This window comes from Paenibacillus sp. WG02 (assembly GCF_055396115.1).
The window spans coordinates 3,315,661-4,238,406 of the sequence record NZ_AP036016.1 but is presented as its reverse complement, the minus strand read 5'-3'; the positions used below and the strand labels follow the sequence as shown (position 1 = coordinate 4,238,406).

840 protein-coding genes, 3 tRNA genes, 1 other RNA gene, 40 pseudogenes, 3 riboswitches and 2 other annotated features (2 of these 889 cut by a window edge) are annotated in these 922,746 nt (G+C 44.6%); of the genes and pseudogenes, 180 read left to right on the top strand and 704 right to left on the bottom strand.

The window, feature by feature from the left end; genetic code table 11:
- The 14 genes and pseudogenes from ACBP55_RS19045 to ACBP55_RS18980 form a co-directional block, all read left to right on the top strand.
- Window positions 1-108 (top strand): annotated as a pseudogene (locus ACBP55_RS19045) (glycosyl hydrolase family 95 catalytic domain-containing protein); its annotated part reaches 972 nt to the left of the window's first position; the annotation flags it as partial.
- Between the two features lie 135 nt (window positions 109-243).
- Window positions 244-729, top strand: coding sequence for a GNAT family N-acetyltransferase (locus ACBP55_RS19040; RefSeq protein WP_464644122.1), 486 nt, complete (start codon window positions 244-246; stop codon window positions 727-729).
- A 149-nt stretch (window positions 730-878) separates the two neighbouring features.
- Window positions 879-1,187: a GNAT family N-acetyltransferase gene (locus tag ACBP55_RS19035; protein WP_464653576.1), complete on the top strand. Its 309-nt coding sequence runs from the start codon at window positions 879-881 to the stop codon at window positions 1,185-1,187.
- The gene (locus ACBP55_RS19030; protein WP_464644121.1) at window positions 1,088-1,366 is read left to right on the top strand and encodes a GNAT family N-acetyltransferase; all 279 of its coding nucleotides are present in this window, start codon (window positions 1,088-1,090) and stop codon (window positions 1,364-1,366) included. The genes ACBP55_RS19035 and ACBP55_RS19030 overlap by 100 nt, the downstream gene beginning before the upstream one ends.
- Window positions 1,367-1,714: 348 nt before the next feature.
- The gene (locus ACBP55_RS19025) at window positions 1,715-2,473 is read left to right on the top strand and encodes a class I SAM-dependent methyltransferase (protein WP_464644119.1); all 759 of its coding nucleotides are present in this window, start codon (window positions 1,715-1,717) and stop codon (window positions 2,471-2,473) included.
- A gap of 463 nt (window positions 2,474-2,936) precedes the next feature.
- Window positions 2,937-3,233: a transposase gene (locus ACBP55_RS19020; protein WP_464644117.1), complete on the top strand. Its 297-nt coding sequence runs from the start codon at window positions 2,937-2,939 to the stop codon at window positions 3,231-3,233.
- Window positions 3,191-4,114 (top strand): annotated as a pseudogene (locus ACBP55_RS19015) (IS3 family transposase); the annotation flags it as partial. The gene ACBP55_RS19020 and the pseudogene ACBP55_RS19015, both read left to right, overlap by 43 nt.
- 238 nt (window positions 4,115-4,352) lie before the next feature.
- On the top strand, window positions 4,353-5,303 hold the full coding sequence (locus tag ACBP55_RS19010; protein ID WP_464644116.1) for an ABC transporter permease: 951 nt from the start codon (window positions 4,353-4,355) through the stop codon (window positions 5,301-5,303).
- Between the two features lie 14 nt (window positions 5,304-5,317).
- Entirely contained in the window at window positions 5,318-6,190 is an 873-nt protein-coding gene (locus ACBP55_RS19005; RefSeq protein ID WP_464644115.1) for a carbohydrate ABC transporter permease, read from the top strand.
- Window positions 6,191-6,316: 126 nt separating this feature from the next.
- Complete coding sequence (locus tag ACBP55_RS19000; protein ID WP_464644113.1) at window positions 6,317-7,903, top strand: extracellular solute-binding protein; 1,587 nt, start codon at window positions 6,317-6,319, stop codon at window positions 7,901-7,903.
- Window positions 7,904-7,958: 55 nt separating this feature from the next.
- Window positions 7,959-8,114 (top strand): RICIN domain-containing protein, encoded by a 156-nt coding sequence (locus ACBP55_RS18995; RefSeq protein WP_464653355.1) that lies wholly within the window; start codon window positions 7,959-7,961, stop codon window positions 8,112-8,114.
- Window positions 8,115-8,435: 321 nt separating this feature from the next.
- On the top strand, window positions 8,436-10,355 hold the full coding sequence (locus ACBP55_RS18990; protein ID WP_464644112.1) for a family 43 glycosylhydrolase: 1,920 nt from the start codon (window positions 8,436-8,438) through the stop codon (window positions 10,353-10,355).
- Between the two features lie 310 nt (window positions 10,356-10,665).
- Window positions 10,666-12,102: a response regulator transcription factor gene (locus ACBP55_RS18985; protein ID WP_464644110.1), complete on the top strand. Its 1,437-nt coding sequence runs from the start codon at window positions 10,666-10,668 to the stop codon at window positions 12,100-12,102.
- A 15-nt stretch (window positions 12,103-12,117) separates the two neighbouring features.
- Complete coding sequence (locus ACBP55_RS18980) at window positions 12,118-13,926, top strand: sensor histidine kinase (protein ID WP_464653192.1); 1,809 nt, start codon at window positions 12,118-12,120, stop codon at window positions 13,924-13,926.
- A 91-nt stretch (window positions 13,927-14,017) separates the two neighbouring features.
- Here the strand turns inward: ACBP55_RS18980 and ACBP55_RS18975 are convergent, their stop codons facing one another.
- Window positions 14,018-15,037, bottom strand: coding sequence for an MGH1-like glycoside hydrolase domain-containing protein (locus tag ACBP55_RS18975; RefSeq protein WP_464653354.1), 1,020 nt, complete (start codon window positions 15,035-15,037; stop codon window positions 14,018-14,020).
- The gene (locus ACBP55_RS18970; protein WP_464653191.1) at window positions 15,009-16,721 is read right to left on the bottom strand and encodes a hypothetical protein; all 1,713 of its coding nucleotides are present in this window, start codon (window positions 16,719-16,721) and stop codon (window positions 15,009-15,011) included. Before ACBP55_RS18970 ends, ACBP55_RS18975 begins: the two co-directional genes overlap by 29 nt.
- Window positions 16,722-16,866: 145 nt before the next feature.
- Here ACBP55_RS18970 and ACBP55_RS18965 point away from each other — a divergent pair, with 145 nt between their 5' ends.
- Window positions 16,867-17,760 carry a helix-turn-helix transcriptional regulator gene (locus ACBP55_RS18965; protein ID WP_464653190.1) on the top strand — a complete coding sequence of 298 codons (894 nt, stop codon included), beginning with the start codon at window positions 16,867-16,869 and terminating at the stop codon, window positions 17,758-17,760.
- Window positions 17,761-17,779: 19 nt separating this feature from the next.
- Here the strand turns inward: ACBP55_RS18965 and ACBP55_RS18960 are convergent, their stop codons facing one another.
- Window positions 17,780-17,905: an AraC family transcriptional regulator gene (locus ACBP55_RS18960; protein ID WP_464653189.1), complete on the bottom strand. Its 126-nt coding sequence runs from the start codon at window positions 17,903-17,905 to the stop codon at window positions 17,780-17,782.
- A 960-nt stretch (window positions 17,906-18,865) separates the two neighbouring features.
- Here ACBP55_RS18960 and ACBP55_RS18955 point away from each other — a divergent pair.
- Window positions 18,866-19,567 (top strand): annotated as a pseudogene (locus ACBP55_RS18955) (class I SAM-dependent methyltransferase); the annotation flags it as partial.
- Window positions 19,568-19,795: 228 nt separating this feature from the next.
- Here the strand turns inward: ACBP55_RS18955 and ACBP55_RS18950 are convergent.
- Window positions 19,796-19,900 (bottom strand): annotated as a pseudogene (locus ACBP55_RS18950) (arginase family protein); the annotation flags it as partial.
- A gap of 262 nt (window positions 19,901-20,162) precedes the next feature.
- On the bottom strand, window positions 20,163-21,017 hold the full coding sequence (locus tag ACBP55_RS18945) for a helix-turn-helix domain-containing protein (RefSeq protein WP_464653188.1): 855 nt from the start codon (window positions 21,015-21,017) through the stop codon (window positions 20,163-20,165).
- A gap of 105 nt (window positions 21,018-21,122) precedes the next feature.
- Between ACBP55_RS18945 and gap the strand changes: the two genes are divergently transcribed.
- On the top strand, window positions 21,123-22,124 hold the full coding sequence (gene gap, locus ACBP55_RS18940; RefSeq protein WP_464653187.1) for a type I glyceraldehyde-3-phosphate dehydrogenase: 1,002 nt from the start codon (window positions 21,123-21,125) through the stop codon (window positions 22,122-22,124).
- Between the two features lie 320 nt (window positions 22,125-22,444).
- Window positions 22,445-22,618 (top strand): annotated as a pseudogene (locus ACBP55_RS18935) (NAD-dependent epimerase/dehydratase family protein); the annotation flags it as partial.
- Between the two features lie 771 nt (window positions 22,619-23,389).
- Here the strand turns inward: ACBP55_RS18935 and ACBP55_RS18930 are convergent.
- Window positions 23,390-23,941, bottom strand: a complete 552-nt coding sequence (locus tag ACBP55_RS18930; protein ID WP_464653186.1) for a TetR/AcrR family transcriptional regulator — start codon at window positions 23,939-23,941, stop codon at window positions 23,390-23,392.
- Window positions 23,942-24,089: 148 nt separating this feature from the next.
- Here ACBP55_RS18930 and ACBP55_RS18925 point away from each other — a divergent pair, with 148 nt between their 5' ends.
- From ACBP55_RS18925 to ACBP55_RS18905, 5 genes are all read left to right on the top strand, one after another.
- The gene (locus ACBP55_RS18925) at window positions 24,090-24,527 is read left to right on the top strand and encodes a ketopantoate reductase family protein (protein ID WP_464653185.1); all 438 of its coding nucleotides are present in this window, start codon (window positions 24,090-24,092) and stop codon (window positions 24,525-24,527) included.
- Between the two features lie 32 nt (window positions 24,528-24,559).
- On the top strand, window positions 24,560-25,012 hold the full coding sequence (locus ACBP55_RS18920) for a hypothetical protein (protein WP_464653184.1): 453 nt from the start codon (window positions 24,560-24,562) through the stop codon (window positions 25,010-25,012).
- Window positions 25,013-25,251: 239 nt separating this feature from the next.
- A complete protein-coding gene (locus ACBP55_RS18915) occupies window positions 25,252-25,788 on the top strand; it encodes a hypothetical protein (protein WP_464653183.1) in 537 nt (178 codons plus the stop codon).
- Between the two features lie 143 nt (window positions 25,789-25,931).
- Entirely contained in the window at window positions 25,932-26,165 is a 234-nt protein-coding gene (locus ACBP55_RS18910) for a hypothetical protein (RefSeq protein ID WP_464653182.1), read from the top strand.
- 150 nt (window positions 26,166-26,315) lie between these two features.
- Window positions 26,316-26,726, top strand: a complete 411-nt coding sequence (locus ACBP55_RS18905; RefSeq protein ID WP_464653181.1) for a GNAT family N-acetyltransferase — start codon at window positions 26,316-26,318, stop codon at window positions 26,724-26,726.
- A 76-nt stretch (window positions 26,727-26,802) separates the two neighbouring features.
- On the opposite strand, the gene ACBP55_RS18900 is transcribed toward ACBP55_RS18905, so the two are convergent.
- Window positions 26,803-29,112: a YcdB/YcdC domain-containing protein gene (locus tag ACBP55_RS18900; RefSeq protein WP_464653353.1), complete on the bottom strand. Its 2,310-nt coding sequence runs from the start codon at window positions 29,110-29,112 to the stop codon at window positions 26,803-26,805.
- Window positions 29,113-29,503: 391 nt separating this feature from the next.
- Here ACBP55_RS18900 and ACBP55_RS18895 point away from each other — a divergent pair, with 391 nt between their 5' ends.
- From ACBP55_RS18895 to ACBP55_RS18880, 4 genes are all read left to right on the top strand, one after another.
- A complete protein-coding gene (locus tag ACBP55_RS18895; protein WP_464653180.1) occupies window positions 29,504-29,677 on the top strand; it encodes a hypothetical protein in 174 nt (57 codons plus the stop codon).
- Between the two features lie 233 nt (window positions 29,678-29,910).
- Complete coding sequence (gene lepB, locus ACBP55_RS18890; RefSeq protein WP_464653179.1) at window positions 29,911-30,561, top strand: signal peptidase I; 651 nt, start codon at window positions 29,911-29,913, stop codon at window positions 30,559-30,561.
- Window positions 30,562-30,684: 123 nt separating this feature from the next.
- Window positions 30,685-31,143, top strand: a complete 459-nt coding sequence (locus tag ACBP55_RS18885; protein WP_464653178.1) for a hypothetical protein — start codon at window positions 30,685-30,687, stop codon at window positions 31,141-31,143.
- A gap of 410 nt (window positions 31,144-31,553) precedes the next feature.
- Window positions 31,554-32,171, top strand: coding sequence for a hypothetical protein (locus tag ACBP55_RS18880; protein WP_464653177.1), 618 nt, complete (start codon window positions 31,554-31,556; stop codon window positions 32,169-32,171).
- 216 nt (window positions 32,172-32,387) lie between these two features.
- On the opposite strand, the gene ACBP55_RS18875 is transcribed toward ACBP55_RS18880, so the two are convergent.
- Both ACBP55_RS18875 and ACBP55_RS18870 read right to left on the bottom strand, forming a co-directional pair.
- On the bottom strand, window positions 32,388-32,618 hold the full coding sequence (locus ACBP55_RS18875; protein ID WP_464653176.1) for a VOC family protein: 231 nt from the start codon (window positions 32,616-32,618) through the stop codon (window positions 32,388-32,390).
- Window positions 32,619-32,773: 155 nt separating this feature from the next.
- Window positions 32,774-33,574: an N-acyl homoserine lactonase family protein gene (locus tag ACBP55_RS18870; RefSeq protein WP_464653175.1), complete on the bottom strand. Its 801-nt coding sequence runs from the start codon at window positions 33,572-33,574 to the stop codon at window positions 32,774-32,776.
- Window positions 33,575-34,187: 613 nt separating this feature from the next.
- Here ACBP55_RS18870 and ACBP55_RS18865 point away from each other — a divergent pair.
- The 6 genes and pseudogenes from ACBP55_RS18865 (at window position 34,188) to ACBP55_RS18840 (ending at window position 38,807) form a co-directional block, all read left to right on the top strand.
- Window positions 34,188-34,703, top strand: a complete 516-nt coding sequence (locus ACBP55_RS18865) for a hypothetical protein (RefSeq protein WP_464653174.1) — start codon at window positions 34,188-34,190, stop codon at window positions 34,701-34,703.
- A gap of 25 nt (window positions 34,704-34,728) precedes the next feature.
- On the top strand, window positions 34,729-34,866 hold the full coding sequence (locus ACBP55_RS18860) for a hypothetical protein (protein WP_464653173.1): 138 nt from the start codon (window positions 34,729-34,731) through the stop codon (window positions 34,864-34,866).
- A 666-nt stretch (window positions 34,867-35,532) separates the two neighbouring features.
- Window positions 35,533-35,937: a GNAT family N-acetyltransferase gene (locus tag ACBP55_RS18855; RefSeq protein WP_464653172.1), complete on the top strand. Its 405-nt coding sequence runs from the start codon at window positions 35,533-35,535 to the stop codon at window positions 35,935-35,937.
- Between the two features lie 117 nt (window positions 35,938-36,054).
- Window positions 36,055-37,342, top strand: a pseudogene (locus ACBP55_RS18850) (IS110 family RNA-guided transposase).
- 680 nt (window positions 37,343-38,022) lie between these two features.
- Window positions 38,023-38,328 carry a histidine kinase dimerization/phospho-acceptor domain-containing protein gene (locus ACBP55_RS18845; RefSeq protein ID WP_464653171.1) on the top strand — a complete coding sequence of 102 codons (306 nt, stop codon included), beginning with the start codon at window positions 38,023-38,025 and terminating at the stop codon, window positions 38,326-38,328.
- Window positions 38,325-38,807: a sensor histidine kinase gene (locus tag ACBP55_RS18840; protein ID WP_464653170.1), complete on the top strand. Its 483-nt coding sequence runs from the start codon at window positions 38,325-38,327 to the stop codon at window positions 38,805-38,807. Before ACBP55_RS18845 ends, ACBP55_RS18840 begins: the two co-directional genes overlap by 4 nt.
- Before the next feature lie 127 nt (window positions 38,808-38,934).
- Here the strand turns inward: ACBP55_RS18840 and ACBP55_RS18835 are convergent, their stop codons facing one another.
- Window positions 38,935-39,336: a DUF6843 domain-containing protein gene (locus ACBP55_RS18835; protein ID WP_464653169.1), complete on the bottom strand. Its 402-nt coding sequence runs from the start codon at window positions 39,334-39,336 to the stop codon at window positions 38,935-38,937.
- A 188-nt stretch (window positions 39,337-39,524) separates the two neighbouring features.
- Between ACBP55_RS18835 and ACBP55_RS18830 the strand changes: the two genes are divergently transcribed.
- From ACBP55_RS18830 to ACBP55_RS18815, 4 genes are all read left to right on the top strand, one after another.
- Window positions 39,525-39,812 (top strand): hypothetical protein, encoded by a 288-nt coding sequence (locus tag ACBP55_RS18830; RefSeq protein ID WP_464653168.1) that lies wholly within the window; start codon window positions 39,525-39,527, stop codon window positions 39,810-39,812.
- 112 nt (window positions 39,813-39,924) lie between these two features.
- A complete protein-coding gene (locus ACBP55_RS18825) occupies window positions 39,925-40,977 on the top strand; it encodes a leucine-rich repeat domain-containing protein (protein WP_464653167.1) in 1,053 nt (350 codons plus the stop codon).
- A gap of 151 nt (window positions 40,978-41,128) precedes the next feature.
- Window positions 41,129-41,524 (top strand): nucleoside 2-deoxyribosyltransferase, encoded by a 396-nt coding sequence (locus ACBP55_RS18820; protein ID WP_464653166.1) that lies wholly within the window; start codon window positions 41,129-41,131, stop codon window positions 41,522-41,524.
- Between the two features lie 101 nt (window positions 41,525-41,625).
- Window positions 41,626-41,862 carry a hypothetical protein gene (locus ACBP55_RS18815; RefSeq protein WP_464653165.1) on the top strand — a complete coding sequence of 79 codons (237 nt, stop codon included), beginning with the start codon at window positions 41,626-41,628 and terminating at the stop codon, window positions 41,860-41,862.
- 898 nt (window positions 41,863-42,760) lie between these two features.
- On the opposite strand, the gene ACBP55_RS18810 is transcribed toward ACBP55_RS18815, so the two are convergent.
- Complete coding sequence (locus ACBP55_RS18810; RefSeq protein ID WP_464653164.1) at window positions 42,761-44,899, bottom strand: heavy metal translocating P-type ATPase; 2,139 nt, start codon at window positions 44,897-44,899, stop codon at window positions 42,761-42,763.
- Complete coding sequence (locus ACBP55_RS18805) at window positions 44,889-45,260, bottom strand: ArsR/SmtB family transcription factor (RefSeq protein WP_464653163.1); 372 nt, start codon at window positions 45,258-45,260, stop codon at window positions 44,889-44,891. The genes ACBP55_RS18810 and ACBP55_RS18805 overlap by 11 nt, the downstream gene beginning before the upstream one ends.
- 509 nt (window positions 45,261-45,769) lie before the next feature.
- On the opposite strand from ACBP55_RS18805, the gene ACBP55_RS18800 reads away from it, so the two are divergent.
- A complete protein-coding gene (locus ACBP55_RS18800; protein WP_464653162.1) occupies window positions 45,770-46,207 on the top strand; it encodes an SRPBCC family protein in 438 nt (145 codons plus the stop codon).
- Window positions 46,207-47,800 (top strand): annotated as a pseudogene (locus ACBP55_RS18795) (MFS transporter). The gene ACBP55_RS18800 and the pseudogene ACBP55_RS18795 overlap by 1 nt, the downstream one beginning before the upstream one ends.
- A 204-nt stretch (window positions 47,801-48,004) precedes the next feature.
- Here the strand turns inward: ACBP55_RS18795 and ACBP55_RS18790 are convergent.
- On the bottom strand, window positions 48,005-48,424 hold the full coding sequence (locus ACBP55_RS18790; protein ID WP_464653161.1) for a hypothetical protein: 420 nt from the start codon (window positions 48,422-48,424) through the stop codon (window positions 48,005-48,007).
- Entirely contained in the window at window positions 48,414-48,620 is a 207-nt protein-coding gene (locus tag ACBP55_RS18785; RefSeq protein ID WP_464653160.1) for a hypothetical protein, read from the bottom strand. Before ACBP55_RS18785 ends, ACBP55_RS18790 begins: the two co-directional genes overlap by 11 nt.
- Window positions 48,621-48,724: 104 nt before the next feature.
- Here ACBP55_RS18785 and ACBP55_RS18780 point away from each other — a divergent pair, with 104 nt between their 5' ends.
- Entirely contained in the window at window positions 48,725-49,603 is an 879-nt protein-coding gene (locus ACBP55_RS18780) for a LysR family transcriptional regulator (protein ID WP_464653159.1), read from the top strand.
- Between the two features lie 13 nt (window positions 49,604-49,616).
- Here ACBP55_RS18780 and ACBP55_RS18775 read toward each other — a convergent pair whose 3' ends face one another.
- On the bottom strand, window positions 49,617-50,012 hold the full coding sequence (locus tag ACBP55_RS18775; RefSeq protein ID WP_464653158.1) for a hypothetical protein: 396 nt from the start codon (window positions 50,010-50,012) through the stop codon (window positions 49,617-49,619).
- A 234-nt stretch (window positions 50,013-50,246) separates the two neighbouring features.
- Here ACBP55_RS18775 and ACBP55_RS18770 point away from each other — a divergent pair, with 234 nt between their 5' ends.
- Complete coding sequence (locus ACBP55_RS18770; protein ID WP_464653157.1) at window positions 50,247-51,059, top strand: polysaccharide deacetylase family protein; 813 nt, start codon at window positions 50,247-50,249, stop codon at window positions 51,057-51,059.
- Window positions 51,060-51,148: 89 nt separating this feature from the next.
- On the opposite strand, the gene ACBP55_RS18765 is transcribed toward ACBP55_RS18770, so the two are convergent.
- The 30 genes and pseudogenes from ACBP55_RS18765 to ACBP55_RS18620 all read right to left on the bottom strand — a co-directional run bounded on the left by ACBP55_RS18765 (window position 51,149) and on the right by ACBP55_RS18620 (window position 83,333).
- Entirely contained in the window at window positions 51,149-51,880 is a 732-nt protein-coding gene (locus tag ACBP55_RS18765) for a polysaccharide deacetylase family protein (protein ID WP_173190747.1), read from the bottom strand.
- Window positions 51,881-51,992: 112 nt separating this feature from the next.
- Window positions 51,993-52,553 (bottom strand): DUF1003 domain-containing protein, encoded by a 561-nt coding sequence (locus ACBP55_RS18760; RefSeq protein ID WP_464653156.1) that lies wholly within the window; start codon window positions 52,551-52,553, stop codon window positions 51,993-51,995.
- 222 nt (window positions 52,554-52,775) lie between these two features.
- Window positions 52,776-53,111: a hypothetical protein gene (locus tag ACBP55_RS18755; RefSeq protein ID WP_464653155.1), complete on the bottom strand. Its 336-nt coding sequence runs from the start codon at window positions 53,109-53,111 to the stop codon at window positions 52,776-52,778.
- Between the two features lie 75 nt (window positions 53,112-53,186).
- On the bottom strand, window positions 53,187-53,543 hold the full coding sequence (locus tag ACBP55_RS18750; protein WP_464653154.1) for a hypothetical protein: 357 nt from the start codon (window positions 53,541-53,543) through the stop codon (window positions 53,187-53,189).
- A 132-nt stretch (window positions 53,544-53,675) separates the two neighbouring features.
- Entirely contained in the window at window positions 53,676-54,827 is a 1,152-nt protein-coding gene (locus ACBP55_RS18745; protein WP_464653153.1) for an FtsW/RodA/SpoVE family cell cycle protein, read from the bottom strand.
- Window positions 54,805-56,040: a D-alanyl-D-alanine carboxypeptidase family protein gene (locus ACBP55_RS18740; RefSeq protein ID WP_464653152.1), complete on the bottom strand. Its 1,236-nt coding sequence runs from the start codon at window positions 56,038-56,040 to the stop codon at window positions 54,805-54,807. Before ACBP55_RS18740 ends, ACBP55_RS18745 begins: the two co-directional genes overlap by 23 nt.
- 142 nt (window positions 56,041-56,182) lie before the next feature.
- Window positions 56,183-56,908, bottom strand: coding sequence for a type 1 glutamine amidotransferase (locus ACBP55_RS18735; protein WP_464653151.1), 726 nt, complete (start codon window positions 56,906-56,908; stop codon window positions 56,183-56,185).
- On the bottom strand, window positions 56,889-58,229 hold the full coding sequence (locus tag ACBP55_RS18730) for a MurT ligase domain-containing protein (protein WP_464653150.1): 1,341 nt from the start codon (window positions 58,227-58,229) through the stop codon (window positions 56,889-56,891). Before ACBP55_RS18730 ends, ACBP55_RS18735 begins: the two co-directional genes overlap by 20 nt.
- Window positions 58,230-58,349: 120 nt before the next feature.
- The gene (locus ACBP55_RS18725) at window positions 58,350-60,101 is read right to left on the bottom strand and encodes an alpha-1,3-galactosidase-related protein (RefSeq protein ID WP_464653149.1); all 1,752 of its coding nucleotides are present in this window, start codon (window positions 60,099-60,101) and stop codon (window positions 58,350-58,352) included.
- Window positions 60,102-60,178: 77 nt separating this feature from the next.
- Complete coding sequence (locus ACBP55_RS18720; protein ID WP_464653148.1) at window positions 60,179-61,150, bottom strand: NAD(P)-dependent alcohol dehydrogenase; 972 nt, start codon at window positions 61,148-61,150, stop codon at window positions 60,179-60,181.
- On the bottom strand, window positions 61,147-61,809 hold the full coding sequence (locus ACBP55_RS18715) for a DUF4386 domain-containing protein (protein ID WP_464653147.1): 663 nt from the start codon (window positions 61,807-61,809) through the stop codon (window positions 61,147-61,149). Before ACBP55_RS18715 ends, ACBP55_RS18720 begins: the two co-directional genes overlap by 4 nt.
- Before the next feature lie 35 nt (window positions 61,810-61,844).
- A complete protein-coding gene (locus ACBP55_RS18710; RefSeq protein WP_464653146.1) occupies window positions 61,845-62,750 on the bottom strand; it encodes an NUDIX hydrolase in 906 nt (301 codons plus the stop codon).
- A 273-nt stretch (window positions 62,751-63,023) separates the two neighbouring features.
- Complete coding sequence (locus ACBP55_RS18705; RefSeq protein WP_464653145.1) at window positions 63,024-64,499, bottom strand: protein adenylyltransferase SelO; 1,476 nt, start codon at window positions 64,497-64,499, stop codon at window positions 63,024-63,026.
- Between the two features lie 109 nt (window positions 64,500-64,608).
- Window positions 64,609-64,755, bottom strand: a complete 147-nt coding sequence (locus ACBP55_RS18700; protein WP_464653144.1) for a helix-turn-helix transcriptional regulator — start codon at window positions 64,753-64,755, stop codon at window positions 64,609-64,611.
- A gap of 351 nt (window positions 64,756-65,106) precedes the next feature.
- A complete protein-coding gene (locus ACBP55_RS18695; protein ID WP_464653143.1) occupies window positions 65,107-66,186 on the bottom strand; it encodes a Gfo/Idh/MocA family protein in 1,080 nt (359 codons plus the stop codon).
- Between the two features lie 22 nt (window positions 66,187-66,208).
- Entirely contained in the window at window positions 66,209-67,120 is a 912-nt protein-coding gene (locus ACBP55_RS18690; protein ID WP_464653142.1) for an AraC family transcriptional regulator, read from the bottom strand.
- A 25-nt stretch (window positions 67,121-67,145) separates the two neighbouring features.
- Window positions 67,146-67,997 (bottom strand): sugar phosphate isomerase/epimerase family protein, encoded by an 852-nt coding sequence (locus ACBP55_RS18685; protein WP_464653141.1) that lies wholly within the window; start codon window positions 67,995-67,997, stop codon window positions 67,146-67,148.
- Window positions 67,994-69,160 (bottom strand): N-acetylglucosamine-6-phosphate deacetylase, encoded by a 1,167-nt coding sequence (locus ACBP55_RS18680; RefSeq protein WP_464653140.1) that lies wholly within the window; start codon window positions 69,158-69,160, stop codon window positions 67,994-67,996. The genes ACBP55_RS18685 and ACBP55_RS18680 overlap by 4 nt, the downstream gene beginning before the upstream one ends.
- Window positions 69,161-69,164: 4 nt before the next feature.
- Complete coding sequence (locus ACBP55_RS18675) at window positions 69,165-69,935, bottom strand: glucosamine-6-phosphate deaminase (RefSeq protein WP_464653139.1); 771 nt, start codon at window positions 69,933-69,935, stop codon at window positions 69,165-69,167.
- Window positions 69,936-69,995: 60 nt separating this feature from the next.
- Window positions 69,996-71,015, bottom strand: a complete 1,020-nt coding sequence (locus ACBP55_RS18670) for a Gfo/Idh/MocA family protein (protein WP_464653138.1) — start codon at window positions 71,013-71,015, stop codon at window positions 69,996-69,998.
- Between the two features lie 4 nt (window positions 71,016-71,019).
- Window positions 71,020-71,874 (bottom strand): sugar phosphate isomerase/epimerase family protein, encoded by an 855-nt coding sequence (locus tag ACBP55_RS18665; RefSeq protein ID WP_464653137.1) that lies wholly within the window; start codon window positions 71,872-71,874, stop codon window positions 71,020-71,022.
- Between the two features lie 183 nt (window positions 71,875-72,057).
- A complete protein-coding gene (locus tag ACBP55_RS18660) occupies window positions 72,058-74,424 on the bottom strand; it encodes a hypothetical protein (protein ID WP_464653136.1) in 2,367 nt (788 codons plus the stop codon).
- A 103-nt stretch (window positions 74,425-74,527) separates the two neighbouring features.
- Window positions 74,528-76,144: an extracellular solute-binding protein gene (locus ACBP55_RS18655; protein WP_464653135.1), complete on the bottom strand. Its 1,617-nt coding sequence runs from the start codon at window positions 76,142-76,144 to the stop codon at window positions 74,528-74,530.
- Between the two features lie 48 nt (window positions 76,145-76,192).
- Entirely contained in the window at window positions 76,193-77,089 is an 897-nt protein-coding gene (locus ACBP55_RS18650; RefSeq protein WP_464653134.1) for a carbohydrate ABC transporter permease, read from the bottom strand.
- Between the two features lie 25 nt (window positions 77,090-77,114).
- A complete protein-coding gene (locus ACBP55_RS18645) occupies window positions 77,115-78,065 on the bottom strand; it encodes an ABC transporter permease (protein ID WP_464653133.1) in 951 nt (316 codons plus the stop codon).
- Window positions 78,066-78,246: 181 nt separating this feature from the next.
- A complete protein-coding gene (locus tag ACBP55_RS18640; protein WP_464653132.1) occupies window positions 78,247-79,953 on the bottom strand; it encodes a cache domain-containing sensor histidine kinase in 1,707 nt (568 codons plus the stop codon).
- Window positions 79,954-79,956: 3 nt separating this feature from the next.
- Window positions 79,957-81,504: a response regulator gene (locus ACBP55_RS18635; protein ID WP_464653131.1), complete on the bottom strand. Its 1,548-nt coding sequence runs from the start codon at window positions 81,502-81,504 to the stop codon at window positions 79,957-79,959.
- A gap of 157 nt (window positions 81,505-81,661) precedes the next feature.
- Window positions 81,662-82,316, bottom strand: a pseudogene (locus ACBP55_RS18630) (M48 family metallopeptidase).
- A 145-nt stretch (window positions 82,317-82,461) separates the two neighbouring features.
- Window positions 82,462-82,998 (bottom strand): NADPH-dependent FMN reductase, encoded by a 537-nt coding sequence (locus ACBP55_RS18625; protein ID WP_464653130.1) that lies wholly within the window; start codon window positions 82,996-82,998, stop codon window positions 82,462-82,464.
- A 92-nt stretch (window positions 82,999-83,090) separates the two neighbouring features.
- A complete protein-coding gene (locus tag ACBP55_RS18620; RefSeq protein ID WP_464653352.1) occupies window positions 83,091-83,333 on the bottom strand; it encodes an ester cyclase in 243 nt (80 codons plus the stop codon).
- Between the two features lie 92 nt (window positions 83,334-83,425).
- On the opposite strand from ACBP55_RS18620, the gene ACBP55_RS18615 reads away from it, so the two are divergent.
- Window positions 83,426-84,064, top strand: a complete 639-nt coding sequence (locus ACBP55_RS18615; RefSeq protein WP_464653129.1) for an ArsR/SmtB family transcription factor — start codon at window positions 83,426-83,428, stop codon at window positions 84,062-84,064.
- A 620-nt stretch (window positions 84,065-84,684) separates the two neighbouring features.
- On the top strand, window positions 84,685-84,837 hold the full coding sequence (locus ACBP55_RS18610) for a hypothetical protein (RefSeq protein ID WP_154669613.1): 153 nt from the start codon (window positions 84,685-84,687) through the stop codon (window positions 84,835-84,837).
- An 82-nt stretch (window positions 84,838-84,919) separates the two neighbouring features.
- Here ACBP55_RS18610 and ACBP55_RS18605 read toward each other — a convergent pair whose 3' ends face one another.
- From ACBP55_RS18605 to ACBP55_RS18575, 7 genes are all read right to left on the bottom strand, one after another.
- Entirely contained in the window at window positions 84,920-86,380 is a 1,461-nt protein-coding gene (locus tag ACBP55_RS18605) for a glycoside hydrolase family 30 protein (protein WP_464653128.1), read from the bottom strand.
- Window positions 86,380-87,726, bottom strand: coding sequence for a glycoside hydrolase family 30 protein (locus tag ACBP55_RS18600; protein ID WP_464653127.1), 1,347 nt, complete (start codon window positions 87,724-87,726; stop codon window positions 86,380-86,382). Before ACBP55_RS18600 ends, ACBP55_RS18605 begins: the two co-directional genes overlap by 1 nt.
- A 110-nt stretch (window positions 87,727-87,836) precedes the next feature.
- Window positions 87,837-89,414 carry an extracellular solute-binding protein gene (locus tag ACBP55_RS18595; RefSeq protein ID WP_464653126.1) on the bottom strand — a complete coding sequence of 526 codons (1,578 nt, stop codon included), beginning with the start codon at window positions 89,412-89,414 and terminating at the stop codon, window positions 87,837-87,839.
- A 57-nt stretch (window positions 89,415-89,471) separates the two neighbouring features.
- Window positions 89,472-90,362: a carbohydrate ABC transporter permease gene (locus ACBP55_RS18590; protein ID WP_464653125.1), complete on the bottom strand. Its 891-nt coding sequence runs from the start codon at window positions 90,360-90,362 to the stop codon at window positions 89,472-89,474.
- A gap of 54 nt (window positions 90,363-90,416) precedes the next feature.
- Window positions 90,417-91,340 carry an ABC transporter permease gene (locus tag ACBP55_RS18585; protein ID WP_464653124.1) on the bottom strand — a complete coding sequence of 308 codons (924 nt, stop codon included), beginning with the start codon at window positions 91,338-91,340 and terminating at the stop codon, window positions 90,417-90,419.
- A gap of 167 nt (window positions 91,341-91,507) precedes the next feature.
- Window positions 91,508-92,047, bottom strand: a complete 540-nt coding sequence (locus tag ACBP55_RS18580; protein ID WP_464653123.1) for a helix-turn-helix domain-containing protein — start codon at window positions 92,045-92,047, stop codon at window positions 91,508-91,510.
- Window positions 92,001-93,794 (bottom strand): hypothetical protein, encoded by a 1,794-nt coding sequence (locus tag ACBP55_RS18575; protein ID WP_464653122.1) that lies wholly within the window; start codon window positions 93,792-93,794, stop codon window positions 92,001-92,003. Before ACBP55_RS18575 ends, ACBP55_RS18580 begins: the two co-directional genes overlap by 47 nt.
- Window positions 93,795-94,017: 223 nt before the next feature.
- On the opposite strand from ACBP55_RS18575, the gene ACBP55_RS18570 reads away from it, so the two are divergent.
- Window positions 94,018-95,046, top strand: a complete 1,029-nt coding sequence (locus ACBP55_RS18570) for a LacI family DNA-binding transcriptional regulator (RefSeq protein ID WP_464653351.1) — start codon at window positions 94,018-94,020, stop codon at window positions 95,044-95,046.
- Between the two features lie 27 nt (window positions 95,047-95,073).
- Here the strand turns inward: ACBP55_RS18570 and ACBP55_RS18565 are convergent, their stop codons facing one another.
- The 3 genes from ACBP55_RS18565 to ACBP55_RS18555 form a co-directional block, all read right to left on the bottom strand.
- Window positions 95,074-95,796: a fascin domain-containing protein gene (locus ACBP55_RS18565; protein ID WP_464653121.1), complete on the bottom strand. Its 723-nt coding sequence runs from the start codon at window positions 95,794-95,796 to the stop codon at window positions 95,074-95,076.
- Window positions 95,760-96,692 (bottom strand): glycoside hydrolase family 5 protein, encoded by a 933-nt coding sequence (locus ACBP55_RS18560; protein WP_464653120.1) that lies wholly within the window; start codon window positions 96,690-96,692, stop codon window positions 95,760-95,762. The genes ACBP55_RS18565 and ACBP55_RS18560 overlap by 37 nt, the downstream gene beginning before the upstream one ends.
- Window positions 96,693-97,146: 454 nt before the next feature.
- A complete protein-coding gene (locus ACBP55_RS18555) occupies window positions 97,147-100,845 on the bottom strand; it encodes an FIMAH domain-containing protein (protein ID WP_464653119.1) in 3,699 nt (1,232 codons plus the stop codon).
- Between the two features lie 580 nt (window positions 100,846-101,425).
- On the opposite strand from ACBP55_RS18555, the gene ACBP55_RS18550 reads away from it, so the two are divergent.
- The gene (locus ACBP55_RS18550) at window positions 101,426-101,983 is read left to right on the top strand and encodes an NADPH-dependent FMN reductase (protein WP_464653118.1); all 558 of its coding nucleotides are present in this window, start codon (window positions 101,426-101,428) and stop codon (window positions 101,981-101,983) included.
- A gap of 237 nt (window positions 101,984-102,220) precedes the next feature.
- A complete protein-coding gene (locus ACBP55_RS18545; protein WP_464653117.1) occupies window positions 102,221-103,291 on the top strand; it encodes an SDR family oxidoreductase in 1,071 nt (356 codons plus the stop codon).
- A 57-nt stretch (window positions 103,292-103,348) separates the two neighbouring features.
- On the opposite strand, the gene ACBP55_RS18540 is transcribed toward ACBP55_RS18545, so the two are convergent.
- Entirely contained in the window at window positions 103,349-103,723 is a 375-nt protein-coding gene (locus ACBP55_RS18540) for a winged helix-turn-helix transcriptional regulator (RefSeq protein WP_029197116.1), read from the bottom strand.
- Window positions 103,724-103,916: 193 nt separating this feature from the next.
- Here ACBP55_RS18540 and ACBP55_RS18535 point away from each other — a divergent pair, with 193 nt between their 5' ends.
- Complete coding sequence (locus ACBP55_RS18535) at window positions 103,917-104,969, top strand: LLM class flavin-dependent oxidoreductase (RefSeq protein WP_464653350.1); 1,053 nt, start codon at window positions 103,917-103,919, stop codon at window positions 104,967-104,969.
- 153 nt (window positions 104,970-105,122) lie between these two features.
- Complete coding sequence (locus ACBP55_RS18530; RefSeq protein WP_029197114.1) at window positions 105,123-105,512, top strand: PaaI family thioesterase; 390 nt, start codon at window positions 105,123-105,125, stop codon at window positions 105,510-105,512.
- Between the two features lie 168 nt (window positions 105,513-105,680).
- On the opposite strand, the gene ACBP55_RS18525 is transcribed toward ACBP55_RS18530, so the two are convergent.
- From ACBP55_RS18525 to ACBP55_RS18510, 4 genes and pseudogenes are all read right to left on the bottom strand, one after another.
- Window positions 105,681-106,544 (bottom strand): phytanoyl-CoA dioxygenase family protein, encoded by an 864-nt coding sequence (locus ACBP55_RS18525; protein WP_464653116.1) that lies wholly within the window; start codon window positions 106,542-106,544, stop codon window positions 105,681-105,683.
- 80 nt (window positions 106,545-106,624) lie between these two features.
- Window positions 106,625-108,331, bottom strand: a complete 1,707-nt coding sequence (locus ACBP55_RS18520; protein ID WP_464653115.1) for an ABC transporter substrate-binding protein — start codon at window positions 108,329-108,331, stop codon at window positions 106,625-106,627.
- A 94-nt stretch (window positions 108,332-108,425) separates the two neighbouring features.
- Window positions 108,426-109,361 carry a carbohydrate ABC transporter permease gene (locus ACBP55_RS18515; RefSeq protein WP_051253682.1) on the bottom strand — a complete coding sequence of 312 codons (936 nt, stop codon included), beginning with the start codon at window positions 109,359-109,361 and terminating at the stop codon, window positions 108,426-108,428.
- 12 nt (window positions 109,362-109,373) lie between these two features.
- Window positions 109,374-110,278: pseudogene (locus ACBP55_RS18510) on the bottom strand (ABC transporter permease).
- Window positions 110,279-110,452: 174 nt separating this feature from the next.
- Here ACBP55_RS18510 and ACBP55_RS18505 point away from each other — a divergent pair.
- Both ACBP55_RS18505 and ACBP55_RS18500 read left to right on the top strand, forming a co-directional pair.
- A complete protein-coding gene (locus ACBP55_RS18505; RefSeq protein WP_464653349.1) occupies window positions 110,453-112,189 on the top strand; it encodes a sensor histidine kinase in 1,737 nt (578 codons plus the stop codon).
- Entirely contained in the window at window positions 112,186-113,703 is a 1,518-nt protein-coding gene (locus ACBP55_RS18500; RefSeq protein ID WP_464653114.1) for a response regulator, read from the top strand. The genes ACBP55_RS18505 and ACBP55_RS18500 overlap by 4 nt, the downstream gene beginning before the upstream one ends.
- Before the next feature lie 75 nt (window positions 113,704-113,778).
- On the opposite strand, the gene ACBP55_RS18495 is transcribed toward ACBP55_RS18500, so the two are convergent.
- Together ACBP55_RS18495 and ACBP55_RS18490 are read right to left on the bottom strand one after the other, a co-directional pair.
- A complete protein-coding gene (locus tag ACBP55_RS18495) occupies window positions 113,779-114,759 on the bottom strand; it encodes an aldo/keto reductase (protein ID WP_464653348.1) in 981 nt (326 codons plus the stop codon).
- 690 nt (window positions 114,760-115,449) lie between these two features.
- Entirely contained in the window at window positions 115,450-115,791 is a 342-nt protein-coding gene (locus ACBP55_RS18490) for a zinc ribbon domain-containing protein YjdM (RefSeq protein WP_173190805.1), read from the bottom strand.
- 321 nt (window positions 115,792-116,112) lie between these two features.
- On the opposite strand from ACBP55_RS18490, the gene ACBP55_RS18485 reads away from it, so the two are divergent.
- A complete protein-coding gene (locus ACBP55_RS18485; RefSeq protein WP_464653113.1) occupies window positions 116,113-116,655 on the top strand; it encodes an NADPH-dependent FMN reductase in 543 nt (180 codons plus the stop codon).
- A gap of 138 nt (window positions 116,656-116,793) precedes the next feature.
- On the opposite strand, the gene ACBP55_RS18480 is transcribed toward ACBP55_RS18485, so the two are convergent.
- From ACBP55_RS18480 to ACBP55_RS18460, 5 genes are all read right to left on the bottom strand, one after another.
- Window positions 116,794-117,393, bottom strand: coding sequence for a response regulator transcription factor (locus ACBP55_RS18480; protein WP_029197103.1), 600 nt, complete (start codon window positions 117,391-117,393; stop codon window positions 116,794-116,796).
- Window positions 117,390-118,526, bottom strand: a complete 1,137-nt coding sequence (locus tag ACBP55_RS18475; protein WP_464653112.1) for a sensor histidine kinase — start codon at window positions 118,524-118,526, stop codon at window positions 117,390-117,392. The genes ACBP55_RS18480 and ACBP55_RS18475 overlap by 4 nt, the downstream gene beginning before the upstream one ends.
- A 78-nt stretch (window positions 118,527-118,604) precedes the next feature.
- The gene (gene desA, locus ACBP55_RS18470; protein ID WP_464653111.1) at window positions 118,605-119,660 is read right to left on the bottom strand and encodes a Delta(5) desaturase DesA; all 1,056 of its coding nucleotides are present in this window, start codon (window positions 119,658-119,660) and stop codon (window positions 118,605-118,607) included.
- 221 nt (window positions 119,661-119,881) lie between these two features.
- Window positions 119,882-120,055 carry a YdeI/OmpD-associated family protein gene (locus tag ACBP55_RS18465; RefSeq protein WP_464653347.1) on the bottom strand — a complete coding sequence of 58 codons (174 nt, stop codon included), beginning with the start codon at window positions 120,053-120,055 and terminating at the stop codon, window positions 119,882-119,884.
- Window positions 120,043-120,885 (bottom strand): helix-turn-helix transcriptional regulator, encoded by an 843-nt coding sequence (locus ACBP55_RS18460; RefSeq protein ID WP_464653110.1) that lies wholly within the window; start codon window positions 120,883-120,885, stop codon window positions 120,043-120,045. The genes ACBP55_RS18465 and ACBP55_RS18460 overlap by 13 nt, the downstream gene beginning before the upstream one ends.
- Window positions 120,886-121,002: 117 nt before the next feature.
- Here ACBP55_RS18460 and fabF (ACBP55_RS18455) point away from each other — a divergent pair, with 117 nt between their 5' ends.
- A complete protein-coding gene (gene fabF / locus ACBP55_RS18455; protein WP_464653109.1) occupies window positions 121,003-122,238 on the top strand; it encodes a beta-ketoacyl-ACP synthase II in 1,236 nt (411 codons plus the stop codon).
- Window positions 122,239-122,331: 93 nt separating this feature from the next.
- Here the strand turns inward: fabF (ACBP55_RS18455) and ACBP55_RS18450 are convergent, their stop codons facing one another.
- The 4 genes from ACBP55_RS18450 to ACBP55_RS18435 form a co-directional block, all read right to left on the bottom strand.
- Complete coding sequence (locus tag ACBP55_RS18450; RefSeq protein ID WP_464653108.1) at window positions 122,332-122,532, bottom strand: CLC_0170 family protein; 201 nt, start codon at window positions 122,530-122,532, stop codon at window positions 122,332-122,334.
- Window positions 122,533-122,598: 66 nt separating this feature from the next.
- The gene (locus tag ACBP55_RS18445) at window positions 122,599-123,819 is read right to left on the bottom strand and encodes a Ger(x)C family spore germination protein (protein WP_464653107.1); all 1,221 of its coding nucleotides are present in this window, start codon (window positions 123,817-123,819) and stop codon (window positions 122,599-122,601) included.
- The gene (locus ACBP55_RS18440; RefSeq protein WP_464653106.1) at window positions 123,791-124,912 is read right to left on the bottom strand and encodes a GerAB/ArcD/ProY family transporter; all 1,122 of its coding nucleotides are present in this window, start codon (window positions 124,910-124,912) and stop codon (window positions 123,791-123,793) included. Before ACBP55_RS18440 ends, ACBP55_RS18445 begins: the two co-directional genes overlap by 29 nt.
- Window positions 124,860-126,572, bottom strand: a complete 1,713-nt coding sequence (locus tag ACBP55_RS18435; protein WP_464653346.1) for a spore germination protein — start codon at window positions 126,570-126,572, stop codon at window positions 124,860-124,862. Before ACBP55_RS18435 ends, ACBP55_RS18440 begins: the two co-directional genes overlap by 53 nt.
- 225 nt (window positions 126,573-126,797) lie before the next feature.
- Between ACBP55_RS18435 and ACBP55_RS18430 the strand changes: the two genes are divergently transcribed.
- A complete protein-coding gene (locus ACBP55_RS18430) occupies window positions 126,798-128,054 on the top strand; it encodes an ATP-binding protein (protein ID WP_464653105.1) in 1,257 nt (418 codons plus the stop codon).
- Between the two features lie 86 nt (window positions 128,055-128,140).
- Here ACBP55_RS18430 and ACBP55_RS18425 read toward each other — a convergent pair whose 3' ends face one another.
- Window positions 128,141-128,632, bottom strand: a complete 492-nt coding sequence (locus tag ACBP55_RS18425) for a DinB family protein (RefSeq protein WP_464653104.1) — start codon at window positions 128,630-128,632, stop codon at window positions 128,141-128,143.
- Window positions 128,633-128,787: 155 nt separating this feature from the next.
- On the opposite strand from ACBP55_RS18425, the gene ACBP55_RS18420 reads away from it, so the two are divergent.
- Window positions 128,788-129,354, top strand: a complete 567-nt coding sequence (locus ACBP55_RS18420) for a CGNR zinc finger domain-containing protein (RefSeq protein WP_464653103.1) — start codon at window positions 128,788-128,790, stop codon at window positions 129,352-129,354.
- 74 nt (window positions 129,355-129,428) lie between these two features.
- On the opposite strand, the gene ACBP55_RS18415 is transcribed toward ACBP55_RS18420, so the two are convergent.
- The 26 genes from ACBP55_RS18415 to ACBP55_RS18290 all read right to left on the bottom strand — a co-directional run bounded on the left by ACBP55_RS18415 (window position 129,429) and on the right by ACBP55_RS18290 (window position 150,330).
- Window positions 129,429-130,115, bottom strand: coding sequence for a DUF7002 family protein (locus tag ACBP55_RS18415; protein ID WP_464653102.1), 687 nt, complete (start codon window positions 130,113-130,115; stop codon window positions 129,429-129,431).
- An 84-nt stretch (window positions 130,116-130,199) separates the two neighbouring features.
- The gene (locus ACBP55_RS18410) at window positions 130,200-130,364 is read right to left on the bottom strand and encodes a YozQ family protein (protein ID WP_464653101.1); all 165 of its coding nucleotides are present in this window, start codon (window positions 130,362-130,364) and stop codon (window positions 130,200-130,202) included.
- 151 nt (window positions 130,365-130,515) lie between these two features.
- Window positions 130,516-131,481, bottom strand: a complete 966-nt coding sequence (locus tag ACBP55_RS18405) for a S8 family peptidase (RefSeq protein ID WP_464653100.1) — start codon at window positions 131,479-131,481, stop codon at window positions 130,516-130,518.
- Between the two features lie 244 nt (window positions 131,482-131,725).
- Complete coding sequence (locus ACBP55_RS18400; RefSeq protein ID WP_367618672.1) at window positions 131,726-131,809, bottom strand: putative holin-like toxin; 84 nt, start codon at window positions 131,807-131,809, stop codon at window positions 131,726-131,728.
- 116 nt (window positions 131,810-131,925) lie between these two features.
- A riboswitch (cyclic di-GMP riboswitch) is annotated at window positions 131,926-132,006 on the bottom strand.
- A gap of 170 nt (window positions 132,007-132,176) precedes the next feature.
- Window positions 132,177-133,367 carry an alanyl-tRNA editing protein gene (locus ACBP55_RS18395; protein ID WP_464653099.1) on the bottom strand — a complete coding sequence of 397 codons (1,191 nt, stop codon included), beginning with the start codon at window positions 133,365-133,367 and terminating at the stop codon, window positions 132,177-132,179.
- A 37-nt stretch (window positions 133,368-133,404) separates the two neighbouring features.
- Window positions 133,405-134,043, bottom strand: a complete 639-nt coding sequence (locus tag ACBP55_RS18390) for a ThuA domain-containing protein (RefSeq protein WP_464653098.1) — start codon at window positions 134,041-134,043, stop codon at window positions 133,405-133,407.
- Between the two features lie 25 nt (window positions 134,044-134,068).
- Window positions 134,069-134,794, bottom strand: a complete 726-nt coding sequence (locus tag ACBP55_RS18385) for an SDR family NAD(P)-dependent oxidoreductase (protein WP_464653097.1) — start codon at window positions 134,792-134,794, stop codon at window positions 134,069-134,071.
- Between the two features lie 38 nt (window positions 134,795-134,832).
- Window positions 134,833-135,591, bottom strand: coding sequence for a class I SAM-dependent methyltransferase (locus ACBP55_RS18380; RefSeq protein ID WP_464653096.1), 759 nt, complete (start codon window positions 135,589-135,591; stop codon window positions 134,833-134,835).
- A 233-nt stretch (window positions 135,592-135,824) separates the two neighbouring features.
- Entirely contained in the window at window positions 135,825-136,607 is a 783-nt protein-coding gene (locus ACBP55_RS18375; RefSeq protein ID WP_464653095.1) for a phytanoyl-CoA dioxygenase family protein, read from the bottom strand.
- A 32-nt stretch (window positions 136,608-136,639) separates the two neighbouring features.
- Window positions 136,640-137,824 (bottom strand): GntR family transcriptional regulator, encoded by a 1,185-nt coding sequence (locus ACBP55_RS18370; RefSeq protein ID WP_464653094.1) that lies wholly within the window; start codon window positions 137,822-137,824, stop codon window positions 136,640-136,642.
- Entirely contained in the window at window positions 137,790-138,998 is a 1,209-nt protein-coding gene (locus ACBP55_RS18365) for a trans-sulfuration enzyme family protein (RefSeq protein WP_464653093.1), read from the bottom strand. Before ACBP55_RS18365 ends, ACBP55_RS18370 begins: the two co-directional genes overlap by 35 nt.
- Window positions 138,998-139,828 carry a carbohydrate ABC transporter permease gene (locus tag ACBP55_RS18360; RefSeq protein ID WP_173190835.1) on the bottom strand — a complete coding sequence of 277 codons (831 nt, stop codon included), beginning with the start codon at window positions 139,826-139,828 and terminating at the stop codon, window positions 138,998-139,000. Before ACBP55_RS18360 ends, ACBP55_RS18365 begins: the two co-directional genes overlap by 1 nt.
- The gene (locus ACBP55_RS18355; protein WP_029194942.1) at window positions 139,829-140,710 is read right to left on the bottom strand and encodes a carbohydrate ABC transporter permease; all 882 of its coding nucleotides are present in this window, start codon (window positions 140,708-140,710) and stop codon (window positions 139,829-139,831) included.
- Window positions 140,711-140,835: 125 nt separating this feature from the next.
- Window positions 140,836-142,146 (bottom strand): ABC transporter substrate-binding protein, encoded by a 1,311-nt coding sequence (locus ACBP55_RS18350; RefSeq protein ID WP_464653092.1) that lies wholly within the window; start codon window positions 142,144-142,146, stop codon window positions 140,836-140,838.
- Window positions 142,147-142,283: 137 nt separating this feature from the next.
- The gene (locus tag ACBP55_RS18345) at window positions 142,284-142,565 is read right to left on the bottom strand and encodes a late competence development ComFB family protein (protein WP_464653091.1); all 282 of its coding nucleotides are present in this window, start codon (window positions 142,563-142,565) and stop codon (window positions 142,284-142,286) included.
- Between the two features lie 244 nt (window positions 142,566-142,809).
- Window positions 142,810-143,358, bottom strand: coding sequence for a DinB family protein (locus ACBP55_RS18340; RefSeq protein WP_464653090.1), 549 nt, complete (start codon window positions 143,356-143,358; stop codon window positions 142,810-142,812).
- Between the two features lie 80 nt (window positions 143,359-143,438).
- On the bottom strand, window positions 143,439-143,726 hold the full coding sequence (locus ACBP55_RS18335) for a Rid family hydrolase (RefSeq protein WP_464653345.1): 288 nt from the start codon (window positions 143,724-143,726) through the stop codon (window positions 143,439-143,441).
- Between the two features lie 428 nt (window positions 143,727-144,154).
- Complete coding sequence (locus ACBP55_RS18330) at window positions 144,155-144,970, bottom strand: uroporphyrinogen-III synthase (RefSeq protein WP_464653089.1); 816 nt, start codon at window positions 144,968-144,970, stop codon at window positions 144,155-144,157.
- A 65-nt stretch (window positions 144,971-145,035) separates the two neighbouring features.
- Complete coding sequence (locus ACBP55_RS18325) at window positions 145,036-145,254, bottom strand: hypothetical protein (protein WP_060645074.1); 219 nt, start codon at window positions 145,252-145,254, stop codon at window positions 145,036-145,038.
- A 316-nt stretch (window positions 145,255-145,570) separates the two neighbouring features.
- Window positions 145,571-146,437 (bottom strand): SDR family oxidoreductase, encoded by an 867-nt coding sequence (locus ACBP55_RS18320; RefSeq protein WP_464653088.1) that lies wholly within the window; start codon window positions 146,435-146,437, stop codon window positions 145,571-145,573.
- Window positions 146,438-146,544: 107 nt separating this feature from the next.
- Window positions 146,545-146,961, bottom strand: a complete 417-nt coding sequence (locus tag ACBP55_RS18315; protein WP_464653087.1) for an Rrf2 family transcriptional regulator — start codon at window positions 146,959-146,961, stop codon at window positions 146,545-146,547.
- A gap of 68 nt (window positions 146,962-147,029) precedes the next feature.
- Entirely contained in the window at window positions 147,030-147,386 is a 357-nt protein-coding gene (locus ACBP55_RS18310) for a hypothetical protein (RefSeq protein WP_464653086.1), read from the bottom strand.
- Window positions 147,387-147,554: 168 nt separating this feature from the next.
- Complete coding sequence (locus ACBP55_RS18305; RefSeq protein ID WP_464653085.1) at window positions 147,555-147,788, bottom strand: hypothetical protein; 234 nt, start codon at window positions 147,786-147,788, stop codon at window positions 147,555-147,557.
- Between the two features lie 385 nt (window positions 147,789-148,173).
- Window positions 148,174-148,701: a GNAT family N-acetyltransferase gene (locus tag ACBP55_RS18300; protein ID WP_464653344.1), complete on the bottom strand. Its 528-nt coding sequence runs from the start codon at window positions 148,699-148,701 to the stop codon at window positions 148,174-148,176.
- A 209-nt stretch (window positions 148,702-148,910) separates the two neighbouring features.
- The gene (locus tag ACBP55_RS18295) at window positions 148,911-149,759 is read right to left on the bottom strand and encodes a VOC family protein (protein WP_464653084.1); all 849 of its coding nucleotides are present in this window, start codon (window positions 149,757-149,759) and stop codon (window positions 148,911-148,913) included.
- 64 nt (window positions 149,760-149,823) lie between these two features.
- Complete coding sequence (locus tag ACBP55_RS18290) at window positions 149,824-150,330, bottom strand: DUF3189 family protein (RefSeq protein WP_464653083.1); 507 nt, start codon at window positions 150,328-150,330, stop codon at window positions 149,824-149,826.
- Window positions 150,331-150,529: 199 nt separating this feature from the next.
- On the opposite strand from ACBP55_RS18290, the gene ACBP55_RS18285 reads away from it, so the two are divergent.
- Window positions 150,530-150,712, top strand: a complete 183-nt coding sequence (locus ACBP55_RS18285; protein ID WP_029194957.1) for a hypothetical protein — start codon at window positions 150,530-150,532, stop codon at window positions 150,710-150,712.
- 80 nt (window positions 150,713-150,792) lie between these two features.
- On the opposite strand, the gene ACBP55_RS18280 is transcribed toward ACBP55_RS18285, so the two are convergent.
- Window positions 150,793-152,022 (bottom strand): MFS transporter, encoded by a 1,230-nt coding sequence (locus ACBP55_RS18280; protein WP_464653343.1) that lies wholly within the window; start codon window positions 152,020-152,022, stop codon window positions 150,793-150,795.
- A gap of 177 nt (window positions 152,023-152,199) precedes the next feature.
- Here ACBP55_RS18280 and ACBP55_RS18275 point away from each other — a divergent pair, with 177 nt between their 5' ends.
- Window positions 152,200-152,964 (top strand): C40 family peptidase, encoded by a 765-nt coding sequence (locus tag ACBP55_RS18275; RefSeq protein WP_464653082.1) that lies wholly within the window; start codon window positions 152,200-152,202, stop codon window positions 152,962-152,964.
- Between the two features lie 123 nt (window positions 152,965-153,087).
- Here ACBP55_RS18275 and ACBP55_RS18270 read toward each other — a convergent pair whose 3' ends face one another.
- The 5 genes from ACBP55_RS18270 to ACBP55_RS18250 form a co-directional block, all read right to left on the bottom strand.
- Window positions 153,088-153,438 (bottom strand): VOC family protein, encoded by a 351-nt coding sequence (locus tag ACBP55_RS18270; protein ID WP_464653081.1) that lies wholly within the window; start codon window positions 153,436-153,438, stop codon window positions 153,088-153,090.
- A 136-nt stretch (window positions 153,439-153,574) separates the two neighbouring features.
- Window positions 153,575-153,835, bottom strand: a complete 261-nt coding sequence (locus ACBP55_RS18265; protein WP_029194962.1) for a hypothetical protein — start codon at window positions 153,833-153,835, stop codon at window positions 153,575-153,577.
- A gap of 15 nt (window positions 153,836-153,850) precedes the next feature.
- The gene (locus ACBP55_RS18260; RefSeq protein ID WP_464653080.1) at window positions 153,851-154,231 is read right to left on the bottom strand and encodes a hypothetical protein; all 381 of its coding nucleotides are present in this window, start codon (window positions 154,229-154,231) and stop codon (window positions 153,851-153,853) included.
- 14 nt (window positions 154,232-154,245) lie between these two features.
- Window positions 154,246-155,289 (bottom strand): rod shape-determining protein MreB, encoded by a 1,044-nt coding sequence (gene mreB / locus ACBP55_RS18255; protein ID WP_464653079.1) that lies wholly within the window; start codon window positions 155,287-155,289, stop codon window positions 154,246-154,248.
- A 172-nt stretch (window positions 155,290-155,461) separates the two neighbouring features.
- Window positions 155,462-156,367, bottom strand: a complete 906-nt coding sequence (locus ACBP55_RS18250) for an S-layer homology domain-containing protein (protein WP_464653078.1) — start codon at window positions 156,365-156,367, stop codon at window positions 155,462-155,464.
- A 310-nt stretch (window positions 156,368-156,677) separates the two neighbouring features.
- Between ACBP55_RS18250 and ACBP55_RS18245 the strand changes: the two genes are divergently transcribed.
- Complete coding sequence (locus ACBP55_RS18245; RefSeq protein ID WP_464653077.1) at window positions 156,678-157,625, top strand: FkbM family methyltransferase; 948 nt, start codon at window positions 156,678-156,680, stop codon at window positions 157,623-157,625.
- A gap of 6 nt (window positions 157,626-157,631) precedes the next feature.
- On the opposite strand, the gene ACBP55_RS18240 is transcribed toward ACBP55_RS18245, so the two are convergent.
- From ACBP55_RS18240 to ACBP55_RS18160, 17 genes and pseudogenes are all read right to left on the bottom strand, one after another.
- Window positions 157,632-158,138, bottom strand: a complete 507-nt coding sequence (locus ACBP55_RS18240; RefSeq protein ID WP_464653076.1) for a DUF6933 domain-containing protein — start codon at window positions 158,136-158,138, stop codon at window positions 157,632-157,634.
- 60 nt (window positions 158,139-158,198) lie between these two features.
- A complete protein-coding gene (locus ACBP55_RS18235; protein ID WP_464653075.1) occupies window positions 158,199-158,564 on the bottom strand; it encodes a hypothetical protein in 366 nt (121 codons plus the stop codon).
- Between the two features lie 25 nt (window positions 158,565-158,589).
- Complete coding sequence (locus ACBP55_RS18230) at window positions 158,590-158,937, bottom strand: DUF962 domain-containing protein (RefSeq protein WP_464653074.1); 348 nt, start codon at window positions 158,935-158,937, stop codon at window positions 158,590-158,592.
- Window positions 158,938-158,949: 12 nt separating this feature from the next.
- Complete coding sequence (locus ACBP55_RS18225; RefSeq protein WP_464653073.1) at window positions 158,950-159,234, bottom strand: hypothetical protein; 285 nt, start codon at window positions 159,232-159,234, stop codon at window positions 158,950-158,952.
- A gap of 171 nt (window positions 159,235-159,405) precedes the next feature.
- A pseudogene (locus ACBP55_RS18220) lies at window positions 159,406-160,259 on the bottom strand (3-hydroxybutyryl-CoA dehydrogenase).
- Window positions 160,260-160,280: 21 nt separating this feature from the next.
- Window positions 160,281-161,462, bottom strand: coding sequence for an acetyl-CoA C-acetyltransferase (locus ACBP55_RS18215; RefSeq protein ID WP_464653072.1), 1,182 nt, complete (start codon window positions 161,460-161,462; stop codon window positions 160,281-160,283).
- Window positions 161,463-161,482: 20 nt separating this feature from the next.
- Window positions 161,483-162,127, bottom strand: coding sequence for a 2-oxo acid dehydrogenase subunit E2 (locus ACBP55_RS18210; protein ID WP_464653071.1), 645 nt, complete (start codon window positions 162,125-162,127; stop codon window positions 161,483-161,485).
- A gap of 12 nt (window positions 162,128-162,139) precedes the next feature.
- Window positions 162,140-163,120, bottom strand: a complete 981-nt coding sequence (locus tag ACBP55_RS18205) for an alpha-ketoacid dehydrogenase subunit beta (protein ID WP_464653070.1) — start codon at window positions 163,118-163,120, stop codon at window positions 162,140-162,142.
- On the bottom strand, window positions 163,121-164,131 hold the full coding sequence (locus ACBP55_RS18200; RefSeq protein WP_464653069.1) for a thiamine pyrophosphate-dependent dehydrogenase E1 component subunit alpha: 1,011 nt from the start codon (window positions 164,129-164,131) through the stop codon (window positions 163,121-163,123).
- Window positions 164,132-164,154: 23 nt separating this feature from the next.
- Window positions 164,155-167,427 carry a fused isobutyryl-CoA mutase/GTPase IcmF gene (icmF, locus tag ACBP55_RS18195; RefSeq protein WP_464653342.1) on the bottom strand — a complete coding sequence of 1,091 codons (3,273 nt, stop codon included), beginning with the start codon at window positions 167,425-167,427 and terminating at the stop codon, window positions 164,155-164,157.
- A gap of 26 nt (window positions 167,428-167,453) precedes the next feature.
- Window positions 167,454-168,596 carry an acyl-CoA dehydrogenase gene (locus tag ACBP55_RS18190; protein ID WP_464653341.1) on the bottom strand — a complete coding sequence of 381 codons (1,143 nt, stop codon included), beginning with the start codon at window positions 168,594-168,596 and terminating at the stop codon, window positions 167,454-167,456.
- Between the two features lie 86 nt (window positions 168,597-168,682).
- Window positions 168,683-169,591 carry a methylisocitrate lyase gene (prpB, locus tag ACBP55_RS18185; protein ID WP_464653068.1) on the bottom strand — a complete coding sequence of 303 codons (909 nt, stop codon included), beginning with the start codon at window positions 169,589-169,591 and terminating at the stop codon, window positions 168,683-168,685.
- Window positions 169,592-169,630: 39 nt separating this feature from the next.
- Window positions 169,631-171,047: pseudogene (locus tag ACBP55_RS18180) on the bottom strand (bifunctional 2-methylcitrate dehydratase/aconitate hydratase).
- Window positions 171,048-171,076: 29 nt separating this feature from the next.
- Window positions 171,077-172,228 carry a citrate synthase gene (gene mmgD / locus ACBP55_RS18175; RefSeq protein WP_464653067.1) on the bottom strand — a complete coding sequence of 384 codons (1,152 nt, stop codon included), beginning with the start codon at window positions 172,226-172,228 and terminating at the stop codon, window positions 171,077-171,079.
- 36 nt (window positions 172,229-172,264) lie between these two features.
- The gene (locus tag ACBP55_RS18170) at window positions 172,265-173,398 is read right to left on the bottom strand and encodes an acyl-CoA dehydrogenase (protein ID WP_464653066.1); all 1,134 of its coding nucleotides are present in this window, start codon (window positions 173,396-173,398) and stop codon (window positions 172,265-172,267) included.
- Between the two features lie 290 nt (window positions 173,399-173,688).
- Entirely contained in the window at window positions 173,689-175,092 is a 1,404-nt protein-coding gene (locus tag ACBP55_RS18165; RefSeq protein WP_464653065.1) for an MFS transporter, read from the bottom strand.
- Window positions 175,093-175,566: 474 nt separating this feature from the next.
- Window positions 175,567-177,069, bottom strand: a complete 1,503-nt coding sequence (locus ACBP55_RS18160; protein ID WP_464653064.1) for a DUF4153 domain-containing protein — start codon at window positions 177,067-177,069, stop codon at window positions 175,567-175,569.
- A 143-nt stretch (window positions 177,070-177,212) separates the two neighbouring features.
- On the opposite strand from ACBP55_RS18160, the gene ACBP55_RS18155 reads away from it, so the two are divergent.
- Window positions 177,213-179,012, top strand: coding sequence for an ABC transporter substrate-binding protein (locus ACBP55_RS18155; RefSeq protein WP_464653063.1), 1,800 nt, complete (start codon window positions 177,213-177,215; stop codon window positions 179,010-179,012).
- A gap of 18 nt (window positions 179,013-179,030) precedes the next feature.
- On the opposite strand, the gene ACBP55_RS18150 is transcribed toward ACBP55_RS18155, so the two are convergent.
- The 11 genes from ACBP55_RS18150 to ACBP55_RS18100 all read right to left on the bottom strand — a co-directional run bounded on the left by ACBP55_RS18150 (window position 179,031) and on the right by ACBP55_RS18100 (window position 191,788).
- Window positions 179,031-180,977 carry an ATP-dependent DNA helicase gene (locus tag ACBP55_RS18150; RefSeq protein ID WP_464653062.1) on the bottom strand — a complete coding sequence of 649 codons (1,947 nt, stop codon included), beginning with the start codon at window positions 180,975-180,977 and terminating at the stop codon, window positions 179,031-179,033.
- A 144-nt stretch (window positions 180,978-181,121) separates the two neighbouring features.
- Window positions 181,122-182,000, bottom strand: a complete 879-nt coding sequence (locus ACBP55_RS18145) for a radical SAM/SPASM domain-containing protein (protein ID WP_464653061.1) — start codon at window positions 181,998-182,000, stop codon at window positions 181,122-181,124.
- An 83-nt stretch (window positions 182,001-182,083) separates the two neighbouring features.
- A complete protein-coding gene (locus tag ACBP55_RS18140; protein WP_464653060.1) occupies window positions 182,084-182,881 on the bottom strand; it encodes a lipid II flippase Amj family protein in 798 nt (265 codons plus the stop codon).
- Window positions 182,878-183,312 carry an SRPBCC domain-containing protein gene (locus tag ACBP55_RS18135; RefSeq protein WP_464653059.1) on the bottom strand — a complete coding sequence of 145 codons (435 nt, stop codon included), beginning with the start codon at window positions 183,310-183,312 and terminating at the stop codon, window positions 182,878-182,880. The genes ACBP55_RS18140 and ACBP55_RS18135 overlap by 4 nt, the downstream gene beginning before the upstream one ends.
- A gap of 38 nt (window positions 183,313-183,350) precedes the next feature.
- Complete coding sequence (locus ACBP55_RS18130) at window positions 183,351-183,878, bottom strand: DinB family protein (RefSeq protein WP_464653058.1); 528 nt, start codon at window positions 183,876-183,878, stop codon at window positions 183,351-183,353.
- Window positions 183,879-184,144: 266 nt separating this feature from the next.
- Entirely contained in the window at window positions 184,145-184,429 is a 285-nt protein-coding gene (locus tag ACBP55_RS18125; protein ID WP_464653057.1) for a hypothetical protein, read from the bottom strand.
- A gap of 307 nt (window positions 184,430-184,736) precedes the next feature.
- A complete protein-coding gene (rpiA, locus tag ACBP55_RS18120) occupies window positions 184,737-185,408 on the bottom strand; it encodes a ribose-5-phosphate isomerase RpiA (protein ID WP_464653340.1) in 672 nt (223 codons plus the stop codon).
- 172 nt (window positions 185,409-185,580) lie between these two features.
- Window positions 185,581-187,461: an ABC transporter ATP-binding protein gene (locus tag ACBP55_RS18115; protein WP_464653056.1), complete on the bottom strand. Its 1,881-nt coding sequence runs from the start codon at window positions 187,459-187,461 to the stop codon at window positions 185,581-185,583.
- Window positions 187,458-189,221, bottom strand: a complete 1,764-nt coding sequence (locus ACBP55_RS18110; protein WP_464653055.1) for an ABC transporter ATP-binding protein — start codon at window positions 189,219-189,221, stop codon at window positions 187,458-187,460. Before ACBP55_RS18110 ends, ACBP55_RS18115 begins: the two co-directional genes overlap by 4 nt.
- 49 nt (window positions 189,222-189,270) lie before the next feature.
- A complete protein-coding gene (corA, locus tag ACBP55_RS18105) occupies window positions 189,271-190,221 on the bottom strand; it encodes a magnesium/cobalt transporter CorA (RefSeq protein WP_464653054.1) in 951 nt (316 codons plus the stop codon).
- 124 nt (window positions 190,222-190,345) lie between these two features.
- Window positions 190,346-191,788, bottom strand: coding sequence for a CoA-acylating methylmalonate-semialdehyde dehydrogenase (locus ACBP55_RS18100; protein WP_464653053.1), 1,443 nt, complete (start codon window positions 191,786-191,788; stop codon window positions 190,346-190,348).
- 122 nt (window positions 191,789-191,910) lie between these two features.
- Between ACBP55_RS18100 and ACBP55_RS18095 the strand changes: the two genes are divergently transcribed.
- Complete coding sequence (locus ACBP55_RS18095) at window positions 191,911-193,524, top strand: PucR family transcriptional regulator (RefSeq protein ID WP_464653052.1); 1,614 nt, start codon at window positions 191,911-191,913, stop codon at window positions 193,522-193,524.
- Here ACBP55_RS18095 and ACBP55_RS18090 read toward each other — a convergent pair.
- The 7 genes from ACBP55_RS18090 to ACBP55_RS18060 are packed head-to-tail and all read right to left on the bottom strand — an operon-like array spanning window position 193,521 to window position 201,416.
- A complete protein-coding gene (locus ACBP55_RS18090) occupies window positions 193,521-193,736 on the bottom strand; it encodes a hypothetical protein (protein ID WP_464653050.1) in 216 nt (71 codons plus the stop codon). The two genes, ACBP55_RS18095 and ACBP55_RS18090, sit on opposite strands and share 4 nt — an antisense overlap.
- Window positions 193,729-195,171: a dihydropyrimidinase gene (gene hydA, locus ACBP55_RS18085; protein ID WP_464653048.1), complete on the bottom strand. Its 1,443-nt coding sequence runs from the start codon at window positions 195,169-195,171 to the stop codon at window positions 193,729-193,731. The genes ACBP55_RS18090 and hydA overlap by 8 nt, the downstream gene beginning before the upstream one ends.
- Before the next feature lie 2 nt (window positions 195,172-195,173).
- Window positions 195,174-196,469, bottom strand: a complete 1,296-nt coding sequence (preA, locus tag ACBP55_RS18080; protein WP_464653046.1) for an NAD-dependent dihydropyrimidine dehydrogenase subunit PreA — start codon at window positions 196,467-196,469, stop codon at window positions 195,174-195,176.
- A gap of 32 nt (window positions 196,470-196,501) precedes the next feature.
- Window positions 196,502-197,866, bottom strand: coding sequence for an NAD(P)-dependent oxidoreductase (locus tag ACBP55_RS18075; RefSeq protein WP_464653045.1), 1,365 nt, complete (start codon window positions 197,864-197,866; stop codon window positions 196,502-196,504).
- 20 nt (window positions 197,867-197,886) lie between these two features.
- Window positions 197,887-198,768, bottom strand: a complete 882-nt coding sequence (locus ACBP55_RS18070; protein WP_464653044.1) for a nitrilase-related carbon-nitrogen hydrolase — start codon at window positions 198,766-198,768, stop codon at window positions 197,887-197,889.
- On the bottom strand, window positions 198,765-200,036 hold the full coding sequence (locus ACBP55_RS18065; protein ID WP_464653043.1) for a M20 family metallo-hydrolase: 1,272 nt from the start codon (window positions 200,034-200,036) through the stop codon (window positions 198,765-198,767). The genes ACBP55_RS18070 and ACBP55_RS18065 overlap by 4 nt, the downstream gene beginning before the upstream one ends.
- Before the next feature lie 6 nt (window positions 200,037-200,042).
- Entirely contained in the window at window positions 200,043-201,416 is a 1,374-nt protein-coding gene (locus ACBP55_RS18060) for an aminotransferase (protein WP_464653041.1), read from the bottom strand.
- Between the two features lie 739 nt (window positions 201,417-202,155).
- On the opposite strand from ACBP55_RS18060, the gene ACBP55_RS18055 reads away from it, so the two are divergent.
- Complete coding sequence (locus tag ACBP55_RS18055) at window positions 202,156-202,782, top strand: C40 family peptidase (RefSeq protein WP_464653040.1); 627 nt, start codon at window positions 202,156-202,158, stop codon at window positions 202,780-202,782.
- A gap of 61 nt (window positions 202,783-202,843) precedes the next feature.
- Here the strand turns inward: ACBP55_RS18055 and ACBP55_RS18050 are convergent, their stop codons facing one another.
- From ACBP55_RS18050 to ACBP55_RS18035, 4 genes are all read right to left on the bottom strand, one after another.
- The gene (locus tag ACBP55_RS18050; protein WP_464653038.1) at window positions 202,844-203,767 is read right to left on the bottom strand and encodes a S66 peptidase family protein; all 924 of its coding nucleotides are present in this window, start codon (window positions 203,765-203,767) and stop codon (window positions 202,844-202,846) included.
- A 106-nt stretch (window positions 203,768-203,873) separates the two neighbouring features.
- Window positions 203,874-204,785: a tyrosine-type recombinase/integrase gene (locus tag ACBP55_RS18045; RefSeq protein WP_464653339.1), complete on the bottom strand. Its 912-nt coding sequence runs from the start codon at window positions 204,783-204,785 to the stop codon at window positions 203,874-203,876.
- Window positions 204,786-204,935: 150 nt separating this feature from the next.
- Window positions 204,936-205,187 (bottom strand): YolD-like family protein, encoded by a 252-nt coding sequence (locus ACBP55_RS18040; RefSeq protein ID WP_029195000.1) that lies wholly within the window; start codon window positions 205,185-205,187, stop codon window positions 204,936-204,938.
- A 24-nt stretch (window positions 205,188-205,211) separates the two neighbouring features.
- Window positions 205,212-205,415, bottom strand: coding sequence for a YwbE family protein (locus ACBP55_RS18035; protein ID WP_029195001.1), 204 nt, complete (start codon window positions 205,413-205,415; stop codon window positions 205,212-205,214).
- 179 nt (window positions 205,416-205,594) lie between these two features.
- Here ACBP55_RS18035 and ACBP55_RS18030 point away from each other — a divergent pair, with 179 nt between their 5' ends.
- The 4 genes from ACBP55_RS18030 (at window position 205,595) to ACBP55_RS18015 (ending at window position 207,972) form a co-directional block, all read left to right on the top strand.
- Entirely contained in the window at window positions 205,595-206,326 is a 732-nt protein-coding gene (locus tag ACBP55_RS18030) for a YqjF family protein (RefSeq protein ID WP_464653036.1), read from the top strand.
- Window positions 206,327-206,491: 165 nt separating this feature from the next.
- Entirely contained in the window at window positions 206,492-206,671 is a 180-nt protein-coding gene (locus ACBP55_RS18025) for a DUF3995 domain-containing protein (protein ID WP_464653338.1), read from the top strand.
- Window positions 206,672-206,695: 24 nt separating this feature from the next.
- The gene (locus tag ACBP55_RS18020) at window positions 206,696-207,559 is read left to right on the top strand and encodes a helix-turn-helix transcriptional regulator (protein ID WP_464653035.1); all 864 of its coding nucleotides are present in this window, start codon (window positions 206,696-206,698) and stop codon (window positions 207,557-207,559) included.
- Window positions 207,560-207,690: 131 nt separating this feature from the next.
- Window positions 207,691-207,972, top strand: coding sequence for a hypothetical protein (locus tag ACBP55_RS18015; protein ID WP_464653034.1), 282 nt, complete (start codon window positions 207,691-207,693; stop codon window positions 207,970-207,972).
- Window positions 207,973-208,126: 154 nt separating this feature from the next.
- Here the strand turns inward: ACBP55_RS18015 and ACBP55_RS18010 are convergent, their stop codons facing one another.
- The 7 genes from ACBP55_RS18010 to ACBP55_RS17980 all read right to left on the bottom strand — a co-directional run bounded on the left by ACBP55_RS18010 (window position 208,127) and on the right by ACBP55_RS17980 (window position 213,576).
- Window positions 208,127-208,801: a DUF3892 domain-containing protein gene (locus ACBP55_RS18010; RefSeq protein WP_464653033.1), complete on the bottom strand. Its 675-nt coding sequence runs from the start codon at window positions 208,799-208,801 to the stop codon at window positions 208,127-208,129.
- Between the two features lie 86 nt (window positions 208,802-208,887).
- Window positions 208,888-209,733 carry an ABC transporter permease gene (locus tag ACBP55_RS18005; RefSeq protein ID WP_464653032.1) on the bottom strand — a complete coding sequence of 282 codons (846 nt, stop codon included), beginning with the start codon at window positions 209,731-209,733 and terminating at the stop codon, window positions 208,888-208,890.
- Window positions 209,717-210,520 carry an ABC transporter permease gene (locus tag ACBP55_RS18000; protein WP_464653031.1) on the bottom strand — a complete coding sequence of 268 codons (804 nt, stop codon included), beginning with the start codon at window positions 210,518-210,520 and terminating at the stop codon, window positions 209,717-209,719. The genes ACBP55_RS18005 and ACBP55_RS18000 overlap by 17 nt, the downstream gene beginning before the upstream one ends.
- Entirely contained in the window at window positions 210,495-211,514 is a 1,020-nt protein-coding gene (locus tag ACBP55_RS17995) for an ABC transporter ATP-binding protein (protein ID WP_464653030.1), read from the bottom strand. Before ACBP55_RS17995 ends, ACBP55_RS18000 begins: the two co-directional genes overlap by 26 nt.
- A 298-nt stretch (window positions 211,515-211,812) precedes the next feature.
- Window positions 211,813-212,130, bottom strand: a complete 318-nt coding sequence (locus ACBP55_RS17990) for a hypothetical protein (RefSeq protein ID WP_464653028.1) — start codon at window positions 212,128-212,130, stop codon at window positions 211,813-211,815.
- Between the two features lie 65 nt (window positions 212,131-212,195).
- Complete coding sequence (rsiV, locus tag ACBP55_RS17985; RefSeq protein WP_464653026.1) at window positions 212,196-213,071, bottom strand: anti-sigma-V factor RsiV; 876 nt, start codon at window positions 213,069-213,071, stop codon at window positions 212,196-212,198.
- A gap of 1 nt (window position 213,072) precedes the next feature.
- Window positions 213,073-213,576 carry an RNA polymerase sigma factor gene (locus ACBP55_RS17980; RefSeq protein ID WP_464653337.1) on the bottom strand — a complete coding sequence of 168 codons (504 nt, stop codon included), beginning with the start codon at window positions 213,574-213,576 and terminating at the stop codon, window positions 213,073-213,075.
- 204 nt (window positions 213,577-213,780) lie between these two features.
- Here ACBP55_RS17980 and xerS point away from each other — a divergent pair, with 204 nt between their 5' ends.
- Window positions 213,781-214,863 carry a tyrosine recombinase XerS gene (xerS, locus tag ACBP55_RS17975; RefSeq protein ID WP_464653024.1) on the top strand — a complete coding sequence of 361 codons (1,083 nt, stop codon included), beginning with the start codon at window positions 213,781-213,783 and terminating at the stop codon, window positions 214,861-214,863.
- 3 nt (window positions 214,864-214,866) lie between these two features.
- Here xerS and mgrA read toward each other — a convergent pair whose 3' ends face one another.
- From mgrA to ACBP55_RS17935, 8 genes are all read right to left on the bottom strand, one after another.
- Window positions 214,867-215,856, bottom strand: a complete 990-nt coding sequence (gene mgrA, locus ACBP55_RS17970; RefSeq protein ID WP_464653022.1) for an L-glyceraldehyde 3-phosphate reductase — start codon at window positions 215,854-215,856, stop codon at window positions 214,867-214,869.
- A 526-nt stretch (window positions 215,857-216,382) separates the two neighbouring features.
- Complete coding sequence (locus ACBP55_RS17965; RefSeq protein WP_464653021.1) at window positions 216,383-217,411, bottom strand: phosphotransferase; 1,029 nt, start codon at window positions 217,409-217,411, stop codon at window positions 216,383-216,385.
- Window positions 217,412-217,435: 24 nt separating this feature from the next.
- Window positions 217,436-217,942 (bottom strand): ADP-heptose synthase, encoded by a 507-nt coding sequence (locus ACBP55_RS17960; protein ID WP_464653019.1) that lies wholly within the window; start codon window positions 217,940-217,942, stop codon window positions 217,436-217,438.
- A gap of 147 nt (window positions 217,943-218,089) precedes the next feature.
- Window positions 218,090-218,683: a ribonuclease H-like YkuK family protein gene (locus tag ACBP55_RS17955; RefSeq protein ID WP_246309227.1), complete on the bottom strand. Its 594-nt coding sequence runs from the start codon at window positions 218,681-218,683 to the stop codon at window positions 218,090-218,092.
- A gap of 143 nt (window positions 218,684-218,826) precedes the next feature.
- Window positions 218,827-219,120 (bottom strand): hypothetical protein, encoded by a 294-nt coding sequence (locus ACBP55_RS17950; RefSeq protein ID WP_464653018.1) that lies wholly within the window; start codon window positions 219,118-219,120, stop codon window positions 218,827-218,829.
- Window positions 219,121-219,189: 69 nt separating this feature from the next.
- Window positions 219,190-221,493 carry a thiamine pyrophosphate-dependent enzyme gene (locus ACBP55_RS17945; RefSeq protein WP_464653017.1) on the bottom strand — a complete coding sequence of 768 codons (2,304 nt, stop codon included), beginning with the start codon at window positions 221,491-221,493 and terminating at the stop codon, window positions 219,190-219,192.
- Window positions 221,494-221,527: 34 nt separating this feature from the next.
- Window positions 221,528-222,538, bottom strand: coding sequence for a 2-oxoacid:acceptor oxidoreductase family protein (locus ACBP55_RS17940; RefSeq protein ID WP_464653016.1), 1,011 nt, complete (start codon window positions 222,536-222,538; stop codon window positions 221,528-221,530).
- 113 nt (window positions 222,539-222,651) lie between these two features.
- A complete protein-coding gene (locus ACBP55_RS17935; RefSeq protein WP_464653015.1) occupies window positions 222,652-222,828 on the bottom strand; it encodes a hypothetical protein in 177 nt (58 codons plus the stop codon).
- Window positions 222,829-223,041: 213 nt separating this feature from the next.
- Here ACBP55_RS17935 and ACBP55_RS17930 point away from each other — a divergent pair, with 213 nt between their 5' ends.
- Window positions 223,042-224,289 (top strand): ATP-binding protein, encoded by a 1,248-nt coding sequence (locus ACBP55_RS17930; protein ID WP_464653014.1) that lies wholly within the window; start codon window positions 223,042-223,044, stop codon window positions 224,287-224,289.
- Window positions 224,290-224,377: 88 nt separating this feature from the next.
- Window positions 224,378-224,776 (top strand): hypothetical protein, encoded by a 399-nt coding sequence (locus ACBP55_RS17925; protein ID WP_173185970.1) that lies wholly within the window; start codon window positions 224,378-224,380, stop codon window positions 224,774-224,776.
- 85 nt (window positions 224,777-224,861) lie between these two features.
- Here the strand turns inward: ACBP55_RS17925 and ACBP55_RS17920 are convergent, their stop codons facing one another.
- The 106 genes and pseudogenes from ACBP55_RS17920 to ACBP55_RS17395 all read right to left on the bottom strand — a co-directional run bounded on the left by ACBP55_RS17920 (window position 224,862) and on the right by ACBP55_RS17395 (window position 331,622).
- Window positions 224,862-225,344 carry a low molecular weight protein-tyrosine-phosphatase gene (locus ACBP55_RS17920; protein ID WP_464653013.1) on the bottom strand — a complete coding sequence of 161 codons (483 nt, stop codon included), beginning with the start codon at window positions 225,342-225,344 and terminating at the stop codon, window positions 224,862-224,864.
- Window positions 225,341-226,076, bottom strand: a pseudogene (locus ACBP55_RS17915) (phosphonate ABC transporter ATP-binding protein). The gene ACBP55_RS17920 and the pseudogene ACBP55_RS17915 overlap by 4 nt, the downstream one beginning before the upstream one ends.
- A 147-nt stretch (window positions 226,077-226,223) precedes the next feature.
- Window positions 226,224-226,613: a YlbF/YmcA family competence regulator gene (locus tag ACBP55_RS17910; protein WP_036632935.1), complete on the bottom strand. Its 390-nt coding sequence runs from the start codon at window positions 226,611-226,613 to the stop codon at window positions 226,224-226,226.
- 109 nt (window positions 226,614-226,722) lie between these two features.
- Entirely contained in the window at window positions 226,723-228,285 is a 1,563-nt protein-coding gene (gene miaB, locus ACBP55_RS17905; RefSeq protein ID WP_464653011.1) for a tRNA (N6-isopentenyl adenosine(37)-C2)-methylthiotransferase MiaB, read from the bottom strand.
- A 110-nt stretch (window positions 228,286-228,395) separates the two neighbouring features.
- A complete protein-coding gene (gene pduL / locus ACBP55_RS17900) occupies window positions 228,396-228,965 on the bottom strand; it encodes a phosphate propanoyltransferase (RefSeq protein ID WP_464653010.1) in 570 nt (189 codons plus the stop codon).
- Between the two features lie 95 nt (window positions 228,966-229,060).
- Window positions 229,061-229,927: a 2-oxoacid:ferredoxin oxidoreductase subunit beta gene (locus tag ACBP55_RS17895; protein ID WP_029195284.1), complete on the bottom strand. Its 867-nt coding sequence runs from the start codon at window positions 229,925-229,927 to the stop codon at window positions 229,061-229,063.
- Window positions 229,915-231,663, bottom strand: coding sequence for a 2-oxoacid:acceptor oxidoreductase subunit alpha (locus tag ACBP55_RS17890; RefSeq protein ID WP_029195283.1), 1,749 nt, complete (start codon window positions 231,661-231,663; stop codon window positions 229,915-229,917). Before ACBP55_RS17890 ends, ACBP55_RS17895 begins: the two co-directional genes overlap by 13 nt.
- A gap of 206 nt (window positions 231,664-231,869) precedes the next feature.
- On the bottom strand, window positions 231,870-232,811 hold the full coding sequence (locus ACBP55_RS17885; RefSeq protein ID WP_464653009.1) for a dipeptidase: 942 nt from the start codon (window positions 232,809-232,811) through the stop codon (window positions 231,870-231,872).
- Between the two features lie 123 nt (window positions 232,812-232,934).
- A complete protein-coding gene (locus ACBP55_RS17880; protein WP_028558349.1) occupies window positions 232,935-233,195 on the bottom strand; it encodes a stage V sporulation protein S in 261 nt (86 codons plus the stop codon).
- A gap of 114 nt (window positions 233,196-233,309) precedes the next feature.
- On the bottom strand, window positions 233,310-234,104 hold the full coding sequence (locus ACBP55_RS17875) for a TIGR00282 family metallophosphoesterase (RefSeq protein ID WP_464653007.1): 795 nt from the start codon (window positions 234,102-234,104) through the stop codon (window positions 233,310-233,312).
- Between the two features lie 117 nt (window positions 234,105-234,221).
- Window positions 234,222-235,760: a ribonuclease Y gene (gene rny / locus ACBP55_RS17870; RefSeq protein ID WP_036632922.1), complete on the bottom strand. Its 1,539-nt coding sequence runs from the start codon at window positions 235,758-235,760 to the stop codon at window positions 234,222-234,224.
- A gap of 386 nt (window positions 235,761-236,146) precedes the next feature.
- Window positions 236,147-236,836, bottom strand: a complete 690-nt coding sequence (locus ACBP55_RS17865) for a regulatory protein RecX (protein ID WP_464653005.1) — start codon at window positions 236,834-236,836, stop codon at window positions 236,147-236,149.
- Window positions 236,837-236,911: 75 nt separating this feature from the next.
- On the bottom strand, window positions 236,912-237,955 hold the full coding sequence (gene recA / locus ACBP55_RS17860; RefSeq protein ID WP_056832791.1) for a recombinase RecA: 1,044 nt from the start codon (window positions 237,953-237,955) through the stop codon (window positions 236,912-236,914).
- A 175-nt stretch (window positions 237,956-238,130) separates the two neighbouring features.
- Window positions 238,131-239,381: a competence/damage-inducible protein A gene (locus tag ACBP55_RS17855; protein WP_464653004.1), complete on the bottom strand. Its 1,251-nt coding sequence runs from the start codon at window positions 239,379-239,381 to the stop codon at window positions 238,131-238,133.
- An 88-nt stretch (window positions 239,382-239,469) separates the two neighbouring features.
- A complete protein-coding gene (gene pgsA, locus ACBP55_RS17850; protein WP_029195276.1) occupies window positions 239,470-240,057 on the bottom strand; it encodes a CDP-diacylglycerol--glycerol-3-phosphate 3-phosphatidyltransferase in 588 nt (195 codons plus the stop codon).
- Window positions 240,054-241,382 (bottom strand): 30S ribosomal protein S12 methylthiotransferase RimO, encoded by a 1,329-nt coding sequence (gene rimO / locus ACBP55_RS17845; protein WP_464653002.1) that lies wholly within the window; start codon window positions 241,380-241,382, stop codon window positions 240,054-240,056. Before rimO ends, pgsA begins: the two co-directional genes overlap by 4 nt.
- A gap of 128 nt (window positions 241,383-241,510) precedes the next feature.
- On the bottom strand, window positions 241,511-242,002 hold the full coding sequence (locus ACBP55_RS17840) for a YajQ family cyclic di-GMP-binding protein (RefSeq protein ID WP_047672977.1): 492 nt from the start codon (window positions 242,000-242,002) through the stop codon (window positions 241,511-241,513).
- A 142-nt stretch (window positions 242,003-242,144) separates the two neighbouring features.
- The gene (locus tag ACBP55_RS17835; protein WP_464653000.1) at window positions 242,145-243,026 is read right to left on the bottom strand and encodes a helix-turn-helix domain-containing protein; all 882 of its coding nucleotides are present in this window, start codon (window positions 243,024-243,026) and stop codon (window positions 242,145-242,147) included.
- A gap of 48 nt (window positions 243,027-243,074) precedes the next feature.
- Window positions 243,075-243,817: pseudogene (locus ACBP55_RS17830) on the bottom strand (DUF3388 domain-containing protein).
- A gap of 129 nt (window positions 243,818-243,946) precedes the next feature.
- A complete protein-coding gene (locus tag ACBP55_RS17825; protein WP_464652999.1) occupies window positions 243,947-244,798 on the bottom strand; it encodes a hypothetical protein in 852 nt (283 codons plus the stop codon).
- A 93-nt stretch (window positions 244,799-244,891) separates the two neighbouring features.
- On the bottom strand, window positions 244,892-245,143 hold the full coding sequence (locus tag ACBP55_RS17820; RefSeq protein ID WP_029195270.1) for a DUF3243 domain-containing protein: 252 nt from the start codon (window positions 245,141-245,143) through the stop codon (window positions 244,892-244,894).
- A 96-nt stretch (window positions 245,144-245,239) separates the two neighbouring features.
- Window positions 245,240-245,995: an elongation factor P 5-aminopentanone reductase gene (gene ymfI, locus ACBP55_RS17815; RefSeq protein WP_464652998.1), complete on the bottom strand. Its 756-nt coding sequence runs from the start codon at window positions 245,993-245,995 to the stop codon at window positions 245,240-245,242.
- Window positions 245,992-247,281 carry an EF-P 5-aminopentanol modification-associated protein YfmH gene (gene yfmH / locus ACBP55_RS17810; protein WP_464652997.1) on the bottom strand — a complete coding sequence of 430 codons (1,290 nt, stop codon included), beginning with the start codon at window positions 247,279-247,281 and terminating at the stop codon, window positions 245,992-245,994. Before yfmH ends, ymfI begins: the two co-directional genes overlap by 4 nt.
- A gap of 3 nt (window positions 247,282-247,284) precedes the next feature.
- Window positions 247,285-248,565 (bottom strand): EF-P 5-aminopentanol modification-associated protein YfmF, encoded by a 1,281-nt coding sequence (yfmF, locus tag ACBP55_RS17805; protein ID WP_464652995.1) that lies wholly within the window; start codon window positions 248,563-248,565, stop codon window positions 247,285-247,287.
- A 101-nt stretch (window positions 248,566-248,666) separates the two neighbouring features.
- The gene (gene sleB, locus ACBP55_RS17800) at window positions 248,667-249,461 is read right to left on the bottom strand and encodes a spore cortex-lytic enzyme (protein WP_029195266.1); all 795 of its coding nucleotides are present in this window, start codon (window positions 249,459-249,461) and stop codon (window positions 248,667-248,669) included.
- A 124-nt stretch (window positions 249,462-249,585) separates the two neighbouring features.
- On the bottom strand, window positions 249,586-252,135 hold the full coding sequence (locus ACBP55_RS17795) for a DNA translocase FtsK (protein ID WP_464652994.1): 2,550 nt from the start codon (window positions 252,133-252,135) through the stop codon (window positions 249,586-249,588).
- A gap of 64 nt (window positions 252,136-252,199) precedes the next feature.
- Window positions 252,200-252,439, bottom strand: coding sequence for a YlzJ-like family protein (locus ACBP55_RS17790; protein ID WP_464652993.1), 240 nt, complete (start codon window positions 252,437-252,439; stop codon window positions 252,200-252,202).
- Window positions 252,436-253,170 carry a ClpP family protease gene (locus ACBP55_RS17785; RefSeq protein ID WP_029195263.1) on the bottom strand — a complete coding sequence of 245 codons (735 nt, stop codon included), beginning with the start codon at window positions 253,168-253,170 and terminating at the stop codon, window positions 252,436-252,438. Before ACBP55_RS17785 ends, ACBP55_RS17790 begins: the two co-directional genes overlap by 4 nt.
- Before the next feature lie 233 nt (window positions 253,171-253,403).
- Window positions 253,404-254,816: a group II intron reverse transcriptase/maturase gene (ltrA, locus tag ACBP55_RS17780; RefSeq protein WP_464652992.1), complete on the bottom strand. Its 1,413-nt coding sequence runs from the start codon at window positions 254,814-254,816 to the stop codon at window positions 253,404-253,406.
- Between the two features lie 472 nt (window positions 254,817-255,288).
- A complete protein-coding gene (locus tag ACBP55_RS17775) occupies window positions 255,289-256,965 on the bottom strand; it encodes a ribonuclease J (protein WP_464652991.1) in 1,677 nt (558 codons plus the stop codon).
- 170 nt (window positions 256,966-257,135) lie between these two features.
- Complete coding sequence (gene dapA, locus ACBP55_RS17770; RefSeq protein ID WP_464652989.1) at window positions 257,136-257,999, bottom strand: 4-hydroxy-tetrahydrodipicolinate synthase; 864 nt, start codon at window positions 257,997-257,999, stop codon at window positions 257,136-257,138.
- A gap of 27 nt (window positions 258,000-258,026) precedes the next feature.
- A complete protein-coding gene (gene dapG, locus ACBP55_RS17765) occupies window positions 258,027-259,244 on the bottom strand; it encodes an aspartate kinase (protein ID WP_464652988.1) in 1,218 nt (405 codons plus the stop codon).
- A gap of 51 nt (window positions 259,245-259,295) precedes the next feature.
- Window positions 259,296-260,333 carry an aspartate-semialdehyde dehydrogenase gene (locus tag ACBP55_RS17760; RefSeq protein ID WP_464652987.1) on the bottom strand — a complete coding sequence of 346 codons (1,038 nt, stop codon included), beginning with the start codon at window positions 260,331-260,333 and terminating at the stop codon, window positions 259,296-259,298.
- A 36-nt stretch (window positions 260,334-260,369) separates the two neighbouring features.
- A complete protein-coding gene (locus tag ACBP55_RS17755; protein WP_464652986.1) occupies window positions 260,370-260,963 on the bottom strand; it encodes a dipicolinate synthase subunit B in 594 nt (197 codons plus the stop codon).
- Window positions 260,960-261,860 (bottom strand): annotated as a pseudogene (gene dpsA, locus ACBP55_RS17750) (dipicolinate synthase subunit DpsA). The gene ACBP55_RS17755 and the pseudogene dpsA overlap by 4 nt, the downstream one beginning before the upstream one ends.
- A 158-nt stretch (window positions 261,861-262,018) precedes the next feature.
- A complete protein-coding gene (gene dut / locus ACBP55_RS17745) occupies window positions 262,019-262,474 on the bottom strand; it encodes a dUTP diphosphatase (RefSeq protein ID WP_464652984.1) in 456 nt (151 codons plus the stop codon).
- Window positions 262,461-263,717, bottom strand: a complete 1,257-nt coding sequence (locus ACBP55_RS17740; RefSeq protein WP_464652983.1) for a M16 family metallopeptidase — start codon at window positions 263,715-263,717, stop codon at window positions 262,461-262,463. The genes dut and ACBP55_RS17740 overlap by 14 nt, the downstream gene beginning before the upstream one ends.
- 106 nt (window positions 263,718-263,823) lie before the next feature.
- Window positions 263,824-264,876 carry a polysaccharide deacetylase family protein gene (locus tag ACBP55_RS17735; protein WP_464652981.1) on the bottom strand — a complete coding sequence of 351 codons (1,053 nt, stop codon included), beginning with the start codon at window positions 264,874-264,876 and terminating at the stop codon, window positions 263,824-263,826.
- 154 nt (window positions 264,877-265,030) lie between these two features.
- Window positions 265,031-267,132 (bottom strand): annotated as a pseudogene (gene pnp, locus ACBP55_RS17730) (polyribonucleotide nucleotidyltransferase).
- Between the two features lie 267 nt (window positions 267,133-267,399).
- Complete coding sequence (gene rpsO / locus ACBP55_RS17725; protein ID WP_029195252.1) at window positions 267,400-267,669, bottom strand: 30S ribosomal protein S15; 270 nt, start codon at window positions 267,667-267,669, stop codon at window positions 267,400-267,402.
- Between the two features lie 167 nt (window positions 267,670-267,836).
- A complete protein-coding gene (locus ACBP55_RS17720) occupies window positions 267,837-268,739 on the bottom strand; it encodes a bifunctional riboflavin kinase/FAD synthetase (RefSeq protein ID WP_464653336.1) in 903 nt (300 codons plus the stop codon).
- A gap of 79 nt (window positions 268,740-268,818) precedes the next feature.
- Window positions 268,819-269,733 (bottom strand): tRNA pseudouridine(55) synthase TruB, encoded by a 915-nt coding sequence (gene truB / locus ACBP55_RS17715; RefSeq protein ID WP_464652979.1) that lies wholly within the window; start codon window positions 269,731-269,733, stop codon window positions 268,819-268,821.
- The gene (locus ACBP55_RS17710) at window positions 269,730-270,731 is read right to left on the bottom strand and encodes a DHH family phosphoesterase (protein ID WP_464652978.1); all 1,002 of its coding nucleotides are present in this window, start codon (window positions 270,729-270,731) and stop codon (window positions 269,730-269,732) included. The genes truB and ACBP55_RS17710 overlap by 4 nt, the downstream gene beginning before the upstream one ends.
- Window positions 270,728-271,087: a 30S ribosome-binding factor RbfA gene (gene rbfA / locus ACBP55_RS17705; RefSeq protein WP_029195248.1), complete on the bottom strand. Its 360-nt coding sequence runs from the start codon at window positions 271,085-271,087 to the stop codon at window positions 270,728-270,730. Before rbfA ends, ACBP55_RS17710 begins: the two co-directional genes overlap by 4 nt.
- Window positions 271,088-271,093: 6 nt before the next feature.
- Window positions 271,094-273,256: a translation initiation factor IF-2 gene (gene infB, locus ACBP55_RS17700; protein ID WP_464653335.1), complete on the bottom strand. Its 2,163-nt coding sequence runs from the start codon at window positions 273,254-273,256 to the stop codon at window positions 271,094-271,096.
- Window positions 273,153-274,019 (bottom strand): translation initiation factor IF-2 N-terminal domain-containing protein, encoded by an 867-nt coding sequence (locus ACBP55_RS17695; RefSeq protein WP_464652977.1) that lies wholly within the window; start codon window positions 274,017-274,019, stop codon window positions 273,153-273,155. The genes infB and ACBP55_RS17695 overlap by 104 nt, the downstream gene beginning before the upstream one ends.
- Window positions 274,009-274,338, bottom strand: a complete 330-nt coding sequence (locus ACBP55_RS17690; protein WP_171648885.1) for a L7Ae/L30e/S12e/Gadd45 family ribosomal protein — start codon at window positions 274,336-274,338, stop codon at window positions 274,009-274,011. Before ACBP55_RS17690 ends, ACBP55_RS17695 begins: the two co-directional genes overlap by 11 nt.
- Window positions 274,328-274,642 carry an RNase P modulator RnpM gene (gene rnpM / locus ACBP55_RS17685; RefSeq protein WP_029195245.1) on the bottom strand — a complete coding sequence of 105 codons (315 nt, stop codon included), beginning with the start codon at window positions 274,640-274,642 and terminating at the stop codon, window positions 274,328-274,330. Before rnpM ends, ACBP55_RS17690 begins: the two co-directional genes overlap by 11 nt.
- A gap of 29 nt (window positions 274,643-274,671) precedes the next feature.
- Complete coding sequence (nusA, locus tag ACBP55_RS17680; RefSeq protein WP_029195244.1) at window positions 274,672-275,769, bottom strand: transcription termination factor NusA; 1,098 nt, start codon at window positions 275,767-275,769, stop codon at window positions 274,672-274,674.
- A 36-nt stretch (window positions 275,770-275,805) separates the two neighbouring features.
- Window positions 275,806-276,270 carry a ribosome maturation factor RimP gene (gene rimP / locus ACBP55_RS17675; RefSeq protein ID WP_029195243.1) on the bottom strand — a complete coding sequence of 155 codons (465 nt, stop codon included), beginning with the start codon at window positions 276,268-276,270 and terminating at the stop codon, window positions 275,806-275,808.
- 263 nt (window positions 276,271-276,533) lie between these two features.
- Window positions 276,534-280,844 (bottom strand): PolC-type DNA polymerase III, encoded by a 4,311-nt coding sequence (locus ACBP55_RS17670; RefSeq protein ID WP_464652976.1) that lies wholly within the window; start codon window positions 280,842-280,844, stop codon window positions 276,534-276,536.
- A gap of 66 nt (window positions 280,845-280,910) precedes the next feature.
- Window positions 280,911-282,359 carry a proline--tRNA ligase gene (gene proS, locus ACBP55_RS17665; RefSeq protein WP_464652975.1) on the bottom strand — a complete coding sequence of 483 codons (1,449 nt, stop codon included), beginning with the start codon at window positions 282,357-282,359 and terminating at the stop codon, window positions 280,911-280,913.
- Between the two features lie 22 nt (window positions 282,360-282,381).
- Window positions 282,382-283,641, bottom strand: a complete 1,260-nt coding sequence (gene rseP, locus ACBP55_RS17660; protein ID WP_173185946.1) for an RIP metalloprotease RseP — start codon at window positions 283,639-283,641, stop codon at window positions 282,382-282,384.
- Between the two features lie 268 nt (window positions 283,642-283,909).
- Complete coding sequence (locus ACBP55_RS17655) at window positions 283,910-285,055, bottom strand: 1-deoxy-D-xylulose-5-phosphate reductoisomerase (RefSeq protein ID WP_464652974.1); 1,146 nt, start codon at window positions 285,053-285,055, stop codon at window positions 283,910-283,912.
- Window positions 285,056-285,079: 24 nt separating this feature from the next.
- Window positions 285,080-285,874, bottom strand: coding sequence for a phosphatidate cytidylyltransferase (locus tag ACBP55_RS17650; RefSeq protein WP_464652973.1), 795 nt, complete (start codon window positions 285,872-285,874; stop codon window positions 285,080-285,082).
- A gap of 45 nt (window positions 285,875-285,919) precedes the next feature.
- Complete coding sequence (locus ACBP55_RS17645) at window positions 285,920-286,693, bottom strand: isoprenyl transferase (protein WP_464652972.1); 774 nt, start codon at window positions 286,691-286,693, stop codon at window positions 285,920-285,922.
- Window positions 286,694-286,757: 64 nt separating this feature from the next.
- Window positions 286,758-287,312, bottom strand: a complete 555-nt coding sequence (gene frr / locus ACBP55_RS17640) for a ribosome recycling factor (RefSeq protein WP_029195236.1) — start codon at window positions 287,310-287,312, stop codon at window positions 286,758-286,760.
- A 3-nt stretch (window positions 287,313-287,315) separates the two neighbouring features.
- Window positions 287,316-288,041, bottom strand: a complete 726-nt coding sequence (gene pyrH / locus ACBP55_RS17635) for a UMP kinase (RefSeq protein WP_029195235.1) — start codon at window positions 288,039-288,041, stop codon at window positions 287,316-287,318.
- Between the two features lie 92 nt (window positions 288,042-288,133).
- Complete coding sequence (tsf, locus tag ACBP55_RS17630; RefSeq protein ID WP_161405824.1) at window positions 288,134-288,784, bottom strand: translation elongation factor Ts; 651 nt, start codon at window positions 288,782-288,784, stop codon at window positions 288,134-288,136.
- A gap of 113 nt (window positions 288,785-288,897) precedes the next feature.
- On the bottom strand, window positions 288,898-289,596 hold the full coding sequence (gene rpsB / locus ACBP55_RS17625; protein WP_029195233.1) for a 30S ribosomal protein S2: 699 nt from the start codon (window positions 289,594-289,596) through the stop codon (window positions 288,898-288,900).
- Between the two features lie 250 nt (window positions 289,597-289,846).
- Window positions 289,847-290,362 (bottom strand): hypothetical protein, encoded by a 516-nt coding sequence (locus ACBP55_RS17620; RefSeq protein WP_464652971.1) that lies wholly within the window; start codon window positions 290,360-290,362, stop codon window positions 289,847-289,849.
- Window positions 290,355-290,975 carry a hypothetical protein gene (locus tag ACBP55_RS17615; protein WP_464652970.1) on the bottom strand — a complete coding sequence of 207 codons (621 nt, stop codon included), beginning with the start codon at window positions 290,973-290,975 and terminating at the stop codon, window positions 290,355-290,357. Before ACBP55_RS17615 ends, ACBP55_RS17620 begins: the two co-directional genes overlap by 8 nt.
- Before the next feature lie 34 nt (window positions 290,976-291,009).
- Window positions 291,010-291,333 carry a hypothetical protein gene (locus ACBP55_RS17610; RefSeq protein ID WP_464652969.1) on the bottom strand — a complete coding sequence of 108 codons (324 nt, stop codon included), beginning with the start codon at window positions 291,331-291,333 and terminating at the stop codon, window positions 291,010-291,012.
- A gap of 19 nt (window positions 291,334-291,352) precedes the next feature.
- On the bottom strand, window positions 291,353-292,762 hold the full coding sequence (locus tag ACBP55_RS17605) for a DUF342 domain-containing protein (RefSeq protein WP_464652968.1): 1,410 nt from the start codon (window positions 292,760-292,762) through the stop codon (window positions 291,353-291,355).
- 34 nt (window positions 292,763-292,796) lie between these two features.
- Window positions 292,797-293,585 carry a FliA/WhiG family RNA polymerase sigma factor gene (locus tag ACBP55_RS17600; protein ID WP_173185940.1) on the bottom strand — a complete coding sequence of 263 codons (789 nt, stop codon included), beginning with the start codon at window positions 293,583-293,585 and terminating at the stop codon, window positions 292,797-292,799.
- Window positions 293,586-293,604: 19 nt separating this feature from the next.
- The gene (locus ACBP55_RS17595; RefSeq protein ID WP_464652967.1) at window positions 293,605-294,042 is read right to left on the bottom strand and encodes a hypothetical protein; all 438 of its coding nucleotides are present in this window, start codon (window positions 294,040-294,042) and stop codon (window positions 293,605-293,607) included.
- Window positions 294,039-294,533: a chemotaxis protein CheD gene (locus ACBP55_RS17590; RefSeq protein ID WP_464652966.1), complete on the bottom strand. Its 495-nt coding sequence runs from the start codon at window positions 294,531-294,533 to the stop codon at window positions 294,039-294,041. The genes ACBP55_RS17595 and ACBP55_RS17590 overlap by 4 nt, the downstream gene beginning before the upstream one ends.
- Window positions 294,530-295,117 carry a chemotaxis protein CheC gene (locus ACBP55_RS17585; protein WP_464653334.1) on the bottom strand — a complete coding sequence of 196 codons (588 nt, stop codon included), beginning with the start codon at window positions 295,115-295,117 and terminating at the stop codon, window positions 294,530-294,532. The genes ACBP55_RS17590 and ACBP55_RS17585 overlap by 4 nt, the downstream gene beginning before the upstream one ends.
- A 36-nt stretch (window positions 295,118-295,153) precedes the next feature.
- Entirely contained in the window at window positions 295,154-295,615 is a 462-nt protein-coding gene (locus tag ACBP55_RS17580; RefSeq protein WP_029195379.1) for a chemotaxis protein CheW, read from the bottom strand.
- Between the two features lie 27 nt (window positions 295,616-295,642).
- A complete protein-coding gene (locus ACBP55_RS17575; protein ID WP_464652965.1) occupies window positions 295,643-297,709 on the bottom strand; it encodes a chemotaxis protein CheW in 2,067 nt (688 codons plus the stop codon).
- Between the two features lie 51 nt (window positions 297,710-297,760).
- Entirely contained in the window at window positions 297,761-298,861 is a 1,101-nt protein-coding gene (locus ACBP55_RS17570; protein ID WP_464652964.1) for a protein-glutamate methylesterase/protein-glutamine glutaminase, read from the bottom strand.
- Between the two features lie 50 nt (window positions 298,862-298,911).
- On the bottom strand, window positions 298,912-299,781 hold the full coding sequence (locus ACBP55_RS17565) for a MinD/ParA family protein (RefSeq protein WP_464652963.1): 870 nt from the start codon (window positions 299,779-299,781) through the stop codon (window positions 298,912-298,914).
- Window positions 299,778-301,082 (bottom strand): flagellar biosynthesis protein FlhF, encoded by a 1,305-nt coding sequence (gene flhF, locus ACBP55_RS17560; protein WP_464652962.1) that lies wholly within the window; start codon window positions 301,080-301,082, stop codon window positions 299,778-299,780. Before flhF ends, ACBP55_RS17565 begins: the two co-directional genes overlap by 4 nt.
- Window positions 301,079-303,112 carry a flagellar biosynthesis protein FlhA gene (gene flhA, locus ACBP55_RS17555; protein ID WP_029195374.1) on the bottom strand — a complete coding sequence of 678 codons (2,034 nt, stop codon included), beginning with the start codon at window positions 303,110-303,112 and terminating at the stop codon, window positions 301,079-301,081. Before flhA ends, flhF begins: the two co-directional genes overlap by 4 nt.
- 21 nt (window positions 303,113-303,133) lie before the next feature.
- The gene (gene flhB, locus ACBP55_RS17550; RefSeq protein ID WP_464652961.1) at window positions 303,134-304,228 is read right to left on the bottom strand and encodes a flagellar biosynthesis protein FlhB; all 1,095 of its coding nucleotides are present in this window, start codon (window positions 304,226-304,228) and stop codon (window positions 303,134-303,136) included.
- A 10-nt stretch (window positions 304,229-304,238) separates the two neighbouring features.
- Window positions 304,239-305,039: a flagellar biosynthetic protein FliR gene (gene fliR / locus ACBP55_RS17545; protein ID WP_464652960.1), complete on the bottom strand. Its 801-nt coding sequence runs from the start codon at window positions 305,037-305,039 to the stop codon at window positions 304,239-304,241.
- Between the two features lie 12 nt (window positions 305,040-305,051).
- On the bottom strand, window positions 305,052-305,321 hold the full coding sequence (gene fliQ, locus ACBP55_RS17540; RefSeq protein ID WP_029195371.1) for a flagellar biosynthesis protein FliQ: 270 nt from the start codon (window positions 305,319-305,321) through the stop codon (window positions 305,052-305,054).
- A gap of 25 nt (window positions 305,322-305,346) precedes the next feature.
- Window positions 305,347-306,120, bottom strand: coding sequence for a flagellar type III secretion system pore protein FliP (fliP, locus tag ACBP55_RS17535; RefSeq protein ID WP_464652959.1), 774 nt, complete (start codon window positions 306,118-306,120; stop codon window positions 305,347-305,349).
- On the bottom strand, window positions 306,117-306,746 hold the full coding sequence (locus ACBP55_RS17530; protein ID WP_173185931.1) for a flagellar biosynthetic protein FliO: 630 nt from the start codon (window positions 306,744-306,746) through the stop codon (window positions 306,117-306,119). Before ACBP55_RS17530 ends, fliP begins: the two co-directional genes overlap by 4 nt.
- Before the next feature lie 48 nt (window positions 306,747-306,794).
- Window positions 306,795-307,157, bottom strand: coding sequence for a response regulator (locus tag ACBP55_RS17525; RefSeq protein ID WP_029195368.1), 363 nt, complete (start codon window positions 307,155-307,157; stop codon window positions 306,795-306,797).
- A gap of 24 nt (window positions 307,158-307,181) precedes the next feature.
- Window positions 307,182-308,471: a flagellar motor switch phosphatase FliY gene (gene fliY / locus ACBP55_RS17520; RefSeq protein ID WP_464652958.1), complete on the bottom strand. Its 1,290-nt coding sequence runs from the start codon at window positions 308,469-308,471 to the stop codon at window positions 307,182-307,184.
- Complete coding sequence (gene fliM, locus ACBP55_RS17515; protein WP_029195366.1) at window positions 308,461-309,459, bottom strand: flagellar motor switch protein FliM; 999 nt, start codon at window positions 309,457-309,459, stop codon at window positions 308,461-308,463. Before fliM ends, fliY begins: the two co-directional genes overlap by 11 nt.
- Before the next feature lie 35 nt (window positions 309,460-309,494).
- The gene (locus tag ACBP55_RS17510) at window positions 309,495-309,980 is read right to left on the bottom strand and encodes a flagellar basal body-associated FliL family protein (protein WP_464652957.1); all 486 of its coding nucleotides are present in this window, start codon (window positions 309,978-309,980) and stop codon (window positions 309,495-309,497) included.
- Window positions 309,981-310,202, bottom strand: coding sequence for a flagellar FlbD family protein (locus ACBP55_RS17505; protein ID WP_057301552.1), 222 nt, complete (start codon window positions 310,200-310,202; stop codon window positions 309,981-309,983).
- Between the two features lie 61 nt (window positions 310,203-310,263).
- Entirely contained in the window at window positions 310,264-311,085 is an 822-nt protein-coding gene (flgG, locus tag ACBP55_RS17500) for a flagellar basal body rod protein FlgG (RefSeq protein ID WP_464652956.1), read from the bottom strand.
- 88 nt (window positions 311,086-311,173) lie between these two features.
- Window positions 311,174-311,560, bottom strand: coding sequence for a TIGR02530 family flagellar biosynthesis protein (locus ACBP55_RS17495; protein ID WP_464652955.1), 387 nt, complete (start codon window positions 311,558-311,560; stop codon window positions 311,174-311,176).
- Window positions 311,557-311,997 (bottom strand): flagellar hook capping FlgD N-terminal domain-containing protein, encoded by a 441-nt coding sequence (locus ACBP55_RS17490; protein WP_029195361.1) that lies wholly within the window; start codon window positions 311,995-311,997, stop codon window positions 311,557-311,559. The genes ACBP55_RS17495 and ACBP55_RS17490 overlap by 4 nt, the downstream gene beginning before the upstream one ends.
- Before the next feature lie 35 nt (window positions 311,998-312,032).
- The gene (locus tag ACBP55_RS17485) at window positions 312,033-313,469 is read right to left on the bottom strand and encodes a flagellar hook-length control protein FliK (protein WP_464652954.1); all 1,437 of its coding nucleotides are present in this window, start codon (window positions 313,467-313,469) and stop codon (window positions 312,033-312,035) included.
- Between the two features lie 32 nt (window positions 313,470-313,501).
- Window positions 313,502-314,410, bottom strand: coding sequence for a MotE family protein (locus tag ACBP55_RS17480; RefSeq protein ID WP_464652953.1), 909 nt, complete (start codon window positions 314,408-314,410; stop codon window positions 313,502-313,504).
- 24 nt (window positions 314,411-314,434) lie between these two features.
- Complete coding sequence (fliJ, locus tag ACBP55_RS17475; RefSeq protein WP_464652952.1) at window positions 314,435-314,878, bottom strand: flagellar export protein FliJ; 444 nt, start codon at window positions 314,876-314,878, stop codon at window positions 314,435-314,437.
- A gap of 9 nt (window positions 314,879-314,887) precedes the next feature.
- Window positions 314,888-316,213 (bottom strand): flagellar protein export ATPase FliI, encoded by a 1,326-nt coding sequence (gene fliI, locus ACBP55_RS17470; protein ID WP_464652951.1) that lies wholly within the window; start codon window positions 316,211-316,213, stop codon window positions 314,888-314,890.
- A complete protein-coding gene (locus tag ACBP55_RS17465; protein ID WP_464652950.1) occupies window positions 316,210-317,043 on the bottom strand; it encodes a FliH/SctL family protein in 834 nt (277 codons plus the stop codon). Before ACBP55_RS17465 ends, fliI begins: the two co-directional genes overlap by 4 nt.
- Window positions 317,036-318,052 (bottom strand): flagellar motor switch protein FliG, encoded by a 1,017-nt coding sequence (fliG, locus tag ACBP55_RS17460; protein ID WP_047672819.1) that lies wholly within the window; start codon window positions 318,050-318,052, stop codon window positions 317,036-317,038. The genes ACBP55_RS17465 and fliG overlap by 8 nt, the downstream gene beginning before the upstream one ends.
- 12 nt (window positions 318,053-318,064) lie before the next feature.
- On the bottom strand, window positions 318,065-319,648 hold the full coding sequence (fliF, locus tag ACBP55_RS17455; RefSeq protein WP_464652949.1) for a flagellar basal-body MS-ring/collar protein FliF: 1,584 nt from the start codon (window positions 319,646-319,648) through the stop codon (window positions 318,065-318,067).
- A gap of 43 nt (window positions 319,649-319,691) precedes the next feature.
- Window positions 319,692-320,000: a flagellar hook-basal body complex protein FliE gene (gene fliE / locus ACBP55_RS17450; protein ID WP_173185921.1), complete on the bottom strand. Its 309-nt coding sequence runs from the start codon at window positions 319,998-320,000 to the stop codon at window positions 319,692-319,694.
- A 20-nt stretch (window positions 320,001-320,020) separates the two neighbouring features.
- Window positions 320,021-320,471, bottom strand: a pseudogene (gene flgC / locus ACBP55_RS17445) (flagellar basal body rod protein FlgC).
- Window positions 320,472-320,477: 6 nt separating this feature from the next.
- Window positions 320,478-320,885: a flagellar basal body rod protein FlgB gene (gene flgB, locus ACBP55_RS17440; protein WP_029195351.1), complete on the bottom strand. Its 408-nt coding sequence runs from the start codon at window positions 320,883-320,885 to the stop codon at window positions 320,478-320,480.
- Window positions 320,886-321,107: 222 nt separating this feature from the next.
- Window positions 321,108-321,894: pseudogene (gene codY / locus ACBP55_RS17435) on the bottom strand (GTP-sensing pleiotropic transcriptional regulator CodY).
- A 41-nt stretch (window positions 321,895-321,935) separates the two neighbouring features.
- The gene (hslU, locus tag ACBP55_RS17430) at window positions 321,936-323,333 is read right to left on the bottom strand and encodes an ATP-dependent protease ATPase subunit HslU (RefSeq protein WP_029195349.1); all 1,398 of its coding nucleotides are present in this window, start codon (window positions 323,331-323,333) and stop codon (window positions 321,936-321,938) included.
- 145 nt (window positions 323,334-323,478) lie between these two features.
- On the bottom strand, window positions 323,479-324,033 hold the full coding sequence (hslV, locus tag ACBP55_RS17425) for an ATP-dependent protease subunit HslV (RefSeq protein ID WP_029195348.1): 555 nt from the start codon (window positions 324,031-324,033) through the stop codon (window positions 323,479-323,481).
- Between the two features lie 195 nt (window positions 324,034-324,228).
- Window positions 324,229-325,545 carry an FADH(2)-oxidizing methylenetetrahydrofolate--tRNA-(uracil(54)-C(5))-methyltransferase TrmFO gene (gene trmFO / locus ACBP55_RS17420; protein WP_029195347.1) on the bottom strand — a complete coding sequence of 439 codons (1,317 nt, stop codon included), beginning with the start codon at window positions 325,543-325,545 and terminating at the stop codon, window positions 324,229-324,231.
- Window positions 325,546-325,557: 12 nt separating this feature from the next.
- The gene (gene topA, locus ACBP55_RS17415) at window positions 325,558-327,660 is read right to left on the bottom strand and encodes a type I DNA topoisomerase (RefSeq protein WP_464652948.1); all 2,103 of its coding nucleotides are present in this window, start codon (window positions 327,658-327,660) and stop codon (window positions 325,558-325,560) included.
- A 69-nt stretch (window positions 327,661-327,729) separates the two neighbouring features.
- Window positions 327,730-328,821: a DNA-processing protein DprA gene (gene dprA / locus ACBP55_RS17410; protein WP_464652947.1), complete on the bottom strand. Its 1,092-nt coding sequence runs from the start codon at window positions 328,819-328,821 to the stop codon at window positions 327,730-327,732.
- A 116-nt stretch (window positions 328,822-328,937) separates the two neighbouring features.
- Entirely contained in the window at window positions 328,938-329,870 is a 933-nt protein-coding gene (gene sucD, locus ACBP55_RS17405) for a succinate--CoA ligase subunit alpha (protein WP_029195344.1), read from the bottom strand.
- Between the two features lie 50 nt (window positions 329,871-329,920).
- Entirely contained in the window at window positions 329,921-331,081 is a 1,161-nt protein-coding gene (gene sucC / locus ACBP55_RS17400) for an ADP-forming succinate--CoA ligase subunit beta (RefSeq protein WP_029195343.1), read from the bottom strand.
- Window positions 331,082-331,364: 283 nt separating this feature from the next.
- Entirely contained in the window at window positions 331,365-331,622 is a 258-nt protein-coding gene (locus ACBP55_RS17395; protein WP_464652946.1) for a hypothetical protein, read from the bottom strand.
- A 200-nt stretch (window positions 331,623-331,822) separates the two neighbouring features.
- Between ACBP55_RS17395 and ACBP55_RS17390 the strand changes: the two genes are divergently transcribed.
- Window positions 331,823-333,394 carry a YifB family Mg chelatase-like AAA ATPase gene (locus tag ACBP55_RS17390; RefSeq protein ID WP_464652945.1) on the top strand — a complete coding sequence of 524 codons (1,572 nt, stop codon included), beginning with the start codon at window positions 331,823-331,825 and terminating at the stop codon, window positions 333,392-333,394.
- A gap of 61 nt (window positions 333,395-333,455) precedes the next feature.
- Here ACBP55_RS17390 and ACBP55_RS17385 read toward each other — a convergent pair whose 3' ends face one another.
- From ACBP55_RS17385 to ACBP55_RS17255, 27 genes and pseudogenes are all read right to left on the bottom strand, one after another.
- Complete coding sequence (locus ACBP55_RS17385) at window positions 333,456-333,833, bottom strand: YraN family protein (RefSeq protein WP_464652944.1); 378 nt, start codon at window positions 333,831-333,833, stop codon at window positions 333,456-333,458.
- Window positions 333,830-334,147 carry an EscU/YscU/HrcU family type III secretion system export apparatus switch protein gene (locus tag ACBP55_RS17380; RefSeq protein WP_464652943.1) on the bottom strand — a complete coding sequence of 106 codons (318 nt, stop codon included), beginning with the start codon at window positions 334,145-334,147 and terminating at the stop codon, window positions 333,830-333,832. The genes ACBP55_RS17385 and ACBP55_RS17380 overlap by 4 nt, the downstream gene beginning before the upstream one ends.
- Window positions 334,144-335,568: a hypothetical protein gene (locus ACBP55_RS17375; RefSeq protein ID WP_464652942.1), complete on the bottom strand. Its 1,425-nt coding sequence runs from the start codon at window positions 335,566-335,568 to the stop codon at window positions 334,144-334,146. The genes ACBP55_RS17380 and ACBP55_RS17375 overlap by 4 nt, the downstream gene beginning before the upstream one ends.
- Window positions 335,522-336,004: a hypothetical protein gene (locus tag ACBP55_RS17370; protein ID WP_464652941.1), complete on the bottom strand. Its 483-nt coding sequence runs from the start codon at window positions 336,002-336,004 to the stop codon at window positions 335,522-335,524. Before ACBP55_RS17370 ends, ACBP55_RS17375 begins: the two co-directional genes overlap by 47 nt.
- A 65-nt stretch (window positions 336,005-336,069) precedes the next feature.
- Window positions 336,070-336,717: a ribonuclease HII gene (locus ACBP55_RS17365; RefSeq protein WP_464652940.1), complete on the bottom strand. Its 648-nt coding sequence runs from the start codon at window positions 336,715-336,717 to the stop codon at window positions 336,070-336,072.
- 151 nt (window positions 336,718-336,868) lie between these two features.
- Complete coding sequence (gene ylqF, locus ACBP55_RS17360; RefSeq protein WP_464652939.1) at window positions 336,869-337,741, bottom strand: ribosome biogenesis GTPase YlqF; 873 nt, start codon at window positions 337,739-337,741, stop codon at window positions 336,869-336,871.
- Window positions 337,742-337,752: 11 nt separating this feature from the next.
- Window positions 337,753-338,364, bottom strand: a complete 612-nt coding sequence (gene lepB, locus ACBP55_RS17355) for a signal peptidase I (protein ID WP_464652938.1) — start codon at window positions 338,362-338,364, stop codon at window positions 337,753-337,755.
- A gap of 90 nt (window positions 338,365-338,454) precedes the next feature.
- Window positions 338,455-338,796, bottom strand: coding sequence for a 50S ribosomal protein L19 (rplS, locus tag ACBP55_RS17350; RefSeq protein ID WP_028558249.1), 342 nt, complete (start codon window positions 338,794-338,796; stop codon window positions 338,455-338,457).
- Window positions 338,797-338,960: 164 nt separating this feature from the next.
- The gene (gene trmD / locus ACBP55_RS17345) at window positions 338,961-339,719 is read right to left on the bottom strand and encodes a tRNA (guanosine(37)-N1)-methyltransferase TrmD (RefSeq protein ID WP_464652937.1); all 759 of its coding nucleotides are present in this window, start codon (window positions 339,717-339,719) and stop codon (window positions 338,961-338,963) included.
- Complete coding sequence (gene rimM, locus ACBP55_RS17340) at window positions 339,716-340,231, bottom strand: ribosome maturation factor RimM (RefSeq protein WP_464652936.1); 516 nt, start codon at window positions 340,229-340,231, stop codon at window positions 339,716-339,718. Before rimM ends, trmD begins: the two co-directional genes overlap by 4 nt.
- 82 nt (window positions 340,232-340,313) lie before the next feature.
- Entirely contained in the window at window positions 340,314-340,544 is a 231-nt protein-coding gene (locus ACBP55_RS17335; RefSeq protein ID WP_163942413.1) for a KH domain-containing protein, read from the bottom strand.
- A 26-nt stretch (window positions 340,545-340,570) separates the two neighbouring features.
- Window positions 340,571-340,843 carry a 30S ribosomal protein S16 gene (gene rpsP, locus ACBP55_RS17330; RefSeq protein ID WP_029195333.1) on the bottom strand — a complete coding sequence of 91 codons (273 nt, stop codon included), beginning with the start codon at window positions 340,841-340,843 and terminating at the stop codon, window positions 340,571-340,573.
- A 34-nt stretch (window positions 340,844-340,877) separates the two neighbouring features.
- A complete protein-coding gene (gene ffh, locus ACBP55_RS17325; RefSeq protein ID WP_173185906.1) occupies window positions 340,878-342,242 on the bottom strand; it encodes a signal recognition particle protein in 1,365 nt (454 codons plus the stop codon).
- Between the two features lie 34 nt (window positions 342,243-342,276).
- Window positions 342,277-342,627 carry a putative DNA-binding protein gene (locus ACBP55_RS17320; RefSeq protein WP_464652935.1) on the bottom strand — a complete coding sequence of 117 codons (351 nt, stop codon included), beginning with the start codon at window positions 342,625-342,627 and terminating at the stop codon, window positions 342,277-342,279.
- A gap of 169 nt (window positions 342,628-342,796) precedes the next feature.
- Entirely contained in the window at window positions 342,797-343,789 is a 993-nt protein-coding gene (gene ftsY / locus ACBP55_RS17315; RefSeq protein ID WP_029195330.1) for a signal recognition particle-docking protein FtsY, read from the bottom strand.
- Between the two features lie 32 nt (window positions 343,790-343,821).
- Window positions 343,822-347,398: pseudogene (smc, locus tag ACBP55_RS17310) on the bottom strand (chromosome segregation protein SMC).
- 95 nt (window positions 347,399-347,493) lie between these two features.
- Window positions 347,494-348,195, bottom strand: a complete 702-nt coding sequence (rnc, locus tag ACBP55_RS17305; protein ID WP_464652934.1) for a ribonuclease III — start codon at window positions 348,193-348,195, stop codon at window positions 347,494-347,496.
- Window positions 348,196-348,256: 61 nt separating this feature from the next.
- On the bottom strand, window positions 348,257-349,492 hold the full coding sequence (gene fabF / locus ACBP55_RS17300) for a beta-ketoacyl-ACP synthase II (RefSeq protein WP_464652933.1): 1,236 nt from the start codon (window positions 349,490-349,492) through the stop codon (window positions 348,257-348,259).
- A 245-nt stretch (window positions 349,493-349,737) separates the two neighbouring features.
- Window positions 349,738-349,971, bottom strand: a complete 234-nt coding sequence (acpP, locus tag ACBP55_RS17295; RefSeq protein WP_464652932.1) for an acyl carrier protein — start codon at window positions 349,969-349,971, stop codon at window positions 349,738-349,740.
- 84 nt (window positions 349,972-350,055) lie between these two features.
- Complete coding sequence (fabG, locus tag ACBP55_RS17290; RefSeq protein ID WP_464652931.1) at window positions 350,056-350,796, bottom strand: 3-oxoacyl-[acyl-carrier-protein] reductase; 741 nt, start codon at window positions 350,794-350,796, stop codon at window positions 350,056-350,058.
- On the bottom strand, window positions 350,783-351,733 hold the full coding sequence (gene fabD / locus ACBP55_RS17285; RefSeq protein ID WP_464652930.1) for an ACP S-malonyltransferase: 951 nt from the start codon (window positions 351,731-351,733) through the stop codon (window positions 350,783-350,785). Before fabD ends, fabG begins: the two co-directional genes overlap by 14 nt.
- Window positions 351,734-352,422: 689 nt before the next feature.
- Window positions 352,423-353,409 carry a beta-ketoacyl-ACP synthase III gene (locus tag ACBP55_RS17280; protein WP_464652929.1) on the bottom strand — a complete coding sequence of 329 codons (987 nt, stop codon included), beginning with the start codon at window positions 353,407-353,409 and terminating at the stop codon, window positions 352,423-352,425.
- A complete protein-coding gene (plsX, locus tag ACBP55_RS17275; protein ID WP_464652928.1) occupies window positions 353,406-354,410 on the bottom strand; it encodes a phosphate acyltransferase PlsX in 1,005 nt (334 codons plus the stop codon). Before plsX ends, ACBP55_RS17280 begins: the two co-directional genes overlap by 4 nt.
- Window positions 354,394-355,008 (bottom strand): transcription factor FapR, encoded by a 615-nt coding sequence (gene fapR, locus ACBP55_RS17270; protein WP_029195322.1) that lies wholly within the window; start codon window positions 355,006-355,008, stop codon window positions 354,394-354,396. The genes plsX and fapR overlap by 17 nt, the downstream gene beginning before the upstream one ends.
- 119 nt (window positions 355,009-355,127) lie before the next feature.
- On the bottom strand, window positions 355,128-355,301 hold the full coding sequence (gene rpmF / locus ACBP55_RS17265) for a 50S ribosomal protein L32 (RefSeq protein ID WP_029195321.1): 174 nt from the start codon (window positions 355,299-355,301) through the stop codon (window positions 355,128-355,130).
- Between the two features lie 38 nt (window positions 355,302-355,339).
- On the bottom strand, window positions 355,340-355,846 hold the full coding sequence (locus ACBP55_RS17260; RefSeq protein WP_029195320.1) for a YceD family protein: 507 nt from the start codon (window positions 355,844-355,846) through the stop codon (window positions 355,340-355,342).
- An 88-nt stretch (window positions 355,847-355,934) separates the two neighbouring features.
- Window positions 355,935-357,059, bottom strand: coding sequence for a SepM family pheromone-processing serine protease (locus ACBP55_RS17255; RefSeq protein ID WP_464652927.1), 1,125 nt, complete (start codon window positions 357,057-357,059; stop codon window positions 355,935-355,937).
- Window positions 357,060-357,186: 127 nt separating this feature from the next.
- On the opposite strand from ACBP55_RS17255, the gene ACBP55_RS17250 reads away from it, so the two are divergent.
- Complete coding sequence (locus tag ACBP55_RS17250) at window positions 357,187-358,485, top strand: nucleoside recognition domain-containing protein (RefSeq protein WP_464652926.1); 1,299 nt, start codon at window positions 357,187-357,189, stop codon at window positions 358,483-358,485.
- Window positions 358,486-358,490: 5 nt separating this feature from the next.
- Here the strand turns inward: ACBP55_RS17250 and coaD are convergent, their stop codons facing one another.
- The gene (gene coaD / locus ACBP55_RS17245; protein WP_464652925.1) at window positions 358,491-358,994 is read right to left on the bottom strand and encodes a pantetheine-phosphate adenylyltransferase; all 504 of its coding nucleotides are present in this window, start codon (window positions 358,992-358,994) and stop codon (window positions 358,491-358,493) included.
- 30 nt (window positions 358,995-359,024) lie between these two features.
- Window positions 359,025-359,582 carry a 16S rRNA (guanine(966)-N(2))-methyltransferase RsmD gene (gene rsmD / locus ACBP55_RS17240; RefSeq protein ID WP_464652924.1) on the bottom strand — a complete coding sequence of 186 codons (558 nt, stop codon included), beginning with the start codon at window positions 359,580-359,582 and terminating at the stop codon, window positions 359,025-359,027.
- Between the two features lie 465 nt (window positions 359,583-360,047).
- On the opposite strand from rsmD, the gene ACBP55_RS17235 reads away from it, so the two are divergent.
- On the top strand, window positions 360,048-361,385 hold the full coding sequence (locus ACBP55_RS17235; RefSeq protein ID WP_464652923.1) for a hypothetical protein: 1,338 nt from the start codon (window positions 360,048-360,050) through the stop codon (window positions 361,383-361,385).
- A gap of 130 nt (window positions 361,386-361,515) precedes the next feature.
- Here the strand turns inward: ACBP55_RS17235 and ACBP55_RS17230 are convergent, their stop codons facing one another.
- Together ACBP55_RS17230 and ACBP55_RS17225 are read right to left on the bottom strand one after the other, a co-directional pair.
- Window positions 361,516-363,252 carry an AAA family ATPase gene (locus tag ACBP55_RS17230; RefSeq protein WP_464652922.1) on the bottom strand — a complete coding sequence of 579 codons (1,737 nt, stop codon included), beginning with the start codon at window positions 363,250-363,252 and terminating at the stop codon, window positions 361,516-361,518.
- 78 nt (window positions 363,253-363,330) lie between these two features.
- Complete coding sequence (locus ACBP55_RS17225; protein ID WP_464652921.1) at window positions 363,331-363,621, bottom strand: hypothetical protein; 291 nt, start codon at window positions 363,619-363,621, stop codon at window positions 363,331-363,333.
- Between the two features lie 168 nt (window positions 363,622-363,789).
- On the opposite strand from ACBP55_RS17225, the gene ACBP55_RS17220 reads away from it, so the two are divergent.
- A complete protein-coding gene (locus ACBP55_RS17220; RefSeq protein WP_464652920.1) occupies window positions 363,790-363,960 on the top strand; it encodes a hypothetical protein in 171 nt (56 codons plus the stop codon).
- Between the two features lie 88 nt (window positions 363,961-364,048).
- Here ACBP55_RS17220 and ACBP55_RS17215 read toward each other — a convergent pair whose 3' ends face one another.
- A complete protein-coding gene (locus ACBP55_RS17215; protein WP_464652919.1) occupies window positions 364,049-364,333 on the bottom strand; it encodes a hypothetical protein in 285 nt (94 codons plus the stop codon).
- 183 nt (window positions 364,334-364,516) lie between these two features.
- Here ACBP55_RS17215 and ACBP55_RS17210 point away from each other — a divergent pair, with 183 nt between their 5' ends.
- A complete protein-coding gene (locus tag ACBP55_RS17210) occupies window positions 364,517-365,011 on the top strand; it encodes an N-acetyltransferase family protein (RefSeq protein WP_464652918.1) in 495 nt (164 codons plus the stop codon).
- A gap of 5 nt (window positions 365,012-365,016) precedes the next feature.
- Here ACBP55_RS17210 and ACBP55_RS17205 read toward each other — a convergent pair whose 3' ends face one another.
- Window positions 365,017-366,051: a WD40/YVTN/BNR-like repeat-containing protein gene (locus ACBP55_RS17205; RefSeq protein ID WP_464652917.1), complete on the bottom strand. Its 1,035-nt coding sequence runs from the start codon at window positions 366,049-366,051 to the stop codon at window positions 365,017-365,019.
- A gap of 162 nt (window positions 366,052-366,213) precedes the next feature.
- Between ACBP55_RS17205 and ACBP55_RS17200 the strand changes: the two genes are divergently transcribed.
- On the top strand, window positions 366,214-367,245 hold the full coding sequence (locus ACBP55_RS17200; protein WP_464652916.1) for a polysaccharide deacetylase family protein: 1,032 nt from the start codon (window positions 366,214-366,216) through the stop codon (window positions 367,243-367,245).
- A gap of 50 nt (window positions 367,246-367,295) precedes the next feature.
- On the opposite strand, the gene abc-f is transcribed toward ACBP55_RS17200, so the two are convergent.
- Entirely contained in the window at window positions 367,296-369,143 is a 1,848-nt protein-coding gene (abc-f, locus tag ACBP55_RS17195) for a ribosomal protection-like ABC-F family protein (protein ID WP_464652915.1), read from the bottom strand.
- A 388-nt stretch (window positions 369,144-369,531) separates the two neighbouring features.
- Between abc-f and ACBP55_RS17190 the strand changes: the two genes are divergently transcribed.
- Complete coding sequence (locus ACBP55_RS17190; protein ID WP_464652914.1) at window positions 369,532-370,548, top strand: CobW family GTP-binding protein; 1,017 nt, start codon at window positions 369,532-369,534, stop codon at window positions 370,546-370,548.
- A gap of 88 nt (window positions 370,549-370,636) precedes the next feature.
- Here the strand turns inward: ACBP55_RS17190 and ACBP55_RS17185 are convergent, their stop codons facing one another.
- Window positions 370,637-371,095: a Fur family transcriptional regulator gene (locus ACBP55_RS17185; RefSeq protein WP_464652913.1), complete on the bottom strand. Its 459-nt coding sequence runs from the start codon at window positions 371,093-371,095 to the stop codon at window positions 370,637-370,639.
- A gap of 157 nt (window positions 371,096-371,252) precedes the next feature.
- On the opposite strand from ACBP55_RS17185, the gene ACBP55_RS17180 reads away from it, so the two are divergent.
- The 3 genes from ACBP55_RS17180 (at window position 371,253) to ACBP55_RS17170 (ending at window position 374,998) form a co-directional block, all read left to right on the top strand.
- Window positions 371,253-372,272, top strand: a complete 1,020-nt coding sequence (locus ACBP55_RS17180; RefSeq protein ID WP_464652912.1) for a permease — start codon at window positions 371,253-371,255, stop codon at window positions 372,270-372,272.
- Between the two features lie 26 nt (window positions 372,273-372,298).
- On the top strand, window positions 372,299-373,327 hold the full coding sequence (locus ACBP55_RS17175) for a TIGR03943 family putative permease subunit (RefSeq protein ID WP_464652911.1): 1,029 nt from the start codon (window positions 372,299-372,301) through the stop codon (window positions 373,325-373,327).
- Window positions 373,328-374,101: 774 nt separating this feature from the next.
- Window positions 374,102-374,998: a transposase gene (locus ACBP55_RS17170; protein ID WP_464652910.1), complete on the top strand. Its 897-nt coding sequence runs from the start codon at window positions 374,102-374,104 to the stop codon at window positions 374,996-374,998.
- 566 nt (window positions 374,999-375,564) lie between these two features.
- Here the strand turns inward: ACBP55_RS17170 and ACBP55_RS17165 are convergent.
- From ACBP55_RS17165 to ACBP55_RS17120, 10 genes are all read right to left on the bottom strand, one after another.
- A complete protein-coding gene (locus ACBP55_RS17165; protein ID WP_464652909.1) occupies window positions 375,565-376,710 on the bottom strand; it encodes a CobW family GTP-binding protein in 1,146 nt (381 codons plus the stop codon).
- A 145-nt stretch (window positions 376,711-376,855) separates the two neighbouring features.
- Window positions 376,856-377,419 carry a hypothetical protein gene (locus ACBP55_RS17160; RefSeq protein WP_464652908.1) on the bottom strand — a complete coding sequence of 188 codons (564 nt, stop codon included), beginning with the start codon at window positions 377,417-377,419 and terminating at the stop codon, window positions 376,856-376,858.
- 4 nt (window positions 377,420-377,423) lie between these two features.
- Complete coding sequence (locus tag ACBP55_RS17155; protein ID WP_464652907.1) at window positions 377,424-378,587, bottom strand: metallophosphoesterase; 1,164 nt, start codon at window positions 378,585-378,587, stop codon at window positions 377,424-377,426.
- A 37-nt stretch (window positions 378,588-378,624) separates the two neighbouring features.
- On the bottom strand, window positions 378,625-379,305 hold the full coding sequence (locus tag ACBP55_RS17150; RefSeq protein WP_464652906.1) for an SOS response-associated peptidase: 681 nt from the start codon (window positions 379,303-379,305) through the stop codon (window positions 378,625-378,627).
- Between the two features lie 217 nt (window positions 379,306-379,522).
- Entirely contained in the window at window positions 379,523-379,993 is a 471-nt protein-coding gene (locus tag ACBP55_RS17145; protein ID WP_029197762.1) for a YhjD family protein, read from the bottom strand.
- The gene (locus ACBP55_RS17140; protein WP_464652905.1) at window positions 379,990-381,246 is read right to left on the bottom strand and encodes a DNA polymerase IV; all 1,257 of its coding nucleotides are present in this window, start codon (window positions 381,244-381,246) and stop codon (window positions 379,990-379,992) included. The genes ACBP55_RS17145 and ACBP55_RS17140 overlap by 4 nt, the downstream gene beginning before the upstream one ends.
- Window positions 381,239-381,394, bottom strand: coding sequence for a hypothetical protein (locus tag ACBP55_RS17135; RefSeq protein WP_173185876.1), 156 nt, complete (start codon window positions 381,392-381,394; stop codon window positions 381,239-381,241). Before ACBP55_RS17135 ends, ACBP55_RS17140 begins: the two co-directional genes overlap by 8 nt.
- Window positions 381,391-381,768, bottom strand: coding sequence for a hypothetical protein (locus ACBP55_RS17130; protein WP_464652904.1), 378 nt, complete (start codon window positions 381,766-381,768; stop codon window positions 381,391-381,393). Before ACBP55_RS17130 ends, ACBP55_RS17135 begins: the two co-directional genes overlap by 4 nt.
- A 204-nt stretch (window positions 381,769-381,972) precedes the next feature.
- Window positions 381,973-382,239 (bottom strand): DUF1294 domain-containing protein, encoded by a 267-nt coding sequence (locus tag ACBP55_RS17125; protein WP_029197760.1) that lies wholly within the window; start codon window positions 382,237-382,239, stop codon window positions 381,973-381,975.
- 97 nt (window positions 382,240-382,336) lie between these two features.
- Window positions 382,337-383,656: an alpha-L-fucosidase gene (locus ACBP55_RS17120; RefSeq protein ID WP_464652903.1), complete on the bottom strand. Its 1,320-nt coding sequence runs from the start codon at window positions 383,654-383,656 to the stop codon at window positions 382,337-382,339.
- Window positions 383,657-383,795: 139 nt separating this feature from the next.
- Here ACBP55_RS17120 and ACBP55_RS17115 point away from each other — a divergent pair, with 139 nt between their 5' ends.
- Window positions 383,796-384,635 carry a helix-turn-helix domain-containing protein gene (locus tag ACBP55_RS17115; RefSeq protein WP_464652902.1) on the top strand — a complete coding sequence of 280 codons (840 nt, stop codon included), beginning with the start codon at window positions 383,796-383,798 and terminating at the stop codon, window positions 384,633-384,635.
- Between the two features lie 77 nt (window positions 384,636-384,712).
- On the opposite strand, the pseudogene recG reads toward ACBP55_RS17115, so the two are convergent.
- The 4 genes and pseudogenes from recG to ACBP55_RS17095 form a co-directional block, all read right to left on the bottom strand.
- Window positions 384,713-386,757, bottom strand: a pseudogene (gene recG, locus ACBP55_RS17110) (ATP-dependent DNA helicase RecG).
- 3 nt (window positions 386,758-386,760) lie between these two features.
- Window positions 386,761-387,618, bottom strand: a complete 858-nt coding sequence (locus ACBP55_RS17105) for a DegV family protein (protein WP_464652901.1) — start codon at window positions 387,616-387,618, stop codon at window positions 386,761-386,763.
- Between the two features lie 49 nt (window positions 387,619-387,667).
- A complete protein-coding gene (locus tag ACBP55_RS17100; RefSeq protein ID WP_464652900.1) occupies window positions 387,668-389,395 on the bottom strand; it encodes a DAK2 domain-containing protein in 1,728 nt (575 codons plus the stop codon).
- Between the two features lie 29 nt (window positions 389,396-389,424).
- On the bottom strand, window positions 389,425-389,784 hold the full coding sequence (locus ACBP55_RS17095; RefSeq protein ID WP_171686061.1) for an Asp23/Gls24 family envelope stress response protein: 360 nt from the start codon (window positions 389,782-389,784) through the stop codon (window positions 389,425-389,427).
- 344 nt (window positions 389,785-390,128) lie between these two features.
- Between ACBP55_RS17095 and rpmB the strand changes: the two genes are divergently transcribed.
- Entirely contained in the window at window positions 390,129-390,317 is a 189-nt protein-coding gene (gene rpmB, locus ACBP55_RS17090; RefSeq protein WP_029197753.1) for a 50S ribosomal protein L28, read from the top strand.
- Between the two features lie 99 nt (window positions 390,318-390,416).
- On the opposite strand, the gene spoVM is transcribed toward rpmB, so the two are convergent.
- The 19 genes and pseudogenes from spoVM to ACBP55_RS16995 all read right to left on the bottom strand — a co-directional run bounded on the left by spoVM (window position 390,417) and on the right by ACBP55_RS16995 (window position 412,082).
- Window positions 390,417-390,497: a stage V sporulation protein SpoVM gene (spoVM, locus tag ACBP55_RS17085; RefSeq protein WP_036634233.1), complete on the bottom strand. Its 81-nt coding sequence runs from the start codon at window positions 390,495-390,497 to the stop codon at window positions 390,417-390,419.
- Window positions 390,498-390,816: 319 nt separating this feature from the next.
- Complete coding sequence (locus ACBP55_RS17080) at window positions 390,817-391,062, bottom strand: hypothetical protein (protein WP_464652899.1); 246 nt, start codon at window positions 391,060-391,062, stop codon at window positions 390,817-390,819.
- An 18-nt stretch (window positions 391,063-391,080) separates the two neighbouring features.
- Window positions 391,081-391,731, bottom strand: coding sequence for a ribulose-phosphate 3-epimerase (rpe, locus tag ACBP55_RS17075; RefSeq protein ID WP_464652898.1), 651 nt, complete (start codon window positions 391,729-391,731; stop codon window positions 391,081-391,083).
- A 5-nt stretch (window positions 391,732-391,736) separates the two neighbouring features.
- A complete protein-coding gene (gene rsgA / locus ACBP55_RS17070) occupies window positions 391,737-392,666 on the bottom strand; it encodes a ribosome small subunit-dependent GTPase A (protein WP_464652897.1) in 930 nt (309 codons plus the stop codon).
- Window positions 392,666-394,774 carry a Stk1 family PASTA domain-containing Ser/Thr kinase gene (pknB, locus tag ACBP55_RS17065; RefSeq protein WP_464652896.1) on the bottom strand — a complete coding sequence of 703 codons (2,109 nt, stop codon included), beginning with the start codon at window positions 394,772-394,774 and terminating at the stop codon, window positions 392,666-392,668. The genes rsgA (ACBP55_RS17070) and pknB overlap by 1 nt, the downstream gene beginning before the upstream one ends.
- Window positions 394,771-395,535: a Stp1/IreP family PP2C-type Ser/Thr phosphatase gene (locus ACBP55_RS17060; RefSeq protein ID WP_464652895.1), complete on the bottom strand. Its 765-nt coding sequence runs from the start codon at window positions 395,533-395,535 to the stop codon at window positions 394,771-394,773. Before ACBP55_RS17060 ends, pknB begins: the two co-directional genes overlap by 4 nt.
- 15 nt (window positions 395,536-395,550) lie before the next feature.
- Window positions 395,551-396,618: a dual-specificity RNA methyltransferase RlmN gene (gene rlmN, locus ACBP55_RS17055; RefSeq protein WP_029197747.1), complete on the bottom strand. Its 1,068-nt coding sequence runs from the start codon at window positions 396,616-396,618 to the stop codon at window positions 395,551-395,553.
- 796 nt (window positions 396,619-397,414) lie between these two features.
- Window positions 397,415-398,833: pseudogene (gene rsmB / locus ACBP55_RS17050) on the bottom strand (16S rRNA (cytosine(967)-C(5))-methyltransferase RsmB).
- A gap of 65 nt (window positions 398,834-398,898) precedes the next feature.
- Window positions 398,899-399,861, bottom strand: a complete 963-nt coding sequence (fmt, locus tag ACBP55_RS17045) for a methionyl-tRNA formyltransferase (RefSeq protein WP_464653333.1) — start codon at window positions 399,859-399,861, stop codon at window positions 398,899-398,901.
- An 11-nt stretch (window positions 399,862-399,872) separates the two neighbouring features.
- A complete protein-coding gene (gene def / locus ACBP55_RS17040) occupies window positions 399,873-400,355 on the bottom strand; it encodes a peptide deformylase (RefSeq protein WP_029195625.1) in 483 nt (160 codons plus the stop codon).
- 41 nt (window positions 400,356-400,396) lie between these two features.
- Entirely contained in the window at window positions 400,397-402,910 is a 2,514-nt protein-coding gene (priA, locus tag ACBP55_RS17035; RefSeq protein WP_464652894.1) for a primosomal protein N', read from the bottom strand.
- Window positions 402,910-404,130, bottom strand: coding sequence for a bifunctional phosphopantothenoylcysteine decarboxylase/phosphopantothenate--cysteine ligase CoaBC (coaBC, locus tag ACBP55_RS17030; RefSeq protein ID WP_029195623.1), 1,221 nt, complete (start codon window positions 404,128-404,130; stop codon window positions 402,910-402,912). The genes priA and coaBC overlap by 1 nt, the downstream gene beginning before the upstream one ends.
- Before the next feature lie 68 nt (window positions 404,131-404,198).
- Window positions 404,199-404,423 (bottom strand): DNA-directed RNA polymerase subunit omega, encoded by a 225-nt coding sequence (gene rpoZ / locus ACBP55_RS17025; protein WP_029195622.1) that lies wholly within the window; start codon window positions 404,421-404,423, stop codon window positions 404,199-404,201.
- A 1-nt stretch (window position 404,424) separates the two neighbouring features.
- Window positions 404,425-405,063 (bottom strand): guanylate kinase, encoded by a 639-nt coding sequence (gene gmk / locus ACBP55_RS17020; protein ID WP_029195621.1) that lies wholly within the window; start codon window positions 405,061-405,063, stop codon window positions 404,425-404,427.
- Window positions 405,053-405,313, bottom strand: coding sequence for an extracellular matrix/biofilm regulator RemA (gene remA / locus ACBP55_RS17015; RefSeq protein WP_009672664.1), 261 nt, complete (start codon window positions 405,311-405,313; stop codon window positions 405,053-405,055). Before remA ends, gmk begins: the two co-directional genes overlap by 11 nt.
- 33 nt (window positions 405,314-405,346) lie before the next feature.
- Complete coding sequence (locus tag ACBP55_RS17010) at window positions 405,347-406,219, bottom strand: YicC/YloC family endoribonuclease (protein ID WP_464652893.1); 873 nt, start codon at window positions 406,217-406,219, stop codon at window positions 405,347-405,349.
- 41 nt (window positions 406,220-406,260) lie between these two features.
- Window positions 406,261-408,135 carry a bifunctional homocysteine S-methyltransferase/methylenetetrahydrofolate reductase gene (locus ACBP55_RS17005; RefSeq protein WP_464652892.1) on the bottom strand — a complete coding sequence of 625 codons (1,875 nt, stop codon included), beginning with the start codon at window positions 408,133-408,135 and terminating at the stop codon, window positions 406,261-406,263.
- A 35-nt stretch (window positions 408,136-408,170) separates the two neighbouring features.
- Window positions 408,171-409,001 (bottom strand): diaminopimelate epimerase, encoded by an 831-nt coding sequence (gene dapF / locus ACBP55_RS17000; protein WP_464652891.1) that lies wholly within the window; start codon window positions 408,999-409,001, stop codon window positions 408,171-408,173.
- Window positions 409,002-409,286: 285 nt separating this feature from the next.
- Entirely contained in the window at window positions 409,287-412,082 is a 2,796-nt protein-coding gene (locus ACBP55_RS16995) for a calcium-translocating P-type ATPase, SERCA-type (protein ID WP_464652890.1), read from the bottom strand.
- Between the two features lie 225 nt (window positions 412,083-412,307).
- On the opposite strand from ACBP55_RS16995, the gene ACBP55_RS16990 reads away from it, so the two are divergent.
- Window positions 412,308-414,068, top strand: coding sequence for an Rqc2 family fibronectin-binding protein (locus tag ACBP55_RS16990; RefSeq protein ID WP_464652889.1), 1,761 nt, complete (start codon window positions 412,308-412,310; stop codon window positions 414,066-414,068).
- Between the two features lie 68 nt (window positions 414,069-414,136).
- On the opposite strand, the gene ACBP55_RS16985 is transcribed toward ACBP55_RS16990, so the two are convergent.
- From ACBP55_RS16985 to ACBP55_RS16960, 6 genes and pseudogenes are all read right to left on the bottom strand, one after another.
- Entirely contained in the window at window positions 414,137-415,459 is a 1,323-nt protein-coding gene (locus ACBP55_RS16985; protein ID WP_464653332.1) for a UDP-glucose dehydrogenase family protein, read from the bottom strand.
- Between the two features lie 42 nt (window positions 415,460-415,501).
- A pseudogene (gene galU, locus ACBP55_RS16980) lies at window positions 415,502-416,382 on the bottom strand (UTP--glucose-1-phosphate uridylyltransferase GalU).
- The gene (locus ACBP55_RS16975; RefSeq protein WP_464652888.1) at window positions 416,379-417,236 is read right to left on the bottom strand and encodes a PHP domain-containing protein; all 858 of its coding nucleotides are present in this window, start codon (window positions 417,234-417,236) and stop codon (window positions 416,379-416,381) included. The pseudogene galU (ACBP55_RS16980) and the gene ACBP55_RS16975 overlap by 4 nt, the downstream one beginning before the upstream one ends.
- A 75-nt stretch (window positions 417,237-417,311) precedes the next feature.
- Window positions 417,312-418,223: a selenium metabolism-associated LysR family transcriptional regulator gene (locus ACBP55_RS16970; protein ID WP_464652887.1), complete on the bottom strand. Its 912-nt coding sequence runs from the start codon at window positions 418,221-418,223 to the stop codon at window positions 417,312-417,314.
- Window positions 418,224-418,335: 112 nt separating this feature from the next.
- Window positions 418,336-418,773, bottom strand: a complete 438-nt coding sequence (locus tag ACBP55_RS16965) for a hypothetical protein (protein ID WP_029195611.1) — start codon at window positions 418,771-418,773, stop codon at window positions 418,336-418,338.
- 211 nt (window positions 418,774-418,984) lie between these two features.
- Window positions 418,985-419,248 carry a YlbG family protein gene (locus ACBP55_RS16960; RefSeq protein ID WP_029195610.1) on the bottom strand — a complete coding sequence of 88 codons (264 nt, stop codon included), beginning with the start codon at window positions 419,246-419,248 and terminating at the stop codon, window positions 418,985-418,987.
- Between the two features lie 47 nt (window positions 419,249-419,295).
- Between ACBP55_RS16960 and ACBP55_RS16955 the strand changes: the two genes are divergently transcribed.
- A complete protein-coding gene (locus ACBP55_RS16955) occupies window positions 419,296-420,300 on the top strand; it encodes an asparaginase (RefSeq protein WP_464652886.1) in 1,005 nt (334 codons plus the stop codon).
- A gap of 3 nt (window positions 420,301-420,303) precedes the next feature.
- Here the strand turns inward: ACBP55_RS16955 and ACBP55_RS16950 are convergent, their stop codons facing one another.
- The 3 genes from ACBP55_RS16950 to ACBP55_RS16940 form a co-directional block, all read right to left on the bottom strand.
- Entirely contained in the window at window positions 420,304-420,753 is a 450-nt protein-coding gene (locus tag ACBP55_RS16950) for a YlbF/YmcA family competence regulator (protein WP_464652885.1), read from the bottom strand.
- A 128-nt stretch (window positions 420,754-420,881) separates the two neighbouring features.
- Window positions 420,882-422,921 (bottom strand): helicase-associated domain-containing protein, encoded by a 2,040-nt coding sequence (locus tag ACBP55_RS16945; protein WP_464652884.1) that lies wholly within the window; start codon window positions 422,919-422,921, stop codon window positions 420,882-420,884.
- Window positions 422,922-422,937: 16 nt separating this feature from the next.
- Complete coding sequence (locus ACBP55_RS16940; protein ID WP_464652883.1) at window positions 422,938-424,620, bottom strand: DNA repair helicase XPB; 1,683 nt, start codon at window positions 424,618-424,620, stop codon at window positions 422,938-422,940.
- Between the two features lie 185 nt (window positions 424,621-424,805).
- Between ACBP55_RS16940 and ACBP55_RS16935 the strand changes: the two genes are divergently transcribed.
- Window positions 424,806-425,318, top strand: a complete 513-nt coding sequence (locus ACBP55_RS16935; RefSeq protein ID WP_464652882.1) for a thermonuclease family protein — start codon at window positions 424,806-424,808, stop codon at window positions 425,316-425,318.
- Window positions 425,319-425,465: 147 nt separating this feature from the next.
- Here ACBP55_RS16935 and ACBP55_RS16930 read toward each other — a convergent pair whose 3' ends face one another.
- The 5 genes from ACBP55_RS16930 to ACBP55_RS16910 all read right to left on the bottom strand — a co-directional run bounded on the left by ACBP55_RS16930 (window position 425,466) and on the right by ACBP55_RS16910 (window position 431,848).
- Window positions 425,466-426,539: a Gfo/Idh/MocA family protein gene (locus ACBP55_RS16930; RefSeq protein ID WP_029195604.1), complete on the bottom strand. Its 1,074-nt coding sequence runs from the start codon at window positions 426,537-426,539 to the stop codon at window positions 425,466-425,468.
- A gap of 58 nt (window positions 426,540-426,597) precedes the next feature.
- Complete coding sequence (locus ACBP55_RS16925; RefSeq protein WP_173188139.1) at window positions 426,598-427,746, bottom strand: Gfo/Idh/MocA family protein; 1,149 nt, start codon at window positions 427,744-427,746, stop codon at window positions 426,598-426,600.
- A 173-nt stretch (window positions 427,747-427,919) separates the two neighbouring features.
- On the bottom strand, window positions 427,920-430,025 hold the full coding sequence (locus ACBP55_RS16920; RefSeq protein ID WP_464652881.1) for a PAS domain-containing protein: 2,106 nt from the start codon (window positions 430,023-430,025) through the stop codon (window positions 427,920-427,922).
- Window positions 430,026-430,171: 146 nt separating this feature from the next.
- The gene (locus tag ACBP55_RS16915) at window positions 430,172-430,612 is read right to left on the bottom strand and encodes a CBS domain-containing protein (protein WP_464652880.1); all 441 of its coding nucleotides are present in this window, start codon (window positions 430,610-430,612) and stop codon (window positions 430,172-430,174) included.
- A 63-nt stretch (window positions 430,613-430,675) separates the two neighbouring features.
- Window positions 430,676-431,848, bottom strand: coding sequence for a M20 family metallopeptidase (locus tag ACBP55_RS16910; protein ID WP_464652879.1), 1,173 nt, complete (start codon window positions 431,846-431,848; stop codon window positions 430,676-430,678).
- 205 nt (window positions 431,849-432,053) lie between these two features.
- Between ACBP55_RS16910 and ACBP55_RS16905 the strand changes: the two genes are divergently transcribed.
- Both ACBP55_RS16905 and ftsW read left to right on the top strand, forming a co-directional pair.
- Window positions 432,054-432,401, top strand: a complete 348-nt coding sequence (locus ACBP55_RS16905) for a YugN family protein (RefSeq protein WP_029195600.1) — start codon at window positions 432,054-432,056, stop codon at window positions 432,399-432,401.
- A 13-nt stretch (window positions 432,402-432,414) separates the two neighbouring features.
- Window positions 432,415-433,584, top strand: a complete 1,170-nt coding sequence (gene ftsW, locus ACBP55_RS16900; RefSeq protein ID WP_464652878.1) for a putative lipid II flippase FtsW — start codon at window positions 432,415-432,417, stop codon at window positions 433,582-433,584.
- Between the two features lie 18 nt (window positions 433,585-433,602).
- Here ftsW and ACBP55_RS16895 read toward each other — a convergent pair whose 3' ends face one another.
- Entirely contained in the window at window positions 433,603-433,983 is a 381-nt protein-coding gene (locus tag ACBP55_RS16895; RefSeq protein ID WP_029195598.1) for an Asp23/Gls24 family envelope stress response protein, read from the bottom strand.
- 206 nt (window positions 433,984-434,189) lie between these two features.
- On the opposite strand from ACBP55_RS16895, the gene cax reads away from it, so the two are divergent.
- Window positions 434,190-435,236 carry a calcium/proton exchanger gene (cax, locus tag ACBP55_RS16890; RefSeq protein ID WP_464652877.1) on the top strand — a complete coding sequence of 349 codons (1,047 nt, stop codon included), beginning with the start codon at window positions 434,190-434,192 and terminating at the stop codon, window positions 435,234-435,236.
- A gap of 41 nt (window positions 435,237-435,277) precedes the next feature.
- Here cax and ACBP55_RS16885 read toward each other — a convergent pair whose 3' ends face one another.
- From ACBP55_RS16885 to ACBP55_RS16870, 4 genes are all read right to left on the bottom strand, one after another.
- Window positions 435,278-435,565 carry an Fpa/YlaN family protein gene (locus ACBP55_RS16885; protein WP_029195596.1) on the bottom strand — a complete coding sequence of 96 codons (288 nt, stop codon included), beginning with the start codon at window positions 435,563-435,565 and terminating at the stop codon, window positions 435,278-435,280.
- A gap of 124 nt (window positions 435,566-435,689) precedes the next feature.
- Window positions 435,690-435,938 carry an HPr family phosphocarrier protein gene (locus tag ACBP55_RS16880; RefSeq protein ID WP_029195595.1) on the bottom strand — a complete coding sequence of 83 codons (249 nt, stop codon included), beginning with the start codon at window positions 435,936-435,938 and terminating at the stop codon, window positions 435,690-435,692.
- Window positions 435,939-436,052: 114 nt separating this feature from the next.
- Window positions 436,053-436,730, bottom strand: a complete 678-nt coding sequence (locus ACBP55_RS16875) for a TVP38/TMEM64 family protein (protein ID WP_464652876.1) — start codon at window positions 436,728-436,730, stop codon at window positions 436,053-436,055.
- Between the two features lie 269 nt (window positions 436,731-436,999).
- Entirely contained in the window at window positions 437,000-438,988 is a 1,989-nt protein-coding gene (locus ACBP55_RS16870; RefSeq protein WP_464652875.1) for a sensor domain-containing diguanylate cyclase, read from the bottom strand.
- A 353-nt stretch (window positions 438,989-439,341) separates the two neighbouring features.
- Here ACBP55_RS16870 and rpsD point away from each other — a divergent pair, with 353 nt between their 5' ends.
- Window positions 439,342-439,941 (top strand): 30S ribosomal protein S4, encoded by a 600-nt coding sequence (rpsD, locus tag ACBP55_RS16865; protein WP_029195593.1) that lies wholly within the window; start codon window positions 439,342-439,344, stop codon window positions 439,939-439,941.
- A 45-nt stretch (window positions 439,942-439,986) separates the two neighbouring features.
- Here the strand turns inward: rpsD and tyrS are convergent.
- Window positions 439,987-441,247, bottom strand: a pseudogene (gene tyrS, locus ACBP55_RS16860) (tyrosine--tRNA ligase).
- 51 nt (window positions 441,248-441,298) lie between these two features.
- Window positions 441,299-441,576 (bottom strand) — a binding site (T-box leader).
- Window positions 441,577-441,704: 128 nt separating this feature from the next.
- Here tyrS and ACBP55_RS16855 point away from each other — a divergent pair.
- Window positions 441,705-444,851 (top strand): transglycosylase domain-containing protein, encoded by a 3,147-nt coding sequence (locus tag ACBP55_RS16855; protein WP_464652874.1) that lies wholly within the window; start codon window positions 441,705-441,707, stop codon window positions 444,849-444,851.
- Window positions 444,852-444,968: 117 nt separating this feature from the next.
- On the opposite strand, the gene acsA is transcribed toward ACBP55_RS16855, so the two are convergent.
- Window positions 444,969-446,693 carry an acetate--CoA ligase gene (gene acsA / locus ACBP55_RS16850; protein ID WP_464652873.1) on the bottom strand — a complete coding sequence of 575 codons (1,725 nt, stop codon included), beginning with the start codon at window positions 446,691-446,693 and terminating at the stop codon, window positions 444,969-444,971.
- Window positions 446,694-446,916: 223 nt separating this feature from the next.
- Here acsA and ACBP55_RS16845 point away from each other — a divergent pair, with 223 nt between their 5' ends.
- Both ACBP55_RS16845 and ACBP55_RS16840 read left to right on the top strand, forming a co-directional pair.
- On the top strand, window positions 446,917-447,555 hold the full coding sequence (locus ACBP55_RS16845; protein WP_464652872.1) for a GNAT family N-acetyltransferase: 639 nt from the start codon (window positions 446,917-446,919) through the stop codon (window positions 447,553-447,555).
- Window positions 447,556-447,625: 70 nt separating this feature from the next.
- Complete coding sequence (locus tag ACBP55_RS16840) at window positions 447,626-448,810, top strand: acetoin utilization protein AcuC (protein ID WP_464652871.1); 1,185 nt, start codon at window positions 447,626-447,628, stop codon at window positions 448,808-448,810.
- Window positions 448,811-448,859: 49 nt separating this feature from the next.
- Here the strand turns inward: ACBP55_RS16840 and ACBP55_RS16835 are convergent, their stop codons facing one another.
- The 7 genes and pseudogenes from ACBP55_RS16835 to ACBP55_RS16805 all read right to left on the bottom strand — a co-directional run bounded on the left by ACBP55_RS16835 (window position 448,860) and on the right by ACBP55_RS16805 (window position 456,560).
- A complete protein-coding gene (locus ACBP55_RS16835; protein ID WP_464652870.1) occupies window positions 448,860-449,561 on the bottom strand; it encodes a 5'-methylthioadenosine/adenosylhomocysteine nucleosidase in 702 nt (233 codons plus the stop codon).
- Window positions 449,562-449,650: 89 nt separating this feature from the next.
- Entirely contained in the window at window positions 449,651-450,655 is a 1,005-nt protein-coding gene (ccpA, locus tag ACBP55_RS16830) for a catabolite control protein A (RefSeq protein WP_029195586.1), read from the bottom strand.
- A gap of 257 nt (window positions 450,656-450,912) precedes the next feature.
- Window positions 450,913-451,320 carry a hypothetical protein gene (locus ACBP55_RS16825; RefSeq protein WP_464652869.1) on the bottom strand — a complete coding sequence of 136 codons (408 nt, stop codon included), beginning with the start codon at window positions 451,318-451,320 and terminating at the stop codon, window positions 450,913-450,915.
- A 126-nt stretch (window positions 451,321-451,446) separates the two neighbouring features.
- Window positions 451,447-451,989 carry a type 1 glutamine amidotransferase domain-containing protein gene (locus ACBP55_RS16820; RefSeq protein ID WP_029195584.1) on the bottom strand — a complete coding sequence of 181 codons (543 nt, stop codon included), beginning with the start codon at window positions 451,987-451,989 and terminating at the stop codon, window positions 451,447-451,449.
- A gap of 1 nt (window position 451,990) precedes the next feature.
- Window positions 451,991-453,730, bottom strand: coding sequence for a phosphoenolpyruvate--protein phosphotransferase (ptsP, locus tag ACBP55_RS16815; RefSeq protein WP_464652868.1), 1,740 nt, complete (start codon window positions 453,728-453,730; stop codon window positions 451,991-451,993).
- Window positions 453,727-455,615, bottom strand: a pseudogene (locus tag ACBP55_RS16810) (glucose PTS transporter subunit IIA). The gene ptsP and the pseudogene ACBP55_RS16810 overlap by 4 nt, the downstream one beginning before the upstream one ends.
- Window positions 455,616-455,810: 195 nt before the next feature.
- Window positions 455,811-456,560, bottom strand: a complete 750-nt coding sequence (locus tag ACBP55_RS16805) for a hypothetical protein (RefSeq protein ID WP_464652867.1) — start codon at window positions 456,558-456,560, stop codon at window positions 455,811-455,813.
- A gap of 184 nt (window positions 456,561-456,744) precedes the next feature.
- Between ACBP55_RS16805 and ACBP55_RS16800 the strand changes: the two genes are divergently transcribed.
- Window positions 456,745-457,311 (top strand): NAD(P)/FAD-dependent oxidoreductase, encoded by a 567-nt coding sequence (locus tag ACBP55_RS16800; protein WP_464652866.1) that lies wholly within the window; start codon window positions 456,745-456,747, stop codon window positions 457,309-457,311.
- A gap of 84 nt (window positions 457,312-457,395) precedes the next feature.
- On the opposite strand, the gene ACBP55_RS16795 is transcribed toward ACBP55_RS16800, so the two are convergent.
- Genes ACBP55_RS16795 through crcB (ACBP55_RS16775) form a run of 5 tightly spaced genes read right to left on the bottom strand, consistent with a single transcriptional unit; the run spans window position 457,396 to window position 460,746 of the window.
- Window positions 457,396-457,821, bottom strand: coding sequence for a CoA-binding protein (locus ACBP55_RS16795; RefSeq protein ID WP_464653331.1), 426 nt, complete (start codon window positions 457,819-457,821; stop codon window positions 457,396-457,398).
- A gap of 14 nt (window positions 457,822-457,835) precedes the next feature.
- On the bottom strand, window positions 457,836-458,654 hold the full coding sequence (locus tag ACBP55_RS16790) for a C39 family peptidase (protein ID WP_464652865.1): 819 nt from the start codon (window positions 458,652-458,654) through the stop codon (window positions 457,836-457,838).
- A gap of 30 nt (window positions 458,655-458,684) precedes the next feature.
- Window positions 458,685-459,983 (bottom strand): 3-phosphoshikimate 1-carboxyvinyltransferase, encoded by a 1,299-nt coding sequence (gene aroA, locus ACBP55_RS16785; RefSeq protein ID WP_464652864.1) that lies wholly within the window; start codon window positions 459,981-459,983, stop codon window positions 458,685-458,687.
- A 26-nt stretch (window positions 459,984-460,009) separates the two neighbouring features.
- Window positions 460,010-460,369: a fluoride efflux transporter CrcB gene (gene crcB / locus ACBP55_RS16780; protein ID WP_464652863.1), complete on the bottom strand. Its 360-nt coding sequence runs from the start codon at window positions 460,367-460,369 to the stop codon at window positions 460,010-460,012.
- Window positions 460,366-460,746, bottom strand: coding sequence for a fluoride efflux transporter CrcB (gene crcB, locus ACBP55_RS16775; protein ID WP_464652862.1), 381 nt, complete (start codon window positions 460,744-460,746; stop codon window positions 460,366-460,368). Before crcB (ACBP55_RS16775) ends, crcB (ACBP55_RS16780) begins: the two co-directional genes overlap by 4 nt.
- Window positions 460,747-460,855: 109 nt before the next feature.
- On the opposite strand from crcB (ACBP55_RS16775), the gene ACBP55_RS16770 reads away from it, so the two are divergent.
- Complete coding sequence (locus tag ACBP55_RS16770) at window positions 460,856-461,146, top strand: rhodanese-like domain-containing protein (RefSeq protein WP_464652861.1); 291 nt, start codon at window positions 460,856-460,858, stop codon at window positions 461,144-461,146.
- A 23-nt stretch (window positions 461,147-461,169) separates the two neighbouring features.
- On the opposite strand, the gene ACBP55_RS16765 is transcribed toward ACBP55_RS16770, so the two are convergent.
- Window positions 461,170-461,676 (bottom strand): shikimate kinase, encoded by a 507-nt coding sequence (locus tag ACBP55_RS16765; protein ID WP_464652860.1) that lies wholly within the window; start codon window positions 461,674-461,676, stop codon window positions 461,170-461,172.
- Window positions 461,677-461,823: 147 nt separating this feature from the next.
- Between ACBP55_RS16765 and ACBP55_RS16760 the strand changes: the two genes are divergently transcribed.
- Window positions 461,824-462,147, top strand: coding sequence for a hypothetical protein (locus ACBP55_RS16760; protein ID WP_057302951.1), 324 nt, complete (start codon window positions 461,824-461,826; stop codon window positions 462,145-462,147).
- 13 nt (window positions 462,148-462,160) lie between these two features.
- Here ACBP55_RS16760 and gndA read toward each other — a convergent pair whose 3' ends face one another.
- From gndA to ACBP55_RS16680, 16 genes and pseudogenes are all read right to left on the bottom strand, one after another.
- Window positions 462,161-463,573, bottom strand: a complete 1,413-nt coding sequence (gene gndA / locus ACBP55_RS16755; protein WP_464652859.1) for an NADP-dependent phosphogluconate dehydrogenase — start codon at window positions 463,571-463,573, stop codon at window positions 462,161-462,163.
- Window positions 463,574-463,606: 33 nt separating this feature from the next.
- Complete coding sequence (locus tag ACBP55_RS16750; protein ID WP_029195571.1) at window positions 463,607-464,374, bottom strand: SDR family oxidoreductase; 768 nt, start codon at window positions 464,372-464,374, stop codon at window positions 463,607-463,609.
- A gap of 58 nt (window positions 464,375-464,432) precedes the next feature.
- Window positions 464,433-466,004, bottom strand: a complete 1,572-nt coding sequence (gene gntK, locus ACBP55_RS16745) for a gluconokinase (protein ID WP_464652858.1) — start codon at window positions 466,002-466,004, stop codon at window positions 464,433-464,435.
- On the bottom strand, window positions 466,001-467,272 hold the full coding sequence (locus ACBP55_RS16740; RefSeq protein ID WP_464652857.1) for a nickel pincer cofactor-dependent isomerase, group 22: 1,272 nt from the start codon (window positions 467,270-467,272) through the stop codon (window positions 466,001-466,003). The genes gntK and ACBP55_RS16740 overlap by 4 nt, the downstream gene beginning before the upstream one ends.
- 18 nt (window positions 467,273-467,290) lie before the next feature.
- A complete protein-coding gene (locus tag ACBP55_RS16735) occupies window positions 467,291-468,295 on the bottom strand; it encodes a LacI family DNA-binding transcriptional regulator (RefSeq protein WP_464652856.1) in 1,005 nt (334 codons plus the stop codon).
- Window positions 468,296-468,397: 102 nt separating this feature from the next.
- A pseudogene (locus ACBP55_RS16730) lies at window positions 468,398-469,698 on the bottom strand (6-phospho-beta-glucosidase).
- A gap of 5 nt (window positions 469,699-469,703) precedes the next feature.
- A complete protein-coding gene (locus ACBP55_RS16725) occupies window positions 469,704-470,702 on the bottom strand; it encodes an N-acetylglucosamine kinase (RefSeq protein ID WP_464652855.1) in 999 nt (332 codons plus the stop codon).
- Between the two features lie 36 nt (window positions 470,703-470,738).
- Window positions 470,739-471,728, bottom strand: coding sequence for a LacI family DNA-binding transcriptional regulator (locus ACBP55_RS16720; RefSeq protein ID WP_464652854.1), 990 nt, complete (start codon window positions 471,726-471,728; stop codon window positions 470,739-470,741).
- A 146-nt stretch (window positions 471,729-471,874) separates the two neighbouring features.
- Window positions 471,875-473,227, bottom strand: a complete 1,353-nt coding sequence (locus tag ACBP55_RS16715; protein ID WP_464652853.1) for an ABC transporter substrate-binding protein — start codon at window positions 473,225-473,227, stop codon at window positions 471,875-471,877.
- A gap of 40 nt (window positions 473,228-473,267) precedes the next feature.
- Window positions 473,268-474,116: a carbohydrate ABC transporter permease gene (locus ACBP55_RS16710; protein ID WP_464652852.1), complete on the bottom strand. Its 849-nt coding sequence runs from the start codon at window positions 474,114-474,116 to the stop codon at window positions 473,268-473,270.
- Window positions 474,113-475,027, bottom strand: coding sequence for a carbohydrate ABC transporter permease (locus ACBP55_RS16705; protein WP_464652851.1), 915 nt, complete (start codon window positions 475,025-475,027; stop codon window positions 474,113-474,115). The genes ACBP55_RS16710 and ACBP55_RS16705 overlap by 4 nt, the downstream gene beginning before the upstream one ends.
- A gap of 268 nt (window positions 475,028-475,295) precedes the next feature.
- A complete protein-coding gene (locus ACBP55_RS16700; RefSeq protein ID WP_171648607.1) occupies window positions 475,296-475,892 on the bottom strand; it encodes a hypothetical protein in 597 nt (198 codons plus the stop codon).
- 254 nt (window positions 475,893-476,146) lie between these two features.
- Window positions 476,147-476,383 (bottom strand): DUF6953 family protein, encoded by a 237-nt coding sequence (locus ACBP55_RS16695; RefSeq protein WP_029195560.1) that lies wholly within the window; start codon window positions 476,381-476,383, stop codon window positions 476,147-476,149.
- Window positions 476,384-476,576: 193 nt separating this feature from the next.
- Window positions 476,577-477,731 carry an ABC transporter permease gene (locus ACBP55_RS16690; protein WP_464652850.1) on the bottom strand — a complete coding sequence of 385 codons (1,155 nt, stop codon included), beginning with the start codon at window positions 477,729-477,731 and terminating at the stop codon, window positions 476,577-476,579.
- Window positions 477,724-478,911 (bottom strand): ABC transporter permease, encoded by a 1,188-nt coding sequence (locus ACBP55_RS16685; protein WP_464652849.1) that lies wholly within the window; start codon window positions 478,909-478,911, stop codon window positions 477,724-477,726. Before ACBP55_RS16685 ends, ACBP55_RS16690 begins: the two co-directional genes overlap by 8 nt.
- A 12-nt stretch (window positions 478,912-478,923) precedes the next feature.
- Window positions 478,924-479,859, bottom strand: a complete 936-nt coding sequence (locus ACBP55_RS16680) for an ABC transporter ATP-binding protein (protein WP_312876145.1) — start codon at window positions 479,857-479,859, stop codon at window positions 478,924-478,926.
- 194 nt (window positions 479,860-480,053) lie between these two features.
- Here ACBP55_RS16680 and ACBP55_RS16675 point away from each other — a divergent pair, with 194 nt between their 5' ends.
- Entirely contained in the window at window positions 480,054-481,190 is a 1,137-nt protein-coding gene (locus ACBP55_RS16675; RefSeq protein WP_464652848.1) for a sensor histidine kinase, read from the top strand.
- An 18-nt stretch (window positions 481,191-481,208) separates the two neighbouring features.
- Window positions 481,209-481,871, top strand: coding sequence for a response regulator transcription factor (locus ACBP55_RS16670; RefSeq protein ID WP_173188069.1), 663 nt, complete (start codon window positions 481,209-481,211; stop codon window positions 481,869-481,871).
- Here the strand turns inward: ACBP55_RS16670 and ACBP55_RS16665 are convergent, their stop codons facing one another.
- On the bottom strand, window positions 481,872-482,717 hold the full coding sequence (locus ACBP55_RS16665) for a stalk domain-containing protein (protein ID WP_268617393.1): 846 nt from the start codon (window positions 482,715-482,717) through the stop codon (window positions 481,872-481,874).
- Between the two features lie 193 nt (window positions 482,718-482,910).
- Between ACBP55_RS16665 and ACBP55_RS16660 the strand changes: the two genes are divergently transcribed.
- Complete coding sequence (locus ACBP55_RS16660; protein ID WP_464652847.1) at window positions 482,911-483,489, top strand: DUF1054 domain-containing protein; 579 nt, start codon at window positions 482,911-482,913, stop codon at window positions 483,487-483,489.
- 172 nt (window positions 483,490-483,661) lie between these two features.
- Window positions 483,662-484,354: a hypothetical protein gene (locus tag ACBP55_RS16655; protein ID WP_029198816.1), complete on the top strand. Its 693-nt coding sequence runs from the start codon at window positions 483,662-483,664 to the stop codon at window positions 484,352-484,354.
- Between the two features lie 205 nt (window positions 484,355-484,559).
- Here ACBP55_RS16655 and ACBP55_RS16650 read toward each other — a convergent pair.
- Both ACBP55_RS16650 and ACBP55_RS16645 read right to left on the bottom strand, forming a co-directional pair.
- Window positions 484,560-485,660, bottom strand: a pseudogene (locus ACBP55_RS16650) (IS4 family transposase); the annotation flags it as partial.
- Between the two features lie 18 nt (window positions 485,661-485,678).
- Entirely contained in the window at window positions 485,679-485,882 is a 204-nt protein-coding gene (locus tag ACBP55_RS16645; RefSeq protein WP_464649654.1) for a hypothetical protein, read from the bottom strand.
- 776 nt (window positions 485,883-486,658) lie between these two features.
- Here ACBP55_RS16645 and ACBP55_RS16640 point away from each other — a divergent pair.
- From ACBP55_RS16640 to ACBP55_RS16630, 3 genes are read left to right on the top strand one after another with little or no spacing between them, the layout of a single operon-like run.
- Window positions 486,659-487,387: an ABC transporter ATP-binding protein gene (locus ACBP55_RS16640; protein WP_464652846.1), complete on the top strand. Its 729-nt coding sequence runs from the start codon at window positions 486,659-486,661 to the stop codon at window positions 487,385-487,387.
- Window positions 487,384-488,430, top strand: a complete 1,047-nt coding sequence (locus ACBP55_RS16635; RefSeq protein ID WP_464652845.1) for an ABC transporter permease — start codon at window positions 487,384-487,386, stop codon at window positions 488,428-488,430. The genes ACBP55_RS16640 and ACBP55_RS16635 overlap by 4 nt, the downstream gene beginning before the upstream one ends.
- Window positions 488,431-488,452: 22 nt before the next feature.
- Window positions 488,453-489,148: a TetR/AcrR family transcriptional regulator gene (locus ACBP55_RS16630; protein WP_464652844.1), complete on the top strand. Its 696-nt coding sequence runs from the start codon at window positions 488,453-488,455 to the stop codon at window positions 489,146-489,148.
- Window positions 489,149-489,228: 80 nt separating this feature from the next.
- Here the strand turns inward: ACBP55_RS16630 and ACBP55_RS16625 are convergent.
- Window positions 489,229-490,407 (bottom strand): annotated as a pseudogene (locus ACBP55_RS16625) (MFS transporter); the annotation flags it as partial.
- Window positions 490,408-490,435: 28 nt separating this feature from the next.
- A complete protein-coding gene (locus tag ACBP55_RS16620; RefSeq protein ID WP_464652843.1) occupies window positions 490,436-491,698 on the bottom strand; it encodes an MFS transporter in 1,263 nt (420 codons plus the stop codon).
- Between the two features lie 171 nt (window positions 491,699-491,869).
- Between ACBP55_RS16620 and ACBP55_RS16615 the strand changes: the two genes are divergently transcribed.
- Both ACBP55_RS16615 and ACBP55_RS16610 read left to right on the top strand, forming a co-directional pair.
- Window positions 491,870-493,339 carry an aminotransferase class I/II-fold pyridoxal phosphate-dependent enzyme gene (locus ACBP55_RS16615; RefSeq protein ID WP_464652842.1) on the top strand — a complete coding sequence of 490 codons (1,470 nt, stop codon included), beginning with the start codon at window positions 491,870-491,872 and terminating at the stop codon, window positions 493,337-493,339.
- 87 nt (window positions 493,340-493,426) lie between these two features.
- The gene (locus ACBP55_RS16610) at window positions 493,427-493,846 is read left to right on the top strand and encodes a DUF1885 family protein (protein WP_464652841.1); all 420 of its coding nucleotides are present in this window, start codon (window positions 493,427-493,429) and stop codon (window positions 493,844-493,846) included.
- A gap of 61 nt (window positions 493,847-493,907) precedes the next feature.
- On the opposite strand, the gene ACBP55_RS16605 is transcribed toward ACBP55_RS16610, so the two are convergent.
- From ACBP55_RS16605 to ACBP55_RS16595, 3 genes are all read right to left on the bottom strand, one after another.
- Window positions 493,908-494,219, bottom strand: coding sequence for a DUF1292 domain-containing protein (locus tag ACBP55_RS16605; RefSeq protein ID WP_029196098.1), 312 nt, complete (start codon window positions 494,217-494,219; stop codon window positions 493,908-493,910).
- 91 nt (window positions 494,220-494,310) lie between these two features.
- Window positions 494,311-494,928, bottom strand: a complete 618-nt coding sequence (locus tag ACBP55_RS16600; RefSeq protein WP_029196097.1) for a copper amine oxidase N-terminal domain-containing protein — start codon at window positions 494,926-494,928, stop codon at window positions 494,311-494,313.
- Window positions 494,929-494,987: 59 nt separating this feature from the next.
- A complete protein-coding gene (locus tag ACBP55_RS16595) occupies window positions 494,988-495,902 on the bottom strand; it encodes an alpha/beta hydrolase (protein ID WP_464652840.1) in 915 nt (304 codons plus the stop codon).
- Window positions 495,903-495,999: 97 nt separating this feature from the next.
- Here ACBP55_RS16595 and ACBP55_RS16590 point away from each other — a divergent pair, with 97 nt between their 5' ends.
- A complete protein-coding gene (locus ACBP55_RS16590) occupies window positions 496,000-496,752 on the top strand; it encodes an MBL fold metallo-hydrolase (protein WP_464652839.1) in 753 nt (250 codons plus the stop codon).
- 198 nt (window positions 496,753-496,950) lie between these two features.
- Entirely contained in the window at window positions 496,951-498,567 is a 1,617-nt protein-coding gene (locus ACBP55_RS16585) for an ATP-binding protein (RefSeq protein WP_464652838.1), read from the top strand.
- Here the strand turns inward: ACBP55_RS16585 and ACBP55_RS16580 are convergent.
- Both ACBP55_RS16580 and ACBP55_RS16575 read right to left on the bottom strand, forming a co-directional pair.
- A complete protein-coding gene (locus ACBP55_RS16580) occupies window positions 498,564-499,001 on the bottom strand; it encodes a GNAT family N-acetyltransferase (RefSeq protein WP_464652837.1) in 438 nt (145 codons plus the stop codon). The genes ACBP55_RS16585 and ACBP55_RS16580 overlap by 4 nt on opposite strands.
- Window positions 499,002-499,112: 111 nt before the next feature.
- Window positions 499,113-499,538: a divergent PAP2 family protein gene (locus ACBP55_RS16575; protein WP_464652836.1), complete on the bottom strand. Its 426-nt coding sequence runs from the start codon at window positions 499,536-499,538 to the stop codon at window positions 499,113-499,115.
- A 155-nt stretch (window positions 499,539-499,693) separates the two neighbouring features.
- Between ACBP55_RS16575 and ACBP55_RS16570 the strand changes: the two genes are divergently transcribed.
- On the top strand, window positions 499,694-500,125 hold the full coding sequence (locus ACBP55_RS16570; protein WP_464652835.1) for a CBS domain-containing protein: 432 nt from the start codon (window positions 499,694-499,696) through the stop codon (window positions 500,123-500,125).
- On the opposite strand, the gene ACBP55_RS16565 is transcribed toward ACBP55_RS16570, so the two are convergent.
- The 4 genes from ACBP55_RS16565 to ACBP55_RS16550 are packed head-to-tail and all read right to left on the bottom strand — an operon-like array spanning window position 500,094 to window position 502,736.
- The gene (locus ACBP55_RS16565) at window positions 500,094-501,305 is read right to left on the bottom strand and encodes a glycosyltransferase family 39 protein (RefSeq protein ID WP_464652834.1); all 1,212 of its coding nucleotides are present in this window, start codon (window positions 501,303-501,305) and stop codon (window positions 500,094-500,096) included. The genes ACBP55_RS16570 and ACBP55_RS16565 overlap by 32 nt on opposite strands.
- A gap of 28 nt (window positions 501,306-501,333) precedes the next feature.
- A complete protein-coding gene (locus tag ACBP55_RS16560) occupies window positions 501,334-501,690 on the bottom strand; it encodes an EamA family transporter (protein ID WP_464652833.1) in 357 nt (118 codons plus the stop codon).
- On the bottom strand, window positions 501,687-502,031 hold the full coding sequence (locus tag ACBP55_RS16555; protein WP_047672465.1) for a DUF2304 domain-containing protein: 345 nt from the start codon (window positions 502,029-502,031) through the stop codon (window positions 501,687-501,689). Before ACBP55_RS16555 ends, ACBP55_RS16560 begins: the two co-directional genes overlap by 4 nt.
- A 6-nt stretch (window positions 502,032-502,037) precedes the next feature.
- The gene (locus ACBP55_RS16550) at window positions 502,038-502,736 is read right to left on the bottom strand and encodes a glycosyltransferase family 2 protein (RefSeq protein ID WP_464652832.1); all 699 of its coding nucleotides are present in this window, start codon (window positions 502,734-502,736) and stop codon (window positions 502,038-502,040) included.
- Window positions 502,737-503,105: 369 nt separating this feature from the next.
- On the opposite strand from ACBP55_RS16550, the gene ACBP55_RS16545 reads away from it, so the two are divergent.
- Window positions 503,106-503,255 (top strand): hypothetical protein, encoded by a 150-nt coding sequence (locus ACBP55_RS16545; protein ID WP_464652831.1) that lies wholly within the window; start codon window positions 503,106-503,108, stop codon window positions 503,253-503,255.
- Here the strand turns inward: ACBP55_RS16545 and ACBP55_RS16540 are convergent.
- From ACBP55_RS16540 to ACBP55_RS16525, 4 genes are all read right to left on the bottom strand, one after another.
- Window positions 503,199-503,405, bottom strand: a complete 207-nt coding sequence (locus ACBP55_RS16540; RefSeq protein ID WP_464653592.1) for a hypothetical protein — start codon at window positions 503,403-503,405, stop codon at window positions 503,199-503,201. The genes ACBP55_RS16545 and ACBP55_RS16540 overlap by 57 nt on opposite strands.
- Window positions 503,406-503,623: 218 nt before the next feature.
- Window positions 503,624-504,109 carry a hypothetical protein gene (locus ACBP55_RS16535; protein ID WP_464652830.1) on the bottom strand — a complete coding sequence of 162 codons (486 nt, stop codon included), beginning with the start codon at window positions 504,107-504,109 and terminating at the stop codon, window positions 503,624-503,626.
- A gap of 21 nt (window positions 504,110-504,130) precedes the next feature.
- On the bottom strand, window positions 504,131-504,682 hold the full coding sequence (locus ACBP55_RS16530) for a superoxide dismutase family protein (protein WP_464652829.1): 552 nt from the start codon (window positions 504,680-504,682) through the stop codon (window positions 504,131-504,133).
- Between the two features lie 168 nt (window positions 504,683-504,850).
- Window positions 504,851-505,177, bottom strand: coding sequence for a hypothetical protein (locus ACBP55_RS16525; protein WP_464652828.1), 327 nt, complete (start codon window positions 505,175-505,177; stop codon window positions 504,851-504,853).
- 311 nt (window positions 505,178-505,488) lie between these two features.
- Between ACBP55_RS16525 and ACBP55_RS16520 the strand changes: the two genes are divergently transcribed.
- From ACBP55_RS16520 to ACBP55_RS16510, 3 genes are all read left to right on the top strand, one after another.
- The gene (locus ACBP55_RS16520) at window positions 505,489-505,632 is read left to right on the top strand and encodes a hypothetical protein (RefSeq protein ID WP_154669592.1); all 144 of its coding nucleotides are present in this window, start codon (window positions 505,489-505,491) and stop codon (window positions 505,630-505,632) included.
- A 156-nt stretch (window positions 505,633-505,788) separates the two neighbouring features.
- On the top strand, window positions 505,789-505,998 hold the full coding sequence (locus ACBP55_RS16515) for an alpha/beta-type small acid-soluble spore protein (RefSeq protein ID WP_029196083.1): 210 nt from the start codon (window positions 505,789-505,791) through the stop codon (window positions 505,996-505,998).
- 197 nt (window positions 505,999-506,195) lie between these two features.
- On the top strand, window positions 506,196-506,486 hold the full coding sequence (locus tag ACBP55_RS16510; protein WP_029196082.1) for a hypothetical protein: 291 nt from the start codon (window positions 506,196-506,198) through the stop codon (window positions 506,484-506,486).
- A 160-nt stretch (window positions 506,487-506,646) separates the two neighbouring features.
- On the opposite strand, the gene ACBP55_RS16505 is transcribed toward ACBP55_RS16510, so the two are convergent.
- A tRNA-Val gene (locus tag ACBP55_RS16505) sits at window positions 506,647-506,719 on the bottom strand.
- 361 nt (window positions 506,720-507,080) lie between these two features.
- On the opposite strand from ACBP55_RS16505, the gene ACBP55_RS16500 reads away from it, so the two are divergent.
- From ACBP55_RS16500 to ACBP55_RS16470, 7 genes are all read left to right on the top strand, one after another.
- Window positions 507,081-507,275 (top strand): hypothetical protein, encoded by a 195-nt coding sequence (locus ACBP55_RS16500; RefSeq protein WP_029196081.1) that lies wholly within the window; start codon window positions 507,081-507,083, stop codon window positions 507,273-507,275.
- A 198-nt stretch (window positions 507,276-507,473) separates the two neighbouring features.
- The gene (locus ACBP55_RS16495; RefSeq protein WP_464652827.1) at window positions 507,474-510,560 is read left to right on the top strand and encodes an efflux RND transporter permease subunit; all 3,087 of its coding nucleotides are present in this window, start codon (window positions 507,474-507,476) and stop codon (window positions 510,558-510,560) included.
- A gap of 88 nt (window positions 510,561-510,648) precedes the next feature.
- The gene (locus ACBP55_RS16490) at window positions 510,649-511,944 is read left to right on the top strand and encodes a bifunctional DedA family/phosphatase PAP2 family protein (protein WP_464652826.1); all 1,296 of its coding nucleotides are present in this window, start codon (window positions 510,649-510,651) and stop codon (window positions 511,942-511,944) included.
- A gap of 37 nt (window positions 511,945-511,981) precedes the next feature.
- Window positions 511,982-512,506 (top strand): RNA polymerase sigma factor, encoded by a 525-nt coding sequence (locus tag ACBP55_RS16485; RefSeq protein WP_464652825.1) that lies wholly within the window; start codon window positions 511,982-511,984, stop codon window positions 512,504-512,506.
- Complete coding sequence (locus ACBP55_RS16480; RefSeq protein WP_464652824.1) at window positions 512,503-512,997, top strand: anti-sigma factor family protein; 495 nt, start codon at window positions 512,503-512,505, stop codon at window positions 512,995-512,997. The genes ACBP55_RS16485 and ACBP55_RS16480 overlap by 4 nt, the downstream gene beginning before the upstream one ends.
- Before the next feature lie 5 nt (window positions 512,998-513,002).
- Window positions 513,003-513,830: a hypothetical protein gene (locus ACBP55_RS16475; RefSeq protein ID WP_464652823.1), complete on the top strand. Its 828-nt coding sequence runs from the start codon at window positions 513,003-513,005 to the stop codon at window positions 513,828-513,830.
- A 23-nt stretch (window positions 513,831-513,853) separates the two neighbouring features.
- Window positions 513,854-514,234 (top strand): hypothetical protein, encoded by a 381-nt coding sequence (locus tag ACBP55_RS16470; RefSeq protein ID WP_464652822.1) that lies wholly within the window; start codon window positions 513,854-513,856, stop codon window positions 514,232-514,234.
- Between the two features lie 209 nt (window positions 514,235-514,443).
- Here ACBP55_RS16470 and ACBP55_RS16465 read toward each other — a convergent pair whose 3' ends face one another.
- From ACBP55_RS16465 to ACBP55_RS16455, 3 genes are read right to left on the bottom strand one after another with little or no spacing between them, the layout of a single operon-like run.
- A complete protein-coding gene (locus ACBP55_RS16465) occupies window positions 514,444-514,956 on the bottom strand; it encodes a metallophosphoesterase (protein ID WP_464652821.1) in 513 nt (170 codons plus the stop codon).
- Complete coding sequence (locus ACBP55_RS16460; RefSeq protein WP_464652820.1) at window positions 514,949-516,310, bottom strand: Na+/H+ antiporter NhaC family protein; 1,362 nt, start codon at window positions 516,308-516,310, stop codon at window positions 514,949-514,951. The genes ACBP55_RS16465 and ACBP55_RS16460 overlap by 8 nt, the downstream gene beginning before the upstream one ends.
- A gap of 3 nt (window positions 516,311-516,313) precedes the next feature.
- The gene (locus ACBP55_RS16455; RefSeq protein ID WP_464652819.1) at window positions 516,314-517,147 is read right to left on the bottom strand and encodes an alpha/beta hydrolase family protein; all 834 of its coding nucleotides are present in this window, start codon (window positions 517,145-517,147) and stop codon (window positions 516,314-516,316) included.
- Between the two features lie 167 nt (window positions 517,148-517,314).
- Between ACBP55_RS16455 and ACBP55_RS16450 the strand changes: the two genes are divergently transcribed.
- Window positions 517,315-518,451: a hypothetical protein gene (locus ACBP55_RS16450; RefSeq protein WP_464652818.1), complete on the top strand. Its 1,137-nt coding sequence runs from the start codon at window positions 517,315-517,317 to the stop codon at window positions 518,449-518,451.
- Between the two features lie 49 nt (window positions 518,452-518,500).
- Here ACBP55_RS16450 and ACBP55_RS16445 read toward each other — a convergent pair whose 3' ends face one another.
- From ACBP55_RS16445 to ACBP55_RS16350, 20 genes are all read right to left on the bottom strand, one after another.
- Window positions 518,501-519,163: a stalk domain-containing protein gene (locus tag ACBP55_RS16445; RefSeq protein WP_464652817.1), complete on the bottom strand. Its 663-nt coding sequence runs from the start codon at window positions 519,161-519,163 to the stop codon at window positions 518,501-518,503.
- Between the two features lie 193 nt (window positions 519,164-519,356).
- Window positions 519,357-520,103: a DUF1906 domain-containing protein gene (locus tag ACBP55_RS16440; RefSeq protein ID WP_464652816.1), complete on the bottom strand. Its 747-nt coding sequence runs from the start codon at window positions 520,101-520,103 to the stop codon at window positions 519,357-519,359.
- 146 nt (window positions 520,104-520,249) lie between these two features.
- Window positions 520,250-520,528 carry a DUF2277 domain-containing protein gene (locus ACBP55_RS16435; RefSeq protein ID WP_464652815.1) on the bottom strand — a complete coding sequence of 93 codons (279 nt, stop codon included), beginning with the start codon at window positions 520,526-520,528 and terminating at the stop codon, window positions 520,250-520,252.
- Between the two features lie 750 nt (window positions 520,529-521,278).
- Window positions 521,279-522,790 carry a xylulokinase gene (gene xylB / locus ACBP55_RS16430; RefSeq protein ID WP_464652814.1) on the bottom strand — a complete coding sequence of 504 codons (1,512 nt, stop codon included), beginning with the start codon at window positions 522,788-522,790 and terminating at the stop codon, window positions 521,279-521,281.
- A 139-nt stretch (window positions 522,791-522,929) separates the two neighbouring features.
- Window positions 522,930-523,003: transfer RNA gene (locus ACBP55_RS16425), tRNA-Ile, on the bottom strand.
- Between the two features lie 11 nt (window positions 523,004-523,014).
- Window positions 523,015-523,091: transfer RNA gene (locus tag ACBP55_RS16420), tRNA-Met, on the bottom strand.
- 91 nt (window positions 523,092-523,182) lie between these two features.
- Window positions 523,183-523,347 (bottom strand): hypothetical protein, encoded by a 165-nt coding sequence (locus tag ACBP55_RS16415; protein ID WP_164484139.1) that lies wholly within the window; start codon window positions 523,345-523,347, stop codon window positions 523,183-523,185.
- A 165-nt stretch (window positions 523,348-523,512) separates the two neighbouring features.
- Window positions 523,513-525,264, bottom strand: coding sequence for a hypothetical protein (locus ACBP55_RS16410; RefSeq protein WP_464652813.1), 1,752 nt, complete (start codon window positions 525,262-525,264; stop codon window positions 523,513-523,515).
- Window positions 525,265-525,330: 66 nt separating this feature from the next.
- Window positions 525,331-526,587: an efflux RND transporter periplasmic adaptor subunit gene (locus ACBP55_RS16405; protein ID WP_464652812.1), complete on the bottom strand. Its 1,257-nt coding sequence runs from the start codon at window positions 526,585-526,587 to the stop codon at window positions 525,331-525,333.
- Window positions 526,588-526,616: 29 nt separating this feature from the next.
- The gene (locus tag ACBP55_RS16400) at window positions 526,617-529,727 is read right to left on the bottom strand and encodes an efflux RND transporter permease subunit (RefSeq protein WP_464652811.1); all 3,111 of its coding nucleotides are present in this window, start codon (window positions 529,725-529,727) and stop codon (window positions 526,617-526,619) included.
- Window positions 529,728-530,002: 275 nt separating this feature from the next.
- On the bottom strand, window positions 530,003-532,156 hold the full coding sequence (locus ACBP55_RS16395) for a hypothetical protein (protein ID WP_464652810.1): 2,154 nt from the start codon (window positions 532,154-532,156) through the stop codon (window positions 530,003-530,005).
- Window positions 532,157-532,208: 52 nt separating this feature from the next.
- Window positions 532,209-533,687, bottom strand: a complete 1,479-nt coding sequence (locus ACBP55_RS16390; RefSeq protein WP_464652809.1) for an ABC transporter substrate-binding protein — start codon at window positions 533,685-533,687, stop codon at window positions 532,209-532,211.
- The gene (locus tag ACBP55_RS16385) at window positions 533,684-534,616 is read right to left on the bottom strand and encodes an ABC transporter ATP-binding protein (RefSeq protein WP_464652808.1); all 933 of its coding nucleotides are present in this window, start codon (window positions 534,614-534,616) and stop codon (window positions 533,684-533,686) included. Before ACBP55_RS16385 ends, ACBP55_RS16390 begins: the two co-directional genes overlap by 4 nt.
- A gap of 1 nt (window position 534,617) precedes the next feature.
- Complete coding sequence (locus tag ACBP55_RS16380) at window positions 534,618-537,551, bottom strand: ABC transporter permease (protein ID WP_464652807.1); 2,934 nt, start codon at window positions 537,549-537,551, stop codon at window positions 534,618-534,620.
- Complete coding sequence (locus ACBP55_RS16375) at window positions 537,551-538,651, bottom strand: efflux RND transporter periplasmic adaptor subunit (RefSeq protein WP_464652806.1); 1,101 nt, start codon at window positions 538,649-538,651, stop codon at window positions 537,551-537,553. Before ACBP55_RS16375 ends, ACBP55_RS16380 begins: the two co-directional genes overlap by 1 nt.
- Window positions 538,614-539,384 carry an ABC transporter ATP-binding protein gene (locus ACBP55_RS16370; RefSeq protein WP_268617361.1) on the bottom strand — a complete coding sequence of 257 codons (771 nt, stop codon included), beginning with the start codon at window positions 539,382-539,384 and terminating at the stop codon, window positions 538,614-538,616. Before ACBP55_RS16370 ends, ACBP55_RS16375 begins: the two co-directional genes overlap by 38 nt.
- A 344-nt stretch (window positions 539,385-539,728) precedes the next feature.
- Window positions 539,729-540,838 (bottom strand): sensor histidine kinase, encoded by a 1,110-nt coding sequence (locus ACBP55_RS16365; protein WP_464652805.1) that lies wholly within the window; start codon window positions 540,836-540,838, stop codon window positions 539,729-539,731.
- Window positions 540,831-541,526, bottom strand: a complete 696-nt coding sequence (locus ACBP55_RS16360; RefSeq protein ID WP_464652804.1) for a response regulator transcription factor — start codon at window positions 541,524-541,526, stop codon at window positions 540,831-540,833. The genes ACBP55_RS16365 and ACBP55_RS16360 overlap by 8 nt, the downstream gene beginning before the upstream one ends.
- Before the next feature lie 194 nt (window positions 541,527-541,720).
- Window positions 541,721-542,341: a nitroreductase family protein gene (locus ACBP55_RS16355; RefSeq protein WP_464652803.1), complete on the bottom strand. Its 621-nt coding sequence runs from the start codon at window positions 542,339-542,341 to the stop codon at window positions 541,721-541,723.
- A 134-nt stretch (window positions 542,342-542,475) separates the two neighbouring features.
- Window positions 542,476-543,021, bottom strand: coding sequence for a GNAT family N-acetyltransferase (locus ACBP55_RS16350; RefSeq protein ID WP_464652802.1), 546 nt, complete (start codon window positions 543,019-543,021; stop codon window positions 542,476-542,478).
- Between the two features lie 177 nt (window positions 543,022-543,198).
- Here ACBP55_RS16350 and ACBP55_RS16345 point away from each other — a divergent pair, with 177 nt between their 5' ends.
- Both ACBP55_RS16345 and ACBP55_RS16340 read left to right on the top strand, forming a co-directional pair.
- A complete protein-coding gene (locus ACBP55_RS16345; RefSeq protein ID WP_464652801.1) occupies window positions 543,199-544,575 on the top strand; it encodes a dipeptidase in 1,377 nt (458 codons plus the stop codon).
- A gap of 24 nt (window positions 544,576-544,599) precedes the next feature.
- A complete protein-coding gene (locus ACBP55_RS16340; protein ID WP_464652800.1) occupies window positions 544,600-545,106 on the top strand; it encodes an N-acetyltransferase family protein in 507 nt (168 codons plus the stop codon).
- A 97-nt stretch (window positions 545,107-545,203) separates the two neighbouring features.
- Here ACBP55_RS16340 and ACBP55_RS16335 read toward each other — a convergent pair whose 3' ends face one another.
- Complete coding sequence (locus ACBP55_RS16335; RefSeq protein ID WP_464652799.1) at window positions 545,204-545,611, bottom strand: RidA family protein; 408 nt, start codon at window positions 545,609-545,611, stop codon at window positions 545,204-545,206.
- Window positions 545,612-545,624: 13 nt separating this feature from the next.
- Complete coding sequence (gene dapA / locus ACBP55_RS16330) at window positions 545,625-546,506, bottom strand: 4-hydroxy-tetrahydrodipicolinate synthase (RefSeq protein WP_464652798.1); 882 nt, start codon at window positions 546,504-546,506, stop codon at window positions 545,625-545,627.
- A gap of 157 nt (window positions 546,507-546,663) precedes the next feature.
- Between dapA (ACBP55_RS16330) and ACBP55_RS16325 the strand changes: the two genes are divergently transcribed.
- Window positions 546,664-547,503: a LysR family transcriptional regulator gene (locus ACBP55_RS16325; RefSeq protein ID WP_464652797.1), complete on the top strand. Its 840-nt coding sequence runs from the start codon at window positions 546,664-546,666 to the stop codon at window positions 547,501-547,503.
- Window positions 547,504-548,063: 560 nt separating this feature from the next.
- On the opposite strand, the gene ACBP55_RS16320 is transcribed toward ACBP55_RS16325, so the two are convergent.
- The 8 genes from ACBP55_RS16320 to pyrR form a co-directional block, all read right to left on the bottom strand.
- Complete coding sequence (locus ACBP55_RS16320) at window positions 548,064-548,267, bottom strand: putative motility protein (protein WP_464652796.1); 204 nt, start codon at window positions 548,265-548,267, stop codon at window positions 548,064-548,066.
- A gap of 20 nt (window positions 548,268-548,287) precedes the next feature.
- Window positions 548,288-548,374, bottom strand: a riboswitch (cyclic di-GMP riboswitch).
- Window positions 548,375-548,461: 87 nt separating this feature from the next.
- Window positions 548,462-549,103: an orotate phosphoribosyltransferase gene (gene pyrE / locus ACBP55_RS16315; protein WP_464652795.1), complete on the bottom strand. Its 642-nt coding sequence runs from the start codon at window positions 549,101-549,103 to the stop codon at window positions 548,462-548,464.
- Between the two features lie 37 nt (window positions 549,104-549,140).
- On the bottom strand, window positions 549,141-549,833 hold the full coding sequence (gene pyrF / locus ACBP55_RS16310) for an orotidine-5'-phosphate decarboxylase (RefSeq protein ID WP_464653330.1): 693 nt from the start codon (window positions 549,831-549,833) through the stop codon (window positions 549,141-549,143).
- A 95-nt stretch (window positions 549,834-549,928) separates the two neighbouring features.
- A complete protein-coding gene (carB, locus tag ACBP55_RS16305; RefSeq protein WP_464652794.1) occupies window positions 549,929-553,138 on the bottom strand; it encodes a carbamoyl-phosphate synthase large subunit in 3,210 nt (1,069 codons plus the stop codon).
- Between the two features lie 14 nt (window positions 553,139-553,152).
- Window positions 553,153-554,337, bottom strand: a complete 1,185-nt coding sequence (carA, locus tag ACBP55_RS16300) for a glutamine-hydrolyzing carbamoyl-phosphate synthase small subunit (protein WP_464652793.1) — start codon at window positions 554,335-554,337, stop codon at window positions 553,153-553,155.
- Between the two features lie 186 nt (window positions 554,338-554,523).
- The gene (locus ACBP55_RS16295) at window positions 554,524-555,807 is read right to left on the bottom strand and encodes a dihydroorotase (RefSeq protein WP_464652792.1); all 1,284 of its coding nucleotides are present in this window, start codon (window positions 555,805-555,807) and stop codon (window positions 554,524-554,526) included.
- A gap of 88 nt (window positions 555,808-555,895) precedes the next feature.
- On the bottom strand, window positions 555,896-556,801 hold the full coding sequence (locus tag ACBP55_RS16290; RefSeq protein ID WP_057303027.1) for an aspartate carbamoyltransferase catalytic subunit: 906 nt from the start codon (window positions 556,799-556,801) through the stop codon (window positions 555,896-555,898).
- Window positions 556,798-557,352, bottom strand: coding sequence for a bifunctional pyr operon transcriptional regulator/uracil phosphoribosyltransferase PyrR (gene pyrR / locus ACBP55_RS16285; RefSeq protein WP_173187945.1), 555 nt, complete (start codon window positions 557,350-557,352; stop codon window positions 556,798-556,800). Before pyrR ends, ACBP55_RS16290 begins: the two co-directional genes overlap by 4 nt.
- A gap of 880 nt (window positions 557,353-558,232) precedes the next feature.
- On the opposite strand from pyrR, the gene ACBP55_RS16280 reads away from it, so the two are divergent.
- The 4 genes from ACBP55_RS16280 (at window position 558,233) to ACBP55_RS16265 (ending at window position 563,760) form a co-directional block, all read left to right on the top strand.
- Window positions 558,233-559,957, top strand: coding sequence for an ABC transporter ATP-binding protein (locus ACBP55_RS16280; RefSeq protein WP_464652791.1), 1,725 nt, complete (start codon window positions 558,233-558,235; stop codon window positions 559,955-559,957).
- Window positions 559,954-561,834, top strand: a complete 1,881-nt coding sequence (locus ACBP55_RS16275) for an ABC transporter ATP-binding protein (RefSeq protein WP_464652790.1) — start codon at window positions 559,954-559,956, stop codon at window positions 561,832-561,834. Before ACBP55_RS16280 ends, ACBP55_RS16275 begins: the two co-directional genes overlap by 4 nt.
- Before the next feature lie 72 nt (window positions 561,835-561,906).
- Window positions 561,907-562,617 carry a 2,3,4,5-tetrahydropyridine-2,6-dicarboxylate N-acetyltransferase gene (gene dapD, locus ACBP55_RS16270; RefSeq protein WP_029196495.1) on the top strand — a complete coding sequence of 237 codons (711 nt, stop codon included), beginning with the start codon at window positions 561,907-561,909 and terminating at the stop codon, window positions 562,615-562,617.
- A 21-nt stretch (window positions 562,618-562,638) separates the two neighbouring features.
- Entirely contained in the window at window positions 562,639-563,760 is a 1,122-nt protein-coding gene (locus tag ACBP55_RS16265; RefSeq protein ID WP_464652789.1) for an N-acetyldiaminopimelate deacetylase, read from the top strand.
- A gap of 84 nt (window positions 563,761-563,844) precedes the next feature.
- Here the strand turns inward: ACBP55_RS16265 and ACBP55_RS16260 are convergent, their stop codons facing one another.
- The 3 genes and pseudogenes from ACBP55_RS16260 to lspA form a co-directional block, all read right to left on the bottom strand.
- A complete protein-coding gene (locus ACBP55_RS16260; RefSeq protein ID WP_464652788.1) occupies window positions 563,845-565,011 on the bottom strand; it encodes an aminotransferase A in 1,167 nt (388 codons plus the stop codon).
- 31 nt (window positions 565,012-565,042) lie between these two features.
- A pseudogene (locus tag ACBP55_RS16255) lies at window positions 565,043-565,994 on the bottom strand (RluA family pseudouridine synthase).
- Window positions 565,969-566,487: a signal peptidase II gene (gene lspA, locus ACBP55_RS16250; RefSeq protein WP_464652787.1), complete on the bottom strand. Its 519-nt coding sequence runs from the start codon at window positions 566,485-566,487 to the stop codon at window positions 565,969-565,971. The pseudogene ACBP55_RS16255 and the gene lspA overlap by 26 nt, the downstream one beginning before the upstream one ends.
- Before the next feature lie 153 nt (window positions 566,488-566,640).
- Here lspA and ACBP55_RS16245 point away from each other — a divergent pair, with 153 nt between their 5' ends.
- Window positions 566,641-567,384, top strand: coding sequence for a TraR/DksA C4-type zinc finger protein (locus ACBP55_RS16245; RefSeq protein ID WP_464652786.1), 744 nt, complete (start codon window positions 566,641-566,643; stop codon window positions 567,382-567,384).
- 51 nt (window positions 567,385-567,435) lie between these two features.
- On the opposite strand, the gene ileS is transcribed toward ACBP55_RS16245, so the two are convergent.
- From ileS to ACBP55_RS16055, 38 genes and pseudogenes are all read right to left on the bottom strand, one after another.
- A complete protein-coding gene (gene ileS, locus ACBP55_RS16240) occupies window positions 567,436-570,204 on the bottom strand; it encodes an isoleucine--tRNA ligase (RefSeq protein ID WP_464652785.1) in 2,769 nt (922 codons plus the stop codon).
- 66 nt (window positions 570,205-570,270) lie between these two features.
- Window positions 570,271-570,519: a binding site (T-box leader), on the bottom strand.
- Window positions 570,520-570,591: 72 nt separating this feature from the next.
- The gene (locus tag ACBP55_RS16235) at window positions 570,592-571,068 is read right to left on the bottom strand and encodes a DivIVA domain-containing protein (protein ID WP_029196502.1); all 477 of its coding nucleotides are present in this window, start codon (window positions 571,066-571,068) and stop codon (window positions 570,592-570,594) included.
- A 155-nt stretch (window positions 571,069-571,223) separates the two neighbouring features.
- The gene (locus ACBP55_RS16230; RefSeq protein ID WP_464652784.1) at window positions 571,224-572,006 is read right to left on the bottom strand and encodes a YlmH family RNA-binding protein; all 783 of its coding nucleotides are present in this window, start codon (window positions 572,004-572,006) and stop codon (window positions 571,224-571,226) included.
- Window positions 572,007-572,008: 2 nt separating this feature from the next.
- Window positions 572,009-572,248: a YggT family protein gene (locus tag ACBP55_RS16225; RefSeq protein WP_464653329.1), complete on the bottom strand. Its 240-nt coding sequence runs from the start codon at window positions 572,246-572,248 to the stop codon at window positions 572,009-572,011.
- A 65-nt stretch (window positions 572,249-572,313) separates the two neighbouring features.
- Window positions 572,314-572,736 (bottom strand): cell division protein SepF, encoded by a 423-nt coding sequence (locus tag ACBP55_RS16220; RefSeq protein ID WP_029196505.1) that lies wholly within the window; start codon window positions 572,734-572,736, stop codon window positions 572,314-572,316.
- Window positions 572,737-572,774: 38 nt separating this feature from the next.
- Window positions 572,775-573,461 (bottom strand): YggS family pyridoxal phosphate-dependent enzyme, encoded by a 687-nt coding sequence (locus tag ACBP55_RS16215; protein WP_464652783.1) that lies wholly within the window; start codon window positions 573,459-573,461, stop codon window positions 572,775-572,777.
- A 44-nt stretch (window positions 573,462-573,505) separates the two neighbouring features.
- On the bottom strand, window positions 573,506-574,351 hold the full coding sequence (gene pgeF, locus ACBP55_RS16210; RefSeq protein ID WP_464652782.1) for a peptidoglycan editing factor PgeF: 846 nt from the start codon (window positions 574,349-574,351) through the stop codon (window positions 573,506-573,508).
- Window positions 574,352-574,469: 118 nt separating this feature from the next.
- On the bottom strand, window positions 574,470-574,769 hold the full coding sequence (locus ACBP55_RS16205; protein WP_029196508.1) for a YlmC/YmxH family sporulation protein: 300 nt from the start codon (window positions 574,767-574,769) through the stop codon (window positions 574,470-574,472).
- A gap of 135 nt (window positions 574,770-574,904) precedes the next feature.
- On the bottom strand, window positions 574,905-575,687 hold the full coding sequence (gene sigG, locus ACBP55_RS16200) for an RNA polymerase sporulation sigma factor SigG (protein WP_029196509.1): 783 nt from the start codon (window positions 575,685-575,687) through the stop codon (window positions 574,905-574,907).
- A 161-nt stretch (window positions 575,688-575,848) separates the two neighbouring features.
- Entirely contained in the window at window positions 575,849-576,571 is a 723-nt protein-coding gene (gene sigE / locus ACBP55_RS16195; RefSeq protein WP_029196510.1) for an RNA polymerase sporulation sigma factor SigE, read from the bottom strand.
- Between the two features lie 185 nt (window positions 576,572-576,756).
- Entirely contained in the window at window positions 576,757-577,680 is a 924-nt protein-coding gene (spoIIGA, locus tag ACBP55_RS16190) for a sigma-E processing peptidase SpoIIGA (RefSeq protein ID WP_464652781.1), read from the bottom strand.
- 234 nt (window positions 577,681-577,914) lie between these two features.
- A pseudogene (gene ftsZ, locus ACBP55_RS16185) lies at window positions 577,915-579,037 on the bottom strand (cell division protein FtsZ).
- A 30-nt stretch (window positions 579,038-579,067) separates the two neighbouring features.
- Window positions 579,068-580,315 carry a cell division protein FtsA gene (ftsA, locus tag ACBP55_RS16180; protein WP_464652780.1) on the bottom strand — a complete coding sequence of 416 codons (1,248 nt, stop codon included), beginning with the start codon at window positions 580,313-580,315 and terminating at the stop codon, window positions 579,068-579,070.
- A 276-nt stretch (window positions 580,316-580,591) separates the two neighbouring features.
- A complete protein-coding gene (locus ACBP55_RS16175; protein ID WP_464652779.1) occupies window positions 580,592-581,500 on the bottom strand; it encodes a cell division protein FtsQ/DivIB in 909 nt (302 codons plus the stop codon).
- Window positions 581,501-581,597: 97 nt separating this feature from the next.
- Window positions 581,598-582,866 (bottom strand): UDP-N-acetylglucosamine 1-carboxyvinyltransferase, encoded by a 1,269-nt coding sequence (murA, locus tag ACBP55_RS16170; RefSeq protein WP_464652778.1) that lies wholly within the window; start codon window positions 582,864-582,866, stop codon window positions 581,598-581,600.
- Window positions 582,867-582,881: 15 nt separating this feature from the next.
- A complete protein-coding gene (gene murB / locus ACBP55_RS16165; RefSeq protein WP_464652777.1) occupies window positions 582,882-583,787 on the bottom strand; it encodes a UDP-N-acetylmuramate dehydrogenase in 906 nt (301 codons plus the stop codon).
- 204 nt (window positions 583,788-583,991) lie between these two features.
- On the bottom strand, window positions 583,992-585,062 hold the full coding sequence (locus tag ACBP55_RS16160) for an undecaprenyldiphospho-muramoylpentapeptide beta-N-acetylglucosaminyltransferase (RefSeq protein ID WP_464652776.1): 1,071 nt from the start codon (window positions 585,060-585,062) through the stop codon (window positions 583,992-583,994).
- Window positions 585,063-585,069: 7 nt separating this feature from the next.
- Window positions 585,070-586,168, bottom strand: a pseudogene (gene spoVE, locus ACBP55_RS16155) (stage V sporulation protein E).
- A gap of 98 nt (window positions 586,169-586,266) precedes the next feature.
- Complete coding sequence (gene murD / locus ACBP55_RS16150; protein WP_464652775.1) at window positions 586,267-587,661, bottom strand: UDP-N-acetylmuramoyl-L-alanine--D-glutamate ligase; 1,395 nt, start codon at window positions 587,659-587,661, stop codon at window positions 586,267-586,269.
- Between the two features lie 3 nt (window positions 587,662-587,664).
- A complete protein-coding gene (mraY, locus tag ACBP55_RS16145) occupies window positions 587,665-588,600 on the bottom strand; it encodes a phospho-N-acetylmuramoyl-pentapeptide-transferase (RefSeq protein WP_036633572.1) in 936 nt (311 codons plus the stop codon).
- Between the two features lie 100 nt (window positions 588,601-588,700).
- Window positions 588,701-590,104: a UDP-N-acetylmuramoyl-tripeptide--D-alanyl-D-alanine ligase gene (locus tag ACBP55_RS16140; RefSeq protein WP_464652774.1), complete on the bottom strand. Its 1,404-nt coding sequence runs from the start codon at window positions 590,102-590,104 to the stop codon at window positions 588,701-588,703.
- The gene (locus ACBP55_RS16135) at window positions 590,101-591,588 is read right to left on the bottom strand and encodes a UDP-N-acetylmuramoyl-L-alanyl-D-glutamate--2,6-diaminopimelate ligase (RefSeq protein WP_464652773.1); all 1,488 of its coding nucleotides are present in this window, start codon (window positions 591,586-591,588) and stop codon (window positions 590,101-590,103) included. Before ACBP55_RS16135 ends, ACBP55_RS16140 begins: the two co-directional genes overlap by 4 nt.
- Window positions 591,589-591,697: 109 nt before the next feature.
- Window positions 591,698-593,626, bottom strand: coding sequence for a stage V sporulation protein D (locus tag ACBP55_RS16130; RefSeq protein ID WP_464652772.1), 1,929 nt, complete (start codon window positions 593,624-593,626; stop codon window positions 591,698-591,700).
- 86 nt (window positions 593,627-593,712) lie between these two features.
- Entirely contained in the window at window positions 593,713-595,995 is a 2,283-nt protein-coding gene (locus ACBP55_RS16125) for a penicillin-binding transpeptidase domain-containing protein (RefSeq protein WP_464652771.1), read from the bottom strand.
- Between the two features lie 16 nt (window positions 595,996-596,011).
- On the bottom strand, window positions 596,012-596,446 hold the full coding sequence (ftsL2, locus tag ACBP55_RS16120) for a cell division protein FtsL (RefSeq protein ID WP_029196523.1): 435 nt from the start codon (window positions 596,444-596,446) through the stop codon (window positions 596,012-596,014).
- 122 nt (window positions 596,447-596,568) lie between these two features.
- The gene (rsmH, locus tag ACBP55_RS16115) at window positions 596,569-597,519 is read right to left on the bottom strand and encodes a 16S rRNA (cytosine(1402)-N(4))-methyltransferase RsmH (RefSeq protein WP_464652770.1); all 951 of its coding nucleotides are present in this window, start codon (window positions 597,517-597,519) and stop codon (window positions 596,569-596,571) included.
- 51 nt (window positions 597,520-597,570) lie between these two features.
- Entirely contained in the window at window positions 597,571-598,008 is a 438-nt protein-coding gene (gene mraZ / locus ACBP55_RS16110; protein ID WP_029196525.1) for a division/cell wall cluster transcriptional repressor MraZ, read from the bottom strand.
- Window positions 598,009-598,309: 301 nt separating this feature from the next.
- A pseudogene (locus ACBP55_RS16105) lies at window positions 598,310-598,864 on the bottom strand (DUF4349 domain-containing protein); the annotation flags it as partial.
- A gap of 645 nt (window positions 598,865-599,509) precedes the next feature.
- A complete protein-coding gene (locus tag ACBP55_RS16100) occupies window positions 599,510-600,772 on the bottom strand; it encodes an adenosylhomocysteinase (RefSeq protein ID WP_029196526.1) in 1,263 nt (420 codons plus the stop codon).
- Window positions 600,773-600,784: 12 nt separating this feature from the next.
- Window positions 600,785-602,419, bottom strand: coding sequence for a bacillithiol biosynthesis cysteine-adding enzyme BshC (gene bshC, locus ACBP55_RS16095; RefSeq protein WP_464652769.1), 1,635 nt, complete (start codon window positions 602,417-602,419; stop codon window positions 600,785-600,787).
- A gap of 144 nt (window positions 602,420-602,563) precedes the next feature.
- Window positions 602,564-603,526, bottom strand: a complete 963-nt coding sequence (locus ACBP55_RS16090) for an ABC transporter ATP-binding protein (RefSeq protein ID WP_464652768.1) — start codon at window positions 603,524-603,526, stop codon at window positions 602,564-602,566.
- Entirely contained in the window at window positions 603,519-604,556 is a 1,038-nt protein-coding gene (locus ACBP55_RS16085) for an ABC transporter ATP-binding protein (protein ID WP_464652767.1), read from the bottom strand. Before ACBP55_RS16085 ends, ACBP55_RS16090 begins: the two co-directional genes overlap by 8 nt.
- Before the next feature lie 13 nt (window positions 604,557-604,569).
- A complete protein-coding gene (locus ACBP55_RS16080; RefSeq protein WP_029196530.1) occupies window positions 604,570-605,502 on the bottom strand; it encodes an ABC transporter permease in 933 nt (310 codons plus the stop codon).
- Between the two features lie 3 nt (window positions 605,503-605,505).
- Entirely contained in the window at window positions 605,506-606,438 is a 933-nt protein-coding gene (locus tag ACBP55_RS16075) for an ABC transporter permease (RefSeq protein ID WP_029196531.1), read from the bottom strand.
- A gap of 106 nt (window positions 606,439-606,544) precedes the next feature.
- Complete coding sequence (locus tag ACBP55_RS16070) at window positions 606,545-608,227, bottom strand: peptide ABC transporter substrate-binding protein (RefSeq protein WP_029196532.1); 1,683 nt, start codon at window positions 608,225-608,227, stop codon at window positions 606,545-606,547.
- Between the two features lie 418 nt (window positions 608,228-608,645).
- Window positions 608,646-609,047, bottom strand: a complete 402-nt coding sequence (locus ACBP55_RS16065) for a DUF3397 domain-containing protein (RefSeq protein ID WP_464652766.1) — start codon at window positions 609,045-609,047, stop codon at window positions 608,646-608,648.
- Between the two features lie 14 nt (window positions 609,048-609,061).
- Window positions 609,062-610,009 carry a ketopantoate reductase family protein gene (locus tag ACBP55_RS16060; RefSeq protein ID WP_464652765.1) on the bottom strand — a complete coding sequence of 316 codons (948 nt, stop codon included), beginning with the start codon at window positions 610,007-610,009 and terminating at the stop codon, window positions 609,062-609,064.
- Window positions 610,010-610,112: 103 nt separating this feature from the next.
- A complete protein-coding gene (locus ACBP55_RS16055) occupies window positions 610,113-610,766 on the bottom strand; it encodes an RsfA family transcriptional regulator (protein ID WP_029196535.1) in 654 nt (217 codons plus the stop codon).
- A 426-nt stretch (window positions 610,767-611,192) separates the two neighbouring features.
- Between ACBP55_RS16055 and ACBP55_RS16050 the strand changes: the two genes are divergently transcribed.
- The gene (locus tag ACBP55_RS16050; RefSeq protein WP_029196536.1) at window positions 611,193-611,423 is read left to right on the top strand and encodes a DUF2626 domain-containing protein; all 231 of its coding nucleotides are present in this window, start codon (window positions 611,193-611,195) and stop codon (window positions 611,421-611,423) included.
- Window positions 611,424-611,468: 45 nt separating this feature from the next.
- Here ACBP55_RS16050 and ACBP55_RS16045 read toward each other — a convergent pair whose 3' ends face one another.
- Complete coding sequence (locus ACBP55_RS16045; RefSeq protein ID WP_464652764.1) at window positions 611,469-612,623, bottom strand: class I SAM-dependent methyltransferase; 1,155 nt, start codon at window positions 612,621-612,623, stop codon at window positions 611,469-611,471.
- Window positions 612,624-612,712: 89 nt separating this feature from the next.
- Here ACBP55_RS16045 and ACBP55_RS16040 point away from each other — a divergent pair, with 89 nt between their 5' ends.
- The 3 genes from ACBP55_RS16040 to ACBP55_RS16030 all read left to right on the top strand — a co-directional run bounded on the left by ACBP55_RS16040 (window position 612,713) and on the right by ACBP55_RS16030 (window position 615,403).
- Entirely contained in the window at window positions 612,713-613,678 is a 966-nt protein-coding gene (locus ACBP55_RS16040; RefSeq protein WP_464652763.1) for a hypothetical protein, read from the top strand.
- A 101-nt stretch (window positions 613,679-613,779) separates the two neighbouring features.
- Complete coding sequence (locus ACBP55_RS16035) at window positions 613,780-614,877, top strand: coiled-coil domain-containing protein (protein ID WP_464652762.1); 1,098 nt, start codon at window positions 613,780-613,782, stop codon at window positions 614,875-614,877.
- Between the two features lie 37 nt (window positions 614,878-614,914).
- On the top strand, window positions 614,915-615,403 hold the full coding sequence (locus tag ACBP55_RS16030) for a hypothetical protein (protein ID WP_464652761.1): 489 nt from the start codon (window positions 614,915-614,917) through the stop codon (window positions 615,401-615,403).
- A 54-nt stretch (window positions 615,404-615,457) separates the two neighbouring features.
- Here the strand turns inward: ACBP55_RS16030 and ACBP55_RS16025 are convergent, their stop codons facing one another.
- A complete protein-coding gene (locus tag ACBP55_RS16025; protein WP_464652760.1) occupies window positions 615,458-616,789 on the bottom strand; it encodes a PhoH family protein in 1,332 nt (443 codons plus the stop codon).
- Window positions 616,790-616,902: 113 nt separating this feature from the next.
- Here ACBP55_RS16025 and ACBP55_RS16020 point away from each other — a divergent pair, with 113 nt between their 5' ends.
- A complete protein-coding gene (locus ACBP55_RS16020) occupies window positions 616,903-617,448 on the top strand; it encodes a YhcN/YlaJ family sporulation lipoprotein (RefSeq protein ID WP_464652759.1) in 546 nt (181 codons plus the stop codon).
- A 40-nt stretch (window positions 617,449-617,488) separates the two neighbouring features.
- Here ACBP55_RS16020 and ACBP55_RS16015 read toward each other — a convergent pair whose 3' ends face one another.
- From ACBP55_RS16015 to ACBP55_RS15980, 8 genes are all read right to left on the bottom strand, one after another.
- A complete protein-coding gene (locus ACBP55_RS16015) occupies window positions 617,489-617,632 on the bottom strand; it encodes a hypothetical protein (RefSeq protein WP_154669585.1) in 144 nt (47 codons plus the stop codon).
- 180 nt (window positions 617,633-617,812) lie between these two features.
- Window positions 617,813-618,094, bottom strand: a complete 282-nt coding sequence (locus ACBP55_RS16010) for a hypothetical protein (protein WP_029195920.1) — start codon at window positions 618,092-618,094, stop codon at window positions 617,813-617,815.
- Entirely contained in the window at window positions 618,095-618,526 is a 432-nt protein-coding gene (locus tag ACBP55_RS16005; protein ID WP_464652758.1) for a hypothetical protein, read from the bottom strand.
- Window positions 618,527-618,609: 83 nt separating this feature from the next.
- Window positions 618,610-618,885 (bottom strand): YlaH-like family protein, encoded by a 276-nt coding sequence (locus tag ACBP55_RS16000; RefSeq protein WP_464653328.1) that lies wholly within the window; start codon window positions 618,883-618,885, stop codon window positions 618,610-618,612.
- A 131-nt stretch (window positions 618,886-619,016) separates the two neighbouring features.
- The gene (gene typA, locus ACBP55_RS15995) at window positions 619,017-620,858 is read right to left on the bottom strand and encodes a translational GTPase TypA (RefSeq protein WP_464652757.1); all 1,842 of its coding nucleotides are present in this window, start codon (window positions 620,856-620,858) and stop codon (window positions 619,017-619,019) included.
- 164 nt (window positions 620,859-621,022) lie between these two features.
- Complete coding sequence (locus ACBP55_RS15990; RefSeq protein ID WP_464652756.1) at window positions 621,023-621,505, bottom strand: hypothetical protein; 483 nt, start codon at window positions 621,503-621,505, stop codon at window positions 621,023-621,025.
- 63 nt (window positions 621,506-621,568) lie between these two features.
- Entirely contained in the window at window positions 621,569-624,475 is a 2,907-nt protein-coding gene (locus tag ACBP55_RS15985) for a VWA domain-containing protein (RefSeq protein WP_464652755.1), read from the bottom strand.
- A complete protein-coding gene (locus ACBP55_RS15980; RefSeq protein WP_464652754.1) occupies window positions 624,459-626,396 on the bottom strand; it encodes a vWA domain-containing protein in 1,938 nt (645 codons plus the stop codon). The genes ACBP55_RS15985 and ACBP55_RS15980 overlap by 17 nt, the downstream gene beginning before the upstream one ends.
- A gap of 136 nt (window positions 626,397-626,532) precedes the next feature.
- Here ACBP55_RS15980 and ACBP55_RS15975 point away from each other — a divergent pair, with 136 nt between their 5' ends.
- Window positions 626,533-627,744 carry an MFS transporter gene (locus ACBP55_RS15975; protein ID WP_464652753.1) on the top strand — a complete coding sequence of 404 codons (1,212 nt, stop codon included), beginning with the start codon at window positions 626,533-626,535 and terminating at the stop codon, window positions 627,742-627,744.
- Between the two features lie 21 nt (window positions 627,745-627,765).
- Here the strand turns inward: ACBP55_RS15975 and ACBP55_RS15970 are convergent, their stop codons facing one another.
- From ACBP55_RS15970 to ACBP55_RS15900, 15 genes are all read right to left on the bottom strand, one after another.
- The gene (locus ACBP55_RS15970; protein WP_029195912.1) at window positions 627,766-628,677 is read right to left on the bottom strand and encodes a DUF58 domain-containing protein; all 912 of its coding nucleotides are present in this window, start codon (window positions 628,675-628,677) and stop codon (window positions 627,766-627,768) included.
- Complete coding sequence (locus ACBP55_RS15965; RefSeq protein WP_464652752.1) at window positions 628,674-629,663, bottom strand: AAA family ATPase; 990 nt, start codon at window positions 629,661-629,663, stop codon at window positions 628,674-628,676. Before ACBP55_RS15965 ends, ACBP55_RS15970 begins: the two co-directional genes overlap by 4 nt.
- 33 nt (window positions 629,664-629,696) lie before the next feature.
- Complete coding sequence (locus tag ACBP55_RS15960) at window positions 629,697-631,385, bottom strand: hypothetical protein (RefSeq protein ID WP_464652751.1); 1,689 nt, start codon at window positions 631,383-631,385, stop codon at window positions 629,697-629,699.
- A 24-nt stretch (window positions 631,386-631,409) separates the two neighbouring features.
- On the bottom strand, window positions 631,410-632,243 hold the full coding sequence (locus ACBP55_RS15955; protein WP_464652750.1) for an ABC transporter permease: 834 nt from the start codon (window positions 632,241-632,243) through the stop codon (window positions 631,410-631,412).
- The gene (locus tag ACBP55_RS15950) at window positions 632,218-633,171 is read right to left on the bottom strand and encodes an ABC transporter ATP-binding protein (protein ID WP_464652749.1); all 954 of its coding nucleotides are present in this window, start codon (window positions 633,169-633,171) and stop codon (window positions 632,218-632,220) included. Before ACBP55_RS15950 ends, ACBP55_RS15955 begins: the two co-directional genes overlap by 26 nt.
- Window positions 633,168-635,594, bottom strand: coding sequence for a hypothetical protein (locus ACBP55_RS15945; RefSeq protein ID WP_464652748.1), 2,427 nt, complete (start codon window positions 635,592-635,594; stop codon window positions 633,168-633,170). Before ACBP55_RS15945 ends, ACBP55_RS15950 begins: the two co-directional genes overlap by 4 nt.
- Before the next feature lie 130 nt (window positions 635,595-635,724).
- A complete protein-coding gene (locus tag ACBP55_RS15940; protein ID WP_173186487.1) occupies window positions 635,725-636,405 on the bottom strand; it encodes a TerC family protein in 681 nt (226 codons plus the stop codon).
- A 66-nt stretch (window positions 636,406-636,471) separates the two neighbouring features.
- Window positions 636,472-637,680 carry a tRNA uracil 4-sulfurtransferase ThiI gene (thiI, locus tag ACBP55_RS15935; protein ID WP_464652747.1) on the bottom strand — a complete coding sequence of 403 codons (1,209 nt, stop codon included), beginning with the start codon at window positions 637,678-637,680 and terminating at the stop codon, window positions 636,472-636,474.
- Complete coding sequence (locus ACBP55_RS15930; RefSeq protein ID WP_464652746.1) at window positions 637,677-638,855, bottom strand: cysteine desulfurase family protein; 1,179 nt, start codon at window positions 638,853-638,855, stop codon at window positions 637,677-637,679. The genes thiI and ACBP55_RS15930 overlap by 4 nt, the downstream gene beginning before the upstream one ends.
- Window positions 638,856-639,019: 164 nt before the next feature.
- A complete protein-coding gene (locus ACBP55_RS15925; protein WP_464652745.1) occupies window positions 639,020-639,727 on the bottom strand; it encodes a lytic transglycosylase domain-containing protein in 708 nt (235 codons plus the stop codon).
- 113 nt (window positions 639,728-639,840) lie between these two features.
- The gene (locus tag ACBP55_RS15920) at window positions 639,841-641,133 is read right to left on the bottom strand and encodes a hemolysin family protein (RefSeq protein WP_036633343.1); all 1,293 of its coding nucleotides are present in this window, start codon (window positions 641,131-641,133) and stop codon (window positions 639,841-639,843) included.
- 336 nt (window positions 641,134-641,469) lie between these two features.
- The gene (locus tag ACBP55_RS15915) at window positions 641,470-641,901 is read right to left on the bottom strand and encodes a hypothetical protein (protein WP_464652744.1); all 432 of its coding nucleotides are present in this window, start codon (window positions 641,899-641,901) and stop codon (window positions 641,470-641,472) included.
- Between the two features lie 21 nt (window positions 641,902-641,922).
- Window positions 641,923-642,138, bottom strand: a complete 216-nt coding sequence (locus tag ACBP55_RS15910) for a DUF1540 domain-containing protein (RefSeq protein WP_029195901.1) — start codon at window positions 642,136-642,138, stop codon at window positions 641,923-641,925.
- A 47-nt stretch (window positions 642,139-642,185) separates the two neighbouring features.
- Complete coding sequence (locus tag ACBP55_RS15905) at window positions 642,186-643,280, bottom strand: glycoside hydrolase family 15 protein (protein ID WP_464652743.1); 1,095 nt, start codon at window positions 643,278-643,280, stop codon at window positions 642,186-642,188.
- Window positions 643,281-643,357: 77 nt separating this feature from the next.
- A complete protein-coding gene (locus tag ACBP55_RS15900; protein ID WP_029195899.1) occupies window positions 643,358-643,858 on the bottom strand; it encodes a YpuI family protein in 501 nt (166 codons plus the stop codon).
- A gap of 173 nt (window positions 643,859-644,031) precedes the next feature.
- Here ACBP55_RS15900 and ACBP55_RS15895 point away from each other — a divergent pair, with 173 nt between their 5' ends.
- Window positions 644,032-645,954, top strand: a complete 1,923-nt coding sequence (locus ACBP55_RS15895; RefSeq protein WP_464652742.1) for a S8 family peptidase — start codon at window positions 644,032-644,034, stop codon at window positions 645,952-645,954.
- 204 nt (window positions 645,955-646,158) lie between these two features.
- On the opposite strand, the gene rnpB is transcribed toward ACBP55_RS15895, so the two are convergent.
- The 25 genes from rnpB to rsgA (ACBP55_RS15770) all read right to left on the bottom strand — a co-directional run bounded on the left by rnpB (window position 646,159) and on the right by rsgA (ACBP55_RS15770) (window position 667,459).
- Window positions 646,159-646,576: RNase P RNA component class A (gene rnpB, locus ACBP55_RS15890), an RNA gene on the bottom strand.
- 102 nt (window positions 646,577-646,678) lie between these two features.
- The gene (locus ACBP55_RS15885) at window positions 646,679-647,788 is read right to left on the bottom strand and encodes a Nif3-like dinuclear metal center hexameric protein (protein ID WP_464652741.1); all 1,110 of its coding nucleotides are present in this window, start codon (window positions 647,786-647,788) and stop codon (window positions 646,679-646,681) included.
- The gene (locus ACBP55_RS15880) at window positions 647,764-648,528 is read right to left on the bottom strand and encodes a tRNA (adenine(22)-N(1))-methyltransferase (protein WP_464652740.1); all 765 of its coding nucleotides are present in this window, start codon (window positions 648,526-648,528) and stop codon (window positions 647,764-647,766) included. The genes ACBP55_RS15885 and ACBP55_RS15880 overlap by 25 nt, the downstream gene beginning before the upstream one ends.
- Before the next feature lie 3 nt (window positions 648,529-648,531).
- The gene (locus ACBP55_RS15875) at window positions 648,532-649,362 is read right to left on the bottom strand and encodes a hypothetical protein (protein ID WP_464652739.1); all 831 of its coding nucleotides are present in this window, start codon (window positions 649,360-649,362) and stop codon (window positions 648,532-648,534) included.
- A 114-nt stretch (window positions 649,363-649,476) separates the two neighbouring features.
- A complete protein-coding gene (gene rpoD, locus ACBP55_RS15870) occupies window positions 649,477-650,592 on the bottom strand; it encodes an RNA polymerase sigma factor RpoD (RefSeq protein WP_028558036.1) in 1,116 nt (371 codons plus the stop codon).
- Window positions 650,593-650,629: 37 nt separating this feature from the next.
- Window positions 650,630-652,477, bottom strand: a complete 1,848-nt coding sequence (gene dnaG, locus ACBP55_RS15865; RefSeq protein WP_464652738.1) for a DNA primase — start codon at window positions 652,475-652,477, stop codon at window positions 650,630-650,632.
- A gap of 49 nt (window positions 652,478-652,526) precedes the next feature.
- On the bottom strand, window positions 652,527-652,991 hold the full coding sequence (locus tag ACBP55_RS15860; RefSeq protein ID WP_464652737.1) for a YaiI/YqxD family protein: 465 nt from the start codon (window positions 652,989-652,991) through the stop codon (window positions 652,527-652,529).
- A gap of 90 nt (window positions 652,992-653,081) precedes the next feature.
- Window positions 653,082-653,897, bottom strand: coding sequence for a pyruvate, water dikinase regulatory protein (locus ACBP55_RS15855; protein ID WP_464652736.1), 816 nt, complete (start codon window positions 653,895-653,897; stop codon window positions 653,082-653,084).
- A gap of 179 nt (window positions 653,898-654,076) precedes the next feature.
- Window positions 654,077-654,826, bottom strand: a complete 750-nt coding sequence (recO, locus tag ACBP55_RS15850; protein WP_464652735.1) for a DNA repair protein RecO — start codon at window positions 654,824-654,826, stop codon at window positions 654,077-654,079.
- A gap of 52 nt (window positions 654,827-654,878) precedes the next feature.
- Window positions 654,879-655,031, bottom strand: a complete 153-nt coding sequence (locus ACBP55_RS15845; protein ID WP_082562144.1) for a YqzL family protein — start codon at window positions 655,029-655,031, stop codon at window positions 654,879-654,881.
- 96 nt (window positions 655,032-655,127) lie between these two features.
- Window positions 655,128-656,027 carry a GTPase Era gene (gene era, locus ACBP55_RS15840; protein ID WP_057303091.1) on the bottom strand — a complete coding sequence of 300 codons (900 nt, stop codon included), beginning with the start codon at window positions 656,025-656,027 and terminating at the stop codon, window positions 655,128-655,130.
- Window positions 656,028-656,033: 6 nt separating this feature from the next.
- Entirely contained in the window at window positions 656,034-656,447 is a 414-nt protein-coding gene (cdd, locus tag ACBP55_RS15835) for a cytidine deaminase (RefSeq protein WP_464652734.1), read from the bottom strand.
- Between the two features lie 32 nt (window positions 656,448-656,479).
- Complete coding sequence (locus ACBP55_RS15830; RefSeq protein WP_464652733.1) at window positions 656,480-657,184, bottom strand: diacylglycerol kinase; 705 nt, start codon at window positions 657,182-657,184, stop codon at window positions 656,480-656,482.
- Window positions 657,184-657,711 (bottom strand): rRNA maturation RNase YbeY, encoded by a 528-nt coding sequence (gene ybeY, locus ACBP55_RS15825; protein WP_464653327.1) that lies wholly within the window; start codon window positions 657,709-657,711, stop codon window positions 657,184-657,186. Before ybeY ends, ACBP55_RS15830 begins: the two co-directional genes overlap by 1 nt.
- A gap of 41 nt (window positions 657,712-657,752) precedes the next feature.
- Window positions 657,753-659,891: an HD family phosphohydrolase gene (locus tag ACBP55_RS15820; protein ID WP_464652732.1), complete on the bottom strand. Its 2,139-nt coding sequence runs from the start codon at window positions 659,889-659,891 to the stop codon at window positions 657,753-657,755.
- 131 nt (window positions 659,892-660,022) lie between these two features.
- A complete protein-coding gene (locus ACBP55_RS15815) occupies window positions 660,023-660,988 on the bottom strand; it encodes a PhoH family protein (RefSeq protein WP_029195886.1) in 966 nt (321 codons plus the stop codon).
- Between the two features lie 6 nt (window positions 660,989-660,994).
- Window positions 660,995-662,188 carry a sporulation protein YqfD gene (gene yqfD, locus ACBP55_RS15810; RefSeq protein ID WP_464652731.1) on the bottom strand — a complete coding sequence of 398 codons (1,194 nt, stop codon included), beginning with the start codon at window positions 662,186-662,188 and terminating at the stop codon, window positions 660,995-660,997.
- Between the two features lie 34 nt (window positions 662,189-662,222).
- Complete coding sequence (gene yqfC / locus ACBP55_RS15805; RefSeq protein WP_029195884.1) at window positions 662,223-662,501, bottom strand: sporulation protein YqfC; 279 nt, start codon at window positions 662,499-662,501, stop codon at window positions 662,223-662,225.
- 154 nt (window positions 662,502-662,655) lie between these two features.
- A complete protein-coding gene (locus ACBP55_RS15800) occupies window positions 662,656-663,117 on the bottom strand; it encodes a hypothetical protein (RefSeq protein ID WP_464652730.1) in 462 nt (153 codons plus the stop codon).
- Window positions 663,118-663,138: 21 nt separating this feature from the next.
- On the bottom strand, window positions 663,139-664,128 hold the full coding sequence (gene floA / locus ACBP55_RS15795) for a flotillin-like protein FloA (protein ID WP_036633322.1): 990 nt from the start codon (window positions 664,126-664,128) through the stop codon (window positions 663,139-663,141).
- Window positions 664,129-664,254: 126 nt separating this feature from the next.
- Complete coding sequence (locus ACBP55_RS15790) at window positions 664,255-664,914, bottom strand: NfeD family protein (RefSeq protein WP_464652729.1); 660 nt, start codon at window positions 664,912-664,914, stop codon at window positions 664,255-664,257.
- Window positions 664,915-665,050: 136 nt separating this feature from the next.
- On the bottom strand, window positions 665,051-665,494 hold the full coding sequence (locus tag ACBP55_RS15785) for a GatB/YqeY domain-containing protein (RefSeq protein WP_029195881.1): 444 nt from the start codon (window positions 665,492-665,494) through the stop codon (window positions 665,051-665,053).
- An 8-nt stretch (window positions 665,495-665,502) separates the two neighbouring features.
- Window positions 665,503-665,676 carry a 30S ribosomal protein S21 gene (gene rpsU, locus ACBP55_RS15780; protein WP_029195880.1) on the bottom strand — a complete coding sequence of 58 codons (174 nt, stop codon included), beginning with the start codon at window positions 665,674-665,676 and terminating at the stop codon, window positions 665,503-665,505.
- A gap of 114 nt (window positions 665,677-665,790) precedes the next feature.
- Entirely contained in the window at window positions 665,791-666,141 is a 351-nt protein-coding gene (locus tag ACBP55_RS15775) for a histidine triad nucleotide-binding protein (RefSeq protein WP_464652728.1), read from the bottom strand.
- Between the two features lie 256 nt (window positions 666,142-666,397).
- Entirely contained in the window at window positions 666,398-667,459 is a 1,062-nt protein-coding gene (gene rsgA / locus ACBP55_RS15770) for a ribosome small subunit-dependent GTPase A (protein WP_464652727.1), read from the bottom strand.
- Between the two features lie 191 nt (window positions 667,460-667,650).
- Between rsgA (ACBP55_RS15770) and ACBP55_RS15765 the strand changes: the two genes are divergently transcribed.
- Window positions 667,651-669,573 carry an FAD-dependent oxidoreductase gene (locus ACBP55_RS15765; RefSeq protein WP_464652726.1) on the top strand — a complete coding sequence of 641 codons (1,923 nt, stop codon included), beginning with the start codon at window positions 667,651-667,653 and terminating at the stop codon, window positions 669,571-669,573.
- Window positions 669,574-669,643: 70 nt separating this feature from the next.
- Here the strand turns inward: ACBP55_RS15765 and ACBP55_RS15760 are convergent, their stop codons facing one another.
- The 22 genes and pseudogenes from ACBP55_RS15760 to ACBP55_RS15655 all read right to left on the bottom strand — a co-directional run bounded on the left by ACBP55_RS15760 (window position 669,644) and on the right by ACBP55_RS15655 (window position 709,248).
- Entirely contained in the window at window positions 669,644-673,498 is a 3,855-nt protein-coding gene (locus tag ACBP55_RS15760; RefSeq protein ID WP_464652725.1) for a TIM-barrel domain-containing protein, read from the bottom strand.
- A 55-nt stretch (window positions 673,499-673,553) separates the two neighbouring features.
- Complete coding sequence (locus tag ACBP55_RS15755) at window positions 673,554-676,841, bottom strand: TIM-barrel domain-containing protein (protein WP_464652724.1); 3,288 nt, start codon at window positions 676,839-676,841, stop codon at window positions 673,554-673,556.
- 155 nt (window positions 676,842-676,996) lie between these two features.
- Complete coding sequence (locus tag ACBP55_RS15750) at window positions 676,997-677,623, bottom strand: thioesterase II family protein (RefSeq protein WP_464652723.1); 627 nt, start codon at window positions 677,621-677,623, stop codon at window positions 676,997-676,999.
- Window positions 677,620-681,333, bottom strand: a complete 3,714-nt coding sequence (locus ACBP55_RS15745) for a glycoside hydrolase family 31 protein (RefSeq protein WP_464652722.1) — start codon at window positions 681,331-681,333, stop codon at window positions 677,620-677,622. The genes ACBP55_RS15750 and ACBP55_RS15745 overlap by 4 nt, the downstream gene beginning before the upstream one ends.
- 89 nt (window positions 681,334-681,422) lie before the next feature.
- Window positions 681,423-682,772: an ABC transporter substrate-binding protein gene (locus tag ACBP55_RS15740; RefSeq protein ID WP_464652721.1), complete on the bottom strand. Its 1,350-nt coding sequence runs from the start codon at window positions 682,770-682,772 to the stop codon at window positions 681,423-681,425.
- A gap of 94 nt (window positions 682,773-682,866) precedes the next feature.
- Window positions 682,867-683,697 (bottom strand): carbohydrate ABC transporter permease, encoded by an 831-nt coding sequence (locus tag ACBP55_RS15735; protein WP_464652720.1) that lies wholly within the window; start codon window positions 683,695-683,697, stop codon window positions 682,867-682,869.
- A complete protein-coding gene (locus ACBP55_RS15730) occupies window positions 683,687-684,571 on the bottom strand; it encodes a carbohydrate ABC transporter permease (RefSeq protein ID WP_464652719.1) in 885 nt (294 codons plus the stop codon). Before ACBP55_RS15730 ends, ACBP55_RS15735 begins: the two co-directional genes overlap by 11 nt.
- 32 nt (window positions 684,572-684,603) lie before the next feature.
- Window positions 684,604-685,629 (bottom strand): LacI family DNA-binding transcriptional regulator, encoded by a 1,026-nt coding sequence (locus tag ACBP55_RS15725; protein ID WP_171648252.1) that lies wholly within the window; start codon window positions 685,627-685,629, stop codon window positions 684,604-684,606.
- A gap of 529 nt (window positions 685,630-686,158) precedes the next feature.
- The gene (locus tag ACBP55_RS15720) at window positions 686,159-688,105 is read right to left on the bottom strand and encodes a stalk domain-containing protein (RefSeq protein ID WP_464652718.1); all 1,947 of its coding nucleotides are present in this window, start codon (window positions 688,103-688,105) and stop codon (window positions 686,159-686,161) included.
- Between the two features lie 151 nt (window positions 688,106-688,256).
- Window positions 688,257-689,354 (bottom strand): chymotrypsin family serine protease, encoded by a 1,098-nt coding sequence (locus ACBP55_RS15715; protein WP_464652717.1) that lies wholly within the window; start codon window positions 689,352-689,354, stop codon window positions 688,257-688,259.
- 176 nt (window positions 689,355-689,530) lie between these two features.
- Window positions 689,531-690,010: an NUDIX hydrolase gene (locus tag ACBP55_RS15710; protein ID WP_464652716.1), complete on the bottom strand. Its 480-nt coding sequence runs from the start codon at window positions 690,008-690,010 to the stop codon at window positions 689,531-689,533.
- 44 nt (window positions 690,011-690,054) lie between these two features.
- A complete protein-coding gene (locus ACBP55_RS15705) occupies window positions 690,055-693,543 on the bottom strand; it encodes an AAA family ATPase (protein ID WP_464652715.1) in 3,489 nt (1,162 codons plus the stop codon).
- Between the two features lie 296 nt (window positions 693,544-693,839).
- Window positions 693,840-694,070, bottom strand: coding sequence for a hypothetical protein (locus tag ACBP55_RS15700; RefSeq protein ID WP_464652714.1), 231 nt, complete (start codon window positions 694,068-694,070; stop codon window positions 693,840-693,842).
- Window positions 694,054-695,232 (bottom strand): exonuclease SbcCD subunit D, encoded by a 1,179-nt coding sequence (locus ACBP55_RS15695; RefSeq protein ID WP_464652713.1) that lies wholly within the window; start codon window positions 695,230-695,232, stop codon window positions 694,054-694,056. Before ACBP55_RS15695 ends, ACBP55_RS15700 begins: the two co-directional genes overlap by 17 nt.
- Before the next feature lie 79 nt (window positions 695,233-695,311).
- Complete coding sequence (addA, locus tag ACBP55_RS15690; RefSeq protein ID WP_464652712.1) at window positions 695,312-699,265, bottom strand: helicase-exonuclease AddAB subunit AddA; 3,954 nt, start codon at window positions 699,263-699,265, stop codon at window positions 695,312-695,314.
- Window positions 699,266-699,287: 22 nt separating this feature from the next.
- The gene (gene addB / locus ACBP55_RS15685; protein WP_464652711.1) at window positions 699,288-702,818 is read right to left on the bottom strand and encodes a helicase-exonuclease AddAB subunit AddB; all 3,531 of its coding nucleotides are present in this window, start codon (window positions 702,816-702,818) and stop codon (window positions 699,288-699,290) included.
- 194 nt (window positions 702,819-703,012) lie between these two features.
- The gene (locus ACBP55_RS15680; RefSeq protein WP_464652710.1) at window positions 703,013-703,495 is read right to left on the bottom strand and encodes an SRPBCC family protein; all 483 of its coding nucleotides are present in this window, start codon (window positions 703,493-703,495) and stop codon (window positions 703,013-703,015) included.
- Between the two features lie 3 nt (window positions 703,496-703,498).
- Window positions 703,499-703,645 carry a hypothetical protein gene (locus ACBP55_RS15675; RefSeq protein WP_464652709.1) on the bottom strand — a complete coding sequence of 49 codons (147 nt, stop codon included), beginning with the start codon at window positions 703,643-703,645 and terminating at the stop codon, window positions 703,499-703,501.
- Between the two features lie 360 nt (window positions 703,646-704,005).
- The gene (locus ACBP55_RS15670; RefSeq protein WP_464652708.1) at window positions 704,006-705,121 is read right to left on the bottom strand and encodes a citrate/2-methylcitrate synthase; all 1,116 of its coding nucleotides are present in this window, start codon (window positions 705,119-705,121) and stop codon (window positions 704,006-704,008) included.
- A gap of 408 nt (window positions 705,122-705,529) precedes the next feature.
- Window positions 705,530-706,239 (bottom strand): annotated as a pseudogene (locus ACBP55_RS15665) (SDR family NAD(P)-dependent oxidoreductase).
- A gap of 177 nt (window positions 706,240-706,416) precedes the next feature.
- Complete coding sequence (locus tag ACBP55_RS15660) at window positions 706,417-707,304, bottom strand: TolB family protein (protein WP_464652707.1); 888 nt, start codon at window positions 707,302-707,304, stop codon at window positions 706,417-706,419.
- 573 nt (window positions 707,305-707,877) lie between these two features.
- A complete protein-coding gene (locus ACBP55_RS15655) occupies window positions 707,878-709,248 on the bottom strand; it encodes a class I SAM-dependent rRNA methyltransferase (protein ID WP_464652706.1) in 1,371 nt (456 codons plus the stop codon).
- Window positions 709,249-709,373: 125 nt separating this feature from the next.
- Between ACBP55_RS15655 and ACBP55_RS15650 the strand changes: the two genes are divergently transcribed.
- Window positions 709,374-710,405 (top strand): Na/Pi cotransporter family protein, encoded by a 1,032-nt coding sequence (locus ACBP55_RS15650; protein WP_464652705.1) that lies wholly within the window; start codon window positions 709,374-709,376, stop codon window positions 710,403-710,405.
- Here ACBP55_RS15650 and deoC read toward each other — a convergent pair.
- The 5 genes and pseudogenes from deoC to prmA all read right to left on the bottom strand — a co-directional run bounded on the left by deoC (window position 710,368) and on the right by prmA (window position 715,062).
- Complete coding sequence (gene deoC, locus ACBP55_RS15645; protein WP_464652704.1) at window positions 710,368-711,051, bottom strand: deoxyribose-phosphate aldolase; 684 nt, start codon at window positions 711,049-711,051, stop codon at window positions 710,368-710,370. The genes ACBP55_RS15650 and deoC overlap by 38 nt on opposite strands.
- Before the next feature lie 131 nt (window positions 711,052-711,182).
- Window positions 711,183-712,523 (bottom strand): tRNA (N(6)-L-threonylcarbamoyladenosine(37)-C(2))-methylthiotransferase MtaB, encoded by a 1,341-nt coding sequence (mtaB, locus tag ACBP55_RS15640; RefSeq protein ID WP_464652703.1) that lies wholly within the window; start codon window positions 712,521-712,523, stop codon window positions 711,183-711,185.
- Between the two features lie 5 nt (window positions 712,524-712,528).
- The gene (locus ACBP55_RS15635) at window positions 712,529-713,296 is read right to left on the bottom strand and encodes a 16S rRNA (uracil(1498)-N(3))-methyltransferase (protein WP_464652702.1); all 768 of its coding nucleotides are present in this window, start codon (window positions 713,294-713,296) and stop codon (window positions 712,529-712,531) included.
- A gap of 108 nt (window positions 713,297-713,404) precedes the next feature.
- Entirely contained in the window at window positions 713,405-714,076 is a 672-nt protein-coding gene (locus ACBP55_RS15630) for a site-2 protease family protein (protein ID WP_464652701.1), read from the bottom strand.
- Window positions 714,077-714,086: 10 nt separating this feature from the next.
- Window positions 714,087-715,062: pseudogene (gene prmA / locus ACBP55_RS15625) on the bottom strand (50S ribosomal protein L11 methyltransferase).
- 246 nt (window positions 715,063-715,308) lie between these two features.
- On the opposite strand from prmA, the gene ACBP55_RS15620 reads away from it, so the two are divergent.
- The gene (locus ACBP55_RS15620) at window positions 715,309-716,112 is read left to right on the top strand and encodes a glycerophosphodiester phosphodiesterase (RefSeq protein ID WP_464652700.1); all 804 of its coding nucleotides are present in this window, start codon (window positions 715,309-715,311) and stop codon (window positions 716,110-716,112) included.
- Window positions 716,113-716,181: 69 nt separating this feature from the next.
- On the opposite strand, the gene ACBP55_RS15615 is transcribed toward ACBP55_RS15620, so the two are convergent.
- The 21 genes from ACBP55_RS15615 to gpr all read right to left on the bottom strand — a co-directional run bounded on the left by ACBP55_RS15615 (window position 716,182) and on the right by gpr (window position 737,611).
- Window positions 716,182-716,553 (bottom strand): hypothetical protein, encoded by a 372-nt coding sequence (locus ACBP55_RS15615; RefSeq protein ID WP_464652699.1) that lies wholly within the window; start codon window positions 716,551-716,553, stop codon window positions 716,182-716,184.
- A complete protein-coding gene (locus ACBP55_RS15610) occupies window positions 716,553-716,705 on the bottom strand; it encodes a YfhD family protein (protein WP_464652698.1) in 153 nt (50 codons plus the stop codon). The genes ACBP55_RS15615 and ACBP55_RS15610 overlap by 1 nt, the downstream gene beginning before the upstream one ends.
- A gap of 86 nt (window positions 716,706-716,791) precedes the next feature.
- Window positions 716,792-717,580: a hypothetical protein gene (locus ACBP55_RS15605; protein ID WP_464652697.1), complete on the bottom strand. Its 789-nt coding sequence runs from the start codon at window positions 717,578-717,580 to the stop codon at window positions 716,792-716,794.
- Between the two features lie 10 nt (window positions 717,581-717,590).
- Window positions 717,591-718,802 carry an ABC transporter permease gene (locus ACBP55_RS15600; protein WP_464652696.1) on the bottom strand — a complete coding sequence of 404 codons (1,212 nt, stop codon included), beginning with the start codon at window positions 718,800-718,802 and terminating at the stop codon, window positions 717,591-717,593.
- Window positions 718,799-719,476, bottom strand: a complete 678-nt coding sequence (locus ACBP55_RS15595) for an ABC transporter ATP-binding protein (RefSeq protein WP_464652695.1) — start codon at window positions 719,474-719,476, stop codon at window positions 718,799-718,801. The genes ACBP55_RS15600 and ACBP55_RS15595 overlap by 4 nt, the downstream gene beginning before the upstream one ends.
- An 84-nt stretch (window positions 719,477-719,560) precedes the next feature.
- On the bottom strand, window positions 719,561-721,048 hold the full coding sequence (locus ACBP55_RS15590; RefSeq protein ID WP_464652694.1) for an alkaline phosphatase: 1,488 nt from the start codon (window positions 721,046-721,048) through the stop codon (window positions 719,561-719,563).
- Entirely contained in the window at window positions 720,981-721,298 is a 318-nt protein-coding gene (locus ACBP55_RS15585) for an alkaline phosphatase (RefSeq protein WP_464652693.1), read from the bottom strand. The genes ACBP55_RS15590 and ACBP55_RS15585 overlap by 68 nt, the downstream gene beginning before the upstream one ends.
- Window positions 721,299-721,523: 225 nt before the next feature.
- Window positions 721,524-722,639 carry a molecular chaperone DnaJ gene (gene dnaJ / locus ACBP55_RS15580; RefSeq protein ID WP_464652692.1) on the bottom strand — a complete coding sequence of 372 codons (1,116 nt, stop codon included), beginning with the start codon at window positions 722,637-722,639 and terminating at the stop codon, window positions 721,524-721,526.
- A 282-nt stretch (window positions 722,640-722,921) separates the two neighbouring features.
- Window positions 722,922-724,763: a molecular chaperone DnaK gene (gene dnaK / locus ACBP55_RS15575; RefSeq protein WP_464652691.1), complete on the bottom strand. Its 1,842-nt coding sequence runs from the start codon at window positions 724,761-724,763 to the stop codon at window positions 722,922-722,924.
- A 68-nt stretch (window positions 724,764-724,831) separates the two neighbouring features.
- Window positions 724,832-725,416: a nucleotide exchange factor GrpE gene (gene grpE / locus ACBP55_RS15570; protein WP_029193540.1), complete on the bottom strand. Its 585-nt coding sequence runs from the start codon at window positions 725,414-725,416 to the stop codon at window positions 724,832-724,834.
- 60 nt (window positions 725,417-725,476) lie between these two features.
- Window positions 725,477-727,018, bottom strand: a complete 1,542-nt coding sequence (locus tag ACBP55_RS15565; protein WP_464652690.1) for a TCP-1/cpn60 chaperonin family protein — start codon at window positions 727,016-727,018, stop codon at window positions 725,477-725,479.
- Window positions 727,015-728,043: a heat-inducible transcriptional repressor HrcA gene (gene hrcA / locus ACBP55_RS15560; protein ID WP_029193542.1), complete on the bottom strand. Its 1,029-nt coding sequence runs from the start codon at window positions 728,041-728,043 to the stop codon at window positions 727,015-727,017. Before hrcA ends, ACBP55_RS15565 begins: the two co-directional genes overlap by 4 nt.
- A 111-nt stretch (window positions 728,044-728,154) precedes the next feature.
- Entirely contained in the window at window positions 728,155-728,634 is a 480-nt protein-coding gene (locus ACBP55_RS15555; protein ID WP_029193543.1) for an N-acetyltransferase, read from the bottom strand.
- Between the two features lie 164 nt (window positions 728,635-728,798).
- Window positions 728,799-729,950: a radical SAM family heme chaperone HemW gene (hemW, locus tag ACBP55_RS15550; RefSeq protein WP_464652689.1), complete on the bottom strand. Its 1,152-nt coding sequence runs from the start codon at window positions 729,948-729,950 to the stop codon at window positions 728,799-728,801.
- Window positions 729,951-730,116: 166 nt separating this feature from the next.
- Window positions 730,117-731,931 carry a translation elongation factor 4 gene (lepA, locus tag ACBP55_RS15545; protein WP_029193545.1) on the bottom strand — a complete coding sequence of 605 codons (1,815 nt, stop codon included), beginning with the start codon at window positions 731,929-731,931 and terminating at the stop codon, window positions 730,117-730,119.
- A gap of 74 nt (window positions 731,932-732,005) precedes the next feature.
- Window positions 732,006-732,401 carry a DUF3679 domain-containing protein gene (locus ACBP55_RS15540; protein WP_464652688.1) on the bottom strand — a complete coding sequence of 132 codons (396 nt, stop codon included), beginning with the start codon at window positions 732,399-732,401 and terminating at the stop codon, window positions 732,006-732,008.
- A 150-nt stretch (window positions 732,402-732,551) separates the two neighbouring features.
- A complete protein-coding gene (gene spoIIP / locus ACBP55_RS15535) occupies window positions 732,552-733,781 on the bottom strand; it encodes a stage II sporulation protein P (RefSeq protein ID WP_464652687.1) in 1,230 nt (409 codons plus the stop codon).
- Window positions 733,782-734,890: 1,109 nt separating this feature from the next.
- Window positions 734,891-735,058: a hypothetical protein gene (locus ACBP55_RS15530; RefSeq protein WP_464652686.1), complete on the bottom strand. Its 168-nt coding sequence runs from the start codon at window positions 735,056-735,058 to the stop codon at window positions 734,891-734,893.
- Window positions 735,030-736,007, bottom strand: coding sequence for a TIR domain-containing protein (locus tag ACBP55_RS15525; protein ID WP_464652685.1), 978 nt, complete (start codon window positions 736,005-736,007; stop codon window positions 735,030-735,032). Before ACBP55_RS15525 ends, ACBP55_RS15530 begins: the two co-directional genes overlap by 29 nt.
- Window positions 736,004-736,477 carry a nucleotide-binding protein gene (locus ACBP55_RS15520; protein WP_464652684.1) on the bottom strand — a complete coding sequence of 158 codons (474 nt, stop codon included), beginning with the start codon at window positions 736,475-736,477 and terminating at the stop codon, window positions 736,004-736,006. The genes ACBP55_RS15525 and ACBP55_RS15520 overlap by 4 nt, the downstream gene beginning before the upstream one ends.
- 135 nt (window positions 736,478-736,612) lie before the next feature.
- Entirely contained in the window at window positions 736,613-737,611 is a 999-nt protein-coding gene (gpr, locus tag ACBP55_RS15515; protein WP_173186600.1) for a GPR endopeptidase, read from the bottom strand.
- A 288-nt stretch (window positions 737,612-737,899) separates the two neighbouring features.
- On the opposite strand from gpr, the gene rpsT reads away from it, so the two are divergent.
- Window positions 737,900-738,151 carry a 30S ribosomal protein S20 gene (gene rpsT / locus ACBP55_RS15510; RefSeq protein ID WP_029193550.1) on the top strand — a complete coding sequence of 84 codons (252 nt, stop codon included), beginning with the start codon at window positions 737,900-737,902 and terminating at the stop codon, window positions 738,149-738,151.
- Window positions 738,152-738,227: 76 nt separating this feature from the next.
- Here the strand turns inward: rpsT and holA are convergent, their stop codons facing one another.
- From holA to ACBP55_RS15495, 3 genes are all read right to left on the bottom strand, one after another.
- On the bottom strand, window positions 738,228-739,247 hold the full coding sequence (gene holA, locus ACBP55_RS15505) for a DNA polymerase III subunit delta (RefSeq protein ID WP_464652683.1): 1,020 nt from the start codon (window positions 739,245-739,247) through the stop codon (window positions 738,228-738,230).
- 214 nt (window positions 739,248-739,461) lie between these two features.
- The gene (locus ACBP55_RS15500; RefSeq protein WP_464652682.1) at window positions 739,462-740,664 is read right to left on the bottom strand and encodes an anti-sigma factor family protein; all 1,203 of its coding nucleotides are present in this window, start codon (window positions 740,662-740,664) and stop codon (window positions 739,462-739,464) included.
- Window positions 740,661-741,209, bottom strand: a complete 549-nt coding sequence (locus ACBP55_RS15495; protein WP_029193553.1) for an RNA polymerase sigma factor — start codon at window positions 741,207-741,209, stop codon at window positions 740,661-740,663. Before ACBP55_RS15495 ends, ACBP55_RS15500 begins: the two co-directional genes overlap by 4 nt.
- 348 nt (window positions 741,210-741,557) lie before the next feature.
- Between ACBP55_RS15495 and ACBP55_RS15490 the strand changes: the two genes are divergently transcribed.
- From ACBP55_RS15490 to ACBP55_RS15480, 3 genes are read left to right on the top strand one after another with little or no spacing between them, the layout of a single operon-like run.
- The gene (locus tag ACBP55_RS15490) at window positions 741,558-743,126 is read left to right on the top strand and encodes a spore germination protein (RefSeq protein WP_464652681.1); all 1,569 of its coding nucleotides are present in this window, start codon (window positions 741,558-741,560) and stop codon (window positions 743,124-743,126) included.
- Window positions 743,123-744,232: a GerAB/ArcD/ProY family transporter gene (locus ACBP55_RS15485; RefSeq protein WP_464652680.1), complete on the top strand. Its 1,110-nt coding sequence runs from the start codon at window positions 743,123-743,125 to the stop codon at window positions 744,230-744,232. Before ACBP55_RS15490 ends, ACBP55_RS15485 begins: the two co-directional genes overlap by 4 nt.
- Window positions 744,222-745,400: a Ger(x)C family spore germination protein gene (locus ACBP55_RS15480; protein ID WP_464652679.1), complete on the top strand. Its 1,179-nt coding sequence runs from the start codon at window positions 744,222-744,224 to the stop codon at window positions 745,398-745,400. The genes ACBP55_RS15485 and ACBP55_RS15480 overlap by 11 nt, the downstream gene beginning before the upstream one ends.
- 212 nt (window positions 745,401-745,612) lie before the next feature.
- Here ACBP55_RS15480 and ACBP55_RS15475 read toward each other — a convergent pair whose 3' ends face one another.
- From ACBP55_RS15475 to ACBP55_RS15460, 4 genes are all read right to left on the bottom strand, one after another.
- Entirely contained in the window at window positions 745,613-747,181 is a 1,569-nt protein-coding gene (locus ACBP55_RS15475) for a ComEC/Rec2 family competence protein (protein ID WP_464652678.1), read from the bottom strand.
- Window positions 747,156-748,076: a ComEC/Rec2 family competence protein gene (locus ACBP55_RS15470; protein WP_464652677.1), complete on the bottom strand. Its 921-nt coding sequence runs from the start codon at window positions 748,074-748,076 to the stop codon at window positions 747,156-747,158. The genes ACBP55_RS15475 and ACBP55_RS15470 overlap by 26 nt, the downstream gene beginning before the upstream one ends.
- Window positions 748,077-748,930: 854 nt before the next feature.
- Window positions 748,931-749,443: a deoxycytidylate deaminase gene (locus ACBP55_RS15465; protein WP_047672253.1), complete on the bottom strand. Its 513-nt coding sequence runs from the start codon at window positions 749,441-749,443 to the stop codon at window positions 748,931-748,933.
- 110 nt (window positions 749,444-749,553) lie between these two features.
- The gene (locus ACBP55_RS15460; protein WP_464652676.1) at window positions 749,554-750,270 is read right to left on the bottom strand and encodes a ComEA family DNA-binding protein; all 717 of its coding nucleotides are present in this window, start codon (window positions 750,268-750,270) and stop codon (window positions 749,554-749,556) included.
- 263 nt (window positions 750,271-750,533) lie between these two features.
- Here ACBP55_RS15460 and comER point away from each other — a divergent pair, with 263 nt between their 5' ends.
- Complete coding sequence (comER, locus tag ACBP55_RS15455; RefSeq protein WP_173192112.1) at window positions 750,534-751,361, top strand: late competence protein ComER; 828 nt, start codon at window positions 750,534-750,536, stop codon at window positions 751,359-751,361.
- A 26-nt stretch (window positions 751,362-751,387) separates the two neighbouring features.
- Here the strand turns inward: comER and leuS are convergent, their stop codons facing one another.
- From leuS to ACBP55_RS15360, 19 genes and pseudogenes are all read right to left on the bottom strand, one after another.
- Window positions 751,388-753,856, bottom strand: a complete 2,469-nt coding sequence (leuS, locus tag ACBP55_RS15450; protein ID WP_464652675.1) for a leucine--tRNA ligase — start codon at window positions 753,854-753,856, stop codon at window positions 751,388-751,390.
- A gap of 648 nt (window positions 753,857-754,504) precedes the next feature.
- Window positions 754,505-755,263 carry a class I SAM-dependent DNA methyltransferase gene (locus ACBP55_RS15445; RefSeq protein WP_464652674.1) on the bottom strand — a complete coding sequence of 253 codons (759 nt, stop codon included), beginning with the start codon at window positions 755,261-755,263 and terminating at the stop codon, window positions 754,505-754,507.
- Window position 755,264: 1 nt separating this feature from the next.
- A complete protein-coding gene (locus ACBP55_RS15440) occupies window positions 755,265-756,158 on the bottom strand; it encodes a CvfB family protein (RefSeq protein WP_464652673.1) in 894 nt (297 codons plus the stop codon).
- Window positions 756,155-756,502, bottom strand: a complete 348-nt coding sequence (gene rsfS / locus ACBP55_RS15435) for a ribosome silencing factor (RefSeq protein ID WP_029193564.1) — start codon at window positions 756,500-756,502, stop codon at window positions 756,155-756,157. Before rsfS ends, ACBP55_RS15440 begins: the two co-directional genes overlap by 4 nt.
- An 18-nt stretch (window positions 756,503-756,520) precedes the next feature.
- Window positions 756,521-757,087: a bis(5'-nucleosyl)-tetraphosphatase (symmetrical) YqeK gene (yqeK, locus tag ACBP55_RS15430; protein WP_464652672.1), complete on the bottom strand. Its 567-nt coding sequence runs from the start codon at window positions 757,085-757,087 to the stop codon at window positions 756,521-756,523.
- Entirely contained in the window at window positions 757,077-757,664 is a 588-nt protein-coding gene (locus ACBP55_RS15425; protein ID WP_464652671.1) for a nicotinate-nucleotide adenylyltransferase, read from the bottom strand. The genes yqeK and ACBP55_RS15425 overlap by 11 nt, the downstream gene beginning before the upstream one ends.
- A gap of 12 nt (window positions 757,665-757,676) precedes the next feature.
- A complete protein-coding gene (yhbY, locus tag ACBP55_RS15420) occupies window positions 757,677-757,970 on the bottom strand; it encodes a ribosome assembly RNA-binding protein YhbY (protein WP_029193567.1) in 294 nt (97 codons plus the stop codon).
- 20 nt (window positions 757,971-757,990) lie between these two features.
- A complete protein-coding gene (aroE, locus tag ACBP55_RS15415; RefSeq protein WP_464652670.1) occupies window positions 757,991-758,854 on the bottom strand; it encodes a shikimate dehydrogenase in 864 nt (287 codons plus the stop codon).
- 17 nt (window positions 758,855-758,871) lie between these two features.
- Window positions 758,872-759,987 (bottom strand): ribosome biogenesis GTPase YqeH, encoded by a 1,116-nt coding sequence (gene yqeH, locus ACBP55_RS15410; RefSeq protein ID WP_464652669.1) that lies wholly within the window; start codon window positions 759,985-759,987, stop codon window positions 758,872-758,874.
- An 8-nt stretch (window positions 759,988-759,995) separates the two neighbouring features.
- On the bottom strand, window positions 759,996-760,490 hold the full coding sequence (locus ACBP55_RS15405) for a YqeG family HAD IIIA-type phosphatase (protein ID WP_464652668.1): 495 nt from the start codon (window positions 760,488-760,490) through the stop codon (window positions 759,996-759,998).
- Window positions 760,491-760,622: 132 nt separating this feature from the next.
- Window positions 760,623-761,399: an alpha/beta hydrolase gene (locus ACBP55_RS15400; RefSeq protein ID WP_464652667.1), complete on the bottom strand. Its 777-nt coding sequence runs from the start codon at window positions 761,397-761,399 to the stop codon at window positions 760,623-760,625.
- 60 nt (window positions 761,400-761,459) lie between these two features.
- Window positions 761,460-762,767: a DUF4129 domain-containing transglutaminase family protein gene (locus ACBP55_RS15395; protein WP_464652666.1), complete on the bottom strand. Its 1,308-nt coding sequence runs from the start codon at window positions 762,765-762,767 to the stop codon at window positions 761,460-761,462.
- Complete coding sequence (locus tag ACBP55_RS15390) at window positions 762,757-763,695, bottom strand: hypothetical protein (protein WP_464652665.1); 939 nt, start codon at window positions 763,693-763,695, stop codon at window positions 762,757-762,759. The genes ACBP55_RS15395 and ACBP55_RS15390 overlap by 11 nt, the downstream gene beginning before the upstream one ends.
- A complete protein-coding gene (locus tag ACBP55_RS15385; RefSeq protein ID WP_464652664.1) occupies window positions 763,688-764,851 on the bottom strand; it encodes a DUF58 domain-containing protein in 1,164 nt (387 codons plus the stop codon). The genes ACBP55_RS15390 and ACBP55_RS15385 overlap by 8 nt, the downstream gene beginning before the upstream one ends.
- Window positions 764,852-764,980: 129 nt before the next feature.
- Window positions 764,981-765,939 (bottom strand): annotated as a pseudogene (locus ACBP55_RS15380) (AAA family ATPase).
- Window positions 765,940-766,333: 394 nt separating this feature from the next.
- A complete protein-coding gene (gene spoVAE, locus ACBP55_RS15375; protein WP_029193575.1) occupies window positions 766,334-766,684 on the bottom strand; it encodes a stage V sporulation protein AE in 351 nt (116 codons plus the stop codon).
- The gene (gene spoVAD / locus ACBP55_RS15370; RefSeq protein WP_464652663.1) at window positions 766,681-767,700 is read right to left on the bottom strand and encodes a stage V sporulation protein AD; all 1,020 of its coding nucleotides are present in this window, start codon (window positions 767,698-767,700) and stop codon (window positions 766,681-766,683) included. Before spoVAD ends, spoVAE begins: the two co-directional genes overlap by 4 nt.
- A 4-nt stretch (window positions 767,701-767,704) precedes the next feature.
- The gene (gene spoVAC, locus ACBP55_RS15365) at window positions 767,705-768,178 is read right to left on the bottom strand and encodes a stage V sporulation protein AC (RefSeq protein ID WP_464652662.1); all 474 of its coding nucleotides are present in this window, start codon (window positions 768,176-768,178) and stop codon (window positions 767,705-767,707) included.
- A 114-nt stretch (window positions 768,179-768,292) separates the two neighbouring features.
- A pseudogene (locus tag ACBP55_RS15360) lies at window positions 768,293-768,691 on the bottom strand (DUF421 domain-containing protein); the annotation flags it as partial.
- Window positions 768,692-768,952: 261 nt separating this feature from the next.
- On the opposite strand from ACBP55_RS15360, the gene ACBP55_RS15355 reads away from it, so the two are divergent.
- From ACBP55_RS15355 to ACBP55_RS15345, 3 genes are all read left to right on the top strand, one after another.
- The gene (locus ACBP55_RS15355) at window positions 768,953-769,786 is read left to right on the top strand and encodes a phytanoyl-CoA dioxygenase family protein (RefSeq protein ID WP_464652661.1); all 834 of its coding nucleotides are present in this window, start codon (window positions 768,953-768,955) and stop codon (window positions 769,784-769,786) included.
- A 52-nt stretch (window positions 769,787-769,838) separates the two neighbouring features.
- On the top strand, window positions 769,839-770,825 hold the full coding sequence (locus tag ACBP55_RS15350; protein WP_464652660.1) for a LacI family DNA-binding transcriptional regulator: 987 nt from the start codon (window positions 769,839-769,841) through the stop codon (window positions 770,823-770,825).
- Window positions 770,826-770,956: 131 nt separating this feature from the next.
- Window positions 770,957-771,163, top strand: coding sequence for a DUF1657 domain-containing protein (locus ACBP55_RS15345; RefSeq protein WP_029193580.1), 207 nt, complete (start codon window positions 770,957-770,959; stop codon window positions 771,161-771,163).
- Window positions 771,164-771,328: 165 nt separating this feature from the next.
- Here ACBP55_RS15345 and ACBP55_RS15340 read toward each other — a convergent pair whose 3' ends face one another.
- From ACBP55_RS15340 to ACBP55_RS15270, 15 genes are all read right to left on the bottom strand, one after another.
- On the bottom strand, window positions 771,329-771,469 hold the full coding sequence (locus ACBP55_RS15340) for a hypothetical protein (protein WP_029193581.1): 141 nt from the start codon (window positions 771,467-771,469) through the stop codon (window positions 771,329-771,331).
- A gap of 26 nt (window positions 771,470-771,495) precedes the next feature.
- Window positions 771,496-772,254, bottom strand: a complete 759-nt coding sequence (locus ACBP55_RS15335; RefSeq protein ID WP_464652659.1) for a C1 family peptidase — start codon at window positions 772,252-772,254, stop codon at window positions 771,496-771,498.
- A gap of 83 nt (window positions 772,255-772,337) precedes the next feature.
- A complete protein-coding gene (locus ACBP55_RS15330; RefSeq protein ID WP_464652658.1) occupies window positions 772,338-773,330 on the bottom strand; it encodes a glycosyltransferase family 4 protein in 993 nt (330 codons plus the stop codon).
- A gap of 6 nt (window positions 773,331-773,336) precedes the next feature.
- Window positions 773,337-774,209, bottom strand: coding sequence for a UTP--glucose-1-phosphate uridylyltransferase GalU (galU, locus tag ACBP55_RS15325; protein ID WP_029193584.1), 873 nt, complete (start codon window positions 774,207-774,209; stop codon window positions 773,337-773,339).
- Window positions 774,210-774,442: 233 nt separating this feature from the next.
- Window positions 774,443-775,291: a copper amine oxidase N-terminal domain-containing protein gene (locus tag ACBP55_RS15320; RefSeq protein ID WP_464652657.1), complete on the bottom strand. Its 849-nt coding sequence runs from the start codon at window positions 775,289-775,291 to the stop codon at window positions 774,443-774,445.
- Window positions 775,292-775,459: 168 nt separating this feature from the next.
- Window positions 775,460-775,786: an L-rhamnose mutarotase gene (locus ACBP55_RS15315; protein WP_464652656.1), complete on the bottom strand. Its 327-nt coding sequence runs from the start codon at window positions 775,784-775,786 to the stop codon at window positions 775,460-775,462.
- 139 nt (window positions 775,787-775,925) lie between these two features.
- Window positions 775,926-777,104: an MFS transporter gene (locus ACBP55_RS15310; protein WP_464652655.1), complete on the bottom strand. Its 1,179-nt coding sequence runs from the start codon at window positions 777,102-777,104 to the stop codon at window positions 775,926-775,928.
- 194 nt (window positions 777,105-777,298) lie between these two features.
- Window positions 777,299-777,931, bottom strand: a complete 633-nt coding sequence (locus ACBP55_RS15305) for a DUF2238 domain-containing protein (protein WP_464652654.1) — start codon at window positions 777,929-777,931, stop codon at window positions 777,299-777,301.
- A 131-nt stretch (window positions 777,932-778,062) separates the two neighbouring features.
- The gene (locus ACBP55_RS15300; protein ID WP_464653590.1) at window positions 778,063-778,221 is read right to left on the bottom strand and encodes a hypothetical protein; all 159 of its coding nucleotides are present in this window, start codon (window positions 778,219-778,221) and stop codon (window positions 778,063-778,065) included.
- Between the two features lie 351 nt (window positions 778,222-778,572).
- Window positions 778,573-779,406: a nucleotidyltransferase domain-containing protein gene (locus tag ACBP55_RS15295; RefSeq protein ID WP_464652653.1), complete on the bottom strand. Its 834-nt coding sequence runs from the start codon at window positions 779,404-779,406 to the stop codon at window positions 778,573-778,575.
- A 69-nt stretch (window positions 779,407-779,475) separates the two neighbouring features.
- On the bottom strand, window positions 779,476-780,432 hold the full coding sequence (locus ACBP55_RS15290) for a GH116 family glycosyl hydrolase (protein WP_464652652.1): 957 nt from the start codon (window positions 780,430-780,432) through the stop codon (window positions 779,476-779,478).
- A 1-nt stretch (window position 780,433) separates the two neighbouring features.
- A complete protein-coding gene (locus ACBP55_RS15285) occupies window positions 780,434-782,104 on the bottom strand; it encodes a GH116 family glycosyl-hydrolase (RefSeq protein WP_464652651.1) in 1,671 nt (556 codons plus the stop codon).
- A gap of 50 nt (window positions 782,105-782,154) precedes the next feature.
- Entirely contained in the window at window positions 782,155-783,027 is an 873-nt protein-coding gene (locus tag ACBP55_RS15280) for a carbohydrate ABC transporter permease (protein ID WP_464652650.1), read from the bottom strand.
- Window positions 783,028-783,043: 16 nt separating this feature from the next.
- A complete protein-coding gene (locus tag ACBP55_RS15275; protein WP_464652649.1) occupies window positions 783,044-783,937 on the bottom strand; it encodes a carbohydrate ABC transporter permease in 894 nt (297 codons plus the stop codon).
- A 113-nt stretch (window positions 783,938-784,050) separates the two neighbouring features.
- On the bottom strand, window positions 784,051-785,277 hold the full coding sequence (locus ACBP55_RS15270; RefSeq protein WP_464652648.1) for an ABC transporter substrate-binding protein: 1,227 nt from the start codon (window positions 785,275-785,277) through the stop codon (window positions 784,051-784,053).
- Window positions 785,278-785,692: 415 nt separating this feature from the next.
- Between ACBP55_RS15270 and ACBP55_RS15265 the strand changes: the two genes are divergently transcribed.
- Complete coding sequence (locus ACBP55_RS15265; protein WP_464652647.1) at window positions 785,693-786,697, top strand: LacI family DNA-binding transcriptional regulator; 1,005 nt, start codon at window positions 785,693-785,695, stop codon at window positions 786,695-786,697.
- A gap of 567 nt (window positions 786,698-787,264) precedes the next feature.
- Here the strand turns inward: ACBP55_RS15265 and ACBP55_RS15260 are convergent.
- From ACBP55_RS15260 to ACBP55_RS15245, 4 genes and pseudogenes are all read right to left on the bottom strand, one after another.
- A complete protein-coding gene (locus ACBP55_RS15260; RefSeq protein WP_464652646.1) occupies window positions 787,265-787,510 on the bottom strand; it encodes a DNA-directed RNA polymerase subunit alpha C-terminal domain-containing protein in 246 nt (81 codons plus the stop codon).
- A 191-nt stretch (window positions 787,511-787,701) separates the two neighbouring features.
- A pseudogene (locus tag ACBP55_RS15255) lies at window positions 787,702-788,437 on the bottom strand (SDR family oxidoreductase).
- Between the two features lie 225 nt (window positions 788,438-788,662).
- Window positions 788,663-789,424: an endonuclease/exonuclease/phosphatase family protein gene (locus tag ACBP55_RS15250; RefSeq protein WP_464652645.1), complete on the bottom strand. Its 762-nt coding sequence runs from the start codon at window positions 789,422-789,424 to the stop codon at window positions 788,663-788,665.
- A 73-nt stretch (window positions 789,425-789,497) separates the two neighbouring features.
- A complete protein-coding gene (locus ACBP55_RS15245; protein ID WP_464652644.1) occupies window positions 789,498-789,905 on the bottom strand; it encodes a potassium transporter TrkG in 408 nt (135 codons plus the stop codon).
- A gap of 232 nt (window positions 789,906-790,137) precedes the next feature.
- Between ACBP55_RS15245 and uraA the strand changes: the two are divergent.
- Window positions 790,138-791,405: pseudogene (uraA, locus tag ACBP55_RS15240) on the top strand (uracil permease).
- A gap of 81 nt (window positions 791,406-791,486) precedes the next feature.
- On the opposite strand, the gene ACBP55_RS15235 reads toward uraA, so the two are convergent.
- Entirely contained in the window at window positions 791,487-792,395 is a 909-nt protein-coding gene (locus ACBP55_RS15235; RefSeq protein WP_464652643.1) for an aminoglycoside phosphotransferase family protein, read from the bottom strand.
- A gap of 124 nt (window positions 792,396-792,519) precedes the next feature.
- Between ACBP55_RS15235 and ACBP55_RS15230 the strand changes: the two genes are divergently transcribed.
- On the top strand, window positions 792,520-792,864 hold the full coding sequence (locus ACBP55_RS15230; protein ID WP_464652642.1) for a DUF1904 family protein: 345 nt from the start codon (window positions 792,520-792,522) through the stop codon (window positions 792,862-792,864).
- Between the two features lie 123 nt (window positions 792,865-792,987).
- Here the strand turns inward: ACBP55_RS15230 and fosM are convergent, their stop codons facing one another.
- Window positions 792,988-793,413 (bottom strand): FosM family fosfomycin resistance protein, encoded by a 426-nt coding sequence (fosM, locus tag ACBP55_RS15225; RefSeq protein WP_464652641.1) that lies wholly within the window; start codon window positions 793,411-793,413, stop codon window positions 792,988-792,990.
- A gap of 16 nt (window positions 793,414-793,429) precedes the next feature.
- Complete coding sequence (locus ACBP55_RS15220) at window positions 793,430-794,887, bottom strand: aminotransferase-like domain-containing protein (RefSeq protein WP_464652640.1); 1,458 nt, start codon at window positions 794,885-794,887, stop codon at window positions 793,430-793,432.
- 129 nt (window positions 794,888-795,016) lie between these two features.
- Here ACBP55_RS15220 and ACBP55_RS15215 point away from each other — a divergent pair, with 129 nt between their 5' ends.
- The 4 genes from ACBP55_RS15215 to ACBP55_RS15200 all read left to right on the top strand — a co-directional run bounded on the left by ACBP55_RS15215 (window position 795,017) and on the right by ACBP55_RS15200 (window position 798,990).
- Window positions 795,017-795,622, top strand: a complete 606-nt coding sequence (locus tag ACBP55_RS15215; protein ID WP_464652639.1) for a LysE/ArgO family amino acid transporter — start codon at window positions 795,017-795,019, stop codon at window positions 795,620-795,622.
- A 465-nt stretch (window positions 795,623-796,087) separates the two neighbouring features.
- Complete coding sequence (locus ACBP55_RS15210; RefSeq protein ID WP_464652638.1) at window positions 796,088-796,591, top strand: TRAP transporter small permease; 504 nt, start codon at window positions 796,088-796,090, stop codon at window positions 796,589-796,591.
- Window positions 796,591-797,883 (top strand): TRAP transporter large permease, encoded by a 1,293-nt coding sequence (locus ACBP55_RS15205; RefSeq protein ID WP_464652637.1) that lies wholly within the window; start codon window positions 796,591-796,593, stop codon window positions 797,881-797,883. The genes ACBP55_RS15210 and ACBP55_RS15205 overlap by 1 nt, the downstream gene beginning before the upstream one ends.
- 42 nt (window positions 797,884-797,925) lie before the next feature.
- Window positions 797,926-798,990: a TRAP transporter substrate-binding protein gene (locus ACBP55_RS15200; RefSeq protein ID WP_464652636.1), complete on the top strand. Its 1,065-nt coding sequence runs from the start codon at window positions 797,926-797,928 to the stop codon at window positions 798,988-798,990.
- 71 nt (window positions 798,991-799,061) lie between these two features.
- On the opposite strand, the gene ACBP55_RS15195 is transcribed toward ACBP55_RS15200, so the two are convergent.
- The 7 genes from ACBP55_RS15195 to ACBP55_RS15165 all read right to left on the bottom strand — a co-directional run bounded on the left by ACBP55_RS15195 (window position 799,062) and on the right by ACBP55_RS15165 (window position 806,457).
- Window positions 799,062-799,814, bottom strand: coding sequence for a response regulator transcription factor (locus ACBP55_RS15195; protein WP_464652635.1), 753 nt, complete (start codon window positions 799,812-799,814; stop codon window positions 799,062-799,064).
- Between the two features lie 6 nt (window positions 799,815-799,820).
- Window positions 799,821-801,665 carry a sensor histidine kinase gene (locus ACBP55_RS15190; RefSeq protein ID WP_464652634.1) on the bottom strand — a complete coding sequence of 615 codons (1,845 nt, stop codon included), beginning with the start codon at window positions 801,663-801,665 and terminating at the stop codon, window positions 799,821-799,823.
- Window positions 801,666-801,741: 76 nt separating this feature from the next.
- Window positions 801,742-802,059 carry a cupin domain-containing protein gene (locus tag ACBP55_RS15185; RefSeq protein WP_029193605.1) on the bottom strand — a complete coding sequence of 106 codons (318 nt, stop codon included), beginning with the start codon at window positions 802,057-802,059 and terminating at the stop codon, window positions 801,742-801,744.
- A gap of 126 nt (window positions 802,060-802,185) precedes the next feature.
- Window positions 802,186-803,691: an alpha-galactosidase gene (gene melA, locus ACBP55_RS15180; RefSeq protein WP_464652633.1), complete on the bottom strand. Its 1,506-nt coding sequence runs from the start codon at window positions 803,689-803,691 to the stop codon at window positions 802,186-802,188.
- 98 nt (window positions 803,692-803,789) lie between these two features.
- On the bottom strand, window positions 803,790-804,710 hold the full coding sequence (locus ACBP55_RS15175; RefSeq protein WP_464652632.1) for an AraC family transcriptional regulator: 921 nt from the start codon (window positions 804,708-804,710) through the stop codon (window positions 803,790-803,792).
- Window positions 804,700-805,521, bottom strand: coding sequence for a helix-turn-helix domain-containing protein (locus ACBP55_RS15170; protein WP_464652631.1), 822 nt, complete (start codon window positions 805,519-805,521; stop codon window positions 804,700-804,702). The genes ACBP55_RS15175 and ACBP55_RS15170 overlap by 11 nt, the downstream gene beginning before the upstream one ends.
- A gap of 99 nt (window positions 805,522-805,620) precedes the next feature.
- Window positions 805,621-806,457, bottom strand: a complete 837-nt coding sequence (locus ACBP55_RS15165; RefSeq protein ID WP_464652630.1) for a phytanoyl-CoA dioxygenase family protein — start codon at window positions 806,455-806,457, stop codon at window positions 805,621-805,623.
- A 139-nt stretch (window positions 806,458-806,596) separates the two neighbouring features.
- On the opposite strand from ACBP55_RS15165, the gene ACBP55_RS15160 reads away from it, so the two are divergent.
- Window positions 806,597-807,472 carry a helix-turn-helix domain-containing protein gene (locus tag ACBP55_RS15160; RefSeq protein WP_464653326.1) on the top strand — a complete coding sequence of 292 codons (876 nt, stop codon included), beginning with the start codon at window positions 806,597-806,599 and terminating at the stop codon, window positions 807,470-807,472.
- A 357-nt stretch (window positions 807,473-807,829) separates the two neighbouring features.
- Here the strand turns inward: ACBP55_RS15160 and ACBP55_RS15155 are convergent, their stop codons facing one another.
- Entirely contained in the window at window positions 807,830-807,994 is a 165-nt protein-coding gene (locus tag ACBP55_RS15155) for a hypothetical protein (RefSeq protein WP_464652629.1), read from the bottom strand.
- A gap of 192 nt (window positions 807,995-808,186) precedes the next feature.
- Here ACBP55_RS15155 and kduI point away from each other — a divergent pair, with 192 nt between their 5' ends.
- The 4 genes and pseudogenes from kduI to ACBP55_RS15135 all read left to right on the top strand — a co-directional run bounded on the left by kduI (window position 808,187) and on the right by ACBP55_RS15135 (window position 811,413).
- Entirely contained in the window at window positions 808,187-809,020 is an 834-nt protein-coding gene (gene kduI, locus ACBP55_RS15150) for a 5-dehydro-4-deoxy-D-glucuronate isomerase (protein ID WP_029193611.1), read from the top strand.
- 34 nt (window positions 809,021-809,054) lie between these two features.
- Entirely contained in the window at window positions 809,055-809,810 is a 756-nt protein-coding gene (locus ACBP55_RS15145) for a DeoR/GlpR family DNA-binding transcription regulator (RefSeq protein ID WP_173192031.1), read from the top strand.
- A gap of 18 nt (window positions 809,811-809,828) precedes the next feature.
- Window positions 809,829-810,582 (top strand): annotated as a pseudogene (gene kduD / locus ACBP55_RS15140) (2-dehydro-3-deoxy-D-gluconate 5-dehydrogenase KduD).
- Complete coding sequence (locus ACBP55_RS15135) at window positions 810,583-811,413, top strand: sugar phosphate isomerase/epimerase family protein (protein ID WP_464652628.1); 831 nt, start codon at window positions 810,583-810,585, stop codon at window positions 811,411-811,413. It abuts the pseudogene before it with no gap.
- Between the two features lie 62 nt (window positions 811,414-811,475).
- Here the strand turns inward: ACBP55_RS15135 and ACBP55_RS15130 are convergent, their stop codons facing one another.
- A complete protein-coding gene (locus ACBP55_RS15130) occupies window positions 811,476-811,949 on the bottom strand; it encodes a GlcG/HbpS family heme-binding protein (RefSeq protein ID WP_173192027.1) in 474 nt (157 codons plus the stop codon).
- A 150-nt stretch (window positions 811,950-812,099) separates the two neighbouring features.
- Window positions 812,100-812,178: riboswitch (ZMP/ZTP riboswitch) on the top strand.
- Between the two features lie 62 nt (window positions 812,179-812,240).
- On the opposite strand from ACBP55_RS15130, the gene ACBP55_RS15125 reads away from it, so the two are divergent.
- On the top strand, window positions 812,241-812,834 hold the full coding sequence (locus ACBP55_RS15125) for a DJ-1/PfpI family protein (protein ID WP_464652627.1): 594 nt from the start codon (window positions 812,241-812,243) through the stop codon (window positions 812,832-812,834).
- A gap of 616 nt (window positions 812,835-813,450) precedes the next feature.
- On the opposite strand, the gene ACBP55_RS15120 is transcribed toward ACBP55_RS15125, so the two are convergent.
- The 8 genes from ACBP55_RS15120 to ACBP55_RS15085 form a co-directional block, all read right to left on the bottom strand.
- Window positions 813,451-813,672 carry a hypothetical protein gene (locus ACBP55_RS15120; RefSeq protein ID WP_464652626.1) on the bottom strand — a complete coding sequence of 74 codons (222 nt, stop codon included), beginning with the start codon at window positions 813,670-813,672 and terminating at the stop codon, window positions 813,451-813,453.
- Window positions 813,673-813,786: 114 nt separating this feature from the next.
- Window positions 813,787-814,911: a Ger(x)C family spore germination protein gene (locus tag ACBP55_RS15115; protein WP_464652625.1), complete on the bottom strand. Its 1,125-nt coding sequence runs from the start codon at window positions 814,909-814,911 to the stop codon at window positions 813,787-813,789.
- The gene (locus ACBP55_RS15110; protein ID WP_464652624.1) at window positions 814,908-816,008 is read right to left on the bottom strand and encodes a GerAB/ArcD/ProY family transporter; all 1,101 of its coding nucleotides are present in this window, start codon (window positions 816,006-816,008) and stop codon (window positions 814,908-814,910) included. Before ACBP55_RS15110 ends, ACBP55_RS15115 begins: the two co-directional genes overlap by 4 nt.
- A 59-nt stretch (window positions 816,009-816,067) precedes the next feature.
- On the bottom strand, window positions 816,068-817,189 hold the full coding sequence (locus ACBP55_RS15105) for a Ger(x)C family spore germination protein (RefSeq protein WP_464652623.1): 1,122 nt from the start codon (window positions 817,187-817,189) through the stop codon (window positions 816,068-816,070).
- A complete protein-coding gene (locus tag ACBP55_RS15100; protein ID WP_464652622.1) occupies window positions 817,186-818,286 on the bottom strand; it encodes a GerAB/ArcD/ProY family transporter in 1,101 nt (366 codons plus the stop codon). The genes ACBP55_RS15105 and ACBP55_RS15100 overlap by 4 nt, the downstream gene beginning before the upstream one ends.
- Window positions 818,283-819,821, bottom strand: coding sequence for a spore germination protein (locus ACBP55_RS15095; protein ID WP_464652621.1), 1,539 nt, complete (start codon window positions 819,819-819,821; stop codon window positions 818,283-818,285). The genes ACBP55_RS15100 and ACBP55_RS15095 overlap by 4 nt, the downstream gene beginning before the upstream one ends.
- Window positions 819,822-820,014: 193 nt before the next feature.
- A complete protein-coding gene (locus ACBP55_RS15090) occupies window positions 820,015-821,022 on the bottom strand; it encodes an LLM class flavin-dependent oxidoreductase (RefSeq protein WP_464652620.1) in 1,008 nt (335 codons plus the stop codon).
- Between the two features lie 104 nt (window positions 821,023-821,126).
- On the bottom strand, window positions 821,127-821,420 hold the full coding sequence (locus tag ACBP55_RS15085) for an HPr family phosphocarrier protein (RefSeq protein WP_464652619.1): 294 nt from the start codon (window positions 821,418-821,420) through the stop codon (window positions 821,127-821,129).
- A 415-nt stretch (window positions 821,421-821,835) separates the two neighbouring features.
- On the opposite strand from ACBP55_RS15085, the gene ACBP55_RS15080 reads away from it, so the two are divergent.
- On the top strand, window positions 821,836-822,030 hold the full coding sequence (locus ACBP55_RS15080; RefSeq protein WP_464652618.1) for a hypothetical protein: 195 nt from the start codon (window positions 821,836-821,838) through the stop codon (window positions 822,028-822,030).
- Between the two features lie 587 nt (window positions 822,031-822,617).
- Here the strand turns inward: ACBP55_RS15080 and ACBP55_RS15075 are convergent.
- Complete coding sequence (locus ACBP55_RS15075; protein ID WP_464652617.1) at window positions 822,618-824,120, bottom strand: hypothetical protein; 1,503 nt, start codon at window positions 824,118-824,120, stop codon at window positions 822,618-822,620.
- Window positions 824,121-824,247: 127 nt separating this feature from the next.
- Between ACBP55_RS15075 and ACBP55_RS15070 the strand changes: the two genes are divergently transcribed.
- Window positions 824,248-825,123 (top strand): AraC family transcriptional regulator, encoded by an 876-nt coding sequence (locus tag ACBP55_RS15070; protein WP_464652616.1) that lies wholly within the window; start codon window positions 824,248-824,250, stop codon window positions 825,121-825,123.
- Window positions 825,124-825,128: 5 nt separating this feature from the next.
- Here ACBP55_RS15070 and ACBP55_RS15065 read toward each other — a convergent pair whose 3' ends face one another.
- The 8 genes from ACBP55_RS15065 to fucU form a co-directional block, all read right to left on the bottom strand.
- Window positions 825,129-826,901, bottom strand: a complete 1,773-nt coding sequence (locus tag ACBP55_RS15065; RefSeq protein WP_464652615.1) for a sensor histidine kinase — start codon at window positions 826,899-826,901, stop codon at window positions 825,129-825,131.
- Window positions 826,902-827,050: 149 nt separating this feature from the next.
- The gene (locus ACBP55_RS15060; protein WP_464652614.1) at window positions 827,051-827,932 is read right to left on the bottom strand and encodes a carbohydrate ABC transporter permease; all 882 of its coding nucleotides are present in this window, start codon (window positions 827,930-827,932) and stop codon (window positions 827,051-827,053) included.
- Window positions 827,929-828,840, bottom strand: a complete 912-nt coding sequence (locus ACBP55_RS15055; protein WP_464652613.1) for a carbohydrate ABC transporter permease — start codon at window positions 828,838-828,840, stop codon at window positions 827,929-827,931. The genes ACBP55_RS15060 and ACBP55_RS15055 overlap by 4 nt, the downstream gene beginning before the upstream one ends.
- 62 nt (window positions 828,841-828,902) lie before the next feature.
- Window positions 828,903-830,324 (bottom strand): ABC transporter substrate-binding protein, encoded by a 1,422-nt coding sequence (locus tag ACBP55_RS15050; protein ID WP_029193627.1) that lies wholly within the window; start codon window positions 830,322-830,324, stop codon window positions 828,903-828,905.
- A 111-nt stretch (window positions 830,325-830,435) separates the two neighbouring features.
- Window positions 830,436-830,831, bottom strand: a complete 396-nt coding sequence (locus tag ACBP55_RS15045) for a helix-turn-helix domain-containing protein (RefSeq protein ID WP_464652612.1) — start codon at window positions 830,829-830,831, stop codon at window positions 830,436-830,438.
- Entirely contained in the window at window positions 830,818-831,759 is a 942-nt protein-coding gene (locus ACBP55_RS15040) for a response regulator (RefSeq protein WP_464652611.1), read from the bottom strand. Before ACBP55_RS15040 ends, ACBP55_RS15045 begins: the two co-directional genes overlap by 14 nt.
- 359 nt (window positions 831,760-832,118) lie before the next feature.
- Entirely contained in the window at window positions 832,119-833,909 is a 1,791-nt protein-coding gene (locus ACBP55_RS15035; RefSeq protein WP_464652610.1) for an L-fucose isomerase, read from the bottom strand.
- 87 nt (window positions 833,910-833,996) lie between these two features.
- Window positions 833,997-834,422 (bottom strand): L-fucose mutarotase, encoded by a 426-nt coding sequence (fucU, locus tag ACBP55_RS15030; RefSeq protein ID WP_464652609.1) that lies wholly within the window; start codon window positions 834,420-834,422, stop codon window positions 833,997-833,999.
- Window positions 834,423-834,545: 123 nt separating this feature from the next.
- Here fucU and ACBP55_RS15025 point away from each other — a divergent pair, with 123 nt between their 5' ends.
- Window positions 834,546-835,553, top strand: coding sequence for a LacI family DNA-binding transcriptional regulator (locus ACBP55_RS15025; protein WP_464652608.1), 1,008 nt, complete (start codon window positions 834,546-834,548; stop codon window positions 835,551-835,553).
- Window positions 835,554-835,852: 299 nt separating this feature from the next.
- Window positions 835,853-836,164 (top strand): hypothetical protein, encoded by a 312-nt coding sequence (locus ACBP55_RS15020; RefSeq protein ID WP_464652607.1) that lies wholly within the window; start codon window positions 835,853-835,855, stop codon window positions 836,162-836,164.
- A 141-nt stretch (window positions 836,165-836,305) separates the two neighbouring features.
- Here the strand turns inward: ACBP55_RS15020 and ACBP55_RS15015 are convergent, their stop codons facing one another.
- From ACBP55_RS15015 to ACBP55_RS14980, 8 genes are all read right to left on the bottom strand, one after another.
- Entirely contained in the window at window positions 836,306-836,815 is a 510-nt protein-coding gene (locus ACBP55_RS15015; protein WP_029193634.1) for a hypothetical protein, read from the bottom strand.
- 47 nt (window positions 836,816-836,862) lie between these two features.
- On the bottom strand, window positions 836,863-837,705 hold the full coding sequence (locus ACBP55_RS15010; protein WP_464652606.1) for an SDR family oxidoreductase: 843 nt from the start codon (window positions 837,703-837,705) through the stop codon (window positions 836,863-836,865).
- Window positions 837,706-837,986: 281 nt separating this feature from the next.
- Window positions 837,987-839,699 carry a CBM96 family carbohydrate-binding protein gene (locus tag ACBP55_RS15005; RefSeq protein WP_464652605.1) on the bottom strand — a complete coding sequence of 571 codons (1,713 nt, stop codon included), beginning with the start codon at window positions 839,697-839,699 and terminating at the stop codon, window positions 837,987-837,989.
- Between the two features lie 272 nt (window positions 839,700-839,971).
- Entirely contained in the window at window positions 839,972-840,121 is a 150-nt protein-coding gene (locus ACBP55_RS15000; protein ID WP_464652604.1) for a helix-turn-helix domain-containing protein, read from the bottom strand.
- Window positions 840,096-840,818 carry a cupin domain-containing protein gene (locus ACBP55_RS14995; protein ID WP_464652603.1) on the bottom strand — a complete coding sequence of 241 codons (723 nt, stop codon included), beginning with the start codon at window positions 840,816-840,818 and terminating at the stop codon, window positions 840,096-840,098. Before ACBP55_RS14995 ends, ACBP55_RS15000 begins: the two co-directional genes overlap by 26 nt.
- 646 nt (window positions 840,819-841,464) lie before the next feature.
- Window positions 841,465-841,677, bottom strand: a complete 213-nt coding sequence (gene tatA, locus ACBP55_RS14990; RefSeq protein WP_464652602.1) for a twin-arginine translocase TatA/TatE family subunit — start codon at window positions 841,675-841,677, stop codon at window positions 841,465-841,467.
- 21 nt (window positions 841,678-841,698) lie between these two features.
- Window positions 841,699-842,259, bottom strand: coding sequence for a RidA family protein (locus ACBP55_RS14985; RefSeq protein WP_464652601.1), 561 nt, complete (start codon window positions 842,257-842,259; stop codon window positions 841,699-841,701).
- Window positions 842,260-842,279: 20 nt separating this feature from the next.
- Window positions 842,280-843,887, bottom strand: coding sequence for a flavin monoamine oxidase family protein (locus ACBP55_RS14980; RefSeq protein WP_464652600.1), 1,608 nt, complete (start codon window positions 843,885-843,887; stop codon window positions 842,280-842,282).
- A 218-nt stretch (window positions 843,888-844,105) separates the two neighbouring features.
- On the opposite strand from ACBP55_RS14980, the gene ACBP55_RS14975 reads away from it, so the two are divergent.
- From ACBP55_RS14975 to ACBP55_RS14960, 4 genes and pseudogenes are all read left to right on the top strand, one after another.
- Entirely contained in the window at window positions 844,106-844,339 is a 234-nt protein-coding gene (locus ACBP55_RS14975) for a MerR family transcriptional regulator (RefSeq protein WP_029193642.1), read from the top strand.
- Between the two features lie 38 nt (window positions 844,340-844,377).
- Complete coding sequence (tatC, locus tag ACBP55_RS14970) at window positions 844,378-845,136, top strand: twin-arginine translocase subunit TatC (protein ID WP_464652599.1); 759 nt, start codon at window positions 844,378-844,380, stop codon at window positions 845,134-845,136.
- Between the two features lie 155 nt (window positions 845,137-845,291).
- Window positions 845,292-845,393, top strand: a pseudogene (locus ACBP55_RS14965) (helix-turn-helix domain-containing protein); the annotation flags it as partial.
- A complete protein-coding gene (locus tag ACBP55_RS14960) occupies window positions 845,385-846,107 on the top strand; it encodes a LysR family transcriptional regulator substrate-binding protein (protein WP_464653325.1) in 723 nt (240 codons plus the stop codon). The pseudogene ACBP55_RS14965 and the gene ACBP55_RS14960, both read left to right, overlap by 9 nt.
- Here ACBP55_RS14960 and ACBP55_RS14955 read toward each other — a convergent pair.
- Window positions 846,091-847,452: an APC family permease gene (locus ACBP55_RS14955; protein WP_464652598.1), complete on the bottom strand. Its 1,362-nt coding sequence runs from the start codon at window positions 847,450-847,452 to the stop codon at window positions 846,091-846,093. The two genes, ACBP55_RS14960 and ACBP55_RS14955, sit on opposite strands and share 17 nt — an antisense overlap.
- 335 nt (window positions 847,453-847,787) lie before the next feature.
- Between ACBP55_RS14955 and ACBP55_RS14950 the strand changes: the two genes are divergently transcribed.
- Window positions 847,788-848,162 carry a hypothetical protein gene (locus ACBP55_RS14950; RefSeq protein ID WP_464652597.1) on the top strand — a complete coding sequence of 125 codons (375 nt, stop codon included), beginning with the start codon at window positions 847,788-847,790 and terminating at the stop codon, window positions 848,160-848,162.
- 78 nt (window positions 848,163-848,240) lie between these two features.
- Here ACBP55_RS14950 and ACBP55_RS14945 read toward each other — a convergent pair whose 3' ends face one another.
- From ACBP55_RS14945 to ACBP55_RS14930, 4 genes and pseudogenes are all read right to left on the bottom strand, one after another.
- Window positions 848,241-849,053, bottom strand: a complete 813-nt coding sequence (locus ACBP55_RS14945) for a sporulation protein (protein ID WP_464652596.1) — start codon at window positions 849,051-849,053, stop codon at window positions 848,241-848,243.
- Between the two features lie 26 nt (window positions 849,054-849,079).
- The gene (locus tag ACBP55_RS14940; RefSeq protein WP_464652595.1) at window positions 849,080-849,829 is read right to left on the bottom strand and encodes an AAA family ATPase; all 750 of its coding nucleotides are present in this window, start codon (window positions 849,827-849,829) and stop codon (window positions 849,080-849,082) included.
- 23 nt (window positions 849,830-849,852) lie between these two features.
- Entirely contained in the window at window positions 849,853-850,428 is a 576-nt protein-coding gene (locus tag ACBP55_RS14935) for a uridine kinase family protein (RefSeq protein WP_464652594.1), read from the bottom strand.
- A 158-nt stretch (window positions 850,429-850,586) separates the two neighbouring features.
- Window positions 850,587-851,757 (bottom strand): annotated as a pseudogene (locus ACBP55_RS14930) (iron-containing alcohol dehydrogenase).
- 105 nt (window positions 851,758-851,862) lie between these two features.
- On the opposite strand from ACBP55_RS14930, the gene ACBP55_RS14925 reads away from it, so the two are divergent.
- Entirely contained in the window at window positions 851,863-852,201 is a 339-nt protein-coding gene (locus ACBP55_RS14925) for a L,D-transpeptidase (RefSeq protein ID WP_464652593.1), read from the top strand.
- Between the two features lie 55 nt (window positions 852,202-852,256).
- On the opposite strand, the gene ACBP55_RS14920 is transcribed toward ACBP55_RS14925, so the two are convergent.
- The 3 genes and pseudogenes from ACBP55_RS14920 to ACBP55_RS14910 all read right to left on the bottom strand — a co-directional run bounded on the left by ACBP55_RS14920 (window position 852,257) and on the right by ACBP55_RS14910 (window position 859,134).
- Window positions 852,257-852,787: a sensor histidine kinase gene (locus tag ACBP55_RS14920; protein WP_464653324.1), complete on the bottom strand. Its 531-nt coding sequence runs from the start codon at window positions 852,785-852,787 to the stop codon at window positions 852,257-852,259.
- Window positions 852,764-857,452 (bottom strand): annotated as a pseudogene (locus ACBP55_RS14915) (AAA family ATPase); the annotation flags it as partial. The pseudogene ACBP55_RS14915 and the gene ACBP55_RS14920, both read right to left, overlap by 24 nt.
- A gap of 35 nt (window positions 857,453-857,487) precedes the next feature.
- Window positions 857,488-859,134, bottom strand: coding sequence for a hydroxysqualene dehydroxylase (locus tag ACBP55_RS14910; protein WP_464652592.1), 1,647 nt, complete (start codon window positions 859,132-859,134; stop codon window positions 857,488-857,490).
- 443 nt (window positions 859,135-859,577) lie between these two features.
- On the opposite strand from ACBP55_RS14910, the gene ACBP55_RS14905 reads away from it, so the two are divergent.
- On the top strand, window positions 859,578-860,813 hold the full coding sequence (locus ACBP55_RS14905) for a PASTA domain-containing protein (protein ID WP_464652591.1): 1,236 nt from the start codon (window positions 859,578-859,580) through the stop codon (window positions 860,811-860,813).
- Between the two features lie 212 nt (window positions 860,814-861,025).
- On the opposite strand, the gene ACBP55_RS14900 is transcribed toward ACBP55_RS14905, so the two are convergent.
- From ACBP55_RS14900 to ACBP55_RS14870, 7 genes are all read right to left on the bottom strand, one after another.
- Complete coding sequence (locus tag ACBP55_RS14900) at window positions 861,026-861,199, bottom strand: hypothetical protein (protein WP_464652590.1); 174 nt, start codon at window positions 861,197-861,199, stop codon at window positions 861,026-861,028.
- A gap of 469 nt (window positions 861,200-861,668) precedes the next feature.
- Entirely contained in the window at window positions 861,669-862,511 is an 843-nt protein-coding gene (locus ACBP55_RS14895) for a carbohydrate ABC transporter permease (RefSeq protein ID WP_464652589.1), read from the bottom strand.
- Between the two features lie 12 nt (window positions 862,512-862,523).
- A complete protein-coding gene (locus ACBP55_RS14890) occupies window positions 862,524-863,402 on the bottom strand; it encodes a carbohydrate ABC transporter permease (protein WP_464652588.1) in 879 nt (292 codons plus the stop codon).
- A gap of 82 nt (window positions 863,403-863,484) precedes the next feature.
- Window positions 863,485-864,819 (bottom strand): ABC transporter substrate-binding protein, encoded by a 1,335-nt coding sequence (locus tag ACBP55_RS14885; RefSeq protein ID WP_464652587.1) that lies wholly within the window; start codon window positions 864,817-864,819, stop codon window positions 863,485-863,487.
- Between the two features lie 126 nt (window positions 864,820-864,945).
- Window positions 864,946-866,535 carry a response regulator gene (locus tag ACBP55_RS14880; protein ID WP_464652586.1) on the bottom strand — a complete coding sequence of 530 codons (1,590 nt, stop codon included), beginning with the start codon at window positions 866,533-866,535 and terminating at the stop codon, window positions 864,946-864,948.
- A 3-nt stretch (window positions 866,536-866,538) separates the two neighbouring features.
- Window positions 866,539-868,338 (bottom strand): sensor histidine kinase, encoded by a 1,800-nt coding sequence (locus ACBP55_RS14875; RefSeq protein WP_464652585.1) that lies wholly within the window; start codon window positions 868,336-868,338, stop codon window positions 866,539-866,541.
- A 122-nt stretch (window positions 868,339-868,460) separates the two neighbouring features.
- Window positions 868,461-870,227 carry a methyl-accepting chemotaxis protein gene (locus tag ACBP55_RS14870; protein ID WP_464652584.1) on the bottom strand — a complete coding sequence of 589 codons (1,767 nt, stop codon included), beginning with the start codon at window positions 870,225-870,227 and terminating at the stop codon, window positions 868,461-868,463.
- A 165-nt stretch (window positions 870,228-870,392) separates the two neighbouring features.
- Here ACBP55_RS14870 and ACBP55_RS14865 point away from each other — a divergent pair, with 165 nt between their 5' ends.
- A complete protein-coding gene (locus ACBP55_RS14865) occupies window positions 870,393-870,968 on the top strand; it encodes a GNAT family N-acetyltransferase (protein ID WP_464652583.1) in 576 nt (191 codons plus the stop codon).
- Between the two features lie 95 nt (window positions 870,969-871,063).
- On the opposite strand, the gene ACBP55_RS14860 is transcribed toward ACBP55_RS14865, so the two are convergent.
- The 10 genes from ACBP55_RS14860 to ACBP55_RS14815 all read right to left on the bottom strand — a co-directional run bounded on the left by ACBP55_RS14860 (window position 871,064) and on the right by ACBP55_RS14815 (window position 883,798).
- The gene (locus ACBP55_RS14860; protein ID WP_464652582.1) at window positions 871,064-872,077 is read right to left on the bottom strand and encodes a LacI family DNA-binding transcriptional regulator; all 1,014 of its coding nucleotides are present in this window, start codon (window positions 872,075-872,077) and stop codon (window positions 871,064-871,066) included.
- A 74-nt stretch (window positions 872,078-872,151) separates the two neighbouring features.
- Entirely contained in the window at window positions 872,152-873,759 is a 1,608-nt protein-coding gene (locus ACBP55_RS14855) for a DUF3502 domain-containing protein (protein WP_464652581.1), read from the bottom strand.
- Between the two features lie 42 nt (window positions 873,760-873,801).
- Window positions 873,802-874,698 (bottom strand): carbohydrate ABC transporter permease, encoded by an 897-nt coding sequence (locus ACBP55_RS14850; RefSeq protein ID WP_376768246.1) that lies wholly within the window; start codon window positions 874,696-874,698, stop codon window positions 873,802-873,804.
- A 60-nt stretch (window positions 874,699-874,758) separates the two neighbouring features.
- Window positions 874,759-875,733 carry an ABC transporter permease gene (locus ACBP55_RS14845; protein WP_464652580.1) on the bottom strand — a complete coding sequence of 325 codons (975 nt, stop codon included), beginning with the start codon at window positions 875,731-875,733 and terminating at the stop codon, window positions 874,759-874,761.
- An 18-nt stretch (window positions 875,734-875,751) separates the two neighbouring features.
- Window positions 875,752-878,538 carry a beta-galactosidase gene (locus tag ACBP55_RS14840; RefSeq protein WP_464652579.1) on the bottom strand — a complete coding sequence of 929 codons (2,787 nt, stop codon included), beginning with the start codon at window positions 878,536-878,538 and terminating at the stop codon, window positions 875,752-875,754.
- Window positions 878,539-878,813: 275 nt separating this feature from the next.
- The gene (locus tag ACBP55_RS14835) at window positions 878,814-880,352 is read right to left on the bottom strand and encodes a response regulator transcription factor (RefSeq protein WP_464652578.1); all 1,539 of its coding nucleotides are present in this window, start codon (window positions 880,350-880,352) and stop codon (window positions 878,814-878,816) included.
- A complete protein-coding gene (locus ACBP55_RS14830; RefSeq protein ID WP_464652577.1) occupies window positions 880,330-882,165 on the bottom strand; it encodes a sensor histidine kinase in 1,836 nt (611 codons plus the stop codon). Before ACBP55_RS14830 ends, ACBP55_RS14835 begins: the two co-directional genes overlap by 23 nt.
- Window positions 882,166-882,183: 18 nt before the next feature.
- Window positions 882,184-882,828 (bottom strand): extracellular solute-binding protein, encoded by a 645-nt coding sequence (locus ACBP55_RS14825; RefSeq protein ID WP_464653323.1) that lies wholly within the window; start codon window positions 882,826-882,828, stop codon window positions 882,184-882,186.
- A 25-nt stretch (window positions 882,829-882,853) separates the two neighbouring features.
- On the bottom strand, window positions 882,854-883,480 hold the full coding sequence (locus ACBP55_RS14820; RefSeq protein ID WP_464652576.1) for an ABC transporter substrate-binding protein: 627 nt from the start codon (window positions 883,478-883,480) through the stop codon (window positions 882,854-882,856).
- A 147-nt stretch (window positions 883,481-883,627) separates the two neighbouring features.
- Window positions 883,628-883,798: a hypothetical protein gene (locus ACBP55_RS14815; protein ID WP_464652575.1), complete on the bottom strand. Its 171-nt coding sequence runs from the start codon at window positions 883,796-883,798 to the stop codon at window positions 883,628-883,630.
- Window positions 883,799-884,080: 282 nt separating this feature from the next.
- Here ACBP55_RS14815 and ACBP55_RS14810 point away from each other — a divergent pair, with 282 nt between their 5' ends.
- Window positions 884,081-884,731 carry a response regulator transcription factor gene (locus ACBP55_RS14810; RefSeq protein WP_029193665.1) on the top strand — a complete coding sequence of 217 codons (651 nt, stop codon included), beginning with the start codon at window positions 884,081-884,083 and terminating at the stop codon, window positions 884,729-884,731.
- A 75-nt stretch (window positions 884,732-884,806) separates the two neighbouring features.
- On the opposite strand, the gene ACBP55_RS14805 is transcribed toward ACBP55_RS14810, so the two are convergent.
- Both ACBP55_RS14805 and ACBP55_RS14800 read right to left on the bottom strand, forming a co-directional pair.
- Window positions 884,807-885,088 (bottom strand): late competence development ComFB family protein, encoded by a 282-nt coding sequence (locus ACBP55_RS14805; RefSeq protein WP_464652574.1) that lies wholly within the window; start codon window positions 885,086-885,088, stop codon window positions 884,807-884,809.
- A 291-nt stretch (window positions 885,089-885,379) separates the two neighbouring features.
- Window positions 885,380-888,055: an alpha-L-rhamnosidase gene (locus ACBP55_RS14800; protein ID WP_464652573.1), complete on the bottom strand. Its 2,676-nt coding sequence runs from the start codon at window positions 888,053-888,055 to the stop codon at window positions 885,380-885,382.
- Window positions 888,056-888,283: 228 nt separating this feature from the next.
- Between ACBP55_RS14800 and ACBP55_RS14795 the strand changes: the two genes are divergently transcribed.
- Complete coding sequence (locus ACBP55_RS14795; RefSeq protein ID WP_464652572.1) at window positions 888,284-888,808, top strand: metal-dependent hydrolase; 525 nt, start codon at window positions 888,284-888,286, stop codon at window positions 888,806-888,808.
- On the opposite strand, the gene ACBP55_RS14790 is transcribed toward ACBP55_RS14795, so the two are convergent.
- Window positions 888,805-889,290 (bottom strand): hypothetical protein, encoded by a 486-nt coding sequence (locus ACBP55_RS14790; RefSeq protein WP_464652571.1) that lies wholly within the window; start codon window positions 889,288-889,290, stop codon window positions 888,805-888,807. The two genes, ACBP55_RS14795 and ACBP55_RS14790, sit on opposite strands and share 4 nt — an antisense overlap.
- Window positions 889,291-889,777: 487 nt before the next feature.
- The gene (locus ACBP55_RS14785; protein ID WP_464652570.1) at window positions 889,778-890,233 is read right to left on the bottom strand and encodes a RidA family protein; all 456 of its coding nucleotides are present in this window, start codon (window positions 890,231-890,233) and stop codon (window positions 889,778-889,780) included.
- A 103-nt stretch (window positions 890,234-890,336) separates the two neighbouring features.
- On the opposite strand from ACBP55_RS14785, the gene pdxR reads away from it, so the two are divergent.
- Window positions 890,337-891,749, top strand: a complete 1,413-nt coding sequence (gene pdxR / locus ACBP55_RS14780) for a MocR-like pyridoxine biosynthesis transcription factor PdxR (protein ID WP_464652569.1) — start codon at window positions 890,337-890,339, stop codon at window positions 891,747-891,749.
- Here pdxR and ACBP55_RS14775 read toward each other — a convergent pair whose 3' ends face one another.
- A complete protein-coding gene (locus tag ACBP55_RS14775; RefSeq protein ID WP_464652568.1) occupies window positions 891,750-893,495 on the bottom strand; it encodes a sensor histidine kinase in 1,746 nt (581 codons plus the stop codon).
- Between the two features lie 287 nt (window positions 893,496-893,782).
- Here ACBP55_RS14775 and ACBP55_RS14770 point away from each other — a divergent pair, with 287 nt between their 5' ends.
- The gene (locus tag ACBP55_RS14770; RefSeq protein ID WP_464652567.1) at window positions 893,783-897,037 is read left to right on the top strand and encodes a DEAD/DEAH box helicase; all 3,255 of its coding nucleotides are present in this window, start codon (window positions 893,783-893,785) and stop codon (window positions 897,035-897,037) included.
- Window positions 897,038-897,119: 82 nt separating this feature from the next.
- Here the strand turns inward: ACBP55_RS14770 and ACBP55_RS14765 are convergent, their stop codons facing one another.
- Both ACBP55_RS14765 and ACBP55_RS14760 read right to left on the bottom strand, forming a co-directional pair.
- Complete coding sequence (locus tag ACBP55_RS14765; RefSeq protein ID WP_464652566.1) at window positions 897,120-897,941, bottom strand: hypothetical protein; 822 nt, start codon at window positions 897,939-897,941, stop codon at window positions 897,120-897,122.
- Window positions 897,938-899,104 carry a hypothetical protein gene (locus tag ACBP55_RS14760; RefSeq protein ID WP_464652565.1) on the bottom strand — a complete coding sequence of 389 codons (1,167 nt, stop codon included), beginning with the start codon at window positions 899,102-899,104 and terminating at the stop codon, window positions 897,938-897,940. Before ACBP55_RS14760 ends, ACBP55_RS14765 begins: the two co-directional genes overlap by 4 nt.
- Window positions 899,105-899,310: 206 nt before the next feature.
- Here ACBP55_RS14760 and greA point away from each other — a divergent pair, with 206 nt between their 5' ends.
- Window positions 899,311-899,781: a transcription elongation factor GreA gene (gene greA, locus ACBP55_RS14755; protein WP_029197660.1), complete on the top strand. Its 471-nt coding sequence runs from the start codon at window positions 899,311-899,313 to the stop codon at window positions 899,779-899,781.
- A gap of 91 nt (window positions 899,782-899,872) precedes the next feature.
- Here the strand turns inward: greA and murI are convergent, their stop codons facing one another.
- The 6 genes from murI to ACBP55_RS14725 form a co-directional block, all read right to left on the bottom strand.
- The gene (gene murI / locus ACBP55_RS14750) at window positions 899,873-900,649 is read right to left on the bottom strand and encodes a glutamate racemase (RefSeq protein WP_464652564.1); all 777 of its coding nucleotides are present in this window, start codon (window positions 900,647-900,649) and stop codon (window positions 899,873-899,875) included.
- Between the two features lie 30 nt (window positions 900,650-900,679).
- Window positions 900,680-901,453, bottom strand: coding sequence for a Cof-type HAD-IIB family hydrolase (locus ACBP55_RS14745; protein ID WP_464652563.1), 774 nt, complete (start codon window positions 901,451-901,453; stop codon window positions 900,680-900,682).
- 126 nt (window positions 901,454-901,579) lie between these two features.
- Window positions 901,580-902,110 carry an ATP-dependent Clp protease proteolytic subunit gene (locus ACBP55_RS14740; RefSeq protein WP_464652562.1) on the bottom strand — a complete coding sequence of 177 codons (531 nt, stop codon included), beginning with the start codon at window positions 902,108-902,110 and terminating at the stop codon, window positions 901,580-901,582.
- A gap of 201 nt (window positions 902,111-902,311) precedes the next feature.
- Window positions 902,312-902,629 (bottom strand): MGMT family protein, encoded by a 318-nt coding sequence (locus ACBP55_RS14735; RefSeq protein ID WP_464652561.1) that lies wholly within the window; start codon window positions 902,627-902,629, stop codon window positions 902,312-902,314.
- The gene (locus ACBP55_RS14730) at window positions 902,626-903,705 is read right to left on the bottom strand and encodes a lactonase family protein (RefSeq protein ID WP_464652560.1); all 1,080 of its coding nucleotides are present in this window, start codon (window positions 903,703-903,705) and stop codon (window positions 902,626-902,628) included. The genes ACBP55_RS14735 and ACBP55_RS14730 overlap by 4 nt, the downstream gene beginning before the upstream one ends.
- A gap of 78 nt (window positions 903,706-903,783) precedes the next feature.
- Complete coding sequence (locus ACBP55_RS14725) at window positions 903,784-904,395, bottom strand: TetR/AcrR family transcriptional regulator (protein ID WP_464652559.1); 612 nt, start codon at window positions 904,393-904,395, stop codon at window positions 903,784-903,786.
- Between the two features lie 147 nt (window positions 904,396-904,542).
- On the opposite strand from ACBP55_RS14725, the gene ACBP55_RS14720 reads away from it, so the two are divergent.
- From ACBP55_RS14720 to ACBP55_RS14710, 3 genes are all read left to right on the top strand, one after another.
- Window positions 904,543-905,433 carry an ABC transporter ATP-binding protein gene (locus ACBP55_RS14720; protein WP_464652558.1) on the top strand — a complete coding sequence of 297 codons (891 nt, stop codon included), beginning with the start codon at window positions 904,543-904,545 and terminating at the stop codon, window positions 905,431-905,433.
- Complete coding sequence (locus tag ACBP55_RS14715) at window positions 905,430-906,245, top strand: ABC transporter permease subunit (protein WP_464652557.1); 816 nt, start codon at window positions 905,430-905,432, stop codon at window positions 906,243-906,245. Before ACBP55_RS14720 ends, ACBP55_RS14715 begins: the two co-directional genes overlap by 4 nt.
- A gap of 188 nt (window positions 906,246-906,433) precedes the next feature.
- The gene (locus ACBP55_RS14710) at window positions 906,434-907,078 is read left to right on the top strand and encodes a transcriptional regulator (RefSeq protein WP_464652556.1); all 645 of its coding nucleotides are present in this window, start codon (window positions 906,434-906,436) and stop codon (window positions 907,076-907,078) included.
- A gap of 520 nt (window positions 907,079-907,598) precedes the next feature.
- Here ACBP55_RS14710 and pruA read toward each other — a convergent pair.
- Both pruA and ACBP55_RS14700 read right to left on the bottom strand, forming a co-directional pair.
- The gene (gene pruA, locus ACBP55_RS14705) at window positions 907,599-909,167 is read right to left on the bottom strand and encodes an L-glutamate gamma-semialdehyde dehydrogenase (RefSeq protein ID WP_464652555.1); all 1,569 of its coding nucleotides are present in this window, start codon (window positions 909,165-909,167) and stop codon (window positions 907,599-907,601) included.
- Window positions 909,168-909,201: 34 nt separating this feature from the next.
- Window positions 909,202-910,116, bottom strand: a complete 915-nt coding sequence (locus tag ACBP55_RS14700; RefSeq protein WP_173186352.1) for a proline dehydrogenase family protein — start codon at window positions 910,114-910,116, stop codon at window positions 909,202-909,204.
- A gap of 228 nt (window positions 910,117-910,344) precedes the next feature.
- Between ACBP55_RS14700 and ACBP55_RS14695 the strand changes: the two genes are divergently transcribed.
- Together ACBP55_RS14695 and chrA are read left to right on the top strand one after the other, a co-directional pair.
- The gene (locus ACBP55_RS14695) at window positions 910,345-912,066 is read left to right on the top strand and encodes a sigma-54 interaction domain-containing protein (protein ID WP_464652554.1); all 1,722 of its coding nucleotides are present in this window, start codon (window positions 910,345-910,347) and stop codon (window positions 912,064-912,066) included.
- A 211-nt stretch (window positions 912,067-912,277) separates the two neighbouring features.
- Window positions 912,278-913,477 carry a chromate efflux transporter gene (gene chrA / locus ACBP55_RS14690; RefSeq protein ID WP_464652553.1) on the top strand — a complete coding sequence of 400 codons (1,200 nt, stop codon included), beginning with the start codon at window positions 912,278-912,280 and terminating at the stop codon, window positions 913,475-913,477.
- Window positions 913,478-913,510: 33 nt separating this feature from the next.
- Here chrA and ACBP55_RS14685 read toward each other — a convergent pair whose 3' ends face one another.
- From ACBP55_RS14685 to ACBP55_RS14670, 4 genes are all read right to left on the bottom strand, one after another.
- On the bottom strand, window positions 913,511-913,804 hold the full coding sequence (locus tag ACBP55_RS14685; protein ID WP_464652552.1) for a hypothetical protein: 294 nt from the start codon (window positions 913,802-913,804) through the stop codon (window positions 913,511-913,513).
- 139 nt (window positions 913,805-913,943) lie between these two features.
- Window positions 913,944-914,750: an MBL fold metallo-hydrolase gene (locus tag ACBP55_RS14680; protein WP_464652551.1), complete on the bottom strand. Its 807-nt coding sequence runs from the start codon at window positions 914,748-914,750 to the stop codon at window positions 913,944-913,946.
- A 5-nt stretch (window positions 914,751-914,755) separates the two neighbouring features.
- Window positions 914,756-915,658 (bottom strand): SMP-30/gluconolactonase/LRE family protein, encoded by a 903-nt coding sequence (locus ACBP55_RS14675; protein WP_464652550.1) that lies wholly within the window; start codon window positions 915,656-915,658, stop codon window positions 914,756-914,758.
- A gap of 126 nt (window positions 915,659-915,784) precedes the next feature.
- Entirely contained in the window at window positions 915,785-916,612 is an 828-nt protein-coding gene (locus tag ACBP55_RS14670) for a phytanoyl-CoA dioxygenase family protein (protein ID WP_464652549.1), read from the bottom strand.
- A gap of 132 nt (window positions 916,613-916,744) precedes the next feature.
- On the opposite strand from ACBP55_RS14670, the gene ACBP55_RS14665 reads away from it, so the two are divergent.
- The 3 genes from ACBP55_RS14665 (at window position 916,745) to ACBP55_RS14655 (ending at window position 919,620) form a co-directional block, all read left to right on the top strand.
- Window positions 916,745-917,539 (top strand): helix-turn-helix transcriptional regulator, encoded by a 795-nt coding sequence (locus ACBP55_RS14665; RefSeq protein ID WP_464652548.1) that lies wholly within the window; start codon window positions 916,745-916,747, stop codon window positions 917,537-917,539.
- Between the two features lie 101 nt (window positions 917,540-917,640).
- Window positions 917,641-918,792 (top strand): MFS transporter, encoded by a 1,152-nt coding sequence (locus tag ACBP55_RS14660; protein ID WP_464652547.1) that lies wholly within the window; start codon window positions 917,641-917,643, stop codon window positions 918,790-918,792.
- A 48-nt stretch (window positions 918,793-918,840) separates the two neighbouring features.
- On the top strand, window positions 918,841-919,620 hold the full coding sequence (locus ACBP55_RS14655; protein WP_464652546.1) for a 3'-5' exonuclease: 780 nt from the start codon (window positions 918,841-918,843) through the stop codon (window positions 919,618-919,620).
- An 85-nt stretch (window positions 919,621-919,705) separates the two neighbouring features.
- Here the strand turns inward: ACBP55_RS14655 and ACBP55_RS14650 are convergent, their stop codons facing one another.
- From ACBP55_RS14650 to ACBP55_RS14630, 5 genes are all read right to left on the bottom strand, one after another.
- A complete protein-coding gene (locus tag ACBP55_RS14650; RefSeq protein WP_464652545.1) occupies window positions 919,706-920,077 on the bottom strand; it encodes an IDEAL domain-containing protein in 372 nt (123 codons plus the stop codon).
- Window positions 920,078-920,532: 455 nt separating this feature from the next.
- Window positions 920,533-920,682, bottom strand: coding sequence for a hypothetical protein (locus ACBP55_RS14645; RefSeq protein WP_464652544.1), 150 nt, complete (start codon window positions 920,680-920,682; stop codon window positions 920,533-920,535).
- A gap of 90 nt (window positions 920,683-920,772) precedes the next feature.
- A complete protein-coding gene (locus tag ACBP55_RS14640) occupies window positions 920,773-921,558 on the bottom strand; it encodes an SDR family oxidoreductase (protein ID WP_464653322.1) in 786 nt (261 codons plus the stop codon).
- A gap of 501 nt (window positions 921,559-922,059) precedes the next feature.
- On the bottom strand, window positions 922,060-922,512 hold the full coding sequence (locus tag ACBP55_RS14635; protein WP_464652543.1) for a hypothetical protein: 453 nt from the start codon (window positions 922,510-922,512) through the stop codon (window positions 922,060-922,062).
- Between the two features lie 38 nt (window positions 922,513-922,550).
- Window positions 922,551-922,746: the final stretch of an MBL fold metallo-hydrolase gene (locus ACBP55_RS14630; protein WP_464652542.1), read on the bottom strand. Its footprint extends 623 nt past the window's final position; the window shows 196 of its 819 coding nt (coding positions 624-819); its start codon lies off the right edge, out of view — the gene reads right to left on this strand; it ends in the stop codon at window positions 922,551-922,553.

Below are 922,746 nucleotides of genomic sequence, written 5' to 3'. Positions count from 1 at the left end.
ACGACGCATACACCAGAGCTTGCACAAGCCGCATGTAAAACACTGGAGCGACGACTTGAGAACGGTGGCGGACATACGGGTTGGAGTCGAGCGTGGATAATTAATTTTTAACCTGCTCTTTTTCTTGATATTTGGACCTGCGCCTTAACTAAATGACATTGACCACTTGGTAGACCTTCAATTCGTTAACGGGCAGTTTACTGTGGTAAGATTAGGAAGTAATTGATTTTTGAGGGAAACTGAATGACGAATGTCGTAAACGCAACAAATGAAGACATAAAGGGATGGTTTAAACTAGCCACTGAGGTAGAATACCTTTTTGGTCCAATGGTGGATGACCCAAGTTTTATTAAAGCATTAGAGAAAAATGTTAATCGAGGTACTGCGTTTTGTGTACGAGAGAATAATGGTTCACCAGGGTCGAACTTACTTGGTGGAGTATTGTTTTCCTCATCAAATGCATCGAGCTACAAAATTGGTTGGCTATCTGTTTCATCCCATTCGAAGGGAAAGGGCGTAGCAACGGAATTGCTTACTCATATTCTAGGTCTAGTTCATTCCAATTCTAAAATATCAGTTATTACATTTGGTGATGACATTCCTGAAGGTCAAGCTGCAAGAAGGCTTTATGAAAAGTTTAGTTTTATTCCTTCAAACGAGTTGGTTCCGAAAGGTCCCGAGGGGGGATCTCGCCAAAAATTCATACTAACAATTCCAGCAGCGGACTAAACTAACGGCGAACTATAGTTGAGGGGCTTGCTTCGCAGCAGCTCCTCTTTTGTTTATTAGATTAACGGGCAAAGGAAAAGTATGGGTAATAATCGAATAAATTAGTGAACTATTTATCTCAAGTTAAATCATTACAAGGAGAATGTAGAGTGGAAACAAAACGTTGTAGCATTAAAATAACAAATCGAGCTGACTATATTGATTTAAAAAAATTATACAATGATACTAAAGTATGGGATTACTTGGGCGGTCAAAGAAGTTCTCAGCAAATCGAAAATAGAGTTACAGAATGGATAAATCCCCAAGAAAATTGCCAATATTGGACAGTGAGAGAAATAGTTTCAGGTGCATTCTTAGGATGTATTTTATTAAACCACACTATAATGGAGAATATACTCAAATTTCATATATGTTTCTATCAAGTTTTTGGGGTAACGGTTTTGCATTTGAGGCGATAAGTCAAGTATTGTGCCATTCCTTTGAGGATAAAGTATATAATAAGCTCATTGCTGAAGCGCAATCCGCAAACACTTCTTCATGTGCCTTATTAAAGAGACTTGGATTTTATGAAGTAAAGAGAGTTATTCGTTTTAATGCCGAACAAGTAATTTTTGCTATAGACCACCCAGTTATATGATAATTTTAAAGTTCATCAAAATTTCCAAACTGAACTTGATTAGTCCACCTAAGTCATTAAACTAACGAGAAACGATAGTTGAATAACCTGGGAGCAGATCGCCGCGGCCGGCAGCTGTTCCCTTTTTCTTTGAAGTACCGGCAGGTTAACGCAGTAGATACACATTGAATTTATAATACGGGTCAACGTGATTTATCCGATTTTTTCATGTATCATCTGAAATAAAATGGAATGATGTTCCAATAAATGGTATCATGGATTTTGCTTTAGAATTGTATGCGGATTCTTTTGATAACCATGCTTGTCAAGACAGAAAATCAAAATAGATTGAAGGGAGATTTGACTAATATGAATGAACAAAGTACTAAAAATAAGATAGCTTGGGAACATCGAGCATATGAATTTTGGAACAGACGAGATGGTTCACCTAAGGATAAGGCGAAACAAATATTGGATAATCCCAAAGCACAGCTAAAAAAACATAAGCAATATTTTGATAAGATTGAAAGAAAAAAGATTGCTAACCTATGTGGTTCAAATGGAAGAAAAGCAGTCCCTTTAGCAATGTTAGGCGCAGATGTAACAGTATTTGATATATCGGAAGAAAATAAAAAGTATGCCCTTGAACTGGCGGATTCCGCCAATGTATCTATACAATATGTTGTTACTGATATTTATGATATAGACTTAGAAAAGTATAGTGGTCATTTTGACATGCTATACTTAGAAGGTGGAATATTACACTATTTCAATGACATTGAAAAATTCATGTCTCTTCTTTTTTCATTACTTAAAGATAATGGAGTGATGGTTCTAAGTGACTTTCATCCCTTAAGAAGGTGTATCGTTTCTAACTCTAAAATCGAATATCAAATCCAACAAAGTTACTTTGACGAAGAATTACATAGTGGGGATGTAGCATATAAACATTATTTCGATGAACATGAACAACAAGACTTTCCAGATGTTTCGATTAGGCTTTATACCCTTAGCGAAATAATAAATTCAGTAATTACATCTGGCTTTAATTTAAAGAAATTTGATGAGCATCGTGGTTGGGAAAATGAAAACATTCCATGGGAATTTACAATTGTGGCTAATAAATAAAAGGAAAGTTCTATCCAAAGAAGAACCACTCCATTGTCGGAGTGGCTTCTTTTTTATTGATGTATATTTTGTGGTCAAGTTGTACTTTGTGTATATATACATTACGTTGAACCGTACAGTAGATGACAGGTCAAGTCATTACGCTAAACATTCCTGTATAGCCTAAGAAATGGGCTTTGTCAAAAAAGGAGCACCTCGGTATGATGGGTTTGTCCCGGGTTTACAACCCAACACCATCAAGGAGGCGCTCTAATTATGAAGTTTAACAATCAGAAGTACAAAATCAACGAATCGGGTGACAAGAACATAACTACCATTATTAATTAATAATGTAATAACTATTTATTCCATAAGATTTGTAAATATAAGCGGATAAAGGGGCGAATTGCATTTAGACTTAATAGTGGACACAACGAATTGGGGAGTTAGATAATAGATCTATCCAAATTACGAGGTGTCCAAGATGAGTGAATCCCGCCAACGTTACAATCAAAAGTTTAAAGAGGAAACGGTAAAGTACATTCAACAACATAGTAAATCGATCACGGAAATTGCAAACGAACTGAACATTCCAGCGAAGACTTTGAGCAGATGGGTGAGTAAATATCGCCAATTTCCAGATGAGCCCTTCGTGGGCAGTGGGAATCTGCGCAGCCACGATCAGATCGTGAAAGACTTGGAGCAGCGAAACAAAGACCTAGAGGAAGAGCTAGCCATCTTAAAAAAGGCGCTGCACATCTTCAGCAAAGACCCGAAGTGAGATTCAAGTTCATTGATGACCACCGTTCTACATTTCGAGTTGAGAAGATGTGCAGCGTACTAGGTGTATCCAGGAGCGGTTACTATAAATGGCGATTGACAGCCCCAAGTGAGCGGAAAAAGCGCCGAGAAGCGTTGGCTAAAGAGGTCGAATTTGAGTACTTGGATTCAGATCGGAATTACGGGAGTCCGAAGATCACAGAGGAACTGAGAAAGAAAGGTTTCAAAGTCGCTGTCAAAACGGTTGGACGCATCATGAAAGAGAAGGGATTACGCTCACAAGCTGTAGCGAAATTCAGCGTACAAACAACGGATTCAAATCATAGCCACCCTATTGCGCCTAATTGGCTGAATCAGCATTTTGATGTGTGTACAAGACCGAATCAAGTATGGGTTACCGACATTACGTACATCCACACGCGTCAAGGAAACCTTTATTTAGCAAGCGTTCTTGACTTGTTTACCCGCAAAATTGTCGGCTGGCAGCTCGGCAATCGCATGACTGTGGAACTGACGCTAGATGCCTTAAACCAGGCATACGAAGCCAAACGACCGCCTAAGGGCCTTATTCATCATTCAGACCGCGGATCGCAGTATGCGTCCAGTGAATACCGTAAACAGCTGAAAAAATACCATATGATTCGTAGCATGAGCCGAAAAGGTAACTGCTACGATAATGCTTGTATAGAGGCTTTCCACAGCATCCTCAAGCGGGAATTGGTGTACAGGTATAAATTTCAAAGCCGCCAAGAAGCACACCAGCGAATCTACTGGTACATTGAGTTTTTCTACAACCGGAAGCGTACGCACAGCAAGCTCGGCTATTTGTCCCCAGTCAAGTTTGAAATGCAGTATTACAAGCAAGCTAAACTAATTTCTTAACCTTTTTTTGTGTCCACTCTATTGACTCAAGTACAAATGTCATCTAAGTTATTACTTTGATAAGGATTTCCCAAGTTTTAAATATAAAATTATTACAAAAACAATTTATAAAATTACATTTTAATAAAAATTCATGAGGGTATAATTCTTTACATGAGATCGCTTTATAAGAATTTTGCTCAAATTATTTCGTAGGAGGTTATTTTTTAAAAAAATTAGTAGGAGAGGGACGATACAAGTGAAAGCGGTTTTAGAAAACTATAGAGAGAATATCAAAATAAAGAAAAAGAACAGTAATCTACATAGCTTAAAAAGAGATGCACTCTTATATCTACTCTTACTGTTGCCAGTGGCATATATCATCATTTTTCGATATGCACCCATCTATGGCGTGTTGATGGCCTTTCAGGATTATAACATTTTTGAGGGTATTAGCGGGAGTGAGTGGGTTGGGCTTGATGTCTTCAAATTCATTTTCGAACAAAATAGTTTTTACCGTGCGCTCACCAATACGCTCGTTTTAAATTTACTGGATTTGGTAGCAGGCTTCCCGGCACCCATCATCCTTGCCATATTGTTGAATGAAATCCGATATGTAAGATTCAAAAAAGTAACCCAAACGATTTTATATTTACCGCACTTCTTATCCTGGGTCATTATTGGCGGTATGGTCTACCTGCTATTTTCCTCAGGAGGCATGGCGAATACAGTCTTATCTAGCATCGGGATTGGAAAAATTGAGTTCCTTTCTCAAAAAACGAATTGGTTGATCATGTATGTAGCTATTGGGATATGGCAAAGTGTTGGCTGGGGTACCATTATATATTTGGCTTCCATCATTGGCATCAATAAGGAGTTATATGAGGCGGCAGATATCGATGGATGCAGCAGGCTTCGTAAAATATGGCATATTACTTTGCCTGGGATTAAGCCTACCATTATTATTTTGCTTATTTTACAAATAGGCAGGATGCTCTCGATCGGGTTTGATCGGCCATTTGTGATGGGGAATTCACTGGTAAGTGAGTACTCCGATGTCATCAGTACATATGTGTATCGGATCGGAATTGGATCTGGCGATTTTTCGCAGGCAACAGCAGTTGGACTCTTTCAATCGGTTGTAGGGTTAATCTTTTTGGTGGCAGCCAATTATATTGCCAAAAGAATTGGTGAGCAGGGAATTTGGTAAGGAGTGTGAGTTTGTTGCGTAGAAAACATAGAATCAATTTCACGGATATAAGTATTATTTTATTCATAACGGTTGTATCAATTACGTGTTTAGTTCCATTTTTGTATATGATCGCGCTTTCTTTTAGTTCAAATGATGCAATTATCTCTCAGAAGGTCGCACTTTGGCCGGTAGACTTCACACTTGAAACATACAAAACGATTCTAAGTGATGTTGAAATGATTTATACACTTGGTTACACGATTGTGCTGACTATTGTCTATACACTAGTTTGTATGTTTTTAACCATTTGTGCTGCTTATCCGCTTACAAAGCAGAGGTTGAAGGGAAGAAACTTTATTCTAACAGTTCTGGTATTCACCATGTATTTTAGTGGAGGTTTAATACCTAGCTATATGCTTGTGAAAAATCTGGATTTGATGAATACGATGTGGAGCTTAATTTTGCCTGGAGCTATGAGTGTTTTCAATTTAATCATCCTAAAAACCTTTTTTGCATCACTTCCAGAAAGCTTGGAAGAATCGGCATCGATTGACGGTTGTAATGAACTGGGGATTCTCGTACGGATTGTGCTTCCGCTATCTTTGCCTTCTATTGCAACGTTAAGTCTCTTTTACGCGGTTGACAGATGGAACGGTTTTCAGGATGCACTATTTTATATAACCGATAAGAACCTGTATCCAATGCAGTTAAAATTGTACCAAATCATCACTGCGAATCAACAGTTAGATGCCCAGCAAGGTGAAGGCAGTGTTGGTGCTTATATTGTTCCTGAGTCATTGAAAGCTGCAAGTGTGATGTTTGCAACAGTTCCTATCTTAGTTGTTTACCCGAAACTACAAAAATATTTTGTGGATGGCGTAATGACGGGGGCAATTAAGGGATAAGAGATTCGATTGAAGGGTGGTGGTTATCGGACCAATCAGATAGGATGGATAATAATGATTTCGATTTTAAGGGCGCTACGAAAAACTCACGGTTTTTGTGGAAATTGATAAAGGAGAGGTCAAAAAATGAAAATTAAAAAAATGTTAGCATTACTACCAGTTTCGACCCTATTAATAACCGCATTAGCAGGATGTGGCAGCGATACGAATAAAGTAAGCCAATCGGCATCACCAGCAGCGTCAGCTGCAGCTGCAACGCCGTCAGGTCCGCCGGTTACACTAACGGTTGAAGTATTCGACAGAGGCGTACAGGGACAGCCAGATCTGAACAATAATACGTGGACCCGATATATTAATGATAATTTTGGGAAACAGAACAATGCGATTGTGAAATTTGTTCCAGTACCCCGATCACAGGAAATTGAAAAGCTTAATGTATTAATGGCAGCAAGTGAGGCACCGGACATTTCATTTACTTATGACAGCGCTACCGTATCCAGATACGCGAAAGTGAATGGTATTGTTCAATTGAATAATCTATTGGATAAGCATGGCAAGGAATTAACGAATTATTTGGGTAAGACCGTTCTTTCTTATGGACTTTTTGATGGGAAACAGATGGCGATACCTGCGAAAAGAACTTCATTAGCTTGGAATGGGATGTTTATCCGAAAGGATTGGCTGGATAAATTAGGGATGCCAGTTCCGACGACAAGGGATGAATTATATAATACGTTAATTGCATTCCGAGATAAGAATCCGGGAGGTGTAAACGGTGTTATTCCTTGGGGATTGGCAGCAACCGGATTGAATTATAACTATGGAAATTTAGGTGAGTCTTTCTGGGGGAAACAATCGGATGAAGAATTCAACACAGCGCCAAGCTGGCTAAGACCTGGAAACAAGGATGCCCTCAAGTTCCTCAACAAGCTCTATAATGAAAAATTAATCTCCCCTGATTTTGCGTTAGACAAAACAGCAAAGCAAGCAGATGCTGATCTTACCAACGGTAAAATAGGATTCTTCAGCGCAAACTGGGATTATCCATTAAGACAAAATATTAGTCAGCCATTAAAAGCAAATGTGCCTACCGCAAACTATGTGCCAATTGACACTTTTAAGAATTCAGAAGGTAAGTACAAGAAAATCGCTTATAACGAAAATGGCGTAAATGTCTTTATCCCTAAAAGCAGTAAAAATGCGGAGTTGGCGATTAAATACTTAAACTGGATGTCCGACCCGAAAAATTTATTCTTCCTGCAATATGGTCAGGAAGGGGTCAATCACAAGATGGTGAATGGTATTCCGCAGGTGATTAATCAAACTGGGGACAACATGCAAATCAGCTATCTAAACCTTGATTACACATTGGTTGTGAATGGTGTGGAGCTTGGCGACCCTCAGAAAAATGTAAAGGCTTTAGCTGCATCGGCTCCGGGACTTGAGGATGCTGCAGAACAATCGTACAAAATTAATACGACAGAAACGTACACAAGCTTCTTCTTTGATACGCCAAATGAGTCCAATATTAAGTTTGGCAAAACTCTTGGAGATATGAACAAACTAATGACCGATAAACTGATCGTCTGTAAGCCTACAGAATTCGATGCGTTGTATGACAAGTTGGTTGGCGAATATATGGCAGCTGGCGGTCAGGCTGTGATGGATGAAAACGTGAAAATCTACAAGGCTATACAAGTAAATAAGAAGTAATTGGAAGAACATTTACAATTCATATAAGCCGTTGTCCAATCATCGGCTTATATGAATTCATAATTGGGATTACAGGGATAAGAGTGCGCATCAATGGAATTTTGTCGATGTAGGTAATGGCTTGTTTATAATCAACAATGTGAATAGCGGCAAAGCCCTTGAAGTTGCAAGCGGAAGTACGGCAAACGGAGCAAAGCTTATAGCAAAATGATTACACCGGAACATCTTTGCAGCAGTGGCGGGTATAGCTTGTTGGAGGTGGTCAATATGTAAATGGCGCCGGAGCTGGCACTACGAATGGCACATCAGTCATTCAATGGCCGAAGGCAATCAATTTTGATAGCGCTTCCACGAAAACTGGGATTAGAACAAATCTGTGGGACTACACAGGAGCCGACATTCAGCTGGTAAGATCTGTTCCACAGGGGGGGATGGAAGCATTAAGTTTATCTTTAAGCATTCTGGCCAGGCTTGGGAGTTAACGTGTTCAACAAGGAAAGTAAATTGTCAGTCAAAAAAAGGAGGTTGTCTCATGGGAAAAATCAAAAAATCTAATTTGGTATTGTTTTGCGCTTCAATTGTAATTTGCTTGTTTGTATCTTTGCCAGGACTAGCTTATGCTGCTCCGATTCACTCTGGTCCACAATTTGTGGATGGCTATTATGCAGACCCTGATGTACAGGTTTATAATGGGACATATTGGGTGTATCCGACTCGTTCGACTCAAGTTGGCGAGTCTGGCACTGGCGCAAAATCTATAGACATATTTTCTTCAACAGATTTGATCAACTGGACAAAACACCCAAATGTAATAAGTTCTGACAATGTATCATGGATAAATCATTCATTGTGGGCACCAAACGGAGCTTATCGCGATGGGAAATACTACATCTATTTTGCTGCTAACGCAATCAATGGCGATGGACAATTAGGCGGAATAGGTGTTGCAGTGGCTGATAATCCACAAGGTCCATATACCGATGCGATTGGCGCACCCCTTATAAATGTTGTAAGAAATGGCGCAGGTCCAATGGATCAGGATGTATTTATTGATGACGACGGTCAGGCGTATATGTATTATGGCAGCTGGGGCGAGTGTAATGTTGTAAAGCTTAACGCTGACATGAAGTCTCTGGGAACATGGTCTGACGGAACCGTCTATAAGAAAGTTACTCCAACTAAAACGGGCGATAATGATTATTTTGAAGCGCCTAAAGTGTTCAAGAGGAACGGGATATACTATATGACTTATGCTGCCGGTGTATGGGCAGATTCATCTTATAAGGTCATGTATGCAACTTCCAGCTCTGTAACAGGACCATTTGTACCACAAGGTATTATGCTGCATACGGATACTACAACAGCAGATGGACCTGGTCATAATGGTATTGTTCAATCACCTACAACAAATGATTGGTACATTTTTTACCATAAGCGTTATCTGAGTAGTTCACAACGCGTACTGGCGTTTGATAAATTTGAGTTTAATGCAGATAGTACGATTATACCAGTCGAAATGGCAGTGGAAGATAACTTTGATGACGGTAATGATACAGGATGGACAAAATATGGCGGTGCATGGACAGTATCTGGCGGTCAGTATAATGTAGCATCAAACCCGGGTGCCAAGGCTCTTCTGGACACAAATTTCTCTGATATGATTTATGAAGCTGATGTGACACCAGGTTCAACCGGCAATGCGGGTCTGGTATTTAGGGTATCAAATCCTGGAACAGGTACGGATGCTTACCAAGGCTACTATGCTGGACTCGATGTTCCCAATCAGAAGGTGCTAATTGGGAAGGCAAACAACAACTGGACATCGCTTGCCACTGCTTCTATGAGCTTAACGGCTAATACACAGTATCATGTTAAAATTGTCGCACAAGATGAATCCATCAAGGTTTATGTTGGTGATATGACTACACCTAAGATTAGTGTGACAGATTCAACCAATATTGGGGGTAGTATAGGCGTTAGGACATATGATTCAGCTGCAAAATTTGATAATATTTCAGTTCAAAGCAGTCGATATGAAACAGAAAATTTAATTGTAAGCGCAACCTCAGGCGACAAACACTCTATGTTCGGAAATGGATCCGGTCGGGACCTCAATCTGAGCGGTGGATTTGGAACTGCGCTAGAAGCCAATGCAGTCAATGACTATGTAACATACACGGTGAATGTGCCTGAGGCACGCAGCTATAGCGTAAGGGTCGGTGTGAAAAAGGGAACCAACAGGGGACAGTTCCAGATGTCGGTAAACAGTGTAAATCACGGTTCGGTTCAGGATTTATATTCAACTGCATTTAACTATATGGAACTGAATGTGGCAAATATAACCTTCAGCTCGGCAGGCGATAAATCCTTCAAGTTTAATGTTACAGGTAAAAATGGTTCAAGCTCAGCCTACCATCTGTCACTTGATTATATTAAACTAGTACCAAACTGATGCAAGTATGTAAAGAGGACGGTTAATATTAACCTTCTCTTGTGATGAAAACTTATACAGTTCTTAAAACCTAGGCCCTAGCCTAGGTTTTTTTGCTTTGATGAGATTGTTTATATGTGTGGGAACATAGCAAGAACCCTAAGTGCCAATAAAAACATTAATAATTACAAAATTAATTTATAAAAATACATTTTATTAATCAAAATTTAGAGTAGAATTATTTACATGAAAAATCTTAATAAAAAACTTTCGATTATTATATTGATTGCGCTTTCGCTGATAGATAGAGCCAACAATCATGGAGGTACTTATGTATAGTGTAATTATTGTAGATGATGAACCTTGGGCGATAAAAGGAGTACGGAATGCCTTTAACTGGCATCAATACGGGTTCGAAATCATAGGTCAATTTACAAGTGCCCATAAGGCAATTGAGTTCATATCTGAGGAATCTCCTGATCTAGTCTTTACAGATATTAGAATGCCTGATATTTCCGGCCTTGACCTTATGCGGATGACGAAAGACATGGGATTGGATGTTGACTTCGTTGTTGTAAGCGGTTTCGCTGAGTTTGCTTATGCGCAAGAGGCCTTAAGATATGGTGCGCTGGATTATTGTCTCAAGCCCTTAGATATTGAGTTGGCAGATCCCTTAATTGAAAAGCTGGCCATGCATTTCTCCAAGAAGCGAAGCATTCGAAATAACCTTATTTTAGATGCGCTTACCGCACCTGATAAAAGTGAATTAAAACGTTTGACGCCATTTTTTGATCGTACATCGGACGATTATTTGCGTGTCGTTATCGTGTATTCCGATAGTGAGAAAAAGGATGGTCAAGCCATTAAGTTTGGCGATATAGGGCATACCTTAGAAGTTGAATTTGGCTCAAGAAAGACACTGTACATTCTCAAAAGTGATAAGAGATCAGAGTTGGATGTTCAATTGGATGCTGCAATATTCACAGGTTCGAACATAAAATCAATAGGAATTAGCTCCATTTCTACGAATTACGATCAAATGGCCAAGCTAATCAAGGAATCCGATCTTGCAGCTTCACAAACATTTTTGAATGAAGAAAAAGGGATATTTGAATATGAGCCAAAGCTTAGTTTGGTTAATCCGTTTATAGATGGCATTGCTTCTAGTATGAAAGAGAAAAAGTTTGAAGACTTGGATGACATCATTCAGAAAATGAAGTATTTCTTCTCATTTCATCATTTAGGTATGGGAGAAGTCGTTTATTTATGGAATCAAGTGGTCAGCAGTTTGGTTGGCACCTATTACGAAGAGTTGAAGGACATGGAGCTTGATTTCCTCAATTACTCTGAACTGAAAGAGCGATTTGAAAACTTTGAGTCCTTATGCAGCTTTTTAAATGACATTTTCATATACTTAAAGCAACTAAACGGCCAGTCCATGCATGAAAGCGATAAGAACGCTTTTTTTACCCAGATGGTGAAATATATCGACAATCATTATCAGGACGAGTTATATCTGAAAGATTTATCTGTCAAATTTCTGATCAACCAAGTGTACTGCTGCCAACTGTTCAAAAAAGTTTTGGGCAAAACCTTTTCGGGATATGTAACCGATTTGAGAATCAAAAAAGCTTGTGAGCTATTGAAAAGATCAGAGTTGTCCATTGAAGAAATTGCAACCAAAGTAGGTTATTTTGACTATTATTATTTCAATAAAGTATTTAAGAAACAATGTGGGATAACGCCTACGAAATTCAGAAAAAGTTGACTGGAGTGGGGAAATTTGCAGATTAGTAGACTAAAACTTAAACATCAGATCTTACTGATATTTTTATTTTCGGTTTTCATATTTACCATCATGGAATTCTATTCCTACTATAGCTTTTATAATTTAACCCAAAAGAGAGCTGTAAATTATGGGAATACGATCATAGAACAAACTCGCCAAAAGATCGATTCCGTTTTTAACGATATCAAAGTCAGTACAAACATAGCTGTTGATAATAAATGGGTACAGGAATTTACCATTGCAGATGATGATTATAAAAGGAGTTTTGAAATTGGCACTTATGTCATTGATCTCATTGAATATATGAGGTTCTTTAATTCTTATTTGAATGGCATTGTGATTACTGATAATCAAGGAAGAAGAATTTCCAGTTTAGCGACTGCCAACGGTGATATTACGTTTTCAAATCAGTATATTCATTTTATTAATTCATTTAAAAATGAGAGTGAGACAGTTGTTAAAGGGAAATTTACAAACTTATTAAAGGACGAAAAAACAGGAATTGAATATTTCTTTTATATAGCACCCATTATTGAGGCGATTGGCGGGGTTCAATTTTCTAAAAAGACAGGCTATTGTTCAGTAATCGTGAATATGGAAAAGATACAAGATCTTGTGGAAAACACAGAATTGACGCCTAACTCAGTTTTGTATATCCTTAACAGCCGAAATGAGGTCATTGCGTCAAATAATGCAAAATTGCATGGCAATTTATTCAAGGAAATTCTTTCGATAGATAGTCAAAGTTTAACTAATGGGGTAAAAACGAAAATCAATGGGGAAGATGTCATCGTTCAGGCAAAAGGCTTGAGGCAGGCGGATGAGTGGCGAATCGTAAGCGTTATTCCGGTGCATGAACTGACAACGGACATGAAGGCGATTAAGAATATTAGCATTATCGCAGGAATTGGTATCATTATAAGTATGATGATTCTGGGGTACTTTTTCTTAAACAATCTGACTCGACCCGTGATGGGGCTTGTCTCAGATATGAAAAAAATTGGTAATCGCGACAGGAGCTTTCGGGTGAAGGTACGTTCAACCAATGAAGTTGGCGTTCTAGCCTATGATATTAATAGCATGATTGACAAAATGGAAGAGATGACGAGTCATGTTATTAGTACCCAGGCAAGATTATATGAGGCGGAATTGAGCAAAAAACAGGCGGAGTTTTCTGCCTTACAAAGTCAAATCAACCCGCATTTCCTTTATAATACTTTAAATTGCATTAGTAGTATCGGTCTAGAATACGGCAGTAAGGAAATAGCGCAGATTACTTCAAGTATGTCAAAGATTTTTCGATATAGTATTGAAAAAAGCGAACTCGTCCTAATAAGCGAAGAAATTCAATGTATTAAGGCCTATCTCAATATTATTTCCATTCGATATGAAAACAAGTTCTCTTTGGAAGTTAAGGTTGATGACAAGCTATTAGGTTTGAAAACACCTAAAATGATCTTGCAGCCCATTGTGGAAAATTCCGTCTATCATGGACTTGAAAATATGGACGCAGGAGGACAACTTTGTGTAAGCGGCAATATGGACGAGAATGGAGATATATGTTTTCAAGTAGTGGACACGGGTAAAGGGATAGGTCAAGATGAGCTGGAACGCATGAAAGCGAGACTGCATATGGCATATGCGGAGAGAGTGAAAAACAGTTTAGAAGGGAAAAATATAGGGCTTTCCAATATTAATAATCGGATAAAGTTGCTGTTTGGAGAGGGTTACGGAGTAGAGATAGAGAGTCAACTTGGTAATGGAACGACAGTGAGTGTTAAGATTCCATCTATATCAAATTGAACTATTTTTCTCAAGGGGGGTTAAGGGATCGTGGAACAAATACGCAATAGAACCCGCCAAAGATAGGCGGGTTCTATTGCGTAAAAATCATTTAACATGCCCGGATCCGCACAGCGGCCTGCGGCATGCAATTGGTAATGCGCATTTCTACACCACCGCAGTTGTTAATCGTCCAGTGCACGGTACACCCTGTTCCCTCCACTTCATAGTGCACGCCGTCTACCATGTTGACCACGATGCTGAAGGCTTGTTCGGCTTCACTGGCATAGCGAAATTCCGCCTGATACGCCGTATAGCTTTCGTTAAAGGACTGCTGCAGCATCCAAACATTAAAACCAGTGGAAACTTTGCCAAGTTGGTAATAAGCAGCAAACCAATTGATAACCGGAGCCGACAAACCGCCGAAATGATGCCATCCTGCGCCACGACCTGTTTGCACGATAAAGTGCTCATAACAGTTGTAGGTGGCCTCGGTCTCGCGCTTCCATAAGTCTAATGCGGTATCCGCGATGCGGAAAGCAAGATCGGAGTAACCCAAATCGAGCATGGTTTTCCAGAAAAACCATTGATGCGGCATCCAAACCGCACCATTCCAATAGCCATCCGCCTGATAATAAGGCGCGCTTTGGTCAACGGTGGACAGGCCGATTGGCGTCCATAAACGTTTTTCATCAAACAGCACGGCAACTAGGCGATCCGCACGCGATTTGGTACAGATGCCGGCTACTAGCGGGTAAAGCCCATCCATCCCCATGTTGTAATTGGCCCCGGAACTGTGCCGTAGAAGGCCTTCTGGCTCACCCTGCTCGCTATGCACGACATAGCCGTAATAACCGGCTTCTTCATCCCACGCATGCTTCTCCAAAGCATAACTCCATCGTTCTATATCCTGCTCGTATTCCCTTATGTCTTCCTGCCAATTCTCCGACATTGCGGCAGCCATTTTCAGGATTTTAGCAATACGAATGGCCTGGCTCGTTGTCACAATAGGGGCAACTGTTGCTTCTAGCGTTTGCGCATGTACATATTTTTGCGGCGGATAATCGTCCCAACCCCCGGAATTATAGAAGTAATCCCATGTCTTAAGTAGTTCCGGAGCGCAGTATGCCAGTAGTAGACCCGCTAATTTTCCCGGCTAGGAACAAGTAATATTGACGTAATCGCGGATAAAAATGATTCAAGAAGGCGAGAGACTGCCCTTGGTTCCACAGCTCAAGAAACACATAATGCTGCACGGGAACCGGGCTGCCATGATGAATGAAGGCAGCCTGGCGGTCACCAGGTTCTGTCATATACGCGTTCAAGCAATCTATTGAGCGCCTTGCATCCAAATCGGAGAACCCGAGTGCGATAAACCCTGAATCCCATGTATATAGGGAATCCCACCAGCGCCCTGGCGTACTGTGGCGAATGTACCTGCGCCTGGTGTAGACAGGGAAGACTGTATTGGTTAGCAGCGTAGCTCGCATAAGCTGCTGGCTAAACGCATAGGTGCCACCGGTAGCATAGGAGGGAGGCGGAATTAACTTCGCATGTTCAGCTTCATAAATGGCTTCGCATTTGTCGTAGTCTAGCGAAACGGCTGTTAGGGAGGCAAGCACTTCTTCGTACGTCCCAGAGCAGACCATACCATGAAGGATCTTCGATGAAGCTGGTACGATATGAATGGGACGCATGAACACATTAGTAAAGTGACCCTTTCCATTACCCTGCAAGACGGCATCAACGTGATTATGCACCGTATGACGGGCATACCGATCCAGTTCGTCGTTTTTGTATTGTCGTATCTCTACATTGGGGTAGTTCCACAATAGGCCGTAATGATACGGGCAATCTTTATATTGGAGGATCAGGCTGCCAGGAACAGGCCCTTCCAGTAATTCAGGCTCGATGTGCCAAGGGCGGTCAACAAAGACAACCTCCTCGATAGCATTGTGCTCGAGTAGGGTAAAGCCGTCCAGCACCAAGGGGCCGGAGCCGTAAGCATATAAGGAGAGCGTGAAGTCTCCTGCTGCAAGCGTCCCGATCGGTAGACGGGCAACCCTGAGGGAGTTGGAAGTCTCTACATCGAGTCGGTATGTCTGATGTCCAATTTGAAGCTCAAGCTCCCCGCTTTTCTCTGTTTGGTAGCGCAGCAAAAATACGCCGTTTTTTAAAGGCTCTGCGAGGTTTATCTCATAACGCAGCAAGTCCCCTTGGTCGGCACCGAAGTTGCATCCTATTGCGGATCCCCCCGTAAAATGCTGGCCACGAATTTCACCCCTAAGAAAACCGTCATAGACCAAGCCGTCCGACGGTCGTGGGCGTGCGAAATTCAATTCGCTATAATCTAGCGCATCAACCCACACAGCGCCCTCGGGCATCTGCGCATCTGCACATACCTGTACGTCGCCGTGCCCGAGAAGGCGAGGCGGCTGAAGCGAAGCCATCCAGTGCAGTACCAAGTTTTGCGGATGCTCGGATTGGTTCACGAAAGATACTCGAATCAGACGGCACTGATCGGCGATACGGCTGAAGGAAATGTCGGTATAGACTCGATCTTTCCATTCAAGTTCATGGCGGTGGGAGAAGAAGCTGTAATCCGCCGTTGCCTCCCATGGATGATAGCCAGATTCCCACAGCACGCTGGGAATATCCATTTTTCTCCTGTAGAAGCCAGGCATTAAACTAAGATCAAAACGCAAGCCTCGCGCTTGATCGCTGATATGGGAGATACCCATGTATTGTTTGGTATAAGGTCCCCAAGCAGGCAGTCTAAGATCATGGTCATCGGGGAGTGTCTCGATCTCATGCATTGTCTATCGCTCCTTCGAAATGTAGGCTTTTCTCTCTATTTTAAAAGAGTACATACCAAAATGCCTCTTGATATAAGCTTCAATTATCTTGAAAACGGACATTCATGATATGATGGGAATAACAATGAAGTGCAGGAGGACCCCCGTGCCAGTGAATCTGACAGCTTACGATAAAGAACATGTGGATTATGAAGATCCAAATTTCCGGATGAAAATATGGACCCTGCATCATCCTAGCCAACCATCCGCTCAATATGGGCTCTGGCACTATCATGAAGAGGTGGAGTTGATCGCTGTGCTGCAAGGTAACCTGACGATGGAAACAACACATCTCAGCTATCATCTGCAAGCTGGTCATGTGGTGATGCTCGGCTCCAATGAACTGCACAGATCCCATAAACATGGACATGACGATCTGCTGTATATCGTCTGCCATGTTGATATGGCAGCTTTTATGGATCCATCCTTGCTTCCGTATCTCGCGGCATTTACCGGCCGCTCTGCCAATTTAACACAGTTCAATGAAACGCTGCGCAAATATCCGGCAAGCATACAGGTCATTCACCAACTTATCCATCAGATGCTGCTCGATATGACGATACAACAGCGGGGCTACGAGCTCTCTATAAATGTTAGCTTGAAAAAGCTCATGTACACGTTAATTCAAATTGATGATGCCCACATCATCAAACCGATGGATCCACAGCTAGCGGAGAAATTGCGTCCTGCGCTTGTCTATATCGAACAACAGTTGGAAATTCCTCTCCAAATTGCGGATATAAGCAGCAAGCTGAACTATAATAGCAGCTATTTTGCCAAGCTGTTCAAAAAAGGAATGGGTATGACGTTTACGTCCTACGTCCAGATGCGCCGAATGAAACGAGCAGAGCAGCTCTTGCTAACAGAGGCGTGGTCTGTAACTGAAATTAGCGGCAAAGTAGGGTTTACCAGTCCAGCCCAGTTTTATCAATTATTCAAAAGGCATTTCGGCTGCTCGCCGAGGCAGTTTGTTGAGAAACGGACCCTCCCTAAACTTTAAAGCGCCTCATCTGAAGAACTTACACTCGCTGACATTTTCGATATTCGGACGGGGTTAGCTTTAACTTATTCTGAAAAATTCGGCTTCGGCTTAAATACTGGCCGCTGCTGTAACCGCATGCTTCGGAAACTTGTTCCAGCGTCATTCGGGTCGTGCGATGTCGGTGACAAGAGTGGATGGTCCTTAGTATTAGGAATTGATGAATATGGAGAAATCATATGTATAGGCTAGCATAATAGAGGATTAAACTAACGCAAAGCTATAGTTGAACAAACGTAAGAAAGGCTGCCGCGTGCAGCCCTTTGTGCTAAACGGGCAGTTTAACGCAGCTATTTAGTGAAAAGTGGTATTATTGGAGCAATAGTTTCAAAAATGGTGGAGTAACAATTTAGTCCCGCTACAACGTTTGTTGAATGGGAACCTAAAAAATGGTTGTAAAAAGCACTTCAAAACTTATTTGTTACTATTAAACCCATTGCAAACCTTGTTGGAACTAGTAAAGAAACTATGGAACCAGTAATAAAAGTGTGGAACCGCTAAAGAAGATCAGTCCTGATGATGCTTTATTCATCCACTAAGCGAATTGGAACAGGATAGATATAAACCAGCAACAGATATAGTGATGGAAATTCGAGATAAGTTTGATACTGATATAGTGTGGTTGCTATATGGTACTGAACAACACTTGATGCAAAATGCTTCAGAGATGGAAGGATTAGATAATGAGATTGATTTAGTATTGTTGTTTAGAAAACTGAAGTCATATGATCAAGAGGAAATACTCGAGTTCATCAAATTGGAGATTAAGCGTTACAGTTCTTGAAATAAATTAAAAGCACATGGACCATCTCCAGAAGAAGTAGCCACCTTAAATGATTTGTAATGCATGGCACAACATAGTTGCTCCAACACTTCCTGCTTAAAACGAAACGAATCATCCACTTTCATGGCATCCAAATAACAACAACTGGAGTACAGTAACGATGGGTTCGCATTATACGTTTGAACCTAAGGTGACAACTCTTTCAAACTCAGTTCCAAAGAAATACTCCAAACATATGTTCCTCATCGTATTTTGTGGTGAAATATTTAATAAGGGGCAACAGGAAAAATACGAACCAAACGAATCGTGAACTGGCTTCAAGGACAAGGAGTTCGATTCGAAGACGCCTCTGTTTTGGATATTGGCGCCGCCTCAGGAGTGTTCTCCGTTCCGTTTGCGGATCGAGGTGCCCGGGTAATGGCCGTAGAGACCTCTCCTCTGCTGATCGAATTGTTGGTAGAAAACATCGCAAAGGTCAACGAAGACCAGGTGAAGATTGTTTCCGAGAAGTTTGAAAATATTGATGTGCAGGCCAGAGGTTGGAGCAAGACATTTGATCTTGTCTTTGTCTCGATGTGTCCAGTTATTCACAATTGGGATAGCGTGAAAAAGATTCTTCAATGCGCTAGGAAGTTCTGTTACATCAGTATGCCAGCAAGTCCAGCGGAGCATAGTCTGGTGAATGAAATTTGGCCACTTGTCACCGGTCGCCCCTTCCATCCGAAACATATGGAATTGGGATATTTGCTGCATTTGCTGGATCTGAAAGGTTATGCATACTAATCGGTAATCACGAGGAAAACGAAAACGACGGAAGTCTCCACAGCAGCATTGCAAGAAGCGATGACTTGGCTTCGCCATCACCGTCTGCCTATAAGTGAGCAGAATCGAAACATCATTGCAGACTATTTGAAACAAGCCTATCCGTCCGGCAAAGTAGTCATCCAAGAGGGCGGACGTTTTGGCAAAGTACTGGTTCGATAGCAGGATCAGAACATGTACGTACAGCAGTTGAAAAATGCCGTTGATGTAAAAGTGATGTAATTATCGAGCCGAAAATAACGGAGGGACGCTCGGGAATGTCCCGAGCGTCCCTTATTGTCCTTTACCTTTGTTCATGTTGAAAAGCTATTGGGACTTTTATTATTTAATTACTTAAAATAGGTATTTCAACAAGTAGTTTCTTCAGGTTAATAGCATCCCACGGCATCTTTGTTTAATCCAATCTTTCATCGATTCAGTTCTGTTTATTAACTCATGGGCTCCAGCCGTTCTAATACCTAGTCTTTGAATGATTTCTGTATCTTGTTCTGTAGGAACTTCTAGTCCCGCTGACACTAGCGGCACTGGCCGCGGGCGCACAGACCCGCGAGGGCGAGAAAAACCTCGAGACAATCCTTGAAAATATTTGATGCCGGTGGAGGGTGCTGAGAGCCACCATCCGAGAGAGGTCCGGTGGATCAGCAAACGCTGATCCACCGGTTTTTTTGTGATCGTATGGTGCCACCGCCGCGGGGCGGTGACCTCTGATTCAATGGTGGCCGCTGCAGCGCCCGCCGGCCAATGTCAAAACAATCCCTTATTGAGCAGTAGCGAACTGGCGGGAGGTATTCCGGTATACGGTTGGAGACAACCCTCTCTTAGCCGTAAATTGTTTGATGAAGTAAGTGTCATACTCAAACCCGGTGGCACGCGCAATTTCGTTCAAGCTCATACCCGTGTGGGTGAGAAGATCCCCCGCAACTTTCAAGCGATGCGACAGCAAATATCCCATTGCTGTACATCCGCATCTTTCCTGAAACATCTTATTAAGCGACACACGATTCAAGTGTGCGCATTTCGTTAAATCTTCCAAGGTGACTTTATCGGAATAATTGGTGTGTATATATTCCAGCACTAAATCAACTGGGGATTGTTCATTTTGGCGGTTCAAATCCTCAAGCACGCCCAATATCTGGATGAGGTATTTTTTTATTCTGCATACCCAGCGTGCATCGCTTTGCGCATACACTTCTGTTCCAAGCACAAAAAACCACTCAAATAATTGCGGATAGGCTTTCTCGGTAACAAAAGGTACTCCGGTGCGTGTTGGATTGCTCTGAAAAAGCGAAAGCCCTGTTTGTATTTTTAGATGGCTTGGAAAGTAATCTTCCGTTTCAGAAATCGAGATGCTATTAAGAAAATCGGGATGATAACTGAATGATTGCGCTGAGGCGTTATGCTTCTCAAGTATTTGTATCGTATCATCTTCGGACAAACACAGAACGCTGGGTGCTGAAACCGCTATCGGTCGTTCGTTGAGTACACCGTTGATGCTGCCGGACGTAACAAAGATTAATGTAAGCCGCTCCGGATAGGGAAGACAGTTCAAATCCTCGGCGGCAACAAATTCAATATTTACCGTTCTGTCTTTGTGGCGGTCGATTTGCGGCATGGTTCTCTCCTGACAGATAGTATAGTCAATTGCTTCACTTATAACAGTGTACCACAAAGATTCGAGGGATATAATTAACAAAGACGAAGAAAGGTGGTTATTATTATGGAAATCAACATTTCAATAAATGGTTTCGGCAGAATTGGCAGGCTTGCCTTTCGGCAGCTTTTTGGTGCGGAAGGATATCGGATTGCGGCCATTAATGACCTGACAAGTCCGAAGATGCTTGCGCATTTACTAAAGCACGACACAACGCAGGGACGTTATGACGAAAAAATTGATTACAGCGATAACAGCTTGATCGTGAACGGCGTGGCTATTCCGATTTATGCCGAAAAAGACCCCAGCAAACTTCCGTGGAAAGAATTACAAGTTGATGTGGTCCTGGAGTGTACAGGCTTTTTCGCGTCAAAAAAAGCGTCGGCAGCGCATATTGAGGCGGGTGCAAAAAAAGTGGTTATCTCAACCACCGCTGGGAAAGATGTTCCCACCATCGTATATGGTGTTAATGAACACACGCTAACTAAAGAAGACACTATTGTTTCGGCCGCGTCCTGCACCACGAACTGCCTGGCTCCAATGGCCTATTACTTGAACGAGCTTGCGCCGATTAAAAAAGGATTTATGACGACGATACACGCTTATACAAACGACCAGAATACCCTTGACGGCCCTCACGCCAATGGCGACTTGCGCCGGGCGCGCTCTGCGGCCGGCAACATCATCCCAACGTCAACCGGGGCAGCAAAAGCAATAGGGCTCGTAATCCCGTCATTGGATGGCAAACTGGATGGTACATCCCAAAGGGTGCCGGTTATGGCCGGCTCCCTGACAGAATTGACAGCAGTTGTGAGCGATTCCGTGACCGTGGAGCAGGTCAACGAGAAGATGGAGAAATCCCAATCGGCTCAATACGGATATACAGAGGAAGAGCTTGTTTCGTCCGATATTATCGGCATGACTTACGGCGGCTTGTTTGACGCTACGCAAACAAAGGTATCGGAGCTAGGAACAGATACCCTGGTGAAAATAGCGGCATGGTACGATAACGAAAACTCTTTTACCAGCCAAATGATTCGCACCGCCAAATATCTCGCGGAATTGTAATGGTAAGTGGACTATAATGTCCGCACAACTATAACTATAAAACAAAACAAGCCGAAGGTTGAGGTTGACGGGCTTTTCGGCTTGTTTTGTATGTTTTAGAACAAATATCTCAAAATGGTTACGATTACTGTTAGCACGGTTCCGAGCAGGCTGCGGTGAGAGCGGCTATTAGTTTTATGCCGAAGATAAGCTCTAAGCACTTACCGATATATAAGACATCTAAAAACACTTTAAAGATATTAGCTTTAAGCAATTGATCATCCGAACTAATCATCATCCTATACCTGATAAACCAAGGGAGGAAAGAAAAGATGAAAAATATGCGTGTTTTTGTCACAGGAGCGACGGGATTCATCGGTTCTGCCGTCGTCCGCGAACTCATCGATGCCGGGCACCAGGTCGTCAGCCTTGCCCGCTCAGACAAGGCCGTCGCAGCATTGACGGCGGCCGGAGCCGAGGTGCACCATGGTACCCTCGACGACCTCGACAGCCTTGTTGGAAAATCTTCCTTATTTTCGTCAGTCGATTGAAGATCAAAAGAAATCTGTCGATAGCTCAATTCATAAATCCCGCAACATCAAGGGGGGCAGTCTAACGCTATATTTTCTCAAGACAACGCTGCAAAAGTCCATTTTCTTCAGAAAACAATAGAGTAATAAAACGAGCTTCTAGAATCACTTCTAAAGCTCGTTTCGCATTTAGGGAGACATTACAAGTTAGTTTAGTTTGAAAAAGGCATATACTTTAATCATTTAAACAAATGAGCAGATCCCACAAGTGCGACTTGACCCACCTGAAAATATGTTCTTTATTTTATCATAAAACCATGTTCATGATTAACAGCCCACTTGCTAAAAAGACTGCCCATAATTTTCACGCATTTCTCACTTTGTTTGTTAAGGTATGATCCTAATGCTACTTCAACAGAGCCCATATCTTGGTGGAAATTGTAAGGAAAAAATAAAGTTCTAGACTGAAAAATAAAGTGCTAGACTCAGCAAATAAAGTTGTAGACTGAGAAAACAAAGTATTAGACTGACGATGCTTCATTAAGCTAACGGGTAGGAGGTTTAAGATCAATCTCGGTGAACCGTATCACAAATAGAGGCAATTTCTCTGAAGAAAAACTTGCAGAAGTCTGTATATACAGAAAGCGGACCCTTAAGAGTAGGTTAGGTCAGTCTTTATGGAGTATATTGTGTAAACAAGCTTATGCGCGCTTTTTTATTGTTATACAACATATGGATTTGGTTTGAATGACAGACTCATTCTTTAAAATAGGGCGTAATCCCTCTTGAATATAGGTTCTCCACTAACTTGAAAAATTCTTCTGACGATAAATCCTGTTGACGCTGGAGCCAAAGACGAAATAAAGAAAGGGAAGTTGTCAGGTAAAACTCAATTAAGTATGGCGTTAAGGAATGGTTTTTCGGAACGTTTAATTCTAATTGATCCAAAGTGATTTCTTTTTTTAATCGTTTTAAAAAACGGGCACTTCCATAATCACCCAAAAGGGCATTAAGAACCAGGAGATGTTCTCTTTTGTCCAGACAATAGAGCGTATCTTGAACCGTATGCATCGATAGCTCTTTATTCGCCAATTCTTTTTTCATGTCATTCAATAAGTCATTTTCAACAGAGTCTAACAATTCGTAAATGTCAGTAAAGTATTGATAAAAGGTGCTGCGGTTATATCCTGACTTATTCGCAATTTCCTGAACCGAAATTTTCTCAATCGGCTTTTGGCTATATAACTCACAAAAAACTTCTACAAACCTTTGTCTTGTTTTCTCCGTTATTTGGGGTTGCTTTTTCATGTTTCCCTCCTACTAGCGAATAAGAATATCATCCCACAAATAATAAAAAACTGATGGTTGATCAAGGAATAATGAAGATTTATAATCACATCATACAACATGTTGTCTGATAATCAAAAGGAAATGTTAATAAGTAGGGGTGGTTTTAATGTCAGCAAAACAAGATAGAATTTTAATTTTTGGTGCAGGTGTCATCGGGAGCATGTACGCAATTAAGCTTATTGAAGCAGGGTTTGACGTTAGCCTGTTTGCACATTCTAATAGATTTAAATCATTAAGAGAAAATGGCCTGCAATATAAAGAAAAAGGTACAGTTAGATCGATACAAGTGAATGTCATTGATACGCTCGAAAATGACGATGTATACGATTTTATTTTCGTTACCGTTCGTTATGATCGGTCCGAATCAGCGTTGTTAGCGCTAAAAGATAATCAAAGCAAAAATATAGTTACGATGACTAGTAATTCAATTGGATTTTCTTCGTGGCTGGATATCGTAGGGGATAGACTTTTACCAGCTTTTCCGGCTTCGGCGGACAGATTAAAGATGGAGTATTGCATGCTCGATTTCTACCAAAGATTATAGTGGCAACTGCATTTGGAGAAATTAATGGTGTAGTGACAGAACGCATAGAAAACCTCGCAAAATTATTTAAAACAGCAAAGCTTCCCTACGTTATTAAAAAGGATATGCAAGCGTATCTAATCACACATTCCGTATCAGACATTGCCATGTTGAGCGTTTTGCATTCTGAGAATAAGATAATTGACAAAAAAACAGCCAGAACCAGAAAGACGGCACGCAAAATAACAGTCACTTTAAAAGCGTATCTAAGGGCAATACAAAAAGCTGGCGTTTCAATTGATCCACCAATGCTTAAAATGGTGCTTAAATTTCCAAACTTATTTTTGGATCTTTTCTTTATGACATGGCTACGAACTAAAATGGTTAGGGATATGATGTTGCCGGATTATGCGAATAATGCTAACAATGAGATTGTGCAGCTGAGTAATGATTTAATGAAATTTTTAAGTCAAAATGATATCAAATCGGAAATACATGTTCAGTAATTTTTTTTGTTAAAATATTATGGTAATTTTTAATTTATTTTCATTAAATCCTTCAATTGGGCATTAATCTGAATATGAAAATCGAAATATATAGTTTTTTCGTAGCATCCTTGACTAAACTAACGGGAAACGATACTTGAACGGCTGCCACAAAGCAGCCGTTAACGGGCAGTAATGTTGAATCGACGTTCCTCTAATGGGAGATAATATTATATAATCATTCCCATTGGAGGAAATATATGAGAAAAATTGGATTGCTCCTTATGCTGATGTTTTGCCTAGCATTGTTAAATCCCTTTTTACCACAATTAAGAGCGAAAATGTCTGTAATATCGCCAGAGAGAATGCTTAACACATCAGATTACATTGTAGTTGGGGAAATTAAAAAGAACGTTACTACAAAAAAACAAACTACTGAATATACAGCGATACACAAGGAAGTAATGATTTCAATCGAGTCCGTTCTAAAAGGTGATATGGCTCAAAAGGAAATTGTATTAAATAGAGATTCCCGAACAGATCTCATAAATCCAGGTGCTGTTAACTATGATTTCCCTGAAAAAGGCACAAAGGTTATGCTTTTGTTAAAGAATTATGAAGGAAGTGGGATATCACTTACGTATGAGAATAGTATTTGTGTAATTAAAAAAGGCAAGATTCAACTTTATAATGGTATGGGATTCGGGGGCGGTTCAAAGACAAGTATGGTGAATTTTTATCCAAACGATTATGAGAAAGCTTACCAAGCCTTTTATGACAAAGCTGTAACCCATTAAAAGTGGGAAACCACAAAAAGCGCCATCATTCGATGGTTCTTTTTAAACTAACGGTGAACGCTAGCACAACAATAAGCATTAAGATTAAACCCTCCCAATTCTAGCAAAGCTAGAGATAACTTATACTTGGGAGGGTTTTTATTATGACATTGAAGGAGTTATGGATGCTGTATGAAGCTGACAAACGTATCCTGGGGTTCAGCACGCATACAATGAAAGCATACTTTCTACAACTAAATATGTTGATTCGTGAACTGGGTAATCTGGAGATTGAAGAAATCTCTTTAAACTTGCTAAAAGATTACTTTGCAAGGGTATCTGTTGCTACTCAACTAAAGGGCGCGTGGCAGGTGGTGCTGGGTTTGTTTTTTCATTGAAGTATCGGGCAGGTTATGAGGTATTATAAGTATGAATAACATTTATAAACCCATTTTTCGAAAGGTAATCGGCAGCCTGTTCAAGTAACGGGAGGGTAGTTTCAAGATAGAGTAGAACTTTAATTAGAATAGACAAAGGAGGATAATAAATTGAATCAAGAAATAATAATTAATCTGCCAATAGAAGCAGTTGAAGTCCCCAATTTAAGAGAACTGGTTGGTTGGGACGGCAGACATTCAGATTATCCAACATTATTCGAACGTTGTAACTTTTGGGCTGGTCTCAGAGATGAGGGAAATAAACTTATAGCATTCGGCTATGTTGCGGGGATGGGGTTGCAACACGGGTACATGGAAGACATAATTGTACACCCGGAATTTCAGAAAAAAGGAATTGGCGAAGCCTTAGTTAGGAAATTACTGCAAGAGGCAGAACTTGTCGGGATAGAGATTGTAACATTGACATACGATTCAAAACATACATTCTTTTATACAAGGAGTGGATTCACTCCCTGTTCTGGGGGATTATGGAGGAAAAAAGTAAACTTCGAAGAACGATAGTTAAAATAATCAGCGACAGTCTAAGACTGTAATTAATAGTCCCAGGCTGTCGCTGCTTCGATTTTTGAGAGTCAGTCTAATATTGTCCAATGGTTTGATCAAGTTTGTCTTGTAAGTGGACAAGACGCATAGTGACTGTAGCCGCTACCGCTTTGCTAACTTTAGCTAATGGCTCAAATGCGCCATTGGATCCTTCCATAATCCCTAGCTCAACGGCTAATGCTACATCGGATTTGTTAGATATTAAATTGCTGTCTGTGAATGGCAGTTCTTTTAAGGTGGGAGCCAAGACGCTCGACAGTTTATTGTATTTTAGAATATGAATCAATGAAGATGCCAAAGCTTCCCGTGTTAATTCTTGATCTGCGTTTAAATTACCATTCGGATTCGCATCCAGCCATTTTTGTTGAATGAATGTACGGACGGCATCAAAATAAGGGCTGCTCTCATTGATATCGGCAAAAAGTGGCTTATCGCTTCTATTTCCACTGTAATAATTTTTGTATTGTGGCGTCAAGGCTGTTGCCATCATCGTCAACCAGTCCCCATATTTGATGGTTTGGTCGGGGTTCAACTTACCTGATTCATCTGTAGTAAGGATCAGATATTGGATCATTGTCTCAAGATCTTGTTGTGCCCAGTGGCCAGAAATATCGGTTGGCTTCACGGAAGACTGCGAGGCTAAAGTCGGATTGGACCAAACGGGTTTCCAAGTGCCATCGGTCGCGTCCAGTGCTTTGTAAGTCAAACTGCTGTTTTTCAAAACTTGATTGTATACCAATTTGGCAACCGGTTGTTCATATGTATTACTGGAAGTGTACCCACCAAACGAATTTAGCTGTAAATCGAGTTTCGTAGAATCCCAAATTTGGGTCAGCGCATGTTCCTTAGATAAGTTAAGCTTCAAAGCACCCATAACCTGGTCATCCAAAAGCGTCTTATTTGCATAATAGTTAGTCACATTCCCCTGTAAATCTAATGTTAAGTTTACATTGTCTCCATTGACTGCCGCCCCTTTATAAAATCTTTGAAACGTAAATGAATAATTTTGTGGTGGGTTAGATGAAACATCCAGGCGGTTGATGGGATCCATTCGTTTTAAATCTTCACTAGCATTGGGATAAATGAGATTGATCACTTCCTCAGCCCGCTGCTGTGCCGCTTCTTTTGAGATGGAAGGCTCATTTGATGGTGGTTTAGCAGCGGCAGGGTAAGGGCCATAGATATCTGTCGAGTAATTTAAAATAATTCCGGTTTGAGCGTCTACAGTAGCTCTATTGGATCCAAAAGGTCCCATTCTAAGTTCTTCATTTCCCCAAGTAAACGACCAGATTTTATGATTATCACCATTCCAACCCTCATTGAGTGATTTTTGCAGAAGCTTCTTTTCTTTCAGTATAGGGATAGCTTGTTCCACGATTTGAGCAGCTTGTTCATCGGTCAATTCTCCATTTGCCGTGACAGGGGTAAATATATTAACTTTTTTAGGTACAGATACATAATTGGATCCTTGATTGGCTGGCGAGCCTAGCGTCACAAATTGCCCAGTTTGTGCATCAATCGGCTGAAGGTTTGGCACATATCCCAACCACCAGGACTGGATTTTATTTCCTCCTTTACGGATCGGGATGTATTGCAATTCTGCCGCTTGATGTTCCTTGGCAAACGTCATCGCTTGTTCCAACGTTATTTTGGGTTCAGTGGACGGATAATTGCTCAATTGAAGGACTTTTTGGAACTGTAAGACATTTCCGTCCCCGTCTAGCGTTACTGTAACCCCGCCATCATTTAATTTCACGCCATGAATGATAATATTGAAATTGAAATTATATTGAACAGGCCCAAACAAAGAATTTCGGCTTTGATTCTGTGTATTATCATCGTTCAGTTGTAAAGTATCGGACGTAATAGAAGGGGCAGCCTGAAGGATAAAGTCTTTAGCGAGCTGCTGTGCTTCTTCTTTCGTTATTTTGGGTGGGAAATGGCTGATGCTGCGCGGATCGTTAAGAGGAGGAATGTACATTTGCAGTAAGTCGCCATTCATGGCATCCACTCTGCTGTTGAAACCAGAACTACCATTTTCTGTTTTGAATTGCCACTGAATCGTCCAGACTTTCTCATTACGTGGGGGGTATGTGTTGGGATCCCCGAAATCAACAGATTGCACAGTAGCCTCTTTTATTGCAGGAAACAGCTTTCTTGTCCGTTCAACAGCCTGATCTTTCGAAATTTTTGCATCAGCAGGATTTAAACTTGTGGTATCTGAAACCATTTTGCTTGGAGTCGTAGTGCCAATATCCGCTGCTAATGCACTTGAAGCAATTATACTTACTCCTGTAATTGTTATAAGCATTGATTTGCCAAGCGTGTTCAGCGTTTGTTTCATTTTTTTCAATCCATTCACTCCTTAAAACTATATTTTGGAAAAACAAATACACTTCCTTTTACGTACAAAAATGAGAAAAGTTTCTATTTTTAAAGTGCTTAATAGGCCTCTTGTAATTTGCGTTTAAAAAGTACCTATTCCGATCCTGAGCGGGCTTATTTCTCGTGTGCTGCTAATTACCGTAATGATGGTTTCCATTTGAAACTTGAGGCGGCTGAAGTAACGGGCAGAAGAACGTGGTGATAGCTTATGTTAAAGCTACCACTTTTTTAGTTGTTTGGGAGTGAGACGCAACTATCAATGTCTTTGAAGCGTCTAAATATATGGGATTATTTGTTAGTAAGGAGTTGTGTATGTTATATGCAGAGAGCAATCTGAGAGGTGAAATATAATGCAGAAGAGAGTGCGCAAAGCAATAATATTGGGATTAGCAGGTGGGGTTAGTTGGGCAGTAGTTAACTATCTTTTTAATAAAAATATAAGTGCTAGTATGGTTGGAGGAGCAATTTGGTTTATTGTAACTATTTTATTAGCTTGGATTTCCCCAAAAACTAAACAAAACTAATGTTTTGAACTTTATTTTTGAGAACATAAAGAGAGATCGTTGAGCTAACGGCGAATTTTAGTGGAGTAGCTTGCTTTTGCGGCGGCTCCTCTATTTGTTCATTAAAGTAACAGGCTAGTGGATAATCTAATTAAAACAAAATGTTCGAAGAAAATTAGGAAATATCCTGGTAAAATGACTGTGATTTCAGAATAAAATAATTTATAGTGTTACGAATTTTGGGGGTGGGAATAGTGCGTGGAATCCCAGCAGTGATGTTAAGCATTGTAATACTAACTGCATGTTCTCAAAAGCCTTTGCGTGATAATTCAACTAAACAGGATATCAGCAATATTAGTCTCACTAAAGGCATGAATGTTTTCCACCATGGTTACGACAACATGGACCGAGGTCATCATGAATTTGATGGTACTGACATTGTTGTTGACGAAACTTATTACCAAAACCATTCTGTTCAAAGAGGAGACATCATTTATTATAAAAACCCGAAGTTGGCGAACTCGAAAATAAATTTAAGTGAGAATGAAATCTCAAGAGTTGTTACTCTGCCTGGTGAAAAAATTCGAATTGACAAAGGTCAGATTTATATTGATGGAAGAAAACTTGATACCTTCTATGGTCAAGCACACAGACTCGGAATGAACATTGAAGAACTGCAAAAGGCATCAAATCGAACTGATTTATCTGATAATATCCGCAATAATTTTAAGGGGAATGCAAAAGACATTTTAGAAGGCAACGAAACAAATATAAATGAGTTGAAGATTCCCGAGGGACAATATTATATTATTGGAGACGACTGGTTTCGCAGTGCGGACAGCAGATATTTTGGTACAATTTCAAAAAGCAACATTCTCGGAAAAGTAATTGGTTATAAAGAATAGCAATAAAAATAAGTTCGTAGACATTCTTAGTTTGAGTATGCGAAATGTGTTTGTTACGCTAACGGGCAGAATACTTCCAATATGTGGTATATTTAGATAAGGGATTTGAACAAGGGAGGTGCTATGTTGAGGGAAGTAAAGAATTTGGTTAAGAGTCCTTCAAGGATTGGAACCATTATAGGCATGATTGCTATTATATGTAGTCAATCTATCCTTGTAGTGAGATCATGGGATCAGATAAGTGTATACTACGCTTCGTTAACGGTGATTCTTCTGTGTTTAGTTGTACTGTTACTCGCATTGTACAGAACATTCTTCAAGAAACCAACCGAGTTATGCTTATTCAATGACCAAATTATATTAAATGGAATTTTAATTAATTCGGGGGATATTAAAGTGATAATGACTAAGGGATACTTTAAACCTGTTATCGGGATATTACCTCACAGGAGGAAGATCGTCCCATTAGATATGGCATTTAGGTATTCAAGGGATGAAGATAAAGGTATCACGGATTTAAAGAATTGGGCAAACATGAACAATGTAAAGATGGTCAATAAATCGTTTCAAACGTGGATATAAGTATATTTCTTAACACGATTTGGTATAATCATTTCCTTTTACTATTAACAAAAGGGTAACATGCTTGTCCGTTACGTTCCCTCGGAAAACGATAGCTCAATAAAAAACAGCTAAAAAGTAGCGAAAAGAATTCTTATATAGTTTCGAGCCTTTTGAGATAACACATATGAAGAAGGGGGATGACGGTTTCTTTGAGTTAACAGTTTTCGCAACGGTTCACGAAGTCATAAACAATGAAAAAATGAAAGCTGAAGCGTATCAAATCAGATTCAAAACTATAGTTCAATTACGACATGAAGGCAGCCTCACACGATCGGCTGCCTTTGTCTGTTGAAGTAACGGGAGGATAGCTTAGTGACGAAATAGCATTATAATTATGGGGTATTAGAAACCAGACAAGAGGTGTTTTAATGTCCGAATATTCTCAAATACAAACTTATATCAAGAGTAACCCGGAAAATTTCAAGTGCGTTATAAAGCGATTTGCAGAAGTGTTAGAATCTCTGGGACTGGACTCTAAATACTTCACAACTGAGCAGGAATGGGAACTATTACACACTACGTGGCTTGGTGGTGACGCAGAAGAACAGTTATTCCATAATGATGGGGGCCAACTTCATATTCGACCATATGTGACGGGGTGGACCCCAGAGGTAAGGAAAGAACTCCAAGATACTTGGTTAGAAGTTAGTTTACTATTCTTGACAGTAGAAATTGAAAATCGAATTGGACAGCTAAAAGATGAACACAAATCGCTCATATGGGCAATGATGGAAAAGTTCTCAAAGGAATTTACAGAAAGTGGAGTATATTTCACAAACGAAGCTACGGACGGAAGACCTTGGGAAGCTTTAATATGTGGGGAAAATGAAGACAAATGGGAATTTGATGCAGCGATTTTGCCTGAAAATTTGTCTCAAATATATAAGGGTTATCCTACTGAAATGTTCATTAGTATTAATGGAAAAAGAACTTTTGTTGCCAGGAAAGCTATCTGGAGGAGTGCACCTTGGTTGACAATTGATTAAGCTAACGGATAACGTTAATTACATACACAACCAAGATGAGGCTGCCAGCATGATCGGCAGCCTTTGCTCAACTAAAGGGCAGAATAGTTGAAGACCGCCGACTTGCTAGTGACGATCACCGGTATACTGTCGGCCAGAGTCATAGATTTGATATGGGGCGCACCGTCCTAAGGGCAGCGGTAGGGCTCTCATTACTAATGGTTATAGCAGGTCACCTCAAAAAGAATTCCGCCCAGAGCCTTGAAATTCAGGGTGTACCCCCCTTATCATTCCAGGCTCATTTTCCGATTCAATGCCGGCTGCCGCAAGTTTCGTATAGAACTGATCGATCTCGGTCATCGTTTCGACATAGAACCCTAGATGGAAGTCCTTGGGGTAAAGATCTACTTCGTCTTGGTCGGACCGTAAGTTGCTAAGAACCAGGGTAAACCCATGACCGTCGGTCATTGCGGCAATGAAATCCCCTTTTTGATCTAATAGTTGAAAGTCGAAAACATTTTTGAAAATACTATTTCCTCTGACAGATCGTGTACACATAAATTCAAATGGTTAAGTTTCATTTGATGATCTCCTCTCCGTAAAATCCTATTTTCTTATAACACTCAAAGGCTGGCTTCCTTGACGAGCGGATCGTGATTGGCGATAACCGCTATGCAATCATCTCTTTGAGAAAATTCACGAATCCATTTCAAAGATTGGGATGCCATTTCGTCATCGCTTGTGTAACCGGGCAGAACCATCTCACTCCACGATATCGCGGAATAGGCAGCATCGGAGACGAGCAGTACCCAACCGTCCTGAACGCGCACAAGAACGGAGATCAACCCATCTGTATGGCCGGGAGTCAGGATGAAGTAAATGCTTTCGTCGCCGTACAAGTCTTTCCCCAGTTTTAGGGGGCCGAATGGAATCGGATCAAGGGAAAAGGGGCGAATCGTGACCCCTTGACACTTGGCCTTTTGATGGGCTTTAGCAGCATTCCATTCGGGCTCGCTAACGATGAAAGATTGTGCGCCTTTAAGATGATGAATGCCGCTGATATGATCGACATCCATGTGACTTATCAAAACATATCTGAGCTGCTGAACCGGTTTGTTCCTTGCTTCCAATTGTTCTCGAATGGATTGTCCCGGGGGCAAAAGAGGATGGCAAATCTTATAAGCGTAGGGTCCTATGGCCGTCTCAGGCTCGGAACGAACCGCTTCGCTCCAACCTGCATCAACGAGAATATCTCCCTTTGGGTGTTCAATCAAATAGCAAGAAACAGGGAGCAGGAGTTGGTCTTTTTCCGCTCTTGATCCTACTGGTGGGACATCCGTTAGTTCCGCTGTTTTAAAAGCTAATCGTTGATCGACCTTTACATATCCACAGTGTAAAATATGCAATTTAGCGAACACATTCACAGCAAGTCACCTCCTAATCTAATGGCGTTCGAATAATCTAATGATGTTAGATTATAATAATGCGGTATACTTGTCAAGTAAAAGAGGTGAGAGCATTGGCTTGACCGAGTTCAAAACATGGAAGCCGCCTTTCTATTATTGGACGAGATTGGCCTGAAAGAATTAAGTATGAGGAAAATAGCAGACTAAATGCGGGTATAAACGGCATCCTATATTAGCATGTCAAAAACAAACATTAGGTCTAGATGAGGCTGTAAGATTCGAAATTCTGCGAAATGGAATTTTAATTTTTAGAGGTACGGACAACAAATTTTCTTTCTGCGCTTCCTAATGTGACCCGGTTTGCAGTTGATTGTATTACAGAGGCTGTCAATCTGGATGCCATTACCCAAAATTAAAATCGGTAAATATAGGTGTTTACTACCTGGATAGTTTCGAAATACTGAGCTATTTACCTAACACGCTGGAGACAATTATCTTAGGGCAGACGAAATCTAAGAAGCCCGATCTTGCCGTTCTTGAACGTTTTCGGGGATAGAAAAAAATTTATATCGAAGGCCATACCAAAAATATTGATGTAATTGGCTTACTGCACCAATTGGAAGATGTGACCTTGAGGTCCGTAACAACTACACATGTAGAATATCTGACTCCTTTGAAAAAAATGTGGTCACTTGATATCAAATTGGGTGGAATTAATAATTTTTCGGCGATAGAAGGAATGGAAAATATTAAGTATCTGGAACTTTGGCAAGTTCGTGGATTAAACGATCTGTCATTCATTTCTACCCTAACCGGTCTGCAATACTTTTTCCTTCAATCGCTTACTAATGTAGAGGTACTACCCGTATTGAGCGGCTTACCTAAGTTGAGAAAAATTTTTCTGGAAAGCATGAAAGGTCTGAAAAATATCAGTAGTTTGGGACAGGCACCAGCACTAACTGAATTCACACATTGGTTCCCAATGAATATGAAAATGGAGGACTACATTCCTCTATTAAGCAATCCTTCTGTTAAAAGAGTTAGCGCATACTTTGGCAGCGCCAAAATGAATGATGAGTTTGATAAAATTGTTGCACGTTACGGCAAGGCACGTGAAATGTTGTGGCAAGAGTTCCCTTTTGAGTAACAGAAACAATATGAGGTTGCGGTGTATGCCTGAACTCCCATGGAAGAACTGCAATACTTCCATAATCTGTGGTGCCGCGCTGCGGCATGGATGGCTAACGGGATACTATAGTACAACCAATAAAGTCAGGCTGCCTCTCACATCGGCAGCCATGCTGTATTAACGAATATAATAGTATATTAACAATGAAAGCTGCCTTAACCGATCAAGAATCGGATTGTTGAAGGTAGTTTTTCATTTTCATTTGGATGAAAAATTATCCATAATAACGACGGACTTCGCAATCAGGTATCCATATTCCCTTTTGCTCTATAGCAATTAAAGTCTCCTGTAATATCCGTTCGCGTTCAGGACGTTTTAATTGTCGTTGATGCTCGAGCATCAGAGAGATCGTTTTAGTTCTGAGTAAGGAAGCGATCCACTCTTTTTGTCTCAACTTTAAAGCGGAAAACTTCTTGTTAGTTTGAAGTAATTTTCCATTTACCCGAATATGATTTCTCAACACTTAAACCCCATTTTTTTGACATTCATGGTCTAAATCAAGGATACCATGCCTTTTTCTATTATAACTGATATTTCGAACCGTCACGACAAATTGCGGAGAGCTATTTTACGCAAACGAAGTACTCCCGTCATTGCCCCTGTGATGCCGTTAAACTATCGGGCAGTTTAACGCAAGCTCTCAGGATTAGTATGTTTAAGCAAGAGAGGTGTTTTTATGAATTCTCTATGTAAATGAATACAAATTCTTCTTCAGTCAATCCATATTCTATACATATTTTTAATGGTAATATAGGAACCGTAGATAGTATGAAAGGAAGTTATATGGATGAGTATTTATTACGCTTCAAGCATAGAGGATATCACTAAGGTTGCACTCCAAGAGTTATTCCTTTCGGTAGAATGGGAGTCTGGCAAGTATCCAAATGAGCTTTTACAAGCAATCAGAGGGTCTCATTCAATTGTTACAGCTTGGGAAGGAGGGAAGCTTGTCGGTTTAATAAATGCTTTGTCAGATGGTGTTTTAACGGTATATTTTCATTATATGCTTATTAATCCGAGTTATCAGAGTAAAGGTATAGGTAAGGAATTAATGAATATGATGCTTGATAGATATAAAGGGTGTAAAACAAAAGTATTAATTTCTTATCCTCATGCAGTGGATTTCTATAATAAATTTGGCTTTAATACAGAGGACGGAGCCACACCAATGTTTATTTCAAAGCTGATATGATTTAATTAAACATTCCTGTATAGCCTAAGAAATGGGCTTTGTCAAAAAAGGAGCGCCTCGGTATGATGGGTTTGTCGACGGGTAGATACCCAACACCATCAAGGAGGCGCTCTTACTATGAAGTTTAAGCAATCAGATGGACAAAATCAACGTATTGAACGAATTACCACTTCACATCTTGTTGTGGGTATTGATATGGCAAAGGAAACTCAAGTAGCTCAAGCTACTACTTATCGAGGAATTGTCCTTACAAACCAGCATCTTTCATTCAAAAACACACTTCAGGGATTTGAAAAATTACTTCGTTGGATGGAAGGCTTACAACAAAAACACCGGCTAAAGAACATCATAATTGGCATGGAGCCGACGGGACACTATTGGTACAGTTTGGCTAACTGGCTTGTAGAGAAAGGCTTAAACGTTGTTTTAGTGAATCCTGCAACGACGAAACGAAACAAGGAGAACCGAGATAATTGTCCTTCCAAAAGTGACCCGAAGGATGCCCTTGTTATAGCAGATGATGTTAGTCGGGGCTACTACTATGAATACATCCGACAAGCAACTCATTTTCAGAGGTTACGAACCCTAATGAATGATCGGGAATTTTGGGTCACAAATAGTGTTCGGATGCAGAATCGGATCATCCGCTGGCTGGATATACGCTTCCCTGAGTATGCTTCTGTGTTTAAAGATTGGACCTGTCCACGATCCATAGCTACACTCAAAGAGTTCCCGTCCCCGTTAGATCTAAAAGGTCAATCTACATCAGAAGTTATTACAGGTTGGCGAAAATATATGAAACGAGCTGGAGGCTCGACAGGTAATTCAGAAGGCAGCTGAACTACTCTCTAAAGCGGTTCAAAGCGTGGGGGAAACTGTAGCGCTGAATGAGGCCAAACAGGATCTACAACGCTTATTAGAAGAGTACGAGCGCATTGATGGTATATTGAACCAAATAGCTCAAGAAATCGCAGCTTTACTTGGTGAGGTCCCAATTGCTAGCCAACTTCGCTCCGTTAAAGGTCTGGGCACAATCTATATTGCAGCAATTTTGGCTGGTGCGGGTGATCTGAAGCAGTATGCTCACGGTCGTCAGTTGCTACGGAAAGCCGGTTTAAATTTGGCAGAGAGCATGTCTGGAAAGCGTAAGGGTCAGATCATACTCTCGAAACGAGGAGATTCCACACTTCGGAAATATTTGTATCTGGCTACCTTAACATTAGTTGGAACAAACCCTGTATTTAAGCAATTACATGAGAATAATGTGCAAGTTAGACATATGAGTAAGCAGAAGTCCATATTTAAATTGCTTGGAAAACTGGCACGAATCTTAGTCGGCATGGTGCATTCCGAGGAGTCGTTTACTCCCGAAAAAACGGTCATTCAGTATACTCAAGCTGCCTAACATCTTCGAATTAACGTAAATTGATTCATTCGCAGGACTTCAAACAAAGAAAGCACGGAGGACCGAGTTCGTTTTCCATAAGGGCACAGACCCATCCGCTAAACGCTATCGGTCTCCACACCTTGGATAGGTGTAACGAAGGAATGTAAGGGCGTCGACCCGTAGAGCCTTGGGATGGTCAATCTCCAGGGAATTGTGGAGTATGCGTGCAGTAGATTTTTAATGGGGAAATGTACCAATTGTTTCTTCTATTCCCGCATGCCTAAAAAGGGTAACTCTCGGTCGCGACAACTTTAGTATCCTTACGGCCATTGAATTCCAAAGTGGTGAAATCCTGCGAATGAGTGAGTTTACGTGAGATAAATCCTTAATACTGAGGGACGGAAAACGATAGTTGAACAAAAACAAGGAGCAGTTTTGCCCCGGCAGTTTGCTCCTTGTTTTATTAAGCTAAAGGGCAGGATAGTCGAGTAAAGATATGGTAAAATGGGTGTATAATATGCTCTCTTGATGGTTAAGGAGACCGACTTGGAATATTCTTAAGTCAATCGATGGAGTATTATACAAGGATAAGGTGTGATGCGGGTGACTGATTTCGAAACAGTGAGGATTTTGGAAATAGGATACAACATAATGGCGCACAAGATGAAATTGGTCTGCTCAGTAAAACCATCAATGGAATGCTTAAACGTATTCAAACGATTTATGGAGAATTAGATAATTCATATGCATCTCAACGACGTTTTGTAGCTGACGCGTCTCACGAACTGCGAACACCTCTTACCACAATTACGGGGAATGCCGAATTCCTTAAGAAAATATGGACATCTCTGGATAATCACCCTAGTAGATTACCCGAAGAAGAGGAAATTCGAATATCTGTGGAGGCTAGGCTCTTAATGACATTACGGATGAAGCAACAAGAATGGGGAGATTGGTTAATGATCTCCTGGCACTCGCCAGAGCGGATGCAGGTTTTCGAATGAAAAGTGAAGTAGTCGAATTTAAATCTATTGTCGATTCGGTAGTGAGAAAGGCACAATTAATTCCCAAGGGTGCTGAATTGAAAACTGAAAACTTAGATGTTCTGGAGAATACCATCGTATTAGGAGACAAGGATTACCTACAACAATTGCTTTTTATTTTTATCGATAACGCTTATAAATTTACTGCAGAGGGCTATGTTGAGATTAACGCCTTAAGAGATAAAGATAAAGTTGGATTAACGATTAGAGATACCGGTATTGGAATGGATCCTAACGAACTCCCTCACATATTTGATAGATTTTATCGAACTGATTCCTCAAGAGGGAAAACGCCGGGTACTGGTTTAGGATTATCAATAGCAAAGTGGATCTTGGAAGAACATAAGGGGACAGTCGATGTAATTAGCGGTAGAGGTAAAGGAACTTCGTTTTTAATATGGCTCCCTGTATATAACATTTCAAATGTGGAAGCCCAATAAAGCTGTGGCAACTCTAAGTGTAGACACATCTGAACAAAAGATGTGCCGCTGGGCATTGAACTAACGGGCAGGATAACGGAATGATGGTTCTCAAATTATTAATTATCAACCAATGCTCTTAGCAACATTATTGTTGTTTCACATAATTTTCGTATTGTTCTTTTGTACCAATAAAGAATGTTGCAACTGTATGATTATCTTCGCCTCCACCATGCGAAGACACCCCAGAAAAATGTTCGTGGCTTACTTTCTTACGCTGACCCTGATTGTCAACATAGTATACCTCAACAGGTCCACTTTCCATGGTATTTGAAGTTTTCAACTTACCTGACTTAGGTATGTGATAAATAAATGTATTTCTCTCTTTGGTAAGTGGTGGGTAATCTGATTGGTCAAAAGTAACTTCTACTTCTCCAACAAAGTTTTCTGGTAAGAGGTAAGTATGAAGTGGATTTTTATTTGTTGTAGTTATTAGAAAGATTAAGCCTAGTACCATGATTGTTAAGGCTATAAATACATACTTCTTCAAATGAAACTCCTCCTTTCAATGGGATAGTACATTAGTATTGACGCAGAAATTTACAAAAAGTTACCAATTCAATTCGTTGTAAATTGGTGGGAAACCGTTAAACTAACGGAAAACTTTAGTTAAGGGGTTTGCTTCGCGCAACTCACAATAAATTCATAGATAGCATCACAACAATATCGGAGGAAAAAATGGGCTACATTTGTCCAGTATGTGGTTATGATGAATTAGAAAAGCAACCTTATGATGAAAAGGGTAATGAATCATTCGAAATATGCATATGCTGTGCTTTTGAGTTTGGAGTTGATGATATGCTATATACCTTTGAAACATACCGAAAGGAATGGCTATCTAAAGGTGCGAAATGGTTGTTGCAGGCTACTAAGCATAGTGATAATTGGAACGCAGATGAACAACTAAAGAATATTGAAAAAATCAAACCAATGTACATCCCATACAATCGGCCACCAAAGCCCTAAGTTAACTGCAGAACAATAGCTCAATAACATCGGGGAGGGCAGAATAGTTCCAATTTATGGTATCATGCCATTAGGAATATTTTTACTTTTAATGGGATTGGAGACTTATGGGATGAGAATGTATACAGACCCTAGAGGCGAAGCTTACGAACAGGTCATAGATCTGGCGATACGGAATTCGGAATGTTTTGTGCTTGGGGAGAAAATTCCGGCTGATTTGGTACGGGGCAATTACACAAGCGTATTGGAAGCGTTGGAACCTTACCTGGTTAAGACCATCGTAATCCAAGGCGATAATATGGATGAAATTACACAAATAAGAAATACCTATCGCAGTCATGCCTTTTATACCGCGGGAACCTACTATTTCTATAGATGCTGCGAAGAAAGCGGGAACCTTCTGAAACAAATGGCAAACCGTCTGGCGGATTGGATTTATCCTTGCCTGCCGGAAGACTTGTGTTTCTTGAAAGAAGGTGGCGGAGACTACCTTTACTCGGTTGTGCATGAACATATGTATGGGATTGAAGCAACTGAGGAAGAAGCAAGCGAACTAATGGATCGGATTACAGGGCTCTTTTTGGAACTAAAGGCTCATCGAGACCTGGATCGTCTACTGGATGATGCTATTAAGCATCAAACCGACTGGCTGTATATAAGTAGACATGAGCTGACAGAGCTGCCTGAGAGAATCAAAGATCTTACAGAGTTGCGGGAGTTAGAAATTTTTGAACAGGATATTTTTCGTCTCCCGGAAGGGCTGTTCGAGTTAAGCAAGCTTGAACGCTTGAAAATCCTGACGGATGATTTGGAGAGTATTCCTGCATCCATTGCCAAGCTGAAGAATTTGAAAGAGCTATGTATCCAATGTGCGAGCTCGGATCGGCCGACTCCCGGGTATCGGGCTAAGCCGAAGGAAGAGATCAGCCTAAACCGCATCCCACCGGAGATTGGAGAGCTGGAACAACTGGAGCTTCTTACGATTCAATACACCTCGATCCATGAGCTACCGCTCGAGCTAGAGAAGCTGAGGTACCTGCGAATCCTGAACTTAGGGATGTGTATGATCAATCGGAAACCTGATTTCCTCTATGGTATGAAGCAACTGAAATACATTAATGTCGCAAAGGATTCGTTATGGGAAACGATTGAATCAGAACAATAAGCTTCAAATGCCTTAAGCTAATGATAACTCTAACTACACGGCAACCGGCTACCGAGATTATCGGTAGCCGGTTCAACTAAAGGGCAGGATACTTCCGATATGTGTTAATATAAATCTGCAATGTTTAGAAGGCTGAAACAGGGGGAAATATATGAAATTTTACATAGCATCTAGTCTCAAAAATATAGAAAATGTACGGCAAGTTGCGGAGAGTTTGAGTGCCCGTGGTTTTCAACATACTTACGACTGGACAACTCATTCAAACATAGACTCCATAACAAAACTACGTAACATAGGCCAAGAAGAAGTAGCAGGGGTTATGAATGCAGATGTTGTAATTGTCATGTTTCCAGCTGGAAAAGGGAGTCATGTTGAGTTAGGAATTGCTCTGGGGGCTGGAAAGAAAATTTATTTATACTCCTCAACAAATGAACTGAATGAAATCGGAAACACATGTACGTTTTATCATGTTGATTCAGTTGAACAGCGGATTGGCTCATTAGGTGATTTGATAAACTCTGTCTGCCTTGAATACCAGCATCATTAAACGAAAGGGCAGGATAGCGTGGTCATTTTGCGAATACCTTAAGGTATGGCGAATAATGGAGTTTACGAAGATGAACTAGCCCAAGTGCGAGGTGCACTAAAATGAAAAAAGCTGAGTTGGTTAAACAAACACAGAGTGAATTTGATGCAATGTTATTAGACAAATCCATCGAAACTCTGAAGATATGGAATTGTAAAATTAAGGACTTTTCAAAACTAAACACACTGACCAAAGGCAGCAACAAAAGCGGATTGGCAGGTATAGGAAACAGGAGAGAGATTCGAGTTCCGACTCAATTGAAACAAACGACAACAAACAGCAACGCTTGTGATACATGAGGTTTATCCTGGTTTATCCTATTAAGTACATATGTATAAAATACGGGTTTTGTGAATATGTAGTCTTGAATAAGAAATCTTTGATTAGTAAAATGTCGGCTGACAAACATAGTCATTTATTCATGCTCCTTCATTTTCATCGTTCTGTAGTTCTGTATTTTTTAATTCCCTTTATCTTTGTGTCGGCAATCGGACGATATTCTTGCCACTGGATTTCCAATCTTCATAAAACGATATTTGTTCATCCTTATAGTCAACTGATGGTTTTACCAGCTTAATCGAATTTTGCATCTCCAGCCTCCGAATGTAAATTTTATCCATAGTAGCATTCACTCTAATTGGTTTTTCATTGCCCCCTCTAGCTTAATAAAATTAAAGGAGTATCTGCAATGATCAAGAGCTGCCTTTTTTGTTAGGCAGCTCTTATATGTAATAAATCTATGTTATATTGCTTCTCGAAAGAGCTTTTTCAAGATAGTCTCTTCCCTGTGGTTCCCTTTCAATCACACAAAGGATGCTCACAACATTTGCCCCAGCATTACGTAATTCTGACGCACTCAGTAAGATCTGACCTCCTGTTATGACGACATCTTCAATGATACAAACTGTTTTTCGCCCTTGCATCAATTCCTTCAGCAAGTATTTGAACGAAAAAAAAATCCGCCATTTAAGCGGATTTGAAATTTAACTTTTGAAATGTCTCCTAAAGATATCTCTTATTAACCCCGAAGAGCAACTTTATCTTTGCTTGTGGAAAATCACATTTTATAGAAAATCAAAAGAAACTGTTCGTAATCGACCAATTGTATAAATATGTTGAATCCCATGAACAACAAAATGACAGTCCAGAACATGAAAATAATTTTCTAGACTTTCATGTTATTGAACTTTCATTTCATTAGCTTAGCTTTTGTTCATGATCCTTGACTTGTAACAATCGTAAACTATTGAGTGTAACAATCAAGGTTGCTCCCATGTCTGCAAAGATAGCCATCCATAGCGTGAGCCATCCTGGAACGATTAACAGTAGTGCCACCACTTTAATTAATAGCGAGAACGTGATATTTTGCTTGATGATTGCGAGCGTTGTTCGACTTAGGCTCATGGTGTACGGCAGTTTGCTTAAATCGTCACCCATTAAGGCAATATCTGCTGTTTCAAGGGCTGTATCGGTACCGGCTCCCCCCATCGCAATACCGACAGTGGAAGCAGCAAGGGCAGGAGCATCGTTTACCCCATCACCAACCATGGCAACATTGCCGTATTTTGATTGAAGCGTTTTAATGTAATCTAATTTATCCTGAGGCAAGAGTTCCGCTTGGACTTCAGCAATGCCTAATCGCTTGCCGATAGCATCTGCAGTCGCTTTATTATCACCGGTGAGCATGATGGTTTTCTTGATGCCAAGCTCATGCAGCTTTTGTATGACGTTTTTGCTGGAGTCTCGAACTTCGTCGGCAACAGCGATCAAGGCTAACGCCTCATCTTCGGTTCCAAGTACCATGACGGTTTTTCCTTGCTCTTGCAAGCGATAAATCTCTGTAGCAACTCGTTCTTCCAAACCTTCCGGGCTCAGTTCATCAAATAGGTGCGGACTTCCAATGTAATATGTGATTCCGTGTATAACTGCTTTTGCGCCTTTTCCTGTGATCGAGGAAAAATTCTGAGCTTCCCATTCTCTAAGATCTAGGTTGTTAGCATCGGCTTTGCGAATGATAGCCGATGCTAAGGGATGTTGAGACCATTTTTCTATCGCCGCCGCAATACCAAGTAATTCGTTTTCTTCCTTGCCTTTTAGCGAGACTATATCGTTTACAACGGGCACACCTCTCGTGAGGGTTCCAGTTTTATCGAAAGCTATTACCGTAAGCTTGCCAGCTTCTTCTAAATGAATACCGCCTTTAATGAGCACGCCACGTTTTGCCGCATTACCAATTGCCGTTACAATCGCAATCGGAGTGGAGATAACGAGGGCACACGGGCAGCCGACAACAAGAAGGGCTAAACCTCTATATATCCAATCTCCCCAGCTGCCAACAATCAGCGGCGGAACTACTGCGATTATAAGTGCCACAATCATGATCGCTGGCGTGTAGTATTTCGCGAACCGGTCAACGAACGCTTGCGATGGAGCCCGCTCGGCTTGTGCTTCTTCCACCAGGTAAATGATTTTCGAAATTGTTGTATCTTCAGCTGTTTTGGTTACCTTTACTTCCAGCAAACCTTCTTCATTGAGCGTACCAGCAAACACTTCATCATCGATAGTTTTACTAACTGGAATCGATTCACCAGTGATGGCTGCTTGATTGATGGTAGACGAGCCCTTAATGACAATGCCATCCATCGCAAGCTTTTGCCCAGGCTTAACGATCATGATATCTCCAACTTTGATATCATCAACACTTACCATTAGCTCTGTGCAGCCGCGACGAATGAGGGCTTCTTTTGGTGCAATATCCATCAGTGAGCGAATGGACTGACGAGCTTTTTCCATCGAATACCGCTCTAATACTTCGCTTATTGCAAACAAAATAACGACTGTTGCCCCTTCGCCCCATTGCCCAATGGCAGCAGCACCAATAATGGCGATGGTCATTAAAACGTTCATATCAAACTGAAAGCGGACGATGTTTTTAACACCCTTAATAAATAATTCATAGCCGCCAATGAACATCGATGCAGCGTAGAAAATAAACGAAAGCGAATGATCTTCCCCCAAAACGTAACCTGCAGCAAGCAGCAGAGCAGAGAGAAGTACGTTCCAGTTTTGCTTCCAAATCGGCTCTTTCTTTTCGATGACACGCTCTTTTTCAGGCATCACTTTCAAGCTTTCAAATGCTCCTGCCTTTTCTAATTCCTCTACCGTAGTGTTCCCAAAAACGGTTATTTTGGAAGCTCCGAAGTTTACTTGTGCATCCTGAACTCCAGGGAGATTTTTTACGTTCTTTTCAAAAATACCGGCACAGTTTGTGCACGTAAATCCTCGGACCCGGTACACGTTTTTATCTTCTACTTGGTTTTGTGCATTATTTTCCAACTGTCATCATCTCCTGACTATGCGTAGAAGCAAGCATAATGAGTTGCCGCACATGTTCATCTTCCAAAGTATAAAATGCAAGCTTTCCTTCTTTGCGATACTTTACAAGGTTTAATTTTTTTAACGTTCGAAGATGATGCGAAGCTGTTGCAAGCGAGGAACCAATTACATTTGCCACGTCACAAACGCACATTTCATCTTCCTGACATAGAGAAAATGCCACTTTCATTCTCGTTTCATCGGCAAGCACTTTAAACATGTTGGTTATACCTGAAATATCTTGCTCACGTAGTGATTTTTGCACTCGCTGCACCTTTTCTTCATCAAAACAATAAAGTTCACATGTATCTCTTTCAGTCATTTAAGAACCCCCTACAACAATCAAACGCTCTTTTGAGTATAGTGTTATCATACTCCCGGTTTTTCATTCAGTCAAATGGTTATTTGATTGTTTTTAAAATAGTTGTGTTAGTTTTGTTTTTCTATCATGCATCTGTCTCCAAACGTTTACACTTCATGACAGCTAGGCTGGTACTACCCCTATTTGCTTCATGAGTTCCGACAACCTTTTAACGAAAAATAACACTTGAACCTTACGTAGCGTAACGTTTTACAATAAAGTTACCGGTAAAAAACATCGCGCAAAAAAAAGGGGATGATCATGAAACGGAGTGGAAAGTTGGAATACGCTTACAACAGAAGCTTTTACAGGAATTAGAGCATGTCACCAAAATATTGAGCGCCATGAGGATGAGTCATGAGAATTACTTCGCCGCGCGGCAAAAGAGCTGGAATTCCTACCTCGACCTGCTTGGCGAATATCTCGGCGAGCATCCGGATGAGCCCACTCCAGAGAGGAATTAATAAACCATGAACGAACAATCCGTAAAGCATTCTACCTTTGTTATTGAGCGGAATTACAGCGCATCGCCCGAGCGGGTATTCACCGCCTGGTCTGACCCGTCGGCCAAAGCCCGGTGGTTTCCGAAGGCCGACGAGTTCGACTTTCGGATCGGCGGACGGGAGTTCAACCGCGGAGGCCCTCAGGGCGGTCCGATCTATACGTTCGACGCCTGCTATCAGGAGATCGTTCAGGACAGGCGCATCGTTTATACATACACCATGGACCAGGACGAGGCACGGATTTCGGTCTCCATTACGACAGTGGAATTTATGCCGACAGGCAGCGGCACACAGCTCATCTACACCGAGCAAGGCGCCTTCCTCGACGGCTACGATACGCCGGAACAGCGCGAGCACGGGACAAAATTCATGTTGGACGCTCTGGACAAGGAGCTGAAGAACTAATGAAGAAAGCGGTGAACGGGAATGAGACGCATGCCGGCATGCGGGAATGGACAGGGCTTGCCGTGCTGGCCCTGCCCGCACTTCTTGTCTCGATCGACCTCTCCGTCATGATTCTCGCACAGCCGCATATCGGTGCCGCCCTAGGCGCCGACAGCGCCCAGCAGCTGTGGATCATCGACATCTACGGCTTTATGCTCGCAAGTTTTTTGATCACCATGGGCACGCTGGGAGACCCGGATCGGCCGCCGCAAGCTGCTGTTAATCGGCGGGTCGGCCTTCGCAGCAGCCTCGATACTGGCTGCATTCTCCCAAAGCACGGAGATGCTAATTGCGGCACGCGCCTTACTCGGTATAGCTGGGGCGACGGTATCGCCCTCTACGCTAGCCTTGATCAGCAACATGTTCCGCGACCACAAGCAGCGCTCCCTCGCCTTCGGCATATGGTTTATGTGTTCCATGGGCGGCATGGCGCTTGGACCGGTAGTTGGAGGCATCATGTTAGATCACTTCTGGTGGGGCTCGCTATTCCTGCTGGGTGTGCCGGTCATGCTGCTTCTGGTCATAACCGGGCCGCTGCTGCTGCCCGAGTACCGTATCCCTGAGGCCGGCATGCTGGATTTGACCAGCGTCCTGTTATCGCTTGGCGCCATTCTGCCGGTCATATACGGGCTCAAGGAAATCGCCAAGCACGGTCTGCAAATAGCGCCTTTGCTGTTCATATTGGCGGGCGCCGTCCTCGGCGCGTTGTTCGTGTCGCGGCAGCGCAAGCTGACGAGCCCTTTGCTGGACCTGCGCCTGTTTGCGAGCCCCGGCTTCAGCGCCGCGCTTGGGGGCATGTTTGGGATCACGCTGACTGGCGCGACCATGCTCTTCGTCGCGCAGTACCTCCAATTCGTACAAGGGATGTCGCCGTTTAAGGCAGGGTTGTGTATGCTGCCCGGAGTCATGGCCTCAATGGCTGGCATGATCCTCTCGCCGCTCATCGCGCGCCGGATCCGCCCAGCCCTCCTAATCGGGACGGGTCTTTTGATCTCGGCTGCGGGCTGTCTGCTGCTGACACAGGTGGGGGCTCAGTCCGGGCTCATGATTCTGTTCATCGGGTATATCTTCTTCAACGTAGGCGCAACGCCGCTCCCGAGTCTGTCCAGCGACCTGGTCATCGGCTCGGCCCCGCCCGAAAAGGCGGGATCGGCGGCCTCCCTGCTGCAGACCAGCGGCGAATTCGCCTTCGCGCTGGGCATCGCGATCCTGGGCAGCATCGGTACGGTCGTTTACCGCAGCCAGGTCGCAGACTCCATTCCTACCGGCTTGCCGGCGTCAGCAGTGCAATCTTCCCGCGACAGCTTGGCCGGTGCCGTGACCGTAGCGGAAGGCCTCCCCGGGCAGATCGGTACGGCGCTGCTCACCGGCGCCCGTGAAGCTTTTACCGGCGGGATGCACGCCGTTGCTGTAGCCAGCGGAGTTATCGTATTGGGAGTCATCATCCTTGTCGTGACGCAGCTCCGGCACATTCGACCAATCGGTGAGACTCCGTCGACCCAAGCCGACCGTATTCCAGAACCAGTACCAGTCGCTGCAATGGAATCAAGTTAGTTGTGGCGCCGAAAGGGCTTAACCCCTTCCTTCGGCTGTACCCCTGGTGACAGCTACACTGGTACTACCCCTGATTACATGAATACTTTCAATTCACTTAGGGGCTATGTTTGTGTGGCAATCATAGAAAAGGGAGCATATTTGTGTCGCAAAAGTTACGATACAAATATGCTCCTTTTTTTGTAAAAAACGGCCACCTCCCTGTCATTTCCCGCTTATTGCAGATAAACGTTCGATGAGCTCGGCTGTTTGTACTTTAAACCCAGGCTTGCAATCGTGGATAAGAATTTCATAAGCTTCCGGGACACCGTCTTTTATGGCACTTATCTGAACGATCTTATCTACATCGAAACCCTCGATACCTGAATGGCTTCTACGAAATGAAATTCCTTCGTTGGGACCAATCTCTACGTTCAAAAGATCCTTTAAAGGATCCTCAGATTTGAATTCGATAACGATCCTCGTCGATTTCTTTTTCAATCGCTTGTCAGTTCGGATATAGATGGGAATGTCCTTCCAGAACGGATCATCAACTTCTAGTCTGGCCGCAATGTAAGTATCATTTGGGGAGTCCAAGGCAATTCCCGGTTCTGCTGTGTAGCCGGCAACCTCCTCACCATGCATTTCCCCCGCCCCATATTGTCCACGTTTTGATTACCAGACGCTTCCAGCCATTCGCAGAACCAAGTCCGCTTGAATGAATGTTTGCTGCGATCGTTCCGAAAAACACAGGTCCAACAGATAAATAAAACATGCGATTCGGCAAAATGTTAAGCTCATCTTCCCGTTGTTCTGGCGACTGTAACAGTCTTATAACCATTTTTCAATCTGAAGACTCTGGCTTCTTTTTCGTAGTTCTACTATAATACGACTATCATCCATATCATTAATTAATATTTTTAACAGGAGCTATAGGCCAAATCTATGAACAATAATTACGAATTGTATAAAGTATTTTACTTGGCTGCGAAGACAGGCAGCTTGACGCAGGCTGCCAAGGCCTTGTACCTCACTCAACCGAGTGTCAGCCACGCCATCAAACAGCTGGAAGACAGCTTTGGTATCACTTTGTTTTATCGCACTTCCAAAGGTGTTGAGCTGACGCAAGAGGGCGCCATCCTGTATTCCTATATAGAAAAGTCTCAGACCTTAATATCACTGGCTGAAGAACAAATGGCCGCGCTTAAAAATTTGGACAGCGGCGAGCTGCGGATCGGCGGAAGCGATTCACTTTTCAAGCATTACATTCTTCCGTACTTGGAAAACTTTCATATGCAGTATCCAGGCATTAGACTTCATCTGAATCACGGAACTACGCCGGAAATCATTGCTCTCTTAAAAGAAGGAAAAATTGATTTGGGCGTAGTTCGTATGCCGATCGTCGATTCCCAGCTTGATGTGAGAGAAAGTTTTCAATTGCAGGATTGTTTTGTAGCGGGAGCCCATTATTCCGAGCTTAAAGACGCGGTTCTTTCCTTGGATATGCTGCTCCAATACCCTATCATCTTATTCTCGCGTAACAGCCGGGCTCGAATGGCTATTACGGAGTTATTTCAAAGCTATGGTCATAACCTCAAGCCTGAAATCGAGGTCGGAAGCGTGGATCTACTCATCGAGTTGGCTCGGAAAGGACTCGGAATCTCTTATGTGACCAGAGAGTTCGTATCGAAAGAACTGGAAGACGGAGCGCTCTTCGAGATTCAATTAGATGTGCCGATACCGCCTTCACACGTAGGGAGTATGGTTATGCGCAACATGCCGCTCTCCGGTCCAGCAAGAAGGTTTATAGAGCTGATTCATTAGTCCGATTAACGCATTAAGCAGATATTCCTGATAACCAGCTGACTGCATTGTGTATATCCTCAAATTCATGGTGCCTCAAGATAGTTGTATCTTTTCCGATAGCTTTGCTCACGCTGAGATTAGTGTTTGTTCTCTCTGGAGTAACAGTAGCAGTATATTGAATCCCAGCATTCAGTAGTCTAGGAAGCCAATCTTCAGACAACCATTTAGCGTCTTCTGCTAAAAGCAATGTATGACTGCTATCAGACAAGGCTTTTTTTGCCTTTTTTATGACTGCCAGTTCAATCATTTTCTCTAGTGGTACACGGAAGTCCTCCGCCTGAGCAAAGGAATTCCAACGAATCACAACTGCTTCAATCACATCATCCCAAAAAATATGAGCTTTATTGGAAACATAATAGTGCATCATGTTAAATCTCCCCTATCACATTATATTTTTGGTTTTCCATCCCGTCATCTAATCTTTCTTTTCTTAATTCCACTATAATACGATCATCATCTATACAAGTAATTAATATATTTCACAGGATGCATAGACCACGTCTATGGGTAATTGTCGACACAAAATAGACACTTAGCTCACAGGACTCTCTGGTATAATATAGGGTATGACCCTTAACTATAAGAGAGGATACTGCTTGCTATGAATAGGTCAAAATATATACTTATCTCGCTACTTTTGCTTACCTTGACTACTACTGCTTGTACAGCAAAAGAAAAACCTGCGGACGCTTCAAAAGATTTAATTTCTCCTGTGGTTGCCGGTATGACAACTCCAGATCTAGACGTGGGTCATCCTCCTACAACGACACTAATAAATAACAACATGAAATCACTGTATTATGCTGGTCCCGAACAGGGAAAACAAGTGGCACTCACGTTTGATGATGGACCTGATAATCGTTTCACTCTACAAATCTTAGATATACTTAAAAAAAATAACGTTAAAGCCACGTTTTTTATTATAGGAGAACAAGCCAAAGCCCACCCTGAAGTCGTGAAGAGAATTGTAAATGAGGGACACGTCATTGGGAATCACTCTTGGGATCATTCTAATTTCACTAAAATCAATACCGAAGAGATGAATCAGGAAATAAGCTCAACACAAGATGAATTGAACGCCATTGTTGGATTCCGTCCTACTTTGTTCCGCCCACCCTATGGGGCTCTTAACAGCTCGGAAGTTAGGGCCATTTCTTCAATGGGACTAAGCATCATCGATTGGTCTGTTGATACCAGGGATTGGGCTGGAACGCCAACACAACAAATACTGAAAAATGTAAAAAAAGAATTGAAACCTGGTGGAATTATTTTGCAACATTGTGCAATCGGAAAAAAAGAGAGTTTATCAAATACCGTAAATGCCCTTGAACAAATGATCCCCCTTTTAAAAAATGAAGGGTATTCGTTTGTAACAGTTCCTACTCTCTTATCGCTGCCAGATTCTCAGAAATAATTACATAGGATAAGACGCGCAATCAAAATAAGGAGTCGCAATAGGCTATCTGCCCATGCGGCTCCTTATTGCATCAAAACTCGTTATTCTCAAAAACCGTAGTGATCATGTTTCCGTAGACCATCGAGTTTCATTTTATTATCAATTCGCAGAAAGAGATATTCTCTCCGCTTACACTCTTCCAGAAATTCACCCAAAGCCTCTAGCATATAAATAGGAGCGTTATGATGAGCTCCAAAAGTATGACCGCTATCGTGAAGCAAAATGATGTCTTTGCTGCTAATTTTCGAAAACAGTTTCTTTCTAATTCGTTCCTTTCCGCCTCTGCTTCTCCAATCTCCGACCATCAGCGACCATAAAATCAAATGAAATTTCTTTAATAAGAATAAATCGAAGATATTGATAATCCCCCAGGGTGGTCGATAGTGAACCGGTTTTACCCCAATTATGTTTTCAATAGCCTTTACTGAATCCTGCAATTGCTTTCTGACCTTTCTGGGTGTCATTAAAGCGTTTGCCCAATGTACATAATTATGAATCCCTATTAGATGCCCTTCTTGATGAATACGCAGAATTAATTCCGGGTATTTCTCAGCCATGGAACCAAGTACAAAAAAAGTAGCCTTTATCTGGTATGTCCCCAAGAGATCAAGTAATTGAGGCGTATGCTCTGGGTTGGGACCATCGTCAAAGGTTAAAGCAATCCCATTTGCTCTCTTCCCCTTCGTATATACGCCGAATCCACCTAGTCGAACTATAAGCGTAGGTAAAACCGTATATATGAACAGGATAACTAGAATGTACGTGAAAAACTTACTCATCTCTCATCACTCTCTTCCTAAAGAAATACTCTCGCAAATTCCCTTAAGAGTAAGTGGCACAAATAAAAAAGAAACCCCAACCCACTGACATGAGGATCGGAGGTTCATTTTTTTATTCCAAAACATCATCGCTATTTCTCTGTGAAAATGCTAAAAGTAGTTTTTTGACTTCTAATAGTTCACTTTCAATCCGGTGAAGATGACTTTGCATGTCATCAATTTCCTGTTCTGCTTTATAATTAATAGCAAAGTCAATGATAGATTCATGTTTGTCTCTTGAAGCCTGTCTGTTCTGGCTCATCATGATGACGGGTGCTTGAAAAGCGGCAACAAAAGATAAGCATAAATTTAATAAGATGAACGGGGCTGAATCAAAGTGATAGGGAGTTACCGGTAACGTATTCCAAGCAATCCAAACTGCCAGGAATATGGCGAACCATACAATGAATTTCCAACTGCCTCCAAAGAAGGCAATTCGATCAGCAATCCGGTCCGACCAACTCGTCTTCCTCACATATTCCTCGTCTAAATGAGTAAGAATACTCTTCTCATAATGATCAACTAACCGATCAATCCGTTTCGTACTTTCATGGTTTAATTCAATATCAAAGCCTTGAATATTAGAAGCCTCTGCAAAGTCTTTTTTCCATTGAAAATAATTTTTTTTTGCCATTGTTATTAACCTCCTTTGTGAGGAAGTCACATGGAAACCAATAATTTGAAAGAGTTTGAATACCTTATCTTGAGGCAATCACTCTTATTCGCACGAGGTCTGAACATGACTTCCAGTAATTTACTATCAGGCTCCGGTTCTAAGGAACTTCGACTACCCATGAATATATTCAACTCCTTCTCCCCAATGGTTTCTGACACATCATTATCATACTTCTTTGCTTCACTTAAGCCCGTATTCTTTTTTAATCGTCTCAAGTTGGATATCATCATCGAATTCTTTCAGGATGACATTCCCATGAAGATGGATCGTCTGTCCGTCTTTCTCATCAAATGAAATGAGTCCTTTAGACATATCGACAGTCTCATTTTGGAGCACCCAATACTTGGTTGGTTTATTATTAGCATCTAACATCATAATTACAAAGCTTCCGTCGAGGCTATCGTTATTATCTGAAATAACTCCTTGCATCCACCTATAGGAGCTAATTATGTATGCAACAACCATAAGCAACAGAATAAAACACGAAACTACAATGATGAGATCTTTCTTTTTCAACGAAGTTCCACCTTTACAAATAGTTATACCGAAATAGTTGGAATATGTGAATAGAACTCATATTGCATGTGTTTCCTATTTGAGTGCTTTTAACTTAGCTTGAATTTTCTTTTCAGTTGCTTCTAATGATTTCAGTCTATCTTCATACTTTTTAATCTTCGACTGCACTTTGGAAGTCTTTGCTTGTTCCAATAGCTTCTTTGTACTTGTAATCGATTTTTGGATATTAGCTAACTGACTTTCTAGATTTTTTTTCTGGGATTGAACCGTATTTTTTGATTTAGTAGCTGAATGGGTAGTTGATTTGGTCGAATGTACGGCTGCGTGATGGGTCGCCGATTTCGTTGCCGCAAATGCCGACATTGGGAATACTGACACAAGTCCGGTAATTGCAGTAATGGCCACTATTTTTCTAATTTTATGTAAAAACATTTTCTAGCCTCCCATATTCAAATCTATTTTGAATAACCTTCACTTCAATTATACAGATATAACATTAAAACTTGATGAAAATTATTTGTTCATTTGATTAAATTGATTTATTTATTGTTTAAAAAAACCATTTTAGCTTTCATCCCCAAATGTAAAAGGCTTGGATTGATGAATACATACACTAAGAACCAAACCCATGGATAGCATATTAGTCATTAGGGAACTTCCTCCATAGCTGACAAATGGGAGTGCAATACCTGTAAGGGGCATAAGTCCCGTATGCATCGCAATATTCTCGAAAATTTGCAAAGTAAACATCGAAATCACACCGATGATCAAATAAGTACCAGCTAAATCTTCGCTTGTCATCGCAATTCGAATCATTCGATAAATCAAAAAAAAGTAAAGCAACAAAAGTACAGCCGAACCAACAAAACCAAATTCTTCACCAATGACAACATAAATCGAATCTGCATAATCATACGGAATGTAGCCGCTTTGTACCATTTTACCGTGAAGGAATCCTTCACCCATTAACTCACCCGAACTCACTGCCTTTATGGAATTAACAACATGATAACTCTGATTTGGATCGGTAGCCGGGTTTAAAAAGGTTTGAATTCTATGAAGTTGATGCGGTTTTACAATTTTATTGAATAGAGGGATATCCACAAAATATAGTGCTGTAATGCTGCCAATAACCCCAATGATCCCAAATAACCCGATGAGTCCATGCTTGATTCGAATCTTCCCGATCCATAACATACCAATCAAAATACAAACGAAGACAATAGATGTTCCGAGATCAGGTTGATTCATAACAATGAGACATGGAATTCCCATAACTACGATCATGGGGAGTATATCTTGAAATAATCGTAGATATTCCCCCTTACGGTTTTCTAACATTTTGGCTAACAGTAAGATAAGGAATATTTTCGCTAGTTCAGAAGGCTGAAATTGCATAAAATGCAAATTAATCCATCGCTGAGATCCATTGATGTTCATGCCTTTAAACATAACGAAGATTAGAAGCAGAATGCCGATAACATATAATATGACGGATAAATGTCTGATAATGTCCCGGTAATCGAGCACGGCCAATAACAGCATGGGTACAAACATGGCAGCGAACATGACTAGGTTATTTACATGCAGCCCAGCAAATTTCGTATTATTAGTGGCGCTATAGATCATTATCGTGCTAATAACCATGAAACATATCAAAATGGCGATAATGACAAAATCCAATTTTCTCGCTCTAAGCACCAGCTCCTTGATCACTTGCGGCTTTCTCCCTTCTAGATAAATTTAAGTAAATTCCCAATGCAAAGAGCACAATGCCAGCAGCAACCCAAAACGGCCAATATGTTGTTGATGATGATGATTGGCTTACCTCGTTACTGATTGGAGAAGGCTCAGCGTGAACGACCTCTTTGGCAGACACTATGGGGATTTGCGTCAGCAGCTTCCCATTTTTCTTAATCTGATAATCGCCAATCACCTCGCCAGCTATGATCGTTTTTTGTACGCTTTGCCACGGCGTAAAAACAGGCGAATACGTATAAACAGCGCCATCATCTTTTCGTTTAGTCAACACATAGGAATTCCCCAGGACGCCTTGAACGTTCTCACCATAGAAGGTCGTCTCACCGGCGCTATCCCCTTTCTGAAACATCATCTGCACATCAAGATGGTCGAGTCCATAATTGCCTATCGTTTGCACGTCTTGATATTCATTTCCTCGCGATGATTTCATTACGACTGCGATAACTGTTTTATTGTCCTTTTTCATATATTCAATTAACGTGTTTCCAGCTTGGTTAGTAAATCCTGTTTTCCCACCCAATGCGATTGGATTCTGAAAAATAAAGCTTCGATCTTTTATCACAACAGACCGCTGATCCGTCTTCACCTCTGTCTTCTCGGTTCCCATTGCCTCCATAATAGCGGGATATTTCATGGCTTCTTTGGCAAGCAGAGCCAAATCATAAGTCGTTGTATAATGTTGTGGATCATGCAGACCATTAGGTGTTACAAAATGTGTATGTGTCATGCCAATTGAGGCTGCCCTTGTATTCATCATCGCGGCAAAAGCGGCCTCATCGCCTCCAATATGTTCAGCTATCATCATCGCTACATCATTGGCCGATATCACCAGAAGTGCCCTCAAGGCTTCTTCCTTTTGCATCTTCTCACCGATTTTCATATTGAAAACAAAATTGCTTGCTTCTTGCTGGGTGGCTTTTTTACTAGCCGTCATCCATGCGCCGTCCGCCACGTGATCTTCTAGAAGAATAGCGGTCATAAGCTTCGTTAAGCTAGCAGGAAACGCTTGTTCATCTTTGTTTTTTTGAAAGAGCACTTCTCCTGTCGAACTATCGATCACTACACCTGTACCACTATGAATAGTCAGCGTATTGGTTTCTCCATATGCGATTCCTACTTGGCCTAACATTGCTGCGAGTATAACGATGATGAATAACGCTTTCCTCATTACATATCCTCCAAATCATCACATTCTAACTATATAAAAATACGCCCGTATTTGATTTCTGCACTTATACGAGATTTATTATATGCCCTGTTCCTTAAAAACAAATTAAAACAAAAAAATCCCCATGTCTGGGGAGCAGAGTTCAGCCGCGCTGTAAGGTAAGACAAATTTTTTCTGCCTGTTGTTTTGTCTCGTATTCCAGAGCATCATCAAGCGCTATAAGTTCTTTTTTTCCATATTTTCTTTCAATCGCGGCAGCAATGATATGATCCGTTATGGATGGATTTTTGGGCAAAATTGGACCATGAAGATAAGTTCCAATGACATTGTGATAGAGAAGTCCTTCTGTGCCATCTTCCCCATTATTACCATAACCTTTGATGACTTTACCTAACGGTTGGTAAGGGTGATAGGTTCTTCCGGAGTGATTTTCAAAACCTACTACTCTACCGAATTCCTTCGTATCAATTAAAATGTTACCAACCTGACGATCCTCTCTTGCAATAGAATGAAAATCACATATTTCCATTCCCATATGCTTTGTTCCTTCTGAAGTGACATAAAAACTACCTAGAAGTTGATATCCGCCGCATATGGCGAGACAACTAATACCATCTTCTACACCTAATTGAAATTCTTTTTTAATTTTAAGTAATTCCTTAGTAATTAGGCCTTGCTCACGATCACTGCCTCCGCCGATGAAAATAATATCTACAGACGATAAGTTCATGTCATTTGTTGATTTTATATCCACAATCGTTAATTGAATGCCTCTCCATTCGCATCGCTTTTGAAGTGCAACCACATTGCCTCTATCCCCATAGAGATTTAATCGATCTGGGAATAAGTTATAGAGTATAAGATTCATTTTCTTTCTTAATACTCCTTTCCGTGTGGTTTTTGACCTCTTGTAATGCTGTATAGGTCGGTAATAAATAAGTAGGCATCGGGTGGCTAAACGCAGCTTGTATTGCTTTCTCGATAGATGGTATTTGTATAACTTTATTAGAGTCAATCCCTGCATACTTAAGACGAAGCATGATGTCTGAGGCTCGACTGCCGGAGCAAATGATTCGCCCAATATCCTCCCTTTGAAGGCATTCAAAATCAATATCCCAGATCCACGAAACATCTTTCCCATCTGCAATAAAGTCATTGATAAAGAAGACAATTTGCTTCTCATAATGAGTTGAAAGGATCTCTGATATGGAAACATTCATACCCGAAGGATTTTTATTGAGATTAACGATATATGGAAATCCTTTATAAAAAAACAACTCCATTCGTCCATTCGCCAATTGAAAATTAGGCAAGGAATCTTTTATATTTTTATCCTGAATACCAAGTTCAGCGGCACAAGCAATTGCAGCCAATGCATTATAGACATTGAATGTACCCGTCATTTTCATTTGATAGGTCTCATTTTTCATTGAAAAAGTTAAGGGGTTGCTTTGAACGCTGTCAATTTCGTAATGCGGGGTTGGGCGCTCAAATCCACAGGAGCAGGAAAAAAATCCTAGCTGGTTGAAATGAATGTGATCATATCGCATTTCTTCACCGCATTGTGGGCAATATTTGGACTCACTCATCCCGTAATCTCCAAATGTATAGGCCTGTTTACCCAGTCCGTAATAGACATTATCTTTATTAAGAGAGCTTAGTCGAAAAACAAAGGGATCATCCGCATTTAATATCATTTTCGTTTCGATCGGATGTATGGCCCTTTCAATATCTTTGATAAGCATGTCTATCTCCCCGTACCGATCCAACTGATCACGAAAAAAATTAGTTATAATGAGCATCCGAGGCGTGATTTGTTTCAAAATGACTGGAAGACTTGCCTCATCAATTTCCAGTACAGCATAGTCGTAATGTAAATGGCCCAAGATCGTAGTATTATTAATTAAACAAGCGGCTACGCCAGAAACCATATTTGCCCCTTCAAAATTGTTCAAAATTCTCATTCCAGTTGACCTTAAGAGGTGTGCTAACAAATTTGAGGTTGTCGTTTTACCGTTTGTACCGGTTATAAAAATAAAATGTTTAATTTGATGAGATAATTTTCTTATAATGTTCGGATCGATTTTTATTGCCACTACGCCCGGAAGAGTAGATCCATTATTACCTAATAGTCGGCTTAATTTACCCGCGGTCTTGCCGCTAATGATGGCGACATTTTTTTTAATCATGTTTCCAACCCCCTCAACAATGGTAACAGCCGCCCTAGATGGGAATGAAAATTAATATACCCCTGATGATACGAAAAAAACCGCCATTTAGGCGGAAATTAATCGGCTATCCATAGTTTTTCAATCCAAAGGCATAATAGATAAATCAAGCTTCATACACTTAACGTTATGATTGATTTCCAAAAAATTATTGCCGTGAACATTCACATCACTGCATGCCTCCAAATGAATGACAAAACTGGAATCATCCAACCTATTAGCTCCATTTGATCCGAGAACTTGATTATTAATATAATGAAGTCCCTGCGTACTTTTAGCGTAAAGAACAGGATAAGCCCGAAGAAGAAATTCATTATCCTCAATATGTATATGTCTATGAACGGGATTCTCTATATGAATTTCTTTATTTTCAGGAGCGATATTGATCACTGGAACGCCGCATTCCATAAACTGATTACGATGAATCATTACATCAGTCACCATGCCGGATTCATACCAACTTTCTGCATCGTCAGCTATTAAGATCCCGCTCATTTGGATTCCTTTCATATGATTGTCCGCAATGACAACCTTTTTTCGCGTAGTTACTAGAATTCCTCGGGTAGGTATCCGAAGAAAACGATTATTACGTATTTCAACTTCCGCCGTCCATGAAATATTCTCAACCACATCAGCTGCTTCGATCCCCACAGGTATGGGCTGCTCCAGCGTCAGTAATATCTCTCGCAAATTAATCATTTCCGAATTTTTTACCGTATTATTGGCGTATACCGTTAATGAATGTCCATGTACAAAATCAATCCTATCTCCTGGAAAAAATCCGTCAAAGCCATAGGTTTGTCCATGCATATATCGAACAATAATTTGATTAGGAGCGGGTTGATCGATTATTTGCAAATGCGTGCCATGTACATTGATTGCATCATCATGCGCTCCCTCAAAATGGCTGTTCACAATGGTAACTTTCCCTTTGACACTTGACATGTGTACAAAATCAGCAAATGCAGCACAAGTGCGTCCTGTCTCAGGGCGCGGCGCTAATTTCAGTCCGTCAAATGTAAGATTTTCGCTGAATTGCCCGACTATGCCTAAACCGTGCATGTAATGTAGGTGAAGCTGGATCCCTGAAATGTTCATGCTCTGATTGATAAATACGCCTACCTGATCTCGAATACCATCTCGCATTTGAAACACGTGTCCGACTTTCGTTTCAAGCGTATGATCAAAGTAAAGTCGCAGTTGCAAGGGGTTAAGCTGCTCTATCTTATTAGCCGATGTCATCGGATTAGAAACACGCCAAGTTGTATTCGTGACTGGATCATATTCCTGTGCAGGTCCGTCCGAATATTTCCAACTCTCGCCAATCCAAGTCAGCTTCCCCTCCTCAATCACATACCAAGAATCAGGGTGCGTTCGAACATCAAGATAATCGCTTCCGACAGCTTCAACGGTCATTTCAGACATGGTAGGACGCTCGAAATCCGTACTGAAATTGCGTAGAGTGACATTCTCGCATTGATCCAAAGCTATCATGGTCATCTTCCCGTGAAACATAAAAAGTGATCCAAGACCATCTACTGTCAAGTCACGGTGTTCTTTGAAAAACAAACCAATGGTTTTAGTTACATCAGGGTTTTCATCCTCTGTCGTTGTGTTCGAGATGAAATACTTTATTTTCGCAGCATGTTCAGGATAAAAATCATACCGACCTTTTGGGAATTCTAGTACGACAGGACCATCTATTGCTTTAGCTGCTCCGATTGCTGTTCGGACTGCCTTCACAGCATCTTGACCCGAATTGGGTATGGCTCCATAATCTGTAACACGGATAACCGTGGGTGTGGAAACAGCGTTTGGGTCTATAAATGGCATCAGTGAAACCTACCTTTCAGCGCTTAACAATAATGTATTTTTTCAAGTATATGTGATAAATCAAAAAGCGTTTTGTTTTAATGTTCCACACGGATGACCACTTTTCCTTTGGGGTACCCTTCCCCCAGATACCGGAGAGCTTCAGCAACCTCACTTAACGGGTAACGTCTATCTATAACAGGCACTACCTTCCCGGCCTCAAAAAGCTCTTTCATATAATTTTGATCATTTTTATTTGGTTTGTGTAAAAGGAGTCCCATTTTCTTACTCCCGATCATTGAAATCCATGCTCCAAGGAACATGACTTGGAAGATTCGAGCCATGGAACCCCCGACCATGACATAAGTGCCGTTGGGACTTAATGAACGCTTGTAATCGAATATCGATCGATTTCCAACAACATCAAGAATCAGGTCATAGTGCTGTCCATGTTGGGTGAAATCTTCTTTCGTGTAATCAATGACCTGATCTGCACCAACCGATAGCAGCATAGCCAATTTACTCGTGTTGTCCACGCCTGTCACTTCAGCTCCGAATGATTTGGCAATCTGCACCGCAAATGTACCCACACCTCCACCCGCGCCATTAATTAATACCTTTTGTCCATTCTGAATGCGCCCTTTATCGCGAAGTCCCTGCAAGGCGAGGACCGCCGTTTGTGGCATGGCTGCTGCTTCCTCGAATGTCATACTGGCTGGTTTCAGCGTTAACGCATTTTCATCTGCGCATACATACTCCGCAAACCCGCCCCAACCACATCCGGAAATGTCCCCGAATACCTCATCGCCTGGAAGAAACTGCTTTACGTCTTTGCCAACCGCTTCAATTCGTCCAGCTATGTCAGCTCCGAGTATGTTATATTTTGGTTTTAGAAGCCCCCCAAGGCGGACTAAGTACGGTGTACCTCTAAGAAGATCCCAGTCCCACGAATTTACGGATGCAGCATGCACTTTGATCCGTACTTCATTGTCCTTGGGAGTAGGTTTTTCTACCTCTTTGAGCTTAAGAACGTCAGTAGTTCCGTATTTCGTGTAAACAATCGCCTTCATGGCGTATTCTCCTTAAATCCTTTAACGATCAGCCATATCGGAAATATGATTTCAAATAAGGCTCCTGGAAGAAATAAAACCATGCCTGGACTATAGCCGAAAATCTCTAACAAAGCGCTTGTTAATAAAGATGCGTATCCAATAACCCCAAAAACTGAAATTAAACGCGGAATGAGCTTTGTTTTAAATAATAAATAACAAAACAACAAGCTATATAGTCCTAGAACGATCATGGATAACTGAAAGGTCAGAAACTTCCCTTTAATCGCTAACATGCCTATCGTTTGAAAATAGGAAGCATCGGGAGTTCCTGCTTCTATATATTGCTTGCTTAATGATATCAGTAATAATGGGCTGAGTGCACCGACAATAAGGATAATGGCCTCAATAACTCTGAAAGCAACGTAACCTAGAGCTATCGTTTCATTATGCTTTTTTAAGATTGGAAACAATGTGATGGCAATTCCAACAACTGCAGCAGAATTAATTAACTCAAGGATCATCCCGACGATCACTTTGGTTTTATTTGGGTAAACATGAAGTAGATAATCCGGAACATTTAGAATAGATTCTATAAGTCCATTACCTAGAATAAACGCAGCTGTTGCAGCTAAAAATAATACTCCCGCAATTCTTGCCGTTTTGTTGTTTGAATTCATTGTTACCACCGTCTTTCTATTCATTTTTTCTCACATTACACATATCGCCAATTCGGATTGAACCTGAATAGCTTTGCCGGTCGATGCCCTGCATCCTTTGTAAATTGATTGGTTTCCATAACCATGTCAGCTATCTTTCTTCTAAACGCAGCAGAAAGCAGCTCTTTTCCCAAAGTAACCTCATAAACCTGCTGGAGCTCTGATAATGTAAAAAGTTCCGGCATCAGATTGATAGCTATATCTGTGTACTCAATCTTATTCCTAAGTCTTTCCACGGCATATTGGATCATTTGCGCATGATCAAATGCAATTCCATTCGAAACAATAACCTCTCTGTCCACCATGACTACTTTTCCAGCATACTTTTCAATAACCTTAATAACAGTCTCCAGAGTATCCGTATCGTTTGAAAGCGTAATTTTTATCACTTTTTCAAATACAAAGTCATTCTCCATTATGGTTTTCTTCTCTTCAAGCACACTGTACCTAAGGCTGAACCACCTTGCATCATCCGCATCATCCCCAGCCATCACTTCAAGTGATCTGCTATCAACAAGCGCCATATACGAGCAGCTGATAACTCGTGTCCGAGGATCCCTATTTATATCCCCCCAAGTATAAAGCTGTTCCATATACACATTGTCAATATTAGTTTCGGTCTTTAGTTCCCGCAAAGCTGCTTCATCTAGGCTCTCGTCCTTAGTTACAAAGCCTCCTGGCAAAGCCCATTGCCCTATATAAGGATGAACCCCCCTTTTAACCATGAGTAGTTTCAGTGACTTTTTCGGTAACTTTCTGTAGTTTTCTTTTTCCTCATCAACCACAGTGAAGATTAACATATCGACTGTAACGGATGGTCTTTCGTACATACTGGCATCATACTTCTGTAAAAACTCTATTTCTGTAAGTCCCTGCTTATCTCTAAGCTGCTCTTTGTCCATGCAGATCACCTATTCTTTAATTTTCTGTTATAATCAATTTGTTATTATCAAGATGTTAATATCATTTAACCTTTAATTCCAATCGCTGTCAATAGCGATAAAAGAAGCCATAACATATGTTATGTAAACAATTTTCCGAATCACTTCCCCTTCGCCATTTTAATTAATGACATTAATAATTTATTTTCTAAGGATGCTGTAATTCAAAAAAAATAACCTGTTAGTCAGGTTATTTTCTAAAGTTTACTATAAGTTGGATTCCTTACCTTCCACTCATGTACCGCAAAAGGTTCGGTAAGGTTGGGTTGATTTCGTAGGGTTTGTAAAGTAATCATGGTCGTTGGAGTGCGCGTAGGGGCTCGAAAGAGCATCAAGAAGCCGTTCCATCACGCTGTAGTCTCCTTGGTTCACCGCGGCTTCTAACGCTTCCTCTACCCGGTGGTTACGAGGGATTACCGCAGGATTACTGCTGCGCATTAACTGATGTGAGGAGTCTTTCGTCTCCTCCTGCCTGCCTAGTCTCGCCTGCCACAGTTCGTGCCACTGAGCAAACTCCGTGGAGCTAAATAGATCCGTGACTTCCAGTTTATCAAAAGTTAATGCGCGAAAAGTATTAGTATAGTCCGCACTATACTTCTGCATCATATTGAGCAGATCTTTCATAAGCGATTCATCCTGCTGTTCGTCATTAAAGATTCCCAGTTTTGCCCTCATTCCCGCAAACCAATGACGGTGATACAACACAGAAAAACTGGCAATCGCATCCTCAGCCAATATAACTGCCTGCTCCTCGTTGTCATGCAGCAATGGCAGTAGGGTTTCAGCAAATCTGGCGAGATTCCACGCGGCAATATATGGCTGGTTACCATAGGCATAGCGGCCCTGCTTATCAATGGAACTGAATACCGTTGCCGGATCATAGGCATCCATGAAGGCGCAAGGACCATAATCAATGGTTTCTCCACTGATCGCCATGTTATCAGTGTTCATCACCCCGTGAATAAAGCCAACGAGCTGCCATTTGGAAATGAGACTAGCCTGACGCTTGATCACTTCTTGAAGTAGGAGAAGATAGTGGTTCTCATCAGAAGCATCTATTTCTGGGAAGTGTCTTTGCAATGTGTAATCAGCCAGGGCTTGAAGGTCCTCTTTGATGCCAAATTTCGCAGCATACTGAAAGGTGCCGACGCGCAAATGGCTGGCAGCTATGCGGGTAAGAATTGCACCAGGCTGCTCGGTTTCACGGATGATGGACTCGCCGGTCGTTACCACCGCTAGGCTGCGTGTTGTAGGAATACCAAGCGCATACATCGCTTCGCTGATGATGTATTCACGCAGCATCGGGCCGAGTGCTGCCCGACCATCTCCCCCGCGGGAGTATGGTGTTCTGCCTGAGCCTTTAAACTGAATATCAACCCGCATTCCTTGGGGAGTGATCTGTTCGCCAAGAAGCAGTGCCCGGCCATCCCCTAACCGATTAAAATGCCCAAATTGATGTCCAGCATAGGCTTGTGCCAGCGGCAAAGCGCCTTCTGGAATCTTGTTGCCAGCCAGCTCAGCTGCACCTTCATTGCTTTGCAGCGATTGGACGGATAGCCCCAAGACTGTTGCCAACTGATGATTAAGAGTGATTACTTTCGGTGAGCGTACTGGAGCTGGAATAAGTCTGGTAAAAAGTGATTCTGGCAGACGAGCATAACTGTTGTCGAAGTTCCATCCTGTTTCGATGTTTGTTTTTTTCTCTGTCATCGTATCTCCCTTTTCATTGCCTTTTTTATCTTCATTTTATTGTGTTTGTGTTACTTTGGCCATTAGACTTATATTATCGCAGTTTTCGGGGATCAACTGCAAAGCTTTATTAATCCTTACTATTATGTCCGATAGTAATGAAGACGTGACCAAGTCGAAAAGCTAGTTCCAGCGAAAACGAATATTTATATTTTTCGATCAATACGATGGTTTGCCGAGTTACGCCTTCCCTATCAGCCAATTGCTGCTGGGACATTTCATTATGGTGAAAACGTATGCTGCGAATATGATTGTGAATGACGCACCTTCCATGTTAAACTCCTAGAAATTAGGGAAATACAACAATATAACGTCATCGGAGATACAAGCTGAAGTTTATTGAACTATATTAATTATTAATGAGATTAAATATTTGTGAAATATCGAGGTACATTTGGTAACTCCTGTTAATTACATTTATAAGGTTTCCAAAAGGTTTGATGTTTAACACTTGAATGTGTCCACTATGAAAAGAAAAAACAGATCGCCGCGGCGCCTGCTTCTTCATGGTTCATTTTTAATTTGTTAACGTTCTTCGTTAGACACGAGCTCGAAAATCATACGCCATTTAAACGTGATAGATATGCGGATTTTGACGCCGGCATTCTTCCATTACCCACATCTGCTGTCGTACTTGCTGCGGTGTGATTTCCAATTCAGTGCCATCACATAAAGTACGATAAAGCATCAAATACAATTTCTCCGTCATATGGTCAAAAGCCGACTTGCCCTCAGGGATCGAAACGTCCCAACTTTCGGAGTGCCAAGTTAATGTCTCTCTACAATAAGCGGGCATTCCATCGTTATCGAATAGCTGTTCTCTCGTCAACTTTTGATCCGGCGCTTCCTCAGGTTTGAAATATTTCCATTCCAGTTGCCCTGCCGTACCGTGGAGACCGCCGGTCGTACCTTGTATATTAAATTGCTCGTGAGGGAAAGCAGCGCACGATGAGATTTCAAGATCTATAGTCGGATAGCCTTGTTTTCTAAGTATTAGCTTCACATAATCTTCCGCATCCCCAAACGTATTCGTACGATCCATCATACATGTTACTTGAGGTAATACATCCGTTCCGAACAACTGTAGCGCTTGATCCAACGGATGTGGTCCGGTGTTCATTAGGTTACCGCCGTTGTTGCTTTGCAGCGTTTGCCAATCCCACCGACGAGCGAAGCCGTTCAAAGAGAAATCAATCTGGACGATACGGCCTAGCACACCGGAATTGATTACTTTTTGAATCTGGACAAATGCAGGCTGATAACGGGATTGTTGAAATACTGCCAATATTTTACCAGTTCGTTTCGAAGCTTCGATTAGTTGATCCACTTCTTCTACTGATTTGGCTAGCGGTTTTTCGCAAAGAACATGAAACCCTTTATTTAACAACTCCAGGGTGATAGGGAAATGCAGATGACTTGGTGATGCGTTGACGACTAAATCCAGCTCCACGTTCGCAACCATTTCCTCCCAGGTATCATAGGCTTTGCAGCCATACTCTTGTTCCGCACGCTTCTGACGTTCTGGAATCGAATCGGCTACGGCGACAATCGTATAGTAATCCTTAATTTGTACGAGCAGATTGCCATGAATGTCGCGACCGCTGCGGCCTTGTCCAATAATACCAACCTTCAGTACCTTTTGACTCATAAATGGTACACCTCTTTCTGTGTCAATTCACTGATTTACTGCCGAATGTTTTCTTATATTCCGTAGGTGTGATTCCGCAACGTTTCTTAAAGGTTCGGATAAAATGGCTCAAATGATGGAATCCGACCTGAAAGCCGATCTGTGTAATCGTATGCGTATCGCGCCGGATGAGCTCCATCGCCCTCTCGATTCGCACTTCATTGACGAAATCAACAAACGTTTGCCCCGTTTCTTTTTTGAACTGATGGCTGAAATAAGCTGGCGCCATATTCGCTATGAATGCCCCATGTTCCATCGGAATATCTTGACTGAAGTTATCATAAATGTATCGTTTCACATCATCAATAGGATGTTGCTCAGCAAGTGCTGGTTGTTTGGCGGGCTTCCGCTTCGATTTTCTGTATTCACGGTCAATTAGGATCAGAAGCTTGGCTAAGTTAAGCAGGATCGAATGTTCGAATCCAACTTCACGATGCTCATATTCATCCTGTATATCCTGAAGAAGCTGTTCGACGAAAATCTGCTTGTTTTTCCCGAAATGAAGCCAAGACTGTTGGAGAAAGGGAATCTTATAGTCCTCATCGGAATGCTGAAGTAAAGGATTTAGCGTATCGGAAAAGGGCTTTAATTGCTCCTGTACGAGATGAGCAATGAAATCGACAAGCACCACTTCGAACTCTTTATCCTCGATCGCACTCAGACTGTGCCTGGTATTGGGAGCAATAATGAAAATATCGCCTCTGCTTACTGTAAGAGACTTTCCGCGCAATTGATGATTGCATATCCCGCGAAGGACATATGCGATCTGAACATAATCGTGACTATGCATGGGCTGCTTCAGCAGACTGCTAGAGTAACGCAAGATTTTAAAAGGAAACGATTGATTAAGCTGATCCTTGCTTTGATAAAAGGGTATTTCCCCTTCCATCCCCATACTACCACCACCTACTATCATGTCATTATGATGGACTCATCAGCTTCTTCACAAATTGAAAATCGTGTGCTAATCGTTCATAAGCAGGAAATGGTGCATGGCACTCCAAAGTAACCCAACCGGCATAGCCCGTTTCGATAAGAGCTTCAAAGAGCGGCTTATGATCAGCCTCTCCTTCACCTAGACGACATTGAAGAAACATCTCTTCACCTCGGTGAGTGACATTGGTAAAGGTACCTGGTGAGCCAACTTCACTGACACGCAGCTCATCCTTAACATGCACATGAAATAAATGCTTGCCCAATTTCAATACAGAATCGCGGCCGTAATCGGTGTCAGTTATGTACATATTTCCCGCATCATGGATCATGCCAATATTATCGTAAGCGATTAGGTCAAGTAGACGCAAGCTGCTTTCTACGGTTTCAATGAGTGATTGATTATGAATTTCCATGATAATATCGATTTGTTGTGCTTTCGCTTCTTCTGCACAGCGATTAAGCCAGTAAGCCGCCTTAGCATAGTGATAATCTTGTGCCATAAAGGCATTCGGACCTCCTGGTGAGACACGAACCATCGAAGCACCAAGCTGATTTGCAATGTCAAGCAGCCTTTGAAATTCTTTGAACGTATGTTTGCATTCTATATCGCTTGCCGTAGAAAACCCACCTGTATAGGTGGCCAAAACAGGTATTTCGAGTTTCAAGCTTTCGGACAATGCTTTAATTTCTTTGATCCGCGGTTGACTGATCGCCGAGGATAGATGGTGCTCACGGACAGCAATTTCAATACCATCCATGCCAAGCTGCTTGGTTAACTGCATCGCCTCTTGAATGCTATGCTCCATAAATACGCCACTAAATGCAGCAAATTTCATTCTATTTCCTCCCTAAAGAAGACTTGTTTTCCCAACTTAAATGTTCGTTCCAACCGAATTTGGCTTCCTTCTCTACGGAACAATACTAAATCGGCTGGTGCGCCTGGAGTTAGGCTTGCAGCTGAAGGCAGCTTCATAAAACCAGACGGTCTAACTGAAGCCATGTCCCAAGCCTCCGCTAACTCAGCAATATTCCGGTTCGTTACATGCTCAATGCCCTTTAGCAGCATTTGCGCGGATCCCGCTAAGAGGTGCTCGTCTTCAGCGAGATGCAGCTTGCCCTCTGGCGTTAGAACAACGGAACCGCCAATGTGCGTTGTGTAAGTACCCGCCGGCAGTCCACTTAGTGAAACCGCATCACTTACCAGCATGGCTTGGGTACCTTTCACCTTAAACACAACCTTCAATACCTGATCGGGTAAGTGAAAGCCATCTGCAATCACACAGCTCCACAACCGGTCCTGAGCCAATTGCTCCCAAATATAATTAGGATGGCGAGGCATCATCAGATGAGCTCCATTGCCAAGATGCGTTGACATCCGAGCGCCCGCTTCCACGGCTTCACCTATTTGTTCCGGTGTCGCGGATGTGTGTCCAATCGAAACGGTTACACCATTTTCAGTACATTTGGCGATAAATGGAGCACTGTTCGGCCATTCTGGTGACAGCGTGATCATGCGGATTCGTCCACCGGCTGCTTCCTGCCAACGGTTAAACAACTCCCAATCCGGAGGTCTAACATGATCGTAATTATGGGCTCCACGAGCGCCGTCATTCGGCGAAATGAACGGACCCTCTAGATGGATGCCGGCAATTCCTTGATCTGCAACTGGATCATGTTTGCATGCCAATGCTATCGATTCCAAAGCTTCTTGAATGGCTTGAACACTGTTTGTAATGACCGTTGGGAAGCAGGAAGTCACCCCTTCCTGCCAAAGCTTGCGAATCACTTCACCAACCATCTTGTCTGGATAAGGTACTTGGTTAAAATCATGACCTGCATATCCATTAATCTGCAGATCGACGAGGCCTGGAGCGACGATCGCCAGTTCTGACGAATCTGAGTTCTCCGATCTGATCGGTTCAATGCTTCGAATAACCCCTTGTTCTATGCAGATCGTTACAGGTTCCCCTGTTGCATAATGAATAGCCTTCAAGCTCATGTCATTAAGTCCCATAAGAATCCCTATCCAAGTAAAGGGTACAATCCGGATGTTTCCGTAATATCGTAGACGGACATTCCGTCGAGATGGATCCGTTAAGCGTACGCTCAACCGCTTTGCGTTTCGTAGGTCCCGGAACTACGCAGAACAAATGGGAGCCTGAGAGCAAGGTCGGGATAGTCAACGTTAGCGCATGGGTGGGGACATCCTCGAATGAAGGGAAACAGCCGTCATTCACCTGCTGCTGCCTGCAAGCATCCTCAAGTTCAACTGCTTTGATAACCTCCGGATCGTTAAAATCGGCGACTGGTGGATCATTGAAAGCAATATGCCCGTTCTCACCGATTCCAAGACACACGATATCGATGGGTGCCTGACGAAGCAGTTCTCCGTAACGGCGGCATTCTTCTTCGCTCTCATTCGAGCTGTCAATCAGATGCACCGTTCCCGGCTTTACTTGATTAAACAGATGCTCTCTCAAAAAACGGCTGAACTTTTGCGGCGCATCTAACGGCAAACCGTTATATTCATCCATATGAAACGTTGTAATTCGGGACCAATCGATCGATTCATCTTCGGACAAATAGTTCAAAAGCTCATTTTGTGACGGTGCGGCTGCAAAAATGATTCGGATGCCGTGTTTCTCAGACAGCAATTGCTTGATCCTTTCGGCAACTTCAGCGCCTGCAGCAGCCCCTAATGCACGACGATCGTTAAATACTTTGACCTTCAAAGAATCTACCGTTTGTTTATAGGCGAATGGTATTTCATTCATATTTCCATACTCCTCTCGATCATCCAAATAGCTATGCGAAAGAAATCTTTCTAAATGCTGTTATTCCATGATGAGTTGAATACCTTTGGCCGAGCTTTCATAAATGGCTTCAACCAATTGTACAGCACGTAACCCGTCCTTCCCTGTAACAAGGGGTTCTATGCTGCTTTCGATGGATGCTATCACATCAATAAATTGGCTTTGATGAAAATCAGACACAATACTGCGAGGATCAGAAATCCCTCCGTAAGTTCTCGCTTGGGTCCAGTTGGGCTCGCTAATACCAGGAACAGTCCAGTGAACGATGGAAGAACCCTCCAGCTTAATTGTCCCTTTTTCCCCATATAGATTAATGGTCGCCGGGAAACCCGGTTGGATGTTGGTTGAAGCCATAATCGTGCCGAAAGCACCGTTTTTGAATTGCAAAATCGCTAGCCCCAAATCTTCCGCTTCGATTTGATGCGTTTGAGTGGCTATTTTGCCGAAGACCGTATGAATCTCTCCGGCAAACCAAAGCAGCAGATCCAGAATGTGTATACCTTGATTCATAAGAACGCCACCATCTTCGGCAATCGTCCCTCGCCAATCGGCTGCGTCATAATAGGCTTGCGTCCGAGAAAATGATAGAGATGCCTCCACGAGCAGAAGTCTGCCAAGTGCTCCTTCATCTAATACACGTTTAACTGCTTGATGTTGGGCTTCAAAGCGTCGTTGAGAGATGACAGACAGTGTAACTCCACGTTCTTTGGCCGTTCGTTCAAGTTCTACCGCATCACGCGTGTTCATCGCAATCGGTTTCTCCAGCACCAGATGCTTGCCAGCGTTCAAAACGTCCAGTCCAATGCGGGCATGACTCCCGCTTGAAGTCGTCACACAGACAATATCTACCTCTGTACTATGGATCAACTCTTGATAATCGGTCGTCCAAATGCAATTTTCCTGCTTGGCAATCGCTTTCACTCTTGCTTCATTGCGGCTGGAAACAAAGGTTAAGCTTGCGTCCTCTATCTCGCGGATTGCCTTAATATGAAAGTCAGCGACGGATCCGCATCCAATAATGCCAAATCTCCACGTTGTCATTGTGCTAAACCTCACTTAGAAGCGAACGCAGCGCATCGAGCGTCATACGAGTACCAGTCATCTGACTGCCGCCCTCAGGAATGTAATGCGTTTCGATCGTAAAGAGTCCATCGTATCCGTTTGCCAATAATGCTTTGAGATGTGGAATCACTGGTACGCTGCCAGAGCCTAGTGGGACACAACGGGCTGTTCCATCTGCACTTAAATAAGCATCCTTAAGGTGAACATGTGCCAACAAGTCCTTCATGAATTCGTAACCTGCCGGAAATGCTTCACGACCGCCGTATGCCTCGTTGCCCGGATCCCACAAGCCCTTTAAAGTAGGTGAATCAACACTGTGTACAATTGCTGCCACTTCTTCCGCATAACCGCCATTGCAGGACGGCTCATTCTCAAGTAAAAGCTGTATTCCTTCGCGCCGTGCTTCTTGAGCAGCTTGCCGCAGGTGATGGACAATATCTTCCCTGTAAAGCTGCGGTTCCGCTTCACGCCAAAACGAAAAAATACGAATCCGTGTCGTGCCGAGCAGCTTAGCTAGCTGGATCACGCGATTCAGCTTGTCAAAGTGCGCCTCCACACTCTCTTCTTTCTGACCGAAAGTATCTCCTGTGGCAATCGGTCTGCTCGGATCCAACGGACATTTAAACAAGGGGGAAGCGATCGCCGAAATGAATAATCCGCGGGTTTCGACCTGACGACGGACTTCCATGGCTTGATCGTCAGTAAGAGTGACGACATTCTGTCCGTTAATGACACGTACTTCAACATGCTTTAAGCCCTGTTCGACTGCCCAATCCAACGCTTCTTCGAAGTTTGCTGAAACCTCATCTGTCAAGACGCCCAATCTTTCCAATATCAAAATGTAAACACCACCATTCCATTATTTCTGTACACTGTAAATTTCCTTTTTTAGTACTTGATTCTTATCATATCAATTAAGCTTTGTGAAAAGTTGACGTTTTTTTCGAAGAATGTTTACATTTTTTAAGCAATACAAAAGGTACCTGCTTGGAAATCAATCCGCAGGTACCTCTGAATGATCTTATCTTGAACTAGCTTCTACTGTCTCCGGCTCGCCCCAAGTGAACACTTTGACGTTGACCAACGGCTTCGGCTCGCCTTCGAATTTGCAGCTGAACGACAACGTCTGTCCGCCGTTCCGAACGATCGGCGCATCCACCGACGTTTCCACTGTTTTCTGCAAATTCCAGTTCTGATCGTAAATTTTGCCAGTCCGATCTCCATCGCAAACGAGATATTGATTTGCGAGAACTTCCGTTTCAAAAGTCATATATACTCCGTTCGCAAATAAGGCTGGCCGTTTCACCGAAGCATCGTCATTGCCGTACGAAGGCATTACCCGCAAGATGAACTTGAGAGGCTGGTCAGCATATCGATTATAAAACGTCCAATCGGCTCCGCCGGGCTGCCCAGGCTGCAGCTCAGCCGGATTACACACGAGCGGCTTAGAGATGTTGACCGGGTACAGATTCCATCGTCCTTCGCCCTCCGGCCGCAAATGCCAGTCGCCTTTCGGGTCGCGCAGCCGTTCCCGCTGTTCTTCTGTAAATGCTCCGGACTGTCGAGCCATCTCCCATTGACGTACTGACTCAAACAACAAATTAATGTTGCCGTTACGCTGAAGTACGCCCATGTCAGCTACGAGCGCGAAACCGGCATTAAATCCGGCCGCTTTCGACAACACCCATTCGATTTCGTCCAGAACAGTCGCTTCAAATTGATCGGTGGCTGAACGGACAAGAAACCAACCAAGCATCGGAGGAATAAAGTTTCGGGCAAAAAAACGCTGATTGCTGAGCCGCCACTCAAGCTGGCCTTCGCGTGTTGCCGCTCCCCAAGGCTCTCCCCAGTTGAAGCGCGTGAATATGTGCCACAAATAATTCGGAACAACGATGCTCGCGTCATTGATCACATCATCCCCCCAGCCATCGTAACACATCTTCACGAATCGATTCACACCATAACCGTCGTGTCCGGATGCGTAGCAGCCTTCCAGCCCATCGAATGAAATTTGTTTGAGTCCCGTCTTTCTGAACAGCTCAGCTATGCGCTGGCAATATTCGTCCTGAAGCTCAATATTAGGGAAAAAGACGTCGTACCCGTGATCCCATAATCGGCTGATTTCCGTACCTGCTTCATGCGCATAAGCCGCCGTGCCGTTCACACCGCGCTGCACGCCGAGCAGCGTCCATGGCGCGCTCTCGGAGATCGCGTCGTATTCAATCAGCTCGCTGCTGATTCGCGCTGAACGTCGGTACAAATTCGCCGCAAACGGGCGCGGATCATCGACGACAATATTCACCTCATCTGCTACGACCAGCTCGACCAGCCTCGCCACCCCGACTGCTTGCAGCCGTTCGTCTGGCACAGGCGACACATAAGGATCGTTCAGTGTCGTAAAGTTAGACAACGTATGAACGCCGACGTGAACGCCCATACCCTCCGCCAAGTCTACACAGCTTTTCAGACTGTCATCCCCGTTCGGAAAACTATGCGGCTTCAAGGAAAAATGACCCCATTGCCCGAATGGATCGGGATGATAGACATATTTCAGACCAGCCTTCCTCGTATATTGAACAGCTTCCGCCATCGTCGATTCGGAGAAATCGGTGATCAAATACGACTGGTTCGCCGCAGGCGACGTTTTCCCCCAAACGCCTTCGATCATCGGATGCGGCAGTCCTTCCCCCAGCTCGACGGCTTCGATTGTATCCAGCACCCGGTTCGTCTCGCAACCGAACATAGCGATCGCCGAGCCGACAATTTCCGCTTCTATTCCGCCTATCGCAGCTACTTCAATATCAGGCAAATTCCAAACCGGGCGTCTTGCGGCTTTGGTACGGTTTCTCGTGAACAATTGCAGTAGACTGCCTTCACTCGAAGGCCACGCTGCACATGATTCATATTCAAACTTAGCGTACTCAAAGGATTGATAGGCGAATTGCAGCTTTTCTACCTCCATTGGCCAGCCGCCAATCGTCTTCACATTCAACGCCTGAATGCCGATCGCAAACTGTCCATCGTGCACAACGCCAACCGCCTCGCCGATCGAACCGGCAATCGTTGTCACATACGGTCCCCAAATGATCGCATCCACATCAGCTCCATCGATGCACGTCACTGTAAATGTCATATACAGTTCCTTTACCTTTATCGCAACGCCTACCTTAACACCACTTTCCTCAAATCGAATCGTCAGTTCGCCACTCCCTTCGTCGTAATCTGCTGTCAAAGGCGCCTCCAAACGCCCGTCGATGAGAACTCGAATGAGCGGTGCATCATGTGCCGCAGATGCGTACGATTTTCCGCTGACCGCGTCGTTCATACTTGTGATTTGGCCTTTTTCATTTAGTACAATAGTCAATTTGCCAGCTTGCCATGAATACATCTTTCTCTCATCTCCGCTTCGAGTTTAGTTATCCAACGTAAAGCCTTAAATTCGAATGTCCTCCCCAATTCTTGCGAATTTAGAAAGGACACTCAAATCAATCTTATTTTTTCAAGTTTTTGTCGTATACTTTTTGCGCTTCTTCCAGCACTTGATCCCCGCCCATTTTTTTCCACTCTGTAACAAAATTATCGAATTCATTCAACGACTTACGACCGGTAATGAAGTCGATATAAGTTCGAAGCGTAAACTGTTTCAACTTATCTTGTGTTTCGTTATAAATCGGTTTATTAAACGGCGCCAATATATCGATGTTTCTCGTTCCTTTCGCACGCGTGTCCTTTGCTAGCTGGCGCAAGTTTTTTTCCGAAGTATATGACGTTTGGAAATCGTAATCGTTAAACGAACCAGCCATCGAATAGCCGCCTAGACCTGCTTTTTTACGTTCTTTCTCATCCGTATAAGGCGCAATATATTCTACTGTCCCCTGGTCGCTTACTTTCCATTGCTTTCCTTTTTCACCGAAGTTCATTTTTTCATAAATTTCAGGTTCGAATTGAGTTGCTTCGAAAACTTGCATATATTTGACCAGTTTGTCTTGATTTTTCTCCAATTGCTTACCGAACATGACCCCTGAAGCATACGCCGGGTTATATTGCGACATGCCGTATTTGCCGTCAGGTCCTTTAACGCCGCCTACAATCGCAAAGTTGAAACCCGGATGATTTTTTGCCAGTTTGTCATGCCATTGATCTCCCCCAAGGAATGCATTGCCCGGCAAGAACGTCCACCAATAATATTCGATGGCGCCGATTTTGTCGGTAAGCACTTTGTCCTCGACGTTATTGCCCTTGTTGACAACAAACTCAGGGTCGATCAGCTCGTTCTTGTACCAACGATTCAACACTTCAAGTGCTTGCTTCGCCCCAGGCTCGATTTCGCCACGAACGACTTTGCCGTTTTTCTCCCGGAAAATATTCGGATAAGCGTCAAATGCGCCGAACACCGAGCTGAACATGCTTTCGATATTGTCGCCTGAAGATGTAATGCCGTACGTGTCTTTTTTGCCGTTACCGTCTGGATCGTCGTTGCGGAACTTCATCAAAGCCGTTTCCATTTCTTGAATTGTTTCCGGTGTTTTTGTGATGCCGACTTTCGTCAACCAATCTTGCCGAAAGCCCAGCTGCAAGCCGTCAATGCCAATATCCCAGATGACTGGCAAGCCATAAATTTTACCGTCTCTTCTGACGTATTTAAATGGATCGTCTCCGAGAAACCGTTTTAACCAGTTCATGTATTTCGGCATATTTTGCTCGATTAGCTTTTGCGGGATTTCTGCCGCTACGTTCTGCCCAAGGAACTTGTCGTAATCCGTGAACGACGGCTCTTTCCACCAATCAGGAATTTCGCCCGAAGAAATCATTAGGTTCAGTTTTTCTTTCATCGCTTCTCGTGCGGTTGAAGTAAAATCGATATCGATGCCGAATTTTTCTTTAAGCGCATTAACGCCGACGGAATCCGGATTTTGATTTTCATCTAGGTTCCAAAACGTCAGCTTCATTTTGGGCTTCGGTTTCTGTCCGCTATCCGGGGACTCGGAACTTGGTTTTTTTCCATTATCGGCAGTATCTCCGGATGATTCGCTTTTGCTGCACCCGGCCATCACGGACATGATCATAACTGCGGACAACGCTCCAGACAACCAACGCTTTTTATTCAAATTTAACCAACCCTTTCTTTTCTTTTATGTTTCTATTAATAAGGGAGATTACCCTTTAATAGCGCCAATCATAACGCCTTTGACAAAATATTTTTGGATAAACGGATATACAATCAACATCGGAATAATCGAAAACATCACGACCGTCGCTTGCAGCTGCCTGCCGGAAAACTCCGTTTTGCTGCCTATATGCTGAATGACGCTGTTAATGTCCGCCATATTGTTTTGGATAATAATTTTACGCAATACGATTTGCAGCATTTGTTTGTTCGGATCGGAGATGTAGATCATGCTGTCAAACCATGCATTCCAATGGCCAACCCCTATCCATAAAGCAATCGTTGCCAAAACCGGCTTCGATAACGGAATGACGATTTGGGTGAAAATCCGCACATATCCGGCACCATCAACCCGGGCTGACTCCTCCAGCTCATCGGGAATCGATCGGAAAAAGTTGCGCATAATCAATACATTAAAGGCTCCGATCATACCTGGAATAACTAGTGCCCAAACCGTATTTAGCATGTGCAGTTCCTTAATGAGTAAATACGAAGGAATGGTACCACCACCGAACAGCATTGTGAATAAGATAAAGCTCGTAAACGTGCGATTGAATGGCAAATCCTTCTTCGCTAGAGGGTAAGCGGTGATCGCCGTAAAAAATATGGACAACACGACACCGATAGCCGTTCTAACAACCGTATTCCTGTAACCCATCCATAGCGCATCGAACTTGAAAGCCAGCTTATAGCTTTCGAACGTCAGTTGTGTCGGCAGCAATTTAATCCCTGATGAGTATGCTGCGCTTTTGGCTCCACCACCGTCCAAGGAAATAACAACCTGAGTCCAGAATGGATACAATGTGCAGAACATGATGCTAGCCAAAATGACGTATAAAAGGACGTCAAACATTTTGTCGCCTAGCGATTTTTTCACATTTATCATCTTTCTCGCTCCTTTACCCGACAAACTACCATATGGCGTGCTCCTTTCCGCCAATCCATTTAACGATCCGGTTTACGGCAATAATCAGGAACAGAGCGACGACCGATTTGAACAGCCCAACCGCTGTGGCATAACTGTAGTTCAGCTCAATCAACCCTTTTCGATACACATAAGTGTCAATAATATCGGATACGTTATACACTTTGGCATTGTACATATTGAAAATTTGATCGAAACCTGCATCCAAAATGCCGGACATAGACAAAATCAGCATAATCGCGATGATTGGAACGAGCATTGGGATCGATATGTAAATCATCCGCTTGAAACGCCCTGCCCCATCGATAACAGCCGCTTCGTACAACTGTGGGTCGATGCTTGATATCGCCGCAAAATAAATGATTGAACCCCAGCCGAACCCTTGAAAAATACTCGTAACTACGAGGATTGTCCGAAAATAACGATCGTCCGCCAAATATAACATCGGATCGCCGCCGAATAGTTTCACGATCGCATTGATCGGACCATCTAGCGAAAATATCGTAAAGAAAATACCGGCCAAAACGACCCACGATATAAAATGCGGCAAATAAGAAACCGTCTGCACGACTTTTTTAAACTTCAAATTCGAAATTTCACTCAGCAATAGAGCGAAAACGATCGGTACAGGGAACCCGAACACAAGCTTGTATAAACTTATGACAATCGTATTTTTCAATACCGTGTAGAAATATGAATCATGGATGATTTTCTCAAAATGATGGAAGCCTGCCCAAGGACTGCCGAGAATGCCCTGCGTAATTTTAAAATCTTTAAATGCGAGCAGTACGCCGATCATCGGAAGATAGTGAAAAATGATGTAATAGACGATCGCCGGGATCATCATGATAAGCAGCGCGCGGTATTGCTTGTATTTTTTGGTCTTTTCACGTTTTAGCGTTCGTTTCGTGTTGACGGCCGCCACAGTTTCGTTCATTGCTGTCTTGCCCTCCTTCATGTAAACGCTTCCGTTTCAATAAATAAACTATAGCATGAGGTGTAGAGAAAAAAATTATCAAATATTTTCGAAATGATTCAGTTTTTTACGGAGTTGCAAAAAAAGCCTGCCGGGCGGCAGACTTGGGTGGGAGAATGGTGTAACTGATTCACGGATATGACTACGAAGCATTCATGTATTGTGGGATAACGATGGTCATGACCGTACCATGACCGATTCGGCTTTGGATACTTATGCCGTATTCGGGTCCAAACCGTAACTGCAGCCGTTCGTTGACGTTGTTCAGCCCGTACCCGACTGACTGCATCGTCAGTATTGTATCGATCGTCTCCTGCGGCATGCCCGGACCATTGTCTTCGATTGCGAATTCGATCGTACCCTGACCGAAACGGGCGCTCACTTGCAGCATTCCCCTTCCAAATGTTTTCTGATTGACTCCGTGTTTAATTGCGTTTTCGGCCAGCGGCTGCAGGATGAGATTGATCGTTGAATATTCATAAACCGCTGCGTCGATTTCATAAACAACATCGAAGCTATATTCACCCATCACCTGAATAATTTCAACATAAGATTTGATATTTTCCAATTCATCCCGTACAGATATAATATTGTTGCCCCGATTGAGCGCTGTTCGGTAAAATTTGGACATCGACGTGACAACATGGCTGATGTCGTGAGCATCGCTCTTAAGCGCCTTCCAATTGATGAATGAAAGCGTGTTGTATAAGAAGTGTGGATTGATTTGCCACTGAAGCGCTTTCATCTCAGCTTCTTTTTGCACGATTTTGCTGCGAAACGATTCTTCAATCAATTCATTCAGCCGGATTAGCATGTTGCCAAACCGATTCGTAAGCTCGCCGATTTCATCTCTTGACGAGCTTTGCACCCGTAAGTTCAATTCCCCCAACTCGACCCGCTTCATCATTGCATTCAACCTGAAGATGCGCCGGATCATCGTTTTGGAAAATATCGAAATAATAACAAGCAAGCTGACGATACATGCCAGGATCATAATCAACGTTGCATTAATGATTGTTCCGGCGTTTGGGGACACTTGCCCGGAAGGTACGAAGCAATACATGGTCCAATTCGTTTGTGGCACTGTCTTTTTGACAAGAAACATCTCGGTTAAACCGATCTTTACCATTCCTTCTCTCAGCCCCATCATTTCTCTAGCGTCTAAGGTTGACGTCTGCATTGCGCTTTGGTTCGCGAAAATGATCCGGTTTTGCGCATCTGCGATGACAATGCCGTAATCCTTTGACATATCGGTCACACTTTTGAAAAAGCTTTTGTCGTTTATACGCATATAGACGATATTCGTGTTCCGCTCCGAGAAAAACTTTGGGAATTTAGCTGTCACGAAAAGACCTTTATCATAAAACCATTGCGTATCACCACCTTGGACAGTCTCTCTGTACCACGGTTCATTTTCGACACGTTTGTAGGAAACAATAGAATCTCCGTATTCCGGCACATTGCTTTGCGAATAGAACGTTATTTTTTCAATTTCCTTGTCCAGATTCATCATCATGATGAAATATGGCGATAAGTAATTGTTCAAATCACCCGACAGGTTGACCAGATCAATATAATCATTGGCGACGATTTTTTGAAACGTCTTGTTGAAGACGATCGTCCGGATCGTATGGTTATACCGTTCGATAGAATTGTTGATGCTTTCCGAAATCGTATTGACGTTTTTGTCAATTCCTTGAAACGCCTGGTAATTCAGCATTTGCTTCGATTGATTGTAGGCATAAAGGCCAAGCACCAAAATCGGAATAATGATAACAGTCAGATAGGACAAAAACAACTTTTGGTTAAAGCGCAGCCGGTTGAATAGTCCGAATATGGCCCGTTTCATCGGTTACGCCTCTTCCCGGAATTGGGACGGTGTTTTGCCATAATGGTTTTTAAACAACGAGCTGAAATACGGAAAATTGCTGTAACCGACGTCTTGTCCGATATCGACGATTTTTCGGTTTGTCGCACGCAGCAGCTCCTTCGCCTTTTCCATCCGGTACAATGTGATGAACTTATTGATGCTGATCCCTTTTTGCTTTTTGAACAAATAACTTAAATAACTTGGTGACAAATAGATCCGTTCGGCTAACGATTCCAAAGACAAATCGGCATTGTATTCGCTTTCAATGATACGAACAACCTCTTCAATTGCTTTCGGCATTGCTTCAACTCCGGTTCCGCCCGATGATTCGTTTTCCCCCAAAATCGTTAGTACCACTTTGCGCAAATCGTTCAGCTTTGTTGTTCTATAAATCCGTTCCAAATTCATCTTGAAATTATCCGTGTTCTTTTTGGCAGAAGCATCGAATATCGCTTTGACGATATCTGAGCAAACATATTTGACATAAATGACGGAATAATGATCGCTGTCCTGCAGAGCGTCAAACAACTGCTCGAACCGCAATCTCGCGATATCATAACGGTTGCGCTGAATGTTCAATGTTAGCTCCTCCAGTGCATCGTTGACCGCAGCGGTCATATCACTTGTGTCGAAAGATGTGCGGTTTGCCAGAAGCACCGTTCCTTCGTCGAAAAAGAACTTGTTTTCCAACATCGTTTCCATCGCGTGATATTCTTTGTACAGCTTTTTCACATCGTCCACTAAACCGCTGATCACGATACAAATTTCCTGTCCATACTTGTCCCGGAACCATTGGATCAGTTGCTGTCCAAGCTCCGTTAAAGCTTCCAGTGATTCATCAGCATAAGCTTCAACGAGCAGTAAACCTTGAAATTCATTTAAATGAATGAAATCAAAGCCTCGACGAACCTTTTCCGCAAGCTGTCGTTCGAGATCGTGATCAAGCCGGTCAAAAAAACGGCTGCGCGAATCCAGTATCAGCATCCTCACATAACAGTATCCATCGAACCCGGTTATCGGCATGGTTAGCTCCCTGTCTTCATCCGCCACTCCAGGTTTGCCGAGAATAAGGTCGGTCAACAGCTTTTGCTTCTCATAACGGACTTCTTTCCTATACGCCTCTTCCATCTGCTCCTGCTGCGCCTTCGACTTCAGCTCCTGTTCGCACAATTGAATGACTTGGGAGACAACCTTAATAAATTCGTTCACCTGAACCGGCTTCAAAATATAGCGGATCGCATTCAAATCGATCGCCCGCTGGGCATATTCAAACTCACCGTAAGCACTCATAAAAATGACTTTAACCGGCTTGTCGAGCTCACGTACCTTTGCCGCAAGTTCCAATCCATCCATCCCCTTCATCCGGATGTCGGAAAATAATATATCGATGTCATTAGTTTCCATGTACGCAAGTGCGCTTTCCCCGCTGTCCGCTTCGCTAATTTCCAGGTCCAAGCTGTATTTCTCGATTAAAAACTTGACCCCGTCCCGCTCGAATTTATCGTCGTCGACCACAAGTATTTTCAGCATCGGTCCTACCACCTTTCGCGCAAAAAAAGTGTTTATAAAGGGAGTCTACCATAAAATGGAGGGAAGAAAATAGCCAAGAAAATCACGAGATTAATTAATCTTATTAATAATTAATGAAATAAATAAAAAAGAAACGCAGAAAATTTATCACATAGTCTCAAAGCGTCATAGCATGCCCATACCGTGCCAAATACGCTTCCTTTTCTTTATAATCCGGCATAATGCTTCCTACACGTCTCCAAAAGGATCGATCATGATTCATATGAAGGAGATGACATAGCTCATGGATGATGACATAATCAATAACTTCAATTGGAGCCATGGCTAACCGATAATTAAAGGTTATTTTTTTATCCGAGACTGCAGCTCCCCCACTTGGTTTTGGACTCATCTACTTCAATCGTTTTGGGTTTTACTTTCAATTGAGTTTGATAAATTTTGATACGTTCCCCTATAATCTTCTTGCAGCTTGAAAAATAGAACTTCTTAAGATTCATTTTCAATTCTTCTTCATCCAACTCATTCGTCTTGATTAGCTCATGGAGAAAATAATATTTCCCAAGATGGAGGAACTTACCTTTATCCTGATACTCTCTTGTCTTCGGAATATCTCGAGCTTTCGCAATGAGTTGCAATTTTTCCAAGATCGTTTTCCCATGTTGTTTCACTGCACTCATAACCATCTCCTTACTTGTATCATTAGGAGCTTTAACTGTTATAAAACCCATAGAATCCATATGAATCGAAATCTTTTTTCTAATTCCATATTGAACATTAAATTCTATCGTATTATTTTCAAAATTAATTTTCATAGTCATCATCGTTCCTATAAGGTTATTTATAAATCTTATAAAAGTATCAAATCACTAATCCGTTTATTTTGCAAATCAAAAAACGCTTGATCCCTGAGTAAATAAGGACAAAGCGCTTCTTATCTGGTAACTGTATAGTCTGAACCTACTTGCGTAATGTTTGAAGCGCTCCACTCCATGCGATCACTTGATCCAGCATAAGTTTGATATTTCCGAGATGCAATTCTGCTGGCTTAAATGTGCTATAATTCTCAAAATCGGTAAATATCGATAAGGTTGGATGTGCTTTCACGTCAGCAACTAGTAATTCTCCTAATATTCCTCTCAAATGTTCAGCCGCTCGCGCACCACCCGTAGACCCATAACTAATGATACCCGCAGCTTTGTTATTCCATTCCACACGAGCTGAATCGAGTGCATTTTTCAAAACACCAGTAATGCTGTGATTGTATTCGGGTGTAATAAATACAAATCCATCCAGGCTATTCAATTTTTCAGTCCAATTTTTGATTTGTTCTTCGCTTCCCGGTTCACCAAAAAAGGGTAATTTGTAATCTGCGATATCCACGATTTCATAGCTTGCATCTCCGCGTTTATCTGCAATTTCTTTGACCCAATTCCCCACTTGTGGACTCATCCGTCCAGGTCTTGTACTTCCCAATATGATTCCAATTTTCAACATATAAAGTCCCTCCTCGATATCCATTCCTATTTTGAGTTTATGATTTGATTTTACAAGTATTCTTATGGGAAAAATTCACTTCATCCCAGTAATTAGTTCGCTTTAATTTGATGCCACATGGTTATCATATCGATCCAACCTCGGTGTTCGGCAATCTTACCATCGACGACTCGATATTGACGGTACAGCGTGACATCTATGGAATTGCCTGTAGGCGGGTTTCCAAAAAACACCCCTTTATGCGTACCTTTCACAACCATTCTTACGATTACCTTCTCCCCTTGTGCAATAATCTCTTCAACGGTGTAGAGTTTATCAGGAAACGCCTCTAATATTTTTCCAGCAAATTTTAGACCTGCTTCACGCTACTGATGGTCGAACGTTGAACGATCTTTGTACACCTTTGCAAATGTCAAGATTCGGTGTAATGAAGCATCTTAATATTCTGGAGGAAGCTAACCTTATTACCACCAGAAAAGTTGGCAGAGAAAAGCTGCATTATCTAAATTCGGTGCCCATAAGGCAAATATACGACCGATGGGTGAGCAAATACGCTGAACCCTGGGCAATCGAATTAACATCACTCAAAAATGAATTGGAGCTTGAAACGAATATGGAAAACAAACCACGTCATGTAAACCGGATTGCCATTAAAGCAACACCCGAACAAGTATGGCAAGCCATCACAGATCCGAACAAGACATCAAAGTTTTGGTACAATTGCTCCATCCGATCCAACTGGGAAATTGGCTCTTCTTTCGAACTATGGAACCCAGAGGAGAAAAAACTAGCCGATGGGATCATTCTCGAAATGGCTCCCCCGCATAAGCTGGTAATGAGCTGGCAGTTCCCCGCGTTTCCTGACACGGCCTCCGAAAGCCCGTCACGTATAACGTGGGAAATCGAATCTCATACCGAGTTAAACGGTGTGACCCTCGTAAGTGTCGTACATGATGAAATTGAAAAGGCCACAAACACCGCAAAGATACTTGAAATGGGTCTGCCGATTGTACTTTCGGGATTGAAGACATTGCTTGAAACTGGGTCAACACTTACTAGTGAGTAATAAAAGCGAGAAAACGACGCTTCTGATTAGAGGCGTCGTTTTTCTGTCCTTTTGCAGAGGAGCCTGCTTCCGAATCCATACCTCCACTATTGTTGCCTGTTGGATATGTATAACCTTGGGCTGTCTGTTTTATCCGCTGCTGGATGTATGAATACATATACTCTGTTGAATGTGTTGTAAAATGTGCAACAATCGCTGCCTAAATCCAGCCTCTCCCCCTTCATTGTTGCATAATGTACAACATTTTAGCCCAATATAGACCATTTCGCATCAAATGAGCTCAAAATGTTGTACGAAATGCAACTTCAAGTTGCAAAATAGCCTTTTGGTGTGCGAATTGTTGTAGGAATTACAACATTGGTAATGACTTTACCCAAACCCTTCACCAAAGCTGCAGACCGTCTCTAAAATCAAATTTTGGAGTCATGTCAATCAGTTGTGAGGAGGCATTAGGAATTAAATAAACGCTGACCATTAGTGTCCACTAGTTTAACCGTACGTTTCTACCACTTTGGATGGTCTTTACATTGGCATTAATGATGTATTGTCTTAGCGTCAAATCATACTCGCATAAATGGCTAGATCTTGGAAACTCTAATTCAATGAAAGGAGGTTCGAACATGGTTGAGTACACAAATATTCAAGACAATTCCGAAGAAATAATGAACTGCATAGTTAATTGTGACACTAACACCGAGCAAGATCAGAAAAAAATAGATAAAAACCTTTTGAACAGCATCCCGAACGAAGAAGAATATATCGATGAGCCTTAATTCGTTAACCGCCTATGATGGCGGTTTTATTTTTTCGAATAACAAAGGACCATTCAACCCCTGCTCATCCTGGATATCTGTCTTACTTCGCACTTCCCTTCTCCCCCGACCATATGAATGTAGCAGCCGCGCCTGCAGGAAGCGTATAAGTGAACGCTTTGCCTCCCCGCATCACCTTGAATGATCGGCTCTCCGCAGCAGAATTAAACGCGATAAGCACCTCGGATCCGTCTGGATTTCGGAAGGCGACATCCTCGATATTTCCGCTGCCGAGCGAGTTCGAATCGATCCGATAAGCTCCTGCTCTTACAAATTTACTCGCATGCCCGAAAGCATAATACTCCGGGTTATAGGAGATCGCCCCGGTCTTCTGATCGATTTTCACGAAGCCGCGACAGTTGGGACAGCCTCCGTTCTTGGGTCCAAACGATTCATCAAGGGCCAAATTCCATTTCAGCACCGTCCTTGCCCAATTCCGAGTTGAGCCAATGATAAGGTTCTGCATATCCCATTCCAGACTGCTTGCAAAATCAGCCACCCATTCTCCGCCTGAGCTCTCCGTGAAGTAAATGTCTTTGTCCGGAAACAAATCGTGCACCTTTTGCTGGCTGGACACTTCGCCTGCATAGCCGTGAAACGCCGAGCCAGCAATATATTTGCTTGCTTCCGGATCGACCAGAATCTGTATCGGATAGTAAGGTTCATCCCAGTTGTGATCCCATATCACGATCTTCGTTCCAAGCTTTGCCTTCTCGAAGGCCGGCCCCAGATGAGATTTAATAAAATTCGCTTGGTCGGCAGGCTCCATCCTCATGCCCGGGTATCCGTCAGGCTCGAAGTGTGGCTCATTCTGCGGTGTTACGGCATCAATCTGCAATCCTTCTGCACCATAGGCCTGAACGAACTTCATGAAATAATCAGCATAGGCTTGATAAAAGTCCGGATTCAAGCTTCCTTTAATTAAAGAGCCTGACGTCTTCATCCAAGCCGGCGCACTCCAGGGAGAGCCCATGATTTTCAAGTCCGGGTTAATTTCCTTGGCCTTGCGCAGAGTCGGGATGATGTAAGCTTTGTCATATTCGATCGTAAAATTTTCCAGCTTCGGATCCGTTTGCCCTTCAGGCATATCATCATATGTATAGCTCTTTAGTGAGAAATCCGTCGCTCCCATCGGAAGCCGCAAATAGCTAATGCCGATGCCTTGCTTATGATCGAACAACTTATTCATTAGATCGCTTCTTTGCTCAGGATTCAGCTTATTCGCAATTAACCAGGCGGACGAATCCGTCATAGCCGCACCGAAGCCGTCGATCTGCTGATACGCCTTCTCCCCATCGATGACAATCGTAGAATCATTCAGTGTGTTGTCCTTTGTCCAAGCCAGAGCTGCCTCTTGATGAAGCAGCTTACTTTGATCGACTGTGGTGATCCACACGTTAACTGGGCTTTTCGATGAATGAAGACCGTACTTAAGGAAGCCGAGAATCGCTATCAGTACAATGATAATGCCCACCACACTCGGTGTTCGCATTAATTTTCTCATCACTGATCCCACTTAAAGGAAACGGCCGCTTCCCCATCAATGGTATACTCGAATGTCCTTTCACTGATGGCAACAACGAATGTTTTCGGCTTAATTGTTCGGTTTGAAACAATCAATACCTTGGAACCATCCACGTTGCGAAACGCTACCGTTTCCAAGTCGTCTTCAAACGTATTGGAGTCAATCCGATAAGCGCCCGGACTCACAAACTTACTGATATGGCCAAGGGTGTAGTAATCAAGGTTATACGTAAGCTCCCCTGTCTGCTGATTGATCTTGACCACGCCGCGGCACGTACTGCGCGAAAGGACCGTTGGCCCATTGTTTTCATCCAAAGCTATGTTCCACCAAATAACAGACTTCGACCAGTTTCTTGTCGTACGGATCACATGCTTCATTTGGTCCATGAATGCGTCGTGGAACGGCGGAATCCACTGCCCTCCTGACGCCTCGGTAAACCAAACATCCTTGTCCGGGAACTGTTCCTTGATCTGTGACATGGCCTCATGGCGTCCCCCATACACGTGCCATGCGGTACCGGCGACATACTGGCTTGCTTCGGCATCTTCGTATATTTCGCGAGGATGGCAGGGGACGTCCCAGTTATGGTCATAGCACATGATCTTGGTCGGCTGCTCTCGCTTAGCCAGGCGTGGTCCCAGATGCGACTTGATAAACGCAGCTTCCTCTGCCGGTTTTACAATCATACCCGGGTATTCCTTTGGCTCGTAACCCGGCTCATTTTGCATCGTAACGGCATAGATCGGAATCCCCTCCGCTTCATAGGCATCAAGGAACTTAACGAAATAGTCTGCATAAACCCCGTAGCAATCCGGCTTCAATGTGCCGCCGATCATCGCGCCGGAAGTTTTCATCCAGCCCGGGGCGCTCCATGGCGAAGCCATCACTTTGAGCTCAGGGTTAAGCTTTAAAGCCTGATGGAGAACGGGTAAAATGTAGGTCCGATCGTGATCGATAGAAAACCGTGCAAGGTCGTAGTCGCTTTCTCCAGGCTCAATATCGTCATAGCTATAGATCTTCCACGCGAAATCACTAGCCCCCATCGGCTGACGCAGGAACGAAATCCCAATGCCCTCTTCCCGATCAAATAGCTTCCGCATGAGTTCGTCCCTACGCTCCTCAGATAAAGAATGAGCCACAAGCCAGGCCGAAGCATCGGTAAAAGAAGCTCCAAAGCCGTCCATCTGTTGATAGGTGACCGCCTCGTCAATGGTGATGACGTATTCCGTATTCTCCTTTATGCTTTCAGCGAATTTAATCGATTCCATTTGCGCAAGTTTCTTCGACTCATCAATCGTTGATTGCCATACTTGTATGTTACTCATCCTTGTAATCTCCTCCATAGATTCTAAAAAAACAAGAGGCCTACGACCAGCCGCAGGCGATCACGCCGGCAGCTGCCCATTCGGCCCCATGCTCTTCATGTTATTTATTCTTACTTAATGCCTTTTTCATCGTAATAAGCTGTAGCTTGCTTTTTCACATAATCGAGAACTTTATCGATACCTGCTGCTTTCAGCTTTTCCTGGTAAGTCTTGATCGCTTGGTCCACATTCGGTACCAATCCCATCATGAGCGGCTTACCGTATTGGTCGATGACTTGATTGACAGCAGCGTACTCTGTCTTCACTGCATCGTAATCCATAGAAATCGGCGAGAAAATGTCCGGTTTGCTCATCTTGGAGAATTCTTCGTTCAGTTTATCCAGACCATCCCAACCGCCGACGCCTGCTTTCATAAGCGGCTTGTTTCTCCAGCCCCAATCGGCAATGCCGTAGCCTTGGACCTTCGCAGCATCTTGGCTTTTGGAAGGAGTAACAATATTTTTACCGTCGTTAACTAAATCATAGTGGTAGCCCTCAAGGCCATACGTGATCAGGTTATAATACTTCGCATCGGTTCTGATCTTCTCAAGTACCATGAGCGAACGCTCCGGGTTGGCTGCGCTCTTCGGAATCGCCATACCGTTGGCAATACCCATCGTCGGCATAGCGAAGCCTTGCATACGAGTATACGGGAAGTATCCGATTTCCATCTTCGGATCTTTCTTCTGCACGTCTGTGATGAAGCCGGCTGCGCCTGGAGGGTTGCGCCAGTAAACGGCACCTGTGCCCGTTTTGATCAGGTCACCCGCTTCTTGTTTGGAGGACAGTGTATTCTTTGACCAGTAGCCTTTGTCCGCCCAGTCCTTCATTTTCTTCACCCAAGCCTCATATTCCGGTGTGAATGGGTAAGCGACAATATCTCTAGGACTGTTGTAGTTTTTCGCTACGACAACGCCGCTCTCGCCGCCAATTGTCTGATAGCCTTGAACTGCTGAGAATAAGGTGCTGATTTCGTTCCACGCACTTCCGTTGATCGGGATCACATTCTGTTTATTTTTCTTGACGCCATCCAAATACGCCTCGATCGAAGCGAGATCTTTGATTTCTGGAAGGTTCAACTCTTTTCTCCAATCCTCGCGGTAAACGATACCGTTCGGCGTGTATTCTGGGTTCGTGTTCGGAACCGCATAAATTTTGCCGCCGATAGTGACGTCACTCCAGTCCTGCGCCGAAACTTGCTTTTGAACCTGAGGCGCGTACTTGGGAAGCAAAGCAGTTAGATCCGTGAATGCACCCTGCTTGGCATACTTGAAGTAGCCTGCCCAAGAAGAGGCGAAGATCATATCGATTTTCTCACCCGCTGTCAGCAGCAGGTTATATTTGGTTTGCCAATCATTCCACGTGGTGAAATTCAATTTAACGGTTGCGTTCAAGTCCTTCTTCAGCATTTTGTTGAATTCGTCCATAACCTTAGGTGTATCCTTATTGGCGTCACCTACTAAGTACCAAACGAGCTCAACCGATTTTGAAATGTCCGGTCCTGTCGTTGCAGGCGCTGCACTTTGGTTTCCTTCTGTCTTCGCAGGTGTAGTTGCTTCAGGCTTCGTTCCTGTACTGCTGCTGCAACCCGATAAAGCGGTGGCAGCCAGCATGACGCCTGCTAGAATTGTTCCGATCTTTCTTTTCATTTATGACTCCTCCTTAAAAGTGGATAAACGATATCTATGTTAGCCGTGAAACCGGTTCTAACCTTTGACTGCACCTATCGTCAGTCCTTTGACGAAATACTTTTGTACAAATGGATACAGAAGCACGATCGGTCCTGTAACGACGACGGCAACTGCCATCTTCAGCGTCTCCGCAGGGGCTTTGAAATTGACGGCAGCCAAGTTGGCGGCTATGTCCGTTCTTAGTACGGCGGCATTCGCCAGAATCTTGTACAAGAAGAACTGCAGCGGGAACTTACTTTCCGTCGTGATAAAGATGTTGGCGGTGAACCAGTCGTTCCAATAGCCAAGTGCAAGGAACAGGCCAATTGTGGCGAGCCCCGGCGTAGACAAGGGCAGGATCAGACGGCTGTAGATCGTAAAGTCATTTGCACCGTCTATTCGAGCCGATTCAACGATGGAGTCCGGGATCGATTTCATAAAGTTCTTCATCAGAATGATATTCCAAGCACTAATCAGTGCGGGAATCAGCATAGCTAAGTAACTGTCTTTCCAATCCAGATACTTAACGATGAGTATGTACCATGGGATCAAACCCCCGCTGAACAGTGTCGTAAAGTACATGAAGAAGGCGACGGAATTACGGTATTTGAAATCTTTACGGGCAAGCACATAGCCTGCCATGGACGTTAAGAACAAGCCTATGAAAGTTCCAATAAAGGTAAGGCAAATGGTCACCCAATAGGCGCGAAATATTTGCTCAGGGTTAGTGAAGACAGCCTTGTAAGCATCGATAGACAGATCGTTCGGCCAAAGCTTAAACCCTTCCCCGATAATTTCATTCTCCGACGTAAACGAACCCGAAATAATTAACCAGAACGGCAGCAGGCAGAGTATGGTCAAGAACGCTACCGTTCCATAAGCGATGACCATAAAAGCCATTGTCGCCGAGTCTTTTTTGCGTCTCACGGTACTCCCTCCTAAGCGTTTTGCTTTTGCAAAACTGATTTCGTAAGCAATTCTTTAGAACAATGCGTAATCTTCGCGAACTTTTTTCACAATAAAGTTGACCGTCATCACTAGCAGGAATCCAAAGAACGATTGGTACAAGCCTGCAGCCGACCCCATTCCAATGTCAAAATTGACCGCTAACGCCCGATACACATACGTATCAATAATGTCCGTTGCATCATATAACATGCCGTTGTTGCCGATAATTTGATAAAACAGGTCAAACTGCCCTTTGAGAATGCCGCCAAGGCTGAAAATGACGAGCAAAATAAAGGTTGGGGTTAAAAGCGGAATCGTGATGTGACGAATTTGTTGAAAAATGTGAGCTCCATCGATTTCCGCTGCTTCGTAGTACTCATCACTTATGCTCATTATGGCGGCTAAGTAAATAACCGTTCCGTACCCAAGTCCTTTCCAGACATTGAAAAAGACAATGATGTACTTCCACGGCGCCGTATTCAAATAGAAGTCATAAGGCTGCGAACCTAACTGCTTCAACAGTGTGTTGATCACGCCGGTATCGGAGTTGAACAGGTTGAATACGAAAGCACCTACAAGAACCCATGAGATAAAAAACGGTAAAAACATGATGGATTGCGTTGCTTTCTTAAAGTATTTGTTGGCTATCTGGCTCAAGAAGATCGCACAGACCAATTGCAGGAAGTTACCGATAAAAATAAAGGCCAAATTGTACACGACCGTATTTTTCGTCAAGTTCCACAGCGTACCCGATTGATACAAAAACTTAAAGTTCATCATACCGATGAATTCACTGCCAAAAATTCCTCCGTCGAAGCTAAACTTCGTGAAGGCCAGATAAATTCCCGCCATAGGAATGTAGCTGAATACGATGAAAAAAAGGATTGCAGGAGTTAGCATCAGAAACATGATTTTGTTCCTGGACAATTCCGCCCAGAAGCCTTTTAAAGCCGTCATCGCTTACTCACCTCCGAACTCTTGGATTGTGTTTGTTGTTTGCAAGGCCAATCTTAGGCCTTCTGCCAAGGCTGGGGCAACTATAAATATGCGATCATTATCATTTTTTGCTTCATTATGAAGAGCTTTTCTCCGCAGCAGATCACTTTTTCCGATGTTTTGGGCAATTAACTGATCTCGCGCGCTCCTTCATCCTGCAATCGACCGTTTTTGCGGAAGTCAGCCGGGGTTACACCGTTGATTTTTTTAAACGCTTTATAGAAATACGGACTGTTTGAGAAGCCTGATTGTTCCGCGATATCCCCAATGGGAAGCTCTGTTGTATGTAATAACGTCCTCGCTTTGTGCATTCTTACTTCAATGATGTAATTCAGAATGGTGTTTAACGTATGTTTCTTGAATAGCCGTCCGATATAGGTGGCAGACAAACCCATTTCCTCGGCAATGGTGTCTAGGGAGAGCTCTTGAAACATGTATTTTTGCTGCACAATGGCGATGATCTTGCCCACCACTTCGTCGTGCCTTGTATTTTTCTTATCTTCCAGACTTGCTGATACACGCTCGAATACCTCGAAGAACGGACGGTACATGTCTTCGACTAGTTCCGCATCATTTAGACCGGAAAGCAGTGCATTGATATTCAAATCCCAGAAGATATCATTATTTTTTTGAATCGTGGAAACTGCATTGTTCACGGCAAAAGCCAAGTGTGACACAGCCAGATGATACGACATATAGGAATAACCGACCGTTTCTTCGACGATCTCGCGGAATATACGAGACGCTTCGGTAATTCGACCCAGCATCAGCTTCTTCGATCAGCACCTTCTCTTTGGAAATCGGATACACATAGGATTTGGCCTTCAATGACTCGATTTGCTCCGCGTAGATCAGACACTCATGTCCGTAGAAAAGCCGATGGAATAAGGCTTCCGTAGCCTGGGTATACAAGCGGCTGACGCTGCGAGCGTCATCACCGGTCGTACTCACCGCAATGGATACGGATACTTTGATATAGTCCAGCACAGAGGATTGAATTTGACGCCATAGGCCCTCTGGCAAGATTGACTGACTTTCTGGAGCAGGTTCCTCTACATTGAGAAGAATGGCAATACGATCATCTCCCATATCCACTGCAAAAGAAGGACAATAGGCATTCAATAATTCCTGAGCGATGTTCATAATCCCTATCTTGAGCAGGCTTCTGTCACCAACGCTATACTTCTCTACTAGCTCCCGATAGGCGTCAATTTTCAGCACCGTCACGGCAAAATACTTCTTAGGATCCAAACGGATTTCATACAACTTGAACTTCGCGTCCAAATCTTGCGGATGACAGCTGCCCGATCCTAACAGCAGATTGCGAACGAGATCTTGCCGCAGCGCTATGGAATGGTTTCTTCGTTCCGTCTCAAGCGTCGTCAGCTTTATTAACTTGCGGTTAACATTCAAGGATAATTTTCGCGAAATCAGGTATGAAGTTAGAAGTCCAAGAAGTAATATAGCTACTGCGATTGCGATCGTATAAAGCCTCATGTGATTGATACCGCTTGTAATAACGCTGTAAGGGGCAATCCTAATATAACGCCAACCCAGAACATCGGGAGCCGTATACGTCACAAGGGATTTAACCCCATCCACGTCGGAGACGAAATATCCTTCAGATTCACCGCTTCCGAGCACCACTTGGATGTATGGTTTATGGGTAAGGTCCGTCAACATAGCATTCTTCCAGCTGTTCGTAACGAGAACTCCGCGATCATCGATGATAAATGTATTTCTGTCCGAAGTGGCGATCATGCCGTCGATATTTTTGTGCATCTGCGTTTCGGATATATTAACGATAATGACGTTCTTCTCATCTTTATGGGAAAGAGTGTCGTACAACAAAAAGGTATAACAATCCCGTTCCTTCTCTTGGTTGTTTAGCTTTAAGCTCTCATACGGAATTTTACGCGGGATCGGCATTAACGTCTTGTAATCCGAAACATGCTTAACCATTTCTACTGCTGTCGTATCGTAAAACTCGTTCGATTTCCAGACCGAATTGGCACTGATCTCGGCGCTCGTATAAAACATATCCGTTTGATAGTTATAAACGTAGATGGAATCGATAAAAAGAGATGTAGCCCGATAGGAGTTCAGTTGAGCCATCGCCGTACTTGTATCGAGAGGATCTCCCGATGAGAAGTAAAGTAATTTGGACACATTCATGTCGTTATAAATTTGCTTAGCAAACGTGCTGGCGTTAACCGCCATGATCGACGCTTCTTGGCTCGTTTGAGCTAGATTATTCAACGTGGAATTGTACGTCTGTTTGAGGGAAATATCTTCAAAATAAACATGTAGAATTCCCGATAGCATCACAATCGTTAAAGCGATGGTCAACGTAAAAGACCGAAAAATGGAAGCGGAGAATTTCACGTTGGAATTGGACGTTTTTATTTTCAACATCGTCACCTCGTTCATTGAAATCGATTTCATTTGATTATAAACTAGCGTGAAACCGTATTCAATTGTTTTTGAAAATCTTAATATAGGTGTTCAAACCAACGTTTTGCTTTATAGGATCGTATAGTTGACATTATTTGTTGAAATCGATTTCAAACTACCTTATACTTGATGTATCAGATCACAATATGTGTTTACTAAGGATAGAAGGTTGATACTCATGGATATGAAATTTAAAATTATTGACGTCGCCACCAGAGCCGGAGTTGCTCCCGCTACGGTTTCACGCGTTCTCAATGACAGCAGCAAGGTTACGCCTAAAACTCGAGACAAAGTCATGAAAATCATTAACGAGCTCGGTTATCAACCCAATGCCGCTGCAAAAAATCTTCGTTCGCAAAAAACAATGACAATTGGGGTCATCGTTCCGGATATTAGCAACTCCTACTTTTCCGAAGTCATTAAGGGAATTGAGAACATCGCTTATTCCAAGAAGTATAAAGTGGTGATTTGCGATACCGAAAATAATGAAGAAAAAGAGCTAGAATTCTTGAATTTGTTAACTACGCGAACCATCGACGGTGTTATTATGGTTGCACCCATGCTTGCTAACGAAGTCATCTTGCAAATCGCAGATAATGGGTATGCCATTGGCATTGTTGGAAAGCAGATTGATCATGACCGAATCCCCTGCATTGTAACAGATAATGTGAAATTTTCGATGAAGGTTATCACCCATCTTGTGGAACTTGGGCATCGAGAAATTGCCTTTATTAACGGCTCTGCCCATGCTGTTGACAGTTATGATCGATTAGAAGGTTATTTGAAAGCATTAAGAGAGCATCACATTCCATTTCGTCCCGAATTAATTGAAATCGGCAACTTTAATGAAACGGGTGGATATGAAGCTATTCATCGACTTTTTGCTAAAAAGATTCCCTTTACTGCCGTCTATTCAGCCAATGACGAGATGGCACTTGGTGTGTATCGGGCATGCTCGGAACTTGGTATCCAAATCCCAATGCAGCTAGCCGTTGTCGGGGTTGATAATAATCGAATCAGTAAATATATCACCCCTCCTTTAAGCACAGTAAATCAGCCGAAGTACACCATGGGTGCTCTTCTCGTCGAGAAATTAATCGACATGATGAATGAGAACGAATATGCGGAGAATCGTGTTTTTAAAGTGGATTCAGAACTGCTGATTCGCGGTTCCTCGGACTTCAAAAAAAATGGACAGGAATCATCGAAATGATCCCCTGCCCATTTTTTTTGTTTGTTTTTATGGTGCGGCGGTAATAACAAATGATTCCCAGGCTCCTCCAACTGCGCTTCTATTGGCAACAAGTGTCCCGGATTCCACATTTAGGTCCGCACATACAAATAAATTATTCGCAATGGCTTGGAACGCCACTGTCCCATCTGGATTCGTTACCTTCTTAAACTTCTCCCAACCCGCAATCCCTTGCGCTCTAGCAATCAATCTGCCGCCTTGGTTGAGATCCGCAGTGACGTATTTATTATTCGCCATTGAGAGGAACGATACCGTGCCGTCAGCATTATTCACCAGAATAAATTTCTCCCAACCACCCACCGTTGTGCGGTTCGGAATAAGCGGACTGGCGCCAGCGTTCTCAGCGGTAACGTAATTGTTATTTGCAACTGCCTTAATGCTGGACGTCCCCGCAAGATCCGAATAAGCTTTGAAGATATTCTGTAGGTTTGTGTTTGCTTGGAAAAAATTTGTTGAGAATTTGGTTAGTTTGGATGATATCGTTGAAGCGCTGTCGTTGTTAATATCCGGAAATGCATTGCTGTTGTTTTGATAAAGGCCCCAATTCCCGCCACCTGTCACTTTATAGGTCCAATTGGTCCACGAAACACCCAGCGCATCTAACCCCGATAAATATTTTTCCCATAAGTCATTAAATTCCCAAAGTGTGAATTCACCGGCAAAAACCGAGTATTTCAATTCTGTTGATGCCAAATGATATCGGTAAACCATTGATTCAAACTTGCTGATTGGCTATTGTAATCCGTGTTGCTCCAATTGTAGTTGTGCACTTCATAGACGACATTCGTCCAACCATAAGTAGATGGTGAGACAATATTGTTCCAATAGCCAAAGGCTTCCACATAAATCATGTGGTCCGGGTCAATAGCACGTACTGCCTGGTAAAGCCGGTCATACATCTGACTAATAGACAGGTTGCTATTATTACTAACCGGTTCGTTCAAGAGGTCGTAGCCGGCTATTGTCGGATTACCTTTATAATGAGTTGCTAGACGCTGCCAAATTTGCACGGTCCATGCCTGATAGGTTGTGTTGGTCCACAGTTCATTGACACCGTCTCGTCCGCCGCTCTGCCAACCATCATCATTACCTGGGACTCCATGCAAATCGAGAAGTACATAAATGCCTCGCTGCTGTGCTTGCGTTACTAGCCAATCAAGCTTACGGAACGAGACAGCATCTGATTTCATTGAACCATCTCGATTCATCAAGTTTTCCCAATAAATCGGAACGCGAACGAAGTTCAAACCCATATTCTTGATGTTATCCAAATCGCTTGCCTGAATCCACGTATCTTGGTACCCAGCAATAATGCTGTCCGTAGTCGCCGCTCCGAATCGATTGGTCAACGTTTGGCGTACTGTCCATTCGTCAACGCCCCCTAAAGGCGCCATCCAATTCTCTTCAAGAAGCCAACCGCCTAGGTTCGTTCCATGCAGATTAACAACGCTGCCTGAGCCATTATTGTTTTTAATAACTGTACCGCTCGTTTTTAGGAAATCACTGGCGCCGATTGCTGCACGGGCAGTGGTCGGGTTAGCAGTAATCAGCAATCCGAATGAAAAACAAATAACCAACAGCAGAGATACTACTTTCTTAAATTTCATAGTAATCCTCCTTTTGAGTTCAAATCTTGGAAATTGGGCATAAAGGATAACCGCTGGCAAACATCACGATCGCTTTATCCTTATCCTTCACTCGATCTTTGTACATCACCTCCTTTATGAATTCATTCATGATAGCGCTTTCCTCTCTATGAAAAAAAAGGAATGATTCGTCCACCTACCTCTGAAATTCTTGGTGGTTAGTCATTCCCTGTTCTCATCTGCCTTCATTTCCTATAATGAAATCGATTTTATTTTGAAATGTAAATTAGTTATTGATTTCTTTATAACTCTAATTTCTGATTTTTATTATCCCTTTATTTAGATATTATACGAGAAAATGAAATCGATTTCAACGAAATATTTCAACATCAGCCCTTTAATCATTCGATCATAAAAAAGCATCCGGCCTTCAACTATGGCCGGATGCTTTTAGATCTATAATATGTTGTTGTGCTTATTTCGCAGACCAAACTTCAATCAAACCGTTGGCGTCAGCTGTGAGGATGGTTTTCACTGTTTCAGAGACGTTATCCGCCATCGACTTGTTATTCAGATGCTTCAAGAAATCCTGCATATGTTTGGCTGCTTTGTCTTTATCATCTTTGCCCAGTTGATGCTGTGCCTGGTCCAGACTGTTGCGTAACTGGTTAACCAGCGGTCCTTTCAATTCGCCGGCTTTGGCATAGCTGTCAATCAAGTTGGTCATTCCTTCGAGGGTGGCTGCAATCGTAAAGCGGACAGATTCATCCGTCTTATTGCCGGCCTGATCAGTGATGACGATCTTCAGCGTATGGAGGCCAAGCTTGCCGGCCAAATCAACGGAAGCGCCGTTGTCCAAACGCTTTCCGTCCATGCTGAGTTCCTGGTTCGCTATGCCGGACAGTGCATCGTTCGCGTTCATGAGCAGCGTAATCGAGCGGTCGTCGGAGAAAACAGCGCCTTCAGCAAGCGGTTCACCGTTTGCATTCAGAACAAAAACAGGCTTCGTTTTGTCAATCTGGACGCTTAGCTCCTTCGTTTGCTCGATATTGCCCGCAGCGTCAGCAGAACGGAACTGCAGACGATTCACGCCTTCATTCTTGAAGGCGATTGGCCCGGTATAGGTTTGCCATTCCGTGCTATCCCCCAATCTGTATTCCGTTTTTGCTACAGCGGAGAGATCGTCATGTGCCGTCAGTACTACAGCCCCATCCGTGTTCAGCCAGCCGTTTTGCAGAGCCGGTTCGATCCGTGCTTCCGTTTTAGGCGGAGTCACATCTTGCGGATCTGCCACTAAAGCCGGTGCCGATATCATAAACTTGTGGGAATTCGGATCAGTTCCCTTCGACCTTACGGCTATTTTGGTCACATCGGTTATGCTGCTTGGTAACGTAAAGTTAGTAGTGCCTGCCGGTAAGTCAGCAAGTACCGTTGTACCATTATACACTGTGTAACCTTCACTTAAGTCATTGGAATCCCATTTCATAATTTTAGCTGAACCGCTTGTTTCAATACTAAGATTCTGTGGAGGACGTGGCGCATTAAACACTTGAACTTGAGTAAGGCGTGGAGGTCCTGTTAGATCCGTGCCGGAATTGCCACCGGAAGCGTTCTCTACCGTTACTTTGATATATCTGGAATGATAGGTATTACCAAGGTTAATTGGATAGGAACCATCTTCCGAATCAATTCCCCCATTATTGTTGCCAGTTGCATACGTGTAACCTTGGTTTGTCTGTCTATCCACTTGTTTAAATGTAATGGCGTCAAAATCTGCAGCCGATGTATGGTTTCCAAAATCATCAGATACATAAACAGTTGCACCTTTTAACCTAGTGGATTTGGCGAATAATCTGATTTGGCTAAAATCCATCGCCTGGCCAAGGTCTAGGACGAAGCTGCCTCTTCTCTCTCCTTCAGTGCCTAGCCATGAATAGTTTCCTATTTGATCCAGACTTGTAACGTTAGTAACATTCCATTTTGCCGGGTCTTCCAGGACACCGCTCACTAGTTTGTTTGCATTGCCGAATTCGTTCGCCATAGCAGATTGGATCTGAAGCGGGTTGGCTCCTGCCGTCGGGCCTACGTTATACGCTTTTTTATTAAGCGCAAGGTTAACCGATGACAAACCTGATGCCACTTTGCTTATGGTGATATCGGCAAGCTGAAGCGAAGCATCATAGGCAGAGTTGGTTCCGTTAGCGGAGCTGCGGTAAATACCCCATTTTGGACGCAAATATTGATCAAAAGCAGCTGGATACTCCGTCTCAAAGCCGCCGATTCTTTCCGGCCTTCTCCATAAATCTTTCGTACCGTCGCTTGCACCTTTATTAGTAAACACTTGATAAACATCAGGGCTATCATACGTGTATACCTTACCGGTTACCGTATCCGTTATTTTGATTGTGAACCAGCCGCTATCCGAAATAAGCGCTTTAAGCTCAACTTTTATCCAGTGGCCATCGATTTCTTTTAACGGAATTCGCATCATCGTCTTATCGCCGTCATATCGGTTATGATTCACAACAAGATCCCTGCTGTTCGTGCCCGAAATCGACATCGCCATGATATAGGCGCCGTTTTCACCGCCGTTGTTTCCACCTGGTAACGTATCTGGTGCTTGGCGATTCACTGCCTTCAATTGGAAAATATGTCTGAAGTTCGACTGATTCCATTGGTTGCCGTCTGGAATATTCCAAAGCCAATCATAGGAAACCAAGTCGCCATCATAGGCTACAAAGTCACTGTTTGAATCTTCGCTGGGACGAATTTCAATTCGCTGCCTATCCGTGACAGCCGCACCGTCAACCACATATCCTAAATTTCGGTCAAAAACACCTTTGTGTCCATACTCACCGTCGCGAACCTTATCAAGGAATTCATTATTCAAACCTCTGCCGTTGGCAATGACTTTGAATACATTTTTTTGCAAAGTACTGTCCCAAACGCTCTTAATATGGTCATCAGCAGCAGTCGCTTTCGACTGATCAACGTAAAATTCGTGGTAAGCGTCTCTTATTCTTTTGGTCACGCCTTCAACCGGTTCGTCCGTCCCCATGGCACCGCCCAAAATGTTATAAGGAGATACGCCTTCAATTGCGTTCATCTTAATCGTCTTGTAATTCTCGCCATAACCGCGAGCTGTCACGTCCAAAGCAAATATGGATGGATTGCCGCTGTTAAAATGAAAGATGAATTCATTCGTGCCGAGCGGCAGTTTGGCCAAGTATGGAAGTGTAAACGTAACCGTACTGCCAGTTATCGAGTAATCGATATTCGGACGAAGCGTTGTATCACCTTTGGTAATACTCGTAAGTGCCTGTCCGTTAGCAAGATTTATAGTTGTTGATTTAGTTGCGACCTGATCCCATGTACTGTAGGTGTCCTTAGCCGGAACCAGTGCGGTAATGTTAGCTACCGAATCTTTGCCGTATATAGCCAAGCCGGATATGCCCATCATCGAACTGGAATCATTCGCGCGCTTATCACTGGGACCAACCAATACCGTGTTGATCATCACATACCGGGCTGTAAACGGAAACAGGAATGTCTTAGTGTCATAGCCCCATTGTTGTCCGTTGTAAGTGAAATAAGACCATAAGCCTTCCGTTTCCGTACCGCCGGCCAGCGTCCAACCGTTAGCCTTCCAGTTGTAATTGTTCACTGAGTCGGAAGCCGTAGGCGCGCTTGCCCAAGAATTGGGGTCATTTGTGTAATAAACCTCAAATCTTGTCGCATTGCTTTGGATATTGGCAATTGTGTTGGGTATTTCAAGGTATATTTTATCAATCGTTTTGGGAGCGCCTAAGTCGAGGGTTAATGTTAATTGGGATGGCGAATAGTTACTCAGATACACATTGGAGCTAGAATTACGCCAATAACCGCTGCCACCTGTTCGCAAAGCGTCAACACCCGGATGATCAGAAGCTTCTGAACTTACCTTAAGATTCATGCCTGATTGTGGAGTAAAACGAGATGGATCCAACAAGTTGACTGAACCCGTTGCTGGAGGTAAATAAACAGCATCCGTTACCGAAGAGTTGAGTTTGTTGATATCCGGTGTATCTGCATGAACCGTTGATGCTGGAAGAACGGACAGGTTTATTAACGAGAAAGCAAGTGCAAATGAAAGAGCTGAGCTTACTATCTTTTTTTGAACTTGTTGCTTAAGCATCTGAAATCCTCCTTTTTCTTCGTAAATTAAAAGTGACGGGCTTTGGCTTGCTGAAAGCGCGGTTTCCGCGCTTAATCGGCACTTCCGTATGGGACAGTCGTGAAGTAAACGCGTACATCCACTCGATCCCATAACCATTACTGCTACAAAAGTTAAAATCAGACTTAACTTCTACTCATTACGAACCCCTTCTTTCCTCGTGAGTCTAGTAAACGCTTCCAATACCATCATAATGAATCGATAAAATTTCTGTATTAGTTAATTTATGATTCACATGGAGTTTTTTACGATTTTACATTCACCGATCTCTTAGGCAGCAGGCAAAGCAATAAAGCTCACATATAAGTGCTTGATCAGTTTGAAGCAATGATTTTCTTTCTTTCTCACCATAAAAATCGATAAAAAGGAAATTTCCCCCTCCTCATAACGTGACGGAAACTTTGGTTATAACAGTAGTTTCGTTTGAATTGAAAGGAAGACATCTGTTAATGTTTTCCATAGGGATACACGGAAGGGGGATGTTGGAACTGAACAGCAAAATGGACTATAAAATACAAACAACGTTACGGAGGAAATTACGATGCTAAAAATCGCAATCATCATTGGCAGTACGCGACCAGGACGCAGAGGTGAAGCAGTCGCTCGATGGGTTCATGAAATCGCACAAAAACGCAGTGACGCTGAATACGAAATTGTAGATATTGCAGATTTCAATTTACCGCTCTATGATGAACCAAAGCCGCCTATGCTGGCTCAATATACGAAGCCGCATACCGTGGCTTGGTCGAAAGCTATCCATTCGTATGATGGCTTTGTTTTTGTAACGCCCGAGTATAATCATGCGGTCTCTGGAGCGCTCAAAAATGCCATTGATTTTCTTTTTAATGAATGGAAAGATAAGGCGGCTGGCATCGTTAGCTACGGAGGTAGCACAGGCGGGGCTCGTGCGGCAGAAAACTTGAGACTTATCTTAGGTGAGCTGCATGTGGCAGACGTACGTGCTCAAGTCACTCTTTCGCTTTTTACGGATTTTGAAAACTACAGTATTGTGAAGCCTGCACCTCACCAGGAAGCAGCAGCCAACGCGCTGTTTGATCAAGTCGTCGCCTGGAGCGGCGCGTTAAAATCGTTGCGTTAACACTCCAACCAATCGAATACAAACAAACAAGCTGGATAGGGTTCGCCTGATCCAGCTTGTTTATTTGTTAATTCACTATTTCGAATAACAATTACGCTTATACTCTAAATCTCCTCCCTCTCCACAGCCAAATATTACTTCAAAGTAACTATATGACATCAAAGTGCGTACTTTTCATTCCACACTCCAAAGTACACAATGATGGTGAAACCAGTAAGGAGAAGGAGAGGATTTATTATGAAAACAAAAGAAGCCATATCACGCAAAACCGCTCTTGTTGTTGGAGCTAAAGGCGTAATTGGAAGAAATCTTATAGCATATCTGGAGCAGCTGGACGACTGGGATATCATTGGTGTGTCACGGCGAGGCGGGGAGTCCAACAACCGAGTCCGATATATAGCCGTCGATCTGCTTAATGAAAATGATATCCATGAGAAACTAGGAAGTCTAACAGAAGTCACCCATATCTTCTACGCTGCTTACCAAGACCGTCCTACCTGGGCCGAGTTGGTCCCCCCGAACTTAGCCATGCTCGTCAACATCGTCAATGAGATTGAGCCAATCTCTCTATGCCTCCAGCATATCAGTCTCATGCAGGGCTATAAAGTTTATGGCGCGCACCTCGGTCCCTTCAAGACACCAGCCCGGGAAACAGATGCGTATCACATGCCGCCTGAGTTTAATGTCGACCAACAACAATTCCTCGAAAATCGGCAGCAAGGGCGCAGCTGGACCTGGTCGGCAATTCGCCCTTCCGTTGTTTGTGGATTCGCTTTGGGCAATCCAATGAACCTAGCGATGGTTATTGCAATTTATGCTTCCATGTCAAAGGAACTAGGGTTGCCGCTCCGTTTTCCTGGTAAGCAGGGTGCCTACAACAGCCTGCTGGAGATGACCGACGCAGGATTATTGGCCAGAGCCACCGTTTGGGCAGCGACAGATGAACGCTGCGCGAATCAAGCATTCAACATCACGAACGGAGATCTCTTCCGGTGGAACGAGCTTTGGCCAAAGATTGCCACATATTTCGGTTTAGAAACAGCACCTCCGCTGCAGATGTCCTTGGATGTTGTTATGGCCGACAAAGAGTCGCTATGGAACAACATGGTGAAGAAGCATGGATTAGTAGATAACACCTATAGTGACGTTTCCTCCTGGCGATTCGGTGACTTTGTCTTTTCTTGGGATTATGACTTTTTTGCTGACGGCACGAAAGCGCGTCGTTTCGGCTTTCACGAGTTCATTGACACAGAAGCAATGTTCCTAAGCATATTTGATGATTTACGACAACGCAAAATTATCCCATGACATCACATAAGAAACCGGCCTCTGAAATCCAGAGACCGGTTTCTGTCATATCACTGATCATGTTTCATTCAAGTGTGGCGACTTTTCCAAGATCTTGACCGTATCACCAAACACACGCTCAACATGCCTATCTCCCCATCTGCACATGAAATGAAGAAGCTCCTTTAGACTCCAGCCATATTCGGATAGCTCATACTCGACTTTAGGCGGTACCTGGTTATATGAAAATCGGGTAACAACCCCATCCTCCTCTAGTTCTCGCAACTGCTGTGTAAGCACTTTTTGTGTAACCGTTGGCATCAAGCTCATCAGCTCACCGTTGCGCTTCTTTCCGAACGTGAGATGGAACAAAATGACTGGCTTCCACTTGCCTCCAATCACTTCGAGCGTCACTTCCACGGCCGTATTATACGTTTTCCCCGGATCCAGCATAGGATTCACATCGCCTCCCTGACCTTTACCATACCGTCTGAAGCTCACCGGTGCAACCCCTACGTTTTTTTATTATCGTACTAATGTCTTCGATCCACTCTCACTTCTCTTACTATATTTAAGAAACCATAAATAAATGAGTTAATATAGATAATGAAGGAGGCGAAATAGTATGCCCGATATAACAAGCAACATAGAAATAGGAATAAGTACATTTTTGGAAACTACACCAGACCCAGTGACAGGAGAGGTCATCAGCCATGCCGAGCGGTTGCGCAATGCGGTTGAGGAAATTGTACTGGCCGATCAGGTCGGGCTAGATGTCTATGGTATTGGAGAGCACCATCGCGCCGATTACGCTGGTACCTCGCCTGCAGTCGTGCTGGCAGCAGCTGCTGCCATGACCAAGCGAATCAGACTCACCAGTGCCGTTACCGTGCTGTCCTCAGACGATCCGGTTCGCGTGTATCAAGCGTTCTCAACCCTTGACGGCATCTCTAACGGCCGAGCCGAAATTATGGCGGGCAGGGGTTCGTTCATTGAATCCTTTCCACTATTCGGATATAGTCTGGATCATTATGACGAATTGTTCGAAGAAAAGCTGGAACTGTTGCTTGCGATCCGATCTTCTGAAAAGGTAAATTGGCGCGGTGGTCACCGTCCCGCCATCCATAATCTCGGGGTTTATCCTAGGTCCGTTCAGAGCCCACTGCCAGTATGGATCGCAAGCGGCGGGAATGCTGAATCCGCAATTCGGGCAGGAATGCTGGGTCTACCGATCGTATTCGCCATTATCGGCGGAATGCCAGAGAGTTTTGCTCCCTTAGTTGCACTCTACAAAGAGGCTGCGATGAAAGCTGGTCACGATCCTGACAAGCTGTCAATTGCGACGCACTCGCACGGATTTGTCGGAGAAACGACCGAGCAGGCTGCCGATTTATTCTTCCCTTCCACGCAGGCCCAAATGAACGTTATCGGGCGCGAACGGGGTTGGGGGCAGAATTACAACCGCGGAGCTTTTGATGCTACGCGTAGTATTCGAGGCGCTCTTTATGTCGGTGACACTGAATACGTCGCAGAAAAAATCCTTATACTGCGTAAAAATTTGGGCATCACGCGATTCTTCCTGCATGTAAATGTTGGCACAATGCCGCACCATCAGGTCATGCGTGCCATCGAGCTGCTAGGCACCAAGGTAGCGCCAATTGTACGACAGGAGCTCGCCCGAACCGAAGCCAAGAAATAAGATGAGATAATCATTGTGATTTGTACAAAGTTGATCTGTTGCTGACGTAAGGATTCGTACTATTTTCTAAACCCTAGGGAGGTTATGGTTATGATCGTATCCGAAGAAATTTATCAGTCCTACGGCATGGATAAAGATTCCTTTATTGCGTTTATGAAAGAAAGAAGTCAGAACACTGCTATCCGTACGCTTGGTATTGAGATTGTAGAGCTAACTCCAGATCGCGTTGTGATGACGATGCCAGTCGGACCGGCAACTCACCAACCAGCGGGGATTTTACATGGCGGGGCTTCTGTACTATTGGCTGAGACCGCAGCCTCTATTGCATCTGAAATTAATATCAATAAAGAGAAACATGCAGCTGTAGGACTTGAAATTAACGCCAATCACCTCAAAAGTAAGCGAGATGGTATCGTAACAGCTGTGGCAACTCCTTTGCACAAAGGCAGAAAAACAATGGTTTGGGAAATTAAAATATCCGATGAGAATAATCAACTCATATGTATTTCTCGCTGTACGGTCGCGATCATTGACAAAAAATAATTTTACTGAATAGAAATGAAAAGGCTGTCCCAATAATGATAAATTCATTAGAGGGGCAGCTTCTTCATGGCTTCACGGGTTCATAGGGACATGCATCCTATCTACCAGGAGTAGGCTTCCACTAAGGGAACGTAGCGACATGCAGCAATACTCGAGAACATGTAAACTCTACAAGTGCTCAGGACGTCCCTCTAACCAATCCTCAAGAGCAGCAACCCTCTCCGGATATTTGTAGCTCCTGGCCAAAAATCCTGCTCCATGCGCTAACATGGGATCCTGGTCTGTCGGTTGGTAACGCAAATCCACGCTCCACCTGACTTCATTAGATAGATTCGGTGTTGACATATGGAGACAGCGATCGTTGAATAATATTGCGCTGCCAGCGGAAACGGGCAATACAACTGTCTTGGTGTTCCCTAATTGACTTTCTTTCAATGCCGTGTACCCAGTTCCAGTTTCGGTTTCTTGGTGCCATTTCAAAAGTGGTTTTCGGTGTGTCTTCGGTTTAATATGCAAACAGCCATTCACTTCATTTGCGTCGATTAAAGGGATCCACACAGTGATGACTGGATTGGAATTGGCATCCGGCCAGTATGATTTATCTTGATGCCAAGGCACTGCTCCAGCGGCAACCCTCGGAATCTTCGGCCTAACATTATAAACCGGATTCGAAAAGAGCTCGCCACCAATCAAAGATTCGACCGCATTAAGAATTTTAATGTTGCTCATTAAATGAAAATATCCAGGTATCCGGTCACGCCAGCTTCGCCCGTATTTCAAAAAATCTTCAGCGGTTAAATGTTGAAAAAGTTCCGCAAGCCGATATTTAAACGGGCGGTCAACCAATTTGTCTTCAATCAAGCCGTCACGAAACAATTCATCGGCAATCATGGAAACCTTATACGTCATCGCTTCCTGTACAGGCGCTAATTCCTCATTGGTTAATAAGCGATCAAGTACGATGTAACCTTCCTCATTGTAAAAATCAATTTGTTCTTTAGTTAAAGATCCGCTCTTATATTCTTCCTCCATCTCTATCACCTTTCCATATTTACAGAAGAACCTTCTACCCAACTACAGGATTGAAGGTTCTTTGCAAATTCATCATTTACTTATTTTTTATACACTTTATCATAGGCATCCTGATAGATTTTGATGAATTGATCCATGCCGGAATCTTTAAGACCTTTCAAGTAGGCATCCCAGTCTTTATCGATGCTTTTGGCTCCCATGATAAACTGCAGCATGGACTGTTTGACATAGTCTGTAATGATCGGCTTCAGCTGCTTCACTTGATTAGCCTGATCATTGGACAAGAAGATATCCGTCGGGAACTCTTCTTTCGGTTGATGTCCTTCATACAATTCTTTCGTCGCTTTGTATAAACGTGTTTCCAAGCCATCCATCGTATAAATGTCTTGACTGGCTGCATACGAAGTTTCGCGATATTCGGCTGAACGAAGGTTCGGTCCCATTTGATTCCAATGGTCATTCTGCACTTGACCTACTCCATAAGAAGTTTCCTTCACTTTGAACTTAGCTGCAGTACCACGTGTGTTTTTATCGTTAGCATCCGCTTTCACCCAATTGCGGCCTTCTTCCCCTGAGTTGGACATGGTCGTGCCCTCTTCTGAGTATAAATAATCGGCGAGACGAATGGCCGCTTCCGGATTCTTATTTTTATTCGTCACAGCAAACACCGAGTTTCCGATACCGATGAAGTGTGCTGTGAACGAGGCACCGTCTGGTCCAGTAAGCGGCGCGATCGGATCATAGTCTTTGTGGCGTGTTGCCTTTGGCGACGCATCCGTGAATTCGCCGAACCAGCCTGCCGGAATAGCACCGGCAATCGCTGTATCAGGACTATTCCCTTTTTGGGAAAGGGCATCGGATTTTTGCGTAAAAGCTTCCTTATCGATCAAGCCTTCCGCATATAGTTTATTCAAAAATTGCAGACCTTTTTTAAAGCCTGGTTGATCAACCGAAGTTGCCAGTTTCCCTCCATTCATCATGAAATAATTGTTATCCGGATTATAATAGACGAAAGCATTCATAATGAACGTTTCAACATCCGTGTGCCAACCGGTCGGCGAACCCGTTAACGCAATTTCATCAGCTTTGCCGTTGCCATTCGGATCCTTTTCTTTAAACGCTTTCAACATGTTGTAGAAATCGTCTGTCGTCTTCGGCGCGCTAAGGCCGAGTTTTTGCAACCATTTGGTGTTCACCCACATTTTAGCGGAAAACTGGCAGTGATAGCATTCGTTCACAGAAGGAATCGCATAGATATTTCCATCCGGTGCAGTGATCGCTTTTTCCAAATACGAAATGTCTTTAAACGCCTTCTTAATGTTCGGTGCATATTGATCGATCAACTTGTTTAACGGGAGAAGAACACCTTGTTGACCATACAGCAGTTGCTCCTCTTTCGTTAGATCCCCTGACATGAAAATATCAGGATAGTCGCCACTGGCAAGCAGCAGCTGTTTCTTCTCCTTCAAGGCCGCTGACTCTCCCGGCACAAGCTGCCAGTTCAAATGAATATTCGTCTTATCTTCCAAATACTTGGTAAACCAATTTGTATTCAAATCTGCAATATTAGCCGATTGCGGCGCGAAAGCACTCATCGTAATTTTATTTTTAGCAATGGGAAAGCCTGTTGCATTAACGTTCGCTCCCCCGGTTGCGCTTCCACCCCCATTAGGGCTAGCGCTATCCTTCGGCTCATCGCTTTTGGACGTACAGCCGATTACAAGCATAGTGATGAATAAAATTAGGACCACCGATTGCCATGTTTTTCTGGTTCCTCTACTTACCATATTCAAAACCCTCCTTGTTTTTCATAGCCAATCAATCCTTGGGGGCAAACCTGATCTGTTCGTGCCTCGCATCCCTCCTCTCAGTAAGTAAGATTCAACCTTTCAGAGAACCAATCAATAACCCCTTCACAAAATGTCTTTGTACAAAAGGATACAGAATAAGAACAGGTGCGCTTGCGACGACGATCAGCGAATATTTAAGCAGCTCCTTCAAACCTTGTCTTTCCGCAAGTTCTCTGACATCTTTAATCATCGTAGGATCGATTGAATTCAGAATCAGAATGTTCCTTAAAATGAGCTGCAGCGGATACAGATTAGCCGATTTCAAGAAAATCAAGGCTTCAAAATAGGAATTCCAATAGCCGATGGCGTACATGAGCACTAGAACGGCGATGATTGGCTTGGAAAGCGGAATCACGATTCGAAATAAAAACTTAAAGTCGCTGCATCCGTCCAAATGTGCCGCCTCCGTTAGTTCCGAAGGTATCGATGTCTGAAAAAAAGTCCTCGCTAGAATAACTTGCCATACTGAAATCGCGCCTGGAATAATCATCGCCCATCTCGTATCGAGCAAGCCCATCCCCTTCACAGTCAAATAATAAGGAATTAATCCCCCACTGAACAGCATCGTAAAAACGAATAGTGCTGTAATGACGTTGCGACCATAAAAGTTTTTTCGGGAAAGCGGATACGCAGCCGTTATCGTTAGCGAGACGCTAAGCAGTGTTCCGAAGAAGAGATAGAACAAAGAGTTCCCGTACCCCGTCAAGATTTGCGGATTTTGAAATACAGCTTGATAACCACGAAGTGTAGGTTCAACCGGGAACAGCCAAACCTTACCTGAGATGACGGCTGATGACGAACTGAAGGATGAGCTAACAATATAGATGAGCGGATAAGCTACAATAATCAAGCATAGGATCAAAAACAAATAGACAAAGAACAAATAAATTCTGTCCACACTGTTTTCAAGAATACGAGTAGGTGCCTTTCGCACTTCTAGCGTCAATGTCTGATCGGGATTTACCATGTTCTCTTCCTCCTACCACAAGCTCGTCTCCGAATTTTTTCTCGCCACATAGTTGACCACAATGAGCAGCAGCAAATTAACGATAGAATTAAACAGTCCGACTGCTGCGGAGAAACTGAAATTCGCTCCGACCAAGCCCATTTTGTAAACGTAGGTGGAAATAACCTCAGACGCCCCAACATTAATCGCATTTTGCATCAGGTACACCTTCTCGAATCCAACATTCATGATTTGCCCTGCATTCAAAATGAGCAGGATGACGGCAGTCGGCATTAGGCTCGGCAAATCGATATGAATCATCCGTTGAAATCTAGAAGCACCATCCACTTTGGCAGCCTCATACAAATGCGGATCAACCCCTGCCAGAGCGGCAATGTAAATGACTGAGGCATATCCCGTGAACTGCCATACGTCGGAAAGTACATACACGGTTTTGAAATACTCGGCTTTGACATGATATTCTCAGCTGGGAATCCGAACTTATCTGCTAAGAGATGAACAAAGCCGAGCTGCGGGGAAAGGAACAGCATAATAATCGAAACCATGATGACGGTTGAAATGAAGTACGGCGCGAACGTGACCAGCTGTACGGCCCGCTTAAAAATTCCGTTTCTCAACTCGTTCAAAGCAAGTGCGAGTATAATCGGCGCCGGAAACCCGATAAGAAGCGAGTAAAGGCTAAGCAGCGATGTGTTCTTAATGACCCTCCAAAAAATGGGTAGATGGAAAAAGTCTACAAAGTGCTTAATACCAATCCAGTCGCTTCCCCAGATCCCTTTGGTAACCATATAATTTTTAAAAGCAATCTGCACGCCTGCCATAGGTACGTATTTAAAAATAATCAAATACACGAGTGACGGCAAGATAATCAGATAGAGTTGCCAGTTCTTCTTTACCATTCTAAGTGCTATACTCATGATACTCCCCCTCACCGCATTTACGTTAAAGTAATTATTAAGCGCTTACAGGATCTATGATATAGGACCTAGAATTATATTTATAGTGATCATTCTTAAGCAGTAGTGTCCGTTCATAAGGTGGTGATCTGAGTCATAACGAAGCCAACGATTAACTTTCAAAACTTGTCGATTGTGAAAAAAATGGCGATAGGCTATATCGTTATCATCTTTATTCCGATTATTTCATTCGGCCTGTTTCTGTATAACCAGAACTACAATAGTTTTCTCGACGAGTACGCGCAAGGCAGGCAGAAAATTGTTAATCAGGTGCTTAACAACTTAAACGTAAGCACGGTGCAGATCGAATCCGCTTATCAGCTGTTTCAAAATAATTCGAATACCATTGCTTATTTAAGTGGGAACTATCGGACCGATTTCGAGCAAGTATCTAATTTTTTGACCTACATCAGACCCTTGTTTTCTTACATTTTGTCATCCAATCGACTGATCGACGGCATGACCATCTACATGGAACAGCAAAACGGTATGGTTTTTCGGCCCGAAATGGCCAAGATGGACGAGTCCAAACTAGACGAGAGCATCAAGAAGCTCCCGCTGGGTGTTGGGAAATGGATTACGATAAACAACGGGGCGAATCCAGACATTAACCTACATTTTGTCCATAAAATCGGAAACCGGAATTTTGAACAGGATATCGGTCTGCTCGATATTAAAGTAACTTCGAAATTAATAAAACCTTTATTAGAATCGCTAAATTTAAACAACAGAAGCAATTTATATGTGCTTGATCAGGATCACCAAGTCATTTCACTTGTGAAAAGGATCCCTTTATCTCAGGATTCCGAACAGGCCTTATTTGCCGATGTCTTCCAATCGAACGCTAAATTCTCCTATCAACAGGTTAACGGAAATAAAATGCTCATTGAATCGTTTTATGCAGATAGCCTTAAACTGCAGTTTGTTATGATTGAGCAAGTGGACGACGTCTTTATTGGCATCAAAAAAAATAAGTACGTGCTCGTACTAACGGTGTCCATCCTTTTATTACTGCTTTCCGGTGTTTACTATCTGATCGCAAGCTCCATTACGAAGCGCATTTTGAAGCTTTCCAAACATATGCGTCAGGTTGATGAAAATCATTTCCCGCTCTATCACGGGGAAATTAATAAGGATGAGGTCGGGCATCTGACCTCCGCTTATAATGCGATGATCAGGCGTATGGATGAGCTGGTAAATACCGTACACCGTTCGGAAATGCTGCGGAAGGAATCCGCCTATCTCATGATGCAGGCTCAGATCAAGCCTCACTTCCTGTACAATACTCTCGAATCGATTCGTATGATCGCTGAAACGAACGATGACCCAGAAGCAGCTGAGATGTCATATACACTTGGCAAATTATTTCGATACAGCTTATCGGGAACAAAAAGCGAGACTTCGCTTAGAGAAGAAGTTGAAAATGTACAAGATTATATCAAAATCCAGCAAATTCGACTGGCAGACCGACTGCAAGTATCTTTCGATATTGATGCTGATATTGACAACTTTCATTGCCCCCACTATATGCTGCAGCCCATCATTGAAAACAGCATTGTTCACGGGATTGCAAATGTAAGAAAACAAGGCTCGCTTTCGATCCGCATTTGGGAAGATTCCGCGTTCATGTTCATTTCCGTTGAGGATTCTGGTGCAGGCATTGAAGAAGAAAGGCTTGTACTCATCCAAGGCGTCTTAAACGGTAAAATGGATGTCCATCATTTGCAAACGGATGGCGGGGGTCTCGGTATTTTCAATGTAAACGAACGGGTGAAAATGTTTTTTGGCGAACGTTCGGGCATTCAATTGGAGAGTAAGCTAAACGTGGGGACGACATGTATACTCAAGCTAGCTAAGGGGGCAGCACAATGAAGCTGATGGTTGTTGATGATGAGCCTATCATTTTAAACGGGATTATCCGCATGATCCAGAAAGCGAATACTCCGTTTATTGAGATCGTCGGCGCTGCCGATGGCTTTGATGCGCTGCAAAAGCTAGCCTATTTTCAGCCCGATTTGATCCTTACGGATATTCATATGCCGGAAATGGACGGACTCGCTCTTATTAAAGAAATACAAACGCTGAACCTCTGCAGCCGTTTCGTTATTTTAACCGGTTATGGTGATTTCGCTTATGCTAGACAAGCTCTGCGCTATCAAGTCATCGATTATTTGCTGAAGCCGATTAATAAAGAAGAACTGCTCACTGTACTCACGAAAGTTGAGCAAACGATTCGGGAGGAACAGCAGCAATCTATCGAGCATGACCTACTCCTGCTCAAGGAACATATCCTATACAATACGCCAATAGAGGACATTCCGATAAAGCCTGAGCAGCTGCACTCCCTGCTTCCCGATCCATATACGACGATCATTGTCTTCCAGGCATACGAGGATGTTCCCCTTTTGACGGACGAACGTCTGGAAGGTATACGTACCCTACTAGAGCAAGTTTGCAAGAATACGTACACTGTCCAGTCCCGGTTCTTACGACAAACTGTGCTCATTGCGAACGGTGTCATTGTACCGACAGACGAAGAGTTAAAGCGTTCATGCGGCGAGCTGTTCGAACTGAAGAGGATACAGGGCAACGGATATTGCATCGGAGTCAGTGTGAGGAAGAACGATAATGAGAACTTACGTGATCTGTACATTGAAGCGATGGCCGCGATGTTATTCAATCGTTACTTTTCCAATTGCAATTTGACCCTATATAGACCAGAGTCGGAAAACCTGCATAATGACTATGACCAACTAGTGAATTATATTGAACATTCACTTGGTCAACAGATATCGATTGAGCAGATCGAGAAGGACATTCAGTCCATACTGCCGCATTTCTCCGGCCATGCGGATTACAATAACAAGCTGCGTGAGCAGTTTCTTATTTGCGTTAGTGTCTACTTGCAGAGTGTTGGCCTAACACCTGAAGTTATTTGGGGTGAACATGCGGCAACCAAACTGTTTTCGCCTGCCAACACCCCGCTTGAGAATATCAGTGTCTCAGAGATCATCGCGCAGCTAATTCGCTATGCACGCAGCACCGATCGCCAGCAGCCTAACATACAGGCAATCGATAAAATCGTCGCCTTCGTGGAACAAAATTACAAGCTGGATTTATCGCTCGATGCCGTTGCGGATCATGTGCAAATGCATCCCAATTACATCAGCATGTTGTTTCGTAAAGAGATGGGACTAACCTTCCTCCACTACTTGCATACGTTCCGCCTTGCCAAAGCCAAGCAAATCATGCAAGAGAATCCGGATTGGCCGATCAACACCATTGCAGAGCTTGTAGGCTACGAAAATCCGCGGCATTTTTTCAAAGTGTTTAAAAAATTCGAAAACATCACCCCTGGGCAATACAGGCTTGGAATTTCATCGTGATGAATGTCCTCAGGCTTCTACCCTTTCGAATGAATAAAAGCCGCGAAAAATAACGCGGCTTTTTTCCTATCCTTTTTACCAAGCATAGGCCTGTGGAGCTGATCCCCCTGGACCCGGGAAGATTTCATCTAGTTTCTGCAGCGTTGATTCATCCAGTTCAATATCAACAACACGCAGTGTATTTTGAAATTGTTCTAGCGTACGCGGCCCAATAATCGGCGCTGTCATAGCTGGATGAGCTAGCGTCCATGCCAAGGCTACATTCGCTTCACTCTCACCAAGTTCCTTGCTTAAAGACGCGAAAGCCTCCAGCTGTGCACGAAACTTCTCTACCCTCTCAGGGTTGCTCGCTCGCTTAGAGCCCTCAATCGGCTTCAAGGCATTACCGCCTAGCAGTCCGCCATCAAGCGGGCTCCATGCGATTACACCAATTCCAAGTTCCTGTGCCGCTGGCAGTACTTCAAGTTCAGGCAGCCTGCATAGCAAGCTGTATTTGTGCTGCTCGGACACCAGACCAATTAGATGACGAGCTTTGGCTTCATATTGCGCTTTCACCAAATCACGACCTGCAAAGTTACTAGATCCAACATAGCCGATCTTCCCTTGATACACCGGAACTTGGAAAGCTTCCCAAAGCTCATCCCAAGATACGTTGCGATCCACATGGTGCATTTGGTAAAGCTCAATATGATCCGTTTGTAAGCGGCGTAATGACGCGTCCAAATGACGACGAAGCTTGTAAGCGGAGAGCCCGCCTTCCCGGTTAGGTCCGTCGTTCACATCGTGCATGTCTCCATAGAACTTCGTAGCAAGGATCGTTTTCTCTCTGCGTCCGCCGCCTTGTGCGAACCAGCGACCTATAATTTCCTCCGTACGCCCAGCATTCTCTCCCCAACCATATATATTAGCCGTATCAAAAAAGTTAATTCCAGCATCCAAAGCAGCGTCCATAATTCGAAAAGCTTCTTTTTCCTCTGTATCTACACCGAAGTTCATGGTTCCAAGACACAATTTACTGACTTTTAAGCCCGAACGACCTAAGTAAGAATATTTCATCATTATCTCCTCCAGTAGTTTAATAGAGCAAAGCTCGTTTCCATCGTGAAGTGATATCTATATTTTCATATCTCCATTCTTATAATACTTGAATCTGGGATGTTTCAGAAGTACGCACTTTTCTTTAACATAGTTGGCTTAGGGTAATCTACTTACCTAAATGTTAGTACTATTTTGATAAAAAATAGCTTGAAAACTAAAGAAAGGACCTGAGGCTTTGCCTCAGGTCCTTTGTGTGCTAATCCATATGTTTGAGCTTGGGGAGAGAATTGGATATAGGGCTCCAACCGCCCATATTCACTTTCTCCATGATCATCTTCTTTTCTCTGCAGAGCGATTTTGGAAGCTGTCGAAGAGCTAACGAACCGTGCACACGCAATTGTCCTCATCATGCGCATACTCGAATGGCTAACGAATCGCAGCCTCGTTACGTTAGCGAAAAAGAGTGATTTAGGGCTGTCTTTCCTGCAATAGCGTTTTCTCGATTCGTTAGACTATCAAAAGCCCGCTTTTGGGCTTCATAACGTTTTCTGAGTTCGTTAGCGTTTGTCCACAATGAATCGACAGCCGACTTTGCACAATTGCAGAAGTTTTTGAATGGCCACCTTAGAAAGGGGATACCCTTAAGCTCTACCTCGAAACTTATACTTTCTGTAATGTAAAAAGCCGCGACTAGCGCGACTTTCAACCTTATACCTTTTTAACAAATTCGGACTTTAATTTCATGGCTCCGAAATCATCAATTTTGCAATCAATATCATGATCCCCATCAACTAAACGTATATTCTTAACTTTTGTGCCTATTTTTATAACGGAAGAACTTCCTTTTACTTTAAGGTCCTTGATAACAGTTACCGTATCACCGTCGTTTAAAACATTTCCATTGGCATCTTTAACTATTTTTTTATCTGCATGATCTTCAGAATCCTGTTCTAAAGTCCACTCATGTGCACATTCTGGGCAAATGAATAGACTCCCATCTTCGTATGTGTACGCTGATTGACATTTTGGGCAATTTGGTAAATCTAGCATGAATCTCTTTCCCCCATTCGTTATATGCTTATATACTGCCATAGTCTTCTCATATTAACAACCCTTCTGGAGAAATCATGATCGCAAATTAGTAACGAATGTAACTGGTGTTACAAATGCACCTTTTACACCGCAAGAAGGCGATACGGTGCTGCAACGAAGTTTAATAAGGATAAAATAGTTTCTCCAAATTAACTAAAATGATACTTCATAAATGGGCAGACTGCGGCAGCAGCTGCTCTTTTTATTTGTAATATTTTACTTTTGCTTCTTGCACAAGGTAAGATAAACGAAACAACCAAAGAAATGAGATGATTTCAGATGGAGAAAATAATGAAAGTGTTAGCTATTTCGGGAAGTCTGCGTCAAAAGTCATCTAATACTGCACTTATGCACGCGATTATAGGTTTAGCCCACGAAAATATAAACTTTACTATTTATAACGGTTTGGGTGATCTACCGCATTTCAACCCTGATCTTGACGTCGATGACGGACCAGAATCAGTCCTAGATCTTCGTACACGACTTAACGAAGCGGATGCCGTTCTTATATGCACACCCGAGTATGGGAACGGAGTACCTGGGGTTTTGAAAAATGCATTGGACTGGTTAGTATCATCAGGTCAGTTTATGAATAAACCGACAGCGGTCGTCACCGCATCTCCTACTCCTATGGGCGGTGACAAGGCGCATGATTCAATTCTGCTAACGCTGAACATGATCAATGCCAAAATTGCTGAGGGTGGAACCATGATGATCCCCCATATTAACTTAAAACTTAATAAAGAGGGCGTCCTTACGGATGCTTTAACCGAGACAGGTTTAAGATCCCTGCTTGAAAGTCTTGTAAAGGCTTCTTCATAAGTACGATTCGACTACATATTATGTAAAGAACCTCCATCTCCCACTTTGTTAGTGGAACTGGAGGTTTCTTTGTGTAATATTTGGGACATTCTCTATCATGCGAACACTTTTGAGACAGACCCTCTTTAGCCGTATGTGCTACTTGAACCATCCCTTTTCTTTAAAACGCATAATAGCCTCAATACGATTGCTTACATTGAGTTTATCAAGGATTACGGAAATGTAGTTGCGGACGGTTCCCGTTGTTATATACATTTGGTCGGCGATTTCCTTCGTATTCTTACCGTCGGCGATAAGGATCAGCACTTCCTTTTCCCGCTCGGTCAATGGATTTTCTTCCCCATAAGCGTCATCTACTAACTCTGAGGCATAGATGCGCCGACCGGCCATGATACTGCGAATCGAAGTAGCGAGCTCTTCACTCGGGCTATCTTTCAACAAATAACCGTTGGCGCCTGCCTTCACTGCCCTTTCAAAATATCCGGAGCGTGCAAACGTAGTCAGTATCATCACCTTGCAGCCAAACCCTTTGAGTTCCTCAGCCGCGTCTAATCCGCTCTTGACCGGCATCTCAATATCCATGATACAAATATCTGGCTTATGAAGATGAACCAGTCTCACCGCATCCTCGCCATTGCTTGCTGTACCAACGACCTGCATATCTTCCTCCAAATCCAGCAAGGAAGCAAGTGCGCCAAGCAGCATTCGTTGGTCTTCGGCAATTACAATTCGAATCATATCCCCGCCTCCCTTTCCGGTGGTTTGAAGGCATTCGGTACTTTAATTACGATCGTCGTCCCCTGGTTTGAAACGATTTCCATGCATCCGTTCACAAATTCAAGCCGCTCTTTCATGCCGCGCAATCCATTTCCAAGTAAAACTACAGATTCTTTGGCCATGCCGACACCATTATCCCCCACTTTGATTATTAAATCGGTTTGTGTTGGCTCAATGGCGATCGAACAAGTTGAAGCGCTGCTATGTTTAATAATATTGGTAATGGCTTCCTTTAAGCACATACTCACCACATTCTCGTTCATCAAGGAGGTGTTCGTTAATTGAGGGTCCCCTTCTAAAATGAGGTCGATATCAGCTGCTTTCAAAATCTGCTTAACGCGAAACATCTCATCTTCGAGTCTAGTACCTCGCATGGATGTAACCATTTCTCGAACTTCCTTCAATGCGCTTCTAGCCGTCTGCCGGACATCATTGATTTCAATTTGTGCTTGCGTCGGGTTTTTGCTAATTAATTTTCCCGCCAAATCACTCTTTAAGCCAATTAATGAGAGCTTCTGACCAAGTGTATCGTGTAGGTCGCGGGCGATTCTCTGACGTTCTTCCAGCTTTACCAGCTCAGAAATCCGCTTATTTGCATCCTCTAGCTGTCCCTGAAGCTTATCACTTCTGTTACGGTTGTATGTGGTGACTGGTAAAAGAATTACCCCAATCACGTTTATAATGACGAACGGCAGCTGCTGAATATAAACAGGGTTTTGGGATACAAATCCATAGTTGATCGTTACAATTGTACTGACTAGATGAATGGTGTACAACGTAATAAATCCAGCTCGATTTTGAATATTGCCTATAAAAAATGCTAAAAACAGCGAGAAATAAACATAACTAAACAGCAAAGTCATGGTGACTGATATCAGAATTTGTACACTCGACCAGAAGTACATAAGCCAGCCTTTTGAGACAAAAGAAAGCACGTAGCAAATAAAGAATACAATAATCATGCTGGTGCCTAGTACAATCTGGTACGTGGCGGAAGAACGAAATATGAAATAAAACGGGAGGATATAAAAGACTACCCATACATAAGGACTAAGACCTGTTTTTTTGTGAAAAATTTGATGCCACTTTTGCATGGTCCCTTTACCCTCTTTTTCTTCGCCGTTGATTTCATTCTATTTTAGCATAAACATCTATAGACAGGATTATTTTCCTTAAATGATCGATCTTCGAACTTTTACGTTGTTCCCCAAAGTATCTTGTTTATCTTGGTTCGGGAGTACTTGTTTTTTATTTTTATAACCGACAAACGTTTTATTCTGCTCGTCCCAAAGACGGAAACGTAACGATTGCAGACTCGTGCTAATTGTAATCGTCGTTGCTTTTTGCAGCGGAGGGGTTGCATTATGCGCTTTCTCCAAGTTATAATTTGGCACTTTCGGACTCAAATGATGCACATGATGAAACCCAATATTTCCTGTTATCCATTGCAAAAGCTTAGGCAGCTTGTAATAAGAGCTTCCATCTACCGCGGCTTTCACATAACTCCACTCATCTTCGTTCTCAAAGTAGGAATCCTCAAACTGATGCTGTACATAGAACAACCAAATTCCCAGCAAGCCGGCAACGAAAACGATCGGAACTTGAATCATAACAAACGACTGCCATCCAATTGCGGAGCACATAAATGCATATAAACCGATGATTGAAGCATTTGTCATGTAAGTACTGATTCTTTCCTTACGCTTCGCTCCTTTTATATTAAAACGGTTCGTAATTAGGAATAAAAAGATAGGGCCAAGTCCAAACATAATAAATGGATTCCGATATAATCGATAGGCAATTCTGCGCAATAAAGGAGAAGCTGCATATTCGTCGACGGTTAGAACCCACATATCACCTGTGCCGCGTTTCTCAAGGTTACTGCTCGTTGCATGATGAATCGAATGACTGTTCTTCCATTGTTGATACGGAAAAAGCGTAAGGATACCCGTTATCGTACCGATGATTTCGTTAGCTCGGCGGCTTTTGAAGAACGATTGATGACAACAATCATGGAAAATGATAAAAGTCCGTATAACGAACCCGGAAGCAATAAACGTAATCGGCAGCGTTATCCAATAAGAGACCGAAAGGCTTAGATATGCAGCATACCACAGCAGCAATAAAGGTCCTAAGGTGTTGAGCAGCTGTTTAACACTTGCCTTCGTATTTGATTTTTCATAAGGGGCAACCTGTTTTTTTAAATGGGATAACGTAGATTGGGTCATTGTTTAGTTCCTCCTCGGGTAGTTGAAGCGGGTCATGTTGTCGAACGTAAGTCGCAATATCCTATCTTCATTATAGATATCGCTTTCAATTCGTTGTAGTCATAAACGTCAAGTAGGGAGTATGACAAATGTCATGTCCAAACATCAAGAAAAGTGCCGCTACTTCGTAAATAACGAAATAGCAGCACTTTTGACATGGAATTGATGAACTTATGACATCCTTACTTTAGAAGTTGACCCGCCGATAGCTTATCTACTGCCTTCTCTATGCGGGCGACCCTTGTTTCAGCTTTCTTAGCGCTTTCAATCCAATCACAGTATTCCTTACGACTGGAATAAGACATTTGTTCAAAGTAATGACGAGCTTCATCGTTCCCTCTCCCTAATCTTCTAATTTACTCATTAAAAGTCTGACTTTCGAATCGGTATCCGAACCGGGAGAAGGTGTATACACACTGCATCTTAAATCGGTGCGCCCTTGTACTTGAAGCGTGGTCAAATCGAACAGCATTTTCCCCACTTTGGCATGCCTAAATTCAATGAACACTTCAGGCGCTGAACTCACATCACTTTGGTTCCAAAAAGCTCTAAAGTCCTGGCTCTGCTCACTCATCAGCTCGATAAACTCACTGTACCAATTATCCCCGACATATTGCCCATAATAGGATCGAAACATCGCCAAGAATCCCTTTACAAAATCATGCCAGTTTACGGCCAGAGCTTTCAATTCTTTCCGCGTAAAAAGCAGCCATATCATATTTCTTTGCTCTTCAGGAATCATCGCAAAATCAAGGAATATGGCTGCAGCAGCTTGGTTCCAACCAACAATATTACATCGGCGATCTGAAATAATGGTAGGACAATCGTGTAGCTCCGTCAGGATTCTACTTAACGCGGGGCTGACCGTTGGTATCTTATCTACAAATGTGGTCGGCGCCGGCTGCTCAAGTGCCAGCATGAAGAGATACTGCCGCTCATCCTCATTAAGCTGCAAAGCCAATGCGATACTGTCCAGCACTTGCACGGACATTTTGATATCTCTTCCCTGTTCTAACCAGGTATACCAGGTCGTGCTGACACCGGCAATTGCCGCCACTTCTTCTCTGCGTAAGCCAGGTGTTCGTCTCCGACTCCCGCCAAGTACTCCAGCGTCACTGGGTTGAATTCTGGCACGATGAGTCTTTAAAAATTCGGAAAGCGCCTGCAACCGTTCCTTTGTATTCACGCCACATCCTCCTACGCGTTTATCATAGAAGCTATTATACCAGTATAAACCATAACTTGTAATAGGATAAAGAGTGTGACAATCTAAGGGTAAGCAAATGATTAGGAGGAATTTCAAATGAAACGTGTAGTTGTTACGGGAATGGGTGTTATTACACCAATTGGGAATCAGGTGGATACGTTCTGGGGGAATCTTACGGATGGTAAATCAGGTATTAGCAAAATAGATCATATGGATGTAACAGACTATAAAACCAATTTCGCTGGTGTGGTTCGGAATTTCGACGCAGAAGCAGCAGTTGGTCGACGAGATGTACGACGGATGGATCGATACTGCCAATTTGCAGTTGCCGCGGCCAAGCAGGCTCTTGATGATGCAGCATTAGTCATTGATACCACGAATGAAGAACGAATCGGTGTCTATATTGGCTCAGGAATTGGCGGCATTCAGACGATTCTGGACAATTATCGGACGTTATTGACCCGCGGTCCAGGCCGTGTAAGTCCGACCGTTGTCCCTATGATGATCGCCAATATGGCGGCGGCACAGGTCAGTATCCTATTCGGCGCCAAGGGGCCATCGTTAGCTCCAGTGACCGCTTGTGCCACAGGAAATAACGCCATTGGCGAAGCTTTCAAGCTTATCCAGCGCGGAGGCGCAGACGCTGTCATTGCCGGCGGCTCCGAAGCGACGGTCACCGACCTCGCGCTGGCGGGCTTCGGCAATGCGACGGCGCTGTCGACGCGCTGTGACGCGCCGGAGCAGGCTAGCCGCCCGTTCGACGCGGAGCGGGACGGCTTCGTCGCCGCCGAAGGCGCCGGCGTGCTCGTGCTGGAGTCGCTCGAGCATGCCGAGCGCCGGGGGGCGCGGATCCATGCCGAGCTCGTCGGCTATGGATCCACCTCGGACGCCTACCACATCGTGGCGACCGATCCTGAAGGCTTGGGGGCTTACCGAGCCATGCGCGAAGCGGTCGCCGATGCCGGGATCGCCGCGGCGGAGATCGACACGATCAACGCACACGCGACGAGCACGATCGCTGGCGATCTCTCCGAGACGCTGGCCATCAAGCGGCTGCTTGGACGCGGTGCGTATGACGTGCCGATCAGCGCAAACAAGTCTATGCTCGGACATATGCTCGGTGCAGCTGGCGGTGTAGAAGCCGTCGCACTGATCAAAACCTTGCAGGACGGCCTCATCCCTCCGACCATTAATCTTGAACATCCAGATCCTCAGTGCGATCTCGATTATGTTCCACTCGTTGCAAGACGAGCTGAACTTCGATATGGCTTGTCCAGCTCATTCGGATTTGGCGGGCATAACGCCGTCCTCATTTTCAAAAAATATGAATAATCGATCCCTTCCTTCTACTCTCTCACCAAATAAACCTAATCCGTTCAGCAAAGCTGTATGGATTAGGTTTATTCCATGAATGATTCAGGATGTCTAATACCAGAACCATTTCTCATAAATATAGTAGCTGCAAAATGAAAGGAAAGCGAGGGCTATACTAAGCCACCCTGTAATAAGGGCACCTTTTTTTTCTTTGATCATATTAGCCTTCATATAGATTCTAACATCGAAAATTAACGTGAGGATCCCAGAAATTAGTAATAACAAAACCGTGTAATAGTTAAAGGTAATCATTGTCGAACCCCTTCTCAGCCAAGCCGCGGTCGTAAGACGCATAGCATGGAACCAAGCTTTAACGGATTATTTGGTTTTCGTGCCAATTCGTCGAATATTGATTCGCAGACTTACCTCTACCGACATTTCTCTGTACATTTCTTCCCACTTCTCCTTACTCTTAATTTCCTTATTCCAAAAAGAAGGATGGAAAGCACGCACGTTTTCCCCGAAACCGAAGATATCGCAACCGTCCTTTTGGGTCTGGTGAATTAATTTTTCGAAACCTATTTTCCCATCCTTTTCTATGGATTGTTCTAATTTTTTAATGGTTTCCCTCGTTATCGTCAAATTTTCATCCGATTTTTCCCGTAAATCTCCTTCGATTTGACTCACAACTTTGGCATGAATTTTACCGTTTATGATCTCCGTAGTAATTTTCGCTTTACGATGCGTAGATTGAAACATGACAGATGTTTCTGATCCGGGTATCTGTGAGATGACGCTGTATCCTCCAGGATTCATATGCTGCATTGCCATAAAGTGACCAATTTGCAGCGGCGTAGTGATTCCCTCCATTTTATCACCTTTAAAATAAGCCAATCCGGCGATTTCAATGTTAGATTCTTTCTTCAAATCCAGATACGGGAGAGCCCCTTCCCGTCCTTTAGCTGAACTAGCACTATAGAAAACACCTAAGAAATTATTGGGAAGTTTGCCCATTTCCTTGGCATGATCAAGCGTAGCCACAAGATATAAAGTGGGAACTCGCTCCAATTGGGGAGTGGCTCTCATGATATCAGAAGCTTTCCCTTTAGATACAACCATCCAAACTGTTCTTCTTACCTGGGGCTGACGACGGAAGAAATCTTTCTCATTTTCAATTCCCTTCCTCGCCACCTTTTCTGACACGACGATGACACGCAAATGACCGAAGAATAAACGATCCGCCAATTGCTGCTGCAGATTCATCAAGGAATCGTGAAGGGTACTCCCTATGCTGCTCAACACCCAGACTGGTTTCTGCCCAGACGGAACTCCTGTACCTCCCGTCCCCAAAGGAATGCGTCCCGGAACGGCAATTTGTACCGTGATACGTATTAATCCTTTATTTAACTTAGGATTTTTAAGGATTTGGGTAGCATTGCTGCTTTCATTTGCATCTTCAGGTTTGGCCTCATCGATGGCAATGGCTAATACAACGGCTCGATCTTCAATTTCTAAACGATCCCAGCATCCCGTCAGCATGGGTATTAGCAATAGAAATACAAGAACCCGGCTAATCCGTTTTCGCCACACGATGATCACCCCGACTCCCCTTCTTTTTCTTGCGAATGAGGGCTACGATCAGTAGAACCAAGGGATAGAAGACTGTGATGACCAGTCCCCAACGACCCACGATTTGAATAATGCCATACATCTGCAGCAGGTTTTGGGGATACATGGCAATGACATAGATGAAAGGAATGAGAAAAAATGAAAACAGCTTGTGATCGCGCAAATGTAAAAGTTGGCTTAGAAAGTGAATAGCCAAGTAATAGGTCGACAACAATGTCGTAAAAACCGCTGTGACCCAAACGGCAAGAAAGGCGCCGTCCAATCTCTCCAGGATGTTGGCGGGCAGTGATGTGGTTTTGGCTAATTCCAAAGTAGGCCAAACTAAATTTTTAATTTCCTCGGCTCCAAATACGCCAACCGTAGCAACTACGATGAGCAAGTAGAGTCCCCCTGAAATTAACATGCCGACAAAGCTTGCCAACATCGCTCTTTCAGGCTTACGCATCGCAGGAATAACAATGGTCATGACGAAAGATCCTTGAAATAAGGCAGCCATGGTTAGGATTCCTTTTGACATGCCAATATGTTCATTCCCCCATACTGGCAATAAGTAGACCATTTGCGCATTTTTTAGCGATAGCACAACGATCAATACAAGCGGGAAGACAATAAGCGGGAAATAAAAATGATGGAAATAGGTAAAGGTCGTCATATCTGCTCGCGCGGAAACCGCAGCTAACAACAGCATCACTATAACCGTTACTTCCAGAGGCGTTTTCGTTAATACGGAAGTCACGACGACTTCACCGAATTCGCGAGAAGCCAGTGCTGTGAGCACGGAAAAGAAAACGATGATTAAGACGCTGAATCCCCGAGCCGTCCATTTACCGATCAAAACTTCACTGTATTCAATAATCGTTTGAGTGGGAAAGCGCATGCCGAGAACAGTAACAAGCCAAAGCCCCAAAGAGCCGATTAAGATACCAATAAAGGTTACGAGCGGCGCCCCCGAATCGGCAGCTCTAACGGCGAATAGCGAGAGTGCTAAAACACCAACGCCAATGATCGTGCTAATCAGAATGATCGCCGCTTGAATCATTGTTACTTGGCGAGGATACTCCATCTTTAATGTCCCTCCTTATATTCCCTACTTTCAATGGATCTAACGTATTGCTTGGCGGATGCTTCATTTCTTTCGTTTTCATTCCCAGACGGGTATCATTCGGCGTATGGAGGAGTGCCGGTCTCTTTGGCATGGACCAAAGCGGCAGCCTTGCTATAGTATCCTTCATCCCTTGGAAATTCCCTGGGACAATCGGACTGAGGTAAGGCACCCCGAACGATTTTAATGAGAGCATATGGTTGGCAATCAAGATAAGCCCGATCATCACGCCGTACAAGCCAAACATGCCAGCCAAAATCACAAGCGGAAAGCGCAGCATCCTTAACGCCAAAGCCGCGTTGTACGCCGGTGTGGCAAAAGAACCAATCGTTGTTAAAGCGATGATGACGACTGTAATTGGACTAATGAATCCAGCAGCAACCGCAGCCTGTCCGACGACTAGTACTCCGACAATCGATAGCGCTCCACCAACCTGCTGCGGCAGACGCAGCGTCGCTTCCCTCAGCACCTCCATGGAAATCTCCATAATCAGAACTTCAATTAGAGCTGGAAAAGGCACTCCGGCTCTCCCTCCCGCAACGGCCACAGCAAACTCTGTTGGGATGAGCTCCGGATTAAAAGAAATCAAGGCAACATATAACGAGGGAAATATTAAGGAGAAAACAAGAGCTACGAGTCGTGCTAGCCGAATAAAGCTGACGAGTAGAAATCGTTCCGAGTAATCTTCGACCGTCTGGTAAAACTGACTGAACACAGTCGGCAATATAAGGGCAAAGGGGGAACCGTCGACCAGCAGGATGACCCTGCCCTCCAATAGATTAGCAACAGCCTTATCTGGGCGTTCCGTATTTTGAATCTGCGGGAATGGAGACAGATGGTTATCTTCAATAAACTGTTCCAAGTATCCAACATCAAGAATGCCATCTATATCTATCAACGCTAGCCGTCTGAACACCTCTTCAACAAGTTGGGGATTGACAATCCCATCCAAGTAACAGACAGCCACTTTAGATTTGGTTACACGCCCTATCCGAATCGTTTTTACACGTAGATCCGGTGTCGGGAGTCGATAGCGAAGCAGCGAAAGGTTCGTACCCAACATTTCGATGAATCCTTCCCGTGCTCCGCGGATGACCTGCTCCGTTTCAGGTTGAGTAATCGAGCGCTTGTCCACATTTCGTGTACTGAATAGCAGCGCTTCGTCCAACCCTTCCACGACAAGAACCGTTTCTCCTTGTACAATGGCTTGGATCAACTCTACTAAATGTTTTTCCGTTCTCCCTTCACAGGCATACAATGTATCTCCAAATAATACATCCTTTAAGGGCCGGCTGACCTTCGCTTTCCCCTGCTTGTTAGGTGACGATAACATCAGCGGTTTTAAAATATGCTCGTTCAAATACTGCTTCTCAATTAAGTCTGAGAAATACAAGAGTACAGCCGGGTACTGATCAAATATACGAAACCGGTGCATAACGAAATCGTCATTTTCACCAAGTATCTTATTCATAAATGAAATCGTCTCTTCAAGAAGTGGAGTGATTTCCCCTTCTTCATTTTCATCCAAAATCTGATGGGCAGGCGGCTCCTTCGGCGGAATCATGCGAGGTTGCTGGCTTTGAGATACTCTTGTAGACCTGCGTCTATACCATTGCCACATAGCCACGTTAACATCGCCTCCTTGAAAACAGTACCAGATGTTGTAGTCTTCCTGATTCCCATTCATTTCGTTCTCCGTATTTTTATCCATTTTCCCAATAATATACATTGATAACAGTAATCTGTTCTAAAGCGCCTTTCCTAGCTTAACTCCAAAGAGGAAGTTTCCACAGGTATATCGAATAATTGTATGGTAATTTATCTCCGGAATGGCGAAGGGAGTACTATGCTCTATATCAAAGAAGTTCTGCTGCAACTACTGTTCGCCCTAGCTCCCTTTGTTCTATATAACATCTACTATCGTGATAAAACAGCAAATTATTCCAAACAGTTTATCACTATTACGTGTATGATTTGCCTATTTATGTCCATGACCTTCCATTCTAGCGTGCAGAGCGGAATCGTTTTTGACATTCGTTACGTGATCATGTTCTTCGGAATGGTGTTCGGCGGCATGACTACTGGACTTATACTGCTTGTTGAATTTGTATCGTACCGCATTCTGATAGGCGGACAAGGACTATTTTCAGCGATGATTATTCTAGTTATTACATTCAACTTATCTGTCCTGTTATCCATCCTTTATCGCCGACGCGTCAAGTACCGAAAATTGATAACTTTCCTAGCTGGTTTAAGCTTTTCCGTGATCCCTATTTGTGTTTTGTTTGTAATTGAACCTAAATATGTAGTTGAGCATTTAACGTTTAATATCCTAGCTTTGCCCGTACAAAATTCCTTGGGTATTTGGTTACTAATTTCCCTTTTCAATAAGGCTGTTTCGGATAAGCAGCTATTCCAAAAATATCTCCAAAACGAAAAAGTTGAAACCATCGCTCACGTTGCCGCCTCCCTTGCCCATGAAGTACGCAACCCACTAACAGCCGTAATGGGCTTCTTGAAGTTAATTCGTAATGAGGCGAACTCGAAAGAAAAGACCAACTATTATATTGATATTTGTGTGGAAGAAATGAAGCGGACAGAAGTCATTCTTTCCGAATATTTATCCATAGCTAAACCTAGTACGCCAATTTATGAACAAATGGATCTTGTGCCGCAATTGAACTCCGTAATAGATATCATGACACCATACGCTAACATGAATAACGTCGCATTAGAGGTACACAATGAGGGGCAACAACTTTATATCTCTGCGAATCCTAATGAAATCAAACAACTTCTCATTAACTTTATAAAAAATGCCATCGAGGCTTGCTCTTGTATCTCGAAAGGAAAAGTCATCATTCGTATGGCCCCTGAAACCCAGATCAGTGCAAAGATAACCATACACGATAACGGGGTTGGCATGAGTAATGAGCAGCTAGAGCGGCTTGGCACCATTTATTTTTCAACGAAAAGCAAAGGTACAGGAGTAGGACTAACCTTATCTTATCAATTAATCCGTTCGATGAACGGTGCTGTCCATGTTCGAAGTACATTTGGAAAAGGAACAGAATTCGTGATCTCGCTGCCTTTGACCAATTGAATATTCGCTTTAAGGTTCAATGTAAGTTGGATATACATCAGATAAATGAAAAAGACACCTGAGAAGGTGTCTTTTTTCATTCCAATCTACTCTCGACGAGATGGCCAAGATCCTTGCAGCTTGCGAATGAACATGATCTGACCCGTGTGATAAGCGTCATGCAGGATGAGGCTATTCACCCATCGGCCAACGGATTGAGTTCGATTAGGGTAAATGTGTTCGAATTCCCCCTCTTCCCAGCGTGCGATGTGATCACGAATTCCTTGATGAACGGATTGCAAACGGCTCAAGGTTTCTTGCCAATCCTTAGTCGACATGGACTGCACGGCAAACGTATCGTCATTGGTCAAACCCTCAGGATAGTCGGATTCTTCACCCGTCATTCTTTTCAATAATCGTTCTTTATAAAAAATTAGATGATGGACATTTTCCCAGATCGTGTTGACGTGTTCACCCGCAGGCCGCCAATTGGCTTGCTCTGCAGACAGTTCTTTTAATGCATCCGTAAGTGGCGGATACCAGTCTTCCTTCTCATAACAGCTATCCCATCCGTGAAGCAGCAGCTCGACTTTGTTCATTTCATATCCTCCTTAGAACATACAATAGTAACGATCTAAACACATTTAACAAGTTACACATGTAATTTAACATGGAATATTATGGAGGTCAAGTAACTAGTAAAATTAAGTTTAAAGTGTTACAATATTTCAAAAAAAGAGCGGAGTTACCTTTTATGCTTTGGGATGATTTCTTGAATAGCTTACATCATGATTGGCGTGGAGACGGAGCCATCGACGATCGCCTTGATCAACCGGAATGGTTGGATCAATGGGTTGAGAATTACCAGCTTTCCGTTAACCATCGTCCCTCGCCTAGCGAATTAAATGCCCTGAAGCAGTTAAGAACGCTTCTCCATCGGATAGTGACAGACTTCGTAAACCATTCCTCGCCAAGTGAGGAAGATATAGAAGCCCTCAACAAAGTCATGGCTGACGGGGCCGTTATTCGACAACTTGCAAGAAATAGTGAACATTATCAATTAAATTTGTATCCAATTGGCCATCAATGGTCCCATATTCAGGCTGAGATAGCATCCTCTATGGCAAAAATGATAGCTGATGGCGAACCATCTCGGATACGCATTTGCGACAATCCTAACTGCTTATGGGTTTATTATGACGATACTCGCAACCGCTCCAAAAGATACTGTGATGACAAGCTGTGTGGTAACTTAATGAAAGTACGCCGATTCCGCGCACGTCAAAAAGCAGCTGCCGACTTGCCCAAACATGAACATTAACGACAAGTGCATTTTTGTGAAAGTTTAATGATTGGTGTAAGTATCGGTTTACTGAATCGTCATATTCTTGGGTATCATCTTGCACTCAATTCTGATAGTGGATGCGTCAACTTGCTCCAGACGTCAGGTACATCATCACTTTTATTGACATAAACGGTTTTCAAATACGTAGACACTCTGTTAACTTGACCTTCAATTAATATCTCTCGTATTTCGGACGCCTTGGTAGGAACTAAGTTATTCCATACGATCTTGAATTCGTCCAAAGGTAGAAACATATCCAAGCTTTTCTTATAGGAACAACGAGTAGGAAATCGTGGCGAGCTACCTGAATCGTATTTAGATAGCTTTACTGTAGAATAATGATCGGATAACAATGCGTGCGCGTCAAATTCCAAAACAGCAAACTCTTCATCCGGTTCTCTTCGTGCATAAGTGTCCATCATTTTCTTACAATCCCTTAAGGTAGGCCAAAAAAACACGTGCCTGTCCAAACATGCCCGAAATTGTTCCTGTGTGGTTGACGTATCGATCATGCTGTTAGCTATCCTCAGATGAGCATTTAGCGTTATCGAATATTCATGATAGCTTACTTTCTCGGGCTTTAAACGGCGATCACCCGTGAAGACGGGAGATATTATATAACTGGCCAATAGCTGATCGAAATGAGCAATAGCCGGTAAATTCCTTACCCTAGTGAAATGGAATAAGTGCTTTCTGCCTTTTGCTTTTGTAATTGTAGTTACAACAGCATCTTTCATTGTTTTGCTCCTCTAACTTCTCTATGATGTTAGCCCTGTCTTTACGAATTAGAAGCCTTAACCGGTTACGGTCAAGGCTTCTTGTTATTTTTGCCCGGATTCAAAAGGGTCGTCCGTTATTTTGATTTTCCCCTCTGCAAACTGGTGTATGCCATCACTCGTCCCCGCTGCATACACATCCGAAATTTGTTCATGCGTAAGTGAATTGCCATCTAATTTTTTGTCATAAGAATCTTTATCCTTTTTCACCGCACTCACCTCCATTTTTCTTAACTGCTAACTTTACGTCAAAGTCATTTACCGTCTTTATCCAATTTAGTTTGTTCTTTCGTTCTAAAACTATTCAAGTATTTCTGCTATATGCGGGAAGTCAATAAATGGATTTCGGTCGACCTGCAGCTCATAGATGGCTCAGTAATTTTGCGACGAATTTGGGATTAAATACTTCGGAGAGCTCGTCCATTACACTTAAATAGACAAGCCCATTGCCTTCAAGTTTTGGAGAATTCCCTAAGGGTACGGTTCTTTTTATTAATTGAGCATACAGCTCTCGTTCTGTGAGATTTCGCTCAAAGCTTGCATTCACAAGTATTTTTATCAGTGCCATGGCTCCAGCTACATGAGGAGTAGCCATTGAGGTTCCGCTTAATGTCGCATAGGTTCCATTTAAATAGGTTGATAAAATTTTCTCTCCAGGGCCCACTAGATCAACTTCATTATTCGAATTAGAAAAATTGGAAGAGTGCCTCTCCAAGTCAATTGCACCTACACTAATGACTTCGTTATAGCAACCTGGATAGTCAAACTCATCTGTTGAATCAACACCATCGCCTTCATTACCTGCTGCACAAATCACCAAAATGTTAGCGGCTACGGCTTTTTGAATGGCTTCGTGTAATGCAGGCAGATTTTCTGGACCGCCAAGGGACATGGAGATGATATCCGCTTTTTGTTCGACCGCATAGTTAATGCCATTAATTATCCAATCATATTGACCAGAACCATGTTTATCCAGAACCTTAATAATAAGCAGATTAGCCTCAGGAGCTACACCGACAACACCATTATTGTTTTTGGTCGCAGCGATTGTCCCGGCAACATGCGTACCATGACCATTGTAATCCATGTACGCATCCGTCTTGCCGCCATCATCATTCGTAAAATTAATGCCACCGACGATACGTTCTTTGAGATCAGGGTGAGTGATATCACAGCCGGTATCCAGTATGGCAACCGTTATCCCCTTCCCTTTGGTTTGATCCCAAATTTTGGGGGCTTGAATCATTTCCACACCTGTTGGAATTTCATTGACCTGTTCAATCTTCTCAAGAACTTGAAACGGAATCACATGCACTTGTCGCTCCATTTTAATTCCTCCTCATTAGGATTAAAATTCTAAAGCTTGATTCATTCAAATTTGATGTTGATCGACGGGTTATCTCTATGCTATTATTTGGGAGAACATTTTTACCTTATCGTTGGTTTTTGCTAAAAAAAACAAGAGTGCTGCCAACACTCCTGTTTTTTAGATACATTGGCTTTTGGGACCTCCTGGGGCTAATGGTTCATACACACCTACCTGATCGTTTAGCGGCGAAGGGGTAGGTTTTTTAGTGTATTCTAACAATAATTAAGGCTATAAAAGTTAACAATGCCAAGAGGAAACTCCCAAATTGTAGAATCAACTTTATCATTTCATCTGGTTTCACCTTTACCCTCCTCCTTTCTGACGAAAGGGAGATCCGGGTGGCCTAGTATCTAACAAAAGTATCTACAAAGAGTCATTTTGGACAGAAAAAGCCTACCCTCATTTGACAGCTGGCTGGCATAGTTTCCCTTAGCCCCTCTAGCTTTGCGTCACCGCCTTTAAACGGTTTTGCCATTATCGTGGGTAGACTTCTATATACTGTAAATCTATTATATGCCTTATTTTTATATAAGAATATAGGGAGTTAGACACATTATGGATTGTACGTGCACATAACAAATTTGTCGAACTTAATCAAGAAATGCACCGGATCACAGAAAATCGTCATTTGACTAGTTCCAAAGCAATGTATTCTAATTCTCCGCCCTTAAATTCTCATTCACCTGCCGGATTGTGAACTCATAGAAAGCAAAGGCTTCCGCCCAAGTCTGAAATCCTGCCTGCGCGATGCTATCGCTGCCTCCGCCTTTTCCATTGTATTTTCCTACATATTCTTTGAAGAAGGCGCCGCAAGTAAAGGGTGAATTACTGTTGTTCGCAAGAATGACTTTGTTCTCTGCAACAGTAGCGAGCAGAATAGGTAAATTACTTTCCGATGCTAACTTCACCGCCAGACTTTGCAAATCTTTAAGCGTCTTGTCTTCAAAAATTGTTGCTATCAATTTGCCATCTCTGCTTGCTAACAGCTCCTGCGCCAGATAAGCGTTGTTTTTCTCTTTGAGAGCGGTCAGTTCGGCCTGCAGCTGCTTCTGTTCATTTTCCCACTTTTCAATTCGGTCGATAATCTCGTCTTTACCGGTGTTGAATTTGGATGACAAGGCACCCAAAATCCGCTGGCTTTCATTAAACTCCTTCAGGACACGGTATCCGCATAAGAAGAAAATCCGAGTGTTCCCCTTTTGTTTTTCTGCTTTCAACAGCTTAATCATACCAATTTCGCCCGTTGATGAGACATGTGTCCCGCCGCAAGCGTTGTGTTCCACACCTTTTATCTCGACAATTCGAATATGATCCGTCACTTTGGGCTGTTTCACTAGCTGCAGTTGAGCGACTTCTTCTTGGGTTACAAAATAACTAACAATGCTGTTGTTCAGGTAAATTTGACGGTTCACTTCATTCTCAATGGCACATAGCTGGTTCAGCGTCAGTTCCGGCAGTTCCACGTCAATAGTCGCATAATCAGTACCCAAATGAAAGCTAACTGTCATGGCCTGATAGAGGTCACGGCACACCGAAGAGAGCAGATGCTGGCCGCTATGCTGCTGCATATGGTCGAATCTTCTATTCCAATCGATCTGGCAAGTCACCTTGCTCTCATCGGGTAGTCGTTCCAGCTTATGCAGCACTTCATCTTCTTCGTTGATTACATCAAGCACAGGAATCCCGTTCATATAGCCAACATCGCAGGGCTGTCCGCCCCCATGTGGATAGAAAGCTGTCTCCTTTAGGATGACATAATACCCATCTTCTCTTTCAAGCGTTTGGTGTATGATTGTTTGCCATTCGGTTACATAAGCGGAATTGTAATAAAGTTTTATGGACATGGTGATTTCCTTTCTCTTGCTAGACATTACAAAATCATTAGATGCTAGCGCTCAACCAACGTGCGCTGTTGAGCACAAGTCGCCTATAAGCATCCGGTTTAAATGATGGAGCATGATGCCCGGGTTGTAAATAGATAACTTTCCCAAGACCGTATGATTGCTCCCAGGCTGCTGGATACCTGTTTCCTTCAAATTCGTACTCTAGAAATACGTTTTTCTTGGTAAAAGGGTCAAAATCGAACATATAGGGCTCTTCCTCCATGCTGAAGTCCTCGACACCCTCGAGCAATGGATGATTGTCCGCAGATCGATAATAGTCCAGAGATTGGTAAGGGGGGTGGCCTGTAAACTTAGCTCCGATCATCTGAATCAACTCGTAACTGCGTTGAACTGAAATGCCATTATGGATCACAAGCAGGCCGCCTCCACCCGCCACATATTGAATCAAACCTGCTGTTTGTTGCGGAGTAAGATCACGGTTCCAGCAATCCGTATACGAAATGCAAAGTGGAAATTGTTTCCGATCCAATTCTGTAAAATTATTGTAGTCCTCCGTACCCGTAATCAGAAAATCTTCGCCAAGAATTCCACTAAGCTCCTGCTTGGCAGGCTCCAATGGATGCCATGGAGCATCTGTCATGTCACCGACCAAAAGTACATTCGTTATCTCACTCATGCGCTCTTCTCCCTCACCTTTTGATTTACCAAGGCAATTCCTTCCCGGAGTCTGCTTCAAGATAAACCGGTTTTTCGCGCATCGTATCTTTATATTCCTCTATTCGTTTCAAAATATTAGCAGCCGCTTGTTCCGCTGTATACGTACCCGCCTCGTTCCATGTGCCGCTCATAAACGTTTTGACCCAACCAGGATGGAGAATGAGGACACGTCCGCCTTCTTTTCGAATCTGGTTGTGGATGATCGTGGAACCCATATTGAGCGCGGCTTTGGCCATACAATATCCGAACCACGCTTCACGCCCGCTATTGCCAATGCTGCCAGCTTCCGAAGAAATATTGACAATTAGCTTGCCGCCATCCATGATAGGCTCAATTAAGGCGTTCGACATTCGGATAGCACCGAGGGCTGTCACGTTGTAAACACGCTGAATTTCATCGAAATCGAGCTCGTCTTTCACTGTTTTTTCCGTATCGCCAAGGATAGCCGCATTGTTGATTAAGATATCCAGCTTAGAAGTTTTGCTTTGAATGAAGCTAGCAGCGTTGTTTACGCTTTCGTCTGATCCCACGTCCAACACAAATGCGTGCAGCTGATTTGGGAATTGCGCTGCCAATTGGTCTATTTCTGCGTTGGACTCCATGATACCCCCCGCATATACCGTATACCCTTCTCGCAATAATGACCTCGTAAGCGCTAGGCCTATCCCTCTATCCGTTCCCGTTACACAAGCCGTTTTATTGTTCGACAATTGAACGTCCTCCTCCGTATAGATTGATCGCGCTTTTACTAAACCTCTCCCCAATATACCTCCGTTTCATAGTCGAAGCGCACATTTCCATCCTGTTCATGCCGTTCGAAAATATGCTGCAATTCCGTCATCATCGGGGCATAATTGGGGTGCCCAGCTACGGGAATGTAGGAAGAGGACATCAACCTCCCCTTCAAACCTTCCAAATCGAAAACCTGAGTAATCTCGAATCGTTCAACCTGCATACTTTCGTTCTTGAAGAAAGACGCCAGCGTTTCCTGCGATATATTTTTATGAGTAACTTTTGCATAATCGCTTCCAAATGTACGAAGCAATAAGTCGTACTCTTCTCTGAATGCATTGCCATGTTCCAGACGCGAGTTCCAGATCAAGAGCACCTTCCCGCCAGGCTTTAGAATCCGATGGAATTCGGCTTGTGCAGCTGTGCGATCAAACCAATGAAACGCTTGGGCACAAACAATAAAGTCAACAGACGCATCTGGTAAACCAGTCGCTTCAGCAGAACCCGACACGGTACTATAATTGGCATCTCCGTTTAACATTTGCTCAGCGGCTTCCCGCATCGCTTGATTCGGTTCAACAGCGATGACTTGGCTCCCTCTTTGCAAGAGCAGCTTTGAAAAAATACCAGTCCCTGCGCCGATGTCCGCAATTACTGCATTTGCACGCAGACCAACGACGTCGTACATGTAATCAATAGCCTCTTTCGGATAACTCGGGCGGAATTTCACATAGGTATCAACACGATTCGAAAAACGGTCTTTAGGATTATTCATCTCATACCTCTCCCATCATCATAAATATCCTGCCTAAGAACAAAGCGGCCTACTGTTGTGAGTTAATTGTTGAGTTCATTATTGAATAGTGTTGTTTCATTTGATGAAACAACGTTTCATGATCTACATCTCTATCATATTCAATTATTTGGCAAAAGTCCATAACAAATACATGGCTTTACAACACAAAAAAAGACCGCTAAACGCGCGGCCATTCAAGCTTTTTTTCAACTTCAACCATTCTCGAATTCGGCGGGATAACTAGCGCCAAAAGGCGCATCCGGTCTTGTAAATTGTCCCATTATATAACGGCGTGTTGGTGTTGTGCGATCTAAGAATTCTTGATTATTCTCGAAACGATCTGAGCATCGGACCCACGGCGGACTATAAATATAGTGCATCGTATACCGGTCGTAATCACCATCATGAGCAAATGTCCGATGCCAGACGGCATTATGAAAAAATAAGACCGATCCCGCCGGTGCGCAGATGACATGACCAATCGGTACATCATCCTTGGCTGTTCGAATCGTACTTGGAAGCCGTACTTGGCTTCTATGGCTGCCTGGGATCATCTCCATATTCCCGGTTCTTGGGATGGATTGGTCCGTCAATAAGAAGGAAGCTCGCAGCTGAATCAGAGGAATTGGATATCCGAGTTTACTAAACTCGTAGGCCCCTGACCCGTCCTGATGCCATCCCCCCACCCCGCCGAAAGCCGGCTGTTTGGTACACCAGGCGGACTGCAAAATGAAGCGATCTCCGTAAAGCGCCCTAACTTTGGGCAATATAGCAGGATGATCCATCAATCGCTCCAAAGCGGATTCCGATTCATAGCCTTTTCCCACCTGTGCCCAACCTTTAGCACCCTCTGACTCGTGCAAGCGGATGGATGCTTCCAAGCATTCCTTCACCTCATCCTCTGAGAGTACGTTAGGAATAATCAGATAGCCCCATGATTCAAACATAAATTGATCGAGTTCCGTAAATTCTCCTGGGCTGGATATAGGATTCATCGTATATATCCTCCTTATTTTAAACAATTGATTTATTTCTTAACCGATTGTTCTTCCGTGGATTCCCCTATAACTAAGGCCGATTTTACGATCACTTTATTTGGCTCTGTCAAACTCTCCTGGTTATTCAACAGTTTAAGCAGGAGATCAGCCGATTTAGCACCAATTTCCAGCTCATGCTGGTCAATATGTGTGAAGGTAGGGATTCCGTCTAGCTCTGATGAGGGGTTATCGTACGTTATAATGGAGAGGTCGCGCGGTACCTTCATTCCCAGTTTTTTAACCATACTGGCTACATGCAAGCCCAACTTCAAATTCAAGGTAATGAACGCGGATGCTGTGCGATATTTGAGATAATGATATAACGGGTGCTTTTCGATATGGATCGTATCCGTCACTTGAAAATCTGTCACAATTAAGGCCGGGTTAATCATCGAGCCTTTTTGTTTCAGTGCTTCCATATAGCCCCGAATTCGCTCGTCAACGGTCACAGTATGGATCGAAATATCAGAGCAAATCGCAATGTCCCTATGGCCTTGCTCCCACAGATGGTTGACTGCCAATTGAGCGCTCATCCAATTATCCGAACAGACACAATGCGTATCAAAGCCTGGCAAATAGCGATCAATGAGCACGAACGGAAATTTCCTCAGTTTCAATACCAAGATTTCTTCGTTGTACGTTTCTGCGTCAATTGGAAAAATAATAAGACCAACGGCCCCATTCTTAATCAGCTCTTGAATCGCTTCCTTTTCCTTCTCCTTGCTATTGTGTGTTAGCACAATCGACACATAATAATCGGTGTTCGAGAGCACGGAGTTGATTCCCTTCAATAATCGGATAGCAAAGAAATCCTCCAGTAAGGGTAGAACGAAGCCGATCATTTTGCGTGAGGGTGCACGCTCATCCAACTCCTTCATTTCCGTAGAATCAAGCTGCTTAATCTCCAACTCATTTGCTTTCGTGCAGGATTCTGGACTAACGAAGCTGCCTCTCCCCGGTATCCGGTAAATCCATCCGTCCTTTGCCAGCTGCGTAAACGCATTGGAAACCGTCATTCGACTGACGCCGAATTGCTCCATCAGCTGCTTTTCCGTTGGAAATTTATCATTTGCCCCCATATTGCCCAATTGGATCAACTGTTTAAAGTGCTCTTGGATCTGCAAGTATAGCGGTTGTCGTTCATCCGTCCTGGCTGATACCCGCATTCTGCTCATATATCTCCCCCTCTGAAGGGCTCTGTGTGACAGACCGCCATGCTTCCTCCATATCCCGAATTAAATCGCCTGGATCCTCGGAACCTATATAGAGTCGAACAAGTGAACCTATTTGCTGATCATTATTCGTTAAGACATTTACATTGATTAAACTTTCGAAACCACCCCAGCTGGCTCCTATTCGGAAAAAGTGCAAACGGTCAGCCCAAGACCTTAATTTGACAACCGACTCATCGGACTCAAATGAAAATAAACTGCTGTAGCCTGACATCTGCGTACAAGCCAGCTCATGCTGAGGGTGGTTGTTTAAGCCCGGATGGTTAACCTTCCGGACATAATGCTGCCTGGTTAAATATTCGGCGACCATCAGCCCGCTCGCTTCATGCCGCTGCATCCGCATGGGCAATGTACGCAGCCCCCGCGTCACCAATCCTGCGGTCTGTGGCGTCATAATGCCGCCAAACAACATATATTCCGTCGACATGAGCGGGTCCATGACGCGATGGGAGCCAACCACAACACCCCCCAAGCAATCGCTGTGTCCTGATATGTACTTCGTGATTGAATGGACGACGAGGCTAACCCCCAGCATTAGTGGATTCTGATGGCAAGGCGTCGCCCACGAATTGTCGAGAATCGTTTCTGCTCCTATACTTTGTGCCAGCTCAGCACAACTTCGTATATCCTGCAGTTGGAACATCATGCTAGTCGGGCTCTCCAAATACAGCAGTTTGGTATTAGGACGAACCGCACGCTTCCAGTTTTCCAATGAGCTGCCATCGACAAAGGTCGTTTCGACCCCAAACTTTTGCAAGTAGACGCCTAGAAATTCACGTGTCGGCCCGTATGCTTGATGCGTGCAGATGACATGGTCACCTTGTTTGACAATGGACATAATCGCAGACGATATTGCCGCCATTCCAGATGCAAAGCACTTGGCTCTCTCCCCTTGCTCCAGTTGAGCGAGCTTGTCCTCCAGGTACCTCACCGTCGGATTATTGCCTCTGGAATATACGAAGTTTTCTTGCTCATCAAGTCTAGCCAAGTTGAATTCCTCGTACGTATCGAACGAAAATAAACTCGTCTGATACATAGGAACACTGATGGCGCCGTGATGACGATCATCGTGCGCATCATGCGCCACGATAGAGTACAGGTTCTCCTTTGCGCTCACTACCCCTTCACCGCCCCTTGGGTTAATCCTTCTACAATAAATCGCTGTGCAAGGGCAAACAACAGTATCGTCGGGAGTACAGACAGCACAGTTCCGGCGGACATGGAGCCCCAATCGACATTAAATTTGAGGATAAAAGAATTCATCGCTACCGGCAGGGTCTTTAACGATTCGTTATCGATAAACATGACAGCCAAGAAAAGCTCGTTCCAGTTCTGGACGAAGGCAAATATGAACATCGAGGAAATGCCCGGCATCATGATCGGGATAATGACTCGCATGAGCGCAGACAGCTGGGAACAGCCGTCGATCATGGCCGCTTCCTCCAGATTGGACGGAATTCGCTGGAAGAAGCCTCGCAGCATAATCGTGGAGAACGGGATCAAGATGACCGTATACATGAGGATCAATGAAATTCGCTGATTGAGCAGATGTAAATTAGACATCATCATGTAAAGAGGAGCCAGCGCAATGAATCCAGGAAGCATCTGCGTGACGAAGAATGCAAGCATGATTTGTTTGTGGCCGCGAAACCGGAATCGAGCGAGTACATAAGCGCTGCAAATGGCGATCACGATAACGATAAGAGCTGAAGAAATCGAGACGAGAAGACTATTGGCAATATACACATTAAACTTAGACACTTTGAAAATATTGATGTAATTTTGCAGCGTGAATTGCTCGGGCCAGTAATGAACGGGATAACTGAATATTTCCTTTTGCGGCTTTAACGAAGTGATGACAATCCAGTATAACGGAAACACCATCACGACTAAGTACACGGATAGAAAGGCAACTTTGATGAGCCGATACCCATAATTTCGTTTCATTTAGAAGTCACCTACCTTCTCCGACTTAGTAACCATCAAATAAAACAAAGTGTACAAAAATAACATGACGATCATAATAACCCCGACTGCTGATGCAGCCCCATAATCGCCGTCATAAATAATTTTATTGAGCATTAAGGAGGATAAAATGTGGGTCGCCCCTCCCGGTCCGCCATTCGTCATGCCGTAAATGAGCGTTGGATCGTTAAAGATCCAAATGACCCGCAGCAGCGTTGTGGCGATGATGGTCGGCATGATGTACGGAATCGTCACATATAGCAGCTTTCGATAACCATTAGCTCCGTCGATACTGGCTGCTTCGTACAGCTCTGAAGGGATGGATTGCAGAGCAGCCAGCAGCATGATGGTAAAGAAGGCGATTCCGTACCATACATTAGCTACGATAACGGAGGACATCGCCCATTTCGGATCCGATAAGAACCCGATTCGATCTTCAATAATACCTAGACGCAGTAAGAGATCGTTGATAACACCGATTTGTGAATTAAACAACCATTTCCAAATAAGGCCGATGAGAAATCCCGATAAAGCCCATGGATAAAAAATAAAGGCTTGGTACACGCCTCTTCCCCAGAACTTCTTATTTAGAAACAATGCCAGAATGAATCCTAATAGAAATTGCAGTATAAGGGAGAAAAACACCCAGTAGGCGCTGTTTTTCAAAGCAGCAAGAAATTGATGGTCTTGAAAAGCATCAACGAAGTTTTGCATGCCGACAAAATGTACTTGCTTCAGATTAAACAGCTTATAACTTTGAAAGGCCATCACCACACCCTTAATGAAGGGATAGTATGTAAAAATCAGCACAAGCAGCAGTGCTGGCAGCAAACTGGAGAGAATAAATTTTTGCCGTGAACTCACACGAACACCCCCCGGTAAGAAAAAGCGGCAAGCGATGACCGCCCGCCGCTTCCAACTACTTTCGTTATTTTTTCATTCCCGCTTTCTGATCCAACCAAAATTTATCCCATTCCTTCAGCGTATCGTCACTCGATTTCTTGTCGAGCAAATACGATTGCTGCCCTTTCATGCTCAGCTCTCCCCAGTCCCCCATTGCCAGGATATTTGAACGGCGGGGTAAAGTTGACGAAAACATCTGCTTTTGCAGTCATATCTAACAGTGTCTTGTAAGGACCTGTTTGGAAGAACGTATCCGCTGTCGCCGATGTATGAATCGGTATGGTGCCAATTTGCTTAGAAAATTCTGTATTTTCTTTCGGGCTCGAGAGATATGCGATCAGTTTCCAAGCTTCATTCTTACTTTTGGAATTCGCTGTAACGCCCCATCCTGCAGCTCCCGTACTGACCAGTGATTTGCCGTTAGGTCCAAGTGGCATCGCTGCCGTTTCTAATGTTTTGGGATCCATTTTATCCTGAAGAACCTTGATGACGTCTGGGTCCTGGAGCAAAATGCCCGTTACCCCAGAAGTAAATGCTTGAACCTGATCTTGGAAGCCCCAATTGATCGAGTCCGGCGGCGATGCCTCTTTATAAAGCTTCTTATACAGCTCTAATGCCTGCTTAGCTTCAGGTGTGCTGTATACCGACTTGCCATCCTTCGTAAACGGCGCATCGTCGAGATTCATCACTTTATCGTTATAATCATAGATCATATGATCGAAGTTGCCGTTAGCTCCCGGACCTCCGCGGAACGAGAAACCGTACCGGTTTTGCTTCGGATCGGTCAGCTTCTTGGCTGAATCGACCAGTTCTTCCCACGTCTTCGGTGCAGTAAGCCCCTTGGCGTCGAACCAATCTTTCCGATAAAACATTTGTCTTTGATAAAGAGCATTCGCGATAAAGTAGAGTTTGCCGTTATTCGAGCCAACCACTTTGGACGTACCAGAGAGTGTCTTACTATCCGCCCAACTTGATGCGTAGGTATCCAATGGTTCCAAATATCCATTATTCACATACTCAGCAATGTTCAGATCCCGTACCTCAAGAATGTCAAGCTCTTGCTTGGCGGCAAGCATGGTTCTAATTTTGTTGTCCGCTTGATCGAATGGCGGGGAAATGAGCTCCACTTTAATGTTTGGATTGTCTTTTTGAAATCTAGCTATGGCATCTTGTAGCAGTTTGGTGCGTTTCGGGCTCGTTAAACTTTCAATCATATGAAGCGTTACTTGCTTGGCAGGAGGCTCAGTGCTCTTCACGCTCTCACTTGGCGCTGGCGTATTTCCGCTTGGCGTTGCCGTATTCACGGTGCTTCCACTCCCACTACACCCTGCTAAAGTACCCAACAACATAACGCCGGCAAACATAGTTGTCCATCCTTTGACCACAGCTGCCCCCATATCTGACGCCCTCCTCAATTTAGTCATATTCAACTATATTGTCTTAATTAAATAGATATGTCTTAATAGTGCCGCTTTGTTTAATAAATAAAAAAAACGCTAATGACATTCCAATGTCATCAACGTTTTATTTTTTCTTATACCCCTTCATTAACAACATGGTTTTGATTATGCTCAACGACAAGAGCAGCTCGCATGAGTTCTCTCATGACATCGGATTGCAGTTGTGGATTTAAATAGAGTGTTTTGATGTATAGCTGGCCTTTTTCACTCGACGTGTACTTAGGAGGTATGCGATTTAAAACTAGAGCCATTATATCCTCTTTGCAATGCTGACATCCGCATTTGATCTCATAGCTTTTTTGAAACTCTTCATATAAATTGCTTACGATCTCTTCTACTGCATTAACTAATCCCATACTTGTTCAGACCCCTCTATACCGGCATTTAACTCATTAAACTATCGACTCAATGATTAATTCAACAACCTTTGGTCAAGGTCTCTTGTACCTATTCAAACATGAATATGTTTAGTAAGTGTTAGGCTGTCATAAATCCGCCTTAACGGACATTTCCTTATCAGCGAACTCCTTAAAAAACAATCTATCTTTAGAAATAAAAAATGAGTGAGCTCTTATTATGAGCTCCCTCATTTAGTTGATTCTACGCGATTTCCGTGCTATTTAAGAATGCTTTCAACCGCTCTAATTGAAGAAGATGATGGCGATAATGCATCTCAATAAGTGCAAACCATTCTTTCGCGTTAAGCGCTCCTAATCTCGGATGCATCGAGGTAAATCTCGGAGATAAATCCTCAATAAAAGGCTCGATTTCTTTCATTCTTTGGAGTACCGCATGCATGCCATCGGTGATCTGCTGTTTACTAGCTGGCTGCTCGGGCGTATATTGCGGAGAAGCTGGAACACTAATGCGTTCAGGAGGAAAACCGCCAAGCCTAAAGACGGCTTCTCCCGCTTCCGTTTTTTCTCCTGCAGATTCGACTGCATTTGCGCTCTGACTTAGGCATTTCTCAACGTTGGCAATCTGCATGTTAAGAGCTGTTTTGACGAGATGGAGGTACAATTGTCCAAGCGACCATTCATTCTCGTTTGGCTGGAGCTTTAGTTGCTCTAAGTCCAGTAAATTTAATTCGTCTAGGTAATGGTGCGTATGTTCCTCAATTCGTTCCAAAATTACGGCTGTATTCATCATATTATTAGCTCCTCTCGAATCTTTTAACTTAAGTATACAAAATACCACTGACAACTGTATGTCAGTAGTGTTTTTGCGTTTTAAGACTTTAGCCTAAGAATCCCCGCTTGTAAGTAATTGTAAATTGAACACGATTTTGGGTATAACACAAGCAAATTAGAGTCTGCTTTAAATTCATCGAAGCCTGCTCCTTCACCAAGGAAGAAAGTCACTTTAACAACATCTTTCAACGAAGCACCTGATTCTTCTAAAATTGCTTTAAGGTTTTCTAATGCCCTTCTCGCTTGCTCTTCCAATGTATTTCCTACTAACCTTCCTGTTTCAGGATCAAAAGGTCCTTGTCCAGCTTCGTATTTCTGACCAAGAATCTCTTGTGATTCGCCACGGAGTACAATTTTGTAGGATTAGTTGTTGCGCATTTTAGCCCCCCGTTGAATAATTCAATAAACCCAAAAAATCCCTGCATTTCTTCGTGATTTTTACTCAATTAACACTCTACGGAAGCCTCATGACTTCCTTCTCTTGTAAGTCATACAATGCTAGCTTATAGTTGATTTTTTCAAAGTTTTTATAAGTCTCCAAGAACGCAGCGCCATAATAAAATGCAACCATTCATAAAGTAGCAATCATTACAAGGGCAAGCAGCGGTTCGAAAACAACCTAAACAATAAGCCGGCATGAGCGCCATAAAATAGCAGCTCATACCGGCTTATCTACTGTTGATAAAATAAGGAGGATAAATAATCGGATGTTTATTCCTAGCGATAGCAATCATTGCAGAACTTTTTGGTCCGAATCAAGGTAAATATTGATTTTCATAGTACTTGACTAATTCAATGACCATGGCCCCCATCCGTTCGATTTCAGGTACAACGACGAGGTCCAATCCTTCATCTCTCAATGCTTCTTCCGTTACTTTGCCAACCGCTACTGCACGGACACGTGAGTTGAAAGATTCTCTAACTGTATCTGCGAACCCTTGACGTTTCGCATAGTTAAACAAATATCGCACCTGCACCGCGGTAGTGAAACAAACAGCGTCTATCGAACTCGTAGAAAGCTCATGACACAGCATCTCCAAAGTAGATGATTCCGGTTCAACATGCCGATAAGGCAGCAGTTGAATCACATTCGCTCCTCGATTCTCTAAGAATTGGATCAAATCGGGCTGAGGTTCGCCATGTAACTGGACAACGACTGTTTGTCCCGCGAAATCGCAAAAGTCCATACTTCGAATTAAACCTTGCGTTGTTCCATCCTCGTCGACAATTTCAGGTATTATGTCCAATTTCTTAAGCAAAGCATACGTCTTATATCCGCGTGCCGATACCTTCGCTTCTTTCAATTTTTGAATCAATGCGGCATGAATTCCTAAGCGTTCTGCAGCACCCAGCAGCGTATCTGTTCCGGTCCCTGTTGTAAGAACAAACCAATCAATCTTATTATTCACGCAAAATAATAATTCTCGTTCTATCGCCGACTCATCAAAATATAAAAGACCTTGCAAAGAACGAATGACAGGGATACCTCCCTGCTTCTCAATCAATAGGCTCATTTCCTCTATTTTTCTTGAGCCCGCAATTACGATTTTCTTGTTGCTCAGCTTTCCCATGTACGATGAATCCCCCTTTTTAAAATAACCACGCTTCGCATTGGTTAACGAAGGCGTGGTCATTATTAACCGATCGAATACCGAATATAAGCTAACAAGGCTAACAATCCTGCAGCAATTGAAATTACGTAGAAAGATGTAAGCCGAACCCATTTGACCTCTGTTTTTTGGAAATAGGTTTGATCACCTTCCCGATTCTTACGAGAAAAACCAACCATAAAGGTAACGACTAAACCAAATAATAGTATGATTGAAAATATCCCAAAATAGATATACATATTCATAAAATAACCACCTTATCTTTGTAAATTGGTCCGTCGGAGAAAATTATAGCGGAATTTGATCCGAAAATCATCAACCACTTTCGTGCTATTTATACCATCCAATTTCTCAACTAGTGCAAAAGGCATGTTATTCTCATACTATTTAGAGAAAATCGATGGGAAATCATATGAAACTAGCTCATATAAATTCTGATATGACCAAAAAGGACCTCCCACTATTGGCGGAAGTCCTTATAAATACGTTCTTTATGGTAGATCCCCCTCAAGGTTTATAACCCCTTTGGGACAGCCGCTTAATTGCTTATTTATGCTCGTATTATGACTTCAATCCGCTCACAAGCTCTTCAATCGCTTCACTCAGTGGCGTAACTGGTCGGCCAAGAAGTGTCGGAAGATCGTTACTTTCTAGGTCTAAAACGCCATCTCTTATCGCACTTTGGATGGCAACTAGAATGGGAACGACTTGCTCAGGAACTCCTGCACCAGCCATGATTTTACCGTACGTCTCATCGTCAACATGCTGAATTGGAACTTCACGATTAAGGACCTTAGATAGAACCGCCGTAAGGTCATCATGAGTGATTGGTGTTCCGGAGAGCTCATAAACCTTATTTTCATGTCCGTTACCTGTAAGAACATTTGCTGCCGCTTGTGCATAATCGCCGCGAGAAGCCCACCCTACTTTGCCGGCTCCTGCCGAAGTCACAAGCGGTGCGCCAGCCAATACGCCTTGTATCGTTCCAATCTCATTCTCGATGTACCAGTTATTACGCAGGAATGCGTATGGAATTCCCGTTTTGCGAATCGCTTCTTCTGTCGCACGATGCACGGGTACTAGAAACAGTGAGCTTTCCTCTGCGTTTGTGGCGCTTGTGTATGCAATAAAACCAACCCCAGCGCGCTCAGCCGCGGATACAGCTGTTAAATGTTGACGAATGCGAGTTTCGTTATCCCCTTGCGTCGAAACGATAAGCAAGCGGTCAACGCCAGCGAAAGCTTTATCAAGTGATGCTGGATCATCAAAATCACCATGGCGAACCTCAACTCCCCGCGAACGTAAATCGGATGCTTTCTCCGTATCTCTTACGCTAACAGCAACTCTTTCAGCTGGTACGGATGCGAGTAATGCCTCCACCACTTTTGATCCCAATTGTCCTGTAGCACCTGTTACTAAAATTTTCATTTGTCAAAACCTCCATCGGATTATTTAATAATGAGTTAGAATCACTCTAGTTATAACCAATATGGTTACAACTAAATTATAAAAATTAGCTCATTTAAGAGCTATTTTTATTTAAAATTAGCTATCAGTTGTTGCAAGGAAACGTTAGACAATCTTTGTTCCATCGCGGTTTGAGCATCACGCATTTCTGCACGGAGGGCCGATTCAATATTTCTTCCTACCGTACAATTAGGGTTGGGATGATTGTGGAAATTAAACAATTCCCCATTCTCGATCACTTCCACTGCCCGGTATACATCAAGTAATGTAATCTGGTCCGTATCCTTGCACAGCGAAGTCCCGCCAACTCCAGCACGAACTTCAACGAGTCCTGCCTTCTTCAGCATCCCAATAATTTTGCGAATGATAACAGGATTCGTATTCACGCTGCCAGCAATGAAATCACCTGTACATTCTGTTGGTATGGTCGCTATTAGCGATAGGATATGAACAGCTATCGAAAATCGACTGCTAATCTGTTTCATTCTTCATCACCTACTCGTTGTAACCATTATAGTTCCAACTAACATGGATGTCAAGTTTGATAGTTAAGTTAAATCGTTATATTCGTTATATGTTCCAAAATACGTTCTTTGATTTCCAATGGGTTCTCAATCTGAAAAACAACTTTTCCAAACTGATGATTATTTAATTCAAGGATGACGACATCCTCATGGTTCTCGTAGGAAATGAAACACCATTTATCTCCGATCAGAAAACGTCCTTCTCGAATGTCAGCGATGGATGTACCTACTCTAAATTGAAACATGGATAACTTAAAGTCATCTATGGAAACATTCGAGATATCCGAATAAGGAATTTCAACAAGTTGTTTCAAAGCAGCCGCACTTGTCAATCCCGATAGATGAAGAATAAGCGCATCGTTCGTAAATTCAATTGTTCTAGCCATTTTAACTACCTCCGCTTTATAAATTTGGTATGTTCAAGTGGAAACAACTATAGTATGACTGAGTATGCAAAATCGTTCAAATCATTTTAAAAATAATTAAAAAAAGAGCTGCTCCTTAAGGTCAATTTGACCGTGAGAGACAGCCTAAAAATTAATCGTTATGGCATTTTACTCCTTATTTTTTGTATCCTTGATAAGATCTTTCTTCCAAAATTCGATGACAATATGGTCCGCCAATTCCATGGAAGCCCATGAATTTTTATATTTAAAGTCGTATTCTTCCATTTTTTTCACTGTCATATCTACTTCGGATTTTTTTACTCTTAATTCCATAGAAATACAATTAGTAAGAATAGTTGTTAGCTCAATTAGTTCTTTATTTGGATTTTCAGTAGTCGTCAATTTATTCGCACCCTTCTAGTTTTATGGCTCATGATTAGGTTAGTTAAGAAGAAAAAGAACTCCTTTCGGAGTTCTTCATGACGGTGAATTGATTGATGGTACTTATGCCTTGATCCTTACTTAGCTTGGTCTATACCTCATCCATTATTGCAGTACATGTACTACACTAAGTGTTTGCGGCACATCTCCTCGCTTCTATACGGATTCAAAAACAACTTCCCTGGTATTTATCTCGTTGAATGTACAACGGAACCACACCTCTCTTGTTTCACCGTCATAAGTAGTATGTCGGATCTGACACTAATTATACACGTTCATTTTAATAAAAAGAGTCACGCCCATTGTTGATTCTTCCATACTTTATGTAATTCTCAAGGTGCCCGTCCTATGATGAAGCAGTAAGATCCAAGCTCCAGTCATTGCATCGCATAAAGCTCCCTGGCGGGTATTCGAAGCTGCACTCAGTAATGAACGTGAAGCCGAGTTTCCGGCAAATAGCATTCGATGCGGGATTGTCGACTGACGGAAACGCATGAATGTGCCTGACCTTCTGTTCCGCCCTGGCGCTTGCAACAGCCGCCGCGGTTGCTTGGCTTGCGATACCTCTTCCTTGGAAAGTCGGCAAAACACCCCAACCGATTTCATACACGGTCTCTTCCCGCCAGACACGTTCCCAATACCCGATGTTGCCGACAGCGACTAATTCCGGAAGCAGGACAATGCTGAACATCCGGCCATTTCCCTTGCCGCCAATCTCGACGTAACGTTTGTGGCGCGATAGGATCTGTTCCTCCGTCTCCGGGCCACCCAAGTGTTCCAGCATCTCTGGTGCATTCATTTGGAACAGTAGTGAAAGATCAGCCTCTGCCCATGGCTCGATCCGCACCTGCGAATCGTTCGTTCGATTAAGCATCATTCTCACTCCTAATGAAGAAATCATGTCATAATAAGTACTTTTTCATTGTACTTCTGACCATGATCCTCATCAAGTTTTAGATTCCTTTTTACGTTATTCATGTTCTGCACGTTAAACAATCCCATTTAGCTTTGAAAAACGCAAAAAGCCATCGCTTGGTTGCGATAGCTTTTTAAGGGTGCGTGGCCCATTTACGTTAAAATGACTTATAATCCTTGGTATTTTAATAGAATATGATTTCCTGATGGATCGACTACTGTATTTTCGTTAACCGAATAGCCTAACAATGCTAGATTCTTTATCGCACTATCTCTAGTTATTTCATCTGTAAAAACGATCGTGTAAAATTTTAGGCCTACGCTGTTTCGAGATGGCGCTTGCACACCTTTACCGTTCCAAATGTTTAACCCGATATGATGATGGTAACCTCCACTCGAAATAAAAAGCGCTTGATTACTTATTTGATATACAACCTTAAACCCAAGTCCTTGGATATAAAACTCCGCAGCTTTCGCTAGGTCTGAGACATGTAAATGGATATGCCCCATAATGGTGTCAGACGACAATCCCGTGAACCTCTCTCCATTCGCTTCCGACAAAAGGCTGCGCAAATTAACCTGTTCGGTTGACATGGTGACTTGCTCTCCAATCCATTCCCAGTCTTCAGAAGGACGATCCACATAAATTTCTATCCCATTCCCGTCTGGGTCTGCCAAGTACAGCGCTTCACTCACGAGATGATCAGATATTCCTTGTAACGGGTATTTGATGTCAATGAAGTGCTGTATGACTTTGGCCAACTCTTTCCGGTTCGGTACTAGTATCGCGTAATGATATAGTCCTGAACGTCGTGGTTCTTTCGGCAAGACACCTGCTGGCTGCTCTAAGGTCACCAGTGCATCTTTTCCGTTTAGCGTTAGTGAAGCTGTGGAATCTGTGCGATCCAAGATTTGAAAACCTAATATCCCTTGGTAAAATGATAAAGACCTTTCAAGCTGTTCCACGATTAATTGTACATGACTTACAAATGTATTTGGCTGTTGATGAAACTTCATTTAAGTACCTCCCGATAGGTTTGTATGTTCGATCATATATGTATCCATGAACAACCCTGAAACCTTATTTGAAGTCTTTATTATCAAGCATAATTAACTGGGAGGTTGAGGACTTCGCGGTCTGTTTCGTATGTTGAACGAGATTAAAAATGTCTTTATACGCTTGTTTAGCCCCTTTAACCAATAAGGGCACACCTATAAAATCAATTTTTAACCATCGTGAAAGCATACCGCCGCAAGTCATCGCAAAAGGCACAGTCGGTGATGTATTGGATAAAATGATTTTTTCGTTAAGAACCTCTTCTTCCATTAGCATATCAATGAGATTAAATACACCCGGTACTAGAATTTTAGACCTTCCTCTGCCCATTGTGTATACTTTATTGTCATCTTCATCCTTGCCATGAAAGTAAAACTTCCCTCTGTCTTTATAAACTAACTTATTAAAGTTGTGTGTATTCAGTATTTCATTGGTTGTAGGCTCGTGAGTACCGTCCAACTTATTGAGATGATAAGCTGCAGCCAAAGCTGTTGTATGTGTTCCTCCGAAATCATTATAAATATAGATCATAGATCATACCCACCACCCAGAGAACGATATTGTAGAAAACTTCTTTACTTATTATCTCCTAAAATGAATAAAACAACCTTTTTCTCTTAGAGATATAGTCCTCAAAATACCCAGGTAAGCGTTCATCCTGCATAAGAGCCCACTAATCCGAGCATATTACAGTTTGTTGAATCTTTACAACAAGGGAGTATTCTTAACAATGACAACAAACAGTGGACATCAAGGTGCGCATGGGATCGGCCAAGAGATAGAACAGTTAAACAATCAGGCCCAAGCGGCAGAGCTTATGCAAGGAAAAAATAAGGTAGATCAAGAAATCATTGCAGCGGCTAATGAGCACAGTTCAGAATTAGAAGAAATCATTGAACGGGAAACAACGTAATTTGGAACTAGCAAAAGAAAAATACAGCGAAACCACGCACGGATGCGTGGTTTTTTTGTTGAATTCATCTAACAATATCATTAGCTAGGATCAGCAGCATAATCGGGGTCCGTATTTTTTGTTTCTTTGCCAAAAAACAATAAAACCAGTGCTCCGATGACAATCGCAACGAAGAATACCATAAAAATGGAGGTGATTGCTTTATGATTCGCCACCAGTAAACCTACAAGGTACGGACCAATAATACCGCCTATACGTCCGAAAGATGCGGCAAGCCCTACACCCGTAGATCGTACTTCAGTCGGGTACAATTCAGGTGTATAGGCATACATGGCTCCCCATGCGCCAAGATTAAAAAAAGATAAGCTAACACCGGCTGCTATCAACATCCCTACCGTATCCGCATTACTGAACCATAATGCGCTTGCTGCGGTCAGCAGCAGATAGGTGACGAGCACAAACTTACGTCCAAATTTCTCAATCAAATAAGCAGCGGTAAAGTAACCTGGAAGCTGTGCCAACGTCATAATCAATACATATTGAAAGCTTTTCACGAGACCAAAACCTTTAATAACCATGACAGTTGGAAGCCATAGAAACATACCGTAATAGGAAAATACCACTGTGAACCATAAAATCCAAAGTGTTAAGGTGGATCTTCGATATTTAGACGACCATACAGAAGCTACACGTTCGCGGAAAGACAATTTCCGGCTGCGAAGCTCCGTATATCGCGGTGAATCTTGAACTGATCGCCTGAGGTATAAAGCATAAAACCCCGGCAGTGCACCGATAACAAAGGCCACACGCCACCCGTAAGTAGGAATGATGAAGTAGGCAATAAGCGCCGCTGCTATCCAACCGCACGCCCAGAAGCTTTCTAGCAGCACAACAGCTCGTCCCCTTTCTCTCAGGGAAAACGACTCAGAAACAAGCGTTGACGCAACAGGAAGTTCCCCTCCAAGTCCTACCCCAGTAATGAAACGCAGGACACATAAGATAACAAAGCTAGTGGCAAGAGCAGAGAGTCCGCTTGCTGCGGAGAAAATAATAATCGTACCAAGCAAGACAAGCCGACGTCCGAAACGATCAGCAAGAGAGCCTGCTAATAAAGCCCCTACGGCCATGCCTATCGAATTAATGGCTGCCAACAAACCAATCTGCTGTGCGCCTAATTTCCACTCGACTGCTAATGCAGCAACAATAAAAGAGATAATCCCTACATCCATAGCGTCGAATAACCAGCTAATGCCTGTGCTGAAAAGCAACTTTCGTTTCGCCGGTTCGCGCAACAAATTCGTTTTATTCACATTCAAAACGCATTCTCCTAATCATCGCAATAGCTTACCTTATCCCTATTTTGTGTTACATAACCGAAAAACACTCCTTCTAAAATCCAATTCTCAGACTTCAAGTTGAAAAATCCATCATCGCATTAAATGTAATCATTCTAAACATAATATGGGTATCAACTACAGGAGGAAATCATGAAACATTCAAAAAAATTACTTACAGTATTAAGCTGTATTCTTGTTTTAGCTGGTTGTGGTAAAGGAAATGTCGCCCCTCAGAAAATTGGAGTCACCACGCAACAAGGCGGTATGGATAGCCGGCTATTGGATCCTACAATTACAAATCAAGACGTATTGCTTCAAAGAGGTGATGCTAACATTGAACTAGAAAAACGCGGCTATCGCGCACAAGATGTCGCTTCTTCCACGAATGGCTCAATCAAAATCCTCGGAGGATCACGTGAACTCGTTAAAGTTACACCCAACCCCTCCATCCAGCCAAAACAAGGTAACTATGCAGAGAATGTAATCTCACAAGCAGCTATGTACTATGGAACTCCATATGAATTCAGTTCGGATCGTTCGGACCCATCTACTTTTGACTGCTCCGACTTCACACGCTGGGTTTATCTTTCTTCGCTTGGGATGGAAATCCCAAAAGATTCAAGAAGTCAAGCGATCTATGTTCAAACTTTCTCCAATCGGACATACACATCTATCGATCAAGCCCAACGTGGAGATTTGCTCTTCTTCGTCAGTTATAAAGGGAATGATCCGAATAAATACGTCGGGGTGGATAAATCAATCGGAAGTATTACACACGTGGGTTTATCATTGGGGAATGGTAAAATCATCCACACGGCTTCAGCGGCCACAGGCGGCGTACGCATAGATGATGTTGCCAATAATCATCTAACCTATCGCTTTGTCTTAGGTGGTTCAGTACTAGACACCAAATAATTATTCGTGTAATCAATGAGGACTTCCACCAATAGGTGGAGGTCCGAACGAGAGGGCGTTATTCGATGAAATCCCTAATTTATTTTGGCATAAGTGACTGTAGGCAGCTTAAATTCCTATTGATTATTTATTTTGAATTAAACCGATCCCATTCCCTACTGGATCCACTAAATAGGCCAGATAAAAATCATCAAATTCCATTTTGCCTCTAACCACTTGTGCTCCCGATTCAACGGATTTAGTAAGTGCCACATCTATGTTGTCAACTTCGATTTGAATTCTTATTCCATGCGGAAAATCACTGGGTCCCTTAGAAATACCGCCATTTATGCCAGATTCATCATCATTTCCCGTAGTTACTGGATGATATCCCCAGTTAGGCTCTGCAATCTTCCAGCCAAAAACAGACGAATAAAAACTTGCTGCACGTTCCGGATCTTGACTATTCATTTCAAATAATACAACACGACCCAAATGACTCAACCTCCATAATTGGTATTTATGCCCAACTCCATAATACCGAATATTTGTTCCCATGTAAATGAAATTATTTCTAAAATGAACAAAAAAAACCGATCCTTGTTGACCAAGGAACGGCTTCTTTGGGGTGCTAATTATAAGTAATCTTCAAACCTAACTCCAAGGCACGGGCAAGCGCCCCTTCCGAAAATTTAGGTTTCTTATATCTTTCTTCAAACTCTTCTTTCGATAGCGGAGTCCAGATGAAATCTTTATTCTGATAGATCCACGTTTTGGTTCCCCAATCAACGTGAACCGTCCGGCTCGCAACCTTTTTAACGACGCCAATCTCGATAATAACACCGGTTTTACCGAATATTTTGGCACAGTATTTGTTAAGCATTTCGCTCACAACAACACCCCATTTCTATACGCCTGATCTTAGTGAATGAATGATACTTGAAGCTATTTCAATAGAAAGCTCGTCTGCTTGAAATTCATCACGAAAGGAATCACCCATTACCTTATTAATCGCTTTGCCCAATGATAGAACATCCAGATCATCTAGATGTCTAGTGATATAAATGGTTATCGTTCTCGTTTCACCATCATACTCATCATCCGGGCTACCCATCGCTAGAAGCTTTACGGGGTCCCATCTATCGATGTGGTGTTTCACGACCTCCATAATTGGTGTAGGATCATAAGGCAGGGATTCTAAATACCTGTTCTCTTTCATGATTTCCTTTTTAATCCTCCAAAGCATTACATTCATTTTCGTCTGATCAGATACTGCTCTAAATTTCAATAGAAAAGCCTCCTTTACAGGACGCTTTCTCGATCTTCTGTAACAATCTTTTCAGATCGTTCAATTATCGCCCCATTGAAGTTTAGCATTTTCCCAGTACCTTGAGCAATACATTCCATCGGGTGCTCTGCGAGATGAACTGGAACGCCTATGTCTTGCTGTAGTCTTTTATCTAACCCTTCCAGCAATGCGCCGCCCCCACATAACAGAATGCCCTGCTCCATCACATCTCCAGCTAGTTCGGGCGGACACTTCTCCATGGCGAGTCGTATGCATTCCAGAATCGATTTCAGAAAATCATCCATAATCTCGTAAATCTCCAGTGATGAAATCGATATCGTTCTAGGCAAGCCCTGCATAAGGTCACGCCCTCTTATATCCATCTTCACGTCTTTCACAGGCTTGACAACGGCAGCGACGTTCTTCTTGATTTCCTCCGCAGTCCGTTCTCCAATGGCCATATTATAAGTTTTCTTCACATATTCAATGATATCCTGATCGATCGACATGCCTCCACGGCGAACCGACTCACTTACGACAATACCACCTAGAGAAATGATAGCTACTTGGCTTGTCCCTCCGCCGATATCAAGGACCATACTACCAATTGGTTCTGCAACAGGCAACCCAGCGCCCATAGCTGCAGCGAGCGGCTCCTCGATCGTGATAGATCTCCTTGCTCCTTTATGTACAATCATTTCCTCGACAGCACGCTTTTGCACATTCGTAATTCCACAAGGCACGGAAATCAATACTTGGAAGCTGCGAAACCATTGATAACCTCTTTTTATTTTGCCTATAAAATATTTCAGCATCGCTAAGGTCATATCGAAATTCGCTATAACCCCATCCTTTAAAGGATAGATGACCTCCACATTAGCTGGAGTTCTCCCTATCATATCATAGGCTTCCTTGCCAAAAGCTTTAATCTCCCCGGTATCCGTTTGAATGGCGACGACAGATGGCTCTGACAATACAATCCCTTTTTTTTGTTGATAAATAAGTGTGTTACAGGTGCCAAGGTCTACTCCAAACAGTTCTTCCAATCTCTTTAACATGACTCGCTCCTTCTCGCTGTTCAATAGACAATGCCCATAGTAGCGCGTATATTAGTTGATTTGACTTAACTGCATCTTCATACTTGTTCGCATAAACTAGCCATTTTTAGAGGGTAATAAAAAAAATGCTGCCCACCCTTATCGGTGAACAGCACTCTTAAGTATGATTTATTTAGTTCGCAACTGCAGGTTCTGCTACTGCTTTATAAGCTGAGGAAACATATGTTACGGCTTTCGCTTCCGTTATTACCTCAGCATACATCGTGTCCGGTTTTGGATCTTGCAGCGTATACGAAATCACCGCTTGACCGTTTTGATCAAATCGAACATTTTGAATGGCAATACTGTAACCTGAATTCGGTTTTTGACCTCTTGATAAGGTAACCTTGTTCACATCGTCCGTTACTTTCTCCACAGTTACGGTTACATCTTCAATAGGCGCTGGTTTATGGATATGTGTGTCTAAAACGCGAATCGCATTGTATACCCAATCTGCGGCTTGGCCACGAGTAAGTTCGGCTTTAGGATTAAACATGCCATCCTTGTCAAGCTCGGCAATTTTGTAAAGCAGCAATCGCTGTAAAGCCCCTTGAAATTCGGGAGTAATCTGTGCCTCATCTTTGATCGGTATAAACATTTTCACCAGCGGGAAATTGCCCTTCTTTTCCAAAGCACGTACGAGCATTTCCCCAAATTGTTCACGAGTAATTGTTGCGTTCGGGTTTACATCCTTAGGAATGTTCATGCCGTTGTAGTGCGCAATAATGAATGCATCCGCATACCAAGCATCATTCGGGATGTTGGTATAAATATCAGAAGCTAATGGCTGTTTAAAAAAACGCAAAGTATCCATGTTTAAATTCATGCCTTTAACGATCATTTGCACGGTTTGTGCATAACTAATCTTTCCTTTTGGAACGAAATGATCCTTATCAATACCGCTCACGATTCCGCGTTCTTGCAGTGCAGAGATTGCTGCAGCTTGTCCGTCCTCTACATCCGAAAAAGCAAAGGCACTGCTAAAAGTCAAACTGCTTACTAAAGCTGTTGCTAAAGTTAAAGCTGCTATCTTTTTCATAGTTAATTCTCTCCTTTTAGTTGATTATCTTATTACACACTCTTAACGAATCGTAGGTGAAAAATGTTTCAGTAAGTTTAAAAAAATAAAAACCGAGGGATTTCCCGGCTTAACCACGTATAAATGAAGTTCTTATATTTCTGCTGATATGGATTTGTTCTCCATTATTTTCGAACGACAATTGAATTTAAATATTTCACATAAATAAACATTCATTTTACATCCACATAACTCATAAATAATAACTTTTTGTTAAACTAAAAAGACTTACGTTCCTATCCAAAAACTTTAGTTAGAAAGGAACTACACGATGACCCATAAACACACTTTCGAAGCTGCTATTAAACATGAGTCTTCTTTACGTTATTGGGAAATTTTGAAATCAACGGCACGTTATGTGCTTTCCCGCACGATTATAAGACAATGGCGCACAGACCGAATTGTGCTGCCTGGTTCATCTCGTATTCTTTATGTCGATCCAACCGAAAACCGCGGAAGAATTCTGTATATGACGGGTGGAATGACACAACCAAGGCTGAATTTGTTTTGGAAAACGGCGGTTGCCACTTTCCGACCCACCTTGATCGTAGACGTAGGCGTAAATTATGGCGAATGCCTCTTTTCCGTGACCTATCCCAAAAACAGCAAAGTCATTGGAATTGAAGCCAATCCTCATTTGCAGCCGTTTATTGAGCGTTCCAAGAAAATACATCCTAACCGCAAAAAAATTAACACCGTTTATGCTATGGCTTCTAACGAAGATAGCGATAAGCAATCTTTCTTCATTAATAAATACTGGTCTGGCCTTTCAACCGCAGCTCTTGGCAAGGAGGGCGTATCGAAGGCATACCAACAACACGACATTCCCAGCATTACACTTGACTCTTTGCTTAGCCAGTATCCGTTGGATAAAGAAAAGCTATTATTCAAAATCGATGTGGAAGGTCATGAAGAGAAGGTCATCCAAGGGATGCTGCATTCCATTAAAAATTGTCCTAATATACTTGGATTTATTGAATTTGACAGTAAATATTTAGCCAAAAGTGATACGGATGCCCATGCATTTTTAACTTTTTTACAACAGCATTTCAACCTTTATGTTTACTTAAATCATCAGGAACTGTACCACTTCGAACAAATATCTTTGGAAAAACTGCAACTGTTATTCAAAAAGAAACATGTTCATACGGATATCATCTTGGCCTCGCCGGGTGTGACGATTCCAGAGATTTATTCGCAGATTATACAAATGGATTAATTGAGTTTACATATTCAGCAAAGCATTCTTTAGAGCAAGCCTAGGGTATCCTTCCGCTAGCTTTAAAATAACAGAAGCATTCAGCTTTACATTAAGACCAACAATATTCAGCTCGTCAGTAGGAAGATATTTTTCAATCCAATGTTGTGTCATGAAAATTTGCTCATTTAAAGATCCCACGATGCTTCTATTGTGAGTTTTCGTGTAAATAACCTTGTCCATGTTTGATAAAAACAAATTAACCTCTTGATCTGTGAATTGATCTGCTTTTAAGACAATCTCTAAATTTTTCAAAAACAAATGTTGAAAGTCTTTAACATGTTCTTTCCTGACCCCATAAAGAACTACTTGGTATCTTGTTAAATCGTTCATTATCATTACACATTTCTTTCTGCCCACCTTAAACAAATGAGCATGCCAACTATTCAGAGGTCTATAACCCACTTCCGGAATTGGCGATACTGGAAAATTACTTAAATCAAATAACTTCTTTGTGCATGCAATAATAGACATTGATAATCACAACTTTCTTGTCGTAGATGCTTGGCATGAAGCCAAGGTAAATATTGATTGCTACTGCATAGATGCTACCATAAAAAAGATACCAATTACGATTGCCCAAAGGGTGGAAAATGAATTTATTGTATAAGCTATCCATTTCTTTCTTTTTAATTGATTATACATAGAAGTAAGGACTGGATACCAAACAATCATCTTGGTTAGAAGTAAGACGGATAACAGCATTAGTTCATTTTTCAACCAGAAATGAGTTATAAAGATAAAGATCAATCCTGTTATTCCACCAAATAAATAGAGGAATGCGCCAATGAATCCTTTTAAATAGGGGTTTATATCAATAAAGATAGCACATATAGTTGGAGTAAGTATCATGATTACATATTGGTAAATTAGATAGCTAATAAATCTTGTGTTATTCATCTATCTTCCCACCTTACTTACTAATTCAATCCTCACGTTTCCCATTTAACCATTTGTTCAAAATTTCTTTGCCAGTTGCAAGCTCAATCGTCTTAATAAAAAACCATGTAAACCCAGAGTAGAAACCTATAAGTGGGTAACGAAAAGATGCTGGCTTATTTCCCTCGAAATAGAAATGTCCTATCCACGATAATAGGTAATGTAATACGGCCAGTATCAGCGTTACTTTTAGATCATAAAACAAAAATATCCAAGCCAAAAAAGCCGACAAAAAAGCAAAATAGTGCAGGATTCGATTGGTCTTATTCAGATGCTCTTTAAGATAATAATCTAAGTCGCGTTGAACTCGAGCTATGAACTTCTTTCGTCTCATCTCAATTTTACCTCATTTATCAGTGTCCAACTCTTTCTTCTTATCATTCCCATTGTCTAAGTAGGCCTCAAGCTCCTCTTCAATTTCCTCATTCGTCATTTGAAAATCGTTACGATCTACGATGCCTAATCGTTCTTTGATTCGCTGTATATCTTCATACATTTTTTTGTTTCTTTGATGTGTACTTAAAACAAGTCCAAATATAACGGCTAGTAAAACAATTCCACCATATGGCCCAAGATAAATAGAAATCAGTATTGCAAAAATAATGGCTGTAATAATTCCAATAATCGTCATTCGTTTATTCCTTTCGTGGTTGATCAATTTTGTCAACAAACTTCCTTTGGTTTAATTCAATAAATCCCAAAATATCCCTGCACTACCCACCATTATTTTCAAAAATAATCTTAAAGTCAAATCAAAATGGACAGTCCCATGTGAAGTGACTGTCCACTGGTATCCTTTTTATCAACCATGATACGAATAAAACCCCTGACCAGATTTGCGCCCCAAACGCCCTGCTTTCACATACTTACGCAGAAGTGGACATGGACGATATTTCGAATCTTTAAAGCCATCATATAGGACTTCCATGATAGATAGGCAGGTATCCAAACCAATGAAATCCGCCAACTCCAGCGGTCCCATGGGATGCTTCATGCCGAGCTTCATCACTGTATCGACCGATTCAACAGAAGCAACGCCTTCATAAACGGTAAAAATAGCTTCGTTAATCATCGGCATCAAGATTCGATTCGACACAAACCCAGGAAAGTCTTTCACTTCTACAGGGGTCTTCCCCAATCTTTCGCTCAGTTTATAAACTACTTCGAACACTTCCTGTGAAGTTTCCAACCCACGGATGACTTCAACTAAAGGCATAACCGGTACTGGGTTCATGAAATGCATGCCAATTACCTTGGCCGGACGCTGGGTGACCGCGGCAATTTCGGTAATAGGGAGCGATGACGTATTCGATGCCAAGATGGTCTGTGGTGTACAAATAGCATCTAACTTTTGGAATAGGGACGTTTTCAACCCCATATTCTCGGAAATGGCTTCTATCACAAGATCTACCTGTTCCGCATGTTCTAATTGCTCCGCAGGTTGTATTCGACTTCGAATTTCAGATTTCCTTACTTCTGTAAGACCTCCTTTTTCAACAGCTCTAGATAGTTGTTTGTCTATCGCGGTTAATCCTTTGTCAATAACCGCCATGGAAATATCATGCAATAGCACCTTCAAGCCCGAAGCAGCAGCAACTTGGACATACCGCTCCCCATTTGCCCAGCACCTACAACCATGATAGTTTGTAAATTCATCTATTCACCCCCAACACAAGCTTATGGATCTACATGTAAAAGAATCGCATCTCCTTGCGCGGCACCGCTGCATATCGCGGCTATGCCATAGCCTCCGCCATTTCTCCGCAGTTCATGGATCAAAGTGAGGATGATTCGCGCCCCGCTGGCGCCAATGGGGTGACCTAGAGCTATCGCTCCGCCATTTACGTTGACTCGCTCCGGATTCCAGCCAAGTAATCTGCCACTGGTCAGCATAACGGCCGCAAAGGCCTCATTCACTTCGAACCTGTCGATTTGCTCCAACGACAAACTCGTTTGACGCAACAGCTTCTGAATCGCCAGAGCCGGTGTGACCGCGATATATGGTGCTCTTTCACCTACAGCAGCGTGACCAACAATCCTAGCCATAGGCTTTATCCCCTGTGAAACAGCCTTTTCTTTGGACATGACCACCATAGCTGCAGCGCCATCATTTACGCCTGGAGCGTTACCCGCTGTTATCGTGCCATCCTTTGTGAACAAAGAAGGCAATGCGGCAAGCTTTTCAAGACTTGTATCTGCTCTAGGGACTTCGTCTTGACTAACCGCAATCGTTCCACCCTTACTCTCGATAGCTACAGGGACGATTTCCTCCGCAAAATATCCCTTATTCATCGCTTCAACAGCTCGAATATGACTGCGAAGTGCCCATTCATCTTGTGCTTTACGGCTAATTCCAAACTCTCCGGCTACCGTACTGCCATGTACGATCATATGCACATTGTGAAATGAACACCATAAACCGTCATGAATCATAAGATCCACGAGGCTTTGATCACCCATTCTTGCTCCCCACCGTGCGCTTGGAACTGCAAATGGTGCGTTGCTCATGCTCTCCATCCCACCGGTTACGATAATATCCGCATCCCCTGAACGTATGATTTGATCCGCCAATGTCACACTTCTCAGTCCGGATGCACACACTTTGTTAATGGTCTCCGTCGTCACGTTCCAATCCAGACCAGCCCATCGAGCAGCCTGTCGAGAGGGAATTTGCCCCGCTCCTCCCTGCAGCACCATCCCCATAAGCACTTCGTCAATGGTTGCCGGATCAATCGAAGATCGGAGGATTGCTTCTTTGATTGCTGTTCCACCGAGAGTGACTGCCTGGACTTCTTTCAAGGCACCACCCAACTTGCCAAATGGCGTTCGGGCACCTCCTACAATGACACTTTCCCTCATGGATTCGTCCCCCATCGTTCTCAATAAATGATCGTTTCTTCCTTATATTGTTCCAAATAATACTTAACCCGCTGCATGAAACGACTGCCAATCATCCCATCCACCATGCGGTGATCATAGGAAAGACACAGATTCGCGATAGATCGGATCGCAATCATTTCCTGAATAACTACGGGCTTACGTACGATAGACTCAAAAGTCAGCATAGCCGCCTGCGTTTTATTAATGATTGGACAAGAAAGCAAGGATCCTGCCGAGCCTGTGTTACTAAATGTAAATGAACCCTCAACGAAATCGGAAGGCAGCAAGGAACCATTTCTCGCCTTATTGGCCAAATCATGCAGTTCAATCGCGATTCCTGCTATGGATTTACGATCCGCATGATAGATCACAGGTGTTACAACGGTATCGTCGGTATTAGCAACCGCTATCGATAGGTTGATATCTTTTTTGACATGAATGCTGCCCGAATCCCAGCTCGAGTTCAGCATGGGGAACTCTTTCAAGGCATTCACGATCGGTTTCAAGACGAATGGGCTAAGCGATAACGGGATACCCTCTCTACGCATAAAGTCTTCTTTCAACTTTTGCCGCAAGACGACGAGGTTACTGACATCCACTTCGATCATCATCCAAGCATGGGGATTTTCAGAGCTGCTCTGCATACCCAGCCTCCTTCAGATTTCCGCTAATTGGCGCATGGCATCTTTGACGGTGTCGACATTCGGCAGGTAAAACTTCTCTAAGGTTGGCGCCATGCCAACGGAGGGAATATCGGGAGGGCAGCATCTCATGATGGGTGCATCCAATTCGTACAACAGGTGTTCCGCAATTAAAGCCGAAATTTCAGCACCAATGCCGCCTGTTTTATTATCTTCGTGTACGATCAATATTTTTCCGGTTTTGGCTGCCGCCTCATAAATAGCAGGCTTATCGAGCGGATGAAGCGTCCGCAAATCCAATATCTCTGTACTAATTCCTTCTTGCTCCAACTCAAAAGCCGCTTTAATGGCATAATGCACCGACAATCCATAGGCAATCACTGTGATATCCTTACCCTCACGCCTTATGGCTGCCTTGCCGATCGGAACTGTGTAATCTTCTTCAGGGACATCATCGGATATCGATAGATAACACTTCTTATGTTCGAAAAAAAGGACAGGATCCTCGTCCCGCACTGCCGCCTTCAGTAAACCTTTGGCATCATAGGCTGTAGACGGCGCAACAATCTTGAGTCCCGGAGTGCCAAAAAAGACCGATTCCGGACACTGGGAGTGATACAATCCGCCTCCGCCTGTAGCGCCGTAAGGTGCGCGAATGACGATTGGACAATGCCAGTCATTATTCGAGCGATAACGAATTTTCGCTGCCTCACTTATGATTTGATTTGTCGCCGGGAAAATAAAATCGGCAAATTGAATTTCAGCGATCGGCCTCATCCCCACCATAGCTGCTCCAATCGCAACACCCACAATGGCAGATTCAGAGAGCGGCGTGTCGAGGACTCTCAGTTCACCGAACCGATCGCGCATGCCTTTCGTCGCATTAAGTACGCCGCCCTTCCCAATATCCTCTCCGAGCACAAAAACATGCTCATCGCGTTCCATTTCTTCAATCATCCCACGACGAATGGCCTCCAAATACGTTAAGATTGGCATTTAAGTATCACCCCTATCTTCCGCATAAACATGCCTTAATACATCTTCTGGATCCGGATAAGGGGCTTTTTCAGCATATTTCGTTGCTTCGTTCACTTCTTTCGTGACACTCTCATTCAGCATTTGTTCGATCTCTTCAGACATAACGCCGCATTCGATCAAATAACGCCGAAACCGCTGCAAGCCGTCCTGCTCCTTATGGTATTCTACCTCTTCCTTCGTCCGGTACAGCATATCATCATCCGCGGTGGAATGCGGCGGGATCCGATAAAGCATCGCCTCGATCAACGTTGGCCCATATCCGCGGACGGCACGCTCCCTCGCTTCTTTGACCGCGCGATACACCTCCAGCGTGTCATTGCCGTCAACCCGTTGACCTGGGAAGCCGTAGCCTGCGGCACGATCGACAACGCGCCCGGCCACCTGTCTATGCGCAGGGATAGAAATGGCATACTGGTTATTTTCGCATAAGAAGATAACGGGCAGCTTGAATACACCGGCAAAATTGAACGCTTCGTGGACATCCCCTTGATTGCTAGCCCCTTCGCCAAAGCTGACGAAAGCGACATGGTCTTCCTTTTTCATCATGGCCGTCAATGCAATGCCGACAGCATGCAAGGCTTGCGTGGCAACCGGACTTGATCCCGAAACAATATGATGCTTTTTATAGCCAAAATGCCCTGGCATTTGCCTGCCTCCGTTAACGTCCTCCGCTTTAAATAAGGCTGCCAGCATGAGTTCACGCACGGTCATACCCACCGTTAAGACAAAGGCATAATCCCTGTAATAAGGCAGAAAATAGTCATGCTGCTTATTTAATGCGAATGCCGCTGCTGCCTGGGTCGCTTCTTGACCGATACTTGAGATATGAAAGGCCGTTTTGCCTGACCGTTGAAGAAGGGTTGCTCGCTCGTCAAACTTCCTCGCTTTGAGCATGAAGGTATACATCTGCAGTACCTGTTCATCGGTTAAACCGAGCTGTTGATGCTTGTTAACTTGCTGAGAAGACATAGGAACTCCTCCTCTCTCTGCTGCTACATATTTCTGCGATACTGCCCGCCTACCTGATACAGCGCATGGGTAATTTGCCCCAAGCTTGCTACCTTGACCGTTTCCATCAATTCGGCGAAAATGTTGCCTCCATCCAGCGCAATTTGCTGCAGCTTTGCCAAAACTTTGGGTGATTCGGTTTGATTCCTCGAAAGGAACTCCCTGAGATTCATAATTTGCTGCTCTTTTTCTTGCGTCGTTGCCCGAGCTAACGGGATATTCATGTCCGTATTCTTGGAAGGGTTGGGATGAAGGAATGTATTCACGCCAATTATTGGAAGCTCACCATGATGTTTTTTCATTTCATACAGCATCGATTCATTCTGGATTTTACCCCTTTGATACTGAGACTCCATGGCTCCGAGCACACCGCCCCTTTCGCTAATTCGTTCTAACTCCTGGAGCACAGCCTCCTCAACCAAATCAGTTAATTCCTCAATAATGAAAGAACCCTGCAGCATGTTCTCGTTTTTAACAAATCCAAGCTCCTTTGTAATGATCAATTGAATCGCCATTGCTCGGCGCACAGATTCCTCCGTTGGTGTCGTTATCGCCTCGTCATACGAATTCGTATGCAGCGAATTGCAATTATCAAGAAGCGCCATTAGTGCTTGCAGCGTGGTTCGGATATCATTAAAATCAATTTCCTGCGCATGCAGAGATCGCCCCGACGTTTGGATATGATATTTGAGCTTTTGACTTCGTTCATTCGCGTTGTATTTGTTCTTCATAACCGTTGCCCAAATTCGGCGCGCCACTCGTCCAATCACCGTATATTCCGGATCTAGCCCATTGCTGAAAAAGAAAGACAGATTCGGTGCAAAGTCATCAATCGGCATGCCTCTAGCCAAATAATACTCAACATAGGTAAATCCGTTAGCCAGTGTAAAAGCGAGCTGTGAGATCGGGTTCGCCCCTGCCTCGGCAATGTGATAGCCCGAAATAGAAACCGAGTAATAATTACGGACCTCATGATCGATAAAATATTGCTGAATATCGCCCATCATCCGCAGTGCGAACTCCGTAGAAAAAATACACGTATTCTGACCCTGATCCTCCTTCAAAATGTCAGCCTGTACGGTCCCCCTCACCGACTTCAGCGTCTGCCTGCGAATCTGGTTCGCCTCATCATCGTATGGCAGCCTGCCATTTTCCTGGGAAAAGTGTTCAATCTGGAAATCGATCGCCGTGTTCATGTACATCGCGAGAAGAATCGGTGCAGGTCCGTTGATCGTCATTGAAACCGAAGTCAAAGGATCACATAGATCGAACCCGGCATACAGCTTTTTCATATCGTCTAATGAACAGACACTAACCCCGCTCTCACCGATTTTCCCATAAATGTCCTGCCGTTCATCAGGATCCTCCCCATACAGAGTGACGGAGTCGAAAGCGGTGCTGAGACGCTTGGCTTGATCATTCTGCGATAAATAATGAAATCGTAGATTCGTGCGTTCCGGCGTCCCTTCGCCTGCAAACTGGCGTTTGGGGTCCTCCGCTGTTCGTTTGAAAGGAAATACACCTGCTGTAAAGGGAAACTCACCCGGAACATGTTCACGGTACATCCAACGAATGAGGTCACCGGCATCGCGATATTTGGGCAGGCTCACCTTCGGAATGTCCAACCCTGACAAGCTTGAAGTTGTTAGCTCAGTCAAATATTCTTTATCCCTTATTCGGGTAGTGAATGTTTTGCCTGTGTATTTTCTTTGCAACTCCGGCCACTTAGCGAGTAGCTGACGAGTTTCTTTATGCATGCGGTTCTCGACATTCATCTTAAGTGTTTGCAGGACAGAGATACTTTCGTCTGCTCCGAGCTCTTGCTGTAAAGCTGATATCGCCCCTTCAATTCTGTAGCAGGTAGTGGCTAGCTCGACTTCCCTTTCTGCAAATGAGTGATACGCCCGAACCGTATTCGCAATTTCTCCTAAATACTGTGTACGGTCAGCCGGTATTATGATATGAGTCTTAGCCGCATATGCAGCCGAAGAGCTCTGAATAGTCCACTGTAAAGCACATTTACGATTCAAGGTCTCGATGAGCGCACGGAATAACATATCCACGCCAGCATCGTTAAATTGACTAGCCATCGTTCCATAGACGGGCATGGTTTCAAAATTTTTATCAAATAAACCGTGATTTCGCTGAACTTGCTTCTTCACATCTCGAAGTGCATCCGCTGAGCCTCTGCGGTCGAATTTATTAATCGCGATCAGGTCTGCGTAATCAAGCATATCAATCTTCTCTAATTGCGAAGGCGCACCAAATTCGCTTGTCATCACATATAGCGACACATCGGCTACTTCGGTGATTTGATGATCGCCTTGACCAATTCCGCTGGTCTCCACCAAAACAAGATCAAAGCCGGCTGCCTTCAAGACGGCAATGGCAGGAATAATAGCAACCGACAGCTCATTGCCCGAGCCCCGAGTTGCCATACTTCGCATATAGACGCGGTCGTTATGAACAGCATTCATGCGAATCCGATCCCCGAGCAAAGCGCCGCCGCTTCGCTGCTTGGTTGGATCGACCGATAGGATGGCAATCGTTTTATCCGGGTACTGGCGCAGGAAACGTTGGACAATTTCATCGGTTAGGGAGCTTTTCCCCGCTCCGCCTGTGCCTGTGATGCCTACAACTGGACATATGGCCCCACTGGGAGGCATGTTATTTAATGTCTCTATCTCCGTTATTGATTCCCTGCATTCGCAAGCTAATTCGGCAGCAGTAATGAAGCGGGCTATTGACCTATGATCCTTGATTTGCCCTACCTCGCTTATTTCATCAAATTCTTTACCTTGAACATAGCCGTAAACCTTACAAAAATCACACTCCTTCATCATGAAGTTAATCATCCCTTGCAAGCCAAGCTCTCTTCCATCATCAGGCGAAAATAGGCGAGTAACGCCGTAATCATGAAGCATTTTGATTTCCGAAGGAAGGATCACTCCTCCACCGCCACCGAAGACTTTGATCTCGGATGCCCCATTTTCCCGCAATAAATCAATCATATAAGTAAAGTACTCGACGTGCCCGCCTTGATAGGATGAAACGGCAATTCCCTGAACGTCCTCCTGAATAGCTGCTTGCACAATCTCGCTAACGGATCGGTTATGCCCTAAATGAATGACCTCCGCTCCACTGGCTTGAAGAATTCGCCGCATAATCGTTATGGACACATCGTGGCCGTCAAATAAAGCCGAAACCGTCACGAATCTCACCTTATGCTTCGCACGATAATTGGTTTCCGAACCCACTGTTGACACGGCTGTACCTCCCTTCCTCAATCTGCCAGAAGGCTTCGAGAAATAACCACTCGTTGGATTTCGTTCGTCCCTCCATAGATTTGCGTGATCTTGGCATCCCTCATATAACGTTCAACAGGGAAGGCTTTCGTATAGCCATATCCCCCGAATATTTGAACAGCTTCTACCGTCACCTCCATGGCCGTGTCTCCAGCAAAAAGCTTGGCATAAGCAGATTCCTTGCCATAGGGTAACCCTTGACTTTCGCGCCAAGCCGCTTGATACGTCAGCCATCTTGCACCTTCAATTTTGGTTGCCATATTCGCAAGCTTAAAGCCAATCGCCTGCTGCTGAGCAATTGGCTTTCCAAACTGCTTGCGTTCTTTGGCATAAGCCAACGAAACATCCAGTGCTCCTTGCGCGATTCCCACAGCCTGAGCCGCTATTCCAATTCTAGCTCCGTCAAGCGCACGCATGGCGATTTTCAACCCTTCTCCTTCATTTCCGAGGAGGTTTTCCATAGGTATGCGGCAGTTGTCAAAGAGGATCCCCGTCATCGGTGATGAACGAATGCCCAATTTTCTTTCCTTTTTGCCAAACGTAAACCCGGGTGTATCTTTCTCTACGATAAATGCGCTGCAGCCTTTATGCTTTTGCGAGGGGTCTGTCAAAGCCAACACGATATAAATGTCTGCAGCGCCTGCATTGGTAATGAATTTTTGAGATCCGTTCAAAACAAAGGAATCCCCATCTCGTATGGCTGTTGTTTCCATGGTACCGATATCGGAGCCTGAGCCGACTTCTGTTAGACCAAATGTACCAAGCTTCTTCCCTTCAGCCATTGGACGTAGAAATCTTATCTTCTGCTCCTCCGTCCCAAAAGTAAACATAGGCCAGCCGGCAAGTGAAATATGTGCTGACAACGTAATTCCGGTAGAAGCACACACACGAGACAGTTCCTCGATAACAAGACAATAGGTCACATAATCGGAACCAAGCCCGCCATAGTCTTCAGTCCAAGGAATACCCGTTAGACCAAGCTCCCCCATTTTGTCAAATAAGGTCCGATCGAATCGTTCATCTTCATCTCGAAGGGCAGCACTCGGTGCCACCTCGTTTTCGGCGAAATCACGGACCATCCGGCGAACCATTTCCAGTTCCTCTGACAAGCCAAAGTCCATAGCCATAACGACCTCCTCTTGATGACTTCTGTGTACGCAAAGACCCCACCGATAACAGCAGATCAGTGAGGATGGTTCAAAGGCCGCTACTCATTTTCATTCAAAAACGTTTTAGCAATTTTTTCATCCAATGCTTCATAATCGTAATAGCGAATCGTTTCATACAGCTCACTTCGGGTTTGCATTTGGCTGAGAGAGCGCTTTTGAGTTCCTGTTTGACGGATTTCCTCAAATACTCTTTCATAGGCCTTGGCAGCTACGCGAAGCGAAGTGACCGGGTAAATGACCATGTGAAATCCCCAGCTTTCAAATTGCTCCGTCGTATAGTAAGGAGTTCGCCCGAATTCCGTCATATTAGCTAAAAGTGGGGCCCTCACTTCTTGGCTGAAGTGTTGAAAGTCCTTTTGACTCTCCAACGCTTCTGGAAAAATCGCATCCGCTCCAGCTGCGAGATATTGCTTTGCTCGATGAATCGCTTCATCCATGCCCTCGACACTTTTGGCGTCCGTACGCGCAACAATAAATAACGTAGGACTCACGGCTTTGATCGTTCGAATTTTTTGAACCATTTCCTCAGCCGAAATGAGCTTCTTGCCATTCAAATGGCCGCATTTCTTTGGCATATCCTGATCCTCTATCTGAACGGCTGCGACTTTCGCCTCCACCATTTCCTTAGCTGTTCGTGCTGCGTTTAAAATACCGCCGAATCCGGTGTCTATATCGACTAGTAAAGGAAGACCGGATGCCCGAACCAGCTCTCGGGCACGTTCCGCCACCTCATTCGAGTAAATGAGACCCAAATCAGGCAGTCCCCTGCTAGCTGTGTAAGCAGCTCCAGATAAATATATGGCTTTAAATTGAGCCTGTTTGGCTATTCTCGCCGCCATCCCGTCGTGGGTTCCTGGGATTTTGACAATCGGACCTGAATGAACAAGCTGACGAAATTCAGCAGCCAATCGTTGTTGATCCGGTTCTTCTTCAATCAGCCATGACATAAAGACCTCCTGCCTCTCGCTGATTTTATTGACCAATGGTCATATAATGAAAAGCGCCATAAACTCATGAACAGGTGTTTGAATCAACCGCTCATAGTCTAAGGATAACTTCAAAATCTCCGTTGTTTTTTTACGTGGAAAACGAGTTAATAAATTGGCTTCATATTTCTCAATCACCTTCGGCAAACCTTCCTCACGCCGTCTGCAATGCCCGATCGGATACTCACAAATGACTTTCTCCGTTTTCGTGCTGTCATTGAAATGAACTTGAACCGCGTTTGCGATCGAACGCTTGTCAGGATCCAAGTAGTCTTTGCTGTACTGCTCATCCTCAACAACGACCATTTTCTCCCTAAGCGCATCGATCCGAGGATCCTTAGCGACCATTTCTTCGTAATGCTCAGCGGTCAATGTACCAAACAGCAGCCCGATCGCAACCATGTATTGCAGGCAGTGATCCCGATCAGCAGGATTGTGCAACGGTCCCTTCTTATCGATAATCCGAATCGCAGATTGATGGGTAGTCAATGTGATGCGAGCAATTTCATCCAGTCGCTTGTGTACCTTAGGATACAGCTGCAAAGCGCATTCGACGGCGGTTTGAGCATGGAATTCAGCGGGAAATGATATTTTAAATAAAATATTTTCCATCACATAGGAGCCTAGTGAACGACCTAATGTGAGTTCTTTTCCTTGAAACAACACATCTTGGAAGCCCCAGTTTTTCGCAGAAAGCGCCGACGAATAACCCATTTCCCCGTCAACAGCCATCAAAGCTAACCGTACTCCGCGACTAGTCGCATCACCGGCTGCCCATGATTTACGGGAACCTGTATTTGGAGCGTGTCGATACGTTCTTAAGCTAGCCCCGTCAATCCATGCGTTGGAAAGCGCGCTGCACAGCTCTTCTCTGTTTGCCCCCAACATTGACGCAGCAACGGCTGTCGAAGCTATTTTCACAAAATGAACATGGTCCAGCCCTACACGGTTTAAACTGTTCTCAAGAGCAAGCACTCCCTGAATCTCATGCGCTTTAATGGACATGGTGAGGACATCCTTCATATAGAGCGGCTTTTTCCCCTCAAGCTGCTCGGCTGCGGCTAACATAATCAGCAACGGCAAGAATACTGCCTAGATTATCCGATGGATGCCCCCACTCGGCCGCCAGCCATGTATCGTTATAATCCAGCCAACGAATCATACAGCCAATATTGAATGCCGCATGGACAGGGTCTAGCTCGTATCTTGTCCCCGGCACACGGGCTCCGCCCGGTAAACTGGCACCTGGTACAATCGGACCCAAATGCTTCGTACAATCCGGAAATCGCAAGGCGAGTAATCCGGTGCCAAGTGAATCCAATAAGACATGCTGGGCGATATGATAAGCTTCCTCACTTTCAAGCCCTTCTGCCAATGTATAATCGGCAATTTCCTCGATTAAGGGGTCAAAGGTCATCTCCTTATTTTCCAGATATTCGGAACTGCTCATTCGCATTCGTCCTTTCTGCTTAAGCGACTCTGCTGCTCCGAAGGGTGAAGATCCCGGGGGCCAGTATAAAGAACTCGAGGCCGGAAGAGTCGATTATTATCATGTTGTTCAATTACATGCGCACTAATGCCGATTGTACGGGCAGCCAAAAATACCGGTGTAAACAAATCAATTGGAATTCCAAGCAAATAGTAAACAGGAGCTGCATAATAATCCAAATTCGGATGCAAATTCTTTTCTCGCTTCATGACTTCTTCCCCAAGGACACACATGTTGTAGAGTTCTGGTTGATTTTTGTCTATTGCGAGTTCAGCTAGTGCCTCTTTCATCAGCAGTGCACGGGGATCTGCTTTTTTCATATAAACCCTATGTCCAAAGCCCATAATTCGTTCTTTCTTTGCTAATTTATGTAACATGAGTGCTTCAAGATTGGCTTCCGACCCCGCTTCCAAAAGCATTGCCATGACCGCTTCATTCGCGCCACCATGCAAAGTTCCTTTGAGTGAAGCAACCGCGCCAGTTAAGGCACCGTAAAGATCGGATTGTGTGGATGCAATTACACGCGCAGCAAACGTTGAGTTTGGCATTTCATGCTCACTATAGACAATTAGGGATTGGTCAAAGATGGCTTCTTCCATCTTGGTAGGAACACGTCCTGTGATCATATATAAGAAATTTGCTGTATAGGATAGCTCTTTCCGTGAGTCTATGAATGGTTGCTTTGTTTGTGCACGATACCCGTTGGCTACGATTTCCGGCACTTTCGCGAGCAATCGAATGGCTTTGCGTGTATTAGCTTCTCTGGAGCGATCCTCCAGATCGACATCGTAACTTGCTATAGCTGAAATGCCTGTTCGCAGAACATCCATGAAGTCGGCTTGCTCAGGGAGCAATTGTAGAATCGCGTTCACATTATCAGGTAATCCATATTCCGTTCTCAACTTCTCTTCGATCGAATGCCGTTCATCTGGATTAGGCAGCGCTCCGTTAAGAAGCAGGCCTACAATGTCCAGATAGGTTACGTGTTGGGCAAGCTCAATAAGGTCATACCCGCGAACAACAATTTCCTCCTTCTCCACATCCAGATACGAGATGTTCGTCTCGCTAGCAATGACATTTTCAAGTCCAGGCACATAGTAGTCACTCATCTCATCGCTCTCCCTTCCTCCATTCGTTCACTTCCTTCAGTCGGCAAGAAGCATTCGGGATATCACAATACGCTGAATCTCGTTCGTCCCTTCGTATATTTGGGTCACCTTCGCATCGCGCAAAAACCGCTCCACAGGGAAATCCTTGGTATAACCGTCCCCTCCAAAAATTTGCACAGCCTCAATGCACACCTTTACGGCGGTATCACTGGCGAAAAGCTTGGCAATTGCAGCTTGTTTGCCATAGGTTAACCCCTTGCTTTCCCGCCAGGCGGCCTGATAAGTAAGCAGTCTAGCTGCTTCAATCTGCGTTGCCATATCAGCGATTTGAAAAGCCATCGTTTGCTGCCCGCCAATCGGCTTTTTTCTTTCTTTTGCATAGGCAATTGATGCATCTAGTGCGCCTTGCGCAATGCCAAGTGCTTGTGCAGCAATGCCGATACGTCCGCCATCCAGACTTTTCATGGCAATTCGGAACCCTTCGCCCTCAGGCCCTAGCAAGTTTTCCATAGGTAAACGGCAATTCTCAAACCTGAGTTCCAAAGTCGGAGATGATCGGATGCCTAGTTTCTTCTCTTTACTGCCAAAAATGAATCCAGAAGTCCCCTTTTCCACGATAAAGGCGCTGCACCCTTTTTGCCTTTGCTGTACATCTGTCATCGCAAAAACGATGTAAACCTCCGCCTCCCCTCCGTTAGTAACAAATAGCTTGGAGCCGTTGAGGACATAACTGTCCCCGTCCTTGATCGCTGTTGTCCTCATCGCCCCAGCATCGGAGCCGGAACCGCTTTCCGTCAAGCTATAAGCTCCCAGCTTCTTGCCTTGTGCTAAAGGCAGCAAATACGTTTGTTTCTGTTCTTCCGTGCCATACTTGTAAATCGCCCAACTGACTAGAGAGGTATGAACAGAAAGCATGACTCCTGTGGAGCCACATACCCTAGAAAGCTCTTCAATGACCATAGAATACGTCAGAAAATCGGACTGGAGTCCACCGTACGCTTTCGGCCACGGAATACCCGTCAAACCAAGCTTTCCCATTTTGTCAAACAAAACTCGATCAAATCTCTCTTCTTCATCCCGCTGTGCTGCCGTCGGCTCTACCTCGTTAATCGCAAAATCACGCACCATGGAACGAATCATGTTCTGTTCATCCGTATAGGACACATGCATTCGTCTGCCTCCTTCGACATGATGGACATTCCTTCATGTGCTGCCGAGGTTCTATTTCGTCGATGGATTGGGAATCGGACAAGCTGTAATCGCTTTCATATTTATGTTTTATATATACACCCTTATCCAAATGCTTATACCTTCGGGGCTGCATGATTTTAATCAACGCTTCGCCATGATCATAATAAAGAGCATCCCAACCTACAAATTTCAAATCCCCCGGTTGAAAAAAAGGAAGAGCCAGACCTTAGTACAGGTCGGCTCTTCCTTGTTCAATGTACTTCCATTATTTATACCGGTTCATTGACCAGCTCCTGATTGGTCTTACCGAAAGATGCGAAATAGAGCAATGTGCTTGCCATAACAATTAAGCATAAGATCAGAATCAGATTGCCATACAAGAAGGCGTGTGAGTCTGAAATGAGCGGATGAAGCGGGAAAGCGAGCAGTTCTTTCTCCATCACTTTGGCAACGAGTGCCGTCACAACCGCTCCGGAAATCGTTGATGTCATATTGAAAAAGCCCATCCCGACGCCAATTTGATGCACCGGCAAAATTTGCGTAATACTTTCCGTTAATGCCGTTTGCATGAAAGAAAATCCGATGTACATCAAAATGAGCGCTGTTCCAATGTACCACACCCAAAGTCCGATCGCTGAAGATTGCAGAAGAAGACTTGCCGCGATTAAAATTAGTCCTAAATAGACGACATAATGGCTTCCTCGCTTAACCGTCATATTGCCGGCAATTTTTCCGAAGACAACCGCGCTGATAGCTCCTGGAAACATAATGAGCCCAATATGTTCCGTATCTAGGCCATATATCTTTCTTAGCATCAGTGGAATAACGAACATGACCGACATCACGGTGCCAAAAATGAGAAAGCCGATGATAAGACCATTTCTGTAAAGCGAATTCTTGAAAAGTGCAGGCTCGACAAACGGTTCCTTCGCTCGGCGAATCTGTACGATAAATAGGATAAACGCGATCAGCACGATTCCCAAGTATATCCAGTTTCCATTTGTTGTGAATAAGATTAGCATCGATATAACAATCCCTAGCAGTACCGCTCCTACAACATCCAATTTACCTGTTTTACGTGGTTCCACGGGCAGGAACCTTTGGAAAAAAGGAATAGCGATGACTACCGGCACCGAAACAAGAAACAAAAAGGCCCAATGGAACGATCCAGCAATATAGCCGCCAAGAACTGGACCAATCCCAATTGCGAATGAAACGGTCGATGTGATGATGCCAAACATTCTCCCCCGCTCTTTCACAGTGAAAAATCGGGCTACCATGACGAATATCAATGCTGGGATTGCTGATCCGCCAGCCCCTTGAATGGCCCGAGATAAAATAACAGCCGGGTACCACGATTGGCATACAAAACCGAGAATTGACCCAAAAGCGTATAGGGAGATTCCGATTGTAATTAGCTTTTTGATGCTGTAGATATCGGAAAGCTTTCCGAATATAACCATGCCCATACCGAAGACGATAAAAAAGATCGTCACTACCCAGCTTACACCGGAAGCGTCCAGCCCGAACTGCTCAGCGATGCTTGGCGTGGATACATTGAATACAGATTCATTCAATACAGCAAAAAAGATAACATAATAAATCCAAAGGACACTTTTCTTTATTTCTGAGTTGTCCTCTACAGCGTTGGATTGACTTTCCACGATATTCATTTCAATAGACTTCCTTCCTCTTTTATGAATTTCAATTTAATTTCACTTTCAATTTCATTACAACGATCTGACGATTATTTACTCCTTGATTCACCCCATTTCTTTCCAGCTTAGGTTTAACTCCAGTGTACCAAACGCACGTTCTCATGTATAGTAGTTAACACAATAAAAATAATTGGCATACGCCGTCCTTTAGTGAGAGCTTAGGCCGAAAGCTTCGACTACAAAAAAACTGCCAACTCTCTGTCGCCAGAGAATAAGCAGTCTTTAAAATGGCCCTAATTCGTATACATCCACACTCACTATTGCATAAGTAACTTTCGCTAACAAATACAAATTCACCTGGTATGTATTGTTGTTGTTATGATGCTGCTCATAGAAACCATTAACCAAGAGTTCGCGGGTAGCAGGCATTTGACCTTCAAAAGCACCAATTGTTTGAAAACAAATCCCAATCTTATGATTTTATTAAAATTACCGTCTTGCTAAATACTTGGATAAATTCCAGGCAGACCATGAATCATCTCCAGAGTGTGCTTTAATACGATCTATGGTTGCTTGTAGCGGCACCAACTCAGGATGCTTGATTTGCAGTTCCTTAAGCGGCGGGACTACGTCGGTTGAGAGTCTCCCCAAATAGGCAAGGTCGATGATTCCCGTTCTTTCGTACCTCTCCATGTTATTGATGACGATTCGTTGTTCAATATTCATATAATTCATCACCAAGTAGCTCAGGATTGCCGTTGTGATAACCGCTTTAGACAAGGACATCCGCTCCATCCAAATTCGGAAAAAAGCAATGATAAACAGAACGCCTAAGAAAATCATGAAACCATGAACAAGTAGTCTCGTTTGCGTGAAGCCATAAGCTTCTTCATACAACGAAAGCCTTCCATACGCGGAAATAAGCATCACGATCGTGCATCCGACAAGCATCGTCAGCAGCCCTTTTCGAATAGATTCACCCACATGACCGCTGCGGCGGATCCAATGCAAGCCAGGAAACAGCAGTGAGATATTGATGATAGCGACCGCAACAAGCTCAGCAAACCCTCTTCTCGCGTACTCCGCATAGAGCACACCATCTGGTAAAAGCCCATTCGCTGCTCCGAATAAATAGGTGAACTGAATGATCGCGAACAGCACGTAAACAACGTTAACACACACGAGTAAAGTACCGGCGGTTATTGGATCAATCAATTTCTTTTTGCTTTCTGCGGCTGATTCCTCACTGAGCTCTTGAGGCGTTTGGCTCACTTCGATGACTTTTGGAAAAAGAATTCCCCATAAATAGCAGAACGTGTATAGGGTTATTCCAATCGCAAAACCGGTACGTACAATGCCCTCGGCAACCGATAATCCTTTGAACCAATGCGGAATTTGGGTCACCCAAGATTCAAATACACGATCCGCAGAAGCTAACAACCCAATAACGATAAACAAAATGGGGGCTGCCAGCAAGAGGCCTGCAGCAACTTTCCCTATTTTTCCCCAAGAGGAATCGTTCTCGGTCTTTCTACTTGGCAGCCAGGCTTTGATCATCCCAAAAGGTACAGACAAGTATGCTATCGGCCTGCCAAAGCAATGTCTGAGCAGATCCTGCAGGAATGTTGCATGATACCATGCATGCTTACTATTGCGAGATAAGACAATTGTCTGCATCGCCATGCAGATGGGTAAGGCAAGTATATTAAGCGTATGGAACAGTTGGTTAGCAAACAATGTATACGTCAAAGCAATTAATACAACTGGAGCCAAAAGGAACCAACCCGCTTTATTTTGTCCTTCCCACGGCTCAAAGCCGCCTAATCGTCCCTTTATGGCATAAAAGTAAAGGCTGTAAAAGCCAACCACACTAATCAGAACTGAGATGCCAGGTGCATGCTCAAAAAACATGTATTGAACCATGAAACCAAATAAACATGCGTACACAAGCATTAAACCGTATTTTCTTTGCCATGGAGCAGGATCTCTCATTGGACTTAATCTCCTTTGTTTTACAAATGGTAAGGCGACCTAAGCGTTTGTTATTTCCTCCCTTTTATTGTAACCTGTAAAACAAGAACAAAAAGTGTAAGTTTAAATTTCATAATTTCATATTTTGTTTCGGAGGCTAAAGTGTGAAAATACGCAAACATTATTTGACACTTCGACGCTCATTTCCCGATGTCCATGAAGAGCATCCACTCGAAATAACGCTAGAAGAGCTAGCGTTACATTTGGACTGTACGCACCGCAATATGGTGCTGTTACTGAAGCGAATGCAGCAGGAAGAGTGGCTCACTTGGCTGCCCAAGAAAGGCCGCGGCAACCGCTCGACCCTTATATTCCATGCGCGAAAAGAAGATATGCTTATGGAGGAAGCTAAGGAATTAGTTGCGAAACAGGATTTGCATTCTGCACTTGAACTGCTGCAAGCAGCCGAACAGGCTTCTTCCCTGCGAGAACAATTCCAAGTTTGGTTGTCGGGACAATTCGGCTTTCGGTCTGAAGTGCGGGGTCAGCGGCGGACGGATATTTTGCGTTTCCCGCTCACTCAAACGATTCATGCCTTAGACCCTGCAGCCATTCATTATGCCGGGGAATCCCATTTGGTGAACCAACTCTTCGATGGACTCGTTCGCATGGATGCCAAAGGGGATCAGATTCTTCCGCATCTGGCTCACGCATGGGATGTCGATGATTCGCGCACTCTATGGACCTTTTATTTGCGCAAAGGCGTGCAGTTTCATCATGGCCATGAGATGCTGGCGAGTGATGTGAAATATTCTCTCGAACGGCTTAGGCACTTAGCGCCGCGCGGTCTGTACAGCTGGGCTTATGCAGGCATCATTGACATTACAACACCGAATGAAACAACGGTATGTATTCAATTGTCTGAACGCAACGAATTATTTCTGGGATTCTTAACTACTAATCGCGCTTCAATCGTCCCAGCAGATGTGTGTGAAGCAGCCAGCGGACGGATGGATAAGTCGCCTGTTGGCACAGGACCTTTCCGATTAATTGGGCATGAACAAGGCATTTGGATCTTGGAAGCTTTTCCTGCTTATTTTCAAGGACGCGGGTTCTTGGATCGGGTCGAGGTATGGACATTACCGGAGAATGAACAGACGGAATTATCAGCGCAAAAACAGCCCTTCCAAGTCATGCACAATGTGCGAATTTCAGACATGGAAGCACAGCGTTGGCAGCAAGTACGGCAATCTGGCATGACCACGAAATTCATGACCGTGAATGAATTAAAAGACGGACCGTTAAAAGATCCTTTCATCCGCGAGGCACTTAACTTAGGCTTGAATCAATCCTATTTGCTGGAACAGCTCTCGGGCGATGTGATTGAAGCGGCAAGCAGCTTCTTCTTACAGCCAAAACAAGACACGGATGATTCCAATCATGTAATTAACACGACGGAACAGTCAATTCAAGTCGAACAGCTGCTAGCATTCGCCGGCTACAAGGGTGATGTGCTGAAGCTGGCGACCATCCCGCAGTATGAACAGGACGCGCTCCTTTTGCAGAAAATGTATGCCATGTCCGGTATATTACTAGAAATCCTGCTGATTCCCGCCGAGGAATTCAAAGGCGAACAGCGCATGACAGCGGATCTGCTGCTATTTGCTGTCATGCTTGACGAGCATCGTGAGCTGCGGCTCTACGATATGTACAAAAGCATGCGGCAGCATGCTGCGCCAGAAGTGCAGACCATGCTCGATGACAGCTTGAGACTGCTGCGTTCCGAGTCCGACCCGAAACGCAGAATGGCGCTGCTCGAGCAGTTGGAATCCCAGCTCAAGCAGCGCCATAGCTTGCTATTTCTATATCGAAAACATCTCAAAACCGCTTACCATCCATCGATTCGCGGCATCTCCCTCGATTCGCTTGGATGGGTGCGATTTCGCGACCTTTGGTTCACCTAGAACCATCCTTGAAGCAAACTACTCACTCTTCAGCGTAACTCCATCGGGTAATATGCGAACAATGTGCTCACGAAGCACCACGTTATCGTGCAGCTCATCATTGAAGATGGCAATAATTCCACTGTCTTCACGCGTTCTGATCAAGCGCCCTATTCCCTGTCTAAGCCTTAACAGCATATAAGGAATGTCTACCTCTTCATACGGTGAGGTTGATGCTTGACGCTTCGCATTGAATACAGGATCTTGCGGAGGAAACGGCAGCGACCAGACAATGACATTGGACAACGAAGGACCCGGTATATCGAGTCCTTCCCATAGGGTGACTGCTGACAACACGCTGTGTTCATCACCCTGGAAAGAGGCAATCAAATGGCTGATTTCTTGATCTCCTTCAAACAAGAACGTCAATTCCGAACAATCTGAGCGACCTTTGATTTCTCGCTTAAACCGCTGCAGTTCCTCGTGTGTAGGGAACAGAATAAGTGCTCTTCCTTCTGTTCTTTTTAACAACTGAACCGCGGTTTCCATCTTTTCTTGAAACGTACCGCCAGACGTCCATTTGGGGGCAATCACTTCCATCCGCTCTGCATAATCAAAAGGAGAATTTACAGAAAAGGATAGATACTTATCTAGGCCCAAACTGTTAGCCACATAATCGAATGAACCCTCAACAGACAGAGTAGCCGATGAGAATACAATTGGCATTTTGGAAGAAAACACATGTTCTTTCAGCACTTCTTTTACGGTTCTCGGCATAATGACTAGGCTAAGCCCTGTAATGCTTTCCGTGGCCCAACAAATGAAGGTTTGATCATTGCGGAACAAAGCCAGCGCTTTCTGCATCATTTCCAAATGTTCTTCCACGATCTTAAGCTGGTAGTCGTTTAATGTGAACATCTCACCTTCAAAGACAAGCTCCTCTTCAATCTCCGATAGAATATCACTTAGTCGATGGATCTCACGCAGCAATCGGTCATTGATGACAATCTGCTTACGATCCGATCCAACAATCGGTTGACAGCAGCTTTCAAGTACTTCGAACATGAGCTCGCTTTGCTCAATGGCCTGATCAATACAGACGGCTAACGTCTCGCGTACTTCTCCTTTTAACAAACGAACCACTAATTCCTCGAACACCATATGCTTCAGCTTGTACGTTAATGCTTTCTGAGCAGCCGATTCCATCAGATGTCCTTCATCGAAAACAACCGTACAATGATCCGGCAGCAAAGGAAGCTGGCCTTCACGCTTTCTTCCGTCGTACGTCCATACATGTTCCATGTAGAAATCGTGCGAGCAGATAATCAGATCCGCCGATCGTCGATACGCTTCACGAGATAACGTTTGACCGCAGCGATGGCGCTTATCACAGACGAAACAATCCTGATAGGCATCCCAGCTCACTTTGCTCCACTGTTCATCATTCAAGTGTGGGTAGTTTTTACGGTCCCCATAAGCATGAAAGGTTTGCAGCGCTTCACGTGTGTGAACGAAGTCAGGAAGACCTTCATGCAGCTCTCTATTTAAGCCGGTATCCTCATGTCCGAATCGAGCCTCATCAAGCTTGACGAGACATACGTATTGGTCAGGCGATTTGGCAAGTCGCGCATCAATTACGAGATCCAAGTGACGCGATATTTTATCAATATCCCCACCGGGCTTGACCAATTGCTCAATCAAAGATTCATCCGCACAAGCGATGATAGCCGGTTTCTTCATGAAACGCGAGTAACATATCGCATACAATAAATAGACAAGCGTTTTTCCTGTACCTACCCCTGCTTCCGCAAAAATGGTCGATTTCTCAGCAAAAGCTCGTTCTAGCTGGAACGCCATGTAAATCTGTTCGTCACGCACCTCAAAGCCCGCTTCAGGCAAAACTTCATAAAATATATCCGCAATCCAGTCAGAAACCTGCTGCATGAATGGCTGTGCGTGATCATATGCAAATGGATAACGTCCCACGTAATGTGCCCCCAACAAATAGAATTCAATCAAACTTATATTATCCCACGTATGCGGCTTAAAAGCAAAGATTTGATTTAAAAGAATCATAAGAAAAAAGCCCATTCCCCAGCACACATGCTGCAAGAATGAGCTCCACTTATTTTAGATACTAAAACGTTCGCGATATCCGCACTTGCGGCACAATTCCTCGACGACTTCACGTCTGGAAAAGCCCTCAAACAACCGGTTCGCTCGCTCACCCTCAACGATTTCGGAAAAAGGAGTTTGGTTGATATTACCCAGATTAATAACCCCTTCTCCATCTAGACAACAAGGAATCACAGTGCCATCCACAAGAATACCTGCTTGATTCCGCAATGCGTGACAGAAGCCCGGCCCTTCAATTTCTTCCGCCTTCAAATCCGGCCACTGGAATTCATGATCCTGATTCAAATAGACGCGATCGGCCAGCTTAACACCCGTACCTCGAACGAATTTCTCATCGATTTTGTAATCAAGTTCGAACTCTTTCTCGAGCAACTCCAGCACTTCACGGTTTCGCTGCCGCTCTTGATTCGTCTGATTGTCCGTATCTAGATTCCACAAACGGAAGGAGATAATCACATTGGACTTGGCAACGATTTCCTTAGCAAATCGCAGGATACTCGTAACATATCCTTCCTTATCCTCAGATCCTTCGTGGCCATCAAAGCTGTGCAAGGAGAAATTCATTTGCCGCAGCGCCGGTTTATCCAGCAGTTTGTGTCTATTTTTGTTAATCAGCGTACCGTTGGTTGTAATATTGACCTTGAAGCCTTTCTCATGGCTCAAATCCAGCAGTTCGTCAATCTTCGGATGCAGCAAAGGTTCCCCTTTGACATGCAAATAAATGTGGTCCGTATGCGGCTTAATTTGTTCTAATATATTAGTAAAGGTATCGATTTTGATAAAATTAGCTTGGCGCTTCGTTTGTGGGCAGAAGGTACAGGCCAAGTTACAAACACTTGTAATTTCGATATAAAATTTCTTGAACTTCTTCATTCTATGGCTCCGTTTCTAGCTGCGCTCCTATGATATTTGCTATTATACCAAGCAAGCCCCATGAAGGAAAGGAAATCGAACAATTAGAAAAACCATTTGACCATCCATCCAATAAAATGAGCAGACGGAATAAGGAAAACTTGCGCTAGCAGTGTTCCCAGAAATCGAGATGTCATGAGCAGTGCATAAATCTTGCCAAGCTGTCTACGTTGCGATTCATCATGTAGAGCCTTGTCCGTAATAAGACCTAACTGCGGATCTATGAATATGGTAAGCAAAATAGTAGCAATACCGTTAATAAGTCCAGATGCTTGCGATGCTGTCGTTGCAAATTCAGGTAATAAATGCGCGGCATATAAGGAAGAAAGCACACCCACCGAATAGAAAGCTGTCACCATAATATTAATCAAAAGAAATCGTTTTGGAATCCCCAAATAACGGAACTGACTCAGCAGCTTGACATTTGGCTTCTTCAAATATTTTTTCGTGTTCTTCAATTGTGACACCGTTACACTCGTTATGAGTTTCGGAATCGATCCTGCAATTTCCAACCGGGAAATGACTCGAACGCTAAGATTGATAAAAGACGGAAATAAAGCAATCGCAATCAGTGTCCCGATTGACGAGGCGAATAAACTGATTCGCAGGTATCGTTCCAAATCGAAGGTCGGCTCGCTCTTCGCGAAATCAACGAAATGCGCAGTCATTGGCGCCTGAATCAAATTCGCTGTGCGCGATACTAAGACGACGATGCCAACTAAAGAGAGTGCCACCGCCAACTTGTTCACTCGCACACCAGCATACCGAATCGAGTATGACAACGTCTCTGCTGTGTGGATAATCATCGTCAGAATGAAGACCAGTATGAGCGTGTTCGTCATCGTATAGACTTATCCTCAGCAAGAGCTAGTAACCCGCTGATGACCTCTTCCCAATGTCCTTTCATGGCTTCTCTCTGCCCCGCGCTGTCCAGCTTCTCTTGATGAAAGCTAATCGTTGTTTTCCCTGGACTGGCGGCAGGCAGCAGACGAATTTGTAGGGTTGACGCATTCGGGAAGCCAGCAGGCTGCCATGACAATCGAAGCTGCTCCAGCGGCTTCACGATACGAAATTCCCCCGTTGTTCCTTCTTGCGTCACGAACTTGTGACCCTTCACGATCTGGGCTGTCGCCGCATCACCTAACCAAAGCCTTCGCCCTCGTGTTGAAGTCAGCAACTCCCAAGCTTCCTCATGGAAAAAGGGAAGTGTCCGTCTAACACCAATTTGAAAGCCAACCGAAGCGGTCAGACCAACTGGTTTGTTGGTATTCATCTCTTTTTTACCTCCTATCGGGATAAAATTCACTGATTTTAAACCTGAAGTCGTTTTCTCATCCAACGAATCTGTCCCCGGTGATTAATCTCATCTTCAAACACGTGGTACCACATGAAGTAATGGTTGGCTGGCTGGTTCCCCCAGAATGGATACTCCTCATATAACCAATCATCGGTTTTTGTCTTGAAAACCTCATACGTTTTGCTGCGCACATCGCTTAAGATTTTGAGATAATAATCGAGATTATTTCCCTTAATTTCAGCTCTTCCTTGATCACCAAGCTTGAGAGCTGCTCCCCAAATTTTCATTTCTTCCTCCTTCAAGTCACGGTGCTCGAAAGTCTCCAACTGATAAGCAACCTCAACAGCTGCGAAGTGCAGCAGCAAAGAGCCGATCGAGTTGCTTGTCTCATCGATAGTGTAGTCTAATTGCTCGGTAGTGAGTCCTTCCACACTTCTCAGTGTCGTACTTCTTGCGTAATTCATCATTGACATCAGCCTGCTAATTTGAGGCGCATACCCTGGTATGTCTGTGATTAAAAATAGGTTGGGTGTATCGTACATCTGAACATTCGCTCCTTGTTTAATCGTTACGATTATCTTAATTAGATTCGTGCTTTTGGTAGATTTTCCCTGCTTTTCGTATTAAACGACTCTATCAAACTTCCGATCGGTTATTTCCACTAGTCTAAATTTTTAAGAAACTGTTTCTACTAAAATAGTGAAAACACGAACAACAATATGAAAAAGAACAAGAAAAGAACAACAACAACAACTACTACTACTACTACTACAACAACTACAACTACAATAACAACCACTGACAGTTCCTAGTTCCAAGTGCTAAGAGCAAGAGCCAAGAGCAAGTTCCAAGTGCCAAGAGCAAGTTCTAAGATCCAAGATCCAAGTGCCAAGATCCAAGTGCCAAGATCCAAGTGCCAAGTGCCAAGTCCAAGTTCCAAGTGCCAAGTCCAAGTTCCAAGATCCAAGTACCGAGTGCCAAGATCCAAGTGCCAAGCTCCAAAATCCAAGTTCCATATTCCAAGTTCCAAGTTCCAAGTGCCAAGATCCAAGATCCAAGTTCCAAAATCCAAAATCCAAAATCCAAAATCCAAGTGCCATGATCCAAGTTCCAAGTCCAAGTACCGAGAGCCAATAGTAGGTTCCAAGTACTATAACATGTTCCCAGCCACCGTTGGAGCACTCGAACAATATTTGATGTAAAACATACAGTTAATTCTGCTTCAACTACTCTTCTTTCATGAATTACCTGCATTTCCTACATCTAATTCACCCGGCATGCTCCGTTTGAGGGTAGCAAAGGGGAAATTAGCTGCACTTTTTGCAGGTAATCCCCTCCAAATGGCGTTCAACGCCTAATTTTGATGCACAAAATGCATGATGTGTGATTTCATGCCTCCCTCATGGTTGGTCAATAACCATTACTTTTCCATCTTTATATCCAATGATTAATGAACTTACCATGCGAGCGAATAGGCCATTATCAACAACACCTGGAATTAAGTTGATTTGTTTATTCAGCACTATTGGCTCTACTATTTTTTCAAAGTTACAATCTACAATTATGTTTCCGTTATCCGTAATATACTCCTTATCTTTACTCATTCGTATCCTCGTACTACACCCTAGTTCCTTTAATTTATTTATAGTTAAATTTGCAGCAAAGGGGACGATTTCGACCGGTAATGGAAACTGACCTAAATGTTCTACTCGTTTTGATTCATCTACTATGACGAAAAATCTCTTGCTATTACTTGCTAGTATCTTCTCTCTGACTAATGCGCCGCCTCCACCCTTGATTAAGTTTAAATGAGGATCAACCTCATCTGCCCCATCAATCGTTAGGTCTATCACCTCGATTTCAGAAAAAGGTACCATAGGAATTCCTAATTTATTGGCCAATTCTTCCGAATCTCTAGAACTCGCTACGGCCCGGATATGAAGTCCTTCTTGTATTCTTTGAGCAATTTTATGGATTGCCCAATAGGCGGTTGAACCAGTACCTAATCCTAAGACCATGCCATCTTCAATGAATTCAACAGCTTTCTCAGCCGCTAATTGTTTAGGGTTCATCATATTCAATTTTCACTCCTAGATTAAATTATTCCTTATCTTATTTTGCCCTCATCATAGCTGAATTACAATCTTTGTCAATTGGAAAAGGAGTTCATATATGTTCGTGAAACCCTCACAAATTTCCTTTATACAAAAAAAAGAAGCCCTACTCTCAGGCTTCTCTACTAAATCATGATGATGGCCGCTCATCGCCATACCACAGTTCCCGGAACGTTGCACTCTGCCGCAACAGTTCCTCCGAGTTTCCTTCGGCCTCAATGCGGCCCTCCTTCATCACAATGATGTGGTCCGCCCGCGTGAGCGCCGTTTTGCGGTGGGATACGACCAGGCAGGTCGCGTCGCTTCGACGTTCGAACATCCGCTCCCACAGCTTCTGTTCCGTCTCGACGTCGAGCGCACTCGACAAGTCATCGAAGACGTACAGCTCGGCGTCGCGCACGAGCATGCGCGCTGCAGCCGTCCGCTGCGCTTGCCCGCCGGAGAGCTTCACCCCGCGCGGGCCGATGACGGTGTCCAGCCCGCCAGGCAGCTGCGCGACGTCGAACTCCATCACCGCCGCGTGTAAGGCCAGCTGCAAGCTATCGCCTTGCTCCGCTTGCCCGAGCAAAATATTGTTGCGCAGCGTATCGCTGTATAGCCGCGGCACCTGCGCGGTATAAGCGCTCCGCGGCGGTGTAAAGAATGTGCCCGGGTCTTCGACGGGCACACCGTTCCACGCAATCGTTCCCTCTCCCTTGGGCAGCAGCCCAAGGAGCGAGCGAACAAGCGTGGTCTTGCCCGAACCGATCGTTCCCGTAATCACGGTGAACGATCCTCTTTTCAAGCTGAAGTGAATGTCCGAGATCCCTCTGCCTGTATCTGAGTAGGCATAGCTCAGTCCATTCACATCAAGCCGCTGCAGCGAGGCTGCTATCTGGTCCTCATGATTGAATTGCCCCTCTAGCTTTGCACCTACCGCGAATTCACGATTAAATCCTTCTACTCGCTGACGCTCCTTCTCTCTCCCTTCCTGAGCCAAAGGGATAGTGGACACAGCAGCCTCCGCCACTTTATTCTCCGCCTTCAAATGCAAAGAATTAACCATCGTAAGAACCTTAGCCGATGCCCCCTGCAAAAGAAACGTAAGTCTCTCCAGCGACACACTCATCTGCTTGAAATACGTAATAAATTTACCCACATTCGTAATAAACTGCGTAACAAAAGTTAAATAGTACACGAACAAAGCGAAATCGCCGACGGTAAACGTCCCAGCTCTCATTTTCGTTCCTGCAAGCAGTAGAATAAGTCCCGTCCCCAAATTAACCGAGTTCGAAAACACCGAATCCAGCAGTTCACCCATGAGCCGATCCTTCAACATCGCTTTCCTGCGGTCGTCACCGAAACTGCTGAACCGAGCGATCACTCGTTTCTCCGCTCCGGCGACTTGAATCGCCTGCACATTGCCGAACATTTCGCTAATCTCTCCCGTTACCTTGGACGTCGCTTCTCGACTAGCTGCTCGATATTTCTGTAAACGAACCGTAGCCAACTGCGCAGCCGTAATGACGAGAACGATCGGCATAAATACGAGCAGTGTCATTTGCGCATCAATACGAATCAAGATATAACCCGATACGAGGGCAAAACAAGTCATCCCGAACACATCGACCGACCAGCTTGCTGCCTCTTCCGATTGATCGACATCATCTCGGAAATGACTGATCGCTTCCCCCGGAGATACAGGAATTGCCTGTGCTCCCGGCTGCTTTAATACATGCTCAAGCAGATTGCGCCTCAGCAGCATCCCCATACGAAAACGAAAATTAACATCCGTAATAAAACCAATCACTATCAACATGATGCGACCTATAGCGGCAGCCATCAACAATGCGATAAGTCCCCAAACACCGTAACCAAGCGCCGACTTACCTGTTAGAGAATCGAAAAACTCTTTCGTAATAAGTCCAGGCGCAATCGGCGCCAAATAAATAACTGTCCAAGCAATGGCATTAACCAGATACCGTATTGGACGGTACATGATTAGCCGCCACAAATATTGATACGTATTCATGCCAATACCTCCTCTAAGCCTGTGGCTAGTAATTGGCTGAAGCGAGAATTCGGATCTGCGGCCAGATGCTCTCTTTTTCCCGATTCCAACACGCGCCCATTATCCAGAATAAGAATATGATCCGCTCGTTGAACGGTTGTTAAACGATGGGCAATCATGATACAGGACCGCTCTGTCAACAACTTAGAAACCGCTTTTTCCATACGCTGCTCTGTCAGCGGGTCAAGTCTTGAAGAAGCTTCGTCCATGATCACAAGTCCCGGATTCGTTAAGAAAACCCGTGCGAAGGCTAGCAGCTGAGCTTCTCCTGCTGACAGGCTTCCTCCTCCGGAGGCTAAACCTGTATTTAGCCCTTCAGGCATGGCTTCATACCACGCTCCAAGACCAAGCTCCTTGAGTACTTCAATAATTTGTTCGTCCGTGATCGATTCGTCGTAGAACGTTAAGTTATCTCGAATGGTCCCTTGCATGATTTCAATGTTTTGCGTCACAAGGGTTACACGTTTACGTAGATCAACTAACTTGCAGCTTCGGATATCCGTACCACCAAGCGCGATACTTCCACTTTGAGGATCATAAAAACGTAGAAGCAATCTTGCCATCGTTGACTTTCCACTACCCGTGCGGCCAAGGAGTCCAAGGATTTCTCCAGGTTTCAACGTCAGATTTAACCCCTCAATTGTAGGCTGATCCCCATCATAACTAAACGTGACATCGCGGAATTCAACACTAAGCGGACCCTCCGGTAACGGAGCTCCCATCCCATCCTTAATCTCAGACTGAATTGCGAAAAGCTCGCGAATACGAGAAATACTAGCGTCTGCTTTTTGCAAATCTTCCATTTGCGTACGGATCTTTTCAATCGGCTTGGCTAACAATTCCGTATAGAAGAAAATCAGATACACAGTACCTAGAGAGATATGCTGGGTGTGCCACAAATAAGCGCTAATGCCAAACGCCATGGCGTTGCCAAGCGCAAAAACGAAAATAGACATGTTCCACATCGCACAGAAACCGAGAAAGGCTTTGACCCGAAGCGGCAGCATTTTTCTAAGCATGGTATAGAAACGATTCATCACGAACCCAACAGCACCATTGGCACGAATATCTTCTGTTCCTTCCAAATGCTCGCCAATAAAACCATAGAACTCCGCGTTCGCCTGCCGCCATCCCGCCCAAACTGGAACAGCAAATTTACGAATCCACTGAATCATAAAGACCGCAAAAATGACGAAAAAGGCCATCCCCGCGCCAATCAACCAATTTTCCCGAAGCAACAAAATAATAATGCCGGCCATCAAAAGCAAATTTCCTAATAAATGAATGATCATGCTCGAGAAGAAATTGGCTAGTGCATTCACATCCCCATCAACTCGCTCAATGAGCGAGCCTGATGTATGTGATTTATGAAAAGACATATCCAGTGATAAGCAATGCGCGGCAAGATCCACTCGCAGCTTATTCGTCGTTTTCCACCCAACATTTTCACTAAAATAGGTCGCAATGACAGAGACCAATTGCTGAACAAGCGCAAAGCCAATAAACATAATCGCGGCTGTGATCAGTGGCTTCATCGCTCCTTGCGTTTGAGCCGTATCGATGAAATAGCGAATGATTTGCGGGTTGATGAGCTGAAGACCAATAGATGCGAATAAGAGCATCGCTAGTATAATGATCGTACCCTTTTGGGGGAACAAATATCGGCTCAGCAGCTCTGCATATTGCCCCATCGTGTTATGCTTTTTTTGTTTAGGCTTCATAAAGGAAGCGTCCTCCGCTAATAATTAATGACATTAATATTTAACACTACTAATCAAACCATTTCTTTTTTCGGAACAGCCAATACATACCGAAGCCAATGCCGAACATGATAAATAGCACAACAAAATATCCCCAACGCCAAGTAAGTTCCGGCATATTTTGAAAATTCATTCCGTATATCCCAGCAATAAATGTCAGAGGCATGAAAATGGTCGTAATCACCGTTAAAGTCTTCATGATCGTATTCATACGATAGGAATTGATGGAAACATAACTATCTCGGATATCCGCAGTTAAATCGCGGTTGGAGTCAATAATTTCGGAGAGCTTTAGCAAATGATCGTAGATGTCTGTAAAATAGACGACATGTTCTTTAAGACCTTCAATTTTTTCGGTATTAATAACACGATAGAGCAGATCCCTCATAGGAACAATTGTCTTTCTAATCTTTAATAACTTAGCTCTGATTTCAAATATTTCATTCATTAAGATATGTACCGGAACACTCTTACCTTTTACTTCGATTTCATCTAACTGATCTTCGATTTGATATAGACTAGGGAAATATTCATCTACCAGCTTATCTATAATTAAATAGGCTGTGTATATAATACCTTTCTCACTAAACTTTTGTTGTTCTGCCATGCGATGCCATGCTTCATCAATTTCCTTAGACGGTGAATAATGAAAAGTAACAATGAAGTTAGTGCCCCAGAACAAATCAACCTCTTCCGCAGCTAACGTTTCAGGATGCAAAGCATGAAGGACAAAAAAATGAGTATCCTCATAATGATCTAGTTTAGGTCGCTGCAAATAGTGGAAGCAATCTTCTACAGCAAGTGGATGAAATTGAAAATGTTTTTGTAAAAGTAAGGCCTCCTCCTTGGAAGGCGCATTGAAATCTACCCAGTACCGATCTATATTTGCATGTTTAAGATCGTCTAATGAGGATATATGGATAATCTCCTGTTCTTCATTAACAGCCAATATTCTAATCACTTGTGTCTCCCCCTTAATTCCCTATTCATTAACCTACATCAACGATTAAAGCTTGTCCATACAAAACGGCAAAAAAGCCGCAATCGCTCGCGGCTCTCATTCTCCTAATTATTAAAAACTAATTTCAAAAATAACGTGATGTTATCATCTTTTTCTTCGTATAAAACTCTACGCCATCTTTGCCATTGGCATGCAAATCCCCATAGAAGGAGTCTTTCCAGCCTGAGAATGGGAAAAAGGCCATCGGCGCTGGTACGCCAACGTTTACGCCGAGCATTCCCGCTTCCACTTCTTCTCGGAATTTGCGTACGGCTTTGGCATTTTCTGTATAGATAACGGCTGAGTTGCCGAATCGCGATTGATTCACAAGGAGCAGCGCTTCGTCCAGATCCTCAGCACGGAACAGGGATAAGACCGGCCCAAATATTTCCTCTTTCGCAATCGTCATAGTCGGTTTCACATGATCAAAGACCGTAGCCCCAAGGAAAAACCCTTCGGCTGAACAAGCCTCCGCATGTCTTCCATCTAATAAAAGCTCCGCTCCCTCCTCTATCCCTGTGTCAATAAAGGCTTCAATCCTGCTCCGTTGCTCGCTTCGAATAATCGGCGTGAGGGTTACTTCTTCACTCATCCCATTGCCAAGCACCATATTCCGGGCTGCTTGAAGAAGCAAGTTCACGAAATTCTCACTATCTCCAACAACCACAACAGCCGAGCAAGCCATGCATCTCTCCCCCGCGCTTCCAAAGGAAGACATGATAATGTTCTCAACCGATTTTTCAACATGGGCATCGGGCATCACGATATGATAATTTTTGGCCCCTGCTAGCGCTTGCACACGTTTACCTGCGGAAGAAGCTTTCTCATAGACATATTTTGCAACCGGCTGCGAGCCTACGAAAGAGATAGCCTTCACGGCGGGCGTCGTTGTCAGCGCATTGACGACATCATGTGCGCCATGGACGACGTTCAGTACTCCATCCGGTAGTCCCGCTTCTTGAAACAATTCTGCTAATTTTATTGCAGTCAGCGGTGTTCGTTCCGATGGCTTTAACACGAACGTGTTCCCACAAGCAATGGCTAAGGGAAACATCCAACATGGCACCATCATTGGAAAGTTAAAGGGTGTTATCCCTCCAACCACGCCGAGCGGCACCCGAAATAGCTCCGAGTCCATATCGGCAGATATGTTAGCCAATGTCGACCCCATCATATGCGAAGGCGTTCCGGCTGCAAATTCTACACATTCGATCCCACGGAGCACCTCACCTAATGCTTCTTTATAGCTTTTACCATTTTCAGACGTAATGAGCTCGGCAATTTCTTGCTCATGTTCCTGCAATAACTGCCAATAGTGAAACAATACTCTTGCTCGTTTGGGTACAGGCGTTCTACTCCATGATTCGAAAGCCGTTTGTGCCGATTGAACCGCAGCTTCCACGTCTTTAGAGGAAGAAAGCGGCACACGAGCGATGATTTTCCCTGTTGCCGGATTCATCACATCATTCACTGAACCGCTGTCTGAATCGACCCAAACACCATTTATGAAATTTTGTAAGAGTTTCATATTCGTTCATCTCCTGGCAGAAAGATTTTTTCCCAAAAGTCATTGGACACATTGTATAATAGGTGAAATTACTCTTCCGCTCTGTCACGTTAACTTCCCTTACATGAAGGTGGTGAACTCGCTTGGTACAAACACTCTTACAATTAACAGTGAAAGATATTTTGCAGAGACCACTCTTCCACAATGCAGAAGCCATCGCAAGCGAGGAAGCTTTAAATCGAAAGGTACGTTGGGTTCATATTATGGAAGTGACCCAAGTCGGCCATCTTCTCAATGGGAATGAGCTTATTCTAAGCACAGGCATCGGTTGGCATGACAACGAGGAGCTTAGTCTCTCCTTTTTGCAGCAGTTGATCGACAGTGGTGCCTCCGGATTATGTATCGAACTCGGCACATATACGAAACAACCGCTAGAACGGATGAAGAAGCTTGCCATCCAAGAGAATTTTCCACTTATCTTTTTCCACGAAGAAGTACGATATATTGACATCACACAGGACCTGCATACCTACTTCATCCATCAGCATCACAAAATGGTTTCAGACCTAGAATCCCTCTCCACCCAACTGAATCAGTTACTCCTCTCGGGGAAAGGACTGCAATCCCTCTTAAAGCTGCTGCATCAAACAACACATGCACAAGTCGCCTTCTTTCCTTTCGGCGCGGAAGTTCAGTTCGTCCCTACCCTGCCGAAAGCGAAGGCCGATGCCTTTTATGAGAAATGGATTAATGGTGAGATCTTTCAACTACCTAATGCCAAAAGCAAACTGGCCCATCGCCCTATCTTAGCCTTAGAACATCTGTTCGCAGACCTACTTTTATATGCCGAGCAGGAACTCAGTGAATTTCAAATCCTTGCCTTAGACAGGTTCGCAACAGCCATTGCACAAGAAATGATGCGTACGAAATATATGGAGGAGAAAACGCGGTATAAACAGAATCTCTGGATCACAGATTGGTTGAACGGCAAGCATTCTGCGCAAGAAATTCGAGATTATATGTTCTCCATCAAACCTTCCATGAAGCTTAGCCAAACCATCGTTTGTATCTTTCACATCGTCTCAGCAGCCGAATCCTCCAAGGACTATGAAGATCTGCTCTTACAGAAGCAGATGATCGCACGCGCGCTATTCGAAGGTGAAGGTTTCTATCTCATGCCAACCGTATTAGGTGATCAAATCGTATTTATCCTACTTGACCAATTGCCAGCAATGCCCTGCCAAGAACGGATCTCCAGAGCCATTCAAAGACTTCAAAAATCAGAGGCTAATCAAGAAACAATCTTGTTCTCCCCTTTGTTTGGCATCGGGAAAACATTAAGCGACCCAACTCGTGTTAAGGAAAGCTATCAGACCGCCCAAGAAACGATTGAGATTCAGAAAGATACAGGTATGCGCGCAAGTCCTTTCTATCATGAGCAGCATGTTAACAAAGTGATCCTAAAAATGAAGCAAACCGGACTGCTGGAGTCATTCATCGATGAATACCTCGGGAAACTAATTCTTTATGATCGGGAAAAGAATGGACAGCTTCTGAAGACATTGAAAGTTTATTTAGCGCTATGCGGATCCAAACAGGATACGGCTAAGGAGCTGTTCGTCGTCCGGCAAACGCTGTACCATCGATTGGATAAAATATCAGCGCTGCTTGGCGATGATTACATGCATTCTGACAAGAGGATAGCGATTGAGCTCGCCCTACACGGCTTTGAATACATGCATGGCGCGATCGTTTAAGCCTGCGTTTGATCTTGTTTAAGGAGCAAGGACACATAATACTTCCTAGCATTGGCCGTCTTTAGATGGAGATTCGCCGTTTCACCGCCGGGATGTTCGAGATCGAGCCACGCTCCCTCCAGATCTTCCTTCACCCCGACGATTCTGAACTTCTGAGCCACGTAGTCATCCAATTTCTGCTTCTCTAGCTTAAATTGTACATACTCAGACATGTGTGGCTCCTCCTTTGACAGCTTCAACTTTTTTCAATTTCTCATTATGTGAAGCTGTATGGTAAGTGCCCCGTTTCATGAATTGCCCGCTACCTGCCGTGCCTACGAATTGTTTATTCCTAATCACATATTCGCCTCGAGACAGTACAGTGACAGGCTCCCCAGTGATCACGATCCCTTCAAATGGATTGTAATCCACATTCATATGGTGAGTTTCTGCTGAGATCGTCCGCGTAACGTTCGGATCAAAAATGACAATATCCGCGTCGCATCCTACAGCGATGGTCCCCTTTTTCGGAAATAAGCCAAAAAGCTTCGCAATTCGCGTAGAAACGATATCAACAAATTGATTCAGTGTAATCCGACCCTTCAGTACGCCTTCTGAATATAAGATGGAGAATCGATCCTCAATGCAGGGTCCTCCATTCGGGATTTTGCTAAAATCGCCTAGCCCTAAGTCTTTTTGCCCGTTGAAGTTAAATGAACAGTGATCAGATCCGAGCGTCTGGAGCTGTCCATTTTTCAAAGCGGTCCATAGAGCCTCTTGGTGATACTGCGGTCTCAGCGGAGGCGACCATACGTACTTAGCCCCTTCGAAATTCGGTTTTTCCAAATACGTCTGATCCAGCATCAAGTACTGTGGGCACGTTTCGCCCCAGATATCCACGCCCTGATTCCGCGCTTCGGCAATCTGCTGAACGGCTTCCTCGCACGTCACATGAACAACATAGAGCTGAGAACCTGCCAACGCAGTAAGCTTAGCCGCTCGACCTGTCGCTTCTCCTTCAATAAGAGATGGACGCGTTAGAGCATGATAGATCGGATCCGTATTCCCCGCGTCTAGCGCTTCTTTTATCAAATACTCAATCACATCGCCGTTCTCTGCGTGTACCATGACAAGAGCTCCGTGCCGCTTTGCCTCGAGCAATGTCCGATACAGCGTGCCATCGTCGGCTTGGAACACATTTTTATAAGCCATAAACACTTTGAGCGAGGTGATCCCCTCTTCGTGAATCATTTTCGGCAGCTCTGCCAGCACTTCATCGTTGATTTCTGCAATCATTAAGTGAAATCCATAGTCGATGACGGCTTTGCCGGCGGCTTTTTGATGCCAAGTTTGAACAGACTGACTCAGCGGTCGTCCTTTGTTCGTTAAACAAAAATCAATGATGGTTGTCGTCCCGCCGAAAGCCGCCGCTCTAGTTCCTGTCTCGAAATCATCGGCTGTAACGGTGCCGCCAAAAGGCATGTCAAGATGGGTATGCGGATCAATACCGCCTGGAAACACATAATGACCTGAGGCATCAACAATTTCTGCCCCTTCCTTCGAGAGGTTCAGACCTATTTGCGTAATGATCCCGTTCTCGATAAGGACATCTGCCTGATACTGGTCAACAGCCGTCACGACCGTTCCGTTCTTAATGAGCTTGGACATGGTTACACAGCCTCCTTCTTTGTGGAATCTTTGCCTTCCGACAGCTTGGCGATCGCCTCCTGTCTTTCGTTCCACGTCATTGGCACCTCTGTTCCTGATACCTCAATCATAGAAATAGCACCATCTACGGGGCAAACAATTGCACATAAGTTACATCCTACGCAATCTTCTTCTCGTACTTGCAAATAGGACTGACCTTGATCGCCAGTCAACATATCGATACATTGATGCGACGTATCCTCGCAGGCAATATGGCATTTGTTGCAGTTAATACAGGTATCCGTGTCAATTCGCGCCACAACCGCATAGTTCAAATCCAAGTTTCCCCAATCGGAGTAGCGCGGAACGGATTTCCCAATCAATTCGGTGACGCTGGCGAGACCTTTTTCATCCAAATAATTGTTCAAACCATCGATCATATCCTCCACAATGCGGAAACCATGGTGCATCGCCGCCGTACACACTTGAACACCCGTCGCGCCCATCAGCATAAACTCAACAGCATCTCGCCAATTAGAAATACCGCCAATGCCAGAAATCGGCACGCCAACCTCTGGGTTTCGCGCACAATCTGCAACCATATGGAGGGCAATGGGTTTAACTGCCGGTCCGCAATACCCGCCATGCGAGCCCTTGCCCCCAACATGAGGAATCGTGTTCCACGAATCGATATCAACACCAGCTAGTGAGTTGATCGTATTGATCAACGAAATCGCATCCGCTCCGCCTCGAACCGCCGCCTTAGCGGTGCTTGTAATATCCGTGATGTTCGGTGTCAGCTTCACGATGACCGGCGTCGTCGCCGCTTCCTTCACCCACATCGTCTGCGCCTCCACGAGATCCGGCTGCTGCCCCGAAGCAGCACCCATGCCGCGTTCAGCCATCCCGTGCGGGCAGCCAAAGTTCAGCTCCAAGCCGTCGACACCGACAGCTTCGACTTTTTTGACGATCTCATGCCACTTCTCCCGGTTCGGCTCTACCATCAGGGATACAACAATCGCATGATTCGGAAAACGTTTCTTCGTCTCATAAATCTCTTTGAGATTGATTTCAAGCGGTCGATCCGTAATTAGTTCAATATTATTGAAGCCTGCAACCCGTTGCCCGTTGAAATGAATAGCCGCAAAGCGTGAAGACGTATTGATAATGGGATCACCAAGTGTTTTCCAAACCGCTCCACCCCAACCCGCTTCGAAAGCGCGCTGAACTTGATAGCCCGTATTGGTCGGTGGCGCCGAAGCCAACCAGAACGGATTAGGTGACGCTATACCTGCTAGATTTATGCGTAAATCAGCCATGTTGATTCCCTCCCGATCCATTAAGATAGTCGTTAAGCCGACGCATTTTCCCTTTTCACAAGTTGGTTATAAATAGCATAAGCCGTTTGTTTGCCTTGCTGAGCTGCAGATACAACCATCGCTTCGCCCTGACCTTCTCCGAAAATGACGTCGCCCGCTGCATACACTTTGGGATTGGATGTTTGACCTGTTAACGGATCAACCGTAACGGTTCCACGCGTATGGGTAAGTTCGAATTGATCAATGAGGGAAACATGTTTCGTCTGCCCAATCGCCTTAATAACAGCATCCACCTCAATGATGAATTCTGAGCCTTCAATGGGAACCGGACGTTTGCGCCCCGCTTCCACATCCACAAGCTCCATCCGCAGGCATTCTAAAGCCACAACATTTCCATTCGCATCCCCGATGACCCGTTTTGGAGCTGTAAGCCACTGAAATGCAACGCCATCCTGCTTCGCAAAATCATATTCAAAATCATACGCCGTCATCTCTTCCTGCGTACGCCGATACACAATTTGCACCTTTTCAGCTCCAAGCCTTACTGAGCACGTGGCCGCATCAATGGCGGTATTCCCCGCTCCAATAACCGCTACCCGCTTTCCAATGAGGGATGTATCCAACTCCCGTTCGGTCTTCGTGGATTCCACAAAATCAATGGCATCGTATACGCGTGCCAAGGCTTCGCCTTCAATACCCAGCATAGGAACCTTCGACATTCCTACAGCCAGAACAACGACATCATAGTCGTTGACCAGTTCTGTCGCACTTACATCTATGCCGACTCGCGTGTTCATACGGAATTCAACACCTAACTGCTTAATTTGCTCGACTTCCCATAGCGATATCTCCTGGGGCAATCGAAACGATACAATCCCGTAGGTATCTAGCCCTCCAGCTTGCTCCTTTGCCTCAAACACCGTAACCTTGAACCCGAAGCGGGCAAGCTCCCGAGCTGCCGATAAACCAGCAGGTCCACCGCCAATCACAGCAACCGATTTCCCATTACTTGTCCCGGCCTTGAACAATAGTTGTTCATTCTTAATAGCCCAATCCGTCGCATAACGCTGTAAGTTGCCAATTAGGATGGGCTTGGACGAATAATTGAGTACACAAGCTCCTTCGCAAAGCTCTTCTGTAGGACATACCCTTGAGCAGGAGGCCCCTACCGGATTCGCATCCATGATCGTGCGCGCGGAGCCTTTGAGATTGCCGGAAGCAATCTTTTTGATAAAAGAAGGAATATCAATACCCGTTGGACAGGCACGGATGCAAGGAGCATCGTAACAAAATAAGCAGCGGTTCGATTCCTCGATCGCCTCTTTCGGCTTCATGCCGGATTTGACCTCGGCAAAATTGCGTTTCAAATCGCTTAAGGAAATAAATGTTGAACTCATCTTCGCTCCCCCTCCCACGCTTATAAGCTAACAATTTGATCATAGGTTTCAGGCCTGCGATCCCGATAAAATTGCCAAACATTGCGGACTTCACGGATTAACTCTTTATCCATTTCACCGATGACCACTTCATCTTGATCCCGACTTCCTATGGAAACGATCGCGCCACGCGGATCCACCAAGTAGGATTGACCATAGAATTCACCCATGTTCCATGGGGCTTCAAGTCCAACACGATTAATGGCACCGACATAATACCCGTTGGCCACGGCGTGAGCGGGCTGTTCGAGCTTCCAGAGATACTCCGAAGTCCCCGCTACAGTAGCGGAAGGATTGAACACAATTTCCGCTCCGCCAAGTCCGATAGCCCTTGCCCCTTCTGGAAAATGGCGATCGTAACAGATGTAAACCCCAACCTTAGCAAAAGCTGTATCAAACACGGGATAGCCCAGATTACCTGGTTTAAAATAATACTTCTCCCAGAACCCGCAAGATCCGCCGCCTGCCGCCACATGCGGAATGTGATGTTTGCGGTATTTGCCCAAATAGGCACCATCCGCATCGATCACAGCAGCCGTATTGTAGTACGAAGCTATGCCTTCTCTCTCATAAATGGGCAGGATGATGACAACACCGAACTCCTTCGCCAATTCCTGAAAGAGCATAGTCGTTGGCCCCTTCGGTATTTCCTCTGCGGCATCGTACCACCTTGTTGTTTGCTCTGCGCAGAAATAAGGACCATAGAAAATTTCTTGCAAAGAAATGATTTGCGCGCCCTGCTGCGCCGCTTTACGAACCAATGCGAGATGCTTTTGTATCGCTGCTTCTTTGTGCTTGGCCACAGCCTCATCACCATGCACATCATGCGAGGCTTGAATGAGGCCAATTTTCACCTTGCTCATGGCTGAAATCCCCCTTTTTCCGTGGCGATCCGGCGTGCGGTGCGGTATAAAAGCTCCGTGCCCAGCGTAATGTCCTCTGGACTAGCATATTCTTTGGGATTGTGACTGATGCCTTCCAGACATCGAACGAAAATCATCCCATAGTCACACACATAAGACATCGTGAGCGAATCATGGAAAGGTCCGCTCATCAGCTCTGGCGGGGTCAAACCCATCAGAGCTGCTTCCTGATGCAGGCTTTGCTTGATCCAGTTCGCGCAGTAGCGGGGTTCACTGTTCGTATCTTCGCGAATCGTATACGTGAGACCATGCTCTCGCGACACGTTCTCGATCACGCTGAGCAGCTCCGCTTCAAGCGCATTGCGCCGCCGCAAATCAATGTCCCGCAAGTCAATGGTGAAGGATACCTTCTCTGGGATGATATTGCGGGAATCAGGGAACACCGAAAGGGAGCCTACCGTTCCGACGGTCGGCGCACCTGGTTCCTGTCGCACTAACTCGTTGAGCGCCACGATAATCTTGGCGCAGCCTAGAAGCGCGTCTTGGCGCATAGACATTGGCACCGAACCAGCGTGTCCAGCAAAGCCGTTCATCTCCACCGTGAGCCATAATGGACCAGAGATACCGCTGACGATACCAATCGGAGCATCAAGTGACTCCAGAACTGGACCTTGCTCAATGTGCAGCTCCAGAAAAGCGCCAATCCGCCCCTCTTGAAATACGTAGCTCTCGAAGTCTGCCGGGTCGCACCCGAACTGAATCAAAGCCTCTCTGCGTGTAATGCCATTTTTGTCCGAACGCTCCAGCTCATGTTCTTCAAGCTTCCCGGTCATGCCACGAACGCCGAAAAGCCCTTTGTTGAAGCGACAACCCTCTTCATCGCAGAAAGCCACAACTTCAATGTTACATTCTGGCGTTATCCCTTCCTCCACCAGCGTTTGGACCACTTCAATCGCACCAAGTACGCCTATCGCACCGTCAAATCTACCGCCATAAGGCTGCGAATCCACATGAGAGCCTAGCATAAGTACAGGCGCATTCGGATTGCTCCCCTTAAGCACGCCAATTAAGTTGGCGAATGGATCGATTGAAGCTTCCATCCCAGCTTCCTGCATCCAACTTTTCACTAACTCCACGCCTTCTCGATCTTCTTTGGACAAGGCTAATCTGCATACGCCCGTCTCTCCAATTTTCCCGATTTCGGCGAGCTCCTGAATTCGCTGCTGCAGTCGAGAAACGTTAATTTGTATCTGAGGTGCACTAGGCAAGACCTATCATCCTTTCTCCTGATTGGCATCAAACACAGCAAGTAAGGTCTCGATGATAAAAGCAACATCCTCGTCTGTCGAAGATAACGGCGGACTAAGCGTGAGAATGTTAGCGAATCCAGGTACCGTATCCCCGTTCCTCCCAATAAGCAGACCCTTTTGCTTGCAGCCTGCAATGATCTTCATCACACGTTCAGCTGTCGCTGGAACCTTGGACACTTGATCTTCTACGAGCTCGATGCCCATCGCTGATCCGAAAATGCGTATCTCACCAACGTGAGGGTGTTCAAGCAAAGGTTCTAATTGAGCTCTAAATGTGTTTCCGATATGAGCAGAGCGCGCAACCAAGTTTTCTTTTTCCAAAATCTCCATATTTTTCATCGCAACCACGCAAGAGACTGGATTACCTCCGAATGTATTGATATGTCTTAAATGGCTGGTCGCTTCTTTTTCTTTGAACGATTCATACAATTCCGCCGAAACAGCGGTTGCAGAAAGAGGCGAGTACGCACTGGTCAAGCCTTTGGCCATCGTCACGATGTCAGGTCTCACCCCATAATTCAGATGACCAAATTTCTCACCGGATCGACCGAATCCGCAAATCACTTCATCGACAATGAGCAGCACATTATGCTTATCACAAATGCTGCGCACCATGGGCAGATACTCGTCCGGAGGAACAATCATTCCGCCTCCCGTAATCACCGGCTCCACGATTACGCCTGCAACAGAATCCGCCCCTTCCCAAACGATGGCATCCTCGATGGCTTTGGCGCACTGAAAGCTGCATGACCCCTTCGTTTGGCCGAATGGACAGCGATAACAATACGGCGGCGGCACATGCTGGAAGCCCACACCGAGCGGTTCATATTTCAACTTACGCTGTGCTTGCCCTGTTGCACCCAATGCCCCCATTGAATTGCCATGATAAGCGCCATGCCGCGAGATGAACTTATGTTTGGAAGGCTTCCCGTTCTGATGATGGTATTGGCGGGCAATCTTAAAGGCCACTTCATTGGCATCCGACCCCGAATTCGAATAAAAAATCCGGTATTCGCCATCCAGCCACTCATTCAATTTCGCGGCTAATTCAATTGCAGGCACATGGGATTGAACGAGCGTAGCATAAGCGATTTTCATCATTTGCTCAGCGGCCGCTTCTGCAATTTCTTTTCTGCCGTGACCCACATTAACGCACCATAATCCGGACATGCCATCCAAATATCGTTTCCCATCCACATCCGTCACCCAGCTTCCCTCACCAGAAGCAAGTATCATCGGATTCTCATTATGTGCTGACATGTGATGCCACACATATTTGCGGTCCTTCTCAAGCAGGTCCTCCTTCGTTAGCAGATCACTAACCTCGTTAGCGCTCATATGCTCAGTTCCCCTCTCCTGATGATGTAAAGAAGGATCGCAGACTACAGTCAGCCACGACCCTCTTTCTTTGCAAAACTCACTTGCCTTGTAAAATCGTTTTTTCGATAGCCGCAGTCAAATCGGCCGGTTTCTTCAAAGCCAATTTGCCAGTAAGGATTGTCTTTTTCAATCGAACCAATCCTCTCCTATTTATTTCTATGTATGTAATGATGGTGTCATCCCTTGATGCTCATGTTAAATATTCATTTTCATTAAGCAATTGGAAATTGACCACGGAATAAAGCGTTTTTCTACAAGTTGAATGATCGTATATAAAACAATTCCCAGGATAGCTGCGATGACATACAAGCCCAAGCTAACGGCATATTGGGCGTTATATAAATGTGATGTATGATAACTATATATGTAATATTATATAACTTGCATGACGATTTACATTATACAAAGTGTTCCAAATTTAGCCTCTGGATTTGACATAGTGTAAAACAGCTAATAAATCAACTCCATAGAATGGATAAAAAGCTAGTTCCCCCTACTCGAATTTTTTTTCTCTTAAATCGGAAGGCAAGATGTTCATTCTAAGGTTTTTAATTAATATCAACATAATATATATTATGTAAACAAATATGGAGCAAACACCCCCACCACACGCTTATCCATATTTTGCTCATATTCTCTATTTATTCATTCTGATAGAATGTTTAAGTAACTACATATAACATCTAGGAGGAAATTCATGAGAAAGTTTATTCTTACAACCGCAATGGCGACAAGTCTTTTATTCAGCGGAATCGCAAATGCGGCACCTTCGAATCAATACGTCGCTACGGATGCTGACACTTTCTGGACCATTTCACAGAAGTTCAATGTTCCATTAGCTGATCTCATCGCAAATAATCCAAATGTTAATCAGCAAAATATTTACGCAGGTGTTGTAATTAATCTTCCAGTTAAAGCTTCTACTAAACAGAGTTGGGAAGTAAAAGCAGATGCCATCATTGCAACAGGAATGACGCAGCTCGGAACGCCATATGTATTTGGCGGCAATACGCCGTATGTTGCTTTTGATTGCTCAGGCTTTGTACAATATGCGTTTAATCAGCACGGGTTTAATCTTCTTCATTCGTCAGCATTGTTGAGTCAATTAGGAACGCCAGTAGCTAAAAGTGATCTGCGTAAAGGTGACCTTGTATTTCTAGAAGGAACTTATACAAGCGGAGTCTCCCATGTAGGGATCTATCTTGGAAATAATAAAATTCTTCAAGCAGGAACGATGGGAACGAGAGAAGTAAAGATTAGCACATTCTTTGGTACTCCCTACTATGATGCACATTATTGGGGTGCACGTCGTTTAATTAACTAATATGCGAAAAAGCGGGTTTTCACCGGCTTTTTTTTATTATAGACAAGTTGTTTAATGTGCTCTAAGGTGATACCGTGGGTTCAAGCACAGTTAGCCTGTTATTGTAAGTATCGAGATTTACGTTCGCTCCAATGGGGATTGCCGCTTTATAAAGGCCATGAGCTGTGCTTACATTGGTCATGAGAGGTTTTCCTTGTGGAACAATCACCCCAGCTATTAAGTCATTATAAGTCGTAGAATAAGATACGGTGCAATTCGTGCATTGTCCCATGACCACACCGATGCAATCTTGAAATTTCCTTGCCATAACCAGACGAGTCAAATAACGATAAATCACATTCGTTGCTTCGTGTGTCTCTTCTATGACCAATATTTTACCGGTCGTATCAATTTCATATGGAGTTCCTAGGGTATCCACAAATGAAGTGAGATTCCCCCCAACGATCGGACCTCTAACATTCCCCTCAACCAGACTGGTCTGCTGCATTCCGGGTGGATTCTGTATCACTCTTGGACTACTGAGAGTTGATGTAGCCGAATAAAATTGATTGAAGTTATATGTTGGTGTGCTCGTGCTAAAGTCAATTAACAATAGACTTTGAAAAGTAATTAAATCGGAAAATTGGTACAGGACATTTAATAAAATCGTGATATCACTGTATCCAGTTACGATTTTAGGATTGTTTTTGATAATCGTATAATTGAGGTATGGCAAAATATCTTTGACCCCTGTCCCTCCTCTTGTAGGTAATATCATCTTCACACTGGGATTTTGAAACATACTCATAAGGTCTTCAGCACGCTGCTGCGCTGATGAGGCTACAATGCCTCCATAGGCATACGCATATTTTCCAATTACAACTTTGAATCCCATATTTTCAAGTGTTTTAATTCTTTCATCAATGATAGTTGCGTCAAGCGGACTTCCTAAAGTAACAATTCCGATGGTGTCACCCCTTTGTAAAATGGGGGGTCTTATAGCCATAAATATGCCTCCTACCAAAGAGAACTTATTCAAAATTTGGATCCTACTTTGTAATCTCTTTGTTGCCTTATATGCACCACCGGAACTAATTATTACATCTCCCGTTCTATATCCCCATCCCTACTGGAATAAACGCCGAAACCCGGTTCATTGCATCCTGCTTTTGTTTATCTCCGACATGCGTATAAATCTGCGTGGTCTGGATACTCGCATGACCAAGTAATTCCTGCAAAGTTCGGATATCCGTTCCCGCCAGAACCTGCATCGTGGCAAACGTATGCCGAAGCTTGTGGCTTGAAATCGACTTCCCTTGTAGTTCAGCATACTGCCTCTTCAGCACCTCGAAATGCTTCTCCGCAATCGTTTGAATCATACGAACACTAATTCGCCGACCAAATTGAGAAACAAAAAATGGCTGCTCCGCCGAGTTCCTTGTATCCATTCGTTCCATTAATGCTTTATTCAGAACTTTAACCAGTTCGGCAGGAAGAGGGATGACACGCCATTTCCGCCCTTTGCCAAACACCTGCAGCGTATTTGTTGAACGATTGAAATCAGCGATGTTTAGTCGATGCAGTTCACTTACACGCAAACCTGCATAACTCATCAATAGAAACATGGCCACATTCCGGATCTGATACTTCCCCTCGATCGATTGTAAAAACACTGCAAGCAACTGCTCGCTGAGAAACGTAGGAATTTGGTTTTTCTCGACCTTCGATTTCTTCACGTTAAGTGAAGGGTTGCTCTGCACAATTTGAAGTTCGATCAACGCCGCGAAAAATGTCCGAATCGAAGATAAATAGCGATTACGCGCGGCATCCCCTGCCCCGCCCTGTCTCATTTTCGTCAAGAAGCGCATGATATCAATTGTCTCAATCGTTGGTAAAGATTTCTCTATATTGGAAAGGAATAACCGAACATCTCCTAAGTAAGCTTGTTGAGTTCGTTTTGTAAAGCCCTGATCTTTCATCCATGAATCGAATAGTTCCAAATACTCATCATCATACTCGTACACTTGCTCCAATCCTATTCACTCCGTCCGTTACAATCTAAGTTGCGTTAAATATAGATTTAGTGCAATTTTTTTTACAGAAAAAAACGGTCAATTGGCGCTTATCCCGTACAACGAATTGTAGAATAAAGCATATTAACCGTTTTTCCGGTTTTAGTCCCGTGGGTATTCGACTTTCATTATGTCCATGAACGGTACTTTATCAATTTCACCATTCGTTTCCATATGTACTCTTCCAGTCCGAGAATCCATCGTTGTAATGAGTCCGCGAACAGGTTCTTCACGCCCCCAAACGGTCAGCACAATCTCGGAATTCTCCTGCTTCGCTTCGGACAATTGATTGCCGATCTCTTCCAATACAAATTCATCCCGCGTTGGTCTTTTTGCTACTTTTGCTTTCGCCATCTCACGTTCCCCCTGGATTATAAATCACCTTGCCGGCGATAAAATTTCTTTGACACGACCAACCTGTCCATCTGCAAGTCTTACTTTAATCCCATGCGGATGGGTAGGCGAGTTCGTTAATAAATCTTTGACGATTCCTCGCGTTAATTTCCCACTACGTTGGTCTTGCTTCAAAACAATATTCACTTCAATACCTGGAATCACATCTTTACGATTTTGGCCATTCATGCTGTGTAAGTCGCCTGCTTTCATTCAATTGTGTGCTTTATTATAACATAGTTTTCCCACCATTCCCCATCAAGTTGCGTACATTTGCAAAACCCTTTACAACGGCCTATTAAATCAATACGATTAATCTAATCTACATAATAAATTTCAAAGTCGCGAATACAGAAGGAGTATCACTTATGAGTCGATCATGGCCGTTACCTGACCAACCCTGGATCATGCACCAAATATGGAATGATTTACTCTTTGCTCATTGGCCCATTTCCATCGAAACATTAAGACCACTCCTACCCGCCCATATCCCTATTGATACCTTTGACGGAACAGCATGGATCGGAGTTGTTCCCTTCCACATGTCAGACATAGCACCTAGAGGTTTACCTCCGTTACCTTACTTTTCAGCATTTCCAGAAATCAATGTAAGGACCTACGTAACCCTACAAGGTAAACCTGGCGTTTACTTTTTCAGTCTAGATGCTCATAACCGATTCGCTGTTGAAGTAGCACGCTCCGCTTTCCATCTCCCGTACTTTTATGCACATATTCAAGTCCAACATCGGCCAGATAACACCATATTTTACCACTCTTTACGAAAAGATAAACGTGCACGACAAGGTGAATTTACTGGTGAATATAGCCCATCATCCGCTATACGATTAGCGAATCCTGAAACTCTCGAATATTGGTTAACCGAACGTTATTGCCTCTATTGCACAGATCGTCGCGGTAATGTGTATCGAGGTGATATCGATCATGACTCATGGCCCTTACAGTCGGCTGAAGCTTCAATCAACGTCAATACCCTCCCGTATTCATTTGGGATTCAGCTTCCAGATACATCACCACTTTTACATTATTCTAAGAAATTAAAGGTTAAAATCTGGGCTCTCGAAAAGCTTCGCCTTACATAAAAACACGATATTCCTACTTCAAGGTGCTGAAATTATAATTAATGATATTAATATTTAATGTAATTAATTCATATAAAAACCACAATTCAACAAGGTATTTCTATCATTTCATGCTTATTCCTATTGAATAAAGCTTATTTCAGTTAAAATAATGACAGAGATGGCATTCATTTCGGTTGGGTATGTGTCTTCGTATTTGGACTCCGGGCAATTGGGGATTTCAAATATGTGGGTTTATTTAAAAGGGTCAAACAGACTAGTTTCGCTACATATGATACATTTTTGTTCACACCGCTTTGCCTTTGGCTTTGCTTCACATTTTATTACACGCTCATTTACATCTAATTCGCCACGGAGGGAATACACGATATGCCAAGATTCATGGACTATATGATCAGTCCTTATCCGCTTCGGATCATTTCATTGCCCATTGATTCCAGTAAATTAAAGCTGCAATCCTTGATTATACTCGCTGTAGGGCATCTCCCAGGCCGTATATCATTTCGAGCTCATGCTAAATTTACCAAGTGGGCCATTGTCTATATTGCTGGTGGAAAAGGCTCCTATCAAGTCGATGACGGCGCCGTTCAACACATTGAAAGCGGCAGTCTGTTTTTCCTTCGACCGGGAGCCGTATATAATTATGGACCGGATGCAGACGGTTATTGGGATGAGTATTACTTCACATTCGAGGGAAACCGTATTGCGGAATGGCTCAATAGTTGGCTTACACATGTGGATTTGGCTAAGCAGGTTGGGCATGAAGATGCCGCCCAGCATAATCGGATCGAACGCATCTTTATTCTTATGGAAAGCGGTATACCCGATAATATCGACCGTGCTGCGTTGCTGCTTGAATCCTTGCTTTTTGAATTTATTTTGAAAAATCAAGTACCTTCAGAAACGACAAAAACACAGCAATTGATCGATCTCATGGCCGATCTCGGTGATTCGTTATTCCAGCCTTTTGACGCGGCGGTTATCGCAAAACGCCACCATATCTCGCTTTCTACACTGCGGAGGATCGTGAGCGAATATACGGGCTATCCGCTTGGTGCTTATATTCACCGTTTGAAAATGGCAGCAGCGAAAAATATTCTATTAAATACGGACGATACGGTAAAGGAAATCGCAGATTCGCTTGGTTATAAAGATGTTTTTTACTTCTCACGTATATTTAAAAAATACGTCGGTGTCTCCCCTCTTATTTATCGAAACAATATGCAACTTTGAATTTGTTTACATAATTATGATTATGTAAACTCGTTTTTTATATAAAATAATCGTGTCGTCTAGTACGACTTGTCATATGGCAGCATATGATAAAGTAGAAAGAAAATCTTCCTACGGGGAGGTGAATCTAAATGACACTTACACTTACGGGTTGGATGCTCTATTCGATGTGGGTAGTTCTGGGCTTAATGGGGCTTAGCTTTTTACTAGGCTTGTATAAAGCACTCAAAGCTGGCAGCTTCTCCAGCGCTCTGATTCTGACTTATCTGCAAGATATGCTGTACTATGTGTTCCCATTATTTATAATTTCCAACATGATGTCCCTTGATCCAACAGGCTTCTTATTATTAGTTGCTTATTACATCGGCGCACTTGGACTTGTACTCAAATATCTGGCACAACTCAAAAAATAAATGTATCCGCATTCAAAGAATGCTATTATATCAGCTCAATAGAACGCTAGAGCTAAAAGGCTGCCGACTTGTAACGGCGGCTTTTTCATTTGGAAAAGAACCTATACATAAAAAAAGCAGCTTGCATTATGGCAAACTGCTTCAGATAATCTTTTTAAAATCGAGGTAAATTAGATAAATTGTTGCTTGGATCGCCATCCGGATACGATCTTAACGTTTTTTGACCTTCACGATTTCTGCCCGTATTCACATCTTCAATCAGTCCTGCTTCAGTCATGGCAATGGCATTAGCAACATCAACTACCCTGCCATCTTGGAATTGAACGGCACTGATGCCGCCATCTCCATAATGGACGGATTGAATGATAGCCTTATTGGGGTCAATCGTGTGTGGACCTGCACCATACTGCGTTCCATCCCGCATAAATGTACCATACTGGGTTGGTTGGCCATTTGCACCATAGCTGGTATATCCCCCCTGAAAGCCTACATTTCTCGCATCCGCATTATTGATTCCCGTATTTCTCTGGCCATATTCGGCATTCATGTTGCCTGACGAGCCTGGAACTGGCATTCCACCTTGGAAAGATTGGGTTCCACTGTTACGAGCTTGTGGAATAAATGACTGCTGCCCGCTTTGTGTCGCTTGCTGGTACATCTGAGCGTTTGGAATGGGCTGACCATTCCATGCATAATTTGCATTGTGGATAGGTTCGACCGCATTGCTATAATTGGGTGAGGGTTCAAACTGTGTATTCATCGACCCATACGGTTGATTTTGCATCATCTGTTGTTGCATCGGTTGTTGTCCACGTCGGCGTCGCGCCATAGATATCAGCTCCTTTTTTAATTCGATATAGCGGCTTCCACCTATAGCATGCGTCACCAATATGAAGCTTATCCCTATGAACCCAATTAACGCCGAAGCCCCATCATATTGCCAGAGGCATATCGCCGAAGTCCTGTGTAAAACAAATAAATACCTCCCAAACAAAGCAAACCAGTCATAGCTATGGCACCTGATATAAAAGGTATGTCCACCTGACGTAACATTCCAATTGGTAAGTAACTAATGAACCCTGCTGGCAACACAGTAAACAGTACGATTTTGCCCAGCCCCCGAAAAATGCTCGTTGGATATGTGGTGAATGTCAGAAGCCCATTATATAGCTGAAAACTAAGCCCGTCTGAACTCCCTAACCAGAATGCAGGGCAATTCACAATAACCGTGAAAAATAAAAAAATCAACGTCGATAACAGCATGGCTAGACCAAATTTTATGAAGCCTATGATCGATTTATCTCCAAATGCAACGTAAATTAATAATGCGAATAAGACGTCCCCAATTGCGCTTACCGACATACGGCTGATGAGAACATGAAGCAGCACTGGTTTAGGCTGTGTTAAGTAAATATCAAGCTGTCCAGTTGAAATCAAATTCGAAATTCGCATAGCATTACCGAAAAATGTAGCCATAACACCAAAGCCGCCAGCTGCTATAGCCCATAGCATCATCACATCCTGTAGTTCCCATCCATTCAATACAGGAAATCGGCCAAAATAAAGTCCCCAGAACACGATCCACACCACATTATTGATGATCATCATACCAGCCGTGAGAAAGAAACTCATCCGAAACTCCATGGCGCCAGCAAGATTAAGCTTCCAACATTGCCAAACGAAACGAAGTAAACGCCCGAATTTACCTGGCTGATCAACTTCACTAATGGGTGTCAAATTGCGGCTATCCACCATTAACATTGAGCTTTTTCACTCCTTTTCTATAGACCAATGTGACAATTAGGCCAATGAAAACAACCCATATCAGCTGTGTACCGATCATACTTGGCAATTGACCTGCATCAAAGGTTACGGTTGTCTTCGCTGGGATGTAGACAATGGCTTGGAACGGAAGCCAACGTCCTACCTTCTGCAGCATGTCGGGAAATAATTCAAGAGGCATCAGCATACCGCCAATCGTGAATAAAAACTTATTGTAGACGAATTCCAGTCCACGTGTTTCCTCCACCCAGAAAGAGCTCAGCGCTAAAACCATATTCAACATGAAATTAACCGTGAAACCGCACAATGCCACAATTGGCAACCACAGTAATCCATAACCAAAATCTGGCGGACCCATAATAAACAATCCTAACAAACCGCCAAGCGCCGCGTTAACGAGAAAACGAACCGCAGTTTCACTCATGTATTCGACATAATGAAAAGCGACAAAACTGACAGGACGGACAAATTTGAACACGATATCTCCGCTTTTCACCTCTTCCTCTACGCGTGAGCAGAGACTTGGACAGGCTAGAATCATCGATTCCGTTATAACGAGATACCACATGATCTGCTTGAAGCTGAAGCCTGCTATGGTTTCCGTTCCTTCGCCATGAAACGTTGTCTGCCAGAGTTGAAGAAAAATATAAAGAATCAACAGCAGAAACAACGATCGGATCAGAAAATCGGCCACATAAGCAAGTTGATTGCGAAGTGTGATTTTGCCGATAAAGGCATATTTAACCGATTTTCTCCAGTTGTTCATGTCCTTTCTCCTCCTTACCGAAGTTCCCGTACATACGTGTGATGATGTCCTCCATCGGTGGATCTTCAACCGTAACGTCGATGATCCGGTGCTCAGCCATAATCTGGGATAGCGCTGCTTCAATTGTTGTTTGCCCCATATCGACAGAAAGCGAAATTCTTACGCCGCTTCGTTCAAGTACCTTCACCCCGACAATTTGTATGGCATCCGGCTCCTCTTCGAGTACAAGTCGGACTGTTTTCTGTGTCAAAAACTGCTGCTTCATAACCTCAACACGGTCATCGAAGACAATCCGTCCATGATTGATAACAATCGCCCGGTCGCATAGCCGCTCAATATCACCAGCATCATGTGACGTAAGAAATACAGTAGTTCCTTCTTCACGTTTTAACTCTAGAATAAGCTCGCGTATTCGCTGTTTAACGACAACGTCTAGCCCAATCGTAGGTTCATCAAGGAACAGCACCTGCGGCCGGTGCATCAAGGATGCTGCGATCTCACAGCGCATCCGTTCACCTAACGAGAGCTTCCTCACTGCTGTATGCAAATAAGGTCCAAGTTCAAATCTCTCTATGAGATCATCACGCCGATGTATATACTCACTGCGCCGCAGCTCGTAAATACGGCTCATTAACTCGAAGGTATCGATGGGCGGCAAATGATACCAAAGCTGCGACTTTTGCCCGAAGACAGAGCCTATTCGATAGCTCAGCTTTGTACGCTCCTTCCATGGACAACAGCCTAGAACTTCAGCTTGACCTGTTGTAGGATGAAGGATACCTGTCAACATCTTAATCGTCGTGGATTTCCCGGCACCATTCGGTCCGAGAAAGGCAAGTGTTTCCCCTTGATCCACAGAGAACGTTATACCCTCTACGGCTGACTTGTCTACAAACTCCGGCTTTAACAACGCCCTAACACTCGCCATAAAGCCTTCTTCTTTTTTCTTCAGTCGAAAGGATTTCCCCAATTGTTCCACACGGATCGATGCCATCTCTGTTCCCTCCACTTTTTATTTCGGTAAAGCAAAAAAGACCTCAGTCCGTTTCGCCTAAGCAGGCGGAACTTTCCGAAGGTCTTTTATCCCTTACGGTGTAACACGTCATGTATCCGTGTCGGCTTCGCTCGGTTCGCCACCCTTGTAGGTTCGGATCCCTAGAAGCCCTTCCGTTTATTTTCCACATATTAACACAAGATGTCATGTACAGACAACACTTTTTTTGCGACCTATCCAAGCAAAAAAAGCCTGTTGCAAGTGCACAGACTTTTTGCGAGAACTCTCTGATATTACGTTATTGGGATTGATGAGATTGCTGCGATTGTTGCGAATACTGAGATTGTTGAGATTGTTGAGATTGTTGAGATTGCTGAGATTCTTGTGTCGTTTGTAATTCCTGTTTTAAATCTTCCGTCTTTTGCTGGGCCTGCTGGATTTGTCCTTGAAGATCTTGCAGTTGTTGTTCTGCTTCGGACAGTGCAGCTTCAGTCGCCTGTGAATAAATTTCCTGAGCAACTTGCAGCGTTTGTTCAGCAGCTTGCTCAGCCTTTTGGGCAGCTTCTTTTATTTGCTCAAAGCCTTGTTGATTTTGTTGCGGCGTTTGTTGTTGCATAGAGATACCCCCAGCTTAAATTTTCCATACCCGATTAATTTTAGTAAATGTTCCTTTTTTTATTCCTAATGCACATATTCGTCTTTCATCATCAACATATCGGACAGCACAGAAGTCGGAATGATAAACTCTACAACGCCCATATATCCAGGAGAGACCTCGTATTTTTGGAATGAGATAACAAGTTGACCGTTAGCGTTGATATAGAAATTTTGATCTTTCGTTATCGTTTTGAAGTATGAATTTACCTGATTCGAAACACCTTCAACCCAATAAATCTTCTTCGGATCCTCCTTCATCTGTTCCTTCATTTGCTCCTTAATATTTTCACTAATTACACGAATATATGCATCATCTTTAAACAAACTTGGCAAAGTGATCAGCAATTGCTTTTTCTTGTCGATCGTGTCGTATTTAAATGTGGTCGAAGAGGATCCGACCGTATTTACCACATATCTTCCCACTGATAGGATTTGATCGTTATCCGTTTTTATCACATAACCGCTATCTATACCTAGATGGCCGCCGCCATTTTGCTTCAATTTTTCCATCTCAATGGTGAAATCCGAATATAATTTCTTGCCTTCTTCCAAATATTTGTTATTCAGGGTCTCTTCTAAGGTTTTATTATCCAAATTCGTGATTGCAGGAACTTCTAAATTAGCTTTATAGGTTCCCTCATTGAACTTATATTCTCTAAACGTTAGCACCTTAACGAGGTCACCGACGAGAGGCACCTCAGATAAAGCATGGGCCAAAGATGAACTAGTATTGATACCTGCTACAAATAAGATTGCTGCCGCTGCTACTGCAAAAGCCCATTTAAAATTGCTTTTTCTTTTCTTATTTTGCTTTATGGCTCGGTTAACGATAAAATCCAGTTCTTTTGGAATCGGAATATCCATATAGTGTTGTTTCATTTGTTCTATTTTCTCATTCATATTAGTTGACCTCCTCTAACGTATCATCAATCATTTTAATCCGAAGTAATCGAAGGGCTTGATACAATCGTGTTTTTATCGTACTGCTGTTTTCTTGTAAAACCTCGGCGATTTCATCAATCTTCATATCCTCAAAAAATCTTAGTACAATCACACTTCGATAGATTGTGGGCAAATCATCCAGTGCCCTTTCCAGATCAATATTGGGATAAGCATCTTCACTGCCTTGCGCATACGATTCCATCGTGATTTCATCGACAACTTGAATTTTCTTATGCTTCCGTAAGAAATCTAATGACGTATTTACCACTATCCTGTAAAACCAGCTCTTCATAGATGCGGTGTCTTTCAGTGAGCCTGCTGAAGCAAAAGCCTTATGTATGGCGTCTTGAACGACATCGAGGGCATCTTCCGAATTTTTCACGTAACTGTAAGCTAATCGATAAACATTATCTTTATGTTCCGTAATACATGCAATAAGCAACTTTTCTAGCTTTCCATTCATCGTCATGAGTTTAAAAGACGCTCCTTTTTCTACGCGCGTATAAGAATTGGTCTTGTATATGCTATGACGTTCGAGTGCGTAGAATAGTTTGGTACACTACATATTAGCACATGGTCATATACTTCGAGTCGACCTTCTTCTACCAATTTCCCTTACCCACTGCTATACTAACAGCAAGAGAAGCTAGTGAGGTGACATATACCCATGAACATCATTAAAGTCAAAGATCGCCTTGAATTAGAAAAAAGAATCCCTACCATGCCGTGGTATATAGAGAAATTTATTAATTATAAGCTGCCAGACCTCTCTCCATCCTCACTACTTGAGTATGTGCGAGATTATGAAATCTTTCTATCCTGGCTGTTGGCCGAAGGATTAAGTTCTGCTCCCTCTATGAACCAAGTGCCTCTGGAGGATTTGGAGAAATTACATATGGATAGCGTTGACAACTTTCGCATGTTTCTAGCTACTCGTAAAGTTCAGGCTAATGTTAAAACAACGATTAACCGTAAGCTTTCCGCTTTGCGTTCCTTATTCCATTATTTAAGCCAAATTGCTGAGGACGATAATTTCTACCCGCTTCTGAAGCGGAATGTGATGGCCAAAGTAGAGATCAAACGCTCGCACAGGCCCAAGGATAGTGCCGCTAAGCTCGAGGGCAAGCTGCTTCAAGAAGAGGAAATTGTTGAATTTATTGCATATGTTCAGCATGGCTATGAGCACGATGTAGCTGCCAATAAGCAAGCTCTCTACTCTTATGAGTTGAACAAAATAAGAGATACTTGCATCATTACACTCATCTTAAATTCGGGGCTTCGCGTATCTGAAGTATTCAATCTGAACGGCGATGATATTGACCTCAAGAAGAAGCTTACGTATGTATATCGCAAAGGTAAGAATGACGATACGTTCAAAACTCCCGTATACTTCCGTAATGAAGCGATTCAAGCTTTAAGTGACTATCTCGCCATCCGCTCAACCCGTTATAAGCCGCTCAAAAAAGAAAAAGCCCTCTTCCTTGCCATCGCAAATGGCAAAAAAGAGGGCGAACGTATGACGAAACGGGCTATCCAAGAACTCGTTATCAAGTACGCTAAGCGCTTCGGCAAGCCCTACCTGTCTGTTCATAAGCTGCGGCACTCCTTCGCCACAGATTATTACTTACAGAATGACTTGTACAAAACACAAGAGCAGCTCGGCCATGCCTCACCGGAAACAACGCAAATTTATGCGCATCTTACCGATAAAACAATGTCCGAAGCGATTGATAAACGGCTGGAATCCTGAAGGTTACTTCAGGATTTTTTCAATTTTAGCCAATTCTTCTGGCGTGAATGCTAAGTTTTTAAGTGCAGCTACGTTTTCCTCAATTTGAGAAACACGACTTGCGCCAATCAACGCAGACGTGACTCGCTCGCCGCGGAGAACCCAAGCTAGCGACATTTGCGCCAAGCTTTGGCCGCGAGTGCTTGCTAATTCGTTCAGTTGATTAATTTGAGCAAGCTTCTCTTCCGTAATATCCTTCGTATTCAGGAATTGACTCTTCCCACCAGCGCGAGAATCACTAGGTACCCCGCTCACGTACTTGTTCGTCAGCAAGCCTTGTGCAAGCGGACAAAACGCGATGCTGCCTACACCAAACTCATCCAGCACATCCTGCAGGCCATTCTCAATCCAACGATTCAACATGCTATAGGAAGGTTGATGAATCAACAGCGGTGTTCCCAGACCTTTCAGAATGGATACTGCTTCTTTCGTCTGCTCTGCCGTGTAATTGGAAAGTCCTATGTACAACGCTTTACCTTGACGAACAATTAAATCCAAGGCAGCCATTGTCTCTTCGAATGGCGTATTCGGATCCGGTCTGTGTGAATAGAAAATATCTACGTATTCCAATCCCATTCTTTTCAGACTTTGATCCAAGCTCGATACTAGATATTTCTTGGAGCCCCACTCACCATAAGGACCTTCCCACATGTGATAACCCGCTTTGGTTGAGATGATCAACTCATCGCGATACGCGGCCAAGTCGCTTTTCAACACCTTACCGAACATTTCCTCAGCTGAGCCTGGCGGCGGTCCGTAGTTATTAGCCAAATCAAAATGAGTAATCCCTAAGTCAAAAGCGCGAAGAAGCATCGCCTTCCCATTCTCATGAATATCCAATCCCCCGAAATTGTGCCACAATCCTAGAGAAATAGCCGGGAGTTTAAGGCCCGATTTACCAGTACGATTATATTTCATTTCTGCATAACGCGTTGAGCTTGCTTGATAGACCATTTTTGTCCTCCTTAGAGTTTTCGTAGAAAACTTACTTCGTAAGCATCTACCAAAGTTTCACCAGTAACTGGTTTCTTAAGTTTAGTATAGGTTAATCGAGGCAACAAAAAAAGGACTGAAAAAAACGTGTCTTACTTACCTCAAGGTTAGTTATGCCTTTATTTTACCTCCATAATGAAACAAAACTGCCGAATTCCTTCGACAGGTTTATCAAAATTATTTACATTTCCCACAACCGCAGTTACATTTGCGTTTTGACTTGTGACCCATCTTTTCTTTTGTTTTCACATTAGACTTTGCAGCTCCGCGTATTCCACCACACCGTAGACAATCCGCGATACATTGATTGCGCCCAACTACAAACAATCGTGTACACACATTAGTACAAAAACGACCACAGTTAGGGAAAGCGAGAGCATTACCCTGATAAACACCTTTAGGCATACCTAAACACCACCTTTTCAATTGGTGCTATATGGTATTCCAACGAGAGTAGGATCGCTTGTACGATTACCCCGTCTTCAAGCTATTTAAGCAAAGTAAGCAGAAGCTCCGAACCATTCATCTGCAGCCACTTTGTTTTCTCAAATGTGTTATGAATAATATCAACGAGCACGCCTTGGGCATCCACACCATCTAAATATCTACCCAGAAAATGAATAAATACATCTAATCGACGAAGCTCGATCAGAAGTGGCAACAAAGCAATCTCTTCCTCTTCCAAATAGACAGTTTGGCGATACCCCTCATAGAAGGCTCTGCAATTGCGTCGCAGTTCTTCTGCCGGTAAAGCAGGATCGATGAGATCAGATAAGCAGACCGCTAGCTCCATCACTCGAACATCTAGCGTTACGAACTCAAAATCAAGTACGGCCGTAATTAGTCCATCCGCATCAACCAACATATTAGACCCATTGATATCCCCATGAACGAGTTGATGAGGAAGCTTTCGAAGTTCCGGAATAGCCTTATAAAACGCAGCAAATCGTCCAAATATATAGGAAAGCTCATCGCGCTGCTGCCAGAACGGTTCTGAAGGATGAATGCAGAACTCATGAATCGCATCCGGTGTGCAGCGAGGATGAATATGTTCAATTTCATAATAAGGCGGGTAGACAGGATTAAGATCCATGTTAATCGCAGCCAGCGCAGACGACAATTGTCCGACAGCTCCTCCGAAGTGAAGCAATTGATCCGTATTCCCCCAAGTAGGGTTGCAACCATCTGTGAATGTAAATAAGGCAGCCAGTTTGCCTTCCTTTGCCTCTAATCGAACAACAGTCTCCCCTGATGGGAGCTCCACTGGCACAGGGATACGAAATGGAAGTTTATCTTTTTCTTTATCTAAAGCCAGAAGAACACCATGTTCGAACCTAATTTTGTCCATATCACGATGAGTTTCGTACAATCGAAGAACATAGGAAGTCCCTTCCACGTCTACGAACCGGGTCGTATTATTCATACCTCCCGCACCAACACGCATGGACCACGTTTGAGTAGGAAACCAATAAGTTGGCAGGGAGGTTAATTGCTCTTCTTGATCTTTGACACGCATAATTGCATTCCTCAACTCCTCTTTCTAAACCTGATTGTCACCTTCTACCGCAAATTCAAAATCCTCTACGTCATATGCTTGGACTGGAATTCCTGCTTGAACTATGCGTTCAATGAAATCTAACTGGTCTGTTAAAAGAGCAGCCTGTTCTTTAATCGCGGTCAGAATTAATTCGGTTTCAATCGGGTCGAAATTGTCCCCATACTCCTCATTGTCAATCGCAAAAACAATCATCAATGTGACATTCTCATTAATAGGTAAAGGCGGGCTTTTCCGCCATGGAACTGTTAACGCTTTTTCAATTTTTTTCTTATTAAACGATTCCTCGAAGAAAGCAATCAGCTCACCAATCATTTGCTTCACGAAACCGTCGTCTTCTTCCTCTAACATGATCGGCTCACTGCCTGTCTGAAGCTCGTATAACTCCTGAATGCTGGTATAAGGTATCAAATAAGTAACAGGCTTCTCTGGCAGCATTAATTGACCATGCACGGCAAGCATTACGGCTTCGATTATAAATGTTTTGCTCATCTTGTTCTCCCTTTCTATCTGCCCTTGTAAAAGCATTATTTCGCTAAGAAGCTGAGGAATCCTCTTTTCACAACCTTCTCGGGCCAAACAAAACCGTCAGTTCCTATGATCGAAGTGACCACTTTGAACTAACGGTTTCGATTACTCTTATAGGATCCCATCAATGACCTCATGATTCTCATAAATTGGCTGATAAGGCTTCTTCGAAAAACGATTGGCATACGCTGACGCTACATAACAATCCGGTTTAATAACTGGAACCATACCGACGGATTCCACTCTCCGCACCATCTCTTGGACGAATTTTGCCGTCCGATTCTTATTTTCATCGTCGCCAGCATCAATATGAATAAACATATCGAAGGATGCACCTTGATACAGATGTGGAAGAATAATGTTTTCCATATCCTGTCGCTTAGACTCATCAAAATACATCGCAATCTCTTCACTCAAAGCAGTTTCCATCGAAAGCTTTTCTCTAATCGAATGTAGGGCCCGATGAACGATGACTTGACGATAACACGCCCACGCTCCTTTTCCTAACCGCTGGATAACTACACCAGTAATGAATTTCGTATGACCTGTGTGTACCTGACAATCCGTACCAATAATAAACTTGTAGGTAGCTACGGGGTCGTGACGCATGAAATGGAGAATACGCTCATGTACGGTATCTAGGTTTAGTCCTCTTTCCGTCGTGTTCCGAAATTCCAGTGGATGGGTCGTCGTCAAAGGTTTCAAAGATAAGGTTCTTCCTTTCTCCTTAGAATGAGGAAGAAGCAGATGCCGAAGTTGCATCCGCCCCTATCTATAGTATATGGCAAAGTTCCTCTGCTTGAACCATCACTTATTGTAAAACACTGCCGCCAAACATACGCTAAAGTTTATTTTTCCAGTTTACGAACTTCCGGTTTGCGTGTGGGAGGCCAAAACACATGTAAATTTGGGTCATTTTTCAACTTCACATTGCAGAGCTTCATTTCCCCTTCCTCGAGTTCAATCACATGCCAAGCATCCGGCTCCATTCCCTCCAAGCTCTGTAGAAAAGCAGGACACTGCTGCTCAGCCTCATCTAAATCCGGCCAAAATTTTACGCCATAATAGGCTAAACCATAGTGATTGACTTGTGTACATGTGAAAATCTGGTGCGATGTTGTATGCTGCAGCACATAGGGCATCTTTCATTCCTCCGATAAAAAGGCACGTTCACCACAAGGGTGAAGTGCCTTCATTTTTATGATGACGACTTATAAATAAGCATTCTCATGCTTCGCTTTTAACATATTCCAACGACGTTCAACTTCCGTCTCGAACGATTTCAGGGAACCCTCATACTCGGGCTTCGTCATATGCTTCGTTTTCCCCATCGTCTTGAGCCAATCCGATAGTGGAATCTTCTTGCTCTTATCCTCCGGATTATACGTGATGGACGTAACCCCGTGCTCCACTTCATAGAGCGGGAAGAAGCAGGAATCTACCGCAGCTCCGACGATATTGGAGCCTTCCTGGTCATCGGACAGCCAGTTCAACGGACAGGCAATGAGAATTTTCCCATACACTAATCCCTCATTTTGGGCGTACCACTGTGCTTTCGCGGCTTTCTTCACAAGATCCTGCGGATACGCTTCCGACCCTGTAAATACATACGGAATATGGGTAGCGGCCATAATTTGGGCTGTATCCTTGTGATGGAACACTTTACCACCCTGATGCTTCCCAACGTTCGAAGTCGATGTACGATGACCCATTGGCGTCGAATAAGACAGCTGCGCCCCTGTATTCATGTATCCCTCGTTATCGTACTCGAGAATAATCATTTTATGATTGCGCAAAGCCGCTCCTATCGCTGGTCCCATGCCGATATCCATTCCGCCGTCACCAGTGATCATCACGAAGGTGAAATCGTCCTTCAAGCCCAAATGGTCGAGCTCGCCACGCCGCTTGCGCTCCCAGAACATCTCCACAACCCCTGACAGGGTCGCTGCGCCATTCTGGAACAGATTATGAATATACGTCGCTTTGTGCGCTGAATACGGATAACCCGTCGTTACAACCATGGCGCAGCCTGTATGGAAGATCGAGACAATATCGCCTTCAATCCCTTTGAAAAACAGCTCCAAGCCGGAGAAAATGCCGCAGCCTGGACATGCGCCATGCCCCGGAGCAATACGCTTCGGTTTCTTCGTCAGTGCTCGCAGTGGCGGAATACGCACATTCAGCTTGCCTGTGTTCTCATCCGGTGTTACCGTGATAAGTCCCGTCTTCAAATCCTCATACTTCATCGGCGTCAACACCCGCTTCGGCGCTTTCGAAGGATCACCTGGCGTGTGGCCGTAGTAATCGAAGGGAACTTCCACCTTGCCGCTTTGTACAGCGTCAATGGCAAATTGGAACAAGTTATGCCCATCTTCGGCATAAAAGTCCTTGCCACCTAAGCCGTAGATTCGGCTTATGACAAGCGTATCTCTGTTCCCATGTGTGAACAGGGCCGCTTTGATTTCGTTGACCATATTGCCGCCATGGCCGCCATAGGAATCCGCGCGATCGCCAACGGTGATCGCTTTCACATTTTGCAAAGCTTCAGCGATCTGCTTTGCTGGGAATGGACGAATGATATTCGGCGCGATCGATCCGGCTTTAATGCCCTTCTCGCGGAGCTGGTCGACGACGTCTTTGATGATTTCGGAAGCCGAATTCATCAAGAACACCGCGACTTCCGCGTCCTCCATCCGATATAGCTCAAGAATCGGATAATCACGGCCTGTCAGCTCAGCGTATTCCTGCCGAATACGATCATAAACGCCCTCGGCGTTATACATGGCCATGGACTGCTGATAGCAGTTATTAATATAATCCGGCTCATTCATATAAGGACCTACAGTAATCGGATTATTGCGATCCAGCGTATCTGGGAAGCCCTGTGGCTTCTCTCCAATGAAAGCATGCACATCCTCACGATGCGCGAACGTTTGCACTCTACGCTTTTGGTGGGACGTGAAATAACCGTCTGAAGCAACCAAAACCGGCAAACGAACTTCCGGATCCTCAGCTAGCTTTAAAGCTATGATATTCATGTCATAAACCGCTTGCGGGTCACGACACATCACAATCGGCCATCCCGTATTTAAAGCATAATACAAGTCAGAGTGATCCCCATGAATATTAAGCGGGCCGGATACGGAGCGGCATACCAAGTTCATCACCATCGGAAAGCGTGTCCCGGATTTAACCGGCATTTGTTCCAACATGTACAAATAACCGTTAGCGCTTGTCGCGTTAAATACGCGGCCGCCAGCAGTTGAAGCGCCATAACATATGCCTGCCGAACCATGCTCACCGTCTGCTGGAATGAGCACGATATCATGCTGTCCGTTGGACTTCATAAGATCTAGAAACTGGGCAACCTCCGTAGATGGAGATATCGGAAAGTAACCCATAACATGATAATTAATTTGATGAGCCGCATATGCCGCCATCTCGTTGCCTGATTCATATACGATGCGCTGTTCGACCTTGGCTTGCCCTAATTCCTTCTTGATATCAATGGACATGCGAGTAGTTCCACCCTTCTCCCATAAATACTCTCTAAGAGTTTACAGCTAGATTGAATCGATGCGGCATGCGATTTAAGTCTGCATAGCCATCTTCTTCCCGCTCATTTGTGAGCGCTTCGGTCGGACAAGCCTGTACACATTTAAGGCAACCTTTACAATATTGATAGTCAATCCCCTGCAGAAACATTTGCGGACGCCCTTTTTTGTCAGAGAGTTCATCCCAAACGAAGCAGAAATCCGGACACACATTATCGCAGGAAGCACAGTGAATACATTTATCTTCATGGAAATGCGGCATCATCCCCGCACGTGAAATACTTAAATCTTTCAGGATGCTGTTCCCAGGATTCGTAATGACACCCCCGATGGACTGCGTTTCATAGCCAAGCACTGGCGTATCGAAACGAACGAAATCGGGCATCGTCTCCCCTTCTGGAAGCGCATACGTTTGGAACTTAACTTCATTGTAACCGCGGTCAAACGTTCGCAAGGCGGGTGCAACCGCAAGCGGATATTTCTTTTCTAACGATTTGCGAATAACGCCTCTCATGACATCGGGATCAAGGAAATCACACAACCGGAACAGCGCGCCAAGCATCGCCATATTCACGCGGTTCTTCTCTTCTAGCGAGATCCCAATAGCATCGATAACGGCAATGGTACCGCCCCGGAGCTTCATCTTTTCCTTCAACTCATCCGGTGTTTTTGTCGAATTTACTAATACTGTACTATCTTCGTAGATGCCACTGATAACGTTTACAGTTTTGGAAAGCGATTCGTGAAAAACTCCTACAACATGCGGTCGTTCGACGGGTGAAGTATCCCTAATTCGCGTATCCATGTCACAAAACCTAATATGTGCTTTCACTGCCGATCCTTTCTTCTCTGAACCATAGGAAGAAAAGCTAACTCCGTTCAAACCCACCCCTACGACTCCCGCTTCCGCCAGCATCTTGCCCGCTAGATTTGCGCCGAGTCCACCGATGGATTCCAGTCTAATCTCAAAAAAACCGAGATCGTTCAATTTAGGTAAAGTTACCATGCCAGGTCTCCTTTCAAAAATGAACTGCATAAAAAATGAATAGTATGAATAGTAAATCTACTCTCATTGTAACAAGAAATCTCTGGTAATCAACCTTTTTTTGAAGGGTCCCTTCATAGCAAATAATCGATTATGAGGCCGCACCCTCCCAAGTAGTAGCTTCTGGGCCCTAAATTCTCGTCTTGATCAGGATTATCCTTCTCGGCATCCTCACAATCCTCACACACGTCCACATAATCTTCATCAATCGGATTAAAGACAACACCGCAAACCTGTGAGCACGCCCGCATCCTCATCTCTCCTTGTATACCAAGCAACTTAGATTGTAAACGCTTGCACTTTCGATTTCCTTTATTATACCGCGGTTTATAAGAATAACACCATAAGTCTTTATCAAATCTTTAGCATTCAAAATGCCCCATTTCTCTTGATAAGGTCATTTTATGTGAGATAATGTAGAAATAATAAAGATACTGTCGGACTGCGGAAAGGATGGCATTCATTTGTTCCATTCAATTATTTCCAATGAACTACATGGTCTCTTCTACATCATGAGTGCTATATTAATCCATCTAGTTCTTACCCCTATTTTCATTTACAAAGAACATCAACGTAGATTGCTATTTGCTCTGATTTTAATCGTACTAATCTTCTTGTACTGGAAATTTGAAGACATTGATCCCTTAATTTATTCCCTCCATTTGTTTCCGATCAGCTTAATTGCTGTGATTCTGTATGTTGGCTTTATACCAGCTTTTATTACCTGGACCTTATTTAACATAGGCTGCATGGTCGTTCTGAATTACTATTGGCAACCCGCTTTAATCAGCAGTACTGTATTATTATTAGGCGGATTTCTCATCACAAATACTGCAAATCAACCTACACTCAGGATGAAATTAACATATGCAACAGGTATGCTGCTCTTGTATGAAGTATTGTATGCGCTATTAGCACTGTACATACGATCTCATATTACGATGTATGCTGCATACACCGTAATTTTTTCCTTTTTTTCTCTTTGGATGATTACATACTTACAATTTTTTGTCAGGAAGCATGAAATTCACAAACAACGACTTGTCTCCTTGGAAAAGGATCGAATGCTCGGCCAGTTTGCAGCCACCATTTCTCACGAAATACGTAATCCTCTCACATCAACAAAAGGCTTTCTTCAGTTACTGGAACAGAAAGAGCTTTCCTTCAACGATCATAAGCGATATGTCGACCTAGCATTGTCAGGTGTGGATCAAGCGAATGCCATTCTGGGTGATTATTTGAACTATGCCAAGCCGTTTTCTAACTTACAGGAACAATTAGAACTCAAGGAAGAGATAGAAGCCATGCTGCGTTTCATCACTCCATTTGCTACAGATCACCAGGTTGCTATCCATACTTGTCATGAAAATGAAGAACCCCTTTACATTCTAGGCGAATCCAAAAAGCTTCGCCAATGCTTAATGAATCTTATTAAAAATGCGATTGAGTCCATGCCTAACGGTGGTAGAATATCCTTAAGGACTTCTAAGCTGCCTAACGCCGTGCAAATTTCTATTTCTGACACTGGCGTGGGGATGAGTAAGCAGCAATTAAATTCGCTCGGTATGCCTTTCTACACAACCAAAGAACAAGGAACTGGACTTGGGCTCGTAGTGGTCATGAGTATTATCAAAATGATGAACGGAAAAATCTCCTTCTCCAGTCATCTAAACCAAGGCACGCAGTGCTCCATTTTATTTCAGCAAAAATGAACATCCAGCGCTCTCCATTAACAACCTTGATGATCTGTGCTATTCTGTTAAGACAAGCGATCATCATGATTGGTAAGGAGGCTTTGCTATGAATTCAGATTTCATTCCGATTAAATCACTTGAGGGCGACTTGAAAATGTCGCATAAGAAGAGGGATTTCGGTCTAACCGTCTCATCCAAAGAGTTGATCCTTCACAAACCTCACATTAATTATTATTTCAAGTTGGAACATATCATCAGCATGATTCCATACGATAAATCTGCTCTCAAGGCTGTCACCTTCGTAAACTCGCGGTCAGCTAATCAAGAATTCACACATGTAGCTCCGGGCTCTGATTACTACCGCATTTATGTCCAAGCAGCTACCGTCCATAACCGCAGCGGGCTGTTCGAAATAGGGCCAACGGATATCATCATTCCGATCCATCCGAGTATGCTCAAAGCCATATCTGATCATATTCAGCGCGTCGGTATAACTATATTTTAGAGTTTCTACACAACAAAAAAAGCAAGGGTGAAAAGAAAAGCTTCTTTTCTTACCCTTGCTTTTTTGTTACCTAAGAAATTCATTCTTACAAATTTTCTTTCTCGACAATAAAGGCTAGTAAGCGTTCGCAGCACTCCTCTACCATCTCATACACCTCTTGAAAGTTACCCGTGTAATAGGGGTCTGGAACATCTTTATCAATGCGATCGGGTGCAAAATCCAACAATTTATGAATGGCAGCTCGTTTCTCACCTTCTACTAACAAAGGCGCAAACGATGTCAGATTCGTTACATTACTCTGATCCATCGCGATGATATATGTATATTGTACAAAGTCATCGGACCTAACTTGCCTTGCTATTAGACCCTCATGATTAATCTGATACTGATCCAATATATCCCTAGTTCCTTGATGTGGCGGATGTCCAATGTGCCAATCTCCGGTTCCGGCAGAATCAATAGCAATTACAGCGTCTAAACCCGCTTTATTAACCTGATGACGAAAAACGGCTTCAGCCATGGGAGAACGGCATATATTTCCTAAGCAAACGAATAAGACCTGGATCATACTTCACCAAAGATGAGCTTTTTTTCACGCATAGTAAGTGACCTAGCCGGAATATCCAGCACAATTTTACCTTCAGAAAGCCCCCAAATACGAGTTGCATATCTCTCCGCAAGCTCAACTTGGTGCAGTGTAGCAATGACGCTCATATTCCGATCTTTGCAAAGCGATTTCAAATCCTGCAAGATATATTCCGTTGATTTCGGATCGAGACCAGATACAGGTTCATCGGCGACAAGTACCTTGGGTCCAAGTATTAACGCTTTTGCAATAGCAACACGCTGCTGCTCACCGCCGCTTAAGCTGACCAACCTTCTTATCTCCCTTATCAAGCAAACCCACTTTTTCTAAATAATCCATGCTGTCTACATGCTCATCTCTTGAAGTCATACCAGTTAAAATACGCAGTGGTGTTTGATAGACACGCCCCATCATGACATTCTTGACAGCGCTTTTATTTCGATTCAAAGCAGGCTTTTCTTCTAGGAATGCGAAATCTCTACCTAATTTGAAGCGTTCCAATAGACCTGGCTTTGATATATCAATGGAGTTATAGATTAACTGACCGCTTGTCCATTTCTCTTGATGACTGATGCAGCGCAGTAACGTGGTTTTCCCACTTCCACTGCCCCCAATAACCGCAATGAATTCGCCTTCATCAACTTGAAAGCTCACTTGTGAAAGTACCTGATTGTCCGGAGGATATACTTTACTTAAATTACGAACTGTAAGCATGACAATGTCTCCTTCGAGTAAGTCTTCTTCCGTCTTTCCGATAGAAAGACTCATTTCATAAGCTGCCCTTTTGGGAAAAAATCGCCACTCCTTTCAAGCGATAAGCCTGAGTAGAGGGCGATTTTCTAATTCCCAAAGGAGGTTATCTTAATCGCAAGATGTTGGAGCTTCTGCCGTACCTGCTTCTACATTAATTTTATCGGAAATCGTATCACGAATAACCGACATCACTAGCTGCAATAAATAGTTGATATCGTCTTGTGTTTGCTTGAATTCATTCACAATCGGAATCTCATCTAATTGATCCTGCAGCACTTCAATCTCATTCTCAATTTTCTCGATCATTTTAGCATTTTGGAAAGTCTCGAAAGCAACGACTTCCTTCTGCTTCTTTTTGATCGCACTGATTAGTACTTGGATATCAGGATTCGTAGCGATTTGCTTCTCAGCCTTTTGATAAAACTGTACCTCATTCGAAGTCGTTAACAATTCAGCCAATTCCTTGGCTTTGGATAAAATATCTTCGCGTACAATCATTTCCGTATTTGTAAACTCCTCTACTTTAAAAGCATGAGGCTCATTATCGTTATGTTTATGATCACATTGAGACACTTCTAAACACGCTCCTATCTATTTCAGCTTCAAATTAAATGGACATTTTCATGGGATTGTGAACAATCTCACCCTTCAAAATCCAAGTTTGTGCATGCGTCACTTCCACTTCAACCATTTGACCAATTAAAGACTTATCGCCAGTAAAATGGATCAATTTATTTGTCCGCGTGCGACCGGCTAGTACATCAGCGTTATTCTTGCTTTCGCCTTCAACAAGAACTTCAACGGTCTGACCTAACAATCTCTCGTTGCTCGCTTTACTGTGTTTATTTACTAGCTCATTCAAGCGATAAAGTCGCTGTTTCTTAACTTCCATCGGTACATTGTCTTCCATATCGGCAGCAGGCGTACCTTCTCGCGGCGAATAAATAAATGTAAACGCGAAATCGAAGCCTACTTCCTCATAAAGAGACATGGTTTCATCAAACTGCTCATCCGTTTCACCTGGAAAACCAACAATTATATCTGTTGTCAGAACGACATCAGGCATCGTTTCTTTAATTTTACCGGCCAGCTGTAAATAATGATCTCTGGAATATTTTCTGCTCATTCTTTTCAGAACCTCAGTATTACCCGACTGAACTGGCAGATGTATATGCTCTACAAGATTACCACGTTTACCTAGTACTTCAATCAAGCGATCATCAAAATCTCTTGGATGTGATGTGGTAAATCGAATACGCGGCACGTCAATTTTACGAATATCGTCCATCAAATCAGCGAATGAATAGGTAATATCCTCAAAATCTTTACCATAGGCATTGACATTTTGACCGAGCAGCGTAATTTCCTGAAACCCTTGACGAGCCAAGTCTCTAACCTCAGCCAGCACGTCTTGTGGTCGGCGACTTCTCTCTTTACCCCGCGTATAAGGAACTATACAGTACGTACAGAACTTATCGCAGCCAAACATGATGTTCACCCAAGCACGGATTCCTTCACGTTTTTTCGGTAGATTCTCAACGATATCGCCTTCTTTGGACCATACCTCAACGACCATTTCCTTGTTATAGAAGGCATCTTTCAAAAGGGATGGAAGTCGATGAATATTGTGCGTTCCGAAAATCAAATCTACAAAAGCATGCTTTTGCATAATTCGATTCACGACCGCTTCTTCTTGCGACATACATCCACAAACACCAAGTACGAGGCCTGGTTTCTGGGCTTTCAGTGCTTTTAAATGACCAAGCTCACCGAACACCTTATCTTCTGCATTCTCCCGAATCGCACAAGTGTTGAGCAGAATTACATCTGCTTGGAACTTGTCCTCAGTCGCTTGATAGCCCATTTGCTCGAGTAAACCCTTCATTACTTCTGTATCATGCTCATTCATCTGACATCCGTAAGTGCGAATCAAATAATATTTATCCTTGCCGAACTCCTGCATGTCCTCAGGAATGGTGAAGTCATAGTGTACGGCGATCTCTTCTTTTCCGCGCTTCTTTGCATCTGTCAGTGAAGGAGGCTGAAAATATTGGGAATAATCCTTGTCGGATTTCACTTGGTTAGCCACTTTCTTTCCTCCTAAAAGTTTTGCTTTAGCAAAACTAACTTCGTAAGCATAGGCAGAGTTTTCGTATAAAACATTCTGCATAAGTCGACTGAGTTTTGCTGTAGTAAACTGACGCAACTTTTATTATAGCATCACATGGCTACATAGTACAAAAAGAAATTAGCATATGTATGAAATTTTGCTTGCACGAATTAATCTATAAGTTCAGCGAAATCGCCAGTTTTCACACCAGCAGCATTCCCCTCATCCGTGTCAATGTGCATGTCTAATGCGTAGTGATCAGATACACGAGCAATCACATTCTCGAAAATCAAAGATCGTTCCCCACTCACTTTGACACGCAAAAGCTGTTTATCCTGAATGCCCCATTTCTCTGCATCCGAAGTATGGAAGTGAATATGCCTAGCCGCGACAATTACGCCTTTCTCCAGATCAATCTCGCCCTTTGGACCAATGACACGGAGACCTGGTGTGTGTTCTATGTGTCCGGATTCACGTACCGGCGGGTTTATCCCTAAAGAAAAAGCATCCGTTCGCGATATTTCAATTTGTGTACTTGGGCGTGCAGGTCCAAGAATACGTACTTTCTCGATCTTCCCTTTGGGTCCCACAATCGTTACCATTTCTTGAGCTGCAAATTGCCCAGGTTGTGAGAGATCTTTAAACGTTGTCAATTCATATCCCTGCCCAAATAAAACCTCGATATGAGCTGGAGATAGGTGTATATGTCTAGCTGAAACCCCTACTGGGACTGTTTTCATAGTATCCATCCTTTACCTTTTGTGATAGTAGACAGTATTGCCGCTCAGCAAAAAAGGCATACGGAAAATCTCCATATGCCTTCAAGGTATAACTATTATTTGAATTCAGTAAGCATTTTGCTGAAATCAGCTTCTGAAAGCTTAAGGTCTTGTTTCGAAAGTCCTTCTTTAGCAAAGCTTGGAATGGAATCTTCGTAGCTCTTTTTCTCTTTGTTTTGATAGATAATACCCGTCAACATGGAATTTGTTTCCATGATTTTGGTCATTGCCATCACACGGTTCGTGTAATCATATTCAGGAATTTCATCCAGATCCACGATATTCTCTTTGAACCAGTCATACGTGTTTACTTTATTGAAAGTTACGCATGGGCTAAATACGTTAATCAAAGAGAAACCTTTGTGATTCAAACCAGCTTCGATAACAGCTGTTAACTGTTTCAAGTTACTGGAGAACGATTGTGCTACGAAAGAAGCACCAGCAGCCATAGCCACTTCTAATGGTGAAATTGCAGACTCAATTGTTCCTGATGGAACGCTTTTCGTTTTGAAACCTTCCGCACTACGTGGGGATGCTTGACCTTTCGTCAAACCGTAGATTTGGTTATCCATTACGATGTACGTGACATCAATGTTACGACGAATCGCATGTACAGTATGTCCCATACCGATTGCAAAGCCATCGCCGTCACCGCCTGAAGCGATAACAGTCAAATCGCGGTTAGCCATTTTCACACCTTGTGCGATTGGCAAAGATCTACCGTGAATACCGTGGAAACCATAAGCATTGATGTAACCAGAGATACGACCGGAACAGCCAATACCCGATACAATTGCTAAGCCCTCAGGCTCTAAACCAACATTAGCTGCTGCACGCTGAATTGCCGCTTGGACGGAGAAGTCTCCGCAACCTGGACACCAGTTAGGCTTTACATTGTTACGAAAGTCTTTTAATGTTGCCATGCTAAAGTCAACTCCTTACATTTTTGTTCAATTTCTGCAGGCAAGAACGGGTTACCGTTGTATTTAAGAACATTTTTAATTTTATCTGCATGACCAACATGCAGTTTAATTTGATCGGCTAATTGTCCAGTTGCGTTGTTTTCAACAACGATTACTGTTTTTGCTTTTTCAACAAGAGGTCTCAGCTGCTCTGCAGGGAACGGATGAATCAAACGCACTGTTGCGTGATTTGTCTTAATTCCTTCCAGTTCAACGCGGCTTCTTGCTTCATCGATCGTTCCACCAGTGGAACCCATTCCGATAATCAAAAGATCTGGATTCTCATGAGGTGCATCGAATTTAATGGCATCAGTAACTTGAATGTGTTTCAATTTCTCAAGACGCTTATCCATCATACGTTGACGGTTTTCAGTGCTTTCCGAAGGACGACCTGTTTGGTCATGCTCAACACCTGTAACATGATGAATACCATTCTTCACGCCAGGAATCACACGTGGTGAAACACCGTTCTCAGTAAACTCATAACGTTTGAACAGTTGATTCGCTTCTTGTTCAGGAGCTTCTGTTACAAGCGCTCCGCGGTCAATCACAATGCGGTTGTAATCCAGCATCTCTGCGGATTGTTTACCCAAGGAGAGTTGCAAATCCGTCATCAAAATAACTGGAACTTGATATTTCTCAGCAAGGTTGAAAGCTTCAATTGTATCATAGAAGCATTCTTCAATCGTGCTTGGGGATAGAACGATTTTCGGGATTTCACCGTGTGTACCGTAGACCATTGCGTTCAAGTCGGATTGCTCTTGTTTCGTCGGAAGACCCGTACTTGGACCTCCACGTTGTGTATCAACGATAACAACAGGCGTTTCAGTCATACCGGCGAGGCCAATCGCTTCCATCATCAAAGATAGACCAGGACCTGCAGATGCTGTTAGTGCACGAGCACCAGCATAGTTAGCACCGATTGCCATTGTACATGCTGCAATTTCATCTTCGGTTTGGATAACAGTTCCACCCAATTTAGGCAGTGCTTTTTGTAAATATTCCATAACTTCAGATGCCGGTGTAATTGGGTAAGCTGGCATAAAGCGGCAACCTGCTGCTACTGCTCCAAGAGCGATTGCATCGTTACCAATCATGAACAGTTTTTGTCTGCCGTCAGCTGGTTCCAATTGGAAGTCAGCAATAGGTCCACCGGCCAATTCCAGAACGGATTCTGCACCTTTACGAACAGCTTCAATATTTTTTTCTACAACAGCTGCGCCTTTACGGCCAAATTCTTCTTCAACAGCTTTATTAAACACGTCAAGCGGCAAACCGAGCAATGCCCAAGATGCGCCTGATGCGGCCATGTTCTTAAATAAGGAAGTTCCTAGTTCCTCTGCAATGGCAGTGATTGGAACTGGAAACAAACGCGCTTTAATTCCTTCAGGTAAAACGGGGTTAAACTTAGCATCTGCAACGATTACACCGTTGTCGCGAAGTTCGTGTGCATTAAAATCGATACTTTCTTGGTCGAAAGCGACCAAAATGTCCAAATCGTCTGAAATTGCGCGAATCGGTTTAGTGCTGATGCGAATCTTGTTATTTGTATGTCCCCCCTTAATCCGTGAAGAGAAATGACGGTACCCATACAAATAGTAACCGAGACGGTTCAATGCAGTAGAGAAAATGCGGTCTGTACTTTCGACCCCTTCACCCTGCTGACCTCCGATTTTCCAAGATAACTGACTAATCACCGTACGTCCACTCCTTTTGATTGTAGCTGCATGAAGATCTAAAAAAGCTAATTTGTAGAAATTTAAGATGAAGCTATAAAAAATTTCTTTCACTTGTCATCCAAAATTGTATGCCTTTACAGACCAAATTGCAAGGGGTTTAAACGATTCTAAAACATAGAGTTTTTAGATCGAATCCATATCAATATTAGAATGATTCATAGCTTTCATCTCGGAAGATTGGTAAGCATGAAATTCCGCCAATTACCATACAGAAATGCCTCCACTTGTGATTCCTTATAGTTTTTACATAAAGCTTCTATTATATTTCCGTATTGACCGACATGTCTCAAACCTTTCATCCATTGCTCGATCCCATCAAAATCCGAACCAAATCCAATATGCCCTTCCCCGCCTAATGAACAAACATGATCAATATGCTTCAGCAGCGCCGTAATGGGAACAGCTAAATTAGTGCTATCCACAAAGTAGGGAACAAACGTAATCCCCATCAGTCCTTGACACTGGATGATAGCTTTGATTTGATCGTCTGATAAATTTCTTGGATGAGGACATACCTTTTGAGCGTTCGAATGGGATGCAATGAATGGTTTGGTATACACCTCAACCAATTCCCAGAACGCGGCTCCGGATAAATGAGATACATCTGCTATTATACCCATAGTTTCTAATTCTTTTAACATCAGCTTGCCTTTTCTTGTAAAACCACCTTTTCGAGGCTCCATCACCCCATCTGCAGCCCAGTTAGCATAGTTCCAAGTCAAACCAATGCTTCTCACTCCAAGGTGGTGTAGAATCCTTAAATGCGTCATGTTTCCCGCTAAAGCATCCAAACCTTCAAGCGTGAGAATAGCGCCAATCTGTTCCCCGGCTTCAACTGCTCGCCAGTCATCTACATTTTGAATAAATTTCATTCCTGGATGACGAATAATTTTCCGATGAAATAAATCAACCATTTGCAAAATATGATCGAAGGTTGGCTGCTGAATGGAGTCCGATAAGTAGATGGCAAAACACTGAACTTTTACTCCTGCTTGTTTAAGCCTTGGATAACTGACATCCAACTCCTGTTCTTCCTTATCGAAATCCAGCTTGGGGTTCGCATACAGTTTCGTAAGCGCATCGCAGTGACCATCCATTATTCTCATCCTAGCAGCCTCCTATACATCATCTTCTAGACAACACAAAAACCCCTAAGCAGAGGTTTGTTAGAAATGTGAAAAACCTGTCTACTAGGTAAACAGGCTCGGTATTTAGTATGGTACGGTTTATTACCTTGGCTCTACAATAAGTTTAATGGCTGTCCGATCTTCCCCGTCAATCACGATGTCTGTGAAGGCTGGTACACAAATTAAGTCAACTCCACTGGGCGCGACAAATCCTCTTGCGATAGCTACTGCTTTGATGGCTTGGTTTAAGGCGCCTGCACCAATAGCTTGAAGCTCAGCAGCTCCACGCTCACGCAAAACACCTGCCAATGCACCTGCTACGGAGTTTGGATTGGATTTTGCTGAAACTTTTAATACATCCATGAATAGTACCTCCTCGGGAATGATGGATAGATTCCATTACCCATCATATTCTCAAGGTTTAACAAACATGCTATCGTAGCCAATTTAAATATTCGCAATAGTTAGAATTATCTGCTAATCCATGAAGACTTGATCTTCATCATAACGGATAAGGTTAATTCCTTTGGCCAAACCAGTCTGATCGTTCAATTCAATCACAACAGCATGGAAATGCCATTTGCCCTCATCCGTTACGAATCGAACTGGAAGTTGAGTTTTGAACTTTTGCAGTACAGCATTACGTTCAACCCCAAGAATACCATCCCGCGGCCCTACCATCCCTACATCAGTTACATAAGCTGTTCCTTGCGGCAAAACACGGTTATCATTTGTTTGTACATGTGTATGGGTGCCGATAACTGCTGACACTCTACCATCCAAATGCCAGCCCATCGCAATTTTCTCAGAAGTAGCTTCTGCATGGAAATCTACGAATACAAATTTATGTTTTTTCTTATCCGCTTCAAGAATTTCGTCCACTTTGCGAAATGGGCAATCAATAGGCGGTAAGAATGTGCGTCCCTGCAAATTAATGATCAGCAATTCCTGATCCTTGACCTTAATGACCGTATGTCCTCGCCCCGGTGTTCCAGGAGGAAAGTTAGCGGGACGAACCATCTTCTCGTCACGATCAATGAAATCAAAAATCTCTTTCTGATCCCACGTATGATTGCCCATCGTTAGAGCCTGAATGCCCATCTCATAGATTTCCTTAGCAATTGCCGCTGTAATCCCTTTCCCTGCGGCAGCATTCTCTCCGTTAGCAATGAACACTGCGTGTGGATGAGCTTGTTTTAGTCTAGGCATAATATTTTTCAAAGCTTTTCTTCCTACAGATCCTACGATATCTCCGATAAATACAATTTTCATAACAAATATATAGCTCCTTTATAAACCATAGATGCAAAGGCAAGCAATTCATAAATTCAATGACCAGCCTGAAAATAAGGAAAAGTGGCTATATCAGCCACTTTTCGCATTGGTATCTTATTTAGCGTATTCAACAGCTCTTGTTTCACGAATGACCGTAACCTTAATATGTCCTGGATAATCGAGTTCACCCTCGATTTTCTTCGTAATATCACGGGCTAAACGGAACGCTTCGGTATCATCCACTTTCTCCGGTTGAACCATAACGCGCACTTCGCGACCAGCTTGAATGGCATATGACTTCTCAACACCCTCGAATGATTCCGAGATCTCTTCAAGCTTCTCAAGGCGCTTGATATACGTTTCGAGCGTCTCTCTGCGTGCTCCAGGTCTTGCTGCGGATAATGCATCTGCAGCTCCTACTAACATCGCAATAACAGAGGTTGCTTCCACATCACCGTGATGCGAAGCAATACTATTAATAACGACTGGATGCTCCTTGTACTTCTTGCCAATCTCAACACCGATTTCCACATGAGATCCTTCAACCTCGTGGTCTAGCGCCTTACCGATGTCATGAAGCAGCCCGGCACGTTTCGCCAAAGTTACGTCTACCCCGAGCTCCCCGGCCATCAGACCAGCCAGATAAGCTACTTCCATGGAATGTTTCAACACGTTTTGACCGTAACTTGTTCTGAATTTCAAACGACCCAAAATTTTGATCAAGTCAGGATGCAATCCGTGTACACCAACCTCAAACGTGGCTTGCTCCCCATATTCGCGAATACGTTCGTCCACTTCTTTACGGGATTTCTCAACCATCTCTTCAATGCGTGCTGGATGAATACGTCCATCAGCAACAAGCTTCTCTAAAGATGTACGAGCAATTTCGCGTCGGATTGGATCAAATCCTGATAAAATAACTGCTTCTGGCGTATCATCAATTATAAGGTCAATACCCGTCAATGTTTCCAGAGCACGAATATTACGTCCTTCACGACCGATGATCCGGCCTTTCATTTCTTCATTTGGCAATGATACAACTGAAACGGTAGTTTCAGCAACGTGATCTGCAGCACAACGTTGAATGGCGAGCGTGATGATTTCACGGGCTTTCTTATCGCCTTCTTCTTTGGCCTGCTGTTCGATTTCTTTAATAAGCTGTGCGGTTTCGTGACGAACTTCCTGTTCTACATTTGTAAGAATGATGCTCTTAGCCTCATCCATTGTAAGTCCAGAAATTCGCTCTAACTCCGAAACTTGGCTTTTATAAAGCTGATCAATTTGTGATTGTGTATCCTCGATCCGCTTCTCTTTGTTGGCAACTTGCTCTTCTTTACGCTCGAGAGATTCTAATTTTTTATCCAGCGATTCCTCTTTTTGCAACAATCGTCTTTCTTGTCGTTGAATTTCATTTCGACGTTCACGAATGTCTTTTTCAGCTTCGGACCTTAGTTTATGCACTTCGTCCTTTGCTTCCAGAACCGTTTCTTTTTTCAGTGCTTCTGCTTCCTTCTTGGCAGATTCTCGAATCTGCTCAGCGGCTGTTTCAGCACTGGAAATTTTCGCTTCTGCAAGAGATTTACGGATAAAATAACCAATCCCTAAGCATGCAGCTCCAACAATGAGAATGATCGCGACCCAGATGAAAGTCATCTTGTTCACCTCCTCGTTGGTTTCTCCAAGGTGTTAGCCTGGGATTCCCTTCGGTTTTTTAATCCGATTTTTAATTGTTTGACTAGTCATACATACCCTACTTATTAAGAGTATGGCTTTTAAATGAATGCGCACCGTGCGTTAGAGGCACTATAGTGCTAATAATCCATAATCAACAGTGTAAAAATTGGCGGTTTCTACATCTGTCCCCTCAAAATCAATGAAAATGAGTATGATTTTGAATACATTATGAAAATATACACTGTTATTTTATCTTTTGTCGAAGAAGCTTGTCAAGCGATTGTCCCTTCGATGACGGAATAAGTATTTCCAGTACCCCAATGACATTTAATGACATTAACTAATTAATCCTATAATTAATGGCATTAATAATCAAACGAGTCATCTAAGATTTCAAATTCCTCTTCACTCGATTCAGAGCTTAATACCCCTAAAACCTTGTTTACAATAGAGCCTGTATAACCTCTCCGCATAAGAAAAGCTCCCGTCTTTCTTTTACGATCCATGGTCTTTCCTGAGGTTTGCTTCCATTTCGTTTGCCCCAATTTCATTGCCCCCGAATACTCATCTTCGGGATCGATAGTCTCCATGGCATTTTTGACCAATTCTTTATCTATGCCTTTTTGTTGGAGTTCTTGTCGAATGAGATTACGACCTTTTCGTTGCGAAATAATGCGATTATCTGTCCACATTTTCGCAAATTCCTCATCATTTATATAATTCTGCTGAACTAGCTTTTCACATGCCCATGCAATAATAGGCATTTCGAAGCCTTTCTCCTTCAGCTTGCGTTTTACTTCACTTAATGAATGAGGTCGTCTGCCTATCATACTTACTGCTTTTATATAAGCCATATTCTGTTCCTCATCAAGCGTTATACTCTCGATTTCTTGTGAAAGTATGGTTTCCCCTTTATTTAATCGATGCTTGATTAGAATGTCTTCATGAACCGAGAATGCGTACTCTTCATTTAGAAATATATTGTAGCGATGATTACCGCGCTTCTGTTTCTCAACCTTAGTTATAATCAATACTGGTTGCTCTTCATTATTCACAACTAACCAACTCCTTCCATGAAGAAAGCACCTTAACACAAGGTTTAAGGTGCTTTCATGTATGATCATTTAAACTTATTCGAAATCTGGTTCCAATTCATCATCTTCCTCGTCAACATTAAGAGGGATTGCTTTGATTAAATTACTGTTTTCTCGAATCCGTAATTCAATCGTTTCCGAAATACTTTTGTTATCTTTCAAAAACTGCTTCGAATTCTCACGGCCTTGACCAAGGCGCTCACCTTCATACGAATACCAAGCTCCGCTTTTATTAACGATATCCATTTCTGTTCCGATATCAATGATACTGCCTTCGCGTGAAATTCCTTCACCGTACATAATATCCACTTCTGCTTGTTTGAACGGCGGAGCTACTTTATTCTTAACTACTTTAATTCTTGTGCGGTTACCAACCATATCATTACCCTGTTTGATTGTTTCCACACGACGAACATCAAGACGAACAGATGAGTAAAACTTAAGTGCACGGCCACCAGGTGTTGTCTCTGGGTTACCGAACATAACGCCAACTTTTTCACGTAATTGGTTAATGAAAATCGCGATAACTTTGGACTTGTTGATCGCACCAGACAGTTTACGAAGTGCTTGGGACATCAAACGAGCCTGCAGACCCACGTGGGAATCACCCATATCGCCTTCAATTTCTGCTTTAGGTACTAATGCCGCTACAGAGTCAATAACAATAATATCTACTGCACCACTTCTTACTAGCGCTTCAGCGATCTCAAGTGCTTGTTCACCGGTATCCGGCTGAGAGAGTAAAAGCTCATCTATATTAATACCAAGCTTGCTTGCATAGGAAGGATCCAATGCGTGCTCCGCATCGATAAAAGCCGCTTGTCCACCATTCTTCTGTACTTCTGCAATAGCATGTAGAGCTACCGTCGTTTTACCGGAAGACTCAGGTCCGTATACTTCTATAATTCTTCCGCGTGGAAACCCACCTATTCCAAGAGCGATATCAAGTGCAAGAGATCCGGATGATATCGTTTCAACTTGCATATGTGTAGATTCTCCAAGTTTCATAATGGAGCCTTTTCCGAACTGTTTCTCAATTTGACGTAAAGCATTATCAAGTGCTGCGCGACGATCTGACAAAACACTCACTTCCTTCTTCTATCATTATAGGTATATGATAACTTGTTTTCAGGTGTTTGCCAAGCATTTTTTCGAACATACATTCGACTTTTTAGCGAACAAACAAAAAACCGCAACAAAGTTATCGCTTTGCTACGGTTCTTCCGTTAACACTTAGTCTTATTATATGCGAACTCTAGCAATCTTTCAACTGTTTCCATAATTGGTAGAGCGCACTTTTGGCTGCTCTATGCTTAATGGACTCCCGATTACCAGAAAGCTGCAATGTGATAACCCTTGTTACTGCGCCCTTTTGAGCAAAACCTATATACACAAGCCCTACAGGCTTGCCTTCAGACGGACTCGGACCGGCCACACCCGTGACTGATAGTCCAAAGTCACTTCCGGTCACAGTAATCAAGTTCTCCGCTAAGAGGGTCGCTGTCTCACTGCTAACAGCACCTGGGGAACCCTCCCCTTCCAGCACTTCCATTGGAACACCGAGGAGCTTATGCTTTAAGGCATTGGAATAACAAATGATCCCTCCCAGAAAAGATTGGGAACTCCCCGGTACCGCAGTAATCAAATCACTTAACAATCCGCCTGTGCAGCTTTCAGCCACAGCAAGTGTCTGGCTCTTCTCGCCAAGCAATTGCAGCACAATCGTCTCGATGGGAACATCTTGCTCGGCATAGAGATGATCTCCTAATCGCGTTCTAATCTCCAGTTCAGTCGCTTGAAGATTCCGTTCACCTTCTGAAGCCGTTTGTGCACGTGTTGTTAAGCGAATCGTCACTTCGCTTTCTTTGGCGTATGGAGCGATTGTTGGGTCTGTTTGAGACTGGATTAAATCAAGTAATTGATGTTCCAAGTTAGATTCACCGATGCCGGCAAATTTCAGCATCTTGGAATAAAGCGGAATCTCATCCGTCATCCTTGCGCGCAGCCAAGGAACCGCATACTTGGTGAACATTGGCTTCATTTCTTTGGGCGGGCCTGGTAGAAGAATGAAATGTGTCCCTTCGTAGGTAAATGCTATACCGACAGCAAGCCCTGTTTCGTTATGTAATGGATCACTTCCCTCTATCATCATCGCTTGTCGTCTGTTACTTTCAACCATATGGATCCCGCGTGACTGGAACAAATCCGTAATTGTTTTCATAGAGGGCTCATGCACAATCAATTCACGTCCTACAAACGCTGCAAGCACGTCCTTCGTCAAATCATCCTGCGTAGGTCCAAGACCTCCTGTACAAATAACAACATCAGCCCTTGAAGCAGCTAATTTGAAGCTTTCTAGCAATCTCTGTTCGTTATCGCCAACGACGGTTTGGAAATACATATCTACACCAAGCGCAGCACATTCTCTGGAGAGAAATTGAGCATTCGTATTTACAATTTGGCCTAGTAAAAGTTCCGTTCCAACTGCGATTATCTCTGCTTTCATTTCAAATTCCCTCCTTAAAATAAGAAAATCTCTATCAAGGCCATTCAACTTAGGCTTTCGTATGTAGTAAAAAAAGCAATAGGTTGCCCTATTGCGACTTTTCTGAAAAATCTATGACATGCTTATTCTTTACAAAATACTCCACACCCGAATACACGGTAATAATTGCTGCTACCCAACTAGCTATAACATCAAAAGGGAAGTGCAGAAACGTAAAAGGAAAATTATTGATAAGTAGTGCAATGATGGCTGTAATCTGAGCTGCCGTCTTCGCTTTACCCCATTTGCTAGCTGCCATCACCGTGCCTTCCAATAGAGCGATTTGGCGAAGTCCTGTGACAGCCCACTCTCTACTGATAATGACAATGACAATCCATGCATCTACTTTACCCATTTCCACTAATGAGACGAGCACAGCCGTAACAAGCAGTTTATCCGCTAAAGGATCAAGCAGCTTACCCAAGTTGGTTACAAGATTACGTTTTCTGGCAATGTAACCATCTAAACTGTCTGTACTCGCTGCAATAATGAAAATTAAAGCAGCAATAATTTGATTATACGTTATGCTAAATTCCTCTATCCGTATATGAGGGAATTTCACCTTAATCAACAGAAAAAACATGATAATAGGTACTAATAAAATCCTCGCCACGGTGATGCGGTTAGCTAGGTTCATGCAATTACCTCCCCGGATAAGTCAAACTCATAAGAGTGGGTAATACGAACTTTAGCTAGTTCACCAATGTTAAGCTTCGCATTCGACACGAATACTTCCCCATCAATCTCAGGAGCATCAAATTGGGAACGTCCAATATACACATCACTTCTGCCATCGTATCTTTCGATTAGCACATCAATTTCCTGCCCGATGCGGCGTCCGCCACGCAGATTCGAGATTTCACGTTGAATTTCCATAATCGCGTTCGCGCGATACTCTTTGACATCATCAGGAACTTGGTCCGGCAAACGTGCTGCTGGCGTATCATCTTCCTTGGAATATGCAAAAACACCGAGACGGTCAAACTGAACATCGCGAACAAATTGTTTCAAGTTTTCAAAATCTTGTTCCGTTTCACCTGGGAAACCTACAATGAGTGATGTGCGTAGGGCTACATCCGGAATCGCTTCACGAATTTTGCGAACTAGCTCACGCGTATCCTTCTGGCGGCCAGGTCTACGCATCCGTTTGAGGATAGAGTCTTCACTGTGTTGAAGCGGCATATCGATGTACTTACATACCTTCGGATTAGATGCCATGACAGCAATCAATTCATCGCTAAAGAATCCAGGGTAAGCATAGTGCAGACGCACCCACTCGATGCCTTCCACTTCACTCACTTTATTCAGTAAAGTAGGCAGCATGAAACCATCGTAAAGATCCGTTCCATAGTTCGTGGAATCCTGAGCAATGAGACTAATCTCTTTGACACCTTGAGCAGCAAGAGTAGCAACTTCAGCAACGATAGACTCCATACTTCTGCTTTTGAAGCTGCCTCGCATAATTGGAATACTGCAGAATGTGCATGCGTTATCGCAGCCTTCTGCAATTTTCACATAGGCTGTGTATCGAGGAGTAGTCATGAGTCTTGGCAGGTCCGCATCATAATTAAACACCGGATTCCCAACAAGAACCGGTTTCTTACCGCGAAGCGCCTCATCTACAATATGGTTGATTTTATCGAAATCTCCGGTACCCACGATGCCATCGATCTCAGGCATTTCTTCCATCAACTGCTTTTTGTAGCGTTGTGTAAGACATCCGGAGACGATTAGCGCCTTGAGATTCGCAGTTTGCTTTAGTTCTGCCATATCCAAAATTGTATTAACGGATTCTTCTTTCGCTGCATCAATGAACCCGCAAGTGTTCACGATAATGACAGTGGCATCTTCCTTGTTCTCGACAGACTGAAAACCACGGCCATGAATTAATCCTGACATAATCTCGGAATCGACCAAATTCTTTTCGCATCCAAGAGTAACTACTTTAACCTTTTCTGTCATGAAAGAAACAACCTCCAATAGTCCTAAAAAACACTCCCTACCAGTATAATACAAGCCCTATAGGGTGTCAAAATGTAAAAAACCCCTACATGTAGGGGGAGACTCTCCAAAGAACATCGTATGTATGCCTATTTCAAGTTTACAAATTGTAAATCAAGAGGAATTTCCGCCTTACGCAGCAGCGCAATAACGGCTTGTAAGTCATCACGACTCTTCCCGGTTACTCGGATTTGATCCCCTTGGATTTGCGTCTTAACTTTAAGTTTGGAGTCACGAATTAGAATGTTAATTTTTTTCGAGTTCTCCTGATCGACACCTTGTTTCATGCTAATTTTCTGCCTTACGGTGGAACCAGCCGCTGGTTCTACTTTACTATACTCGAGATTCTTAATCGAGATACCGCGCTTCGTCATTTTGGCGTGCATAATATCAAGGACATTCTGAAGCTTAAACTCATCATCGGAGGTGACAACAAGCTGGTCCTTATCCAATTTAATGCTACTTTTACTGCCCTTAAAATCAAAGCGGGTAAGGATCTCTTTTTCCGCCTGCTGAATGGCGTTATTTAGTTCCTGCATATCCACCTTAGATACGATATCAAACGAGCATTCTGAACTCATCTTAGACAAAACATCCTTTCCATCAAATTACAATAGCATTATAGCAAGAAGCCGTAAAAAAAGAAACATCCCAAGCCCACTCGGCTTAGGATATCTCTTGGTCATATTCATTACCAGGGAAAGCGCAGGAAGCGTCAAAATGCTAGCTTTTTTGCAAATTGAGCTGTACCCTCTTGGGGTTTGGTGTATCCCCGACAGGAACGATTGTGCCATTCACAGTAAGTTCCAAGGCACTTGCTGCACCAACATTTAAATACGCTGAATTGGTTAAGTCAAAAGTGTCCGTGTCACCGGCTTTGTAAAGCTTCTGTCTAAGCATTTCTTTACCGCCTGCCTCAGTAAGAGAATCCACACGAATCCAACAAGAACCTGTTATTTTCATCTGAATATTCAGATTGGAAGTACCAGTTATCGTGTAATTATCTACACCTTTCTCGCTGGTGCTAAACTTAACCTGAACAGATGGCGTTGGTGTCGGAACTGGTGTCGGTGTAGGAGTCGAAAGAGGCGCCACTTTACCGTCACCGGACGTATTCATTGTCGTACTAGGAGATGTGCTTGTCGCTGGATTCGTAGAATCTGTGATTCTCGGAGATTGCGTTTGAGCAGGTTTTTCATCTGCTGGCGTTCCCTTATAATTCTTGTATGTATAGTAGTATACGATACCGAATATAAGCAATATGAAGCAAACAAACATCGTACCTGAAGCCCAGCGGCTCAATTTTTCAGTATTACGGACACTCGTTCTATTTTTACGAATTGTTTCTACAACTGGTTTCTCTATCGCTGGGGAGGGATTTGTCGTTTGGTACATGCCCAGAACTTCAGCAGGATCAAGTCCCACCGCCTCAGCGTAGCTTTTAATGAAAGCACGTACATAGAAGCTGCCAGGAAGAACCTTATAGTTCCCTTCTTCAATCGCTTCCAAGTATCGTTTACGAATTTTCGTAACTTCTTGGAGATCGTCAAGAGAGATCTTTTTTTCCTGGCGTGTTTTGCGTAAAATGTATCCGAGATCAGACATATGGTCACCTCCCCGCGGGATCTACTTTATTTAATGACGTTACAGACATTAAAAAGGTTCGGACGTATACGTAAATGAATCATAATTGATTTCTTCATCTGGGCTATTTCGCAGCTCAATAATATAATCGAAGTGATTATATGTGTATTCGGATTCCCGAATAAATATATCCGGATGCTCGATAACCTTCGTTGAAGGCATGCCCATAATGTCCTGCAACAGGCTGTAATGCTTCTCATTTGAACGAATAGTAGAAACGATTCCATCAATAATATATACATTGTTTGGAGTCATTTCATCTTCGGATAGTTGACTGCGCACGGTTTGTCTGAGTAACGTAGAGGAAACGAAAGTCCAACGTTTGTTTGCGCATACACTTCCTGCAATAATCGACTCCGTTTTACCCACTCGTGGCATTCCGCGAAGGCCAACGACTTGGTTCCCTTCTCGCTTGAAAATCTCACCAAGGAAGTCAACTAACAGTCCCAATTCATCACGAGTAAAACGGAAAGTTTTGCGGTCATCCGAGTCGCGCTCGATATACCGGCCATGACGGACAGCCAAAATATCAACAAGTTTAGGGGGTCTAAGAGCAGTAATAGTAATATTATCTACTTTTCTTAACATTTTACCCATTAAGTCAATTTTTTCTTCATCATTGGTTTGCAGAAGCATACCGCGTGTACGATCTTCTACCCCGTTAATAGTCACAATATTAATATCCAACATACCCATTAAGGAAGCAATATCCCCTAATAAGCGGGACGGTTTTTGTGAATTTTGTACTCCATATACCACTCTTTAACGTCCAATCTTTCCACCTCATCGCAATATCTGTAACGAACAAGTCGCTACCTAATATAATTAATTTCTACAATTTCCGTCAATGTCCTTCTTTTTTTGCGCAAATATTCACAAATTTATTTCATTTTTAGTTCTTTAAGCTCTTGTTCGTTGTAAATCGTACCGCCCTTTTTCCATGAGCTGCTTTTCATCATAGCAAGACGATTGTCCATGATTTGAGCCCAGTTGAGTTCAGCCGATACAGCTCCCGAAATATCAACTACCGATACACCGATAGACTTAGCCTTCTGTACTTGTGCATCTTCTACTGGAGTATAGAAAATTATAGTGTTGGAGTGATGCTGTCTCGTTTGGAAAGATAACTGCTGAAACCATTGTTCATTATTATCAAGTAAAACGATATGATCCGCTTCCTCCGAGGGTGCCCAAGCAGAAGGTATGGGACGATCGCTGCGAGTCACCCACTCCACAACAATGTTTTGTGCCAATAGGTCTTGGATCCATTTATTTTTCAAGGTTTCAACCTGAAGAGAATCAATTTGCAACAACGAGACTTGCTCATTTACCTGACTTGTGATCCCTTTGGTATCAAGCTGACTTTGCAATAAAGTCCATTTACCCGCCGAAAGTCCTTGTCCAATCACCCCGTTAGCAGAAGGAAACAATTCATTACCAATGACATATATGTAATCATATTTGCTTTCTTTCAACTTTGTTATATTGCTTTCATCCAATTGATTCAAATCCTTGATCCAATCGAAGGCTATAAAATTCGCATCTCTCCACTGTTGAAGCGCATTTCCTACCGACTGTTTCGCTGGCGCAGACATACTAGCACCCGTCAGCATTAGTACAGATAATTTATTATCCAATAATTCTTGCTTAATCGCTGGAATCCCACGATTCCCACAACCAGTTAAGATAAAAGATAAGAGCAATAATGCAAGCACAAAACGTTTGATTACCATGAAATTACATTTCCTTTCTTCCTTATAAAGCGTGCAAAAGCCTCCGAAAGAGGAGGCTTTCACATAGTACCCTATTGAATTGTAAAACGGTTATTAACCTTTGTCTACTAATTTTACCATGAGGCGGGCAATTGTACGCTTTTCTTGCTCATCCCCTGCATCCCACAGTTCTTTGAGCACTCGTTCTTGTTCATTTTCGGGATCAACTTTATTGGCAAGAAATTCACCGATTTGAAAAGCGAGCTTAGAAATGGTTTCCTCACTCATCCCCGCATGTCCAGCCTGACTCACACGCTCAGCCAAAAACTCTTTCCACTTATCAAATACTTTAAGTACAGTAGCCATTGTAAGAAGCCTCCTTTGAGTTATGAGAAATGGTCATTACATACGTAATATTCGCTTCCCAGCTTAAAATTATGCGCGAGGCTTCCTACTCTGTACTCAGGTTAACCATCCACCGTTTGGACTTATGATTTGACCCGTAATATAACCGGATTCAGGCAGTGCTAGGAAATACACAAGCGAAGCAACTTCATCAGGCAATGCAAAACGACCTGCCGGAATTTCATTGGCAATCGCTTCCCGCTCCTCCGGTTGAAATCCTGCCATCATTTCGGTATGTACCGCACCGGGCGCCACAGCATTCACCGTAACGCCAGAAGGTGCCAGCTCCTTCGCTAACGCCTTCGTGAAGGCGTTCAATCCACCTTTAGCTGTTGAGTAAACAACCTCACAGGAGGCACCTGAGATGCCCCATATGGAGGATACGTTAATAATGCGGCCATACTTTTGTTTGACCATTGCCGTCATGAACGTTTGTGTACAAAGAAAGGCGCCTTTCAGATTAACATTCATCACCAGGTCCCAATCTTCTTCGCTTACATCAGAAAGCATACCAAAGTGAGAAATTCCGGCATTGTTCACGATAATATCAGGGACCATGTTTCTTTGTTCCAGCTTTTCTTGCATCTTATTGATTTGCTCACGAGATTTGACATCCGCGGATACGGTTAACACTTTGGCGCCATGTTTCATACAGGATCTGGCCACTTCATTAGCAGCTTCATGTGACTCACGGTAGTGAATAACAACATTCATGCCTACCGCGGCAAAACGCTCAGCAATGGCTGCACCGATTCCACGACTAGCTCCTGTTATAAGAACCGTTTGTTCACTGAATGACTTATGGAACGTCACGATGGCTTATCGCTTTGCACAATGGATATTGCAAGTCTGCTCCAATCAAAATGCTCGCGGAATCGACGGTTCACTTCTTCAAGTGTAATCTGCTCGTAAACAGGCAAAATATCGAATAAATCAATATCTTTGAAACGGTATTTAGTGAATTCATTCGCTATGGATTCAGGTGAGTTCATCATCCGCAAGAAATTACCAATTTTCTTCTTACGACTCCGCTCGAAAGTGACTTCATCAAGTCCAGCATCCTTACGTTTCTCAACCTCTTCACGAATGCGCGCTACAAGTTGGTCCGGATCTTTGGTATCTCCCCCAAGAATGGAGAAAGCATATCCATCGCTGCAATTATATTCATGACCAAAATTATCAGAAATCAATTGTTCATCATATAGAGCCTGATAAATATCAGAGCTTGAACTGAACAAAACATCTAACATTAATTTCGTCGTCAATTCTCTAACTAACAAATCTTTCCCGCTTACAGAAGGCGCAGGCTCTTTGAATCCGATTAAACATTTTGGCATTGAAACCGGAAGAAGTGTTACTCTGCGCGCTTCCTTTACTTCTAATGGCTCCTCTGGGAAAAATCGTTGGATATCCCCTTGAGGTGGAAACGTTTTGGCAGCTTGGTTTTCTTTAACTAACGAAATAACCTCTTCTGGATCAACACCTCCAACAACAAACAGGCTCATATTGCTAGGGTGATAAAATGTGTTGTAGCATTCATACAGGGTTTCTTTTGAGATTTCCGCAATGGACTCTACAGTACCTGCGATATCAATATGGATCGGATGTTTTGCGTATAAGGATTCAATTAATCCATAATAGCTTCTCCAATCCGCATTATCCTCGTACATTTTGATCTCTTGACCGATAATGCCTTTTTCCTTTTCTACATTTTCATCTGTAAAGTAAGGATTTTGCACGAAATTAATTAGTGTCGTTAAATTTGTTAAGTAATGATCCGTGGATGAAAATAAGTACGCTGTCCGATCAAAGCTTGTAAAAGCGTTAGCCGAAGCGCCGTTTGAAGCGAAAGTAGCGAATATATCCCCTTCTGGCTCCTCAAACATTTTGTGCTCTAGAAAATGAGCAATACCATCTGGTACTTGAACTGCATCTTTACCTTCAACCTGAAAAAAGTTGTCAACAGATCCGAATTGCGTCGTGAACGTCGCATAGGTTTTCTGGAAACCATCTTTGGGTAGAACAAATACATGTAGCCCATTATCAAGCTTCTCGTGATAAATAGTTTCACCCAGGTGTGGATAAGGAATAACCTGCATCTTCTACTCTCCCTTCTGGTCCCGCAAAAAGTATATCGTATCCAGTTGAACACGCTTGGCAGCCTCAGCAATAGCCGCTACATCTACCTGCTCCACCGATTCAATCAAGCTTGAAACCGTACGTTCTTTTCCAGATAAAATGGCATTAAAGTCAAAAGAAATTAATTCAAATGCGGAATCCTGAATTTCGCGCAGTTGATTGGCAATCATGGCTCGGGTTTGATTCCATTCAGTATCACTGATCTCGCCTTGTTCCATGGCAGTAAGCTGCTTTCGAATGATATCAACCGCTTTTTCATAATTCGCCATTTCAATCCCCGATTGAATGGTCAGAATGCCCTTGTGACCATCAAACCGAGACGAGGCATAATAGGCCAGACTCGCTTTCTCACGAACATTCGTAAATAATTTGGAGTGAGGATAGCCTCCGAGAACACCATTATACATAAGAGCAACTGGGTACAGATCATCTCGATACGAAATATTTGTACGCAGTCCCATGTTCAGTTTCCCTTGATTAACATCCAGACGCTCAACGATTGTCTTCACATCACCTGTCGCTCCCCGCGGGGCAGATGTGACATAGCCGACATCCTCCTTACGTTCAATGGAGAATGCCTGCTTTACAATTCCTTCTACTTCAGTAAGCGTCGTATTTCCGACAACATAAATATCCATTGGTGCTGTTTGAAGCCAGTTTTTATATTGTTCGTAAAGTTGTTCGGCATTGATAGGGTCCAAATCATCTATTTTACCCAAAGGGTGAAGCCGATAAGGATCATCGCTGCACATTTCTTCAATACATCGTTCAGCTGCATAACGAATTTTATCGTTAATGACTGATTCTATGCGCTTCTGGAGAGTCTGCTTCTCAGCATCGACATATTTGTTTCGAAAATGTCCTTCTTCCAGCGCTGGCTTTGTCAAAGTTTCCCCAACGAATTCGAGTCCCTGCTTTAACAAAGATTGCGCTGATTTCACGAATCTGTCATTGATGATATCCATGCGTAACTGAACAATTTGGTAATCGCCCCGCTTGTAAATATCAAAACCAAATCCTGCACCATATAAATCATCTAAATATTCTCGAAATTGCTTCGTTTCTGGGCGTAATTGAGTACCTCTACGCAGTACAAATGGTGTTAATGCGGTACTAGTGACCGTTTCTTCTTCTAGAGGACGGCCTATGTACACCGAGATGGCAAACGTTTTAAACCGATCTGTCGGCAGCACATGTAATCGTATATGATTCCATGTAGTGCGCTCAAATTGTATATGCTTCAAAGGTCGGTCTCCCTTCTTTGTCCGTGATATAGATCCATTATATTCCTATACGAAGAGGAGAAGCAACCAAAGCTGGCTCCTTCTCCTTGTCCATGTCTAAATTATTTACAGAAAATATGCTTCCCTATATTTTTCACTTGAGGCCTGCTCCAAATCCATTTGGAGGTCGCTGTTGCCGGGTTGAAATAATAAATACAACCGCCCGTAGGATCCCATCCACTCAGCGCATCTCTTACGGCTTTTTTCGTCGATTCGTTTGGTGTTAGCCAAATTTGACCATCTGCTACGGCTGTGAATGCACCAGGCTGAAAAATAACACCAGAAACCGTATTAGGAAAGCTAGCTGACTTCACCCGATTCAAAATTACAGCTGCTACGGCTACTTGTCCAATATAAGGTTCTCCCCGAGCCTCACCATGCACAGCATTCGCCATCAGATTAATATCCTGCTCAGATAAGCCCAGGTTATTAGAAGGCACCAAATTAGCTGGCTTTTGATTTGAAGTTGCACTATCATTGCCTGCATTATTGTTGCCTCCACCGCTTTGTCCTCCAGTGGATGGAGCAGTAGGCTTCCAATTCTTCGTAGCTTCCCACAGTTTAAGCTTGGTCTTGGGACCTACAATACCATCTACTTTCATCCCAAATTCACCTTGGAATCGCTTCACTGCCGTTAAAGTCTTATACCCATAGTCTCCGTCTATACTGCCGTTATAGAAGCCAATGAACTTCAATCTGCCTTGCAGCTCGTTAACGTCAGGTCCTGTGGCTCCATAACGCACTTCATTTTTACTAAACGTTTCTTCAGCAGGTGGATTGAACTTTCCTTTCAACTGAAAAGCGACAACTAGTACGAAAACAATACAAAATGTAAGTACAATTAATCGTTTATTCATTCCCCTTCTCAACCTCACTTTTCAAATTACAGCCTTTTCTTGCTTATTATGAGAAAGCGACACTCTGTTTATGCAAAAAAAAACACTCTCCTTAGGAGAGTGCTTGTACAATCGTTTATGTAAGCTAGGAACTGATCCGATTATGATGATATTGTTCAATCGACATCAGCACTTCTCGAGGCTTACTGCCTTCGTAAGGGCCGACAACCCCTTTGGCTTCCATTGAGTCAACAAGTCTTGCCGCACGTGTGTAACCGACTCTCATACGTCGCTGCAGCAGGGAAACAGAGGCTTGCTTGGCTTCCAAAACAATTTGAACAGCCTGGTCGTACAGCTCGTCTTCAAATTCATTTTGCTGATCCGGCATTTCTTCAACATGCGGGACCAGTTCCTCTTGATAAATCGCCTGTTCCTGAGTGCGTACAAAGCCAACCACATGCTCAACCTCTTGGTCAGATAAAAAGGCTCCTTGGATACGAACAGGTTTGGACGCACCTACTGGCAAATAAAGCATATCGCCTCGACCTAACAGCTTCTCGGCTCCGACCATATCTAGAATGGTCCTTGAATCCACTTGAGACGAAACACCGAACGCAATTCGTGAAGGAATATTCGCTTTAATCACGCCCGTAATAACATCAACGGATGGTCGTTGTGTAGCAATAATCAAATGAATACCCGCGGCGCGGGCCATTTGAGCAAGGCGGGTAATAGAATCTTCCACATCATTAGCAGCAACCATCATTAAATCGGCTAACTCGTCCACAATAACTACGTAATATGGCAGAGGAACTGCCGTACCGCTTTCTGTCAACATGGCGTTGTAGCCTTCAATATTTCGTGTTCCGCTTTTCGAGAATAATTCATAACGCTTTTCCATCTCAACGACGACTTTCTTAAGTGCTAATGAAGCTCGTCGAGGATCCGTTACAACAGGTGCCAGTAGATGTGGAATCCCATTATAGACATTCAATTCCACCATCTTTGGATCGATCATAAGAAACTTCACTTCATTTGGCTTGGCTTTGTACAAAATGCTCGTAATAATCCCATTAATACACACGGATTTACCTGAACCGGTGGCTCCAGCTACGAGTAAGTGAGGCATTCTTGCCAGATTTCCGACGATTGGTTGCCCAGAAATATCACGCCCGAGCACAACAGACAGCCGCGAGCTGGATTCTTGAAAAGCGGATGTTTCCATGACTTCACGCATGGTCACGATCGAAACCTCTAGATTCGGCACCTCAATGCCGATCGCTGCTTTACCAGGAATCGGTGCTTCCATCCGAATATCCTTGGCGGCAAGCGCCAACGCGATATCATCGGTCAAGGAAACGATTCGGCTGACCTTCACACCTACGTCGGGCTGTATCTCATAGCGTGTCACGGCTGGACCTCTGACGACCTCCAGAACTTTGGCCCGAACCCCAAAGCTCTCCAACGTGGCTTCGAGCTTCCTTGCATTCGCTTTATAGTCCGCCATCTCACTGCCTTTGCCAACTGCAGGCTTTGCTAATAAATCAAGTGAGGGCATTTCATATGGCCGTGTTTGCACAATCGGCACATTCTCCTGAAATTCTAGCGTAACTGGCTCATCCTCCGTATCAACTGTCCCTGCTCCCTGTGCTTTAGAAACCGGAGCTGTAGAGGAAGCTGTAGGATGTTTGACTGCCTGTTGAGCTTCTTGAAATACCTGCTCTTGAAAATCACGAATAATAGGTGTGATCGGTTGATCTGCGGGTGGTGAATCTGCTTCAACAGCTTGCTTCGCACTTGACTTATAAAGAACTTGTTCAGTTTCACCTGCTGCATCTATATCGTCTATTTCATCTGTATTTAAATGATTCTCGACTGCTGCTTTTTTCCGACTTTCCTTATTAGGACGAAGAAGCTCCATAAAAAGTGGAGTTTTCTTCGCCCTTTTAACAGGCTGGAAAACTTCCTCATCGAATTCATCATCAACAGGAACGTAAGAGGATTTTTTCGCCTTAGTTGCAGTAGTACCAGCTGAGGCTGTTTGGGGCTGACGTGTTTCGCGATCCTGCAGCCACTCTTTCATTCTATCTTTAAAATTTTGGCCAACATTACTAAATCGACCTTTCACGATATTGCCAACGTCTACGTAAGAAATGCCTGTTGCCAGAATAAAACCCATAACAAACAGCGCATATTGGATTAATCTCGCGCCCAAATAATCGAACAGAAAGTAAAGGATACTGTACAGCATAGCGCCAATCATACCGCCGCCAATACCATGTTCAAGTGCCGCTTTACCTGCTTCTGTTGGTTTCAGACCATCTAACATAGCATTCCATGTTGATCCAATGACTTTACCAGACGTGAAACCGCCATCAGGATATAATTGAGCGAACAAATCTATGTGATTTTTTATTAGCAGTCCAAGAATGAACAGCAATATGCCTGCTTTCTTGGGCGTAACCATCTGTGGCCATGCTCTCTTAATCATCGCATACAAAGCCACATATATGAAAATCAGCGGTATAAGTGAATACCACGTTCCCACAAAAAATCGAAAAAGGTAAATCAACGAATTCCCGACATGCCCCTGATGAGCGAGTGCAATGACAGAGAAAATTAGAATGAGAATACCATATAACTCGAATAACAAGCTAGTTTTTAGTGCCTTACCTTTTTTCTTGCGTTTCGCCACGCTTGCCACCCCCAAGTCCACATTATACCATATTTGACTTGGGGGATGATACAGGAAGAGCACGCTAGAACGTTAAAGTTGCCTCAACTACAGGACTATATGAAATAATAGTTCCAGGGGCATATTGATTATTCAAATAGTCCTGAGGATTACAGCTGAACAGCCTGACAATTCGTGCCTGAAAGCCACTTATCGGTTCAATTTGCATTTTGACTCCACCCTGATCAATCTCGATATATTTGGGTTCATACGTATCCATTCCTTCAAAAATTACATCCATAGGAATAACGGAGTAATGTATCATTGTACGATGCCTCCGTTCGCCGCTGATTTCTTAATTTCTATACGCTGATTAAGCTCGCGAATGGCATCCCCGATACCGCCTACTTGATCAATCAAGCCATATTTAACAGCATCAATACCAATGACCGTTGTCCCAATATCCCTTGTTAACTCACCGGTCTTAAACATTAACTCTTTAAACTTTTCTTCGGTTACATTAGAGTGCTTCGTAACAAACCGCACAACACGTTCCTGCATTTTATCCAAATATTCAAATGTTTGTGGGACTCCAATAATTAAGCCGTTTAATCGAATGGGGTGAATCGTCATCGTTGCCGTTTCGGCAATAATGGAGTAGTTCGCGGATACTGCGATTGGAACACCTATGCTGTGCCCGCCACCTAATACCAAAGCAATAGTAGGCTTCGATAAAGTTGCAACCATTTCCGCGATAGCTAGCCCCGCTTCCACATCTCCCCCTACCGTGTTTAAAATAATCATAACGCCTTCAATCTTAGGATTCTGCTCGGCGGCGACTAACTGCGGAATGATGTGCTCATATTTGGTCGTTTTATTCTGGGGAGGGAGAACGATATGCCCTTCCACTTGACCAATAATCGTGAGGCAGAAAATATTAGATTCGCCAGAAAGCGTATTTGTTTGACCTAACTGTTGAATGTTTTCAAGGACTGCATTTTTTTTACTTTCTTCTGTCTCCGGTTCTTGTTGTTTCGGTCCTGTGGGTTCTGCCACTGAAAAATCCCCCTTCGTGTTTTGCTTTTGCAAAAACAGCTTTGTAAGCTTTATCTGCATCATGCTAGCAAGCTTTGCATTTACGATTCCTAATCTCCCATAGTATGAATAAATTTGCGTTCTTTCATGCATTTGCCCATCGAACTAAAATCGGGTAGGAGGCTATCCATTAATTGAATAGCCGACCTCCCACACCACCGTACGTACCGTTCGGTATACGGCGGTTCCTAAGTTTACGCAGTGACTTGTCGATAATAATCTGAAAAGAATAAGAATCCGAGTCCTTTGATCGTGTTATTTCCGAGGGATTTGTTGAGGATTGGGCTATTGGAGGTTCTCCAATAGCTCTTTCTTGTGTTGGCGTACTCCCATGCTTTCTGTTTCTGGATTCCGAGTGATTGCAACATTGCGAACTTTGTCTTCACTCGTTTCCATTGTTTCCAGTAGATCATGCGGATTCGCCTTCTCATCCATTCGTCCGTTGTTTGGAGCAGTTTCTTCATGTCGGCTATTTTGAAATAGTTGACCCATCCCATTATGTAGCGTCTAAGTTTCTCCACACGATCTTCATTTCCTACTCCATTACTTCTGGATGTAAGTTCCTTTATTTTAGCTTTCATCTTTGCAATGGATTTCGTGTGAATTCTGACCCTTGTTTCTCCATTTCGCGGATAGAATGAGAATCCAAGAAATTTGACTCTCGTCGCCTCGTCCACTACCGTTTTCTCCCGATTCACTTTGAGAAATAACTTCTTCTCGATGAAAGGAAGAATGTTCTCTAGTGTCCGCTCGGCGCTCCTTCTACTTTTGCAAAAGATGAGAAGGTCGTCCGCGTATCGCACAAACTTATGATCGCGGCTTTCCAACTCCTTATCCAGCTCGTTTAGCATGATGTTGCTCAGTATTGGACTTAAGTTTCCGCCCTGCGGTACGCCAACTTCGGATTCCTCAAAGCGATGTTTCACGATGACGCCAGCTCTCAGATACTTATGTATGAGCGAAATGACTCGCCCGTCTTTGATGGTTCTCGATAGCACTTCGATGAGCTTATTTTGGTTAACCGTGTCAAAGTATTTCTCTAGGTCCATGTCGACTACATATTTGTATCCTTCCTCTATGTTATTTTGGCTTCTCCTGATGGCATCGTGTGCGCTCCGCTTGGGGCGGAATCCGAAACTGTTCTCTGAGAACTGCTTCTCGTAGATGGGTGTAAGTATTTGGGCAATTGCCTGCTGGATAACTCGGTCCACGACGGTCGGGATTCCTAGATTTCTTTTCTTTCCGTTCTCTTTCGGTATTTCTACCCTTCGAACGGCATTCGGACGATAGTTTCCGTCCAGAATGGACTGCCTGATGTTCTCTCCGTTCTCTTTGAGATATTGCAGAAGTTCATCTACTTTCATCCCGTCGATACCATGAGAGCCTTTATTCGCTTTGACCTTTTTGAACGCTTGGTTCATGTTGTCTCTGCTCACGATTTCCTCAAGTAGTCCCTTCTTCGACTCGGTTGCGTTGGTGTTGCCTGTTTCAGTTATCCTCTCAGGATTGTGCACTCCCGCATATCCTTCATGTTCCGCATTATCTTTCTGCTTGGAGCCTTCTCCTCGAAGTTGGCTGCCCTTTATTCCTGTATTGGTAACTTTCATTGACTAACACCTCCTAAGGTTCAGCCCTTCCCTCATGTCGTCGACTACATCAGGTACTATGGCCTCTGCTGACTTCTCATGATAAATCTTATTTCAACCGTGATTCGAAATGATCTTCTCACGTCCATGAGATCTCCCACGGTAAGACGATTCACTTTCCTTCCATGTACCCACATCATTTACATTGGTATGTCCGTGTAGTTATTGGACTTCGTTTTGTTATGCAAACTCATCCCATACCTTATGCCTGATAATGTTCGTGTTCCTTGGGTCGGAATTTTGCCTCCAGCTTCCTTCAGATTCCACCTTACGATGGACACCCTTGCTCTTGGCTAGTGGTTGGTAACTACAAACCCCCACAGTGGACTTTCACCACCTAGTTAATCGCCATGCGTGGCGCACATAAAAAAAGCTCCCTCCAGTGATGGAGAGAGCTTTACTATTTGCATAGGTTCAAGTGACTTGTTCGAGACTAGACTTCCATGATAATAGGAAGGATCATTGGTCTTCTTCTGGTTTGTTCATATAAAAAGCGTCCGAGAACATCTTTCACGTTTGTTTTTAAAGATGCCCACTCATTTACATTTTCATTCATTAATTTCATTAATGTATTCGTTACGATACGATTGGCTTCTTCCAAGAGACCCTCGGATTCACGTACATAAACGAATCCGCGAGAAATAATATCTGGTCCAGATAAAATTTTGCCATCTTGTTTGCTGAGAGTAACTACGACCACAAGGATCCCGTCCTGAGACAGTAATTTACGGTCACGCAACACAATGTTGCCTACATCTCCAACACCCAGTCCATCAATCAGAATGTTGCCGCTTTGAACTTTAGATCCTTTGCGAGCAACACCATTTTGAATTTCTACCGTGTCACCGATATCGCACATAAAAATATCTTCTTTAGGAATGCCGACAGACTCGGCAAGGATGCCATGTTGACGCAGCATGCGGTATTCGCCATGAATCGGAATAAAGTACTTAGGCTTCATAAGATTGAGCATTAATTTCAATTCTTCTTGACTACCGTGACCTGATACGTGTACGCCAGTAACTGAACCTGGACCGTAAATCACATTAGCGCCAATACGGAATAACTCATCTACGGTACGGCCTACATAACGCTCATTCCCCGGAATTGGAGTTGCCGCAATAATAACCGTATCACCAGGTAAAATATCGATTTTACGATGAGTTGAACGTGCCATTCTCGTAAGAGCAGACATTGGCTCTCCTTGGCTTCCTGTGGAGAGAATGACAACGCGATCAGCGGCAAGCTTGTTAACTTCCTCCGGCTCAATCAGCATGCCATCCGGAATGTGCAAGTACCCTAACTCGCTAGCAATCGAAACCACGTTAACCATACTGCGACCGATTACGGTTACTTTGCGATTTGTTGCTGCGGCTGCATCAAACACCTGTTGAACACGGTGAATGTTGGATGCAAATGTCGCAATAACAACTCTTTGCTTAGCTTTACGGAACACTTCTTCAATTTCAACCCCAACACTGCGCTCAGAGCCTGTGTAACCAGGGCGTTCTGCATTTGTGCTGTCGGAAAGCAAGGCAAGTACGCCTTTCTTCCCAATCTCTGCCATACGATGCAAGTCTGCATATTGATCATTTACAGGAGTTTGATCGAACTTAAAGTCTCCTGTATGAACAACAACACCTTCTGGTGTATCTAAAGCGACACCCACAGAATCAGGAATACTATGATTGGTTTTGAAGAAAGATGCTGTAAGAACACCTAAGGAAAGAACGGATTCCGAATTAATGAGGATCCTGTTCGTAGTACCGAGTAAATTTGCTTCCTTAAGCTTTGCTTCGATAAGTCCCATTGTAAGCTTAGTTGCATAAAGTGGAACGTTAAGATGCTTAAGCACATAAGGTAAACCGCCAATATGGTCTTCGTGGCCGTGAGTGATGATAATGCCGCGTACTTTATCCCGATTCTCCGTTAGGTATCCAATATCTGGAATGACGATGTCAATTCCAAGCATGTCCTCCTCTGGAAATTTCAAACCACTATCAATGACGATGATATCGTTCGCATACTGAACGCAATACATATTTTTTCCGATTTCGCCCACGCCGCCAAGAGCGAAGATCAAAAGTTTATCAATATTTTTTTTGGACAAGAATATACCTCCTTCTTAGATTGGACGACGAATTTTAAATGAAAAAACCGAACTAGTCACTTGCAACCATTATACATGAAAAAAAACAACAAAAACAAGTTAATACCGATTACATTAGATTCCCCAAAAAAAGAAAACCGATGCCGGAAGCACCGATTCATTAGGCGTTATCATACAAAAAGTGATTGGATGAATTGTCCTTCTTGCTCGGATACACGAACTAACGGAAGTCTTACGCCTCCAGTTTGAATGCCTTTCAGTGCAAGAGCATGCTTAATTGGAGCAGGACTCGGTACACGGAAAATGCCAGTAAAAACAGGATGAAGCTTACGATGAAGTTCTGCCGCTTGCTGAATGTTACCTTCTAAATAATACTTTATCATAGATTGCATTTCTTTTCCAATCACATGACTTGCAACACTGATAATTCCCTGACATCCTACCGCTAGAGCAGGCAGCGCACTGCTGTCATCCCCGCTATAAACAAGGAAATTAGGAGCTGCATCATTAAGTATACGTGTCAATTGATCCGTGTTAGCGCAATCTTTGGTAGCTACAATATTTGGAATCTGGGATAGACGAATGGTTGTCTCCGCATCCAAATTCACACCTGTGCGTCCCGGTACATTATAAAGCATAATCGATACCTGGACAGACTCAGCTACTGCTTTAAAATGCTGGTACAACCCTTCTTGGGAAGGGCGATTATAATAAGGAGCTACGATCAGTAACGCATCGACTCCAAGTTTCTCAACTTTTTGGGAAAAATGAATGGTGTGCGCAGTGTCATTACTTCCTGTGCCTGCAATAATCTTACAACGCCCACCGGCATAACGTACGGATAGTTCAATAAGCTTCAGCTTCTCATCGTCTGTTAAAGTTGGCGCTTCGCCTGTCGTACCACAAATAACAAGGCTATCTGACTGTTGCTCTTCAATTAAATAGTTAATTAATGGTTCCACTTGCTCCCAGTTCACTTGTAAGTTCTCGTCAAAAGGAGTGACCATAGCTGTAATTACTCTTCCAAAATCCAAAAGTTATACCTCCTCTATCTCACAATTTCATTTATTTAAATTGAACTTATGATGTAGTGCCCTCACCGATTTAATCATATCAACACCATGAACAAGTACCCAAATCGTTGTGTTTGAATCGGCTGATTGAAGGATACGTATGTCCTCTACTGTTAATGCCTCAACAATATGTGCCATAATACCTGGAACTCCATTCATACCGCCGCCGATCACCGAAACTTTCGCACATCCACTTACAGCCTTAGGATCATAACCTTGATCTATAAGCAGTTTTACAGCACGTTCCGCTTCATGATCGAACACCGTATAAACGACACCAGATGGATTGACATTTATAAAATCAACACTAATTTGATGCAGCGCCATCGTTTTAAATACACGAAGCTGAAGATCGAATTGACCTTCAACCGCAGCAACATGAATTTGAGTAATGTTCGTAAAATGGGCAATTCCAGTAACGAAGCGATCCTTCACTTGGCTCATATCTGTAGGGATACTGTCTGAAGCTGTAACCAACGTTCCTTCTTCTTTGGAAAATGTAGATCGCACGCGAATCGGAATGTTAGCCTGCATGGCTACTTCTACCGCGCGTGGATGTATAACCTTTGCACCATTATGAGCCATATTGCAGATTTCAGCGAAGCTTACGCGAACTAACGGTTTAGCATCCTCAACGATTCGTGGATCCGCTGTCAATATCCCGTTCACATCTGTGAAAATATCTACAATTTCAGCTTTAAGGGCAGCACCAAGAGCGGTTGCCGATGTATCACTACCCCCGCGTCCTAGTGTGGTTAATTCGTCTTGACTTGTTTTACCTTGAAATCCGGTTACAATGACTACCATGTCCTGCTCGAGCAATTCAAGGATCCGATTAGGCTGCATAGCTACAATCTGCGCATTTCCGTGAACATCATTCGTAAGAATACCAGCTTGCCCACCTGTCAAAACTGTAGACTTAATACCTGTTGCTTGTAATAAGCTGCACAAATGTACCGCAGAAATTAACTCTCCGCAGCCCATTAGCATATCGAGTTCCCGCGCTGGCAGCCCTTCCCCGTTCTTTCGAACGAGGTCTAAGAGCGTGTCAGTCGCATAGGGTTCCCCTTTTCTTCCCATCGCGGATACAACAACAACTAATTTATAATGATTGATAAGTGCATCTTGAATGTGTCCAATAACATGTTCTCTAGCATGAGCGGTGGAAAGCGAAGTGCCTCCAAATTTTTGTACAAGGATTCGCATGAGTTTCCCCCATATTCACTGCATGATGATTAACGCAGTCCTACTTGCTGATTATTGTTCTATAGCAATATATTCAGCAATTTGTACAGCATTCCATGCAGCGCCTTTTAGCAAATTGTCAGAAACAATCCACATATTTAGCGCTTTCGGATTGCTCAAATCACGGCGTACACGACCAACGAAAGTTTCCAGCTTACCCGCTGCATCTGTTGCAAGTGGATATTGCTGCTCAGCCGGATTGTCAACAAGTACAATACCAGGGGCATTAGCAAGTAACGTCTTCACTTCTTCTACGTCGAAATCTTCTTTCAATTCAACATAGACAGACTCGGAATGACCATAAACAACCGGAATACGAACACATGTAGCTGTAACTTCAATGGACTCATCGCCCATAATTTTTTTCGTTTCAAGAATCATTTTCATTTCTTCATTCGTAAAACCGTTATCGAGGAATTTATCAATTTGCGGAATTGCATTAAAGGCGATTTGATGTTTCACTGGCAACGAACCAACCGGCAAAATATCCGGATTCGCATCATTTCCTTCAAGCACTTCTTTGGATTGTCTCAACATTTCGTTTATCGCTTTAGCACCTGCTCCAGAAACAGCTTGGTACGTAGAAACGATGATACGGGAAATACCATAACGATCATATAAAGGCTTAAGTGTAGCTACCATTTGGATCGTGGAACAATTCGGATTTGCAATAATACCTTTGTGTTCGTTAATTTTCTCGACGTTTACCTCTGGAACCACAAGTGGTGTTTCAGGATCCATGCGGTATGCACTCGTATTATCGATACAAATCGTACCTGCCTTAACTGCGTGAGGAGCTAATGCCTTCGTAACATCGCCTCCAGCACTAAATAAAGCAATATCAACTCCTTGAAAACTTTCAGGTGTCGCTTCTTGAACAGTTACTTCTTCACCTTTGAAAGTAAGCTTTACGCCCGCAGAACGAGCGGAAGAAAGTAATTTCAATTCCTTGATGGGGAAATTCCGTTCTTCCAATAGACGGATTATTTGTTCTCCTACTGCGCCTGTAGCGCCTACGACTGCAACGTTAAAAAGTTTCTGGTTAGACATGAGCTGGACTCTCCCCTTCAAGATGTTATATATGAATTAGTATTGAAATCTCTCAATAATCATGGGCTGCAATTGCTTACCTTCAAGAGCAACTTCACAGGCTTCCATAATCAAGTCCATCCGAGCTACCAACGAATTTGGCTTCGCTCCAGGTGCATCTTGACCATAGGGCACAAAATAAATGTTCTTGGTAATGAGAAGTTTAGCGATATTCATCGCGTTCAAACCCAGCCCATCATTGGTTGAAATCGCTAAAACTAGCGGTCGCAAATTTCTCATTTGCGCTTTTGCAGCCATAAGTACTGGACTCTCTGTCATTGCGTTTGCTAGCTTACTAGTCGTGTTCCCTGTGCATGGTGCAATAACCATCACATCAAGCAGCTTGGATGGACCTAGCGGCTCAGCGGCTACAATCGTAGATATAATTTCGTTCCCAGTTATATCCCTGATCTGTTGCTGCCAATCTACAGCATTGCCAAAACGAGTGTCGGTGGTCATGACTGTATTCGATACAATCGGGATGACACGTGCACCTGCATCTACAAATCTCTTAATCTGCGGCATGACTTCTTCTAATGTACAGTGAGAACCCGTTAAAGCATAACCGACTGTTTTCCCTTGCCAATTCATTCCACATCGCTCCTGTCTTTGAAGTCTTCCTCGATCAGACTGACTAAGTGTGTTTGCCATGATGCGGCCAGCTGTTTTGGGGGCGACGATGCCAGGTAAACCGGGCGCTAGCATCGCTTTGATGCCTCTTTTCTCGGCAAATCGGAAGTCCGTTCCGCCGGGTTTGGAAGCCAAATCGATGATGAGCGCGCGATGTGGGATATTAGTAATAACTTGCGCTGTGACTATCATAGTCGGAATTGTGTTAAAAAGCAAGTCAATATTCCCCACTTCCGGGTACAGATCCTTTGTATAAAAAGGCTGAAAACCCATCTCCCACGCCCTCGCAAAATGCTCCGGTTTCCTCACGCCAACCTTCACGGTTGCCCCTAATCCTTGCAAAGTTTTGGCCATTGTAAACCCTGTACGACCAAAACCTAAAACCATACTAACGGAACCATGGATGGTAATATCGGTGTTCTGGATCGCCATCATTAGCGCACCCTCGGCTGTCGGTATGGAGTTATAAATCGCAATATCATCACGCTCGAATAACTCCACAACCTCAATCCCATTTGCAGCACAAAGCTTTTTCAGAAAGCTTTTGGCCATTCCTGTATACACTTTGGCATGCTTTGGCAGTGAAGACATAAGATCGTCCGTCAGTCTCATTTCTTCACTCGAGAATATAGATTCCACTTGTCCTGAATCATCCGTACCTACAACTGGCAAAATAAGTACATCAACGGTTTGAAGCAGCATGGGATCGAGTTTAGCATTTGAAACACCGCTAAATTGCCTCCCTAAATTATCAAAGCCGAATAATGTCACCGTAGCATCAAGTTCAATAAATTTCTGAATTACTTCAAGTTGCCGGGCGTCTCCACCCATAATAGCAACCGAAATTCCAGTGAGCATTCTCGCTTACACCCCTTTCTCGGTCCGTTTCGATACGTTATAGTATGCGTTCGCCTAAGGATGGGTGACTTTCCGTGCTCAGTTCCATGGAAAACAAAAAGAACCCCTTCCATTGGAAGGGGCTATTGCATTTATGCTTACATAATTAGTAGATCTATTTACCGTCCTGTATGACCGAAACCGCCTGATCCTCGCTCCGTCTCCGTTAATTCCGAAACCTCATTGAGCCGGATCTGCGGCACAAGCTGGAAAACCATCTGCGCAATTCGCTCATTCCGTTGAATGGTGAACGGCTCCTGCCCATGGTTAATTAGCAGCACTTTCACTTCCCCGCGGTAGTCAGCATCGATCGTACCCGGTGAATTCAGAGTTGTGATGCCATGCTTATAAGCGAGCCCGCTCCGCGGTCTGATCTGAGCTTCAAGCTCAGGCGGCATACTGAGTGCAAAGCCTGTCGGGATGAGTTTACGCTCACCCGGACCTAGCACTATCGGCTCGCTCACTGCGGCATGTAGATCGAAGCCGCTGGCAGCAGCGGACATTTTCTGAGGCAGAAGAATATCCTCCTGTCCGGATACCCGTTTTATTTGGACATCAAAGTTATTGAGAGACAAGCTGATCCCTCCTGAAACCGTTAATGACATCATCCGAATTCCCCACCATGGACAGAGCAAAAGGAGCCCGGAATAGCGTTTTCGTTAACTGACGAATATCCTCCATCTGAACGCTTTCAATTCGTTCGATCATCTCGTCGAGACTGTAGTGCTTTCCTGTCATCAGCTCATTTTTCCCGAATCGGTTCATACGGCTGCTAGTGCTCTCCAAACTAAGGATCAAGCTGCCTTTCAACTGCTCCTTGCCTTTCTTGAGTTCAGAATCCGTCATGCCTTTCACGGCAATATCATGCAGCAGCTCCATTGTCACTTTGAGCACTTCTTCCGTTTGTTTCGGTGCTGTGCCTGTATAAATCGTGAACATGCCGCTGTCAATATGCGAGGAATGGTAGGAATAAACGGAATAGGCAAGGCCGCGTTTCTCACGAATCTCCTGGAACAATCTAGAACTCATTCCACCGCCAATGGCATTATTGAGCAGAACCATCGGATATAGATTCTCTTCTTGAAGGGAGAGACCTGGCAGCGAAAGACAAATGTGATTTTGTTCCGTTTTTTTCGCATGAAAAATCAATTCTCCAAGGAAGTCCGGTGCATCATAACTGGTTTCCACGCCTGTTTGAGCGAATTCACCGAAATGCTTCTCAATAAGCTCGCGCACACTATCATCAATATTGCCTGCAATGCTAAGAACCGTATTTTCCGTATTATAGTATTGCTTCATATAGTTACGCAGATCTTCAGATTTCATTTTCGATAAATTGTCCTGGGTTCCAAGGATCGTATATCCTAGCGGATGTGAGCCATAAGAAGCTTTGGCCAATAAATCATGAACCAAATCGTCCGGTGTATCTTCATACATAGAGATTTCTTCATATATCACATTCTTCTCTTTTTCTAACTCGCTCTCATCAAATGCAGAATGGAAAAACATGTCCGAAAGCATATCCATGGCAAGAGGCAAATGATCATCAAGAACCTTCGCATAGTAGCATGTATACTCTTTGGAGGTGAATGCATTCACATTTCCTCCGATTCCATCAAATATCTCCGCGATATCTTTGGCTGAATGGCGCTCTGTCCCCTTGAACAACATATGTTCAATAAAATGCGAAATGCCGTTATTCTCATGAGACTCATTACGCGAGCCCGTCTTCACCCAAATCCCGAACGTTACCGATCGAAATGTAGGAATTTGTTCCATGACGACTCTCAAGCCATTATGTAAGCGATATTTGATCACCAAGGTTCCTCCTCGAATTGTAGCACCTAAAGTCCTATTCCCAAATTATACTTACTCAGTCTAACAAAAATGTGCCAACGACTCAACTTTCCAGCTGATTCATCGATTATTTCGCGATTTGGCCCGCTTCAGCAACACGTTTAGAGGATAAAAGCTCTGATACGGTGCCAATCGTCAATCCTTTATTTTTAATGATACGAATCATACCTTGCAATGCTTCTTTGGATGAAGGGGTTGGATGCATCAAAATAAGTGAACCTGGCTCGACACTTGTCGATAACCGTTTCAGGATTCGCTCAGACCCTGGATTCTTCCAATCTAACGTATCGAAAGTCCAAAGTACGGTTTGCAAATTGAACTCCGAAGCAACTTGAATCGTTTCTTGGTTAAAATAACCCGAAGGAGGCGCAAACAGCATATTCTTCACACCAAACTGCTGCTTCAACAGATCCTCTGTTTTCGCAATTTCCTCAACAGCTTTACTACGCGTTATACTTCTCATATCCTTGTGCGAATAAGCGTGATTAGATACTTCATGCCCTTCGCTTTGGATCTTTTTGGCCATTTCCACGTTATTCTTCAACCACGAGCCATCCAGAAAGAAAGTCGCATGTACATTTTCATTGCGAAGAGTCTCTAGCATACTAGGCAGATACTCATTTCCCCAAGCAACATTGATCATGAAAGAAGCCATTGGCTTCTTGGGATTCCCTTTATATATCGGATTCGGACCGAGATCGTTCAATTGAATACTTGGCTCTACTTCCTTCATTACATAATTAATTTTATTCGGCGTCAATTGATGCTCTGCAAGCTTGAGCGTCTCCTCGATGTCGACTTCCAATCCATTGTAACCAGGAATAGCTTTCCAAACAGGGTCAAGTTTGGCGTTAATAGGGGGAATCTTTCGTTTTGCAGCCTCTTTCATAATCGTGTCTAGTAAAATGCTTATCTTTGACTTCTTTTGTTCGTTTAAATTCAAAGTCGATGAGGCAAAGACTGGAAGTGCTTCTTCGTCCATCCAATTGGAGTCTGCTAAATATGAAATTTGATTATTCTTCACTGCGTTAATATAAGTTCCTACGCTAGGGATTGCATCCAATGTAAGCAGAACCATAGCAAAAAAACTTCCAAGCAGAAGCCATTTTTTGTGGAGCATACACAGATCCCCCTTCCTTATTTCCTGATTTTATGCAGGAAAGGACAAGAGTAGAACGAGGCATGTCCAGGTAAGACTAAACAGCAAAAAAGAGACAGATTGATCTGACTCTTTATCCAAAACTATTTAAAAGGGACTTCACAAGTCACGCGGCTTAGGTTTGAGCCGGGACTTGCGAAGTTAATGTTGCTTTGCGAGAAAGATTTACTCTTCCTTGTTGGTCAATCTCGGTTACTTTAACAGTGATTTGATCGCCAATGTTCACTACGTCTTCTACTTTAGCTACACGCTCTGTAGAGATTTGTGAAATATGAACCAAACCTTCTTTACCAGGTAAAATTTCTACGAATGCTCCGAATTTCTCAACGCGTTTTACTGTTCCTAGGTAAGTTTCACCCACAATAACCTCGCGTACGATGCCTTCGATAATTGAACGTGCTTTTTCGTTCATCTCTTGATTGGATGAAGCGATGAATACACGGCCATCTTGTTCGATATCAATTTTTACGCCGGTTTCTTCAATAATTTTATTGATGATTTTACCGCCTGCGCCAATAACATCACGGATTTTGTCCGGGTTGATATTCATCGTAAGAATCTTAGGCGCGTATTTGGAAAGAGCTTTTTTAGGCTCAGAAATACGAGAAACCATTTTACCCAAAATATGCAAACGGCCTTCTTTGGCTTGCTGCAAAGATTGCTGAAGGATGCTGCGATCAATCCCATCGATTTTGATATCCATTTGCAGGGCTGTAATCCCTTCAGCTGTACCCGCAACTTTAAAGTCCATATCACCAAGATGATCTTCCATACCCTGAATATCGGAAAGAATGGAGAAATGATCTCCGTCTTTGATCAGACCCATCGCGATTCCAGCAACAGGAGCTTTAATTGGAACACCAGCATCCATAAGAGCAAGTGTGCTCGCACAAATACTAGCTTGGGATGTGGAACCGTTCGATTCTAACACTTCAGATACGAGACGAATTGTGTATGGGAATTCGACTTCATTAGGAATGATAGGCTCAAGAGTCTCTCACCTAATGCACCATGTCCGATTTCACGACGACCTGGTGGACGAAGCGGTCTTGCTTCCCCAACGGAAAACGGAGGGAAATTGTAGTGATGCATGAAACGTTTCGTTTCAGTAAGATCCAAGCCATCCAATATTTGAACATCGCCTAAAGCGCCTAATGTACAGATACTAAGTGCTTGTGTTTGCCCACGTGTGAACAAGCCAGAACCATGGGTACGCGGCAACAAATCAATATCACAATCAATTGGACGAATTTCTTCTGGTTTACGTCCATCTGGTCTCACTTTATCATGCGTGATCAAACGACGTACTTCTTCTTTAACGATATCATAAAGCGTTTCTTTCACATCACCAAGTAAACCAGGAGTTTCTGCATACAAAGCTGTAAAATGTTCCACAGCCTCGGCATTCACCACATCAATTGCTTCTTGTCTAGCATGCTTCTCAGGAATTTTAATCGCATCAACTAATCTAGCTTGAGCAAATTCACGAACAGCACGATTGACCTCGGCAACAACTGTATGAAGTTTAACCTCCATTTTCGGTTTACCCGCTTGTTCAACCAATTCTTCAATCACCGCAACGATCTTACGGATTTCATCGTGTCCAAACATGATAGCTTCAAGGACAACTTCCTCTGAAACTTCATTCGCACCAGCTTCTACCATCATTATCGCATCTTTGGTACCGGCAACCGTCAAGTGAAGATCACTTTTCTCTGCTGTCTCACCTGTTGGGTTAATAACGAATTGCCCATCTACTCGTCCAACAATTACGCCACCAACAGGGCCATTGAAAGGAACGTCAGAGATTGCTAGTGCAGCAGAAGTACCAATCATTGCTGCCATTTCTGGCGGGCACTCTTGGTCTACGCTCATAACGATAGAAACGATTTGCACATCATTACGGAAGCCTTCTGGGAAAAGAGGGCGAATCGGACGATCCGTTAAACGGCTCGCAAGGATTGCTTTCTCACTCGGACGTCCTTCACGTTTAATAAAACCACCTGGAATTTTACCTACGGAATACAATCTTTCTTCATAATTAACCGTTAACGGAAAGAAATCCAGATCTTTCGGACCGCTTGACGCCGTTACTGTACATAGCACGACCGTATCGCCATAACGTACTGTTACGGCTGCATTGGCTTGTTTGGCCAGCCTACCCGTTTCAAGAATGAACGGTTTGCCGCCAAGTTCCATTTGTACCCTTTTCTCCATAACATCCTCCTAAGGAATTGTTCTATTCAATTCATATGTGTTTGATAAACATGCACAGAAAGTAAGGATCAGAAATCTTTACTATTATGCTCCGTATGTACTCAAAAATTGCCTTGTGCTGGAGTTATCCACTATTTCTGCGTAATGTCTAGTATTTCCTTCTTTTTCCGTTTTAAAAATACAAGAAAAAGCAACCTCGTTGCTATTCTTCGCCAAAGCTTTATCAAGCCCAGCAAAGGAGCAACAGGTTGCTTCTCATTGTCGGTTTTATCGACGCAAACCAAGCTTTTCAATCAAAGCACTATAACGGCTCACATCTTTGTTCTTCACGTATGCTAGCAGCTTACGGCGTTGACCAACCATTTTGAGCAAGCCACGGCGGGAGTGATGATCTTTCTTGTGAGTCCGCAGATGATTTGTCAGGTTGACAATGTTTTCTGTAAGGATGGCTACTTGTACCTCAGGTGAACCCGTATCGGTATCATGTACCTTGTGAGTTTGAATCAGTTGTGTTTTACGCTCTTGAGTTAATGCCATGATTGTTCATCTCCTAAATTCTATTGTATCCCCACTAGCCTAGAAATCGCCGATGATAGCGCATGTCCAAGCTAAGGTTCATGCCAGAAGGTATAGATCCTTTTGGCAACGTTATTCAGTATATCATAATCGCACAGTAGAAGTAAATGCTTGTTTCAACTGAAACGTTATAATTTGTTTTTGGCCTTCTCGACGTCAAGTTTAATTTGAGCAACCAAATCGTCTAGAGATGAGAATTTCCGTTCTGGTCGAAGGAAAGCAATAAGCTCAACATTCATATGCTCGCCGTAAATTTGTTCGGAGAAATCAAATAAATGAGCTTCGAATGAGGGCTTCAATTCTCCGGTATTAAAGGTAGGCTTTACACCAATGTTCATAACCCCTTTATAGGTTTCCCCTTTAACAGAGGCTTTAATCGCATAAACACCATTAGTAGGGATGACGTAAGACTCATCCAATTGAATATTGGCGGTAGGAAAGCCAAGTGTTCTCCCACGCTTCTCTCCATCCACAACGATGCCGCTTATACTATAGGGACGCCCTAGAAGTCTGGTGACAGTTTCTATGTCCCCTTGCTGTAATGATTCACGAATGAGTGTACTGCTAACTTTTTCGCCATCCATATGAAAGGGTCTCACCACTTCTACTGAAAATTTCCCATGACTCAACTCACAGAGCGAATCCGGGGTACCTTTACCTTGAAAACCAAATGTAAAATCAAAACCGCATATGACACTTTCAACACCGAGTCGATCCAATACTTGATCCACGAAATGTTCCGGAGATAACCGCATTAAAGAGGCATCAAAGGTAACGATGTAGGTATGGTTCACACCCAGTGATTCAAACATCTTCATTTTCTTACTCATCGGAGTTATGAGGTCCGTATATTTATCTTGACCCATTACGGCTCTAGGATGTGGGTGAAAGGTCATGATTGATGCCTTCAGCCCAAGTTTCTTAGCTGTACGCAGGGCTCGTCCAATGACTTCCTGATGCCCCAAATGCACACCATCGAAATCACCAATCGCCACTACTTGCTCTCCTACTATTAGGTCCAAATCATCCATATTAATGGGGTATGATATTGGTATTATGCGCATAAGTTCATTTCACCTACCCATGTCAACCTGTCCCGTGACGTTATAATTAGAGGAAAACTTTGGCTGGGATCAGGACTTGGCTAGCGCTGTTCCATTCATACAAACCAAGAAAACGTTTATCAGGCGAATAAGCCCTGAAAATGGTTTGCGATGCATCTGCATGAGCCGTCCGATTCGCAGTCATAGCTATTTTCTTCCCCTGTAGTGCATGTACGGCTTCCCCGGCAGATAGTTCAATGAATGGGATATGTGAAATCGCCTGATCCATAGGAATCATATGCGCCTGCAGTAATCCTTGAACCTTCATTTGCTCAATCTGTTCAAATGTTAAACACTGCTCTTGGCGAATACTGCCCGTCGATGTCCGAATCAGACTTTTCATCACCGCCGGATATCCAAGAGCCTTGCCAATATCTACACATAAGGTTCTTATGTAAGTCCCTTTGGAGCAAGAAGCACGAAATTGAATTTCTGGATGCTTTTGCTTTAGGTCCATATGGAGAATGTCTAGCTTATGGATCGTCACTTTACGTGACTTCCGCTCTACTTCTTTGCCTTCTCGAGCTAGTTCATAGAGGCGTTTTCCATCAATCTTGACCGCCGAGAACATCGGTGGAATCTGTTCAATTTCTCCGACAAAAGAATGAAGAACCTCACGGACCCTCATTTCATCCAAAGTCACCTGTGAAACTTCTTCCAACACGGTACCCGTCATATCCTCCGTATCGGTAGAAAGACCAATTCGGAGCTCAGCTTCATATTCCTTAGGCAGTTCCTGAATGTATTCAACCATTCGAGTTGCTCTACCGATACATAATGGCAAAACACCGGTTACTTGCGGGTCAAGCGTACCCGTGTGCCCGATGCGTTTGATCCCCAGGATACCTCTAACTTTGGCTACAACATCATGAGAAGTGAAGCCCTCTGGTTTCCATACAGGCAAAATGCCTTCTAACGTCATATTAGCTCGTTCCCTACTTCCTGAACCATTTTGGCAACTGCTTCCTCAAGTGTACCATGGATTGTACAGCCTGATGCACGAACATGGCCGCCACCACCCAGTGATTGCGCAATAGCAGCAACATCAACAAGTCCTGATGAGCGAAGACTTACTTTAATGACACCAACTGCTTTCTCTTTAAATAGCATGCCCACTTCTACGCCTTCCACATTACGAGGGTAGTTGACAAGCCCATCCAGATCATCGCTTGAGGCACCCGTTAACTCTAAATCTGCCAGAGAAACAGCAAGCCACGCCAATTTACGATTATTTGCAAATGAAAGTGTAGATAAAGCTTTCTGCAGAAGAACGATTTGCGAATAGGTGACTCGTTCCAGCACTTGCTCAGCTATGACAGAGCCCTGAACACCAAGAGATAACAACGTTGCTCCAATCTGCATGACCTCAGGCGAGGTATTCGAGTACCGAAATCCACCTGTGTCTGTCAGTAAGCCCGTGTAAATGCAATCACCAAACTCCAAATTCGGTACAAGCTTCATATGTATGGCTAAATCATACAAAATTTGAACAGTTGCAGCGGCATCATGTTTAATCAGATGGCAGGAACCAAATCTATCGTTCGTTGGATGATGGTCAACATTGAGCAGCTGTGCTTGGTCATCAAAAAGAGTGCTGATCCTACCCATTCTGGAGAAATCAGCACAATCTACACTTATGATGGTTTGATAAAGTCTTTCAGGAGTTTCCTTGCCAAAATCAAGAACTTGATCACTTCCCCATAAATAGGAAAATTTTGAGGGCATAGCGCCCTCATTGATCATTGTAAACGATTTTCCCAGTTGTTGAAGAATCCAACCGATGGCATACGTAGAACTAGCGGCATCCCCATCCGGTTGGATGTGAGATACCACCAGGAAATCATCATGCTGCTCGATAAACTTAGCTGCTGCTGCCAGCTGCTGGCTGTACTCGGTGGCATGGTTCATTCCACTGCTCATACGTTTGAATTTCCTTCCTGATTAAGCTTGTGCAACAAGTTATCGATATGACTTCCATAATCAATAGAAGCATCGAACTTAAATTGCAGCTCTGGAATTTTACGTAAGCGAATTCGTTTGCCTAATTCCGAACGAATATAACCAGAACCTACAGAAAGAGCTTTAAGTGTCGCTGCTTTCTCCTCTTCTGTCCCCATGACGCTAAGAAAAACACGTGCTAAGGATAAATCGTTCGTTACTTCTACACCCGTAACGGTCAAGAAACCTATACGTGGGTCTTTCAATTCGGACTGAACGATCTGGCTTAATTCTTTCTTGATTTGTTCGCCAACTCGACCTACACGAACTCTAGCCATTTGTCATCACCTCTCAACGGACTCCATGATGAAGGCTTCAATAATGTCGCCCTCTTTAATATCATGATAACGCTCAAGAGATATACCACACTCATAACCTTGTGCCACTTCTTTTTGGTCATCCTTGAATCGTTTCAGGGAGTCAATTTTGCCTTCGTGCACGACAATACCGCTGCGGATCAAGCGAGTTTGTGCGTTACGAGCAATCTTGCCTGATGTAACCATACATCCAGCAATTGTACCTGAACCCGTAATTTTGAACACATTACGTACTTCTGCTTGACCAAGAACAACTTCTTTGAAGATCGGATCCAGCATGCCCTTCATCGCTTGCTCGATTTCTTCAATTACGTTGTAGATAATGTTATGCATACGGATATCAACTTTCTCTTGATCTGCCGTTGCTTTCGCTGCAGGTTCAGGACGAACATTGAAACCGATAATAATTGCATTAGATGCAGAAGCCAGAATAATATCAGACTCCGTAACAGCACCAACACCGTTGTGAAGAATTTTGACGCGAACGCCTTCGACTTCGATCTTCTCAAGAGAGCTTTTCAGGGCTTCAACGGAGCCTTGAACGTCACCTTTGATGATTACATTCAACTCTTTGATCTCGCCGTCTTTAATGTGTTTAAAGAGGTCATCCAGCGTGACGCGTGAATTTGCCGTCATTTCGGATTGTCGAAGTGCAATGGAACGACGATCTGCAATGTCTCTTGCCTTCCGCTCATCTTCATAAGCAAGGAATGGATCCCCAGCTTGTGGAACTTCTGTAAGACCCGTGATTTCAACCGGAGTTGAAGGACCCGCTTCTTTCAGACGTTTACCTTTGTCATTCACCATCGCTCTTACGCGGCCGAAGCATACGCCAGCTACGAAGCTATCTCCGACTTTCAATGTACCATGTTGAATGAGGATTCTGGCAACTGGACCACGACCTTTATCCAACTCGGCTTCAATGACAGTCGCTCTAGCACGTTTGTTCGGGTTAGCTTTATACTCTTGAACTTCTGCAACAAGCAGAATCATCTCAAGCAAATTTTCAAGTCCAATCCGTTGTTTTGCGGAAATTTCGCAGAAAATCGTATCTCCGCCCCACTCTTCCGGAACCAACTCATAAGCCGTAAGTGCTTGTTTGATTTGATCTGGATTTGCGCCTTCTTTATCAATCTTGTTAACTGCCACAATGATCGGAACGCCTGCCGCTTTAGCATGATTAATAGCTTCAACGGTTTGCGGCATTACGCCGTCATCAGCAGCAACAACGATAATTGTAATATCGGTTACTTGTGCACCGCGGGCACGCATGGTTGTAAAAGCTTCGTGACCAGGCGTATCCAAGAAAGTGATTTTCTTTTGGTTAACTTCAACTTGATAAGCACCGATGTGCTGCGTAATACCGCCTGCTTCACCCTCGGTTACACTTGTTTTACGAATCGCATCAAGTAATGTCGTTTTACCATGATCGACGTGCCCCATGATCGTAACAACTGGCGGACGCTCAATCAGATCTGCCTCATCGTCAATTTCTTCAAAAGTCTCGAAATTATCTTCTTCGACTTTAATCTTAATTTCAACTTCAACGCCAAACTCGGATGCAATCAATTGAATAGCTTCCAAATCAAGCTCTTGGTTGATTGTTGCCATTGTACCCAAGAACAGAAGCTTTTTGATAACTTCAGAAGCATCCTTGTGAAGTAATTTCGCTGTTTCACCAACGGTCATACTGCCGCGAACGATGATTTTCTTAGGTGTATTGTCAATTTTTTCTTTCTTAACGGTTTCTTGTTGGTATCTGCCTCTGTTGTTACCGCGTTGATTGCCTCTGTTTTGTCCACCAGGCCCGCGATTTCCGCCGGAACGGTTATCATCAAAACGCTTTGGTGTTGGTTTGGATTTCTTAGTTGTAATTACGCCTGCTTTAGCTGCTGCATCATCCAATTCAGCTGCTGTTGCTCCAACGTGGAACTGCGGCTTCGCTTCTTGAATGACAGGTCTTCCGCTTTGATTATTGTTGCGGTTATCAAACGGTTTAGACTGACGATTTGGTCCTGCGCTGCGGTTAGGGCCTGCATTTTGCGGACGGCCGCTGTTCGCGCTCTGTCCACCACCAGTCTCCCGGTCCTCCAGTACCCTGACTCGGACGTGAACCTGCATAGTTGCTATTCGTACGTGGAGCTCCGCTTTGGCCGCCTTGGCTGTAGCCTTGACCGCCGCTTGGACGTTGGCTATTATAGCCTCCAGTTGAGCCGCTTGGACGCTGGCCACCCGGGTTAGATCCTTGATAACCTGTACGTTGTCCACCTTGGCTGGAGCCTTGACCACTTGGGCGTTGGCCGCCTGGATTGGATCCTTGATAGCCCGAACGTTGTCCGCCTTGGCTGGAGCCTTGGCCGCTAGGACGTTGTCCGCCTGGATTGGATCCTTGGTAACCTGTACGTTGTCCACCTTGGCCCTGACTGTTTGGACGTTGTCCGCCTTGCGATGAGCCTTGACCACTTGGGCGTTGATCGCGCCCAGGCTGAGAAGGACGACTAGCCGTATTAGGCGTAGATTGTCCTTGAGGCGCTGTTACAGCGCCATTGGTAGTTGTGCTGTTCGTTGGTTCTGAAGCAACTGGCTTCGAATCCGGTGTTGCTGCACCTTTATTCTCTTGTGCTGGAGCCTGCGTTGCAGGATTCTGATTCGTCGTAGATGAACTCACATTTCCTCCGTCCGTAGCTGCTCGTTTGGCAGCCGCATTGGCTTTAATATCTCTAAAAAACTTTTCTACACTGCTAACTGCGTCATTTTCCATTACACTCATATGATTGTTAACGGGAATATTCAGACGTTTGAGGATGGTTATAATTTCTTTGCTGCTCATATTGAGTTGTTTTGCGTATTCGTATACGCGAGTCTTATCTTTATTGTCTTGTTTATTGGTCAATATGTTTCACCTCCGCAGGATTATCTTGACTCTTCTGCAGCATCTGCGCGAAGCCTCCGTCCAATACACCTATGGTGACACGCATTTCTTTCCCAATGCTGCGGCCCAATTCATACTTCGTACCTATTTCCATGAGTTTAATCCCATAAAATTGGCATTTGTCTTGAAATTTCTTACGTGTATTAGCGGATGCATCCTCCGCCATAATGACAAGTTTGGCTTCACCCGAGCGAATCGCTTTAAACACACCTTCATCACCGGTAACTAGTTTCCCTGCCCGCATCGCCAAGCCCAATTGGGATAGAAATTTAGGATTCATCCTCAGACTCCTCCTCTTTAGAAGAGAGGAATTCATCTTCGACACGAATGAAGTCTTGCTCCAGTTGGTCATATATATCAGCACCAACGGCATGCTTCAGCGCTCTATCCAAGGCTTTACTTTTCTTCGCCAATTTAAAACAAGAAACTTTACCGCACAGGTAGGCACCGCGCCCTGACTTTTTCCCTTTAAGATCAATGAGAATTTCATCTTCAGGCGTTTTGACGATGCGGATCAAGTCCCTCTTCGGCATCATTTCCTGGCAGGCCACGCATTTTCTCAGAGGGATTTTTCTCTGCTTCATTCCGATCACCCCTTGCTCCGTACAAAAACTTAATCGACACTCACAGAATCTTGGTGCATTTCTTCTGAATAAGTTTTCACTCTGCCATATTCTTGTTCGGCTTGTGTTTCACTTTTGATGTCTATTTTCCAACCTGTCAATTTGGCAGCAAGACGAGCATTTTGCCCTTTGATTCCAATCGCCAGAGAAAGCTGATAGTCAGGTACAATGACACGCGCCATTTTTTCATTTTCATGAATTTGCACTTCAAGCACTTTGGAAGGACTTAGCGCATTGGCTACGTATTCTTCCACGCTTTCCATCCAACGTACGATGTCTATCTTCTCGCCGCGCAGTTCGCTTACAATCGTTTGAACACGTAATCCTTTAGGTCCCACACAGGATCCTACTGGATCGACTTCAGCGTTGCGGGAATGAACAGCAATTTTGGATCGGAAACCAGCTTCACGCGCAACCGAACGAATTTCAACCACACCATCAAAGATCTCAGGCACTTCCAGTTCAAAAAGACGTTTCAACAGTCCTGGATGTGTTCTGGATAAAATGATTTGCGGTCCTTTCGTCGTATTTTCCACTTTCGTGATATACGCTTTAATCCGATCGCCTTGTTTGAACTTATCTGTAGGCATCAATTCAGTCAAAGGCAGCACTGCCTCAACTTTACCCAAGTCTACATAGATGTTACGTTGATCTTGGCGCTGAAGGATACCTGTAACGATATCTTCTTCCTTATCGATAAAAGCATTATAAATTAAGCCACGCTCGGCTTCACGAATACGCTGAGTCACTACTTGTTTGGCAGTTTGTGCAGCAATACGTCCGAAGTCACGAGGAGTCACTTCAATTTCAACGATATCTTCCAATTGGTAATTCGGATTAATCTCACGAGAAGCGTGAAGTGAAATTTCCAATCTTGGATCTAATACTTCCTCAGTTACGGTTTTACGAGCAAATACCTTGATGAGGCCAGTATGGCGATTGATATCAACTCGCACATTCTGTGCAGTGTTGAAATTACGTTTATAACTTGAAATCATCGCTGCTTCAATTGCATCGATAAGTAACTCCTTTGAGATACCCTTCTCACGTTCAATTTCCGACAGCGCTTCGATAAAATCCGTGTTCATTTGAACTGAGTCCCCCCTTTCAATAAGTAACGGTCACTAAAAAACGATAGCTAGACGAGCGCTTGCTACTTTAGCGAACGGGATAATAATTTTCTTTTTGCCAATTTCAATAACGAGTTCTTCCTCGTCAAAGGAAAGCAGCAAACCTTCAAATTCCTTGGAACCGTCTATCGGTTCATAGGTGGTAACAAATACATGACTATTCACAGCCTTGTGATAATCTTGTGTCTTCTTAAGCGGACGTTCCGCGCCTGGTGAAGAAACTTCCAAGAAATAGGCATCAGCAATAGGATCTTTCTCATCCAATTGAACACTTAAGTATTCACTGATGCGGCCGCAATCATCTATATCAATTCCGCCTTCTTTGTCTGCATAGACACGAAGGAACCAGTTGCTGCCTTCTTTGACATATTCAATATCCACGAGTTCAAATCCATTTTGTTCAATGAAATCCTTCAGCATGTCCTCAATGACGGATTTGATTTGCGCTTGTGTAGCCACAGATAAATGTACCTCCTAAATTGACTTTCCTTTATCATATTCCGAAAAGTCCTATATCAAAATGTAAAGAGTGGGTTTCCCCACTCTTTAATCACAAGATGATATCCTCATTATTGCCAATAAAAATTATACCATAACCATTCTTTGCATTACAATAGCAAACTTGTTAATCATTTTCACTTGACAGCTCAGAGTTTTCTTTAGAAAACTCACTTCGGAAGCATTAACTTGAAAGTTTTTTTTAGAAAACTACCTTCGGAAGCTTAGAATAAAGACAATTGATTCGATTCCGGCAGTCCGCGGAAACACCCCATCGAGCTGAGCATCTCGATGACCGTCTTTGAGGCTTTGGATCGATTTTGGAAATCTTCGATTGAGAGGAAGTCGCCTTCCTCTTTGGCAGCGGCAATATTTCTGGCTGCATTATCTCCGATACCTGACATTGCCGCAAATGGCGGGATAAGTGACGTACCTTCGATAATAAACCGTGTCGCATCCGATCGATAAATGTCAATTGGCTTGAAACTGAAGCCACGCGACGTCATTTCGAGTGACATTTCAAGAATGGATACCATCGCTTTCTCCTTCGGCAGCGCCTGGAAGCCTTTCTCTTCAATCTCAATCAATTTTTTAAGAATGGCATCATACCCTTGGCAAAGAAGTTCAAGATCAAAGTCCGCTGCACGAACACTAAAGTATGTCGCATAGTAGGCAATAGGATGATACACCTTAAAGTATGCTGTACGAACAGCAGAGATAACGTAAGCAGCAGCATGCGCTTTTGGAAACATATATTCAATCCGTTCACAAGATTCAATATACCAAGCTGGCACATTACAACGTTTCATCTCATCTTTCCATTCATCTGTAAGCCCCTTACCCTTACGTACACTCTCCGTGATTTTGAAGGCAAGACCTGCATCCATTCCTGCTTTATAAATCAAGAAGAGCATGATATCATCCCGACAGCCAATAACGGTCTTAATGTTACAAATCCCTTTTTTAATAAGCTCTTGTGCATTTCCAAGCCAAACGCCTGTTCCATGGGATAATCCCGATATTTGCAATAAGTCGGCAAAAGAGCTTGGCTGCGTTTCCTGAAGCATCTGACGAACGAACTTGGTTCCCATCTCCGGAACACCATAAGTAGCTACAGGAGATCGGATTTGATCCGGTCTGACCCCAAGCGCTTCTGTCGAGTTGAAAATACTCATCGCTTTCGCATCATTCATAGGAATGGTCGTTGGATCAACACCGGTTAAATCTTGCAGCATCCGCATCATCGTCGGGTCGTCGTGTCCTAGAATATCAAGTTTCAATAAATTGGCATCGAAAGCATGATAATCAAAATGGGTCGTTTTCCATTCCGAATTCTTATCATCAGCCGGGTATTGAACGGGTGTGATGTCATCAACTTCCATATAATCCGGCACTACGACAATGCCGCCGGGATGCTGCCCCGTGCTTCGCTTAACCCCTGTACAGCCAGCAGCCAATCGGCTAATCTCAGCACCACGCCATTTCTGGCCTTGCTCTTCTTCGTACTTTTTTACGAATCCGAATGCCGTCTTCTCGGCGACAGTACCGATGGTACCCGCACGGAATACATTTTTCTCACCAAAAATTTCTTTCGTAAAATTATGCGCAACCGGTTGATAAACACCTGAGAAGTTCAAATCGATATCGGGAACCTTGTCCCCTTTAAAGCCAAGAAACGTCTCAAACGGAATGTCGTGACCTTCACCTTTTAAATTACCGCCGCAATTCGGGCAAACTTTGTTCGGAAGATCGAATCCACTCGGAACGCTCCCGTCCAGGAACCACTCACTATGCTGACAAGATGCGCAAATATAATGAGGAGGCAGCGGATTAACCTCGGAAATACCTAACATCATCGCAACAACCGAAGACCCAACGGATCCCCTTGAACCTACGAGATAACCGTCCGCATTCGACTTTTTCACAAGACGTTCGGAAATCAAATAGTTGGCAGAGAAACCGAACTTAATAATCGGAACAAGCTCTTTCTCAAGCCGAGCAATAATGACTTCCGGAAGTTCATCCCCATACATAGCCTTCGCTGTATTATAACAGGTCGTCCGAATTTCTTCGTCGGCCCCTTCGATGATGGGTGTGAATAACTTATCCGGGAATAGTTCAATGACTTCGAACCTATCTGCCAGGTCATTCGTACTGCGCACGACAACTTCAAGTGCCTTTTCTTCACCAAGAAACTTGAATTCTTCCAGCATCTCTTTGGTTGTACGGAAATGAGCATCCGGTTTTTTCATAGCTTTAAGTGGACTAAACCCAGTAATTCCATTAATGGCAATATCTCTGCATACTTTCTCACGAGGATTCAGATAATGCGCGTTCCCTGTAGCAATAACCGGTTTACCAGTCTTATAACCAATTTCACATACACGTCGTACTGCATTTTCCAAATCTTCGACGCTGCCAACGAGACCTTTTTCAACCAAATGCATGTTATAGCTCACAGGTTGTATTTCAAGAATGTCATAAAACTCGGCCACTTGCTCAGCTTCTTCGATCGATTTATTAAGTACAGCTTCAAAGAATTCCCCTTTTTCACAGCCAGACGTGATAAGAAGACCTTCTCTTAATTCAACCAGCACACTTTTGGGAATTGTTGCGGAGCGTTGTAAATAGGTTGTATGGGATAAGGATATAAGTTTGAATAAGTTCTTCTTCCCAACGGCATTTAGTGCATAAACACAGCAATGGAAAGGGCGCTGATTTGACAAATCTTTTCCTACATAATCATTCAATTTAGCAAGATTCGTTATTTGTCGATCATTAGCCTCGTTAATCAAATGATATAAAACAAAACCTAATGCAATAGAGTCATCAATCGCGCGGTGATGGTTGTCCAAGCCTACCTTGAATTTATCAGACAAAGTATTCAATCGATGATTCTTCATGGAAGGGAATAAAAATCTAGCAAGCTCCAGGGTATCAAGAACGGAGTTCGTAACCTCCGGCAATCCCATACGTTTCAAATTCGCTTGAAGGAACCCCATATCAAATCGTGCATTATGGGCTACGAGAACGCAATCACCAACAAACTCAATGAACTTAGGAAGCTCTTCCTCGATATCAGGTGCATCTTTTACCATATCATCGTTAATATTCGTCAATTGTTGAATGTTATAAGGAATTTTCTCGTGAGGATTAATGAACGTTGCAAACCGCTCAATTTCTTTACCGTCCTGCATTTTAACGCCTGCAAGCTCGATAATTCGGTTATTAGTAACAGAAAGTCCCGTTGTCTCTACGTCGAATATCACATATGTTGCTTGCTTCAGATCCATATCCCGACCATTCATCACGATAGGAACAGAGTCATTCACAACGTTGGCTTCCACACCATAAATCACTTTAATTCCGTGCTTTTTTGCTGCTTTTCCTGCATCAGGGAAACATTGAATGTTACTATGATCAGTAACCGCGATGGCTTTATGGCCCCATTTTGCTGCCATTTTCACATATTGATCGATCGGTGTTAATGCATCCATGGTACTCATGGTTGTGTGAAGATGGAACTCAACACGCTTCTCAGCTGCATCGTCCATCCGATCCTTAGGAGCCATGACTTCATACAGGTCATTTGGAATCATGACAAGTTCAGGAATTTGCATGAAACGATCATACTCGACCTTGCCTCGAGCTCTAATCCATGTTCCATTTGCAAGCAAGCTCATAATCTTCACATCATCTTTGGTTTTCGCAAATACCTTCATCGCCAAAGAATCAGTAAAGTCGGTCAGGTTAAATGTAAATAACGTGTTTCCATTTCTCAATTCCTTGACGTCTAGTCCAAATACGGTACCTTGAACCGTCACTTTCTTCTCTTCTTCTTGAATGTTTTTCAGAGGTGTTGGCACCTCTTTGATATCTATGCCCATGACAAGCTTGAGATCCGTATCAGGCAATGAGGATTCTTCTTCTTCCATGTCGATGGACATCATGATTTCTTGGGTGATGGTCTTCTCGCCTTGCTCGCGCTGCTTCGCAAATTTCTCGTATTCCGCTTCGATCTCGGTAGAATCACTAATCGCATATTTTACATTTAATTCGGTTTGAAAAAAATTATGAAAAAAATTCCGTATGAACATATCTACATTTTTCTTTTTAGCAAGTTCAAGTCCAATCTGATCTAACATAATGAGCGTTAGCGTATGACCTTGTACCTCAAACCTAGCTTTCGACATCCAGCCATTAATTGATGCTACTTCACGCTGCAGCCACTCCATAAAGAGGCTCCAGTATTCATCCACCAAAACTGCGGGTTCTGCTTGCTCAAATTTCCAGATAAAACGAATCTTCGCAATTTGAGCGAACTTCTCTTGAATCATTTTACAAAAGGAGCGATAAATATTCTGAGGCACTATTTCATTTTTCACCAAATAAAAGGTCCAGTCGCGATTTTTTCGACTAATTTCTACTTGATCGATATACCCTTCTGCAAAAAATGAGCGCATCATCTCGGCTGGAATCTCGGCTTGCTGCATCAAAAGCTCAAAGCGATTCCGTTTATCAGCCAAATTACTCATGAACAGCCTCCCCATAAAAATACGAAGGGCAATGGAATTGTTGCTTCCATTTGCCCTTGATTGTAATTAATAACTTCGGCCAAAAACGACCGTATGTTTAGCAGCATCGCCGCAAACCAGACATGTTGATTTTGTTTCAGAAGGTTTGAAAGGAATATTCCGGCTTGTTGCACCCGTTTCTTGCTTCACTTGCTCTTCACAAGCGTTAGAGCCGCACCAGCCAGCTAAAGCAAATCCGCGTTTGGTCTCCAAGAACGTTTTGAACTCATCAATGGAATCCACCGCTATGTAATGCTCGTCACGGAACTGCTTCGCTTTATCATACATCTGCTGATGAATCTCAGCAAGTAAATTTTGAATTTCTTCGACAAAATTCGCTTGTTGAACTATTTTCTTCTCCCCGGTTACTCGAGAAACAAGAACAACTTGTCCATTTTCCATGTCGCGAGGCCCTAATTCAACACGAATCGGTACACCGCGCATTTCATATTCATTGAATTTCCAACCTGGGCTTTGGTCGGCACGGTCATCCACTTTAACGCGAACGCCAGCCTTCTTAAGCTCAGCATACAATTCGTCTACCCGTCCAATCACCTGTTCACGTGTTTTTGGCGGACCAATCGGAATCATGATGACTTGTGTAGGGGCAACTTTAGGCGGCAATACCAATCCACGATCATCGCCATGTACCATGATAAGTGCACCGATGAGTCGAGTGCTAACTCCCCATGAAGTTGTATGAGCAAATTGATGCTGATTTTCACGGTCCAAGAACTTGATATCGAAAGCGACAGCAAAATTCGTCCCCAGATAGTGAGAGGTCCCTGCTTGCACCGCTTTCCCATCTTTCATCATCGCTTCAATGGAGAACGTATCAACAGCTCCCGCGAACTTCTCAGAAGGCGTCTTCTGCCCAACAATGACTGGGATCGCTAAGAAATCTTCCGCAAATTGGCGGTATACCTCCAGCATTTGCATCGTTTCGCGGCGAGCATCCTGCTCATCTTCATGAGCCGTATGACCTTCCTGCCACAAGAACTCCGTAGTTCGAAGGAACGGCAATGTGCGCTTCTCCCATCGAACGACGTTAGCCCATTGATTAATCAAAAGCGGAAGATCGCGATAGGAGTTGATCCATTCCGAATACATGTGACCAATCATTGTTTCTGATGTTGGGCGAATAGCTAGACGTTCTTCGAGCTTCTCTCCCCCTGCTTCAGTGACCCAAGGCAGTTCTGGATTAAAGCCTTCCACGTGTTCTTTTTCCTTTTGGAAAAAACTCTCTGGAATAAATAAAGGGAAATACGCGTTCCGGTGACCCGTTTCTTTGAATTTGCTGTCTAGTTCACGTTGTATGTTTTCCCAAATTTCAAAGCCATCCGGTTTAAACACGATACAGCCGCGCACTGGCGAATAGCTCATTAAATCAGCTTTCTTGATCACATCTATGTACCAACGGGAGAAATCCTCTCCCTGTGGTGTAATCTCTTTAACAAACTGTTTATCGTTTGACATAAACCCTCCTACGCGATTAGGACTATCCCTTAATTAATCTTAAAATGTCATTGTAAGTAACTGCCACCATGAGCAGCATGAGCAGTGCAAAACCAACAAAATGAACCATACTTTCTCGATTCGGATCAATTGGCTTCCCGCGTAATGCCTCTAGACCCATAAATAGAAGTCGACTTCCATCTAAAGCTGGAATAGGCAGGAGATTAAATATACCTAAATACAAGCTTAACGTGGCTGCCCACGAGATTAAGTAAGTTATTCCCATTTTGGCAAACTCAGCGGATACTTGAGCAGTCCGGACTGGTCCGCCAAGATCATCCAATTTAAACTGCAGCATAACAAGTTTCTTTAAACCAGTCACGATGCCAATCGTTGTTCCAACGACTTGTTCGTAGGTGCCAGTTATCACTTCACTAAAGGTAGCACTTCTGCGATCTCCAGAAATGACTACGCCGAGCTTACCAGCCCCTGCTTCCATTTCGGGTGTAACTTGAAGTGTAATTGGATTTCCTGCACGATCCACAACCCAGGTCATCGGCTTTCCGGCAGATGATTGAATGGAGGTGACAAGCTTCTCGCGGTCATCACCAATCGGCTGATTATCAATCGAAATGATGATATCTCCTTTGTGGAGTCCCGACTTCTCGCCTGCTTTACCTGCAAGCACGGAATCAAGCTTAACGTTCGTAAATACGCCAGACATAATAACCACGATTAAGAACAACACAATGGCGAGTATGAAGTTCATAACAGGCCCCATCACAATAGCAATTGCTCTCTGGCCAACCGTTTTCGATCCAAACTGACGATCATATGGAGCAATCTGTGTTTCCGTCCCCTTGGTCACCATCATAGCTTGTGGATCTATGGGATAAGTAACACGTTCTCCATCAACATCAAGTGACACTTGAAGCGTTCTTTCTAAATCAATTTGTTCCACGACTCCAATGATTACATTCGAGCGTCGATCTAATTGATCAAGATATAAAGATGACACTTGGTTTTGTTTATTAAGTTTAACCGCCACCGTTTGTCCGGGGTTCACTTGGACGATTTCGGGGTCTTCACCTGCCATCCGAACGAATCCACCGATCGGCAATATGCGCAAGGTATAGCGAGTTTCCCCTTTTTTATATGAGAAAATTTTGGGTCCAAAGCCAATTGCAAATTCTCGAACTAAGATGCCTGCACGTTTCGCAAAGTAAAAATGACCCCATTCATGAATCGTAACGAGAACGAAAAACAACAAAATAACCTTCAATCCAACTTCTATGGCTGACAAGTCGTATTTCCTCCTTCGAGTTTTCTTCAGAAAACTTACCTATGTTTGCAAAAACCATAATGTTTTCGTTTGAAAACCTGCCTTTTAGGCATCCACTTATGGACAGCATGTTCTTAGATTAACATTATTGAACTGCTGAATACAAGCTATGCTCTTTTAGCACAGTATACGAACTGGGAGTTTGAATTAGACTTTACTTTATAAAGCGCCTAGGGGATAGATTGAAAAAAGAGCCGAGCCAACCTCGCTGACCTAAGCTCTCATGAAATTAAAATAGAATGGATGATGCAAAGGCTCTTGCCCAAATATCCTGCTCATGAATGACGTCTAGATGAGGGTTTGAATGGGATTCGTGTTTTTGCAAAACAGCCTCAATGATCTGTTCAATTTGCAAAAACGTAATCTCACCTTTGAGGAAGCGCGCAACAGCGATTTCATTCGCTGCATTATAAACCGTAGGGGAAGTGCCCCCCTGTTTGCCGCTTTCAAAGGCCATTCGTAAACAAGGATACCGATTATAATCCATCTCGCGGAAATGAAGCTTTCCGATAGCAGCCAAATCAAGACGATTGGTCGGCGTCGGATATCTGTCAGGGTAAGTTAGAGCGTATTGTATAGGAACTCGCATATCCGGATTACCAAGCTGTGCGATAACACTATTGTCAACAAATTCTACAAAGGAATGAATGACACTTTCGGGATGAATAAGGACATCAATTTGGTCATAGGAGAGATCAAATAACCAATGAGCCTCAATGACCTCAAGACCTTTATTGACCATCGTCGCGGAATCAATGGTGATCTTAGCACCCATCGACCAATTCGGATGTTGGAGAGCTTGTTCGACCGTTACGCCCTCTAATTCATCGCGCGTCCGATCTCGGAACGAACCACCAGAAGCAGTAAGTGTTATTTTCGCAATTTGCGAGTGATTCTCTCCATTCAAACATTGAAAGATAGCCGAATGCTCACTATCAATAGGCAGTAAAGACACTCCTTTACGACGAATAGCATCCTTTACAATATGGCCTGCACTCACAAGCGTCTCTTTATTTGCAAGACCAATGTGTTTGCCAGCTTCAATCGCTGCCATTGTAGGCTTAAGCCCCTGACTCCCTACCAACGCTGTGACTACTAGATCTGCATCTGTTGACGCAGCAACTTCCATTAACCCCTCTTCACCATATACCACTTTGGTAGATGACGAAACATGTTTGGAAACTTCGTCGGCCAGCTCCTTGGTCGCTATCGATACAACTTTTGGGTGAAACTTTTTAACCTGTTCAATCAATAGTTGACTATTATAACCACCAGATAATGCTTCAATTTGAAATTTATCTGGGGCGTGCTGGGCAATATCTAAGGTTTGTGTACCGATAGACCCTGTTGAACCCAGAATGGCAATCCGTTTCATCCTATTCCACCTCGTCTATGACTATTAGTGAGTAAGAATTCCAAGCCAATGAATAAATGGAAATACGATAAGCCAACTATCCATTCGATCTAGTACACCACCGTGACCGGGAAGTAAGGTTCCCGTATCTTTAATGCCCTTAACTCGCTTATATGCCGACTGTATTAAGTCACCGACTTGTCCAACAACAGCAATTACGAAGCCAAGCAACACTGCCTTGCCAATTCCAAGCATATCCGGTGCATACAAAGCGAAACCTATTGCGGCAATCATCGAAATAACGACACCACCGATAGCTCCTTCAATGGACTTCTTAGGACTGATTTGAGGCCATAGAGGATGTTTCCCCAGCTTCGAACCGACAAAATAAGCTCCTGAATCCGAAGCCCAAATACATACAAACACAACGATTGACCAAAATAAGCCATGCTCCGCCAAGCGTGTAGTTATCATATAATTGAATCCAAAACCTATGTAAATAACACCAAGTAGAATAATAGAAACCTGATCTATTGTAATCATATTTTTTGAAGCGACTGTGATGAAAAGCAAGACAAACATCGTCAGCCAAATAATGGCCGTCGAAGAAACGGGAAGTGAACCACCAAACGTTTCCCACGGCACCGTTAAGGTTAACAAGGAGATTAAACCAACAGCCGCTGTTAATTTATACTTCGTGAAGCCGTTCATTTGCATATATTCACGATAGCCAATAATTGACAGCAACACGATTAACCCAGCATACCAATAACCACCTAATACTAATAACGTAATGAATACGAGCCCGGCAATGACTCCCGTGACGATCCTTTGCTTCAAGATGAATCCCCCTAGATGAACACGCGCCGGAAGCATACGAAGTGATTAGATACCTCCGTATCTTCTCCCGCGGCGCTGATATTCTGCAATTGCTTGCATAAATAATGATTCCGTGAATTTCGGCCAGTACGCCTCCGTAAACCAAAGCTCCGAATATGCTAATTGCCAAAGAAGAAAGTTGCTTAGTCGAAGCTCACCACTAGTTCGAATTAACAAGTCTGGATCTGGTAAATCCGAAGTTAACATATAGGAAGAAAAACTTGCCTCATCCAAATCTTCGATTTGTAGTTTGCCATTTTGAACATCACGAATCATATCCTGAACACCAGCGATCATTTCTTTACGTCCACCGTAATTTAAGGCAAAGTTCAGAATGAGGCCTGTATTATCTTTCGTCCGTTCGATAGCTCCCTCAATGGCTTTGAGTGTGTAGTCAGGTAAGCCTTCTTTCCAACCCGTCATACGGATTCGAACATTGTTTTCGATCAGCTCTTCGATTTCTAAGGGAAAAAATTCTTGAGGAAGTTTCATCAGAAATTCAACTTCTTCCTTCGGTCTTTTCCAATTTTCCGTTGAAAAAGCATACATCGTTAACACTTTAACACCGATCTCATTTGCAGCCATCGTAATTTTCTTAACATTTTTCATCCCGGAATGATGCCCTGCTACACGAGGCAAGCCTCTTTGCTTAGCCCAACGACCGTTTCCGTCCATAATAATAGCGACATGTGCTGGCACTTTATCTAATTCGATAGCTGGTATAGCTGAAGAAACAGACTTACCATTAATTCCTAACCATTTCTTAATTAGCTTGAGCACAGTTGTTCCTCCCAACTAGGGAAAGATGAAAAACCCCCAGCGAATACCCGGGGGCATATCTATCTTATACTTCCATGATTTCTTTTTCTTTAGCAGCCAAAACTTTCTCAACTTCAGCTACGAATTTATCCGTGAACTTTTGGATATCTTCTTGATGTTTACGGGATTCGTCTTCGGAAATCCCTGCTTTTTCTAACTTTTTGATCTCGTCGTTTGCATCACGACGAATGTTACGAATAGCGATCTTTGCTTCCTCGCCAAATTTCTTCGTCATTTTCACAAGGTCGCTACGACGCTCTTCTGTAAGAGCAGGAATGACAATTCGAATAACCAAGCCGTCATTAGATGGCGTTAATCCCAAATCTGACTTCATAATCGCTTTCTCAATCGACGTCATTGAACTTTTGTCCCATGGTTGAATGAGTAAAGTGCGTGAATCCGGTGTTGTTAAATTCGCAAGTTGATTCACAGGTGTCATCGCTCCGTAATATTCCACTTGGATGCGATCTAATAAAGATGGCGTAGCGCGACCTGCACGAAGAGAAGTTAAATCTCTTCTTAAGGCGCCAATGGCTTTATCCATCCGATCTTCTGCATTCTTTTTTACTGATTGTGGCATGATTTAGACACTCCCTTTAACTGTAGTCCCTATTTTCTCGCCAAGGACCACGCGTTTGATATTCCCTTTTTCTGTGATATTGAACACCACTAACGGGATGTTGTTATCCATACAAAGGGAAGATGCGGTGGAATCCATGACACCAAGATTGTTGCTGATAACTTCCATATAGGTTAACGTCTCGAATTTCTTCGCTGTTGGATCTTTGAATGGATCTGCCGAATATACGCCATCCACTTTATTTTTGGCCATGAGAATAACTTCTGCTTCAATTTCAGCTGCTCTTAAAGCTGCCGTTGTATCCGTTGAGAAGTATGGATTCCCCGTCCCAGCCGCAAAGATAACAACTCTACCTTTCTCAAGGTGACGCATTGCTCTTCTTCGGATGTATGGTTCAGCCACTTGCTGCATAGTAATTGAAGATTGGACTCTCGTAGGCACATCCAGATTCTCAAGCGCATCCTGCAGAGCCAATGAATTCATGACTGTTGCAAGCATACCCATGTAATCGGCTGTCGCACGATCCATCCCCTTCTCACTGCCTGCGATACCACGCCAAATGTTTCCACCGCCTACAACGATAGCGACTTCTACATTTAATTCCACAACATCTTTTACCTGTTGGGCAATGGAAGTAATCACTTCCGAATCAATGCCATAACCCTGCTGTCCTGCCAAAGCTTCGCCGCTCAATTTTAGCACTATTCTTTTATAAAAAGGTTGACCCAACTTGTATAACCTCCGTTTCAATGCATGAAAAGCTCTCTCTTATGGGCTAAAAAAGAAGGAACACCAAGTGTTCCATCTTTTTTAAATGCCTATTATAGTTTAACTTGGGACATAACTTCTTCCGCAAAGTTCTCTTGTTTTTTCTCAAGACCTTCACCAAGGCCGAAACGTACGAAACGACGAATGGAGATGTTCTCACCGATTGCAGCGATTTTCTCGTTCAACAATTGGTCAATCGTTTTATCTGGATCTTTAACGAATTGTTGCTCCATCAAGCAGAACTCTTCGTAGTATTTCCCAATTCGACCTTCAACCATTTTGTCAATGATTTTCTCAGGTTTGCCTTCATTCAAAGCTTGGTTACGAAGAATTTCTTTTTCTTTCTCCAAAGCTTCTGTTGGTACTTCTTCACGACGTACATAAGTCGGGTTAGCCGCTGCGATATGCATAGCGATATCTTTGCAGAAAGTACGGAATTGCTCTGTTTTACCAACGAAGTCAGTTTCACAGTTGATCTCAACAAGTACGCCAACTTTACCGCCTGCGTGAATGTAAGATTCTACAGCGCCTTCTGTAGCAATACGGCCTGCTTTGTTAGCTGCAGCAGAAAGACCTTTCTCGCGAAGCAACTCGCCTGCTTTGGTGATATCACCGTTTGCTTCTTCAAGCGCTTTCTTACAATCCAACATTCCTGCGCCTGTTTTTTCACGTAACTCTTTCACTTGTGCTGCTGTAACTGCCATTGAAAGAAACCTCCCGATAGTTGTTATTGGTATGTAATACCTATTGATTCTTTAAAAAAAGGGTGGTGACAGGCTGTTACACCTTCCAACCACCCTTTTCACATTCCTATAGATTAAGCTGTTGTTTGCTCGCCTTGGTGTGCTTCGATAACTGCATCAGCAATTTTAGCTGTTAATAATTTAACCGCACGAATCGCATCATCGTTACCTGGAATCACGTAATCAATTTCGTCCGGATCGCAGTTTGTATCAACGATACCAACGATTGGGATACCCAATTTGCGAGCTTCCGCAACAGCAATACGCTCTTTGCGTGGATCGATAATGAAAAGTGCGCTAGGCAGACCCTTCATGTTCTTGATTCCGCCCAAGAATTTCTCAAGACGATCTTTCTCTTTACGCAGAATGATAACTTCTTTCTTAGGAAGAACTTCGAAAGTGCCGTCCTCTTCCCATCTTTCAAGAGTTTTCAAACGGTCAATACGTTTTTGAATTGTTTGGAAGTTTGTAAGCGTACCACCCAACCAACGTTGGTTGATGAAGTACATTCCGCAACGTTCTGCTTCTTCAGCAACGGAATCTTGAGCTTGTTTTTTCGTTCCTACGAAAAGAATCGTACCATTATCTTCAGAAACGGATTTAACAAAGTTGTAAGCTTCTTCAACTTTTTTAACCGTTTTTTGTAGATCGATAATGTAAATACCGTTTCTTTCTGTAAAGATGTATTTGTCCATTTTCGGGTTCCAACGACGTGTTTGGTGACCGAAATGTACGCCAGCTTCTAAAAGCTGTTTCATGGAGATAACTGCCATCCCCAATCCCTCCTCTAAAATGGTTTATTTGGTATCCGCCGCCTATCGCATCTTTGCATAAAACCTACCGAAGTAAGCACCATTATGCAAATTGACGGGCGTGAGTTTTTAACACCGTGAATAAATATACCACAACTGAAAAGCCTATGCAACCCTTTGTCATGTTAGTCATTTAAGCCCTACTAATGCATGTAAATGTATAGAAACAACAAAAACAGACCTCATGAAAAAGATCCATTTGTCGGACTATCTATTGAACTGTAATTAAATTGGTCACGACTTTGGGGATTTCCGTAACACCTTCAAAAACATGGTAACCGATTTGAATTTTGGTGTTGCCACCTTGTTTATCAAGTTCCGTTATGAAAGCTTTACGATCGGTAATAATGCCTGATTTCACGAGAAGTTCACTAACAGCTGTTGCATCAAGATTTTGTTGTACATAAATAATTATTTTCGAAGTAACTTCAGGTGTATTTGCTTTGGCCTTGTCCTGAGGTTTAGCAGCCGCCAATTTATCTGTTTCTTCTTTGACCTTTTTCAATACCGCTTCATCTAGCTCAGTTTGCGTAAATAACTTTGTATTCTTATCGAATACCTGGTAGTATTTCGCAGCTTCAACCTTTAACTTCTGAGGATCCATCTCATCCAATGCAAGGCCCGTTTGACCAGGCGCGCTGGCGCGAACAGACATCAATTGCAGAAGTATGGCTCCTACAATAATTCCAGTCCCAATTCCAAAAACGTACGACCTATTTTTAAACACGGGTCATTTCCTCCTGTCTGGATAATTGAAGGATTAGACTGACCTCGCCTTTATTCATGCCTAGCTTTTTAGCAATGGCTTCGACGCCTTTTCCTTGATCATGCAGTGAAAATAGCTCTTTGTATCTGCTCTTCATACTCAATCCCGTGTAAATGGGTTCTTCCACTACAGACTCTATAGTAGGCGCAACTAGCTCAGACGCAGTTACTTGAACAGAATGGACTGGATTACTAACATGTATTTCAGATATAACAGCATTTTGGACACCAGTAAGCACGTCAGTTGCCGCATTTGTTCTTTGATTCAATTGATGATTGACATGTACTTTCGTTAATTCTTGCGACAGTTCATGCTTTTGCTTTTCCAATGATTCCAGTCTGCCTGCAAGCTTAGCAAGCTCTATCTCGTAATCTTGTTTCGTTTTAGAGAACAGATTGAGCAGCGTTTGATTTTGTTCATCCATCTCCGCAGCGAAATGCTCGATGGTTTCTTCGATTTCTTGGACAACGTTCATCTTAGTGGACGCGGCCGCTTGCTCTTTAGGCAGGAAACGTGCATAGACAATTAAAACAAGGCCTAGAAGTACGACATACATCCACGGCTGCATAGCCATTGGGTTCACCTTTTTCTATATATGAGATAACTAGTTATAAGGATAAATCAATATGATGCCCTTTATATGGATGATCTGGCTGATGGCTGCCTTCAAGGGAAGCGGAATCTGTCTTCCCTTTGTTCGCAGCCTTACCTTTATTAGACTGCTGACGTTTATCGCCATGATCCTTCATATCTGTACGAACGCTCTCTTCAAGCTTGCTGCTGCGATGGCGATCCTTCTCCGTTAATTGGACAGCTTGATTCTCCAAGATCGTTTCGTCCTGCCGCGGTTTCTGCATAAGCTGATTTTGACGGATGCCCGCTTCATCGTTTTTGTGTACGGCGAACTGTAAATCGATGGCTTTAAAACTCATCGCTTACCCTCTCCTTCACTCACACATAGGCACTCATAGAAATATCGCCCTCACTTAAACGAAATGTCATACGGCTTGTTGGATCTTTGACAAATTTCGTATACCGGCCAATGACAATCTTCGTTCCCCCGTACATTGTAGACAATACTTCTACTTTTGCTTTATCGGAATCTTCTAACGATTTCTCAATCTCAAGAATACGTTCTTTGATGGTATTTTGCTCTTCTAAAGCTTGCTTTTTCGTATGAGTCAACTTAATTCGCATGGCCACTTTGTCTGGGCTAAGTTGACCTGCCGCTGCTAATTGATTTAATAGCGTAAGCGCTTTATCCGTTTTATCCATATTTTCCATGTATACTTTGAGTTGATTGCGTAGATCAATCATTTCATTCCGAAGCTCTGGGAGTACGCCAACTTCAACAACTGTAGCCGTTGACATCGAATTCCCTATCGTCCTCGCAGTAACTCGCTCACCGGCTTGAATGGTGCCTCCGACTATGAGTCCTTTGGAACCATTACAATTTACAGCCTTGCCTGCTCTAATTGTTGAATGCATGATACTCTGAGAAACCGTTAATTCTCCAGCGACTTCAACAATAGCATCTTGAATGAAGGAACTTTTTACATTCTTACCCGCTTTGACATGTGCTTTATTCTGACCTACAATGCCTGCACTGATTTCAATAGAACCTTCCGCTTCAAGTTCTGCGGCTTCCACGCCACCAGTGATACGAATATCCCCAGCTGCACGGATTTTAAAACCAGGAAGAACATTCCCTCGAATAACCACTGTACCGATAAAATCAATATTCCCAATATTATAATCAACATTCCCATTCACTTCATAGACAGGAAACACATTAATTTTGTCACGATCAGTTCTTACCACCATGCCATCAATTGTAGAATATAGGCCCATTTGTTCAGCATCTGTTACCACATTCTTACCTAATTTAAATCTAGCTTCTTTCCCTGCTTTAGCAAAAAGAGTCTCTCCTGTAACCGCTCTGCCCGGTGTGCCTTCCGTTGCCAGAAAACGCTGTCCAATAAGCTGTCCTTTTCTAACATTATGAAGCGACACAACTTCTTTATAATTTACCCTGCCGTCATCCAGCTCTTGCGGTTTTTTTTCATCCTCATCAAAATCAAAAATAAATTTAATATAACCGCTTTGGCCTTCTATTGCCTTCGTTCCCGTTGCAATTGCAACTTTTTGATGATAAAAAGGTTTTGGATTTGCAGCTATTTGAGCAAGAAAAGGTCGATTTATACCATGAACAATGTGATTCTTTTGAAATAACTCTTCCAATTGTCCTGCTGTTACTTGAAAATCGCCGTCAACATTGTTAATTAACAAATAAGCTGTTAATTTGTCATCCGAGATGGAAATACTAATGTAGAAATCCAATGGCATGTTCCTCTCAAGCATAGACAAACCACCTTTCATTACCTCTGATTATAAATTATGTATCTTGAAATAATTGCGTCTTAAATCGACCTAGTACGCCTTTAAGACGAAGAATTGCTTTCGAATGTAATTGTGAAATACGAGAAGGAGACAAGCACATAACTTCTGCAATTTCACTTAAGGAGAGCTCTTCGAAATAGAATAACGAGACTACCGTTCTCTCTTTCTCCGTTAATCGTTCAATAGCCTTCGCCAAAGACTCCTTTAAATAAAACTCATTAACCTGAACCTCTGGGTTCTTTGCCTTTTCGTCAACAAGTAATGAAAGACGTGTTTCCGAATCTTCCTCACGGATGGGATCATCAATTGAACAAACGGTTGTAATTGAAATATCCTGAAGCATCTGCTGAAAATCTTGCTCACTAATTTGTAAATAGCTGCTGATCTCTGCGTCGGTAACGGATCGTAGATATTGCTGCTCCAGCTTCTGGTAAGCATCTTCGACCTTTTTGGCCTTCTCTCTAACTGAACGAGGTACCCAATCCCCTTGCCGAAGTCCATCAATAATAGAACCTCGAATTCGCCAAGAAGCATAAGTTTCAAATTGCAGTCCGCGTGAATAGTCAAATTTCTCCACAGCATCGATTAGGCCCATCACACCAAAGCTCGATAGATCCTCTCTCGAAACACTTTTGGGAAGTCCTATTGCCATACGCCCGGAAACATAATCGACTAAGGGCAAGTAACTCTCGATAAGCGACTGCTTAGCGGGAACCCAGCCCTCTTCCTTCCATTGCTTCCATAACTCGATGTTAACTAGTTGGGATTGCTTTTGCTCGATCATGATTTACGATTCACCATCCTTAGTCTTCAGACATTCGCCTTAAGGCACCCGCCAGTTGTTCAGGGTCCAAATTATTCTTGGTGACTAGCTTAGGTGGATTCAGTGGTGAAAATTGCATTTCATTAGATAGTGAAGAGTTATTACTGCCCAGGTTAGCCTTCATCAGCTCACGTGTTTCCTCATCCTCATCTGGTGTGCTCATATCCAATGATTGACCAATGGACGATTCTGTCGAGGGATTCGCATAAGAGGCTCCGCCTGCAGCATGTTCAGCTCCTATCATTACACCCAACACCCATCTAAAACCAAATGTCAGAACGAATAAAATTAGAAAGCTGTATGCACTTTTAAGACAAGTAGAAAGAAATAAATTATTGCAGATCGATAAGGCAAATGTAAACAAGCCCGCCAATGCTGCTACGATGACATTAATTCGCATGGTTCCAATCATCATCAAATTTCCTTTACTCCTAATTGGACACTTCGAATAACCAGGATGCCGGTTTCACTATGAAATTCTATCGTTCGACCGTAATTAGCCCCGGTATCCTCAGCACGAATCGGAATTTTGTATTTATTCAACATTTCCTTACAAGATTCTACATTTCTTGGACCAATTCTCATCGTATCATTATTTCCCGCAAATGCAAACATCTGAGCACCGCCAGCAAGCTTAGCTTCTAGCCTATTCACTGTAGCTCCGAGCTTTTCCATTCTGGAGATTAACTCAGGAATAGCTGTATCCGCGTATTTTGCAATGTTCAGCGAGCCTTCACGAGCTATCTCGGAGGAAGGCAGCATCACATGAGCCATACCTGCCACTTTTACGCGACTATCATATAAGGTGACACCCACACACGAACCCAGCCCTGTTGTTTTCAACACACCTGATTGGTGAGCAACATTCAGGTCAGCCATTCCTACTTTAATTAAATTATCTAACGTCATGGAGACTCTACCCCTAATGCCGAAAATATTTTGCCAAACGATTCCGGATCAGGAATTAAGAAGAAATGTCCTTGTACTTCATTTTCCCCTTCCATAAATTTGGTTTCAATGAGAAGTGCTTGATCTCCCATTTGGCCAAATTGCAATAAACCATAGCTTAAAATGGCACCAGCCATGTCAATTGCTAACGAAGGGACAGTGGGCTGCATATTCAAATTCGTAAAATCAGCAAGAGAAGATAAATAAGAACCAGCTAAAATATTCCCTATTTCATTCAAAGCAGATAATTCCAGTTCTGAATACTCTTCTTGATTTTCGATATTTAACCCAATCAAATCCCGTAGCATATTTTTGGCAGTATCTAGATCAAGGATAAAAAACATATTGCCAGGCGCGTCTCCATCTACTCGTAAGAAGATAGCAAGAACCACCGTCTCTGCTCCGCCAACGCTTTCGCAGATTTCTTCGAAAGGAAGCATTCTAACCTTTGGAACAAGCATATCAATCGGCTTATCCAGCAAAGTAGATAGGGCGGTAGCAGCATGCCCCGCACCTATGTTACCTACTTCCTTGAGAACGTCCATTTGAAAATCCTCTAAACGGCTAAACACATCCACAAGCTATTCCTCTATTCTTTCTAACTGTTGAAGTTCATCTCGATTCAAGACTTGCTCTAAATTCAGCAAAACAAGCAATCTTTGTTCACCGACACGTGCGATACCATCCAGATACTTAGCTTTGATACCGCCAACAATCTCTGGTGGATTATCAATATTGTCCGTATCTAGGTCGATAACATCATTCGCAGAATCTACGATAAGACCCACTTCAAAGTCACCAGCAGATACGATGATAATACGAGTAGCATCTGAATTAGCTTGCTCTTCAAGTCCGAATCTTGAGCGAAGATCAATAATAGGAATAACAACACCGCGGAGATTAATAACACCTTTAATAAATACCGGTGCTTTAGGTACGCGCGTCATTGGCTGCATTCTTTCGATCGTTCTAACTTTTTCAACTTCCACGCCGTACTCTTCCGTTCCAAGTGCGAAGACGATTACCTTTTTCTCTTCTCCCATTGTGAAAACCTCCCTAAAAGTATGTAATTATTTAATCAATGCATTCGGATCAATGATCAATGCGACTTGTCCATCCCCTAGAATTGTTGCACCGGATATTGCGAATAGTCCGGATAAATATTTACCTAATGTTTTGAGAACGATTTCCTGCTGGCCTATAAATTCATCTACCATCAAGGCTACTTGTTTGTCACCTTTGCGTACAACAACAATTTCGGTCTCTTCCTCAAGGTCCTCATTGAAATCTGGCACATTAAACAACGTGCTGAGCGAGACAAGAGGAATAACAGAATTACGATACTCCACCATTTTGTTACCGTGAATGTTACGAATCTGTTGCTTCTGAATCGCTGAAGTTTCAACAATGGATGACAACGGTATCGCATATTTTTCACTGCCAAGACGCACTAGCATAGCAGAAATAATAGACAACGTTAGTGGTAATTGGACAGAGAATTTACTTCCAAAACCTGGCTTGGAATCAACTTGAACATGTCCGCCTAACATCTGAATCTTCGTCTTCACAACGTCAAGACCAACGCCACGTCCAGAAATATCAGAAATTTTCTCGGCGGTACTAAAACCAGATGCGAACAACAAGTTGTAAACTTCCAAATCACTTAATTTCGCTGCTTGTTCTGCTGTTACTAGACCATTCTTGAGTGCAGTCTTCAATACTTTTTCTCTATATATCCCTCTACCATCTTCTTCAATCTCTATAAAGACATGATTTCCACTATGGAAAGCACGCAGTTGAATGGTACCATGCTCACTTTTGCCAGCAGCCAATCGATCGCTAATTGACTCAATACCATGATCCACAGCATTTCGCAATAGATGTACCAGCGGGTCACCGATTTCATCAATAACGGTCCGATCTAATTCTGTTTCTGCACCTGTAATGACCAAATCTACTTTCTTATCTAGCGATTTCGCCAAGTCCCTTATCATCCGTGGGAAGCGATTAAATACCGAATCAACAGGAACCATCCGTAGTTTCAAAACGATATTTTGTAAATCACTACTAACTCTAGACATATGTTCAACGGTTTCGGTCAGATCATTACGTTTAACCTCGCTAGCGAGCTGTTCTAAACGTACTCGATCAATTAATAGTTCGCTGAACAGATTCATGAGCGCATCTAGGCGTTCGATATCAACACGAATGGTTCTACTTGCAACAGGAGCTCCTCCTGCCGCTGGTTTAGCTGCAGCTGCAACTGGCTCAACATTATGTATGGTTTCGATAGATACTGCTGGTGTGATCGCTTCTGCAACCGCTGCAGCTATTTCTTGTCTTGCCGCTTCAACTTCCGTTCTTGGACGGGATAATTCGGCAAGCGATTCTGAATCAACTGTGATAATGACAGCTGATTGGATTTCGGAAACATTCAAAATTTCTTTCTCTAATGTTGCTTGATCAACCTTAGAAATGAAATAAAGAGAGAAGGAACGATCGAATTTCTCTTGTTCGATTTCTTGTACAGATGGCGTTGCTTTTACAATTTCGCCCATTCTTTCCATTGCATCGAACACCATATAAGCCCGTGCTGCCTTAAGTACACAATTCTCATTCACGCTTACTTCGATATAGAATACAAGGAAGCCTGAGTCAATGGACTGTTGAAGAATAGAAAATTGAAACTCATCCACTTCAATACCTTTTGCTGGTTCTTTCGCAGCAGTTACTTGTGGAGCTTGTGCGGTTTTATAGTCACCAGTCACGATGGAACGAAGAGCAACGACGATGGGTGCAACGTCCGCTTTTCCTGTACCACCTTGAATAATATCTTCGACCATAGATTCCAATGAATCAAGACTTTTGAAAATGCAGTCAAATATGAATGGGTTCATTTCAATTTTACTGTTGCGTACCAAGTCCAAGACATTTTCCATCTCGTGCGTTAGGGCAGCGATATCCTCGAAGCCCATTGTTGCAGACATCCCTTTCAACGTATGAGCAGAGCGGAAAATGTTATGCACAATACTAATATCCTGAGGATTGCTTTCTAAACTAAGAAGGTTCTCATTCAAAGATTGCAAATGCTCTTTCGATTCATCGATAAACATGGATAAATATTGACTAAGTTCCAAAACCACACACCTCCAATAGAATCATTATGTAACCTGTTTGCTAAATTTCATTTAATTAAGTACGCATTGAGCTAATCGATTTGCAATATCCTGCTGTGGCAAAACATGCATCGCAGCTTGGATCTCTACAGCTGCTCTAGGCATCCCATATACGACACAAGTATCTTCGCATTCGGCAATGGTTGTTGAGACACCGGACTGCTTCAAAGAGAGCATGCCTTTGGCTCCATCACTACCCATTCCTGTCATCAGGACGATGTGCCGCTTCAACTCATCCATACCAAGCAAGGACTCAAACATGACATCCACCGAAGGACGGTGGCCAGAACGAGGTTCTTCTTTGGTCAAGCGAATTTTGTACGTTTTGTCCGAATCCTTGTAGATGACCATATGCCATCCTCCCGGCGCTACATAAGCTGTTGCCGTTTGGAGCACATCTCCTTCCGCAGCCTCGACTACCTGTATCTGAGAAATGTCATTCAGACGTTGGGCTAATGATTTGGTGAAATTAGGTGGCATATGTTGAACAATTAAAATTGGCGCAGGAAACCCTGCAGGAATATGAGAGATCACTTGATGTAAGGCGCGAGGTCCTCCGGTTGAAGTACCTATGGCTACAAGATGATCGAAATGCGTTGAACCAGGTTTTGCAGCAAGTTTAGTCTCAGGTGCTTTCATCAAACTGGCATTACTAGCTATTAAAGGTTGAGTAACCTTCGGAGGCACAGGCTGCTTCGGTACTGGCCTTAACTTCGTTCGAACTGCCATATGCAGCTTCTCATGCAGAAGTTGTTTAACTTTATACAGGTCTAGAGATATGGAGCCTGACGGCTTTCGAATAAAGTCGACAGCTCCCCACTCGAGCGCTTTAATCGTTTCGGAAGCACCCTCTTGAGTTAAGGAACTTAACATAATGACGGGCGTTGGTTGTTCTGCCATGATTCGCTGTAAGGCATCCAAACCGTTCATTATTGGCATTTCCACATCCATTGTAATGGCATCGGGTCGTAATAGCTTCACTTGTTCAATGGCTTCTTGACCATTTTTTGCTGTTCCAATCACTTTGTACTGAGGATTATCTGAAATCAAATCGCTTATAATTTTACGCATAAAAACGGAGTCGTCTACGACAAGAATGTTATATTGTGCCAAAGCTGCTTCCCTCCCTCTTATGAGCATATTCGACACGATTTGCGAAAATCCTATTTTAAAAGTTTCATCATTTTATTTAAAAAGCCCTTGACACCGGATGTAGGTGTGTTGATTACTCGATAACCATTCATATAATTATCAACTAATAATTGAAGACTACGAGATGCAGCTGAATTCGGAAAAGCAACTGTAAAAGGTATCTGCTTTTTAACCGCCTTAGATACAGCAACGTCATCATCAACGAATCCTAATGTAGGGATTTGGATATCCAAGAATTGTTTAGCAACTAAAGAAATTTTATCGGCCGTGTGCTTGCCTTCCTTTGCATCGGTTACTCGGTTAATCACCAGTTTGAAAGAAACATCATGTCCCATTGAGTTAACCATTTTTATAATGGCATAAGCATCAGTAATGGAAGTAGGCTCAGGCGTTGTGACAACAAATGCTTCTTCAGCGGCAAGAATAAATTTCAGCGTTTCTTTGGATAATCCGGCCCCTGTATCAAAAATGATAAAATCAACATACCCATTGAGCTGCATGACTTGCTCGGCAAAGTAGTTGAGTTCTTCATCGGTTAAGCGAAGTAAATCATTAAAGCCAGATCCACCTGCTATGAAATCTAAATCATTGTAGCCTTTCTGGATGATTTCCCAGATCGTTTTTTCCTTTTTTAACAAGTGGTACAAATTGTATTTGGAGGAAATCCCCATGAGCACATCAATGTTGGCAAGCCCAATATCAGCATCAAAGACAAGAACCTTATAACCTTTGGACTGAAGCGTTAAAGCAAAGTTTAGCGTAAAATTTGATTTACCAACGCCTCCCTTTCCGCTAGTTACGGTAATAATCCTGGTTGCTTTTGTACCTTTGTCATTCTGTATCTGTACCAGGTTCCGCAACCCTTCTGCTTGATCCTTCATGCTCTAGGTTCCTCCAATAACAAATCGATGATTTGCCACTCATTCATTTCCGTAATATCATCGGGTACGCTTTGACCGTTGGTAACATACGAAAGCTGCAGTGAGAACTCGTGAACAACATTTACAATTGCACCATAGGAGTCTGTTTCGTCCATTTTGGTGAACAATACTTTGTCAAGCTTAAATTTATTAAAATTGTTCGTGATCGCTCTCATGTCTCGATACTTGGTTGTTAAGCTCAAAACCAGAATCGTCTCACTATTTCCTTGTGTCTTTAGCAAAGAGTTAAGTTCAGAAACATACATCTCATTTCGAAAATTGCGTCCAGCCGTATCCATAAAAATAACGTCACATTCTGCTAGATTATGGAATGCTTTCGCTAAATCCTGAGGTGAGAAAACAACTTCAAGGGGTACATTCAAGATTGTCCCATAAGTTTTTAACTGCTCAATTGCCGCAATTCGATATGTGTCTGATGTAATAAAACCAACCTTACGTTGATACTTCAACACTTGTTCCGCTGCAAGCTTTGCTATGGTTGTCGTTTTTCCAACTCCAGTTGGTCCTACGAAATGTACCACGCGTGTTTGTGGTGAGATTTGTTTACTGCGATCAGACTGGAGGACTTGCCCCAGTTTGGATCGCACGACTTGAAGAGCTGACTCATCTGTGACAGGCTCATCTGCAAGTTGAAAATCGGCCACAACTTCATCCATAATTTGACGAACTAGCGTAGGATCAACTTCTTGTTCAATTAACCGTTGTTCAATCTTCTGTAAAGGTTCAGGGAGACTTGACTCATCCGACGCATGAGTAAGCTTTCTCATCATTTCCTTCATTTGTTTGAGTTCCTCCATGAGGTGCTCATCCTTGAGAATGACTCTATTCGGTGCATTTACCGAAACCGGTGAGTAGGACTGCTGTGAAGCAAAACTCTTTTGCGTCTCAACGCCCGTGCTAACAGTAACAGGTTCTTTTTTGGCTGAAACAGGCGCAATCACATCTGGAACATCAGGAAAATCAGAGTAATGCGATTGGATTCTTGCAGGTTGCTCTTGACTTATTACTTTCTGCTGTTGAGGCTGAGGTTGCGGTGCAAAACGTTGAGCAGCCCCTCCTGAATTCGTGCTTGCTCCATCAATTGCAGCGATAACTTCAATCTTTTTCTTGCCGAATAGACCAAGAAAACCCCCTGTGCGAATTTCCTTGGTATTGAGAATTACAGCATCCTTGCCTAAATCCGTGCGAATTTTTTGCAAAGCGTCCGGCATGGAATCGACAACGTATCTTTTTACTCTCATAAATTGACTACCCCCATACTCTGAATTTCAACGCTAGGCTCTAATTCGCTATAGGATAATACAGGTATATCTTGTAAAGTTCTCTCAAGCAATTGTCTTAAATACATCCGAATCGTTGGTGATGTTAAAATAACCGGCTGTTGTCCGGATTGAATCAATTTAGAAACTTGCTCGCTGACACGATGATAAATAATTTGGGAAGAGGATGGGTCAAGTGCTAAGTAACTCCCTTGATCTGATTGCTGAACAGAATCGGCAATTTTCTTTTCCACAGAAGGGCCAACCGTAATAACTTTTAGGGAATCACCTAAAGATGTAAACTGTTGAGTAATTTGTCTAGACAATGATTGTCTTACATATTCAGTTAGTATTTCTGGATCTTTTGTATAGGAGCCATAATCAGCAAGAGTTTCCAAAATCGTTACCAAGTCACGTACAGAAATTTTCTCACGCAGTAACTTAGCCAATACCTTCTGAACATCCCCAACCGATAATACGGAAGGAATAAGATCATCAACAAGCGCTGGATAAGATTCGCGAACATTCTCAATAAGTGCTTTAGTTTCTTGACGACCCAGAAGTTCATGTGTATGTTTCTTAATAATTTCTGTTAAGTGTGTCGCCACTACCGAAGGCGGATCAACGACAGTGTAGCCAGATAGCTCCGCTCTTTCTTTGGTCACTTCATCTATCCATATAGCAGGCAATCCAAAGGCTGGCTCGGTCGTTTCTATACCTGCAATTGAGTCATCATCAATGCCAGGACTCATGGCTAAGTAATGATTAAGAAGTAGTTCGCCGCGTGCAACGGTATTGCCTTTTATTTTGATGATATACTCATTCGGCCTTAGTTGAATATTGTCACGGATGCGAATAACGGGTACGACAACCCCAAGTTCAAGTGCACACTGCCTGCGAATCAAAATGATTCGATCCAGTAAATCTCCACCTTGTTGAGTATCAGCAAGAGGGATTAATCCATAACCAAATTCAAATTCAATAGGATCGACTTGTAACAAGGAAATAACACTTTCAGGGCTCCGCACTTCCTCAATTTGCTGCTCCTCGACCAATTGTTCTTCTTTGATCGCTTCGCGATCCAAATTCTTTTGCATTCTAAAAGCTGCGTAAATTAACAAACCAGCAATCGGGAACGTCGTGAACCAATGAATTGGTGTGAATAAGCCAAGCACCACAAGAGTACCAGCAACTATATAAAGAAGCTTAGGTTGTCCGGTTAACTGTTTGGTGATATCGTGACCTAAATTTCCTTCTGATGATGCCCGTGTTACGATAATACCCGCAGCCGTTGAAATCAACAGAGCAGGAATTTGGCTGACGAGTCCATCACCAATAGTTAGGATCGAGAATGTTTCAAGTGCTTTAGAAAAAGACATCCCTTTCATCGTCATCCCAATAATAAAGCCACCAATCAAATTGATGACGAGGATGATGATGCCGGCAATGGCATCCCCTTTAACAAACTTACTTGCCCCATCCATTGCTCCGTAGAAATCAGCTTCTCTTTCAATCTTTTGTCTACGTTCACGAGCTTGGACCTCATTGATCAAGCCTGCATTCAAATCTGCGTCAATACTCATTTGTTTTCCAGGCATCGCGTCGAGTGTAAATCTCGCTGCAACCTCGGCAACGCGCTCAGAACCTTTGGTAATTACGATGAATTGTACCAAGACAAGGATGAGAAACACGACGAATCCCACGACGATATTGCCTTGAGCAACGAAAGAACCAAAAGTTCTGACCACGTCGCCTGCTTCTGCATGCGACAAAATGTTCCGCGTAGTTGATACGTTTAACGCCAAACGAAACAATGTCGTAATCAGGAGTAAAGAAGGGAAGATTGAGAACTGAAGCGCTTCTTTTGTATTCATAGCAACCAAAATAATCATTAAGGCAATCGATATATTAATAATTAATAGAAAATCCAGCAAAGGGATTGGAACCGGTACAATCATCATTAATACAATACCGATAATGCCTATAAGAACCAATAAATCCTTGATCTTCATTTGATTGTACCCCCCTCATCGTTAGTTCGTTTTGCCCTTCACCTTATATACATAAGCCAATACTTCTGCGACAGCCTGGAACAGCTCAGCGGGAATGGAGTCACCAATTTCCACCTGTGCAAAGATCGCTCGAGCAAGCGGTTTATTTTCCATTGTCATAATTCCGTTTTTCTTCGCAACTTCTTTAATTTTTAAAGCAACATAATCCGCGCCCTTAGCTATAACTGTCGGGGCTTGCATATTGTTCGAATCATATTTCAAAGCTACCGCAAAGTGGGTTGGATTGGTAATAATAACATCTGCTTTGGGAACCTCTTGCATCATGCGCTGCATGGCCATCTGGCGCTGCTTCGCGCGGATCTTTCCTTTGATAAGTGGATCCCCTTCACTCTTCTTATACTCATCCTTAATATCCTGTTTGGACATTTTGAGACTTTTCTCGTATTCATACTTTTGATAGATGAAATCAAAAATGGCAAGGACTATTAAAATCGCGCCAATTTTGATCCCTAGTGATAGCGTGACTGAAGCAATAAATGAAAATGTACTTTCCAACGGAGCATGGCCAAGGCCTAGCAGTTTAGCTTTTTCACCCATTAATGTCGTGTAAACGACATAACCGATAATTAACATCTTCATTGTTGACTTAAGAAAATCCATGACGGTTCGTAGCGAAAAAATCCGTTTGAAACCCTCGATCGGGTTGATTTTGTTAAATTTCATCATGAGAGGATCGCCAATGAACATAAAGCCAATTTGTGCATAATTTCCAATAAAAGCTATTAAAACAACAAGGATGAAAATAGGAGCCAAAATGATTAAACCTTGTTGGACTAAATTTACGAATAATACCTGAACATTTGCGGCTGTAATGTCCATCGTCAGTTGATTCTCATAGACGTTGCGAAAAATGTTAAATATCTTCTCTTTCATATAACCACCGAACATGAGGAACGATAGAAATGAAAAAAGTAAAATAAATGCCGCAGGTAAATCCATACTCTTCGCAACTTGACCCTTTTTACGAGCATCTTGCCTTTTCTTTGCTGTTGCAGGTTCCGTCTTTTCCCCAGCAAACCATTGTAAATCTAGCTGCAATCGAAATGTTTGGGACACGGCTTACCTCCTACTTAGGTGATGGTTGCTGTGTGCCGCTAATCAGTTGAAGCAACTTCTCCATGTAATCAAAAATGGTTGCAAATAAATTTTGGAATTGTGAGATTAATTCTGGGAAAAGAATGACTAGCAGAAAAAAGCCAAGTATCATTTTCAAAGGTGCGCCGATCACGAAAATATTGAATTGCGGAGCAACCCTCGTTAAGAGTCCTAAGCCCAAATCTGTCAAAAAAAGGGCTGCTATAATAGGAGCAGCGAGTTGAAACGAGAGATAAAACATTTTAGATAGCGATTGAAACAAGAAATTCGAAATTTGTCCATCATAGATACGTGCGAACAGTTGATTGTCCAGCGGTATCCAGCGGTAGCTGTCAATAATCGCTCTGATCAAATAATGGTGCCCATCAAATGAAAGAAAAAGCAGCACGGCGATCATATACTTAAGGTTGCCTAACATTGGGCTTGAGACCCCTGTTAGAGGATCAATTACACTCGCCATACTGAAACCGATTTGCATATCCATAAAAGAACCGGCAGTCTGGACAACTGTAAAAAAGATATAAGCGAGAAAACCAAGTAAAACGCCAACAAGCATTTCACGAATGATCAATAGAATGTATTCACCATCCATGGGAATGGGATTACCCAACCCCATAGTCGCAAAAATGATTAACGAGATGAATACAGAAAGACCGATTTTGAACATCATCGGAACATTTCTTGAGGAGAGAATTGGAACAACGACAAAGAACGATGTAATTCGACAAAAAATAAGCAGAAAGATAGGAATAACTTGAAAAAAGTATGTCATATCGCTCACAACCTATCCAACGAATTTGTAAAGGTTGTTGAGTAAATTAAAGGTAAAGTCAACCAGTGTATTCATGATCCAAGGTCCAAATATTAAGATAGACAGCAGAACCGCAACAATTTTGGGAACAAACGCTAAGGTTTGTTCTTGAATCTGCGTCGTTGCTTGAAAAATACTAATGATGAGACCAACGACAAGACCAATAATAAGCATGGGGGCACTTGCTTTAAGCACAGTATAAACAGCCTCACCAGCAATCCGTATTACAAATTCCGAACCCATTTAGAAACCTCCGATATCTTGATCCTTAACCATAGCTTAGGAGTAATGATCTCACCACAAGATACCAACCATCTACAAGTATGAAAAGTAGAATTTTAAAAGGAAGCGAAATCATAACAGGCGGTAACATCATCATTCCCATTGCCATTAAGGTACTGGATACAACCATATCTATGACCAGAAACGGGATGAAAATCATGAATCCCATCTGGAAAGCTGATTTCAGTTCACTTATTGCGTATGCCGGAACTAATGAAGTAATCGGTATATCTTCTACGCCTGTAGGTGCCTTAGCTTTGGTGTAGTCTAAGAACAACTTTAGATCCTTCTGACGTGTATGCTTGAACATAAACTTCTTCATTGGTAACGATGCTTTCTCAAACGCTTGGGTCTGATTCATTTCACCCTTCAAATAAGGCTGCAGAGCTGTCTGATTAACCTCTCCCAAGGTTGGAGACATAATAAAAAAGGTTAAAAACAGAGCTAGTCCGATTAAAACCTGATTAGGCGGCATCTGCTGGGTTCCAAGTGAAGTTCGAACGAAACCAAGCACGATGACAATTCTTGTGAAACTTGTCATTAAAATTAGAAAAGATGGTGCAAGACTTAATACAGTTAATAAGAGCAATAAGGTTACTGTGTTAGAAGATCCACCGGCAGTGCCGCTAGTCCCAATATTCACATTTAACCCAGGGATCGGATTGTTTGGATCTGTTTCAGCAGCAGAAGCTGTCAGTGATAAGAGGAACACTGAAACCATGACAATCAGAAGCGTAAGAACTAATTTATTTCTTTTCATTCATCATTCAACCGATCTTTATGTTTTTGATCAGAAAGCCATTCGTGAGCATCTTTATTACGGTTTGATACTCGCTGCAGCCTATCATGAAATACTTGTTGAAAGGATGAAGTGATTTCTACTTCTTCCTCGATCTCTTTCTTCCTAACAGGAAGCTTGCTTAACCACTTACTTACTGCACCAAAGCCCACGCGATCATCCTGGGATGAAGTTAGCAGTTCCGAAATATACGCAACTTCATCGGCGTCATTGATCTTATCCAACAACTGAATGTTCTCACCGACGCCAACCACGAAGAGCGAATGACCAATTTCAACAATCTGAATCGATTTATTTTGTCCGAGGGGAACCCCACCTAAAGAACGTATTGAGTTCCCGAACAAAGAACCTTTGTTTTTCTTAGCTATGTATTTCATAAGTACAAAGAATAAGAGAATAATTAATACGAGAAAGAAAATGACCTTCACAATCATGCCAAATGAACTAAATGGATCGGTCGTCGGAAATTCCGATGTTGGAAGACCTTGTCCTGGTTCTGTTTCAGCAAAACTTATGGATTGGGTATATAACATTGCGACTATACTTAATATGGCAGTAATCAGTCGTTTCGATAGGAGTCTTCTCATAGTAACAACCCTTTCGGTTTATGTAAGACTCAACCGAACATTGACGGTTTAACCTAGAGTCTTTTTAATCGCTTCGATAACACGGTCTGCTTGAAATGGTTTCACGATAAAGTCTTTTGCCCCTGCTTGAATCGCATCAATAACCATCGCTTGCTGCCCCATAGCGGAACACATAATGACTTTTGCAGTAGGTTCAATTTTTTTGATTTCTTTCAATGCTTGAATGCCGTCCATCTCAGGCATCGTAATATCCATAGTAATTAAATCAGGTTTCAATTCCTTGTATTTCTCGATAGCTTGAGCACCATCATTCGCTTCGCCACAAACCTCATAACCATTTTTAGATAAAATATCACGAATCATCATTCTCATAAATGCAGCATCATCAACAATAAGAATACGGTTAGCCATGAGTAAAATCCCCCTAAATTTAAATTATTGTAACTTTTGAATTCGTTCCCACTGGTTAACAATGTCAGTTACACGAACCCCAAAATTTTCATCGATGACGACAACTTCGCCTTTGGCAATCAACTTATTATTTACTAAGATATCTACAGGCTCACCTGCCAGCTTATCCAATTCAATGATCGATCCCTGGGAAAGTTCTAAGATGTCTTTAATCACCTTGTGCGTTCTGCCTAATTCTACAGTCACCTTAAGTGGTATATCGAGTAGTAAATTAAGATTTGTATCATCAGCATGTCCCAACGAACCTGATTGTAAATTCCCAAACTGCACGGGTTGAACATTGACATTCCGATTCGGCATCCCACCATAAGCTGCCGGAGGCTGCTGATAAATGGGTTGTTGTGCCGGGTACATGGGCTGTTGTGGTGGATACATCGGCTGCCCCATTGGTGGCTGTTGATACATCGGTTGTTCATACATTGGCTGCTGCTGTTGGTACATAGGCTGCTCGTAAATGGGACTTGGAGCTGCTGGAGGCGGCGTATGAGCTTCCTCTGTAGGTACTGGTGACTGTGCTGCAGGAGCAGGTGCTTGAGCCGCTGATGCAGCCTCCATTGAAGAGTCAGAATCACCACCCATAAGAATCGATACCATTTCTTTGGCGAATGGAACAGGTAGTAATTGCATGATGTTAGAATCAATAAGATCGCCAATGGTTAGTCGGAACGATATCTTTATAAATACGTCCTCATCGGGTAGTTTTCCTTCTCCTTTCGACAAATTTAATATGTCGATACCTGGAGGAGAGATATTGACAAATCGATTAAAGATGGTAGACATGGACGTAGCCGAAGATCCCATCATCTGATTCATAGCTTCTTGAACAGCGCTGATGTGAATTTCACTAAGATTTTCATCACCACCGGTACCATCGCCGCCCATCATTAAATCAGCAATGACTTGAGCATCACGTGTTTTTATGACAAGTAGATTAATACCATCAAAACCATCAACATAATTTACATGAACGGCTACATGAGGTCTCGGAAACTGCTCTTCCAATTCTTCTTTACCAATAATAGAAACCTTTGGTGTCGTAATGTCTACTTTCTTTCCAAGCAATGTCGAAAGCGCTGTGGCTGCACTGCCGAAAGTGATATTACCAATTTCACCAAGTGCATCCTGTTCTAGGGGAGATAAATAGTCTTCAACTTTAGGAGGCCCGTTAAAAGAAGAGGCTGAACTATCGTCCGATGACTGTCTCAACAAAGCATCGATCTCTTCCTGGGACAAATAATCTCTGTTATTCGTCATAATCTTCTTCTCCTTCGTTTACGATTTCTGTAATTTGTACAGCCATCTTCCCTTTTAAGGTACCGGGGCTTCCGAGATATTTCAGCTTCTCGCCCACTTTGACTTGAAGCGAATCTTCGACGGATTTATGCAGCGGGATTACATCGCCAGCCGTTAAGCCAAGGAAATCACGTATGGAAATTTCAGACGATCCCAATTCTGCAATGAGTGGCAGCTTGGTTTTTTCCAAGCGGGATTGAAGTGCTTCCACTTCTTCGGGTGCTCTCGTCTTCTTCTGGGAGACAAACCAATGATGCACAGAAAGTCGAGGCATAATGGGTTCGATAACCACATGGGGGATACACAAGTTGATCATCCCTGTTGTATCACCGATTTTGGTGCTAAGTGATATTAGCGCAATGGTTTCATTAGGTGAAACAATCTGCATGAACTGCGGATTTGTTTCAAGTGCCTCTAAACGAGGTTGAATATCTATGACAGTCTTCCATGCCTCTTGTAAACTATCGAATGCTCTGCTAAAAATACGTTCCATCACAATCGTTTCAATCTCAGTTAAAGCATTAATTTTGGTTGGGGTCGTACCCGCACCGCCTAACAAACGATCCAACATAGCAAATGCAACATTGGGATGAACCTCAAGCACCATTCGACCCTCTAAAGGCTCCGCTTCAAAGATGTTCAAAATGGTCATTTTAGGGATCGAACGAATAAATTCGTCGTAGGGCAGTTGTTCAACCTGGACTACACTAATCTGTACGAACGTACGGAGCTGAGCTGAAAAATACGTTGTTAAAAACCGTGCGAAGTTTTCATGAATCCGGGTTAAGCTACGAATATGATCCTTTGAGAAACGTACTGCTCTCTTAAAGTCATAAGCCCTTACCTTCTTCTGCGTTTCCTCTTTTTTAAGTTCATCCGCATCCATCTCGCCTGAGGACAAAGCAGCTAACAAGGCATCGATCTCATTTTGCGACAGAACATCAACCATTCGAGTCACCTCCTTTAAGCAAAATCAAAAGCGAGTTATTGAAGTACTTTATCAGTTATCCAAATTTGCTTGATTTTACCCTCATGTAGCAAGGGGTTTAATTTGTTCATTAAGGTAGAGATTAAACTGTCGGAACCCTTGCTTCCTTCAATTTGATCTTTTGTCAAATCTCCAAGCGCTTGTACGATTGTGCCTTTAACCGCTGAGTCCAGCAAACTATCAAACTCTGCCTTACCCTTTGAGTTTTCTAATTCAAAAGCGAAGCTGATTTTAATAAAATTTTGACTGCCAGACAAATTCGTCAAAATATCTTTAATAATTGCGGTATTAGCCTTTTTAGCTTCCGCAGTTGGTGCTTTCGTTGGCTTCACGCTTGCAACTGCTTCCTGAGCTTGTACCGCAGGGTCCTTGGATTGATTATTTTTCTCCATAAAGTTCCACAAAACAAAGGCAGCCGTCAAAATCAGAGTAATCGCAATTAGAATGGAGACAATGAGTATGAAAATTTTGTTCTTAAACACTTACGAACCCTCCGCATCCCTGGACTTTATTGTCGCTCGAACTGAGCCAATCTCCTGCATGTAGGTCCGCACTAAGCTTACCACAACCTCTGCCTTTTCGAGTACAGTGATTTTCTTACCTGTAGTCAACGTGATCATGGTGTCTGGAGTCTCTTCAATAATTTCGATAAGCAAAGCATTCAGGATAATGGCTTTCCCGTTTAAACGAGTGAGAGAAATCATGTTTCTCCTCCTGTATCAGGATAAGGGGAGACTAGCTCCCCTCTTTCACATCAACTTAAGACTAATGTTTAAGATTAACGACTTCTTGAAGGACTTCATCCGATGTTGTAATAATCCGAGAATTCGCTTGGAAACCGCGTTGAGCGATAATCATTTCCGTGAATTCACCAGTTAAGTCAACATTGGACATCTCCAGTTGGCCCGAGATAAGAGTACCTGTACCTGTTGTAGGGTCACCCGCTGCCCCAACTGTAATTGCACCATCTGGGTTCGCATTTGCAGTCATTCGATACAAATTCCCGCCAATTTTCTCAAGACCTGAAGGGTTAACGACTTTAACTACGCCAACTTTTTGACCTGTATTAACCGTTGCTCCTGTAGTGTTAACACCAATGATATCACCGTTTTGTGCAATCGAGAATGAAACAATGTCATCAGGAAGCACAATCGGACCGCCACCATCAGCACCCATAACATGTAGTCCTTCGGCATTTACAAGGTTTCTAGTTGGATCTAAGGTAAAGTTACCTGATCTTGTCAAATATGGCGCGTCAACCTGATCGGTATTTCCCACTGCAAAAAATCCATCACCATTAATACGCAAATCAGTAGGAACATTTGTTGTCATCGCACTACCAGCCGTATGTATAGTATCTATGGCGGCCAAACTGACACCTAACCCAACTTGCTGAGCATTCACACCACCGCGGTTTGCATCAGCAGCACTAACACCTGCAACAGTTTGACTAAGAATATCTTTAAACATAACACGGCTGCCTTTGAATCCGATGGTATTTACGTTTGCGATATTATTCCCAATAACATCCAATTTCGTTTGAAAACCACGCATACCTGAAACGCCTGAGTACAAAGATCTTAACATCTAATTGGCCTCCTAATCGGATATAAATATAATGAGCTGCTTCAATCGCTCCACAGCCCCAGGCTTCCTGCACGGTCGAGCCTGATGGTTAAGAAATAATAATGGCACTGTCTATTTGCGTGAAAACATGTTCATTCATTGAGTTTCCATCAAGCGCCGTCACAACAGTTCGGTTAGGAACATTAACAATTAAAGCATTTCCACCTAGAATCATAAGTGCATCCTTAGCACCTTTCGCGGCTACCTTATCGATGGCTGTACTAAGCTTATCCAATTGCTCAGGCTTTAGTTGGATGCCTCTCTCCTTAAGTCGAACCTCTGCATGATGACTGAAACGAACAAATTGCTCCTGAAGAAGTTTCTGAAAAGTAGAATTACCGGATTGGGTTACCGGCTGCTGTACAGGTGCTCGTCTCGTAGACGCTGGAGAAACCGCATTAGGATAAAGCTGCCCTAAGGATATTCTCTCTGTCATTTCGTTTCTCCAACGTTCTCAATTTTCTTGAGCTTGTCTAGAGAAATTTCAACTCCCTTCACATTGGCGTATTGATTTCCGTCTTTAAATGAGATGGAATCAACAACACCAGACTTTTCAACCGATGCTCCAGAAGAGTCAATCTCCGTCCATGTGATTGATTTACCGATTAATCCTGAAACAAAACCAAGAGATTGACGCATTAACTTCATTTCACCAGCCATATTGGTTAACTGCTCTACGGATGTGAATTGCGCCATCTGTGCAATAAATTCTTTATCTTGTAAAGGCTGCGTCGGATCTTGATTTTGAAGTTGTGTAATCAAGATTTTAAGGAAATCATCTTTTCCTAACGTATTATTTTTATCTTTGCTTTTCGCATTTTTGCCAGAATTAATAATATCCGACACATTACCGACGATGGGGCTTGTAGCCACACTTTCACCTCCAACTGCTTCACATAGATTGCCTTTTAGGCAATAACATCGAAGGAGTTACCATTAACTGTCGTTCGAATTTGAGTCACATTTTGTATTTCTTGATTAAATTCAATTGAATCTTCATCATAGTTTCCGGAAGCATTTTTACTTTGACGCTGAGATTGACTAAATGTTTGCTGTTGACGCTGATCTTGGAACATACTGGATTGCATGTTTTGATTTTGAGTGACCTCAAGCTTCTCAACTTGCAAACCTTGTGTTTGAAGAGCTTGTCTTAACTGCGGAAGCTGACTTTCCAGCATCTGCTTTCCAGCTAAGGAATCAGCTGCAAATTGAGCGATCAGTTGTCCATCCTGCATCGATATTCTCACATCAATATGACCGAGATTTTTGGGGAATAAAGATAGTTTAGCTTCAGAAAATCCGCCAGCCATCGTTATCTTCATGTTCTTCAAAACATGCTCTGTCATTTCTTCAGTAAAATTCGCCGCATTGATTGTTGCTGTTGGCGCTTTATCAACTGGAAAAGCAGCCTGTTGCGCTTTTTGCAGATCACCAATCGTAACGATGGAATTCGTTGCTGGAGCTTCTTCAGTCGGCAAATCAACAAGGGCTATGAATGGTTCTTCGGACGCTGTTGTAGTCTCAACAACAGGTGCGTGAAGTACATTCTTAATTGCCAAAAGCTCAAGCTTTGACTTTGTTGGTTGCACGAGTGTAAATGAATCTCCATCAATCTTCTGCTCAACACCTAGCTTATTTGCCTTTTTAACATGACTTCCTCTGTTAACAGATGTGGTATCACTCTTACTCTCATCTACCAAACCTTCCGTAGACTTGGGAGCTTTCGCTGCTGCTTCAGATGTTGGTCCCTTCAATGTCGCCATTAACTCTGGAAGCAAAGGCTCAATTGTACTAAGCAAGTCCTGGTTCAAAAACTTCAAAATAGGGTTGTCAGGCTGCTGTTTAGTCAAAGTTGTCAGAGTAAGCAAAGTATTCTGGGCCTGTAAATTAAATGTATCTGCTGGCTGAAGATTCAAACCATTGGGAAGTGTGAAAGCTGCGTTTGATTGTGCATCACCAAGTGTGCTTAACAACTGCCCAGCATCTTCGAACCACTTCTTCACGTTCTGATCTTGTAATAATTGTTCAGCTAGCTTAGGATTACTGTTCATTGCCTCCAAAAGCATTTCTGGTAGAGGTTGATCTCCCTTTCCTTGATCGACCTGCTGTACAGCGGCGCCTTGAAGGGGCATTACCAAGCTTTGAAGCATTTGAAGCAGCATGTTCAGAGAAAGAGCTGAATCGGAAGCATTTTCATCACCAGAAGCATTCTCTTGTACAATTTGACCATCTAATACTTGATTAAAAGAAGTATCTTTGGTTGCCGTTTCAGTCGTACTCGCTTTACCAGTTGTTGTTGAAACTGAGTTGTTTACAGTAGGTACTGTTGGCATTTGTACGTCCATTTTTTTCACCTCCCTTCGTGAAATCAATGACATTACGGAACAAGTTTAGCTGAAATTGAAGCTGCGATTTCTTTATTTGCGTCTGACAAGGAAGACATTACTTTAGAACGAGAAGCGTTATCCATCCCACTGAGAATAGCTAACACTTTATCAGGGTTAGATTTATTCATTTCCAGAAGGACATTGGAAGCACTTTTCGGCGTCATGTTGGCAAAAGTTTGCCCTAAATCTGTTTTACTTACGGATGTTGTAGTCTTTGTCGCTCCATTCGTTGCCAGCCTCTCTTGCAGTGCAGCTATTTGTTTATCACGAATAGGAACAACATCCTTAACCCCAATCGAAGCCTCAGCCGCTTTAGCAGGGGTCATCTTTTCAAGAATAGCTCCACGACTATCTGCTTTCATCATTGAAAACACAAGAACCATCTCTTTAGGCGTCAAAGCTTCAATGATTGGGGCTGCTTTACTTGGATTCATTTTTGCATACATATTCGCAAGTTGAGTAATTTGATTGTTGTATTCTTCTTCGGTTTGTGTTTTATTCTTCAGCTTCTCTTCCAAATCAGTTAACTTCGCTTGAGCATCTTTCAGTGAAAGATCCTTCTGTTCGGTTGTCGAATCTGCTTTCTGCAAAGCCGATTGAAGTTCAGCAATTCTTGCGTTTAGTTTCGTAATCTCTTCATCTTTAACCTTGATGCTTTGCTCAGATGTCGGTGCTTTACCATCGCTCGTCACTACTGCTTTTTCTTTTGGAGCAGGGACGATTGTCCCAATGACCGGTGTATTGTGCAGCGCCTTCTGAATACTGCTCTTGATATCATAATCAAAAATTGACAACAGCACGAAGAGCAAAACTGCCGTAAACACAAAGGGGATGACAAACCATATCAGAAATCGTTCCAGTGCACTATAAGATGCACCCTCTATGCTTGTATCGGCCATCTCCTCTTCCCTCCTTTGCCTTCCTCAATACGTTAGTCGTCTGAAACGGTTGGTAGCCATCTCATCTAAAGCTTCTTGCTCTTTTTTGGCGACAAAAGACTGAAATTGGTTGTATGCCTTCTCTCTTGCTTTCGACCATACTTTCTCATCCATCATTCTTTCCGAAAGATGCTCCTGCTTTTTGAGCACGACATGCTGTGCTTGCTGCACATCCAAATGCTTACGTGCGATCTGTTGATCAACATGATTCATGTAGTTTTGCATTAACAACATCTTGGAAATGGATACCGAACCGCTAGATACATTGGCCATTTCGTTATGAAGGCTATCTTTTTGCTCAAACAATCCATGCAAGCTCGTTTCTTCGTTCCTTAGTTGCCCCATTGCCTCAGACAGTATCCACTCTGCCTGTGTTCGTTCATTGTTTTTCAAATCGACAATTTGCTGGAAAGAATAACGAAAATTCATTCAGGAACCTCATCCCTTATAAAATTCATGAATCAAACGTTCTTGAGCTTCTTCAAACGTCAACTTCTCAGAGGTTTTTTGCTTCGTGAAATCCCATATTGCCTCGATATTATCCATAGCGATATCAATATTTTGGTTAGAACCTTTTTGGTATGCCCCTATATTGATAAGATCTTCCGAATCTTTATATATAGAAAGAAGTCGCTTCAATTGATCAGCTGCTTCCATGTGTTCAGTAGGAACAATTTCTTTCATGACTCGGCTTACGCTGGATAAAACATCGATGGCTGGGTAATGACCTTTATTAGCAATGCTGCGATTAAGGACAATATGTCCATCCAAAATACCTCGCACAGCATCAGCGATAGGCTCATTCATATCATCCCCATCAACAAGCACGGTATAAAAAGCGGTTATAGAACCCTTTGGACCCGTACCTGAACGCTCTAGAAGCCGAGGAAGCATGGCAAAAACCGAAGGTGTATAACCACGTGTGGCTGGAGGTTCTCCAACAGCAAGTCCGACTTCACGCTGCGCCATTGCAAACCGAGTGACTGAATCCATCATCATCATGACATTTAAGCCGCGATCTCGAAAATACTCAGCAATACTAGTTGCAATCATCGCACCTTTGATTCGGATCAAAGCTGGTTGATCCGACGTTGCAACAATCACAACGGATCTAGCAAGTCCTTCAGGACCTAAATCTCTTTCGATAAAGTCTAGAACCTCTCTACCACGCTCACCAATTAGAGCAATTACGTTGACGTCAGCGGATGTATTACGAGCAATCATACCCATAAGTGTACTTTTACCTACACCGGAACCTGCAAAAATACCAACACGCTGACCCTTACCAATTGTTAATAGGCCATCAATACAGCGAACACCAACCGAAATTGGATTCAGAACACGTGGACGTGTTAGCGGGTTTCCGGGAACATTATTCGTTGAATATTGTGTCATTCTAGAGGGTAAAAAAGAACCATCTAAAGGTTGACCTAAACCATCTAAAACCTTACCAAGCAGCTCATGGCCAACTTGGACAGTTAGCGGCTTTCCAGTGCCTACGACATCGCATCCAGGGCCTATCGCATCCAAATCACCGAGTGGCATCAGAACTACTTTATTGCTGCGGAATCCAACCACCTCAGCCTTTAGCGGCTTGTTAGACTTGTGCGGATATATGTAGCAGAGATCGCCAATGCTCACATCAGGACCTTCTGACTCAACTGTCAGCCCAATCACCTGTGTCACTTTACCGTTCACTCGAATCGGATCAATCGTATGCAGATGCTCCTTGTATTTATCAGCATTTGGCAGCTTGCTGCTCATAACTCGGATACCTCACTTTGAGTTGCTAATTGTCTTAGCGCCGACTTTATCTCTTTTAACTGAGTATCAATCCTGGCATCAATACTTCCAAATGAGGAACGTATCACACAGCCACGGTCTTGTACCGTAGAGTCAGGGATAATTTGCAACTCCGCTTGTGAATCAATGGAAGTTAGTAACTCTTCGCGCGCATCTTGGATATACGCAAACTGTGAAGGTGCTACACAAAGCGCGATAATTCCTTTTTCTCGTCTACGTGAAAGCACCATTTGAATTAAATCAATAACCCATTCTGGAGTTAAAGTTAACTGACGTCCAATCACTTTCTCAGCGATGGAAGTGCTAAGATCAATCAAAAATGGTTCTGATTCTTGAATGATTTGCTGCTTAAGCTTGTAGGCTTGTTCCAAAATAGATCGAGCCTCTGATAACATTTCACCGTATTCTTGTCTGAGATTTTCTTCTGCTTGAACAATCCCTTGTTCGTAGCCTTCTTCAAATCCGGATTGTCTGGATAGCGCAATGTGCTCCTCATCTTCAGCACGTCGGCTCTCCCACCAACTCGTGATTTCTGCATGTGTTTGTTCTCGAAGTGCAGCAGACTCACGCATTGCCTGATCGATTTGTTCATGAGCAAAAGCTTCAGCATCTTGAAGGATCTGCTCCTTCATACTTGTAGCTTCTGTCAACTCCTGCTGCTGTTCAGGTGTCAATAGATTGGTTTCATCTGTTAACATACCAGCACGTAATAATTCAAGCGGTGAAATCGTTTCAACTAATTTCTTATCATCTAACGGAAAATAAGCGAATGACTTAATGACATTAGACAATAATATCATCTCCTCCACCACGCGCGATGATGATTTCACCAGATTCTTCTAAGCGGCGAATCGTTGCAACAATCCGGGTTTGAGCTTCTTCAACATCACGTAAACGTACGGGGCCCATAAATTCCATTTCTTCCTTAAAGGTATCCGCCATACGTTTGGACATATTCTTGAACAAGGCATCGCGTACTTCTTCGCTTGCAACTTTAAGGGCAAGTTGCAAATCCGCATTCTCAATGTCGCGAATAATACGTTGAATGGAACGATTGTCGATATTGACAATATCTTCGAAGACAAACATCCGTTTCTTAATTTCTTCCGCAAGTTCCGGATCCTGAATTTCAAGGGAATCGAGAATGGTACGCTCTGTACCCCGATCGACACCATTCAAAATTTGAACGATAGAAGCAATACCACCTGCATTTGTGTAATCCTGAGTGACAGTAGACGATAGCTTTTGTTCAAGAACGCGTTCTACCTGACTAATGACTTCAGGAGATGTGCTATCCATGAGTGCAATACGTTTAGCAACATCAGCTTGCTTTTCCTGTGGTAACGAAGACAAGATAATCGAAGCTTGATCTGCTTGCAAATAAGACAATACCAAAGCGATTGTCTGAGAATTCTCATTTTGAATAAAGTTTAGAATTTGAGCAGGATCTGCTTTTCTTGCAAAATCGAAAGGTCTCACTTGCAGCGTTGCTGTTAAACGATTGATGATATCAAGCGCTTTTTGAGATCCCAACGCCTTTTCCAAAATATCCTTGGCGTAAGAAATACCACCTTGAGAAATAAACTCTTGGGCTAAGCATATCTGATGAAATTCGGATAAAATAGCTTCTTTTTCATAAGAATCTACTTTTCTAACATTCGCAATTTCTAGCGTTAATTGCTCGATCTCTTCTTCCCGCAAGTGTTTAAATATTTGTGCAGACACCTCAGGGCCTAAACTGATCAAAAGAATGGCTGCCTTTTGTCGTCCTGTTAACCCTTGCAGAGCAGCTTTGGCCATACAAGTGCCCCCCTATTCGTCTACTAACCATGTACGAAGCAAATTGACAAAGTCTTCTGGTCGCTTTTTGGCAAGAGTCTCTAGCTGCTTGCGCACTTGATTTTCATTCGTAACATTTTGGATATCAATCGTTGGAAGCTCTGCTTTACCTGCTGCGATATTCATTTCTTGATCCAACTGTTGCTGCGCAGCTTTTCTTCGTTTTCTAATTGCGAACCCCGCAATTAATCCAATTGCAAGCGCCGCTAAAGCTAAACCTGCATAAGTTATGTACGTTGTTGTTTTTGAAGCGAGAGTATCTGTTGGTCTTGCAAAAGAATGTGCAAACACCGTAACTTTTTTCTGTAAATCTGCGTCTGTATATGTAACCTTATTATCCGCTAATGCCGTTCTTACGATATTTACTAGCGCACTTTGCACAGCAGCCTTGGTCTCAGCCGTCAATGAGTTGGGATCATCTTTAACCGGAGGCTCAATCCCTACATTAATACTTAAGTCTTTTACAACATAAGGAGTAGAGATAATATCGTTCGTAATTCGATTAACTTCATAATTGACAGTCTTATTATTTTTCTCTGAGTTCGACTTGCCTGAGCTTGCAGCCCCCGGATAGCCTGGAACATCTGTAGTCCCAGTACCTGGTACACCACCTGTATCAGCACCATTGTTCTGATAGGACTCGCTTGCTTCCTGCAGAGAAATTTCCAACCCTTTTTGATCTACTTGATTCGGTGCGCTGACTAGCTGTTCTTTGCTTTTCTTTTGATCGAAATTCATTGTTGAGAATACACTTACATTCACTTTGTCTCGGCCAAACATCGTACCCAGCATCGAATTGATATTCTTCTGCAAATCATTTCGGAACTGGTTATTAATATCCGCTTGACTAGAGACCAGACTCGTGGATGAAGTCCCGCCGACCTTCGAAGATACAAGACTCTGCCCATACTGGTCGGAGATCGTAATATTCTCTAGAGGGAGATTCTTAACACTATGCGATACTAAATTATAAATCGTATCAACTTTTGCTTGATCTAATGTATAACCCTGTTTCGTTTGCACGACAACCGATGCCGTTGCTTTCTCTTGCTGTTGCTGTAAGAAAGGTCCTTCTTCTGGAAGTGAAATGAGAACTTTCGAACTGGCGATTGCTTGATTAGAGTTAATCAACTGTTGAAGCTCGCCTTGTATCGCGTTTAAGTATTTTACTTTGAATTCGTTGTCTGTAATGCCAAATGAACTGCTATTGCTAAATGCACCAAAGCCTAAAGAGCCGTTCTTATTTAAACCTTGGGACTCAACACCAAGCTTTACATTTGCTACTTCGCTTGTTGGCACTTCGATACTTTTACCATCAGCGCTAAGATGATATGGAATCTTTGCGGTATCCAAATATGACTTGATGGCTGAAGCATCACTTGGCTGCAATTCCGTAAATGCGAGTGAATACTCCGTTTTCGATAAATTAATACTTATTATTGCCGCAGTAAGAATCAGTAGGATAACTGTCGCTATAAAAGTGATTTTCGTAGTTCTACTATATCGATTCCAATATTGCTTCACCTTTTCCCAGTACTGGAGCAGGTTCTCGTTCACTCTGTCACCTCATCGAACCAAAATTTAGCAGCATCTAGGACAATCACAGCTGCATTCTCATCATTTCTTGGTAAGCTTCAAGGACCTTGTTTCTGACCTGTACAGTCAATTCAAGTCCTAGCGATGCTTTCTCAGAAGCTATTGTCAGTTGATGAACATCGGAAAGCTCACCTTTGATGAAACTCTGATTCAAATTATCTACTTGCTGTTGTTGGGTATTTAAGTTTGTAATCGCGTTATTTAGGAACGAACCAAATCTCTTACCAAGGTCAGCAGCCCCTTCACCAGAGTTATCCTTTGGTTGAATGGAACTCATAATGTTTAATGGACTGTAACTTATTTTGTCAATCATGATGCAACCTCCTGTATGGGTTATCTACCAATCTCCAAAGCTTTGGTTATCATTGATTTACTTGCATTAAGTGCGGTTACGTTCGCTTCATAAGATCTTGTTGCAGAAATCATATCAACCATTTCTTTAAGCACATCGACATTGGGCATATAGACGAATCCATTCGCATCCGCATCTGGATGAGTTGGATTATATACTTGCTTCAATGGTGACTTATCTTCAAAAATTTTATTTACCCTTACACCTTCGCCAGTACCATCAGCCATTGCTGATTTAAGCGACTGCGCAAAGTCTGGGCTGCGACTTCGTTTCAAAAGCAACTAACTTCCTTGTATAGGGAACCCATTTCCCATCTACAAATTTTGCGCGTGTTGTATCCGCATTCGCTATATTAGAAGAGACAACATCCATTCTTAATCGCTGAGCAGTAAGTGCCGATGAACTGATGTCAAATCCATTCGTTAACCTCATTAGTAATTACTTCCCTCCTAATACTGTGCGCATTTTTTTGAACTCACTGTTCATTTGCTGAATCATTGCATTGTATTTAAGTTGGTTTTTGGCCATTAACGACATTTCATAGTCCATATCGACATTATTCATATTGTTGTTAATCGCTGTCGATTCATCCGTTTTTATTTCTGAATTCGGCAGATTTGTGGATTTCCCTATTAAGAAATGCCTAGGGTCTGTCCGATAACCTTCTATAGAGGGTGTTGATGAATTCATCTGACCTTGTAAAAGTTCTTCGAACACGACATCCGAACGCTTAAAGAAGGGTGTATCCGCATTGGCTACGTTGTTTGCTACAACCTTTTGTCTTAGAGTCGATGCATCAAGCGATCGCTCCATCAAGTTCCAACTTGGTTTGTCTAATAAAGACATTATGATACCCCCGTCTATAGAATATTCGACTTATACTTCAACATTGTATTTATCGATTCCTTCTTATTTCGACATTATTTTCATAAAATAATTCGAAATGGTCCTTATTGTAGAAATATGTAAAACATTCGCTAACCTTTCTTATCATCTAAGATATTACGATAACTTACAATAAGAAAAAAGCCCTATCTTTTACAAGACAGGGCTTTTCTATGTGTTTATCTACAATTTTGTTTTTAATTGCTCAATACTTTGTATTAATTGCTCATTTAAAATACGGATATAAGTGCCCTTCATACCAAGCGAGCGAGTTTCAATAACTCCGGCACTTTCCAGTTTGCGAAGTGCATTAACAATAACAGAACGAGTAATACCTACCCGATCGGCAATTTTACTCGCTACCAAAAGGCCTTCCTTACCGTCTAATTCTTCAAAAATGTGTTCCACCGCTTCCATTTCACTGAAAGATAAGGAACCGATCGCAACTTGAACAACCGCTTTGCTTCTAGCTTCTTCCTCTATTTCTTCGGCACGTTCTCTTAATATTTCCATCGCTATAACGGTAGATCCATATTCAGCCAGTACTAAGTCATCATCAATGAAAGTTCCTTCGCTACGACTTAAAATGAGTGTTCCCAAACGAGAAGCCGCCACCAATAATTGGTACTAAAGTCGTATGCGTGTATGGAAACATATCTTTCATTTGCTCCGTGTAATAGAAATATGGACTATCCGGTTCAGCGGTTGATGATGTTTCCTCAATCTTCAAGAGCAAATTGTTTGACTCCATCGGAAATCTGCGTTCGATTAATATCGTCTGATTCATTTCGGGGGAAACAGGATCATTCGTTACCGCATATCCTAAAATTTTGCCTTTGCGGCTAACGACGTAGATATTCGCAATAACAATATCACGCAGCACTTCGGCCATATCCATAAAGCTAACTGCATTGCCAGCTTCTTTTTGCAGCAAGCGATTTAGCCTTCTTGTTTTATTTAATAAACTCATGTAACTGCCTCCTACTTACTTAACCTTGCGATAGTTCTTAATTATAAAATATATTGACTCAAATCTCGGTTTTGAACAATATCACTTAGCTTCTCGCGAACATATTCCGGGTTAATGACAATGGATTCCAATGTAATCTCAGGCGCCTCAAAGGATAAATCCTCCAGCAATTTTTCTAAAATAGTGTGTAATCGCCGAGCACCAATATTCTCTGTATTCTGATTAACTTCAACCGCGATACGAGCAATTTCATAAATAGCTTCGTCCGCAAACTCAACCGTTATACCTTCCGTTTGCAACAAGGCTGTATATTGTTTTGTTAATGCATTTTTGGGTTCTTTTAAAATAGAAACAAAGTCTTCTAAGGTTAAGTTACTTAACTCAACTCGAATCGGGAACCTTCCCTGAAGCTCAGGAATTAAATCAGAAGGCTTAGCAATATGGAAAGCGCCCGCACCAATAAATAAGACATAGTCCGTCTTCACCGGTCCATATTTGGTCACAACTGTCGATCCCTCTACAATTGGCAAGATGTCACGTTGAACACCTTCGCGAGAGATGTCGGGTCCGCTGCCGCCGCGGCTATTGCTTGCGATTTTATCGATCTCATCAATAAAAATAATACCGGATTGTTCGGCGCGGTTAACAGATTCCTGAATCACTTCGTCCATGTCAATCAATCTTTGCGCTTCTTCCTGAGTTAACACTTTCCTAGCTTCTTTTACAAGCAGCTTACGCTTCTTCATTTTCTTCGGAAGAAGATTGCCAAACATCTCTTGCATATTCATTCCAGCTTGTTCATTGCCTTGACCAGCCAGCATATCCATCATCGAAGGAGAAGAGTCTTCTACCTCGATTTCTACAACTTCATTCTCTAATTTACCATTAGTCAATTGCTCCGCGATTTGAGCCCTTTTAGCAGCAAGTGAAGGATCTGGCGCACTTTCTTCTTGATCGGGTTGATTTTGCCCTCCAAACAGCATTTCAAGAGGGTTACGCTGTGTTTTGGAACGTGTTGGACTTGGTGCCAGCAAGTTAACAAGGCGCTCGTTAGCGAGCTTCTCAGCACGGTCTTTCACTTTTTCCATCCGCTCAGCCTTAACCATGCGTACGGAAGTTTCAATCAGATCTCGTACCATGGACTCCACATCGCGACCAACATAACCAACTTCTGTGAATTTGGTGGCTTCTATCTTAATAAATGGTGCGCCTACCAATTTAGCTAGTCTGCGCGCTATTTCAGTCTTCCCAACGCCGGTAGGCCCGATCATGAGTATATTCTTCGGAACAATTTCATCCCGCATAGCCTCATCCACAAGGTTTCTCCGATAACGGTTCCGCAGAGCAATAGCAACCGATTTCTTCGCTTTTTTCTGACCTACTATGTATCGATCCAATTCTTGGACAATTTGTTTAGGTGTAAGGGAACTGTTTGCCATTTTGTACCCTCCTAAGAGTTTTCCATAGGAAAACTTGCATCGTAAGCGTAAACTGAGTTTTCCGTAGGAAAACTTGCATCGTAAGCGTAAACTGAGTTTTCCGTAGGAAAACTTGCATCGTAAGCATTGGCTATTTAAACAAGAACTATTCAATCTCTTCCACAATAATATTATGATTCGTAAACACGCATATTTCGGCTGCAGTTGTTAAGGCAGCGTGGGCTATTTCCTTAGCACTTAACGACGGCGCATGGCGATGCAATGCTCTTCCAGCAGCTAATGCAAAGCTGCCACCAGACCCAATAGCCAAAATACCGTCATCCGGCTCAATTACTTCACCATTTCCTGAAAGCAGCAGTAAACCGGTTGAATCCATAACGATCATCATGGCTTCAAGCCTCCGCAGAACGCGATCTTGACGCCAATCCTTAGTAAGCTCTACGGCAGCACGCTGCAAATTACCGTGGTGTTCCTCCAGCTTGCCTTCGAATTTCTCAAAAAGTGTAATCGCATCGGCAACAGAACCAGCAAAACCAGCGATAACCTTTCCTCTATGTAAACGCCGAACTTTTTTGGCCGTGCTTTTCATAATCATGCTGTTGCCAAATGTCACTTGCCCATCTCCCGCAATAGCTCCCTTACCTTGATGACGAATGGCAAAGATTGTTGTCGCATGAAACGTAGCTTGATTAGGATCCATCTCTTCTCACCTCTCAAATGGAATCATACACCATGAAAGTCACTTTTTACGTTGGTTTCGGTCTCATAAATGAGATAAACCTCTAGCGAGGTCAATTCGAGAAATGACCGCATCTAGAGGTAAATGTATGAGGAAACGAATGAAAAATGCTTCAAAACATAATTATAGTAACATAGCAAAGAGTCCAATTACAACCTACTCTGCATATGTTTTCTTAAAATTCTGAATACTTTCCAAAGCACGGTTAGCCAGCTTCTCGTATTTTTCTTTTTTATTGCGAATTCGTTCGGGTAATTGAGGAAGCAAACCAAAATTAGCATTCATCGGCTGAAAATGTTTAAAGTCAGCTGTCGTAATGTAATGTGCCATACTGCCTAAAGTCGTTTCCTCCGGTACAATCAAACAAGACTGACCTTTAGCTAAACGCCCCGCATTCATACCTGCAATAAGACCAGAAGCCGCTGATTCAACATATCCTTCTACACCCGTCATTTGACCTGCAAAAAACAGATTTTCACGACGTTTAAATTGATACGTAGGTTCAAGAAGCTTTGGTGAATTTATAAACGTGTTGCGATGCATAACACCATAGCGTACGAACTCTGCTTGCTCTAACCCTGGAATCAAAGACAATACCCGTTTCTGCTCTCCCCATTTTAAATGGGTTTGGAAACCAACTAAGTTATACAAAGTTCCAGCTGCATTATCTTGACGAAGTTGAACGACAGCATGCGGCATCTTGCCTGTATGTGGATTTATTAAACCGACTGGTTTCATCGGCCCGAACAGAACCGTTTGTCTACCGCGCTTCGCCATGACTTCTAAGGGCATGCAGCCTTCGAAATAAATTTCTTTCTCGAATTCCTTCAGCTCAGCAACCTCAGCCGTTATTAAAGCTTCATAGAAAACGTTGAATTCTTCTTCTGTCATAGGACAATTAAGGTACGCGGCCTCTCCCTTGTCATAACGGGAAGCCAGGTACACCTTATTCATATCAATGGAGTCCTTCTCCACGATCGGAGCTGCTGCATCATAGAAGTACAAGTACTCCTCACCCATAAGCTCTTTGAGGCCAGCTGAAAGTGCTGGTGATGTCAATGGACCTGAGGCAACTACCGTAATACCTTCAGGTAGGGTTTGAACTTCCTCATTGCGAACTTCTATGAGCGGATGGTTGCGAAGCGTCGATGTAACAGCTTGAGAGAAACCATCACGGTCAACAGCTAGCGCGCCTCCTGCCGGTACAGCATGCTCATCAGCACAAGATAGAATGAGCGAATCCATACGTCTCATTTCTTCCTTGAGTACTCCTACAGCGTTGGTAAGACCATTCGAACGAAGTGAGTTACTACAGACCAGCTCAGCAAACTGATCAGTTATATGTGCTGGGGTTTTACGGACATTACGCATTTCGTATAAAGTAACAGGCACACCCTGACGGGCAATTTGCCAGGCGGCTTCACTTCCAGCCAATCCTGCACCGATGACTGTTACTCTTTGATATTCTGGCAAAATCGGACACCTCTAATCTTTCATATCATCTGAATTATCGTCACTGACTTCTTCTTTATGATCACATTGCGTACACTGAATGCTCACGCCGTTCTTGCTTCTTTTCTCGATCATCATCGAGCTGCATACAGGACATGGCTTATTGACCGGTTTATCCCATGAGACAAAATCACAGGTTGGATATTGATCGCAACCGTAGAAAACTCGCCCTTTCTTGCTTCTGCGTTCGACAATTTTCCCTGTATGACAAGTTGGACATGTAACCCCAATATCTTTAATGATCGGTTTCGTATTGCGGCAATCCGGGAATCCAGAACATGCTAGAAACTTACCGAAACGCCCCATTTTATAAACAAGATGTTTACCGCATTTCTCGCAAATCTCATCAGAGATTTCATCCTGAATTTCGATTTCCTTCATTTCCTCTTCAGCGAATATAAGCCGCTTTTCAAAGGACGTGTAGAACGTATCCAGAACTCGAACCCAGTCTTCTTTTCCTTCTTCGACGAAGTCAAGCTCTTCTTCCATATGAGCCGTGAACTCGATATCAAGAATTTCAGGGAAAAACTCCTGCATCAATTGAATAACTAACTCACCAAGCTCCGTAGGCACGAATTTCTTCTCTTCGATGGCAACATACCCACGCTTCTGAATCGTCTCCAATGTCGGTGCATACGTACTTGGACGCCCAATGCCCATTTCCTCTAACGCCCTAACTAAACGCGCTTCTGTATACCTTGGAGGCGGTTGAGTAAAGTGCTGCTTCGGATCCACGCTTTGCTTCTGCAAAGAATCTCCCTTAGTCAGAGGCGGCAGCAATTTGTCCTCTTCTGTCGTACCATCGTCATTGCTCTCGACATAAACTTTCATAAATCCAGCAAACTTCATCTTGGATCCATTCGCTCTAAATACGGTATCTCCAGCTGTTAAATCAATGGTCATCGTATCTAAGACGGCTGAAGCCATTTGACTTGCAACGAAGCGATCCCAAACCAGCTTGTACAGACGATACTGATCTTTACTTAGAAATGCCTTCATTTGATCGGGTTCTCGAAGTACAGATGTAGGTCGAATACCTTCATGCGCGTCTTGCGCATTAGCATTTTTCTTCGTGTACTGGCGAGGTGTCTCCGGATAAAATTCAGGGCCATATTTATTAAAAATAAAATCTTTGGCTTCTTCTTGGGCAACCGGCGAAATACGGGTGGAATCGGTACGCATGTAGGTAATCAAACCAACCGTACCTTCTTTTCCTAAGTCTATTCCTTCATATAATTGCTGAGCCACAGACATGGTCTTCGACGCACGGAAATTAAGTTTCCTCGCCGCTTCCTGCTGCATAGAGCTTGTAATGAAAGGAGGAGAAGGATTACGCTGGCGCTCTTTCTCTTTCACTTCTTTTACTGTAAAAGCATCACTGCCCATAGCAGCTAAAATCAGATCAACATCCTCTTGCGAATGCAGTTCCTTTTTCTCACCGTTAATGCTGTGATACTTCGCTTCGAACACGGTTTTACCAGCATCCAAAACAACGGTAATTGACCAATATTCTTCAGGTTCGAAAGCCTTGATCTCATTCTCTCTGTCTTGTATCAATTTAACCGCAACCGACTGTACACGGCCTGCAGACAAGCCTTTTTTCACTTTTTTCCAAAGTAAAGGACTGATTTTATAACCAACGAGTCGGTCCAGTATACGTCGAGCTTGCTGTGCGTTAACGAGATCTTGATTAATTCGGCGCGGCGTTTTGAAGGCATCCTTTACCGCATCCTTCGTTATCTCATTAAATACAACACGGCAGAGTTCTTCGGATCCTACATCCAAATAATGAGCTAAGTGCCAGGCAATGGCTTCACCTTCACGATCCGGATCCGCCGCTAGATATATTTTTTTTACTTTTTTACTCGCATCTTTTAATTCCTTAAGTATAGAACCTTTACCGCGGATTGTTATGTATTTAGGCTCAAAGTTACGATCCACTTCTACGCCAATTTGGCTTTTCGGAAGGTCGCGAATATGACCCATTGAGGCTTTTACGATAAATTTACTTCCCAAATATTTGCCAATGGTTTTGGCTTTTGCTGGTGACTCAACTATGACTAAAGAATCCGCCATGGATCGTCCTTCCTCCCCTCTTGGTTTCAAGGTAAAGTCTATTGGCGAGAAGAAAAGCTTCGTATTAGCCTATGCTAGTATGTAAGTAGAACCCGGAAGCTGTTTAATCGCCTTTTTCATTACCAAAGATAACAGAACTGCATGCAAATGTCCAAACGTAAATTGACTGTCCTCTAATAGAGCATCAATCGAGACAGGCTCATTCGACAACTTTCGAACGATTTCGCCTTCCTCATCCGTAAGCGAAAATGTTGGCACAGGCTTCTTCATGGCACCCTTTTCTTCCGCGCTTAACATATGTTTATAATCCTCTACAATCTCGTCTACACGGGTAACCAACTTTGCGCCATCCTTTAGAAGCTTGTGGACACCACTACTTTGGTTAGAGTCAATAGGACCTGGAACGGCGAATACATCTCTTGATTCATCCACGGCAAATTCAACTGTTATCAGAGAGCCGCTATCTTCTGCTGCTTCCACAACTGTAACTCCTAATGACAATCCTGCTATGATTCGATTTCTCTGTGGGAACATACCAGGCCTCATGCCCGTGCCTATGGGATATTCAGAAATAATGACACCCTCTTGTTCTATATTTCGATATAATAAGGCATTCTCACGCGGATAAATTTGATTAATCGCACATCCAAGAACAGCAACTGTTTTGGATTTACCTTGCAATGCACCAATATGGGCCTTGCTGTCAATCCCCCTTGCCAGTCCACTTACGATTCCGAATCCCGCTCTAGAAAGGGCTGCTGCCCACTCCTCAGCAATTTTCTTACCATAAAGCGTAGGGGTACGTGTTCCAACCATGCCAAGGAGACGCCCATTTAATAATGATACATTCCCTTTCACATATAACACCCAAGGGGGCTGCGCAATTTCTTTAAGAATCGAAGGGTAGTCCTCATCCAAAAGCGTTAGAATTTGAATGGATTGCTTCTTATATAACTCAAGCTTTTGCTCAATAAAAGTCGGTGTAAACCGCGCAGCAATTTGTTCAGCAATGGAAGTTCGAATACCTTTGGAGGCAATTGCTGCAGCTGAAAGCTCAAACAGCACGTGAGGTTCAGGAAAGCGGCTCAGGAGCTGAAGAATCGTTTTCCAACCAACGCCCTCGAGCTCGTGGAGCCCAAACAAAATAAAACGATTATCCATAAGTATATACACTCCCTTCTTGAATAACAAATGGTTGCAAAGCCAAGAAAAACAAAAAACCTCCCAAATCCCTGATTCAGGGAGATGGAAGGTTGCTTACCTTCGTTAGAAGAAAACTATTTTTTTGTGATGACTTTATCCAACATGCCTTTTTCTTCAAGCACGCTTACAAGTGTGGAACCCATTTCAGATGGTGTAGCCGCAACACGGATACCGCATCTTTCCATCGTTGCAACTTTCTCAGCTGCTGTTCCTTTACCACCGGAAATAATGGCGCCAGCATGGCCCATACGTTTTCCTGGAGGAGCTGTTTTACCGCCGATAAAGCCTACAACTGGCTTCGTCATGTTGGCAGCAACCCACTCAGCTGCTTCTTCTTCTGCCGTACCGCCGATTTCACCAATCATGATGACAGCATACGTATCTGGATCATCGTTAAAGCGTTTAAGGATATCGATAAACTCGGAGCCTTTAACAGGGTCTCCTCCGATACCTACTGCAGAGGATTGTCCAATACCGCGAGTTGTCAATTGGTGAACTGCTTCATAAGTTAGTGTTCCAGAACGGGAAACTACACCTACGTGACCTGGCGTATGAATGTAACCCGGCATAATACCGATTTTGCATTCGCCTGGTGTAATAACGCCCGGACAGTTAGGTCCGATTAGAACGGTTTTCTTGCCTTCCAGGTAACGTTTTACGTTAACCATGTCAAGAACAGGAATACCTTCAGTGATACAGATAACCAGATCAAGCTCAGCTTCAATAGCTTCAATGATCGACTCTGCAGCAAAAGCCGGTGGTACATAGATAACAGATGCTGTAGCACCAGTTGCATTTTTAGCTTCGATAACTGTGTTGAAAACTGGAAGCTGAACTAGCTCACCGTTTTCCAATGTGATATCTACTTTTGTTCCGCCTTTACCTGGGGTTACGCCACCAACCATTTGTGTGCCGTATTCCAGACCGCCTTTGGTATGAAACAAACCCGTAGCGCCGGTAATCCCTTGAGTAATGACTTTTGTATGTTTATTAACCAAAATACTCATGATCTTTTGTTCACATCCCCTATATTATTTGAAACCGCTCGGGTTTTTAATTATTTAACTAAAGCAACGATTTTTTGTGCGCCGTCTGCCATGGAGTCAGCAGCAACAATGTTCAAACCGGATTCGTTTAGAATCTTTTTACCAAGCTCAACGTTAGTTCCTTCAAGACGAACAACAAGCGGACGAGAAAGTCCAAGCTCTCTAGCAGCAGCTACAACACCATCAGCAATAACGTCACAACGCATGATACCGCCGAAAATGTTAACGAAGATCCCTTTAACTTGCTCATCGGACAAGATGATTTTGAAAGCTTCAGTAACTTTCTCTTTCGTAGCGCCGCCCCCTACGTCTAGGAAGTTAGCCGGGTCTCCGCCGTAGTGCTTGATAATGTCCATAGTGGCCATAGCAAGTCCTGCGCCGTTAACCATACAACCGATATTACCATCAAGAGCGATGTAGCTAAGGTCGAATTTAGAAGCTTGAATTTCTTTCGCATCTTCTTCTTCAAGGTCACGAAGTTCAACGATATCTTTGTGACGGAAAAGAGCGTTGGAATCAAAATTCAATTTGGCATCAAGAGCCATAACGTCGCCAGAACCAGTAACAACCAATGGGTTGATTTCGGCAATGGACGCGTCTTTCTCTACGAATGCTTTATAAAGAGCAAGCATGAATTTAACCGCTTTGTTAACAAGCTCGTTAGGAATGTTGATGGAGTAAGCAAGTCTGCGTGCTTGGAAAGCTTGAAGACCGATAGCTGGATCCACAACTTCTTTGAAGATTTTCTCAGGAGAATGCTCAGCAACCTCTTCAATCTCCGTACCGCCCTCTTCAGATGCCATCAAAACGACGCTGCCTGTCGCACGGTCAACAACAACACCAACATAATATTCTTTCTTAATGTCACAGCCTTCTTCGATCAACAGGCGTTTAACTTCTTTGCCTTCAGGACCTGTTTGGTGAGTGACAAGAACTTTACCCAGAATTTCGCTAGCATATGTACGAACTTCATCGAGGCTTTTGGCTACCTTAACGCCGCCTGCTTTCCCGCGACCTCCGGCATGAATTTGCGCCTTTACAACAACGACGGATGTTCCGAGTTCTTTTGCTGCTTCAACAGCTTCGTCAACGGTAAAAGCAACTTTTCCGTTAGGAACGTTGACTCCGTACTGTCTCAGGACTTCTTTGCCTTGATACTCATGGATATTCATTTCCTAAAATCCTCCTATCAGTATGGACTTTCTAAACGTGCTATACAGGGAAAAAGTGTAATTTCCTATTTGTGTAGTGCACGAAATAAATCTTGCTGCCGGAATTAGTATCACACTTCTTCACAAGCCCTAACCATTGTATCACTAATTTTCGACAGTTTCCTTATTTTTTTCGTTAATGCGTTCGAATTTTCCTTTCACGCTGAAAAACTTTAGCTATCACTTTCAACATAAAAAAAGACGCATTTTCAATAACTGAAAAATACGTCTAGCTTCGACTTTATTAGTAGAGCGGCGTTGTTGGTGTATTCATTCGCGGTTCACGCTCCGCTTGTTTAATGAAGCGAAGCTCATTGCCCGTGAAACTGCACACCAAGCATTGAATCGTTGGTTCTGGCTCTGCTATCGCGTCAGGGTCCTTGAATTCTGTAATATTTCCTGATAGAGCGTCCTTCAAAAACGACTGAGAATAGCTGGTGATTACACTGAACTTGATTCGATTGGAACGACAATTGGGACAAAAATAGGGTTTCTCCTGCATATCATCACCTCTAGTTCCAGTATGTGCATGCCGTGCATTTTTAAAACGTATGAGGTGATCATTTCCGGATTGCGTAAATTTACCATTATCGTATACAATTAGGGCAAAGTATAAAACGGATCAATAAGGAAGCACCTTTTATCCCACTTTATGACAGCTCAAAACGGCTGTGTAACATTGGAGAGGAAGGTGTTTTTTTCATGTATGGCAAAGTCATGAGCGCTTGCTTACAGGGTATAGAAGGTCAAACAATCGAAGTAGAGGTCGATATCTCAAGCGGTTTACCCCAAATTAACTTGGTCGGCCTCCCCGACTCAGCCATTCGGGAATCTGTCGAAAGAGTGCGTTCCTCCATCAAAAATTGCGGATACACATTCCCGATGGATCGGATTACGGTCAATCTCGCGCCAGCAGATTTACGCAAAGAAGGCTCATCCTTTGATTTAGCCATTGCGGTAGGCATTCTGATTACAACTGGTCAGGTGCCAATGGACAGCTTGCAAAACACTTTGTTTCTAGGTGAACTAGCATTGGATGGTTCACTTCGTCCCATACCGGGCGTTCTTTCTATGGCGCATGCCGCTAAAAAGTTAGGGATTAAACGTGTATGCCTTCCCTTCGCGAATGCTCCTGAAGCCGCTTTAATAGAAGGTATTGAGGTGTGCGCGATAACTAACCTATCTGACTTTAAATCATGGAACAAGGAATCCCATCACGCATTTATATTTAATGACATTAATTATAAAGATGGTGAACTTTCGACATTTTCTGCCGAAGAACACAACTTTGTCGAAGATTATGCCGATGTCAACGGACAGCATCAAGTGAAGCGCGCCATGATGATCGCAGCAGCCGGGATGCATAATATTCTTTTAATCGGTCCCCCTGGAACAGGGAAAACGATGCTTGTAAAGCGCATGCCCTCGATTTTGCCTCCTATGACAGATAAAGAAGCCTTAGAAGTCACGAAGATATACAGTGCCTCAGGAAAGCTTATTGATCGCTCCTCTCTCATGCGAACAAGATCCTTTAGAGCTCCTCACCATACCATATCGCCAGCCGGACTTGTCGGGGGAGGAACAATACCCAAACCTGGGGAAGTTAGCTTATCTCATCGCGGCATACTTTTTCTAGATGAACTGCCGGAATTCACGAGAATGGCTCTCGAAGTACTTAGACAACCGCTTGAGGATCGTCATGTTACAATTGCAAGAGCAAGAGCGGTTTACACATTCCCCTCCCACTTTATATTGGCTGCAGCCATGAATCCATGTCCTTGCGGGTATTATGGAGCCCAAACAGAAGCAAATGCTTGCATCTGCAGTCCAGCTAAAATTGTTCATTATCGTTCTAAGATATCTGGTCCCCTGCTTGATCGTATCGATCTTCATGTTGAAGTTCCTAAACCAAGTTACTCGCAACTAAAAGAACGAAACAATCACTTGTCTTCCAAAGAAATGTTAATGCAAGTTATGCGCGCACATGAAAGACAACAACAACGCTATGTCGGAACAGGTATTCAGCATAATAATGAATTGAGCGGCAAGCTAATGAGACAAATTTGCCATCTAACACCAGAAGGTGATCAACTGCTTAGTGCCTCTTTTGAAGCTTTGGGACTTAGTGCAAGAGCCCATGATCGCATCCTGCGACTAGCTCTAACCATAGCTGATCTTGAGGAAAGTGACAGTATCCAGCCACAGCATCTGGCAGAGGCGATTCAATATCGTAATTTGGATAAAAAGCAGCGAATTGAGGAGATTGAAATCTGAAACTATCACACCCCAATAAAAAAAGAGCCATTTGACGCGTTGTCTTATCGACAGACGGTTCTCAAAAGGCTCCTTGTATGTGTTCTATATGAGGTGCGTTTCCATCCACGGATACTTCTACAGTGATCACATCGAATTGAATGGACTGCTCGTATTTTTGAAAACGATGTAAGTAAAATTGTGCCGTCTCTTTGACTTTCAATTGCTTGCGATAGTCGACAGATTCTTTGGCTGAGCCAAAACGACCTGAAGGACGCCTTGTTCTGACTTCAACAAAAATTAACTTATTGGCTTTCTCTGCAATAATATCAAGCTCCCCAGTTCGGCAGCGCCAATTCCGTTCCACAATTCGGTAATCCTGCTCACTAAGATATGCTTCAGCCAACTCTTCGCCAAGCTTCCCCAACTGCTTCCGATCATCTTTACGAAGTTCTGTCATCTTTCATTCCTCGACGATCTCATTCGGTTATCTGAACGATAAATAAAACTTAATACCTCTGCAACCAATTGATACAGTTCTGGGGGAATTTCTTGATCCAAATCCAACTTAGACAACACTTCAACCAAAGAGGAATCCTCCTGAATGGGGATCCCATTCTCCTTGGCTTTCTGCAGAATGGCTTCTGCCATGTGCCCTTTCCCCTTTGCAATGAGGGTTGGGGCTTTTTGCGCTTCAGGTGAGTAGCGAAGCGCTACAGCCTTCTTGAGAGGAGTCGGCTGCGACTCCCCAGATGCATTCCTTTGCTTGGTCATGCTCGAAAATCCACCCCTTTGTAGGCTTTTGGCTGATAGAGCGCTCGAAGATCTACTCTACCGTCAGATGCCCCTTGCTTGGAAGGTTCATTCTCCACAACAGGCGGCTGTGGATATGGCGAGCATTTCAATGAGATAAATTGGTAACCCGCTTTATTCATGGCTGCTGTTATTTCTTCTTTGGACTCCTCCATTAAGGGAGCTAACGCAGGATGATCATTGTGGATATTCAAGGATACGATTTTGTTAACGACATGTACATCGAGCAACGTATTGCCCATTACTTTCATTTGCAGGTCGAACAGCAAACGACAATTACTCGCGTCTACTTCCCCGCGCTTTCCTTTGCGGGATTGGATGTGAATGGCGGCAGATTGTTGGCCAGTGCCATCCATGAAGGGGACAAACAGTGTCATATGTGCAAACACAGAGCTCTTGTCACCTGTCAACATGAGCTGTTGTCCTGTAATTTGCCCAATGGCTTGCTGCGCCGCCTCTTTGAGCGGCGCTGGCGTGTCATCAGAGGCTGCAAGCTGCAGCAGCAGACTCTTCAGTGTGTCAGCAGCTGGCTTGACGGAGTCGTCCTGCTGAGTTGCTGTGGCGATCAGATTAGGCAGCTGATCGTCTGTGTTGTTGCGTACCCGTAGCATAGCGTCTGCGCGCTCATCTAGCTTCACCGCTAGATGAGACTCGTGCTCCACGCCTACGGCTTTGAGCATGCGGCTGATCCAGTTCGGTTCTGGATCAGCCTCGGGCACGCTTGGCGCAGCGCTGCGATGCTGCGCCTCTGTTGAAGCCGCCTTCTGCTTCGCAGGCGGCTCATGTACCTGCGAACCCGCCGCGGGCGGTTCGCCTTCTAGAGGCTCAGCGCTGCGCGCCTGAGCCTCAGTCGAGGCCGCCTCCGCTGCGCGGGCGGCCTGAAGCCCCGCCGCCGGCTGCGCCGTGGCGGCGGTAGCGATCTCCGCGCGTGGCGCAGCCGCCGCGGGAAGCTCCGCGCCCGCAGCAGCTGCTGCAGCGGGCGGAGCCGTAACGGCAGCGGCCGCAGGCGCGCTGCCGGGCACAACAGCAGGCGGCGACCCTGCGGGAGCCGCCTTAGCGTCACCGCCAGCCTGCGGAGCAGCTGGCGCAACAACAACCGCCGCGGCCGGCGCCTCCGGCGGCCGCGCAGAAGGCCACGCAGCTGCGGCGGAAGCCCGCAGCTCCTTGAGCAGCGATACCACCTGCTTCGCAGTATCAGCCGCCGGGTGCGCCGGATCTTGCTCGAGCAGGGCTGTAGCCTGCTGCTCTAGTTGATCCAGCACCTTACCCACAGGCGGCCCCGTGGTAACCTGCCTCAAAGCCCCCACAGTCGCCTCTGTGAGCGGCAAACCCTTTTTATAGGCAAGTACAGACTGCCTGTGCCCATTCTTCCTTATTGACACCCTCAGGCACGCTGCGCATTACTGCCTCAAAAGCCTTCACATTCTCCTTCGATACCGGAACGCCTTCCTGCTGCATCTGCTGCACCATTTGACGATTCCCAGCCGTATCTTTCATCGTAAATGCCTTTAACAGCTCGCTAAGCGAATCATCCGTTATTTGAACATCTGACGCCGTTAGCGGCTTGAGCAGGACTTGACCCCCGTTAGATTCCGGCTGCACTTGCAGCATCGTGACATCCCCCTGCTTAAGGGGTGTTTCCAACTTGGCCCGAACCTGCACACCGCCAATATTAATTAACGCCTCCTGGTCGCTCAGCAATTGAAGCACAACGCCTTTAACAATTTGTCCTACTTTTAATTCAAGCACCTTACTTTCGGATGCTGTTAAATCACCGACTAAACTGCGAATTAAACCACTAATATTCAGGGCGCTCACCTCAAATCTTCCTAACACTTATGTATATTATCGGCGGCTGATTGCCTTTTCGTTACAAAAATAAGTTATATGAGATCCAATTCCAGCTGTTCAGACTCCAAAACATTCTCTTTCTCTTCTAATTGCGCCATCACATTACGTATAAATAATTTCCGATGCAGCGGTGTAGGTCCATAGCGCAAAAGCATCTCTCTATGGTGCTTTGTTGCATATCCTTTATGTATAGCAAGTCCGTACTCGGGATACTTTGCATCCCATTCCACACACATGCGATCTCTGGTAACCTTTGCAATTATCGATGCGGCTGCAATAGATTGACTAAGTGCATCTCCATGAATGATCGCGGATTGTTCGATGTCCAGCTCGACGTTCTCAGCATCAACCAGGAGAAAATCAGGTACTATAGCTAACTGCTGCACAGCCTGTTTCATAGCAAATCTTGCCGCTTGTTTTATATTAATGGCTTCAATCCTATCCACGTCTACAATGCCTACACCAACAGCTAAGGCCTCATTCATGATCTGATCATAGAAGACATCTCGCTTCTTTTCAGAAAGCTTTTTGGAATCGTCTACACCTTCCAGCACATATCCCATCGGAAGTATAACCGCAGCTGCGACCACATCTCCAAATAAACAACCTCTTCCTACCTCATCGATACCCGCTATAAGAGTAAAACCTTGCTCCCACAGTTGTTTTTCATGCTCTAGCAATGGCTTTCGCCCCTTTCCATCTCCTCATTATAAAGGATTGGCGCTTCATCAAGCCACACCCATTTTTTTCACATTCTATGTAAAAAAAGAAAAGCCACCCCGAACCCCGCCTGATCAGCTGAGCCCAAAAGTGACCGTTCCTTATCTCCACTTATCTTTTATCTGAAGGCTTCTCCAAAGAAATACGCCCCATCTTGCCAGCTCTAAGCTCTCGAATAATGATTAAAGAGGCTTTATCCAAATCCACTTTGCCCCCGCTCACAATCGCTCCACGCTTACGACCGATAGCTTCCATGACTTTGACCATTTCCTGTATGTCGTCCAAATCCTCAGGAAGGTCTTGAACCCCAAACCGTTCTTGAATACCGGCCCCATAATTCTGAACCATGTATTTAACGATAAAGAGTGCAATCTCGTCTAAATGAAGCAATTCTTCTTTAATCGCGCCTGTTGCTGCCAATCTCATTCCAACCATTTGGTCTTCGAATTTTGGCCACAAAATACCTGGCGTATCGAGCAAGTCCATTTCGGTTCCAACTTTAATCCATTGCTGCCCCTTCGTAACACCTGGCTTATCTCCAGTAGCCGCAATCTTCTTACCTGCCAGTTGATTAATCAGCGTCGATTTCCCAACGTTCGGGATACCTACAATGAGCGCCCTTACGGCACGGGGATTTATCCCTTTACTTAGCTGCCGTTCAATTTTATGGGCCCAAAGCTGCTTAACACGCGGTAAAATTTCTTTGACGTGTGTTCCGGTTGCTGCATCGATCGGCAATGCGGGGAGACCTTGATCAGCGAAATACTTAATCCAGTCAGCCGTCACTTGCGGATCTGCCAAATCGTTCTTATTAAGCAATACCAATCTCGGTTTATCTTTCAAAATCTCATCAACCATCGGGTTCCGACTGGAGAGCGGTATGCGGGCATCCAAGAGCTCGATCACAACATCAATCAGCTTAAGCTTTTCTTCAATTTGTCTTCGAGCCTTGGTCATGTGACCGGGAAACCATTGAATGGTCATTCTTCTTCACCTCAAAAATGTATGAAACTGATTTTGCTCACTGGCCAAAAAATGACTTCCGCACGGCCAACAATTTTGTTGTAAGGTATGAAGCCAATCGCTCGGCTGTCTTTGGAGTTACCACGGTTATCTCCCATTGCGAATATTTCACCATCAGGCACTTTTTTCTCTTGAAAATCGGATAACGTATTATAGGGATGTCCTTCTTTTTTCGCCTGTTCTATCGCATCCTTGATGTAAGGCTGATCAATCTCTTGACCATTAATGAACACCTTGTCACCAGTAACCTTTACAGTCTCACCTGGGAGAGCAATTACGCGTTTAATGTAATCCTTACCTTCCGGTGCATGAAAAACAATAACTTCTCCACGTTTTGGTGCGCGAATATCATAAACAATTTTATTGACGATGAGTCGCTCACCTGTGAAAAAATTCGGACGCATGGAGTCTCCGTCAACAATAAAAGGAGAGAACAAGAACCAACGAATGATAATCACGAGCACTCCCGCGATCACTAATGCTTTGATCCATTCCCATGTTTCGCTTTTCGTTGTTTTAACAGGAGTCGTTTCTGTTGTCTTATCCGGCTCTGTGTAAGGCTGTTCTTGACTATTGTGTTCCATCACTGATTGCCTCTTTTCCAGTTTTGGTTTATGTCTATTATGTACCATGAAAATGAAAAGGAGACTTGCCTGAACAAGCCCCCCGTTTTCTTATCGAATTTCTTTAATTCTTGCTGCTTTACCACGAAGACCACGCAGATAATAAAGTTTCGCACGACGAACTTTACCACGGCGAGCCACTTCAATCTTGTCAATCTTCGGAGAATGGAATGGGAAAGTTCTTTCCACACCCACACCGTAAGAAATTTTACGAACTGTAAACGTTTCGCTGATCCCACCGCCGTGGCGTTTAATAACAACACCTTCGAACAGCTGAATACGCTCACGTGTACCCTCGATAACTTTTACGTGTACTTTAAGTGTGTCTCCTGGACGGAAATTAGGAATATCCGTACGGAGTTGCTCTTTCGTAATCTCTTGAATAAGATTCATAGTTGACTCCCTCCTTCCACACAGGTGTTCATTCCGCTTATTGGCATAGTCGTTCTTAGTTGTTATGCGTAGAGGACCACCAGACTCGAACTGTTGAAAAATTCACAACAGAATATATATTATCATAGACAGGAAAGAAATTCAATAGAGAAGTTTTTGGGGGCTTACTCCTCTTGCTTCCGCCCTTTCCATTCAACCACCCAAGCTTTTTCTTCTTTGGATAGTTCTCTTCCTTCAAGTAAATCGGGACGGCGTTCCAGCGTTCGGAACAAAGACTCCTTGCGGCGCCAACGCTTTACATTCTCATGATGCCCTGATAACAACATCTCAGGTACTTCCCAATCCCTAAACTTAGCAGGCCTCGTATAGTGGGGATACTCCAGCAAGCCTGTTGAGAACGAATCTGTCACGGCTGACATCTCATTGCCGAGCACACCAGGAAGCAGCCTTACTACGCTGTCAATAACGACCATAGCGGGTAGCTCGCCGCCTGTTAACACGTAATCTCCGATAGACAGCTCATCCGTTACTAAATACTGCCGAATGCGCTCATCATATCCTTCATAATGGCCACAAATAAACACGAGATGCTGCTCGTTAGACAGCTCCTCCGCTTTCTTCTGTGTGAACGTCTCCCCTTGCGGGCACATGAGAATGACTCGCGGTTTAACAGGATCTTGTCCTTCTTCTTGATGTAAGGGCAAACTCTCAACAGCAGTAAATATCGGCTCTGGCTTTAAAACCATCCCTCCACCGCCGCCATAAGGATAATCATCTACTGTATTATGCTTATTATTGGAATAATCTCGAAAATTAACCGTGTTAAGAGCAACAATCCCTTTATCACGCGCTTTCCCTAAAATGCTGGACGAAAACACACCCTCGAACATTTCCGGGAACAGGGTCAATACATCGATTCTCATTCCATTAATCCTTCCATCAGATGAATACGAATCGTTTTGTTGGCAATGTCTACTTCGAGTATCACATCATCAATAACTGGAAGCAGCAACTGTTTGCCTTTCGGCAAAGCAACGACCCATACATCATTTGCCCCTGGTGTCAAAACCTCAGAAACAAGTCCTAACTCCTGGCCATCTTCCGTAACAACCTTACAACCAATGATCTCGTGATAATAGTATTCTCCCTCTTCAAGAGGCTGTTGATCCTTAGCTTCAATTTTAAGAAGTGAGCCTTTGAATTTCTCAACCTCATTAATGTTAGAGAACTCTTCAAGCTGCAAGATAAACATATTTTTATGTAAGCGGGAGGTTTTCACCGTCACCGACGTTTGCTTATTTTGAGAATCTACAATAATTAATGCATTTCCTTTATCAAATCGCTCAGGAAAATCAGTTTCCGGAACCACTTTTAGTTCTCCACGAATACCATGGCTATTCACAATTCGACCAACTGTCACTAGTTTTTCGCTCATATACGCTTGCCCAACCTCCACATTAATTTACCTTCAAAACCATACAAGAAAAAGGCTAGGAACTAAATCCTAACCTAGTTTCTTATGAAACGATTTCAACGGCTACCCGTTTCGTCTCTTTCACTGCTGCCGACGTGACAACTGTGCGGAGCGACTTCGCAATCTTGCCTTGCTTGCCAATCACTTTCCCGACATCGTCGGGGTGGACAGAAAGCCTGTACTCGATCTTGTCATCTTTCTCCACCACAGTGACACGCACTTCTTCCGGATGATCGACAAGAGCCTTAGCAATAACGGTGATAAGATCCTTCATGAACCCACCCTCCGAAAGATAACAGATTACTTCTGTAATTTCAGCTCGTGAAACTTAGTCATCAGACCTGCTTTTGAGAACAGGCTGCGAACTGTATCGGACGGTTGAGCGCCAGTTTGAAGCCATTTCAGCGCTTTTTCCTCATCAAGAGTTACAGCTGCTGGTTCAGCAATTGGGTTATAAGTACCGATTTCTTCGATAAAACGACCATCACGCGGGGAACGGGAATCCGAAACCACCACACGGTAAAAAGGAGCTTTATGAGCGCCTACACGTTTAAGACGAATACGTACTGCCATGAAAATCACCTCCTACTTAGAATAAAATACTTATTTAAAAGGGGAATTTAAATCCCTTGCCCTTGCCTAGCTTCTTCATTCCTTTGGCACCTTTAGGCCCCATCATGCCGGAGAACTGCTTCATCATTTTGCGCATATCGTCAAACTGCTTGATGAAACGGTTGACCTCTTGCACCGAGTTGCCGCTGCCTAAAGCAATCCGTTTGCGGCGATTCGCATTAAGAAGTTCAGGCTTGCGTTTCTCTTCAGTTGTCATCGACTTCACAATAGCTTCAACACGTGCCATTTGTTTGTCGTCAACCTTCATATCTTTCATACCCTTGATCTTATTAGCTCCTGGCAGCATTTCAAGAATTTGATCCAGAGGTCCCATCTTCTTCACTTGTTCCATTTGATCAAGGAAATCCTCGAAGGTGAATTCGGCGTTGCGCATTTTGCGCTCCATCTCTTTCGCCTTGTCCATGTCGATACCGGCTTGCGCCTTCTCAATCAAGGTAAGCATATCGCCCATACCAAGAATTCTTGAAGCCATACGATCAGGGAAGAATGGTTCTAGAGCATCCATTTTCTCACCGCTAGCCACGAACTTAATTGGGCAACCTGTTACAGCTTTAACCGATAACGCCGCGCCACCGCGGGTATCGCCATCCAGCTTAGTCAGTACAACACCCGTAAGCTCAAGCTGCTGATGAAAGCTTTCTGCAACATTGACTGCGTCCTGCCCAGTCATCGCATCGACAACGAGCAAGATTTCATCCGGTTCAACAGCCGTTCGAACATTCTTCAGCTCGTCCATCAGATTCTCATCAATGTGCAAACGACCTGCGGTATCGATAATGACATAATCATTACCGTTATCTTTGGCATGCTGAAGTCCTGCTTTAGCAATATCGACAGGATTTACTTGATCCCCAAGGGAAAATACCGGAACACTGAGCTGTTCTCCAAGAACCTGCAGCTGTTTGATCGCAGCCGGACGATAAATGTCACAGGCTACAAGTAGCGGCCTATGGTTTTGTTTTAGGAGCATCTTCGCTAGCTTACCAGAGGTTGTTGTCTTACCTGCCCCTTGTAAACCTGCCATCATGATGACAGTTGGCGGTCGATTCGATCGAGCTAACTTACTTTGTGTACCGCCCATAAGTGCGGTTAGCTCTTTGTTAACGATATCGATAACGACCATGCCTGGTGTGAAGGATTTCAATACTTCTTGACCGATGGACTGTTCCTTCACCTTAGCAATAAAGTCTTTAACTACTTTAAAGTTAACGTCCGCTTCAAGCAGCGCCAATCTTACTTCGCGAAGCGCTTCGCCTACATCTTCTTCCGTCAGCTTACCTTTGCTTCTCAGCTTACCGAAAACGTTCTGCAACCGGTTTGCCAATCCTTCGAATGCCATGCGCTTCACCTCCTGCTTCTGGACTTTCTATATTTTAATCGATCCCTACTATTGTATCAAAAAGCTCCGTCGTTTTCCTCTTTAGCTCCGGTTCGCAAACTTCAAGCACCTGAACCAGTTCCGCACGCAGCTTCATGCGTTGTTCGTGCTTATGTACCAGATGCAATTTACTCTCATAATCCTGAAGAGTTGACTCTGCTCGTTTAATATGTTCATAAACCGCTTGGCGGCTAATTTCAAAATTCTCAGCGATTTCTCCTAGTGAGTAATCATCATGAAAATACAATTGGAGGAACGTTCTTTGTTTATCGGTCAACAGCGGTCCATAGAAATCAAATAGCAAGTTAACGCGATTCGTTTTCTCAAGCATTTGATCGATAGACATGTTCCACCTCCGTAAAGGTTGCACGCTTGACAGCAGCGCAACAGAACCTATCATACTGAATTCCAAGATGAATGTCAAGCATTTGACCTTGTCAGTAATGAACAAAAAAATTCCCCTCTAACCAACAAACGGCTGAGGAGAATTTTTCACGTATCAGAGAAGAAAAAGATTAAGCATTCTCTTCTTTATGCTCACCGATCCATTTGCCAAAGAGAGCGTGAACGAATTGCTCGGAATCAAAAGGTTGAAGATCATCCATTTTCTCCCCGAGTCCAACGAATTTCACAGGAAGTGACAATTCCTGCCGGATCGCAACAACGATACCGCCTTTAGCCGTTCCATCGAGCTTGGAAAGCACCAACCCCGTCAGACCTGTTTTGTCACCAAAAAGCTTGGCTTGGCTAAGTGCATTTTGTCCTGTCGTAGCATCTAACACGAGAATTACCTCATGGGGAGCATCTGGAACTTCACGCTGGATAACGCGATAGATCTTATTCAGTTCCTCCATCAAATTCACTTTGTTTTGCAAACGGCCTGCTGTATCGCATAACAAGATATCTACGCCACGCGTTTTCGCCGCCTGCACGGCATCAAACATGACAGCGGCAGGATCAGAGCCTGAGTGCTGTTTAATTACATCCACGCCAACACGCTGGCCCCAAGTTTCCAACTGCTCAATTGCACCGGCACGAAATGTATCGCCAGCGGCCATTAAAACTTTTTTCCCTTGAGATTTAAACATGTGTGCCATTTTACCGATTGTCGTTGTCTTCCCAACACCATTCACACCAACAAACAAAATGACAGACAGTCCATTTGGATTTAACTTCAGTCCTGCGTCAGCGTCACCCTTTAAAAGCTCGATCAACTTTTCGGAAAGGATCGGCTGCAGCTCCGCGGGATCTTCAATTTTGCGTTTCTTCACCTCGGCGCGAAGCTGATCGATTAGCTTAAGCACGGTATTCACACCTACATCAGCGCCAATAAGAATTTCTTCAAGTTCCTCATAAAAGTCTTCATCAATCTTCTTGCGGCGGCTAAATAAATCATCCACACGATCGACGAATGCGTCTCTTGTTTTCGTTAGTCCTTCTTTGAACTTATTCGTGACCGCTTCGGCCTTATTGGAAATACTTTCCTTCAATCGTTTAAAAAAGCTCATGGTTCCTCCTAATAAAATAACATTCAACTTAATTATGATGCGGACATCGCGGCTTCTTCATCCTCTAAACGAACGGAAACGAGCTTGGAAACACCGCCCTCTTGCATCGTTACCCCATACAACACATCCGCTTCCTCCATCGTTCCCTTGCGGTGCGTAACCACGATAAATTGCGTCATTTCAGAGAACTCACGCAAGTATTCGGCAAAACGAGATACGTTCGCTTCGTCCAAAGCAGCCTCTACCTCATCTAATACGCAGAATGGAACAGGCTTTACACGGATAATCGAGAATAACAGCGCAATCGCTGTGAGAGCGCGCTCTCCACCAGAAAGAAGTTGAAGATTTTGCAGCTTTTTACCAGGCGGTTGTGCTACGATCTCGATACCTGTATCCAGCATATTTTCCGGCTCCGATAGAATCAAATCCGCACGACCGCCACCAAACAATTTAGCAAATACGACGCCAAAATGCGAGCGGATCGCATCAAAGGTGGTCTTAAACCGTTTGGACATTTCTTGGTCCATTTCACGAATGACCTGATAAAGCGTTGTTTTGGCTTCGATCAAGTCGTTTTTCTGAGAGTCTAAAAATTCATAACGCTCAGAAACCCTCGCATATTCCTCAATAGCACCGAGGTTCACATCACCCAGTGAAGCGATCTCACGTTTAAGTTCACGCACTCTGCTCTGCGTACCTTGGATATCCTCAGGAACTGGATAGCGTTCTTTTGCTAATTCATAGCTAAGCTCATATTCTTCCGCCAGCTTCTTCAGCAGGTTTTCTAGCTCAACATCCAATCGAGTAACGCGTACTTCAGTTTGATGCAAATTCTCTTCAACCTGCTTCAGCTGAATACGTTGCGTTCGGGTTTCATTCTCTTCTTGCTCGAGCTTATGTAACCAATCCGTTCGCTCAGCACGCTTAAAATCAATGTTTTCTGTGCATTGCTGCTTCTTGAGCTTAAGATCGTTAAGTAATTCAACTTGTAGCACAGTCTCCTGCTCAAGTGATGCCATATCTTGATCCAGCTGCTGGAGCAGTCCGCGGTTCATTTCCATCTCACGGTCAGCTTCACCAAGATCCTGCTGCAATCGACGCTGTTGATCTTGGAGTGACTGTTTCTCTTGCGAAATCGAAGCTACCTTGACCTTCAAATCCGTCAACTGGCTTTGCAGCTCTTCCTTCTCCGACTCACTCGCTTTGCGGGAGTGCTCGGCATCCCGAATCGCTTGCTGCAAAGAAGCTTCTTCTTGCTGCAGCTCAGCCAGCGCTGCTTCGGACTCCACTTTTTTCCGTCCAAGATCTGCCTGCTCTTCAAGCAGCGAGCCTCGATCTTGACTATCCAGCGTTAACTGCTCCTCAACCGTGCGGCTTTCTGACTCAAGCGGATTCAATTCTGCCCGAATTTGCTGCTCAGTGATTCGTTTTTGCTCACCCTGTTGACGCAGCTGTTCGATCGTCATCATATCTTCTGTAATCTCGCGCTTCATCACGCTGGATTGGCTGCGCAAGCCGCTGAGCTGCTGCTCAGAAGTTTTAATCTCCTGATCCAGCTCCTCAATTTGACGTTGACGCCCAAGCAGATTCGTTGATTTCTTCTGTAAGCTTCCGCCTGTCATCGAACCGCCTGGGTTCACGACGTCACCTTCCAGCGTCACAACCCGATAGCGATACTGTGCTTTAGCAGCAATATGATTCGCATCTTCTAAGCTCTGCGCCACAACAACATTCCCAAGCAAGCTTGAGAAGATGTTCTGGTAGGTAGAGTCAAATGAAACGAGGTCAACTGCAAGGCCGACAAAACCTTTAGAAGATTTCAAAGAAGTAAGCTCATTGTCGGAAATCGAGCGTCCACGAATAACATTCATAGGCAGGAACGTAGCTCGTCCCATTTGACGGCGCTTCAAGAAGGCAATAGCTTCACGGCCATCCGCTTCGGTCTCAACTACGATATTTTGCAAGGCTCCGCCGAGCGCCGTCTCAATTGCAATCTCAACGTCTGCCGGTACCTTTACAAGCTCGGCTACGGCTCCGCGAATACCGCGCAAATCCTTACGACTCTTCGCCTTAAGTACTTCTTTAACACCCTGCATGAAGCCATCGTAATCGTTGGCCATCTCTTTCATCGTGTCGCGGCGAGATGTCAATGCATCGAGCTTCTGCTCCCATTTGCGGACCATGCTTTGTGCTTCATCAAGCAGTCCTTGCTTGCTTTTCAAGCTTTGGGTTAACTGCACATACCTTTGTCGTTCATTCTCAATTTCACTAACCGTTTGTTCCAATTTAGCTGTCAACTCTTGCTTACGGATCGAAATCTTCTCGCGCTGCTCTGCCCATTTCTGACGTTCTTCATCGAGCCTTTCCAATCGACGAGCAATACTTTCCGTTTGCTGCTCTGCATAACGAATCTCGTTCCTCGCCTGAGCCATTCGGTTTAGCGTTTCCAACAATTCGCCTTTCAACTGATCTTCAGGTGAGGAACTGATACCGCCATTAACCCCAAGTAATCGTTGTTCTTCCGCGGTCAGTTTCGCTTGAAACTCAAAGAGCTGGGCGCCAATTTGGATGATTTTCTCCCGCTGTTGACTTAGCTCATCTTCTTTATCTATTTTGCGCTGTTCTTGCATAGCGATTGTAGTGCTAAGCTGCTGGTGATTAGCCACATAATTCTTTTTACGTTCTTTAAGCACTTCACCATGCCCTTCGCACTTCTCGAAATCTTCGCTCAGTCTGCAGTAAACTCTCTTGAAGCTTTTCTAGCTCCTCCTCTAACCTGCGAGTTTCCCATCGATGCTTCTCCAAGTGCGCATCATGTTGATTCACAATCGTTGAAAGCTCCGTTTGTTCCTTAACTAGCTTCTCTAACAGCTGTTTCGAATCATTCCATGAAATGTAAATCTGATCAATTTGATGTACATACATAGCAATTTCACTGCTTTTGAGCGTCTCCCGAAGCTCTTTATAACGAATCGCCTTCTCAGACTGCTCGCGAAGCGGTTCGATTTGATCCTCAAGCTCAGAAACAAGATCGTGAATCCGCAGCAAATTTTGCTCGGTGTCACTTAATTTCTTCTCCGCTTCACGTTTACGCGATTTATATTTAACAATCCCCGAAGCCTCTTCAAAGATTCCTCGACGATCTTCGGATTTGGTACTTAAAATTTCTTCGATCCGACCTTGTCCAATAATAGAATAAGCTTCTTTCCCTATCCCCGTGTCCATGAACAATTCCGTTATATCTTTCAGACGGCAGGGCTGCTTATTGATTAAATACTCACTATCCCCATTGCGATGCACTCTGCGAGTAACTGTCACTTCATTGAAGTCAAGTGGAAGCGATTGTGACGTATTATCTAGCGTCAGCGAGACTTCCCCATAATTGACAGCTCGGCGCGCATCACTGCCCGCAAAAATAACATCTTCCATTTTACCGCCACGTAAGGACTTCGCACTTTGCTCACCTAACACCCAGCGGATTCCGTCCGAAATATTGCTTTTTCCACTGCCGTTAGGACCTACAACCGCGGTAATACCGCGTACAAATTCCAACTCCGTACGGTCTGCGAAAGACTTAAACCCGGATAATTCAATCCGTCTCAAAAACATGGTCTCACCTCAGAAATTATTGTAACATATCCCTTTAAAAAATAAGAGAAAAAAACAAAAAAGGCGGCCTCAGCCGCCCCTTAAAGCCATATGCATTACCGCTGAACAGTCACATTTAATTTCGACAAAGCCCCAGCAGCAGCCTGCTGCTCAGCTTCTTTCTTGGAACGTCCTGCTCCGGTTCCCAGAAGGTCGGTATCCATGTGCACTTCAGCTACAAACTCACGTTCATGAGCTGGCCCTCGTTCATTCACAATGCGGTATTCCAACGAACCCATGTTGTGATGTTGGGTATGCTCCTGCAATAGAGTCTTGTAATCAATAATTAGCAGTTTACCTTCGCTGGAGATTTTGGCGAAAACGTGCTTTTTGAGAAAACCTTTTACGATATCCAAGCCTTGATCAAGGTATAAAGCTCCAACAAAGGACTCGAAAACGTCGGCGAGAAGCGCCGGGCGTGACCGCCCTCCAGTAAGCTCTTCCCCTTTGCCCAGTAATACAAAAGCACCGAAATCCAAATCTTCAGCGAAAGTAACGAGTGACGGCTCACAAACGATAGACGCCCTGAACTTCGTCAATTCACCTTCTGAACGCCCTGGATAAGTATCATATAAAAATTCCGAAACCGTTAGTTCAAGGACAGCATCCCCTAGAAACTCCAGACGCTCGTTATCTTTATGCCCAGCAATACGGTGTTCATTGACATAAGAAGAATGGGTAAAAGCTTGCTGAAGCAGCTCTTTTTTTCGAAATGTAATCCCTATCCGCTGCTGCAGCTCTTTAATATCACGATTCATTGCCTTTATTCACCACCCAGAGAGAATGATATTCCGTTATCTTTCTTCGTAGGAAGGCAAATTATGCTTCAAACCTTTTCAAGATAATCGTTGCATTATGTCCACCAAAGCCGAATGAGTTCGACATCGCAATGTCAACCTTCGCCGCGCGGGCTGTGTTTGGCACATAATCCAAATCACACTCTGGGTCTTGGTTGACCAAATTGATTGTCGGTGCAATCAAGCTATTAGAAATGGTTAAACCACAGATAACAGCCTCTACACCGCCGGCAGCACCAAGTAAATGGCCAGTCATTGATTTTGTAGAGCTAACAGCTACATTGTAGGCATGTTCGCCTAATGCTTTCTTAATCGCCGTTGTCTCCGATCTATCTCCCACTGGCGTAGACGTTCCATGAGCATTGATGTAAGAAATCGACTCTGGGCTAATACCCGCGTCTTTAATCGCTTTGACCATACAACGTGCTGCCCCATCCGGATCGGGATCTGTCATGTGATAAGCATCACCGCTCATCCCATAACCGATCACTTCCGCATAGATGCGTGCCCCACGCTTCTGCGCATGTTCGAGTGATTCCAAAATCATCACGCCTGCTCCCTCGCCCATGACAAAACCATCGCGGTCTGTATCAAACGGGCGGCTAGCCAAATGCGGCTCTTCATTGCGAGTTGACATCGCGCGCAAAGCACAGAAGCCAGCCACACCAATCGGTGTAATCGTTGCCTCAGCCCCGCCGCAAATCATCACGTCAGCATCGCCGCGTTGAATCATTTTGAAGGAATCACCGATGGAGTGTGTACCTGTCGCACACGCAGTAACTGCCGTGGAGTTCGGCCCTTTTGCCCCAGTAATCATTGAAACTTGTCCAGACGCCATATTCGCAATCATCATCGGAATAAAGAAGGGAGATACGCGTTTCGGGCCCTTTTCCAAAAGAATTCTATGCTGTTCTTCCCATGTATTCAATCCACCAATTCCTGATCCAACCGATACACCCACACGTTCAGGATCCGTATCTTCCTTTACATTCAAGTTTGCGTCTTTTAGCGCGTTAACCGCACCAGCAACAGCGAATTGAACGAAACGATCCATCCGACGTGCATCCTTACGATCCACATAATCTTCAATATTAAAATCTTTAACCTCAGCTGCAATACGAGTCGGATACTCGCTGACATCAAAATTCTCAATCAAACTAACCCCGGATTTACCAGAAGTCAGATTGCCCCAAAACGTTTCTAAATCTTGACCAAGGGCAGTAACTACGCCCATACCTGTAATTACAACTCTGTTCATTTGTACCACCTTCTATGTAGTAAAGCTTCATTTTTTTTCCACATAAGAAAGTACAAATTTTCGGTTCCCGAAAACAGCTTTCTTATTGGCGATAAAACCTAATATAGGGATCTTTGGTCGTAGACCAAAGTCTCTCCTCGTTAAACGCGGTCGCTCATCCTTGAATGGCCTCGATTGAGGTTTTCTCATTGTTTGAAAATGGAGAGAAAGTCCCGTCTTGATTAGAAACGGGACTCGGTAGACTATTACGTATGAGATTTTATGTAATTCGTAACTTCTCCTACAGTCGTAATCTTCTCAGCATCTTCATCTGAAATTTCTAAATCGAACTCATCTTCTAATTCCATTACTAATTCAACTACATCGAGAGAATCAGCACCTAGATCTTCTTTGAAAGATGCTTCGAGGGTGACTTCAACTTCATCAACCCCTAGACGATCGACAACAATTCGTTTAACACGATCCAATACGTCGGACATCCGGTTCACCTCCTCTTTGGTATTATACGAGAATCTCTGACAGATTGCCAGTAGTCAATTTTGAGATTCTCTTTCTGGTAAAACTTACATGTACATGCCGCCATCCACATGGAGTGTTTGGCCTGTCATGTAGGACGCATCATCCGATGCTAGGAAGCGAACAACCTTGGCAATTTCCTCTGGTTGACCAAGGCGCTCCAGCGGAATTTGCTTCAACATTTGTTCTCGCATCTCGGCTGACAACTTGTCCGTCATATCGGTTTCAATGAAACCTGGCGCTACTGCATTCACAGTAATACCTCGAGAAGATAGTTCTCTTGCAGTCGCTTTGGTTAAGCCAATAACGCCTGCTTTTGCTGCTACATAGTTGGCCTGACCCGGGTTACCGAGCACGCCTACTACAGAAGATATATTAATAATTCGACCGAAACGCTGTTTCATCATCGGGCGAGTAACGGCTTTTACACAGTTGAACACACCCTTAAGATTCGTAGCGATGACTTGATCGAACTCTTCTTCCTTCATCCGCATGATTAAATTGTCTCTTGTTATGCCAGCATTATTCACAAGAATATCAATTTTACCAAAACTTTCTAGCGTTTGCTTTACTAAATCATCAGCTTCTTGAAAACTGCTTACGTCGGCACGCAGCTTAATAGCTTTACGTCCCATCGCTTCAATCTGCTCTACAACTTCTCCAGCAGCAGCTTCACTTCCTGCATAGTTCACAACAACATCGGCCCCATGTTCAGCCAAATGCAAAGCAATCGCTCGGCCAATACCTCGAGATGCCCCTGTTACCAGTGCAACCTTACCCGTTAACATGATTGTGTACCTCCTGCATATACTTATCCAAAGCTTCCAGACTGCCAATCGACACGGTTTTCACTGTTTTGTCTACCTTTTTAATCAGACCGGCGAGAATGGTTCCCGAGCCGAGCTCAATGAATGTATCGACGCCTTGGCCGATCAGATAAACAATGGTGTCCTCCCACAGAACAGGAGAGTACACTTGCTCTACGAGCAGCCCGCGAATATCGCTGGGCTGTGTGACAGGACTAGCCGTTACGTTGGCCACAACGGACACGGCTGCATCACTCATCTCGATCGACGCAAGCACCTCTGCGAGGCGCTGCGAGGCTGGCTTCATGAGTGAAGAGTGAAAAGGCCCGCTCACCTCGAGCGGTATGGCACGCTTCGCTCCAGCTTCTTTGCAGCGTTCGACAACTGCTGCAACGCCCTCTTTACTGCCCGAGACGACGATCTGTCCCGGGCAGTTCACATTGGCGAGCTCCACGACGGAGCCGCCGCTTGTGATAGCTGCGCATAGCTCCGCAAGCGCTTCGCGCTCGGCTCCCAGCACAGCTGCCATTGCCCCCAGGCCGCCAGGGACGGCCTGTTCCATGAACTCGCCGCGGGCCCGCACAGTGCGTACCGCGTCTTCGAACGCAAGCACGCCCGCTGCGACCAGCGCGCTGTATTCACCGAGACTATGTCCGGCGACATAGTCAGGCTTAATGCCCGCAGCCTTGAACGCTTCCAGACAAGCGATGCTTGTTGTCAGCAGCGCAGGCTGCGTGTGATACGTGATCTTCAATTGGTCCTCTGGACCTTGGAAGATCAGATCAGATAACGAAAAGCCTAGCGCTTCGTTAGCACGCTCAAAATATGCTTTAGCAGCAGGATGATTCGTGTATAAATCATGCCCCATACCCACGGATTGCGAGCCTTGACCAGGAAATACAAATGCTATTTTACCCATACGAGAAAAGGATCCCCTTCCGCGATAATTTTCAGTAATTAATTATATTTTTTACTTAAAATTCCATTTTTTTCACGAGTCATTATTTTTCTATAACCCTTATTGACACTATCCCCTTGGCTCATTCCTTAGTTCTTCAGTTCTTCAGTTCTTCAGTTCTTCAGTTCTTCAGTTCTTCAGTTCTTCAGTTCTTCAGTTCTTAAGTTTGCAGTTTTTCCATTCTTATGTTCTTCTACGCCTACTTAATTTGTCTTCTGAGTCTCGGGGATAGTGCCGATAGCTTCACCCGGAAAACATTTATCAACTGAAACATTTTTCAATCAATTGTGTATTCATCCCGCGTAACCCTCGGGTTCATTAAAATAGAAGAAAAATGGCCTTTTTCCGACACCTGAGCCTTTGGGATAGTGACAATAGCATCATGCGGAAAACTTTTATCAACTGCAAGTTTTTTCAATCAATAGGTGCATTTATCCAGCGTATTACTCGGGTTATGGCCTATTTCTAAACACCTGAGTCTTAGGGATAGTGCCAAAAGCATCACTCGATAAACTTTTATCAGCTGCAAGATTTTTCAATCGATCGTCCATTAATCCAACGCAACCCTCTTGTTCAGACAAAATGATGAAAAGAATTGGCTTTTCTAATCACCTGAGCCTTAGGGATAGTGAAGATAGAAAAACTAACTCCTACCACACCAATGCAGATGCGCCCCAAGTTAAGCCGCCGCCAAAGCCGACTAGCACGAGGCGGTCGCCTTCGTTCAATCTTCCCTGCTCAACCGCTTCTGCGAGAGCTACAGGGATAGAGGCCGCGGACATGTTGCCGTATTTGTCTAGGTTGATCATGCATTTCTCGTCAGTCAGTTCTAGACGATTTAGAGAAGCTTGAATGATTCTCATATTTGCTTGGTGCGGTACGAGCAGATCGATGTCTGTTTTTTCCCAGCCTGCTTTGCGAAGCGCTTCATCAGCGGCATTGCCCATGATCCGGACGGCAAACTTGAAGACTTCAGCTCCGGCCATGTAGATGTAGTGCAAACGTTGGTCAATGGAGGCTTGTGAGGAAGGATTGCGTGACCCGCCACCTTCAATCTTTAGGAGGGGACCTCCAGTGCCGTCAGCGCCTAACTCAAACGATTTGAAACCTCTATGTTCAGGCACTTCTCCAATAACAACGGCTCCAGCACCATCGCCAAAAAGAATGCATGTGTTACGGTCTGTATAGTCAGTAATTTTGGATAAACAATCCGCGCCAATGATAAGTGCATGTTTATATGTACCAGTGGCAATGAAATTCGAAGCATTAGCTAGTCCATATACAAAACCCGAACAAGCTGCAGACAAGTCAAAAGCTGCTGCTTGTTTGGCTCCCAGCTTCTCCTGGAGAATACATGCCGTGGAAGGGAATGCCATATCAGGTGTAATTGTCGCTACTATAATTAAATCAAGTTGGTCTGCCGTAATCCCTGCGTTAGTCAGAGCAATCAGTGCGGCTTCATAACAAAGATCAGACGTAGCTTGTCCTTCTGCGGCTATCCGTCTCTCACGTATACCCGTTCTGGTCACGATCCACTCATCATTCGTTTCTACCATGGTTTCCAATTCTTGATTTGTTAAAATTCGTTCTGGTACATATTTACCCGTTCCGAGTACCCCAACCGGTATTAAGTTCATGTTGTTATATCTCTCTTCCCGTGGCTAATTTCGGCAGATATCGTGCCAACCAAATCATTTTGTAAGGCAATTCTCGCTTGACGAACTGCGTTCTTAATGGCATTCGCATCGGAGGAGCCATGGCTTTTCAGGACTAATCCATCAATACCCAAAAACGGAGCCGCCCCATGTTCGTTATAATCCAACTTTTTACGGAATTGTGTAAGTCCTGGTTTCAAGACTGCCGCTGCAAGTTTAGTGAAAATGGTTTTGGTGAACTCTTGTTTCAGAGCTGAAAAAATGGTAGACGCAGCGCCTTCCAATGATTTCAGCATGATATTTCCTGCGAATCCATCGCATACGATGACATCGCATTTGGCACGAAGCACTTGCGATGATTCGACATTCCCAACAAAATGAATAGGAGCTTGTTCCATTAAAGGATATGCCGCTTTAGTTAATTCATTCCCTTTGGTCGCTTCTGTACCCACATTCAGCAGGCCTACACGAGGCTTGGCAATACCATGTACTTTGGAGCGGTAAATACTGCCCATAATGGCGTATTGAATCAGCTGTTCGGCTGTTGCATCCATATTAGCTCCCATGTCGAGCGCAAGAACACCATTTCCATCCATAGTTGGAATCATAGGAGCCAGTGCAGGACGTTCAATCCCTGGAATTCTTCCTACGACTAGCAGTCCAGTCGTCATCAAAGCACCTGTATTTCCTGCGGAAATCATGGCTTCTGCTTCCTTCTCACGTACTAACCTACCTGCTACCACCATAGAAGCGTCTTTTTTGCGGCGAACGGCCTTAACAGGCTCATCCTCTGCTTCAATGACTTCTTCCGTGTGACGGATCGTTAAGTTTGCTGGTCTTTCTGTGAGGTGCGCTTCAATCGCGGCGCTATTGCCGACCAGAATGATATGTACATCTTTCCATTCTTTGGCCGCTGCGAGTGCACCTTCCACTACGATTTTAGGAGCATTGTCGCCACCCATTGCATCAATCGCGATTCGCATGCAGCTTGTCCTCCCTATCTAGATGTTGCTCTTTCTTCGAATGAAAGATCACAAAGTTGCCTCGAAAAACCGTTTCATCGCCAACATATGAAAACACCTCGACTCTTGCTTTCCCTTTGGAAACGGAACGCACATAGGCTTTGGCGATACATTTCTCTCCAAGCTTTACAGAGCGAATAAAACGGATGTCTGCAGAAGCTGTTAGAGCTATGGGATCGTCGATGACGGCAACCGCCAGGGAGTTCGCTTGCGAGAAAATATGATGTCCTCTTGCAATTTTGGTTCTTGAGAAAACATGTTCTTCTTTAATTTCAAAAATCGAGATACCGCTTTGATCCAGCTGTAAATCAATCACTTCTCCAATAATTTCATCAATTGGCAGTGAGCGTACATGATCATACGTTTTGACGGCCATATGCTTCATTCGTTCCCGCAGCTCAGGAATGCCGAGTTCCAACCGATCCAAGCGGACGGTTTGGATACTGACCTGAAACGTTCGCATCAGTTCCTCGTCTGTCATAAAAGGATTAGCTTCAATGGCTTGAAGCAATTGCTGCTGCCTTTGTCGTTTAGGAAGGCGTTCGATGGCGAGCACCACCTTATCTCGTGAGATCTCATCTTATTACCAGATACTAAACTGTAGTATATTAAATTTATAGCCAAAAAGAAAGCAAAAAAAATAGCACCTCACACTAGGATGAAGTACTATGTCGAATCTTATGCTTTTACGATCTCTCTACCTTTGTAAGTTCCGCAAGACTTGCACACACGGTGTGCTAGCTTCAGTTCTCCACATTGTTCACATTTCACCATGCCTGGAACTTCCAATTTAAAGTGAGTACGGCGCTTGTCGCGACGAGTTTTGGACGTTCTTCTTTGAGGTACTGCCATATTCAAAACACCTCCTTATACGAATTTCGGGCAATGCCTTATTCTTTGTTAAAAAAGTCCGCGAGACCTGCAAGCCTAGGATCTATCTTCTCCTGCTTACAGCCGCAATCACGCTGATTGCGATTCTCTCCGCACACGGGACAGAGACCTTTGCACGCTTCGTCACAAAGTGGTATGTACGGTAAACCGACCACAACATTTTCTACAACGTAAGGCTCCAAATCGACTTTATCTCCAACGACCAAGTGAATATCCTCGTCTAGATCTGGATCTTCTTCTTCTGGTTTTTGCATGAAGACTTCCTCAAAAGGAAGTTCGATTGTTTGGTTTGTGTGCGATAAGCATCGAGAACAAATTAACTCCAAGTCTAGCGTTAACGTACCGTTAACTTTTGCTTCTCCATCTTCATACACGGCTTGAAGATCGACGTGTACGGGACCATGACCAATGATATCTTGACGTCCTTCGAAAGGATCAGTCAAGTTCAATTCTTCAGTCATATGAGCCTTCCCTTTAAGAGATAGCTCTCTAAAACGAATTTGCATGTTTTTCACCCCAAACAAACAAAGATTATTATATCCAGTTTGCATTCCTTTTGTCAATTTAAATTATCTTACTTTTACTAGATCTAGCTTATTTCGGAGGCAATGCTGCTAGAAATTTGAGCGCATCATCCATTGTGCCAATTTCAACAATTTTCATTTTGGTCTTAATTTGTTTGGCTCTCTCAACAGCTGCTGTGTAATTCTCGACTTTGGTACCATCTTTATAAGTCATATCTTTGGGTGCAAAGAAATAATCAGCCTTTTCCTTGTCCGCGGCAATGATCTTATGCTGAATACCGCCAATTGGACCTACGGTGCCGTCGCTTTCAATCGTTCCCGTCCCTGCAATGCGATAACCCTTGGTTATATCATCAGCCACGAGTTGATTGTAAATCTCTAAGGAGAACATTAATCCCGCCGAAGGACCGCCAATCTCACCAGCCTTAATGGTTACTTGTTGATCCTCCTGGTCCGCTTTTACTGCCTGCATATCCGCTGGTACAACGCCAATGCCTGCCCGCGGCTCGCCCTGCTCACCATTTTGTTTAGGAAGCGCACCAAGCGTCAACGTAGCTTGCTGTTCAATTTTTTTCCTCGAATACGTGATAGAAATTGTATCCCCTGCTTTTTTGCCTTTAAGTGAGTCCAGTAAATCTTGAGCGACTTTCACTTCTTTATCTCCAGCTTTTAAAAGCACATCTCCCGGTTTGAGTACTTTTTCTCCCGATAAGCCAGGCAGCGTCTGGAGTACCATAACTCCTTCATGATTGATATGAAAAGGAATTTTGGCGTGCTTATATGCCGCTTGAATAGCACTCGCTTGTGATGTTAACATCACGTACTCTTGGCGCTGTGAATACTCCTGCTCCGACTCACCTTTGCGTAAAACACTCGTTTTGGGCTGAATTTCTTCATAAGGATGTACGAGACCGATTAAATAATTGACCATATTGGCATCGGCAACTCGTACCGTTGTTAGCATCAGTGTCCCCTTTTCGTCAGCTGAGCCTTTGGGGACCGTCACCATTGGTTTAATTTCTTCCGCAGTCCCTGGCATGAATATAAAAAATGGAAGTCTTACAAAAAACAACAAATAAACAATGACAACTCCGACAATCGCGGATATTAAATAGCGCCTAGTCGCCGATCTTTTCGGATATCGATATGAATCATTCGACCATGTACGAATCGTACTCTCTTCTTCGTTCTCCATACAGGTTCCCCTTCCTGATGCCTTATACAAATGGTGTCTCTTCCTATACCTGCCAAGCGAAAGCTTGGTCTAAACCCTCATCCTCCAGCGTACAATTGAAGCATGTTTAAAGGACGAGGTGATCATTATGCAGCCTAAGAAAGTAAGATCCAACTCCAAACTAACAACGCTTGTACTGGGGTCTTTGGCTGCCCTTGTAGTCGTGTCTATCATTTCATTCCCGGACAAAGCATTTCAGTCTTCGCTCGAGGGACTTACAATTTGGTGGAAGCTTGTATTTCCGGCACTGATGCCTTTTCTCATTATGACCGAGCTGTTAATCGGTTTTGGTGTTCTTCAAGGGCTAGGCATCCTGTTAGAACCGCTGATGAGAATTGTTTTCCGTCTTCCCGGTATAAGTGGGTGGGCGCTCGCATCAGGTCTTATAGTAGGATTTCCTACCGGAGCCAAAATTACAGCTAGCTTGAGGGAAAAAAACCTCATCTCCCAGGCAGAGACAGAACGATTAACCGCACTATCCCATTTGTGCAGCCCCTTATTCCTGATTATGGTCGTAGGTGTTGGCTTTCTGCACAGCGCTAAGCTGGGCTTCATACTTGCAGTAATCCATTATGCCTCGGCTATTATAACAGGATTTTTGATGAGAAATCCAAAAAAAGCACTGCAACCTTTAGCTAATTCCCATGAACTTCAAATAGGCGCTTTGAAGCCTACTAATCATGCATCCGCTTCCGTTTGGAAACTTTCCTTATCCACGATGCGCCAAGCTTATTTACAAGATGGACGTCCTTTTGGCAAGCTGCTCGGGGATTCTGTAACCTCTTCCGTCCAAACTTTAATGCTAATCGGCGGATATATGATGATCTTTTCCGTTTTGATTAATGTAGTGAACATTACTCATCTTACAGACGTATTTCGGCCCGTCACACATTATTTACTTGGCTTTATGAATGTCCACACCGATACCACACCTTTGTGGCTCAAGGGGTTTCTGGAAATTCATCTGGGCACCTATGCTTTTAGCCAGGCACAAGGCCTCTCCTTACTACCGCAAATGGCGCTTCTAAGCGCTTTTCTAGGCTGGGGAGGCTTGTCTGCCCACGCGCAAGTAGCTGGCTTTCATCAAAAGACAGATGCTCGCTATCTGTTCTTCTTCCAGTCCCGTACTCTGCATGCTGTCATTGCATTGGTATTAACCGTTCTGCTTTGGAAGCCGCTGCAGCTGCTTACACTGGATTCTGAGCCTAGTTTTCTTTGGTTAGACAAAGCCAAAAACGAATATACCACCGTTGCCTTTCCACTGAACGGCGAATCGGCATGGGGCCTGTGGGGACCTATGCTGACGCAGTTCCTTCTATTATTCACTTTGATGCTGATTATTTCAACGTTTCTGAGAACTTTCAATAAGAAAGCGATTAATTCGTAATTCCCTTAAATTCGAGGGAATTTCTTTTTCAGTGCTTCTTCCACCTCAGCCGGAACTAGATCTTCCACCGGTCCGTGAAATTTAGCAATCTCTTTCACAATACTTGAGCTCAAATACGAGAACTGAGGCTTCGAAGTCATGAAGAAAGTTTCTACATCTGGATTCAGCTTGTGATTCGTAGAAGCCATCTGCAATTCATACTCAAAGTCAGAGACCGCCCGAAGTCCGCGAACAATTAGACGCACATTGCGAGCTTTCATATAATTGACCATCAAATCCCTAAAACCGTCCACCTCTACATTCGGCAGATCCTTGGTTACCTTCCGAATGAGCTCCATCCGTTCTTCCAATGTGAACAGAGGGTTCTTGGACGTGTTATTCAGTACAGCTACAATCAACTTATCAAACACCTTTGCCGCTCTATGTATAATGTCAAGATGGCCGTGTGTAACAGGATCAAAACTGCCTGGATAAACGGCAATTGTAATTCCGTGTTCTTGCCTCATCATGCTGTTCATCTCCTTAAAACTTGCTCATATTTATTCTGCTGATCCTTTGTAAATCGTGACAGCGGTATCTCCGTAATCGGATCTCCGCTGCTGCTTAAATCCACCGATCGTATCTTCGAGGACATCCTTAGCATCGTGTTCCACAACGATCGTGGCATTCATTGGAACGATCGACTGCTCTTCCATCGTGCTTATCAACTCCGCGATAAATTTCATTTTGTACGGAGGATCGAGGAAAACGAGTTCAAATCGCTGCTCCCGCTTCGCTAACGCTTTCAACGCCCGCATGGCATCCGTTCGGTAAATCTCAGCTTGGTCCTTGAGACCTGCGGCAACTAAATTGTGCCCAATCGTGTCGATACTTTTCTTCTCGATATCAATGAAGACTGCCTTATCCATCCCTCGGCTAAGTGCTTCAATCCCGAGTCCGCCGGTACCTGCGAATAGATCGAGTACTTGTCCTCCATCAAAATAAGGACCGATCATACTGAAGATCGCTTCCTTCACTTTATCCGTTGTTGGCCGCGTGCTGGTACCGGGTACAGCTTTTAACGACCTGCCTTTGGCTGTGCCTGAAATCACTCTCATCTTACGTATTTCCCTTCTAGCTGGCTCATTCTTTTGCTATCGTACCACAAGCTCTAATCGGACACAAAAACTTTATCCCTGCGATGTATAAATTTTCCGCAAAAAGGTCATCCTTGAACTATCGACATCAGAGAATGTCGTAGACAACCGCGGAGAAGACTTACGTTTCCCCATAAGCTCTTCGTCCGGTTTCTCCTCTCCCATGAGGCGGCTGCGCAAGCAGTCGCCGTTATTATTTTATAGGACAGTTTTCTAACCCCCCTTATAAAATGAAAATAGCCTCTCGGAATTAAAATTCCGTTGTAAACTCTAGTTTTTTGACTAGAGTCTTTTATTGTTTCACCCTCAAAATAGGAAGGGAACAAATATTTAAAATAGGCATCAGCATACAGGCTCATATTTTCCGGATTAGGCATAGATTAATATCGTCTTTACTGTACGCACATGATTAGGAGTGAGTAGTATATGACCAAAGACACCCAACAAGTGGGCCCAATATATAATCAAATTGGCTATCACCACCTGCCATACTATGATTCAGCCTACGGAACATTACAACCATATCCATACACTTATCAATATAACGGATATCGTTATCTAAACCCGCATGTATATCATCTACCGATTATTTATCACCAGTATGCTTATCATCCACTCTTATGGGAGCAACTATATCCTTATAGACAGTTACCAGCAATAGCATTAGCTGTAGCTGGGGGCTTTTTAGGAATAGCAATTTATGTGTGGGAGAAATATTTTCAGGAAGAAGTTTCCAAGCATGGAGATGCTTTTAAAAATTGTGCAGAAGCGAATCCATACGATTTTGATGCAATACAATTTTGTTTAAAAACCAAGTACAATCTTAGTGAGGAAGAAGCATTGAGGGTTAGAAACCGATTTGAAACATTATACAAAGCGGAAATGGAAACCGCTAAAACACTTAGTTTACCACCTAAAATAGACGGGGTATGGAAAACAAATTTGGGTTTGATTGATTTTTATAACTGGCATGCAACTGAAGAAATACCATTTCCGTATTATGCTTTTGAAACTCAGAAAAGTATTTCGGGTGAAAAGTATACTGGTAGATATAACTGGGCAAAGAGAGGACAGATGCATGGAGTTCATACTGGTTTTGGCAGTATGAATGGTTGGTGGATGGATGCTTCAGATCCAAAGGTAACAGGACATTTAAACACTGGTAACTTTGCAATAAAATTCATGTATGATGATCAATATAGACCTATTTTTAAAGGGACATTGGGATATGGTCCCAAATATGATGAAGTTCAATTTAGCGGGGTTAAAATAAGGGACAACTGTTGCTTGAAGGCCAACGAACTGAAGGAACCGGCAACAATCGAAGGGGAAAAAGTGAAAGCACAACCTATTTCTATTTGTACAGATAAAACTTGGTCTGGTGCGAAAGAAATCAAAGCTAACCCAGCATGGACACAGCCGTCGTGCGGCTCGTGGGTGTGGTCAACAGATGAGAAAAGTTCTAATTCTAATGTTAGCAAGACATTCCGAATCGAGAATCTTGGCAAAGTTGTAACAGCAAAACTTCTTTTTGCAGTGGATAATTACGGATCTGTAACAATAAACGGTCAGTCTGTCTTCAAAGATAAGGCGATAGATGCCCACTCCTATTACAATCCTGGGAGAGAAATTACAATCCCAATCGAATTCCTTAAACAAGGGGATAATACAATTACAATTGAGGGGTATAATTATCCGCCAAATACTCCCGCCACTACAAATCCTGCTGGAATTTACGCAAAAATCACTATTGAAACCCGCTAGAGAACCAGCATCATTGACCAAACTGCGTAAGCGTCAAATAGCTCAAAAATAACAAACAAGCGGCTGACTGGAACATAAGGATTATGTTCTAGGCAGCCGCTTAAGTTACCGTTACCTCAGACCCACTAGTTTATTTGGAATCCTTCGTATTATCAGAATCCTCCTCTGGCAGCTGTTCCTCAGCAACTTGGGCTAGGGAATCGGTAACCACGAGGTTTATCTCAATTGGCTCAGGCCGACTACGGCCATACAGCCGTACATAGATCTGCTCAATCTCCTCGCCGGTTAGATCGCCTTGTTTTAGCAACTCCTCAGCAATGGTATGGACGAAGTCGGCGTGTTCCCTCACTAGATTCTTTACTTGGAGCATCTGATCCTTGAGAAGCTCGTTTATCTTTGGCCGGAGTGCCTTAAGCGCATCGGCCCGAGAGCCCGTTGCAAGCCAACTGAACAGTTCATCGCCCATACCGACCATACCGAGGTAAGCGCCGGCCATCTCTGTAGCCTGCTGCAGATCGGAGGTGACACCATTTAATTTTTTCCCTAAGAACACCTCTTCCACTGCCCGGGCTGCCAGGCAGACTTGGATCTCCGCTAAGATCTCACTATCGCTTCGGTTATACCGTTCATGCATCGGCTTGGTGGCAGCTAGACCGAGCGCGCCGCCCCGGCGAATGATCGTCACTTTCCAGACACGGTCGTGGGGCTTCAGTAGGTACTGGGCCACTGCATGGCCAGCCTCATGGTAGGCAACATTCCGCTTCTCGTCGTCTCTCATGGAGCGGAGCGGCTGTTTGAGTCCCCACTCATAGGTCTCCATGGCAGCACGGAAGTCCTCGTAACTTGCTTCCTGGGCTCCCCGTTGGTGGGCGATAACAAGCGATTCATTGACGATGTGTTTGATCTGCGCAGGGCTATAGCCTACCGTATCGAGCGCCGCTGCTTCCGGAGTTAGCGTAGAATCCCGTTTCACTTTCCTGAGATAGTATTGGAAGACGTCCACCCGACCATCATAGTCGGGGGTATCGACCCAGAGCTGCCTGTCGAAGCGGCCGGGCCGGAGAAGAGCGGAGTCAAGTACATCAGGCAGGTTGGTCGCCGCTACCGTCAGCACCGCTGGCCGTTCTGCCTTCTTGCGACGCAGCCCCAGCGAACGAAGCATCTTGGAAATCTTGGAATTGTCGATATTCGGCGGGTCCATCTGCAGGAGCAGCTCGTTGAGCAGGCCAGAGCCTCCCCCCATGCCGAACATACCTCCTCCTCCTATTCCTGCTCCCGACTGTCGACTCATCCCGATGGCGTCAATCTCGTCGATGAAGATGATGCAGGCTCCGTACACAGTCGCCAGCTTCCGGGTCTTCTTGTAGAGGCGCATCACCTTCAGGTTGCCGACGCCGAAGAACATGTTTTGAAAACTGGGGGCCGAGGCATAAGCAAAAGGCACCTGTGCTTCGTTTGCGATCACCTGAGCCAGGTAGGACTTACCAGTGCCGGGAGGACCGCAGAGCAGCAAGCCTCTGATCGCCTCGCCACCCATTTCCTTGAACTCCTTTACGCCTTTGAGCAGGGTGACGATCCGTTTGGCATTCTCAACGATTTCGGGGTTACCTCGGTAGTCATCCCAAGTGGCCCCTGTCTCTCCAGGCAGAATCCAATACGTGCGTCCACGGGCTAAGAACCAAAAAAGTGCTACGAACTGGACTATCATGAACATTATGGCAAAGAGCAGCTGCATTACAATACCGATAATGGTTAATGCGATATTCCATGATGTCGGGCCTCCTGCCCATAACAGCATGCCGGTTAAGACGAGCACTGCGACCCATAGGATGAATGTTCGCCACTTGATCCACTGATATCTCTTCATGGACTCACTTCCTTTAAGGCGGTTTGTATTATTCTATGAAAACCATAGGCCTCCCATGAAGGAAGGCCACTGTCTTATTTATTGAAATTTTCTTTTAATGTCCAATAAATACTTGAGAATTGCAGCGATACCTCCAACGAAATAAAAAATAACAAGAGTCCACCTCGTAGGATCTGTTGGAATCAAGGATAAAATAATTTCTAATGGCAGGACAATATATAGGACATCTTTCAAATAACCTAATACAAAAGTTGGATCAAATAAGCCTTTCCAAAATGATTGGAAAAAGGCGATTAGAAAATCAATGATCATTAATCCAAATATGGCCCACATGGTGTAGATCATCCAGTCCGCAAGCGTAAATGTCACTTATCATCACCACCTTCCTACAATCTATGCTAGGAATTCTGACATGACACAATTTTTCATTAATCTGCGCATTCATTTACGAGCAGCCAATCATGTGATATGATAGAAACAAGAACATACATTCTCTTTATTTCGCATTCATCTTACAGTCAGAAAAGAAGGTATCCTATGCAAGATCACACAATTTTTGAGCGTTTGCGCAACAAATATGCAGATGAAGACAGGGCTAAGCTGGTCATGCTGCAATTAAGAACGTTAATGGAGCAGAAGAAAAAGAGGAAATGGTATCAAAAATGGATGAAGCCTACAAAAACGCAGCCATCGAGTTGGAACGAATAACAGGTATATATTTAATCGTAGAAAGTCCAGGAATATAAATAGAAGCTTTCCATAAGTAGTAGAACTACTGAGGAGAACTTCTTCGCCTTTAGTTGCTTTTTTTTCGTGAATAATACAATACACCGAGATAATGAGCTCCTGTAAATAGGGTGAGAATTCCAAAGAACAGCAGGAACCCTCCTTCACGATCACGGAAGAAAAATTGCAAAACGAAAAGCGCAAGTGATATTTCGCTCCAGAGAAGCGTTCTTCTTTTGAGCTGCGTCAGATCAGCGGTAGATCTGCTTATCTTGCGAAGATTCATGAATGTAAGACCAGCGAGCACGATTACGCCAATGACGATCACGAGAATGTAGCCTGAATTGCCCGACATGTGACTCCCCCTATTTCCGATTGTTCAACTTTATCTTCTATTAATAGTAAGACATTATTTCTAAGATACATGGAATATGGCTAGATGTCTATTTAGAATTGTCCTTTTAAAAAAGGATTTCAGCTTCTTCCGTGGAACCTATTTGAATGTGTTCTCTAAATCTCACAGCGAGGAGCTTACACCATGTCTGCCATATCATTCAAAGAATTAGAAGAGTCTGATATTCCCCTTTTGATGGATATTTATAATCATTTTGTCATGCATACAACGGTTTCTTTTCACACGGAGCCCGTAGAGATATCAGAATTTACTGAGAGTGTTATTCACCCAAACCCGCGTTACCAAACTTATGTGATCGCACTGGATGGGAGCCTTCAGGGATATGTGCAAGTCATGCCGCACAAGAAAAAACAAGCCTATGATACCACCGGGGAAGTGACGATCTATTTGCATCCGGCATGCACGGGCAAAGGATTGGGCTCTGCAGCCATTCAGTTCATTGAAGCGGTCGCCAAAGAGCGCGGCTTTCACGTTCTGATCTCCACAATTTGCGCGGATAATCAACCAAGTATTCATATGTTTACGAAAAATGGCTATACTCAGTGCGCACATTTCCGTGAAGTTGGCTTTAAATGGGGCAAATTTCTCGATATCGTTACCTATCAGAAAATCATATAAGTGATTTAAGGCGTTAGTAAACGCCAGTTCAAACCCCCGTCTGTCGTTCGCCACAAATTCCTAGCATCCAAAAGCCAACCACTAGTCGTTGTAGGAAAACTTAGGTGTAAACTCGCAGCTAGCGGCTGAAATGTGCTAGGAAATTCGTGTTGGCTCCACGTTTTGCCTCCATTAGATGTCCGAAGGAATCGCCATGTAATCTCACTACCTTGTTGATTCGTACGCAAGAGAATGTACCCATTTTGTGAATCAGTAAAAGAAATGGCCTGCGGCTCAAGGAAACTAGGCAGCCTGCCTGTTTCTTGCCATGTCTCCCCGTCTGTCATGTGATACAGTATCGATGCTTCTTTATCCTTCTTACTGGGCCCAATAAACCAACCCTCAATGGCTGAGCGGAACGTAAACACACCCTTTTCTTCCAACGGCATTGCGATGCGGCTTGATATGGACCAAGTCAAGCCCCCATCTTGTGTGCGAAGGAGCATCATGTCTTTACCGCTCTGGAACGCAATCAACCCTTGATGTCGGTCAAAAAAGCGAAAAAACGGTTCTTCTCCCCTAGTCTTCAGTCCAGGTAAGCCCTGCGCGATGACTTCCCACGTTTGACCACCGTCTAAGGTTAATCGAAGATTTGATTTTTCATTGGAAGATTCACTGGTAAGCAGCCAACCTGTTTGAGAATCAAAAAAAGCAATCGCGTTCGGCATGATTGTGTGAGGCAATCTACTCAGAGTCCACCAGGTGATCCCACCGTCGCTGGATTTCATAAACTGTAGATCACTGGTGGTCGAAGCAATACCATAGCCATGAAGCTCATCCACGAATGAGATCGCTTTGATTGGTGTTATGTGTATAGGTTGAGGTTGATCTTGAATACCAATTTTTTCACCTGCAACAACCGAAAAATCATTGTCACGTTTTTGAGTTGGAGAAGTGCTTAAATGGGGAGATGGAAGTGAGGCTTCTTCATGAAAACAACCTGCGCACAGCAGAAAAACCAGCAGTACAACTAATTTTTTATTGCTCATCAAGGCTGTCATGAACTCATTCCTCTCCTTTCTTGCTGCAAATACGTCTTTGGGTATATGTAATGACGGTCCATGATCCAAAATAGTTCATGTCCGATAGCTGCGGCCACATGGATAGGATGTCCCTTATTAACAAAAGCTAGAGCATATTCATAATGCTCGGAGGGGATTGCCATGACCAGATGGCTTTGGTCCATCGCCATCGCAGGCTTGTTAACGACAGGCTGCGGTATGTCAAAAAATAAGCCTATTTACGATCAACGCTCTACGCAAAATTCTCATGTGGAAGAACAAGATTTAACAGCCGATTCTAGTGCCCGCAACGACAAAATGGATACTGAGCCTCTTGCTAGTCCGAGGAGCATGGATAGTCCACTCGCTGTTGGAACACCCACGACTTCAGCTCAACCTGAATCAGCATCAACTGCTTTAACACCAAAACCTTCACCCAAGCCTAGCCCAAAAAAAGCAACACATCCAGAATCTTCTAAGAAACCTTCCGTTCCTGTTCAAAAAAATCAAGGCCAAGCCAGAATTTCTCAGAAAAAGCTTACGCTCTCTCAACTGGTTGTGAAATATCCAGATACTTTCAAGGTACGCGGCTCTGCTCAGGAAAAGAAAGTAGCGCTAACCTTCGATGACGGGCCTGACACCCGATTTACGCCTAAAGTGCTTGATGCGCTTAAGGCGAGTCAAGTGAAAGCCACCTTTTTCGTACTTGGCTCTCTTGCTAATGCCCACCCCGATATGATTAGGCGCATTGTCAATGAAGGCCATGTCATCGGAAATCATTCCTACAGTCATGCGAACCTGCCGAAGCTGACGGTGGACAAATTTCAAAGTCAGATTATGAGCACGGAGAGCGTGCTGCAAGGCTTAATCGGCTACGCACCTAAGCTAATCCGCCCGCCGTACGGCGCGATAAACGAAGAGCAGGTCAGATGGATCGCTGACCACCATTATTTGATCGTGAATTGGAATGTCGATTCTCTAGACTGGAAATCGCTGAACTCCGATCAGGTGCTGAACAATATCATGCAGCAAACAAAGCCTGGTTCTATCATCCTTCAGCATTCTGGAGGGGCTGATAGCCAAGATTTGTCTGGGACGGTACAAGCCATCGGACCGTTGATTAGTAAGCTCAAAGCAGCTGGTTACACGTTCGTAACCGTACCTGAGCTGCTTCATGTTGCAAAAGGCAAATAAGCCGGAAGCGCATCTTAAGGGTGCGCACCCGGCTTATTCTTTTTGTCCGCTTATTCTTGCAGCTCCGAGAGCCTCGTCTTAATGTCTCGGATGATCTGAAGCTGCGCAGGGGCGTCCTCGGGGCTCCACGCCCCCTCGCTCATGAGCTGCGCCAGCGTTAACTCCAGCTGGCGTCGTTCGTTGGCTCGCGCCAGCTGCTCCGGCGAGCTCTCACTCGCCAAGCTCGCCTCCGCATACTCATCGTAAGTGCCGGAGAAAGCGATTGGGCTGCGCTCCGCGCTCAGCCACAATAGCTTCGTCGCCAGCTTACGAATGAAGAAGCGGTCATGCGAGACGATGACCATGGCGCCGGGATAGCGAAGCAGCGCCTGTTCAATCCTTTCCCGCGAATCAATATCCAAATAATTCGTCGGCTCATCCAGTACCAGCAAGTTCGCGCCGCTGAAGTAAAGCTTGAGGAAGGCGAGCCTGCAGCGCTCGCCCATGCTTAAATCACCGATGCGCTTGCGCACCTCTTCGCCAGAGAAGAGGAAGCATCCCAGAATCGTGCGGGCTTGGGTCTGCGTCATGGCAGGCAGCGCCAGCAGACTGTCCAGCAGTGTCACGCCGTCGTCGAGATGTTCGAGCTCCTGCGAGAAGTAGCCGATCGACGTCTGCGGGTGCTGCCGCACCTTGCCGGCAGCGGGCTGCAGTTCACCGACGAGCAGCTTTAGCAGCGTCGTTTTGCCTGAGCCGTTGGGGCCGAGCACGGCCAAACGGTCGCCGCGATCCACGCTGAGGTTCAGCTCAGCGAACAACTCGCGTTCGCCGTAGCGGAACGCGGCCCGCTCCAGGCTTACAAGCGAGCGTGAAGCGAAGTCGCTCGCGCTCAGCTTCACCTTCAGGCGCGCCGCTTCCCGCGGCTTCTCCACGCGGTTCCCCTCTAGGCGCTCCAGCTCCTTCATCTTCGCGTTCATCCGCGAAACATGCGTGCCGGCTCGCGCCTGAAAGTACCCGCGCTGTATCGGCACCTCAGCCATCTTGGCGCTTTTCTCGCCCTGATGGAACCACTGCCGATACGTGCGAATGCTCTCCTCCAGCTGCTCTCGCAGAAGCTGCTGTTTGCGATAGAGCTGCTCCTGCGTACGCAGCTCGAGTTCTTTTTGGCGTGTATACTCCGTATACCCGCCCCGGTATCTTCGGCTGCCTGTCGGCGTCAGCTCGACCAGGCAGGTCGCCACACGATCCATGAAATGGCGATCGTGGGAGACGAATACGACGGTGCCCGGGTAGGCTCGAAGCCACACTTCGAGCCATTCCAGCGACGCCGCGTCGAGGTGATTGGTGGGCTCGTCGAGCAGCAGCAGCTGCGGCTCGCACACCATCAGACGCGCCAACTGGGCGCGCGTCTTCTGCCCGCCGCTCAGCAGCCCGAGCGGCTGATCCCACAGCTCGCGGCCAAGGCCGAGCTGCAGAAGCTTGCGTTCCACTTGGGTTTCCCAGTGGTAGCCGTCCAGCCCCATGTATCGCTCTGCTGCCTCCTGATAGTCGGCTAGCAGGCTCTCCATGCAAGGAGCAGCCGCATCCTGCATCCGCGCCTCCAGCTCCTTCAAGCGGCGCTTCGCAGCGCAGTGCTCTGGGCAGCCTTCCTCGACATAGGCGTGTGTAGACACCGCCTCATCAGCCTCCGTCTGCTGCCCCATCCATCCCCACTGATCGAGCGGCAGCCTGCGTTCCACGCTGCCTTTATCCAGCTCCAGCGTGCCGGCCAACAAGCGAAGCAGCGTCGTCTTTCCTATGCCATTGCGGCCATAGATCGCGATCCGCTCCCCTGCATTCACTTCCAACTCCACTTGTTCAAAAAGTGGTTTCCCCGCAAATTCCTTCATCACATTCATTGCTTTTATGAGTAAAGTCATAGACTCATTTCCTCCTTTAAATTCAAATACAAAAAACCGCAAGCAATCGCCTACGGCCAGGAAGAACAAGTCATGATTTTGGTATGCAAAGAACAGCAACCCCTGAAGGAGTCAGCCCCTTTAGACATACGTATCCCACTCGCTCTACCTGCAACATCGTAGAGTCTGCCTTTCAACGAACATTCTCGTTTTATCAGAACAAGTTAGGCTACATACTTCATCGTCAAAGGGTACCTCCGAATTCTTCAAGATGGATCCATTATAACATAGCCTCCTAAGCACTCAAGGGAGAAAATTATTATAAACTATCTTGCAGCCTGCCCTTTTTTATACTACAATTCAATTCGTAATAATTACTTTTTAATCCCATGACGAAGGAGTCCTTGTTTTGAGCAAAGTTCCCGTTATCGTACTGAGTGGATTTCTAGGCAGCGGCAAGACAACACTGCTCATCCGCATGCTTCAAGAAGCTGCCTCCTTTAACCTGGGCCCGGCCGTTCTTATGAATGAGCTTGGGAAACAAGATGTAGACGGCCATCTCCTCCAAGAAGCCTCACCTGATGTTAACATGGCCAAACTGCTCGATGGCTGCATCTGCTGCAGTAAGAAAAGTGATATTAGCGATTCCATTAAACAACTGCTAGTGCGCAAGCCTGACGTCATTCTCATTGAATTAACCGGTGTTGCCAACCCAGAGGAAATCGTCGATGCATTGACCGAGCCTGCACTACTTCCTTATGTGAAACTACATAAAGTCATCACCATACTCGATGCCGAAAACGTGCTTGAATATAACAGTATTTTTGCTTCTGACCGAGAGCTTGTCCATACCCTTCGCAGACAGATGGAAGTTGCGGACCTTCTTATACTGAACAAAATCGACTTAATCACTGATAAACAACAGAAGTCCATCGAAAAAACAATTCGCAAATTCAATGAACGTTCCTCCATACTACCAACCGCACATAGTCAATTTGATTTAGAGCTTATTTTCGGCACTCTCCGTCCTCAGGGATCACAATCCACCGTCGCGCCGAATTTCAACAAAAAGTTTCAATTTCAAGCTATTAAACCTGCACAACTGCCAAACGAGACGTCCAAACATAGCCCATCTTTCTCACGGATTCAGACCATTACAATCCCCATGGATGATAACCTTGCCGTATCACAGCGCTTTGTGGAACGTTATTTAGCAAAATGGGGCTCCCTACTGCTTCGCGCGAAAGGTTATTTCATTATTGGCGCCAAGCACGAATCCTTTGTTATGCAATTCGCCGGCAAACGCACGAACTGGCAGCAGACCACTTTCCAAGGAAAGCCTTATCTCGTCCTCATTGGTATGGATCTGGATGCAAAAACTCTCGAAGATGACTGGCAAAAACGATTTACGGAATCCCAACTATAAAAGCAATGCATACCAAAAAAAGCAGTTCCGCTGAGATCACCTCTAGCAGACTGCTTTTACTTTTCCACGTTTACTGTTCCGCGACTTTTTAATGCAACTCCGAAGAGGGAGATAGGCCCGACTTACAATCTGAGCAATATCCAAATATCTCAAAACGATGGCTTTGAATTTCAAAACTCTCCGGCAAATCCTTCACCAGCTTCATCGGACAGAACTCGAAGGTTACCGTCTTTTCACAACTGATGCAGATCATGTGGTGGTGATGATGGGACAAACAACTCGCCTTGAATTTCAAGCCATCCGCCAAGTGAAACTGTTCCAGAACACCCATCTCACTCAACAAACGAAGATTACGGTAGACGGTATCAAAACTCACACCTGGATATTTAACTTTCATGTATTCATAAACGTCTTTTGGCGACAAATAACTTCCGGATTCAGCGAATAACGTTGCTAAACTCCTGCGCTGCTCTGTAATTCTCCATCCTTGCTGAGCCATAGCCCTTAGCATCTCGTCAATCGTATGCGTATGAGTGCCCACTTGCATTACCCCTCTGTCATAAATTGTTCTATTAACATAGTGCAGCAAATGGACCTCTTGCGTCAAGTAGATGAACATCTCGTCCTTAACAAAGTTGTCCTATTCCCCTTTCATTCATCATAGGTTACAATAGTAATAATTATGATTAAGGAGTCTTCGTCAAATGCCCACTACTGTGTTTCGAGCGAGCATGCATGTAATCGCCGTCATATGCTTCCTTTTAATTGTGCTTATCCTTCTAAACAACGACATGCCTACACTGTCTCTGCTAACGACTGAACGCATTCAAACTTTCAAAACCTTGTTCATCAGCATCCTATTAGAAGCCATTCCCTTCATTTTACTAGGTGTTTTGCTTTCATCCTTGCTCCAAACATTCGTATCCGAACAAACCATACGCCGCTTTATTCCCAAGAACCCTATTCTTGGCATCCTGTTCGCTTGCGTTTTAGGCATCCTATTCCCAATGTGCGAATGCGGCATGATTCCTGTCGTTCGAAGACTAATACTCAAAGGAATGCCCGTCTATATCGCAGTCGTTTTCATCGTAACCGGACCCATCATTAACCCTATTGTATTCGCGGCTACATTTATGGCTTTCCGAAATCATCCCGCAATCGCCTATTCCCGCATGGGGCTGGCTTTTGCTACTGCCATAATAATCGGACTTATCCTCTACCGTTTTATCAAAAGTAATCCGCTGCGTATTAGCCGCGCCAACTTTTCAAGTGAAGAAGCGTTGGAGGGTCATCAGCACCAGGGTGGCGGCATATCCAGTAAGTTAAATACATTTTTCGTTCATGCTTCTGATGAGTTTTTCGAAATGGGTAAATATCTCGTCTTCGGCTCCCTGCTCACCGCACTGATTCAAGTTTTTATGCAGCGCGAAAGCCTGCTTGCCATTGGTCAGGGCCCCATCAGTTCCCATTTGTTTATGATGGGCTTTGCCTATATTCTTTCCCTATGTTCCACATCAGACGCTTTTGTCGCTTCATCTTTTCAAACATCATTTACGTCTGGTTCACTACTTACTTTCTTGGTTCTCGGCCCTATGCTTGATTTCAAAAGCACACTTATGATGCTTTCCGTTTTCAAATCCAAATTCGTACTCCTGCTTTCGGCATTAATTCTTATCACCGTGCTGGGTTGTTCACTGCTTTTGGAACGCTTTTCTAACTTTTAAAGTCATACAATCTAGGAGGAATTGACATGAGCGAAGTCCGATTAATAAGCTTTCATTATTTCTTTCGTACGTTAATTTTGCTTGGTTTTTCCAGCTATATCGTAATCCTCACCAAGACAGATGCTCTTCAATACTACATAGCTCCGCGTATGATGATTTATGTCAAAATCGCCTCCGTTATCCTTTACATCATCGCCTGCTTTCAAGGCTATATGGCACTGCGTGCTTACTGGGGCAAACCAGTTGCTTGCGAATGTGAACAACCGGTTTCTCGCTCAACCTTACGCAATACTGTTGCTTACGGACTGCTCGTTCTGCCGTTATTGATAGGTTTCCTGCTGCCTAATACAGCATTAAGTAGTGCTATGGTAGCTGCCAAAGGGATGAATCTCTCTGCTGCAAAATCTAGTATAGCCAAACAAAATACAGACCTTGTCACCGATAATGGCGCTTCAACAGGAGTGAATGCGTCCAACCAGGCAACTGTGGCTGCACCAAGCCCCTCAACAGTTCCACCTTTGAACAATAGTACAGCCATCAGCCCTGTTCCTGCTTCTAATACCGAATCTCCAACAATCGCTAAATCCGATGCCGAGCTCCAAAAGATGTTCCACGCCGATTACGAGTGGGATCAAGATTTTTCCAAAATCGGCATGATCCTTTACAAAAAAGACACCATCGTCGTAAAACCAGAGATATACATGGAAATCCTTTCGTCCATTGACCTTTTCAAAAACAACTTCATAGGCAAAAAAATCGAACTTACCGGCTTCGTCTACCGCGAAGAGAACATGCCAAAAAGCCAATTCGTCGTCGGACGCTTTGCTGTAAGCTGCTGTTCCGCTGATGCCACCCCTTACGGAGTCATGATTGACTTCCCGACCGCTCAAAACTACCCGAAAGACATGTGGGTTAAAGTCACAGGCACCATCCAAAACGGCAGCTACAACGGAAACGAAATCTTCACCATAAAAGCAACCCAAATTGAAAAAACCGCAACCCCTGACTCGCCGTATATATACCCAAACTTCGAACCGCTCAAAGCGCTTAATTAGTTAGTCAGCACAATTGACATTAACCAAACCCAAAAAACCGTCAGGACCTCTCTTCATGTCCTTGACGGTTTTTCTTTACCTTGCGTTGTTGGATTAAAATTCATATTCCAGTTCCAGTTCCAGTTCCATTATGTTCTTTATTTTAATTGTTTTATTCTTCTTTACTTAAGCAACGTGCATTCAGTCATTTGCCTCTACTTCTTACTCCTTACTCCTTACTCCTTACTTCTTACTTCTTACTCCCCACTTCTTACTCCTCACTTCTTACTCTTACATCTTACTCCAATTTGCCACACTACATCTGAAATTTTTACCATAAAAAGGAAAACACTTCAACTACATATCAACTACAAGCTCGTATATAGACGCTATCCCCGTCACTCATTATTTTTATATTCCACAGAATTCTTTGTCCTAAATCGTCGCTCAGATTCGATCGAATTTATTTATATTTTAATTCCCGCACCTTGGATTCTTCAAATCAAGTCTAACCAAGAACCATAATCCTCATATTGATCGTATACGCGAACCATAAGATTAAAAGCTCTTTGCTAAGATTTTCATAAATTCTCCTGAAACCTTCATAACCCCTGTACCCGTTTTCGGCTTACTTTTTGTCTAATTGTTATTTTACTAATTTGCTATGGCTTATCAATAATTTAATACTTGCAAAAACAAAAGAAAATGTATGAATTAGAGTTGATTTAAGAACAAACATTCGATATAATGAAATAAGAACAAATGTTCTTTATTTGATCGGAGTGATGTGTCATTATGGAGACGAATTTTTATTTACCAAGCACCCTGGAGCAGTTTCATCAGCAATTCCCCACTGAGGAGGCCTGTATAGATTACTTTTTTTCGACGAAATGGCCCTCCGGTTTTTCTTGTCCTCACTGTGGGCATTCGCATGCCTATATAACTAGTACACGCCGACTCCCTCTTTATGAATGTCTTCAATGCCATCACCAAACATCCCTTACAGCTGGAACTATAATGGCAGGCAGTCGCACGTCTTTACATAAATGGCTTTTAGCTATTTTTCTGATATCGCGAACGGAAACGGGCACGAATGCTGTTGCGCTCTCCAAGATTATAAGTGTCACCTACAAAACAGCTTGGCTTATCCTCCACAAAATTCGTCACGCCATAAGTACAGCAGACCGAGGCATATTACTCTCAGGTATCGTCCAAGTAAACTCAGCTGTCTATGGAAAACCGTATAATCCTTACTTCCGCAACCATCCACAGGAGCACTATCTTCTAGCAGGCTCCTCCCTTGACATTCAGGGCGAACCTTCCTATTTCAAACTCAAACTTGTCCCTAAAATACATATAAAAGAAAAGCTTTTTCAACGATCCGCAGCATTGGATTTCACCCAACAACATATTGAATCCCATACAAGCAGCATCGAATTTGTTACTGGACGGTTTAGTTCCAAGAGATTTCGTGTTCTCATTGCATTCGCTTCACAGGCCGGCAAATCTATTAACAACACTTTCCATGGCATTGGCCAAAAGTATCTACAACATTACCTAGATGAATTTTGCTTTAAGGTAAATCTCACTTTACGTGAAGTACCCATCTTTCAGCATCTGACCCACTTATGTACAGCATCTAATGCCAAGTTAAGCTTTTTCAATCCCCAAAACATGCCTATATGCGCCTAGGAACAACAATATAACAATGTATCCTTAAACATCCTATCTTGTAAGTTAATTGGTTTTGCACTAACCTCCAAGCTATTTGAGGTAATGTTCATTGGGCTTTTTTGGTTATATACAATAGCAGAATACAGATTGGGGGTTTTTTAGTCATTACTACACCCTTACTTTAGTGTAGCCTGAGGCAAATGGAGAGTGGGGAGAGTAGGCGTACATAATAGGTGAGAGGTTCTAGGACAGCACTCAAAGTGTTTTCTTAGACGATTACTGCACCTGAGCCAAGGGGATAGTGATCATAGTCTCCCTTTAGCAGATAGGCATGACCCACATAACAAGTAACACTAATCACTCCGCCTCCCTGCTTTCTGAGCCAAGGGGATAGTGATTATAGTCCCCCTTTAGCGGATAGGCATGACCCACGTAACAAGTAACTCTGATCACTCAACTCCCTTGCTAACTGAGCCAAAGGGATAGTGGCTAAAGTGTCCTCTTATGCCATATCCAACCACCCGGGTGTTGCATATAAAAAGAATCCTCAGCTTGGTTGCTGGGACTCTTTGGCATTGCATTGCTTATTTTGCAGTTATTTCGGAAAGGGATTCTAGTCTGAGCAATCCTGTTCGGACTACGTCTTTGGAGAAATTCTCTCCGATAAATACGGCAACGTCTGGCACGTCGCCTTTGGGAGTGATTTTGACGAAATCCATTTCTCTGTAGGCATACTGGAACAAGAACCGGCTTGAGGTATCTGAAAAACTGAGAATCCCTTTAGCACGGTATACCTCTTGCGGTAGCTTACTGACAAATTCTTCGAATGCGTTGCTATCTACTGCCCGCTCAAAAAAGTGCGTATACGCCATCACATGATCGTGAGAATGATGATGGTGACTGTCATGCGCATGATCATGGTCATGATGCAGTTTATTGCGGGATTCATGTGGGTCATGATCTTTAGATGAATGCGTGGCACGTTGGATGTCATGAGCACCGTCAGCGTCATGCTTGTATTCATGATGGTCTTCATGATGATGGTTGACATTGTGCTGCGCGTGATTATTTTTGTCATTATGTTTTGCGGCAAGGTGCTGTTCCTGCCCTTGCTCTTCTTCCAGCATTTCGATGAGTCTCATGTCGATTTGACTGAATACGGTGTAGTGTACAGATGCATATGGATTCCATTCGCGTACAAGAGCATCTACTTCCTGAAGTGCCGCTTCCTGCAAAAGGTCTGCCTTGTTCAGTAAAAGTAAGTTCGCACAACGGATTTGTTCCTGCATAAGCCGGTAGGTCTTGCCTCGACTTGTCCGGCTTAGCTCCAGCAATTGCGGTGCATCCACTACGGTGATGACAGCTTTGAGCTCCACCGGGAGTATAAGAGAAGCATCTGTTACTTCATCAATGATTTCCATTGGATTAGCGATGCCTGTCGATTCTATGAAAATCAGGTCCGGCTGCTCCTCTGTTACAAGTTCTTTGAGCGCCGTCGCAAGATCACCTCGGCTTGAACAACAAATGCAGCCGCCTAGCAGCTCTGACATCGGCACTTCATTGGCAATTAATTGCCCATCCAGGTTAACTTCACCAATCTCGTTCATGATGACCGCGGGTTTACGTCCCGCTTCGGTATAATGATCAATCGCCTTCGTTAATAAGGTGGTTTTGCCGCTTCCGAGGAACCCGGATAATACATACACGGTAACTCTTTTGTGTGCTGCCATACTCATTTCTACCTCCGCCCAAGCAGTATGATAGCAAATGCTTCTAACCTGCTTATAATTGATTTCTTTTCTATTATTCGTAATTATTACTTTTAAGTCAAGAGGATAAAATATTTCCCTAGACTTGGGCATGTTGATTCCTTGATTATATTTCTCTTATTTCAGACGAATTTTGCTTAACTTCGAATTTAGTAAACAGGATCGGCCATTTCCCAACGAGCTGGACAAGAAAGGGAAATAGCTTGACCCACAATAGACTGTTTACACGATCGGTTGGCTTGAGCGGAAGCTCAAGTCGATCATAGAGAATTATCGCAGCTTCTTCGACAAGTGCTAGCGCCAGGTCCGTCGGAGCAGATGCGTTGACTGCTTCCAAACGTGGAAGATAGTGTTGACTAATAGATTCCGATAATCGATGCTCAGACAAATTGTCTGAACCCATCACTTCCCCCATTCCTAAGCTGACAAGACGTGCGACGTCGGCATCAAAAGCATAGGGAATGCAGTAAATTTCCAACGCTAAAGCAGCTATATAGATCTCCCTTAATAACTCGTCTTCTTTAGACTCCGATAATACGGGATCTTCTAGATAGGCCGCAACGACCGGTTTGATTGCATCCCAGCTATTTTCTATGCTTTTCATTGTAAACTGCATCATTGCTGCAGCTAGTTCTATTGGTGTAATTTGTTTTCTGTCTGCCTCTTGCATGTGCTTAACCCTCTTCTCTTTCGTTACTTTTAAAATGAATGGTGAGTTCAATAATTTCTGAGCGGCTGCCTAGTCGAATCGGCGGTCCCCACGTACCAAAACCTGAGGAAACGATAGCATGAAGGTTGCCTTTGCGCAAGTAGCCCCAATCTAGTTCAAAAAGCCTTCCTGTTATAAGGTGATTAGGCGCCATTTGGCCTCTATGTGTATGACCTGATAGCATCACATCTGCACCGGCATCAGCTGCTTTGTCTAGGTGGTAAGGTTGATGGTCCATCACGATTATAGGCTGTCTGCTATCTGTGCCCTCCAGCAATGCAACCAGCGCCTTACGTCCATCGGGCGTTCGCTCGGCCGCTTTGTCTTTTCTCCCTACGATGTAAAGCCGATCCTTGATATGAACGGTTTCGTCCATGAGCACACGAATGCCGATCTGCTTCATTTGTTCCACGAAGGCAGGAATATGTCCGCCAATGTATTCATGATTACCGAGCACAGCATAAATCCCTAGTGGAGCCTGCAGTTCTCGCATTGTTTTACCCATATTGTAGCGTATAAATGGCTTAATATCATCGTCAATGACATCCCCAGGCAAAAGAATCAAGTCCGGTTTTAAGCCATTGACTTGCTCTACAAGCTTACGCAGATGGCGGTTACCGACAATTGAGCCCAGATGGATGTCGGAGGCTACTGCCATGCGAAGCTGCTTCCAGTCTCCCGCTTTTTTGGGAACCTCAATGTCATATCTGCGTATAACAGGGCTCCGTGCATTATAAGAACCACGAATAAAAGCGATGAGTATAATCCCTACATTTATCCATCCGAGAATCGGAACGTAGGTATTTGAAGGAACGGATGCCAGATAGAACACACCTATCGCCAAATCAGTCAATGGCAGCAGCAGAATACCAAATTGCATGATGGCAAACCAGTAAGAGCCGATAATTTTTAATAGTCGGGACACGCTAGCAGGCAGCACCCGCGAGCTTACCCATGCTAATAGATATGACAAAGCGATAATCCAGAAGGCAACCCAGTATAGTGCTGGATGAAACCAAGAACCTAGTTGGTCGGAAAGAAAGACTTGACCGTGCCAACCTATGTAGCCATTCACTCCAAAGACAATAATGAATATCAGTGTGATGCTTATTGCCATACGTGCTTTCATGTTGTAACTCTCCCATTCTGTTCTCCAAGCCAGTTCTCTATATGAGCAGGCTCAACGGTTCTATACATTGCTCATCGTCGTTGCGAACATTGCCCACTCGGCTCGACACTGGGTACGCAAACATTTGCTCGGCCGGATACGGTTGCAATAATGGTCGTAACCTGTCGGTGTTTGTGATGCTGCGATCCAACCAAACCGCTTCCATCTCCCTCGGCAAAATGACCGGCATACGCTCATGAATATCCGCCATCATTTCGTTCGCTTCCGTTGTAACGACGGTGCATGTAGAAATGCGCGTGCCATCCGGAGATGTCCACGTGTCGTATAGTCCTGCCATGCTAAAGATGCCCTTGCTGCGCAGCATAATACGCATGGGCTGCTTATGTTTACCCGTCCCTTTCCAATCGTAGAAGGAGTCTGCCGGAATCAGGCAGCGCTTACGCTCAAACGGCTTGCGAAAGGCAGGCTTGTCCGCGAGCGTCTCAGCTCGTGCATTGAGCATCTGGTAGCCTAGCTTCTCGTCCTTCGCCCACTCTGGAACGAGCCCCCAGCGCAGCTCGCCAAGCTTATTCTTCTCCCCGTCATGGACGATAGCCATGACTTGCTGTCCCGGCGCTACATTATATCTGGGGCTGTATCTTCCAGAATATTTGTAATAAATATCATAATGAAGCATAAGCTCCTCTAGCGTCACGGTGATCGTATAGCGTCCGCACATTAGTGCACATCTTCTCCTTTGTACGGTTCTCCCACATGAGAACTAATTCTTTTAGCTGCTGCAACACTCTTCCTCCATTATGAGAAAAAGAATTACTCACGTCAATTCGCGTAAGCCCGAGGAAGATTTCTCCATCGGGCTTACGGTCTTGGTCTTGCTATTGTCTCGAGGTTCTCTCGTTCTACGTTTTCTTAGCTATGATAAGCGCATCATCTGGTTATTTTTCATCTGCTACTCGGCCGATAATTTCTTTTATATATTTTTTCAACTGGACACTGATCTCCGAACGCATAACATCACGAGTCATCCCAAAACGATCCTCATAACCTCGACATAGAAAACGGTGATACACGACCATTTCCGCATGTTCGTCACTGAGGATTTTTATGTTACGCTTAGTCAATTCACGCCGTATATCATACATGTCTCTGCTTATTTTGTTCATGACCACTTGACCAGTTGCTAGATAAAGCTGCTTTAAAAGGTTAGGACTACTCTTAATATCATCTACACTCTTTTGTACCATCGTAAGCATGTGGGGTAGTAAGATGTAGTCACGAATCATATTGAGCTCCTCTGATGTGGGGCGAGACGTTTTTTTGGGATCATTTCGACTTTCATATTCCTCTTGATGTTCGGTGAGTAGCATCTTTGATTTCCAACGCTCATTACCGTCTAGTTTGCTCATTTGTAATGACCTCCGATCTGTCCCGCTCGTTCTCGTGCTACTCCGGCCGTTAATAAAGAGGATGCCCGCATAATAGCGGCGCTGCCAAATCGATCTTTGATTTCATCAGTCGCTTTTTCCAAGCCGTATGCTTTCTCACGATCCTCGAATAGAGTAAGCTGGTAAACACTATCGTCCACCAATTGTGTGAGTGATATATGCAAGTGACTTACGGGCATTCCACTCCAATATTTATGAAATATCCCGAGCACTGCTGCCGCTACTTCATGAGAGAGCGACGTAGGTTGCTGCAGTGTTACCTGCCGACTAAACCCTGTAGACCGTACTCCATCGGTCTCCGCTGCACCAACGGTCACCACATGGCCCATGTATCCATGTCTCCTGCTGCGGCGACAGACCTCCACGACCAACTCTAAAAGCACAACCTCAATATCTTCAAGCTTACGATAAAGGCTGCTTCGCAGCGCCTTACCATGGCTAATAGATTTCAATTTGTTACGAATACTTGGTACGACCGGGCTAGGATCGATGCCCCGCGCCGTCTGCCAATAGTACTCCGCTTGAATATCGCTTTGCTTTCCCATCTCCCAACGCATGCGTCGTTTGAAATCGGCCAATTCCAATCGTGCTATGTCACCAATCGTGTTTAATCCCATTCTTATAAAATGACGTGTCATTCGCGATGCGACCATAAACATTTGGTGTACGGGCAGCGGCCACAAATCAGATTCAATATTGTCAAAGCCCAGTTTGAAGATACCTTCAGGCCTTTTTTTCGCGAAATTGTCTGTTGCCATCTTGGCTAATATTTTTGTTGGTCCGATTCCGCAGCGAGTCCAGACCCCAGTTGATAGCAGCACGCGAGATTGAATTTGCAGTGCGATCTCTTCCGGAGAACCAAAACAGGAAGTAGAGCCGGTAACATCGAGAAATTGTTCATCAATGCTGTACGGCTCAACCTGATCAGTAAAAGACTCAAAGATCTCCGTAATGAATAGGGATATGGTAATGTAGGTTTGCATCCGCGGTCGAATGATGTTTAAATTCGGGCATTTAGCAAGCGCCTCACCTACCCTTTCAGCCGTTGTTACTCCATGAAACTTGGCGACTGGGCAAGCCGCGAGAATGATGCCTGATCGGCGTGAAGGATCGCCTACAGCTACCGGTTTATCTTTTAGCTCAGGATGAGCGGCCTTTTCGATTGAAGCGTAGAATGATTGGCCGTCGACCAGAAAAATCGTCCTTTCAGGCATAGCGCTTCACTTCCTGTATAGCCATGATCCGATCGATCCGAAAAACACGAGACGCTTTCGCGGTAAAACAAAATGCTTTAATCATGTCCTCTTTTACGTAATCAACACGTATATGCCGCTTAGTCCCGCCGTGGCGATCTTTACTCACCGCAATCCCCCCCGCATATTCATGAGCGTGGTCATAAGCTCAGCCTTGACCAAGCTGCGCAGCATCGTGAAATGATGAATGTAGCCTCGGACTTTGTACTCTACGTTAATGCCTATGGCATTCATTTCGGTATGAATAACTTTCATATCTCGTTTCTTCATCTGGCTCTTAATATTTTGTAGTTCTGGATAAATAGCCATTTCAACCTCTCTGAGATAAAAAAGAATATGATTGTACACGATTTTATCTTTATAAACCTTGAGCTCCTCCATGTCCCTTGCTAGCATATCGAGCAATATGGGCAACAGCGTGTATTCCTTAATAATTTGAACATCCTCTTCTTTCTCAATTCTTGAACTTGAACTAACTTTCATATTCCCACCACCATATGCGAACATATATTCGTGTTATTTATTATATACCGAACACGTATTCGTTATGCAAGTGAATTTTTTTGGAAGTAAAAAAAGCCACTTAACAGGGCATCTTCAACCCCGAAAGTGGCGCATTTTACCTAAGTCTATCGAAACACATGGACCATAGTTTACAAGTGAAAGGCATTGTTAGGATCAATCATGCTACATATAAATCGCTATCAGAATGACGCATATACAATTTAGTGCAACAAGCAGCGGTATCCCGATGACGAATGAGGTATGTTTCGTCTTATGGCGCCAAACCCGCATACCGAGCCACCCGCCAATCCCGCCACCGAGAGCAGCCAGTATAAAAAGACGTTTTTCAGGCACTCTACGCCCGCCTTTTTTGGCTTGTCCCTTGTCATGTCCCATTTCTATGAATGTAACGATATTCATCAGCAATAAATAACAGAGGAAATAAGTCAAGTTCCATACACCTTCGTTTCCAAAAAAATAGTAAGCTTCCTACTATCATCTTAAAATCGAATGCGGGCACGGTCAAATGTTAATTTATTTCCTTCTTTTAGAGCAACTCCAACTCCACAACCGTAGCTCTTTGATCCGGCAGGGGATAGCTGAAGTGTTCAGGTTTAGCGAAACTAACGAACGCATCGTCCGGATACTGAGCGGCGCTCCAAGGACGGCTTAGAAAGAGCTCGGAACCGTCCGATAGCAGCCTTGCCTTCTTCACCTTGCCAGCCAAACCATTCAAGTTAATGGGGCCCACGCTTTCCTCAAACACGTGGGCATACAGCAGATTGCCCTTTTGCGTATACCTGCCCCACTCCGGTTTCGGTAAGTAGGCTTGCCCGCAGCCGTAAATGCTGTCCCCATTTTTCTGAACCCAGTCGCCGATCTCTGCCAAAATGTCCAGCGACTCCTTCGGAATCTCGCCGAGTGCATTCGGACCCACATTCAAGAGCAGATTCCCATTTTTGCTGACACACTCTATGAGCTTACGGATAAGGGTCGTTGAGGATTTAAATTGGAGATCCTTGGCTGCGTACCCCCAGTTATTATTCAACGTGATACAAGCTTCCCATGGGAGCGGATTGCCCGCATGATCCGTCACACCCTGCGGCGGAATGATCTGTTCAGGTGAAGCAAAGTCACCCGAATAGCTGAGTGGATTTTCCGTGAAAATGCTTCCGCCCTCTTCGCCGCTTGCATCCAATCGATTGTCTACGATGATATGCGGCTGCAGAGAGCGAATCATCGCCATCAGCTCAGTTGCTTTCCATGTCTCCCCCTTCATGCGATCATAAGAGAAGTCAAACCACATCACATCCAGTTTGCCATAGTTCGTCAGCAGTTCCCTTACTTGTCCATGCATATACTCAAGGTACCGATCGAACGTCTCCGGATTTCTTGCGTAGCTCTCATTATTCCGCATCGGATGAATCCGATCCCCATAAGCCGGGTAATCCTCATGATGCCAATCGATTAGGGAATAATAGAGTCCCACCTTTAAGCCTTCCGCCCGAAACGCTTCAATAAATTCGCGAACCAAATCTCGCCCAGCCATTGTATTCGTTGACTTATAATCTGTGAGAGCGCTATCAAATAAACAAAACCCGTCATGATGCTTCGCCGTCAATACCGCGTATTTCATACCCGCTTGCTTCGCCGCACGCGCCCACGCCTTAGGATCATAACGGACAGGATCGAATTCATCGTAATACTTTTGATAGTTCTCTACCGAAATACGCTCGACGCTGCGCACCCATTCTCCTCTAGCTGGAATCGCGTATAATCCCCAATGAATAAACATACCGAATCGATCCTGCAGAAACCACTGCGTACGCTCTGTTCGTTCTTGAATAATCGGATGAATGCTTGTCATCAGCTACACACCTTTCGAATTAAATGCGTGTTTAAAACAACCTCTTAAACTTCACAGCTTTAGTCTATCAAGCCTGTGCTATAATAGACAGGTACGAAACTAACCTCAATCAGGATATAATTAACATTCTCAGGTGAACATGATGATGAATTCGCAACAAATTACATTCCTATCGGACCTTCTGCAGAACTTACAGATTCACATTTTGGAAGCCCATCTTACGCAGTGCACCACCTCGTGGAAGGAGCTTAATTTTACACCAGAGCATAATAAGCTGTATTGGATTCTGGAAGGCGAAGGCTGGGCTAAGGTTGACCATCAAGAGCTTAATCCTATGCCTGGTCAGCTATGTCTGCTTCCTGCCCATGCGCTCCATTCTTACTCCACGATCAGCGATCGTCCTTATTTAAAATATTGGTGCCATTTCACAGCGCATATCGGTTCTTTTGATCTTTTTCAATGGCTGGACATTCCTTTGTTCATCCAAATTCAGAGCGTCGAGCAAATGACGGCATGGTTTCAGGAGCTTGCCGCCTTGCATCATGAACCGTCGCTAACTTCGCGTTTGCGGGAAAAGGCAATCCTGCTGCAAATCATATCCAGCTATTTGGAAGCGGTTCCTGTACAGGTACTGCAAAAGCGTACCGATGAAATGGACCGGCTCGGCCAATTACGGCAATTCATTGAACAGAATCTTCATAAGAGCATCACTGTGGAACAAATGGCCAAATCCGTTCACCTGCACCCCAATTACTTAATCAAATATTTTAAAAAGCACTTTGGCATGCCACCGGCCAAATACATGCAGCGCAAGCGCATTGACAAGGCCAAATTTCTACTCACGACCACGTCGCTTAGTATGAAAGAAATTGCCGAGCAGACTGGTTATGAGGATACGAACCATTTCGCAAAAAGCTTCCGCAAAGACACCGGCTTTCCGCCTACGGAATACCGGATGAATGTGCAGGGCAAAGTATAAAAACAGCAAAAAACGCTAGGATTAGCGACTGATCGTTCATCAGTCCCTCCTAGCGTTTTGTTTTGTTGTCCAGCTGGTTAATCCAGCACTTCACTGTCAAAAATATGAGAGCGCTGCAAGTAGGCCCTCAGCGGCATGAAGGAGGCGCCCGTCCAGAAGGACGAGTCACCGACAAGCTCTGCCGCATCATCGCGCGCTTGCTCCATGACTTCAAAGTCCGCCATCATGTCGGCGATCCGGAACTCCGGCAGCCCGCTCTGCTTCGTGCCGAAGAAGTCCCCGGCCCGCGCAGCTCTAAATCGCGCCGGGCAATCTCGAAGCCGTCGGTCGTTTCGGTCATCGCCTTCATGCGCTCCTTGCCGACCTCGGTCTTCGGGTCGGCGATGAGCACGCAGAAGGACTGGTGCTCACCGCGGCCAACCCGCCCGCGCAGCTGATGCAGTTGCGACAGGCCGAAGCGGTCGGCGTCGTAGATCACCATCAGCGTGGCGTTCGGCACGTCCACGCCAACCTCGATCACCGTCGTCGACACGAGCGCCTCTACGGTGCCTTCTTTGAATGCGCGCATGATCGCTTCCTTCTCCTGCGCGCTCATTCGCCCGTGCAGCAGGCCGATCCGCATATGCGGAAAATGCTGCTGCAGCTGAATGTGGACGTCGATGGCATTCTGCACGTCCAGCTTGTCCGACTCTTCGATGAGCGGACAGATGATATAGGCCTGCCGCCCTGCCGCGACTTCGCGCTGGATGAAGCCGAGCACGCGCTCCAGCATGCTATGCTGAACTGCGTACGTCTTGATCGGCTTCCGCCCTTTCGGCAGCTCACGCAGCGTCGAAACGTCCATGTCGCCGAAGGCCGTAATCGCCAGCGTGCGCGGAATTGGCGTCGCCGTCATCGTCAGCACGTCGGGGTTCATGCCCTTGCGCCGCAGAATGCTGCGCTGGTTGACCCCGAAGCGGTGCTGCTCATCCGTCACGACAAGTCCCAGCTGGCGGAAGTAGACGTCCTCTTGGATGAGGGCATGCGTGCCGACCAGCACATCGATCATGCCCATCTGTAAGGAGGCCAACAGATCCCGCCGCTGCCGGTCGGTCGAGCTGCCTGTCAGCAGCGCAACCTGCAGCCCGTAGGGCTCGTATAGGCCGCTCAGCGAGCGCATATGCTGCTCAGCCAGAATCTCCGTCGGCACCATCAGCGCGCCTTGGTAGCCGGCCTTCACCGTCGCGTAGAGGCCTATGGCCGCGACGATCGTCTTCCCCGCACCGACATCGCCTTGCAGCAGTCGGTTCATGGCATACGGCTCCTGCATATCGTGCAGGAGCTCGCCTACGACCTTCTTCTGCGACTCTGTCAGTTGGAAGGGCAGCGCGCGCACGAAGGCGCGGACAGCAGGCAAGTCCACCTGCTGCTGGAGCCCGTCCGCGCGGCTGCGCGTCACGGCGCGGTAAGCTTGCAGCTTGAGCTGGAATAGGAACAGCTCCTCATAGACCATGCGCATGCGCGCCTGCTTGCCTTCCTCCACACCGCTCGGCGTGTGGATGACAGCGAGCGCCTTGCTGCGCGGCATAAACCCGTACCTGCCGGTAATGCCAGCCGGCAGCACTTCACTGATCATCGCGCTGTACTGCGTCAGCGCCTGCTGAATGACCTTACGCATCCACTTCTGCGTAACAGAGCCTACAACCGAATACACCGGCTGTATGGTGCCGGTATTGGAATCGCCTTGTCCGGGAAACTCCGAATCGGACACGCTCATTTGCCTGCGCTTGCCATCCCATTTGCCGGTGAGAATAATCTCCTGCTGCGGCCGCAAGCGGTCCTTCAAGAAGTGGCGGTTGAACCACACCGCCGTCAGCAGGAACTCATCGACCATCACCTTGCAGGATAGCCGGGATTTGCCGCTGTAGCGCTGCAGCACCGGCTCTCCGATGATGTAACCCTTCACAGTGACGCGGTCGCCGTCCTTCACACTAGCTAAATCACGTACCGTGTAATCCTCATATCGGAACGGCACATATTCCAGTAAATCCATAACCGTAAAAATGCCCATGGAATTGAGCTCAAGTGCCTTCTGAGCGCCTACTCCATGGACTTCGCGTACTTCAAATTGATTCAAATCCATCTCTTACACCGTACTCACGAACGCTGCGATGGTTCCTGGTCCAGCGTGTGCGCCAATAACAGGTCCCAGTGTAATGTAGTCCACATGCTCCACAACAAATTGCTGCATGATGGCCGCGCGCAGCTGTTCCGCACCTTCCAAATTGTTTGCATGAGCAATGTGTAAACTGCGGATTGTCTTACCCGATACATCCGCCGCCAACAGCTCCAAGATTCGCGCAACCGCTTTTTTGTGACCGCGAACTTTATCAATCGCCGCTACTTCGCCCGCTCGATCTAGAGAAAGAATGGGCTTAATGTTTAGCAAAGAACCGAAAAGCGCGGAAGCTTTGCCGATTCTCCCACCTTTTTGCAAAAATTCTAGCGTATCTACGAGGAAGTATATGTAAAAGTTCTCTCTCATCGTTCGTACAAGCTCTAAAATCTCATCAACACTTTGCCCCGCCTTAGCTGCTCGGGCAGCAGCTACAGCTAGAGCGCCAATCCCATAGGAGGCCGAGCAGGAATCGAACACATGAACCTTGCCTGACGAGTCCTCCAGCATCGTGGAAGCCAGCAGCGCTGATTGATACGTTCCGCTCAGCACTGATGCCAAATGAATCGAGATCACCTCCGTATCAGGCTCTTCCAGCAGTCTCTGGTACAAGTCCAGAAACTCCGCAGGAGAAGGCTGTGACGTCCGGGGAAAGTGCGGTGACGAGGTCAGCTTCGGATAAAATTCCTCAGACTGCAGCGTCACCGTATCTAAATATTCTTCATCTCCAAAATGAATCTTGAGAGGCACCATCTCGATGTTAAGTTCTTGTCTGAGTGCCAAAGGTATGTCGGCCGTGCTGTCCGTCACAATACGAATGTTTGTCAACAGGGCTCACTCCATTTCACGAATTTACTCCACTGCTAATGGTATTCTTTTACTCAACGGAAAACAGGTACGCATACAAAGGCTGTCCGCCAGGATGAAGCTCAATTTCTATGTCGGGATAAGCCGCCTGAATGAACGCCTCCAGCTCCTCCGTCTCTGCCTCGACGGCATCTTCTCCGGTGAGGATAGTGACAATTTCGCTGCTTTCTTCAATCATTTCCTCCAACAGCTTCTTGCAAGCATCCAGGAGACTCGGCTGTGAAGAAACAATGCGCCCATCTTGGATGCCAATAAAATGACCCTGTTTGATGTCAATACCGTCCATGTTCGTATCGCGCACAGCGTAAGTAACTTGGCCCGATTTTACACGTCGAAGCGATTCACTCATGGCTTCCGTATTTGTTTGGGCATCCGCCTTCTCTTGGAACGCCAGAATGGCTGCAAGACCTTGCGGAATCGATTTAGATGGAATCACAATCAGCGTTTTATTGTCTACCAATTCAATAGCTTGCTGCGCAGCCAAAATAATGTTGGAATTGTTGGGCAGCACATAAATGGTGTCCGCATGAATGCTGTTAACCGCATTCACAATATCCTCGGTGCTTGGGTTCATCGTCTGTCCACCGGACAGAACAACATCGACACCTACACTAGACAAAATATCGGTAATGCCCTCACCTAGAGCAACTGCAACGAAACCATACGGCTTGTTTGGAGCAACCGTAGGTGTAGAAGCAGGAGTTTCGTACCCCTCGGTCATATCTTCCAATATATGTGAATGCTGATCGCGCATATTTTCAATTTTGATACGGCTCAGTGCACCGTAATTCATGGCTTGGTTCATCACTTCCCCCGGGTATTCGGCGTGAATATGAACCTTCACCAACTCGTCGTCGGCTACAACCAGCAGCGAATCCCCCAACTTGCTCAGTTGATCACGGAACGTGCCTTCATCGAAAACAAGTCCTTTGACCTTGCCTGGAGCAATCGTCAGCATAAATTCTGTGCAGTATCCGAACTCGATGTCTTCCGTGGCCAAATGTGCCTGTGCGGGAAGATGTGCGTGCACTTCCTTCGCTAGGTTCATGCCGGGAACAAGTGAAACCGCACCAAGTGTTGTATCCATAGTAGCATAGTCATCGTTCACTTGAACCAGACCGCCGCTTAGCGCCGCGACAAAGCCTTCATAGACACATACAAGGCCTTGTCCACCTGCATCTACCACACCGACCTGTTTGAGCACAGCAAGCTGCTCAGGCGTTCTAGCGAGGGCTTCCTTCGCTTTGCTCAGAACCTCCTGCATGAGATCCAGCAAATCGCCTCCGCGTCGATACTGTGTGGCATGCTTAGCGGCTTCTTTCGATACCGTCAAAATCGTTCCTTCCACCGGCTTCACAACAGCCTTGTAAGCTGTCTCTACACCTTGCTGCAGAGCGCCAGCGAATTGCTGTACATTTACATGCTCAAGATCATGCACATGCTTCGCGAATCCGCGAAACAGCTGTGACAGAATAACCCCTGAGTTGCCTCTTGCGCCCATCAGTAACCCTTTGGACAATGCATCAGCTGCTTTCCCAATATGGGAGGATGGCTTCTTTTTAAGTTCCTCACAACCCGCAGTGAGTGTCAAATTCATGTTGGTGCCGGTATCTCCGTCGGGTACAGGAAAAACGTTCAATCCATTAACCTTGTCTACATTTCTGCGAAGGTTATCCGCACCCGCCAAGACCATGGCAGTGAAGTCATTTCCATTTATTGAAATAAAGCGCTTACTCAAAGTGATTCCCCTTCCTGGTTATCGGGCTTTTACTTGGCTACACGAACGCCTTGAACAAAAATGTTCACATCGTCCACATGAAGCCCTACAACGTCGTTCAAAATATATTTGACTTTCGTTTGGACATTGCCTGCAACTACGGATATTTTCGTTCCATAGCTGACAATAATATAAAGATCAATTTCGAGTCGCCCGTTTTCACGACGAACTTCGACACCGCGGCTTAAATTGTCCCGGCCTAGCAGTTCAGCTATCCCGTCTTTCAGTTGCTTTCTAGTTGCCATGCCAACAAGTCCATAACAATCTAACGCAGCGGATCCCGCCAGTGTTGAAATCACTTCATTGGTAATATACACTTTTCCGTACTCGGTTGTGAGTTCAATTGGCATTATCTAACAACTCCTTCAAGTTTCGCTTTAGCAAGACTAACTTTGTAAGCATTCCCTTTTCTGCTTTGCTTTAGCAAATTCGACATTATCAGTCAATTACTATGTACTTGGAATGTGGGCTAATCTTCATTGTACTATAACATACTGAATAAATAAACGGCAAAAGTGCAGGTAATTCGTTGACTAGGCTCCTTTTGCTATGCTATTATATTTAAGTGTGTTTTTGCTGGTTATATCATGAATCGCAACAAACCTAACAATGTCTAAAATTATGGAAAGCTGTCATGTCAAGCTTAGGCTTGCCACCCAGGCTGCTTTGTATACTGCCCAAGGAGGTGTCAAACATGTCCCGCAAATGTTTCATTACAGGTAAAAGTCCTTCTTCAGGAAATCACGTGTCCCACGCTAACAATAAAAACAAGCGTACTTGGGGAGTTAACGTTCAAAAGGTTCGCATCCTCGTTGATGGCAAACCAAAACGGGTTTACGTAAGTACTCGTGCGTTGAAATCCGGAAAAGTGGCTCGCGTTTAATTGTAGCTGCGCATACTTACACTTTCTATGTGAAAGACAAAAAGCACCTTATCGGTGCTTTTTTTGCATTTCTGGGGAATGGAGTAAGTAAGTGTTAGCCTAGTTTTTACTAAACGTATTAAGTACGGCTTTCACGAATCCACCCAAAAATCTTGGTAGTTTGATTGTGTAGAACTTCATTCTCTACCCCTCCTTAGAGTTTTGTCAGCAAACTGACTCATAAGCATCAGCTTAAAGTTTTCGCCAGAAAACGGATTGAATAAGCATCAGCTTATACTTTGCGTCAGAGAACTGACTTCGTGAGCAATGGCTTAGAGTTTTCGGAGAAAACTTATGTCGTAAGCTTCACTGGCTGCATGACTGCTCCTTAGCATCGTTACAACAGTATATGCCCCGATAGTGAAAAAGTACCTTCTATTTTACTTTCTCCCATCAATTCGCTTCCAGAAAACAAAAAAAGCTACAAGAGCACTTCGCTCTTGTAACTATATGTATGCGGCTAAGGGGCAGTTATACCCAGCTGCGTGTAAACCGCATAAATTAAACTGAAAATAAAATAGAAGAGAACAGAAATAACGATGAACCAAATGCGAAACCCAATTTGCTCAAACCGGCGGAAGAATCGCATCCCTACATATAGGGCGCCAAGCGAGAATATATACTTCGAGATATCGTGTATATTTGAAAAACACGCTAACAGGACTGCGCAAAGCAGACTGTACATCAACAACCAGAGAAATCTCATCGTCCTTTCGTTCCCCCTCTACCCGCGTATCCGCCTGATAGCCTCCGTACGATCGGACTGCCCGAACACAGCATTTCCGGCAACCAACACATCGGCTCCAGTTTCCACCACCTGGCGGGCCGTCACCTCGTTAATACCGCCGTCTACTTCAATATGAAGCCCGTTCAGCCCCTTCGCATTTGCTTGCTCACGCAGGGCGCGAATTTTGCTCAGCATGCCAGGAATGAAAGCTTGTCCGCCGAATCCAGGATTGACCGTCATAATAAGCACAAGATCCAGCTGTTCATCAAGGACATGTTCAATGAGTGAAATCGGGGTTGCAGGATTCAGTACAACTCCCGCTTTGACCCCGCTTTGCTTAATAAGATGAAGCGTCCGATGCAGATGCGTACAAGCTTCCACATGGACGGATATCAAATCAGCACCCGCTTTGACAAAATCAGGGATATAGCGATCTGGCTGCTCAATCATCAAATGAACATCAAGCGGCAGCTTGGTCACAGGGCGTATCGCTTCAACAACAAGTGGACCAATTGTGATATTGGGCACGAAATGGCCGTCCATGACATCCACATGGATCCAGTCCGCTCCGCCAAGCTCCGCTTCCTTAATCTCTTCCCCAAGCTTAGCGAAGTTGGCTGATAAAATAGAAGGTGCTACATGTACCATCCGTCCTAATACCTCCTCTTCCGATCCTTGATTTCAGTTAAAAACAACAAGTAATGATCATAGCGGGAAGCTGCAATCGTCCCCTCGGCTACCGCATCACGAACCTTGCAATCCGGCTCATGCAGATGCAAACAGCCTCTGAACCTGCAGCCCTCCGCTATCGCGGCAAACTCCTTAAAGCAGCCGCTAAGACCCTCCGCTTCGACTTCCATAAAGTCTAACTGGCTGAATCCCGGCGTATCGGCTACAAGGCCACCATTCGTTAGCGGCATCAGCTCAACATGACGAGTTGTATGCTTCCCTCTGCCTAATCGCTGAGAAATAGCATTCGTCTCCAGATTAAGACCGCTAATCATGGCGTTAAGCAGAGAAGACTTACCCACACCGGATTGTCCAGCAAAAACACTGACAGCTCCGTCCAGATGATGCAGAATCGCATCTACGCCTTCTTGCAGCTTAGAACTCGTCTTCACAACGGTATAACCGATTCCCTCATAGAGCTTTGTAATCCGCTCGAGCTCGGCAGCCGTCATGTCTTTGGGAACGGACGCCTCGTCATCTTCGGTCAATAAATCACTTTTCGTGAAACATAGCAGAACATCAATGCCCGTATTTTCAATATGGACCAGAAATTTATCTAACAACTGCAAATTAAGAACAGGCTCTGTCACCGAAAAAACGAGCACAACCACGTTTACATTGGCGATTGGAGGTCGTATGAGCTCCGAAGTGCGGGGAAGGATTTCCGTAACAGTCCCTTCCCCATTCTCCGTTTCCGCGTACATAACGCGATCTCCAACCAGGGGGGTTATGTTTCTGTTTTTGAAAACGCCTCTTCCGCGGCAGGTAACCGTCTTGGCTTCACGGAGATCCGCCTCCTCGGGCAACACATAATAATAGCCGCTCAGCGCTTTTACGATGTATCCTTGCGGCATTAAGGTGTGCCTCCAGCAGGTGGTTTAGAGCCAGTGCCGCCTGTTTGCCCATTTCCAGTGCCGCCAACCGGAATAGCCGGTCCATTGCTCTGCTGTTTAGGCGAAGGCGATGGTGACGTGGAAGGACTAGGCGATACTGTCTTTCCATTTTTTTGATCTAAGTAGTCTTGATATGTGCGAGTAATGGAGTTGACCAAGTTATCTCCTTCTTTAATCAAGATGACCGCTTTCTTATCTGGAGAAACAATGACTTTGACATCCAAATTCTGAGGCTTCGATACTTTTTCTGTTTTGTATTCGAAGTTCTCATACTGGGCATCACTTACGACAATTTTGAACTCGGAATCCTTGCCCTCCGTCGTCGGCTTCACGGCAATACTTACCGTCAGCTGTCCAGCATCCTCCGGCAATCCGTCACTAATGATCAAAGAAATCTCCGAGCCAACGGATACATCCTGGTTTTTCTCAAAAGGAAACTGTTTGACAACTTTCCCTTTCGCGACTTTGTAGCTTTTCTCACGGGTTATGCCATTCACAGGGAGCTTAAGATTCAGCTTTGTGAGTTGGGCCTTAGCATCAGCTTCCGTCATTCCGACGAGATCCGGCATTTTGAACGTTTCTTTGGCTTTGCTTACGGTAAATGCAATGACCGCTTTGTCAAGCTCAAACTCTTCGCCAGCCAGAGGGGATTGCTTCAAAATGATATCAGGCGTACCATCCGTCGTCTCTTGTGTAATCGTAATCTGCTCATCCTTGATACCGAGGGCTTGCAGCTTCAGCTTAACATCCTTAAATGGTTGCCCTGCATAATTATCCATCCTGATTTTAGGCGTACCCTTACTAACATACAGCGTCACTTTGGTGCCCACATTCATTCTCATTCCTGTAGGATCTTGACGAATGACAATATCTTTAGCTAGCTTGCTGTCCATGTCATATTCAACGGTAGAGCCCAATTTAACCGCCGTCAATTCAGCTTGAGCTTGAATCAACGGTTTGCCTGCTACATTGGGAACCTCGACCGTTTCAATCGCGAACATCCCTTTCACGTACCCGACCAAATACCACATAGCCCCGAGCACCATTAACAAAACAACAATCCAAATGAGCGGCTTAACCCACCCTTTCCCTTTGGAAGGAGCTGGCTCTTCCCGCCAGGCAGGTTTCTCGGGCTCATCATCATCCTCGAACTGTCCGAGTTGGTCTGCTCGAATCGCAGGCATCACTAAGGTACGCTCTTCGTCCATCCCATCCGCATCCCAGAAAACGACCTTCGCTTCATTCCGGCGATCCGGATTCAAACAGGTATCGAGATCTGCCATCATTAGCTTCGCAGACTGGTAGCGTTCCTCTGGCTTTTTCCGCATGGCTTTCAAAATAATGTTTTCCACGCTTTGCGGAATGAGAGGGTTCACCTTACGCGGATCTTCCACATCTTCCTGCAAATGCTTCAAAGCAACAGAGATTGGGCTCTCACCGAGAAAAGGCAGCCGGGCTGTCAGCATTTGATACATCACGATGCCAAGGGAATACAGATCGGATTTCTCCCCTGTATTCGTCCCTTTGGCATGTTCCGGTGAGAAATAATGCACAGAACCGACAACCGATCCGGTTTGTGTGATGGTGGAAGACGTGGCAGCTCGCGCGATACCGAAATCCGTCACTTTCACACGGCCGTTTTTGCCGATCAAAATATTGTGCGGCTTGATATCCCGATGAATGATTTCATTATGGTGGGCGTGATCGAGGGCATCTGCAATTTGACTCGCATAGTGAACCGCATCCTCGACCTGCAACGGTGCTCTCTCTTTGATTAAATCATTCAAAGTTGTGCCTTCTATGTACTCCATCACAATGTAATGCACGTCTTCTTCTTGTCCGACGTCATAAATACTGACGACATTAGGATGAGAAAGGGAAGCGGCTGCTTGAGCTTCTCTACGGAAACGACGAATGAATTCTTCATCGTGCACATACTGCGAGCGCAGTACTTTCACAGCCACTTTACGATTTAATAATAGATCATGCCCTTTGTAGACTAAAGCCATGCCGCCTCCGCCAATGCGATCTAAGATTTCATAGCGGCCTCCAAGCTTTCTACCGATCAATTCCCATCACCCCTTTTTTCGTCCGAATCATGATCGTGCGCAAGTAAAACGACCGTTACATTATCGTCTCCGCCTTCATCAAGCGCGCTTTGAATCAACTGTTCCGCTGCATCTTCCATACGTTCATGCGATTTGACTATTCGTAGAATATCGCCGGAATCCACCAATCCGCTTAAACCATCCGTACAGATCAGAACGATATCACCTGGACGCCACGCGTACTCATAGAGATCCACCTCTACGCCCGGCTCTGTGCCTAGTGCACGAGTAATCCAGTTACGTCTAGGGTGATGGTCGGCCTCTTCGATCGTAATCTGCCCGTTCTTCACAAGCTCATACACCAGAGAATGATCTTCCGTTAGTTGTGTGATCGATTCACCGGTGATCTTGTAAGCGCGACTGTCACCGATATGTCCAATAATAAGAAGCTCTTGCGAAGCAATAATAGCAACAACCGTCGTGCCCATACCATGATAACTTTCTTGTCCTGAGGCGAATTCATAAATTTTCTCATTCGCCTTTTCAATGGCTTCCTTCAGCACTTGCTTACAAGCTTCAACAGACATTCCCCAATGGATCGATTGCAGCTGATCTGCAATCATTTCGATGGCCATTTGGCTGGCGATATCACCAGCTTGATGTCCCCCCATGCCATCAGCCACAATAGCCAAAGATAGGCCATTGAGATTATGATGGATGGCGGCTCGGTCCTCATTCACTAAGCGGACTTTGCCAATATCGGTACGGCTTACCATCTTCATCCGGATTTCACCTCATTACTTGTTCTCCATATGCTTTGCGCGCAGTTGTCCGCAGGCAGCAGCAATGTCACTACCTTGTTCACGACGTATGGTGGCATTAATTTTGCCCTTCTCCAGAATACGTTGGAAGGTGAAAATATCATCCCTAGGCGTACGTTTGAAATCCCGTTCGGCCACGAAATTCACAGGAATCAGGTTCACGTGGCTAAGGGGCATATCCTTCAGCACTTGCGCGAGTTCCTCTGCATGTTCAGGCTGGTCATTCACTTCCCCCATAAGGGCATATTCAAATGTAATTCGTCTGCCGGTTTTGGCGATGTAATACTTACAAGCTTCGATTAAGTCGACGAAAGGAAATCTCCGATTGACCGGCATTAGCTTGGATCTGAGCGTATCATTCGGCGCATGAATAGAAATCGCCAGATTGACTTGCAAATTCTCATCGGCGAACTTATAAATGTTCGGCACAATACCACTCGTCGAAACCGTGATATGGCGCTGTCCGATGTTCAGACCTTTGGGATGAATCATGACACGAAGGAAATTCATTGTCGCTTCATAATTTTCAAAAGGCTCGCCAATACCCATAATAACGATCGAAGAGATGCGTTCCTCTGTCTCATCCAGCAATTTCTGAGCTTTAACAACTTGGGCGACAATCTCACCCGGTCTCAAATCCCGCTTCAAACCGCCCAACGTAGATGCACAGAACGTGCAACCTACCCGGCAACCTACCTGTGTTGTTACGCAAATACTGTTGCCGTAGTTGTGCTTCATGACAACCGTTTCAATGGCATTCTTATCTTCCAGTTCAAATAAAAACTTGACTGTACCGTCCTGCGACTGATACTTGGCAATTTCGGAAAGCGTAACGAACTCAAACTGATCCTTCAGTTTGTCACGCAGCGACTTCGGCAAGTTCGACATCTCATCGAAGCTGAATACCCGCTTAATATAAAGCCAATCGAAAATTTGCCCAGCACGAAAAGAAGACTCGCCGTTCTCTTTCACCCAGCTCTGCCATTCGTCCCAATTCAAATCATATACAAACGGTTTATCTTTCTCATAAGGCTTATTTCCCACATTTATCACAACCTGTTGTTATTTGTCCTGATTTTTTGCTAATCGTATGTTATTTTATCACAAAGCGGGATCGAACACACGTCCCCGTGGTTAGCAGCTGCAGAAGCTAGGCATTTACCTGGCTAAGTAGCCGAGACCGTCGATTTATTCACCCAATTTTGTTCTACATAATGGTTTCATATATCAGTATCATCTACATTTAGGCTCACTTGAGGTTGCCGGATGAATGAATCCCTAAACGCGGTAGAATGATGTTGTAAAAAATGCAACAATTGCTGCCTAAATCTCGCCTATTTCCCTTCGATGTTGCAGAATGTACAACAATTTTGCCCAATATAGAGCATTTAGCAACAAATGTGCTCAAAATGTTGTACGATATGCAACTTCAAGATGCAAAATAGCCTTTTGGCGTGGGAATTGTTGTAGATAATACAACATTGGTAACCACTATAGCCCATCTCCATCACGAAAGCTGAATGACTCTAAAATCGCGCATTTTGGAGTTATGAATACCAGTTGTGAATCAATCGACAGTCTTTAACCGTCAACACCAACCCAGACCAACCCAGCATTACCTGCAAAAAGTGCAGCTAAATTGAATACTTAGCCCTTTATTGAGGCAATTAACTGTAAAAAGTGCAGTTGATTTAGATGAAATCAGCTTTAATTCCTCGAATTGGTCCTATTTGCTGTACAATATGCAGTTTGTACCCGTTTCAGTCACGGTTTCCTTGAAATTAACTGTAGTACATACAGTTAAACCAAGAAGAACGATGCGCTGCCTAAGGCCGACGCGTTATAAACGCTTACGCAGCCGTGCGATGAAGAAGCCGTCGGAATGGAACTGCTGCGGCAGAATTTGCACCATACCCGCTGCGGCAGCCGCAGGGTCAATGCTTGCGAAAACATCCGCCGGCAGCGGCGCTAGCTCAAACTCGCTATGCTCGGCGAGAAAGCGCTCAACCATGCCCGCGTTCTCAGCGTGCTCAATCGTGCACGTGCTGTAGACCAACACGCCGCCCGGCTTGAGCAGCATATGCACTTTGCTCAGAATAGCGTGCTGCAGCTCGCTGATTGCGTCAATCTCCGCCTCCTGCTTCGCCCACTTGAGGTCGGGCTTGCGGCGAATGACCCCAAGGCCCGAGCAAGGCGCATCGAGCAGGATGCGGTCAAATGACTCCGCCTCAAAATGTTCGTCCAGCTTCGCAGCATCCATCACCAGCGTCTGGATCGACGTCAGTCCCAGCCGCTCCGCTTGATCTGCGATCAGCTTCTGCTTGTGCTCATGCAGATCACAAGCCCAGATCTTGCCCGCATCGTCCATCTTCTCGGCGATGTGCGCGGTCTTGCCGCCAGGGGCGGCGCAGCAGTCCAGCACCGTCATGCCTGGACGCGGATCCAGAGCCTCGGCGACGAGCATCGAGCTCTCGTCTTGAATCGAGAAGTCCCCCTGCTGGAAGCCGGGGACTAACGCCATGTTCCCGGCCCCTGCACAAGGATGCCGGCCGGGGCTAGCTCTGACGCTTCCGCGCTGAGGCCGCTGCCTTGGAGCTGTTCCAGCAGCTCCAAGCGACTGCGGCGCCTCGCGTTCGCGCGAATGCTGACGTGCGGCGGCTCATTGTTCGCCGCACAGATCTGTTCCGTCAGCTCCGCACCCAGCTGACGGATCCACCGGCGCACGAGCCATTCCGGATGGGAATGGCTCAGCGCGATGCGCTTCACGTCGCCGAGCGCAGCCGGCAGCGTGAGCTCCTCTTTGCTGCGGATCACTGCGCGCAGCACGCCGTTGACCATGCCCGAGATGCCTTGATGGCCTCGGCGCTTCGCGATATTGACCGCTTCGCTCACGACCGCATGGTCGGGGATGCGGTCCAAATAATGCAGCTGATAGAAGCTCAGCCCGCAGCAAGCATCTCACCCAGGGCTCAAGCTTCGCGAGCCCCTTGCTGACGAAACGCTCCAAGAAGAAATCGATCGTATTTTTCCGTCCGATGGTCCCATAAACGAGCTCCGTCGCCAGTCCCGCATCCGCCCGCTCAAGAGCATGCTTTTGCAATACCTGATTCAGCAGCAAATTGCTGTATGATTGATTTTCTTCAACCCGAATCAACACATCCAGCGCCGCATCACGGGCAGAATGCTTAACAGCGCTGCTCTTCGCAGCGCCCCCGGATGATTTTGGAGCAGAGGGCTTGCCGGCCCCCTGCGGTTTCATAAGTCCGTTTTGCGGACGAGTTGGTTTTTGCGTTGACAAATCGAATACCTCATTTTTTAGTTGCTTTAGTTACTGTGTCCGAATACGGTACCAGTTGGAATTTGCACACCTCGTACGAACTCTGACACGGGCATCGCCTTTTTGCCTGAAGGTTGGATCTCGGTCAGCCACAGCGTGCCTTCACCCGTCATCACTTCAATGCCCCGCTCACTGCTGCCAAGTACAGTTCCAGGAGCAGGTGCGTCACCGCTGATTCCGGAGAAACTTCGGCTACTTGGCTCCGAAGAATTTTTCGGATTCGCGCTAGCCCATACTTTCATAACTTCCCCATTCCAGAGCGTGTAAGCGCCGGGGAAAGGGTTTAAGCCGCGTACTTGATTCCAAAGCTCGACAGCAGAACGCGACCAATCGATCAACTCGTCCTCCCTGCGGATATTCGGAGAATAAATAGCATCGGCCTCATTTTGAAGGGCAGCTTGGATGCGTCCTGCCAGTAAATCAGGCAATGTACGCTTAAGTAGATCCGCACCAGCTATGCTTAGCTTTTCAAATAAAGAGCCCGTCGTATCCGTATCTTCGATCGGAAGTTCCACCTTTGAAATCATATCGCCGGTATCAAGACCTACGGCCATGTACATAATCGTAACGCCGGTTACGGCTTCACCCCGAATCACGGCGTGATGAATCGGCGCTCCGCCCCGATATTTGGGCAGGAGCGAAGCATGGATGTTAATACACCCATACTGCGGCAGATCCAAAACCGCTTTGGGCAAAATCTGTCCATAAGCAGCAGTCACGATCAAGTCCGGTTTTAATTGTCTCAAAAGCTCAACCGAATCCGCTTGACGCAATTTCTCCGGTTGAAGCACCGGAATCCCATGCTTTTCGGCTTCCACCTTAACCGGAGGCGGCGTCAGGACGCGCTTGCGTCCTTTCGGCCGGTCCGGCTGTGTGACAACCGTCGTTACGTTATAGCCTTCCTCCAAGAGCAGGCGCAAGGAGGGTACTGCGAAATCCGGCGTGCCCATGAAAATAATGTTCACTCGGAATCTTCCTCTTCTTCAGCCGTATACGTTTTGGTTGCAAGATCCGTAAATAGAACACCGTTCAAGTGATCAATTTCATGGAAAATGCAGCGAGCCAGCAAATCCGTACCCGTCACTTCAATCGGATTTCCATCACGATCTTGACCTTTGGCCGTAACATGGAGCGGTCGAAGCACATCGCCGCGAAGTCCAGGAATACTTAAACAGCCCTCCGGCCCCAATTGTTCGCCGCTGGAAGTGACAACCTCTGGATTGACCATTTCAATCAATCCGCCGTGTTCTTCTCCGCAATCCATGACGATAACACGTTTAAGAATACCGATTTGCGGGGCAGCAAGACCCACGCCCTCCGCTTCATACATCGTGTCTGCCATATCATTAAGCAGTTTATGCAGATTGGAATTAAATTTCGTAACCGTGATGGCTTTCTCACGCAGCACTGGATCTGGATCTTTAACAATAATACGAATAGCCATAATGTGCACCTACCTTTGAAGTCTTCTCTATTTGGGGTTCATTACATCAAATATTGCGGGTCAACATCTACGCTAATCAGCAGCTTTTCTTTCGCTGAGCGCTCTTCAAACCAAGCTACTGCTTTAGCCACGATCTCTGCAGCCTGATCTTCCCCCCGATATTTTACCACGCATTGGAATCGATATCTATCTTTGATTCGCGAAATCGGCGATGCAACAGGTCCTAGCACGTCCATTTGAAAGGATTGATCCGAGGACAACGTGTTCGTAAACAGATCAACCTGCTGAGCCTGATAGGTAAAAGCAATCTCTTTCAATCTCGTTACAAAAGCCTCGGCAGAACGCACCAGGAGCGGAACCTGCTCATGCGAGAAAGTGACCAGAATCAAACGCTGATATGGCGGATAGCCTAAATTCGCGCGTATATCAAGCTCATGGTTCGCAAAAGCGATATAATCGTGCTGGCTTGCATACTGCACACTATAATGTTCAGGTGTGTATGTCTGGACGAACACTTCGCCTTGTTTTTCATGACGACCCGCCCGGCCTGCAACCTGCGTTAACAACTGAAAAGTCCGCTCCGCTGAACGGAAATCCGGTAGATTAAGCACAGTATCCGCCGCGATAACCCCTACTAAGGTCACGTCGGGAAAATCCAGCCCTTTGGCTACCATCTGCGTGCCAAGCAGCACATCCGCCTGCTTCTCGCGAAACATCGTCAGCCATTTTTCATGTGAGCCTTTCTCCGTCGTGGTATCGACATCCATGCGAATGACACGAATTTCGGGAAAAATCTTGCTAAGCTCCTCTTCCACGCGCTGTGTTCCTGTTCCAAAATGACGAATATGCTCGGACTGACAGCTGGGACACTGCGTAACCTCGCGCTCCGCATAACCGCAATAATGGCAGCGCAGCATACGCGAGCTTTGATGATAGGTAAGTGAAATATCACAATGCGGACATTGCGAGACGAAGCCGCAAGTACGGCACATCACGAACGTCGCATACCCACGCCGATTCAGTAGTAAAACAATCTGTTCTTTCTTTTGTAACCGATCTTCGATCGCTTTATACAAGGATCGGCTAAACATAGAGCGATTGCCGTTTTTTAGCTCCTCACGCATATCGACAATAGCAACTGGGGGCATCGGCCGGCTGGCCACGCGTTCCCTCATCGTCAGCAGCCGAAAGGGAGGTTTCTCCCTGTCACGGCGTCGTCTTGTCTTCTCGATACTTTCCAGAGAGGGAGTTGCTGAACCGAGCACAACGACGGCGTTTTGCTGCTTTGCCCTTTGAACCGCCACATCACGGGTGTGATATTTGGGGCTCTCCTCCTGCTTATAGGAAGATTCGTGCTCTTCATCAATGATAATAAGGCCAATTCTCGTAAAAGGAGCAAAAATCGCCGAACGAGCGCCGATTACAACCTTCACTTGCTTGCGCATAATTTTGCGCCATTCGTCATACCGTTCGCCATTCGATAACCGACTGTGAAGGACGGCGACCAAATCGCCAAACCGCCCTTTAAATCGTTCTACCATCTGTGGCGTCAGCGAAATTTCGGGAACGAGCACAATCGCTTCTTTGTCCATATCCAAGCACTGCTGAATGGATTGTAAATACACTTCGGTTTTACCGCTACCCGTAACCCCATGCAGCAGAAATACCTCATTGCGTTCCTCCGCAACAGCATCCCGAATTTCCGCGAAGACATGGCTTTGTTCTTCCGTTAAGGGAAGCGGCTTAGTCCGCGTGAAAGCACGGCCCGCATAGGGGTCGCGCATCACTTCGACCTCACGCAGCTCGATCCACCCGCGATCCGCCAAGCTTTTGACCGTGCTGGCGCCGACCTCCACTGTTTCCATCAGCTCCGTAAGTCGAATCGCATGCGGATGCTCCATCAAATAACGCAGCACATCCTGCTGTTTGTTGGCTCTGGCAGGAAGCTCGGCCAAAGCCTCTTCCAATCCGCTCCCTCCAGCTGGCGGGAACACGGTCAACGCCTTCTTGGTGTTCATGCGGTCTTTGACCACTTGTACTTCCGTTAGGATACCTGCGCTCAGCAGTTGTTTAATGAGGGCGCCGTTACTTGCAAAACGCTCCATCAAAGCGTCCATCGAAACTGAGCCTTTGGACTTCACAAAGCTAACTATCTCTTGCAGATCCGACATGTCCAGCAGCGACTGCTCGCCAGACTCCTCCCCGACCCCAATCGCTCGCTCATATTTCGCTTTGAGTGCAGCGGGTAGCATCGCCTGAAGCGCCGTAACTTCATGGCACAAGTACATGCGGCTGACCCATCTCCCCAGACTCACAAGTTCCTCCGTGAGCGGAGGAACCAAGTCCAGGACGTTCTGGATCGGCTTGATGCGAGTCGCATCCACCTGCGTTTCCTCATGCAGTTCGACGACAAAGCCTTGCAGCACCCGAGGGCCGAAAGGCACGCCAACACGACTGCCCACTTCAACCCATTTGCTCAGGGAAGCAGGCACTTCATAGTCGAATGCCCGGTTCGTTTGTTTCGCTGGGACATCGACAATGACTTTGGCGTACATCAGGATTTCCCCGCTGCGGTATGCATACGATCCGCCGCAAGCTCGAGCAGTCTACGTGCCACATCTTTCTTACTCTGTATAGGCAGGGCCTCTACGAGCCCATTGCGATCATAAAACCGCACCACATTCGTATCTCCGCTAAAGCCGGCACCTTCCTGCGACACATCATTACCAACGATGAGATCACAGTTTTTGCGGTTCAGCTTGTCCATCGCATGCTCGTCCAAACGCTCTGTCTCCGCAGCAAACCCAATGACGAATTGATGCTTTTTGAGCGCACCGACTTCCTGTAAAATGTCCGGATTTTTAATCAGCTCCAGCGTTAGCGAGTCCGACTTCTTTTTGATTTTTTGTTCAGAAACAACGGCTGGGCGGTAATCGGCAACCGCAGCAGCCTTGACAATGAGGTTACTTTCATCCAAATGAGCTAGCACAGCCTCTCTCATATCCAAAGCAGACTGAACTTGGATAAGCTGAACGCCCTCCGGCACGGATAAAGCAGATGGCCCTGATATCAACGTCACCTTGGCTCCCATTCGCACCGCCTCTTCAGCGATAGCGTAGCCCATTTTACCGGAAGAATCATTTGTGATGTACCGTACCGGATCAATGCGTTCAACAGTGCCTCCGGCAGTCACAAGGACACGTTGCCCTTCCAACCGCCTAGCCTCCCCCTTAAAATGCCGCTCAATCGCAGCTAGAATCTCCTCAGGTTCAGCAAGCCGTCCTTTCCCGACGTAACCGCAGGCCAACTGCCCTTCTCCCGGTTCGATAAAACGCACGCCACGGCTCAAAAGCGTCTGCATGTTATGCTGTACCGCCGGATTCGCATACATATGCACGTTCATCGCAGGAGCTACCCATACCGGTGCCATGGTTGCAAGCAGCGTGGTGCTCAGCATATCATCACCAAGACCAAGCGCCAGCTTGCCAATCATATTCGCCGTTGCAGGCGCAACAAGCACGAGGTCAGCACTATCCGCTAAATTGATATGGGATACAACCGAAGGATCTTTCTCATCAAAGGTATCCACGAAAACATGATGACGAGACAGCGTTTGAAACGTTAACGGCGCTACGAATTCTACAGCTGATTTGGTCATAATAACACGCACAATTGCACCAGCTTGTGTTAATTTACTCGTTAACGCAGCAGCCTTGTATGCGGCTATGCCTCCGCATACGCCGAGCACAATCGTTTTGCCATGCAGTACACTCATGGGTATCCCCTTTCTACGCACAATTTGAGAAAAAAATAACAACCACTAGGGTTGTTGGGTAAACCAATTTATTTCTGGTATTTCTCCGTCTCGGTCGTCTCAATTTTCTCGTAACCGATATAGTTGCCGTAAAGTTCTTCTAACGCAACACCAACATGTTTGTGGGCCTTTTGGCCTTTCAAATTTGATTTAGCGCCGTCACGTAAAGATCTTGCTCTTTTGGAAGCAGCAACAACTAGTGAATACTTGCTATCCACGATATCGAGCAGTTTATCAATTGAAGGGTATAGCATTTCAATTCACCTCATCCATCCATTGTACGATTTTGGGATACATCCGATCTTTTTTGCAATGTTCAGCTAAGAGAATAGCTTGTATCTTGGAACAAGCCGAGTCTACATGGTCATTCACAATCGCATAGTCATAGTGCTCCATCAAGCGAATTTCGTCCAAAGCTACCGACATGCGGCTGCGAATGACTTCATCCGTTTCCGTACCACGCGTTACAATGCGATTCTCAAGCTCATCTAGAGAAGGCGGCAGCAAGAAAATGAAAACACCTTCGGAAAACTTTTGTTTGACTTGCAGAGCACCCTGCACTTCGATTTCCAAGATGACATCTCGACCGGAGCGCAGCGTTTCCTCAACAAAACGTCGCGGAGTGCCGTAGAAGTTACCTACATATTCGGCCCATTCCAACACTTCATCCGTTTCGATCATCTGTTGAAATTGCTCTCGCGTTTTGAAAAAGTAGTTAACACCATCTACTTCTCCTTGTCTCGGGGAACGGGTTGTCGCTGACACCGAGTACACGATATCCGGCGAACACTTGCGCAGCGCGGCGCAAACCGTTCCCTTGCCGACACCGGAAGGACCGGATAAAACAATCAGAATGCCTCTCTCACGCTCAAGGGTATTCGTATTACTCGTCATGATCATCGTCCTTGTTGGAAAGTCTATGCGCTACCGTCTCTGGTTGTACTGCCGACAATATCACATGGTCGCTGTCAGTGATAATAACGGCACGGGTTCTTCTACCATATGTAGCGTCAATCAGCATGTGACGATCACGTGCTTCTTGAATGATCCTCTTGATCGGAGCCGATTCCGGACTTACGATCGAGATAATGCGGTTCGCCGATACGATGTTGCCGAACCCGATATTAATTAATTTGATAGCCATTACGACTTCCTCCTCGTGAAGTTCCATGCCGCTTCACTCGATATTCTGTATTTGTTCGCGCATCTTCTCAAGCTCTGCTTTCATCGTAATCACTCTAGCCGTAGGCTCCGAGTGATTGGACTTGGATCCGATCGTGTTCACTTCTCGATTCATTTCTTGAATCAAGAAATCCAACTTTCGCCCAACAGGCTCTTTCTCTGTAAGCAATTGATCACATTGCTCAAAATGACTTTTCAGTCGAGTTAATTCCTCATCCACATTCGAACGATCTGCGAATATCGCAATTTCTGTCGCTAGGCGCTGCTCATCTACAGGCGTCTGATCCTGAAGAAGTGACTGAATTCTGTTCGTCATTTTAGCCGCATAGTCTTGAACCACCTGAGGTGCTAAAGCTTCCAATTCCACATGGATTCGCTTCAGTTCCGCCAAACGCTCACGAATATCTTGCTCCAGAAATGCTCCTTCCCGCAGCCGCATGTCGGATAATCTGGCAACGGCCTCCTGCAAGCAGGCGCATAGCTCCTGTTCAATCTCTTCATCAGGCTCCTTACGCGACTCCTTCATCTGAATGAGATCCGGAAGTTTCAATAATTCTTTGAGCTCGACCTGCTCGGCATACCCATAGCGCTCCTTCAACTGCTCCGCAGCCTGCAAATAAGCATCTGCCAAAGCAAAGTTAACCGTTACGCTCTTCGGGGAAGCCGTTTCACGTTCCGCCGTGACGAAGACGTCTACTCGTCCTCTCTTCACCGCTTGCAGCACCGTTTTCTTCAAAGCGTCTTCAAAAGCCGCCCATTCCTTCGGCAAGCGAATCGACACTTCACTATACCTATGATTGACCGATTTCACATCGATAAACACGCTGTATCCCGCAAAAGAACGATTCGCTTGTCCGAATCCGGTCATACTGCAAATCATCCTTATCACATCCATTAACCTATTTTAATTCATTTTGAAAGTGGGTACAAGTGGAAATCATGCCGATTCGACTTTTCCCATACATATTTCGTCAGGTCCACGCACATCTCATAGGCCAGAAAAGGGGTCATCAGATAGATGCCATTAAAGAAAGGCATTGCTGCATCCAGAAGCTCTTTGGCAATCTCAACGCCCATTGCCCGCCCTGCTTCGCCCTTGAGTCCATTCATGCGTTCCCTCACTTCATCTGACAACCGAATCCCAGGAACTTCATTGTGCAGATATTCTGCGTTCCCTCCGCTAGCCAGCGGAGCAATACCGATGAAAATCGGGATATTTAAATGTTTTGTCGCTTCATAAATTTGTTCAATCAGCTTGGCATCGTAGACGGGCTGCGTCATGATGTAATCGGCGCCTGCCTCAATTTTGCGTTCCAAGCGCTGAACCGCTTTGTCCAGATGCTTCACATTCGGGTTAAAAGCAGCGCCTACAACGAAGTTGGCCTTCTGCTTCAGCGGTTTACCTGAGAAGGCAATACCTTCGTTCAGCTGCTTAATCATCCGAATAATCTCGAAAGAGGTCAGATCGTAAACGGAGCTGGACCCGGGGAGATCGCCGAATTTGGCGGGATCGCCGGTCACGGCCAGCACGTGGTCGATGCCCAGCGCGTGAAGACCCATCAGATGGGACTGCGTCCCAATCATGTTGCGGTCGCGGCACGCGATATGGATCAGAGGACGTGCGCTTAAGCGTTCCTGCACGAGGTAGCCGAGGGCCAGGTTGCTCATGCGCGTCACGGCCAGTGAATTGTCGGCCATCGTAATGGCGTCGACGTGCGCATCCTGCAGGGCCTTCGACCCCTGCATAAATTTCTCAATGTCGAGATCCCGAGGGGGATCCAGCTCGACAATGACGGTTTTGCGCTGCTTCACGATTTCGAGCAGCGAAGGTTTGCCTGCCGGCGGCGCAGGCTTCGCCGGAGCGGGCTCGCTCACGCGCACAGCTTGCGCGGAGGCCATCGTTCCAGGCGCTGCCGGGACGTAGCCTTGCAGCGCCTTGGCGACGGCGGCGATATGCTCCGGCGTGGTGCCGCAGCAGCCGCCGATGATGCGCGCGCCGAGGTCGGCGAAGCGCAGCGCGCAATCGGCGAAGTACTGAGGCGTCGCCGCATAGGTGTAGTGCCCGTCGACGTAGTCGGGCAGCCCCGCGTTCGGGAACGCGGAAAACGGGATGCCGGCGATCGGAGTTAGCTTCTCCATCGATCGGAGAATCCCATTCGGGCCGACGCGGCAGTTGAAGCCGATGACGTCAGCCCCGTCGTCGCGCAACCGTTGGAACGCTTCTTGCAGCGGAACGCCGTCCTGGGTGCTGCCGGTGCCTTCGTTAGCGAACTGACAAATGACAGGCAGCTGACTCATGCTGCGAATGATACGCAGCGCGAGCTGCAGCTCTTCCAAATCATAGAAGGTCTCCAGTAATAGACCGTCCACAGGCGAATCCAGCAAGATGCCTATCTGCTCGCGCAATGATTCCTCGACATCACTCGTCCGAACGTTTTTGCGCTTCCCTGCACGAATAGATCCGATAGCCCCAACAACATAAGCTTCGTCACCGACCGCTTTTCTGGCTAGCTCAACACCAGCGCGGTTAATGGCTTCAACATCGCTTTCAAGTCCATACTTGGATAATTTTTCGCGATTAGCCGAGAATGTATTCGTTTCAATAAGACGCGCACCTGCCTCAAAATAACGGCGGTGCACGTCAGCAACCGTATCCGGTCTAAGCAAATTTAATTCTTCATAAGAAATGCCGACAGGAAATCCCATCTGATATAAATAAGTCCCCATAGCGCCGTCACCGATTATAATGTCTCGCTGCAGCGCCGTACGAAGGTCCAATTTCATGATAAATTCCCCACCTACTAAAAAATGTAATTAACTTAAACCGTGCCCGTAAACACTTCTTCCGCAGGTCCGGTCATATAAACATGGTTATCCGCTTCATTCCATTCGATAAACAAGTCTCCGCCTTTGAGTGAAACAGTCGCTTCACGGTCCGTTAAACCGTTTAACACGGAGGATACCAGCGTTGCACAAGCGCCAGTTCCGCAAGCAAGAGTAGGTCCTGCTCCTCGTTCCCAAACGCGCATATCCGTGTAAGTACGATTTTTCACAGTAACGAATTCGACATTGATTTTTCGCGGGAACATCGGATGCACTTCGAGCTTCGGCCCCCATGTGGCTAGATCGAAATTCACAGCATCCTCTACATAAATGACACAGTGCGGGTTCCCCATCGAAACAGCTGTAAAACGAAACTCTTTCCCGTCAACTTCAATCGGGTAATTGATAACTTTAGCTTCATCGACCGTAGTTGGGACTTGAAGGCCGCTCAGGATCGGTTGCCCCATATCTACGCGAACTGTCCGAACTTTGCCATCTTGTACGTTTAATTGCACCTTTTGGACGCCTGCGCCGAGTGTTTCAACGGTAATCTCCGTTTTATCAATTAGTTTATGATCGTATACATATTTAGAAACGCAGCGGATGGCATTGCCGCATTGCTCGGGCTCAGATCCGTCAGAGTTAATAATGCGCATTTTGAAATCAGCATGATTAGAAGGAAGAATATAGACCATGCCGTCGGCTCCAATACTAAAGAAACGATTGCACAGCTGGATCGCACGCTGATCTGCATCCGCAGGAAGCTCTTTCTCACCAGCTACTATGATAAAATCGTTGCCTAGACCATGCATTTTTGTGAAATTCATTGTATATAGCACTCCCAGTATGCGGTTTAGCCATTATCATAGCGTAAAAATGTCTAGATGCATAGTCTTTCCTTCCCTTTTCGACCGTTTATCTCTCTGAATCGCATGACATGAGCCAAAGGGATAGTGCTAATAGATACCGCCCAAAAAGCTATTCGATCTCCGACTGTTACATCCTGTCCCATGCGTAACAAGCCTCTAAGGTACGTTTCAAGAAAAAAAGCCGCCTCACGGCAGCTTTGTGCACCAATATCAACTCGAATTGAGATCGATTGCCTTCATTCTCTATCTGAAGCTCGGTTTGGAAGAATTATACGAAACAGCACGTGGTGTATTTTTGTTGCGTTTTGGCGACAGCACACTGCCCAGCCCCATTAAGAAGGTCGGAATACCAGCAGCGACCAGAACCAGAATCCAATCCATCCAACCAAGTGGAACGGTTTTGAAGATAGGTTGAAGTGCTTCCACATACATAACGGCCAGCATCAAGATGAGCGAGGAAAGAACAGCGAGAACAAGGTAACGATTTTGAAAAGGATTACGGTGGAAAATAGAGCGTGAGCTGCGGCAATCAAATACGTGAATGAGTTGCGCCATGACCAAAGTGGCAAATGCTACGCTTTGCGCTTTGAGTAAAGTATCGGCATCAGATGGGTTGACTCGCAATACGAGCCAGAAAGCACCCAAGGTGCACACGCCAATCAGAATACCTCTGGAAATAATTTTCCAACCCAACCGTCTTGCGAAAATATTTTCTTTGGACGAGCGGGGCTTGTGCTGCATCAAATCCTTCTCCGCTTGATCAACACCCAGCGCCATAGCAGGAAGACCGTCGGTGACCAGATTCACCCATAGAATTTGAATCGGTACAAGCGGCAAAGGCAGACCGGCCATCATCGCAATGAACATCGTCATAATTTCACCCACATTAGAGGCAAGTAGATAACGGATGAATTTGCGGATATTTTCATAAATACCGCGTCCTTCTTCAATCGCCGCAACGATTGTGGAGAAGTTATCATCACTGAGAATTAAAGAGGAAGCTTCCTTGGACACATCTGTCCCTGTAATCCCCATAGCGATACCAATATCCGCTGCTTTGATCGCCGGCGCATCGTTTACGCCATCCCCCGTCATCGCGACGACATGTCCTTTGCGCTGCAAAGCTTTGACAATACGCAGCTTATGCTCAGGGGATACCCTTGCATACACGTAGGTATCATTCACTTTAGCATCCAGTTCATCGTCCGAGAGACTCGCAATTTGCTGACCGCTCATACTGACGCCATTCGCAGGAATCATGCCAAGCTGCTTAGCAATCGCCTCAGCTGTTGTCTGATGGTCACCCGTAATCATGACCGTTTTGATGCCTGCTTTACGGCACTTCGAGATCGACTCACGCACTTCTTTACGCGGTGGATCAATCATGCCGGTTAATCCGACAAAGATTAGGCTGTTTTCCACATCCTCATAATCCTCGTAGCGGTCACTGCTCTTAAGTTCCTTGTAAGCAATCCCCAATACTCGAAGAGCGGATTTGGCCATCCCTTCATTGGCAGAAATCACTTTCTGTTTAAGCGTAGACGTGAACGGAATCACCTTTCCATCCCAAAGGATGTAGCTGCAGTGTTGAATTAGAACATCAGGAGCACCTTTCGTGCAAGCCATACGGCCATTCTCAGAAGTCACAAGGACAGACATCCGTTTACGCTCAGAGTCAAAAGGAAATTCCGCGATACGCTTATATTTCTCGCTTAGCGACTCCTGGGTAATGCCACTCTTCGCACTAAGGACAACTAATGCCCCTTCGGTTGGATCCCCTTTAATGTTCCAAACAGAGACGACGCCATCTTTGCCATCCTTGCCCTTCTTCCGTTTCAACTCCTGCTTTTCCTCATACAAAGTTGCATTATTACAAAGCACGGAAACATGAAGCAGCTTGCTGAGTGATGGGTTCCTAAGCGCATCGGTGTTTTGTCCACTTAATTGGATATCCCCAACCGGCGTATAACCGTCACCCGTCACTTCCAACACGTCTCCGCCCACCCATAAGTGGGTTACCGTCATTTTATTCTGAGTCAACGTGCCTGTTTTATCTGAACAGATGACCGAGGCACATCCTAACGTCTCTACGGAAGGCAATTTCCTGACAATGGCTTTACGCTTGATCATTCGCTGTACGCCGAGTGCAAGCGCAATGGTTACTATAGCAGGAAGCCCTTCAGGAATAGCGGCGACAGCCAAACTGACACCGGCAAGGAACATCGCATAAGGTGGTTGTCCATGCATAATGCCTGCGATAACTACGAGAACTGTCAATGCAATCGCGACAATGATCAGTATCTTCCCAAGCTGTTCCAAGCGATGCTGCAGAGGCGTCTCCATCGATTCTGTATTTTGAATCAGATCAGCGATTTTCCCCATCTCCGTGCTCATCCCGACACGAACTACAATGGCTTTTGCCGTTCCACGCGATACCATCGTACCCATGAAACCGAGATTGCGCTGATCACCAAGAGGTACTTCATCGTTTGATATAGGCGAGGTTATTTTGCTGACGGCTACCGACTCGCCTGTTAAGGCTGACTCCTCGATATATAAGCCATTCGTTTCCAGAAACCGCACATCTGCCGGTACGCGGTCGCCACTTTCGAGCAAAATAATATCGCCTGGGACCAAATCACGAGCTGGTATTTGATGAACTGCGCCTTCTCTCCAAACGTTAGCGTTAGGGGCTGACAGTTCTTTAAGTGCACGTAATGAACGTTCCGCCCGAAATTCCTGTGTAAAGCCAAGAATGCCATTCATCACAATGATAACGATAATGGTAATGGCATCTAAATATTCACCCAACAAGCCGGAAATCAAGGTCGCCCCTAATAAGACCAGCACCATGAAATCTTTGAATTGATTCAAAAGCAGTGTCATCGGAGAAACACGCTTCCCTTCGGAAAGCTCGTTTCGACCAACTTCCGCCTGTCGCTTCCAAGCTTCCTCCCAGGGCAATCCTTGCTGCATGTTCACCTGCTGTGACTGCAGGACTTCCTCTGACGTCAACTGGTACCACTTATTCTGACTCATCCGCCCTTCTCCCTCCCACTTCCACATGATCTCGCCATAAACTCATAAGTAAATGTATTCAGACAAGCAGGAAAATATCCCTGAAATCATCTTTATTGCCGACTAACGCTTAAGTTTTTGTGAAAAGTATGGCATCATAGAGGTTAGCAAAGTTTTTAACCGAGGAGCTAATTGCGATTTCAACACACATTGCAATTAGCTCCCTAGAATGGAGTTGTATGTATCATGGCTTTAGACGGACTAGTCCTTCATGCAATTGTTCACGAACTGCAAGCGTGTGTAGGAGGCCGAATCAATAAAATTCACCAGCCCACCGAAAATGACGTTATTATGCACATCCGAGCGCAAGGGCAAAATGTGAAACTTCTTCTTTCAGCAAATCCTACCTATCCGAGAGTTCAAATCACCGAGCAGTCCTCGTTAAATCCAATGGATGCTCCTATGTTCTGTATGCTGCTTCGCAAGCACTGTGAGAGTGGCGTTATTGAAGCCGTGGAACAAATAGGCATGGAGCGGGTCATCCGTATGCAAATTCGTCATCGCGATGAATTAGGAGATATGAGCACCAAACAGATTATTGTGGAAATCATGGGTCGACACAGCAATATTATTCTTCTGGACTCAGGGGCGGAAACGATTCTAGACGGCATCCATCACGTTACGCCTGCGATTAGCTCTTATCGGATTGTTATGCCGGGAAGCAAGTATGTTACGCCGCCTGAGCAGGATAAGCAAAATCCATTAGAGGCTAATGCCTCTTCGTTCCTGCAAGCTATTCAGCAAGATCCCGGTGAAGAAGAGTCCAAGGATAAACCAGAACAAAAACTAGTCACTGCATATAGTGGTCTAAGTCCTTTGATCGCCAAAGAAATCGTATTCCGCAGCCGTCAAGGCGGGAACAACGACCAAGAAATAGACCCAGCGGCCTTGTGGACAGCTTTCGATGATGTTATGTCAGCTGTACGTCAGCATCGTTACGAACCCGTCATTGTCGAGCAAGAAGGTACGGGTAAATTGTTCTTTGCTATGACACCTTTAACACACATTGCCGGTATTTCTACGACCTATGCGACACCGAGTGATTGTTTGGAGCACTTCTATGGCGACAAAGCGGAAAGAGATACGGTCAAACAACGTGTGGCCGATTTGCTCCGATTTTTGCATAATGAAGCGAATAAAAATGTTAAAAAGCTGGAAAAACTTCAAGAAACCGTTGACGACTCCAAAGATGCCGACAAATATCGGATTCTCGGCGAGCTGTTGACGGCCTCCCTTCACCTGATCAAAAGAGGGGATCGCGAGGTCGAGATCATCAATTACTATGATGAGGACCAGGCGTTGATAAAAATAAAACTGGATCCGCTATTGAACCCCTCTGAAAATGCTCAGCGGTATTTTAAAAAGTACACAAAAATGAAGAACAGCACGGCGATTGTTGAGGAACAAATTGCTCAAACCCACCAAGAGATTACGTACTTAAATTCCTTGCTGCAGCAGCTTAGTGTCGCTTCTTTAACCGATATCGAAGAGATCCGCGATGAGCTTATGGAGCAAGGTTATGTACGTGACCGCAACAAAAAACAGCGCAAAAAGAAGAAGAAAGATAAGCCGGCCTTGGCCTGCTATCTTTCCAGTGAAGGTGTCCCTATTTATGTTGGCAAAAATAATACGCAGAACGAATATTTAACGAATCGGCTTGCCTCTTCGATGGATACATGGCTGCATACGAAGGATATTCCCGGCTCGCATGTCGTGATTCGCAGCGATAGCTATTCCGAGACTACCCTGCTGGAGGCCGCTCAATTGGCCGCTTATTTCAGTCAAGCCAAACATTCCAGCCAAGTCCCTGTTGACTATACAGCCATTAAACATGTCCACAAGCCAAATGGGTCAAAGCCTGGATTTGTCATCTATGTGAATCAGAAGACGCTATTCGTGACGCCGGATGAGAACATGATTAAGCAGATGAACGTAACAATAAAATAAATTCATTGAGAGAAAAAAGAACCTGGCGAGTTCAAGTTAACCCGCTAGGTTCTTTTTGTGTCCTATTTTTAAGATGTAACCATATCATAAAGGGCTGTTTTTCTGCCCATTGACACATAGGTAAAGCCGAGTCTGCCCATCTCTTCCGGCTCAAACATATTCCGTCCATCCACGATGAGGGGTTCCTTCACAAGGCCTCTGACCAGACGCCAGTTCAAACGGCGAATATCTTCCCACTCCGTCGTGATCACCACGGCGTCAGCCTCATGTAGGGCAAGGTAAGGATCGGTGAGCAGGTTCACTTCCGGGAGGAGCCGAGCAGCATGCCCTGTAGATACAGGGTCATAGGCATTAACTATGGCGCCTCGGTCTTTAAGTGCGGCAATGATATCAAGCGCGGGAGCATCGCGCAAATCGTCTGTATTCGGCTTAAAAGCCAAGCCTAAGACAGCTATCTGCTTCCCGTTCAAATTGCCGACTGCCTGTTCAATTTTATGTACAAAACGTTCTCGCTGCAAGTGATTCACTTCAATTACGGAACGTAATATTTTGAAATCATAATCAACATTCTGAGCAAGCTTAAGCTGCGCTTTCGTATCTTTGGGGAAGCAGGAGCCTCCGTATCCAATGCCCGCGTTCAAAAAATGAGGACCAATGCGGCGATCCAGCCCCATGCCTTTGGCCACAAGGCCAACATTAGCACCCACCTTCTCACACACATGAGCCATTTCGTTAATGAATGAAATTTTGGCTGCCAGAAAGGCGTTGGAGGCGTATTTGATAAGTTCAGCGCTTTCGCGGTCTGTGAGAAGCAGTTCAGTTCGCAAAGGAGCGTGCAGGGCAGCAATTCGAGCCCCTGCTTCCGGGTGATCCGCACCAATGACGACACGATCCGGATGAAAGGTATCCTCTATCGCGGAGCCTTCTCTAAGAAACTCAGGGTTGGAAACGACGTGCATGTCTAAATGAGCAGCAGCTAACGACTTCAATCGTTCTTCTACCCAGCGACCGGTTCCTACCGGAACGGTACTTTTCATCACGATGATCTTGGAAGTGGTGGAATAGGCGGCAATACTTGCAATAACGCTGTTAACTTGGGTCATATCTACATCGCCATTGTCCTCTGTTGGTGTCCCAACAGCTATGAAGATGATATCGGATTCAGCAATGGCGTCACTGATTAGAGAAGTAAACAATAAGCGTTGGGCTAGCAGATTGGACGAAACTAACTCCTTCAGACCAGGTTCATAGATTGGCATATCCCCTTGCTGCAGGCGAGCTATTTTTCCTTCGTCACGATCAGCGCAAATCACTTGATGCCCCATCTCCGCGAAGCAGGTACCCGATACCAGTCCGACATATCCCGTTCCAATAACTGCAATTCGCTGCACCTGTACCATTCCATCCAACCTCCCAAGTTTCATCGCGATTCTCTATTTCAATTCCAACTGACGAATCAGAGATAATAGATAGGCTTTTACTTGGTCCTGTAAATCCGGACGCTGCAAGGCAAGCTCGATGGTCGCTTCAATGTATCCCATCTTATCGCCAACGTCGTAGCGCTTAGCTTGCATCAGATAGGCTGCCATTTGTTGCTGCCTGTTAAGTACGCGCAAAGCGTCGGTCAATTGAATTTCACCGCCGCGGCCAGGCTCTTGTCTCTCCAAGATGCCGAAAATTTCCGGCATGATGATATATCGCCCAATAACGGCTAAATTCGAAGGCGCCTGATCCCGGTCGGCTTCTCAACAAGATCTTCTATCAACTGGTACTTGTCCAGGCTGCTTGCGGGAGAGATGATTCCATACTTACTTACATCTTCCCATGGTACCTCTTGCACAGCTATGACCGACGTTTCAGATTGTTCATAAATGTCCATCATTTGCTTAAGTCCTGGCGGCGAGGATTGGAGAATATCGTCGCCAAGCAGCACCGCGAATGGCTCATCCCCAATAAATTTGCGCGCGCATAGAATCGCATGACCCAGTCCGAGAGGCTGCTTTTGCCGAATATAGTGAACATCAGCCAGATTCGAAACAGATTGCACGATTTCGAGAAGCCGCGTACTGCCTTTTTCCTCCAGCATCATCTCAAGTTCAACCGATTTGTCAAAATGATCTTCGATTGCGCGCTTATTGCGTCCAGTGACAATAATAATATCTTCAATGCCAGATTCAATTGCTTCTTCTACGATATATTGAATGGCAGGTTTATCGACAATTGGCAGCATCTCTTTGGGCTGCGCCTTTGTAGCTGGCAGGAAACGAGTTCCCAAGCCTGCTGCCGGGATAATAGCTTTGCGAATTTTCTTCATGTACGCTGCTCCTTCTCTGGTTTTAGGCGTTGTATAACATCGATTCCTATTCGCCTCGAACCGATAGGTGCGTGGAATACGACACCGCCTCGTTCACCATGGAAATCAGAACCAGCCGTTATGAGAAGTCCAGAGCGCTGTGCAAGGCTGAGATATTTCGCCTCATCTTCCGATGTATGATCGGAGTGATAAACTTCAATACCGTCCAAGCCTTGATGAACAATTGCCTCTACAAGGGCATCATCATGGTAAATACCCGGGTGTGCGAGGACGGCCTTTCCTCCCGCTTCTTGGATCCACCCAATCGCCGTAGCCGGTTCAATCCTTGGTGGATTGGCATAAGCGGCAGCACCCGTTCCTAAATACCGCTCAAATGCCTCGCTAATCGAGCTCACGTAGCCTTTATTCAGCAGTACCGCAGCGATGTGAGGCCTTCCAACTGTGTCGCCTTTAGTCTTTATATTTTCTACTTCCCGCAGCACTTCTGCCATGGTAATGTCTAGACCAAGCTCCTGTAGTCGCTCAATAATCATGTTATTGCGGGTATCTCTCGTTTCTCGCAAAGACGCCAGTCTTTGAAGAAATTGCTCATTATAAATGTCCATATAATAACCTAGCACGTGGATATCCTGACCATTAGCAACCGTGGAGATTTCTACGCCTGGCACGACCTCAATACCGAGCTCACGACCCGCTAAGAGCGCCTCTTCGACTCCTGAGACCGTATCGTGGTCAGTAATCGCAATAGCGCCTAGTCCGGCGTCGAACGCCATTTGAACGTTTGCCGCAGGGCGCTGGGTCCCATCTGAGGCTGTCGTATGTGTATGTAAATCCGCTTCGATTCTTGCAGACATTTTCTATTCCCTTCCTTCATCGTAAATGACAACTATGAACTCATCATTAAGCGAACTGTAGACTTATGTAAAATGTTAAAGGAAGCGGCTCAGATCCTCTTGCCGTAAAAAGGTCATGAAGCTTACAGCCGATATTGGCAGCAGCGTAGAATTCAAGTAAATGGCATAGAAGCTGCGTTCGAAGGCAATGTTCTCGATTTGCTTCACTTTAAAGAGGCCTAGCGTCACTTCATGCTTAACGGACGACTGAGAAAGAATGGATATACCCAAACCGGCTTCAACAGCAGATTTAATGGCACCTGTGCTGCCCAGCTCCATGATAATCTTCATGGAAGAGCAATCCATGTTGCAGCGCGCGAACTCCTCTTCCATCACTCTTCTCGTCCCGGAACCTTGCTCACGAAGAACGAACGGATATTTCAACACCTCTTCAAGAGTGACAACCTCCATATCGGCTAATGGATGATCTGCCGGCACAATGAGCTTAAGCTCATCGCTTAGAATCGCTTCCGTATGAACGTCCGGATGATGAATCGGCGCTTCGACAAGACCGAAATTGAGCTGATGACCAAGAACCTCATCGAGAATCTGCGTTGTATTCATTACCTTCATGGAAACCGAAATGTTCGGGTAGTCTTTGCTGAATGGGCCAAGAAGACGAGGCAAAATGTATTCCCCCATCGTCAAGCTGGCTCCCAACTGCAGCCGTCCTTCAATCATTTTAGTAAATCTGGACATAGCAACATCCGTCTCACGGATTAGTTCAATGCTGTTTTTAGCAAAAGGCAGCAGAGCTCGTCCTGCTTCAGACAACTCGATCTTTTTGGTGCTGCGGTGAAACAGCTTGACGCCGAAATAATCTTCCAGTGATTGTACCTGCATGGTCACCGCAGGCTGTGTCATATGTAGGGCTCCCGCCGCATGAGAGAAGCTGCCTTTCTCCGCCACGGTAAAGAAAATATGTAGTTGATGAAAATTAAGTGCCATGCAAACCCGCCTCTCTTTGTTTCCATTATATGAAATCGCAAGCATACAGTCCATTAAGACGCAAAAAAGAGCATGCCTTCATCGACACACTCCAGTTAAGCAACCTATTCGGTTATCGACGCTTGCGACTGTTCTTGATCAGTGTCATGCGACGCGAGTGTCTAAGCCAAGAATAGTAAGACTTCAAATCACGAAGCTCCATCGTTTCCGACATTTTCCCAAGGAAAGTAACAATAATCATTTTGTGAAGCGGATTGCCCACGAGATCGGTCTCATGTTCCAGATGGGAAAACTCAGCAACAACGACTAGGTCATCATCAATGAGATAAACGTCTTCTTCATTGCGATAATAAGGGACGATGCTATCATTTTTAAGCTTTTCCCACAGAAAAGCGCAAATTTCCTCGAGTGAATTGTTTTCGCTAGAAACACGATCACTCCATCTCAGCTTCGCATGATTCGTGATCACGACGTCCGCCACTTTCTTGTCACCCAGCTGTACGAAGAATGGTTCATAAGTACTCCATCTCCCCATCACCTTGTCTTTCATGATCACAACCCCTTTCCTACTAAAATGAGACCGTGTACCTATTCCCTATTTGCCTGTAAGTTATATTTTACTTGATTATAACTTTTTTTCCCATGAAAGAATATATAAAATTATTAATAAATATTTGTGAAATCATGAAAAAATGCTTATTTTCTAAAAATTCAAAAAATAAAAAAAGCTTCTTACGAAGCTTTCGTTTTGCACTGCAGCCTCAAAGGGTGTAAAATCTAGTTTTGTCCGGCACATCACTACTGTATTCGGTTTTGATTTCGTTACGGTAAGACTTCTCTACCTTTTTGACGTACGGGAGCTTCAAAAGGTTCCGTGTCGTCTCATCTACTTTGCTGGCATGTATATAAAGAACGGCATAATTCATTTTCTTGGATATGTAATGAAGGGACCCGAACCGTTCCAAGTTTCTCGCGGCTTTGATATCGTTTACCCAAATGATTAATCCGCTACGCTCGATCATCATGATTGCAACCTCTTTTCAATAATCCTAGTATGGAGTGATATCACTGCATGAAGCCTTCTGACACCATTGTTCGCATATTCCGTGGAAGCATAACAGAAAGTATTCACCGCGTCCATCTCGCGGTCGTTAACACTGGGGGGACGCTTCTGCATCAAGCTGGCGACCCACAGCTGCTCACCTTCGCTCGTTCGACAGCGAAGCTCATTCAAGCATTGCCGGTGATTGAATCCGGCGCGGCTGATCATTTCGGCCTCACCGATGCCGAAATCGCCCTATGCTGCGCTTCCCACAACGGGGAAGCTGAGCACGTGAGCACGGCCCAGGGTATCCTCGGCAAGCTCGGTTACCACCATGAGCACCTGCAGTGCGGTGCACATGAGCCTTACCACGCGCCGACCGCTCAGGCGATGCGCGAGCGAAGTGAATCCCCGAGCACCTTGCACAACAATTGCTCGGGCAAACATTCGGGCATGCTGGCGCTTAGCGCACATCTTGGCGCATCGCCGGATACGTACATGAACATCCAGCATCCTGTTCAACAGCTTATGCTGGATGCCGTCTGCGCCATGACCGGTGTGCCGAAGCCGGAGATGCAGTTCGGGATTGACGGTTGCGGGGTGCCCGTATTCGGCATGAGAATTCACCAACTGGCACTTGCCTTCGCCAGATTAGGCCGCCCTGACGAATTGCCGCAAGGACGTGCAAACGCTTGCCAAAGAATTGTCGCCGCGGTGCGTAAATATCCTCAATTCCTCGCGGGAAGCGACCGCTTCGATACGCGATTAATCGAGGTAACGGGTGGCCGTATTATCGGCAAGATGGGAGCCGAGGGCATCTTCGCCGTCACGATTCCTGAGCAAGGACTTGGCTTCGTCTTAAAGATCGAAGACGGTCATGTTCGGGCCTTGTATCCCGCTGTCGTCGAAGCTTTGAAGCAGCTAAGCTTGCTCTCGGAGTCTGAAGTAAGCGAACTTGCCTCCTACCATACCCCTACCATTCATAACTGGCAGGGAACCGAGGTCGGAATCATCCGCCCCGATTTCCAGCTTTAGTTCTTACCCGCAATTTCCGCTGCAGTTTCCACCGGAACTGCAGCCTTTGCCAGTTGGAAGTGGATTATTGCTTGGGACTTTAATCGTATCGGAGACCGCATGCGCGATCGTTGTAGAAACGGTAAACAGCAAATCGTCCAAACGGTCTTCCGCTTCTTTGAACCTGCGCACCGCTTCCACAGCATGCAGTTTCTCCTGAATCTCATTCACTGCGGCTAAAGCTTCGTGATAGCTTGGGTGGTAATGCCCGAAGCGTTCGCATTCCTCGAAAGCATCTTTCTTTCTGGCGAAAACCGCTTTAAGATCCCGAACTTCTGCGCTGTTCTCCACAGCGATCTTCCAATATAAATAATCTGCCACTTCAGCAGAGGAATTAATCATATCACCCATGTCATAAGCCTGCATAAGAACAGCCGACATATCTATTGTTTCTGCTTCCATTGTCTGTAACATAACTGAGATCAACATCCTTCCTCTCAAAAAATATATAACATCTCTACTATACCACAGTTCCTCAAGAGTTTCTTCCTTTTCTCTTTGCAGCGAAATCCAGGTCCATTTGCGTTCCGGCTCATTCAAGCCTACGTGTAGACACCTTCATCGTTAATACCAGGCAAAATGAGCTTCATTTCCTCCCAGTCCTCGCTCGCCAATGAAATTTCCTGATATTCCTCCAGTCCTTCCAATATCCAGCCCGATCGTTCTTCGCGAAGAATTCGGGGGATAATCAAGCGGTTTCGCCCTTCTTTTCGAAGTTGCAGAACGCTTTTCCATTCGATAGCTTTACGGATCATCTCTTTGCGTGTTGAGCCGTGATACGCTCGAAATTCCTTAATCCAGCTTACAGGAATATCCTGCATATCCGGATACAATTCGTCCCGCACCGGCAAATGGGTATCCATTTCATAAAGCTGGATGGTATCCCGTGAATAACAGAGGCCACCTGTCTGATTTTCGGACGAAATCAACGTATTGGAAACCTCTGCATGCTTGTCTTTTCGGCTGCTGCTTGGATTGAAACCCATTTTCTCTAGACACTTCGTGAGCAATGTCAAATGTTCACGCAAAACAATAAAGTCTGAGCCACCGACGCGTTCCCCCAGAAGTGGAAGGCATTTCTCATTTCTAAGCAAAGCCTCCGCAATATCCTCGGAACGGCAGCGAAGCAGCGTCACTTCTTCGATATACAGCTTACCTGCTTGCTCTCCCCATTGCTCTAAAGTAATCGTTATATGTGCTGGCACTTCGTAAAGAGCATTCTCGTGCAGCATCCGAACCATCTCTTCGCTGCTCATCCCCTTTTCCCAAGCACGGTAGCAGCTTTCTTTGGTTATGCGATAGGTTCGAACCAAATCTGTCGTTTGGAGATCAGCGAAAGCCGCGATATTCCACTCTGTGAGAAGTGATACGTCCGGAGGGAGCAACATTTCGAAATCTGGCTGCACATAAAGCGAGGGACGCACCTCAACATGCATTTCTGACGATCTGAGGTCATTCTCCTTATTATTATGTGAGGCCTGTTGAATCGGGGTGATTAACCAGCGAAACCATAGATGATCTTCCTTATCGATACCCAACTCTATGAAATGGAAAACAGATAAAGGAACCATCCATGTTGTCATGATAGCTTTGCGAAGTGACGCTTCATCCGTCACCTGCCCCCCTAAGGAACAGCAAGAACGAATTCCTTTCACAATCATGTCCACCTCATACCACTGCCCGAATTCCCCCCTCTCCATCCATGATATGCCATGTTCAAGCCAAACAGGTGCAGGAACCAACAACTGACGCCAAATCTGGTATAATTGCCCCTGCTGCCTGTCGTAGGATTCCTGAAGCCATTTTAGACAGGACTGTTGATTAAAGAGGTAACAGTCACCTTGGCTATTTATGGATAGGAAACCCATACGAATAGCCATTTCAATCATTAGCGCTGCAGGTTCGTCATAAACGTCTCTAAATGCGTAAGTAAGCCCAGATGAGCGTAATATGTCATTCGGCAAGGCCAGATGTTCCGTTAGCTTTTGCAGCTGCTTTTTATGTAAAGTCCCTTTATTCGTGAGCGGAAGAACTGATTGTTGGTTACAAGCCACCAGAAAATGAAACAGCTGCTGTGCCAAGCCTCTAGGATGAATCGATTTCGCTGGATCTGATATGTTTAATTGTCCTGCGTTTCCGGCTTCCCACAACTCAAGATCCATATCTTCTTTACCTGATTGAAGCTGATCTGACGGAAACAACAACAGCTGCCATGCTGCAAAAGCATCCTCAGGCAGGATAAAAAGCTGCTCCCCCCATGCTTTGCGAAAAGCCGCAACAACGCCAGCTCTTCTAAGTCCTACAAGGCCTAGAGCGACTTGCGCACCTGACATACGAAGAGCTGCTTGCTTTTCCAACGCCTCTCTTGTAAACGGTTCACAGCCAAATGCGGATACGATGAGACGCAGCGTATGCTTTTCATCCAATAACAAATGCCGGTTCAACTCAGCAAGGTACTTCTGATCCGTCATTAAATCAAGGAATGCCACGCCTTGTTCCAGGAAAGATGAGCACCATTTTTGTTCCATAATGAGCTCTTTTAGTTCTCGAGGCATTTTCCTATCGATATGTTCAAATCTCATCCTATGCTCCTTCTCTTCATTTCGTCGTTTGATTCCAACTTGTTATGCTATATTCATAGCCCTGCTCAACTAGAAATAACTGCCTTTTCATAGCAAAGTCCTGCTCCTTCGTATCCTCGCTAATCAGAGAATAGAAGACCGCTGCGTTCGTGCCGCTGCTCTTAGGACGAAGGATACGCCCAAGCCGCTGCGCCTCTTCTTGCCGCGAACCATAACTGCCCGACACCTGAATAGCTACGACGGCGTCGGGCAGGTCGACAGCAAAATTGGCAACCTTGGATACAATAAGGAGAGGCACCTGACCTTTTTTGAATTGGTCGTATAGCTCCTCTCGGATCTCATGCGCAACTCCGCCGCTGATCATAGGCGCGCCGGTATGGGCAGCGATAAGCTCTAACTGACTAATATATTGACCGATGATTAACGTCTGTTCGTTCGCATGAAGCCGCAATAAGTAGTTAATAACCTCTAGCTTAGCGGTATTTTCTCCAGCAATCCTGAACTGCTGCCTAGCACCCGAGGCTCCATAACGATCCCGATCGATAGCCGATAAAGACACTCGAAATTCCTTACAGGCGACCTTGGCTATCCAGCCCTTCGACTCAAGCTCTTTCCAAGCCATATCATATTTCTTCGGTCCGACAAGTGAGAAAACGTCTTCTTCTCGGCCGTCTTCCCTAATTAAAGTAGCCGTTAATCCGAGTCTGCGTGTCGCTTGTATCTCTGCTGTGGCCCGAAAAACGGGGGCTGGCAAAAGATGAACCTCGTCATAAATAATCAGACCCCAGTCTCTCTGACTAAACAGCCGCATGTGCGAGAACTCGTCTTCTTTCTTCCCTCGATGCGTCAAAATCTGATAAGTTGCAATTGTAATAGGCCTTACTTCCTTCGTAGTGCCGTTATATTCCCCTACCTGATCTTCCGCTAAGCCCGTTTTGCTCAAAATCTCACGCTTCCACTGCTTCACCGAAGTCACATTAGTTGTCAGAATCAACGTTGCACAGTTGCATCTAGCCATCGCAGCTATGCCAACCACTGTCTTTCCCGCTCCACAAGGAAGCACTAACACACCGCTGCCGCCTTCTCCGACACGGTTAAAAGCATCTACAGCATGCTTTTGGTAATCTCGCAGTTGGAACGGGGCTTCCATCGTATCTTCATTCCGAAGCTGAATCGGAAGAAACTCGCCGCTGCGATAAGCGGCCAAATCTTCTACAGGATACCCCAGCTTGATAAGTTCCTGCTTCAAGACACCGCGTGAAATCGGTGAAATAGCAATAGCGCGCTCTCCGCGGGTATCCTCTAGATACCTCTTCAACGAATCGTAAGCGCTAATTTCTTTTAACACGACTGTGTCATCGCTAACTAAATAAAGCTCATTTCCGACATTCTCCATACGCAGTATGCCATACCGCTTCACATATTTACGTATGATGCTTAGTACCCCGGTAGGAACACCAAATTTGGCATTTCGTTGTAAAAAATCCGACATTTCTTCTATTGGCATCCCAGCAGCTGATGCATTCCACAGCGATAATGGCGTAATCCGATACGTGTGAAGATGCTCCGGGCTTTTGATCAAATCTGCGAAACGGGATATTATCCCTCTAACCGTATCAAATTCAGGGTGATTCGTTTCCACTAATATCGATAAATCGCTCTGAACAATCAGAGGACGGGTAGGATCCATGGCAATCATGTGCTGCCTCCTTTTTTCCTAGTATGAAAGGAAAGCACTTGATTTAAACATCCCCGCCATGCTAACGTCTAAAACATACTTAAAGAAAAACACAGTTTATGCTTACGAAGAAAGTTTTCTTACGAAAACTCAGTCAATGCTTACGATGCAAGTTTTCCTAAAGGAAAACTCTTAGGAGGTCATTCATGCGCAAATGGAAAATCACTCTTGCTGTACTGCTTAGTCTAGTCATCTTGATGACGGCTTGTGGGACTAAACCCGCAGCTGTAGCTGGCAGAGAGCGAGTAAAAGTGGAACGTATCGTGGACGGTGACACACTTGAGGTCACAATGAAGGGGAAGAAAGAGAAAGTACGATTAATTGGTGTGGACACACCGGAGACGAAGAAGCCAAATACACCCGTTATGTTTTATGGAAAAGAAGCAAGTGCTTATACGAAGAAGCGATTGGAGAAGGAAACCGTCGAGCTTGAATTTGATGTAGATAAAAAGGATCAATATGATCGCTTGCTCGTTTACGTATGGATCGGTGAAGAACTCTTCAACCGTACCCTGGTTCAAGAGGGGTATGCTCGCATGGCTACATATCCTCCGAACGTCAAGTACGTAGATGCTTTTAAGAAAGATCAAGAAACAGCCCGTAATAAGAAGAAAGGCATTTGGCAGGATTACGATAAAGCATTCGATACCAAGAAATAACCGAAAATTATCAAGAAACGTAAAACGGGCAGCTAGCGATACTACCGCTAAACTACCCGAATTTTAAGCTAAATGTACAGTTGTGTTATCACGCCAAAAGGCAATTATCGCTGCCTATGAAAGCTTTTGTCCTGTTAATGCGCAAGCCTACTCCACACGGATTGCATTCGCCTGAGCAATCAAGCACAGCTCTGCTGCTTTGAACGTATGCGCCTGTGTCATGGCATGCTCGGTACGATTCAGACAGTCCAAGATCAACTGGCCGAAGAAAGGAAAGCCTACTTGCCCATGGAGGCTGTAGTGCTTTTCTCCTTGCTGGTTGACCAGGTATAACTGATCTCCCTGCGGATCGCGAGCGATGTCAATATATTTACGAAGCTCAATATAACCTTCTGTTCCTAGAATAACTGTCCGTCCATCTCCCCAAGTCCCCAAACCACTCGGTGTAAGCCAATCCACACGGAAATAGTTTGTCGCCCCGTTGTCTCCAATCAGTGTTGCGTCACCGAAATCCTCCAGCTCCGGATAATCCTTCGCATGGTAATTCGCCACTTTGCTGCTTACAACAGTAGCATCCTTGCACCCTGCATAATGCAAAAACTGTTCGATTTGATGACTGCCGATATCACAGAGAATGCCGCCATAATTTTCTTTCTTGAAAAACCAATCCGGGCGATTCGAATGTCCCAATCGGTGCGGCCCTAAACCAATGACCTGCACGACACGGCCAATTGCACCCTCTTCAATAAGCTGTCCCGCGAAAACAGCGCTTTCCACATGGAGACGTTCACTGTAATAGACAGCGAATTTGCGACCCGTCGCTTCAACTGTTGCCTTCGCAGCAGCCAATTGATCTAACGTCGTGAAAGGAGCTTTATCTGTAAAATAATCTTTGCCATTCTCCATCGCTCGGACACCTAACGCTCCGCGTTCAGAAGGTACAGCAGCTGAAGCGATTAGCTTCACTTCGGCATCGTCAAATATTTCTTGCTCAGACGCCGCTACTTTCACATGAGGATACCTCTCAACAAATGCCTTTACCTTAGCAGGGTCCTGATCATAAACCCATTTGAGCTCTGCTCCTGCTTCTTGCAAGCCATTACACATGCCATAGATATGACCATGATCCAAGGCAATAGCAGCGAAAACGAACTCCCCTTTTTGAACGACAATGTTCGGCTTCCCTTTTGGTGCGTAATTCATTCCATCACTTTTCTGCATGTCCCAATTCCTCCACCATCTTACCCCATGTACGCATTAGCGCGAGGTGTTCATGTTTTTAGACTACAAGTGTTTTAAAACCAGCCTCTTTATTGACAGTGGAATTTTTAATTTTATCTTGCAAATGCTGCTCGAACAGTTCCTCGTCGATCGGCAGATCTACCCAATTGTCTGTCCACGTCGACAACAGCATAGCATTGGATAGCATCAGTCCTTTGATTCCTTCTTCCCCTGGAGCGACCAATGGCGTGCCATGCAGAATGGCATCTACCCAGTTTTGCGTGATGCCTTTGTGGCCTGTTTCTTGCCCTTCAATTGGAATCTCGCATTTCCAGCACTCCGGTTGACCAAATCCACCTTTATAGGTTTCATTAAATTCTCTCTCGGATACACGCAAACGCCAAAATGTCAGCTTGCCATCCTCGATCACAATCTTACCGCGGTCACCAGACAATTCGAACCGGTTCGTTCCCGGAGCTTCGCCTGTTGTTGTAACGAATAAGCCTGTAGCGCCATTCTCATATTCTACGAATGCGGTTACATCGTCCTCTACTTCGATATTGCGATGCTTTCCGAAATAACAAAATGCACGAACCCGTTTAGGCATCATATCGATCGTCCACTGCCACAAGTCAAGCTGATGCGGATCCTGGTTAATGAGTACACCGCCGCCTTCGCCTGCCCATGTTGCACGCCAGCCGCCTGAATCGTAGTAGCTTTGGGATCTGTACCAATTCGTAATGATCCAGTTCGTTCTGCGGATTTCACCAAGCTCTCCGGAAGAAACCAGATCCTTCAACTTTTTATATAATGGATTTGTACGTTGATTGTACATCATACTGAATACTTTTCCTGAAGCTTGCGCCGCTTCGTTCATTTGACGAACTTGTTTCGTGTAAACACCTGCTGGTTTCTCACACAACACATGGAGTCCGGCTTCAAATGCGCGGGCAGCTACCTCTGGGTGATCATAGTGAGGAGTCGCAATCAATACACCGTCAACGGTCCCAGAAGTAAGGAATGTATCGAGATTGTCGAATAATTGGACGCCTTCACCTAGGTTTTCTTTTGCCCATTCCAAGCGGTCAGCTCTGAACTCGCATATTGCGGTTAGCTGAGCACCCTTCACTTCATTGTTCACCAAATATTTGGCATGTCCGGTTCCCATATTGCCCAGACCAATAATACCAATCCTTACTTTCTCCATATGGTTATCACCTTTTTCTCGTTAGATTCACAATTATTGAACACGTTATCAATGTAGCATATTTAGAAGACCGCATCTTGTCGCAGATTGACCTCCTTATTGCGAACTTTGACAGTTACACCATATACACAAATGGAAAAAAGACCAGTTTCCTGGTCCATTCCCTCCTTTTTTCACGAAAAAGCTGGAAGTTGGATAAGGACCGTGGTGCCAACGCCAAGCTTACTTTGATATTCGATATGTCCTTGATGTTCATCGATAATCGCGAAGCTCACCATGACGCCGAGCCCAGTTCCCTTCTCTTTGGTCGTATAAAAGGGTTCCCCTATGCGCGGCAGCCGCTCCTCCGATATACCCAATCCCTGATCTGCGAAATAGAGCGCTACACCGCCCGCAGCCTGTTTCACAGAAACATGCAGGCCGCCTCCATTTGGCATCGCCTCAATAGCATTTTTAATCATATTCACGAAAACCTGCTTCAATTGATTGCGCTCACATTTAACCAGAGGAAGATCAGGTTCACAATCTAGTTCGATGATCACATCGCTCATGATTGCCTCTGTATTCAGTAATTCAATGACTTCACTTAAAATAGCCTTCGTATCGTGAGGTTCGAACGCTACGACCTGTGGCTTAGCTAGAATCAGAAGCTCGCCCAAAATCAGCTCGATCCGGTTAAATTCTTCCTGCATGATCTGAAAATACCGAAGCTTGCTTTCTTCGTTTGCTTGACACATCAGCTTGGCAAAGCCTTTGAGTGCCGTAAGCGGATTACGAATCTCATGTGCGATTCCAGCAGCCAATTGTCCAGCGACATTCAATTTTTCCGTTTTGCGAAGAAGCTCTTCTGTCTGTTTTTGTATGGTGATATCCTGCACCGTTCCAAAGAGGCGCAGCGGTCTCCCCCATTCGTCATAGGTCGTTTTGGCCATAGTATGAATCATTCGGACCTCAGTCTCATTCACAATAATGCGATATACCAAATCTAGTAAACCGCCATGCAAAGCATCACGAATGGCCGCTTTCACTTTAACTGTATCATCCGGATGAACCGCATTAAAAAAAGCTTCTATTGTATTCCCAAAATATTCACGGCGCATATGGAACAGAACAAACAACTCATCTGACCAATACAAATCATTCCTGATCACATCCCAGTCATAGTGACCCAGTCCAGCTATTTCTTGCGCAATTTCCAAATTAGCTTTGCTTCTTTTAAGCTCTGTTTCAATTTGTTTATACGTTGTAATATCATGAATGAGTCCCCGTACAGCCGTGAGCCCGTTATCGCGAATGACTCGCTCGATTTGAGATTTCAGATGGCGCACCTCTCCATCATTACGAACAATCCTATACTCGACTTCTGATATTCCAACCTGAATCGCTGTCTCAAAAGCAAGGGCTACTTTATCGCGATCATCCGATACAATTGGCTTAATAGCTTCGCTTAATGCCATGGAATCTAAAGGATCAAGACCGTGGATACGGTACATTTCCTCGGACCATATGCAATACTCATCGTTTAGATTTCGTTCAAAGCTGCCAAATTGTCCAAGCCTTTGGGCTTGAACAAAACGTTCCTCGACCAACTTACGTTCCGTAATATCGCGCCAAATGCCCAAGATCTGACTTCTTTTGCCATCCTCATCTAACATCCATTTGTAATTTTTCTCAAACCACACGTACCAACCTTTTTTATGTAAAAAACGACAGGTGATCATCCCTTGGTCTGCAACAGTTGCATGGTTTTCATCCGTAAAAATACTTCTCAGAATCTCCGTGTCATCTGATTGACAATACGTCAAGATCCGAGTACCGACCATTTCATCGACCTCATAACCAAGCAGAGGTTGAATTGCAGGGGATAAATAACGAAATTTACCATCTACGGAAGTCAATGTGATTAAATCCTGAAAATTCTCTGTATATTTTAGGTAATACTCACTTTCTAGCAATGATCTAATTTCAGCAAAATCCGGTTTATGGAGTGCAATATGCAAGCTCCCGCCAAATGGATATGCACTCACCCTTACCCACTGATTGGACGATTTTATGTACTCTTCAAAATGAACCTCTACCTTATTTTTAAAGGCTTTATGGAATTGGTCGTAACAAGCGTACCGTATCGCAGCTGGAAATTCTGCCCAAGCGACTTTACCCAACAATTCATCGGGCGTACGATTTAAAATTTTTGCTGCATATTCGTTGATATATGTATAATGCCAACCTGCGTCTAGAATAATTACACCAATAAATGCGCTGTCTTCGACCCTATTCATTCTAAGCTGTTAACCTCCCCTACCCTTTCGCTACCATTATCTCTCATCACTTATCGGTAGTAAAGATGACAATTTTTTCTGACAAAAAAAGCAACCTACCTCCTTAGAATGGAAACAGGTTGCTTACTTTTATATATGGATCATTCTTATTTACTGCCGACTAGTATTCTGTCAGATGAAATTTTACTAAGTGCTTCCCCTGCCTCATCCTCAAAGCTGCCGCGAACCGCTAGGTCACCGATGGCTACTATTCCGACAAGCTCGCCATTCTCTACTACAGGTAAACGTCGAATTTGATCTTTGGCCATCATTTTGGCGGCTTCATCAACAGTTGTATCAGGAGTTATTGTCGCAATATCCTTCGTAATTACCTTCTCGACAGCTGTAGAACCAGAATGCTTTTCTGCGTATCCGCGAACAACAAGGTCACGGTCTGTTACAACGCCAATGAGCTTCCTGCCCTCAACAACGGCAACGAATCCGATATCGTGCTGTTTCATTTTCAAAGCGATCTCGTATACATTATCTTGCAGAGTAACGGTCACGCAATCTTTACTCATGATGTCCCTTACTTTTTTACCAGCCATGTCCCATAATCCCTCCTTGGAGTTAACTTACCTCTATAGCATTCTCCAAAGGAAGGACGGCATTCATGCCATATAATCCAAAGCCATTCCTAACAATAAATTTGCTGCATTTAGCATGGATTTCTCGTCAATATCAAACTTCGGATGATGGTGCGGATGAACGATGCCAGCCTCAACATTACCTGCACCCACGAACATAAAACAACCTGGTCGGTGATTCAAATAATAGGAAAAGTCCTCTCCGGCCATAATAAGTGGGGATTCGTGCACGGCTTCTGCCCCGAACAACTCGGTACCGACTTTGAAGAAACGCTCAGCTTCTTTCCCGTCATTAACAACCGTAGGGTAACCTAATTTATAGTTTATCTTATAGGAAGCCTGATACATCTCACAGGTGGCATGTACAATCCGTTCTAGGCGCTCCTTCACATCTTGTCTAAGTTCTGCATTGAAAGTACGCACAGTGCCATTCAGCACACTCGTTTCGGCTATGACATTGAAGCTAGAGCCTCCGTGGAAGGATCCAACGCTTACCACACATGGTTCTATCGGATCTACTTGTCGACTTACGATCGATTGAAGATTTACAACTAATTGAGAAGCTACATAAATGCTGTCAATGGTTTGATGAGGCAAACCTCCATGTCCGCCTTTTCCTTGAATGTGAATGGTGAATTCGTCAGGTGCCGCCATTAAGGGACCTGCTTTGGAATAAAAATTGCCGACAGGAAATGGTGTCCATAAATGAACGCCGAACACGGCATCCACACCTTCAAGAGCCCCGTGTTGAATCATGGAATCAGCGCCACCGGGCGTAATTTCTTCAGCATGCTGGAACAGGAAAACCAGATTCCCTTTCAGTTGAGAGCGATGCTGACTCGCCACTTTGGCAATACTAAGCAGTGTTGCGGTGTGTGCGTCGTGTCCGCATGCGTGCATAACTCCCTTCGTAAGTGAAGCGTATGCACAATTCATCTTCTCATCTTGTATAGGAAGTGCATCCATGTCTGCTCGAAGCGCAATCGTAGGACCTTCACTGCTGCCGCGGAGCAGTCCGACAATCCCATTACCTCCTACATTTGTGCGAACTTCAATGTCCCAACTTTGCAAATGATTCGCCACAAATTCAGCGGTGCGATATTCATGGAATGAGAGTTCTGGATTTTGATGTAAGTAGCGTCTCCAGGCAACCATTTCTTCATAATTCGCTTGTAAGCTAGCTTGAAAATCGTTCATAAGGAAAATCCTCCGCCCATCCTTGTTTCTTAACTTTTCACGCTTGCCCGTGTCATTGAACCTATTCTACCAAATATATGATCATGTTTCATCTGTAAAGTGCCATCAAATATTAGAAAATTGAAGTTGCTATCGACTTGCAGAACCTTTGGAAACATACTATCATGAATAAAGAATGCATACGTACAATATGGAGGCGTTAAAAGTGATTATTGAAGCAACTGGCCTAAAAGGCTTAAAAAGCGATTTGGCTCACCTTGATGAAGTAACGACTAAACTTGGTTTCGTGCGTTGGCAGTGGGAATACACGCGCGCTACTTATGATTTTAAATTGGAAGATAAAGCAAGCAAATCCGTGTATTTCTTACGTGTAAATGCTCGTGTTGAATCCGGTAAACTAGAATCTCCTTATGCAATTTTATTCTTAGAAGATGCGTACATAGGTAAAGAAACGTTCCCGCATGGCTTGGATTACAATTCTCCAATCCCTGAGTCCGTTCTCAAAATTTCCAATCAAAAATTAGCACAACTGCAGCAATTATTAGCAGACTAGGCGAGGAAACAGCATGAATCCCCCTCGAAGAGGAACGCCGGATTTTCTGCTGCTTTTTTTAACCTTTGTACTTGTTTGCTTCGGTCTTGCCATGGTCTTCAGTGCAAGCTCAATGACGAGTGCTTTTTATGAAAAATTTAACAATGATCCCTGGTTTTTTACAAAAAAGCAGCTCATGGCCGTAGGAATAGGAACGGTCGGCATGCTTTTTTGCATGAACCTCCACTACACCAAGCTGAAAAAGTTGGTTCTTCCTGCTTTTTTTGTTATCGTAGTGCTGCTCGTTCTCGTTATTTTTACATCAAAAGCAAATGGTGCAGCCAGCTGGTTTAATGTAGGTAAATTTGGCATTCAGCCAACGGAATTCGCCAAGTTAATCGTTATTCTTTACTTGGCTTCTCTCATTAGTAATAAAGAAGAGAAGTTCCGTAATTTCAAGAAGGGGCTGCTCCCTGCACTACTTATTGTTGGGTTTGTATGCTTTCTAATCATGCTGCAGCCAGACTTTGGCTCCTGTATGATTCTACTCGTTTGTGCAGCCATCGTCATTATGGTCGGCGGCTCCAATTTGAAGCATATTTTCTTTATTGGGACAGGCTTTGTTGCCATTGCCGCTATTGGGGTTGCCCTTTACCTGCTCAAAGGAAACACCAATAATAATTACCGGATAAACCGTCTGACCTCCTTTCTCGACCCTTTCTCTGATCCTCAAGGCAATGGACTTCAAGTTGTGCAATCTTTGTACGCTTTTGGTCATGGCGGATTGACCGGTGCAGGATTCGGACAAGGTATTCAGAAGCTGCATTATTTGCCTGAAGCTCATACAGACTTCATTTTTGCGATTATCGGGGAAGAACTCGGATTCATTGGCAGTGCCTTATTTATACTTATTTTTCTTATCTTCCTATGGCGAGGCATCCTCGTTGCAGTTCGCAGTCCTGATATGTTCGGTATGCTAACTGGTGTTGGTATCATGGTTATGTTTGCCCTTCAAGCCTTTATTAATATCGGCGGAGTAACCAATACAATCCCTTTAACAGGTGTAACCTTGCCCTTTATTTCAGCAGGCGGCTCCTCCATGATGGTCTCACTTATCAGTATGGGGATCCTGCTAAGTATATCTCGGGAACAGACGCACAAAGAAGATGCAAAACCAAAAAAAAGACCCAATCGATTTCAGTGAAATCATTGGGTCTTTCTTCTATTTTACACGATGTGGATCGTCTGCTGTCTCTTCTTCTTTGAACGCAACGCCTTCCACCTTGACGTTGACTTCCACCACGGTTAGTCCGGTCATATTTTCAACAGCTTCTCTCACGTTTTCTTGGAGATCCCTGCATACATCCTGAATACGGGAACCGTAATTGACGATCACACGCAGATCGATGGCTGCTTCCACTTGCCCAACTTCAACAGACACACCACGTTGCACATTCTTTCCACTTAGTCGCTTAGCTAAGCCTTCCGAGATACCGCCTGACATGCCGGCGATGCCTGCTGTCTCCAGAGCTGCAAGTCCTGCAATTGTCGATACTACATCATCAGAAATACGAATTAAACCGGTTTGATTGTCTTCGGACATACAGATCAACTCCTCATATATAATATAGGGACCTTTAAGTTTAAAGCTCAAAGTCTCTCCACTCTGTATAAATCTATTGTAATAAGTTCACTAGATGAAAGCAAGATCAGCGATTACGGACTTATCGAATTTACATTGGGTTCCAAAGTAGGTATATTAAAAGAAGTCAAAAAGTTCCAATAAAAGAATGAGTCGGAGGGTTTACTTTGAAAGGTAAATTGTTTTACATCGGGTTAATCATTTCTTTCGTTACAACGGGTATCGCTCATTACATGCATCTGAATTCAACACTTCAGTTCATTATTGCTTGTATAGCGATCATTTTTGTAGCTGGATTTCTAGGTAAAGCCACGGAAAGCGTTGCACACTATGCAGGTGAGCGCGTAGGCGGATTCCTCAATGCAACATTTGGTAACGCAGCTGAGTTAATTATTGCGTACTTCTTAGTTAGAGACGGATTGTTCGATGTTGTCAAGGCCAGTCTTACCGGAGCCATTATCGGCAATTTGCTGCTTGTATTGGGACTTAGTATATTTGTAGGTGGATTAAAGTTCAAAGAACAGTCATTTAACGTAAAACTTGCTTCGCACAATTCTTCCTTAATGATTCTTGGGGTTGTTGCGTTATTCATTCCAGCCATCTTCGCAGGCGGATTAACAACCAAAGAAACGTCAACAATGAGCATGATCGTCGCGATATTACTGATAGCCGCCTATTTGCTCTGGCTCCTATTCTCCATGGTTACACACAAAAGTGTACTTTCTGATGAAGCTATTGAACATGGTGAGGCCGCTTGGTCCAAAGGAACTTCCATCCTTTTTCTAATCCTAGCCACCGTCATGGTAGCCTTCACCAGTGAATGGTTAGTGGGTACATTAGAAGAAGTCACCCATAGATTTGGATTATCTGAGCTGTTTGTAGGTGCATTCCTCATCGCCATTATTGGAAATGCCGCAGAGCATAGCGCCGCCGTGATGATGGCCACGAAGAATAAAATGGGCGCAGCCGTAGAAATAGCCATCGGCAGTTCGTTACAGATCGCCTTATTCGTAGCTCCTGTGCTTATACTTGTCAGTTTCTTCGTAAGTGGAACTCCTATGAACATTGTCTTCTCCACCTATGAAATTGCTGCCATTGGAGTCGCCGTCTTTATTACGAAGTCGATAACCCAAGATGGCTCTACCAACTGGTATGAAGGACTTCTACTGCTCGTGGTCTACATCATTCTAGGCGTCGTGTTCTTCCTCGTCTAAATACATAACAAAGACAAAAAAAAGTAACCCATTGTGAAGGGTTACTTTTTGTTATTCAACGCTTCATATAGCTGCGCAAGATTACGTTCAAGCTTGCTGAGAATTTGTTTGCCAGGTATTTCGGAAATAAGTCCCGCTCGAATGGCAAAATCAATTTCTCTAGAAAGTCCGTACATTTGCGTATCTAAAACTTCTTCATACAGTGGGCATTGACGCGTTGTCAAATTCTCCATTTGTACTTCGATTAGTTTTTCGATTTTATCTGCATCTTCTTGGAGAAGATTAAGCGCTTTTTGATTCATGTCCAGCAATAGATCAGATGAAGACATTCCCAACTTCCCCCTATACGCATAGTCATCCGTCCTTATATGATCTATATTAAGCGAAATTGGATCAATATACAAGAGAAGGTACCCTCAGAGATTCTGAGAGTACCTTCTTTAAGGATGAATGCTATTCTTGAACTACGTTTACGCCCAAATTGTGCTTAGCGAATACTTCCGCCATAGCGACTTTCGCTTCTTCTGCATCCGGCCCATGAACATGAAGATCATAATTGCTGGAGCTAAGTAATGTAGTAAACAATCCTAAGATACTTTTTACATCGATATACTTATTATCATATTGGAGAACGATTGACGATCTGAATTTATTAGCTGTTTGTGAAATTTCAACAATTGCGGCATTATTAGCACTTGGCATATTTCATTCCTCCATTTATTTGCATCTGAATTGGTCGCCTTGCTCCCTATATGATAACTTGGAAAGGTTACTTAACGCAACTAAAAATTTCCTTCATTCTCCAAGTAAAGCGCTTTACTTCGTCTTTGCTGCAAAGGCTTTCTTCACGCCATTCCCCACTAGGATCAAAACAACGAAAATACCTAACAACAAAAGTAGTCTTCCCTTATATTTCTGGAAATGAAATAAATCATGGGCAATCATCGATTCCAGAAAAACGATCGGCAGTTTCCCCAGCAAGGTACCCCATAGAAAATGAGTAAATCGCATTCGAGTTAGCCCTGCACCAAAATTAATCGCCGAGGAAGGTAAAATCGGAATCAATCTCCCTAGAAGGACATACAAGAATCCTCGCTTCTCCATTCGCTTACTAAACTGCGTCACTATCGGAAATCGCTCGAGCTTTTTCTCCACCCATGCATGTCCATAATAGCGAGCAAAATAAAAAGACGAGATCGCTCCCAAACAAGACATTATGTAATTAACAAGAAACCCCATTTTAATACCGAAAATAGCTACATTCGTACCTGCAACAACAACAAACGGAATAAACGGAAAGAACGTTTGAAAAAAAATTAAAGCCATTCCGATGATTTTACCGGGCCAACCAATGTCCCTTAAATGTTCAGATAGCTGTCGCATATTACTATGAGTAAGTTTAATGCCTGTAGGGTTATAAAATAAAAAGGCAATCAGAGCAACGAGCACAATACAAATAAATAAAACTAACAAAATATTTTTTTTGTTTAACACCGACAAATTTCGACCATCCTTCCCTTAGACCAAATCATTGTAACATTTTACAGAAGGTTCAGGAAGAGAAAATTGAGGAGTTATCTGGTTCTATAATGGTGAAGTACCCTATCATATTTCCATCCTTTGTGTAGTTTTCCCTGCCTGTACAAATTTATTAGATTAGATAACCTATTATCGACATTTTTTGCACACTGCGCATCCAGGTTCCTTGATTTGAAAGTTTTACAGCGAAGGAAAAGCACCTGTCCTTAGACAAGTGCTCGTTACTAACCGATTCGAATTTGGTTGCGGCCGTTATTTTTCGCTTGATAGAGAGCCATATCTGCCCGATAGAAAAGTGATTCTACACTAATCTTATCTTCTTCCCAATTCCAATCCGAAACACCACAGGAAACAGTTACCTGCGGATTAGTCTCCTCTAGAACACGAACACGAATACGTTCTGCGATTCGAAGCGTTTGAGACTTGGCTACTTGCGGTAAATAGACCGCTAGTCTTTCCCCGCCCCACCTTGCTGCAATATCACTATCCCTAATACTAGTTTTAATAATCTGACTTACCTGGATCAAGATTTTATCGCCTACCTGATGGCCGTAGGTATCATTAACCCGTTTGAAATTATCTATATCAACAACGATGAGTGAGCCGCAAAAATCCTTTTTTTGCATCGAATTAGCCTGCTCGTCCAAATAATGACGTACATATAGTCCTGTAAGATTGTCTGTAATAACCATTCGTTTCACTTCAGCATGCAGGGAAGCATTCGTCATGGCAAGTCCAATATGACCCGAAAGAACCTGCAACAATTTATAATTATCATAGGAGAAGAAATTTGGCTTGCTATGCACGACTAGAATAACGCCCTCAACTTGTCCATTCACGAGGATCGGCGAACCAATCAGCGAGCGGGAGTTAGTTAACTTCATCAGCTTTGACTCGACCTTGTCATTGCTCCAATAGTCTGAAATAATAATCGGTTCTTTGGAGGTATAGACAGCGCCAGAAAAGCCTTGACCTATGGTAAAGGTCTCATGAAACATGGCTGGCAAATTAGTTGCTTGTACAATTAAATTCTCACTATTTTTATCCGCCTGCAAAATACAGCTATAATCCGCGCCGAAAATACTTAAAATCTCGCTCGAGGCTGAATTAAAGATTTCGTTTAAACGCAAGCTCTGATTTAACTGCTTGGTAATTTCATTAATTAGTCGAAGCTCGTTAATCATTAAGTTGGACTGCTCGTACAATTTAGCGTTTTCAAAAGCTGAACCCGCTGTATCGGCAAGCAATGATATGAATTGCAAATCCGATGCATGAATCAAATCGTTGTTAGACGTCATATATAACACACCATATACGCCCTGTTTACCTGATAATGGAGCTGCTATTTGACCTGTACTTGGCCCACTGCTCTCGGAAGAAGGTTCAAATATGACGTGCCCTTCCATAAAAGCACGCGTTCGAATGTCATCCTCCGTACTTTGGAAATTCAAAGGCTTTACGGATAGATTCGTAGAGTCATTATCCTGTGAAAGTAATAAATCTACTTGTATATTGGGATAAACGCTATGCATGCATTCTATGACTTCGGTCAACACCGAATCGACATCAATTTTGGCATGTAGCTTCTTAGAAGCCTCAAATAAAATATCATGCTTCTTAAACTCAAGTTCCCTATTTAGATGCTGCATAAACAAGTGGTCGTACTTGCGACGATCCTCCACGCTCTGCAAACTGCCTTGGAAAGCAAGGGAAATGACATAGAACAATTGCACAAGTTCATCTGCTTCTGTAAGCGCATGGGAAAATAGTCCCAAATAAAGAATTGGAATCCCTTGTGGATCTAGGACTGGAATCGAAGCAGCCAAAACTGACTTCAGTTCTTTTGCGCTCATTTCTTCGCTAGTCATGATATGCATTTTAGGATTTTCAGAACATCGTGCCAGCGGATTGTCATTGCGTTCTGCGTAGTTCCATGATGCTCCTACCTGCAGCAATAAATCAGTAAGAGGTGTATCATGGGAGCAAGCATTAACCACTTTCAGATCCGTATCCACGCATAACAGTGCGGTTTGAGGCGGCAGCATCGCTTGCCCGAATTGGTGAATCCATTCATCAAAAGCATCTCGAACGACGTGATAACCATTGGATTCCCAATAGGAAAAGTTGCTAGAAAGAACAAGTCCTTGCCGAAGAAACTCTTCGAAGTGTTCTGCACGACTTTGTTGTTTCAAACTACGAAGTGATTCACTCATAGGCTCTCCTTCACCAACAAACTGTAGTCCTATTGAACCAGGCAAAATCTTACCTCATATTATCATACTATTTTTCCGTGCTTATTGCACGATTTTTTAGAATCACTTTAAAGGATTGAGACTTGACACATGCCCCTGTTTTTAATAAAATTAGAAGTCGAGTAACAACATGATTTCGGTGAATGCCAATTGTGATCACCCTCACTGCTTTTGCTCCTGCCAAGACAGCGGCTGAACTACTCTTGTCAGGGAATCACAGTATGATTCGTAAGCAAAACCAGGCACTTGTCTTCACCCTGACATCTAGATGCTATCTACTAAACTAATTGTTGAAAAGAAGGAGTTTTTCCTAAATGTCACGTTATACAGGACCTAAATTTAAATTAAGCCGTCGTGTTGGTATCTCTTTGAGCGGTAACGGCAAAGACTTGAAACGCCCATTCCCTCCAGGTCAACATGGCCCAGGACAACGCAAAAAAATGAGCGGCTATGGCGTTCAATTAAATGAAAAACAAAAGCTTCGTCACATGTACGGTTTGAACGAGAAGCAATTCCGCAACTTGTTCGATAAAGCTTCCAAACTTAAAGGTATTGCCGGTGAGAACTTCATGATCTTGCTTGAAAGCCGTTTGGACAACTTGGTTTACCGTCTTGGTCTTTCCAACTCCCGCGCAGGCGCGCGTCAGCTAGTTGCTCACGGTCACGTAACTGTGAACGGCAAAAAAGTAGATATCGCTTCTTACATCGTATCTACTGGCGACGTTATTGCTCTTCGTGAAAGAAGCAAAGGTCTTTCCGCAGTGAAAGAAGCTCTTGCTAACCGTAACTACCTGCCAACTTACCTTGAGTTCAACGACGCAAGCGTAGAAGGCAAGTACATCCGTTTGCCAGAACGTTCTGAGCTTCCACAAGAAATTGACGAGAAACAAATCGTCGAGTTCTACAGCCGTTAATAAAAGCAAGCCCCTCTGGGATTTCCCTGAGGGGCTTATTTTTTGTTAAGCTAACTGTACAAGATAGTAATTCTTTTTACCGCGGCGAATAATAATGTAAGTATCTCCGAGCCTACCCAAATCTTTGGCTGCTGCATCGAATTGCGTCACTTTAACACCGTTGACCGTGACAGTCCCCGCTTTCAATATCTTGACGCGCTTGACGTTTAGACGGTGCCGCTCCTACGGATATCAGTAAATCAACCAACGCCATATCATCTTGATCTATCGTTGTAGATGGAACATCCTTGAACGCTTCTTCAATTTCTGTACGAGAAAGCTCCTGAATATTCCCACTGAATAAAGCCGCTGTAATGTTAAGAGCACTTTCTAACGCGTCTCCACCATGTACAAGCCTCGTAACTTCGCGGGCAAGCAATTTCTGAGCTTCCCTCTTCTCAGGCTGAGCCTGTACTTCTTCTTCGAGACGTTCGATTTCCTCATGAGAAACGAAAGTAAAATATTTCAGGAAACGGATGGCATCATTGTCGGCAGTGCCTAACCAAAATTGGTAGAACTGGTAAGGAGACGTTTTGCTAGCATCTAACCAAATAGCTCCGCCTTCTGTCTTTCCGAACTTTTGACCATCACTCTTTGTCACAAGCGGCAAAGTTACTCCGTAAGCACGTTTGTCTGTGGATTTACCGATAAGCTCAAGACCAGCCGTAATATTGCCCCATTGGTCACTTCCGCCAATTTGCACGGAGCAATTTTTGGTTTCATTGAGCTTCAGGAAATCGTAAGATTGCAGAATCATGTAGCTGAACTCTGTGAAAGAAATCCCTTTGGAGATCCGTGAATCAACAGAATCCTTGGCCAACATGTAATTGACGGTAAAATTTTTGCCTACATCACGAAGGAATTCGATGACATTCAGCGATCCAAGCCAATCGTAATTGTTGACTAGCTCTGCACTATTTTCAATTTCAGTCGAGAAGTCGAGAAATCGAGATAACTGCTTTTTGATGCTTTGAGACCAAGCCTCGACAACTTCAGGTCCATTAAGTGTTCGCTCATTGGCTTTCCCGCTTGGATCACCGATTAAACCGGTTCCCCCGCCAACGAGTGCCAAAGGAATATGACCTGCGAGCTGAAAGCGTCTCAGCGTTAGAATAGGCAGCAAACTGCCGATATGCAAGCTGTCTGCAGTAGGGTCAAAGCCGCAATAAAGCGTAACACGCTCCTCGCTTAGCTTTTTGTCCAAGCCCTCTCGATCCGTAATTTGATGCAGCAGCCCACGAAACTCCAAATCCTTCAAAATATCCATGTTCATCCATCTCCTTTTTCTTTAAACATACAAAAAAAGCCTTCTTATCCACAAAGGGACGAGAAGACTTGACTCGCGGTACCACCCTAATTAAAACAGTAGTTACGTACATCTATAACAGGTGTTATGTGCACGGCTAGCTATTTTCACTCAAGAACCTTTAACGGGGTTTAATCGGCAAATACTACTTGTGCAGCTCATGTAGCTGCAGGTTCCCATTCACTGCTCAAGACCGTAATTCACTAACCTGCAGGTACCGGTTCGCACCCTCCACCGGCTCTCTGAAAGCATCCACAAGCTACCTACTGCTGATCTTTCTACGCATTTGATAAAAATTTATCACATGTTTCTAGGTGTTGTCAAACCATGTCGGCATCGTTTCTTCGGTTCATCATTACCGCATAAGGTGCAATTATGGTATACTATTAGGGTTCATGTAAGGAGGATATTGGAACTTATGCGCAATTTTTTCGCAAAATGGAATCGCCCTTGGGTGAGAACGACATTCAAAGTAACTTGGATTACCTTAAAGTGGACCATCATTAGTGCTTTTTTGGCGGGGATTGTTGGTGGATCCGCCGCATTCGGGTATGTGAGTGCACTTGTCAAAAAAGATCCTGTACGCACCGAAGAATCCATACGTCAGCAGATGCAGGAAAATGCAGTAACAGGCTTTGCTTACTTCAATGACGATACTGTCATAGGGCAATTGCGAACGGAAGAAGACCGTCGTCTCGCTCAGCTAGATGACATACCTCAACTACTGTTAGACGCTGTCCTCGCTATTGAAGACAAAGACTTCTACAACCATCGCGGGATCGATTTCCGCGGACTTTACCGCGCAGTAACTCAGAAGCTGCTGAACGAGGAAGTACAAACAGGCGGCAGTACGATTACGCAACAGCTTGCCAGACGGGTATTTCTAACACTAGACAAAGATGACGGACGTAAAGCAAGAGAGCTCCTGCTTGCGCTGCGGATGGAACGCCTAATGTCCAAGGATGAAATTTTGCTCGCTTATTTGAACAAAATTCCTTATGGCAATGGCGCGACTGGCTATAATCTGTATGGGATTAAAGCTGCTGCCAAAGGTCTCTTCAACATCGACGATCTGGATAAGTTAAACGTTGCTCAAGCCGCATACTTAGCCGGTCTGCCGCAATCCCCATCGCAGTACTCTGCCTTCACAAGTAAGCCCGAGTTTGATGAAGATGGGTTCAAAAAAGCGGTTACGCGTGAACAATTAGTACTCAAACGGATGCTGGAAGAAAAGAAAATTACGAACGAGCAGTACCAAGAAGCACTTAAGTTTGATCTCAAAGCTTCCATGCCCGCTGCGGCTCAGAAGGCTTATACGACTTATCCTTACCTAATGATTGAAACAGAACAAGAAGCAGCAGAAATTTTGTTGAAGATCCAGAAGCCTGATCTTGATCCTAAGAAAAATCAGGCCGCTTATAATGAAGCATTAAAAGGCATACATACTCAGCTCTTACGTGGTGGTTATCAAATCTATACAACCATTGATAAGACGATTTATGATTCCATGCATGAAATATCGAGTAATGAGAAAAACTTCGCCCCTACAGACGATAAAAAGGGCATGGAACAAGTCGGGGCCATCATGATCGATTCTAAAACTGGGGCTATAAAAGGGATGATTGAGGGGCGCAATTTCTTCGAAGAGCAGCTCAATCACGCCACACAAGCATTCAGGCAGCCTGGATCAACCATGAAACCAATCGCCGCTTATATACCTGCCTTAGAGAAAGGGGCCATTCAACCGGCTAGTGTCGTGGATGATATCCCCATTATTCTAAAAGACGGTGTGAAAGGCTTTCATCTTCCAGAAAACTGGGATCACAAGTTTCACGGATTAATGACAGCCAGAAAAGCACTAAACCAGTCTTACAACATCCCTGCTATTGATATATTTTTGAATAAAGTGGGCATTAATGATGCTTGGGATTTTGCAAAAAAACTCGGTATCACGTCCATTCAAAAAGAAGATTACGTTGCGCAGACCGGTGTAATCGGCGGTTTAAGCAAGGGAACTTCCGTGAGGGAACTGACTGGCGCTTATGCTTCTATTCCGAATAAAGGCGTATTTAATGATACGTTTATGATTCGAGAAATCAAAGATTCGAATGGCAAAACGATTTATACGCATGATCTGAAGCCTACTCCTGTCTACTCTCCGCAAAGTGCATATCTAATTACGGATATGATGAAAACGGTGATTAGCCAAGGTACAGCGACAGATTTGATGCAAAAATATAAATCATACGGCAAAATTGAGATTTCAGGTAAAACAGGATCTACGCAAGACGATGCCGATGCTTGGTTTATGGGATTCAGCCCGGACATCACAGTTGGCGTGTGGATCGGCTACGATCAACCGATCAATAAATTGTCATCGTCGTTGAAATCATCGCAAATGCATCAAACCTATCACGCCAAAGATATATGGGCACTCATCATGAACCGAACGATCGAACAAAAGCCGGAGCTATTCCCTACCAAAACTTTCGCAAAACCGGAAGGTATTGTCTCGGCAACCGTTTCCAGCTTGTCAGGTAAGCTTCCGAGCGAATTAACGACGAAGTCCGATCTTTTAGTTACTGATCTTTTCAACAAGAAATATGTGCCAACTGAAGTCGACAATGTGATGGTACGGATGAAAATCAGTTCATTTGGCGGACTGAATTACATGGCACAAGATAATACGCCGGCAGATTTCGTGCAGGAGAAAACAGTTATTAAAAGGCAAAAATCGATCAGTCAATTGCTCAAAGAAATCGAAGTAGCCATGAGTAAACTACCTGAAAAAAGCCGTAAGCCGATCGATAATTATAAGCCTACCGATTATGACGATGACGCACCATCCGAAGTTGACCCTCGGGTTGATGACGGTAAAGAGCCTGCAGCACCAACGAACGTTATAACAACAAAGTCCGGTGATACAGCAACTATTGCCTTCCAGGCAAGTCCGAATCCTGATATCGTCGGCTATCGCATATATCGTTCCGATAACCGCGGTAAGTTCCAGCTCATGGGGGGCAAAGTGGTCTTGGCAGGGGCTGAGACGAAATTTACCGATCAAATCCCAGGAACTAGCTTAATCGGATATTATGTAACAGCAGTCGATGTAGCGGGGAAAGAATCGGTACCTAGCCGCTCCTCTTATACAGATGGAAGCTCGCTAGATTCATTGTTCGTACCTTCTGTCGACGGCAATCAAATTCCAGGAGCAACTAACCCTCCTGCAGGCTCCAACGGCGGAATCGGTGAACCCATCGGAACCGACAATGGTAACCATGGAAGTGCAAAGGACCTGCCAGCTGCACCAACCGGTATTAAAGCCAAAGCAGATGGCGCAGGTGTGGTTTTAACTTGGAAAGCCAATGCGTCCAAGGATAAAGTAAAGCAGTATCAAGTCTATTTTAGTGATAAAGAAAAAGGCACTTTTAAGAAGCTTGGTTCTGTGAGTGATGCAACCGAGTTTCACTATTACGCAGCAGCTTACAACGGTTATTATAAAGTAACTGCTGTCAATGATGCAGGCGAATCAAAGCCATCAGCCGCTATCGCCTATAACAACTAAGTCACGATGTACAAAGACCCGGATAACCGGGTCTTTGTTATTTTCCAAAAGCTTAAATAAATAAAAAAGCCTCCCTCATACCCAAGAAATCTGGTACAAGGAAGGCTTGCTTGCTTATTAGTCTTCGATCGTCGATAAGTCGCCTGTTGGCAAATTAAGCTCCCAAGCTTTAAGAACACGGCGCATAATTTTACCACTGCGTGTCTTAGGCAGCTTGTCTTTGAATTCAATTTCACGAGGAGCCGCATGGGCAGAAAGCCCTTCTTTAACAAATTTGGAAATATCCGCTTTGAGCTCATCAGATGGTGTGAAGCCTTCACGCAGAGCGATAAACGCTTTAATGATCTCTCCACGCATCGGGTCAGGCTTGCCAATAACTCCAGCCTCTGCAACCGCCGGATGCTCAACGAGCTTACTCTCCACCTCGAAAGGACCTACGCGCTCACCTGCTGTGTTAATCACATCGTCCACTCGACCTTGGAACCAGAAGTAACCCTCTTCATCCTGATAAGCCGAATCTCCGGAAACGTACCAACCTGTCAAACGGAAATATTCTTCGTATTTAGATGGATTATTCCAAATTTTGCGCATCATCGAAGGCCATGGCGTTTTGATAGCTAGGTTCCCCATCCGGTTAGAAGGCAGAACGTTCCCTGCATCATCAATAATAGCCGCTTCAACGCCCGGAATTGGGCGCCCCATTGAACCAGGCTTGATCGTCATGGATGGATAGTTACAGATGAGTTGTCCACCCGTTTCAGTCATCCACCAAGTGTCATGAATACGTTGGTTATAAACTTTTAACCCCCAACGTACAACTTCGGGATTTAACGGTTCGCCTACGCTAAGTACGTGACGAAGCGAAGACAGATCAAATGAAGTGACCACATCATCACCGGCACCCATCAACATACGGAAAGCCGTTGGCGCACTGTACCAAATAGTTACTTTATATTTCTGAAGCGTACTATACCAATCTTGGGGACTGAACCGTCCGCCGCGAATGACATTCGTTGCACCATTTAACCATGGAGCAAAGATCCCGTAGGAGGTACCTGTTACCCAACCTGGATCCGCTGTACACCAATAAATATCGTCTTCTTTAAGATCTAATACAATTTTACCCGTATAATAATGTTGAAGCATAGCGTTTTGAACGTGATAGACACCCTTCGGTTTACCCGTTGAACCAGACGTATAATGGATAATTAATCCATCCTCGCGATCCAGCCACTCGATGTCAAGTTCTGTTGAAGCGCTTTCCATCTCTTTGTAGAAATCAACTTGTCCTTCAGCTAGCTCCACGTTATCTCCAACGAGAATGACATGCTTCAAATGCGGAAGCTCATTATAAGGAACACGCGATAGTAAACTTGGTGTCGTAACGATCGCTACGGCTTCACTGTCTTCCAAACGGTCTCTGACTGCTGTTTCCATGAAAGCCTCAAATAACGGCCCAACAACAGCGCCTACTTTGAGGGTTCCGAGTAAGGAATAGTAAAGTTCCGGTGTGCGCGGCATGAAGATGAAAACGCGTTCGCCTTTACCAACGCCAAGTCCTCGAAGCACATTACCAAACTGATTGGACTTTGCTTTCATTTGACCAAAAGTGATTGCTTCTTCTCGCTGATTATCGCTGTAGTACAGAGCGATTTTGTCCTTTTTGGATGAATCTGCATGGCGGTCAATAGCTTCATAAGCCATGTTAACTTTACCTGTTTCGTACCAGGAAAAGTTCTTCTCAATGTCTTTCCAATCAAATGATGCATGTGTTTCTTCATAATTGTTCATGTTAGGATTAGGGGATACAGCTTCAATGAGTTCAACTTTCATTTGATCCATGTACGTAAAACCCTCCTCACGTGGTAAACCGTTTTCATTTTACTGACTATTTCAAGCAAAATGTGATCGATTTTTGACATATTCTATTATATCATACTAGGAAATATTCGCCTACGTTAAAAATTCGTCTTTTAATTCCAACCAAAGTTTGGTATAAGAATACTATGACCTAACGGAAGAGGAAACGTTCATCATGCTGTTTTTTAAAAGGAGGGCTAAGGTTATGCAACATATCAAAATATACCACTCACACAGCCTGCGCGCAGCTCCTGATCAGCCCGAAATTATCATAGAAGGCCCTGTTTCAGCAGAAAGTTTGCAAGAGCTTATTATGCATACCAAATTAGATGCGTTCCGCAGACCCAAGGAGCAGTTAGAGGCTCTAGTCGAAATCGCACAATTACCTGAAGGTCGTATCATCATTGCAAGAGTCGGCTCCATCATTGTCGGCTATGTCACCTTTCACTATCCCGACGAAATTGAGCGTTGGTCACAGGGTCATATGCAGGATTTAATTGAACTCGGCGCCATCGAAGTTGCAGACGACTACCGATCCATCGGATTAGGGAAAAAGATGATTCGACTCGCTTTCGAAGAAGAGCAGATGGAGAATGTCATCTGTTTCACCACGGAGTATTATTGGCATTGGGACTTGGAAACAAGCAAATTAACAGTCTGGGAATACCGTCAAATGATGGAGAAGCTGATGAAAAGCATCGACATGATTTGGTTTGCTACGGATGACCCAGAAATATGCTCACATCCAGCCAACTGTCTAATGGTTAGAATCGGTAAAGAGGTGCCGATCTCTTCCATTGAACAGTTTGATCGCATTCGTTTTCAGCAGCGGTTCATGTATTAATTTCAATTGTAATCGCAGGATTTCTAGGGCTTCAAGCGAAATTGTTAGTCCATTCGGGGGAATTAGGGATATGAACAAGAAGGCAAGTCCTGTCTTTATCTATGATGATCAAGAAATTCAATATAAATTTAATGAAAATCACCCGTTTAATCAAGATCGTCTGACAATGACGGTGGATTTGCTGCGCAAAGCCGGCGCGCTCCCTGACAGCGCGCTATGGGCTCCTCGCTCCGCGACAGATAGCGAGCTGCTGCGGGTTCATTCACCCGCTTACATCGAAGCCGTGAAAGCGCTTAGCTGTTCCGTGCCGGAAGCTGCTTGGATCCGAGAAGCAACGCGCTTCGGGCTGGACACAGACGACACGCCCTACTTCGCCGGGATGCATGAAACCACGGCGAAGGTCGTAGGCGGCTCCATCACCGCAGTCGAGCTGGTGATGTCAGGCAAGGCTCCGCACGCCCTTCACCTGGGCGGCGGGTTGCACCACGCCCTGCAGAGCAAGGGCGCAGGCTTCTGCGTCTACAACGACGCGTCCGCGGCGATTGCGCACGCCAAAGAGATGTACGGCGCCAAGGTGCTGTACATCGATACAGATGTGCATCATGGGGATGGCGTACAGTGGGCCTTCTACGCCGATCCACAGGTATGCACACTTTCTATTCACGAGACGGGGAAATATTTATTCCCCGGCACGGGCGCCGTAAACGAACGCGGCGAAGGCGATGCGTTCGGCAAGAGTATTAACATACCGGTGGAGCCCTACACCGAGGATGAGTCATGGCTGGAGTGCTTCGGCGAGGTGCTTACCGAGACGATTCGAAGCTTCCAGCCAGACGTCATTATCTCGCAGCATGGGTGCGATGCCCATGCTTTTGACCCGCTCGCGCATGTCCATTGCTCCATGCGCGTGTACAAGGCTATGCCCGAGCTGATCCACTCCCTTGCGCACCAGTGGTGCGAAGGGCGCTGGATAGCGCTCGGGGGCGGCGGGTACGACATCTGGCGTGTCGTACCGCGGGCTTGGAGCCTGCTCTGGCTCGTTATGAGCGAGCAGGCGGTCTTAGCTCAGCTGGAGGCTCAGCCTCAGCTGAAGCTGCCTCAGGCGTGGCTCGACGCCTGGCAGAGCAAGAGCCCGGTCCAGCTGGTGGATACGTGGCTGGACCCCGTAGAGGCTTGGGCGCCGATTCCAAGGCGCCAAGCGATTGCCGAGAAGAACCGGCAAACGAAGGAACTCGCCATGATGTATTTGAAGTAGAAAAAAAGCTCAGAACCGCCATTTCGGCGACATTCTGAGCTTTTTTTATTTATAGATGCTTCACGATATCCTCAACCATTTTGTACGAATTCTCAGATGCTTGAACGGTAAACTCAGCAAAGTTAACATGAGCTGAACCATCTGCTTTATCGGACATCGATCGCAGAACGACGTATGGAGTTGCATTCATCGAACAAACTTGAGCAACCGAAGCTCCCTCCATCTCAACACAAACACCGCCAAGCTCTTCGTACAGGCTAGCAACCACTTCTCGACTTGCAATAAACTGGTCCCCCGAGAGTACTCTCCCCTTTTTAACCTTGCCTGCAAACAGCTTTTCACCTGAAGCAACAGCCAGCTCAACAAGCTTGCTATCCGCTTCGAAGATGGATTTCGCTTCATAAGGGATGACGCCACGAGCAAACCCGAGTGCTGTAACATCCATGTCATGCTGCATGCACTCACTCGATATCACAAGATCCCCGATATTCAGCTCTGGATCTAAAGCTCCCGCTACACCCGTAAAAATAACAGCTTCAACGCCGAAGTTATCAATTAGAATTTGAGTCGTCACTGCCGCATTCACTTTCCCTACACCTGTTCGGCATACGACAACTCGCTTGTCAAAATACGTACCTTCACGAAACGTAATGCCAGCTTTGATCGTTTCACGCACATCGGTCATATGCGAAACTAGCAGCTCTATTTCTTCGTTCATCGCTCCGATTAGAGCAATTTTATTCCATGTCATTTCATTTATCCTCTTTCCCTTATCTACATGAGAAAACCTCTACCGAGATCACCCCCAAAGGAATGACCTCGCTTAGAGGTTTGATTTGATTAAGATTGTGTAACGGAGTTACGGTAAATAATTTCGTGCGGCAGGATAACCTGCATATGATCTGTTGACTCTTTATTCATCAGCTTCGTTAGAAGACGCATTGACACTGCGCCGATATCATACATCGGTTGTGCAACTGTCGTTAAAGTCGGTCTAACCATGGAAGCCATGCGAATATTGTCCACGCTAATAACGGCGATATCTTGCGGTACTCTAAGTCCATTGTCTTGAATCGTGTGAATGGCGCCAATCGCCATCTCGTCGGTTGCAGAGAAGATCGCTGTCGGTCTTGGTGAAAGCTCCAAGAAATATTTCACGGCGTCTACACTTGATTCATAACGATAGTTCCCAATGCGAACATATTCATCACGCAGTGGAATACCTGCCGCATCCAATGCTTTTTTGTAACCTTGATAACGCGCAAATCCATTCGCTGGATCATGCAGAGTTCCGGATATCATGGCAATATCACGATGACCGGCTTCAATCAGCACATTCACAGCATCGAAAGCAGCTTTCTCGTGATCGATATCAACAGATGCCATGGCTTGATTCTCATCCTTCGTACCGCATAAAACGACAGGTACGGAAGACGTACGGAATGCCTGTGTATGTTCCTCTGTTACAACGCCACCCATGAAGAGCAAACCATCAACCTGCTTTTCAAGCAAAGTGTTAATAACACGAATTTCTTTTTCTTTCTTCTTGTCCGCATTACACAAAATGATATTGTAATGGTACATATTGGCAATATCCTCAATCCCACGTGCTACTTCAGCAAAAATGGAATTGGAAATATCGGGTATGACAACACCAACGGTCGTTGTCTTCTTACTCGCTAAACCCCTTGCTACCGCATTAGGGCGGTAACCGAGACGCTCAATGGCTTCAAAAACCTTCTTGCGTGTTTGCGGCTTAACGTTAGGATTGTTGTTTACAACCCTAGAAACGGTTGCCATCGAAACTCCTGCTTCTCTTGCTACATCATAAATGGTTACGGTCACGGTTACTCTCTCCATTTTCAAAAGTATTCTGCGATCCTAGTATATTATCGTTATGATACGACAAATTAATCCATCTTGCAATGTATATTGAAAATGCTTTGAAAATAATTTCAATGTTTTTTCAAAAGATGTACACATTATGCACGGATAACCGACATTATCGTCCATTAGGGGCGTGTGAATTCGTCAAGGTTGATGCTTTTATACGGTTATATCAATTACAAAAGCCAACCCCCATTGGGATTGGCCAAAACTGCTTATGTCGATATTGCACTCTGCGTGATTTGTGATAACCGCTTGCGAATTTCTTCGGTCCATGGTTCATCACCCAGCGATTGCGCTAGCAATAGGATGTCCAAAAGTTCATTGATCCGTTCTTCAACGATCTTTTCCATGGAATCATTCATATGCTCTTTTTCAGTCACCTTCAGCAGCAGAAAGGCAACTTCCGAAAGTTCATGAAAAAAGAGCTGCTGCTTCTCAGGCTTACTCCCCAGCCTGCCGATTAAACCGGTAAGTTCGGGTTTGACATGAGGAACAACTTCACTGCGACCACACGCTTCACATGAGTAAATAGGTACATTCTCAATGTCGACTATGTTCTGATAAATAACCGTACGAAGACGAAGGTTCATCGTGCGTCCGCACTTACAATACTTTTGCATTCTAACACTCCTTCTACTTTGCGGGCGGCATGTACATGAGTTGCTTGTACTATGATATTCTACGATTTTAATCGATTTCCTGCCGAATGAAGAGTAGTAGTTTTTGCCACCTATGGTAGAGGAATGTTACTTTTCCTGTTGTTTATTAAATTGAATAAGCTCATCCACAAACCGCTTGGAAAAAGCGGGAAGATCTGGCGGGCGACGCCCAGAAATGATGTTGCGATCGACAACCACTTCTTCGTCCAACCAAGTTGCTCCTGCATTTTCGAGATCATCTCGAATGCCTGGCGTCGACGTCATCGTGTACCCTTTTACGATTTTCGCCGAAATCAGCACCCAACCTGCATGACAGATTTGAGCAATCGGCTTAACTGCCGCGTGAAACTCCTGCGTTAAACGAATCACGTCCGGATAACGACGAAGCTTATCAGGCGCCCATCCTCCTGGAACATAGAGGCCGATGTAATCGGAAGACTTTACTTCATCGAAGGCATAGTCTGTTGTAATAGGCACACCATATTTACCGTGGTACACGGCTCCTGCCTTAGGACCGACAATATCCACAACGACCCCGGATTCACGCAAGCGTAGAACAGGATACCACATTTCCAAGTCTTCAAACTCTTCATCAACAAAGGCTAATACTTTTGTTCCTGTCAATTCCATGCTAATTTCCTCCTACAATGGATTCTGTTTGTTCGGTTTGAGCAAGCAGTTCTATGATTTCATCACTTGTTTTGCAAACTAGAATTTCATTGACTAACTGTTTGCACTTATTAGCGTCGCTGCTTAATAAACGGTGTTTCACTTGTAACAGTGTCTGCACGGAAATACTAAGTTCTTCTATTCCCAATCCCAGCCAAATCGGAAGCGCTCGGATGTCACCCGCCATTTCACCGCAAACGCCTACGGGAATTCCTACACTTTTGGCCGAGTCGATCACATGTTTAAGAAGCCTAATAACTGCCGGATGATAGGGATTATATAAATGCGCGATGTTTTCGTTCATCCTGTCCACAGCTAATACATATTGAACAAGATCATTGGTTCCAATGCTCATAAAATTCACTTCACTTGCTAGGACATCCGCGATGAGAGCTGCAGCGGGCACTTCAATCGTTAATCCAACTTCGATGTTTGCATTATACGGCAAGCCTTGAGCATACAATTCCGCCTTAGCTTTCTCGAGCAGAGCTTTAGCCTGACGCACCTCATCCAGGGAAGTGACCATAGGATACATAATTTTCACGTTGCCGTAATGGCTGGCCCTTAGAATCGCTCTAAGCTGCGTCATAAACAGATCTTTACGGTCCAGCGAGATACGAATCGCCCGATACCCAAGAAATGGATTATCTTCTTTTGCAAGCGGCAAATAATCAAGCTTCTTATCTCCGCCAATATCGAGCGTTCGGATGACGATGGGGCGACCTTTAAGCTGCCTCGCTGCATGACGATATACTTCATATTGCTCGTCTTCGCTCGGAAGTGAATCACGGTCCATGTACAGATATTCCGTCCGAAACAGACCTACTCCAGAAGCCCCGTTACGTAAAACTTGATCGATTTCCAGCACGGAATTGATATTGGCATGTAAATTCACATAGCTCTTATCCAACGTTACTGGAGCAACGTCAGCTATCTCTTGCAAGCTTTCTTTGAACTCGAGCCAATTCTTTTTGCGTGCTTGATACCGCTCAATCGTTATTTTATCAGGATTAATGTATAAGGTACCCTCTTGTCCATCGATAATGAGGAAGTCGCCATTTTGTATAGGCCGCAGAAGCTTGCCTTCCAAACTGAGCACATACGGTGCGGACATTGCTCTTGCCATAATGGAAACGTGCGAATGTGTACCACCGAGAATCGTTAGGAGTCCAAGCACATTAGCCGGATCCAAGTGAGCCAATTGCGATGGCGTTAGCTCTTTGGCGACCAATATATAAGGATGATCGATCGGTGGTACTGTTGAGCTTGTATCGCCGAGCAAGTGTTTCAGAAGCCGGTTTCCGACATCTTTAATATCAAGTGCTCGTTCCTTCATATATTCGTCGTCAATGAGATTGAACATATCGACAAATTTATCGATAACTTCTTTTACAGCGACTTCCGCCGCTTTGTACTGCAGTTCAATAATCCCCTGAATCTCGTTCATAAAAATGGGATCTTCCAAAATCGCCAAATGCGCATCAAAAATATAAGCTTGATCCTGTCCTACTACATCCTTAATCTCTTGCTTAATGATCTCTAGCTCATCTTTGGAAGATCGAATACCATCATACAAACGTTCAAATTCATAAGACAAATCGGTGACATCAATCATTTTCTCAGGAAAATCCCACTCCCAAGTAGGTATGACAAAAGCCTGACCCATTGCGATCCCTGAAGACGCTCCTATTCCTCTGATCATCCATTCGTCCCCCCCGATTGTTTAGTAGGCTTTAGGACAACAGACATCACAGAACCTTGGCCTTTTTTGACAGCTTTAAATGGAGCAAAGCTCCAAGATTTAACAAGATCGGGATTCGTAATAATCATCGGTGTCGCCATCGATGAAGCGAATTTTTTAACTTTATTATAGTTAAACTTAACTAGCAATTGCCCGGTTCCACGTGATCGCCTTCTTTAACTACTGCGTTAAAGCATTTACCCGGCAAACTAGACGTATCGATGCCGATGTGCAGCAGGACCTCCAAGCCTTCCTCGGTCAGGATGCCAAGGGCATGCATCGTCGGATAAATGTGCATAATTGTCCCGGCAACAGGAGAAACCAGTTCTCCTTTCTCGGGAATAAAAGCAACGCCGTTTCCTACCAAACGCGAAGCAAAGATACGATCAGGCACTTCTTCAATCGGAATCATGCGTCCTTGCATTGGCGAAGTAAATAACACCACATGAATATCTTTGCGTAATACTTTCATAATCTCTTCACGAATTAGCTCTGAGAATGTTCCGAACACGACCTGAACATTGCCTCCTCCAAGACGGATGACGCCTGCTGCTCCTAAGTGTCGTAATGCCGTGATGTCCATCAAACGATCATTGGCAAGTGTAAGACGCAATCTGGTAATGCAGGCTTCAATCTTCTTAATATTGTCTTTCCCACCGAGTGCTTGCAAAATAAGTGGAGATCGATATGGAATATCGCCTGCCCACTCTTCAAGTGAAGATCCTTCTTCTCTACCGGGCGTAGGAATCTGGAACCGCCGAATAGCCCAGCGGAACAAGAAATAGTAGAGAAGCCCATAAACGATACCGATCGGTATAAGCAATAAACCGTTATGCGATAGGTGCAAATTAATGACGTAGTCGATGGCCCCGGCCGAATAAGAAAAACCGTGTTGAATGTTCAATTCATAAGCCAACCACATGGCTGCTCCAGACAAAATCGCATGAATAACAAATAAATACGGAGCTACGAAGAGAAAGGCAAATTCAATAGGCTCCGTAACGCCGGTTAAAAAAGAAGCTAGCGCTGCCGTCAAGAACGTCGCCTTAATCTTCGGTTTCAAATCTTCCCGCGCTTCTCCAATAATCGCAAAAGCGATTGCTGGGAGGGCAAACATCATAATGGGATACAATCCCGCCATGTACATACCTGCCGTCGGATCCCCGGCAAAATACCTAGGTAAATCCCCATAAGCCATGTGTCCCGTTGGCGTACGATAAGCACCTACTTGAAACCAGAAAAAGTTATTCAAAATATGATGCAGACCCGACGGTACAAGAAGACGGTGCGCGATCCCATAAATAAAGGCGCCCATGCCGCCTAATCCAAGCAGCCAATTGGAAAGCTTGCCCATCCCCATTTCTAAGTAGGGGCCAATAGTGATCATAATATAAGACACTACAAGCGTGGACAGCCCCATAATAAGCGGAACTATGCGGGGACCACCGAAAAATTGTATGTATTCCGGGAGCTTGATTTCTTTACAGCGATGATAAATAATAGCAGCAAGTAATCCAATTAATATCCCACCCGGTACACCCAGTTGAAATTGAGTCCCCAGTTCATGTTCAATTAGTCTTGTGAACATAAAATAGCCCAGCATGGCTGATAAACCAGCAATCCCAGCACTTTCTGTAAGGCCTAGCGCCACACCAACAGCGAAAATGATTGGTATATAATCGAAGACCGTATTCCCAGCCAACAGCAGCATATCCCCTAAGCTAGATGCGTGAATGACATCCCAAGGTAGATCCCCTAGACGAAGCAACACAGCAGCGATAGGAAGCGCAATGGTAGGCAGCATTAATGAGCGGCCAAGCTGTTGTAAGTTCCCCATCCAGTTCAAACGTATGCTACCTCCTAAGATTTTGCTTTAGCAAAACAGACATCGTAAGCACAAGCTCAGCGTTTTCGAAGAAAACTGCCTCGTAAGCATAAGCCCTTCTTATCAAATCGTAAAGCTTGTTAGCCTGTTTGTCAAAACAAAATAAGCAGGTCGGCGTTCGACCTGCTCGTAAATTCATTCAAAACGGTTCCCCTATTAAAACGAGGAATTATATCCGGATTGTTGCCCCATGCTAGGATTATTAAATCCGGAAATAAAAGATTGAAGCGATTGTTGTGGCATGTTTTGCTGCATGTTTTGCTGCATGCTTTGTTGTGATCCATAGCCACTTTGGAAGGATTGCTGCGAAGGTGTCGTAGAATCACCGCGCAAATTCGCATCATGCCCAGGTTGATTCCCACGATAGTTCGCCGTATGGAAAGCGTTAGGTGAAACAAAAGATTGTCCATATGGTTGTTGATTGGATTGAGCGGAACTACTGAACTGACTGGTAGCAAATGGTTGTTGTTGTTGTTGTTGTTGTTGAGCGGATGAATAACCATATTGTTGGGGTTGGTTAGAACCGAATTGGCTGCTCATTGGGCTATAAGAAGAATATCCGCCCTGGAAGCTACTCTGTTGCTGTTGCCCAGATGGCATCGAAGAATCGCTACGAAGGTAAGCGTCATGGCCTGGTTGATTTCCGCGATAGTTAGCTGTGTGAAAAGACTCCGGAGAGGTTGCTTGAGATGTTTGAGAATTCATTTGACTGAATCCTTGGTTGTATCCTTGGTTGTATCCTTGGTTGGTTTGACCAGTGTTAGATTGATTATAGAAAGATTGTACGGCCCCAATCGGTTGATACTGTTTTTGATAACCCTGATATTGCGCATTGTTCCCCTGGTAACCTTGTGAAGATTGATAACCCTGGGAAGCTTTCCCAAAGCTGTTGTTATTGTTGTACATGTGTAAATCCTCCTCGGACTCTCAAATTTTTGGACACCTTTTTTGGGGCCTTTTTTATTCTCTCCGCTTGTTGATTTTTTATTTATGGAAGCCATTGGGATGTCCGAAGGAAAATTGACTATGAATTATCAGCTATGCCATAATCCAATTGTATCCCATTCTCTTTGTAGGAGGAGTTACCGTAATGACATACGACGTTATTATTATTGGAGCAGGCCCAGCAGGATCTAGTGCAGCCCTGTTCACAGCAAAAGCAGGTAAAAAGACACTTGTCATTGACAACAATCAAAGTGTCACTAAACGAGCTTGGGTCGAGAATCATTATGGCGTAGAAGCGATAGCGGGTCCTGATTTAGTGGAAATCGGGAAGAAACAAGCTGCTAAATTCGGGACTGAATTCGTACAAGGCAAGGCGGAGCAATTGGCAAAAACCGAAGAAGGCTTCCAAGTAACAACAGACAACGGAGCGTACGAAGGAAAACATGTTATTCTTGCAACAGGGCTGTCTGTTGAGCTTGCAGAAGCTGCAGGCATTCAAACGAGGACCGGAACAGAACCACGCATCAAAACAGTCGTTGATGCAGATGCTCAAGGCAACACCAGCCTTAAGGGCGTATGGGCAGCAGGCACTTCGGCTGGTGTCAGTATGCATACGATTGTTACGGCCGGTGATGGCGCTAAAGTCGCAATTAATGTGATTAGTGAGTTAAATGGTGAACGGTACGTCGACCATGATATATTAAAAGCCTAATTCCAGACATACAGAAAACCGCTTCTCCCTTACCTATTTGGTAAAAGAAAAGCGGTTTTTAGTTTTGTCCATGTGCGTTGATTTTTAGTTACTTCGAGGATTTAGAATCGCATCTTCCACTTTAATACAGCGGTCCATAATGACTTCTAACCCGGCTTCGCTAGCAATACGTGCAGCTTCTTCATTCACAATATCGAGCTGGAGCCAGAAAACCTTCGCTTTAATTTTAACAGCTTCTTCAGCGACAGGAACCACTTGGTCAGCACGGCGAAACACATTGACGATATCCACAGGTTCTGGAATATCAGATAAAGAAGCGTAGCATTTCTCGCCTAGTATTTCAGTGGCGTTCGGATTGACAGGAATAATTCGGTATCCCCTGCTTTGCATTGCTGCGGAAACCATATACGATGTACGATCTGGTTTGTCAGACAAACCAACTACGGCAATATTACCCGCACTCGCTAGGATCTCTTTAATGTGCTCTCTTGACGGATTTTCAAAAGTCATCATCAGTTTCCCTCCTATTTTTTCAGGTACGTGAGACCTTGTTTCCCCATTGCGGTCCAACTGTCGATAAACTGAGTTTTGTTTATCTGCACTTGCTTTTTTCCGCTTAAAGGATCATTCAAGTATACATTATTCTCATCATATCCTACCAATAATACAGCATGTTCAGCATATGTCGTCTTGATTGGTCCCTTCGGGGTATCCCAAGTTACCCATTTGTAAGGTATGTTGAAATCAATCGTGGTCCAAATAATAACCGGAATATCATTCGCAATTTGCTGCTCATATAATTCGAAAGACTCGCCCGTAATGTCAATGGCTTGAGGTATATACGATTTCAACAGTGGAAATAGTCCGGCATGATAGATGCCAAAACCTCTCTGCTTCCGAGTTACATCGCCTACGAAACCTGTGTTAGGATTTCCCCAATAAGCAATTGAACCGTCCGCATTCAAGGTCGCTGGTGTGTCATCCTTAGGCATTTCTGCAGCAAGTTCCATTTTGCTTTTTGTGATACCCGTATACTGCAGCAGCATCGTTAAACTTGTAATTTCACAACCTGCTGGCAGTTCAGGCAGTTGTGCAAAGACAGGCGCATCAATCATTGCTGATTTTTTTATCTGGATAACTGGCGACGGAGAAGCAGCCTCATTTGCTTTTACGGATGCTGATGGCTTGGGGGCAAGTATCGCAGGACTGGACGCAAATATAGCTGGTTCTTTACCAGTCGCTTTGGCATACAGCAATACAGCAAATACACTGCTTGCAAACACAAGTCCAGCAACGAGGAAGAAACCGAACGTCACCTTTAAACCCTGCCAAATAATCGTCATGCTGACTCACCCATTCGTTGTTTTGGGAATCTATGTCTCACTCACAAGTTCAACCTGAGCACCAATGGAACGTAAATGATCAAAGTACTGCGGGTAGGATTTAGCCACATGATGGGCATCACGAATGATCAAACCCTTTTCAGAACGAAGACCAACAACTGTTAAAGCCATAATCACTCTGTGATCAAAATGAGCATTAATTTCGACCCCGCCAGTGACACCTTGCGGTTTACCATGCACGATAATTTCACTTTGGCGTTCTTCTACATCAGCACCGGCTTTACGCAGCTCGTTCAAATAATCGGTGATACGGTCACACTCTTTATAACGTAAATTTTCAACATTGTAGAAACGAGAAGTACCTTCTGCAAATACGGCTGCTGCAACCATTGCAAGCACAGCATCTGTAAAGTGATCTCCATCAAACTCACCAGCAACCAGCTTTTGGTTGCCTTTCACATGCACAACACCATTGTCGTGAGTTAAATTGACACCCATTGCTCGCAGAACATCCACGCAAGCCTTCTCCCCCTGCTTGCTGTTCTCTTCGAGACGAAGAACACGTACATCTGAATTCGTCACTGCCGCAGCTGCTAAAATCGCAGCAGAGCCCGGGTAATCGCCTTGAATGACATATTCTTTGGCTTGATAGGATTGTCTACCAGGAATACGGTAATGCATAAGGTCTTCGCTAGCGTGTACAATAATACCAGCCTGTTCTAGTACTTCGAGTGTTTGACCTACAATAATTTTGGATTTCAAATCATGCAGTACCTCAATCTCACTATCCTCTTCTAGCAGTGGTGTCATAAATAAAAGAGAGCTAAGGAACTGGGAACTAACATTACCGGATACTGTGAGCTTGCCGCCGCGCGGGTGTCCCCCTTTAATAGTTATCGGCAGACGTCCGTTAGAATGTTGCACTTCCACACCCATTTGTTGCAAAGTATCAATGAGATCATCATGCGGGCGCTTGCCTAGTGATTCGGGATATGTATTTACAAATGTCACATCAGGACAAAAAGCGGCTGTAGACATTAAAAAGCGAAGAACAGCGCCGGCATTCCCTACATTAAGCTCAGAAACATGTTTGGGATTCTTACCAAAGCCCGTAATAACGATTTTCTCATCATCTTCCTCAATAATAGCGCCCAAATCACGGACACAGCGTCTCATTGCATCACTATCTTCACTATGAGCCGGGTAATAGATGGTGCTCGTCCCGTCAGCAAGTGCTCCAATTAGCAAATAGCGTGTTGTATAGTTTTTGGATGAGAGAGCGTTGATTTCCCCTTGTAAACGGGCAGTTGGTTTCACGATGGCTTTCATGTCGTTGATATCTCCTTCGTAAGTGTTTATATGTAATATCCGAGGAATGTCAGTAGAATTCCACCGGTATAACTGAGCAGTGTATAAAGGATCCAAGCTTGCCACAGTCCAGTTCGAAGCTGCTTAATGCTCTCGAGATTCAATGTGGAAAATGTTGTGAAAGCACCCATAAAACCAGTGCCTATCAACAGTTTCCAATCGTCAAATGGATGATGTTTCATCAACAAGCCAAGCAAAAAACTACCCAAAAGATTTATTGTCAGTGTACCATACGGAATAGAACTTGGGAACCTGTTAGCGATGTATGTCCCTAGTTGAAATCGGCAAATTGCACCAAAGAATCCTCCAAAACCTACCAGGCAAATGGGCCATAACCATGTCATCATGAACGCCGAACGCCCCCTCGAACAGACTCACCAATACGGACACCCAACCATGTAACACCGAGCCCTCCCCATAAACTTCCCAAAACATAAAGTGCGGCAAGGAGCATTTGCCCCTGGTTTAGCATACTCATGGTTTCATAGCTGAACGTAGAGAATGTAGTAAAAGATCCAATAAAACCAGTTGTTATGGGGAGTCGAAGTCTAGCAGGTATGGGAAGCTTAGTGGCGAAAGTTAGAAATCCAAGAATCAGACAGCCAATTAGATTACAGCTAAAAGTTCCCCAAGGAAAAACGGAAGCCGTCGTAGGATTCCATAAGGCGGAGAGCCCAAATCGGGCAATAGCGCCTAATATCCCGGCTAAACCGATGTACAGCATGGTATCACAGCTCCTGTTATTAACCATAGGTTTGACATCTAGACTTTTTGTTTCTATCATTACTTGTAATGGGGGTTTCTTCCCCACATAACAAGCATGGAGGTCCGAAATGGATACGATTTTACCATCCGAAATCAAAAAACGACTGGACCTTGGCGAACAACTAGCGATTGTCGATGTTCGTGAAGATGATGAAGTAGCTTCCGGTATTATCCAAGGCGCTATACATATTCCGCTAGCTCAATTGCCAGATCGCCTCAGTGAAATCCCCCAAGTCGAAGAGCTTATTCTCGTTTGCCGCAGCGGAAACCGCAGTGGGCGCGCAATTAGCTTCTTGGAGGCACAAGGCTATAAAGGTCTTAAAAACATGACCGGCGGCATGCTGGAGTGGGAGGACTAAGCTTCTAAGCTTGTCCCCTCCTCCTAAATCTCAGCTTGTTGAATAATAAGTGCCGTAATTTGGTCCGTTGTTAATTGCGTAGTATCAATAACTGAATGTGCGAAATCATAAGCAGACTTACGTTGTTCAAGCAGCAGGTGAACACGTTCTTCTAAATTCCCCTGCAGCAAAGGACGACTCGTATCGCTGCTCACTCTTTGAATGATGATCTCTGGCGATGCTTTAAGCGCTACTACAAAGCCATTCTCCAGCATGCAAGCTCGGTTGCACTCGGCCAGCACTGCGCCACCGCCTGTAGCCACAACTTGTCCTTTACGAGCTAATATATGTTCCAGCGCCTTACTTTCCAAAGCACGAAAATGCGATTCACCATGCAGGCGAAACAAGTCAGAAATGCTTGTCTGATGCGCTTCTTCCAGTGCAGCGTCCGAATCTTGAAAGCTCCATCCCAGATGCTCTGCCAGCTTCTTTCCAACCGTTGATTTGCCAGTCCCCATAAAGCCTACAAGTATAATATTGCTTGCTGTCACGTTAATCCCCTTTTCTCATATGCTGTTCATACAAACTTTCCCAACATCATAACATAGCCAAATCGACATGAATACAATCCACCAAAAAATCATATAGTAGTGTGAATAAATTCCAGCACAAACAGTTAAGATTTTAAGAGAGACCATATGCCGACAAGGAGAGATGGAGCTTTGAACCCAACTGTTGCCTATCAAAACCGCACAAAAGGCAAACTGGAGCAAATTTTGCACCCAAGCTATACGCTTTGCAAAGAGGATGTTGTGTGGATACTGGAGTTTATTAAGAAAAAAGTGGCTGAAGAAGACCCGCTTATGCAAGGTCTTACTCAACCACGTTTATTAAGAAATTTTCGCTATTTTGCCGAAGTCTCCCTGATGCTCATTCACAGACGGAACGGCTTTGATCAAGAGGCCGATCGTCTGAAAATGTGGCTGCGTGAAGCGGCATATGGTTTGCAGGAAGAGGCTTAAAAGCCTTATCCTCTTAGTTTTCCATCCAATTGAAGTGGAAGGAACCTTCTTTGTCCACACGTTGGAACGTGTGTGCACCAAAATAATCACGCTGCGCTTGCAGCAAGTTAGCTGGCAATCTTTCCGTACGGTAGCTGTCGTAGTAAGCAAGTGCCGATGCGAAAGCAGGAACAGCAATACCGCGAGTAACAGCTTCTGCAATAACTTGTCTCCATGATTGTTGATAGTTATCAACGACACCATTGAAGTAAGAATCAAGCAGCAGGTTTTTGAGTCCAGAATCGCGGTCATAGGCTTCCATAATATTTTGCAGGAATCTAGCACGAATGATACAGCCGCCGCGGAAGATCTTGGCGATGTTGCCATATTTCAAATCCCAGTTATATTCTTCGGAAGCTGCTCTCATTTGAGCAAAGCCTTGTGCATAAGAACAAATTTTACTTGCGTAAAGCGCTTGGCGAACAGCCTCGATAAACGCTTTGCGATCGCCTGTAAAGGCTGGAGCATCAGGTCCTTTGAGCACTTTGCTAGCCGCAACGCGTTCTTCCTTCATCGCGGAGATGAAACGGGAGAATACGGATTCTGTAATAATGGAAAGCGGTACGCCAAGGTCCAAAGCACTTTGACTGGTCCATTTTCCTGTTCCTTTTTGACCAGCGGAATCTAGAATAACATCAACCATAGGCTTGCCGGTTTCTGCATCATATTTGGTGAAAATATCACGTGTAATTTCGATCAAGTAGCTGTCGAGCTCGCCATTGTTCCACTCTGTGAAGATCTCATGAAGCTCTTCTACGCTTACGTTAAGTACATCTTTTAACAATTGGTAAGCTTCGCAAATAAGCTGCATATCGCCATACTCAATGCCGTTATGCACCATTTTCACGTAGTGGCCAGCGCCATCTGGTCCGATATAGGTACAGCAAGCATCGTCGCCTACTTTGGCAGAAATCGCAGTAAGAATAGGCTCAACAAGCGTATAAGCGTCTTCTTGTCCGCCTGGCATAATAGATGGGCCTTTAAGCGCGCCTTCTTCACCGCCGGAAACACCCGTACCAACGAAACGAATACCTTTTTCTGCCAGCTCTTTATTGCGACGCTGCGTATCTGGGAAGAACGCATTGCCTCCATCGATCAGAATATCGCCTTTATCCAAATAAGGAACAAGTTGGTTAATCGTATCGTCAGTAGGACCGCCTGCTTTAACCATAATCAAAATTTTGCGTGGAACTTCGAGCGATTGCACGAATTCTTCTATGCTGTATGTACCTACTAATTGTTTGCCTGGGGCTTCTTGCAGAAGCTCTTTTGTTTTTTCCGCAGAACGGTTAAAAACGGATACAGTGAATCCTCTGCTCTCGATGTTTAAAGCCAAGTTTTTACCCATAACCGCTAGACCGACTACACCAATTTGTTGTTTAGACATCTCTCTCATACACCCTTCCGATATATAAATATTTTAAATCGTCATCGCGCCAAAACCGCCATCCACTCTTAAAACAGAACCTGTTACAAAGCTAGAAGCTTGTTCAGAAGCAAGGAACACAGCAGCACCCTGAAGCTCAGACGCTTCACCGAATCGATTCATAGGCGTATGACGCATAATGGACTCGACACGTTCCGGCGACAGTATCTTACGATTCTGCTCCGCTGGGAAGAATCCAGGAATAATTGCGTTAACACGGACGCGGCTCGGAGCGAATTCACGGGCCAAATTCTGCGTGATGTTATTGACAGCTGCTTTGGAAGCGGAATAAGTGAATACACGGGAAAGCGGCGGATCTGACGAAACGGATGAAATATTAATAATACTTCCTCCCTCTCCTCGATCAACCATGTATTTCCCAAACACTTGGCAGGCTAACACGACGCTTTTCAAATTAACCTCCATAATAGAATCCCATTCTTCCATGGAAATGTCAAAGAAAGGCGTGGCACTATTTTTGCCAGGGCAGTTCATTAGAATATCCGCACCGCCGGACCAAGCGATAACTTCTTTAAGAACAAGCTCCAAATCTTCCCGTCTCGTTGCATCCGCTTGAAAGGTATGTGCTTCCCCGCCAATGGCTTCAATACTCTCACGAACCTGATCACTTTTCTCTTGATTACGACCGACGATGGCCACTTTCGCTCCATGTCCAGCCAAAGCAAGAGCCATAGAACCTCCAAGTGTACTGTTACCGCCAATAATTACTGCTGTTTTCCCTGTAAGATTGAATAAATTCATCGTCATCTTCCCCTCCAGCATTTTGCTTGGCAAACCTTCATAATAAGCCTGAGCTAATTTATGTTTGAGGGCTCCGAAGGTGCTGTTGTTGAAAAGCGGTAATCGCATCGAATTGATCTTTTAACTGATGATATACGCTTGAATAAATAGATGTCAATTGTTGATAGACGCGATAATCGTTTTCATTCACCTCGTGAGCCTTTCCTACCTGAATCCATTGATGAGCGTGCGAGAGATCCTCGATTTCCCCCATTGCTAACAGGCCTAGCAAAGCTGCGCCGATCCCTGAGCTTTCAATCGAATCCGGCACAGTGACAGATGTGCCGAGCATATTCGCCATCATCTGGCGCCAAAATTCAGATCGAGCAAATCCGCCGGACGCGCGAATCACTGTAGCAGGTCCCATAATCCGTTCCAAGGAAGCGCTAACTGCTTGGATCGAGAACATGACGCCTTCGAGCGCAGCACGAATCATATGCTTCTTCTGATGGCTGAGTGACAGCCCGAAGTAAACACCGCGTGCATTCGCATTCCAATAAGGCGCACGTTCGCCGGATAGCAGCGGCAGGAACAGCAGGCCATCCGAGCCCGCAGAAACTTGTGACGCAAGCTCCGTCAAATAATCATAGGGATCGATTCCCTGACTGCGGGCTTCTTCGGCTTCCGCCGTAGCGATCTGGTCTCTCACCCAACGGAAAACGATGCCTCCGTTGTTGATCGGTCCGCCAACGACCCAGAAGTCTTCTGTTAGCGCGTAGCAGAACAGCTTGCCTTCGGGGTCGGTTTGCGGCTTGGTGACGACGCTGCGAACGGCACCGCTGGTGCCGATGGTGACGGCAACGACACCAGGCTCGAAGGCGCCTACACCGAGATTCGCGAGGACGCCGTCAGACGCGCCGATAATGAAGGGCGTGTTCTCGGACAAGCCCATTGCAGAGGCTAACTCGGCGCTTAGCCCTTCTACGCGGTGCGTTGTTGGCACCAGCTCAGAAAGCTGCTCCGGCGTCACACCGGCCTGACCTAGCGCTTCTGCATCCCAATCGAGCTTCTCCAGATTGAATAGCCCTGTTGCACTGGCTAGTGAATGGTCGATGAGATAACGACCAAACAGCTTCGCGAAGACGTACTCCTTGATGCCAATGAACTTGTAAGTTTCCTTGACGAGCCCAGGCTCGTTATCACGGAACCACATCAACTTAAGAAGGGGTGACATCGGGTGAATCGGCGTTCCTGTCCGCGAGTAAATCTGCTGGCCTAGTCCGGTGCGCTTAAGCTCTTCCGCATATTGCGCACTGCGATTATCCGCCCATGTGATGCATGCGGTCAGTGGCTTCGTCTGCTCATCTACAGCAATGAGGCTGTGCATGGCTGAGCTGAAGGAGACACAGAGCACTTGATCAGGTGTGATAGTAAGCTTGCGAACAACAGCGCCAATTCCTTGCACAACGGCGCCATAGATTTGTTCCGGATCTTGTTCGGCCCGATCAGCCGCCGGTGTGAAGAGCGGATATTCAATAGAGTGCGAAGCTAGCACTCGACCATCTCGATCAATTACAAGCGTCTTGGTGCTCGTTGTCCCGATATCCGCGGCAACAATGTAAGGCTTATCTCTGACTGCGTCAACTGTCATTTGCTAATATTCCCCTCTGCATCAAATGAAAGTTCATAGGGTTCTGATAAAATTTCAATATCCGGATGCTGACGAGCTGCATCTAACAAATTCACGGAAATTTCAATTTCGCCCAGATGAAGTGTATCTTGAATCCGAACTAGTTTACAGGTCGTATAATCTAGAATGTTACAGGTTTTAACGGCTGCCTTGATCGCGTAGAAATCATTCTCCAGCGTTGTTGCGATCTTGGTAGGCGCACAAACTGTTGAAGTTAGTCCGTTTGCGTAAGTGAACTCTAAATTTGTTTTATCCACTAGTCTTTGTGTGGTGAAATCAGCCGTTCCTACACCGTTGGCATTCCCCTTTGTTTCTGGCGTCAAGTCCAGAACAACCATTTTGGCAACATCAGGGCCGCCATGCGCGTAAGGAGTTGGGTAGCGGCCCGTAACATTGGGATCCATGCCATCGCCGCTAATATTTTTACCAATATAATCAATGACAAGGACATCGATTTCGTCGAATAAAATTTTCGGCAGACGCGATTTAGCTTCAATGAGCAGTTGTTCCTCACGCGCTTCAATTTCAGCTGCAGGCAGTACTTCCACTTGGCAAGTCTCGTCATAGGCATTTTCTACAAGCGCCACGCCGAACACGATGGGCAGCTTCTCGATCATCAAATTAGCCATGGCCGGCACATTCTCCGCCATATACTTGAAGCCGAGCTGGTGACACGCTTCAGCGCCTTTTTGTTTACCGAGCCCGATAGCGATCATCTTCATGATCCCGCTCTCTATGCGTCCGCGAAACGCCGTATGCGGCTTCACACGGTTAATAACGACGATAGCATCAGCTTCCGACGCAATGCGATCAACATAAACCGGCAAACCATTAGGCAGTTGGTCGATCTGTACGACTTCCATCGAAGAACGAATAGGCGCACCCATCGAGGCTTCCGTAATGCCAAAATGCAGCAATACCTCCGTCTGTCCTTCGGCTGTAGCACCGCCATGACTTCCCATGCAAGGCACGATGAACGGGAATGCACCTCGATCTTTAATGGCATCAATGGTCGTTTTGGTGAAGCCTGCAATATTAGCAATCCCCCTGCTTCCCACAGCAACAGCAACCTGTTGACCGGGATGTATGCTTTCCATAACCCCGCTGCTGGCAAGCTTATTCACTAGTTCCAATTCTGGATTTTCCAAAATGGTACGATCAAACTTCTGCCGAATCTTAACCATTTGTGGAATCGGAATATCATTTAATAACTCCCTCAGAATGCTCATCGACTAATCCCTCTTTCCTTATGGTGTCAATCCCCGTACGGATTCCCTCACGATCAACTCTGTTTTTAACAGCAGCTGCTCCGTTTCGTGCTGCTTATTCTCTATATTTCCAAGAAGCCGCAAAGCGCCTTCTCTGCTAATTTGCTCAATCGGTCTTCGAACGGTTGTCAGCGCTGGCGTCACGTAAGCTGCGAATACCGTATCGTCAAAACCTACCACGGAGATGTCCTTTGGCACGCTCATACCGGCTTCCGACACCGCTTTCATCGCTCCAAGCGCCATTTCATCATTACAGCAAAATACGGCCGTCGGTCTTTCATCCAGTGACAGAAATTGCTGCATCGCCTTGTGTCCGCTCTCCAGATCGTACAACCCCGGCATGCGATATGCGGGTGGAACGGTAATCTGGTAATGCTTCATCGCTCGTTCGAAGCCGTCTTTCCGATTCTGTGCGGATTTAAACCCTTTGACCCCCTCAATAAGAGCAATGCGTTTATGTCCCTGCTCAATCAAATAAGAAACTGCTAGAAAAGCGCCTTGCTCCTCATCGGAGAGAACATTCAGCACGCCTGAAGTTTCAACAGGCCGATTCAGCACAACTTGCGGGATCCCTTTGCTGGCAATGTGGTCAATGATGGCTTGATCGTCATCACTCTGGCTGACAATAACAATGCCGTCAAAGCTTTTCCGAGTAATCGAATGAAAACTGGTGTAATCGTCAATCCCTTTAACAATCAATTGGTATCGATCCTGTATGACACTATTAACTCCACGGATAGCTTCATAGAAAAAGCCGGCGGAAGTTCCTTTACTTAGTGTGGTAAAAAACAGCCCCATGTTATACGAACGATCGAGTACCAAGCTCTTCGCACTGTAATTAGGCGTGTAATCCATCTGTTCAGCGATGATTCGGATGCGCTCCTTCGTCTCCTCTTGAATGAGCGGACTGTTGTTCAGTGCTCTGGAAACCGTTGTGTGAGACACACCTGCAAGCCTGGCAATATCCTTAATGGTAACGCTCATACCTTCACCTCTATCAGAAGCATATCACATTAATGCACACGTTAACAATAGTCTTTTTAACAACAAAAAAACTCCCCTTTCAGGGAGCTTTCTCATCTTGTTTTATTTGAAAAAAGCCGGTAAATATGCTTTATTCTTCTCCAGCATTTCCTCCATAAGCATCTTGGCTACTGCCACTGACGGCACCAAAGGATGATGAACCAGTGCTTGGAGGACGAGATCTCTACTGCCAGTAACGGCTGCTTCAATGGTGAGGCGTTCATAGGTTTTGACTGCATGAATAAGACCTTTGACATGTTCAGGAACTTTGGTCAAGCCCATCGGAATAGGGCCACCCGCTGTAATGACGCAATTCACCTCAATACAAGCATCCTTCGGCAAAAAGTCAATGATGTTATCGTTCATAACGTTCAGCGTTTGAATATCCCGCTTGTCATTGTAAATGGAATCCATGAGATTAACAGCTGCCTCGGAATAATAAGCGCCACCACGTTTCTCTAGCTGCTTAGGCTTCTCCTGCAAGTCAGGATCTTGATAAAGCTCAAACAATTCATCTTCAACGCGTTTCACTACTTCCGCGCGAGTACCGTTTTCCTTGAGCGATGCGAGTTGTTCTTCAAGCATGATATCCGTCATGTAAAAATATTTCAAATAATAGGAAGGCAGAGCTTGCAATGAACGTAAGAAATCCGCATCCCATTCGCTTGCCGGTACGTTTTTGCCGCTATATTCTTCTTTGCGATCCAGCAATTCTGCTAATTTATCCTCGCCTCTGATTTCAGCGCGTGTTACCCAGTGAAGATGGTTTAACCCAACGAACTCGGTGTATATCTCTTCAGGGGCAGCCTCATACTTGTTCATTAACCATTTGTGCAAGCCGATTGGCGCATTGCAAAGGCCTATGCTTTTCACGTTGGAGTACTTATGAATGGCCTCCGTCACCATACCTGCGGGATTCGTGAAATTCAGCAGCCACGCATTAGGGCTCAGCTCTTCGATATCCTTACAAATATCAAGCAGCACAGGAATCGTGCGAAGTGCTTTCATCATCCCGCCAGGCAGGTCGTTTCTTGACCGATAACACCATATTTATTAGGAATATGCTCATCCCATTTGCGGGCTTCCAAAAGACCTACGCGCATTTGCGTACTTACGAAATCCGCATTTTCGATCGCTTTTCTGCGATCCAAGGTTAAATGAACCTCGATCGGCAAACCGGATTTCTCGATCATTCTTTTTGCCAAATTACCGACGATCTCCAGCTTGTGCTTGCCCTCTTCCACATCCACAAACCAAAGCTCTTTTATGGGCAGCTGGGCATATCTTAAAATAAAACCTTCTACGATTTCCGGCGTATAAGACGAGCCTCCGCCAATGATGGCAATTTTCAATGCATCTCTCATAACACTCACATCCTAGTCTTATCTAATAATTGTATGGTTTGATAATCGGACACGGTCCGGAGTTTCTCGTACACTTCAATTGTAACGGGATTGCCTGCGGCTTCCATCGCCATCCAAACAGCGCCAATCACAGGTTCGACGTTCAACTTCACAATTGTAGCTTTGGGGGCAACTTCGCTTACTGCCTTTTCAATATAAGAATAAATAAAAGGCCCATCACCTCTGGCAATAACACTGCCCGCAAGGACAACTTGAAAAGTCTCTTGCTCCATTTTTAAGCGTTTAATTACCGCTGCGGCTGACTTGCCTAGCTCTTCCCCTTGCACCTTGAGAATGCGGCAGGCGACCTCATCCCCCTGCTCTGCGGCTTCGAACAACAGTTTGGTCGTATGGAGCGGTACCGATTTGTTGTTATCCAGAAAATCGTCAAACATCTCCTGCACCGAATTGTAGCCAAGAAATTGGATCAGCAATTCAGTCAGCATCGTAGGTTGCTCCCTGCCATCCCATGACCGAATGACAGACCGAAAGGCCTCTACAGCGAGTGTGCCTCCACCGCCAAAATCTCCAAACTGATAGGTGAAGCCTCCACATTGGAAAAACTCACCCTGCCTGTTCTTTCCTGCACTGTTCGTTCCGCTTCCGCAGATTAGTACAACGCCAAAAGGCTGGGATGTACCAGCACGCAAGGCAATCATGGTATCACAATCAATCCTATAATTCGTGAATCCCAGTCCGCCAATTAGCGGGCGAAGGATCGTATAATCAATCGGTCGATCAGCACCAGCAAGGCCGAAAAAAGCAAATTCAATGTCGCTGTGTGTTAGACCTGCCTGTTGTAGAGCCATGGATACGGAGTTTGTAATATTTCCGAGTGCTTGTTCTACACCAAGTTGATGATTGCCATTGCCGCTGTGCCCTTTCCCGATGATATGTCCATGTTCATCTGTTACGAGCGTGTAGGTCTTACTCCCGCCTGCATCTACGCCCAAATAATATTTCATGCTTTCAACTCCTGTATATATCCATCAGCTCTAGTTTCATTTTCTTGTGGTGGATTCTCGAATGATTAATTCCGGCTCCAATTGCACCGTTATATTGCGTTTGGCCGTACCATCAATCCACTTGAGCAAAATATCGACGCCTTGCTGCCCCATTTTGTCCGCCGGTTGACGTACGGTTGTTAATCTGGGGCGGAATTCCTCCGAGAATATCTGATCATCAAAGCCGACAATTGACATATCACGCGGTATTTTGTAGCCCTCATTTTTGAGCGCGTCCATCACACCAAAAGCTGTCAGGTCATCTGCAGCAAAAACCGCACTCGGAAGTTTTCCCGACTGCATCCAGCGACTTGCCGCTTGATAACCGGAGGTGATGCTGAAATCACCTTTTTCAATCCAAGAAGGATCCAATCCTGCCTCCTGCATCGCACTGACGAAACCGCGCCGCCGCTCGCTGCTGCTTAAATACGGTTCAAGCCCTGATATATGAGCAATCTCCTTATGGCCTAAGTCAATTAAATGCTTCGTGGCTTCGTAGCCACCTTTATAATTATCAATGATGACAGAAGATATCGATGGATGAATATGCTGATTATCCAGCATGACGAAAGGGATTTTCTTCTTTTTCAATTCCATCACATAATCATCCTCATGAACCGGCGAGAGCATAATGACACCGTCCACACGGTCCTCTTGGAACATGGAATTATCGAAAGATGCAAACACGTCTGTAGATATCGAAAGCGCTAAGAAGTAACCTTTTTCAGCAAGCCGATCGTTAATCTCTTTGACTACTGCATCCAAGAAAGAATCGTTTAAAGTGGTAATGCCGAGTCCAATAATACCCGTCTTGCCACGAGCTAAGCTTCGTGCAGCAGCATTCGGATGGTAATCTAACTCTTTCATCGCTTGCAGCACTTTTTGGCGATTTTTTTCTCTTACAGTGCCAGCTTGATTAATGACACGTGAAACGGTAACGACTGACAAACCGCTTCTCTTGGCGACGTCAAAGATGCTTACTTTCATATCAAACAACTCCTGTAGCTCTATAATTGCAGTAATCATGTCGATTTACAGCATGTTTCCAAAGTACCACAATTAGCGTTTCAAATATACAAGAGGAATGCAAATTCAGTACCGCACACAGCATTCCCCCAGCTTGAGATGACTAACTATTTATTCACACGTTCCAACAACTTGGTTAATTTATCTTGAATACCTGGTAAAGCCTCTTCGACTTTCTTGTCGCCATTTTCAACGCTAGCCAGCTCGTTAATGAACAGCTCATTAATTTGCGAGTAGTTTGAAATCATATGGTTGTAAGATTCGAAGCCATTTTTGTATGCACCCTCATACACTTGTTTAATTAGTTTAGGGTCGATGCCTTCGAAGTTCCCATAATACTTCTCGGCTGCTTTTTGATTGACAGGCGGGTTGCCGCCGCTGAGCTCAATGGATTTTTCCTGCACATCTGTCGTAATTAAGTATTTGATCCATTCGTATGCTTCTTTCGGGTGTTTGGAATCCTTCAGGACGAACAACGGATCAACGTAAAGTACACTGCGAATCTTCTCGTTAGGACCTTGCGGCACTGCAGCGACACCGACTTTGAAATTAAATTCACTAGACGCTGCCAAGCTCCAAGAGCCGACTACGGACATACCGATTTTGCCAGAAAGGAACGGATCGCCGAATTGTCCGGATACCGACTTGGAAAACGCTGGCGTCGGGGACACCTTTTTATCCCAAATCAACCCATAAATCTTCTTGTACGCCTCAATGACTTCAGGTTTGTTCAAATTGATTGCGGAAGGCTTTCCGCCGTTCTTCCAAGTATCGTCCGAGTAGACGTTGGCTCCAAAATATTGCGGTTTCTGATCACGTTCGCCCCAACCGAAATCCAAACCATATTGGGCCTTGTTCATATCCTTCGAATCCACAGTCAGTTTGGCTGCATACTCCACCATTTTGTCATACGTCCAGCTTTTATCGTTGTAATCCGTTGGCGGGTAGGCCAGTCCGGCTTTGTCAAATAAGTCTTTGTTATACAGCATGACAGTGACATAGCTATTTAGTGGAATGCCATATGATTTACCGTTAACTTTGTAAATGTTCATCACGTCATCCGGAATGCTATAATCGGAAGCTTTGAATCCATCCGCCTGCATGATCGAACTGAGGTCAGCGAGCATCCCTTTGTTGTAATACTCCATAAATCCGCCATAACCCCAGTGAGATGTGACATCAGGTGAATTATTGGCAGCAATCGAGGATTGAAGCTTGGAATCAAATTGCTCGTAAGGGGTTTTCGTCACTTTGACCTTAATGTTAGGATGCTTCTTCTCAAAGTCTGGAATCAATTTCTCCACAAACGTTCGATCCGGCGAGTCGATTGTGTAATGCGTGATCGTGACTGGTTCACTGCTCTTTCCATTACTATCTGCATCTGAACAAGCGGACAGCACCGATACACTTGCTAACGTTAGGCTTAATGCGTAGATGACTTTCCTTCTTCCCTGTTTCATCCTTTTTCCTCCCCATGTTAACCTTTTATCCTATGAAGATTTACTTAATACCCGTAAGCACAATACCTTCAACAAATCGTTTCTGAGCAAACGTAAATAGTGTGATAATCGGTAACACGGACAAAATGGAAGCAGCCATCAGTAAATTCCACGGTGCAATACGGAACTTGGAAGAAAGCATAGCAGCCATGCCGATAGGAAGTGTGAAATGCTCTTGTGAATCCAAGTAAAGGACAGGAGCAAGCAGATCATTCCATGACCAAATGAAGGTGAAAATAGATACCGTCGCTAATACCGGACCTGAGAGCGGCAATGTCAAGTTCCAGAACAAACGAAACTCACTGCACCCGTCAATTCTTCCTGCATCGAACAATTCATTCGGCAATGAATAAAAGAACTGTCTCAGCAGAAATATCATATACGCAGAGCCAAAAAATGCAGGCAATATGAGCGGCAGCAAAGAATCATGCAGGCCCAATTGACGAAATAATAGAAATTGCGGAATCATAATGGCTGGATATGGCAACATCATTGTGCTCAACAAGAGCATAAAGAACAGCGATTTCAATTGAGTGTTATACCGCGAAAAGCCAAATGCAACCAGACTGGATGATATCGCGGTTCCAATTACGGAAAGACCGGCAACGATGAAGCTATTCATATACTGCTGACCAAATTTCAGATCCTGATTCATAAAAAGTGTCTTGAAATTACTGAAAGCAAACGTTTTCGGAATCCAAGTTGGAGGAAAAGTCAACATCTCTTTGGTTGTCTTGAGTGCTGTCGAGACCATGAACCATAAGGGAGAGAGCATAATAAATGTGACGGCAATCAAAATCAAAAATCCAACGATTTGCATGGGATCAAACATGACTTTCGTTTTATTCATTCATTCGTCCCTCCTTCATAGTGCACGAAACGTTTCGAACTTTTCATAATGAGGAAGGTCACGAACATAACGGCAATGAGCAGCAACCACGACATCGCGGAGGCATAGCCATAGCGGAAGTTTTTGAAGGCGTTCACATAAATGTTATACACATAAAACCAGGTGGAATAGTTAGGTCCGCCTTGCGTCATCGTGTAGGCCTGCGTGAACACTTGGAAGGAATCGATCATGCCAATAATAAGTTGAAATAAGAAAACGGGAGAAATTATGGGAAATGTTACGTTCCAGAACGATCTCCAGCGTCCAGCACCATCAAGCCTTGCTGCTTCTAACAAGCTAGTCGGAACACCTTGCAAACCTGCTAGGAAGATGAGCATCCCCGCTCCCATCCCCCAGAAAGACATGATAATTAAAGCCCACATCGCATACTTCTGATCAAGAAGCCAGTGAATCGGCTCAATGCCGAAGAAGGAGAGTCCATAGTTGAATAATCCAGCCTGAGGGTTAAATACCCAGAAAAACAACAATGACATGGAAACACCCGAAATCATGCTTGGAAAATACATAGCTGTCCGAAAAAAGCCGCGAAACGGAACTTTTTGATTAATAAGCAAAGCAAAAACCAAGGAAAGCAATAACGTTAGCGGGACACTAAAAAACGTATATTGCAGCGTGACCTTAACGGAGTTCCAGAACTGCTCGTCTTTGAAAAGTTCTGAATAATTGTTCAAGCCCACGAATACCGGAGCATGAATGATATCGTAGTCGGTGAAGCTGTAATAGAGCGATGCCCCAATCGGAAATAAAGCAAATACAATGAAGCCGATGATCCAGGGTGAAACGAACAGGTAGAAATACTTACTTTCTCGACGACTTCCTCTGCTTGTGCCCAGCGAAACCGCTCCTTCCACTGTTTTCTTTGCAAGTGAATTCTCATTGAAAAAGTTTAACCGCTTTAACTTTTGGTGTTTAATACCCCCTTGAAATTAGAATATAAATAAATTTCAGGTTGGTTAGAAAAAGAGATCCTCTTCAAAAGTTAAAGTGCTTTAACTTTCATAAGTTGATTATATACGATGATGTTCGGGTTAACAAGCGTAATTTTACAATAAATTTAAAGAGAGACCCTATCTATTCCTAGATAAAGACTCTCCCTTTATTTGATTCCAATATTCATTTTCACATCTCCAATAAGAGCATTTCTTGTCTCATTTCGATCAGCTTGGTTTTGCTCTCCATGACAGCTTTGACATCGCCAGAAGCCATAGCATCATGCAGAGTAGCTAGTTCGTAATCAAGTTCCATACGCAAAATAGGGATCCGATCGTCGGTACGCTTGGATCGCAGCGCTTGCATGACTTCCTCTACGGTCACGGCAGGCTCCTTCTGATACAGCACTTTATGTTCGATACCGCTAATCTCGACCATTCGAATAATTTCACCGAACATAATATTCTCAATGAGAATTTGCCGATCCTTGAATCTTTTTACTACAGCATGACCACGTGTATCACCAATCAACTTCTCCATCATCTCGGCGAGCTTCTCATCTTTGAAGGAATAATTGCCTACGATTTTATACTTTTCACCGATTCGTTCGAATTTCAGCTTAATCAGCTTGCGTCCTGTGCGAATGGAAATGATGAACTGCAGTTCGCTTTCGTTCCAATACAGAGAATAACCTTCCTGAATGAGTGCTTTAATGAAGTTCCGGATTAGCCGGCGATCAAATCGTAACTCTAGGTTGCAATACTCCACTTCATGACTCTTACTCACGGCAATCCCCTCCATAATTGGCGCATATAATTTTGTTTAAATATTCAGACAACTTCTCTGCTTACTCTTATCTTATTATGAATTCTATGTTTTAGCAACTTGGATTATTGACATTTTTTTAAGGAAAAACGTACAAAAAAAGCTGATGCCTGTATCCTAACGGCTTCAGCCCTAAACTGGAAGAAAACAGCCTCTGCCTATGCAATAACTAATATAGGGATCTTTGAGCGTAGCTCAAAGTCTCTCCGCTGAGTTTAATGCCATCCCCAGAAAAATCCATCGCGCTCCCAAGCAGCTTTACCGCCATGAAGCTTTTTAAAAATTTTCTTTACATCTTTGGAAATCGCTTGATTCCCATTCTCATTCACATAGATGAAGGATTCCCCAAAATGTTGAATTATATAGTCCACTGCTTCTTTTTGATATAAAATACCCGCGGATTTCAACTGCTCCATCATCCATTCCGCAACTTCATTCGCCGTAACGGCCATTTGCATTCTCTCCCTTTATTCCTATGATTCTTGAGCCTGTGTACAGGCGAGTGACGCTATTGTACCATTGTAACATAATCTTTTCGAATCCTCGTCCGAATAGGTAAAGGAGAATCTCTTGTGCTTTCTTTATCAATTTCACGTAAAATAAAAAGGGCTATTCTGCAGAAGCAGGCAGCCCTTTGATTTTTTGTTAACTAACCTCCGCATCACCTGGTCGAAGAATGACCGAACCGACGCCCAATAGAATCAGTCCAAACAAGGTGAGAACGCCCATGTGCATCCACATCTGCGAAAGTGTCTGACCAGAAGCCATTCGCAGAATGGCCTCTATCACCCATTTTTGCGGAACGAAATTCGCAATCTTCTGCATCCAGTCCGGCATCAGACTAATCGGCCAGAAGCATCCGCCCAGCATACACGTTGGGGTAACAACAAGGGAATTAATCACGCTCATATTCGACGCATTCTTAACCATACTAGCTACCGTGCTGGCAATTCCCATGCTGGCTAATAAGAAAAACTCCAAAATAACAAACTGCGGTACAAACGGAAGTCCGTAATCATAATTCGTTACATAACGTGTAAACAAAAGGATGACAAGTACCTGCAGAGTCCCAACCAAGAAGCTGCCTATGAAATTCCCAAGCACAATTTCGTAAGAATGAATGGGGGCCGAATACGTTCTAGCCATTGTGCGTTGTCTTCGATCGTCCATGATCACGGAAACGGTATTATTGATTAACCCCATCATAAACATCAGCATGAAACCAATGACGGTATTCATATTCGGATTTACGTACAAGTTAAAATCAGTGACTTTCGCCTTCACCTGATGCTTCTCCATCTGAGACATAGACTTCTCCACGGCTTCGCGAAGTGCTGCTCCTTGAAGCCCTTGCTGGCTATGAAGCTCAATCGCTCCTTGATATCTAGATAGAATACTATCCAGATTGATTTTGAGCGTGATCGAAGCCTCATTGACGTTAAGCTGGTACATATCTATTTGCGCTGATGCGCCTTTCATCAACGTCTCGCTGAATCCTTCAGGAATCACAAAGGCGCTGCTCACTTTTTGCTTCGTGATGTCTTCTTTTAAAGCTGTTTCAGAAGCTTCTTCTTTAAGCCGATAATCTGGCAGCATCGAAAGTTCTTGCAAAAGATGGGACCCCATTGCTCCCTGATCCAAATTGATATAAGCAATATCAACCCCGTGGTCGCTCTGTTGTCCAATCACACCAATGATTAGCGAAACCACTGCTGCTGGAATGACTAAATACATGAGAAAGCCTTTTTTCTGAAAAAGTGTACGACGCAGCATATTGATCGCTATAAATAAGCTATTCATGATATCCCGCCTTCCGATAAACAATCAGGGTTAGAAGCAACAATCCCCCGCTAATACACGCCAAGATCGATATATGATGCCCTATGATTGCAGCGTCACTTCCGAGCATAATACGAAACATACTCTGCATAGCCCAGTGATTGAGTGTAAACTCTCCGATCCGCTGCAGCAGTCCTTCTGGAAGAGGTGTGAAGCCTCCACTTAGGAAAGTCATGGCAAGAATGATCATCTGAAATGTCGTGCCGATAGCTTTAGACGATTTCGCTGCCAGCATAATCAATATTGCTAGACTCATCGATGCTACGATAATCAATAAGCAAACCAGGAAGAGGTGGAAGAAATCATTCCCCCAATTGACACCATAAAATAACATAGTTGCACCAATAACGAGCGATGCCTGGACGATTGAACTAAAGATGCTTCCTAGGATTTTACCCAACAAAATTTGATATTCATGAATGGGCATCGCATTTAATCGGGATAACGTGTGCCTTTCTTTCTCTCCTTGCAAACCCAATGCCGCCCCCATGCCGGAATATAACAAAAACATGACGAGCATAGACGCTGTGTAATACTGCATTGCCGTATAGTTGGAATTTGAGGAAGTTAGCTTGCCTAGACGTACATGCGAAGAAGCCTCCGATACCGGTTTAAATGAACCGTCACTGCCTTGTTTCTGCAAGAGCTCCGCTGCCCCGGGACCTGCCGAAATGATCGCGGATTGCATGTAATTAACTTGATCCAAAAAGGAGCGAAGCGCCATCTTAGCGGTTAAATTCTGGCCATAATCCTGGCCTAGAATCATTTCCCACTCCGCTTCTTTTCCCTCAAGCACGCGGCTGCTAAAATCACTTGGAATGATGAGTGCAAACTCCGAATCTCCTGACTTAAGCCGTTTTACAGCTTCATCACGTGATTGGATATTCATTGGCTGTATAATCTTCGTTACTTCTGGTGCGTTGAGAAAGCTAGTAAACCCTGAACGCAAGACGCCTGAATCGGACTGCACCACATCTACCTTAACGGGCTTCAGCGTCCGATCTTCCATTTTGAACGCACCGGAAAGCGCCGACCCCAAAATGAATATAAGTAAGAGAGGCATCAATAACTGAATAACAAGTACATATCGCATACGCATAAAACGCAATATTTCATACTTCGCAATGATCCAAATCGGCATGGCTGCCTCCTCCTAATCCCGTAAGGTTCTTCCGGTCAACGACAGGAATAAGGCCTCAAGATCAGGCTCCACCTGTGTGAGCGATTGGATTTTCACTTCATGTTTGGAAAGGATGAACAGGATATCCTGCAAAAAGGCTTGAGAGGAACCCACCAGCAGCTCAAGCGTCTGCTCGTGAATGGTAACTTGCTTAATCCGCGGATGATCCCTAAGCTCCTTTACAGCTTCTTCCTTCAGGTTAGCTGCTTGAATGATAATTTTATTGTCCTGCTCCACTTTACCGCGTAATTCTTCTTGGGTTCCGCAAGCAATGAGATGCCCATGATCCATGATGCCGACACGCGTGGATATGGCGGACACTTCCTCCATGTAATGTGAGGTATAAATGATCGTTGAACCCATACGGTTCAGCGTCCTAACCGATTCCAGAATGTGGTTTCGGGACTGAGGATCGATGCCCACGGTAGGTTCATCCATAATAATCAGCTTTGGACGATGCATAATGGCACACGCGATATTCAATCTCCGTTTCATCCCGCCCGAAAAGGAATTTGGTCTATCACGAGCTCGATCCAATAATCCTACAAATTCCAGCGCTTCCTCCACTCTGTCTTTCAGCAGCTTGCCTCTTAATCCATATAATTTCGCGAAAAAAGTGACATTTTCTCGTGCTGTTAGGTTTTCGAAGATCGCGAGATCCTGTGGAACAAGACCAATTCTCCGTTTCACTTCAATCGTATCTTTCGCAACCGAGAGCCCATCAACAAACATTTCACCTTGATCGATTTTGAGCAAACCGCTCAGCATTTTGATCGTTGTGCTTTTCCCAGCACCATTGGGGCCTAATAATCCGAAAACTTCACCTTCTTGAATCGATAAATTCAAATGATCAACAGAAATTTGATTACTATACTTTTTGACAACATTTTTTATATGAACAAAGCTCACAAGATCCACTCCCTTTTCCCTTTTTCCAACTGGTGTTATTACAATCATTGTATCTCTAAGGGATCTCACTAACAGGTAGAATAAGTCATTATTCAAAGGTGACGAAAGTCATTTTCTGTCTATTAGACGTGTTAACCCGCTTGGCTATTATGGTATACTTTGCTTACACTTGCCCTGCAAAGGAAGGAAATCGATTGACACAATTAAGCTCTTTAACCCGTTATCTACTCATTCTCATTCCAGCGATTGCCTCGATGTATATCGAAAGCTATTCATCCAACGGCATGTATGTTTTCCTCATTCTTATATTCATTTGGATCGCTGAGCTGCGCAGAAAGATATTCTCGAAATCAACGTGGACGCTTTTACTCGAAATCGGATTCAGCGGGTGGATGATCTATCACTATGACGGCATTTTGTTCATTACCTTTTACTCCACACTCATATCCTATGTAACCACCGTAAATAGTCATATTCGTTACTATATCGTGAGCATTCACTTGATTCTGTTGAACATATCCTTACATAATCAGTCAAGCAGCTACTACCTAATTGCCAATCTGATCTTCATATCTCTGACGCTGCTCCTGCTGCAGATGCTCCAGACGGTGCAAAACAAAGAGGAAATTGAGCTGCTCTATGATAGGCTTCGGAGGCAGCATTACGAGCTGGACGAAGCTCGCGCTCAGTTAATGGATTACGCCCGGAAAGTCGAAAACATCGCGCAAACAGACGAACGCAATCGGATTTCCCGAGATATTCATGATGATTTGGGACATAAGCTGATAAGGCTTAAAATGATGATGGAAGCATCCTTGCAGATCCTTCCTACGCAGCACAAAAAAGGAGTAGACATGTTAATGTCGGTCCGTGACCAGCTAACAGAAAGCATGGAACTGCTTCGCTCAACCGTACGCAGACTGAAACCAGATGAAGAAACCTTGCAAACCTATTCGCTGGAGAGGCTTATTGAAGGACTCACAGCAGCTAATGGGATATCTATTGAGGTTGAGATGCAGGGGATGCCCTATGTGCTGTATCCAAGTCTAGAATTCATTCTATACCGTAATGCACAAGAAGCCATCACGAATGCCATTCGTCACGGGTCCGCAACCCAGGTTCTAATTCAGTTAACCTATGAACCCAAACAGATTACCATGTGTATTTCGAATAACGGTAAACGGCCTAATGAGCGTAGTGTGAACGGACTAGGAATGTCCGGCATGGAAGAACGAAGCAAGCTCATTGGCGGTCAGCTTACGGTGTCGGTCGAAGATCGATTTACAGTAACGACTGTTCTGCCCACTTTTCGCCAAATTGAATCTACCTAAGAAAGGGTTGAACGCATCATGATTCATGTGCTTATTACAGACGATGATCCATTCATCCGCGAAAGCTTACAATTAATCATTGGACTTGACGAAAATATTAAGGTTGTTGGCACGTGCACGCATGGGGACGAAGCGCTTGCTTTTATTCAGAACGGCGTCCAGGTTGACGTTGTCCTGATGGATATACGGATGCCAATCTGTGACGGCGTGCAGGGCACATTGAAGATTAAGCAAGCTTATCCGGAAATTGCTGTACTGATTCTGACCACATTCGACGATGATGAATTTATCGTTCAGGCCTTGCGAAACGGAGCCAGCGGGTATCTGCTCAAAAATATTTCGCCAGATCGAATTATTCAAGGAATCAAGACGGTAGAACAAGGCAATCTACTTATTCATGCTGATATTGCCAAGAAATTGACGACCTTTATCAGCCCAAGTTCATCCTCGAACGCACCTGCACCCAAACCGCTCAGTGGATATGGATTAACAGCCAGCGAACAAGCGGTCGTAGCGAAAATCGCTGAAGGTCTGTCCAATAAAGAAATCGCCCAGGAGCTATTCCTGAGCGAAGGTACTGTTAAAAATTATATTACGGAAATTCTCAGTAAGCTGAACCTTCGGGATCGCACGCAAATTGCTATTTTTTATTTAAAAAAGCAATCAGGCACCGGCAGTTAATTATTTAACTCTCGTCACCTGGATGTCCTCTTTGGAGGAGCTTCCAACTACATAATCCGGCTTATTATTATTGCCATTAATTTGCGTCAGTTTGAGCGTTGTACGATAGAAATGCCCATTTTCCGTCAGTAAGTAGCTGTATGTATTCTCTTCAGGCAGCGCATCAATGATAATCGGATTCGTCATGTAAGGTACTTTATTGATCTCATAGTATCGGAAACCTTCCACATACGCTCTGATTGTCTTGAGCTTAACCGGATCCTGCTCCCCTGTAATGACGATAGGTTCATTGATGAGATAGGAAATTTGCGGCGTTTCTTTCCAGCTCTTTTTCAATTCTTCCTCGCTGACATAGATATCCTCAGAATACTTTTCCTTCGCTTTCCGCAAACCGCCTGTAGAGACACCCATTCGATCCAAATCCTTCAATCGGTAATACGTCTGATCCGTCATATTGACAAGAACCGGGTAAGTCCCCCCTAAATAATCCAAATACTGTGGATACGGATACTGCAGCACAATTTCCGTATAATTCGTTTCATTGCCTTCCGCAGGCTGCTGAGGATTGACACGGGAATTCAAATAGATTGTTTTCGTGCTGTCCTTCCAATTCACAACTGCCCCTAGGTAAGTTCCTAGCTCTTTTACAGGCAAATAACTTGAATTATTATAAATTAAAGGCGGATTCGCCAGCTTCACTTCTTGCCCATTCACGACGACTTTAAAATCATTTCTTAAGTAAGCATCGACGCGTTGCAGCACATCCTGTGCGTAAACACCTGCTGTGAAACAAGTTCCCATCAACGTACCAAGCACTGCAATTTTAGACCATTTTGACATCTTCATATGTATAAATTCTCCTGTCTTTCCTAATTGATAGTTAACCTATCTTTCGGCACGGTTCCACTTTTTTCCTGCTTTTCTGCCAAGAAATCGGTCCAATGGCCTACTTCCTTTCTACGAAACTCGTAATCATTGCGGGAATACTCGAATTGCTTTAGAATAATTGAAAACGTAATTGAAAAGAGGAATTAAACAGATGAGTTTCACTGGATTTGCACAGCATGATTTCGATACCTTTGCTATAGAGGGTCTTGATGGACGAATGAAAGCCATTCAAGAGCGTATTCAGCCTAAATTCAAAGCATTAGGTGATTCTTTGGCACAGGATTTGTCCGTCCTCTCCGGTACAGAAATGTTCCTACATATCGCTAAACACTTAAGACGCAAAGTGAATCCCCCCGTTGATACATGGCTGGCGATTTGTCCTAACAAACGAGGGTATAAACAGGTACCTCACTTCCAAGTCGGTCTATTTGATGATCGTGTGTTTATTTGGTTGGCACTTATTTATGAGCTCCCGAATAAAAGCAACATTGCAACTACATACATGAAAGAAATTGACCGTTTGCAAAAGGAAATTCCATCCGATTTTCTTCTTTCCTTCGACCATATGAAAAAAGACGTTACCCCCCTTTCCGATTTAGACCGCAGCGGTTGGAACGATGCATTAATTCGTTTCCGCGATGTCAAAAAAGCGGAGCTGCTAATCGGCCGCAACCTCAGTTTCAAGGACCCCGTGCTAGGGAAACCGGCTGAGCTTGAGACTGCTTATTAAGCAAACCTTCGAGAAGCTCATCCCCCTTTATCAGATGGCAGTTAACGCAAAGTAAATCGGATTAATGGAAATTTTTATGTGTGACTAAGGTTCCTTTAAAGTAAAATTAACTCCTCCTGCACAGACTAAGCGCTGTAGTCCTAATCCAACAGGAAAGGAGTGATTAAAAAGTATGAACCCTACGTATATGAAAAAGCTAATGGTGAGCTCAATTGCGCTCACAATCGCTCTTGGCTGCACTGCACTTCCTGCTAGAACGGCTGCCGCTCAATCTCCTTCTGAGGATCAGGAGCAAACGATTCGTTTGCAACAGTCAGATGAGAAGGAGCAAGGCGGTCATCGCCGAAAATGGCCGATTGTCGATGAGTCTGCTACGGTCATCGGTGTTGACAAAGAAGTGCTAGTCAAAGCACTGAAAAGTGGCAAAAGCATCGTAGAAGCAGCCGCGGACAAAGGCATCAGCGAAGCCGACTTGACTGCCAAGCTGCAGCAGCTTCGAACAGGCAAAATTGAAGCAGCCGTCAAAGACGGCAAGCTGACAGCTGATCAAGGCGAGCACATGAAGATGAAGCTCAGCGAGCATTTAAAGTTCATCCTCAACGAGAAAAACTTGTTAGATGGTCATGATGGCCACGGTAAGTGGCATAAGTTCGGGCTGAAGCCGGATACAGAGAAACTGGCTAAGACTCTCGGTCTGAGCAAGGACGAACTTCACGCCCAGCTGCGCTCCGGCAAGTCACTAGCTGAGATTGCCAAATCGAAGGGCATTTCGAAGGACAAGCTTGTAATGTCCATAAAAGATCAATTAACCCCATCTATTGAGAAATGGGTTGACCGTAAGAAAGACGCGAAAGACAAAGACTGATGATTGCAAGTGAACGTAAAAAGGCATTCCTTATGGGCAATGTCATTAAGTTAGCTCAAAGACAAAACCGGGAATAAAAATGAAATTCGAAACGGCATGGGAAAAAAACCTGTGCCGTTTGTTTTTTTGGTGCCAGCAAGGAAAAAAGCGTACAGCAAACAAAGCGGATGGAATATCCGCTTAAAAAATGTTCAAGTGAACCGAATTATGCTACTCTGTAGACGAAGCTAACAGCTGATTTATAGCGGATTTTGCGCGTATTCTGCTGCCCTTTGCGAACGGGTCGAATCGGCAAAATGTTTTTGCGAATCAGTGCTTCAACATCAGGCAGGGGTTCATCACCTCTTGAGCGCAGGAAATGTCTACAAACGTGAACGGCGACCGTGAAGTTAACTTGGTATTGGTGCCGTTTATCCATTTGGGAAATGACGACGTGCGAGGTCATCATTTCAGCGAAATTGTACATAATCATTCTTGCGAAAATCTCTTGGATGATGGACTCTCGTCTCTTCGCGTGAAAACTCGTCAGACCGACAGTGTATTTTAATGCTCTAAAAGAGGTTTCAATGCCCCAACGCATGTTATAAATGGACCCCAGTTCCTCGGGTGGGAAATCATCGGCAGAAAGATTCGTAATGACGGTTTCATAAGCTCCACTCGGCAGGACGAAACGAACAACCCGAAAGGAAATCGGGTGAAAAAAGTTCTCATGCAAATCTAAAAAATCAAAGGTAGACGAGGAAGGGACGTACTTGTAAATCTCGGGATGAGCCTTGACCGCTTTTGTTTGTTTTTTGGTGAGTGTCAGATGAAAGTTTCGATCAAATTCTCCGCCAGAGGGCAAACACAAGCCCGAAAGAATACCACTCGAATCCAAATCCTTTACCCGTATGACATAGTTCCATCCTTTGCGTTCAATATGCGCGAAATTGTTGTAACTTTCATAACCTCGATCGGCAATAACAATGGTTTTGCCCTTGATGGGGGAACGGTCGACCATAGTAGCCAGCGCCCTTCCCTCGTTACGCAACCTTCGCGGCTGAACATTGGCATCTACGTACAGTCTGTTGCAGAGGTCATAGGCTGCGTTCAAATGCAGAAGGTTGTAGCCTTTCGTGTTGGGTTGGCTTTGAAAGTAGGTGTCTGTGTCCGCAGGGTCCGTTGCGATATGCAAATCCGAACCATCAATGGCAATTAATCGATACCCTCGGTAGTCCTTGATATCCGTATGCGATTGCGTAAATTTGTGAAACAAGCATTCCACAGCAGACGGCAGGATTTTATTTCTCTGCTGGACAAAAGCAGAAGTGGTTGCGGTATTACGTCATAGCCTTGTGATTCCAAGATCTCCTTGTATAAGCTGTTGCCACCCATGGAGATCAGGAGTCTGCATGACCGTTTCAAAGGGAAGCTTTTTCTTTCGGGTAAAATCTTTTTCAGGGTTTTGGACATAAGGTGCAGGTAGCGCTGACATTTCTCGTATGAGGGATGTCAGCGTTTGTTTTAGCGAATTTGCGTACTCATTCATTGGCGTAACCTCCTCGTTTTTCAAGGGGCTTCGCCACACATTTATACCTACTTGTCAAGTCTTATTTCTCTTTTTCGTGCAAAAAAAAGAGCGGGCTATCTTTTTCGATAACCTGCTCTTTTTCTTGATATTTGGACCTGCGCCTTAACTAAATGACATTGTCCTTATGGGATGCCTTTTTTGCTGTTTGGGGTAAGGCGACGAGTACGAATTACAACAATAGCAGGCTACAACGGGGTTAGAAAGGTGTATTGCTACAAAAAAAATACAACTTGGCCTATCGTCTACTCGGGGATTTTCAATTGGTGGGCACCCAACATGTGGCGGATGCCCCACTGCTAGATGCAAATTAAAGTTTCTCGAATTGATGCATGTTCAAAGTATTGATTGTGGTTGCCTGATTGGCCCGAGTGCTCCGAATGTGCGATTCCGACTAGAGATTATCCCTTGCCCACCGAACTGTTGTACTTTGTGCAACAATCCGGCGGTTACTTTGGACAAATTGGCTTTTTGTTGTACCGCGTACAACATTTTGGTGGGAATCGCTTAGAAATAGGCGTTTTAAGCTCAAATTGTTGTACGAAATACAACAATAGCAGGCTACAACAGGGTGAGGAAGGTGTATTGTTGCACAAAATACAACTTGGACTATCGTGTACTTAAAAATATTTTCCATAAATGAGTGATTACTCACTTCACAACTATCATAAGATAGCGTATGATGAGTACATCAACAAAAATGAGTGATTACTCACTCCTGAAAGAGGTGCAACTTTATGACAACGGACATATCTATTCAAGTGCATGGTGTAAGCAAGCAATTTGATGAAAAGATTGTTCTGGACGACATTACTCTGGGTGTACCGAGAGCACAAATTTTCGGATTGCTTGGCCCTTCTGGATCAGGGAAAACAACACTTGTACGTTTGATTGCCGGCATCGATGTCCCCACTTCTGGGACCGTTCATGTGCTCGGGGAGCAGATGCCCCAGTTAGCCATGCTGTCTAAAATCGGTTACATGGCGCAATCAGATGCCCTTTATGCAGAATTAACCGCTCAGGAGAATTTGGAGTTTTTCGCATCTTTGTATGGGTTAACGGGAACAAAACGCAAGCAGCGCATCCATGACGTCATGGAGCTAGTTGATCTAGGAGCTCACTTGAAGAAGCAGGTTTCCAACTATTCTGGAGGAATGAAGCGTCGTTTATCACTCGCTATCTCTTTTCTGCATGAGCCAGGCATTCTTATTCTCGATGAGCCTACGGTGGGAATTGACCCCGTCCTGCGGAAATCAATTTGGCAAGAGTTAACGAATCTCAGTCGGCAGGGCACAACGATTCTCATGACCACCCACGTGATGGACGAAGCTGACAAATGTCATCAGCTTGGGATGATCCGTGACGGCAGACTCACAGCGGTAGGAACACCAGATGAGTTGAAACTGGCTACTTCCTCCGCAACGATTGAAGACGCATTCTTATATTATGGAGGTGTCAAGCAATGAGAATTCGAGCGATTGTGATCCGTATTTTACGCCAGTTCTTTCACGATAAACGAACGTTAATGATGATGCTTGTAGCTCCGATGCTAATTCTTTTTATGATGTCATTGGTTTTTAACGGCAACACCTATGTCCCTAAACTAGGCGCTGTTAATCTCCCTGCTCCAATCATTCAAAAACTGCAGGATCAAAATGCTGAAGTAAAGGTCTACACAGCTGAAGAAGCCCAGACTGAGCTAGAAGCCGTGCATCTAGATGCCATCATCTCGATGAATGGGGCTGCGCCGCAAGTGACGTTGGAAGGAAGTGACCCCAGCAAAAATAAAGCTGTGCTTTTCTTGCTGCAAAAAGCAATCCAAAGCGTCGTTCCAGTGAGCTCCAACGCTAACTCCAGCTCTAATTTACAAGCGCCTACCATCACCTATTTGCATGGCTCATCGGATATGGCGGCCTTTGACAATTTCGGTCCGGTCCTCATAGGGTTTTTCGTCTTTTTCTTCGTCTTCCTGCTCTCTGGCGTTTCCTTCTTGAGAGAACGAACCGGCGGAACTTTAGAACGCCTGTTGGCTACACCGCTTCGTCGGTGGGAAATCGTTGTCGGCTATATTCTAGGCTTCGGAATATTTACAACACTTCAAGCAACGCTCATTGCATGGTTCGCCACAAGTGTGCTGGGGCTAATGATGGTTGGCTCTTTCTGGTATGTTTTGCTGATCACGGTCCTGCTCGCGTTGGCTGCGTTATCACTTGGAACGCTGATATCTGCTTTTGCTAACAATGAATTCCAGATGATTCAGTTCATTCCGCTTATTATCGTACCCCAGGTGTTCTTCTCAGGCTTGTTCAGCCTCGATACGATGTCGGTATACCTTCGCTGGATCGGTGTCATTATGCCGCTTAAATACGGAGCAGATGCCCTACGGAATATTATGATCCGCGGTGCAGGTTGGGATCGCATTTGGTTGGATGTTCTCGTATTAGCCGCATTCACGATCTGCTTCATGATCTTAAACATAGTGGCACTTAGGAAGCACCGTAAGATATAATGGTAGGATGTCCTAAGTCGCAATGCCAGTTTTGCTAAATAAAGAGGTGAACACATTGTCCCAAGTCGAGCCATGGTTAACAGAGCTTCTCCGTCTAAATGACGAAGATGAGAAGATGACCGATAAACAGCTGAAAATTGTTCAAGCGGCCGTAGAAATTTTTTCTGAGAAAGGGTTTGCAGGCTCCTCGACCAGTGAAATTGCCCAAAAAGCTGGCGTAGCGGAAGGTACCATCTTCCGTCACTATAAAACGAAAAAAGAACTGCTGCTCTCCATCGTTGCCCCCATCATGACGAAGCTTATTGCGCCGTTTGCTGTGAAGGATTTTACCAAGGTGCTGGAAGCTGATTATCCTGATGTTGAACAATTTTTGCGCGCCATCCTTGTGAACCGATTAGAATTCGCCCGCAAAAATTTTCCGATTATCAAAATTTTCATGCATGAAATCCCCTTTCATCCCGAGCTGCGCGAGCAATTTAAGGAAACTGTCGCTGTATTAGTGCTCGAAAAAGCTTATAAAGCCATTCGACATTTTCAAGATGAGGGTCAAATCATTAAACTCCCTGAAGCTGCGACTATGCGACTTATTGTATCAACGATATTTGGTTTCCTCATTACTCGATTTTTGTTGATACCGGATGCCGAATGGGATGAATCCCAAGAAATCGAGTACACGATTAACTTCATCATGCACGGCTTATCGCCTCGCAAGCCGTAGCTTCCGTTGCACAGAAAAAAGCTGCACACCAGATTTCCCCCACCCATCGGGAAGCTAGTGTACAGCTATTTTTCATCTTGTCAGACGGTTTGCTGCTGCGCCCGCGTCTGACGATCTATAAGCACGAAGCGCTGCAGCAGCAGGATCGCTGCTAAGCAGAGCACGCCGCCGATAATGAACGGCAGCGAATGCGCGATGGCGAATACCGCTCCACCAAGGAGCGGGCCTGCAATGCGCCCCAGACTGTCCATAGAGGAGCTGAGGCCAGTCGCGACGCCTTGACCTACTTTCGTGCGCTGTGTAATCAGCGACGTCACACACGGGCGTATGAGGGCGTTACCTGCGCCGAAGACCGAAAGGTAAATCGCAGCGGTCACCACGCTGCTCGAGATCAGCAGCAGGAAGAAACCTGCGGCGGATAACAATAATCCAATGCCGATCACGCGCTGCTCGGCTCCTTGTTTGACCAAGCGGCGGACAACGCCTCCTTGGATTAAGGCGCCAACAATACCGCTGGCTAAGAACATCATGCCGATATCGAATGGCGTTGCGCCAATCTTGCCCATTTGGTAATACTGAAGCGTCGCTTCCAACCCTGCCAATGTGAAGGATACGAAGAATGATAACACATAGAGGTACTTCGATGCCCCCTCGAAAGCAGTCCATCTAGATGGAGCTTTCTCCTTCACGGAGGTACGTTTGTCTACGGACAGTGATTCTTTCAGTATAGCAAATGCAAAAATAAAGGATGCAAGTGCGAGTCCAGATGCTGCAAAGAATGGAAGGTATGTCCCCCAGCGGCTTAAAATCCCTCCAATAGCTGGACCGAAGATAAAGCCTAACCCAATCGACATCCCTACCATCCCCATGCCTTTGGTCCGATTCTCAGCGGTTGTAATATCAGCTACATAAGCCACTGCGCAGGCCGTTGCCGCTCCTGAGAATAATCCGCCCAAGATGCGAGATACGTACATTACCCACAGATTGCCGCCTGCGAATCCAAATATCAAAAAGCTAACGCTAAACCCAAGCAGACCAATTAAGATAATCGGTCTTCGTCCGATGCGATCCGATAGTCCTCCCCAAATCGGGGACATGAGAAAAGAGGCTGCGGAATAGACCGACAATAGCAGCGCGTTATGATATTCAGCGCCTGCACCTTTAACAATTTCCGGCATTACAGGAATGATGATCCCGAAACCTACGAATATAGTCATCAATAACAGCATGATGATTCCGATCTGTTTATTCATGATGCTTCTATTCCTCCAAACGAATCATTTTCCCCTATCGTACCATACCTTTTTTGGGGATGGAAATGAACATTTGAAGAACAAGCAGCACGACCAGCACAAGGCCGCTCATCAAGAATGGCGTATGATAGCCATACACGTCCCAAAGCTTTCCAGAAACGATCGGCCCAATGATCATCCCCAGTCCTTCAATCGTTAGGAAGAACCCCCAAACTGCGCCTCGTTTGTCCGGTGGAATGGCTGATGCAATGAGCGCATTCCAAGATGGAATGATAAATGCATAGCCCGCACCAAGCACAGCAACTAACACATAGAGCAGCACCATGGACTTCGCGAAGGTAAACAGCAGAAGGGCAGAAGCGCTTAGCATACAACCTGTCACCAAAAATGGACGAATGCCTAGACGATCAACCAATTTCCCCATCGGAACTAAGAAAATGACCGTAACAGCTCCGCCCGCAATTAGAAACATACTGTACTGAAAAGATGTAAGCTTCAATACCTCTTTGGCATAGAGTGTGAGAATGGGTGTTAATATACCAAGAGCGAACGTTTGCAGGAACATCGCAGGGAATAACAGCGGGCTAACAGACATGGAGCGCCGTACTTCAGTTAGATATGTTTTTATCCGCTCCCAGAGCGGTTTTGCTGCAGTTCGGGTAGAAACCAGAGCTTTCTCCGTTCTGCCCGCTCCATCCGTTCTTAGTACGCCACTCTTTCTTGGCAGCATGAGCGCAACAAGCACAACAACCGTCATACAGCCGATCAATAATCGAAATCCAGTGCTGTAGTTATTTTCTCCTACGAAAAAGTTAATAGCTACCGGTCCCAGTCCAACGCCAGAGAGCCAAGCCATATAGACAACGCTCATGATCGTGGCTTTACCTTCGTCGCCGGCCACTTCCGTCGTTCCTGTGATCACACAGGGCCATAATGGCGCCGTACCAAAGCCAAGCAGCGCACATCCTAAGATCATCCACATATATTGAGTAGTCGTTGCAATTAGAATGACCGAAACAAATGTCAGGAGCACACCGGTAAGCATGGTTGTTCGGTAACCCAGCTTATCAATAATCCAACCAACAGGTGTACGAAGTACATTATCACCAATATATTGAGCAGCAAGCGTCCAGCCAATAATAAATGTGGATGCACCTATTGTCGTTTTCATATAGACCGGTAAAATCGTTAAAAGTAAGGCTCCCTTCACAAATTCGACGACAAACATAATAATTAACAATTCGATCACAAATGGGGAAAATAAGCGATTATTCCGCCATTTTTGCATCCAAACCATAAGATTTCTCCTTATTTTGGCGTATTTTAACAAGTTGCTGTTAGTTTTACCTGAACTTGCACAAACTATTTTGAAAAAATTAGCTTGCATGAAATCTCTATTTTGATATACTCATTTTGTTTGTTGCAATGTTCGACAAACAATCCACGATAGAAGGGAAGCGATAATCAGGTGGATCATACCCGTACCCCCCTGTTCACTGCACTGCTCACACATGCTGAGAAAAATCCAATTCAATTCCATATTCCAGGCCATAAAAAAGGAGTCGGCATGGACCCGGAGTTCCGTTCCTTTATTGGGGACAACGCGCTGTCTATCGACCTCATCAATATAGCACCGCTGGATGATCTACATCAACCAATGGGCGTGATTGAAGAAGCTCAGAAGCTTGCTGCAGACGCCTATGGTGCGGATCACACATTCTTCTCCGTACAAGGGACAAGCGGCGCCATTATGACAATGATTATGACCGTTTGTTCGGAAGGCGATAAAATTATTGTACCGCGGAATGTACATAAATCTGTCTTGGCCGCGATTATTTTCGTAGGCGCTAAGCCCGTGTTCATCCAACCTGCCCGCGATAAAAACTTAGGTATTGATCACGGAATTCCTACGCGTTCTGTTCGCCGTGCACTCGAAAAGCATCCGGATGCCAAAGCTGTTCTGGTCATTAATCCGACCTACTACGGCGTATGTACCAATCTTAAAGAAATTGTAGACCTTGTTCACAGCTATAACATGCCTGTCCTTGTCGATGAAGCTCATGGCGTGCTCATTCATTTCCATGATAAATTGCCGATGTCCGCAATGGAAGCCGGAACCGATATGGCCGCAACCAGCGTGCATAAGCTTGGTGGTTCAATGACGCAAAGCTCAGTCCTCAACGTGAAAGGGAATCGTGTTAATCCAAAGCGAATCCAAACCATTATTTCAATGCTTACGACAACTTCAACTTCCTATATATTGTTAGCCTCTTTAGATACTGCACGCAGACATCTGGCGTTAAATGGTCAAGCAATGGCCGAACGCACGATAGAACTTGCTCAGTACACAAGAAAACAGATCAACGAAATCAGTAACCTCTACTGCTTCGGAGAAGAGATACTGGGTGAAGAAGCGACTTACACTTATGATCCGACGAAAATATGCGTTCACGTACGTAAGCTTGGCATCACTGGCTTCGAGGTCGAGAACTGGCTGCGCGATCATTACAATATTGAAGTCGAAATGAGCGACATGTACAACATCCTGTGTCTTATAACGCCGGGTGATACCCAAGAAAATGTAGACACGTTACTGGAAGCCTTACGCGAGCTCTCTCATATGAATGATGATGTCGTTGAGGTGAAGGAAGTTGTCATCAAGGTTCCTGCGATTCCTCAATTAACCTTAACACCTCGGGACGCTTTCTATGGCGAGACCGAAATACTTCCGTTCAAAGACGCCGCGGACCGTATCATTGCCGAATTCATTTACGTGTACCCGCCAGGCATTCCCATTTTGCTTCCAGGTGAAGTGATAACCCAAGAGCTTATTGATTACATTGTGGAGCATGTCGAGGTTGGGTTGCCTGTTAAAGGACCTGAGGACCGCAGCGTTCAAAACGTGAAGGTTATCGTTGAGACACAAGCGATTTTCTAGTATCCGCTTCGAGCGGTGTATATATTGTAAAACCGTTTACATGATGCTATGATGTTGGTGATGTTTAGCGAATGAGGTGAACAAGGAATGGCTCAAAGCGCTTATATTAAATTCGTAACAGGATCCGCAGTTGCTGCACTCACCTTGGATGAACTAAAGGAAAGACTGCTGCATTATCGTGATCAACTCAGTCAGACGGCCAAGCAGCTTGGCTGGGAGTATGACGAGGCCGGATTCCCTTATACCATTGAGACAAAGCCGGAAGGCGAAGGCAAATGGTTCTACCTGAAAGGTATCAATCCTTTATACAAATATATTGTGATTGGTGTTGGGAATGAGCACAACCAGGAGAAGGAGCAGCATTATGTGCAAGTCGTGTTGCCCGACGACGCCACGCATGGCGACAAAAGCAAGGGCAATGAATTCTGCAAATACCTTAGTAAACTGCTGAAAGCTGAACTTCATCTATTCAACGGCAGAATCATGTATTTCAATCCTAGAAAATGAATGTTTGCAAACAGAAACCCCCTAACAGATTATTCTGCTAGGGGGTTCTTATGTATAGCTCTTAGTCTTCGCCTTCTTGAGCTACGATCTCATTGTAAATAGTCACTACACGTTCCCACTCTTCTTCATCTTCAATGTTGACAAGGAAGGCATCGTCATCCTCTTCTTCAACACGGAAAATAACTCCGTCAGCCTCAGGATCGTTGCGATCGAGCAAAACAGCATAAGCCTGCTCTTGAGATTGGAAGGTGTATACCATCACCATCTCATGCTCTTCACCGTTCTCGTCCGTTACGATAAAAACATCTTCCCCTTGCTCGTGATCGTGGTCACAGTCCGGGCCGTGTACATGATCATGCTTATCATCGCTCACAGGCAGAACCTCATTTCGTCGAATAATTAGTTACTTAATTATCCTAACATTTTCATAATAAGAGGTCAAACCACTTTCGAGCTTGCTTTTCCTACTCGGATTGAATCTGCTTCTCTGAGACGACTGAATAGTCGTTAGAACCATCTTGCTTCATAGCAAATTTAACGACATACGTACCCGCCTCATTAAAGGAAACGCCATACAAAGGTACCTTCAGCCAAAATGATTCTTTGGATTCTGAGATAGATTTCACAACCGGTGTAATAACGCTCTTCCCGCTTGGTGATACCACAGAAACCCTTACAGAATTAATGCTTGCCTTCAAATTATCGACTTGTGCAAAAACGATGAAATCTGCTTCTTTGCCGCGCTCTACAACACCAAAAGGAACAATAGCGGAGTCTTTACGCACCTCAGTCGTAAAAAACATGTGCACATTTGGTTTATATAAGTAGGCAGTCTTATTTGAGTTATCCCATTTCACCAATGCTTGCAGCGCATCACTTACTGCGCGCAGCGGCAGAACAGTTTTACCTTCAACAATAAGTGGCGGAACATCTGAATCCCCGAATTCCGCTGTCTGATCATTAACGATTAGTCGGGCAATATTATTACCTTTAAAGTCCCCCCATATCGATGAAGCCACCACTGCAGCCGTACTTAGAACAAAAAACATCAGCATCAACGCTAATATCCGTTGAACTTTCATTCGCGTAACCTCCAGCTCTTGTTAGTAATCTTTGTGTCTGCATCTTTATACTCCATTGGTTAAGAAGAGTTGCGATGATTTTTTAATTTTGATAAAAAAGCTAGAACACGTTGTGTATAGGCTTCCGGTTGCATCTGATAGGAGCCGACATGCCCCGCTTTTTGCGTTATCCAAAGTTCAAATGCATCCGGATGGCGGCTCCACATTCCTTCACTATTGGACCAAGGAATAGCCTCATCATCGCGACTATGTATAAATAGAATCGGCCTAGGATAAATGTGATCTACCGCAGCAAGCGCATCAACGCGATGTGGGTTGATACCAATTAATCTAGGTAAAATAAGTAGAATTAGAGGTGTAAAAGGAAAACGCGGTAGATTAGACCATACAGGCAAATTGTCCTTTAAGTAAGGACTAAGCTGACTAAAAGCGCTATCTGTTATGACTCCTAGCACAGCCCTTTCTTCGGCAGCTGCTAAGATGGACGTACTGCCGCCCATTGAAAAGCCAATCAAGCAAATGTCACTGGGAACGTGCTCCTGAACCCAGTCGATAGCACCGAGTACATCTTGCTGTTCCAAAAAGCCAACCGTCGTTATTTTCCCCTCTGAATTCCCTGAATTCCGAAAATCAAACATAAGTACATGATATCCTGCTTCGACAATAGATTTAGCCAAGGCCAACGCCGGAAGCCCTTTTTCTAGACGTGTCCCGGCATACCCATGGCACATAATAACGGTTATTGGACTAGTATCCGTTGGAACATAAGGAGACTTCAAAAACCATCCATCTAAACAAACATCTCTCGTTCGGCTTGGGAATGTAATATTCTCCCTATGTAACCCATAGTTGTCAGGCGAGTCATCAACAGGCTTTCTTTGCGGATGTGTGAGCTGCCAGCCTACATAGACCGATATACCTATTAGAACCAGACAGACTAGAACGAACAAAATACTGATAATCATCCAAATCATGAAGGAATCAACACCTTTTAATTAATGGTTGAAATTCCGCAACCTCCCATGCTACATTAGAAAAAGATGGTTTTTGTCGAACAATGGAGGCTGCTGAATGAGTTTGCAAATTCAAATGTTGGGAACCGGCAGTGCGTTTGCCAAAACATTTTACAATACGAGCGCATTAATCCGTTCTAATGAAATGAACATCCTCATCGATTGCGGGGCAACAACGCCAAGATCGCTGCATGACATCGGTGTACAGCCTGACCAAATTGATGGTATCCTCATTTCACACATTCATGCCGATCATGTAGGCGGATTAGAAGAAATTGCCTTTCGATTGTTATACCAATATAAGAATAAGAAAACAAAGCTTTTCGTAACAGAACCGCTAGCAGGAGTCCTTTGGGAAAACACGCTAAAAGGCGGTATGTATAATCCCACAGAAGGCTTCAGCAGACTAGAGGATTATTTCGAAGTCATCCATATCGAAGAAAATGTTCCTACTAACATCCTACCTGGGCTGACCATTGAATTTATATCCACTCTTCATATACCACATAAGCTTAACTACTCACTTTTTATCAATGGCCGAACGTTCTATAGTGCTGACACCCAATTTAATGAGGAACTTCTCGTTCAAGAAATTGTTACCAAAAGAAACTGTCACACCATTTTACACGATTGTCAACTTAGCGGGAACGGTTTTATTCATGCAACATTGGAAGAACTTCTTAGCTTGCCTGACTATGTACAGGAGCGAATCTATTTGATGCATTATGACGATGATATGATGAATTTTGTAGGGAAAACAGGCCGTATGACTTTCATCCATCAACATGAAGTGATTGAAATTCCAGAATAATTATTTTACGATCAGAACCTAGGGATGTAATGTCCTTCAGGTTTTTTTTTGATAAAAAGCGTGTTACTTTTCAATTTTGTTTACTTTTGTTAGAAGGATTTAGTGAATAGACAGAGAACATGTCACAAGGTGTGAGAACCTCATGGGGGTCATTCAACGATAAGCGACAGCGTTTAGTTACATTCAGGAGATGATATAGTGTTTATCAATTGGATTTTTTATGTCTATGCTCTTGTTTTTTGTCTATACACAACTATTTTGCATACTGCACTTAACATACCTTTACTTGTTGTTGGATTAGTCCTTTACATCGCCAGTCTAAGGTTTTCCATGCAGCATGCGGCAATCCCTTGGGTTCGTTTACTTTTCATTGGATTTTTACATTACATCGGTCATTCGAATTTTTGTCTTCCTCTGTACATACTAACACTTTCCTTCGATATTTATAAAGAAGAAAGCCGCAAAAAATCTTGGTTGTTAGCTGCGTCTTATGCACTGATCTATATTTGCAATGTTTATCTCATTATTGGTTTTTCCAGCAAGAGCTTGCTATGGATTTATGCGCTTAACAGCATACTTGATTTTACCGCAGTAGCCTTATTCACACGAGCAGCCTATTCTACCATTAGACAAGCTGATTCCTTAAGAAATGAACGATATTCATACGCGCAAAAGGATTCGCTAACAGGCTTATATAATTACGAAGAGTCCCATCGCAGATTGGAACAATACATACAGCAAAAGCAAAGTTTAGTCCTTATTCTTATTGATTGTACGGATCTGAAGGCAATGAATACAACTCGCGGGTTTCAAGCGGGGAATTTTATTTTGAAGCAAATGGCTGACCTCCTGCAAATCTTGTTTAAAGAAGCCCTCTTTATTGCAAGATACGGTGGTGATGAGTTCGCTGTCGTTATGCCGATTAATCCAGAGCAAGATTCTACCTCATCTTTCAAGTTAAAGCTGGATTCCGAACTTCCTAAATTAACTGGCATTCAAATCACCTATGGCATTGCTAATTATCCGTTAGAGGGTTTGACGAAGGATGATCTCATTTTATTAGCAGAGCATAACTTGTTTATGAAGAAGCGTGAATCCTGGTTAAAGCGCGAAGAGCATATGCTGAGATCGGAAAAGCTGAGAGTCGTCGGTGAGCTTGCTTCCGGGATGGCGCATGAAATTCGAAATCCGTTGACAACGGTAAAGGGATTTTTGCAAATCTCAAAAGCAAATGGTTACAATATTGAAAATTGGTATGCGATGATCATGGATGAAATTGATCGGATGAGTGACTTAACAGCAGAATTCCTCCAATTCTCAAAGCCCCATCGCATTGATTTCCAGGTCGATTCTCTCCATGAGTGTGTACTCAAGGTTCTTGCCTTAATGGAATCTGAAGCTACTCGTTTCGGTCACGAGATTCATTATCAAGAATGGATGGATCCGATCCTTGTATGGATGGACCAAGATAAAATGATACAGTTATTGCTTAATATTATTAAAAATGCTTGCGAAGCTATGGTAGAAAACGGCACTATCCACATGCAATTAAGCCGCGATCCGAAGAACGCGACTTTAATTATTGCAGATAACGGCCCGGGTATTCCAAGTGAGCAGCTGGAGAAAATCTTCCATCCCTTCTTCACGACGAAAGCTACCGGTACCGGACTTGGTTTATCCATTTGCTACAAAATTGTTCAAGATCACAACGGGACCTTGGAAGTTGAGAGCGAACTAGGGAAAGGGACTCGATTTATTATCACCTTCCCATTAGTTGAAGAACATTCACAGAATGAAAAAACCGCTTTTCTTTAAAGCGGTTTTTTCATTCTGACATGGAGGATACCAGCATCATAAAAAGGTTCATCCGAGATGACTTTATAGCCAAGTTGGCTATAAAAGCCCTCCGCTTGACATTGAGCGTCGAGGATCGCAAAGGTACAATGTTTTTCGCGGGCTTGCTGCTCCATCGCAAGAATCATTTGTTTACCTAGGGATCGACCTCTATATTCTTTCAGAACCGCTACCCTCTGCAGTTTAGCCGTCTTAGGTTGATATTCATACCAACGAGCAGCTGCCACAGGTTGATCTCCATCTAACATAAGAAAATGATGGCACGCTTCAGGTGATTCATCTTTTTCATCAATTTCCTCGTGCTCAGGTACTTGCTGTTCTTCAACGAACACTTTGAATCGCACGCTAAAACAAGCTTGTAATTGATCTTTCGTTGTGACTCGAATAATTTCCATGTGAACTTCTTCCTTTCTAAGAACATTTCTTGATCTTATCCCATTCAAGAAAAGTTGTCCACATGTACCGTTGATCCTATTTCTTATTTTCCAGCATATAACTAAAAGCACCTATGGCAATACCCAGAAGAGTCCTCCCACAACTTCTCTCGGCAAATGACCTAATCGTTCCTTTAAGGCTTTACGTCTTCGTTCATGGTACAAACCTGGATGCTGTTTAGCCAACCTTTCAACTTGCTCATCCAGATCATTCACTTCAATCGCAATCTCTCCAGCTGCCCGTCGGATCCCCATTGCATCATACATGACGACCGCTCCGAAAACCGAGCTCACGGCAAAATCGATTGCAGAAATGCCTCTTTTCATTGCTATATAAGTTGCAAGCGCAGATACACCCGAGGAGTGTGAGCTAGGCATCCCTCCTGTTTGTGTCAGCTGTGACAGATCCCACTTTCCAGTTTTCAAATAGAAAAGCGGCAATTTCATTGCTTGTGCAGTACCAATTCCAATCATTGCTGTTGTTAATGCTCGATTCATAACTTTCACCTCACATCTAGCATCCATCACAGGTTTAGATTCTATTCGAAAAGTTTGATACAATAGAAACGTTGAAGAAAGTTTTCCTACGGAAAACTCAAGCTTATGCTTACGAAGAAAGTTTTCCTACGGAAAACTCTAAGGAGTGTTAATAAATGAATATTGCTTTTTTCCTTTTGCCTAAATCCGAAGTTATCACAACGACATTGCAAGCAACGCTTCGTCAAACATTAGAACGTATGGAATATCACCGTTATACAGCTGTGCCTATTCTTTCCGATGATGGTCTTTATGTTGGTACGGTTACCGAAGGCGATCTTTTGTGGTTTCTTAAAAATTCAGACGGAATTGGCTTCGAACATGCTCACCGCCATATATTGGCCGAGGTTCCTCTGCGTGTACAAAATAAACCGGTTCATATTCATGCCGATATGGTCGATCTTATCGATTTGGCCAAAGTACAAAACTTCGTTCCGATTGTAGATGATTCCGATAAATTCATCGGGATCGTTCGTCGAAGCGAGATTATCGAATACTGCGCGAAGCAGCTCGAGTTTAAATCCCCCTCCGCTGCAGGAGAGAGGTAGTCCAAGCGCTATGAAGTAAGGTGATGACTTGTGTAATCAAATAGGCGCTGCCCAGCATCAGAAAGGGAAGCATACCATACACATAGCGATCAACCGGAATAAATACCATATGGACGCCTAAAAATATGAGAAATGCCACGGTTAAATATTGAATCGAGGGCTTGCGAAAGCTGAAAATGATCATCGTTAAGCTGCCTGCAGCAATTAAGAAAGTGTGCAATTGTGTTAATGCATTCGCATACCAAGCAGGGACAGAAAATGGATAAGGTCCCACCCACATCGTTTTAAAAAAGACAAGTAATTTTCCGATTGTCATCCATTTCATCCATAACAACGGTTCCAGGGCCAAACCTGTTTTTATCCGTCGCAGACCTTCAGCGAACTGATGATGTGAATCGATATGATCCCAATCGATTGTTCCTCGGAAGTAGGGGTCCGTTCCTCCAAGGAACGGGTTGCCCGCTTCTCCTTTGGCGATAAAAATAAAAGAATGAAAAGTCATCCAATTCCGAATCCACCAAGGCATCATCATACAGGCAAACGACGCAGCTGCAAGTAATCCATAGGCTGCGTCTATTTTCTTCGTTCTGACCCAAAGAAACATATAAGGAATCACAGCTAAGGGAAGTACATTCGGACGAATAAGGACGCAAAGCCCAAGCAAAGCTCCCATCCATAGATGATCCCGCCATTTGTTATCCTGAATGATACGCACCTGCATATAGAGCAGAGCCGTAAAAACAGTCAAGAAAGGAACCTCCGTTAAGATAAGTGAAGTTGACCATACGTAGGAAGGATACACCGCGGCAAAAGCGCTGGCGATTAGTCCTGTTATGGGGTCAAACAGCCTTTTTCCAATCAGAAATAAGAATAGAATCGCGCCTAGTGAAATGAAGCAGTTTAGGATACGAACGATCATTAATGCCGGCTCCAGTTGTTCATAACCTGTAAGGCTAAATACTGCCGCTAAGAGCAGCGGAAATCCGGGTGTCACGAGTGAATTAGGCACAGTATCACGATAGGCGAATATGCCTTTTTCAAGCAATTGAATGGCAGTCTTCGTGTACTCTAATTGATCCCACTCTAGCGGTGGGTATTCAGCTTCAAGCACATAATGTAAGCGTATATACAAAGCAGCAGCCATCAGCAGCAGCAAACCAAGCCAAACTCCGCGTTTCATAAGTCCATACTCTCCTTATTTGACTAACCTATCTAGCTAACAGGAAGGCGCCTCCAACTAAGAAGAGCAGCCCTATCCACTGCGATGATGTGAACGTCTCCTTTAATACCAACCAACCGAACAACGCGCCCAGTACATACGCAATTGATTGGAGCGGATAAACACGACTTAGATCAAATCGGCTAAGAGCATAGAACCATATCACAGTAGCAATGCCATACAGTAAGCATCCCACAAGAATATAAGGCTGCATCAGTACAGTTCCTAAATTATGAATCCCTGTTAATGGCGTTCGATTGAGCGCAATTTTCCATATAATTTGACCACAAACCAGTAAACATACATTTAGGAATACAATGAGAATCGGAGCTGTCATCCCTTTCATTCTGATCCCTTCCCTCGTAATTGTTCCTGCAGCAGTGCAACTTCCTGTATCAATCGGGTTAATTTGCGATGAAGTTTAGAGATAACTAGCGTTAAATGCATGATAAACACAAGGGAAAATAACAATCCCACCAGAAAAAGCAAAGAAGGTGCGTAGTAGATATGCATTCTATGCGATACCTGATCCAATAAGCTTGGAAACACACTAAACAACGCCATGATAAATCCTAGTACTAGCCAGAGAATGGCGTACTGCTCCTGTAGTTTTTGCCTACGAATAAGCTCTACGGAAATGAAAATAAACACTAAACAAAAAGAGATTGCCCAAACATACACATTCACGAATCATCAACTCACATTACGAATTCTTGTCATACATACAGCAAGAGATACTTTAACCATATAGTACAGCGATTTCAGAGGGGTGATGGACGAATGTCCCGCTTTCCTCTCATGCATTAAGACGGATACTTCTTTCAGTCTGAAATGCTGCCGCTCCAGTAAAACGATAGCTTCTACTTCTGGATAATCCTCCGGGTAATACCTGGCAAATAGCTCAATGATAGAACGGTTCACAGCTCTAAAACCCGATGTAGGGTCAGTGAAGGTCTTACCAATCATCCAACTAATCATCCAGGTAAAAAAGAAAATGCCCAATCGTCGATTCCAAGCTGAACGATACGCGGTCTTCACCAGAAAGCGAGAGCCGATGCAGCAATCCACATGCCCATTTAAAATTGGTTCCATGATTTGACGCAACGCTTTTGGATCATGTTGACCATCTGCGTCGATCTGAATAGCGATATCATAGCCATTCCTTAGTGCGTACATGTATCCTGTTTGCATTGCGCCCCCAATGCCAAGATTGACTGGCAAATCGACTACCGCCGCATCCTGTAACGCGCGGGCAACCGCTGAGGTACGATCCGTGGAACCATCATTGATGATGACAATATCCATATCAGGCTGCTCTCGTTTTATGGAAGCCACCACGCCTGCTACCGTTTTTTCTTCGTTATAAGCCGGAATAATGGCAAGTGTCTTCATTAGGTCATTCTTTCCCTCCCTAAAAACATCCATTCTTAACCATTTCTATTCCCAAGCATACCCGCTTCTCCATCTGATTAAACCAAATTGGAAGAAGGCAGACGGATAGGTCCCGACTTAAAGAGACAAACTAAAAGGAAAACTTTGCTTGGAAAGGAAGGATATCCTTGGATCATATTTGTGATACCACTGTGATTCGGGAAGAGATCAATTTATTCGATTTTTACCTCAAAAAAAAAGAATGGGGAATGGATCCCATCCTTCCGATCATCGAAGCAGCAAGTAACCATTATATAGCATTAAATCCAAATATAGAGTCCATACACCTGCTAATGAGCGGCCTTATGTGGATATGAAAATAAAGCAAATGTGGATCCTTTGGACTTTGGGTTGGATGATCGAGCGCAATACTTTGGAACAGTAAAAGAAGAATGGAAAACGTGGCAATCCCTTTATCATGAGCTAGAGTTTCACGTGAATATCCAAGTGAAACTTGATGGCGTAGGGGTCATTAAGTAATGGGGAAGTTTCAAGCGATGGGTCGACAGTGCCATTACGCTCAACTTCATCTTGTTGATTTTTTTTGTTTTGTTGATCTTGAAGTTCTTGCCATTGTATTGGCTGAATGCCAAGTTGACTCATGACGTGATTAATATCTATTTCTCTCACGATTCCAACACCCCATCCATGGTTTGTACTCTTTCTTTTTGTCTACACTTTACTTTATCGGTCATCCTGCCATCTGTAAATATGGACATATTGTCGAATCGCCTAAAAAATCAATAAACCTTTTATTAAGTTCACTTAATGAATAAAGTTAGCATTCGACAAAAAAGACAAAAGAGCTGTTTCTTGCGGCTCTTTTGCCTTTTCATTGACATATTCGACTATTGTACTTGTCCATTCGACGCCGCTCTGGATGAAACAAATTCGCTCGCCCAATCTACCATACCATTCATTAAGGTAAGTATTAGATTAACCGCATCTTTCTCTGTTAACGTACCATTGGACTGACTGCTTACATATTGAGACGTTTTTTGTTCTAATTTTTCAACGAGATCCTTAATTTTCAATAAATCATTGGCTAAGTCTGTTACTTGTTGACCGTTCGCGTCTCCTTGACCAGCCCTTTTACTTTGATTCTGGTTCTGGTTCTGGTTCTGATCTTGGGCTTGCCCCTGCGCTTGTTGATTAGAGTCAGAGGCTTGCTGGTCACTGCTACTATTATTAAACTGTTGCTGCCCTTGGTTTCCTTGTGAGCTTTGAGAGCTGTTAATCAACATCTTCTTTACTTGCTCTAGCTCGATGAGCACCATATCATTTTGTTTCGTGAGTTCATCCATTTGCAGCTTGAGATCCTGTGTCTTAATCATGTTGTCAGACAGCTCCTTCCTTTATTTCACAGCACCACATGCAATTCGTTTACCCGAATTACCGGTTGGATCTGTCTTCAGATCATCTTCTTTCTCATGAATGACCAGACTAGTCCCCCCTTGTTTTAGCAATGAATTCGGCTTGTCTAGAAGCAGCACTGCAGACTTTGTAACGGCACTAAACTTTCCATTCCCCTGTGCATCCACAACCAAATTGGGGAGATCCCCTGCATGAAAGCCTTTAGGATTGTGAAAGCCATGTTCCTTCTTAAATGGATTGAAGTGGGCTCCTGCCGAATCAAAATTAGGGGCTTCACAGATTGCTTTTTCGTGAAAGTGCAAGCCATGTTTGCCTGGTGTCAGCCCGCTAACCTCCAGATCAATTTGAACGCCATCCTGAACAGATGTTAAATGGGCAGTCCCTATGGGTTGGCCGCTCGAACCGATGAGCGAGAATTGCAGCTCTGATGGTGGTGAGGCAGCTTCTGATGTTACCGTGCTCTTCACACTTTGGCATGCGGTAAGTACAAACAATCCCAGACTGGCAGTCATGATGATCTTCATTGATTTCATACTGGTGATATCCTCCCGAATACTTGGCTTTTACATAATCTACCCTTAGGATGCACAACTGCATTACACTGTAACCGCATTAAAAGAACAAATTTTTCATCATTAGCGTTCTATAGCAAAAAGCCTGCAATCTCTAGATTGCAGACTTGATTCATTTCATAAATTTCCTTATAAAATCGTCATGAGTTTCGCGATGATTTGTAGATTCTCTAGCTTCCTCTTGTAGAAATGGAACTCAACCTTCGTATGCTCGACGGCGTCTTCCATCCGCAAAACTTGCTGCTGTAAATCTTTGGTGTAAGGCCACATTTCCGCTTGTCGTTGAAGCTCGTTTTTCCCTGTAACCATACCATCCCCAATAACTTCACATTCTTTGGCTAGAAACTGATGCTTCGCCCATGCCAATTCCGATACCGCATCCACATAGATGGCTTCTGCTTGTTTAAGCAGCTCCGGTACAAGTTGTAACTCCAAAATAACATCCGACCGATTCATTCGGATTCCTCCTAAGAGTTTTCGTAAGAAAACTAACTTCGTAAGCATAAGCTCAGCTTAGCAAATCTTGAACTTTTGCTGCTTCGCCTCATGTATATTCATAGAAAAAATAAAACATGCTTAATCGTGCAATCAGGCGAAAACAAAGCATTTTCTAGCAGAATACGACTTAAGTTGCTATTCAAATTCCACAAGGAATGACAAACAGATAAAGGTTACATTAAATCTATCATTTTCCCTATTGCCCTACTTGTTTAGCCTGCTAGAAGCAGCTAAGATGATACTATACGTATCGGAGGAGGTGACAACAAATGAGCCAAGAAGAAGAAGTTGTATCCCAAAATGAAGAAGAAATCGCCGAAGAGTCCACCGAAGAAGTGGTGAGCGAAGAGGTGTCTGAAGAAGTTGCAGAAGCTGCTGCTGCGGAAGAAAGCACGGAATCCGAAGAGGAATAATCATTCTAATTATATAATCCCCCCAGCCTACTGGTTGGGGGTTTATTGATATTTGGAAGACGATAAAAAAACTTGTAAATTTTTTAAAATTTCGTGAATAAATAATCTGAACATTCAAATAATACTGGTGTACCAAAAAAAAGGAGATGATTATGAATGGCTAGAAACAACACTTTAGTCGTACAACAAGCAAAGGCAGCATTGGATCAACTGAAGTATGAAGTCGCTCAGGAAATTGGTGTCCCTCTCTCCCCTACTGGTTACAACGGTAATTTGGCAACACGTGATGCTGGTGCAATTGGTGGCAACATCACGAAGCGATTAGTGCAAATAGCTGAGCAACAACTATCCAGCTTCAAACGCTAATCCTTTGATGTAGGAGCAAGCAAAAAAAGACTGATTCACTCGATCCTCCTTAGAGTGAAAATCAGTCTTTTCTTTTTTTCCTTCGAAATGATCATGTATTTCTTCAATTTCCTCACCAGTTTCCAGGGAAGTATTCTATTCTTAAAATAGTTCTAGTATGATTACGTTGTCCATTATCCGATAAAGGAGTGTTTACCTTGACTGAACAATATGAAATATTCCGTGATCCCTACCGCATGCTCATTCTTTTGGCCACATTAGTTAGTGAACAAAAAGGCGAAAAAGCTCTCCAATTTGACAATGTACCGTATTTCGAGAATGATACGTTCCTCATCCAAAACGAAAAGTTTGTCTACAAAAAAATCCCCACCGAAATCACCTGGTTTCAATTCCTAGGCAGAGACATTGCCTGCAATAAAGACTATACCCGCGAGGAATATAACAAAATGTTCGTTGATTGCCTTGCTTCCCTATACAACATTCGATAATACATACACGGGGGCTGCAAAGTGCAGCCTCTTTTTTATTTGCATTGAGAACCATAAAAAAACGCCATCTATCGGAATCATCCGATTAGAATAGCGTTTCAAAGCACAAGAAATATGAGAAAAAAGAAAAAGCCCTTACCATGTAAGGACTTCCTCGGTATGACCTGTAGTGGGCTCGAACCACTGACCCCTACCCTGTCAAGATAGTGCTCTCCCAGCTGAGCTAACAAGTCGTTTTTTGAGGACAATTAGTAATATACCAAGGATTTAAGTGATTGTCAACAGATGGTTCTCATACTTATTTACGCCAATAACGGAACAGCTTTTGGAAAAATGGAAGCGTTCCTCGTTTCTTTTTGGACCTGGGAATGTAAGATATGTTCGCCTGTGAACCGTGAAATAACTCGTCATTCCTGGGGAGCAGGATGGAAAGTTCTTCCTTTGAGACACCTTGTGCAGTCATGTAATGGTCAACCTTCCCGCTCAATCTTGACACTACTGTACCATACTTATGAGCTTGTTTGATAGTGGGGCTTTCATCTTGGCTTAATTTATGGTAACTTGATGAAAGTAGATCTTGGGAGGAACAAGGAAATGACGAAACAACAGCATCGATGGAATTTACGTTTGAAGAGCAGTAATGTATATTTGGGAACTGTGTATCTAGGGGATCCGCTTCCAGAAGTTGAAGATGTCATCATGATTGGTGAAAAGAAATATACGATCCTAGAGCTTGGAAGTAACCGTGACGCAAGTGACGTGTTTGTAGAAGAAGTGAAAAAGAAATAAGGGTTGAGATTTGAAGGCTCTTTTTCTAAAATTAATATGATTACTGAATCCCGTCCTCCATAGGACGGGATTCTTTGATTTTCCACGATACATACATCCCAAAAACCAACAGGATAAAAAAACCAAAAGCCAAGATGAACAATCTGGGCAAAAACGAAGTCCTTCAAGTTATAAGGCAAATTTGAAAGGAGTTTCAAAATGAAGAAACTGATTGAAGCTGCCATGCAGCGTGCCACGATCATCATTATTTGTATCGTGCTCATTATAGCTTGGGGGGCCGCCTCCGCTTTTCAAATGCAGCGTGATTACTTACCGGGAATCAACAACACAACACTCATGGTTTCTCTGCGCGCACCAGCATATCAAGCGGAACAAATGAAGAAGGATATTACCTCAAAGCTTGAAGATGCGATTCGTACATCAGATGGATTAACGAATGTAGAAACCACCTCATATGATGGAGGTTTACTCATGAACCTCTATTTCCCCATGAGTTTTGATATGAGTAAAGCAGAAAATGAAATTAAGCAAGCATTAAACAATGTGGATCTACCTAGCGGTGTGGCCAAGCCTGCAGTTACTCGTGTTACGACAAGTTCGTTTCCAATACTAAGCTACAGTTTGATCTCCAAAAGCGCACAAGTTGATGACCTCACGCTTCGATCTAAGATTCAAACGGATATTGTCAATCATTTAAAATCAGTACCTGGTGTAGCTGATGTAAGAACAGTCGGCGGAGCTAATAATGGATATGTCATCACAGTCCGAATGAAAGACTTAATGAGCAGTGGAATGACCATGGATGACTTCAACCAATCCATTACAACTTCACTACCGAACTGGTCTAAAGGTAACATTGCCAATGTAAGAGCATCTATCCCTGTTGTTATTGAAAGTTGGAATCTCAGTGATCAAGAAATAGGGAGTATTCAGATCAAAAATAAACAAGGAAAATCCGTTGCCCTATCGGCAGTAGCAGATATTTCCCATTCCTTAACCGATGTGAAAACCATTTCTCGAACGGATGGAAAAGCAAGCGTGTTACTCGATGTTTTAAAAACGCCGTCTGCCAGCATCACCGATGTTGCACAAAAAGTTAGAGATCGCGCTTCGCAGATTACATCCGTTAAAAACGGAGATGTCGCGCTAAATTTGTTAGTAGACAGAGAACATGATCTCAATTCCTCTTTGAAAGGATTAGTTCATGAAGGGCTATGGGGCTGCTTGTTCTCCATGCTGTGCGTGTTATTCTTCTTCCGAAATATTCGATCTACCCTTTTAATTGCGATATCCTTACCTATCTCTCTATTAGCAACAACAGCCATTTTGAAATCTATGGGAGTAACGCTTAATATTTTAACGATATCAGGGCTTATCGTTGCTATGGGAAGAATCGTCGATGATGCCATTGTTATTTTAGACAACATGTATCGTAAAGTTCAAGATAATAAAGATAAACCTGTCATAGGAACGCTTGTTGCGGCAGTGAACGAGATGTTGCCAGCGATTTTTGCTTCTACAGCAACAACAATTGCTGTCTATGTTCCGATAGCCTTAGTAGGCGGCATTATTGGTGCTTCTTATTCAGGATTCGCATGGTCAGTTGTCATTGCACTTGTAGTATCCTTCCTAGTAGCCATGTTAGTGATACCATCTCTTGCATTTCTAGGCTGGAAAGGACTAAATACGAAAGCCGTAACTCTTGAGCCCGTAATGAAACCCGTATTACTTTTGGCGTTGAAACGAAAGAAAACGGTTATCACTGCTTCCCTTGTTTTATTTGTAGCCGCGGCATTTTTTGCCACGCAGCTTCCGATTAATTTGTTACCCAGCGCTAAATCAGGCCAAGTAGCCATTAAGATCGAACTGCCTAAGGGTAGTTCTCTTTCGGAGGTAGATTCAGAAGTGAAGAAAGTGGAGGACGTACTTCGAAATCATTCAAATGTGGCCTCATTTTCTGCTACATTCGGTTCCAATTTTACTCCGCAAGCTGACGATGTTTTTGATGCAGGTGGTGGTTTTATACAGCTGCCGAATGTGGGTAACTTATCTGTAGTACTAAAAGATAAGAATCAATTGGATGCTTTTATCCAAGCTGAGCAGAAAGAACTAGAGGCTATATCCAGCAAAGCCGCATTTACGGTCACAAACCAAAACATTGCCGGTGACGATTCTCAAATGAAAATAATGCTTAGCGGAGCCGATCAACAAACACTCGAAACCGCTGCGCAGTTAGTTCGTACTAAGCTTGCTAATGTAACTGGTCTGAGCGTGAATGGGAAAACAGATCTAACCGGTGGAATTCCTAAATTTGCAGTAACATTAAATCGGGATAAAATCGAACAAACAGGCGTCAAACTAGATGATATTAATAAGACTTTGGCCCTCTATATGACGAGAGCTAAAGATTTTGACATTCCTACTGCTAGCGGAAGTACGGGTGTCGATGTCTACATCGATCCGATTAAAACGAAGGATGCAAATACTTCAAAAATAAGCGAGTCTAAGGATGTAATAGCTTCCCTAGCAGCGGAGTCTTTTTCTACAAAAGATGGTCAACAAATAAGATTGGATCAACTAGCAAGTATTCATGAAAATAATGCTGCGTCTTCTATTCAAGAACGTGATGGAGAACCTCTTGCCGTTGTGATTACTCAGATCATCTCGAAAGATGTTAGCAGAGTCTCAAATGATGTCGATAACACGTTAAAAAGCATTCAATTGCCAAATGGAGTCACCTATTCACTTGGCGGCATTTCTGAGCAAGTAAAGCAAATGATTGTTGAAATTTCCATTGCAGTTGCTGTATCCATTTTACTTGTTCTGCTTATCACTAGTTTTGTCTTCAAAGGGTGGAAAGCACCGTTTGCGGTTCTATTAAGCATTCCTCTTGCCTTAAGCGGCGTCGTAATTTCTCTTTATCTCATTCACGGTGAGTGGAACCTCGCTGCACTAATCGGTCTTTTGATGCTAATAGGAATCGTAGTAACGAATGGAATCGTCATGATTGATAAGATTGAACGGAATCGTAGATTTGGCATTGAATTGAGAGATGCGGTACTCCATGGCAGTTTATCTAGGGTCCGCCCCATTTTCATGACTGCAGGTACAACAGTACTTACACTTGTGCCATTGGCGCTATCACAGAGTGCTGATACTGTTATCTCACAAACACTCGGCATTGTTGTCATTGGCGGGATGATCACTTCAACGCTAAATAGTTTCATGGTTATTCCAATTATTTATGAATGGATGCAAGGTAAGAAAAAGACAAAAACGAACTAAAAGAATAATTAAAAATAACCCTTAAGTTGGATAAAGGGTTATTTTTCCCATTGAACGATCAGAATACTAAGAAAGGAGGAAGATTTATTTGGGGTTTTTAACAAGCTGGTTAGAACATTATGGCTACTGGGTTCTCTTCTTTGCCCTTTTACTTGAGATGCTTGCGTTACCGTTTCCTGGGGAAGTCTTGATGAGCTATGCAGGGCTACTGATTTTTCAAGGAAAGTTAAATTGGTTCCTTTGTATATTAACAGCAGGTGCCGGTGTATCAACCGGTGTGACCCTTTCGTACTGGATTGGTTTTCGACTAGGTACTCCGTTCTTTGAAAAATATGGTAAACATGTTCATCTAGGTCCCGAAAAATTGGATAAAATTTCATATTGGTTTCAAAAGTATGGAAATAAAGTGTTGATTATCGCCTATTTTATTCCTGGGGTTCGGCATTTTACCGGGTACTTCTCGGGCGTGACACGTATTAGTTTTCGTAAGTATGCATGGTATGCTTATACAGGAGCATTCATTTGGGTGAGTGTTTTTATTTCCCTTGGGAAAGTATTAGGCCCAAAATGGGAGCAATATCATCATACGATTAATCGATATCTGATTTACGCTGGGATTATCGCGGCTTTCATTTTCATTATGGTATATTTATATCGAAAAAATAAGCTTCGAATTAGGGAAATGCTTACGAATAGTCTGGAAAAAGGAATCCATAACTTTCATTCTATGGGTAAGATTAAGTTTATTGTGCTTGCTGCCTTTGCGATTTTCGCTGCATTCATAACCTTAATGATTGGACTAATCCAAGATTTCTTAGCCAATGAATTTGCTTTATTTGATGAAGTCACGAGTTATATCATTCATGAGGTTTTTGATCCAGAATGGACCGTTTGGATGAACCATTTTGCTCTATTGGGCTCCTATTACTTATTTGTCCCTTTAATCGTAGTTACCTCTCTTTGGATTTTAATAAAAAGCAAAGATCGTATGCTTGAATTGCTGTCTTTTACAATGGTTATTGTGGGAGGAGAGGCTCTGGATGAGGGATTGCGGGCATTGTTTCATCGCATTGGTCCCTCTTCTACTAACTATCCATTCCCCTCTACATTTCCAAGTGAGCAGACATTAATTTCAATAACCGTCTGCGGCTTTGCTGCCTATCTACTGGTTCGGCATCAAGTAAGGTTGAAGTTTCGTATTTCAGCAACATTGTTTGTGATCCTCCTATGTTTGCTAGTAGGGCTCAGTCGCATTTTCTTTGATGTTCAATACCCAAGTGATGTCATCGCTGGTTATGCATTTGGAGGTGCTTGGATTAGCTTAAATGTGATCTTATTAGAGATCCTTCGTATGCTCCGTAAGGATGGATTTATAACTTCGTAGTTGCTGTATCGTTTGGATGTAAGGGGGTTGATACTGTGTGGATGAAGAACTTTACCGACTAATTTACCAAGCCAAACGAGGAGAAAAGGAAGCTTTCACTGCATTAATAAAGAGGTATAAAGGTCATGTTTATCGGTATGCTTTAGGTATGTTAGGGGATCAGATGGAAGCAGAAGATATCGCTCAGGAAGCTTTCATCAAAGCCTACTATTCGATGAATCAACTTGAAACGGAGTACGCCTTTTCTGCCTGGATGATTCGCATTGTTTCGAATCTTTGTAAGGATAGACTAAAAAAACGCGCTAGAGAACAACCACTTTCAACAGAAAATGAAGAATTAAATGTAAGTTATGAACCAACACACCTCAGACTGACGATTGAAGAGGCATTGAATCATCTGACTCCAGAACACCGAGAGGTTATTATGCTGCATGACATTCATGGATACAAGTATGAGGAAATTGCAGTGATAGCAGATGTACCCGTAGGTACCGTGAAATCTCGCATGCATGCCGCTCGTATGGCACTGCGAATTGAAATGACAAAGGGGGATGAGCTATGATTAACCATCCGGATGATTTATTGTCAGCGTATATCGATAACGAACTGAATGCCGATGAAAATCGCATCATTGAAGAACATCTAGCCTGTTGTGAACAATGCCAGACGCTTTATGAAGATCTTCTTCACATGAAGTTCCAAGTTTCTTCTGCTTTTCAGGATTTTGAGGCACCAGAGGACCTAGAACAAAGAATCATAAATGAAATAAATTTATATCCAGCTGCTAAGCCTATTAATAAAGCGTGGGTTACTTTACCAGTATTAGGAATTCTTACTGTTCTTATTGTTTTAATTTTATCTGGGCCTGTATTTGTTACATTAATATCCATTTTGTTTAAGTTTATAGCTGTTCTCGTCTTTGTCATACCAAGTGTCCTAACGTCAGTTCCCTCTTTATTTGGTGCATCGATCATCTTTTCAATCTTCATGCTTATTTTCTCAAGTTTTTATCTACGTCGATTGCTCCAGACTAACATGAACGGAAGGGGATAATTTATTTGAAAAAAAAAATATATGCAGCCCTTTTGGTTTTGTTCGCATTCGTGCTGCTTCCTTCTTCTGTTATGGCGAAAAGTATTTTTGAGCATCAAACGACAACGATCCCTGCGAATCAAACGGTTGATGATGTTATTGTTATAGGCGGAGATGCTCTCGTCTTAGGATCAGTTGCTAACTCTGTTGTAATTGTAAATGGTGACGTCCACCTTGGGTCCACATCACAGGTTAAAGGCTTTGTATTCGTCATTGGGGGGAAAGTCCAACAAGACGCTGGGTCGGTGATTCATGGCGACGTCATAAGTATTTCCTTGGATGATGCTACTCAAAATAGTCTTCTCATTGGTGGAGGACTCTTGCTTGGAATATGGGTCATTCAATTAGCTGGAAGTTTAATTATGATTCTTATCCCCCTGCTAATGATCTTATTTGGTAAGCAACGAACCACTTCTTTCATTGAGAAACATAGGTTTGAATCCATGGGCAAGCTGATCTATACAGGTTTTTTTAGCGGAATGATTCTTATCGCTGTAAGTTTGCTTTTGCTACTTACCGTAGTAGGAATACCTTTCATACTTCTTATAGGTCTCATTATTTTTGTTGCATTTGCTTTTGGAATGACCACCATTAGTTATCTCATTGCAGAACGAGTCCAAGGAACTTCGGGGAAAGCGGACTGGATTAAAGCCACAATAGGAGCATTTATTCTAACCTCATCTGTAAATATTCCTATTCTGGGGTTACTTATCCTTGTGGTTATCTTTCTGTTTTCATTTGGGGTTGCAACGATTTGGTTTGTTGAAAAAGTAAGAAATAAAAAACGAGTTTAATATGCAAGTAGAGAGGTGGCAAAATGAACGAGTACTCTGATGGAAGTACGCTGGTTGAGGCTATTACTGGAAAGTGGCATAGACTAGAAAAAGGAATTCGTAAAGGAACCTTTCTAATCGAATTTTCCAATACCTTGCTGCTGAATATTCACGTAACCACTAACCATATCGATGTTCTTATGAAAGATAATGAAGACATTTTCAGACTCATGGGAGACTTCTCATTCGAAGGTTTGGATACGGAGGAACATAAATTTATGTTCCACAGCTTAGGAATTGATCATGTGCATTTCAACAATCGAGATATTCGTGTAGATAACCCAAAAAGTGAAATATCTACTGTGTTTGTTAGGCTAAGTCATGATAAGAAAATAGAGACCATTAACAAATTAGCGGGACACTAGAAGTAAGAGGCTGACTCAAAAGGTTAAAAACCTAGCGAGCAGCCTCTATTTTGTTTCGATACGGAGCGAAATCTAACAGGAATTCCTCCAGTTCATTTGGCGTTAATTGCTCTAAACGGTCATCTAACTGGAAAACTGCTCTTTTCCATATAGTGCAACAATGAAAACAAGAGGGAGCCTAAAGAAGAACGTCTTATTGGACAGCCCCCTCACGACTGCTCCTCACTCACTACAACGGAATCTCGTATCTGTTCAAAAGAAACTGGCGTATAATCCCAATGCTCCACACTCACATTAAAGTAATGGCGTCCCTCGTATTTCTGGCTGTGAATGTGGCCGTGTACGTTGAGGTAGGGCATTTGTTTGTTCATATACATCGGTTCATGGGATAGGAAAAAGAAATTCTTATAAATGATCGGGTACTCAATCACTTCGTCAAAACCGACCTCAAGCCACCAGGTTCTCGACCTTCCTCGATCATGATTGCCTAAGATGAGGATTTTATAACCATTTAACTCCGAAACAATGGCTTTGGTTCGCTCTTTGTTCAAGAAGGAAAAATCCCCTAGATGAAATACTTTGTCTTCTTTGCTAACAACAGCGTTCCATTTGGCAATCATCGTCGCGGTCATTTCGTCTGCATCGGCGAAAGGCCGAGCTTCGAAATCAATAATGGATGAATGACCAAAATGATGGTCCGAAATAAAATAGGTATTAGGCATCGTATCCCACTCCTCTACTACTACTTAAACTTCCACGGTCTCTCCACCAAAAGGACCACAGTAAGGTACATACAGGCAAAGCCCAAAGAAACGGCGCATAGCCAACATACGCGAGCACGGGTACGCCTACAATTGTTCCACAGACGATGGCAAGCATGTTCCACGGAATCATCGCAGCTAGAATAAGGCTTGAATCAGCCACAACTCGGGCCAGTTGACTGCGAGGAAATCGCTCTTCCCAAAAAGGCTTCAAACTCCGCCCCGTCATCATAATTGGCAATGTTTGCGTACACGAAACAAGGCCAAGGCCTAGGCCAAACAGTGCTGTTCGTACAGTCGCCGAAAGGAGTGAAGCGGACGTCTCTCCTAGCAGCTTTTGCATATAAGTCTCTAGGACACGATACTGCTCTAAAATGCCACTATAAGCTCCCGCGAGTGCGATAAGGGCAATCAGTTCGATCATGTTGGAAAGCCCTTTGGTTTGCAAAGAACTAAACATGCTGGAATGGTAGCCAAACCACATATCATGCAGCCATTCATGCCAAGTTATTTGTTGCAAGCCCATGCCAATAAGGATGGCACAAGCAATCGACAAGAGGAAGCCATTTCTTGTTTTGAACCTTAGAAGGATCGAAACCAATAGGACAAGCACTGGCAGCAAAAGCCACAAGCTGTATCTAAATCCCGAAGCAAACTGCTGATTGTGTAAGGTGATGTCACTCCGATGCCATTCTCCACTCAAATCGCATACGAGGAAAAACCCCAGCGAGACACCTAGCGCACCAATAGTTGTGGGTAGTAACGCTTTAAAAAGAACCTTCATGGAAACGCCTGCTGAAGAAGCCACAAGTCTGTTTGCACTGGAAAATGGTGAAGTCCGATCACCTACAAAAGCACCCGACACAAGTGCACCAGCAACCATAGGAAGCGGGATTTGCAGCAGCAGCCCCAGCCCAATTAATGGGATTCCTACGGAACTAAGCGTTCCTGTAGATGTGCCCAGCACCATGGAGATGCAAACAGAAAGAACAAATGAAAAGGTTAGAAAAAAACTGGGATCAACTACACTAAGGCCCAAATCAATCATAAACGGAATCGTACCGCTCATAGTCCATGTAGGAATAACTACGCCAACTAGGGCAAGAATCCAAATGACCTCTTTGGTGTGTTTAACACCTTCCCACATGCTTTTCAAGATGTCCTTCAATGTAGTTCCCGCTCGCCAAATGAGGGCAACCAATGTCAAAAGCCCTAACGAAAATCCAATCACTAAAGGAATATGTAGAAAATAAGCGGCTGCAAGCCCTACAATCGTTATCGTGATTACTGCACTAAGTTGTCTAATCGTTAACATCGTTTAGGCTAACATCCCTTGTATCGTTCGTTTGGTTGCAAGAATTGCTTCCTTCAACGGCTTCGTCTCCCCTTGATACGGGTGTACCGACCCAAAGGTATGGTTGCCCTCAGGAATTCTAATCCATGCAATGGCGGCATTTTGCTCAACAAGCCTCTGTGAACCTCGGATTCCTCTCTCTCCATCTTCCGTTCCTTGAATAAGGGCGATTGGGAATTTAGCAGTGCTAATCCTACCCACAATATCGAAGCGCTCGCGATTATGCTCCATATCTTCTAAGATTTCGAGGTCCAGCGGCATATTTTGTTTGGTGCGCCCGTTCATCGTGTACGTTCGCCCTGCTGCCCGCATCTGCGCTTTATTTTCCTCCGTAAATAAATCGACATTCGCAATTCCGTTCCAGCTAATTACACCGGCAATGTGTTCAGGATAATCAAGCGCATAGATCAAGCACACACCCGCCCCCCTGCTATGACCTAAAAGAAGTATGGGTTTCGGGGTGGCTGAGCTTTCACGATTACGAATATGATTCACAACCGCATGCAAATCTTCTAAATCTTTGGAATAGGTTTCTCGAGCGAACTTCTCAAGTTCCGTAAACTCAAGTAAGTCAGCGCCCACACCATTGTGCGAAAAATTGATTGAAATCACATCGATCTCTTCGGCTAACGCCTGAGCCGCATGCGGGAACATCCCCCAATCTTTGAAGCCTTTGTACCCGTGACAAATAATTAAAGTCCCTCTGGCCGGCTGTGATGCCACTTCATAAAAGTCCCCTCTCACAACACGATCAGTCGCTATACATAATTCAAACGGTTTACCCGCGCTTGGTTTCATTCGTATTCCCTTCCCTTCCAAATCGTGTGCTAATCACGGCATACTTCTGTTATTTTATCACAAATCGAAATAGATCAGCACAGTCAGGACGGCTGTTCATAAATTTAAGTCATTTAGTAAAAACTTGATTATGTGCTTATCAAACTGAATTAGGAGGAAGCTAACCTATGCATCCATACCGAGCAAACAGCTTGCTCCGAAAGCTGTTTTGCACGCTGTTGCTTACAAGCCTACTAACAGCTGCAATAGGGATTAACGCGCATACTTACGGCGAAATGCCACAGCTTGAAGAAACCGCGAGTTCTGGGAAGCTCCAGCTGGTCGTTAAAGTTTCACCTCACGCTGCTTATCAAACTGAAGCTACATTTGTAGATAAAAAATTACAACGAGAGCTAGAAGATGGAGGTACTGGTGCCCCATTCATCGCCCCCCTTCTCCCGGATACCACGCTTTCCTTTGATAAAAAGGGTGTGCAACAAAGCTATGGTGTCACTCCGAATGGTGAAGTGGTGGATCTCTCGGCGAGACTCACGTTAAACATATCAAGCGCCGCTCAAGACACGCTTCGTTCTCAAGTTCAAGTTGTTAGAGCCAAGCACTATGGCGAAATACTTTCTTGGGAGGAGGCGAGTGAAGTCCTCCCCAAATACAGTAAATTCACTATCGTAGACGTGGAGAGCGGTCTTAGCTTTGAGGGGCAGCGCCGCGCAGGCTCCCATCATGCGGATGTACAGCCGCTGACCAAAGCCGACTCCGCGACGCTCAAAGCCATCTACGGCGGCGCCTGGAGCTGGGACCGCAAGGCGGTCCTCGTGAAGCTGAACGGCCGCACGCTGGCCGGATCCATGCACGGCATGCCGCATGGAGGTGACGGTATTCCGGGAAATGACTTCAACGGTCATTTCTGTATTCACTTCCTCGGGAGCGTGACGCACGGCTCCCGCTCCGTAGACCCGGCGCACCAGGTCATGGTGCACCGAGCGGCAGGCTTGCTGACGGAATACATCAGCAAGCTCTCGCCCTGGGCGCTGATCGACGTGTGGATCAGCGCAGCGAACCAAGGTGACCTGCAGCTGCTGCAGGTCACCACCGGGCAAGAACAGGCGGTGCATGTGCGAAGCATGCGCCGACTGTCCAAGTTCCCGGAGCGGGACGTGTCCCAGCTCCTGCAGCTTGACACCGCGGTTGACGTTTCGGCTACGCCGATGCGTGCATCCGCGGTTGTGAACAGGCGCGTGCTCTTTCGCCTCGAAAGAGCTTCGCTTGATGAGCGATGGTATATCCGCAGCGCCGTCATTCAATAATAAAGCCCGGCATCTCTGCGCTAGTCGAGAGATGCCGGGCTTATGATCTTTATTTCACGGTAATTTTACCCTTCATGAAATCCTTATGAGGCTGACAGAAGTACGTATACTCACCTGGCTTGGCAAACGTAACACTTTCCGATTCACCCGTTGCCAAAAGCGCGGTTTTGAAACTGCCATCATCAGCGACAGCATTGTGTTTCACTTTATCCTTATTCGTAAAAATAACCGTAGAGCCAGCTTCAACGGTGATATCCCCCTCTTTGAAAGCAAAGCCCTCCATATTCACGTAATAGGTTTTGGCTACCTCTTGTCCAGATCCGGAAGTCCCTCCGCTGTCGAGATTTACCGTCCGCGTTGCTTCATCATACATGACCTTAATCCCGAACACTTCAGCCAAAAACCGGGAGTGAACAAAGGTGGAACTGTTAATTAACTGTGCTGGACCGACCATAGATATTTTGGCACCGTCCACATTGGCTTCGGAGGATCCGATCATAAGTTTAACCGTTTTTGCGTCCTTCTTTACCGTTACCGTTTGTGTCGCGGCATCATAGCCCACTTCGGATCCAATGCCTTCTGCAAAGGCACGGTACGGCACAAACAAAGAGTTATCAATGAGGTAAGACTCATCCAGCTGCAAGGGTTTACCATTTAAAGTTAGCTTCATATCGGATTTTACCTGCTGTTGTACGGATGCTTTCATACTCATGTCAGACCGCCATGCTATCATGCCCAGGCTCATGGTCATGAGCTGAAACCGATAAGATGCTTGAAGCCAGCAAAACGAAACCGAGTACAACCGCGAATAAGCTTTTTTTCATATTAAAAATCCTCCTTTGAATGTGTACATCTACTCAATAGAGTAAACGTATCAATGGAGGATTCGGTTTACTTTAAGGCGATTATTGTTGCGGTTGACCCGAAACTCTGCGCAGCTCATTAGCAAGACGATGAAATTCCTCCTTAGCCGCAGTTGATGACGTCGCCTCATATCCAGCCGAAAGGAACGGTATAATCACATTGGCATCTTTAGGAGACAGAGGATACGACACAGGGGGCTCAGGTGGTGCTATCGTGCTCCACCAACCTTCATACCCATACGATTCATCGTAATCCACGCCAATCCCATGCTCAACCACATCGTTCAAGTATTGATACATGTTTAGAAAACTCGACTTTTTACCGCCACTCCAAGCATACGTTTGCCAAAAATGAGAGCTAGCTCCCGCGTTACGAACGGCTTCCATCACCGTATAAGAACCATATACACCTGTCGTATAGTCAGGTGTCGCCTCACTCGCTGCCCGGATATAGGCAATAATGGTAGGCATTTGGGCGCTTGAGGCATCAAAATCAACTGCAAAATATATACAGCTGCCAGGTGGCTGGCCAAGATTATGAGCAACTTGCACAGCCGTTGCCCCATCCGCCAAACCTGCGCTTCTTCCGCCGAGAGCTCGATTTGCGGTTGTTTCGAAGACAGATACGATTTGCAGTCCTGCCTCGCTGATCGTGTCTGCTTCACCTTTGGTTAACGCTTTGAAACCACTCGGAACGAGATATCTGGCTACAAACAAGTAGCCATCTTTGACGAAAGCAGCGGCGGTTTGTGCCGTTAAAGGCGTTGAACAATCAAAACCTTTGGTCACTTTCTATCACCTAATTTCTACTAGTTTCATACAGGATATGCGCAGCGAGGGTTGATCGCTACAAGGACAAGTTGAATGCCTATCCAAGAAACACAAAAAAGGCTCTCTCCCCGTAAGAAAGAACCCGCCCTTCATCTATGAAGTTCTTAATCTTCTTTTGTTCCAAACCTTTTGGCATTCCTAGCACGCGCACGTTCGATTTCAACCTCACGATTTCGAGGCTCAGCATTAGTTACCAAGGAGTCCAACAGATTCCGGGCAACATTACTTACCTCCACGACAGCTTGATTGAATGCCGCTTCATTAGCCTTTGAAGGCTCAGTAAAGCCTGAGATCTTTCTAACAAATTGCAGCGAGGCTGCCTGAATTTCATCGTCAGTAGCCATTGGATCGAAATTGAATAGAGTTTTAATATTTCGGCACATAACTTTCTCCTTTTGAATCGGTATACCATTAATTTTACAATAACATTCGAAAATAAGCACACCATCCATTCAACGCTGCAGACAACCATCGCTCCTGACGCATTTTGACTCGATATAAGGACAACGAACAAAAGCCGACGATTATCGTCAGCCTCGATCCTTTTTCATCTATTCATGCTTTAAGCTACTACTAAATGTCTTCACGTACTTTAATGTCTTACTGTTGGCAACCTTGTATAAGATTTCTCTTCCGAGTGTCTTTTATCCAAAAAAAAGGATTACGCTTACATTTATCGAGATAGTTTGTAAAGCTTGATATAAAAGCATGTTACGCCCTAGACGTAAATATCTCAAACATTCGCTTGATCATCCTTGTCTTGTTGTATTTTGTACAACATTACGCAAGATAATTCACGTTTTCCGCGGAATTGTTGCAAAAAATACAACATTTCTTACCGAAAATATCCATATTTCTTTTAAAAAGGAAAAATTGTTGCACACAATACAACATCTTTTAGCTTACCCGTAGAAATCGAGGAAATTGTTGTACTCCGTACAACTTTCCTTCCCAATTTCCCAATTCACTATTTCCCCCATTTCTTATCCCCATTCTCAACACATACGAATCCTCGTCACGCGTGTCAAAAAAATTGATTCCTCAGGTTTTCATCAATTAACTATGTAGACAGTATAATAACTTCTCATAAGAAGGAACTAAGTTTTGATGTTCTTCGCTATTGACTTTAATGTCTAGGATTGGTTAATGGTTACACCGCTCATTCTTTTGAACAATTCCTTATTGTATTGATATAGCTCTTTAAATAAAGCATACTGCTCTTCGTAAATGGATCTGTTCTTCAGAATAGGCGTAATCGGCCTCTCGACTTGCTTCACCACGATCTCACATGCTTCCTCTATAGATGCGTAGACGCCCGCCCCTACTCCTGCCATCATCGCCGCACCAATGCAAGCCTGCTCTTTCATAGCGGATGGAAATAGCTCACAACTTAGCACATCGGCAAGTATCTGCAGCCATACGGAGCTTTTAGCACCACCACCGGCCATCACGATTCGCTCGACTCTCACGCCCAATGCCACCAATACCTCCAGCCCATCGCGCAGCGCAAAAGCAACTCCCTCCATGACAGCTCGAACCAGATGGGCTTCATTGTGCTTCAGCGTTAATCCGAACATGGCCCCTCTGGCAAATGGATCCATATGCGGGGTTCGCTCTCCAGTCAAGTAGGGCAGGAATATAAGCGTTTCTGAGCCTGGGGGAACCTGAGCAGCGCTTTCATCGAGTGACTTAAAGTCCTTATTGTGGAGGATGTTTTCAGTTAGCCATCTATGCGATTGACCTGCACTCAGCATCGCCGCCATCATATACCACTTGCCTGGCGCTGCATGGGTGAAGGTATGCGTTCGCAGCAAGGAATCATAGGTAGGCGCAGCTACAGGCACAAACCATTGTCCACCTGTACCCAACGTACACGAAGCTTGCCCCTGATGTAAAATCCCATTGCCAATAGCCTGCATGGGTTGGTCTGCACCACCAAAGACGACAACAGTGCCTGCTGGAATTGCGCAATCGATTGCTGCCTCAGTTGTCAGACTTCCTGCAACTTCCCAAGGCTCACGTACGGTTGGCAGCAGTTCCGGATCAATTCCGAGCTGTCCCAACAGTTCTTTGGACCAACACTTATTGGCTACATCATAAGCTAACGTACCTGAGGCATCCGTTGACTCGGTTCCTACTTCGCCGGTTAGCCTGTACCTGATATAATCCTTCGGCAGCATGACTTTCCAAATCTTTTCATAGGTTTCCGGTTCATGCTGCTTTAACCACAACAGTGATAAAAGCAGAAAGCCGGTCGAAGCCCTGTTCTGTACTAGCTTGCCTAGCTGCTCGTTAGAAAACATCGTCTCTATCAGTTCCTTCTGTGCAACTGAACGCTGATCGCACCATATAATCGCTGGCCGAAGCACTTGCCCATCCATCCCGATCGCAACAAGACCATGCATTTGTCCTGATAAGCCTATCGCGAAACGGTCACCGCTATCGGCGCCTGCTTGCCTAACAGCATCAGATAAGGTTTGTGTTACTGCCTCCCACCAAGATTGAGGCTCTTGCTCCGCATAGCCAACCAAGGGCGAATGAATGTCATAGCTTTGATAAGATAAGCCTACGATCTGTCCCATGGGGTTCATAGCAACCGTCTTTAAGCTAGATGTCCCAAGATCTATTCCGAATAGTGTTGTCATTCAACATCCCATCCATTTCCGAAATGTTCAGCCTGTTTTGCTAAAAAGCCTCTCCATATCATCGAAAAGTGATGAGACCGAGAGGCTTATTTGATGCTATAAAATAATAAAAACCCTTATACCAAGGGTTTACGTGCTATGGGCCCAGAGGGACTCGAACCCCCGACCAATCGGTTATGAGCCGACCGCTCTAACCAACTGAGCTATAGGCCCAAAATAAAATTTGGTTGCGGGGGCAGGATTTGAACCTGCGGCCTTCGGGTTATGAGCCCGACGAGCTACCGGGCTGCTCCACCCCGCGTCATTAGTTGCCGCTCAACAGCGACAAAAATAAATATACACTAAATGCGCGGTCTAAGTCAAGCGTTAATTTCTAGGGTATTTCGTACAAATTACGTGTTATAACGAACGCCAAAACGCCCTTTTTTGGACTTAAATACTTCCACTTCTTGTGGGCATTCATAGCCGTAAATCCACCAGTCTTCTTCCATTCTTTTCGCCAGGCAGCCCGCTTGAAACTTGGAATCATATAATTTAGCCCAATATATCCAGTTCATTGCTTTCACTCCGTTATGTTCATTTCGTTAATCCTATCTTATCCAAAAAAAGATCTCCTTATGAGCACTCCACCACATTGCAATAAGAACCGCTCCATATATAGCAAAAAACTACTTGGAAGTGCTCTAGACGCACATGTCCAAGTAGTTTTTTCGTTTCATTATCTATTGTTTGAATGTGGTCAACAAACGTTTAACGGATTCACCAAATTCGTTTGTGAATGTCTCAAATACTTTGACCTGAATCGGGAAGTCCAGTTGGTTGGATCTCGCATTTAGGTTAATTGTGTTTGATCCATTGTATAAACGTCCTTCGCCTGACAATGCTACAACTGATTTTCCAACCGGATTACCAACATTATCGAATAATTCGAATGAGAGCTTACTGTTAAACTTATCAACCGTTACTTGCTTATCCGGCTTAATATCCAGATCCAGCTTCAGCTTATAATCATACGTCATATTACCTTGGAAAATAGCTGAAATCGTCCAATCTTTAATCGTTATATCGTAAGGATATACGTTTAGTGTTTTACTCGTTGGATCATTCTTCTGAACAGGTACCTTCGCCGTCGCAAGCAGTGATTTATAAGTCGTTTCTCCACTAACCTGTTGGCTGTAAAGGTTCATCTTCAATCCTTCACCTTTTTCTGATGCTGGAAGTGCATACGAATAACTAACCACATACGAAGCATTTGGCACAACACTTAGAGCTGTAGCTTCTTGTCTTCTTCCTCCATATGCATAACCATCTTTACTAACAAGTTCCGTTTGGATCGCCGGAATTGGGATCGGACGGTCACTGTTGTTCGTCAGTTTAAATTTCGCCACAGCTGTATTAAAGCCATCGTCTTCATTACTTGTTACATGTAATTCAACCAAAGAAACATCCACATTGGAAGGTACAAACTTATTTGTTGAATCCAGTTTAACTGGTGTACCCAAGGTGTATTCTGGAGCTGGGATGACTCCTTGTGTCGCGGCACCAGTAGGGAGAAGAATATTGACTCGACCTACCCGATAGGTGTCTTCGCGGAACTTACCATCACCGGTAGCAATGGCAAAACTCTCTGGTGTTACGACATTCAAGCTAGTAAATTCCGTATCCAGTTCGTTTGGAATGACAATATGGATATATTTCTTTTCACCTGGATCTAGCATGACAGAAGCTTCGGCGCGACTGCCGGAATAAACGTTATTTTCTGTTTTCCCATCAATCCCAAAGTTAGGAACGGTCTGACGTTCATTGGTCGGATTTACGACTTGAATTTGAACAACCGTGCTCACGCCTTTGGCTGTGATTTCCTTATGAATGTCAACAGGTAAGAATCCAAGGGTTGAGCGCAAAGAAGGTAAGGTAAAGGCTTCTCCCCATTTCAGGATCGCGGTTGGTTTCGTTATCGTGCTGTCACTGCCATTCCATACCATGCCAGAGTCAACGACCACGGCAAGCAGTGTTGTTTCTTCTTTTGGATATACCTCAAGATTCACATCTACAAAGCTGAGGTCAGTAAGAGCAACATCATCACTCCGTTCAACCGTCGTTAGGTAGCTGAGCTCTTGCTGGCTCTTGGGTTGTATGGATTTAGGATTTTTGGCACTAGGCTGCAGCGTATATTCAACGCCATCTGCCATGCGAACCCGCAATTCAAAGTCAGGTACACGAGTGATCTTACCACTCGTATTTTTAATTCGAATAACGGCACCCAATTTCGTTGAATCCGACTCGTGCTCATTGAGCATGCTTTTAATTTCAACCTCAATTTTATCCGTCAGTGTATAGCTTAGATTCGTATTTGCTGCCGCTGCTGCTGCCAAGTTCAGACCATCTGCCGCCCAAGCAGGAAAAGATGCTGTAGTTAAAAGTGCAGCTGATAGAACAATGGTAGCTAGTGATCTCTTCATCGTCTTCTTCACTTATTTCTCCTCCAATTATAGGGATCTTTGAGCAGGAGCTCAAAGTCTCTCCTTTTTAAGTTTTTGTTAGTTACCGACTTTTATTTTATCTTGATCTTTTAGTTGATGTTGACCGGAAATAACAAGAATCTCGCCTTCTTTGACGCCGGAAATCACTTCTTGGTTGGTCTCATTCAAACGGCCAAGTTCAACTTTACGCTTCTGAACGGTCTCACCATTTACAATGTAAACAAAGTTATTTCCGCCTTCGCGAACGATGCTAAGACTTGGAACGACAGGCACGTTTTGTTCATCATCCTTGGTAAGTTCAACTTGTGCTTTGGAGCCTGGTTTCAGCTTGCCATCCGGATTCGGAACCTCCAATTCCAGATCATACGCTTTGGATTGTCCGTTGATCACATCCGATAAGTAGACCACTTTGGCTCCCGCTTTCGTCGATACCCCTGGTATGTAGAAAGTCAATTCGCTTTTGCCTCTAACCAGATTAGCCAACGATTCCGTGAGTTGGGATTTGATTTTGACCGGATTCGTCTGTTGGACTTCCCCTACGCGGCCGCCTGGCGCTAACGTTTGACCGACAGTCACATTGAGATCCGTCAACACGCCGGAAGCCGGTGCTTTTACCTCAAGATTGCTAAGAGTCCTCTCAATATTCCGCGCATTTACTTGCGCCGTTTCTAAACTAGTCTCAACTTGTGCGAGCGAATTCGTCTCTTGCAGTGTTTTCAGGGATCTACGTGCGCTTGCTAAATCTTTCTTTCTATTACTAAGCGCCGTTTCTGCTTGATCTAATTGAGATTTCGTTGCTGTCCCTAGATCATATTCATTGCGAACCGTGTTGTAGGCTTTCTCCAGATCACTAACGGCGGTTTCCAGTTTAGAAACACCATCCTTGGCATCTTCAATCCCGTTGGAATTCTTCTGTTTAGCCTCCGTAAGTCCTGCCTGAGCCCCTTTAATATTCACGGAATTCAAATCCTTCTGTATAAGTACATCCGTTGGATCCAAGCGGAAAAGCACTTCGCCCTTTTCTACGTGATCTCCGCGTTTCTTCACGATTTCTATGACTTCGCCACCGGTCTTCGCGACAACATCTAATTGAACGGAAGATACAACGTCTCCGACTTGTTCAACAGGCTCACCAATCTTTTGCTTGGCAATATTGGCTGTTTTGACTACCTTAACCCCTTGCTCGGCTGCAGCCGTTGTTGCTGCTGGACTTGCTGCTGGTGATGCGGAACATCCTGCGGCTATCGCCGCGCTGAGCGCGACGACACCGAATAATTTAGTACTCTGTTTAATCATAAACAACTGACGTTTCATATTCGTTTTCTCCTTTTCCCCTGTTTAGCTTATTGGAGGGCAGATGTTGCTTTCTCCGATTGAATAGAATTGGACTTTCCTTTTCTCCTGAACCAACGGCCTTCTCTTTTCTTAAACAAAATCTCATACATGATAGGCACGATTACCAGTGTTAGCAAAGTTGAAGTCGTAAGACCGCCAATAACAACGACTGCCAAACCTTTAGAGATAATCGTTCCTTTGGATAATCCAAGTCCTAAAGGCAAGAGTGCAATGATTGTTGCACCTGCCGTCATGATAATAGGTCTTAACCGCGTAATTCCCGCTTCAATTAGGGAGTCACGAATCGAATAATTTTGCTCTCTAAGCTGCTGTACGCGGTCTACGAGTACAATTGCGTTCGTTACAACGATACCGATCAGCATGAGGAAACCGATGAGCGAAGTGACATTGATCGATTCACCTGTTACTAAGAGTCCTAAAAGACCCCCAATCGCAGCAAGCGGCAGTGAAAACAGAATCGCAAGCGGTGCTCTAGCGTTTCCAAAGGCAATAACCATGACCATGTAAACAATGAAGATGGAAGCGATGATGGCCATAAACATTTGCATGAAGCTTTTATTTATATCATCGGATACGCCCTTCACTTCACGAGTAACGCCTGAAGGAAGTTCTAACTTGGCTAACTCTTCTGTAATTTTCTTGCTGACGCCGCCTTTATCTGTGGCATCAATTTTCGCTTTTACACTAACGATTTGTTCTTGGTCTTCACGACTAATGTTATTTGGCGCTTCAATTTGTTTGACTCGAGCTACCTCATTTAACTGAATCGTTTGACCGGTAGGCGTCTTGACTAAGAAAGTACCCAGTTTATCCACAGAGTTTTTGTAAGCGGGATTCAACATAACTTTGGTGGAATAAGTGACATTATTAAATTTCAGGTCGCCAAGCTTCTCTTCGGCAATCCAGGCGTTAACGGATTGTAAAATTTGAGCACTGGAGAGTCCGTACAAGCGTGCTTTGTTTTGATCTACTGTAATCTCTACTTCGGTTTTGGAATCACTCAAGCTGTCTTTAATGTCGTTCAGCTCAGGAAACTCCTTCATTTTATCTTTTACCAACTGCGAAGCTTGCTTGAGATAAAGCTGGTCATCCCCTTTTAGTGAATAGGAGAAATCAGATCCAGTTGAGGTAGGAGGCCCACCAGTAAACAATTGAATATTCACATCGGATCCTGGAGGCATCAGTTTCAACAAATCTTCCTTATACTTTTTGACACCTTCTGTCGCATCGGTTTCTGCTGTTAGCTCGAAAAACATCATCGCTCTATAGGCATAGCGGTCACTGCTCTGGTTATAGCCTACAAGGGATTCAATGTATTTGAATGCGGAATTGCCCGCTTTGTCCTTATGTAATTTCAAGTCTTTTTCAAGTTCTTTGGACTTCTCATTCATCATTTCGATGGATGTTTCTCGCGGCATTTTAATTTCGATGACCCCTTGTTTAACGGCTTCACTATTGGGCATGAAAGCCACCGCTAAATTAGGTACTGTAATAATGATCGAGAGTATAAGAGCTAAACCAGCCATCAATAATGTTTTGATGCGGTTATTCAATGACCATATGATCGCTTTTTTGTATTTCTCAGCCATAGGTCCTACGTGATTGTCATCGTGATTGGTAAGCTTCTTGCTTCGAAGTACCATCAGCTTCGCCAGCATCGGGATCACCGTTAAGGCAACAATCAAGGAAGACAATAAGGCAACGACGAGTGTAATCGCAAAAGGACGGAATACTTCACCAACGACCCCGCTAACAAATCCGATGGGACCAAATACACCCACTGTTGTAATTGTTGAGGAAGTAATCGCACTAGACACCTGTTTCGTTGCTAATTTAATAACAGATTCGTTACGTTCTTGCGCTCTTTGCAGTTGACTGTAGATATTCTCAATAACGACGATACTGTCGTCGACGACCCGCCCGACGGCAATAGCCATTCCTCCTAAGGTCATGATGTTAAGGGAAATGCCTAGAGGTCCCATGACTAATAACGTAACAAGAATCGAAAGAGGAATTGATACAAGTACAATGATCGTCATACGTATATTACGCAGGAAGAGCAAGATCATTAGTGAGGCAAGCACTGCGCCTAATCCGCCTTCTTGCACCATACCGTGAATAGAATCTTTAATATCGTTAGCTGAATTGTAAATTTTGTGGAATTTCACGCCAGGCAGCGTTTTTCCCCAATCCGTCATAAGCTTATCTGCACTATCTGCAAACTCAACAGCATTCGCTGCTTTCGTTTTGTAAAGCAGTACACCGATGGCTGGTTGATCATCTAATCTCGCAATGAACTTGGACTCGCTGATGGCTTCGACTTTGGCAATTTGTTTGAGAAGCAGCGTATCGCCTGTTTTCGTTGTGATTTTCAAATTATCTAAACTGTAAATGGTATCCATTTCGCCTTTGACTCGAACCATCTGCGTGTTTCCATTGAAATCAACCGTACCCGCAGGGCTAGATACTAATGAGGCTTTGATCAAACCCGAAACATCTGCAGGTGATAGACCATAATTATTTATCGCAGGAGCATCCAGCTTAATGGTAAGTACAGCGTCCTGATTGCCTACAGAATCCACATGGTCGATCCCTTTGAGGCCATTAAAGCCAGGAAGAATCGTATCTTTATAGGCTTTATCCAGCTCGGTTTGGTTCATTCCTGCCTCACCGTAAACCGCCAAATAATAGACCGGTTCGGAAGAAAAGCCTGCTGTTAACACTTTAGGTTTCTCCGAACCTTGAGGCATCTTCACATTGGAGATCAGGCTCTCCACATCTTTCTTCACATCTTCAGGCTTCTTATCTTGATTTAACTCCAGGATAATCTGTGAATAATTGTCCTGTGAGCTGGAGCTCAGGGTTTTGAGTCCATCAAGCCCTGCGACAGCCTTCTCTAGCGGCTTTGTAATTTCATCCAGCACATCCTTCGGAGGTGCTACGTATGTAGTGCTAATAATGACGACCGGAAATGTAATATCTGGCATACTTTCTACCTTTAATGTGGTTGTAGAAAACGTTCCTCCTACGACCAACAGCAGCATGACGATGAAAACAGCTGCCACATTTTTCATTGAAAACTCGGTTAACTTGGACATTCTCACTTCTCCCCTATCACCAGCTTTAATACCTACATCCTTCGTGCTCACTCAATTATCATACTTGGAATTTCTTAACAAAACATAAACTAGAATTGAAAATTTTATGTTTTTTCTCGGTCAGGGTTTATTATAGCTCTTCATTTTGATAAAAACAGGTGAATGAAGTCATATTTGAGTCATAAATTGGTCATATGAGCCGATAAATGGTTATGACTTCATGTGACTTAAATGAAAAAAAGCGAAGGCTGAGTGCCTTCGCTTTAAATAATGAATTAGTCCGTTGTGATAAACCAATCAGCTTTCTGTGAAGCCAGCAGTTTTCTCTGACCTTGAAACTCGTCATAAATACTGAGTGTATACTTCTGTAAGAATTTGGTGTTATAAATGAGACCCGGGTCAGGATTTGTAATTTTGAAGTTCTCCCGCTTACCCAGACGCATCTTCGTATCTTCATCTGCCGTTGAATCCCCGTTGATAACATCGAAATCTTTGAAATCAAACTTTTTCTCAAATCGTTTAATCCCACCGCCATCTTCAAAAACAAGCAGCAAATTATGGCCTTCAGTATTAATCTCAGTCAGTTTTTCTTTCGTTAACTCGTAGTTGAATTTTAAAGTAAATATGCCATTATCAATCGATGTCCCAATCTTATCAATCGTAACCGTATATGGGAACAATTCGACATTTTTAAGCGTTGTCAGTACATTCGTCTTCTCATCAGGCAGCCAGTAGGAAACGGGGTTCACATAGGAATCCGCAACAGCTTTCTCGCCTTCCGACAGCTTCCCTTCGGTCACTGCTTCTCCGAGAAGTAAGTTCATATTCGCTGTCGTGTAACCTTTTGGCACAGAAGCCCATACATTTAATAACGCTTTTCCTGTTGGACTAATCTTGTTCTTTACTTCAGCAACCGTTGCCGGGAAAACCGTTCCATCCGAGGTTCGGAAATTGGCAACGAACTTGGATACATTCGTGAATCGCTTCTCCAAATTGGTCGCTTCCACCATTGCGGAGTACATGATATTCGTTTTATCCTCATAGGTGGATACACTTCGCACTACATACTTCGCTTTACGCCCAATATCATTGGATGTATAGGACTGTCCCATACCAATGAATGGAATGGCCTGAAGCTCCGCCTGAGTGGAGAACTCCAGCACATCTGTTGCTGCAGTACTGCTCGTACCAGTACCCGTTCCAGTTGGTGGCGTTTCCCCGTCATTCTCTTGCAGAACTAATTTAATTTGTGAAAATTCATACGTATATGGCACTTTGCCTGCTATTTGCAGATTGACACTCGCTCCTGCACCCAATCCGATTACTTTCGCCGTCTGGATGAGCTTGGCATCAATTTTCACAGCTCCATCAAGTAGGAAGTACCCTGATAATTTCGGGATCGGAAGTGATTCCTCACCTTTATTGCTTAGTGTCAAATCAGCCGTCAATAGGTCTTGATCTTCCCAAGGTAATCGATGCAATCCATTAAGCTGAGTTGTATATACACCTGACTTACTTGTGAAGGAATACTCCTTACCAACAGAGCCGCCTTCTTGCTGCGTAACGGCAGGCAACCCAAAATTCGCAACGGAAACATTTAATTTCAAGTCAGGAATGGTTTCAGCTACCGCTAACTGCCACTCGTCCGGTGAAACGGCTACCGGAATGGAGCCCGATAGCTGAATTTCTTTGCTTTCCTTCGGATTGATCTTCAAATCTTTCAATCCTTTTGCTTCCAATGGATAAAGCAAGCCCTCTTTGGTACGAATGGAGAAGAGGTAAGAAGGAATCGTAACGGTATGATTGCCAGCATTCTCTAAAGTCACATATACGGTAGGAACGTGATATTTTTCATTCTTATTGCTGACAAACTTTTTAATCGCAGCTTTCACGTTGGTTCCATTTACAGAAATGACAGCAGCGCCATCTGAAGGTGTCACATCTGTATAAGTATCCGGTACTGCGACTTCGCCCAGGACACGCTCAAAATTGGACTGGCTAAAATCCCATTTGATAAATTGGACAACGAGATCTTGCAGGTTCGTGCTTGTGTTAACGGTCGCATAGAACGTTAAATCAGTCGTTGAACCGGGAGCAACCCGGTTCTTATCCTTATCTGCAGGCAGCAAGCGTGCTGAAAATTGATTGCCGGATTTACTTTTTAGCCTTACCCAGTAATCAATAAATTGCAGCTCACTGCTCCCTTCGTTGTGAATGGTAATTGTAAATGTCGCGAGCTTGCCGCTTTGATCAGGCAATACATGGATCTGTTTCAATTCAAAGTAACTGCTGCCAGTAATGGAAACCTTACCTAAGGTCGTAGTAATAGCGGATGGACTGCTATCCGCCCAAACAGGTGTAACAGATCCTAGTGCCAATGCAGCAGACAAAGCAATGGTTGCCAAGCGATAGCGTTTCTTGATGTACATGGTAATGAGCGTCCTCCTTCATAATATCATCCTATAAGAATTCCAACATGCCTTAGCCAGCAGGCACAGCCTGTTGTATCATCGGGTTCATAGGCGTATTTGGATTTTCCTTCATTTGTTTGAGCATCGCATCCCCCTGGGTCTGCCATTGCTTGAGTGCTTCGCGAGCTGTCGTTTTCCCTTGAAGGACATTCATAAACTGCGTACGACCAATTTCTTGTACCTGATAAATGTTAGGATTCGTGCGATAAATTTTCATGTTATTATCCATTGGAGCTGGTGTCACATTGTAGAAAGCTTCCATATGAAAGTCCAATCCATCTTTAGGCTTCAAATATTTGGAACGAGCAACCAAGTTATAGGAACTATGAGATTTCAATTTTGCCCAATCTTCGCCATTAATGAACTTAATGAATTTCCAAGCATCCTCAGGGTTTTGCGCTTTGGCATTTATCCCCATAATACCATTCATATAGATGGATCCGCCAACACCTTTTGCTTCCGGATGGGAAGGAATCGTTACAACATCCCACTCGATTGGTGTATAGCCTTTAAAATTCGCTGCATTTTTGTTTGCATTCGTAAGCTGTTGAATTTGACCATAATTGATAATCGCCATGGCCAAGCGGCCTGACATGAAATCATCATAGGCAAAAGGATTATTTTGATCATACTGACGGTTCATCGGTTTCGACGGATCCATCATCTCTGGGAACACCTTCTCTTTTTGCATCTGAGCCATTTTCACCCAAACTTTTTCCCATTGGTCCGTATCCACCGTCATTTTCTCTCCAGCATCATCGAACATTTTCAATTGCAGCGGAACTGTGTACATTTGCATACCATAGAACAAATCTCCGCCTTGCGATTGCGTATTAAATGCGAAACCATTGATGCGGCTGTCCCCTTCCCCTTTAACAAGGCGTTTGGAAAGATCGAAGGTCTCATCCCAAGTCATCCCATCCTTCGGATAATCTACCCCCGCATCTGTGAACATTTTCTTATTATAAATGAGTGCAGAAGAGCTGAATGTCGGAGCAAGTGCGTAAAGCTTCCCGCCGCCTGCATTTTTCATACCATCCATAACCGCTGGAACGATCCCTGCGGTGTCGAATTTATCTTTCGTTATTCGTGGATCTAGCTGTGTAAGCATGTTGCTTTCAATCATATCCGGCAGCTGTTCATAACCAAGCATAACCACATCCGGCGGATTATCTCCCTGCATAACTTCCTTCAGCTTTTCCATGGGATCGGGCATTTTTTCTCCAGGTTGAATGTTGCCATAACGGAACTTATCATCCATCGTTGGAATCATTTCAATCTTGATATTGGGATTGGCGAATTCAAATATTTCGGTGAATTGTTGTCTGAAATACTCGTCATCACCTCCGTACATCATAGAAGTCGCGATCTTAAGCACGCGCTCCTGCTTATCATCCGTTTTTTCCCCTTTGGTACAAGCAACTGCTAATGGAGCTACCATAACCAGTGTTAGGGTTGTAGCAAGCATTTTACGTGAAATCTTCTTCATTTTAATTTTCCTCCAACGGTTTGTGAATTTACTTCCATTCGTTCGATACCTTCACTCGTAGATAGATCCTTCGGTGCTTTAATCATAATTTTCTCGCCATCAAACTCCATCGTAGCTTTACCGTCAATTTGCAGAGCGTTCAAGTAAGCCTTCGGAACCTGCAATCGTCCCGCACGGTCCAGTACCACATATTCCTCATGGTCATCACCTGTGAGACCTGCCGACGTTCCGCCGAGTGCGGAAATCGAAGGATTGCGAGCAATAAACTCCGAGCTTGTCATGCCGTCTCGAATGGCAACGACTCGCCCTACTTTGCCTGCCATGGACATATCGTGGGTAACAATGACAATCGTCACACCTAATTCCTTATTCAGCCGCCCAAAAATAGAAAGAATCATATCCGCCGTCTTCGTATCCACCGACCCCGTAGGTTCATCCGCAAGCAGCAAACGCGGACGGTTAGCAAGCGAAATCGCAATTGCCACGCGCTGCTGTTCACCACCGGACAGTTCTTGCAGCTTGTTATTCATGCGGTGGCTGAGACCGACCCATTCAAGCAGCTGCTTCGCGTAGACAGGGTCATAGTTCCCGCTGAGCATCATTGGCATTTCCACATTCTCGAGCGCGGTCAGGTATGAGACAAGATTTCGCGCATTATTTTGCCAGATGAAGCCGACGGTATGTCGTTTGTAATCAACTAGCTGCTTATCGGTAATCTTCAGTAAATCCCAATCGCCGACTTTCACTTGACCTGCAGAAGGACGATCAAGCCCTCCTAATATGTTCAGCAATGTGGACTTGCCGCTTCCGCTATTCCCGATAATGGCCATGAGCTCGCCGGCGTCGATCTGAATGTTTAGTCCCTGCAAAGCGACAACTTCAATCTCGTCTGTTTTATAAATTTTGACTAATCCCTCGCAAGTAATCACGCTATTTCTCCTCTCCCAGCTTCACAGCCTGATGAACGCGCAGCCTTCTTATGTGTAAGAACAGTAACAGCGCCCCTGTTATCATCATGAAAGCGACAACGAAATATAGCTGATAGGTGTCTTTGGAATCGAAAACCACTCGGAATGGCGGCACCTGCGTCTTCACATTCTGAGAAGTTTGTAGGAAAGGAAGGAAGAAATAACTCGTTAATTTACCAATTCCGATGCCTAGCGCGATGGACAATCCAGCCGTAAAACCTTGCTCTAGGAGCAGCATGCCAGTCAATTGTTTGCGGGAAAGTCCCATGGCGCGAAGTACCCCAAACTGCACAACTCTACTAGATAAATTGAAGAACCAATAGAGCATGTAGCCGATTAAGGACACGATCACTGAGACGAGAAAGCCCAGACTAAGAATGCCAAAGACGCCGCCTCGTGCTGGAAGCTTCTTCTGAATAATGAGCTCGTTACGAACATCCTTCACGGAAGCAAGCTCAATTCCCTTCGCCTGCAGAGCAGTAACAATCGGAGCAACTTTAGCGTCCGGTTTCATTTTGAGCCATACTTCATAGGGTGTAATTGGTGCTTGATCGTATATGTAATCTAAATTTGCTATGAAAAATGGTGTCTGATCCGGATATTGACTCGGCCAATACGGCAGGATACCAACAATCACGAATTCCACGGGCTGCTGACCAATGGTAATTGAAAGCAGATCACCCGCTTTAAGCGCATATTTACTTGCATAATTCGAAGGTATAATGACAGCTTGCTCATAGCTTCCTAGCAAATTCAGGTATTGATTCGGATGAGCTGGGAATAAATCGGGCCGGAACCAAGCTACTTTAGCAAAATCAGCATTGTCGATTCCCATGATCATTCCTTGACCGGTAGATTTGCCAGAAACTACAACGTTCGCTTTCATCTGCAAAACTCTGGCCGCAGCCTGGACGCCTTCTAGATCACGGAACATTTGGAAGGGCGGTTCAACGTATCGAATCTTGGTTGGTGTCTCCTCTCCAGGTTTCGGGCCGCCTTGACCTTGGCCTCCACCCGCACCCGAACCACTGCTGCCATTGCCGCCATTATTACCTCCAGCACCTGATGTTCCGCCTCCCTGAGCACCGCCGCCACTTTTCCCTGCGTTCGGATCCTTCGGCAAATCGTCTGAGAAGCCTTCCCAAACGGTTTGCAGCACAACATCAGTTCCGTATTGATACATGATCCGCTCCGTCGAGTTCAGATCAATCGTACGCGCAGCCGAAGAATTGTATACGCCGAGGCCGAGCGTAAGGATAAGCAGCAGCATGAGCGGATAGTAGGCTTTGGCTGAGCGGGAAAGCTGAACAAGCGTCAAGTATAGCGGCACGGGCAGGAATTTGCGTCCTAGCCAGCCGAACAATCGCAGCAGCCACGGAAAGATGCGCAGAAAGAAAAGGCCTAGGGCGAAGATCGAAAGTGCTGGAACGAAAAACAGCAGCGGATGCACCTGTAGCTGATCGGTCGTTAGCCCTGTTTGGATAGATAGTACTTGGCGTTGATCAAATAAATAAAAGCCATAGCCAACAAGTCCTAACAGTACAATGTCAATAAACCAACGCTGCCATAGTGGTGAGCGGTCTGATCTTGCGAGCTGCTGCTTATAGTTGACAATCGAAGATCTTGCGAATAGAACAGCTGGAATCACACTGGCAAGAATTGCAATCAAAACAGCGAGCCCGCCGTATAGTAATGCCTCATTAGTGAAGCCAACAGGAATTGATTTACGATCAACGAACGTAAGAAATCCACTGGATGAGCCGATACTTTTCGCCATGAACCAGCCCATAAAAGGTCCAACCAGCAATGCAATTGCCCCAAGCAATAAACCTTCCAGAAAGTATATGCCTACAATTTGCTTCGTACTTCCACCACGGCTTCGCAGGATGGCAATCACACCTCGCTGTCGATCAAGCGATTGTCTGGCATTCATCACAATGTAATAGAAAACCATCGCAATCATCGGAGCCGCTAATGTGAATAATAAAATTTGCATCTGCAAGCTTTGGGCTTTAAATTCAGTAAGAATCGGCTTAAACGAAACATCCACCTTTGTATTCTTCAGTTTTTGGAACAAGTTGATATCCAGACGCTCCAAACGGTTTTCAAGTGGCGATAATTGACTGGTTTGGATATTCCGCAGATCGAATGCATAATACCAATTAGCGAGCTGAAGCGGAATCTTCTTCTCCGTTAACAGCGTCTTCATGAATACATCATCATGAATAATAAGTGCGTTTACTAACCCTTCTAAGCCTTGAAACCAATAAGGACTCGCTTCATTTTTGGGTTTGAAGGAACCCACGATCTTCACTTTTAATAATTGACTGCCGCCTGCACCTGCAACCGAATAACTGAATATATCCCCTACATGCAGATCGTTTCGAAACAAAGCTTCTTCTAAGACTACAGCTTCTATTAGGCCATTCTGCACTTGCCCAGAAGGCATCTGTCCGATGGACCATTCAACCTGATCGGATAGTCCGCTTAACGTCGTTAATGTCATTTGTCGACGTTTACTAGGGTCTGCTTTTGTCCCATCTGCGGGAGTTAGCTGCGCTCCTTTGATGGAATAGCTTCTTGCATAGGTCTGTAAGGGAAAGCCAACATCTTTCGGAATTTCATCTTGTATATACACATTGACGTCTTTGAGCTCTGTAAGCCCTGCACGTTCTGTCCCAACAGCTTGATAGCGCATGAGCAGCGAGCCTGCTGGAAGTCCCTCGCTCTTTTCTTCTAACGATTTGGCGACAACTCGCTTCAGCGACCCATCGGCATACATCGGAATGCTCGTGGTGAAAGCAACAGCCATCACTAGGCCAAGCAAGGTGCTGAGCGTTAGCCAACGGGTATTCCACATTTTCCGAAATAAAAACCGCAGCATCGGCATGGACATTAGCGACCCACTACTTTCTGTCCAGCTGTGAGACCTTTTACAATCTCCACATCTGTTGACGTCTGCTGACCAATTTCCACGTCCACTTCCTTCTTATTCCCTTGATTATCGATGACCTGGACATAATTCCGACCCGAATACGAGCGAAGCGCAGCTAGAGGGATAGTTGTGGCGTTTTCTTTTCTTTGGGTAATAATCGTAACACTAAGCGGTGTTCCTCGATTCAGCCCTTTCGGAAACTCACTAAGCTGAACCACCAAATAATTATCGATTGTATCCTGCTCACCTTGCCCACCTTGACCCGGAAACATGCCGTTATTATTGTTGTTCCCGGCTTGCGGGTTCGGCAGCTGCTTCACTTTCCCTTTGTGCTGGCCGGCTGAATTAATATCCACCTGCACATCCATGCCAATGGCTACTTTCTTCGCATCATCTGCACTAATGCTTGCGGCCACCGTTAATTCATTCAGATCGGCGAGAGTCGCAACGGATTCTCCGGTCTTCACCGTATCGCCTTTCTTGGCTGTTACAGTAACGATAGTTCCGCTGAACGGAGCGAGCAGCTGCGCTTTACCAACTTGCGTTTCAAGCTTGGTCAGTTCTTCACGCTTCAACTCAAAATCAATCTTTGCCTGCTCAATTTGCTCAGGCGACATTTCATCTGCTTTCCGCAGCGTTTCGATCATCGTAAGCTCATCCTTACGTGTTTGAAGCTTCTTCCGCTTCAAATCGCTGGCCATATCCGTTACGTCAAGCTCCGCGATCGGCTGCCCTTTTTCAACGGAATCCCCATTTTTCACAAGAATGGCACTGATTCGTTTGGCTGACATATCTTCGGAGAAAAACAGCTTTTCCTCTTGCAAAGCCATTAAGCGCCCACTCCCTCTCACTTTCGTTTCAAGGGTTTCCGTTTTCACCGTATATTCAGGCTTTTTGGAAAGTTTAGGCGGATTAATCGTCGGAAGAGATTCTTCATCCTGCTCCTTAGGCAAAAGTGAACATCCAGAAGCAAGTAGTAATGTCGAACATACAAGCAGTGCAGCTAAAGGCTTCATCGTCCAATTACGTGACGAATCTTCCGTCCACCATTTCGTAAACATGATCGGCAACCTCCAAAATTGTAGGGTCATGTGTTGTCATACATATCGTGACTTGCTCTGCTTTCATGATGCTGCGAAAAACGGACATAATCTGCGCACCCATCTGGGAATCTAGCTCAGCAGTAGGCTCATCCGCCAAAATAAGGGAAGGTCGATGCGCAATCGCCTTTGCAATCGCGACACGCTGCTGCTCGCCGCCGGATAGCTCATAAGGACGATGATGCATCCGCTTGCCAAGCCCAACGAGCTCAAGGCAATGCTTCACACGGTCTTTCCACTCAGAACGCGGAATCCCCGCCATTCGCAGCGCCAGCTCGACATTTTCCCAAGCAGACAACAAGGGCATTAATGCATAGGATTGAAAGATAAAACCAATTTCCTTGCGACGAATCAACGTTCGTTCATCGTCACTGCTGAGATGAAATGCGTGTTCTTGAAACAAAATTTCCCCCTCATTCGGCTGATCGAGCCCCCCGATTAAATTAAGCAGCGTTGTTTTCCCTGAACCAGATCGGCCTTTGAGCATGACTAGCTGCAGCGGTTTGAGCTCCATCTCAATCCCTTTCAGTACCTCTAACCTTTGGCCTCCAACTTGAAAGGAGCGGTGTACCCCACTCACCGTTAATAACGGAGAATGGCGTTGGCTGAGACGCGAGAATCGTTCATCAGATTGCGGTTCCTCATCAACAGCTAAAGCGTCCAAAGCGCTTCTTTTACGAAACCAGCTTGCCATTTGGTATGTCTTCCTTTCATTTCCAAACTGTATGTATGATAAAATAGACGGAAGATCTTTCCAAAAAGTTTCGTGAAACTGAAAATTTCCTGAAAGCTTTTTGGCAATAAACCCGTTTGTATGAATCTATTAAAATATACTATCAAATGGAAAATTCATCCATACACCGAATTGCCTATTTTTTACAAAACAATCCCCCCATCTACCTGATTTCCGGATATATCAAAAACCCCACTTTTTCATTCTCAGTTTCCTCCTTCTATTCATACATCTAGAATAGGGGATACTGTTAAAAGAATAAGTAGGGTAAATATAAATTTTTCATTAAATGTTCGGCCAAATAGCTAACTGGGTTCTTCGAATGTCATTTTTTGCGGGATACGGACTTCAAAAAGCGTGCGAATTACACTGCTTTCGGCCGTAATTGTGCCTTGATGCTGATCTACAATGTTCTTCGCTATGGACAAGCCAAGCCCCGTGCTCCCCTCACGATGTGTTCGCGCTTGATCACCGGTAAAAAACATATCGAAGATATGCGGTAGTTCTTCCGGAGGAATACAATCCCCATAATTGATCACTTGAATCGCCACATCTTCCGCATCCATATTGCAATTAATATCAATATACTGGCCATCTTTTCCATAGCGATTGGCATTCGTCAGCAGATTTTCAAATACACGTGCCAATAGCTCACCGTCCCCCCAAACAGTCAAGTGCGGAGTCACATTCAATCGAGTCGTTAGGTTGTTTTTCTCAAAAACAGGGTATAATTCCTCGTTTAATTGAATGAGAAGCTCACTCATATCGATTGGTTTTTTTTCAATGTTCAGCTTTCCATAGTTCAAACGAGTGATTTCGAATAGTTCATCAATGAGCTTTTCTAGACGTTGAGACTTGGTAAAAGCAATGCTCGTATAGTGCTTCATTTGATCGGCAGTCAGCTGATCGTTCTGAAGAATGAAATCCAAATAACCTAAAACGGAAGTCAGTGGCGTACGCAAATCATGAGCCAAGTTCAAGACCAATTGTTCCTTGCTATTTTCTGCAAAATCTCCTCTATCCAAAGCTTGCTGCAATTGTTCACTTGCCCGATTAATATCTCTCGCAATGTCACCGAATTCATCTTTGGAGGGAATATGGATGCGACTATTGAAATTGCCATTCGCAAGCTGATTAATTCCGCTGGATATTTCATTGAAATAAGCCGCATATTGCTTGGTGAAGAGAAAGAAAAACAAAATCGAGAGAGGAATGAAAATAAGCAAAAAGAAGTTTATATCCCCAATCTCTCTTATAAAAAAACGAATTTTAGTCAATGGATTTTCGAACTTGGTCGTATAATAATAGAGTTGAAGAGCTTTATAGAGCACATAGGTTATGGTGGCGGAAAAAAGCATGCTCAAACCAAAGAACTGAATCATTTTAAATCGAAAGCTTCGCATCATTTCAGCCATTGAATGTATATCCTACCCCCCAAACTGTTTTGATCAGTTTATTTTTATGATCGTCTTCCCCAAGCTTTTTCCGTAAGGTACGAATATGTACCATGACCGTATTGCTGCCTTCATAATATACATCGCCCCAGACCTGTTGAAAGATATTTTCCGCGCTGTAAACTTTCTTTGGATAACTGGCTAACAGATACAAAATATCGAACTCTTTTGGAGTTAATTCAATGGGTTTGCCGTAAACGAATACGGATCGTTCTTCGGGATAAATGACCAGTCCGCCTGCCTCCAAAGGTTGCTTGCCCCCCTGCTTTGGTTGATTAAACTGTGTGGAACGCCTCAGCTGAGCATTCACTCGAGCAACCAATTCCATCGGGTTGAACGGTTTGGTTACATAATCATCCGCTCCGCTTACCAATCCGGTAATCTTATCAAGGTCCGTCGTTTTTGCGCTTAAAAAAATGATTGGCAGATGATACTGAGCCCGAATTTGCCTTGTTGCTTCATAGCCATTCAGTATAGGCATCATAATATCTAAAATCGCCAAATCAATGGAATGCGTCTGAATAGCAGAAATAGCTTCCTGCCCATTTGCTACTTTCACGCAGCGGTAACCCTCTTTTTCTAAATGCAATTCAATCAGATCGGCAATTTCTGCCTCATCATCCGCAATCAGAATTGTGATCGATTTCATTCGTTCCACCCCTGTATGACCATCGTATTGCTTTTTATTGTATCAGATGGAGCTGCCTCTTGCCCTCCCTTCACTCTAGGATAAAGAAAATGAATTAATAAGAAATGGGGTTAAAAATAAAATTTTTCTTAAACTTGTAATAAGAAAAAGACCGTACATCGCCTTCAACGCGATAAACGGTCTCTATTTATGTATTAAACATATTTCACAAACTCACCAATCGGTTTACGATAACCGCGTGGCCGCTGACTGGTCGTATCTTCTTTCCCAATCGTAATTAACATAACAGGAACGAAACGTTCCTCTAATTGAAGCGCCTCAATGAGCTTGTCTGCCTCAAAACCGATCATCGGACAAGTATCCCAACCTTGCTCTTTCGCTGTAAGCAAAAATAACATGGCTGATAGACTTGCATTCCGAATCGCTTCATCTCGCTTGAATGGCTCTCCCCGTTCTTCATAGAAATGTGTCACTTGCTCTACTTCAGAATCTAACTCTTGTTTACTAAAAAATCCTAAATGGAAAAGACCTTCATTTATTCTTGCAGAATCCTTATACGCTTCCAAATCGCCAAGGACCGCAATAACTGCGGATGAGCTCTGAATTTTGTACTGTTTGTAAGCCGCCTCATAAACCTTCTGTTTCATCAAAGGGTCTGTGACAACAACATAATTAGCGTGCTGTAAGTTATAAGCGGATGGGGCAAACTTAACCAGGGAAAAAATTTGCTCTAACTCTTTTTGTGAAATATCGATCCCTTGCGTAAATTTGCTTGCAGATCGTCTAGATTTTACAACCGATTCAAAATCATTCAACGTGAAGTCCCCCTAATAATGATGTATGAGTACCTGCTCAATACTTAATTCTATTAGAGTAGTGACTTGATAGCAATATGATTTGACTATTCACGATTACATTCTTCGACATTTTTCTGTGATTTTCACGAATTTTATTCCATAGCTGTATTGCGCAGTACCATATGAATATGGTCCTCCCAAACGCCATGTATTTGTAAATATTTGAGCGCCAAGCCCTCTTCATAAAAGCCCAACTTCTCAACGACCTTCAGGGACGCCGCGTTTCGAGGCATGATATTGGCTTCAATGCGGTGAAGTTTCATCTCATCAAAAGCGTAGGGAATGATCGCTTTCAGTCCCTCTGTCATGAGACCTCGATTAAGAAGCTTTCCGTCCATTCGGTAGCCCAAGTGGCAAGATTGGAACGCACCTCTGACGATATTACTTAGAGCAATTGACCCAACTATACGTTCTTCAAATAGCATCCATACCTTAAGCATCTGGCCTTCCTCGATCTTGATTGCTTCTTGTTCCAACTGCTCAGCCTGATAATCCTTCGTGAAATACGCTTCATTCCGCTCTAATTCCCACGGTTCCAGAAAAGTTCGATTACGAATCACATAATCCAGAACCAGATCAACGGAAGAACGATCCAATATAACTAAAGACAATCGTTCGGTCTTAACCAAGAGTTTCATCAAATTTCCCCCTTCATTAGCAGAATTTACCTAACCAATAATACCTACTTCTCTTTACATCGTGCAACTTTCTTTTAAATTGCGTGTATGCATCACTTATTTGCAGGAATTCACTTGCATTTGGGGAACTTAAGATAAGCAACAATCTAAATGGCTTACAAAGAAGGAGAAATTAACATGATAGAAACGATCAAAACCTATTTGGATGAGCAAAGGGACCAACACATAGAGGAATTAATGCAGTTTTTGCGGATTCCAAGTATAAGTGCTGTCGCCGAGCATCAACCTGACATGATTCGCTGCGCAGAATGGACGGCTCAATCTTTGAAACAAGCCGGTCTTGAGAACATTGAAATTATGCCTACTGGTGGACATCCTGTTGTCTATGCAGACTGGTTGCATGCTCCGGGCAAGCCAACTGTACTTGTCTACGGCCATTATGATGTTCAGCCGGCTGAGCCGCTCGAGCTCTGGAACACACCTCCATTTGAGCCTGTGATTCAAGACGGCAAGCTATTTGGCCGCGGCAGCACCGATGATAAAGGTCAACTGCTGCTTTACGCCAAAGTAATTGAGGCTTTTTTACGAACGCACGGCAGTCTGCCTGTGAATGTGAAGTTTTGTATTGAGGGCGAAGAAGAGATTGCGAGTAAGCACCTGCCTGCCTTCGTGGAAAAGTATAAAGATAAATTACAAGCTGACACCATTGTACTTTCCGATACTCAGATGCAAGGACCAGGAAAACCTGCACTTATGTATGGACTTCGAGGGCTGGCCGGGTTTGAGATTACAGTCGATGGCGCAAATAGTGACCTGCATTCGGGCCTTTTCGGCGGCGCTGTTCAAAATCCGATTCACGCTTTATCCAAGCTGTTGAATTCCTTCCATGATGAGGATGGTCGTGTAGCGGTAAAAGGCTTCTATGATCGCGTCATCGAGCTCTCGGACAAAGAACGTGAAGCATTTAAACAAGTTGAACCGGACTCGAACAAGGTTCGATCGGACTTACATGTTGACACGCTATATGGGGAAAAAGGGTTCTCGTTCTATGAACAAACAACTTCCAGACCGACCTTGGAAATCACATCCGTGAGCGGCGGCTTTCAGGGTGAAGGCATCAAACCAATCATTCCTAACCGTGCCAGTGCTAAAATAGCTTGCCGTCTCGTAGCCGCACAAGTCCCCGAGGAAATCATGGATGCAGTTGAACATCATATCCGTGCCCTTTCAATGCCTGGCGTAAAAGTGACCCTAGACCGACAGCTGCGCGGAAATCCTTTTATCACGCCAATCGACGAGCCTGTCATGGTAGCAGCGGCGGAAGCTTATGAGGATACCTATGGCGCTTGGCCTGTATATACACGAAGCGGAGGTTCAATCCCGATTGTTGAGGTGTTGGGACGCGTATTAGACGCCCCCGTCGTGCTGCTTGGCTTTGGTTTGCCAGGTGAGAACCTGCACGCACCGAATGAGCATTTTCATTTGGTCAATTGGGATAAAGGTACAGAAACCATCAGCCGTTTCTGGCTGAAGCTTGCCGCAATGCATGAATAATCATTGAAAGGAATGAGCCATAACATGAGTACGAACAACCTAATGATCCGCGATGCCAGCTTGGATGACTTAGCGGAAATTGTACGGATTTATAATTCCACAATTGAAGGACGCATGGTTACAGCAGATACAGAACCCGTGACCACGGCTAGTCGTGAAGGCTGGTTCCATGAACATTCAGCGGATTTCCGTCCTTTATGGGTATTGGAAAACGACAAGCGCATTTGTGGCTGGCTCAGCTTTCAGTCCTTCTATGGCCGTCCTGCTTATAACGCTACAGCGGAAGTCAGCATTTATGTCGATGAAGCTTATCGCGGCCAAGGCATTGGTCGTTACCTGATGGAGCATGCGATAGAGGCAAGTCCAAAACTGGGACTGAAGACGCTTCTCGGCTTCATTTTCGGTCATAACGATCCCAGCCTCCACCTTTTCCGTAAATTCGGCTTCGCCAATTGGGCCCATCTGCCTGGCATTGCCGAACTGGATGGAATCGAGCGCGACCTCATCATTCTTGGTAAACGTGTAGGCTAAATTGGAAACAAAGAGCGCTTGCTCCTTATACTCGCGATTTTCAATCGCCTTCTAAGAGGACAAGCGCTTTTTTATACTTAAAGCCTTATGAAAAGCCTCATTTCAAGCCATTCAAAGTTTCCTCATTTAAATGAGCTTCTACCTCAATCTCTATCAGCAACAAAGGATCTATTAAAGCCTTCACTTCTACCATCGTTGCTACAGGCTGCACGTCATGGAAAAACTCCCCATGTGCCCTACCGAATTCCTCCCATAATGAAATATCCGTTACAAACATTCTCGTTCGAATCACATCTGACAGTTGCCCCCCAAGTTCTTGCAGCGCCTGCTCGATCGTCTGGAGGACGAACCTTGCTTGTTCATACGGATTACCAACGCCAACGACCTCACCATCCTTCATTGCCGTTGTGCCAGCAACTTCGATCCGGTTCCCCACCCGAATTGCCCGACAATAGCCAACAACAGGCTCCCAAGGTGAGCCTGTAAATACCCTAGTCCGATTCATAACTCTCTCCCTTTCATTTTTGTAAAAAAGCGGCTAACTTCTTCTGCAAGCCTTCTGTCACCGAAAGCAGCGGCAATCGAAGTGTTCCCGATTCAATGACACCTTGCTGCTCAAGCAGCCATTTGAGAGGTGCCGGATTCGGCTCTTCGAATAGCAATCGAATGAGTGGCAGCAACTCCTCGAATAGCTGTTTACTCATCTCGTGCTGTCCAGCTTCAAAATGGCGATAAAACGATACAAACCGCTCCGTCATTACATTCGCTGACGCGCTCATAATCCCTTTAGCACCTGAGCTTAGCGCGTCATAAAGTAGTGAATCCTCCCCGCACAAAACGGGTTTCGAGCCAAGTCGGGTTAGCTCAGACACCAATCGTATGTTCGGCGTACTGTCTTTCATTCCGATGACGCCATCAAGTTCGAGTATCGTACGCACCGTATCAAGTTCCAACGTCACGCCCGTGCGATGCGGTACTTCATATAGAATAACAGGCACACCAACGCTGGCTGCCCGGCGAAAATGTTCAATGATCCCTTGTTGACTCGGCTTGTTATAATAAGGGACAACAACTAAAACAGCGTCAGCCCCTAATTTCCCAGCAGCTTCCGTCTTTTTCACCGTGGACAACGTATCATTCGTTCCTGTACCTACAATGAGCGAAGCATCTACTTGTGCAGCCTCGCGAGCCGCTTGTGCCGTAGCGAACATGATCGCCATTTCCTCATTTGTAATCGTCGGCGATTCCCCTGTCGTTCCATTGACGACCAATCCGTCTACCTCATCTTGAAATAAATTGTAAGCTAGATTATAAAAAGAGGCTGCATCCACCTCGTATGCCTGATCAAATGGCGTAACAATGGGAACATAGATCCCATGTAAATCTTTCTCTCTTAACATCCCAATCATCTCCCAGTCCTCATTTATTTGTACATTCACTTTAGCATGGATCATTGCATCACAGTTAGCTATAATAAATGATAAGACTCATCAAAAATTTTGATAATGAAGCGAGGGGTTCCCATGGATCTAACTTATTTCCGAACCTTTCGGGAGGTTGCACGGAGAAAGAGCTTTACTCGAGACTGCTGAAGAATTGGGCTATGCACAATCGAGCATTACGATGCAAATTCAGAAGCTGGAACGAGAGTATGGCGTACCCCTTTTCGAAAGATACGGACGTCAGTTTCGATTAACAGCACCGGGTGAAAGCTTGTTAAAGCTAGTCTTGCAAATGCTTGACCTCTATGATCAATCCAAAGAAATGATAACAAGCGAAGTCAGCGGAACACTGACGATCGGGACAATTAACTCCCTCGCTGCTTATTATTTACCACCCTATTTACATGTGCTGAAGCAACAATTCCCTGGACTGAATATCCAGCTCTTCCCTGACAGTGAGGCTTCCCTCATAACCAAAGTCAGAGATGGGGACTATGACATTGGACTCCTGTTAGATCGTTATCCTTCAGATACCACACTTGCTTGTACAAAAGTTAGGGAAGAACCATTAGTTTTGGTGGCACCTCTTGAGCATCCGCTAACGAAACGAACACAGATACAACTAACCGATTTTCAGCAAACCGAATTTATCGTTACAGAAGAGGGCTGCATTTATCGAGGCATGTTTGAAAAGTTGCTAAAAGATCATGCTATCCCTCTTCAGATTGGATTTGAGCTCGGTAATTTAGAAACCATTAAGCACTGCGTCATGAATGGGCTTGGCATCGCCCTGCTGCCCCAAATTGCCGTACAGGATGAACTGGAACAAGGGAAATTAGCTCATCTTCCTTTTTCACATCCAGACGTAAAATTGGACCTTCAGCTGCTGCTTCACCCTAAAAAGTGGATGTCTCAGCCTTTGCAAACATTCATTCACCAACTGACCCAAGGATAACCTGAGCGAATAAGAAACACGGATTATTCCGCCGTTTAGAGTTCTTCAGCAGTTTTGTGATTCATAACTATTATTCATAACTCCAAAATTCGATATTAGAGTCATTCAGCTTTCGTGAGGGCAGTTGGGCATCCACCACATGTTGGGAACCCGCCAATTGAAAATCCCCAAGTACACGATAGTCCAAGTTGTATTTTGTGCAACAATACACCCTCCTTACGCCGAAGTAGCCTACTATTGTTGTATTTCGTGCAACAATTTGAGCTTTAAACGCCTATTTCTGAGCGATTCCCGCCAAATTGTTGTACGCAGTACAACAAAAAGCCAAATTGTCCAAAGAAACCGCCGGATTGTTGCACAAAGTACAACAGTTCGGTGGGCAAGGGATAATTTCTAGTCGGAATGCAGTCTCTCACATGCTAGTTTCTCTATCTAGGCCCGTCCGCTCTACAAACATCAGGAGGGAATAAGCTTTGTTACCCCCTAACCCAAAACATATAAAATATAAGTAAAAAAAGAAGCTCTCCTTTACGTAAAGGTAGAGCTTCTTCTGTATGAACTTATATGCGGATGTCGAGATTGCCACCCAAATGCGGTGTCGCTGAAGCGGTAACCAGCTGTTGGGATTTCGTAAAATCCTGTACTAATGTACTAGATGAAGCTGCTTGCATATCACTTACTTTGCTTAAAAGCTCAATGCCAACGGCTTGCTTCAAAGCGTCTCCGCCACTAATCGCAGTCATGATACTGTTGCTGATATTCACGCGCAATCCTCCTCTCATCGTTCGGTAGCTGGCAAGCATACGGTGTAAACCGAGTAGCCCCTATAGCTTTGCGTCTGTCGCTTTCGCGCCATTTGCCATTTCGCAGATGTTAGGCAGTACCTAGCAGCACTTTTCTAGTATAGGATAATATTGCACAATTCGTCAAACTTCGCATTATTTTAAGTTATACAAACTTACACACCAAATGCAGCAGGATTCGATCTCCAAGAACGAAGCAATTCCATGTCTTCTTGTTTGATTTTACCCTTCTCTAAAGCCACTTCAAGCAGTGTAGCGTAGTTGGAAAGTGTGTACAGCGGCATATCCGCAGTTTGGAACGCTTCTGTAGCTTTATCAAGTTGATAGGAGAATATCGCCAACACGCCCAGCGCTACAGCACCAGCTTCTTTGACAGCAATAGCTGCTTTCAAGGAACTGCCGCCTGTAGAGATAAGATCTTCAATCACGATCACCTTTTGTCCTGGTTTCACAGTGCCTTCAATCAGGTTCTCTTTGCCATGCCCTTTGGCTTTATCGCGAATATAGATCATCGGGAGACCTAGCTTCTGAGCTACCCAAGCGGCATGAGGAATGCCCGCTGTTGCCGTACCAGCAACAACCTCAGCATCAGGGAATTTCTCTTGGATCAAAGCTGCGAAGCCGTCAGCGATCGCTTCGCGAATAGCTGGGTGTGACATCGTCAGACGATTGTCACAATATATTGGCGACTTGAGGCCAGATGTCCATGTAAAAGGCTGCTGCGGTCGAAGTGCTACCGCTTCTATATCTAATAACGACGCTGCAATATGCTGCGCGATTGCTTCGAGTTGACTCATGTTCCTACCACCGTTCCTTCCGTAGTTAGACAAAAGCTTATTCCACGATTGAATCGATAATCGCTTCAATCGCTGCTCTTGGATCCGCTGCGCCTGTGATCGGTCGACCAATCACGACGTAGTCCGTCCCCTGCGCGAACGCCTCAGCCGGCGTCATGATGCGCGATTGGTCGCCTACGTCGGCTCCCGCAGGGCGAATGCCTGGCGTCACGGTGACGAAACCGTCACTGCACGCCGCCTTAATCGCAGTCACCTCAAGCGGTGACGCGACAACACCCTGAAGCCCCGCAGCATGCGCCAAGCGGGCATAGCGAATGACGGCCTGCTCAACCGTACCGGTCAGGCCGATCTCATCATTCAGCACCTGCACGCTGGTGCTGGTCAATTGCGTCACGCCGATAACGATCGGGCGTGCAGCTCCAACAGCTAGCCCCTTGTCGACCCCCTCCAAGGCGGCTTCCATCATCTGCTTGCCTCCGGCAGCATGGACATTGAACACATCAACCCCAAGGCGCGTCACGCTTTCCGCGCCGCCTTTGACCGTGTTCGGAATGTCATGCATCTTCACATCAAGGAACACCTTGTAGCCGCGATCCTTCAGGCTCGCGACGAAGCTTGGACCCGCAGCATAGAACAGCTGCATGCCCACCTTCACGTAGCAAGGGATGCCTTCGAGCTGCTTTAGCAGCCCTTCAGCACCTTCTGCGTTCGCATAATCCAAAGCGACCATAATGCGTCCTGTAACATCTGTGCGAGTTAGTATACTCAAGTTCGTCACTCTCCTTAGAGTTTTGCTTTAGCAAAACTGACTTCGTAAGCATAGTCTTAGACATGAATTGGCATTGCACGCGAGGAGAAGTTGATTGCTTCAAGCATATTAACAAGCGCTCTTACTGTATCGAGTGATGTCATACAAACCACACCGTTCTCTACCGCTTCACGACGAATGCGGAAGCCGTCACGCTCTGGCTCTTTACCTTTCGTCAGCGTGTTCACAACGAACTGTGCATCACCGCTGCGGATGAGATCCAGAATGTTTGGCGAACCTTCGCTCAGCTTGTTTACGGTCGTTACTGGAAGACCAGCTTGTTCAATGGCCAATGCTGTTCCGCCTGTTGCAATAATTTTATATCCAAGACGATAGAAGCCTTTTAAGATTTCAATCGCTTCTTCTTTATCTTTGTCAGCTACGGTTACTACGACAGATCCTGCTGCAGGAATTTTCATCCCCGCTCCGATTAAGCCTTTATAGAGTGCTTTGGCAAAATTGATATCGCGACCCATAACCTCGCCTGTCGATTTCATCTCAGGTCCGAGAGTTGTATCAACACGGCGCAGTTTCGCGAAGGAGAACACTGGCACTTTAACCGATACGTACTTGTCTTCCGGCCATAATCCACCTTGGTAGCCCATATCCGCCAGCTTTTGTCCCATAATGACGCGTGTAGCCACGTTGGCCATCGGGATGTTCGTTACTTTACTCAAGAAAGGCACGGTTCTGGATGAACGCGGGTTAACCTCGATCACATACACTTGATCGTTATGAATGACGAACTGGATGTTGACTAAACCCACTACGTTCAGCTCAAGGCCGATTTTCGTCGTAATGTCGATAATTTGTTGTTTAATCTCTTCCGAGATCGATTGCGGCGGATAAACCGCGATGGAGTCACCGGAGTGAACCCCTGCGCGTTCAACGTGTTCCATAATCCCAGGGATTAGAACCGTTTCTCTATCGCAGATGGCATCAACCTCTACTTCTTTACCGAGCATGTAGCGATCGATCAGAACCGGATGCTCAGGGTTGATTTTCACAGCATATTCCATGTAGCTTAGCAATTCTTCATCGGAGTAGACGATTTCCATGGCACGTCCACCAAGGACGTAAGATGGACGAACGATAACCGGATATCCGAATTTCGCTGCTGTACCCACAGCTTGGTCAACCGATGTAACGGTGCCGCCTGGTGGTTGAGCAATGGAGAGCTTGCTAAGTAAAGCTTCGAATTTCTTACGATCTTCCGCCGTATCGATGCTTTCGAGATCGGAACCTAGAATGCGTACGCCAGCTTTGTGTAAAGGCGCCGCCAAGTTAATCGCGGTTTGGCCACCGAATTGTACGATTACCCCGATTGGGTTTTCGCGTTCGATCACATTCATCACGTCTTCAAAGAAGAGAGGCTCGAAGTACAAGCGGTCGGATGTATTGAAATCTGTAGATACCGTTTCTGGGTTATTGTTGATAATAACCGCTTCGTAACCTGCCGCTTGGATCGCCCAAACTGCATGAACCGTGGAGTAATCAAACTCAATCCCTTGACCGATACGAATCGGACCGGAACCAAGCACGACAACCTTCTCTTTCGTTGTTTCCGTTACTTCATCTTCTTGCTCATAAGTTGAATAGTAATATGGCGTTGAAGCTTCGAATTCCGCTGCGCAAGTATCTACCATTTTGTAAACTGGTTTGATATTTTGTTGAAGACGGAATGTTCTCACGTCTGCTTCTTTGGTGAAAGTCGATCTGCCTGCAAGTGTGCGTATCTCAGCCACAGCACGGTCTGTAAAGCCTTTACGCTTGATTTCGAACAGCAGCTCAGCCGTCAAATCAGCAGCAGCAATCTCAGCTTCGAATTTGATCAGACCTTCAAGTTTGTTCAAGAACCACCAGTCAATCTTCGTCAAATTCTGCAATTGTTCCACGGTGTAACCTCTGCGATACGCTTCTGCGAGTAAGAACAGACGCTCATCGTCGGGCTTTTGCAGGCGTAACTCGAGTGTTTCTTGATCAATAAGATCCGTCTCTTTAAGGAACAAACGGTGTACGCCAATTTCTAAGGAACGAACCGCTTTATGAATGGACTCTTCGAATGTACGGCCAATCGCCATAACTTCCCCAGTCGCTTTCATTTGCGTACCCAGCTTACGGTTTGCTGCCGTAAATTTATCGAACGGCCAACGCGGAATTTTGGAAACGATGTAATCCAGTGCTGGCTCGAAGCAGGCATAGGTTTGGCCTGTTACTGGATTGACTAGCTCATCGAGCGTGTAGCCAATCGCGATTTTCGCAGCCATCTTTGCAATCGGATAGCCCGTTGCTTTGGATGCAAGCGCTGAAGAGCGGCTTACACGCGGGTTCACTTCGATTACGTAGTATTGGAAGCTATGCGGATCAAGCGCGTACTGTACGTTACAGCCGCCCTCAATGTTCAAGGCGCGAATGATTTTCAGTGATGCCGAACGCAGCATTTGATACTCACGGTCCGACAAGGTCTGGCTTGGTGCTACAACGATACTATCTCCGGTATGTACACCCACGGGATCAAAGTTCTCCATGTTACATACCACGATACAGTTATCATTCGCGTCACGCATTACTTCGTACTCGACTTCTTTCATGCCCGCAATACTGCGCTCTACGAGACATTGACCGATTGGACTGTAACGAATTCCGGAAGCAACGATTTCCGTCAATTCTTCCATCGTGTTACAGATACCGCCGCCTGTTCCACCTAGTGTGTAGGCAGGACGAACGATAATTGGAAAGCCGATTTCGTTCGCAAAATCAACCGCTTGTGCAACCGTCGTTACGATAACGCTATCTGGTACAGGCTGCTCTAATTCTCTCATCAAATCTCTGAAAAGGTCTCGATCCTCTGCCTTCTCAATCGCTGTAAGCTGTGTTCCCAGTAGCTTCACGTTCTCGCTTTCCAGAACACCCGCACGAGCTAGTTCTACAGCCATGTTCAAACCTGTTTGACCACCGAGTGTTGGAAGTAAACCATCCGGACGTTCTTGACGAATGATTTGCGTAACAAACTCAAGCGTAATCGGTTCGATATATACTTTATCCGCCATGTTCGTATCCGTCATGATCGTTGCAGGGTTGCTGTTGATCAGGATAACTTCCATGCCTTCTTCTTTAAGCGCTTGGCAAGCTTGTGTACCTGCATAGTCAAATTCCGCTGCCTGACCGATGACGATAGGACCGGAACCGATAACGAGAATCTTTTTAAGTGTATTATTTTTTGGCATATTGCAGTTCCTCCCTAGAGTTTTGCGTTAGCAAAACTTGCTTCGTAAGCTTTACTTACAGATGTCGATGCCGTGGAAGCTTTCCACTGTGCAAGCATTTGCGCTTGGCGCGGCTGCTGTGGGTTATCGATTTTGTGCTGACGAATCAGCGAGATGAAATCATCGAACAAGTAGCTGGAGTCAAATGGCCCCGGTGCTGCCTCTGGGTGATACTGAACCGAGAAAGCAGGGTATTTCTTATGTTTCAAGCCTTCAATCGTGCGGTCATTATTGTTAATGTGCGTTACTTCAAGATCAGTTCCTTGAACGGAATCTTCCTGAACCGTGTAGCCATGGTTTTGCGATGTAATGTAGCAGCGACCAGATACGAGGTCTTTCACCGGATGGTTACCGCCGCGGTGACCGAACTTCAGCTTATCCGTGTCAGCGCCGCATGCCAGTGCGAACAGCTGGTGACCCAAGCAAATGCCGAAGAGCGGGATATCGCCGAGCAAGCCTTTGATCATTTCCACAGCGTGAGGTACATCTTTCGGATCCCCAGGGCCGTTAGACAGCAGCACGCCGTCTGGCGCAAGGCGACGAATTTGTTCAGCTGTAGCATCTTGAGGTACAACAACAACGTCGCAGTCGCGTTTGCTTAGATCGCGAATGATTCCGCTTTTGGCTCCGAAGTCTACGAGAACGATACGTTCTTTGTGACCAGGTGCGCCGTATACACTTTTCGTGGATACACGAGCGACTTGATCCGTCATAAGAGGCGTTCCTCTTAAGATTTCAGTCAGCTCAGCAATGGATTTATTGGATGTTGTCAAAAGGCTTTTCATAACGCCGTGATGACGGATTTTACGAGTTAACATGCGCGTATCGATGCCGCTGATCCCAACGATGCCGTATTCTTTCAGCAGGCTACCCAGCGTATATTGCGCTCTCCAGTTACTAGGAATCTCTTCATGCTCACGAACAACAAAGCCATGAATGAAAGGACGTACGGATTCAAAATCATCCCGAATCACACCGTAGTTCCCCACCAATGGATACGTCATGGTCACGATTTGACCGCAATAGGAAGGATCGGAAAGCACTTCCTGATAACCTGTAATTCCTGTATTGAATACAACCTCGCCGACGGATTCACCTTCACTACCGAACGATTTTCCTGTAAAAAGAGTGCCGTCTTCCAGCAACAATCTTGCTTGCATGTTCTTTCAACTCCTTCGCTATTGTCAGCGATTCTTACGAACCGCGGATGTCATGCCTGCAACTTCTTGTTTTGTATAAGATTTGCATAAAAATCTATCATTCTGTATAAATATACACGATTTTTCGATCTGCGTATAGATCTTAAAGCGGATTTTAGCTTGATTTCAACATCATTTAAGAACAATTTATGACCAAACCACTTTGCCTGAAGCGATGGTAACAACCGGCCAGCCTTGCAGCTTCCATCCGATGAATGGCGTGTTTTTGCTGCGTGAAACGATCTCTTCTTTGAGAACTTCGCGCTTTGTTTCCAAATCCACGATGGTGATATCGGCTGCACTGCCTACTTCCAGTGTTCCGTATGGAAGACCGAATACGTCGGCAGGTTTTTTCGTCATACGATCTACAAGGAAGCCTAATGACCATTTGCCTGTTAGTACAAATTTAGTGTACAGCAGTGAGAACGCGGTTTCGAAGCCGAGGATGCCGAATGGAGCCAGCATCATGCCCTTCTCTTTCTCTTCTTCGGTGTGCGGTGCGTGATCTGTCACGATAATGTCTATCGTGCCATCTTCCAAAGCTTCGATGACAGCCTGCACATCACGCGGTGTGCGCAGTGGCGGGTTCATCTTCCAGTTGGCGTCGAGCCCTGGGATGTCTTCTTCCGAGAGCACGAGGTGATGCGGGCAAACCTCGGCAGTCACTTTAATGCCGAACTGCTTCGCATGGCGAATCAGTCGAACGGACTGCTCGGTGCTTACGTGGCACACGTGATAGTGAACACCAGTCGCTTCGGCTAGCAGCACGTCGCGACCCACATGAATCGCCTCGGACTCGTTCGGGATTCCCTTGAGTCCGTGCTTTTTCGCGAAGGTGCCTTCGCTGACCGGCGCGCCAACCACAAGCGTGTCATCCTCGCAATGCGCGATGATGGGCATCCCGATCGATGCAGCCAACGCCATCGCATCCTTCATCATTTGCGCGCTTTGTACGCCGACGCCGTCATCCGTGTAGCCGATGACGCCCGCTTCTTTCAGCGCTGCGAAATCGGTTAACTCGCGGCCCAGCTCGTTCTTCGTAATCGTGCCGTACGGAAGAACACGGACGACACCTTCCGTTGCCGCTTTATCCAATATGTAGTTCACCGTATCAACGGTATCGATCACAGGTCTTGTGTTCGGCATGCAAGCGATCGTTGTGAAACCGCCTCTTGCTGCGGAACGTGTTCCGGTCGCGATATTTTCTTTATGTTCAAAACCAGGCTCTCTCAAGTGGACATGCATATCGATGAAACCTGGAGTCACCAGCTTACCTGCTGCATCAATGACTTCGTGGCCTTCGGTTGGTGGAGCCGAACCTTCTACGGCATCTATAACCTTTGCAATTTTATCATTCTCTACCAAAATGTGTTTCTTCGCTTGTACATTATTTACATCGACGGTAAGCCCGTTTAAGATCCAAATGCCCATTGTGATATTGTCCTCCTAGTATTAGTTTGGGGCCCCCGCAAAGTAATCGGAATCAGCTTCAGAGCTTGGCTTCACTTTGTGGGGTAATTTATGATAAAGCTCGTTCGATGACCGCCATACGAATCGGAACACCATGAGCAATTTGTGTGAAAATTTTGGATTTCTCGTGTTCTACCAGCTCATCATCAAGCTCGACATTCCGATTGACTGGTGCTGGATGCATGATGATTGCGTGAGGTGCCATGCGGCTTGCACGTTCTGCCGTTAGCCCATATTGCTCGCGATATTCCTCTGCTGAGCGAATGATTCCTTTGTCGTGCCGTTCAAGCTGCACACGGAGCATCATGACCACGTCAGCTTTCAGTGCTTCCTCGAAGGACACATACGGTGCGAACTCAGCCAGCTCCGGAGCTTGCATGCTTTCCGGCGCGCAGAACTGCACCTTTGCTCCTAGTGCGATTAGGCCCCAAAGATTAGAGCGAGCGACACGGCTGTGTAAGATATCTCCGATGATCGAGACCGTCAGACCTTTGATGGCGCCGAACTGTTTGCGCATTGTGTAGAAATCGAGCAGTGCCTGCGTTGGATGCTCATTATTGCCGTCCCCCGCGTTAATGAGCGGGATTTTGATTTTCTCAGCCAGCTCTTGCAGAACACCGTTTGGCTTCAATCGGATAACACCCGCATCGATGCCCATGGACTCGAGGGTACGAACTGTATCGTAGATCGACTCACCTTTTTGTACACTGGATTCCGCTGCGGAGAAATTAAGTACGTCAGCTCCTAGCCGCTTTTGCGCCAGTTCAAAGGAAAACCGAGTTCTTGTACTATTTTCAAAAAACAAGTTGGAAACAAATTTGCCTTGAAACTGATTCGTCACCTTCGAAGATGATTGTTCCCAGTAGGCAGCACGATCAAGTATGCTCGTTATCTCCCCTGCGCTTACGCCTTTCAATCCTAGAAAATGCTTGGTTTGTGTACTCACTATGCTCACTCCTGTTTCCCCCTCTGTTGAAGTATAACGACGCCATCTTTCTCATCGATTTCTGTAAGCTGCACCTCAATACTTTCACTTTTGGAGGTAGGTACGTTCTTTCCTACATAATCAGGGCGAATGGGCAATTCACGATGCCCTCTGTCAACTAGTACGGCCAGTTGGATCATTTGCGGTCTGCCCAGATCGATCAATGCATCCATGGCTGCCCTCACCGTTCTTCCGGTGTAAAGCACATCATCGAACAGGATGATTTTGCGGTCTTGAATCTGGATTTTGCCGCCTTCCTGAACATTTTCCACTGACCTCACCTTCACGCGATCATCACGATAAGAAGTGATATCAATCTCACCCACAGGAACCGGCACGCCTTCAATCTCAAGAATTCGCTCTGCTACTCGCTTGGCCAAGTAAATACCACGGGTCCGAATCCCAATCAAGGTACAATTCTCTACCCCTTTATTCTTTTCCAGTATCTCATGCGCAATCCGCGTTAGCGCTCTGCGAATTCCCATTTCATCAATAATCGTGTGTTCAGCCGTTTCATTCATCTTTCTCGCCTCCTAAAAGTTTTCCGTAGGAAAACTTGCATCGTAAGCATTTGCTGAGTTTTGCTTTAGCAAAACTGGCATCGCATGCATTCGTAGGTTTTCTGTTAGCAAAACCAAAAAACTCCTTGCCCATTTATTGGCAAGGAGTTACGAGTGCATAAAGATACAGAGCGGGGCATAAGGATGCGCACATCCCTTAGCTTTGTCTACACTGAATCCGCGACTCAGTATATCCCGTCTTTTCTCATCGACTACCTTGCCAGCCTCTCTGGACTGTTTTTAAAGGTACATATTTAATTAAAAGAATTATCCCACTTTCGACACAATAAGTCAATATCAAAATCCATTTTCATGACACAAGTTGAGATATATTCAGCTATTCCTTTCGGAAAGCTCGTAACATGAGTCACACGGTAGATTGCAACGTGATGGCTGCTCCAAGTGCTCAAAAAATTAGCATGTGAACGAAACGTAATCGCGGTTTTGCAGCAGCTGATGAGCGTTCGAAATCAAATTGATGCAAAAAGTGCAGTTAATCAGAGATATTTCCTCAGTAAATGGCGTCTAACTGCATTTTGTACAACTATATTGTGAGTTTTCACCGATATTGAAAGTTGAGCGCAGATAAGATGCATTTTTTGCATCTATTCATCTGAAATTAAAGATTTAGGAGAAATTAGATGTCGCAAATGCATCTATTTCCACTGAGTCCATTAAGGACTCACGCCCCTACTCCCGACCCATAACTCTCTTTGAGCAGACGCTCAGCCATGTGTTATAATTTACATATATACACACGAGCTTTATCCGTTTTCTAACGAAAACTCAGTAAGGCCTAAGATGCCCGTTTTGCTAAGGCAAAAACACTAAGGAGGAACCTATGTTCAAATTGTTTCGGCTTCTGAAACCGTACAAAGCTTCTGTGGTTGCGATTATTACCTTGATGCTCTTGCAATCACTGGCGCAGTTGTACCTGCCTACACTGCTCGCTGACATTGTGGATGTCGGGGTTGTGAAAGGAGATATTCCTTATATTCTCCGGTTTGGCGCTTACATGCTTTTAGTAGCGATGGGTGCTATGGTTTGTGTCATCATCGCGAGCTACTTGTTGGCACGAACGGCGACAGGATTCGGCAGGGATTTACGACGAACGCTTTTCACCCATGTTGAAAGCTTCTCCTTGCACGAATTTGATAAGCTTGGCAATTCCTCCCTCATAACCAGAACCACGAATGACATCGCACAAGTTCAACAGGTGATTGTCATGATGCGGATGTTCATCGGCGCACCTACGATGCTAGTCGGCGGAGTCATCATGGCCACTTATAAGGACGCTCATCTCGCCATTGTATTAATCTCCATCATCCCGATTCTTGCACTTGCAATTGTGGGAATCATGCGTAAAGGTCTTCCCCTATTCAAAACTTTACAGGTCAAAATCGATGGCATTAATCTTGTGCTGCGTGAAAATTTAACCGGCATCCGTGTCATTCGCGCCTTTAACCGCTCCGAACATGAAAAGCGTAAATTCGAAAAAGCAAACCAGGATTACACGCAAACAGCCATAAAAGTAAATGTGATCATGTCCACGATGATGCCCATCATGATGCTTGTATTTAATCTTGGGGTTGTCGTCATTCTTTGGTACGGCGGAGTTCGTATTGATGCCAATCAAATGCAGATTGGTGATTTAATGGCCTTCATCCAATATGCCATGCAGATCATGTTCTCCATGTTCATGATGACGATGATTTTCATGATGATTCCACGTGCATCCGCATCTTCTGTCCGTATTAATGAGGTTTTAGCCCATCAATCTAACATACATAGCGCCGAAATGGCGAAATCTCTAGATTCCAAGCAAGCTGCAGTTGAATTTAAGCATGTATCCTTTAGTTATCCTGGGGCTGAACAGCCAGCAATCCGTGATCTATCCTTCCGCGCTGAGCCTGGCGAGGTAACAGCGATTATTGGAGGAACCGGATCGGGGAAGACGACCCTCATTCATTTACTGTTGCGCTTCTATGATGTAGAGTCTGGCACTATTACTTTAGATGGTCATCCACTCTCTACTTTGAAACTAGAAAGTTTACGACAGCAAATCGGATATGTCCCGCAAAAGGCGGCGCTATTCTCAGGCACCGTTGCGGATAACATTCGTTTTGGGCGTGAGATGGCAACGGAAGAAGAAATTCAGCATGCTGCGACCACGGCTCAAGCGGCAGATTTCATCACTGAGATGAAAGATGGCTACCAAGCTGTTCTCGCCCAAGGTGGAACGAACTTATCCGGCGGCCAGAAGCAGAGGCTTGCCATTGCGCGTGCACTCGTTCGTAAACCGAACATCTATGTATTTGATGATAGCTTCTCTGCGCTTGATTTCAAAACTGATGCTAAGCTTCGTGCAGCTCTCAAAGCCGAAACCGAGCATGCAACGATGATCATTGTTGCCCAACGCGTCAGTACAATTATGGACGCTAACCGCATTATCGTATTGGAAGAAGGACAAATCGCTGGGATTGGCACCCATTCAGATCTGATGAAAACATGTGCTGTGTATCAAGAAATTGTTGCTTCTCAGCTGTCAGAGGAGGAAATTGCATGAGCGACAAACCAAAAGAGAAAGCTCCTTCTCAAGCGGGGGTAAATCCCGGTCACTTTGGACGAGGCGGCATGGGCGGCATGGGAATGCCAGTTCAAAAGGCTAAGGATTTCAAGGGAACTATACGAAGGCTGTCGAGTTATATGCGTCCATTTCGTGTATCTATCATATTTGTTTTGATTGCTGCTGTCCTCAGTACACTCTTCAGTATTATCAGTCCTAAACTCATGGGTAACGCAACAACTATATTATTTGAAGGCTCTATCGCAAAATTCAAGGGTGTAGCCGGCGCCAAAATTGATTTCGATGCCATTTTTAAAATCATTATTATTCTTGCTGTACTCTACATACTTAGCGCCTTGCTCACCTTCATCCAGCAATGGATTATGGTTGGTGTCACACAAAAAATCGTATTTAATCTTCGTAGAGATATTAGCGAGAAGCTCACCCGAGTACCTCTCTCCTTCTTTGATTCACGCAGTCATGGGGACACCATGAGCCGTGCTACGAACGACGTAGATACGATCAGTTCAACCATGCAGCAAAGCTTGACACAGTTGATTACTTCAGTCGTAACCTTAGTCGGGATCATTATTATGATGCTAACCATTAGTCCATTGTTGACTTTGGCTACCATCGTAACCTTGCCGCTCAGCATTTTGGGAACGAAAATGATTGCATCACGGTCGCAGAAGTATTTTAAAGGACAACAAAAAACACTTGGTGAACTGAATGGTCACGTGGAAGAAATGTACACTGGACATACCATTGTCAAAGCTTTCGGCCGTGAACAGAAAGCCGTTGAGCAATTCAATGAAATTAATGAACGATTGTATCAATCAGGCTGGCGCGCACAGTTTATCTCAGGGATGATATTCCCCCTTATGTCCTTCATCGGAAATATCGGTTACGTATTGGTCAGTGTGATAGGTGGCATTATGGTAACAAATGGGGCTATTAAAATCGGGGATATTCTAGCGTTTATTCAATATTCAGGGCAATTCGGGATGCCCATCGCACAGGTGGCTAATATAGCTAACGTGATTCAATCCACAATCGCCGCCGCTGAGCGTATCTTCGAGCTTTTAGATGAGCCTGAGGAAGTTCTGGAAATCTCTCATGTAAAAACGACCCAGAATGTTAAGGGTCATGTTCAATTTAAACAAGTCAACTTTGCTTACAAAGAGGATACCCCGTTAATTCAAGATATGAATATCCATGTTGAGCCAGGACAGACAGTTGCCATTGTTGGTCCTACGGGGGCGGGCAAAACGACGATTGTCAATCTATTAATGCGTTTTTACGAGTTAAAAAGCGGTACGATCTCAATTGATGCGGTAGATACACGTGAAATGTCACGCAGTCATCTGCGCGGACTTTTCGGTATGGTACTGCAAGATACTTGGCTGTTCAACGGAACGATTCGCGAAAACATCGCTTACGGACGTGATGGTGCCACTGACGAAGAGATCGTTAATGCGGCTCGTGCAGCCTATGCGGATCATTTCATTCGAACCTTGCCAGAAGGTTATGATACCAGACTGAACGAAGAAGCATCCAACCTTTCACATGGACAAAAGCAGCTTCTGACCATTGCCCGCGCCATACTTGCGGATCCAACCATTCTGATTCTTGATGAAGCGACGAGCAGCGTAGATACACGCACGGAAGTGTCCATCCAAAAGGCGATGCATAACCTGATGGAGGGTCGCACAAGCTTCGTCATTGCACATCGGCTTTCCACTATTCGTGATGCTGATCTCATTCTTGTTATGAATCATGGTTCCGTTATTGAACAAGGAACACATGAACAGCTGTTGGAACAGCACGGCTTCTATGCTGATCTGTACAATAGTCAGTTCGCTCAAAAAGCTATATGAATACACATTGGCTGAAATGCCCCCTTTCTGATAATATAGGAGAGTCAATCTAAATTTTAAGGAGATGTCACCATGACCGAGATGAATACTTTAGAAATTATTCAGTTTATTAAAGAAAGCAAGAAGAAAACGCCTGTTAAAGTATATGTAAAAGGAAACCTTGAAGGTATTCACTTTGGCGAAGGCAGCCAATCTTTCATATCCGGCGGAAGCGGCGTTGTTTTTGGCGAATGGAGCGAAATTCAGCCTGTTCTTGAAGCAAACAAAGCGCAAATCGCGGATTTCGTTGTTGAAGCGGATCGCCGCAATTCTGCGATTCCAATGCTTGATCTGAAGCCAATCAATGCGCGCATTGAACCAGGTGCGATCATTCGCGATAAAGTACATATCGGAGATAACGCCGTTATCATGATGGGCGCTCTCATTAATATTGGAGCTTCTGTTGGTGATGGTACGATGATCGACATGAATGCTGTTCTTGGCGGTAGAGCACAAGTCGGCAAAATGTGTCACATCGGTGCTGGAGCAGTCGTTGCAGGCGTTATTGAGCCCCCTTCCGCACAACCATGTGTGATCGAGGATGATGTGCTTGTTGGAGCAAATGCTGTTATCTTGGAAGGTGTTCGCATCGGAAAAGGATCCGTTGTTGCTGCAGGCGCAATCGTTACGCAAGACGTTGAAGAATATACAGTTGTAGCAGGAGCACCTGCCAGAGTGATTAAGAAAGTGGACGATAAAACGAAGTCCAAAACAGAAATTTTACAAGATCTGCGCACCCTGTAAGGTGATCTGGAGGAATTCACCATGTTTAGCCCCTTTATAGAGCTGCGCCGTCAGCTTCACCAGATTCCGGAGCCGGGCTTTCAAGAGTTCAAGACGCAACAGCTTCTCCTTGACCATCTAGCTAAGCTTCCTCAGGATAGACTGACGATTCGCACTTGGCGCACTGGCATTTTGGTTTACATCAAAGGTACGAATCCTACCAAACGCTTCGGATATCGAGCGGATATGGACGGGCTGCCCATTACGGAAGAGACCTCTCTTCCGTTTCCTTCCCAGCATCCAGGCTACATGCATGCGTGCGGACATGATTTTCACATGTCGATTGGGATGGGTGTTGTTACCCATTTCGCTCAGCAGCCGATGCAGGATGACCTGGTTGTGCTGTTTCAACCGGCAGAAGAAGGTCCAGGCGGAGCTCTTCCCATGCTTGCTGCTGAAGAATTGCAGGATTGGAAGCCAGACCAGATGGTTGCTCTCCATATAGCTCCTGAGTATCCCGTAGGCACGATTGCTACGAGGCCGGAGATCTTGTTTGCCAACACATCTGAGCTGTTCATTGACCTCCTTGGCAAAGGCGGACATGCCGCTTACCCTCACCAATCGAATGATATGATCATTGCGGCGACTCAAATGGTTGGTCAACTTCAAACCATCGTTTCCCGTAATGTGAATCCGCTTGATTCGGCTGTCATTACCATTGGTAAAATGGAAGCCGGAACAAAGCAGAACATTATCGCAGAGAAAGCACGCTTGGAAGGTACAATCCGCACCCTTTCCGCTGAATCTATGAATAAGATCAAGAAACGGATCGAAGCTGTAGCGGCAGGAATCGAAAGCTCCTTCGAGTGTCAGGTTTCTATTGATTATGGCTCGAATTACCGCCAGGTGTTTAATGATCCTGCTTTGACTGTGGAATTCATGGACTGGCTGCGCGGTAAAGATAACGTACAGCTCGTAGAGTGTACAGAAGCGATGACAGGCGAGGACTTCGGCTACTTTTTGGAGCAAATACCTGGCTTCATGTTCTGGTTAGGGGTAGACACCCCTCATGGGCTGCATAACGCCAAGCTTGATCCAAACGAAAGCGCTATTGATATAGCGATAGATACCATGACAGCCTATTTACGATTTAAATCTATGTAAACAAAAAACCTCCAACCCACTTTAATTGTGGATTTGGAGGTTTTTCTCGTTTTGTCATTACCGTAACATGCATCTTAGAATTATTTAGTTAGTACACTTTAATTTACTAACAAAACGCTCAAGACGATCAAGTGACTCTACCAATACTTCTTGTGAATAAGCATAAGAAATGCGGATATAGCCTTCGCCATAAGAAGTGAATGCATCACCAGGAACAACTGCTACATGTTCCTCGTGAAGCAGCCTCATGGTAAAGTCCTGAGAGCTTAATCCGAATTTTGTGATGGAAGGGAACAAATAAAACGCCCCATTTGGCTTTTCCAATTCAAAACCCATTGCAAGAAGACGATCATAGACATAATCCCTACGAACTTCGTAGGCATTGCGCATAGGCAGAGCATCATCCACACCAACGGTCAAAGCCTCTAATGCCGCATACTGGCTTACCGAGCTAGCACATGTCACATTATATTGATGCACCTTGACCATATGCTCGGTAATGTAAGCCGGCGCAAGTGTGAATCCAACTCGCCATCCTGTCATCGCGTGGGATTTGGAAAGGCCGTTAATGACTATCGTTTTCTCACGGAGCTTGCCCATCGTTGCAATGGACTGATGACGGACACCATACACTAGCTCGCTGTATATTTCATCGGATAAGATAAACATTTCCCGATCTTCTAATAATTGAGCCAAATCGGCCAATTCCTGCTCCGTGAGTACTTGCCCTGTAGGATTGGATGGGTAGCACAAGATAACACAGCGCGTGTTAGCTGTTAAATAAGGCTTAAGCAACTCTGCAGTTAATTTCAAGCCGTTCGGTCTGGTATCGACGTAGACAGGGACTCCCCCTGCCAATCTGATTAACGGCTCGTACCCAGGGTAAATGGGTGCAGGAATGATAACTTCTGCTCCAGGTGTAAGAATGGTACGTAACGCAATGTCTACTGCTTGACTCGCTCCAGCTGTCACGATAATTTCATCAGCCGCGCGGTATTGTTGGCCGTACTTATTGAGAACGAAGCTGGATACTGCTTCTCGCAGCTCCAATAGTCCGGGATTTTGCGTGTAAACCGTTTTATTTTGATCCAAAGCCCTCTGCCCAGCCTCAATAATATGCCGCGGCGTCGGGAAATCAGGCTGTCCAATCGTTAACGTCAAAGCTCCCGGAATCGTGCTGACGAGATTAGATATTTTGCGTATGCCTGAAATCTGAATGTCTTTTACTTGTGGATTAATCAGATGCTCCATGCGATTCACTCCTCTCCCCATGGGAAGAACCCTAGGATGTTCGAATTGTTTGCAGAAGGTTTTCCATATCCGCTGGAATCGGCGCTTCAAATTGCAGCCATTCCTCTGTACGCGGATGCTTGAAGCCCAGAATGGCAGCATGCAGCGCCTGTCCATCCATCAGCATCCCTTTGCTCTTGCCATACATCGGATCGCCAACAAGCGGGTGACCAATGAATTTCATATGCACGCGAATTTGGTGGGTTCTACCTGTTTCGAGCTTCAGACTCCACCAAGGTAAAATCGCCAAAGCGTTCGATAACTACAAAATGAGTCACCGCTTGCTTGCTGTTTTTCTCCGTTACCGTATACATCTTGCGATCATTGGAATCGCGACCGATCGGTGCGTCAATGGTGCCTTGATCGTGTTGCAGATTCCCATGTACCAAGGCGATATATTTGCGATTAACCGTATGAGCCTTTAACTGCTCAGCTAAGCTAGCGTGTGCTTTGTCGTTCTTTGCAGACATGATAAGACCGGATGTGTCCTTATCAATCCGATGTACGATGCCAGGACGAAGTTCTCCGTTGATGCCCGATAGATCCTTGCAATGGAACATCAATGCGTTAACCAATGTACCTGAGTAATGTCCAGGTGCTGGATGAACGACAAGTCCCCGCTGTTTATTGATCACGATGACATCAGCGTCTTCATATACAACATTCAGGGGAATGTTTTCCGCTGCTAGCTCAACGCCTTGAGGTTCAGGAATTCGCAAAGAAATAACATCTTGTTCAGACAGCTTATAGTTTGGTTTAATTGTTTTCCCATTCACTTTAACATGCCCGTCTTTGACCCATTGCTGAACAAGTGTTCTTGACACATCTTCTTCCAATGCTTCTGTAATGAATTTATCAATACGTTCACTGGCATACTGCTCTTCAACCGTCCATTCGACGACTTCAGTTGTCGCGGCCTCAGTTGAGGTCTGGTTTGTGTTCATTCGTTGCTCCTTTTTTCTCTTTTCTCCAAGTAAGTAACGATTCTAGGAAAATCAGGATGACCCCGGTCACGATGGCTGAATCAGCTAGATTGAAAATCGGATAAATATAATAAATGGCTTTGCCGAACAAGCTAAAATCAAAGGTAAACTGCAGGAAATCCACAACTTCACCGAATAAAGCCCGGTCAATGAAATTACCGATTGCTCCTCCTAGCAGAAGGCTAAGCGCAAAAGATAGCAAAACTTTTCTTTCACGGATCGTCCGACGCATATACCAGAGAATACCAACCACTACAATAAGCGTAATCACAATGAAAAACCATCTTTGATTTTGCAAAATGCCAAATGCCGCGCCTCTATTACGATGCGAAGTTAGGATAAAGAAATCACCCAGCACTGGGCGCTCCTCGCCAAGCGGAATCCGTTTCACAATAAACCATTTGGATACTTGGTCCAAAATAAATACGACGAGCGCATAAAAATAATATTTCATTATCTTTTCCTCCTAAGAGTTTTCGTAAGCATTACCTTCTCGTAAGCTTAAACATGTTCCTTATTTTCAAGGAATTACCTCACTAAAAAAAGCTGTCACTCGGCATCATAACGGTATGCATCAGCTGTTAGAAAGGAGCTGTACTTTCGACCTATGAGCCATTTATCCGAGGAGCAATTAAGAGAATTATATCTGCAATTATTGGAGGAAAAGCTTTATCTCGAAAAACATTTTGCCACGAATGATAATTATGGCCTGTCCAATTCCTTTAAAGATAGTACCGGAGAGCTCTCCATGTACGATAATCATCCAGGAGACGTTGCCACAGAAATTTACGAACGAGAAAAAGATATTTCACTCAACGAACATGCTGAATTTCATTTAAATCAAGTCAATGAAGCCTTAGCTCGCATGGAGAGTGGAGAATACGGCATTTGTGTGTTCAGCAAACAACCGATTCCCTTTGAGCGCCTTCAAGCTATCCCTACCACCATTTACAGCTTAGAACACGTTCCTGATCCTGACCGATCATTCCGAAGACCTGTTGAAGAACAAGTGCTCTACCCACCTTTTGGCCGAACCAGCTTTGACGAACGTGACGATGAGACTGAATTCGATGGTGAAGATGCTTGGCAAATCGTTGAAAGCTGGGGCACCTCAAATTCGCCTGCATTCGCGGAAGATCCCAATGTTGATGACTATAATGAAATGTATGTGGAAGCCGATGAGCACGTTGGTTATGTTGAGTCTTTTGAAAGCTTTGTTGCGACAGACCTGTATGGTGAACATGTTACCATTGTTAGAGGTAAGGCCTATCGTGATTATATGCATAAAGGTGAAGGCGATCCACTTCTCGAGCCAGAAAACCTATCCAACTCAGAGGATGAGCAGCTCTAGAAAAAACAGGACAAACGAGCTTCGCTCAAAGCGAAAGCTCGTTTGCTTCCTTTACTCGTGGTAATGAGCCGAAACAACGTCATTACATCTGGTACAAAGTGTCGGATGTTCTTTACTTTGCCCCACCTCAGGAGTCACTATCCAGCAGCGCTCGCACTTCTCGCCTTCCGCTACTGTAATAGCAATGGCAGCATCCTTCGATTGATACACACCCGCAGGGGGCTCCGCTTCAGGCTTATGCACGCTCACAGCTGAAACGATGAACAACTGATCCAATTGCTCTAATTGCATAAGTAAACCGTAAGTAGCCTCATTTGGATATAGATGTACAGCAGCTCCTAACGAGTTACCGATGACCTTCTCTTTACGCGCCTCTTCGAGAGCTTTCAGAACTTCATCTCTAATATCCAGGAAACTATTCCATTTATTTTCCAATTCTTCCTTGTATAGACTTGAATCGACTTCCGGCAGTTCTGCTAACTGTACACTGCTTAACTCAACACCAGGAATGTACTTCCATACTTCATCAGCTGTATGTGGAAGAATAGGTGAGATCAGCTTCGTGATCGCAGTTAAGGAAGCATACAATACGGTTTGTGAAGCTTTTCGAGCAGGATCATGAGGCGCGTTTGCATACAAACGATCCTTGATAATATCCAAATAGAAAGAGCTCATTTCAACTGCGCAGAAATGATGAATCGTTTGATAAACGACATGGAATTCATACACTTCGTAAGCCTTCACTACCTTCTCAATCATGCGATTCAAGCGAATCAACGCATAACGGTCCAGTTCGGATAAACTCTCCGCTGCTACACGATCTGTTTCTGGGTTGAAATGACTCATGTTACCCAGCAAGAAGCGCATCGTGTTGCGAATTTTACGGTATACTTCCGTCGTTTGGTTCAAGATATTATCCGAAATCCGGTGGTCCGATTGATAATCGACTGAGGATACCCACAGACGCAGAATATCGGCGCCTAACTTCCCGCACACCACATTCGGATCAATCGTGTTTCCGATCGACTTGGACATTTTCCGTCCTTCTCCATCCAGTGTAAAGCCATGGCTGAGCACGCCTTTATATGGCGATTTCTCTCTTGTGGCAACACCTGTAATGAGGGAGGAGTTGAACCAACCACGGTACTGGTCAGAACCTTCCAAGTACAGATCCGCAGGCCACTGCAGCTCAGGATGAGTTTCTAGAACAGCCACATGGCTGGAACCAGAATCAAACCATACGTCCATGATGTCCGTTTCCTTACGGAACTCCCCATGACCACATTTAGAGCAGCTGATACCTTGAGGAAGGAGATCCTTTTCATCCTTGATAAACCAGCTATTTGAGCCTTCTTGCTCAAATAACTGAGCCACATGTTCAATGGTTTGCTCATTGATAAGCGGTTCGTTACAACTGCGGCAGTAGAAGATCGGAATAGGAACACCCCATGCACGCTGCCTCGAAATACACCAGTCTCCACGATCAGCAATCATGTTATGCAGGCGGATTTCGCCCCACTCTGGTGTCCACTTCACTTTCTTAATTTCATCCAGCATCTCTTGTCTGAATTTATCGATAGACGCAAACCATTGCTCTGTTGCTCGATAAATAACAGGCTTCTTCGTGCGCCAATCATGAGCGTATTGATGCTGAATTTCGCCAGCTTTAAGCAGTAGACCTGATTCTTGCAGCTTCTCGATAATCAGCTTGCCGCCTTTTTCGTAGAACAAGCCTTCGAAGCCTGGTGCTTCCGCTGTAAAATGCCCTTGATCATCCACAGGACATAGCACTCCGATGTTATAACGTTGTCCAATCGCGAAATCGTCTTCCCCATGTCCAGGAGCTGTGTGTACACAACCAGTACCCGCTTCTAGTGTTACGTGTTCTCCAACCATCACAAGCGACTCACGGTCATAGAATGGATGCTGACACGTAACGAACTCGAGCTCATTACCTTTTACCGTCGACAACACTTCGTAATCGGTCCAACCAATTTCCTTAGCTGCGGCTGCAAGCAATCCCTGCGCAAGTACATATTTCTTCCCGTCGGCTTGAACTACAGCATAGTCGAACTCTGGATGAAGCGAAATGCCCAGATTTGCAGGCAGTGTCCATGCCGTTGTTGTCCAAATCACAATGGCGGCATCCTGCGGCAGCTTGCCTTTACCGTATTTAACAGGGAAGGCCACATAAATGGAAGTGGACGTTTTTTCTTTGTACTCAATCTCTGCTTCTGCAAGTGCACTTTCGGAAGATGGGGACCAATAGACAGGCTTCAAACCTTTGTAGACAAAGCCTTTTTGTACCATTTTACCGAACACGCGAATTTGCTGAGCTTCATAATTCGGCTGCAGTGTGATATACGGATTCTTCCAATCTCCACGGATACCCAGACGCTGGAATTGGCTCTTCTGTTTCTCAACAGTCTGCAGGGCATACTCTTTGCAATATTCACGGAACTCAGGGACGGTCATTTTTTTACGATCGACTTTCCCACTGTTCGTAATCACCTGCTCAATCGGCAATCCGTGTGTATCCGCGCCTGGAACAAAAGGCGCATCGAAGCCTTGCAGCGTTTTGAATCGTACGACGATATCTTTCAATACCTTGTTCAACGCATGCCCGATATGAATATCTCCGTTCGCGTAAGGCGGTCCGTCATGGAGAATAAATTTGGTTCTGCCCTTACGACTCTCCTGCACTTTGGCATAGATGTCCTCAGCTTCCCAATGCTCTTGCATTTTGGGTTCCGCCTGCGGCAAATTGCCTCTCATCGGAAACTCCGTTTGTAATAAATTTAATGTTTTGCCATAATCCATGCTAACCACTCCATTCCTGCCTCAAACGTTTTGTTGTCAAAAAAACAAAAAAAGCCTCTCATCCCCAAAAGGGACGAGAAACTCTAGCTCGCGGTACCACCCTCGTTAAAAAGCTAAATGAACTTACACCCTGAGGTGTAACGAACATAAGCTTAATCACTCGATCATGTGTAACGGCATGACCCGTTTCTCTCTACTCGCTTCAAGAGACGCTCCTGGGGGATATTCGGTACGCTGCAGAGATTAGGCTCACACCAAAACCCTAATTCGCTGACACTGCTCATTCGACCTACTCGTTCCAGTCATAGCTTTATTGAGATACATTTAACAGGAGTATAACCAATTCATTAGGCATAGTCAATATGACAGCCACCTAATCATGGATTCCTACTCTTCTTTATTTTCAAACTGCATACTTTGCCAGCCTTCTGTGTTGAGCAGCTCTAATTGCGCTTCAAGCAGTGTCCGGAAGCGTGTGCGATAAATGGAGGCTTGTTTCTTCAACTCTTCAATCTCCAAAGCAACCTTACGTGAACGCGTCAAGGATTCGTTAATAATCCGATCTGCATTCTTCTCAGCTTCCTTCAAGATCAGCTGTGCTTCTTTCTTCGCATTGCTTCTCACTTCATCTGCAGCTTCTTGCGCAACGATAATCGTTTTGCTGAGTGATTCCTCAATGTTGGTAAAATGGTCCAAACGTTCCTGCAGCGTCACCGTTTGATTGTGCAAGTCTTTATTCTCGCGAATCAATGCCTCGTAATCCTTAATGACTTGATCCAGGAATTCATTCACTTGATCTTCATCATAACCGCGGAACGAGCGGGAAAACTCCTTATTATGTATGTCTAGCGGTGTTAATGGCATCAGTGCCCCTCCTTAGCGTTTTGCGCAGCAAAACTGACTTCGTAAGCAAAGCTGAGCTTTCTTCCAAGAAAGCTAGTTTGAACCCACATCTATACTGAATCAGTTCGACAGAAAATAAGCAATTCCTGCAAAGTTCGTGGATAAATTATCCACAATCATGCAAACTTGCCGATCTTCACACGAATTCGCCCTTTTTTCGTTACGCCTTCCACTTCAAGCACCTTGAATCTACCAAATCCTTGCAAAGACACCATATCTCCCTCTTTAAGAGGCTTACTTGGATCTTCCTCCAGCTTCCAATTGACGCGGCAGCGCCCAGCTTGGATGGGAATCAATATTTTAGCTCGACTTAGCCTGAATACATCGCTTACAATCCCGTCCATGCGCATCGAGGCAACAGACAGGCTCAGTTCGTCCAATTGTACTTGAGCTAGCTCCAGCTTATCTAACGACAGCAGTTCCGTCTGTACATGAACCCTATGTACCTGAGACAAATTCAAATGCAGGTAATCCGCAGCATCCTGGGTAACCAAACAATGGCAGCCGCCCTCTATAACATGAATATCGCCAACCTTGTCTCGCTTCATGCCGAGTCCAAGAATGGCGCCCATGTAATCTCCATGTTCTAAAGTTAGAAATTTGCCGTCTCCAGAAGAAACAGACAAGACCGCCATCGCCATGTCTTCCCCATCCAAAGATCGGTAATCCGGGGCAATCAGCGCCCTTCTTCGTTCGGCGGCGGAGTAACCGCCATCTAAACGGCAGTGGACATCTGGGTGTCGATTCACCAGTGATGTCAATATAAAAGCCTGTCTGGGATCCAAAAAATCCGTTAGCTTCACAGCATGCTGCTCGGCTGCCCGCTCCACCCAATCCCAGGCTTTATCGACAAAATGGTGTTCATCCGAATGAAAATGACCATAGAGTTCTTTTGGCAATGTTAGAACAACCCCACAATGAAATCGAGCACAGCAATAATCCCCATAACCACAAATCGCAACGCGATTAAGGCCACAATTGGCGAAAGATCAATGAACCCAATGCTTGGAATTATTTTACGGAAAGGACTTAAATACGGTTCAACCAATTTCCCAAGGAGTCCTCCAATGAAGCTGTCACGTGCATTAGGAAACCAAGAGAGGATCAAATAACCAATAATCATGAAATAATAAATTTCCATCAAAATACTAAGATAATAGTGAACGTAAATCACGTATGCATCCACCTCTGTGTTAGGATATGCGCCTATTCTTCACCCATCATCTCGGAGATGTGACCATGAATATCAACTGAATCTGGTGTACAGAGGAAGATATTTGGTCCTAGTTTGGATATAGACCCACTCAAAGCATATACCGTCCCGCTTAAGAAATCTACGATACGTATGGCTTGATCACCACGAACTCGCTGCAAATTGACAATCACAGCTCTTCTGGAGCGAAGATGATCTGCAATATCCTGCGTCTCTTCATAGGTTCGAGGCTCACTTAGCACGACACGTGCATTTTTCTGTGAATGAATGCTGACGACATTCGCCTTATTTTTATTACGTAATTCATAAGGATTGGTTTCAGGTTCTTCTGTTGCTTCCACAATGCGCTCCCGCTCCACAATCTCTTCCTCTTCTTGCAGCCCAAGAAAATTCATAAATCGATTATAAACACCCACTATAGTTCCCTCCTTATCATGTTCTTAAATCAGGTTAACTAAAGTTCTTTCCCTACCAGAACAGTACCCAAACGAACCCAAGTTGCACCCTCTTCAATCGCTACTTCAAAGTCTCCGGACATCCCCATGGATAACTCGGTAATCTCGTAAGGGAAAATTCTCCGTTCATTGAGACGGTCTCGCAATTCTCTCAATCCGCGGAAGACAGGTCTTGTTGCATCGGCCTCCATCTCATAGGGAGCCATGGTCATCAAACCAGTGATATGTATATGTTTTAGCCCGCTAACTTCTGTAGCAAAATGGAAGAAATGCTCAGGTGCAATACCATACTTTGACTCTTCACCGGAAACATTCACTTGCAATAAACAATTCACTACAATGCCCAGAGCTGCAGCCTGCTTGTCCAGTTCTTTGGCCAGAGAGATTCGATCCAAAGAGTGAATGTAGGCGAACTTGCCAATGACATCCTTTACTTTATTCGTTTGCAAATGACCAATGAAATGCCATGTCCCTCGTTCATGGAGGGCTTCCCACTTCGGCTTTACATCCTGCCAGCGATTCTCACCGATATGCAGAAGGCCTGCATCCAATACGCTTTTGGTTGTATCCAAGGAAACATATTTCGTTACAGCAATCATCTTAACTTCGTTCTCATTCCGTCCAGACCGCTTACAAGCTGCGGCGATACGGGCTTCTACCTCTTCTTTACGGGCCAATAAACTCACTTACGCAGACACCTCTATTCAACACATCGCATGCATCGTTCTCCTCAAAGAAGACCTATCCAAGCGATCATTCTACCTGTAGAACCGCCCTCTTTTCGATGTGAAAAGAAGAGATCAGTGCTACAACTCGTACATAACTGTGATACTTCGATATGGGACGACAAAATTCCTGCTTGCTGTAACAATTTTCGGTTCAATTCTTGCAAATTCAGCATATACTTGCCATTTCCTTTGTCGACCATAACAGCTTGACGCTCTTCTGATGATGCTTTGATATTCGCAAGAACATGTTTCACACGACTAGCTACAGTCTCATCAACCTCATAACAGCACGCCCTTATAGATGGACCAATTGCCGCTCGAATGTCTGTGGTCTGACTACCAAAAGTATGTGTCATTAAGGATATCGTAGCCATGGAAATGTTTAACACTGTGCCTTTCCAGCCTGCATGAGCAAGCCCGGCTACTCGCTTAACAGGATCATAGAAAAATAACGGTACACAATCTGCAAATTGCGCGCAAAGCACGATTCCTTTCTCATTTGTAATGAAGCCGTCCTTCGCCTGAATGGCCGTTTCCCTGGATGTTCTGCCCATCCCTCTTTCGTGTAGGCTTACTACAGTGACTTCGTTACCATGTACCTGCTCTGCATACGTAAATGCTTCAAATGGCTGGCCTACGGCTTCAGCGAGCAGCTCACGATTCCTCACCACATGCTCTGGCACATCGCTCACATGCAGCCCGCAATTAAGCGTAGAATACGGTGCCTGACTCACTCCGCCATGACGGGATGTAAAACCAGCAGTCAATTCACTGTATTGCTCCATCCAGCTTGCTATCGTAAATAGGACAGGCCTATCCTCTATATCTTGTTTAACAAATGGTTCCACGGTCGCTCTCTCCCCACACTTTGTTCTTTACTTTCTTTTACTTTAGCACAAAATAAAAAGACACACGATGTTTGCTTGGCCTGCCGTGAAGCAGCAGCCTTCGCTCGTGTGCCTTCCGTCAATTTCGGAATTGCTGATTGAACTCATAAACACCATCATTATCATCCGTTTGACGATAAGGCCGGACGTCTTCCAGCTTTACAAGAACGACATCTGCACCGATTTTCACAATATGTTTCCAAGGTATAATGACATCTGTCCCTGCACCAAACAACCCGAAAAATCGGCTTTGATTCGGTACAACAATCGATTCGATACGACCCTGACGCAGATCAAGCTCCAAATCACTGATTTGCCCGAGCTTTTTACCATCTACAATATTGATTACATCTTTCGTCTGGAAATCAGATATTTTCATGAGGCTATTCACCACGAATCTCATTAGGATTTTTAACTGATTTTGTACTAGTATATGTGCGGTCTGGGCAAAATGTCCTGAAAACCAAAAAAAGACCTTCACGGCTTGTCACAGCCGATCCAGTCTTTATGTTAATTACGATTTCACATGTTTCTGCATCTGACAGATGGCTGATTTCTCAAGTCTGGAAACCTGCGCTTGGGAAATGCCGATCTCATCGGCAACCTCCATCTGCGTTTTCCCTTCAAAAAAGCGCATGGAGAGAATCATCTTCTCCCTGGCATTAAGTTTACGCATCGCTTCGCGAAGAGCAATTCCTTCAATCCAAGACATGTCCTTATTGCGCTCATCACTAATCTGGTCCATGACATAAATGGGATCTCCGCCATCATGATAAATCGGTTCAAATAGCGACACGGGGTCTTGAATGGCATCAAGCGCAAATACCACATCTTCCTTAGGCACATTAAGGGCTTCGGAGATTTCATAGATCGTAGGTTCGCGTGAATTCTGATTCGTCAAGCTGTCTCTGACTTGCAAAGCTTTGTAAGCAATATCTCTTAAGGAACGAGAAACGCGAATCGGGTTATTGTCTCGTAAGTAGCGGCGAATCTCACCTATAATCATCGGTACAGCATAGGTTGAGAACTTGACGTTTTGACTTAAATCAAAGTTATCAATGGCTTTCATCAAACCAATACAGCCAACTTGGAAGAGATCGTCCACATACTCTCCGCGATTGTTGAACCGCTGGATCACACTTAGAACCAACCTTAGGTTCCCATTGACCAATTTCTCTCTGGCAGATCGCTCCTGTTTCGTCTGCAAATCAGAGAACAGTTCGCGCATTTCAGCATTGGTCAGAACAGGCAGTTTGGCGGTATCAACACCACATATCTCAACTTTATTTCGGGTCACCGTGATTACCTCCCAAGGAGAAACATTACTGTTAATTATCCCCGTGAGCGGTTGATTTATTCCTGTCCTATCCTGGATGGAGCTACTTGACAAAAGGGTTTCGACTCGCTCCCTCCCGTGACTGCTGAACAATTTCGACATGACCCGTCAAAAAATATTTTTCAGACCATCTTATTAAATTCTTTGCGAAGCCTTTTGATAATACGCTTTTCCAATCTGGAGATATACGATTGTGAAATGCCAAGCAAGTCAGCGACGTCCTTTTGCGTTTTTTCTTCCCCGTCTTGAAGACCAAAACGAAGCTCCATGATGATGCGTTCACGTTCTGTTAACTTATCCAACGCTTTATGCAGCAGTTTCCGATCTACCTGTTCTTCAATATTTCTGTAAATCGTATCATTTTCGGTCCCTAATACATCAGATAACAGAAGTTCATTTCCGTCCCAATCAATGTTCAGTGGTTCATCGAACGAAACTTCCGTGCGTATTTTACTGTTTCGTCTTAAGTACATGAGAATTTCATTTTCAATACAGCGCGAAGCATATGTAGCTAGCTTGATCTTTTTCTCCGGGTCAAAAGTATTCACTGCTTTGATGAGGCCAATGGCACCGATAGAAACCAAATCCTCGATATTGATACCAGTATTTTCGAACTTTCTAGCTATATAGACAACCAATCTCAGGTTGCGCTCAATCAGCATAGCTCGTACTGCGGCATCCCCGGACGGTAACTTTTCCAATAAGTACTCTTCTTCTTCTCTCGTAAGCGGAGGCGGTAACGCTTCACTACCACCAATGTAGTAGATTTCTTCGCCTCTGAGACCTAATAGCATTAAAATACGATAATACGCTAGTTGAAAGAGCATTTTCCACTTCAAGAACATGTTAGTTTCCTCCTAAGAGTTTTGCGTATGCAAAACTGACTTCGTAAGCATTCGCTGAGTTTTCCGTAGGAAAACTTTCATCGTAAACATATGTTGAGTTTTGCTGCTTAGCAAAACATATTTCCTAAATCAAAGAAAGTTTTTATCGTATCTTATTGCTATATGTACTCCTCCGTTTGAAAGCGCTACCCTGCTGAAATTAAAGCTGGATGGATAATCGCTTGATAAGAACCGTCGCTGCAAAGTTTTCCTCCGTCGAGTCCGATAAGCACCTTTGACGCTTCAATTTGCAAATGATTATGGGTGATCACCACCTTATCCGGTTTAATGGCCAGCATGAATTGGGTATTTCGATTAACGCCACGGTAAGGCACGAGACGCAATCGGTCTTGCCAAACAAATTCTTCGACACCCAAACCACTTATGATCTGATCGACATCAGCCGATCGAATCCTTTGGAGCCATTCTTCAGGCAATACATCCCCCCACTCAGACACTTCCATTACCATCACAGGTGTTCGTGTCAACGGATCATACAATTGATTACCCGTATCAATTAAACCTTTGCAAGAGGCTGAATAATCACCCACATGAATCGTTACTTCCGCCAAATAAGAGGTCAACACCTCACGCTGTTTCGAACTCTGAAACACCGTTCTGAACCACCACAACAAAGGTAACAGCAACACGAGCACAAACAGGATACCTCCAACCTGAAGCTGAAACATGGCCACACCTGTTTGCGTAAACACAATCCCATCCATCACATCGGATGAGGATGCCATCACATAATGAATGCCGAATATTCCACCGGCTACAGCAAAATTCACTAAAAGGAACGTTCCGATGTTTCTCAATAAATTTTGTAAGGAGCCAAACCCAAAAGCAGTCATAATCATACCGATACAGAACATACATTTCACAGAAAATGTAAAAAGAAACAACGGAACTGGTAGGAACATAATGACCACATAGGAAGCTCCTAAAACCGACGAACCTACGATTCTCCACCACTTGAACGATATTTTCCGTGTTTTAGCCGTTACGATAAGCATGGCCGCATCCATCAGAAAGTTCAGCAGGAAAATGAGATCCGCATAGACGACCACAATTTCCTCACCTCCAAGACGGATGCTTTTATAGTAATTTTTCTGACGAAACTTTAAGGTTCTAAATCAGTATAGGGGAATCTAATTTCAAAGTCTGTCTAAACTTGCTAGTAGGATGATACTTTTTTTGTCAGTTGACGCGGCCTATCTCAAGCTAGAAAAGCCCTAAGAACAACAAAAAACCGAAGCTCCTACATCATGTAGGGCTTCGGCCTCTTTACAATTATTGTGTAATTATTTGTCGGTATTGCGCCCGCGATTACGAAGAAACGTCGGAATATCTAATTGATCGTTAGATGGTTGTGAACCAAAAGGTTTCAAGTTGTTCAACCGATTGTCTGGAGCAGGAGTTTCTGGTTGACCCGTGCCAGGACGTTTGATGGGTTGATGAACAGGTGCAGCCTTATGCTCGAAACCAGTTGCAATAACAGTAACGAGAATTTCATCCTTGAGTTTATCATCGATGACAGCTCCGAAAATCATGTTCACTTCGATATCCGATGCAGATGCAACGATATCAGCTGCTTCATTGACTTCGTACAAGCTGAGATTCACGCCGCCCGTAATGTTCATTAGAACCCCGCGAGCTCCTTCAATGGAAGTTTCCAACAAAGGACTGGAGATCGCTTTCTTAGCTGCTTCAGCTGCACGATTCTCACCTGTTGCAACACCAATACCCATGAGGGCCGAGCCGCGTTCCGTCATAATCGTTTTGACATCCGCAAAATCCAGATTGATAAGTCCAGGTACAGCGATTAAATCTGAGATCCCTTGTACACCTTGACGAAGCACGTTATCTGCTTCACGGAAGGCCTCAAGCATAGGAGTCTTCTTATCTACAATTTCTAATAGACGATCATTCGGGATAATAATAAGCGTATCTACCTTCTCTTTCAATGCTGCAATACCTTGCTCAGCTTGCAAAGAGCGTTTGCGTCCTTCGAACGTGAACGGACGAGTAACTACACCTACCGTTAAAGCTCCTACTTCTTTAGCGATTTCGGCAATAACCGGTGCAGCCCCCAGTACCCGTACCGCCACCCATACCTGCCGTAACGAATACCATGTCTGCGCCGCGAAGCGTATTTAGAATTGTCTCCCTTGACTCTTCTGCCGCTTTCTTACCTACTTCAGGGTTCGCACCTGCACCAAGACCGCGTGTTAGTTTATCCCCGATTTGTAATTTATGTACAGACTTAGCTAAGTGTAAAGCTTGAGCATCTGTATTAACGGTGATAAACTCCACGCCTTTAACACCGTTCTCGATCATACGATTTACTGCATTGCTACCGCCGCCACCAACACCGATGACTTTTATTTGAGCCAATTGGTCCAAATCCATATCAAATTCAAACATGTGAGTCATATCCCCCTAACTTTGCATTCACTAAATAAATTCACTGAAAAAATTCTTTACCCGTTCAAGAAAACCTGGTTTATTACTTTCGGAGGATTTTTTTGCTGTTGACTTCGTTACTACTTTCTTAGAGAAACCCGAATTCCGATTTTTCATGTATTTGGATACGAATTGAATGATGCCAACTCCACTAGTGTAAGAAGGATCGCGTACTCCAATAAAGTCAGGAACAGCGATGCGTACAGACGTTGCGAGTTCAGCTTGTGCGACTGCAAGTATGCCTGGCATACAAACAGTTCCGCCTGTAAGCACATAACCACCAGCTAAATCACCATATCCCAAACGATGAACTTCCGCACGGATCATTTGGAAAATTTCTTCAACACGGGGTTCAATGATATTCGCGAGGTCTACTTGCGAAAACTCTTTTTCCACATTGCTTCCCATTCTCGTAACCTTAAACACTTGATCGGGCGCTGAATCTTCAAGAGATGCACAACCGTATTTCAGCTTTATTTTCTCTGCGATTTCAAGCTGAGTCCGGAGACCAATTGAAATATCATTACTGATGTACTCGCCACCGATTTGAATCGTCGATGTAGCCACAAGATTACCTTGTTCAAATACAGCAATCGTTGCTGCCCCTGCTCCTACATCAACCAGAACCGTTCCAACAGCTTTCTCATCCTTCGATAAGGCTAACTGTCCAGATGCTAGCGACATCAGGATGAGGCCTGCAACCTTCAGTTCGGATTTTTCCACAACACGGATTAAATTATGTATCCCTGTCTTCGCTCCAGTGATAATTGTCGCTTCCACTTCTAAGCGAACACCAATCATGCCACGAGGATCATTAATGCCTTCTTGTCCATCTACTAAATATTGCTTAGGTACAACTCCAATAATTTCACGTTCGGGAGGTAATGCGATGACTCTGGCCGCCTGAATAACACGATCGATATCCTCTTCTCCGATTTCTCGGTCTTCATTAGAAACAGCGACAACACCATGACTAGATTGAAGAGCAATATGATTACCTGAAATTCCTACGTAAACCTCGGAAATTTGTACGCCGACCATTCGTTCAGCATGATCGACAGCGCTGCGAATGGAATTCACAGTTTGATCAATATCAACGATTGCGCCTTTACGAATACCCTCTGACTCGGCAGATCCCACACCTATTATATTAATGGTTCCGTTTACGACTTCCCCAATAATAGCTCGAACCTTGGATGTACCGATGTCTAAACTAACAATGATGTCATTGTTGCTCAAGCCCCTGGCACCTCCTGTAACTTGGGTAATAAAGTAAATTCCTCACAAATACTTTTATACGTATTCCACACAACCGCCATATTCCCTCTTTTTTCTACATTTTTTTTGCCAGTAAAAAAAGTCGTTTACATATCTAGTCTTAATGATGAGAAAATGAGATGAATCCTATCTAGTAATTATTTAAAACATCTTAGGAACTGATAGATACCTATTTAACCATAAATCTAATTTTAACATTATTTCATGTGATTGAGTAGCCCATTAAACGTTTTTTTGTCAGGAAGGACGCGCTGTTTCCTTTGGCGGTGATTTGGGCGTCGCTTTTGGAGTCGGCTTTGGGCTTGACTTACCCCCATCTTTGTTCGAATCAGGTGTAGGACTCGGGGAATTGCTCCCAGCCTTCTGACCAGATGGATTGTTCGCATCATTTTTGGACTCTTCATTCGGTTCGAATGGAGCGTGATACTCTACTTCTAGCATTTTGATAACACCACTCGTAATATGATCATCTTGTAAGCTTGCTATATAGGCAGGCAAATTGTCAATTTTCTCAGGTAAATAGGCAATGGTTGTATAGACTTCGAATTGAGATCTTGTATAAAGCTTGATCTTGTCTGGGTATGGTTCCGACGGGTCCGGTTTAATTTCGGATATGTCAGATAGCGCACTCTCCGGGATTTCACCGAGCACTTTGCAAAGTGCGGCCTTGTTCGGATCGCCGTCTGTCCACCCTGTCAGAATAGGCATGTCCAATGGAATGTTGCTTGCAGTAAGCTGCACGACAGCGCCATCAGCCAGTACAGCCTGCTTCTTGCCATCTGCTCCAATTTGGAACGCGACTTTAGGGAATTCTTCCACAGTAATACGGATAATGCCTGGAAAATGCTTCTTCACGACTGCCGTTTTGATCATGGGCATCTTGGCAATACGCTGCTGGATAGCCTGTGAGCTAACGGCGAAAAAACGATCACCGACGGCAATTTGACTAGCTTGTCCAATGGCTTCAGATGCCATAAGTTCATTTCCTTCAACTTCAATGGCACTAATTCGGCTAAGGGAGGATTGAAAAAACAAAATGATTAGAACCGTGATAAAAAAGACGAACAAAAAAATCAGCAGCTTCCGATTCGTACGCGCACGCGGCTTTGGAACAGGCAGAGCGGGTACTTTGCGGTCTTCAGACAAGATGGGCACCACCTATTATTTTCGTATAATAAACAAATGAAAACCGTGTATCCCCACCTGCAAGCAGGAAGGGATCAGCGGAAGTCATTCAAACATTCTACTCGCTTGGGACGGGTGATTGGCGATGCACGGAGGCTCCCAACATGGAAAGCATATGTTCAATTCTATCATAGCCTCTATCAATATGATGAATTTGCTCAACGATCGTTGTACCATGCGCAGCCAGACCGGCAATGACAAGTGCTGCACCGGCTCGCAAATCAGTCGCTTCCACCGTTGCTCCATATAACCTCGGAACCCCTCGGATAAAGGCTGAGCTCATATCTACACGGATATCCGCTCCCATGCGGGAAAGCTCATCAACGTGTTTAAATCTACCTTCGAATATCGTTTCTTTCATTATGCTCAGTCCATCTGCTAGAGATAACAGCACCATGACTTGCGATTGAAGATCCGTTGGAAAGGACGGATGCGGCGAAGTAACAATACGTTCGACTGCCTTCGGTCTTGTCGGACAGCTTACATGTATTATATCACCGTCCGTGATGATTTGAACACCTGCGCGCTTGAGAACATGAATAACCGAGGTTAAATGAGCAGGGTTCACTCTTTCGAGTGTAATGTTTCCTTTGGTCGCAGCAGCTGCAACAAGGAATGTTCCTGCTACAATGCGATCGGGTATGATGCGATATGCACAAGGAGATAATGACTCCACTCCGCGAATCGTTATGGTGTCCGTACCTGCGCCAATAATATCGGCGCCCATCGCGTTCAGGAAGTTTTGCAAATCCTGAATCTCAGGTTCACGGGCAGCATTGTGAATCGTTGTGATGCCTTCTGCTTTGACAGCAGCCATCATAATATTTTCCGTAGCCCCCACACTGGGGAAGTCTAGAACAATCTCGCTGCCATACAGTGAATCTGCGGTGCAAACAATCTTGTTGGCGAATTCTTCAATGTTGGCTCCGAGAGCCTGCAAACCTTTAAGGTGCAAATCGATTTTACGTTCGCCAATTGCGCAGCCACCTGGTTGATATACGGTAACACTGCCGAATCTAGCGAGTAGCGGACCCATAAGAAAGATGGAAGAACGCATCTGACCCATCAATTCTTCTGGGATATGAGAGGAATGAGCTGTGGATGTTGTGATAGATACCGTATCCCCTTGCTGCTCAGCACGACAACCCAGCGCGCGAAGAATGCGCAGCATGGTGTCGATGTCGAGCAAATTAGGAACATTATGCAGGGTATGAGTGCCGCTAGTCAGGATGCAGGCTGCTAAGATTGGTAATGCGGCGTTTTTCGCGCCGTGTATCTGGATGGCTCCCGTAAGAGGTCTTCCACCTTCGATAACGAGCTTCTCCAAAGTTCCACCTCCGATTTACCTCTCACCCATCACCAGAACTTCCGGTACTAGCGATATGCCGTACTGTTTCTGTACGATTTGCTGTACCTCGCCTATGAGAGTGAGAACGTCCTCGGCTGTAGCATCTCCGGTATTAACAATGAAATTGGCGTGTAGCATAGAAATTTCAGCTCCACCGACTCGTTTGCCTTTCAGGCCAGCTTCTTCAATAAGCTTAGCTGCGAATCCCCCTTCGGGGTTGCGAAATACACTTCCAGCGCAAGCCAATTGAAGCGGTTGTGTGCGGAGGCGCCGATCCCGGTAAGCCGCCATGGCTCCCGCAATTTCTTTGCGCTCTCCAACCTGTAATTCAAAGACAGCTTCCGTTACAATGCCGGGCAATGTTTGCAGAATCGAATGTCGATAGGCATACTGCAAATCCTCCGCCTGCATCGTGACCAATTCCCCTGTGTCCAGGATGACTTCAGCCTGCTTGAGTATGCGTGACACATCGGACCCATGAGCCCCTGCATTCATGTAGACGGCGCCTCCCACAGAACCGGGAATGCCCGAAGCAAACTCCAGTCCGGTTAAACCTTCTTTGGCCGCTAGTACGGACAATTTAATGAACGAATAGGAACCACCTGCGTAGACCATCGCACCATCAAAACGAAGCGTTTCTAACGCATTGCCAAGTTTAATAACGACCCCTCTAATGCCTTTATCACTTACAAGCAGGTTAGACCCTCTACCGATAACCGTCCATGGAACACCGCGTTCATATAGAAATCGGATGACAGCAGCTACCTGCTCTTTCGTTTGGGGGATAACGAGGCAATCAGCCGGACCGCCGATTTTCCATGTCGTATAAGGGGCTAGTCGTTCATTCGTTCGAATCTCGCCAATATTTGCTGCCTGTAAGTCGGATATTAACTGTTGCATGGGAAAACCTCCTTCACAGAACGTAGGGCGAAATTATCTTGAAAAGCAGATTCAAGCATCATAATTTCATAATACGGACCGAGTCGAAGATGGCCGGTCTTCGTTGTTTGGCGCCATATTAAGCCTTAGGTGTCTGTCACGGTTATAGTGTAGTTTATGTAAAATCGGATAGAGTGTGACAATCGCCTATTCGGTTTAGCAAATTCAAGTCGATAAACGATAGGTTTCAATCAGTTTTACGATCGATGCAACCGCATCGCTATCTTTGCGTGACTGCATCGCTGCCTTGTGGGTCTCTCGATTCGCATGAAGAGCTTCCACACGCTCTGCGAGCTTATCGGCAGTTAAAGCCTCCTCTTGCAAAACATCTGCGTAGCCAGCTTTCTGAAACGACTCTGCATTTAGAATCTGGTCGCCACGACTTGCCTGCAGTGATAATGGAATGAGCAGCATCGGCTTTTCCATGACTAAAAATTCATAAATCGATGTGGCGCCAGCCCTGGAAATAACCAGGTCTGTCATTGCCAAAATATCCGGAAGCTCCTCATTCAAATATTCAAATTGTTTATATCCTCGGGTATTCGCAAGCTCTGACGCAATATTGCCTTTCCCGCATAGGTGTACGATCTGAAACTGAGCTAATAATCGTTCTAGGCTGCCTCTGACGGCTTGGTTAATCACTTGTGAGCCAAGGCTGCCGCCCATCACCAAAATGACCGGTTTTTGCGAATGAAAATCACAAAGCTGGTAAGCGCGTGACGCTTTACCACTGAGAATGTGTTCACGAATCGGTAAGCCTGTCAGTTCAGCCTTGTCTCTTTGAACATGCTGTAAGGACTCCGGGAAGGTCACGCAAACCTTGGTTGCAAAAGGTATTGATATCTTGTTCGCAAGCCCAGGCGTTATATCCGACTCATGAATAATCACCGGAATCTTGTTCATCCGACTGCCTAGAACGACCGGGACGGAAACGAACCCGCCCTTCGAAAAGACGATGGCGGGCTTCAAACGACGGAGCAATCTATAAGACTCATAGACGCCTTTCATCACTCTAAAAGGGTCTTTGAAATTTTTCAGATCAAAATATCGACGTAATTTCCCAGACGAAATGGAGTAAAATGGTACACCTTCGCGTTCTATGATGTCTTTCTCGATGCCCGTAGCTGAACCTATGTATTTTATTTCCCAACCTAACTGCGCAAGCTTATGCATCAGTGCTATGTTAGGTGTAACATGTCCTGCGGAGCCTCCTCCGGTAAAGACAATCGTTTTCATTCCCCTGTCACCTCGAATAGCGGGATATATTGAGCAGGATGCCGACGGATGTCAGCATAAGCGTCAATGAAGACCCTCCTGCACTTATGAATGGCAAAGTAATGCCGGTTACCGGGAACATCCCGATAACAACACCAATATTAATAATGACTTGTACGGCAATCATGCCGATAATGCCAACAGCAATCAAACTGGCAAACGTATCCGGCGCTGTAATAGCTGCCCTCATTCCGCGCCACACAAGAATCGTAAAGAGCAGCAGCACAAGCGTACCGCCGATAAATCCAAGTTCCTCAGCAATAATGGAGAAAATGAAGTCCGTTTGCGGCTCTGGCAAATAGCTGTATTTCTGGCGGGCTCATGCCTAGGCCAAGCCCTACAAGGCCTCCCGGTCCAATCGCATAGAGCGATTGAATCGACTGATAACCTGCACCTAAAGGGTCCTGCCATGGATCCAAGAATGCTGTAATTCGCTTCAAACGGTATGGAGCGGCAATGACAAGCCCGATAAAACCCGCAACCCCTATCATACCTAGATACGAGAGATGAAGCAATCTCGCCCCCGATGTATAGATGATGAGCAGCGAAGCTCCGACGAGAACGGCACCTGTTCCAAGGTCAGGCTGCAGCATAATGAGACCGAACGCTAAGCCCATGATGCCAAGCGGCGGCAATAATCCTTTTCTGAATAGGGTTATTTTCGCTTGGTGTTCAGATAACAGGTTGGATAGAAAGAGAATCATCCCAATTTTCATAAATTCGGACGGTTGAATACCGAAGGCACCAATCCCTAACCAGCTTCGAGCCCCGCCTCGTACAACCCCGATGCCGGGAATCAGCACAATAATCAACATGGCAAAGCAAACAAAAAGCGCGACTCGGGCAAATCTTTTCCAAACTAAATAATCAACATTCATCGTAAAAAACATGGCGATTACACCCAAAACAGCAAATATAAATTGACGTTTCAAGTAGTATAGGGAGTCGCCAAATTCGCGAAACGCAAGAACACTGCTAGCGCTGTAAACCATAATAACGCCAATTGTCAAAAGCAACAAGGTTGGAACAATAATCCAAATGTCAGGAGCGGACCGTGCTTTACCCATAACAGACACCTCTTCGTGTGTTGTGGGCGTCATCCTTGATACATATCAGCAAGCAGCGCCAGTAACGCCACAAGTCAGTCTATGTGGATAAGCCCTATTTAAAGGTTATGCACGGACTCCTTAAACATGCGTCCCCTGTCCTCATAGGAGGGGAACATATCCCAGCTTGCACAAGCAGGTGAAAGTAGAACAATATCTCCGGGTTCACTCATTTGCCAGGCTAGCTGAACGGCTTGCGACACCGCGTCCGCTGCATCCTTAGCAGTATCGACGGTTTGAATGCGGCTAATCCCTGCCAGCTCGGCAATATGTATAATTTTCTCTTTCGTTTGTCCTAGGGTAACGATACCTTTAATCCGCTCACGAAAAGTAGGCAGAAGTTCCATGTAGTCCGACCCGCGGTCCAAACCTCCTGCAATCAGAATAACGCGCTGGTTGAACGCCTCAATCGACTTAATCGAAGCCGCTGCATTCGTCGCTTTGGAGTTGTTATAGAAGGTCACACCCTTCAGCTCTCTAACGAGCTCCAGACGGTGTTCTACGCCTTGGAAGCTTCTAAGCACATCTGCTATGGCATCTAGCTGAACACCCGCCGTAATGGCCGCTGCCGCCGCTGCTAGCGCGTTCTCAACGTTAAAGCTGCCCGGAATCCCCATTTCTCTAGCCGGCATAATCGATTGCACTTTGCCGAGTCCGTTTGCGTAAACGATGACCTCAGTTTCTACATCGAAGTAAACGCCAAAAGCGAGCTTCTCTTTCATAGAAAACGGGAACAGCTTAGCCTTCAGACTAGGAATTAAAGACTTACACACCTCATCATCCCAATTCAGGATTGCCGTATCTTCTTCGGTTTGATTTGCAAATATTTTAGCTTTCGAAGCGATATAATCATCCATGGAACCATGATAATCCAGATGAGTTTCGTACACATTTAACAAAAGTGCAATTGTCGGTCGGAACGAAGTCGTTCCTTTCAGTTGAAAGCTGCTGAGCTCAACAACCATCCAGTTATCAGCTGTAACTTCAGGCGCAGCCTCGGTTAATGCTCGCCCAATATTACCCGCTACAACCGGAGATAAGCCAGCTGCATCCAGCATTAAACCAATCAATGTTGTCGTTGTGGTCTTGCCGTTCGAACCCGTTATACCAATAATCGGAGCTTCACAAAATTGATAAGCAACCTCAACCTCCGTCACGACCTCGATTCCAAGCTCTTCTGCTTTGCGAATTGGCTCTACCGAATACGGAATTCCCGGGTTCTTCACAACGAGAGAAATACCTTCATGAACCAAGGACTCCGGATGAAAGCCGCATACAACAGAAATACCCAGAGCCTCTAATTCGTCGGCTTCAGGGCATGCGCTTCGCTCTTTTTTGTCGTTGACCGTGACTAAGGCTCCTTTTTGATGAAAAAGCTTAGCCGCAGCGACTCCGCTGCGAGCCAAGCCCAGAATAATCACTTCAAGTCCACGATAATCCCGCGGATGTTTCATGCTCTACAACACCTCATTCATATATAATCCGAGTACAGCAAGCACGAGGCCTACGACCCAGAATGTGATAACAACACGCCATTCCGACCAGCCAACCAATTCGAAGTGGTGATGGATCGGACTCATTTTGAAAACACGCTTGCCTCTCGTCTTGAAAGAAACAACTTGGATCACAACAGAGAGAATCTCAACCAAGAATACACCGCCGACAATAGCAAGCAGCAGCTCAGCTTTGGTCAAAATGGCAACAGCCACTAGGCCTCCGCCAATCCCAAGCGATCCTGTGTCACCCATAAATACTTTAGCCGGATGCGCATTAAAAACGAGAAAACCGAGTACGGCCCCAACCATGGCTGCCGAAAAAATAGCTGCTTCCGGCTGCGTATTATTCATTGCAATAACCGTATAAGCACCAAATGCAATGGCACTTGTCCCTGCAAGCAGCCCATCAAGACCATCTGTAAAATTCACCGCATTCGATGCACCCAACATCAAAATTGCCATTATGGGAAAGTACAACCAGCCTGGGTTAAAGTGGAACGCTACAAATGGAATATATAAGTCCGTGCTGTGTCCTTGCATGATAAGCAGGTAACAGACGACAGCGGAGATCAAGAGCTGACCGAACAGCTTTTGTTTCGCTGTAAGTCCGAGTGAGCGTTTGAAAATAATTTTGATATAATCGTCGAGAAAGCCAACTAGTCCATAGCCTAAAGAGGCTATTAACAGGATGAGAAGATCCGTATTTTTGTCGGCAAAACGAAGCGTAGCAAGGGCCAGCGCGAGTAAAATAATGACTCCGCCCATCGTTGGCGTCCCTTGTTTTTTGAGATGTCCTTGCGGACCATCCTCACGTATTTGCTGCCCGAATTTCATACGCCGCAAAATGGGTATAAAAAGCGGTCCCATAATAAGCGCAAGTACAAAAGCTACGCCCATCGTTAATAAAATTGCGTTTTCCACGTTGGTTCCCCCTGCACGTTTTCGTCTTTCGAAAACGATCTACTGTTTCATCCTAAAATTTAATTACAAACGCCATCTAGGCGAGTAAGGCATTAACAACATGCTCGAGACGCATGCCTCGCGAGCCTTTAACGAGCACAAGGTCGTCGGCTCGTACCTCCGCAGCGAGCTCTGCCGCGAGCTGCTCTTTGTCATCGAAGGCGCGTACGCTCGCCTTCGGGAACCGCTCAGCCGCTTCATCCGCGATGCAGCGGCCGAGACGGCCGAACGTGAAGACATAGTCTACACGTTCCGGAGACAGCACCCGACCAATGCTGCGATGGAACTCCTCTTCGTGCTCGCCAAGCTCCAGCATGTCGCCGAGCACGAGGAACTTGCGACCGAAGCCGCGCAGCTGCTCGGTCAAATCGATCGCAGCCCGCATGGATGCCGGGCTGGCATTATACGCATCGTTAAGCACAGTCAGCCCTGAGGCTGCTGTCAGCTTCTCGATGCGCATGCTTGTCATCTGCAGCGAGCGAAGCCCCGCTGCAATTCCCTCAGGCGAGACGCCGAAGGCCTCGCCGACGGCAATGGCTGCTAACGCATTAATCACATTATGCGTGCCGAGCAAGGGAATGAACAATTCCGGGTAACCCGGTGAATTGATCTGGAAGTGCGCCCCGTCCGCATCCATCCGAATGTCGGTCGGGAACAGATCATTGCCCGCGCCGCTGCCAAAGCGAATGCGGATCAGCCCTTCTGGCAGGCTATCCGGCGACTCCGCGAGGGCCTGTTCAATCAGTGGTTCGTCGCCATTGTAGACGAACAAACCGCCGCTGGGCATTCCGCTAACGATCTCGGCCTTGGCCCGAGCGATTTCTTCCCGCGAGCCCAGCTGCAGCATGTGCGATTCGCCGATCATCGTAATGATCGACGCTTCCGGCTCGGCCAGATTGGATAGCAGCTCAATCTCGCCTCGTCCACTCATCCCCATCTCAACCACGGCGAATTGCGTGGTCTCCTCAAGCTCGAGCAGTGTGAGCGGTAAACCAATATGATTATTCAGGTTTCCCTTTGTCTTGTGCACTTGAAATGTGCTGCCCAGTACGGCAGCAACTAAATCTTTCGTCGTCGTTTTGCCATTGCTCCCAGTAATGCCAATAATGCGAACCGGCAGCTGCTCGCGATAAGACTTAGCCAACTGCTGCAAGGCGGTTAACGTATCCTTGACGCGAATGATGGGCATGCCTTCTGGGGGGTGAGGGTGGTCATCTTGCCATAAGGCAGCCGCAGCCCCTTTGCTGTAAGCCTCTGAGGCATAAGCGTGACCATCGAAATGGTCCCCGATCAGCGGCACAAACAGACTTCCAGGTCGTATAGTTCGCGTGTCGGTAGATATACCTTTTATTAAAATGTTCCTTGCAGCTGACTTCGGGAACACCTTCACACATTCAACGCCTAGCATGTCTGTCATTTGTTCCAACGTGCGCTCTATCATCGTCCTCTCCCCCTTATCGCAGCCTTAGCCACCAAGCGATCATCGAAATCATGCTTGACCCCCATGACATCCTGATACGTTTCGTGGCCTTTTCCCGCTATCAATATTACATCCTTAGGGCCTGCCCCTTCAATAGCCTTTTGTATCGCTTTTTTGCGATCCACGATTAATTCATACTGTTCCTTCGGGTAATTCACCTCTTTTAGACCAGGAACAATATCATCAAGAATGGCATCTGGATTTTCCGTACGCGGATTATCGGAAGTCACATACAAATAATCACTATATTTAGCCGTAACCTTACCCATTAGAGGACGTTTCGTTCGATCACGGTCACCGCCGCAGCCAAACACAGTGATTACCTTGCCTTCTGCAAAGTCACGTACCGTAGATAAGGCATTCTCTAGACCATCTGGGGTATGAGCATAGTCAACCAAGACTAAGTAATCCTGTCCCTCATTCACAACCTCCATACGCCCATCTACAACCGTAATATCTTCTAAACTATTCCGGATCGCTTCAAGGGGAATCCCTTCCGCCAGTGCCGCAGCAATGGACCCAAGAGCATTGTACACGTTAAATTTACCAACCAGCTTCATTCTGAAAAAAGCCTCTCCCGCAAAGGAAATAAGCTGAAATTCCGTGCCTTGGGCTGTAATTCGAATATTTGTCGCCCTTACATCACACTCGTTCTCTATACCATATGTAATAATTTGCGCAGCTGTGAGCTTGCTGAACGTATGTGATGCATCGTCATCCGCATTGAGAATAGCGTACTGACGCTCCTTAAGATCGGCTGAGAAACCATTTCCCAATCTAGAGAAGAGCAGTCCTTTTGCCGCAGCGTAAGCATCCATCGTTTGGTGATAATCCAAATGATCTTGTGTTAAATTCGTGAAAATACCCGAACGGAAATGAACGCCCTTCACTCGACCTAATTCCAAGGCATGACTGGACACTTCCATAATGCAGTAATCCGTCTTTTGCTCACACATCTGGCGGAAGCTACGCTGTAAATCGACGGCTTCTTGGGTTGTGCGCTCCATTTCCGTATAGGTATCGCCGATTTTCATTTGAATCGTTCCCATAAGACCCGTCGTAAAGCCTTGATCCCGCAATATTTTCTCGATCAAATAGGTCGATGTCGTTTTGCCATTCGTACCTGTAATACCAATTAATTTCAGTTCTTTGCTAGGATAGCCATAGAAATGGGCTGATAATGCCGCCATTGCATATCTCGCATCTTTCACAACAAGCTGAGGAATCGGCAAGTCAAGCACTCTTTCCGTTACAAGCGCAGAAGCCCCAAGCGCAATCGCTTTTGGGGCATAATCGTGACCATCTGCTGTCAGTCCAGGGATGCATAGAAACAAATCCCCTGTTTTGATTTTACGAGAGTCTGCTTCAATCCCAGTAATCTCTGTTTCAGCATCTCCATGTATGTGGGTAATGAGCAGTGCGGAAGCAAACTCCTGAAGTTTCATGAGCAACCCTCTCCTTAACGTTATTGCTACCTATTATTGACAATTTTATGCCAGTGGAAAAGCCAAACATGTCTTACTTGCAAATCTTTTTTCGAGCGAATCAACCATATTACTGCGGCGGCGCATTATTCGAGAGAAAAATGCGTATGGTTGACCCTTGGTCGACTCGTGAACCTGCCTTCGGCGCTTGACTAATGACATATTTGCCATTGCCGAACTTAGCCAGCCGGAAATTCATGTTCAGATCTTCTAATATATCATCAACGGAGGCTCCAACCAAGTCCGGCACCTCAACAACCGGTATTTCACCATAGCGATAGTCTTTATCAAGCTGGTTTTTATCCGGTTCGACTTTCATATATCGCAATGCATCAGCCATCATATTCTTCACAAGCGGCGCTGCAATCAGACCTCCAAATTGAATCCCTTGAGGATCATCAACAGCTGCATAGATGACAATCTTTGGATTATCGGCCGGTGCGAAGCCAATGAAAGACACAATATGCTCATCCGGCGAATAACGTCCGTTAATAACCTTTTGCGCTGTCCCAGTCTTCCCACCTACGCGATAGCCGTCAATAAACGCATTGCGTCCTGTGCCTTTTGCAACTACGCTTTCAAGCGCTTCGCGCACCTGCTTCGAAGTCTCCTCCGAGATCACATTGCGTACAAGCTCAGGCTCTACTACATCAACAATCTCACCCGTATCCGGATTCGTAAATGACTTTGCCACGTACGGTTTGAAAAGTCTTCCTCCGTTAATTGCCGCAGAGACAGCCGTAATTTGCTGAATCGGTGTGACGGATACCCCTTGACCGAATGCTGTCGTCGCAAGCTCAACTGGACCCACCTGAGACGGTTTAAACATAATTCCGTTTTCTTCGCCGCCGAGGTCAATTCCTGTCTTCTTACCAAAGCCAAACTTTGAAATGTAATCAAACAGCTTTTCCTTGCCTAGACGCTGTCCCATAACGACGAATCCGGGGTTACAAGAGTTTTGGACAACTTGCAGCATCGTTTCACTGCCATGACCGCCGCGCTTCCAACAGCGAAGTCTAGCTCCCCCAACCTCAATAAAACCAGGATCGTAAAATTGTTCATTTTTTAGATCAACCTTTTTTTCCTCAAGTGCTGCAGCTAGCGTAATAATTTTAAAAGTAGAACCTGGCTCATATGTTTTCCAAATCGGTAAGTTCCGGTTATAGGTTTCAGCCGGAAAATCCTTGTAATTGCCTGGTTCATAAGTAGGCCTGCTCCCCATGGCCAGGATTTCTCCGTTGTTGGGATCCATCATGATGGCAATAACATTTTGCGCTTTATACTGAACCATCGCCTGGTCCAATTCTCTTTCCAATACAGATTGCAGATGACTGTCAATCGTCAACTTCATATTGAGGCCGTCTTTGGGCTTCGTATAGGTATCCGTTGTCCCTTCCAGCGTTCTTCCTGCTGCATCCGTCATATAGGATATGCTTCCTGGTATACCAGTCAATTGACTGTTATATTTTGCCTCAATGCCTGTCAGCCCTTTATCTAATCCAGCAAAGCCAAGGATATGGGCCGCTAACGGTCCAAAAGGGTAATATCTTTTGTTATCTTCAGCTACCACAATACCTGGAAGATTCAGATATCGTACTTCTTGCGCTTTTTCAATCGTTATTTTGCGTCCAGAAGGCTTGATGTCATTTTGGGATGTTTTTTTTGTAATCTGTTTATAAATGTCATCTTCGTTCCCTTGCAGCACTTCAGCAAGTTTGGCCGCCGTGCTTCGGGCGTCTTGAATTTGAACAGGAATAGCCACAATCGTAGGTGTGCTCATACTGTAAGTCATCGTTATCCCATTGCGATCTTGAATCTCGCCTCGCTTGGGAGCAAACTCTATTTTTCTCCGCCAACTATCCTCTGCTTTATTCGCCAAGTCTTGTCCAATCCATAGCTGGACATAAGCTAGACGGAGAATAAGTGCTGTAAAGATGATAGTAGAAATGATGAGCGCAGTAAACAATCTGCGACGAACGGTAACGTTAGAAACACGCATGAACGTTCAGTCTCCCTTCCCAAATAAGTCAAGATCATTCCTAACATGACTATTCGGGACAAACAGGGGTTAGAACAAGCTCTCCATTAAGGTGTCTTTTTGGCTGTAGATCGCTGCGCATCTGTTTTCGTATTCGACGCTGGTGTTGGCGTTGGTGTAGGCGTTGCTGAACTTGCAGCTGCTGATTTATCGCTTAATGGTTTGAGCTGCAAAGTCACACTTCTCCCCTCGCCTTCCCCCGTAGTGGATTGATCTGAGACATATCCTTCACCAGAGGTTTGACAGTCTACTTTAAAAAAGGAGCAGGCTTCAACAGCATCTCGAAGTGATCTACCGACCAAGTTAGGAAGCGGCATTTCATCAACAGTTTGCATAGCAACATATATTCGTTGCGTAGATAAAATTTCAGTACCTGCTTTCGGAAATTGATCCACAACCTTGGCTCCTTTACCGAAAACTTCAATTGACAAACCGCTCTCCTTCGCTGTCGCTTTGGCGCTTTCTGCTGTCACTTCTGCAAAATTTGGCACAGAAAGCTTATTGGCTTCCTTCGCGACCATTTTGGTTTGCTTATTCGAAGCAACTCCCATATACTGCAGCGATTCTCCAACAATTTCTTTAAATGCAGGAGCTAATACCTGCCCTCCTAAGTGATAGTTACCGCCTAAATCAGGTTGATCGGCGATCAAAGTAACTAAGATACGAGGATTTTCAGCAGGAGCGTATCCAATAAAGGAAATCACCCATGTATCCGTGGAATACGTCTTTTCTCCAGGAAGGACTAAGTTAGCTGTTCCTGTCTTTCCTGCGACACGGTAGTCCTCCATAAAGGCAAGCTTGCCTGTACCAATATCTTGGTCTGATACAACTTGTTCTAAATATTCGGTGACCTGTTTAGCTGTCTTTTCACTTACGACTTGCCTAACCACTTGCGGCGCGAAAGATTGAATGCTTTTCCCTGTTTTCGGATCGACGATATCCTTTACAATGTGAGGCCACATCAATTTGCCGCCGTTGGCCATCGCTGCATAAGCGGCTGTTTGTTGAATGGCTGTAACAACGACCTTTCCTTGTCCATACGTCGCAGTTGCAAATTCAGATGGATATTTCATATCAATTAAACCGGAAACTTCATTCGGCATATCAATATTCGTTTTTTGATCGAACCCAAATTTCGTAATGTAGTCTTTCAGCTTAGGCGGAGTTAGTTTCTCATAACCCAATTTAACGAAGGCCACGTTACTTGAGCGCTTAAGACCGTCTAAGAAAGATATTTTCCCCCACCCAACGCGGTTATGGTCATGAAGCTCTCTATCTTCAACCTTAATACTGCCAGACTGGTACATTTCATTCGGATTAAATAAACCCTCTTCTACAGCAGCTGCTAGAGTAACAACCTTAAACGTAGATCCAGGCTCATAACGAGAAGCTATCGCATTATTTTTAAAATCACTTTGATCTTTAATCGTCCAATAGGTATTAGGGTTAAAAGTAGGCGTATTGGCCATTCCCAGAATTTCCATCGTTTGCGGATCAACAGCAATCGCCGTCAGGCTCTTCGGGTGCCACTTGTCATTTACTTTTGAGAGCGCGGTCTCCAAATAATACTGAATGTTTTTATCAATAGTGAGACGCACATTGTTTCCGTCTTGCGCTGGCTTGAAATTGATCTTGGAATCAGGAAGTTCAACGCCCTTCCCGTCCTTCTCGTAGCTCAACATTCCAGGAACCCCCTTAAGGGTTTGGTCTAGTTTAAGCTCTAATCCTATAGCCGCTTCGCCTTCTTTATTCGTATACCCTAGAATGTGAGAGGCTAACGTTTCACCTGGATAATAGCGTTTCTTATCTTCTAAAATAGTAATGCCTACGTTAGCTTTTGCGTTTAACTTGAGTTTTGTTTGAAGAGTTGAAATTAATGCACGTACTTTATCCGCCTTCTCTTTCTCAATCTTCCAACCTTCATTTCTAATCTCCGTATAGACCGCAAAATCCGTACCATCCGGCTTCATTTTTGTAACGCGATCACGGATTTTATTGACAAGCGTAGGCTTCGTTACATCCGATTCTTTCAAAATTTCCGCTAATCCTTGCGTAACATCCTCAGCGATTTTATAGCTATCAATCATTTTGGGATTAAGTGCAATGGTATACGACGTTGCTTCCACGGCGAGCACTTTATTGTTTCGGTCCAGGATTGATCCCCTTACCGGATTTATCGTCTTATCTGTTTCCCATCTCTTCTCGGCTTTGTCTAGCAACCACGAAGCTTCTACCACTTGAATCCAATAGACTTTAGATAGGAGGACAACAAAAAGAAGGGTGAAGAACCCTCCAATTAGCAAAGATCGCAACTTAATTTTTTTTGTCATATGAAATACCTGCCCATTACGGTTTAGAAGCTACTTTAGTATTTTTGCTATTGCTTGAACTTGATTTTGTTTTCTCTGGAGTGACTAAACTTACTTTCTTTTCATCTCCTAAATTAAACCCAAGCCGCACTGCCTCACCCTTCATACGTTCAGGACTTTGCAGCTTCTCTACTTCTTGCTTCAAAGCACTGTTCTGAGCTTGCATCTCACGAATTTCACTTTGCATTTTCAAGATATTAGCATTCATCTGATAAATGGCCGCGTAACGCCAGATAATAACGCCCGCCACAATGACACAAAGGATTACAGTGAATAAATAGAGCATTTTCTCTTGCGTCGGCAACGTTTTATTGCGATAAACGACCTTTGTTGTTTCTCTTATTTTCACTTTAGGTGCTGGGGCCGAACGTTTTGGATCAAGAGCCAAATTGCCTTGGATGTAAGATGGCATACTTTATTTCCTCCCTTGTGCTTATTTGGGGCCCTCTCAAAGTAATAGGAATAAGCTTCAGAGCTTGTCTTCACTTTGTGGGGTAATATAGGGATCTTTGATCGGAGATCAAAGTCTCACCTTTAAAGCTTTTCAGCGATTCGCAGCTTCGCAGATCTTGCCCTTTGATTGACTTCAAGCTCATGTTCACTTGGTAAAATTGGTTTTCGTGTTACTAATTTGACAACTCCGGTCTTCTCGCAAACGCAAAATGGAAGATCCGAAGGACAGGTACATTTTTCAACGTTTTTCACAAAAAATTGTTTGCATATGCGATCTTCCAGTGAGTGGAAGGTAATTACAGCAACTCTGCCTTGAGGGGCTAGGCAACGGAGTGATTGCTCCAATGCTTCTTCAAAAGCTCCTAGTTCATCGTTCACCGCGATACGCAGTGCTTGGAAACTTCGCTTCGCTGGGTGGCCGCCGGTCCTTCTTGCTGCTGCAGGGATACCTTCCTTGATCAGCTCTACCAGCTCGCCAGTCGTTTCAATCGGTTGTTTGGTCCGAGCTTCCACAATGACGCTTGCGATCCGCCTCGAAAACTTCTCTTCGCCATATTCAAACAAAATTCGCGCAATTTTGTCAGCAGGCCACTCATTAACGATCGTTTTGGCGGTTAATTCCGCCCTACGATCCATCCTCATGTCGAGCTCTGCATCATGGTTGTAGCTGAAGCCTCGATCCCCATCATCCAGTTGAGGAGATGACACGCCAAGATCGAAGAGTATCCCATCTACCTGCGGTTTGCCATCTCGAAGTGCTCTAGGCTCATTCTGGAGTACCTGCTCAAGCTCTCTGAAATTGCTTTTTACTATTTTTACGCGATCCAGGTAAGGCGCTAACACGGTTTGAGCATTAGCTAAAGCGACATCATCCTGGTCTAGAGCAATTAGCAAGCCGTTTGGACCTAACTTAGAAGCAATCAGGGAACTATGCCCTGCTCCTCCCATCGTACAATCCACGTAAACGCCATCCGGCTTTATATGTAAACCTTCAACAGATTCTTCCTTTAGTACCGTCACATGATGAAACACTTGGTGTCCTCCTAAAAGTTTTGCCTTGGCAAAACTGACTTCGTAAAGCCTCTATAAATCAAAATTAAAATCGACGAGTTTCTCAGCTATTTCATTGAATGACTGTTCGGATTCATTGGCATAGCTTTCCCAAATTTGCTTGCTCCAAATCTCAACTCGGTTGGAAACACCGATAACCACACAATCCTTCTCAAGTTTGGCGTGATCCACGAGGTTACCTGGAATGTTCGCTCTACCTTGTTTATCGAGGTCACACTCCGTCGCACCGGAGAAGAAAAAGCGAGTGAAGGCACGCGCATCTGATTTCATTAGCGGCAGTGCTTTGAGCTTCTGCTCGAGTATCGCCCATTCCGATTGCGGATAAACGAATAAGCACTGATCCAGACCGCGGGTGATGACAAATGAGTCGCCGAGGGCTTCACGAAACTTGGCCGGGATGATCATTCGGCCTTTTTCGTCGATGCTATGTTGATATTCACCCATGAACATAGCATGGCGCCCCCTTTTCCTCCACTTTGTACCACTTTCCACCACATTTGAATCAATATTCGCTAAAAATAAAAGAAATCCTGCTACGAGAGCAGGATTTTCAAAATTATTTTCAATTTTAGGTCTATTCTGCGTCTTTTGCTCCTTGTTTCTCATCTTCAAGTGCGTTTAAAGAAGCATTTTGCTCTTTGAGCTGTAATCGCATCTCTTTCAGTTCTTTATTTCTTTTGCGTCTGAATACCCAGATCGGTACGCCAATCAACAGGCAAATGATGAGAACCGGAAATGCAGCAGCTAGGAAAACGAGAATACCTTGCATGACAGCAACTAGTACATTTAGGCTAGAATTCCATGCTTTTTGAATGCGTTCCTCTAGTGTTAACTTATTAGGATCAGACAACAGCGGCTTATTACCCGTTTGTTGATACATACGAAGCTCTATCGTCGAGTACGAGACATTTTGATCCAAATATCTGATCCGACCCTTTATCTGTTCAATCGTTTCCTGTACTTTAGATAGCTCGTTTGAGAAAGCAAGCAGCTCATCCGTTTTTGAAGCCTTCTCCATAAAACCCAGTAGTCTGGTTTCTACCATTTGTTTTGCTTTGAGGCGTGAATTAAGATCCACATATTCCTCCGTGACGTCCTGACCTTGAACGTTCCTTTGGAGCGACGGGCTCATCTTCTCCAAGCCATCTAGCAAGGAGACAAACCCATTGGCTGCGACTTTTATCGTGTATGTCCCGCCACGTTCCCCTGTATTCGCATTTTCCGAAAACTGCAGAATGTAAGCTCCGCTAAGAGCTACCAGGTCCCGGAGGGCTGTCTGAGCCTTGCTGTAATCATCTACAGGCATGACTAAGTTAGCTCGGTAGATTAACTTACGATTAAATCCCGCTGCTTCATCGCTGCCCGTTGCTGGCATGACCGTGATCGGTGCATTTTTTACTTCCGTAGGCGCTAGCTCTGCGGTTTTCCCTCCAGCTGCAGCAGCTGGAGCAGCGGACTTAGCGTCATGCGAAGATTCTGTCTTTACTGCGTCGCTCGTCGCAGCCATGTTCATGTCTTTGGATAAAGCCGCTGACGAGTCACTTTTTGATGAACTACAGCCTGATAGTAGACTAATTACTAACATGCATGTTGCTAACAGGAGAGAAAGCTTCCGCTCAAAGCTTTTCCACTTAGTTTTGTTAGCATCCATACTGCGGCGCATGAACCTATCGTTTTCTTTGCTATTCAAGACCCCCATCTTGCCAACCCCTCGCTACCAAATATAGGTTATACACCCTATAAACGGGGGTTGACTTGAAAAGGTTGCAAACCGCCGAGTCACATCAACAAATAATTGTTGATGTGACTCGGCTAATCCGCAGCCAATAACAAATCCTTTTTTTTAGTCATACCGCAAAAAAGAAAAAACCTTCCAACCCACTCTAAAAGTGGTCTGAAAGGTTCTCCAAGGCTCTTGAAGCTCGCCCAAGCTCCAAAAGGCTCCTCAATCTTAATGCTCCGCCCAGCTGTCCAAGTACATCTTCTGCTCTTCTGTCAAAGAGTCAATACTAGTTCCAAGGGATTCCAACTTGAATCGTGCTACTTGCTCATCCAGCACATAAGGAACATTAACAACAGTTTTGCCTAATTTCTTGTACTCATCATTTACATATTTAAGGGACATAGCTTGCAGCGCAAACGTCATATCCATAATTTCGGCCGGATGACCATCGCCTGCAGCCAGGTTAACTAAACGTCCTTCAGCAAGAATGTATACTTTGCGACCGTCTGTTAGTTGGTACTCTTCAATATTGCGTCGTACGGTACGCTTGGAAGAAGACATTGCTTCAAGTTCCGGTTTGTTTACTTCAACGTCAAAGTGGCCTGCATTCGAGAGAATCGCGCCATCTTTCATTACTTTGTAGTGCTCTCCACGAATCACATCACGGTTACCCGTAACCGTTACGAAGAAATCGCCCAATTTCGCCGCTTCCAGCATTGGCATTACAGCAAAGCCATCCATGTAGGCCTCGACACCTTTAATTGCATCAATTTCTGTTACAATTACATTCGCGCCCAACCCTTTAGCACGCATTGCCACACCTTTGCCACACCAGCCATAACCGACAACAACAACCGTTTTACCAGCTACAACCAAGTTGGTTGTACGGTTGATGCCATCCCAAACGGATTGACCCGTTCCATAACGATTGTCGAACAAGTATTTACAGAAGGCGTCGTTAACTGCAACCATCGGGAATTCAAGCTTGCCTTCTTTCTCCATCGCTTTCAGACGAAGAATACCTGTTGTTGTTTCTTCTGCTCCGCCGCGAACTTGTACAGCCAAATCTTTCCGTTCGGAATGAAGAATGGAAACCAAATCGCCGCCATCATCAATGATAAGGTCAGGCTTCGTTTCGAGCGCTTTAATCAGCAGTTCTTTGTATTCTTCCGGACTCGGATTGTATTTCGCAAAAACGGTAATACCGTCCTCAACCAGCGCTGCACAAACGTCATCTTGGGTAGATAGCGGATTGCTGCCCGTAATTACTACTTCAGCTCCACCGGCTTTTACTACTTTAGCTAAATAGGCTGTTTTCGCTTCTAAATGCAAGGAAATAGCAACTTTCAAGCCTTTAAATGGCTGCTCTTTCTCAAATTGCTCACGAATACGATTCAAAACAGGCATGTGAGCCTGAACCCAATCAATTTTCAAGTGGCCTTCAGGTGCCAGTGTTATATCAGCAACAATACTTTTTTCTACAGTTGTCATCTTCGTTTCCTCCTATAAATAATAAATACGATGCAAACCGTCCACAGGAATCGGCGTCTCAACTAAATCTCGGAGCCATTCATTCCCATACCGATTCATATAAGCACACCCATTATACACTCTTTCTTGCGGCTTGGCGAACGGTAATATCGTTAGTCTTATGCGTTCTAATTGTCGCAACGACGCATCGAATTGCGTCTTATAAGCTTCTCCTGCTTTATTGCGCAAAAATTCGATTTGCTCCAGGATTTTCGCCATGTTCGTTTCTCCCAGCTTTTTTACCCCGGGGTTGATCGCGGCAAGGGATTCCACAAGCGGTGCGTAGTTCACACTAAAATCGGATTTTACGGCTTCGAAGCGCTCATTCAAACGCAATGTATCTTGCGCATCCAGCCATTCTTGCTTCTTGTGCTCATAGCGCTCAAGAACGTCCTCAAATGTAAAACCATACTTGATCATTTGCTTCTGAACTGTACCCTCAATCAATGTAAACTCCATACGCGGTGCAATGATCGGCATTTTCATGCCAAACTGTTCAAAAGCATGCTTCGTAAGCGACCAATATGCAATCTCCCCTGGCCCTAATACAGTAGCGAGAACAGGGAATAAAAATTCTTGCATGAGAGGCCGCGACATCACGTTATTACTCAAATTCTCAGGCGATGTTAATGCTAAATCTTGAAGCTGCTGACTAGTATAATTATGGTCCTTCTTCTTATCTGTAAAATGTTCACCTTCACGATGCAGCAGCAGCCGCTGTCCATCTGCAAAAACAAACAAATTTGCTCCGTCTTTGCTTATTTCCGCTTGACTCTCATATCCTGCCTGCTGGGCAGCATCCTGACTCTTCAGTAAAGACCCCGAGAACGCCTCATTCTTCAGGATCAGCTTCTCAAACATAGACGATTCCAAAGCTCGAAGGGAAGGTTCATCAGAATCTATAAGGACAAGCCCGTATTCCCCAAATAGGACGGCCATCCAACGAGCAAACGCATCAGATAATGTTGCCCCATCCTCTGTTGTTCCTTCTAGCTTAGCCATTAGCGAAGCTTTAAACTCTGTATCCATCAGTGATTGATCTAACGCCGTCAAGGCCTCTTTCCATGCATCAGGTTCAATAGGCAGCCTACTGACAGATGTACGTCGCCCTGTCGGATGATCAACCTTGATTTTCTCAATTTGTTGAGTATTCGATAGCGTATACGCATGGTTAACTTCATCGAAATCATGATCCTCACCTGCGATCCAAAAGATCGGAACAACCGGGCGTTGCAATTTCCCACTCCATTCACGAGCCAATTGAACAATGGTAATGGCTTTGTACAAAACAAGCAGCGAACCGCCGAACAATCCGGCCTGTTGTCCACCAACAATGGCAAGTGTACGCTTATCAGCCAATGCTGAGATTTGGTCAAATGCAGCCTGTGCATTCCCTATTCGCTCATTATAATTCTGTAAAACTTGCACCAAGTGCCCTCGATCAACTTGAGGCGAAGCCTTTGGTTCGTCTAACCATTGCACTCGGGACTGCCAGTCTTCCATGTTCCCAAAATGGTAAGGAAATAAAGCTTTAGCTTTATCCGTTTGAGCTATGTAATCTTCCGCTAACTTCTGATTTTTCTTCCAATGAAAAGTTTCCATTTGCATACGCGACTAGTGTCTCCTCTTCATACCAAATAAAACGACTATACTTTGATTGTACACGTAAGGTCAGCAATCGTCAAAACTGTATTTTTAAAAATTACAATTGAACATTAAAAAGCCGCCCCCTGCGGGGACGGCTGGATAATTTTAATACAAATGACAAGCTACGAAGTGATTTGGTTCCACTTCTTTGGATGGCGGCATCGATTCCGCACACTGCGGCATTGCTTGTGGGCAGCGTGTGCGGAACGGACATCCGCTAGGCGGATTAAGCGGACTTGGTACATCACCTTGTAGAATGATGCGCTCACGTGTACGCTCAATTTCCGGATCTGGGATCGGAATCGCAGAAAGCAGTGATTGTGTGTAAGGATGAAGCGGCTTCGCGTAAAGAGCATCAGACGTCGTCACCTCAACGAGGTTACCAAGGTACATAACGCCGATTCGATCGGAAATATGCTTAACCATCGCCAAATCATGCGCGATAAATAAGTAAGTCAAGCCCATTTCCTTCTGTAATCTCTTGAACAGGTTTACAACCTGTGCCTGTACAGAAACGTCCAATGCAGAAATCGGCTCATCCGCAATAATAAATTTCGGCTCAATTGCAAGCGCACGGGCAATCCCAATACGTTGACGCTGACCACCGGAAAATTCATGAGGGAAACGGTTGGCATGCTCATCGTTCAAACCAACAGCGCGAAGCAATTCCATGACGCGCTCTTTACGTTTAGCACCTTTGTACAAACCATGAATATCAATACCTTCAGCAATGATATTTCCAACCGTCATACGAGGGTTCAACGAAGCGTAAGGATCTTGGAATACCATTTGCATATTCCGATTAAAGTCTTTCAACTTCTTCCCCTTCAACTTATGAACATCTTCACCGTCGAAAATAACTTCGCCTTCCGTTGCATCATAAAGCTTGATAATCGTTCTACCTGCCGTCGATTTCCCACATCCGGATTCTCCTACGAGACCAAATGTTTCACCGCGGTTAATTTCTATGGAGAAATTGTCAACAGCTTTCAATACTTTGCCGTTACCAAGATTGAAATGCTTCTTCATATTCCGAATTTGTAAAATAGGTTGATTAGATTTAGACATGTTGATGACCTCCCACTCCTACAGGACGTTCAACCTTCGGTGCATCTGGGTGCAACAGCCAGCAAGCGGCACTGTGTGTCTCAGAAAGCGATGTATGCTCTGGATCTTCTTCCAAGCAATGATTCATCGCATATGGACATCTCGCTGCGAAAGCACACCCTTTTGGAGGTGCGAATAGATCTGGCGGCGTACCTGGAATTGGTACAAGCTCTTCATTACTATTCGTATCCAAACGCGGCACTGAACGAAGCAAGCCCCATGTATATGGATGCTGCGGCTCATAGAAAATTTCATCTACTGTACCTTGCTCAATAATTTTTCCAGCATACATAACAACAACACGCTGTGCCATATCAGCAACGACACCAAGGTCATGCGTAATTAAGATAATAGATGAGTCCGTTTTTACAGAAATCGTCTTCATCAAATCAATAATTTGCGCTTGAATCGTTACGTCTAGAGCCGTTGTTGGCTCATCTGCAATAAGCAGTTTCGGCGAGCAAGCAAGCGCGATAGCAATCATAACACGTTGACGCATACCACCGGAGAGCTCATGCGGATATTGATGAATACGGCCCTCTGGGGAGTTAATCCCTACAAGCTTAAGAATTTCAATGGCTCTCTCTGTTGCAGCCTTTTTGTTCAAACCTTCATGTTTGATCAAACCTTCAGTGATTTGATCGCCGACTTTCATCGTCGGATTCAAAGAAGTCATCGGATCCTGGAAAATCATACCCATTTCGGATCCACGAATTTTCTCCATTTGTTTGTTGGAAAGTTTGGTAATATCCAATTTCCCGTCAAACATGATAGAACCGCTTTTTATATAACTAGGCGGAGTAGGAATTAAACGCATGAGCGTTTGTGCCGTAACGGACTTACCGCAGCCGGATTCACCTACAATCGCCAACACTTCACCTTTTTTCAAAGAAAAAGATACGCCGCGAACAGCTTGAACTTCCCCAGCATACGTCCGGAAAGAAACTCTCAAATCTTTTACTTCAAGTAAATTGTTATTGGTGCTCATCATTATTCACCCCTTCTTACTTGCGCATTTTTGGATCAAGCGCATCACGAAGCCCGTCGCCGAGTAAATTGAAGCTTAATAGAATCAAGCTGAAAACAATAGTCGGGAAAATCAGGCGATGCGGATATAAACGGATATAGTTGGCGCCGTCAGATAGCAAGTTACCCAGCGATGCAAGCGGCGGTTTAACACCAAGACCAATGAAGCTAAGGAACGCTTCAGTAAAGATAGCGGCTGGAACAACAAAGGTAATTTGCACGATGATGATACCTAACGCATTAGGAATCAAACTGCGCATAATAATTCTCATTGGAGATGCACCAAGTGTACGTGATGCAAGCACGAACTCTTGCTCTTTCAACGTGAGCATTTGACCGCGCACCAAACGTGCCATTGGAACCCAACCCGTTATTGCCATAGCCAAAATAATAGATGAAATACCGGAACCGATAACCATAATGAGTAGAATCGCGATCAACAAGAAAGGAATCGCATAGACGATTTCAATCGTACGCTGCATTACTTCATCAACTTTCCCGCCATAGTACGCAGAAATACCACCATAAAGAACACCGATAACCAAATCAATTAAAGCTGCAATAATCCCGATAAATAAGGAGATACGTGTTCCCCACCATACACGGGTCCAAAGATCGCGGCCAAAGTCGTCTGTACCGAACCAGTGTTCACCACTTGGAGCCACATTTTTTACTTTTAAGTTTTGCGTCTGATAATCGTAGCTTGAAACAAAAGGTACAATAATCGCTAATACGATCAAGGCAACCAATATAATTAAGCCAGCCATAGCCAGTCTATTTTTCTTAAGTCGTCTCCATGCGTCCTGCCAATAATTGAGCGAAGGTCTAACAATTTTTTCGCCAGTTAAAGATTTATTTGAAACGGGAGCAAACTTGTAGTTATTCTCAGTTGCATTATTTGGTGTTTGCATGATTTATTTCCCGCCTTTCCCAAGACGAATTCTAGGGTCTACAAAGCCATACACTACGTCTGTGATAAAGATTACTAAGATAAGAATACTTGAATAGAAAATCGTTAATCCAGAGATCATGGTGTAATCGTTGGAATAAACGGATGATACAAAGTGCTTACCCAAGCCTGGCACGGAGAAAATTTGTTCAACTACTAGCGTACCTGTGATTACGTTTACAAATATTGGACCAATAATCGTGATAACTGGTAGGATAGCATTTCTAATCGTGTGCTTAACAACAACAGTAAAATTGGTTAAACCTTTGGATTTGGCAGTCTTAATATAATCCTGGTTGAGTACGTCCAACATAGATGTACGCATTAAGCGTGCCAAAATGGCAATCGTTCCGAAAGAAAGCGCAAGCGCTGGTAAAACTCGATAACTTGGACCTTTCCATAAACCTGCAGGAAGAATACCCCATTTTACACCGATATAATAAGAAAGCAATGGACCAAGAACAAAGGATGGGATAGATACACCCAGAATCGCGATAAACATTGCCGTGTAATCGCCTGCTTTATTATGCTTCAAGGAGGCAATAATCCCTAAAGTAAGACCTGCAATAATAGCAATAGCGATAGAGATCAACCCGAGTTCTAGTGAAGAAGGAAATGCTTGTTTGATAATATCAGTAACTTTGTGAGCAGGGAATTGAAAGGAAGCTCCTAGATCGCCATGGATGATGTTGTTCATGAATGTCAAGTATTGTTCCCATAGTGGCTTATCTAAGCCGTATTGCTTCATCAGCATCTCTTTCGTAGCCTTAGGAATCTTTTCGGCGCCTTCTCCTAGTGGATTACCTGGTAAGTTTTTCATCAATACGAATGTGAATGATGCAATAAGCCATAACGTAATAAGCGCATATAAGAAACGGCGAAGAATGAACTTAACCATAATGCTCCTCCTTTATTAAAATTAAACTGCTGAGAAATTTAGAAGAGGCCGCTCCCACGAGGTGCGAACGGCCCCTTCTGCAACAACTTAAATAGGAATCTTTAGATTACTTAATTGAAGTCCATTTCAATTCCCATTCTTGACCAAATGATGGAAGAATCAAACCATTAACTGAAGGCTTTTTCAAGTAAGCACGAGTACGGAAGTAAAGTGGTGCTACACCTTGATCATCCATCAGGATTTTCTCAGCTTCAATCATAGCTTTCGCACGTTTGGAAGGATCAATTTCTGTTTGAGCTTGCTTAACTAGTGTATCATATTGCGGGTTGCTGTAGTCGCCTTCATCAAACTCTCCGCCAGTTACCCACATATCCAAGAATGTCATTGGATCGTTGTAATCCGCTCCCCATAGGGAAAGAACGATATCAAAGTCATGTTTGGAAGACAACTCGATACGCAATGCATGCGGAACTGGGTTCGCTTCTGCTTCGTATCCAAGGTTTTGTTTCCATTGCGCAAGGATGAACTCAAGTGATTTTTTCGCAGTTTCTGTATCATCCGCGTTCACTTTCATTTTTGGAAGAGCTGTTAAACCAGCTTCTTTCAAACCTTCAGCAAGCAATTGTTTTGCTTTAGCAGCATCGAACTTAGGTTGAGTATCGCCTGCAGATTTACGGAAGTCGCCGCCCGCACCGTCAGAAGTACCGCCAGGCACTAAACCTGTGGAAGCTACGGAACCGTTAGCAAGAACTGTATCTACGTAAGCTTGACGATCGATTGCCATACCTAGAGCTTGACGAATTTTCTTGTTAGCCAAGGCAGGAACTTTTTTCGTTTGGTACATTAGGTAAGAGTTAGTCAACTCAGGTTTAGGCAAGTTATCTGGTTTACCTGCATAAAGTTTAAGTTGATCGCGGTTGATTTCAGCCAAATCAGCTGCATCTGTTTCGTATAGGTTAAGTCCTGTATTTGTATCTTTTACGATATTGACAGTTGCTTTCGTAAGCTTAACGTTAGCAGCATCCCAATATTTTTCGTTTTTAACAAGTTCCAATGTTTGGCCATGATCCCATTTGCTTAAAATAAATGGACCTGCACCAATAACTTTATCTGCTTCTGCTCCATATTTATCACCAGCTTTTGTAACGAAATCTTCTCTTTGTGGCAAGAAAGTTCCGAACGCAAGCATTTGTGTAAAGAAGGTAACTGGTTTCTCAAGTTTAATTTCAAGTTGTTTGTCGCTAATTGCTTTTACGCCAAGAGCATCTTGAGCTTTTTTAACATCTTCAGGTGTTTTTGCTTTCGTTACAGCTTCTCCACCTTTAATCCAAGCTACTACGAAACTATATTGCCCTTTTGTTGCTGGATCTAATGTACGTTTGAAAGAATAAACGAAGTCTTGTGCTTTTACTGGTTGACCATCTGACCAGTTCGCATTGTCGCGAATGTCGATTGTGTAAGTTAGACCGTCAGCAGAAATTTTAGGGAAATCTTTTGCAAGTCCAGGAGTCGCTTTGCCGTCTTTGTCAGTACGATAAAGACCTTCATTAAATGCGCTAATGAATGTGAAAGCAGCATTAGCAGTTGCTTTGGAGCTATCCATAACAGGTGGCTCTGCAGTAAAGTTGATTTTAATTTCTTGCGGTTTGTTAGATGCCGCAGGAGCTGTTGTACCTTTAGTATCCCCAGTTGGTGATGCTGTTGGTTCTTCTTTTTTGGCACAACCAATTGCCACACTACCCATAAGCGTTAATGCTACTGCTGTAGAAACCCATTTTGTCGCTTTCATATAAACTCCTCCTTTAAAATATGTATCTAAACATCTATGGTTAGGTGTTTTTGATAGTTTTACTTACATAAACCTTACACCTTTAACCCAAAAATAAATGAAACCGCTTCACACATGTTAGTATATCTGACTCCAACCTCTGGTAAAAAAATTTACTAGACTCTACGCAAGGAATTATAACATATAACCATGCTTTGTCCAGAACTAATTTTCATTCTCATTCAACTAAGATAAAATTTTAATTCACCTTTATTAAAATAATATGAAGAAAAAGGTCCTTTACGGTTTCTAATTATACAACCATCGGTCAATAAAATCTAGACGGATTTCATTGTTATTTTCTACAATTCTTAAATAAATATTACAAACATACGCTAATAATTGATTTATTCACATTTTTTCCACAAAATCGTCTTGACTAGGTCGAAAATATATAGCTTTTCCCGATATGCAGAAAAAATAACAGGATGTAAAGTGCTGATAGACCCAGAAAACTAAGTCTCCAAACTACCCTGCTGACCTTTAATAATTCGGTTTTTCCTTTCAAATGCGTCTGATAACCACCAATGATCCCAAAAGCGATAAGCAGCACGAGCGCAATTAGCCAGAAACCAAAATTCGTATGAAATAATTGATTCCACATCAATGAAACGGAGCCTAGTAGAAATAACGTCGTCACGTCCATGGTTAGTCTCGTTGTCATCTTCTTATCTCTAAGAAACATAAAAACAAGAAACCACAAAAGGATAAACGTAATAAACGGCGCCACAGCTAAGACCGCATATATCGTAGAAATCCAACTGGCTAACACATTCATCATTAAGAATCACCTGCTTATTCTAGGGCTTTCACTAATTGGTACACAGTTTGGTGCGTCGGAATCTGAAGATTTAATTCGTTTGCCATTTTTACTAGACTTCCATTAATATGATCGATCTCAGTTCGTCTGGAATGTTCAATATCCTGAAGCATAGAAGAATGATTTAAGCTTGTGGCTTCACAAACGCTAAGCAGCGTGTCCCATAGTTCATCAGGCAGGATAATCCCTTTGGCAGTCGCCACCATACGAGTTTCTTGATAAAGGCTATTCATAAGTGAGCGCGTCCATGGTGAAAGCAGCAAATCTCCGTTCTTTACACGCAAAATTGCTGTAAGCGGATTAATTACTGCATTTATCGTCAACTTGCTCCAAATCCTTACATCCATGTTCTTCGACATCATTGTTTGAAATCCTGCCTTCTCAAGCATCTTAACAAACAAAATATGTGTTGAATTTACAAAATGATTCGAATCTCCCCTATTTCCTATATAAGTGACACCATGTCCTGTATGAGTAACGGCTGTTAAGCCCTCACGTCTAGCCCCTTCTGTCGTTACAGCGAACAATAAGCGCTCCCGCCCAAGCTCCTCACCTAATCTCACTTCGTGCCCAATTCCATTCTGGAAGCTTATTAAATAAGTGTCTTTAGACATTTGAGACTTCAATTTGTTTATTAGTTCTTGTGTAATGGCAGGCTGTTTGACCATAAGAAATATGTAATCCAAATCATGTAAAGCTGAATTAGTCGTTTCTACTTCTTCTATATAGTAGTGAAAATTTATGACCCCGCCACGAGTAGTCCTAACTAGCTCGGCAGCTCCAACCAATTCAATTCCCTTATGAGCTAACTCATCTGCTTGTTCTTTTGATCTTGCAATGACGGTCATATGTTCACATATAGCAGCTAACTTGGCAGCGAATAGCAACCCTAAGGAGCCAGCACCAACAATCATGATGCGCATCTCGTTTCCCCCTTTACATAACATTCTCATTATACAACAAAAAAGCCCCAGTCCAAGGGTTCTCCTTGTTCTGAAGCTTCTATATGTAAGGACGGTCGGCAACTCATTCTACTCTTTCTAGGTTACCATTCGCGTCCATCTTGAACCGCGGCTTCTCTTCTTCCTCTTCTTCAACCAGGAAGGCCATTTTCCTAGCACGATCCATAATTTGAATCAACGCTTTGTAATCATCATTCACAACACGATAATCAGTTTCCACTTCATTAACTTGCTTATTCAGCTTGTTGTTTTCTCTGCCTAGTCTATCTAGTTCGTCCTCTTTGTCTTGCAGTTCTTTTTCCAAACTTTTAATATGACGATTCATATCTTGGTACGTGTTTCTCCATTGTCTCAGAAACCGGATCACAGCATCAATCGATAATGTTTCTTCCGTGAATGTCTCTATTTTTCCAGTCGACAACTCAGGACCATCCAGCAATCCAACGGAAGAAGAACCGGAGATCGAGACAGCCGCATGCTTTTTGAGCTGCGTTCTTTTTTGACGCTGTGCTTTGGCAATCTGTATAGCTGCTTCATATTTTTTCCTTACAAAACTGTTCCAACGGAATCCACATGCCGCCGCTGTGCGCCCAATGCGCTCTCCAACCTCTTCGAATGCAGATAATTGTGTACTTCCCTCTCGTATGTGACGCAGTGTCACCTCCGCTAAGATTAAGTCGTCTTCATCGCTCCAAGCATCTTGTCTAATTGCTGACATATGGTCGAACCTCCTGACATAATATAGGGATCTTTGGTCGTAGATCAAAGTCTCTCCTCTGTGGGATCTTTGGCCCTGAGAGCAAAGTCTCTCCTCTGTGGGATCTTTGGCCCTGAGATCAAAGTCTCTCCTATTGGGGATGCATCATAATAAGAATCAATTCGTAGAGAGCTGGGATAAATTGATTCGTGCCATTATTATTATTTCTATGCCCGTACTAGAGTTCATAGAATCTATTTGATACTAAATGGTATTGCCAAATTTTTTATCACTCATACATGGGATCCGGATAAAAAGACATACTACTACTATCTGATGAAATGTTTTGAATTTCGTCACTGTTTGACGGTTTACACCGTTCATTCCAAACGGTATAATGTGTTGTAGTTAAAGTGCAACGTGGTATGAGAGGGGGATGTTACGAGAATGGATCGCATGTTTCGGGTTCTAGGTTTTTGGACACTTGTTATCGCACTAATGAGCTTAGCTGGCGATATGATACCTATGTCTCTGATTTTCTTTTTTCAAACTGCCGTATTCGTCATTCTAGGCTATATGCGCTTGTCAGAACGAACTTACATATTGTTGTTCTGGGGATATATGATTATTTCCTTCAGCGGATTTACGTATTGGTCATTTTTCAAAATGTCTGTCTAAACCCCACAACAATAACAACAAGCAAAAAGGTGAACCGACTGTTACTCAGCGGCTCACCTTTTTTTCATTGTGTAGAGATTGTTTGCTTGCGATGAATACTTTGAATAGCTCACTCATTTGGTCGCTTAGCAGCAGCTGCCTAATTGAGCGGTTACGCTTTGACACTTCACTGAAAGGATTCGGATCATAGTGGTCTTGAAGCCTTTGCAAAATCCCTTGCTCCACCAGAAACTCCCGTTGTGTTTGAAGTTTGCAATGAGTAAAGCCGCTCTCACTTGCAGTTAATTGGCATGAACTAAAATTAATATGAGATGTCATATCCTGCTCACCCTGATGCATGAATGGATTATCTTGAGCTTGGTGATTGCGATAGCACATTAATGTTCCATTGTAACGGTAAGGAGCGAATAGTTCTTCTGCTGTATCGCCATAATCTATGATTAGACAGCTCCCGCTTTGGATCCGCTCAGCTACACGCGAGACCCAACTCTCAGCTTCAAGGTTTATCTCTCCTATTTGACCATCCAACCATTGAACCTTGGAACGTTCTAGGAAGTCTAATATTCGGTGGGAGCTGACAGGCCGCCAAATTTCTTGAAAAATTTGTTCCTCCTCTTGCCATTTCACATAAGACTCTTGGAAAAGCATATCTTTATAACGAATTCGGTGGATTGGGAAAGCATCCAGCAGTTCATTCGCAAGTACATAAACCTGATCTTGCGGGGTCTGAGAGAACCATTCTGATTCACTTGCGAATCGAATAATTTGGGCGTGCTCTTCAAGCAGTGTTCGCTGCTGCTGACGATGATAAGCACTAGATTCAATGATTGTATAGATTAATCGAGCATAAATGGCAGGTTCAGTTCGCTTTATTTCGCCCATGATGTGAAGAGCCATTCGCCCGTTCCCCCCTCCCCATTCAACGATATGAACGGCTTCTGTATGAGGAGAATGATCATTATACAGCTGTATACAAATAAATGATGCAACCATTTCCCCCATTACTGAACCAATAGAGGAGCTTGTATAGAAATCTCCTTGTTTACCGATTTTCGGTCTCTCATTGCGATAGTAGCCAAACGGTTCACTGTAAAGACAAATTTCCATATAATCCCTGAATGAGATAGCTTGAAATTCTGCTGACTGAATAGCCTCTCTCAAGGCTTTCACAACACCTGGGTGTCCGAGCTGATGATTCAATGAAGAAACCTCCAATTCTTTAGTTACAGACAAAACCTACGGAAACCATTATAATGAAGAAGGATTTATGGAAGGAGAGACAGCAAAGCATGTCAAAGAAGTGGATTACCTTAACAGCGGTAACGGCGATCAGCCTAGTATCGTTGACAGCTTGTACAGACAACACGAAGATCAAAGAAGCACTCGAACAATCACTAAACAAACAAAAAGAAATGAAGTCTTACACCTTTGATGGGAGCACCACATTAGCCTTAAGCGATGGATTGATGAAATCGTCCAACCCATTAACGAACGGGCTGTTATCTTTGGTCAGAGAAAGCACAATCGATTGGAAGGGCATTAGCAATGTGGAGCCACTCCAGTTCCAGACGGACTTAAAAATAACGCCTAAGGGCTCAACATCCCCTTTTGAGATTCCAATTCTCATTAAAGATAGCAAATTGTATTTTAATATGCCAGCATTAAATAAAACAGCTGACGAGTATTATGCAATCGATTTACAAAAAATGAGTCAGAACAGCACTAGTCCTTTAACTTTAGATACTTTGAAAAACACTTCTCAACTGTCCACCACACTTGGAAATCTAATATTTAGCGGGATTGATCCAAAATGGTATAAAGAAGCCAAAGAACCAGTTAAGCTGAAAGACGGATCTTCTGCCAAATCCATCAGCGTTGAACTTACCAGTAAAAATGAAAAAGAATTGAATACACTGATGCAAACTAAGGTTCCAGAGTTTATTAGCCAGTTGCAAAACAATGGATTCCTTACTGCTGATAAAGCCGAAGAATTCAAAAAAAATCAAGCAAATCTCTTGCAGCTCAAAGCTCCGGGTAAAATGGTTGTAGCCATTGATGACACTGGTTTTATCCGTGACCAAACAATTGATGTAGGCTTCACCATCACACTAGACGGCAAAGCGCAGGATAACCATATCCTCATTCACCAAACCTATGACGCTATCAATCAAGCTTCTCCATTAACGAAGGAAGTACCGAAAAACGTTAAAAACTTTGATGAGATCCTTAAATTAATTACACCGGCAAAAAAATAGATGTAAGGCCCAATACTTACCTTTTCCCCAGAGGTAAGTATTTTTTTGTGCTTCATTTAATAGAAATATGATAATCTGTTCTTAGGGGGAGAATTCATTCAATGACATATAAATTCGTAGCTATGATGTTGTCCATTTTATTGCTAACTCAAATAACACTGCCGCTTCCTACAATCTCAGCCGAAGAAAAGACCCCTACGCAAGACGAAGCCAAAGATCTCGTCCAAAAAGGGCTTACTATTTTCGAAATCGACAAAGAAGTGGCCCGATTAAATGAACAAGATGCCAACATCGTTGCCCAAATCAAACAAAATGAACAAGATATCATCAAGCAGAACAGCAATGTTGATAGCACCCGAAAACATGCCGGAAAAGTGCTGAGAGCTTACTATACAGGGGATCGAGATTCGATCTGGATGCTGCTGTTTACCGTTAGTTCCTTTACGGATGCATTGCGAATGTTCGAGTATCTTCAAATGATTATAACGAATGATCATCGCGCCTTATCTGCTTTCACCGAATCGTTTAATAAATTGAAAAGCCTGCGAACCGAACTTGATTCATCTCGCGTCGAGCTCCAGAAAACGAAAGAGAAATTCCTCACACAGCGTGAAAGACTCGTAAAGCTCCAAGAAGAGCTGGACAAACAACTAGCCGTCAGCACACAAGCACAAGTCATAGAAGCCCAAATAAAAAGCTTAAATGACCAATGGAAACAAGAAGGCATCCCTTTATTCCGCGAATACTTGAATAGTTTATCATCGGCTTTCCGAGAACTGCCACAGTATGTCACCAAAGAAAGTAATAAATTTATGGACTTATCTTCTATCAAAAATCCGGTCATAACGATTAGTGATAAGGATTTCAATACTTACATACATTCAAAAAATGAACTGTTGCAGAATTTGAATTTTGAATTTGCCGATGGATCAATCATTGCAAAAGGTAAAAAAGATCATGTGCAAATCGCGCTGGAAGGAATGTTTTTGTTAAAGGAACATCCCGACATGAATGAAGTCCTCTTTCATGTGGATAAACTTGAATTCAATGGCTTCCAACTGCCTGATACGACAATTGAAGACTTTATGAAAGAATTCCAGCTTGGTTTCGTCCCGAAAAAAATTGTTAATTATCTCGATGTCGTAAGTGTAGAGACGAAGAATGGCATCGCTGTTGTAAAACTTAAATTATCCCTGTAAAGTAGCAGAGGATAACGAAGTAAAGTGAGGACTACGAATGGAACCCAAAATTGGTCTAATGATGGATCTGCCCGAAGGAAAAATACCTGGATTTTACGCGCAAATCGTTAAATCTCTCGCAGGTAAAGTTGACTTATTTGACCGCGACAAAGAAATGCTTATTGTCAGCAATGAAGAACAACAGCTTGCTGCACTTGATGTTATGGCTCATTTCAATATTGAAACGAACCTGATGCAGCTGCGGCTGCTGCCGGATGACGCTGAATTGACGGATCTCTTCAGCGATTACGGCTTCACAAGCCGCGCAGAGCACAATTATTTATACGATAAGCTTGTCGTACAATTCCGCTTTACAGCAGACAGCCCTCAAGCCGAAATCGATCAAGCTGCCCTTCAAATCGAAGAGCACCTCCTCGCCCAGTATCAGGCTCAGGATCGCACTGTATACGTCGTGGATCGGCAGCTTGAAGAGCTCATGCAAGGTATTGCCAAAGCTTATCGATGCCGTATCGAGATACTGCCTTAGATCACGCCAAAAAGCCCACATCCCCGTATCGGGAGTGTGGGCTTTTTGAATTTTTCAGAGCAGATCGGCTGCTAGTTGCGCCAGATGCGAGCGTTCACCACGTTCCAACGTGATATGCCCACTAATACCTTCCTGCTTGAATCGTTCTACCACGTAAGTTAAACCATTACTCGAGGCATCGAGATAAGGATGATCGATTTGGTCTGGATCACCTAGGAGAACAATTTTACTGCCCTCTCCCACACGGGAAACAATCGTTTTCACCTCATGCTTGGATAAGTTCTGCGCCTCATCAATGATGATGAATTGGCCAGGAATCGAGCGTCCGCGAATGTACGTCAGTGCTTCGACTTGAATACTGCCAAGACCTGCTAGTATTTTTTCAATGTCTCCCGGTTTTTTGGTATCAAATAAATATTCCAAATTATCATAGATCGGTTGCATCCAAGGACGCAGCTTCTCATCTTTTTCACCAGGCAGATAACCAATATCCTTGCCCATTGGAACAACAGGTCGAGCAATTAGCAGTTTTTTATATTTACGGTCATCCTCAATCTTCATTAGGCCTGCAGCTAATGTGAGCAGCGTTTTACCTGTACCCGCTTTCCCAGTCAGGGTGACGAGCGGGATTTCGTCATTGAGCAGGAGCTCAAGAGCCATTCGTTGCTGCGCGTTGCGCGCGGCAATCCCCCAGATGGGATCGTTACTCATGAAGAGCGGCTCCAGCTTTTTGGCATCGGGCGTCACTTTCAGTAAAGCTGATTTGGAAGAACCCAGCTCATCCCGCAAAATGACAAATTCGTGAGGATGCAGCATATAGCCCAAATTCAGCGAGGTCACAGTCAAGAATCGATAAGAATAAAACTCATCAATGATAGAAGGATGTACGTATAACGTTATATATCCGGTGTACATATCCGTTTGTGCAACAATGCGATCTGTTAAATAATCCTGTGCAGGTATGCCAAGGACATCTGCTTTAATCCGAACTAATGTATCTTTACTCACGATAACGACAGGTCTCGGATACTCATTATCCTGCTCTTCCAAATGATAGTTGAGCGCGACCGCGAGAATTCGGTTATCATTCGTTAATTCTGCAAACGTATCCTGCAGCTTCGCGAAGCTGCGATGATTGAGTTCCACTTTAATGCTGCCGCCATGCTCGAGTGTGATGCCATCGGACAAGTTGCCTTTGGTTCTTAGTCCATCCAGCAATCTCGAAACATGTCTCGCATTACGGCCTATTTCATCCGCATTTCGTTTCTTCGAATCGATTTCCTCCAACACCACGGCGGGTATGACTACTTCATTATCTTCGAACGCGAATAAAGCATTAGGGTCCTGAAGCAGAACATTGGTATCCAACACGTAAATTTTTTTCATTGGTGTGTCCCCTCCCAGATTTGGCGTTAGATCATTGGTTATATTAAATACATACAACCTAGCTGTGCTGGACAAACTAAACGCGAGATTCAGGAAAGAAAGGAACGATTCAAGTGAGACTATTGTGCGTTTTTATAGTAATACTGACCCTCGCGGTTGGCTGTAGTCAAGCGCCGAAAAGTGGTGCCCCCTCTCAAAGTCCGAATCAAAATCAAGTAAAAGTTCAACAAATCGCCCCACAAAAGCTCGAGATAAAAGATTCCAAGGCTGTTGCAGAACGTTTGGAAAACCTAGCCACCAGCGTCCCTCAGGTTGAAAGCGCGCACTGCGTCGTCTTCGGTAATACAGCCGTTGTCGGCATCAACATTAAGAAAGATTTGGATCGAGCCCAAGTCGGCACCGCCAAGTATTCGGTAGCTGAAGCGCTCAAGAAAGATCCATACGGAGTCAATGCCATTGTTACTGCAGATTTGGACTTGGATCAACGTTTGCGCAACATTCGGGATAACGTTCAAGCAGGAAGACCAGTTACTGGATTCGCAGAGCAAATGGCAGACATCATAGGGCGAGTAATGCCTCAACTGCCGCGTGATATTCGCAATACGCCAAACAATGCAGGACCTAATGGTACGAATCCGGCGGATATGCCGAACCCATAAACCACGGAAGATAACAAAAAGCCTGACTGCATACGCAGATCTAGGCTTTTTTTATCGCATCAAAAACTCGGCCGGCTGGATTCACAGTTACTCGGCTTACACAAGTTTTCTCATATTCAGGCTCGGTCATCATTTGGGCGCGATCTATCCATTGCTTCGGTAAAGCTGTGTTGTGTTCAGCCATATCGTTTGCGCCTCCTACTAGGTGGTTGAAAACGCTCCTTACACTTACAGTATAGCATAGCCGGTGGCAAGCGTTCCACCCTTATGTATCTATTTTCGCCTCATGCGAACACTCCTTTTTCAGACAGGTATACCTTAGTGTACGTCGGTTAAAAAAAGTTATGTCGTCAAACATGAACGTCTATTGATTATTGTAAATCGGATTCGAGTTAATATCATCAAGCAGCTTTTCCGCCGATTCACGATCAAAACTTTGTTTACACTTGTTGCCTTCTTGTTCGTAAGCGATGTGTATTTTCATCCGATCCGATTCGTCCACAATTTCCAAGTGACTAACCCCATGATCTTCGCGCAATATAAGCGCAAAAAAATCAAGCGTCTCTTTGGCCGCTTCGTCATCCGGTCTTGCTTGACTTACAATATGCATTTGCAGCCAATTAAAAAAGGCGTCTTGCAGTTTCATTTAACGCCCGTCCTCTCTAAGTAAAATAACATCGCAGCCTACTTCCAGCCAACGAAGCCATTGATTCTTCCAAATAATTTGCTGTGCATCTAAAGCGCTGTCATCCAACGATGACACGAAGTCCCAAGCTTCCGTACGCTTCAGGAGACGGTCTAGGAAGGCTTCTGCACAATGCGATAGATGAAAGGGGTCGCCATCAAACACAACGGCCTCAGAATGCGATAAATCAAGCTCTACGAGCTCAGAACCACATATCTCTTCGTCGTCGCTTAACAGCAGACTAGCTTTAAACATGGATAGCAATCTGGGGTGTCTCCTACTTGCCAATTCACGGAAAGCTTCCAACTTGGTGAGTGGAGAGCATTCGATGCGATCAGCTCCCAACACTAGAGGAGAATAGCCTGCAATCGGAGTTAACCAGTATCGAGTCATTCGCCCCTCCTAAGAGTTTTCGTGAGAAAACTTGCTTCGTAAGCTTAACTTGAGTTTTGCTTTAGCTAAACTAACATCGTGCATTATGTTGGTCTATTGCCGCTTCTTTTCTCAATGAAATACCGAATTCGAACAAGAAACATTAACGCTATGGCAACAGACAGGCAGAGCACGATAGGCAGTCCTACAATTTGAAAAACAAGCAGCATAACTGAACCAATGGCTAGCAGCGCATAGATGACAGCTGTCTTAAGAACCGGCAATTTCCGCGTCCGGAAAACTTTGTTATACACATAGGACATAAATATAAAGATTAACAGATAAGTGATGTACAGGTGATTTCCAAACCACTCGTTCAAGGCAGTCAAAACATACACTCCATTTCATTCAAAAAGTAAAGTCAATTACCATTATCCCTCAAAATGTTAAATAAATAAAGGGAAATGCGGCAGGGTAGCCCACATTTCCCATATTTAGAACACTTTGTGAATTAAACGTTAGCTTCAGCTGTTTTGCGGTGTTTCTCCGCACGCTCGCGCTCGCTTTTGTTCAAAATCTTTTTGCGAATACGAACGGATTTCGGCGTGATTTCGCAATATTCATCATCGTTCAAATACTCAAGTGCTTGCTCCAAAGAGTACATGCGAGGAGTTTTCATTTTGACTGTTTCTTCTTTGTTCGCGGAACGAATGTTGTTTACCGCTTTTTCCTTACAGATGTTAACGATGATATCATTGTCGCGCGTATGCTCACCAACGACCATTCCTTCGTAAACTTCCGTTTGTGGATGAACGAACAAGATACCGCGATCTTCAACGGAAAGAATTCCGTATAAAGTAGATACGCCTGATTCGCTGGAAACTAGTACGCCTTCATGACGTCCGCCAACACCAGCTCCTTGGTACGGACCATAGCTGTCGAAAGCATGGTTCATAATACCGTAACCACGAGTTAACGTTAAGAAGTTCGTTCTGTAACCGATCAAACCACGTGCAGGAATTAAGAACTCAAGACGAACGTTACCGCTGCCGTTGTTGATCATGTTGACCATCTCCGCTTTACGGGAACCTAAGCTCTCCATAACGGAACCCATGCTATCCTCTGGAACGTCGATGATTAAACGCTCAATCGGCTCCATTTTTTGACCATCTATTTGACGAATGATAACTTCTGGTTTGGAAACTTGCAATTCAAAGCCTTCACGGCGCATGTTTTCAATCAAAATACCTAAGTGAAGCTCACCGCGGCCAGATACTACGAAAGCATCCGGGCTATCTGTATCTTCAACGCGCAAGCTTACGTCTGTTTCAAGCTCTTTGTAAAGACGCTCGCGAATTTTACGGGAAGTTACCCATTTCCCTTCACGTCCTGCGAATGGTGAGTTATTTACGATAAATGTCATTTGCAGTGTTGGCTCATCAATTTTCAAGACTGGCAATGCTTCCGGATTCGCAGGATCTGCTACCGTTTCACCAATGTTGATATCTTTGATCCCTGCAATAGCAATAATGTCCCCTGCAGCTGCTTCTTCGATTTCAATACGTTTCAAGCCTGTGAAACCGAAAAGCTTCTCGATTCTTGCTTGCTTCTGTCCGCCTTCACGCGTCATAACCGCAACGGTTTGACCTTGACGAATTTTACCACGGTTCACACGGCCTACGCCGATACGACCTAAGTACTCATTGTAATCCATCAATGTCACAAGGAATTGAAGCGGTTGATCAACATCTTCCGTTGGAGCTGGAATGTGGCTGACAACTGTTTCATAAATAGCTTCCATGTTGGCATCTTGCTTCTCAGGGTCAAGACTTGAAGTACCTTGCAAGGCGGAAGCATATACAACGTGGAAATCAAGCTGCTCATCCGTAGCACCTAATTCAATGAAAAGGTCAAGAACTTCGTCGACAACTTCTTGAGGACGCGCATTCGGACGGTCAATTTTGTTAACAACAACAACCGGAGAAAGGTTGCTTTCCAGTGCCTTACGTAGAACGAACTTCGTTTGCGGCATTGTGCCTTCGAAAGCATCAACAACCAACAAAACGCCGTCTACCATTTTCATGATACGCTCTACTTCACCACCGAAATCGGCATGTCCAGGTGTATCCACAATGTTGATCAGGTAATCTTTATAATTAATTGCTGTATTTTTTGCAAGAATGGTAATACCGCGTTCTCTCTCGAGATCGTTGGAGTCCATCGCTCTCTCTTGAACAGCCTCGTTCTCGCGGAATGTACCGGATTGTTGAAGTAATTTATCTACGAGTGTCGTTTTACCGTGGTCAACGTGTGCGATAATTGCAATATTGCGAATCTTGTCTCTTGCGTGCATGAATGTCAAACCCTCTCTACCCTATAATTTTCGTCTCTGTTCATAAAACAAGCGTCGGACGAAAGCGCCGACGCTTGACATTTACACTTATTATACGCAGTTTCTCGACATTATGCAAGGTAAATGCCGCTCTACATAAAACTTTTACAAGGAAATGCTCGAAATTACCACACACTACGCTTGCGGAACATCATGACAAGTCCAGCCACCACAAGGATCAAAGCGATTACATAGATCCCTAGATGAATTAGTAGAGTTAACCCGAAAAACACAGCTGAAATAATTCCCAGCACCATTGCACCTATCCAAACACCTCGATCACTTCCACGATCAAACAGGTGCATCTCATACAATCCAATGGCTACACCAAGAATAAATCCCGACCATAGATAGCTCATGGAACCCCATCCAAATATGTTGCAGTAAAAGAACATTAATGCATAAGTCGATAATATACCTCCAGGCACAAGAACGCCTGCTGGCATTGATCGGTTAAAAAAGAATACGTGGAACAGCAGCCCAGGAATGAGTAAAACTAGCGGCCAGAAGAACGAAAGAAGAACATGGAAAAAACCTAATTTACCAAGAAGCAATAGGGCGGCCAGGCCAATTAATAGGATACCAATGGAGTAGCTATTTCTAGCCAATCAAATCCCCTCCTAATTCACTTGTCAATAAGGGATCAACTTCGACACCCTTCAACAAATAGTTTATCGTACCTGGCAAGAAATTGCTAGGTGTTTTGCGCTATTTGCGCCCTCGCCGTTTGGCTTCGAGCAAACGGCCCATGCTGTCCGGCGGCGCACTACTCGCCGCCGGGGGTAAAGGCTCCGGAGCAGCTTCGCGCTGCTCCTCGGCAGGCCGCGGCGGCGCAGCCACGGCCGTGTGCGGAGCGCTGCCTGCGGCAGAGCGCTCGATCTTGCGCTGCAGCTTGTGCTCCGCAAGCTGCTTGCGCTCGCGGAGACGCGCCAGCGGCGTCTCCGCCTGTTGTGGCGAGCCCGCCGAGCGGCCCGCCTCCAAGCGAACGCCCGGGCCCACAGGCCGGGCGGCAGGGCCAAGCGCCGCGCTGCGATGTCCATCAGCAGCAGCGCGAGCGCCGCCATCAGCAGGTACTCGCTGATGGGGGTTAGTCGCTTCTGCGCGGCAGAAGCGAAGGCGAAGGCTTCCTCCGGATGCTCTAGCGAGAGCATCCGGCCGCCAGTAAGCTCAGCAAGCTGCTGGAGCTTGTTCAGGCCCTGTCCGTCCGTGATCCGATATTCCGGTGAATATGGGATCACGAAGCCGGAAGTTGAGCTGCCGATAACCCGCTTCTCGGTCCCCTCTTCGCTGCCGGCTGCAAGCAGTTCCGTCTTGGCGATATAAACGCCAGACTTATCCACAGATAACTGTGCTGAATATTCGCCAGGTGCTGTAGATGTAAATTGAATCTCCTGCGAGCCAAGAGATTCATCCGTAACGATAGCTCTAAGCTCCCCTTGTTCACCATGTGAACCGTCAAGTGTGTTAGTTCCATTTTTGGCTTCTAAGGTCAACTCTTGACCTGCCAAATGTCCGTTAAGCTCAAGTGGAGACGACTGAAACTGCGGAAACGTCCACTTTATCATGCCAGTAAGCACTTGTGAAAATGCAGGCCACGTTACCCAATTCGCTGACCATGCTCCTGTCATATCGCTTGTCCAGGCGACTGATCGCCCAGAACCATACTGCCATCTTGCAAGAATTGGATCAGGTTCAGAGCTTGTCAGTACTACTTCAGCAGCCTCTTTAGGGGTCGTAGCAATATATCCGTTAAGCGAAGGCAGCCCTTTCCCCAAAAAGCTATGCCAGTCAGCTCCTCCAGCTAAGGCCGGTACGAAAGGCTGATTAACTACGTAGGTACGTGATATCAGAACAGCTTCTCGGCTAAAAATCGCCGGGATTGTCGTCTGATCTACAGCCGCATAATACCTTCCCTTCGCCAAATCAGCTAGCTGCTTCAACAGCAATTGATCCGCATCGGTTCCGATGGCAACAGTGGACATCGTGATATTTTCTTTTTGCATATCGGTGGTCAATGCTTCGTAGCTTTGAGTCGTGGAGGACTGTCCATCCGTTAACAAAATAATATGCTTTCGCTGGGCCTCCACCTTGGAAAGCTTAGCGTATGCTTGCTCCACAGCTGTGTAAATCTCCGTTCCGCCATCCGCGGGTATCGCGTTAATCTTTTGGATGACGCCTGTTTTGTCCGTTAGCTTCTGCGGTTCCACATACCACTGAGGGGATGAATCAAATCCAAGTATCCCAAGCGTATCTTTATCTCTGAGTAAGTCGACTGTTCGTGACGCGGCTTCCTGAGCCAGCTTCATTTTTTCACCTGACATACTGCCCGATTTATCCATTACAAGCACAATGCCTAATGACGGTATCTCCCGCTTCCCGCGTAGGTCCATGTACACAGGAAGCGCACGCTCGATCGGCGTTTTGAAATATCCTCCTAATCCATAGCTGTTATCTCCCCCAAGCATGACCAACCCTACGCTGTAATCTCGGACAGCCTGTTCTATCATTTCCATTTTCAATTGCGGAATTTGAGTAGCGGCTACATTATTTAAAATGATACTTTCATAACCGGTATACGTTACAAAATCATTGGAAAGCAGCTCAGGTGCTATCGTTTCAAAAGGGATAAGTGCGGACTGCAGTGCCCCCTCCACATTTTTGGAAATACCTGCTTTCCCCTCAACAATAAGTACTTTCGGAGGACCCTCTACTTTACTAAATGCGTAATGCGCATTATTGGCTGATTGCTCGTCTCCTTCCAAATACACTTCCGCTCGATACCGATGAAAGCCCGGTTCCTTGGCGAGTGATTGAAAGGCGAATCTATTCTCCCCCTTATTCAGTTGAACCGACCCAGCGGTCATTTCGCGATTGTCCTCAAAAACCCGTAATTGAGCCGCCCCTGATCCTGTAGAACGGATGACTACCTCCAACGTATAGGCTTCTGCTTGATATAATTTATCAGGAACACGAACGGCTTCAATCGAGGCGTCTTTGCGCTCTTTGGCAGCGAGAGGGACGACATCTACTTGGATACCGCGGTCTCGCAGTAATTTACCTTGACGCAAAACGTCACCCACATTTTCTTCGCCATCCGACATCAAAATAATGCGGCCGGATTTTCCGTTCGTAAGTTGACCAGAAGCTAGCTGCAAACCCGAGGCTATATCGGAAAATTGTGTGTTCGTTTGGGCAGTAAATTGAAATCCATTCATCTCTCTAGCATCCAAGTTCTTCTCTATGGAAGCTTTAAGTCCCATCGAAACAACACCCGCTTCGTCCTTCTCGGAAGAACGAGCTTTGACAGCTTCGCGAATCCACTGAGCTTCCTTCTTATCTTCCTTCACACTATCAGATCGATCTATCGTGAACACGATACTTTTGTGATTTAGCCTTGTAGTTAGTTGGGTTTCCGCAAGGGTGAAGATCAGAAGAATGAATACGGAGGCTCGCAGAGAAACTACGAGCTTTTTTCGTCCACCTTGTAGACGGTGCAACCCTTTCCACAGCCAACCCAGATAAAAAGGAAGAAATAGAATCAACAGTAAGACGGGCAAGTGTTCAAATTGAATGCCCACGTCGATACACCTCCCATTCCAGTACTAGCAGAATAAGCAAGATCACGATAAGCCAAGGAATTAACATCGTATTGTTTAGTAAGATATCTTTACTTCGATCTACACCGGCATCGACTCCACTACCTGGATTGAAAACCAGCTTGTTTTCTATTTTCCCATTCACATTAGATTCCCTGGGATCCATGACAACTTCAAGTAGACGAGTCTGTACCTTATTACCACCAGCATTGTATTCAACAAATTCATAAAGACCCGGAAGCTTAGGCGCAGTTTGCATACTGGAAAGCTGGTCTCCATTTCGCTCTGCCTCTTCCTCGTTTACACCTTCCATGGTTGCTTTCCAAATCGCTTTCGTCGCTTCTGGATGAAGAACAATTTCTTTTCGATCCCCTGCAGTAAGCCGGCCAAGATTGCCACCATGGTGCTGAGTCAACCAGGCAACAGCATTTTGAACGAGAATGGGGAATTCCGAACGCAGTGTCAGATCTGATTGCTCAAGCGAGAACGTAAATGTCAGATTAGGTATACCTTCTTCTGTACCTGCTAGAACAAGCGGAACGGACGCTGACGAAATGATAGCTTTCTCCCATGGTTTTAGCACTCTAGTCTGAGCCTGAGCAACATTCACGTCCTGCAGATGAATGTAACGCGAGATGGGATGATCCGATATCGAAAACGGTGATGCTGAAATGGTTTGCTGAGGCTCTAAGTCAGACTTTGAGGAGGGCGCAAACCGCCACACAGGTTTGGATGCAAGCAGGCGCTGCCAAACATCCGATTTTAAAGTCGATTCGGTCACACCATCAACAATAATTAGGTCTGGCTCAAGCCCCAGAGGTGGCGGGTAAGTTCCGTCATTGTTTTTTTGAATATGGAGAATATCCGTCTTTGCCAAAATGAGTGCTTTTTCTAAGAAAAGGTTGCCTTCTCCAACATAAGCTGCTTGGATTCGGCCAGTCCCTTCAGGAAAGGCATAAGCCGTATTATCAGCTTCCAATACATCTTTTCCATCAAGCTGCAGCTTGTAGACATCAGCCCGTGGCAGCTTATCCACATAGATTGACTTTTGCTCACCGCCCTTAAGGTTCAGGGAATCCGTACGAATTTCTTTCGAATCCGCGTGAAGTGTTGCTTTTACCAAAATACTTACAGTTCCCCAATTCTTCACAACAGCAACAGCCTTATATTCCGCCGAATCCTGAATTTCTTTAACACCGAATTGCGTAATTGCCACATTCTCTGGAGGGTTGGTGATTTCATCACCTGTTCGTCTCTGAATCCCAGGCTCTTGAATACTGACTGGAATTGAAAAGGTAATCCCTTCGGCGTTTTCCACCCACTGGCCGTCCGTATAAATACGTACTTCCCCATCAAGTTCTTCCCGCGTTAGCGCGGAGGTTAGGGATAAAGCTTCCCTTACATTCGTTTTGCCGTAAAAGGGAGCAACTTTATTCAAAGCGGCTTGTAAAGAAGACAGATTTGATTCCCGTTGCAGAAGCAATTCTGGTTGATCCTTCATGATTAAAAGCGAATAGCTGCTGTTCTGGGCTTCTTCGCGCGCGAAAGTTAAGATGTCTTGCTTCGCTTCTTCTATCCTTGTTCCTCGTTCGGATGATGTTTGCATACTTGCTGAAGCATCTAGGACGAAAAAAATATGTGATTTCGCCGTCTGTTGGCCACGGATAAAGGGCTGCATCAAAGCAAGCACAAGTATGGACGCTGCAAGCAGCTGCAGCAGGAGTAATAATTGTCGGGTCAGACGCTGCCATGGCCGATTGGCCTCCTGCTCGCGAAGAATACGGCGCCAGAGCATATGGCTAGATACTTCTGTATCGATATAACGGCGTTTTAACAAATAAAGCACCAAGATAAAGGGGATTGAAAGCGAGAACCATAGCCCGCTTAACGATGCGAATTGCATGAGCACTCACCTTTCCAAGAGCGAACGACCTCGCTTTATCTTGCGTTCAAATTCTTTAGCATGGGCATACTACTACGCGTCCAACCCGTTTTTCCTCTGTCAAACAGGTTGGCTTATGGACAACATGGGAGGTAACATGGAACCGTTATTTGTAGATGAAAAGAAGAGAAAACCGCTTTGGACCAAAGCTTTTCTGATTACCTCGCTATCCAACTTATTGCTTTTCTTTAGTTTTCAAATGCTAATACCAACGATACCTACACATGTGTCGCAGTTAGGCGGAAATGACGTTCAAGTCGGTCTCGTCATTGGCATTTTCACGATTTCTTCACTGCTTACCCGCCCTTTTGCTGGGCGAGCACTTGATTTGTTCGGAAGAAAGCATGTGCTTCTGGTTGGACTTGCGATCTGTGCGCTAACGATTGCCGGATACTCATATATGGCTGCGGTTACGCTTATTCTTGCTGCCCGCTTTGTTCATGGGATCGGTTGGGGGATGTCCACAACTTCCTTAGGCACTGTTATAGCCGACATCATTCCATCCGAGCGCCGCGGAGAAGGTATGGGCTATTACGGGTTGTCCAACACGTTTGCAATGGCACTTGCACCGCTTACTGGCCTATGGTTGATGCATTCCTATGGCTTCCCCCGCGTTCTTTTAATCTCAACCTTATTAGCACTGCTTTCCTTGTTTAGTTCTCTTTTTATCACCTACACCAAACCGCTGCCAGTTGAAAAGTCGGCTATAAGGCCGAATCTTATGGATCGCTTGTGGGAACGAACCGCATTGCTTCCCTCCATTTTATTGCTATTTACAGCAATTTGTTATGGAGGAATTGTGACCTTTATTACGTTGTTCGGCCACGAAGCCGGCATTTCGAATGTCGGTTGGTTTTTCCTATGCAATGCCTCCATGGTGCTTATAGTTAGACCCATAACGGGTATGCTGTTTGATCGAAAAGGACCCGAATGGGTGCTCCTGCCCGGTGCTCTCTTTACCCTTGCAGGACTCCTGCTTCTTTCATATGCTCACTCAGAAGCTAGCTTGGCCGCAGCAGCGATTTGCTATGGCATAGGTTTCGGATCCTTGCAGCCGGCGCTTCAGGCCTGGACCATTGCACGCGCTGCGCCGAATCGCCGCGGTGCAGCCAACGGAACCTTCTTCTCGGCCAATGATCTCGGCATAGGGCTAGGGGCGATGGTTTTGGGAGCTATCGCAAACATAAGCGGGAGTTATGCGCTGATGTATCGTTACTCGACCATCCTGATTCTTGTTTTCATGCTTATTTATGGATGGTGCTTTTGGCAAGCTCGACGTGGACGCGGGATTGAGATTGCGCAGCACTAATAGGCATAACGCAACTTGATATCAACGAACCAACCCGCTGCGACGAAGCTCACCAAGTAGAAAATCACCCGGAGAAACATTGGTTACGGCAAGCAAATAAGTGATACCCCGTTCATAACAAAATGCCCTAAGCGTTTGTGTATATTGCAAGGCAGCTTCTCTGTAGGTTTGCAGCACTTTGCTACTCATCGCCACTTCCCTGGCTGCCCCAGATTCACTGTCAATTAACCGGAGCTCTCCTGTAAGTTTAGGGTCAAGCTCTTCAGGGGCAAGGACTTGGACAGCAACCACTTCTTGCTTCGCAGCAAGCAAATACTTTAACGATTCTTCAATGCCCTGCTCATACAAAAAATCCGAAAATAACCATGTCATCCCCGCTTGCCGCGGTAGAATAGAGGGATTTCGAAAAACGGCCCCAATATCTCCGGCTCCCTCCGTTTGACAACTAGCCAAGAATTCAAAAAGCCTTAAAGAGCTGCCTTTTCCACGAAGCAGCTTCTGGTGCTTGGTCATCTGTGTAGTAAAAGCAGCCGCGCTTACACGGTCAAAACGGTTCAATGACAGATAACCAATACCTGCCGCCAGCTGTTTGGCATACTCCCATTTGGAAAGTCGAAGGGCATTCGCCCCCTCTCCTCTGCCAAAATCCATCGATTTGGATGCATCTAACCACAGATTTACCTGCAGCTCCTGCTCATCCATAAAAAGCTTGATAAACGGCTTACCCGTTCTACCAAAAGCGTGCCAATCCAGCTGCCGCGTATCATCACCAGGTGTGTATATACGGTAATCCGCGAATTCCATGGAAGACCCCAAATCCCTTGATCGCCTTTTCCCCTGCATCGTCCCACGTATTCGCTTTTTTGCAGCTATGCTCATTTGATCCAGTCGACGCATAAGTGTAGGGTCAAGTAAATGTGCTCCGCTGCTCATCGCCTATTCTCCATAGAACTGATAATTGCTTGAATGATTTTATCAGGTGAAATCCCCATAGCTTGACCTTCAAAATTCAGAAAAAGGCGATGACGCAATGCCGGAACGGCTACTACTTGCAAATCTTGTTTGGAAACATGAAAACGACCCGCTAGGAAAGCCCTCGCTTTCGCTACCGCTATCATAGACTGAACGCCCCTTGGACCTGAGCCGAAACGAATAAATTGTTTGACCTCTTCGGGTGCTGTCGCTTCTTCAGGATGCGTATTCATCAGCAATTGCACCGCATAATCAAGTACGTCCTCAACAACGAGAATTTCTTTTAAACCCATTTGTATATCCCGTAAAAGAGCGCCATCCGCTACTTTCTCCGCCTGCTGCTGCTTAGCTGATGTCGTGCGCAGGACAATTTCTTTCAACTCATTTTTAGATGGATAGCTAACGTTAATTTTTAGAAGAAACCGATCAAGCTGTGCTTCCGGCAGCGGATAAGTACCTTCCTGCTCTAACGGATTTTGCGTAGCTAAGACGAAAAAAGGAGATGGCAGCTCGTAGGTTTCTGAACCAACGGTAACTGTTTTCTCCTGCATAGCCTCGAGGAGGGCACTCTGAGTCTTCGGTGTTGCACGATTAATTTCATCTGCGAGCACAACATGGCCGAATAGAGGACCTTTTTGAAATTTATAGGACGTCTCGCCTTTCGTTCCGAACTGAATGACATTCGTCCCCGTTATATCCGCCGGCATCAAATCAGGAGTAAATTGAATACGTGAAAAGCTAAGGTCAACGGTATCTGCGATCGTCTTGATAAGCATCGTTTTGCCAAGACCCGGTATCCCTTCAATGAGAGCATGCCCTCCAGCCAAAACGCACCATAGCAACTGCTCTACAACCTCTTGCTGGCCAACGATAACACGGCCGATCTGCTCCTTCATCTGGTTGACTGCTGATCCCCACGCATCTAACTGCTCTTTCGAATCGACCATCTGCTGCTCCCCCTTTCATCAATGTGTTCACTTTTAACGCTGTGGCTGAATTTCAAGGAAATAGTCTCTAACTAAATTTTGCATATGTTGTGGAAGTTCGGAACGATTCAACGCACTAGAAGCCTCTGCCGCGTAATCAGCATATACATCTTCATACGGCCGAGAAGCTCCGTCCAAGGCTGGCGCTGAGCCTCCTTGGCTCACTTCTCCGCCGCTGCCGCGCGTTGGCCCGCCGTCGACGTACGTGCCTCCGGTCCCGGAACGCTCGCGCGGCGTCGCCACGAGCCCGCGCGAGCCCGTTCCGGTGCCGCCCTGCGTGCCACCAGCGCCGCTGCCACCGCCGGCTCCGCCCGCTCCTGCGCTGCCCGCACCAGAGCCACCGGCTCCGGTGCCGCCTGCAGTTGCACCACCAGGGCTGCCACTGCCGTTGCCGCCGCTTGCCGGTGCACCGCCTGGCCCCGGGCTTGCGCCCGCAGCCGGCGACGCGCTAGCGCTAGGCGCAGCTGCGCCAGCCGCGGCAAGCTGCTCCGCGCGGCCGCCTGGCGCCCACGCTTGCCCGGGTTGCACGCCGCTCGCAGCAAGCTCACGCGCCTGCGGCAGCGCACCCGCGGCGAGGCTTGCCGCGGCCTCAGCAGCCTGCGCCTGCTGCTGCGCTAGAGCCTGCTGCGCATTGCTCGCGGCTGCAAGCCCAGCTTGCAGCTTGGCCAGCGCAGCACCAGCGTCTTCGCCGCTTCGCAGCGCGCTAGCGGCCTGCCCTAGCTGCTCGCGAAGCTGCTGCTCAGCTTCCGGCGATGCTGCCGCAGCGGAGGCCGCGAGGCGCTCAAGCTCACTGGCGAGCTGCTGCTTCTGCTGCGGCGTCATCTTCTGCACCTGCTCGCCAAGCTTCGCTGACTCGCGCTCAATACTCTCCGCACTCTTCTGCTGGAGTGCTTTGCCTAATTCACGAAGCGCTTCGGTTCGCTGCATCGACTCTGCCCACTGCTCCGAGCGTTGTTTTTGCTTTTCCAAATCCCCAATATGCGTATCCATTTTCTTCAACGATTTTTCCAATTCATCCAAAGCCTTGGCTGATGTTGGCGTTTGGCTTAATTTGCGTTCCAACTCTTTTAAATCATCCGTCATCTGCTTCATGATCGGCAGCGGAGACGGCTTTGATGCCAATTGTTTAACAAGCTCATCCACCTGTTGTTTCTGCGCTTCTACCCATGCTCTATCTTTTACCGCATCTCGTAGAATCGCATCTTTAGGATTAGGCAGAAGGAACAACACAATCAATACAATCAACGCGCAAGTTCCTGGCAACCACCTATTTCTAGGCACCCTCATGGAGACAACCTTATTCAACTTTTCCTCTACAAAAAGATTCCCTTTCTCAAGGGCATCTTGCCTTTGAAGAGAGGCCACCAATGAAGTTTGATCCTGATGAATGAGTGCTGTTACTATCCGATCTTCCAACCCATGCTGATCAAGCAGTCTTGCCGCATCCATATCGTTAGGCCGACGTAACAACCACCAAATGAGCCCGATCCCAACGATTAATACCAAGCTGATCAACGCTCCGTACCGATATCCACTAACCAGGAAGAGCCGTCCACACACCATCCACATGCACGCAAGCTCTAAACCCATTGTCAAACTGCGAATAAAATAATCCAGTCCCTTTGCTTTTAACAATCGCATTCGAACTGGTTTTAGCAGCGAATCCAACGATGCAAATTTCAAGTGCTGACAGCTCCTCTCTGATCTTTATTTCTTCCGTTTCATAATCGGCCTTAAATACCTCACACTAAGCCAGATCAGGACCAGCAAGAGAACCGTGTAGCTGCCAACGAAAATATGCCACATTTGCAGCAGCGTATGCCCTTTAAACAGATTCTTGGCAAAATCAGGAACCATCAAACTTGCAAGGACAGCCATCGGGTTAAAACTCAGGAAATAACCAAGTATTTCCTCATTCATCCCTTGTCTTCCTAAATTTCCGAAGAAAAGTCCAGCAAGAGCTGTAAACCCAAAAACAAAGAGTACAAAGCCATATGTCGCTATCACAGAAACTACCGTCTTCTTTAGGATTGTAGAGAAGAAAATCCCCACAGCTCCGAAGAGAAGCATAACAAATACATAAAAAACAAATACAGAGAGAACTTGTTTTGGAGAGACGCCCCCATATAAGAAAACAATACTGTACAGCGGCATCGTAGCTACTACCGTCAGCAGCATGAAACTTAGGGAAGCAAACAACTTACTGAGAATAATCGTCCCCGAGCTCTGTTGCGTCGTAAGAAGCATGTTTAATGTCTGTTTTTCACGTTCTCCGCTTACAACCCCAGCTGTTAATCCTGGCGTCATAAAAGCGATCAAGACAAGCTGCGCTCCGCTTAGAAAGTAAAATAGTTCACTGCTTCTCGCTGCATTAAGCACCCCTGCCTGCTGGTTACTCATGTTTATATAAGCAAATCCAAGGGCAAACAAGCCTATGGCTAACAGATAAACCAGGATGGAGATCGGAGATCGAATGGTCCGCATGCGCAAGCGAAATTCTTTTTCCATGACAGGATTAATCCAATTTAACTTGCTGTTCATCGTGCGCTCCGCCTCCTTTCGTTATTTCCAGGAATACATCTTCCAAATTCGTCAAAGCTTCGCTAAATGACAGGATAGGAAAGCCTTTTTCAACCAATCGGGCAAGTAAAAGAGACTGATCCTCATCCGTACCGCCAAAATGAACGTGCAAACCTTTCTCATCGGTAAACACCAGGGTGACATGCGGTTGTTGTTCAAGGAACGCCAATGCTTCTTCCGTCCTATTCACCATGCGTATTTGAAGTACACGATTGGCTTTCATCCGGCTTTGAATATCGGAAACTTTCCCTTTTGCGATAAGCTTACCATATTCAATAACCCCGATTTCATCCACCATTTCAGCCAGCTCTGGCAAAATATGTGATGAAATAATGATTGTTTTACCCATCGCTTTGAGTTCTTTAAGTATTTCTCTCATCTCGATTCGAGCTCTAGGATCAAGTCCAGAAGCCGGTTCATCGAGAATAAGTACCTCCGGCTCATGCACCAAGCATCTAGCCAAGCAAAGACGCTGTTTCATTCCTCTTGACAATGAATCCACATAGAAGTCTGCTTTTTCCGATAAATTGACAAGGTCTAGGAGCTGAGGGATCAGCTTCAATCGTTCGGCTCTAGGTATACCATAGCTTGCGCCATAGAAATCCAGATACTCCGTAGCTTTAAAGTTGTCATACACGCCAAAAAAATCCGGCATGTACCCAATCAGCTTTCGAACCTCTCTCGGCTTCTCCGTAACATCATATCCACCAACCAAGGCTGTGCCCGATGTCGGGCTTAAAAGAGTTGCAAGGATGGACATCGTTGTTGATTTCCCTGCCCCGTTAGGACCTACAAAACCAAATACGGTTCCCTTATCGATTTGCATAGTCAACGAATCAAGTGCCGTGAAGTTGCCATATTTTCTCGTTAATTCCTTCGTCGTAATCATCGTTTCACCGACCCTTCCAGAGAAACTGCAGGGATTCGGAACATGGTATGATTTTGTATCGTGGTTACTTTCAGACGAATCGATTTCCCTTCAAGCAAATATGGTTGCAGCTTGTCTCCCTCCCAGGATTGGAATGATTTTAAAGTTAATGGCTCCCAGGCATTGGACTGTGAATTCCATAAATCCAAGGTTACATCTGGATTGGGATCTCCCGTCATTTCCATCGTTTGATAGCTGGCGCCCGCAACGAATGGCAATTGATAACTGAGCGTAACATCTCCGCTGCCCATTTGCATGAAAGGACCATTTTGGAATTGAATGGCGCTCATTTTCAAATGATTATCAAGTAATTCAGGTACCATCACTGTGCTTGGAATCACAATTTTGCCCTCAGGTGTCACATAATTAATCTTCATGTCCTGGGCTATAAGCGTTAACTCCTCAGTTGGTATGCTGCCGCTTGATGATAGGCTTAAGGAAGTCCGTTCCTTTACCCACCCGATAATCATCGGATCAAATCCTCCTGAAAGCGTGACCTTGCGATGTAAATACGCATTTAACATGGAACGCTGATGCAAGCCCGTGTCATAACCGGTATTCACCATGAGATTTGGAAATGCAAGCTGCGCAACATCGGGACTATTGGAAATTCCGAAGCCATTCGCTGTATCAAAGTTGGCTGAAGCTCCAGCCTTAACGGAACCGATTTTGACAAACGACTGATTCACCAACACAGCTACATCTGTTAAATCCTTCTTGGTATTATTCGTTATTTGCCCTTTCGCTCCTTTGGCAGATAACTCAGATATGCTGTAGTCAAGCATCCCTAACTGAACCGGCTTCTCTTCATCTATTGCCAATTTGCTGATCGAGGCGTATGGGATATCCTGTAATCCTACAATTGCTGCCTCCTGATCTTGTCTTATAACAAGTTCGCTTCGTTCATGCAGCTGTAAGCTAGGATAAACTTCACCTTGCATAAAAGGAGATACGGCTATTTTCCCTGGGAATTTAAGCTCCATGCTGCCTCCTTTGGGTAAAAATACAGATAATGTGGACTGCTTTATCCCAGAGCCTGAGCCATTTAATGTAATCGTATGAAACGTTTGAGCCATTGTACTCCCGCGATTGGACGCCCCAAATTGAAAGATTCCAATGCTTGTCACGATAGCAACTATTGGAATGACGAACCAAGCCCATTCTCTTCGATCTAATCGACGTAAAATCATATATAATAACGGCCCTACTACAATCGCATAAAGCAGTAAAACCAAGGCTAGAATAGCCAATTTAGGCGGCTGCAAAGATGGGAAGTATTCTAATGCCCGATCCAACTCATAGTAGGGATCATTGCCGTACCTCATCTGGTTTAAATTAAAGGCATTCGCAGACGCTAGCGGTCCTGACAGCATTTGCTCCCAAACTCTAGCATTCCCGTTCCATGAGGCAAGTGGATTTAGAGATAAATCATACGCCACGTAAGTCACGAACCCGCTCCCATACGAACCTCTCGCATAAATAGGCAGCGCTTCGTCAGTAACAACCGATTCCCCTCCTTTAACCAGCTTTGCTTGTGAAAGTGTGAACGGCTGTGTGAGAATCAGCTCCTTCTCCCCCACCTTAACGAGCTCAGGAAGCTCTTTCACTGTCGTTGTACCTTGATATGCCACAGGAGAAGCTTCTGCGAAAGGGGCAGCAGTCTTCGGATAGCCAGCTCCGCCAGCTAGAAGGAGGGTCCCCCCCCTTTTTGTCCATTGCAGAATGGCTTGTACTTGTTCTCCTGTCAGTGTATCCGAGGCGAAATCGTTCAAGGCAAGAACATCTAAGCCATCTAAACCCAAAGCCTCACGCGGAATATCTGCTTGTTTAAGATGAAGAACATTGAGCTTCTTGCCTGACTGACCGAGCAGCGAAAGGAAGTTCAGTGTATCTACATCTCGGGCGAGAACGCCAACCTGTAAAGTCTCTTTAGGTAAATGAAAGGATTCCAGATAGGTCTTGCCATCTAAAGCTTTTTTCTTTCCGTTTTTCAATGATTTTTCATAAAAGGCGATCGTATTATTGCTTTTGGTATACGCGTAACCCGGTAAGAGCATAGATACCACTTTCGTACTGCCTTTTGGAAGCTCGACATGCTGCACATAACTAAAATCCTTACTCCGATTCGGATTGGCTACCATGACCACGAGATCTCCGGATAAATCAGCCCCTTGATTATGCAGTGTCATTGTAACAGGCGTCCAACGCCCCTGTTTGACATTAGAAGCTCCGAATCCGACTTCAGATTGAATCTCAATCATCGCTTCATCTGCATGAACTACACTAGAGATGGGAACCAAAGCTTGGAAACATAAAGCAAGGATCGAACATACTAGAAAACAGGTGAGACGAAATGTACGTGTCTTAAACGAACTAAATTTCACGCTGTGAACTCCCTTCTATGCATAACCTACTTCATATCTAGACGACATAATTGGAAAAAAGTTTCAATTTCTAACATAAAAAAACAAACCGCTTCGCTGATAGCTTCAGCTTGGCGGTTTTCCAAATCCTCTATTCATTTCTTGCATTAAATGGCAGTAATCGCACCCATTTGAAGGTTAGGCCGATCATAATAACGAGCGAAGCCGCTACAATAGGGATCCATACATGCAGTGATTCATAATCATGCAGCAGCCAATCAATCATTTTCTCGTCTTTAACGAACATTTCCCCCGCTGTATAACCGAGAATGCCTGCCCCCATAAATACGAGAATTGGAAATCTATGCAGTAGATCCATCACTAGCGTACTTCCCCATATAATGATGGGGATGCTAAGTCCTATACCAAGAATGATAACGGTATTGTTCCCATTCCCTTTAGCCGCAATTGCAAGTACATTATCCAAACTCATCACGAAATCCGCTACAACAATCGTCCATATCGCTTTTCCAAGCGTTGAGGCTTCTTTCACATTTGCATGGCTGTCATCATCCGTAAGAAGCTTTATGGCAATCCAGAATAGGAGAAGGGATCCCCCGGCTTGAATGTATGGGATATCGAGAAGGCTAACTGCAACTAAAGTCAGAATTAACCGCAAGGCAATAGCCCCGAAAGCTCCCCACCATATCGCAAGCTTACGCTGGGCAAGCGGCAAATTTTTGCTAGCCAATGCAATGACGACGGCATTATCACCGCTAAGCACAATATTGATCAACATAATTTGTAAAAACAAAATGAGCGCATCAATCATGCTTTACAACCTCCCAGGATGCATGGCGAGCAGGTGAGATATCTGCGATCATAGCGGCGAATAGAGTTAGAATAAAGGGGAGTCCGACACCTTCTTCATTTGTCCATGAACAATTTCAATGGTTTCTGTTTCTAAGACAGCTTTCTCAATTAATTCAGGTAAGAAGTCCATGCTGTTCTCGATTTTCTCAACCATACGCAAGTTAGGATTTGTACTTGGGGATGGAGGAAGAAATAAGGAACAGCAATCCTCATAAGGCAAAATGGAGATCGGGAACGTGCCTATTGATTCGGCAATTCGAATAATCTCTTGCTTGTCCATCATCATGAGCGGCTGTAAAAGCGGCAGCGTTACAACGCGCCCTATGACATTTAGGCTTGGCAGCGTTTGACTAGCCACCTGGCCTAAGCTTTCGCCGGTCACTAACGCACTTAGACCTTCTCGGTCTGCAATCTTTTCGGCAATGCGATACATCGCTCTACGTATAAGCGTTACTAATAAATTATCTTGATACTCACGGTGGATAGATGTCTGTACATCCGTAAATGGAACCAAATGAAGCTTCAAGGAATCCGTATAAGCAGACAGCTGGTGTGCCAGTTCAATCACTTTATCCTTCGCACGCTCGCTGGTATAAGGATAACTATGAAAATGAACGGCCTCGATGGAAAGTCCCTTGCGCATCGCCAACCAACCGGCAACCGGACTATCAATTCCCCCTGACAGCATCAGCAGCGCTTTTCCACTCGTTCCAGACGGGAATCCTCCTGCCCCCTCAATTACCTCTACATACATGAGTACTTGCTCTTCGCGAATTTCCACCCGAAGCTCAACTTCAGGATTATGAACATCCACCTGAAGACCCGGTGATGCTTGGAGAACATAGCCTCCAACCAAATAATTCATTCGCTGTGAATCATGGGGAAATGATTTGTTCACTCTGCGAACGGTCACTTTAAAGGTTGCTGGTTGTTTGGGCAATGCCTGCATCATACGCAGCGCCATCTCTTGAATGGCTTCGACCTCCATAGGAGCATGATAGGCAGGACTAAACGATGCAAGTCCAAAAACGCGTTGCAAAGCCGCTGAAGCTTCTTCATAAGCTGCTCCCCCTAGCTCCACATATACGCGTCCAAACTCGGGAATATACCTTAAATCAGGAAAAGAGCCTAAAACTTTGCGAATTTGCGTCATGACACTTCGTTCAAAACGCTTACGATTTTTCCCTTTCAGCGTCAACTCGCCAAAGCGCAAAATTAAACAATCCGGTTTCATCTTCTCGTCCCCCTTCTGACTGATGATTTGCTGAGCATGGGAGCAAGTTCCTTCACGACCTCTCGCAATGCGGCAATGAATAGCTGTGCGTCTTTCTCTTGATGTTCGTCAGAAAAGCTAACTCTTAGTCCGCTAACAGCTCTCTCACGACTGCAGCCTAGAGCAAGCATTACTGTGCTTGGATCTGATTCCTCTGATGCACAGGCTGATTTCGTAGAAATGTAGATGTGCCGCTGCTCGAGAGCATGAACAACAACCTCCGCCTTCATTCCCGCGAAAGCAAAATGAACAATATGGGGAGCCATCTCCTCGTCCTGATCGGATCCGGTAAGGGTAAGCTCAGGGATCGATGAGATACCATCAACAATTATGCGTCTTAACCGATACTTATGCTCTGTTTTGGCTGTAAGGTTGTCTACGGAAAGCCGGAGCGCTTTGGCCATTCCTACAATGAGTGGGACATTTTCCGTACCGGAGCGAATGCCATTTTCTTGACCGCCTCCTAGAAGCTGTGGTTTGAGCTGTACACCCGCTCTGCGGTACAGAAACCCAACTCCCTTAGGGCCTCTGAATTTATGAGCTGATGCGCTGCATAAGTCAACACCCCACTCTTTAGGGTGAAAAGGAAGCTTTGCAATGCCTTGAACGGCATCAACATGAAATAACACCTTTGGATATTGAGCTAACCACCGGCCAATTTCTTGGATAGGCTGAATCGTCCCTACTTCATTATTGACATACATCACACTGACAAGGATGGTACCATCTGTTATTGCTGCTTGTAGGGTCTCTAGCTCAACACTCCCACTGCTATTTACAGGTAAATAAGTAACACGAAAGCCCTCATTTTCCAGTTCGAGAAAAACTTCCTTCACGGAGGAATGTTCGATTTGCGTAGTAATGAGATGCTTTCCGCGGTTTTGATAACTGTAAACGGCACCCTTAATTGCCAAATTATTACTTTCCGTTCCGCCAGATGTACATATAATTTCAGCAGGCAGCACACCTAATGCACCTGCAATCACCTCTTTGGAGCTGTTTAGCAGCTTCTCCGCTTGTATCCCTAATCGATGAATCGAAGATGGATTTCCATAATGCTCCTTCATTACTTCGGCTATCGTATCAATGACTTCTTCATAAATTGGCGTTGTCGCCGCATAGTCCAAATAAAGCATTTTTTGTTCATTCCCCTTTTTTTCACGCTCTTGCTGCCGCGCACAATCAATTTGAATTCCTTACATCATTAAAGCCTAAAATAGGGCATAACTCAAGCATACTCCGGTAACACAAAAAGCTGACCTCCGCATAAGCATGCGAAAATCAGCTAGCTAGCTAATGATTATAACGAAAAATTCTGCCTGTGACCCATCACTTTAGAGATGTAGCCTTGCGTTTCCTTTGGAAGTAAATGCAGTTTGTTAGCCAGATCCTGATCAGTCTTGATGCCTAATCTATCAACTCGTCCAGGCCCAGCATTGTAAGCTGCGAGAGCAACCCCTTCATTTCCATCGTACTTCTTGATTAAATTGCTAAGGAAATGAGTACCTGCATCCACATTTTGCTTAGGATCAAACGGATTCGTCACTCCGAAGCCGCTGCCTGTCCCATCCATAAGCTGCATTAAACCTTTGGCACCTGCCGGCGATACGGCTTGATGATTGAATTCGGATTCTTGCTGAATAACTGCCTTGACAAGCGAAGTATCCACACCGTATTTTTGACTTGCCTCTTGGATAAAACCGTCATACTGAGAAACTGAGGATGCTTTGCTCACTGTTTGCAGCGGTGTATAAGCTCTATTCAAAGCGCCCAAAGAACTTGGCAAACTGTTTGTCGTGTTACCCAGCATGGAAGATAAAGTGTCTTGGCTTGTAACGCCAGTTCCACCAGATTGTCCCATAATCGTGTCGAGCAGCGCACTAAAATCGCCTGAATCGTCCGTACTTGATGTCGCGGTTTCACCGGATAGCAAACTCATTTTATTAAGCAGCTGAAGCTGGAGCAATTCTTTCATTACTCTAGGGTCAATGCTGTTCGTGCTGTTCATCCGTCAGACCTCGTTTCTATCATTCATCGTTGTCTTCATTGTACACGTTTTATGCCCTGACGACTATCCCCAATTACAAAAAAAGAAACCGTCATTTGACAGTCTCATCCATCTCAAGAAATGTTTTGCTGCAGCAGCTCACTCTCATCCGACAATTTTCTTACCATGACACGAGAAATCCGAAGATGATCTGTCTCTTCCACGATAAATAAAAACTCGTCGTTGTAGCTTACTTGTTGGTTCTTGCTTGGCGGTATCTCTGTTTTCGAGTAAATCCATCCACCGATTGTATCGTAATCATCCGACTCAATTTCAAGTCCGAAATAGTCATTCACTTCATCAATTAAAAGCAAACCGTCAATGGAATACGTGTTTTCATCCTTGATTTCGATCGTTGGACGCTCTTCATCAAATTCATCTTGAATTTCTCCAACAATTTCTTCCATAATGTCTTCGAGTGTTACAAGACCTGATGTTCCACCGTACTCATCAATAAGCAGTGCCATCTGGCTTTTTCTTTTCTGCATCATCTTCAACAAATCACTGATAAGAATCGAATCTGGTACGGTCGTTATCGGTCGGATAATTTTCTTGATCCCTTTCAGGTTCGCATCCGGCTTGAGTAAATCCTTAATGTGAACGAAGCCAATAATATTGTCTTTGTCCGGATCACAGACCGGGTAGCGCGTACGCATTTCCTTAATGGCAATCGCAAGATTCTCAGAATAGGAAAGTCCGGCATACAAACATTCCATTTCGGTTCTTGGGATCATAATTTCTCGGGCTGTTGTCTCTGCAAATCCAAATATATTATCAACAAGCGTGAGCTCTGTATTATCTATAAGTCCGTTTTTGTGACTTTCTTTCATAAGGACACGAATTTCATCCTCCGTATGCGCCGATTCGTGTTCAGTTGCAGGCTCGATTCCCGCACGTCGTAACATCCAGTTCGAAATACCGTTCAACAACCAAATAAATGGATACATCACTTTATAGAAAAAAACCATGGGTCCTGCAGATAGCAGAGTTATTTGTTCAGCTTTACGAATCGCATACGTCTTAGGGAACTGTTCGCCTAATGTAATATGCAATGTGGTCATTAAGGAGAAAGCAATAATGAAGGTAATCGTGTGGAACACCGAATCTGGCAAATTCAAAGGAGCGAATAACGGTTCCAGAATTTTGGCGAACGTCGGTTCCCCGACATAACCAAGTCCCAACGAAGTAAGTGTAATCCCGAGCTGACAAGCACCTAAGTAGGCGTCGAGATTATTCATGATTCCTTGTGCAAATTTCGCATTGCGGCGTCCTTCTCCAACAAGTGAATCAATGCGACTACCTCTAACTTTGACCATCGCGAATTCAGCTGCGACAAAAAAACCATTTAATATGACCAGTCCAAACATTAACAGAAAACTGATTAACGTTCCGGGCAAAGGATCTTCCAATACCTTACCTATCCCCTATCAAGCACGATTACCGCACCAAGGAGAGTAGGTACACCTCCCTTAATTTCGATTTGAATTTGAATTATCACTTTTCATTATATAATAATACTGTAATCATTCAAAGGTGCGAATATGACTCCTGAAGCCAAATAGTACGAGCAAATGAGAGTATACACATTAAAACGATGCCTTAATGAGTCTCTACCCGCTATTTATCCCTTTGAAACGCGAATTTACGCGATTTTTTTCAAAAAAAACAAAAACAAGCCGATCTCTCGGCTTGCATGTAATCGGTCAAGCATAATAGGGGACTAACAATAAATAGGCGGCGACGGCAATAAAACCAAGCGCGATTGACCAAGACCCCAGTCTCTTATTCCCCATAAGAAACGCAATTACGCCAAGCACAATACCCGATATACCTAACAACACAGGCCATACAAAAAGAGAAGCCAAGGCAACGAACAGAGCGACATAGCCTACTGCTTTGTTACGCGTGACAACCTCTACCAATTCCGCAACTTCTTCATCAGATACATCGGAGTTGGTTTCAGGCTTCTCAGGCTTTTTGGCCTTATACTGTTCGGCATAGTTGATTCTTCGGGTAGGCGCAGTAATTTCGGCTGCGTATTCTTCCTTATGGTTCAATCCGCTTTCAATGCGGAGCTGATCTTTTTGGAACCGCTCCTTGGTGGCATGATCCAGAGGGACATCGTCTTTATTCATGCTGCCTCCATGTTACGCACCTTAATGTTTGTTCTTAGCTTTGAAAGTGTGGCAGCAAGTATTCGCTACTTTGTTTGCTGCATCTTGATGATCCGTATCAAATGATTCCCCTGCAAACTCTTCATTATAGTTGGCGGCAGCATGCTGATCGACTTCAATCATAATCGTTCCTGCACTGCAGTTGTTGCCTTGCGCCCAGTATTCGCAATTGGCAACTGCACATTTTACATCCGGCATAATCATCACCCCTTTAACAATTTGCCCGCTATCAGGGTGAACTATGCTTATTTTAAGCTGTCAGAAAGCACCAAGAACATCGCTTGAGACCATAACAGCGGCAGCGCTGGCTCTCCCCATTTGGCAATCCATTCTGGGTGGGATGAGGGATCTCTAAGACTTTCAGCCACTTGTTCTGGCAATCGACCCAACTTATCTGCTTTACTTGTTACCCAATCTAAGCATCGCTGAGCCTCTTCACGATGACCTAGCTCCGCTTGGTACCATCCGTACCATGAGGTTAGCAGCAGCCATTCTCCGCCTCCATAGTAGCGATCTTCGACATATCTTTGGATGCCACCATGCTTGAGATCAGCTTCAATAGCTTGTACAGTCTTCAACATAATAGGATCATTGACCTCACAGACGCCGAACGGGACTGCCAGCCAAAGCAAACTTGCATCCACCCCATTTAAAGCCGGCTGCCATACTTCTCCTAAGCAATGAATGGATTTAACGAAACGCCCCTCATAGACCGCGTGATCCACTATAAACTTTTTAATCAATTCCGCTTTCTCAAGTAATGGAGGACGATTCTCTAGTTCACCAAGTGCCTTTAAACCGCCATAAACACATGCTAATGTAGCCGGATGAACATAATCGGGAAACTCTTCCCAACAATCAAAATTCGGAAAATGCCAGAACGTCATCAAATAATCTACAGTAATCTCAATACTCTCCCGCAATTCATTCAAAAGCGAGGTATGGCCTGTTATACGAATATGTTCCGTAAGACCCCAAAGCCACGCTCCATAACCATCCAGTTGAAAATGTCCCCACTCTGATAAGTCATCACGACCATCTAAATGATAGCGCGTTCCAAAAAATTCGGAGCGGTCGATCCACTCTTTGGCTTCCTGTTTACGAATTAATGCATCCACGCGTGAACGCTTGTCCCTCAAAACAAGATGTACCCAACGGTAGAAAAGCTCAGCACTTTCGGTTTCCATCGAGCGGTCCATCGCATTTGCGATAAAAGTTCCATCTCTGAGCCAACTGTAAGAGTAAGGCGGAAATAACGGTGAAGCTACGTAACCCCCGCTAGGGTGCTGATTTAGCTTAATAATCGAGATACTGCTGTTGATTAATTGCTCACGCTCCATGCACCATGTCTCCTTTTAAAAGAAAAAGGATGCGCTTATAGTCGCATCCCTTCTTGTATTTGCCATTTCGATTAAAATTATACTTTTTCGCCTTGCATACGACGTTGTGTGATGTAGTCTGTTTCATAGTAAGACAAATCTTCACGAAGTTCCTCGAATACTTTGGACAGCTCAATCGTCAAATCGCGCACTTCACGTGATGGCTTTTTGCGGAAACGAATAGCATCTTGTCCTGTATAAGCATAGCGACCATCTTCGGAATAGCATTCATTTTTAGGGTAGAAAAATGTATTGACGCATGTATGATAAACCTCATACAGTACTTTTTCCGAAAAATCCACATTAAATGTAGGACGTCTCAAGCTAACGCCTAATTTCTCATAAGCCACTTCACAAAATACTAATAGATGGCGAGTATCCTGCAAGTAACCGCGGTAAAACTCATCCATAGCAGGATCATTCTCCACATTTAACTGAGCGAGCGAATTTTGATTCAGAAACAGTTCCATTTTGGCAGTCGTTTCTTTTAACTTCGTACGCGTTGAATCACAAATATTTTTCACATTAAAAACAGCCATTTATGAAGACCTCCTATAATTGCGCTATTCCTATCCTACCATAAATTAACCCGAAGTGGTATATGTAAAACTCCAGTTTCCATGTATAAAACAATCCTCCGCGCCTCACCCTAGTCAAAGGTAATTCGTTTCGTCGGCGGAATACTAAGCAAGTTTAGAAGGAGGAGCTATTTATGTGGCGTTACCTGTCATCTATGACTTTAGTTCTTGGTTTAGGCATTATCCTTTTCCCTCACCATTCAAATAAAGAGAACCAACCTGAACCTGAAGTGTACAGTACAAAGTATGAAACCACTGCAAAGTTATCTCTTCTTGAACAGGATGTTAAACTGACGGATGATCTATGTAGAAGCCAATGTTCCATCGATTATGCGCGAATGCTTAGCAAGATTGAAAACGGAGAGCCTGTATTAATCGTGCTGAGCGAAATGAAAAAAGAGCATGAAAAAATGGATGTGCTTATTTGGTCAAAGCAAAGTCAACCACTGGAAAAAGGGATTACTGTAGGTGAAATGCCAAGTTCATATAAAGAACAAGCCAACTCCTATTTAAAGGAAGCTAAAATAGCTGTCGATGAAGGAAAACATTATCAATCCCCTAAATTCGGTGCTGCGCAGCATGTTTATTTCGTTCAAGGCACCCCTTCAACTAATAGAGACAACTCACTAATAGGTGTTATTCATCAGGATGTTCTTTATCAAGTAACAGATCATCAAATGAAAAACTTGCGCCTAGAGCCATACCCTAGCGAAAATCGATGGAAAGTGGAGTCTGTGGATACGGACACTCTACAAGATAAAGTCGTCGATCATCCTGAAGATAATCAAGGAACAAGCCACTATCATCAAAATGAAGTTGTTGTCCGCTTCAAGCAGGATCCAACGGAGACTCAGCTGACACAAATCAAAAACGAAATAAAAGCCATTTCCGCCCAAAAACTTGGTTATACGTATGTATTCCGCACGGAGAGCATGGAAGCCAAAGCATTAATGGCTTATTTCAAGAAATGGGATGTCCTCTATGTGGAGCCTCATTTCCTCTATTTAACAAATGATTATTATGACGATCAAGAAGCAGCTTCGAATAAAGATGATTCCAGTTCCAGTCAAACCGATTCGGGAACATCGACATCGCCAGCGACAGATATAACGACTAATTTTATACCTAATGATAATTTGTACAGTAAATATCAATGGAACCTGCCCCTCATCGAGACCGTTCAGGGCTGGCAATTAACTCGCGGTTCGAAAGATGTGATTGTTGCCGTTGTTGATACAGGAGCTGACTTGAAGCACCCTGATCTGAATAATAAGCTTTTACCTGGCTATAACGTGATTAGTGACAATGACAACCCGCAGGATGATGTCGGACATGGCACACATGTTACTGGAGTTATTTCTGCATTAGTTAACAACAATCTTGGTGTAGCAGGAATGACTTGGTATAACAAAGTATTACCGGTCAAAGTTTTAGACCAAACTGGAGCAGGCAGTACCTATTCAGTCGCTCAAGGTATCATTTGGGCTGCCGACCATGGCGCTAAAGTCATTAACCTCAGCCTTGGCAATTACGCGGATTCAAGCTTTCTGCACGACGCCATCCGTTATGCTTACAATAAAGATGTGGCACTCATCGCGGCGAGCGGTAACGACAATACAGAAAGACCTGGTTATCCAGCTGCTTATCCCGAAGTGTTAGCTGTAGCCGCGAGTGATTCTCAGAATAACAAAGCACCTTTTTCAAATTATGGCGACTATATTGCTGTAACGGCTCCAGGTGTCAGTATCGCAAGTACGTATCCTAATAACCAATATGCCGCGTTATCGGGTACATCGATGGCTAGCCCTCATGTCACGGCGTTGGCAGCCTTGGTTCGATCGGCAAATCCTAATTTGAAAAACACGGAAGTTTACGAAATTATTAAACAATCCGCACAAGATCTTGGTACCAAAGGAAGAGATAAATATTTCGGCTTTGGCTTAATTGATGTTGTGAAAGCTGTGAATATGGCTGAACAAAGCTCAAAGCAGGTCTCTTTCTTTCCACAAAGCTTATCTCGTCAAATGCATCTTATTACGAAAAAGTATGCCTATTAGAAAAAAGGTTGGTCAGCCTCTGAGCTGATCAATCTTTTTTTAGTTAATATCCACTTTTATGTTTAGATCAATAGGAGTCTCTAGGGACTCTTATTTCACCTTTTTAGCTACCTTTTGGGAAAATAGAAGCTTCTGGAAACTCTTATTTTTCTTCCAGACAAATTAAATACCCGCAAGGCCTAAGCCTTGCGGGTAACCGACAGTATGGAAAGTTTGCCGTAAGCCGGGTTCTGTACTTCCAGTGGTCATAGCGGGCGTCTGTCCCCTGCCACCATTGAAGTGACAATCATCTATCTAGGCCATACATTGCTGCACAGCTCAAGCGACCAACCCGAACGCGTCTCAGGCTAAGACTGCCGCCTCGAAAGCGGCTTGCGTTCCTCTAGGTCTTGCTCCAAGTGGGGTTTACCAGGATCTATGTCACCATAGAACCTCGTGGTCTCTTACACCACGGTTCCACCCTTGCCTGTGAATCCCTTGCGGGAAACCATCGGCGGTCCATTTCTGTGGCCCTATCCTTCAACTCGCGTTGACTGGACGTTATCCAGCACCCTGCCTTATGGAGCCCGGACTTTCCTCTCGCTGTGGCTTACCCACAGCCAGCGATTGTCTGTCAAACTTTCCGGCGCATTTGCTAGTATACTAGGAATGCCTTCGAATTACAACTGCTGTTCGTTTCCTCTAATACCAATTGCAGCTCAGCAAGTTAATAAATCACCCATCCCTACAGGAACTGGAATGGTTCGGTATTCACCTCGGATGCCAGCACCTGCGTATCCGTCTTAACCAACTGCGCGGTGAGATAATCCGCCACGCCGCGCTTCATGATCTTCTCGACGTTATGGCCAACGTCGATCAATGTCAACCCCGCCGCGAGCGCATCGTGCGCGGTGTGGTAGTCGATGTCGCCGGTGACCAGCACATCGGCGCCGGCAAACAAGGCGTGCCGCATGTAGCGGCCGCCAGACCCCCCCAGAACGGCCACCTTGCGGATGGGCCGTTCCAAATCGCCGACGACGCGCACCGCCGGCACGTCGAACACCTGCTTCGCGAGCTCCGTCAGCTCGCGAAGCGTCGCAGCCGCGGGCAGCTTGCCCACGCGGCCTAGACCGAACACTCTACCCTTGAGGTCCATCGGGTAGAGGTCATAGGCCACCTCCTCGTAGGGGTGGGCCTTCAATAGAGCCTGAACCGCCTTGCGCTGAACGCTAGCGGTTACGATAGTCTCAACGCGTACTTCCTGTACGCGTTCAAACTTGCCTGCTTCCCCGATAAACGGGTGCGTCCCTTCCTGCGGTAGAAACGTCCCCGTTCCGGGGATGTTGAAGCTGCAGTGGCTGTACTGCCCGATTCCCCCCGCTCCCGCGGTGAATAGGGCATCCAGCACAGCCTGGTGATGCGTCTCAGGGACGAAAACAACCAGCTTCTGCAGCTTCTCCGTGTGCACATCCTCTAGATGAGTAAGCTCAGTTAAACCGAGCTTATCAGCCATCATATCATTCACGCCGCCCTCCGCCACATCCAAATTCGTATGAGCGATATAGACAGCGATGTCGTGCTTGATTAATTTTTCATATAAACGACCAGCAGGTGTATCTGTTTGCAAATGAGCGAGCGGTCTGAAAATAATCGCATGATGAGCAATAATAAGATTAGCACCTTGCTGAATCGCTTCTTCAACTACTTCATCGGTGACATCCAAAGCAACAAGGACTTTCTGGATTTCCTTCTGCAAAGACCCTAGCTGTAAACCAATTTTATCATCAGGCATCGCATAATGCTTCGGCGCCAGCTGCTCAAACAGCTGGATTACGGTTTGACCTTTTGCAAACAAGCGAGTACCTCCTTTATTTCCTTCATTTCTTGACTGACCTGCTCCGCCTTCGCCGCAGAGGCTTCAGCGGAAGATAGCTGGAGCTGCCCTTTAATCATGGCAAGCTTTTTCAGTTCGCTTTCCCACTTGGTGAACCATACTTCGGGAGCCTCGCTGATGAAGTATGGCCCCATTTGGAGCAAGCGTTCCTTCGAAACCCTGACCTCACCTGGCAGTTGACGTTCATTGTAAAGAGCCTCCAATGTCCGTTTTTCCTCATCAGGTACTGCTATAGCTGTCAATATCTCATAAATCTTTCCGTCTTCTTCTAGAATCGTTTCGGATTCCAGCTTCCAGCCCTGCTCCAACAACCAACGTCGCACATGATCTTCACCAACATTAGGCTGCAAAATGAGATGAGAAACGCCTTGGAGCTTATGCTTTCCAGCTTCCAAAATACTCGCCATCAAACTTCCGCCCATTCCGGCGATCGTAATGACGTTCACTTCTCCTGCCTCGATAACAGCGAGTCCATCTCCGGAACGAACACTAATTTTCTTCGACAATCCGCTTTCAAGAACTTGCCGTGTTGCTGCTTCAAATGGCCCTGGATTCACCTCGCCAGCCACAGCAAACAAAATAATACCCTGTTGTGCCAAATACGTTGGCAATAGGGCATGATCGGAACCGATGTCCGCTACTTTTGATCCTAAAGGAACTCGATCTGCAATCATTTGCAATCTTTTCGATAATTTCACCATATGTTACATTACCCACTCTACCCATTTTTTACGCAGCAAAAATAATGCTACGCCTGCTGAAACTAATTTGCCTGTAAACGATATTTGAATAAGACGAGCGCTCATATTTACATCTGTTAGAAACGTCATCGCTTCAGGTGCAAACCAAACGATAATCCCAACTAACAGAAGCACACTAGCTGCCTGCTTATTCGTATGATGCGCAAGCCAAGCCATCCATATAAGTACAATACTAACCGGAATCCAACTAATTTCAAGTGAGAACCATCCAGGACTGTTCAGCTTGTGCAGCAATAGCCACCCATACGTACCAACTATCCCTAACCAACCGCATATCTGGAAAATGGCCATACGGCCTACTAATCCATTAAACAACCAGACACTGCTACAAAAAGCTAAATAACCAATATAAGCATTAGCAGAACTCACATCATAGAAATCTAATAAATACAAACCAAGAAAAAGCAAAGCAATCGAAGAAACACCGCAAAGCAAATAAGAAACAACGGGTGCCTTCTGGTTCTGCCTGTATGCAAAAGCATAACAAATGATGACAAAAAGCGTGGAAATTCCAATTTGCATTGGCAATCCAAAAGAGTTAAAATTAAGAGCAGATAAGGCCAAAGCGGCAATCACCGCCATAATGACCAACCATATTTTCCAATTACTGTTTGCTACCGAGGATGCGGATACCCCCATTAATGAAGCAGGTTTAGGTGTTGATTCATCCACATACAAATTCATTAGAAAATCGCAATAATGCTCTGGAAGCAATTTGCTTCTGCGCCAATGATGGATTTCCCTTACAATTAATTTTCGTTTCTCTGCATCCATTAATTCGCTCACCTTCCTAGCTTCTTTATCGGTGATTTCATGCTCAGGCTTTAGTAGTAGTTTTACAATAAAAAAAGACCCCGCCGAATATGGCAGGGCCCTCTCACAGCGTCTTTATTCCAAGAAATCCTTTAATCGTTTGCTACGGCTAGGGTGTCTCAGCTTCCGCAAAGCTTTAGCTTCGATCTGACGAATCCGTTCACGTGTAACACCGAATACTTTGCCTACTTCTTCAAGCGTACGTGTACGTCCATCATCCAAGCCAAAACGCAAGCGAAGTACATTCTCTTCTCTTTCCGTCAACGTATCTAGAACGTCCTCAAGCTGTTCCTTCAGAAGCTCATACGCGGCAGCATCAGCTGGAGCCAACGCTTCTTGATCCTCAATGAAATCTCCCAAGTGGGAATCGTCCTCTTCACCAATCGGTGTTTCCAACGACACAGGCTCTTGTGCAATCTTCATGATTTCACGAACTTTATCTGTGCTCAAATCCATCTCTTTGGCAATCTCTTCCGGCGTAGGTTCACGCCCCAATTCTTGCAGCAATTGACGGGAAACACGGATCAGTTTATTAATCGTCTCGACCATATGTACCGGAATACGAATCGTTCTCGCTTGGTCAGCAATGGCACGAGTAATCGCTTGACGAATCCACCAAGTTGCATACGTACTAAACTTATATCCTTTGGTATGATCAAACTTTTCAACAGCTTTAATAAGCCCCATATTTCCTTCTTGGATCAAATCTAGGAACAGCATGCCTCGACCTACATATCTTTTGGCGATACTGACGACGAGTCTAAGGTTAGCTTCCGCTAAACGTCTCTTCGCTTCTTCGTCCCCATTTTCAATCCGTTTGGCTAACCCTACTTCATCTTCCGCGGAAAGAAGCGGTACTCGACCAATTTCCTTCAAATACATCCGAACTGGATCATTAATCTTAATCCCTGGCGGTAAGGCCAGATCATCATCGAAGTTAAATTCATCGCGCTCATTTTCTTCTGGATTCATGGAATCCTCATCGGATTCGTTCCCTACGTCGATCCCTTGCTCCGAAAGCTGTTCGAAAAACTCATCGATTTGTTCAGGATCTTGATCAAAGGGAGCTAATTTCTCCATAATATCCTTGTAAGTTAGTGAGGACCGCTTTTTCCCCTGCTCAATAAGCTGGTCTTTCACCTGGTCCAGGGTCAATTCTGTCTCTAGTTCTGTACGCTGATCATTCGCCATGGTACGGACTCCCTCCTCCCTAGTCATTGCAGTAATTCTAAGTTGACTTCAATCGTTTTTCTAGGGCAATAATTTCAGTAGCAATTTGTGCAGCTCTTAGATGATCGCCCGCGCGTTCAGCGCGAACTCTTTCTTCTTTCTTACGTTCAACTTCTTCTTGCATTGGAACTTTGCGAATTTGGCGAATATAGTCGTCAATCACTTGTTCGTTCATTCCATGACCAGCACCCATCATAACAATGGAACTAGCCAAGCTCTCCAGCTGTTCGTCTTGCAGCATGGCAATGTATCGGCTTGCATCCGGCTCAGCATTCTGAGCGTAGTAAGCATATAAATAAGCAGCTAAGACTGCGTGAGCTTCAACATTGAATTGATCACCTAATTGTGCTTCCACTTGTGAGCAGACCTCACGGTCATGCATCATTACCGCTAATATTAACCGTTCTGCATTATGATAAGCGGGTAAAAGCGAAGGTGATTTTTTGAGTGTTCGTTCCGCTGTTCTCCCATTATTCATAACATTATTCCACAGAATTGGTTTATTATCCCCCTCTGGTCGGTTTTTTTCCGATTGCAGCAAGATTTCGTGAAGGTCTAACTTCATCGCTTCATACGAAGATTCCGGGAATTCAGAAGCCAACTGTTTCAAATAATGTTCACGTTCCATCGGAGATTGAAGCTGACTGATTAATTTCACAGCGGATTGCAGATAACGAAGTCTGTCACCGTCCTCATGCAACTTAAAATTTTTACGAATGTACAATAACTTATATTTCATCGATGGTACGGCTGGCTCAATAATCTCCCGTACGAATCGGTCAAAACCATAATTTCTAACATAATCATCTGGATCTTTGCCATCTGGCAGCATGGCTACCGTGACTCGGCTTCCTGTCTCTTCCAGAATAGGGATGCTTTTGAAAGCTGCTGATTGTCCCGCGTTATCCCCATCGTAACAAACAACGATTTGGTCGGCGTTGCGATTCAGCAGTGCGGCATGTTCCTTCGTTAATGCTGTCCCCATCGTGGCAACACCATTACTAATTCCCGCTTCCCATGCTTTAATGACGTCCACATAACCTTCAAAGAGAACGGCTTGTTGAAGCTTACGCATATTGGGTCTAGCTAGATGCAGGTTGTACATCGTCCGACTTTTATTAAAAAGAATAGATTCCGGACTATTTAAATATTTGGGCTGTGCATCGCCCATCGATCTGCCTCCGAATGCAATAACTTTGCCAGTAGAGTCGCAAATAGGGAACATGATGCGTTCCCGGAATTTATCCACATAGCCGTTACCTTCGTGTTTGGCAGAGATTAAGCCGCCCTTCTCCATTAGGGCTAAGTCGAACTCTCGCTTATCCAGCTGTTGAACGAGTGTATCCCACATGGCTGGCGCATAACCAATTTGGAAGGTATCGATCAACTTATCCGATATTCCTCTTGAGGCCAAATATCCTTTAGCCACTTTGCCTTGTTCCGTATTGCCAAGAATATAATGATACAATTTTGCAGTAAAATCATAAGCTTTTAACAAGGTTGTTTTCTCTTGCTGCTGCTCAGTTTGCTCCTCAGTTGCTTCTTCCCATGTGATGGGGATATCGGCTTCTTCAGCCAGCTTGCTAACGGCCTCGGAGAAACTAAGTCCTTCGATTTCCATTACGAATCGAATCAAATTCCCGCCCACATTACAACCAAAACAACGATAAATTTGTTTTTCTGGCGTGACAGTGAATGAAGGACTTTTCTCAGAATGGAATGGGCATAGCCCCTTCATATAATGCCCTTGCTTGCTCAAATGTACGTGCCTACCTATGACATCAACAATGTCATGGCGCTTAAGTACAGCCTCAATGACCTCTTCAGGTATGCGTCCGTACCTCATTTTTAATCCACCTACAATTCAGGTCGCTTTTCCGACTAATTACTATTCGCTACTTGTTTTCGATTTCCTGCAAATTTTTCAAAAGTTTTGTCAAACCATGTAGAAAATTTTGACGATCTGTTTCCGTAAAAGGTTTTGGTCCCTTAGAATGCTTTCCGCTTCTGCGCATTTTCGCCGATACGTGGCGACGATCCAATAGGAAATCAATCGAACTATCGGTATATTCCTGCCCTCGATTCGTTAGGCAAATAGATCCCTTAGCCAATCCTAAGGCGGCGAGTCCAAAATCCTGTGTCACCAAAATATCACCTTGCTGAATCTGATTGGCAATATATAAATCGACAGACTGATCGGAACGGTCCACTTGAACGACCTTGACGCCAGGATTCTCCTTCATCCGATGATCGAAAGAAGCAACTAGCACAACTTGTACACCAAACTGCCTACCTGCTTGCTCAATTTCGGATTTTACCGGACAAGCATCGGCATCAACGATAATACTTCTCGCTCGCATACACTTCAGCCCTGCTCTCTAGACGAAATCTCACCGTACTATTATATACGATGGACTTGTAAAAAATCCTGCAAGGAATAACATAAAACCTTACTGCACTCTTTCGATATGGTCCATGATTAAACTTGCTGTTTCCTCAACGGCACGGTTGGAAACATCAAAGATAACACAACCGATTTTGCTCATAATTTTGTCAGCGAAAGCCAGTTCTATTTTAATACGTTCTACATTGGCGTAGGTTGCATTTTCTGCAAGCCCTAGTGTCCGCAGCCGTTCTTGGCGAATGACGTTCAATTTATCAGGGTCGATCCGTAGTCCAATGATCTTATCCTTCGGAACCGTGTAAATAGCTGCAGGCGGCTGCATTTCAGGTACCAATGGGACATTAGCGACTTTAAATCTTTTGTGCGCCAAGTACATAGATAAGGGTGTTTTGGACGTACGAGAGACGCCCAATAAAATGATGTCTGCTTTTTGTATACCGCTAAAATCTCGACCGTCATCATATTTGACTGCGAATTCAACGGCTTCAACTTTTTTGAAATAATCCTCATCTAGGGGATGAATCATTCCCGGTTGCCTGCGCGGTTCTTGACGTAATGCTTGCCCTAAGGTAGCAACAACAGGTCCAAGCAAGTCGATATGCGGGATATCGTATTGCTTCGCCTTGGCAATCAGATCATCACGCAATTCAGGAATAACCAAAGTAAACACGACAATTCCGCCGTGCATTCTAATCGCATTGATGACTTTATCTATTCCTTCAAAATCGTGAATAAATGGAGCTCTCATAATTTCAACCGGTACAGGATGAAACTGCATTGCAGCGGCGCGTACGACAGATTCTCCCGTTTCCCCAACAGAATCCGAAACAACATATACGCGAGTAGGTAGTGGGTGGTCCATTTCCCTTAGCCCCTTTCAGCAGGGACGAGGCCCTACATTAGACATTAGTATGTAAAGTAGACGAGAACAGAACGAAAAGCATGAGAAAAACCTCACCGATATGCGGACAGCACAAGGGCGAGGTGATTTCCACCACATCATATCAAAGCCGAAATCACATGTCAAATTAGACATTAGCACTATATATTGTATTTTTCCATTTGCTCAATAAAGCCTCTGGATTTCCACTGAACACCAACATGGATATCCATATATGCTCGCATACAGGTCTTTAGCTGCGCCTTTGTCTCTTCCTTTACTTGTACAGCACCAAGTCTGCGCATATCCATGCGAGGAAAAATTTTCAGAAGCTTAAGCGCTCCTTCACCGATAGGAATAGCCGCAGCGTCTTTGTATCGACAGCGAGCACATAAAGTCCCGCCCATTGCAGGGCTAAAGGTCGTAATCCCCGACGTTTCTCCACAGGAGACACAAGCATTTGTCACTGGAAGATAACCGGCAAGATCAAACATCTTCATTTCATAGAGGTGAACGACGATCTGCATGTCCTTGCCCTCTTGAATCGCCATTAAACCAGCTTTCAGCTGCTCAAATATATAAGAGCTGCCTTCTTCGTCACCAAGCATTCGGTCTGTCATCTCCACCAAATAGGAAGCATGCGCAGACATATGTAAATCTTCCCGCAAAGCATGATGGGCTTCGATAATCTCAGCACTATTCAGAGACCCCATCTGACCTCTTTGTTTGAAAAAAACAAAATCGCCGTACGTAAAAAGCTGCGTAACGGCGGCATGTCGACTTTTCACTTTCTTAGCGCCCCGAGCCATGACACCAACCTTACCCAACTCGGGGGTGAATAAACTAATAATCTTGTTCCCCTCTCCATAGTCCATACTACGGAGTACAATCCCCTGTACGCTGCGCAGCAAATGACTTCCCCCATGAATGCCGCTCTGAACATACGAGCTAATGAATATGAATTTACATATTCAGACCTTCGAGCGGCTCTTCGTTACTTTGATCCTCTTCCTGTACATCCGTGTCCATACCCGGTTCTCCGGAAACTTGTTTGTACAGCAGATAGGCATCTACATCACCGGTCTTTGAAAAATACGTCCACGAAAAATCTTTCATGTTCAGCATCCTCCCCATTGAACGTGATGTTCTTAGGATGCTCAGAGGAAGCTTCTCTATGCGATAAAAAAACTGGAACTGTTAGGGAAAAATCTGTTAGTCGTGTCGGAAGCCAAGATCACGCAGAACTCTGTCTTGATTTCTCCAGTCTTTCTTCACTTTAACCCACAGCTCCAAGAAAGTTTTGGAACCAAGCAGCGTCTCGATATCACGGCGAGCCTGTCTGCCGATTTCTTTCAGTAAACTTCCTTGTTTGCCAATGACAATACCTTTTTGCGAATCTCGCTCCACGAATATGACGGCTGAAATATGGACTACACCATTGGGCTCGACACGCATGTCTTCAATCTGGACGGCAATGGAATGCGGAATTTCTTCTCGCGTCAAGTGCAAAATTTTCTCCCGCACGAGTTCAGCACATACGAATTGTTCCGGGTGATCCGTAATTTGGTCGGCTGGGTAGTACTGCGGACCTTCTGGCAAGTAGCGAACAATTTGTTCCAGCAGTGTTGTGACATTGTTACCTTTAAGAGCAGAAACCGGCACAATTTCAGCAAAGTTATACAAATCTTTGTAATTTGTAATAATCGCCAGCAGCGCTTCAGGCTGAACAAGGTCTATTTTGTTTAACACCAGAATGACGGGCGTTTCAACATGCTTTAGCTGCTCGATAATATAGCGGTCACCGCCGCCAATCCCCTCGGCAACATCCACCAAAAACAGGACCGCATCCACTTCCCCAAGCGTCCCATGCGCCACTTTACTCATATAATCGCCTAGTTTGGAAGTCGGTTTATGAATTCCTGGCGTATCCAGGAAAACAATTTGGCCGTTATTGGATGTATAAACCCCATGGATTTTGTTTCTTGTTGTCTGAGGCTTATCTGACATGATAGCAATTTTTTGTCCGATAATTTGGTTCATCAGTGTTGATTTCCCTACGTTCGGACGTCCAATGATAGCGACAAAGCCTGATTTAAATTCTTTTTTAGCCACTTCTAGTTATCCTCCATTTGCATGCAAATCTTTCGTTGTGAAAGCACCCGGCAATAAGGCAGACACAGTCGTTTCTGCAAAATCACCTTTCATATTGCCAAGATAAACGGGCATATCCGGTTGACATAGTTCTACCAATACCTGGCGGCATACACCACATGGGGAGATTGGGCCTTCCGTGTCCCCCATAACCGCTATTGCTTGAAAGGAACCTGCCTTATGACCATCCGCGATTGCACGGAACAATGCTGTTCGCTCAGCGCAGTTGGTCGGTCCATATGCGGCATTTTCTACATTACAGCCATAATGCACTTGACCGTTCGCGTCCAGAAGCGCCGCACCAACTTGAAAATTCGAATAAGGCGTATATGCTCTTTTCATCGCTTCTTTCGCGTGTTGAATGAGTTCTTGTTGATTCATAATCATCAACCTACTTTCATTTTATATTAACGTTATAGCATGTTAAGGCAGGAAAAAGCGAGGATTGTGACCATGATGCCAATAAGCGCTCCAAGAATTAGTGCTGGAAATGGTCGCTTTCTTTTGTCATACAGCATAATAAAAATAAGGGCAGAGAGCGTATATGCAAGCAGTGCAACTATTGTTTGCGAGACGAAAATCGTAATGACAGTAGAAATCGCAAAGGCAATTGCCGTCAATAAACTAGGGCGTACCAATTTCCCTTTATCCGAGAAACGCGTTTCAATCACGATAACCGTCAAAACAACAAGGGCAATAAGGACCCATATCGTTCCCGCGGATACGGGATTATCCTGCATTCTGGAATTTCGCAGTAAGTGATCAATCGGCTCATAGAATACTATCATGCCTACAATCACTGCAAAACCTGCAGACACCAATACGGACGCCGCGGCGACGTCCTTCGCAATTTTGGCTAACGGATGGCGATCTGGCATAGCCAAATCCACTGTTTTCTCCACAGCCGTATTGATGAGTTCAGTAACAATCATTAGCGTTACTGCCAGCAGAATAAATAAAATGTCCGTTTTGGGCAGATGGATAAAAAGCGCTGCCAACAAAACAAGAAAAGCAACGCAAAAATGGAATTTCATATTGCGCTGCGTATCTAAAGCATATTTGATTCCTTCATAGGCATACCGGAAGCTCCTGCGCCATTTACGGAAGCCGTCCGACATTAGCGGGTCAAACCTGCCTTCTGCAAAATGTCCTCCTGCTTAGCAAACATAATCTTTTCTTCCGCTTCACTTTGGTGATCATAGCCGATCAAGTGAAGAAACCCATGAACGAATAGAAATCCGAGCTCTCGCTCAACGGAATGTCCATAATCTTCGGCCTGAGCGATCGCACGTGGAACCGAAATAATAATATCGCCTAATGGCTCAATAAACCCTTCAGACACCGTCTCACCGTCTTGAAGATCTTCTAGGTCGCCATCACCATTATCCTCGTAGTTGATTTGAATTTCATCATCTCCGAACTCACTCATTGCAAACGAAAGAACATCGGTTGGTTTATCTAAGTCACGGTACTGTTTATTAAGCTCTTGAATCGCTTCATCGTCTACAAATGTAAGGGCAACTTCCCCCTCCGTAACGCCTTCAAGCTCGCCTGCTAAACGCAGCAGCTCTTCAAGCTTTTCTATAAAAGCAGGCGTGATTTCTTTCATTTCCTGCTCACTGCTCCACTCTAACGTTAAATCCATACTTGCCATACAGTGCCCTCCTTTAATTGATCATAGATTCATTAAGCCCCTGACTTCTTTGGAGCTAGCTCATTTGGATATTCTATCCTGGAGTGGAAGATTCCTAGCAAGGTTTCGTTTAATGTTTTGGCAATCTTATCGAGCTCTTTGAGCGTAAGATCACACTCATTAAATTGGCCGTCGTCCAATCGGGACTTAATAATTTTGTGCACCATCGAATCGATTTGTTCCAGCGTCGGATTACGAAGTGATCGAACAGCAGCCTCGACACTATCTGCTATACCCACAATGGCGGCTTCTTTGGATTGGGCTTTGGGTCCTGGATAGCGAAAATCCTCTTCGCGGATTTCTTTCTCACTGCCCTCATCCTTGGCTTGTTTTACTGCTTTATGATAGAAATAGTGCAAAAGCGTCGTTCCGTGATGCTGCTCGGCAATGTCACGCAACGGCTTAGGCATTTTATAATCCTTAAGCATTTCAACACCATCACGAGGGTGCGCTATGATGATGGACTTACTTAAATTGGGATCAATTCGATCATGCGGATTCTCAATATTCGTTTGATTTTCAATAAAGTAGCTTGGGCGCTTGGTCTTGCCAATATCGTGATAATATGAACCAACTCGGCACAGCAGCCCGTCGGCTCCGATGGATTCAGCAGCAGCTTCCGACAAATTGCCCACCATGACACTATGATGATAGGTCCCTGGCGTCTCCGTAAGCAGCTTGCGCAGCAACGGATGATTCGGATTAGAGAGCTCAACCAATTTGAGCGGTGAAAGAATACCGAAGGCTACTTCGAAAAAAGGCAGCAGCCCAATAACGAACACAACCGTCAATAATCCGCCTGCAGCCGCGAAAGAAAGCGACAGAAGGGCCTCTTTCTTTTGAAAATGATCTTCCATCAACAGCATCGATGTAATCGTCAACATGGAGAAAAAGGCAATCATGAGACCTGCTTTTAGAATGGTAGCCCGTTGGCTTGCCCTTTGAATCGTAAACACTGCACTAAAACAAATAGCCAAGCTAACTAATCCGAAACGGTAGTCAAAAAGCAGCACATGCTCCGTGTTAAAGATAATACTAGCCATTAAGGAGAATAAGACCGATGCAATGAACGCTAGCGGAGCATCCAGTAAAATGGCAATCAGGATACTTCCTAACGCGGTCGGAGCCAGATAACCAATATAAGGATAATCTAGATTTTGAACGAGAGAGATCAATTTCATTCCAATAACATTGATAAGAAATATAAGAATGAGCATCACGAGCTGAGAATTATTGTACTTGATCGGCAAAGTGCTTTGTCGGACAAACATATAAATTGCGAAAGACAAGAGAGCCGAAAGAATACAGAGCCCAAATTGCGGCAAGTAATTCGCTTTGTCCTTCAAAAGTTCTAGTTTATCCAGCCTAGCGTATATCTCTTCCGTTATGACATCCCCGACTTTAACGAGCACATCATTCTTATTGATGTATACCGGTTTCACGCTCTCTCTAGCTTGTCCTTTGGCATCCTCGGTACCCTTTTGATCAAAAAATTTATTCGGCGTTATGAGGGCTCTCGCGATTTCGGTAAGCATTTCACGGGAAGTATTCTTCGTCAGGTTCGATGTATTCACCAGCTCAGCGACTTTAGCTCGGGCCGTCTGCGCATCCAAGATTTGATCATTCATCAATTTGTTAACGATGTCTTTCGTTACAGGACGCATGGCTGCTAAATCATCCTTGGTCAACCTTGGAAGCTTAAAATAAGTTTCCTCCGGCAGCGGGTAATTCTGTTCGGCAAGCCCCTGTTGGATTTGTTCAAGTAATAAATCGTTATATTGACCGCTGATACGAAGTGATTTAATAGATTGATTTTGCGTATCGCTGATTAGCTGCGGAATAACACGGCGGTAAATGCTGACTTTGTCATCAAATTTCACTTCTTCATCCGCATTGATTTGCAATAATTTATCATAAATAACATCAATAAGCGTATCATTTTTGAGATTTACAATGCGATAAACGGGTTGGACGCGCTTAGCCGCATCTTCTTTCGCTTGTTCAGTAGCAACTGCGTTTTCGATTTGTCTAGGTGCATAAATGGTTTTTTCACTCGTCGTTCCTAACACAATATCATAAACTTGAGGCACAAGCTTGACGTAAAGGGACATATAAAAAATTAAAGCCAGCAAGAGAAACAACAGTACCCGTATACCTGCACTGTATTTCCATCCGTTCAGACTGGTAATGAAATTTGCCTCTCATTTGCACTTCATTTTTCTTCACGGAAGGTCATTCCTCTCTACCTAACAACCTTGCTCAGTTACTTATCATTTTCAGCATTGTACGCAACAATGATTTTCTGAACAAGTGAATGTCGAACCACATCCTGCTCATCAAAATAAATAAAGCCAAGTTCCTCGATACCGCTGAGAATGCGGTTTGCTTCCACGAGACCGGACGATTTGCCACGGGGCAAATCAATTTGCGTAACGTCCCCGGTAATCACCATTTTGGAACCGAAACCAAGTCTTGTCAGAAACATTTTCATTTGTTCAGGCGTTGTATTTTGCGCCTCATCCAGAATGATAAAAGAATCATCTAGTGTTCTCCCGCGCATATAAGCCAGAGGAGCAATCTCAATAAGTCCTCGTTCTAATGACTTGGCTACCTGCTCAGGTCCAAGGACATCATTAAGAGCATCATACAATGGGCGTAAATAGGGGTCAACTTTTTCCTGCAAGTCCCCTGGCAAAAAGCCTAGACTTTCTCCCGCCTCAACAGCAGGGCGTGTTAATACAATCCTTTTGACGGCACCTTCCTTAAGCCTCGTAACGGCAAGCACAACAGCCAAATAGGTTTTACCAGTTCCTGCGGGTCCAATACCGAAGACGATATCTTTCTTCTTAATCGTCTCGACATACTTCCGTTGCCCGATCGTTTTGACACGTATTGGCTTACCCTTATGTGTAGTCGTAATTTCACCTTTGAACAAATCAAGCAATTGGTCGGTTTTCATCTGCTTCGCAAGTTCAACCGCATACAAAACATCCCGCTCTGTCAACGTATAATTATTACGGATAAGCTGTAAGAGAACCTCAAAAAGCTGCTGAAGTGAGTTCACTTCCGCAGCAGACCCTTGTATCGTTATTTCGGCTTCACGTGTATAGATTTGTGCAGGAATCTCCCGTTCGATGACATGCAGGAATTTATCTTGCGGTCCGAACAAAGCTAGTCCTTCAACCGGATTTTTTAATGTAATTTTCACAGATTGCGCGTATTCTACCAACAGGCCTCATTCTCCTCGTATCACAATTGGTTGTTCTTCGGCGATATTTTCTTCGACTTCAAAATGCACGTCTATATAAATTTTACCATTCTCTGTTTTTTCATGCAAAATTTTTTCGCCGACAATTCTAGCATCTGCTCCTTCGGCTCCAAGTAATTTAGCTTTGGCCTGCTCTAATCCCGTCTTTTTAGCAATCGCTGGATCAATAGGTTCCTCTACAATATGAACCTCCAAAACCTTTTCATGCAGCCAACCGAGGGGAAGTGAAAAAGACCGCCAAGCCAGCGTTTTACGCTCTGGAATCGTTTCGAAATGTTCGAATTTCTGCTTGCCATAACCGCTTACTTGCAGGGCTCTTGTCCCAAATACAAGATAGTTGCGAGTCATAGCTTCACCTGAATATACCCTATAGGTTTTCGTTAGCGGAGTTTCGATTCGGGAGGTATACCAAACGATGCCCTTTACTTTACCACTTGCAACGACTACTTGGCTATTTTGTTCATCGCCAATGGTTCCGGAGATCAGCACGTCCCCTTTTCGCACATACGTATTCGGCTTCACCATAGGTTTGCCTTTATCTGATAAAATCTCGGTAACGAGCGCGTTTTTGGCAGCAACCAAATTCCGAGGATTCATGAGAGGTCCCTTGTCAGGAATGGTTGCCTCAACAACCTTGATCGTAATATGCGTACCTCGAATTTCGACACCAACCCAAGCCGCATGTGGCAGCATGCCTTGAATTTCTCGCGATAATTCTTCCGCTTTCTTCAACTTAAACTTCCATTGGAACGTATGTATGCCCTGTTTGGATGCAGCTTGTAAAATTTCTGACTCAGAGATACGATCGTTCCCTTCCACACTAACTTGCCATACGAGCGAAGTCAATAAGTAAAGACCTATGATGAAAGCAGCCATGCCTGCAAAAAAAACCTTTCTCCGGCCCAGTCTGTCCATAAAAAAAGGCAGCCCGTGCCTTTCGGTAACATGCACCCGGCAGCCTGTCCGTTTCAGGAGCGGTCTAAGTTTGAAAAAGTCTTTGATCAGGATAAAAAGCTCAAGCTTTCCCCCATCTCCCACTTGAATATCCCATATGGAGAAGCCCTTCTCCATCATGGGATTAATTAATCGTTCACAACCTTCACCTCGTATTTGGATGCGCACATAACCTCGCAAACGAGAAATGAAAAGGGATTGTTTCATGACTCAGCCTCCTGTTCTCAGTCCATTCTTTCATCTATGGTTCATATTTCACATGATCGATCAAGCCTTCAATAAACACTTCTTCTGAAAGAATAGCTCGAATGACTAATTGCTTTCCGAACACTTCGAGCGTTCCTTTCGTTAATTCGAGCTTTAAATTTTCACTTGAAAAATGAAGTACACCCCGATGATTCTCTACATAAAGCTGTACGTTGCCGATCATCGTAATTCGCGGCAAGTCCTGTACCACATCCTGAGGAAGATCAAGGATTTTGGCCGTGAACTGGTTCCATTTGCGGGTCAAGCGACGCATAGCTGGGAGTACCCCCTCTAACTAGATGATCATGAATACAGAAAAAGCGCAGAGACTTTCTACCAAATTATGCGGAGAGAGCCAGTTTTATGTGAAAAACCTGTAACACAAAGAACGCCCTCTCGATCCATCGAGAGGGCGTTCTTACATACTTTTATCGGCGATAAGGCTTCTTAGACCTAGGCGGGCCTAGAATTTCTGCCCACAAAATTCCTTGCAGGAGCTGATCTTGACTCGGTTGTTCTGGAAATGGACTCTGCGTAGAAATCGCATCTGCATAAATAGGCGAGTTTTCATGAATAACCTGTGTAGGCGAGCCGAATGGAGATGCTTTCTGATTGGGCATAGTCGAGACTGCCTTGGCCTTGTTAGAACGGCCAAACTCGTCTTGCACGCGTCCCGATTGCAAGGTCGAACCAAACCCCTTCTGCTCGGGTTTCTTCGCTGCTACCGGTCGCGTAGCGCCATTGGGGGTATCACCAAAGGATGGCATTCCTGGCCTCGCCTTGGTTTCCTGAGTCGTTCGCCGGCTCTTACTTCGAATTTGATAAAAAAAGGCAAGTGCTGCAATAACCAGATACCAGTTCTTTAACAAAATTCCAATGAGCTGTTCCATCTGATCACCTCTTCAAAACTACTATTCTTTCTCACTCTTGCCATCATTAATTTTGCCAAGGGAAGAACGCATTTGTGTATCAGCGTCGATATTTTTAAGATTCATATAGTCCATGACACCTAGTTTACCATTTCGAAGTGCTTCAGCCATCGCAAGCGGTACTTGTGACTCCGATTCGACAACCTTCGCACGCATTTCTACGACTCTGGCTTTCATTTCTTGCTCGGCAGCAACGGCCATCGCACGTCTTTCCTCGGCTTTAGCCTGTGCGATTCGCTTATCGGCTTCGGCCTGTTCCGTTTGTAAATGGGCGCCAATATTTTTACCTACATCCACATCCGCAATATCAATCGATAATATTTCAAAAGCCGTTCCGGCATCCAATCCTTTACCCAGAACTGTTCGAGAAATTAAATCCGGATTCTCTAGAACATCTTTGTGAGAGTCACTGGAACCCACTGTAGTAACAATCCCCTCACCTACACGTGCGATGATCGTTTCCTCGCCTGCGCCCCCTACAAGCCGGTCAATGTTGGCTCGTACCGTAACCCTGGCAATAACTTTTACTTCAATACCGTTCTTAGCCACCGCAGAAACATTAGGCGTCTCAATGACACGTGGATTTACACTCATTTGAACCGCTAACAACACATCCCGCCCCGCTAGATCAATAGCCGCTGCACGCTCAAACTCCAAGTGAATCTTCGCTCGGTGAGCAGCAATTAAAGCATTGACAACCCGGTCAACGTTACCGCCTGCAAGAAAGTGGCTTTCAAGCTGATTGACACTTAAATCAATACCCGCTTTAGTAGCCTTAATCATCGGATTAACGATCCTGCTCGGTGTCACGCGGCGAAGCCTCATGGCAATTAAAGTAATAATGCTAATTCTTACTCCGGAAGCAAGCGCCGAAATCCAAAGCATGACAGGTACAACACTCAGCAATACCGAAAGCGCAATAATAATGATGGCCGCAACCAACACCAAATATAATCCTGGTTCTAAATTCATTTTTTTCCTCCTAATATAGGGATCTTTGGGCGTAGCTCAAAGTCTCTCCGCTTTGGGATCTTTGGGCGCGTAGCTCAAAGTCTCTCCGCTTTGGGATCTTTGAACGTAGTTCAAAGTCTCTCCGCTTTACTTCGTATCCGACTCTCGTACTACAACGCGAACTCCTTCTACTTCCATAACGATTATATTCCTTCCGTTGGGAATAAAGCTGCCATTCGTCACCACATCCACACGCTCACCGTGAATGATTGCCGTTCCTGCCGGGCGCAGCGGAGTAATCGCTTCTCCCGTCATTCCAATCAAATAGGCTCGATCTGGGCTGGACGTAAATCCTTTGTTCGTTGTTAGCTGCTCCTTAAGTATGAAACGGTTCCAAATACCGCGGTGCTTAAAGGTTTTGATCGCGAAGGAGATTGCAACGATTGCTAAAATCAAAGCGATACCTAGCATTATGGCGGCTTGCGTGGGATCTGAAGAAGCCATCAGAACCCCGCCAAAGAGACATATTGCACCTAATACACTTAGAATCCCAAAACTCGGAACGACCAATTCTAGGATAAGAAGAAGTAACCCGATTCCGAAAACAGCCATGTCACCGAAACCAGCAAAACCAGCTAAATAAAACCCAAGAAAATAGAGTGCGAAGCCAGCTACCCCCGCTAAAGCGAGCAATCCACTGCTGAAAAAAAGCAGTTCCAATGCAATTCCAATGATCCCAACCACTAATAATACCGTCGCTGTTACGGGATGAGTCAGAAAGGCAGATAAGTTTTCTACAAACATCATCTTTCACTCCTTTCCTTGAATCTTCCTTATCACTAATATGTACGCTGCAATACACAAACTGTTTCGTTTTTGTCCAAAAGAACAACAAAAAACCGAGAGGACTTGGCCCACTCGGTCTTTTCTAACATATTTGTTATTAACCTAATAATTGTTGAACTAACTGATTGATAAGTTTACCATCAGCGCGTCCTTTGACCTGAGGCATCAATGCCGTCATCACTTTGCCCATATCCGCTTTGGAAGAAGCACCAATTTGCTGGATGGTCTGCTGTACAATGGCTTTCACTTCTTCCTCAGAAAGCTGTTGCGGCATGTACTCAGCTAGAATAACAAGTTCTGCCTTCAGGCTCTCGGCCAAATCATCTCTGCCGGCCTTCGTAAATTCTTGGAGGGAATCCTTACGCTGTTTGATTTCACGAGTTAGAACGTCAAGCACTTCATTGTCATCTAAGGCTCTTTTCAGATCAATCTCTGAATTCTTAATGGTAGATCTTACCATTCGAATTACGGAGAGTTTGAACTTGTCCTGACTCTTCATCGCTTGCTTCATATCTTCGTTCAATCGATCGCTTAAGCTCATATTGCCTCCTAGAACTTTCTCTTACGAGCAGCCTCAGATTTAAGCTTACGCTTAACGCTAGGCTTGTCATAATGTTTACGTTTTTTAACTTCTGCAAGAATGCCATCCTTAGCGATGGAACGCTTAAAGCGACGAAGTGCAGCATCTATAGTTTCGTTCTTACGAACTCGAGTTTCTGACAACAGTTTTCCCTCCCTCCGAACAGACCATCTAAGACAAAACGGTTCATCAAATCTCATTATAGGTCATAGTAATTAGGGTGTCAATCGCAAACCTTTCGTTTCGAGAAAGGAAGCTTAATTGTGCACGCCTAATGGCGATAAACGCGCCCCAGCCATAAGATGATAATGAAGATGGTGAACAATTTGCCCCGCGTTTGCTCCAATATTCGTTATAACCCGATAACCTGATTCTTCCACGTCTAGTTCTCTAGCAATTTGCGCAGCCACACGCTGAATTTGACCGATTACATTCCAATCCTCTTCTCCCGCATCAGCGAGTGAAGCGATATGCTTCTTAGGAATAATAAGTGCATGAATCGGAGAAGCTGGCTGAATATCATGGAAAGCAACAATCTGTTCGTCCTCATAGACTTTCTTAGAGGGAAGTTCCCCCGCAATAATTTTACAGAAAATACAATCACTCATTGTTCGGCTTGTCCCCCTCTTTCGTGAAACTACTACATTTAATTTTATCGGATAAGAACGAAAAAATCCAATCCAAATTACAATTTAAAATGGAATATTTGCAAAAAAAAGAAACACCTCATTGATGGTGAGATGGTTCTAGATTGAATGGGTTTCATTCTATTAATAATAGGGAAGTAAGGATAAGGCTAGCAATGCAGCTAGCGGTAGGATTTGTCTTGCAAAGCGACGCCTTGGAATCTAACTGCGAAAAAATTTAACGGTTAGGCTGACTTTTTAAGGACTGGCGCAGCTTTTTCCATTTCGATTTCTCGGCTGCTTGAAGCCCTTTATCTTCTTTGCGCGCCAAATAAGCGAGTTCCTTTTGTAATTTCAAGTAGTTATGAAATCGTTCAACAGCCAAAGTTCCTTCATCTAACGCCTGATTCACAGCGCATTTCGGTTCATTCTCATGCTTACAATCCTGAAAGTAGCACAATTCTGCAAGCTCTTCGATATCTTGAAATGACGTGCTTAGCCCCTCCGAAACGTCCCACAGCTGGAGTTCACGCATCCCTGGCGTATCAATCAATATGCCTCCACCAGGCAGTGTAATGAGCTCGCGGTGGGTCGTCGTATGCTTCCCTTTGTCATCCCCAGAACGGATATCCCCTGTGTCCAGAATATCCTTCCCATAGATGCGATTCACCAAGGTTGATTTGCCCACTCCTGACGAGCCAAGAAGAGCGACAGTATGGCCAGAAGAAATGTAAGCAGCAAGCGCATCCAGTCCGCGATTTTCTGCTGAGCTAATAATATGAATGGGCACACCCACCGCAACAGCCGCGACCTCAGCGGCCAGCGCTTCCGGATCCTCACATAAATCTGCTTTACTTAGAACAATAACCGGATTTGCTCCGCTCTCCCATGCTAACACCATATAACGCTCTATACGGCGTACATTAAAATCTAGATTTAACGCTGTGAACAAAAAAACTGTATCAACATTCGAGGCAACAATTTGTTCTTCGGTGACTTGACCAGCTACTTTCCGGGAAAACTTACTTTTGCGCGGCAACACAGCATGGATCGTTGCCCGCTGTTCTTCTCCTCTTATGGTCAGCACGACCCAATCGCCTACAGCTGGATAGTCTTCGCGACGGAAAGCAAGATGCCGCATTTTACCCGATACCTCGGCTAGCGCTTCCCCGACTTCCGTCTGAACACGATACATATGTTTATGTTCCAAGGACACCCGTCCAACCTGGTATCCTTCGTTTCGGTAAGGTTCGAATGCTTGTTCAAAAAAGGAATTCCATCCTAAATCTTCATTTTTCAAGTGTTTATTTCATCCTCTCATGTGGTTCTATTCTGAAGTATAGACCGCAGATATCGACATCACACGGGAAACAATGGTTTAGATTGTTTTTTCCTTCTTTAATTTTATACGCACGGTCAATTAAGTTGTAGACTGTAAGTCTATTTTTGCATATAATAAGAGTAAATCGAAGGTTGGAATGGAGTGAGCGGATGAGCCAATTCATGAGAGCCTCCACCCGCAAAAAGCGTGATGTGATGATGGAAGTCGCTTTAACCATGTTTATGGAAAAAGGGTATGAGAATGTATCCGTAGACGATATCATCGCGGCGACGAGATCATCAAAGGGAACTTTTTATCATTATTTTAAAAGCAAAGATGCCATCATTTCAGCGCTTTACAGTAAGCAAATTCAATTGATTCAAGAATGGGTGAAGCAGCCTCCCTCCAAGGTCCAATCCCTTGAAGGACACATTAATCGCTTATTCTTAGACTTATCGTCCAACATTCAATCTTCACCCCGATTAGTCCGAAGTTTACAAGCTTTATCCTTGCAGAATGAGACCATAAAAACGGAAGAACAACAGCAATTAAACGTACTTTCTGAAAGTTTATTACATTGGCTTCCCGAGCCTAGAAAAATTGAACTGCTCGTTTGCATGTATGCGGGAACGGTCCGCACCTGGTGCAATCAAGATGACGCCGATTTACTTTCCATGATGAAAAACAACTTAGCCTGGCTTTGGGTAGGTATACGCTCCGCGGAGCCTTACGCATCCCTACAGGTAGAACCAGTCCCCAAGGAGGAACACAAAATGAAAGTAGCTATTATTGGCGGAGGCCTGGCAGGATTAACAGCGGCCGCTTACTTATCTGAGAATCCCCATGTCGAAGGTATCCTTTTCGAGCGCAGCCCGCAGCTTGGAGGACGTGCTTTTACTTACGAAAAAGCAGGATTTACACTCAACTATGGCGCACATGCCATCTATGGGATTGATCGTCATACATTAACAAACATGGAACGTGAGCTTGGACTATCTTTTTCTTCTAAGCAAGTAGATAAACGCAAAGTTTTTTATGCGAAACATAATCAACTAACAGCAGCACCGCTTGATGCTATTAACCTCTTAAAAACCGATCTGCTCAGCACGATGCAAAAAGTAAGATTCGTCGGTGAAATCACAGCCATTATCGCGAATATTCACAACCTAAAAAACTACGCTACTCTTGCTGATTATTTGGCAGACTCCAATGCGGATGAGGACGTTAAAGAATTATGGGAGCATCTGGTTTGCTCCAACTTCTTCATTACACCTGAGGATGCTCGCAACGTCTCCGGAGCAGTAATCAGCGAATACTATCACAACTTGTTCCTTTCCACGAAACCGGTCAATTATGTTTTGGGAAGCTGGGCCGTTATTACGAATCAGCTAAAGCAAAAGCTGACGACGTCCGGCAAATGGGAAATTGCCCTTCAAGAAGGCGTGGAGAGTCTCCGGTATGCAGATCGCAAATTTGTATTGCAAACCAAAAACCGTGAAGTCGCCTTTGACAAAGTGATTTTCGCTATGCCGGTTCAGCAAGTCGTCAAACTTCTGAAAGGTACTGCATGGGAGCCGTTCCTAGCTCCATATGAATCCAATACTGCAACTGAAGTCATGGTGTATGATGTTGGGTTAAGCCGTGTTGTTGCAAGACCTTTCAGCTACATCAGCGACATGGATAACAAGCTGTTCATCAGCGATGTTTCCGCGACGGATCACACACTAGTACCAGAAGGCGGACAGCTGCTGCAGGGTATTGCCTATTTAAGCGACCGCTTCGACAACGAGGAGCAGCGCAAAGCGTACCTGGAAGAGAAGAACCTCCAAATGGAAGCCTTATTTGATAAACATTATCCAGGCTGGCGCGATGTCACAGCCGTGAAACGGGTTTCCAAGAAAGCGATGGTTTCCAGCGTGAAAAACATTGCTTCCAATAATCTACTGCCGATACGAGTGGAAAACGTTCCTTTTTACTTCTGCGGAGACGGCTGTACAGGTAAGGGAGAGCTTGCAGAACGTGCTTTCTCAAGTGCCCGCACCGCGGCGTTATCCATTGTGCAAGAAGTTCAGCAAGCACTTCAAAACGTTTAATCCACTCCAAATAGATGGATTATCATAACAAACAACCAGCCCCCATTCTCAGGGGAGCTGGTTGTTTTGTTTATTGTTTGGTCACGCGCACATCATCAATGTGAAGCGTAGTTCCACCAGGTGAATCCACGTAAAATCCAACATCGATCTGGCCATTGGTCACCATAATATCACTTACACTGATATACTTCCAAACACCGCTGTTACTGATGTTCGCATAAATGGCTGATCCGCCATAGTTTTGAATTTCGGCTCTTGCCGTCGTCGGCGTCGTATTTTTCATACGGACCCAGGCTTCAAATTTGTATTTTACATTATTAACAGGAACACTAATGGTTTGATGGATGCTTTGTTGATACGCACCTGCTGCAAAGAAGTAAGCCCGCTTATCACCCGACCACGGGGATTCCGGCGGATTGGTGGTTGAGCCGCTATCAACGCCATAAGCAACAGCTTGCGTGCCTGGATGCCACTCGGCCCAGTTATTGGTTTGACTCGTGTCACGCTCGAAACCGGGATTGTCTAGCAGGTTCTGCTCAGAAACCGGCGTTCCCGCTGCCGAAGTTGAAAGAAGCAGGCGATCTAAGTTAATGTTCCCACTATCAGCGGCGTCGTATTTAAACGCAATCGTGTTTGCCCCAGCATTTAAAGTCACCGTTTGCACATTATCCTGCCAGACATTCCAATTGGTACCAGGACTCGTGAAACTGGTTTGTCCTAGCTTGGATCCATTGATGTAAGTACTCAATGTTTTCGTTGCTGCACTGCCATTTGCATATCGCAACGCTACCTGATAGCTTCCTGCGCTAGGGACATTCACGTTGTATTTCACCTGCGCGCCTACAGCACTCAAACCGTCTACAAAAGCCGTACCACTGTAGTACCAATGGTTCGTGTTCAATGAGCTGCCACCAGAAAGCTCAGCACTCTCTGCTTCATACTTACCGACGATTGGCGCAAAAGGTACCGTGATGTTGTCGATGTTAACATTGCCCGTATCTCCCGCATCTGAGTAATATTTATAGGTCACAACATTCACACCTGCCGTCAACGGCAGTGTCTCGGATTGCGTAGACCAAGTGTCCCAATTTGCGAGATTAGCGAGCGAGGTGGACTTCACTCTTTTTCCATTAACAAAAATGCTGACAGCCTTAGCCGAGCCTGAAGCATTCGCATAACGTAAAGAAACATTATAGTCACCGCCTGTTTTCACCTTTGGATAGAAGGTGACACCAGCGCCATCATTACCCAAACCATCTACAAATCCAGTTCCCGTATATCCGGTATGATTCGTGTTTATGGACGCCTTTGCAGCAACCGAATTGCCAGAAAGCGATGCATCCTCAGCTTCGTATTGCGAAGAAGTTGCGCTCACGGCAGCAACACCTGTAACAGCAATAGATTTAGAAGAAGCTGTACCTGCCGTCACTTTCACATAGGTGACATCCCCATAGATGTCCTTCCCAGTCGCCCAGCCTTCCCCAGCGGCAGCTTTTAATGCTTCCAAGCTTGCATAAGATGTCATAGCTGCGCTGTTATTCGTAACAGAAGTTCCAGCAGAACCGTGCAGCTTAACGATATAGGATTGGAGAGCCGGCGTGTAACTGCCACTCTTTGCTCCTAATGTAAAACTTAACGAGCCTGACCCATTATCCTGCGCAGTCATATTTTGCTTAAAATAAGTGCCGCTCTCATAGTTATAACTGGCGCCATCATCATCGTAGTACGTGAAACTCGACTGCGTCGTATCCGGAAACACATCCACATCAACGGAAGTGACGGAAGCCTGCCCTACGTAATCCTGTACTTTCTGTGTTGGGATAATGGCACCTTTTTTAATAAAGAGAGGCATGTCTGTCAACGTGTCCGGATTAACCGAATATCGGATGGTTTGACCGCCAGTTATTGCATTGCCTCGCGCATAGTCAATCCATGACCCAGACGGTAAATAGATATCCTTACTCGTCTGCTGTTTATCTACCACAGGTGCAGCCAGCAGCCAGTCACCAAACATCCAAGCATCCGTGTAATTTTTGACGGCCGCATCTGTCGGATAGACTTGCATCAATGGTCGAACGAGTCCATTCCCATTCTCGTAAGCACTTCTCTCATAGGCATACATATAAGGGATCAAGGAGTACCGCAGCTGAATTGCCTCTTTGGAGGCCTCCTCCGCCGTCGATCCGAAGTACCATGGCTGGCGCTGCTGATGGTTGTTCCCATGCACTCGGAAAACAGGCGTTAGGGCACTGAACTGCATCCACCGCGCGTATAAATCGGGATTCGGATTGTTTGTCGTGCCATCCTGCTGATTGAATCCGCCGGTATCCATGCCCCATTTCACCTGGCCATTGTTCACGGAGGATAGCATAACTGCCCTTTGCTCCTGCATCCCGGCAGCCCAGTTGATCCGCTCGCCTTTATTGTATTGAATGCCAATATCGCCAGACCAAAGCGTAGTCGCATACCGCTGGGCACCCGGGTAGAAAGTTCTAGCCGTTTGCCATACACGCTGCGCTCCACTCGTGTAAGCCCGTTGACCTTCGTACATCGTCTGAGACATGTGGCTTGTTGTGAAATTACCAAACCAATATGACGCTCCACCCGAAGATACTTTATCCGTCTCGTCATTCCACCAACCTACGATCCCTTTATTAAGCGCATCTGTGGAATGATTCCAGAACCAGGTACGTTCGCTAGCATTGTAAGGATCGATACTGCGCACAGTTACGGGAATGAAATAATCCTGATACTCGTTATGGCCTGGATAAAAATAACCGCCATTTGTCGCGTCCGTCCCTTGGGTCGTCACATTCGCTGAAGCATCCTTCGTAACGATGCGAGGCTTCGTAATTCCGATCATTTTGATGCCTTTAGCATCCATCGTTGACTTCAGAGAAGTCGTGGAAGCAGAAGGGAAATTAGTCGTATTCCACGCGAATTCACCGTAGTTGGTTTCCCCGTATTTTTTCCAATCGTAGTCGAAAGCGTAAGCATCTATGGGGATATTTTTGGCACGATACGTATCCACATTATTCGTAAATTCCGTCTGATTCGTATCCCACTCAAAGTTCATGAATCCAAGCGACCACTTAGGCAGCATGGGTGGCTTTCCCGTGATTTCCCCTACGTCGGTCATAATTTCTTTGGGGGTTCCGAGCATTATATAATATTCCACGTTTTGTTTTGCATAACGACGTCCCTCAGGAGGGGTCCCACCATAATAAAACTCCATTTGACCAGTTGTGCTATCTGTATAGGGGTAACCGCCATCGCTATCGACTAATAATCCATATCCCGCTGTACTCCAAATAAGCGGACCACCGGAATCTCCCTGTTCACCCGCATGGGCGGCATGATTGGAGGAATTCCTCAGCAAATCGCCCCCGCTATCAAAAGCATTGAAGCTCCGGATGCCATACATATTATCCCCTGTGGCATGAACGAAGCGCACACCGTCTGAGAATACCCCTCCGCCTGATGGTTCCCAGAATAGCGTAGTGCCGTCAGCCTTTTTGACCGTCATTCGAACCGGGTTCTTGGTAATCTCAATCTTCATGTTGGAGGTTGTGATCGTCATTGGATTGGCCGCCGTGTTAATCGTAGCTCCTACTGCTGACCAAGTTTTGTTTGGATCCAGCATCGGCGTCTTCGCGCTTGGCGCTATGCTATTCGGACGATAATCCACCTTCAAAATACCGTTTTGCACCGCTTGAACAATCAAGAGGTCATCACTCGGTCCCGCACCATTATCAACGGTTAGCGTCAAGGTATCTCCAGTGACACTCGAGGAAATGAGATTTCCTAGGCTGCTGACATAAGCATGTGCAGGCGGAGCAGGAAGCAAGGTAAGGGTTGAACCAAACAACGTAAACGCTGTAAAAAAAGCAAGGATACGTGGAATTTCTTTGTTTGGTAGACGCATCAATGATACTCCCTTTCGATTAGAAATTAAGGGAGGGACTTGCCCTCCCGACCTTTTATTGCTCTACAATCGCGATGTTATCGAGATTAATGCCAAGTGAACTGGTACCATCATAGCTGACTTTCACCGTGTTGAGACCTGAACTCAGCGGGACGCTAACCGTAGCAGTCCCCCATGTATCCCAGTTTGTTGTTTGCGGCAAGGCAAGGTCCGTCACTTTGGTGTTATTCACATAGATGGCTCTTGAGCCATTGCCTGCACCGGATGAATACCGAACCTTCATCGTATAAGTACCTGCGGCTTTGACGGAAACATCAAAAGCAACATTGTCTCCAAGAGTCTCAAAACCATCCACAAATCCTGTACCTGTATAACCCGTATGGTTCGTGTTCGTGGAAACGCCGCTTTGCACGCCGAATTCTGCTTCATATTCCACTTTATTGACGCCATTTAGCACAACGGATTGAGCAGATGCACTTGAACCAAGCTTGACGTATGTGAATTTCTGTACAGTATCATAGTACCAGCCTGTCGACGCTCCCGTTAGGGCAGTTAAAGTACTGTACTCTGTCATCGCAGAACCACCCACCGTTACAGAGGAAGGCTTAGTCGTAAACACTTGCAATGTCTTCGTAGAATTAATCGCTGGAACAGTCACGGTTTCTTTATTCAACCCATATTGCTCGGTAGACGTTATAGTTTTCACCGAACCGCCGATATCATCATTCCAGTCATACGTTGTTGTCCCAAGCGGATAAATGCGGAACGCCAGATTCGTGTAGCTCGTCAAGCTGTTGCCAATGGTCCCGCCTAATTGATATTGCGCGTTCAAATTCATCGGAAGAATACTGCCAGACTTCACAAAAACCGGTAGATCATCGATGCCAGCATTGTAGCTGATAGTTCGACCACCAGGGCGCTGAGCACCGAACCAGAAATCGATCCAATCCCCCTGTGGAAGATAAATACTCTTGTTTGTTTCTCCCTGATTCATAACAGGAGCAACAAGTAAATTACCTCCGAACATATACTGCTGTGTCAAACCGTACGTGTTCGTGTCCGTAGGATATTCAAGCGCCATGGCGCGCATCATGGGAACGCCAGTATCACTTGCCATCTTCGCTTCGCTATAAATATAAGGAAGCAAATTCATGCGCGTATTCGTATATTTGGCAAAATGACTAATAATCGTATTGTCGCCTGTACGCGCTTGTGCATTCCATGGAGAACGTTCCTCGTTGATACCAGAGCTGCCGTTAGACTCGGAATGAAACTGCATGACTGGCGCAAAAGCAGCCATTTCGGTAGCTCGTTTGTACAACTCCGCCGTTGGATAAGTGCCTGTGAAGCCAGCCATATCCCAGCTCCAATAAGGAACGCCAGACATACTTGCTGTAAGCCCTGCATTCACAGCTTGTTGAAAAGCACCAAACGTCGACTCTTGGTCACCGGACCAGAAAATCTGATTCGCCTGTGCGCCTTGCGTGCCGGAACGGCTAAAGGAGACTGCATCGGCTTTCTTCGAGCGCGCGTATTCGTTATAAGCTTTCACATATTCATTTGGATATTGATTGCGCATTTCATTGCCTTTCTTACCGTTTGAGAAGGTATTTGAGCGACCCCATACCATTTCACCGCCATCTGTTTTGAAGCCGTCGATACCCACACCATCAAACAGATAAGCGCGTTTAGACATCCACCAGTTTTTGGCGGCCGTATTCGTAAAATCAAGCAGCAAACTGTTCTCGAACCATTGTCCTGAAGGTATCCTGTACTGGCCTCCGCTACCGTTGCCAACGGCATAATTCTGAGCCGTCATATAGGCTTCATCGTTATCTTTCTGGGTATAAGGCGTTGAAGTCCATTTCTGAATAGGGACCTGCCAAAGCACCAGCTTCATCCCATTGTTATGCACATTGTCTGCCATCGCTTTTGGATCCGTCCATCTCCCAGATGTCGGGAAAGTGAAATCGGTATAGGCATGCGCAGCACTGCCCGTTTTCGGGGTATAGGTGGCATCATTGAAAATGTAAAAAGTGTTCTCATCACTCCACTGTTCGAGCACAACCGCTGTAGCCGGAATATTGTTTGTGTTCGCGTTATTAATAGCTGTATTCACCTTGGTTTGACGATCCCACTCGTTAGCTGACATCCATAACCCGAAAGCCCATTTCGGCAGCGCTGTTGGCTTTCCGGTAATGTTAGCGTAGTTACTCACCACATTTTTCAAATCATTACCGTAAATGAAATAATAATCCAGCGTCGAGGCAGCACTCCCCCCTGTATCAGCCGTAAAGCTGAACATATCGGTGCGTTCGGTTGCCAAGCGGAATTTGGAATAGTACGTAGAATTTACGAAAATGCCATAACCGCTGCTGTTAAGCATAAAAGGAATTGCCATATAGGTGCGGTCATTTTGATTCTTATACTGATTGAACACATAGGTGTCCACATCATATCCGCGTTTACGGAAGTTGTTGTAATGCTCGCCAAAGCCAAAAAACTCTTCGGAACCCGATGAATAAAAATGATCTTCCACTTTGTCGATAATGGTACTGCCATTGGTTAACCAGGCAATGTTACGATTCGTGGTGCTGTCATATTGACGAGCAATCAGCGTCGTTCCATCAGGCTTATACACACTAAGCTTAAAAGGATTCTTATCCACCTTCACCTTTAGCTTGGAAGTTGTAAGCCAAGTGGTTGAGGCGGTATCCGAAACTGTGTAATTACTAAGCCCACTGCTTAACGCTCCTGTTCCGGTTGGTGAAACCTGTACGCGGAGGACATCATCCGCCGTAAAGGAAAGGTTGATCTTTGGCGTCAATGTACCTGTATTCGGCACCGCATTCAGCACAACACGATTCGTATTATTCGTAATAGAGCTGATACTGCTAACGGATTCCCATCCAGTTACTGTAAAAGTAAAAGGACCGATAACCTTCTCATTCGCGCCATCCTTGTTGCCATGAACGGTATAACTGATCACGTCCCCTTTTGCAAAAGTGCCAAGGTTAGCTTCCCAGTAAGTGTTGTTGCCGCTGTTGTATTTGAATGCTGCTCCGACAGCAGCTTGATTGACACCATTTTTCGTCCAGGTCACCCAAGCCGTTTGTCCTGATTCAATGGGCCACGTTGTTATCTTGATATACACAGTATCGCCAGCAACGGGATCTCTTGGACTCCGCTCCGTCGCCTGAATCTCGTACAGATCATCAATTCCGTAAGGCGCATGATAAACACCGTCAATGGCATAAATAGAGGGGGCGAAGAGACAGAAACAGAGCAAAAAAGAGAGAGAAAATCGGAATGGACCTGTTAGTTTCCTTACATACATAAACATTTCCCCTTTCGTACCGAAATTTGTTTGCTAAACATGAATGACTTAGAGGCTCCAACAAAAGTTATTCCTCGCCGTGCATGCGCTGCTCCAAGCATCCCCCCTTTCAATATTAGGCGGCCACGAATCCTATTCAATCAATCGCGACCGCCGTATGGTTAAATCAGATATTCCCTTTCCACAATCGTCTGTGCGAGCTGCAGCCACTTGTTTGAATCCGATTGCCAGTAGCGATGATCGCCTTCACAAACGTGCACATCGCATATTTTCGCCGTATAACGACTCCACTCCGCCAAATGATCAACAAGCGCATGTTCATCCTTCTTACCTGTAAAAACACTGAATCTAGCACGAAGCGGCTCTCGATTAAATGGAGCACGATATTCCTCCACAGGTTGGCAGCCTATCACGGACGCATCCCCCTGCATGCCATTCGATACTCCGCGAGGCCGAATAAGATGAGGAGCACTGCAGCCAGATAGAAATAAGTGCCGTGGCTCAGCGATTCCTTCTGCTTTCAAGCGATGACTTACCTCAAAGGCAAGCAAACTGCCCCAGCAGTGGCCGATAAACACATATTCTTCTCCAGGCATCAGCTTCTGCTTGACGTATTGAGAGGTCTCTTGAAGAGCTTGCTCCCACAATTCAGAGGAAACCTCGCGCATAGATAATCGGGCTTGACTCAGTTCAACACATTGAAACCTAACACGAGCGGGTAAGCCACTGCTCCAAGTAAGGTACGACTTTGTGTAATCTCCACAGTGAGGGAACCCGAACAAAATCACTGCGCTATCACCAGACTTCCTGCCGGTTCCTGGACAGTAATGAGTAGATTCTTTTGGCTAATCAAATAATGACCCGGAAGCAGTAGTTCCACATGATCGACTGGTGAGAGATCCGTTTCTGAATTTGAAATGATGGATACACCATCTGGTTGATATAAAATAAAGGTTATTGCTTGATTATGACTAAGACTGCTTGACCAGTGCAAACGAATCTGACCACTGACTTTTTTGGCTGAAATGGTCACATGATTGCCTAGGTCATCCTCAAACTCTGCCTGCAGTTCACCCACAATATAAACTCGGAAACATAAATGCTCATAGCGGTTTATGCTATTGCCCACATGATCGCCAAGCGAATAATTCTCAGCGAGATTAAGCGCAATGACACTATCCTGTCTCTGATAAACAGGGATCGTTTCCAACGGTGCGGCCACTTTCATCAGGCAAGGACCTTGAACCTCTTCCTGGTCGAACAAAGATATCCATGACCCTTCCGGGAAATAAATCTCCTTAGCACCATGACCCTCCTCCGTAACGGGAGCGACCAGCAAGCTTTCTCCAAACATGTACTCACTAATCATTTCGGTACAATGCGGATCAGCAGGGAATTGAAGGGACATGGCACGCATCATAGGGAGCCCCGTTCGGCTGGTACGAATCGCTTGATCATAGATGTAAGGCAAGAGGTTCATTCGAATGTCTGCGTACTTTTTGTATAAATCGATGACTAGCGGCTGACTTGTACGTTCAGCAATGTTCCACGGCGTTCTGTCTTGATTGAACTCGCCTTTCGTTTCAGCATGATACTGCATGACCGGGCAAAAAGCGGCCATTTGGGTGGATCTTATGAACAGCTCCGCTGTCGGAATGTCCCCATGAAAGCCGCCCAGATCCCAACCCCAGAAAGGAATGCCCGACATACTGCTGGATAACCCTGCAATCATCGAGGAACGGAAGGCCTGGAAGGTCGAACGCTCATCGCCAGCCCAGTGCATCGGGTACCGCTGCGCTCCGGTGTAGCCCGCCCTGCTAAAGGTAATGCCTCCGTCTTTGGCATACTGCTGGATGAAATCGTAATAGCTGCCCACATATAAATTGGGATACAAATTGCGCATTTCACGGCCTGTAGAGCCGTCATAGAACTGCAGATCGTGACCGAAGACGAATTCGCCGCCATCCGTTTTGAAGCCATCCACACCTATTTCATCTGCGAGGTATTGGCGCTTATTAAACCACCATTTCGCCGCTTCTGGGTTCGTAAAGTCAAGAATATGACAATCCTTAAACCAGTTATAAGGCAATGTGTATGGCTCCCCATCCGCCGTTTTCACACAGTAACCTTGCTCAAGCAGTGTAATTTCATCCTGATCACGCTGACCATGAGCAACGCCATACATATGTTTATGAATGGGGATTTGCCATAACAGCACTTTCAAGCCCTGCTCATGCAGCTCTTCGACCATCCCCTTCGGATTCGGCCAACGGCCCCACTCCGGGAACTGGAATTCATCATAGCGAAACGGTAGATTACCGCCTTTGACAGTGTACTGCGCATCGTTAAAAATATAGAACGTCGCCTCGTCACTCCATTGCTCAATCACTAGCACCGTGGACGGGATCTGATACTTCGCCGTTAGCTCGGCCTGTTTCAAAACCTCAGCCTGGGAATCCCAGTTATTGCTGGACATCCATGGTCCAAACGACCACTTCGGCGGCAATACAGGTTTGCCCGATAGATGGGTGAACTGTCCGACCATCGCGAGCGGCTCCTCCGCAAATAAATACGCAACCAGCTGTTGATTCGCCTGTGACACGTCCGCTTCCACTTCAACAAGATCAGATAACCGTGTATGAAAACGGAAAGTCGAATAAAGCGCCGTATCCACGAAGATCGCATATCCGCCGGAAGATATCGCAAAAGGAACCGGCATGTAAGTCTTCAATCCTTGATCCCGATACTGATTGTACACATATTGATCGACTTCATGACCCGAATATTCATAATGGGAAAAGCGTTCCCCCATGCCGAACCAGCGATGCTCCGGTCTCGTACGCAAATTCATCCGAAGCTTATGCAGGCTTCCCGAACCATCGGTTAAAGCCTCGATAAGCGGCTTCCCTTCGGCGGCGAAGCCCTCCATCAGCACGCCCTCCGTGCTGCGCAGCGCGAGCGCAAGCTTGCCTCCGCGCACCTCGGCTTCCAGCCGTGCGCGTCCAACCGTCAGCGCCGCCCGCTGCGCCGGCGCGCCCTGCAAGCGTTCGCCATCTGCGGCGAACGTCAGCTTGATCGCGCCGCTCTCGTCGGCGCGGAAAGACAGCTGAGCGGTGCGAGTACCCGCCGCACCGTAACCCAATTCGACGACGAAGCCATCCGTCGTCTCATTTAGTTCATGGACGTGCTCCAGCGCCGTCCATGTCCGCACTTGAAAGCTGTAAGTCGCTGAACTCAGCGACTTGCTTCCGCTCTGAAGCGCAAAAGCATAGCTGACCTCGTCACCTGCGAGGTAAGGGCCCAGCTGCGCTTCCCAGACTTTTTCCCCGCCGTCTGTCACTTTCATGACGGCGGTCACGGCTTCGGCCGCCGGAATGCCATTAACGGCGGCCTGCACAGTCACAACCTGACTCGCCTGAAAAGGCTGAGTCAGGAGGCGCACAAGTACCGAATCCCCCGCTTCGGGATGACGAGGAAACCGCTCGTAAGGCAGGATGACGTAAGGGTCATCGTAACCCGTCGGTTGATGCACCAGAGTGACGCTGTCCAAGCTTTCACTACCGACATCACCTGAAATAAGTGCAGCCTGTGCTAGCTCCAACAGTACGCCACCCCATGTACTGACGGGTGGTTCCCCTGCATGTTCACGCCAATATTCAAGCAGTAAAGGCTCCTTGGACGTATTGCTATCTACCTCATACAACCGCCCACGTTCCTTCTGAAGAGACTCCACATGAGTGAGCAGCTCTTTCGCCCGAACCGTGTCCCCTTTTTTAGCGTAGTACCACGCCAACAGGCAGGTAAGGTCAGATCGCTCACAGCCTCCATAAAAGGTGTCGCCAGCTTTGAATCTTACCCCTTTACTAACAAGTGTTTCTTCCAGTTTATATAACGCTTCAATCAGAATACGGTCTTCAATACCCAGCATCCCGAAAGGAATCGCCGCAGTGAGGATATCCCCATGAATTGCTGTATCACCCAATTCGCTAATGACTCGGCCCTCTTTAATGAAGCTGGCAAAGACAAGTTCACGAATCTCCTTCAGTAAACGCACACCCCGCTCGCCAACCCCGTTCTGAATATTCGCTTGAACCGCAGCGAAGTACATCGCTAAATGGCTCAAATAAATGCCTTCGTTCCCGTGCTGCAGCCAATGAGGCTGCGGTTTCTGCCAATTGTTGTCTAGAAGTAAGGTGGTTTCCTCGATAATCCCTTCTATCTCCACTTTGAAATCCTGATCTTCCGTTACCTTGAGATATTCACCGTAAGCCCATATCCGGAGCGCCGCATCCGTTAGCGCCAACTTTCCCTTAAATTGATCGCTGTTCATCAAACGCAGTACAGGCAATACACGTTCCGCCTCACCTCGCTGAATAAGCGCATAACTCAAAAATGCAATATCTCGAAAAGTGGCAAGCTGCCCCGAAATCGTAACCTGACCCGTATGTTCATCTAAAAAGTATTTAACATTCTGATTTGAATCTATTGTTTGCACCATAAATCCTCCTACTCCATCCGTGTATGAATGAGAAAGGGGCCGTTGCCGCAACAATGCCCCTTCCCTGCCGACTCTATGTCCGCACTATGCTATTTAGTTACTAATTTTTCAATCTTAGCTTGCGCTTCATTCAGTGCTTTTTCCGCTGTATAATCAGATTTCAATTTCGCTTTATCCAGCTCGTCGCCGATCGCTTTGGTCAAATCGTTCCATTTATCCGGAATTGGACCTACTGGCGTCAGTACAAGTGAATTCAATGCTTCAAGTACGATTTTCTTCGAAACTGGCGGCGTTTGTTTGAAATAAGCCTCCATGACTTTTTCATCCGAAACAGCCGGCACACTCCAGCCTTTCTCAATCCGCTTGCTAACAACAGAAGGATCGGAAGACATGAATTTGATAAATTTCCAAGCCGCTTCCGCATTTTTCGTTTTATCAGAAACAACAAGGCCATCCGCAAAGAAATGATGCGCTTTCTTCGTATTACCAGGCTCCAGTGCAATATCCCATTTGAACGGAGCATCCGCAAAACGGCCAAAGTTCCAAATACCACCACGCAGCATAGCAATCTTACCTGCTTTAAATGCGTTTAAGTCAGCATCTGGCTGGTTAAAAGTATCGTCGTTAAGCGCTGGAGACACTTTATACTTTTTCGCTTTATCCAGCATCCAGTTCAGGGCTTCGATATTTTCTTTGCTGTTTACAGTAGGTTTGCCATCTGCACTCCAGATACCTCCGCCGTTCTGAGCAATTGTTTTGTAAAACTCATAGAATTGAATTGGCGAATAGGTTCCCCATACGCCGCTTTTGGCGTCGGTGAGCTTTTGAGCCGCTTCTAGTTCTTGTTTCCACGTCCAATCCGCCTTCGGATACTCAACTTGCTTTTTGTCAAACAAGTCCTTATTATAGAAAAGAACTACGTCTGAAAATGACTCTACGACTCCGTATTGCTTACCGCTATACTTGAATGAGTCATAAGCAAGACCTTTGTAGATTTCCGGCTTGAACGTCGTGTCCTTCGCAATGATCGGCGTCAAGTCTTTTAGTGTATTTTTGGCGGCATAAGAGACGAAGTTTTCGTAACCGACCTCAAATACGTCAGGTGCATCCCCCGATGCGAGCTGTGTATTGAGCTTCGTGTAGTAGTTGTTGTAATCGACGATATCCACTTTGACCTTCACGTCAGGATTGGCCGACTCGAACGCTTTCACCATATCGCCTAGCGTCTGCTCTTGAGAACCGCTTGCGGTATACTGCATGAACTTAAGGGTAACCGGTTCCTTCTTTGTCTCTGGTGTTGCTGCTGCCGTAGCAGCTGCTGTAGGCTCTTGTTTTGGCGTCGGCGTAGCTTCTTTTTTTGTATCCGCTCCACACCCCGTAGCTGCAAGAGAAACAACCACACCTAACGCAACGACCCAACCTGTTTTTTTAGTAACCATCTTTAAACCCTCTCTTCTTATGAATTTTCTTCAGTTAACTCACCATTTTCATTTCCATCACTTACGTCTCAAACGATTTCCATCACCCCTCTCATTAACCTTTAACACCACTCATGGTCATTCCCTTAATGAAGTATTTCGATGCGAATAAAAACACAATGAAAATCGGTATAAAGCTGATCACATTCCCCGCCATCAAAATGTTCCACTCCGTCGCCCATCTGCCTTGCAGCTTGCTTAGTCCAATCGGAAGTGTCATCAACTCCTTATCGCTCGTAATAATAAGCGGCCATAAAAAATTGTTCCACGAAGCCATGAAAGCAAAAATGGCTAGCGTCGCAAGAGCAGGTTTGCTAAGCGGAAGAATGATGCTCATAAATACTCTCACATAAGATGCTCCATCCATTCTGGCTGCCTCAATCAACGGATCAGGAATGGTCATGATGTGTTGTCGAAGCAGGAAAGTCCCGTAAGCACTGAAGATTCCTGGCAAAATGAGACCGAGATACGTATTCGTCAGGTGCAGTTTTTGAAACACGATAAAGAGTGGCGTCATCGTCACCTGCATGGGAATCATCATCGTGATCAAATAGAGAACGAATAAAGTCTCCCTGCCTCGGAACGGTATTTTAGCAAAAACAAATGCAGCCATCGCACACACAACGATCTGCGCAGCGGTCGTCACTAAGGAAACACCTACACTGTTGCCCAAAAAGCGATAGATCGGAAAGTATTTCGTAATCTCGACGTAGTTGCTGAATTTAAATGTATCCGGTATTAAATTAGGCGGCATTCGGACGACTTCCAAGTTATCCTTAAAAGAACCCGACAACATCCAGACGAAAGGAAACATGAGAACGACAGCCGCCACAATCAAAATGAGGTGTGAAAGCAAGTTCCGATACGGCATATATTTATCTGTCATAGGTAACCCACCTTTTCTGAAGCTGCTGCTGAACGATGGTGACGGCGAAAATAATGACGAATAAGATCCATGATTGCGCAGAGGCAAAGCCCATTTTATAGCTTTGAAAAGCATTCCCATAAATTTGCTGCACAAGCGTGCTCGTTTGCCCAGCTGGACCGCCGCCTGTCATGACTAGCACCTGATCAAAAAGCTGGAAGCCATTGATGAGCGATATGACAAGTACGAAAAAGATGCTAGGCGTAAGCAGCGGCAGTGTTACACGGAAAAACTGCTGAAACCCGCCTGCGCCATCAATCGTCGCCGCTTCGTAATAATCGTCCGAAATATCCTGCAGTCCCGCAAGAAGAATGACGGTCACATAACCGATATCCTTCCATACACTCACTGCAATAATCGAAGGCATTGCCCATACAAAGTCCTGCAGCCATACAGGTCCTTGAATTCCGATTAGCGACAGCAGGTAGTTAATGAGTCCGCTCTGTCCATTCAGCAGCCAGCGCCATACGATGGAAACAGCTACCCATGAGGTGATGACGGGTACAAAGATGAAGATCCGATAAAGCTTAATTCCCCTTAGCTTCCTATTCAGTAAAACCGCGAACAGTAAACCAAAAGCAAGAACAGAGGGTAAATAACCAAGAATGTACTGAAGAATATTCTTAAGTGATGTAAGCGTTTTCTCATCCTGCAAAGCTTCGGTGTAATTATCCACCCCAACGAACTTCGCCGGGGTTAACAAATCCCAATTCGTAAAGGAGATGACTGCGGATGAAAGCATCGGGATGAGTTGAAACAGAAACAAACCCGCTAAACTTGGTAATAAAAATCCGATAATGACAACTGCTTTGGAAAATCTCTTTTGTCCGACCATGACGTTCTCCTTTTCCGGTTCCTACGTGTTAATTATTCCTTGGCTCTAACTGTAGCTCTCTCCACAATCGTTAGCGGCAGCATAATTTCATTCGCTTCTTGCTCCACGCCGCCTTGGATCATATTGATGAGATGTTCGGCCGCAATAGCTCCTTTTTCAGTTATATTTTGCCGGATTGTTGTTAAAGGCGGGATAAACATCTTTGACATCGTGATATCATCAAAACCAATGACGGAGATGTCTTCCGGGACTTTTTTCCCCATGTCCATCAAGCTCCGAATCGCTCCGAATGCGACCATGTCCCCCGTAGCAAATACTGCGGTAATTTCGGGAAACTTGTTTGCGATGAGCTGACCTGCAGCCATACCATGCTCATAACTCATGGATTCTTCAAATACATAGTCTGGATTATAAAAGAAATTCGCTTCACGAATCGCACGTTTGTAGCCGAGGAAACGCTTCTCGACAACACCGTCTTTACGAATTGCTCCAGTCACGAGTCCAATGTTGGAGTGACCCTTATCAATTAAATACTTCGTTGCCAAATATCCGCCATATTCGTCATCAATGCCGATTCGCTTGAAATAGCTGTCGTTAATGTAACTGTCGATTAGGACAATCGGAATATTAATTTTCTTAAAACCGTCATAAAACTGTTCCGGATAAATCCCCATCATAATGGCACCATCCAGATTACGTTGAACGGATAAATCAAGATAACTTTCCCCTTGGTTAACGCCAGATAACAAGAGGTGGTACCCATACTCGCGAAGCTTGCCCTCAATGCCGCTTATCATTTCGCTGTAGAAAGGGTTTTCAAGTATAAGCTGCTTATGAGATTCTGTCTGTGGAATCACGATACCAATCAACTTGGATTGGTTCTTCACTAAACTTCTCGCTGAGAAATCCGGTATGTAGTTTAAGGTTTCAATAATTTTCTTAATTCGCTCGATCGTCTCATTGGAGACTTTATCCGTTCGACCGTTTAATGCATAGGACACTGCGGCTGCTGAAACGCCTGCGACTTTGGCTACATCTTTAATTGTTGGTTTCTTCATTCCTCAACCCTCTTTAGTTACACGTTTAACTAGATTATAAGACACAAAATCCAATATTACAATATGATAGCGCTATCTTTTTATCATTAAATTGATTTATCAGTTACGCGTTTAACTAAATTATTTTTAATGTCTATTTATTTAGAAATTCACCTGCTTGTTTTGAACATAGCGCTGCAGCCTCCCCCATCTCCATCTAATTGAGGTTACCGTATGAATGACTCCCAATTCTCTTATTGAATAATGTTGTAAAAAGTGCAACAATTGCTGCCTAGAACCCGACTTTCACCCTTCTTTGTTGCAATATGTACAACAATTAGGCGCGATATTGCCGATTTTGCATCAAATTGGCTCAAAATGTTGTACGAACTGCAACTTCGAGTTGCAAAATAGCCTTTATGCGCGGGAATTGTTGTAGAGAATACAACATGGTTATCTACATCTTCCTAATACATAGGAAAAAAGCTGCTCCAACGCTCTGACTTTCTTCTCAGGCGATGAAACAGCTACAATTTTTTGAAGACATTTTCTATTTGGTTGTAATCGTAACCGTTCTGCTTGTGCCATCCCACGCGACTTTGCCGCCAAATGTTTCCCCGACGAATCGAGCAGGCGCGAGTGTATAACCATTAACCAGCTGTGCTGGCTCATCTAACTGAACAGCCTGGCCGTTCACATACACCGTTTTCTCATCAAGAGTTAGGCGTAATGTGGTACTTCCTTTTTTGGCTGTAACTGTTCTAGTTGCTGCCTCATAATCCACCGTTGCACCCATCGCTTCGAAAATCGCACGAAGCGGCGTGAATGTTGAACCTTTTACAATGACAGGTGCTTGCTCAAATTTCTGCTCTTTCCCATCAATTTCAACAGAAACTTGTGAGGATAAACCGAAGGTACGCAAAGCTGTCTGTTTACCGGATTTATTATAAACCCTGATCTGAATAACAGAACCCTCCGGAACATCACCGGCTCGCAGCTCCAGACCGTAAGGCAAATCTGATTGAGAAGCAATCACTTGTCCGTTTAAGAGGTACTCTACTTTGCCAATGTAAACGTCAGGAATTTTGACAAAAGGGATTAACTTGGTTTGTTTCGTAAAAACCTGATGATTCGCATCTACAGGTACATAACCTAGACGATCAGTAGGTTTAGCTGCGTCTGTTACCTTGGATAGCAAATAAGGATTAGCAATCAGCTTGCTGTAGTAATTTTGGATTTCAGATGAAGTGGAAAGTGAGTAGTCGTTTTTCGCATTTTCCATCTTTTGATCGACGTTAAAGTAAGTGATCGCCTTCAATCTTGGATATTTATAAGGCATAATCTCATATAATCGCTGCAGATTAAGTTTCGCCCATTCCGTGAAATCCTCGCCTGCCGAGTGCGCATAATGCGGGACACCCGTTTCACTTAGCATTAACGGTTTACGGTCTGAATAGGTGTTGTAAAGCCTCGATAACCTCTCTACATTGCTCGTAGAAATCATGGAAGGCAGAGACGGATCCCCATTTTCATAAGGCTCAATATATAAGCTAACCCCAACCCAATCTACATAAGCATCTCCCGGATAATAAGGGTCAATATCATTCGCTGGTACATCGCCAGGACTCCAAACCATCGCGACATTCGGAGCTTCAGCAGCAAATACATCGTGCAGCATACGGAATTTCGCAATATATTGGGCAGGGTTTCCGTGCCATTTAACCCAAGCGCCATTCATTTCCCCAGCAAAACGCAAGAAGATCGGGATGCCTGCCGCCTTAGCATCTTGTGCCCATTTTCGCAAATAGGCGCTGTCAGTAACAGGATCTAAACCATCGTCAGGCTCCCAAGCGATTTGTAAAGCGCCACCCGCATCTTTTGCTCTCTTCGCATACATAGCAGGGAATCCTTGACCCCAATGTGCATAAGCCAAATAAATCGCGTGTTTTTTGCCATATTCCGTTTCCATCTTCGTGAAAATATTACCCACCTTAGGATCCTGTTCGGAGTACACCCCAAGATAAGTACCGTATGTAGGTTCAAACTTAGCCAGTTGACTGTTCTTCGGCAGGGCTAACTGCTGTACCGTCGACTCATTACGATCCAGTCTATACAACTCGACCGTTGTTCGAATTTGATCGGTTCGCTGCAGCTTAACAGCTCCCCAATCCTTTCCGGCTTTCACCCAATATTCGTTTTCTGATTCGTAAAAGCTAATCGCTTGATCGTAATCACCAATTGCATCGTAGTAGGCGGCCAAGTTTCCATAAAATAAAGCTGCATTCTCCCACTCTCCGGCGCCTGCATAATGATTAGCCAGAAATTGCCAATGCGGTACAGCTTCAGCTTTATTCCCACTTGCACGAAGCAACTCCGCTTTTTGCCAATGATCCCATACGACATCTGCACGAGCGGGCGCTGGTGCACTTGCTAGGCTAGCTGCGATAATTCCTACAGCCAACGTCATAATTCCGATTCTTTTTTTAGTGATTTTCAAATGAAGATGACTCCCTTCGATCCTGTTGTAAGTTTATATGTCCCTAACTAATACGCCTTGAATGGAAAAAAGTAGCATTTTGTCGAAAAATAAATAAAAAGCAAATAACCAATGAACTTAATTCATTGGTTTTTGGATGAAAGGAAAGGATTTACTTAGAGGACTTAACTAGCACAGCTCGTGTGCGTTTACGTTGTTCATCTGTTAGTGGCTGAACGTAAGAATGGTTGCCTCGTGGAGCAATCCCTTTAATCGCGCCGGCTTTGAAAGTTCCACCAGGGGCCGGAATGGCAATGCGTAAACCATACGTCGACATCACTAGTCCTATCGGATTACTAATCGAGCGCATACCATCCGCTGTACCAGCAAAATTGAGCGCAGCAGCGAAGCGATCCGTTGAGCGAAGCCATACGGAACCGGAATCACCAGGGAGCGAAACAGCACCTGTATTTCCACGAATAACCGATTGATTTCGGAATAATAATGTCCCTAAAGTTCCTCCATAGGAAACACGCACATCCACATTATTGGATTCCACCGTTCCTCTCACAAACCCTGTTGTACGCCCCGATTTAAACACTTGAAGACCGACAGGATAGCTTAGCAAATGACCAGGTACTGTAACAAGCTGCCCCGAAGCACTAACTAAGTATCTTGGATTCAATAGGCTATTTGAAAACGGCAGTGCAATCGCTGAATCTTGGAAATTGACTTCCCCCGGGCGCAATCTGACGAATTGGAAGGCTCTCCCTATGGTATTTCCGGAAATCGCTGCATCTGCTGGGCCTGGTTGCACAGTTGCAGAGAAGGCAGATGAGTTGTCTTTAATCAGAACATGATTGTTGCTCAGAATATAAAGTTGGTTGTTTTTGATTACAATCACACCCGCTGTCCCTGTGGCAAACGGATCCGGTTTACCGATACTTACTCCGCCTGGCACGGGACGAATTCTATTGCGAAATAAGGTTGGCCGGAAGACTTTCGGTTTTGAAGATGAGGCATTCGTTTTAAATTTCCCAGAAGGCACAAAACGAACGGGAACTGACGTGCCTGCTTTGGCAACCACTCCTTTGAGGCTGTTCAGACTGGATGGGATGGTTTTTTGATGCGTATAAACAATAACGCCAGCACCGAGTGCCGGTTTACTTGGATCTGCATAACCAACACCAACAGCCATGACCTCCGCTCTTTTTAGTAAAACGGAGGAAATTCTATTCTTATGTTTTAGCGCTTCATTAAATGTAGCCATTCACATTCTCCTCTTCCCTAAAGATGATTGCAGTGTATGCCAACTTGTACAAATCGGCTTGATGACATCACCTAAAGTTGATTTGGAGGATGTAAAAAAGGCTAACGACGTTTGGAGCGTCATTAGCCTTGGATAGGGTAATATGTCGAAAATAACTGGTTAAAGACTCATTAGATTTACATCTCAATTGTCACTTCATGCTTTATAAGCTCAGAAGTTAATAGGACATGAAAATCTCTCTTAATAAATTCGGGATAGACCTCAATTTGATCTAATTCATCAAATGAAAACCACCTAAAAATCAATCTGCTGCCGTCCTCAATCCCTTTAAATTCAGAATCCTTACTTATTATTTCGTTATTCTCTGGCAATGTGATCAAATAATAAAAACCAAGCTCATGAAAATTTTTTCCATTTTCTGTATAAATCAATTCATGAACATAACTTAGACGTTCTACATGTGATAAGACGCCCAGTTCCTCTTGTATTTCCCTCACGATTCCATCACTTGTTGATTCATTAAATTCCACACGTCCCCCTGGCAAAACCCAGTAATCATGTTCTGGAGCTGTATGTAGGAGGATCTTGTTGTTATGAATCGAAATCCCTGCAACTCTAAAATTAAACTTATTATTTTGTCTTTCGAAAGTTAACAAAAGCTCACCTTCCTCAGTAAGTTCTTAGCCGTTGCAATTGAAAGCTACAGTTCCTCAACGACAATGCGGCTCCCGCGCCCAGAAGGCTCTGCCGGGAGGACGATTAATTTCCGAGCTAGACGAGCACGGAGCTCTGGAACGTGGGAAATGACGCCTACAGCTAGACTGTCCATATGAAGCTTCTCAAGCGCACCGATGACCATGTCCAGCAGCTCTTGGTCGAGCGTACCGAAGCCTTCATCGAGGAAGAAGAATTCCAGCGGATATTCCCCTTTCAGCTGGATCTGTGCCGAAAGCGCGAGCGCTAAGGCTAGCGAGGTAAGGAACGTTTCACCGCCAGATAACGTGCTTACCGGCCGTTTCACCCCGCCGTTGGCATCATCACGGATGACGAAGCCTCCACCAGAGTCGACCTCAATCGCATAGCGTCGACGCGTCAATTCACTTAGCCGCTCCGAAGCCGCGCGGCTAACTTGCATGAGCTGCTCTTCGGCGAGGTATTCGACGAAGGCATTGGCCTTAAGCACGGCTTGCAGCTTGCCAAGCCGTTCCAGCTGCGCCGCCTGATCGACACGACGCGCCTCAAGCTCGCACCACCTCGCATGCCGCGCAGCAAGCTCGCTCGCGCCCTGCGCCGCTTTGGCCCGCGTCTCGAGCGCGGCCTCGGCGGCCGCTTTCGCTGCGCTCAGCTGCGCCTGCGACTGCGCCCACTCGTCCGCGCTCAGCACGCGGCCCTGCAGCTTCGCTGCCAGCTGCGCCAGCTGGGCGCGCAGCGCCTGCTCGCGCTCGCGGTGCTCCGCCGCGAGCTGCGCCCACTGGCGGCGCTGCTCGGGCGCCAGCGCCGCGGCTTCTGCGGCTTCGCGCGACGCGAAGCCGTTATCTGCGAGCGCGCCGTGCAGCGCGCGCTCGGTCTGCGCCAGCTGCCGCGCGGCGGCGGCAGCGGCTTCGGCGGCGGCGCTGTAGCGCTGCGCCGCCAGGAGCTGCTCGCGCTGCGCAGCAGCGTGCGCGAGCTTGGTCATCTGCGCGAGCTGCCGCAGCTGCTCCAGCGCGGAGGTCGCCTCCGCGATGAGCTGCGGCACAGCCGCGCCGGGCGCGCGCAAAGCAAGCTGCCGCGACTTGTCGGCGGCGAGCTGCGCCAAGCCCTGCAGCCGTTCATGCAGCTGCAGGGCGGTTCGATCCTGCTCCAGTGCGGCGCGCTGGAGCTCGTCGATCTTCCCGTTTAGCTCGTCAAGAAACGGGATGCTCTTCTCAATTCGGCCGCGGAGTTCCTCGGCTAATCGCTCATTGGCAAGAAGCTGTTCAAGCTGCTGATCCACGGCCTCCCATGAAAGCTCCTCATAACGCTCCTGCCAACCTTTTAACTGCTCACCTAGTGTTGTTGTAATTGAAGCTAACCTGCTATCCGCTTCCGTCAATAAGCTCGCAGCCGCTTGCATTTGAGCACCTGCTTGTACGAATTGTTGGGCAAGAAGTGCATGCTCTTTCTGTAAGCCTTGAAAACCGCGTTCAAGTTCATCAGACTGGGAAATACAGGAATCCAGGTTCGTTTTCATCTCATTCCATTGTTCACTCAAAGTCTCAAAACTTATATCTTCATGAAGCTCACCAAGATTGGCAGTAACTTCTTCTTTCCCAGCAGCTGCCTCCCCCCATACCATAGAGGATTGTTCGCTGGTCATCCATTCAGCTTGTTCCTGACCGGATGCGGCTAGGACCGCCGCCAAATCTACGGCCTGCCGATGAACAGATGAGATTCTACGCAGCAACTGCTGCCCTGTGAATTGATGCTCTTTTGCAAGCTGAAGCAGCTCTTCTACTTGTCGAAGCCGTTCTTCATTTGCATCCAGATCATTGGCAGTTTCAGCTGGTACTACGCTAATCTGCTTTAACGGATGCTCTGTCGCACCGCATACAGGACAGTGATCCCCATCCATAAGCTCACTGGCAAGAATCGCAGCCAATGCATGACGCTCTTGCCTTTTCCAGCTCAGCTTCAGTCTCTCTTTGTAAGCTTGCAAAGCAGGAACGAAATGGGTGAACGCTGCACCTTGCAAGTTAACCTGTAAACCAGTTTCCTGTAACCCCTTTAGCCATCCTGACATTTTAACTTGAAAGGCTTGCAGCTTGCCTGTTAATTGCAATTGGCTCTGATCTACTGCTGAGTAAGCGACAGCTTTTTCTTCTCTGGCCTTCTTAGCTTCAAGCTCTTGGGCTTGGAGTAGTTCAATTGCTTTCTTTTCTTGAGACGCGGATTGTAAAAGTTGTCGGGAAACCGATTTGGTTTCCACCAACTTCAACTGATCCTTAAGCTCGGTTTGTTTAAGAATGGCTTTTTGTTTTGTTTCAATGCTTTTACTCACTTCAGCCTGCAAATGCGTTAATGTCGCCTTGACTTCTGCCTCTTGAAGCTGAGCGGCTTGGATTTGGCTTTGAACTTGTTCAAGCTCCTGCTGAATGATAAGGGCTTGCTGCAGTTGGTCCAACCGCAATAAAAGCGGCCCTTCCTGTGAAGCCAGCTCTTGCTGCGCATGTTCAAATTTGTGAACAGCTTGCTGATAGGATGTTTCCGCCGTTTGTTGGGAAGCTGCTGCAATCTTAAGCTGCGTTTCCCCTGTTAACACATCTTTGGCTGCCAAAGCATGCTGTTCCAGATAGGGCCTCACTTTTTCGGCCTGCTCTGCTTTTTGCAGAAGCTGCTCCTTTTCGAGGATTAACGGCTCTTGCTCCTGCTGCTTTTGGGTCTCTTGTTCCAGCGCTTTTTTCTCAATCTGCCACTGAAAAACCTGCTTATGCTCGTCATAAGACTTCTCTTGCTGTTCCAAATGAAGACGACTTCGAACCGCTTCTTGTTCTGCTTCCAGAAGTTTGGCATTGGCCTCTTCTAGCGCTCTCTCTGAAGCATCCCCAAGCCCTTGCTGCTCTGCAGCAAGCTGCTTAACTGTGCTGTCCGTTTCTTTCACTTTGGAACTAACCTTTGCGCTCAAATGATCTCCATACTGCTCAAGGTGAAATAGCCTCTGCAGCATTTGCCTACGATCCTTGCCGGTCAACGTCAGAAATTCTGCGAATTTCCCTTGCGGGAGCACAACAGCTCTCGTAAAGTCCTGCATAGACAGACCCAGAATATGCTGTACCTGCTGATTCACCTCACCCGCTTTATCCGCTAGTACAATGGTCTCAGTCCCTTTGATATGTAAAAGCCGACTAATTGTCCCGTTTATGGACAACTCTGTTCCGCGTTTGAATTGCCGCTCGACGCGATAACGCTCAGTGCCAGCCGCATTCGTCAGCTCAAACGTAAAAGAAACGAACAACGTCTGCTCCGCATGATTCATAATCGCTTGCGTGCCCCCGCTAGCTCTTTCCACTTTGCCATATAACGATAGCGTGATCGCATCAAGAATCGATGATTTCCCACTACCTGTGGGCCCAAATATGCCAAACACGCCCGCATCCACTAATTGGCTAAAATCGATCGTCTGCATTTCCCGATAACTCTGAAGTCCGGACATTTGCAACTGAATTGGACGCATGCCAAATCCTCCTTTCAAAAAAACGCTAGAATCTCTTGTTATATGTTCCATCTGTTTTTTCTTCGTTAATAAAAAAAACAACCTAGGTATTCGTAGTTATCCACAAGCACTTATTGGGCATAAAACAATGCTTTCCATGTAACGAATCCGCAGCAAAAAGTGCACCTCAAAGTAATTCCACAAATTTGACTTTTAGCTCATTCACCCCGCGCAAAATCTACTGCAAAAACTGCAGCAAATTATCGCGCAGAAGCCAGTTCCGAGAAACTTAGCTGCAAAAACTACATCAAATTCTCTTAAACAGTAGCTATTTGCGCAAATTTGACGATATTAACTGCACTTTTTGCATCAAAACGCACATTTATTGCCATATCGCTTGAAATACATGCACAAAATGCAGCTTCCAGTTCGTGGAAGGAAGAAACTCTGAGTGAATGCTGAATGCATGTTTCCGTGATTACAAAATGTTCCAGTGAGTACCAAGGGATTAAAGGTTTCCCTCCCCCCTCCTTACTCCCCAGCAGCATCCGCCAAATCCTTCTCCTGCAGCAGCTCCAAAAACAACCGAACCAATTCAGGCTCAGGCTGCGCACCACCTGTTTGACGCGAATAAAAGCGCGTGAAATGCTCCTCCATCGACAAATCAGCTCTCGATACAACAGCTCGGACTGCCTCCATCTCTGGGTAAATGGGTCGAATATGTATGAAGCCTTCATATGCTTTGCGCAGTGATTGAATCTGCTCAATGGACATGGCTTCTGTCATCGTGACTTCCAAATCAATCCAGGCATTGGCATCGCGTTGTTCATCCAGCCATTGGTGCACCTGGCCAATTCCTTCTTTAGCTTTCCAACTAACAAGAGGGCGGCCCGAAGTCAGAAATATCTCTTTAGGCTCGGCCGCTTGTCCCGGAGCTAGATCAAGCACTGTGACCGACTTCGCTTGGCCGGCTTCCGAGAAGCTGTAGGCGATTGGAGAACCGCAGTAACGGATGGGAGAAGCTGCTTTCACATTCTGCGGTCTATGCAAATGACCAAGCGCAACATACTGCGCTCCTGCCGTTAGAGCATTCGTATCTACCGTGTAGGCGCCCCCTACTTGAATAGGGCGTTCCGATTCCGTTTCATGACCGCCAAGAACGTACAAATGGCTCATGATCAGATTCACCGTGCCGGCTTCAAAAGAAGCTGCTTGTTTACGAATAAGCGCACCCACTCGCTCGGAATATTTACTGCGCAGCACTTCCTCCTCGGCAACATCCGATAGCAGCTCCTTGAGTCGCGATTCCGACGGGTACGGGAGTGCAATCAGACGTGCCAACTCACCTGTTCTAGCGATACCTATAGACTGTATGTCAGGGACCGGTAAGCCAATTATCGTGATCCCTTGTTTAGCCGCAAGCGGACCTGAAGCTGCAAGCCGATCCGGATGATCGTGGTTGCCGGAGATAATGGCCACTTGGCGCTTACCGCCGTCAGCCAATCTGGCAATGCCTTCATAGAAAAGCTGTTCAGCAGCAGCGGGTGGATTTACGCTGTCATAGATATCTCCTGCGATCAGAACCAAATCGATGGCTTGATCTTGCACAATCTGCACAAGCTCATCCATGAAAGCTGTCTGTTCCTCCAACCGACTGCGTCCTTCGAGTGTTCGACCGAAGTGCCAGTCAGCCGTATGTAAAATCCGCATAACTCATCTCCTCTCTAAGCATGTCATATGCTCCGTATCTATCTATCTATCTATCTATCTATCTATCAGTCTGTCCCTTTTACATCTCCAACAATTTCGCCCCATCAAAGAAATACAAGAACTTCCCATTTACAGGACGCTTCCAAATATGTTCCACGGCCCGGGTATACAGTGAAATTTGCTTCTCATAACGCACCTTCAGTTCGGCATCACTGCTTCCCTTTACCGCATCCGTTTTATAGTCAACCAACACGAGTCCAAGTTCGTCTTCGAATAAACAATCGATAACCCCTTGAATTAACACCGTCTCACCTATTGCGGAACGGTCTGTTCCCATATAGACCTCATCCGCAGGCAGTCCGTAGCTAAATGGCACCTCACGTTGTACGTTCGCAGCTTGTACCATCCGTTTGCCAACTTCCGTTTCGAAAAACTTCAATACAACCGGAATATCTACAACATCACACTGCTCCTGCGTGAGCGTTTGTTTGTTCAGCATCTCCGCAAGAGTTGCCTTTATACTCGATTCCGTCGGCGATTCCTGCAAAGAAAGATTTTGCATGACAGCGTGGACAACGGTCCCTTTTTCAGCTGCAGTTAGCTTTTTCTCTTCCATGAATCTAGGCCTGCGCCATACCGCAGTCTTTGGCTTCACCTGAGATTCATCCAAAACAGCAATATCTGCTCCAGCTGGAAATTCCATTTCTCCCGCGAGCCGATTCATTTCAGACAACCGCTTCATTTCCGACACTGTGGTCTTAGCAAAATGCTTAGGCGCATCCGGGTATTCGTATGTCCAAGAAAGCCGATCCTCCAACCAATCCTTCCATCTGCCCACCGTAGGCACAGAATGACTTTGATGAACAGCTGACATTCGGTCTGCGTCGGGTACCATGCTCTCAGCTTCCAGCGTTTCTTCCATATGCAAACTCTCTGGCTGGATAACCGTCAACTTCCAATGTGAAGGATCTTGCAGCAGACGGACGCCAGAAGATGCCTCACTAATGCCGAGGCGCTCTCTCCAAAGAGCCGCATCTGGATGACGAAGCAGGGCAGGTCCGACCCAATCGAGATAGCTTCGCGCTTTCGCCAGTTCAAAGTCCGGCAAATACCAATCTGTCCTAGACAGATGACGCCCCCAACCACGCAGCAGCTTATCGAGCGATTTAACTGTGCCTAGTAAATACAGCTTTTCTCTCGCCCTTGTGAGAGCAACATACAAGACGCGCATTTCCTCTGCAAGCAGTTCTAGCTTCATTCTTCTTTTAATAGCTAATGAAGGCAGCGTCGGATAGCTTACACGCAAATTCGTATCCACAAACCGAGGACCGAAGCCAAGCTCTTTATGCAGTAAAAAAGCATCATTTAGATCGCGCTGATTGAACATTTTGGCCATTCCTGCCACGAATACAACAGGGAACTCAAGCCCTTTACTTTTATGAATGGACATGATGCGAACCACATCTTCTTGTTCACCAAGCGCACGCGCTGTGCCTAGATCTCCGCCGCTCTCTTTCATTCGTTCAATAAAACGCAGGAAGCGGAATAATCCGCGTAGAGATGTGCTTTCATATTGTCTTGCACGATCGTACAATGCTCTTAAATTTGCTTGTCTTTGCATGCCCCCCGGCAATCCGCCGGCAAAATCGTAGTAGCCCGTTTGTCTATAGATACTCCAAATTAAATCGGCAAGGGAGCCTTGTCTAGCATCATTTCGCCAATTTTCTAGAAGCCCAAGGAAATGGTTCAGCTTTTGTAAAAGAGCTTCGTTATCAACAGACTCTGCACTTTTTACTACCTGTAAGACAGACTCGTAAAAAGGCACGGACTTATCGGCGACCCTGATTTGTGCTAAATCCTCCGCTGTTAGCTGCACAACCGGTGATCGTAATACTGCCGCAAGCGGCACATCCTGATACGGATTGTCGATGACTTTCAACAACGAAAGCATCACTTCTACTTCAGTTGCAGAAAAATATCCCGTGCTCAGTTCCGCATAAGCTGGTATGCCCTGTTTTTTGAGTTCTTCAATGATGACAGGAGACCAGGCCTGCGTCGCCCGCAGCAAAATCACGATATCGCGATAGGTTGCAGGACGATCACCGCCGGTTCTTTTATCAAAAACCTGAAAAGCTTCCTGTCCCCCAGCACCCAGCAATCCTCGAATTTGACGGGCAATCGTGCGCGCTTCCAGCTGAGCTGTTTCCAGTTCTTGCGCTTCTATCACGGGATCAGAGGCCCCTTCAGCTCCCTCTCCAAAAGCTTCTGAATCTTGATCGTCTGCCTCTTCAGTGAACGATTCACTCTTGTCTGGCACTTCCGTCCCACGATCGACAATCAGCATTTCCACCGAACAATCTGAGGCAGATGGCGGATAGCCCGCTCCGTATACAAGTTCAGCGCGCTCATCATAGGTGATTTCACCAACGGTTTCATTCATCATTTGTTTAAAAATAAAATTGACCGCATCGACAACCTGAATGCGACTGCGGAAATTACGTGCCAAATCGATTCTTCCACCATCGGAAGATGTTTCTGTTAACTCATCTTTATTGGAACGGTACGCCTTATACTTCTCCAGAAAGAGACCTGGCTCAGCCAGACGGAACCGATATATACTCTGTTTCACATCGCCTACCATAAACCGATTGCCAGGCTTCGAATTTGAGATTAATTCAACAATAGCTTCCTGTACGCGGTTCGTATCCTGATATTCATCCAGAAGCACTTCCACGAATTGTCTGCGATATGCCTGTGCAGCCTCGGATGGAATCAGTTCCCCGGGGATAGAGCCCTCAGCGCTAAGAATTTGTAAGCAATAATGCTCCAAATCAGCAAAATCGATCAAACCCTTAGCTTGCTTGGCCTCTTGATACCGCTGTCCGAAATCAACAACCAGATCCACTAACGTGTGAAGCAGAGGAGCCATTTCGCCAATTTCTTGATGGAATTGTTCCGGTGTACGTCCGAACAGCTCTTCTTTCATTTTGTTAATTTGCTCTTTGGCTTTATTGCGCAGATCTTTGACTTCCTCTTGAAGCTCTTTATCGTAGTCATCGCCCTTGCAAGCTTTTAGCTTCCCGAACTCGACCGTTTGAAATCCAAGATACAAGACCGACCACGGATACGTGGTCGTTTCACGCAAATTGTTTACGAGCAGCAAATCTTCTCGCAAATTATCCAAATACGGAGCCGGTCCGCCAGGCGATTCAGCAATTTGCTGCGCTTGCCGCAGCAGATCAGCGGCTCCTTCCAGCTCCAAAGACAGGTCGCGGATCAGACTCTGCTCCCAGATCGAATAGTCCGCTGGCGCAGTCGCAGCGGCAACATAAGGCAGCGCCTCCTGCATAATGGAGGCTGCCTCATCCGGCACGTCCTGCGGTACCTGCGGCGCCGGCGGTCCAAACATCGAAGCCGTCGCCCTAAGCCAGTACTCCGGCCACGGATGACTGCGCGACACATCATACAGCTTCTGAATAAGCTGCATGATCGCGTCGTCGTTGCGCTCGCCGCTAAACGAATCGACCAGCCGCCAGAAGGCGCTGTTCTCTCCGCTCGCGGCGTAGTACTGCTCAAGCATTTCGCCTAACAAGTCTTGGCGAAGCAGGTCTGCCTCCGTTTCGTTTGCGATACGGAAGCCCGGGTCCAACCGAATAAGGCTGAAGTAACGTTGAACGACTTCGAGACAGAAGGAATGCAGCGTAGTTATCGATGCGCGTCCCATCAGTGCGAGCTGCTTGCGCAAATGCTGCGAATGCGGCTGCTTCATCAACTCTTTTTCCAGCGCTTCACGAATGCGATGCTTCATCTCGGATGCCGCTGCCTTGGTAAACGTCGCAACCAGCAAGCGGTCAACATCAATCGGCTCCCATTCATTGGATATCCGGCGTATAATCCGCTCGACGAGCACGGCGGTTTTGCCTGAACCAGCTGCAGCGGCAACCAACATATTTTGACCCTTGAGTGTAATCGCATCCCATTGATCATCCGTCCACGTACTGCCGGGAGGCTTAGGCTGTTGTTGTTTATTCACGTATGTACGCTCCTTTCTGCCTTTAGGCTTGGCTCACGTTTTGCTCCAGATCGGACCATAACTGATCTTTGCCCCGTTGTTTGAGCTGGTGAACCTCATTGCCTTCAAATAACGGATCAAATTGACAAATCGATTTATACGAGCAATGCAGGCAGGCTGTTTTTTTACCCAAGCGATACGGAGCGATATCCACATGTCCATCTGTGATTCCCGTTCCAATCTGTTTGACCTGTTTCCGCACATATTTCCGAAGTGTATCCCACTGTTCATCCGTTGCGACTGAAGAGGTTGAATAGAAGCTTCCGTCCTTTTTCAAAGCAACTGGGATAAGCTGTGAGTGACCGACACTCTTCACCAGCTCATCGTCCATCATAGCGGCTACTTCCGCATCAGCAGTGATTAGACCTTTCATTTTATACCGCTTGCGCAGCTCCTTCTCCACTTCAGAGGGATCGAGCGCATTTTTTTGCTGGAGCATCGGATTGTGCACATGGAAATAAAGCACGCCTGCTGGCTTCGCCGCAATGCCCAACCACTGCTCCGCATGGGTAATAATGACGTCCAAATACGTCAGCATTTGCAGGGAAAGACCATAGTACACTTCAGATAACTGTAAGGAGGTTTGACTCGATTTATAATCAATAACGCGTAAAAGAACGCCCTGCTCGCCATCCGCTCGATCCACTCGGTCAATTCGACCGATAATTTCCATGGTGCAGCCATTATCCAACTCGAAGGTTAGCGGCGGCAATTCTTTGCCAGGTCCAAAATCAATCTCCAGCCCCAGTGGCTGGAATTGTCCATGCTTGGCATGCTCACCGAGCACAACAGCAGCTCTGCCTACAACTTGCTTCAATTTTCTTGCTATGTAAGCATAACGGCTTGAACTTAACAGAATTTCTCCCTGCAGTCTTGGCGCGAGCTCGTCCACGACCTGAGCGGAACGCTCCATGCACTGCTCAGCTGTAAGCGAGCCCCAATCAAACTGATCCTGCTGGAGCTTTTGCACAAACTGATTTAAAGCTGCGTGGAACAATTGCCCTATGTCCGGAGCATCTAGTCGGTAAACCCGTCTTTCCTGCAGTCTTAAGCCATGAGACACGAAATGCGAGAAAGGACAAGCCACATACTTCTCCATTCTCGATACACTCGCACGTAAATTTTGCCCATATAGAAGCTTGCTTGTCTTCGAACTAAGGCCATTCTCTTTGTTCGTATATTGCAGCGCTTGAACTAGCGATTGCAGCTTCCTCTGCCACACTGGCTGCCCGGCATACCAATTGTACGTTTCCCACCAAAGGTCGGCCATTCTTCCACCTAGCATCCAATGCTTCATGCGGACAGCCAAGTAAGAGATAGCTTGAATGGGATGTGAAATATAAGCGGCCTGCTCGCCTTCCGGAGATTCAGCTGCTGGTTCAGCAAGTAAAAGCGGGGCTTCTGTTCCCGGAAAAAGCTGACGCATCTGCTTGATTAGCTCCGAAGGCAGAAGGGATTTCCCTTCCTCGTCAGCAAGCGGGTAGCTCATCCAAAGTCTTTTGCCTGGTACGGTTAGCGACGTATATACAATAAACTGCTCGTCCAACAGCTTGCGACGACTGCCATCCGCCATTGGCAAGCCTGACTCAGTCAGTACACTTCTTTCCGCTTCCGTGAGGACGCCTTTTTCATCCATTTGAGCAGGGATAACCCCATCGTTGACGCCCAGTATGTAAGCATATCGAATCCCGCTGGAGCGTGTCCGATCCATGCTTCCAATCAATAACTGATCCATCGAAGGCGGCACTAAACCTAGCTTCATACTCTCCATACCGGTCTCAATAAGTCCGTTAAAAAGCTCCAGACTTAAGGAGTCCTCCCCCATCGTTTCCACCAATTGATCCAGCATATCCATGACACTATCCCACATTTGGCCATGCTCTCGCGCTTTTTCTGGCTTCCCATCTTGGATTGCTTGCTGGCTCCAGGACTCTAATTTCTCAGGAGCCTGTACAGTAACCAGAAGCTCATATAACGCTTCAACCTGCTCTTTAACCGAGCTTGCTTGCTGCAAACGTTTCGAAAAGGCAAGCAGTGGTCTTACAACCCACGCTTTGCTCGTATTCAAGGACTGCAGCTCTGCCGTTTGCTCCTGTCCACCATCGTCTGCTTGCTCCAAATTAGCTCTGAATTTGAAGGTCCATGGCTTGCCGTCCGTCCATCTGTACCCTTGAATGCCGAAGGCAAGCACATAATTCTCTAATTTATCCAGCTCCGTCCGCTGAGAATCTGCTTCCATTGGCAGCAGCAGATCCGTTTTGACACACCGAAATACGGCATCGTAATGCCAATTGTGCTGCACAACCTCCAAGGCCGAGCGAATGAATTCAACGAGCGGATGATGAAGGACTGATCGCTTTTGGTCAAAAAAGTGAGGAATGTCATAATCGGTCAAAACCGCTTTTAACAAATCCTGATAGCCATCCATGTTCCGTACCATGACAGCCATTTCCCGCCATCGAACGCCATGTTCACGTACAAGCAGCAGCATATCCCGTACAGCACCCTCCACCTCAGCGCGGCGATGGACAGCCTCTCTAATAACAAGCTGGTCGCTTAATTTCTCGTTTGGCGCAGGCGTATATCGCCCAGCACCGCCACCAATACGCCGATCGAAATTCCGCTCTAAATAGCCTAGAGCCGGACTATCTTCATAGCGTGGCGATGTTTCAGGAGCCATAAGATGAACTTCAGCTGTCGATAAGCCAAGCTTCCAAATGAGTTCTTGCATCCGTACCATCGTCGTCGCTGTCGGGTGAAACAAATCCAGCTCATCGGGCGTATCCCCAGCCTGCAGCTCACGATCAAGACAAAGTGTAACCGTCACCTGTTTGCACGCAGCAAAAAGCGCGCCAAGCACCGCAAACTCCTGTGGCGTAAAGCCGTGAAAACCGTCGATCCATACCGATGCCGACCGCAAATAAGCGGAATTCGGTATTTGCTCCGCCAGAAGTGTTAAATAATCCTCGCCGTCCAAATACTGACGGGAAAGCTCAGCTTCAAATTGCCGATAGACCAGCCCTATGTCATGCATTTTATCACGCAGCAAACCGCTCTCTCCGAGCGTAACCACACGTCTACTCTCGTGTTCTTCCAGCTGCTTAGCAGTTACACAATACCGTTTCATTTCTGTAAAAAGTTGATTCAATCGGTCTACGAACCCCATTTGTTCAGCCGAATGACCGAATAGGTGAAGCTCATCTTTAAATTTATGTAAAATGCTGGTTAGCAGCAATTTCTTGCCTGTATCATCAATGGGCAGCCTCGCTGTGCCGCCTTCTTCTTGCATGACACGCCATGCTAAACGATGAAAACTTAACACCTGAGCGCGGATCATTCCACGAATGCTAGGATCAGAGACAAGCGCATGCTCCGCCTGAAACGTTGCTTGCTCTGGAACGAGTAAAACAAGCGGATGACCTTCCGGCTCTGCCGCCAAATGCTGCTTCATCTCTGTGAGGCAGCGCTCGCTTTTGCCACTTCCGGCTCTGCCGATTACGAATCGAATGGACATTTACAGGGCCTCCTTAAAGCTTTCCTTGGAAAGCTTGCTTCGTAAGCATATACTTTGTTCTCATATCTCTCCTATTCTATCATACTTTTGGTAGAAAAGAGGTGTGGGAGATGATGGGCTTTCGCCAGAACAAATAAGCTGTTCCCCCGTCATTAGGACAGAGAGACCAGCTTTAAAGCACCATTTGCGTTGTTCTATTCTATACTGCTTAATGCTATTTTGTACTTTTCATACCATTTTTCCCAATCGCTTTTTGGAAAGTCCATGAAGTGTCCATCCAATAAAGCGTACATCATATCGAGGCAAATGTGCCATCCCGATAAATCTTTCGGTGTATGATCGGTTATCGCGCTAATAAACTCATTTAATACGAGTAAACAACCTTCCGGCTTTGGGAATAATTCGAAACGCACTCGATCTTTACCCCACTCGAATTCTAGGACAGAGTATGGTTCGAAATCTGTAATTTTCATATCGATATAAGTCCCAGATTCGTCCTTCATATCGAACTTGATATTACCCCCATTACGAAGATCCTCAACTCGGAGATTAGGCATCCATTTGGCCAATTTATCATTATCGGTTAAGGCAGCCCAGACTTTTTCAACAGAATGCTTTAATGGACGATCAAAGCGAGCGATATAGCCACCCTCAACCTTTTGTACAGAAGCCAACATATTTTATTCCTCCTCATCTAAAAACTGTTCAAGCGCATCCAGCCTGTTCGACCAGACTTGACGATAAGGCTCCAGCCAATTATCAATTTCTACTAACGGTTCCGCACGTAAATGATAAATGTGCTTCTGTGAATCCTTGCTAATCGTCACTAAGCCTGCTTCATTTCTAGTCTAACTTCAATCTTTGCCGTTTTGTAGAACTTGTACTCTTCACTAAAGTTTAATAAGAGGCTCTATGGACTCTTATTTCTCTTCATTAGCCATTTTTGTGTAAATAGAAGCCTCTGGAGGCTCTTATTCACAAGAACTTTAGTTAAAAAGCTGATCTCCATAACAAATAAGAGTCTCTAGGGACTCGTACTTCGCCTGTTTACCCACTTTTTGTGGAAATAGAAGCTTCTAGAGGCTCTTATTCACATTGAAATAGAGTATTGAGGTTCCGTTAAATAATGATATCACAGCTGGTGCGCACAAAAAAAGCAAGGCTCCGTTGCCTCACTTCATTTGATTTTATGATTGTCGCAAGGCAGAAGGCATCTCACCGATATAGACCGATTGAGGCCGAAAAATACGATTACAACTTGCTTGCTCTAGTAAATGTGCCGTCCATCCGACCATTCGGCTAGCTGTAAAGCTAGGTGTAAATAAAGATTTCGGTAAAGCAATAGCTCGCATAACGGCTGCGGCATAAAACTCCACATTCACATACAATTTCCGGCCAGGTTTATAGACAGCCAACAAATCGACGGCCAACTTTTCAACGTGAACAGCAAGATCGAACCAAGGATCCTCTGAGGCTAATTCCGTCATAATTTGCCTTAGCGCTTCAGCTCGAGGATCGTTCGTTTTATAAATACGATGTCCAAAACCCATCAGCCGATTCCCCGATTCCAGCTGTTCGATCAACCAAGCTTCTGCACGTTCTTTGGTTCCTATTTCATCCAGCATGTGAAGGACTTCAGATGGCGCTCCGCCATGAAGCGGCCCTTTCATCGCGCCAATCGATGCGCAGAGCGCTGAAGCAATATCAGACTGTGTAGACAGCACTACTCGTCCTGCAAACGTAGAAGCATTCATTCCATGCTCCATTGCTAATATGAAATAAGTTGTTAACACCTTCACATGTACAGGTTGTGGTACTATACCAGTCAGCATGTACAAATAGTTGGCAACATGATCCAGCTCTGGATTAGGTTCAATAGGCTGAAGTCCCAATGATTGTCGATACTTATAAGCAATAATGGTTGGCAGCAAAGCTGTATGTGCTAAGACTGACTCATATTGGGGAGGCCACGCAGCATCCTTCACGGACTCTGTACCTAGAAACGAGATCGCTGTACGCAGTACACTCATCATATCGCATTCCAATGGCAACAAATTTAAGGCTGCTTTCAATGTTTCGGGCAAATGCCGATGAGCCGACCATTGGACTCTGAAATTGACAAGTATCTCCGCTGTTGGCAGCTCGCCATGCCAGAGTAAATAAGCCACTTCTTCGAAACTCTTATCCAAGGCTAACTTCTTAGCTTCATGGCCCCGATATACAAGATAACCTTTCTCCCCATCCACCAACGACAATTCTGTTTCTGCTGCAATAATGCCTTCTAAACCAGTTACGGATGCCATCCTGTCATCTTCCTTTCAATGAGAAGTTAAATCGTTCTTTCCTCATCTTAGTTGGTAATGACAGTTTCATCCAATTGGAGTTTTCTTTCATCTTGATAAAATAAATTCAATAAAAAAATATATGTATCAAACATAAAAATTTATCGATTTAAAAAAGCCACCACCTGCCAATGAGGTCACGTGAAGGCATTCGGACATAAAAGCTGCTAATCTGAGGATTACACTGAACGAGGAGCCGCTATTTCGGTGATTATGCCGTTGCAGGGCCGGTAAGCGGAACGTGGGGGCGCTATTTTGGCGTTTTACCTGTTTTTACGCCTCGAAGCGGGAAAATAGAGGCTCCTCGTTCCGCGAAAACGTAATATACGCGTTTTTGATCAAAATAAGGCATCTACGTTCCGCAATAACCTAATCTTCTGCGTAAATCATTTTAATGGTCATCCCACCATCAATCGTTAGATTCTGACCTGTGATGAATCCAGCCTTTTCACTAGATAAATAAAGGCAAGCAGCCGCGATGTCCTCCGGTCTCCCACCCGGCCTACTGGGTGTTGCTTTCGATCCGTTTCCGAATGGACAACGATTTCCTTCCGTGAAGAGAGCTGCCATTCTCTTACCTCGATCCACCCCGGTGATATTGAGTTTACGCGTATACCATAGCCCCCTAAACTGACGGCCATTGCGTGCGTTAATGCAGCAATTCCACCTTTGGAAGCAGAATAAGCCTCCGTATTCGGTTCTGACATGAAAGCCCTTGTAGACGCCATGTTAATGATAGAACCTCCTCTACCCTTCTTCTTCATCATTCGAGCAGCTGCTTGTGAACAGAGAAAAGTCCCGCTCAGATTGACAGAAAGAACACGTTGAAACTGCTCTGCCGAGAGCTCTAATACATCTGCCATTTGAAAAATACCTGCATTATTTACAAGCACATCGATTCCATCAAGATCAGTGGCGGTTCGTTCTATCCAATCACGTACTTCATCTTCCTTGGACACGTCCAACTCCATGAACATCGCATCGTCGGTATATTGGCGAAGGAGATCAACGGTTTCCAAGCCAGCTTCCCTATCGATATCCGCAATAGAAATACCATATCCTTCTTGGGCGAAAGCCATGGCAATGGCACGTCCAATGCCTTGACCTCCTCCAGTAATCGCAGCAATTTTCCTCATTCAGTACCTACCTCCAGTGTTATTGCGTCAAATTCCATTCCTTTACTTTGCCCAAAAAAATCGGATAGCTGTTAACTTTTGGAGGAAATAGCTTCATTCGAGTGAACCTCATCTCACAAATTAGTCAATAACCTTTAGCTGATAGCTGACAAATGCCAGCTGCTTGCTATCCGGCGACCAAGAGTTAACGTTAATTGTACCCTGGCCCCCGAACAGCTTAACCAGCGTACGAAATTCTCCACCAGCGCTAGACATCAGTCGAATTTCTACATGCTTATTCGCTGGATGGTCTCCAGGGGCGACATCATCCTTACCGTAGGACAGAAAGGCTACGGACTCTCCATTAGGAGAAATATGCGGAAACCAGCTGTTGCTTTCATCAAATGTCATTTGTGTCTGTTCACTGCCGTCGGCTTTCATTCGCCATACCTGCATAAGGCCTGAACGTACGGAGTTGAACCAAATGTGCTTTCCATCCGGTGAGTATTCGGGGCCGTCATCAAGACCGGGAGAATCCGTCAACTGCGTTTCGACGCCACCACTTACCGGGATGGTGTAGATATCGTACTGGTCGTTTCTCTCGGCACAATAAGCTAATGTGCTCCCGTCTGGCGACCAGCCATGCAGATAGCTGGGTGCCATTGGTGTGATGAGGACCGGATTGCCGCCATTTAAAGGTAAAACATAAATGCGCGAATGACCGTCCTCTTGCGTATGGTGACTTACCGCGATGTGAGTATTGTCTGGTGACAGCACATGGTCATTGTTACATTGCGTGGCATACCCCGTATCGATAATCGTACTTTCTAGCGTGGCAATGTCGAAGGAGTAGAGGCGACCTAAGCTGTTATAAATGAGCCGCTTGCCGTCAATCGTCCAGTTAGGCGCTTCGATTAGATCGTCGAAATGGGCCAAAACCTTTCGTTCGCCAGTCTGAATATCCACGGTTTCCAGGGTACTAATCACGTTCCGACCTAAGATCTTTTGAGGTTGCTTTAAAGTATTCATTTGTTGTTTTGCTCCTTTTCCAATTCATTTGTTTGAAGTGGGATCTTACTCTGAGGAGATTATAAATTACATTGGGTATGTATGTATTCAAAGTTTCTTTTGTTTTACCTTCTTTCCATCCTTTTCAAATTCTATTTCTGATAATTAAATATTAACTCTTCAACTTTGTCATACTGTACATATCAAAAATCCGACTACTTTGCCTACTCTCAGCAGCTGAGAAGTTCTTTTCAGACGTCTCGCGCCATCTTCGCCCCACTCAGGCTTCCGAGACTGTCTTTTCTGCTTTCTCAGGACGCAAACCCGCTAACTTGCCTGCTCTCAGCAGCTGAGAAGTTCTTTTCAGACGTCTCGCGCCATCTTCGCCCCACTCGGGCTTCCGAGACTGCCTTTTCTGCTTTCTCAGGACGCAACGTGCTAGTTTACTAGATCATCTGAAAGTGCATTTTCGACCTCTCATTGCGCTTTCACACCATTCCCACACTATTACAATAAATTTCAATACCTCGGTGGACCAAATAAAAAAGCAAGGCTCATTAGCCTCGCTTTTCAAAGTCCGATCTGTCCGCTGTTCTATTTACTCCGTACCTCAAAGATAGCAAACTTCAAGTAATGTCCCTCATCTACTCCAAGGATGCGAGGATGATCCATACCTGCTTCACGGAACTCGATTAAACGCAGAATTTTACCTGCATCCGTCGCCGCCGCGTGAATGGTCTCTAGGAACAACTCAGGATGCATGTGATACGAACAACTTGCTGTTACCAAGTAGCCGCCCTCATTCACAAGCTTCATGCCGTGGAGATTGATATCCTTGTATCCGCGGCAGGCGCCTTCAACGGCGCTCTTCGTTTTAGCGAAAGCAGGAGGATCAAGAATGACGACATCCCAAGTCCGTCCACCCTCTGCAACTGGCTTCGACGTATCCACTTTAGCTTTACCGCTGCCCGCATTGGCACGAACCTTCCGCTCATCCAAGCCTTTGACTTGTGTACGCAAGTATTCGAAAGCATCTGCGACTACAAACTCTACGCGTTCTTCAAAACCGTTCAAAGCAACGTTCGTCCGCGCACTTTCAATCGCATGCTCCGAAATATCAAGGCAGGTTACTTTTTTCGCACCGAATTTACATGCGTTTAACGTGAAGCTACCTGTGTGGGAGAAACATTCCAGTACCGACGCGCCATCCCAATAGGGAAAGGAAACGACTTTGCCATTCGCATTCACAGGGCGTGTCAGGCTTACGCCATCTTCCTCAACTACTTTCAGTTCAATGCCGCTGCGATGGCCCCATCCTGTCATAAGGGGAGCAATGGCTGCGCGATTCTCTCTTTGGTCAAAGAAATAACCGGTTTTCTGACCTTCTTCAATGTCAACGCGGATGCGCAAGCCATTTTCCAAAATATCAACATGCTTGGGGCACTCGCCATACAGTAATCCCTTGGTCTGTTTCAAACCTTCCAGCTCACGAATCGAAACATCACTGCGTTCAAATATGCCCGTTGGCTTCACAACCTGAACCAATGCAGCAACAATTTGTTCTCTGCAACGATCCATTCCCATCGTGAGAATCTGAACAACCAGCGTATCCTCAAATTTATCTACAATGAGCCCCGGTAAAAAGTCGGCTTCACCATAAACCAAGCGATAAGATTGCGCATCTTTCACAAAGCGCTTGCGATGCTCCAAGCAGCGCGTAAACCGCTCGACGAAGAATTCCATTGTCATCGCTTCAAGCGGTTTGTAGGATACGATCCGGACTGTAATTTGGGAAGCCTCGTTATAATAACCCGTTGCTAGGTATTGGCCGAGATGCGTTTGAACTGGAACTAGTTGTCCTGGTTCGATCTCACCATCTACACGCTCGATTTCACTTTTGTATACCCAAGGGTGTCCTTGCTCTAAACGAGGTTTGCGTTTCTTATGTAAAAATACTGCTGCCATTATGCTTTTAGCCGTCCTTTGTGTGAAACCGTTCACTCTCATCAGCTTGCTTGTCATGCTTGTCTGTACGGTCACATATATTGGTTGAAAAATGATTAGCAAGCTCGCAAAGGAGATCTGCTGCAATGATAAATACCATAGTACTGCCTGTATTGACAGGCTTAGCTCTATTTCTGTTTGGTATGAAGCTGATGGAAACCGCGCTTCAGCGGTGGGCAGGCCCCCGCCTCCAGCGGTGGCTGGAGCGGTTTACCCGCACGCCGGTACGCGGCCTCGCCACCGGCACTGTACTCACGGCGGCGCTCCAAAGCAGCACCGCCATTACCGTAATCGCCATCGGCCTTGTAGGCGCTGGCGTACTAAGCTTCCCGAGAACGCTCGGCGTCATTCTCGGGACGAATATCGGCACGTGCCTCACCACCGAGCTGATCGGGCTCAGCCTCGGAGGCATCGGCGTACCGATGCTACTCGTGAGCGCCGCCGTCTGGCTGGCGAGCTGGCTCGCCGGGCCGCTGCCGCAGGATGGCGCCCCCGCTGCTGCCGCCGCGCGACCGCTCGCGGCGACAACCATCTCACCCGCCAACATCGGCGGGCACAGCTGGCTGCGCAGCGTCCGCTACGGCTCGCTTGCGCTCAGCGGCTTCTCTCTCGTGCTGCTCGGCATCGAGATCATGCAAACCATCGGGCCAGCCTTGCAGTCCCGAGGCCTGTTCGCCTGGTTCGTGCTCCAGGCGCAGCACAGTCTGCTGTGGGGCGTCATCGCCGGCGCCGCGGTCACCGCGCTAGTACACAGCAGCGCTGCTGTCATTGCGATGGCGATGGGCCTCGCAGCTGTCGGGGGCATTCCCGTCGAACTTGGCGTAGCGATCACCATCGGTGCCAATGTGGGCACCTGTGTGACCGCACTCATCGCCGGGATGAGCAGTTCCCGCGCCGGGCGATACGTCGCCTGGTCGCATATCCTCCTCAATGTAGGAGGTGCGGTCCTATTCTACCCCTTCATCCATGAGCTCGTAAGCCTTTCAGCCCTTCTCGCGAATAATCCTTCCGAACAAATTGCCCGTTCCCAAACGATATTCAATATCGTATGTTCCTTGCTCGCCTTGCCGTTATGCTATTTTAATATGTGGAAGCGTCTTGAGTTCCGCTCACAATAGAAACACCTGAGCTTGTCCCTAATCTGGTTGCCCCTGCTTCAATCATAGCAATCGCAGTTGGCAAGTCTCTAACGCCACCCGATGCTTTCACACCAATCGTATCGGATACGTTTTGGCGCATTAAACGAACATCTTCCACCGTAGCCCCGCCTGGGCCAAAGCCAGTAGATGTTTTAACAAAATGAGCGCCTGCTTCTTCAGAAAGTCGGCAAGCTGCTGCTTTTTGCTCATCATTTAGGAAACCCGTTTCCATAATTACTTTTACAATCGCTTTGCCTTTTACAGCGTCCACAACTTGTTTAATGTCAGAACGAACAGCATCATACTGCCCTTCAAGCAATAATCCGATCGGCAGCACGGTATCAATTTCAGCGGCACCATTCTCTACAGCCTTAGCAGCTTCAAAAGCTTTCACTTCGCTCAAGCTAGCGCCAAGCGGGAAGCCAACAACTGCAGCAACTTTTACACCTGTTCCTTCTAGTGCTTTACTTGCCGTTCCAACAAACAGAGAATTTACACAAACACTAAAAAACTGGTGCTTTGCAGCTTCCTCACACAATTTGTGGATTGCAGCCGTGCTCGCATCTGGTTTTAATAGCGTGTGGTCAATGTATTTAGCAATTTCTTTCGCGCTCAACGTAGTCATTTGATGCACCTCATCTTTTTATTTTTGTAATTTTCCATATTTAAACCCTTTAATGAGAAAACCTCTAGCGTAGTCATTCAATATGAGCGACTACGATTAGAGGCAGGTTTTATAGCCTTAAGAGAAATTCATTACAAATTCACTACATTAGCCGTTTCCAAAACACGAACCAACTGTCCTTTGCTTTCATTAACGCCGGCTTCCGTTACCTTGACACGGCAAACTTGACCGATCATGTCTTCTGAGCCTTGGAACACTAGTTGCACATAATTATCGGAGTAACCCATGTACAATCCGCTGTCAGGAGCACCTTTATAAGTGCGTTCCGGAATGACTTCTAGGACTTCACCAACAAATTTTTGTGCATAGGCAAGCTGCATTTTCTCAGAAAGATCGATGAGCTCATGTACGCGGGCATTTTTGATTTCCTCATCCACTTGATCTTCCATCCGCGCAGCAGGAGTTCCTGTCCGTTTGGAGTAAGGGAAAACGTGCATTTCGGAGAACTTCATTTGCTCCATAAACTTGTAGCCCTCACGGAACATTTCCTCGGTTTCACCTGGAAAACCAACAATGACATCCGTCGTAATCGCAACATCCGGCATGATTTCATGAAGACGTTCGATCTTGCGAGCGAATTCCGCTGTTGTATATTTTCTGCGCATCCGTGCGAGAACTTGATCATCGCCAGCTTGCAGCGGGATATGCAGATGACGGCACATTTTGTCCGAGGACTTCAGAACTTCGATAACTTCATCTGTAATTTGGCTAGCTTCAATCGAGGATATACGAATCCGTTTCAAGCCTTCGACTTTGTCCAGGTCCCAAAGCAGCTTCGCCAAGCTGTAATCTTCAATATCTTCACCATAACCACCGGTGTGAATACCCGTCAGTACAATTTCTTGATAACCTGCTGCCACAAGCTGCTCAGCTTGCGCTATAACACTTTGCGGTTCACGACTGCGCATCAATCCGCGCGACCACGGAATAATGCAGAAGGTGCAGAAGTTATTGCAGCCTTCTTGGATTTTAAGAAAAGCTCTTGTCCGATCGGCAAAATCTGGCACATCAAGTTCTTCGAACTGACGTGTTTTCATAATGTTGCGCACAGCATTGATCGGCTGACGATCTTGCTCAAATTGTTTCACAAGCGGAATGATCTTCTCCCGATCCTGCGTCCCAATCACCATATCTACGCCTGGAATTGCCATAATTTCTGCGGGCGACGTCTGCGCGTAACAACCAGTTACAGCTACAATCGCTTCTGGATTACGACGAATCGCACGGCGAATCATTTGGCGGCTCTTCTTATCGCCTGTATTCGTAACCGTACATGTATTAATGACATACACATCTGCCGTATTCTCGAAATCTACCTGCTCATAACCCTCATTTTTGAATAACTGCCAAATGGCCTCTGTATCATAGAAATTAACTTTACAACCTAATGTATGAAACGCTACCGTTGCCATAACGCTTATCCTCCCATCTCTCCGGTTTCATAGAAAAGACACGTAAGACCTACCATTGCTGCAGTCTCCGTGCGTAAAATGCGTGCACCCAGCGACACGGAAGCGAAGCCAGCCTCTTCAGCCTGCTTAATTTCCTGTTCCGTAAATCCGCCTTCAGGGCCTACCGCAATCAACACTTGTTTTCCTGGCCCTAGTTTACCAGCAGCTTGCGCTTCCTGAATAGCAGGTTTTAATTGCTGACCATCTTCCTTCTCATAGCAAATCCAAGCGACATCCGCTTCCTTTGCACGCTGCAGCAGCTGCTTCCAAGAATAAACGGAATCGACTTGCGGCACTCGGTTTCGGTGAGCTTGCTCCGCCGCTTCCTTGGCAATCTTCTGCCAACGTTCGGTGCGCTTTGCTTCTTTCTTTGCATCGTACTGCACAATCGTGCGTTCTGATAAAAAAGGAAGAAACCGCGCTGCACCGATCTCGGTCCCTTTTTGAATAATAAGTTCCATCTTATCGCCTTTGGGCAAGCTCTGTGCAATCCACACCTGAACAGCCGCTTCAGCATTCATAGGCAGTTCTTCCACGATTTCCGCGGTCGCATGCCCTTTATCCAGCTCGGAAATACGAGCGAGCACTTCACGATCTACGCCATTGCTGCAAATAATCTGATCTCCAATATCTGCTCGCATGACTCGTATCAGATGATGCGCATCGTCTCCCTCTATAGTGACTGTATGTGTAGCTTCGTGAAACTGCTCAGGCGGGAGAAAATAACGCTGCATAGTCTAAGCCTCTCTATCTTCGTTCATTTCGATATTGAAGTGAAACTTCCACTCACCATCATACCTTTTTTGGTCGTGGAAATCTACAACGGGTTGAATTTGGAATCGTTACATCCCCAAGATCCAAACAATCGGCTTTGATAAAATACGGACGATGTCTCCACCCAAACTTAAGTAGGGATCTAAAGTCACTTGACGTAACGGTCTTACAAATACAACTAATAGGAAAATGACCGATGCCCATTGTTCAAACTTTTGCAACGATTCCGTGTATCTCAGATCTACGAGATCCTGAATAATTCGATAACCATCTAATGGCGGAATCGGAATTAAGTTGAACAGAAACAAGGTTAAATTAATACTTAACATCTTACTCAGAAATTCTTGCATAGCTGCAGCACTTCCCACAGTCATGCCTTCTAACCAGCCATATTTTTGAAATAAAGCTATAACAAATAATGTGATAAATGCCAAGATCAAGTTACTGAGCGGCCCCGCCGCGGTTACGATAATCCCCATCAAGCGGGGGCTTTTGAAATTGCCGCGGTTCACAGGTACAGGCTTCGCCCAACCAAAGCCAGCAATCAAGAGCATAATCGTACCGAACAAATCTAGATGAACCATCGGATTTAAGGAAACTCTGCCGAACTGATAAGCCGTAGAATCTCCTAATTTATAGGCGCTATACGCATGTGCAAATTCATGAATAGTAAAAGAAAGAACGAGGACTAGAATAACAAACGGTAATGTACTCCAGTCATAAAACAATAATCCTCCCATGTATGGACACCTACAGCTTTCTAGCTACAATCACAACCCAATTCGAATCATAGTTTTTCTCTACGATCGTAAATTTGGCTGCAATTAGTGCTTTTTCAACATCAGCTTCTTTGTTTGTAATAATCCCTGAGGTAATATAGTAACCACCCTGCTGCAAGACTTCATACACATCATCTACGAACAGTACAATGACTTCAGCTAAAATATTCGCGACAACCAGTTGTACAGGAATGGTGACACCAAGCTGCGCAGCGCCTTCAGTCTCGCTTTCTTTCAGTACTCCTAGTAAGTCACTAAGTTTGACAGTAATCTTATCTTCGAGTTGATTCTGCTTTGTATTATCAAGCGCACTCGTCACAGCTACAGGATCCAAGTCAACTGCTAACACATGCTTCGCACCTAGCTTCGCAGCCGCAATCGAAAGAATACCCGAACCGGTTCCCACGTCAATGACGTCGTCACCAGGCTTAAGTACCTTCTCCAGTGTTTTCAAACAAAGAGACGTTGTGGCATGCGTGCCAGTACCGAAGGCCATCCCAGGATCAAGCTCCAGGATCAATTCATCAGGCGAAGCCGTATACTCTTCCCATGTTGGTTTAATCGTCAAACGGTCAGACACGCGAATAGGTTTAAAATACTGCTTCCAAGCATGCGCCCAATCCTCATCGTCTACTTCTATTAATTCAAAGGTTGGATTTCCCGTATCGATATCGAACTCTTTGAGCTGCTCGACAGATTCCTTCAGGTTAGCCATGATAGGCTCCATATCAGTGCCATGGTAGAAGTAACCTTTAATAACGGCTCTACCTTCTGGGATATCGTTAAAAGGCGTTTCGTACAATTGACCGAACGAGGTATCTCTCTCTTTGTTTAAGGTCCCTGATTCTTCAATGGAAACGCCCCCTGGCGCCCAGTTCATGAACAAAGTTCGTAATCATTTCTATTGCTTCTTCTGTTGTATGTACAGTTAATTCCTGCCAAAGCATCGGTATTGCTCCTCCTGTCGGTTATCACTTACAAATAAACCAAGCCTCATCGGCTATTTGGGCTATTTTCACATTGCTTATTGTACTACACTTCGCTTCTTGGGTAAAATGGCGCACGATATGTAAGCGTTTTAATAATTTTCTACTTCCTAACAACTTCCTAATACCTTCATGATAAATTGAAAAAGTAGACAGCAGGGTTATCGGCCGTTACGCTTTCATTTCTTCCTAGAACGGAGTCTTGCCATGTTCAAAACACTTTTTTTATTGATTGCTATCCTCACCCTGATGCTGACAGCACCATTCACTGCGGCAACATTACTTGCTGACAACTATAGCCAGGTCACCGCTCATCGAGGAAGCTCCGCAGCTGCGCCCGAGAATACACTTCGTGCATTCCGCCAAGCGATCTCCGACAAAGCCGGTTATGCTGAACTTGACGTCCAAGAAACTTCTGATGGAGTCGTTATGGTCATGCACGATGACAATGCTCTTCGCACAACGGGAATTAACAAAAATATGTGGGAAACTACCTCATCTGAACTTAAAGAAGCCAGCGCCTGCCGCTGGTTCAGTCCCAAATTCCAGAATGAGCGTGTACCCACATTGAGTGAAGTGATCGAGACAGCCAAGGACCAGATCAAGTTGAATATCGAAATGAAAAATAACGGACACGGAAAGCGTTTAGCCGAGAAAACTGTTGACGTCATCCAATCCCATGATTTTGAGAAACAATGCACCGTGACTTCTTTTGATGCCGGCGTACTCCATACCGTTAAGAAGCTTAATCCGCGAATCAAGACAGGCCTCATTGTAAGCCAGAACTCGGATCTGAGCAGCTTATGGGATAACCAAGACTACGAGGTTGTATCTGCCGCATACCCCTTAGTCAACGAAGATTTCTTGAAGCAAGCTGCCTTACACCACAAAGAAGTCTACGTGTGGACGGTCAATCAACCGACGATCATGAAGCAGATGCTTGCACTCGGTGTCTCCAGCATTATAACGAATCATCCAGACCAACTTGTTGAAATCATGAGTGGGCCATAAGCACATTCCTATATAAAAAAAGCATCTGTTCATAAAGGCATTTGCCTTTTGATCAGATGCTTTTTATGCTTACATAGTTCCGCCAGCGCTTTGAATGACACGTACAGCCTGCTCATATACAGCATCATCGATGACGGCAGCTAGTATAATGTCAATTCCAGTTACACCGCCACCTCCACCGTCACTTAAACCGCTTGCCGCTGGATCTGCTGCAATCAGAATCCCTTCATCCGGCGTAGATACATCCGCAGCCTGGGTTAACGTACCCAAGCTTCCAAAGTCCCCCGCATAAGGATTCATCGCGGATTGCAACCCGCAGCCAGCATATCTGCCGAATCGATCTACCTGAACGTCAATAGCTCGCAGCGCTTTCAACTTGGAAGCTGCTCCCTCTGCTTGCTCCGGTGAATGAAAATAGGCGAGAATACTTTTCTCCGCCATTATTGTTTTTCCTGTCTGTAATCAGCTGCTTGCGCTCTCTCAGCCGCCTCGAAATCATTCTCGTCAGCGACTTCCGCCGCGAATTCGACATCTTCATTTTTGACGACAGGGAGTTCGCCACTCTTCACTTGCTGCTTGTTGTTCTCGCTCATCTTTGAACCTCCTAAAAAGCTGTCGTAATAAAATCCAGTTTTTAGTTTGCCTTAGAGAGTCATTATTATACAATCGACGGACGAGATTATTCCTTTATTTTCTCAAATGAAGCATCGTAAAGTCGGAACATTGTTTTGTAGCCCGATTCATCGAGTTTGACTCCTACATCCAACTTACCTGTGATGAGCAGCGGACCAGAGGTATAGCGCAGTTTTACATTGTCTGGGACAAACACGATCATGATTTTATTCCAATATGTTTCATCGCCATTATCAAATGGACATTCTGCGCCAGGCTTAGGAATTAATAGAAACCAGTGCTTATCAAAGGAAAGCACCTCACCCATAAAGCCTTTGATTTGTACCGTTTTACCGCTCATATCCCAAAATTTCTCAGAGGGTTTATCCTGCTTATCATTATCAAAAAACTGCGTCCAGTTGATTTCATTCGATAAACTCGCAGGCTTCTTCTTGGCATTAGCCTGCTCTTCTGTCTGCTTGGGCTCCACCAAAGGTGTTGCTGCCGTATTCGCAGCCTTAGCAGTTGCCCCTTCCTCAACGGAAGCAGGATGCTCTGACACTTTGGGAGAAGGAAGCGTGGTTGGCTTATTATCTGCAGTAGTGGAGGCTGCCGCTTCCTTTTCCGGCTTCGGCGTCAAGGATGGAACTACTGCTTCAGGTGTTTCCGAAACAGCAGGTTTACTGACGGCCGGAGTTTCCTTGGGGCTCGGACTGTTAGATGGGCTGACTGAAGCGATCGTTGTTTGGGAAGCACTGCCAAATGACTGACCTGCTGGCTCCGTTTTCTTTTGACCACAACCTGATAAAACTATAGTAATTATGCCGAATCCTATAATAAATTGCCTTATTTTCATACTGACCACCTCAAGACTTAAATAATTGCAAAGGGTCCACGCGATAAGCTTGAAGAGCGGGTCCTACGGAAGCAAGAACACCTATCAACAAGGTTCCCACGACGAGCAGCCCCTCCCCTGGCATGAAATGCCATGTTTGAATTTGCAAGCCTGAGTATTCGAATACAGCTTCGCGGCTTAAATATCCTCCGGCATGACCTACCAATATACCGCATATCAGTCCAATGAAGGTTAAGAGAACTCCTTCACCGATCAGAGAAACCCAAATGAATCTCTTTGATTTTCCAATAAGCCGTAGTAAACCAACATCTTTTTTTCGCTCATTTACAGCAGCAATCAAAGAGAGCAAAATGGAGCCTGCGGCAAGCAAAATGCAGATAACAGTTACAACACTCAGCGCTTGTGTTCCCTTATCTACGACATTCACGACATCAGCAACTGCTTTACTTGTATAGATCGCCTGCACATTGCTAATTTGTCCGAACTTCGTTTTAATCGACTGCGCACCCAACAGTGACTTTGGTTTGACCAAAATCGTTGTAACTTCCTTGTTATCCCCTTGCTGACTCTCGTGAACAGCCCATGCATAATCAAGTGTTGTGAAGACAGCTCGATCGTCTGAAGTCATCAGAGGAGGCAAAATGCCTACAACTGTGTAGGTGAAACTATGATGGTGATCATGTTCATCAGCTGCATCTCCATCGTCATCCACCGCACCTTGAACCAGTCCATGTGCGCCTTGAAACTTATCCCCAACATGAAGCCCTAGCGAATTAGCTACATGTGCACCAACAATGGTATCACCAAGCTTATCGTATAATTTCCCCTGTGCCATTTGCTTATCGGAGCCATAACGGGTTACGAAATATTCAGGTTCCATCCCGACAATCGGAAAACCGTTATAGTTATCTCCTGTCGTCATTGCGTAAGCACGATCAACGAACTCATCTTTGCGCACATCTTCCAGCAGCTTATATGGAACATTGCCTGTCGGAGCGCCGATATGATAATACGTGTTCAGAGCCAGCTGAGAGGCACTTCCCTTTGCGCCAATCGTCACTTCAAAAGGACCATATCCTTTCTCCGCCCCTTGTTCAATCCCATTACTACAGAGCAGTAGGAAGACAACAAGAGCGACCGTCACAGTGACGGAGAAGATCGTGAGGAGAGAAAGCGTTTTGCGGTGAATAACATTATGCCACAATAGGGTGATTAATTTCATACCGCTTCTCTCCTCGGAAGTTCATTGATATCCTGAATATGAACCCGTGTAGGATACATATCTGCTAAATGCAAATCATGCGTGACGGTCAACAATGTCAGCTTTTCCGCTTCACATATGTCTAACAGCAGGGACATGATATCCCCCGCAGTTTCCCAATCCAGGCTGCCTGTAGGTTCATCAGCCAATATTAGCTGTGGCTTCGCGATGATTGCACGTATAATTGCAGCCCTCTGCTGCTGACCGCGAGATAGTTCAGAAGGCAGATGATGCTGACGATCCTTCAGTCCGACTCTTTCAAACCAATAGTCTACTTGATCTTTGGTTTGCTTCTTCGTCCAGTCTTGTGGAACAATAAGTTCCACGTTTTGTTTGGCGGTCAAAGATGAAATCAAGTGAAAATCTTGAAAAATGTAGCCTACATGCTCGGCTCTATAACGATCTCGTTTGCTTTCCGAATACGTATGGAGCGGCAAACCGTTAACCCAAATTTCACCTTGATCAGGCTGCATCACACCGCTGAGCAAGTGCAGCAGCGTGCTTTTCCCGCTTCCACTTGGCCCTAGTAGAGCCAATCTATCCCCTTGCTGGACCTGCCACTTAGAAACGCTCAAAATAGGCAAGCTTTTTCCGTGAATTGTGAAAGACTTAGAAATCCCCTTTATCTCAATCATAACTGTCCTCCAAGTCCATTGGTCTAAAATAGGAAAAGAGGACAAGGGTAGTGTTATCCCCTGTCCATTCTTTTACCTGATCTGCTAGTTTTTCAGAATACGCTCACTAGCGGAATCCCATGTGAAGCTTTTACCTGTTAACTTATTGAATGCTTCTAAAGGCAGATACAACTTACCATTGTCCACATTGCCTACCAAGGAGCTTGCTGCACCATTTTCCGTAATGGCGCCAGTTTCAACTAGAACCGATAATTGCTGGCTATCTTTAGCAAGGACAACCGTTTTCGTTTTCTCGTCCCAAGTTACTTTGATGTCTAATGATTCAGCAAGGGATCTTGCTGTAAACAACGTTTTATTATCACGAGTTACTTTGAAAAGCGGGTACAAATATTTATCTTGCAGTTCTTTTGTTGCTGCAGTCAGATCAGCACCAATCACTTTAGCGCCACTTTTTGCAATGTCCGTGTTATCGATATCGCCTTTTACAAGGGAAGCGATCGGACCGTAAGCCCATACGCCTACGTCGACTCCTGTATGACCATGCCCTGTCCAGCCAACAGCCAGACGTTTGGAAACGACTGCGTTGTAACCGCCGCCACGACCGTAAGATGAACCGTCGCCTTTAAGAATAAGAGCAATTTCCTCATCAGACAAATCTGTGAAGCCCATGTTATCCGCAACAATTTTACGTACATCATCAGCCGTTTGTGCTGTTTTCAATATCGCGTCCAAATACTCATAAGAGTGCTTCTCTTTGTTAAACAGATCCACATTCAATTCATACACGTTGTCTCTAGCAAGGGACAAACCGCCTGTTTCATGGTCAGCCGTTACAACAACGGATGTATTGCCGTCTTTTTTCGCGAAATCCACTAATGTTTTGAACGTAGCGTCCAGCTCGAGCGTCTCTTGAATATTAGCAGGAAGATCATTCGCATGACCGGAGTGGTCAATACGACCTTGCTCTACCATTAGGACGAAGCCATTTTTATTCTGCGATAAGATATCAAGTGCTTTTTGAGTCAATTGTGGCAAGTTAGGCGTTTTATCATCACGATCAAGCACATAAGGAATTTCATTAAGAGCAAAAAGTCCAAGAGCATTGCCTGCAGTTGCCGGAATTGCATCTAATCCAGCTTTATCATAAGCTGTTTTATAGCCTTTCGCTTCAAAATCAGGAATGATGTTTTTGTCCGTACGCTTACCTTTCTCATCCTTCGTAATGAAGTTTGTTTTACCGCCGCCAAAGAATACATTCACACCGCTATTCAGGTATTGGGAAGCAATGGCATTTTGATTGCCGCGTTGACGAACGTGGGAAGCCCACACAGCTGGTGTTGCCCCAACAATACTATCTGTTGTAACGAGACCAGTTGCTTTACCTTGTTTAATAGCCGCTTCAACAACTGAACCAAACGGCTTTGCAACCTCACCGTTCGATACGCTGATTGCGTTATTGTACGTTTTATTTCCAGTCGAGAAGGCTGTCCCTGCTGCTGCTGAGTCAGTTACCGCTCCTGGACTCTGTTGTGTATGGGCCTGCTTGCGAGTATGTAGTTGCTTTCCCCACATAATAACCGCCATCCAGCTCTAAACGGTCTTTATTTAAAAACTTTTTGGAGTAATACCTTGCAGCCGTTACTTCTGCCGGACCCATGCCGTCGCCGATAAGGACAATCAAATTCTTGGATTGCGCCGTTGTCGTAGGTGTTGTAGGCGATGTAGTTGTCGTTTCAGCAGCTGATGCCGCTCCCGCTACGCTTACTGCCAATAAAGAAATGCTTAAACCGGAACCCATGATTTGTTTTAGACTTTTTTTCAAGTTGTATTCCCTCCAAAAATAGTATCTCACCTTATCTATCATAAGGTTCAGAGATTAAGAGGAAGTTATTGGAACGTATGCGCTGTGTAAAATATTTGACTATTTATTTGCTAAATGTAAACTGATTGCTAGTAACAGTAAACAAAAACACTCCACCAGTAGCTCTCAACAGATCTAATTCTGTAAAAAGCCCCCAATGGAGTGTTTCCTTACTCTTATAAGATTCTAATCGCCTAAGAAGGCTCTTTTCATACGCTCGAAAATAGACTGGCTCTGCTCATGCGTATTCTCGCCGCTTTGCTTACCGAATTGACGGAGCAAATCCTTTTGTTCTTCGCTCAGATTCGTTGGCGTCATCACGATCACTTTCACGTGCTGATCCCCTTGACCGAAGCCGCGAAGGTGAGGAACCCCTTTGCCTTTTAAGCGGAAATACGTATCGGTTTGCGTACCAGCAGGAATTTTGAGCTTAACCTTCTCAGTAAGCGTTGGAATCTCGATCTCATCACCTAACGCTGCCTGCATGAAGGTTAATGGCACTTCACAATAGACGTCATTGCCTTCGCGTTCAAAGAATTCATGTGTTTTCACACGAATAACGACGTAAAGATCGCCCGCAGGGCCTCCACGAGTTCCGCCTTCACCTTCGCCGGATACACGCAATTGTGCTCCATCATCGACACCAGCAGGAATCTTAATGTGGATGGTACGCTGTTTTTTCACCTTGCCAGCACCATGACACGTTCCGCATTTTTCTTTAATGATATTCCCTTGGCCATTACAAACCGTACATACACGACGGTTAACAATACGGCCAAACGCTGTATTCTGTACCACTTCCTGCTGCCCGCTGCCATGACAACCGCCGCAAGTCTCCGGCTTCGTACCTGGCTTAGCACCGGATCCGTTACACGTATCACAGTTTTCAGTTCTAGGAATATGGATGTCGGTTTCTTTCCCGAAAATCGCTTCTTTGAACTCAATCGTCATTGTGTATTGCAAATCGTTCCCACGCTGCGGAGCATTCGGGTTACGACGATTTCCACCGCCGCCACCGCCGAAGAACATATCAAAAATATCCCCAAAGCCGCCGCTGAAGTCTTGGCCGCCCATACCTTGGTTAGGATCTACATGACCAAAGCGATCATATTGGGCTTTTTTCTGATCATCGCTCAAAACATCATAAGCGTCTTTCGCTTCTTTGAATTTATCTTCCGCATCTGCGGCTTTGTTCACGTCAGGGTGATACTGACGAGCCATTTTACGGTAAGCCTTCTTGATATCATCTTGCGATGCATCTTTGCCTAGCCCAAGCACCTCATAATAATCACGTTTACTCATTGTTCCACTCCCATGTTCAAGACTACAAACGGAAAGTCAAAGCCACGGAGAAACTCCAGATGGCTTTGACTATTCGTTGATTAATAAAATACAGGTTTAAAAATTGGCTTTCAGAACCGAGAAGATTGGACGAAAATTGGTGAAGGAGGAACGGAGCGTAGGCAAACCTACGTGAGTACCGGACTTCCCGATTTTCGTTCAATCTTCGATGCCGAGATACTTCATGAAAAAACATCGTTATCAAAGTCAACTTTTTAAACTTCATATTTAATTAGGATATGTTTATTTTTTTTGTTCGTCAACTACTTCGTAGTCGGCATCTACAACATTTTCTCTGCCTTTAGGGGCTTCGCCAGCACCAGCCGCGCCGTCTCCAGTACCTTGAGCTTGAGCAGCTTGCTCATACAGCTTCACGGAAAGTTGTTGAATGACTTCTGTCAACTCTTCTGTTGCTTTTTTGATCGCTTCGAGTTCGTTACCAGCTAGAGCAGCTGTTACTTTCTCTTTTGCAGCGTTCGCTTTGTCGATCTCGCCTTGGTCTACTTTATCGCCAAGATCTTTGATCGTTTTGTCAACGGAATAGACGAGTTGATCCGCTTCGTTGCGAGCTTCAACAAGCTCTTTACGGTTACGGTCTTCCTCAGCATGAGCTTCCGCATCTTTGACCATTTGTTCAACTTCTGCATCGCTTAAGCCGCTGGAAGAAGTGATCGTAATTTTTTGGCTTTTGCCAGTACCTTTGTCAAGTGCAGACACGTTAACGATACCGTTCGCATCGATGTCAAAGCTAACTTCGATTTGTGGAACGCCGCGTGGAGCCGGAGGAATGTCACCAAGCATGAAACGGCCTAGTGTTTTGTTCCCGCTAGCCATCGAACGCTCACCTTGAAGCACGTGAATCTCTACGCTAGTTTGGTTATCTGCATAAGTGGAGTACACTTGTGATTTCGTTGTAGGAATCGTCGTATTGCGGTCGATCATTTTCGTGAACACGCCACCCGCTGTTTCGATACCCAAGGAAAGAGGAGTTACGTCAAGAAGAACGACGTCTTTCACTTCACCCGTCAATACACCAGCTTGAACAGCTGCGCCAAGAGCAACAACTTCATCTGGGTTAACGCCTTTATGAGGCTCTTTACCCGTCAATTTTTTGATCGCATCGACAACCGCTGGAATACGCGTGGATCCACCGACAAGAACAACTTTGTCGATTTGACTAGTGGACAAACCGGAATCCTGCAGTGCTTGACGAGTTGGTCCAAGTGTTCTTTCAACAAGGTGAGCGGAAAGCTCTTCGAACTTCGCACGAGTTAGGTTCAACTCCAAATGCTGAGGAACGCCGTCAGCGACTGTAATGAACGGTAGGGAAACGGTTGTTGTCAAAACGCCGGAAAGCTCTTTTTTCGCTTTTTCAGCTGCATCTTTCAAACGTTGTACTGCTGCTTTATCTTTGGAAAGGTCGATGCCTTGCTCTTTTTTGAATTCAGCTACGAGGTAATCAATGATGACTTGGTCGAAGTCGTCGCCGCCAAGCTTGTTGTCTCCACTCGTTGCTTTAACTTCGAAGAAACCATCGCCTAATTCAAGGATGGATACGTCAAATGTACCGCCACCAAGGTCATAAACGAGAATCGTTTGATCTTCTGTTTTTTCCAAACCATAAGCTAGTGCTGCAGCAGTTGGTTCATTGACGATACGAAGAACTTCAAGACCGGCAATTTTACCCGCATCTTTCGTAGCTTGACGTTGGCTGTCATTGAAATAAGCAGGAACCGTAATAACGGCTTGCGTTACTGTTTGACCAAGGTAAGCTTCAGCATCAGCTTTCAGCTTTTGCAGGATAATGGCTGAGATTTCTTGTGGCGTGTAATCTTTGCCATCGATGTGTTCTTTGTGGTTAGTACCAATGTGACGCTTGATGGAACTAATTGTTTTGTCTGGGTTTGTGATGGCTTGACGCTTTGCTGTTTCACCAACAACACGCTCGCCATCTTTCTTAAAACCAACAACGGAAGGGGTTGTACGGTTACCCTCCGGGTTAGGAATTACGACGGCCTCGCCGCCTTCCATTACGGCAACGCAAGAATTTGTTGTACCTAAGTCAATACCAATTACTTTACTCATGTAAAGCTGCCTCCTTTTGCTCCTATGGAACATTTCGTTTATTTGAATGTTGAGAAAAATAAGATCTCTTACACGCTAACTTTGACCATGGCAGGTCGAATGACTTTATCCTTGAGAATATAGCCTTTTTGCAGTTCTTCTACCACGATACCTTCTTCGTGCTCTTCGGATTCAACCTGCATTACTGCTTGGTGGAATTCCGGATTGAACGGTTGACCTACGGAATCGATCGGTTTAAGCCCTTCTGCTGTTAACAGTTGATCGATGCCTCGGTAAGTCATATCCAGACCTTTCACCAAAGCGTCGAAATCCTTCGTCTCTTTGCTTGAAGACAGCGCGCGATCGAAGTTATCTACAATCGGTAAAAGCTGTTCAATCAATTTAAGCGAAGCGTATTTCGCGAAATCTTCCTTCTCCGCTCTAGCACGGCGGCGGAAGTTGTCGAAGTCCGCTTGAACGCGTAATAAACGCTGATAGTTTTCTTCTGCTTGCATACGCGCCGTCTCCAATTCGCTAACTTCTTTGGTTTCTTCAGAAACCTCCGCTTGCGAATCTTGGCTCACCGCTTCTTGCTGTTCAGCGGCTTGCTCGCCTTCGGCTGCGTATGTAGTGTTTACGTCTTGCTCTGCTGTTTTGTTATCTCCAGTACTCAATTGTCCTTCACCTCCTAAAAATAATACATCATAATCTCTCTGACGTCAGTTTGCCCATCTTTAGGCCTCTTCAAAAGGCTGTTTCATTTTAATGACCGTATGAATACGCAGCACAGCGGCAGCGACTTCTCCAGCCGCTTGAAGAGCGTGAATTTTCACATCAGCTGGATCCACAATGCCTGCTTCCAAGAAGTCAGTCACTTGTCCGGTATCGCAATCGATACCAAGGCTGTCGGTTTCCAGCGCAATCTGCGCGGCTTTCAGCTCTTCAACCTTCTCGAGCGGATTATATCCCGCATTGACGACGATCTGAGCCACCGGCTTGCGAAGTGCCCCTGCGACAGCGGCAACCCCGAAGCCTTCCATGCCCTTCATCGTCTCGCGGACGCGCTCGAGATCATGGGCGACCGCCATCTCCGCGGCGCCGCCTCCGGGCAAGTACCCGCCGCGTACGGCGGCTTGAACGGCTGACGCAGCGTCCTTCGCGATGCGCGAGCGCTCATGCGCCGCTTCGCGTGTCGCGGCGCCAACGATCACGGTCACGTGCTGCTCCCCGTGACCCCGCGCTACGCGCACGCGCTCCAGCCGCTCGTCGTACGCGGCATAGCCCGCGTGCCCGAGGGCGGCGCCGAGCTCCGGCGCGCTCTTGCGCAGCGCCGTGCGCCGCACCGGCCTAGCGCCGGTATGCTCGCTGAGCAGCTGCATGTCCCTGCGGGACAGCCGCTGCAGCACGAGAATACCATGGTCGGAGCAGAACTGCTCCGCCTCGGGGTCAACCCCGCGGTCGGATGCGATCAGCCCGACGCCAAGCTCCAGCAGCAAGCCTAAGCTGCTGCGGAACTGCTCTCGCAGCTGCATGTAGCGCTGGAAGCCTGCCTCGGTGACCAGCGCTTCCTCGCTGACCGCCTCAGGCTCCAAGGCATCATGCAGCACGAGGATTCGAGCATCTCGCTGCTCGTGCTCGAGATGCAAGTTCATCGGCTTCTGGTTCAGCAGAATGCCGGTCCATACCTCGCTGCTCGCCTCTTCGTGGGCGAGCACGCTGTCTGCGAAGCGATATCCGTCTTCGCGAAGCTTCGCCTCGCCGACCGCTTCGGCGGCCTGAACGATGAGCTTTGCGATATCCGCCTGCTCCCTACCGGCCGTGATAGCAATGCGCTTCAGCGCGCTATCACTTAAGCCGATGATCGCGCGGCTTCGGCTCTGTAAGCTTTTGACCGCCAACTCGATGCCTTGCAGCATGCCGCTGACGACCTTCGCAACCGGTACGCCGCGCGTCACCTGAGCGACGCCTTCCTGCACCAATGCTCCGGCAAGAACCGTTGCCGTCGTTGTCCCGTCGCCGATTTGGCGCTGCTGGCTGCGCGCGACCTGAATCATCAACCTGGCCGCGGGGTGGGTGACGTCCATCTTTTCCAAAATAGTTACACCATCATTGGTAATGATTACTTCACCCTGCCCGCCGACCAACATGGTATCGAGACCCTTGGGTCCAAGCGTCCCCTCAACTGCCGAACAAATCGCTCTTACAGCAGCAGCATTGTTGACAAGCGTTGAGTAACGTTCCTCACCCTCGCTATGAACTGTTTTCATTCCGCTCATTTGCCATACCAACGCCCTAGAACGACTTCGAGATGCTTCGACAAATGCTCCATTAAGCTAATGACCCTGCCGTATTCCATTCGGGTAGGACCCAAAATTCCTATCGTTCCAAGAGGCTTATCGCCAATCGAATACGAGGCCGTTATTAAGCTGCAATTATTGATAGCTTCAATACTATTTTCAGCACCAATTTTAATCTCAATGCCTTCATTTGCCGATGTAAACAGTTTGATGAGGGTTGGTGCTTCTTCCAATAGATCAAAGATGCTCTTCACTTTGTCAACATCCTTGAACTCGGGTTGGGTCAACATATTCGTCATACCGCTTAGGAAGACGCGATCCTTCTCATTGCTTTGAAGCACGCTTTCCACAACCGCAAGAAGCTCTTGATACCCATTCACATATTTGCTTAACTCGCTCGAAATTTCATTATAAAGCCTAGATTTAAACTCAATCAACGGTACATTTTTAAGCTTAGCATTCAGAATATTAACGACCTTCTCGATCTCAGACATCCGTATACCTTCAGGAATGGAAACTGTTTTATTCTCCACATGACCCGTATTCATAACAATAATGGCTACGGCTGTCGTCTCTGTAAGCGGGATAATCTGCAGGTGTTTCAGCGTTGTACTGAATACCTCAGGGCCAAGCACGATCGATGTATAATTCGTAAGACTGGAGAGCATTCCCGCAACATGCTGGATCACACCTTCCATCTCTTGAATGCGTTCGGCAAAAGCACCCTTCATGGAGTCCAAATCGTTATTATGCAAGGTACCGTGTTGAAGCAAATGATCGACATAATAGCGATAACCTTTGTGTGAGGGTATACGGCCTGCGGACGTATGGGGCTGCTCCAAGTAACCCATTTCTTCGAGATCAGACATCTCGTTACGGATCGTCGCCGGACTGAATCCGACATTGCCCCGCTTCGAAATACTTCGCGAACCAATTGGCTCTGCTGAACGAACATAATCATCAATGATAGCACTTAAAATCATGCGCTGACGCTCCGTCAACATAAGGTACCCCTCCTCTTCACAAATCACTATTTGCCACTTTCGTTAGCACTCGTATTTAGTGAGTGCTAAATCCTAATACAAAAATAACAGACCCTAAGGTCTGTTGTCAAGTCAATCCAATCGTTTAAGTACGGCGATTTCATCGCAGCAATACTGTTTTTTGCAATGCATACAATCTTTCCAAACCTTCTCCGGGAAAATATCTTTTGGCACGAGGGTAAAGCCGTTTTTTTGAAAAAAAGCGACTTCATACGTGAGCGCCATCACTTTAATAATTCCTTGGCTCCTTGCCTCTTCAACTAAGAAGTTCACAAGTTTTCCGCCAATTCCTTGCCCCTTGTAGCCAGGGGTCATCCCAAGTGAGCGAATCTCAACAAGATCAGGCCCAAGCCGTGTAAGGGAACCGCAGCCAATCAGCAAGCCATCCGATTCAGCGACAACGAAAGTGTCAATCTGCTCCTCCAGCATCTCTTTGCTCCGAGGCAGCATAATTCCCTGCTTGGCATACCCTTGTATAATATCATGCAGCTTCTCAATATCGCTTATCGAAGCTTTCCTAACGGACACTGTAGTTGATAGATTCACTGTCATCCCACCAATCGCAACAAAAATGCATAAAACCCACGCTAGCGCCACTACGGCTTTGCCGCTGATTCGCTTGTGGATTCATGTATAAATATACAATAAAGCGTATATTTGCACAAGAGTTTTTTGCATCAAATTTGGATCCAAACAGGTCTCCCTATGTTACTCGTCTAGGCAAGGAATGATGCAAAGACTTCGTTGCCAAGCAGGATGCCATGTTTGGACAATCGATACCCATCCGGCGTTTGTTCAAGCAGCTGTTTTCGCAGCCAGCCATTCAAGGTTTCCCCGAATTGCGATTCGATGGTGGTTCCGAATTGATCGATAAAATCCGCGTTCCGTACACCTTCCAGCAATCGCAAACCAACCATCATGAAATCTTCCATAGCTTCCTGCCGCGTTACCTCAAATTGTTCCATGATCGGCAAGCCTACCTTTGAAGCATCGATATAAGGTTGAATTCCCTTCACGTTCACATGACGCTGGCCATTCATGTACCCATGAGCCCCTGCACCGAGTCCATAGTAGGAACGATTGCGCCAGTACATTGAGTTGTGCCTGCTCTCTCGACCCGGTTTAGCAAAGTTGCTGATTTCATATTGCTTATAACCAGCTGCTTCTAGCCTCTTCATGATGAGTTCGTACATATCTACTTCCTCATCTTCACTTGGAAGAGGCAGTTGATTCTTATTGAATAATGTGTGAAACAACGTATTCTCTTCTACTTTTAGGCTATAGATGGAGTAATGCTGGAGATCCAGAGATAAAGCCTCATCTAAAGTAGCCTGCATGATATCTACCGTTTGTTTGGGAAGCCCGAACATCAAGTCAATGGAGAGGTTATCAAAACCTAGCTTTTTGGCATTCGCGATGCTTCGATGCACGTCATCTGTATTATGAATTCGTCCAATTGCGGCCAGCAAATCATTATTGAAAGATTGCACACCGAAACTAATCCGATTGACACCGCCTTCTTTCATAACGGCCAGCTTATCTTCGTCTGTTGTTCCTGGGTTTGCTTCCATGGAAAACTCAACTTCTGCGCTATCTGCCGGAAAATACGTACGAACCATGCGCAGAAACCGCTCCATTTGATCAGGAAGCAGCACCGTCGGTGTTCCCCCGCCCACGAAAATCGTTTCCACCTTGATCGGTGGATTATTTCTAACCGTAAGCTCCATCTCGCGCTCAAGCGCATCCAGATACTCCATAACGGGCTGGCCTTTGAGTACATAAGAATTGAAATCGCAATAATGGCATTTGTTCGTGCAAAAAGGGATATGAATATACACAGCGGTTGGAGCCGCATAGGTTACTAACATAGGGGTATTTCCTTTCTATCTAGGATAAACAACTCCGCCGGCCTCAGGGACGGACGGTTTATCAAGGTTGATGCAAAGCAAAGTAAAGAACTTATACTTAGCATCAACTAAGAAAAAGCCAAGGGACAGAGTTACTCTGCCACCCCAGCTTCTCATTCATTTATATCTATTCGTCGATTTTGAGAACCGCCATGAACGCTTCTTGCGGCACTTCTACACTGCCGACTTGCTTCATGCGTTTCTTACCTTCTTTTTGCTTATCAAGGAGCTTACGTTTCCTTGAAATGTCACCGCCGTAACATTTGGCGAGTACGTTTTTACGCATCGCTTTAACCGTCTCACGCGCTACGATCTTTTGTCCAATCGCCGCTTGAATCGGCACTTCGAACATTTGCCGCGGGATCAGTTCCTTCAGCTTATCACAAATGATTTTGCCACGATGATACGCAGTGTCACGGTGAACGATGAAGGAGAGCGCATCTACCTGCTCGGAATTCAAAAGAATGTCCATTTTCACGAGATTCGATTTCTTGTAGCCAGATACTTCATAGTCAAATGAAGCATAGCCCTTAGTTCTTGACTTCAACATATCGAAGAAATCATAAACGATCTCGGATAATGGAATCTCGTATGTTAATGTTACACGATTGGTATCCAGGTATTCCATGTTCAAATATTCACCGCGTTTGCCTTGGCAAAGCTCCATAATCGTTCCTACATAATCATTCGGAACAATAACCGATGCCTTGACATATGGCTCTTCAACGAAGTCAATTCGCTGTGGATCTGGATAGTTCGATGGATTATCGATTTCCATCACATCGCCATTCGTTAATGTGATGCGGTAAATAACGCTTGGCGCCGTCGTAATTAACGGAATATTGAACTCACGCTCAATCCGCTCCTGAATAATTTCCATGTGCAGCAGACCCAAGAAACCGCAGCGGAAGCCAAAACCTAAAGCTGTCGATGTTTCCGGTTCAAATCGCAGCGAAGCATCATTCAGCTCTAGCTTCTGCAAAGCTTCGCGCAGATCGTTGTAATCCGTTGTTTCGATCGGATACAGTCCGCAGAACACCATCGGGTTAATCCGTCGGTAGCCAGGCAGCGCTTCAGGTGATGGACGATCTGCTTCAGTTACGGTATCCCCAACACGTGTATCGCCAACATTCTTGATACCCGCTACGATGAAACCTACATCTCCAACTTCGAGGGATGGCACAGATGACATTCTAGGTTTGAATGCTCCCACCTCGATAACTTCAAATACCTTATTCGTCGCCATCATCTTGATTTTGGAGCCTGCTTTGATCGAACCATCAACGACACGCACATAAACGATTACACCTTTGTAGCTGTCGTAATGGGAATCGAAGATCAATGCTTTCAAGGGATTGTCCGGATTTCCTTGCGGAGCCGGTACTTTTTCACAAATTTGCTCGATGATCTCTTTAATCCCAATACCGGCTTTCGCGGAAGCATGGACAGCCTCACTGGCATCAAGTCCGATAACGTCCTCGATTTCCTGCTTCACTTTGTCAGGATCAGCACTAGGTAGATCGATTTTATTGATAACAGGTAAAATTTCTAAATTATTTTCCAATGCCAGGTACACGTTGGCAAGCGTTTGCGCTTCGATACCTTGTGCAGCGTCTACAACCAGCAGAGCGCCTTCACAAGCGGCAAGGCTTCGGGATACTTCGTATGTAAAGTCTACATGTCCCGGTGTATCAATTAAATTAAGAATATAATCGATGCCATTGTCAGCACGATAAGCTAATCTAACTGCCTGAAGTTTAATCGTAATTCCGCGTTCCCGCTCCAAATCCATCTGGTCCAGCACTTGCTCCTGCATCTCACGCGATGATAATGCGCCCGTATATTCAAGTATGCGGTCGGCAAGTGTTGACTTGCCATGATCGATATGAGCGATAATTGAAAAGTTGCGAATTCTTTGTTGTCTTTCTCGAATGTCCGTCATGCTAAAGACTAACCCCCACTACATGCAAATAATTTTCATTATAGCAGTTGTGGGAAGTTGCAGCAATGTACCCCTTAACCTTTCCCTAAGATGGCATCAAACAAGGACACGAATAACTTAATTCCGTGATGCGATGCAATCTGCAGTAAGTCCCCTAATTTATTCCCGACATGATTCAATGAGTTATCGTGATCAGCAACCGGTTCCGACTTCTTTTCAGCCTCTGGTTTCGCTGCAGTGTTAGCTTTCGCTGCTGTGTCTCCTTTCGGAGATGGCGTTGGTGACGTCTTAACTGTGGTTATTTTCCCTGGTGGCGTTTTGACAGCCGGCTCCTGTGCAGCTATAGAGGATGGCTGAGGCCCTTGTATACGGTCCATACCGCTCGAAGCCAAGCTGACTCCGAATAAAATACAGAACAACAGCAAGAGTCCAAACAAGCCTACTTTCACATAAAAATGCCTCAGCCTCATTTTTGAGATCCTCCTTAGAGTTTTGCTTTAGCAAAACTAGCTTCGAAAGCATATGCTTAAGTTTTCGCAAGAAAACTGGCATCGTAAGCATTAACTGAGTTTTGCTTTAGCAAAACTAGCTTCGAAAGCATATACCTTAAAGTTTTGCCTTTACGACTGCTTAGGGGCAACCACAGGTGCATCCACTTTCTTCGCGTTCAAAATTACCTCTGAAATAGCATCTGCCAACCAATCTGTTGTTCGATAGCACTCTTCCAGTGAATTATATGGACCGCCGACCTCAATCAATATATTATTTGGCGAAAAGTTCTGATTATATAATCCGTTGCCTTCGCTAGCTTCTTTTGCATGAATGCCTTTGGATATGCCGGGATGCTTGGCTTCTAACGCCTGATGAATCTTGCTCGCGAATTCCTCATTCTTTTTCCAATTCGGATTTTTACCGCCGATGATGAAATACACCTGGGCATAATCTTTGCCGTCGAAGGTTGCGGTCGTTTTATTGCGTGCAGCTGAATCCCGATGAATATCGAAATAATATTGCAAATCCGGATGTGCAACTGCAGCTTCCTGCAACGTTTTCAAGGAATATTTGTAAGAGTACGGATATTCGAAATTTTTGACTGTACTTGGATAGACCGTCTTGGAATGTACGGCACCGATGCCGTCCTTCTCCAAATTTTGTGCTAATCGTTGACCTACGGAAATGATATTCACCTTATCGCTATAAGCATTATCAGGATTGGTAACACCTTTTAGCTCTGGCAAAAAAGACTCATTGCTATGTGTTTGATAAATGAAAGCGATATTTTCCCCCGCGGTTCTTGGCGGTTGTCCTGTTGGATTAGTGATCGGTGCCGCACCACCCACAGGTGAGGGTTCTGGCGATGGAGACAGCCCAGGATTCTTCGCCTCTGCCTCCAGATCTTGTGAGTTTGGAGGATAGTCAATAGGGTCACTGGGATTCGTTTCACTCCCTTTAACCAATACCGTCGTTCTATTCGCATCCATCCCCGGAACTTCACTAGCCACGAGACTTTTGGGATCGCCTGGATTAATGTCCGTCATGAACTGAAAAGCGAAATGAAACACATTATGCTGAGAAAATGTAAATTTCTTCTGATCATTATGTAGATGAGGCACTTCCATGCCCAGCATATCGATAAAAAACTGATTCGTGACGGATGCAGCTAAGCTCTTCATTGATGAAACTGGCGAAGTCGTCATGACTCTATTTTGCAAGAAGCCGCCTACGCCAATAAGTACAAAAAGAGCTAAGGTGCCGAAACTGAGTATAAAAAATGTTTTTCCGACGGAACTTGCGCTCTGAAACGTTTTCCGAACATGGCTGAGATTCAAAGTAGCTGATGTCCATTTCATAGTTTGATTCCTCCTAATCTATCTTACTTCAATCTATGAAACGAGCTCCGTCGATAGAACCAAAACACTAGAATTTTTCTGATAGAGGGAAACACTTATGCCTTCTCGGGTACCAAACTTGCTAACTTGCCTTCTCTCAGCAGTTGAGAGATCCTTTTCAGACGTCTCACGCCACATTAGCTGCATTCGAGCCTCCGAGATGCCCCTTTATGCCTTCTCAGGACGCAAAACCCGCTAACTTGCCTTCTTTCAGCAGCTGAGAGGTCCTTTTCAGACGTCTCACGCCATATTAGCTGCATTCGAGCTTCCGAGACTCCCTTTTCTGCCTTCTCAGGCTGCAAACCCGTTAACCCTCCTTCTTTCAGCATCCGAAAAGTGCATTTTCGACCTCTCACTTCGCTTTAGCACCATTCCCACACTTTAGCGATGAATTTCATTACCTCAGCAGATATTACGGAGGTTCCGGACGGATCCCCCGATTTAAGCGTGTTTTCTCACTATCCAGTTACCTCCACGCGCTTCCCACACTTTAGCGATGAATAGATCCGTTCCCGCGGCTGCCCAATAAATAATAGTTAAGCTTCGCTACAACAAATACATGCTTAAACGTAAAGAAAGACCTGAGGCTTTGCCTCAGGTCCTTTGTGTGCTAATCCATATGTTTGAGCTTGGGCAGGGAATTGGATATAGGTTTCCAACCGCCCATATCCGCTTTCTCCATGATCATCTTCTTTTCTCTGCAGACCGATTTTGGAAGCTGTCCCAGAGCTAACGAACCGTGCACACGCAATTGTCCTCATCATGCGCATACTCGAATGGCTAACGAATCGCAGCCTCGTTACATTAGCGAAAAGCGTGATTTGGGGCTGTCTTTCCTGCAATAGCGTTTTCTCGATTCGTTAGACTATCAAAAGCCCGCTTTTGGGCTTCATCACGTTTTCTGAGTTCGTTAGCGTTTGTCCACAACGAATCGACAGCCGACTTTGCACAATTGCAGAAGTTTTTGAATGGCCACCTTAGAAAGGGGATACCCTTAAGCTCTACCTCGAAACCTATACTTTCTATTGTGTCAAAAAAGAACCCCTCACGGGGTTCTTATGTTTATCTTGCTATGCAAGGGATTCGAAATCAAATGACCCTTTGGCTACAATCGTTACCCCGCTTGTTTTATTCAAAACAGTGGGTCCGTTATATAATTTGAGCAGCGTCTTGTCACTCTGTTTATGTTTAGTGTCGGTGGTTGGTCGGTTACGAACTTTCTTCATGTGCTTCAGCATAAATAATCCTTCCTTTCACAATGGATTTGAGTGAAGACACGAGCTTCGCATTTCTTTCCGATAACTCCATCATGACTTGATGATGATTGCGCGCGGGAATATCCGTCCTTGTTTTGAAATGTATGGATGAAACAATGGTCGGATGCAGCTTAATGCAGTAAATGTATTCAAACTCGCCATCTTCTTTATCCTTGGCTTGCCCTAGGTAGATGTTCGTATCCTTGCCCCGGTAACATTCGGCTAAGTAGCTATTGGGGTCATTGACGTTGAAACTGTGGTTGTTGCTAACCTGACCGGCACGGCCAAACTGCTGCAAGGTGACACCATCTTCGAGAAGTTCAAAGAGCGTTGCCGCTGTCACTTCTTGAAGCTCAATTATACCACAATTGGTATCAAATGTCTTATGGAATTTATCCAATACGCGGTCATAATCCACGCTGGACACACTGAGCGAATCCAAGGCGTCGAACAAAAAACTGCGTATAGCATCGTTTTTTTTCATATCGGATAACTTGTATCGATTTTTATGAACACCAATACTATGCTTTATCGGAAAGAGATGAGGACCTGCTAGCTCCGCGATTCCAGAGACAGCCTGCTGATCATCAATTCGCAGTGGATTGTAACCCTCCAGATACTCAGGCAATTCACAATTCTTAGACATCACAATGAACGTGCGGCTGTGGCCCAATTCTCCAATACAAAGCCCTATCAATACAAGTATATTTCCGTAAACTAATGGATCATGACAATCCGCATGCGTGATAATAAGAAGGGCAAAGTCCGTCTCTTCAATGTGCCTTTTTAGCATTTTCAATTTATGATTGGAAGCCGTAAGCACACCCTGATTAATAACCGTTACCTCAGATGATGAAGACAACTGCGCTTGATAGAATTCAGCCCACATCGAACTTGCAGGGGAGCAGCCTATAAATATCTTTGGTTTCATTTCTCTCTCAGCCCTAACTCTTTGAGCATTTGCTTGACGACGAAAGTTGCCGGTCCAAGGCCAGCCATTAGCCCAGAGGAATGATTCGCATTATAGGTTAGTGGGGTTAGGCCGATTAAATCAGAGGCTATATGTAAGGTTTCTTTTTCGGGAATAAGAAAATAAGTTCGTTCCAAACCTATTTGACCAATAAATAGACCCAGTTCCAAAATAACATTGTCACGTACTGTGCTGACCAATGAATCTCTCAAAAGCGTCAAATCATTCGGTTGAAAGACAAAGATAGCAAAATCACTAGACTTCGCCTGCTTAATGAGTGGAGCTAAGGTTGTATGTGAAGGAGGAAACAACAATTGACTCCAAACGGTTACATCAAATGAAAAATGGAGATTAGACTGCAAAGCCTCTGCTACTTCCACACTTTCAGCAGATGACCCTATGAATAGCTTCGCTTTATTTGCGCTGCTCAACAGAACCACGTCCTCATTTAAGTTGATCGTCCCTTATTTCGACGCCCCCCACCTTATTCCTTCCAAATTACATAAAAATGGATAAAAAGAAAGAACTGCATCCACCGAACTAGCGGACTCAGTTCTTATAATCATTTAGTGCGTATAGGCTGCTACATTATCAACACTTACGGCATCGTGTAAGGCTGCATTTAAGCCGCTAGCAATAATATTGGCGATGTCTTCAATAAACTGGTCGATCTCCTTCGGCGTGACAAGCAGATCGTGTCCTACGGGGTTCAGCACCTCTTTAACCAACAGCAGCCGCTCATCTTCGTGGATATTGTCAAGAAGCCCTAGAATCTGCCCTGTGTTGCTCGTTTGCTGGCTAAAATGCTTGTGCATTAAGTCAAAAGCATTATTCACGATGGTCGATGCATACACAACAGTCGGAACCCCAATAGCTACCACGGGAATGCCAAGATTTTCTTTGGTCAGCCCTTTACGTTTATTTCCGATGCCTGAACCGGGATGAATGCCTGTATCTGCGATTTGAATGGTCGTATTGACCCGATCTAAGGATCTGGAAGCCAGCGCATCAATGGCTATTATGAAATCAGGTTTGGACATATCGACTATCCCCTGAACGATGTCACTGCTCTCAATCCCCGTTGTTCCGAGCACCCCTGGCGCTACCGCGCTAACCGCCCGATACCCTGGACTAACGTCATCGGGAACTAGTTCAAAGTAATGACGTGTGACCATCACATTATCCACAACCAGAGGGCCGAGCGCATCGGGTGTCACATTCGAGTTGCCTAGACCGATAATAAGCGCTTTGGCATTCTTGGGGATGCCGATATCACGCAGAAACTGCTCAAACTCTTGCGCTAATTTCGTGGCGACGCGGTCCTGTAGTTGGCTGTCTTTCTCCCGCAGAGCTGGAACTTCTATCGTTATATAATGTCCGAGAAGCTTGCCAAGCGCTTTGGAGCCCTCTTCGTTCAGAACGTTGATCTTGGTAACTCGTATCCCGTTTTCACGCGTCGACTCCTGTTCAATGCCAGGTATCGGTTGCCCCTGATTGGCTGCATGAGCCATATCCCTTGCATCTAACGCAAGATCCGTATGTGTTGTAAAAGAGCTTAAGTCCATTGAAGTTCCCCTTTCTCTAAATATAAGAATTTATATGTTTCACATTATAAGCTTTGCATATTTCTGGGTAAACGCGCCTGTCCTTGGCGGACAGCTTAGCCGTTACCCTTGGGTGCATTGCATCCCTTATTGTGCTACGATTTACAACCGCTTATACAAAAACAGAGACCACTGAAAACCTATTGACAGGTCTTGCATTTTCAATTATTGCATGGTAGAATACTTAAAGTTGTCAGCAAACATACAAATGTAACGTTGAACGTGTTTTGTAAGTAGGAGGTGAATTTCATGCCAAACATTAAATCCGCTATTAAACGAGTAAAAGTTAGCGAAAAGCGCCGTCTTCGTAACGCTTCCCAAAAGTCCGCTCTGCGTACTGCTGTGAAAGCTTTCGAAACAGCTGTAACCCCTGAAGCTCTAGTTATCGCTTCTAAGAAATTAGACAAAGCAGCTTCTAAAGGTTTAATCCATAAAAATGCCGCTAACCGCAAGAAGTCCCGTCTGGCTAAAAAGCTGAACGCTCTTACGGCTCAAGCGTAATAAAACGGACATAAAGCAAAAGTCCAGTTCTCTATCACAGAGAGCTGGACTTTTTACTATTCGAAAGGCCGTCCTCCTAGGCAGCAAGCCTAAGAAGGAACAACTCTAAGCCTAACACTTTATCGATTTTCCCTGTTTTCATTTGAAAATCGAGATCCGCAAGCTGCGACATGATCCGGCTCAGCTTCTCAATATCATATTTGCGCGCTTGCCCTTCAGCCACCTTCACGGCAAAGGGATGCAAACCGATCTGTGAAGCCATTTGCTGCTGGGAATAGCCCTGTTTACTTAGTTCTTTCACCTGCAGCATGATACGGAACTGTCTTGCGATGAGCGCCGCAATCTTGATCGGCTCCTCACGCTGCTTCAGCAGCTCCTCGAGAATTACGAAGGCACGTTCCAGTCTTACATTTACAATATCCTCTATTAGTATGAAGACGTTCTGTTCTGTACTACGCGCCACCAATTGATCGATTACATCAACCGATGCTTCCGCACCGACTCCTACATATAATGATATCTTCTCAATTTCTGCAGATAAGGACTGCAAATTTCCTCCGGTGTATAGGATCAGCTGGTCGGCTGCCTCCCCCGTGAACGTAAAACCCAGCTGCTGGGCTTGTTTAGCTACCCATTGCTGCAATTCTTCTGGGCTAAGTGATAAAAAGGGAACCGCCGCTTCAAGGTCCTTGAGCGCTTTCACAATCTTCTTACGCTCGTCCAATTTATCTGCATCTACCGTAAATACCACAACGGTATGATCGGCTGGAGATTTCAAATAATCCGTCAAACGATCCAAGTGATGTTCAATCTTCGAACTTTCCTTCGCCCCTGTGAAAAACAGCGCATTCTTCGCGATGACCAGCTTCTTCGGAACCATAAAGGGAAGGGTCTCCGCATCCTCCAGCACCGCAGAGAGACTAATCTCACTTAAATCAAATTTACTCACTGCAAACTCTTTGTGCTCAGGCTCAATGAGCAAATCTGTTAATACCTGAATAAATTCCCTCATCTTATATTTCTCAGGACCATAGCACAAATAAACCGGTGCAGGGCGCCCTGCTTGTATATCTTTCAATGCTCTCTTTGCGTCCATAGCTAGTGTTCACTCCTTGCAACCATTTTACCAACAACAAAGGGATTACGTCAAAGCCCGAAGACCTTGAGGTAATCCCTTTGTTTGTCTATTTAAACACCGGCTAAAGGCTCTAGAAACCTTATACCGTGTGGACAAACCACCAAACCATTGCCGTTTCCTTATCTTATAACATACGCTAGAACCATCACATTGGTGCATTCGCATCACAAATTTACTTAGCTGCTTCCTCTTTCGTATTTAAATCAATGAGAATAGTTTGAAGCGAGCCTTCACTTTGAACTTGATAAAATAATTTGTCGTCTTTAGACCATTCCACTAGTGTGATAAGATCACCAGACTTCCAAACTTGCTTGGACGCAAAAACAACTTCTTTGGTAGAGCTGTTTCGGATCACGACATGCTGCTCTTCAACAACAGCCTCGAGAACGCCCGTTGCTGACTTCAATGGATTCGCACCGACTGGTGCTGTCAAAGAATAGATGCCTCCGACATCACTCGTAGTTCCGCCTTTCTTAGCAGCTGGTGTAGGTGTTGAATCGGTCGTTTTCAATACCTTCTGCTCCTCTGGTACCTTACTATCGGTTGGCGGATTCGTTGATACAGGGTCCGTATCCTTCTTCACTTTAGTCCCAGCGGAAGCAGGGTCTTTCAACCGTTCAGGCTCTGAGGTAGAAGGTGCTTGGCGCAAACCATCCGTACCTTTTGTGGTCCCAGATGAACTCAGCGTTTTGGGCTCTTCCAGCTTCGCATCTGTAGTAGCCTGCGGTCCCACTAGCCCATTGCCCGCTGTTGCTTCCGGCTGCGGCGCTTTCCCTTGCCCTACTGACCCAGCAGCGGCTGGGGTATTAGGGGCCGCCTGCTTCGCGTCTGCACTATTTGCCGCGTTCTTTTTGGCAGTATCTTGTGCGGCGTTTGAATCGGATGCCGCCGTGCTATGCATCTGTCCGGCACTTTGCTTGTTAGCCCTTGGCTGCATCAAATCATCTGCTTGTTCCAGCACAGGATGCTTCAGATTGAATGCGAAGAAACCAAGGATAAGACCTGCGGCAACGACGCCACCTGCGAATTTCCAGGAGAACTGTAATCCTAAACGGCGTGTCCAAGGGAGTTTGGGAGGCTGCATAGAAGCTGACTGGTTAGCACTGGTGCCGAAAGCAGCCACCTTGTCGGTAATGGACGCCGCGGCATGTCTATCTATATCAGCCAGCTGCGGCATGATAGCATCGACCAAACTGTATGGAGGAATGACCTTAGGTAACTGGGTCAGTTCATCGGACAATCTTTGTAAACGTTCAAACATCTGTGCACAGTCCAAGCAATGCATCAGGTGAGCATGAAGCTCAATTTCCTCTTTCGCATTTAAATCTCCATCCAGCTGTCTTTGCATAAATTCCATCACCTCTTGACAATTCATCCCCGAACACCTCCTTTCTGATATTCTTGGAGCAGCGACTGTAATTGCTGTCTAGCTCGAAATAAGTAAGACTTCACCGTGTTTAACGGTAGGTTTAGAGATTCTGCAATTTCATGATACGAAAAGTCCTGCAAATAACGGAGAACAACAACAGATCGATGGTGTTCGGGAAGCTTTTCGATTGCTTCTCTAATATCTTTGGCTAAATATCCAACTAACATTTCCTGTTCAACATTATGCTCTGCTGTAAAGGTCATATCATGCTCATCAATCGAAACCGTTGGTTTCGCCTTGCGAAATTTATCGATGCAGATGTTCGTTACAATCCGCTGTACCCACGTCTTGAAGAGCGCTTTTTCTTCATAGGAATTAATTTTTGTATAAATCCGAAGGAGTGCCTCCTGTGAAGCATCGAGGGCATCCTGTTCATTATTCAAAATATAATAAGCGGTTCGATATACGTGAGACTCAATTTCTCGCAATAGGGTAATGAGAGCATCACGATCACCGGCTTGTGCAGATCTTACCAGTTCGGGTGCTACCACTGGGATCCCTCCCTCTTGCAATCTTACAGACGCAGCAGCGCCTCATAAGGTTGCAACTCTTTTAGAATAAAAAAACGATGGCAGTCTTGCAACTACCAGAATAACAAAATTCCAGAAATAAATACACTTGTTATTAGACGTATACCAGACCGATTAGTTTCATCTTCGCCTCACAAACCGCTCTCCCCTCTCTCTTATCCATCAAATTACTCTCCATTGTAAGCTTTTTTAAAAGAAGGGAAAGTACTATGTTTGGGTAGTACCGCCTAAGAAATTGCAATAACCGATTAATTCTAACCGAAGTGGTAAATATTACTGATGAGCTATTCGAAAGTGGAGGGCTGCATCATGTTCAAACAATTATTTGGCAGAAGACGTCTGCTTCGAACCCCTCAGGTTCACAACCAGCCAAACACTTCAAGTTCAGATTCCAGTAAACCATTATCAGCGTCATTACAGGAAAATTTGACTACCATTCAGACGATCCTGCACCATCCAAGCGATCTACTCATTAGACATTTTACAATCGGTACAAACCAATATCCGTGTGCATTAGTCAGCATTGATGGTCTGGTCGACATCGCTATGATTAATGATCAATTACTAAGCCCGATGCTTCATTCCTTTGATCATGCAGTCACCTCATCTTCGGAATTAATAAAAGTATTGAAGCAGCAAATTCTAACGGCTTATGAGTTGGAGACGGTTGAACTTCTGGACGACGCTTTAATGGCTATTCTATCTGGCGATACGATTCTTCTATTAAACAATCTCTCACAATGCATCATCATTTCTAGCTGCGGTTGGAAAACACGTTCAATTGAAGAACCGCAAACTGAATCAATCATTCGGGGACCAAGAGCAGGTTTTACTGAAGACATCCGTACGAACACTGCTTTACTTCGAAGAAGAATGAAAGAAACCAACCTTGTTTTTGACACCTATCAAATCGGGCAAAGAAGTAGACGTGAGGTAATCGTTACTTATATTGCTGATATTGTGCATCCCGACCTTGTGAAAGAAGTTACTCGCAGAATAAAGACCATAGATATAGATGATATTGAAGGGTCAGGTTACTTGGAGCAATGGATAGCTGACAGCTTCCTAAGTCCATTTCCTCTTATTATGAATACGGAGCGACCTGATCGAGTATCTGGGGCACTTCTCCAAGGTCGAGTTGCCATTCTGGTAGATGGAGACCCCTTCGCCCTCATATTGCCGATTACATTCGCTTCAAGTTTGCAATCACCTGAAGATTATTATCAGAATTGGCTCATCTCAACGCTGACGCGGGTACTTCGATTAATTTCCGCTTTCATTGCTACCTTTCTGCCAGCTCTTTATATTGCTTTGCTCGAATTCCATCATGGGATGATCCCTTCCAAGTTGGCTTTCTCTATCGCTGGAGCACGGGAAGGGGTGCCATTCCCGGCAGTTGTTGAAGCCTTCGCTATGGAGTTCACGCTCGAACTTTTAAGGGAAGCAGGACTCCGACTGCCCAAACCAATCGGCCAAACCATTGGTATCGTAGGTGGTTTAGTTATTGGAGAATCAGCTGTAGCTGCCGGCATAGTAAATCCTGTTATGGTTATTGTTGTAGCCGTCACTGCTATCTCTTCTTTCTCCCTGCCGTCTTATTCGTTTGCCATTTCACTGCGCGTCATGCGATTCAGCATTATGTTGGTCGCTGCTTTTTTTGGCTTATACGGGATCATCTTAGCCTACATCATGATCAATATCCACTTGGTAAACCTGAAGAGCTTTGGCGTTCCATACTCCACCCCTTTTGCGCCAATTTTATTACGGGACTGGAAAGATCTCATTTTAAGATCACCCCTGTTGTTCGTAACAAAGCGGCCAAAAATGATGCAAACAAAAAATGAACAGAGAATGAAAGGAAGGAGAAATAGAGGATGAAATCTTTTGAATATGGCGATAGTGAGATCGGCTACGTGGATATAATTATCACGATTTCATCCATGATTACTGGCGTTGGTATACTCTTTCTGCCGAGGGAACTAGCGAAAACGGTTCAATCTTCTGACGGGTGGGTATCCATACTGCTGGCAGGCTTTCTGGCCATCGGCACAGCCTGGATGCTTGCCAAAATTGCCATTCATTTTAGCAAACAAGGTTATTACGCTTATGCCAAAGCAGCCGTCACGAAGCCTATTGCCCTCATTGCAATCATTTCTCTCGCCCTTTACTTCATCCTATATAGCGCTTATGAAGTTAGGGCTATTGCTAATATTTCCAAACAATATCTATTTGAGCGCACACCTGTTGAAGCGATATCCCTAACCTTCTTACTGGTCGTCGTATATGCCGTTTCTGGCAGCCGAGTCGGTATTATTCGTCTTAACATTTTATTCTTACCCATTGTTATCGCCATCTCACTAATCGTACTCACCTTTAGCATGAGCATATTTAACCTGGATGACTTAAAACCGTTTATGATCTCAGATTGGAAAAGTTTGGCGAGAGGCGTGCAATCCAGCGCATTCTCATTTTTTGGTTTCGAAGTCATCTTAATTTACATCACCCTAATGAATCGCCCAAAGGATGCCCCCAAAGCCGTTGTCTTCGGAGTAGCTATTCCTGTAGTACTATATATGGCAATCTACCTTACTTGCGTTGGTGTATTTTCACATTTCGCCCTTCAACAAATTACGTATCCCGCCGTTGAGCTTGCCAAGGAAATGCAAATTCCAGGCGCATTCTTTGAGCGGTTTGAATCTATTTTTTTTACAATTTGGATTATGACTGTCTTCACCACAACCATGATGGCTTATGACTGTTCCATCTATCTGTTTATGTCCGTTTTTACCAAAACGAAGAAAAAAACATGGGTATTCCTACTAAGCCCAGTCATTTATTTACTTTGCATGTTCCCACGAAACTTAGCTGATTTCGATGAAATAAGCAGTATCATTAGCTATGTAGGATTATTTGTCGGCATAATGTTTCCTATCCTCATACACGTTGCTGCTAAACTTCGAGGAGTGAATAGTGATGCTTCTTAAAAAAAGGAGCTGTTGGCCCAGTCTAATCTGCATCCTCTTCCTTTTAACAGGCTGCTGGGATCGTATAGAAATTGACCAACGCGGGTTTGTAATCGGCGTTGCTATCGATTACAGCCATATTTCGAAACACAAATTCAAGGGAACCTATCAGATTGTCGTACCCAGTGGGCTGAAACAAAGCAGTCAAGGACAAAGAGGATCTGGCAGTTCAGGTAAAGCCTACTTTAATTTATCAACAACAGAAAACTCAATGCCTGCCGTTAGTGCAAAATTGGCAGCCAGGACAAGTCGTTCCCCTTATTTCGAACATCTAAAAATCATTATCGTTTCCAGCGAAGTAGCCAAAGACGATAAAATTTTCGCCGATTTGTTGGATTTTTTCTTACGTAATAATGAAATGCGAAGAAGCGTTCAAATATTGATTGCCGATGGCAAAGCCGCAGATATTCTAGATATTCCTACTTTTAATGAACCCACACCTATCGATTATATTACATCTATTGCCAGAAACGATCGAAAATCAAATTTCATGTTACCCGAATCACGTATTGGTGATGTCCATGAATTTTTGGTCAAACATGAAAGCTTCCCTATTCAAACCGTAAAATTGGAAGAGAAAGGGGTTTCGATGACCGGATCAGCTATATTCGATGGTACCACCAAGGAATTGGTCGGATTCTTGCAAGGCGATGAAACACAGGGGTTAAACTTCGTCACTGAGCAAATTAAAGGCGGTATCATCGAAGCTAAAATTGAGAATCACACCTTTGCCTTCCGAGCGGAAAGAACGAAAAGGAAAATTACCATGCAGCAAGTTAGTCCAACAAAGTTTAAGTTCAATATTAAACTCGCAACTGAAGGCGTTCTTGATAAGTCGATGTCCGAATATGATCCCTCTAATTCAGAAGCAATTAAAGATTTAGAGAAAAGTCTGGAAGATGTAGTTAAAGCCAATACCCTTAAAGCAATTAAAAAACTCCAACAAACTTATAAAAAAGATGCATTGGGACTGGGGGCTTTTTTATATGAAAATCATTATAAATTATGGAAGCCAATAGAAAATGATTGGGATCAGGGATTAAATATTTTCACACAATCAGAGATTAACGTGCAGGCAGAAGTCATTATAAGGCGTATCGGAAACAACATCAAAACGACAAAGGAGTAAGGCAAGTATGTGGTTTTCTCTCATAGGAAGGTTGCCTTCAGGCATGATATTGATCTGTACCCTCCTCTCATTCGTCATTCCCTACGGTGTTCATTGGATTTACAAAGAGCTGCATGCCCATGGTGATCCACCATGGAAACAGGATCCTAAGGCGGAAGAACACCAAGATCCACAATCGAACAACTCTGGATAGAGATTATTAACGATGTCAATTAATCCATTATTTTTACACGGGAGTAAATACCCTCTTTGCGAACTTCAAGCTGCACTTCACCCATTTGATCTGTTCGTAACATCTGAATCTCATTCTCTTCCAAACGCCTTAACACATCAGGTGCCGGGTGACCATAACTATTCATACCACCAACGGATATGACGGCCCATGAAGGTTTCCAAAAGTCGAGCCATCCAGGTGTCGTCGACGTTTTGCTCCCATGATGCGCAACTTTCAGTACATCGATCTTGTGATTAGTTTTTAGTTCTTGATCCAATAAAGAAGGGTGATCTTTTAAATAATCGACCAACTCTGTTTCAGATTCTTTCTCCATATCCCCTGTAAATAACCAACGCGTCCGCTGCATCTCGAGCAAAAAAACAACAGACCGCGCATTCTGTTCTTTGACAATTTCGATGAGCCGATTATCACTTTCCAAAGGATACAGGACCTGCAATCTGGTGACCGGATCAATTTGGATCCACTTGCTTACATTCGCTGGCAGAAGCGGCACTTTGCGCGTTAGCAAAGTATCAAATAATTTCGCTATGCTTGCCCCCGGCTTGAGCGTCCCATTAAAGAGAAATTGCTTGATAGGCATTTGTGAAATAACAGCCTGCAGACCGCCGCTATGATCCGTATCTTCATGTGTGAGAACTACGAGATCTAGTTGATGAACACCGCGTTTCTTGAGCAGCGGAACGAGCAGCTTTTTGCCAACTTCATAAGGATCCTTGCGAATTTTCCAATCTTCACCAGGTTTCCTAAATGTAAGAGTCCCTCCACCATCAACGAGAATATGTCGTCCATAAGGCGTCCGAATCAGAATCGCATCACCTTGACCAACGTCGATAAATTGAACGAGACCGGATCGGTTGAAGCGCTCAGGTGAATACCCCATCCAAAGCAATAGCAGGAAACCTCCTGTCGCACATACTAACCATTTCGATAAGTTCACTTTCTTTGTACCTTTGACGCTTACCAAAATAATCGGGGACTCTCCTCCAGCTTCTTGCAACATGCGCTGACATATTCCATAAATCAAAATGAGAAAAGCATAATAAAAGGCAATCCAGGGTAAGCTCGGCGACGGCCACAGCATCTTAAACTGGTTTAAATGCTGCAGCTTGTCTGTCATCCAGAAAATCACTTCGTTTAACCAAGAAATAAGCAAACCGATGCTTTTTCCAGCAGGAACGTAGACGATTCCCAGAACTAAAGCAAGCAGGCCAGCTGGAAATACAATCATGCTAATAACAGGAACCAAGATGGCATTAGCTAGCCAAGATATTAAAGAAAACTGATTAAAATAATAAATAGATACAGGAAAGGATATCATTTGGGAAACAAGCGTAATGGAGGCCGAATTCCTGATCATTGGGGAAGAAATCCACCGAGTGAATATATCATTGACTCTTTGTACCCCTACAATGAGACCAAGTGTAACCAGAAAAGAAAGCTGAAAGCTAACATCCAGCAAGAAGTATGGATTCCACAAAAGCATGCTCCATGCCACAATCGCCATAATATGCAATACATCCTTAAAATGACCTCGCCGAGACTGCATAGAGGGCAATGATCGACATAAGTCCGGCCCGAACAACGGAAGGGGAAGCACCTGTCAGTAGGATATAGAACGGCAATAACCATATACAAATTAGCAAATAGGTCTCCTTTGCCAGCTTTAATCTGCGCATGATCCAAATGCAAACGCCAAGAAATACTGCAATATTCAAGCCGGATATAGCTAAAATATGAGTCAATCCCAGCTCTGAAAATTGCTGGAAGCGCTCAGGATCAAGATCGTCCGTCTGACCGATCAGCATGCTCTTCATGAACCCCGCCTGCGGCGCGGGGAAGATAAGGTCCATGCGCCTGCTGAGGGCACCGCGCAGCTCGTCGTTCCAGCGCAGCAGCTGGACGACGCTTACGCGCGCAGCCGCAGGCTCGACTTGCGCCTGATCCACCCCTTTGGCTGAAAGCAGCCAATGGGTGTGGTGAAGGCGCAGGTATCGGCGGTAGTCGAAGCCGCCGAAGTTGCGAGCCGGGGACGGGCTGCGCAGCGTCCCGTGCAGGGTCAGGGCGTCGCCTCGGCGCCAGCCCGACGCCACCGCCTGCTGCTCCTGCTGGAGCAGGCGCAGCGAGACCTGCACGCTTTCCCCGCCGAGCGGGAAAGCTTCTGCGCCTGGGAAGCGGATGGATTCCGCTTCCATCGTGAAGCTGGCCCTGTCGCCGTCTACGGTGACAGGGCTGGAGAACCGGCCGAGCAGCGTGACCTCGCTGCCGTCCAGGGTTTGCCGCTGCTGCGCCAGCGGCAGCAGCGCAGAGACGTTGCGCTGGTCGGTCCATTGGAAGTAGCCATAGGCTACTCCGACCAGCAGCAAGGCGCACAGCGGCTGTCTGCCAGGCAGCCGCAGCGCATAAATGACGATAAGCGCGGCTAACAGCAGCGCGCTCGTCATCAGAGATAACCACCGCAGCTCGGTATAGAGCGCCAGCGCGTAGCCAGTTATCCACAGACAACACCCTATAACAACTGGTCGTTTCATTAGCATTTGCATAGGTATAACTGCTCCTCTCCTCTTGAATATTTTAGAACCAAATAGTAGTCATTTACACGACCTATTTAATTGAAGAACAACCTGTGCATTGAACTTCATTCAACTTTCATCATTCATCTTTTATCTTTCATCTTTCATTTTTCTTCTTTCATCTTTTATCTATCTTCTTTCATCATTCATCTTCCATCTTCATCTTCGACATTGGATTTTCTGCAATATTTCCCACATCACATCTCGTTCACCTTTGAGTAGTCTCAATTTGGAATCCTCCGTCCTTTATGCTCATTTGATGTTGTCGGATGAATGAATCCATATTCTTCGTTGAACGATGTTGTAGAAAGTGCAACAATTGATGTCTAGATCCCGCCTCTTCCCCTTAGTTGTTGTATTATGTACAACAATTAGGCCCCATAAAGGCCATTTCGCAACAAATGGGCTCAAATTGTTGTACAAACTGCAACTTCAAGCTGAAAAACAGCCTTTTAGTGTGTAAATTGTTGTACAAACTACAACATTGATACCACCTTAGCCCATGTTCCTTCACAAAGCTGGTGTATGACTCAAAAATCGAATTTTTGAGTCATCCCCACAATTTATAAGGTTGCATATTGGATTAATCGACAGTCTCGTCATTCCAATAGCAGTCCCTTCAAAAGACAATTCGCAAGGGCAAACAAACAAAAAAACCTCTCCCCAGAGCAGCACCGTTGGCTGCTTCTAGAAAAAGGTTCTTCCTCTCACTACAGTAGACATATTTAATTCACAACATCAGAAACCGTGCCAGGCGGAGGTTCATATCCTTCCATTCTACGGAACACGATGCCTCTGTCCTCCATCAAATGACTTACTTTCTCATGATCCTTGGGGTATCCGCGATGAAAAACGATCTCCATCACTCCACTGTTGGCCAGCATATTCGCACATGTCCAGCAAGGCTGATCTGTCACATAGACAGTCGATCCTTCGCGATCTTCCCGATCCGTAAACAGCAGAAGATTTTGCTCAGCATGAATCGTACGAATACATCGCTGTTTACGAATAACTTCCTCGGTATCATCCACTACTTTCAGCTCGATTTCTTCTACAAGCATGCAGCCAGCCTCTGTGCAATCGGGCACACCCATAGGCGCACCATTGTAAGCTGTTCCAAGCAGCTTCTTACCCTGAACCAAAACAGCTCCCACATGTCGGCGGTTACACCTTGATCGCGTTGATGCCATGTAAGCAATATCGAGGAAATACGTATCCCAATCTTTACGGTTGCTCATAACGGAATGCAACTCCTCCTTCCGAAGACCTATGTATACAAGTGGATTCCTTTTTTCATTTCTAGTATTCTCTCATATTTCCTAGCAAAATAAAAGAAATGAATGGACTATTATGAAGTTACATAAAGAAATACCTTTAACTTCTCAAGCATTTTTTCCCCGATGCCCTTTACCTCCATTAGCTCCTCAATCCGGCTAAATCGCCCCTTTTTCAACCGATAGTCCAGTATGGCCTTTGCCTTGCTCTCTCCAATACCCGGTAATTCATCTAATTGCTTAAGCGTAGCTGTGTTAAGATCCAATTGTCCGGTATACCGCGCTGCTGGCAAACTAACTCCCGGTTTTTCATTTGGCGTAACAGAAAGCTTAGGTAACTCCGTAGATGAAGGTGCTGTTGCTTTTTGTTCTGTGTCTATGGTTTCTTTCTGTTCTGTGTCTATGGTTTCTTTCTGTTCTGTGTCTATGGTTACTTTCTGTTCCGCTTCTATGGTAGCTTTCTGTTCTGTATCTATGGCTGTATTCGGTATTATGTCCTTCGTAGCTTTCGGTTCTGCATCTATAATTGTCTTCTGTTCAGTGTCTATGGCGCCCTTCGGTTTTGTGTTTTTACTTAACTTCGAATCTGATTTTCTTATTGGCTTCGCCTCAGCTGCCGGCTCTTCTCCATTTTGAGCAATCATAGACTGCATCTGAGTGTTCATAGGCATAAAATTTGTCTGTATCATAGACCTGCCGCCACGAAGAAAAGGCCAAACGATAAAAGCAAATAAACAGATCGCTGCCATCATAAGCAGTATCCTTCCTCTTTTAGAACCAAAAAAATCCACGAATTCCCTCCTCAGAGTTTTTCTTTAGCAAAACTAACTTCGTAAGCATGAACTTTAGAGTTTTGCTTTAGCAAAACTGACTTCGTATGCATTATCTTTAGAGTTTTGCTTCAGCAAAACTAACTTCGCAAGCTTTTCCAAACATAATTGCTGACATAAGAACATATACATGAAAAAGCATCCGAATGGCATAGCATTTAAAACGAACCCCGTTCAATAAATGATGAAAGAAAGTGACTGATTTTTTCGGGAGGGATTACTGGATGAAAGCAGGATTCATCGGTACTGGGAGTATGGGAAGTATTCTGATTGAAGCATTCATTCATTCTGGAGCTTTCAATCCGGAGCAAATTATAGCGGGAAATCGAACGATTCGTAAAGTTGAGCTGCTTGCGGAGACATATCCTGGACTTCATGTTGCCGCGTCGAATAGAGAAGTTGTACTGGGGAGCGATCTCATCTTTCTATGTGTGAAGCCGTCTGAATTCAAGAAGGTTATTGATGAAATTAAAGAGGACGTGCTTCCCTCTCAGCTCATCGTATCCATTACAAGCCCTGTCCTGCTCAAACATTTGGAAGGTCTTTTGCCAGCGAAAATCAGTAAGATTATCCCAAGTATCACGAACTACGTGTTGAGTGGTGCTACACTATGTATTCATGGGAATCGAATGCAGCCTGAGGACAAAGAGTGGCTTGAGAACCTGTTTGCGCATATTTCCTCACCCATTCGTGTTTCCGAAAATTTTACGCGGATCTCTTCTGACATATCCAGCTGCGGTCCTGCATTTCTTGCCAAATTTCTGCAGTCATTTATTGATGCCGCTGTTGAGGCAACTGGTATTTCGATTGAGGAAGCTACCTTACTTGCCAGTGAAATGACGCTAGGCACAGGAAAGCTGCTTACGACCGGAGGATTCAACCCTACTACTCTGCAAAAACGCGTATCTGTACCGGGTGGAATTACGGAGGAAGGTTTACGAATTTTGGACGACGAGCTCGCTGGGATATTCTCAAGTGTCATCTCTGCTACACATGCCAAATATGAAGAAGACATTGAGAAGGCCGAGCTGCTTTTTGCTTTGAAGCAGTAGCCTTCCCAAATTGCCAACTTCCTTTACTATCCTACTACAATATTGACTAATTTGCCTTTTACAACAATCAATTTGCGAACGGCCTTTCCGGCGGTCGCTTCTTTGACTTTATCGAGGTCAAATGCGATTTTCTCCATCGCAGCTTCATCTGTATCTTTGGAAATCAGCACACGATCAACAATTTTACCATTAACCTGTACAACAATCTCTATTTCATTATCGACTGTCCACGCTTCATCGTAGGTTGGCCACGGCTGATAAGTAATTGATTCTGTGCCGCCAAGCTTCTCCCAAAGTTCTTCGGCCAAATGCGGCGCAATTGGAGACAGCATCTGAACGAAGTTTTTCATCGCTTCAAGCGGTAAACGCTCTGTTTTATAGGCTTCATTAACGAAAATCATCATTTGACTGATCGCCGTATTAAACCTCAGGGCTTCGAAATCCTCCGTTATTTTTTTGATCGACCGGTGCCAAGTACGTTTGAACGTATCACTGCCCAATGTTTCATCGGCGCTGATTTTAGCGTTTATTTGACCATTCTCGTCAACAAACAGCCTCCACACACGATTCAAGTAACGATAAATCCCATCCACACCCGTTGTATTCCATGGTTTTGTAGCTTCAAGCGGTCCCATGAACATTTCGTAAATACGCAGTGTATCCGCACCTTGATCGCTAACGATGTCATCCGGATTTACAACGTTACCGCGGGATTTACTCATTTTTTCCATGTTCTCACCAAGAATCATCCCTTGGTTTACAAGCTTATGGAAAGGCTCTTTGGTATGAACAAAGCCAAGATCATAAAGCACCTTATGCCAGAAACGTGCATACAGCAAGTGAAGTACAGCATGTTCGGCTCCACCGATGTAAAGATCTACAGGCAGCCATTGCTGCTGAAGCTCATGCGAACAAAACTCTTTATCATTACGAGGATCAATAAAACGCAGATAGTACCAACAGCTGCCAGCCCATTGCGGCATGGTATTCGTTTCACGACGAGCTTTCATGCCGGTTTCCGGATCAATCGTGTTTACCCATTCGGATACGTTCGCAAGCGGTGATTCTCCTGTACCTGATGGTTTAATTTCATCAACTTGCGGAAGCAAAAGCGGCAGTTGATCCACAGGAACAGGCTTCATAGTGCCATCTTCAAGATGAAGAATTGGAATCGGCTCTCCCCAATATCTTTGACGGCTGAAGAGCCAATCTCTCAAACGGTAGGTTACTTTGCCGCGGCCTTTGCCGTTCTGTTCCAACCAAGCGATCATATGACTGATCCCTTGTTCGATGTTCATACCATTAATCGGACCGGAATTGACGTGTTCGCCATCCCCCGCATAAGCTTCCTTCTCAACATTTCCACCTTGCACGACTTCGATAATCGGCAATTCAAACTGTTTAGCAAACTCCCAGTCACGTTGATCGTGTCCAGGAACAGCCATGATTGCTCCTGTACCGTAGCCACCAAGCACGTAATCAGCAATCCAAATTGGCACTTTCGCGCCATTTACCGGATTAACAGCATACGCCCCTGTGAAAACACCTGTTTTGTCTTTGGCCAAATCCGTACGCTCGAGATCGCTTTTACGGGAAGCCTTTTCTTGGTATTCCTTAATGGAAGCAGCTTGATCAGCCGTTGTAATTTGCTCTACAAGCTCATGCTCAGGTGCCAGAACGCAGTACGTAGCGCCAAACAAAGTATCCGGACGTGTCGTAAATACCGTCAGACTCTTCTCATCGTACCCATCAATCGCAAATTGGACTTCTGCCCCAGTTGATTTACCAATCCAGTTGCGCTGCATATCTTTGATACTTTCGGACCAATCCAACTCCTCGAGATCTTCAAGCAGACGTTCAGCGTACTCAGTAATCTTCAGAATCCATTGACGCATCGGCTTTCGAATAACGGGATGGTTGCCGCGCTCGCTCAGACCGTCAATCACTTCTTCATTTGCAAGAACAGTACCCAGCGCAGGACACCAGTTTACGGGAACTTCATCCACATAAGCGAGTCCTTTATTGTACAATTGGATGAAAATCCATTGCGTCCATTTGTAATACTCAGGATCTGTTGTACTAATTTCACGATCCCAATCGTACGAGAAGCCTAGAGATTTAATTTGACGACGGAATGTATCAATGTTCTTCTTGGTGAATTCTCGCGGATCATTTCCCGTATCGAGCGCATATTGCTCAGCAGGAAGTCCGAAAGCATCCCAGCCCATTGGATGAAGGACGTTAAAGCCTCTCATCCTTTTGAAACGTGATACGATATCGGTTGCTGTGTAGCCTTCCGGATGTCCTACATGCAAGCCAGCTCCAGACGGATATGGAAACATATCCAGCGCGTAAAACTTCGGTTTATCCGAATTTTCAAGCACCTTAAACGTTTTCTTCGCATCCCAATAAGCTTGCCATTTCGGCTCAATGGCTTGTGGATTATAGCCCTGCTGCTCTCTTGTTACTTGGGTTTCTTTAGTTTCCTGTGTCATGTGCAAAATCCTCCCTGTATACAGCCATACTCTTCATGATTCAAAAACGCTATAAGCGCCAAAAAACCCCTCATCGCTAGCGGATATCGCTAGGGACGAGAGGTTAGATTCCCGTGGTACCACCCTAGTTAACACAAGGCATTCTTTGCCTGTGTTCACTCTGCCCCTTAACGCGGGTGAGACGATCCGGCTAGCACCATATATAGGGATCTTTGAGTGTAGCTCAAAGTCTCTCCGCTTAGGGATCTTTGAGTGTAGCTCAAAGTCTCTCCGCTTAGGGATCTTTGAGTGTAGCTCAAAGTCTCTCCGCTTAGGGATCTTTGAGTGTAGCTCAAAGTCTCTCCGCTTTGGGATCTTTGAGTGTAGCTCAAAGTCTCTCCGCTTTGGGATCTTTGAGTGTAGCTCAAAGTCTCTCCGCTTTGGGATCTTTGAGTGTAGCTCAAAGTCTCTCCGCTTTAAATGGTGATTCACCTTCTAGCTCCAAGGCGAGTTCACAAGACTGACATCTACCGGCTTCCACCCTATATCCGGCTCTCTGAGAGATGCTGTACAAGTTACTAATCCTCTTCTAAGCTTTAACAATCTAATTAGCTTTGATTATATGTAAAATAATGCCGCACTGTCAAGCCGCAATGGACTTCATTGTCGTTATTTCTTTGCTATAAAGAAAGCGCGCTCCGTCATAGAGGTAGGTTGCTCCCAAGTAAAGTCAGCAGCCATATGCACCTCAGTGAAACCGACGTCAAGCAGCGTTTGCTTAAGCCACTGCAAAGAATAAGCCCTTTGAAGATGAGTTTCATCGATGCGTCGGAATGTATCCGTGCCGCTATCCTTGACAAATATCGTTAAATCGTGCTCAATCTGCACTCTTTCTTCATCCAACTCGCTTGTCCATATGTAGGCAACATCGTCTTCATTCAGGAAAAAGGGCTGAGAGTCTGCATAAGCGAACAATTGCTCAGGAGTATGCACATCGAAAAGGAATAGACCGCCTGGCTTAAGCCCCTCAAAGGTTTGACGGAAAGCATGGATGATATCGTCTTCCTCTAACAAATAGTTGAGACTATCACAGATCGAAAGCGCCACATCCACTTGTTCACCTAGATCCCATTCACGCAGATCCTGTTGTACCCAATGAATGGAGCCACCGCGGAATCGACTTTTGTTCTCCCCCGCTTTTTGCTCGGCGACTGCCAGCATGTCTTCCGATAAATCAATCCCTGTCAGCTTGTACCCTTCCAAGGCTAAAGGAATCGTCAAATTCCCAGTACCACAGCCTAGATCAACAATCGTAGATGGTTTCATACCAAATCGTTCGAAGCTTTCTTTAACGAAACGAAGCCAATCTCCATACGGCATGCTATTCATCAAGCGATCATAGGTGTAAGCGAATTTTTCGTAACTCATGTTAAGCTTGCGTCTCCTCTTGCTTCAGATAGGTCCAATCATCTTCCTGATAGATGAGCCCGTCCTTCATAAGCTTACCTAATGCGCGTTTGAACGCCGCTTTACTTAAGCCAAATCGATCCTTGATAATATCCGCCGACGTTTTATCGGAAAATGGCATCGCATTCCCTGGCCGTTCTTGGAGAACACTCAAAATTCGCTCGGCATCTTCATCGCGGCCTTTTTCCTTCGGAAGCCTCATCGACAGATTAACCCGTCCATCCTCTTCACGAACGAATGCGACACGTACTTCAACTAACTCACCTACACGCAGCAGGCGTGTCCGTTCCGGAGCAGCAATAAGTCCGATAACACCATAGCCGAGGACTCCGGCTTCGCAAATCACAAAGGTACCAATTTGCAGCGGTCTGTACACACGTGCTTTGACCCATTGATTACTCCAACTCGAGGGTGCACGAACGCAAAGAGGAGCCAGATCCTCTTCCAGAGCCAGCTTAGCGATTAAACGCCCTTGCCGATCGTGGGCTAATGTGGCAAATACCTTATCCCCTACTTGAGGACGCAGCTCCTCGAGCTCAGGTACATGTCGGTAGGGAAGCAATAGATTGCGACCTAGTCCCATTTCTAGAAAATATCCAAATCTAGGGTGAATATCTACAACTTCCAGAAGTCCTACTTTGCCCATAAGAAGAAGAGGACGCTTCATTGTAGCCATCAATCGATCCTGTGTATCATGGAACAAGAAGGCTTCAACATGCTCTCCAGGTTGTATCTTTCCTACGATTTCTGCATAAGGCAGAAGAACATCCTGCTGGCCGTCGGTAAGGAAATAACCGTTAGGAGGAACTTCCCTCGCTACCTCTAGGGTAACAAGGGATCCTGCTTCCATTCTCATACGCGCTCCACAACTTTGGCATCGGACCAAAGTCTTTCGATATTATAATATTCACGATCATCGCGGTGGAAGACATGAAGAACAACATCCCCTAGATCAAGCAGGACCCATCTTGCTGTATCAATACCTTCGTAGCCTCTAATATGAACGCCGTGCTCATGTGCTTTCTTTCTAGCTTCGCCGGCAATCGCTTGCACTTGTGTTTCTGAATTTCCATGACAAATAACGAAATAATCAGCGATTAAGGATACGCCTTTCAAGTTCAGGGTTACAACATCTGCCGCTTTTTTATCTTCAGCAGCCTCAACAACAAAAGCCAATACTTCTTCTGGGTTTTTACTCATTCAATCATCCTCCAAGGTTTATGTGTTTAATTGTGTTATCAAATCGTTCCGAGTCAAAATAGTAAGCGGATAAATCCGTTTGCCTTTGGCAATTAAAAAACTAATTGTGGAATCAAAGCCGGCGACCAGCGCCTTCTCAAGGCTGCGTTCAGCGAGTTCGCGAATGAGATCAACACCCGGAAAATCACGTCCAGGCTCCATATAATCCGCTAAACATACGATTTTGTCCATTAATGTCATCTGAACACGACCGGAAGTGTGATACCGAATTGCATCTAGTATCTCCTCATCATGGATGCCAAATTGCTCCTTAGCGATATAAGCTCCAGCATGGGAGTGCCACAGCTCCTTATCATAGTCCAGTAAGTCTTGGGGCAATCCGTTCTCGCGGATAATCTTAGCTTGCTCCTGAACGGACCAATACTTGCAATAATCGTGCAAAATGGCCGCAAGGTCGGCTTTGACCGGGTCACCACCAAAGCGTTTCGCTAAAGTAACGCTAGTTTCCATGACACCGAGTGTATGCAGCCAGCGGCGTTCAGGCATTTGTTCCTTAACCGCCGTTATCAGTTCCTCACGATTCATACAAACGGTTCACCTCCATGTAACTATTCACCGAGTCTGGGACAAGGTAACGGACTGAACCGTTCCTTTGCCTTTCATTACGAATAGCTGTTGACGAAATTTCAACAAGCGGCATGGGTACAATCGTTACTCGATTCCGAATGTGAATAGGCATATGCGACAAGTCAAGCTCATAGCCAGGCCTAGCTAATCCAATAAAACGAATATGCCGCACGATGTCATCAATGCGATGCCACTGCGGCAAATATTGAACCATATCAGCACCTATAATATAAGCAAATTCCGTACCTGGATATTCTTTGCTGAGCAGCTCAATCGTATCGATACTATAAGATACGCCGCCTTTGCTGATTTCGATATCAACTGGACGAAAAAAAGGATTGCCTTCCGCAGCAAGGCAAACCATCTCCCAGCGCTGCTTCGTCGTTGCTTTCGGCGCATTTGACTTATGCGGCGGCACATTTGCCGGCATTAACCACACTTCGGCAAGATCTGCTTCCACCCTCGCTCTCTCCGCCGCGATCAGATGACCGCTATGGATAGGATCGAAGGTGCCACCCATTATTCCGACAAGCATACATCCACCTCGTTAGCGCGGCAGTTCAATCTTCTTCTTGTCACGCGATTCTTTGTAAAGCACGACGATTTTACCGATAACCTGCACAAGTTCTGCGCCAGACTTTTCGGATAATTCAGTGCCGACCTCGTCGCGGTCTTCTCCACTGTTGTTGAGCACAGTAATTTTAATCAGTTCACGAACTTCCAATGCTTCTTGAATGTGACGGATTAAATGATCGTTCACGCCGCCTTTTCCTACTTGGAAGATCGGATCTAAATGGTGCGCCATGGAGCGCAAATAACGTTTCTGTTTGCCTGTTAACATAGATGTCCCTCTATTCATTCTTATTCAGCTAACGACTGTTCTACCACCTGTCTCATCGCCGCAACGGGCGCAGGGGTACCAGTCCAATATTCAAAGGCAAAAGCACCTTGATAAATAAACATACCGAGTCCGCCATGTATGCGGGCTCCTCTTGCTTCCGCTTCACGAAGAAACCTTGTTATTCGCGGATTATAAATGAGATCGCTGACCAGATGGTGCGAACGCAGGAATTCAAGCGGCAACGGAACTTCATCAACATGAGGATGCATTCCGGCCGAAGTTGTATTCAGAACGAATTGGACCTCATCTACGACATGTCCTAGCTCATCCATGCCAAGTCCAATCGCTTCGGTGTAGCTACTTATCGTGTCGGCAAGCTCCAAGGCGCGTTCTTTGGTACGATTCGCGATGTAGATACGGCGAGCCCCTTCTTTAGCAAGCGCATAGGCAACGCCTCTGGCAGCTCCACCAGCCCCAAGGAGAAGAACACTTTTCCCCTTCAGTTCTATTCCTGTCTCTTCCTTAAGCGATCGCACATAGCCGATACCGTCTGTATTATAACCGATGAGCTTGCCAGATTCATTAACGATGGTATTCACCGCTCCAACGATCCTAGCCCCTTCATCGATTTCATCCAAGTACTGCATAACTTCCACTTTATGCGGAATCGTTACGTTAATACCGCGATATCCTAATGCCCGAATCCCGCGAACTGCATCCCCAAGTTCTTCAGGACGAACGTGAAAAGCAGCATAAACTGCGTTAATACCCGCTTCTTGAAACGCCCGATTCAACATAATCGGGGAACGGGAATGCCGTATCGGATCTCCGAAAACCCCATATAGAATGGTATGACTGTCAATCGTCGTCACCAGTTTCTCCATGCTCTCCTCTTGTCCCCCTAAATCAACGACTCACGCGTGATAACCTTAATCCCCTTCGGCGCATGAACGGCAAGCTGTGCTCCAGCTAAGCTGTTCACTTTAATCCAGCCTAGACCAGAGATCAACACATCCATCTGTTTCCCCTTAGGAATGTGCAGCGGATGCTTCACAAGCTTGGGCAGCTCGTCCAAGTCCGCTAGGTTAGGTGGCGCAAGCATGACACCTTTATGTTCTTCATACAAATCATCCGCCTTTTCTAGCTTTGTACGATGAATTTGAATGGCATTGGACGTGTAACAAGTGAATGATTGATGTTCACCGCTAATAAAATCAAACCGAGCTAAGGAGCCAAAAAATAACGTTTGCGCTTCATTTAATTGAAACACCATCGGTTTAAGCGGTTTGTCAGGCATGATTCTAGCTAAATCACGCTTTTTCACGACTTCGGTTAAACGATGTGTATGCACGATTCCAGGTGTATCAACAATAAACCGACCATCATCCAGTGGGATTTTGACCAGATCAAGTGTTGTACCAGGGTACTGTGATGTCGTCAGTTCCGACTCCAGATCACTATAATCACTGATTAACCGGTTAATCAACGTCGATTTACCGACATTCGTTGCACCGACCACATAGACATCCATGTTGCCGCGGTATTCCTGCACAGCTGTGATAACACGATCGAAACCAATGTTTTTCTTCGCGCTGCAAAGGATGATATCAACAACCTTGAGGTTCTCCTCTTTGGCTCTGCGCTGAACCCAGTTAATGATCTTGTTTGCGTTCGTCACTTTAGGCAGCAAATCAATCTTGTTTACGACTAACAATACAGGATTCGTACCCACAAAGCGTGCAAGACCGCTAATCATACTGCCTTCAAAGTCAAAAATATCTACGATTTTCACAACTAGCGCTTTTGTTTGACCGACATGTCCTAGTAATTTAAGGAAGTCGTCCTGCTGCAGTGTGATACTCGAAGATTCATTATAATGCTTAATGCGATAGCAGCGCTGACAAATAACCGGTTCCTTCTGCATCGCTTCTGCAGGGATAAAGCCCAGCTTACCCTTTTCTTCCGTTTGCAGCAAAACGCCGCATCCCGCACAATGATTAATCATTTCTGTACTCATGAATCCTCCTATTTCTTCATCCTTCTTAAAGCCCATTTCTCAATACGGCGATTGATCTTCGTGAAAAAACCCTCATCCTTAATTGAAATGGGTTGAACAAGGATCGTGTATAGCCCCATCCGATTGCCACCAAGCACGTCTGTTAACATTTGATCACCAATGACAGCTGTTTGTCTCGCATTCGTACCAAGCAGCTTCATGGCTCTGTGGAATGAAACGTTCGTTGGCTTCTTAGCTCGGTGAATAAATGGAAGGTCAAGTGGCTCCGCAAAGGCCGAAACCCGTCCATGATTATTATTGGACACGATGACGACCTTGAAGCCCATTTTTTGCAAACGATTCAACCACTCTATTAACTCCGGAGTCGCATGCGGATCTCGTGCGCCTACGAGTGTATTATCAAGATCTGTTATAATACCACGAACACCAAATCCCCATAGGTGATTGGCATCAATATCATAGATCGTATGTACAGACTGTCTGGGCACTAGCTTATTCAGCAAACAAATTACCTCCAACTGCTTCGTCGCAAAGCGGATAGACTTTGAACTACGTTCAAAGATCCCTATATTATATACGTGAAACTATACCATAGTGATCCGCTTGTTGCAAAAAGAAAAGAACATATTTTCCCACTAAGAACGGGCCGGAAGCGGCAACCAGTTCAATACATTTTGAATTTTACGATCCCAATAGCCCCACTCATGTTCGCCTGGTTCTTCTTCATAGGTCAGATCCAGGCCTAATTTGCGGCAATAATCTCGAAATCGAACATTATCTTCGTAAAGGAAGTCCTCCGTACCGCAGCATTGATAGAGCTTAGGAGATGGACTAGTCGCGCCTGATACTTGCTCAGCCAAATAAAACAAATCCTCCCCGCTCCCTTTAATCTTGGACACATCTGCATAAATCAGTTTGAAATCGTCTGGAAAATTCGATGCTCGGTCCGATATATCTAATGCCCCTGATAAGCTTGCCGCTGCTGCAAACCGATCCGGATGTGTAAGTGCCAATTTCATCGCGCCATAGCCACCCATGGACAACCCTGCCGCATAATTCAATTCTCTTTCCTCAGCTAGCGGGAAAAATGATCGCGCTAAAGCAGGCAATTCTTCACTAATAAACGTCCAATATTTTGGCCCATACGCCATGTCGGCATAAAAGCTGCGATTGACGGCTGGCATGACTACCGCTATCCCCAATTGCGAAGCATACCGTTCTATCGAGGTTCTTCGCATCCAAATCGTATGATCGTCAGATAAGCCGTGCAGCAGATACAGCGTAGGATGCTTATGCCCATAAACCGCAGAGGCCAATCCGATTTGATTTTGAGCCGCTTGCGGCAAAATAACATGCATGGATGCTGAAACACCAAGGGAATCTGAATAAAAATGACAGTCGATAAAAGCCATAAATAATAATCTCCTCTCATAGGAAAACCACCACCTTGAAAGGTGAGTGGCTTCTTTGTCCTATTTCATTTGTTCTTTTAATCGAATAATAGATTGACTAACGGTCTGATAGTCGACTTCAGTGGAATTCTGCTGACTGTACTTCGCTCTCTCAAACAATTCGAGCACCGTTTCCAGCTCTTTTTTCATCCACTTGCTTTGGTTCGACCACCTTGTCGTCGCTTCTCGCATTGTTTCATGCTCGTGTCTCATGTAGCCCTTGCGACGGCTTAGCCGCAGCAGTTTTTCGAATTCAACGATAATTTTCTGATTAAAATTAACGACTTGCCTTTTCTTCCTGCGGGTTCGCCATGCTTTCCAGTTATCGCTTTTCAAAATAAAGAAAAGACCTACTGCAACTACCGCAGCGGCTGCTACGCCACTTAACGTCAACCACAACCATGTAAAGCTCGGAGCCGCTTTCGTTTCGTCAGGCAATGTAACAGGGGCACTATCCGTTGATGAGTCAACGGGTGGCGGTGTTTGCTCTGGGAACACATTCGGCAGTTTGAAGCCTGAGGTCGGTTCAAAGGGGATCCAGCCAAAGCCTTCAAAGTAAACTTCAACCCACGAATGAGCATCCGAATTTCTAACTGTATAGGTACCAGCGCCATTCACATCGATTTCCGAACCCAGTTGACTCAAAATACCTAAATCCCTAAATTCCGGTGGAATCGGTGAAGTGCCTGATGAATAACCTTTCACCCAACGAGTTGGAAGCCCGATAGAACGGGCGAGTACTGCCATAGACGATGAGTAATAATCGCAATACCCTTGCTTCACTTCAAATAAGAAGCGGTCAACGAAATCCTTGCTCTTGCCCTTGCTTTCATCTGGGGTATTCGTATACGGATAATGATCTGATAAATACTTCTCGATGGCTTTCGCTTTGTCATAAGGATTCGTCGCTGCCTTCGTAATTTCAACAGCAAGCTGTTTAACTCGTTCAGGAAGGTCGGCAGGCAGTTGTAGATATTCCGCCCATTCCAGTTGATTCGTGTAGTCTGATTTGACTTCTCGCAATAACGCTTCTTCCAGAATAGGTTCCTGGACAACGATTGTATAGTCTTTAGGATAGTTATTTCTTCCTACATAGCGCAGTTCTGACTGGCGAGGAGACCATATCAGGCGTTGAAACGGGTTCTCACCTTTATTCACATCCACAATTTTCTGGATGGCGAATCCCCCAAATAAAACGGGAAATACTTCCTCTCTATCCATGACAATCGTTTGTGTTACTTCTTTGGTTTTCAAAAGTGACAAATCAAATCGCGGATCTAGCGGCAGCGGATTCCCATTCACACGATTGACTGGCAATTTACGCTCCACTGGGCTGAGTCCCCCAGCCTTTTCCGTTATATAGCGATCTCGTTTCCCCTCGAAAATAGGTTCTCTTGCTCGTTTCGACGGTCATAACTGGCGTGTAATCATAACGAAATCCGCCGCCAAGCCGACTGTCGTCTCGACTATAGCCGGAGGAAGCATCTGCGTTCGTCGATGACGTGACGCTGACTCCTTTTCCAAGTAGAGGAACAGCTTCGCCACGACTTACTTTCCAAGCTGTGTAAGGATCCGTTAATATCGGATTCACGGTTGGCGCTAGTAAACCAACTAGAAAAGTGACACCGATAATCAATAGAACGGGAACAACGAGGGTTGATGGGTAATCAGTAATCGTTTCCCAAATAACAGGAGCCCGTCTCTTCAGTTGGCTAAAATGCTGCACCATCAATAGTGAGAATCCGCAAAATATCACCATAGCTACTTGCGGCCACAAAAAAATCATACTGAACGAATCACGCATAGCAAAAAATAAAATACTGACAAAAATAAGGACAAATACACGCAGCCTAGATTGGACAGACCACATCGCAAATAAATAAGTAATCCAAGCAGTTAAACTAAACCAAATGTATGGTTCCAGCTGCCCTGCATTCTGAGCAATCCATTTCACCACATCTTTCCAAGCTGTCACTTTAACCGCCACAAAATGATAGCTCATACCTATGCCATGCAGCCATAAAATCAAACCGAATTGAATCAAAGAACGCCATCCTCGATGTAAATGAGGTATGAGGTAAGTAACCGTTACAATGAAGAGGGTGCCCGTGACAAAAGCGACCGTTTCAGGCAACCAAAGTCCATCCTCTTTCATAATCCAGATGACAAATTGATAAAGGAAAATACCAGTTAAAATGGCTGTGACTCGCTGCGACCAATCTGTCGTTAAAATTCTTTTCCATAATACGTTAGGCATAACGTTTCGCCCCTCCCAACAGGTTAGGCAAGTCCGTCAATTGACTAACCTCATAACCCATATAGCCTTGTGAGCGAATCGCCTTTATCCAATCCTCCTGATTGTTGCCTTCCATGTCCAAACCCTGCGGTTTGAATGCATGGTTGGACTTCCCATGAACCCAGATATGGCATGGATTCATCTGAAGATGTTCCAGATGGTGAATCACCTGTATCATCGCTGAGCCCTTTTGCGGAGAAATAAGTACAAAGAAGCAGCCTGCCGGCCATTCCCTCGAGCGTTCCTTGATGATTTGGTGAAGAGAGTGATAACCGTCTGCCTCTACACCGACCAAATGCTGTATGATTTGCTTGTGATGATTCTGGCTCTGCTTCGGTTCAAAAAAGGTCGATTCCTTCCCAATCGAAAGTAATCCTAGTGCCAAGTCACGACTCGCACCATAGCGAAATAAGGAAGCCGCAACAGATACCGCCAGTTCAAATTCAGCAGTGTCCCGATAGGCACGGGCATTCCGATCCAATAAAATAATCGTCTTAGGAAGGGATTCTCGCTCGAATTCTTTGGATTTCCAAGTACCTGTCTTCGCAGTGGCATTCCAATGGATACGTGATAAGCGGTCCCCATAAATATATTCACGGACACCATTAATTTGCGTCGTTTCACGATGTGCTCGCGTCGTTGTAGAGTGATGCTGCATACCTTTAAGCATTTGATGAAATTGTGCCCACTCCCGTATTGCTACCGTTTGTGGATACACAGTGATAGGCTGCTGAAGCTCTAAGCGTCCTTTATGCTGAAAGAAACCAAAAACATCCTCCGTTAGGCACTCGGTTGCCCCAAAGCGATAATATCCTCTTCTTAAAGGTGGTGTACTGTAAAGTAACTCGCCTCTACGTTTCCAATCCGGAACAAGGGAGCCTTCGAAAACCGTCTCTTCCCCATTTTGTCGAATAAGCTGATCTTTAATCATCATATATGGAATGGGCCAAAAACCCGGAATCTGCACCCCAATGCCAATCTGCAACGATTGCCCTGCTTCGATTTGAGTATCTTGCCCTACATTCGCTAGCTTGCGTGTACCTTGAGCACGTTTAATTCCACTCCAGTTGCCAGAGAGTAAATAGGCGGATAATAACGTGATAATGATAAAAAGCATAGAGGCTAACTTCCCGCCTTGAAACAACAGGAACAATAAACTAGCTGTGAAACAAGAAATAAGAAGCCATAAAGCTGCCGGAAACGGGGAAGCTCCCCGAATCGTTTGAATACCGGTCGATTCATAGGCTCACTTCTCCAATCGTACCGGCACGCGTACTTGCTCGAAAATCGCGCCGAGAACTGAGGAAACCGTGGCTCCATCCATGCGGGCTTCGGAATGAAGAATCATTCGATGACCAAGAACATAAGGAGCAAGGTATTTAATATCATCAGGAATCACATAGTCTCTTCCATGAAGGAACGCAAAAGATTTGGAAGCTAAAACCAATGAAAGCGTAGCCCTTGGACTTGCTCCGAGGAATACAGCCTGATGTTCACGTGTTTTTCTGGTAATTGTCACTAAATAATCAGCTACTGCTTCATCCAAGTGGACAAGACGAACCTGATCTTGGATGGCCAGCACCTGAGACATATCCATAATCGCCTGCAGCGCCTCCATCGGATGCATTTTGCTCTGGGACGTAATCATCTGCTTCTCTGCGGCTTCACTCGGATAACCTAGACTTAGCTTCATCATGAATCGATCAAGCTGCGCTTCAGGCAAAATATATGTGCCTTCGAAGTCAATCGGGTTCTGGGTTGCCAGCATCATAAATGGTGAAGGAAGCTCGTGTATATCGCCGTCAACAGTGATATGTTGTTCTTCCATTGCTTCCAGCAAAGCAGACTGTGTTTTGGTTGTTGCCCGATTAATTTCATCGACAAGTAATACGTTCGTCATAATCGGTCCTGAACGGAACAGGAACTTCTCTTCTTTGGGATGATATATAGAAACACCTGTTATATCGGAAGGTAATAAGTCCGGATTACATTGAATGCGGCGAAATTGACCATCTATGGATCGAGCAAGTGCTTTAATCAACACTGTTTTGCCTGTACCCGGAACATCTTCAAGTAAAACATGCCCACCTGCAAGCATCGCAGTTAGCAGCAATTCAATCTCAGAGTCTTGCCAAGAATGCATGATTCCAAATTCGATTTCAATCTAGCTAGAACTTCTACATGATGATGGGTGGCAGTTTCCATGTGTGATCCTCCTTAGAGTTTTCGTAAAGCAAATTGTGGATGTGTTGCCATTTATGGTGAAAATACTTCCCTAAGTCCGTATTCCTCAAAAATGATAGGAAAATGAGCGTAAATCTAGTTTACAGTAAAGTTTTTCGTCCGTATACTTGTAAATCCTCTAAATTTATTTGTTAAATTTAACCATCCATGGCATTAGGACTTTTGCTCCTCTCAGAGGGCGGAATGATTAGCATTTGATGTACTAGAATCTTTTTCAAAAGGACATAAAAAAGATGACTCCCGGTGAATACCGTACAGGAGCCATCTTTTATCCATCATTTATCAGCTAGGTTCTTTCTTCTAGTGACCAGAAGTGGGGTCACAATGCACACAACTGCAAGATCAAGCGTTCATCTTATCCTTTAGGTTTGACAAATACCGCCGCTATGAAGGAAAAAATGATCGCCGCGGATATCCCTGCGCTGGTCACTTTAAAAATTCCGGTAATGATCCCTATATAACCGTCCTTATGGAGCTCTTCTAACGCCCCGTGTACGAGGGCATTGCCGAAACTGGTAATTGGTACGGTTGCGCCCGCACCGGCAAATTCAATGAACGGATCATACAAATTACAACCGTCAGCTATAGCGCCCAGCACGACGAGCGTGCTCATGGTATGAGCGGGCGTCAGCTTGCCCACATCCATCAAAAGTTGGCCTAATACACAGATGGCTCCACCTATCAGAAAAGCCCAAAAAAAGTTCATGCGTACAACCCTCCAGACTCAATTGACACAGCATGTGCAATGCAAGGAATGCTTTCCCCTTGCTGGAAAGAAATTGGTGAGAGCAAGGCTCCAGTCGCTACGACTAGGATTCTCTTCAATTCGCCACTCTTAATCCGCTTTAGGAGATGACCGTAAGTGACGGTTGCTGAGCAGCCACAACCGCTCCCTCCCGCTTGGACAGCCTGCTTCTCGCGATCATAAATGATCAAGCCGCAGTCGTTATATGTTGTTTGATCAATTGGGAACTGATGCTTATCGAATAGTTCGCGCGCAATATTCACACCCACTGTTGCCAAATCACCGGTGACAATTAGATCGTAATAGCTAGGCTCAATATTCAATTCACGGAAGTGAGTTTGAATCGTATCTACAGCTGCCGGCGCCATCGCAGCGCCCATATTAAACGGATCCGTGATGCCCATATCGACGACTCGTCCGATTGTGGCCGAGGTAACGACGGGGCCGTCACCGCTTTTGCCAAGCACGGCGACTCCGGCGCCGGTGACGGTATATTGAGCTGTCGGCGGCTTCTGCGATCCGTATTCTGTCGGATAACGGAACTGTTTCTCCGCCGTACAGTTATGGCTGCAGGTGCCGGCCATCACGTAGTTGGCAGCCCCCGAGTCGACCAGCTGCGCGGCTATCGCGAGCCCTTCCATCGATGTGGAGCAAGCGCCGAATATGCCGAGAAACGGCATATTCAGCGTGCGCACTGCGAAGGTATTGGAGATGATCTGATTCATCAGATCGCCTCCAATATAGAACTGTATGTTGCCACCTACCAGCCCGGCCTTATCAAGTGCTCGCTGCGCGGCTTCCTCTAGAAGCGCCTTCTCGGCTTTTTCCCACGTTTTTTGACCAACGGTCAAATCGCCGTGAACGATATCGAAATCTTCACTAATAGGCCCTTGGCCTTCATCAGGTCCTACAACCGTCCCCGTTGATAAGATGACAGGGCGATTTTCAAAGACCCAGCTCTGATGTCCCTTCAGCATAAGGTCAACCCCCACCCGAAATGATAAGATGCACGATACCTACAACGAAGGCTGCCACGGTTCCGAATACAATGACGGAGCCAGCTAACTTGAACATATTACCGCCTACCCCAAGCACAAGTCCTTCCGCCCGGTGCTCAATAGCTGCTGAACATAACGAATTTGCGAATCCTGTGACAGGAACAGAGCTTCCCGCTCCGGCCCATTGGGCAATTTTATCGTACACACCAAAGCTCGTCAGGATGACGGATATGATAATCAACACGGCAACCGTTGGATTCCCTGCCGTTTTTTCTGTAAAACCAAACCAATTAACGAACATCTCCATGATGCATTCACCAATTAAACAGATTGTCCCTCCAACTAGAAAGGCTCGCAGGCAATTCAATAGAACGGGTCTTTTGGGCTCTTGCTTCTTTGCTAGCTTCTGATACTCCTGCTGCGTCATTGTCAGGTTCTTCTTCTTGTTGTTGGCCATATATTCCCTCCTGCTTCCTTTAACGCCCTAAGTTCTAAGCATTGTATACAGATTCTGAATAACCTTCGTTAAGTGCACCGAACATGCCTCGTACATCTTCTTTGCTTGCGGATGATCGAGCGTTAACTCACCATGCGTGTCAACTTGTGCGAGGAACACATTCTCTTTCGTTACTCCTAGCTTATCCAGTTCTTTATGTAGCCATCCTCGTCCTCTACCCGCTGCAGCCATGGGTTCATCTTGAATGACGCCGTCCATGATGACGGATTGCGTCGGTTTTTCAATATTAAGCTTCATGCCCAAATGATTGGGTGTTAGAGGCTGGAGTTCGCTTTTAAGTAGAACACTTAAATCACCACTAGGCTCGAGCATAGCGAATTCAACATCTGCCAGGCGAAAAACACTTTTGGTCCGCAGCTGCGCCAGCAGCTCATCGCCCGTGTAACGTTCTTTTTTCAAATTGTCCTCAAGAATTTTGCCATCTTTAATGACAACCGTTCCTTTACCTTCAAATGCCAGAATTGGACATCGACATCAGTGGAAATTGCCCCAGTTAAAGCTCGAAACAAACTCATTATGTGTAATTTAGGCAGCGAGTATGATCACTTTGAATTGGATTTAAATGTTAACTGAGCAAGTGAAAAAATAGCTTGCAAGTTTAAATTTACACGAGTAAAATATATTTTATAACAAATGGATAATGAGTAACTTGCTCCTTATCCTTTTTATTTTCAATAAATTTTACACGAGTAAAATACAAGGAGGAAGATGAGAATGACGACAGTGTCTCTGGATATCCCTGAGCTCTCACGACAATTTGAAAATGATGGTTACTTACTGCTTCGCAATGTACTATCGGAAGAAAGGACTGCAGAATTGAATAGTGCCGTTGACGGCATCCTTTCAGATGAGCAAGAGTCGTTATCCTACAACATTTACAATAGCGTAGAGCGAGCACCCTCTATTTTGTCCTTAATGGACAATCCGACAATTCTTCCACTGATCGTTAATTTGATGGGTTATAACATCCAACTTCATATCTCACATCTGACCGTGCGCAAACCAAATCCTTATGATTTCAAGACTGAGACCAACAGCTTCATAAACTGGCATCAGGATGGACCCGCGCCCAAATTCCCAAGTATTAACGGACTTACATCCACCTACTACATTAAAGTTTGTTATATTTTGAGCGATATGTCTGAGCCAGACCGCGGGAATACGAAAATCATTCCGGGCAGTCATAAGTGGCCAGATTACCAACCTGTTCAAACCGACGTGAATGTGCCTTTACCAGGAGAAATGCAGATTTGCGGTAAGCCTGGTGACGTATTCATATTTGCACAAAATCTTTGGCATGCCGGTTCCCCGAATCGCTCCGACTTCACACGTCGCCAATTATTTATCGGTTATAGCCCAATTTGGATGAGGCCTATTGATTACCATGCTGCTTCTCCAGCACTACTCGAAGGGGCAGATCCGATACGCCGCCAACTACTTGGGGCAATTAGTGAAAACTATTTCAAATTCTACGTTCCGGAAGAGTCGATGGTCCCGCTTAAAAAGCTATGGTTAGGCGATGCTGCTACGAAAAGTGAGTACATTTAGATTTGTCTAAATTTATGATACCCTTGAGGAAACAAGAAAAAGGGAGCTCCCTATGATTACCAGGAAAGAAGTGGCAGACCGGGCAGGTGTCTCGGTAGCTGTCGTATCCTATGTGCTAAATAATCGAAGCATCGTCAAAGAGGAAACAAGGCAAAAAGTACTTGCCGTGATCAATGAGCTAGGTTATCGTCCCAATCAAACAGCCCGCAGCCTTAAAACTAGGAAAACAGGGCAAATTGCTGTCCTCGTGCATTTCGTGGGAAACCCATTCGAGGGTGGATTGCTATTGTATATTGAGAAAAAAGCTAAACTCAGCAATTATTCTGTGTTTTTTCATTCATTTGAACCTGCTCGTGAAGAAGAATTAAAAAATACACTGATGGGGCGTGTGGACGGCATTCTTCTGCTGGGCCAAACGCTAAGCGAGGAAAGTCAGGCATTTTACAGCTTGATGGAGCTCCCCATCGTGTCTCTAATGCATCCAGGTGTTTCCATGCCGAACATCCCGGTCGTTGATGTGGATTGGGTAACTGAAATGCGGCGGTTAATTGTTCATCTGCGCGAACAAGGACATGATCAGATTGCCTTTATGACGGCTGGCGATCCGCAGGATCCGATTGCTTATCGGCTCATTGCTTTCCGCGAAGCCATGTGTCACGAAGGATTGGAACTGCCGGAGTCATATATTCTCGAAGGAGCTGGCCGCTTCGAGATGGCTTTCCACACGTTAACCACAACACTAACGCAAGGTTTTGATTTTACCGCTATTGTAGCAGCAAATGATTTGATGGCGGTTGGTTGCCTCGCGGCTTGCCGCGAATCCGGCATTCTTGTTCCACACCAATTGGCAATCGCCGGGTGCGAAGATATTCTAATGTCTTCGCAAGTCTCGCCAGCTTTGACAGCTATCTCTTATCCACGGATGGAGGTTGGCTTGGCAGCGACAGAACTGCTGTTATCACTCATCGACGGAGACAATAGGAAGACACCACGACTGGAAGGCAAGCTTTCAGTAAGAGCTTCTACAGTTGAGCCGTAATGAACAATCTCAGTTGGAATAAATTGTTATAAATGCAAGTGAAAAGTTAGGGCATATTAAAGATCGCAATCAATTGAAAACGATCAATTTGTTTGCTATCCTATACAAATCTTAAAGAAGAGGTGCACAACATGACAGTAGCTTCTCAGGTAAAAACAACATTGGCCTCGCTTAAAAGTGCCCAAGCAAGCTTGGAAACATTTGCTCTAGGCACACAGAATCAAGAAGCCAAACAGCTGTATGAAACGGCAGCCCTCACTACGCAAGACATCGTAAATCAAGTCGCCTCCCGTGTTCAGCAATTAGAAAACGAAGAACCTCAGTACAAAGGCTTCTAGTTAATAGACATAAAAACAGCCGGCTGCAAACTAATGCAGCTGGCTGTTTTTAAATTAGAGCAAGCAGGCGAATAGCAGAATAAGTAAAACGAACAGAATTAAGATGAGCAGTATCAGTTTATCTATTGGCATTTAAGCCGCCCCTCGTTTCGGATGAGATTCCTATTATTCCAATGGTTGGCCGGACGATTTCCTAAGCTCGTTGGCCAATCGGTGAAATTCTGCTCTTGCCTCTGCGTCCTCAGTTGCCGAATAAGCCGCAGACAAGAACGCAATAATTTTATTTGCATCTTCCACACTTAACATTGATTCAGCTCCTCCCAGAAGTCGGGTTATTTACCAGTCCAATAATCAAACGTCAGCACGTTGTTTTTGAAAAAAGAATAGGGCAAGTAACAATAGCCTTGATCTCCCCATGCTTTCCCCCATGAATTCCGAACGATGACGGTTCCTTGGCCCTTCTGCTTACCATCTCGATATCCGACGGCCAATAAAGCATGGCCGCCTAATAGCTGCTCTTTTTTTCGATTCGGGTAAGGGATCTTGCCTGTTTTTGCCGCCAGTGGGCTTTCGAAGGATTCATACACCCAGATTCCGAAGACAACAGGCTGGCCATCAGCTAATGCAGCTTTGATCCCTGCCAAATCATGGATCCGATGATAGCCTTCAATACGATAGGCACCTGCTGCAGCTTCCGCCTCAGAATCAGGTGCTTCTTTAAATTTGGCTATACGATACGGCCATTCGGCTTCCGTACATACCCCTATTTTATGCAGTACTTTCATGCCATCACGTACAGTTGCTCCCGAGTCACGGTTGATCGTACCTTCTAATTTGCGCTCATGCCAATAATGAAAAAGGCGAGATAGCCGGATCGTTGATTCTCGTTCTTGACGAAGCCAATACTCACGGAGCCCGCTTACAATGGCATTCGATGTGCAGGAGCCTAAATTTCCCTGATTCACAATAGGAGACAGCTCCTTGCGCAAATCCACTTTGCGAGGCAATTGCGATTCCCGAATATAATTCACGCTTCGGTAATAATAATCCCGAAAATCACGTTGGTCCCGTTTGACCGTGTATTTACGCATCCCGTAGCCTCCCATGGTGTACTTGCAGAATTTAACTGCAGTATATTCAACCATAGGTTACAGCGTGCAAAAAGCACGCATCCCTATCGAATGCGTGCTTTTTGCTGATTACTTTTCATTACTTTTTGATATATTTGTAAGTATTTTGTTGTCATCTGGGACGTTGTAAATCTACGAAAGACATAACGACGAAGAACAGCCGGATGCGGGTACTTACCTTCTTTTACTTTAGCAACCATCTCAGAAACAGAGCGGCAGATTAATCGAGGAAACCCCGCCATAACTTCAGGAACCGCACCACGTTTCAAGGCAATTACTGGTGTACCGCAGGCCATAGCCTCAATCATAACGAGTCCAAAAGGCTCTTCCCACAGCGTAGGAAACAGCAAACAACTTGCATATTTGAGCAGCTTCTGTCTATTCTTCCCTCCAATAGGGCCAACAAAATTGATGTTGGGATTTCTTCTAATTCGAGGTGCAATTTCATTATTAAAAAATATTTTATTTTTTATCGGTCCAGCAATAATAAGTTTTTTATTCGTTCTCTCCGCAATCTCAATGGCTTGCAGAACACCTTTCTCTCGCAGAATACGTCCCATAAATAACATATAATTGCGCTTTTTATCACTGAATTCATATTCATTCGGATTAAGTCCATTATACACATAGTGTCCTCGATTTTTGCCCATCACCTTTCTAGCCCGCATGGAAACATATACAGGATGCTTCACTCTTTGCTTTACAGGGAGATGTAAGGTACACACGATCGGAATACGAAGATTGAGCCGTCCAAGTGCAGATCTAAACGTATGATCATGAATAACGTTAACATCACGCGGCAACCTACTCAAGACATACTTTGCTATTCCTTGATTACGAAGCCCCCTTGGAAACGGGACAAGTTTAGCACTTGTTCGACTCCCGCTAGCAGCAAAAATAGTAACCCGATGACCTCTTCGGACTAGATTCTCAGTCAATTCATAAACTATCTTTTCTGTCCCTCCCTGATTCGTGGGCGGAAGCTTCTGTGCATTTGGAAAGTTGGAAATCACTTGCACAATGTGAAGACGCTTCATCCCCTATCACTCCGTTTCTCTTAACATTTTTTCCATGTGTTCGCGAAGCCATGACCTCAGATCGGCTCTCTTGTTCGCTTCAGAAAGAATCGATGTAATAAATCCTCTATGATTTCCAACATCATGCCATTGCCCCTTTACCTCACAGGCATAAATGGCTTCGATTTCGTTCAACGTAATCAGTGCGTCCGTCAACTGAATTTCTTTACCAACGCCGGGCTTTTGAGTGGCCAGCACATCAAAAATCTGAGGTGTCAAAATGTAACGACCCAGTATGGCCAAATTAGACGGCGACATAGGAAGAACTGGTTTTTCAATAAGGTTTAATACACTATAAAAACCTTCATGCAGATCTTTAGCATCTATAATTCCGTAATTCGAAACGAATTGATCCTCAACTTCCTGAACACCAATAATTGACCTCTGATATCGATCATAGTAATGGATTAACTGCGCCAGTGCAGGCGTTTCGGCATCAAAGAACGTATCTCCTAATAACACCGCAAAAGGTTCATTTCCAACGAAAGAACGGGCGCACCAAATAGCATGTCCTAGTCCAAACGGCTCGGTTTGGCGAATATAGTGAAGGTTGGCTAGCTGGGTTGGCTCCTGCACACGCCCAAGAAGATCAAACTTCTCACGCGCTGTAAGATAGCTTTCCAATTCAAAAGCGGTATCAAAGTGATCTTCGATCGCTTTCTTCCCTTTCCCTGTCACGATGATAATGTCTTCAATGCCTGAAGCTACCGCCTCTTCTACGATAAATTGAATGGTTGGTTTATCTATGATAGGCAGCATTTCCTTTGGCATAGCTTTGGTTGCCGGTAGGAATCGCGTGCCCAAACCTGCAGCTGGTATGACCGCTTTTCGAATCTTCAAACTTATCACCATCTCTCAATTAAAATGACTAAGCTTTATGTTTAAAATATGCAAATCCCTTTGGAATGCTACGGACATGTATCTTTTTCTCTCAAAAATATAACTTAATTAATGTTAAGCTTCGCCTACCCTCACACCAACGATTAACTTAGTTCTGCATGTGTTTATCCGGTTAATAGAACACAAAAAAAGAGCCTACCCGCAGGTAAGCTCCATTTGAAACTACAAACTTATTAATCTTCGTAAATCACGACTGACTTCGTCTCTTCTTCCCATTTAACCGTAGCTTTTAGAGCTTCGCTGATGAAACGAACCGGTACAACCGTGTTACCTTCAACGATGGCTGCAGGAACTTCCAGTGTTACTTCTTTACCATCTACAGTAGCATTCGTACTATCGATAAAGAGCTTTACTGTAACTCCGCCACGAGTAACCGTTACTGAACGTTCTTCCGCGTTCCATGTTACTTCAGCTTTTAGCGATTCCGAAATCGCACGGAATGGTACCAACGTGCTGCCATCTTTAATAAAAGGATTTACTTCCAAAGTAGGCTCCTCACCATTCACATACAAAAGCACGCCTTTTTTACCTAGTTTTTCATAAAGCTTGCCCAGTTTCTTGTAGGAATTCAAGTTCTTTAAGTTTGCTTTTACGGCTTCCTTTTGAACATAAACTGCATCGGTTACACTCCCCTGCTCGTCCAATACATCTGCAACAGCAGAAAGAGCAGCATCTCGATCTTTAATCGCATCAAGTTCAGCCTTTAATTCATCGCTGATGTGAGCACCGTAGTTAGTCAAAAGTAGATCAGCAATAACAGCTCCGGCTGGCTTATCTTTTACATTTTCGATCGCTTTAAGAAGACCCTTATACCCGTTTTTGCCTTCATTGCCATAGGTATCAGAAGTTACAGTTGCATTAGTACCTCCATTAACCTTTACATTCAGTTCTACTGCTGGTTTGGACGAATCTGCTTTATCAGCATTGTTGCCATTCTCGGATTTTGCAAATGCAGATCCTGTCATAAGACTAGTTACAACAATGCATGTAGCTGTGATCATCCAGGGCTTGTTCATTTTCATAATAACGACTCCTCGGTTGTTGGGATTTATTAACTCCCTAACATATTCGACATGATTCCAATTTTTGGAGGGGTCTTAGAGGGAATTGAAAAAATCCAACCAAACCGCAGAGATGTTATGATAGAAAGAGCCATGAGAAGCAACTGCTATCCAAGGCTCTTCTTCTATCTATTTCAAATAAAACACTTCACGCATCGGCTGAATTGGCACCGCTTCGCGGAAGTCGAAAGAACCGACGACCATCTTCGAAGTAATCGCATTCCATCGATTGCAAGCTTCGCTTACTGCTAAATAAGCGAAAGCGGCTTCTAAATCATCGCACAAGAAGCAATAAAAAAATTGTGCGCCATTTTGAAAAATCGAGTAATCCCTAATTCCGGCTTTCATGTGCTCTTCCATAATTTCCGGCCATGGAGCCAGATGCATACTCACGTATTCCTCTAAATCTTCTTCACGAATGGTCCACGTCCATGCGAATTTCCCGCTATTCGTCATATGGTCACCCTTCCCCCTTAACATGTAATCAATTGTACTTTACCGCGGTAACTTCGCATCGTCAATAAACATCGTCACCCATGTATAAACAGTAAAAGACGACAGCCAATTAGGGCCGCCGTCTCTTGTTGAATGGTGTTCATTTTCCGATTTTACGGGATGCTCCAATGAACCAAATGAGAAAAGCGCAGCACAATAGCGCAAGAAAGCCATAGCCGCCGAACACGTCATATTTTGAGGCAAAGTAACCGAAGCCAAGCCCAGCGAGCGTGTGCACGAGGTTCTCCCCTAGCGACTGGAAAGAATCGATTGTTGCCCGCATTGAGGAATCAGTCCGGTGATGCAAGTAGCCCGATGCGATTGGCTCCATCACGCCAGAGAACAAGCAAATGATGAACATTGCCGTGAGGCCGATGAAATCCTTACTAAGTGCGACATACGTGAAGCCGAAGGAGAAAATAACCATAATCATTAAAATCAACGCTCTATAGCTGAACCAACGTATCAGCACGTGTGACATCAAATTTCCAGGAAACTGCAGCAGCATGATCCCTGCTGATAATACGCCGAAGTACACAACTGGAATACCTAGTCTGCTCGCGTATAACTGCCAGAACTCTTCAATATACCCCATCGCAGCACCCGTCACCATGGCTGAAAGCATCACAATGGAGACACTTGGGTTCGTTCGAAAAAAGCGCAGAGACATCACGATATATGTCTTGAAAGGAATTGCTTCCTCAACAGAAGTGCTGTCCTTAGCAGCCGGTTCAATCAATACCAGTGAGATGGCTAGAGCAATTAGCATGCTTCCGAGTGATATCCAGTAGTTCAGCTCAAGGCCGTATTTACTTGCAAGCAAGCTTCCGCACAGTGCAGCGAGTATGGCGGATACGAAGTCGCAGGCATTCAATCTGCCCAGTTGTTTTTCGAACGTAGAAGATTTCCCTTGCAGCAGCAAGGAGTCGTAAAGCAAGGCATTCTCTGAGCCGCTGCTGGCTGATCTGCTCACGCCCGCCAAGAAAACAACCAAGGCAAAGTGCCAGAATTCCGTCGCAAACAGTAGAATCAGAAACTCACTGCACGCCAAGAGGGAGCTTAGTACTAGCATCCTTTTTCGGCCCCACTTGTCGGCCATAATACCGGTCGGAATCTCCAGAAGGACGATTGTCAGGGCGTAAATAATTTCGGTATACACAACCATCTGTATGGTCATACCCCGCTCCTCCCAGAAAAGTCTCTCGATGACGTAGGCTGGGATAAGACTAGAAAAGAAGCGGAGCGCAAATAGTTTATGAAGGTTGGCTGTATAGTCCATGATGGAGCTCCTCTCCTAGATCTGATTTTGCTAATTAGGCTCAATCAAATCAGGGGGGGGCTCGCGGCGGACTAGCTGTTACGTCTTAACAGGGAGGTCGTGCGAAAGCTATCATATTGGGGTCTCTCCTTTCATTTAGATCGTAGTTATCCCCATCATAAGTTGCGAAACAGGGCGCGTCAATGATTCTAGGATCATTGTCTCTTTTTTACTTTTTTCCGCCACAACACCCATGCAAGCATGCACATCGAAATAACCGCTCCAGCTAATCCAAGTCCCATGTCTTTTTGAGTATCAAAAACATCACCTTGCAGACCGACATATTCCACTCCCTTTTGCCCAGCTACAAAAGCAGCCCCCATCTCTATGATTTCGAAACAGGCGCTGAAACTGAAACAGACAGCCACGGGAATGATATAAGACCAAAAACCACGTAGTGCGGCGGCTCGTGTTAGCAATTCACGGAATGGATATGTCCAGAACAAACCGAATGCGAAATGAACGACCCGATCGTAGTAGCTTCTCTGTGTATGAAGCGAAGCTTTCAGCCACATATCGAAAGGTGTACCCTCATAGGTATAATGAGCGGCATAAGTATGTAAGCAAAGAAAAATAAACATGAGTAAATAGGAAACGTTAGAGAACCGGAAAACTTTATAAGTGAAAGCGATAACAAGCACGACGATAACGGGAAGTATGCTCTCCATAAGCCATTGTATCCGGTCTGTGGGTGCGATGGCCGTGAATCCCCAATACACAGCAAACACGAAGATCATCAAGTGCAAAGGCCAATTGCGGGAAAACGGTATGTCCGGGTTCGTCAGCATGTTCGTCCGTTCCTTTTACAAAGGCTGCTAATCATATAGAAGTCAACCTTTCCGATTGTATGTTTTTTATCTGGTTTAAATATAACAAAATCCCGTTAGCCATTTCGGCCAAAGGGAGATTTATGAATGACTTAGTCTTCTGGTGTACGATCTAAATATAAACGGGTCACGGAAGTAGCATCGCCATTTTCAATATCTTCTTCCGTTGCTTTTTTCTCAAGAGGATCATGCGTGTTCATACCCGGTGCAATTGTCGGCTCGTTATGGTTGGATTGGGACTTGTCTTTCAAATTGATCACCTCCATCAACCATAGTTTGGATAAATTTGCCGATTCTATACTTGGACGGGCAAATTCTGTTCAATAAGAGCAGAGAATCAAACATCCAAAGTGGTATTTGGGCATCACCTGCAGGACGGTTGGGGTTAGGGGTGGCACTCGACAAACATAGATGTAAAAAGTACATCAAAATTTGTTAAAAGTGACTCATCTGGCGAGTAATCATGCATTTTGTACATCAAATTCAGGCCAAACTCTGGCCTTGAGCCAGAATCGGTTAAATTTGATGTAGTTTTTGCAGCTTCTGCCTACCGAAAGGTAGTTTTAACAGAAATTAACTGCACTTTTTGCATGAAAGTTCGTTTATGAAGCAATCTCTGCCGTTTCACGGACAAGCGCTTCAAATACGCCGATTGCCTTATACAAATCAGATCGTTCAGCTGTCAAACAAGAGAAGCCCTCCCGAACGCGTGACTCGAAATCACTTGGAGCCAACTGAAAACGACTACACTGTGCTACCGCCCCTTTCTCGTTCAAAAGATAAACCCCATTGCAAGCAAACAATACTTGCGTTAAACAACTTACCGTCCGAAAGAGATGACCAGCCGCATAAGATATATCCTTGCGACTCCATGCTTTTTTGGCATTCGATACGGAAAAATCGGCTTCCCACATAAACTTCGCGATTGTCGCTTGCCGAAGGGGATCTGGATACGGATCGGTCAACTTCTTAATCTCAGCTACTAGACCCTCTGGATCCCAGAGAGGTCGGCAATAAGCCGCTTCTCCCATGTAAATGGATGTACAGAATCCATGAGGATGCCCTGGCTGATAATGGATGTCGATCTGACCATTGCGGCAATCGTTGATCACTCCTTTTACCCTCTCCGTATCGCGGTAGAGGAGGTCCATTGAATATCCTCCCACCTTTAACCAGCCGCCGCCGTTAATCCATGGCCCCCAATCGCCTATTGGCGTAATTAGACCACTACGACGTTCGTCGTCTAGTGCCGATGCTAAAATTTCGAGAGCCTCCGTGTCGATCGGGTACCCAGATTGGTAGTAGAGTCCAATGTCAATGTCGGATTCCGCTGTTTCGGTACCACAGGCCCGAGATCCGCCCAACACGACCGCCTTGATTCCCGGGACATGGCGTAATTGCCCAACAGCTGATTCCATTACATCGTTTGCATCCATGTTCCATAGCCTCCATTCCAAATGAAAGCCAGCCCAACATGATGAAGGACCAGCTCTATCACCTATATTTTAAAACTGTAGGATAAGTTTGGTTTGCGGTTCAAGAACTATTTTTTCTTTCCATATTAAATTTCCCTCAGCCTGTTCAAAGGAGACGCTTTTGCCGCCAATCATTACGCTCTTCACATCTTGCCCAACCAAGAGTCTGCTTCCAAAGCTGGATAACCTTAATTCCCCCATCATTACCTCTAACTCGAGCTTTCCATCGCTGCTGCGGAACTCGCCCCAACCGTCGTTCAAGCTCCAGAAACAACGAAAATCATCAGCTTGCCATCTCGGGCTAAAGCCAACATGTCCTGCTACCATATCATATTCGAATCCGCTTAAAGCAAGAAGCAGGCCATAGGACGCCATGGAACGGACATAATTGCTGCCGCACTCGAACTCATTCCATGGGTTTCGGCGCTCTCCATCATATCGGTCCCGGATAGACTTAACGGCACTCAGCCCTTCTATCACGAGTCCTTCATAAATCATATGGCAAGCAGCTTGATATTCGAACCCATTCATGCATTCGTCTGCATAAGGAACCGGCACGATCGGACTGTTCTCATCAGGCCAAGTACAGATCATCAGGCCAGACTCGTCATTCAATCCATAGATGCGGCAGGCATTCGGAAAATCACGCAAATTCTCGATATAATTATGATCATAAATCGATTGAACCGCTCGTTTCACTTTCACAGGATCAAGGACATAACCGAGACCAACCAGATGAGCAAACCATTGACCGAGTACTTGATCTATTCCGCAGCCTTCACCAATCTGATACTTGTGTTCACCTGCCTCGTCATTCCAATACACTTCTTCCGCTCCATATTTCTCTAGGATTGATCGGTCTTTGAGATCGACCAACTGATGGAAGTACCGGCCATTGAACATATGCTCGTTCGTCCATGCGGAACCTTTGGTGTAAATGGAGTCGTATTCTGCCGCAATCTCCTGTTCCCCGAGATCCTCCGCCATCTCAAGCTGCCGCCTTCAACGCAGTCAAGTACATGCTCGTCAGCCAAGAATTGGGGCCGAATAACTCCATGTCCAGCGTATGATGCTGGCGCCCTTCCATGACACCGTCCTTGTCGGCATCCCATTGATCTTCATTCGTAGGATTCCAGGCATATTCGAGAGCTTTGCGAACATTCGGCCAAATCGAGCGCAGCCATTCCGTATCGCCTGAAATTTTCCATTCCCTGTAGGACTTAATCACGCCTCCCATCTGACCGTCGGCCGCCGCCCTGAACGTGTTATCACGAGTCGTTCGCTCGGCCGGCAGCATGAGACGGAACGCCATTTTACCATTCTCGAACTGGGCGTGTTTGTACTCGATGTTACGCATCGAACGGGCAAGTGCCGGGAACAAGAAGGCTGTCGCCTGCTCGTAATTCCATACATGAGTACAGGAACCTTCACACGAGCCTTCGTTCGTATGAACACCCTCGAAACCGTAAAGTGTCCCGTCGGTCAAACGCAGCACAGTAGGGGATTTTAGGATCGAAATGTTGCTGCTAATAGCGTCAATCACAGTGTCGGGAAGTGTAGAATTGAACAGCGTCTCTTGGAACAAACGCGTCTCCTTGTTCAATCTATCAAAGTTTTCCATGATGTAATTTGCCGTATCGGTAGAGTCACGGAACAACGTTGAGTAATAGTTTTTCCAAGAAGGTAGTCGGCCGCTATCTTCCCCATTGCCTGGATTCCAGAAGTTGACGTAATTCGGAAAGTTCCAGGCAAGCACGAAGCGGAATTTAGCCTTCCCACCAGCCGCTACCGTGCGATGCCCGCTCAGCAGACCAACATCCTGATGCTTTTCGTGCAGCCTATTCGCATCCAGTTCACGCGGTCCTTCATATCTTCGCTCCTGAAAGCGACCTGGCCGACGGAAATCCTTCCAGAATACGGTCAAGTTATCGAACCATCCACCCCGATACCAATACGATTGATAGCTAACGTCATCATTATCAGTCATCAACGTTAGATCACCAAATTCCGCTTCGTCAGCTTCATATTGAGTGGAAGACATACGGATGGCTCGCCGTCCGCCGAATTCCACCGCTTCATTGACAGCCCCCTGACGAAATGGATTTGACACATTGCCAACCACACTGATGTCCAACTCATCCGCTGACCGATTAGTCACCTCATATTCGAAAATGGCACAGGGTATAGATGAATCCCGATCATTCAAAGGAATGAATGGATTGAAGGCTGTCAATTTGACCGTGATCGGGTCATCAGCATCGTCGAACGTCATTTCTGCGAACGGGAATTGTCCACGGAACGATGTATTCGTAAAGTGCGGAAATCCGGCCATGTTTTCCCGTCTAGGTCCGTACCCATAACCCTCGTATTTGCCTTTCCCTTCTCCTGTGTACGGTGCCTGCATATCCCCATTGAGCACTTTGGTCAGTTTGACCTCACCCTTACATTCCGCCTTTACGGCAAAGAAAGAGAATCCGTTAAAGCTCAGCTTGTTAGGCCGGTTGAAAATTTCCCAATCAATCAACCGTCCGTTACCGGCGAGACCGATACTTCCCGTTCCAATCCCGCCAAGCGGAAAAGAGATTTGGCTCGTCTTGGCTCCTGTATATATAAAGTCTTTGTCCATACGAAACTGTTCGTTCAATGTGTTGTTGCTCATATATTGGCCTCCTTAAGTTCCTAACTGATTTCATGAATCCTGACAGACACTCACAGTTTAAGTCCACCCGCCGTAATGCCATCAAGCAAGTATTTTTGTCCAAAAATATAAAAGAGCAGGGGAACGATAAGCGACAATGTCACCCCTGCCAAAATAGCAGACAAATTCCCCGTTCCGAACGCTCCCGTTAATGCCGTCATACCAATCGGCAGCGTCATCTTTTCGAAGGAATTCAGAAAAATTAAAGGACGGAAAAAATCGTTCCAATGCGCGATGAAACTAATTACTGAAGTTACGGCAACCGCCGGAAACGACATGGGCAGGATGACTTTAAGGAAAACCCATACTCGGCTAGCACCGTCCATATAAGCGGCTTCGTCATAGGTATAGGAGATGGACATCATGGTTTGCCGAATCATGAATATCCCGAACGGGTTGATAAGCCCCGGCAAAATGAGCGCCAAATGCGTGTCGACCAAACCTAACTTTGACATCAGAATGAACTGAGGAATGATCGTTACCTGCCCCGGGATCATAAGTCCGGAAAGAAAGACGAGAAAGAGAACGTTGCGTCCCGGAAAAGCTATACGAGAGAAGGCAAAAGCGGCCATGCTTGAAATGAATATATGCCCAATCACGATGATCAAGCAAATTTTCAAACTATTGAAAATAAAATCTGAAAACGGTACCTTTGCGAACACCTCCGCATAGTTGCCGATGTGCCACGCTGTCGGAAAAATGGCAGGCGGCAGTGAGAACGAATCTTTCGGCAGACGCAGCGAGGTGGAGAAAATCCATAGGAAAGGGGTGAGCATGAGAAAAGAGAACACAAGCAAAGCGCCATCCAGTATGATGCGTTCTAGTTTGATTCGCCTCACGGTTCTTCTAGCCGTCCCTGCAACCCGCAGCTTGGTAACCTCCACAAGTATCAACTCCCTTTTAGTCCCGATCGTAATTTACCCATTTATGGCTGATGGAAAATTGCAAGATCGTCACGCACAGAATGATCAAGAACAGACTGAGTGAGAGCGTAGATGCATACCCCATCTCATGATGTTGGAAGGCGACCTCATAAATATACATGTTCACCGAACGCGAAGCATCGCCAGGACCGCCACCGGTGATAAGGTACGGTTCATCGAATATTTGCGTCGCACCTATTAGCGTAGTAACCAAAACGAAGAAAATGGTAGGAGAAAGCATCGGCAGTGTGATGAAGAAGAATCGCTGCATTTTGCTTGCACCATCAATTTCGGCCGCTTCATAGAGAGGTTCTGGAATGCTTTGAAGGCCGATCAAATAGTAAAGAAATGCATTTCCTACAAATTTCCAAAAACTGTAAATCGCAACGGCCAGGTACACCCACTGTGGCGATTGCATCCAAGGAATCGGGTCGACTCCAAACTTGCTAAGAAAGTAATTCAGAATGCCGAAATCCTTGCTGAAAATGAATTGCCATGCGACGGCGACCGCAGCAGAAGTCGCTAATACCGGGAAATAGAATATCGTACGGTACAGATATTTCCAACCCTTGCCTATATTCCGGTTAACCGCTAACGCAATGAGCAGCCCGAGAATAACGTGCATCGGCGTTAAAATCGCAACATACTTGATCGTATTGCCATAAGTAAGCCATAACCGATCATCAACAAATAAATGTGTAATGTTGTCAAAACCGATCCATTTGGCTGGCGTGATTACGTTGTATTTCGTGAAACTGAGATAAATGGTTGCCACAACCGGTTCGCCGATAAATATAATAAAAAATAGCAAAGCCGGCGACAGAAATAAGAACCCGACGAGGATGTTGGACATTTTACGATTAACTGCCACGCTAGATCCCTCCCATGAACCGGGGTGCCGGGCGATCCGATTGGATCGCCGACGGCATACCGCGAGTCAACGTCATTTTTTCAGGATGGCATCAATTTCTTGTTTGGCTTTCTTCATGGCTGTCGCTGCATCGGACTGGTTAGACAGGATCTCCGATACATGCCGGTCGAATACTCCCTGAATTTCACCATATTGCATAGGAGTTCTACCGCTTTGGCAATATCGGCGCTTTCTGCGTATACTTTCCAATTCTGAGCTGGTGTCTTCGGCAAAACTTCGTTCATAACAGAGATGCGGGTTGGAATTGACGTGTTGGAAAGCGTCGTTTTCTGCGAATAGGCGCCGCTTAGGAAAGCAGCAAGTTTATATGCCGCTTCCGGGTATTTGGTTGATTTGAGAACAGGGAACGCCCCTGACCCGAAAATAACTTTGTTCGTCTTGAACGTTGGCAAATACTGTACGTCAATATTCGTGAATTTATTTTTGTCATAGGTGCCAAATGGCCATTTACCAGCAGATATCATAGCAATTTGACCGTTGATCAACATCTGGATTTGGTTATCCTTAGGGTCAGGAACCGGCGCAACTTTGTATTTGTAGATAAGATCCTGAAAAAATTGCATCATCTCGATGGCATTAGGATCATCTAATTTACTAGTGGTCATATCGTCATTCAGTACACTCGCATTGTTGTTAAACAACCATGCCGACGCTCCAAAATAATAATTGGGAATCGCAAATCCGAAAGTTTTCTTCCCATCCTTCTCTGAGGTCAACTTTTGAGCGTACTGAAGAAAGTCATCCTTCGTCCAGCCTTTATTTGGAACAGATAGCCCAGCTTGCTTGAGGAGATCGGTATTGAAGTGCATAACGACGTTATTCCAGTCCCAAACAAATCCGTACGTTTTATTGTCAATAACGAAAGGCGATTGAAGCTTTGGATGCAGATCACTATAGTTATCCAAAGCACCGGGATCTGTTTTCATATAGGGATCCAGCGGGAGAAGCAGGTTCTGTTTGGCAAACATCTGGATGCCTTCGATCGCTACGCGAATAACGTCAGGTGATTTGCCGCCAGCAATCATTGTCTGAATTTTATTAAAATAATCGGCCCAACCGTTGCTGACCACTTCGACCCTCTTCACAGTGATATCGGGGTTAAGCTTATTGAACTCGGCCAAAATATTCGTAAGCTGTTCATCGGATGCTTCATTTTTGCTCCAAACTAACGTAAGTTCGGCTTTACCTGATTTGGATGCAGTAGGTTTGCTTTCTGAGCTGCATGCGACTAGCGACCACCCAAGTGAAAGAATCAATAATAGGACCCAAACCTTTTTCATATGCGAGACACCATCCTTAACAGATTGTGGGACGCACTGCCGGAACAGCTAACCCGGTGCATCCAGATGTCTGTCTATGTTGTTGAATCATGGTCGAAGATCTTTTCCGTGCACGTGCACGGAAAAGACTAAAAAAATTTGAAGCAAAGATCATAGTACCGATAGGGGCGTCCCCCCTTGCCACCGTTCCTACTTCTGAGTGGCAAATAAACAATGTGAGCTCCAATATCTAATTTCGTGCACGTGAACGATTTCATCTTAACAAATGCCCTCAAGTTTGTAAACGCTTTTATTTCAAATTAGTTCATCTTTCCTATGCCTAACTCCCCTGTATCGTTCACGAGCACGAGGTATTGACCAGCCCGCTCAGTTAGGCTACGATTAGACCACTAGATTCCATTCTCACGGAGGCCGCATGAACATTACCAGTAAACAAATCGCCGAGCTGTGCGGAGTTACACGGGGAACGGTGGATCGGGCGCTAAACAACCGTCCCGGTATTAATCCGGAAACTCGTGTGAAAATACTGCGGGTCGCAGAGGAGCTCGGCTACCGCCCCCATTTTTTAGCTCAAAGCCTTGTCAAAGGACATACCAAAACGTTAGGTATCGTGCTGTTTGACATTCATAATCAAATTTTCTCCCAGTTATTCCACGCGTTCGAAGCCGAAGCAAGGAAACGGGGCTATATCGTTTATCTTGTCCTTTCTAATCGCGACAAGGACCTAGAACTTGAATATATCAACAACTTGTTAGATCGTAGAGTCGATGGAATCGCCTTGCTGCCAGCAAATTTCAACAAAAAATTTGAAACTCTTTTGACTCGCTCGCGGACACCTATCGTGACCTTCGGCAATCGCCTTTCAGGCCCGTTTCCTTATGTTTGGATTGACGACAAGCAAGCGATCCGAGACTCTGTCGCCTTTCTTTCCAGCCAAGGCTATCGGCATTTGATCTATTTAAGTCCGCCTCTGATGCGAAAGGGAAAAGAAAATATATATGTGCCCGAACAACGATATCTTGGTTTTATCGAGGCATGTGAAGAGATCTCAGATATGCGGCATAACGTCATCGTACAGAAAAATTATTTGGCCGAATTGGAGCAATTGATAGAGAAAACGGACGGCAAAAGCGCGATCTTATGCTCTAGTGACGTGTACGCACTTGAGGTTCTGAAGTGGTTGAAATCCCGCAAAATCCGAGTACCTGAACAAATTGGCCTCATGGGTTTCGATAACATTCACGTATTGAAATACATTAATCCTTTACTAACAACAGTTGATTACAATGTGAATGAAATCGGCACTAAACTGGCTGACGTACTAATTAGTCAAATTAACAATGATGAAGTTCCTGCCGAGACACTTATCGCTCATCATGTCCTCCAAGGAGAATCCGTAACGCTAGACAGAGATTTATAGGTCTCTATGAGAGTGTTTATTAAGGTTGATGCAACGCAAACTACGCTCATGAGACGTAATACTAAAATATTCGCTTCACATCCGTGTGAAGTTGTATTTTGTACAACAATAAGCAAGCTATTCCGCGTTATCCACGCGATTGTTGCAAAAAATACAACAATTTTAGCCTAAAGTAGCTCTAAAACCTATAAACAGGATAAATTGTTGTAGATTTTACAACATTCTGAGCTTGCCAAGCAGAAATCAAGGAAATTGTTGTACGAAGTACAACTTCAGCTTGTTGATAACGTTCAATAGGCTATATTTCCACATTATTCCTTTAACAAATTACCGCGTTAACATAGAATGATAAAGGTATTCTATAAAGGCGGCGAACCCTATGTTATGGGTCTATATCAGAGGTCCCAAATACCCATGAATTGCTTTGCATTGAAGAACTAGTCCACGCAGCTCATCTTCTGAGATACATACACGCATACAAGATCATATCCAGTTTTCTTTTCATTATTAGAGCTTCGGGACAACTTCCTGAATAATTATTCCTTCATATGAATTGACACTCGCACGTCAAGAGCCATCGGCGAACGATTGGCCCTTGGCGGCGAGAGCTTTACGGATCTGTTCCAGAGACTTTGGCCCCATACCATGCAGCTTCAAGATCTCAGCCTCGGTGAGCTTACTGAACTGCTCTAGTCGCAAGTATCCCGCATTAGCGAGTGCTCGACGTGCTGGACTGCTTAACTTTGGAATGTCAGATATCTGCTCGCCGTCAATTTTCACATGATTAGGTTCAATGTTTTTGTTCTTAGGCATATTAAGATCTCCTTAGTTTTTAGTTGATTTTTCTATATCACAGCATATATCCCATAAAAATTATTTTTCGAAAATATCATTTCAACACTCTCCACTTCTAATAAAATTCCCCATACTATTTTACCATAATATGGTTGAAGTTTAATAATCAAAAAAGAGCCGCCGCGGCAGCTCTTTTTTGGTATATATTTCTACACAAATCCTCCATTACTACGAATCGTTTGACCCGTTATCCACTGAGATTCCTCGCTCGCCAAAAATAGCGCAACACTGGCAATATCGTTAGGTTCTCCTAGACGTCCGAACGCATTCATTTTACGAATACCTTCAATTTGCTCCTCTGTTTTTCCAACTGTGAATAGCTCCGTGTTAACCGGACCAGGTGCAATTGCATTGATGGTGATCCCCTTCGGACCAAACTCTTTGGCTAATTGGCGCGTAAACTGCTCCACTGCTCCCTTTGTTCCTGCGTACACACTGTAAGTTGGGAACATTTGACCAACAACTGAAGTAGAGAAGTTAATTATGCGACCGTTCTGTTCCATAAATTTTGCAGCTTGCTGGCAAGCAAAGAAAGTTCCCTTCACATTTATTGCAAATTGAATCCTCTTCTGTAAGGCTAGCAATCGGTTTGGTGATCATAATACCTGCATTATTGACTAGAATATCAATACGTCCAAACGCCTTTAAAGTCTCCTGAAAAAGTTTCTCTACTTCTGCCACGCTGCTAATATCAGCTAGGATTGCTATGGCATCTCCACCATTGTTCTTTATCCCACTTACGACCTCTTCTGCTTTAGCCGGGCTGCTTGCGTAGTTAACTACAACCTTTGCTCCGTTCCGAGCAAACTCCTCAGCAATTTCGCGTCCCATTCCCCTTGATGCTCCGGTTACTAAAGCTACTTTTCCAGTTAGTTTGTTTCCCATTATGATACTCCTCCGATCCGTTCGTATTCGGTTGATTCCTGCTTGTTGATTTAATTATATTGTAACACAAAACAAAAATCAAGTTACAATTTTATGTTTTTGTCACTTGATTTGATAAGTTCTGAATAGAACAAAGGGAAAGCCCTCCTGATGGATAAACATCAGAGTTCTTTCCCATTGATTTATTGCCGATTCCCTGCAATAGGCAGCGCAAGCTTTTCTAAGCTACAATCGCACACTCGCCACGACTGGATAATGGTCTGACGGATAGCGACCATTGTACATGCTTCGATCGATGTTAATTGAATTAACTTGAATTTCAGGCGTCACGAAAATGTAATCTATCGGCTCTCCCATCTCGCCGCCTTTAAAGTCATGCCAGGTGCAGCCTACATCTTTGTCCTCGCCATAAGTCTCACAAAGCCCCGCCTGTGTCAGAATTTCGATCACATCGCTGCTTGGGCCGCAGTTAAAATCACCCGTCAAAATTGCAGGAATCCCGTCTCGACCGTTCATGGTGCGGATTCGATCTACAATAAGCTGGATGCCATTCGTTCTAGCTTCCTCACTTATATGATCCAAGTGAGTATTGTACACATAATAATCCTGTCCATTTTGCTGCCTCAGCCTTACCCAGGTACATATTCGCGGGCAGCCTGTGTTCCAGCTCAAATAACCAAGCTGTTCAGGAAATTCGGATAGACCGAAATTCCCGCTCTCGACTGGTTTCAGCAGACCGCGATGATAGAAGACGGCGCAATACTCGTCTTCATTCCCACCCTGCCGGCCATCACCGAACCAGGCGTAATCCGGCAGCAGCGGCTGTAGATCCTGCAGCATAGCGTGCGTTCCCTCCTGCGTGCAAACAATCGCTGCCCCCGCTTTTTTTATGGCCTCGGTCACTTCAGTGATACGGTTCGGCCACGCATTGTCGCCATCCTGCTTGACATTTACCCGCAGGTTAAACGTCATCACGGTAATATCCATTGTTACCCTCCAACTACAGAATCCTTCCCTTTACACCATTCGTTAACTATTCTGAATCCCCTGCCAACCCCAATCAACCAATCGTGATCTTCCCCTCCGGGTAACGATAAGGCTCTTTTTTCGGCAACGGCGACAAGGTATAGGCCAATGTGACAGGACCCAGTCGTCCGACAAACATTAAAATGATGATAAACACCTTACCGAATCCCGTGAGCTGTGACGTTAATCCCACCGACATTCCAGCCGTAGCATACGCCGAAGTAACCTCACCGCCAATTTGGACTAGCAAAATAAGAACAATCTCCCCAAAAGCCGATAGATGCGCTCCTGTATTAATCACGGACAACCCGGTAACACAAGTAGCGGAAGTCGCCATAAATAAGGCGTCAATAAATGCTAATCTGCCAATGCCAACATAGGAAATAGGCAGCCATAGCAATACGGCACCGATTAAGATCATCACTACGAATCCGATTGCCATTACTTGAGGCGGACCCCAGCGAAATTTTTTATTGGAATGATTTTACATATAAAGGCTCCATAAGACTATGATTATCCGACTATTGTATATAATCTGCCAATAACAATGTAAAGACAGCATGACCAATTGGCACGTCCTTAAATTGACTTATAGAATTTTTGATAATTATTTCTTTTTCCCATTCAAATTATGGTAAGATATCGTACGATAACTTTAAGAAGGGAGTTCCACCGTGTCTCGTATTATTCAAGTTGATGAACGCCCCTCCATAGGCGAAAGTATTCCCCTTAGTTTACAGCATTTATTTGCTATGTTTGGCTCCACCGTGCTGGTCCCTATTTTGTTTCATGTCGATCCAGCTACTATTCTGTTAATGAACGGGATAGGCACTTTGCTTTATATTTTCATCACAAAAGGAAAGATCCCCGCTTTCTTGGGGTCAAGCTTCGCCTTCCTCTCCCCCGTTTTCTTCGTTCTCGCTTCCAAAGGATATAGTTCGGCGTTAGGTGGATTTCTGGTGGTCGGATTCATTTTTACAATCATAGCCTTGTTAATTCGTGTCGTGGGGACACGCTGGATTGACGTTGTATTTCCACCTGCTGCGATGGGAGCGATCGTTGCTGTTATCGGTTTAGAATTGGTACCTACAGCCGCCACTATGGCAGGTATTATCCAGCCGGCTAATTTAAAAGAAGTCTGGGTTCCCGATCCTATCGTGATATCGGTTTCTATTTTTACTTTTTTGGTAGGAGTCGTAGGTTCCATTGTCTTTCGCGGAATTTTGAAGGTCATTCCGATTTTGGTAGCCATTGTTGCCGGTTATCTGCTCGCAGCATTGCTAGGTTTGGTACATATTGGAGAAATAGTTGGAGCTGCTCAGTGGTTCAGACTTCCTACATTCTACAGCCCAACATTCGACCTCGCGAGTATTTTAATCATCGCTCCTGCTGCTTTAGTTGTCATAGCGGAGCATATTGGCCACTTGATTGTAACGGGGAATATGGTTGGAAAAGATTTATCCAAAGACCCTGGATTAAGCAGATCCTTACTCGGAAACGGCATCTCTACCATGCTGTCATCCTAGTAGGCTCAACGCCAAATACAACTTACGGTGAAAACATCGGTGTCATGGCGATTAGCCGCGTATATTCGGTCTGGGTTATCGGAGGAGCAGCGATCCTGGCGATTGTGCTCTCCTTTGTCGGGAAAATATCAGCCTTGATTCAAACCATTCCAACTCCTGTCATGGGCGGCGTTTCTTTGCTTCTGTTCGGTATCATCGCCGCTTCGGGGATCCGCATGCTGGTGGAAACGAAAGTTGATTATTCCAAACCGGTCAATCTGGTTCTAACAACCGTTGTTCTTGTCATTGGGCTTAGCGGAGCAACGCTGAAATTAAGCCATTTTGAACTGAAAGGCATGGCCCTGGCCACCATAGTTGCCATACTGCTCAGTTTGTTCTTCAAACTGCTGGAGGTTCTCAAGCTTTCTAACGACTAATTTTCAAATGGTATAAAGAATGGCTGCCCCTAATGTCTTAACAGACCTGTGGGATAGCCATTTTTTAAATATAAGTAACCGCTATATCTGCTTCAAACTCCTAAAAACATGGATAGCATCAAAAAAAGGCTCACTATAGCTGCCATCCTCCTGAACTGTCCAACAGGTTGCTAAAACAGAATGTGCAAACCCCCACGATAACATTCTTTTCTTGTCTAAGTTCAACTCTTTTACAAATATATCAATACGCTTCTCAATAACATGTGTTGAATCTCCATTAGGCAATTTATTTAATAAATATTGAATAACATCGTATTCTCTGTCGCCAATCAACCCTTTAGGGTCAATCGCTAACCAAGGTTCCCTAGCAGCCATTAAAATATTGTAATGATGTAAATCGCCATGAAGTAAATATGGTTTATCCGGCATAGCATTCATTGAAATATACGTGTTCACTGCTTCTTGAAGTATTTTCTTTGTTATAGGACCGAGACCTTCTGTATTTCTCTTGCTAATATTTAATAATTTCTTTTCCATATGTTTAGTTGTTGGAATGATAGTTGAATGGGCAGGTGCAGGAGTCCATAATTTCTTCATCACTTGTGAGGCTATCTGAGCAGCTTCCTCCTCATTTTCTAAGGAGGCTAGCGTTTTCCCAGGAATTAATCGTTCAAGAATAAGAATTCCTTTTGCGATATCAACATCAATGATTTTGACAATGCCATTCCCATTAAAAATTGTAAGGGCATCGACTTCAGATACGAATTCATCACCTGGAATGACGAGCTTTATCACAACTTCAGTTCCGTCTTTCCGTATGGCAGGAGCCACAAAATTAAATGATAAATCAAACGGGGCCATGATTTTGATTTGCCAACGCTTTTCGCAATCATTAATAAGCTTGTCAAAATCTCTCAACCATTCATCAGCTTTATCCTTATGGACGTCTCTTAAGGTTTGAACGAATTGTTTTGGTAAGCTGCTCATCATTTTTCCCCCTACGGCACTTATCTATATATGAGAATGGTTTCATCTAATATAGGATTTGTTTTTACCTGAATTTTTTATTAAAATAAATAAATTCGCTAACCATTTTGCAAAGAAGGAACAACATATGCCTTTTCTCAGATTTAAAGGTTTTCAGAAGGACTTCATTTCTTCGATTTCAAGTACGGTCATCCAACAATTTTCGAAATTAACGGGCGTCGTCCAAGAAAAAATAAAAATCGAACTTCTTCTTGTGGAACAATTAAATAATTCTCCCCTCTCATTAGAAATATATATGTTCCCGAGAGATCAGGAATTGCATGATAGCATTGTTAAAGAACTCTATTCAATTCTATGTGAGCATGGCTTTCGCGATGTTCATATCTTTTTTATCCTGCTATCTCCACAATTGTACTATAAAGAAGGACAACCCTTAGTATCCAATCATTCAGAACCTTTCTTAATAACATGACATGCATATATGGTGTAACAAGAACAAGAACAATATTAAGAAAAGGCATGCATTTAGCGTGCCTTTTCTCTATTAATACCAAATCTGATAAAGCCGAAATATCATTTGTGCGTCTCTTCCCACTTATTCAACGTTAAACTCCATATGCTTTTTCTCCTGTTTGTAATAATCTAATCTATCCTCTAAAGTACCTGTATGAAATTCGAATTTATGACCATCTGGGTCTGTGAAGTAAATAGACTTCTTATCTTTCTCATCTCTTGGACGGCCTGGCAGGATGTTAACCTGCAATTTCTTTAGTTTCTCATACAGATCATCAAAGTCAGCTTCTTCAATTGAAAAAGCAATGTGTGTGTAGGAAAGGTTTATTTCATTTCGAGGAATATGCTGTTCGACATTCAAGGCAATCCACATGCCATTCAGATCAAAATAGGCCGTACTTCTTCCTTTAACTAACAGCTTTGCATCAAAAACCTGTTGATAAAACGAAATCGAATTCTCTAAATTTGAAACCGAAAATAATAAATGATTCAAACCCTTAATAGACACGTAATCACCTCGGAATTTATTTATTTTTACTAACCATAGCTAGCTCCTTAATCATTTCAGCCAAATGCACAATACCCCGTTCAAGCTCATGAAGCTTGGCGTAGGCATAGGAAATCCGCAAATAGTTTCCCGCATTTCTATCATAAATTGAACCCGGGTTCAGCAAAATCCCTGCTTTCAAAGCACGCTCAAAAAGCATTTGCATGGATACATCCACAGTGAGGCGAACCCAAATGTAGAAACCGCCTGCCGGCACTGACCATGAAGCTATCTCCGTAAAATTGGTTTTCAACAACTGAACAGTGAAATCCCTTCTTCTCTTTAGTTGTTCTCTAACATAGACAAGATGCTCTTGATATAAGCCTCTACCAAGCCATTCGGCTGCTGCCCACTGGGATAATGAGCTCGAGCCGTAATCGTTCTGCATTTTGATATCAGCCAAACGTTCAATAACCGGTTCTGGGGCGACCACCCAACCAATTCTAAGTCCCGGACTTAAAGTCTTCGACAAACTCCCCAAATAAAGGACCAATGCATTAGGATCCCTTGCCTTTAACGGAAGTGGAGGCGGAATTTCAAACCAAAGCTCCCTATAGGCATCGTCCTCAATGATGGGAAGTCCCTCATCCGCACAGATTCTCATCAGCTCTTGACGTCTTGGCTCTGACATCAGCGTGCTCGTAGGATTATGAAAAGTTGGTATCGTATAGAGCAGCGAGGCGTTGTAGCCTTCTTTATAACGGCTAATCTGATTCGTCTGAATGCCTTCTTCATCCATGGGTAGACCAACCAGCTTAATTGCACTAGATTGAAACACATGGATAGAATACAAATAGGATGGCTTTTCTAGAAGGATGGAAGAACCTCGCTGCAGCAACCCGATGGATATGAGTTGTAACGCTTGGAGTGAGTCAGATACAATTAGAATGTTGGAGGGCGAAGTTTGAACGCCAATGCCATGCAAGTAAGCAGCTATCTGTTCCCGCAAATACGGATTTCCTTTAGGTTCTTCATAGCCGATAGTGAAAGGATTCACTGAAGACTCTTCAAAAATCTGTTTCATTTGGACAGAAGGAAGCAAATCAGGTGAAAGCTCTCCAGTACCCAAACGGATAATGCCATCTTGAAATTCCGCACGATTAATGTGCTGTATGGCAGGTTGGTTTGGATAATAAGTGCCGGCTTGCACATAAGAGCTCCAGTCTGGAGGAGGCGAAGCAGCTAAAAGATTCCAAGAGTTATTGATGACTCTAGTCCCTCCTTTGGTGTTCCCCTCCAGTAACCCCTCGGCAATCAAATCGCTCAATGCGGTCACAACCGTACTTCGATTGACGTCAAAGCGTTCAGCCAGCGCGCGCTGTGAGGGAATTTTGGTCCCAACCGCCCATTCCCCTAGCGATATTTTATTTTTTATAAAATCTTTAATCTGACTATATAAAGGGGTTTCCGACGATAAGTCCGGCTTCCAATCCATGCTATGATCCTCTCCTAACCATTCAAATATAACATTTGGTTGGGTTAATCGCCATCCATTTGGAGGGAGACATCCGCTAGATTTTCTCTATACTTGTGAAGAATAGTCATATTGATGGGAGAGATCGTTTTGTTGGAAATTGTTTTACATGGGCTTATTTTGGGTTTTGGGCTCATTCTGCCTATAGGGGTACAAAATGTTTTCGTTTTCAACCAAGGAGCCCGCGGGTCATCTTACCTTAAAGCACTGCCTGTCATCCTTACGGCGTCTGTTTGTGACACGATCCTAATTTTATTAGCCGTCTTAGGTGTTTCTTTCGTCGTACTCACCTTCGCCTGGCTTCAAGCAGCGCTCTATGGACTTGGATTCTTTTTCCTTTTGTATATGGGATGCGTACTTTGGAAAAGTAAACCTGGCTCAGTAACATCACACCGGGAAAATGAACCCAAAAAACAAATCCTGTTTGCAGCATCTGTCTCGTTAATGAATCCCCACGCTATACTTGATACGATTGGAGTTATAGGCACAAATTCCTTACACTATGTTGGCGGAGAAAAATGGGTGTTTACCGTCACCGTTATGCTAGTTTCCTGGCTCTGGTTCTTCGGTTTAGCGTTCGCAGGACGCCTTGTTGGCAAGCGTGATCCTAGCGGTAAATTCATTGCCAAATTAAACAAGGTTTCTGCTTGTTTGATATGGGCTGTAGCGGTCTATATGGGCATGCAATTCTTATAGAGGGAATGGAGGATACGTTGAATACTTTGAGCATCACTTTATGCTCATTTGAGGTTCTTGGATGAATGGATCTGAATCCTCGGCCGAGTGATGTTGTAGGATGTGCAACAATTTCAGCCTAGATCCTTCCTCTCACCCTTCACTGTTGCCGCGCTTTTAGCGTGAGTTCCGCGAGCAGAAGCTCGTCGGCAGCGTCTGAGAAGTCGAAAATCGACTTCTCAGCAGCCTGACCCGCGCGTCCGCCCTGTGAAAGCGCGGGAACCGCGCTTAATGCAGAAGCTCGTCTTAAATGAGCAGGTTGTCATCCGACACCTGCTCATTATTTGTTTCATTCCACCCAAATATCTAAAAAAACTACAAAAAAAACTAAAAACAATGGCATACCTGCCGCAAGAAAGGAGCGCTATACTTAAAGCACATTAATGAAAGCACTTACAAAGATAGCGAGAGGAGGTCCGCTTTACGATGAGAATACTTCGAAAAATTGCTCTCGGTATCGATTCATGTATCGAGTCTGCTGCCCTCATCGGTTTGCTTAGTATGATCATCATCGTCACCGTACAGGTCATGACCCGCAAGCTGTTTGACTTCGTATTCTTCTGGTCGGAGGAAGTGACCATGCTGCTTCTTATCTGGTTTTCCTTCATGGGAATTGCGATTGGCTTTCGTGAGAAGCTGCATTTGGGCATCGATTCCTTCACCCACAAGCTTCCAGCTTCCATCAATAAAGCGCTTGATAAGGTCATCGAGCTTGTCATTCTCGCGTTTGGTTGCTATCTCGTGTATTTCGGTTGGGACTTCACCGTCATGATGAATGAATCAGAGCTCCCGGCGACGGGTCTGCCTAACAGCACACTGTATGTCATCATGCCGATAACCGGCGTCATGACTTGTGCCTATGCGCTCCTCCAGTTGTTTGGTATCGAGACGAAGCGGCATCAACATATCAAAGAAGGAGGTCCCGAATAATGGATCCGACCATCGCTATTCTCATCCTAACTATCACCTTCGTTGGTCTGATCGTTCTCCGCTTTCCGATCTCGCTCGCTTTGGCAGGTTCTTCCCTTCTCACCTTACTTTACTTGAAAGTCCCTCTAGCCACCGTGGGCCAAACGATGATTCAAGGGATGAACTCTTACTCCCTCCTGACCATCCCGTTCTTTATTCTGGCCGGGCAAATTATGAGTGAAGGCCAGATGGCACTGCGCCTTATCAATCTCGCGCAAGTTCTTGTTGGTGGCATCCGCGGAGGCTTAGCCATGGTCAACTGCGTCGCCTGTATGTTCTTCGGGAACATCTCCGGATCAGCCATTGCCGACGTCTCCTCCATCGGCTCGGTCATGATCCCGATGATGAAGAAAAAGGGCTATGACACCGATTACGCCGTTGGCGTTACAGTCTCAGCCGCCATTCAAGGCGTTGTTGTGCCGCCAAGCCACAACCTCGTGCTTTATTCCCTAGCTGCTGGCGGTGGAATCTCTATCGCATCGCTTTTTCTAGCGGGCATAGTCCCGGGCTTGATTCTATGTGTATCGCTTATGATCACGAGTTATATCATCGCCATCAAGCGCGGTTATACGAAGAGCGAAGCTGTTCCCGTGCGAGAAATTCCAAAGATTGTACGCGATGGTTTGCTTTCCCTTCTGACAGCCGTAATCATTCTAGGCGGTATATTTACAGGTTGGTTTACAGCTACAGAAAGCGGCGCGTTAGCTTGTCTATACGCCTTTATTCTCACCTTTCTCGTGTACCGAGATATTCCCATAAGCCGGATGTGGATTATTCTCCAGCGTACATTTCGAACCGTAGCCATGGTGCTCTTCCTAATTGCTGCCTCCGCTACCTTCAGTTGGGTATTAGCCTTTCTCAAAGTTCCCGGCATGTTAACGGATTGGATGCTGGGCATCACAGACAGCCCCACTGTCATTTTGCTGATCATCAACGTCTTGCTGCTCTTACTTGGGGCACCGATGGATATGGCTCCACTCATCTTAATCATGACGCCTATTTTACTCCCAGTTGTGACAGCGCTTGGCATGGATCCTGTTCACTTCGGCATTATTATGATGTTAAACTTAGGTATTGGACTGCTGACACCGCCTGTCGGAACCGTCCTCTTCGTAGGCTCTGCGATTGGAAATATTTCGATTTCTGAAGGCACCAAAGCCATGATGCCGTTCTTTTATGTCATGTGCATCGTGCTCATGATCCTTACCTATATCCCTGAGCTGGTCATGTGGCTTCCTAACTTGATGAAATAAGGAAACAACTCAACTACTACGATAAAAAGGGGAATATTCGATATGAAAATGAAAAGAAAATATATCACGGCTCTAAGTACTGTGATTGGTACTAGCCTCTTACTCGCAGCTTGCGGTGGCGGCAGTACACCGACGAATAGCGGTGCAACAACGACTCCTGGAGCCGCGAGCCCTGCAGCAGCAGCGAAGAAAGCCGATGGTCCTAAATTAAATTTCCGTCTGGCTGAAACACACCCTGCGGACTACCCAACGACACTTGGCGATAAGAAATTCGCCGAACTCGTCAATCAAGCATCGGATGGGCGCATCAAAATCGATGTCTTCCCTGCATCCCAGCTCGGTGAGGAGAAGGCCGTCATCGAGCAAGTGCAGCTCGGCGCTATTGAATTCACACGCGTTAGTACAGGAGCACTTGGCGGATTCAACAAGCAGTATGAGGTGTTCAGCTTGCCCTACATTTTCGATAACGATAATCACCAATGGAAATTCCTAGAAAGCGAGCAAGGAACGAAGCTGCTGGATAGCTTAGAGTCTTCTCGTATGAAAGGACTGGCGTATTACAGCTCAGGAGCTCGTCATTTCTATTCCAAGAAACCGATTAAAAGCATCGCCGATTTGAAAGGACTCAAAATACGCGTCATTCAAAACAAAGTCAACATTGATCTCATGAACGCTCTTGGCGCGAATGCAACCCCAATGCCTTATGGAGACGTCTTCAATGCATTGCAAACAGGTGTCATCGATGCCGCTGAGAATAACTATCCGAGCTACTTCTCTTCCAACCATTTTCAACAAGCCAAAAATCTCATTCTTGACCAGCACCAACGGGTGCCTGAAGTTCTTTTAATTTCTAAAGTAGCATGGGATAAGCTGTCTGCTGATGATAAAGCGCTTATTAAAAAGGCTGCCTTAGAATCCGTCAAAACGCAAAAAGCAGAATGGGATAAATTCGAGAAGGATTCAGAAGCCAAAGTGAAAGCGGCGGGAGTTACGATTACGGACGTATCCGACCTTAAGCCATGGCAGGATGCTGTAAAGCCTGTTATCGAAAAGTATCGCAACGATTACAAAGAAACGTTAGAAGCGATCGAGAAAGCTAGAAAATAGCCATTCAAAACAATACAAAATAAATAAAAGGACAATCTAAGGGTTGCAATCTCCCCCTCAGATGTCCTTTTTCATTTGGTTTCATCTAGCCTTCCGCCGCATTTCCGATATTCCAAAGGGGAGCAGCCTATCAGTTTTTTGAACGTACTGCTGAAGTAAGAAATATCCCCATAACCGAGCCGTTCCGCGATCTCAGACACTCGCAAAGACGTTTTAGTCAGCAGCTTCTTCGCTTCCTCCATGCGCATTTCAATGACATAATCGACGAATTTGCCTCCTGTTTGCTGCTTAAAGAGCTGGCTCAAGTAGCTGGGGTTCAAATGTACCAAGGCTGCTGCATCGGTTAAGCTGATATCTTTCGATAAGTTCGAGCTGATAAACTGCTGCACTTGTTCAATGGCTGACAATGCGTCTGTTTCGATTAGCGGCGGTTCCTCCAACCGTCTGGCAGATTTCGTTATCCGGTCTTGCATCCATCGGCCCAAACAATCTGCCATTGCCTCCATTTCCACAGGCTTCAGCAAATAGTCCTTTACCCCATAGCGTATCGCTTTCTGAGCTAACTGAAAATCGTCATACCCGCTTACTAGGATTAAATTGGCTGATACTTGCGTCATCTGCTCCGCAAGCGCAATACCGTCCATGATCGGCATCTTTACATCGGAGATAACCAAATCAGCGCTATGCTTTTGCAGTGTATCTATCGCCTCCAAACCATTTGCGCATTCCTGCACGATTTCGAAAGGAAGCTTCGTTTGTTCCACGGCTTTGCGAAGCACGACACGAACCCATCTTTCATCGTCCACGAGAATGACTTTGTACATGACCTCCTACCTCCATTCCTCTCCGTAAGGCTTCAGCGGCAGCTTGATTCTCACTAGAGTTCCTGCATCTGCCTCACTATCTAGTTCCAGACCATAATTGTCACCAAACAGATAAGAGATACGCCGATGTACATTGACGATGCCGATCTGTGATACGGCCGTAATCATGTCCTTCTGCAGCAAATCGAGCTGTAATGTACGGAGTTTGGCAGCCGGAATACCTACACCGCTATCCTGAATCTCAACAACAAATTGATGATCATTTAATTGAGCTGCTGAAATGACAATATGAACAGGCTGTGCACTCGTTTCAATACCATGAATGACACAATTTTCAACCAAGGGCTGCAAAGCGAACTTCGCGATGGTTTGACCTTCTGCCCATTCAGGAATCTGGAATTCATAGGTGAGTTTATCGTCAAACCGATATTTCTGAATCCGTAAATACATATCGCATATCTGAATTTCCTGCTGCAAGGAGATCGTCGCCCCAGCATGATTCAGATTGTAACGCAGCAGACGAGCAAGGGAGGCAACTAGCACCAAGATGTCGGTCATATCCTTTTCCAGCGCCATCCCGCGCACCGTCTCTAAAGCATTCATGAGAAAATGCGGATTAACCTGAGATTGCAGCACTTTCAGCTCTGTCTCTTTTTGGCGCAGCTGAAGATCCTTCTCCCGGAGTTGAGAGTAGTAAATTTCATCGAGCAGCACCTGGAGCTTTTCGACCATTTTATTAAAATCGTTCGTTAGCTGCCCTATCTCATCCTTGGATTCGATGTCCACGCGAGCCTGAAAGTCGCCATCTTTCACTCTTTTCATGAAAAATTGCAGCGCCCTCACAGGTCGAACGACACTCGTAGCAAAGCCAATCCCAATCAAATAGGCAATCAGTAATGTGGCAAGGACCGTCCACCAAATCGTACGCCGAATATACTCGGTTCCACGCGTCAATTCTTCTTCAGGGATCGTCGTCACCAACCGCCAATTCAAATAGGATGACAGGCTAAAGGTGTAGAAAGGCTTATCTCCTGTTTGCGCTTGGTAAGACCCGCTTTCCTGCTGCAAAATCCACTCTAACTGGTCCCAATTCGCCAAATGACCGATTTCCGTGTATTCAGGTGAATAAATATAGCGCCCGTAGGGGTCGAGAATGGATAAATACCCTGTTCGTCCAATGGTAACCCGTTCAGCAATCTCTTGAATCCGCTTGAAGTTGACTTCCATAATTAACGTTGCAACGGGCTCTAAGGTAAGTGGACTCACTAATCGCTTCACAATGGAGAGAACAGGCACATATTCCAGCTCGTAGCGCTGAGAAGGCGGTCTGATGATCAACATAATATCGCTGTTGGAGGGGACACTGGCAAACCATGGCTCCTGAATTAGTTGAAGAGCAGGGGTTACATTTTTGTTCATGCTTGTATCCAAGACCGTCTGATTTTCCATAACAAGCATGATCCGAGAGATGTCAGATCGGGAGTAAGCGGTATCGTTCAAAAGCTGCATCATGGGCTCGCGAATGCCAGAATTCTTCACTTCCTGTTCGCTTGTCATCCTTAGAAACTGCTGCATCGAAGGATGATTTTGCATGCGAATCGAGTCGATCTCGAAATCTCGAATATAGTATTCGATATGCAGCTTGACTTGCTCGATGATTTGCTTGTTGCTCAAGTTGGCTTCCTCGCGCAGCACTTCCGATGATTTCTGATAAGAAATCAGCCCCACCACAAGCAGCGGAATGACAACCAGCATAGCCGAATAGACGAGCAGTTTCACTGTCAGTGGACGATCACGCAAAAACAAACTTCTGTAGAACCAAATCCAAGCTCTATGCCCTCTTCTATTCATGTTCAGCCTCCTTTCCGCCGAATTTGTAAACGCATTCAATCCTTAGGAAAGAAAAACCAGCTGCAAGCGCAACTGGTTACCGTTTGACAAGATCTTCGCGAATCGGTGTGAAGACATCTAACAACGCGGATTCTTCTAATGCTGTAACACCATGCTTAGCGTTACTTGGTATGTATATCGTCTGGCCTTGCTCGATAACGGTTGCCACACCATCTATGGTAAACTCAATTTTCCCTTTTAAGCAATAGGACATTTGTTCATGAACATGGCTATGTTGGTAACCAATGGCACCTGGCTCAAAGTGAACCTCCATCATCATTAAACCAACCTCAGCTTTCAGAATGCAGCGCTGAACGCCTGGCTCTGCTGCTTCCCATACGCCAATATTAGACATCTGGCTTTCCCCTTTCCTAATTAAACGCTTTAACGAAACAATAAAAGGACCGCAAGCGGTCCTTCACTTACTTTTTAATTATATCTGAAAAGCACCTAAATGAACATACTTGAATCCAAACGAACATTACGAGTTTACCGCTGCGCGATCCTTCCCTTTGTCCGCTTCACCCGCATTTTTATTCGCAGCTTCACGATCTTGCTGCATTTCTTCCACCGTTTTCACCTTCAAGCGTGCTGCACCTTCATAGCTGCGTGTAGGCACGAGATTCCCAGCTGCGAGACGTTGTTTTGCTTCTGTAATAGCCGTGCCATACTGAGGCAGCCATGCCTCCTGGGCGACCAACATTTCATCGACCATCTGCCAGATTTCTTTGGGATTGCAGACGGCACCTACTAGCGGATCCATCATAAACGCTTGACGAAGCAGCTTATCATCGCCATGTACTGCAGCTTCTACAGCAAGACGCTGCACGGAAATACTCACATTGCATACCGCTGCCGGTCCAAGTGGCAAATCTCCTACATGCGGCATCGAGATGCCGTTGCGATCTACATAGCCTGGCGCTTCGATAATCGCATCATCAGGCAGATTCGAGATGACACCGTTATTGACTAAGTTGAAATGTCCGCGATACACGCGTCCTGTCTCAAGACCCTCAATAATATAGGAGCCATGCTCTTCACTACGTTTCTCGGCTGCGTAAACAAATGCCTTATCCTTCATCCAGTTCGGAAACTCCGTTTCGAACCAGTTGCGTCCCTCCGTGCAAACACGCAGATAGCCGCCTGTTTCTCCATTAATCCAGCTGCCCATGTCGATCCAATCTTGGATTTCGCCAGCACGCTTTCGGTACCAAGGCACATACTCGCTCAGATGTCCGTTGGATTCTGTACTATAGAAGCCAAAACGGCGCAGCATGTCGATACGCACTTTCTCCGTAAGCGTGAACTCCGGATGGTTTTCGAAGGCCTCAAGCAGACCGCCCGTCAAATCCTGTCCATTGTGACGGATCTGCACATACCAAGTTTGGTGATTGATGCCTGCGCAAATAATGTCTACATCCTTTTTCTCCAAGCCGAATACTTCCGCGATTTGTTTATGCCCATGTTGAACACCATGACATAGACCAATCGTCCGCACACCGCCGTACTTGTTGCAAGCCCAAGTCAGCATGGCCATCGGATTTGCATAATTGAGCAGCAGCACATCAGGCGCCGCCACTTCTCGGATATCTTGGCAAATGCGAAGCATTTCCGAAATACCGCGCTGGCCATACATAATACCGCCAGCACATAGCGTGTCGCCCACACATTGGTCAACGCCGTATTTCAGCGGAATATCCACATCAGTGGCAAAAGCCTCCAGACCACCCACACGAATCGTACATAAGACATACTTCGCATCTTTCAAAGCTTCTCTACGATCCGTAGTTGCCTGAATCTCAATTTTCAATCCATTATCGCGAATATCTCGTTGGCACAGCTCCGTAACCATATCTAAATTATGTTGATTGATGTCTGTAAAAGCGACTTGAATATCGTGAAATTCAGATACTGCTAACAAATCTCGAAGTAATCCGCGTGTAAATCCAATACTCCCTGCTCCAATAAAAGCTACCTTAAATGACATATCTATCGTCCTCTCTATCGTTTAATCTACAATTCACATTGTATCAAGCGCGAAAGAGAAAACGTTATCAAATTCCTAACTTCATTGCAGCTAGTTTGTCAAAAATTCTCACTTTTTTCTGGATAATCCCACTTCTGAGTATCCATTGATTTACGAAATTCCGTTGGAGTTAAATCTGTATAGTCTTTGAAAAGCATATGAAAATACTGACGGCTCCCAACCCCGATATAATCGCATATTTCAGAAATCGGCACATCGGTTTCGAGCAGCAGCATTTTGGCTTTTTCCATTCGAATCACGGTTAAATAAGCCATAAGCGTTTGCCCTGTTAACGATTTGAAAATCCGCTGTAAATACCCGGGGTGTAAATTTACGGCTCCGGCAATATCCTTCACTTGAATGTCGCGGTCATAGTTCTGATGCAAATAATCCATGCTCTGTCTCACATACCACTCACTTTGAGCCATGCCGCTGCTTGCTGCTTCTTGCCTAAGACGCGCAATTCGAATGAGCAGTTGAGCGATGAGCAATTGAACCATCGTTTCACTTTTGGCGGCTGCTTTATCCAGTTCAAGCACCAAGCTTTTCATAATGTGATACACCTCATCGGGGTCGCGCAGTACCAAATAAGGAGATTTGACCTCTAGTAAAGAAGCCAACAGCTTGTCTTCTGCAGCCAGTTGATGAATAGATGGAAATACACCCTTCTGGTGGGTAAAACGGAACTCTACATTTAGCATTCTGCAGGGGGCAGTCTCGTCAACGATCAATCGATGGGAGACATTGGCGTCCATAATAATGAACTCTCCCTTTTTGAGACTAACTCTTTCGGTTTGTGTAGGCAGTATTTGGATTTCAACGTCGCAGGAGCCTTGTATGGTATACATAATTTCTACAGCATCATGGCGATGAAAGGGCATATAGAAGCCTTGCCATTGTTTAAAATAATACGCCATCACCTGAGGATGGCAGTTATGCTCGGTCAAAAAAGCTGGGAAAAGGCCACCGTTATTCGGCATGGATATCTCCTTTCCCCCAAGATGAGATCCTTATTTCTGAAGGCGTTTTACCTGTTTGCTGTTTCACCTGTCGTGCGAAGTGGTAGCTGGTTTGGAACCCGCTTCGTTGCGCAATTTCCGATATCGATAAACCTGTTTGGGAAAGTAACTCAACAGCACGCAGTACACGATAGTGCCAAACATATTTAATCGGTGTCGTTTGCTCGTATTTACGGAAAAGCCGGACCAAATGTTCATCCGAAACTCCTGCGTGCGCGGCAATTAGGGGCAGACTCAAGTTGTCATTAAATGTTTGATGAATGTAAGCTTTCGCACGTAAAACAGATGGATGAATGTCTTGCTGCAGCTGTGCCTTGGACAACTCGGATAGAAACAACTGAATCGCTGTGTGACCGAGACTTCGCATCACAGGCCCTGTATCTGCATGCTCGGAACGGATCGATAGCATTAGGTCTGTTATTCGGTTCAAGTGTTCAGAGATTGGGAGGCTAAACGGAACCTGGTCTAATACTTTCACTTCATTCACAGATAATGGTTGGACGCTTACCGCAACCCAACGATGCCAGCTCTCCTGCTCATCCGCAAATGTAAAATGCTCGATGTGCCCAGGCTTCAGAAGTGCCACATTACCGGGCTCCAGTCGGAAGGGAACGCCATCAATGGTCACTTCCATAGCACCGGTATGTAATAGAACTAGCTGAATATCTTGTTGGATGCGGGGACCATACCTGCCGCCAGGTGGATATACAATCGTACCGACCTTAGCGGAATCGATATGATTAAAACTAAGATGTCCGAGCGGATTCGCCATGTGCTTCATCTCCAGAAAGCTGTGTCATCATTAAGGCAATTGTAACCCCCTGCAGGTAAAAAGAAAATCCCTTCGATGGGAAGGGATTTTGCACCTGAATTATCGTTTAAACAAAACTGGAAAGTACTCATTTGCAAAAGCCTGACCGTGATAAGGACGCGGTCCTAACAAACGGGAATTATCATGACGCTGCACGCCAGCACGGTAGCTTGTGCCGCCCGGCATTAGATGCGCGACAACAGACATTCGAGGCTCATTCGTCTTATTCGCGCCGGACCCGTGGAACGTAAGAGCGTGATGGAAGCTTGCCTGACCTGCCTTCAGAATGCAGGGCTCCTCGACCCATTCGCGGCCTGCCGCAAATTTGTTCCTAAGTTCCTCCATGTTAGGATCGAAGAACGTGTTGCTGTCAGGGATCAATCCCCACTTATGAGAGCCGAGAATCGTCATCATCCCACCGTTGGTTAGATCCGTGTCCTGCAGCGCGATCCATACGGTGATCATATTCGGATTGCTGGAGCATTGCCAGTAACCGTAATCCTGATGCCAGCCAACATTGCCGGACTGCGTCTCCTTGTCGCCGACACCTGGCTTATAAATAACCTGATCGTGCCACAGCCGAATTTCATCGGTCTCCAACAGATCGGCTGTAAGCTCACCGATAAATGGATCCGTGACGGTTCTTCGGATCTCGTCATTGATCCACCATCCATTGTCCAGCTTGCGTAATGAATCAGGGTTCGAGTTCGCACGGTAATGATTCATCGGAAGCCCATCGCCATCGTAATCGCCCGTCCAAACTCGTTCATGCGCATGTCGCAACCGCGCGATTTGATCATCGTCCAGCAGCTTCGGAGATATCCAATAACCGTCGCGATTGAATGTATCCTTATCCTGAGCTGTAATCTTGTACGTTCTCTCTGCTTGCAAAGTCATCGTAAATTCCTCCTTTTATGTCTTGCTTTCATCATACTTAATCCTAAGCTGATTGACGTTCACAGAGCTACAAAGTAGTATGAGAAACATATAAGACAAATAAGAACATTCAAACATAGAGGAGGCCCTCCCTTTGCCTGTGAAAAAAAGTCCACGCTGGACTTACGATATCAATAAGGAAAATCGCATATTAGGAGTTCCGGAGCTGCTCCTTTTCGGCTTCGATGAGATTAGGTCGGCTATGCCCCTTTCCTATCATCAGCATGCCGGATACGAATTCGTTTTGGTTGAACGGGGTAAAGCCAGCTGGGAGCTCGACGGGCACGTCTATGAGACAAAAGCAGGCGACGTGTTTCACACAAATCCAGGCGAGATTCATCGCGGCGGCTTCAACGTGATTGAGCCTAGCCGATTCTGGTGGTTCATCGTCACACCACCGCATTCGGAAGGCTGGTTGTGCTTACCGCAAGATGAAAGTGAAGGCTTCAGACTTGCATTAGAGGCGCTGCCCAGAGTTACCCACACAGGACTGCAGGCCGTTGACGACATTAGAAAGTTGCGAAATGCGCTAAATTCCAACAGTCCATTACGAACCTCCGCTACCCGCCAAGCGCTGCTTGGGTTGCTGCTTCTAATTCTTCAGCCTAATCAACAAATGGTCTCACTCGCTGACGATCTATTACATCAATTGGATGCATTGATTGGCCGGATTACGGAAGAACCGCAATGGCGCCCCGCTATCGAAGAAATGGCTGATTTGGTCCGAATCAGTCCTTCCCACTTCTTTCGTTCCTTCCAGGAATACACGGGGCTCCCGCCTATGGTATTTATTGAACGTGTACGAATTAAGAAAGCTTGCAGCCTGCTGGTTGAAGGCACAGATACGGTCACAGAGATTGCTAATGAGTTGGGTTACGCGTCCAGTCAACATTTCGCCACTGTGTTTAAACGCATTACAGGCATGACACCGATCCAATGGAGAAAATTTCAAACGGACCGGAATGATTCACTATAGCAGGTAGTCCGAATGCTCCAACAGCAACAGAGCTAGGGAGATTCTCAATTTTTATTGAGTGAGAGAAAATAAACGGCTTGGCCGTCCTTGGTTGAATGGTAACCACGATTGCCCATCTACCCTCACGAAAGCTGAATGACTCTAAAATCGGATTTTGGAGTTATGTCTATCAGCTGTGAGGAATAGTTACTTATCGAATGATCACGCCTATCTACAATCTCATTTCGACTAGCAAAATCCATTGCAAACTATCCTAAATACGGGAAGCATCGTCTCCTAATCTTAATCCCAAAATGAAAAAAGGACCTTGGTATCTACAATTTGTAGACAACAAGGTCCTTTTCAGCTTTCCAATTTCTAACCCCGATCATCGAGATCGCCGCTTGAGAACACCTTTTTCACATTATCCATGATTTCCTCGACAGCCTCACTCAGCATATCTGTTGGTGTTGTAGCCTCTTCATCAGGTTGAGTGGGAATCGTGTCGTTACACACGCGATCGAAATAATGACTTTTATCCATGCGCTAGCCTCCTAATTGTAAACCAGTCTCGTTTGTTTGTTGTTTACTTATTCTGCATCCTTTATTCACCCAAACAGAAACTTTTGAAACATAGGTCCAAAAACCCTTGCCTAAACCCCCTTTATGGAGTAAATTAAACCTATATGAACGAATATCAACATAAATAAACCAATTTTGAGGAGAGATTAACCGATGGATATCCGCTACGCATCACACCCGAATGAAGTTAAGCAATTTGACACGGAACGCCTGCAAGCTGAGTTTCAAATTAATTCTTTGTTCTCACCTAATGAAATTAAATTAGTGTACTCCCACGTTGACCGTTTCATCATTGGCGGCGTGCTTCCTATTACAGGCACACTTCAATTGCAAGCTGACAAGAAAGAAATGGCTGCAGATTATTTCTTAGAGCGCCGCGAAATCGGTATTATTAATGTTGGCGGCAGAGGTACGATCACCGTTGATGGAACGGTTTACAACATGGATTCCAAGGATTGCATTTATATTGGTCTTGGTGCGAAGGATATTACGTTTGCTAGTGATAACGCTGCCGAGCCAGCGAAATTCTACTTTAATTCAACACCTGCTCACCAAACATATCCAACAGTGAAAGTAGCCATCAGCGAAGCTACTCCTACTCACTTAGGCAGCATCAATACATCCAATGAGCGCACGATTTACAAATACATTCACACAGGCGGTGTAAAAAGCTGTCAGCTCGTAATGGGTATGACGCTTCTGAAACCAGGCAACATGTGGAACACAATGCCTTCCCATACTCACAATCGTCGTTCCGAAGTCTACTTCTACTTTGACATGCCGGAAGATGCAGTTGTGTTCCACATGATGGGTGAACCGCAACAAACTCGTCACGTCGTTATGCGCAATGAGCAAGCTGTCATTTCCCCAAGCTGGTCCATTCATAGCGGTGTTGGCACGAACAACTACACCTTCATTTGGGGCATGGCTGGCGAAAATCAAATGTTTGATGATATGGACGCCGTGGCCATGAAAGATTTAAAATAGTCGGTAACCTCTATTTAGAAATGGATGACAACCGATGAATCCTCTACGCAGATATGAAACCATTATGGAAATACTCCTGGCGCAGAAAGAAGTAACCGTTAACGAACTTAGCGAACGGCTGGACGTTACAGGTAAAACGATTCGCGAAGATTTGGCCAAACTCGAAGAAAAAGGCCTGCTCGTCCGCATTCATGGCGGAGCGGTGCTCGCTCAAAGTGATCAGCTTGGCATACTTTCAACGAAAGAGCCGATCATTAAGCATGCCGATCAGAAATCCGAAATCGCGACGATTGCTTTGCGATACATCCAACCACGGGACATTATCGCCCTCGATGGCGGCAGTACAACACTTGAAATTGCTAGGCGGCTGGAAAATCAGCCGCTTACTGTTGTAACGAACGATTTATTTATAATCTCCGAGCTCTTGCATAAGGAAGAAATTCGGCTGGTTGTTCCAGGCGGCTACCGTCTGCGTAATATGCTCGCAGGACCTGAAGCCGTGGAATATGTGAGTAAGCTCAACATTCAGAAATCGTTCATTTCTGCCACTGGTGTTCATTTGCAGCACGGCTTTACAATCTACACGAGTGATCATGCCGATTACAAACGTGCATTGATTAAATCCAGCGCAACGGTTTACGGTGTTGCCGATCATTACAAATTCGGCCAGTGTGCCTTACGAACGTTCGCTTCCTTGTCCGAGGTGGCTATGATCCTAACAGACAGTGCCCTCCCCGCTGATATTGCCAAGCAGTACCGTGATGCTGGCATCCAGATTGTAACTCATTAGTGAAAAGGAGTATCCTTCATGACACTTTTTAATTTATCAGGCAAAACAGCCTTCGTAACCGGTGCTTCCTGGCGGTCTTGGTCAAGCGATGGCCATTGGCCTTGCTGAAGCAGGCGCTAACGTCATAGCTGTATCCTCATCTGAAAGCGTGCAAACGGTCGAAGCCATCCGCGCACTTGGCGGCAAAGCCGAGCTGATCGCAGCTGATCTTAGCAACGAAGACATCCTTGAGGATGTTGTGAATAAAGCCATCGGCATCTACGGCAGCATCGATATTCTCGTGAATAATGCCGGAATCATCCGTCGTACGCCAGCGGTCGAGCATGCGCGTCAAGATTGGCACGATGTGATTGACCTGAACTTGAACTCCGCCTTCTTCTTGTGCCAGCTGATTGGCCGTCACATGATTGAGCGCGGCAGCGGCAAAATTGTCAACATCGCTTCCATGCTTACCTACCAAGGAGGCATTAATGTTCCTGGCTACACAGCGAGTAAACACGCTATCGCTGGTGTTACCAAAGCATTAGCCAATGAATGGGCTGGGAAAGGCATCCAGATCAATGCCATCGCTCCTGGCTATATGACGACTAATAACACAGCTCCTATTTTAAAAGATGAGAAACGCACACAATCCATTACAGATCGAATTCCGGCAGGCCGTTGGGGCTCACCAGAGGATTTGAAAGGTCCAGTTGTGTTCTTGTCATCGCATGCTTCGGATTATATGAACGGACACGTACTTTGCGTGGACGGCGGATGGATGGCTAGATAGATGGGAATCGGTACATTAGCCCATACCGTAGGACATCTTCCGTTGAAGCAATTAACAGAGAAGCTTAGCGGACGAGGTATTGACTTCGTTCAACTTGCACTCAGCAAAGCAATCAGTGATTTTGACACGAGCCTCGGCAGGCTCAGCCCTGCTCTGGCCATCCACATTGGCGAGCAATTTCACCGTGCTGGCATCCGGATCGGCGTGCTTGGCTGTTATATCAACCCGATTCATCCAGATCCGCAGAAGCGGCGTCATGAAATCAATCGGTTCAAAGAGCATCTGCGTTTCGCCAGAGACTTTGGTACTTCTATCGTCGCGACGGAAACGGCTGAATTAACGACGTACCTCGCGCAAGATTCTGAGCGCTATGAAGCTATTGGTTGGGATACCCTCAAACAAACAGTTGAAGAATTGGCTGAGGAAGCGGAACGTTGGGGTGTCTTCATCGGACTCGAACCCGTATTCACTCACACATTATCTAGCTGTGATAAAATGGTTCGGCTCTTGGATGAGATTCCTTCCAGTAATCTGGGAGTTGTGTTTGATCCAGTGAATTTACTGCCACCCACATCTGTCGAGTCACAAGAAGTATTTCTGTCTCAGGCATTTGAGGCTTTCGGTGATCGTATCGTCCTTGCTCATCTAAAGGATATCGTCGTTCAAAACGACAAGCTGGAAGCTGTGCGATCCGGCAAGGGTATTTTCCAAACGAAATCGTTTTTGGACAAGCTGCATCGAGTAAAACCAGGGATCGACATCTCATTAGAACAGCTAACAGATGATACGATTGACGAAACCGTTCAATACGTAAGAAGCCTTTTGAATTAACACATAGGCCCCATTCTCTCTTTCATTAGAGGAACTGGGGCCTTCTTATTTTGAATGGACGCCTATTTCTTAATATCTGGAACTGTCATGACTTCATAGGCGTTACCCAAATATGTCTGCAGCGCCTTCAACGCCGCAACCCCCACCGCAATGTCATCCTCACCATTCCCTCCACTTACACCGACTCCGCCTATGACACTCCCGTTCACCACAATCGGTAGCCCCCCGACGAAAATAGCAAATTTACCAGGCATCATGGCATGAATCCCAAATGCCTCACCATGGATAGTCGCTGGACCACCGGGTTGATTGAACAAATGTGTAGAGCGCCTGTGACCGCTAGCTGTAAACGCCTTAGCTATGGCGATTTCCGGGCTCGTATTGCGAGCGCCATTCATTCTTTCTAACGCAATGAGATATCCGCCATCGTCTACGATACATATGGTTTCGGCTGCATTCGCCTCTACTGCCGCTTGTATGCCTGCTGCGATCATGACTCTCGCTTCCTCTAATTCAAGCTTAAATACTGATTTCATAAGTCAATTCCCCCCCTGCTTGTCGGCCATTATGATGTGAGCAACGAGCGCCTCTTCCATTCATATGGGGATGTAAAGGGTTTAAGTCATAGTCGTCACTTGAAAAAAGATATTGAATTTCGGTGAAGGAAATTGTAAGATTATAGAAATTAACCGATGTGTGACTGGCGTTAACATGGATAACCATGAGGGAGCACATTGCAAACAGCCGTACGCCTGGGCAAAGTATTTGATCCTTGATCAAGTGCTTTTTTGTGCTTTTATAACAATTGAAAGGTCAGGTGGCTGTTAATGAAAATGGCATTCGTACTATTCGATGGGATGACCGCATTAGACTTCACCGGCTTCTATGAAGCTATTACATGGATGGGCATTTTGGGAGCTAAAGAGAACGTCTCTTGGGATTTCTGCTCCAATAAGGACGAAATTACCGACGACCGTGGCTTAACCGTTAAAGTAACACATGTTTATCCTGATCTATCGGGTTATGATCTCCTGTTTGTACCTGGCGGATTTTCAACGAGAAGCCTTAGATTCGACGCTGTCTTCATCGCTTGGCTCCAAACTGCTGGTAATGTGACTTACAAGGTTTCTGTTTGTACAGGTGCGTTGTTACTGGGTGCAGCCGGATTCCTGTATGGAAAAAAGGCCACTACGAATCCTTCCGCCTACGATTTACTGACACCTTACTGTTCCGAAGTCATGAAAAAACGAATCGTCAGAGACGGGAATCTCTTCACTGGTGGCGGCGTTTCGGCCTCTATTGACTTAGGACTATTCGTCATTGAATCCCTAACTGATTCGCATTTCGTTCAGCAAGTTCAACAAAAGATGGATTACCCTTATTATAAAGCGGGACAAATGTCTAATGTGAATTTGGACTGATTAGCCTTCTCAATACGGATAAACGGCTTACACTTGCTTTTGGCGAGAGAGAGATTGGGTGTTTGGGTGTTTGGGTGTTTGGGTGTTTGGGTGTTTGGGTGTTTGGGTGTTTGGGTGTTTGGGTGTTTGGGTGTTTGGGTGTTTGGGTGTTTGAGTATTTGGCTGTTTCGGTGGGTGTGAGAGAATGAGTGAGTTTGTTCAAATATTTGTCTACTTACACGCTCATCCATGTAATGTTGTTGTATTTTATACAACATTACGCTAGCAAATCCACGATTTCCTCACGATTGTTGCATAAAATACAACAATTCCAGCCAATAGTAGCATTTTAGCAAGAAATTGGGCTAAATTGTTGCACAAAATACAACATCTTCACCTATGCCCAGGCGAATTGATAGGAATTGTTGTACGCTGTACAACAATTCACTCTTTTTTCCCCACATCAACAGTAAATCGGAAAACCATAAACCAGAAGACAAATCCACACTCACACTCGAGCCAAGTCAGTATCTCACCCTCCCGAGCAATGGGTAAGCTCCACTCCCGCTTGACCCGAAACAAACAAATAAATAAGCCTACCCAGCACTCATAAAGTGTCTGGATAGGCTTACCTGCATTATTTTTTAGGCTGTTCACGGTTAACGCGAACGGGTCTCTCGACCCAATTCTCACGATTCATGCGTTGAACCTGATTTATCGGATTCTTAAGATCGATAACCTCGACAGTCTTCCCCTCCGCTTGCATGGTGGCCGCGAGCTTTTCCTTATAACTCGTTCCAGGTGCTGGTCCGCCACCCCCATTGCGCTTCCCCTTGTTCCATACTCTACCTTTACTCATTTCACCACTCCGTTTTTGTTCTAAGTGTAAAGGCATGTGTAGAAAAACGCAAATTTTTGCTGCCAATCCTTATCAACTTTATGTCAAAAAGGTGATTACCCGCTCCAAAACCAGTCACTTCACGGGTCCCATGCTTCCAATGGTCACCTTAACGGAAACATGAATGTCCGCCTTAGACAGCGCTTCTCCCCAATGATCCTCCACTTTCTTGTATTGACTATATTCGTTGGCCCGTGCGTAGAGTCCAAGCCCAATAGGATCGATTTGATGCTTCTGTATGTTTTTGATGAGTTTCTCGAATTGCTTTTGCATATGTTCAGAAATCATTTTCTCTAACTCTTTTCCATTCTTTCGTACATCAAAAGGGAATAAAAGTTCAGTAAGACCGGCTGGCATTTTAATGTTGATATCGAATCGAAACTTATCCTGCTTGTACGAGGTTTTTATTTTCGTTTTCATTCCTTGAACCGATATACTTAAATGGTCTGTTTGGAATGGACCGCTCTTCTTTTCACCAGGAATCGGAAGTGTAAAGCTAACAGGTTTCTTTGCGTTTTTATTCAATATTTGAAGTAAACAGGTTTCCTCTATGTTCAGCGAGGTCTTATATTTCCCCTTATGATCCAGAAGTGAAACGCCAGTCAGCCTGATCCGTTTGGCCTTGTCCAACTGAATTTCGGAAATATAGGGCGTTATCCCCTTCTCATACATTTGCCAATGCAGCTTCTGCAGCGTTGTTTTTGCCGTTTCCGATCTATCACTCTTCGTATCGACCATCCCCCGCAACAATAAAGGTAACATCGGCTGATCTTTCGGATGTAGGTATACAATATCGGAAATAGATCCATCGACAGCGATGATTCTGGGTGTTAATGGATTTTTCATATCACGAAAAAAGACGTCAAGTATCCGGAACCAGTTTTCATGTTCGAAGATGCGTTTCCCGATAAGCATGACTTGAACCTTTCTTCCTGTAATAACACCTGGTGAAAATTCATCTTGTTGCTCTCTCGATTGACGAATCGTTAGCGATTTCACTTCGACTTCTAGTGTTTTTTTCTTGATATCTCTGCCGAATGCAGGGCTATTCAAATATACAAGCAGGTTGTTTTCATTATCGAGATCCAAGCCAATAGCAAGGTTGTTAGTCGAATCTTCCATATCCAACCGATCACTACACCCCGGAATGATAATAATAATCATGATAATAATCAAAACGTACAGCAACCGCTTGTTCATAAGTGCTTCCTCCACCCCAAACGATCATGTATCCATACATACAGGAGTAAACAACCAGGCAATATGTACTCGACAACAAAACCGATTTGACCAAGCAAAGTATCCATCCGTTCGCTTTGAAAATAAGTAGGCATGAAGAAATACGTGCCCACAGCGATGAATAACCAAAGCAGCCGCAAATGATTACGGTGGTCCTTTTTTCCGATTAGCCAAGTTGTACAAAAAACGGTCATGTACATCGTGGGTATCCATGATATTGAAAAGATAAGTAAATAAACCGCGATAAATAGCACTTCGATCCGTGATATAAACTTAAACTCAATTGCTTTCAATAAATTGATTGTCGGTTCGTTATACGCCATAATTTCATCTGGACTGAAATAGACGAAACAGATCAGAGTAATGAACAAATACATGAGCATCGCCAGTGTATACGAGATAACGATTCCTGCTGACGCCTTCCGCTTGTTTTTGAGAAACGGATACAAAATAAACGTGGTTGAAAACCCTATATGATAATATAAAGTGCCAGGTAAAGCTGCGAAAACAGGTTGCCAACCTTCTTTAAGCACAGGAAGCAGACGGAGCCAATGAGCGTCCTTAATCGGAAGCAAATAAACGAAGGGGATCCATAGAGATAGGAATATAATCACTTCCACATATCTGCCCAATATGCGTGGTCCGTTCCGTACAATGACATAAGTGGGAACGAGCAGCAGAAGCATAATGATATAAGCTGGGGTTTGCTGCAAAAGGTATTGCTTTGTAATCAATATTGTATATACGAGACCTGTGTATCCGTAGTAAAAGAGATAGAGGGCAAATAGGACAGCTCCCGCTTTGCCTGCCCATTTGCCCAAATACATCGACAATAGATCCAAAAGGGTGCCGTCTGGGTACCTCTTCATCACTTGTATGACGATCAGACTCGCCACTATGGAGATGACCCAAACGATGATGAGCGTAATCCAACCTGCCGTGCCTGCTTGTTCGGCTAGTACTCGCGGCAGCGACAAAATTCCGACACTCACAACCATTCCGAAATTGAGAAGGATATACTGCATGAAGGTGATTTCATTCAAGGCATATTTTTTCACTTGCTGTCCCCCCTTAGAGCTTTCCATTAAGAAGCTGTCGTCGTAAGCATACAGGGCTGTTATTTCACTGTCCCCATAGCTCCTATGATTGTTTTCACGGAAACATGAATGTCCGCATTGGCCAGCGTTTCACCCCAATGATCTTCCACTTTCTTGAAATGGCTATATTCATGCGCCTGCGCATAGAATCCAAGCCCTATCGGATCAATTTTATCCGTTTGTATTTTCTTTATGAGGTTTTCAAACTGCATTTGCACTTGTTCGGTAATCATATTCTCCAACTCTTTTCCGTGCCTACGTACGTCGTAAGGAAACAAAAGCTCCGATAGTCCAACGCGCATGGTAATGTGCATTTGGAATTGAAATTTGTCTTTGAGGAAAGATGACTTGATTTTCACCTTTATTTCATCCGCGTTTAAACTTACTTTATCTGTTTGGAACGGTCCAATCTTCATTTTGCCGGGAATGGGAATTGTTAAGCCGACGCTCTTTTTTGTATTTTTTTGCAATATACGCAGTAGAATAGTTTCCTGCATGTTCAGAGAATCAGCAAATTTCCCTTTATGATCCAACAGTGTCGTCCCTGTCATCGCAATCTGTTTATCTTTCACTCGAACTTCAGAAATGATAGGAGTGACACCCTTTTCATCTATTTGTTGCTTCAACCCCTGTAAAGTCGTCTTTACCGTTTCCGATCGGGCGCTCTTCGTTTCTACCATTTCCCGCAGCAATATGGGCAGCATCGGCTGATCTTTCGGGTTCAGGTATATGATTTCAGAGAGAGGTCCATCGAAAGAAATGATCCTTGGCGTTAACGGATTTTTCGGATCGCGAAACCAAACATCCGTTAGTCGGAACCAATTTTCTTGCTGCAATATTCGATTAGATACTAGTAGGACTTGAATACTTCTCCCTTGGAAAACACCATCTGTATAACTATCTTGTTTTTGTCTTGATTGACGATTCGTTTGTGGTTTCACTCTAAGTTCACGCGTTTTTTTCTTGACATTTTTGCTGAAAACTGGAAATGTACTATATAGAATGAGCTCGTTTTCTTTATCGAGATCAAAACCTACTAATAAGGTATGTGTAGCATCTTCCATATCTAACCTGTCACTGCAGCTCGGAATGATGACGACAACCGCGGCGATGAATACAACATGAAGGAGCCGCTTGTTCATAAGCGCTTCCCCCACTGAAAACGATCATGCATCCATAAATAAACGAGTAAGCAACCGGGAAAAACATATTCGATTCCAAAACCAATCTGAATGAGAAAATCATTCATACGATCGCTCTGATTAAAAGTTGGTATGAAGAAAAATGTGCTCAAAGCAGTGAACAACCACAGTATCCGCAAATGATTGCGGTGATCCTGCTTTCCGAGCAGCCAGCTTGTACAAAAAACGCCCATGTATATAGCGGGTATCCACGCTAATGAAAAAACAAGCAAAAAAAACGCGATAAACAACACTTCCATCCGTTCTAAAAAATTAAATTCAATGGCTTCTAAGATATTAACCACTGGTTCGTTGTACAGCTGAATTTCGTCCGGGCTGTAATAGACAAAACAGATAACCGTAATGAACAAATATCCAAGCATCGACAGAGTATCGGAGATCACGATAGCGCTAGAAGCTTTTTGTTTGTTCTTCAAAAACGGATACAAAATAAACGTGGTAGCAAATCCGATATAAGAAAAGAATGTTGTAGGTACCGCTGAGAATACAGGCTTCCATCCTTCCTTTAATAAAGGAACCATATTGAGCAAGTGGGCGTCCTTGAGCGGATATAGATATACAAATGGTATCCACAAAGAGATAATAAACACAAGTTCCGCATATCTACCCAAAACACGAAGTCCGTTACGTGCAATCACATAAGTGGGAATGAGCAATAATAACATGACGGTAGATGCCGAAGTTTGCGGCAAAAGCCATGCCTTCGTGAGCAAAACCGCCTCAACGAGCCCCGTATAAGCGTAGTAAAAGAGATAAAGGGCAAAAAAGATGGCAACGACCCGGCCTGCCCATTTGCCCAAATATCGTGCTATTAGATCAAACAATGTTCCTTCGGGGTGCTTTTTCATCACCTGAATAACAATAAAGCTTGCTGCGACCGTAATAGCCCAGCCGATGATAAGTGCGATCCAGCCATCCGTGCCTGCCTTCTCAGCTAACTTTCGCGGCATTGCCAAATAGAACACACTCACTTGAATGCCGCTATTAAGAAAAATATATTGCATAGAGGTGATCTCATTGTAAGCATATTTCTTCATTTCCCATCACCTTTTGGACGATTTGTTCCTTGCCTCTTCGATTGGGTCGCTCTTGCGCCTAGAGGTCGCTTGTTCATAATCCACAACGGTAAACGAATGAACGTATCTTTCCAATCGGCAAAACGAACCGGCGCGAAAGGGGTACCGTACGGCGTTCCAAGCGATTCGAGCGCAATCAGATGCCCGATCATCGTCATCAAACCAATAATGATGCCAACAATGCCGAACATAGATGCAGCTATCATCATGCCGAAGCGGATAAGTCGGACGGCTGCGACCATGTCATAATTGGGCAGGATGAACGATGCAATAGCAGTAAAAGCAACGACAATCACCATGATATTACTGATGAGTCCTGCCTGTACGATCGCCTGCCCAATGACAATCCCCCCAACAATGCCAACGGTTTGCCCTACCGGAGCGGGCAGGCGCACACCTGCTTCCCGCATCATTTCTAATGTCACCTCCATGAGGATCGCTTCTACAAATGGCGGAAATGGCACTCTTCCTCTGAACTCACCAATTGTGAGCAGTAATTTAACAGGGATGATCTCGAAATTAAAGGAGATGACGGCAATGTAGAATGCCGGCAAAAATATGGCAACGAAAAACGCCAAAACCCGCAGCAGCCGTATAAAAGTAGCAATCGACCAGCGTGTGCTGTAATCGTCGATGTTCTGAAAAAAAGATATAAATGACACTGGTGCGATCAACACGCTGGGCGAGCGATCTACGACAACAGCGAATCTTCCTTGCAATATTTGTGAAGCTGCAGCATCTGGTCTTTCCGTTGTTATAAATTGCGGGAATAGGGAATACGGATTGTCCTCGATCATCTCTGCCAACTCACCTGTGTTAAGGATGACATCGAGATCAAGTTGTTGAATCCTGTCTTCCAGTTCTTTCAAAATCTCAGGATTCGCGACATCTGCTAAATATAAGATAGAAACTAAACTGTTCCCTCTTCTTCCAACGATCAGCTCTTTAATCTTCAATTCACGGTTTTGAATATAACGACGGATTAAAGCTATATTTTGACTTCCTGTTTCAACAAAGCCTTGATGTGCTCCTTTTAAAGAAGCCTCAATCTGTGGATCTTCAATTGCCCGCTGCGGCCACCCTTGCGTTCCTAAGGCGTAGACTTCTGTTCGTCCGCCAACAAAGAGAATACTGCTGCCATGCAAAATGGCAGACTCAACTTGAGGCCAAGATAACAACGGATTGATTTGACCAACATTTATCGTAAAGCCGTAGTCCGAATCACCGCTTCCCGTTTCAAATTGAAGAGGTCGAAGCACATTATTATTGATTGAGCTTTTATCTATGAGTCCAACCAAGTAGACTAGTGCCGCTTGTTCCCCAGACTGCTTGATCATAAAATGCCGCACTACCAGATCGGGAGTTTGACTGAATTGACTATGTAAATAGGTTATATTTTGTGCCAACGACGCACTTATCGAGTCGCCAGTCGGCTGATTAATTAGGTCTGGAACCGAACGATACTTCTTTCTTCCGAACCAATTTGAAAATAGCAACGAACTTCACCACCCTCACCCCTATTCTTTCATTTTTTATCCAAAATTATGTATGGATACCAAAGGCTGTACGTCAATGAATACGGCTTATAAATACACGATCAATAGAAAAAAGCAGCCACCCCTAATCGGTGTGCTGCTTCTGATTTATAAGATTGAGCCTATTCCCATATGGCTACACTTTACGCTAACATTACCCTTGCAGCTCAAACGCCTTGGCTAACAAACGATAAGAATGAATGCGCGCATCCACGTCATGAATCGGAGAAACGACCATAAACTCGTCAGCTTTATACGCTTCGTTCAATTTGAGAATCTCCGCTTTTACTTGCTGAGGCGTACCCACAATACGCTTGTGCTGGCGACCGCGAATTAGGGCCAAATCAGCTTCTGTATACGGATAATTCATAGCCGTTTCAACGGATGGGAATGAAGGCAGCAGCGCGCCGCGGCCAAGGGAGAGGAAGAACAAATCCGTACTCGTCGCCAATCGCTTCGCCTCTTCTTCCGTATCGGCACAGACAACTAAAACCGCTGCAAGCGAATGCGGCTTATCATTCAAAATTGACGGTTTGAATTCCTCACGGTAAATCTGCAGCGCTTGTTCACAATCGGCATTGCCGAAAAACTGTGCAAAACCAAATGCAGCCCCTTGTTTAGCAGCAATGCTTGCACTGTCATAGGAAGAACCGAGCAGCCAAATTTCTGGTGCTGTCGGAATAATTGGAGATGCATGCAGCGCAGCAAAGCGGTGATTCGCAGGCAGCGAATCATATAAATACCCAGTCAAATCAGCAACTTGCTGCGGGTATTGATCCACGCTCGTGTATTTCCCCTCTTGCAGCGCTCGCGTCGAGATGGGCATGCCGCCTGGCGCTCGTCCAAGACCTACGTCAATCCTTCCCGGATGCAGCGCCTCTAACAAACGGAAATTTTCCGCTACTTTGTATGCACTGTAATGCGGCATCATGATACCGCCTGACCCTAAGCGGATCCGATTCGTTTTTGCAGCTAAATGTGCGATAAGTACTTCTGGGCTTGAGTGAGCAAGCGCCTCAGAAGCATGATGCTCCGACACCCAGTAACGTGTGTAGCCAAGTTTATCAGCCTCTTGCGCCAGTTCGGTCGTTTCAACCAGCGTTTGCGCGGCGTTTCGACCTTCTCCTATTTGAGATTGGTCCAAAATCCCCAATTTTAACATGCTCGATCACCTCATTTTAACTGTAACATATTTAAGCACAGAATAGCAAAAAACAGTCGGAACTGCTCCTGACTGTCTCTCTAACGATTGAATTCTTCCACCTTCTATGAGCTATGTGAATAGGCCTCTCGTATACGGTGATCCTCGCTTTGTAAGTACACAGACACTTTTTCAAATGCTTCCTGAGCATCGACGCCATCTAGTTGCAAGACAATAACAGCGTGACTGCCCAGCGATAGACTAAGTGAAACAATGCCCAGTAAACCCTTTGCATTCAGCATTTTCCCGCTTACACCCACATAAATATTGCACGAATACCGATTAGCTATAGTCACAAATTCCAATACAAGATCAATCGTCCAAGGTTTGTTCATCACAAAAGTCCATTCAATTTTCATACCATTCCTCCTAGATCGTGTTAAAAATAACTTGTATCAAAAGCATTAACTAGCACTTGGGATATAGAATGTAAAAAAGAGACGCATTCATCCCTTAAGGACGAAGCATCTCCAGTTGTCTGGTTGATCCATTTAATTCCGATGAAATTAGTCGTATTTGAATTATAGTGAATCCAACCATCTTTTGTCAACGTTTTAAATTGAAATAGCTAACTTACATGCAAAAGGCATTTCCGGCCAAAACGGAAAGCCGTGTAGCGAACAATTCACACCGTATTGACAACAGAAAGAAGTAATTAACCACATTTACATGCAATTAGTCAGGAATAGACATTTTCTATCAATTTACACCTCTACCAAAATTACTCGATTGATGATAGTTTAAGATATACATCCAAGCGAGGGAGAGATCAGAATGAGAACCATTTATGAGAATTACCGAGGCTTTAAAATTAGCAAACAGGAAAGTACCTATAATGCGATTTCTTCAGATCAGGTTGTTTTCAGCCGTTGGCAGCTAAGCCAGGTTCTAGATACGATCGATCATTATGTGGAATTTACCGATAATAACTCGAGTGTGGACGCTGAATCCGGTTTGCCGCAAAACTAATCGTATCTATGTGAAATGAACAAAATGGCCATTTATCTAGTTTCTCCGATTACCGTGGAGTGGACCCTTAGAGGAACGTGGAGGCGCTATTTACTGAAAATCCACCAGATTTCATAAGCAAGAGGAACGACGATCCCTTATTTCGTCATTCTTGTCCTCAGATGTAAGTGTAGGACACCGTTTCTCACATCCTATGTATCGATTGTTGTAAATTTTACAACATTACACGAACGAATCCACGTTTTCCTCGTTATTGTTGCAGAAAATACAACTCTTTCTCCCCAAAACGACTCAAAAGCATAAAACAAGTCAAAATTGTTGCACGAAATACAACTTTGACAGCTAATAGTGAAGAAACGAGACGAAATTGTTGTACGTTGTACAACATAGTATGTTTATCAGGTATGTCGAGACGAAGATCAAGTATCAAGCTTATCATCAGTGCAGCAACGAAGATCAAGTATCGGGCTTATGATGAATGAAGCAACGAAGATCAAGTATCGGGCTTATGATGAATGAAGCAACGAAGATCAAGTATCAAACTTGATGCTCACTAAAAAGCCCGCCAATGGCGGGTTTTTACAACTTCATAACATCACATGCTTCACATTCATCAGCTCCGCGACCTTCTGGAACATGGAAGCATTATAACCAATGGACATCGCACAGTGATGCGTCGGCGCTTCGGCGAACCAGCGCGTCATGTACGCGTCTGGATGGTCGCGGAACTTCACCGGCGTCTGCGTGTTGCCGATCTTCATGATCGGCCCGCTCGTGGACTCGCCTTCGCTGGAGATCAGCTTCAGCCGTCCATCGCCGGTCTGCGTCACGTTCAGCGTCGTGATCGCTCCCGTCTTCACCTTCGCCTCGACGGATACGCCCGTGCCTTGCTTCCCGTGATAAAGCCCCATGCCGCGCAGAATCGGCTTTCCTTCGGAAATCGCGATATGGAACGGTCCGTCATGGCCCAGCAAGATCGTCTCGTCGATATAATCCACGACGACGATTTCGGAGAAGTTGCCGCCGACGCCAAGGATGTCGCTGATTTTCATCGCGACGGCCGTCTTGAGATCCCCTTCGCCGGAGCAGGGGATACCGCGCGCGGTAAGCAGCGAATGGCCAACGATGAAGCCGCCTTGCAGCTTCTCATAGTCGCCACCCGACGCACCGTGGTAGTAGTAGGATAAGGCGTCCAGATCGTAAGCTCTAACGAGCTTCTCCTGTGCTGCCGCCACTTTGCAAGACCACTCCAGCTGCTCATCCGTAGGCTTCTTCGCGATCGGATCAGAAGGCGAGTCGCCGCTGATCTGGAACATCTCGTGAACCTCAGCCAGTTTCGCTTTCACCTCCTGCGGTGTCACCTCCCGCAGCATGCGATCTAAATCACACATTTCAAGCACCTCAACGTGCAGCCCTGTCTGCGCCGAAATCATCGTAAAGTCGCTGTACATATCGAGCATACCGCTGTACGCATTACCAAGAAAGCCGAACCGGCTATGTTGAAGCGTACGAGGTACACCGGCTGCCTTCACCCATTCCTCAATCTCCCTCCATGCTCGAATAGCTTCTGGGCGCTTATGTGTCACTTCATCCGTTAACGAAATTGCCGGTGTATAATCGAGTCCCAGTACCCCATTTACGACTCGGAACGGGATTCCCGCTCTGTTAAACACATTAGCGAACTCAGGCACAGGACAAGCCCCGCAATGCGCCAACCACTCTCCTGTCGTGGATTGATCATAATTAAGCCGCAAGGTCGGCTGCAAATTCAGAAACACGGTCGGCGCTTTGCAAATTTGGTGAACAGGAAGTACTGTCGAGCTAGTCGAATAAGTCGCTGTGTGACAGAATACGAGATCCACATGGCGTTCATTCAGCCACTCTCCTGCCTTCCGCCCTTCATTTTCCGTATCTACCAGCCCGTAATAATAGACGTCAGCCCATTCAGAGATTCTCTTCTCAATGAATCGACCGTATTCCTCAAGCCGTTCTTTTAGGCCAGGGAACTGTTCCCAATAGGCACGGAGCCCCACTGAATAAAATCCGATTCGCGGTTTTTGGCTTGCTTTTATAGCTGGGTATACAGACATCCCTACCACTCCATTCATTTATAAGATAAAAATAATACCTTTATAAACTCATTGTAATGGCTTATAATACAGAAAACATCCAATAAACTTGTTTAAAAATAATAGAATCTTGTGCAGGTGATGCAGCATGACAACTTATAAAGAAAATTTCACGACAGCTTGGTCAGAAGACTCGATACGCTTCATATCCAGCCCCTCTGTTTTCGCCAAATCCACCCTCTATTATGTGCAAGAAATTGGCCATTTCCGTACGTTGCCCGGTTACTTTACAGAACGTGAACAGCTGGACTCCTACCTTATCGTTTACACGATCAATGGCAAAGGCCGCTTGAAATATCAAGGTAAGAGCTATAACCTTCAGCCTCAACAGGTGTTCTTCATTCATTGTGAAGATTATCATTATTATGAAACAGATCCACTTGAACCTTGGGAAATTCTATGGGTGCATCTGCATGGCAGCGCGACATCTGGCTACTATGAGCAGTTTACATCTAATGATGAGCCAGTCCTGCAGCTGAACCCTGAATCCATCATCCCCGCTGTACTGCGGCAAATCTTACATTACCAGCAGCAACGAAGTGCCCGCACTGAACTCATCTCGTCCAAGCTGCTTGTAGATCTCCTGACGGAGCTCTTGCTGGCAGCGCAAAATATATCCATGCCCGATACCGAGAAACCCAGCTACATCGAAGACATTTGCCAAATGCTGGAACATAGATTCATCGAATCGATTTCGCTGGACCAGCTGGCCCATGAGTATGCTGTCAGCAAGTACCATTTGGCCAAACAATTCAAACGTTATACAGGCTATTCGCCCCATGAATATCTCATATTAATCCGCATGACACACGCCAAGGAACGTTTGAAATACTCCGATATGCCTGTATCCGAAGTAGCCGCCAGGGTCGGTATTGACAATGTCAGTCATTTCATCAATTTGTTCAAAGACCGTGCTGGAGATACGCCTCTAGCTTATCGGAAGAAATGGCAGCGCCCCAGATGATGGGGCTATTTCAATTCATTCTCGTCAAGAACAGCTGGGAGCTCGATCCAAGCTCGTACACCTTGACCTTCTCTAAGACTGTAATGTAAACCGTAGTTTTCGCCAAAATGCAGCTGGATCCGCTTCTGAACATTAATAATACCGAAGCCTCGATTACTTTCCTTCCCCTGCAGGATACCATTCATCATCTCGATATCCGCCTGCCGATAACCGTTATCTTCCACACTGATGATGACTTTATCATCCACGCTTTTCACCGAAATCCATAATTCCCCATCTTGGCTCATATTTTTAATGCCGTGCAGAATCGCATTCTCAATAATCGGCTGAAGAACGACCTTTGGCACGACAAACTGCTTCGCTCCCTCTTCAATATCCCAGTGGACTTGAAAGGCATATTCATAGCGGAATAGCTGCAACCGAACATAAGCCTCCGCATGATTGATTTCCTCCATTACCGGAATTAACAGCTTCCCTTTGCTCAGTCCAATTCGCATAATTAGCGATAAATCCTTGATCATTTCAGCAGACTCCGCTGCCCCTTCCATTAACGTATGCCAGTACACAGATTCCAAGGTGTTGTAGAGTAAATGCGGATTAATTTGTGTATGCAGAATGGATAATTCAATCTCCTTATGCTTTAGTTCCAGTTCATATTGATCATAAATGGTTTGATTCAAGCGATCGGTCATGCGTATAAAATGATTATTGAGCAAAACAATCTCATTTTTGCTATCTGAGTGTAAGGAAATAGCCAAGGGTCTACCTGGATGATAGGAATTCGTGATGCGGGCTAATCGAGAGATCGGTTTCAAGATCGACTGGATAAAGTATATACTCGCCAAAATCAAGATAAAGAAATAAATAAACATTATCCAATCAACCAATCGCTGCACACTAATATGATCGATAATAATCGACTGAACAGGAACTCGCATGAGCAATTTCGTCTTCGTATATTCACTTGTGTGAAGAACGCACATGAACTCTTGTCCAGCCTCTTTCAACTTATAAACACCCTCTACTTGATTCGCAGGAACATGTACCGAGGATCCGATCTCAAAGCTGGTTGTATTCGTCGCGAGCACCGTATTGTCTTGGTTTAACAGCATTAATTCTGCACCAGCATACTTGTCAAAAGGTGAAAAATCCAACTGCAGCGGTGTCTCGATGCCAGAAACAACCAAATAACCAATCACACTTTCCCCGTTATAAATGCTATTTAACTGGCGCATATACGCAACGGTTTGCAAATTATTAGGGTTGTATCCGAATTTATCAATAACACGAATAACCCCTTTCCCTCTGGCCTGACTTACATCTTTATACCAAGATAGCGCATTCAAATCTGTTGCATAAAAAATACCATTGTTCAGAAGATCGGGATTAGGGACGAACGAATACTGCTTATCTGTGTCCGAAAAAAACAGCGAATATCGAACCGCACTCGTCGAATAGTTGTTCAAATATTTATCTAGGGCCTTAAAAATTTCAAATCGTTCGTACTCCGACGAGGAAGGGATGCTGGCAAGCTGTTGTATTTCTTGAGATATCATGATTTTCTCTGTCTTTTCCTCAAAATCACTGCTCTCTCTGTCTAGCGTCAAGTGACTTCCTCGCACTAACTGAAGCAGCGCGTTCCCCACTTGCTCTTCCGTAATGGACTCCAGCTTCTTAGCTACAAATAAATCCAATACCAATATCGGGATGACGACGAATAAGATGAGCAGTACGATCAACTTTTTCATCAAATTCATATTACTCAGCATTTTTCGCATGCCGACATTCCTTCCTTTCAAGCCGTATCCTCGGAGATTATTCCTCCTAGCCGTCTCACTGCACACTTAGCTTCGCTACAATGACCGCAATCTCCTTTAAGCAAAAGAAAACGCCTTCAGAATAAGCATTCTGAGGGGCGTTCTTTGACCTAACCTTTGACACTGGAAACGGTTAACCCGCGTATGATAAATTTTTGGAAAATGAGAAAAAACACAACCGGCGGCAGCATCGCCATCGTCAAGATAGCGAACCGCACACTCCATGGAATAACCGATGTTGAGTACACCACATACCGATAAATCCCTGTGGCAAGCGGGTACATCTCCTTTTCTGTCATCACAATACTAGGCCAGTAGAAATCGTTCCATGTTGTCGAGAAAGACAGAATCAGCAGGGTCCCAATTATGGGTGTAGAGAGTGGAACAGCAATTTTAATGAACGATTTGAATTCACTCGCTCCATCGATTCGCGCTGCTTCCAGAATTTCTTTGTGGATGCCATCGAAGAAGTTTTTGAGCAGAAGCATGAAATAAGCATTCGCTGCAGCCGGCAGCCAGAAAGCCCAGTACGTATTGATCATGCCCAAGCTTTTCAGGTTCATAAAGTTAGGAACGATGTAAGTAGCAGGCGGTATCAACAGAGTAGCCAAGAAGAAGAGCGTCACCCATCTCTTGAACGGTACCCTCAAATGTGACAGCGCGTAGGCCGCTAAACCAATTAGCAGCAGCGAACACACGACATTTCCCATGTAGATGAATAGGGTATTCTTCAAGAAAGTCAGTAAGGGCAAATCGAACCCGTTCCACGCGTCATTGTAATTGGTCCATATCCAGCTTTTCGGAAAAAAGGTCGGTGGAAAGGCAAAGAATTCCTCCCGTGTTTTGAGTGAACCAAAAAAAGTATTGAAAAACGGGTATGACGTTGTAATGCCAATGACGATCATCAGCAGCACCATGAAGGTGTAACCGGCTTTCACAGAGCCTTTTTTCATATCATAGGACGAAATAATGCCACGTTCATCCCGCTTCATGCCTTCTCACCTCTACGCTGCAACAGATTGTATAACACGGAAAGTAAAATTAAAACGAAAAACATCAAGCTGCCCATTGCACTCGCTTTCCCAAAATCAAGATCACGGAACGCCGTATGATTCATCCACAGCAGGTACGTAAGCGTCGCATTATTCGGTCCCCCGTCGGTCATCGATAATTGCGCTTGAAAGCCCTGTGATGTGGTGATCAACTGCAAGAGAAGCAGCAGCAGCATCAATGTCTTGATACTTGGCAAGGTGATATGACGGATACGCTGCCAGACACTGGCGCCATCGATCTCAGCGGCTTCGTAAATGTCCCTCGGAATACCCACGACAGCTGCGATATAGATGAGAGTGGCTGCGCCAAAGCTTTGCCACGTTTCAAGCAGAACGATCGAGCCCATGGCCATCTTCGGACTGAAGAACTCCACTTTGGGGATATCGAGCGTTTGTAAAAGGCTGTTAATCGGGCCCACCGCATCAAAAAACCACTGCCACATCCCATAAAGAACGATGGCTGGAACAGCACTTGGCAAATAGCCAATTATACGGGCTGCCCCCTGAAACCATTTCAATTCGGAAACGACGATTGCGATAAGCGGCGGTACCCAGAAACCGAGTACGACACCTAAGCCCATATAATACAGCGTATTTTTAATCGAGGTGAGCAGCAGTCCATCTTGAAAAATACTCAAATAGTTAGCCAAACCAATGAAATGATTGCCATCAACAAAATCAATATTGTAAAAGCTGTAGAAAATCCCTTTAAAAATCGGCACCCATAAAAAAACGATAAATAACACGATTTCTGGAAGGACAAACAGCGTCCCCCACAAATACCAGTTGATTTTCTTCTTCACCGTACTACTCGCTGCGACAGGTCGTACACGCAATTCCGCATCCATTTTGAACACTCCTTATAAAATCGGACCTAAACCGATAAACGGCTTAGATCCGATGTTCGGTGCTATTCGACTTTCACTTTGTCAAATACTTCCGTTTGCACTTTATTCGATGCATCCGCCAACGTCTTTTTCAAATCAACGTCTTTGGTTGTGAACACTTTTTGGATCACATTGGCCATCTCGGTATAATATTTCTGTGCTTCATACTGCGCTTCAGGCTTACCGTCCCATAGGCTTAGCAATTGTGGGTCGTATTTAAACACGTTGTCATATTTGGCCAGTAAATCGGTATACTTTTTACCGAAATCTGAGGAATCCTTCCAGTAGTTAATCGGTTGTGGAATGTAGACACGGTTTTTACCTTTACGGTCTTCGATTTCTTTTTTCGTGGAATTTAAGAAATCGTCTGTGAAATACTCATCCGTAATCCATTTGAAAGCTATTTGCTGTTGTTCCTTGTCACTCTTCGGATTGATAACGCGATAGTTACCGCCAAGAACGCCCGTATGTTTGCCGCCTTTCGTGATCGAAGGCATTGGATATACGACCATGTCCTCTTTGCTAATACCGCCCTCATTGATCGCAGCATCTGCTGCGTTGCCGCTTCCGCACATCACCATCGCACCGCGTCCTTGGGAGAATGCACTCAATGCGTCGCCATAACCTAAGGCCCAGTTCTGTGGAATTAAGTTCTCGTCTTTTAGCTTTTTATAAAATTCAAGCGCCTTCACACCAGCATCAGAATTGAATACGCTTACGACTTTACCGTTATCGAGCTTCTGCACATCACCGCCAGCTGCGTAAAGGAAATTCGTCCAGTTCCAGCCTGCTTCCGGTCCTTTACCCATTGGAATAAAGCCCGCGATGCCTTTGGCAGGATCATTAATTTTTCTCGCAGCCGTTAACAGATCATCCCACGTCCAATCCATAGGTGGCAGTTCGACGCCTTTCTCTTTGAAAAGCTTCTTATTCAACGTAATGGTCATCACATAACCGTCGATAGGCACTCCATACGTTTTCCCATTTACCACAAACGGTTTGGAAAGGAGATCATTCATATCCTTGGCATGCTCCCAAGCATTAATCGAATCGGTAATGTCAGCGACCCATTTCTTGTCGACGAGCACTTTCCCTTCTGTTGCATATGTCGTATATTCGGTTGGCGCGCTATTCGAAGCCATTTTGATCCCAATTTCCAGCGGGTTATACTGCCAGTCGTCCTTCTTGAATTCAACATTCGGGGTTTTCGCCTTAAAACGGCTGATCCGCTGGTCAAGCTGATCATTCTTTTCCTTCTGGTCAGGCTTGAAGCCTTGGGCTGTAATTGTCACTTTTTTGGCTGCAGGCGTCGCTGTGGCAGCAGGCGCTGCTGTTTCCTTTGCTGGGGCAGGAGTGCTTGATGTCGTGGTACTGTTCGTACCGCATCCTGCGAGTAAAACGGTCAGTGCAATCGCACTGATGGCTGAAGCCTTTTTAGCTTTCATGTTTGGTTCCCCTTTCGAATCGTTTCATCAAATGTTAGTTTCTACACTTTCGATTATAAAGGGAACCGCCAGGAGCGGCGATGTGTCCTGTTACGCTAATCATGTCGCATGTTACGGACCCGTATGTTTTAACTCCGAAATATTCAACCCGAAATGTTTTTTAAATATTTTACTAAAATGCTCTGGAGATTCGTAACCGATTTCTTCCGAAATTTCGTACCTGCGTTTGTCCGTAGTCAAAATCAACTGCTTCCCTTTTTCCATACGAAGCTTGGTCACATAGTCCCAAATGTTGATTCCCATCACTTTTTTAAACAAATAACTCAAATAATTAGGGCTCAAATGCACAGCATCGGCGATATCTTGAAGCTTTAGGCCTTTATCACTAAAATGCCCTTCAATGTAGGTTTTCGTCTCATATACAATTCGGTTATTAGCTTCGTCAACCTGCGTATTTGTCAAATTTTGTTCGTTCGTCGTTTTCCCGATATCCTCAATGTAGAACATGTGATGCCCTTTGTGCGTCTCGCTCCAAGCCAAGCTCTCCAGAGCCTCTTGATAAATAACAGGCAGCTTGTGTGACACTCTCCCGAATACGGCTAATCCCAATCTGACATTTGACATTGACGTATTTTTGCAAATTCGTATGAATCATCTGGGCCACCATCAACAATTGGTTAATGCTCTGAGAACCCCTAATCTCCTCTTCTGGAATTTGCAGCAGCAAGGAAAAGGTAGAATTATGCGTATTAAAAACGAGATGGCACCACTGAATCGCGGTCTCCTCAATAATATTCAAAGCGGCGTACTTCAGAAGACTACGGTCCTTCAATGTCGATATTTCCTGATCATGAATGCCGCCTCGATCTAGGGATAATTTGATCACTAACATGCTGTAATGCGTACCCTTCATTCGGCTTCCCAGCTTCTCCATAATAGCAGGTACTTCGGACTCATGAACCGTTCCTGTGACAAGCTCATTCAAGTAATAGTTCATCTCGAGAGACGTATGCTCAGACAGGGTTCGGCTGCTCTCCCAATTCGAGAAATGCCGCTGCTTCTCTTCCTTCTCTCCCAACAACTTAGCTGCTACCGAAATGAGATGGGGTGGCGTTATCGGCTTGACCAAATATTCCTTGGCTCCGAAACGGATCGCTTTCTGGGCGTATTCAAACTCGCCATGAGCGGATAAAATGACGATTGGAATCGTTGGATCTTCCATAAATATATTTTCAATCAATTCAATCCCGTTCATCTTTTCCATCTGAATATCCGTAAAAACAAGATCGATTTTCTCCAAATGTATAAAATCCAACGCTTCAAAACCGTTATATGCGATAAACACCTCAGCGATGTCTAGGTTCGACTGTTTCAAAATGGCAGCCACACCCTTACAAATCATCGGCTCGTCATCAACAACCAAAATATTAACCATGCGGCCACCTCGCTATCCTTTTATGCATCAATTCCATTTTATTGTACAACAAATAGTATGAACATGTGTTGTATTACGGTTTTTGTGTCTAATGTTCCGAATAGTGAGGAGTAGCTCTTTAGATGGAAATAAGGCAGCATTGTTGCAATAAAAACCGCCCCCATCAATTGTGATGAGAGCGGATATACCAGACAACTCTATTATTTCATTTGCTGCAATAAATTCACTCGGTAAGCTTCGCTTTCTAAACCTTGAATTTCTTTGTATTCTTCCTCTGCCGCTGCTAGCTCCGAAATCTACGGCTAGCATATTCAAATGGTTAGTCCCCACCAGAGTCACCTCAATTCGTGCAATTGCAACTATTTATATAAAGGCCCGAAGCTGCTGCAAGCTCTGAAATCAGCGCCCTCTGGATCTGATGTGCCGAAATTACTCCAAGCCCGAGGACGGAAAATGTGTTCTTTCGCTACGTTATGCATTGACACAGGAATTCTTAAAATAGCAGCAAGTGTAATCAAGTCAGCACCGATGTGCCCATAGCTGATGGATCCATGATTAGAGCCCCAGTTATCCATAACCGAATAAACATCGGTAAATGAGCCTTCACCTGTCAAAATAGGAGCAAACCAAGTCGTCGGCCATGTTGAATCTGTGCGATCATCCAGCTGTTGATGCACATTCTCTGGCAGATCAACGGAGTAGCCTTCTGCCAACTGAAGCACGGGACCTAAGCCTCTTACTAAGTTGATGCGAGACATCGTGACCGGCATTCCGCCTTTGGTAAGGAAGTCCGTGGAATACCCGCCTCCGCGGAAATATTCAACGGATGCAGGACGCCAAGAAGTTGCTTCCAGGCACTTGGTCACTTCTTCATCCGTGATTTCCCAGTAAGGCTTCATGACTGGCTTGCCGTTGCGGCTTTGTTCGCCTGTGCCATCCAGCGCTGCGGGTCCGGAGTTAATCAAGTGAAGAATTCCGTCCTTGGCTGCACCGCTAAGTGTGTGCCCTGTTACTCGTTTCACCGCATCTGGGCTCCAGTATGTTCTTACATCAGCGAAGATTTGCGCTGTATTCGTCAACAGATTACCAAATAACATCGCAACACCATTCAGACTATCGTTCTCCGTGGCAACCAAATAAGGTGCGCGTTTGCCATTCCAGTCAAAGGAAGTGTTCAGGATGGCTTCCATGAAATCCCCGTTCGGGAAGTGATCCGTCCAATGACGCTGTCCTTGGAAACCAGAGAGAATCGCATTGTGGCCAAGCGCTTCTTCTCCGAACTCGATGTCAGCCAGACGCGGGTTGCCTACCATTAGGTCCCTGACAATCAAGGACATTTTCACAACGGTTTCCCAATCTTTATCTTTCTTTTCACGGCTTGTTTGAATCTCAGGCGGATTCTTATCTGGGCCTTCCGTACAGTTCTCTTTGACCCAGTTCAGCGCCAATTGATACTCTTCAGGATCGAAAATCTCTTCATCAATCCGACGCACTAATTCGGACATATCGACATATTCGTTGCGCATTCCCAAATAGTTCTGGAACAGTTCCTCATTCACAATTGATCCTGCAATCCCCATGGATACAGAGCCGATTGAGAGGTATGATTTCCCTTTCATGTAAGCGGCAGCAAGTCCTGCCTTAGCAAAACGAATCAGCTTCTCATGAACGTCCTGCGGTATATCTGTTGTACCTGCATCTTGAACATCTTTGCCGTAAATACCAAATGCCGGAATGCCTTTCTGTGCATGACCCGATAAAACAGCCGCCAAGTAAACCGCACCCGGACGCTCCGTACCGTTAAAGCCCCAAATGGCTTTCGGTGTGGATGGGTCCATATCCATCGTTTCCGTTCCGTAACACCAACAAGGAGTAACAGTGATGGAAACGCCTACTCCGGATTTCGTGAATTTATCCGCTGCTGCTGCAGCTTCTGCTACACCTCCGATGCAGGTGTCAGCAATTACGCACTCTACAGGCTCGCCGTTTGGATATTTCAGTGTTTCACTCAGTAAAGCGGCTACAGCTTTAGCCATATTCATCGTTTGATCTTCAAGTGATTCACGAATACCTTTTCTTCTGCCGTCAATCGTTGGTCGGATCCCAATCTTCGGGAATTCCTGGTTCCATCTGTAATCACTGTTTGCCATTTTTATTTCATCCTCCTTGTTATGTATGGGAATAATAGGAATTATGCCTTTAAACAGGGTTGCCTTTAGAGTTATCGATAATCCAAACTACTCACTAATAACACCTTTTTTCAAAATAACATTCGCGTATAAAGCTTTTTCACTCGTTGCCACGATCGCATAGGCCTTCTTCGCTCGCTCATAAAAAGCGAATCGCTCCACATGCTCAATTTGTGGCAGTGAATGGGTACGAATGATTTCTTCATATACTTCCCAAATTGGTGTTTCCACCTGATCCCCTGGTACCTTGGCCATTAACGCTACAGGGTATTCACTGTAAGTATCCAGTGGGAATAACGATAAAACCGCTTCCAACATTTCCGGTACGCCATGGCCATCGCTGCGCAGCAAACGATTCGCATGACTGGCAGCAGGGAAATTGCCATCCGCTAGAATAATTTCATCCCCATGCCCCATTTCCATTAGCACCTTCAAAAGCTCCGGCGACAGGATGGAAGGAATACCTTTTAACATATTCAAAACCTCCTCAATAAATGAGTGTTACCGATAACTCAAAATTATCAATTTTAAGCCTTGCTGTCAATCCTTAATTTCTATACAATAGACGAATAGGATGAGATGAAAAGGTGACTCAACGTGATTACAATTTATGATATCGCTGAAAAAGCCGGTGTTTCGGCAATGACCGTTTCACGGGTTATCAATAATACAGGTCGTATCAGCGAAGCAACGCGCAAACGGGTTAGAAAAGTAATGGAAGATCTTCACTATATTCCGAACTCGATGGCACGCAGTCTGGTACTTCAGAAGACCAAGATTCTTTCCCTGCTCATTACGGATATTACAAATCCGTTCTATACTACGCTTGCACGCGGTGCAGAAGATGCCGCTAAACGTGCTGGGTATCGACTTCTGTTTGCGAATAGCGACGAGGATTATGCGAAAGAGAAAGACTACGTTGATATGATTCTATCAACCCGTGTGGATGGCGTTCTATTCGCCCCGACGGGTGATCATTCTGCCCAGAATCTTGGGCAATTGCAAAAGCATAATATCCCCTTCGTTTTGCTTGATCGTGAAATTCCGGGAATCGAGGCGGATGTGGTACTCGGGGACAGCAAGGAAGGCGCGCGAAAGCTTGTTGAGCATTTAATTGAACTGGGGCATCGCCGTATCGCGATGATTAACGGTTCCCAGGATGTCTCTACGGCCCGCTTGCGTTATACAGGGTACTGCGAGGCGCATTTGCTTAGCGGATTAACCGTAGATGACTCGCTCGTCACACATCTGAACTATCGTGATTTCCACGATGAATCCGCGTTAGACGCACTACTCAATCTAGAAGATCCGCCGACAGCAATCTTTGCGGCTAACAACATGCTCGCCGTTGGCGTCATTCAATCACTGAGACAGCGCGGCTTGCAGGTGCCAGATGATCTATCGGTCGTCTGTTTTGACGATTTTGGCCCAGCAGGTGCGATTAACCCCTTTCTAACCTTGGCTTCGCAGCCTGCCTATCAATTCGGCTTATTAGGCATGCAGCTGTTGATCGAACGCATCGAAGGCGAAGCCGTTCACGAGAATCGGAAGATCATTCTGCCTTCGGAGTTGATTATCCGAGCTTCCACGCGGGCGTTGAAGTGATGGTTGATTACACATGGAGTTGGTCATTCTACTCCACACTATTACCCGAGACGATGTTTTTCAGCGTTAAATGCTGAGAAATGCGGGAGATTGCCACTTTAGCGATGTAAAACATGCTTAAAGTTCAGGAAGATGACCATTCTGCCTTCACCGCTGCCTGCACTCCCGCCCATAACGATGTTTTCCATCGCTATTGATGAGAAACTCGGGATTCCCCCTATCTTCTCAGTCTCAAAGCCAACCGTATAAAACTAATACAAAAGGAATAAGTAAGCCATTGATGCTTTTAGGAGATTATAATGAACCCAAACGTAAAACAAGCCTTACAAACCACGCTAAAAAACTGGAATGCCATGTCGGCATCCCTTGGTGATGAGCAGGAAGCTGTTGCCGATCAATTCCAATCTTCTTTTTATTTATTTATTGATGCTGTCCGTGAATGGGTTGATGAGTTAGAACCGCGACCTCAAACCATCGATGTGTTATTAGAGATGGAGATGATGCAGGAAATCTTCGATGCACTGCCAGCACCTCTTCATTTGAACTTCGAGACTGAAGTCGAGCTCATCATGGATAATGTGGTTAGAATCGACGACGATAAATATGATTAAAATGTCCCATAATTACAATTTGTCGTCTCTCTAACTCAACAGTCTAATCTCAGTTGGCTCATCATGCCCAAGCAGAAAAAAAGCCCAATGTCGAATTGGGCTTTTCCATCGTTTTATGAGCTTCATATCGTGCATCCGTACTTAAACCGTTTTATCCACAAACGTAATATGGTTTTGTTCAGCAAATTTTTTCAATCTAGCTGCCATAGCCGCTACGTCGAATCGATTCAGAGATTTGTTGTACACCCAGCGAGGTGACTTCCCATTCAGGTCAATGACGACCTGACCAGGGGAATATACGATTTCTTTGATTTTATCGGCGTTCAGAACAAGCTCTCTGGCGAATCCTCTTTTCGAAAGACTCGTTTTACTAACCTTCAAATATGGACGGCGAATAAAATAAACGAACAGACCAACCGCCAGATAACTGAGTGTCGTATACCAGTACATCTTGTCCCCTTCTGTTTTGGTCAAAGTAGCCAATAATAAGATGGAAATTAGAACAAAGAATAAAGCTAACATTATGCTTCTGCCCTTAAATACTTCCGATCGATCCGGATCCGAAGAAATCGGGGCCATTCCCTGTTTGGACCGATTCTTGTTTACCGTTTTCGTATTTTTACTTACCATTCTTTCCCACTTACGAGACATTCATTTCACTCCTTGGTTTATTCGTACTTATACAAGTACATCCCTCTTCATTTCAATAATCGATTCAAAACGCCTTCATACCATCTCCATGGCAACAGACTTCTCGCCCAAAGCCCCGCCTTCACACCGCGTCCCATTGGATAACGCAGCTTTGGCCGCGGGTTGGCTACAATTCGCGCAATTTGATCTGCTACTTCCTGCGGATCGGGTGCTGTAGCTGAAGCTTTCCTTGAATAGTCAAGCATTTTGCTAAGCCGTTTCCAATAAGGAGACGCTTCCGCGGTATGGATCGCCTCGAAGCCTTTTCGCCAAATCTCTGTCTTATAGGCACCTGGCTCAACGAGCACGACGCGCACACCTAGTGGCATCATCTCCAAACGAAGCGATTCACTGAAGCCCTCAATGGCAAACTTCGAAGTGCTGTATGGCGCATACCCAGGAAATGCGGATAACCCACTCACACTGCTTACATTAACGATACAACCCGATTGTTGTGTGCGCATGTGCGGCAAGACAGCTCTCGTTGTCGCAATGACACCGAATACATTCGTTTCCAGCTGAGATCTCCACGCTTCCATCGGTACATCTTCCACATAGCCCCCGACCGCAAAGCCGGCATTGTTAATGAGAACATCGATTCTGCCATACTTGTCCATCATATCAGAAACGACTTGTTCAATCGAATCATGAACGGTTACGTCAAGAGCCATGGTTTCGATGGCATTGGTTACGCCAGCTTGTTCGGCATGCCCGAGCAAGGCTCCGCTTTTACCAAGGTCGCGCATCGTCGCGATAACATGATACCCCTTTTGAGCCAGAGCTATTGACGTTAGTAAGCCAAATCCGCTAGATGCGCCAGTCACCAACGCTGTCGGCTTTGTGAAACTCATCCAGGCTGCCCCCTATTATCCAACTCACATTCCTTCATAATCCCATACAAAAGGCATAATGTCGATATGTAAAAGAGGAGATTTGCTTCGAGCAGATGCCAACCTCCTAGTGATTGCCCATTTACGGCTGATTTTATCCTATCAAATGCAAAAACCTGAGGCTATGCCTCAGGTCGATCTTATCGATTAATCTTCATTTGCGATCCGCGCTTAAGCGGCAACGAACACATGTGACGTTGAATGAATCACTCATCATAGTTCCACTTCACTCTTTCGAATCGTCAATTCACGTTAGTACTATACAAATTACCGCCGCCTGTACGGGTATCACCTGTTGCAGTCGTTCCTGTCGCCGCGCTTGTCGCATAAACGACGTAACCAGCCGAATTATCCAGGTTTACAGTGTTGTTGTTAAAAGAATTGTTCGTACCCGTGGCATAGGCTGTGCCGTGCGTGCGTACTTGGAAAGCGTCCAAAATGTTTGTATTTCCATTACGGAAGCCTTGGTTATAACGAACGATGGTATTAACTCCTTTCACATCAATAAAGCTATCTGCACTGTTAGCTCCACTAATTCCTGTCCCATTAAATGTGCAGTACTCGATAATTGTGCCGCTGGCGCCTTCTTTGACATCAATATGCTCGGCTGTAATACCGCCATTGAAATTCGTATGACTTATGACATTCCCCGTAACTACGTGCTCATAATTCGAACTGGAGTCAGATCCCACATAGGCACCCTCTCCATAACCAGCTTGATATTTCCCCGTGTCATAAATCAAGGAATACTCCAGTGTGTTGTACGAGCTGCCATCGCGGAAATGCACTCCCTCATCACCGACATTATGGACCTCAACATTATTGAGTAGATTGCGGTTACCGTTGTCGATGATAATGCCCTTTTGAGCGTTGGTCACTGCGAGATCGCGAATCTGCCAGTAGTCGCCAGTTAGATGAATGCCATAAGAACCGTCATTCACGTTCACACCTTGGAGCACAGCCGGATTGGCTGCATCACAGCTTTTCAAAATAATAGGATTAGCAGAAGTCCCGTTTTTATCGGAGAAAAATAGCCCTTGACCGCCCGGGTCCCCGCTCGTAGAGCGATCACCTGTATATATGCCTGGAGCGATGGAGATGACAGAGCCTGCGGTCGCATTTTTCATAGCATTTTGAATGGCAGCCGTTGTATTTAGAGCATTCGTACAGCCTGAAGGCGGTGATCCTGCATTCGTAGTTGCATTAATGGTACTGCTTGGCGCAGAAACGTTGCCAGCTGCATCCTTCGCTTTAACATAGTAGCTATAAGTAGTTGATGCCGCTAAACCTGTATCACTAGCCGAAGTGCCGGTGACACTCGTGAGCAGAATACCATTTCGATACAGATCATAGCCCGTAACGCCTACGTTATCGGAGGAAGCGCTCCAGTTCAAATTGATTTGGCTGCTGGATGCCGCTGTTCCTATCAAGCCCGTCGGAGCCGTTGGCGCCTGAGTGTCACCGCCAGTACCGCCACCGCTTATTACCACGAGCTGTGGTTTATTAGACGCATTCTCGTTGCTGTTTAGCGTCGTGTATTTGCCGACACTCTCTTGCAGTGCAAATGAAACAACACCATCCCCAGCTGCTTCCGCAGTCACATACGATGTAACGTCAATTTCATTATAGGTATTCGTCGTATCTATCGGTACACTGCCTGCCGAACTGCCAACCACCGGTTTATTGTTCCAAGTAAGTGCTGATTGCGTCCAACTATCCGTGGTCTGATAAGCCGATAGAACGGTCGACGCGGAAGCGCTGCCATAAATTCGCAATTTAGCACTAGAAACGCCTGTAATCCCCGATAAATTAAATTTAAGATAGGCATATCGAGCGGCGGTTGGATCATTTTTGACATAAAGCGATTTCGCCGTTCCGTAATTGGAGGTCGCATTGCTTTGATGGACATAAGAATCATCTGAGGGGTCTGAGTGTACTCGTAGCTGCCCCCGCAACAGATGGTACCGTCATGACCATTAAGGATGAAATCAATGTCATCGCAAATGTCTTACTTGTATATCTTTTGAACAGCTCTACCATATGAATCATTCCTCCTAAAAGTTATTACTACACAATGCAGCCCTTTCGTTAAGAAGCCGTTTGAAAAATAGATCAACCTCCTCGGTCTCTTTCCTTTAAGATAACGCTTACATTTTAAAGTATAAAAGATTGCAAAGTGCCCATGTGCCAGTCAATTGCCGTTATATTGCACTGTGTTGCTGTTTTTTTATAACTGCATGCGGTATGCCTTAGGCGTGATCCCCAATACAGTCTTGAACACACGACAGAAATAAGATCCATTCAGAAAACCCACCTCCTGCGCGATAAAACCGGCTGTTTTCGAGGTCGTTTCAAGCAATAAACAGGCTTCCTTCAACCTGCGCGAAATGATAAATTCCGTGATCGAGACTGCCCGTCGACTGCCGAAATGTATGAGACAAATAGTAGGTAGACAGGTGCAAATCCTCGGACATCCGATTCAGATCAAATCTTTCCTTGTAATGAAGCTCGATCCACTCTATCATCTGCAAAGCGGTATGATTGTAACGCGGCTTATTTTTATCTTTCTGACCGTTATATACCTCCTTCTCGAATGGCTCTAGTTGCTGAAGAATAGACAATAAGCATAGAATGAACTCCTCTTGCTGTTTATTGGCTGGCACGCTCCTAAGCTTCCTATTCAAATCTTCAAATATTTTCGCGAAATTATGCTGCTGCGGCAGAACCTGGCACGTTAATTGCTGCTTCCATAGGATGTTAAACCATTTGCGGACACCGCTAAAAGCAAGCAGAGCAGCATCCAGCTTATAAGGGTCAAACATGAGGACGGAGCGGATGAATGGCCCTTTAATTTGTATCCGATGCAGTTGAAAAGGCTGAAACACAAGCAATGTACCAGATTCTATGCGAAGCTGATGCTTGTTCACTTCCACACTACCGTGACCTTCATACACGAAGAGGAACTCCATGCATGGATGCGCATGATAGATTTCCCAAACCTGCTTTCGGCTCGATTTATAGTGATTTAGGTGAAAGGGTTCTTTCCTAACATCCACACTTGTACTTAATTTCAACAGCTATCCCTCCATATGGATTGTTTGGCAGCTACATTCGTAGCACACTTTACCACAACTTTTCATGAAATGATTGTGTAAATCCAAGGCTTTCCGGTGTTTTTTGCAGTTGTCATTTGTACAACAACAGGCTAGCGAAACAGCGTTTTCCTTGAGAAATGCTGCAGAAAACAGACTGCCGATTCATTCACAATTGGTATTCATAACTCCAAAATACGATTTTAGAGAAATTCAGCTTTCGTGAGGGCTGAAGGGCTATTGCGCTTACCAATGTTGTATTTTTTACAACAATTCACACGCCAAAAGGCTATTTTGCAACTTGAAGTTGCATTTCGTACAACATTTTGAGCTCATTTGATGCGAAATGGTCTATATTGGGCTAAATTGTTGTACATGATGCAACAATTTAGGGAAATAGGCGAGATTTAGGTATAAATTGTTGCACTTTCTACAACATCATTCAACAGTGAATATGAATTCAATCATCTAGCAACCTAGATTCTGCATATATGACGATTGATCCCGGTTTAAAACAAATCTATTTGGAGTAAGATGGGTCGAATGAATCAACGGTTCAAAAAAAACCTGTATCCGTATGCTCTCTTCTTAAGAGAACAATCACAGATACAGGCTTTCGGACGTTCGACTATACTTTCGCTTTCTCGAGCAGCTTATCAGCTGGCTCTATATGCTCGGGAACCTCTTTGCCCTCGGAAACGAGTTCCCGCGCAGAGTTTTTGAACTCATGCAGGGTGCGCCCCACTGCGCGACCAAGCTCTGGAAGCTTGGAAGGACCAAACAAAACTAATACAACAACTAAGATTAGCATGAGACCAGGAAAGCCAATATTTTGCAGCATAGGATCATCAACTCCGTTTCATTAGTTTTGATTATGATGCTTCGGATATACCGCTACAGCTTCGATCTCTATAAGCCAATCAGAGCTTACGAGTCCTGCCACACCAACCGTGGAGCGTGCAGGTTTAACCGGATTCGCTTCATTGCCAAAAAATTGCGCATAAGCATCGAACCAGCCTTGATAGTCAAATTTGCCCTCTTTGGCCGCATCAGCTGTAAGATAGACGCGTAGATAAGCGACATCAGCCAAAGTCAATCCCTTATCTTTCAATTGCTTTTCTATCTCTTTAAGAATTCCGATGCCTTGCGTTTTGGTATCGCCATAGCGCTCATATACCGTTTTACCCTCTTTATTAAGAACAGGCGGTACTGTTCCGCTTGTGAATAAATAGGAAGAGCCTGCAGGCACGGATACTCCGGCAGAGATCGAGGAAGCTGGGTTTCCATAGAATTCCACTTCATTAATTGGCTCTGATGGGTATTTACTAGACTTTTCCGTTCCGGCTGCATATGCGCTGACACATATGAGGCATGAACCTAATGTGACGGCTGCCATGGTTTTCACTTTCTTCGTTATCATCATCGTTCATCGCTCCTCATCATCTACTCTTTCATTACACGCTCATGAATTTCAGTAACTACTTTCCTCGCAGATTCAATCGCCCCTGCTTGCCAAGCGGTAATATAGCTAATATGCTCCCCAGCCAAATAAATGCGACCGTCCGGCTTACACAAGGTAGGGTAATACGTTTTGCGGTCGTCCGCCGTGTAGGAAGCCCATCCGCCTTGATTATATTTGATCTTCTTCCAATCTACGGAGAAAGAGGCCTCGAACTCTTTATAATATTGCGGATGAATTTTCGCCCCTTGGCTTAATGCATAGTCTTCCCTTTGGGCAGGTGTCATTTTACCAATCTTGTCAGCGTTACCCCCGAAGGCATAATAGCCTAAGAGAAGTCCCTTTTTGGCAAAATAATCAGTCGGCGGGTAATAAATACTGGAAATGTCCATGTTCGTCAGCGAGCTTCCGCCAAAAATAAACTCATCTTCCTCCCAGAAGCGACGTTTAAACTGGAGCCCAATTTTACCGGCGGATGCATAGTTAATTTTAGAAATAGCCGTCGACATGTCAACGGAGAAATCAGCCTTAACATCCTTGAGGACAGACAAAGGAATCGTACAGATACAAAAGTCTCCTGAAGCTTCCTTGCTGGCGCCGCTATTCAAGTCCTTATACAGGATACGAACACCATCGGAGGATTGCTTAATTTCTTGTACTTCTGCATGGAATTCAATTCGGTCCCCCACTCGCTTCTCAAACGCTTTAGCAATTTGGTCCATCCCACCTACCGGATGAAACATCATCATTTGTTGATCATAACTGTATTCGCTGCTAAAAAATTGCCCAAAACCGGAATTTATGATCGCTTTTAAACTAAATGGATCTCTACGTACGCCTGCGTCGAATTTACCGCCTGGTTCCTCGTTATACCCTGCTCTTTCCGAACCTTTATAGAACAGATCTGCGTTCAAATCCCCTTCGGTCTTCAAATAAGTGACAAGCTTAGCTTTTTCTTCTGTTGTAAGAGGGAGATCCAGTGCTTTCTGATTTACCGCTTTAGCTAGCATTTCGGCGACATAGCCCCTAACATCTGCCTTCGCTTGGCGCTTCGGAATTTTCACACCCGACAATTCGCCCACATTTTCGTTATAATAGTAGCCGCTCTCGTTCACATTGTTGAAGGGTTCGATCGCGACACCAAATTTACGCGCATATTCCAACGTTACATGAAACTGGGGTATCCGCATCGGTCCCGCATTAAAATACATCCCATTATCAAAGCGTGCAACCTGCTTGTTGCCGCCTATTTCCGCAACCGTCGTACCTCTGCGAACCGTCCAAGCTCTACCGCCGGAACGAGCTCTCGCTTCTAAAATTGTGCACTGATATCCGGCCATTCCCAACTCGTAGGCCGCCGTCATACCGGCTATCCCTGCGCCTAGAATGATCACCTTTTTCCCGTTTCGGTTCGTTGAAGTGAGATCCCTGCCTGAAGGCGGCGTGTAATCTGCCGCTTTCATCGTTTCTGGGGATAAGAGCCCCAGAGTCCCCATAACACTAAAGAGTGCGGCTGACCCTCCTATTTTGCCGACTGTAGTCAAAAATTGTCTACGTGTAATTTGATCTTCTTTGATCGGTGTCTTCTCCATGCTCCCATCTCCTCGTTCATGTTTGGATAAACCGCACAATAAACGTACCAGTAGATCAGGGTTCCGTCACTATTTTATGTAAGATTACATTACATTAATATTACTTATACCGGGATAAAAATAGGTTATTTGATCGGAAATGAGCATGATGATAGAGTTAACTTGAAAGAAATGTCATGTAAACGTTAATTTATCTAACACTTATAGGAGGATGGATGATGTCTATGACGAAGAAGAAAGTGATTCAAATTGGTGTGGTAAGCGAATTAACCGGGTTATCGGAAAGGCAGATTCGTTATTACGAAGATCGCAAGCTTATTTTCCCGGAAAGAAGTAAAGGAGGCGTTCGTAAATATTCATTTGAGGATATTCAGACCATCATGGAGATCCACACGAAGCTGATGGACGGCTTCCACACCGTTGAGCTTAAGCGCATGCTAGCGGGATCTTAAATCAATGACGATCATACATAACTTTGGAGGTGTTTTCCATGCCAATAAAAGAAATGATGTCTCTCGTTGAACATCTTTCCGAACTGCGAACACGTATTATTCGAGTTCTAATCGTCATTGTCCTTACGATGATTGCCGGCTTTCTTGCCGCCCAGAAGCTCCTCCTGATCTTGAAGCAAACACCCCCGGCATCCGACATGACATGGCATGTATTTTCCCCCATGGATAGTATTCGCCTCTATATGATGATTGCGTTCGCGATATCCCTAACGGTCACTTTGCCTTTTATCCTCTATCAGATCTGGGGATTCGTTAAACAAGGCCTAACGAAGGAGGAGCAGTCAGCCACACTCCGTTATATTCCTTATACCGTCCTGTGTTTTATCATCGGTTTAACCTTTGCCTACTTCGTTGTTTTCCCCATGTGCATGGCGTTCACTACCCAAATTTCCGATAACCTTGGATTAACCCCGACGTACGGCGTTGCCCAATATTTTAGTTTCATGCTGAACATTGTGCTGCCTTTGTCGATTGCCTTCGAACTCCCCATCGTCGTCATGTTTCTAACTAGACTAAAACTGCTGAATCCAAAGCTCCTGAACAAATTTCGCAGATACGCTTACATCGTCCTAGTTATATTAGCTAGCCTAATTTCACCGCCTGATCTCATCTCACATCTGATGGTGGCCATCCCCTTATTCGCTTTATATGAAATCAGCGTCGTGCTATCACGTTTCGTCTTCAACGGACAAATGAAAGAGCTAAGCAAACTGAATGTTGAGTACGGAGCCTCTTAAAATAGGGCTTCCCTATCATTGCCTATCGTCCGCTTTTGGGATATATTTACGACATAAATCGCTTCCCAAAAAAAGGAGAAATATGCGGATTGAACAACTTCTCTATATCATTGAAATCAATCAAACCGGTTCGATCTCCCTAAGCTGCCGAAAAGCTTCACGTCTCCCAACCAAATATCAGTCAGGCTATTGTGAGTCTGGAGGAAGAGCTTGGGGTGAAGCTATTTAAGCGTTCGCGCTTCGGAGCCATTCCTACGGAAGATGGGAAATTAATTATAAGCAAAGCGGAAGAGATCATAAAAAAAGTAGAGGAACTCCGAGAGACGGCAGAATGTAAGTCCAATCAGCTCTCAGGGTTCCTTTCCATCGCTTCTGTACCTAGCCTATGCTTGAGTGTTTTACCCTCAACCTTGGCGATTTTTAAAGCAAAACATGCTGGTGTAGAGCTCGAAATGTTTGAGCTTGATTATCCGCAGATTAAACAAGAAGTCCAAAGCGGTAAAGTAGATATTGGTCTAATCGCCGTATCCCGGAATTATGAAGAACCGAATAAACAATTGATCACCGAGACGTTAATGGACAGTAGAGTGATGGCATGTGTGGGGAAAAACTCACCTTTGTCTCATCGAAAAAGCATTTCCTTAGAAGAACTTGTCCATCAACCGATTCTCCTGAATTCTGAGTATCTTATTGGTAAATTGAAAAAATATGGAGAGCCAAATATTCTATTTAAGTTAGGGAATTCAGAGGCTGCCAAATGTGTGATTGCGGAAGGTATTGCCGTTGGATTTTATACCGAAATCGGCCTGAAATACGACCCCTATGTCCAAACAGGCAGCATTGTTGCCTTGGAAATCACTGGAGAGGATATGGATATTTCCTTCTGTTCCTTGCGTCTAAAGAATCGTCACCAGTCCCTGCCCTGCAAAGAGTTTACCAAAGAACTGAAAATGATTATTGCAACAATTTGATATCGTGACTATTGCTTGCAGCAGCGTTTGAAGCCTGTTTATTTATTCGGCGTTTGCCGACAATCTGCACATAAACGATAGATGCTGCGACAAGCACTATGTTGCCTACAATTAAGGGAGCCGACAATCGGCTGAGTAGTAAATAGCCTTGAAAGGCGAGTAAACCAACGGCTATGATGACAATAGTGTAAAGTAGACTTGGCTTCATAGTGAAAGGTGCTTTGCGATAAAGCTCAGGGTATTTGCGCGGAAGCTGCACGGCAGAAAGTACGGGGAAAATGCTCGAAATGAGTAAAATGCCAACCCCTAGCTGTGAAATCGTGGTCAACGATACTCCTGTCACAATGGGTATGACACCAAGGAGATAGTAAAACGTGAGCAGCCAATGCGGTGTACCATACCTTCGATTAACGGCACCGAATGATGCAGGAAGCCAACCATCGCGACATGCCACCAGCATCCCCCTCGTCACCCAGGAAAACGTCACATTAAGTGTAGAAGCCAGTGCAAACATAGCCCCGCCTATGATAAAAAATAGGAACAATGGATTGGGCAATATCGTCCTCGCCACATCTGAAAGCGACTCTCCAGCAACTTCCGCAATCGGCAGAACTCCGGTTGCCACAATGCCAATGCCTATATAAAGTAAGGCAACTATGCCACTACTGATGAAAATGGTTAGCGGAATATCCCTTTGCGGCCGCTTCATTTCGCCTCCGAGCTCAACTACAGCATAGGCGCCACCAGATGCAAACGACGTGATGCCAACCGCTGTAAGAAAACTGCCTATGCCCTGAGGAAAAATCTCTGCGGGATGAAACACCGAATAGTCGACCTCCGAAATTCCCCATACAATGAAAACAAGAAGTGACAGTAGCTTAATTGCTACAAGCACCTTACCTAATGATGACATAAACTTGATGCCAAACAGATTAATGAGATAGAAGAAAGTCAGCACTGTGAAGGCTACAAGCATGATCGGCGTATCCGGCATGATTCCCTGTAAATATTGAGCGAAGGAAATGGCATATACAGCGATGGTTAAATGACCGAATGTAAATAGGATTAAATAGACAAACCCTGCGTTCGGAGAAAGTAACCGACTCGTATATTTATACATGCCTCCAGTTGTAGGAAGAACTGAGCCTAATACAGCAAGTGGAATCGTGATAATGAGCATAAAAACAGAGGAAAGCACGAAAGCAAGCGGTACTCCTGACCCCGTTAAGGCAATGGCGATGCCAGTGATTGACATGATTCCCGCTCCAATAATTTGACCGAGGGCGATACCAATCGAATCCCGTAAGCCTAACACCTTCTTCAATTTACCTTCTTCATTCACCATATTCAGCAGTCCCTCCCTCTCAACTCCACCCTTACATATATACACTCATCTTCTGCATAAACCAAGTATTCCCTTCTTCTTCATGAAAATAGAGGTATTTTTTTTATTGTAAATAGTCATAATCGATCAATATCCCACATAGAGTATATAGTTGCTTATTACTGAAAGCCGAATGAAAGTTTACTGAAATCCAATTTACACACTTGAAGGGATGCTGATTTCGTATTATTACATTAGAACAAATTCAATTTATCGAAGTTCGCTGTATCAATCCGCAAGATGCCATCATCGTTCGTTTGCTTACCGAGGGCATTGCCTCTCACGAAATTGTTTATTTGAAAAAGAACTCCTTAGACGCCAAAAATCAAATGCTTACAGTCACTGACGCTATGGGTGTAAAGAGGCAAGTACAAATTACGCGAACATGTGCTGAATTGTATCAACGTGCTTTGGGACAAACGAAATACATAACCAATAACGGAGACCTTCCCCATAAACAACTGACAACCGATCTTCGAGATAGCGAGTATCTCATCAAGGTAAGCATGCAAGATTTTATTGCAAATCGTTGTATGATTACAGAGATGGATTCCGTTATTTTGCGAACGATATATATGAGACTTCGGCGATTAGCTGACTTTTTCTCAACACCGGAACTCACGTATTTAACGACTGGAAAGCTTGAACTTAAACAACTGGCACATGCCTAATCATTAAAATGGATTGGAAAAGAGGCTATCCCTTCGGTAATCATTATCCTACCGTTAGTGACAGCCTCTTTTTATGTATTACTCCAACAACTCGTCAAAGATCTCCCGGAACTGATCCGCTACAGAGGAAGAACCTTCCTCCAACTCTTCACTACTGAAAAAGTAGCGATGATGGGACTCATCCATTTCCAACATATCCGATAGAAATCCTTTGAAACCACGCGTTTTGCGATCGAACTCTAAGATGATTTCAACACCGTCTTCATCCGGATAGAAGATGAGTTCAAGCTCATCCACCGAGCTGCGGTACTCGCCATTTTTATAGGGGACAAATTCAAACTTTTGAATAAACGGTAAATGATAATCTCGTTGTAAATAATACTCATTCTCCGCTTGATGCAAATGAAAACCGAGTTCTTCCAAAGCTTCAAAAACAACCTCCGTATGCGGGTGCGCCTGAACTTCAATATTATCACGATCCGAAGGATCAACCGCATTATCAATGTCTAAGCCTGTACGCACCCAGATCGGGCTGACACCGATTGAGATTGGCGTTTCATGGGGCAAAACGAATTCAAATGGAATTTCAATCGTTTCACCTGGTGCAATCACGAGGCTTTCGCCAAGCAGGATGTTGGCAATAACGATGGTTTCATTCTCCATACGAGTCTCAGTTCGCCCATCGCGATTCACATCTGTCTCCACAGGCTTCTTATATTCCGTCATGATTTGAAAGTAGATTTTATCCACCTTCTGCTCCACTTTTCCGCCTTTGGCAATAACAACGCCCTCAACCAGCTCCCCCGGAATAAAATCCTCCGTATGAAACTGTGTATCGATATCGATATTCCCAATCCCTACGCGTGCTAACATTTTCTTGAAAAATGCCATTTCTGATTCCCCCAGTTGCTTAATTGTCAGTTTTCTTCCACAAACAAAGCCCGAAAGTAGCGCTCTCTGTGATTTAAAAAGTCTCTTGTCAGAGTAAAATGATCTGTATCTTCATACGCGATAGGTTCAATCGTCGTTTCAGAAAATTGCAGAATCTTCGCGTTTGGATACGCCATCAAAATCGGAGAATGCGTAGCGATGATAAATTGCGCTTGGCCCAACTGCTCCAATTCCCATATCATTCGCAAGAAAGCTAATTGGTTTTGCGGGGATAAGGCCGACTCTGGCTCGTCTAAGAGATACAATCCCTTACTGCCTAATCGATTTTTCAAAAAAGTTAAAAAGGCTTGTCCATGCGACTGCTGATTCAACGATTTTCCCCCATAGGGTGCATACGCCGATTGCCCTACGTAGGGGTCTTTCGCGAGTTCATCAATATAACCAGCAAACGTATCAAATGTCTCGGCCCGGAAAAAGAACCCCTCCTTAACCCTAGGAAGCCAAGACAGCCGCATAATACTCGCTAAAGATACATCGTCTTTTTCCTTCGAAATCGTTAGATCCTTGCCTCCGACCACGCTGAATCCGCAAGATACGCCAATTGCCTCAAGTAAAGTAGACTTCCCTGACCCATTGTTACCAATAAAAAATGTGACGTTAGATTCAAATTTATATTCATTGAACGATTGAATGGTTGGTATATGGTATGGAAATTGTTCTTTATCCTCTGGTGTCAACTGGGACCAATCCAGGGAAATTCGTTTTAAGAATGGCATTTGAGCCTCCTTTCTATACGCGATCAGAACCGAGATTCCCGGAATATTAATTCCCGTTGAATCCAATCAACTAGGATTTGTCTCCCTTTATTCTCGCTGCTAGTTCCATTAATAATAAGGTCGGAATACCATTTCGTTGGTTCCACGTACTTATCATGACTGTGTCTAACAAGGTCTAAGTACTCAGCAACAATTTCATTAATGTTATGTCCATCCTTCGAATCCCGCGCAATCCTTCTAACTAATCTCTCGTCAGATTCACAGTCGATATAAAACTTGTATGCTAGACGTTCTCTTACAACTTCAAAATGAAATATCAGAAATCCCTCAACGATGAAAAGATCGCATTCATGATCACTTATCGTAGTATCCATATCACTTATTAACCTTTCAACATCAACAGACTCTGGCTGATTAAAATCATCGTAGTCTTTATTTGAGAAAGGGGCTCTTGTTACTGGCCTCAACTTCTTAAAGTATCTATCACTATGTATAATTCGGACTTTGTAATGACTAAAATGTTCTAACAAGTACTGACTCCATGTCGTTTTTCCACTTCCGGAGCCTCCAGAGATACCTATGACAAGAGGTTTTTTCATGCTTGTTGTCCTTCACGATTTTTCAACATAATATGGGTTGTCTCCATTAACTTTACACGATAATTGACCATATCTCTACGAGTTTATGCAATTTTAATGTTTGCAAAATAACAAAAACTACCCCGCGTAGATCCATCTACATCGGGATAGCTTATCTCTTAAACTAAAGATCGAATCAAAATATCTCTGACGGATTCTCGCGTCATCATTTTGTATTGCCCTACTTTGTCCTTCATGAATGATTTATGGACTAATTCCTCAATCCTAGAATCATCAATCCCATAATCCCCTAATCGATTCGGCGCGCCAAGGGAATTCCAGAAACTTCGTAGGGCGTCAATCCCTTCAAGTGCAATTTCATGATCCGTTTTATCCGATGGATCGATCCCAAAAACAGCAATCGCCAGTTTCATCATCCGCGAAGGATCTTCCTCCGCACAATGCTTCATCCAGTTCGGGAAAACAATCCCAAGCCCTCCGCCATGCGGAATATCATAAACGGCGGATAGGCCATGTTCGATCTGATGCGATGCCCAATCTCCACCATCTGTGCCGCTGGACAGCAGCCCGTTAAAGGCCGTCGTCCCCGCATACATGATCGTCGCTCTATGCTCATAGCTGTTAAGATCGGCAAGGAACTTCGGCGCAGCTTCTATGACTGTCAAAAGGACTGACTCCATGAAACGATCAATCATAGGTGTGTTCTCTGTCAAGTGGAAGTATTGCTCCAGCACATGCGACATCATATCTACGATGCCATAAACGGTCTGATCCATAGGTACTGAATACGTGTACGCAGGGTCTAAAATAGAGAAAAGCCGGATAAGATAAAGGGCTGCTCCAACCACGCTTTTCATTTTTCTCCCAATGGGTGATGACGGAAATATTATTCATCTCAGAGCCAGTTGCCGCAAGTGTTAATACTGTCCCGAAAGGAAGCGCTTTGTGAGGCACAGCCTTCCTAGTAATAATGTCCCAAACATCCCCGTCATAGTAAACTCCCACGGAAATTGCTTTGACACAATCAATCACACTTCCGCCGCCAACGGCTAAAATGATCTCGATTTGCTTATCGCGGCAAATATCTATGCCTTTGCGTACAGTGTTAAGCCGTGGATTAGGCTCCACTCCGGACATTTCAAACACTTCTGCTTGCATATGTGTAAGCTGTTCCATGACAGCATCGTATACGCCATTTGTCTTAATGCTTCCGCCACCGTACACGAGCAATACTCGCTTGCCAAGCGTACCAAGTTCCTGTTGCAGCTGCTCAATTTGACCTTGGCCAAACCATAATTTCGTTGGATTAAACTGTAGAAATGATTGCATGTCTGTTTCTCCTTCGGTGACTGATATCTACAGCAGTATATCACATGTAAGTTTCAATATCGAAAACGTTCCTATTTACATAGACTAAATTGAGGTGATAATCCTATGCCAAATTTCCGAATAATTGTTGATCTTTCTAACTTTCAATTATATCTTTTGGATGCAAATCGTGTTGTAAGAGGATTCCCAATTGGTATTGGTAAAATGCTAACTAACACACCTACGGGTGAATTTTTCATTATCAATAAGCAACCACATCCCGGCGGCCCCTTCGGCGTCTTATGGATGGGTTTAAGCAAACCTCATTATGGTATCCATGGCACGAATGATCCTTCTTCCATAGGCAAGAGAACATCTCACGGCTGTATTCGCATGTACAACGAAGATGTGCTTGAGTTAGCTGCACTTGTGCCCATTCACACCAGAGTTACCATTCGACCCTAGCCCAAAAAACCGTATACCGCACACAGGATCATGTGAAGTATACGATTCTTGCGGCTTAAATCCGATGTACGGGTAACGAGAACGAGATGCTGCAGCCTTTGCCAAGGCGGCTTTCCGCCCAAATCTGGCCACCGTGATATTGCACGATTTCCTTAGCAATCGCAAGTCCTAGACCACTGCCGCCAGATGTGCTGCGTGATTTGGAGACTTTGTAGAACCTTTCAAAAATATGCGGAAGATCTTCTTCGCTAATCCCCACGCCGGTATCCGTAACCCGAATCACTAACTCGCTCGGCTCATCCTTGATTTCCACATGAACATCAATGAATCCGCCTCTAGTAGAAAATTTAATGGCATTGTACAAAATATTCGCATACACCTGTTCAATACGATCTGTATCTACCGTTAAAAGCAGTTCTTCGCCTTCCGAATGCGCCATGTTTAGCGTATAGGTAATTCCAGCATTCGCTGCATCCAGCTCATACTTCGCAAAAAGCTGGCGAACCATCGTTCCGCATGAGGTTGGGGCTAGCTGGAAATGGAACTGCTTAGTCTCAAGACGACTTAACTGATAGAGATCCGTAATGAGCCGCTGAATGCCGACAATCCGCATGTGAACGACCGAAAGGTACTTTCTCTGTTCCTCAGGCTCTTGAATAACCCCATCCAGAATAGCCTCTACATAACCCTGAATGGACGTTAATGGCGTGCCCAAATCATGCGAAATATTAGACAGCAGGTCTCGACGCGACGTCTCCATCAAGATCAATTCGTTCGTCCGTTCTTTGACTTTGGACTCCAAATCATTATAGAGTCTCGCATTCTCGATCGAAATTGCCGCCTGAGCAGACAACAGCTTGATAATATCAAGCCGGTCTGATGTGAAGGCATTGCGAATCAAATTATTTTCAAGATAAAAGACACCGACTAGATTGCCCTGATGCAGGATCGGCTCGCAGAAGATCGATTTACTCTCCGTTGCCCGAATATACGGGTCATGAGTAAAGAATCCCTTATTCTCGGCATCATCGAGAACTACGCCCTCTTTGGTTCGGGCAACGAATTGAATCACAGCCGTCGGGAGATCCTCCCTTGTTTCTAATTGAACAGAGCTTACGGTACAGGAATCCTTGCCGTCGATGGCAAGCATCTCAGCCTCCACGAATAAGCTGTCGCGTTCCTTCAAGACAAGGATACTTCTCTCCGCGCCAGACGAATAAGTAACAATTTCCATTAACCGCTTGATCAATTGCTCCAAGTTAACTTCACTCGACAACGACCTAGACGTGTTCATAATCGTCATAAAATCAAGCGCCTGCAGGGAATAGTCACTTATTTTGGTTGTGCCCCAATCCATCGACTCCTTGAGTGATGTTAAATAGGCTGGATAACGCAGCATTAATTCCTCTGCCTTAGCCTTCGCACCCCAGCTTAAAAAACCATAATATGCATCGACGAAATAGGTTTTGGCAATCTTCTCACGTCCAGCTTCCTTATACATCTTTCCTGCTAGCTCACAGGCAATCGCCTCATGCTGGATGAACCCTTGCTCCCTTGCTTGCCGGATTGACGATTCATATTCTTGTTCCGCTTTCTGAAAATGGCCTGTTACCCGGTTCCACTCCGCATGCATCAATAGGCTAAGATGCAAAAAGTTTTCCGGACAATGAACAGCCCATTTATCCATCTTGCGAAGCATTTTTTTCATCAATTTAGCCAGCATCTTCTGCTCTAAGATTGCAGCCTCTTTATATTTTGCAGCTATGGATAAAGCAAAGTAGAAAAAGTTCTCAGGAATATGAAACAGTCCAAAAGAAACAGACTGCATAGGTTCCGCATCTTTACCGAACTTTAAAGCCTCGTCATATTGACCAAACAGATAATACAGCATCATCTTTTTTACCGTATACTCATGAATAATGACTTGGTTCGGGTGGATCTCCAGCTTTCGGACAAATTGAGCTTCCTCTTCCTCATCCATGCCAAGAATCAAGGGATTCTCAGATTTCCCTTCCAAATTATGAATGACCTTACGGAGCATTTCTAACATGAGGAGGGTGTCATGATGATTGGTTTGTTCCAATATCCGATAGTTTTTGGCAAGATCTTCTTGCACTTCCGAAAGTACTACACCTTGAAAATCCTTCACCAAAACCTGATAAGTTAGAGCATAACCCGCAAAAACCAAGTCACCATCTTCGATCCCGCTTCGGAATGACTCCTTCAAATGTTCCAAACAAACCTGCAAAGGCTTCACCCAAGGTGTGACGAACAAACCAAATGAGAAATGGCTTTTGCTGCGGAATTGATGGGATTGAAATCTGGCATTCATGCGATCGCCAAGCTGACCATATTGATAGCCTAGCTGGTAATCCCCGAAGCCTGATCCCAGAATCAAACCATAGGATCCATAAACATAGGCCATCATAGGAGTATTGCCATACTTCAAGGCATGCTTCGTCATAATAAACATGAACAAAACGAATAAATTCGTATTCACGAAATAGGCGGAGATGGCAATGCTCATCATTAAATTCATTAATTTCGTTCTGTATTCATCTTCCATAATCGGTAAATCGTACAGCTGAAGCGTATTCTTCCGTCCAATCATTGCTTTCAACTTCATATATTCGAAAAAAATGTTAGCGCCCGTAGGTTCTTTAGAAATACGGATGCCTTGTTCAGCCAGGGCTTTCAATCCGACTTCCACACTTTTATGCTGCTTCCCAACGTTCGTGTACAATATCACTTGCAAGTTATACACTTCCAACTTAAGTTCGTTCGTACGGGCATCTACAAGCAGTTCTTCATATGAAATCTCGGCCTCATCCGCCTGACCATTCAGATAAAGCACTTCTGACTTCTCCAGTCGAATGGAAAAACTAAGCTCATTTAACTCCACGCCCTCTACCAACTTCAGCAAAGCTAATGCTTTATTGTAATACTGCAGCGCTGAGCGATAAGCATTCGAGGATTTAGCCTTGCGGCCAGCAGCGAAATTAAATTCTAGAAGCTGGATAAGCTCCTTCCGCTCCGTTAGTAAGTTAGAGCCAATATTCATATGGTTGACAATATCGAATAACCGGGGCTCGGCTTGATCTTCAGTTAAATGCTCCAGCAGCTGATGTGCGATGTTCAAGTGCATTTCTGGCAGCAAGGTTTCCTCGATTGATCCATAAACGGCTTCTTGAATGGAATCATGCACAAACATAAATCGTATGTCCCGCGCAGTTGAGTTTCCTTGGATCTCGATAAAAAACTTATAATCCGTACCAACTGGTATCATCAGCCCGTTTTGGATAGCAATTTCCAACTCATGCAGAACATCACTAAAGGGCATCTTAGCAATAATACCAAGCGCTTCCAGGTCAAAGGAGGCACCTAAACAAGCAGCTAGCCGCATTAAGTACTGCGTTCTTGGCGGCATGCGCTGAAGCTTCTCAGCTAGGAGGAACATAAGGTTATCAGTAATTCTAAGCTTCTGAATTTCAACAATATCCCATATCCAACGATTCACTTCATAATTAAAGGTGAGTAAATTTTGCTCGTGTAAGGCCGTTAAAAATTGTTTAACGAAAAATGGATTCCCTCCGGTTTTTTGCAAAACGAGCTGAGCCAGCTCAGCTACCTGCTGCTGCTCGGTTTTCAACGACTCCGCTATCAGCTGCTTGACATCCGCAATTTCCAGTGGCTGCAAAATAATCCGTTCCGTAACAAGGCGCTCTGGAAGCTTGTCCAGCAGTTGAACCCGTGTTGACGATAACCAATTGGTGTCATACTCGCTCCGATAGGAGCCTATGAATAGGAAATACTTCATTTGTGAATCGTTCAAAAGCAGGTCAAGAAACTGCAAGGACGCTGCATCTGCCCACTGCAAATCATCTAGAAACAACACGATGGGCCGGTCTTTCACACAGAAGATTAGCAGAAATTGCTGCAACAAGAAGTGTAATCGATTCTGTGTTTCCTGCGGAGGAAGCTGCTTTGCAATGGGCTGCTCACCGATTAGGAGCTCAAGATCCGGAACGAGATCCGTCAGTACTTTCCCACTCGTTCCCAATACTTTCAGCAATCGTCCGCGATACTCTTCGATTTGATGATCTTTCTCCGTCAGAAGCTGACGGACTAACTGACGCAATGCCCTAGACAACGCATGATACGAGATATGCTGTTTGTTGGGCTCGAATCTGCCTGATAAGAACCAGCCGTTGTCCTTCATGATCGTCTTCATCGTCTCGGCGATGAGGAACGATTTGCCATAACCAGATTCCCCTGTTACCCAAACGGCCTCCAGCGAGCCATGTACCGCACGTCCATAAACATGCAGCAGATTTTCGATTTCCTGCGCTCGTCCGTACAGCCCTTGGGGTATCTGGAACATGTCCGTCATGTCATAGAGACCTACAGCGAAATCCGTCATTTCTTCAAGAGAATTACTCAACATCAAGATGTGCTCGAGATCCTGAATAATGCCGTATGCGCTCTGATAGCGATCTTCCGCATTTTTAGCAAGAAGCTTCATAACAATATCGGAAAGCGGCTTAGGTATGCCCATCCGTAAGCTTTCAGGAGGCGTCGGCGTCACGGCGAAATGGCAATGAATCAGCTCCACCGGATCTTCCGTTTGAAACGGAAGACGCCCGGTGAGCATTTCATAGAATGTGACCCCTAAGGAATAGTAGTCCGTTCGGTAATCGATAATACGATTCATTCGACCTGTCTGCTCAGGCGACATATAGCTTAGCGTTCCTTCTAGCATCATGGGGTCTAGCATTTCTTGGCGCTCTCTCGTAAACGAGGAAATGCTGAAATCAGCCAGCTTCATGATCTGCTTTTCAGGATTAATAATTATGTTGCTAGGTTTAATATCTTTATGTATGACGTACCGCTGATGAATATCCCCAACAATTTTGACCAATTGAATAGCAGCTGTGAGAAAGGCTTGTATGGACTGACGAAACATTGGGAAATAAGCCGATAAGGTCTCACCGTCAAAGTCTTCCAAGATGAGCGCTAAGCTGTTTTGATGCTTGGGAAGCGCCAAAGGCTTAACAATGCCGGGAAAGTCCAGCATTTTGCCTATCTCATACTCTCGTTTCAATCTAGCGATATCTGCTGATACAGGAAAGTCAGAACGCAGGGTTTTGATGATTACTTTTTCCATAGTTGGCTTATGAACAGCACGATAGAGCACAGTTCGTTCGCCTTGATAGATTTGTCTAATCAACTCGTATTCGGGCAAAATTAGCATAAAATCCTCCTAGTAAAACTTGCTGCTAGGTATTCCTAAAAAAGTTTTCCATCCCAAGGAAGCCCCTTTTCAAACCGTCGCTTATCATGATGATGAAAAGGTTTCAATAAATCGATATGCCCAAGCTCGAATGTGTACATCTCCCATATTTCACAAGGTTCTTCCGTCGAATCATCTTGTTTCAGTATGGCATTAACCGCTCGTCGCGCTGCTTCATTGGCACCTTCCATCGTCGCTAGGTTCGTATTCGTACGTACGTAGTCTGCGGCAAGGAACAGATTCGGAATAGCGGTATAAGCTTCAGGACGGTCATCCCAAGTACCTACACGATTAATAAGCAGGGGTTCCATATTCGTGCATGCATGTTCGGGATTCTCAAATTGAATATCTGTATCCAAGAACCAAGAATGCAGAACATTGTCTTCGAGGATAACGGCGCCATCCACATTCAAGCTTAACTTCATCTGTGCCCATACTTCGGCTTTAATCTCTTCAGCCGTGCAATGTGTAGCCGATTTACCGAATAAGATCCCAGGTGAGTCCCAATCCGAAATATCGACGGATAAAACACCCTTCACGGTGCCATCCCCATACTGGCTAAGGTCGACATCCGGCCAAAATTGCTTCTGGGATACCGAAGTCAGCGACCAAGGCGCATCTAAGTATATAACATGTCCATGTGTAATTGGCAGTTCTTCCTTCAAATAATACTGAATGCCATTCATCCATGCGACGGAATCAACAAGCTTCTGCACACCTACAAGGGAAGGATCGGCTTGCACCATAGCATCGGTAATGAATTTACCCATCACTTCAACCGGGAATGCAGCTATGTAATAATCAGCTTCCACTTCAAAGGTTTTACCGTTCTCTGTCACCTTCGCACTGCGAATAACGCCATCTACGCAATCGATACTTTCAACTTTTGCCTCTAGATGGTAATCAACTCCCTGGTCTCTTAAAAATGTTAACCAAGGGTTCACCCATTTGTCATTCGTAGGACCGTTCAAGAGACGGACGAAGCTCGTGCCTGGTGTTGTGATATCTAGTGTCATTTGAACAGCTACAGGGCCGACAGTTTGTGTGTTTGCAATTTTGGATTGACATGCAACGAGGGTTTTGGTGAATCCAGCGAATATTTTTTGAAATGCAGGGGATTGTTGATCCGCCTCAATGAAATTCCACCAATCGATAAGGTTATATTCCTCACGAATGCGTTCATCACAGCTCGTCATGACTTGCCATAGCTTACGTCCGTATTGCTCCAGATCATCCATACTGAGCCCTAGGCCATTATCGAATAAATCTCTGATGACCACCATAAAATTGTCTAAGCTAAATTCAATTTTGGCCAACAACGGCAATAGCGGTGCCGTATAGGTGGCAATATCTAACCGCGTCACTTCTGTTAAGTTATCATATACGGTTCCATTCTCATAGGGAATTCGTTTCAAAGTATCTATGACATGTCTGTAAAAGCGAGGGAATAACCGGAAACCGTGTTCACCTGGCAAATCCTTTCTCCCGTCAGTTCCGCTGCCTACGAAAGGCATACTTCTCGCTTTTCCGCCTGGAATACTTTTAAATTCGTAGACTGACACTTCGTAGCCTCTTACAATCAATTCATGCGCGGCACTCATTCCGGCAACACCGCCGCCCAAAATAACGACTTTTTTCAACACAGTTCCCCCTCATATTGGATCAAATTGTAAAAATTTCTGCAAAACTATCATATCATCTAGGTCATTTGAATCATAGACTTTTAGTTATACCTTTCAACTCAATTTTCTCAAGCTTGTTCCAAAACGGCGGAAAAAGGTGTACAGTAAAATTAATGAAATAACTGCTATCTGCCTCAGCATCCAAACTCAACTTTAAGATTCCCTCGACTTCTTCGATAAGCTTTACAACAGGCTATTCCAACAGCTCGTGTTGAAGCTCATAATACGCTTGACTCAACTCTTTTCCATTTGATGGAATTCATCATTTTCGACCATTTCAGATTGAATAAGCCATTAGACTTCATCATTATTCCTCCAAAATACCTAAATTCCTATATCCCGCCGAATCATATATAATAAAGGCAACTGCTAATGATGCCATCAAGAGAGAGGATGGATATTCCATGCACAAAAAAATGGGTACACGATACGTGCCAGATACACAGATCGCCGAATTACCTCATGGCACACTGAAGTACGGTGATGATTTATTTCTGACTCGAAAGGTTCTCCTTTATCAAATAGAGCTTCAACCAGGGCAGGTCGGCGAAGATTACATTCGAACCCTTCATCATAAAGCAGCTTTCATACACGATGGGTTTCAACATATCCTGGATACGTCTGTAGAGGAAGATTCGGTTACGATCATTCTGCAAGCCAAGCCAGGCTCACTATTCTCTAACTATGTTAACCGGAAAGAAATGTCTTTCCCTACCATCATTGCAATGATTGCTGATCTAGGGGTTTCCTTGCTTGACGCAATGGAAGAACGTATTACAGGATTTACAGTAGGCGCTGAAAACCTTTGGCTAGATGATCACGGCAAGCTTTCCGTCATTAACTACTGGGACAAAGGCGATCCTCAGGCACAAGGGGCCATCGGGCTTTGTCGGTTGATGATCCAGCTCTTTACCGGCTCGGAAACGATTACTGGTGCATTTGAAGTGATGCATACCCATCTGGAGCGTACGCCTATTCCATCTGCGACATATGAGCAGAAATTGGCTTTAATTAAGCTGATAAAGCTCGTCTGCCAAGGTCACGCTTCACTTTCTTCGTTGATTTTTGGGTTGCGGAGTTTACCCTCTTCCGGTCAAAAGCAGGACGCGGGGCCAATACACAAACAAATTCATTATCAAAATCCGAGTAAAATTCAAAACCACGTGGTGGATGAAAGTGAGGATGAGGAGGACGAGGTAGATGAGGCAGCACCTGCAGCTGACAAGCGATCACAATCATTGAGTGCTTTAAGCAAAGCAGGGATAGGAGCAATTGCTATTTTGGTCGTCGTCTTAGTCACCGTTTGGGCGCTTTGGCCATCTTCGAAAGTGGAGCCGGTTGTGGTGGCACCTATACCCACCGCAACACCACTTGCGTCGACAAACACGCCTGTTCCATCTACAACGAAGCCACTCGGAGATTCGAATAAACAATCCCAGGAAGTGGCCATTCCTAACCTGGTAGGTCTATCTCAAGCCGAAGCCGAGGCACAGGCCTTGGCTGCCGGACTGCACTACAATTTTTTGATTGAAGCAAATGATAAGCCAAAGGGAACCGTCATTAAACAAGATCCAACGTCAGGCACGAAAGGCTTGCAGGGCGACAATGTTACGTTTTGGGTTAGCAAAGGGAATCAGTGAAGCTTAAAAGCAGAACACCTTAAAGAAGAACACCTACAGGCAGAACAACTTGAGGCAATGTTGTACTTTGTACAACAATTGTCGGGCTAATTGACCTTTTCTCATGAAATGTTGCACAAAATACAACAAATTCGCTTGAAAATGCCCTAAAAGGCATAATATTGGCTAAATTGTTGTACGAAATGCAACATATTCCACTTTTACAATAAAAATCAAGGAAATTGTTGTACGCAGTACAACTCACGATCAACGAAACCATCCATATCTTCCCAACGCATGCGAATCTGGGCGCTCGTCGTATCGCCGCCTGGCGGTGTCAATTCCCGCTTGTTCAGGTCGGAAATACCCATAGTTTGCAAAGTTGGTATTCCCATTAACTGCAACATCGAAATTCGACCATCTACCACTTAGATAAATGTGAGAAAACACTTATCATCTTTAGGCTGAAGCTTCCGATGGAGCGCTTGCGACTCCGTATTTCAATCACGATTGAGCTGTTTATTAACTTAAAGGGGCTGTCCTCAAGTAATCTACTTGTGGACAGCCCCTTCAGCCTATTGTCTTTCCAGAATATCCGATTCGGTATTCAGAACGAAAATTCATACTTCCATTGGATTTTTCCAATGGAATCTACTCTAAGTTCTCGAAATTTGTGTTTCTATTGGAATAATCCAATGGAATTGACTTTTTAGGCCGCCAAATCACCCTTCCACTGGATTAATCCAATGGAAGTAGCAGGCGGCCTGCGAAAATCACAAAGTGGGAGCTACATTTTCCAAATATGACTTTGGAGGCAGCCCTATCGTCTTAACCTATAACAACACAATCCAAAAGCTCTGCAAATACTCAGCAGTCTTACCCTTTCACAGCAGAACCTACGGTCAACGCTTTCTCCACTTGCTCACTAAAGAGTACATACACAAGCACGGTCGGCAAGCTCGCGATCGTCATCGCCGCGCCCATCGCCCCCCAATTGGTGGTGAACTGACCTTGGAAGAAGAGCAGACCGAGCGGCAATGTTTTCAAGGATTCCTTGGTAATCAAAATTAACGCCATCGTAAATTCATTCCACGCCGATAAGAACACGAAGATCACCATCGTCGCAATTGCAGGTTTAATAATCGGCAAGATGATCGTATAGAAGGTCCGGTAAATGCTGGCCCCATCCATACAAGCGGACTCTTCCAGCTCAACCGGAATACTGCGAAAAAAACCATAGAAAACCATGCTGGAGAATGAAATATTGAACGCAATATAAGGCACGATCAGCGCCCAATACGTGTTGGCCAAGTGAAACTCACGTACTAGTATCGCTAGCGGGATCATGATGACTTGCACGGGAATGAACATCCCAATCACGACATAAATACGAGCGGTTTCCTTCAAGCGCCATTGCATTCTGGCGACGGCATAGGAGAACGTAACCGAAAGTACAATCGTACCTACAACAGTCGCCGCTGCTACCAGCAAGCTGTTACTGAAGTAAACGGGCACATTGAACCTTGACCAAGCATCGACATAGTTCTCGAATCGGAGGTGAGTCGGGAAACCGAAAGGATTCGATACGAAGATTTCATTGTTATTTTTAAGCGAATAAAAGACCATCCACAGCAGTGGATACACCGACAACCCCGCATATACCCACAAGAAGATGCCCAGGAGCGGATTCTTTTTACGCAATTTGAGTATTCCGTTCATCTGTCATCCCCCTTAAAATGTAATCCGTTCTCTGGCGATCAGTCGGTTAATAGCCAAAGTTACAATCAAGCATTCGATGACCAAGAAAGCAGCCGCGGCGCTTCCATAGCCGAATTCACCAACGCGGAACGCAGAGCGGTACATCAGATAGGTCAACGTGTACGTGGAATTCCCTGGGCCTCCGCCAGTCATAATGAACATATTGGCGAAAGCATTCAGTCCGCCTGTAAGCGCAAGAACCAAACAAAACTTATATGTCTCAGCCAGCATTGGGATTGTAATCGCCATGTGCGCTTTGAATTTGGACGCTCCATCAATACGCGCAGCCTCTAAATATTGCTCCGGAACGGACTTTACAGCCGCCAACAGCAATGCGAATTGGTAACCCATGTACTGCCAAGCATTCACGAAGGCAATGGCGAAAATCGCTGTTTTGTTGTTCGTCAACCAATCCTGACGATACGTGATGCCGAGCGCTTCAAAGATTTTATTAATCAAGCCATACTCACTGTTATACATCGCTAACCACAGCTGACAAACCACTGTAATAGAAAGAACCACAGGAATGAAGTAGCTAATTCTTAGAAACTTGCTTCCTCTGAACCCTTCTGCGACGGCAAAAGCAAGCACGGTGCCGATCCCGATTTGCACGACAGCCAAAATACAGGCAAAAACGAAGCCGTTGTAAAGCGAAGTGTAGAAAATACTATCCTGAAACAATCGAATGTAGTTATCCAGAAAAATAAAAGTGCCTTCGCTTAAGCCATCCCATTCGAATGTACTGCGATAGAAAGTTTGCAAAATCGGATAAAACACAATCACTGTATACAAAAGGAGTGCCGGCAGTGTGAAAAGCATAATAGCCGCCTTATTTCCCATGAATTTGCGCATGTCATCACTTCCCTTTTTTAGTAGAAAACTCACACCGGCTCAGAGCGATCCAGTGTGAGTCTCCTTTCCATAGAAACTTCGGTTATTTCGCTGCGACTGCCGCTTTATTCAAATCTTTCACGAATTGATCCGTTGTATAATTACCTGTCATCAGGTTTTGTGTCGCATCTTCAAGTGCTGCTTTGAACTTAGGATTGGACAATCCCCATGAGAATGCTGTTGTGCTTGTGATTTTCGGAATATCTTTGGAAAGCTGATCCATCATCGGCGGGAATGGCTTCACAATCGGTTTGTCTACTTTTGTTGCTACGATTGGATTACTGCGGTTCGTGTATTTGTACTCCGCATATTTCAAGGAAATGAAGGATGCCACTTTCGCTGCAAGCTCTTTATCCTTGGTGTTGGCAGATACGGCATAACCACCAGGACCGCCGCTGCCGCTGAATGCTGTTTTACCTTTTTCATAGGCTGCTGCATCAGCTGCTGGAAGGTACATGAAGCCTGCTTTGTCACCCAGCGCTTTAGTAGCCGCTTCGATTTCCCACTGACCGTTAATGAACATCGCTGCTTTACCTTCGTGGTAGAGCGCCGCTGCTTGATCGTAGTTTAAGTTCGTAGCACCTTTGGGCAGCATGCCTGCTTTCACCAGCTCGATGATTTTATCTGCAGCTGTTTTGTAAGCAGCATCATCAGCTTTGGCAAGACCCTTATCAAGCTTCGTCACACCAGCTGGTTCAGCGCGAGAAACGAACATGTCATAAAGGGCTACGCAAGGCCATTTTTCTTTAGCGAAGATGGATAATGGCGTAATGCCTTTCCCATTGAACGCTTTAACAGCTGTCATCATTTCATCATAGGTTGTCGGTACTTTCACACCGTTTTGTTGGAACAAATCTTTGTTGTAGTACAGAAGCGCTACTTCGTTACCCGCGTAAGGGAAAGCGTACGTATGACCATCATCTGTAACCAGCGTATTCATTGCGCTAGGCTGCATTTTGTCTTTGAAGCCGAATTTAGTCACGTACTCATCCAGAACTAGAATATTATTGGATTTTTTAAATGTATCGATAATGTCTAATCCTGCTTGGAAAATGTCAGGCAGATTGCCTGTAGCTGCATAAGTTTTCAGCTTCTGGCCATCATCTTGCGCTTGAATATCGAGCTCAAGCTCAACATTCGGCATTTCCTTTTTCAATTCCGCAACCGCGTAGTCATAAGGTGTTTTCGTATCTTCATCTGCGTACTGGGCATAAATTCTAAGTTTGACCGGCTTGGCATCCGCCTTCACGGGTGCTGCTGTTGCTGCAGCCGTTGGCGCGCTAGTTGCGCCAGCATCTTTTGTTGTGTTTGTGGTTCCGCAAGCTGCAAGGCTAGTAGCCGCGAGCAAGCTTACGAGAGTGACTCCCATTTTTTTCATTTGTTGGACCTCCCAGGCATCATGTGCTTTTCACTTCTTTACAACCTGAGTATAAAAGGAAAAACCCCTTATGATAATGGAATAATCGAGGGGTTCTTGTAAAATCCGCACATTTAGAAATTTTCGTTATAAGCGGTTATTCTCATATTCACTAGGGGAATAACCAAAAAATTTCTTAAAGCTTTTACTAAAGTAACTAGGGTCGTTAAAGCCGATTTGCTCGGCAATATCCGCAAGGCGTATGTTCCCTTTACCGAGTAACTCCTTCGCTGTATGCATACGAACATGTGTGACATAATCGGTCACCGTCATGCCGATTTCTTTCTTGAATACCGCCCGCAGATAGCTGGGATTGATAAACACCTGCTGAGCAATTTGATCCAATTGCAGCTCGGGATCTCCGTAATGAAGCTCAATATATTCTTTGGCTGCTTGGGCAATTTTCGACGATCGTGTCTTTCGGTGCTTGCCCGTATAAAGGATCGCTTGATTGAACAATTCCTTGATCCATACGGCTGTGGCGTCAATGGATTCCAACCGTTTGATCTCACTATAAGGAAAAAAGGCTTCTCCGAAGCAGTCTTCAATCGGATGCCCCGTTTCCGTTACATAAGACAGACAAACAGAAATAAGTCCCATGCTAATGACATAGGTGTAGTCTAAGGATAACCGCTGTTCACGAATCGATTGGAAAATTTCTTCCAACTTAGCATCTACCTTAACCCCATTTTGCATGCGCAATTGTACGAGCAGCTCTTCATTTACTTCTGTGGGATAGAACGCTTGAGTCCCTGATTCCAAGGATCCTGATCCGTAAGCGATAACACGATCATTCCCCAGTACAAACTTATTTTGCAAGGCTTCAAGCGCCTCCAAATAGGAAGTTCGGATCCCCTGATAGCCGGATTGACTCCGACCCACACCAACGGTGATCGTAAATTTCAAATATTTCTTGATCAGGAAGCATAATTTCTCATAACCGCCTAACGCAGGAATTTCCAGCTCATCGGTCCCTTGATGCTCCACCAAGCAAACGATGCGTCCCTCAGGCCCGTTGAAAATCAAATGATTCTCCGTTTCCTCCAGCGCCTCGTTCAGAATGTTCGTCACCGCATATTTCCAAAGCAATCGTTCACTCACCTTGTTCCATTTGAGATCCATGTTATCAATCTCAATGCACGCCACCACAAAGCATCGTGAGTCGAAGGATTCACCAAATTGCTGGAGTCTTGAACTTGTCTCCTCATCGGAATGGTTGTAATCACCGCTTAACAAATGATTAAGAAAGCTCTCCTTCATCAACAGCAGATTTTCCTTCAGTGTGGACTTCTCTTCCTGAGCCCGCTGATGCTCCTTCTGAAGCTTAAGCAGCGTTAGCACCAATTCATCCTTCGAAAATGGCTTCAGAATGTAGTCTTCAACCCCAAGCTTAAGCGCCTTTCGAGCATAATCAAATTCGTTATGGCCCGTAATCAGCACCACGCTTGTCGCTGGATACTGCTCCTTCAATTGCTCCGTAAGCGTGAGTCCATCCATAAACGGCATGGTAATATCCACAAGGGCAATATCAGGACGATGCACGCTGACTTGCTCCAACGCTTCGACCCCATTTTTGGCTTCTGCGCATATTTCAAATCCATAAGCTTCCCAATCTAAAGCCGTACGCAAGTATTCACGGAAAATGGATTCATCATCAACAATTAATATTTTCTGCATATCTTAACCTTCCTCACTTTGAAAAGGGAGCCATAATGTTACTTCTGTGCCCTGCCCCGGTTGACTTTCAATTTGTAAGCCATAATCATCGCCAAAATAAAGCTGTATACGGTCATTCACGTTCCTTAACCCATAGCCGACAGCTTGTTCCGGAGATTCCGGCTTCTTCACAAGAGCCTCAAGCCGCTCCGGCAGCATGCCAACCCCGTCATCGCTGACGATAATTTTGATTTTACCCGCAACAATCTCACCTGTTACTTTCAAAAGACCAAGGCTGCCCTTCGTTTTCAGACCATGGTAGATCGCATTCTCAACGAGCGGTTGAATGGTTAACTTTGGAATAAGTCCACCGAGCACCTCACCCCGAATATCAAATTCAAAGGTAAACACATCCGAATAACGGATACGCTGTATGGATAAATAATCCTTCACATTGCAGACTTCTTCCTCGATCGTTATCGTCTCTCTTCCTTTACTCAGAGCTGCGCGATAGAAATCAGCCAACGCTTTGGTTGTTCGTTGTACATCCCGAGCTCGTCCCATTTCAGACAAGGTGTAAATAACATCTAACGTATTATACAGAAAATGCGGTTTAATTTGCGCCTGAATAAGTGCCAGCTCGTATTCACGCTTCTTTTTTTGCTCAAAATTAATGTTCGTCAGCAGCTCTTGAACTCGTCTGATCATAGCATTGAAGCCCGAGGCCAATAAACCAATCTCATCCTCTGAATTCACTTGGAATTCTATGTCCAAGCTGCCTTCTTTGACCTTCTTCATATGTTTGGTTAGTCCCATAATCGGTTTGGCAATGAGTTGGGATAGCATCCCGGCTCCCAGCAAAGCAAAAAATAAACAGATCAATCCAATAAACACAATAAGGACAGTGATTTTACGCGTATCCGCGGTTAAGGATACCAGCGGAGCCATCGAGATGAGCTTCCACCCAAAACTTGGCACATCGGAGCTTACTACAAGTGTTTTCTCATGCTGAAAAGAGGTTAGATCCGAGGTATTATCGCTGGATGTAATCCAGTTTTTGAGCGTTGGATCTGCAACTTCATCCAGCAAATCCTCCGGGTGCTGCGATGAGATAACGACGCCTTTCTCATTCACGATAAAATAGCTGCCATCCTGGATGGAGCCGATTTTCTGATAAATCGCAGATAAGGAACTTTCTTTGATATTCAGTACGAGCATACCTAGCTTCTGCCCCGTATAAATATTTACAATCCGCTTGCCTAGCGTCATAACAATTTCTTGCGAATTCGTGGTCAAGTAATTACGCTGCTGCATGGGAAACCATATATTATTGCCACTGGAGGCATCAATCTGTTTCAGCATTTCACTGCTAGTAATCAACTCCTGATTCTGTTCCATAAGGAGATTAGATCCAAAAACCCGACCATTCGCATCTATATACGCAGCCGATTGGACATCGGGAAATACAAGCATGGCAAAGCTCAACTGATTCGTAATCTGCGTGTACATCTGTAAGCTCGTTTCCGATGACCCCTGAGATTGCGGTTCTTCCACGATCAATTTGTTCAGATTAATCGTTAGCATATTGGCGCAGCTCTCTACATTCGTTAACATGCCCGTGATGCGCGTAATAATAAGGGACGAGTTATCCGAAACATTTTTAATCGTCTTTTTGACAATCGCATTCGTGTACACCTGATTCGAAACAAAACCTAGCACAAATAAAGGCACAAAGATCAATGGAAAATAAATCATGATGATTTTATAGCGAATACGTTGATTACGAAACCAAGGCATGGTGATATATTTTTGTAGAAACTGCATGATTTGCCCCCTACTTTTCAAAAACTGAAAAAACCTATACAATCTACCTTCAGGCAATGCCTGACGGTTATATTGTATAGGATTCGACTAATCATTGAAACAAGCCAAGTCTATATCCATATTTATACATTAATTCGTTGAATAGATAATCGCATTTCATCTGTTAATCCGCTCAAAGCAGTTGCCGAATCAGCTATTTCTTGAGCAATCTTAAGTTGATCCTGTGTCAGCTTGTGAATGCTCAGCGTTCCGTCTGATGAAGCTTTTGCAATATTCGCTATGTCTATCACAGATGCTGTCACCTCTTCGGCCCCTGCCGTCATCTGCTCTGTTGCTGATGAGATATCATGAATTTGCTCAGACACATAACGGAACTGTTCCACGATATGGCTAAAGAACGCTTCCGCCTTCATCGTGAGACCAGTTCCGGTCCGAATCTCCATCATCCCCGCTTCCATGGCCTCACCCATAAGCTGAGATTCCTTCTGGATATTTTGCAGCAGTCCAGCAATTAAATGAGCTGAACCTGCCGCATTGTCCGCAAGCTTGCGCACTTCACCCGCGACTACTGCGAAGCCAGCACCGTGTTCACCCGCCCGTGCTGCTTCAATTGAGGCATTGAGTGCAAGCAGCTTCGTTTGTTCAGCGATATCCGAAATAGCCGATAAGGCTACCCCAATTTCCTGTGAATGGCTACGCAGCAAGGCAGCTCGACGAAGCGCTTCTTCCGTAGCAGAAGTAATCGTAACGAATTGACCGTTCATATTCCTTACGATGGTTTGTCCCGATTCCGCACTCTCCAGCGCATTTATCGAAGCGTCAGATGCGGTTAAAGAAGCTTCCGAAATACGTTGGATGGCCGTAGCCATTTCCTCCATCGAATGTGCACTCTCATTGGTGCTTGACTGCTGAGTATTAGCTCCTTCAGCAAGCATTTGTATCGATACGTTTACTTTTGTATTCATCTCAAGCAGATGATGAGCTTCCGTGTTGAAACGTTCCGTCGTCGCTACAAATTGATCCGAGGTATGTGAGACATTAGATACAATCGTTTTTAAAATGTCATTGATGTTGCCTGACATCTTGTTCATCGCCTGATACACAGCACCAATTTCATCAATCGAATGAACTGGATTTGCAGCTAATTGCTGCTGTGCAAGGAGCAGGTCTCCCTTTGCAATGCTTTCAGCTCCTGCAACAATCCTTTGTAACGGACGCAGTGAACGGGATATAAGCAGCATAACCGCCCCTAGTCCAAGCAAGGTGAAGAAGAGCATAAGCAGATAGACAGATATGTTCCCCATGATCAAGCTGTTGGAAATACGTTCGATGACCCCCGCTTCCGTATCGATGCCTAGGACACCGATGGTTTTACCGTCCGCACTTTTCAAAGGTGCATAAGTCGAGACATATTTACCGTATTGCGGGTTTACGATCAATGGTGAACTCGCCGATTTTCCCTTGAGTAATGCCTGAATTGCTTCTTCTGGAATATCTGTCACTTCATTGATGGGGGAAGCCGAGCTTTCTCCTTTTGGTTGTCCGTCAATCATAAGGAGAGGCTGGTTTTTCTCATCAATTCGAACAAGATATACATATAAGGCTCCAATTTGCGTACGGTATTTGTCTAGTTCCTGCCTGATATTCCAATACAGCTCGTTCTCCTTTGGATCTTTTAAAAATTGCTCCCATCGATTTGCATCAATCCCTTGGACGTAGCTCTCTGCCAATCGAACGCCATAGCTGGATATCGCGTCCATCCCCGCTTTCTTGGCATTTCTGATTTCAATGAGTATATTGCCTGCTGACAATGCCAAAATGACTATCATCACGGCCGCAATGATGCGTACGACCAATCGTTTTCTAATCCACGTAACGAAACGAAACATAATTAAATACCCCTTTTCAATCAACATTATTCGATTGTTTTCGACAAGAAATTGGTAAATCCTTCTTCTAATATTGAACTTATTTCTTTTTAAGCTATTCTTCAGATTTCTATGTTAGGTTACTAGTGAAGATTGTACAATTTGAAGAAAAGACAGGTGACATGATTGACAACGACCGGTTTATTCGACTCCTTCCCCCTACTTACAACAAACCGATTATGTTTGCGTCAAATGAACACTGAGGATGCTGAGGATCTTTATCACTTCTATTCCGACTCCAAGGTCACCCAATATCTAGACTGGCATGGCCCTGCATCTGTCCAAGATTCCAGAGACTTAATTCAATCATGGAATCAATATTTCCAAGATAAACGGCTATTCCCTTGGGGGATATCCATGAAGACTGATCCCACCTTAATTGGCACCGTCATGTTCATGCCGATTCGAGATACATTTGAAAAAAAACCTCTTCTTCCTCTCAACGTTGGTTTCGAATTAAACCGCCATTATTGGAATAAGGGCATCATGTCAGAAGCTCTTGAAGCTGTTCTTGCCTTTAGTCGGGAACATATTGGGGCACATCGCATTCAAGCGGAAGTATTCCCTGAAAATAAAGCCTCTTTGAAGGTTCTGGAGAAGCTGGGCTTTAAGCAAGAAGGACTGATGCATCAATATTTGATGCATGAAGTCACGCGGACATTTCTGGATGTGATCATGCTTGCTTTTATTAATAATACATAAAGTCCGAGGAGTCGTAACCCTCGGACTTCGCTTCACTTCTATCCTACTGTTCAACCAACTGCCACTGCTAGCTGAATTAGCGCGCAACTCTCTCATTATGTACTCTGCCTAACGATGAGCTTAGGCTCCAGAACCGTCAATTTCTTCACCTTTTCCTTCTGAATCAATCTCGATAATAAGGCCATCGCTTGACTCCCAAGCTCTTCACTATGCTGTGAAACGGTTGTCAGTTCGGGGTTCATCGCAGAAGCTAATTGGCTGTCATCAAACCCTGCAATGGCGATATCCTCCGGAATACGCAGCCCATGAGAAATAGCAGCTTTCATGGCACCAATGGCCACATAATCGTTAATACACAGGAAAGCCGTTGGACAATTTGGCATAGTAAGGAATTGTTCCATCAGCTTGCGGCCGCATTCCATTGAGAAGTCTCCCAAGCGTACGATTTGCTTGCGAAATAGGAGATCATTCGCTCCTAGCGTACTTTTGTACGCTTGCAGCTTTTCCATCGTCGTTGTCGTTTCCGCGTTCCCTCCCAAGAAGCCGATGCTTCGATGCCCGCGATCAATAAGATGCTGCATAATGAGCTGAGTGCCCGCATATTCATCCGTTTTCATACGATGACAGGGATGACCTGGAAGACTGCCATTGATCAAGACAATTGGAATTCGCTTCTGGATATCCACGACTTCCTGGACGAGCTGCTCCGGGCAGTGACGCGAATTAATACGTCCACCCATGAAGAGGAGTCCCTCCACCTGCCTTTCGCAAAGTAAGTTCAGATATTCGGATTCTCTACTGAAATTGCTGAATGTATTACAGAGAAAGAGTGTAAAACCCAGCTTCTGCGCAGCTCTCTCTGCCCCTCCGAACACCTCAGGGAAAAACATGTTACTGCTGTCTGGGAATAATACGCCAATCATGCCCGTTTTCTTATTCACCAGACTGCGTGCCAACGCATTGGGCTGAAACTTGTGCTTTTCAATAATCGCCATAATCTTCTGCCTAGTCGATGTTCGAACGGGTGCGGTATCATTGAGAACACGGGAAACAGTCGCGACGGAGACGTTCGCTTCTCGGGCAATATCATAGACGGTTATAGATTCCAAGAATTCACTCTCCGTTACGTCAAAATATAAAGATCGAAGGCCTGTTCAGAGACAGACCTTCGATATCTTTAACCTTATTTGCTGCTTTCTACAGTGACCTTGAAGGCATCCAATTGTTTTTGGACTTCAGCCATCAGCTTATCAAAGCCTGCTGTTTTCAGCTTGGCGCGGAAATCATCAACCGCTTTGACGGGGTCTCCCGCTTTGCCGTAAAGAATCGCAGGTCCCATTTGTCCAACAACTTGGGTAACCGCTGTCAACTCGTTTGACACAGGTCCCTTATCGAAAACGAATCGGCCATATGGGAATGGCTTTTTGATTTTGTCATAGGAAGCATAAAGCGCGCCTTTTCCAGACCAATCATTCCCATCTGGAATTTCATTCTTATCGATGCGTCCACCCCAGAAGTTGGAATAGAATTCGTCTCTTTGCACATCATAGCCATCTGGACGGAAACGTTTGCCATCTTTGATGACGTACTGCACGCCTTCCAAGCCGTAATTCATCAAACGATACACTTCCGGGTCTTGACGAATCAGCTCGTAGACCATCAGAGCGCGCTCTGGATGCTTGCTCTTTGCACCAATGGAAGTTCCGCCATGTGTGATCGACATGGATACGAGATTGTTGCGAGTAGCCGAGAATGGGAAGAACTGGAGATCCGAGCCCGGCTGCAGCTTATCCATTTTGATACGTTCACCAAGGAAAGTTTGCGTGTGATGCTGATCTATACTTGACTTACCAGCCTCAAGCTCAGAACGGTTATCGCCCTTATAATTCAGCACATCTTCGCGCCAGAAGCCTTTGTCGCCCCAATCCTTCATGAGTTTGGCAAAATTCACGAAAGTATCGTCGAGAATAGGGCTATAAGCTTTATACTTCTCATCATATGATTTACCGTAGATTAGACCGAAGAGACCGGTACTGATCGGAAGTTCAATCGCATCTGTATAGGAATTGATGTAGCCTGCAATATTACCAGCAGCCGTACCATTTGCATCCCAAGGAACAACGCCTGGCTTCTTATCCTTGACACCTTGGAGATAGGTCTCCATCGACTTCCAATCTGTAATCGGCGCTGTGATCCCAAACTCTTTGGCCCAATCGCCACGATACAAGAAACCGTGATTAACCCACTGTGTATAATGATCTTCAGGAATGAGCATGATTTGATTCTTGTACTTCGTCTCAGCCCAGTTCTCTGGCGGTACTTCCTTCCAAGTTAACGGCGCATACACAGGAAGCAGCTTATCCAGCGGCTGGAAAGCACCTTTTTGTGCATTCTGCCACGTATCCAACCAATCTGTTGCAACTGTGATCAAGTCAACCGGTTCCCCTGAAGCTAGCAATAGATTATATTTGGTTTGCCAATCGGCCCATTCAACCCATTTAATTTCCAGTTTCGCATTTGCTTTTTGTTTCAAAAGAGCGTTAACCTTCTCCATCACCTTTTCAAATTGACCATTCTTCGGTTTATCCCCTAACATTACGTAGGAAATCGTTTGGAACTCGGAGGTGTCAATTTTGCCAGATGGTGCTGCTGTCCCCGTTGCTGCAGCAGTCGGTGTCCCTTTATCCGTGGAGCTAGTACCTGTACTGCTAGGTGTGGTGCACGCCGTCAAGCTTACAGCAAGCGTCGCTGCCAGAGCTACACTAAGCGCTTTCTTTTTTCTCTTGAACATACGGATTTGCCTCCCCATAATCATTTTGGTATATGCTTTGCGTCAGCCTTTAACAGCACCAACGGTAATACCTTGGATGAAATATTTCTGTACCATCGGATAAAATAGTATGACCGGTCCCGTTGCAACTACTGCGGTAGCCATTTTCATGGACTCCAGCGGCATATCCCTAGGCTGTACATTGGATGAGACCGATGAGTTTTTGATAAAATCAGCACTCGTTACAACGTTGTACAGGAACAATTGAAGCGGCCTATATTTCAAATCGGGTGATAGGAACAACATCGAATTGTACCATTCGTTCCAATAACCCAAAGCAATAAACAATCCTATGGTCGCCAGCGCCGGTGTTGTCATAGGCAGGATGAGTTTGGTGAAAATCTTGAAATCGCCCGCTCCGTCCATTTTGGCCGATTCTGTAATGGCATGCGGGATGGACCTGACGAAGCTTTTCATCATAATAATGAGAAAAGGGCTCATGAGTCCAGGCAGCAGGACAGCCAAATAGTTATCCTTCAGATGCAGCCACTGCGTCATAATTAAGTAAAAGGGGACAACCCCACCTTGAAACAACGTTGTAAAATAGATGAAGAACGAAATCCGATTGCGATAAGGAAAATCAGGACGCTGCAAGGAATAACCCGTCATGGCTACGATAAACAGCCCAATGGTTGTTCCAATCAGTGTAATGCCAAGCGTGACCCCATAAGAGCCGATGATGACGCCAGGGTTCTCGAATACAATTTTATAAGCAAATGTACTGAACTCTTTGGGCCACAAATTATAGCCGTGTAACGTGATCGACTTCTCTGCTGTGAACGATGTCCCAAGGACGAGAAGAAAAGGTACTAAACAGAAGAGTGCAAATAGACCAATAAAGAAGTAGCCGAATAGCCGAATGGCCACCGAGGAGAAATCCGTTCCTCTTTGACGTGCAATGACTTGTTCCACGTATGCCCCTCCTAACCGAACTAAAGTGACGAATATTTGTATGTTGAATTAGAACAGCGTGTTTTCAGGCGAAACTTTTTTAACCAGCCAGTTGGCTGTGATGACAATAAAGAAGCCAAACACTGACTGATATAGACTGACAGCGCTTCCTAGTGAAAAGTTGAAGTTGTTCATCAAAGAGCGGAACACGAACGTTTCAATAATATCTGTCGCATCAAAAAGGGCTGTATTGTTGGCTCCGACCAAGTTATAGAACAATCCAAAGTTCCCTCTGAGAATACCGCCTAATGAAAATAGCAGCAAAATAATGAACGTTGGCTTTAGCCAAGGAAGCACGATATAGCGAATTCGCTGCAGGGCATTTGCCCCATCGATTTCTGCGGCTTCAACAATCTCCGAATCCAATCCCATTATCGCTGCGAAATAGACGATCGAGCCGTACCCTGTCGACTGCCAAAGGAATGTAAAGACGATGATAAAAGGCCAGATCGTTGGATTCGAGTATGTCTTAAGCGGCTCCCAACCGATCGATTTGAGAATCCCATTGAGCAGACCAAAGTCATAACTGAGAATGTTGTAGGCAATAAGGCCAACAAGCACGAAGGAGATGAAAAATGGCAGGAACATCAGGGATTGCGAAAGCTTCTTAAACCACTTTTTACGAAGCTCGTTCAGCAAAATAGCAATACCAATCTGCAGGATATTTCCAAATATAATAAAAGCTAAATTGTAAGTAATCGTATTAAACGTTAATTTCCAAAGTGCCCCAGAGGTCACTAGAAATTTGAAATTGTCAAACCCAACGAACTGGCTGCCGAAGATCCCCGCCGTATAGTTATAATTAATGAATGCGAGATAAAGCCCTGGCATTGGAAGGTAAGACATGACTAGGAAAAATAAAATCGCTGGAACACACATGAGGACTAATGTTCGATACGACCAAAATCTGCGCAGTGGGGTTACACGCTTTTTGACAGCAGCAGGCGCTCCTTCTAATGAGCTTGCTGAGATGGCAGTTTTCATGCGTACTCTCCTTCCTAATTAAACTGCGGCTACCGGTACGAAGCGAAGCGGCTCTAGCAAGGCGTCTTCAGAGGCTGATACCGCCTCCAATAAGACGGCTATTTCATTGCCTGATTCTCCAACCTGAAACCACGGTCCCGGTAAATAAAAGGACTCATCGCTGCCGCCACGGAATATCGGTCTGTTGGCACCGCCTTGCGTCCACAGGCGGCCAACTAGGTGTCCGTTGAAGAATACAGTCAGCTTCATATTGCTGCCTTTAACATAAACCCTCCAGCCTAAACCTTGGTTATCATCACGCAGGTCACCGTACAGCCATGACAGGGTACCCGGTTTCAAGGAGATAGCTCCGTCTACAGGGAGAGCCTTAAGCGCCGACGCTTTGGCATGCTGCAATAAACCATTCTCCTGACATGAGGATAGTGTCCACTGTTTAGCGGCGGTTCCTTCATAAAGACTTATATTTCCGCTGAGGGAACCGTACGTTTTATCCAGATATAGCGTTAACGTTGCCGTCTCTCCCGCCTTTACGTAAGGCGTAAGATCCAGATAAGGATTGAGCGGGTTCAATTGTCCGAGTGAGTGCCCGTTCACATAAGCATAGGCATGCGAGAAATTACCAGGCGTATGCAGAATCCACATATCCGCTTCTGTCGTCAGCTTTATTTGTTTGCGGTAGCATTGATGGGCAGGCTGTTCGGCGGAGAACCACCCTCCAACGCTTACAATCGGCCATTGTTGATCGTTATAATCTGTTGCTGCGTAATCGTCCTTGTCTTCCCCAAATTGCATTGATTTGAATCGCCAGTTTTGGTTTATTTCCCTAACCGACGTTACTCCAACAATGCCTGTTAGTCCTTTCAGAGCATTTAAGTGCAAACCCGGCAAATTCGTATCATGGAAATTGGTATGTCCCCAAATCTCGACACGTGCAACTAGATTAGGCTCTACACGTGCACCGGATGGAATCGGAAGAAAGTGACTTCCTCCACCCGGTGTTGCTGTACCAAGGTACGATTCACCGGAATAGACGGAAACGACATCACTTGCCTGCTGAACGATAATGCCTAGACAGCTATTCTCAATCGGTAGGTGCGAAGTGTACCAGGCGAAACCTCGGTAAACACCATGCTTCTCCAAATAATCGGCGGTATCACCGATCGATAAGCTTTCATCCGCAAGTGTATCCAAGGGATTCACTAAGCTTTGTGACCAGCTGATTTCAACTTCGCTGCTTTCCGAGACTCGTTCTACGAATTCACCAACATGCAGCTCGCCATCAGCATCTATATTTTCTAAAAGCAAAGCACGTGAACGACTCATCCCAACCAATTCGATAACATGACCGTTTAGTAAGTGAATCCGAACTAATCTCTCTTGTTCATCCGATTGAAAGGATACCGTTACCTGATCTTCTGTTTCGGCATGGTGTACCGTCATCGTGCCAGCCTCCGTCTGCACCTCCATGTTAAAGCAGAGACGGATTTCACCTTCGCCCTCCGTATGGAATACGAACACCGTGCGCTGCTCAAGCTGCTTCACCAGCAGCAATTCTGCAGTTGCGTAGGCGAGCGTCCCTTCAGCGATTCCCCATGTCTGCAAGGGCACCTGCACGGGAAGAATCGGACAGCGGCTTGCTTTGGCGACAAGTGTGGTATATCGGGGTATGACTTCTTCTTCCACATGTAAGTAAGCGTCTTCATCTTGCTCGTTAACATTACATAGGAAGAGCAGCTCGCCGCCTTGCTTTAACGCTAACCGATAAGGTGATGAGGCACTATTCGTGAGCGCAGGCTTCGCCTCAGCAAGTGAAGCGCCATACGTTTGAATCACACGATGCAGCATTCTGCCTTCATAAGCTTCCTCTCGAAGGTGTCCTTCAGGTGTTACCATCCCATGGAAATCATAGTCCGAGGTAAGGAAAGAAAGAGGATTCCCCCAATTGTTAGCTGCATTGGTAAAGCCAAAGTTCGTCCCTGAAGCCTGCAAGTAGGGACCGAGCAGCTTCGCTCCTGCCGATAGCAATCTGCGAAGCAGGAAGTGTGAGCGATTCGTCTCCGTGACGAGTAAGGGCAGTCCGCGACGAGCCAACTCCTCTCTGTAGAAGAGCACCTTTTCTACGAATGCAGGGTCTTGATCATTAGGATAGAAGTTGCAAGTAGGCACCACGCCATCAGCAAAACCTGAAGCCTCATACAAGCCGCCTTGTCCGGCGCAAGCAATGAGCGGAACGGTAATGCCATGCTGCAAAGCTAAATCTCTTAATGCCGAGATGTATCCTTTGGGATCCGAACACGGATAGAAATCAAGCTCATTATCTAATTGAACAGCAATGATCGTGCCTCCCTGATCCGCTTCATATGTCTTCAGGATAGGAAGGATCTGATCATACCACCTGGCCACATGCTGCAAGAAGGCAGGATCGTTATCCCTTAAACGAAGATTTTCTTTCACAAATAGATAAGCTGGGAGCGCTCCGCCATCCCATTCCGAGCAAATATACGGTCCTGGTCGTGCAATCACCCACAGACCGGCATCTGCGGCATACTGTAGAAATTGAGCCACATCCTTTTCTCCAGTAAAATCCCAAGTTCCCTCCACGGTCTCATGATGATTCCAAGGAAAGTACACATCAATCGCGTTATATCCAAAGGCTTTTACTTTATTTAGTCTCTCTTTCCATACACCGCGTGGTAGTCGAAAATAAAATAAGGAGGCACAAAGTATAATTTCTGATTTTCCCTTTATCCGCAGTGCTTCAGATGATAACTGAATCACTGCTTCTTCACTTTTTGATAAATACAATGGCTAACCCCCTTGATCTACTCTCATTTATTTATGAAACCCGTTTCATCCGCTAAGGATGTTTAGCTTGCTGTTCTTTATGAAGTTAGTATAAGTTTTTTTAAAAGCGCTTACATTGAAAGAAACATCAAGTTATATAACAAAACTACACAGATACAGCCTCACACAAAACAAAAAAAGCTCCGAATTTTATCCAAATTCGCAGCCGATTGCATTCTATATAACACTGATTTTTTATATATTTCACAGAATTTACGATCCATCATCTTGAATAATTAACCATTGCGCCTAAACTCCTTGACCGTTTTCCCCTCCAGCTCTTTAAATACTTTGCAAAAGTAGGAGGTTTCTTGAAATCCTGTTTTCTCTGCAACTTCATAAACTTTCCATGCAGGATCTTGAAGCAGCTGTTTCGCTTTCTGAATCCGGTATCGATTCATATATTCGACGATCCGCATCCCTGTCTCGCTTTTAAATAGATTGGATAGGTAATTCGCGCTCAAATGGAGTACATCTGCCAACCTTGCCACCGTGATGTCTTCGGCATAATGCTCTTCCATATAGGCGATTGCTCCTTGAATTTCCTTGCGCATCAACATGTGCTCAGCTTTATTCCCAACGATTTGCTTATTCAAATTTAGAAATAATTGCTTCAATTGCTGCAGTGGCTGAAGGGCTTCCATCGCCTGGCTAACCTGTTTATACGCCTGATCAAACTGATCTGAGTACCTATTCCTCTCCATGGCCAATGTTTTCAGCTGCATCATTAACTCTGCCAGCAGGTTGCGCAGCTCTGGTATTGGCGGCTTCTTTTGAATGAGGCTTTGAAACAAATGCTCAGTCTGCGTTTCAATAGCTGTAAATAGACCACTTTTCATCGCAGCAACAAGAGGCTGAATCGTGATTCCTGCCGATGTTTCAACCTTGCCATTGATCTGAAGGGACGTAAAGGCATAGAGTTGACCCGCTCCTTCATAAACATATTGATCTAAGGCGGTTTCAGCTTGCTTATATAACACTGCCCAATCCTTCAATCCATAGCCGATCGAGCTAATTCCCATTGTTACAGTGCCTATCTTTTTCATCCGGGTGTACAGCAGCGACGCTTGCCGAAGTGTCTCCTCCAAACATTTGTGTTCACTCTTTTCATTCGGAAAATAGATAATAACCGCAGTTCTCCGTTCGGAAATCGGTATAACCATGTTTGAGTACGCCGTCTGTTCTTCCTTAGAACCATCGGCAAGGACTTTAAAGTTAGCATCGACAACGACAACTGCCGTAGGACCTCCATGAATTGGAAAATGAACGGCGCTTACTTGATCTTCAATGTCCTCCGCCCGCTTCAACTCGCCTAAGAGAAGCTTTCGCCCCAACAGGCAGCGCACCTCTTGAAAGCTGGCATCTCGAATACTCGCTTGTTTTCTTCGTTTATGATCTTCCATAATCTTGCCGCTCATTTGTTCTAATAGCTGCTGTAAAGCGCTAGGTTCGAGGTCATGCTTTAACAAATAATCCTCTGCCCCAAGCTTGAGGGCTTCCTTCACGAATCGGAAGTCATCGAAGGAGTTGAGTGCTACAATTTTGATAGATTCATCCTTTTGCTTTACCTGCTGGATCAGATCAATACCGTTCATTTCGGGCATCGAAATGTCCGTCACAATAAGATCAACCTGCTGATGCTGCAGTAGATCAAGTGCATGCACGCCATTGAGTGCTTCGCATACAATTTGGAAGCCATAATCTTCCCAACGAATGATCGTTTTAATGGCATACCGATATATCGCATTATCTTCAACGATCATGGCGTTCAACATGCTCATTCCTCCTTTGACGATGCGTTCTATGCGGAATTCGAACAATAGCTTTCGTACCTAAGCCAGGTGCACTTTCGTAGCTAAGGCCATATTTATCCCCATAATACAGCTGAATGCGTTCATTCACGTTGTGAATGCCGATACTCGTCACGCCTGGAACCGATTCTTTACGTGTAGCAGCGTTCAATAGATTAAACGCTTGTTCAGCTTCCATACCTATTCCGTTATCTTCGACAATGAGCAGGAGTTGCTTCTCTTCCACGCGTGCATGAAGTACAATACGTCCACTACCCTTGGACATTTCGATGCCGTGAAGAATTGCATTTTCGACTAGCGGCTGAAGAATGAAATATGGCACCTCACTTTCCAGCAACCGTTCATCCACTTCATAGTCCATGCGAAAGGCATCGCCATACCCAATTTTTTGAATATAAATATAGTTTTTTAATTGGTTAATCTCTTGCTCCAAGCTGTGAAATTCTCCGACACGCCGTACCGAGGATTTCAATAATTCAATAACTGAGGTGACCATTTGCTCAATCTCGGCTTGATGATTCATGCGAGCGTACCATTTCACAGTCCCTAGCGTGTTATAAAGGAAATGAGGATTAATCTGACTCATGAGGACGGTAAATTCAGCCTGTTGTTTGGCAATTTGCTCTTTATATACCGTGTTTATTAAATCGTTAATCCGAGACAGCATGAAATTGAACCGAATCGACAAACTCCCAATCTCATCTCGCCCAAGCGGAATAATGCGAACATCGAAATTGCCATCTTCGACTCGACGCATCGTTTGCTCCAAGATTTTGATATTTCTCGTCGTAGAATTCGAAAGTAATACGGCAATGCCGGTAGATATCAGAACAGCAAGCAGAGAAACGAGCGCGATTACAAAAACTAACACACGTGTATTGGACAGAAACTCAGACATCGGAATGAAGCAAAGCACCCGCCAGCCTAGCGTTGATGTTCGTTCTTGGACGAATAAATGACTCCCTCCCTCTGCATTATCGACGATTGCCATAGATGCATCTTTCTCCTCAAGGTTATAACTTAAGCTCCTTGAGATCAGATTGTCCATTCCGGGGGTTCCGCCACCCGCTAACAGTTCGTTCAAGGGATTGAGAATCGCAACATTATTTTGCTTAATGATCGAGCTATTGCTCCCCAGAGATAAGAAATAATCCGAATCAATACTGATTACAATCGTGCCAAGACTACGATCTACTTGACTCAGATCAACGAAATCTCTGATAAGGAACACTTCTTTTTGCTTTCTCAGAGAAGGCGACCAGCTGATGCTTTGTTCATGATTTTTCAAATAATCTGAAGCATTATTCGTCATTACGGTTACATCTTCATGATTTAGTGTACGATCCAAGCCTTTTTTATTTTCCCACCAGTACACCTGTCCCTTCTGTGTTTGAATCATAATAGCATTCATATAGGGATTCCCATTCCCATACTGAGCTAGCAAGAACTCCATACGGCTGCGGAAAGCTGGATAGTTGTCACTTGTAACCTGCTCACCTTGTTCAGCAGCAATTTGCCGAATATTACTGTCACTAAGGACATAAACGGAAGAAGTGAATGCTTCCTTCGCCCTGATTTCAATATTGTCGGAAACTTGATGAATGACCTGCATCGATAGATCTCTAGTATTTGATTCAATGAATTTTGTAGAGGCATAGATGGCAACTCCGCCAATCGCCGATGAAATGAACAAAATAATAATCATATTTGATAGAAATATTTTCGTTCGGATGCGAAAGTCCTTGACCCGATTTAAGTTCCACGGGGTGGCTGTCATACGCAGATCTCCTTGCCGTCATTTGGATAGTTTGCGAATCCGATCGAATGCTTGATCCAGCTCTTGAATACAGAGATCCACATTATGACTGCGATCAATAACGAATTTCGTGAGTGCATTTACAAACACCTTTTGCAGATCTTGATTCACAAAATCTGTCGGTAAACTCGACCAGTCATACGTTTTGCCTGTTTGGATATACGTCTCATCCAGCTCCACATAAGTGGGGTCAAAGTCATTCGGCAAGCCTTTAATCACAGACAAAGCCTTCTTTTTCGTCTGAAAAATCGTCCCCATTTCCTTCGAAGCAAACAATTCCAGTGTTTGAAGCGCCGCTTCCTTATGAGGTGATTGAGGATTGATGACAATCCCTCCTGTTGATTTTAAACCAAACTTAGCATCATGGGGATTATTCGAATAAGGGAAAGCAAACAGTCCTAGATTACTCGCAGGGTTCTTGGATTTAACACCGTCAACTGTCCACGTGCCATTAATGATCATGCCGGCCTTCCCCTCCGCAAGGAGCTCTTGGGCTTGGTTCCAATCGGTTTCGAACGGCTTGATGTTCACATAACTCAGGCGTTCTCCATATCGTTTCAAGATGTCTTTGAAGTGAATTTGATCATCAGCGAACGAAGTTCGACCTGCTTCTATATCCGCAATCCAGTTGCGGCCAGCGGCATTCTGATTAGCCAGAAGATCCGCCGCAATGTCCCAAGTCAGGGTCCAGCTTATCCTTATAGCCTGCTGCGATAGGAATAATTCCTGCCTTCTGCAGCGCCTCGCATGCAGCTATGAATTGCGGCCAAGTTGTTGGCGGACTTTGAATGCCAGCGTGTGCGAAAGCATCTTTATTATAAATGACACCAGCGCCATTCACGTCAATTGGCAGCGCCCATATTTTCCCATCGGCTGTCTTCACACCATTCAGGAACTTCTCGTCGATTTGCGATAAAAAAGGTTGACCCGTTAAGTCCATCGCATACCCTTTATGAATGAGATCCTGAGCGGCCTCTATATTATCCAGCATATAGATATCAGGCATGTTATTCGAAATCACACGCGTGCGAAGCAAACTCATATAATTGCCGCCATCCACACCCGTCAGCGTAAACGCATAGGGAGGATGCTGTTTAGCAAATAGCTGTGTCCCCGCCTCCAACCATTTTCGTGCACCCTCCTCGTCAAAGTGATGTATCCACGAAAGTGTCTGCTCCTGGAATTGCTGTTTAGGAACGACTGTTACTGTCTGGGGTTGACAAGCTGTAAGCATCAGAGTTACAGTCATGCCAAGAGCTAACAAACGAGTCTTCATTCATTCACCTCATTCCATGGTAGCGTTTACACAATAGTATAGCGGACACAGCCGATAAAAAAAACAGCCTATTTCCTCTCTAGAGAAAATAGACTGATGTATGTTATATATACAAGCGAATCCTCGCTTATCGAATTCTAGTTATTCCTAACTTTCATTCATTGAATTCCAACCATCATTGGTTTTGATGATATCCATCATTTTCTTCATCGAAAGCTGAATTTGTTCAGCGGAGGGCAAGGGTAAGTTGCTGTACGTTTGCTTCACAACATCCGTTAACACAGAATCGAACATGCAATCAAATTGCTCGCTTTTCATTATGAATTCCCTCCTTATTTACTTAATTTTGGAAGATTACCTATACTTATCATATATAGAAACGCCTTCGATAACAGCGCAATATTTTCTTTCGCAAATCCACATTTTTTTCCATAAATGCGCAGTTTTTTTTGCATATAACGAAAAAAAGACGCAAAATTAGATAAATAAAATCTAATTTGCAATCTTTTTGTGAAATTTGGTAAAATTAAGGAGAGGCAAGAGACAGCGGCGTTGAACTCAGCATTCGGATTCCCTACCAAATCAGGAAGGAAGTATCATATGATTAAGAGATCGAAGATTCTGATCGTAGATGATCACCCCTTAATGGCAGAAGCAACATCGAATACGCTGCAGCAAATCGAGGGTATACAGATTATAGGGATAGCCGGAACTGGCAAACAATGCTTGGAACTCGTAGATTTGCATGTACCGGATATTGTTTTCTTGGATTATAATCTTCCGGATCAATACGGCGATGAGCTTGCCAAAATCATTAAAGGCAAATATCCCGCCATCCACCTTGTCATTTTTTCGGGCATAGAATTATCACATCTTTACAATTATTTGATCGGACTTAAGGTTAGTGCTGTTATTTCTAAGGAATCTAGCGGTACGCTTATTAAAAGCTTAGTAACCCTTTTGCTAGAGAATTTCACGGTAATACCCGTTCCTGTTTTTCACAAAATGAAAGTGGACAGTGGTAATTTGCATCAGACTGATTCATTAGACGACGACGAAGTACACATGATGACCATGATTGTCCAAGGTCTAACCAATGAGCAAATGGCCGAGGAAGTGCATATGAGCAAGCGAACCGTAGATAATTACGTGCGCAAAATTTATGAGAAATTAGGCGTGAAATCAAGAGCGCAAGCAGTGGATAAATTCAATCAATTCAAGCATATTTATGAACTTAACCGTAGGACATAGAGGGTTGTTGGTTAAATGACGAAAAAAAGACTGGACTCTTCGTAATGAAGGGATCAGTCTTTTTCATTGCAGTTCTTAGGGCTGGGATTCTTCTCTGTGATGCTGATGATGTTCCACAATATTCGCCGCTTCCATTAATTCTCGCATGACATCGGATTGCAGCTGTGGATTGATATAGAGACCTTTCACAAATAACTGCCCCTTCTCACTTGAGGTATACCGCGGAGGGACTTTATTTAAAACCAAAGCAAGCACGTCTTCTTTGCAAGTAGTGCATTCGCATTTCATTTCATAGTTTTTTTGAAACTCATCAAACAAATTCATCACTATCGTTTCCATTGCATTGAAGACTGCCATTGTGAGGTTCCCCTTCTTTATTCAACTATTTCTCTATTATAACTCATATCCTCCTATTCAAAAAGTTATCAAAAAGTTATCAAAAAGAGTAGGGTCTGTCCGAAACTAACGTTTCCTTCCAGAAGCCGCCCTGTCTGAAAATGTAGCATGGATACATGGATACATAACTATGACCAAAAAGGACCTCCCCCTATTGGCGGAAGTCCTCATTGATACGTGTAACCATCTTCAAGGTAGATACCCTCAAGGTCTATAACCCTGTTGGGACAGCCATCTTGTAACCTTATTTTCTCAACAGATGATGGAGTAGGTGCCCGATCCAAGTTCTAACCGCAGCTCTCCATCGCTTTCCGCTGCTGATAGGACTCCTGATGCTGTCTGGGCTGCATGACCATTAACGGATACTGCTGCTAATGTCGCTCCTCTCAAAGTTGCTAGGCCAGTCGTATTCGGAGGTAATTGAAATTCATAAACGACTCTGCCATCGGCCTCTTTCTTCCATTCACTCCGTATCTTACCGTAGCTAGAATGGAGCGATGCTTTCGCGTATTCAAGTCCAGAATCTGGTCGCGGATGGAATTGAATCCGTTTGTACCCAGGCTGCTGATCATCGGAATCGAGACCCGCCACTACGCGATACAGCCAATCTCCAATAGATCCGTACGCATAATGGTTATAGGAGTTCATATCATCACTCCAGAACGATCCATCCGGCTTGATTCCATCCCAATGCTCCCAAATGGTGGTTGCTCCCTTGTGAATCGAGTACAGCCAAGATGGATAATCTTCCTGCTGAACTAACTTCACTGCCAGATCATGGTAGCCATTTTCGGATAATACATGGCACAAATACGGCGTGCCTACGAAACCGGTCGTCAGGTGATTGTTCTGCTCCACGACATATTCGGCTAACGTCTTTGCTAATCGATCACGCGTACTTCCTTTCACGAGTCCAAACATCAGCGGGAGCACGTGTGCTGTCTGTGTATGCGCGGCCAAACGTCCGCTTGGTGTAAGGAATTCATGTGCGAAACCTTCAACAATGCGCTCATAAAGCTCACTGTACGTAGCTACATCCTCGCTGCGTTCCAGCACTTCCGCAGCTTTCACGAAAAGTGATGTCGAATAGGCATAGAAGCATGTCGCGATTAAGTCTCTCGGGGTAGCTCCTACGTAGCTGCCTTCTTTGGCATCAAGCCCAAGCCAATCACCAAAGTGAAAGCCTGTATTCCACAGATACTCATTCTCTCCTTGGCTTCGCATGTACGTAATCCACGCTTTCATGCTGTCATATTGCTCCTCCAGAACACGCTTATCGCCATATACTTGGTACATCGTCCACGGGCATATGACAGCTGCATCCCCCCAAGCAGCGGAAGAGTGGTTATTCGGACCAAGTACGTCTGGAATGACGAATGGAACACCGCCATTCTCATGCTGATCCGCTTTTAAGTCGCGCAGCCATTTGGTGAAAAATAGAGCTACATCATAATTAAAGGCTGCCGTGCGAATAAATACTTGTGCATCTCCTGTCCAACCCAGCCGCTCATCCCGCTGCGGGCAGTCGGTCGGTACATCCAGGAAATTGCCTCTTTGTCCCCAGACAATATTTTGCTGAAGTTTATTCAGCAAGGGATGGGAGCATTCAAAGGTGCCGCTAACTGCCATGTCCGTATGAATAACATGACCCGTGAAACGCTCTGCATCGAATGCTGTATCCCTAGGCCAGCCTACCACTTTGACATATCGAAAGCCTTGGAACGAGAAATGAGGTTCATATTGTTCTTCTCCGCCACCTTTACATACATAAGTAACCGTCTGCTTCGCATGACGCAGGTTCCCAATATAGAAGTTCCCTTCTTGATCCAGCACCTCTGCATGCAGCAGTTGAAGACGAGTTCCAACTGGCAGTTCCAAACGCATGTGCACTTTTCCGACCATATTTTGCCCAAAATCAAGAACGGTTTCACCAGATGGTGTTTCAATAACGGTTATCGGCTTCACATGCTGGGTAATGCGTGATGGCTCATTCTCCTGCATGACTAGGATGTCTTTGGAATAATCAAGAACCGTTACCGGGCACCAATTATCGTCCCGATACGTCGACATGCTCCACCCACTAAGCTCCAAATTAGCATCGTAGGTTTCTCCATGATACAGCTCAGACATCCGAACTGGTCCTAATGAAGCCCGCCAAGAATCATCACTAACGGTTATTTCAGAGGTTCCGTCTGTGTACTCGATATGTAATTGGAGAAAAAGAGCTCTAACGTCCCCAAAAATATTTCGTTGATTCTTCCATGCCAAATCACCTTTGTACCAACCGTTTGCCAGCACTGCGCCAATGGTATGGTTTTCACCATGCTGCAGCAGGCTCGTTACCTCATACGTCTGAACCTGCAGTCGGTGACGGTAGCTGGTCCAACCAGGTGTGAACTCCCAATCCCCCACACGCGCTCCGTCGAGTTCAAGCTCATAAATGCCTAAACTCGTTGCATAAATAGTCGCTTTACGAATTGCCTTACGTACCGAGAATGTCTTCCTCAAATAGAAGGCTTCTTCTGCTTCAGGATCCATGGAGGCTGCATCCGGTGTAATCCACTTGGCTGACCAGTCATCTGGACTTAGCTGTCCCATTTCCCAGAAAGCGATTTCACTCCAAGGCGATGGCGAGCCAGTCTGATTCCATAGTTTAACACGATAAAAATAACGATTTCGCGGCAGCAGCGCTTGCCCCTCATAAACAACAAGCACAGATTGTTCGGATTGTACGTGACCAGAATCCCACACCAAACGACTCGGTTCGAATGAATTTTCATCCTTACTAACTTGGATTTGATAGGCTGATTGCATGGTATAATGGTTGTCCGAAGCTAGCTGCCAAGTAAAGCGAGGCTGAGTCGTATCCAGTCCAATCGGATTGACGCGGTATTCGCATGTTAAGCTAGAAATACTGAGTGTCGTCATTCATTAACGCCTCCTACTTTTATCAAAAATGTCTGTGCCCTATTCCTTAAGCAAGCATCCTATGTCCTATTGTAGAACATCAAGAGTCTTGATATGAGGGTGGATTCAGACATTCTTATAGGTAGAATACGACATGGACACATTTTTTTTTCGGCTTCCCCTCAATTTCGGAATCGCATGCGAATAGTATACAGTTATCGTTAAATCACGTAAGGATAGGTGCATAAGATGTTACAAAAAACACACAGTATCGCCGGATTCATTTCCGCGGAAATCGTTCTCACGTATCAAGATATTAGTTTCTTCACATGGGATGCCGCTGGGGCACTTTTACTTGGCTGTTTGGCAGGCACGCTAGCGGATGTCGATAAGCCAGGCTCAACCATGGCAAAGGTTCTCTTCCCATTATCTGCTCTGCTGCGGCTGCTGAAGGTGAAGCATAGAACGGTTACCCATTCCCTGCTTTTCATGCTTCTCTTAGTCGTCATTGCAATGCCCTTATCTCCTTTATATTTCTGGGTGTTCATCCTCTCTTACGCGTCGCACTCGTTTATTGATCTATTCAATGATAGAGGGGTCCAGCTCTTCTGGCCAATTCCCTTCAAGATTCGTCTACTCCCAAAATGGATAGCGATAGACACGGGCTCTGTGAGCGAGACCGTTTTCCGCTCTATACTTCTGGTGTTGAGTCTAATTATCCCTTTTTGGACTTATGTCCTTCCACAAATCATGAGTCGTACCGCTATGTTTTAATGTGTTGCAACAATGTAATCGCCCTTAGCATTGAGCAGAAATTGCGCATGATAAGCTCCTTGAGTGTCGGGCTCAGCTAAGCTCTGCACAATTTCGCCAACCGCAGGAACTCCTAAGAAGTCGTTCAATTCCTTCTTCATCGTCGATTGGAAAAGGATCTCGACTTCTTTTCCACGATTTCTCGGAAAAATAACAGGATGGCTCCAATGAATCGGGTTATTCTCATCCAACAATTCAGAATGCTGCAGCAGTTGGTTCGGAACTTCCAAATTGTCAGGAACGGAAACCAATAAAACCGTTTCCTTATCATCGGTTTTTACTTGCATAACCGTTCCTGCCACATAGGCTGGACCCGGTTGAATTTCTTCCATCGACATCAACTCTTTTTCTGGTGAAAAGAAAGCAAACAGCGCAAACAGAGGAAATAAATGAATGAGACTTTTCTTGAACTCTTCCTTGTAGCGGCATTTTGACATCTTCATTCATTGCTCCTCCTTTGTGATTAAATGAAAGCTCACGATTCATTGCATTCGTTAGTTATCCTTACCCCGTTTATAAGTATTTGAAAACAATGTTATGTAAAAAAGAAAATAACTGTTTCAAAAGTCATTTCGGGATATTATTCCTCTCGCTTTTTCCAAAAAGTACCATGTTACGGTAACCAGCATTTGCTGAGGGAACTTAGAGGCGTTATTTAGACGAAAAATACCGAAATCATGAGGATGCGGAACGTAGAGGCGTTATTTCGCGGTTTTTGCCTTTGAATCATGCTTTTTTCATCAAATAGCGTCCTCTCGTTCCGCGAAAACGGGAAATAAGCGCTTTCGAGCAAAATAAGGCATCGACGTTCCGCTCAATAGAGGTCGGGTGACTTTCCCTTGTCATCGGCAAAAATAAAAAAATGAGATGGCAACTTTGCCACCTCATTTTTTTTGTTCCTCTAATGGATAGACACTTCGTTTCCTCCCCCTAAAGCGCAATCTCAAATATCGTATCAACGACAAGAGGGAGATGATCTCGTAATGAACTAGCGCCTAGAACCGATCGAGCATGAGTCCCCCTCTCGCCGAATACCTCCATCATAAGATCAGAAAACCCATTTAAAACCAAATGATGTTCGTCAAAATCAGGATCTGCATGGACGAAGCCCTGAACCTTTACGACTTGTATAATCCTATCCAAGCTGCCAAGTGCATGCTTGGCTGCAGCAAGCACTTCAAGACCTGCCAATCGTGCCAATTGGTAGCCTTCTTCTGTTCTGTAATCCAATCCAAGCTTCCCTTTCGGCTTTCCCGCAGGCCCTTTTCCAGAAATAAACAACAATGGACCGGTTATAACATAATTAACATAGTTCGCAGCAGGTCCGCTGCTCTCAGGCAGCACAATACCTAATTGGTTTAACTTCGCCTCAATCGATTCTGTCACAATGCTTCACCTCTGACTTTATTGATAAATGCTTATCCTAAAGTCTATACTATAATTGACCCCCTGATTAGGTTCAGTTTCCTATAAAAAATAGGGGTCAGATTTGAGGTCTTCCATGTTCGATATTTTGCTTACAAGTGATGAACAAGGTCCGCTTTATATACAATTGTATCGAGCAATCCGTGGTCTTATCCAGCGCGGTGACATCCCAGACGGTACGAAATTACCCTCCATTCGCATGCTCAGTCAACAGATACATTTCAGCAAAAATACAATTGAAACTGCCTATCAAATGCTTATTGAAGAAGGATATGTGATTAGTAAACCGCGTTCAGGCCTATATGTGGTCGCTCCCTTATTGCTTCCAACGATCACAAACCATCAAGCGTTCGATCAATCTCAGAACACCAACGTGAAAGCTCAGCAATCTCCAGACGAAGCTCCTATTGATTTTAGTCTATTAGAAATCGACACCGATTCTTTCCCGCTTCAAGTGTGGAAGGCTTGCTTAAACGAATCCTTTTCCTACAACAGCGGCCGCATTCACCAATATGGCGACAACAAAGGGGAGTATGCGCTGCGACTCCAAATTGCCCATTATTTAAAGCAATCCAGAGGAGTTTCCTGTTCCCCGAAGCAAATCGTTGTTGGAACGGGAATGTCTAACAGCCTGCAGCTTCTCTCCAAGCTAATCGGACAATCCGCGCGAGTCGCTTTTGAGAAGAATGCCGTCGCTCAGGTCAGTGATATTTTTACACAGAACGGATATTCGGTTGTCCCTTTTCCTCTAAGTGAAAATGAACTTAATATAGATGAGATCATCCCCGTAAATATTGAAGCGGTTTACGTTACTCCTTCCCATCGGCCTTCAGGAAACCCACTATCCTATACAATTAGGCAGGAGCTGATTCACTGGGCCTATCACAATCAAAGACATATTATTGAAGATGATTATGATGGAGAATTCCGTCATGCCGGCAAAACCATTCCATCCCTTCAAGGCCTTGACCAGCATGGTGTCGTCATTTATATTGGAACATTTTCCAAAGCTTTCACACCTGCATTACGAATGAATTATATGGTGCTGCCTCATCAATTATTGCCTAAACTTCACACTATGGAACGCACGCTCTCGAGCCCATCACGTATGGATCAACTCGCCATGGCTTTGTTCATGGAACGTGGTCATTGGTACCGGCATATCAGACGTATGCGCAATACGTATCGAAAAAAGCATGAGAGGATCCTCCAACTCATACAAACGCACCTAGGCTCTCATGTTCAAATAGAAAGTGGAGGCGCAGGCCTGCACATCGAATTGACCGTCAATCGTACATGTTCAGCTGAAAAGTTAAAAGACCTTGCCCTTGCTAAAGGGGTTCGTGTTTACAGCTCTCAACAGGCGGAGCAAGTACCCAATAACAAAAAGCCCAAGATTTACTTGGGCTTTGGAGGAATAACAATTAAAGATATGGAGCGCGGGATTCCATTATTAAAAGAAGCTTGGATACGATGATTATTGCATCGGAACCGATATTTGGAAACAAATGCAGCCGTCTGCTACAGACACTTCGATGGTCCCTTTGTAATACTCGATTCGTTCCTTCACAACCGATAGACCAAGTCCCTGGTGCTCACCGTCACCTTTGGTGCTGTAGCCAATCGTGAACATTTTGTTATAGTCATCAAGTTGGAAATCGGGATGAACCGGGTTGGTTACGGATATGGTTAAATGGTTCGACTCCGACCATCCGTTAACCATAACTTCACGTTCATCAGGCGGAAATTTATTGACTTCATCAAACGCATTATCAATCAAATTACCGATAATTTTCACGATATCAACGGATTTCACACCTAATGACAAGCCTTCTAGGCCGGTAAAATGGTAATTGAAATCGATTTTGGTTCTCATGGCAAGCGCAATCTTGGCTTGGATAAGAACTGCAATAGCCGGATGCCCGATTCGAATGATATCGTTCACTTCGTTGATTTCTTCAATTAATTCCTTCATGTATTTCATTTGGTCTTCTTTTTTCCCCTTAGACAGCAGAGCATACATGGTTTGAACATGATTTAGAAAGTCATGCCGCTGACTGCGTATCGTTGCAAACATGAGATCCACGTTCTGAATGTACATCTCTTGTGTGGACTGGACAGCTGTTTCTCGGCTTTTGGTAATAAAACGGAATACCAAATAAATAAATACACAGCTAAAAATCGTAAATAAAACAATGAGAAGTGTAAGCTGAACGAGCTGCTTGTTTAAAGTGTGTTGAATCGTTTGATAATCCGAGACGATGGTAATGACATAAGGAACTTCCCTTTGAACTTCGGTCAATTTCTTCTTAACAGGAACATACATGAACGTTTTCAGAATGGGTTTCCCATTCCAATTCTCCACAACGCTAACTGGTTTATTTTCCTGTATGGACGACTTGTAATTTTCCAAATCCTTCGTACTCGTTATGTTATATGTACCAAATAAGACTGGGCGGTCATAGACCGATATGAAAGGAACCCCGTTACTGTCTTTATACTCAATCGGCTTTGTACCAAAAGTTGTCCCGTTCAGTCCCGATATTTCCATAATATCTGGATTCGTAGCAAGCGTTTTCTTCACGATGGTATCTGCGCCTACGATTTGCTTGAACTTCTGAATTTTATCCGCATTGACAAACACACATATTAAATAATTCGTGCTTCCATCATAATAGTACCCAAACTTACTCACATTGCTCGAACCTGAAGCTGGAACTTCGTAGATGCCCGACCAGAAATTAGGCAGCTTTTGCCCCTCAGCAATCGTCACTTGATGGTTATCCAGAAGCTGGCTAAAAGCCGTAAACCAATAACCGAATGATTTCGTACTGGTAATCTGAAGCTCCTTGGGCTCGGATGACTTACCTACCATAATATCATCGCCGTTTCGTTTCATGAGCGAGAAACCATCGACACCCGCTTGCCTAGCAAGCTGAATTAATTGTTCATTCGTAATTTTATCAATATCTGGATTTAGCTGGCTCTTGGCATAAAGAGCGACTGAACGAAGATTCTCACCAATCAAATCTTCTACAAAAAATGAACCTTCCTCTGACTGCTCAATGGATGTGCGAATTTGATTCGCAGTCGATTCCATGCGTTCGGATAACGCTTGCGTTAAGAGAGATTTCGTGAACCAATAGTAAGAGGTGTTATTCGTTACCAGCAATAAAATAACAATAGCAAAGGTGACATAAATGACTTTGGTGTTGATTCTCATGAAGTTTCACACTTTCTTTTTGATGTAAACTCAATATTACAACGTAGACGTGGTATAATTTTCGACACAATCCGAGAAAATATCCCTCTTTCAGTAGTATAGTTGGATACGAAAGCGTTGTCTATCTATTAATATACACGCATCATGCAGTCCATTCTCCTTTTGGAGTTGGGCTGCATTTTTTCATCATTCGTATACTTGATTTTCACAAGAACGAATGTTTGCTATAATGAATTCAACCCATGCAATTCCGGAATAACGATGTTTCATAAGGAAGGATCTAAGTAATGAGCTTTCAGTTGACAGATGGAATCATTAAGTCGTTGTGCGGCCGGTTTTCTTATGAAAAAGGAGAAGCCTACTACCGTGAAAGACAAGTGACTTTCCTGCATGAAGATCCTGAAACACCACGCTATGAAGCCACGGTCAAAGGATATAACGTCACCAGCCTAGTGACCGTTGAAGAGGATACAACCGGGCATGTTATTGGCCATTGCACCTGTCCTGCGTATGATCCGGACGATACGTACTGCGAGCATATTGCTGCCGTTCTGCTGAATGTTCATGCTATTCAGCATGTAACTCGAGTTCCCGGTACAACAACCCTTACTGGAAATCTAGATGGAGATCGCAAATTGACGAACCATATACTGGATTTGTTCGGGAACAAACCGCAGCGTCCAAGCCGTTCACAACCTCTTTTCGATACAAGAGAAGTGTTGGAACTGGAATTCACCTGCAGACCGTTCCCATATGGTTATGGGAAGTCCATGTTCGGGATTGAGATGAAGGTCGGTCCTAAACGGCTGTATATCGTCCAAAGGATAAGAGAATTTCTTGAGCATATTGAGCGGAAAGAAGCCTATATATTTTCGAAGCATTTCACCTACGATCCTAAGCTCCATAGTTTTCAAAAAGAAGATGATGCGATCATCCGACAGCTCATCGAAATCTATCACTATGAGCAGATGTACCAGGAGACTTCAACTACGCACTTCACTCATGCGAAGCAGTTGAGTGGTGATCGTATGCTGCTGGTTCCTCCTTTCTCATGGATAACATTTCTACCAGCGCTTATCGAGTCTAAGTCCGTAAAATTTGAGCATAATGACCGCACATTCGATGGAATCCGTGTATCCGACGAACCCATCCCGCTCCATTTTGAGTTCGACCAAACTCAGGCCGAAGGCTTCCAATTGGATGTTCAAGGTCTCGATAAGATTACGGTTATGAAATCGTATGGGGTTGTCCTTTCCGAAGGAAAGCTGATGCACATGCAAGCTGAACCGTGCAAGCGTCTTTCGGAGCTCAAGCAAATGCTTGAAAACTCCAGCAAGCATCAAATTCAGATTCCGTCCGCGCAAATGGAGCCTTTTATGGAAAAAGTGATTCCTGGCCTGATGAAGCTGGGCAGTGTCCATATCGCTGGAGCTATTTCCGACCGCATTATGCAAACGCCGTTAAAGGCTAAGCTGTATTTGGACCGAGTGAAAGACCGACTGCTTGCCGGTCTGGAGTTTCAATACGGCGATATTGTCATTAACCCGCTTGAAGGCAATGAACAGAGGCGCGGGACCGACCGCATTCTCATGCGTGACGGAGATCAAGAGCGACGAATTCTGGAACTAATGGAGCAAAGCGCCTTCGCTAAGACAGAGGAAGGCTATTTCATGGATGGCGAAGACAAGGAATATGACTTTCTATACCACGTCGTTCCTCAGTTGGAGAAGCTGGTAAGTGTTTATGCCACCTCTGCCGTGAAAATAAGACTTCTAACCGGATATGCCCCGCCGATAGTCAAGGTTGATGTAGATGAACGAACGGATTGGCTGGAATTCAAATTCAGTATGGAAGGTATTTCTGAAACGGAAGTCCGCAAGCTGTTGAAATCCCTTGGGGAGAAACGCAAATATCACCGACTGCCGGATGGGGCGTTGCTGCCGCTCGAAAGCGTCGAGTTTCAGGAAATTGTCCGCGTCATGAACGAAATGGGCATTACCAAAGAGGACGTGAAAGCTGCAGAGATCCGCCTCCCCTTAGTCCGCGGCCTCTATTTGCTGGATTCCGAGAGGCAAGGAAATACCGTTAAGCTGGGCAGAACCTTCCGCCAGTTGCTAGAAAACATGCGGAATCCGGATAATCTGGATTTCACGGTGCCAGCCAGTCTGGAACCTGTTCTTCGGGATTACCAGAAGTATGGCTTCCAGTGGCTCAAGACGCTGGCCCAGTACAATTTCGGCGGCATCTTGGCAGACGATATGGGCCTTGGGAAAACCATCCAAAGCATCGCGTTTATCGTCTCGGTACTGCCCGAGATCAGAAAGCAGGCGCTGCCGGCGTTAATCGTTGCTCCCGCTTCTCTCGTTTACAATTGGCTCAATGAGCTGAAGAAATTCGCGCCAGAGATTCGAGCCGGCATCGCCGATGGGACCAGAGAAGAGCGCAGCAAGATTCTGAAACATGCGTCCCAAGTGGATGTCCTCATCACCTCATACCCGCTTTTGCGCAGGGATATCGACCTGTATGCGAAGCAAACCTATCATACGCTCATTCTGGATGAGGCGCAGGTGTTCAAGAACCACACCACGCAGACGGCCCAGGCGGTGAAGGAGGTTCAGGCTGAGTACCGTTTTGCCCTGACTGGAACTCCTGTGGAGAACAGGCTAGAAGAACTTTGGTCCATCTTTGACGCGGTATTCCCTCAGTTGTTCCTCGGGAGAAAGGCATTCAATGAGCTATCCCGTGAAAGTGTGGCCAAGCGGATTCGGCCGTTTCTGCTGCGCAGGTTGAAGACCGACGTCCTGAAGGAACTGCCGGAGAAGATCGAGTCGTTGCAAGCTTCCGAGCTGCTGCCAGAGCAGAAGAAGCTGTATGCTGCTTATTTGGCCGAACTACAACAGGAAACACTAAAGCATCTGAACAAAGACAGCTTTAATAAACATCGGATTAAAATTCTGGCCGGCTTGACTCGACTTCGCCAGCTGTGCTGCCATCCTTCTCTGTTTGTCGAAGATTATGCCGGAAGCTCGGCCAAATTCGAGCAACTCATGGAGATTATCGAAGAATGCAGAAGCGCCGGTAAACGGGTGCTGATATTCTCGCAATTTACAGCGATGCTGGGAATGATCGGGCGAGACCTAGGCTATCAAGGAGTGCCGTTTTTCTATTTAGACGGTAAAACCCCAACTGCCGAACGTGTAGAGCTGTGCAACAAATTTAATGAAGGCGAGCGAGACCTCTTCCTCATCTCATTAAAGGCCGGCGGTACTGGACTCAACCTTGCTAGCGCCGACACCGTTATCCTTTACGACCTATGGTGGAACCCTGCTGTGGAACAGCAAGCAGCCGACCGTGCTCATCGTATCGGGCAGAAGAAAGTCGTGCAGGTGATCCGCCTTGTTGCCCAAGGGACCGTTGAAGATAAGATGTACGAGCTCCAACAGAAAAAGAAAAACCTGATTGATGAAGTGATCCAGCCAGGCCAGGAAGCCTTGTCCGCCTTGACGGAGCAAGAGATTCGAGAGATTTTGATGATAGGATGATGTGGCACAAAGAAGGGCTTCCCAAGGTCATTGTAAAATGATGGAGGAAGCCCTTCTTTATTTCATTGATTACTGTGACAGGTTACTTTACAACTATTTCAACATTCTGCTTCCAAATAATCCTTTCACCGATACGAATGACGGCACTCAATTGGTGTGTTCCTATCGCAAGCGGTCGGGAAGCCTTTAAACTAAACAACGTGACTGGCGCAACACTAGCATCAGGATTGTTAACGATCCCATTGATTTGGGAAAGATGTCCCTCTCCGCCATGGTCCCCGTTCTCCTCAATGAACATCTGAAGCGGCATCTGATCAGACTTATAATCTTCTCGACTGGTCCAATCATCAACAAAAGCTTGTAACTCTAATCGGCCCTTTGCCGCGCTAGTTGGGAGTACCCCTAATCTTACATTATAAATTTTCTCGAATAGGCTATATTCGTTCCCAGCAAATACCTGCGTTAATCCAAAAAGGGCCTGAACGTCTTTCAAATTAAGATACCAGCTATCGCGGGTATGACGCGGCATCTCTGCTAATTGAACACTTTTATCCTTAGTACCGTGCCAAGAAATCAACGCATTCCTATCTCCAGCATTAAGCTCAAAGGAATAATCGGCCTTACTGAATGTGACGGCGTCCCTGCCCTTCACCATGTCTACTTTGTATTGAAGCTGTTCAGCAAGCAGGATTGTATCCAAATAGGATTGCTCCTTTTCCATGTACCCAATCCGCCCGCCATTGTTAAGCTGTAAACCTCCATTCGCTGCAGGTGCAATTCCTAAACTATTCGTGTTCGTTTTTGAAATATGAAATATCGTATTCGTATCTTCATCCCATATTTTGTCCTGACTATAATTCCAGAAGGGTATCCATCCTGATCGACCATCGACATGAACTTTCAACCACAACCCACCGTTTGGTCCATTCCATGCCTCTGTAGCCTCCACGCTCTGATCACGCAGCAGTAATGTCGAAGACTGAACGGTATTTCCGGGTAACGAAACAGCTCCTTTTGATCATTAACCGTTACCTTCCAATGAACTGGTATCGCTGATTCCGGCTCTCCAAACAGTTTGTTTATCCATCCAGTACCTTTCGATGAACGTACATGATACCAAGTGCTGTTGTTCCAAATCGAATAAGGACCTCTTCCGCTCTCCAATCGCTCTTCGATCTTCTCAAAAGCGGTTACCGTTTCATCTTTAATCACGGCATCTTCCTTCTTGTAGCCATCCCAAACATCATGAATAAGCGGTGTTTCACGCACAATCGCTATGGTTTCATTCGCACTCAGAATAGTGACTCCCTTATCGCGCGTCCACGTGGTCCCTTGATCCGTTTGAATTTCGAATGCTCGATCATAAATCGTAGTGAACTCCCTTACCGTCGTGTAATCACCAGCCTTTGAGTTTGACCAATCTTGCTTCTGCTCACCAAACCCCATAGCCGTACTCAGATCACTATTGGCCGGTAGTCCATAATAATGAGCTTTTCGCTGAACCTTATGTACAGTACCTATTTGATTGACGGGTATATGCGCCCATAGATCACCTAACCAGGTGGTGTGCACCTTAATCCATGCTTTGCTGCTGGGATCGTTCGTATAGAACCACTGTTTATCGGCCGTAACTACCTCGACCTCTTGTGCAGATAAGGAGGCCGCAGGTTCGCCTTTGGTACTTTTACTTCGGTATAGCGGAGTTTCTTCCAAAAGAGTAATGCGCTTTGGCGGCTCCATATCGATTTCCCATGGATTTGGCCTGATCCACCGCGGCCCGAACATCGTCTCAATCTTCCAAATGGATCTACCACTCGACCACGAGCTTTCTACCGTGAGAACATTAACTTCCTGAGGTGCAAAAGTACCTTCTGGCTCATCATCGGGCTGATTAGGATCTGCATAATAGGGTGTCTCTGCCAAAAGCTCGATCGCGGCAGGGAACCTTATTCCTTCTGGCGCGTAGGAGCCGCCATAGATGGTTTCAGCTTTCGACTGGTGTGCCAAACTGCCCAATCCTAATCCTGCAGCTAGGATCGTAATAGCAAGGAGCTTCATTTTAATCATCTGGAACAATCACATCCTGACTCATTTAAATTAGGAAAAACTTACCATTTATTTGACGCCGGTCGCAGCCATAAAGTTTCTTACATCCAGCCCACCTTCTGAAAAAAAGATCATGTTAGACAGTTCCCCTAGTCTTACTTACTTTACTTGCCTCAGTTACTTTAGTAGTATATCTAGTATCGAATACATAAGGAGCTGCAAAAAATATGTCCAATGATGAAATTATTCTAACTCCAGAAGGATTGCGTAGTTTAGAATCAGAGCTTGAAGATCTCAAAACCGTCAAACGCAAAGAACTAGCCAGCCGTATTAAGACAGCGATTAGCTATGGTGATCTTAAGGAAAACAGTGAATATCACTCCGCCAAAGAAGAGCAGGGTTTCATGGAAACCAGAATTTTGACGATCGAAAGAATGCTGAAGAAGGCTAAAGTTGTTACGAATATCGGCACTTCCACCGTTCAAGTTGGCTCTACCGTTATTCTCAATGATGTGGAATTTGCTGAGAAAATTGAGTATAAAATCGTTGGTACTCAGGAAGCCGATGTGAATGAAAATAAAATTTCCTACGAAAGTCCGCTTGGCGTTTCCCTCATGGGCAAATCCGTAGGTGATGTGATTAGTGTGAATGCACCTATGGGTGTCATTAACTATGAGCTGCTTGAAATCAGAGTGTAACCTGACGCAATCCTTCTACTAAACAAAATAAAAAGGCATTGTCATGCAGCGGCGGCTGCACGGCAATGCCTTTTTAAACTTTTCTCAAACCTTACTTACCAATTGTTTGAATGATTTCCAAAGCCTTTTCCATCTTCCGAATATAGGCTGTCTCATTGCTGGAACACATGAATTTGATGTTGGAATGTCCCTCACCAAGTAGTTGATTGGGATCACTAAGCAGCTGAATCAACCGATTCACAGTACCCGAACTTCCATCAACAATTTGGATATGATTTGGCAGCATTTTTCTTAGAGCGCTCCTATAAAAAGGGTAATGTGTACATCCTAGAACGACAGTCCCGTACATACTCAGGTCGAAGGGCTCCAGCTTGGCATGGAAATAATCAGTGATTTGCTGACCCTCCATATTTAATTGTTCACAAAAATCAACCAATTCCGGCAGCGGCACCGAATCCACCATACCCATATCATCTATACGAGAAACTAACTCTCTATATTTCGATTGCTTGAGCGTTAAAGGCGTAGCAAAAACGAGCACTCTTTTACCTGATGAACGATTCATTTCGAGGGCTGGTTTTACCGCGGGTTCCATGCCGATGATCGGTATCTCATAGATTTTTCTTAATTCTGCTATGGCTATACTGGTTGCTGTGTTGCAAGCAATGACGAGGGCTTTAACCTCTTCTTTGATAATCATGTCTACGGATTTTTTGACAAAAGCAAGAACCTCGTCCTTCGATTTCGTCCCGTAGGGAACATGAAGGGTATCCGCAAAATATAGAAAATCTTCATGAGGCAGTTGTTTCATGGCTTCGTGTAGGACCGTAATACCGCCTATCCCTGAATCAAAAAAAGCTATTCTCATTATCTTCACCCTGAATGTATTGTTTCTTTTCTAAAGTAATCCAGCTGCAATAAGTCCATTTCGAATGCCATCTTCATCCACATGTGTCGTTACATGATCGGCATAAGCAAGCAAGTCTTTGTGCGAGTTCCCCATCGCGATACCGAATCCGACATACGAAAGCATCTCCATATCATTTAACCCGTCCCCGAAAGCGACAGCCTCTTCCGGCTTCAATCCAACAAGCTCCAAAAGCGCGGCAATCCCTTGAGCTTTCGAACCACCGGCAGGTAACACATCAATCGCATGCTGGTGCCAGCGAATCAGCTTAAATTCCGATTGGAGTTCCTCATATAAATGCTCATCCTTGTCTTCAACATGCAGGAAGATTTGATAAATATCGTTTGTTTTCCAGAAATCCGGGTCATATGCCGGCAAATCAACCTTTAAGGAAGAAATTGATCCTACAACAAAAGGATGGTCGTCATCCGTATCCGTAAAGTAGTTATGCTCCCCTTCAAATACGAGGGAATGTTTATGTTTAGCCGCCAATTTAACCAATGCCTCTATGCTGCTTTTGGCGATAATCCGTCTGTAGAGCGGTTCACCGCGGTAAACGGCATAGCCGCCGTTTAAGCATACATAGGAATCTATTCCTAGCTGTTCAGCCAAAGACTTGATAAAGTAGGGTGCTCGTCCAGTTGCAATGACCGGTTCAATCCCTTGCTGCTTTAATTGTTGAATAGCTATGATCGTACTGGCAGGAACTTGTTTTTCTTCATTAACTAATGTGCCATCGATATCAAAAAATACAATTTTGTACACGGTATGAATCTCCTTTTCATTAGGGGACAGCACGGCTGCTCCTCTTCTCTCTATCTCTCAATTAAACACCAAAAGCAGAGAAAAAACAAAGAAAAAGAGAATCCCTCAGGCTTCTCTGCGCTACGCTTATATAATTTCATCAATAATCCCAAATGATAAAGCCTCATCAGGACTCAGATACCAATTGCGTTGATGTTCCTGAACACGATGCAGCTCGTCGATATGCAGCTTCGTTTTCGCTAAGATATACTCATCATAAATATTTTGCAGCCTTTGTGTTTCATCCACACGATTCTTCAAGTGTTCCAAGTGACCGTCGATATGTGTAGATACAGAATGATACATGAATGTACTAAGCCGGCCGGCGTACCTCTTGTGACCACTAACGGCGATTAGCAAGCTCATGCTAGCAGCAAGTCCATACACGTATGTATGCACCGGCGTCTTACTGTTATCAATCACATTGATCAATCCAAGACCATCGTAGACACTCCCCCCATTACTATTAATAATTAAGTCGATGGGTAGACGCTTGAAGTCTTTTTCTTTCCTATCTCTGTCATCATCATATTGATTAATTCTTATGATTTGCTCGATGATGGTTTTCACAGAGCTTTTATTAATGCCATCGAATAGATATAAGGTCCTGTCACTCATAGCATGCCTCCCTGTCCTTATGGCCTACTGATACGTTAGTCTATTCTCGTTTTATAGACTTTGTAACTCTTTTCCCTTTCTTTTCTGGATTTTTGGGCAAAACAAAAAAGCCAACCAGTTTCTGGTTGACCTAATGATATTTCTTACTTTCAAAAAGCCTCACTTCTTCCAGTTGCAAGAAGTGAGGCTTCCTATGTACATTCATGCATCTTCTTGCATGTGATACTGGTAATGCTCAAGGGAAATATATCGCTGATCCGTAATTTGAACACCTTCCGCTTGCAGCAAAAAACTTTGCATATGAGAGTCTTCATCATCCATGATGGCAATCTCTCCCTTTGCATTAATGACTCTATGCCAAGGAAGACGATGCTTCTTGCTCATTGCATGCAAAATTCGCACGACTTGTCGAGCCGCCCTTGGACTTCCAGCTAGCCTGGCGATCTGACCATAGGTCATAACTTTGCCCTCAGGAATACACCGAATGATGTGAATAACTCGTTCCGTGAAAGGTGTCATTCTACACTAGCAAACTTGATGCATACCGGTTTAGATACATTTAGCACACTTCCGGTAGGAACAAGTTTTCCGGACTGAGAGTCTCGTGAGAACGATACAATATGATCCGAATCTTTGTTAGCTACTAGCACAAATTGTCCATCCGGCGATATCGCAAAATTACGCGGATGCTTCCCTAAAGTAGGAGCGTACTCCACTACCGTTAACTTCCCTGTTGCTGCATCGATGGCATACACCACAATACTATCGTGCCCGCGGTTAGATCCATACAGGAATTTTCCATCTGGTGAAACATGAATATCCGCGCAAGCATTTTCCCCATCATAAGACTCTGGGAGTGTGGAAATCGTCTGGATTTGGGTTAGCTCTCCTAATTCTTCGTTATAGCTGAATGCTGTGACTGTAGAGCCAAGTTCATTAATCACATAGCCAAAGGCATAGGACGGGTGGAATGCAAAATGCCGCGGACCTGAACCTGGAGCTACCTGCACTTCATTGTGAGGAATAAGCCGTTTGGCAGGGATATCGAGCTTGTACATCATGATCTTATCCAAACCTAGATCACAGACTCCCGCATAACGGTTTGCTCGATCTAAAAAAACAGAATGAGCACGCGGTCTATCCTGAACCGACAGGAGGCTTGCGCCATGATGCTGCTGAATATCAGCCGTTGTTCCTATACGTCCATCTACTAAAATAGGAGACAAGCCCACCATTCCCCCGTGATAACTGGCTACCATCACCACTTGGTTCGTATGGTCCAATGTAATGTGGCACGTCGTCGCAGGCAGTGTGATCTCGTTGTTCAGAAATGTTAATTCTCCTGTAGCTGAATTTATTTCATAAGAAGTTGCCGCTCCGCATCGCTGCTGATTCTCGTCAACACCCTCTGTTAACGCATATAATTTCCAATTGCTTGCATCCACAGTCAAGAAAGTCGGGTTTTGCAAACCATTTACTTGATGGGTGACTTCCAAACTTCCATTCTCTTCATCGTATTGGCAGGTGTACACCCCAGGATTGCTTGAATCCGCATATGAACCTATAAAGGCTAACGTTTTTATCTTCTTTTCCAAAAATTCCACTCCCATTCTTCTTTTATCCATATCAGCATTATCTCAAATCCAATTCTATGGAGCAACAAACTCTTGAACTTATGTGTGAATGATCGGTGGAGGCGTGCTGCCGATCCCATAGAAAAACAAATGCACCATTTCCTCTATCAACGTGTCCATATCCCCATGCTTCCCGGCATACTCCAGCACGGTGTCCGCCTGACTCGTCAACATTTGCATATACATCATGATAGTGGATGTAGACAGCGCCCCGGTGATTTCCCCATTTTTCTTGCCGTCTTCAATGAGCTGGATCACAAGTGGAACACCATTGGTCATATATTCCTCTTTGAGAAATTGCGTCATTTCAGGATCGTCGTTCCATATTTGCTTCATGATCTGAAGGCTGAACGTTCTGGATGATTTCTTCTTCTGGAAAACGATGTATTCGATCTTCTCCTTCAGAGAGTGAGTACCGGAAAGGAACTCCCCAAACTCTTTCAACGCCGTCCGCGCATAATCTTTGAACACTTCCCGCACCAAATCATCCTTGCTGCCGAAGTAATTGTAGATGGTTACCTGCGATACACCAGCTTCTTCGGCGATATCGGCGATTCGCAATTTTCTGGGATCTGACGTTCTCAGCATGTTCAAGGTCGCGTTCATGATTTTTTCTTTTTTTTGCTGGGCTCTTTTTTCGTAGCCGTTCATTCGGATCACCCGTTTTTTTGGAATAATGAAATTATAGCATAAATATATTTCAAAAGTATTGACGTCATGAACATTCAGGAGTAACATAAGTTTTGAAATAACTATTAACTAATATTTCATAACTTTCATAGTTGGAGGTGCCCGCGCATGTTGACTGTTCAGCAGCTGACCAAAACATTCCCGAACGGAAAAGGGATTTTTGACGTATCGTTTTCGGTCAAAAAAGGAGAGGTGTTCGGATTTCTGGGGCCGAACGGGGCTGGCAAATCCACAACGATCCGGCATATCATGGGATTCATGAAACCGGATAAAGGCTCTGTGCAGGTTGGCGGACTGGATACCTGGGCTAAACAAGGAACCGTCCAGCGCTATATCGGTTATTTGCCCGGGGAGATCGCGTTTATTGAAGGGATGAGCGGGCGAACCTTTCTGGATTTTATGGCGGAAATGCAAGGCTCGAAGCATTCCGCGCGGCAGGAGGAGCTGATCGACCGCTTCCAGTTTGACGTCCGGACCCCCATCCGCAAAATGTCGAAAGGTATGAAGCAGAAGGTTGGTATCGTCGCCGCTTTCATGCATCAGCCGGAGGTGATCATCCTGGATGAGCCGACTTCGGGACTGGACCCGCTCATGCAGAAGGTGTTTATTGATCTAGTATTGGAAGAGAAAGCCCGGGGCACAACGTTCCTCATGTCGTCGCACAGCTTCCCCGAAATTGAGCGGACCTGCGACCGCGCGGCAATTATTAAGGACGGGGTCATCCTTACCGTCAAGGATATCCACGAGCTGCAGTCGATGCAGCGGAAGTTGTTCGAGTTGACGTTTGAACGTGCGGAGGATGCGGAAGCATACGTACGGTCTTCTGGCGTTACCGTCGAATCGCGTGAAGGCAACCGAGTGCGGGTGGCTGTGCAGGGTGAGTACGCTCGATTCCTCTCGGAGACGTCCAAATACCCAATCCGAAACCTGGACGTATTCACGCAAAGTCTCGAAGACGTGTTTATGAACTATTACGACCGGAAGGGGACCTTACAATGAACTCCGCTCTCTATAAACACATGATGAAGATTCATATCAAAGGGATGATGAACTATGCGTTCGGATCCGCTTTTTATATCCTGCTCATGTTCTGGCTGTTCCCGAGCTTCGCAGGAAATAATGCGGCCTTAGATGAGTTGATCAAATCCTTGCCGCCCGGCATGACCAATGCGTTCAACTTGGGCAGCGGCTTCGGCACCGTGGAAGCATTCATCTCAGGCGAATATTACGGCCTGCTGCTCGTTCTGATTGTTTCGATTTTTTGCATCATGTTCACCACACAGCTGATGGCGAAGCTGGTTGACCAGGGTTCAATGGCTTATTTGTTGGCTACGCCTACCACCCGTGGAAAAGTGGCCATGACGCAGGCAGCCGTTTTTCTGACAGGGCTTTTGTCTATCATGACGGTTACGACATTATGCGGGTTTGCGGGATATGCCTTGTTTATAGGGAACTTAAGCGACTTTCACGGAGCGGCATACCTACGGATGAACCTGGCCGCATTACTGCTGTTCTTCGCGGTCGGCGGAATCGCCTTTCTCGTCTCATCTTTAGCCAACGACGAGAAGAAGGCGCTCGGCATATCGGCCGTGCTTACCTTCGGATTCTTCAGCCTGGATTTTATCGGCAAGCTGAGCGAAAAAATCAATTGGATGCGCAAGCTGACGTACTTCTCGCTCTATGATCCGAGCGGCATCATAGGTGGTAAGACAGAAACCGCCGCGTTTGCTTGGTCTGTATTGATTGTGATTGGGCTCGTGACCTTTGCGGTAGGAATCACGCTGTTCCGCAAACGTGATTTGCCTTTGTAAAGCATCGTTCCTACAAAAATAGGGTGGCACAACGTTATGATTTTCCGCTATACTATAGCTATTCAATCAAGCTGGTCGTGAAGTACGCGCCGCTTTCACCTATGTTCGTAAGGAGTCAACTCCTCGTGAACATTAGTGAAAGCGGCGTTTTGTTTTAATCAAAACTCGCAGAGAAAGTTGGAATATCCATGAAATTTGAGCAAGCATTCGAAGCTTTCATGACTTCGCAGATTGCAGCAGAGACGAACGGACGCAGACGAGAACGGTTAGAGCGGGGGCTCGGACATGCAGAAATGGAATTTCTACGCTGCGTATGGTACCCGGCTGTTGGACATTTCGACTATCTTTACCCTGAATGGGAAGTGCGTGACTTCGCAAACGGCTACCGCTATTTGGACCTCGCGTATATGCCAGGAGATGCTAGGTGTGTGATTGAGATTCAAGGTTATAGCTCCCATGCTCGCGATGTTGAGCTTTGGAGATTCAAAGACCTCTGTCTCCGACATTGCCATCTTGCATTGGATGGATGGCTTGTCATGTCTATCGCCTACCCATCAATTGTCGAGTCGCCAAAGCAGTGTCAGCAGCTTATTCATTCAATTGTAGGAAAGTTCATTTCATCCAATGTACCAGAGTCACTCTCTTGGCTAGAAAGCGAAACAGTCCGATTCGCACGAAGACTATTGCGCCCATTCTCCCCTTCGGACCTCTCCGCTCATCTCCAAGTTAGTACAAGACACGCAAGAACGGTCTTGCATCTCTTATGCGAAAAGCAGCTATTAACCGTAACGCGCGGGCAAGAGCGGGCTCGCATGTATCAACTTAATCTGTAAAAATACGAAAACTGATCGTGTGGACACTTTCTGAGGAAATCCTCTTCAACATTGGGTGCCCAATTTAATCGGAAGGCCGACTTCACCTCGCATGTCGGGACGAGTACGTCATCGACACTAGTGAAAGGGAACGTCAGTACGCTATTCGGGATAAATTAGCCAGTTTAACTACTTAGACGGAACTACGATCCCTTATTTCCCCTCTGAGTCAGCTTTTCAGCCAAAATTGGCAAAATAGCGAATCGACGTTCCCTCTACTCATCAAAATGATAGCAATTTAAATTAAATAGCGGATCGTAGTTCCCTTTCGTTGCTCGGAGAGCGATTCATGAGACGAATGATTGCTCCCTACCTGCCAAACGACGGACCCAACAGACGAATTACTGCTCCATTCTCTCCTCAACGGAGCTCCCCGCAACCGATCATTGAGCGAATCTAGTCCTGTGGCGCTTGCCTACATCGGCTAGCGATCCAAACAAAAAAGAAGGCTAGACGTATATCGTCTGCCTTCTTCTATTTATTAAATCTTGCGAGATGTCAGCTTCGCTTGTGTGAGAAGCATGAGGTAGTCGTAACCGCCTGCTTTGGAATCCGTTCCCGACATGTTGAAGCCGCCGAAAGGATGTACGCCCACTAATGCGCCTGTGCATTTGCGATTGATGTACAAGTTACCGCAGTGAACCGTGTCTAATGCCTCAGAAATCCGCTCCTCATTCGTGGAGAAGTAGGAGCCCGTCAAACCAAACTCCGTATCATTGTACATCGCGATGGCTTCTTTCCAATCCTTCGCTTTAGCGATGGCCAAGACAGGTCCGAAAATCTCTTCCTGCATAACACGCGCTTTGCCGCTTACATCTCCGAACACAGTTGGTTGAATGTAATAGCCGTTTCCTTCGGCTTTGCCGCCACCCACAAGCAGTGTTCCTTCGGTTTTACCAATTTCAATATAATCCAGAATCCTGTCATAGGAGGTCTTATCAATAACCGGACCTGCTGCGAAATTGTCCTCAGGCAGACCGCTTTGCAGCTGGTTCGTCAGAGCAACTACTTTGTCTACAACTACGTCGTAAACAGATTCAACAATGATAGCACGCGAACCAGCCGAGCACTTCTGTCCTTGGAAGCCGAAAGCAGAAGCCACAATCGCAGCGGCAGCCGCGTCGAGATCCGCTGTTTCGTCCACGACAATACCGTCTTTGCCGCCCATTTCAGCAATAACACGCTTGATCCAAATTTGACCAGGCGCCACATCCGCGGCCAACTTGTTAATGCGCAAACCGATCTCTTTGGAGCCCGTAAAGCTAATGAAACGAGTCTTCGGATGAGTCGTTAAGTAGTCTCCTACTTCCGCACCGCTCCCTGGAATGAAATTAATTACACCAGCAGGAAGTCCAACTTCCTCCATAAGTGCCACGAATTTGTGAGCAATAACAGGCGTTGTTGAAGCTGGCTTCAGCAAAACGGTATTACCAGAAACAACCGCCGCAATCGTCATGCCCACACAAATCGCTAATGGAAAATTCCAAGGCGGGATGATAACGCCGACGCCTAATGGGATATAACTAATTTGGTTGTTTTCACCGGGAATTTTGGCTAGTGGCTGCGTCTCGTTGATTTGGCTCAAACGAATCATTTCGCGTGCATAGAACTCGATGAAATCAATTGCTTCAGCGGTATCTACATCCGCTTCTACGTAGTTTTTGCCTGATTCCAGAATCATCAATGCTGAGAATTCATGCTTACGATCACGCATTAGTGCAGCAGCTTTAAATAAATACTCCGCACGCTCTCTTGCTGGAACCTTCTTCCAAGTTTCGAAAGTTTCGAGGGCAACATTCATCGCTTTTTCCGCAAGCTTCTGATCTGCTTTACTTACATATCCAATGATTTCGTCTACATTCCCCGGGTTAATCGATGTGATTTTTGCCTCGGTTACTACTTTCTCCGTACCGATATATAGCGGATATTCGCGTCCCAGCTCACTTTTCACTTTGGCAATAGCAGCTTGCATCGCCTTTACGTTTTCCTCTAAGCCAAAATTTGTAAAAGGTTCATTTGCATACGGACTAACTTTCGTAAATGTATTCATATAAGTGCTCCTCTCCAAATGGAAAAATGGGGTGTTATTTAAACATATTTTTCAGAACAAACCAGACATTTGCTGGGCGCTCCGCTAACCTTCTCATGAAATATCCGAACCAATCTACACCGTAAGGGACATAGACACGAACCCGGTATCCTTCTTTCACTAATTGCTTTTGCAAATCTTCACAAATCCCATACAGCATCTGGAACTCAAACTGTTCAATGGAAATAAGATTTGATCTTACAAATTCTTTCGTAAAATGAATGATCGCCTCGTCGTGGCTTGCAATAGCTGTATAATGACCGTTCAAAAGATGCTTTTGAATAATTTTTTTATAATTTTCATCAACTGCGCTTTTTTCTGGAAAAGCAACTTGCGGAGATTCCTTATAAGCACCTTTTACAAGGCGCAGATTGGCTCCGAGTGCATGTAAATCATCGATATCCTGCATGGTGCGGAACAAATAAGCTTGAATGACGATTCCTACGTTGTCATATTCTTGTCGAAGCTCTCTGTAGATATCTAGAGAGATTTGACAATGTGCGTAATCCTCCATATCTATTCGCACGAAATTTCCATGCTGACGAGCGCAATCAAGAATACGTTTCATGTTGTTTACACAAAGCTCTCTGCTGATATCTAGCCCAAGTGAAGTCATTTTAAGCGAAAGATTCGATTTGACGCCTGAGCTCGCAATCGCATCTAATGTTTGAATACACATGGCCGCTGATTCCAAAGCTTCTTCTTCACTAAAGACGAACTCACCCAAATGGTCCAGTGTTGCAACGCGGCCATCTTGATTGAGTCCGCGCACAGCTTCGATGGATTGCTGGATGGTTTCACCTGCTACAAAACGCGCTGCACCAAAGCGTAATCCATACTTTTTGGCTAATCGATTCGCAGTTCGGCTCTTACCTAACGATTGAAACATATTTTTCATAATGAGTTCCATCTGCTATTCCCCCATAGGAATTATACAATAGTGTTTAATTTATAATTTTATTATACACTTTATTTTAAAATTTGAACACTATTTGTTTATGTGTATATTTTTCATATCTTTGAACAATTTTTACTTCATTCCCCTTATCATACTCACCATCTCGGCTTCCTGTGTTGAATCCACCTTGCTTTCATGGTAAATTTAAACCAAATAAACGCTACACAAATGAGGTCAATTATGTTCAATTATGAACACTTACCGTTGAACAACCCTGTTCTTACACTCCCTGTTGAAACAACGCTCGAAGAGCTTTCTTCCTATTTAAATAAAGGAACAGCGGTTATCGCCACTTGGCAAGACGACATATGTTTATTTACACCGGAAGACGCAGGCCTTATGACGGCCCTTTCCGCTAGAAACATCCAAGAATTGATAGAAAGCAGCAAATACTTTGTATCCGAGATTATTACTGTGGATGACAACAACTTTTTGCCGCTTGTGCCTCAACGAACAAATCGCCCCCTACTTTTCAAAGATAAGGATGGAAACATCGGGGGATATTCCCTATTATCCACGTATCTCAATTTCGCCCTATCTGAACTGCAAAAGTGGTCAGCCTATTTCACCGCACTCGCGGATACCGTCACCGATGCTGTCACGGTCGTTGATCGAGCCGGCGCTGTGATTTGCTGGAATTCCGTCGCAGAGGAGCTTTATCATCTTCCGGCAGCAGATATTTTGGGGAAGCGCATTGGCGAGCATTTTGATATCGAAACATTGATGGTCCTGAAAATTTTGGACGAAGGCCGAATGATTCGTAATACCTATCACCGACCGCGGCCGGACACCCATGTCCTAATTAATGCGTCACCGATCAGAGATGCTCAGGGGCTTATCATTGGAGGTATTGCGACCGAGCAGGATATTACACAATTGGTACGATTGAACGAACAATTAACAACAGTCGACTCCTTCGGTCTACCACATAAAGATCAGGCTGAGGATCTCTTTACCTTAATCAAAGGAAAAGGACCAGCGATCGGCAAAGTCATCCAATGGGCTAAAAAGGTGGCAGCAACAGAAACACCCGTCCTCCTGATTGGAGAATCGGGGGTTGGCAAAGAGCAGCTTGCTCATATTATCCATCAGTCAAGTTCAAGATCCGAGCAGCCTTTCTTGACCATCAATTGCGGCATCGTTCCCGCCGGATTATTGGAAGCCGAATTATTTGGCTATCAAGGGGGCGCCTTCACGGGAAGTGATCGTGGACAAGCTGGTAAGTTGGAGCTAGCCAAAGACGGCACCTTGTTTATTAATGAAATCGAGAAGCTTCCCTTAGAGCTTCAAGCTAAGCTCTACCTTTACATCACTCAGCAAACGATCGTTCGCTCTGGAGGAAGTCAACCTATCAGCGTGCGAACTCGAATCATAATCGCAACTACACAAGATTTAGCCAGCAAACTAGCCAATCAAGAATTCCGATCGGATCTGTATTATGCGTTGAATGTGATCTCCATTCGGATTCCGCCTTTACGGGATAGAACCGAAGATATTCCTGCGATGGTCCACATGTATCTCAAGCAGTTTTCAATGCAATACCAGAAGCCGGTTCCTATGCTTTCTCCAGAGGTCATCTTGGCTTTGACGAACTATTCATGGCCCGGTAACATTCAAGAATTGAAAAATATCATCGAGCGGTGCATCATTCTTAACGACGAAGACCTGATCACCCTGGAACATTTGCCAGCCGCCTTACAGGAGCAGCAGCCAAGTCTTACTTCTTCAGAAGTCGATGCGGCGATTTTATTAAAAGATAAGGTGTCCGATGAGGAAGAAATACATCTGATTGAAGAAGCTTTGTCCAAAACGGCAGGCAATAAAAGCGCGGCAGCCAAGCTGCTCGGCATTTCCCGCGGTACCCTTTACAACAAAATGAAGGAATATCAGCTGGAGGGTTAGGATTTGTAAGAACTCTCACATAGTTCGAGGCAAATGAAAAAGGAGCATGAATTCTACATAAGTAGAGTTCATGCTCCTTTAATATGTATAGGGAGTATAGGATAATCTTCATTGCTATGTTATTTGTGTTAAACGGTAGAATCGCGATGCAATTTCCGATACACTTAAATGACTTAAATGTTCATCAAACGTCACTTTAGGAGGAAATAAGTTGAACACCGCTGCAAAAACACAGCAAAGTAAAAGAAGAGCATTGCTTGAAGTATTTCTCGTATCAACCAAATTAGGGTTGACATCCTTCGGAGGACCCATTGCGCATCTGGGTTATTTTCACAACGAGTATATTCAGAAACGTAAATGGATGGATGAGAAAAGCTACGCCGATCTGGTTGCTTTATGCCAATTTCTCCCAGGCCCTGCTAGCAGTCAAGTAGGTGTAGGTATCGGTACAATCCGGGCTGGATTGTTGGGAGGCGCAGCTGCTTGGCTTGGATTTACGTTTCCTTCTATTATCCTCTTACTATTCTTTTCCTTACTAATGAAAGCTATGGATGTTAGCAGCACGGGCTGGATTCACGGTCTCAAAATCGTCGCCGTAGCCATCGTCGCACAAGCAGTTCTCAGTATGGGAAAAAAGTTAGCATCCGATAAAAGCACGGCCTCCATCGCAATCGCGGCAGCTTCGGTAACCTTGTTATGGCAGACGGTCTATAGCCAAGTTGTTATTATCGTTCTCGCCGGACTCATCGGACTGTTTGCCTTCAAAACTGTTTCAAACCAAGACAACAGTACCATTCAAGTGCGTGTTCATCACTCTGTTGCGATCTTTTGCTTGGTCCTGTATGCGATGCTGCTCCTGCTGCTTCCGATTATCAGCGGTTTATGGCATTCGCAGCTCATCTCCCTTTTCGATTCGTTTTATCGGGTAGGTTCCTTGGTCTTCGGCGGCGGCCATGTCATTCTCCCCCTTTTGGAACGCGAAGTTGTTCCGCAAGGTTGGGTAAGTAAAGAAGCGTTCCTAGCTGGCTATGGGGCTACACAAGCCGTTCCTGGTCCGCTTTTCACATTCGGCTCGTATTTGGGCGCTATGTTTGACGGAGTCAGAGGGGCTCTCGTGGGAACCTTAGCCATTTTTCTGCCTGCTTATCTCCTGATTATAGGGGCATTACCTTTTTGGAATTCATTACGAACAAATGTCAAGATTCAAAGTGCTTTCGTAGGCATCAATGCGGCCGTTGTCGGAATCCTGCTCGCGGCACTTTATAACCCGCTTTGGACAACCGCTATTATTCGTCCTTATGATTTTACATTGGTTATCGTGTTGTTCGGTTTGCTGGTGTTCTGGAAATTACCGCCTTGGTGCATCGTCCTCTTAGGGGCTGTTGCGGGTGAAGTTTTGTATTATTTATAAAAAGGGATGTAGTCCTTTTTGCAGATTACGTGTTTAAAACATAGTGACTGGGCCGCGACCGTTGAAAATATCTACTGAGACGATGAATTTCATCACTAAAATGAAGATAGCGCGCGATTGTGACTCTGTAGCGATGAAAATCATCGCAAAATTGTAGGAAACGCCGAAAATTGACCCCGTAGCGATGAAAATCATGCTTAAAGTCCGCTTCTGAGCCTCGAACCTCCGATTATACCCGCTGAGACGATGAATTTCATCGTTAAAGTGGGGCAACGCGCGAAAAATGACCCCGTAGCGATGAAAATCATGCTTAAAGTCAGCGTCCAACCCTCGAACCTCCGATTATACCCGCTGAGACGATGAATTTCATCGCTAAATTGGGGCAACGCGCGAAAAGTGACTCTGTAACGATGAAATTCACGCTTATGATAGCTACCATAACTTTCTCTTCGAAAGAACACCTTCACTACTTCACATATACCACTGTCTCACCCGGTTGAAAAATATGAAACTTCTGTCCTGGATGCTTCTGATATAAACGGTCAACGAAGGGAGCGATCCCTTCACTATTGTTTGCGTACATATCGAAGTGTACAGGCACAACGATGTCGAACTTCAGGTGTGCGGCTAGGTCTGCCGCTTCGAGAGCGTTCATGTTGCCGACGACACCGAGGCGATTGCGGAAAATATCCCGTCCGTTAATCGGCAGAAAACCTACATCGATGGTGAAGCCAGACAGCGCCTCGACCAGCTCTTCCGCCAGAAGCGTATCCCCAGCATGATAAATGCACAAGCCGTCCCATTGTAAGACGTAGCCTAAGTAGTGATCCCAGCCTTCACTATCTCGCACCCGCTCCTCGTGCCATGCCGGAATGGGTTGAATAATCAGATCAGCGGCAAATTGAAATGCCTCCTGAGTCCCAAGCGCATGCAGCCGCTCTGCTGAAATACCGATTGCCTCCAATTCAGTCAAACACGACTTCGGAGCACCAAAGTGACAGTTGGGAGATGCCGCGGCGATTGCCCGTAGTGTATCTGGATCCATATGATCCATATGCTCGTGCGTACAAAGCACAAGATTTAAATCCGTTAGTGTCTCAGGCTTCACAGGAGGCGCATAACGCCGCTGCCAAAAACCCTCCGGAAACCCTGGAAGATGATCAACAGAATCTGTCAAATAAGGGTCGATTGCAATAGCCGTATCGTTTTTACGCAGAATAACGCCGACCTGACCGATATACTGAATCTTTAAATGTCTGTTTTCATTCGACATAGATCCTATCCTTTCTGTCCCTCATGCTGTATTCCGAATGAATACGTCTTCGTACCTTTTACGCCTGGCATTACCGCAAAAATCCCTCCAGCATGCGGCTGATCGCCTAATTGATCCTCCTGAAGACCCTTTCGGGCAGTCGTAACATACAAGGTGTCCAGCTCGTCTCCCCCGAAAATACAGGAGGTTACTTTGGCTGCGGGAATGGCAATGCTGTCTATCTTTTGAGCTGTTTTGGGATTCCAACGGGATACCTGCCAGCCATCCCAATGGGCGATCCACAGCATCCCTTCTTCATCGATCGTCATCCCGTCAGGGAAACCTTGTTCATTCCGAAAATCGATTAGTATTCTCGGATTGCTAATTTCCCCTTGAACCGCCTCATATTCAAAAGCGAGCACTAGCTTTTTCATAGAATCGATATAGTACATTTCTTTCTCGTCTAGGCTCCAAGCGATCCCGTTGGAAACGCCTACTCCCTCGTAAACCTTGCGATAACTGTGATCCGTTTCTAGCACATAGAGTGAGCCTGTTGCTTCTTTTTCAACAATCTCCATGGTGCCTGCCCAGAATCGTCCGTTAGCATCACATTTCCCATCGTTAAACCGATTTCCTGGTATTTGAGACTCTGGATCAACAAGAGGTGTGAGCTTACGCTGCTGCATCTGGTACGTTTGGAAGCCAGATTGTGTCGCTAACATTACCTCATTTTCACCAGCACAGACAACTGCACCGACATACTCCCCAACGGAAAAATCTTCGTTTAGCCCTGTTTCAGGATCAAACCTTCCAAATTTCTTTCCTATAATATCAACCCAATACAATAAACGCTGTTCCGCATTCCAGCACGGACCTTCAGCCAATGTGGCTTTGGCATCAAGTACTAGTCGCACGATTGGTGATCCCATTATGCATCAACTCCTCTCACTAATTGTAAACCGTCCTCATAGAGATTGGAAGATGCAGGAAGTTGCAAAACGAGTTCTAATCTTCTTTTTATGTCAGAAAATATATTGACCATATGCTAGTTTGAATCAACACTCAGCCCCGCTCATTTCATTGGTGAAGAAACGTTTATACTCTTTTGGCGTTAGTTTAGAAACGGACGCGCCCACATAATGAAACTGTAGCGCGCGACGCTTCTTCGGAGAAAGATTATAAGGTGTCCCATGCTTAAGTAAACCGTGGAACAAAAGGACTCCGCCTGGCAATAAGGGCACGGCTACATCCTTCTCAACAGCAACATGCGAATCGCAAATTTGCCAATCCCTGACAGCATAATGCGGCGTTGCGCCATCTGCGTGCGAACCGGGAATAACATGCATGCATCCATTATCCAGCGCAGCTTCATCCAAGGCGATCCATACGCCTACCACTGCTTTCTCGTAGGCAAGGTTTCCGTAAGCCATATCTTGATGCCATGGCTTTTCACCTCCTCCGTGTGGAGGCTTGAGTAAGGCCATATCCTGAACAAGACGCGGCTCCTCGCCTAGTATATCTCGCACCGCTGAAAGAATAGCAGAATGAAAAGCTATCCGTTTGAACCGCTCATCCACTTCGACGAACTCGCTGACCTTACGAACAGCTAGCTCACGTTCTTCTTCCGTTTTCAATTCACTGCTTGGTTTCGTGAACTGAATTTGAGCTCCTTTGTCATCTACAAATATAATCTCAAACAGGGCCCTCTTCGCATCCTCGATTTCTTTTTCATTGAGTACATGCTCTATTGCCGAATAAACGTTGTTCCGATATTGCTCAAGCTGATCCTTACCCCAGTGTTCAAAGCCATTCCATTTATCCGCAATGCGATCATACCGGTATAGCTGTGCCGAGATTTCTTCCGGAGTACTTTTTTCTGGCATGTGAGATGACTCCTTTCGATTTAAATTATTTGTTTACTTTTATCTTTATTATAGGAACGAAAAGTTGTAAAATAAATGCATTAAAGCGCATGATTATTTGCACTATTTTACATAAATCGGAGGAAATCTTTCATGTCTGTTTTCACATCACAGGAGCTCGTTCTAGACGGTTATTTCGGCAAAGTCATCTGTGAACCTAATTGGAAATGGAGCCGTGAACATCAGCCATTCGATGATTACGACTTCTGGTATGTATGGGACGGCGAGGGTGAAGTCAGCCTGAATCGTACACATTACCATGTCCGCAAGGGGGATTGTTTTCTCTTTCGTCCCGGAGATTTAACGAGCGCTAAACATAACCCGGCGCGCCCCCTTACGGTTACATATATCCACTTCAACACGAAAGGTTCAGCATTTCCCTTAGTATCTCTTCCTTCCTTCGTCCACTTTGACCCCTCGGAATTTCATGAGTCCTATTTGGACCGTTTCGTACATGTTAGATTGAGCGGCACATATGGACATGCCGAGGAAGCCTTAATGCTGCTTCGTTTGTTATTGCTCATGTTCGAACGACAAGCACCAGGTAACCAAGCGCAAGGTGATCCCGCTCGCCGGTCTATGAATCGGGTGATGATGGATATCGCGAGCCATATTATACAAGATCCGGGGCGCCAGCATAGCATCCGTGACTTAGCCAAACAAGCGCACCTGTCACCACGCTACTTTTCACTTAAATTCAAAGAAATCATGGGCCAAACGATTGAGTCCTATATCATTCAGAAAAGGATCGAACGTGCCGCTTATCTGCTTAGACTTGGCATGAATGTTGGAGAGGTTTCAGAAGCCCTCGGTTATCGGAGCATCTATTTCTTCAGTCGACAGTTCAAGAAAGTAACAGGGACAAATCCCTCAGAAGTACGTCTCTGAAAAAAACGCCTTTAATTTACTTTGGATTCTTTACAATGACATGTTAGAATGTAGTTTTACAACAGCATTCTGCTAATTTATCTAGGAAGGTTAAGGTCATCATGAATTCTTCAAATTTATTACGTTCGTTTAACTTTTTGTATTTTGCACTTCTGGCTATGTTTGTTTCATTTCTTCCCGTCTATTTAGATGCGCAAGGGCTTCCAGCAACGAAAATTGGTCTCATTATTGGAACGGGAGGCTTCATTGCCATCTTCTCGCAACCTTTATGGGGGATGATCAGTGATCGGACGAAGACCATTAAGAAGGTTATGTTACTCCTCTTAGGTTGTTCAACCATTGTGGGGTACTTGTTATACGCCTCATCCAGTTTTGTAGTGCTTCTTCTTTTTACAATGCTTATGTATTTTTTCTTAATGCCTCTTGATCCCCTGACAGAAAGTCTAAATTTCCAAACAGCGGAGGCTAACGGGGTAAGCTACGGTTCCATCCGAACATTCGGAGCTGTCGGTTATGCGGTCATGTCCTTGGCCGTTGGTTATACCACCCAATTTTTTGGAATCAATAGTTTGGCATTCTTGTTCGCTGGAATAGGCATCATTAGCATTTTAATCTGTTTGCCATTACCTGATGCGCCTGTAACTGGGAAACCGATCTCTCTAAAAACTCTACGTAATTTCTTAAGCAATAAAGAAACCATTTGGTTTATGTTACTTATCTTTATTGTTGCCGTGCCACAGCGGATCAACGATACGTTTCTTGGCGTCTATATTCGAAAATTAGGCGGCACCCCCGACATGGTCGGTTTGGCCTGGTTTCTAGCAGCAGGCAGCGAAATACTCGTATTCGCTCTAAGCTTTTGGTGGCTTCGCAAAGGAAAAGAATTAGCGATCATTTCATTCGCCGCTGTGTTTTATTTCATTCGCTTTTTTCTATCCGCGTGGGTGACGGATCCTCATATTCTCGTGTTTCTTCAGCTGCTGCAAACCTTCACATTCCCGATTTTTTATTCAGCTGCTATCCAATATTTATACCGTATTGTTCCTGAAGAATGGCGTGCAACAGGACAGACTGTGCTTGCGATCCTTTTCTTTGGCGTATCGGGTATCGTCGCTTCCTATTTGGGTGGTTGGTTCTACGAAAGCTTTGGAGGGAAACAATTATATCTATGGATTTCAGGAATGTCCTTTGCAGGTCTACTGTTTAGTTTCGTTCTAAATGCGGTCTATGGAAAACGGAAGCTGGTATCCTAGGCATTTTCTGATAGAATGGAAGCACAGAGACAGAACGGGGGCTACATCATGGACTACATTATTTTGGACATTGAATTCAACGGTCGCAAGTTTGCAAGTGATTTACCTATGGAGGTTATTGAGATTGGTGCCGTCCGTTTAAATTCCTCCCTACAGGCTACTGATGAATTCTCATCTCTAGTCAAACCTGTTTATTTTTCTAAATTGAATGGATTTATCAAGAAAAAGACAGGCATTCCCCAAGAAGATATCGATCAAGCCGACGGCTTTCGTAAAGTCATTACGGACTTCATGAACTGGCTAAATAAAAGTGAAGCTATCCTGCTAGTCACCTGGGGTGGCGAGGATTTGAAGCGCATCGTGTACGACACGCGGATGCATAAGTTGGATGATGGCTACTGGATGGCGGCTAGCTATTTTGATCTATTGAAAGGGTTTATCCGTTATAAAAATGTGACGAATGATGTCAGTGTCGAGGCTGCTCTGATTGATCTTAACATCACTGCTGAAGGCTCCGCTCACCGAGCATTGGACGATGCGCGTATGACAGCTGAGGTATTTCGTGCTATTTTTACGGAGTTAGATTTCGATCGCAAACAGCAGTACATTGACGTTTACGCCAATGCCAAGGAACGTAGGCTGGTTAAGACCGCCATTCGAGCCATGACCGCTCAAAAGGTAACGCCTACCTGGGAGCTGCTCGTAGAACATTATTTCGCTGACAAAGTGTCCCTAACTGATCCCAGAAAAGTCACAGAACTGCAGACTCTTTTTGCCGCGGAACTGATGAAAGAAAAACAAGTCTCAACCAAGGAACCTATTCAGTAAGCTGGAAAATATAATTAAAAAGCCAATCCATTAGACAACATGTAGGACATGTCTCTTGGATTGGCTTTTTCTTTTATACGTCCCATTAAAACTGATCAACACCTAAGCGGTTATGATAATAGGACGGAAATACATCACGCTCACCGCGTTTTGCGCTATTATTTTGAATAGCAAATAATTTCGCTGACAATTCATTGAACCACTGCTCGTCTCTAGTTGTTAGCGCCACATCAATCAAGCTCTTTACTTGATCTTCTATATCAAACTCGCTTACAGGTAATTTCTTTACGTCTTGACTGCTAACTTCCATTATTTTTCCGATGGCAGTTTCACGATCCGATGCAATAACGTGCACCCGAGCAATGCCTTGCAGCACATCAATTGACTCAATATAACCATGCAGCATTTCATCTTCATTTGTTGTTGCCACAACCCAATCACTGATTACAAAGTTCATGATTATCACCGCCATTAACTTATTTTTTGTAAGGACTTTATACTGTAATTATAAATATTACAGTATGGTTTGTCAAGACCTACAAATTCCACTTTCGAAGGCCAATGGAAGTGGATTCTGAAGTGAATATGGAATCAATAATCCTATAATGCCAACGAATAAAATCTTTTAAAACGAAGCATATTAGTCTATACAATTGAAAGGGTGAGAAGCATAGATAACTTAATCAATCACAAAGACACAAATTTTGAATCTACGGTTAATGCAGAAGGCAACTCGGATGATTCCAATGAAAACGGACCAGATGATACAGTTATCAGAAGCTCCGAGCACACTAGTCCAGAGACATGTCGAGCAGGTTTAGACGATTAATCGTTAGAGAAATCAAATAAAGCGCATGTTGGTTTCGGGAGTGTCCCCGAGTCAACATACGCTTTTCATTTTTTTACAAGTAACTATTCATCCGTTTTCTTGTTATTATTCTCTACATCTTCGATTGTATATTTCAAGCCTCCACTGCGAGCATGATCCAAGACGACATTGACTTCCTTGGATTGTCCGCTTTTTGGATCGAATGAAGTGACGGTTTCCTTTTGCTCATCCATGGTTTCTTTCACCTCCGAATATAGACTGTTCATTCCCTTGGAAAATTATCCGCATCCCTCACCGCCAATAAATGGGATTGCAGGGTATCGCTAAAGCAGCGATTCAGCGCCGTCAATGAACAGCTCCGTGCCAGTAATATGGCTCGAAGCTTCCGAGGCAAGGAAAGCTACTAGATTAGCCACCTGCTCCGGTTGCCCTGGCGCATGTTCCAATGGCTGGCTGCCTTGCGGATATTTGACTGGGATTTTGATTTTCTCAAGCTCCGGCGTCGGCTTCGTATTTTCACCAATGTTAGTCTTGATCGACCCCGGACAGATGGCGTTGACGCGTATTTTGTAGCGGGCCAATTCCAATGCAGCCATCTTGGCGAAAGCCACTTGTCCCGCCTTAGAAGTGCTATAGGCTGTCATCCCAAATCCTGAGAATGCGCGGCTGCCGTTAATGGAGCTTGTTATGATTATGCTGCCGCCGTTCTCTTTCATATGTGGAATCGCCTGTTTGACGCACAAGAATGTGCCCTTCAGATTGACGGAAAGCGTACGATCCCAATCCTCTGGCTTCATATCTTCGATCGGCGCCAAAACCCCGTTGATGCCTGCGTTAGCAAATACGACGTCTAGTCGTCCCCAGGTTTTTACCGTCTGCTCGAACGCTTGAGCAACACGGTCTGGATCAGACACATCGACATCTACCGTGATCGCTTGACCGCCTGCTGTCACAATATCCTGTTTCGTCTGCTCTAGCCGGTCATCTTTCAAATCCACAAGGCATACCTTCATCCCTTGCTGTGCAAGCATCTCGGCGGCTGCCTGACCAATCCCTGAACCAGCCCCGGTGATCAATGCGACCTTATCCTTCAAATCCGGCAGTCCCATGCGCGGTTTTTGTATCGTTTGCACGCTAATGATCTATCACCCCTAACCGAAATAATATGGATTGAACAAGAATCCATGTTTGGTTTGCCCGATAGGGGTGAAAAATATGTGGATTGTTGAACTATACATCTGGAATGAACCTTAACCCATTTGAACAAACTCTAAGTAGTCTAAAAGGAGTCCACCACCAATAGGGGGACTATAATGAATGTTGCACAATGTACAACAATTTGAAGGCTTTTCAGCGATTTCCCCGCGATTGTTGTAAAAAATACAACTTTTTCTCCCAAAAAGAGCCCAATTGGGTGAAATAAGCTTAAATTGTTGTACAACATACAACATCTTCAGCTAAGTTGGGAAGAAACTACGATTATTGTTGTACGTTGTACAACATGTTACTTTGAAAACCAATCGGGGTGGTCATCCTTCGTTAGGAACCAAATGCTTTTTGGCCATTGAACAATGTCCTAACCGATAAATCACCCATTCCTTAAGCCCTATTTATACTTTTATAGGATTTAGGTATGCCTCTAAAATTTCTTCAACCGGTTTCCCAATTAAGCTTTTACTTACTGTCATCTTTATCGTATCCGTCCTTCCGATTATCATGATTTCGAACTGGTCTAGACGATCCTCAACCATGTAGCCGTGCATGATGCGTTCCTTAGCAAAAAATTCATCATTCAATTTTATGCCAAGCTCTCCAACGTACACTTGTTCAATCATGACTCCAAGGAAAACGATGACTATCAAAATTAAATATTTTAGATTCCAATCTAGTAAGATGACAAATGGCACAACAAGAATTGAAAACATCATTGTTTGAATGCTTTTATAATTACTTGATCCTTTGAGAAAAACAGCCCCCACTTGTTTCTTAGCTTTAAATGCTTTGATCCCCTTGTATAACATATAAACGATGAAAACAATCAAAACAAAGTAGTGTAGATTCAAATGAGTCACTTCCCTTGGGGTTTTGTCGAAACCTACCTTTAAATAGAATATTCCTGCGCAATGATTCTAATATTTTCTTTGTGGCATTCTTCTGTAAAAGAAGATTTAAAAGCATGCTCATCACCAAGCGCCGCGATAGCACTCTCATCTTTTGCAATGACCGCCTTAATAAGCCGTTCCAAATGATCAGAAGACATGTCCAAACGCCTTCTCATTTCCGCCGTATCGATGGTA

Bases quoted from the DNA above. Each gene is read 5' to 3' on its own strand.
- ACBP55_RS19040 (WP_464644122.1), top strand. From the start codon at position 244: ATGACGAATGTCGTAAACGCAACAAATGAAGACATAAAGGGATGGTTT.
- ACBP55_RS19030 (WP_464644121.1), top strand. From the start codon at position 1,088: ATGTATTTTATTAAACCACACTATAATGGAGAATATACTCAAATTTCA.
- ACBP55_RS19025 (WP_464644119.1), top strand. From the start codon at position 1,715: ATGAATGAACAAAGTACTAAAAATAAGATAGCTTGGGAACATCGAGCA.
- ACBP55_RS19020 (WP_464644117.1), top strand. From the start codon at position 2,937: ATGAGTGAATCCCGCCAACGTTACAATCAAAAGTTTAAAGAGGAAACG.
- ACBP55_RS19000 (WP_464644113.1), top strand. From the start codon at position 6,317: ATGAAAATTAAAAAAATGTTAGCATTACTACCAGTTTCGACCCTATTA.
- ACBP55_RS18990 (WP_464644112.1), top strand. From the start codon at position 8,436: ATGGGAAAAATCAAAAAATCTAATTTGGTATTGTTTTGCGCTTCAATT.
- ACBP55_RS18985 (WP_464644110.1), top strand. From the start codon at position 10,666: ATGTATAGTGTAATTATTGTAGATGATGAACCTTGGGCGATAAAAGGA.
- ACBP55_RS18970 (WP_464653191.1), bottom strand. From the start codon at position 16,721: ATGCATGAGATCGAGACACTCCCCGATGACCATGATCTTAGACTGCCT.
- ACBP55_RS18960 (WP_464653189.1), bottom strand. From the start codon at position 17,905: ATGACGCTGGAACAAGTTTCCGAAGCATGCGGTTACAGCAGCGGCCAG.
- ACBP55_RS18945 (WP_464653188.1), bottom strand. From the start codon at position 21,017: ATGCCGCAAATCGACCGCCACAAAGACAGAACGGTAAATATTGAATTT.
- gap (WP_464653187.1), top strand. From the start codon at position 21,123: ATGGAAATCAACATTTCAATAAATGGTTTCGGCAGAATTGGCAGGCTT.
- ACBP55_RS18930 (WP_464653186.1), bottom strand. From the start codon at position 23,941: ATGAAAAAGCAACCCCAAATAACGGAGAAAACAAGACAAAGGTTTGTA.
- ACBP55_RS18925 (WP_464653185.1), top strand. From the start codon at position 24,090: ATGTCAGCAAAACAAGATAGAATTTTAATTTTTGGTGCAGGTGTCATC.
- ACBP55_RS18915 (WP_464653183.1), top strand. From the start codon at position 25,252: ATGAGAAAAATTGGATTGCTCCTTATGCTGATGTTTTGCCTAGCATTG.
- ACBP55_RS18910 (WP_464653182.1), top strand. From the start codon at position 25,932: ATGACATTGAAGGAGTTATGGATGCTGTATGAAGCTGACAAACGTATC.
- ACBP55_RS18900 (WP_464653353.1), bottom strand. From the start codon at position 29,112: ATGAAACAAACGCTGAACACGCTTGGCAAATCAATGCTTATAACAATT.
- ACBP55_RS18895 (WP_464653180.1), top strand. From the start codon at position 29,504: ATGCAGAAGAGAGTGCGCAAAGCAATAATATTGGGATTAGCAGGTGGG.
- ACBP55_RS18885 (WP_464653178.1), top strand. From the start codon at position 30,685: ATGTTGAGGGAAGTAAAGAATTTGGTTAAGAGTCCTTCAAGGATTGGA.
- ACBP55_RS18880 (WP_464653177.1), top strand. From the start codon at position 31,554: ATGTCCGAATATTCTCAAATACAAACTTATATCAAGAGTAACCCGGAA.
- ACBP55_RS18875 (WP_464653176.1), bottom strand. From the start codon at position 32,618: ATGACCGACGGTCATGGGTTTACCCTGGTTCTTAGCAACTTACGGTCC.
- ACBP55_RS18860 (WP_464653173.1), top strand. From the start codon at position 34,729: ATGCCTGAACTCCCATGGAAGAACTGCAATACTTCCATAATCTGTGGT.
- ACBP55_RS18855 (WP_464653172.1), top strand. From the start codon at position 35,533: ATGAGTATTTATTACGCTTCAAGCATAGAGGATATCACTAAGGTTGCA.
- ACBP55_RS18845 (WP_464653171.1), top strand. From the start codon at position 38,023: ATGCTTAAACGTATTCAAACGATTTATGGAGAATTAGATAATTCATAT.
- ACBP55_RS18840 (WP_464653170.1), top strand. From the start codon at position 38,325: ATGAAAAGTGAAGTAGTCGAATTTAAATCTATTGTCGATTCGGTAGTG.
- ACBP55_RS18830 (WP_464653168.1), top strand. From the start codon at position 39,525: ATGGGCTACATTTGTCCAGTATGTGGTTATGATGAATTAGAAAAGCAA.
- ACBP55_RS18825 (WP_464653167.1), top strand. From the start codon at position 39,925: ATGAGAATGTATACAGACCCTAGAGGCGAAGCTTACGAACAGGTCATA.
- ACBP55_RS18820 (WP_464653166.1), top strand. From the start codon at position 41,129: ATGAAATTTTACATAGCATCTAGTCTCAAAAATATAGAAAATGTACGG.
- ACBP55_RS18815 (WP_464653165.1), top strand. From the start codon at position 41,626: ATGAAAAAAGCTGAGTTGGTTAAACAAACACAGAGTGAATTTGATGCA.
- ACBP55_RS18805 (WP_464653163.1), bottom strand. From the start codon at position 45,260: ATGACTGAAAGAGATACATGTGAACTTTATTGTTTTGATGAAGAAAAG.
- ACBP55_RS18800 (WP_464653162.1), top strand. From the start codon at position 45,770: ATGAACGAACAATCCGTAAAGCATTCTACCTTTGTTATTGAGCGGAAT.
- ACBP55_RS18790 (WP_464653161.1), bottom strand. From the start codon at position 48,424: ATGCATGGTGAGGAGGTTGCCGGCTACACAGCAGAACCGGGAATTGCC.
- ACBP55_RS18785 (WP_464653160.1), bottom strand. From the start codon at position 48,620: ATGGTTATAAGACTGTTACAGTCGCCAGAACAACGGGAAGATGAGCTT.
- ACBP55_RS18780 (WP_464653159.1), top strand. From the start codon at position 48,725: ATGAACAATAATTACGAATTGTATAAAGTATTTTACTTGGCTGCGAAG.
- ACBP55_RS18775 (WP_464653158.1), bottom strand. From the start codon at position 50,012: ATGATGCACTATTATGTTTCCAATAAAGCTCATATTTTTTGGGATGAT.
- ACBP55_RS18770 (WP_464653157.1), top strand. From the start codon at position 50,247: ATGAATAGGTCAAAATATATACTTATCTCGCTACTTTTGCTTACCTTG.
- ACBP55_RS18765 (WP_173190747.1), bottom strand. From the start codon at position 51,880: ATGAGTAAGTTTTTCACGTACATTCTAGTTATCCTGTTCATATATACG.
- ACBP55_RS18760 (WP_464653156.1), bottom strand. From the start codon at position 52,553: ATGGCAAAAAAAAATTATTTTCAATGGAAAAAAGACTTTGCAGAGGCT.
- ACBP55_RS18750 (WP_464653154.1), bottom strand. From the start codon at position 53,543: ATGTTTTTACATAAAATTAGAAAAATAGTGGCCATTACTGCAATTACC.
- ACBP55_RS18740 (WP_464653152.1), bottom strand. From the start codon at position 56,040: ATGAGGAAAGCGTTATTCATCATCGTTATACTCGCAGCAATGTTAGGC.
- ACBP55_RS18735 (WP_464653151.1), bottom strand. From the start codon at position 56,908: ATGAATCTTATACTCTATAACTTATTCCCAGATCGATTAAATCTCTAT.
- ACBP55_RS18730 (WP_464653150.1), bottom strand. From the start codon at position 58,229: ATGATTAAAAAAAATGTCGCCATCATTAGCGGCAAGACCGCGGGTAAA.
- ACBP55_RS18725 (WP_464653149.1), bottom strand. From the start codon at position 60,101: ATGCCATTTATAGACCCAAACGCTGTTTCCACACCCACGGTTATCCGT.
- ACBP55_RS18720 (WP_464653148.1), bottom strand. From the start codon at position 61,150: ATGAAGGCGATTGTTTACACGAAATACGGAACTACTGACGTTCTTAAG.
- ACBP55_RS18715 (WP_464653147.1), bottom strand. From the start codon at position 61,809: ATGAATTCAAACAACAAAACGGCAAGAATTGCGGGAGTATTATTTTTA.
- ACBP55_RS18710 (WP_464653146.1), bottom strand. From the start codon at position 62,750: ATGGACAAAGAGCAGCTTAGAGATAAGCAGGGACTTACAGAAATAGAG.
- ACBP55_RS18705 (WP_464653145.1), bottom strand. From the start codon at position 64,499: ATGACAGAGAAAAAAACAAACATCGAAACAGGATGGAACTTCGACAAC.
- ACBP55_RS18700 (WP_464653144.1), bottom strand. From the start codon at position 64,755: ATGTCCCAGCAGCAATTGGCTGATAGGGAAGGCGTAACTCGGCAAACC.
- ACBP55_RS18695 (WP_464653143.1), bottom strand. From the start codon at position 66,186: ATGAGTCAAAAGGTACTGAAGGTTGGTATTATTGGACAAGGCCGCAGC.
- ACBP55_RS18690 (WP_464653142.1), bottom strand. From the start codon at position 67,120: ATGGGGATGGAAGGGGAAATACCCTTTTATCAAAGCAAGGATCAGCTT.
- ACBP55_RS18685 (WP_464653141.1), bottom strand. From the start codon at position 67,997: ATGAAATTTGCTGCATTTAGTGGCGTATTTATGGAGCATAGCATTCAA.
- ACBP55_RS18680 (WP_464653140.1), bottom strand. From the start codon at position 69,160: ATGAGCTTGAAGGCTATTCATTATGCAACAGGGGAACCTGTAACGATC.
- ACBP55_RS18675 (WP_464653139.1), bottom strand. From the start codon at position 69,935: ATGAATGAAATACCATTCGCCTATAAACAAACGGTAGATTCTTTGAAG.
- ACBP55_RS18670 (WP_464653138.1), bottom strand. From the start codon at position 71,015: ATGACAACGTGGAGATTTGGCATTATTGGATGCGGATCCGTCGCTGAC.
- ACBP55_RS18660 (WP_464653136.1), bottom strand. From the start codon at position 74,424: ATGTATTCATGGCAAGCTGGCAAATTGACTATTGTACTAAATGAAAAA.
- ACBP55_RS18650 (WP_464653134.1), bottom strand. From the start codon at position 77,089: ATGATAAATGTGAAAAAATCGCTAGGCGACAAAATGTTTGACGTCCTT.
- ACBP55_RS18645 (WP_464653133.1), bottom strand. From the start codon at position 78,065: ATGAACGAAACTGTGGCGGCCGTCAACACGAAACGAACGCTAAAACGT.
- ACBP55_RS18640 (WP_464653132.1), bottom strand. From the start codon at position 79,953: ATGAAACGGGCCATATTCGGACTATTCAACCGGCTGCGCTTTAACCAA.
- ACBP55_RS18635 (WP_464653131.1), bottom strand. From the start codon at position 81,504: ATGCTGAAAATACTTGTGGTCGACGACGATAAATTCGAGCGGGACGGG.
- ACBP55_RS18625 (WP_464653130.1), bottom strand. From the start codon at position 82,998: ATGTTGAAAATTGGAATCATATTGGGAAGTACAAGACCTGGACGGATG.
- ACBP55_RS18615 (WP_464653129.1), top strand. From the start codon at position 83,426: ATGAAGCATCTTAATATTCTGGAGGAAGCTAACCTTATTACCACCAGA.
- ACBP55_RS18610 (WP_154669613.1), top strand. From the start codon at position 84,685: ATGGTTGAGTACACAAATATTCAAGACAATTCCGAAGAAATAATGAAC.
- ACBP55_RS18605 (WP_464653128.1), bottom strand. From the start codon at position 86,380: ATGAGAAAATTAATGCGAACACCGAGTGTGGTGGGCATTATCATTGTA.
- ACBP55_RS18600 (WP_464653127.1), bottom strand. From the start codon at position 87,726: ATGAGTAACATACAAGTATGGCAATCAACGATTGATGAGTCGAAGAAA.
- ACBP55_RS18595 (WP_464653126.1), bottom strand. From the start codon at position 89,414: ATGAAAAGAAAGATCGGAACAATTCTAGCAGGCGTCATGCTGGCTGCC.
- ACBP55_RS18585 (WP_464653124.1), bottom strand. From the start codon at position 91,340: ATGACGGCTTTAAAAGGCTTCTGGGCGGAATTGTCCAGGAACAAAATC.
- ACBP55_RS18575 (WP_464653122.1), bottom strand. From the start codon at position 93,794: ATGTTGAAAATAAAAACGTCCAATTCCAACGTGAAATTCTCCGCTTCC.
- ACBP55_RS18570 (WP_464653351.1), top strand. From the start codon at position 94,018: ATGAAATTTAAAATTATTGACGTCGCCACCAGAGCCGGAGTTGCTCCC.
- ACBP55_RS18565 (WP_464653121.1), bottom strand. From the start codon at position 95,796: ATGGTTTACCGATATCATTTGGCATCAACAGAATTGAAATACTCGGTT.
- ACBP55_RS18560 (WP_464653120.1), bottom strand. From the start codon at position 96,692: ATGAAATTTAAGAAAGTAGTATCTCTGCTGTTGGTTATTTGTTTTTCA.
- ACBP55_RS18555 (WP_464653119.1), bottom strand. From the start codon at position 100,845: ATGCTTAAGCAACAAGTTCAAAAAAAGATAGTAAGCTCAGCTCTTTCA.
- ACBP55_RS18550 (WP_464653118.1), top strand. From the start codon at position 101,426: ATGCTAAAAATCGCAATCATCATTGGCAGTACGCGACCAGGACGCAGA.
- ACBP55_RS18545 (WP_464653117.1), top strand. From the start codon at position 102,221: ATGAAAACAAAAGAAGCCATATCACGCAAAACCGCTCTTGTTGTTGGA.
- ACBP55_RS18540 (WP_029197116.1), bottom strand. From the start codon at position 103,723: ATGCTGGATCCGGGGAAAACGTATAATACGGCCGTGGAAGTGACGCTC.
- ACBP55_RS18530 (WP_029197114.1), top strand. From the start codon at position 105,123: ATGAAAGAAAGAAGTCAGAACACTGCTATCCGTACGCTTGGTATTGAG.
- ACBP55_RS18525 (WP_464653116.1), bottom strand. From the start codon at position 106,544: ATGGAGGAAGAATATAAGAGCGGATCTTTAACTAAAGAACAAATTGAT.
- ACBP55_RS18520 (WP_464653115.1), bottom strand. From the start codon at position 108,331: ATGGTAAGTAGAGGAACCAGAAAAACATGGCAATCGGTGGTCCTAATT.
- ACBP55_RS18515 (WP_051253682.1), bottom strand. From the start codon at position 109,361: ATGGTAAATCCCGATCAGACATTGACGCTAGAAGTGCGAAAGGCACCT.
- ACBP55_RS18500 (WP_464653114.1), top strand. From the start codon at position 112,186: ATGAAGCTGATGGTTGTTGATGATGAGCCTATCATTTTAAACGGGATT.
- ACBP55_RS18495 (WP_464653348.1), bottom strand. From the start codon at position 114,759: ATGAAATATTCTTACTTAGGTCGTTCGGGCTTAAAAGTCAGTAAATTG.
- ACBP55_RS18490 (WP_173190805.1), bottom strand. From the start codon at position 115,791: ATGCTAGATTTACCAAATTGCCCAAAATGTCAATCAGCGTACACATAC.
- ACBP55_RS18485 (WP_464653113.1), top strand. From the start codon at position 116,113: ATGGAGAAAATAATGAAAGTGTTAGCTATTTCGGGAAGTCTGCGTCAA.
- ACBP55_RS18480 (WP_029197103.1), bottom strand. From the start codon at position 117,393: ATGATTCGAATTGTAATTGCCGAAGACCAACGAATGCTGCTTGGCGCA.
- ACBP55_RS18475 (WP_464653112.1), bottom strand. From the start codon at position 118,526: ATGCAAAAGTGGCATCAAATTTTTCACAAAAAAACAGGTCTTAGTCCT.
- desA (WP_464653111.1), bottom strand. From the start codon at position 119,660: ATGACCCAATCTACGTTATCCCATTTAAAAAAACAGGTTGCCCCTTAT.
- fabF (WP_464653109.1), top strand. From the start codon at position 121,003: ATGAAACGTGTAGTTGTTACGGGAATGGGTGTTATTACACCAATTGGG.
- ACBP55_RS18450 (WP_464653108.1), bottom strand. From the start codon at position 122,532: ATGATTACCTTTAACTATTACACGGTTTTGTTATTACTAATTTCTGGG.
- ACBP55_RS18440 (WP_464653106.1), bottom strand. From the start codon at position 124,912: ATGGAGTATCCTCGCCAAGTAACAATGATTCAAGCGGCGATCATTCTG.
- ACBP55_RS18435 (WP_464653346.1), bottom strand. From the start codon at position 126,572: ATGTGGCAATGGTATAGACGCAGGTCTACAAGAGTATCTCAAAGCCAG.
- ACBP55_RS18430 (WP_464653105.1), top strand. From the start codon at position 126,798: ATGCTCTATATCAAAGAAGTTCTGCTGCAACTACTGTTCGCCCTAGCT.
- ACBP55_RS18425 (WP_464653104.1), bottom strand. From the start codon at position 128,632: ATGAACAAAGTCGAGCTGCTGCTTCACGGATGGGATAGCTGTTATGAG.
- ACBP55_RS18420 (WP_464653103.1), top strand. From the start codon at position 128,788: ATGCTTTGGGATGATTTCTTGAATAGCTTACATCATGATTGGCGTGGA.
- ACBP55_RS18415 (WP_464653102.1), bottom strand. From the start codon at position 130,115: ATGAAAGATGCTGTTGTAACTACAATTACAAAAGCAAAAGGCAGAAAG.
- ACBP55_RS18405 (WP_464653100.1), bottom strand. From the start codon at position 131,481: ATGGAGCGACAAGTGCATGTGATTCCGTTTCAAGTTCTTGAGAAGATT.
- ACBP55_RS18400 (WP_367618672.1), bottom strand. From the start codon at position 131,809: ATGATAAAGTTGATTCTACAATTTGGGAGTTTCCTCTTGGCATTGTTA.
- ACBP55_RS18395 (WP_464653099.1), bottom strand. From the start codon at position 133,367: ATGTCCATAAAACTTTATTACAATTCCGCTTATGTAACCGAATGGCAA.
- ACBP55_RS18390 (WP_464653098.1), bottom strand. From the start codon at position 134,043: ATGAGTGAGATAACGAATGTACTTTTGGTCGGTGACATGACAGATGCT.
- ACBP55_RS18380 (WP_464653096.1), bottom strand. From the start codon at position 135,591: ATGAATAATCCTAAAGACCGTTTTTCGAATCGTGTTGATACCTATGTG.
- ACBP55_RS18375 (WP_464653095.1), bottom strand. From the start codon at position 136,607: ATGAATCCTATATCCAGCCCAGGAGAATTTACGGAACTCGATCAATTT.
- ACBP55_RS18370 (WP_464653094.1), bottom strand. From the start codon at position 137,824: ATGAGCAGAATGCGGGTATCAGCCAGGACGGATGAACGACAACCGCTA.
- ACBP55_RS18360 (WP_173190835.1), bottom strand. From the start codon at position 139,828: ATGAAACGAAATTATGGGTATCGGCTCATCAAAGTTGCCTTTCTATCC.
- ACBP55_RS18350 (WP_464653092.1), bottom strand. From the start codon at position 142,146: ATGGGGGCAGCTGTGGTCAAAGGATGGACAACTATGTTTGCCGGCGTT.
- ACBP55_RS18345 (WP_464653091.1), bottom strand. From the start codon at position 142,565: ATGGGATTAGTTAATGCAGTAGAAGAGATCGTAAGCAATTTATATGAA.
- ACBP55_RS18340 (WP_464653090.1), bottom strand. From the start codon at position 143,358: ATGATGAATACAGCCGTAATTTTGGAACGAATTGAGGAACATACGCAC.
- ACBP55_RS18330 (WP_464653089.1), bottom strand. From the start codon at position 144,970: ATGGGAAAGCTGAGCAACAAGAAAATCGTAATTGCGGGCTCAAGAAAA.
- ACBP55_RS18325 (WP_060645074.1), bottom strand. From the start codon at position 145,254: ATGAATATGTATATCTATTTTGGGATATTTTCAATCATACTATTATTT.
- ACBP55_RS18320 (WP_464653088.1), bottom strand. From the start codon at position 146,437: ATGAAAATTTTAGTAACAGGTGCTACAGGACAATTGGGATCAAAAGTG.
- ACBP55_RS18315 (WP_464653087.1), bottom strand. From the start codon at position 146,961: ATGAAACAGATTAGCAGTCGATTTTCGATAGCTGTTCATATCCTATCG.
- ACBP55_RS18310 (WP_464653086.1), bottom strand. From the start codon at position 147,386: ATGGCTAGAACAATTGAATTTACGAACGATGCGCTTATTCTTCATCTA.
- ACBP55_RS18300 (WP_464653344.1), bottom strand. From the start codon at position 148,701: ATGCTTAATCGAACGAACGATTCGCAGGTGCGGATCGAGCCATGGGCA.
- ACBP55_RS18295 (WP_464653084.1), bottom strand. From the start codon at position 149,759: ATGAAGTTTCATCAACAGCCAAATACATTTGTAAGTCATGTACAATTA.
- ACBP55_RS18290 (WP_464653083.1), bottom strand. From the start codon at position 150,330: ATGATCTATATTTATAATGATTTCGGAGGAACACATACAACAGCTTTG.
- ACBP55_RS18285 (WP_029194957.1), top strand. From the start codon at position 150,530: ATGACAACAAACAGTGGACATCAAGGTGCGCATGGGATCGGCCAAGAG.
- ACBP55_RS18275 (WP_464653082.1), top strand. From the start codon at position 152,200: ATGAAACATTCAAAAAAATTACTTACAGTATTAAGCTGTATTCTTGTT.
- mreB (WP_464653079.1), bottom strand. From the start codon at position 155,289: ATGTTAAAGAGATTGGAAGAACTGTTTGGAGTAGACCTTGGCACCTGT.
- ACBP55_RS18250 (WP_464653078.1), bottom strand. From the start codon at position 156,367: ATGAAAAAGATAGCAGCTTTAACTTTAGCAACAGCTTTAGTAAGCAGT.
- ACBP55_RS18245 (WP_464653077.1), top strand. From the start codon at position 156,678: ATGACCCATAAACACACTTTCGAAGCTGCTATTAAACATGAGTCTTCT.
- ACBP55_RS18240 (WP_464653076.1), bottom strand. From the start codon at position 158,138: ATGTCTATTATTGCATGCACAAAGAAGTTATTTGATTTAAGTAATTTT.
- ACBP55_RS18235 (WP_464653075.1), bottom strand. From the start codon at position 158,564: ATGAATAACACAAGATTTATTAGCTATCTAATTTACCAATATGTAATC.
- ACBP55_RS18230 (WP_464653074.1), bottom strand. From the start codon at position 158,937: ATGAGACGAAAGAAGTTCATAGCTCGAGTTCAACGCGACTTAGATTAT.
- ACBP55_RS18225 (WP_464653073.1), bottom strand. From the start codon at position 159,234: ATGACGATTATTGGAATTATTACAGCCATTATTTTTGCAATACTGATT.
- ACBP55_RS18215 (WP_464653072.1), bottom strand. From the start codon at position 161,462: ATGAGGGAAAGTGTCATTGTAGGAGGTGCCCGAACGCCATTTGGCAAG.
- ACBP55_RS18210 (WP_464653071.1), bottom strand. From the start codon at position 162,127: ATGCAGAGCAGCTCTGAAAATCCCCATGCTTGGATGATGATCGAAGTG.
- ACBP55_RS18205 (WP_464653070.1), bottom strand. From the start codon at position 163,120: ATGCCAATCTTAACGTATTTGGAGGCCATTCGTCGTGGGATGATTGAA.
- ACBP55_RS18200 (WP_464653069.1), bottom strand. From the start codon at position 164,131: ATGTCTTCTCAGCAAGTTAACAAGCATCAACAGCTCGGTTTAACCGAT.
- ACBP55_RS18190 (WP_464653341.1), bottom strand. From the start codon at position 168,596: ATGGACTTTGGCTTGTCAGAGGAACTGGAAATGGTTCGCCGGATGGTC.
- prpB (WP_464653068.1), bottom strand. From the start codon at position 169,591: ATGTCATGGCTGATTGAAGAAGAACCGGATCAACAACGATTGGCTGCT.
- mmgD (WP_464653067.1), bottom strand. From the start codon at position 172,228: ATGAGTGACTACTATGTGCCTGGACTTGAAAATGTCATTGCTAGCGAG.
- ACBP55_RS18170 (WP_464653066.1), bottom strand. From the start codon at position 173,398: ATGCATGTGTCCTATACGGATGAACAGAACATGATTCGTTCCATGGTG.
- ACBP55_RS18165 (WP_464653065.1), bottom strand. From the start codon at position 175,092: ATGAATATCGTGGAAAGTCAATCCAACGCTGTAGAGGACAACTCAGAA.
- ACBP55_RS18160 (WP_464653064.1), bottom strand. From the start codon at position 177,069: ATGAGAGATCCTGCTCCATGGCAAAGAAAATACGGTTTAATGCTTGTG.
- ACBP55_RS18145 (WP_464653061.1), bottom strand. From the start codon at position 182,000: ATGAAGAAGTTCAAGAAATTTTATATCGAAATTACAAGTGTTTGTAAC.
- ACBP55_RS18140 (WP_464653060.1), bottom strand. From the start codon at position 182,881: ATGACGAACACGCTCATACTGGTCTTCATTCTGACGATGATTATCCAC.
- ACBP55_RS18135 (WP_464653059.1), bottom strand. From the start codon at position 183,312: ATGAATACCAACAAACCAGTTGGTCTGACCGCTTCGGTTGGCTTTCAA.
- ACBP55_RS18130 (WP_464653058.1), bottom strand. From the start codon at position 183,878: ATGTACGATACACCCAACCTATTTTTAATCACAGACATACCAGGGTAT.
- rpiA (WP_464653340.1), bottom strand. From the start codon at position 185,408: ATGAACCCTAAACAATTAGCGGCTGAGAAAGCTGTTGAATTCATTGAA.
- ACBP55_RS18115 (WP_464653056.1), bottom strand. From the start codon at position 187,461: ATGAATACGTATCAATATTTGTGGCGGCTAATCATGTACCGTCCAATA.
- ACBP55_RS18110 (WP_464653055.1), bottom strand. From the start codon at position 189,221: ATGAAGCCTAAACAAAAAAAGCATAACACGATGGGGCAATATGCAGAG.
- ACBP55_RS18100 (WP_464653053.1), bottom strand. From the start codon at position 191,788: ATGAAACTCTTACAAAATTTCATAAATGGTGTTTGGGTCGATTCAGAC.
- ACBP55_RS18090 (WP_464653050.1), bottom strand. From the start codon at position 193,736: ATGTCTGAGTATGTACAATTTAAGCTAGAGAAGCAGAAATTGGATGAC.
- hydA (WP_464653048.1), bottom strand. From the start codon at position 195,171: ATGTCCAAGCTCATTAAGAACGGAACGGTCGTGACGGCTGTTGACCAG.
- preA (WP_464653046.1), bottom strand. From the start codon at position 196,469: ATGGCTGATTTACGCATAAATCTAGCAGGTATAGCGTCACCTAATCCG.
- ACBP55_RS18075 (WP_464653045.1), bottom strand. From the start codon at position 197,866: ATGAGTTCAACATTTATTTCCTTAAGCGATTTGAAACGCAATTTTGCC.
- ACBP55_RS18070 (WP_464653044.1), bottom strand. From the start codon at position 198,768: ATGAGCAAGGTGAAAATTGGCCTCATTCAAGCCTCGCATGATGTGCAT.
- ACBP55_RS18060 (WP_464653041.1), bottom strand. From the start codon at position 201,416: ATGAGCGCTAACGAGGTTAGTGATCTGCTAACGAAGGAGGACCTGCTT.
- ACBP55_RS18055 (WP_464653040.1), top strand. From the start codon at position 202,156: ATGAGAAAGTTTATTCTTACAACCGCAATGGCGACAAGTCTTTTATTC.
- ACBP55_RS18050 (WP_464653038.1), bottom strand. From the start codon at position 203,767: ATGGCTATAAGACCCCCCATTTTACAAAGGGGTGACACCATCGGAATT.
- ACBP55_RS18040 (WP_029195000.1), bottom strand. From the start codon at position 205,187: ATGGCGAAAGCAAAAGTAGCAAAAAGACCAACGCGGGATGAATTTGTA.
- ACBP55_RS18035 (WP_029195001.1), bottom strand. From the start codon at position 205,415: ATGAATGGCCAAAATCGTAAAGATGTGATTCCAGGTATTGAAGTGAAT.
- ACBP55_RS18030 (WP_464653036.1), top strand. From the start codon at position 205,595: ATGAGTCGATCATGGCCGTTACCTGACCAACCCTGGATCATGCACCAA.
- ACBP55_RS18020 (WP_464653035.1), top strand. From the start codon at position 206,696: ATGCCAAGATTCATGGACTATATGATCAGTCCTTATCCGCTTCGGATC.
- ACBP55_RS18015 (WP_464653034.1), top strand. From the start codon at position 207,691: ATGACACTTACACTTACGGGTTGGATGCTCTATTCGATGTGGGTAGTT.
- ACBP55_RS18010 (WP_464653033.1), bottom strand. From the start codon at position 208,801: ATGGCGCGACGCCGACGTGGACAACAACCGATGCAACAACAGATGATG.
- ACBP55_RS18005 (WP_464653032.1), bottom strand. From the start codon at position 209,733: ATGTTAATGGTGGATAGCCGCAATTTGACACCCATTAGTGAAGTTGAT.
- ACBP55_RS18000 (WP_464653031.1), bottom strand. From the start codon at position 210,520: ATGAACAACTGGAGAAAATCGGTTAAATATGCCTTTATCGGCAAAATC.
- ACBP55_RS17995 (WP_464653030.1), bottom strand. From the start codon at position 211,514: ATGGCATCGATCCGTGTGGAACAATTGGGGAAATCCTTTCGACTGAAG.
- ACBP55_RS17990 (WP_464653028.1), bottom strand. From the start codon at position 212,130: ATGCAACAACAAACGCCGCAACAAAATCAACAAGGCTTTGAGCAAATA.
- rsiV (WP_464653026.1), bottom strand. From the start codon at position 213,071: ATGAATGAGAAAATAGAACAAATGAAACAACACTATATGGATATTCCG.
- ACBP55_RS17980 (WP_464653337.1), bottom strand. From the start codon at position 213,576: ATGAATGGAAAGCTAGAAAAGTTGCTTATTGCATGTATTACGGAACAT.
- xerS (WP_464653024.1), top strand. From the start codon at position 213,781: ATGAACATCATTAAAGTCAAAGATCGCCTTGAATTAGAAAAAAGAATC.
- mgrA (WP_464653022.1), bottom strand. From the start codon at position 215,856: ATGGTCTATCAAGCAAGCTCAACGCGTTATGCAGAAATGAAATATAAT.
- ACBP55_RS17965 (WP_464653021.1), bottom strand. From the start codon at position 217,411: ATGCGTGTCAAAGATCAAGAAGAGCAATTAACCTCCCTGCCAACTTAT.
- ACBP55_RS17960 (WP_464653019.1), bottom strand. From the start codon at position 217,942: ATGAGCAAAACATTTATAATCGAAGCCGTAATGCTTGCCGTGCATGGT.
- ACBP55_RS17950 (WP_464653018.1), bottom strand. From the start codon at position 219,120: ATGCCCTATGTGCTGCAGCATACAACATCGCACCAGATTTTCACATGT.
- ACBP55_RS17945 (WP_464653017.1), bottom strand. From the start codon at position 221,493: ATGTCCATTGATATCAAGAAGGAATTAGGGCAAGCCAAGGTCGAACAG.
- ACBP55_RS17940 (WP_464653016.1), bottom strand. From the start codon at position 222,538: ATGGTAACTTTACCTAAATTGAACGATCTCGGTTTTTTTGAGATTAGA.
- ACBP55_RS17935 (WP_464653015.1), bottom strand. From the start codon at position 222,828: ATGCGGGCGTGCTCACAGGTTTGCGGTGTTGTCTTTAATCCGATTGAT.
- ACBP55_RS17925 (WP_173185970.1), top strand. From the start codon at position 224,378: ATGAATTCAGATTTCATTCCGATTAAATCACTTGAGGGCGACTTGAAA.
- ACBP55_RS17920 (WP_464653013.1), bottom strand. From the start codon at position 225,344: ATGATCCAGGTCTTATTCGTTTGCTTAGGAAATATATGCCGTTCTCCC.
- ACBP55_RS17910 (WP_036632935.1), bottom strand. From the start codon at position 226,613: ATGATTGTACGCGAAGATATTTTATCCAAAGCCAAGGAATTGGCTGAA.
- miaB (WP_464653011.1), bottom strand. From the start codon at position 228,285: ATGCAGAATGTTTTATACGAAAACTCTGCCTATGCTTACGAAGTTAGT.
- pduL (WP_464653010.1), bottom strand. From the start codon at position 228,965: ATGAAAACAGTCCCAGTAGGGGTTTCAGCTAGACATATACACCTATCT.
- ACBP55_RS17895 (WP_029195284.1), bottom strand. From the start codon at position 229,927: ATGGCAACATTAAAAGACTTTCGTAACAATGTAAAGCCTAACTGGTGT.
- ACBP55_RS17885 (WP_464653009.1), bottom strand. From the start codon at position 232,811: ATGAGAATAATGGATGGTCACTGCGATGCGCTTACGAAACTGTATGCG.
- ACBP55_RS17880 (WP_028558349.1), bottom strand. From the start codon at position 233,195: ATGGATGTATTAAAAGTTTCAGCAAAATCCAATCCAAACTCCGTAGCA.
- ACBP55_RS17875 (WP_464653007.1), bottom strand. From the start codon at position 234,104: ATGAAAATTGTATTTATCGGAGATATCGTAGGATCTGTAGGAAGAAAA.
- rny (WP_036632922.1), bottom strand. From the start codon at position 235,760: ATGACTTTCATCTGGGTCGCGATCATTCTCATTGTTGGAGCTGCATGC.
- ACBP55_RS17855 (WP_464653004.1), bottom strand. From the start codon at position 239,381: ATGAAAGCAGAGATAATCGCAGTTGGAACGGAACTTTTACTAGGCCAA.
- pgsA (WP_029195276.1), bottom strand. From the start codon at position 240,057: ATGAACCTAGCTAACCGCATCACCGTGGCGAGGATTTTATTAGTACCT.
- rimO (WP_464653002.1), bottom strand. From the start codon at position 241,382: ATGACAGAAAAGGTTAAAGTAGTTACTCTTGGATGCGAAAAGAATTTG.
- ACBP55_RS17840 (WP_047672977.1), bottom strand. From the start codon at position 242,002: ATGAGTTCAGAATGCTCGTTTGATATCGTATCTAAGGTGGATATGCAG.
- ACBP55_RS17835 (WP_464653000.1), bottom strand. From the start codon at position 243,026: ATGTCTGATCTCGGATACATTTTACGCAAAACACGCCAGGAAAAAAAG.
- ACBP55_RS17825 (WP_464652999.1), bottom strand. From the start codon at position 244,798: ATGGTAATCAAACGTTTTGTGCTTGCATTATTGCTCTTATCTTTTATC.
- ACBP55_RS17820 (WP_029195270.1), bottom strand. From the start codon at position 245,143: ATGGCTACTGTACTTAAAGTATTTGATAAGTGGAAAGAGTTTTTGGCT.
- yfmH (WP_464652997.1), bottom strand. From the start codon at position 247,281: ATGCAGGTTATTCCTTATCCACACCTGGGTGAAACTATTTATCACGAG.
- sleB (WP_029195266.1), bottom strand. From the start codon at position 249,461: ATGAATAAACGATTAATTGTACTTACATTTTGTATTGTTTTCGTACTA.
- ACBP55_RS17790 (WP_464652993.1), bottom strand. From the start codon at position 252,439: ATGATACATTACTCCGTTATTCCTATGGATGTAATTTTTGAAGGAATG.
- ltrA (WP_464652992.1), bottom strand. From the start codon at position 254,816: ATGAAAGTTACCAATACAGGAATAAAGGGCAGCCAACTTCGAGGAGAA.
- dapG (WP_464652988.1), bottom strand. From the start codon at position 259,244: ATGCGAATCCTTGTACAAAAATTTGGAGGCACTTCGCTTTCCACCGCT.
- ACBP55_RS17760 (WP_464652987.1), bottom strand. From the start codon at position 260,333: ATGTCTAACCAGAAACTTTTTAACGTTGCAGTCGTAGGCGCTACAGGC.
- ACBP55_RS17755 (WP_464652986.1), bottom strand. From the start codon at position 260,963: ATGAATTGGCAAGGGAAAACAGTCGGTTATGCTTTAACGGGTTCTCAC.
- ACBP55_RS17735 (WP_464652981.1), bottom strand. From the start codon at position 264,876: ATGCTCCACAAAAAATGGCTTCTGCTTGGAAGTTTTTTTGCTATGGTT.
- rpsO (WP_029195252.1), bottom strand. From the start codon at position 267,669: ATGGCATTAACTCAAGAGCGTAAAACACAACTGATTCAAACTCACAAG.
- ACBP55_RS17720 (WP_464653336.1), bottom strand. From the start codon at position 268,739: ATGGATGATTTGGACCTAATAGTAGGAGAGCAAGTAGTGGCGATTGGT.
- truB (WP_464652979.1), bottom strand. From the start codon at position 269,733: ATGACGTTAGAAGGCATTTTGCCTGTATGGAAACCAGAGGGCTTCACT.
- ACBP55_RS17710 (WP_464652978.1), bottom strand. From the start codon at position 270,731: ATGAGCAGTGGAATGAACCATGCCACCGAGTACAGCCAGCAGCTGGCA.
- rbfA (WP_029195248.1), bottom strand. From the start codon at position 271,087: ATGGCTAGAGTTCGTGTAGGTCGAGTTGGCGAACAAATCAAGAAAGAA.
- ACBP55_RS17690 (WP_171648885.1), bottom strand. From the start codon at position 274,338: ATGAATCCTAAATTTCTATCCCAATTGGGCTTGGCGATGCGGGCAGGG.
- rnpM (WP_029195245.1), bottom strand. From the start codon at position 274,642: ATGAAGCAGAGAAAAATCCCTCTGAGAAAATGCGTGGCCTGCCAGGAA.
- nusA (WP_029195244.1), bottom strand. From the start codon at position 275,769: ATGAACACGGATTTTATCGAAGCGCTGTCGGAAATTGAACGTGAGAAG.
- ACBP55_RS17670 (WP_464652976.1), bottom strand. From the start codon at position 280,844: ATGAGTAATTTGGCTGATAAACGGAATCGCTTTGAGCTTTTGATGCAG.
- proS (WP_464652975.1), bottom strand. From the start codon at position 282,359: ATGTCAAACGATAAACAGTTTGTTAAAGAGATTACACCACAGGGAGAG.
- ACBP55_RS17655 (WP_464652974.1), bottom strand. From the start codon at position 285,055: ATGAAACGGATTGCCATTCTGGGTTCAACAGGGTCTATCGGTACACAA.
- frr (WP_029195236.1), bottom strand. From the start codon at position 287,312: ATGCCACAATCAGTAAAAAAGAATGCAGAAGATCGGATGGATAAAGCC.
- tsf (WP_161405824.1), bottom strand. From the start codon at position 288,784: ATGGCAGTTACAGCAGCACAAGTGAAAGAGTTACGTGAAAAAACAGGC.
- rpsB (WP_029195233.1), bottom strand. From the start codon at position 289,596: ATGGCAGTTATCTCCATGAAACAGCTTTTAGAAGCTGGCGTACATTTC.
- ACBP55_RS17615 (WP_464652970.1), bottom strand. From the start codon at position 290,975: ATGGCTATGCAGCCGTGGATGTATGTCGTACTTCTAGGCCTTGTTTTA.
- ACBP55_RS17610 (WP_464652969.1), bottom strand. From the start codon at position 291,333: ATGAGTTTTAAAGCCATCGATTTACAGTTCGCCGTACACAAAAACGAT.
- ACBP55_RS17605 (WP_464652968.1), bottom strand. From the start codon at position 292,762: ATGCTTGAGAGGAACATGCCATTGGATTTCTACATTAGTATTTCCATC.
- ACBP55_RS17600 (WP_173185940.1), bottom strand. From the start codon at position 293,585: ATGATCGAGCAAAAGCAATCCCAACTAGTTAACATCGAGTTATGGAAG.
- ACBP55_RS17590 (WP_464652966.1), bottom strand. From the start codon at position 294,533: ATGACGTTAGATAATTTAATTAAAGTAGGAATGGCTGACCTGAATGTT.
- ACBP55_RS17585 (WP_464653334.1), bottom strand. From the start codon at position 295,117: ATGGACGTTCTCAAGGAAGTAGGTAACATAGGTGCGGGGCATGCTGCT.
- ACBP55_RS17580 (WP_029195379.1), bottom strand. From the start codon at position 295,615: ATGGGAGAAGAGAAAAAGGTAATCGTCTTCGCACTTGGAACGGAAGAG.
- ACBP55_RS17565 (WP_464652963.1), bottom strand. From the start codon at position 299,781: ATGAAGGATCAAGCAGAAGGGTTGCGGAACCTGGTACAGATACAGAAT.
- flhF (WP_464652962.1), bottom strand. From the start codon at position 301,082: ATGAGAGTAAAAAGATACGTTGTCGATTCCATGCCGGACGCTTTGCAA.
- flhA (WP_029195374.1), bottom strand. From the start codon at position 303,112: ATGAAGATCAAGGATTTATTGGTTCTTATAGGCATTATCGGTATTGTA.
- fliR (WP_464652960.1), bottom strand. From the start codon at position 305,039: ATGACATACTTTTTTCAAGTTATTCCTATCTTTCTGCTTATTTTTTGT.
- fliQ (WP_029195371.1), bottom strand. From the start codon at position 305,321: ATGGGTTCGGAATTTGTAATACGGATTGCTGGTGAGGCTGTTTATACT.
- fliP (WP_464652959.1), bottom strand. From the start codon at position 306,120: ATGAAAAGAAATAAATTAGTTCTTACGCTTCTGATTGTCATGGTTTCA.
- ACBP55_RS17530 (WP_173185931.1), bottom strand. From the start codon at position 306,746: ATGAGAAGACTCCTATCGAAACGACTGATTACTGCCATATTAAGTATA.
- ACBP55_RS17525 (WP_029195368.1), bottom strand. From the start codon at position 307,157: ATGGCTAACCGTATTCTTATTGTTGATGATGCTGCATTTATGAGAATG.
- fliY (WP_464652958.1), bottom strand. From the start codon at position 308,471: ATGACGAATAACAGAGATTATTTGTCCCAGGAAGAGATCGATGCTTTG.
- fliM (WP_029195366.1), bottom strand. From the start codon at position 309,459: ATGGTTGATGTTCTGTCGCAAAATGAGATCGATGCCTTGTTAGCTGCT.
- ACBP55_RS17505 (WP_057301552.1), bottom strand. From the start codon at position 310,202: ATGATTTCTCTCACTCGTTTAAACGGGAAAGCCATTATCCTGAATGCT.
- flgG (WP_464652956.1), bottom strand. From the start codon at position 311,085: ATGTTAAGATCTTTGTACTCAGGCGTTTCAGGTATGCGTGGTTTTCAA.
- ACBP55_RS17495 (WP_464652955.1), bottom strand. From the start codon at position 311,560: ATGACAGAGAGAATATCCTTAGGGCAGCTTTATCCTAATGCGGTTTCT.
- ACBP55_RS17485 (WP_464652954.1), bottom strand. From the start codon at position 313,469: ATGGACGTACAAATGCCAACAGTACCTACTGTAAACAACTCAGTTTCA.
- ACBP55_RS17480 (WP_464652953.1), bottom strand. From the start codon at position 314,410: ATGGCCGATACAAGCATAGAGGGTGCATCTTATAGTGCACTGGAACGA.
- fliJ (WP_464652952.1), bottom strand. From the start codon at position 314,878: ATGAATTTTCGTTATTCTTTCCAGCAAATTGTCGATTTGAAAAACAAT.
- fliI (WP_464652951.1), bottom strand. From the start codon at position 316,213: ATGAGCAGCAAGCTGCCAAATGCTGATAAATACAAGGAGCATCTGCAT.
- fliG (WP_047672819.1), bottom strand. From the start codon at position 318,052: ATGGCCAAAGCTGCTCTGCAAGGGTTAACAGGACGACAAAAGGCAGCC.
- fliE (WP_173185921.1), bottom strand. From the start codon at position 320,000: ATGATTGACAAAATAAGTTACAGTCCATTAAACATTATGAGTTCCATT.
- flgB (WP_029195351.1), bottom strand. From the start codon at position 320,885: ATGTCTTTATTAGACAAACCAAGTTGGAACTTGATGGAGCGATCGCTT.
- hslU (WP_029195349.1), bottom strand. From the start codon at position 323,333: ATGGCAAACAGTTCCCTTACACCTAAACAAATTGTCCAAGAATTGGAT.
- hslV (WP_029195348.1), bottom strand. From the start codon at position 324,033: ATGGATCCTAATCAAGCTACGTTTCATGCGACAACAATCTTTGCCATT.
- topA (WP_464652948.1), bottom strand. From the start codon at position 327,660: ATGGCGGATTCTTTAGTCATAGTTGAGTCACCAGCAAAAGCCAAAACC.
- dprA (WP_464652947.1), bottom strand. From the start codon at position 328,821: ATGGATAATCGTTTTATTTTGTTTGGGCTCCACGAGCTCGAGGGCGTT.
- sucD (WP_029195344.1), bottom strand. From the start codon at position 329,870: ATGAGTATTTTGGTTAATAAACATACAAAAGTCATTACTCAAGGGATT.
- sucC (WP_029195343.1), bottom strand. From the start codon at position 331,081: ATGAATATCCATGAGTATCAAGGCAAAGAAGTCCTGAGACAGTACGGA.
- ACBP55_RS17395 (WP_464652946.1), bottom strand. From the start codon at position 331,622: ATGCAGGAGAAACCCTATTTTTGTCCCAATTGTCGTTCCAATCGAATC.
- ACBP55_RS17390 (WP_464652945.1), top strand. From the start codon at position 331,823: ATGTATGGCAAAGTCATGAGCGCTTGCTTACAGGGTATAGAAGGTCAA.
- ACBP55_RS17385 (WP_464652944.1), bottom strand. From the start codon at position 333,833: ATGACAGAACTTCGTAAAGATGATCGGAAGCAGTTGGGGAAGCTTGGC.
- ACBP55_RS17380 (WP_464652943.1), bottom strand. From the start codon at position 334,147: ATGACCAAGCAAAGGAATGCATCTGGGGAGTCGCAGCCGACTCCTCTC.
- ylqF (WP_464652939.1), bottom strand. From the start codon at position 337,741: ATGACCATTCAATGGTTTCCCGGTCACATGACCAAGGCTCGAAGACAA.
- lepB (WP_464652938.1), bottom strand. From the start codon at position 338,364: ATGGAACACAATAGTCAAGAACAGCCTTACACAGAGCCGGATAAGACA.
- rplS (WP_028558249.1), bottom strand. From the start codon at position 338,796: ATGAATCTTATTCAAGAGATTACGAAAGAGCAACTCCGTACGGATATT.
- trmD (WP_464652937.1), bottom strand. From the start codon at position 339,719: ATGAGAATCGATGTATTGACCCTGTTCCCGGAAATGTTCGAGGGTGTG.
- rimM (WP_464652936.1), bottom strand. From the start codon at position 340,231: ATGAGCGAAAAACTAGTGACAGTTGGTCGAATTGTGAATAGCCATGGT.
- ACBP55_RS17335 (WP_163942413.1), bottom strand. From the start codon at position 340,544: ATGAAGGATCTTATCACCGTTATTGCTAAGGCTCTTGTCGATCATCCG.
- rpsP (WP_029195333.1), bottom strand. From the start codon at position 340,843: ATGGCAGTACGTATTCGTCTTAAACGTGTAGGCGCTCATAAAGCTCCT.
- ffh (WP_173185906.1), bottom strand. From the start codon at position 342,242: ATGGCATTCGAAGGATTGGCAAACCGGTTGCAGAACGTTTTCGGTAAG.
- ACBP55_RS17320 (WP_464652935.1), bottom strand. From the start codon at position 342,627: ATGTCTATCGATCAAATGCTTGAGAAAACGAATCGCGTTAACTTGCTA.
- ftsY (WP_029195330.1), bottom strand. From the start codon at position 343,789: ATGAGCTTTTTTAAACGATTGAAGGAAAGTATTTCCAATAAGGCCGAA.
- rnc (WP_464652934.1), bottom strand. From the start codon at position 348,195: ATGAATCGTGATATTAAAGAGCTGCAGCAGCGGATAGGGATTACATTT.
- fabF (WP_464652933.1), bottom strand. From the start codon at position 349,492: ATGAACAGAGTTGTAATTACAGGTATGGGCGTAGTTACTGCCCTTGGT.
- acpP (WP_464652932.1), bottom strand. From the start codon at position 349,971: ATGTCCGACGTATTGGATCGTGTTAAACGAATTGTTGTCGATCGTCTA.
- fabG (WP_464652931.1), bottom strand. From the start codon at position 350,796: ATGTTAACGGGTAAGGTTGCACTGGTAACAGGGGCATCTCGAGGTATT.
- fabD (WP_464652930.1), bottom strand. From the start codon at position 351,733: ATGGGTAAAATAGCATTTGTATTTCCTGGTCAAGGCTCGCAATCCGTG.
- ACBP55_RS17280 (WP_464652929.1), bottom strand. From the start codon at position 353,409: ATGAACTTAATACCGGTTGGGGTACTCGGAACGGGTAAATATGTACCA.
- plsX (WP_464652928.1), bottom strand. From the start codon at position 354,410: ATGCGAATCGCGATTGATGCAATGGGTGGCGACAATGCTCCTAAAATC.
- rpmF (WP_029195321.1), bottom strand. From the start codon at position 355,301: ATGGCAGTACCTCAAAGAAGAACGTCCAAAACTCGTCGCGACAAGCGC.
- ACBP55_RS17260 (WP_029195320.1), bottom strand. From the start codon at position 355,846: ATGCAAATTCGTTTTAGAGAGCTATCTCTTAAAGGGAAGGCTCATATG.
- ACBP55_RS17255 (WP_464652927.1), bottom strand. From the start codon at position 357,059: ATGGAGAACGAAGAAGAGAGTACGATTCGTACATGGTCGAATGATTCA.
- ACBP55_RS17250 (WP_464652926.1), top strand. From the start codon at position 357,187: ATGCAGCCTAAGAAAGTAAGATCCAACTCCAAACTAACAACGCTTGTA.
- coaD (WP_464652925.1), bottom strand. From the start codon at position 358,994: ATGATGAGGCAAGAACACGGAATTACAATTGCCGTTTATCCAGGCAGT.
- rsmD (WP_464652924.1), bottom strand. From the start codon at position 359,582: ATGAGAGTGATTTCAGGCACAGCCAAAGGCAGGTCGTTAAAAGCTGTA.
- ACBP55_RS17235 (WP_464652923.1), top strand. From the start codon at position 360,048: ATGACCAAAGACACCCAACAAGTGGGCCCAATATATAATCAAATTGGC.
- ACBP55_RS17230 (WP_464652922.1), bottom strand. From the start codon at position 363,252: ATGAAGAGATATCAGTGGATCAAGTGGCGAACATTCATCCTATGGGTC.
- ACBP55_RS17220 (WP_464652920.1), top strand. From the start codon at position 363,790: ATGCAAGATCACACAATTTTTGAGCGTTTGCGCAACAAATATGCAGAT.
- ACBP55_RS17215 (WP_464652919.1), bottom strand. From the start codon at position 364,333: ATGTCGGGCAATTCAGGCTACATTCTCGTGATCGTCATTGGCGTAATC.
- ACBP55_RS17210 (WP_464652918.1), top strand. From the start codon at position 364,517: ATGTCTGCCATATCATTCAAAGAATTAGAAGAGTCTGATATTCCCCTT.
- ACBP55_RS17205 (WP_464652917.1), bottom strand. From the start codon at position 366,051: ATGACAGCCTTGATGAGCAATAAAAAATTAGTTGTACTGCTGGTTTTT.
- ACBP55_RS17200 (WP_464652916.1), top strand. From the start codon at position 366,214: ATGACCAGATGGCTTTGGTCCATCGCCATCGCAGGCTTGTTAACGACA.
- abc-f (WP_464652915.1), bottom strand. From the start codon at position 369,143: ATGACTTTACTCATAAAAGCAATGAATGTGATGAAGGAATTTGCGGGG.
- ACBP55_RS17185 (WP_464652913.1), bottom strand. From the start codon at position 371,095: ATGCAAGTGGGCACTCATACGCATACGATTGACGAGATGCTAAGGGCT.
- ACBP55_RS17180 (WP_464652912.1), top strand. From the start codon at position 371,253: ATGCCCACTACTGTGTTTCGAGCGAGCATGCATGTAATCGCCGTCATA.
- ACBP55_RS17175 (WP_464652911.1), top strand. From the start codon at position 372,299: ATGAGCGAAGTCCGATTAATAAGCTTTCATTATTTCTTTCGTACGTTA.
- ACBP55_RS17170 (WP_464652910.1), top strand. From the start codon at position 374,102: ATGGAGACGAATTTTTATTTACCAAGCACCCTGGAGCAGTTTCATCAG.
- ACBP55_RS17165 (WP_464652909.1), bottom strand. From the start codon at position 376,710: ATGGCAGCACACAAAAGAGTTACCGTGTATGTATTATCCGGGTTCCTC.
- ACBP55_RS17160 (WP_464652908.1), bottom strand. From the start codon at position 377,419: ATGCAAGAGGCAGACAGAAAACAAATTACACCAATAGAACTAGCTGCA.
- ACBP55_RS17155 (WP_464652907.1), bottom strand. From the start codon at position 378,587: ATGAAAGCACGTATGGCAATAAGCATCACACTGATATTCATTATTGTC.
- ACBP55_RS17150 (WP_464652906.1), bottom strand. From the start codon at position 379,305: ATGTGCGGACGCTATACGATCACCGTGACGCTAGAGGAGCTTATGCTT.
- ACBP55_RS17145 (WP_029197762.1), bottom strand. From the start codon at position 379,993: ATGAGCAAACTAGACGGTAATGAGCGTTGGAAATCAAAGATGCTACTC.
- ACBP55_RS17140 (WP_464652905.1), bottom strand. From the start codon at position 381,246: ATGCCTGAAAGGACGATTTTTCTGGTCGACGGCCAATCATTCTACGCT.
- ACBP55_RS17130 (WP_464652904.1), bottom strand. From the start codon at position 381,768: ATGAAAGTTAGTTCAAGTTCAAGAATTGAGAAAGAAGAGGATGTTCAA.
- ACBP55_RS17120 (WP_464652903.1), bottom strand. From the start codon at position 383,656: ATGACAAGCATTCATCCGATTATTCAAGAACGAACAGAGCGTACGCAG.
- ACBP55_RS17115 (WP_464652902.1), top strand. From the start codon at position 383,796: ATGATGATGAATTCGCAACAAATTACATTCCTATCGGACCTTCTGCAG.
- ACBP55_RS17095 (WP_171686061.1), bottom strand. From the start codon at position 389,784: ATGCCAATTGAACTCACAACCGAGTACGGAAAAGTGTATATTACCAAT.
- rpmB (WP_029197753.1), top strand. From the start codon at position 390,129: ATGTCCCGCAAATGTTTCATTACAGGTAAAAGTCCTTCTTCAGGAAAT.
- spoVM (WP_036634233.1), bottom strand. From the start codon at position 390,497: ATGAAGTTCTACACAATCAAACTACCAAGATTTTTGGGTGGATTCGTG.
- ACBP55_RS17080 (WP_464652899.1), bottom strand. From the start codon at position 391,062: ATGAGATTTCTCTGGTTGTTGATGTACAGTCTGCTTTGCGCAGTCCTG.
- rpe (WP_464652898.1), bottom strand. From the start codon at position 391,731: ATGGTACATGTAGCACCTTCTATTTTATCAGCCAACTTCGCTAAGCTT.
- rsgA (WP_464652897.1), bottom strand. From the start codon at position 392,666: ATGCCGCAAGGATACATCGTAAAAGCGCTGAGCGGCTATTATTATGTG.
- ACBP55_RS17060 (WP_464652895.1), bottom strand. From the start codon at position 395,535: ATGAAGATGGTAAGCCGTACCGATATTGGCAAAGTCCGCTTAGTGAAT.
- fmt (WP_464653333.1), bottom strand. From the start codon at position 399,861: ATGGGCACGCCGGATTTCGCAGTACCCTCCTTGCGCCTGCTCTTGGAG.
- def (WP_029195625.1), bottom strand. From the start codon at position 400,355: ATGGCTATTCGTATTATTGTTAAAGATCCAGATCCAGTGCTGCGTGAG.
- priA (WP_464652894.1), bottom strand. From the start codon at position 402,910: ATGTACGCCAAAGTCATTGTCGATGTCCCAGCGAAACAAACGAACCGG.
- coaBC (WP_029195623.1), bottom strand. From the start codon at position 404,130: ATGAGTGTACTGCATGGCAAAACGATTGTGCTCGGCGTATGCGGAGGC.
- rpoZ (WP_029195622.1), bottom strand. From the start codon at position 404,423: ATGCTATACCCTTCAATTGATAAACTGCTCGATATCGTGGATAGCAAG.
- gmk (WP_029195621.1), bottom strand. From the start codon at position 405,063: ATGACGAGTAATACGAATACCCTTGAGCGTGAGAGAGGCATTCTGATT.
- remA (WP_009672664.1), bottom strand. From the start codon at position 405,313: ATGGCTATCAAATTAATTAATATCGGGTTCGGCAACATCGTATCGGCG.
- ACBP55_RS17010 (WP_464652893.1), bottom strand. From the start codon at position 406,219: ATGACCGGATTCGGACAAGCGAATCGTTCTTTTGCGGGATACAGCGTG.
- ACBP55_RS17005 (WP_464652892.1), bottom strand. From the start codon at position 408,135: ATGAAATTGGACCTTCGTACGGCGCTGCAGCGAGACATTATAATCGGT.
- dapF (WP_464652891.1), bottom strand. From the start codon at position 409,001: ATGAATTTCACAAAAATGCATGGTCTAGGCAACGATTTTATCATAGTA.
- ACBP55_RS16995 (WP_464652890.1), bottom strand. From the start codon at position 412,082: ATGAGTCAGAATAAGTGGTACCAGTTGACGTCAGAGGAAGTCCTGCAG.
- ACBP55_RS16990 (WP_464652889.1), top strand. From the start codon at position 412,308: ATGGCTTTAGACGGACTAGTCCTTCATGCAATTGTTCACGAACTGCAA.
- ACBP55_RS16975 (WP_464652888.1), bottom strand. From the start codon at position 417,236: ATGTCTGCAAGAATCGAAGCGGATTTACATACACATACGACAGCCTCA.
- ACBP55_RS16970 (WP_464652887.1), bottom strand. From the start codon at position 418,223: ATGGCACTTAATTTTCATCAACTACATATTTTCTTTACCGTGGCGGAG.
- ACBP55_RS16965 (WP_029195611.1), bottom strand. From the start codon at position 418,773: ATGAAAGACAAGGTGATGGGGAGATGGAGTACTTATGAACCATTCTTC.
- ACBP55_RS16960 (WP_029195610.1), bottom strand. From the start codon at position 419,248: ATGATGATCGAGCGTAGCGGATTAATCATTTGGGTAAACGATATCAAA.
- ACBP55_RS16955 (WP_464652886.1), top strand. From the start codon at position 419,296: ATGAAGCCTTCTGACACCATTGTTCGCATATTCCGTGGAAGCATAACA.
- ACBP55_RS16950 (WP_464652885.1), bottom strand. From the start codon at position 420,753: ATGTTACAGACAATGGAAGCAGAAACAATAGATATGTCGGCTGTTCTT.
- ACBP55_RS16945 (WP_464652884.1), bottom strand. From the start codon at position 422,921: ATGAGATTTGAACATATCGATAGGAAAATGCCTCGAGAACTAAAAGAG.
- ACBP55_RS16940 (WP_464652883.1), bottom strand. From the start codon at position 424,620: ATGATTGCCATGGATCCTACCCGTCCTCTGATTGTTCAGAGCGATTTA.
- ACBP55_RS16935 (WP_464652882.1), top strand. From the start codon at position 424,806: ATGCGCAAATGGAAAATCACTCTTGCTGTACTGCTTAGTCTAGTCATC.
- ACBP55_RS16930 (WP_029195604.1), bottom strand. From the start codon at position 426,539: ATGCAGAAAAGTGATGGAATGAATTACGCACCAAAAGGGAAGCCGAAC.
- ACBP55_RS16925 (WP_173188139.1), bottom strand. From the start codon at position 427,746: ATGGAGAAAGTAAGGATTGGTATTATTGGTCTGGGCAATATGGGAACC.
- ACBP55_RS16920 (WP_464652881.1), bottom strand. From the start codon at position 430,025: ATGAATAGGGTCGAAGACAGCGCATTTATTGGTGTAATTATTCTAGAC.
- ACBP55_RS16915 (WP_464652880.1), bottom strand. From the start codon at position 430,612: ATGGCTGGTAAAAAAGTAAGGGACATCATGAGTAAAGATTGCGTGACC.
- ACBP55_RS16910 (WP_464652879.1), bottom strand. From the start codon at position 431,848: ATGAACGATTTTCAAGCTAGCTTACAAGCGAATTATGAAGAAATGGTT.
- ftsW (WP_464652878.1), top strand. From the start codon at position 432,415: ATGAATCCCCCTCGAAGAGGAACGCCGGATTTTCTGCTGCTTTTTTTA.
- ACBP55_RS16895 (WP_029195598.1), bottom strand. From the start codon at position 433,983: ATGTCCGAAGACAATCAAACCGGTTTAATTCGTATTTCTGATGATGTA.
- ACBP55_RS16885 (WP_029195596.1), bottom strand. From the start codon at position 435,565: ATGTCTTCATCTGATCTATTGCTGGACATGAATCAAAAAGCGCTTAAT.
- ACBP55_RS16880 (WP_029195595.1), bottom strand. From the start codon at position 435,938: ATGCCAAGTGCTAATAATGCCGCAATTGTTGAAATTTCACAAACAGCT.
- ACBP55_RS16870 (WP_464652875.1), bottom strand. From the start codon at position 438,988: ATGAGTGAATCACTTCGTAGTTTGAAACAACAAAGTCGTGCAGAACAC.
- rpsD (WP_029195593.1), top strand. From the start codon at position 439,342: ATGTCACGTTATACAGGACCTAAATTTAAATTAAGCCGTCGTGTTGGT.
- ACBP55_RS16855 (WP_464652874.1), top strand. From the start codon at position 441,705: ATGCGCAATTTTTTCGCAAAATGGAATCGCCCTTGGGTGAGAACGACA.
- acsA (WP_464652873.1), bottom strand. From the start codon at position 446,693: ATGGATCAAATGAAAGTTGAACTCATTGAAGCTGTATCCCCTAATCCT.
- ACBP55_RS16845 (WP_464652872.1), top strand. From the start codon at position 446,917: ATGCAACATATCAAAATATACCACTCACACAGCCTGCGCGCAGCTCCT.
- ACBP55_RS16840 (WP_464652871.1), top strand. From the start codon at position 447,626: ATGAACAAGAAGGCAAGTCCTGTCTTTATCTATGATGATCAAGAAATT.
- ACBP55_RS16835 (WP_464652870.1), bottom strand. From the start codon at position 449,561: ATGACATGGAATAAAATTGCTCTAATCGGAGCGATGAACGAAGAAATA.
- ACBP55_RS16825 (WP_464652869.1), bottom strand. From the start codon at position 451,320: ATGCAAAAGTATTGTAAGTGCGGACGCACGATGAACCTTCGTCTTCGT.
- ACBP55_RS16820 (WP_029195584.1), bottom strand. From the start codon at position 451,989: ATGGAATTGACAGGAACAAAAGTATTAGCCTTTGTTGATGAAGAGTTT.
- ptsP (WP_464652868.1), bottom strand. From the start codon at position 453,730: ATGATCAGAGGAATAGGAGCGTCTTCAGGGATCGCAATGGGTCAGGCT.
- ACBP55_RS16805 (WP_464652867.1), bottom strand. From the start codon at position 456,560: ATGTACAACAATAACAACAGCTTTGGGAAAGCTTCCCAGGGTTATCAA.
- ACBP55_RS16800 (WP_464652866.1), top strand. From the start codon at position 456,745: ATGACATACGACGTTATTATTATTGGAGCAGGCCCAGCAGGATCTAGT.
- ACBP55_RS16795 (WP_464653331.1), bottom strand. From the start codon at position 457,821: ATGACTTTTGAAAATCCGTCAAGAGAGCACATTAAAGAGATCCTAGCG.
- ACBP55_RS16790 (WP_464652865.1), bottom strand. From the start codon at position 458,654: ATGACGATTATTTGGCAGGGTTTAAAGGTGACGTTCGGTTTCTTCCTC.
- aroA (WP_464652864.1), bottom strand. From the start codon at position 459,983: ATGAAAGCCATCGTGAAACCAACTGCCCGTTTACAAGGGGAAATCAAC.
- crcB (WP_464652863.1), bottom strand. From the start codon at position 460,369: ATGATGACATGGTTATGGCCCATTTGCCTGGTAGGTTTTGGAGGATTC.
- crcB (WP_464652862.1), bottom strand. From the start codon at position 460,746: ATGCTGTACATCGGTTTAGCCGGGATATTAGGCGCTATTGCCCGATTT.
- ACBP55_RS16770 (WP_464652861.1), top strand. From the start codon at position 460,856: ATGGATACGATTTTACCATCCGAAATCAAAAAACGACTGGACCTTGGC.
- ACBP55_RS16760 (WP_057302951.1), top strand. From the start codon at position 461,824: ATGCCGACAAGGAGAGATGGAGCTTTGAACCCAACTGTTGCCTATCAA.
- gndA (WP_464652859.1), bottom strand. From the start codon at position 463,573: ATGTCTAAACAACAAATTGGTGTAGTCGGTCTAGCGGTTATGGGTAAA.
- ACBP55_RS16750 (WP_029195571.1), bottom strand. From the start codon at position 464,374: ATGAATTTATTCAATCTTACAGGGAAAACAGCAGTAATTATTGGCGGT.
- gntK (WP_464652858.1), bottom strand. From the start codon at position 466,004: ATGACAGTTGACGCAGTCAGAGATAAGCCTTACATTGTTGCCGCGGAT.
- ACBP55_RS16740 (WP_464652857.1), bottom strand. From the start codon at position 467,272: ATGAGCATTCTGAGGGAGTTATTAAATGATATTCCGATTCCACAAATG.
- ACBP55_RS16735 (WP_464652856.1), bottom strand. From the start codon at position 468,295: ATGAGCGTTACCATTAAGGATATTGCCAGGCTTGCAGGTGTGTCTCAC.
- ACBP55_RS16725 (WP_464652855.1), bottom strand. From the start codon at position 470,702: ATGAAATATTATTTGGGCGTAGATGCAGGCGGGAGTAAGACCTACACG.
- ACBP55_RS16720 (WP_464652854.1), bottom strand. From the start codon at position 471,728: ATGAAAGTAAGCATCTTTGACGTCGCCAAGAGAAGCGGTTTGTCAGTC.
- ACBP55_RS16715 (WP_464652853.1), bottom strand. From the start codon at position 473,227: ATGAAACAGGGAAGAAGGAAAGTCATCTACGCATTAAGCCTAACGTTA.
- ACBP55_RS16710 (WP_464652852.1), bottom strand. From the start codon at position 474,116: ATGAATAAAACGAAAGTCATGTTTGATCCCATGCAAATCGTTGGATTT.
- ACBP55_RS16695 (WP_029195560.1), bottom strand. From the start codon at position 476,383: ATGGCCGTTACGGCGAATGAAGTTGCGGAATGGATGATGGAGCAGTTG.
- ACBP55_RS16690 (WP_464652850.1), bottom strand. From the start codon at position 477,731: ATGAATAGCTTATTTATAGCGATCAATATGCTGCGTCGTACACTTTTT.
- ACBP55_RS16685 (WP_464652849.1), bottom strand. From the start codon at position 478,911: ATGCCGATTTGGATCATTGCGAAGTATGAAATATTGCGTTTTATGCGT.
- ACBP55_RS16670 (WP_173188069.1), top strand. From the start codon at position 481,209: ATGATTCATGTGCTTATTACAGACGATGATCCATTCATCCGCGAAAGC.
- ACBP55_RS16665 (WP_268617393.1), bottom strand. From the start codon at position 482,717: ATGAAGATGTCAAAATGGTCTAAAATTGCAGTGCTTGGTACGTTGATG.
- ACBP55_RS16660 (WP_464652847.1), top strand. From the start codon at position 482,911: ATGAGTTTCACTGGATTTGCACAGCATGATTTCGATACCTTTGCTATA.
- ACBP55_RS16655 (WP_029198816.1), top strand. From the start codon at position 483,662: ATGAACCCTACGTATATGAAAAAGCTAATGGTGAGCTCAATTGCGCTC.
- ACBP55_RS16645 (WP_464649654.1), bottom strand. From the start codon at position 485,882: ATGAATGAGTACGCAAATTCGCTAAAACAAACGCTGACATCCCTCATA.
- ACBP55_RS16640 (WP_464652846.1), top strand. From the start codon at position 486,659: ATGACAACGGACATATCTATTCAAGTGCATGGTGTAAGCAAGCAATTT.
- ACBP55_RS16635 (WP_464652845.1), top strand. From the start codon at position 487,384: ATGAGAATTCGAGCGATTGTGATCCGTATTTTACGCCAGTTCTTTCAC.
- ACBP55_RS16630 (WP_464652844.1), top strand. From the start codon at position 488,453: ATGCCAGTTTTGCTAAATAAAGAGGTGAACACATTGTCCCAAGTCGAG.
- ACBP55_RS16620 (WP_464652843.1), bottom strand. From the start codon at position 491,698: ATGGTTTGGATGCAAAAATGGCGGAATAATCGCTTATTTTCCCCATTT.
- ACBP55_RS16610 (WP_464652841.1), top strand. From the start codon at position 493,427: ATGGCTCAAAGCGCTTATATTAAATTCGTAACAGGATCCGCAGTTGCT.
- ACBP55_RS16600 (WP_029196097.1), bottom strand. From the start codon at position 494,928: ATGAAAGTTCAACGGATATTAGCGTTGATGCTGATGTTTTTTGTTCTA.
- ACBP55_RS16595 (WP_464652840.1), bottom strand. From the start codon at position 495,902: ATGATTTGGATGATTATCAGTATTTTGTTCGTTCTAGTCTGTCTGGTT.
- ACBP55_RS16590 (WP_464652839.1), top strand. From the start codon at position 496,000: ATGAGTTTGCAAATTCAAATGTTGGGAACCGGCAGTGCGTTTGCCAAA.
- ACBP55_RS16580 (WP_464652837.1), bottom strand. From the start codon at position 499,001: ATGGAAATTATTCGAGTCACAACGAAAGATCAATTACAAGCTTGTTTT.
- ACBP55_RS16575 (WP_464652836.1), bottom strand. From the start codon at position 499,538: ATGAATCGAGCATTAACAACAGCAATGATTGGAATTGGTACTGCACAA.
- ACBP55_RS16570 (WP_464652835.1), top strand. From the start codon at position 499,694: ATGAATATTGCTTTTTTCCTTTTGCCTAAATCCGAAGTTATCACAACG.
- ACBP55_RS16565 (WP_464652834.1), bottom strand. From the start codon at position 501,305: ATGAAACGCGGAGTTTGGCTTGGTTTGCTGCTGCTGATGGCTGCTGCT.
- ACBP55_RS16560 (WP_464652833.1), bottom strand. From the start codon at position 501,690: ATGAAAGGGATGACAGCTCCGATTCTCATTGTATTCCTAAATGTATGT.
- ACBP55_RS16550 (WP_464652832.1), bottom strand. From the start codon at position 502,736: ATGAAGACACTTGCCATTATTCCGGCTTATAACGAAGAAAAAACGGTA.
- ACBP55_RS16535 (WP_464652830.1), bottom strand. From the start codon at position 504,109: ATGATTAAGACACAGGATCTCAAGCTGCAAATGGATGAACTCACGAAA.
- ACBP55_RS16530 (WP_464652829.1), bottom strand. From the start codon at position 504,682: ATGAAATCAATGAAGATCATCATGACTGCCAGTCTGGGATTGTTTGTA.
- ACBP55_RS16525 (WP_464652828.1), bottom strand. From the start codon at position 505,177: ATGAATCGGTCGGATGTTATTTTGGAGTTACAACTTGTACCGGAGCTG.
- ACBP55_RS16520 (WP_154669592.1), top strand. From the start codon at position 505,489: ATGAGCCAAGAAGAAGAAGTTGTATCCCAAAATGAAGAAGAAATCGCC.
- ACBP55_RS16515 (WP_029196083.1), top strand. From the start codon at position 505,789: ATGGCTAGAAACAACACTTTAGTCGTACAACAAGCAAAGGCAGCATTG.
- ACBP55_RS16500 (WP_029196081.1), top strand. From the start codon at position 507,081: ATGACGAAACAACAGCATCGATGGAATTTACGTTTGAAGAGCAGTAAT.
- ACBP55_RS16495 (WP_464652827.1), top strand. From the start codon at position 507,474: ATGAAGAAACTGATTGAAGCTGCCATGCAGCGTGCCACGATCATCATT.
- ACBP55_RS16480 (WP_464652824.1), top strand. From the start codon at position 512,503: ATGATTAACCATCCGGATGATTTATTGTCAGCGTATATCGATAACGAA.
- ACBP55_RS16470 (WP_464652822.1), top strand. From the start codon at position 513,854: ATGAACGAGTACTCTGATGGAAGTACGCTGGTTGAGGCTATTACTGGA.
- ACBP55_RS16465 (WP_464652821.1), bottom strand. From the start codon at position 514,956: ATGCCTAATACCTATTTTATTTCGGACCATCATTTTGGTCATTCATCC.
- ACBP55_RS16460 (WP_464652820.1), bottom strand. From the start codon at position 516,310: ATGTTAACGATTAGACAACTTAGTGCAGTAATCACGATAACGATTGTA.
- ACBP55_RS16455 (WP_464652819.1), bottom strand. From the start codon at position 517,147: ATGAAACCAAGCGCGGGTAAACCGTTTGAATTATGTATAGCGACTGAT.
- ACBP55_RS16450 (WP_464652818.1), top strand. From the start codon at position 517,315: ATGCATCCATACCGAGCAAACAGCTTGCTCCGAAAGCTGTTTTGCACG.
- ACBP55_RS16445 (WP_464652817.1), bottom strand. From the start codon at position 519,163: ATGAGTATGAAAGCATCCGTACAACAGCAGGTAAAATCCGATATGAAG.
- ACBP55_RS16435 (WP_464652815.1), bottom strand. From the start codon at position 520,528: ATGTGCCGAAATATTAAAACTCTATTCAATTTCGATCCAATGGCTACT.
- xylB (WP_464652814.1), bottom strand. From the start codon at position 522,790: ATGACAACACTATTCGGAATAGATCTTGGGACATCTAGCTTAAAGACG.
- ACBP55_RS16415 (WP_164484139.1), bottom strand. From the start codon at position 523,347: ATGAACTGGATATATTGGGCTAAATTATATGATTCCAAGTTTCAAGCG.
- ACBP55_RS16405 (WP_464652812.1), bottom strand. From the start codon at position 526,587: ATGAAACGTCAGTTGTTTATGATTAAACAGAGTACTAAATTATTCGGT.
- ACBP55_RS16400 (WP_464652811.1), bottom strand. From the start codon at position 529,727: ATGTCCAAGTTAACCGAGTTTTCAATGAAAAATGTGGCAGCTGTTTTC.
- ACBP55_RS16395 (WP_464652810.1), bottom strand. From the start codon at position 532,156: ATGTACATCAAGAAACGCTATCGCTTGGCAACCATTGCTTTGTCTGCT.
- ACBP55_RS16390 (WP_464652809.1), bottom strand. From the start codon at position 533,687: ATGAAGAAGATTTCACGTAAAATGCTTGCTACAACCCTAACACTGGTT.
- ACBP55_RS16380 (WP_464652807.1), bottom strand. From the start codon at position 537,551: ATGTCCATGCCGATGCTGCGGTTTTTATTTCGGAAAATGTGGAATACC.
- ACBP55_RS16375 (WP_464652806.1), bottom strand. From the start codon at position 538,651: ATGTTTACGAAATGGTGGACGGAAGATTCGTCACGTAATTGGACGATG.
- ACBP55_RS16370 (WP_268617361.1), bottom strand. From the start codon at position 539,384: ATGGCAAGCTGGTTTCGTAAAAGAAGCGCTTTGGACGCTTTAGCTGTT.
- ACBP55_RS16365 (WP_464652805.1), bottom strand. From the start codon at position 540,838: ATGGCTGAAATGATGCGAAGCTTTCGATTTAAAATGATTCAGTTCTTT.
- ACBP55_RS16360 (WP_464652804.1), bottom strand. From the start codon at position 541,526: ATGAAATCGATCACAATTCTGATTGCGGATGATGAGGCAGAAATTGCC.
- ACBP55_RS16350 (WP_464652802.1), bottom strand. From the start codon at position 543,021: ATGAAACTCTTGGTTAAGACCGAACGATTGTCTTTAGTTATATTGGAT.
- ACBP55_RS16345 (WP_464652801.1), top strand. From the start codon at position 543,199: ATGATAGAAACGATCAAAACCTATTTGGATGAGCAAAGGGACCAACAC.
- ACBP55_RS16340 (WP_464652800.1), top strand. From the start codon at position 544,600: ATGAGTACGAACAACCTAATGATCCGCGATGCCAGCTTGGATGACTTA.
- ACBP55_RS16335 (WP_464652799.1), bottom strand. From the start codon at position 545,611: ATGAATCGGACTAGGGTATTTACAGGCTCACCTTGGGAGCCTGTTGTT.
- dapA (WP_464652798.1), bottom strand. From the start codon at position 546,506: ATGTTAAGAGAGAAAGATTTACATGGGATCTATGTTCCCATTGTTACG.
- pyrE (WP_464652795.1), bottom strand. From the start codon at position 549,103: ATGAGTCAACTCGAAGCAATCGCGCAGCATATTGCAGCGTCGTTATTA.
- pyrF (WP_464653330.1), bottom strand. From the start codon at position 549,833: ATGGTCGCTTTGGATTATGCGAACGCAGAAGGTGCTGAAGGGCTGCTA.
- carB (WP_464652794.1), bottom strand. From the start codon at position 553,138: ATGCCAAAAAATAATACACTTAAAAAGATTCTCGTTATCGGTTCCGGT.
- carA (WP_464652793.1), bottom strand. From the start codon at position 554,337: ATGCAAGCAAGATTGTTGCTGGAAGACGGCACTCTTTTTACAGGAAAA.
- ACBP55_RS16295 (WP_464652792.1), bottom strand. From the start codon at position 555,807: ATGGGCATTTGGATCTTAAACGGGCTTACCGTCGATGTAAATAATGTA.
- pyrR (WP_173187945.1), bottom strand. From the start codon at position 557,352: ATGAATGAAACGGCTGAACACACGATTATTGATGAAATGGGAATTCGC.
- ACBP55_RS16280 (WP_464652791.1), top strand. From the start codon at position 558,233: ATGTTCAAATTGTTTCGGCTTCTGAAACCGTACAAAGCTTCTGTGGTT.
- ACBP55_RS16275 (WP_464652790.1), top strand. From the start codon at position 559,954: ATGAGCGACAAACCAAAAGAGAAAGCTCCTTCTCAAGCGGGGGTAAAT.
- dapD (WP_029196495.1), top strand. From the start codon at position 561,907: ATGACCGAGATGAATACTTTAGAAATTATTCAGTTTATTAAAGAAAGC.
- ACBP55_RS16265 (WP_464652789.1), top strand. From the start codon at position 562,639: ATGTTTAGCCCCTTTATAGAGCTGCGCCGTCAGCTTCACCAGATTCCG.
- ACBP55_RS16260 (WP_464652788.1), bottom strand. From the start codon at position 565,011: ATGGAGCATCTGATTAATCCACAAGTAAAAGACATTCAGATTTCAGGC.
- lspA (WP_464652787.1), bottom strand. From the start codon at position 566,487: ATGAAATATTATTTTTATGCGCTCGTCGTATTTATTTTGGACCAAGTA.
- ACBP55_RS16245 (WP_464652786.1), top strand. From the start codon at position 566,641: ATGAGCCATTTATCCGAGGAGCAATTAAGAGAATTATATCTGCAATTA.
- ileS (WP_464652785.1), bottom strand. From the start codon at position 570,204: ATGGATTATGGCAAAACATTAAATTTATTACAAACGGAGTTTCCGATG.
- ACBP55_RS16235 (WP_029196502.1), bottom strand. From the start codon at position 571,068: ATGCCATTAACACCGCTAGACATACATAATAAGGAGTTTTCCCGCTCG.
- ACBP55_RS16225 (WP_464653329.1), bottom strand. From the start codon at position 572,248: ATGGAAATTTATTATTTCATGATTATTGGTTATTTGATCCTCTCTTGG.
- ACBP55_RS16205 (WP_029196508.1), bottom strand. From the start codon at position 574,769: ATGAAAATATCTGATTTCCAGACGAAAGATGTAATCAATATTGTAGAT.
- sigE (WP_029196510.1), bottom strand. From the start codon at position 576,571: ATGTTCTTGAAGTGGAAAATGCTCTTTCAACTAGCGTATTATCGTATT.
- murB (WP_464652777.1), bottom strand. From the start codon at position 583,787: ATGCAACAGTTAATATCCGACTTACAGGCAGCAAATATTGGCGAGATT.
- ACBP55_RS16160 (WP_464652776.1), bottom strand. From the start codon at position 585,062: ATGAAAACGATTGTCTTTACCGGAGGAGGCTCCGCAGGACATGTTACA.
- murD (WP_464652775.1), bottom strand. From the start codon at position 587,661: ATGAAACATCCGCGGGATTATCGTGGACTTGAAGTGATTATTCTGGGC.
- mraY (WP_036633572.1), bottom strand. From the start codon at position 588,600: ATGGGCGTAGCTTTTGTACTTGCGCTTATTATGGGACCGCTTTTTATA.
- ACBP55_RS16140 (WP_464652774.1), bottom strand. From the start codon at position 590,104: ATGATAGAGCGCACGTTGGAACAAATGACAGACATGCTAGGCGTTGAA.
- ACBP55_RS16135 (WP_464652773.1), bottom strand. From the start codon at position 591,588: ATGAAACTTCAGGAGTTTGCTTCCGCACTGCTCATTACCCACATACAT.
- ACBP55_RS16130 (WP_464652772.1), bottom strand. From the start codon at position 593,626: ATGCGTGTTTCTAACGTTACCGTTCGTCGCAGATTGTTTACTGCGCTC.
- ACBP55_RS16125 (WP_464652771.1), bottom strand. From the start codon at position 595,995: ATGACAAAAAAAATTAAGTTGCGATCTTTGCTAATTGGAGGGTTCTTC.
- ftsL2 (WP_029196523.1), bottom strand. From the start codon at position 596,446: ATGCCATCTTACATCCAAGGCAATTTGGCTCTTGATCCAAAACGTTCG.
- mraZ (WP_029196525.1), bottom strand. From the start codon at position 598,008: ATGTTCATGGGTGAATATCAACATAGCATCGACGAAAAAGGCCGAATG.
- ACBP55_RS16100 (WP_029196526.1), bottom strand. From the start codon at position 600,772: ATGACAACTGTAGAAAAAAGTATTGTTGCTGATATAACACTGGCACCT.
- bshC (WP_464652769.1), bottom strand. From the start codon at position 602,419: ATGCAAATGGAAACTTTTCATTGGAAGAAAAATCAGAAGTTAGCGGAA.
- ACBP55_RS16090 (WP_464652768.1), bottom strand. From the start codon at position 603,526: ATGTCTAAATCTAATCAACCTATTTTACAAATTCGGAATATGAAGAAG.
- ACBP55_RS16085 (WP_464652767.1), bottom strand. From the start codon at position 604,556: ATGATGAGCACCAATAACAATTTACTTGAAGTAAAAGATTTGAGAGTT.
- ACBP55_RS16080 (WP_029196530.1), bottom strand. From the start codon at position 605,502: ATGCAAACACCAAATAATGCAACTGAGAATAACTACAAGTTTGCTCCC.
- ACBP55_RS16075 (WP_029196531.1), bottom strand. From the start codon at position 606,438: ATGGTTAAGTTCATTCTTCGCCGTTTCTTATATGCGCTTATTACGTTA.
- ACBP55_RS16070 (WP_029196532.1), bottom strand. From the start codon at position 608,227: ATGAAAGCGACAAAATGGGTTTCTACAGCAGTAGCATTAACGCTTATG.
- ACBP55_RS16065 (WP_464652766.1), bottom strand. From the start codon at position 609,047: ATGATGAATGTGTTAGCCAGTTGGATTTCTACGATATATGCGGTCTTA.
- ACBP55_RS16060 (WP_464652765.1), bottom strand. From the start codon at position 610,009: ATGCGCATCATGATTGTTGGTGCTGGCTCCTTAGGGTTGCTATTCGCT.
- ACBP55_RS16055 (WP_029196535.1), bottom strand. From the start codon at position 610,766: ATGTCAGCAATTAGACAAGATGCTTGGAGCGATGAAGACGACTTAATC.
- ACBP55_RS16050 (WP_029196536.1), top strand. From the start codon at position 611,193: ATGGATCGCATGTTTCGGGTTCTAGGTTTTTGGACACTTGTTATCGCA.
- ACBP55_RS16040 (WP_464652763.1), top strand. From the start codon at position 612,713: ATGTCAAAGAAGTGGATTACCTTAACAGCGGTAACGGCGATCAGCCTA.
- ACBP55_RS16035 (WP_464652762.1), top strand. From the start codon at position 613,780: ATGACATATAAATTCGTAGCTATGATGTTGTCCATTTTATTGCTAACT.
- ACBP55_RS16030 (WP_464652761.1), top strand. From the start codon at position 614,915: ATGGAACCCAAAATTGGTCTAATGATGGATCTGCCCGAAGGAAAAATA.
- ACBP55_RS16025 (WP_464652760.1), bottom strand. From the start codon at position 616,789: ATGAAAAAAATTTACGTGTTGGATACCAATGTTCTGCTTCAGGACCCT.
- ACBP55_RS16015 (WP_154669585.1), bottom strand. From the start codon at position 617,632: ATGGCTGAACACAACACAGCTTTACCGAAGCAATGGATAGATCGCGCC.
- ACBP55_RS16010 (WP_029195920.1), bottom strand. From the start codon at position 618,094: ATGAAACTGCAAGACGCCTTTTTTAATTGGCTGCAAATGCATATTGTA.
- ACBP55_RS16005 (WP_464652758.1), bottom strand. From the start codon at position 618,526: ATGACTCGATACTGGTTAACTCCGATTGCAGGCTATTCTCCTCTAGTG.
- typA (WP_464652757.1), bottom strand. From the start codon at position 620,858: ATGCACGCAAGAGACAAGATTCGCAATATTGCAATTATCGCACACGTT.
- ACBP55_RS15980 (WP_464652754.1), bottom strand. From the start codon at position 626,396: ATGCAATTCGCATCGTTAAGCGGGCTATGGTTCTCGCTTTCAATCCCC.
- ACBP55_RS15975 (WP_464652753.1), top strand. From the start codon at position 626,533: ATGGAACCGTTATTTGTAGATGAAAAGAAGAGAAAACCGCTTTGGACC.
- ACBP55_RS15970 (WP_029195912.1), bottom strand. From the start codon at position 628,677: ATGAGCAGCGGAGCACATTTACTTGACCCTACACTTATGCGTCGACTG.
- ACBP55_RS15965 (WP_464652752.1), bottom strand. From the start codon at position 629,663: ATGGTCGATTCGAAAGAGCAGTTAGATGCGTGGGGATCAGCAGTCAAC.
- ACBP55_RS15955 (WP_464652750.1), bottom strand. From the start codon at position 632,243: ATGAACAGCAAGTTAAATTGGATTAATCCTGTCATGGAAAAAGAATTT.
- ACBP55_RS15950 (WP_464652749.1), bottom strand. From the start codon at position 633,171: ATGATTACGACGAAGGAATTAACGAGAAAATATGGCAACTTCACGGCA.
- ACBP55_RS15940 (WP_173186487.1), bottom strand. From the start codon at position 636,405: ATGATTGATGCGCTCATTTTGTTTTTACAAATTATGTTGATCAATATT.
- thiI (WP_464652747.1), bottom strand. From the start codon at position 637,680: ATGAAACCGGATTGTTTAATTTTGCGCTTTGGCGAGTTGACGCTGAAA.
- ACBP55_RS15930 (WP_464652746.1), bottom strand. From the start codon at position 638,855: ATGCTTTATTTGGACTATGCGGCGACAACGCCAATTTATGAAGAAGTC.
- ACBP55_RS15925 (WP_464652745.1), bottom strand. From the start codon at position 639,727: ATGAACAGCACGAACAGCATTGACCCTAGAGTAATGAAAGAATTGCTC.
- ACBP55_RS15920 (WP_036633343.1), bottom strand. From the start codon at position 641,133: ATGTTTGGACTGGTCATATTAAATGGTTTTTTTGTCGCAGCTGAATTC.
- ACBP55_RS15915 (WP_464652744.1), bottom strand. From the start codon at position 641,901: ATGAATAAAGACGATGTCCCTCTGGATCATGCCACCAAGGAGCGGTTC.
- ACBP55_RS15910 (WP_029195901.1), bottom strand. From the start codon at position 642,138: ATGCCGGATGTAAAATGTGCAGTTGCCAATTGCGAATACTGGGCGCAA.
- ACBP55_RS15905 (WP_464652743.1), bottom strand. From the start codon at position 643,280: ATGGAGCGTGAGCAATTAATCAACAGCAGTATCTCGATTATTAAGCTA.
- ACBP55_RS15900 (WP_029195899.1), bottom strand. From the start codon at position 643,858: ATGGCTGTTTTTAATGTGAAAAATATTTGTGATTCAACGCGTACGAAG.
- ACBP55_RS15895 (WP_464652742.1), top strand. From the start codon at position 644,032: ATGTGGCGTTACCTGTCATCTATGACTTTAGTTCTTGGTTTAGGCATT.
- ACBP55_RS15880 (WP_464652740.1), bottom strand. From the start codon at position 648,528: ATGGTGAAATTATCGAAAAGATTGCAAATGATTGCAGATCGAGTTCCT.
- ACBP55_RS15875 (WP_464652739.1), bottom strand. From the start codon at position 649,362: ATGGATGCAGAGAAACGAAAATTAATTGTAAGGGAAATCCATCATTGG.
- rpoD (WP_028558036.1), bottom strand. From the start codon at position 650,592: ATGGCGAATGATCAGCGTACAGAACTAGAGACAGAATTGACCCTGGAC.
- dnaG (WP_464652738.1), bottom strand. From the start codon at position 652,477: ATGAGGTACGGACGCATACCTGAAGAGGTCATTGAGGCTGTACTTAAG.
- ACBP55_RS15860 (WP_464652737.1), bottom strand. From the start codon at position 652,991: ATGCGAGCGAGAAGTATTATCGTTGATGCCGATGCTTGTCCGGTAAAA.
- ACBP55_RS15855 (WP_464652736.1), bottom strand. From the start codon at position 653,897: ATGGACCACCCACTACCTACTCGCGTATATGTTGTTTCGGATTCTGTT.
- ACBP55_RS15845 (WP_082562144.1), bottom strand. From the start codon at position 655,031: ATGAAAGATTTTTCGTGGACGTATTTTTCAAAGACCGGTGATGTAGAT.
- cdd (WP_464652734.1), bottom strand. From the start codon at position 656,447: ATGAATCAACAAGAACTCATTCAACACGCGAAAGAAGCGATGAAAAGA.
- ACBP55_RS15830 (WP_464652733.1), bottom strand. From the start codon at position 657,184: ATGTCGGACGGCTTCCGTAAATGGCGCAGGAGCTTCCGGTATGCCTAT.
- ybeY (WP_464653327.1), bottom strand. From the start codon at position 657,711: ATGGATTTAACGTTAGAGTGGAGCAGTGAGCAGGAAATGAAAGAAATC.
- yqfD (WP_464652731.1), bottom strand. From the start codon at position 662,188: ATGAAACAATCCCTTTTCATTTCTCGTTTGCGAGGTTATGTGCGCATC.
- yqfC (WP_029195884.1), bottom strand. From the start codon at position 662,501: ATGCGTCGCTTGACCCGCAAATGGAACCAGTTCACGGCCAAAATCCTT.
- ACBP55_RS15800 (WP_464652730.1), bottom strand. From the start codon at position 663,117: ATGGAACAGCTCATTGGAATTTTGTTAAAGAACTGGTATCTGGTTATT.
- floA (WP_036633322.1), bottom strand. From the start codon at position 664,128: ATGAATTTAGAACCAGGATTATATTTGGTGTTGGTTGCGGCCATCATT.
- ACBP55_RS15790 (WP_464652729.1), bottom strand. From the start codon at position 664,914: ATGATGTTTGTAGAAAACTTATCTGCCTTTCTGACTCATCCCGTAACA.
- ACBP55_RS15785 (WP_029195881.1), bottom strand. From the start codon at position 665,494: ATGAGCTTAAGCGATCGATTGAACGAAGATATGAAGCAAGCGATGAAG.
- ACBP55_RS15775 (WP_464652728.1), bottom strand. From the start codon at position 666,141: ATGAGTGATTGTATTTTCTGTAAAATTATTGCGGGGGAACTTCCCTCT.
- ACBP55_RS15765 (WP_464652726.1), top strand. From the start codon at position 667,651: ATGAGCCAATTCATGAGAGCCTCCACCCGCAAAAAGCGTGATGTGATG.
- ACBP55_RS15760 (WP_464652725.1), bottom strand. From the start codon at position 673,498: ATGCGTCTACCAAACAAAGAAATTCCACGTATCCTTGCTTTTTTTACA.
- ACBP55_RS15755 (WP_464652724.1), bottom strand. From the start codon at position 676,841: ATGTTTATGTATGTAAGGAAACTAACAGGTCCATTCCGATTTTCTCTC.
- ACBP55_RS15745 (WP_464652722.1), bottom strand. From the start codon at position 681,333: ATGGTGCAAACAATAGATTCAAATCAGAATGTTAAATACTTTTTAGAT.
- ACBP55_RS15740 (WP_464652721.1), bottom strand. From the start codon at position 682,772: ATGGTTACTAAAAAAACAGGTTGGGTCGTTGCGTTAGGTGTGGTTGTT.
- ACBP55_RS15735 (WP_464652720.1), bottom strand. From the start codon at position 683,697: ATGACAGATAAATATATGCCGTATCGGAACTTGCTTTCACACCTCATT.
- ACBP55_RS15730 (WP_464652719.1), bottom strand. From the start codon at position 684,571: ATGGTCGGACAAAAGAGATTTTCCAAAGCAGTTGTCATTATCGGATTT.
- ACBP55_RS15725 (WP_171648252.1), bottom strand. From the start codon at position 685,629: ATGAAGAAACCAACAATTAAAGATGTAGCCAAAGTCGCAGGCGTTTCA.
- ACBP55_RS15715 (WP_464652717.1), bottom strand. From the start codon at position 689,354: ATGGCTACATTTAATGAAGCGCTAAAACATAAGAATAGAATTTCCTCC.
- ACBP55_RS15705 (WP_464652715.1), bottom strand. From the start codon at position 693,543: ATGCGTCCAATTCAGTTGCAAATGTCCGGACTTCAGAGTTATCGGGAA.
- ACBP55_RS15700 (WP_464652714.1), bottom strand. From the start codon at position 694,070: ATGCTGCTGGGGAGTAAGGAGGGGGGAGGGAAACCTTTAATCCCTTGG.
- ACBP55_RS15695 (WP_464652713.1), bottom strand. From the start codon at position 695,232: ATGCGGATTTTACATACGGCTGACTGGCACTTCGGTCGAACACTCGAA.
- addB (WP_464652711.1), bottom strand. From the start codon at position 702,818: ATGTCCATTCGATTCGTAATCGGCAGAGCCGGAAGTGGCAAAAGCGAG.
- ACBP55_RS15680 (WP_464652710.1), bottom strand. From the start codon at position 703,495: ATGTTGGCTTCTGTACAAAAGGTTGAGGGTGGCTATATCGCTCGCTTT.
- ACBP55_RS15670 (WP_464652708.1), bottom strand. From the start codon at position 705,121: ATGGCATCCGTAACTGGTTTAGAAGGCATTATTGCAGCAGAAACAGAA.
- ACBP55_RS15660 (WP_464652707.1), bottom strand. From the start codon at position 707,304: ATGAATACTTTAAAGCAACCTCAAAAGATCTTAGGTCGGAACGTGATT.
- ACBP55_RS15655 (WP_464652706.1), bottom strand. From the start codon at position 709,248: ATGGCAGCAGTATTTTTACATAAGAAACGCAAACCTCGTTTAGAGCAA.
- ACBP55_RS15650 (WP_464652705.1), top strand. From the start codon at position 709,374: ATGATAAATACCATAGTACTGCCTGTATTGACAGGCTTAGCTCTATTT.
- deoC (WP_464652704.1), bottom strand. From the start codon at position 711,051: ATGACTACGTTGAGCGCGAAAGAAATTGCTAAATACATTGACCACACG.
- mtaB (WP_464652703.1), bottom strand. From the start codon at position 712,523: ATGGCAACGGTAGCGTTTCATACATTAGGTTGTAAAGTTAATTTCTAT.
- ACBP55_RS15635 (WP_464652702.1), bottom strand. From the start codon at position 713,296: ATGCAGCGTTATTTTCTCCCGCCTGAGCAGTTTCACGAAGCTACACAT.
- ACBP55_RS15630 (WP_464652701.1), bottom strand. From the start codon at position 714,076: ATGGGAGGATTATTGTTTTATGACTGGAGTACATTACCGTTTGTTATT.
- ACBP55_RS15620 (WP_464652700.1), top strand. From the start codon at position 715,309: ATGTTCAAAACACTTTTTTTATTGATTGCTATCCTCACCCTGATGCTG.
- ACBP55_RS15615 (WP_464652699.1), bottom strand. From the start codon at position 716,553: ATGGCGGAGAAAAGTATTCTCGCCTATTTTCATTCACCGGAGCAAGCA.
- ACBP55_RS15610 (WP_464652698.1), bottom strand. From the start codon at position 716,705: ATGAGCGAGAACAACAAGCAGCAAGTGAAGAGTGGCGAACTCCCTGTC.
- ACBP55_RS15605 (WP_464652697.1), bottom strand. From the start codon at position 717,580: ATGAAAATAAGGCAATTTATTATAGGATTCGGCATAATTACTATAGTT.
- ACBP55_RS15600 (WP_464652696.1), bottom strand. From the start codon at position 718,802: ATGAAATTAATCACCCTATTGTGGCATAATGTTATTCACCGCAAAACG.
- ACBP55_RS15595 (WP_464652695.1), bottom strand. From the start codon at position 719,476: ATGATTGAGATAAAGGGGATTTCTAAGTCTTTCACAATTCACGGAAAA.
- ACBP55_RS15590 (WP_464652694.1), bottom strand. From the start codon at position 721,048: ATGTGGGGAAAGCAACTACATACTCGCAAGCAGGCCCATACACAACAG.
- dnaJ (WP_464652692.1), bottom strand. From the start codon at position 722,639: ATGAGTAAACGTGATTATTATGAGGTGCTTGGGCTAGGCAAAGATGCA.
- dnaK (WP_464652691.1), bottom strand. From the start codon at position 724,763: ATGAGTAAAGTAATTGGTATTGACTTAGGTACAACAAATTCTTGCGTT.
- ACBP55_RS15565 (WP_464652690.1), bottom strand. From the start codon at position 727,018: ATGAGCGGAATGAAAACAGTTCATAGCGAGGGTGAGGAACGTTACTCA.
- hrcA (WP_029193542.1), bottom strand. From the start codon at position 728,043: ATGTTGACGGAGCGTCAGCGCATGATTTTAAGTGCTATCATTGATGAT.
- ACBP55_RS15555 (WP_029193543.1), bottom strand. From the start codon at position 728,634: ATGACAGTGAATCTATCAACTACAGTGTCCGTTAGGAAAGCTTCGATA.
- hemW (WP_464652689.1), bottom strand. From the start codon at position 729,950: ATGTTAGTAACCTATGCGGCTCCAACCGCTGTGTATATTCATATCCCT.
- lepA (WP_029193545.1), bottom strand. From the start codon at position 731,931: ATGACGGACATTCGAGAAAGACAACAAAGAATTCGCAACTTTTCAATT.
- ACBP55_RS15540 (WP_464652688.1), bottom strand. From the start codon at position 732,401: ATGAGGCTGAGGCATTTTTATGTGAAAGTAGGCTTGTTTGGACTCTTG.
- spoIIP (WP_464652687.1), bottom strand. From the start codon at position 733,781: ATGAAATGGACATCAGCTACTTTGAATCTCAGCCATGTTCGGAAAACG.
- ACBP55_RS15530 (WP_464652686.1), bottom strand. From the start codon at position 735,058: ATGCTGAAGCACATGAAGAAAGTTCGTAACCGACCAACCACCGACACT.
- ACBP55_RS15525 (WP_464652685.1), bottom strand. From the start codon at position 736,007: ATGAAACCAAAGATATTTATAGGCTGCTCCCCTGCAAGTTCGATGTGG.
- gpr (WP_173186600.1), bottom strand. From the start codon at position 737,611: ATGGACTTAAGCTCTTTTACAACACATACGGATCTTGCGTTAGATGCA.
- rpsT (WP_029193550.1), top strand. From the start codon at position 737,900: ATGCCAAACATTAAATCCGCTATTAAACGAGTAAAAGTTAGCGAAAAG.
- holA (WP_464652683.1), bottom strand. From the start codon at position 739,247: ATGGACGCAAAGAGAGCATTGAAAGATATACAAGCAGGGCGCCCTGCA.
- ACBP55_RS15500 (WP_464652682.1), bottom strand. From the start codon at position 740,664: ATGAATTGTCAAGAGGTGATGGAATTTATGCAAAGACAGCTGGATGGA.
- ACBP55_RS15490 (WP_464652681.1), top strand. From the start codon at position 741,558: ATGTTCAAACAATTATTTGGCAGAAGACGTCTGCTTCGAACCCCTCAG.
- ACBP55_RS15485 (WP_464652680.1), top strand. From the start codon at position 743,123: ATGAAATCTTTTGAATATGGCGATAGTGAGATCGGCTACGTGGATATA.
- ACBP55_RS15480 (WP_464652679.1), top strand. From the start codon at position 744,222: ATGCTTCTTAAAAAAAGGAGCTGTTGGCCCAGTCTAATCTGCATCCTC.
- ACBP55_RS15475 (WP_464652678.1), bottom strand. From the start codon at position 747,181: ATGCAGTCTCGGCGAGGTCATTTTAAGGATGTATTGCATATTATGGCG.
- ACBP55_RS15470 (WP_464652677.1), bottom strand. From the start codon at position 748,076: ATGACGAGCGCGCTGCTGTTAGCCGCGCTTATCGTCATTTATGCGCTG.
- ACBP55_RS15465 (WP_047672253.1), bottom strand. From the start codon at position 749,443: ATGAGCAACCGTAAAGATTGGGATACGTATTTCCTCGATATTGCTTAC.
- comER (WP_173192112.1), top strand. From the start codon at position 750,534: ATGAAAGCAGGATTCATCGGTACTGGGAGTATGGGAAGTATTCTGATT.
- leuS (WP_464652675.1), bottom strand. From the start codon at position 753,856: ATGACACAGGAAACTAAAGAAACCCAAGTAACAAGAGAGCAGCAGGGC.
- ACBP55_RS15445 (WP_464652674.1), bottom strand. From the start codon at position 755,263: ATGAGTTACGAAAAATTCGCTTACACCTATGATCGCTTGATGAATAGC.
- ACBP55_RS15440 (WP_464652673.1), bottom strand. From the start codon at position 756,158: ATGAGAATGGAAGCAGGATCCCTTGTTACCCTAGAGGTAGCGAGGGAA.
- rsfS (WP_029193564.1), bottom strand. From the start codon at position 756,502: ATGAGTAAAAACCCAGAAGAAGTATTGGCTTTTGTTGTTGAGGCTGCT.
- yqeK (WP_464652672.1), bottom strand. From the start codon at position 757,087: ATGAATCGTGAGGAACTGATAACGGCGGTTAAGGAACAAATGCCTGAA.
- ACBP55_RS15425 (WP_464652671.1), bottom strand. From the start codon at position 757,664: ATGCTTGTCGGAATAATGGGTGGCACCTTCGATCCTATCCATAGCGGT.
- yhbY (WP_029193567.1), bottom strand. From the start codon at position 757,970: ATGTTAACAGGCAAACAGAAACGTTATTTGCGCTCCATGGCGCACCAT.
- aroE (WP_464652670.1), bottom strand. From the start codon at position 758,854: ATGGAGAAACTGGTGACGACGATTGACAGTCATACCATTCTATATGGG.
- yqeH (WP_464652669.1), bottom strand. From the start codon at position 759,987: ATGAGTACAGAAATGATTAATCATTGTGCGGGATGCGGCGTTTTGCTG.
- ACBP55_RS15400 (WP_464652667.1), bottom strand. From the start codon at position 761,399: ATGGCTTTTATCGACTGTCATTTTTATTCAGATTCCCTTGGTGTTTCA.
- ACBP55_RS15390 (WP_464652665.1), bottom strand. From the start codon at position 763,695: ATGCCTAACGTATTATGGAAAAGAATTTTAACGACAGATTGGTCGCAG.
- ACBP55_RS15385 (WP_464652664.1), bottom strand. From the start codon at position 764,851: ATGCTTTTTATCATTATCACGTTATTATCCGCCTATTTACTCTCTGGC.
- spoVAE (WP_029193575.1), bottom strand. From the start codon at position 766,684: ATGAACTTTTTTTGGGCTTTTCTGATAGGTGGAGCCATCTGTGTATTA.
- spoVAD (WP_464652663.1), bottom strand. From the start codon at position 767,700: ATGCTGAAGGGACATCAGAGCTGGGTCTTTGAAAATCGCCCTGTCATC.
- spoVAC (WP_464652662.1), bottom strand. From the start codon at position 768,178: ATGGCCAACAACAAGAAGAAGAACCTGACAATGACGCAGCAGGAGTAT.
- ACBP55_RS15355 (WP_464652661.1), top strand. From the start codon at position 768,953: ATGACGACAGTGTCTCTGGATATCCCTGAGCTCTCACGACAATTTGAA.
- ACBP55_RS15350 (WP_464652660.1), top strand. From the start codon at position 769,839: ATGATTACCAGGAAAGAAGTGGCAGACCGGGCAGGTGTCTCGGTAGCT.
- ACBP55_RS15345 (WP_029193580.1), top strand. From the start codon at position 770,957: ATGACAGTAGCTTCTCAGGTAAAAACAACATTGGCCTCGCTTAAAAGT.
- ACBP55_RS15340 (WP_029193581.1), bottom strand. From the start codon at position 771,469: ATGTTAAGTGTGGAAGATGCAAATAAAATTATTGCGTTCTTGTCTGCG.
- ACBP55_RS15335 (WP_464652659.1), bottom strand. From the start codon at position 772,254: ATGCGTAAATACACGGTCAAACGGGACCAACGTGATTTTCGGGATTAT.
- ACBP55_RS15330 (WP_464652658.1), bottom strand. From the start codon at position 773,330: ATGAAGCGTCTTCACATTGTGCAAGTGATTTCCAACTTTCCAAATGCA.
- ACBP55_RS15320 (WP_464652657.1), bottom strand. From the start codon at position 775,291: ATGAAAATGAACAAGCCCTGGATGATCACAGCTACATGCATTGTTGTA.
- ACBP55_RS15315 (WP_464652656.1), bottom strand. From the start codon at position 775,786: ATGACGAATAGCGGGAAATTCGCATGGACGTGGACCATTCGTGAAGAA.
- ACBP55_RS15310 (WP_464652655.1), bottom strand. From the start codon at position 777,104: ATGGACTATACAGCCAACCTTCATAAACTATTTGCGCTCCGCTTCTTT.
- ACBP55_RS15305 (WP_464652654.1), bottom strand. From the start codon at position 777,931: ATGCTGACGAACCCGGACATACCGTTTTCCCGCAATTGGCCTTTGCAC.
- ACBP55_RS15295 (WP_464652653.1), bottom strand. From the start codon at position 779,406: ATGGATGCAAACGATGTAATGGAATCAGCTGTTGGGCAATTACGCCAT.
- ACBP55_RS15290 (WP_464652652.1), bottom strand. From the start codon at position 780,432: ATGGCGGAGGATCTCGGGGAACAGGAGATTGCGGCAGAATACGACTCC.
- ACBP55_RS15285 (WP_464652651.1), bottom strand. From the start codon at position 782,104: ATGAGCAACAACACATTGAACGAACAGTTTCGTATGGACAAAGACTTT.
- ACBP55_RS15270 (WP_464652648.1), bottom strand. From the start codon at position 785,277: ATGAAAAAGGTTTGGGTCCTATTATTGATTCTTTCACTTGGGTGGTCG.
- ACBP55_RS15265 (WP_464652647.1), top strand. From the start codon at position 785,693: ATGAACATTACCAGTAAACAAATCGCCGAGCTGTGCGGAGTTACACGG.
- ACBP55_RS15260 (WP_464652646.1), bottom strand. From the start codon at position 787,510: ATGCCTAAGAACAAAAACATTGAACCTAATCATGTGAAAATTGACGGC.
- ACBP55_RS15250 (WP_464652645.1), bottom strand. From the start codon at position 789,424: ATGGATATTACCGTGATGACGTTTAACCTGCGGGTAAATGTCAAGCAG.
- ACBP55_RS15245 (WP_464652644.1), bottom strand. From the start codon at position 789,905: ATGGCAATCGGATTCGTAGTGATGATCTTAATCGGTGCCGTATTGCTA.
- ACBP55_RS15235 (WP_464652643.1), bottom strand. From the start codon at position 792,395: ATGATGAGCAGCTTACCAAAACAATTCGTTCAAACCTTAAGAGACGTC.
- ACBP55_RS15230 (WP_464652642.1), top strand. From the start codon at position 792,520: ATGCCTTTTCTCAGATTTAAAGGTTTTCAGAAGGACTTCATTTCTTCG.
- ACBP55_RS15220 (WP_464652640.1), bottom strand. From the start codon at position 794,887: ATGGATTGGAAGCCGGACTTATCGTCGGAAACCCCTTTATATAGTCAG.
- ACBP55_RS15210 (WP_464652638.1), top strand. From the start codon at position 796,088: ATGAGAATACTTCGAAAAATTGCTCTCGGTATCGATTCATGTATCGAG.
- ACBP55_RS15205 (WP_464652637.1), top strand. From the start codon at position 796,591: ATGGATCCGACCATCGCTATTCTCATCCTAACTATCACCTTCGTTGGT.
- ACBP55_RS15200 (WP_464652636.1), top strand. From the start codon at position 797,926: ATGAAAATGAAAAGAAAATATATCACGGCTCTAAGTACTGTGATTGGT.
- ACBP55_RS15195 (WP_464652635.1), bottom strand. From the start codon at position 799,814: ATGTACAAAGTCATTCTCGTGGACGATGAAAGATGGGTTCGTGTCGTG.
- ACBP55_RS15190 (WP_464652634.1), bottom strand. From the start codon at position 801,665: ATGAATAGAAGAGGGCATAGAGCTTGGATTTGGTTCTACAGAAGTTTG.
- ACBP55_RS15185 (WP_029193605.1), bottom strand. From the start codon at position 802,059: ATGTCTAATATTGGCGTATGGGAAGCAGCAGAGCCAGGCGTTCAGCGC.
- melA (WP_464652633.1), bottom strand. From the start codon at position 803,691: ATGTCATTTAAGGTAGCTTTTATTGGAGCAGGGAGTATTGGATTTACA.
- ACBP55_RS15175 (WP_464652632.1), bottom strand. From the start codon at position 804,710: ATGCCGAATAACGGTGGCCTTTTCCCAGCTTTTTTGACCGAGCATAAC.
- ACBP55_RS15170 (WP_464652631.1), bottom strand. From the start codon at position 805,521: ATGGCGAATCCGCTCGGACATCTTAGTTTTAATCATATCGATTCCGCT.
- ACBP55_RS15165 (WP_464652630.1), bottom strand. From the start codon at position 806,457: ATGACTTTGCAAGCAGAGAGAACGTACAAGATTACAGCTCAGGATAAG.
- ACBP55_RS15155 (WP_464652629.1), bottom strand. From the start codon at position 807,994: ATGGATAAAAGTCATTATTTCGATCGCGTGTGTAACGACACGATTCCC.
- kduI (WP_029193611.1), top strand. From the start codon at position 808,187: ATGGATATCCGCTACGCATCACACCCGAATGAAGTTAAGCAATTTGAC.
- ACBP55_RS15145 (WP_173192031.1), top strand. From the start codon at position 809,055: ATGAATCCTCTACGCAGATATGAAACCATTATGGAAATACTCCTGGCG.
- ACBP55_RS15135 (WP_464652628.1), top strand. From the start codon at position 810,583: ATGGGAATCGGTACATTAGCCCATACCGTAGGACATCTTCCGTTGAAG.
- ACBP55_RS15130 (WP_173192027.1), bottom strand. From the start codon at position 811,949: ATGAAATCAGTATTTAAGCTTGAATTAGAGGAAGCGAGAGTCATGATC.
- ACBP55_RS15125 (WP_464652627.1), top strand. From the start codon at position 812,241: ATGAAAATGGCATTCGTACTATTCGATGGGATGACCGCATTAGACTTC.
- ACBP55_RS15120 (WP_464652626.1), bottom strand. From the start codon at position 813,672: ATGAGTAAAGGTAGAGTATGGAACAAGGGGAAGCGCAATGGGGGTGGC.
- ACBP55_RS15115 (WP_464652625.1), bottom strand. From the start codon at position 814,911: ATGAACAAGCGGTTGCTGTACGTTTTGATTATTATCATGATTATTATT.
- ACBP55_RS15105 (WP_464652623.1), bottom strand. From the start codon at position 817,189: ATGAACAAGCGGCTCCTTCATGTTGTATTCATCGCCGCGGTTGTCGTC.
- ACBP55_RS15100 (WP_464652622.1), bottom strand. From the start codon at position 818,286: ATGAAGAAATATGCTTACAATGAGATCACCTCTATGCAATATATTTTT.
- ACBP55_RS15090 (WP_464652620.1), bottom strand. From the start codon at position 821,022: ATGTTAAAATTGGGGATTTTGGACCAATCTCAAATAGGAGAAGGTCGA.
- ACBP55_RS15085 (WP_464652619.1), bottom strand. From the start codon at position 821,420: ATGAAAATTGAATGGACTTTTGTGATGAACAAACCTTGGACGATTGAT.
- ACBP55_RS15080 (WP_464652618.1), top strand. From the start codon at position 821,836: ATGAGAACCATTTATGAGAATTACCGAGGCTTTAAAATTAGCAAACAG.
- ACBP55_RS15075 (WP_464652617.1), bottom strand. From the start codon at position 824,120: ATGTCTGTATACCCAGCTATAAAAGCAAGCCAAAAACCGCGAATCGGA.
- ACBP55_RS15070 (WP_464652616.1), top strand. From the start codon at position 824,248: ATGACAACTTATAAAGAAAATTTCACGACAGCTTGGTCAGAAGACTCG.
- ACBP55_RS15065 (WP_464652615.1), bottom strand. From the start codon at position 826,901: ATGCGAAAAATGCTGAGTAATATGAATTTGATGAAAAAGTTGATCGTA.
- ACBP55_RS15060 (WP_464652614.1), bottom strand. From the start codon at position 827,932: ATGAAGCGGGATGAACGTGGCATTATTTCGTCCTATGATATGAAAAAA.
- ACBP55_RS15055 (WP_464652613.1), bottom strand. From the start codon at position 828,840: ATGGATGCGGAATTGCGTGTACGACCTGTCGCAGCGAGTAGTACGGTG.
- ACBP55_RS15050 (WP_029193627.1), bottom strand. From the start codon at position 830,324: ATGAAAGCTAAAAAGGCTTCAGCCATCAGTGCGATTGCACTGACCGTT.
- ACBP55_RS15045 (WP_464652612.1), bottom strand. From the start codon at position 830,831: ATGTTCTACATTGAGGATATCGGGAAAACGACGAACGAACAAAATTTG.
- ACBP55_RS15040 (WP_464652611.1), bottom strand. From the start codon at position 831,759: ATGGTTAATATTTTGGTTGTTGATGACGAGCCGATGATTTGTAAGGGT.
- ACBP55_RS15035 (WP_464652610.1), bottom strand. From the start codon at position 833,909: ATGGCAAACAGTGATTACAGATGGAACCAGGAATTCCCGAAGATTGGG.
- fucU (WP_464652609.1), bottom strand. From the start codon at position 834,422: ATGTTAAAAGGTATTCCTTCCATCCTGTCGCCGGAGCTTTTGAAGGTG.
- ACBP55_RS15020 (WP_464652607.1), top strand. From the start codon at position 835,853: ATGAACCCAAACGTAAAACAAGCCTTACAAACCACGCTAAAAAACTGG.
- ACBP55_RS15015 (WP_029193634.1), bottom strand. From the start codon at position 836,815: ATGTCTCGTAAGTGGGAAAGAATGGTAAGTAAAAATACGAAAACGGTA.
- ACBP55_RS15010 (WP_464652606.1), bottom strand. From the start codon at position 837,705: ATGAGTTTCACAAAGCCGACAGCGTTGGTGACTGGCGCATCTAGCGGA.
- tatA (WP_464652602.1), bottom strand. From the start codon at position 841,677: ATGCTGCAAAATATTGGCTTTCCTGGTCTCATGCTAATCTTAGTTGTT.
- ACBP55_RS14985 (WP_464652601.1), bottom strand. From the start codon at position 842,259: ATGATGATAACGAAGAAAGTGAAAACCATGGCAGCCGTCACATTAGGT.
- ACBP55_RS14980 (WP_464652600.1), bottom strand. From the start codon at position 843,887: ATGGAGAAGACACCGATCAAAGAAGATCAAATTACACGTAGACAATTT.
- ACBP55_RS14975 (WP_029193642.1), top strand. From the start codon at position 844,106: ATGTCTATGACGAAGAAGAAAGTGATTCAAATTGGTGTGGTAAGCGAA.
- tatC (WP_464652599.1), top strand. From the start codon at position 844,378: ATGCCAATAAAAGAAATGATGTCTCTCGTTGAACATCTTTCCGAACTG.
- ACBP55_RS14955 (WP_464652598.1), bottom strand. From the start codon at position 847,452: ATGGTGAATGAAGAAGGTAAATTGAAGAAGGTGTTAGGCTTACGGGAT.
- ACBP55_RS14945 (WP_464652596.1), bottom strand. From the start codon at position 849,053: ATGGCATTTTTCAAGAAAATGTTAGCACGCGTAGGGATTGGGAATATC.
- ACBP55_RS14940 (WP_464652595.1), bottom strand. From the start codon at position 849,829: ATGCCATTCTTAAAACGAATTTCCCTGGATTGGTCCCAGTTGACACCA.
- ACBP55_RS14935 (WP_464652594.1), bottom strand. From the start codon at position 850,428: ATGAAAAAACCTCTTGTCATAGGTATCTCTGGAGGCTCCGGAAGTGGA.
- ACBP55_RS14925 (WP_464652593.1), top strand. From the start codon at position 851,863: ATGCCAAATTTCCGAATAATTGTTGATCTTTCTAACTTTCAATTATAT.
- ACBP55_RS14905 (WP_464652591.1), top strand. From the start codon at position 859,578: ATGCACAAAAAAATGGGTACACGATACGTGCCAGATACACAGATCGCC.
- ACBP55_RS14900 (WP_464652590.1), bottom strand. From the start codon at position 861,199: ATGTTGCAGTTAATGGGAATACCAACTTTGCAAACTATGGGTATTTCC.
- ACBP55_RS14895 (WP_464652589.1), bottom strand. From the start codon at position 862,511: ATGAACGGAATACTCAAATTGCGTAAAAAGAATCCGCTCCTGGGCATC.
- ACBP55_RS14890 (WP_464652588.1), bottom strand. From the start codon at position 863,402: ATGCGCAAATTCATGGGAAATAAGGCGGCTATTATGCTTTTCACACTG.
- ACBP55_RS14885 (WP_464652587.1), bottom strand. From the start codon at position 864,819: ATGAAAAAAATGGGAGTCACTCTCGTAAGCTTGCTCGCGGCTACTAGC.
- ACBP55_RS14880 (WP_464652586.1), bottom strand. From the start codon at position 866,535: ATGCAGAAAATATTAATTGTTGATGATGAATCCATTTTCCGTGAATAC.
- ACBP55_RS14875 (WP_464652585.1), bottom strand. From the start codon at position 868,338: ATGCAGTTTCTACAAAAATATATCACCATGCCTTGGTTTCGTAATCAA.
- ACBP55_RS14870 (WP_464652584.1), bottom strand. From the start codon at position 870,227: ATGTTTCGTTTCGTTACGTGGATTAGAAAACGATTGGTCGTACGCATC.
- ACBP55_RS14855 (WP_464652581.1), bottom strand. From the start codon at position 873,759: ATGTTCAAGAGAAAAAAGAAAGCGCTTAGTGTAGCTCTGGCAGCGACG.
- ACBP55_RS14845 (WP_464652580.1), bottom strand. From the start codon at position 875,733: ATGAAAACTGCCATCTCAGCAAGCTCATTAGAAGGAGCGCCTGCTGCT.
- ACBP55_RS14835 (WP_464652578.1), bottom strand. From the start codon at position 880,352: ATGTTGAACGCCATGATCGTTGAAGATAATGCGATATATCGGTATGCC.
- ACBP55_RS14830 (WP_464652577.1), bottom strand. From the start codon at position 882,165: ATGACAGCCACCCCGTGGAACTTAAATCGGGTCAAGGACTTTCGCATC.
- ACBP55_RS14820 (WP_464652576.1), bottom strand. From the start codon at position 883,480: ATGAAGACTCGTTTGTTAGCTCTTGGCATGACTGTAACTCTGATGCTT.
- ACBP55_RS14815 (WP_464652575.1), bottom strand. From the start codon at position 883,798: ATGAAAAGCGAGCAATTTGATTGCATGTTCGATTCTGTGTTAACGGAT.
- ACBP55_RS14810 (WP_029193665.1), top strand. From the start codon at position 884,081: ATGATTAAGAGATCGAAGATTCTGATCGTAGATGATCACCCCTTAATG.
- ACBP55_RS14805 (WP_464652574.1), bottom strand. From the start codon at position 885,088: ATGGCAGTCTTCAATGCAATGGAAACGATAGTGATGAATTTGTTTGAT.
- ACBP55_RS14800 (WP_464652573.1), bottom strand. From the start codon at position 888,055: ATGACGACACTCAGTATTTCTAGCTTAACATGCGAATACCGCGTCAAT.
- ACBP55_RS14795 (WP_464652572.1), top strand. From the start codon at position 888,284: ATGTTACAAAAAACACACAGTATCGCCGGATTCATTTCCGCGGAAATC.
- ACBP55_RS14790 (WP_464652571.1), bottom strand. From the start codon at position 889,290: ATGAAGATGTCAAAATGCCGCTACAAGGAAGAGTTCAAGAAAAGTCTC.
- ACBP55_RS14775 (WP_464652568.1), bottom strand. From the start codon at position 893,495: ATGAGAATCAACACCAAAGTCATTTATGTCACCTTTGCTATTGTTATT.
- ACBP55_RS14770 (WP_464652567.1), top strand. From the start codon at position 893,783: ATGAGCTTTCAGTTGACAGATGGAATCATTAAGTCGTTGTGCGGCCGG.
- ACBP55_RS14760 (WP_464652565.1), bottom strand. From the start codon at position 899,104: ATGATTAAAATGAAGCTCCTTGCTATTACGATCCTAGCTGCAGGATTA.
- greA (WP_029197660.1), top strand. From the start codon at position 899,311: ATGTCCAATGATGAAATTATTCTAACTCCAGAAGGATTGCGTAGTTTA.
- murI (WP_464652564.1), bottom strand. From the start codon at position 900,649: ATGAGAATAGCTTTTTTTGATTCAGGGATAGGCGGTATTACGGTCCTA.
- ACBP55_RS14740 (WP_464652562.1), bottom strand. From the start codon at position 902,110: ATGAGTGACAGGACCTTATATCTATTCGATGGCATTAATAAAAGCTCT.
- ACBP55_RS14735 (WP_464652561.1), bottom strand. From the start codon at position 902,629: ATGACACCTTTCACGGAACGAGTTATTCACATCATTCGGTGTATTCCT.
- ACBP55_RS14725 (WP_464652559.1), bottom strand. From the start codon at position 904,395: ATGAACGGCTACGAAAAAAGAGCCCAGCAAAAAAAAGAAAAAATCATG.
- ACBP55_RS14720 (WP_464652558.1), top strand. From the start codon at position 904,543: ATGTTGACTGTTCAGCAGCTGACCAAAACATTCCCGAACGGAAAAGGG.
- ACBP55_RS14715 (WP_464652557.1), top strand. From the start codon at position 905,430: ATGAACTCCGCTCTCTATAAACACATGATGAAGATTCATATCAAAGGG.
- ACBP55_RS14710 (WP_464652556.1), top strand. From the start codon at position 906,434: ATGAAATTTGAGCAAGCATTCGAAGCTTTCATGACTTCGCAGATTGCA.
- pruA (WP_464652555.1), bottom strand. From the start codon at position 909,167: ATGAATACATTTACGAAAGTTAGTCCGTATGCAAATGAACCTTTTACA.
- ACBP55_RS14700 (WP_173186352.1), bottom strand. From the start codon at position 910,116: ATGGAACTCATTATGAAAAATATGTTTCAATCGTTAGGTAAGAGCCGA.
- ACBP55_RS14695 (WP_464652554.1), top strand. From the start codon at position 910,345: ATGTTCAATTATGAACACTTACCGTTGAACAACCCTGTTCTTACACTC.
- ACBP55_RS14680 (WP_464652551.1), bottom strand. From the start codon at position 914,750: ATGTCGAATGAAAACAGACATTTAAAGATTCAGTATATCGGTCAGGTC.
- ACBP55_RS14675 (WP_464652550.1), bottom strand. From the start codon at position 915,658: ATGGGATCACCAATCGTGCGACTAGTACTTGATGCCAAAGCCACATTG.
- ACBP55_RS14670 (WP_464652549.1), bottom strand. From the start codon at position 916,612: ATGCCAGAAAAAAGTACTCCGGAAGAAATCTCGGCACAGCTATACCGG.
- ACBP55_RS14665 (WP_464652548.1), top strand. From the start codon at position 916,745: ATGTCTGTTTTCACATCACAGGAGCTCGTTCTAGACGGTTATTTCGGC.
- ACBP55_RS14660 (WP_464652547.1), top strand. From the start codon at position 917,641: ATGAATTCTTCAAATTTATTACGTTCGTTTAACTTTTTGTATTTTGCA.
- ACBP55_RS14655 (WP_464652546.1), top strand. From the start codon at position 918,841: ATGGACTACATTATTTTGGACATTGAATTCAACGGTCGCAAGTTTGCA.
- ACBP55_RS14650 (WP_464652545.1), bottom strand. From the start codon at position 920,077: ATGAACTTTGTAATCAGTGATTGGGTTGTGGCAACAACAAATGAAGAT.
- ACBP55_RS14645 (WP_464652544.1), bottom strand. From the start codon at position 920,682: ATGGATGAGCAAAAGGAAACCGTCACTTCATTCGATCCAAAAAGCGGA.
- ACBP55_RS14640 (WP_464653322.1), bottom strand. From the start codon at position 921,558: ATGGGACTGCCGGATTTGAAGGATAAGGTCGCATTGATCACCGGGGCT.